The sequence below is a fragment of the Kriegella aquimaris genome, assembly GCF_900103215.1.
Lineage (GTDB): Bacteria > Bacteroidota > Bacteroidia > Flavobacteriales > Flavobacteriaceae > Kriegella > Kriegella aquimaris.
On sequence record NZ_FNGV01000001.1, the window covers coordinates 173,015 to 1,095,760 of the forward strand.

A 922,746-nucleotide genomic window follows, 5' to 3' on the forward strand; every position below is an offset into this window, starting at 1 on the left:
CAAATTAGGGAAAAAGCGATTCGAATTCTACGAAACAAATCACGTAGTGAAGTATTAAAAGCGTATCTATAAAAGATTATAAACCATATGTCTTTATAAATAAAGCCGACTTTTCAAAGTCGGCTTTATTTTTGATATAGTTGCAATAAATAAATTTTTGTTGCGATTTCATAGGTTATAGATTTTCGAAAGCTATCAAAATTGGCAACAATAAACGACGGGCTGGCTCAGCGCTGTGTAAAACATATTTCAGCCATACCATTTGACCGTAGCGGAAAGTTCTTGACGGTATTTTAAACATGAATAAACTATTTTCAGACGTAGCAAAACATACCCTTCCTCCTACCACTGGTCTGATAAGAGGTGTATTAAATGCCTGCCTTTTAAAGGTATTTTTGAATCTCCCGCCTTGTTCTTATTTACCGTTTGAGAGGAATTGAAGATGAAATGTATGGAAGCTGTTTAATTAAAGTCGGTTAACTTTATGCTATTTAGATTTTTTCAATCTCTTTTCTTCCTTCTTTTCTTTTGCTGTTTTTGCAGGTGCTTTTTTAACATTCTTCTTTGAATCTTGACTCTTTGCCATAATTGTAGTTTATAAATTTTTCTTATTTCTATTTAATATCAACCCCTTAATTGCGCGTATATTTTAGCTGACTTCTTCGTCACTAACTGTACTATTCCTATTCAGTAACCTATCCGAAACCTTATACCTTCCGGAATAGATAAGGTTAGGCTGTTGTTTTTTGAAATCTGAAAATGCCCTTTTATACCATTTTGGGTCAGTCGCTTTTTTCCTGTAGTCTTCATTTACTTTTACATCTAAAAAATCGCCTTCAAGCCGTGGTTTAATTTCATAAATTCCAATTCCAAACTTTTCTATGCGCTCCAATACTATTTCAAAATCCGACTCGGAAAAATAGGGTATCGAATCTGAGTCAAAACCATCATTAAGGTTTTTTAAGTTTAGAAAGATATTTTTTTCAAAAAATTCTGTTTTTTCCATGGTATACATTAGTGTCAATTGGATATCATCATCGATGATAAACCACTTATCAAGCGAAGTTAATACTCTATTTTTTAATCTTAGGAATTCTCTAATGTTAATATGCTCTATTAATCGGAGGGAGGTTGATTAACAGCACATAATTTCACAGACGGTGTGAATTCTGTCACTTTTTATGCTTTTATAGGGTTCACCTCTGAAATTCATTCCATTCTGATTTTTCGATAATTTATTGGCCATTTTACACCTTTATACCAACCATAACTAAAGTGAATTCTCACATGCAAGAACTAGTAACTACCATAGAACAATCAGAACTTATTTCAGCCATTGATACCGTATGGGTTTCTCTTTGTGCCGCAATTATTTTTTTCATGGAAGCTGGTTTTGCCTTGCTTGAAGCTGGTTTTGTTCGCGCCAAAAATGCGATGAGCATTATCGCAAAGGTAATAATGGACATTGCTTTCGGAGGTCTTGCTTTTTATATTGTTGGCTTTGGAATTGCCTACGGAGTCTCAAATGGTTGGTTTGCTTTCGACACGGGGATCACTGATGCTGATCTGGGATTAGGTTTAAGAGTTTCAAATAAATTGTTCTGGTTTATTCAGCTGGGTTTTGCCATCGCGGCGATTTCCATAGTTTCAGGTGCAGTAGCCGAACGAATGAAAGTTTGGGCATATGCTATTTTTGTGGTTATATTTTGCGGGATTATGTATCCTTTGGCCGCCAATTGGATTTGGAACCCGAATGGATGGTTGGCGCTTAGAGGCTTTAATGATTTCGAAGGCTCTGCAGCAGTTCATGCAATTGGCGGATTCGCGGCATTGGCCGCTGCCATTGTTCTTGGGCCTCGTTTGGGTAAATATGGTCAAGATGGGGAACCTGTGGCGATACCATGCCACAATTTACCGTTAGCTGCCGTTGGTAGCTTTATCTTGTGGTTTGGTTGGTTCGGATTCAATCCAGGGTCAACACTAGGTGCAGTTGGTAATTGGGAATTAATAGGAACTGTTGCTACAAATACATTTTTAGCTTCTGCGGCAGGAGGTATTTCCACCATGTTTTATACCTATTTTAAATACGGACAAATTGATATCACCATGACTATAAATGGGGTACTTGCAGGCTTGGTTGCCATTACGGCCGGTTGTAATGTGGTTGGCCCTGATGCCGCCTTGTTAATTGGTATTATCGCCGGTGTCATGGTCGATGTTGCCGTAATTCTTATCGACAAGATAAAAATTGACGATCCCGTGGGCGCTATAGCCGTTCATGGGGTCAATGGATTATTCGGCACCATTGCGGTCGGTTTATTCGCTTCTGACGGTGGATTGTTCTTTGGTGGAGGAACTGCCCTCTTGCTCACACAATGCTTAGGTGTTTTGGTTATTGGGGCGTTTTCCTTTACGATAACCTATGTTATAATGACCGTTATGAAGAAAACTATAGGGATACGTGTAAGTCGATCGGAAGAAACTGCAGGAATTGATGCCGTTTCATTCGGAGTAGAGGCCTATGCCACTTTTGAATAATTTAGCTCGAAGAAAATTTAAAGTATAGAAACATGAAAAAAGTAGAAGCCATTATAAGACCCTCTAAATTAAAAGCTGTTCAGCGTGGATTAAAAGAGGCTGAGATTCCGTGTATTACCGTTATTCCAGTAAAAGGAACCGGATTACAGAAAAGTTACTCTGAGCGTTATCGCGGTACAGAACAATCCATGATATTGCAAAGTCGTGTTATGATTATGTGTGTTATTAGTGATAGCAACTTAGAAAAATGCATTAATGTAATTAAAGAGAATGCTACTGAAAACCAAGTTGGCGATGGTAAAATTTTTATTTACCATGTCGAAGATGCGATTCGCCTAAGTAATGGCACAACAGGGGTCGATGCAATCATCTAGATAAAAGACACGGTTTGCCCGCTTTTGCCTTTTATCCTTTAGAAGCATGTTGGTTTATCCATCCATCGACTGAAACAATAATCAATAAAAGGAAATACCCTTTAATAATTAGGGTAGCATAAGTCGTTTGCATAATCCATTAAATAACATAGCCTCTGAAGCATAAAAAACCAATATCTTCGCGCGCTCTATGTGGATGTACCTTGGTCTTTTAGCCGCCCTATTTTTAGGTTTACACAACCTACTTAAAAAACACGCCGTTCAGGGGAACGAGGTTTTCCCCGTACTTTTGGGTACGATTTCGTCGGGTTTTTTATTGCTGCTTCCGTTTTATTTGGGTTCTGTATGGTTTCCAGAGTTTATGGTCAACATACAATTTTATATCACTGATATCCCGTGGCAAACCCATGGTTACCTCGCTATAAAGTCAGCTATAATGGCCGCCTCTTGGTTGTTGGCTTATCAAGCTTTAAAACATTTACCCATTACCATAGTCACTCCTATACGTTCGGCCGGACCTTTTTTTACGTTTATCGGGGCGATTACCATTTATCAAGAAAAGCCCAATGGGCTGCAATGGGTTGGGTTTTTTCTTATCATTTTTTCGGTGTTGCTCTATTCCAAAATCGGTAAAAAAGAGGGCATCCATTTTAAAAGTAATAAATGGATATTCGCTATTATCGGAGCTACCTTTTTAGGCGCTTCCAGCGGACTCTACGATAAGTTCTTGGTTCAAAGCTTGGCTCTAAACCCGCAAACCTTACAATTCTGGTTTTGTTTCTATACGGTAATTATTATACTGATTATTTTAAGTGTCACCTGGTTTCCCAATGCGGAAAAGAGAAAAGCATTTACCTGGCGGTGGTCCATACCTCTAGTAGGTGTGTTATTGCAGATTGCCGATTACTTCTATTTTAAGGCCCTGCAAGACCCTGAAGCATTGATTATGCTGCTTTCGGCCATTAAACGCAGCCAGATACTTATTGCGGTAGTTGTGGGCGGATTGTTATTTAAAGAGCAGAATAAACGCAAAAAACTGGTTCCTTTAGCCGGCATTATGTGCGGTGTTTTTTTGATTTTATATTCCTAATATAAACTACGGATAATAAGTTATGCTTGATTTTTAACTTTCGTCGTTCGTTGGCAGTATATTTGCATTTTTAGAATATCCAGATTTCGATTTAAAATTATATTAGATAAAAGGTATGCCATTTAAGAAATTACATTCCCACTTACTTGATTGTTTAGCGCACCAGTCTATAGAAACCCCCACTCCATTTCAAAAAAGTAGTATCCCTATTATAAAAAGTGGTTCCAATGTGTTTTGCTTTGCTGCGGAAGGCAGTGGGAAAACAACGACCTTGATACTAACTACCTTACAAAAACTAAAGTGTGAGGCGGTGGGAAATGCGCCAAGGGCCATTATTCTAGTAGAAAACAAAACGAAGGTTTTAGAATTGTATGATGCTTTTATACCATACACTCAGTACAGCACATTAAGGATCTATGCCAGTTACGAACAACTACACATAGATGTTCAAAAGTCAGAGATTTATATGGGAATCGATATTCTTATTACCACCCCTAAAACCCTTCAAAAACTATTTTTGACCAATGGAGTAAGTATTTCAGAATTGAAAATATGCAGTATAGATGATGCAGAGTTTTTATCGAAAAAAAGTGATGCTACCAGCTTGATCGTTATGGCCGAGAGCATTAAAAAATGCCAGTTCGTTATCTACGCCGAAAAATCGCATCCACAGTTGAATCGTTTGGAAAACCATTTTATGGAGCATTCTAAATTAGTTCAAAAATAGAACGATAAAAACCATCGTTTTACCAAGAAATCGGAAAGTAGTCTTTTAAGAATTTCCCGCACCAATGTTTGCCGGTATTGATGCCGTCAAATAAGGGGTCCACTACCCTGGCAGCGCCATCAACAATGTCCAAGGGTGGCTGAAAATCATGGACTTCTTGTTTCTTTTTAGCTAATTCGGCAGGATCTTCATCGGTGACCCAACCTGTATCTACAGCGTTCATATAGATGCCATATTTGGCAAGGTCACCAGAAGCGGTATGCGTTAACATATTTAAGGCTGCTTTTGCCATATTGGTATGCGGATGACGCGATTCCTTAAAAAACCTATGGAACTTACCTTCCATGGCAGAAACATTGATGATATGTTTTTGCTTTGTGTTTTCCTTTTTCATTACTTCGGCTAGTCGGTTGCACAAAACAAAAGGAGCAACGGAATTCACCAATTGTACTTCTACCATCTCCGTAGTTTCTATGGCTCCCAATTTTAAACGCCAGCTGTTTGTTTTACGCAGATCTACCTGCTGTAGATCGGCATCAAGTCCGCCTTCGGGAAAAACCTCTTTGGTTACTAAGCTTGCATCAAAACTATACGGAATCTGAGATAATTTAGCGGAAGAGCGTAAGCCGATACCAGGTTCTGGACCGTGCCAAGAAACCGGCATATTTTTATTGGAGGAAGCGGTGGTAGTCAATTCGGTCAATTCTTCCAAACAGCTCATATGGTCGGCCAATACATCTTGTGCAAATTTGGGCAAGGTTTCAAAAGACCGTTCTTCATTACCCATTAAATGGGAATAAAAACCTGCGGGACGACGTACCGTTTGCGCAGCATTATTAATGAGGATGTCTAGTTTTTCGTAATTCTGTTCGATATAGTTACAGAAAATCTCCACACTGGGAATGTGCCTTAAATCTAAACCATGGATTTTTAAACGATGTCCCCATTCCATAAAATCGGCCTCTTTCGAAAAACGTAAGGCTGAATCGACCGGAAATCTGGTGGTAGCGATAACGGTCGCCCCACCCCGCAGCAACATTAGGCTAATATGATATCCTATTTTCAAACGAGAACCGGTGATAACTGCTACTTGGCCCTTCACATTGGCCGTTTGAAAACGTTTTGTATAATTTAGGTCACCGCAATCAGTGCACATGGTATCATAAAAATGATGCAGTTTGGTGAATTTGGTTTTGCATACGTAGCAATCTCTGGGAGATTCTAATTCAGGGGTATCTTTTACGGCCAAATCAGCGGCAGCGAGCAATTTAGGAGCAACAAATACCGCAGCTTCCCGGGCATATCTAATACCGGTTTGATTACGGGCGCTTTTGTCTTTCGCTGCTTGTTTGCGTTTTTCTGCTTTTTTGGCGTCCTTTTTTCTCCGGGAGAACTCCTCCCTACTAGGTCTTGATAATTGACCGGATGCCTTTATCAATGCGGTTCTCTGCGCTTTAGGAATTTCAAATATTTGATTTGTATGAGCAACCAATCGCTCTAGAACGGCAATACACTTTTGTACTTCCTCTAAAGTTACTTCTTGAGAATCATTCAATTCGTCACGCTTCATTCCTCCTATTTTTATCCTTCGTATTCAGCTACTTAAACCTATTTTACGCCGCGCGAAACTACATCATTATTCGCAACGCTTGATGTATTTGTGGTCTTTTATTTTAATTGAAATAATAATTGGGTTTCCTAATTAAACAACACGCTATACATCCAGACAAAACTTTTTAACATAAATAAGCGCCTACCGTTTTGTGGTAGGCGCTTGACTTTTATATTTGATTTTTCTTTTACTTGTACCTATTCCATATCGATAATACCAACTACTTCGTAGGCCCTAGTACCATCTACCTGTACTTTTTCATATAAAATATTGGCGTATTCGTAATAGGTTTGTCCGTCTATAATCACTTTTTCATAATCATCGGGTAATTCGTAAACTATTGTACCTATTTCTGGTTCAACCACTTCATATTCATTAGCAATCTGGGTATAAAATGTGCCTCCGACATTGAAATAAATATGATTGTTATACCGGATTTGGCGATAGCCTGGAGGTAATGTATGTATTCTAAACCCTATTTTAGGAGCTATTACGATATAGCGACCTCTAGAAGGTGTATAATATCTATTATTTGCATAATAGTAATTTTGACCCTTGTATTTAACGACCTTTCGGTTGGGAATCGTTCGTACCGAAACAACTTTCTTTTTTGGTGTTTTATAAACTACGCGTTTACTTGAGACCCTATTAGGTGTTTTTTTGACAACAGTTCTGGTCGTTTTTGTCGTAGTTGTACGTTTGCGTGTTTGCGCAGTACCGGTAAAAATAAACCCAACGAGCAATAAGGATAATACTAGGTATGTTTTGCTATTTGTTTTCATAAATCATAAGTTTTAAAAGGTTAAACTTTCATCTATTCGATTACAACTTTGACTTTCATATTCAATCTTGGTTTAATATTTACAGCTCTTATTTGAGGTAAACTAGACAAATGGTTGGTTTCTATCTATGAAACTCCAAATTCTATAGATGCAAGAAGGCGTATTTTGTCGAAAACGCCCATTTATTCTAAACCTCCATTTTTAGCTAGATTTCCCATCAATTTAGGAAGGTTATGATTTTAGATAGTATTTGTACCCAATTAACTGAATAAACTTGATGTATGCATACGCATGTGCCTTTGCTTGAGAAATACTTCTAAAAAAAAAAAAATTTATGCCACAAAAAAAGCCCATCAATTAAGATGGGCTTTTGTAAAACTTAAAGTATATGTATTAGATAACTTTTACGTTCACTGCGTTTAATCCTTTGTTACCTTCTTGAAGATCGAATTCAACTTCATCGCCTTCGCGAATTTCGTCTACCAATCCAGAGATGTGTACAAAATGATCTTTTTCAACGCCTTCTTCAGTGATAAAACCAAATCCTTTGGTATCATTGAAAAATTTTACTGTTCCTTTACTCATTGTAATGTAATTAAAATTTATAATACTATTTGAAATGCAAAGATGGTGCCATTTTTCCGACATTCAACATTTTAATTTACTTATTTTCAAAGTTTTATAATTTTTCTTTTTAAGTATTCGTTTAATTTCTTGCACATTGGCCTGTTAATCTTATGTTTGGGGCCAGGTAGCTGTACCATTCGTTGGTAAAGGTATTTTTTTGAGAGCTATGTGTAATAACACTTGTGTCATTCAACTACCTCTCAACTACGTTCAGATATAGTGCAGATTGCAATCTATTCATACCTTATAAGATGGTGATACGAACTTTTTTGTTCTTCAAACGGGAATTGTTCAGCTTTTGCACCAATTGATTGGAAATCGACAAGGGAACGGCTACAAATGCACAATCTTGTTTCAACTCAATGACACCCAATTGGTCTTTATTTAGCCCGCCTTGCTTAAAGAATAGGCCGGCAATATCGCCTTTTGAAACTTTATCTTTCCTTCCTCCTGAAATAAACAGCGTTTCCCAATACTGAGGCTGCTGCAGGGATTTTGGGGCAGCTTTTTCTGAAATAGTTATGGTTTCGGAATTTTTGATAAATTCTGGCACATACTCTTTTTTCCATTGTAAAACATATGCGGTTCCTTTAGCAGCTACACGTGCCGTTCTCCCATTACGGTGCGTGAACTCTTCAACTGCTCTCGGAAGTTCATAGTGAATGATGTACTTCATTTCAGGAATATCTATTCCTCTTGCCGCTAAATCGGTCGCAATGAGCACTTGACACGTGCCATTTCTAAATTTAATTAAAGAACGTTCCCGGTCCCGTTGTTCCATTCCTCCTGAAAAACAGGTATGATTGATTTGATTTTTATTTAAGAATGTGCTTACCCGTTCAATACTGTCTTTAAAGTTGCAAAAGATAATACCAGGTTCATTTCCGATGTAGAGCAACAAATCCACCAAAGTCTGCAACTTATCCTTATCGGGTGCTATTACTGTTTTGATGGCCAGTTTAGATTCCGTTTTAACACCTAAGTAATTGATGATACTCGGCTTATTCAACCCAACAAAACTAGGGATTTCAACACCCTGTGTTGCCGAAGTTAGAATACGTTTTTCAAGATTTGGCAATTGATTTATAATGGTACTCATTTCACCTTCAAAACCAGTTTCCAACGATTTATCGAACTCGTCAAGAACCAAGGTTCTAATATCCGCTTTCGAAAAACGGTCACTACCAAAATGATCCGCGATTCTACCGGGTGTTCCGATTAAAATAGCTGGTGTATGTTTTAATTCGATCTTATCTTTGGAAATGGGCCTACCACCATACACCGCATTGACCTTAAAACCTGAACCCATATTACGAACGACTTGTTCGATCTGTATGGCCAATTCTCGTGATGGAACCAGAATCAAAGCTTGTACTTCGGTGCATTCCGGATTAAGAGTTTCGATAAGGGGTAGTAAAAATGCCAATGTTTTGCCCGTACCCGTTGGGGAAAGAAGAACGGTATTCGCATTTCTTTCAATTACGGAAAGTGCTTCTTCTTGCATTGGGTTCAATGCGGAAATTTTTAGTTTATTTAAAATACCCTGTTGTTCTCGAATGTTGTTGGCCATGGATTATTTCTTTTGAGAATCCTCTGTTTTTGGACTTGCCGGAGTGTTGTGCATCACATGGTCGGCCAATACCTTTTCTATCAATTCATCCTTCGTCAAATGATGGAAAATGGTTTTTATTTTTTCCTTGGTTTCTCCAGAAACATTGCGATTAGGTTTAGTCTTAAATATTCTCTTGGCCCAGAGCACCAGATTGGTTTCTTCCCTATCTTCGGCATCCTGTTTTTTCAGTTCTGTGAATACTAGACCCAGCTCCTTTTCAAATTCAGGTATATCTTGAATTTCTTCTTCTTGTATGATGCTTACCGAAAGTCCCTTCGCCCCTGCTCTAGCCGTACGACCACTTCGATGCACGTAGGCTTCATAAGTATCTGGAAGATGATAATTAACTACGTATGAGATTTCCTTAACATCGATTCCACGTGCTGCCAAATCAGTTGCCACAAGAATATCGATAAACCCTTCCCTGAACTGCCCCATAATTCGATCACGTATCCCTTGCGACAAACTACCATGAATAGACCCGGAAGATAATTTATTGATAGCCAGTTTCTTTGCCAATTTGTTGACGGCCGCTTTGGTCTTACAGAAAATAATACCACGTTCTCCTTCTTTGGAATTTAGAAAATGCAGTAAAACTTCCAACTTTTCAATAGGTTCAACAACAATATATTTATGATCGATACCTTGATGCCCCATTTGAGCCATATCCGCCTCTAGGTGCACCACATGCTTTGACATATAGTTCTGTACCAATTGTTTCACGGTTCCGGGCATAGTAGCCGTAAACAATAGTGTTCTTCTTGATTTTGGCATCTCGGCATCCAGTGTATCCAAGTCGGTTTTTAAGGCGGTCACCATCTCATCGGCTTCATCCAAAACCAAATACTTTAACTTTTTTATACTGACGGCCTTACGCTGAATTAAATCAATCAATCGCCCAGGCGTGGCCACAATAATGTGGGTAGTTTCTTTTAGACGTTCTATCTGAGGTTTTATAGGGATGCCACCGCAAACGGAAGCAATAGATATCGTTGGACTGTGGGAAGCAAAAGAAACCAAGTTCTCATAAATCTGTTGCCCTAATTCCCGTGTTGGGGATAATATGAGTGCTTGTACATCATCATTTTCCGAATCAATCAATTGTATCAATGGCAAACCGAAAGCCGCAGTTTTACCGGTTCCCGTTTTTGCCAAAGCAACTACATCCTCTTTTTGATTCAATAGTATCGGAATGGTTTTTTTTTGAATATCCGTGGGAACAGAAATCTGTAAATCTACTAAACTTTGGAGTACTTGTTCGTTGATTCCTAAAGCGGAAAATTGTTTTGACATAAAATAAATTTAAGCAAAGATAGGCACAGGAAGTGCGCGATTCATGTTAAGCGAGGTACTTATTCTTATAAAAAGGGCCTCGAAGAGAAGATGCCCTTGTAATGCGATCGAATGATAATCCCAGCTTAAGCCTCTTGAAGCGTACGTTTTGATTTTCTAAAAATATAATTCGGATAGATGCTACGTTTAGCAAAACGATTCAATTTGTTAGAATTGACCATCTTAATATATATAGGTTTTGTGACGCCAAAGTACTCGTATGTAGTACCGTCTAAAAAGGTGATTTCCAAAACTAAACCTTTGTGTACGTAATCTGCTATTCCTGAATTAGTTATAGTTTCTGTGTAGGCATCTTGGTTCGCGGCTATGGTTTCAGGAGCGATACTTACCAAAAAATGGTAACCATCTATAATCGTTCGGCTATTTACCTCGGCCTCTTCGCGTTTGGCATCGCCTTCCTGAAACTTGTCAGGGTGCCATTCTTTTACCAAAGTACGGTAGGTTGTCTTAAGTGTTTTAAGATCAATCTCCCTTTCAACACCAAATAACTTCTTATATTGACTTATGCGCTTCATAGACCCATTTTTTTGAATCGGCGAAGCTACGTCTTTATTTTGAACCACTTAGCGTAAATTCTGCGTTTTTTCTTCTTGTTGAAATTGATGCCCCTTATTTCTTACAATTAGAAAATTATGCCCACATTCTTGTTAGACACTACTTACTTTCTGCCTAGCATCCGGAGCATCTTCGTATGGTCCCAAATAGCCTGGCCAACGGATTTTTTAACATGATAAGGCATGCCATATTCATGCGCAGTTTCCGATACGATTTTTGTTAGCTTTTTATAGTGAACATGACAGACATCGGGCAACACATGGTGTTCCACTTGATAATTTAAACCGCCTATGAGCCAGAATAAAAGATTGCTATTTGGAGAGAAATTGCTGGTAGTAGCAAATTGATGGCCATACCAATTATCGTTTATTACACCTTGCTCATCAGGTAGTGGAAACTCATTAACGGGCATAATATGCGCTATCTGAAAAACGATACTGACTAAAAGACCGGTAACAAAATGCATACTTAAGAAAGCCAAAAGAACTATCCACCATGAAAATGGAACCATGATCATAGGAAGTAACAACGCATAGGAATAATAAAGTAGTTTCCACAATGTCATGCTCACCAGATTCTTTTTATATTCATGTTTTTTGTCTAAAAAACCCATGTCTTTGTAGCGTTTTAGGCGTACAAAATCTTTTGTTGTAATCCACGATATGGTCGATAAAGCATAGAAGAACCATATATAGATGTGCTGAAACTGATGAACCCAATAATGTTTGGCATGTGGTGAAAACCTAAGAAAAAAAGGTGCATTTAAATCATCGTCCGCATTTTCTATATTGGTAAAGGTATGGTGTAGCACATTGTGCTGTATTTTCCACACCGTTGCATTAGCGCCAATAAGGTTGAACGTATAGCCCAAAAGCGTATTGACTTTCTTGTTTCTAGAATACGAGCCATGAATGGCATCATGCATTACACTCATACCGATGCCCGCCATTCCAAATCCGCTTACTATATACAAACCAAAAACCATCCAAACTGTAGTGGCCAAACCTGAAGCAAGCACTATTAGCGGTACAAAAAATAAGGCCAACATGACCACAGTTTTTATAACCATGGTCATATTGGCATTTCTACTTTTATTGTGGGTCTTAAAATAGTTGTTTACTCTATTTCTTAATGTTTTTGAAAAATTGGAATTTATCTCCCTTGAAAATTTTGGATTATCGATACTATTATTTTTTTAATTAATTTTTTGCTACTTCAGAACCGTATGTGAGCGCAAATAAGAGAAGTGGTGCATACTTATCAATTTACAGGCTATTGCATAAAAGCTCCGTAAGGAATCAGATCATCAGGTCTGAAATACAATCAGTTATAAAAATGAAGAAAGCGAAGGATTGATTAAAATCGTCAAAAATTAAAAAAAGAAAAGCTGTCTAAATGATTAACTTTGTAAAGATAGGCTAAATTACCGTCAGTTCTATAAAAACCGATTAAATTATTGATTTTCAGTTTTATATATTATATAATCCATGTGCTCGAACGCTTCTTTCGTTTAGTATTCTGGTGTTGCACCTAAGTAAAACGACGAAAATTAAGAAATAATATTATACTCTATATTATTGGTTTGGCAAATGCCATGAAAATGAAAAGTAAAAATCCACAAGCATTTTAAAGGACTTTACTATCTTTCTGTCCATAAATTATCTAAGAACCATAAATACCAAGATCCTATGAAATTATATTTTTTTCTAATAGTTGGTGTCCTAGTTTTTACGTCGTGTAATGACAAGTCGAAATCAAAGGAAAAAAGCACCGATACTCACGAAATTGGTGTCTCCGCTATGGCGGATGCTCCGTTTCCCGAGGAATTAATACAATTCGAGACGTTGCCACAAAATCCCGTATTTGAAGGTACAGGCGAGAATACGTGGGACCAAAAGATACGCGAAAGAGGCTATATTTTGAAGGAAGGCGATACTTATCATATGTGGTATACGGGTTTTCAGCCGGGCGGTTCTCCACTCGCCCTTGGTTATGCAACTTCCCAAGATGGAATTGCGTGGACACGCTATGCTGACAATCCCGTTTTTGATGAAAGCTGGACGGAAGATATGATGGTTCTAAAAGTTGGTGATACCTACCATATGTTCGCAGAAGGAAAAGGAGATGTTTCCCATCGGCTTACGTCTACAGATGGCATTCATTGGGAAGATCACGGGTCTTTGGATATTCGTACCTCCAATGGAAACCCTTTGAGCGAAGGGCCCTATGGAACCCCGACGGTATGGAGGGAAAATAACACTTGGTATTTATTTTACGAGCGCAACGACCTGGGGATTTGGCTGGCCACCTCCGAAGATCTTGGGGTATGGACGAACGTGCAAGATGACCCCGTTATTGCCATGGGACCTGAAACATACGACCAATATGGGCTGGCCGTAAACCAAATTGTGAAATATAAGGGATGGTATTATGCGTACTATCATGGCACTGCCTTTGAAGATTGGAGCGAATGGTCGACAAATGTGGCCGCTTCCAAAGATTTGATACATTGGGAAAAATACCCTCAAAACCCAATTATGGGTGAGAATAGGTCAAGTGGAATATTGGTTCCGGAGGGGGAACTGTTCCGATTATATACCATGCACGATAAGGTTGAAGTGCACATGCCAAAAAACAACTCGGCAAAGTAATTGGAGCAAATATTTAAATTGGCAGCAATTGGCTCTAAATTAAAAAAAATAAATTCCGTTTTACAGGAACATATTTTAACTAATACTTTGGTAAATAGCCCTCAAACCGGATCATTTTATTATCGTCTTGCTGGTAGGTTATCGGTTTGGGTTGCAACCAATCGACCAGTATCTCTTTAATAGAATAGGCGAAAAAATGGTTCCCTGAGGGTGTATAATGTCCATTAAAATAACGCTTCATATACGCTTCTAAAGTAAGGTTGAAACTTTTGAAGTCTTTTAAATGCACCTCGTTCATGTCAAAAAAACGATAACCGTTGGATTGAATAAAATCAACAATCTCTTGATCATAACGAGGCTTTCCCGCAACTAAGGATTTAAAAACGCCATAGGGGTCAAAATGTACTAAAAGCAGTTCTTTTCCATGCTCCTTACAAAAGGTGTCGGTTTTTTTTAAAATATACTTTGTGGCTTCAAAGGCATACTTGTTTTTCAAGGCACTTGCCGTTTTCATCATTTTTTTGGGGCTTGAAAAATCAATTTCAGGTAATTGCAATATTTCAGCAAGTTTTTTCAAACCATTGATATCTACCTCTGAATTAACTATGTCGTCACTTAACAAGTGAAGCTGTACCATCAAATCATCCTTCAGGTTTTCAAACATAAATTCAGGATCAGACATTTTGTAAAGATCTTCCTTGACAGCTACTCTATTTTCCTTTTCAACCAATTGTCCAGTTTCCAGGTCCATTTCAATATTGCACCAGAAATTGCCGTGAAACATATACCCCCCATAATCGTTCCACTGCTTATAATAAGTAGCATAGCGACACCTGAAGACACTTCTCATATAATCATCGCCCCACATGTACAGAATGACATATTTTGAGTTGTTATCGACTTTTTCACGTCTTATTAATCTTCTATAGGCCTGGTATACCCCAAATCCACCCATTCCAAAATTTTGGATGGGTTCGCCAAAATGACCAGCCAAATATTCTTGCCATGTCTCACCATCGCTTACCTGATGACAATGCGTAAAACTATTTCCATAGGTGTTGATTCGACAAGGCTTGTCGGTATATATGGTGTTTGTTCTTCTGCCATCGGGCATAACGGTAGACAAGGTTGAGCTATTATCTATGCCGTCATGTGGCATATAGTTACCTAGAATATAACCGACTTCGGGGTCGAACTGTGCCCAAGAATTCTTGGAGAGAAAGATATCGAGTTCAGCTCTAGGAACGGCACTATTTCTTAGGTATTCCGCATACGACTTTTTACCGTTTTTTAGGTGGCTACCGCGAAGAAAATCAGGAAGAAGGGAAGCACTACTCATTGCTATGGCTCCCAATGTATTCGATTTTAAGAAATTTCGCCGATGCATTAGTCGCTTTAAAATAAAACGTTAGTAAATCATTATGCGAGGCCTAGATAGCAGCGCTGATTTTTAAAGATAGTAATTTTATACGAAAAAAAACCTTATGCTTATGCAAGTGGGTAGTACTCTCTTGCGAGTTTTATCCAATATTTATGGGTTTCTTTTAAATGCCATACTTTATTTAAATTACCCGCCGTGCCCATGACCCACTTATACAATAATCATATTACTGCTTTTACAGGTGATTTTGATATAACTTTCAAAACGATTTACCTGAAATCACATGCTTCCATTCCTTACACAATTAAGAATAAATTGCATCTTTTTGGTTAAGCCTAAAGCGGAGTTGTACTGATTATATAACATGCACGATAAGGTTGAAGTGCACATGCCCAAAAAAAACTCGGTAAAGTAGTTGGAGCAAATATTTAAATTGGTAGCTATTTGCTCCAAATTAAAAATAAATTCCGTTTTACGGATGGTAATCTAAGTGAAATAGTTTTTAATGAAAGATTTGCTTGTATTCTAATACAAACTATCAATATTGGATTTTAAATTGTTTTTATGGCTACTCCAAATAAATTTTTGAAATTTCAAGGGAAAAATGCTCTTTCCGTTTATTGCCAATTAATAAGGCTACCTCTTTCATAACCTCGCCAGAATAATTGGGTTTGTCTAAGGTATTGCCCCTGAAACTGGGATAAAAGCTATCCAAAGGCAACCTAATGGTTTCCCAACTTCCTGATGTCTTAAAACTTTTGATATAAGAATAGCGTTGGGAAGCATCGCTTTTGATTCGAAATTGATAGGTTTTACCATCCCCCCTTACCCTTAAAATAACCTCTTTAAAATCTGAAACATCTTTTGTATTGAATTCATGGCGAATCGATGAAAACCCGCCATTGTTGGCAGTGGTTACATAACCATGGTAAAGTATATTTCCCGAATCGTTAAGAACTAGTGAACCCTCAGACAATCCACCCATTACCCCATCATTTACAACATACCAGTTAGCGGTGCTTTTTGCATTCTTGCAATCGAAAATAGAATTTGAATTATCTTGCCCCATAGCACTTAATATCATTAGTAATATTACCAGTTTCATTATTTTGTTTAATATTTTATACCATATTATAAACAAAAATCACAACTATTTGACCTATCCCCAAAAATTTAACTGTAATTTATGTAATATTGATAATCTATAAATTTGATTTTATAACCCTTATTTGGCATTGTTATCATTGTTTTCTAGGCTTTACAATATGTCTCTTAACCATGCTGATTATCAAGACGCGCCCTGAGTAGTATACTCTTTCTGTCAAATTCATTATATGAAGAAATCTATCTGGACCGAGCAATTATACGACTTCTTAAACAATGAAGAAGATGCCCGTTCGTGTAAGGATATAGATGAGAATGCTTGCCAGTATACGCCCAAGAATTACTTTTTAATCATGTTCAGCAATACGTTGACGAAGTTGGGTGATACATTGAGCAATCCGAAGACAGTGCTGACCTGGGTAATGAGCTATGTAAATGCCCCGGTATATTTGATCAGTTTTATTGTGCCCATACGTGAATCGGGTTCCATGCTGCCACAAATAGTGATTGCAAGTTATATTCGAACTAAGGAAAGACGCAAATGGGTCTATGTTATCGGTAGCATACTGCAATCGTTCAGCGTCATGGCCATAGGCATGGCAACTCTTTATACTTCAGGCGTAAAAGCGGGTTGGTTGATTATCACGTTTTTAATTGTTTTCAGTCTTTCACGTGGATTGTGCTCTGTTGCCTCGAAGGACGTATTGGGAAAGACAATTCCGAAGAAGAAAAGAGGAAAGTTGAAGGGCTATACGGTTACTGTTTCTGGAGTTTTGGTACTAGCAGCGGGACTCTTTCTTATGTATCAAGCTAGAAATGGGGCCGATGTTACCTTTTATAGTTATACTATTTTCTTTGCCAGTAGTATGTGGTTGCTTTCTGCCATTATATATGCCTTTATCGAAGAGTTTCCAGGGGAGACTTCCGGTGGTGAAAACGCATGGAAAGAAGCCAAGGCGCGAATTTCAATCGTTAAAACAGATACTAGTTTTAGGAATTTTATCATTGCAAGATCGCTATTGCTATGTTCGGCACTTACGGCGCCATTTTATGTTTTGCTGGCACAAACGTATTTGGGCAAAGAGGGATATCTATTGGGCTTGTTTATTTTGGTAAACGGATTGGCCTCTATCGTTAGTGCGCCCATTTGGGGTAGAATGGCGGATGTGTCAAGTAAAAAAGTAATGTTCATTGCTTCCTTAATTGCATCTACTTTGGGAATAGTCATGGTCGTATTGATTGCATCGATTCCCTCATTGAGAAACGCCTTTTGGTTGTACCCAACAGCTTTCTTTATACTAGGCATAGCACACAGTGGTGTACGTTTGGGCCGAAAGACATATATCGTAGATATGGCGGGAGGAAATAAACGTACGGATTATGTTTCTGTAAGTAATACTATAATTGGTTTTATTCTTTTGATTACCGGAGGCATAAGTGCCGCGGCATCCGTGATTTCAACGGAAGGCGTCATATTGATTTTGTCCCTATTAGGAGTTCTAGGTGCCTATAGGAGTTACCGGCTACCGAATGTAGAATAACAATGCGTTCTTTTTACCTGAATAAAAAACACAAAAAATCCGGCTATTTCTAGAAATAGCCGGATTTCAACTAGGGGAACTTAACTACGAACCAAGCCAATGGTTCAACTCAAAAAACTAATCGTTAAGATAATTACTTACTGCCGTGGCACGTTCTGAAACATGACTGTTCAGTTGACTTATGGCCGCTTGAAAATCGGAACTTGAATTTAAAAAAGTATAGCCAGTAACTTCAGTGGTTGCATAGGGTTCCAATAATGTGGCATAAGTAGCGTATTTAGCTTGTATGGTACTCACATTAAAAGCGTTATCCACCACCTCTTGCAAATAGGTGTCGTACTGTGCCTTATAGGTTGCATCTTCATACAGATAACCGATTAATGGCCATTCAGTATCATTCAAGTCAGAGAAATCTAAGGCCAAAGACCCCTGCATATTGCCTTGTTGCAAGGCCTCGTTATTATCCCAAGGAATCCATGATAATTTTTCGGCATCTGGGTTGTTGTAGAGGTAATAATTGTGCGTCATTCTTCCGTAGGTATCCCAATTTTGAATGACCGTATTTACCGCTAAATACTTTAAAAAGGTATCGGTATCAAAAACGGACTCTAGATTGGTGCGCCATGTTTCAGGTTCCGTAGTTCTATTATCGGCATGCAAAGCAGTAAATACACTTTGTATATCGCTAAAATCAGCTTCATCTTCATTCGTTTTCTTTACAAATACATCTTCTGAAAACGTACCCTCGGCAAAACTGGCCCCGGTACCATCGGGTTTGTATAAATTTCCATCATTATCACTAAATTGAGTGTCGATAACCGTATCATCTACTTCTTCTACCATAGTATATACACCAAAGTACAATGGTCCATCACCATGATCAACATATACAGTATAAAAAGCGGTGTGCGAACTAGCAACTCCTGCATCCCTGAAAATATCGGCGGCAACTTTTTCACGTAACATGGATTTATCGTTGTAGTTATTTTTTAAACTCAATTTTTTAAAACCATTAAAACGTTGATTGTCTATTTGTGGGTATTCATCTTCAAATTCATCAAAATCTAATTTAAAGGATAGCTTTAGAATTCCGCTGGACCAACTAGATTGCAAGCTTGAATTACCCTTAAAACGGACACCTACGCGATACCACTCCTTGCCTTCGTACAACACCTCTGCAGGAACAAAAATAGGGTCTTCATCTACCTCGGTCAATCCGCCGCCGCCAGGCCCGCCATTTGGCGGACCACTGGCTCCAGGCCCTCCTCCACTACCTCCAAATTCACCATAGAGGTCCGTCATGTCATCCAGCATACTTTGCCAACGGTCTTCGGTAACAATTATATCGATACGCTTTACAGCTTCATCTTCAAATACTTCGTCATAATTTGGATCTGCCGATTTGCTATGCGTCTCATCGGTCCAGTCGGTTGTTTCAAAATCGGTATCTGCATACGCCTCGACATAGACTTCGTCGTCAATACCGTCTATCTCTTCGGTGGTTTCCGAGTTTCCATCAGTGATTTCTGCTACATCATCATCTGAACAGGAAATTATAAATGTGAAGTGTATTGCCAATACCAGCAATAGGGCTATTTTTTTCATGATACAGTTTATTTATGGGTTATGAACACCGCAAAGATGTGGATAAGAATGACATTGTTTTTAAGGAATCAGTGAACGGACGATTCTTTTCTGTGAATGATTGCCTATGGACCACCAAGTAAAACATAAGATTGTTCTAGATTGGTGGAAAACGTAAGAATGGAAATGAAATATGTAAAATTATTCTAAAAAGAAGGCCTAAGTTTATCTATTTAACTTCCAATTTGAAATAGTCTAACCTATTACTTTATACAAGTACACTATTCTGAAAGGTCTTTAGAGTTTTGTGCAGGTTGAAGTAATAATTAAGGTGCTACTGTAGCCTACCCTTTAAAAACAATGTTTTTCTCGAATTTGGGCTATACCTAAAAGTTCTGGCTCTATTTTAAGTAGCCTTAGGTAAAAAAACAATCTAATTTCTGTATTATAAGACTCGATTAATCTTCTGGCGGATGGCCATGAATTTGTTCAAAAACGGCATCAAAATTTTCGCGAAGATAGGCGTTAAGCTTTTTTTGATAATCCAGTTTTAGCCAACTTAAGAAATTATAGGTGCTCTTGCTTATACACTTGCCATAAACATGTATCCTATTATCAATGTCTTCTTTAAGTAATTTTGCCAACGCAAGGGCGTCATACACATCTTCACTGTTTTCTATACAGATATAGGCATGCTGTTCAATGGATTTTTCCAAAACCACTTTAGAAGATTCCCCAGAAAAGGTAGCATCTTTATATATGGCCTTAATATCTAGATAAGTATCCTTGGATTTCGAAAATTCTGATCGAATGTCATCGGCCAACTCATGTTTAAAGGCACTTTCAATATCTTCATCGTCCTTAATACGGTCTATGTAGAAATTAGGAGATTTAAAAATGGCCTCCCAGTTTAGGTCTGCACCCCAAGGACCAAAACGATAGATATTGTTGCCGAGGTCTATAACGGTAAATTTCGATTTGTTGTTCAACACTCGAGAACCCCTACCAATCATTTGGTAGTAAAGGGTCAAGGACTTCGTTGCCCTGTTCAAGATAATGGTATCTATAGTGGGTTCATCAAAACCAGTCGTCAGAATACTTACGGATGTTAGTATCGCGTCCGGAGTTTCATTAAACCACTTTAAAATTTGTTTTCGTTGTTTTTTGGTAGCGGTATTGTCCAAATGCATAATGGGCAACCCCGCATTGCTAAAGGTATGGTATACCTGGATCGAGGTTTCTATACCATTGTTGAATATTAATGTTTTTTTACCCTTGGAATGTATTGTATAAGCTTCCAGTAATTTATTTAACATGGACGGACTCGTATACAGGTCCGAAGAAGATTTAACCGTATAATCGCCATTGGAACCTACCTCCAAAGAAGTCAGCCCCATGTCATACTGGTAAGTTTCGGCTTTGGCCAGAAAGTCGTTCTCAATTAAATTTTCTATCGATTCACCGGGGATCAACTCATCATAGTTGCTGTTCATGGGCAACTCCTTATTGGAACTTAAGGGCGTGGCGGTAACTCCAAGAATAAAAGAGTTTTCAAAAAATTTGAACAGTTTTGTAAAGGAATTATAATGGGCCTCATCTACAATGACCAAACCAACGTCCGAGATATCCAATATACCATCGTTAAGCCTATTATTCAGTGTTTCTACCATAGCCACATAACAGCTGTAGCGTTCATGGTCATCTAAATTGGCTTTGCTATTGACTACTTTATTGACCACTCCAAAACTGGTGAGCATTTTAGAAGTCTGGTTACAGAGTTCTACACGGTGTGTCATTACCAAGACCTTTTTTGAGTGGTTTTTAAGGTATTGCCGAACCATTTCAGAGAAAATTACGGTCTTTCCGCCACCAGTAGGTAATTGATATAACAGGTGGTAATCATCCCTTTCATTGTCGAACTTCTCAAATATTTGATGAATGGCACCTTGCTGGTAGCTATAAAGTTCTTTGTCCGTCTTTTTTTCCTGTAGTTCAATTAAAGTCTCTTGCATGATATCTTTTTCTGGAGTTTGCAAAGGTAACACCTTCAGGAAGGAATTACTAATCTATTCAAAGGCTTCCCGTAACAATTCACCGCAATTTTCATAAGTGACGTCATTGCCGGATATTCGTCGTAGGGACCTACCTACAACATGCGTCATCTCGAAAGTTGGTCAATTGTAGCGGCTCATAATGAAGATTTTAAGGTGCCGTTACCCAATACATTGGCCACGTGGTATAAAATCTCGCGCTGTATGTCCATATCTTTCGTATTGAACATGGATTGGATGCACAATTCTTAACCAATAAGATATAATTCGAATGGGATAATTCTTAAATTCTATATATATTCACTTTAATAACCATTTAGAGAACCAATGCTGCTTTCCACTGCCCTTATTGTTGCCAAGATTGTAATTTCTATAACTATATTTAATGTTTGGCTCGTTCGTGTTAATAAGCCCACCCCTTGGCGGGGAGGCGATGCCAAATCAATGAAAGAGGAATTTGAAACCTATGGGCTGTCAAAGGCCATAATGTACATTGTAGGGACAATTAAGGTAATCTTGGCCATAATGCTGTTCATCTCCATCTGGGTACCAGAATTAAGCACTCCAGCGGCAGGCGCCATGGGAATTTTTATGTTGGGTGCCATTGCCATGCATTTTAAGGTTGCAGACCCCAAAATCAGGTCTTTTCCGGCCTTGGTTTTACTTTTATTGTCCATTGGAATCGTGGTGGGAGAAGTATTATTGGAAGGTTTATAAATAACTAATGTCGAAGTTTACATAAATAAAATACCGGAATCACATCCTGATGATGCCCATTTTATTAACTAAAACATTTGGTCAGTACTGTAATAGCGTTTCAGTTTCTGTTATCAGTTCCTTAATTTTTTCATGATTGTACGCATCAGGGTGCGCATCTGAATAAAAGCCTTTATCGTTGTCAAAATACCTGCCTGTTTCTGCCAAATCCGTCATCGCCAAATCGTACAAAACATCGACTCCCTTTTCTGCTGGAGACCAATGCTGACCATAAGCTTCTTTTGCCATTTTAGTATTTAATAATGAACCCGGATTTACCGCCACTACCGTGATTGATGGTTCTTGTTCCGCCAAATGAAAACTCCACATGGTCAATGCCAGTTTGCTTTGTGCATAAGCTTCGTTGGCGCCCAAAGCTATTTTGCCTTCTAACGCCTGTATGTTTATAGTAGATTGCGCAGCAGAACTTAGATTTACAATACGTGCAGTTTTTGATGCTTTTATGTTAGGCAACAATCCGTTAGTTAATACATAAGGTGCAAAGTAATTTACCACAAACCGAATATCTGTAGTACCACTATTGCTATTTGTCATTAAAACGCCTGCATTGTTGACCAAAACATCAATTACCGGCATTTTTTCCGATACCTCTTCAGCCATTTTTTTAACTGTATTTAAGTCTGAAAAATCCGCTAAAAAGCCTATAACATTTTCATTGTTAGATTGCTGTTTAATTTCTTTTAAAGAAGCGGCTAATTTAGCATCACTCCTACCGTGAATGGCTACAAAGTGCCCTTCTTTAGCCAAACGCAAGGCTAGTAATTTACCTATACCGTCTGTACTTCCGGTTATTAAAATATGTTTCATTGTATTTTTTTATGTTGATGAAAACTGGCAATATTGGTATTGCCAGTTTTTTAATTTTATCTTTTGTCTAAAATAATAAGCTACGCTTGCTGTATTAAAATGGTGCAACGGTATCTTTAGGACCATCGGGTAAACTCCAACGTTGGCGAGGGGTAACGCTTTCTAGTGTGACATCTTTAATGGTGTCACTGCTAATATTTCCGTAACTACTGTTACTACCACGTGGTATTTGCATACGGTCACCATACAGCCAAACTACTAAATTACTACGTTGTCCGCTTGTAATTGGGTGTGTTGCGTGTGGCACATTACCTCTGTGGATGATGGCTTTTCCTGGCTCAAAAATAGCCTGTACCGTTTTTCCTGAAGCCTTATCATAAAAATCAACCTCAGATCCTGTAAACTTTTCATCCGGTAAGTTAATGTTGATATTCAAGGTAGCTGCAGAAGCATCGGTATGTGCGTGTAAATCCTTGTCTTTATCTGGATTGTACTGGATTGAGAATCCAAAAGTCTGATTGTCATAACCGTAAGTTCCCAATAACAAACGTGCTATCGGACGCATAAAACGGTCCATCATATCGTTATAAAATGCCTGAAAATTAGGTGCTGCCAAATGCCCTTCAGAACGAGGATCTAGCATCATTCCATATCGGTTTAATTGTATGCCATAAGGCGCACGTTTTGGCACTCTTGAGTTTGCAACAGCTTCTAAATAGTTGCGGAAATCTGCTAAGCGATCTACATCAAAAAACTGTGCAACATAAACACCAGGTATAACTTCTTCCCATAAATCGGCAACAGCAGATTCTTTTTCTAGATTTTCCCAAGCGTCTTTAATGGCTTTACGTAAACGTGGGTCTAGCAAAGTTTCATCAGGAACTAGTAAATTGTCCTTATTTTCTATTTCCCATTCTGCCCAAGCAGCTTCTAACAATTTACGGTTTTCATTCCAAAATTGAGAAACAGATGGATCGCGTCTTAAGGATAATTCTCTTGATGGTACTTCTAGAGCACGAGCTTCTGCAAGTGCATTTGTATGTTCTATTGTTTTCATAATTATATGTTTTAAGTATAGCTACTGCTATTGTATTTTTTATCTATAACAAAATTACGGACAAACGGCTGTTGGACTTTGGTAGTAAAAATGGAGGTTTTAGTAAAAAACAAGGTTTTGCTATGTTTTAAATGAAAAATGCCTCTAAAAAGAGGCATTTAACACTATTAATCAACCATAAGGATACATTGCAAATCCTTATTTGTTTTTAGTTCTCAACTACTATTTTACCAATAGCTTTTCCGCTTTGTAAATGTGCATAAGCATCACCAACTTCTTCTAACGAAAACTTGTTTTCATCTACTATTGGCGTTAAATGTCCTTCATTAGAAATTTCAGCTAATCGCTCTAAAATATTTCCGTGTTCCTCTCTTTTAAAATTGTGCAACATTGGTATTAGCATAAATACCACGTGTAATGATGCTCCTTTAAAATGCAATGGCGTTAAGTCTAACTCACATAACGAAACCGTAGTAGAAATATGTCCGTTTAAGGCTACAGCTTCAATTGAATTGGTAAGGTTTGCACCACCCACAGTATCAAAAACCACATCAAAACCACCATCGGTATATTTTGCTGTGTAATCTACTACCTTTTCAGTTTTAAAATCGATAAAAGTTGCTCCAAATTTTTCAACAATAGCTTTTTGATTATCACCAGTACCTGTAGCAAAAACTTCTGCTCCAAAATACTTTGCCAATTGTACCGCTAAGTGACCAACACCACCTGAACCACCATGTACCAGTACTTTCTGACCTTCTTTTACGCCCGCTCGTGTTAAACCTTCATAAGCTGTAATAGCTACTAATGGTAAAGCTGCAGTTTCGCGCATAGTTAAGCCTTTTGGTTTGTGCGCTACAAGGTTGCTATCCGCTACAATATATTCAGTTAGGGTTCCTGGTAAATCGGCTAATCCTCCAGCGCAACCGTATACTTCATCACCTACTTTAAAACCTTCTACTCCATCTTCAACTGCTTCTACGGTTCCAGAGAAATCCATTCCCAATAAGGCTGGTGCAGCTGGTGATAATGGTAAATCGGTTCCCATATTCTTAATCATAGTGTCAATCGTATTTACACTAGATGCCGCTATTTTTACCAATACGTGATTTGCTTTTACTGCTGGTTTTTCAATTTCAGTTGCCGTAAATGTTACATTTTCTCCGTAACTGTTCAATAACATTGCTTTCATATCTAATCTTCTTTTTTTATTCGTTAATCGTTAATCGTTAATCGTTAATCGTTATTCGTTAATCGTTATTTGTTTTTCGCTGTGCGCCACACGCTTCGCGTTATACGCAAAAACTGAAAAGCGATTGGCGTAAAGTGTATTGCGAAAGGTGCTCAGCGTTTTTAATTTACATCTTGAATATCCATCACCATTTGTTCCCAATTCTTTTGGTTGTTATGGTCAAACTGAGCGCCATTTTCATCGGCATAGGTAAATCTTTTTATGGCTGGCGTTCTACTTGTTGCCTGAAACAATTGGTATGCTTCTTCTTTTAAAGCCTCTTTAATTGGTAAGTCTATGGAAGCATAAACTGCACGTTTGCTAGCTGCAATAGAGTCTGCAGGAAATTTAGAAATGCGCTCTGCCAAAGCATCTACATAAGGTCCTATTTCATCTGCATTTAATGCCTTGTTAATAGTTCCAAATTTTTCAGCTTCGTCTGCGTCCCAATCTCTGGCTCCTAAAATAATTTCCAGTGCCTTTCCTAATCCTGTTTGTCTTGCCATACGTGAAGCGCCACCACCACAAGGTAAAATGCCCATACCTACTTCCATTTGCATAAATTTGGCTTTACCTCTAGCGGCAAAACGCATATCCAATGCCAATGCCATTTCGTGTCCGCCACCACGTGCAAAACCTTCAATTTTTGCAATAGTTGCTTGTGGTACGTTACTTAGTCTTTCTAAAATTGCTTGTAAGTCTAATAACTGTACTTCGTTTCTAGGTACAGCTTCCATAGACATATCTCTAAGTAAGTTGGTATCATAATGACATACCCAATATTCTGGATTTGAAGATTCAAAAACAACTACTTTTACGCTTCTATCACGCTCTAAACGTAAACAAAGACTGCTTAAATCTGCTAGCATTTCTTGTCCTTGTACGTTTACTGGTCCAAAGTTGATATCAATTGTTAAAATTCCTCCTTTTTGTTCTGCCGTAAATGTTTGAAAATTCTTGTATTCCATAGTATTGAGTTTTTGGTTAATTATTGTTTTGTTATTATTACAGGACAAAGTTACCTAGGCACTCAAGCTTTGGATAAGTAAAAAACAAAGGGCTTTTAGTAAAAAAAGAGGTAAATAGTAATTTATTAGGAAATACTTGCCTTATAAGCACCAATAGTCATCCCCTTATAACTTTGGAAAGTCTTGTTAAGGTGACTAGAATCTGTAAAGCCTAATTCCATTGCAATTTCAGAAAACTGCAAATCGGTATATTTTAATCGGGTTTCTACGAGTTTTAATTTGTAGTTAAGAATGTACTTTTTTAGCGATACATCAGTATGTTTTTTAAAATATTCACTGATGTAATTGTCCGCCATACGAAACTCCTCTGCCAAGTTTTTGGTGGTCAGCAATTCTGGATGGTAAATATTGGCGTGAATAAAGTTGATGATTTGCTGAATTTTAGAAGACTCCACAATTTTAGTACTCATATCAGCATTTAAAAACTGAATGTTTCGGGCAATAAGGTGAAGAATTACAGAAAGTGATTTTTGAATGATAAACAGGTCGTATGATTTCTTCTTATCATTTTCTGCCGCCACCATTTCTATCAATGATAGTAAGTGAATTTTATCCGATTCGGTTTCAAAACGCATTTCTCGCAATTGATGACTTTCACTGTTTAGAATCCCTTCAATTTTTCTGAACCAATCGTTTATCGGAAGATTCGCATTTTGCGATGCATCTCCTCTAAAAAAACTTTTCAAGAATTTAATGGCAATGGTAGTAGTTGACGATTCCGGATTTACAATGTAAATATCATCTGGCACAAAAACAAAAATGCTGTTAGCCGAATAGTTTACCGTTTTCCCATTAATCCTTATGGTGCCGCTACCCTTTTCAAAATACACAATCTCAAAAAACCTGATGGTAGTGTATTTACAAAACTCAAAAAAGGTTTGGTCTTTGTATTCTTGAATTACAATATTTTCGATTATGGTACGTGGCATAGTTCTTAAAAGTACTATATAATTTTTGCTTCGGTTTCAAGCGCTAAAAATTTGTGGATGTCACTAACTACAATAGACCCCTCACCTACCGCCGAGGCTACACGTTTAACCGACCCTGAGCGCACATCGCCAACAGCAAAAAGTCCGGGTAAACTGGTTTCAAAAGTGTAAGGTTTTCTGTGGTTAAATACCGATTCGCCATTTAAAGCATTGTCGCAAATAGTGAGCCCTGTGTGTACAAAGCCCTTAGCATCCGTATCTATAATATTATCTAACCACTCCGTACAAGGTTTTGCGCCAACAAATGTAAATAGGTAATTAATATTGTTTTGGACTAAAGTTTCGTTTTGTTTGATTTCTACCTTTTCCAAATATGTATCGCCTTCAACCTTAACGACATTACTACCCGGCAAAACTTCAATATTATCACATGCGAAAATTCGCTGCACTAGATAGTCGCTCATTTTTGCGCCAATATCCTCGTTTCTGATGATTACATATACTTTATGCGCATGGCTTGCTAAAAACAATGCCGCCTGACCTGCGGAGTTGCCACCACCCACAATACCTATTTCGCTGTTCTTACACATGTTGGCATGCATTGAAGTGGCGCTGTAGTACACTCCGGAACCTTCAAATTTTTCAATACCTTCTAAAGGCAGTCTTCTATACGCCGCACCTGTTGCGGCAATTACCGTTTTAGCCTTTAATATAGATGTGTTGTTAGAATTAACTTCGTAATAACCATCTTTGCGCACTATGCCCTCTACCCTATGCGGTACGGAAATGGTACAACCAAACTTTTGAGCCTGTATGTAGCCATTATTAGCAAGGTCACGTCCTGAAATTCCGGTAGGAAATCCTAGATAGTTCTCAATTTTAGAACTTTTACCGGCTTGTCCGCCAGGGGAATTACTGTCTATGGTCAACACTTTTAAGCCTTCTGAAGCGGCATAAACACTAGCAGCCAAACCAGCGGGACCAGCACCTACCACCAGAACATCATAAATATCATCATCCAATTGTAATCTAACACCGGTACACATACCAATTTTATCTATGGATGGGCGAACGGAAATCTCATTCTGACTATTAATCAAAACAGGCAGATCAGACTCTTTCAAATTGAAAGTTTCCAATAGCTGTACCAATCCGTCTTCCTTATCCGAATCAATAAAATTGTACCAAATATCATTCTTATCCATGAAATCACGGATAGCGTAGGTTTCATTGGAGTGTTCAGAACCAATTAGCTTAATACCCTGAACATTGTTCTTCAGAGCATCTTCACGCAATAAAAATGCATTCAGAAGTACATCGCTAATATCACTGAATTTGGCAATGGCACTTTTTAGATTTTCAGGGCTTATTCTTATAAGCTGGGTATTTGCCAAGGTTTCACCACAAACCCCAACGGTTCTGTGCGAAAGAATACTACTTGAACCTGAGAACTGATGCCTGGTATGAATGGCAATATTTTCATCTTTTTTATCAGGGTCTATAATTCTGATTCCACCAGTGAGCACCACAAAAAAATCATAGTGTTGGTCCCCAAAATCTAAAACGACCGTTGGCTCTTTATAGAATTCTATTTCACCGTAATTCTTGAGTTTTTCGACCTGAACATTAGTTAATTCAGGAAATTTTGGATCGATCATAATTGGTTTGATTGTTTAGATAGTGATAACCTTGAACATAAGATAATGTTTGTAATCTATTTTACCTCATAATCTCCATTACTTCTTATGTAAAGAACTGTTTCTTTAGCGGTAGAAATGATTGAAGTTGCATTTTGCTCTGCACCAAAATAAGAACCAGGTTCTAGTATGTTTTTAGCATCTTTTTTAGTAAACTGATGTGTTAGGCTACCAGAAATAACTACTGCCCTAAAGTTAGGACTCAAATTTTTGATGCTTCCGTTAAAACCAGCTGGAAATTTTAAAAGAGTTGCACGTAGTTGCTTTTCTTTATGACTCCCCCATAAAAAAGTAGTCTGTACATTACTTTTTTCGGCTACCCATTCTATATCATTTGCATTTAACCAAACCAAATTTGTTTTGTCAACATTAACTGGTCTTTCACCATTATCAAAAGCTTCAGAAGTGGGTTTCACTAAATACGGTCCCTCTTGAATATCTAAAAAAGCCATATTATCTTCACCATACGCAGCAGTAATATGCGCTCCGCCAGCTGGCTGTTGCCAATAAGAACCTGTCGGCAGCCATTGTTTTTCTGCCTTTTTATCATCATTGTGTAATAAACCTTTAATTACTACACCTCTATAAGTTATGTTGTGAATGTGTGGCGGCGATGAAAATCCTTTTTTAAATTTTACTAAAAATCCTGATGGTTCGTTTTTGGTACGGTCTCCCCAAAGTTTTCCTGCAGCCGGACTCTTATCGCCACGTAGCGGGTTTAACCAACCCCATTCAATGTTGTCCGCCGTTACTACCTCGTTGATGGATTTTGCAGCATCTGTTTTTAGAGTTTGTGCATTTGCGCATACTCCTGCCAATATGGCAAGAATAAGTATAAAGTAATTTTTCATTTTATAATCTTAATAATTGCCTTTATGGTTACTATTATTCATACTTCAGAATAGTTCGAAAACTTTTGGATAATTTGACCTTGGCCAACTGTAGCAGTATTTGCAAGTTTTAAAAAAGAATTACTGTCTTCCCAATGCTTTTACTTGATTCTTGCAGTCTATGCGCTTCTTTTAAGGTTTCAACCGTAAATCCGTTTAAGGTGGTCGATAATGTTGATTTTAAAGTTCCGTTATCCAATAGATCGGCAACATGATTTAAAATCTCGTGCTGTCTGTCGATATCTTCCGTATTGAACATAGAGCGGGTATACATCAATTCCCAGGAAAAGGTGACACTCTTAGCTTTTAAGAGGTCTAAATTCAGTGGTTTACTACTTCCCGTAATGGAAACAATGTGCCCTTGGGGCTTAATAATTTCTGCAGCAGTTTCCCAATAACCCTCTAGGTCTACAAAATCAAGAATATAGTTCACTTGGCTGTGCCCTATTTTTTCCAGTTCTTCCTTTAGGTTGTGGTGATTGACCACATAATCAGCGCCTAAATCTTTACACCATTGAATGGAATCTTCACGGGAAGCCGTTGCGATGACGGTTAAATTTCCCAATTTTTTGGCCAATTGTATGGCTATGGAACCAACGCCGCCGGCGCCGGCCAGTACCAGAACTGATTTACCTTGGTCTTTTTCAGGATTGATTTTGATACGGTCAAACAAAGCTTCGTAAGCGGTTAAACTCGTTAATGGCATCGCAGCAGTTTCGGCAATACTCAAGTTTTTAGGCTTCTTGCCGACGATACGTTCATCTACCAATTGAAATTCGGCATTGCTACCACTACGCGTTAGGTCTCCAGCATAAAAAACTTCATCACCAACCTTGAACTTGGAGGTCTTCTCCCCTACGGCTTCCACAATACCAACGGCATCCCAACCAATCACTTTTGGGGTTTCCAATTCCTCATCTTTGGCCGCATTTTGCCTAATCTTAAAATCGACCGGATTTACAGAGTTGGCCTGTACTTTTACCAAAAGGTCGAAGCCTGAGGGAGTTGGTTTTTCTGTTTCAAAGGCTATAAAACTATTCGCTTCTGAAATGGGTAAAGACTTTTTGAATCCTATTGCTTTCATTTTCTTTATTTTTTTAAATTTTATTCTATCTCCAAGTTACGATATCTTCAATGTTTCTCCTTGATTTCGCAAAAGGTGGCTCCACTTTTCGATACCCAAAAGCTACCATAAACGATAAACCATATTTTTCGGTGTCAATACCGAACTTATCTCGTAAGACTGTTTCTATTTTTTGTTCGTGGAATCCTTCCATCGGGCAACTGTCAATTCCCCGTAAAGCCGCGGAAGTCATCATATTACCCAATGCAATATAAGTTTGTTTGGAAGCCCAGTCGAACATTTTTTTATCGGAATCTAAATTAAAATCACGCTCTTGGAATTCTCTATAAAATTTAGAGTACCCTTCAATCATATCTTCAGGTAATTGTTTTACATCTTTCATCATCGACTTAATGTAATCTGAATTCCATTTTGTCATCGGTGCCTTCATGCTCAAACCCAGAACAAAATGACTAGCGGTATCAAGTTTTAAGGGTGCCCCCCACGCCACTGGCTTTAATAATTCACGTAACTCCTTATCTTGGACTACGATAAAATGCCAAGGCTCAAAACCAAAAGAGCTGGGGGATAAATGTGCGGTTTCAAGAATAAAAGCCATATCGTCATCAGAAACTTTTTTGGTGGTATCAAATTCCTTGGTGGCATGTCTATATTGAAATGCATTGATAATTTCTTCTTTAGAAACGTGCGGTGTATTCATCTTTTATAATTTATATATTTACTTGTTATTTTAATTAGCTGTTGCAAAAATAAAACCACCTTGAAGTAATTCTAGAGTATAAAAAGAGGAGATGTATGTACAAATAAAGGTTTTTTGGGATATTAGACTTATAATATTCCTTAATCAAGCCTTAAATACCCGAATATCGCCACCGATTATACTATAATTTAAGATATTGCCCTTTTATAGTACAAGTTTTTATTTTATTCAACCCACCTGAAAGTTAGGTTGATCCTGGGTTGGATATTCTTTGTAGTTTTTGGAATCCTATGTTTCCAATTTTGTTGGGTAGCTCCTTGCATTAGCAACAAACTGCCGTGGGATAGTGGAATGTCAAGTCGCTTTAAATCTTTACGCGTAGCGTGTTTTAGTTGAAAAGGTCTGGTTTCCCCAAAGGTAACCGAACCTATAACCGTATTTTCACGAAGTTCGCCTTGATAATCTTGGTGCCAATCCACGCTGTCTTTTCCGTCTCGATACAAATTCAGCAAACATCGCGTAAATTTTATATCGGCCTCCTGCTCTACCCGCTCTTTAATAAAAAGCAACTCACTATTCCACGGATGTACTTTCTTTGCACTCCCGGCGTAGGTTAAGGTTTTGGCCGTATCACCATACCAAGCTGTCAATCGTGGTAAATCTAACTCTTTGCCATAAATGGTCATATAATCTTGTTGCCATTCCGTATGTGCCAACAAAATTTTGTACAGTCGGTCGCTTTCTGAAGCACTGAAGAAATTTTCGTAAAAAGTAATATCCGCTCCCGGTAAATCAAAACTTGTTTTCTTTACTTCATCAGTCGAAAATAGGTCTATATGACTAAATAAGTCCATAATATTTTATACTTAGCATCCGTAATAAGTAGTTATTCCTGAACCCAAATTTATGATTGCATATTTACTACAGTTCGGCCCTTTAATTTTCCATCGAGCATCAAATTGATTTTTTCATTCAATTCATGAAGTGTTATTTCGGTGCAATTATCAGCGAGATGGTCGGGTTTCCAATCCTTTGCTAATTTATCCCAAACAAGCTCCCTATAGTCCAATGGGTAATTTTGAGAGTCGATACCAATTAGAGCTACACCCTTTAAAATAAAAGGGTACACCGTTAAATCGAGCTTCGGGGAGGCTACATTACCACAACAGGTCACTACACCCATAGCGTTTATTGATTTTATGATGTTCTCAAGAATGACACCACCTACCGTATCAATACCTCCGGCATACAAAGGTCTTAAAAGGGGTTTTTTATCCATTGCTTCAAAATCTTTGCGTAGCACTATCGTTTCGGCTCCAAGATTTTCTAGGTAAGCTTTGGCCGTCTCTTTGCCGGTAATCGCGGCAATGCTATACCCTAGTTTTCTTAAGATAGAAACACTAAGTGAACCCACCCCTCCTGTCGCGCCCGAAACAGCAATTTGTCCATCTTCAGGTTTGACGGTTTCGAAAAGCCTTACTACTGAAATGCCCGCGGTTAATCCGGCGGTACCGAACATCATCGCTTCTTTCATGGTCAAATTTTTAGGAAGTTTCACCACCCAAGCCTCGGGCACACTAATATATTGCCCGAATCCCCCGCTTGTGTTCATTCCCAAATCATAACTGGTAACAATAACCTTGTCATCGATTTTAAATTTGTCAGTTTTTGAAGTGACTACAATACCCACCGCATCAATGCCAGGAGTATGCGGATACTTTTTTGTAACTCCTTTATTTCCGGTTGCAGATAAGGCATCCTTGTAGTTTAAGGAGGAATAGTAAACCTTGACCAATACATCTCCCTCTGGTAAATCACTTGTTGACTTTGATTTTATTTCACGTATAAAAGTTCCATCCCGTTCCTCAACAACAAAGGCTTTGAATTCGCGGTGTGTCATGATTTTTTGTTTTAACTTTCTTATTATTTTCTCGTATTCCTTATAAAATTGACCGTATCAATCCGCCATCTACCCGTATGGATGCTCCGTTTGTTGCGGAAGCCAATTCACTCGAATAATATACAATAGTGTTCGCAATTTCGTCAACTGATGCAAAACGTTCTATTAGTGAAGTCGGACGCATGTTTTTAAAGAAATCGGCTTCTACTTCATCTACGGAGATATTATCGGCCTTTGCCAAATCTTCAATAAATCCGCTGACACCCTTGGATTTTGTCGGGCCCGGTAAAATGGAGTTTACGGTAACGTTTGTTCCTTTTGTCAGTTCAGCCAATCCCCTACTTACCGCCAATTGCGCTGTTTTGGTCATTCCGTAATGAATCATTTCCTCGGGAATGAAAACTGCGGATTCACTAGAGATAAAGATAATCCTTCCCCAGTTTTTCTTCAACATTTTGGGAAAGTACTGTCGCGCCAAACGGATACCGCTCATTACATTCACCTCAAAAAATTTAAACCAATCCTCATCCGGAATATCTGCAAAGGCCTTGGGTTCAAAAATTCCGGTATTATTGATTAAAATATCGACCTCTGGCAGTTTTTTTAGCAAACTATTGATGTCTTCTACTTTGGAAAAGTCAGCTGCAATACCGGAAACATTGGCATTTTTAATTTCAGCTTTTAGTTTTTCGACTGCTGCATCGACAGTATCTTGCTTTCTACCGTTTATTATCACTTGGGCACCTTCATTTAAAAATCGCGCTGCGGTGGCATAACCTATACCGGCAGTGGAGCCGCTTATAAATACAAGTTTATCTTTTATTTTTAAGTCCATTTTCTGTTTTTTTAGGGTCTATAAATTAGCACTGGCAGTTTCTAAAAGTTCTAAATCGGCCGCATCTAGATTTAATTTAGGGGCGTCGAATAAAGTTTGTAGTTGGCTTTGACTAGTTGCACTGACTATTGGAGCGGCAATATGCGGTTTTGCCAACAACCAGGCTAGGGCAACCGTTGCCGGTTTGCTTTTGTGTTTGTCGGACACGGTATCTAAGGCCTTTATAACGCCCAACCCTTTTTCGTTTAAATACTGTTTAGCACCTTCGCCGCGTACACTCTTGCTCAAATCGTTCTCCGACCGGTATTTACCGGTTAAAAATCCTCCTGCCAACGAAAAATAGGGCATGACACTGAGTCCGTACTGTTCAACCAAGTTAGCATATTTAGTTTCATAGTTTTGGCGCTCTACTAAATTGTAATGAGGTTGTAGGGCTACATAATTGGGCAAGTTATTTTCTTCCGAAGCTTTAAAAGAAGCCGTTAATCTCTCCGGCGATAAGTTTGATGCCCCAATGTGACGTACTTTTCCGGCTTTTATGATTTCATCGTAGGCTGACAGGGTTTCTTCGACGGGCGTAACTTCATCGTCAAAATGTGTGTAATACAAATCGATATAATCTGTTTGAAGACGTTTCAACGACTCGTCTATAGATTTTAGAATATGCTTCTTGCTGATGTCATTTGGATGCTCCTTCGTCTCCGACCCCACTTTAGTTGCAATGACTATTTTATCTCGATTTCCGCGGGCTTTCATCCAGTTCCCAATTACAGTTTCAGATTGACCACCAACGCCATTTACCCACCAAGAGTAGGTATCTGCCGTGTCAATAAAATCGAAACCGGCATCTATGAAGGCATCCAATATTTCAAAGGACTGTTTTTCATTCAGTGTCCAACCAAAAACATTTCCGCCAAAATTGATGCGCGCTACTTTTAAGTCTGAATTCCCTATAGTTACTTTTTTCATGTTTTCTTTTTTAATTACTTTTTTAAATGTACACTTAAAACCCAAGACATTTTTTGAGGTTTTTCTTTACCAAAATATGGGCTTCACTAATAAGGCGCCTTTCTTTATTATTGCTTGCACCCTAATGATATAACAAATATAGGAGGCGACACCCATGTTACTTATGTATAAAAAAAGGGTATTTATGTACTTTTAAAGGTTTTGATCGGTCAACGTATATTTTATTGGTGATTTTTGTATAGTTTTGTTGCAAAATTAGCTGGAAATGCAAATATTGGAGACCTATAAACCTTTTGAAATACAAGAATTGGAATTGACCGAGTGGAAACCACGAGCGGTTAAGAATAATTTTTTTGAACTGGTGTTAGTAAAGGAAGGGGCAGGAACCCAATGCATTAATTACAATGAATACACTTTTAATAAAGGCAGCGTGTTTTTGCTTCCACCCTTAAAATGTCATTCATTCGACATACAAGTACCTTCACGTTTTGTTTTTCTAAAATTTACCGACTCATTCTTTAAAAATACCGACCGGCTTTCAGTAGATAGCAATGAATGGTTCAAGGAAGCCTCTTATGTACTTTCCAACTACAACCAATTACCTGGAGATATTATTAAGAGTGATATCGACAGACAGCATCTCGACAGGCTTCTCGCCATAATACTGCAAGAGTCACGCAATTATGGAGAAGACTCCGTTACCCTTGTTAAAAGCCTAATGAAAAGTATTTTGGAAATACTTATCAGAAACATTAGAAAGGGAAGTTTTTTTGAAGTACATCAAAATAATACGGATGAAAGGATTACCAAAATGCTGATTTATATCAACGAACACATTGATAAGCCTGAAAATTTAAAGGTCGACCATTTGGCCAATGTATTTTTAATGTCGACAACCTATGTCAGCGAATTTTTTAAAAAGCAAGTAGGCATGTCGTTGCGTGAATATATTATCAAGGCCAAACTAAGATTGGTTGAAATTCGGCTACTAAATTCCGACTTTACGTTAACAGAAATTGCAGATGACTTAGGTTTTACGGACGTAAGTCATCTCTCCAAAACTTTTAAGCGCTATACGGGAACTTCCGTTCGTGAGTTTAAAAATAATGGAGAGTATATGCTCTTAAAGCGTAGTTCATGCACAGTTTAACGAAATCTTTCAAGACACACTTTACGGTCTTTTCCCTGACTAAGTTACTATGTCACTGTATACGATTGGAAAGGCTGCACCTCTACGTCTAATTTTGGAATCTAGTTGAGGTAGCTTTTGTTTTCCTTGATGTATCGGATGATCAATCGAAAGAACTCCTGTGAAAACGGTTACGCTTATTTAAGTAACGTAACCTTGACGGCATTCATGCCTCTCATTCCTTTTTCGAGTTCAAAAGAAACCTTGTCGTTTTCGTTAATCTCATCTACCAAGCCACTAACGTGTGTAAAGTATTTCTCTTGGTTTTCTGAATCGATGATAAACCCAAAGCCTTTAGAGTGATCAAAGTATGAAACACTGCCATTTCTGACCGGATCAAATTCTTCTTTATCGCTTTCCAGAGTTTTTGGAACTCCTATTACAATACTTTCGGCCTCTACTTTGATTTTTTTGGATGGATCTGGAGGAGTATCGGTTAGGTTACCATTGTGATCCACGTATGCGAATTCAATACCTTTTTTGCCACTCTCTTTGGCCTGCGCCTTTCGCGCTTCCATTTTCTTACGCTTCTCTTCTCTTTTCTTTAAACGCTTTTTTTCTTTTTCACTTTTATTATACGTCTGCTGCGATTTTGCCATTCTTTTTCTTAAGCTGTTTTTAATTAATAATCTAACAAAGATATTGCTTTCCGTTGAACTTATGAAAAAGCTTGACCCTTACCTCCTAATATTAAAGGTTTTATCTTAATATAAAATCTAATTTCTTAAGTCTGAAACCTTAAATTAACACATTCAAAAGATTAACATAAAATACTATATATCAATTTATTAAATTAAAATTTATTACTCAGAATAGACCTCAATTGAATTAATTTCGGGAGACCCGCCTCTATTTGCACAACCAGCCGCTATATAGATCAATCCTTTATTTATAACGGCATTTGTACCATGGCGTCCTTGGTTTAAGAATGCCTTTTTTTCCCACACATCAGTTTTTGGGTCAAAAGCATACATCTGATTATTTGCCAATTTCTCACCTGTTTCGCCGCCCACATAATAGACTTTATTATTCAATTGAACAGCCCCTCCTCCAGCAGATGGAGCTGGTAAAGCGGAAGAATAGGTTGCCCATTTTTCAGTCTTAAAATCGTAATAGTCTACTTCATTTTTTACCGTTGAGAAAAAGGCCGTGAAGTTGCCGGGTTCATGATAACTAGTATTCCGACCGCCTAAAGCAATCAGCTTGTTTCCAACAATAACGGCACTGCTATGGTCCCGAATGTTCGGAGCGTCATCTAAGACTGTCCAAGTTTTTTTTACGGGATCGAACACGTCGAACATCGCATTAGTTCCGCTGGTGTGGCCGAAAGTAATGCCATTAACGATATAGATTTTATTTTTGTAAACGGCGGCACCGGCTCCTCCTCTTCTTCTATTTTCGGGTATTTCAAAAACTTTGTCCCAACTATTGGTTTTAGCGTCAAAAGCATACACGTGGGTTAAGGGTTGCTCTTCAGGATATTTTCCTGAAAGTCCACCCACAACGTAGATTTTCCCATTAACTGAAACGGGAGTCAAATGATGTATTTCCAGGGGAGTGGGCGCCATGGCTTTCCATGTGTTTTGTTTAACATCATATTTCTCTACCGGTTTAATTCCTCGCCCACCCACGAGATATAACCCATTATCATGGGCTACGAAACCACATTCATGACGTTTTGTGCAATCTTCTTGGGGTTCAAGCGTCTTCCATTGCGCATGAAGCGAGGTGGAAACGATAAGTAAAAACGAAAAAAAAGAAATAACTCTTAACATATGCTAGTTTTAATTGAATTTAAAATTTTCGGATACCTTTTCAAAAGCAGTCGGTAATTTACCATTACTGATAGTCGCAGCAGGACCTTGACCTTCGGGAACAAAAGTAGTTCCTTTTGCCAATATGAATTTATCAAATTCGAAACCATCCTCTCGTAAACTGAACATAATTTCATGTTCGCCAGGGGTTTCAATATCGAGATAAATTTTCCAAGGCTCCCCACAATGTACCGCCTCGGTACGTTGTTTGCTTTCCCAATGCCATTTGTGTTTTCCTTCGCACCATTGCATCCGTTGTCCTGAATCCGGCCAGGTACCATCGAGCCCCACGTGAATACCATTATCTTCACCTCCGGCACTGAAGGCACGCACCCAAACATAATACCTTCCGGGATGTTTAAAGGCTACCTTATAATACAAAATTGCCATTTTACCCGGCTCGTTGCTGAAATTTTCACCAGGAATCAGTTTGTCATCATGGGTTATACGTGTATCGGGTAAAACTTCCAAATATGCATTGTTGCTACTCTCAAAAATATGCGGGGTGTCTTCGTCCCGGCCGACGTTAGGCAGGTTCTCTTTATGTGTTACGTACCATTTACGCTGCTCGTCGTGCGTCTGTTTGTAAAAGTATTCGGCTTCTACGGATAGAATTCCATCGATTTCTTCGAAAACAATCCGATCCGATAGTGGTGGTTCCTGAGCATTCGTTTCAAATAGGCACAGGGTGAGACCTAATACTGAAAATAAAAGGGATAAAGCGTACATTCTCTTCATATAGAAAGGTTTAAGTTTTGTGTTTATGACACTAACCCCACGCTGTGTCATATAGTTTAAATATACTTATTTGTTTGATTTATTTGAAGTCAACTTCCAGTTTTAAATCAAATACACTTCTGTTTCGTTTCTACGAAATTGACAAAATTGTCTTTAAGGGCAATGGTTCCTGTTATATTGGCAAAGGATATCGTGTTGACTGCTTAGATATAATGCTGCTCCTGCCCGCTTCCCTTTGATAAAGAATTGTTAAACAGATAATAAAAAAATGAATGTTCATTCTTTTTTAATAGCTTTGTCCCAGAATAAGATAAATAACAAAGTTTGACATTGTTCATTTTTAGAAATTGATAGTATGGCAAAGCTTCAAAAAAGTATTGAAAAAAGGGATGCGCTTATAAGAGCCACTATTAGTTTGGTCAACAATGACGGCTTTCATGCGGCCCCTATGTCGAAGATTGCAAAAATGGCAAATGTATCACCCGCGACCATTTACCTCTACTTCGAGAATAAGCAAGATTTGGTTAACAAGACCTATATCGAAGTGAAATCTACCTTTACGGCTTATGCTTTCAAAACTTATACCCCCACTCTTTCGGTGACCGAAGGTTTTGAACTTGTGTGGAAACGGATTGCCGATTTTAAACTAAAACGATGCGAGGAGGCGATGTTTTTGGCACAATGCGATAACACCCCGATGATTGATGAACCGAGCAGACAAGAAGGTATAAAACATTTACAACCACTGCTTGAATTATGGGAACGCGGAAAGAGTGAAGGTGTCATCAAGCCCATATCCGATTATTTGCTTTACGCCTATGCCATAAATCCTTTATCATTTTTAATGGTCGCCCAACAGCGAGGAGAGTTCAAAATGGATAAGAAGCATATCGAGGAAGCCTACCAAGCCGCTTGGGATGCAATTAAAGTTTAGTACAAAAAAAAGTTAAATACAATAGTACCAAATAGATAAATAGATATGGAATTATTAGATAAATTAAATTGGCGTTATGCCGCCAAAGCCATGAACGGCGAAAAAGTAGCTCAAGACAAAGTTAATCGCATTATCGAAGCGGCAAGGTTGGCACCTACTTCCAGTGGACTACAACCATTTGAAATTATGGTAATTACCAATCAAGAGGTGAAGGAAAAAATTAAGCCGGTGGCTTGGAACCAATCAGTCATTACTGATTGTTCGCACCTCCTAGTTTTTGCCGCTTGGGATACCTATACAGCCGAACGTATCAATAAAATGTTCGACCTAACGAACGACATTCGCGGCTTTAAAAATGAAGGATGGGAGAACTACAGACAACTATTGTTGGACTCCTATCCACAGCGCGATGCCGAAACGAATTTTAACCATGCAGCAAAGCAAGCCTACATTGCATTTTCCCAAGCCATTGCCGCCGCCGCTTTTGAAGGTGTTGATGCTACTCCCTTGGAAGGATTCGATCCCGAAGCAGTCGACGAGATTTTAGGATTGCGTGAAAAAGGATTACGGAGTGCGGTACTGCTTCCCTTAGGATATCGAAAAGAGGAAGAAGACTGGCTGGTAAACTTGGTTAAAGTCAGAAAAAGTACGGAAGACCTGGTCACATTAATCGATTAAATAAAAGATATGAATCAGACGATACTATTAAAAAAGAGGCCGATTGGCAAACCTGCACAAACCGATTTCGAATTTGTAAAAGACGATGCCGACCTTTCGGTTAAGCAAGGAGAATTATTATTGGAGACGCTTTATGTGTCCGTAGACCCCTATTTACGGGGTAGAATGAACGATGCCAAGTCTTACGCACCACCCTTTGAATTAAACCAGCCTATTAAATCAGGAATTGTAGCAAAAGTTATTGCATCTGAGCACCCTAATTTTAAGGAAGGTGACTATGTTTCGGGAATGTTGGACTGGAAGACCAGACAAATTTCCAATGGAGAAGGTTTGTTTAAAGTAGATAAAAACAAAGCCCCCCTAAGTGCTTATTTAGGTATTCTAGGAATGACTGGCTTGACCGCATATCTAGGTCTTACGCAAATTGGAAAGCCAAAGTCTGGAGAGATTTTAATAGTTTCGGGTGCGGCCGGAGCCGTGGGTAGTGTTGTAGGGCAAATAGGTAAAATTCTAGGTTTAAATGTTATTGGCATTGCGGGTAGCGACGAAAAGGTGGCTATGTTAACCGATAAATTCGGATTTGATCATGCCATAAATTACAACACCACTACCGATATGAAATCGGCCATTGCCAAAGCTGCACCCAACGGCGTAGATATTTATTTTGATAATGTCGGCGGGCCTATTTCTGATGCCGTACTGTTCAATATCAACAAATTCGCCCGAATGATTATTTGCGGGGCTATTTCAGTGTATAATAATACCGAAATCCCTAAAAGTATTAGCGTACAACCCTTTTTGGTGAAAAATAGCGCCATGATGCAGGGGTTTATTGTAGGTAATTATGTGGATAAATTTCCTGAAGCCATGAACCATTTGACAACTTGGTTGACTGAAGGGAAACTGACCTATACCGAGACCGTTGTGGAAGGGTTTGAAAACATACCCCAAGCATTTATCGATTTGTTCGATGGAAAAAATAAGGGGAAAATGATTGTTAAAATTTAGATACAATCGCATTAAGTACTAACATTTAAAATAAACGATAATGAACAATTTTGAATATAAAAATCCTACCAAAATCATATTTGGGAAAAATACGATAGAGAAATTAGCTTCTGAAATTCCAAGTGATGCTAAAGTATTACTGCTTTATGGTGGCGGAAGTATCAAGAAAAATGGTATTTACGATCAAGTAAAAACTGCTTTGGGCAAAGTAGCCTTAATAGAGTTTGGAGGAATTCCTGCAAACCCCGAATATGAGGTACTTCTCGAAGCTTTAAAAGTAATAAAAGAACAAAATATCACTTATTTATTGGCCGTTGGGGGTGGTTCGGTTATCGACGGAACCAAATTTTTGTCCGCTGCCGCCCTTTACGAAGGTGATACTCCATGGAATATTCTTAAAAATGGTATACGTCCCGAAAAGGGAATGCCTTTCGGTACGGTACTTACGTTGCCGGCAACAGGCTCCGAAATGAATTCGGGCTCAGTAATCACTAGGAAAGAAACCAAGGAAAAACTAGCTATGGGCGGACCCGGTTTATTTCCCGTATTTTCAATTTTAGATCCACAGGTAATTACATCGATTCCTGAACGTCAATTGGCGAATGGTATTACCGATGCTTTTACACATGTATTGGAGCAATATATGACCTACCCCGCAGGTGGACTATTGCAAGACCGTTTTGCCGAAAGTATTTTACAGACGCTAATCGAAGTAGCGCCCAGAGTTTTGAAAGATCCGACGGATTATGAAGCTGCCGCTAACTTTATGTGGAGTTGCACCATGGCCCTTAATGGATTGATACAACAAGGTGTTCCCGGCGATTGGGCCGTGCATATGATGGGCCACGAACTAACAGCCTTATTTGGAATCGACCATGCGAGAACTTTGGCTGTAATCGCACCAAGCCACTACAAGTATAATTTTGAGGCCAAAAAAGAGAAGTTGGCTCAATATGCCGAGCGTGTCTGGAACGTAACCGAAGGAAGCATTGATGATAAAGCGTATGCCGCAATTGAAAAAACAGAGGCTTTTTTCAAAGGTTTGGGCATCGATACCAAACTATCGGATTATACTTCGGAATATGAAGGAACTGCCGAAAAGATCGGACAACGATTTACCGAGCGTGGCTGGAAAGGTCTTGGTGAACACAAAAATTTGACTCCTGACGATGCAGAGAAGATTGTAAAAATGGCTTACTAGAATTAGAAATTTTTAAAATAAAAAAGATGAAAATATTATTTGTTTTAACCTCTCATGATAAACTGGGAGACACTGGAAAGAAAACAGGATTTTGGATTGAAGAATTCGCCAATCCCTATTATACCTTATTGGATAAAGGAGCTGATATTACATTAGCCACCCCTCAAGGAGGTGTTGCACCTATTGACCCGAGCAGCGATACTCCCGATGCCAGTACAAAAGATACCGAGCGTTTCAAAGAAGATGCGATTGCCCAAGAGAAAATCAAGAACACCAAGGTTTTGGCCGAAATAAATCCAAATGATTATGATGCGGTATTCTATCCTGGTGGTCACGGACCTTTATGGGATTTGGCAACTGATAAAAATTCAATTATCCTAATTGAGACCTTTAACAAACAACATAAACCTATTGCTTTTGTTTGTCACGCTCCTGCAGCCTTAAAAGGCGTTAAAGATGAAAATGGCTCACCTTTGGTAAAAGGCAAAAAAGTAACCGGTTTCACGAATAGTGAGGAAGCTGCGGTACAGTTAACCAATGTAGTTCCATTTTTAGTTGAAGACATGTTAAAAGAAAATGGAGGAATTTATTCCAAAGGAGATGATTGGGCGGCTTATGCCGTTCAAGAAGGAAATTTGATTACGGGCCAGAACCCCGCATCTTCAGAATTGGTTGCCGAAAAACTGTTGGCATTACTTAAATAGTTACAAGAACCCTGAATAATAAATAAAGCAAGTGTCAAAACACTTGCTTTATTTTTTTAAGCATTTTATGGCATTAAGTGCCACTACATATTCAAAGAGTTCTTGTTTATGAATTCCAAAAACTGTGGTTTATATTGTTCGGAAACCGTAATGCGCTGGTTATTGATGATAATTTGACTTCGTTCAACAACTTCTACGTTTTTTAAAGAAACAATAAAAGACCGATGTACCCTCATAAAATCAGATGGCGGGAGTTCTTCCTGTAACAATTTAAGACTCATTATGGTCAAAATTGGCTTGGGGTTATCCTTTAACCAAATTTTTATATAATCTTTCAATCCTTCAAAGTAAAGAACATCCGACAACTTGATGCGCAGTTGTTTGTATTCAGATTTTACAAAAAGAAATTCTTTTTCATCAGAAACAGAGGTCCGACTATTTCCTTTCACCAATGTAAACCATTCTAAGGCTTTATTTGACGCAGACAAAAACTCGGCATAATCAAAAGGTTTCAATAAATAATCCAAGGCTTCCACTTTAAAACCTTCTAAGGCATATTCGTCAAAAGCGGTGGTGAAAATAACCCGTGTATGTTTCGGCAACATTTTAGAAAACTCAAGACCGGTAAGATCTGGCATCTGTATATCTAGAAACAGCACATCTACGGTTTCGGTTTTTATAAACTGAAGTGCATCAATAGCACTACTACATTTCTTTTTTAGCTTTAGAAAAGGCGTTTTCTCCACATAGCTTTCTACCAAATTAAGCGCCATAGGTTCATCGTCTACAATCATACAGGTAAGTTGTATAGCTTCCATTTAAGTTTCAAGTTTTAGTGGTTAATAAGGGATTTTTCTGTATTTACTCTACGGTGTATCTAACAAGTACCTCATTGTCTAAAATTACATTGGTAGACCATATGAATCGAGCATCTGCTGCACTATTGTCAAAAACATCTATAAAGTTGGTGTATGCCGGTTTATTATCAACGCCTATTGCAGCATTTGTAAATTCGGTTGCTTTAGGCCATTTACTATCATCAAAGTCTGCTGATTGCCAATTTAAAGGTGTTTTCCAATGCAAAGCATAATACGATGTACCATCATTAGAATCTTCAGTATTGCAAGTACCAGTTAATCTTAAAGTACCTTCTTCAGAAGCACAAGACAAATCTCTTAAAGGTGCTGTATAAAATGTTTGGGCCTTCCAATTAGAGTTTGTAGTGGCAATTATATCATCTTTCGAATCTTTAAAAACAGCTACCATGCCACCATCTCCTGGGTGAAATGCTTGTCCTCTATTAGCTTCAGAGCCTAAGCCACTATTTTCTTCCCAATCTACTAATTTCATGGCTATTGTAAAAGGAGTAGTTACTTTAAACCGAACTATATTAGAATTGAATTGCGTAAAAGGCACATTGTCTTTTCCTACTGGAATTCCATTGATGTACATTTCAAAATAGTTGTCGGCAAAAACATAGGCCGTAATTATTTCACCATCGGCATCAACTTCTATAATATCTGTTCCATCTAAAGCTGCTAATGCTTCATCTGCAGATGTATATTCTATTTTTGTGCAAGGATTAAACAAATCCGATGCAAAAGGAAAGCTATCATCGGTAAAATTAACTTCAGCAGGAACAGTCCACTGACTACCATCTTTTGCTGTAGATATTCCCATTGGAGCTTCTCTACCTCTATCGCATTCAAAAATATTTTGAGTTACCATTGTTGCGGGTCCTTGAGATACAGAAGCCGTACCATTGTATACTTCTGAATTTTCAGCCGTGGTTTTTTTACCGTTTTTACAAGCTATCATAGTAAAAGAGGCGAATAGAAAAAATAATATAGCGTTTTTTAAATGTGTCATTTATGATTGTTTTTTATTTAATTAGAATCTACAAATGTTAAAGTAGTTCTGTCAATAATTTCAACAGTTGTCAATGCATCCATAAACACATTATAATTTACATCTAAACTATGTTTATTAGGCAAAGTAGTAGATGTTTCTGATAAGGCATAAAGTGCTATGGTGTATTCATGTTTACCTTTTCCGCGAGAACAAGGTGATGTGTATGATATGGCTGCACCATCTTTATTAGCCCCCATAAACCAATTACCTTTAGATGCCACTTTATATGGTATTCCCGTGGTTTCGGAATCAATACCCCAAAATAACAAGTATGAATTGATTTCAGTCATGTCATCTTTCTTCGGATAATGATACATAACAATAGCTAAAGATTTAGTGCCATCAGGTACATTTTGCCATTAAAGCGGTATGGAGTTTTCAATATCATTTACCTTCTCTTCACTTGTAAGCATTCAGTAAAACCCCATTCTCTATCGCGATGCTTGTTAGTTTAAAATTTGAATGGATTGTTTTAAAATCATCATGATTCACATTTGTACTCGCTTTGTTACTGTTTTTACAAGACACTCAACAAATTAAAACACTGGCTACTAAAAATTTTAAATAGCTCATTTTTGTCTTCGCTTATAAGTTTTAACTGTTGATGTACCATCTGGATTTATAAATTGATACGTATAAGTTTCTGCACTGTCCCAATTATAGTTTATGACATATTCCTTTGAATCTAAACTGTATATCAATGAATATGAATTTTTTCCTAAAGATTTAAAATCAATAATTTCAGCACCTCGCAATGGTCTTAATGCAGGCCGTAATTCATGTGTTCTAGGTTGAGGATAAACTTGATTTTCTGGTGCTTTTGTTTTTGGGTCTAATTTCACTTCTCCTCTCATACCTGCGATTAAATAAGGATATTCTTTAATAGCATGGTATTGATACGAGCCATCTGAGTTTGTTTTTCCTAAATATTGATCCAATGTATCTGTTGTTTCGCCATACACAGGAAAACCATCAACAGCGTAAGCTACAGGGTTGCCAACTCCAACTTGATCTTGCAAGTGCAAAGGTGGTAAATGGTAATGATAATCGTCCGCACGTCCACAATGTCCGCCCCAATTGTCTAATTCTCCAATAGCATTAGCATCTTCGCCTCTATTATTTAAAGGGTTAAAAATGGGAATTCCATTTACAGCAACAGCAATTGCTCCTTTTAGCAAATTTGTTTTTGTAGATAGCGGGTTCTCTGCCATTTTTGGATGGAAAGGTATGGCCCAACTATTATCACCTTTGTAATTTTGATTAATAGGTACTTGTTGTTGCCAATTTGTTATACCGACCATCATGTCATGATCTGGTAACCCATTAGATGAAATATAGAGGTAATTTTCATCTACATGTGTTTCAACATCATCAAATTTCGTGAAAAATGATTGCATGATAGAAATATCGTTTTGGGGAACATTTACCCCATTAGATTTGTCTGATTTGATGTTTTTACAAGAAACAACTAAAATCATTGCTACACCCAGAATTCCATAAGTCAAGTGCACTACTTTTTTGCGTTTTATCAGGTTATAAATAGAGAAACACAGTAAACATCCACCTAAAAGTATAAGAGACAAATTTAATTTTGAGGGTGGCTGAGAATTTAAAGATTGAATGAATTCACTTTTGGTTTTAATATACTTTTGATCTGCATTGGAAAAGTCTGAAATTTTATATGTTTTAATATCGTGGTTTCCATCCACAAGCCAGACTTCATTATTTTCATACTTAATAAAATCAGCTTTAACTATTTCATTTGTAGTTGTCAATTCCCACTGTTTCAGTGATACTCCATGTCCACCTTCATGAGCAAATAGATTGCTGTTTATTATTAAAAAAAAGAGTAGTAGTATTTTGTTCTTCATATACTTCAGTATAATTACTAAAAACTAATTATTTACAGCAGCTATTAAATATGCCAACATAGGTTCTCGTTTTAAAATTATGCACTTAGATTAATTATGTGCCTGTTAGGTTTCTATTTTCAAGTGTATCGAATAAATTCCCTCTTTTAGTTGCTTTTGAAAAGTATGTTTATTTGGATATAGCAATTGTAATCTTTTTTCCAAATTCTCCAACCCAATGCCCGAACCACTTTTGTCATCGTTTTCTTTGGGAAAATTATAATTCTCAATATTGAAAATTACCGTTTTTTCCTGACAAGTCATTTCTAGCGATATTAAACTTTCGGAATTCGCTGAAACGCCATGTTTAAAGGCGTTCTCTATAAGTGATATAAATAATAACGGAGCTATTTTAATATTGGTTTCCCCTAAAGGAAAAATGGCTTCTATTTTCGTTTTTTCGCTGAGACGTAATTTCATTAAATCGATATACTTTTCCATAAAATCGATTTCTTTTGAAAGCGGCACCAACTCCGTTTTTGTTTCATACAATAAATAGCGCATAAGTTTGCTCAAGCTATGGATTGTCGTTTTCGCTTTTTCCGGGGAAATATCCACTAACGAATAGATATTGTTCAGCGAATTGAAAAAGAAATGGGGCTGCAATTGGTACCGAAGATGTTGTAATTCAGATTGCAATTTAACATTGGTCGCTTCTTTGCGCTCTGCCTCTGTCTTTGCCCATCGTTTTGTGGTCTTTATGGCTATAGCAAAAAGTAGCGGTGCCATATACGATAACATCTGTACATAAATAATCATTTTTAATGGAGGTCCACTTCTTTCGCTATCCTGTGGTTTTCTAGTCAGGTCTTGAAAAAAATTATTCTCTATTTGCTCTTTTGCCAATAGGAAAAAAGCAATAATAACAACGTTAATGATGATAAATTCAAGTGTTTTTTTGGTAAAAAAATACCTATCTATTAAAACGAAATAATTTAAATAGAAAATGATGGCATAAAAGAACAACGGAATCCAAAAATGAGCTATGATCCGGTTAATTTCCTGTTCCTGTCCGTACGACAAGATATAGGGCAGACTGAATAAGACAAACCAAATCAGGGCGTGCGAAAAGAAAATTATTTTTTTGTTTTTATGCATAACTATTTATTCATAACGCAGTGCAGTAATCGGATCTAGTGAAGATGCTTTTCGTGCCGGGTACCATCCGAAAAAGATGCCTGTTATAGCACAAACAGCAAAAGAAATTACTATTGAATATAAGGCAACACTTGTAGGCCAATTCAAGAATTTTTCGATGAATACCGTAGCACCAAGCCCTAAGATGACTCCTAAGATGCCACCTGTAATGCTTATTAGTATGGCTTCAATTAAAAATTGCATTAAAATATCGGAGCCCTTACCTCCTACTGCCATTCGTAAACCAATTTCTTTAGTACGCTCCTTTACCGAAACATACATAATATTCATAATACCAATACCACCAATTAACAAGGAAATACTTGCTACTGCTACTAAAAGGATGGTTAACATCTCACTAGTTGAACTAAAAGTTGAGATTAATTCTTCCATAGAGCGTACATGAAAATCGTCATCGTCACTATCCATTAATTTATGTTGCGAACGTAAAATTTCCGTTACTTGTGTTACTGCATCAGGAGCATCATCTTCACTAATGGCAGAAGCCATTATTTGATTTAAATAATCAATAGCCAAAATACGTTTTTGTACGGTTGTGTAGGGCGCAATAACAACATCATCCTGATCTTGACCAAAGGTGTTTTCGCCTTTTTCTTCCAACACACCAATTACTTTAAATGGAATATTATCAAAACGAATCATTTGCCCTACGGGATCTTGACCGTCAGGAAATACATTATCAACCACTGTTTGTCCAATTAAAGCAACTTTAGAGGCTGACTTTACTTCGGCATCGGTAAACATACTTCCACTTTGTAAATCCACTACTTTTATGTTTAAGTACTCGGGATTTACACCATAAATAGTACTTGGCCAGTTATTAGAACCGTTTATAACTTGTCCGCCACCATTTACTACTGGAGTTATGTAGCTTAATAATGTTGCTTCTTGTTTGATCTTTTCATAATCTTTAAGCGTCAATGTTTGTACATCTCCACCACTTCCTCTTGCTGGACCTCTATTATCGGCACCTGGTCTAATAGTAATCATGTTAGAACCCATACTTGAAATGGTTTCTCTAATACTTTCTTTAGAGCCTTCTCCAATGGCTAGCATAGCAATTACTGAAGCTACACCAATGATGATACCCAGCATGGTAAGCAATGTTCTTGTTTTATTAAGAACGATGGCTTTAAATGCGATTTTTAATAAATTTATTAGTCTCATAATTAATGTTCCTCTTTAGGTAATTTTGCTAATTCTGCGGAGGCAGATTGTACTTTTTGGTTCAGTTTATCCTGAATAATATTTCCATCTTTTAATACAATAGTTCTATTGCTAAATGTTGCAATATCTGGTTCGTGAGTAACAAATATTATGGTTATGCCTTGTTTGTTTAACTCTTGAAAAATTGACATGATTTCGTAGGCAGTTCTTGTGTCTAGATTTCCTGTAGCCTCATCTGCAAGTATCATAACTGGGTTGTTTACCAATGATCTTGCAATAGCCACACGTTGTTGTTGACCACCTGAAAGTTGGGAAGGGGTATGATCCATTCTGTCTTTTAAACCAACCATTTCTATTGCTTTTATAGCTCTCTCCCTTCGCTCCTCTGAAGACACTTTACTATTATAGAACAAGGGTAATTCTACATTTTCTAAAGCTGATGTTCTTGCCAATAGATTATAAGATTGAAAAATAAATCCTATTTTTTCATTTCGTATAGTAGCCAGTTGGTTTTTACTTAAATCCTTCATTTTTACCCCATCAATTTCGTAAATTCCAGAAGTTGGTTGATCTAGACACCCCAAAATGTTTAGCAAAGTACTTTTCCCCGAACCACTAGAGCCCATTATGGTAACAAATTCTCCTTCATTTATTGTAAAAGAGATACCTCGAAGAGCGCGTACTGTTTCCGCTCCCATGATAAACTCACGTGTTAAATCTTCTATTTTTATGATTTCTTTGCTCATTATCGCTTACTTTTTCTTACCTCCCGGTCGTTGTGGCATAAACGGACTCTCGTTCGTTGCTTCTTTTGAAATTTCAGATTTACTAACACTTTTTAAACTATATACCAATTTTTCACCATCCGTAACACCACTTACTATCTGCACGTTCACACCATCACTTGCTCCCAAGGTGACTTTTTTGGGTGAAATGGACCCATCGGTTCCATATATCCAAACCGTACTTTCACTATCCTCTTCGGGCATCGGTTTGTCCTGCGGCGGTTTTACCGATATATTTTGTTGTTTCTTATAGTCCATCAAAATTAGTGGGTTTGGCTTAAAATTAATGGCTTTGGCCTCGGTAACCAATACATCTTTTAACTCTAAGGTATAGATAGAGATGGTGGCCGTGAGACCGGGTTTTAACTTTAATTCGGGATTATCCGCTTTGATAACAACCGTGTAAGTAACAACATTAGAGGTTACCGTGGGGTCTAACCGTACTTGTGTGACGGTTCCCTCAAATTCATGGCCTTGATAGGCATCAACTGTAAAGCTTACACGCTGCCCTTCTTTTACTTCGCCTATATCAGCTTCATCAACATCAGCCTCTACTTGCATCTCCCTTAAATCTTGAGCAATCGTAAAAAGTGTCGGTGTGCTATAACTTGCCGCAACCGTCTGTCCTTCATCAATATCCCTAGACAACACCACACCGTCTATAGGTGAGTAAATATTGGCATATCCTAAATTGGTCCTTGCTTTTTGTAGGTCTGATAAACGTTGTGTAACGGTGCCTTTTGCGGTTTGAATATTATATTGGGCATCGTCAAAATCGGATTTACTGATGACCTGATTATCATACAAGGTTTTTTGCCTATCGAAAATGGTTTGCATGTAATCTCTTTGACTCACCGCATTATCATAGGCTGCTTGTGCTTGTGTAAGTGCGGCCTTAAGATTTGTTTTATCCAATTCGGCAATTAATTGTCCTTCGGTCACGATGCTATTATAATCTACATATATTTTTTCGACGACTCCCGAAACTTGCGTACCCACTTCCACTTGGGTAATTGGCTCAATTGTTCCTGTTGCAGTGACCATTGTGGTTACATTTCCGGTTTGGGCGGTAACCGTTTTGGCTTCAATGACAACACTATCACTCCCTTTCAGAAAGCTATAGCCTACAACAGCTAGTATTACCAAGACGATACCGCCGATAATGATGTTTTTTTTATTTTTCATTTTGACTAAAGTTTAATTTCGTTTCCTTGATAGAATTGTAAAAGTTGATGGTATAAAATATTTAAGTATTTAGCTTGTAAATAGTTTTGTTGGGCATTGGTAAACGTGTTTTGGCTTATCACCAGGTCTGTGGTACTCAAAGCACCCAATTCATATTTTTTCTGAGCTAGGTTGTAGGATTGTTCCGCTGCCATTTGGGATGCTTCTGCAGCTACAAGTTGTTCTTGAGATGAAAGCGTATTCTGATAGGCTGTTTCAACTTTTAGTATAACTTCTTTTTCAACCATCTGTTTTTGTAATTCAGCCTTTTCAATATTAAAAGAAGCAATTTGTACGGCAGATTTTGTTTGATTTCTATTGAAAATCGGTACACTTAAACTTAATCCTAATCTTTGATTGAAATTGACATCTAACTGATCATAAAATATATTGTCACTTAAACTTGTATAACCAGAACCAAGGCTACCGGTTAATGATAATGTAGGTAAGAAACCTCCTTTTGCGATATCCAGTTCCTTTTCGTTAATAGCAATGTTTGCCTTGCTCGCCTCTACTTCCGGCAAATACTCCAAAGCATTGGTGTAAATAGCTTCCTTATTGAGTTCTAGATTTATTAAATCCATATTCTCATCGATAGTTTCGATTTCCAGATTTTCTAAAGGCGATAATTCCAATAGTTGTTTTAAGGTGATGATGTTTAGCGCGTAATCATTTTTAGCAGTAATTACATTGAATTTATTAGTTGCCGCCTGACTTTGCGCCTCGGTATAATCGCTTAGGGCAATAGAACCAGCTTCTAAACGTGATTTGGCTCGTAAAACTTCTTTTTCGGAAGCGTTAAGGTTATTCTCAGCTATTGAAATTGCTTCCTTACTATATAGTGTTTGTAAATAAGATTCAAGAATGCTAATAACAATACTGTTCTTGGCTTCTTCAGCTAATAAACTATTTTCTTCTAGTAATAACTTATTTTGTTGGACCTGGTTATTCAGCTGATTTCCTTGAAACAGGGTCATAGAACTATTGATACCTAAATTGGTATTGTGAATTTGATCAGACACATAGTCGCTTGTAATAGGGTCAATTGTAGTGCCGTTAGAAAAGCTTTGTGAGGCGCTCCCAAATAAATTAGGAAGCTTGGCCGATTTCGACCTACTGTAATCAACTTCAGATATACTTTCATTTAGGTTGGCATCCTTTACGGTAATGTTGTTGTCTATGGCATACGTGATACAATCTTGTAATGACCAGATTTTGGTTGGCTGATTATCGGCCACCTCTTGTGCCGATACCAGTAATGTGCCACAGAGAAATAATATAAGTGAAAATATTTTCATTATTGAGCGTATTATAATTTACACTCCAAAAGTCAACATATACTACAGTATTTTAAAAGGAAATAGAAGTTCTGATAGATTTGCTATACAAAAAGTCTAATTCTATCGATGGAAAATTATAAGTTTTGGCAGAAGCTCAATCAATATTTCACGTCATGTGGGTAACTCTAATTTATAAGATCGGATGCTGAGTCTAGCATTCCCTCCATTTTTAAACTACTTTATAATTAGACAAATTTTTAGTAAGATGCACAACTTTTCAAAGACATTGTTCGAAACCCACATAGCAATCACTAAGCGGTCGGTTCTGGTAAGTTATATGGAATTTGGATACCTTTGCAACTTTTAAAATAGCTCATAATGCCCTTAAAAAACATCTGCCTTCTAATCGTGATTGCCTGTTTTTACCAATATGCAAATAGCCAATTGGTCAATATTGAATCAAAACGTATGCAGCGCGATTCGGTACGTTTTGCCTTGAAAAGTGATGTGTTATTTGATTACACGGACAATAATGGAAATTATATTTTGCAAATTGGCTCCAATGTAACAACCCAGCTCAAATCTAAAGACCTTAAAAAGATTTACTTTTTCATCGGTAATTACAACTTGATCCGAAGTAAGGCAGAGGATTTTCAAAATTCCTGGTTTCTCCATTTTCGGTATAATCAAAAGCTATCGAATCTCTTTCGCTTAGAAGCATTTTTACAAAACCAGAACAATACGTTGTTGACAATAACGAGCAGAAACTTAATTGGGGCAGGTATTCGTTTAAAATTGATATCCAAGGAAAACACCAAGGCCTATTTAGGCAATGCCTATATGTATGAAATAGAAAAAATCGATGAGCTCGATCAACAGTTTTATAACCATAGAAATAGTAGTTATTTTTCGGTGACCCATGCATTAACGCAGGCAAAGCTAGATTTTACGGGCACTGTATATTTTCAGCCTTTGTACCGTTATATTGGCAACCATAGAATTTTGTGCCAATTGAAAGCCGAAATGCCCTTGACCAATATTTTAAGTGTTTCGGCACTTTACAATTATTTTTACAGCAGTTTTTCGCCCAATGCCGAGAATGACCGTTCATCGAATATAAGTCTCGGACTTACTTTTACGCTGTAAACTATTGCTATAAAGGGAAGTATACGTTTATCAGTTCTTAAACGCTACGATTATGAAATTTTATAATGAAGTCAGCATTGTCCAAGAACCACTTCAAATGCCAGTTTATAGCTTGATTTTTGAGTAGCAGCGGTTCTTTTTCTACGCAACACTGTTATTCTATCGACATCAAATTTATGTTCATAGGTAATGTCTTTAAAATAATTCCAGCTATTGGTATATTGTTTATCATTATTACTACGGGCAATGGTTATATGAGGCTCCCGTAAAACTTGCGCTATTTGCTTTGATATATGGAAACGTTGGCGTAGAACGGTTGTCAATAATCTTTGGACGCGTATTATCTCTTCCTTTTCGGTTTTCAAGTAGACTAGACCATTCTTTTGAAACCCGTGAAACCCCGAGACACCTATTTCGAAACCTTTGAGTTGGTTCAAATACATATCGAATTCCTGTTTTAAAGCAGATTCACGTGAACTTAGTAAATCAAAATGGCACAAACTTATATGTGCTTTTGAATTGATGTAATGGGCGCGACCGAACCTTTCGTGATATAATTTTTTAAAAAAGGAGACATTGTTAGTTATGGTTTCGGAAGGGCTCACAACTACTAAGTATTCGTTAATGTCGCTGTCAAATTCAAAAAGCACGATGAAATGGTTTTAAAGACCTTGGCCAAAAATTGTTGACCAAGGTCGTTAAGTATAGTAAAAGATACTACTTTTTACCATTCAATACAATAGATTTGGTCTTCTATCTATGCTATATAAATAACATTAGTCGCCCGAAAGACGTACGCGAAGTGTGGTCTTACGATCTTTCATGATATATGCAGGAAGTCGTAATTCGATGCGTTTTAGGTTCTCTATTTGCCGATCCAATTCTAGTGGCGCTGGATCCAAGGAAACCACGGATACCGATATTTCGGGGTGGGATAAATTTTCCAATTTTAATTGTTTCCCATCTTGACGGAGTATCGCCCCTCCCTTTACTATCTCCACATCGGCAATGGTAAGTAGCTGCCAAGTCACCAATTTCGTTGAATCGGAAGCTTCCAAGGTATCTTCTATTAGCAACGATGTCGGACTATCTTTTACAAACCGACGGTGCGCACTCTTAAGTTGTCCTTCAAAGGCTGCACTTAGGTCAATAGTGGTTTCTGGTTGACTACCATCTTTAAAATCTGTAATAACTGCTTTACCGTCAACTACATGATGTTGATCGTTTACGGTCAATGTACTATGACCGAAGTTGTTTTTGGTCAGAAGCGTCCAACGTTCACACTCCTGACACCTGTCCCAAAGATTAAAGCCGGTCTTTTCAAGATCGTGATAGCGCTGATTACCTGCGTCGATGGACCAACGTACCCCGTTAAGTTCAAATACGAAGGAACCGCCATCCATATTGCCATGATTGACCGTTCCCCTACCCCCTTTTCCACCAAAATAATATTGATGGGGATCATTGGCTTCTGCTCTAAATATTACGATGGGATTATCACCTTCTCCTTTCCAGGCCAATGGGGTTTCTTGATCTTCTTTTTCTTTATACTGGGAAATCCATACCAATCCGGCACCGGCATTTCTAGCTAATTTTCCCATACCTTCGGCAGGTGCCAAAAAACGGTCTTCTTCAAAATAAGCTTTATTACCCGTTTTAGAGGCAAACCAAGCCAAGGTAATATCGCCTTGCTCACTACGTTTATCCCCGCAATCGGCAAAATTATAATACCAACCTGAAGGAGCATTACTGAGTAACCTGAAGTTGGCACTCTCCATTAAGGCAGGAAATTCGGCCAATCCGAAATCGGTATCGAATGCACTTTCAAACATAGCGGCAGTAAAAACGGTAAAAGAAGTACCATAAGACCAATAGGTGGACCCTTCAGGGTAAACACCATCAGGACCATATGATACAAGTGCCTGAGGCATACTGTCTAATGCCCTGCCAATAGTCTTTGCTGCCAATTCAGGGTTTTTATCGGCCGTTACTATGGAGGCAGCTATCATACCGCCATGGCACACCTGGTTCCAGTTATTGTTACCGCCTACCCAGCCGGTATTTCCTTTTTCATTATAACTAGGTTTAATTCCTTTTTCGATTAGTGCGGTTTGAGCTAGTTCAACCGTGCTAGAAGGCAACGCCTCACCGGCCCAATCAATACCGAACGCCACGGCCATAGCCATTTCCGCTACGTCAAGGTAATGTGAGGGGTTCCAATCCGAGAAATTACAGACCGCTTTTAGTTCTTCATCGATTCGTGCTAGAATAACAGGATCTTTTTCGATACGATAGACCATCCCCAACATATTCATACGATACAACATTTCTCTTGAGACATGAAGCAATCGTCGGCCCTCTAGTTCTCTAACCAATAATGGTTCTTTTTGAATTTCAACGGCGTTTGCCTGTATCGCCTTGTACAAGTTTTGAACGACGGGATCCGATTTCAGTTTCTTTTTAAGATTTTTTTCAATTTTGGGATTCAATACTAATTTTGGACCCTCTTTTTTTAGTTTTTTCTGCAGGTACTGTACACTTATCGGATTCTGTAGTTTTGGCAGATTTGCGGTAACCTCCTCTTGTGCTAGCGATATTTTTACAGTTACGAAACATAATAATGATAATAGGTAGACTTTTTTGAATGGCATTTGGTATTCGCTTTAAATTAAATGGATAACGCTAAAGTCGTAAAAAAAACAAAGCCATCGAATGAAGATGGCTTTGTCTTTATAAATAATACATTCTGTTACCAACCAGGGTTTTGACCTAGGTCTGGGTTTTGGGAAATTTCAGATAGTGGAATAGGCCACAAATAATGTTTGTTCTCATCAAATTGAGGTGTAGCCCAGTCAGAGTCACCAAAAGGATCGATATAGGTTTTACCAGAATCTGGATCTACGGCTGTTTTAACCGTTGCACCTTCATAACGTGCTTCGGCCGCTGCATCCCAGAGAAGCCCCAAATCTTTCTTCGCTAATTTCGAACCTTGTTTCCAGCGTCGAAGGTCGTCATAACGGAAACCTTCCATAAACAATTCAACACGACGCTCTCTTCTGATTTCGACAAGCAATGGTGATATGCCGTCACTCGTATAGCGGGGATCGACCGGTACATTGGCCATGTCAAGATGTGGCATGCCCACACGGTCCCGTAAAGCATTGATAGTAAGATCAATATCTGTCTGCGTAATCGAACCCAATTCAGCAACCGCTTCTACATAATTTAGTAAGGCTTCGCCCAAACGTAACGTAATGGCAGGTGTCCAAGATGTATTGTACGATCGATAAGCGGCTGCAACATCGTAAACTTTTATAATCTGATAACCCGTTGCGCTCTTTTCACCACCTACCATACCGGTGACACGAGGGTAGACAAAGTCGCCGCTGTTGCCAAAATTGTAAAACTCCCGATCCTCAGGGTGTAAAATGGTTTGTCGTAGTCGGGGGTCCCTATTTACAAAAACATCTTCAATAGTAGCGTCTCCGGCATAATCGGTTGATAATGTTATAGGTAACCCATCTGTGCACAGATAATCTTCAACCATACTTTTGGTAGCTCCACCATTATACCCTCTCCAATACGACATTACGTGGTTCGTATATTGTCCCGGATCATATTTTCTCCAAAGAATAACTTCTGGGTTGCCATCAAGGTCTAATTGACGGTGATAGGCATTATAGTCATGTTCGGGATCACCAGTGCTATATAATGAATAACCGCCATTGTCGATAAGTTCCTTAGCTGCATTTGCAGCTTCGGTAAGCCACATATCACTATTGCTACCGCCATGGTATTTTTGCCAAGTGCCCTCAAAAAGGCAGATTCGTGACTTGACCAATAATGCCGCCCATCGGTTCAAACGACCATGATTGCCTCCATCACCCCAGGATTCAGGAATGTTTGCTACAGCAAAATTTAAATCTTCCAATACGTTTGTCATAACCTCATCACGTGGTGTTCTGGTACTATTTAATTCTTCGGAGTCAGTTGCTAATTCTTCATCAACCCAAGTGATGTCACCGAATTTTGATACCTTGTCGGCGTAGAACCACCCTCTAAAAAGACGCGCTTCTGCTCGATATTTATCCTTGATTTCTTCGGAAACATTGGCAAGATCGTACTTCTCCAAACCAATATTTAAGGAACGTAAAAAGTTCCATCCGGAGTAACCATACCATTGGGCACCATCGGGCACTACATGAATGCCTGCTCGCAAAGAACGATACCTATCATGTCGGCTATGGTTTGCTACGATGTTATCGGAAGCCTCATCCAGATACCAAATGCCATATTTATGACTATTAAAACCATCTGCATGACCCATCATTGGGGGTACTTCATGGTCTTGCCTTGCCATGTTATAGAAGTTATTATTATACACCTGTAGGTCACTTTCGGTGGCCCAAAATGTACCATCACTTACGCTGTCTAGTGGTGTTCTTTCCAAAAAGTCATCATTGCAGCCGAGCAAAAGAAGTATAGCTGCAAACCACATTATATTTTTAATTCTATTAGTTTTCATAGTATATATTTTCTTTTGATTAAAAGGATACATTGACTCCAAAAGTGATTATTCGCTGTAAATAGTATTCTTGCGTCACGGTAAATATCGATTCGGGATCTAGCGGTTTATGCATTTTCGTAGATTCCCATAAGTTTTGACCTGATAGGTATAACTGGCCCTTGCTCATACCTAAATCTTCAAGTAATGTACTCGGCAGATTATAACTTAGCGTAACATTTTTAAGTCGTATATAAGCGGCGTTTTGAACATAACGCGATTGTGGTAAAATATTACGTTTGTCAGAAGTACCGATCAATGGTTTTGCAAAATATGCATTCGGATTATCGGGGCTCCATGATTCCGTTAGATAGTACTTCTCAACAAGGTTGGCGTTGTTCGGGTAAAAGGCATTCCAGTTACCGTTGCTCGGTAGGTAATCTCTAAACAGCCCCTGAAAAAATAAATCTAATGACCAATTTTTATATTTGATATCGGGGTTGATTCCAAAGGAATAACGTGCCGTCTCATTCCCAATTACTTTACGGTCACCTGAATTTCCAAGCGTTGAACTTCCGCTATCTATTTTACCATCACCGTTTAAATCAGCATACTGCATATCACCTGCCGACCAGTTGTTTCCAATAGGAGATTGATCCGGTGCAGCGGCCACCTCGGCATCTGTTTGAAAAATACCAACGGTTTCATAACCCCAAATTTCACCAAGTTTTTGACCTACATAAAACTCTGAAAGTGCTCCCTCTGGATTAATATATTTAGTGATTTCCGATTGGCTGTCAGACAAGGCAAGATTTAAGCCCCAACGGCCATGATCTCCAAAGGTATCTCGCCATGTAAGGGAAAGTTCCCAACCTTTGGTTCGCAAATCTGCTGCGTTGAAAGCTGGTCCATTTGTGCCCAAAATACCTGGGTATTCAATTGACATCAACATGTCTTTCGTATCACGGGTATAAAAATCCGCATTAATGGCAAGCTTGTTTTTAAACAGTGACAAATCCACTCCGAGGTTCTTTGATTCTACAGTTTCCCACGTTAAGGTCGGACTCACTAGACCTCCTGGACTGACATAGGGCGTTCTTCCTGAACCTAAAATATATGGCGATGTATTTGAATTTAAGCTAGAAATGTAAGGGTAATTTCCGTACTCTTCTTCTACTGCTTGGTTACCCAAAGACCCCCAAGAACCACGTATCTTAAATTGATCCAACCATCCGCTTGCGTTCTCCATAAAGGATTCTTCTGAAACAATCCATCCCGCAGAGAACGAAGGGAAGAAACCAAAGCGATCATCGGTAGGGAAACGGGAAGTGCCATCATAGCGACCATTGGCTTCAAACAGGTATCGGTCCTTATAAATATAATTAAAACGATAGAAAGCACCTCTTAGAGAAAAGTCAGATTCATTCCCACCCGTAGTTTGAGCCCCAGTGGTGGCACTTATATTGGTAATTAAAGGGGTTATCAGAGTTTGGGCACGAGCAGAAAAGTAACGCTTATGTCCCCATTCTTGGTTAAAACCGATCATGGCTTTAACAAAGTGGTCTTTCTCGGTACGATCTGCATTAAATTCGTATTCCGCAAAGGCATTAAAAACATAATACTCGTTACGGTCATTGTTTTCCTCAATAAAATCATTACCGCTAAGACCATTGGTAAGTATAGGATCTGCATTAAGATCGGTACTTACGATTTCAATTTTACTGGCAACTTGCTTTTCATTTCTGTTAAAGCTATTGTATGAGAAATTACTTCTGATTTTTAGCCCTGGAGCGGGATCTAAAGTAACTCCTTGGGTCAACCAAAGATCACCAGCGACAAAGGTATCTCGGCCACCATCTTCCAAATAAGGAAAAAAGGTACCAAAATATTTACCGATTAGAGGCTCGTAGGTTGCACGGTCACCCGGTGTTTGGTAGTACGGTAAATCGGGAAATTCTAGCGGCGTTATTGCTGTAACCCTAGCTACCGTATTAATGTTAACATCCCAATTGTAAAAGTGCGGTTTATCGCTATTTTGATTGTTATACACAATTTTAGAATCTAGATTCAGCCAGTCATTGACCTGATAATCGGTCTTCATCAAGATGTTATAACGACTAAACTTCTCATTTTTTTCGGTATTATTAATATAGCCCGTTTTACTCAGATAACCAAAAGAAACATAATAAGACGCCTTTTCGGTAGCGCCACTTATACTAAAGTCATACGTCTGTTGGGGACTAAAATCGGCTATTGCTTTATTGTTATAATCGTTATCACCATAAAAGCGTAAATTACCGTTAACCACATCCCAAGCATTTTCGAATGTTGGATTCTGAGAATAGCGAAGTGTACCTGCTACGAATTCATCGTCATACCTTGGCTGTCCACTAGTGTTAACCGTAGCTTTGTTAATATATGTAACCAGATCATAGGGGTCGGTTACTGGATCGATATGAAATATCGGTTTCGCATACGATTGTTGGGTACTGAAATTAATGGTTGTTTTACCTGCTCTTCCTTTTTTTGTTTCTACCAAGATTACCCCAAAAGCCCCCCTTGCACCGTAAACGGCCGCTGCAGAGGCATCTTTAAGTACGGAAACACTTTTAATATCGTTCGGATTGATACGTTCCAAATCCATAGGCACCCCATCCACCAATATTAAGGGACTTCCACCATTAATTGAGGTGAAGCCTCTAATGTTAAATTCGGCAGATTCGGTAGGATCCCCATTTCTTATCGAGATATTAAGGTTGGGAACGACCCCCTGTAACCCTTGCCCTGCAGAGGTAATGGGCCTGTTCTCGAGGCGCTCTGCGTCGGCAATACCCACCGAACCTGTCAAGTTCTTCTTTTTCTGGGTACCATAACCTACAACAACAACTTCTTCGAGTTGACCGGCATCGATAGGTAGACTTGCGTTCACAGTGGATTGTCCTCCAACGGCTATTTCGGTTGTTGTATACCCTATATAGCTAAATATCAAAACGGCATCGGAAGCCACCTCAATCGAATAATTACCATCAAAATCGGTGACGGCACCGGTTGATGTTCCTTTTACAACGACACTTGCACCTGGTAAGGGAATGCCGTCCTCATCTGTGACCGTACCATTTACAATCGATTGTATTTTTTCCGATAAAGAACTTGGTTCATTTAAATCCGCATGAGCGAATGTAGTTGGAATGCCCATCGAAAAAAGCAAAACAGGCAGAAGAAAGCCCGTCGCTTTTGGCATCAGTTTTTGTAAGCGATTTTTCATCATAATAAATTAAGTTAGTTTAAAAAATAGTTGAGATACTCTGGTTGCACTTGTAGTTCATTTGTTCCCGAAATTTATACAATATCCTAATTGTCACTAATATTGAATTGCCAAACAACAGCTATATATTTTTAACAGCTCTTAATTTTTGCTATCATTTGGTATTATATTAGAATGAAAAGGACCTAAAAATTATCAGTTAACAAATTTTTAACTTTTCGAAGATAGGTATAGATTTTAAATAAAAAAACAAAAAAATCTTTTTTGTATTTATTATAAAGCATCAGGCCCTTAAAAAAAACCTGTATTGAGCAACGATTAAAGGGCTTGACAAAAAAAGGGATCATACCTATAGAAATGTCCCTCTCACGTCCACTTGTGAGGATATTCTTATTGGATTATTACAAAAAGAAGAAAATTACTCAGGATCAGACCTATCCCCTTAAAGTGAAATTGACTGGGGTTCACTTTGATTCTCTTTCATTATTTCTGAAAAAATTTGGAAAGATTTTATTCGTTCTTCCTGATTGTAAATATGGGAAACTACCATCAGCTCGTTAACTCCGGTTTCCTCTATAAAAGACTGAGTTCTTTTACCCACCGTTTCCTTACTCCCCACGAAGGCATATTTCAACATACGTTGAAAAGCTGGGTCTTGGGAAATTTGTCGCAATTCAGGGGTCATTTCAATGGGAGCCTTAAGATAATCCATTAGACCGGTCATCACGCCTACCATCAGACGTAACATTGAAGTTGATATTCGCTCGGCCTCAGCATCGGTATCGGCAGCAATAACATTGATGCAAGCCATGGTATAGGGGGCCTCCAAATATGCCGAAGGTTCAAAATTATTGTAATAAATATGCAACGCTTCGAATAAATGTGTGGGGGCAAAATGACTTGCGAACACATATGGCAATCCTTTTCTAGCTGCTAAGTGCGCACTATCGGTACTTGAACCCAATATATATAACGGAACGTCTACGCCCTCGGCCACCGTTGCTCTCACTTTGGAACTCCTGTTTTCTTTTGAAAAATACTTTTGAATTCGCCCAACTTCTTCGGGAAAATTATACACCGCCTGCGTTCGGTCTGAACGGATAGCCTGAGCCGTGAGTTGGTCGGTTCCTGGAGCTCTTCCCAAGCCGAGGTCAATACGTTTGGGATATAACGAACCGAGGGTGCCGAATTGTTCGGCGATGAGTAAGGGAGAATGATTTGGCAACATAATACCGCCAGATCCTACGCGTATGCTTTTAGTACCCCCGGCGATATGGCCAATCAATACTGAAGTGGCAGAACTGGCAATGCTGATCATATTATGATGTTCGGCCAACCAAAATCTAGAATACCCAAGTTTTTCTGCTTCTTGAGCCAGTTTAAGGCTATTGTTAAAGACATCGATCAGTTCAAAGCCCTCACCTACTGTAGCCAACTCTAATATAGAATATGGAATTTTTTCACTTTGTTTCGTCATAAGTATACTCAATTTATTACGGTATTGATTTGGTCGTAATAGGTGTCAAAATCTTAATCATGGAAATACTAAAATAATTCTTAAAGTTTTACAATTCGAATGACCTGATATTCCTCGAATATTAAAATCATCGCATTAGGTTGGTCAGCTAAAAAAGTCTTTACTCCTCCTTTGAAATTTTAGAAACCTTACCCTGATACCGAATTGGAAATCGCTGTGAACTGTTGACGTTGAAAGTACTTGATAAATTAGGCATTAAAATGGCCCGAACCGTGAAATTTTCAGCCTTTCGTCTTATCTTAAAACTTATTTCGTACCGCTTTGTTTGTTCATCTTGAGAGATTTCATAATCTTCAGGTACTCCTTCAAATTGAATATTACCGTTATCACTATCATAGCCACCACCCATCTGTCGTTCACCAAAATAAGGCAAATAAGCTGATACACTATCACCTTCTATGCGCAAATAATTGGAATTCCCAATTAAGTTGATATGACCTGCATTGCTGCCAGGGCCCATTAGACCGGCGTTAGCAACACTGTTCAAGCTAGATGTTGCCAGTGGAGAAGCCCAATCGGATACGATTTCAAAGGATTTGTTGGCCATTAAGTCATCCAATTGTTGGCTTTGAGCTTGAGAAACCGTTTTCTTTGAATGTGAGCCACAACTCATGACGGCGATTGCCGTGAATAATAGTAGTACTTTAGTTTTCATCATTGTTATCTTTTTAAGCTACCTTAATTTAATCATATTCCAGGTATTTGTTTTTAAAATTTTCCTAAAGTTCACGAACAGTCTTTTGGTGGCATAGAAAGAAAGAGAATCGGTTTCGATTTGCAACAAAATGATAAAAGAGCTTTTGTGAAAATCGATTGGCTATACTTCAAACCTTTGAGCTTTTACATTTCCCGATATTTGACTCAATAATTTGCAAACATTGGTTACTTTTGGAACTGAACCCAATGACTTATGAAAACCATGTTTACTACCACCGCCAAGTTCGTAATTGCTATATTTTTTTTAGTTGGAACATTAACGGGAGAGGCTCAAAAGAAATTTGGAGGACTGGCACTTTATACGGTTCGCGATGATATGGGAACCAATGTCAGAGCTACGTTACAGGCCGTGTCGGATGCAAATTATAAAAATATTGAAGCGGCAGGGTATGCTGATGGCAAATTTTACGATATGACTCCAAAGGATTTCAAACAACTTCTCAAGGAATTGGATTTGCGACCTATCAGTTCCCACCAAGCTACGGTTACCTTGGAAAATGCAGACGCCATGATCGCCGATGTAAAAGCTGCGGGGTTCAAGTATTTCGTAATTCCGATACCACCGATGGGGCTTTTCAAGTATGACCAAACCAGTCAATCTATGGGTATGACCGGTGGTGCCGCCAATTTGGCCAACATAATCAACACGATAGGAAAAAAATGTAAAGCCGCTGGTTTGAAATTATTATATCATAACCATGATTTTGAATTTAAAAAGGATAAGGATGGTATTGTGCCCATTGATTATTTGTTAGAACACACCGATCCTAAATATGTCAATTTTCAAATGGACCTTTATTGGGTAACCAAAGCAGGTGCAGATCCTGTACAGTATTTCGAAAAATACCCGGGACGCTTTAAAATATGGCATGTTAAAGATATGGACGACCAAGGTCGGTTTGCTCCTGTTGGAAATGGAAATATTGATTTTTCAAGAATTCTTGCACATAAAAAACTATCGGGAATGAAGTATTATATGGTTGAACAAGACAAAACCTTTACAATGAAGCCCCTAGAGGCGATAAAGGTGAGTCATAAAGCCCTCCCTAAAATTGGCTTCCATTAAATTTACCTAGAAAATTAAAATAGCGTGATTAATTTAGAGTTACTAATCTAAACTATTTGTTTTTTCTGAAATGTTTCTAATCACTGAATCGATTTCCTGTGCCGAAGAAAGCATATGTGTCAATAAGTTCTTTTTCTCCTTTTCGGTGAGTTCTTCGGTTTTTATCAAGTCGATAATCCACATTAAACGAGCGACAGGAGCCCGAACAGAGTGAGATTGTTCCCATGCAATTTCCTTAAGCCGTTTATTCTGTTCTTCTACGGTTTCTATATATTTTAGTTTTTCCGTTATATCATTTAAAACACCTATCATTCTCACAATTTTTCCTTTTTTATCTCGAATGGCATAGGCCATTTCCTGAACATAGGCGTAGGTTCCGTTCTTTCTTTTAAAACGATAGGCAATCGACCATCGTTCCGCCTTCGAATTTTCTGAAAAGAGTAAGAATTTGTTCCGATTTTGTATAAGATCATCGGGGTGTACCAAAGAACTCCATTCAGAAATGGAATAGGGTTCTTTATTTAACTCATGACCAAATAATCGCGTAAAACTTTCCCCCCATTTAAAGTTATCTTTCTTTAAATCCCAATCGTAGATCGCATCATTGGTGGCTAGATGTACATAATTGAACAATTCATTTCTTGATCGTAGTTTTTTATCTTTTTTATGATTTTCGAGTATGATTCCTACAAGGGAGGCCAATCGTTCAAAAAGCTTCAGTTCATTTTTAGTGGGTTTGCGATTAGTAGCATAATAATTGGCAAAAGTGGCAATAACTTCCTTTCTAGAATTAAATATAGGCTGCGACCAACAAGATTTAAGCCCAAAAGAAAGTGTTACGTCCCTAGAATCTTCCCATAGCGGATCAGTAGCAATGTCTTCCACTATAATTCGCCTTTTAAAGAAAGCTGCCGTGCCACAAGACCCTGCTTTCGGGCCAACGCGGAGTCCATTTACGGCGGCAATATATGCTTTGGGTAATCCAGGGGATGCCAAATTCTTCAATCTCCCATTTTCAACCGTCAAAATAGACGCCTTCATATCGGGGAAGATTTCTTCAATACCTTGAATATATTCGTGAAAAACTTCTATGGTGTTCGGTGTGATTTCCATAGCATGTTCCATAATCTTCCGCTCCAAATGCTCTAATCGGGCAACTTTGTCGTCTTCAAAGTAGGGTACTTTTTCACTCTTTTTTGACAAACAACTTATTATGGACAAATCGGGTAACCAAGAAAATGTCCAATCTAGTGACACTATTGAATCATCTTTCAGAAAATGCCTGCAGGTACAGCCTGCTTCACCTATATTGCTTTCTTTTGTTTTTTGTAATGTGGATATCACATTATCTTTATCAGCGCTATGGATCGTATCAAGAAATACCCGACTTGATAATTGTCCACTTAATTCGTTGCCGGCCAGATTTGACCATAACAGCACACCCTCATCTAAAAAGAAAACAATATCAGATGATTTATTCACAATGCGCTTGCAAACTTCAATAACCTCCGTCGTATGCGTAGTATTTATCATTTAAGCATATGAAATTGTTAATAGGGGAAAAAGAAAGCATCACTTAAAGGTAAGAAAATAAACACAAATAGCATATGACATGAATCATATAAAGTTAATATTTAACGTAAAATAGTCAAAATGTCATCACAATTGATAAGTACCCTACTTGTTATCCCTTATAAGACCCATAGGGAGGCCATTTTAAGCGTCAATAATACGAAATAATAATATTATTTTTCCCATTTCATAATTTAGTAAATTCTATGGAGTCTGAAAACCATTTTCATTATAAGATACATAAGCCATATGGTATGCTCAGCCAACTCAGTTCGAACGACACCAAAGAAATTCGAAATAAAAGGTTTTTGACCGAACTATATGATTTTCCGAAAGGTGGTATGCCAATCGGTCGACTCGATGAAAAATCTGAAGGACTTCTTTTATTTACAAGCGACGGAAAATTAAGCGATACCATTAATCGGTCTGGTCTAGAAAAAGAATATTATGCCCAACTTGATGGTGTGATAGACGGTAAAGCCATCTTAAAACTACAATCAGGAGTCGAAATTGGGTTTTCCGGTAAAAAATACCAGACAAAAGCCTGTGTTGTCAAACAACTTTTAAATAATCCGGAATTTACCAAAGCCAACGAGCAATTGCGCATTGGAAGACATCGGCCCAGTTCATGGATTAGTATTACACTCACCGAAGGTAAATTTCGCCAGGTTCGTAAAATGACTGCTGCTGTAGGTTTCCCTACATTGCGCTTGGTCAGGGTACGAATAGCGAATATTCATTTAAACGATTTACCTCCTGGGAAGGTGCTACCCCTAACTCCTAAATTTTATGAGCAATTCAGTGAAAAAAAATAGCCCAACTATCCGTCAGGCTATTCTATATACTATTGATCAAAAAATACTGATCTTATTATTTGATGGCTACAAGCTCTAAATCAAATGTCAAATCATGCCCAGCCAAAGGATGGTTAGCATCAATAACAATATGATCTTCATTTACCTCGGCGACTCGTAGTTCGCGCTCTGAACCATCGGTATTTTTGGCTACAAGCCCCATACCTACTTCAGGTTGAATAGTATCGGGCAATTCTTCTCTATTTACCTTTTGAAACAATTCTTTTTGAACATCGCCGTATGCCTCCGCCTTAGGTATAACTACGGTCTTCTTTTCGTTCACTTCCATATCTACCAAACCTTTTTCAAACCCTGGAATTAAACTGCCTTCACCCAAAGTCACTTCAAGCGGCTCCCTGTCTACAGAACTATCGAAGATTTGACCATTGTTTAGTTTTCCGGTGTAGTGTACTTTTACTGTATCCTTCTCCTTCACTTTACTCATAAATCTATTTTTACTGATTATAAACTTAATAAACGAGGGCAAAGGTACGGGCTATCAATCGGTTGAACGAAAATTATAGAAATAATTATGATATTTATTTGGTTCTATGAAATAGATCAGGAAAAGTGACCTTAACCATATTGTAAAAATTAGTTGGCGAGACAGGACAATGTGGAAAGTAAATACAAGCGCCAATAATGAAAGAGGATGTAGTATAAATGAAGAACGATTTTATTCTGATTTCGGTGTCGCGACCAGAACCCACATTTGTTTGTCATTTTCTTTCTTCCAGTATCCAAAATCATCGACTTCCTTTAATATACTAAATCCCACTTTTATTAAATCTTCTTTAACATAATTAGTTGATAAGGTATGCCCCGCTGTTTGCTCATCTCTACTTTTACCTATTTTGTGCGCTTTTAGTTTCTCCAGAATCAATAGACGTCCATTAGGTTTTAATGCTTCTTTAATGTGCGATAATATCTTTAAATTATCTTCCATTTCATGATACGTGTCCATAACTACAACCACATCAAGCAGCCCCTTGGGTAAATTAGGGTCGTCATACTCCCCAAGAACCACTTCTACATTAGTCACATTTCGGTCCTTTATGTGCTTTTTTAATTCGGTAAGCCGATATTCGGCAATATCTACCGCATAAACTTTTCCTAATGGCCCAACTTGGTTGGAAAGGTGAAAAGTAAAATAACCTTCATGACATCCAATATCTGCAACTTGATCTCCTTTTTCTATTGTTGCCAATTTCATTAACTCAGGGACTTTCATCCAAAGGTCACGTTCTTCCCAGTCTTGTTCATTATATTGTGAAAATGCCATAAGACAACTCAGGGCAAATAGCAGTATGGATAGGCCGTTTGTTTTAGATTTCATACCTCTAAGATAATACCATAGAAATTATGATTTTGTTAATTTTAGAGAATATTTCCATGATAGTCGCCATTAAAACGACGATATTATCAATCATTTGGTACTTTTCTAATGGAATATTGACCATTGCTATTTCGGGAAATAGCTATATTTAGCCCAAGTAAAAGAACACCTATAATTAGAGCAAAAACTAAAAAACATATTCATTGCCTATGAAACCTATAGTACAAATTTCTTTAGATCTTACGAACATTGACGAGGCCCTTGAAACGGCTGCACTCGCGTTACGCGCAGGAGTAGATTGGCTAGAAGCCGGAACGCCATTGATTTTGGCAGAAGGTCTGCACGGTGTTCGCAAACTTCGTGAAGCTTTTCCTGGAATACCTATTGTTGCAGACCTTAAAACTATGGACGGCGGCTACCTGGAGGCGGAAATGATGGCCAAAGCTGGTGCCACACACGTTGTGGTCATGGCTAGGGCACACGAAGAAACCATAAAAGTTGTCGTGCAGGCGGGTGCCGATTATGGTGTAAAAGTAATGGGAGACAATTTAGGTTGTCCTGATATGGTCGAAGGTGCAAGACGACTCGAGAAATTAGGTTGCGATTATGTCATACACCATATTGGTTATGATGAACGTAGGGGCATTGCCGCTCAGGGATTAAAGATGCCGAGTCCGATGGATCAATTAAAAGAAGTGGTCAATGCGGTAAACGTTCCCGTACAAGCTGTTGGCGGACTTACATTAGAGCAAGCAATTCAGTGTCCAGAATTTGGAGCGCCACTTGTGGTTCTTGGGGCTCCGTTGACCATAGACGCCGATTCTTTCAAAACGGCCGATGGTGATCTTGAAGGATCCTTGCGACTTATATGTGAAAAAATACATGCATACGGAGAAGTTTAATAATATTTAAATCATAATTAATGAAATCAATTGCTGTTGTTAATTTCGCGCCCGAAAAAGGAAGTGTCGAAATTCGTGAAATAGAAAAGCCATCGATAGGCCAAGATGATGTTTTATTAGAAGTCGTCAATGTCGGTGTTTGCGGTAGCGATTTACATCAATGGACTGCCGACCACAGTTGGCCCGTCAACTACCCTGTTGTACTTGGGCATGAGTTTGGTGGCCATATTGTAGAACTTGGGTCTAATGTCGTAGGTTGGAAAGAAGGTGACCGGGTGGTCAGTGAAACCGCTGCCGTTATCGACCAGAACAGCCCGCTTTCCAAACAAGGCCTTTACAACCTCGATCCGACCAGAAAAGGTTTTGGATATGGGGTAAACGGGGCCATGACTAAATTTGTAAGGGTGCCTGCTAGGTGTCTTCATAAAGTACCCGAGAGTTTACCTTTTGAGCAAGCCTGTCTAACAGAGCCCTGTTCGGTCGCCTATAATGCAGTAGTGGTCAACTCACAAATACGACCGGGAGACCGGGTATTGGTAATAGGCCCTGGAACTATTGGAATTCTCTGTGCCGCAATGGCCAAACTCTGTGGCGCCAGTGTTGCTGTTGTTGGTCTGGAAGCGGATCGCGGTAGATTGGCAATAGCGCAACAATATGGTTGTGAGGCTATTGTTGGCGATGCCAGCGAATGGGCAAAGAAACAAGACGGTCTTGGTGTTGATTGTGTAATCGATGCAGCAGGTGTCAGTGCTACGTTAAAGATGGCCTTGCAAGTGGTTCGACCAAACGGACAGATTACCAAAGTAGGTTGGGGTCCGCAGCCTCTTAATTTCTCTTTAGACCAATTGGTACAAAAAAATGTTCGGTTACAAGGAAGTTTTAGTCATAACTGGCCCATTTGGGAAAAGGTACTTTCCCTTTTGGCTTCTGGCGATCTTGATGTTAGACCTATTATAGGAGGAGTGTGGAACCTTTCCGATTGGCATCAAGCTTTTGAAGAGATGCACTCGGGCAATGTGGTCAAAAGTGTATTAACACCCAATTGATGATCTACTATGCGTTTAAATAACAAAGTAATTCTTATAACGGGATCTTATACGGGAATCGGCCTTGCCATTGCCAAAGCCTGTATAAATGAAGGTGCCAAGGTAGTCTTAAACGGACTCGAAGATGATCAGGGCAAGTCTGTTTTATCAGAATTGGATACCGAAAATGCCGTGGCCATTACTGGAGACATTGCGCAAGCTGGCATACCGGAACTTTTAGTTAAAAAAGCTATAGATACTTTCGGACAATTGAATGCCGTAGTAAATAACGCAGCAATGGTTCCGCCGTCAAACGTAGAATCAACAAGTACTGAATTGATGCACAAGGTAATGGCTGTTAACGCCATTGCCCCACTGGCCATCATTCAGAGTGCCCTACCCTATTTGATACCCGTTCAGGGCTGTGTGCTTAATATTGGTTCGATTAATGCTTGGGGCGGAGAACCTGGTTTACTGGCTTACAGCATGTCAAAGGGAGCGCTGATGACAATGACCCGTAATATCGGTGACAGCCTCTTTCGTGACAAGGGGGTACGCGTAAACCAAATTAATCCGGGGTGGGTCTTGACCGAAAGGGAAATGGCCGATAAAAAAAAGCAAGGAATGGTAGATGATTGGTATAAAGATTTGCCTAATATCTTTGCCCCTGCCCAGCGTATTTTTTCTCCTAAGGAAATAGCCGCTGCGGCCCTATATCTGCTTTCCGATGAATGCGGACCAGTTAGTGGTCAAGTGATGGATTTGGAACAGTTTCCTATGATTGGACGTAACCTTCCCAAAGAATGGGACGGGTCACACGATTTTTCTTGGAGTACACGCACCAAAAAATAATCTCAATCAAAAATTAAGAATTTTAGAAGTTTATAAACATTGGGAGGATATCGATTTTACCGACATCCTCTTTTAATCATTAATTTGAAGTATGCCAAAATTAGCAGTATTCCCCAAAGCCTTTATGCAAGAACTTTGTAAGGATGGAACAATGAAAGTTTCCGAATGGATAGATTTAGCCGTTGAATTGGAAGTCGACGGTTTAGAGTGGTATGCCGGTTTTCTAGAAATGGCCGATACCGCGAACTGGCCTATTTTCCGAAAAGAAGTAGAAAGTCATGGAAAAGTAATACCTATGCTTTGTTGCTCTCCCGATTTCACACATCCTGATGCAGCTTTTCGTGAAAAGGAAATTGCAAAACAAAAAGGTTGGATCGAGATGACATACGTTCTTGGCGGGTCATATTGTCGGGTATTATCAGGTCAAAGACGACCTGAATTGACGATTGAAGAAGGTATCGACCTTGCCGCCGAATGTATTAAAGCCTGCCTACCCTTGGCAGAGAAGCTAGGAATTACCTTGATTTTAGAAAATCATTATAAAGATGATTTCTGGGAGTATCCCGAATTTGCACAGCAAATGGATATTTTTTGTAAACTGGTCGAACGAATCGAACACCCTAATTTTGGAGTCAACTATGACCCAAGTAATACTTTTTTAGCCGGGGAAGACCCTTTGGAACTGCTTTACAGGGTATCCGATCGCGTAGTCACCATGCATGCCAGTGACCGTTATTTGAAAGAAGGTACTATCGAAGACCTTCGAAAAGAAGAAGGTGGAGCCATGGGGTACGCCAAAAGATTAAGCCATGGTGAAATAGGAAAAGGCCTCAACGATTATGATGCTATTTTTAAAGAACTAAAACGCGTCGGGTTTGATGGATGGATCAGCATCGAAGATGGCGTCGATGGTATGGACCAACTGGAGCGAAGCGTAGCTTTTCTACGAAAAAAAATTGTTGAATATTGGCCAGATTTTGTTTGATTTATTTGACCATCCGACTTTCGATGGTTACCCTTGCGGAAGCACGATTAGGGCAAAATTATTGAAATGAATTTCTGCCCTTTCCGATTCCAAAAAGAGGTGACCTTTCTTGATCGTAGATTCATTAATTCAATCGATTTTTTCCGTGTTCCCCAAAATTTATAAGAAATTGTTTTAACACCACCAACGCCGAACTGTTCACCATGAACACAAGCGATTGGTGGTTTTACCCTATCACGAATATTTTTATTGGACCCAATCCTATTCAAAGATCTGAACTTCAACACCTACAGTCAGACGCGATTATTCATGGGTTTGTTGTCACTCCAAACGAAACAACAAGTCATTCACGACTTTATAGGTATCGGGATTGGTATTTACATATATCCAATCAATCGGTTTCCCACTGTTGTCCTTCCATATTAGGTAGGACTCATATTTTGAGTCTAAATTAATTTTGTCTTGCCGGGTATGGCGATTGCGGGCATGGGCCAATATAAATGATTAAACTTGTTATCCCAATTTAAAAATAGAAATGTCACTCTTGAGCCGTATCACTTAGCTCTGTAATTGGGGTAAGCATTACTTTTCTGAATTCGACTTCAGCACCCTCTGCTTGTAAAGCAATTTGACCACTGCTGGCGGTGGCATCATAGCCATAGTTTACTAAATCACCATTTAGCCAAACCTTTATTTTGTTACCAAGACACTCAATAGTCATATAATTCCACTCTCCTAAAGGGTTTTCTGAATCATCGGTCAGATTTTTGATTCTACGCTTTTTGCCCTCGGTAATGCCCCACTCTCGTTTTGGGCCTCTTCGCTCCAACATATTTTCCGTAGTAATATCTTGTACAATACACCAAAAATCCCCAGCATTTTCGTGCATCATCTGTACTTCGATTGATTTTGGGAACATTTTATATAAAGACCTCGGGGTCGAGGCAAACACCAAAACACCACAATTGCCTGGTTCCATAGCAAAGCGGTACTCTACATTTAATCTAAAATCATGGTAATTCGCATCTGTAATAAGATGTCCTTGAGGCGTACCAAGACTGACCAACATTCCGTCTCGTATAATAAAAGGATTGATGGCTTCAGGAACCGTATCCATTTTCGGTACATCAACGTGCCAACCGTGCAAATCTTTTCCATTAAAAAGACTAACGCTAGATTTTGAATTGCAACCGAGCATTATACTGGTAAAAAATATAAGTAAAAAACCGTATTTCATAGCTATCGAAATTGAATATTCATAGACTTTATCGAACGATAATGCTGCAATCGTTTACAGCATAACCTTTTTACCGGTTTTTATTGCTTCATAAATGGCATCGATAATTTTTAAATCCTTGACCGCTTCATTTCCATCAACCGGCACTTCAGGTTTTTTGTTCTCTAATATAATTTTTGCCATCTCATCCATTTGAACGGTTTGATGGGTTACAATAGGTTCTGTCAAGGGACCTTTATGCGTGCGTCCCTTAATAGGACCATATCCTGTCGATGGTTGCATTTCAGCAAATCCGTCAATACCATTAAGGTAAAATCGGTCAAGATGGCTTACGGCATAGGTAGAAAGACAAGAAGCGACTGCACCACTGGGGAAACCCATTTGAAATTGTATAGTTTCATCAACGCCTTCCTTAAATTTAACAGGATCGGTCTTTGTCTCTTGGGCAGTAACCCAAATGGGTTCTTCACCCACCATGTATCGCGCACCATTGATTGAATAGATGCCTATGTCCATCATCGAACCGCCTCCGGCCAGCTCTTTATTTAAACGCCATTGCGTGGGGTCACCAATTTTAAATCCAGATTGACCTTGGAAAAATTTAATATCGCCAAATTCTCCAGCTTTTCTCATACGTATGACTTCAAGTGTATTCGGCTCAAAATGCATACGATATCCCACAAGTAATTTTACATTGGCATCATTACAGGCTTTAATCATTTCTTCCCCATCCTTAGCATTTATAGCCATGGGCTTTTCACAGATTGCATGTTTACCCGCCTTGGCAACCCGTATTACTTGATCGTGGTGCAATGCATTAGGCGTAATAACATACACCGCATCGATATCGGGATTATTTTTAATTTCATCAAAATTATCATAGTTATAACAATTCTTTTTGGGAATATTATAAGTGGCCTGCCAATCAACTATTTTTGAAGGGGTACCGCTTATAACACCAACTAATTTTGCCCGTTTACAAGTTTTCATTGCCTTGGCAACCCTGGTGCCATAGCTACCAAGGCCCATGATGGCAACACGTAGCATAGGACCTTCATACACTTCATCGGAAGTTGCAAAAAGACTTGTGGAGTTAAATAAGATTGGCGCACTTAAGGCCGTAACCGTAATTTTTTCAATAAAATCTCTTCGTGATCCCATATTCCAAGCAAAGTATTAAGGTTAATTAATCCGAAAAATTATGATAATTTGTTCTAAAATACAGTTTATAAAAAATTTAAACAATTTTACTTTCTAAAATGCTTGAGCAGCATGCTGATTTATTAAGGATTTTTTTAAGTACATCATGGAAAATATGAAGCATGTCTCCTCTTATCTTCTAAACCTCGAAAATATCATCAACTTTTTCTTGGTATTGATAAAATAGACACCTGTCAACAAAATTGCGGCCGCAACAATGGATTGTGTCGTAATTTGTTCGTTTAAAAAGTACCAGCCCAACGCTAATGCCACAATAGGATTTACATAGGTAGAGGTTGCTACTTTTTCAGGAGAAACAACCTTTAATAAGTAGTTAAACGATGTAAAGGCTACTATACTGCCGAAAAAAATCAATAACAACAAGGAATATTGTACGGGCGAACTCCAAGTGGTAGGTGCTGACCAAGTTTCACCGAACAGCAGACTCGCCAATAATAAGATAACACCGGCCATGACCATCTGATATCCGGTATTGACAAAGTAGTTGGATGGCAAATTCGCCCTTGCAACAAAAAGACTTCCATAAGCCCAACTCAGCATAGCCAGAAAAATCATGAACATACCGAGAACTGAATTTTCTTGGTTGATGATCTCCTTTTGGCTTACCAATAAATAGATGCCTATAATTCCCAAAACAACACCTATAAGTGACATCGTTTGAATTTTTTTACCTTCCAGTACACGCATTAAAAAAAGTACTACCAGCGGCTGTGCCGAAACTTCCAGGGCCGCAAATCCACTATCGACATATTTTAAGGCCCACACCACGGTTCCATTTCCGAATGCAAGAAACAAGAATCCGGCTATGGTTGTATTTATCCATTGTTCCTTGGATATGGATATATTTATTCTCATAAACTTCGCCAAAAGAAAAATCAGCAGACCCGCACTGCCAAAACGAACGGAGGCCAACATAAATGGTGGTAACTCGGTAACAGCTATTTTGTTTAAAAGATAAGTGGATCCCCAAATCACATAGATAGAAAAAAAGGCAAGTATGATAAGTGTCGTATTCCTAGGTTTACCCATGAAGAATTAGGATTGTCAATTTTCGCTTCAATATTAAGGATAACCTTTATTCTTTCGGGTAAATCTGAAAGAATATTTAAAGGTACTTTCCTTGAAGACCAAAAAACCACAATGCCCTCGCCATGATTAAATAAGCAAACGAATGTCTATTAAACAACTGTTATAAGGATACAATTAAATCTTCGGGGATGTCGATGTCATCGGACTCACTTTCTGATAGTCCGGTTTGTTCGAGGAAGTCATTCGAAAAAAGCTTTTGCATATCTTTAGAGAGTAGGGCGCTTCTATATGATTTCCATGTTTTAGCCTTGTCACCGTACATATAATCTACCAAACCAGGAAAATTCCAAGATGAATTTTTTCCCCAATGTATGGTAAATGGAATATTATTTTGCTGAAGAACCTCTATCATTCTTTTGGAAAATCTCTCTAGGCTAATCAGTTTTTTTGATTCTTTCCAAAGTACACCATCAATCTCTATCATACAGGTGGTAGGGAATTGGGCGAAAGACAAGGTAGCATCTGATTTTTTGATAAAACGCATCGCGTATATTCCTGGTATTGGGCCTTCTTTTTTGGTGAGATCTACTAAAACTTTTAGGGCTTTAGCACAATCTTTGACGTCTACTCCGAAAGAGCAGGCGAAAGCAGGACCTTTATAAGGTGCATCCCAAAACGTTTCGTATAAGGTGCCCAATGATTCCTCATTTACATCGGGAAGTATCTGTTTTTGGAGTTTTTTAATAAACCAAGGAATACTTTTTGGAAACTTTCTGCTAATCTGTATCAGCAGATGAATTACATCACGATATAAAGATTTGTCTATGGTAGTAAAGGGGTCGGGATAAGAGCTTCGATGAGGCTTCTTGTACATTAGCTCTACCACATATTTACCATCATCTATGTAGGGATTAATAAAAACCTTATAATGATAAGGTGTTTTGCCTTTACCGTTTGCATCCGTTTCACCTTCAATCTTAAAATCAGTGTTTTTGAAATCCATGGTTTCAGAGAGTTTCAAGGCCACCTTTTTATCAATTTTACGAACATATCGCTTTAATAGATACAAATCTTCCCCCTCCACTACTACACCGTGTATAAAACCAAAGGAACCAAGACTTACAAGGGCAGCATTAAAAAGACCATCATTACGAATGACCCGAGCATTAAATTTTTGTGCAAAAGCATCATTCAAGGCAGGTTTGGTATGACGTTCAAGATATACAATATCTTCAGGGTTGGGGCCGATAATCAAGTTTATGCCCACAACATGATCTTGAACAGATCCTTCATTCAGTGCTGAGCCATGCACCCCTGTGGAAATACAACCTGCTATAGTCTGACCGTTACTGGCGCCACTTACTTTTAATGACTTCCCATTTTTTTCAAAAACCTGTGAAATTTCTTTTACCGTGTTTCCACATTGAAAAAAATAAAGGTTGGTACTATCGTAGTTGGCATTAGAATGCATATCCTGTGGCAAAATAGGAAAGGACAAATTCATGTAGGCATTGTAGTGCATTCTATCTTTATTATGCGCCACTGAAGACATTGACCAGCGGGAACCATAGGCCCTAAACCCGTGGTTATTGTCCAAAGCCTCCTTGATTAACCTTTGCATTTCCAACGCGGCATCATTATAACAATCAACCGCTGAAGGTATGGTGGCTTGTCCTTCCAATCTGGTAATTTGTAAAAGTTTTAATTTGTGGGGTCCGTTTCTATGTAGGGTATACCACTCGGTTTTTGGATAGGAGGTTGTGTTGGCCATAACTTATTGTCTTTCAGTTTTCATGCATACGTATGTAATCTTCACTTTGCGCTTACCACCGAATGTGGCTAAATACAAGAGAGACCCACCCAATGTGTTTTTATATTCCACGGAAAACAACTTCCCCGATTCACAATTTGTCTGGTCAATCGGAAATTGGATGCTTTCTGTAAATACACTTGCGGGAATCGCTTTCTTGACAACCGTGAACATTTTGTCTTTGTAGAAATCGCCCAACTTTGCCTCAGCCAATTCCTCATCTTCATGTTGATCGGGCATGGGCGTACCTTTTGTGCTGACCAACCGTACCGAATAGCACGATTGAAAGAGCAACATCATAATACAGAAACCAAGTAAACGTAGGGGTAGTTGAGAAAACTTCATGGTGTTAATTTTTGGTTTGGTCAGGTGGCCGGTTCATGGTGTAGAACAAACCAAATGCCTACAGCAATTTAAACTTTTCACCATGTTTTTAGAAAAGAGCTTGTATGAATGGTAAGGTATTCTGTATGAACTGTTATAATATGACAATTCCATTCGTCTGCCTTATTGCGCAGACCACTCCCCCAACTTCATTTTTGTTGGAAAATACTATAAAACCAGTCGGACTGCACAATTTTTAAATATGCAATCACGGTTTTATTTCCAAGTCATGCGCTGTAATCTAACCGCATTCAGAATAGCTAAAAGGGCAACACCTACATCGGCAAAGACCGCTTCCCACATGGTAGCCAATCCGCCGGCACCCATAATCAGAACAATGGCCTTGACACCAAAAGCCAATGCAATATTTTGCCAAACAATACGTCTGGTTGAACGACCAATTTTAATCGCACGTACAATTTTTGATGGTTGATCGGTCTGTATGACCACATCTGCTGTTTCAATAGCCACATCACTGCCCAAACCACCCATCGCGATACCCACATCACTTGCCGCCAAAACCGGGGCATCATTAATACCATCACCAATAAAGGCTATTTTTTCTTTGTTGTCTTTGGAAATGTTTTGTTGTTTTAAGGCTTCAACTTCGTTTAACTTATCTTCAGGCAACAGCCCTCCTTTGGCATTCGTAATGCCCAAATCTATAGCCACTTTTTGCGTAATAGAGTCTTTGTCTCCCGATAGCATTACAATATCTCTTACGCCAATTTCCCTCAATTGAACAATCATTGCTTTGGCTTCTTCCTTCAATTCGTCGGCAATAACGACATAACCGCTAAATTTATTCTCAATGGCAACTAGGACAATTGACTCGACAATTGTTTCAATTTCTTTTGGAAACTCAATATCGTTCGCTTCCATTAAAGCGCTGTTACCCACAAACACTTTTTTCCCATTAATAGTTCCTTCCAAGCCCTTTCCAGGGATTTCAGTCACGTTTTCGGCTTCATATATATTAACTAAAGGATATGCTAACAAAGCTTTGGCAATCGGATGGGTAGATTGAGCCTCTAGCGCCAGCAAATAATTCATCATTTCTTTCTCCTTATCCGTGCCCAAACTACTATCGCCGGCATTATCGAATACTTTAATTTCTTTGATTTTAAAGACCCCCTTGGTCACGGTTCCGGTTTTGTCCATGACCAGTGTTTTCACTTTGGTTATGGCATCTAAAAAGGAAGCTCCTTTAAACAAAATGCCATTTTTTGATGCAGCCCCGAGACCTCCAAAGTATCCTAAAGGAATGGAAATTACCAAAGCACATGGACACGATATTACCAAGAATATCAAAGCCCGGTACAACCAGTCTTGAAAGACGTAATCAGCCACAACTAAATAAGGAATAAGGGTCAGGCCAATTGCTAGAAACACAACGATTGGCGTATAAATGCGGGCGAACTTTCGAATAAACAATTCTGTTTTGGATTTTCTTGCCGTAGCATTCTGTACCAATTCCAAAATTCGTGCTATTGAGCTGTCTTTGAATTTTTTAGAAACTGTTACCTCGATTACATTTTCAAGGTTGATACTTCCAGCGAATACTTCTTCGTTTCTTACTAAAGTTTGCGGTTTGCTTTCCCCGGTCAAGGCGGCCGTATTGACCGTTGCTTTATCGGATTTCAGCTTTCCGTCCAGTGGAATCTTTTCCCCGGCCCGTACCTGAATTGTTTCACCAACGACAACCGTTTCAGGGTCGACACTTTCAAAGGTTCCATCTCGAAGAACGTTGGCTTCTTTTGGTCGAACATCTAAAAGTGCCTTTATATTTCCCTTTGCCTTTTTCACTGCGGCCCCTTGAAATAGTTCGCCTACCGCATAAAACAGCATAACTGCAACGCCCTCAGGGTACTCGCCAATCGCAAATGCACCGATTGTTGCAATGGACATCAATAAGAATTCCGTAAAAAAAGACCCCCTTCTAATACTTTCCCATCCCTCCTTTAAAACAGGCAGACCTACAGGCAAGTAGGCGATTACATACCAAGCTATTCTCGCCCAACCTTTAAAAAAGGGAAATACCTCAAAATAATCAAATCCTATACCGACTACCAACATTAAAAAACTGACAATGGCCGGTATATATAATTTTACATTACTCTTCTGGCTCCCCACATGATTGTGGTTATGACTATGATCATGTCCCTTTTTACTGTCTTTTTTCTGCCCTAAATCCTTTAAGTTTAGTTTTCTCTTTTTCATACAAATTTTAAAACAATAAAGGTCGCGGGAATTTTGATGCAATGGAAGTGCAATAATTGTCAATGAGGTTCTCGAGAACTAGAAAGAAAAACTATAGCGCGAGAATAAGCAATTTAAATATTGGTTGTAAAACAGGGCAGATTTCTACACTTGTTTGATGATGCGCTATAGTCCGCTACATTTATCACATATACCCTTTACGACCAAGTTCACATTTTCGGGTACAAAACCATCCGGAACCTTAAATTGAGGGATTTTATGTTTCGGTAGACAAATGGTTTGATCGCAGTTACTACAATGAAAATGTAAATGGAGGTCTTGATCGATTAAACAATTACAACCTTCTTCGCATAAGGCATATTTAGCGATACCCGTACCATCATCTATCTGATGTACAATACCATTCTCTTCAAACGTTTTTATGGTACGATAAAGGGTCGTTCTATCGGCCTTGGCAAAAGCATTCTCTATGTCGGTCAAAGCCACAGCAATTTTCTCATTTGCCATGAACTTATAAATAAGAATTCGCATTGCAGTTGGGCGAACGCTCTTTACCTCTAATGTTTCTTCTATTTTACCCATTTGTTTGTAATTCTCCGTGGTCTTGACAAGTTCAGTACTCATAATACTATTTTACAGCTCTAAATTACATAAGACTAAAAGAACGTATACCATAAGCACCATAGAAATTACATCTTATATTCTACTGCTTCTAAATAAATTAATTTACCATTGAATATTTTAAGTGAAATATTCACAAGATAATTAATTATGCTTTTTATCGATAAAACCCGCCGTATATGAGAATAAAGATGAACCCATCTTGAATTATTTTTACTTTTATATCAAAGTACGTTCCCAAAACTTGCTAACTATTTAACTATTGTATTGTGAAAAAGAAAATATTTACACCATTTGTCATAGCCCTACTCGTTTTCTGTGGTTCATGTTCGGATGACAATTTAGAGGAATATGTGAATATTCCCGAAAGCAAAGAACCAAATACAGCGCAACCGGACCAAGAAGTCATCGAGGTTGATAAGTTACCTGAATATGAGCAACGGACCGGAAACCCCAGCGTTGGATATGAATATTTGATCTCTGGCGATTATATGAGTTCGGGCATTCCTTATGACGCCTTTCTGCGGGGTTTTGGTGCCGACAATTCAAACGTACTTGGGCGAACGGGAGATAACACTGCTATTTCTTATGATTATACTGCGGTAAATGCCAGTAACGGAGTTCGGGTCGTTGCACCGAATTGTCTCCAATGCCATGCCGGAAAAATTAATGATAATCTTATCGTCGGTTTAGGAAACCATGCTGCCGATTTCACTATGAACAGGGCAGATGAGATCGGACTTTTAAATACCGCCATTTCATTTCTATACGGTGGACAAACCAGCGAAGAATGGTTGGTTTACGATCAATTTAGGAAAAGTATTGTAGCCATTGGCCCAAAAACGATTATGGAGACTATAGGGGTTAACCCTGCAGATAAAATCACCCAAGTACTTGTTGCCCATCGCGACAAGAATACCTTGGAATGGAATGATGAGCCTTATGTCACCGTTGATGACGAAGTAATACCCACCGATGTGCCTGCTTGGTGGTTGTTAAAAAAGAAAAATGCCATGTTCTATCATGCCATTGGGAGAGCCGATTTTTGCAAGTCGTTCATAGGCTCCAGTTTATTAACGCTTTCAAACAGTGTCAAGGCAGAGGAACTTGATGCAAAAATGGTAGACGTGCTCGCTTACATCAATAGTTTGGAACCTCCCCAATACCCCTATGAAATCGATACCAATTTAAGTGCGCAGGGTAAAATGATTTTCGAAACCAACTGTACTAGTTGTCATGGCACCTATGGTACTGATTCGACCTATCCGAATTTTATGGTTTCCTTGAAAACCATAGGAACGGATCCAGAACTTTCCAATCATTATACAACACCTTCCCCAGTAAACAATTATTTTTTCGATTGGTTCAATACGGGGTGGTTCGGTACAGACGAAAACCCTTTGGAAATTGTTGCGGATGGTGGATATATCGCCCCTCCCTTAGATGGCGTGTGGGCTACCGCCCCCTATTTTCATAATGGATCGGTTCCGACACTTGAAGATGTTTTAAACAGTAAACAAAGGCCTACGATTTGGAGTAGATCCTATGATAGCGCCGATTATGACCAGAATAAATTGGGCTGGAACTACACTATCGAAACTAGCAAAACGGGAAAAAACACTTACGATACTTCTTTAAAGGGATATGGCAACGGAGGACATACTTTTGGAGATGATTTCAACGACACTGAACGTAAAGCCATCCTTGAATACTTAAAGACCTTGTAGCACCGTTGGCCGTCTTCATAGGTAGCTTTCACTACTAACAGGAAACTTATCCAACCTTAGCGAAGCATTATATGGGAAGTCCGATGCTTCTCCATTGGTTTAATTTAGTGCTCGTTTTTGCGCGTAAAGGGTACAAATCGCACTGGCATTATTTCGGTTATATTAATCTTTCCATTTTTTTTGACCACCCTTACCAATTGCCTCACCCCGTTATGTGGTCCAATCGGTATGATCAGGCGGCCACCTTCCTTGAGTTGTTCTATCAATGCATTAGGTATGGATTCGGCGCCTGCTGTTACAATAATGGCATCGAACGGAGCATTTTCAGGCCATCCATGATACCCGTCTCCCAATTTTACCGAAACTGCATCGTAACCAAGTCTTTTTAACCGTTCCTTTGCCTGCTTCCAAAGAGGTTCTACAATTTCAATCGTATATACCGAGTCGATAATTTCGGCCAGTACGGCTGCTTGATATCCTGAACCTGTACCAATCTCCAACACCTTGGAATCAGGTTTTAGGTTTAACTCTTGTGTCATTGCAGCAACCATATAAGGTTGTGAAATGGTCTGGTCAAAACCTATAGAAAGTGCCCTATCGGCATAAGCCATATTGCGAATTTTTTCAGGGACAAATTCGTGTCTTAAAACCTTGCGCATTGCATTTAGGGTGGCAATATCAGATATATCCCTATCTATGAGTTGCGTTTGTACCATAACTTCTCTTTGGGCCTTATAATTGACCTGACAAAAGCCACTTACCATTAAAAAACAAAACCAAATTAAAAAGACTATACGGACCAAATCAAGCGCTTTTTCAATTAAAAGGTACTACAATAAATTCGAAAACAAAAACGCCCCTATCCGAAGATAGGGGCGTTAGTTTTTTATAAAATATTTTATAATTAATCTTTTAAAGAAATATCTTCTGTGGCTCCATTCGGATACGTAATAGTGGCCATATCATCACAACTTCCATCACCGAAACCGACCATGACCATGAGGCCATTTTTATCGACACTCATTTGACCACTAGTTAAATAGCCACAGCTTAAATTGCCTTCTAAAATTGTGCCAACGGCAACTTTATAGGTGTCTCCGTCAACCTGTAAGGTCCAATTACCATCTATACTAAAGATGCTTGTTTCTAAACTATCGCCAAAAGTAAAGCCAACAGTTTTAGTTCCGTTTTCCACAACAATGGATTCATCACCCATAACAACGGTCATATCACTGGTGACGGTAAAAACAAAAGAATTTTCCTCTGAGCTGGAATCCAAAACAAAACTCCTAGAACCACTTATTTTAATGCTTCCCACATAAAAATCAGTATAGGTGGCAGTATAAGAACCCGACTCCTCCCCTATGCCATAGACAACCGTTAACGTACCATTGACATTTTCTGTTCCATTTAAAACACAATTATCAAAAGTAGCCGTAAATCCGGTATCACTATAGGTAGCTTCATAGCATTCTGATAATTTCGCTGATTTAGCAGATTTAGCGCTAATATCATTATTCATATATAATTCAGAAATAACGCTATCTGCAATACCTGAAATGTCATCTGTTTCCAAAATAACCTTTAAATCACTTTGGGTAAGTTCTTCATCAACACCAATACTTTTTCCGTCTTCACTACAGCTCGCCAAAAAGAGGCCGATTATACCAAAGAGGATAAAACTTCTGTTCATTCTAGTAATTCGGTTCATGTTCGATTTATATTTAGGGTTATACTCGCCTAAACGCAAAGCTTCCGTTTTTAGTATTTTACCTTTCCACATTACGTCAAAACCCCAATTAAAATCGTTAAAAAACAACAGAAATTTTAGCTCGGGCATAGAAAGGACTACCTGGTGTAAAATGAATTTCTTCCACGGGAGCCGTCTCATTGAACAGTCTACTTTCGGTTGCAAACTGAGTTTCATTCCAATCGGTATCGAATAAATTTTCTACGATAATGCCCAAGGTCCAATTCTTTATCGAATAATTCAGGTTAAAATCAGTTACGAAATATCCTTCGGCCACAATGGAGTTGTCTTCGTTGGCCGGCCTATTGTCAATATAACGATAGTTCAAGCCCCCTGAAAAGTTTCCTATATCCTTAAACGAAAATCCACCAGAGGAGGTCAAGTCAGGTGATAAGGGAATGTAATCTTCCCCTTCAAGCTCTTCGGTACTTCTAGCGAATGTATAATTGACATCCCCATTAAAGTACAACCAATCGTTCAGCTGATATCTAAATCCTAAATCTGCACCATACCGTTTTGTTTTACCACTGGGCTCCACAATTCCGGCATCGCCCACATATACAAATTCTTGGTCTAGAAAAAGGCTCCAAAGGGCTGCATTGACCACTATGCGATCAGCTGGTTTTATAATGGCCCCTAAATCTGCACCGTAGGCGGCCGGAAGAATCTCTTTGCCATTGTTTGCGGTTACCACTCTGGTATCGTTTGAATGAAAACCTATACCGCTCTTGGCAAATAACTGGACATTCTTTGATGCAGCATACAGTACATTTAATTTCGGACCTAAAAAAAACTTGTCCTCACTTTTATGATCATATGTCTCTGATAGAAAATTTTCGTAATTAAATTTGAAGTAGTCCAATCGGAGGCCTGGGTTTATTGTCCATTTATTCTTTTTGTACGTAGCGTTGATAAACCCATACATGTTCAATTCGTCAATATCGCCGAAGGCCAATTGCTCTAAAGTCGTTTTTCTATTCAGTGTTCTTGATAGCTCTACATCATTAACATCGTCATATCGGAACCCTATGCCGGATTCATATTTAAATTGGGTATCATGGTCACCCGTATGAAATGAACGTTCGTAAGCGGTTTCTGCACCAATAATGGTTCGATCTTCAAATTGTTTTATTTGATCTCCATTTACCGGGTCTTCCAAAAAGAAAGTGAAGTTTGAAAAAAGTTCAAAATTATATTTTGAAACGAAGGCCTTTGATTTTAATCGGGAATGTTCATCGAGTTGCTTGCTGTGGTTGACCCATAGGTTAGACCGACTTGTATTGCCTCCTTCGGTATCATCAATAGCTCCAAACCTTCCGATTAAACCTTGATTAACAGCGCGTTCAGGAATCTGACCTGAAGCATCCCATTTACTTTGAAAATGGGAAATACTGATACTTAAATCTTGGTCTTCCCTGTTGTTATAATTGTATCGCCCCATAATGTTAAAACGATTAAAATTTTGAGGTGAATCAAAAAAACCATCGGTCAAAACCATTTCCGAAGCAATATAGGCATTGTTATAATCGTCTTCTATGACCTTGAACATACTCAATGCTCGAATTGTATTGAACTGACCTGTCTCTAGGGCAATGGAATTGTTCTTTATATTCTTTTTGGTCTTCAGATCAATATAGCCCGCCGTATTGAAGTTTCCTTTGTCGGCGTAATACGGACCTTTGCCAAAATCAATATTATCGATGGTTTCCGGAATAATAAAATGCATATCTGAATAGCCTTGGCCATGGGCATGGGAGACCATATTCACGGGGAGCCCATCAACATTTATCGCAATATCGGTTCCATGGTCAATATCAAAACCTCTCAAAAAAATCTGTTCCGCTTTGCCCCCTCCAGCATGTTGGCCGATAATGAGACCAGGTACTTTCCGCAGTATTTCTTGCGATGATTTTATAGGATTTGCTTTAACATCAACATTTACAAAGGTGCTCAACGCATTTACCTTTGAAACCAACACAACTTGCTCTAATGAAACGACCGATTCTTTAAGGGCTATTTTAATTGTACCGTCAAGGTGCTCTTCTGCAATGATTATTTGGTGGTTCGAATACCCCAAGCTATAAAAAAACACAATATCGCCAATAGATATGTCGTCAAGTTCAAAATAACCCGAAACGTTTGAATAGGTATACCCTCCTGTCGTCTTGTTATATACGCCGACCCCTTCTAAGGGTATATTATCTTCGGATACAATAGTGCCATTGAGCTCATGTGCGCTCAATAAATGGCATGCGATAAAAAATGTAAAAAATATTATATATGGTTTCATGCTTTAAAATTTAGAAGAATGGTTATCAATCACATTGTACAATGTCATCCCTTATTGGATAACCTGTTAAATGGGAAAAATAATTAGGAAAATAGAAACAGAAAGCCAGAACTTTATATTGGCGAAATGCCAGAATATTAAATTGTAAGTCTAGGCTAAAGAGTAGATTCTAGGGGGATTATACAACTGTCTATAGTAGCCCTCACTATATTCACAGGCCACTTTACTAAAACTGGTTCTTAATTTTAAGACGCAGCGTTCTGCAATGGTATACTTTGAGATTATAAAATGCTTGTCAATTTTTATTTGGGTAGTGAGCGCATCTTGAGGTTCGCCCTCATGGTTTGACGCTTTGAAAATAGAATCAAGGAAGTCGATAACCTGGTGCTTATGAACATTAACCAATTTTTCATGCGCTTCATGTTGGTGTTTGGTAAAAGAATCATGATTTGATACAGCCGCATGAGACATAACGTGACCGGGCATTTCTAAAAAATGTGAAACAGAATGCAGCACTATACCCATTTGTCTATGCATGGGAGCCAGCAAGTAACATATGCCCATAAGAACAGCTACCCCTTTTATTAAAAAGGGCCTTACGTCTTGTAATAAAGCTGCTGCTACTTGCATTTTGTTTCTGTTCGTTATTCTTTTAAAAGTTCGACCAATGTATCTTCGATATATTTCGCATACTCCGCTATCGTGGGTAGGTCGAATATTTTATTCAATGGGAAATTCATTTCGATTTCTTCATTTATTCGCGCAGTAACCCGAATGGCGGCAAGGGAATGCCCGCCCAAAGCAATAAAGTCATCATGAACACCTACCTGTTTTAAGCGAAGTACTTCTTTCCAAATAGCGGCCAAAAGCTCTTCGATTTCACCGTTTGGAGCAACAAAAGGAGTGTCCATATCCAATTGCGAACTGTTCAGCGCCCTCAAGGCCGACTTATCTATTTTTCCATTCTTTGTGAGAGGCATTTCGTCGATAAACTTAAAAAATGTTGGAACCATATATTCAGGCAATTCCTTTTTTAGGTATTCAGACAATTCTTTAGAAGCTAATCTCTTTTTACCTGTGTAATAAGCAACTAGGCGTTTCTGATTTGATTCATCTTCACCGATTTCCTGATATCCAATTTCATTGATGATTCGCTTTACTTCCTTCTCATCGATTACTTCATTTATTTCTTCGAGGGTTTCCTTGCGCGTTTTATGGCCCATACGAACATCCCAACTATAAGGAAAAGAGTAATTGCTATATCCTTTCTGTTTTTTATGCACGTAAATACCAACTTGATTGATAAGGCAATTGGTCGAACGACCTGTGTCGGTCGGTCGAACCCAATCTACCTTTTCCTTTAAATAGGTCAGCATTTCTTCCAATTTCACATCGCTATACCTATAAAAATCGATAAACTGTACTTTTTCAAAAGTCTCGTCGGTATTGAACATGGAAACATCGAGTAGGTTTTTTACGGCATCTTCTTCCTGATGGTATAATTTTCGAGCTTCGAGAATGGTTTTATCGATGGTACTGACATCTACATTTTTATCCCAGAACAATTCTTCGGTCAACCGAGTCTCAAAAAATTGTCCTCTTGAGAGCCCAGTAACCACAAACGGAATCTGTTTATCCAATGCAATCTGGGTACTTAAGGTATAAATTGTTTTAAAACAGCCATTGCAAACATTTTGGTGACGGTTAAGACTATCTACAAAAATTTTATTCATGTACTCTGTCGTGCCATAAATATGGTCAACACCCAATTTCTGAACGATTTTATCGATGTTGCCTTTTGCTTGATCTGAAATGTACCCATTGTCTAATGTGAAAGCCAATACCTTTAGCCCCATACCTATAAGTTGTGCTAAAATATAGGTACTATCTTTACCGCCGCTTAAAAGCGAAAGACAATCGTAATTGGGATTTTTACCTCGCTTTGAGATCAAAATATCCCTAAGTTCATCAGTAGTCTTAAAATACCGTTGTGCCTCGTCTTTGTATCCTTTAAAGGCATTGCATAAATGGCATACCCCGTTTTCATCGAAATCAGTATTCGGATAATTGGAAGGCAGCCCGCACTCTGTACAGTTAATCACTTCGTTTTCTGAAACTGACTTTTCATTCTCTATCAGCACAACGGCAGCATTTGTGATTTCCTCATGACCCAACATATTTGCCTCGATATCCGACGGTTCTATACGGAACCCTCGAAGTTTTACCTGGTCGTCTGCTCTTCCCAAATATTCCAGCTCTCCATACGAGTTCTCTCGAGCCAAGTCACCTGTACGATATACTTTTGTGCCCTTTAAAAAAGGATTTTTAATAAACTTATCTTCGGTCAAAGATGGTAGATTGGCATAACCTTCAGCTAGCCCAGTTCCTCCCAAATAAAGTTCGCCAATTACTCCTTTAGGAACCAAATTTTTATAAGAATCTAAAATATAGGCATGCATATTGTCAATGGGCGTACCTATGGGCACCGATACGTCTTTGTGTTTATTACTATCAAATTGGGCTACTATACAGCCTACCGTTGCTTCCGTTGGTCCGTATTCGTTATATATCTTTAGCCCTTTACCAAATGTTTTTTGTGTATTGGCTGCCAGATTTGCTTTAAAGTCTTCACCCCCAACAATCATGGTGTTTATCTTTGAATGGGATAAGTCAGTGCCCTGCAGTAAAGCAAGATGGGAAGGAGTCAACTTTATACTGTTCACTTTGTTGTCGGCCAATACTTCCATCAAAGAAATATCAGGACCCTGACCTGATTCTTTATAGATGATAACCTCCCCTCCAGTCAATAATGGAAGAAAGGTCGATGTAATTGTAAGGTCGAATCCGATGGATGTAAATAATGGAAATATGAATTTATCACCAGTGGTATAAGCTTTTTTGGCCCAATTCAAATAATTGAAAATAGCGCATTGAGAAATCAGAACACCTTTCGGGTTACCAGTAGAGCCAGAGGTATAAATTACATACGCAATATCTGACGGACCTATTACTATTTTGGTATCTATACCACTTTGATTTTTAATGGATTCCGATAATAAATTTAAATCAATAGTTTCAATATCTACACTCTTGATATTATTCTTTAATTGGGTGTCGGTCAATAGCAATGCACAACCTGAATCCTCTAAAATAAAAGCCACGCGTTGTGATGGTTGATCGGAAGGAATGGGAATAAAAGTACCTCCAGATTTGAGTATCGCTAGAACACCGATGATGTACTCAGGACTCCTTTCAAGATAAAGTGCCACAGAAGTACCCTTTCCAATACCTTTCGTAACTAAAAATGAAGCGAGTTGATTTGCTCTTTCATTAATATCGGCATAGGTATAAATTTCCTTTTTATGACGCAGGGCGATATCATTCGGATTGGAATTTTGTATTTTGTTAAATTGATCAATAAGAGATATGAACGCATCCAAATCTGTTTTACCTTCGGAATTAGTATTTAGCTTTTCGCTATCTGATAATAGTTCAGGCCGGTCGATGGGTTGGTAGATATTTCCCAAAAAGGCATCGACCAAATTTAGAAAGTGATGGGGTGCCCTTGAAATTAAATCTTCATCAAAAATAGCACGGTTGTAATCAAAAAGAACTTCAATTTCCCCCGTTGCATCAAAATCTACAATATGACAACGCATTTGATGCGTGACATCAATATGTTCGCTAGGAATCCATTCTGTTTTGGTAGGAAATCCACAGAAATCAGGGAAGCCCGTATGAATGTAATTCAGAATGGTGCTAAAACTTCGGTTTATTTCGGAAGTGGCCATTCCAGGCTTGGCATATTTCAAATAATTATTGGTTTCCAACTTAACCCGTTGCAATACGGAATTGAACGTATCGCTTTCCAAAATCTCGGAAACTAATGGGAAAATCTGAATAAAACAGCCCACTGTTTTTTGAAATTGTTTAGTGGCCCTGTTGTGATTGGGAGCACCTATGGACAACGTTCGCTGGCCGCTCACGCGATACAAATAAACGAAAAGCAGGCTTGAAAAGATATTAAATAAGGTGAGGTGTGGTGTCCAACTACGAATCGCGGGATTTTGTGCTATTTCTCGAAGCCTTTGCGAACGTTCGAACCCCAATTCTAGGAAAACCCTGGTAGATTTTGTTTTATCAAATTTGTTGTAAACACCATATAATTCCGGTTGTTTTTTAATAGTTTTTATCCGTTCTGCCCAATAATTCTTGATATTCTCGTTTTTTGGATTCTTTTGAAACACTTTTTCAAAATGGACATATTCTGTAAATAGAGGTGTTGGCTCAATTTCTTCTAAATTATTTTCAATGATTCCCGTATAACATTTACTGGTTGATTCGAAAATCGTCTTTAACGAAACAACGTCTATAACCAAATGATGAATATTGAGCAACCAAATATACTTTCTAACCGGGGATTTCACCAGTATCGAATCGAAAATACATTTTGAAATATCGATTTCTTTTAGGCTCCTTTCCTGCAAATAAGCTTTAACGCCTGCATCGCTTTCCATAGCGAGGTCGATAAATTCCAAACCGTTCGATATTTTACTTAGTACGGTCTGATAAGGAATTCCTTCTTTTTCAAAAAAGACAGTTCTAAGGGCATCTATTTTAGAAACAACTTGTCTAAAAGCCTCTTTAAAAACTTCAGGATCAATTTCACCATCAATTTCAAATGAATATGCAGTGTTGTGCAAGGGGACATCTGGATTTAATTTTTGTCCAGTCCACAATGACATTTGTCCTTGGCTGAGTTCAATATGGTTGCTATCCGTGTTGTCCATAGTTGTTATACTATTGTTCGCCTTTTTTTTTAGAAAGAAATTCTAAAATATGTGCCAAAGTCATAAAATTCTCAACAACCATATCCTCTGCAGGAATAGTTACCTGAAATTCTTGCTCTAGATATGAAATAAGTCGTATCATTCCCATTGAATCAATAATTCCGCTTCCTAAAAGGTCTTCCTGTTCGCCAAGATTGTCCAATGGTTCGTTTGCAATTTCCTGCTTTATATAGTTGGCTATTTTTGCTATCATATTTCTTTGGCTAAAAGCATTTTTGTAATCTCGGTGCGGCTTATTTTTCCCGATCCCGTTCTTGGAAAATCTTCCCTGAATTTTATAGTTTCCGGGATGGCATAGGCAGGTAAATAAGGCTTGCAAAAGGTCATCATGGAAGCAGCATCGATTTTAGAACCGTCCATGGGTCGCACCACGGCAATTAGTTCCTTAACTCCAGTATCCCTCTCAACGACAACAACAGCTACCTCCTTCACTTCTTCATGTTTAAGAAAGGTAAGTTCGATTTCATCAAGTTCAAGTCGATACCCCCTTACTTTTACTTGTCTGTCGTTTCTACCGTGGAACAAGTAATCTCCGGCTTCATTTTCCTGAGCTAAATCTCCAGTTTTATAAAATACATGTTCATAGCCTTCCGCTATTTTTTCTTTATAAAGCGATTTTTCGGTCAATTCCCTATTTTTCCAATACCCCTTCATCATTGTGGCCGTGCGTACGACCAGTTCGCCTATCTCGCCTCGCTGCACTTCTATACCACAGCTATTTATGATTTTACATTCGGTATTGCCCCAAACCTTGCCTATAGGAATCGGGTCGTCGGTTTTAGGTGGCATATTCAAGTGGTAGTATGTACACGCAATCACTTCGACAGGGCCATACAGGTTGCTGAACGTTGCCTGCGGCCATTTTTCCATTAAGGCTCTGAGATGTTTTGTTATAAAAACTTCACCTATAAACAATACCCATCGCAATGAGCTAAAATCATGGTTCTCGATATTTCCCTTTAATAATGTCTGTATCAGCATCAATGGAACCGAATACCAAATCGTTATTTTTTCTTTTTCGACCAATGCCGATAGACTTGCGGGAAATTTTAAATGTGCATCGGGAATAATTATGGTAGTGGACAAAGACAATGGTGCCGAGAAGTATCCAAACGTTGAAGGGTCAAAGTGAAGGGGAGCAAAATTTCCAACCCTATCATCAGGACCGAAATTGTACAAATCTGCAGCGAGCCTGGCCAAAGCCAGCCCACTTTGATGTGTATGCATAACCCCTTTTGGCGTTCCTGTAGAACCAGAGGTATAAAGTATAAAGGCCAAATCTTGTTCTAAAATCCAAACTGGCTTATAATTTTCCAAAGAAAGGGCAAAAATAGAATCCCAAGAAATACTAGTAGCTCCAACATCTTCGGAAGTACCTACAACTGATTTTATAGAAGGTGCTTCAGTAGCAATATTTTTAATTTTTCTGTTTTGTGCCGGTGTTGTGACCAGATGTTCCATTTCACAATCCTCAACCATAAACAATATTCTTGAAATAGGAATAAAGGGATCCAAGGGAATATATGCGGCTCCTGCCTTTAATATACCATATACTGCAACAGTAGTTTCAAGACAACGGTTCATGTAAATACCGATACGGTCGCCTTTTTTTACACCCGCCCGAATAAAATACTGAGCCAGTTGATTTGATTTTTTTTCAAGATCCCCATACGCTATAAATTCATCGATACACCGAAAAGCTTGTTTTTTCGGCGCCCTTTCGGCAGCATATTGAATTATCTGTGCTAAGTTGTAAATCATATTGTAAGAAGAAATAAGCTATGGAAGCAATACCAAAAATTTTATTTTGTTTAATAAAAATACATATAAATTAAACAATATAAAAAACTTGAGTATATTTGGTTAGTATAAATTGGTCATTATTGATAGCTAAATCGGTATCATGTCACATCATAATTTTTATTTTATTTACGCACGTGTGCATTTTTATGCAAGCCATCTATATCGCAATAGTTTTCATTATTACGATTTAAATAAATTGGTGCTTGAAACTCCGAATTTTTAGAAATCCATTTCAAATAAACCGCTATGCTAAAGGTAAACCAAGTTTATTTCGTATTCAAAAAAAAAAGATGTTCATGAACAGACAATTTATGAAAATCATCGAAAAATTTAGTGATTACCAAGAAATATCATCTAAATATTGAGATATTTATAGAAATTAGCATAGGAACATTGAAATATTCAAGTAATCTTTAAACGAACCACACCGCCATGAAGAAAATCTTTTTATTCTTTATAACCCTTCTGCTCTTTCTTGTTCCAATAACAAGTCAAGCCCATAAGATAGATCAAAGCCTTATATATTTAAGAATATATGAGGAATTGGGCATTGAAGGCAGGTTCGAGATTCATGTTAACGAATTAAAAGAGCAATTTGGGATAGATTTTGGATTACATCCTAAAACGGAAAAAATAGCGCCCTACGCAAAAGAAATACAGGAATATCTATTAAAACACTCGGCATTCTCATCTGAACTGGGAGAACATAAAATTATATTCACAGGTGAAATTTCGGAGCTTTGGTTAGGTTCCGGCAATTTTGTCAATTTTCATTTCAAGTTAGAAAATACAGACATTATCCCAGAAAACCTGACCATTACCTACTCTGCATTTATAGACGAAAATCCCAATCATACAAACTTGTTGGGAATGGAATACAATTGGAAAGCGGGACTTATAAATAATGAGGCCATTATTTCACTGTTTTTCACGAAGGGTGACACAACACAAACCTTAGAGCTTACAGATAGATCGGTTTGGAAAGGCTTTATTGGCATGATTAAGCAAGGTATTTGGCATATTTGGATCGGACTTGACCATATTCTCTTTCTTTTGGCCTTAATTCTTCCTTCTGTAGTTCGACGAAGGAAAGTAGCAATTGCTAATTCCGTATCAGAAAAACCGAAATTTGATATTTGGGGTTGGGAACCTGTACTGGCGTTCAAGCCTGCATTTATTTATATTCTTAAAATAGTAACCTTTTTCACCATTGCACATACGATTACCTTGAGTTTAGCATCTTTTAATATTATCAGTTTACCTTCTCGAGTTGTAGAATCTATTATAGCCCTATCCATTGGTTTAGCGGCCTATCATAACATAAGGCCCATTTTTAAGGGCAGAGATTGGTTAATCGCTTTCGGTTTCGGACTCTTCCATGGCTTCGGATTTGCAAGTGTAATGGCAGACCTTGGATTTAATGGTGAATTTCTCTCCCTGACGATATTAGGATTCAACTTGGGGGTAGAACTGGGCCAAGTGGTAATCATTATGGCCATTTTCCCCATACTTTTCTTTATGAGAAAGTTAAAATTTTATCCAAAATTCTTGGTTTGGCTTTCAGTTGTTTTAATCGTAATTTCCCTATACTGGTTTATCGAACGAGCATTCGACATTAACATTCGACTTGACGATTATATAATTAGAAAACTATACAATATTGCGGTATACCTGGGACTCAAGTAGTTGAATTATTAGATTAATAAAAATGGAGAGAGAGAACACCAAAACATCGCTTTTAAGCAGATGGAAGAATAAGCAGAAAGGCAAGGCAAACTCAAATAGTATTAAAAAGGCCCCTGAAAACATATTGATTCCTCTGTCGGGTGGGCAACAACGGTTATGGTTTTTGCAACAGATGTATCCAAAAAACCCGGTGTACAACTATTCCGAATGCTTTAATTTTAAAGGAAATCTTAAAATAGATTTACTAGAAAAGAGTTTGAATTTGATTATTGCGGCGAACCATGCTTTACGATCATTTTACAAATTTGAAAAAGAACAACTTATTCAAGAAATTAGCTCTAAAGATAAAATCGATTTAATCAAATTAGATTTGAGCAAACTTGACCAAGAGGAGCAAGACATTCAAAAGCAGGCTATTTTGCTATCGGAAGCAAGAAAATGCTTTGATTTAGACAAGCCTCTGTTGATAAGAACAATATTATTAAAGTTAAGTGCTTCTGAGTATATCTTGTTTATTACCCTGCACCATATAATTTTTGACAAATGGTCAATGGATATTTTCATAAACCAGCTTTCCTCTAATTACTCTAAACTACTTTCAGGTATTTCTGTTGAAGTCGATCAGCTTAAACTTCAGTTTACAGATTATGCCTACTGGCAACAAAACAAAGAAATCGAAGCCACTCAACTAAATTATTGGGAAGACAAACTAGGCGGGAATATTCCCTTTTTAGAATTACCCACAGACTATACAATTCCCAAGCAGCCCTCTTTCAAAGGAGCTGAACACACCCGGCATCTATCTGAATTTCTGTCCTGCAAAGTATTGGATTTAGCCAAAGAATTGGAAACCACTCCCTACGTACTATTACTTTCTGTCTATTATCTCCTTCTTTTCAAATATAGCGGACAGACTGATTTACTTATAGGATCTCCCATTTCTCTAAGAGACCAAAAAGCGTTGGAAGACATCATCGGTTTTTTTGATGACACCGTCGTTTTAAGAATGAGTTTGTCGCCAGCTATGTCGTTTTCGAATTTGGTAAAAGAAGTAAAGAGAACCACACTTGAAGCTTTCTCGAACAAAGATATTCCGTTTGATATTTTGGTAAAAAAGCTTAATCCCTCAAGGTTGTTGAGGAATAATCCATTTTTTCGGGCCATGTTTATTTACCATACTGCCCTGCCCTGCCCGTCATTTGGGTCAGACCTTGAATTTGCGCATTCATTTTATAATGCGGGTGTGTCTAAATTCGATCTTACCCTTTATGTTGTCAATGCCGATGATCGCCTTAGCACTTCTTTTGAGTATGCCACTGATATTTTCTCGGAAACTACCATCATAAGACTTCAAGACCACTTAGAATTGCTACTTGAAGGAATTGTTGCCCGGCCAAATAGACCTATAGCCAAGATTGAGATGCTAACCTTGAAAGACAAACATTTTTTCTTTCCAGAGCCAATGCCTCAAAACAAGCCTTTTGATAGCTTCGAAGGTATTCACCAAATTATTGAAGCAGCTGCAAAAAAATCCCCGGAGGCCATTGCAGTAACTTTTCAAAATACATCGATCACGTATGCGTCGTTAATGCAAAAATCAGATTTGTTGGCAGAAACTATTTTGAACAACACCAATGGTGCCAATGAAATTATTGGGCTCTGTGTCGAGCGGTCCGTTTCAATGATTGTTGGTTTAATGGCAATTCTAAAGGCTGGGTGTGCGTATTTGCCTATTGACCCAGAGTATCCGTCAAAACGTATCGATTATATGCTTAACGATTCGAATGCTTCTATTATAGTATCTCAAAGTTCCGAAACTGTAAAATTCAAGAATTTCAGGGGTACAATTTTAACTGTTGATAATGCACAAGACCACAGTTCAAACCTCCATTTTCAGAAACTGCCTATCGTCAATCAAGATCATTTAGCATATGTCATTTATACTTCCGGTAGCACAGGGAAACCCAAAGGGGTTCCCATAACACATGGTAATATCATCAATTCTACTGAGGGTAGGTTAAACTTTTATCGCGGATACCCCAAATCCTTTCTACTAATGTCATCAATCTCATTTGATAGTTCTAAGGCTGGAATATTCTGGACTTTATGCACGGGTGGCAACTTAGTTATCGCCAAAAAAAGACTAGAGCAAGACCTCTCGCTGTTAGGTGAAGTAATCGCGACAAATTCGGTATCCCATACGCTAATGTTGCCTTCTATTTTCCAATTGGTTTTAGAGCATTCTGAAATTCAAAATTTGAAAAGCCTGACAACCGTAATTGTCGCAGGTGAAGCATGTGCATCGTCATTATGCAAAACATATTTCGAAAAACTTTCAGGTGCTGCGTTATACAATGAATACGGCCCTACCGAAGCAACCGTTTGGTCTTTAGCGCATCAAATAAAAAAAGAAGATGTTGATGGTAGCATACCCATTGGCGGACCGGTTGCGAATTGTGAAATATATCTTCTAAATGAGTTTATCGAGTTGGTTCCATTCGGGGCAATAGGTGAAATTTATATTGGCGGACCATCACTTGCAAGTGGTTATTTGAACAGGCCCGAACTTACCAAAGAGGTATTCATAAATCATCCATTTAAAAATGATACTTCCGAAAAACTCTATAAAACCGGTGATTTGGGTCGCTATCGAAATGACGGAAGTATTGAATTTTTAGGAAGGATAGATAAGCAGATAAAAATACGTGGTCATCGGATAGAGTTAGACGAAATCGAAAAAGTTCTTGATGAGAGTCCGATAATCGACAAGGCAGTTGTCCTATTTAATGATTCTGACGAGAAACAGCATTTTCATGATGAAGTTACTGAAATTATGGCCTATTTCAACGACTATCTAAATGAAAGTGAGGCTCTAGAATTATTGGATTCCATTGAATCCTTAAAAACTGAAGAAAGGGAATATATATTACATCGAATGCACCAATCGTAGAAAACTGAAATGAAAAAAATTAAGAGATCTCATGAGTTTGAGGTAGTTGTCGAAATTAAGGATTCGAATTTCATCAAACCACCTCGGGAAGCCCAAAGAAATGCTGTAGTTAATCGGGCGGTCAAAGAGTTTACGGCAGATTTAAATGCCTTAAACGAACAGACCAAAAGATTTGTTCCCGGCAGGAGTGTTGATTTCCTTTCAGAAGATCGTGAACAAAAGATATTGCAAGATGACCAGATTATGGAAGATTGGTTGATTCCTGTAATGCAAGTAATGGCTAAAGTTATTGCTGAAAAAGGAGGTGATATCTTGGAAATTGGTTTTGGCAGGGGCATTTCTGCAGAAATGTTGCAAGAATTTCCCATTGACTCCCACACTATTATTGAATGCAATGATGCGGTAATAGCCAAATATTTCGATAATTGGAAAGAAAAATATGTTGAACGTAAAATTAACCTTGTGAAGGGATTGTGGCAAGTTACGATAGACGACTTGGGACTTTTTGACGGGATATTCTTTCACACCTACCCTTTGAATGAAGATGAATATATGCGCTACGTAAACGGAAGTATCACATTTGCAGAGCACTTTTTTGCACATGCCCAGGCGCATTTAAAAACAGGTGGGGCATTCACTTATTTTTCTAACGAAATAGGTTCATTAAGCAGAGAGCACCAACGCATTTTGCTGCAACATTTTTCCTCTTTTAGTGTACAAATTGTCCCTTTGAAAATGCCCGATGATGTTACTGATACTTGGTGGGCAGACTCCATTGCAGTTGTAAAAGCAATTAAATAATGACAAACGAACTGAAAAATAGAATTATCGCACTTTCCCCAGATGAACGAGCACTTATATTATATAAGCTGAGGGGAACTCTCGAACGCACAGACGATAAAACAGTCTCCGAAAATTCAAAGCGGTTAGTTGCCTATATACGGCCCACCGAACAATTTGATATGAGCAGGTATAAATCTTACCTAAAAGAACGTCTTCCGGAATACATGATACCTTCTGCCGTTCACTTGATCGATGAAATCCCGACACTGCCCAATGGGAAAGTCGATAGAAATAGGTTGATTGGTCTCAATGTTGGGGCACAAGTTAAAAATGACCTTAAAAAGCCCCAAAGTGAAATAGAAGAACAATTAGTAAAAATATGGGAAGAAGTGTTGAATTTTGCCCCAATAAGTACCGAGGACAACTTTTTTGAGATTGGTGGAGACTCTATTTTGAGTATCCAGATTATTTCTAAGGCGCGAAAAATGGGAATAGTACTTCAACCGAATCAACTTTTTGAAAATCAAACTATTGCAGAACTTTCACTTTTTGCGGTAACGGAAAACCCCGAACCTATTCTACATGATAAAAAGGTGATGGGCCCGGTGCCACTTACACCCATACAGCACTGGTTCTTTGAAAACCATACAATAGCCCCACATTTCTGGAACCAAATAGTTAGGATTTCCAATATCCCCGGTATTACGTATGATACCATACATACGACGGTCAACACAATAATTTCGCGTCATGCTGCACTTAGTCTTAGTTTTGTGCAAACCTATGAAAAATGGACCGCGAAGATTTTAAGAGCACCAAAAAACAATTATTGCCATTATGTAGATCTTAGCAGTGAAAGAGCCGCCGAAGAACAACAACGACGAATCGATGAGGTCTTGGCAACCGATCAACAAAATTGTAGATTGGAAAAGGGTGAACTTTTTCGGGCTTACTATTTCGAATGTGGTGATACCCAGCCAAATTGTGTTTACCTTATCGCTCATCACTTAATAGTCGATATGATTTCTTGGAATATCATTTTCAGTGATTTTTCAAATGCTCTGCAACTCTTGGAACAAGGGCAACAAATTATTTTTAGGCAGCAAACGGCATCCATAAAAACATGGGGCGAACATTTGACGACCCTTTCCAACTCCGATGTATTTGAAAAAGAAATAGCATATTGGAAACTACAGCACTATGAATCGAACTCGCTGCCAAGAGATTTTGAAATTTCCAAAGAGGTTTTTGAAGAAAGTTCATGTGCCATGTATCATAGCTTTCTCAACAAGGAAGAAACCGGTTTACTTTTAAATCAGGCCAACGAGGCATACAATACTAAAGTTGACGATCTTTTAATATCAGCCTTGCTCAAAACCATATGTGAATGGGCGAATTTACCGCGTTTCTGTCTGGGACTTGAAAGGCTTGGCCGTACAGCTGATTTTATTTCTTTAGACGTTTCCGATACCGTCGGATGGCTCACCTCTTTTTTTCCGATTACGCTCAACTATGAAGCGGGAGATAACGAGGACCTATTAATTAAGTCGGTCAAAGAACAATTACACACAGTACCCAATGGCGGTATTGGTTACGGCTTGTTGAGATACCTTTCCAATAATAAGCAACATAAAAGTTTACTTAAACAAGAACCTGAAGTGATTTTCAATTATTTAGGAAATAAAATAGAGAATCATAACAAAAGTTCCGAGCAATATGAGCAGCTATGGGAAGGTACCCGTTATCCATCAAGTGAACGCAACCATAAATTGGAAATTAATGTTTTTAGTGTTAACAATATTCTTAATATCCATTGGAGTTATTGTACCGAACTTTACAAAGAAGAAACAGTAAGTCGATTGGCACAACAATTTATCGGTAATTTAAAAAATATTCTTCTGCATTGCTCGACCAAGGAAATAAGGGCCTACACGCCTTCAGATTTTCCTGAATCAGGTTTAAATCAAGAGGATCTGGATAATTTATTGGAGAATTTTTAAAAAATCTATGGAAACTTCAACTACAAAACATAAGGTTCAGGCAATCTATCCGCTCTCTTTTATGCAGCAAGGCCTTCTCTTCCATCACCTGTCGAGCGCTTACGACCAAGGTTTTTTGAACGTACAATGTACCCTTGAAGGTTCGATTGATATCCTTCTTTTTAAAAAGGCTTGGAATACAATCGTTGAGAGACACGAGGTGCTTCGTAGTACCATACACTGGAAGAATTTAAAAAAACCTGTTCAAATAGTACATCCACATAAGTCCATCAAAATCAATTTTATCGATTGGACCCCTGATTCTCCGAATCAACAAGAAAAAAAATGGAAATATCTAAAGGCTCACTATCGCGAACGGGGAACAAATTTTGAAGAAGGTGCATTATTATATCTCACACTGGTAGCTTTTGCCGAAAACAATTATCGTTTGCTATGGCCCAATCACCACCTTTTATTAGATGGCTGGTCTTCGAATACTATTATTAAAGAAGTCTTAGAATATTACAATGCCATTTCAAAAGGCGTTGAAATCGATTTCGAAACCATACCCTCGCACAAATCGTACTTAAACTGGTTAAACAAACGCAACGGGAAAAATACCAAAGAATTTTGGGCCAATTATTTTAATGGTTTTGAAAATACCCATCTATTTTCAGCGCATAATGTTAACAATAATTTCGAAAATGTAATCGTGGAAAGATTACGACTGTCGGAATTGGAGACCCAATCACTAAAACAATTGGCTCAAGAATCAAAAGTGGCTTTAAATACTGTGGTACAAGGTATTTGGTCAATTTTATTATCTAACTATTTTGGAGTTAAAGATGTAGTTCATGGTACTACAGTTTCTGGCCGTTCATCAAGTTTTCCTAATATAAGCCTGCTCACGGGCATGTACATGAATGTACAACCTGTCAGAAATATTATAAACGAAAAACAATCTTTTAACGAGTGGTTTCAAAACATTCAAGAGCGACAACAAAAGGCGCTACAATATGAGCATGTAGGAATGAATGAAATTATGGCCGTTCTTGATCCTACATCATCTCCCCTTTTTGATAGCCTTTTGATATTTGAAAACTACCCCGGGGTATCGTCGAAAGAAGAGGCGCTAAAAGCCTCAAATTTTCAAAGCGGTCTTACCTCCACATATCCAGTGACTATGGTCGCAATCCCCGGTATCAAAATGGAGTTTGTACTATCGATATTACAGGGGGCCATGGATAAGAAGTCAGCTACTGACATTCTTGAAAATTTTCATAAGATAATGAATTACTTGACTCTAGAAAAGGTACAAACATTTTCTGCCCTTCGACTATTGTTAACGCAATTCAAAAAGGTTTCTGAAAAAAATGGAACAACATTGAGCGGAAGCAAGGGCGCCACATATTCTCCGGCAACCAATGAAATGGAGCGGCAATTGGTAGAAATTTGGGAAGAATTATTCGGCAGGAGTATTATAGGAATCGAGGATAATTTTTTTGAAATCGGAGGCAAGTCATTGATGGCCGTGCAAATGTCTCATATGATAGCGAGTAGGATGTCGCTCAAATTTCCAGTAACCACGCTTATTTCAAATCCCACAATTAGAAGTATTGCTCAAAAATTCAGCCCAAGTGAGCTTAAAACAAAAAAAGAATGGAAATATCTTGTCCCTTTTCGTACCAAAGGAAACAAGACCCCAGTTTTTTGTTTTCATGCGGGTGAGGGTCATATATTATTCTATAAACATCTTCCTCTTTATATTGATAATGATAGGCCCTTATATGCCATACAACCTAAGGGCATCAATGGTGATGATCACATGCATGCAAGCATTGAAGAAATGTGTTCCGACTACATTTCGGAAATTGAAAATATTGAAGAGAACAGTACCTATAATTTTGTTTTCTACTGCTATAGCGCCTTGGCCATTGAGATTGTCAATCAATTAAGAAAGAAGGGTAAGAAAGTTAATCTTATAGTAGTTGATAGCTTAATCGGACCTGAGGCACGATTTGACCGACAACAGATAAGTGAACGTTTAGATGTCTATCTAAAAAAAATCACTACCACACCTTTTTCAACAATAGGTAACTCCATTAAATCGAGAATTAGGCGATATTTTCCAAGCTATTACAATAGGTTCGCCAAAGATATTGTAAGTAACGAACTAATTCGAATCAAAAAACAACTTGATAAAAATCACAAAGAATATCATTGGAAAAAATTCAATACTAAATGTACTTTAGTGTTGACAAAGAGTGAACATCCAAAGTTGAGGCAAAAGAAAATTCAAGCATGGAACGAATGGTGTGATTCAGAAGTAAAGGTAGTACTCAACAGCGGAAATCATTTTAACCAGTTTGAAGAACCCCATGTAAAAACCGTAGGACAATATATCGAAGATGCCATTACCTCTGAGTGAACTAGAAATTACAAAACCTACTCAAAAATCTATTTTTAAACTGATTTCAGGGCTTCAAACCCAAGGCAATATTCATGTATGGATTGTTGACAAAAGACAATTGAACGAAACAAATTCCTATTTAAAATGGATATCCGAAGAGGAGCTGACAAGGGCTCAAAAGTTTCGTTTTGAAAAAGACTTTTCAACATATGTAGTTGCAAGGGGCGTTCTAAGAACACTACTTTCAAAATATTCTCAAATACATTCTGACACGATAAATTTTGTATACGGTGCCTATGGGAAACCTAAACTCAAGAATAACGATACCATTCAGTTTAATGTATCCCATTCCAAGGAGTTGATTGTTTTGGCATTTACTCTAGGTACTGAGATTGGTGTTGATGTAGAATACGTAAATGATACCATCAATTTTATGAAAATAGCCCATACGGTATTCAATAAAACCGAAATTGAATTTCTGAATTCCTTGGAGAAAAAGAATCAGGCCTATGGGTTTTACCATCTTTGGACGCGTAAGGAGGCATTTATCAAACTTTCGGGTTATGGGCTTTCAATGCCCATTGCTTTAACGAAGATTTCCGTATTACAAAATAAAGTTCATCTCGTTGATGAAAAAAGCAAGAATGAAAATATTCTAAATTGGGATACTAAGTTAAAATCTTTCACTCCCATATCAGGTTATTCGGCAGCAGTGACCATACAAAAGAATGCAAATAAAACAGAGTTCATGAGCTGGAACGACTACGAAAGTACTTTTCAAAAAGAATAAGCCATAACAATTATCGAAAATGAGCGTTCATAATCGTATACGATAATTTATCTTTACGGTATGACATCAAAAACAATAGTACGTGATAAAGTAAGGGCCTATTTACTCGAACAAATGACGAGCGGTAAACTTAACGCAGGCCAACCTCTAAATTTAGCTGCTTTGGCCCGTACACTTAATGTTAGTGTTACCCCTATACGTGAAGCACTTACGCAACTACAGCAATCCAACCTTATTAAGGCGATTCCCAACCGGGGTTTTGTAATTTCTGAATTGAATTATAACGAAGCCAAGGACCTGTATGAATTAGTTGCTGATTTAGAGGTATTGGCTTTGGAACATTCCATAATTGAAGAGGGGTCGATTATGAGGCTGAAGGCGCAACAAACTATCTTTAAAAATGCCGTAGATACTATTTCACGTATTAATGCAAAATTAGAGTTTCACCGATTGTTGACCGAAAATTATAAAAATGCTCTGGCCCAACAATTGTTGGCAGACCTTAAGACCCGTATCTTTTTCTATGAACGCGCGTTTATGTCTGATGACGAGGTATATAGTAAATCAGACAATCAGCATGATGGCATCATCTCGGCAATAGAAGATGATAATGTGCCTACCGCGGCCTTACTCTTAAAAATGAATTGGATGTTGATTTTAAACTACATACAAAAACAATTGCGTATCGATTAGCCAGCGTAAGCCCAATTATGCTCTAGAATCTATGCCAATAAACTGTTAAGAATTCATAAGCTTTTTGTAAAGGATTAGGAAGTTTCCCTAGGTGGGAATAATTTTACATAAAAATGGGAGTTAAATAAAAAATAGGCAACAAATTAATCCCTACGTCGTTTTACTTATTCCCAAAAAAAAGAAAATTATGAAATATTTATCTTCACATATCGAGGCTTTAACCAAAAAAAAGAAAACCGAGGAAAAGTCATTGATTAAAAAACAATATTCTTGCGGTATCTTTCAAGATTATGACGTCAATGAGTCGAGTACTATTGAATCGCGTACCTAGCCGTAGTGATTACCGGTTCTATTGCTTTACTTGGGCGATCAGTTCTCTGATTTCATCGGGTACGTTCTTTTCATTAAAAACGGCTTGGTATTTTTTATGATTATCATCTAGAGATATATCATAGGTTTGACCATCGGCTATATTTGACCTCGTTTTATCATCGGTATGCAGAGCACTGAACAGACTTTTTGCTTTCAGCTCACTGACCGTCATATCTCCTTCATATTTCCTTGAAATACCAGTGAAGCCTCCTTCAATGATAATTTTATATTTCATACGCTTACGCCTTTTAATCCCACCGCAGCGAAACTTTTGGTAACAGCTTCCGTGGCTCTTTCTGATACCCGACCAATTTCGCTGAGTTTCGATGTAACTTCTAACATAATTTCCAACACATCATTGAATTGGGCCGTTCGCCATAGTGCCGATAAAGTTTCAAACCAAATCAAAGCGCAATCGTCGATACCAATCTCAAGACAACACAAATAAAATGCTTTGTTCGGAATTCCTGAATTGATATGTACCCCTTGATTATCTTGAGAACCTGAATAGTAATTATCCATATGGTCAGGCTGTGAGTCAAAATCATTCGCCGTGCCCGGGGACATCATTGAACGGATGCCCACACCGGGAAAATTATCGGTAACTACAGTATCACCAATCAACCAATCGGCTTCCGATATGCTTTGCTTCAAATATTTCTGTTTTATTATTGTAGCGAAAACATCAGAAAAATGTTCATTCAAAGCCCCTGACTGACTGACATATTCAAGGTTGGCCAAAAACTGTGTTACCCCATGCATTAATTCATGGGCAACCACATCAATGGCACTGGCAAAGTTGGTGAATTCCAAACCATCACCATCACCATATGTCATTTCATCGCCATCCCAATAGGCGTTGTTGTAATCAATGCCATAATGCACATTGGAAATGATATCCATCCCATTTCCGTCCATTGAATTCAAGCCAAAAGTTTCCCTAAAGTACTTCCGCACAAATCCGGAAGTATCATAAGCTTCATTGACCACTGTATCAACAACTATATCATCTCCCTCCTTCCGAATTAAACTTTGCCGTTGCTCATATTGATTTTCGCTATCGAAAACAAGTCGATCACCATTGCCATCGGCAACACTTCTTTGTAAAAGATTGTTTAGGGTTGTCTTTCTTTTTTGATTTATACGTTGCGTGTCATTGAGGGCTTTTTTACAGGCTATATTGCCGCGCTTTGCAAGTTCTTCCAGAATAAAAGGAGGTACAATATAGCATTGATGTTTTGAGCACATGAAAAAATATTTTACGATTAAAAACTAAAAATCACTTATCCTTTTCAAGCTTATATTGTTAAAAAGTAAAGGTTACTCTAATAAATACAGGATTACATTACTTAGTAGAAAAAATACGGGCATCGATACCTGGCAATAACTTTAAGGCATTCTGATAATACACCTTTTTTAAAACTTGATCGGATAAATCTAGCCCATACATCGCCCAAAATGCGTGGTATTTTTTATAGTATGGAAAATATTCATCATCGGTTTCCAAAACTCTAAAATAGGTCGGAAATTCTTCCGGTTTCCAACTATCTTTACCAAAAAGAATGCGGTCTTGGTATTTCTCAAAAAAGGCACTGGCATTTTTTGGTTGTCGTCCTAATTCGGCAATTATTGCTCCGATACCCACGTACATATTCGGCATTTCGTCCAAAAGTTCACCCAAATATCCTAGATTATTGGCATACCACCCCATATGCGCATTTATAAACTTAGTATCGGGATGCTTTTTAAACATGCGATGTTGTTCATCGATCAGTTGTTGCCATGGGGCAGGGTCTGTATCGGTGCGCTTTCTTCGAGCGTGTGTTTTTAACTCCAACCACCGCTCATTATCGCCATCCATAGGATCCCAAAATGATTTGGGGTCTGCAGTATGTATTAAGACAGGAACCCCTAATTCGGCACACTTCGCCCAAATAAGATCTAGTCGGGGGTCGTCTACAGCCACACGATTACCGTTGACATCCTTATTTCTCAATCCTAAGCTTTTATAGACCTTTAGGCCTTTTGCGCCATTTTTAATATCCCGTTCCAGTTGAGCTGCCGCCTTTTCCGACCAATTTGGTGAACCCACACCATCAAAATCGACATTGGCAAATACAACAAACCGGTTGGGATAATGATCATTTATATTTTTTACTATTTTTTCAATATTCTCGCCAGAACCACCACTAAGGTTCACCATGAGGCCCATATTCATCTTGTCCATATCGGCAATTAATTCAGAAAGATCCTGGGTAGCCATTCGAGATTGATGGCTGTGAATATCGACAAAAGGGAATTTTGCCCTTTCAACAATATGTTCTGGAACTTTGAGTGTGGAGGTGGGATTGTATTCTTCAAAATCCATTTTCTGACCTTGTAGACCCCATGAAACCAATACAGGTATCAAGACTGTAAAACATATTTTTTTTCTGTTCATTTAATTTGTTTGTATTTAGCTATTTAAAACTTTCTTATAATCTTCGAGGGTATCAACATCCATTGCCTTTCCGTTAGGAGACAGAATTAAAGTATCATTTTTATTAGAGTTAATAATCGTTTTTGCTCCATTATCACTATCTAGTTTTCTTAATCTGTCAAAATAATTACTGGCGAACAATGCGGGTACCCCTGCCCTACCGCCATAAGCGGTTGCGATGATTCCTTTTTTTGTATCATTATGAGACGTTACTATTGTTTTTAAATATAACCCATCAATTAGGGGCTGATCACCCAAGGTTACAAGAATAGCTCGGTAATCTTTCTGACTTTTCTGAATATAGTCTATACCAAAAGCCAATGAAGACCCTAAACCGTTTTCCCAATTTTTGTTCTCAATGAACAGTGCTTCTTTTAAACCAAATTCATTTTTAATCTCGTTCGAAAAAGCACCCAGAACAACAAAGACGTTTTCTGAGATGGTTTTGGCATTTATTATGGCATTGCCTAAAAGTGTAGTATTTTTCCAAGGTAGCAATTGCTTGATTTTACCCATACGGGAAGATTGGCCGGCCGCAAGAATAAGTACGGCCATATTTTCTTCATTGACCATTAGCTATGTATTTTACCTTCCTTATCCCTCAACATAATGGGTTCCTTGTCGTGCAATACAGCTAGAATTTCGGAAATAATGGCAATGGAAATTTCTTGAGCTGTTTCTGCTCCAATATCAAGTCCGGCAGGACCATGTATGTGATCAAAAAAAGCATCTGATATCATCGGACACCGTTCGATAAAATCGTTCAAAAGCCGCTCTCTTCTTTTTGAAGGTCCTAATAAACCGAGGTAAGCAGGTTTGCTCTCTTTTAAGGCGACCAAATGCTTTAAATCCTTCACAAAGCTATGGGTCATGAGCATGACCGCCGTTTGTCCATCAATTTTTGGCAAAGGTGTAACTTCCGGGTCAATATTTAATAACTCTTCGGCTCCCGGGAAGTCTTTAAGCGCTTTTTCTTCGGAAGGTGTGGCGATTACCGTGACTTCCCAACCGGTAAGCGCGGCATACGAGCACAGTTGCACTGCATCGTGTTCGGCGCCTATGATAACCAATTTAAAACAAGGTTTCATTTCTTGTTTAAAAGTCTCCAAATCATTATTCAAAGCGGCATCGGGCCTAAACGGAAGCTTTCTCTCTTTGTGCACCAAAAATGATCCATAATTGTTATCTGCGCCCTCTTTTTGAGAGAAAAAAGAAACTATTTTAAAATGTTTCCGGTCTTTTAAAAGCTCGAAAAAATTGCGGATGAAAGTTTCATCAGGATCAAAGGGTTCTATCAATATATATAAAATACCTTCACACCCAAGTCGATATCGTCCGTCATAGGTCATTATTTTTGGCCGATTATCTCGAAAAACGCTTTCCGATTGCCGAAATACTTCCTTTTCGACACAACCACCACTTACTGCTCCGGTCATTTTTCCGTCTTCGCGAATAAGCATACGCACCCCTGGTCTACGATAGGAAGACCCTTCCAAGGCAACAACAGTGGCTAAAACCGTTTTGACGCTTTTCTCTTTTGCACTGAGATGTGACCGTACTATCTTTTTTAATTCGTGTGTCATATTAAGTATGCTTCGTCTATTCTAACGAATCAATTGATACTCCAAGAAATGGAAAATAGAGAAATACAATAACTTTATTAAAATCACTTATTAGTAGTTTTTAAATAAGCTATTAACCTATAATAGGTTTAGCTGTCGTCTTCCAAAAACTCGGATCAGCCATAAAAGGTTGTTTATATACGCGTTTACCAGTGGCGGCCTTCATTGCGTTGGCAATGGCTCCACCCGCCGGAGGCAACGTTGGCTCTCCCAAACCTGTAGGTGCCAACTCATTTTCTATAAAATGCATTTCCACTTCGGGAACTTCCTTCATTCGAATCAGCCTATATCTATCAAAATTTTTAGATTGGGGTACTCCATCTTTAAATGCAAAATCTCCGTACATCGCATGGCCAATACCATCAATGATTCCACCTTCTACTTGATTTCTAGCTCCTAGCGGATTAACGACGATACCACAATCGGCTACACAAGTTACTTTTTTAATTACGGGCATTTCGTTTTCCATTTGAACATCCGCAACCTCCGCAACGTGCGTATTATGGCAATAATAGGCTACAAAGCCTTGATAGACTCCTTCCGGTTGCTTGCCCCAACCTGATTTATCAACCACTTCTTTAATAACAGCCTGCAATCGCTCTGGGGAATATTGAATACGTTCATCTGTTGTTCCTTTAACCTTTTCCAGTAAATCCAATCGGAGTTGAACACGATCAACTTCCATCACCTCTGCCAACTCATCAAAAAAGCTTTGCTCCGCATAGGCCAGAAAATTGGTATAAGGGGCTCTCCATGCTCCGGTAGTAATTTTACTTGGATAACTGGCAACATCTACTTTGTAGTTTTCAACGGCACCCGCGGGAAAGAAATTAGGTATTAAGCCGTACATGTTACCATTGACAGCTGCCTCTTTAAGATAATACCCAGTTAGTTCCCCGTCTTTTACGGCTGCTTTTATGCGGTACTTGATTGCAGGGCGATATACGCCCATGGTCATGTCGTCTTCACGAGAAGATACCATTTTAACAGGTTTTCCAATGGCATCGGAAATTTCTGCGGCCTCATATACAAAGTCACCATAAAGGCGTCTTCCGAAACCACCGCCCATACGGGTCATTTCCAAAGAAATATCCTCGATATCACGGTCTAGCAACTGCGCTACCGTGTTTGCCGCCTCTTCAGGGGTTTGAACCGGACCGACCAAATGAATTTTCTCTGCCGTCACATTCGCAAAGAAATTCATCGGTTCCATGGTATTATGTGGTAGAAATGGTGACTCATAGGTACGTTCCAAAACCTTATCGGCTTCTGCAAACGCCTGATTCACATCGCCATCATTTCTTAAGGTGTTAAATTCCACACCATCGAGCAAGCTTACGAGCTTATCGTCTTGATATTTGGAATCTTCCAACGCACTAACATCCTTCCAGGTAGCTTTTATCGCTTTTTTTCCTTTAAAGGCATCCCATGTGGTTTTTGCAATGACTACTACTTTTTCGCTAGGGCTCAATTGGGCCGTCCAGCTTATTTTTTCCTTACTTAATAGTTCCTTGGCTTTTGCCCCTATTTTAATGACATCAATGACGCCTGGCATGGCTTTGGCTTCCTCGGCATCGAACGACTCCAATTCTTGACCAAAAGCAGGCGGTCGAAGTACTGCGGCATAAACCATACCCTCCGCTTTGTAATCGAGACCATATAAAGGTTTTCCAGTAACTATTTTGTCGATGTCGACATTTTTAATGTCTGCTCCTATTATCTTATAATCTTTGGGCTCCTTTAAGGTGACATTTTCGGGAATTTCCAGTACGGCTGCGTCTTCTACTACATCGCCATAACCCAAGGTTTCTCCTTTGCCGTTTGTAATTACTCCTTCACTTACCGTGCATTCTGAAGCTTCTATACCCCACCGTGCAGCTGCAGCATTGACCAACATTTGTTTGGCTGTGGCACCGGTCTGCCGCAAAGCATCCCAACCGTGTCTAATAGATTGGCTGCCACCGGCAACCTGACGGGTATAGTTTTTGGTGTCAAGCACCCCTTGTTCTACATAAACTTTATCCCAGGCCACATCTAATTCTTCAGCAATGAGCATTGGCATAGCTGTTTTTACACCTTGGCCTATTTCAGGGTTAGGTGAAAAAATGGTAACCGCACCATTTTTTGCAATTTTTATAAAAGCATTAAAATCAGAATAATCTAAACTGGCCAAATCGACCGGTACTTTTGCATCGGGTTTACAAGCTGTAAAAAGATTAAACCCAATCATTAGGCCACCACTGGCCAATGAGGAAGTTCGAATAAAATTACGTCGGCTGAATGTTATATTTGGTATTGAGGTTGACATGATGCGTGAATTAAATTAGTTAGACCCTAGACTTTGGGGAATAGTTATTGAAACTAGCTATTATCCCATTTTTTCCGCTGCCATTTCAACAGCTTTGAAAATCCGATTATAACTTGCGCACCGACATATGTTGCCGTGCATCGCATTTTTAATATCTTCCTTTGAAGGAGCCGGGTTGTTTTCGAGGAAAGCTGCCGCGGTCATGATTTGACCCGCTTGGCAATAACCACATTGCGGTACGTCAACTTCTTTCCAGGCTTCCTGTAGCGGATGGTAACCGTCTTCCGATAAGCCTTCGATCGTTGTTATAGATTTTCCTTCCACTTGTGCCAGGGTTGTGGAGCAACTGCGTATTGCACTGCCATCCAAATGAACTGTGCACGCCCCACATTGGGCAATACCACATCCGAATTTAGTACCTACTAAATCTAGATGGTCTCGCAACACCCATAATAAAGGAGTGTCTTCACTGACGTCGACCGAATGCGACTTTCCGTTGATGTTAAGTTGATAGGTTGCCATGACTTTTTAGTTAGTTTAATGAATTTTGCCTCTATAATCTTTACAAGTTATCAAAAAAAATAGATAACTAATGGCACTTTAACAGTTTCTTAAAAACGTCTTAAAATGAGGAAAGAAAGACTTCGAATGTATTTGGATGAAACTAAAACTACTTATTAAACCAATAGGTGAATTTTAAGGTCAACGCCCAGTCTCTCTTGGTAAAAGGGTCAATAAACTGATTGTTCGTATATACCAAGAACAAATCGGAAGCTGGGCTGTAACGCCATTGCAACCGTGAATTTAAATTGAAATTCTTTGCCTGTTCATTGTATTGGAACAAAGTGGCAAAAAACAATTTGTTGGTAAAAGTTATATCGACCTCTGAACCAATAAGCCAAAATTCGGTCTTATTCCAAGGTTCGGGCAAACTAATGTGATTATAGTTTAAATTGGCACTCAGGCTAACGAACGGTTGAAATCGATAGCCAAGTTCACTAGTTATACTGGTTCTACTACCGTCTGAGTAATACCCTCCCAAACGACCACCAAAGGCATAGGTAAAAAGACTTTGTGGTTTTGAGGCATAATCCCAGCCAATACCTGTCCAATAATGATCCGAACCTACATCAAGTAACTCTTTGCCCGATCGCGTAGGATCAAAAGGGGAAAGAAGCCCTACATATTCTTTGAATGTCACTAATTCAAAACTGCTACGATTACGGAAATTAAGACCATAGCTGATAATATTGACATTATCGGTCTTTTTGAAATTCTCATTGAAGTAGTATATACTTTCCCATTGAGGGCCATGACTCACAATTTTACTTTTTTCTGGAAAAAACAAATAGCCTATTTCCCCATTTAAGTTCACATATCCATTGCGGGGTACATACCCAACTTCTGCCCTATAATCTTTACCCACCCATTCTTCTTGTACGCGCCAATTCCATTTTCGATTCGTGTATTGCAAATGAGCCGCTTGACTTACGCCATCCCCGTCTTTATCAGGACTAAATGATTTTAAAAAGAAAGCTTTACCGCTCCATAAGGCATTGGAAGATGCTAAATTATACTCCATTCCCAGGTTACGATTGAATTTTGGATATAGCGTTTGTAGCGAATCGTTTTCAAGAGGATAATTGGTTGCTTGCTTATTAACCAACATAAGGCCAATACTCGAACGGCTGAATACTTTTCTTTGTAAGGAAAGCACCGCAAAATTTTGACTGGGTAGTCCGGTCTCATCGACATTTGCCGTTTGCATGTCCATAAGGCCTACACGCCATTTATTGTTCAGGTTGCCACTGATTCTAGCCCCGGCCTGAATAGGCACTCCAAGTCCTATTCGTCTAGAAAAGAACGGTCTTATGGTAGGGTAACCGAAACTGGCAAACAAATCACCGTTTTCAAGAAAAAATTGTCGTTTTTCCGGAAAAAAAAGTTCAAATCGGTCCAAATTAGTTACTTGTCGGTCTACTTCCACCTGTGAGAAATCTGGATTCACGGTCAGATCAAGATTCAATGAGGATGTCAAACTGAACTTCACATCTCCCCCGATTTTAAAATCATTTTCAGTTTTGTCGCCAACCTCATAGTTTTGGTTTAGCCCCCCCAATACATAAGGAATAATTGAAAAATTCACCCCTGGTGATGGTGGTGCTTCATCCCAAACCAAAGTCCCGGTATACGCAAGAGATGCCGTCGGAAGCTGACGAGGAATAGGGGTCCAACTTGACTTTTCGCTCGATTTTAAATCTAATCGACTAAAGTTAATGCCCCATTCCCGAACGCCATCTTCATATCTAATCGATTTAAACGGCAGCGCCATTTCAAAAACCCATTTTTCTTCACTGCGCGTTACTTCGGAGATCCATTTACTGTCCCAATTCAAATCGACACTGCCCCCATTGTACATAGTGCCGTCCCACTGTGCACCATAGGCATTGGCACCAAATGAAAAACCACTTGTCTGGTTGTTAAAGGGGTCCATAAACAATAAGAAGTTATCGTTTTTACCAAATGAAAAATCGCGCCGCAGCGACTCAACAAAATACCCTCCTTCCGCCTTATTGTAAAAAGTAGCCAATAGATAAATATTCTTATCATCATAAGCCATGCGAATCTCTGAGGTTTCATTTGCCTTATCCGTATCCATCGGCAATACCATAAAAAAGTCTTTGGCGACATCTGCGGTTGACCAGACTTGGTCATCCCCCACTCCATCAATAATAATCGGAGAACTAACTTTACGAATATGAATTTGAAAGGCTTCATTCTTTTTCTGGGCGAACACCTGTAGCGTCAGAGTCATGACAAAAGCCAAAAAGAATTGTTTCATTGTTTTGATAATAAATACATTAACGAGCTATAAATAAACCACTTACCAAAACTTACGCAGTAAAAAAACTTTAATTGATGGGATTATCTCAGTCTGCGTGGATGAAACTACGAATTTTTAGTCTTTCGATTTAACAATGTTTAACATTATTTTTTGCAGTGGCTTATACTTTAAAAGCCTTTTGGCCGTTGTGATGGTTGAACGTAAAAAAATTGAAAATGAAATCATGCTTTAATCTTCTTGGGCTTTTTTTTGCTGTAACCTTATTTGTATCCTGTGGAAATGCAGATGACGATGTAAATTTCGGACTGAATACAGGTGACGGACTGGGTAAGGGAAAACCGGTAGACGAATGTCTCGCGCTCGGTGAGAGCGATTTGATCTTGTCTATTCAAGAACAATATACTACGGCACCTGGAAAAGTGTCCATCTTTTTCAAAGTTTCCGATACAAATGGCAATCCCGTACCGGGTCTTACGGCCGAACAATTTACTATATATGAACAAGGTCGAAATGATACTTGTTTTAACACGATATCCACTTCTGAATCTCAAGCGCGTATTTCTCCAAACTCTCAAATTTTTAAAAACAACACGCTACTAGTTTTAGACCTTAGTAACAGTGTCTTGAGCAGTAGCTTAGAGGAATTAAAAGCGGCCGGCATCAGTTTTGTTGACAATGTAATGCCAGCTACGACGCAAGAATCTTTTAAAATGGCCATATATTGGTTTGACGGTGAAAACGAACTCCATCTTTTAAATGAATTGACAGATTCAAAGGAAGAATTAACAGCCTCTATAGAAGGAATAACCGATGACATCAGCAATGATCCTTCTACCGATCTTTACGGTGCCGTTATAAAATCTACCGATATTGCGTCCAGTTTATTGAACGAAAGCACCAAAGGCGGAAAAATCGGGGCAGCCTCGGTTGTTATTTTTACAGACGGTACCGATCAAGCTTCCCGTTATACACAACAGGCAGCTCAGAAAAAAGTAGATGATGCCGACCCCAACATTTCTTATTTCACAATCGGACTTGGAGCTGAGATTGACACTCAGGTGCTAACTGATTTGGGCAAAACGGCCAGTGTTTTTGCCACTAACAAAGATGAATTGGAAAGTACTTTCAACGATATCTCTTTCCGCGTATCACAACGGGCCAATAGCTTCTATCTTTTTGAGTATTGCAGCCCCAAACGTGATGGTAGTGGTGAGAATAACCTAGCGATTCAAGTCAAAGACGGAAGCCGCCAAGGTGCTGTACAGACTAAGTTTAACGCTACAGGTTTCACCGGTGGTTGTGAATAAAAAAATTAATAATTTTCTAAAAAGGCGCTTATTAAAAGCGCCTTTTTTTATATCCACAAATCACTAACAATCAGATTTTTAATTTTCCATTATCTCTCAGGGTATCTAAATTTTTAACCTTTCGATTATTCAGCTGACATCCTTATTCCGTTTCCTTGCGTATATGTCAGTGTAAGAATAAAATATAATACAAATAGAAAATGAAAAAATCGATTATTACAGGTACACTCGTTATTGCTTTTTTAGCCTCTTGTGTTTCAAAAAAGAAATATGTAGCGTTAGAGAATAATTTGCAAACGACACAAAGTGCCTTGACAAAAACGCAAGTTGAAAAAGAAGAGTTAGAATCGAAGATGTCTAAGATTGAAGCTCGGGTTACAGAATACAATGAAAAAATCAATTCATTAAAGGAAATCAACGATTCACAAATGACCTCAGTCGATGATGTTGCCGTGATGAGCAACAACACTAAGCAAAAAATGCGACAGACATTGGCCAAAGTGGATCCAAGTAAATTGTCACAAGCCAAAACATTACAAGATTCTATGAATTTGGCTGTTTCCTATAATCTGAAAAAGTCAATTTCAGATGATGAAAACGATATTGATGTTAGCATCGACAAAACGGTAGTTATGATCAATATCTCTGATAAATTACTCTTCAATAGTGGCAGTTATAGGGTCAGCAACAAAGCAGATAACATTTTAGGCAAATTGGCCGAGGTTATTAACTCAGAGCCTAGTATGGAGGTCATGGTGGAAGGTCATACCGATTCTAGAACCATAAATACCGAAATGTTTAGAAATAACTGGGACTTAAGCGTAAAGCGTGCAACCTCTGTAGTTGATATTCTACAAAATAAATATGGTGTTGATCCTGCAAAAATGATTGCCGCCGGACGTAGCAGCTATTTACCTTTAGTAGAAAATGACTCTAAAGAAAATATGTCAAAAAACAGACGTACCAAGATTGTCATTATTCCGAATTTAGACAAGTTCTTCGCGCTACTTGATGCGGAAAGCCTATAAATTTATTTAGTTATATTATAAAAGATAAGGGAGCCATTTTGGCTCCCTTTTTTTATTTTAATATTTTAGGTAGGGTTTTTGGTTCAACAATTGTTATATTGCAAACTACCCCATAGTTTTATGAACGCCTACATCCTTAAAAAAATGATGCTATTTAACTTTAAGAAAGAGAATCATGGATGTAATCAACGAAATAATGCAGTACAGTGCCCTTGGCGAATTGAATAAATGGTTCAGATATCTTGTCGTACTATTATTTTCGACAATTGTGACTATCTTATTTGTAATGATGGTACTTTTAATCGAGAATGGTGCTTATAGGAATATCCAATTCGGATATTAGCCCTATCGAAAGATCATAGCATTTTTAAAGGCCGAATTGAAAATCATTTTTTTGTCGTCATCGTTTAAATCAAACAAGAAACCGTTGATAACGGCGTAGTACGGCTTTCCGTTTTTTTCCAAGAAGAAAGTTGGGTTCTCCCCTACCTTAATCTGTAGATCGGGCACCTCATATTTCATGCCTATCATATGTATAGGAACGGGGGAATACAATTCTTTGTTGGAAATACCTTTGACCCGAATATAGGCATAGCCTAATTTTAATAGTGATCGAAAATCTAAACCTTTTAGGTTGGTTATAACTTCAGGATACACTTTTCCAGGTATTATCTTAAAGCCTGAAGCATCAAGCGTCTCATATCCGTAGTACGTAGAAAGATCGCCTTGGTCAAGAATACGGCTGCTGTACCAAAAGTCAGTATGGTCTTCAAGGTCGACTTCCAATCTATTGATGCCGACATCTAAAATGTAATCTTTTCCTAAAAGAGGATATGTCACGTTCGCTATCTTTAAATCGAACAATTTACGATCATTCTCAGGAATTTTCTCATAATCTTCGAGAGCCAGACCTTTATAATTCCCTTTGGCTATGGTATAAATGGCCGACAAAATCGATACGTAGTTCAATTTTCGTATCTCCTGTTTTTCTATGTCATTTTGATACCCTCCAGATTCAATCAAAATTGCACTAGTACCCCATTTTTGAATATTGTCACCAAAAGCCCGAGGTTCAAAATCGTCGTTATATCGTCCCACTTGACTTGGAGCGTATTTTTGAATGATATTATTCATAAAAATAATAACTTTCATAGCATTGCTCCGCACCTCATTGATATCTTTTTCGTAGTTATAGGCAGGGGCCAAATATGAGATAGTAGCCGGTTTTTCGGTGCGCTCGGCGTTATAATATGTACTTTGATCATGAAGGTTAAAACCGAAATCGGCATCTAAACTATCACGAACCCTTTTCAGCGTTCGTCCCTCTGGAGATTGTAAACGCAGTGCATCACGGTTAATATCTATTCCCAAGGTATTTCTCCGTTGAAAGACCTCTGCCCCATCAGGATTGAGCATAGGCAAAAAATGAAGTTTCAGGTTAGCCAATATAGCCGCCTTTTCCTTTTTTAAATGGTCACGCTCCAAAAAATTAAGAATATCAAAAATAGCTTGAGTAGCAGTAGGTTCATCACCGTGCATTTGCGACCAAAGAAAAACATCGATTTCCCCAGAGCCGATACTTATCAAACTTAAATCCCTGCCCTCAATCGATTCCCCGACCTTTTTTATCGTGAAATCAGGATTGGAACGATATTTCGAAATTAAAGGCTGAAGCTCATTATGCTTTATTCTGCGCCTGTCAAGAGTAGTCTCTTTAAACTGTTCATAGGTTTCATAAAGTGAAGTGGTAATATCGCTTTGTTGGCAAAAGGCGATACTACTCAAAAAAGTAAAAAAGAGAACGGCAATTTTTTTTATCATGAAATTATTGTTTTAAAGGAACCTGTTTAAAATTAAGATTTTTGGTGGCCTTTCTTACATCGCCCATAAATTTTTCACCAGGATCGGTTTTTTTTGTACGATATCCATCATCTTTCTCTAACCAGAGCTCATGCCCTTCGAAATTCGTGTATTCGTAGTGACCGATCACATACTCGATGTCATACTTTTTTGCCAAATATTTAACCAACCAGATATTCGATTTCAACTGTTCTTCGGTCAACGGGGTGTCTTCTGTACCCCCTACATTTTCTACGCCGATTGCGCAATGATTTAATCCGATAACATGCCGTCCCATCATAGTTTCCGGCATGAGGCGATATATCGTACCATCTTGGTCGATTAAAAAATGGGAAGAAACATTAAGGGGACTCATATTCTTAATGTCAGGGCGCCAGACAGGTAACTTAGGGCGTTCAAACGCATCAAATGACCCTTCAAAAGTCGGAATTGCCGTCCAATGTAACACAATCATACGGGGGATAATGGTGGGTTCAGCTTGCTCAAGCCCGTAGCGATCGGACAAATACTCCAAGGTTAGTTTTTCTCGCTCATCATTAAACATAATGGCTTTATCTACAATTTTTTTCGAACTCGAACAGGAGTATACTATCGTAAGAAAAGAGATTAGGATATAAAATGGTAGGCTCTTGTTTCTTGCTTTTTGGTGCATAGTTAGAACTTTATTCAGTTTCTTTTTTCGACGGCGTAATAAATTGTTTTTCCCTGTATACCCCATAATTTTGCTTTATCAATATCGTTCCCCATATATATATCGATGCTATTCTTCCATTTTCTATGCATCTTATCTTTTACCACATAAATTCCGGGCAATCCTTCAATCTTTACTTTGGTCATGTACCCAAGTCCTTGATTTATAAGGTCTTGAGAAACCGCAATACTTGGCTCTCCAGGTACTAAAGTATCGCCCCAAGCCGCTAACATTGGGTGGTTTTCTGTTTGGGATTCCACTGAATTGTAAGCCGAGACAGTAACTTCCAGCGGTTTCCAAGTATAGTTGTTATCGTCGCATCCCAGCATAAATACAAATACCAATAACCCCCAAATTTGGTTTCTAGTTTGTCTCATAATCATGGTTCAAATTTAATTGCGTACGGATTTAAAGACCGGTTTCTTTTATTACCGAAGGCTATATCACTAAGATAAATTCAATGCATATGGTATTTTTTCTCCTCTATAACATGCAATAATATTCTGAGCTGCATATTCTGCCATTCGATTTCGTGCATCAATTGTTGCAGAGCCTATGTGAGGGGTTACTGCTACATTTTCCATAAAAAGGAGCGGGTTATCTTTTTTCATGGGTTCAGGATTGGTAACATCTAAACCGGCACCCCATATTTCCCCTTCTTTCAATGCGTTTATCAGATCAGTTTCATTATGAACGCCACCTCGGGAAGTATTAATAAAAATAGCGGTTTTCTTCATTTTTACAAAAGCGTCTTTGTCAAATTTATTTCGAGTCTCATCAGTCAAAGCACAATGCAGGGAAAGGATGTCACTTTTTTGAAGTAGTTCTTCAAAATCGACTTTCTTGGCGTTCAATTCACGTTCTGCCTCCGAATTTACCGTTCGGTTGCAATAAATCACATCCATATTATAAGCTCCTTTACACCGTTTCGCCAATTCCATGCCTATAGTGCCCAAACCAAAGACACCTAAGGTCTTGTTTTTGAGCTCTTGGCCCAAATTAGCTTGGGGTCTAAAAAACTTCCATTCCCCTTCAATAATACGTTTGTGCATATAACACATCTTTCGGGCAGTAGCCAATATGAGACCAAAGGCAATATCAGCTGTCGCATCGGTCATGGCGTTGGGGGCATTCGCAATGGGAATATTAAAGCTTGTAGCCGCATCAACATCAATATTATCATAACCTACGGCATACTGTGAAATAATTTTTAAGTGGCTATGCTTTTTGAGAAAAGCAACATCGATACGATAACTTCCGGTAGATAGCAAGGCATCATGTTTTTGAGTAAGATCGTCTAATTCTTTAGGGGTCATCGGGCGCTCTTTGTCCCATTTGGTGACTTCTAGCCCTTCTTTTTTCATAAGCGCTATTCCTATTTCAGGAATATCCAAACAAACTAATACTTTCATTTATAATAATTAGGGGCGATCAACACGAATTATTCCAAGTAAATATCAGCCGTGTTTTTTGCCGTTTTCAATAATACAAGTTACAATTTAATAAAGTATTTTTATATTTAATTCAGCAGCAGAGAGCCTAATTATTTTTTAATAATTACCAAGAATTTTTAAATGAAGTTATTGAAACGCCTTGTTCCCTGGCTATTGCTTGTTCTTTTGATTCTGGTCGCATATTTCAATTATCCCAAGCTTACTATCATTTCAGGGTATGCATCAAAAAATATGGCTTCCGCCGTTTTTATTACCCATCGCACTCCCAAATCGGTTACAGACAGTGATAATAGTATTCCGTTGATTAACCTTACGGAAGTTGAATCAGAACCAACAATGGCCATGGCGACCATTTTTGGTCTTATGGAACGAAAAACAATCTGTCGCGAAGGTTTAGGTTGTGTTCTGATAAATGATTCGTACAATCCGAAAAGCCATATACCCACACCCCATAGGGAACTCATAAGCAACGAACTACCCTTCCCTTACGGAAATAATGGAACGAAGGATACCGTTTTTGACAATGTCGATTATGCTTTATTACAAAAAACTGTGGATAGTTTATTTTCTACAGAAAGTCAAAAAACGCGTACCGTTTTGGTTGCTTATAAAAATCAAATTGTTGCCGAACGTTATGCCGAGGGGTTTACAAAAGAAACCCCAATGTTGGGTTGGTCGATGACCAAGAGTGTCTTGGGTACCTTATATGGCATTTTAGCTCATCAGGAAAAATTAGATTTAGACAGCCCCGCCCCCATCGCATCATGGCAGAACGACGAGCGAAAGCATATTACTCTGAACCATCTATTGCGAATGCAAAGCGGATTGGAATGGGATGAAGACTATACTAAAATTTCAGATGTAACCCGTATGTTATTTTTGAATTCCGATATGACAACGGTTCAACAGGAAAAGAAGGCCATAGGCTCACCGACCGAAATTTGGAATTACTCTTCGGGAACGACCAATCTCTTGTCCGGTATTTTGCGGAAGCACTTCAACACCCATCAAGAATATTTAGATTTTCCATATACAGCCTTAATTGATAAAATAGGAATGAACTCTATGATTATCGAAGCTGATACAAAAGGGAACTTTGTCGGTTCTTCATATGGATGGGCGAACACAAGAGATTGGGCAAAATTCGGAATTCTTTATCTAAATAAAGGCTATTGGAACGGAGAACAATTATTTTCACCGGATTGGGTGGATTATATAAAACAACCCACAGTTAATTCAAATGGAACCTATGGTGCCCACTTTTGGCTGAATGCCGGTGGAAAATATCCAGACGTACCTCGAGACCTTTATTCAGCCAATGGTTTCCAGGGACAAAGGGTATTTATAATTCCGTCAAAAGATTTGGTAGTCGTTCGAACCGGTATTTCCGATGGGTCTGTTTTTGATGTGAACACCTTTTTAAAAGGTATCATTGCCTCTATTCGATAATAGGTCAAAACCTAAGGAATCCATTTATCCTTCCCGAAGTCGGGTTTCCGTTTTTCTAAAAAAGCATTTCTACCTTCTTTGGCTTCCTCCGTTCCATAGGCCAATCGCGTTGCCTCCCCGGCAAAAACCTGTTGCCCTACCATACCATCGTCTGTAAGGTTCATTGCAAACTTGAGCATTTTTATAGAAGTGGGCGACTTTTCAAGAATTTCCTGTGCCCATTGGTAGGCGGTATCTTCAAGTTCTTCATGGGGTATAACCGCATTGACCATTCCCATTTCATAAGCCTCTTGAGCAGAATAGTTTCTTCCTAAGAAAAAGATTTCACGCGCTTTTTTCTGCCCCACCATTTTAGCCAAATACGCAGACCCATAACCACCATCAAAACTGGTTACATCGGCATCGGTCTGTTTAAAGATAGCATGTTCTTTACTTGCCAGTGTAAGATCACAGACCACGTGCAAACTATGTCCGCCACCGACGGCCCAACCGGGTACCACGGCGATGACTGCTTTGGGCATAAACCGAATCTGGCGCTGTACTTCTAAAATATTGAGGCGGTGCATACCATCTTCACCGATATAGCCTTGTTCTCCCCTAGCCTTTTGATCGCCTCCACTACAGAACGAAAAGATACCATCTTTGGTCGAAGGTCCTTCGGCCGAAAGCAAAACCACTCCTATGCTAGTATCTTCCTGCGCATCATAAAAGGCTTGGTAAAGTTCACTAGTGGTTTTAGGGCGAAAAGCATTTCGAACGTTGGGACGATTAAAGGCAATACGGGCTACGCCATTAGATTTCCTATAAGTAATATCTTCAAACTCTTTGGCTGTTTTCCAGTTGGGCTTTTGCATTGGCATCTATTTTACTGCTTTGCAAAATACTATTATTTGGGGAAAGACAAAGACAATTCGGCAAAGTGTTTTTGCTTATTTTTATTATGTAAACTTTGCTAAAAGGTGATATTTACAAAGGGAATAATGGGGCTGCTGTAAACACTCTCATCCGAATCATATAAGATATTGTACTTCGCACCAAGTGAAATTTTATCGGTAATATTAAAGCCTGCACCAACAAATAAGGCAGAGTCCCAATAATCTTTTTTGGTGTCCCCCGTAACTGCTTCCGTTGTGGTATTTACCTTTAGTTGGGCAAATTCCAATAGCATGGTAAGTTTTTTAATCGGACTGTACTGGCTCAGAACATTCGCTCCAAAAGTGGTGGTGCTCTGTAAGTCTTTGATCGAGGTATAATTCCCCTGAAGCCCTACGCCGAAACTTACTGTATTGCTGACATCGTATATAAGATTGGGCGATAGGCCAATATTGGTGCCGCCGACAAAACTCAATCCAAACCCACAACCAAATTTTAACCTTCTATCTACTTTTGCCGTGCTGTCTACAACTGTGACTTCTGTGGCTTGTGAAAATAAATCTTCGCTAGAGACAAAAACTATCATTACAATTACTATTCTCAAAAGTATTCTTTTCATTATTTAAGAGGTTCGTTAAAAAAAACTATCTACCCAAGATATATCTTTTTTATGAAATTTTATGATATTTCTTCATAGTGCCCAGATAACGGAATTTACAATTACACCTTAAAAAAATATTTTGAGGATTAGCCAAAACCTTTAATGCTCATGGTCAAGAATACCACATATAATTTTCACATTATGACATAATAATTATCCTACATATACAGTAGGTTATCCCAATTTAATCTATTTTAGTAAAAATTTAGGTGTGTAAAACAAGACATATTGTCACTTATATTTGAGTTTTACATGGCGTAGCAGTGTTTAATTTCCTGCTAAATATTATATTAGCAATACTACCAATGGGTACTAAGAATCAAAAAAATCAAACTATCGATATTGAGCCAATTGATATTAATGCCATTGCGCGAATAGGTTCTTGGGAATTGCTTTTGGAAACAAAGACGTTTGTATTTAACAAAATATCTTGCGATATTTTAGAAATACCACAAGGCATATTAAAACTAGATGAATGTTCGTCTTACTTCAAAAACGATTCTTTTGCGGCGCAAATTTGCAAAGGAATTGATGACGTGCTAGCTGCCCAGATGCCATTTGATCAAGAAATAGAATTAAAAACAGCCCAAAATAAAGTTATTTGGGTTCATTTGGTAGCGCAGGGAATATACAACGATAATAAATGTGTAAAAATTGCTGGTATTTTACAGGATATTAGCAAACAGAAAGCATTGGAGAATAAACTGATTCAAAAGGATGAGCTTCTAAACTTCACCATAAACAAGGCTTCTTTAGGTTACTGGGAGTGGAATTTAGATTCCAATCTGGTAACATGTTCCGAAAATGTTTATAGCCTACCTGGCATTGAAGAAGATACACCAATTACCATTGATACAATGATAAACGCTGTACACCCCGAAGATGTCGAAATGGTGCGTGAACATATAACGAAATCGGTAAAGACAAAATCTTTTGAAACACTTTTTCATCGGTACATTATAGATGATGGCGCCGAAAGAACAATGCAAGTTTTAGGAGATTTCATAAGTGATGAGACTGGTAAAATAACCAGTATGCTTTGCATTTCTCAAGATATTTCGACTAAAAAGCACTTCGAGACTGAACTATTGAAAAAAAACCAAATTTTCAATGTTGTTCAGCGAAGAGCACTGCTAGGGCATTGGCAATGGGATCTCAAGACTAAATTAGTAACCTGTTCCGAGAATATGTCTGACCTGCTTGAGATTGAGCATAATAAAAATTTCGCTGTAAGTACGCTCTTAAAAGATGTGCATCCAGAAGACTTGGAAAGCGTTCATGCAAATCTGGAAAACACAATTAAAACCAAAAAATTCAAGAGTTTCTCTCATCGTATTGTTATAGATGGTGACGTAAGAGAGATTCAAGTAAATGGAAAGGTCAATATTGATAAAAATGGGGATGTGCTAAATGTCTTGGGTATTTCCCAAGATATAACCAAACTAAAGAGCATTGAGAACAAATTGCTGGAAAATAACCGACTTCTAAATTTTGCCGAACAAAAGGCCACGTTGGGCAATTGGTCTTGGAACCTTGTCACCAACGATGTTACTTGGTCGAAAAATCTTTATCACATATTCGATATCCAAGAAGGCGCACAAATTTCCGTTGATACCTTATTCAATTATGTTCATCCCGAGGATTTAGAAAAAATGCGGGAAAGTATTGCCGAAGCCATTAGAAAAAAATCTTTTGATGATTTTCTATTGCATAGGATTGTTTTAGACAATGGTACGATTAAAACGCTTCGTGTCTCGGGAGAAGTGTTCACCAATGAAAAAGACGAAGTAATAGAAATTGTAGGGATAAGTCAGGACGTAACAGAAGCATATAAAAATGAAAGGGACTTACTGAAAAAAAATCAAATCTTGAATTTTGGCGAGCAAATTTCCAAAATAGGCAATTGGCAGTGGAACTTAATCACCAACGATGTAAAATGGTCAAAAAACCTATATCGTATTTTTGATCATGAAACTAGCTCAGGAATAACTTTTGATATTTACTTTGAGTATGTACATATTGATGATAGGCCAAAAGTAACTGCTTTTATAGATAAACTTTTTAACAACAAATCTTTTGAAAAAATAATACACCGTATCGTTTTAAAAGATGGAACGATTAGGACTGTAGAACTATCGGCAACTGTCAATGCCGATCTATCAGGAGAATTGGTTGAAATGTTGGGGACATGCCAAGACATAACCGCGCAGCGTTCAGAGGAAATTAAATTTAGAGGCTTGTTAGAGTCCGCACCAAATGCCACACTAATTATAAACGAAGATTCTATCATCCAAGACATAAATAAACAGGCCGAAAAATTGTTTGGTTACAGGCCTCAAGAATTAGTAGGTCAATCGGTAGATATGTTGGTTCCATCAAGATTTGCGGCGAAGCGGGCACAATACAAAAAGTCGTTTTTAGTCAGTCAACGCGTACAGATTATGGACATTGGGGAAGACCTGTATATGATTAAAAAGAAGGGAGAGGAAATACCCGTACAAATAACACTCGGGCCACTACAAACGGAAGAAGGCCTTTTGATTTCGGTCGCGATACGGGATATAAGCGTTGAAAGATTGGCCGAACGCAATATACTGGAAGCTAAAGACCATTTAGAATTGCTTACCGAGGAGCTAATGGCTCAAAACCATAAACTTGCCGATTTTACCCAAATAACTTCCCACAATCTGCGGGCACCAGTAAGTAACCTAAACAGTATTTTGGAACTCTATAAATTTTCCGAAGATGAGGAAGAACGGACCGAGCTATTTGAAAAGTTTGAAATTGTAATTGATCATCTTACATTGACCTTGAATACGCTCATAGAGGTTTTAAAAACTAAAAGTGAGAAATCAATAGAACGCAGCGAAGTCTCATTTACCAAGACTTTGAAAAAAACAGAAGATATACTTCTTGCCCAAATTTCGAAAAGCGGTACATCTATTAGATGTGATTTCTCACAAATCGATAAGTTATCGTATAACCAAATTTATTTAGAGAGTATTTTTCAAAATATCATTGGTAACGCCATTAAGTATCGACACCCAGAACGAAGCCCTGAAATTATCGTGACTTCCGAAATCGAAAATGAAACTATAAGATTAAGTTTTAAGGATAATGGACTCGGAATCGATCTAAAAAGACATGGACATAAGCTATTCGGCCTAAACAAAGTTTTTCACAATCACCCGGAAGCTAAGGGTGTAGGGTTATTTATGACCAAAGCCCAAATAGAAGCTATGGGAGGAAAAATTTCGGCGCAAAGCCAGGTTAGCGAAGGTTCCATTTTTACTATTGAATTTTAAATTGCATTATATGAAAAATCCCCTGCATGTCTGTATAGTCGACGACGACGAAATATACAAGTACGCCCTTATGAAGTCGGTGAAGCCCTTGTTGGAGGGAAGTGAAGTCACCCTCTTTTCCAATGGAGAAGATACCCTAAGCTATATTTTAGAAAATCAAAATGATATCATTGCATTACCCGATATTATTTTATTGGACATCGATATGCCCGTAATGGACGGATTTCAATTTCTAGAGGAGTACGAGAGTATTGAACATGTGCTCGCAAAGAAAATTACCATATATATGGTTTCCTCTTCCGTCGATCCCGAAGACTTAAAACGGGCTAAAAGTTTTGACACCGTCACCGATTACATTTCAAAACCATTAAGGGAAGATAAATTTAAAAATCTTATAAATGCCTTATAACTAAAATTTGGACTTGCCATTTTATGTGATGGCATCGTTGGCAAGCAAAACTTATTGTTTGCTATTTTTCTCCTCGATCCACTTTGAAAGATATTTAGTGCCCTGCAGGGTTTGATGCTGTAAAAGACTACCTATGAAGTTTTTGTTGCGATGCCCATGTAAATCGGATTCTAAATGCTTTAATGCAGTCTCTAATCGCTTATTCAGGACGAATTTATCGTATACCGTGTTTATTATAATAATGCCATTTTGTTGTGCTTTTGACCACTTCCTTTGATTTTGATACAATTCGACCGCGGTTTTTGCAAATAGAGTTGGGTCATCTTCAATACATCCGTTCCAATCAAGGTTTTCATGCATGCTCTCGGCCCCGATCATCGTCGTTACCGAAGGTAAACCATATTGGATTGCATCGACCAGTTTCCCTTTGATACCTGCCCCAAAACGAAGGGGAGCCAAAAGTATACGAGCTTTGGTCATTACTTGCGAGACTTCTTCGGCCCAACCTTCAACTAAAAACCCCTCCTTCACTTGGTGCATTTGATGTATCTGCTGGGGTAAATTAGCGCCATAGATGTGAAGTTTGGCTTGCGGTAATCGATTCCGTATCAATGGCCAAATCTTGGTTTTTAGTTGAATAATCGCATCCACATTGGGCGCATGCCCCCCAAAACCTATAAACATAAAATTATCGCGTTCTTCGAAAGATGGCCAAGAATCGATTGTATTTTGAACAATGGGTTCCAACATAAAAGGCAGCTGTAGGAGTAGCTCTTCATGATTTTGAATGATAGGTCGCAATAAACGCATTTCGTGACCTGAAATAATCAATGACAGGTCAGAACGGTAAATACTGGCTACTTCCCTTTTTGTTTTATCGCTTTGCAGCCAGTGATTTATGGTAAAGGTGGTATTCGTTTTAACGGCTTCGGCCCTACTCGCCCTAAGCGAATGCAAATCTTCGGTATCTAAAATTCGAATAGCTTGGGGTGCATGTTCGGCAACACGCCAACCAAACTGTTCCTCTGCCGTAAATCGGTCAAACAAAACGATATGTGGTCTTAAGCCTCGAATAAAGGCGTCAAAACTATTATGGTTTAATCGAATTTTAACGCTATTGATGGAATCATCTAGTACTATACCGTTAGCATGTTTCTCGGCAGTACTCGCCAAGGTAATTCGATAGTCTTGCTGTCTAAAGAAGTCCATCAGTTGAAATAGCCGCACCCCGGCAGCTGAAAAATTAGGTGCTGGCCAATTCAAGGTAATTATAAGAACCTGTTTTTTCACAACAACTGAGGATAAGTCATTAAAAGGTAAATTAAAGGAAATTTCTACTATCTAAAACGTAAACCATACGTTCCTTCTTTTTATACCTAGAAAATAAAAGCCAATACTAAAATAATCGACTATTACGCAGCAAACAACTTACATACGTTGTGCGAACTTTTTTGAAATGGAAGAACGTAGTTTTCGGCCATAGTCTTCTTCTAACCACTCCTTATAATTTTTTGTGTTATTCATAATACAGTATGAATATTGCCGAATGCGATAGGCTATTTCTTCTTTAAGTTCTTTGGCCAAAATTCGTGCGTCAAAAACATCTTCGGCATTTTCGATACATATTTGGGCATGTTGCTCTATACTTCGCTCCAACACTACTTTTGATTTAAGGCCTTCGGCAAATACTTTTTTATATTCAGCCTTTACATTAAATTCAATGTTGTTAGATTTTGAAAATTTTGCCCTAAGGTCCGGTGGCATTTCATATACAAACTCCCGTTCAATTTCCTCATCGTTCTTTATATTTTCTAAATAGAAATCGGGAAAATGAAAAATCTCTTGCCAATCTATTGGAGAATCCCAAGGACCGAAACGTGCCAGATTGTTTCCTAAGTCGATAACATTGAATTCCTTTTTATCCTTTAAAACCCGAGAACCCCGACCGATCATCTGAAAATACAAAGTCAGCGAACGAGTTGCCCTATTTAGTATGATGGTTTCCACTGAAGGTTCATCAAAGCCCGTGGTAAGAATACTTACGGAGCTCAGAATCGCATCGGGCGTATTCGAAAACCAGTCCAATATTTCACGCCTTTCGGCCGCATTGTTTTTATTGTCAAGGTGTCTTACATTGTAACCTGCCCTTCTAAAAGTTTCGTAAACATATCGTGACGTATTGATACCATTATTGAAAATAAGTGTCTTCGTGCCTTCTGCAATTTCTTTATAAGCTGCCAATAACTTGCCCAACATGCTATGGTTGCCATAAAGTTCATCGGAAGATTTTACGGTATAATCACCACTGATGCCCAATTTTAGACTCTGCAGACTTACATCGTAATTATATAGATTCGCCTTGGCCAAAAAATTACGCTTGATCAACGAGGCTATAGACTCCCCTACGATCAACTTTTTATAGTTGTCTTTCATAGGGAGCTTAATATTCGAGCTTAAGGGCGTCGCGGTAACTCCAAGTATGGTGGCTGTCTTAAAATGCTTAAAAAGCTTTCTAAAAGAATTGTAGTGTGCTTCATCAATAATGACAAGACCAATATTGTTGATTTCGATTTTCTCTTCTTGCAACCTGTTGTTCAGCGTCTCGACCATCGCGACAAAGCACATGTACTCGTCTTGATCTTTGAGTTCTTTTACTTCACTGTTGATAATCTTGTTCTTCACCCCAAAACCCGTTAACATTTTCGATGTCTGTGAACTCAGTTCAATACGGTGGGTAAGAACGACTACCTTTTTTTGTGATTCTTCGATGTATCTACGGGCAATTTCTGAAAAAACTACAGTTTTGCCCCCGCCTGTAGGCAATTGATATAATAAATTGGCATTGACATGAGATTCTTCCAAATGCTTGAAGATGGCATTCAAATCATCTATCTGATAATCGTAAAGTGTCTTTTCTGTGGTATCTTTTCCTAGTTCCAAACAGTAAGGTATATCTTAAATTTAGTCTCCGTTATATTGGGCTGATGCAGCAAGTTCAATTTTGCAAAACTAATCGAATTTTACACCCAACCGAAATTTATTAATCGAAAAGTCCCGCTAATTTTTCCAAAACATTGCATTACAGCAATATAGGAAGCAAAGGATTTTACCAAGTTGCGTTCTAATAATGAGCCTCAATAGACACGACCTACAATACTATCAATCGATTAAATCCAAAGCGCGAGAGAAACCTTCGCCATGTAACCAATTCTCGTCTTGTGTAATCTGATATACTTTTAAAATGCGAGACTTAAAGTCGTGTAATAGACCATTTACCGCTACATAGTGTACCGCTTCGTTGAATGAATTCAACATACTTTTGTAAAAGGCATCGGGAACATTTCTTTCAAGGGCAAAAGATTGTGCCACCTCTAAATTGTATAACATTACATCTGCAATTAAATATGGGTCTACACCCAGTTTAACAAAATGTTTTATCCTATTCTGTGCTACAGAGCGTCGGGCTTTTGGCCGCTTTCTTTTAACGGGAAAATATTCGTTAGCTATTTTTGTTTTGGCCTCCTGCACCAGTTTGTCTTCTTTCGGATTGAAGACGAAATCATAATATTGCTTGACCATTGGAAAACGGTCATAAAGGTCTAGTAACTGTGCTTCCAATTCCTTTTTCGGTAAATTCGATACATACTTTTTAAGTGCCCTTTTACTCATATTTCAGCTATATACGGACAAAAATAACACAAGTATCAAGAATTCTCATTTGTAGGGCAATAAATCATAAACTTCTCATAAATTGTGTATAACAATACTTTAACTCTTTGGAAAAGACACAATAAAGATGTATACTGTAAGCTTGTAGAACTTCAAAATCCAAAATAAATATATGAGGCAACTAAAGATCATCAAGCAGGTCACGAACCGTGAATCTAAATCATTGGACAAGTACTTGCAAGATATCAGTAAAATAGACTTGATCAACGCTCATGAGGAAGTGGAACTAGCTCAACGTATAAGAGCCGGAGATCAAGTAGCCTTGGAAAAATTGACCATTGCCAACCTTCGTTTTGTGGTATCGGTGGCCAAACAATATCAAAACCAGGGGTTAAAGCTACCCGATCTTATCAACGAGGGCAACTTGGGGCTTGTTAAGGCTGCCAAACGCTTCGATGAAACCAGAGGGTTTAAATTTATCTCGTATGCCGTATGGTGGATAAGACAATCAATTTTACAGGCGTTGGCAGAGCAATCGCGAGTTGTGCGACTACCATTGAACAAAATTGGGTCTATCAACAAGATAAAGAAGACCTTTTCTTATTTGGAACAAGCACATGAGCGACCACCTTCCGCAGAAGAGATTGCCAAGGAGCTTGAAATGACCGTTACCGAAGTAAAACAGTCTATAAAGAATTCGGGAAGGCATGTTTCAATGGATGCCCCGCTTCGGGAAGGAGAAGACTCTAACCTTTACGATGTCTTACGATCGGGTGAATCTCCCCGGCCAGATAAGTTGTTGATGCAGCAGTCTTTAAACACCGAAATAAACCGGGCTCTTGAAACTTTATCACCTAGAGAGGCCGATGTGGTAAAATTATATTATGGAATAGGCGATCAACAGTCGATGACCTTGGCAGAAATCGGACAAACCTTTGACCTCACTCGTGAACGAGTACGTCAGATACGTGAGAAGGCCATTCGAAAACTGCGTCATAACTCTCGGAGTAAATTACTCAAAACCTATTTGGGATAGAATCTTTACTCTTAAAATTAATAAAGGGAGACAGCTTTGCTGTCTCCCTTTATTATTAGTCAAAACTTGACTAATTAGGAATACTTTAATTTGCTGATATCGAAGTTGATAAGAATATCATTTAAACTTTCAATAAAATTCAAATAAGCTGCGTTGTCTGGATTTTGATTTGCCATAATCTGGGGGTTTTTAAAAATTACTATATTTTACTACATGTAGTCTAATTCGGCTAATTCGTTTAAACTTAAAATTTCATTTAAATCTTGGAGGAACGCCAAGTACTCTTCTCCGTAGGTATCGTAAAGCATATTATATAGGTTTAAATTAATCTCGATAAATCGAGATGATTTGGGTTTCATTGCTTATCATGCAGTAAACATAAAAATAACGGGAAGTCGAAACAATTAATTGTGGTGTACCTTGTAGTTTTCGTTGTATAACACTAAAAATTTGAGGAATGTCAATTGGTTTGTTTAAGAAAATGGAAGCTCTTACAGCCAAACGCGCGCCTGCCGTATTGTACTTAAAATTTGATTTCATAGGATATTCCGGCAGCAATCGACCAAGTAAAATTACCGGAGTCAAAAACCAACTCTTGTCGATTGACCCCGAGACTCGCCTTATATATATTGGGACTCCTTTTAGCCGTAAACTGATACTCCATACCCAACCGTTGTGATTCAATAAAGAGCACTGTTTCTGCAAGTAGCTCATCTTCATCACGCAGTTGTTTGAGTTCAGGTGAATATCCCATTCCGAAATTGATACCCAGATAATTTTCACCATCCCTCAAATATTTCCGCACCAACAGGTTCCCCGAAAAAGTCATATTGCCATTCGATTGTGGGGTAAGATAAGGTCTCAAGGAAAAATAATAATTGCCAGAATAGAGTCCGATAGATCCCGTATAAATCTGAGCTTTGGTGGTGTTGAAATCTAAAAACCGCATGCCTAGTGATGCTTCCAGCGATTTTGGCAGATTTGCATAAAGCTCGGCCCCTACCCTATGATCTGGGAAAATGGGTGCATTCGAATAGCCATAGTTCAAATAGCCGTAGAAGGTTTTTGAAAACTTGGGATAAAAATCCATTTCATATTGCACACCATGGGTTTGAAAGCGATTGCTATAATTTATTCTTGGTATAACGAGACCTGCCCCCGTTTCTCGACCATAACTCATACTCGAGTAGATCATTGGGTCGTAAACCACATCGAAAATTTCAAAAGAATTGGAAATTTTCACACCATTCTTGAGGCCCTTGACCTCTGTCAGCGTATCTATGGGTGTTTCAACGACTACATGTTTCTCTGTCGCTTCTTCCTTCCCTTTGACCAAGGCCAATGCCTTTGTCTGCAACGCGATTATATCAAGGTCACTTTCTAAATAAGATACAGCTTTGTTGGCCAAACCAAGGGCTAGGTAATAGTTCTCGGCATAGATTTCATTTTTAATAGTCGCGACCCATACCTCCTTATTCTTACGCTCTACAGATGTAATTCGGTTAAAATGTGATCTCGCTTTATCGTAGTCTCCATCCCAACTATAAGTACTGGCAAGCAAACTACGAACATCGGTATAATCTGGATATTTGCTCAAAATACGGTATAAAGTATCTCGCGCAATATTTCGATTGCCCTCGAAAGCTAAATTTCTTGCCGTAAAAAATGAGACATCGGGATCACCTTCATAAGCCAACTCTTGCGCTTCTCCCAAAAGTGGGATTACCAGCAGTGCCATTACCCATATTTTTCTAGTCAATCTCATTTATTATTACTTAAAGCGATTTCAGTTCCTTCTTCTTTTTGTTTGAAAGACTTTTGGTTGAACGTATTTATTTGTTTCTTTTTAGCTTCTTGCCTAGCCCTCTTAATCTTTGATGAAATCGCCGAAGTATCTATTTCGCTTTTATTCATATGCGCTATCAATCTCATAGCCGCCTCAGTCTTATTTGACCAGAAATAAACATCAAGTAAAGCTTCGTACGAGTCTAAATAAGAAGGGTTTAACCTAACACATGCCCGAAGTATTCTAACTGACTCCGAATAATTTCCTTCCCATGCGTTGATTCTCCCCATCAGAATACGTGCATCTAAATGGCTAGGAACCTCTGAAAGTATGTACCGACAAAGTAGCAAGGCCTTATCCGATTTCTTATCAAACGCGAAATTCCTTGCTGTCGAATATGCTTTATCAAAGTTGCTACCATTGAATACACTATTCAGCCAAACCATTTCATTGTTCTCGAACGCCTCTTTCCTAAATGGGAAAATAGCCAAATCTTCGGGTATAATCTTATCTTTCTCGGTTACGTATACATTCATTGCCATAAAATCATTTAGCCGTCTTCCCAAATCACCCTTATGACCTAGCGCTCCACTTATATTTAGATGGTTATCAATTTCAAAAGCGTCTCCATCGAAAAACAACTTGTCTCGATGTAAGAACTCCATCGTTCCACTTTTATTTGCTATTAGGGGAATATCTTTAATCGACCGAAAATCGCTTTGCATATCCAACCCACCACCCAACCAAGCTACTTTTTTTGGCATCTTTATTTCATATTTACTGTTTAGAAGCGCCAGTATGGAAGGAGCCACATCTAAATGAGAAGAGATGGAACTTATAGTCTTAGCTGTTTTTAGCATAGGGCTATATATAATCAAGGGTACATGCAAAGAACTCAATGCGTTTTTTTGCGGAACCGGGGATTCAAGCGCATAATTTCCGGTAATGACAAATAAGGTGTTATTAAAATCATGATTGTTGCGATAGATATTAAAGAATGATTTTAAGGCTTCATCGCTGTACAATAGACTACCAAAAACATTACGATTCTCCTCTATTACTTCACGAGCCTCTTCATCTATATTTCTATCAATGAGCAATTGGGCAACCCTAGTTTCATAAGACTCTTGATTCGCCAATAAAAAGGGACTACGAACATTGGCGGTCATGTATACCTCCATTCTTGGTTGGGTACTTGGTTTTGGTAACCCCATACTCTTTCTAAAGAGTTCTTTATCGGGATAGCCCCAAGAAGAACCACCTGCATCTTCGATTTGTAATTGGTAGCCGTTTCCAAAGCCAGACCGATCTAAAATAAAATCAAGGTTTTCACTCTGTAAAAAATTATCTAAATTATATAGTGAACTATTGGTGCCTTGATAGTAAGAGGTGTGATAACCGTTGTTCTTTAATATGCCGAATAAAGTCAGTTTGTTCGGAAGATAATTTAGGTTCAAAAACCCGTCTTCACCAAAGGGCAACGACCCCATTAAAGAGGGTATAACCCCATAAGTATGTGTTGTGTTGCTCAGAAAGTTATCCCAATAAAGCGATTTAGTGGATAATGAGTCCAAAAACGGTGTAAACCCTCCATAGGTAGCACCTTCACCCATAAAATCTCTTCCTAAGCCTTCAATAATAACAAATACAATGTTAGGTTTCTCTTCCCGTAATTCAAAGTACCTTCCCAAAACATCTTCAGTGTTTGGTGTTCGCACTAAGGGAAACTCTTCTTTGGGATTATAATATGTTCTTCCCGTAGTTTCAGTGAAAAGATGTACACCTAAATACTGGGTCTTGTTTTGATTGATGGGTTTTCCTTCTGTAAATAACGTGGCTACAAAAAGACTGAACAACACGATGGTAAAAGGATACATCTTGTTAATGTGATGGTAGAATTTCGATGTGATTTTATACCATCCTAAAAAAGAGGCTATCATTATAAGTGCCGCTAAAATAATGGAAGGTAACATACCCCGAGAATTGGAAGCACCTATTATAAGATCTGTAAAACCATAATCTAATAAATCAGCCCCCAATGGAATATAAAAAGCACAGTAATAGGTAACCAATAATGCCTCAACACCCAACAGAAGCAGTAATACGATAAACACAATGATAAAGCCGTGCCTGGGCCTAAAATTCTCAAGAAGGTTAAAAGAAGGTACTAAAATGAGTCCTACCAAAGAAGCATACCCCATGTGATTTACTACCGAAAGAACAAAGCTCATTCCCAAAACAGCATCAACAACACCCTTAAAATACAAGATCGTGTACTGGAAAATGGACAACACGACTAGCGACAAGAAAAATGAAATCATCAGTCTTGTGTAGTGTTTTAATGTCGATTTTGAAATACTACTTGTATCCATTTTTTGACTATGTTGCTTTGGCAAACCCTTTACGAACCTGAGAGCCCCAACCTGATTTAATCTTGAACAACTTTTTATAATTACCCCTCACCGCAGACCAAACCACGATAGGATGAAAAACCACAGGCTCAATTAAGGCACAGAACATTAATGTCAGAATATCTTTAGTGCGTTTGTATTCATTGTAAGAATAGACATCCCATAATATGGCGTAAAAAGAAAACATTACTGAAAACGTATAAATCATTACCGTTATAGCGATGAAAAAATCCCAATTCAGTATTCCCAAATAATAAAAAAGTATAATTGTGAAAAACCCAAAAAACTCTAATAAAGGGGCGAGCCATTCATAAAAAAACCAATAAGGATAACTGAGCATGCCCAACCTCCCAAATTTGGGATTAAAGAACATATCTTTATGTTTAAAAAGCGTCTCTAGATTTCCCCTGGCCCATCTATCGCGTTGGTTTACAAATATTTTGAGATCTTCGGGAACTTCTGTCCAACAGAGTGAATCCGGTATATATTCAACGGTATGGGGCAATTTTCGTTCGTGCATGTACCGGCGCATTTTAAATACGATTTCCATATCCTCCCCCACGGTATTCGTATCATACCCCCCTACAGTGAGCGCGATTTCACGATCAAAAAAACCAAAGGCCCCAGAAATTATAAGCAAACTATCAATACGACCCCAGGCCATTCTTCCTAAAATAAAAGAGCGTGTGTATTCCAACAATTGAAATTTTGCCAACCAGTTTTTGGGAAGGCGTATTTCTTCCAGTTGACCTCCTGAAATAACGCAGGAATTTGCGACCCGAATCACTCCACCAACTGCAATTACCCGCTTTTTAGAGCGTTGATAGAACGATTTTACCACATGTAGCAATGCGTCTGGTAGTAATAAACAATCAACATCGATACAACCCACATAGCGATTGTTAGAAAGGGCCATTCCGGTATTCAAGGCATCAGACTTTCCCCCGTTTTCTTTATCGATAACTGTAAGTTTAGAGAAAGAGCGTTGCGATGATTTATATATACCGCGTATGGGTTTCGAACGCCAATCTGGATCGAATTGATGCGCTACCTGAACCAAATCGTAAGCATCGATCATCTTTTGTAAAGTATCATCTTTACTACCATCGTTGACCACCATCACCTCGTAATTAACATATCGTAATGACAACAATGAACGAATATTTTCAACAATGGTCATCCCTTCGTTATAGGCGGGTGCGATAATGGTAATGCTAGGAGCCAATGGTGATGCCATGACTTTCGACATATCACCAAAACTATTTTTATTTCGATAATGAATTGAATTTCGGGTAGACAGATAGCCCATTAAGCTGAACATTAAAAATAGCACAGCTGTAAACAGCAGAAAAACAATGTTTATATAATCTAAAATAATATTGAATACCCCGCTATCCATTTAGTTTCTCTATTATTTTGGTCGGAAATGACCACAATTGATTTAAGAAGGAGTCTTGTGGGGTTTCTATTGCTAGATGCACTTCTTCAACGAGCTCTAACTTTTCAGAAAGTTCAAAGCCAACGTCAAAAATATCGCCATTCAGCGGCGGTTCCACTTCCATCTCATCGAGAAAGAGACTGTATTCTAAAAGTACCGCTCCATCAATTTCTTCAGATTGCTCAATTGTGCAAACTGATTGATTGTTTATTTCATCGTTTTCTAGGGATTCACGTTTTTCAACCAGTTTTGCCATAAGTCCTTTTAAACCTAATTGCGCCTTTTCTCTAATTTTGAAATTTGGATCCTCTAAAAGACTATCGAGAAAGGGAATTTCCTTTTCATCACCTACAGCAACAATTTCATCTAGCAAAATCAATTTTTTTGCGGTATCGCAGGTACGGAAAAGGTCTTCGAATACATTAAATGGCTTGAAATCGATGTCTTCAGACGTTTTCGACTTAATGAGGTTGGGTCGTTCTTCAAAAGGCATACTAGCAAACTTGGCAATCAAATGCCGTATGCGCACTTTAACAGATTTATACTTTTCATTTTGCAATAATTCACTCAAAAGTGGAATCTCTCGCTGATCTCCCAAGGCTTCGATGTCATCCAATAATTTCATCGTAGCTTCTTCTGCATTTTTTAAGCTTTGGTCATCGTTATGGCTATTGTCATCGTTATAGCTATTGTCAACTAAAACAGATTCACTAGTATCTACATCAAACGTTTCCGATTGCAAAATACTCTCTATTAAAGTGCCTTTATCTTGAGTTAAATCATCGTCAACACCCTCAACAGAAACTTCATTTACCTCGTTGAATGATTCTTCTTGTTGCAATGGAACGAACTCCATGTCAAGTGACTTTTCAATCCATTTCATGTCAGGCCATACATCATCAAATTCCTCTATAATCTCCTTAATTTCATCGGAACTCTCAAAAGCGACTAAATCTTCGATAATCGCTTTTAATTTTATTTGATCGGTACTCTTCATTTTAGATGTTGTCTGCTGTAAATTTTTATGCTCTGGATTATTATTCAAGTCAGCTATCTCAATTTCAGAGAGGAATTCGGCCTCAATCACTTCAATATCCGACACCTCTAAAATTGGAAACTCATTAATAAATATTAGTTTAGGCTCTTCTTTGGTCAATTGCCCACAAGGAAGTATTTCTTCCTCTATAACTTCAATAGCCATCACCTCGTTAGCAACCGACATTTCCCTTTCGGCTTCATTGTATAAAGTGACATCCTGATTATTAACTATAATCGGCAAAAAATCAACTATCAAAAAATCACTACTCCCGACGACGTTGGCCTCAAGGCCATTTTTAAGTTCATTCGAAACTTCAGTGTATTCAACGGCTTCAAAAACAACTTCAAAGTCATTAATATCATTTTTAATAATCTTTTTGCTAGGTCTATAATGTGTTGAGGTTTCGACTATTTCCGATAACCTATCGCCGAACACTTCCGTTTCGCTCACAAGTGGCAAAAAGTTCACATCAAAGGATTCCGTGGTTTTCTCTTCTGATAGCTCAGAAACAGCTATCACATTGGTTTTCTTCTCCTCTTTTACTAAGGATGCGTCAACATATTCTGCCTCATGTATATCCATATCCATTACAGATTGAGACACTTCTTCTTCTTCTTCTTCTTCTTCTTCTGTTGCTACTTCTTCTGTTGCTACTTCTTCTGTTGCTGGTTCTTCTGTTGCTGGTTCTTCTATTGCAACTTCTTCTGCTGCTTCGGTCAATTGGACTATAGCTTGTGCGACATCGGCATGTACGGAGTCCTCTAACGCTATACTATCTTCGGTTTTATCAGCTTCCTTTTCCTGTGAATCTTCTGGAGGTATCTTGCTCATGTCCAAATTTTGAAGACCTTCGGTGGGCATAATACTTTCAGGAGAAATTGCGTTGATTGCACTTAAAGCTTTACTTTTAACTGAAAAGTTAAACTCCTTGTTTTCAACCTTTTTCAAAAATTCAATATCAGATTCATTTCCTAAATAAGCGATAGCATCCAATACGGCTATTTTCACTACGGTATTGCTTTTCCAGAAAATCAATTTTAAAATGTCGCGTGCAGCTACAACATTAAATTCTTTAATACATTTTATAGCTTCTTCCCGGATTTGGTTATTCTTATGTTTTAACAATTCAATTAAAGAAGCATTACAGTCGTTTTGATTGAAGTATTTCACCAACTTAAGCGCAAAAAGCACTACGTGCTTATTTCGTGATGTCAGCCAAAGTTTAAATCTAGGAGGACTAAAACCTTCCAAATTTCGCATAGCATCCAATAGCTTTAACTGCTGCCATTCGGATATTCGATATTTTGTGGTATCTAAAAAAAAGGCTATGCCTTCAGGCCTTAATGTAACAGTTGCAATTTCGGCTTGTTGACGAAGGGTACTCCTCCGGTCATTTATAAATTTAATGATAAACATATAAGAATCGACAACTTGCATATTCGTAAGCTCTAATATGCCTTTCGAAATGACTTGCCACTTCGAACTTTTTAGTTTTTCAAATGCATCCTTGTCAAGTCCTAAATCTTGATAAAGTGAAAAAACCCGTTTTTGAGTGTCTCCAGAAACATCTTTTTGAAGATCAAGTAATATTTCGGTCAACACTTTGCGATTAAAATCATTTTTGAGCAGCTCCCTTATTTCGATTTTCAAAGTCACATAATTGCTTTTGTCTTCTTTTAGGCCATTATCCTCATAAAAAAGAAACTCGCTAATCATCGGTGATAACTCTGTCTTCCGCTTTTTAACCTTTCGCCCGGTAGCCGAAATCTTATTTCTGAAAAAGAATATTGCGGTGAAATATATTATCACCAAACCAATAAACAGAAAAGTCAACTGCCATAAAAGTTCCGTATGGATTTTAGGCACATTGATTAAGAAATAATATCGATATGTAAGCGCTTTTATAATCAAATTAAATTTTGTTCAGTTCTCTTGCGACCCTGACAAGTAGTTCAGAAGGGCTAACCGGTTTGGAAATAAAATCATTCGCCCCCAGTTCAAATGCGCTAAGCACATTTTCTTCATTACCTGCCGAAGAAATAATAATGATAGGAACTTTAGATTTTAGCTCATTACGCACAAAGTCAATGAGTTCTATTCCGGAGAAGTATGGCATCATAATATCACTGACTATTATATCGGGCATTTCTTTAGTTAAATGTTCCTTTACGGCCTTTCCGTCTTTACTCCGACTAACTTTATACCCTCCTTTCTCCAATCGAAATGTTAACAGTGAAGCCAATAACTCATCATCTTCGGCCAGTAAAAGCTTCTTTTGTACCATTATTCTTTATTTAAGAGGTTTAAAAATTGTTTGTCTATGGCTCTTTCAATACTAGGGTAACTATCTAAAAAACATTTGAATAGGTTTTGTAATTGTCCAGTATCTTCTTCCGCAACGCAGATAACATGCATTTTCTCCACGATATTGAACAAGTCTTGGGTCTTCAAAAGCAATAGACTACATTTTAGTTTATGTATAGAAAATTTTAGCCCTTTACAATCTTGATTTTCTAAATTTATTTTTGTTTGTCCGACGAATTCCAAAATATTCTTCTTGTACAAACCAATCAATTCTTCTAGCATATCACAATCACCCATACAGTCGTCGTATAGAGGCTTCAAGTCAATATTGGCAGCATCTGAATTAGCATTATTCTTCGTTAGGGACTGGAGGGTCTTGAAATTTTTCATACCAACGTTTTTTTAAATGAGGTGCTACTTTTATACCCAATAAAACTTCTGATTACGCTAGTTTTCCCATTGAAATTGAGGGAGTTGCCTCCCATTATATCAATCGCCACATTATCTTTCGATGATACAAGGAGATGGGTAACCGAAACCAATTTTCCGGAAAGATTTTTGTAGGAAATTTTTGGTTTGAATACCGGACTGGCATTTAACTTTTGTGATGAAAAATTATATTTAAACGATTCATCAAGCTGAAGGCATGGAAAAAGTAGGTCTTTAGTTTTCAAAAGGTTGATTTGGGCAAAATCGATTGAAAACAGTAGATTTTACTCCTACAAATTTTCAATTTTTTTATTAGTAATTTGTTAATTACCTTAAAATTAGCCCAATTGAGGTGTAGTTTGCAATTAAATGTTACCTAGCCCTTTGTTTATGTGGTAAAGGACGCCTATTTGTAGGTGTGGATTTTTTATGAATTGAATTGGTTAACCAAAATATTTCGGAATTGGATAATTTGTTTGGGCGTATGACTGCAAACAAAAACAACTTAAAGTGTCAAAGTAAGGTAAATACTTTAAAGTATTAATTTTCAAAATATTGAATAAAAAAATGTTTTATTCTTCAAACATAATTTAAGGCCGCTCAAAGAAGCGGCCTATGTGGAGACTCGTCGTTTGAATATTATGATAAAAAACTATATACCGATTACTTATCTTTTGCAGCGGCTATTCTATCTTTCACGAATTCTATTTTGGTTTTTCCGTGTGACTTTGGTTTACCATCATCGCCTAGGTTTACCATGATAATATTATCAACGGTAACTATGGTTTCGAGCGTCATTTTATTTCGTACTTCACAATTGAGTGTCAACGAACTTTTACCAAACTTAACCACTTCAATACCAATTTCAACGATATCTCCTTGTCTAGCGGTACTCATAAAATTAATTTCAGACATGTATTTGGTAACCACTTTTTTGTTCTCGAGTTGAACAATACTATACAAAGCAGCTTCTTCGTCGACCCAAGCCAATACCCGCCCACCGAATAAGGTCTCATTAGCATTTAAATCTTCAGGTTTAACCCATTTTCTCGTATGGAATCTCATAATAATAATTTTAGGGGAACTTATTTACTCGTGCAAAATTACAGAAGAAATCACCCTTAAAACAACTTGGGGTCAGATTCTTGCAACGTTTTCGGAATCTGTAAATTACTACCAAGCTTTTCATTCAATTTAGCAATAAAGTGTGCCGATAATAACGGGGATGCCAACTCCATATTTTGATGAACAAAAAAATGAATGTTATTCAGTCCCTTTTTTTTCCAGTCGAACAATTTCTCGACCCAATCATCTAAACGGGCATAATCACTGTCGTGGTTAGCCCCTACATATCGAATAAAAGCCTCGTTATTTGTCAACCGCATATGCATCAAATCACGCCTACCTGCCGTATCGACCAAAACATTCGCAATATTGTTTTCTTGCAATAAATGATAAAGTTCTTGTGCCACTTTCTCATCGTTGAACCAATCAGTATGTCGGAACTCCATAGCCAAGGGAAATTCGTTTGGCCAGTTTTCTACGAACTGCGTTACCCTATCCCAATTTTTAGGACCGAAATTGTTATGCATTTGTAAGAAAATCGTACCTAACTTCTCTTTAAGATTGGAAGTGACACTGAGGTATTCATCTAAAATAGGGTAAACTTGTTCGTTTAGACGTCTTAAATGACTAATGTTCTGTGTAATTTTGGGGAAGAACTTAAAATCATCAGGAGTCTTATCATACCATTTATTATAGGTTTCCGCAGGGAAAATGCGATAAAATGTAGCATTGAGTTCAATACAATTAAACTGTCTAGAATAATACTCAAGCTCATCTTTGGTTCCTCTCGGATAGAAATTCTTTAAATCTTGTCGGTTCCATTTGGCACAACCCACGTAAATGTTTAACGGGTCATTGGTCAAACACCTTGACAAGACAACTTCCGTATCGGGATGATCTTGTGGGATAGTGAAATCTACCAGTTCTGGTTGCGCTACTTTTCCAAATTTCATTAAATCAATTATTTTTAATATAAAACATTAATTTACAATATTTTAACGGTTATATGTAAAGTATAAATTTCATAAATAATACGCAAATCAAAGTGCTATTCATACGTGATATATACCGTCTTCTTATTTACTAATTCGCGAATACCGTGTGATGAAAGTTCTCGCCCATACCCTGACGTTTTAACACCGCCAAATGGAAGCCTAGGGTCGCTCTTGACCAATTCGTTTACAAATACGGCTCCTTCATAAAATTGAGGAATCAGCCGATTGACCCTTTTCCTGTCCACAGTAAAAATAGATACTCCCAGTCCGAATTCTGAGTTATTGACAAGATTTACTGCATCTACTTCATTTTCAAAGGTGGTAATTCCGATAACGGGTCCAAAAGTTTCTTCTTTAAAAACTGGCATAGCCTCATCAACCTTTGTCAGTATGGTGGGCTCAAAGAAGCAACCTTCCCTTTTTCCTCCTAAAAGAACCCGAGCACCCATTTTCACGGAATCACTAACTTGCTTTTCCAGTTCTTCGGCCAAATCTTCCCTAGCCATAACGCCGATATAAGTATCTTTATCTAGAGGATTTCCGCACGTTAATGCTTCTACTTTATCTTTATACTTTTGAACAAACTCTTTTGCTATAGATTGCTGTAAAAGAAGTCTTTTGCCTGCAATACAGCTTTGTCCGGTATTTTGAAATCGAGCTTTAACACAGACTTCAAGAGTCTTTTCGATATCAGCGTCTTCAAACACTACTAGCGCATTGTTTCCACCGAGTTCCAATACCGATTTTTTAATATGCTGCCCGGCAGTGGATGCTACGGACGAACCTGCAGGTTTGCTACCCGTTAAGGTAACGGCCCTGATAAGTTCATTTTCTAACAAAACTTCAATCTTTTCGCTACCAATGATTAAATTCTGAAAGCAGCCTTTAGGAAATCCGGCGTTTTCAAAAACCTCTTGAATCATTTGTGCCGACATCATTACATTAGAGGCATGTTTCAGAACACCAACATTCCCTGCCATTAGATTTGGAGCGGCAAACCGAAAAACCTGCCAAAAAGGATAGTTCCATGGCATAACAGCAAGAACAACCCCAATAGGCTCATAGCGCACATAGCTCAGATCGGCATCGGTTTCAATAGGCTCTTCCTTCAACTGTTCTGCTGCATTTGCGGCATAATATTCACATACCCAGGCACACTTTTCTATTTCTACGATAGCTTGGGAAAGAGGTTTCCCCATCTCGTTCGTTATAATTGCACCATACCTTTCTTTGTTGTTTTTTAGTTCTTTCGCTGCATTGTTCATTAGTCTTGAACGTTCTTCGAATGTTGTTTTTCTCCAAGAATTGAAAGTTTCATCTGCAAGTTTAACTCGTGACTGTAAATTATTACTGTTCAACTCTTTAAATTCATATATTTTCTTACCGTTAAAAGGGTTTACCGATATTTTCATAACTGATATTCATTTTTCTTAAAGCTAACGATATTGTTTCAAAAAGTGTAAGTGTTAATAGTTTTTTAACGCCTTTTGCCGTTGTTCATAACCTCGTTAAGAACTAACAGCTTCACACCAAAGTGATACCATCAATATGCATTAATTTTATAAAAACCTCATGTGATGAACGACAGATCTCGAAGTCTTCTTGAAATTCGCCCTCAAATTCCATCTGCCAAATTAACCGAAGATATGAGTTTGGACGAGCGTTTTCAAAATGAAACTTTGCGCCCCGTTATTAAACTCCAAAACTTTTTGTTGTTAGCGGTATTCAAGAATTATATTTCAAAACATAAAAATAGTTTTTATGATTTGATACCAGAAAAACGAATGGACTACATCGAAAATGCCATTCAAAAAGATATCAAATTCAGAAACGCCTTAAAGGGAATGCTCATCGGTCAGTTCACTGAAGAGGAATATGGTATATATATCCAGAATTCTTCCGCACTCAACAAACGTATGATGAATATGGTTGTCGAAAGACTGAAAGATCAAATACAGTATTTCACGGTGGGAGCACTAGTTTAATATCGACTCGCCATTCAAGTTTGTTGTAAGAATTTCGCTCATCAAATCAAAATAGGGCCGAATTGACTTGTAAGCGTCATCAACAACGTTGAGAAAATCTGGAGACAACACCTCGTCATCGGTAAAATTCTTTACGAAAATGTATTGTTTTTTCTTTATAAGGTCAATATTGGGATCTTCTTTGTCAAAACCTTTTGGTGCCGTTTTAACTTCGTCGCCCACAAGATCTCCCCAGATTTCTTTAAACGTTTTTTTGGTAATCACTTTTCTTATTTCGGTCGTATCCAACTCGAATTCTTTGCGTATGCGTAGCAAATCATCTTTGTTAGGTTGCCAGAATCCCGTTGCGATAAAACTTCCCCCGGGCTGTATGTGGAAGTAATAACCTCCCCTATTCCGAACACCTGCCCTAGAAAATGAACCTGCTAGATGAGTTTTGTAAGGTTGTTTGTTGGCCGAAAAACGAACGTCCCTATATATTCTGAACATTTTTAGTTTATCGATTTCATCATGTGTCTGCAACCTTTCTTGCAGGCGCTGCAAAAAAGCTTTCACTTCAAATTCATGATCTTTAAATTCTTTTTTATGTTCCGCAAACCAGTCCCTATTATTGTTTTTTTCTAGTTTTTTAAGAAAAAGAAGCGTTTGCTTCGTAATTACCGAATCTAACATACGACCTACAAGTTGTTATTTTAAGCTAAAGTTAACCAATTGGCATAAACTGCTTTTAATATAATGGTTAATTTTGAAAACTGTCAAGTTGTACTATATGAATCAGAAATCGATTATTGAAAAAATAATTCAACACAAAAACCAACCTAATTTAAGGTTTGCGTTGAAACAAAAGACGGAACAGTTTACCGACCGACTCTTTTATACCCTTTTTGACATTGATACTCCAGTAGCGGAAAATTTGTCGCTTTTAGAATCACAATTCGATGGTTTGGTCGATTTGGCTTGTTGGGATGTAAATAAATCATGTAAAAAGGTTTGGGAAAGCTATGTGGGCAAACTTCCGAGAATTCTAGAGCGATTGAATATGGATGCGGAAGCAACGGTAAATTGTGATCCTGCGTCATTGTCGATTGAAGAAGTTTATATGGCCTACCCCGGGTTTTACGCCATCGCCATATTCAGATTGGCACATGAACTTTATAAAGAAGGTTTTCCGTTGGTACCAAGATTAATGACCGAATATGCCCACAGACAAACTGGCGTCGACATTAACCCAGGTGCCCATATTGGCGATTCTTTTCATATAGACCACGGAACAGGTGTGGTTATCGGAGAAACTGCAATTATAAAAAATGATGTAAAAATTTATCAAGGGGTTACTTTAGGTGGCTTATATGTCGCCAAACATTTGCATAAGACCAAACGGCACCCAACTATTGAGGATAATGTGACCATTTATGCAAATGCCACTATTTTAGGTGGTGAAACCATAATTGGTGCCAATAGCGTTATTGGCGGAAATGCGTGGATAACGGCTTCCGTACCCCCGAACTCCACAGTATTCCATACCCCTGAGATTAAAATAAAAACACTGCCGAATGTCTAAAAGTATTCTCGACCTTATCGGAAACACACCTTTGGTGCTATCAAGGGTGTTGAATAAAAATCCGAACGTAAAATTATTTTTTAAGATGGAAGGGCATAATCCAGGAGGTAGTGTTAAAGACCGGGCTGCTCTGAACATGTTGAAAAGCGGACTCGAAAGAGGAGATATTCTCAAAACGGATAAATTAATTGAAGCTACGAGTGGAAATACGGGCATCGCATTGGCAATGATTGCCGGTGTTTACGGATTGGATATCGAATTGGTTATGCCAGAAAATGCGACCAAAGAACGAGTGCAGACAATGCGTGCTTTTGGCGCTAAAGTGACCTTGACCTCGTCGGATGTGGGTATTGAGGGTGCACGAGACTATGCGGAAAGCAAGGTTCAAAATGAAGGTTACATCATGATCAATCAATTTGCCAACGACGATAACTGGAAAGCACATTATAAAACAACCGGACCCGAAATATGGGAAGATACCCATGGCGAAATCACCCATTTTGTTTCTGCAATGGGAACCACAGGAACCATAATGGGCACTTCTACTTATCTAAAGGAACAGAATTCAGAAGTAGAGATTGTAGGGGTTCAACCTACAGATGATTCTAGCATACCCGGCATACGAAAATGGCCTAAAGAATACCTGCCTAAAATTTTTGATGCTTCAAAAGTTGACCGTACGATGGAAGTTAGCCAACAGGAAGCAGTTGACATGGCCAAAAGATTGGCCAAGGAAGAGGGAATATTTTCGGGAATGAGTAGCGGTGGAGCAGCTGTAGCCGCATTACGATTGGCAGACACCCTGGAGCATGGTGTGATTGTTTCTATTGTCTGTGACCGCGGTGATCGATATCTTTCTTCAGATTTGTTTGCCTAAATCTGCGATGTTTTTAAAATCAGGCCGGACCCCTACGTGCAATGAGAATGTATATTTCTTAAAGTGCATTCCGTTAGACAATACAGAAAGAAGCACTTTTCGGGTGCTTCTTTTTAGAGTTCTTATTAAGATACGCCTGTTATTTCATCGATTTATGGTCTTCCAAGATTAGTTGGAGTACTTTCCCTTCCTTATTCGTAATGACGAACATCGTGTTCAGGTTTTCCTCAGACATTACGGCATCATTGTGTATATTCAAATATTTACTATTTTCTATGGCAGCAAAAATCTCATTGTCGTTCGTTCCGAAAACAAAATCTTTATTGGCATCTGAAGTATAGCTAAAACTTATAACTTCATCGTAATCATCATCGATATCATTGTCTATATTGATTGTTTTGACAATCGTTTTTGGAGATATAATTCTTCTTGCATCGATTTTACCTTCATCCTCCTTTGCAAATTTTATTTCTTGACTTATAGACGTGTGAATCTTAACTGATTTTTTTACCAGTTTGGCATCTTCGTACATTTCATATTTTTTCTGGGTCGTTTCTTCGGATATTTCCCTATTACTATTCTGCGCGTATGTAAATCCTATCGTCAAAAAAGCAAAAATTAAAAGTAGTTGTGTCCTATATATCATTCTCTGTATATTATTTGTTCAGGAAACAATATAACCTATGGACTACACTACTATTTGCTCAATTAGAAAAATAATGGACTATAAAAATCGACCTCATGATCAATTTGAAAAATGAATCGGGTTAAATTAGAGCCAATTCTTTCGTTTAAAATAAATCGCCATGATGATAAAAATCATAATCATTATTCCCCAAACTATAAAATAGCCATATTCCCAATGTAGTTCGGGTATATTGTCAAAATTCATTCCATAGACCCCTGCAATAAAGGTTAACGGAATAAAGATAGAGGCCATAATAGTCAACACCTTCATTACCTCGTTCATCTTATTGCTCATATTACTCATATACATTTCCATAAGACTCATCGACATTTCCCGATATATTTGAAGACTTTCGTTGATTTCTATGGAATGGTCCAATGCATCCCTTAAAAACATTTTGGTGTCTTTATTGATAAGTTCGCTTTCTGAATCTATCAAACGGCTAAGTAATTCTTTGACGGGAAAAATCCATCTTCTGACTTTTAGTACATCCTTTTTCAACTCTTGAATTTTGTGGGCAACCTCTTGTCGCGGGTTTTCGTATACCTCTTCTTCCAAAGCTTCTATTCTAGTATTGAGATGTTCCAGTACGACGAAATAATTATCCACTATCGCATCAAGTAAAGCGAAAAACAGATAATCGGAATTTCTGTTTCTAATACGGCCAGCTTTGTTTTTTATCCTTTCCCTTACCCCTTCAAATACATCGTCTTCTAACTCTTGAAATACCAAAACGCCATTCTTTACCAAAGCAAGGGCTACATGCTCAGCCACCAATTCGTTATCATCACTGATATATAGCATTTGGAACACTCCGAAAATATAGTTCTCATATTCATCGATTTTTGGTCGCTGTTGTGTATTAACGGCATCTTCAAGCACCAAAGCGCCAAGACCATAATGCGTTCCCAAATTTTCTACAAACTTTTCATCACTAATACCGACAACATCTACCCATTGCAACATGGCAGGTTTCTGATGCTTTATGGCTGCCTCGACACTATCGGCCTTATGCACCTCATAATCGGACGAATTATAATTAATTATGGTAACCCTAGAAGCCGCACCCTCACGCTTTCCCATATAGGTTACGGTACCGGGAGCCTTACCTGTTTTACGGTGTAGTTTTGACTTCTTATTTTTGTGCGTTTTAGAAGACAATTTTTTCTTTGTCATAGCTCTACTATTATATAAATGGTACTGATGTGTATTTTATTCAAATTCCAATTGGTTTAAAAGCAATCCTGAACCAGGCGCCACGAATGTAAGTTGTAAATTATTACTATCGCACAGGGATTCTTTAACATCCTGAAGTTGCAATTCGTTTCTACCCAACTGCACCAATGCTCCCATAATCATACGTATTTGATATCGCATGAAGCCTTTTCCTGTCACGTAAAGAGCATAGCTTGTTTCTGGAAAAAAGTTAGCGGTCAGAAGTGTGTTCGGCTTTATTTTACAGCTTTCAATAGTTCTCATTACGTCGGTATTTTCCCTTAATCTTGCCGTATATGCTGAAAAGTTATGGGTGCCTACAAAGAGTTGAGCCCCTTCCTTCATTATCTCGACATCTAGATTCTCATGAAAATTGGCCATGAAAGGTGCACAAAATGGGTGATGCTTTGAACCAAAGGAAAAAAGATAAACATATTCCTTCGTCTTGGCATTTTGTATAATATTAAACAAAGTATCAACTTCTTTTATCTCCAGCGCTTTAATGTCAGGGGGAAGATTCATATTAAAAACTTCCAGAAATTTTTGGTGGTCTTCTATGGGGGTTTCTTCTAAAAATAGTTCAAACGCCGTATTTATTGCCGAAACTTTCGCATCGGTCCGGCCTGCTCCGAGAATTTTGAATTTTTGTCCCTCTAGAACAAACTTTAAGGTTTTTGTAATCATGCCCTCGACAGTTCTTTGTTGCGGCTGCTTTTGCCATCCACTATAGCGAAAACCTAAATATTGCAGCTGTATCAAATAGTAGTACTTATTTCTTTTCATCCATAAAAGTAATTCGTTTCAAGCTACAGTTTTTTTTTGTAATTTGTATGAAGCTTTTTACTAAACCAAGTAGACATGACAAAAGATCAAGAAATAAAACCTCCGAAGTGGTTTTGGATTGTGAGTGTTCTTGCGCTTCTTTGGAATATCATGGGCGTGATGGCATATTTAAAGGATGCTTTTATGAGCGTCGAAGACCTTGAAAAATTGACCCAAGCCGAGCGGCTTCTGTACGAATCACAACCTGCGTGGGCCACGGCCGCATTTGCCATTGCCGTTTGGGGCGGAACACTTGGTTGCATCGCCTTATTGTTAAGAAAAAAATGGGCACGACCTGTATTTTTGATTTCATTAATAGGTATTGTTGTTCAACTAGTTTATGCGTTTTTTCTAAGTAATAGCTTCGAAGTATATGGTCCTGGCGCTGTAGCCATGCCCATTATTGTAGCATTGATTGGAATCTTACTTGTATTTTTTTCCGGGAAGGCCCAAAATAAAGGTTGGATTTATTAGAGACATATTATACTTTATTTCAGTGTTTTATATTATTTTCGCCCTAATTTTTAAGTATAACCAACATTAATTACACTTTATCGAATATTTGAAATAAACCAAATTTGAGTGCGTTTTAAGTTTTAAACCAGGATTCTGTAAATCCCCCGAAACCTAATTTTAGAATGAAATCTGTTTTACAACTATTCCCATGGAAATGGGTATTAAGGCTGTCTATTATGGCGCTGCTCGTGTTAAGTGTTTTTAGCTTTTATGGGCTGTACACTGATAAATTTTATTTTTTTAAGCCTGATAATTATATTTTTCCATTATTAAGTATTGTCCATTTTACCTTTTTATATGTACTCTGGTTCAAGATTAAGGAAAATGAGTTAAGTGATCCGCCAATGCGCACCTTAGAGTATTCATTGTATATTATCTTTTTGGTCTACCTCTATAAATTTTTTGAAACCACTCAGATCTTAATTAGCTATGACGAGTTCGAAAACCATGTAATACCAAATTCATTTTTTCCTATAGCAATACTTATTGTTACGCTACAACTTCTACTCATGGCATTGACCTTAATGGCTTTCAAATATAGGAAAGACCTTGTGGGACAATACGTATTCGATGATATGAACCAACATGTAGATTCATGGAAATAGGACCTCACCCCGCCTATTCAACTATCAAAAATCATTCACTTTTAAATTTTCAGTTTTACAAAGCATACTTTTTTTGGAAAGCTCTATTATAAAAAATAAAAACCCGGTAACAACGACCGGGTTTTTAATGCTCATATTATTGGCGTAGGTAATTTTACTATTTCAAGCTTGACTCGATACTTACTTTAATTACCTCAATATTATCAGGTATATTCCCCAATTCGGATGGGTCTATCAATCGGACATTTATATTTGAATCCTCAGCGCCAGAATCTGCGCCAGACTGTCTTATCACCTGAAACAAACCAGCACCTGCATATTCATCGACTTCAGTTCCCGCATCATATAGGGTAATATATTCACTTACATCTCCGCTAATGGGTGCTCCGTTCTCAAAAAGACTAAGACCTTCGGATGAAAAGGCATAGAACCAATCATTACTTTGTACAAACATAGTCGCCAAGGAAAGATAATCACCCTCTTCTGCAGAAAAAGAGAATTGATAACGACCTCCCGGACCAATGGCCCCTGGACCTGATGCCCCTAACGGGGTATCGAAAGCCTCAGAAATATCTATCCCTTCTTTATCCGCCAGTACATCAACTAACATCATTGGGACCCCGTCTTCGGCAATTGCCTGTAAACCCTCTCCAAAATCTGGGGTATCGATTTGAAAAAAAGAGTTAACGTTCATGTCATGAGTTGCCCAAGCACCAGGTGATAGGGGAACAATTAACCCAGTTGCTTCTTGCGTATCCATTAACAATGCTTCTGGGAAACCATCTTCGGCGATATTTTCAACTCCTTCCGAACTAGCAGCAAGACCCGCGCCTGAAGCCGCTTCCCCTTCAACAAAAAATGGTGCGGGTGCCGTGTGTACCGCATAAACACCTGGGGAAAGTGGAACTGCCGCCCTCACATTCTCACCCTGCGCGGGTACTGAAATGGTGGTACCAGTAGAAACATTCATAATACGAACCTTGAACTTGGCCGGACCTATATTCTCGATGGTCACCTTTATAACCTCTTCATTCTCTGGCAACACATTTCCAAAAGTGCAACTGTTATTGGTTATTTTGGTTACCACTCCGTATTCATTCTCACCTTGATCTACGTCGCCTGCTGCTTGCTGTGGTTTTTGGTTGGGTCCACCTGTCGATTCGTTGACCTCGGTGCCCGCATCCCATAGCTCAATTTGATCCGTTACATCAACAGGTCCATTGGCACAGATTGAACTCCCATCTTCATTATAGAGTCGAATTCCTTCTTCTCCAGGAGCATAAAACAAGTCATTCGATTGTACGAACATCGTTACAAAGGAAAGCCTTGTGCCACCATCTCCAGGAAGTACCACAGGGCCTGCGTCGATTTCAAACTCATAGGCATCACCGGGAAATAAGGGAGTTGGACCCGACCCACCAACAGGTACTGAGAATACGCCACTTTGGAAAATAGGTTTTGGTGTGACCACATTCTCGATAGTCACTGTAAAATCAGCTTGGGCCACCATTTTCTTTTCTGAATCATCACTAAGGCCATCGACATCTGTGACTATTTTCTCCGCTGTAGTATCTCCAATGACTAGTGTATCATTCTCAGGATCCGAACAAGCTGTCAACAACAGAACGGTACCGCTTACAAAAGTTGCAAATAGTGTTTTCATTTTCATAATTTTTGTTTTTAGAATTAATTAGGGGTTAAATCCACAACAATGAAGTGTTAGCATTAGAAATAGTATTATTATTCCCTTTTGCCAGACATTCGCACTGCATGGTAATTGTCTCATATCAAACTAAAAACATTGAAATCACAAGGCAATCACAGAAATTTAAACCTTTGGTTGCCTCCTGTTATACTATTGTGAACTATTAGTAGCTATTAGGGTTTACAATTTTCACTATCTTAATGTTTTAAGGAAACTATAGCTAACTAATTCACTTGAGTACTATCAATAAACTGGATTTTATTACACTAATGCGATTGTTGGCCACTGTGATACCCGTGTGATACTTTTTCTATTTATTTACGACCAAAGAGCTTATGAAACAGATACTTATTATAGAGGACGATCCTGAAATCATCAAATTACTTGAGATTCACCTTACCGACCTGATCTATAGTACGACCAAGGCCATGGACGGGGAGGAAGGTTTGAAATTGGCCCTGGAAAACGATTACGACCTAATTTTGTTGGATTTGACATTACCCGCCATGGACGGTGTGGAAGTATGCAAGGCTTTACGGGCAAAAAAAAATACGCCCATTATTATGTTAACCGCGAAGTCGGAAGAAATTGATCGTGTTTTAGGTTTAGAAATTGGTGCCGATGATTATATCACAAAACCTTTTAGCATTCGAGAATTGTTGGCAAGAATAAAAGCCGTGATGCGGAGAACCGACATACGGCATAGGGAACAAAAGAATACTGCTTCGCTATCGGCAGAGGGGTTAACAATAGATATCGATAAGCGGAAAGTGTTGTTGGAAAACAACAAGATAGAGTTATCACCCAAAGAATTTGAATTATTGGTATTGATGGCCTCGAATCCAGGTAGAAATTATACAAGAACCGAACTACTGAATATCATTTGGGGCTACAATTTTGAAGGGTATGAGCATACCGTGAATTCACATATCAATCGTCTACGGGCCAAAATAGAATCAGATATGGCCAATCCCGTTTATATTCTAACGACTTGGGGAGTCGGGTATAAATTCAACGAAGATATTATCGTATGAGCAAAGCAATACATACACTAACACCCAAACTGGTCAAAAAACTCTGGTTTGCATTTATTCTGTTGATTTTATTGATGGGAGCTTCCTATATTTTCATAACTATCTATTACGTTGACAAATATAGCCATGCCACTGCCCAACGCGTAGATGCACATATTGCCGACCATCTTATCAAAGAAATGTTTCAAAACGATTCCCCATTTCTGGAAGACGGTAGTGTGAACAAACCACTGTTTGGCGATTTGATGCACGATATGATGGCCATAAACCAAAGTATCGAGGTATATCTGCTCGATAAAACCGGTGAAGTTCTCTATTCCGTTGTGTTGGACCATAGTGCCAATGCACCTGCCAACAAAGTATCATTAAATCCCATTAAAACTTTCATAGCAAGCGAGGGAAAAGAATATATCTTGGGAGACGATCCTAGGAACCCTGGCGAACAGGAAATATTTTCGGCCGCCCCTTTCTCCATCGATGGTCGTGAAGGATATATCTATATTATTCTCGAAGGAAAAGAGCTTGAACTTGTTAGTAGTAACCTTTTGGGCACCTATTTTTCAAAATTGGGAATCGGCGCCATACTGTTGTCCATGCTTTTTACGGTCATCATCGGGCTGCTGAGTATTTGGTTTTTGACAAAAAACTTACGGTTAATGACCGGAACCGTCCGTCGATTTCAGGAAGGTGATCTTGACGTACGCATCGAAAATCCTGAAAAATCGGATATCGCTATTTTCGCCCATTCCTTTAATGAAATGGCCGATACCATCGTTGATAATATGGATAAGATGAAGTCCGTAGATCTGTTGCGAAGGGAACTTATTGCCAATGTCTCGCACGACCTTCGAACACCTTTGGCCGTATTAAAGGGCTACATCGAAACCATGCAGATAAAGAAGAATTCCCTTTCAGAAGATGAAAAACAAGAATACCTTCAAATCACTCATGATAATGTAGACCGATTATCGAATCTTATCAATCAATTGTTTGAATACTCCAAATTGGAGGCCGAGCAAGTGAGTCCGGTGAAAGAACCTTTTTCAATTACCGAATTGTCACATGATTTAATAGCTAAGTTCAGAGTGCTAGCAGAACAAAAACAAATAACCCTACAACTTGACAATCCTCAAGAAAATAGTATGGTCTATGCCGATGTAAGCCTTGTAGAACGGGCGCTTCAGAACCTCATAGAAAATGCTTTAAAATATACAGAACCTAATGGCAAAGTCACACTATCGATACAACGAAAAAACAAGAATGTGGAAATAAATATCACTGATACGGGAACCGGAATTCCCCTAAGTGAGCAACCCTTTATATTTGATCGCTACAAACAGGTAGATAAAAGTACCAAGAAACAAGGTTACGGACTTGGCCTGGCCATTGTCAAAAAAATAATGGACTTGCACGACACGACAATAACCGTTTTAAGCAAGCCCAAAGAAGGCAGTTCGTTCATCTTCAGCCTACCTGCATATCAACAAGTATAAGAGGGAGAAAAATTGCTGTGAACAAAAAGCCCCGACCAATTCATATGGACAGGGCTTTTGATTTCTTTAATTATATAATTTCGATAAGGAATTTTAGAGACCATTTATAAAACTTCCGTAAAGGTCTTTAAACTGATAACCTTCCGTGAAGCGATGCTTGCTCAGTTTTTTATAGGCTACCAAGCCCCAAAGCAATAATTCCTTTAGGAAATAAGTATCTTCTTTTGGGAAATCGGGCTGATATTCCTTTATAATATTGTTCAGTGCAGGAATCGTATCCAAAGCCCTTTTGTATTCGGCATCGGTATAATCGTCCAACAATTCAAAGCCCTCCCCTTCAAAGAACCAATGGGTAAGTTCATCATAAGGAGTCTTCTCATCTTTACGTTCCAATTTATTGATTTTCGGAAAATAAGTGGCAAACAATGATTTTACCGCATCATCGATCAATATGGAAGCCACACCGTCGGCTCCTTCTTGCTCGCCTTCATAGACCAACTCAATTTTTCCAGTAATTGAAGGTATTACACCTACGAAATCGCTCAATCGCACAGCTGTTTCGGTCGCTCCGTTTAATAACGTACGCCGTTCGGCCGTACTCAATAGATTCTCAAAAGCGGTAATACTGGTTCGAGCACTCACACCGCTTTTTGCATCAACATACTCACTGTTTCGAGCTTCAAAGCTAATTTGCTCCAAAAGGTCTTTGGCCAAATCGGGTACGTAAACCGCATCTGTTTGACGTTTGTCCAAACGCGATTCTTGTTCCGTAATCTTACGGGCCGTGGCGATATCGTCGGGATAATGCGTCAAAATCTGCGAACCTATTCTGTCTTTTAAAGGAGTTACGATACTTCCCCTGTTGGTATAATCCTCCGGATTGGCAGTAAAAACAAACTGAAGGTCTAAAGGTAGTCGAAGCTTAAAGCCTCGAATCTGAATATCACCCTCCTCTAAAATGTTAAATAACGATACTTGAATACGCGCTTGTAGATCAGGAAGTTCGTTTATCACAAAAATACAACGGTTCGCCCTGGGTATCATTCCGAAGTGAATGACCCTGTCATCGGCATATGACAGTTTTAAATTTGCTGCCTTAATCGGATCGACATCACCGATCAAATCGGCTACAGTAACATCGGGCGTAGCCAACTTTTCATAAAATCGTTCATCTCTGTGTAACCAAGAAATAGGGGTTTTATCACCTTTTTCACTGATCAGTTCTTTCGCATATCTTGAAATCGGTTGCAAAGGGTCGTCATTAATTTCAGAACCCGCTACAATGGGAATGTATTCATCCAACAAATTGACCATCAGGCGTGCCAATCGCGTTTTGGCCTGACCTCTCAAGCCCAATAAATTTATATTGTGCCGTGACAAGATAGCCCGTTCCAACTCAGGAATGACCGAACTTTCATAACCCCAAACACCTGCAAAAGTTTCCTTTCCATTTCGGATTCGTTCAATGAGGTTGTTACGCAGTTCGTCTTTTATTTTCTTCGTTTTATACCCAGCTTTTTTAAGTTCGCCAAGCGTAGTAATCTCTTTATATTTCAATTCCATAGGTTTAATATACGTAAGTAAAAAACAAAATACCTGTATTCTTAGGCAATCTTGTTTATCTCAATCTTTTTCGTCTATTCTGTTCGTAATCTTCAAAAATCATTTCTCCCAATCCCTTTAATCCAGTAAAAAAGGCCTTGCCCTTGTTCGCTTCGGTAAAATGTCGAATAAATTGCATCAAATAGGGGTCTTCCGCAATCATAAAGGTAGTAATCGGAATATGCAATTTACGTGCTTGTCTTGCCATATTGTAGCACTTCTCGACAATATAGTCATCGAGACCGACACTATTTTTATAATAGGTACCATCGGGAAGCCGTAAACAACTAGGTTTACCATCGGTAATCATAAATATTTGCTTGTTAGTATTGCGCTTTCTTCGCAACATATCCATAGCCAGTTGTAGACCGGCCACGGTATTTGTATGGTAAGGCCCCACTTTCAAATACGGTAAATCTTTTATAGGAATCGGCCAGGCATCGTTACCGAACACCAATATATCAAGGGTATCTTTCGGGTAACGCGTGGTTATCAATTCGGCCAAGGCCATGGCCACTTTTTTAGCGGGCGTAATGCGATCTTCTCCATACAAAATCATACTATGGCTAATATCGATCATCAAGACCGTACTCATTTGGGCCTTATATTGGGTATCTTCTACGACCAAATCTTCTTCACTCAAGGAGAAGTTGCCGATACCATGATTGATTTGGGCGTTTTTAAGGCTTTCGGTCATCGAAATATGCTCTAGGCCATCCCCATAACGGTATTCTCTAAAGTCACCGGTATGCTCATCGCCCTGGCCTGATTTACCGGTTTTATGATTACCAGCGCCACTACGTTTTAATTTTCCGAAAATTTGATCTAGGGCCCGTTGCCGAATGATGCGTTCCATTTTAGCGGTAATAGACATGCTACCCCCGTCACCTTCTTCTCCGGTACCTTCTCCCCCACCATCTTTGAACTCCTCTTTAATATACCCTTTGGCTTTTAAATCTTCGATAAAATCATCAATGGTATATTCATCGTCTGTAAGTTGATATTCTTGATCTAATTCACGCAACCAATCGATCGCTTCATCAAAATCACCTGAGGTGTGGGTAATCAGTTCTTGAAAAATATCAAAAAGTTTATCGAACGGAGTTTGTTCCGGTGCATCATAAGTAGAAAAACGAAAACCCTTTCTTATCATAGTCATTCTATAAAATTAAGACATTTGACAAAATGACTGCCCCCTTTTATAGAAAACTTAACGAAAGCAATTTAGCAGTAAGGGGCACAAAATAATAGGTTCGAGGTATATTCCAAAATAACACCTCGAACCTATACCTATATTCTTGCCACTTTTTTACTCAACCGTATAACTCGCCTTATTTACCTCAGTCAATCGAAAATACCCATGGGCATAATTATCTGGATTCGTTTGGTTGACGCAATTGCCTTTTACCGCAACAGGTGTAGCTTGAAATAGTCCGACACCCCCAATTTGGTCTATCAGTATATCCATATAATTATAGTAGGCGCTTGAAATACCATACATCTCTATTGAAATAACATCTCCGGGCTGTAGCACATCAATCTTGTCGGTGTCTTCATCTTCTTGAACTTCATACCACCAATCGACTTCATTGCCGTCAATGAACTCATCATCGCCGACTTCCAATTCAGGCAGCAGGTCTCCCTCCCTTTTAAACCTAATAAAATAGTAATTGTCTTCATTCGCAGGGTCGATAAACTCAACGTGAACTTCCAATTCCTCGTCATCAAAACCATCTTCACGGCCTTGGTAAATATTGGTAATATCAGTTACGGGAATTAAGGTTTCCTGTGCCATATAGGTTTCCCCATCATGAATGATCTGTAAGGTATACGATTGACCAATTACAGGAACAAAATCATCCGTCGTATATTCCCCATTGCTCTGATCAACAAAAAGAAATTCGTCGCCGCTCGTATCGTTTGATATAATCACCGATGCACCTGTTACAGCCGTATTACCAGTTGTTTCAAAAAATGCGGTAGATGTACTTAACCGAATCGTCTGTTCATTGCCCATAGTTCCTTTTTCCCAATCTATGGAAGCTTCTACCACAAGTCTGGTAGGCGCTGTCTGCACGGGTACATCAATAACATCGGAGCAAGAAGCCAAAGCAATGGCTAAGAATAGTATGGTGGTTCGTATGTAAATTTTCATATTCTTAAAATTTAAAATTATAAGTTAAGGAAGGAACGATGCCGAAGATGGCCGTTCTTGTAGCTTCGTTGGCGCCAGTCTCGAAATTCTGACCAAAAGAAATAGAAGCCGCATTTTTGCGATTATAAGCATTGTAAATTCCCAATACCCATTCGCCCTTAAACCTTTTCTCCGGTTTTCGGTTGGGTTTATAATTGACCGAAAGATCTAACCGGTGATAGGCCGGCAAACGGTCTGAATTTCTTGGAGCATAACTTGCAACCGAAATTCCTTCGTATTCATACTGTTCGTTGGGGTAAGTGACCGGTCGGCCCGTCTGAAAAACGAGATTGGTACCAAAACTCCACTTGTCGTTCAACTTGTACGCACCGGATATTGAAATATCATGGGTTCTATCGTAAGGTGTATTATACCATTCCCCATCATTGATGCCCAATCCGCCAGCATTACCGCCCGGCGTTCGCTGTTCTGATTTTGATAAGGTATAGGCAATCCATCCAGTAAACTTTCCTTCATTTTTACGGAGCAACACTTCGAGGCCGTAGGCGCGTGATTCCCCGTTTAAAATTTCCGTTTCTATCGTATTCTGTCCTATTAAATCGGACCCATCGATATAGTCGATGCGGTTGTCGGTGTTTTTATAATAGGCTTCTACTTCCATAGAATAGACCATATCCTTGAAATTTCGGAAGTACCCGATCGCATACTGATTCGATAATTGCGGTGCTACATATTTTCCACTGGGCGTCCACACATCTAAAGGGGTTGCCGAGGCTGTGTTAGACAACAAATGAATGTATTGTGCGACCCTTGAAAAACCCGCTTTAAATGAAGAAACTTCGTTGAATTGATAGGCTAATGACACCCGAGGTTCCAAATTGCCAAAGCGCTTGATGGCATCTCCCTTTTCATAGTTGGTCTCCCCTACAGGGATGCCGCGTTCATAGATACCCAAAACGGGATTGTACACCACGGGTTGATTATTCGCATAGTCAACCATCGCTTGACCACCCAATCGTGAAAATGCACTATATCGTAGGCCGTATTGTGTCGTTAATTTATCGGTAAGCTTGTGTTCGGCATTCACGTAAAGACCGCTTTCAAGCGCCTTTTTACGATCCAAGGTCATCGGGTTGACGGCAGAGGTCTCCGATGTTGGTTTTATCTGCCCCGGGTCGAAATCATAATAAATACTACTAGCGCCAAAGTCTAATTTGAAGTTGTTGCTGAAATAGTATTTCAGGTCATACTTTAGATTGTAATTGCTGATCGATGAAACCCAGTCGAATTCAGCGGCCGTAATGCCCAAGTCATAATCATATTTGCTGACTACGGCCGACAGGTTCGAAAACAACCGTTCATTGAAAATATGGTTCCACCGCAAGTTGCCTGTTGAATTACCATAACTGCTGCTGAAACTTTCACCCAATTCAAAGGCATCTCTACCGAAATAACCGGAAAGGAAAAGTTTGTTGTTTTGATCGAGGTTATAGTTGGCCTTTAAGTTAAGGTCATAAAAACTTACGCTATTGTCTTCGCCCGCCGCTTTTAATAAAATGTCGGCATACGAACGACGCCCCGCCAATAAGAACGAACCCTTCTCTTTAAATAGAGGGCCTTCGACCGCAATACGACTGGAAATAATACCTATACCCCCCGTAGCGGCAAACCGCTTGCTATTACCATCTTTTTGGCGCACGTCTAGAACAGAAGAAACCCTGCCACCAAAGCGGGCAGGAATACCCCCTTTGTACAATTTGACATCTTTTATCGCATCGGCATTAAAAACGGAAAAGAAACCGAACATATGCGAGGTATTGTAAATAATCGCTTCATCGAGCAAGACCAGGTTTTGATCCCCGGCACCACCGCGTACGTGAAACCCACCGGTACCCTCGCCATTGTTGGTCACTCCTGGTAGCATTTGTAGGGACTTTAAAATATCGACCTCTCCCAAAACCACTGGCATCTGTTTTACCGTAGCGATATTCATTTTTGCCACGCTCATTTCGGGTTTTCGCAAAATGGCCCGCTCAGGTTCATCGGCAGTTACCACGACTTCTTCAAGTTCGGTCGAGAATTCACTGATTTCGAAATCTAGTTTTTGATTGCTGTCAAGTGTTATTTCTTGATTGACTTCAGAAAACCCGACATAAGAAATATTTAAGGTATAGTCTCCTTCAGGGGCCGTAATAGAGTAAAAGCCATATTCGTTGGTGACCACGCCAATGGTGGTACCCTTTAAAAATACGGAAGCCCCGAACAGAGTCTCTCCATTGCTTTTATCGCTAATAGTGCCGTTTAGCGTATAGCTCGTTTGGGCGATGGCCATAGAAGTAAAAAGAAAAGTAACCAGCCAAAGGCCGAAGACCAAAGGCTTTCGAAAATCTGTTTGTATGCGCATTGAATGTTAGTTTATGATGTTGTCTTTTAATTTCCCCTCCAAAGACAACGGCAAAAATAAAAGGTTGCATCGAACGACCCTTTTAATTGGGAAAAGTTTACCATTCAATAGCACATTGATAAGAAATACGGCTTGAAATATGGATTAGGTTGCATATATACGTGACCATATTGCTGTTGACAACGTTTGTTTCGCCATGGTTTTTAAACCTGCCGTAAAATCTTAAATTTGAAGAGGTTGTAGGATAAAATATGGTTACTAGTATCTATATATAATTGTTGCCAAACGTTTGAGGGAACTTGATGACCAAAATCTTTGTTGGGGGAACTGGATATTATATAAGTGAAAATGACAAATCTGGACGAATTACCCGGATTTTTTTGACCCAAGTTATGCTGGTAAAGGATTAGGAAAACAGTCAGTAGAACATTGTTTGAAAATATTTCATAAAGATAAAAGAATAGAAAAATTGATTGTTACAACCTCTTAACTTGCCTATAAGTTTTTTGAAAAATTTAATTATAGCATTAATCGAATCGAAAAAAATTATTGGGGCGAAAATCTTGATTTATACGAAATAGAAAAATCTAACGAATAGAAATCAGCCGCCATTACAACGCATATCCCTTTATCTTGATAAATTATCTACCTTGGCGAACATTGTTTCCTGACGGAAAAATAGTAACAGAACGTTAATGCAATAAATCATTCTGTAAAAAAAAGAAAGTGGAATGATTAGTGTCCGTTTAGCGGAGTATCCATTAATTTAGGGGAGTCATACTTGGATAATCTAATAGCAACTAAACTTCTCTAGTGTATTATCACTATTTTAAAAATAAAACTCCTAATGCCACACCTTGAATTAGTTTATGAAAACAACGATTATATAGTCGTAAACAAAATGGCTGGACTTATAAGTGAAAAAAGTCCTTATGAGGATTGCACAGTTGAGAATCAAGTTCTTGATCACCTTTTAAAAAATAAACGGAAACCCTATATTGGAATAATACATAGATTAGATCGTGTGACAAGTGGCGTATTAATTTTTGCCAAGAAAAAAAGTATTCTTGTGGAATTCAACAATCTATTTAGTAGTCGAAAAGTTCAGAAAACTTATTTGGCAATAGTCAAAAACAAACCACCAAAGAACAAAGGAAACCTAATTAATTTTCTCGTAAAAAATAACCTAGAAAAAAGAGCAGATATAGTCCAATCACAATTAAAAGGTGCCTCACAATGCATTCTTTCCTATCAAGTTATAGACAAAAACGATTTTGGCTATCTTCTAGAAATAAAACCAAAAACTGGTAGATTCCATCAAATAAGAGCCCAACTTGCAAATATAACGCTACCCATTATCGGAGATAAAAAATATGGATCAGATGAAGAATACCTCCCGCTATCTATTTGCCTTCACGCATGGAAATTAACTTATCAAGTCACTGGTGGCAAAGAATTCAAAACCTTCGAAGCACCTTTGCCAAAAAACGATTTTTGGGCATTCAAATCTATTTAAACTTTGCAGCCAAAATAGGGGAAAATAAAATATAGTTATATGGTGTAAAGAACCTCTATCAAATTCAATAATGTACACGCAATCAAAGTTTTCACAAATATTTTCAGGCAAAAAAACCTTCTATTCAGCTTGTAATATACCTACACATAGAACCTATAAAGTAATTCGAAATTTGGGGTTTAATTCTAACTTTTATCTATATTTATATTTTCCGCAAAATCTTTAGAATTTACTTAAGTGATTTCTATTTTTAAGAAGGAATGCTTTATAACCCTATGCCAAGTTGACAATTAAAAAAGAAAAATAATTTCAAATCAAAAAGCCTTTGCCATGTGCGCAGATAGAAACGAAAAATTTTCTTGCCTTCGCACTACTTCTAGCTTTGGCGTCTTTTACTATTCAAATCGTACCAATGAAAAATCTATTAAATTATATAAATGCCCGATTTTCTTTAACTAACAATGATAATAGTCTACTGGAAAAGTGTTTTATCGCTATGGATACTCCTTCACAAACCAAACTTTTGGAAGCAGGACAAATAGAGCGTTATATTTATTTTTTAAGTGAAGGAATTGTAAAAGGTTATCAAAACATAGATGGCAAATTAGTAATTCAGCATCTAGTTTCTGAACAAGATTTCTTCACCTCTTTAGATAGCTTTATGGAAGAAACACCTGCCTCGGACTATTACGAAACCATTACCGATTGTAAACTGATTAAAATATCTAAACCAGACTTTGAACTTTTACAAGAAAACACCAGTTTTTGGAATGATTTTGTAAAAGCAGTTACCAACGAGCACTTAAATTGCAAGTTAGATCGTGTTAAAGATTTTCAAATTTTAACGGCTAAAGAACGTTACATTAAGTTTATTAATCAAAACCCAAAGTTGGTTTTAAACGTTTCTGTAGATAACATCGCTTCCTATTTAGGCATAGAACCCCAGTCGTTAAGTCGTATACGGAAACAAGTTGCTTTCTAACAAATGTTATATTTAAATTCTTAATTACTACTGACATTTGCTCAAATAAAAAACAATTATATGAGCAACGAAATTTCGTTAGTGACAGGTGCAAATGGACATTTAGGCAACAACCTAGTTAGGCTGTTGCTTTCTAAACACCAAAAAGTAAGAGCAACAGTAAGATACATTAATAATCTAGAATCTTTTGAAGGATTAAATTGTGAAGTGGTACATGCTGATATTACGGATAGAGAATCACTTAAAAACGCATTTAAAGGAATAACCAACATATATGCTGTTGGTGCAAATTTTAGTATGTGGGCTAAAAACCCTAGAACTGAAATTTATGATAATAACGTACAAGGAACTCAGAATGTCTTTGATATAGCAAAAGTCTGTGGAGTTAAGAACATTGTTTATGTAAGTTCAGTAGCGTCTTTAGATTTTACAAAGTTACCTGCAAATGTAGATAATGGCTACAATAAAGATAGGAGAAACTGGTACTATAACTCCAAAAATGATTCTGATAAACTTGCAATTGAGCTAGGGAAAAAATATAGAATCAGAACTGTTTTAGTTTTACCTTCTGCAATGATCGGTGGTATAGCGTATAAATTGAGCTATACCAACAACCTTGTTTATCAAATTTTAAATGGCGAAATTCCCGTTGACACAAATGTTACATTAAATTGGATAGATGTTAAGGATGTCGCTTTTGGAGCATACCGAGCTATGCAAAAAGGTAAAAACGGAGAACGCTACATTCTATCGAACGAACAACATACAACCTTACAAGAAAGTGTGAAAATAGCAGCTGAACTATATCCTGAATTAAAATTAAAAACGCCAAAAAAAGTACCCAAATTTTTGTTATACGCTGTAGCAGGATTAATGGAGTTTGGAAGCAAAATAACTGGAAAAGAACCGTTATTACAACGACATTATTTAGATATGTTTTATGGATTAAAACAGGATTATGATATTACAAAATCAAGACAAGAATTAGCGTTCAATCCTAAGCCATCAAAAAAGGCATTGATAGACGCTTTAGAATATCTGAAAAATGATTGGAAAAACGGTATTGACCAATATTAAGAACATAGAGCGTTTAGGCTTATTTGATGAACAACACATAAGGGATAAAGGAGTATCAATTAGGTTCATTCAATATACGGTGTAAACTATGTCCCTTTAACTTTTTAAAGATTTGACTTGTCAACTTATATCATCACTTTTGGGAGTTTACCCAATCATTGACCCTACGTTCCAATAATTTCAAGGGTAAAGCGCCACCCCCGAGAACGGTATCGTGGAATCCTTTAATATCAAATTGGTCCCCTAATGCCGCTTCGGCCTTTTTACGCAATTCCTGAATTTTTAGCATTCCGATTTTATAACCGGTAGCTTGGCCCGGCATCACCATGTACCGCTGAACTTCTGCCTTTATTGCCCCGTCTGAAATGGAGGAGTTTTCTTTGAAATACTTGATACCGTCTGCTTCGGTCCATCCCTTGGCATGTAATCCTGTGTCGACCACTAAGCGAATGGCTCTCCATATTTCATTGACCAAACGACCAAAATCATAATATGGATTCTGGTACCCGCCCATTTCTTTGGCCAAAGCTTCTGTATATAATGCCCATCCTTCACTGTAGGCATTGAACCCTGCTTGCGTTCTAAACTTCGGAACAGATTCTAACTCTTGGGCAATGGATACCTGCATATGATGACCGGGGCTTCCTTCATGATAAGCCACACCTTCCATGGTTGAACGGGGCATTGCATTCATATCCGATAAATGCACATAATAAGTACCTGGCCTAGATCCATCAGGTGTACCTTGCATATAGTGTTGCGGTGCACCATCTTGTTCCCTAAAGGCCTCAACGCGCCTCACTTCCAATTTAGCTTTAGGTAGCATTCCGAAATAATCCGGTAATTTTTTATTGATGGTATCTAAATATTTAGTGGACTCATCTAAATAGGCCTGCCTCCCTTCGTCAGTATTCGGAAAGAAAAACTGTTTATCAGTATTTACAAACGTAAAGAACGCATCTAAATCACCATCAAAACCAACTTTATCTTTTATAGCCATCATCTCTCCCTTAATTCGGGCTACCTCTTTAAGCCCAATTTCATGAATTTCATCGGCAGTAAGATCTGTTGTAGTTGAAACCTTTAATCTGTAATTATAGAAATCTTTACCATTGGGGTGGCGGCTAACTCCCGTTGGCTTTGGTTCTGCATTATCTTCTTCGCTTTCTAGCCAAGATAAAAGATTTTCATAAGCCGGTTTAAAATAATTATTGATCGCTGATTCTGATTGCGCTCTAAGAGACGTTGCTTCTTCGGAAGCTATTTTTTCAGATGCTAAGAGGGCATCAATTTTTCGATTCATATCTTCCAAAATGGGCGTACCATTGCGCAACCCCTGTGCTTGCCTAATTACGGTTTCAAACGTAAATTTCGGAGGGATTATTCCTAAAGCGGCTTGGTCTTTTGCCCTCGCGATTAGCTGATTAATTGCCCTACCCGTTTCCTGAATCCTAGAAACATAGGCCTTCATATCTGAAAGACTATCCACTTTATGAAAATTAATCAAATAATTGGGCAAGCTGGTATGGTTTCCACGCATCTGGTCAAAAACATAACTCATATCCCTAAAAATCTTACCCTCCTTTAGTGTTTCATATTGATAGACCCATAAATCATAAGAAGTTTGATCTGTATCATTTAGATTATCATAATTAAATTTTTCTTTTAATTCTTTGACGCTTTGGGTATACCAAGCCAACTCTTTATCCTCGGCCTCTTTACTCATGTCATCAATTTTGTCATACTGATCTTTTCGACCTTGAACGGTAAGGCTCAAAGGACTCATCTGTAGCAACTCCTCGTATTTAGTATCAAACCATTTGTTGAGTTCTTCCGATTGGTCGACTACTTGCTTGGGGGCTTCTTTACAAGCGGAAAATGATAAAAAAAGAAACATTGGTATACCTAGAAAGATAATTTTTTTCATAATATGTGTTTGTTTATTCGCTGGTTGGGTTACTAAAAATTGTTTCAAGACAGTGCAAATGCAAATAGCATTGGGGCGTTTTTTAAATTAATAGCAATTTACACAATTTGATGTCTTCAAAGATCCTTTATTGAAACGGACCTAGCCCCAAAAATAGTAGTAGCCCGTTTTCTGCCACCTTATGAACTAGCAAAAGAAGTTTATCATTAAGGATAAAAAACCCGAAACTAAAGTGAAGTGAACTGTGTTATTTTACTCTACTCCTTAAATTTTTTTTCTGAAAATATTATTATAGGGAATTTTACCGGTCATACATTGTATTTCGTACTTTTTCCTTCTTAAATGCAACCTTAGTAATTCCCTATTGTCTTTAATAGAGAATTAGCGACAAAACTTAACAGAGTAGTTGGAAACTGATATCCGTTTTACGCACCAAGCGCTTGTAGAGCAATCTAAGACAGGCCATCGCAGCTCGCAATACCAGTTGTATTCGCTCTATGTCGATGCTATGTACAACACCAGTTTACGTATGTTGGGCAATAAAGAAGATGCTGAAGATATCGTTCAAGACAGTTTTGTCGACGCCTTTAAAAATTTAGCAAGTTTTAAATACGACAGCTCGTTCGGGGCTTGGCTCAAACGCATCGTCATCAATAAGAGCATCAATTATCTTAAAGCAAAACGGATTGCCGTTGTATCGATGGATGATCATGAATATCATCTTACTGACGAAACCGTTGAAGAAACCGAAGCTGTCGACATTAAAAAAGTAAAAAAGGGAATAGAAGCGCTGCCCGCTGGTTATAAACAAATTATCAACCTCTATTTGATCGAAGGTTATGACCATTATGAAATTGGTGAGGTTTTGGGTGTTTCGGTATCGACCTCTAAATCGCAATACCATAGGGCAAAGAAAAAATTAGTGGAAATTATAAATGGATTATGATGGATGATTTTGAAAAACATATTAGGGATAACAAAGTAGCGTTCGATGAACATAAAGTGGATAGGGCTCGACTTTGGGCTAACATCACATCGAAACTAGACGATAACACTGTAAAAGTCGTGCCTTTATGGAAATCACCGCTGCTTAGAATAGTCGCAACGGTAGTAATTCTTCTAGGCATCGGAGCTTTTATTGGCTTGAGCATTTTCGGCGGTAACTATAACACAGAAGATCGTTTTGCCTCCCAAGAGTTAATGGATATTGATATGCACTATAGGAATCTGGTGTCGCATCAAGTGCAATTGCTGCAGAACAACCCCAAGCTTTCCGATAGCGAAAAAGAAGAGTTCCTCTCCTTTATGGATGAACTTGATGAAGAATATGATGTCTTACGACTAGATATGCAAGAAAACCTGGATAATGAACTGGTACTTGAAGCCATCATTACCAATTACAAAAAGAGAATTGAACTGATAGAGAATTTGCTCAAGCAAATAAACAACTCTAAACTAAAAGATGACAATTATGGCTACACCCTCTAAAAATCTGCTGATTACCATGGTCGCCGTTTTCTTTAGCCTGGCGTTGTCGGCTCAGGAGAAAGTGTCTAAAAAGATATCTAAGACCTACGATATGACTAGTGCCGGTGAACTATACCTCGACAACAAATATGGCGATGTAACTATTCAGGGTTGGAAAAAGAATTCGATAGTCATTTCGGTTGAAATTAAGGTCAGCCATAAGAAAAAGGAAAGCGCTGAAGATCTCTTAAATCGTATTTCCCCGACTATCAAGGTATTGGACAACTTTATATCGGTAAGTTCAGATATTGCCGAAAAAAGTACAGGCTTTTTTGCCAAGTATTTTAACAAAGCGAATCCGTTCGATTTTGACCGTAGCAATGTGCAAATAAATTATACGGTCAACCTTCCGGCGAATGCCGAATTGGAAATCCTCAATAAATTCGGCGACGTTATTATAGAAGATTATACAGGAAAGTTAAAATTAGACGCGCAACATGGCGATGTATGGATCAATGAAAACCTTAATAATGCCGATATAAATCTTAAATATGGCAAACTTAGGGCCGAATCGATAAATTATGGAAGCATACGCTTAAAAAACGGAAGCCTGAATTTAGAGAAATCAAAAGATTTAAGACTAAACAGTAGTGGGTCAAATATCGATATTGAAGAGATTACATCGCTTGAAATCTATTCGAGTAAAGATGAGATTACCATTGATGAGGTCGAATCGATAAATGGATCTCTTGAATTCACCAATATGCAAGTGAACAATCTAGACGACGAAATCAATCTAAGCATGAAAATAGCCGATTTTAAAGTAGGTACGATCCACAGTTCAGATGCCTCCATTATCATTTATCAAGAATCATCCGAAATCAGTTTGAATATCGAGGGTTTTTCGTTCAATTTCGACGCGACTTTGGAAGAAGGGCTGGTTCGCCTACCAAAATCTTTTAAAAACGTGAATACCAAAATGCTCGATAAAGGAAAAAGAGTCCGCGAAATAACCGCAAAATATGGTAAAGATACCCCTGGTAAAATCTCAATAACAGGTGAGAAAGGGGTTATACTTCTTAAAGATTAGAAATAAAATTTTGACCAAATGCAACCTTTTTTAAAGCAACTTGTCTTTAAAAGTAATCAATCAAAAAAATATCGGATGAAACAATTAAAATCAATAATTTTAGGATTCTTACTAAGTTTACCAGTATGTGGCATAGCCCAAGATGAAACAGATTATGTCGAATTTAACGATCGTAAAAATGTAGTTCACGGGGTGTACCTTGGCCTTAATATGGCATATGGTGAAATAAAGAACAAGGACACTTTCTTTACCGGACTTAAAGTCGCTTATGTAGCAAACCAACAATTCGAAGTAGGTCTATCTACCGTAGGCTTTTATTCCCAACAAAATTTAACTGGCGCATTATCTGCCAACAATGAAGATTTAATTGGCGGTTATGTGGGGTTACATCTAGAACCTATCTTTTTTAGCAAATCACTTGTCAACCTTTCTTTTCCTGTATTAATCGGTGCTGGGGCCGTGGGTTACGTGGATGGGGATTTTTTCGAAAATGATGATTACGATTATGACCATGACGATTTTGAAACCGCCGATGCAATTTTTGTATTGGAACCTGGGGTAAACCTTCTTTTCAATGTATCTCGTTATTTACAGTTGGAAGCGGGCGTGAAATACCGGTTTTCAAGCCACATAGACCTTGCTCCAAATTCCATATCTCGAATAAGCGGTTTTTCCGGCGGTATCGGAGTAAAAGTAGGCATTTTCAATATGGGCAGAAATCGCTATAAAAAGAATCTCTAAAATGAAAAACGAATCCGTCACCCGTTGCAGTATTTGTCATGATGTTATTCAGACACAACATGTTTTTGCCGAAAACAATCAAGTGTTTCTTAAAATAATTTCAGACGAAATCGCAACAAAAGAAACCTTTGAAGACCAATGGTCGCCCATTAACTTTCAATGGATATCCGATTTCGAAATTAGAAAAAACTTAATCCATCAATCAAATCGATAAAATGAAAACTACAACGTACTTTCTAAGCCTTATATTAATTAGTTCTCTGTTTTACTCCTGTGATCTTGATCATGTCTTAGTATCTAAAAGAATTACAACACGAGAAGTCAGCTATTCTGATTATAGTGGTCTAAAGGTTTCTAATGCCTTTAACGTTTATGTGACCTTTTCCGAAACGGAAGAAAAGATAGAAATTGAAGCCAATGAGAACCTACAAGACAAAATCAGTGTTCAAAAGGAAGGAAATGATCTCGTCATAAAAATGAAAAGACACACAGTTGTTCGTGGAAAATCGACCTTGGATGTCTACATTAAAACAAAAAAAATTTCAAATTTTGATATTTCGGGAGCATCGGAAATCACTTTGGAAAATGAACTAGTAGCTCAAGATGTACACCTTGAACTCAGCGGGGCATCGGAGTTTTATGGTGCCCTGAATGTGGAACAATTACAGTTACGTGCAAGTGGTGCGTCGAACTTAGACCTATTTGGAAATGCCGATCAACTAGATGCTTCTCTTGCGGGAAGTAGTGAATTAAAAGATTATGACCTTATCGTTAAAGCGCTCGATCTTCGTCTCTCCGGGGCCAGTGAAGCTTTTGTTTCCGTTACGGAGACTATCGATATAAGCGCCTCTGGTGCTAGTACCTTATATTATAAAGGTGATGCTATAATACGAGATGAAAGTTTATCGGGGAGCTCTAATGTCAAAAAAAGAGATTAGCACCTAATCGTTTAGATGATGGGGGTGAATAAAAAGCTAAAATAGTAGTCGTTGTAAACGAAGTGAAGCTATCTGTACCTTCATAGTAAATAAATTACAGAGCGCTTCGTACCTCGCAATGATGTATCACATGCCTTTTTAGACACCCTCCTTGTTTTCAAAATTTTCCCTTAGTGTTTAAAATCAGGAACGGAGCTTGTCATTTTTCCGGTTCTACCGTAATATTTAAATTTTGAGCGGTCGTGCTGCCTAATACCTTAAAACGTATGCGATATAATTGTTCTCCCCATATGGAAAACAATCTTGAGTCTTCTTCAATAGTAATAGTTTCTATGGTGGGTGCTAAGATTTCAGGGTCATATTGCATCGATAAGCCACCCTTTCGTTGACCAAGTCGTAGTATGCCTGGTTTTATGATTTTAGGTTCTAGGGAAGCCATAAAATTAAGTTGTGTGTCTCCCACATTCTCTGAAAGCGTATACGAATCGGAAATTTCAAATTTTTCACCTCTTAGCAACGTATAGCTGCGCTGCCAGTTTTCTACCTTAGCCTCTTTTGGATACGCACTAGAAATATCAAGCGAATACGAAACCTTATCTTTTTCCGCAGTGTAAGAACTATTTTTAGCTTTGAATTCCAACCCATCTTTTTGGTCCACGCCATTAATGGTTGGCAGGTTATGGTAGCCCGATTGCATGGTCCATATCGAATACCTTTCTTTACTAAAGGTTTTGGCCGTATAGGTATCCACTCCAACATCGATCAGAGCAGGGGTACCATTGTAATACAATATAAAAGTACCCACATCATTATGGTTATGGCTTTCGGCATTATGGCCACCCTTCGCTGCAAATTAAAGACCATCACGACTTGCTTCTTGGTCTCGAGCAGCCATTATCTGTGTGTTTGGCAAATAGAAATCGCTTAAAAGTGGTTCCGTGGCTTTGGCATTTTTAATTTCGTCCATATTGAACAAGTCATCTAGTGCCAATTCTATTTTACCTTTAAAAGCACTTTCCCCAAAATGTTGACTTTTAGCCAGAAATGCTCCAAAACCACTCATTATTGAATCATTTATGCGTTTACCATATCGGTAAATGGTACCAGGTCTTGATTTTAGTTTGGCCGAAGCATCGGCAAAATTCACAAAATATTCGCCATTGATATAGGCCCTATAGATGTACTTTCCTATATTTTGCACAAGCTCTTGATCGTAGATATCTATTTTACCATTACTTCCCTTATAAAGCAGTTCTAAATAATCGAACAACTTGCCACCCGCATGACTCCAATACGACGGACCCTCTTCGCAGCCTCCGTCGTCTTTGTAATAATTCATGAATTCATCAACGGAGAGCATGCTCTTTTGCACATTCACGCTTCGGGTTATAGAGTCTTTCTCCATAAGTAAAATACAGTTCAGGGCATTATAATTGCACCATGGATTCCAATTATTAACGCTCTCATTGGTATAGCCCATCCACCAAAAATCATTTCGGGTATAATAAGGCGTGAGGACTTTTTTATCGATTTCAAATCTTAGTCTTTTCAATATTAAGGGGTTCACCCTATCTATTTCCTCCTCTAGAAAATGATGTGTCCATGCCAAGTTGACCGCCACTTTTCCTACGCCGAGATCGATTGTTGGTTCGAGTACATCGGGCAGTCCCGCACCGGCCCGTTGAAGGGATAAATGTGCCGAATTGCCCCAGTAGGTCTGTTCGCTATAGTAAAATATACCGTTAATGATATCTTTTAAAAATCGTCCTTTCCCTTCGACCAATTCAGCCAAAACCAAGGCTTCAAATGCCTGAATATTCTCTCGATACGGCTTTTCCATGATGGTACGACTGCCACTCTTGGTGAACTCCAAGTAGTGTGAAACCGGAATATACTTCCAGTTATATTCCAAATAATTTTCTCCTTCCTTGATATAATCCGACCTTAGCTTTTCAGGAATTTTCTCCCATTCACCTCGCTCTTTATACGCTGGGTAAGGTACCCAAGATTGGTCTTTAACAATATGTTTTTTGATGGTGTCGTATGGATAATTACCACTCAATAAGTTTCGATAGGCCTGGGCATTGGTAAGTTGTACGCAAATAAAAAAAATGAAAAAGAAAAGTCCTGTTCTCATGTTCTGCTTTGTGGCTTGAGGTTTTAAGGGATAAAACGACCGATTCAAATAAATTTGTTCTAAAAGAAGACAGAAAAAAAGCCCCACAAGGGAGCTTTTTTCATATGCACAAAAACTGCTATGCGATGATGTCAAGTGCTTTTGTGGTTTTCCACGCACCACGTGTAAAATCAGGAAATTCTTGTGGCGCACCATTTTGAGCTACAGAAGCTTCGCTAAGCGGGCCTACGGCACTCCAATAGCAACTTTCATATACATTTTGGTCCAGTGGCTCGCCTTTTCTAAGACATTCAATGATGCGATAGCGCATAATGAAGTCCATTCCTCCATGACCTCCCATTTTCTTGGCCAATTCCCCTAATCTTTTATACAAGGGGTGTTCGTATTTCTCAAATATGGCATCTAGCTGATCACCTTCTGCCCATTCGTGGTGACTATCGGGTCCACCAGGAACACCACCTTCCAGAGCCACGCGATTTGGGAAACCTGCCAAGGTTCCCTTGGTGCCTTGAATTAAATTATGGCGTGTATATGGCCTCGGGCTCGTTTCGTCCCATTGAACCATAATAGTTCGTCCCATATTTGTTTTTATGATGGATGTGCTTATATCCCCTCCTTTATAATCCAATTGGTTCCATTGGTGGTCAGCGGGAAAATTCTTTTTAGCGTAAAGTGCACGTCCTTTGGCCGGTGAAGAAAAGGAATTCATAAATTTAAAGTTATCCTCGCCTCGTGCCAAGTTCATGTACTGGGCAACCGGACCCAAACCGTGTGTCGGATAAAGGTTTCCGTTGCGATTGGCATAGTGATAGGTACGCCACGATCCCGTTCCCCGTTCAACCTCGTTCATTTGCCCTCTAAGCTCATGAATATAGGATGCTTCACCATGTAAAAGTTCGCCAAGGACACCTTGACGGCACATATTCAAATAAATAAGCTCTTCACGACCGTAGTTGACGTTTTCCATCATCATACAGTGCTTATTTGTTTTTTCGGAAGTATCGACAATCTCCCACATTTCCTCTATAGTCAATGCAAGTGGTACTTCAACAAATGCATGCGCACCACTTTTCATGGCTTCAATGGCCATGGGAGCATGCAATTTCCAAGGAGTACAAATAAAAACAGCATCAGGTTTTTCCTTTTTCAACATCTCCTTCCAATCATTCTCTCCTCCTGTATATAATTTGATTTTTTTATGACGCTCTCCCTTTCCGTTCTCTTTACACTTATCCGCTGACTTTTGCGCCAAGTCTTCATACAAATCGCAAATAGCTACGACTTCTGTTCCCTCAATTGCAGCAATCTGATGGGCATGGCCTGCACCACGAGCACCAACACCAATAAAAGCACAACGTACCGTATCCAGTTTTGGAGCGGAATAATCGCCCATATAAGTGGCCCCGGGAGATGGCGATGGGGCATCATTTTTAAGTATTTGACCTTGTGCATTCGACAATGCCGGAGTTACTGCCAACCCAAGACCGGCAATCGATGTTTTTCTAAGAAAATCCCTTCTGTTTGTGCTCATTGTATCTAAATATTGTTATGATCTTTTGCTAAAGTACAAAAAATGGTAAAAAGAAAAGACGAAATAGATTTACGGATTTAATGGCGCGATTTTAGTACTTTTTCAATGTCTTGAAGCGTAAAGCCTTTTGCTTGTAATAAAATCAAATAATGAAACAATAAGTCGGAACTTTCATCCAAAAATAACCGATCATCGTCATCTTTTGCCTCGATTACGACCTCCACAGCTTCTTCCCCTACTTTTTGGGCAATTTTATTGATGCCTTTTCTAAATAGCGAAGCGACGTAGCTCTCCTCATTTTCTTGATTGTCTTTCCTATCTTTTATAACTTTTTCCAACTCGGATAAAAACCCGAAAGAAGATTTGTTTTCTTCACCCCAACAGGTATCAGTACCCTTATGACAAGTTGGCCCAACAGGATTTACTGTAATCAATAGGGTATCGTTATCACAATCATTTTGAACGGTAACTAGATTTAAAAAATTACCGCTCTCCTCCCCTTTCGTCCATAACCGTTGTTTGGTCCGACTAAAAAAAGTAATCTTTTTAGTTTCTTCGGTCTTTTTCAAAGCTTCTTCGTTCATGTACCCTAACATCAATACATTTTTGGTAGTAGCATCTTGAATAATAGCGGGTACGAGTCCGTCTTTGTTTTTATTGAAATCTATCTTCATAATTTTGTTTTTCGTGGTTCGTTGTTTGTTGCTGGCTTCTCTCGAACAACCATCAACTAGCAACGATCAACGCTATTGTAATCTCACAGGAATTCCGTTTTCCTGTATTTTTTTTTTCAAATCTTTTATTTCTATTTCTTTAAAGTGGAAAACACTGGCCGCAAGGGCTGCATCGGCTTTCCCTTTTGTAAAGGTATCCACGAAATGTTGCATATTGCCAGCACCACCGGATGCGATAATAGGAATGTTCAACTCGGTAGACAATCTAGCCAAAGCTTCATTTGCAAAACCATCTTTGGTTCCGTCGTGATCCATAGACGTAAATAAAATTTCCCCGGCACCTCGCTCTTCCACCTCTTTAGCCCAATCGAATAAATTGAGTTCGGTGGGAACTTTTCCTCCGATCAAATGTACTTTCCATTCTCCATCGATTTGTTTGGCATCGATTGCAACTACGATGCATTGCGATCCAAATTTAGCTACCAAATCATTGATGAGCTGTGGATTTTTAACGGCCGAAGAGTTAATAGAAACTTTATCAGCTCCATTATGCAACAAGATATCAACATCTTCAACGGAAGATATACCGCCGCCTACCGTAAAAGGTATATTCACCTTTTCGGCCACGTGATATACCAATTCGGCCAAGGTCTTACGCTTCTGTTCAGTTGCCGATATATCTAGGAAAACAAGTTCGTCGGCCCCGGCCTTACTATAAATTTCTGCTAATTCAACGGGGTCGCCCGCATCTCTGAGGTCTACAAAGTTTACTCCCTTTACCGTACGACCATCTTTAATATCCAGACAGGGAATTATTCGTTTTGCTAGCATTTTTTTCTTATTGGTTTAATATAAACTTTTCCAATTGTTTTAATTCTATCCGATTTTCGTAAATCGCCTTGCCGATAATGGTACCTTCACAACCCATTTCCTGCAGTTTAGGTAGTTCATCGAAATCAGATATACCGCCGCTAGCGATAAGTTTTAACGAAGAGTCACATTCCGTTAAAATTTTCTCGTACAATTCGAACGAAGGTCCTTCCAGCATTCCGTCTTTACTTATGTCTGTGCAAATGACATAAGCGATTCCCTCGGTTTGATATGACTTTATAAAGGGAATCAATTCTTCTTTCGACTCTTCTTGCCAACCAGAGACCGCTATTTTCTCGTCCATGGCATCGGCGCCCAATATAATTTTATCAGATCCGAATTTACCAATCCATTGGGTGAAAATATCCCTATTCTTTACCGCAATACTGCCGCCTGTAATCTGTTGCGCACCACTTTCAAATGCAATACGCAAGTCGTCATCTGTTTTCAATCCGCCACCGAAATCGATTTTTAGACCGGTGTTAGCGGCAATGCGTTCCAATACTTTATGATTTACGATATGTTTGGACTTGGCACCATCTAAATCGACCAAATGCAAATGTTTGATGCCATGGGCCTCGAATTGCTTGGCAACTTCTAAGGGATTTTCATTATAGATTTTCTTGGTGTCATAGTCGCCTTTTGAAAGCCGTACACATTTACCTTCTATAATATCTATTGCTGGTATTATTCTCATTGCTATTTTGCTGTTTCCAGTTTCAAAAAGTTCCTTAGGATATTCTCCCCAACTTCACTGCTCTTTTCCGGATGAAACTGGGTTCCATAAAAATTGTCTTTTCCTAGAGCCGCGCTATAATTTAAATCGTACTCAGATTCGGCAATGGTTTCATTACAGATCGGGGCATAAAAACTATGAACCAGATAGATATGTTCCTTTTCCGCGATATTCTTAAATAAATCAGATTTCAAATTGGAGATTTGGTTCCATCCAATTTGGGGAACCTTAACCTTCTCAGAAAATCGAACCACATCGACATCAAAAATTCCTAAACCTTTTGTATTGCCCTCTTCTGATGAATTACACATCAATTGCATTCCCAAACATATGCCCAGAACAGGTTGCTTCAATAGAGGTATCACCTTATCCAAACCACTGTCTTCCAGTTTTTTCATGGCACTACTCGCCTCTCCGACACCGGGGAATATGACTTTATCGGCTTGTTGTATTTCTTTAACATCATGGCTCAAAACTGCCTCATACCCCAAACGATTAATAGCAAATTTTATACTCTGAATATTTCCTGCACCGTAATTTATAATGACAATTTTCATTTACAATACTCCTTTAGTAGACGGTAAGACCATCTTTTCAACATCGCGTTTGACTGCCATTTTAATCGATTTAGCAAAGGCTTTGAATATGGCCTCGATTTTATGGTGCTCATTAGTACCTTCTGATTTGATATTCAAATTTGCCTTTGCCCCATCAGTAAAAGATTTAAAGAAGTGATAGAACATTTCAGTTGGCATGTCGCCTACTCTTTCACGCTTAAAATCGGCATCCCAAACCAACCAATTTCGTCCCCCAAAATCGATGGCTGCTTGGGCCAGACAGTCATCCATAGGCAAACAGAAACCATAACGTTCAATCCCTAATTTGTTTCCTAAAGCTTTGTGAAAGACTTCACCCAAGGCGATAGCGGTATCTTCAATTGTGTGGTGTTCATCGACTTCGAGATCACCGTCAACTTTTATATCGATATCCATTTGACCGTGACGTGCCAATTGATCCAACATATGGTCGAAAAATGACAAACCAGTTTCAATTTTGCTTTTTCCCGTACCGTCAAGGTTCACCTTGATATATATATCGGTTTCATTGGTTTTTCTGTGAATCTCCGAAGTTCGGTCGCTCAACTTTAAAAATTCATAAATCTTCTCCCAATCATTACTTTCCAATGCAATAATATCGTTTAGCGCTTCACGTTTTACCGTTATTTCGCCTGTTCCCAAATCGGTATTGTCATTGATGAAAATACCCTTCGCTCCCAAATTCTTGGCGAGCTCGACATCGGTTAATCGGTCACCGATGACAAAGGAATTTTTCAAATCGTAATCTTCGGAGAAATATTCGGTCAGTAAGCCTGTACCGGGCTTACGCGTGTTAGCATTTTCATGTGGAAAAGTTCGGTCCAAAAAAACCTTATCGAAAACAACCCCTTCATTTTCAAATGATTTTAAAATGAAATTATGAACCGGCCAGAAAGTCTCTTCAGGAAAAATATCGGTACCTAGGCCATCTTGGTTTGTAATCATAACCAATTCATAATCCAGTTCTTTAGCTATTTTTCCCAAATAGGTAAATGCTTTGGGATAGAAAATCATTTTTTCGAATGCATCGATTTGTTCATCTTCTGTTTCTTTAATGATGGTTCCATCCCTATCAATAAAAAGTACTTTTTTTGCCATATTCGATTCTCTAGAATTTGATGGCGCTTTTGGTTTTAAGCCAATATTAGCGCCCCAATACGATTTATAATATTTATTCTTTAATTTAAAGATTTAAGCACTGAAATTAACTGCTCGTTCTCCTGTACGGTACCTATTGTAAAACGTAACGTATTTTCACACAATGGTTGTGTTGTTCTATTTCGCACAACAATACCTTTGGAAAGCAGTTCTCGATAACGTTTATTGGCGTCATCAACCTTGGCTAAAACAAAATTGGCATCTGAGGGGTATACCTTCTCAATGAAGTTTACTTTGTTCAAAACTTTCAGTAATTCCCTCTTTCCTTCCAATATATCTGCTATTTCCCTTTCAACCAAATCAATGGCCTTAACCCGTTCGGACGCCTTTTGTTGTGTGAGTTCGTTGACATTATAAGGCGGCTTGATTTTATTTATAACATTAATAATTTCCGCGGAAGCGATACATATTCCTAACCGAATACCCGCCATGCCATAAGCCTTTGAGAGCGTTTGGGTAACAACTAAATTAGGATATTCCTTCAATTTTTTCGTCCAACTCTCATCGCTGGAAAAATCAATGTACGCTTCATCTATTATTACCAACCCTTTGAAGCTTTCAAGTAAAACTTTAACAATATGTGAAGAAAAGCTATTCCCAGTGGGGTTGTTCGGAGAACATAGAAATATCATTTTAGTATGTGCATCCACTTTTTGGAGGATAGCATTCACGTCTGGCTGAAAATCCTCGGTCAGTAAAACCTCCCGATTTTCGATGTTGTTGATACCTGATAGTACTTTATACATACCATAGGTAGGAGGTAGCGAAATAATATTATCTTCCTTAGGCTCACAAAATGCCCGGAACAACAAGTCCAACACTTCATCACTACCGTTGCCCAACAATATATTTTGTACTTCGACACCCTTCTGTTCTGCCAAAACCACCTTAAGACCCCGCTGTTGGGGATCGGGATACCGGTTGACCCCGTTATCGTATGGATTCTCGTTGGCGTCTAAAAATACCATCTTAGAACCGTCGGAAACATATTCGTCCCTCGCGGAGGAATAGGGTTTTAAACCTCTTACATTTTCTCTAACGAGATTATCTATGTTAAATTTATCTTTCACGCTGTACCGTAAACTCTTTTGACCGACAAGGCGATCGTTATTATTTTAAACTTTTTAAACGCAAGGTGACTGCATTTTTATGTGCCTGCAACCCTTCGGCCTCCGCCATTACTTCAATAGTCTTCCCTATGCCTTTCATACCCTCCAAAGAAATTTTTTGAAAGGTCATACTCTTCATAAAACTATCTAAATTCACGCCACTGTATTGTTTGGCATATCCATTTGTCGGCAAGGTATGGTTCGTCCCCGAGGCATAGTCACCTGCACTTTCAGGGGTATAGTTTCCCACAAATACCGATCCGGCATTTGCAATATTATCCACATAAAAGTCCTCATTTTCTACACAAATGATAAAGTGTTCCGGACCATATTCGTTGATTAGATTCAGTGCCGTTTCATCATCTTCAACAAAGATAAGCTTGCTGTTTGCAATTGCCATCTCCGCGATTTCTTTTCTCGGTAAAAGAGCTATCTGTGCCGCTACCTCTTTCTCAACTTCGTTCAATATGGCCTTCGATGTTGTCACTAAAATAACCTGACTATCAATACCATGCTCCGCTTGACTCAAAAGATCCGATGCTACAAAAGAAGCATTCGCTGAATCATCGGCTACGACCAACAATTCACTAGGACCTGCAGGCATATCGATGGCAACCCCATGTTTGGTCGCAATTTGCTTGGCTACCGTGACATATTGGTTACCGGGGCCAAAGATTTTATAAACTTTCGGAATGCTTTCGGTACCGAAGGTCATGGCTGCAATCGCCTGAATGCCTCCTACTTTAAAAATTTGGGTTACCCCACACAAATTGGCTGCATAAAGTATCGCAGGATTGATTTTACCTTCCTTATTCGGTGGTGAACATAGCACAATTTTTTTACACCCGGCAATTTCGGCAGGCACGGCCAACATCAAAATAGTAGAGAACAAAGGAGCCGTACCCCCAGGAATATATAATCCTACTCTTTGTATCGGGCGTTTCTCTTGCCAACATTTTACGCCTTTAGCTGTTTCAATTTCTATTCGCCCCGTTTTCTGTGCACTGTGGAATTTCTCTATGTTCTGTTTCGCCTGCTGAATCGCTATCATCAATTCCGGTGACACCAAATTCTTGGCTTCGTCAATCTCGGCACTTGAAACCAATTGGTTTTTTAATACAGCGCCATCAAATTGCCGCGTATACTTTTCCACTACGGTATCACCTCCATTTTTAACTTCCTTAAAGATCACATCGACCGTGGCCTCTATATCAGCCACAGTTTGGGTAGGTCTTTTAAGTAAAGCTTCCCAATCAGCCTTTTCAGGATTGTATATTTTATTCATTTTCTTTAAAATTTCTTCTGAAAGTGATAACCGATCGCCGTATAGCCCTGTTGTTCCCAAAATCGTTTTCCAGCTTCGTTGTCAACATAACAATTCAGTTCGGAAGCCTCACAACCAATATTTTTGGCATACTCAAAAATCCATTCCATCATTAATTTCCCAATGCCCTTTCCCTGATACTCTGGAATAATATAAACATTGTCGGGCTCAATATGCTTGCCCACATAATACTTGGTTAAAACCCACAATCCAGAAATACCGATCAACTTAAGTGAATCATATACCCCAACACACTGATAGCCTTGTAAAACCATTTGCGCCAAACGCTTTTCCAAAACCGTTTTTGACATCTTCGGATTTAAGCCTTGCAACAATGGAATTATATCATTCAAAACTTCTTTTTCGATGAGTCTTATATCATACATTACAAAACCATTTTCTCAATGGGACAAACCAATATACCCTCGGCCCCTGCCTGCTTCAACTCGCTGATGACCTCCCAAAATTTATCTTTATTGATTACCGTATGCACCGAACTCCACCCTTTTTGGGCCAATGGTAAAACTGTTGGACTTCGCATACCCGGTAATAAGGAAATTATAGTATCAAGTTTATCGTTCGGAGCATTCAATAAGACATATTTAGAACCTCTAGCCCTTAATACAGACTGAATACGAAATTGCAATTTCGCCAATAACTCTTTTCTTTCTTCAGAAATTTTTGGAGAAACTGCCAACACAGCTTCACTAGTAAGCATTACTTCGACTTCTTTTAAGTTGTTTTTAAATAACGTGCTGCCACTTGAAACAATATCACAAATAGCATCGGCTAAACCAATATTTGGGGCAATCTCAACAGAACCACTGATAATATGTAAATCAGCGGTTACGCCTTTATCTTTCAGGTAATTAATTACAGTATTTGGGTATGAAGTAGCTATTCGCTTACCTTCAAAATCTTTTACAGAAGAATATTTAAAAGATTTTGGCACCGCTAGGGAAACTTTGCATTTTGAAAAGCCAAGTTTTTCTGCAATTGAAATATCCTCTCCTTTTTCAATTAAAACATTCTCTCCAATAATGGCAATATCTACCACACCATCTCTTAGGTATTGAGGTATGTCTCCATTTCTAAGGTAGAAAACCTCCATTGGAAAGTTTCTTGAAGATGCCTTTAATTGGTCTTTTCCATTATCAATTGATATACCACAGTCTTTTAGTATCTGTAGCGAGTCTTCATTTAGTCTACCTGATTTCTGGATAGCAATTCTAATTTTTGTCATTTTCTTCTTGTGTTATGTTCAAGCCATCAAAAGAGCTCTAAAAGTAAAACCCGTTTGATTGCTCAAACGGGTTTTTAAATATGTTGTACTACTACAATACATTCCTACCTCGCCTAAGCGTGAGTATGAATATGATGATGTGTAGTTCTGTTTTTCATTATGCTGTAAAAGTAAAAGGTATTTTCCATTTCACAAAACAAAAGTTTAAAATGAAACAAAAATAATTAACTACGTGTTTTAGTTATTTCCTAAAATTAACGGAAGACCATCGCTACCACCTACAATTACCACCTTCGAATTTGGCGACTCTGCCAGCTTTAATGTAGCATCTATACCCTTATCCTTTAAGATTTGATCATTTAACGATGCACTTAAAATACGGTTGGCATCAGCTTTACCCTGAGCTTCAATAGTAACTTTCTCCGCTTCCTTTTTAGCCGTAACCAATCTAAATTCATATTCTAAAGATTCTTGCTCTTGCTTCAATTTTCTCTCGATTGCATCTTTAATCGTTGGCGGTAAGGTTACATCTCTAACAAGAATTTCATTCAATTGAATATATTGTCCTGACACTATTTTTTCAGTCTCATCAAAAATCTCTTGTTGAATAGCATCTCTCTTACTAGAATACAATTGTTCTGGCGTATAACGTCCAACTACTGAGCGGGCAGCTGATCTTATTGTTGGCAACAAAACCCTTTGTATATAATCTTGACCTTTTTCTTGATGCAATTTCCCTAAATCACTACGTATTGGTTCAAACCAAGCCGATGCTTCCAATTTGATATCCAAACCATTACTAGATAACACATTCATTTGCTCAAGCACTTCTTGTTGTCTAACTTCATAAACAGTTACTCTATTCCATGGCGCTACGAGATGAAACCCTTCACCCATTGGCGGCTCATCTGTTACTACACCTCCACCAAACGTTTTATATAAAACACCTGCCTGACCTGAATCTATGGTCACGGTAGATTTAGATAATAAAATAAAAAGTATAATTATGCCTACCACTGTAGGTATAGCAATTTTTGGTAATTTGTCCATATATGTCTATTGTTTCTTGTTTTTAGATTAGTCCGTTATATTTTCGAATAATCCATTCCAAAGTCAAAGCAACCATTATTAGCGCCAATAAAATTCTGAAATCAATCAAAGATACAATATTTTCCTTGCCTTTTTGGGTGGGAACGAATCGGTTATCATGAAAGATATTTTGGATTAAGGAATCTATCTCAGCCGGATAGTACAACGCTCCCTGCGAATCTTTCGAGAGTTGGTTCAATTTCATAAAGTTACTTGAAGAAAACTGCTTTTCCACATCAAAATTCAAAATGGTAAAACGCCCAGATTTTGATTGATTTTCACCTTCAACAGTTACTTTGAAACTATAGGTACCTGCAGGGAGGCTACCAAGGTCAACCTCATAAAAGCCGCCCTTAAGCAATAATGGAAATTCACGTTCAATCTTATTCTCTTCATTCTTTACGACTATCGAAATATCGACATTCGCATCAAAAATAAAGGCTTCATCAAAATAGGTGGCCGAAATTTTAACGTCGTTGCTGCCTTGATAAATTGAGTTGTAGTCGACATTCAATCGGCTTTTCGATTTTGAGGAAGACAAATACAGTATGAGCTTTCCGATAAAATCATCAAAATTTCTAAAATCCCGATTGTTTCGATAACTCTGTACACGCCATTTCCAAAGGTTTTCTCCAAAAAGTAAAGCTTCTCGTCTATTTTCCCCATCTATAATCGATAATAGCGGACTAGCCATATCGATTCCTTTTATTTGCATATTTAAAAGGGTCGAATGCGAAACTTCTATGGTACTCGGACCTGCATTACTTTGAAGTGGAGGAAAATCTTCTAATGAAAAGTCGGATATATCAAATTTAGAAAAACCCTCGTTCTTGACCGGATATATTTCTTGTACCGGATAATTATCTTCAATATGATATCGTTTTTGTATCGCGTTCAAGAAATTAAAATCAGTTTTGGTACCTGTAATAGTGATTACACCCGCATTCTTTTTTTCGATATAGTCATAAACCGATTTAAATGACGGAGTGGGTTGATAAAGGATAAAGAGATCAATATTGTCTATCACCTTGGTTGTCTCGTTTGACTTCATAATGGAGACGGAACGTTGTTCATTTGACTCGATTGCCTTTTTCAGCGCCCCTATATCAGGATGTAACACATCTGAAACAATCGCAATATTGGTTTTTTCGTCGATAACCTCCACAATAACATTTTTTGTATTGTTGGCTGTATTCCGTTCATTTTCTAAAGGATTTATGGTCACCTGCACGTTCTTTATTCCAACAGAAACTGCATCTAAGAGCACATTGACCACCTTGCTGTCATTACCTTCGAAAAAGTTGATTGTTTCGCGATGTACATTTCTACCATTGACCGAAATATTCAACGAAGAACGATTACCCGGCCCATTGTAAGAAACGTGAACTTCAAGTGGAAACTTGTTTTTTAAAAAGGCGTATCGGTTCACATTTATTTGAGCGATGCCCAAATCTTCATATTTTGTGGTGTCGCCTACCACAATAGAATAGATAGGCACTTTGAGGTTCGTACCTAAAAACTCATAGTCTTTACCCAATGTCTGGTTGCCATCGGTTACGAGTACTGCCACTGTCTTCGAAGTAGCATAAATATCATCTATAGCGGAAAGAGCTTTACCAATATCGGTATTCGCTTCTCGAAATGACAAACTATCCATTTCGTTCAAATTGGAACCAAATTGATAATGCTGGAGATTGAATCTTTCCTTGATTTGAGAAGATGCATCAATTTCTTCTAAAATAGCTTCTATATCCTTTTTAAAAGGGCCTACGGAAGTTGAATTATCTGTAAGCAACACCAAATTGACCTTTTCCAAAGTATAATCGAACTTTGAGAATTTAGGGTTAATAAGGAGCAAAAGCAGACCGAAAATCGCTATAAAACGTAAAAATGAGAGCAAAAGAGGTAATCTCCCTTTTCTTTTTTTTCGATAGTAGTATTGTAAAAATACTATGGCCAAGGCCGCTATGGCAGCTAAAAGAATCCACAATAAAGTTACAACCTGCATCCGCTAATTATCTCTCTTCTATAAATCTTCCTTCTTATTCTGCTTTCTAGACTTTTTTCCATTACATGCGATAAAACAAAATAAATTCACCAAAATCTGCATATAATTCTAAAAATATAAGCTAATTATACCGCTTTGTATATGGCGTATTAAGCTTCTATTTTCTTCCCAAAGAATAACCTTTTGTAACACTTAAGCTTTAGGTCAGCATACCGCCGTCAACATTTAAAACCTGACCTGTAACATAAGCGGACAGGTCGGATGCAAAGAAAAGACACGCATTAGCGATATCTTCAGGTGTGCCCCCTCTTTTCAAGGGAATAGCCTCTCGCCAACCTTGAACCGTTTTTTCATCTAATTTACCAGTCATTTCCGTTTCTATAAACCCAGGAGCAATAGCATTACAACGGATGTTTCTAGAACCTAATTCAAGCGCTACCGATTTAGTAAAACCTATCATTCCGGCTTTTGACGCCGCATAGTTTGTCTGTCCGGCGTTTCCTTTGACACCGACGACACTACTCATATTGATAATAGAGCCTTTACGTTGCTTTAAAAAAGTTCGCTGAACGGCTTTCGTCATATTAAAAATTGATTTAAGATTGATCTCGATTACGGTATCAAAATCTTCCTCAGACATACGCATCAGCAAATTGTCTTTTGTAATCCCGGCATTATTGATGAGCACATCGATTCCTCCAAAATCAGTCAAGATTTGGGCAACCAATTTTTCCGATTCAGAGAAGCTCGCGGCATTACTTTTATAAGCCTTTGCCTTAACCCCTTTTTTCGTCAAGTCCTTTTCCAATTCAAGGGCGGGTTTTTCACTTGAGCTATAGGTAAAAGCTACATTGGCGCCGTGGTCGGCAAATATTTCTGCTATACCTCTACCGATTCCCCTACTTGCTCCTGTGATGATTACATTCTTACCTTCTAAAAGTTTCATTCTATTTGTGATTTGCTTAGTCGTTTATCAAATATAAGTTTTGTTTCACATAAAGGCGAAAAAAAATCCCGCTATAGACGGGATTTATTCCTATAATATCTTTTCAGACATCGTATTTCTTAAAGGCGAATCAACCCATTACTTCTTTAACTTTCAAGCCTATTTCGGCCGGGGAATCCACAACATTGATTCCACATTCCCTCATTATACGTTTTTTCGCTTGAGCAGTATCATCACTACCACCAACAATGGCACCTGCATGACCCATAGTTCTACCCGCTGGAGCGGTTTCTCCGGCAATGAATCCTACAATCGGTTTTTTACTACCGCTTTCTTTATACCATTTTGCAGCATCGGCTTCCAATTGACCTCCAATTTCACCAATCATTACCACACATTCTGTCTCAGGATCATTTATCAATAATTCTACCGCTTCTTTGGTCGTAGTTCCAATAATTGGATCACCACCAATACCGATTGCCGTAGTTATGCCTAGCCCTTGGCGCACCACTTGATCAGCAGCTTCGTAGGTAAGTGTGCCTGATTTTGAAACGATTCCCACATTTCCTTTTTTGAATACAAAGCCCGGCATAATACCAACCTTTGCCTCCCCAGGGGTTATAACACCAGGGCAATTGGGGCCTACCAATCTGCAATCCCTATCTTTTATATAGGCAGCAGCCTTTACCATATCTGCTACAGGAATACCCTCTGTTATGGTAATAATCACTTTTATACCAGCATTCGCAGCTTCCATAATCGCATCTGCTGCAAAAGCGGGAGGTACAAATATAATTGAAGTATCGGCGCCAACTTTTTCTACAGCTTCCGCTACCGTATTAAATACAGGTCTGCCCAAATGTTCTTGTCCTCCTTTTCCAGGGGTTACACCACCAACAACATTGGTACCATATTCAATCATTTGTTCGGCATGAAAGGTACCTTCACTACCTGTAAAACCTTGGACAATTATTTTGGAGTTTTTGTTGACTAGAACGCTCATTTTATTTATTGTTTATTTATAACTGCACAAAAATATAGGTTTGCCTTGAATTCCGAAGCAATCTTTGCCTAATTTATTCATCCAATCTTTTTAAAATGAAAGGAATCTTCTTGATATATGCCAATTGCTTCAATTTTTCACGGGATTCTTCTATCGGTGTCCCAAAATAACTCTTCCCTCCGGGTACTGATTTTGTGACGCCCGTTTGCCCCATGATAACGGCCTTTTTTCCTATGGTGATACCACTATTAGTTCCCACTTGACCCCAGATGGTCACTTCATCTTCTATGATTACACAACCAGCAATACCAGTTTGCGATGCTATCAGACACTTTTCGCCAATAACCGTATCATGGCCCACATGTACCTGATTGTCTAACTTGGTCCCTTTTTTTATCGTAGTGTCTCCTGTTACTCCTTTATCTATGGAACACAACGCTCCAATTTCAACATTATCCTCCAACACGACCCTACCCCCCGATTTCAATTTATCAAAACCCTCTGGCCTATTCTTATAATAGAAAGCATCGGAGCCCAATACCGAACCCGAATGTATAATCACATTATCACCAATTACACAATTATCGTATATGGAAACATTGGAATGAATAAGGCAACCCCTACCAATTTTCACATTATTACCAATAAATGTATTTGGCTGAATGACTGTATCTTCACCTATTGTAGCTGAAGCAGAAATTAAACTATTTGACCTCTCAAAAGGTTTGAAAAATTGGGTCAATACATTAAAATCACGAAAGGGGTCGTCAGAAATTAGAAGTGCCTTTTTATCGGGGCAATCGACTTGTTTATTAATTAGAACTACGGTGGCCTTACTACGTAATGCCTTATCATAATACTTCGGATGATCGACAAAAACAATATCACCGGATTCTACCACATGAATTTCATTCATACCCAACACCGGAAAATCATCTTCACCTACATACTCGGAGCCAATAATCGTGGCTATTTGTTGTAACGTATGGGGATTTGGAAATTTCATAGCAAAGTCTGGGTTAGTAGTTCAGCATGGACAAATGACTAAAACAAAACTATTCTTTGACCCGCTCCATATAATTTCCTTTATCGGTATCAATCTTTATTTTATCACCTTCATTGATAAAAAGCGGGACATTAACTTCCGCACCTGTTTCAACCTTGGCCGGTTTTGTTGCATTTGTGGCCGTATTGCCCTTAACACCAGGTTCGGTATATGTGACTTCTAAAACTACACTCGCAGGCATGTCAACTGACAAAGGCATACTATCTTCGGTGTTGAATAATATGGTAACCACTTCCCCTTCTTTTAAAAGTTGCGGCGCATCCAATGAGCTTTCTTGCAAGGTAATTTGGTTATAATCATCGGTATTCATGAAATGGTAAGTGTCTCCTTCGGCATATAAAAATTGATATGAACGCGTTTCAACGCGGACATCTTCGATTTTATGCCCCGCTGAAAACGTATTGTCCAAAACCTTACCAGATGAAACACTTCTCAATTTTGTGCGCACAAAAGCAGGACCCTTTCCTGGTTTTACGTGTAGAAATTCGATAATTTTATAAATGTCGTTATTGTACCGAATGCACAATCCTTTTCTAATATCTGATGTTGATGCCATACTTAATTATTATTGCGTAAATATTTTGATATTCAGTAATTTAAAGTAAAAAGAATTAAAAATTACACTCTAGATTCTTTATTATAAAACTACCACTGAAATTATTTATTTGTTCTGAATTCGAATACTATATCTAGCTGTTACTGAAATATCCTTTCATGATGCCGCGTTGTGAGTCGCGAATAAACTGTAAAATCTCATCCCGCTCAGGTGTCGCCTCCATCTCGGCCTCAATAATCTGAACGGCTTGCGTATTGTTATAGTTCTTTTGGTAAAGAATACGATAAATGTTCTGAATTTCACGAATCTTTTCCGATTTATACCCTCTACGGCGCAATCCCACTGAGTTAATACCCACATATGATAAGGGCTCACGGGCCGCTTTTACAAAAGGTGGAACATCTTTACGAACCAAAGACCCCCCGGTAACAAAGGCATGTTGCCCAATTGCAACGAATTGATGCACTGCAACAAGGCCTGCAAGAATAACATTGTCACCAATGGTAACATGACCCGCTAAGGTCGAATTGTTCGAAAAAATACAATTATTACCCACAATACAATCATGAGCTATATGACAATAGGCCATAATAAGACAATTCTTGCCTATGACCGTTTTATTTCTATCAGAAGTTCCTTTGTGTATTGTAGCACACTCCCTTATGGTCGTATTATTACCAATATTTACCGTAGTTTCTTCCCCATTGTATTTTAAATCTTGGGGTGGCGCGGAAATTACGGCCCCGGGAAAAATATTACAATTTTTCCCTATTCTGGCACCTTCCATAATAGTAACGTTCGAACCGATCCAGGTACCATCACCGATAATAACATTATTATGAATGGTAGTAAAAGGCTCCACCACCACATTCTTCGCTATTTTTGCTCCTGGGTGTATGTAAGCAAGGGGTTGGTTCATATTATTTCTTTTTTGCGATTTGTGCCATAAGTTCCGCTTCGCAGACCAATTTATTATTTGCATAGGCATATGCCTGCATATGACAGATTCCCCTTCGTATCGGAGTAATAAGCGAACAATTAAAAATTAAGGTATCACCCGGCAAAACCTTTTGTTTAAATTTCACATTATCAATTTTCATGAAAAATGTCAAATAATTTTCGGGATCTGGTACCGTACTTAACACCAAAATACCTCCTGTCTGGGCCATGGCCTCTACCTGAAGAACCCCTGGCATCACTGGCGCCCCAGGGAAATGACCCACAAAAAATGGCTCGTTCATGGTTACGTTTTTCATACCCACCACATGCGTATCAGAAAGCTCTAAAATTCTATCAATCAAGAGAAAGGGAGGTCTATGGGGTAGCATCGCCATAATTTGGTGAATGTCCATCAATGGCTCCTTACTTAAATCATACTGTGGAATTTTATTTCTTTTTTCCAGTTTTATGATTTTTGATAATTTCTTTGCAAACTGCGTATTCACATAGTGTCCGGGCTTATTGGCAATGACTTTTCCGCGTATACGTGTACCGGTCAGTGCCAAATCACCAATAACATCCAATAACTTATGTCTTGCAGCCTCATTGGGGTGATGCAGTGTAAGATTATCAAGTATACCATTTGGTTTTACCGAAAGTTTTTTCTTGTTGAAAGCTTCCTCAAGCTTTTTCATAGTCTCTTCAGAAATCTCTTTATCTACATAGACAATGGCATTGTTCAAATCACCACCTTTAATGAGACCTTCTTCCAACAACATCTCCAACTCATGCAAAAAACTAAAAGTCCGGGCGTCTGCAATATCTTTTTTGAAATCGGACAGTCTCTCGAGAGTCGCGTTTTGTGTTCCTAAAATCTTAGTACCAAAATCGACCATGGCCGTAACCTGATAGCTATCTGATGGAATAACAGTGATTTCACTTCCAGTGGCCTCATCTTTGAAAGACATCACATCTTTTACCACGTATTCTTCGCGTTCTGCATCTTGTTCCACAATGCCGGCCTCTTCCAGAGCCTGTACAAAAAACTTCGATGAACCATCTAGAATTGGAGGTTCTGGAGAATCTAATTCAATAAGAACATTATCAATCTGGAGGCCAACCAACGCGGCCAAAACATGTTCAGATGTTTGAATCTTTACACCTCTCTTTTCTAAATTGGTCCCCCTTTGCGTGTTTACAACATAATTGGCATCTGCTTCGATAACAGGCTCACCCTCAAGGTCTACACGCTTAAATGCGTATCCAAAATTTTCTGCAGCGGGCACAAATTTGAGCGTAACATTTGCCCCCGTATGAAGGCCTACCCCTTTTAAAGTGACCTCTTTCTTGATTGTCCGTTGTTTATTACTTGTGTTGCTCTCCATGAGTTCCTTTATCCAATTGGTCAATTCTATTTATAATCTTTGGTAAATTTTTAAAGTGCACATATGATTTATTGTACTCCCCGTAATTCAGTGCCGGAGACCCTTGCAATACTTCATTATCCTTTACATTTCTTCCAATTCCCGATTGTGCTTGAATGCGTACGTTATCACCAATAACAATATGCCCCACAATACCTACTTGCCCCCCTATCATACACCGTTTTCCTATCTTGGTCGAACCTGCAATACCCGTTTGGGCGGCAATAACCGTGTTTTCCCCGATTTCAACGTTATGGGCTATTTGTATCTGATTGTCAAGTTTTACGCCCTTACGTAAAATTGTTGAGCCTAAGGTAGCCCTATCAATTGTAGTACCTGCACCTACATCGACATTATCTTCAAGAATTACATTACCCGTTTGGGGTACTTTACTAAACTCTCCATTTTTGTTGGGTGTAAAACCGAATCCGTCAGCGCCGATTACAACACCGCTATGCACAACACAGTTATTTCCAATAACGGTTTCAGAATATATTTTGGCCCCAGCAAAGATGACAACGTTGTCGCCTATGGAAACATTATCTCCAATATATGCATTGGGATATATCTTCACATTATCACCAATTCGTACTTTATTACCTAAATAGGAAAATGCTCCCAAATAAAAATTCGCCCCATACGTAACCGTCTCGGTTTTGAAAACAGGTTCTTCAATCCCCACTTTGTTGTTTTTCACTTCATTATAATACTCTAACAACTTAGAAAAGGATTTGTAGGCGTCATCGACCTTAATCAATGTGGTCTGTAGTTTTTGTTCAGGAATAAAATCTTTATTTACAATAGTAATGGACGCTTTGGTCGTGTAGATGTAAGAAGTGTACTTCGGGTTGGCCAAAAAAGTCAATGACCCCTTTTCGCCCTCTTCAATTTTAGCGAGTTTATGAACGGCTATCTCAGGATCTCCCTCTATCTCACCTTCCAAAATATCTGCAATCTGAACTGCTGTGAATACCATGGAGACAAATGTAAGAAAAATTGTTAATCAGAATCCTATTGAAAATACTTCTATAACATTCCGTTCTAAGTTTGTTGGCGGTATAAAATAGTTTTCTACCACTTATTTCCATGAACCACGCCCAGTTCAACGACTCGTTTTAATCAAAGATAATTTGTGACTTTGGATAACAAAAATAATACTTCGTCACAGTTTTCGATAAAGCTTTCAAATTCAAATGATCGGATGCCTTGGCCACATCGACTATCTTCCTATCTTTTTTTAGAATATTTATATTCTGCCTGTTTAGGTCGTAAGCCCTATTTTCTATAGACCCGGAAAAAACAAAATATTCGGTTTCGGTATCGGAAAGTCCGTACTTTTTCTTAAGATTTTTGAAATGCTTTTCTATTTTGACATTTTCAATAGGTTTGTTTTTTAGTTTAATATGAAGTAATCTGCGATTTATAAGCATCTTACACAATCGAGACAAAACAAAATCGTCGTGCGTTTGCCATTTCTTGATTGCGGCAAGTATATCGATATCGTCAAGTTGCGCAAATACATTCAAAACCTCTAGATTGAAATCATCTTTTCCAATAGAGTTTTTCAGAAAAAACAACAGTGATTCACCACAGTTGACATTCACGCCATCATTGGTAAGTTGCTTGGCGCGTTGCAATATTCTATTTAAAAGTTGTTCCCCTACGATTCCCGTTTTATGCAGATAAACTTGCCAATACATAAATCGTCTGGCCATTAAAAACTTCTCAACGGAATAAATCCCCTTCTCCTCAACAACAAGGTTGCCATCAATAACGTTCAACATCGTAATCAACCTATCGGCATTGATGTTTCCTTCTGCAACCCCAGTGTAGAAACTGTCACGTTTCAGATAATCTAAGCGATCCATATCCAATTGGCTAGACACCAATTGGTTCATAAATTTCTTTTGGTATTTACCTTGAAAAATTTCTATGGCCATCGTTAAACTTCCGTTAAACTTATCGTTCAAAGCTCTCATAAAAAGCAATGAAATGTGTTCATGACTTGTTCCTTCTACAATACTATGTTCCATTGCATGGGAAAACGGGCCATGCCCTATATCATGCAATAAAATTGCACACAACAAGGCCTGCGATTCTTCATCATTAATCTCAACTCCCTTAAAACGAAGTATTTGAATAGCTTTTTCCATCAAGTGCATACTCCCCAATGCATGATGAAACCTAGTGTGATGAGCGCCCGGATATACCAAATAAGAAAGTCCCATCTGGGAAATTCTACGTAGACGCTGAAAATAAGGATGCTCTATCAAGCTAAATATTAGAGGATCCGGAATACCAATAAATCCGTAAATTGGATCATTGAATATTTTTAGTTTTTTTGAATTTGTCAAAACCTGTTCTTAATTGGAGGGTAAATATAGGTACTAAATGAACAAGATAACAATACTTTGGGTCGATGATGAAATTGATCTTTTAAAACCACATATACTTTTTCTACAAGCTAAGAATTACGAAGTCGTTACCTGTCGAAGTGGTCAGGAAGCATTACAGGAGCTTGCCAGTACTCGGGCCGACATTGTCTTTTTAGATGAAAATATGCCTGGTATTTCTGGTCTTGAGACACTTAGCGAAATCAAAGCAATGGATTCTTCATTGCCCGTAGTCATGATTACGAAAAGTGAGGAGGAGTTTATTATGGAGGAGGCCATTGGGTCAAAAATTGCAGACTATTTGATAAAACCGGTCAATCCGAACCAAATTCTCCTATCGTTAAAGAAAAATTTAGATCACTCCCGCTTGGTTTCCGAAAAGACTACCGCCAACTACCAGCAAGAGTTTCGTAAGATTTCGATGGACCTTTCAATGGTAAATACTTTTAAAGAATGGGCAGACCTTTATAAAAAATTGATTTACTGGGAATTACGCCTTGAAGAAATTGAAGATTCAAGTATGTTTGAAATATTAGAATCTCAAAAATCAGAAGCCAATAATCAATTCGGAAAATTCATCGATAAAAATTATGAAGATTGGTTCGACAATACAGATTCCCCTGTAATGTCACACACCCTTTTTAAAGAATGGGTATACCCTGAACTTAAAGACTCGCCTACCCTCTTGGTAGTCATCGACAATCTACGCTATGATCAATGGTATGCCTTTGAAGACACTATAACCTCTTTTTATAAAAAAATAAAGGAAGACTCCTATTTCAGTATACTGCCTACTGCAACCCAATATGCCCGTAATTCCATTTTCTCAGGACTCACTCCCCTAGATATGGAGAAGAAATATCCACAATGGTGGAGAAACGATACCGATGAAGGGGGGAAAAATCTATATGAAGACAAATTTCTTGGAGAACAAATCAAACGTTTGGGTCTGGATCTGAAATGGGAATATCATAAAATAAGTAGCCTAAGACAAGGAAAGCAGTTATTGCAAAATTTTAAATCGCAAAAAGACAATGACCTCACAGTAATCGTCTATAACTTTGTTGACATGCTTTCGCACTCCAAGACAGAAATGGAGGTCATAAAAGAATTGGCCTCTAACGATAAAGCCTATCGATCTTTGACGCAAAGCTGGTTTAAAAACTCACCCCTTCTTGAAATTATTCAACAAGCACAAAACATGGGCTTTAAATTGATAATAACTACGGATCATGGTACAATCAATGTAAAGCAGCCCTCAAAAGTTATTGGAGACAAAGAAACAAGCTTGAACCTACGTTATAAAACGGGGCGCAGTCTTACCTATGAAAAGAAAGATGTATTTGAGGCAAAACACCCGGCGAAGATTCATTTGCCAAGTATTAATATGAGCAGTTCTTTTATTTTCGCAAAAAATGATTTGTTTTTTGCATACCCCAATAACTACAATCACTATGTGAGTTATTATAGAAATACCTATCAGCATGGAGGTGTTTCACTAGAAGAGATGATTATACCCTTTGTTGTACTTGAACCAAGGTAAATATGTTATAATGCATGGAAGTAACCTTTAAAGAACATGAAATTCAGGAAGTTGCTCGACAACTTATTGCACATACAAAATCTAAAGTACTTTGCTTTTATGGAGATATGGGGGCAGGGAAGACTACTTTGATAAAAGGTTTGGTCAAACAATTAGGAGGAGAAAATAATGCCAATAGCCCAACTTTTGGCATTGTAAATGAATACCAATCCAAGGCCGGAGCACTTTTGGCCTATCACTTTGATTTCTATAGATTGAACGACGAAACCGAAGCACTAGATTTAGGTCTGGAAGATTATTTAAACCAAAACGTTTGGGTTTTTATTGAATGGCCAGAAAAAATAAAATCTTTTCTTCCTGAAGATGCCACTAACATTTTTTTAGGAGTACTCGACCCCGAAACACGAAATCTGAAAGTCTTTGATTAAAAAGATCATCGCTCCGCAGCATCATTTCGTTATGTTTTTCTTAATCATTTAATTACTTCACGAAGCAAGAAATCGCCAAAATTTATCTTGTAACCTCATATTTACCACACACCTACTATCTCAGTACTCTTATGTTTATTGATGGATGTTTTTAATTAAAAATTTACACGAAATGCAATATTTCCGACAAAAACACCGTTTTATAGGTTGAAATGCATTATTTTTAACATCATGAGTGCTTATTTGAATTCTCATTGATTACATTTGCGTTATTCTAAACCATTTTTTTAACTAAAAACCCTCGTAAAATGAAAACCAAAAAAGTTCTATTCGCCGTTTTAGCTAGTGTATCATTATTGGCCGCTTCTTGTACTTCTGCATCCACTGCAGAAGAAGATAGCATATACCAAACACAAAGCATCGACAGAGACATTGCCAAAAGAAACATAAGAGCATAATATATATTTCACATAGAATTACTGTGATTAGGGCAGTACAAAATTTTTGTACTGCCCTTTCTATATAATAATATTTGTATTTTTGTGTTAGGTATATATGTCTAACAGAAATCGCATTAAGAAAAAATTGATAATTGAAGGGATATTCGCCCTTATAATTGCCATTTCTCCTATTTTATTCTACTCTTATAAATACCTCCCTGTAAATTCAGATAATACATGGTCTTTTCTTGGAATTACTTTCTCCAACAATGGCTATGATGATGTAACGGTAGCTTTTTACTTCTATTTAAGCAAATTAATTCCCTTGGCTCTATTGATTATCTGGTTTACAACTGCAAAAAATTGGTGGTACCACATCATTCTGATACCAATTTCAATGTATGCTTTTCAGCTTTACAGTGTTTTCAGTGAAGACGCAAGTAAAATTGATGAAAACGAAATATTATATTTAGTCGCGGTATGTATGGTCATCATACCAATCGTATATTTTATCAGGGTAAAGTTGGTTGATAGATATGTTCATGGTATTGACCTGGAGGCTATGGAGGCCGAATTAAAAATTTTAAAAGAAAAGCAGGGCCTAAATAGCACCCTTGATACAGCGGAAAAAAAAGAATTCGACGAGAACGAAAATCATAACGATACAGATCAAGATTCAAATCAGCCATTGCCGACCAAAAGCTTAAACAATTTTTTTCATCAGGTTCGGCATGCATTGCAAAGTTGGTTTTAATCTGGCTTAGTGCTGAAGCCCCCTCTCTTCAATTCCCAATTTAGCACCTACTTTTATCTTAAAATGTTGTAAATTTGGCACCAATCTTTTCCTTGGATTCCAGACTTACGCATATGAACCAACCCACTTCTCCTTTTAGCAAACAGCAATTACTGCCTCAAGAAGAAACTTTGGAAGTACTCAAGCAAAAAGGAGAACTTTTTATAGGCATCCCTAAAGAAAACCAGTATCAAGAAAAACGGGTATGTCTTACCCCAGATGCCATAAATGCCATTACAAGTAACGGACATCGAGTATTAATCGAATCAGGAGCCGGTGAAGGTGCCAATTACACCGACATTGAATATACCAACGCAGGTGCCGAAATCACTAGGGATACAAAGAAAGTTTTCGCATGCCCCCTACTCTTAAAAGTCGAGCCACCTACCCTTGCAGAAATCGCCATGCTAAACCCGCAATCAATTGTGATTTCGGCGCTTCAAATAAAAACTCAGTACAAGGAATATTTCGAGGAAATGGCTAAAAAGCGTATCACCGGTATCGCTTTTGAATATATTCGTGATGAAGATGGTAAATACCCAGCGGTTCGTTCATTAAGCGAAATTGCCGGGATTTCGTCAGTTCTCATCGCTTCAGAGATTATGGCTGCGACGAATAAAGGGAACGGCCTTATGTTCGGGAACATAAGCGGAGTACCACCCGTAGAAGTAGTAATCATTGGTGCTGGAACGGTCGGGGAATTTGCTTCAAGGTCCGCAATTGGCCTAGGTGCCAACATAAAAGTTTTTGATAATTCGATTACCAAGCTAAGAAACATTCAAACAAATCTTAAGCAGACCATTTACACTTCTACCATACAGCCAAAAAATTTACTTAAGGCCCTAAAACGTTGCGATGTAGCCATAGGAGCCGTACGAGGAGCCGATAGGTCACCCGTAGTTGTTTCGAGTACCATGGTCGAACATATGAAAAAAGGTGCGGTTATCATTGATGTCAGTATTGATATGGGGGGGTGCTTCGAAACCAGCGAAATTACCAGCCACAATAAACCAACAATCGAAAAATACGGAGTCATTCATTACGGGGTTCCCAACATTCCTTCTCGCTACCCAAAAACAGCCTCAATTTCCATAAGCAATATCTTTACTCCCTATCTTCTAAAGCTGGGAGAAGACGGAGGTCTTGAAAATTCGCTCCGCTTCGACAAGGGTCTTCGTAATGGCCTATATATGTACCACGGTATATTAACAAGTAAATCAGTGGGCGAATGGTTCGACTTACAATACAGTGACATCAATTTCCTTATTTTTTAATTTTATTATTTATGGAGTTTTTAAAGCGTTTGGGATTCTATATGATTGGCTTGTCCATAGGTATCGTTTTTTTGGCATTTTTTCTAAAAAAGAAATCTTCTGAAACCGGAACGGAGTTTTGCTACTTTCCAAATTGCAGAACTTTAAAGGATATCCGCTCGAAACCACTATCTTATTCTGAAGAAATCAACAGCATGCTTGAAACCAAAAAGTTAGATTCTCTCGACATCAATTTTCTTCTTACTCATGGGGATGTTGATTTTAGAAGAAGTGACACCAAATCAGGAGGATGTAAAACGTATTTTATCGAAGGGGAGATTAAAGGGAAAGATATGGTCTTAAAAGTCAAAAACTGTCCAAATAAAGCGCTCGCGGAACAAGTTCTAGCCGAATAAATGAAATACATCGGTGATACTGAAAACTAGCAACCGATTGTTTGCCAGCTAGTGTTCAATCACCATTATAGCAAGAGAAAATCCGCCAAATAACTAAATATTCCTTCTTTTTCGTTCCTTTTTCAACAACGACAATTCGCGACTGGTTTGCCCAGCTACCGAAGTATTTTCCTCAGCGCGCCGAATAAGATAAGGCATTACATCACGCACAGGGCCGAAAGGAAGATACTTTGCGACATTGTATTTTTTCGCGGCCAAATTGAAAGAGATGTGGTCGCTCATGCCATACAATTGACCAAACCAGATATGGGCATCATTGGGCGGCACACCCGCATCTCGCATCAGTTGCATTAGTTTATAACAGCTGTTTTCATTATGGGTTCCTGCAAAAATTGAAATGGTATCTAAATCGGTCAACATATATTCCACTGCTGCATCGAAATTATCATCTGTTGCTTTTTTAGAGGCGCATATCGGAGAGGGATACCCTTTCTCTTCGGCGCGTTCATTTTCTTTTTCCATATACGCACCACGAACGATTTTTATACCAATCTTAAAATTATCTTTTCGGGCAGTACTATGTAGTTTTTTTAAATAGTCCATACGATCCCAACGATACATTTGAAGTGTATTGAATACAATGGCCTTTTCCGTATTGTATTTACGCATCATTTTCTCTACCAATTGGTCAGCTGCGCTCTGCATCCAACTTTCTTCGGCATCTATTAATAGCGATACATCTAAATCGTAGGCTTTTTTACAAGTAACTTCGAACCGCCGTTCCACCCGCCCCCATTCCGCTGTTTCTTTTTCGGTCAAGGCGACACCTTTTCCTATTTTTTCAAACAGTTCAAAACGGCCATATCCCGTTGGTTTAAAGACCGCGAAAGGAATGGCATCTCTTTCCTTGGCAAAATCCAATACCCGTAAAACCGTGGCAAGGGCATTATCCAATGGATCCTCTTCATTACTTCCCTCAACAGAATAGTCAAGCACGGAGCACACTTGTTTTTCCCACATTTTATCTACGACGGTCATACAATCATTTTCATTGACTCCTCCACAAAAATGATCGAATACAGTGGCCCGAATAAGACCCTCTACGGGAAGCCTGGCCTTAATAGCGAAATTAGTGACCGCAGTACCCATTTTCACCAAAGGTTCATTAGATATCATTTTAAACAAAAAGTAAGCCCTTTCCAATTCAGAATCGGACTTCAGTTCAAATGCAATTTGAGTATCTTCGAATATGGGATTCATTTACTACGAAATTATAACCAATCAAAGATAATGACAGAAAATATATTCTTTTGACAAAAAATTACCTTTATTTTGCGGTTTTGAATTAAGATATTCCAGCACATGGAATGTACACATGAAATGATATTTTAATGGAATCGATCACCTCTGCCTCATACGCCGTTCATTTTAACCACAACGCATATGCTATTCTCGAACAGCATTTGACCGAAAAGAATTATTCTAAATTATTTATACTTGTAGACACGAACACTCGGCGCGACTGCCTTCCTGTTCTAATGTCGAGATTACAGGATAAATATGATTTTGAGGTCATCGAAATTGAACCAGGGGAAGAAAATAAGAACATCAGCACCTGTACTCACGTATGGGAAGCATTGTCAAACTTAGATGCTGATCGTAAGAGTCTACTCATCAATCTCGGCGGTGGTGTAGTCACCGACCTTGGGGGGTTTGTAGCCTCTACCTTTAAAAGAGGAATTGCCTTCATCAATATACCCACAACCCTACTCGCAATGGTCGATGCCTCGGTAGGTGGAAAAACGGGAGTAGACCTTGGCCCTTTAAAAAATCAAATCGGGGTAATAAATCAACCAGAGATGGTATTGGTAATATCCGAGTATTTAGAAACCTTGGAAAAACGACAATTGAACAGCGGCTTTGCCGAAATGCTAAAACACGGATTAATTCAAGACGCCGCTTATTGGAAATCCCTAAAACTGATTACAGATTTTGTTGACTTAGATCAACCAATTTATGATTCGGTCATTATAAAAAACAAAGTCGTACTACAAGACCCGACCGAGCAGGGACTCCGCAAAATATTGAACTACGGGCACACGCTGGGTCACGCCATAGAGTCTTACTTCTTGGAGAGTACCGAACACGAGACCTTACTTCACGGTGAGGCAATAGCTATTGGCATGATACTAGAAGCCTATTTGTCACTTCACCTGACCAATCTTTCCGAAGAAGCGCTGGAAGACATTACATCGACCTTTTTCAATCGCTATAAAAGGGTAAAGTTTTCACCTTCGGATATTCAAAATATCTTATCACTTCTAAAGTTTGATAAGAAAAATTCGCATGGCAATATTAATTTTGTGCTACTCCATACGATAGGAAAACCTGTGATTGACATAAAAATTCCAGAAAATTTATATCAACAGGCATTTACATACTACAATGAACTCTAAGTTCATGTACTAATATTCGGGTTTGACAACTCTTTGATTTCTTCAAAGAAAAATTTACATAGTTTAGTTTCATAATAACAAACCAACCTATTATGATTCGCAAACTTGTTGACTACAAAAAGCTTGACCACACATTGGCCGCCCTACTGATTGAAACTTATCCTTACGGTTATGGTGACGACGACATCATTACCTTTAGAAATGGCAGTGGTGAAATTGTCGAAGCCGTTGAACTTAAGACCGAAGACACTATTTACATGGTAAAAATCAGCAAGAGTCTGGCAAGTTTTATTTCGAATTTCGAGGAAAACATTGAAAAGGAACTAGAAGACAAGTCAGAAGACTCCGTTCTAGAAAAAGTGGATTCTCAGGAAGCAAGAAATGATTTCGGTTCAGATTTTGAGTCTGAGGAAGAAGGCGATTTTGAATAATTAACCCAGATATCGCTGCCGTATTATGTTTCTATGGTGTTTTTGATGTCCACAGATAACAAAGCCCAAAGCAGCCACGCTCCATTCTAAGTCACTTGCAGTACCTTTTAAATCTAAAACAGGTCGATCAAAGCTTGAGAATAAAGTAATCGTAGCATTTCTTACCGCTTTATACTCCTCGATAAGACTTTTTTTAGAACGGGAGTTGCAATCACTATTGACAACAAACAAATCTTGATCAAAACCTGGCAACGGGGTTTTATCACCCCTGGAAAAGCGCAAAGCCCTGTATTGAAAGACGCGTTCGGCATCTAAAATATGCAATAGCACCTCTGCTATACTCCATTTGCCTTCAGCATAAGCAAAATGGAAAGTAGCATCAGGTATACTCTCGATAAACTCCGGAAAATTCTTCAATTGGTTTTTTAGCATATCATCTAGGTCTACCTCACCCAAAACATCAATATAAGTCTTATAAAAAGGGATGGGGCTAGGAAGCTGAATTTCGGAAGTCTTCATGAAACTAAGATAAAAAAAATCCCAAAACAACTTATGCTTTGGGATTCATTTCGAACACTTAACTTGTGCTAATCTACAATTCGTTAAAAATAGTATGCATCAAGCGTTTTTTATCATTTATGCTTTCTTCCAATGAAATCATTGTCTCGGTTCTACTTATACCATCAATATCATCGATTTTAAAAATAATATTCTTTGCGTGAGTGGTATCCTTTGCCCTTATTTTACAAAAAATATTGAATTTTCCAGTAGTTATATGAGCTACGGTAACATTTGGAATTTGCTCCAGACGCTCCAAAACAAATTTCGTTTGATGTGTTTTCTCTAAATATATGCCCACGTAAGCAATGAATGCATAGCCCAACTTCACATAATCCAATGTAAGCGAAGACCCTTTTATGATACCGGCCTCTTCCATCTTTTTTACCCGAACATGAACGGTTCCCGCCGAAATTAAAAGTTTTTTTGCTATATCTGTAAAAGGAGTCCGGGTGTTGTCGATCAACATATCAAGAATTTGATGATCGATTTCGTCTAACTTAACTTTATTCATAATTAATGGTATATTTTGGACAAAAGTAAAAAATTAAGAAAATATATTCAACAAAACTTGCATTTTTTTAACAAAAATGTAAATTTCAAACGTTTTCGCTACAAAAAATACGCTGAATCAGGTATTTATATTATCCCAGTACGGTTGTTTTTTTAATTCAATCAAGTCTTCTTCGATTGTACAATCGTATGTTTTATGACCATGAAACCCTTTTAGGTTACCTATTTCGGCAACCTTAGGGACAAATTCAATTTCGCCGTTTCTTAGTGTCTCGACAAACAAAATACCCACATCCCTAACCTTTTCGGTTGATTTATCTACCTCTTGTACATTTTTAATCAAAACATCAAAAAACAGTTTATTATTTTCAGGGATGGTAAAATAATCTTTGCTATCAAAATTGGAAACTTGATCTAATGCCAACGTTTTTAACGCTGTTAACAAGGCATAAAAAATAAATTCCCTAGTTCTTTCCCGTTTATAATCCCCAGGATAATGACCCGCTTCAAAAAGCACTGTAGGCGTATTCAGCATTTGAAAGGCATCTCCAACGCAATTTTCGTTAAAAGCATCATCATAGCGCCCGACTTGACCGGGAATCAGTTTTTGCAGCACCTCGTTCATTGCCACAATGAGTTGCATACTAAGCTCACGGGAAGGTGATATGTTCCGTTCGATATTACTGGCAGGAGCTAAAAACGAGACCGTCGCCGGTTTAGAAGTAAACCCAACATTAAAAATGGTACGCTGACCATGTAGGTTAAGGCAAAAATCAGGCTTAAACTCATCGTATGTCTTTCGCAATACCTTGCTTTCAGGTTGACTTCGTTTTTGGGCGTCCCTATTTAAATCAATTGCGTTTGCATTGACTCGAGTATAAACCTCCGCACCATCGGGATTTAAAATAAAAATTATCTTTAGGGTACACTGCCCTAAGATATTTGAAATATCAGATTGGGCTTGTAATAAATTAATGATATCGAATAGCGCTTTGGTAGTTGTTGATTCATTACCGTGCATCTGAGACCACAGCAAAACTTTTGTAGTTCCCTTTCCCCAAGTAACACTTTTTATGGGGCGGCCCTCAACAGAATACCCTATGGTTTCCCTAATGAAATCGACAGGCAATTTTTCAAGAAATGATAATACCTCGGCATTGGTAACGTATCTACCCTGAACAGAATTTTCTTTGAATGTTGGGTAATCCACATGTGTATTCGGCATAGTTGACTGTTATTTCGCAACGGCAAAAATAAGACCTTATCCCATTACAATTGTAAACAATATAAATTACATATGTAAACAAAAAAACACATATAATTTGATGGATTGTATACATTTGTAAATAAATATTACGTGATTTTTAACATTTTATAAAATATTAATTTAACTTATTTATAATCAGTAGTTTAACCGTATTTGATTTAACCTAAAATTCAGCGAATAATAGTTGTAACCATTATCTCGACATAGTTTATGCAGTCGATTTTACCTATCTTTGGGTATTATTATATTACAATGGTAAACACTGAAGATTTTATCGGACGCTTAGACAAATTGTTGCGGTATTATAACCTCTCCGCCTCCTCTTTTGCCGACAAGGTCGGGGTTCAGCGGTCAAGCATCTCACACCTTCTCAGCGGTCGCAACAAGCCGAGTTTAGAGTTCGTTTTAAAAGTGATTAAAACATTTCCGGAAGTAAATCTTTATTGGCTATTAAACGGAAAAGGTGTTTTTCCTTCCGACAATAAAAAGGAACAACCTTCCCCCAAAAAACCCGATTTAAAAAATGAATTTCAAAAGACGGTTATCAAAAATGACGAAAAGTCGATTGAAAAAATAATTATTTTCTATTCTGACGGAAGTTTTAAAGCATACGAAGGACATTAGCTTTATATTTATTTATTTTGCACCATGACAAAAAAAATAATCTTGTATTCAATAACGCTGATTTTAATATGCTCATGCTACCAACCTCAAAGAGATTGTGAAAGCTTCAAAAAAGGTGAGTTTTCCTTTACCTCGGAAATCGACGGCAAGGAAATAACCACGACCTTTATGAGAAATGATACGATAGAAGTAGGTTACTTTAATGGAGTCTCAGACACCTCTAGCGTAAGATGGATAAACGACTGCGAGTATATTGTTAAGAAATTACACCCTAAGACCAAGTCGGAAGAACAATCAATTCACATGAAAATATTAACTACTACTGAAAATTCGTATACCTTCGAATACAACCTAGTCGGGAAAAGCCAAACCTCAAGAGGCACTGCCATAAAACTGGAATAAATATTTCATGAATTATAGAGAGAATGACGCTTTTTACATTTAATCTATTTGTACCGATAACATATCTTAAAAGTCTATAAATCAGTTATCAAAATAGAATATTTATTTTTTTGGCTTAGGATTTCTTTCTACCATTTCCAATAACTCTGAAATTAATATTTCCCCTGTACTTTCTCCGAGACTTGTTCTACTAATATATTGATAGGTATCAAAGCTATTGAAGTCTTCTTTGGTTAAAATGTAACCAAAGGCATCATTGGTCAATCCGAAAAGAAAAGCGTGTTCCGTAGGCATTTTACGTTTCAAATAGTAGCCAATATTCGGCAATGCCTCTCCAGGAATGGTCAAGACCTGTGCTGATCCTATATTTAAAAGATTGAGGGTTGTGCTAATCGAATCGGAATCACCTTGTCCTATTCCCAAAGGAGAATTTTGAAGAATATATTTCAACATGGCAGATTCTATTGGAAAGCTGACCGTGTTGGCAGAACAGTAAATATCTGGATTCTTCTGAATGGGTGCGTCCGAAATTATTCGAAGGGCTTCGTCTCCCAGTAGGTTCCCTATTCTTTGACATTCTTCCCAATTCCGAGCCTCTTCCCCACCATCCAACCGGTTATCCGCTGTAACCATTCCGCCCTGGGCCCCATTCATAAATACAGCCATACCCCCTGTCTTTTGCTCAATTCTATCGTACAAAGGAGTCACTAGGTCACCACTTAAAATTCCCTTATCATTACCGAGCACCTCTGGGTGTATTGCATAGTTCACCAAGGTTACAATAGGTTTTCCAGTATCATTAACCGCTTGAATCACCCCACATCTTGAATCGTACAATTTTGGAGCATAATAATTGTACGCTATTTTACCTTCCGCCTTTGCTACTGCTATTTTTAAATTTGCCGGCACTACTTTTCCAAAAGCTTCATTGACCGCCTCTGCTACCAAAACAACACATTTATCCAAATAACCCAAATCGGCCCCATGCCCTCCTTGCTCATTAGGAAAGGCATAGGCATCTGGAGCACTATGGGTATGCGTAGCACCGATAAGTATATTTTCTGGGGCAACACCCTTAATCAATGCTCTCGACCGATTACCTAAAGCGGCAGGCCAACCCAGATTATCGATGTTTACAATTGCTATTTTTTCATTCCCTTTTACCAAAACCATGGCGCGCACAAAAAGATCTCCTTTTTTCTCTTGAACCGGTTGCGGAGTTCCTACGCCACCAGAAACAGCTAATAAGGGTTCTGGAGTGATAATACGCTTGGCGGCACCAACCATTAACTGTTGTGCATGACCATTTATAAAAAATATAAAAAAGAACAGTCCAGAAAAAATAACGGACTTCTTAACGGCGCCGGAAAATGGATTGAATGCAATTCTCATAAATACAAAGTAAAAAAATCAAAAAATGTAAGAATATTAACATATTTAACAAAAATATTATTAAATAGTTAAATCAAGAGTTAAAATTTAATGCATATTTAACAAAATAACTGAAATACAACCATTTTATTAATGCTATTTTTGATAATATTCTGTTAACATTTAACATTATGCTTTGATAATGTTACGGACTCAACAACAAAAATTAAGTGTTTTCTCATTGTAAACTACATGATATGATTAAATCTAACCCATTAAAAGTACTGAGCAGTTTTCTCTGTTGTATGCTCATACTGACTTCCTGTGACTCGGACGATTCGTCCGGCGCTGATGAATTTCCATTATCCGCAGACATTTCTCATAGTGTAAAAGGGAAAAAGGTGGCTTTTCAAGGACTAACGCATAGTGCAAGTAGTTGGACCTGGGATTTTGGCGACGGTACGACCAGTAGTGAAAAAAATCCTGTTCACATCTATAGTGAAGCAGGATATTACACGGCGGTACTCACTGCTACCGATGCCAACGGAGCTTCTGTTACCGACGAAGTCAAACTTGCCTTGGATATCACGCCATACGTGCTGTTAACGGGTGGTGCAACGGCCACAAATGGTAAAACCTGGAAGATTTCAAGTGGCCATTCCGATAACGATTATTTTGCCAATTCAGACGCGGAACTTTCACCATTTGAAGGTGCACCGAATCCACTTCCTGCCGGTATTTTTGGCGCTGGCTTGGGAATGAGCGAGGTATATGAAGACGAATTCACTTTTCATTTTGATGGTAGCTATAGTCATGATCTAAAGGCCGACAATGCCGCATTTAGTGGATTGGTATTTCAGTTCGTCACAACTGGGGGTGCCGGAATAGTAAATGATGGCGGTGCCGATTTTGGCCTCTGTACAGGTCTTTACGAACCTGAGGCCGATGCGACGTTCACGTACGTTGAGAACGAAAATTTCACAACTTCATCGGTGTGGGGTGCTGGTGGTATGATTACATATGAAAACGTAAGTACATTAGATTTTTCAGGCACCGAATTCGTAGGCTTCTACGATTTTGAAAACAAGGTAATCATTCAAGATATTTCAGATAGCTCGATGCGTTTGGTAATGTTTGTAGCAGCATCTCCTGACGCAATAGGAATCAACACCAATGCAGTTGTATTGACATTTGAAGCTGTAGAATAGTTAGGCATCCTAAAAAAAATGATCAAAATAGATAACCAATTCAAAACAATTCTATGAACACATATATAAAGAAGACTTCATCCTTCGTCGCTTTGAATTTTGTACTATTTATGTGCAGCGCGATGGTTTTGGCCCAGACCAATGTATCTGGTACGGTTAGTTCGGCCGAAGATAATATGCCGTTACCTGGTGTCAGTATCATAATTAAAGGTACTACTACAGGGGTCACAACCGACTTTGACGGCAATTACACGATTAGCACCCCAAATGCCAATAGCGTCTTGATGTTTTCCTATATTGGATTTGAAACACAGGAAATTTCAGTAAATGGGAGAAACACGGTAAATGTAACCATGTCAGTAAGTGCTCAAGCATTGGATGAAGTTGTAGTTACAGCTTTGGGAATTAAGCGTAAAGACAAGTCCTTAGGGTATTCCGTGGAAAATGTAGCGGGGGAAGAACTGACCAGGGTCGCACAAGAAAACGTTTTGAATTCTTTGTCAGGAAAGGTTGCTGGTGTAACCCTGAACTCCACAGGTGGCACGGGTTCATCGGTAAGTATGGTCATAAGGGGAGCTATCTCTTTAAGTTCTGATAATCAGCCGCTCTTTGTTATCGATGGGGTTCCTGTTGTAAATTCACTTAATAACATTGGCGGCTTCGGTAGCGATAACCGCGTTGATTACGGAAATGCTATTTCAGATTTAGACCCCAACAGCATCGAAGATGTGAGCATATTAAAAGGACCAAGTGCGGCAGCGTTATATGGATCAAGAGCAGGTAATGGCGTAGTATTGATTACTACTAAAAAAGCTAGGGATAAAGAGAAAATGAAAGTTTCCTTTACCTCCAATACCGTCTTTGATGTTCCTTACAAATTTCTCGGACAACAAACACAGTTCGCCTCTGGATTGTTTTCATTTTCTCCAGCGTCTCAAGGAGGAAGTAATCTATTGCCACCGGTAGCATTATCGGGCGGCAACGGAGGACCTGAGCTAGACCAGGGATATTTCGCCGTGCAATGGAACGCTCCACTTGACGCCAATGGCGAACCTATTCCTACGGAACTAAAATCATATCCTAACAATGTAAAAGATTTTGTCCAAACAGGAATCACTTCCAGTAACAGCGTCACTGTTACCAATAGCACTGAGGCATTAAATTATCGCGTTGGAATCACCAATATGTCAAATACTGGTTTGGTTCCGAATTCCGATATTAATCGCAATAGTTTTTCACTCTCGGCATCATCCAATTTGGATAACAAATTCATCTTGAGCACCAATGTTAATGTCGTGCATAGCTATGCCGATAACCGACCTGCTTCTAACAGGGGAGCGAACCCCTTGCAATGGGCCTATTCCACCCCAGCCAATATAGATCTGACCCTTTTAAGGGATTATGATCTACCCGGCACTGAAGTTTTGACTTTGGCACCCGGATATAACAACCCCTATTTTTTGGCCTATGACGTCAACAATAGTTATTCTCGATTTAGGGTATTTGGGAATATGGCGCTGGACTGGAATATTTCAGAGTCATTTAAAATCAGGACCAGTTACAACTTGAATACCTTTAACCAGACCCAAGAAACTAAAATTGCGCCTGGGGGGTATGATAAGGAATTCAATAACGGGACTTATGGTATTTCCAAAACCGATGGAATGGAGACCAACATAGACATCTTGGCTACCTACACGAAAGACTTTGGAGATTTTGACTTATCGCTTTCCGGAGGCGGAAATTTGATGTACCAAAAAAATACAGGCCTCAGCAACTCGGCATTTTCAAGTGTCGGTCTTATTGTTCCCAATCTGTTTACTGTAAAAAACATCGCCCCCACTGCTTTAAACTATTCCAGCTTCAATAGTGAGAGAGGTATAAACAGTGTATACGCCCTAGGTAATTTCGGTTTCAAAGATATGTTGTATTTAGATGTTACGGCAAGAAACGACTGGTCAAGCACATTACCGATAGACAACCGTTCTTACTTTTATCCTTCGGCATCCTTAAGTTTTCTGGTAAGTGAAGTAGTCAATATTCCCAAAGTAGACCTTTTTAAACTACGAGGAGGTTGGGCAAGAGTTGGTAATGATACAAACCCATACCAATTAGGAGCCTATTACAATAACGCCGGAGTTTGGGGGAATGCCACTTTGTATACCGCCGGTGGGTTGAACACTCCTACTTTAGAGCCAGAGGAAGCAACTTCTCAAGAATTCGGTGTCGATTTGATGATGTTTAATAATAGGGTACGTTTTGAGGGCACCTACTATACGGTAGAAAATAAGAATCAAATTATTCGAGTACCGCTAGCCGGGTCTTCAGGCTATAATAGTGTTGGGATCAACGCAGGAATTTTGGAAAGTAAAGGTTGGGAATTTTCATTGGGCTTTACACCCATACGAAATGAAAATTGGAATTGGGATTTAAATTTTAATTTCACCACCAATGAATCAAAGATTTTAGAATTATATGAAGGTGTTGACTATATAGAATTCTGGAGTGATAATAAAAGTGTGTCCCGAGGTTATGTGGCAAATCCTGCCACGGGCGAAGATGGCCTAGTCGGCAATATTTACTCTCCAAAAATATTACGCGTTACAGACGCTAATTCTCCCTATTTTGGATATCCCTTGATTGGTGCTGGTGAAGATTCTGAATGGCTGGCTCAAGAAGAACGGGTAAAAGTAGGGAACTATAATCCTGATTTTGTAATGGGTTTACAATCGAGTTTCTCCTATAAGAATTTTTCTTTGAACATGACCTTCGACTGGCGTTCTGGCGGACAGTATATGTCGCAGACTTCAAGGTATATGGTAGAAGACGGTTATGGCCAACAACTTTTGGACAACTTGGTCGATCCGGGTATTACAGAAGCGGGGCCAGAACTTAAACAATGGGTTTTGGATCATGCAGATGAATTTCTTTTTGCGGAAAACTTTAAATCTGTTGGAGGAACTCCCGGAAATGGTGGGTTTCCCGAAGCTTTTAGCGGCACAGTCGTTTACGATGGTATCTTTAGCCCTGGTGTTGTAGGTAGCCACGATGAAAACGGAAACTTTATTCTAGACCACGAAAACCTAGGTAATGAGGGCACTACGTTTCTTCCGTTTTCAGTTGGTAATCCATGGGATTTCGGAACACCCCATATGTTCGATGCAGATTATATAAAGTTAAGGGAGATTTCTTTGGGTTATGATCTGCCTAGTAAGATTCTAGAAAGAACCGGGCTTGATAATGTTAGCTTGTCACTATATAGTAGAAATATTATGCTTTGGACCAAAGACTCGAACTTTGGTGTCGATCCAGAAAGGGCCTTTCAGGCTGAATCGGGAACAGACAATCGCGGAACGCAATTTAAGCAGGGTATCGAGCGCTACAATGTAGATCCATGGGTGATTCCTATAGGATTTAAAATTGGCATAACTTTTTAAAAATAAAATGAAGATCGTCATGTATCAACTAAAAAATAAAATAGGCATATTGGTTTTGGGGCTCACAGTCTTAATCTCTTGCCATGGTTTAGAGGAATTAAATGAAAACCCCAACCAAATAGGTTCCGACAATGTCGACCCCAACCTTTTAATGTCTACGGTGATTTCCGGTACGGCCAAGAATGTGGTCGGCCTTGGTTTCGGTGATATGGCAGGGGTTATGCAGCATACCCAAAAAGACGGCTGGTCAGGAGGCCATAACTCCTATGACTGGAGCAATGATTCCCACAGTTGGAACGGTTACTATAGTCTCTTGAACAATAATAAAACGCTTATTGAAAAAGCGGAAGCTGACAACTTGGATTTCCATCTGGGTGTCGGGTTAGTAATGAAAGCCTATTTGTTCGGCATGATTACCGATCTGTGGGGCGATGCCCCCTACGAGGGAGCTTTAAGAGCCGACGAGGGTGTCGATTTCTTCGACGCGGTATTCGATGAACAGAAAAGTATTTACACCGGTATTTTTGCTGATCTTACAAGAGCCAACACTTTATTGTCACAAAGCCAAGATGCCTATTTTAGCATTCAATCGCAACAAGATATTTTATATGCCGGTGATGTAAGCCAATGGCGCAAATTTGCCAATTCACTGGCGTTGCGTTATTATATGAGGATATCTGTAAAAGAACCAGGTTTGGCAGCCGAAGGAATTAGAAGGATATCATCCAATCCACAGCAATACCCAATCATTACAGATGCCGATGATGACGCAAACGTTGATTACGTAGGTGCCAGTCCTAATGATTCTTGGCCTACCAATACCGAATTCGACACCAGTCCGCAAGGGGCTTATTTTAGAATAAAAATGAGCGCTACTTTGGTAGATGCCTTGCAGTTGTTAGATGATCCCAGATTAGGGGTATGGGCTAATGAAATAGAAATTCCTTTAGTGCTTGAAGCAGGAGCTCCTGATGACTACGATGAAGAAATTGAAGGAGAACGGCACGTATCGCAGAAACTTGTCGACGACCATCTAGCCATTGTTGGCGAACCAGTAGATTTTGATAAAGAATACGTCGGGCTTCCAACTGCCATAACTCTAGGCCCGGCATTCAATTTAAAGAAAGAATTTAACCAAGGGTCGTATAATCCTCATGTTTCACAACTCAACGATATCTACAAAGCGGCAAGTGGCCCGTTGTTAAAATCGCGCCTAATTTCTGCCGCCGAAGTACATTTTATTTTAGCCGAGGCCGCACTTAATGGGTGGGCGCCTGGTTCTGTCGAACAATATTACAATGAAGGTATTCAACAATCTTTAAACGCCTGGGGTATTGGAGACTCCTATTCCGCATACATCTCCGGCCCAGCAGCCTATGGCGATTATGAAGATATTATGGAACAAAAATGGATCGCCAGCTGGTCATCGGCAACCCAGTCATGGTTCGATTACCGAAGAACAGGTCTTCCGGATCTACAGACAGGGCCTTCAGCAAAACGCGCAGCTTTGCCTCTAAGGTTCTATTACCATATTGACGAAATTGATAATAATACGGCCAATGCCGATGCTGCTATAAATAAATTGGAAACTACTCCTTTTAAGGGAGAGGATACAAGTAACAATAGTGCTTGGTCAAAAATGTGGCTACTGCAAGGTACCAACAAGCCTTACTAATCATTTTCGACACGAGTGATGGACGGAAAATAAGAAGAGACGCTTTTGTTTATAAAGGCGTCTCTTTTTACTTAGTCCCAATATATATTGGCTGCTTTTTCACTGAATGATTCTTCTTACTGCAGCTCAACTCGTCGTAAAAGATGTTTTTGACACCTGCTAATTTAAGGATTTCAGTATTAAACCGAAAATCACAATGTACTCAACAATAAGCGGTAGAAGGGTAAAATATTACACATTAAATACAAAATTGTAGTGGCATAAAGCTCGATTTTGACCTTAATTTGTTACTATAATCAATGACACCAAAACTTATGAAATTGCCTCTAAAAGGTATTATCCCACCAATGATTACCCCTTTGCTGGAAAATAAAGAGTTAGACAGTAAAGGGCTAAAGCTGCTCATTGAACACTTAATTGAAGGCGGGGTTCATGGCATTTTTCTACTTGGAACAAATGGTGAAGGCCCCAGCCTTGATTACAGGCTAAGAAGGCAATTAATAAAGGAAGCCTGTAAAATTGTAAATCACAGAATACTTGTATTGGTCGGAATTACAGATACGTCCTTTAACGCAACAGTAGAAATGGCGAACTATGCCAAAGAAATGGGGGCAGATGCACTTGTTGTTGCTCCACCCTATTATTTCCCCGTTACACAGCATGAAACAATCGATTATCTAAAAGCATTAATACCAACATTACCACTACCTTTTCTCTTGTACAACATACCAAGCTGTACCAAAGTAAATTTGTCTGTTGAAACCGTAAAAAAGGGCAAAGAAATGGGAGCAATTGGTATTAAGGATAGTTCTGGTGACATGTCTTTACTGTACGCACTCATTGATGAGTTTAAAGATACACCTGACTTTTCCATCATCGCAGGGGCCGAACTTTTTCTATCGGACACCATTCTTAACGGGGGCCATGGAGCGGTTGCGGGTGGAGCTAACTGCTTCCCGAAACTTTTCGTTGATTTATATGAGGCTTCGCTGTCTCGTGACCTAAATAAAATAGCATTTTTACGGGATCAGTTACTCAAGATTCACAAAACTATTTACAATGTAGGTGACTCTCCTACGAAAAGTATTCAAGCCATAAAATGCGTTTTATCACTTAAGGGTATCTGTCAAGATTATATGGCCCTACCTTTGAGCCCATTAAACACTACACACCGTAATGAGATTAAAGGCTATTTAGAAGAATTTGAATACAGCAAAAAACAACGCACCGGTTTAAAACTTTGACTTATGTGTTAATATATCGTGAATGAAAAAATTCCGAACTCAAGAATTTGTCATTGGAGGAGTCATCCTCTTCATTATTCTATTGGCTTCAGTTTTTCATTATCCAATTTATTTTGAGGATGTACTTACACTTCGCCAAAATTCTGATTTTGGTGTTCAAATAGATTTTTTTCGCATCCTCTTTGAGCCTATTTTAGGACCACTACTCTATCTTAATAGAACCTTATATCCTTTGACGGAAGTTCCCCTCACCTTCTTATGGATTCTTATTTTTTATGTTACGACCGCCATAGTGAAAGCCCTCAGGCAATCCTCTGATAAAAAAAGAAAAATTCTAAATGTTTTAATCGATTTGCCCATGCTTAGCGGGCTCTCCTTTACAGTATTTGTCGTTATTTTATTTATACCGCTCCCCAACAATACCATTGTAAATAATTCAAAGGATTCAATTTTAGTAACGACCCATGCCCATACGGAATTCAGTCACGACGGATTGATTTCTCAAGAGAAAATGTGGGAATACCACAAGAGAAATGGTTTCGATGCTTTTTTTATAACTGATCATGCTCATCATAAAAAAAGTCTTGCCTTTGTACAAAAACAGAGAAATGGAGACATTCCCCAAAAACCGCTAGTCATGGTGGGCCAAGAATATTCGGGTAGCAATCACATGAGTCTCTTGGGTTTAGATGGCAGCTTTGAAACCAAAGATATGGATGATAATTCTGTAATTGACTCCGTACATAACAATGGTGGTGCAGTACTAATAAACCACTGGTTCGATGGTAAGGGTAAAGCCAAAGAATTTTATGCCTCAATGGGTGTCGATGGTTTTGAAATCGAGAATGTCGGTAAAGAACTCTATTATAATAGAGCGTTATTTAAAGAATTAAAAGAATTCTGTATAGCGAATAACCTTATGATGGTTGGCGGCCTGGATTTTCATGGGTACGGTAGGGTCTGCTCACTTTACAATGCTTTTGAAATACCGAATTGGCAAAATCTCGATGCATGCTCTAAAGAAAAAGCTATTTTAAATATTCTAAAAAACGGACCACAAAACAAATTGCAGATTCTCATGTATAAGGATCGTCCCTTTTATACAGAATCCAACTTATTCCTCAGGCCTTTTTTTACCCTCGTAAATTATTTCAGAACATTGAACGGTTTACAAGTTTTATCTTGGATTCTCTGGTTGCTTGCTCTATGGGTTGCTGTAAACCGCAAAAACAAAATTTTCATAAATCAGAGTAACACATTTTCAATTCTGTCCGTTATAAGTTCTGCATTTCTAATGATCCTATCCATAATTTACTATTACAGAGGAAATGCCGTGGAAGGCTACAGCAAGGTATATTCCGAATACAGTTGGTTGCTGGGTCCTATCGGCGTTGTACTTTTTATCTACGCAGGTGCGGTATGGCTTTTTCGAACTCTTCGCGCCACGAAAACAGAACTTCCGTAATGATTAAAAAGGTGTTAAAAATAACGGTTTGGTTTTTAGTGCCGCTTTCGATTATTGTATATTTCTATTGGGTACTTCCTTTTTGGGGCATGCCCTTTAACGCTCAGCGGCATGGCAATCCTCCGCTGACACCGGCTTGGGCATTGGAATGTTGGTTATGGGAAGACGATGTGAATACCTCCGATTATGTTGATGAATTGCTTTTAGGATATCGAGAACACGACATACCCGTACGCACTATTTTGTTGGACAGCCCATGGTCATTGCGGTACAACGATTTCAAAATCGACACCAGTCGTTATAAAAATCCTGATGTTTGGTTTAAAAATTTAGAAGACAACGATTATCGCGTTGTACTTTGGATGACTTCTATGGTCAATAGTTTTAGTAAAGACACAAAGATTCAAGATGACAAAGCTTGGTATGACCAAGCCATGAATAAGGGTTATTTAGCCAAATCTAAGGAACCTGATTCTTGGTGGAAAGGAAAAGGAGGTTTTATTGATTATGAAAATCATGAAGCCATGAAATGGTGGCACGAGCTCCAACAAAAAGTTTTCGATCTCGGAATTGATGGATGGAAATTAGACGGCACCGCTACCCTTTTTATGCATAAAATTGGAGGGGTGCCCTTCTTCTACAAGAAAACCAAGAACGGTTTGATGACGACAAGAACCTATATGGACCATTATTACCGTCAAGAATATCGCCATGGACTAACACAAAATCCGGAATTTGTGACTGTTTCGAGGTCGATGGATCGTTGGTTTCACCCAGAGGGTTTTGCTCCAATTGATGCGTCCCCAGTAAATTGGGTAGGTGACCAAAAGCATGAATGGGTCACCAGCGAGATGATGCAAGAACAGGATGATTCTCAAAAAGATATCGCTTTGGACGGGGTACAGGGCTTCGAATCCGCAATACAAAGTATTTTAAAGAGTGCCGAATTGGGCTACAATATTGTCGGTTCTGATATTGCCGGGTTTTCAGGAAAAGAAATTCCCCCAAGACTATATATTCGATGGGCTCAATTTTCAACGTTCTGTGGTTTATTTCTTAATGGCGGTCATGGGGAAAGAAGGCTTTGGAAAAGAACTTCGCAAGAATTGGAAATTATAAGAAAATACGCTTGGTTGCACACCGAATTCGTTCCGTACATGTACCATTACGTGATAACCGCACACGATGGTGGACGAAGGTTGCAAGTGCCATTGAAAAATGGCAAGTACCATTATATGTTCGGTGATGATTTTCTAATCGCTCCTATTTATGTTGACTCAAAAAATAGGGAAGTCCATTTACCTGAAGGGAAGTGGCGCTATTTTTTTAATGATGACGCGTTACTCAAAGGGCCGCAAGTATTTAAAAAAGAATTTCCTTTAGAAGAGTTTCCTGTATATATAAAAGAGGGAGCCATAGTGCCTTTACACGTCAAAAGAGATTACTCTGGTTTCGGAAATGAGGGTTCTGAAGGTTTTACCACTATATTGATATATCCGGAAGCGCAAAATAGTTTTGATTACTTTGACCCTAAAACGAAAAAGAAAACCAAGATTCGTTATGAAAAGAAAAACCGGAACTTAAATGTGTTTTTTGAAGTAAATAAAATTCCACATATTTTGAGAATTCATTCCGAAGCACCTCCAAAAAAAGTGCATTTTAACAACCACGAACTGGATTCACAATTCTGGAGTTACGACATCAAAAAGCATAAAATAAAGATTGTTTCTTCACTGCCGTACAATAAAGGCAGTTATAGCATAGACTTTTGACGAATTAGAAAAACTACATAAAAGAACACATGCCGTCGGAAGAATTAATTAGGCCGGCTGTAGGCCATTTCAGGATTTTTTAATTGTTGTTCCCTAAATAACCGCTGTTGTTGTTTTACCGTTAATGTAGAACCATCATGGCTCCATCCTGGAGGTCCGAAAATATACATCAGCTTGTGCGAGAATTTTTTAGCCCTCTTGACATCCTTCCAAATATCTTTATATTCATGGGTGAGAATAACAATAGGATTATAGGAGTCGGGAGAATGAATAACTCCGTATTTCACATCTACATCATCATCCAATTCTTTCCAAGTTCCGAAAATTTTATCAAAAATATTTAGGAAGCCACCGTGGTTCTTATCCAAATACTCAACATTTTGGGCATGGTGCACTTGGTGCATGGTATGGGTATTAAAAACTTTCTCGATCCATCCCATTTTGGGTACATACACTGAGTGTAGTTGAAATTGCCATAAGGCCTCTATACCCAAACATACAACAACCATTTCAGGCGGAAAACCTAAGGCCGGCATCCACATATAGAACAAAGGCTTATATAGAATTGTAAACCATCCATTACGTACCGCAGTACCTAAATTAAAATTATCGGACGAATGGTGAACAATGTGTGCCGCCCATAAAACACGGACTTCGTGGTTCGCGCGATGAAACCAATAATACGTAAAGTCATCGGCCAGCTGACAGAGCAACCATACATACCAGGCATAACTAAATGATTGATATCCCATTACGTTAGTGCGAACACCATCAACTAAAGGATTAAACAACTCATAGGTATAGTCAAACAATACAATAGCAAAGATAACTTTGAACAAGGGGCCTATAATGGCAGACCCGACTCCCATGAAGCCGCTGGCGAATAAGTCTTTCCAGACATACAAATGATCATCACCATGGGTCTTGCTATAGGTGATTTCCAATAAAATAAAGGCTATAAAACAGGGTACGCCGTACACCAAGGGGTTGGTAAGATCCATTTCTTTTAAAAAAATTTGGTTAAAGATAAGAATATTAACTGCTAAATAAGAACTTGCTAACTGATTGGGCTAATTTTAACCTTAAAAATCATGTTTTTGATCGATGAAAGGTAATTATTGCCATTTCTTTTTCATAAGTTCATTTTGTTCTTTCATCAATTTCTCCATTTTTGAAAGCAGCTCGATATTCTTGGGAGTTTCAACTTCAAGGTCATCAGGGTTTTCAGCTTTATTCCTGAATCGATTCATAAATTTTAATACTACAAAAATCGTCAATGCGATTATACCAAAATCAATCAGCACTTCAATCAATTCGCCATAGCCAATCGCAATTTCAATAACATCTCCGTGTGCCTCTCGCAAAACAAACTTCCAATTGGAAAAATGTACATCATCAGTCATTAGCGACAATGGGGGCATAACCACCTTCTTAACGAGCACATTCACCACATTATTAAAAGCCGTACCTATGATTATACCAATGGCCATATCGACCATATTACCTTTAACCGCAAAATTCTTAAATTCTTGAAAGAAGCTTTTCATCTAATTAAAATAAGGTTGTCTGCCCCTCACCTTCTTCATCGTCACTTTCTTCATCGTCACTTGAAGATTTTTTGGTTGGGTTCGCAGTTTCATTTGAAGTATCTTTTTTTGCATCGGAAACTACGTTTTCTTCCTCAATCACCTCAATTTCCTCTGTTTTAGGAGCTTCGGGCAACTCGTACGGCAGCGGTTCCAATGCATTAATTTCCAATACTTTTTCTTTGGTCAATTGGTTGCCCATAGCACTTATGCCCTTGATAGAAATAAATTCCTCTAGATTCAATTCTAAATTCTCCTTTCTATCCTGTCCTCTCTTTTTAGCGTAGACTACTTCGGCCCTCGGGCGATAATCGGTAAAAACAGTTTCTAAATGTGACTTTGGATGATCAGTAATAATATTTTCTTCCTTATCAGGATGATCGATTAAAAAGCGCTTCACATAAAATAACTCTTTTTCACCTTCCCAATATATGGCCGTCAATGGTTTTTTTGGCACCCACTTTTCCAACACTATCATTTCATCATCAAAACGGAGTGTCAGTTCGGGAATAAGGGTTTTAACGGTGCCGTTCGGGTTTACGATCAACAAACGGTCCTCACTGGTAAATTCTCCTAAAAATTCACCCCTTCCATCGATATTCAATCGCTGCACGGTATCATCAAACCACAATTTACGAGGCTTTAAAGTCGATAAGCCCTTCTCTTTCAGTTCAATTCTTTTTACCGAATACTTGGTAACGATATTGCCTTTCGATGCTCTTCCCTTGATCAGTACATCGGCAAAATCAATATCCCATTTTAATTTTTTAATACTGCCTACCTGACGAAGATTCACGGTCACCACCTCGGCTTCCCCATTAGGGTTTGCTGAAAAATATAGTACATCTGTACCCGCTTTTCCTGTACCCAACTCATAAGCCCGGTCTCTGGTTATACTGGTAACCGCAAAACGTTTGATATGGGTAGGACCTCCTTTTCCATCTTTGTAAATCATATTATAGATGGTACGCTTATCTTTCTTCTTGAAAACCGCCACATAAAGAATGTTCTTGCCGACAAAGGTCTTGGAATCAACCTTGGTAACCATCATTTGCCCATCTTTGGTGAAAACGATGATGTCATCAATATCACTGCAATCGGTAACATATTCATCGCGGCGAAGTGACGTACCCACAAAACCTTCTTCTCGATTTACATAAAGTTTGGTGTTGCGTATAACTACTTTGGTAGCCTCAATATCATCAAAAACCCTAATTTCTGATTTGCGTTCCCTACCCTTTCCATATGTTTCCTTTAGGTTCTTAAAATAGTCAATGGCAAAATCAACCAAGTTTGCCAAATGGTGTTTTACTTCCGCTATCCTTCGTTCGAGGTTATCTAAATTTTCTTGGGCCTTACCCAAATCGAATTTTGAGATTCTTTTGATACGAATTTCCGTCAACCGTACGATATCCTCTTCGGTTACTGCACGTCTCAAATGTTTAGTAAAAGGTTTTAGCCCCTTATCTATGGCATTTATTACGCCCTCCCAAGTTTCTTCTTCCTCTATGTCGCGGTAGATCCGATTTTCAATAAATATACGTTCTAAAGAAGCAAAATGCCATTGCTCTTCAAGTTCTGACAGCTGAATTTCAAGCTCCTTTTTCAGTAATTCGACTGTTGCATCGGTCGAGCGTTCCAGCATTTCAGTGACTCCAATAAAAAGAGGTTTATTATCTTCGATAATACACCCTAAAGGCGAAATTGACGATTCACAGGAGGTAAAGGCATATAGGGCATCAATAGTTTTATCAGGAGATATTCCATTGGGGAGGTGTACTAGTATTTCGACCTCCGCCGCCGTATTATCCTCTATTTTTTTAATTTTTATCTTCCCTTTATCATTGGCCTTTAGTATAGAATCTATTAAAGTAGAGGTATTAGTACCGTATGGTATCTCATTAATTACCAGTGTATTTTTATCGTATTGTGAAATTTTAGCACGAACACGAACTTTACCGCCACGTAGCCCATCATTGTAATTGGCAATATCGATGATGCCCGCTGTCGGAAAGTCAGGAAATAATTTAAACCGTTGGCCTTTGAGGTGTTTAATCGAGGCATCGATCAATTCAATGAAATTATGCGGAAGTATTTTTGTGGAAAGCCCCACAGCGATTCCTTCGGCACCCTGAGCCAATAGTAATGGGAATTTTACCGGCAGGTTTACGGGTTCTTTCTTTCGTCCGTCATAAGACGACTGCCACTCGGTTATTTTAGGACTAAAAACAACTTCAAGGGCGAATTTTGAAAGGCGGGCCTCAATATATCGGGAAGCCGCAGCTCGATCACCTGTTAATATATTACCCCAGTTCCCTTGGGTATCGATCAATAGTTCTTTTTGACCAATTTGTACCATGGCATCTGCAATACTGGCATCCCCATGGGGGTGATATTGCATTGTATGCCCAACCACATTGGCCACCTTGTTATATCTGCCGTCGTCAAGATCTTTTAGGGAATGCATAATTCTACGTTGCACCGGCTTAAAACCATCTTCGATGGCGGGTACCGCACGCTCTAAAATAACGTAGGAAGCATAATCTAAAAACCAATCTTTATACATTCCTGAAATACGGGTAAGCGCTTCGTTGGAATCGTCGGGGTTTTCGTTTTGTAAATTGTTTAGCTCTTCATTATCTTCCATAAAGAAGAATTCGTATTAGTTTGGTTTATAATCAATTATTTTCTATTAAATCAATCTCGACTTTAAGGTTGTTGATAATAAATTCTTGCCGGTCTGGCGTATTTTTACCCATATAGAAATTCAATAATTCTTCTATAGACATGGCCTTATCGAGCATCACCGGTTCCAATCGGATGTCACCGCCGATAAAATGTTTGAATTCATCTGGAGATATTTCTCCCAACCCCTTAAAACGCGTTATTTCTGGTTTTCCTGAAAGTTTGCCGATGGCATTTCTTCGCTCTTCCTCACTATAACAATATATCGTTTCCTTCTTATTTCGTACTCGAAACAAAGGTGTTTGCAAAATATACAAATGGTTTTCCTTTATTAGTTCAGGGAAAAACTGAAGGAAAAAAGTAATCAATAACAAACGAATATGCATTCCATCGACATCGGCATCCGTTGCTATAACAATATTGTTATAACGCAGGTCTTCCATCGATTCTTCGATATTGAGAGCCGCCTGCAACAAATTGAATTCCTCGTTTTCGTATACGATTTTTTTGGACATTCCATACGAATTCAAAGGCTTTCCGCGAAGACTAAAAACCGCTTGCGTATTTACATCACGTGATTTCGTTATCGAACCTGAAGCCGAATCACCCTCGGTAATAAATAAGGTACTATCCAACCTTCGATCATGTTTCATGTCACCCAAATGCACCCTGCAATCGCGTAGCTTCTTATTGTGCAAGTTTGCTTTTTTAGCACGATCACGTGCCAGTTTGCGAATACCCGAAAGCTCTTTACGCTCTTTTTCGGCCATCATAATCTTGCGCTGTAATCTATCTGCCGTTTCAGTATTCTTGTGTAAATAATTGTCAAGGTACTTACCGACAAAATCATTGATGTACGTACGCACGGTAGGGAAATTGCCTCCCATATCGGTAGAACCTAATTTTGTCTTTGTCTGACTCTCGAAAACGGGCTCCATTACCTTAATCGAAATGGCCGAAATAACCGACTTTCGAATATCGGAAGCCTCATAGTTTTTCCCGTAAAAATCCCGCACCGTCTTTACCAGAGCTTCTCTAAATGCCGCCTGGTGCGTACCACCATGGGTAGTATGCTGGCCATTTACGAACGAATGATACTCTTCACTATATTGCGTTTTACTGTGGGTAATGGCTACTTCTATGTCTTCCCCTTTCAAATGAATCACGGGGTAGAGAAAATCATCCATATTGTTGTTATCCTCCAGCAAATCTTTCAGTCCGTTCTCGGAATGAAATTTTTCGCCATTAAAAAGAATACTCAGTCCTGGATTTAGGTATACATAATTTTTAAGCATGCGCTCGACATACTCATTTCTGTACTTGTACTTTTTAAATATCGTTTCGTCGGGAATGAAAGTAACCTTTGTACCACGCCTTCTCGTTGTTTCTTCTAAAAGTTCTTCATCTTTCAGTTCACCAATTTCGAACTCTGCTGATTTAGATTTACCATCGCGCGTACTTTCGACCCTGAAATAACTAGAAAGTGCATTGACCGCTTTGGTACCCACTCCATTTAAACCTACCGACTTTTTAAAGGCACGAGAATCGTACTTGCCCCCGGTGTTCATTTTTGAAACAACGTCGACCACTTTACCCAATGGAATGCCACGACCATAGTCACGCACAATCACTCGCTCCCCTTGAATCGAAATTTCTATAGTTTTTCCGGCTCCCATGACAAACTCATCAATACAGTTGTCTATGGTTTCTTTTAAAAGAATATAAATACCGTCATCGGCCGAAGAACCATCGCCCAATTTTCCAATGTACATTCCTGGGCGCAGACGAATGTGTTCCTTCCAATCAAGCGACCGAATATTATCTTCGGTATATTGCGATTCTGCCATACAATTAGGGTTTACTTCTGCTAATATAAAATTCTAATGCAATAATCAAAATGTGCGACAAGGAAAGTAATTAACAAAGTAAGATAAAGGCTCTATTGATAGCCAACTGAACCTAATAATATCTTCTAAGTAAAGAAAACCTTTTTTTCTGACACCCTAGTCTACAAAACAAAGTTTATTTTTTTGAAACAAAAGCCACTCCCCCAATAACGACGAGCATACCAAATAATTGAATCAGCGTGATTTGTTCATCAAGAAATAGATAAGCGAGAATAATCGTCGATACGGGACCAAGGCTTCCAAATATCGAAAAAGTCGAAGCCCCCAAACGCTGAATCGCCGCTGAAACCAAAAACGATGGTACAAGAGTTGCAAAAAAGGCCATCGCCCCGCCTAGTAGATATACTTCCCAGGAAAATTGAAAAGGATTAAGGTCACCAACCAAGAGATAGTGAACAATAATGCATACAGTCGATACAATCATTGCATAGGAGGTGAATTGCACAACACCGAATTTAGGAATCAACCATCCGCTGCCCACTAAATATGCTGCATATGTTATGGCGCTAAGAAAAATAAGAAAACCTCCCCAAAGTACATTTTGCCCATTATTCAGCCCCATCTCATTCGAGAATATCACTATAACCCCGATATAGGTAATGGCGATGGCAACAAATTGGGTAACTGTAATCTTTTTCTTAAAAACCAACCACGACAACAACACAACAATAGTTGGATAAATAAATAAAATGATACGTTCAAGCCCGGCCTTAATATAGTGCAACCCCATGAAATCAAACAAACTTGCCAAGTAATAGCCAACTACGCCAAAGAAGATGAGCCATAAAAAGTCTTTTTTTTGAATCTCCTTGGGGTTTAACGGCTTCTTCCAAAAAGCGATAATCACGTACACCGGAACGGCGAAAACCATTCGAAACAGTAGCAGGCTCAGGTGATCTACCCCATAGCCATAGGCAATTTTTACCATTACCGCCTTTGTTGAAAATAAAACTACCCCCAAAATGGCATACAGAACCCCAACTCCTTTTTCTGACAGATTAATTGACATATTGGCAAGTTCTAATTTTGAGGAAAAGAGAACACAACAAATCAAAACAGATTACGATGCCCACACCGATTGTTTTGCAACCATACTCCTAGATTAAGTGAGTCAATATGGTTTACGCTATAAATTTGCTGGTTTTTTAAGATATTCGGATTATTATGTTATTTTTTATTGGTAGTAATTAACTTACATTATATAACTTTGAGTTTCTTGAAAAAATTTAAACCATAACTCAAATTCTGGACGGGAATATTCAAAATAGAAAAAGAATTATCCTAAACGATTAGATGGGCAAAAGAAGAATAATTACAGCTAGTGCCATATTTTTAATTTCTATAATCTTAATCTGGTACAATGCTTTTGAACGTATTAAGACCTATGATAAAAATATTAGGATTGTTGAGAATATAAAGGCCAACAATCGTTTGACCGATGGTGAAGATCGGCTTCATAAGCTCTACAATATCAGTAAGAAAAACATCTTGTTCATCAAAGATTTGATTGAACTTGATTTCAAGGCAAAGCAGCCGACCAACCTTTCAGCACTAAAGTTTTTACGATTTCTAGAAATAGATGAAAATTATTTTCAGGCCAGATATATTGACCTAAATGGAATGGAAATTATCAGGGTTGATAATACAAACGACGGTATCTCCATTTTACCAGATACTCAATTACAAAACAAAGGAGAACGATATTATTTTAAAGAGACTATAAAACTTAAATCTGGGGAGGTATTTATTTCTGGTCTCGATTTCAATGTAGAAAACGGAAAGGTTGAGGTGCCCTATAGACCGACGATTCGCTTTTTTACTCCCGTTTTCGATGAGAACAATCTTAAAGGAATTGTTGGTTTAAACTTTAATGTCAATAATTGGCTTAAAAACTTTAGCGATTTGGATATTGGCCTACTAAATGCCGACAACGAAGTATTTTATCATGAGGATGAAGTCCGATTTTCAACTTCTAAAGTTGATTTGACCGAAATAGATGAAAAAGACAATCCAGTTTATTTTTCAAAATCCATCAGTTTCGATGGAGCGCATAACTGGACGATTTATACGAAACCCGATTTTACATTAATTAACGAAAATTCTAAAAGCTATAAATTTTCAACGTTCCAGACCGCTGCAATTTTAACACTAGGCATACTGATTTTCCTTATCATTATATATTCCCTATATCAGAAGAACAAGTATATCACCGCTCTGAACGAAAACTCGGAGCATCGCTTGTTGGAAAGAAACACCCTATTGAAAGAAATACATCATAGGGTAAAGAACAACTTACAGATCATCACCAGCTTATTAAGCCTTCAATCGAGTTTTATTGACGATGAACAGGTTAAGGGCCTTTTTAGATACGGTCAATACCGAATTAATTCAATGGCCATAGTTCATGAAATGCTATATAAAAATAGTGACCTTAGTCGAATTAATTATGGCGAATATCTTCATCAACTGGTCGGTACATTGATAACTTCAATGAAGGGCTCAAAAAATCAAATTAAGCTTCATATTAATGTAGATGATTTATTTTTAAATATTGATACTTCTATACCTCTAGGGCTTCTAATCAACGAAATAGTGACCAATTCATTGAAATATGGCTTCAAAAATGGGGAAGGAACTATTTCTATAGAGGTCAGAAAATTAAAATATCCTAATTTTATATTGCACATAGGAGACAATGGCACTGGTTTTCCCGATGATATTAATTTTAGGAATACGGTAACCCTAGGGTTGAAATTGATCCACAAGCTGGCACTACAACTTAGAGGTAATGTTGAAAAAGATAACTCCAAAAAAGGAACGCACTATATCATAACCTTTCAAGAAATTGAACAAACATCGTAAGACAATGCAATTAAAAGTTTTAATTATTGAAGACAATTTTATCATTCAAATGTTTCTGGAAAGTATTATAATCGATATGGGTCATGAAGTTGCCAATACGGTTGATAATAGTGAAGATGCCCTTGCATTTATAGAAGTCAGCAAACCAAATTTAATACTCTTAGACATAGGTATTTCCGGCGAAAGAGATGGTATTGAAACCTCCCAGATTATTTACGAAAGACATAAAATACCTGTCGTATTCATTACCGGTAATTCAGACGAATCTACATTGGAAAGGGCTAGGAGAACCAATCCTATTCATATCATTCATAAACCTATTGACGATTATAAGTTGAAATCTGAGTTCGAGATTATTTTCGAGAAGCTAATTATTGCTTCATAGCGTTTGTGAAAACCCATTTTCAGTAATTTGTTGCCAAGCGAAAATAAATTCTACCGACAATTGCCTAGGATAAATACCAGGCATAACTACTACTGGCGACTACACATTAAACCTAAAATGCATGACATCGCCGTCTTTAACGACGTAATCTTTACCTTCGACACGCATTTTTCCGGCCTCTTTTACCTTTGCCTCACTACCATATTCGGTATAATCGGCATACGAAATGACTTCAGCACGTATAAAGCCTTTTTCGAAATCGGTATGTATAACACCGGCCGCTTGAGGCGCAGTAGCACCTACCGGTATGGTCCAGGCTCGTACTTCTTTTACCCCTGCCGTGAAATAGGTTTCAAGATTCAATAACTTATAGGCACCGCGAATTAGTTTTGCTGAACCAGGTTCGGTCAGCCCCAAGTCTTCAAGAAACATTTGACGTTCTTCATAAGTTTCGAGCTCGGTAATATCGGCCTCAGTACCCACGGCCAAAACCACGACCTCCGCATTTTCGTCTGCCACGGCTGCTTTTACCTTTTCAACATAATCATTTCCCGATACAGCAGATTCTTCGTCCACATTACAAACATACATTACCGGTTTATCAGTGATAAACTGTAAGGGTTTAACAAATTCATTTCGAGCATCTTTCTCGACTTCGATTGCACGTACCGATATTCCTGCTTCTAATCCACCTTTTAATTTCAGGAGAACAGCTTCCTCTTTTTGCGCCTCTTTATTTCCTGTTTTGGCCGCCCTTTTTACTTTTTCAAGTTTCTTATCTACGGTTTCCAAATCTTTCAACTGCAACTCCATATCGATAGTTTCCTTATCACGAATAGGATCTACCGAGCCATCAACATGTACAATATTATCATTATCAAAGCAGCGGAGTACATGAAGAATTGCATCGGTTTCGCGAATATTGCCTAAAAACTGATTGCCTAGCCCCTCCCCTTTACTGGCTCCTTTTACCAATCCGGCGATATCAACTATCTCCACGGTTGCGGGCAAAACTCTTTCAGGAATCACTAACTCTTCAAGTTTCTCTAGCCTATGATCAGGCACATTAACTACACCTATGTTCGGCTCTATAGTGCAAAATGGGAAGTTGGCACTCTGTGCCTTAGCATTGGACAAACAATTAAAGAGTGTTGATTTGCCAACATTGGGCAACCCTACGATACCTGCTTTCATAATCAAAAGATGTATGAACCAAAAAGCGACAATAACTAAAGTGCTCTTGATTCGATTTTTTTAAACAGCTGCAAAGATAATAGGAAGAATGCAAAACTGCTTGGTAATTACAACATAATAAATAGGCCAGCAACAAATAAATAAAAGAAGAAAAACTGAAGGCTGCACAACCAGTTCTATTTCCAAACATTAGTGCTTCAATGATTAGAAATCATTGCAACTCATTGAAAAATGTAAAATTAGGACTATCAATTTAAAATTTTGATAAAACCTGCATTGATATTAAGAATTAAACTACACTTTTTATTTTTTCTGATAGTTACAGTTTAACTATTTTACTACTTATGCCCTAAGGCTTTTCAAACTTTTCAGACTGTTACCATTAATTAAACCACAAATAATGTTAATTTAGATTAACTAACATAAAACATTTTATGATTATGAGACAAACCCATGTATTAACTTTTATTCTGTTTTTCTGCATTTCCATCGGTTTTTCACAAAATACGATAACTGGTATTGTTAAAGATCAATCAGCTCAACCACTTATCGGGGTAAATATTGTGGAAAAAGGAACAACGAACGGTACTACTACAGATTTTGATGGTAATTATGAAATAACGGTTGCTGATGGAGCAACTTTAGTATTCAGCTATATCGGTTTTAATACCACAGAAGTAAATAGTTCTGGAAAAACAACTATTGATATTACACTATCGGCAGGCGTTCAACTCGATGAAGTTATGTTAGTGGGTTCTCGAAGCCCGAAACGGACCTCTACCGACACCGCGGTACCTGTTGATGTAATTGATGTCGCAGAGGTAGTTACACAAAGTGGTAAAATTGAGGTCAACGAACTTTTGCAATATGCCGCTCCCTCATTCAATGCGAACAAGCAATCTGGTTCAGATGGAGCCGATCATATAGATCCGGCCACACTCAGGGGACTCGGACCCGATCAGACATTGGTGTTGATCAATGGAAAAAGACGACATCAATCTTCACTTATCAATGTTTTCGGAACACGTGGTCGCGGCAATACAGGAACAGATTTAAATGCGATTCCAGCATCTTCCATAAAAAGAATAGAGATTTTACGTGATGGTGCCGCGGCACAATATGGCTCCGATGCTATCGCAGGGGTAATAAATATTGTTCTAAAGGATAATGTCGATAAGGTAAGCGGTTTTGTAAGTTACGGGGCTTACAGTACAAACGCACAAGGAGATTTCCCTGCAGGTACCGCCAACACTGACGGAAATCGCCTAGACACCGAAAAAGATGGTAATGCCATAGGCGATGACCAAAGTTTTGACGGGGGTTCAATAAAAGCTGGCGTAAACTTCGGAACGGCCATTGGTAAAGAAGGTGGATTCGTAAATGTTACTACCGAATATGTTAGTAAGAATAAGACGTTACGGCCTGGTTTTGATTTTAGAAGAGGATTTGGGGAAGCCGCAATTGATGGTTTCAATGTGATGGTCAACGCAGCAATACCGCTCACCGAAAATTCAGAATTTTATGCTTTCGGAGGTAGAAATTATAGAGATACCGATGCCTATGCCTTTACAAGAAACGGTGGCAATAGAGTGATTCCTTCAATTTATCCGAATGGATTTACACCTAGAATTACCTCGAATATTATTGACAATTCAGTTTCGGCCGGCTTTAGAACAACATTGGCAAACGACTGGAAATTGGATGTTAGCAATACGTACGGAAGAAACAATTTCCATTATTATATAAAAGGAACCTTGAATGCCTCTTTGGAAGATGCATCACCAACGGATTTTGATGCTGGTGGGCACACCTTAACGCAAAATACGGTCAACCTCGATTTTTCAAAATACTACGATGACGTTTTAGAAGGCATGAACTTGGCTTTCGGCGCAGAATATAGAACTGAAAACTTTGTGATCTTTGCGGGAGAAGAGGGTTCATGGGGCACTTACGACGTCAATGGTCTTCTAATTACCGACCCTGCCAATCAGACCCAACCTACCGAACCAGGTACGGGAGACGCAAGACCTGGCGGTTCACAAGGTTTCCCGGGTTACAGCCCATCTAACGTTGTAGACAGAAGTCGCAGTAACTTCTCATTGTATGCCGATGGTGAATTTGATCTTAGTGAAACCTTTCTATTGAGTACAGCGGCACGTTTTGAAAATTTTAGTGATTTTGGCAGTACGTTGAATGGAAAACTAGCCGCGAGATTCAAAGCTTCCGAAAATATAAATATAAGAGGTTCGGTGAGTACTGGTTTTAGAGCTCCTTCTTTAGCCCAAAAATATTATAATTTACGCTTCACCAACTTCGTAGGCGGTGCTGCCTTAGAGTCGCTGCTTTCTCCTAATAATAGTCCGGTTACCGCATCCTTTGGAATCGATCAGCTCAAGGAAGAAAAGGCGTTGAATGCCGGCCTTGGTTTCACAGCCACCTTCGGTGCTTTTAATGCCACTATAGACGGTTATTATATTCACGTACAAGACCGTATTGTTTTAACGGGTAATTTTGACACACCTCAAATTGATGGCGTAGAGGCCGCCCAATTTTTTGTAAATGGTGTTGATACGGAAACTACGGGTCTAGACATCGTTTTATCTTGGAAAAAGAACTTTGATGATGATAGCAGGCTTTCCGCCACCATAACGGGCAATCTAAACCATATGGAAATAACAGATGTCAATAATGGAAGCCTTGATGCCGAAACTTTTTTCGGAGAACGCGATAAGGCTTTCCTTCTAGCTTCTGCTCCCGAAAGCAAGTTGACTTTCAATGTTAATTATAGTAAAAACAAATTTGACGCCGGATTGGGTTTAACGCGCTTTAGCAGTGTTGATCTTTTAGACTATCAAATGTTGGAGCCCACATCGGACTATGCAAGTTTTGCAGATAAAATCAATCAAGCTACCGACCATTACAGTCCTAAATTAATTACCGATTTAGTATTAGGCTATCAATTATGTGAGGGGCTTAAATTAAATGTCGGTGTCAATAACTTATTTAACGAATATCCAAGTCAACAAGACGATTGGGTAGAAGGTGGTGGTTACTGGGATTCGTTACAAATGGGCTTTGGAGGAGCTTATTACTACGCAAGAATCGGGTTTACTTTTTAAATTAATGATATAAATTCATAAAAAAACCGGACGATTGTCCGGTTTTTTTATGTGATATATTTTTCTCAAGTTTATTCCTCGCCGTGCATAAAACGTTGCTTGGCCAAAAGTGTTTCTTCCGATTCCACATGATCATCATCAGGTATACAACAATCTACGGGGCAGACCGCGGCACATTGCGGCTCTTCATGAAAGCCCATACATTCGGTACACTTATCGGGTGATATATAATAAATTTCATCACTGATCGGCTCTTGAACCTCTTCGGCATTCACCGCTTTACCATCTGGCAGTACGACATCTCCCTCTAAAGAGGTTCCATCACTGTAACGCCATTCGTCGGCACCTTCATAAATCGCCGTGTTCGGGCATTCAGGTTCACAAGCTCCACAATTGATACATTCATCCGTAATTATAATTGCCATAATCTTATTTTATGCTGCCTCGATTCCATCGAGATCATTTCTATAATCTAATTTACCAAAGTATCCTTACTTTTGCACAAAGGTAAAACCTATATAAGTCCTTTACAAATATAATGGTACACATTCAACATAAGGTAAAAGCTTTTATTAAACTTGGAAGTTTTTTAAAGGAATATTGCGAATATTCTAAAAAACCTATAGATTTAGTAGGAATTAATGGTTCGAACTTAGCCCAATTCCATGAAAAAGTAACGTTAGCAACGCATAAGAACGGATGGTTCTCCCAAGAAAACATCAATTTTTCGTTACTACAATGGAGTGAATTGCTCACCGAAAACAATCTTGATGAATGGCTGGGGAATTACAATCTTGCGGCAAATAATTATAAAACGGTAGCCATAATAATGGCCGGAAATATACCCTTAGTGGGATTTCATGATTTTCTGTCGGTTATTTTAACAGGAAACAGTGCACTCATCAAACAATCATCAAATGACGATGTATTGCTTCCCTTTCTCGCTGACTATTTAATCCAAAGTGACCCCAGTTTTAAAGATAATATATTATTTACGGAAGGTAAATTGGAAAATTACGATGCTGTGATCGCTACGGGAAGCAACAACACCGCCCGATATTTTGAACATTATCTTGGGAAAAAGCCCAATATTATTAGAAAAAATAGAAATTCGATTGCGGTCTTGACAGGAAACGAGTCAACGGATGAACTTCATGCTTTAGGAGAAGATATCTTTCAATATTATGGGCTTGGATGCCGAAGTGTTTCTAAAATTTTTGTTCCTGTAGGATATAACTTCGACACTTTTTTTAAAGCGATATATTCGTATCACCCGATTATTCACCGAAATAAATATGCCAATAATTACGATTATAACAAGGCTGTCTATTTGATGAGCGAATTCAAGATTTTTGACAATGAGTTTCTTATTCTCAAGGAAGATGAAGGTTATGCCTCCCCTATTGCCACCTTGTTCTATGAGTTTTATTCCGATAAAACGGCACTTCTTGAAAAATTAAAACAAGACGAAGAAAAACTACAATGCGTGGTAAGTGATTGGCCAGAAATGAAAACCGTTGCCTTCGGATCAACACAAAAACCTAGTCTGGCCGACTATGCCGACGGTCTTGACACTGTTGATTTCCTGTTAAAAACATAATAGAATTAGTTATTTTTACGTGTTATGATTCCCTATAAAATCATGACCTTTACATCCTAAATTTCAAAATTATCATGAAGAAACATAATTTTAGTGCCGGTCCCTGTGTCTTACCTCAAGAAGTCTTGTTAAAAGCATCGGAGGCCGTTATGGATTTGAACGAGTCTGGGTTGTCCCTTATCGAAATCTCGCACAGGAGCAAAGATTTTATCGATGTTATGGAAAAGGCTAAAGCTTTGGCTTTAGAACTTTTGGGGCTTGAAGGCAAAGGCTATCAAGCATTATTTCTTCAAGGCGGTGCCAGCTTAGAGTTTTTAATGGTCGCCTATAATCTTCTGGAAAATAAAGCAGGGTACCTGAATACAGGTACTTGGAGCGAAAAATCTATTAAAGAAGCGAAGTTATTCGGCGAAGTAATTGAAGTAGGATCTTCGAAGGATGAGAATTTCAATTATATACCCAAGGGCTTTACAGTTCCTGAAGATATTGATTACTTGCATCTTACATCTAACAATACAATTTTTGGTACGCAGATTAAGAAATTCCCTAGCATCAAGGCTCCCTTGGTATGTGATATGAGCTCTGATATTTTTTCACGGCAGCTCGACTTTTCTCAATTCGATTTGATTTACGCGGGCGCTCAGAAGAATATGGGTCCTGCCGGAACAACTTTGGTCGTAGTCAAGGAAGATGTTTTGGGCAAGGTTTCACGCAAGATTCCCTCTATGCTCGATTATAAGGTACACATCAGTAAAGACAGTATGTTCAATACTCCACCTGTATTTGCTGTTTACGTTTCAATGCTGACCCTGGAATGGTTGAAAGATCTAGGAGGTATTTCGGCCATTGAAGAAATCAATAATAAAAAAGCCCAGTTGCTATATTCTGAAATTGATTTGAATCCCGCATTCAAAGGTTTTGCCAAAGTTGAAGATCGTTCGAACATGAACGCGACTTTTAATTTGACCGATGATAAACTGAAAGACACATTCGATGCCTTGTGGAAAGATGCTGGAATCAATGGGCTTAACGGCCATCGTTCTGTCGGAGGTTATCGCGCATCAATGTACAATGCACTTTCGCTTGAAAGTGTTGGTGTATTGGTAGATGTTATGAGTGAAATGGAACGAAAAGGATAATAGCGGCACTTGATCTATGGTGACTTATCTTTCAGATTTTCACCCTAGATTCCCGGCTGCAAAAAAGCAACGAGAAATATGAAAATTCTAGCAAATGACGGGGTATCACAAACCGGAATAACTGCATTGGAAAAAGCAGGCTTTGAAGTATTGACGACCACGGTGGCTCAAGAACAGCTTATCGATTTTATCAATACAAATGAAATTGTCGGATTATTGGTTCGAAGTGCGACCAAGGTCAGAAAAGACCTTATTGACAACTGCCCCAACCTGAAATTGATCGGGCGCGGTGGCGTGGGTATGGATAATATAGATGTTGAATACGCCAAAGAAAAAGGGCTTCATGTAATCAACACCCCTGCAGCCTCTTCAGAGTCGGTTGCAGAATTGGTTTTTGCACATCTCTTCGGGGGAGTTCGCTTTCTTTACGACGCCAACCGAAATATGCCTTTGGATGGAGATAGCAAATTCAAGCAGCTCAAAAAGTCATATGGCGCTGGTATGGAGCTAAGAGGTAAGACTTTAGGCGTTATCGGTTTTGGAAGAATAGGAAGAGCTACTGCCAAAGTAGCTTTAGGTGTAGGTATGAAGGTGGTATTTTTCGATCCTTTTATCGAGGAAGCATCGATTGACCTTAGCTTTTTTGATGGCCAGTCCGTTTCCTTTAATTTTAAGAGCATGAGTAAAGAAGATGTTCTGAAAACTTCTGATTTTATCACTTTGCATGTGCCCGCCCAGAAAGAATATGTCATCGGAAAGAAAGAATTTGAGTTGATGAAAAACGGTGTAGGTATTGTAAATGCAGCACGTGGTGGTGTTTTAGACGAGGTAGCTTTGATTGATGCGTTGGAAAGTGGAAAAATAGCTTTCGCAGGGCTCGATGTTTATGAATCGGAACCAAAGCCCGAAATCAAAATTTTGATGCACAGCAATATTTCTTTGACCCCACATATTGGTGCAGCTACCCTTGAAGCTCAAGATCGTATCGGTGCCGAATTGGCTTCCCAAATCATTAATTTACTCAAATAGAGGCCATTATTTTCTCAATTTGACCAGTATAGCGGTCTTTTTTGTACATTGGGAAGTAATTTATAAAACAAACACTACATCATGGCAGGATTATTAGATTTATTAAACAGCCCAATGGGCCAGCAACTCGTTAGCGGAGTGGCAAGTCAAACAGGGCAACCTGAAAACAAAACAGCAGACGTTTTGGGTATGGCAATGCCCCTCATTTTAGGAGCAATGAAAAAAAATGCTTCTTCACCAGAAGGGGCCCAAGGACTCATGAGTGCACTTTCAAGCAAACACAATGGCAGTATCTTAGATAACCTTGGAGGGTTGTTTGGTGGCGGTGTCGACCAATCTGTAATGGAAGATGGGGCCGGTATTCTGGGTCATGTTTTCGGCGACAAACAAGCTAATGTTACGAATGCATTGAGTCAAAAATCAGGAATGGATGCCGGTGCTATCGGTGATATATTAAAAATAGCAGCCCCCATTGTAATGGGTCTTTTAGGAAAACAAACGGCGCAAAGCAATGTGAACGATTCTAGTGGCATAACCAGCCTTTTGGGCAGTATGTTGGGGGGTCAACCGCAACAAAATCAGAGTTTAATAACTTCTTTGTTAGATGCTGATGGTGATGGCAGTATTTTAGACGACGTGGCCGGTATGGTTATGGGAAGTTCTAAAAAGAAAGGTGGTCTTGGCGGACTTCTTGGAGGTCTTTTCGGAAAATAGATAACCACTTTCAAAATTTTACCAAGTCGCTTGTAACACAAGCGGCTTTTTTTATTCCCATTGTTCAACAACAGTTGAACGTTGCAGCAATAGATAAGTTTGAGAGTTCTTTTTCGACTAATAATTAAAAAATGGCTAAATTTAGTATGCTATGAAAAAAATAATCTTAAAAACGGCAGGCTTAGTTCTTTTTATTGGTCTATTAACAATAAGTAGTTGCGGAAGCACCAAGGAAGCTTTGGCAATCTCCGATGTAGAGAAAAAAGCATTCGAACAAAAGAAAGGCGATACAATCGCAATTGCCAATGAAGAAGCTGAATATGAAATCATCATCATTGAACCAGGGTTCGATTTCTGGTTGAAAAGTGTTGCTAAACCCAAAAATTATTACTCACAATCCTATCTAGAGAACCGTAATCGAATTTATGTGACCAATTGGAATCAAAGGGTGCTTCAACCCCAACGTTACGGGGCTAATCTTTATGAACTCCAAATAGACTACGACCCGAATATCGACTATGGTTATGAGGTAAATTATAAACTGTACAACTACTTCATTTATTTTCAGAGAAAATACAACCAACGTCTGGGTCCTTTTTTCCCTCGAATTTAAGGCCTATATTTACGAACTCTTGTTAAGGTTTTTATGGATAAATTAAAAAAGCGCTGGGGTATTGACTCCAATTTTCAGATAGTCATAATTTTTGTGGTTTTTGCAATTACAGGCTCTATTGCCACCAAACTTGCTGCCCCCGTAACCGAATTTATAGGGTTGAACAGAGAAACTACTTCATCTTGGTTGTATTGGTCGGCACGAATACTATTGATATTTCCCATATACCAAGTTTCATTGGTTTTTTTCGGTTGGCTTTTTGGTCAATTCCAGTTTTTCTGGAATTTTGAGAAAAAAATGTTGAATCGTATCGGATTAGGATTTCTATTTAAATAAATTATATTTTCTTTAACATTCAGGTTCGTTTGTAGACCAATAATATCTTATTAGATTTGCTCCGAAATGCATTCCTTAAATAAAAGCATACTATACTCCTTTGTTTCTATTGCTTTGATGGTGTCGATTCTGGCCCCATCGGTCATAAAACTTGAGCATGCGTTATTCGAACATTTTGAGGAAAAATGTACTAACCCAGGCACCGTTCACTTACACAAGGTCGAACTTGACTGCGATTTTCATAAATATCAGCTTTCCTCCCAATTTTACGCACCACTTTTTGCACATACTTTCTATACAGCAATTTCTGTAAAGAAAAAAGAAGGTAATTATTATTCATATATAAGTCAATATACCAAGCTCCACTTCGCCCTTAGGGCACCTCCTACTGCATAACTAATTATTTTTAGAAATCATTCGTCCAATCGTTGATATGGGTGCTCCAATGATTTCAATTATTGTCAATAATCGAATCAATTCTGCAAAAGCGAAATTCACCCTTTTTCTATGGGATTTAAAGATTAGGGAACGAATCAATTTTATGCAGTACTCAAAATTTATACATTGTTATGCAAAAATCATTTTTTGTCTTGCTTGCGGTCATCTCCTTTTTAGGGGCCCAAGCTCAAAGTTCATTATCCGGAACAATTAGTAATGCCGAAGACAACACGGTGATGCCCTATGTTGAAATATATTTTCCAAAACTTGAAAAAGGGGGTGTTACAGACTTAGCTGGAAAGTTTCAAATAAACAATTTACCATCAGGCGAGTATAAAATCATTATTTCGTATATCGGCTTTGAGACCTATTCAAAAACACTTCAAATTCTTGATGGACCGAACCAATTGAGTGTAATACTTACCCCAAGTGCCATCGAAATGGAAGAAGTTATCGTTTCAACACCCTTTCATCAATTACAGCGTGAAAATGTCATGAAAGTAGAAAGGGCCGATATTGCGAACCTAAAGACCAAGGGGGCAATTACCCTTGCCGATGGACTCAGCACTATAGCCGGCGTGTCTACTGTTTCCACAGGTGTCGGCATAGGAAAACCGGTAATTAGGGGCCTGAGCAGTAATCGCGTTTTGATTTATACCCAAGGGGTTCGCCTTGAAAACCAACAGTTTGGTGATGAACATGGGCTAGGTGTAAATGATGCGGGCATTGAGAGTGTCGAAGTGATAAAAGGTCCTGCCTCGCTGCTCTATGGCTCCGATGCACTTGGTGGCGTGCTCTATCTCAATCCTGAGAAATTCGCTGTGGCCAATGAAACTTCAGGTGACGTTGGTCTCGATTATTTTAGTAATACGGAAGGATTTCGTGCGAATGCGGGATTCAAATCATCTGGCAATAAATTGAAATTTCTGGTAAGAGGAAGTACCACATCACACGTCGACTACAAAGCTGGTAATGGATTACGAACGACAAATTCAAGATTTCGTGAAAATGACTTAAAAACAGGTATCGGATATCAAGCTACTTCATTTAAAACCGAAGTTCGTTATAACTATACCGAATCGACATTGGGAATTCCGGAAACTATTGGTGAACAAACAAAACGCAGGTCTCCTGAAATGCCCTATCAAAAACTAAACAATCATATTCTAAGTTCAAAAACCAAACTGTTCTTTGAAAAGTCAAGTTTAGAGGCGACGTTCGGCTATATTTTCAACGACCGAAAAGAATTTGAAGAACACGAGCATGAAGATGAACATGAAGGCGAAGACCATTTAGATGAGGAAGGTGCAGCCCTTGCGATGGATTTGAAGACCTTTAATTACAACGTACAATATCACCTGCCTAATTGGAAAAATTTAGAGACCATCGTCGGTGTGCAGGGAATGCACCAAACCAACGAGAATTTTGGGGAGGAAATACTAATACCTAACGCAACTACGAACGATTTTGGAGTGCTTGCCACCTCCCATTTGCATTTTAAAAATGATAGTGACTTACAATTTGGTTTGCGTTATGATCTACGGTCTATTGTCGGGGAAGCCCACGGAATTGATGGAGAAGATGGATATATTGCCGACGTGAGCAGAGATTTTAATAGTTTTAATGTTGCTGCGGGTTATAAATTGCTTTTAAATAAAAGCATTATTGGAAGACTAAATCTGGCCTCGGGATTTAGGGCCCCAAACTTGGCAGAACTTACCTCTAACGGATCGCACGAAGGAACCAATCGATACGAAATCGGAAATTCTGAATTGAACAACGAACAGAACGTTCAGACGGATCTTAGTTTTGAATACAAAGGGAAGCATATAGAACTATTCGCCAACGGGTTCTACAACACCATCAACGATTATATCTTCATTGAACCGAATGGGGAATTCATCGACGGAAATGCTGTTTTTTTATACCAACAACAAGATGCGAATCTCTATGGTTATGAACTTGGTTTCCATTTGCATCCGCATCCACTAGATTGGTTACATATAGAAAGTAGTTTGGAGAGCGTAACCGGTAAATTGAGTAACAATGAATATTTACCCCTAATACCTGCTAACAATCTCACAAACACCCTTAGGGTTGAATTTAGCGACCAAAGTTCTTCGCTACAGAGCTATTACGCTTTCGTAACTCTGAACTCTGTTTTTGCTCAGCATAAAGCCAATACTTTTGAAACCGAATCAGATGGGTACAATTTGTTGAACTTCGGATTAGGCGGAAGTCTTTTCGTAGGGAAACAGCAGATAGATCTGCGCATAAGTGGTAATAATATATTGGACAAAACTTATATTTCCCATTTATCAAGACTAAAAACCGATGGAATCGCCAATATTGGGCGCAATGTAAATTTAGGCATAAGCATTCCGTTATAGGTAAAACGACGGGAAGCAAAATCAAGTTTGATTTTGCTTCCCGTCATTATCTTTTTCCTGATTTTGAATGCACAAAACTATAGAAAGCCATCAATCTTTCAATTCATACCATTCGACATTGGCAAGTGTTTCCCTTCTCCCCTTTTTACTTGGTGGATAGTTGGTTACCAAGTAATTGACAATAATGTCTTCGTTCGGACCAAGATCCCATAAATTCTGCGTTTCCTGCATCCATCGAATCGCTGCCAACCATCGTTCTTTGTTCATTCGATTTTGAATGACCAATTTGGCCGAATGGCAGTTTGTACAGTTATTAACCACTGTCATTAACCCTTCAGCCTCTACGAAACCTGTACGAACATGTATCCCATTTTCAATTTTATCAAAATCATCTTCCTCTTTAGGAACATCGACTATTTCTGTATCCGGCTTTTCTGAATTGAAAAAAGATAAATTGGGATCTGCCATAAAATAAATCCCTATAACTCCAATTATCAAAAAAACAGCGGAAACTATGATTAAAATCCTTTGGGAACCAAACTTTAAATGTTCCTTCTTATTCTTACTATCTCCCATATCAACTTACTTTTACGGCTATTCTGTGACACGCATTGTTTAAATAGCCTTTTGGGTTCCAGCCTGGTAAAAGCATAGGCTGTGACTTACCATTGGAATCCGTAGCACGACCCCAAACTTCATAATATCCTTCCTGCGGAAAATCAACAGTCGCAGAAAAATGTTGCCATGCTAATCTATTTACAGGTTTTTCTACCCTACAACGCTGCCAAGTTGAACCAAAGTCAATTGAATATTCCATTTTAGTTACCTCTAGTTCCCCTGCCCATGCATGACCACGAATGTTCAATTTTTTCCCTTTAGCAATCATTGCTCCTGATTTCGGATAAGTTATCAGTGATTTTACGGGCATAGACTCAATGATACACATTTCTTCCTCTGGAACTTTAGCTCCGGGTGCAACAGGTTTACAGGGCACCCTATAAGCCGTACCTGTCATTTTTTCACCATCATGCACTTTATTACGAACACTGATGCGTTGTAACCATTTGCCAGAAACCGAGGCAGGCCAGCCGCCTGCAATCAAACGTAGCGGATAACCATGTGTCAATGGAATATCGGCACCGTTCATTTGAAAAGCCAAAAGTGTTTCGTCTTGTAAAGCCTTGTCCATAGGTGCACCCCTAGAAATAGGTTCTTTATTGGGGTCTCTACTTAAGTGTATGTCGGCTGCGTGATATCCAATGTAGACGGCATCACCTTTAATACCTACATCTTCTAGCACATCACGTAAGCGTATTCCCGTCCAATTGGCACATGAAACAGCCCCTATCGTCCATTGATTTCCTTTGGCCGGGGGATCAAACTCACTACGTCCATTACCACCGCATTCTAGAGTGAGTTGGTAGGTATGTTGCTTAAACTTTGACTTTAATTCAGAAAGCGTATACGTTTTGGGCTGACCGACCGATTCACCGTCTATGGTCAATGTCCATTTTGAGACATCAATCGCTTCTGGTATCAAGCCGTTGTTACGAATGAACATATATTTGTTAGGAGTAATCTTGTCGTCTAACAAATGGGCTTGCGCCTCCATATTCCATGGTTTGTCATTTAAAACGACCATCTGTTTGTCTTTTTTGAACATTTCGAACGGATCAGGGTCTTGAAGTGCCAGCGGCAGATACCCGTCTGGCATGGTCGTTCCAAAAACGATATCAATTCCTATTGCACTTGCCATGGAACTCAACACCGCTTTTTTAACAAAGTTTCGTCTATGCATATTCATTCAAATTTGAATCTATTATAAGTTCAAAGTTATAATTTTCGTTGGTAATTTTCCTATGAAAAATTGAAATCATCATTGTGAACAAGTGAATTTAGCAGTTATCAAAGCGTACTGGCCGATTACAAATTGGCTTTATCAGAAACTTTCCTCATTTCTTATCGATAAGGGCAAAAGTATTTTCTTTGAGAACAACTACAACGCAATCCTATGCGTATATACAAGTGATTTTAAAAACAACGTTATGAAAACGAAAGCAATCCTATTTGCAATTGTAATAGTCTTGGCCTCTTGTAGATATTTTGGCCATGGTGATGGCATTATTCAACCACCTCCCAATATCCTTGGTTTTACATATTCAAAAAGCGAAGTGCCCTTTGAAGATGCTTATGAAGCCTTGAGAAATACCCTCGATGCAAATCCAAATATTGGCATAGTTGCCGAAGTAGATCATATGGCCAATGCGAATTCCGTAAGTATGGAACTCAATCCTACCAAAGTCATCTTTTTCGGTAATCCGAATTTAGGAACACCCCTAATGCAACGAAATCAACTAGCGGGTCTAGACCTGCCCCAAAAAATTCTTGTTTATCAAAACAAAGGTGGCGAGAGCTATCTAGGATTTAATAATACGGCTTACTTATCAAGTCGGCATGGTCTTAACGGGGTAGCTACTTTACCCACTATCGAAGCGGCACTCACCAATTTCGTAGCTAATACAGGACAAGGCACTATTGTTTCTGCAGAGGAGAGTATGGTCGGTCTTGGTGACGGAATCATTACTAAAAAGAGTAATCAGTCATTCGAAGAAACCTATAATAGCTTAAAAATGGCATTGGAAAACAATTCGAACTTAAATATTTTTGCAGTCGTTGACCACGCGGAGAATGCTTCAAAAAACGGACTTGATTTAAACCCGACACGGCTTTTAATCTTCGGAAACCCTAAACTTGGTACACCCATTATGCAAAACAAACAGACCACTGCTTTAGACTTACCTCAGAAAATGTTGGTTTGGCAAGATGAAAACAGAATGGTCCACGTCTCCTATAATGACCCTCAATATTTGGCAAAACGTCATAAAATAAGAGGAAACATTCAGCTGATAAGAACAATTGCCAATGCTTTGGACAATTTATCGGATGCTGCAACAGGAAAGTAAAATATAAAAGAAGATATCGACTGTTAATTGGACGCTCTTAATCTACCTCGATTATTTTCTTTTTTTCCGAACGTTTGAATACATAGGTATAAAACCACATAATTGTAAAGGTAGGAATCACATCCAACCCCGGAATTATTTCTTCAACAAAAGTAATTATTCCGGCGGCCCTACCAATTTTGCCTTTATACATTCTGGTCATTAACCAACCAGCTACGGGAGCCCATATTATATCGGAAAAATCTCCTATTAAAGGAATGGCGAAAGACAGCATTCCGATGCCGTCGAAAAGTAATCCCAGAAGAAGGTTATTGTATTTTTTGTCTTTCTTTGCTGACATAATTAAAAATAAGAATTCCCTTTATGCAACGCAATAAAGATGCCAAAAAAAAAGCAAATACCAATAGCAACTGCCTCAATTTGTCTCTTGGGAGAATACCCTAAATACGCTATACAAAGAGAATCAAGATAAATGGGAACTGATTAATTTTAAGAACTCATTGCGTGTCTCAATTTTTTCAAATTGTCCACGAAATCCGGAAGTTGTAGTTACTGAATTCTGTTTCTGAACTCCCCGCATCATCATACACATGTGGGCAGCCTCGATTACTACAGCTACGCCTTTAGGTTTTAGGGTGTCGTTGATACATTCTAAAATATCATGGGTCAACCGTTCCTGTACTTGCAATCGTCTAGCAAAGACATCGACCACACGTGGAATTTTGCTCAACCCCACAATATGTCCGTTAGGTATATAAGCCACGTGGGCTTTCCCGAAAAAGGGCAACATATGATGCTCGCACAATGAATACAACTCAATGTCTTTTATAATGACCATATCGTCATAAGACTCTTTAAACATGGCACCTTTTAAAATTTCTACCGCATCTTGTTTATATCCTTGAGTTAAAAACAACATGGCCTTGGCAGCGCGCTCGGGCGTTTTTTCCAATCCCTCACGCGTAACATCTTCTCCAATTTCATTGATAATAGAGGCATATCTATCTCTTACTTCATCGGTGATTTCAAGGTTATACTCTTCTAAATTTCTATATGGCGACATCTATTTTCTTCTGTTTATTTATAGCTAGGGTTAAATTACCTGTTAGACGATAATTTAGGTGATAACTAACAATATTAAGAAAAAGGTAGCAAACTTTTATATTTTGCCGTCTCTTCGTTAAAGACTAATTTTAGAATCTCAAATTTCAGCTAATGATCAAAGCCACCAACATCCAAAAATTTTATGGTAAACTACAAGTTTTAAAAGGTGTTGACCTTCACATTAAAAAAGGAGAAATCGTCTCTATTGTCGGGGCTTCAGGAGCCGGCAAGACAACACTTTTACAGATTTTGGGCACTTTGGACCTACAGTCTAACAAATCTGAAAGTAAGCTGGTCATCAATGGTATCGAAGTTACCAAACTATCGGATAAAGAACTCGCTAAATTCAGAAACGAACACATCGGTTTTATTTTTCAGTTTCACCAATTACTTCCAGAGTTTACGGCCTTGGAAAATGTATGTATTCCTGCCTTTATAAAAAAAACAGCGAAAAAGGAGGCCGAGACAAGGGCGAAGGAATTATTGGACTTTCTCGGACTTTCACATCGATATGACCATAAGCCCAATGAACTTTCAGGAGGTGAACAACAAAGAGTCGCCGTGGCCAGGGCCTTGATAAACAGTCCTTCAATTATTTTTGCGGATGAACCTAGTGGAAATTTAGATACCGAAAGCGCCGATAACCTACATCGATTGTTCTTTGAACTTCGAGATCAATTCGGACAAACCTTCGTAATCGTAACACACAACCAAGAACTTGCCAATCTTGCAGACCGCAAATTGACCATGGTTGATGGTTTGATTACCATACCCGAAGAAGTTGTTGATGAGTCACGAATATAGTTTTGGCTTTTTATCCTTGAACGTTATCAAATTCCTTATTCTCACAGCACATATTCCATTTGCGTAACCGCCTATTAAATGACGGTGCTATTTATTACCCGATTAGATGAAGAAAGAAGAACTAAAAGACTTTTTAAATGCCAAAGTACTGCAATATAACCATCCTAATTTTTTGGAGAGTGACCCACTGCAGATTCCCCATTTGTTCGATAAAAAGGAAGACATTGAAATCAGTGCGTTTTTAACGGCAACTATCGCCTGGGGCAACCGAAAGAGCATTATCAACAATGCCAAAAGGCTTATGAACCTTATGGACCATTCCCCTTATGATTTTGTAATGAACCATGAGGAAAAAGATTTGGAACGCCTGACCGGTTTTGTGCATCGTACCTTTAATGAAATAGATCTCGCCTATTTTATTCAAAGTTTAAAAAACATCTATGGGAAAAAAAATGGACTTGAGGGCGTATTTGCCCAGCAAGCAAAGCCGGGCACTTTACAGCCAACAATATCGCATTTTAAGCAAACTTTTTTTGAACTCCCCCACCCTAGCCGCACGACCAAGCACATATCCGATCCTTTAAAGGGTTCGGCCGCAAAACGCATCAATATGTTTTTACGCTGGATGGTACGGGATAATTTAACGGGTGTTGATTTCGGACTTTGGAAAATGATTTCCCCTGCACAATTATCATGTCCTTTAGATGTACACTCAGGAAATGTGGCCCGAAAATTGAAATTACTACACCGTAAACAAAATGATGCCAAGGCATTGGCAGAACTAGACCACAGCCTTAGAAAACTTGATCCTAAAGACCCGGTGAAATATGATTTTGCACTGTTTGGCCTAGGTGTCTTTGAAAAATTCTAATAAATGCGCCGCTTATTAATATAATGGGTTTTTGTAAAAGCAACAATAGCCTGTTTGCTGCCTTATTTTATAAAATTAAAAGAAACAACAAAATGGCACTGTGTTGTAAGCAAATACATTCAAAAATGGCATCACTCAGAAACTAATCCCCTAATTAGAACGCAATTATTTATGTACATTTAGTAAATGAAAAGGCAACCCATTATGAAAAACAGTTACTTAATTATAACATCATTTCTTGTAGTGCTATTGAGTAGTATAAGCATTATTGCCCAAGACAAATCTTTTTTATATGGCGATGCACTCCCCGATGCTCCTGAACTTGCGCCTCGCGGGGCCTATACAATAGGTGTTCGCACTTTAAACTTGGTGCATAAAAATCAGGTCGATGTGCTGAATTCAAAAAAAGGAATAGATCCTTTATATGACCGCCCATTAACCGTTGAAGTCTGGTACCCGGCGGCATTGCCAGCTGATACTGATGCCTCGGTAATCTATAATGAAGTAATGGGTTCGTCAAATGACTCACTAAGACCTTTGATCCCCTTTACCTTTGAAGGGCGCGCCGTTCGTGATGCCGATCCATTGGTTTCCGAAGGAGCTTTTCCCTTGGTCGTGGTCAGCCACGGATATGTCGGCACACGATATATTATGTCGTATTTGACCGAAAACTTGGCCTCAAAAGGATATGTTGTTGTAGCCATCGACCATACCGATTCCACGTTTAAAGATGCGGGACCTTTTCAAAGCACATTACTCAATCGAGCTATAGATATTCCTTTTGTTATCGATCAAATAGAAACAATAGAAAAATCCTCGCAAACCAATTTTTTATCAGGATTGGTCGATACCCAAACAACGGCAATTATTGGCTACTCGATGGGTGGTTACGGTGTTCTTAATGTTGCCGGAGCGGGATATAGTGATGGTTTGACAGCCTTCTTCACTGGAATGACCGGAGGTAGTACGGCCATTATCAAACATGCTGCAAGCAACCCCGCTTACAAAGCTAAAAAAGACCCAAGAATAAAAGCGGTAGTGGCTTTTGCCCCTTGGGGTATGGAACGTGGTGTTTGGGATGCAGAGGGATTAAAAGGCTTGAAAACACCAACCTTTTTTGTAGCAGGAAGCCAAGATGATATTTCTGGCTATGAAAAAGGAATAAAGGCAATATATACAGGAGCGATCCATGCAGATCGTTATTTACTAACGTACAAAAATGCCCGCCACAACGTTGCTCCCAATCCGCCACCATCCGAAGCCTTGGCGCCAGGCTTGCACATCGATGAATATTACCGCTATGCGGAGCCCTCATGGGACGAGCGACGTATCAATAATATCAATCAACATTTTGTGACTGCCTTTTTAGGAATCCATCTAAAACAAGAAGACTATCAAAGCTATTTAGATTTACAAAAAGATTCCAATGAAAAAGATTGGTTGGGCTTCGTACCGAGATCATCAACCGGGATGGAACTCTTACACGCACTGCCTAAGCCATAGAAAACTATTGAATATTATAAATGCAGCCGATTAAGATCTTACAGACCTTAAAAATCATACACCTTTCATTGCTCGCGGGGCCGATAGCTTTTGCCGTTTTTGCCTATTTGCAAAAGCAAAGCTTTAATGCGGAAATGGATGTTAGTGATATTTTCACTTATATCGTTCCCATAGCCGCCGCTAGCGGTTATTTTATTGGCATCTTTCTTTTTCAAAAACGTATTCGATTACTTAAAAAGGAAGATTCACTTCAAATCAAATTGGGTACATACCAAACTGCTCTTCTTGTAAAATATGCCCTTTTAGAAGGTCCATCCTTTTTGGCGTTAATTGCATATCACCTTAGCGGTAATGCCTTGCACCTGGTTATTGCCATTTCTTTACTTGCTTATTTATATGCACAACGCCCTACTAAAGAACAATTAATCAAAGAAATACCTTTGAATTTGGAAGAGCGAAAATCATTTGATACATTTCAACCTTAAATTTAGAAGAAACCCATATGAAACGACCATTACTTATAGCGCTATTTTTAATGATACTAGGAACAACATCGGGTATACAGGCTCAAGACTGGCCAAATCTCGAACAATTCAAGGATGCTAATGACAAAGTGGGTTTACCGTTAGAAAACGAAAATCGCGTCGTTTTTATGGGCAATTCGATAACCATTGGCTGGTTGAACAAAAGACCCGAGTTTTTTGAAGGCAAGCCATACATCAATCGTGGAATCAGCGGGCAAACGACGCCGCAAATGGTGCTTCGTTTTCGTCAAGATGTAATCGCATTACAACCAAAAGTCGTAGTTATTCTGGCGGGAACCAATGATATAGCAGGTAATACAGGACCTTCGACATTGGAAATGATTCTTGATAACATAAAATCGATGTCGGAACTGGCAGCGGCAAACAATATTGCAGTAGTATTGTCTTCTGTTCTCCCGGCATTCGACTATCCATGGCGACCCGGTCTCAAACCGAATGAAAAAATTCCAGCACTCAACAAACTTATAAAAGACTACGCAGATGAAAACGGTTATATTTATCTTGATTATTTTACCGCAATGGCCGATGCACGCAACGGGCTACCTAAAGAATATGCTTCTGATGAAGTCCACCCCACAGTTGCAGGTTATAAAATAATGGAACCTATGGTCGAAGCCGCAATTGCCGAAGCCCTGAACGAAAAATAGCTTTAGGGAGACCAGACATCATTTGTTTGTCTTTTTGTAAGACGGGTTTTCTCATATTTTTTAAATTTTATCCATAACTTCGACTGGCAATATCACGCCAGTATCAAATCATCCTGTTTCTGCCGATGATTTTAAGAACGACTATGAATACGACTAACCCTACCTCCAAAGCTGTTTCAAATCAAGTACAAGTAGAAAATGACATAGTTCCCAAGGAATGGGATACTATAATTATTGGATCTGGTGCAGGTGGTTTGGCCACGGCGATTTGCTTATCTCGGGCCGGACAAAAAGTTCTGGTATTGGAACAGCACGATGTTCCCGGGGGTTGGTGCCATAGTTTTTACCTTAACGGCCATCGTTTTACGCCAGGTGTCCATTACGTAGGTCTGATGGGAAAAGGCGAATCTACTAGTGATTTGTACAGAGGACTAGGTATTGCCAATGACTTGGTATTTTTTAGAATGAACCCAGATGGGTACGAACATTGCCGCATCGGAGATGAACATTTTGACTTTCCGTCCGATTTCGACGAATTGGTGGCACGACTTTCGGAGCGTTTTCCAAAGGAAAAAAAACAAATAGAAAAGTACCTGACCTTGGTACGAAATGTAAGTACGCAACTGCAATTATTACCAAAGATGAGCGGTTTTTGGGATAATATTACGATTCCCTATCGCACAAGACACATGGGTAAATTTGGGCTTTTTAGCCTGCGTAAGGTTATCAATTGGCATATAAAAAACCCCATGCTAAAGAACATTCTTAATGTGCAGTGCGGTGATCACGGGTTACAACCCAGAAAGGCAAGTTTCCCTTTACATTGTGCCGTAATGGACCACTATTTTAAAGGAGGTTATTACCCGATGGGTGGTGGAGGGGCGCTGATCAAGTCAATGACGAACGCCATTAAAAAAAATAAGGGTGAAGTACATACAAGCCAAAAGGTGAACCGAATACTTCTTAAAGGACAAAATAAAAAGCAGGCTATTGGAGTTGAATTGGAAAATGGACAACAATTGTTCGCAAAACGAATTGTTTCCAATGCAGACCCTGGAATCACTTATCTAAACCTTATCGGAAAAGAAAACTTGAGCAAAAAACTCAATAAAAAGTTAAACCGAACGAAGTATTCGTGTACCTCGTTGATGTTGTTTCTTACCGTCGATATGGATTTAAGGGAAGCAGGAATTGATTCTGGGAATATCTGGTCAATGCCCGATATGGATGCCGACGACCTTTACGATAAAATGATGGCGACCGATATTTCTTCCGAAGATGCCTTTGAAGGGTTATTTATAAGTTGCACTACACTTAAAGATCCTACCGGTTTTGATGGAAAACATCATACGTTAGAGGCGATAACCTATATAGATTATACACCCTTTGAAAAATTCAGCCTAGAAAAAGAACCGCGCTCACCGGAATACTTGGCCTTTAAAGAGCGATTGACCCAAAAAATGATAAATGGTGTGGAAAAGGCCATTCCAGGTATTCGCAACCATATCGTTCACCAAGAATTAGGCACTCCTATTACCAATAAATATTATATAAATACGACGAGAGGTAACGTGTATGGTACCGAAAAAAGTTTGAAACATATCGGACCCTTTGCTTTTAAAGTAAAATCTGAAATTGACGACTTATATATGTGTGGTGCTAGTATTTTATCACACGGCGTTGCTGGAGCGGGTTATTCAGGTGTAAATACTGCCGCCGCCATACTCAATTGTAAACAAGACGACCTGCTTCAACTTGATGAATCGCAAGAGGTTCGTATTTTCGATGCCGATAACGATTCAGACTATCCTGAGTGGTTACAACAAAAAATAACACTCAAAAAACAACGTTCGATTTCCAATCGAAATAAAGAATCTATGGCGTAGGCAACATTTATCCTATAAAATATCATACAAACAAATAACTGCCAGGCGCCAATTTATCACTGGAAGTGAAGCTCATATTTCCTAATTTATTGCATTCACAAATACCGAAAACATGGCGATGGTCCCATTTTTTAAAATCCACCTGAAAATCGACGAATCAATTTTTGTATGTATACTATAATAATACTATTTTGGTATCCTTGACCAATTTTATCAGTTATACCTTCAAAAGAAACCTATTAAATAATACAAGTACATGACAATAGACTCGCATCAACATTTTTGGAAATACGATCCTGTGCGTTACTCATGGATCAATGATAGCATGGCAGTACTGCAAAGGGATTTTCTTCCCTCGGATTTAAAAGAAATATTTGATAACAATGGGGTCGATGGCTGTGTAGCCGTTCAGGCCGACCAAAGCCTTGAAGAAACTGATTTTCTCTTAGAATTGGCCAAGGAAAATGATTTTATAAAAGGAGTCGTTGGCTGGATAGACTTGAGAGATCCAAATGTGAATGACACGCTTCAGCGCTACGCCAACCAAGAAAAACTAAAAGGGTTTCGCCATGTTGTACAAGATGAACCCGACCATAACTTTCTTTTACGCCATGATTTTTTAAGGGGTGTTGCCCATTTGGAAGTGTATAATTTAACTTATGATATCTTAACCTTTCCCCACCAATTGGGAGCAGCACTTGAATTTGTGAAACGGTTTCCTAATCATAAATTTGTAATCGACCATATTTCTAAACCCTATATAAAAGATGGTTTTTATGATGGATGGGCGTTGCTGATGAAAGAAATGGCCCAGCACGAAAATGTTTACTGCAAATTATCGGGTATGGTTACCGAAGCAAATATGAATTCTTGGAAACCGGAAGATATTATCCGCTATATGGAATGGGTTCTGGAGGTTTTTGGAACCGGAAGAGTTATGTACGGATCTGATTGGCCTGTTTGCCTTCTGGCCGGTAAATACAAGGAAATTAAAAATTTAGTCACTGATTTCATTGCTCCTCTCAGTGAAAACGAGCAAAAAGCAATAATGGGCCAAAATGCTATAAATTTCTATAGTTTATAACCACATTCAGTAGCACGAATACTTAAATAATACACAATAATATTTTACTTATGCAAAACACAAAAAGATTCTGTTTCTCTTGTGATTTAAAAGACGATCAAAAATTAATCGCCGAATATAAACACTATCATTCTAAAGGAGTCACATGGCCCGAGGTTACGCAAAGCCTTAAAGATGCAGGTGTTGTAGACATGGAAATTTACTTAACTGGAAACCGCATGTTTATGATTATGGAAGTCGATGAGACTTTTGATCTTCAAAAAAAGGCAGAGATGGATGCCAACAACCCAAAGGTACAAGACTGGGAAAAGCTGATGTGGGACTACCAACAGGCTCTACCATGGGCAAAGGATGGTGAAAAATGGATTTCTTTGGAAAAAGTCTTTCACCTAGAAGAACATTGATTTTTTAAGATTTTCGATTGCCCCTACTCTTGTGTAATTGACCGCTTGGTCAAATCATCAAGAAAGGGGCTTTTAATTATTTCAAATTTAAGATTACTAGCGACCAAACGAATTCAGTGCCTAAAATTCCCGATTCTTTCTACCTCGTAATGCATTGGCTTCGCTATCCCCATTGAATTGTTCTTTTTCAGGGTTCCACTCCAAAGGTCTACGAAGTTTATAAGCGATGTTCGCTATGTTACAGACCGTAGCCGAACGATGTCCGGTTTCTACATCACAAATGGGCAAGGTTCTATTTTTTATGGCATCGAGCCAATCTTGGTAATGATTATCGGAATGGTATAATCGCGTATCCGAATCTTTTAATTCAGCAGAAAGAATATTGACTGGATCTGTTTCCAAATAGCTCCTGCTGACATCTATAGTGCCTTCTGACCCAATAAACCGAACGCCCCAACCACGACCAAAATCTTCATGAACCATTTCAATACCATTGGCATAAAACATACGGAGCCCACGAACCGCTGAAGGATCACTTGGCGGTAAATAACGTACCGGCCCTGATCGGTCCATTCCTAATGCCCATTGTACAATGTCGAACATATGAGCCCCCCAATCGCATAAAATGCCTCCTCCGGTCTCTTCGAACAACCGCCAGTCTGGCCAAAATTTTACATCATTATTAGAAGGTGCCAAACGATGGTTATAGTCCAGTAAAGGGGCAGGTCCGCACCATCTGTTCCAATCAATTTCTTTTGGTGTTGGCTCTTTACTTAGATTATAAGGTACCGCAGGATCACCTACATTGACCAAAATCTTTTTTATTTCCCCAAGATATCCGTTTCTTATTAGTTCACAGGCTTTCCTGAAATTTTCCCATGAGCGCTGCATGCTTCCGGTTTGCAAAACTTTCTTTGTTGACCGCGTGGCCTGTACCATTTGGATACCTTCTAGAATTTTAAGTGAAAGCGGTTTTTCACAGTATACATCCTTTCCCGCATTCATGGCATCAATGGCTTGTCGGGCGTGCCAGTTATCCGGCGTTGCGATGACCACTGCATCGATATCCTTTCTGTTAAGCAACTTTTGGTACTCCCCATAGGTCTCTATTCCTTTGTGCCCAGTTGCTTTCCTTTTTTCAGCGTACAACGTATTTACGTGATTTTCAAACCAAGCCGTCTTGGTGGTCCAGACATCGCATCCGGCAACGATTTGCGCTTCAGTTTCCCCAATAAATCGAGAAGCAAGTCCCCTACTCTGTTTTCCGAGACCGATAAAACCAAGATTGATACGATCACTGGGAGCTAAAAAACCCTTTCCTAGAACGTGTCTTGGAATAATGCTGATGGCACCCGCTGACCAAATGGAAGTAGAAATAAACTTCCTACGGGTAAAATTTGTCTTTGCCTTTTTATTTGCTTCGGAAGATTTCTTTTTATTCATTGCAGCTTATTTATTTTGTCACTGTTCTTGATTCGTAAAATACGTATTCCGAAATATACCAATTTTGTTCTTTTGTAAAAAGCAATTTTCATAAAGACTGAACAATAGTTTCAAAATTATTGTTTTATCTTCCCGACCGAAAATTATAAAGCATGAATGACATATTTGAGATAAAGGATAAAGTGGCCGTAATCACGGGGGCCAGCGGGGCGCTCGCCCAAAGTGCTGCCATTAGTTTGGCTAAGTCAGGGGTCAAATTAGCCTTATTGACACGCAAAAAATCATCACTAGACCATCTAATAGAAAAGATTAAATCAGAAGGTGGCGAGGCTACTGCCTATGAAGCGGATATTCTTTCGGAAGAATCGCTTAAAGCAGCCAAAGACAAAATAATTGCCCATTATGGTAGAGTCGATATACTCTTGAATATTGCAGGAGGCAATCTCCCCGGAGCTACCATTGCCCCCGATAAAACCATTTTTGACCTTGCCATGGATGATTTCAAAAAAGTAACCGACCTGAATCTTAACGGTACGGTTTTGCCATCACTGGTATTCGGGGCAATTATGGCCGACCAAAGAGAGGGTGCCATCATCAATTATTCATCAATGGCAGTGGATCGGGCCATTACCCGGGTCGCGGGTTACTCCGCTTCAAAAGCGGCTATGGAAAACTTCACCCGTTGGATGGCCGTTGAAATGGCAACCAAATTTGGTGGAGGCGTACGCGTTAACGCCATTGCACCTGGTTTTTTTATAGGAAACCAAAACAGGGCCTTACTTACCAATGAAGATGGATCCTATACTGAAAGAGGGCAAACCATCATTCGAAACACCCCAATGGGACGTTTTGGTGAAGCCGAAGAATTGAACGGAGCAGTACATTTTTTATGTAGTGATGCCGCGCGGTTTATTACAGGAGTTGTACTCCCAATTGACGGTGGATTCAGTGCATTCAGTGGTGTTTAATAGCATATAAATTAAGATAATAAATTCATACAAAAGATGAAGATGGAACAAACATGGCGATGGTACGGTCCGAGCGACCCCGTAAGCCTTAGCGATATAAAACAGGCCGGAGCCACTGGTATAGTTACTGCACTGCATCACATACCGAACGGTGAGATTTGGTCTAAGGATGAAATCAACAAGCGAAAAAAGGAAGTAGAGAATAGTGGTCTTGTATGGTCGGTCGTAGAATCTTTGCCCATTCACGAAAATATAAAGACCAGAACCGGTGATTTTGAACGGCACATCGCCAATTACAAACAAAGTCTCATACACTTAGCGGAATGTGGCGTACATGTCGTCTGTTATAACTTTATGCCGGTTCTCGACTGGACCAGAACAAGTTTATACCGCGTTATGGCCGATGGCTCCAAAGCTTTATCTTTTGAGCATGCCGCCTTGGCCGCCTTCGACCTGCATATACTAAAGAGACCAGATGCCGAAGCAAGTTACACCCCTACCCAAATTGACAAAGCTGCGGAATACTATAATAATATGTCAGATGAGGCAGTCAAAGATTTGGTGAAAACAATTATTGCCGGACTTCCAGGATCGGCAGAAGGTTACCCTGTTTCAGAAGATGGCTATGACCTTACCAAATTTCAAGGTATTCTTGATACCTATAAAAATATTGGGGAAGACGAAATGCGCGAGCACCTTGTGCTTTTTCTAAGTGAAATCGTACCCGTGGCCGAACAGAATGGCGTGCGAATGTGTATTCATCCAGATGACCCACCATTCACTATTTTAGGATTGCCCCGAATCATGGGCACTGAAGCAGATTACGCCCATATTTTCAATAAAGTACCATCTATAAGTAACGGTATCACTTTGTGCACAGGTTCTTTGGGTGCCCGTGCGGATAACGATTTATTGAAAATAACCGAGCGATTCGCTGACCGCATTCATTTCTTACACTTGAGAAGTACCCAGCGTGATGAAGATGGCAATTTTTACGAGGCCAACCATTTAGAAGGAAATGTTGATATGTATGGCATTGTAAAACGAGTTCTAATAGAACAAAAACGTCGGGAAAAAGAGGGCAGAAAAGACGCGTCAATTCCTATGCGACCCGATCACGGACATCAAATGTTGGATGATCTAAATAAGAAAACCAACCCTGGATATTCGGGAATTGGTAGGTTACGAGGCCTCGCAGAGCTGAGAGGTTTAGAACTGGGCATTTATAAATCGCTCATCGAAACGGAATAATATAATCGTAATGATACAAAAAGGGCTGCAAGAATCAATCTTGCAGCCCTTTTTTATTAACTTCAATTTTTCTTATTTACTCCCTAAGTAGGTACCTTGACCAAAAGTGAAAATTTCTGAAGGAGTTCTAGCCTCCTTGAAAATTTGCTCCATTTCTTGAACTACTTCAGGGTGGTTGGCTGCTACATTGGTTTCTTCACCAATATCGGTTGTTAGGTCGTAAAGCTCCAAGGGGGCATCCGGGCTTTTAAATACGTTATAGCGTACCGCCTTCCAGTTTCCTTTTCGAACGGCTTGCCGCCCTCCTTTTTCATGAAACTCCCAATACAGATATTCATGTTCTTTTTGTTGCTTGTTATTCAACAATGTTGGCAGAAAAGATATTCCATCTAAATTATCCGGGGTATCAATTCCGACAATTTCCGAAACGGTTGGGAATACATCCCAAAACGCAGAAATATGGTCGCTTTGCGAATTTGCTTCAATTTTTCCTGGCCAGCTAACAATCATTGGTACGCGAATACCTCCTTCGTACAAATCTCGTTTTACGCCTTTAAACGGACCGTTGCTATCGAAATAATCTGGATCGGCACCACCTTCTTCATGCGGTCCATTATCGGAGGTGAAAATAATAATGGTGTTATCGGCAATTCCTAATGTTTCCACCTTATTCATAATCTCACCTACTTGATCGTCCAATAGATTTACCATAGCGGCAAAAGCTGCATGGGTATCCTTTTGAGAACGGTACGGACCTAAATTGAACTCCGGACCATCATCCACTCCTTTATATTCTTTTTCAGGAGGATATTTACCCCGATGTTTTTCCATATACGCCTCAGGAGCCGCCAACTCTGCGTGGGGGATAATCGAGGGCACATACAAAAAGAAAGGTTCCGCTTTATGGTCTTCCAAGAATTTCAGGGTTTGCTTGTGTATTAATTCCGGAGCATAAATACCACCGTTCTTTCCTGAGTTTTCTGCAAGCACTACAGAGTCTTTATTCGACCATAGATGGTAAGGGTAGTAATTGTGGCCCAAACGTTGACAATTATAGCCATAAAAGGTGTCAAATCCCTGATTGTTAGGGTCACCCTCAGAACCCGGAAATCCGAGTCCCCATTTACCAAAAGCGCCCGTTGCATAACCGGCTTTCTTCATGGCCTCGGCCAATGTATAGGTATCGTCCGGAATTGGGTGCTGCCCCTCTGGTCTTACCTCCTTATTTCCGCGAACAAAGGTATGCCCCGTATGCATGCCGGTCATCAATGCGGATCGCGAAGGAGCACATACCGTACTACCAGAATAATGTTGGGTAAAAAGCATGCCCTTTTTGGCCAGTTTATCGATATTCGGAGTGGAAAATTTAGTTTGGCCATAACTACTTAAATCCCCATATCCTAAATCATCGGCAAGAATGTAGATAATATTTGGTTTTTGGGAAGCAATTGAGGATTCTTTATTTTCAGTGGTTTCGTTAGACTTTTTCTTTGAGGAATCATTACAAGAACAAACAAAGGCCAAAAGAAAAGGCAATAAGAGTAACAGCGGTCTTCTCATTATCAAAAGTTAAGATTTTATAGGTTTACCTGAGCTGAAGTTTCCTGCTCGGACTTTAACAGATTCAAAAATAGAATTTATTTGATGCCTGTACCACCAGACTACAAAGTATTTCAATCATTTTGGATATTTGCGGAGTCCGGTTGTTCCAAAGGCGGCCGCTTATGCCAATAGGAAGCTAAAATTGATCCAGTAATATTCATAAGCGGACCAAATACGGCAGGAGCCAGACCCATCGTGGCAATCTTACCCAAAGAGTTCGCAATACCAGATGCCAAACCACCATTTTGCATACCCACCTCCAAGGCTATCGTACGTGAATCTTGTTCGTTCAATCGCAGTAAGCGCGCATACCAATACCCCAGAAAATAACCAAAAACATTGTGAATCAAGACAAGTAGCATCAAAGTACCGCCTATTTCAAGTAGGCTATCTCTTCCAGCAGCGGTTATAATCGTAATTATAATTCCAATGGCCAACATTGATAAAAGTGGCATCGCCTTATTTAACCATTGTCCTTTTTCACCCAATAGTTTATTAAACAATAATCCCGCTCCAATGGGGATGATGATCATTTTTACAATACTCCACATCATCGTCAATACATCAATTTCTATGAATTCCCCTGCCAACAGCTTCATTAGTAAAGGCGTTAAGAATGGGGCCAGCAAAGTTGCAATGGAAGTAATGGTAATGGAAAGAGCCAAATTCGCATTAGCCAAATAAGCCATTACATTAGATGCTACTCCACTTGGAGAACATCCTATTAAAACGATACCAGCAGCTATTTCAGGAGGGAATCCACTTAATTTAGCCAAAGCAAACCCCATAATGGGCATAATGCCCAGTTGCGCTGAAACACCAATCACGACCCCTTTCGGAGACTTAAAAATTGCCGCGAAATCATTTATACTCATCGAAGTGCCCATGCCGAACATAATAATCTGTATCAACGGGATGATGAGCGCTGTCAACTTGAAGTCACCAAAATGTGTAAAATACTGAGGGTAATATAGGGCAACGGTAACACCAATAAAAATCATTGACGTAAACACATAACCATTAAGTGATTTATAACCACTAAAGGCTAAAGCGAGGACACCAAAAAAAGCTACCATCAATGGCCCCGACTGTTCAATATTCCCCATAAAAATCATTACCAGAAGAATTGCGAGAAGCAGAAAGGCAATGCCAAAAGCTATGGAATAAAGGTTTATTTTCTTCAAAACATTGGTTTTTAGGTTTGTGGTCTAGTGTTATTAGAAATTAAGGTTTCTTAGGTAGTAAAAGTTAAGATTGCTACAGCTTATAGGCTTGTCTTGCCAAAAGTTTCCAATTTCCCTTTTGTTTTTGAAAAACCATCAAAACGCCTATCCTAACATCCGCGGGCTTACCGTCATTTATTCCTTTTGCTTCAAAAATGTGTCGTACTAAAGCCGTTTTTTTATCAGAAAAGGTGATACGCTGTTCTGCGGGATGTATGGATATAAAATCGAAAGTACCATTTACCACTGCGTCGACATATTGCGCCTTGTTCTCTATTGTACCACTTGAATGACCATAAGTAAGAACCTTATCAGTAAGATTTTCAAGTGTACCCTTATCTTTTCCGACCATGGCAGCATATAACTGGTCAACGGCAGCAGCTACTTCTGCCTCATTGGTTTTTGTTTTATTTTCCGCCTTAATTGCCTGGGCGTTAACGCAAATTGCCGAGAAGATTGCTAAGAAAAATATATTGAAACGATATTTCATTATTGTCTGTTTGTTATAATAATTGTTCACCTTTTAAAGAAGATTGTCCGTTATTTTTTTGATCCAAAATAGTCGTTTAATTCCTTTCTGGTCATGGGTAATTTACTATCCGGATAGTTCTTGAGCCAATTCATGAAATCTGCATCTATCGCATCGGTCCATTTGGTATCGATTTGGCCAGGGGTATATTTTTTCTCCCGTAAACGTTGAAATCCGAATTGATCTCGTAAGCCGACTACCTCCGAAGATATTACTAATTTATCAACCAGATGTGACGGGATAAAAATAGTTCCGTGGCGATTTGCCAGCACTACATCCCCCGGTAAAACCGTGGCTCGACCGATACGGATCGGGGTGTTTATACTGGTCAGCATTTCGTGTTGCAGATATGATGGATCTTCTCCCCTAAACCATCCATTAAAGCCTTCTATCTCAAGTAAACCGGCAAGGTCTCTCACGCCACCGTCGAAAATCACGCCATTCTTAGAATTTGTGTAAATGGCATTTCCTAAATTAGAACCAATTAAAGTTCCGTCAATAATTCGTCCGTAGCCATCGGCCACGTAGACATCGCCGGGGCGTAACATCTCAATGGGCCATGAATTGCTTCCGCCGATGGTATCCCTGCTTTCTTTGCCTCCTTTAACTTTTACCAATTGCTGATAATCTGGGCGTAACGGCATGTATTGAGCCGTAACCACACGCCCCGTCATTACGCTCTCGGGATGAATAATCTCCCAACTGCCTTCATACTGATTGTGATAACCTTTACTGCGTAAATAGCCCCATGCTTCTTCAATTTGAATTCTTTTCAATCTGTTTAGAAGCGCATCGGAAACTTTTGGCCTACCGTCATCAAACCTATCTCCCTTCCAATTAGAAGTCAATTCTTTAATATACTCCGAAGAGGCTGCTACGCCTTGTGATTCTGCATATAAAAAGCTCAATAAGAGCATGGAAATCAATACTATTCTGTGATTCATAACTTTGACTGTGTTGAGTGTTATTTATAAGTTGTAAGATTGTTTTTTATCTAAAGTTGTTAGATTCAAGATATCCTTTGAATAAACCCTTCGCATGATTATCCGTTGGGATTAAACTAGTTCCTCTCGATTGGCATATATTACCGAGGACCTTCCTTGACTTTGAAATTTAACTTCCTGAAGTTCATTTTAACTGTAGGTTCTGTCATGTGAACGTAGTTCATCCCATTCTTTGGTAGGTGCAAAAAATGTTTTATCCCGAGGATCAAGATGTGCCTTTACCACATCCATATTGAGTTCAATACCCAATCCTGGAGCGGTCAACGGTACAGGTGCAAAACCTTTATCGATCATTTTGCCCCCACCGGTCATCGTTACCAAATCTTCCCACCAGGGGATATCTACGGAATGGTGTTCCAATGCTAAAAAGTTCTGACTTGCCGCCGCACAATGCACATTCGCCATAAACGAAACAGGGGTTCCAGCTTGGTGCATAGCCATTGCTATACCGAATTCCTCTGCATAATCGGCTATTCTTTTTGTTTCCAAAAGGCCACCGGAAGAAGCCAAATCGGGGTGTACGATATCAACAGACCTATTATGTATCAAGGGTTTGAAGTTTTCAAGAAAATGAATGTCCTCACCCGTAGTAGTTGGCGTTTCAATAGCATCACTAATTGTTCGCCATTGTTCGGTATATTGCCAAGGCACCATATCTTCAAACCAAGCCAATCTATATTTATCCAAAGCCCTGGCCAAACGGATTCCGTTATTTAAATCGAAATGGCCATAGTGGTCGGTCGAAATGGGAATTTCATACCCCACCATATTTCTCACATTCTCAACAACTTGTTGCAGATGCTCCAGCCCTTTCTCTGTTATCTGTACTTGCGTAAACGGATGGGCCGTATTACCGTACGACGTGTAATTTCTTCGGTCTCCCCATTGGTTAAGGCTACCATTTTGATCTTCCCAAAATTTACCATTCACAACGGTACCGGGTATACCCTTCAACTCCCCGATGGATACATCCATCTTCAACCAAGTGTATCCCTGTTCTTTGACCCTGAAATTTATCAAACGCTGCTGCTCTTCTGGCGAACCGGCTTCGGGGGTGTCGGCATAAAGTCTTACCTTATCTCGATAGCGCCCACCAAGTAATTGCCAAGCGGGCACATTATAAGCTTTCCCACAAATATCCCACAACGCCATTTCAACTGCACACACACCACCTGCCTGACGTGCAGGACCCCCAAACTGTTTGACACTTTTAAAGAGTTTTTCAACATTACATGGGTTTTCACCAAGAATACGGCTTTTCAACATGAGGGCATAGCGCACATCGGCCGCATCTCTCACTTCTCCAAGTCCATATATTCCTTGATTCGTATCAATGCGTATAATCGCGGTACCGCCCATAACCTTTGTCAATGCGTAACGCATATCGGTTATTTTAAGCTCGGAGGGCGCCGAGGACCTATTTACCTTTGATGTAGTTTCGGCGATGGTATCTTCGAAAGAATAGCCCATAAGGCTGGAAAGTCCAATACCCCCTAAAGCGGTTTTTTTCAAAAAATTCCGCCGTGCATCACCCGTATTGGGATTTTTTATTTCGGCTTTTCTCGAAGCACTGTACTCTGCTTCCTCTTTCTTGCTTTTCGCGATTAAATGCTTTAATGTACTTTTCATAATGAAGTGGTTAAAAAGGGTTCTATATTCTATTGATTTTTAGCAATTCATACCTTCCTTTATTACTTATTGGGGGTCAACCATCTTCCTTAAAAATAGTAAGAAAAGGTCAATTAAAAGCATTTTCAATAATCTCCTTCATTACGGGGTATTCGTCATCGGTATCTTTATATTTCTGTTTTTCTAAGCGTATGGCATTCTTCATGTCTGCAATAATAGTGGCATATTGCGGATCGCTTATGGCATTATGCAGCTCTTTTGGGTCCTTTTCCAAATCATAAAATTCCCACACCGGTTCGCTACTCTCTTTGGATGCCCCTTTCATACCAAGTCCTTGTCCGTAAAAAAAAGCCAATTTATATCGTTCATTTCTGACTCCGAAATGGCCGGGTCTGACAGGGTCGTGCAGCCAATACCGATAATACATTTGTTTCCTCCAATCAGCTGGTGTATTCCCTTTTAGGTTTTCCCTAAAACTTACTCCTTGTATGAAGTCTGTGTTTTCAGCACCGCCATAATCGGCCAACAACGCCGCAAAATCAATATTGAGTATAATATCATCAATTCGCTGCCCTCCTTTAATTTCTTTTGGATAACGGATTACAAAAGGCATTCTGAGGGACTCTTCATAAATCAGGCGTTTGTCAAAAAAACCATGTTCGCCCAAAAAGTAACCTTGGTCGGCGGTATACACTACAATGGTATTATCGGCTATTCCTTCCTTCTCTAAATAATCTAAAAGTTTTCCAATATTATCATCGATAGCGGCTCCACATCGCATAAAATCCTTTACCAGCTTTTGGTATATTTTTTTCCGCTTTTGAATACTGTCCAATCCATCTAAAGGATAGGGCAACCCCGGATAACTTGTCCAGAAATTATCAGGATCTACGGTTGCCTGATACCAGCGCTTACTCAAATTTTCAAGTTTTTGTCCCTCGAAAGTTCGACCGGTCGTTTCAGGACCAAAATCATATAGCGATTCAGGTTCCGGGATTTCGTCGTTGACATAGAGTGATTTAAACCGCTCGGGGTAATCAAAAGGTTCATGGGTCGCCTTAAAATTACAGAACATCAAAAATGGTTTCGAAGTGTCACGCTTCTCCAAATGTTCGATGGTCAAGTCGGTAATAACATCGGTTGAGAATCCATTATATTTTTTACCGGATGTGCCGTCATGCCCGTCTTTCCAATTCTCTTTGGTCTTTAAGATAGGATTCCAATACACCCCTTGCCCCGGTAACACATTAAAGTAATCAAAACCCTCAGGCGGGCGAACCAAATGCCATTTACCTATAACCGCTGTTTGATAGCCATTTTTAGACAAAGCTTTAGCTATATTAGGATGCCCTTCCGGCAAGGCTTCGTTCAAAGTATACACCTTATTTAAATGACTATACTGCCCTGATAAAATGGTCGCACGACTGGGAGAACAAATCGAGTTGGTGCAAAATGCATTATCCAACACCGCGCCTTCATCGGCCAACCTCTTGATATTCTTGTTTTGAACATAGTCTTTTAACAACCCTCCATAAATGCCCCATGCTTGTGAGGTATGGTCATCGGATAGAATAAAAAGAATATTGGGTTTTTCATTTTCAGCTTGTTTTTGCTGAGCCTGAAGTAAAAAAGTAAAACATGTTGTAAAAATTAAGAAAGCGGAAAAAATAAAATTCCGAAAGCAATTGTTCATTGACCTATAATTAAAGAAATTGAATATGGAAACAATATAGTGAAGATTTATTTTAAATCCGATAGACAACCTAAAGAGTTTGATTCAAAATCTGTGCGTTCATTGCTAAAGCTCTTTTGAATGGATTAAGTATCTTACCCACCAAATTAAAATAGTATGAAAACAATCTCAACTTTTCTCGTTTTTATATGCCTTGCTTCTGGTTTTGCCCAGACATCGGATAAAGATGATATAAAACTTATACAGACCATTCTAGACCAGCAAGAACGTGCATGGTCCGAGGGTGATTTAGAAGGTTTCATGGAAGGTTACTGGAAATCGGATTCGCTCACCTATTTTAGTCGCGGTAAAATCACGCAGGGTTGGCAAACTACGCTAGACAATTACAAGAAAGGGTATCCGAGCAAAGCACATACGGGCAGCTTAAAGTTTAAGATTGCTAAAATCACCAAAATCAATAGTGAGGCATATTACGTAATGGGCGAATATTTTTTAGAACGGGAAGTGGGAGATGCCAACGGCACTTTTATGATTGTTTTCAAATATATAAACGGGGAATGGAAAATTATTAGCGACTCGTCTTGCTAGTTTTCCATTCCCCGTTTTACTCACTTTAAATATACTAAAAACGACTTTTAATAGAATATTATAGTGAATGAAAAAGGATTCTAAGAATTCAATTTTATTCCTAAAAGCTTATTTAAGTTTTGCATTACTATGCAACCCGTTTACAATTCGTGTCAAACCTAGCGGATTTGCATCTTTCAAGGCATCGGGCAATGACTCTTGAGGCCAATTTTGGAATGATACTGGCCGTACCCACCGTTTGATCGCCGAAGTACCAACAGAGGTGAATCGACTATCGGTTGATGCCGGAAAAGGACCTCCGTGTTGCATTGATGGGCAAACTTCTACACCTGTCGGAACACCATTAAAAATAATACGTCCTACCCTACTTTGCAATGCATCCACCACACCGCCATAATTTTTTATTTCCTCGGCGTTTCCTAAAATGGTTCCTGTCAACTGGCCTTCCAGAGCATTTAAGATTGTTTCCAGTTCTTTTGCGTCATTACATTCGACTACAATAGAAAACGGCCCGAACACCTCGGTATGAAGTGTGGGGTTTTTTAGGAAATCGCCTCCAGAAACTTTCAATACTTTTTGCTGGGCAAAATTAGGTGCCGTCGCTGCTTCGTACGAAGCAACTACAGAAGTTTCGGGTTGTGACGATAAATTCTGCTTTCCCTTTTCATAACCCTGATGGATATTGGGGTGCAACATAACGCCAGGTGACAAGGCTGATATTTCTGTACCCAAAGTAGTTATGAAATTTGAAAAGGTTTCGCTTTTCAAACCCAAAATCAAACCGGGATTCGTACAGAATTGACCGGCTCCCAACATAATGGAACCCGCGTACTGCTTTGCCCATTCTTCCCCCTTTTCATTTAAAGCCGATGGCAATGCTACCACGGGATTTATGCTTCCCATTTCAGCAAAGACAGGTATCGGTTCTTTTCTTTCATTGGCAAGCTTGTAAAGCGCCGTACCTCCCTTAATACTTCCTGTAAACCCTACTCCCTTTATATCTGGATGCATCACCAATTGTTGCCCTACCTCAATACCGCTACTGTTAAGATTTGAGAATACACCATTCGGCATTCCAGTTTTTTCCGCGGCTTTTAAGATTGCAGAAGAAACCAATTCCCCAGTGCCGGCATGCATGGGATGACTTTTCACGATTGCCGGGCAACCGGAAGCCAAAACACTCGCGGTATCACCCCCTGCAGTAGAGAATGCAAACGGAAAATTACTAGAACCAAAAACCACTATGGGTCCAATAGGCACCAACATTTTTCTGATATCGACTTTTGGCATAGGCTGTCTATCGGGTTGTGCCTCATCGATAGTGGCTTCAACCCACGACCCTTCTTCCAAAAGTGCTGCAAATGCCCGCAACTGACCCATGGTTCGCCCTCTTTCTCCTTTGGCCCTACCTTCCGGCAAGCCAGATTCTTTTGTATAAGCTTGAATCAACGCATCGCCCAATGCCTCAATTTCATCCGCAATGGCCCTTAAAAATTCGGCTTTTTTTAAACCCGAAAAATTCTTGTACTCAGAAAATGCCTTCGTAGCTAAAGCGACAGCTTCATCGATTTCTTCGGTACTCGCCTCATAGAATTCCCATTCCGTGGCCAAATTTAAATTTGGATCAAAAGTTCGGTATGTCTTGGTACCCTTCGACGATTGTTTATTTCCTATATAGTTTTTCCCGCTTATCATGATCTCTTAAGATTTTATAATTAAATACTGAATAGTTCGAATATTTTGATGGTCTGCTTACAAAAATAAGTGCAATAGCTTAAAATTAGTGTACTAAAGTTGGCCAATTCTAGGATTATTTTAGCCTAAAAAAAAATATATCTTACTATTTCACATAATATTTGCAATTCTCCATCTCTTAGATGGAACACTTTCTTGAAGCAGCGTGGTCGGCCTAGTCATTTTTATCTGTAATTGATATTCTAAAAGATGCTTTATTAGTCGTGAAGTTTTCCTGAAATTATAGCTAATGGTTCGAAACGCGTTTTAAATTGATGGACGGTATTTCGTCTAAAAGTTAAATAGTGGAGCGGATATAATTTCAATATCACCTCTAATTTTTGTTTTGTTTTCATAATTTTGCAGAATTTCTAATTCCATAGTCATATCCATAAGAATGAAAAAATTTATTATAGTAATTACTGGATTTTTCATAGCCTGCAATTCTTCCCAAAAGACAGTATCAGAGCCCTTAAACTCGCAAAAAACCGAGGTTAGCTCCATAAAATATGCCGAAAGTATTACAGAGGCCGAATTAAAGGAGCATTTGTACACCTATGCTTCCGACGAGTTCGAGGGTCGGGAAACAGGACAACCGGGCCAAAAAAAGGCCATTGAGTATTTAAAGGCCTATTATCAAAAATTAGGTATTCCTGCGGCGAAAAAAAATGGGGATTACTTTCAAGATGTTCCTTTAGAATTGAGTAAACTTCCCTCCGGATCCGTTGATGTAAATGGTAAAGATTACCCTATTGGAGAACATATATTAACTTTTTCTGCAGCCGAAGGCAATTATAAAGAAATTGTATATGCAGGTTACGGTATCGAACAAGGGGAATATTCAGATTATAAAAATTTAGATGTATCTGGAAAAATTGTTTTGGTTAAATATGGGGAGCCTATAAATACCGATGGAAATTTTACACTTTCGGGAACCAGCGAAAAATCTATTTGGAGTAATATGTCTGAATCCATAGGAAAAAGAATGGAACTTGCTTCTGAAAAAGGTGCAAAGGGAATTATATTCTTTGACCTTGCCAATTTCGGACGTTTTAAAAATAGGTTCGAAGTCATGAAGCGCAACGACCGTGGGCGAATGGTACTTAAAACCAACAAAGAAGATGAATTCGTAAGCTTTTTTGCCGATGCTATTTTTGCAAAGGAGATTTTACCTACTATTGAAAAAGATCAAAAACCAAGACGTATTGATTTATCGTTGAATTTGAAGGTTACCAGTTCAAATGATGAAATAGCGTCAGAAAATGTAATAGCTTTTTTAGAAGGTTCTGAAAAACCCGATGAATATGTTATAATATCATCACATCTAGACCATATTGGTGTGAATTCAGATGGTCAAATCAATAATGGCGCTGATGATGATGGATCGGGTACTGTGGCCACGTTATCGATTGCAAAGGCCTTTAAAATGGCTTCCGATGCAGGTCATGGTCCTAAAAGGTCAGTCGTTTTCTTGCATGTGACCGGTGAAGAGAAAGGTTTATTGGGTTCTCAGTATTACGCCGACGTAGAGCCTATTTTTCCATTGGAAAAAACTGTGGCAGATCTCAATATTGATATGATAGGTCGTATTGACCCCAAACGCGACGGAGATCGTAATTACATTTATTTGATAGGTTCCGATAAATTAAGTACCGAATTACATGAATTATCGGAGGACGTAAATAAAAAATATGCAAATCTAGAACTAGACTACACCTATAACGATGTCAATGACCCCAATAGGTTCTATTACAGAAGCGATCACTATAATTTCGCCAAGAATAATATTCCCATTATTTTTTACTTTAATGGAACGCATGCTGATTATCATAAACCGGGAGATACCCCTGACAAAATCAACTATGACCTGCTTCAGAACAGAACAAGGTTGATTTTCTATACGGCATGGGAAATAGCCAATCGTGACACGCGTCTTGTAGTAGATAAAGCAACCAAGTAAAATAATAGATACTTCATTCTAAATTCTTTGATTAGCAAAAATGCTGTCAATAAATTTACAATGATAAAATACCGTTTTATTAGATTCTTTCATGCATCTAACCCGCATTTTGTGTTTGGATTGTAAGCAAATTCACAATACTAGAGGCATTTTTCAGTAAAATACAGACGAGATATCATCCTCAAAAAACCATTTAAATAAAAAGCCCCGTCAATATTGACGGGGCTTTTACTTACTATCCAGGGTGGAAGACCGGGTTCGAACCGGCGACCTCTTGAACCACAATCAAGCACTCTAACCAGCTGAGCTACAACCACCATTTCAAAGCGATGGCAAAGGTAATTTTTTTTAACTAATTTTTCAAAATAAAAGACGGGTTATTTTGATAACATAATTTGAATGTCCTTAAACTCTGTCTCCACATACTATCCATAATAAAGAAAAGGTTTCTATATATCGGTAAAATACATTCTTTTACGGTCAAAACACACAAAAATCACGGTTTCACAACATAAATTTTAAATAGCTACATCCAGAAAGTAACTTTAGAACTTGAATGAATTAACCGTGAAAATGCTATTGGTCAAAACCCCTTTTTTGACATCATCTTATAAAATTAAGAAGTATCTGCTGCTTTTTGCTATGGCACTGCTGTTCCTGCAAATCTCCAATGGGCAACAAATCAAGATCGACAGTATCGGAACTCAAATAAATCAGCTGAGATCCGAGATAAATTTCACTCCTAACGATACAACCTATATAAACCTTCTCAATGCATTGGGAAATGAAATTCGTTTTTATAAAGCCGACAGTCTCTTACATCTTTCAAAACAGGCCTTCAAGTATAGCAATTCGACATCATACAAGTTAGGTGAAGCAAATGCCCTTATGGGACTTGGCGATTATTACTCTGATAAAGGAGATCATTCAACGGCTATTTCAAATTATAAAAAAGCATTGGATCTTTCACTCAAAGGCAACTATACACAATTAGTACTTACTGCTAGAAACAAATTATCAGGTGAATATAATCTAAAGGGAGACTACGCAAAAGCCCTTAGTGGTCACCTTGAAAATATTGAACTGGCCGAACAGACAAATAGTCTCTTAATGCTTTCTATTACAAATGAGAACATTGCCAACCTCTATACTTCTCAAAAGGATTATAAGCAGGCCCTGGAATTTTATAAAAAAGTAAAGAAGATTAACGAAAAACTTCGAAGTGACATTTTTTCTGCAGAAACGATGAGTAACATGGCCTCTCTTTATGCAGACATGGGTGAGTTGGAATATGCAATGTTCAACGTAAATAGTAGTATTTCGGTATTCGAAAAAAATAAAATTCTCGATTGGCTCGCCTATGCATACGGCACCAAGGGTAAAATTTATTTAAAGAAGCAAAAACTTGATTGGGCGCTCTATTGGTACAAACAGAGCGAAATGTTACATACAAAATTACAAGATGAACGCGGAGAAATAGAACTGTTAAACGGTATGGCAGAAACATATCTCGGTCTTGAAAAATATAATAAATCCCAAGAATACGCATTAAAAGCTTTTCATATTTCAAAAAAAATCAACTTTATCGAGGGCATACAAAAGTGTGCTAAAACGCTGTATAAAATCGACAAGAACAAAGAAAATTTTGCCTCCGCATTGAAATACCATGAGATTTACCAGAAAATGACAGACACCTTGTCTAGAAACGAGAACAAAAAAAGCCTTACCATGCTAAAAACGAAATTGGCGCATGATAAACAAAAGAGAGAACTTATACAAGAAAATGAAAAAGCACTGGCTCAACAAAGAAACTACGTTTACACTGCTTTAGGAATTTTAATCGTTTTTCTTACCATTACCTTAATGGTAAAAAGAAATGAAAGGATACAGAGAAATCTCAATACCGAATTAAAGACAAAGACTCAAGATTTAGAGAACAACGAAAAAGAATTGACGGAAAACAATCTAACAAAAGACAAACTTTTCTCCATTATCGGGCATGACCTCAGAGGCCCAATCGGGGCTTTTCAAGGTTTACTTAAACTGTTCAAGGATAATGAAATCGATCAAAACGAATTTTTGAACTTTATTCCGAAACTAAGAATGGATATCGATCATATTTCATTTACGCTTAACAATCTACTTACATGGGGACAAACCCAAATGAATGGCGCCGTTACAAAACAAGAATCGATAGCACTAGAAAATCTAGTTTTAGAAAACATCAACTTACTTTCTGAAATAGCAGAAAACAAAAACATTAAGCTCGTCAATAAAATTTCTGCAAATACTTTGACATGGTCAGACAGAAACCAAATCGATATTGTTATTAGAAATCTGATTAGCAACGCCTTAAAATTCACCCCGAAGCATGGAATAGTAACCATTGAGGCCGTTGAAAAAAATGAACATTGGTTGATATCGGTAAGAGATACTGGCGTGGGCATGAATAAAGCTACCATTGCGTCTATATTCGAAAAGAATTCGAATATAACCACTTACGGTACCAATAATGAAAAAGGAACAGGCCTAGGACTTTCATTATGTAAAGAAATGGTAGAAAACAACAAAGGCACAATATGGGTTACAAGCGATCTAAGAATAGGAAGTTGCTTCTATTTTACCTTACAAAAAAGCAAAAAAATCTATAGTCAAACGGCTTAAAAAATATCATCTAGATTTTTTACGGCTATCTGTTTCTCAGTGGTAAAGCCTTCTGCATGGTCAACCCCTACTAAACGACCAAGATCCCTCGCCCTATATTCTACGCTGTCTAAAAAATTCACACTACTTATCGGTGTCTCAGGTTCTGAGCTTTTCGGATCGTGAAATTGCGATGAATATGCCAAAATTGCTTCCTTCTTTTTATTCAAAAAACCCGTAACGTCAACTACAAAATCTGGTTCCAGATTTTTCCATTGAATATAATGATATACATTTTTTGGTCGCCAAACCAGTTGTTTTTTTTGGTCATTTTCTAAAAATGTTTCTATTTTTACAAGGCCACTTAAAAAACAAGCATCATGGACCAACTTAGCTCCACGACCATGATCGATATGTCTATCATCAACAGCATTGCAGAGTACAATTTCAGGGCGAAACTTTCGAATCATCTTTATAATCTCTAGCTGATGTTCTTTGTCGTTTGTAAAGAACCCATCGGCAAATCCTAAATTCTCACGGACTGAAATACCTAAAATTTTTGCCGAAGCGTCGGCTTCCTCACTTCTGATTTCTGCGGAACCTCTAGTTCCCAGTTCTCCTCTGGTCAAATCAACGATTCCTACTTTTTTACCCTGTGCAATTTCTTTAGCGATAGTACCTCCAGCTCCTAGCTCCGCATCATCGGGATGAGCCCCGAAAACCAATATATCTAATTTCATTTACTATTATTTTGTTTGTGGTTTTAGTCCGTTTTCACCACTTTACAAGATTATTCAATCGATTTAGACCAAACTCTTCATTTGACCAAATGCGTACAAAACTATGGACATTTTTCGGGTTAGACGTGATTTTGTCCCATTCTTACCCACCTCTTCTTCTTTTTTATTCTATATTTTTATCGAAATACATTTATTCTCATCCGAACAAACAAAATGAAGTAATTGCCTAAACCAAGTTTCAAGATATATTTTATTGCAAATGCAACCTAGCAACCTTCACTTTCTCCATTGCCTGTTCAATATCTGTAATCAAATCTTCTGTTTCTTCTATTCCCACAGAAAATCGAATCAACCCGTCTGAGATTCCCTGTTTTTTCCGCTCTTCCGCTCCCAATAAAGCATGAGATGTCAGAGCTGGCGAAAGCACTGTACTTTCGACTCCTGCAAGACTCATAGATGGTTTAATCAATTGTAAGGACTTTTGGAACTGCGATGCATCTAAATCATCCTGCAATTCAAAAGATAACATACCTCCAAAACCTTTCATCTGTGATTTTGCCAGATTATGGTCTGGATGACTCGATAAACCTGGATAATAAACATTTTTTACATTCTCATTTTGATTCAAGTACTCGGCCATCCGTTGTGCATTCTCATTTTGCGCCTTTACCCGAATTCCCATTGTTTTCAGACTTCTTTCCAATAACCAAACCGTATAATCACTAAGGCTACCACCAAAGTTTTTAGCCAAATTGTAAATGCGATTGATATTTGCCTCCGACGAAGCAACGGCTCCTGCCAAAATATCGGAATGCCCTCCCATGTATTTGGTAGCACTATGAATAACCACATCGATAGCAAAATCGATAGGGTTTTGGTTCACAGGACTGGCAAAAGTATTGTCGATCATTGAAACAATTCCATGTTTTTTAGCCACCTCTGCAACTCCTTTCAAATCTGTAACAGTCAACAGCGGATTAGATGGTGTTTCTATATAAACTACTTTGGTATTTGGCCGTATTTTGGCTTCAAAGTCTTCTGGTCGCCAGCCATTGGTAAACGAATATTCAATTCCGAATTTGTTAAATTCCTCATGAATCAAATGAAAGGTTCCCCCATACAATATCTGTTGCAGCACCACATGATCACCTGCTTTTAAAAATGCCATGAGTGAGGTACTGATTGCCGCCATACCACTGCCAAATATCAATCCGGATTCTGCATGTTCCAAGAGGGCAATTTTCTTGCACAAAGCTTCTTGATTAGGGGTGTTGAAATATCTAGGGTACCGCTTAACTTCTACATCTTCAAAGGCATAAGAAGTACTCATATATAATGGGGAAATCGCGCCCTTATACTTCTCATCCTTTACTTCCCCGACATGGGTACAAATTGTATTGAGTCCTATTTTTTTTCCATCCATCGTATAGCAATTTATGAGCGCTAAAGTTACAAAAACGGCACTACACCTTCACTTTTTTCCAGTTTCCTTTTCTAAACCAGACCATTGAAATAATTGCCAACAGTACTTCGGCTGCCGTAATCGCAATAAAAACACCAATAGCTCCCATATTAAAAGTTATTGCCGCGATATAGGCCAAGGGCAATTGAAAAAACCAAAAAGCAAATAAATTTATTTTCGTGGGTGTACCCGTATCACCGGCACCATTGAATGCCTGGGTAACGACCATTCCATAGGCATAGAAAACATAACCCGCTGCAATAATCTGAAGACATAGACCTCCATTTTCGATAACAACAGGATTGGTATTGAACCATCCCACAATTTCGTATGCGAAGAATAGGTATATCAACGAAACAAGGCCCATAAACCAAGCATTATACTTTCCCGTTTTCCAAACGGAGGTTTCGGCCCGATCAGGTTGCTGGGCCCCAAGATTTTGGCCTACCAAAGTTGCCGCAGCGTTACTCATGCCCCACGACGGCATTAAGGTAAACATCATCACTCGAATGGCAATGGTATAACCGGCGAGAACTTCGCTTCCGAACTCCGACATCAGACGCATTAAAAAAACCCAACTTGATGTACCGATCAAAAACTGTGCTATACCTCCCAACGAAACCCGAATAAGATTCAACATCACGTTGAACCTAATAACCATATCTCGAAAACCTATCTGTATGCGACTCCACCCAAAGAATAGAACACAAAGTTGAAAAAGTACGGCGGTACCTCTTCCAATATTGGTCGCAATAGCAGCGCCCATTACCCCGTACTCAGGGATAGGCCCCCATCCAAAAATAAAAATAGGATCCAAAATAATATTGAGTCCGTTAGAAAGCACCAATGCCCACATCGCTATGGAAGCATCACCGGCGCCACGGAAGATTGCGTTGATTAAAAACAGCAAGAGGATGGTGATGTTGCCTCCCAATAAAAGTTGGGTATACCCATAACCTTCTGCGATAAGATCGGGCGCGCCACCCATCAGTGCCAATATGTCTTTGGCATAGATAAAACCAATTACCCCCACAATGGCAGAAACCGAAATACCCAGGGCAATAGCTTGAACGGCCGTCTCTCGGGCACCTTGGATATTTTTCTCCCCGATTCTACGGGCAACAACGGCTGTTGCCGCCATACTTAGACCAATGGCCACAGCGTACACCAAGGTGATAACCGATTCGGTAAGGCCTATCGTTGCGACCGCATTTACACTTACCTGTGAAACATAGGCTATATCTACAATGGCAAAAATTGATTCCATCATCATCTCTAAGATCATGGGAATGGAAAGCATAAAAATTGCCTTGCGGATGCTACCGGTTGTGAATTCGGTTTCTTTGCCAGTTACGGCTATGATAAAATATTGAACTAATTTTTTAATAGGAATTCTATTGGAATGCTGCATTTTGAAAGAAATTATGTTGAGAAAAAAGGAAATGTCAAAAATCGACCAGAGATGGTTCGATTACTTTTTGGGCATAAACCCCGTGACATCTATATAAAACATAATTTCTATAACTTCATGATGATTCAAATATCCAATTTTTTTTCCACAAAAAAAAGAAAATAAAAAACCGTGCCTGACATAACACCTTCATAATGAAAGCTATTCGCCCTAGCACGGTCAATACTTTTAAAAATATCAGCTTCCACTACACTTTTTCGAATAAGTGGAAACCGTTACAGTTTCTTATTTCAATTCCAATTCTTTGATTTCAGAATCACTTTTACCTCTGATGGCCTCATAGGCATTTACCATTTCCTGTAATTTCTGGGGATTCTCTTTGGCCAAGTTTTTGGTCTGTCCCAAATCTTCTTTCAAATTATACAACTGGTATTCACTATCATTACCTAACTCTATATTTACAGACTTGTTTATAGCTGCCCCTTTATATGGAGGAATCATTGCCCAATCTCCTTTCCTAAAGGCTGTTCTTGAAGTAGCTTCTAAAACCATTTCTTCTCTACCTGTATCAGTTTTTCCCATAAAAGCGTCAAGAAGATTTTCACTATCCTCTCCCTTTTTATCACTACCGACCAATGCGGCAACTGAGGTAAGTAAATCTACCTGACTTACCATGGCATCTGACTTTCCGGGTGCTATTTCACCTTTCCAATAGGTTATAAAAGGCACTCGAGTTCCCGCTTCGAACAGGCTATATTTACCACCACGTAGCGGACCTGCCGGAGTATGATTTCCTAATTTTTCTTCAGAATCGTCATAATATCCATCATTAACAACAGGACCGTTATCACTGGAGAAAACAATAAGCGTATTCTCTAACAACCCTTGATTCTCTAAGGTCTTCATGAACTCACCCACTACCCAATCCGCTTCCAAAATAACGTCGCCACGCGGGCCCATACCTGATTTTCCAACAAAACGTGGATTCGGGGTACGCGGTACATGTGGTTGCTGTAAGGCATAATATAAAAAGAAAGGCTCATCTTTATGAGCGGTCACGTATTCTTGGGCTTTAGCCAAAAAATGATCCGCCATATCAACGTCTGTCCATTTTGCAGCTTCTCCGCCTTTCATAAAACCAATACGTGGTATTCCGTTTACAATACTGTTGTTATGACCGTGATGCCATTTCATGGTCGTCAACTCAGGGTTATCCAATCCCGTAGGTTCCCCTTCGAAGTTCTTTTTATAACTCACTTCTATTGGATCGTTTGGATCTAAACCATCGACATTACCATTGTCAATATACACCGTAGGTACCCTATCTTGGGTTGCCGCCAATATATAGGAATAGTCAAACCCAACTTCATTGGGGCCTGGAGATACTCTTTCGTTCCAGTTTACGTTTCCGTTGCCCAAACCTAAGTGCCATTTGCCAACGATACCTGTGGCGTAGCCTTTTTCTTTTAGTACTTTAGGAACGGTCAGCTGGTCAGTACTTATAATCAACGGTGCTGTACCAGGAAGTATTTTAGCATCTTTATTCCGCCAAGGATACCTACCTGTAAGTATGGCATACCGGCTTGGTGTACACGTTGCCGAAGTGGCATACCCATTGGTAAACTGAATTCCTCCTTTTGCCAAGGCGTCAATATTCGGAGTAGTAAGTTCAGTGGCTCCATAGGAACTCAAATCACCGTAACCCAAATCATCCATATAAATGAAGACAATGTTAGGCTGTTTTGGACTTTCGTCTTTTGTCACCGCTTTCTCTTCCTTTGACTTACAGCTTGATAACACCAGCAATAGAAGCGCGCCCTTCAAAAAATAATTCCTTAATCTTGTCATGAACTGTTTTGTATTTAAATATTAATTGAGTTTCAAATTTATAGCTTTTTGCTAAATGGAAATTTCTTCTTTAGGATCAATACTGATTTCTATTCCCGTAAGCTCTTTTTTTGCATCACCTTCACCAATAATCAAAGTGTATTTCCCCAATTCGTAAACCGAAGGCGTATAGGTATTGCCCTTTATCCGCGTGGCATGTACCAACTCTTTGGTATCTTCTTTGACAACCTTCAACACTTGGTCGGTACTTTCCGTTTTTAATTTTGGAAGATAGCCTATAGGCCGTCGCCCATCGTTATCTGTTTGTTGTATGGTCAAAGGCCATCCTGGATAGGTATTTTCTTCGGATTCATTCTCCAAATTGGCCAAAAAGCGAATTGCTTCCATTTTTATTGTGCGTTCGGAGGTATCAAATGTTACAATACCATAGCCGGAAGACTTCTTTTGAGCTCTTTTGTAGCGGTCGGTTTCCTTATCAAAATCATCGGTAGGATTGCCAACGGCATAAATATAGTTGTTGTTTCCGAAGCCATCGCGGTAGCATCCCGTATTGGGCAAACCATGCGCTGGTCGATCGGTATAAGGCACATTTACCGAATCAGGTTGCCCCCATCTCGGGTAACCCGTAGAAATAGCGGGCGTACAGAAGGTCCATCCTCCGTCTCTTGGTTCATTTACGCTGTATTGCACCATAAATGGCAGATGCTGATCTCCATTGATGTGAAAAGCACAGGCCCTTCTAATGGACTGGATTACTTTATCTCTTTTTGATTTCGGCCATCCACCGGAATCAAGGTCTCCGAATAGAAATTGTTTTTCCGGTCCATGATGTGTACCTACATTGGAAAATAAAGTTTGGCTAAGCAAAACCTTCATATTGGCCCCTTTCCAATCCGCAACCCAATCGTTTAAAAAATCGAGTTGTCGTTGACCTACAAAAACAAGGTCATCCGATTCTAGTTCACCAGGCTTTGCCGGGGCGGTAAGATGATCGATTCTCCCCTTTCCCGCTCTAACCATTTCTGGTCCCGACTTAAAAAGTCGATCACTGACAATGGCGAAACTTACTTTTCCATATACCAAATGGGTATACCACGTGCTGATATTTGATTTCATCGGAGCCTGATCATAGGCTTCTGGCATGTGACCACATTGGGTTTTATTTACAACGTTCACAAATTTCGGAGTTTGCACTAACCCACCGTGGGCATCCCGCACCTTTTCCCATTCTTCAAATGAAATTCCTTCTCCACCTTCCCCCCAAAGGTTACCTTGATAAACATCGTGATCATCTGGTGTACAAATACTCGGGCGATTTCTTAATACCTCGCCGAATGCCCATCCAAACATATACCATTTACCCAAATAATTGAGTATGGCCTTATCTTCTGGTTGCCTTTTTATCGGGTAGCCTCCATTACCTTCATATAACTGATCTCCCGAAAAATAAAGGATATCAGGATTCGACTTACCAAGATTCTCAACCAAAGGGCGATACGGGAACCCCATGGCATGTTGACAAGTGAGTCCGCCAAAAGTCAAAGGGCGGTCGAGAGGTTCCTCTCTTATAATGCCTTCATAGGTATATCGCTCTTTATCAAGGGTATAGCGTAAACGATACTTAGTGTCTTGTGAAGCTTTCCAATTATCAATAGTAAAAATAGAAGTAAAGGTAACCGGGTCGATTTCTACCTTCGCCTCTTTTACCCATTTTCCGTTTTTAAAAAATTCCAGTTCCACCTTCTGTGAATCTTTAATCCCTACGGGAGGAAGTTGTGCAGTAAGCTTCAATCTTCCGCGTGACAAGGTATACATAGCCCACAGAATCGGACCGAAACTATTTTCAGGCTTGTACTCGACCTTTGTACCAGCCAATTGCATATCACTCCACCAAAAAGTACTTTCGCCTTTTTGATCACCTTTGTTCTCCAAAGCGACCAATCCGTCAAGTGCACCCGTTACCTCGTGTTTCAAGGTCACGGTTTTACCATTTGCATCGTTGGCCAGAAGTATCAGTTCCGTTTGACTCCCATTATTCCGACCTTCAAGTTTCAACGAAAATTTCTGAAACCCGAACCCATTGGGCAATTCAGCTTTTTTGTCATCGATATATATTTCCCCATTTAAATTGACCCCTACGGAAACCCCTTTTCCAAAGTAACAGGCCGCCTTTACACTCTCTGGATCTGTATTGTCTTTTATTCCGACGGCAAAGCCGACAGCTCCTTTATTACCATTATTTTCTAACAAACCCAGGTCGCCCGATAGCACGAAATCTCCTTTACGCTCCCCAAGCACGTGGGTCAAAATATGTAGTCTTGATTGTTTTTCAACACCTGAAAATTCAAGTCGATCGCTCTTAATCTCCCAATCTTCCATGGGTACGGCCCAGAACGAACTGCCGATCCAGACCCTATCGTTAATTTTTTTAAAATCAGCTCTAAATTGCTGTGCAGCTGTATCGACTTCAAAAGCCTTTTCAGCTTGATCTTTTGCTAAGATCGGATTAAAAGGACTTGCCAGCATGGGCATGGCAAGTCCTAAGTTTTGAATAAATTTTCTTCTTTTAATCGTCATTTCCGTTGTTCTGTTTAATTACCCAATTTAGGATTAACATTCACTTCAGATTCAGGAATCGGCCAAACATCATCAATACCCTCCCTGAAATTCTTGGTGGTTACATACCACCTGGACTGTGCGTCGATTTTCTTTGAAGTCGTCGGGTATAATGTTGAGTTGGGAAAGGGAGCTCCCCAGAAATCTCCAACTAAAACTTCATCACCAATGCCCCATCTGAAAATGTCCCAAAGGCGCTGTCCTTCGAGTGCCAACTCAATTCGCCTTTCATTTCTTAAAATTGGTCGGAGCGTCGCAGGATCAGTTTCTGTAATCGCCGGTAAACCAACCGATGCCCTACCCCGTACAGCATTGATAGTCTCGTCTAATAACTGCTGCGTAATCGTGTTACCTGCTTCCAATTCGGCTTCCAAATAACTCAATAACACTTCTGCATATCTAATAATAGGAATATTACCACCGTAATCGGTACGTAAATTTCCGCTGAACGACTCATCAAAAAACTTTCGCAAACCGTAACCTGTTCTGGTAGCCTGTTTTGAATAGGTCAATTGGTCGACAGATTCCGTATGGTCAGGATGGCAATCGTAGGTTCGACCGCTAAATGTAGCTCCGTCCCAAATAAAGTTATACCTAAACCGGGGATCCCGATTCGCGCCCATATCATCATAATCAAATCTAGGATCATCATATGACAGTGGCGTACCATCATCAAAACCGTAGGCATCGGCAAGGCTTCCCTGTGGATTGACAATGTGCCAACCTGAAGCAACTGCCGGATATGCATGTTGTGGCAACGAATTTCCTGCTTGTCCGCCGAAATACTGGCTACTAAAAATATTTTCACTGCTATTTTCGTTAGAGGGAATGAACAACGATTGATAATCTGGGTCTATTATATTATCACCCATATTAATAATCTGCTTGTATACTGCGGAAGCTTCAGCGAAATTGTTTTCGCCAAGATACAATCGACCTAAAAAAGCCAAAGCCGCTTGCTTACTGGCTCTACCCGCTTCCGAGGCACTCAATTCACCAAATGCCGGAAGGGCAGTAATAGCTGCTTTTAGTTCACTGTCAACAAAAGCGACCAATTCTGCCTTTGAGGCTTTGTCTACATTATTGGCCTCATCGGGAGTCAAGGTAGCCGTTACCAAGGGAGCACTGCCCCAAAACTGCGATAAATAAAAGTACTGGGTAGCTCTTAGAAAAGATACCTCGGCTTTCATTCGATCTATTTTTGCTTGATCCATTTCAACGTTCTCGATATTCTCCAAGAAATCATTGCAAATCGCAATTCGTTGATACGAACCTTCCCAATATCCTTTCACTACATTGTTATTGGGAAGTAGTGTGCCATTAGTCAGGCGATTTTGGGTGGAATTATCACCCCGACGATCATAAGCGTTATCTGTGGCGAATTCCATAAAAACAATGCCACAGTAGGTCCACCAATCGGATGGCACCACTTGGGTGCCATATTCCACGGCACCACGATAGGCCCCTGTAAGAGCAATATTCGCGTTAGATTCCGATGTCCAAAAATTATCTTTGGCAAAGGCATTACTTGGAAATTGTTCAAGCTCCTTGTCGCAAGAAACGGTCACTGCCAACATACCCATGGCGGCAAAGAGGAACATGAAAAATGTTGATCTACGGAAGTATTTATTATATAATGTGTTCATGATCTTAAAATTTTAGATTTACACCAAAAGTATAGGTCGTTAAAATGGGGTAATACGATCCGCTAGAATTGACTTCCGGATCCCATCCCTTTCGGTATGAATTGAAAGAATGTAGGTTTTCGGCACCTAAATACAATCTCAGATTGTCAATGCCTATTTTGTCTGTTGCCTTGTTTGGAACATTATATCCCAATTGTACGTTCTTAATACGCAAGTATCCTGAATTAATGACCCAAAAATCAGATGTTGTGGTATTTGCGGTGCCACTGTTCGTGATTACTTCCAAACGAGGATACTCGGGGTAACGTACCGGATTATTAGAATCAAATCTTCCATCCATTTGCCATCGCTGTATATTTCCTAAGTTAAAGAAAGCATAACCCGCATAATTTGTCAGTAGTCCTTTTACTTCTGCCACTCCCTGAAGGAAGACCGAAAAATCAAAATTCTTGTAATTCAAATTAATATTTGCTCCATACGTATATTTAGGAATTCTGCTTCCCAAATATGTACGATCATAAGTAGGATCGACCTGGCCGTCAGGCACGCCATCAGGACCACTGATATCTTTATATCTTAAGTCTCCTGCTTGTGCCGTAGGGTTCACCGCTGACATATCAGGCCAACTACTTACTTCCCCATCGTTTAGAAACACCCCATCGGCTTTATAGCCATAGTACATCTGCATGGGATAGCCAATAAACAAATCAGACCCGTTACCAACAAATCCATTAGGTTGTTCTACATTACCCAAACCTAAAGTAACTACTTCGTTTTCAATGATTGAAAAGTTACCGTTGATCGAGTAACTAAAATCACCTATACTGTTACGATGGCCTAAATCAAACTCCCATCCCGTATTATTAACTGCCCCTGTATTGGTCTCACTAATGCCTACCCCCAAAACAGTAGAAACACTGGAAGATGGTTTAAAAAGTACATCGGTGGTTTTTCTTTGGAAATATGTGGCATTCAAAGTAAGTTTACCATCGAAAAAGCCTGTTTCAACACCGAAATCGGTCGTTTCTGTTGATTCCCATTTGATATTGGCATCCCTGTAAGTCGCATATGCCGCACCGGTTGAAAGTCCACCTCCCAAAGAATAATCGCGTCCGGAAGCCAATACGGTCTGATAGGGATAATTTCCTATGTTCTGGTTTCCTAAAATACCCCAAGAGGCTTTTAATTTTAAGTTAGAGATCCAAGAAACATCTTGCATGAACGATTCTTGAGAAAGTCTCCATCCTACCGCAACAGCAGGAAAAACGGCATATTTGTTACTTTCCGGAAATCGGGAGGAACCATCATATCGAAGTGTCGCCTCAAAAAGATACCTTTCCATATAGCTATACTTCAAACGGGAGAAATAAGACTGTATCGCCCATTCGGCATCATAACCACCAGACTGTTGGTTCTCTGCACTGCCCAGGTCTAAAACTGTATAATCGTTACTGGGGAAATCTTGTCGGTATCCATTGAAGAATGACAACACTTCATTTTCAAAGGAATAACCAGCCAACAGACTGAAGTCATGATCACCGAGTTCTTTGGAATATTCGCCCGTGAATTGCAAGGTTTTGAAAATTTCTTTGTTACTAAATTGGTTTAATTGAGACTGTGCCAGAAGCACGTCTTCATTTAAGCGTTGCGATGCCAAATAAGAACGTTGTTCAAATAAGGAAAAATTATAACCGCCGATTGCCGAAAAAACCAAATTGTCAGTCGGTTTGTAATCCAATTTCATATTTACGCCCACCTTTGTGCGCGGATTGGTCAAATAAGATTCTGAAGCGAGCCACGATGTCGGCGTGCCCCCGCTCTCTGGTCCTATTCCATAATCACCATTTGAGGCTTGCCCTAAAAATACGGCCGGATAACGCACCGCATTTTGAATAAGTTGATCTTGAAAACTATTGTTTTCACTACCTTTATTGGCAGTCGCCTGGGGTTCTTTTCGTTCTTCTATTGTACCGAACATTCGGGTACTTAATTCAAACTTATCGCCCAACTTATTCTGGAGATTCATTCGGACATTATATCTACTAAAGCTGTTTTTAGGAACGATACCATCTTGTTCCAAGATTCCGGCGGAAACATAATATTTGTTCTTTTCATCTCCCCCGTTAACAGTTAATGTATGAGAGGTTTGTACGCCGTTCTTAGAAAAAAGGTCTTCTAAAAAGCGTGTATTCGGGTAGTTATCAAGATCTGATTGAGATCTATATTTAGCAATGTCTTCAGCTGAAAAACTATTACTTCCTGAAGCGATATTATACATTTCGGCATACTCCCAAGAGTTTACAAATTCGGGAAGTTCGGTGGCGCCGTTAAAACCTACATAGCTATTATAATTGATGGAGAATTTGCTTTCGCTCCCGCTTTTGGTGGTTATCAAGATAACACCGTTTGCAGAACGTGCACCGTAAATTGCAGCTGAGGAAGCGTCTTTCAATACCGAAATTGACTTAATATCATCAGGATTAATATCGTTCATACTACCTGCAATACCGTCGATCAATACAAGTGCATCTGGCGTCGCCCCAAATGAACCTACGCCTCGTACACTTATCGCACCCGAGCTTTGTCCCGGTCGCCCTGATCTTTGAATTACCGTTACCCCGGGCATTTGCCCAGTAATAGCTTGTGAAACTTGGGTAACTGGTCTATTTTCTATGTCTTTTGAAGAAACTTGGGAAACGGATCCAATTACATTCACCTTCTTCTGTGTACCAAAACCTACAACAACGACTTCATCGAGGCCTGCGGCACTTTCCATTAAAGTAATGTTCAATGACGTTTGCCCGTTCGTTGGCACTTCTTTTGTTGCGTACCCGATATAGGAAACAACAAGAATAGCGTCATCATTAGTCAATTCTATGCTAAAATTACCATCGAAATCGGCAGTTACCCCGTTTGTTGTTCCTTTTTCGACAATATTGGCTCCGGCCAGTGGTATACCCGTTTCATCGGTCACTGTACCCGTTACGGATTGTTGCAAAATTTCTACAGTTGTATCCTCTTTGGTATTTCGAATTTGGTGGTCTGGTAATTTCTCATGGCTTTTTAAAACTATCTGATTTTTGACCATGGTATAGGATACCGTACCGTTCGGAAATAAATCTTCCAATACAGATTTAATAGATTGTTTTTCAACATTTAGGGACACCTTTCTATTGACATTTAACTCCCCTGTTTTATAAAAAAAACGAAACTTGCTTTGTGCCTCAATTTGTTCAAATACATTTTCAATAGTTGCATCGTTCACCACAAGAGTTACCCTCTTGCTTTGTGCATATGAATTGGCATGAAGGTTAAAAAGGGCAAAGACAAACAATATAATCGATATTTTCACCGTGCGATTCTTGTTAAGAATGTTTTCCACAATAATGAAAAACAATGGTTTTTTTTCCATAGTTTTAAGAGATTTTGATTAGTTAATTTTGAGTTGAAATCAGTTTAATTCGGGGAACGTTGCCGCGTTTCCCGTTTTTTATAATCCTTATATCATATTATTCGGGCTTTTTAATTACTATTCGGTTATTTATAATATCATAGTCAAATCCGGCACTTTCTTTAAAGGTATTCAACAGGTCTTCAATCGTCTCGTTCTCAAAAGTTCCCCTAAACTGAACCGGATCAAGATCTTCATACCCGTTTTCAATAACTACATTGTATCTTCTCTCAATTTTCTGTATGATGTTTTTAAATGCTTCGTTGTTAAAAACCATGTGGCCATTTCTCCAACCTAAATAGTCATCAACCTTTACTTCGGTGATACTTATGGCATCATCACTCAAGGTCGCCTTTTGTCCCGGTTGAATAATCTTGGCATCCGTTCTTTTATCGGTATTCGTTTGCTGTCTTACCGCAACACTGCCTTCTAAGAGTACGGCGTGTGCCGCCTCATTCTGATAACAGCTCACATTAAAATGTGTGCCCAATACTTGAACATCCATACCTTGGGAAACAACAGTAAAAGGTCGCGCCGTATCTTTCGCTACTTCAAAATAGGCTTCTCCTTTTAAAAAAACTTTGCGTTCTTCCCCTTGAACAAAACTTATTGGGTATTTTAATGAAGTGTCAGAATTTAGGTGTACCGAACTCCCATCGGATAAAACCAATTGAAAGGTCTTTCCCTTTGGGACTAGAATTTCATTGTAAACCATTTGCTCTGTTGTCGGCTTACCGTAATAGACCATCTGGTTATCGGTTTGTGAGGCGAGAATATTTCCTTCCGTATCCCTTAAGACTTCTCCGCCTCCCGCAACGATTTTCTTCAATTCGTTGTTTCCCGTTTTTAAAACAATCGGATTATCTTCAATTATTAGTGTTGATTCTTCTTTCGAAAGATTGGTCCATATAACAGCTGCCCCAACCAGACCAATAAGTACCGCTGCATATTTTAAAAAAAATATTTTATCATATTTTTTTTTTGGATTTCTTTGATTTGTCTGTACTCTAATTTTTGTCCAGACTTCTTCCTTTAGTTCTTCATCAAATTTGAATTCAGACCTAAAAGAGTGCTCGTCTTGAAAAGACTCTAGAAAACTATCAAGCAATTCAAGCTCTTCGGGCGAACATTGATTGTTCACGTATTTCTTAAAAAGTTTTTTTGCCTTTTTGGTATTCATTTATCGGACGGTTAGGGAGCGATTTCATCTATAAGTACCCTAAATAGTATCAAGGTACACGTCAAAAGCCATTTATTTTTAAAATTATTTAAAAATCACTTCAACAATTTCTCATATTCTTAATGGCGACTTCATAAGATAACCCAACTTATATCGCCTTTTTATCTTGAAAAAAAGTAATTAAAAAAAAATTCGTAATTATAGTAGAATAAAAAGGACAAGGAAAACCACCTCCTCTAACTGAAGATTGCTTCGCAGAAACGCGAGGGCTTTAGAAATTTGGTTCTTTACCGCCTGCACGGATATATCTAGTTCTTTCGCGATTTCTTTGTTCGATTTGTGTTGATAGCGGCTCAGCAGAAAAATTTGTCGGCACCTTTGGGGTAGGCTATCAACGTGGTTCCGAATTCTCTGTTCCAATTCAGAATATTCCAGTTTTTGGGAAACGTTCATCGAAACATCAATAATATTTAGTCGCGTTAAATCTTCACTTGAAAATTTAGAATCACGAAAGTGATTGAAAATTTGATATTTTACTGCTTGAAAAAGATAGGGTTTCAAGGCAGAAATTTCTGTTTTTCCCCTTTTAGACCATAAGGCAATGAATACATCTTGAATAATATCTTCACAAACCGTTCTGTTCTTGATGACCTTCATTGCATAGCGAAAAAGATTTTCTGAGTACCTGTCATAAATGGCCCGAAAAGACGCCCTGTCCCCATTTTGCAATCCCTCCAACAAACTTGAATCTTCTATCTCATTTTTCATCGCACGTCATTCTCTGCGATAAATCTATAAAAAATAGATTAATATTTAACATTATATTAGGAAAACCTCAATTCGGCAGTCGTTTCATTGACATAAAACTTTAATCTTATAAATAAATTCAGGTTTCGGCAATTAAGATGTCTTGTTAAAAATAGATAAAGGGAATCTGGTTTTTACCAAATCCCCTTTTGCAACTTTAAAAAACTAAACTAACTCAAAAAATTAAGCTTTTGACTGGTCGATGTTACTATCTTTTTTCCAATCAACCTCGATATATTTTTAATTATTCCAATACTTGCCCTTTATCGAGTAATACCTTTTTTAGGTCTTCATACGCCACATCTTGTACAGAAGTTTCCTTATCAAGCGCAAGAACGGCTGCCGCTGCCGCCGATTGACCTAAAATCATGAATACAGGTTCCATTCTTATAGAGCCAAAAGCGATATGGCTCGAAGAAACACAAACCGGTACCAAAAGGTTTTTACATTCTTCTTTTTTTGGCACTAGCGAACCGTATGATATGGCATACGGACCTTTTGTACTTACGCCAATATCTCCTTCATTTTGTACAAAGCCATCTTCTTTTATATAACGTTGCACATTGTGAGAATCCATGGTATATGAACCCATACCTACGGATTGGGGCGTTGGCTTTTTCTTTAACAGCTCATTCTCGGTCATTACAAACTCACCGATCATACGCCGCGCTTCACGAACATAAATCTGATGTGGCCAATTACCATTATCGGTAAACTCATCTTTGGCCAATCCCCATTTTTGCATTTCGGATTGAATATCCTTAGGCACTCTTGGGTCGTTGGCTACAAACCACAATAATCCCTTTTGGTATTGTTCATGTTCTTTTATAATTTCCTTTCGTCTTTCGTAGGAAGCTTCCGGATAGTCGTAGTTCATGCCGATATTATCACTACTGAAAGGTCCGTGATTGTTCGTATCGGTCTTATGATTGGGAATGGCATCGAATTTACCAAACCACTCTTTCCAACCGGCATCGAAAACACGTGCCAACAATTCGTACTGCATCGGATCGTAACCTTCAGGCTTTGGAAACGGCACTCTGTTTTCATCGTGATTAGTCATACATGTTCTAAAACAGTATGCCTGTATTTTATCGTCACCACTATGTTTTTCTCCGGGATCTTCCCCTGAAACCCTTGGCAAAAGACCACTCGAAGGATCCCCAGGAATTACATATGGAGAAATGTCGGACTCAAACCAATGCTTATGGTGTAAAACTCCGGTTTGTACGCCGTTCCATTCTTCTCCGTAAACATCTTGCCCTTCGCGGCCAACATGATAACTCACTCCTGAAGTAGCCATTAAATCACCTTCATACGTAGCATCGAGAAACATTTTACCCGTGTAGGTTTTGCCAGATAATGTAGTAATCGAAATAATACTGCCATCTTTCAACACCACACCGTTTTCCCTATCCAACCATTCATCACGATCGACACGTATATCTTCCTCTTTGACCAAATCTTCAAATACGTTCTCGGCAACATGTGGTTCAAAAATCCACATGGTTCGGTTCTCTCCATCCATAGCAGGCGTTCCCTGTCCCGTATTACCGTACTCACTGTGGGGCTGCCATTTCCACGCCTCATCAGTATTATAATGATTGTATACTCGATGATAGAACTCCCTGGCAAGGCCACCAATTACACTTTTATTCCCTGTATCCGTCCAACCCAAACCACCTGATGTCAATCCACCCAAATGGATATCCGGAGAAACTACAATTACCGATTTTCCCGATCGTTTAGCTTCTACCGCAGCGGATACCGCCGCCGAAGTTCCCCCATAAATTATAATGTCAGCAGTATTTGGATCTTTTGTCTCAGCTTGTTTATCCTTACAGCTAAAAAAACTTGTTGCAGTAATCAGCAGAACAAGTAACGACAATATGGTTCGTCTATTTTTTCTCATATCTTCTTCTATTTAAAATTAAGATTGGTTGTTTTTATTTATTTGATTTTCAATAATTTTTACTTTGATCAATGGCGGTTCGGGATATCATTTCATGCAATTCATTTTTCATCGTTTTTGCCAATTCAGGATTTTTTTCAAATCTATTTGTTGATTCAGATACATCGTCTGCCAAATTGTATAATTCCCCATCGGTGTTTTCATCAGACGGCATAATATATTTCCAATTTCCTTTCCGAATTGCCATCCCATTTGACGATTGAACTACGACAGATTCCCTGATACTCTCTTCCTTTCCCATTAAAACGGAAAGTTGATCGTAACTATCTATGGCTGCATCGGTCGGAAGTTTAAAACCTACAATCGAACCTAGGGTAGCCATCACATCATTTAAGGCGAACAGTTGATCGGATTTAGCTCCCGAAGGAAACTTTCCTGGCCATTTGGCAATAAAGGGAGTTCGCACCCCTCCTTCCCAAATCGTCCATTTTGTTCCTTTCAAATCACCATTGGGATAGTGTTCATTTGCATTTGTTCCTTTTTTAATAACATCCTTAGGACTATTGCTGGCGCTAGCGAGATCGATATGAGTACCCGTCATCTCAAATTGGGATCCATTGTCACTGGCAAAAAGAACTATCGTATTTTTCGATTGCTGTAAACTATCGAGTGTGCTCAAAAGCTTACCGATATAAGTATCCAGCTCATACACATAATCACCGTATAGACCTGCTTTCGTTGCACCTTTAAATTCATCGCTCACAGACAATGGAATGTGGGGTACATAAGGCGCAAAATACAGAAAAAAAGGCTTTTTGGGGTCCGTGGCGTTATGGTCTGTCAAAAAACGTACACTTTTCTCGGTTATCATACTGAGATACTTGTCGGATGGAATAACCTCAATATGGTCTTTTTGTGTGGCAGAATCAATATTGTAAAAATCGTGCTGCAGCGCGGCAACAATGTTTTTCCCATTCATAACCCAACATTCACTCGCACAGCTAAAACCAAACCAATGCTCAAAACCATGATCAACAGGACCATCGCTTACCGGACTTTTCAAATCGATATTGGCACCGTTATTTTCGGCCTTAAATTTCCCGTAGCCCGCAGGCCTTTCCCCATCGAGTGTTGGAAAAGAGGCGCCCAAGTGCCATTTGCCGAAACCTGCCGTGGTATAGCCCGACAGCTGCAACATTTTGGGAAGGGTCAACTGACCTTCGGCCATCATTGAAGGTTCATAATTGGATAGCACTCCTGATTTCTTCCAGCTTCTAAAAGGGTACGTTCCGGTCATGAGCGCATAACGAGATGGTGAGCAGACAGATACAGGGCAATAGGCATTGGTCAAACGAATACCCTGTGAAGCCAATCTATCTAAATTAGGCGTCGGTACCAACGAATTATGGTTGTACGATGCTAAATCACCATACCCCAAATCATCAGCTAGAATCAATACGATGTTTGGCAATACGGTAGCCGCCTTTTCCTTCTTCTTACAGGACACCGCAAATGACATCCCTATAATAAGAACAACACCCAACAAAAATGTACGACATTTCAAATGAGTATTTGTACACCAATATTCTCTGGAAGGAATTTTCACAGTTCTTGTATTACTTTTTTCAATTAACAACTACGTTTCTCAATGACTATTATTTTAGACGCTGTCCATCTTTTAACAGCGCGGCTTTTAAGCTTTCGTAAGAAATATCCTGAACGGAGGTATCAGTATCTATGGCCAAAGCGGCAGCTATGGCCGCAGATTGGCCCAATACCATAAAAACAGGTTCCATACGTATAGAGCCAAATGCAATGTGAGTTGCGCTAACACACACGGGAACAATCAAATTTTCACATTCTTCTTTTTTCGGCACCAAAGATTTATAACTGATCGGGTATGGTTTGAAACCATGTGCTTCGACATTACCCTCATTTTGAACATATCCATTGGCATCGACATAGCGCTGCACATTATGGGAGTCCATTCCATAAGCTGCCAATCCGATTGCATCCTCTGCTACTGTTAAAGCTTCACAGTTATGTTGTGTCATGACATAATCGCTGATCATTCGCCGTGCCTCACGAACGTAAAGTTGTTGTTGCCAACCATCTGCACGCTCAAATTCATCTTTTGAAGTACCCCATCGTGAAGCCTCATCGCGTACTTCTTTTGGAATTCTGGGGTGATTGGCCAAAGTCCACATCAAGCCCATCTGATAATTTCTATGGTCTTCGATAATTTTTTCCCGTTCAGCATACGAAGCATCCGGGTAATCGTAATTTTTCCCTATATAATCTGTTGAGAAACCAAATTTGTTATTGGTATCGGTTTTTCGGTTCGGCATACTAGAATTAATCCATGGTAAAAGCGAATTGCCGTAGCTATACATTTCACGTATTGGACCTTTTCGGGCTTCATAATTACGAAATAACAATTCGTAATTGATCTCGTCGTAATTTGCAGGTTTTGCGAAAGGAATTCGGTTCTCCGGATGGTCGGTCAAACACATTCTAAAACAATACGCCTGTATTTTATCATCCCCTGCTCCTTCAAGACCAGGTTTTTCGTTAACATTAGGTAGTAGGCCACTATTAGGGACACCTTTTACTACATAGGGATCGACTCCTTGAATAAAATTATGGTTATAGGCATTCTTTGAAACCAATTTTGTCAAAGACAAGTTGATATTATTAGCCTGTACGCCGTTTAAAGTTTCACCATATTCTTCATTGCTCTCGCGACCCACGGCATAAGTTACCCCAGCTGTGGCCATGAGGTCGCCTTCATATGTGGCATCAAGAAATACCTTGCCGATGAACTTCTTTCCACTTTCCATGGTTATCGATTGAATTTTTCCTCCAACTTTATGTACACCTGAAGCCCTATTCAATCTTTCCTTATAAACCAGTTTTACTTTTTCATTACTTAGCATGTCAAGATAGACCGAAAGTGCAGCCGAGGGTTCAAATGTCCACATCGATGCTTCTCCTTTTTCCGTACGGGTTTGTCCACTATCAATATATTCTGAACGATTTTCCCATTTCCAATTTTTAGGATCATCGTAATATTTCTTGATGTTTTCGTAAAACTCACGCGAAATTCCACCAATGGCCTGTTTATTACCAATATCGGTTTGTCCCAGCCCGCCGGTGGTCAACCCTCCAACTCTATTGGTTGGCTCGATCAACACAACCGATTTACCCATTCTACTGGCTTGAATAGCAGCTGCCACTCCGGCCGACGTACCGCCATAAACGACAATGTCATATTTTTTTGATTGCGCGGTTCCGATTTGAACGGCTAAAAAAACTAAAATTAAACACGTAGTTATTCTCATTGATTTTATATATAATTAGATTAATTGTTTCCATTAATGAATATGAACACTGGAAGAATTTTTAAGAAAAAAATACTAATCCTTGATAGGGAATTTGTGTAGAACATTTTTTTCAAAATTGTCAATTGTACAGCGAATAATCAAACTTAAAGCTATTAAACAAAGGCACTTGATTATTACTAAAATAATATTAAAATCCAGCTACCTCCCAACCCTTGCGATATTCACGGCGAAGATATTTGTTAGCTCTACGGTCGGAAAATCGCATTTTGGCCGCATCCCATTCGAGAAGTGTATCGGGCATCCGTATTGCTACCGTACCAAGGAGTATTGCTTCTGTCATGGGGCCGGACTGGGCGAAATGTGATTCCGTTTTTTCACCGCCCAAACAAGCATCTACAAAATGATGGTAATGATTGCGTTCATCAAGTTCAGGGGATTTGTAATCTACATATTTGTTCTCCGGCAATAACACTGGCATGTCAGTATGCGGTATAAGTAGCGCCCCTTCGGTTCCGATAAGCATGGCGGATTCTGCGGGGTACGGTTTATCGGGGTACAACGCTTGTATTTCCCAAGGCGGATAAAACTCCCCGTCGTACCATTCCAGTGGAAACACATCAGCTTCGGTAAGTTCATTGCCAGGAAACATCCATGTTATATGGTCGCCTTGAGGCCATGTATCCGTATTCCGTTCCGAGGATTGTTTCCAAGACTTTTGAACCTTTGCCGATACCGACTTTGGTGCTTTTAAACCAAGACCTTTCCATACGGCATCAAAAATGTGACATCCTATATCTCCAGACCATCCGGTACCAAAATCTTGCCATGCTCTCCATATGGTCGGATGATAGATATCAGGTGCATAAGGGCGCATCGGAGCGGTGCCTATCCAGAGGTCCCAATCCAAATGAGAAGGAACTGGTTCACCTTGTGCAGGCCTAGGACCAGGAAGCCGATATCGCTCTATGGCTGCCGGGCGGTTCGAGCAGAGATATGCATGCTTGATCTTACCGATTGCACCTTCTTTGATCCACTGAACTGCGAGTCGGTCTCCTTTGCCAGAGGCATGTTGTGTACCAAGTTGTGTTACCACCCCGGCTTTTATGGATGCCTCAGTAAGCTTTCGCACTTCCGCTACATCATGACACATCGGTTTTTGACAATATACATGCTTTCCATTTTGAATGGCCCTATAGGCAATGGCAAAGTGATTATGGTCTGGCACCGTTACATTGACCGAATCGATTATATCTTGCTCCCTTTCAAGAAGCTCACGCCAATCGGTGTATTTTCGCGCATTTGGCAAAAGCGCTGCCGCCTTTTGTAGATTTTTTGCATCCACATCACAAAGAGCCACAATTTCTACACCTTGGTGCTCTTTAAAATTTTTAAGGTCGTGAAAACCCATTCCCCCGACACCAATACAGGCATGTTTCAACTTGTTCTTTGGTGATGCAAAACCCACAGATGGATTCATTATAAAAGGCGCAGCTACTGCCGCTGCTGAAATTGAACCCAAAAATTTTCGTCGTGATACCGACTTGCTTTTATCTGTCATTTTTTGAGAAATTGTATTAAACTAAAAGTTTATTGGATGAATCGGCCATCGGCAAAAAATACATTGAGTATTTACCCCCGTACGAAATTTTAGTTTCCTGCAAATAGGAGATTAATAAACTCATTACGAATTAAATATTTTCTATTATATTTCTAAATATACCCATTTGATTTCAAAGGAATACAGCAGCGTTGGTGCATTGCTTTTCAACAATACCAATACGGCAGAAACCGAGTTTTACCACAGTTTCTGCCGCATATACCTATAATATAAAAATCAGAAACTACGCCGGCATATCGGGTAATTTCCAACCATCACGATACGTATGTTTTACCAATTCGGCGGCAAATTCACTGGCAGAAAAGGGTTCTGTCCAATCTTTTTCAAATTTCGGACGACCGTCGCGCATTACGAAGTTGTCACGAATAACCGTTTTAATGGTTTCATCATCACCTATATTGGTAAACCGCATGTTCTCGCCATCCCACTTTAGAATCTTATTAAGTGATTGAAGACGTACTGCAAGCACACCCATCACAACCATTTCGTTGAAAGGGCCCGCTTCTGAAAAATCTGAAGTACAAGGTTTTCGGTTCTCCGGACTTTCCTTACACGCGCGAACCCAGTCCATCTCATGTGCTCCTTTATTCCATGCAAGACCAATTTCCTCTTCTACCCTGCGCTCTGTTTTTGCTACTTTCGGTAATTCCCTACCAATGATTTCAGGCTCAACCCCATAGCATCCAGCATGCAACACCCCTTTAGTACCATAAAAGAAGGTGCCACCACCCGATTTATTTGGATCTTTACCTGCGGGCCATCCATTTGGCAAAGCAGGTTTAATGCCACCATCGTACCAAGAAACATCCACTTCCGGTAATTTGATTTTACCAATTTTTCCACGCTTCGGAAACGTCAGTTGTACCGATTGAGCGGTCGGGGCAGAATCTTTTAATAATAACGACGAACTGCCCTGTACTTCGGTAGGATATCCTAATTTGAGTGCTTCGAATACCGGATGGAGTATATGACAGGCCATATCGCCCAAGGCTCCCGTTCCATAATTCCACCATCCACGCCAGTTCCATGGGTGGTACACTTGATTATACGGAATCATTTCGGCCGGTCCTGTAAACAAATCCCAATCTAGCGTATCTGGTACCCACTGCCCTTGTACGGGTGGGTTTTGCCCTTGTGGCCATATCGGTCTATTGGTAAAAGATTCTACCTTTGTGATTTCCCCAATAGCCCCGCTCCATATTAATTCACATGTTTCAGCAACCCCGGCTCCTGAGGCACCTTGGTTCCCCATTTGTGTAGCCACATTGTGCTTTTTTGCCAATTTGGTCAATAACCGTGATTCATAAACAGAATGTGTAAGCGGTTTTTGTACGTAGACATGTTTTCCCCTTACCATAGCTTCTGCTGCCACAATAGCGTGGGTGTGATCGGCAGTTGCCACCAATACCGCATCAAAATCATTGCCCATTTCATCATACATGACCCGAAAATCCTTGTATTTTTTCGCATTCGGAAAATGATCGAAACAGTTTTTTGCATATTTCCAATCGACATCACAGAGACCCACTATATTTTCACTTTCCAAGTTTCGGAGATTACCAAAACCCATACTGCCCACTCCGACACCGACAATATTCAATTTATCACTTGGGGCCTTGTGGCCCAACCCTGAGATTACATTGCTCGGGAGAATGGTAATTCCTACGGCGGCAGTTCCCGTTTTCTCAATGAAAGATCTTCTTGAAATTTGTCGGTTTGCCAAATGCTTTTTTTTCATGCGTTGACTTTTTGTTATTTATTATTTGTAATTCGGTTTGTTGTTTGAAGGATGATACTTGGAAACTAAATACGCGAGAGATATTTCAATTCTATTCTTTTACCGTGTAAAACTCTATAAGACTTTGCAAAGTATCAGCTATTGCTAGCTCGTAGTGCATTTAAAATTACAAAAATGAGCCAAACCGATACCCTCTTTTTGAAAAATTATCAAAAAAAGTAATATTTGACTTAGACATTGCCCAAAAAAAGCAATGGGAATAGAATTTATATCCTATTCCCATTGCGACTTTAAACCTAATTAATTCAATTTTCTATTAGGTGTTGTGCTGCTACATTCTGGACATCATGGTCATTCAAACTTTTCGTTTCCTACGACAGAAAACATCAGAAAGAACTTAAAAGTGGCAAAACTACTCCTTTAGGCCTTTTAAATAAGCCATGGTTTGGGGTACCTGCACACTTTTTAACTTGCTCTCATCTTCAATGTAATAATGTTTGACACAAGCTTCTTTGGCCGCTTTTAAAACTTCCGGAATATTAATTTGCCCCGTACCAAGAGGAACATCGTTTTCTGGTGAGGTTTTACCCGAGAAATCACCTTTGACACCTTTTTTCAAATCTTTTAGGTGCATTAGTTTAAAACGAGATCCATATTTACGAAGCAGCTCGGCGGGATCAGCGCCTGGGAAAAACGTCCATAAAATATCCATTTCAAAAGACACATACTCCGGGTTCGTACGCTGCATCAAATAATCGAACAAGGTACCATCTTTGTATGATACGAATTCATATCCATGATTGTGATAACAAAAGGCAACTCCATATTTCTTTTTCAACTTTTTACCTGCTTTGTTAAAATCCTTTGCTGCTTTTTTGGCATCTTCCACGGTAAACGCCCCTTCATGAGGAATCCATGCAATACGCACAAAAGAGGCTCCTAAAATTTTGGCATTTAGACCTACTTCATCCGTTTTATTGACAAGTGCATCATAGCTTACGCCATAAGAAGAACATTTTATTCCTCTATCATCAAGCATATCGCGCAACGCATTGGGAGAGGCACCGAACAAATTGGAAAACTCCATATCGGTAATACCCAATGATTTAATCGTATCTAACGTGGCCGCTACATCTTTTTCAAAACTTTTGCGGTGCGTATAAGACACTAGGCCCGGGGTTTCAGGAAATAGTGGTTTTCCCGATTGTCCCCATAAATCGCCGGTAGCGACTAAAAAGACCAAACAGAGGCTTAAGAGATATCCTATTCTTTTCATACCTAAATATTAAATGATTTTATCGGTTGATATTATTACCGTTTACAATTTAGGTTCCCATCCATTTTCATAATCACGACTCCACAACTTCATGGCATCGCGATCGAACATGCGTCCAGTTTTTTCATCAATATCAAAACCTTTTCCAATACGATAAGCAATGTTGGAATAATGTACCATGGCCATTGTAATACTTCCATCTGAAATTGGTCCGTTTGGTTTTGCCTTACCACGAATAGTATCAAAGAAATTCATTACGTGTGCCGTTGACATATCGCCACCGCCTCCTAAGGCAGTTCCCGCTTCATTTGAGGCAGACTGGCTGTCTTTTACCAATTTTCCGCTGCGATCAAAAAGCTTGTATTCATTTCGATTTACGAAAACAGAACCTTCACTACCATAAATAATAGTGCCTCTTCCGGAACCATAAGTATTGTAGCCGTTTCTACTTTTTCCATCCCATTGGATAACTTTATCCCCTGCAAATTTAAAAGTGGACTCCATGGTATCATACATTTCCCAACCATCATTCAAAAAATGTCGTTTTGCAGCCTCTACCTCAGCGTGGTGCGGAAAATCTACCTGAAGTGCCCATCGTGCGACATCAAGTTCATGGGTACCATTGTTACCTGCTTCCGCCGTACCATAATCCCATCCGTACCAATGCCAGTTGTAATCCCATGTCTCTTCTGTATAATCGCGACGCGGAGCAGGCCCTTGGAAAAGATCCCAGTCAAGACCTTGCGGTACCGCTGTCTTTTTCTGATGTGGCACTTCCCCCCTACCACTTGAATAAAAGGCAACCGCTTTATACGGCGTACCGATTACCCCATTATGAATCTCATTGATGATTTCAATCGTATGAACGGAAGAACGTTGTTGCGCGCCCATCTGTACCACTTTATCATACTTATCGGCAACTGCTACGAGCATTTCATTTTCATGCATATTATGACTCGCCGGTTTTTCAACATAGACATGCTTACCTCCTTTTACGGCCATAATAGTGCCTGGTGCATGCCAATGATCTGGAGTTGCATTAATCAACACATCGACCTTTGGGTCGGCAATCACATTTCGAATGTCATTCTCTAATTTCGGCTTGTAATTGATATGTTTAGAAAACTTTTCCAAAGCCCCAGTGCGTTGTTTTTCCATAACATCGCATAAATACAACAATTGAACATTGGCCTTCTTATTGGAAATAGGGTCATAGTAAGCGCCTAACCTACGCCCCAAACCAGCAATAGCTACATTGAGTCTGTCGTTCGACCCAATTATTCGCCTATAACTGCTCGCGGGCATCGCCATTGCTGAATTGCCAACTGCAACCGCCGCACTCCCTAAGACCGTTTTTGTAATAAAATTTCTTCTTGTCGTCATTATACTCCTAATTAAAATTATTTAACTTTTATGTTCTAAAAAACTAAGCGACCTGTTTCGGTACACCGGAAAAAGATATAACCTTTTTCCGGTTTATTAAAGACAGGATTGATTAATGTGTCCCTATTTCTACCCAAAGTAACCCTATTCCCAATATTCCGTACTGCAGAATCAACTCTGAAGTATCGTCTATTTTTCCTCATAGGTCGAACTAATTCACCGAGCCCTCCTTTGAGACCCAATTCGATACACCTCAAACTTGGACTTGAGGATTTTAAGATGTAAGTTAAAATCCTTGTTCAGACTGCTAAATGTCTTTTTATTCATTAAAATAGCTGAATTCTAAATCTCTATGATGGACAAATTGCTCTTAGACATGGAAATATTGCCCATTCCATTCCTAGTTAAATCATATATTTAACAAACTGGATTTTGTATACTTTCAGCCCATAGACTTTACACACAAAATGGGAACAGGCATTTATCCCTATTCCCATTTATCACTAAAAACTAATACAACTAATACTTAATTATTTATATTCATTTCCTTATGAACAGCATTCAACCACGTTTCATGTAATTTTAGAAGTTCATTTAACTTCTTCGGATTAGATTTTACCAAGTTGTTTTTCTCTGAAATATCGCTTTCCAAATTAACTAGAAATAGCTGATCCACATCGATTTTCTCCCCATTGCCTGAAGGTTCCCTTACGTTTCCAATCAATTTCCAGGGTCCTTCGCGAACTGCCCATTGTGCCAAGGAATCATCGTAGTCATTAATCTGCCAATACATCACTTTATGTTGCGATTCCTTTTTATCATCCAAAATAATGGGCATAAGACTTTTTCCGTCAATGTTACCGGTCACTTGCGTATTAGTTAATTCTGCAATCGTACTAAACCAGTCCATTTCCATAGCGGCCTGATCACGTACTTCATTAGCCGGTATCACATTGGGGTAGCGAATTATGGCCGGCACGCGAATACCGCCTTCGAACAGGCTAAATTTACTTCCCCTATAGGGCCCTGAATTGCCTCCTCCCCAAAAAGCACGTTCCTCCAACGAATGCCCGTGATCGGATTGAAAGACTACAATTGTATTGTCGGCAAGGTTCTGTTCGTCTAGATAATCGAGTACATGTCCGATTTTTTCATCGGTATTGGATACAAATGCGGCATATTCCTTTCTTGGGGTGGGCAGATCTTTATAATAATCCAACCATTTTGTTGTTCCCTGATAGGGGTAATGCGGGGCATTGAATGCCCAATAAATAAAAAATGGTTCGTTTCTTTTCTTGTCAATAACCTGCTTTACTTCTTCGGCCATTAAGTCGGTAAAATGTTGCCCCGAATAATAAACTTCATCTTCATTTCTATAGAGGTCATGTTTATTAGGTCCGTCCCAATAAAAAGTATGGGAATAATTATCGATACAACCTCTTTGATGACCAAAGAAATAATCAAAACCTTGGCCATTGGGCAAATTTTCCTTTCTATGGCCCAAGTGCCATTTACCTATCAGGGCCGTATAGTATCCGTTTTCCTTAAGCATTTCGGCCATCGTAATCTGGTTGGTCGGTAAGCCATGCTTTCCGTTCTTCTCGGCACGCTCGGGTATGGGAACATTGCCTTCCAGACCAGCCCGTAGATTTGTTTTTCCCGTCATAAGTGCCGCACGTGAGGGAGAACAAACCGGTGCTCCTGCATAGAATTGGGTAAACCGAACACCCTCTTTCGCTAGCCTGTCCATGTTTGGCGTATATAAATCCGTTGCGCCATAACAATTAAGATCGATGGAGCCTTGGTCGTCGGTCAATATAACGATGACATTGGGCTTGTTCTTGTGCGAATTTTGGGAGAAACTTGGTTGATGAAATAATACTAAAAAAAGCAACGCTGAACTCGTTACTAATGACTTCTTAAATACACTCATTTCTTTGAATTAATTATATGAATATGGTCTTTAGGTAAAGTTGGCAAAAATTAAATAACCTTCTATTAAAAAATGACGATTATACATTTTGCCCTTTACCGCAATAAAGGTTCACTAAATTTTAGATGCAGCCAAAAAAAAGGAACAATAGTTTCCCACTGTTCCTTTCACAACTAAACTAACTCAACTAATAATTATTTTTCAAGCGAACAAAATCCTGCACCTGGAGATTTATAAGGCCTTATTTAGAGGCATTTGACTCATTCAAGAGAATACCAATTACCTGTGATGTATGCCTTATCGATTTTAGCTAATAAATTAAAGTCGTTTGAACGTAGGGCCATATCCCGTAAATCCATATAGATATAAAAGTTAAGCCAATAGCCAAAATGGTATTGCTCCCTTAACGAATTGACTTGCTTAAAATTCGCGTACCAACTTGTATCAACACCATGTGATTTTGCAATTCGCACGGCATTTTTTGCTCTTTTCCATGTTAATTCTGTTACTTTTTTAAATAAAGCTTCATAATCTCCAAATTCCATATTTTTAGTTTCAACAACAACTTGTGTATCATCAATACCTAATGCGATATAATCAAGTTCATGCTCAAAGATGGAGTCTCCATTCAAGTCATATTGTATAAAATCAAAAAAACCGTTATTATTTCTATCCTCATATCGAACGGTAGGAAATTTTATTCCTTCAACTTTTTCGCTTTGGCGCCAACCCTGCCAACCTTGATATTGCTTCGCATTCTGGTCAATTCGCCAGGCACCCCAGTCGGCCCCGTATAAATGAATTTTATTGTCAAATGAACCAATATATAGATTGCCCTTCCCCGAATTATCCAAATCCCATTCCCCCCTGTCACCAGAGATATCGGCTTGTGGATTATTGTCTAGACCCCCATTTTGGGCGCCAGCCTTATACAAATCTAATGGATCGTAAAACTCTACTCTTTCCCATCTGTGACAGTCGTCATCTTCATCGAACACGAACCAGCATTCATTCCATTCTCCACGATTATAAATTAAATCATTAATTGAATCATGATTTGGAAAAATCAGCTCATCAAGTTGTCTAAAGCGCGCATCATAAAACAAACTGTCGGTACCTTTCAAACCAATCATACTCTTGAATTTATGCCGTTGGTCCATATAATCAAAACCCTTGCCCTTGAATAGTATACTCATGTCAAAATCAAATTCATTTCCTGCAGAATTATCATTGTCCAAATCATACGTCATGGCAACCAAATCAGCAACCCCATCTACTTTAACATTTCTATCGGCTTTACTAACCATGCTAGGATCATTGGGCAATGATGGCCCTTTAGGTTCTTTTTTAGTGATATTGTTATCCACAACCCTAATTGCCATTTCAGTTTGTCCGTCATTATCAGGATCAAAGAAAAGGAAAGGCACCTCCCAATTCAAGCGTAAATCTTCGAAGGCAAAAGTTGATAAATGATTTTTTAAAAAAAGACTTTTGCCGTGATAATCTTCAAGGAATCGACTACTTCCACTATGGTCCCATGCCTCTAATTCAAAAGTATTCCAGTTGATATAATTAAAAATCTGATCATTATCCAAATCAAACATAATCATATAGTGACCTGGATAAAAATCGTTGTTATCAAGACTAAGTTGGTCGGCTACTACTTGCATATCAGCTATGTTATCACCGTTTTCATCATTCCAATCAACTATAAGGTCATATGGGCCACCATACTTTCCATCCATGTTACGATCTATCATCAGGCAATCACTATCCAAATCACCAGAAAGGTCTCCCTCCTTCATGTCGTCATCGTCATCAATCCATTGTACAGGAAAATTGTTGATGGTCAAGGTCTGCAATAAATCAGGATCCCCATCCCCATCTAAATCCTTATAGATGATAGGTGCACCATGTGGAGGGGGCGGGATTCTAAACGAAGTCAGCGGTAAATTTTCGTTCCAATATCGACTTGAATTTTCTTGACCACAAATAGGGTTTAGAGCGAACGCTATTCCCAAAAACAATACTGTCTTAATTATAATTTTCATTTTACTTAATTTACTAGGTAATCCATTCTAGAATTGACCTTCTCCCGATAAACCTGACAATTTAAACCCAGAGAAGTCAGAGCAAACAATGTTTCTGTTGGATATATATTTTCATATGCAAAATTTTTATTCGACATCTGAAATTATATCAGATAAAAATTTTGCGATTTTAACTTCGAAATCGTCCATATGGCTTGCAGGAGTGTGGCCCGCACCCTCAATTGCAATAAGTTCGTTTTTAACTTCAACCTCGTTTAATCTCTTAATTATTTGTAAAGAATTTGCATAGGGAACCGAGGCATCTTCTGTTCCGTGTACAATAATCATTGGAGGATCGTTTTTGTCGATAACATATGTGCCCCAAGATTCATCTGGGCTTCCCCAAAGATTGACAAATGCTAAAATTCCCGATTTATTCCATTTTGCTTTTTTAGTGCCATCGCGGTAGCAAAAATTATTTCCTAATATTCCACCAGCCGAACCTCCTCCTATCACAATTTTCGATTTTTCAATTCCAAGTTTCTTACTATTCTCCCGTACCCAGTTTAAACCTTTCATTGCATCTTCCAATGCGTCTTTCATGGTTCCCGCCTTATCATCTTTAGGATTTTCGCGGACCCTGTAATTTATGGAAAGACAGACGTATCCTCTTTTTGCAAATCGGGTAGCCATTTCAACAATGTAACTTTGCGATTTATCGTAATTTACGCCAAAACCGCCACCGTGCATCCACAGTATTGCCGGACGGTTTTTGACAGCTGTTTCCAAAGGCGAATAAATATCGAGCAAAAGCATTTCCTTTTCGCCTGTATAGTTTATGGTTTTGCCAAAAGGAACATCCCTTTCAATCTTAATTTCATCTTGATTCTGAGTTAATCCGCTAAAAGGATTTAGCATTATTGCTAAGAAAGCAAAAAGGGGAGCTGCTTCAAATATTTTTAGTTTCATTGCTAATTGTTCTATTGATATTTCTTGAATATGTGTTCTTAGTAGTTGAGGCAGTCGAGACCAAACTTAATACCATATCAATCTATTATAATCCACCAAGATTTATCAAATTATTCCCTGTTGCCGTTAATTTTTGGGTTAATTTATAATAAGGGGAGTTGTATCTTTTCAACGCCACATCAGAATCTTTTGCATTCTTATCAGCCCAAATTTTAATGGTACCATCCGGGTAGTAACATAAAAGTTGCTCTCCAGGTAAATTGATAAATTTGGAAGCAATAGCGAGGTAAGCTTTTTCACCTAAATCAGCGATAACTTCACCCGAAATATTATATACTTTTCTATCAGCTTGTTCGCCGATAGCACATGCAAATTCATGGTAACCATCACCATCTAAATCAACGGGAACAGTATTGTAAGCATTAAATGGCAATTCAAGCTTTTCTCCTGTCGATGCATTATAGGCATGTTCTTTCACATCTGCGCGAAAAAAACCATCAGACCCCGCAACTTTTGCTCCAATACTAATGGTGAATGCAAGAATTGATACAGGTGAATTATCTAGATGAGCAGTCCAGCCCATGTCCATATGCCCTTCATCCAAATCTTTCCAAATTCTTTGCCCTGAATCATTAAACATAACTACCCGAGGTTTAATTTGACCTTTATCCCCACTTTCCCTACATGTAAATATGCTCCATTTATTTGTAGCCCTGTTCAAGGTCGGTTGAATAACATCTGAATGACCGTTATATTCATTTTCATCAGCGATAAACAAGTAACGACCGTCGTCAATACTAATACATCTTTCGCCCCAAAGGATTTCATCGATACCATCGAAATCGATATCGACTACCGGAGACATGTGGCTACCGCGAGCACCTGGATCCTCTTTTTCAATAACCAAATCCCATCGTTTGCCCATGCCCTTATCCCATGCCTGAAGCCCCATTTTGCCATAAGTCCCCTGAGCAGTCATTAAAATTGGCTCTCCATTGGAATATCCCCCAAAGATAAAATTACGGAAGGTGTGACTAAGACTACTTCCCCATTCTGTCCTTTTCCATGGCCATTGCCCAATAAGTTTACCGGTACGTGAATCAAGGGCTTCCAAACGCAATTGTTTGTATCCTAAAATGTGAACTGAGTCGGGGTTATTGACAAAATAAATTTCATCAATACCATCATTATCAAGATCGAATGGGAAAATTGGTGTAAACCATCTTCCATTAATAGTACCGGCACCGAGTTCTTTTTTCCAAATTAATTGCCCATCAAGAGTGAATAAAGCGAATTTTAGTTTATCCGACGGCGTAAAAAACATCTCTATACTGGGATCCATTTCCTTATCGGCAGAATAAGATACAAAGATGGCCGACTCATTTGGACCAATTAATACTGGCACGGCACGTAACGCCCCAACATCGGAGCCTAGAGAGAATTCAGTAATTACGTTGAGGTCAATTTTATTATTTGTCTGACTTTTTAATGAAAAGCAGATACAGAGACAACTCATCAATAAACTGATTTTGAGTTTCATATCATTATTTTTTTGAAATTTATATCATAAATTTGCCTATTTTCTATTGCACTTTCACTAAGGTTTTTGTTTTGAATTTGCTGCTTTTTCAACCACTGTAATTACCTTATTAACATCAACATTCAAGATATCAGTCGCATTCCCTTCTGGAAATTTTACGCGCACATCAACTTTACTATGCCCAGCTACACCAAAATGAAGCACAGGGTCATTTTGTGCACTATAACCCGTCGCCCCCTCAGCAAAACGAACACCTAAGAGCGCTGATGGCTCCCCAATGTGGCCTTCTGAATAAACATATACAAAGCTCCCAATAGCATCAATCTGCCCATTGGCACGATACAGCTTGACTTTTAACCAATTTCCAACATTGGCGGTAGTATTCTTAAATAGTGAGTTAAAATCACGTTTATCAGAAATTCCCAAATCTAGCCGACCGTCCCCATCGAAGTCAGAAAAGGCTACCCCTCGCCGGTCTCCTTTTGGTGGTGTTATTCCTGTTGCTCCAATTATGATAAAATTGCCATCCCCATCATTGTTATAAACTTGAAGGCTACCCTTATTTTTGTTGAATGAGGCTTCATTCCCAGGAATGATCAAATCAAGGTCGCCATCATTATCAAGGTCACCAAATACCATCATATATCCATCATAGTTTGGAAATGTACTTATTTTGGTAAATACGCCTTCACTGTTCTTATAGACCTCTCCACCACAAGCAAAATCTAGGTCACCATCATTGTCTATATCCCCCCAAGCGGCTCCATCATCTGATTCCTTATTATCAAGTGCTATACCAGCTATCGAAGCAACCTCCGTGAAAGTTCGATTTCCGTCGTTGCGGTATAAATGATTCGGAGCATCACGGATGTTTGTATAAATGTCTATATCCCCATCACCATCATAATCAATAGTTTGAACACCCTGGTTATTGCCGTCTGTACCTAATGTAGTGGCAGTTAAATACTTGCCCGTTCCATCATTCCAGAAAACATGGTCATTTGAGGTTCCGTCCGTTTTATCTCCACCTTTTATTTCCGACCAACTGACGGCTACAAGGTCAAGATAACCATCCCCATCAAAATCAGCCGCACCTACCCCTCTTGTTTGATTAGAGATAGAGCCTGGCGCTTCGAACAAAGCAGTTGAACTCGTTAATATGTCAGTGAAATGTCCTAAACCATCATTGTTTGCCAGCACATCGACAACCTTTTCTGTATTGGTATAATGCCTGTTTCCATTAGCAAACCAATCCCTGTCTCCATCATTATCCCTATCAAATGATATACCTCCGTGCCCCTCATCCTTGAGTTGCCTGTAACCTGAAGAAACACTAATATCTTGAAAAGTACCATCACCATTATTATGAAGTAGAATATTAGGCCATCGACCAACAAAAAGGTCAGGCAGTTCATCACCATCAATATCGGCCCATACAATACGGTGGCCCCAACTGTATGGCCCATCAAAGCCTTCCTCCTTGGCTGCCAGATTCGCCGTGGAATCGGCTGCCCTTAGTCCACTAGAAATAGTGACATCTTCAAAACTTATCTGACTAATTCCATAATAGGGAAATAGTCCAAGTAAAAGCACTAATTTTATTTTGTTTATAAATAACATTTTCCCTCCTCTCGTTAATTTGAAATTTTAACTTTTAGCACTAATAACTTCCTTGTTAACAGTTATTTAATCGATGTAAATGATGGTATTCATTGCAATATTTTTATAGCTAACCTCTGGGGCGACTTTTGGTTTTAATCTCACTCAATCTTGAGAAAAGAACTCCCGAACTCAAGGTAAATAAAGCTCTTACTACATCCTTTTAAGCTAATTGTCTCGGGTCAGCGCCGCCACCCAACCGCCTTTGAAAGGTGCAGCGATGGTTGCTACGACTCCTCCTTGAATTTTCTCATCCTTGTACCATTTACCTTCGGTGATGCTGATCCATTTAAGGGTAAAGGTGCCTTTAGCTTTCGTAAGGTCTAATCCCACACTGCCAGAATTGGTGAAATACAGGGCATATTTTTCCCCAGGCTCTGCTGCGAGATAGGCCTCATTGGGAGACCTGTCTACGAGAAGTTCCATATGGGGCTTCAGCTCCCAAAGTTTCATTTGACTTTCGAGCAGGCGACCGGCCCGTATGCTTGCCTTGGCCCTTTCGTTTAGAGCGTTGCCATTAGGTGAACGATGAAACCGAACCCCTGCCGAGCCCGCCAGTATGTTTCTCCAGAATCGTTCAACGCCGTCTTCCTGTCCTCCCGAACCATAGTTACTATATCCCCCGCCATATATTTTGGTATGGTTGCTTGGCCGTGGGTGGGTTTTGTTCACCTGTTCAATCAACCATTGCAGCTCATGCCAATGTATATCATCAAAATTACGACTGTTAACCTGTGAGATATCGGCAAAAGTATAGTGTTCTCCATCATTAAAGATAATCGGGGCGCTCACCGACTCTTTTCCCTTATGTACATCGTCGAACATATCTGTTGTACCCACACTTGTCCCCCGTTCCTTGGCCTTCGCTTTAATGAAATTTATCCAATACCGACCCCAAAGTGCATCAGTGGTCGTTTCGTTGTTCATACAATAAAGAACATTGCCATATTGAAGACTGTACGACAACATTTTGGTAACGAACGCCTCTTGATACTTATAGATCAAATCTAATTTTTTATCATACCCCGGCATATCTGGAAGGGAATGAAAAAAGGGTTGGACATCCTTGGAAGGATGAAGTGGGTACTTCTCATCAAAACCAATCTCCTTATAGTTATAGTTGATGTTTAGGCGGGGATTCCAAGGACTGATTTCCCAATATTTTTGGGAATAATCAAAGCGGTCCCAGACCTCGATCTGAACTATAATATCACGCTCGCTCGTCCATTTTAGCATGTTCTGGAACCTTGTCCAATAGTCTTCGTTCCACTGATTTAAATCAAATATAGAGTCATTTATCAAAGCATAGGGTTTGAGTTCCTTGCCCTCCCGTTGGCTCATCGTATTCCGCACAAAATTGCCTCCGACTTCCTGGATCTCTTCAAGATGTTCCAGCAGGCCATCGGCCAAAAAAAGATGGTCGGTCTTGCTTCCACCAAGGAGCAGCACGGGCTCTCCCTTATACTGCCAATACCTGACATTTTCTGACCAAGGCTGTATTTCCCCTTGGTTATTATTTACGGTAGTTGCATTTTCTTGTGCCCATAAGGCCCCTAATGGCAATGTCAAAAATAAAAGGAAAATGATTCGCCTCATGATGAAATAATTAGGATTAGATGAATGTGTTCGATTAATGCCAAATATTAATATTGGCAGATATTTATTTCATAAAATTAGATTACCCCCAAAGTACGCTTCGTCCTTTCAGGCTCATATGTGTTTTGCGATTTATAAATCGGTATAATTAATTTGGCAGTATACTGAGTTATTCCTTCGTATTATATTTCAGTATTACTTCACTTGTAAAATTATCCTTCGATACGAAACTAACTCCGGACTCCCATCATCCTTAACCTCCAGAATCAAATGAATATCACCTTCGGGACATTGCTCTGGTAGTTCAACCCTAACAACAGCTTCATTCGTACTACTTAGACTGACCGGTGAGACGGATACTTCACTGTATTCCCACCATTTGAAACTAATTTTATCACCATCGGGATCATATGTCCTACTTGCATCGATATTAATAGTTTGCCCGGGCTTAACATTTAGTTTAATGATTCGCCGGCTTCTATCATTGTCGACAATCACTACTGGATTATGATTGGTTTTTTCATAGGGCAAAAGATTCCATGTCATACGTGCCGCAAAATCATTTTGATAGGCTTCGCGCCAACGCGCAATTGTCCATTTTTGCCGAAGACCTTTATCCATTTCACCAGACCAATGATTATCTTCTGCATCAATATAATACGACTCTCCGGCTGCAGCATAGCGGCCTCCCCAACCACCCCATTCAGGGAACTTAGGATTATTTAGACCATTTTGATAAACAAAGAACCATGAAGGCGTGTCTCCTTCTTTAACACCAAGCAAATTTCTTGTGGTCGGCGGGTTTTGATGAACGTCGTTTGGGTAACCCTTACCCAAGGGTCCCCAGTTATTAATGTTTTCTTTAATCCATTTATCACTATTCAAATTTTCAATACCTGCAGCTACCAATGGTAAAGTCTCTTTACTGCCTCTTGAATCATTTTGGTACATTCCACGAAATGATGCATCCAACGAATTCATAGATAGCGGTCCTGGTTCAACGTACCATATTTCCGGAAAATTTTGACGTATCCATTGTCCTGTTCCCATTTTGGATAGACTATTCCAACCATCTTGATCTGAGATAGCAAAAACACGTAGTTTTTTGACAAATGTTTCAACTTTTCTAGGCGAACGCGTACTTTTTATATCAAGAAGCGCTTGCGCCAAATCATGTGCTCCACCCCAAATAGTTATATATAGCAGTTCTTTTGAAGCGTCTACTGTTTTAATGATGTGTTTTGAACCTGAAGTCTCTTTACCTATTTTCAGGTTTTCAACCCCCCTATTTACCTGCCCACCATGTACCACTTTCAAAAGTGATTCCGCTGTTGGGTAGTTAAGGTTATGTAGCAGTAGATTCTCTCTAACCTCTCCATAATCTTTAATTGCCTTTACTAATAAATCTGTACGAATACGATGTTTATAGCCTTTTCTAGGGATATTATCAGAGGTGGCAATGAGACCTTCAATACGGAATTCATTGGAATATACCAACAGATGTCTAATGGATTGTTCATCATCTGGGTCACCACCAATATCGGTAAGCACTAATAGTCTTGGTCTTTTATCTTTTTGTGCAATACCCTCAAAGGTTAAAAAAAGAAATAGTAGTACCGTAAATAGTGTGCGCATTTAAATAATGTTATTTAATGTTTTTGGATATAAAATATACCCTAGTTAATAGCTTCTTAAAATGGCTGTTAACTAGGGCTAGAATTTTCCATTAATAACCAGGATTTTCTGGAGCTAGGGCAGGATTGTTAGCAATTCTACCGGGAGTAATAGGGAAATAATAGTGTTTTTCATCAAAATCGGATGTTCTAAAATTCTCTTTATATTCAATTAAGAATTTCCCCGTAAGAAAGTCGTAAATATAATTTACTCCTGTCCAAGATTTTGATATAGTTTCCTCTGCTATTCTCCACCGTTTTAAATCCCAATGTCTTAAAGCCTCAAAAGAAAGTTCTATTCTTCTCTCATGTCTGATCTTTTCTACGTCAATTGCTGTATGCAAGGGTAAAGCAACACGTTCCCTTATTTTATTGACCGCGTCTAAGGCTTCCGCTTCTTTATTGAGATAAAAAGCTGCTTCTGCATAATTTAAGAGTATTTCGCCCAAACGAAATTGAATTTTCATGTTCTTTCCTTTTCTATTGTTAAGGTCGCCATTGGGATCAACACCTTTTTTAATGGAAAAACCTGAAAAATCACGGCCTGATGTTCTATAATTTGCTCCCATGACCGGTAACCCTTCATAAATACCATCACGAATAATTTCTCCATCAGCTGCGCGGATACCATTATAATAATTGACTGGGTCAAACCCTTCCCAATTACTTCCATGGGTCCAAATATTGGCGTGAAAACGAGCCTCCAAATTACCATATAGCTCGTCAAAAGTCCATAATTTATTTGTGACAGCTTCTCTATCCCACGGAACAATAACGCCATCTTTAGTCTCAAAACTCTCGACAAATTCAAGATACGGACAAATATTTTCAGTCATCCACCCTGGAGCCGCTCCGATTACTGAATTATCAACACTCCAATCATTATTAACTTTTAACCCATCATAATATTTCGCCCATATAACCTCACTGTTGTCTTCATCTATAAACGCCTGTTGGTAATTTTCAACGATGTCATCAGATTTTTTATAAAGTGAGAAAGGCCCATCAATAATTGCCTTTGAAGCATCATAACTAATTTGCCAATACCTGTTTTCTTGGTCACTAGGAATACCGACTAAACCGTCAATTTTTACAGTACCCCAACGGGCAATGCTTGCGGCATACAAAGCAGCCCTGCTCTTAAGTGCCTGGGCTACGTATAAAGTTGGGTCACCCAATCGAGCTTCTGATGGATACGGAAGCATTTCGTTATTTATTAATGCATCACATTCAGAAATAACAAAGTCATAAACTTCCTGTTCTTTGTTTCTTGGAACAAGTAACTCTTCAAGTGGCGCGTCAATGGCCTGTGATTCAGTAATAATAGGGATACCTCCGTACCATTTCACCATTGTAAAATAAGTAAGTGCCCTGGCAAATTTTATACGGCCTATAAGTAATTTCTTTTCATCTTCAGCTATGGTAGAGTTTTCCATTTTTTCCAGAAAATCATTCATTTTTCGCACATTACTATAGTGCCACTGCTCCAATCCTCCATTTTCATCTAAAAGACCTGCTTGCCATTTTACCACAACATCTTGGTTTGGTCTGCCATTAGTTGCTTGATCAGCAACAGCATTTATAGTATATATGTTATTTCTCTGTCTTTGATTAGTGTCATAATCATTATACATGAAATACATATGACTGTACACGTCGAGAATATAGGCATCAACCAAGACCGGATCGTCCCAGACAATGTTGTCACTTATAATATCAAGTGGTTCTCTCTCTAAAACACTATCACATGAAGAAAATACAAGTGATGCAAATACTAAGGTATATAATAACTTTTTCATGATTTTTTATAGTTTTAATGATACTCCTAGTGAAAATGTCTTTGGTTGCGGATAATATCGACCGCTATTGTTTGCCGTTTCCGGATCCATATCCCATTTATTCGTCCCACTAAAGGTCAAAAGATTTGTTCCCGATAGGAAAAGGCGTACGGATTCTATGCCAACTTTAGTTCGCATAGGAATGGTGTACCCTAAATTAAAATTCTTAATTCGCAGGTATGTGCCATCGACTAACCAAAAATCGGAGTTTTTAGTGTTGTTGACATTACCCGTTGCAGATACTCTTGGCAATAATGCATTTTTGTCATTATTTGCTGGATTCCATCTGTTCTCGTAAGTAAGGGCAAATGTATTTACCGTACCATAAGGTAAAAGACCTCTATTAATTTCAACATCGTACATACCTGCCCCCTGTAATAATAAGGATAAATCAAACCCTTTATAGTCAATGGACATATTTAGACCAAATGTCAATTGAGGAATGTTTGAATTCGAATTCTCATCTTCATTATAAAGAAGGTTTGAAGTCGAAATCACCTCTTGATCTCGAAAGTCTATTGTACCGTCATTATTTATATCAATATATTTAATGTCACCGGGTGCAAGGGTTTCATTGCCTTTCTGATCTTGATCGTATGATAGATTATCAATTTCACTTTGAGAGGTAAACAGCCCATCTGATTTATAACCAAAAACCCGATCGACCCAATTACCCGATTTTGTTCTTATTCTGATATCATCTTCATCTTCATACATAGGTTCGTCAAAATGATCCCACTTGGCCCTTGACCAAGCTATATTGGCACTTATATCGTACTTGAATTCGTTCTTACGATTTCTGTGCCCTAACAAAACCTCAAAGCCACGCTGGTTTTGGCTATTCAAATTCTCAGCCGGTAGGTTGGCACCAAAGGTATTTGGTAAAGATTGAGATCTTGTTGCCAACATATTCGTTCTTTCGCGATAAAATGCGTCTAGTTCGGCATACAACAATCCATTGTTGATACTGAAATCTAACCCAATATTATAAATTGTCATGTCTTCCCAAGTAATATTGGGGTTGGCCAATCCAGTTGAATATATGGTAGTGTAGGGTGACCCGTCTAAAACATAGCCGGCGTCCATATATGGTCGGATAAAACCTGAAGCTATTTCATATCCACTTAGATATTGGAAATTACCGGTAGCATCATAACCAAGGTTACTATAGCTTGCCCTTAACTTCAAATTATCAATCCATTCAACTTTGTCCTTAATAAAATTTTCTTCAGAAATTCTCCAACCTGCCGAAAAACTTGGAAAAAGACCCCATCTATTGTTTTCGTTAAACCTTGGTGATCCATCATATCTCACGGTAGTCTGAAACAAATACTTGCCATCATAGCCGTAATTAAGTCGGCCTACATAGCTTTCTCTTCCATCTTCAGATGCACCACCGCTAACTCGTTGGCCTTCGCCACCAGCAGCAAACAAATAATCAATAGCATCCGTTAGGTAATTTTCACCATGCGCGCTAGTGTTATGCCCGTTGGATTTTATTCTTTCATAAAGAAGGAGTGCGTCAACATTATGCTTCTCATCGAATGTTCTTACGAACTTAAGGGCTAGATTGCTAGTAAATGACGAATTGACCTGATAGCCTTGATCCAACTTGGTTTTAAAACTAGAACCTCTATCTATGTAGGTATCACTTACGGCATCATATTCATGTAAAAAATAATTCTTCTCCCAATTCTTATAGTCATTACTAAATTCAAAGTAACTTCCAAAGCCATCTATAGACAAGCCTTCCACACCTGGGATATCATAATTAAAAGAACCTTTAATATTAATATGTCTATTGTTATCCGCTTGATAGCCCCCCAAATCGAAAGTACTACCTGCAATTGGCGATACGGGTACAGATCCCCCATAAGCAATTTTAGTTTTATCAGGCAATTCTCCCAAATAGGTCGGCAACGCATTATTTATATCTGCCCAAAGATTGTAAACTGTACGCAATGGGCTTTTCAAATCTTCCGCTATCATCGATAGGTCTAAGGAGACAGTAAGATTTTTTGTGACTTCTGCATCAAGGTTGGCCCTAACATTATATCGTTTGTATTTATTGTCTCCAGATTTATACCCTCCTTGTTGGTCTAAGTAACTAAATAGAGTGTAATACTTAATTTTTTCAGACCCCCCTCTCAACGATACCTCATGCTGAGTTTGTGGAGAATAGTTATTCATTGTCAGACCCCACCAGTCTGTATTCGGATAATTTAATGGATCCTCACCACTATAATATTTTGCCACGTCTTCATCAGAGAAGAGTGGGTCTAACCCGTCGTTGGTCTTAAATTCATTCATTAATTCAGCATATTGGCCACTATTCGCATACTGCAGAAAATTCGTGAAACCTACATAAGTTGTAGTTGAATTAATGCTTATTTGCGGTTTACCAATTGTACCTCTTTTAGTTGTAATTAAAATAACTCCATTACCTGCTCTGGCACCATATATCGCTGCGGAGGCATCTTTTAATACAGTCATGGACTCTACCTCTTCGGAAGCAATGTCATTAAAATCACGCTGAATTCCATCAACAATAACCAACGGAGTCCCAAATCCTCGTATACTTATAGAAGATTCGTCATTGCCAGGTTCACCACTAGTTTGTTTGGTTATAATACCTGGCAAACGACCAGCAACTGAATTCGTTAGATCCGCAGTTTTGGTCATTGCAAGAGCCTCTCCTTGCACTGTGGCCACAGCGCCTGTAATATCTTTTTTGGCTTGTGTTCCATATCCAACAACGACAACTTCATCTAAGCCCGCAGCACTTTCTTCTAAAGCAATTTTCAAGCTAGACTGTTCGTTTACAGACACTTCCTTTGTAGCAAAACCAATATAGGAAACTACTAAAACTGCGTTTGTTTCGGCAACTTCAATCGAAAACTCACCATCAAAATCGGCAGTAACGCCATTGGTTGTTCCTTTTTCTATAATATTGGCTCCAGGCAGTGGCGTACCATCAGTATCGGTAACGGTACCTGAAACTTGTGCTTGCATATTAACATCAACCGTTTCTGGCATTTGTATGGTTGGCCGTATTGCTCCTACTTTTTTATTGGTCTTTCTTAAAACAATCTGTTTTTTTAATACCTCATATTCGATATCGGTACCTAAAAACAGCTCTTTTAAAATAGGAATGATCAGCGCTTTATCGACCTTTATAGAGACATTTCGTGTTATATCGACATCCCTCCTATTCAATAAAAATTTATAATCAGTCAAAGCTTCTATCTCATGAATTACTTGTTGTACAGTTGCGTTGGGCATATCCAACGAAATCTTTTTAGTCTGAGAGTAGGTATTTGCCTGTATTTGAAACAAGGATACTATTGTTAATAGCAGGGTTAATTTCATCTTTAAGCTAAATTTTAAAGGATGTAGTTGCACATCCCTCCAATTAAAGAGTTTTTTCATAATTTCGTAGTGTTAATTGGTTTAAATTCTTTTAAATCATTTTTTACTAAATCGGGGAATGTGTCCGCATTTTCCGATTTTATTTTTTCAATGATTTGATCTCGGTCTGTTACTGGTTTCTACTCATAAGGTTTCTTTTTAGGGTTACTTAAATTCATTCTATAATTACTTCGTTATCTACTATCTTATAGGTTATCGCATAACTTTTGCTGAAAGATTCGAGTATTTCTTCAATGGTCTCGATATCAAAAGTGGCATCGAACAATTGTTCGTCCAAATCTAAATTTTCATTCTTAATGGTAACATTATAACGTCGTTCCAAGGCTATTCGAATCTGACGGAACGGTGTGTTTCTAAAGATCAATTTTCCTTGAACCCAAGCCGTATACACCCTAGTATCAACATTTTCAATAGAAATATCATTGGTAAGCTGATGCCATTCTGCCTTGAAGCCTGGTTTTAAGACAATGGGATCGGCATTTTTTACCGCTGCTATTTTAGTATGAAGTTCTACCGAACCTTCGACCAAAACGGTATTGATATTCCGATCTTCAGGATAATGCGACACATTGAACTTAGTCCCCAAAACTTTTATACCAACATCATTGGCATTCACGATAAAAGGATGTTTTTCATCTTTCGCTACATCAAAGTAGGCTTCCCCAGTTAAAAAAACAGCGCGCTCACTACCGTCTAAAAATGAAACAGGATACCGCAGCGAAGTACCTGAGTTTAAAAAAACATGAGTGCCATCAGATAAAATGACATCGAATCGCTTTCCATAAGGTACTTTCAGTGTATTGTATACTAATTTATTGGCCGAAGGTTTTTCTTGGTAGGTTAATTTCGATTTATCTTGGCTTCCGATTACATTTCCCTGGTCGTCTTTTACTTCTTTATTACCATTAGGATCTAGAGTTTCAATAGCTCCATTATCCAATATTATGGTAATTGATTCTTCTTGGGGAATTAATAGATTGTCTCTTTCCTCTACTGAAGAATTAGTTTGATAGAAATAACCCAAAGCCAAAAAAATCACAGCTATCGCCGCATATTTCATTGTATTCAGAAGGGCCAACTTTACCTTTCGGTTTTTATTGCGCTTTATTTCCTGCAACAGTTTTTTCTTGATTTTGTCCGTATCAGGTTGGTTCATGGCCATCGTTGTTTCAAAATGTATTTTTATATAATCGTCAAAAACCCGTTGATTTTCCTCAATAAGAATCCAATCGGACAGCAAATTCAGATCTTCTGAAGTTGCTTCGTTAGTCAAGTACTTAAGAATTCTATTTTTCATATAGGGAACCGTAATAATCTAGTATGTATACATAAGAAAGACAAAGCTCATTTGCAATACCCTAACTTTTTAGTGATTTTTTTTTCATATTTGCAATTATCAATAGTATATCTTACGACATAAACATTATATTTTTATGAATACAGATAATAGCGCATTGCTTGTTGAACGTTTAAAGAAGGGAGAAGAAGAAGCTTTTATTTATTTGGTAGACCGCTATAATCGACGCCTTTTTGGTTATGCGATGACATTGACAAGTGATCATGCCCAGGCCGAAGATATTCTCCAAAATGTATTTTTAAGAACTTGGGAGCAGCGAAAAAAACTAGATATCAAATCATCTTTACAGAACTATCTTTTCAAGTCGGTGTATAATGAATTTATCAACCAATACAAGAAGAACCGTTCTACCATGATATTGGAACAAAAATATTTTGAAGGTTTGGAGCGGGCGGTAATTCTGCAGGAGGATAGTTCTGTTGAGAAGGTAATTGCACGAATTACAAATGAAATTCATAACCTTCCCCCGAAATGCAAAGAAGTATTTCTTTTAAGCAGGAAGGAAGGGTTAACCAATCTTGAAATATCAGAGCACCTGAATGTATCAATCAAGACCGTAGAAGCACAACTGACCAAAGCTTTCGGCGTACTCAGAAAAAAAATGGGAAAAACATATAAAACAATGCTCTTTCTTTTATTTGGAGGTAAGCAAAAAATTGAATTTAAATGATACCTTGAACGGTAATTATTTATTTTTCACATAATTGACCTTGTACCTCCAATAACTAATACCTCCTAATATAGCCACTCCTAATACAATATACCAGATAAATGTAGGCGTAATGACCTGTGCCCCACTAGCATAACTATGAAGACCTGCTAGATAAAAATTAACCCCGAAATAGGTCATCATGATGCTACCAAAGGCAATGACACTGAGAAAATTAAACGTCCATCTGCCCCTGAGACCTGGTATGAGTCTTGTATGGATTACAAAAGCATAAATCATTATTGATATCAAGGCCCAAGTTTCTTTGGGATCCCACCCCCAATAACGACCCCAACTTTCATTGGCCCACTGACCCCCCAAAAAGTTACCGATAGTCAACATAACCAGACCTACTGTCAATGCCAGTTCATTGATTATGGTCAGTTCTTTTATATTAATATCCATTCGGGCCTTGTTTTTCTTATTGGTCAAAATAATGAGCAGCAAAGAAACAACGCCCAATATCATACCGACCGTTAATGGACCATAACTGCCTACGATAACCGCCACATGAATCATTAACCAATAACTATCAAGTACTGGCACCAAATTTGAAATTGCCGGATCCACCCAGCTTTGATGGGCAACCCAAAGCAATAAAGCTGTTACGAATGCCGATGCCGCCAAGGTAATATCACTCTTTCTAATAAATAAAAGTCCCATGCCCATGGTAGCCCAAGAAACATACAATATACTTTCATAAGCATCACTCCAAGGCGCATGGCCAGAGATGTACCAACGTAATATCAACCCCGCGGTATGCCATAGAAAGAAAAGCACGATGGTTCCCTTAAAGAAATAGGTGATCACTCGCCAAATTTCTCTATCCCGGAAAATCTGAAATATCAAAACAAAGAACATTAAAACGCCCACTACGGCATACGACCTGTATAACCGGTTGAAGATATCCAGTTTATTGTATATCACCTCCGTTTCTATTTTGCGCTCCGAAGGTAGAATCTCACTGCCATGATTTTTCTGGTTCTGTACAAAAGCTTCCAAAAGTTTGTCAGCATCGGTATAGTCTCCACTTTGTTGTGCCTTTTGTAAGGTCATCAGGTAGTAGGGAAGTGCATTCTTTATGAAATTTCCGTATAGCGAATCAGAAACCTGATACTGCCCGCTACGATAGTCAAGTGCCGATATCCATTTATTATTTTCATCGTTCAGCAATGGGAATATTTTAATGATTTTCCCACTCAACGCCTGATCCAATAGGTTTAATCGAATATTTACTGCTTTAATATCTTTCTCAAACTGATCTGGGTTATTCGTAGCCGTAGCTTCCCTCAAAACTGGACTTAACTTATATCCCCCTTCTTCATCAAAAAAGTCGGTTGCTTTTACATATTCTGTTCCTGGTGGAACCCCAATAAGCTTTCGTATACTATCGTTTTGTCCTCTACTCTTATCTAAAGCGATGAATTCGGTGTTATACCATACGGCAGGACTCATCATCATTGATAGGAACACCTGATCGCCGTCCATATCATTGAATTTGTCTTTCAAACTTAACTTTCGAAGCAACTCAGAAGAAAAGGTGTGAATAGGTTTCATACGCCCACCCTCATCTTGAACTACAAGCTTTCCGAATTTATTGGCGTGCTCTTTTGATACGATTGTGGCCTGCAGCAACGAATCGATCTGTTCTTGAGTGGGCATTTTACTGCTATGATCATGACCATCATCTGCCGTATGCTCTTGTCCCGCGACATTAAGCATCATCCCTAAAACCAACACTGTGGTCAATTTTGCCTTTTTTGATTTCAATTTCTCCAAAGAAGCACCTAAATCTTTAAATCGGGTCTTCCCAAAAAACATAATTCCCATCAAACCTGCATATAAAAGAAAATAACCGAGATAGGTAATCCAAGTTCCCCATTGGTCATGGTTCACCGATAAAATCGTTCCTTTTTCATCGGGGTGGAAACTGGATTGAAAGAACCGATATCCCTTGTGGTCTAAAATGTGGTTCATATAAATATCATAATCGAAAGAGCGATCATCTTCCAAGGTTATCCTGCTCATAAAGGATTTATAACCCTGTTCGGTACCGGGGTATTTCTCGGCAATAAAGTCGTTCAGCTTGATAGCGAAGGGCAATGTATACACTTTAGAACCATAGCTGAGTGAAAAATCGAGTCCGCCAACATTCATTTTTTCAGAAAAAGTGGAGGAGCCAGCACCACCAAGTAGTTTTTTTTCGATTTTTTCACCATTCGATTCAATTTCGACTATCAAGGCATTGGCCGTACCTTCATTGACCTCGTTTCTCGGGACTTCCACTACCCCATAGGATCCCCTCACCAAAGGTTCTGGCAGAACAAATTGCATTCCTGCCATGGAGTATAATGACCGTAGTTGTAAGGTTTGCAAACTATCTTTTGCTACGCTGCCTTGTAGCTGATCTGCCATACGCATAAAATTGCCCTCAAAGGGCGACTTTATTTGATAGGTAGTATCCGAAGCAAAAATATTGATGGCTCCCTCGGTATTATTGTTTAGTGCGAACAATACATTGTGTATGTTGGCCACTTGGCCACTTTCCAAAAAATGTTCGTGACGCTGACCATCACCAGCCTCGACAATTTTCAGGTATTCCTTTCCATTTTCATCGGGAACCAAGCCTTCTTTAACGCCTTCAATAAAGCCAACATAAGAAATAGTGAATGATTGACCATTATAATCTGACGACCAAGGTAGATTCGATTTTAATCCTTCAGGAGTAACTATCAAATCATCTTCCAATACTTTACGCTTAGGCTCGCCGTTTATTTCACCATCAACGAAAGCTGTCAGATAGGTTTTATCTGAATAGAATACATTTTCGGTTTCCCCTTCGCGAATGGGCATCCGCCCCTCAAAACTGATATAGCGGGTTATAAAAGCCCCAATAATTATCAGTATCCAAGAAAGGTGGAGTATCAAAACTGGCCATTTTTCCCAACGAAGCAGGCGATATCTGGCTATGTTACCCATAAAATTGATAACAAAAAAGAGCATAATACCTTCAAACCACCATGTATTATAAACCCATATGCGAGCAGTTGCAGTACTATACCAACTTTCGAAAAAAGTGCCAAAGGCCATGGAAGTTGCAAAAACAATAAATAAAATGGCAGTTAATCGGGTGGAAAAGAGAATATTCTTGATTTTATCGACCATTTTTTAACAATGCTTTGTATTTGCGGCAGCAAAAATAGGTAGATTTTATGAATTTTTACGGAGACTAAAAAGTTAAACTTTCCCTATTTTTTGTGGTCAGGAATAAATTCATCAACATAAAGCCTAAAACCATTTTAGCAAGCTGCTAGTAATAATGAAAACTTAGTTTTGTATTTTCGACGACCTTAGAAAACAAGATTCATAAAATTGTACCTAAATTTATGATTTCGGAAGAAGTTTTAGAGCATTTTGGAGCCATAAAAATTCACCTCAAAAAAGATGATTTAATTTTTACGGAGGGAGCTCGTGCAGATTTTTTCTATCAGGTTCTTAACGGCGAAGTTAAAATGTTCAATCGAACAGAACAAGGAAAGGAATTCACACAAGGCATTTTCAAAAAGGGAAAAAGTTTCGGTGAGCCACCATTGTTCGGCGACTTCCCTTATCCGGCGGGAGCCAAAGCGAACAAACCATCAACACTCTTAAGATTGTCGAAAAATCAACTTTTTCAATTGCTTCAAACAAAACCCCAAATACATCTAAAACTCACCCAAATACTTTGCAGTCGACTAAATTACAAGGCAATGCGACTAAAAGAAGTTTCAGTATTTTCGACCGAAAATCGAATAATGAATCTTCTATGTCACTTAAAAAAGGAAGCTGGCATAAGCGGAAAATATGAAGTGAAATTGACACGCTTAGAAATTTCTGAACTCACGGGACTTCGCGTAGAGACCGTCATCCGTACGATTAAAAAGCTTGAAAATGACAAAAAGCTGAGCATTATCAATAGAAAGGTAATCGTATAACTTGTTTTTATGCCAGCCACTTATCGAACCAATTGAAGGCATCGGTTTGCATGGCAATATCGAACTTATGCCCTCCTTCATAAAAATTAGTTTTATACTTATCTTCTTCCCCTGCTTTAGCATAGATTTCCTTTAGCATTTTATCGGCTCTTTCCATTTCAGACAATGAAAATAGGTCGTCTTCTTTACTGCTTTGCACCAAGGTGGGTAGTGGCGTTCGCAACCCCAAAATCTCAGGAAAATCTAAATAATTGGGTAATAAAGCGGCATACGTCATAAAGGTATGTGTAAAGGATTTGTTCATCACAAAATCGCGCCAAGTGCTCATAAATCCAACACAAACAGCACATTTTATGCGTTTATCGAGTCCGCCAAGATATGCGCTGCGCAGCCCTCCGCCCGAAAGTCCGCAGCAACCTACACGATCGGTATCGACATCTTCCCTTTCACATAATACACGCAAAGCCGCTTGATCTTCGGCCAAGACTACACCGGGCCATGTGGTTCCTGCCGAAAAAAGCGATTTTGCCATAATCGTTTCGTGGTCACTGGCCCACGCGTTATAATCCCTGACGTTTTCATCGATGGCAGGGTCTTTATCTTGCCAATCTTCACGAGAACAATGGCCCCATAATATGCCATCGACATTTTCTAATCGCACCCGTCTACTTGCAAATGCAAAAACATCATGTACCATGACCACATATCCTTTTTTAGCTATTTCGTTTGCCCATGCCCGCCCTTCATAATATTGCGACTGATGCTCCATTAACATGGAACGGGTATCGTTGGAAATACGGCAAATTTTCTCCCAACCAAAAAATTTGACTCCGCCATGATCATGTAATCCTAACACCGCAGGCAGCTTTTTCGTTACACCTGCCGGTTTTAACACAACGGCTCTTGTAGGCTCACCATAAGGTAGTTGCCAAGAAATCTCTTCTACATCCAATCCGTCATAGATATATTTACGATGAATGGTTACTGTCACTTCTCCTATATTGGGAGGTGCTAAAAGCTCAAGCGTTTTTTCAACTGCTTTGGGTTTCCAATCGTTTACAGATTTCCATTTATTGTTTCGAAATGAAAGTTTTGGGGGATTAGACGCCAAATCGGCGGCCCATTGCCCGTATTCCCCTATCATACTTCCATTTAAAGGCTTGGGTATATTTTTCATGGCGGTTAAATTCATAGTTTTTGACGGTTCCGAAGTCATTCTTGTCAAGAATGGAAAGCCAGAACAAACCACAGCAGTTTTTTTGACGAATTCTCTTCGGGAATTTAAATCCTTATCGTTTTCCATAACATTTTGATAATTAACTGTCCATACGGCCAAATAATTTTTTAATCAGACGCGTCTTTTCAAATGTAGTAAAAAAACCTAGCCGCATTATTCCTCCTAAGTCCCAAACAGAAATATATGCTTATTTTTGGGGCATGATTAAAGTTGCCCTTGTAGGTACCGGAAATGTCTCCGAACATTTAAAGCGTGCTATTTCAAAAACCAGCGAAATCGAAGTGGTTCAGGTTTTGAATAGTCGCAACGAGGACTTGTCAAAATCCCTTAAAAAAATTGGACGCCAATTACCTGACATCTACATTATTGCGGTCAGTGATGACGCCATACCTTCAGTGTCACAACATTTTTCACATACCGAAAAACTGGTTGTACATACTTCTGGCAGTGTACCTATGGATGCGTTGCCAAAACAAATGCGCAAGGGTGTTATTTATCCTTTACAAACATTAAGCAAGGCTGAAAAGGTAAATTTCAAGGATGTTCCCCTGTGCATTGAAGCCTCTCAAGAAGATGATTTAGAATTACTCCGAAAATTGGGGCAAGCCATTTCAGATCAAGTTTTCGAAATTTCTTCGGAAAAGCGAAAATATTTGCATTTAGCTGCCGTATTCGTAAATAATTTCACCAATCATCTGTATAGCATAGGAGCTGAAATTTGTAAAGAGCAACAGCTCCCCTTTACGATGCTCCATCCCCTAATTAAGGAGACAGCGCGAAAGATTAAGTTTTTATCACCTGAAGATGCCCAAACGGGACCCGCCAGAAGAAACGACACAGGAACTATGCAAAGACATATGGAACTTTTAAATAACGAAAAAGACAAAACACTCTATCGCTTGTTGAGCGATTCGATTAAAGATAGCTATGGAAAAAAGTTATAAAGAACAATTAAAGAATATAACCACCTTTGTTTTCGATGTTGACGGGGTGCTGACCAATTCATCTATATTGATTACTAGCGAAGGTGAGATGCTTCGCAGTATGAGCGTAAAAGATGGCTATGCAATAAAAACGGCACTTCAAAAGGGTTATAGGGTCTGTATTATCAGTGGTGGCACCAATGAGGGCGTTCGTCATCGAATGAGGGGCCTTGGGGTAACCGATATCTATCTAGGTGCCGGTCATAAAATCGAACAGTTCGAAGAATATCTTGAGATCTATGAGATTGACCCTCAAACTGTACTTTACATGGGTGACGATATGCCCGATGTACCACCAATGGCATTGGCCGGCCTAGCTGCATGCCCACAAAATGCAGTGATTGAAGTCAAGGCCATTTCGAAATATGTATCTCATAAAAACGGCGGTGAAGGCTGTGTTCGAGATGTTATAGAACAGGTTCTAAAAGTACGTGGCGATTGGAACGATAACTTTAACGCCTCCAACGACTAAAATATGCTTCAGGAAAAATTAAAGGATTGGAACCTTATACTTGCCTCTGGTTCACCGCGAAGACAGCACTTTTTTGAGGAACTGAAACTCAATTTCGAAGTGCGGTTAAAATCGGTGGAGGAAGTGTTTCCTAATCACCTGAAGGGTCATGAAGTTTCCGATTACTTGGCTGAAATCAAATCATTCCCTTTTAAGGAAGAATTAAGACCCAATGATATTCTAATCACCTCCGATACCGTAGTATGGCACAATGATAAGATTCTGGGCAAACCCCTAAACAAAGCAGAAGCTTTTGCAATGCTGGAATCAATGTCGGGCACTTCACATGAGGTCATTACTTCCGTCTGTTTTTGCACTACAAAAATTCAAAAAACCATTAATTGCACCACGAAGGTGAAATTCAGAAAGTTGACCCATGCCGAAATCGACTTTTACATTGACAATTACAAACCCTTCGACAAAGCAGGCGGTTATGGCATTCAAGAATGGATAGGGCATATCGGCATTGAAGAAATTCAGGGGTCATACACCAATGTGATGGGGCTTCCCACCCATTTGCTCTATAAAACATTGAGCGATTTAGTTTCTTGAAAAATGATGATTAACTTTATACCAAATCGTCACGCGTTATGAAAACATATATCAAGTTTGAATACCTAACCTTATGGGTGGTTTTTTTTGCCTTTACCCTTAATTCTTGCAACGAAAAAGGAGAAGAAAAGAAAGGTACGGCCCTACATTCCGAAACCTCTTCAGCCGCTGCTCCCAAAAATCAGCTCTCCGATGAGTTTAAAAAATACTGGTATGCCGGCGATGCCGAGATTACTTCGTATAAGCTTGAACAAGCCCGATATGGTGAAATGCGGGAAGGAACTTCCGTATTAATTTTCGTGACCGAGCCGTTTTTAGCAAAAAAACAAGTCAAGGCCGACGAGCATCATGCCGACAATATTCCCGTTTTGAAACTAAACAGTACCAAGAAATACCTCACGGGCATCTACCCCTATTCCATTATGAGCAGCAGTTTTTATCCGGTACATGACAATCAGCACGCTGTGAAGGTTTCCTTTTCTGCCCAAGAATGGTGCGGACAAGTATATGCCCAATTGAATAACAGGGATAAGTTTGAGATTATGTCACATTCCTATTTCGAGAACGAAGCCGACCAACAACTTGAATTGGACAAAGAAATTCTGGAAAACGAACTTTGGAACAAAATCCGAATTAATCCAAGCAATCTACCTATCGGCAACGTACAAATAATTCCTTCGTTGGAGTATATCCGATTGTCACACAAAGAGTTGAAATCATACAACGCCACAACCACTTTAACCAAGGAAAGTGATTTAACGAGTTATGAAATCACCTATCCCGAGCTTGATCGCACCCTCAAAATCAAGTTTTCAAATACATTCCCTTATGGAATTGAAAGCTGGTCGGAAACCATTAAAAGTGGCTTTGGCGATAAAGCAAAAACAATGACTTCCAAAGCGACCAAAATCAAAACTTTAAAGACACCTTACTGGCAAAAAAATGGAAATAACAATCTATCTTTGCGCGATAGTTTAGGATTAAAATAGCATGGAAAATTTTATTGCCACTTATCAAAGTGAACTGTTAACTACTTGCATTACCATCGCGGTATTATTGATTTTAAAATTCGTCACCAATAAGACGATTCGCAAAGTGGGCAAATTGAGTGATATCGTAGAAGCCCGCACCCTATTAATCACTAAATATGTTTCGGGTTTACTGACCATTTTAGGCATTGGTGCCCTTACATTTATTTGGGGAGTAAATTATAGGGAGGTCGGCACACTTTTTGCTTCTGTTTTTGCCGTAATTGGAGTTGCCCTGTTTGCAAGTTGGTCCATTTTAAGTAATGTTACAGCGGGCGTTATTTTGTTTTTTTCCTTTCCTTTTAAGATTGGCGACAAAGTAAAAATATTGGATAAGGATATTGAATCGGAAGAACCCTATTTAATCGAAGATATAAAAGCTTTTCATGTAAATCTGCGAAAAGAAAATGGAGAGCTGTTAGTGTATCCTAATAACCTTATGATGCAAAAAGCGGTTTCGCTTATCAATACCAAAGAGTTGCATAAAGTACAAGACGAACTGATATAAGTTTGTTAAAGAAGTTTTAAAAAACACTTGATAGCACCTAATCTTGCTATATTTGAAAACCTCCTAAAACAATGAGCATGCGCCAATTTCTGGTATTTTGTACAGCTATTCTTTTATCGGTACATACTGGCGCTACCCAAGCCCCAAAGAAAAGTTCATCTTCAGAAATTTTCCATGCGCTGGAAAAATTGAATTTTTTAGGATCGGCACTTTATATTGCAGCGCATCCCGATGACGAAAATACACGGTTAATTTCCTATTTCTCCAATAAGACTAAGGCCCGAACCGCCTATTTATCGCTTACTCGAGGCGATGGCGGTCAAAATTTGATTGGCCCCGAGCTTCGTGAATTACTAGGTGTTTTGCGCACCCAAGAACTTTTGGCCGCACGACGCATTGATGGGGGTGAACAGCTCTTTTCAAGAGCCAATGACTTTGGATATTCCAAACATCCCGAAGAAACCTTAAAAATTTGGAATAAAGAAGCCGTTTTGAGTGATGTGGTATGGGCCATTCGTAATTTCAAGCCTGATGTAATCGTCAATCGATTCGATCACCGCACTCCGGGATCTACCCACGGGCACCATACCTCTTCTGCGATATTAAGTGTAGCGGCATTTGATATGGTGAACGATCCTAAAGCCTACCCCGAACAGTTACAATTTACCAAAACCTGGCAACCCCAACGGTTATTTTTCAATACGAATTGGTGGTTTTACGGAAGTGAAGAGAATTTTCAAAAAGCCGACAAATCAAAGATGCTTAACTTAGATGTGGGCACTTATTACCCCACCTTGGGCATATCGAACAATGAAATAGCCGCGTTGGCCAGCAGCCAACACCTTTGCCAAGGTTTCGGCAGATTATCGACCCGTGGGTCTGAAGATGAATATTTAGAATTGCTCAAAGGCAGCTTCCCCAATGACAAAACCAATATTTTTGATGGTATTGATACCACATGGTCAAGAGTAGAAGGCGGTGCCGCTGTAGGGGCTATTTTATATAAAATAGAAAAGAATTTCAATTTTCAAAACCCCTCCGCACATTTGCCACAACTCATTGAAGCTTATACCCTTTTACAAAACATACAAGATGAGCATTGGAAAAGAGAAAAATCTAGGGAATTAAGAGATATCATAGCCGATGTTTGCGGACTGCATTTTGAAGCCTCTGCCGAACAGGCTTACACAAACCCAGGCGAAACGGTTAAAGTTGACCTTGAAATCATCAATAGAAGTAATGCCGATATCGTTTTAAAATCGATATCTATTACCGGAGCGAACGCAACAATAGGTGAAAAGTTAGATTTGGAAGAGAATAAGAAAATTGACCTCAAAATTGATTTGACGATTCCGGAAAACGCGCAATTTACAAGTCCGTACTGGCTCAATGAAAAAGGCACCTTGGGCATGTATAAAGTCGAGGATCAAAGTTTAATCGGAAAGCCTGAAACCCCAAGAGCCTATTTAGCGAATTTTAATCTAAATTTTAATGGGGAGCCGATTACGTTCACTAGGGCTATCGAACACCGTTATGCCAAACCTGACAAAGGTGAACTCCATGAACCATTCGAGATTTTACCGACGGCTACTTCGTTCTTTCAAGATAAGGTATTGATCTTCGCAGATGGAAAACCAAAAAAAATACCGGTCACCATCAAAGCTCATAAAGACAATATTCAAGGTACTGTTCAATTGTGTTTTGGTAAAGGTTGGAAAGTAGATCAAGAAACCAAGTCGTTCGAAATTAAAAAAAAGGGCGACGAGAAAATTATAGTATTTACGCTGACCCCCCCGGAAAATGAAGATGAAAATTACATTACGCCCATAATCAAGGTTGACGGAAAAGAATATACGAAAGAACTGATAACGATTGCCTACGACCACATACCCACACAGTCTGTTTTAATATCTTCAGAAGCAAAAGTAGTGCGATTGAACATTCAAAAGGCAGGTGAGCACATCGGTTATATTATGGGAGCCGGAGACAAAGTTCCCGAAAGCCTTGAACAGATAGGTTATACGGTTCATATCATAAAACCAGAGGACATCAGCACCCAAGAACTTAAAAAATATGACGCCGTAGTTCTGGGGATAAGGGCTTACAACGTTGTTGACGAACTTAAGTTCAAACAACCCTATCTTTTAGATTATGCCAAAAATGGCGGTACTCTAATCATTCAATACAATACCGCGGGACGTTGGAGTTCGCAATTTGAAAACATTGCCCCCTACTCCATGACCTTGTCTCGAGATCGCGTGACCAATGAAAACTCGACAGTCGACATCATTGCCAAAAATCATGAGTTGATCAACTTCCCCAATACTATTGTCCCGAAAGATTTTGATGGATGGGTGCAAGAACGTGGTCTTTATTTCCCGAGTGAGTGGTCTAAAGAATTCACCCCTATCCTATCAATGAACGACGAAGGAGAGGCACCCAAAAAAGGTAGCTTACTTGTCGCTCCTTATGGCAAAGGATATTATATTTACACTGGGCTCAGCTTTTTCAGAGAGCTTCCGGCGGGTGTACTCGGCGCTTACAAACTGTTTGCCAATATGTTATCGGTTGGAAAAGCAAAAATACAGAGCGACAATGAAACAAAAGGATAAGATGTTGGATAAGATAGAATGGAAAAAAGAATACACCCTCGTGCTTATTCTTAACATTTTCTACATTCTTGTTTTTTATTATTTAATGACGGCATACACATAGATGGGAACAATAGATTGGATCGTATTGGCCGGAACGCTCTTGTTCATCGTCAGCTATGGCGTTTGGAAAACCAAGGGCAGTAAAGATGTTGACGATTATGTGCGAGGTGGAAATAAAGCCAAATGGTGGACTATTGGACTTTCCGTCATGGCTACGCAAGCAAGTGCCATAACATTTCTATCCACTCCCGGGCAAGCTTTTCACGATGGCATGGGCTTCGTTCAGTTTTATTTTGGTCTTCCTTTGGCCATGATTATCATATGCCTAGTTTTTGTTCCTATTTATCACAGATTAAAAGTCTATACCGCTTACGAGTTTTTAGAACAACGTTTCGATCTTAAAACCAGGTCACTTGCAGCTATTCTTTTTCTTATACAACGCGGGCTCGCTGCGGGCATAACTATTTATGCACCCTCCATAATACTATCCGCGGTCTTGGGTTGGGATCTGAGAACCCTGAATATCATTATCGGTATATTGGTAATTATCTATACGGTTTCAGGAGGAACTAAAGCCGTCAGCGTTACCCAGAAACAGCAGATGTTTATCATAATGACGGGCATGTTCATTACCTTTTTTTATATTTTAGGATACCTGCCCAATGACATAACATTCGGAAAAGCACTAAAGATTGCCGGTGCGAGTAACAAATTGAACATACTTGATTTTGAACTGAATACCCAAAGCAGGTACACCTTTTGGAGTGGCATAACAGGCGGACTCTTTTTGGCCTTGGCGTATTTTGGTACGGATCAAAGTCAAGTACAGCGGTACCTAACGGGAAAATCGGTTAGGGAAAGTCAGCTTGGGCTTATTTTTAACGCCGTTTTGAAAATCCCAATGCAGTTTTTCATCCTTTTGGTGGGCGTTATGGTTTTTGTTTTTTATCAATACAATCCTTCCCCTTTAAATTTCAATCCGTCGGCAACCAAGACCGTTTTGGCATCCCCCTATGCAGAAGATTATAGAGTGCTGCAAAAAAACCAAATTGAATTGGAGAAGGAGAAAAAAATGGCCCAAGACCAATTTTCGGCCGCATTGGAGCTAAAGGAATATGCAACAGTCGAGAAAGCCAAGAATCAGATCATAACCATCAACAGCAAAGACAGCACCAATAGAGCCATGGCCAAGACATTGATCAAACAGGCCGATGATGTTGCCGAGACCAATGATAAAGATTACGTTTTCATACATTTTATTCTTAACAACTTACCAAAGGGCTTGATTGGTTTGTTATTGGCCGTTATTCTTTCGGCGGCAATGTCTTCTACGGCTTCCGAACTTAATGCGCTGGGTACTATAACCGCGTTGGACCTGTACAAACGCAACAAAAAAGGGACTTTTACCGAAAAGCATTATGTGGTGGCCACCAAAGCCTTTACATTACTGTGGGGCGTCGTAGCCATAATAATTGCCAGTTATGCTTATCTTTTTGACAATCTGATACAGCTGGTAAACATTATTGGATCTATCTTTTATGGTAATGTATTGGGAATCTTCTTATTGGCCTTCTTTTTTAAATTTGTAAAAGGTAATGCCGTCTTTTTTGCAGCGCTGTTGACCCAAGTCTTTATTTGCCTCATATACTATTCTTTGATACATATTTATCCATCGGGAGAGGAAAAGCTAGGCTATCTTTGGCTTAATTTTATCGGGTCGGCTCTCGTAATTATAATTGCTGTTCTCTTTGAAGGGTTTGACAGAATGTTAAAAAAACCACCTTTAAAGGCCTAATCTTATTTCACAGAGAAGATAAGCTAGCTGTATATGGTGGTTGTGATTACTAAATCTTAGGTATCCTCTTATTTCTTTGTTATTAAGAATGGCATTAGTAACAATTTGTAATATATCTTTTATATTTACCGTCGATCGACTCTGGTTCAATTCTTAGAATTTCTTTTATTCATAGTTTTTTGGTATTCGTATGATTAAAAAAAAATATACCATCAAGGATATTGCTCGTCTAGCAGATGTGTCAAAGGGCACCGTAGACCGGGTATTGCATGGGCGCGGCAAAGTATCTAAAAAAGCTTTGGAACAGGTGAATCAGGTACTTGAAGCAATTGATTACCAACCCAACCCTATAGCACGAACCTTAAAAAACAATAAAATATACAGAATTTGTGTCTTGATTCCCGACCAAACGGTCGACCCTTATTGGAATCCGGCACATGAAGGTATTAAAGACGCCGAAAATGAGTTCAAGGCTTTCGGAGTATTGATTCAGAAATATATTTATGACCCGCTTGAGCGATCTTCTTTTCTCGAAGAGTCCCAAAAAGCTTTGGAATCGGCCCCTGATGTACTTTTGATGGCTCCTTTATATCGACAAGAATCTCTAGAAATTTTACAAAATTGCAAGGCTAAGAACGTATTGGTAGTGTTTTTTAACAACTACATAGATGCATTGAACAGCGAATTTTTTATAGGTCAAGACTTGCACCAAAGCGGTCGAGTTGCCGCCAATTTAATCGACAAACTAACGAGTACCGACGACACCGTTGCGGTCATACATATTGACAAAGAGCCCCACATGCAAATGAAGGAGAATGGGTTCAAAGAATATTTCGAAGAAAGAAAAAAAAATCCCCAAAGAATTATTACGGCCAACTTTAATTCAGACAGTACCACCAAGTTTGAAAAAGACATCGCAGAGTTTTTAAAGGTTCAGGGTAATATCGCCGCTGTTTTTATCACCAACTCAAAGTCGTACCGCCTTTTAGAGGTTGCCGAATCGAACAACTCAAGCTTTGTAACTATTGGATATGATTTATTGGAGGAAAACATCAATTGTCTAGTTCAGGGTAAGATTAACTTTTTAATACACCAAAAACCAAGACGCCAGGCTTATTTAGGGGTAAGTTACGTTGCCGAATATTTTCTTTTTGACAAAAAAATTCCCTGCAAAATGCTGCTGCCCATTGATATAATTTCTTCAGAAAATTTCAAATATTATTTAGATTGATTATTAAATGGCAGAAACTTTTCTACATATCTACAAACGTGGATGCCACCTATTTTCAAAATCAATATATAAAATCACCAAAATAAAAGGACCTAATAGCAATTGTAAGACTTTAACAAGTAACCCCAATAATTTGTTAAATAAAATTCTTACGACACTAAAGAAAAGGACCAAAGTATGCGCAAATTAACAGTGTGTTCGAACACATTTATGATAGATAGCCTTGTTTAATTGAAAATTTAGTTTAATTTCACATTTAGATAACAAAATGTTAAGACTAACTCAAAACATTTAAAACTAACATTATGACAAAAAAGTTATTAGTAATTTTAGCGCTGGTGCTGGGCTCATACCCTATTCTTGCGCAAGACAAAACAGTATCGGGAACGATTACCGATGCTTCAGATGGTTCACCTCTGCCGGGGGTGAACGTATTGGTTCAAGGGACTACCAGTGGTTCTCAGACCGATTTTGATGGAAATTATACTATCGACGCCTCCGAGGGTGATGTTTTAGTATTTTCCTTTTTGGGCATGAAGAGCCAGAGCGTTACTGTCGGATCTTCAAATACCATCAATGTGAGCATGGAAGAAGACGCCAGCCAACTTGATGAAGTTGTAGTAACGGCATTGGGTATCAAAAGAAAAGAAAAAACCTTGACCTACGCCCAGCAAACTGTTGGTGGTGATGAATTAACAAACACTAGAGATGTGAATTTTGTAAATAGCATCTCAGGTAAAGCAGCTGGGGTAGAAATTCGAAAAAGTAGTTCTGGCCCTGGTGGATCAACCAAAATACAAATACGGGGTAGCAAATCTTTAAGTGGCGACAGTTCTCCGCTATTTGTAATCGACGGTATTCCGATGGTCAACAACAGAGGGGGTCAGCCCGGTGTATGGAATGGGGTGGATCAAGGTGATGGTCTTTCACAGTTAAATCCGGATGATATAGAAAGCATGAGTATACTGAAAGGTGCGAATGCTGCCATTCTATACGGTAGCCAAGGAGCGAACGGTGTTGTGGTGATTACTACCAAAAGTGGCAAACAAGGTACCGCTACAGTTCAGGTAAATTCTGGTATTACCTTTGAAAGTGTCATCGAGACCCCTGAGCTTCAGTTTAGGTATGGAGCAGAGGGCGGAGCAAAAGAGAGTTGGTCTTACACCAAAGGCGACTACGGAGATAATTATGTAGAAGAGTATTTCGATACAGGCGAACAATACTTTAATTCTGTTTCCGTCAGCGGTGGAAACGAGAAAACCCAAGCCTATTTTTCCTTTGCAAACACAACAGCAACTGGCATTACACCAGGGAATAAATATGGAAAAAACAACTTGACCTTTAAGCAATCTACAAAGTTATTCAACGACAAGGTCAAGGTTACCTCCAATATTATTTTGGCACAGGAAAAGACCGATGGACGAAACCGTGCAGGGTATTACAATAACCCGTTGACGGGTTTGTACTGGTTTCCTAGAAATCTACCCTTTTACAAGTATAAGGACAACTATAAAATATTTGATGCGGCCAGAAATCTTGATGTGATGAACTGGGATGAAGTAATCGGTGGTCCCGACCACTTACAATCAAACCCGTATTGGCTTTTAAACGAGGAAAGCCAAGAAGATAAGACGAACAGAGTGATTACCAGCCTAAATATAGAGTACGATATAACTGAACATTTTAAATTTCAGGTCAGAGGAAACTACGACTATGCCGTTAAAGAATTCGATACCCAAAGAAGGGCGGGAGGTAATACCACAACGGTTGCCGCCAACGGTAACTGGTTGTATGAAAAATACGATGACACCAGTACTTATTTAGATGGTATTTTAACGTATAACAATACTTTTGGTGATTTTAACATAACTGCACTAGGTGGGGCCACATACCAGAAAACAGTTTTTGCCGACGGTGTTCGAGTGAATCCGCCTGCAGCACAAAATCAGTTGGCCTATGCCAACGAGTTTAATTTCAACAATCTTTTAGGGCCACCTGTACAAATAGAGTCAAGCCCACTTCTAGACAGGAGAGAAAAGCAATCTATGTTTGCCAACGTAACTTTCGGATACAAAGAGATGTTATTTTTAGATCTTGCGGGTAGAAATGATTGGGCTTCGACCTTGGCGCTTACTGGTAATGATTCCTATTTTTATCCATCCGTGGGACTTACCGTAATTTTGAGTGAAATGTTCTCCATGCCAGAAGCTATTAGTTTCGCCAAAATTAGAGGATCGTTCGCCAGCGTGGGTAACGAGGTGCCTTATAATAGAATATTTCCAAGACATAAAATAAATGCTGATAAATCGGTAGACTTTAATACTACTAGGCCATTTACGGATGCAAAGCCAGAAATAATTAGAACCTCTGAACTAGGTTTGGACATGCGCTTTTTCCAAAACAGGTTAGGAATAGACTTCACTTATTATGATATTAACAGTCAAGACCAGTTTATTGAAATAGGACAACCCTTTGAAGATTATACTTCCTTCTTCGTAAACGCCGGGGAAATCACCAACAAAGGGGTCGAGATAACTTTGACCGGAAAGCCTATTGTTGGCGAAGATTTCAATTGGTCAACAGCCATTAACTACTCTAGAAACAAAAATACTATTGTAGAGTTGCATCCTGACACCCAAGAAATCGGCCAAGGGGGTTCCGAAGGAGTTCGTGTGCGATTGGTTGAAGGTGGTGCCGCCAGTGATATCTATGGCTTTAAATTTCAAAGAGACGACCAAGGGCGCATTATACTTGATGATGTCAGTGGCAGACCCTTAAAAACTGGCGAGCGTGAACTATTGGGTAATGCTGAACCTGATTATATTTTAGGATGGAGTAACACCCTCAACTATAAAAATTTTGGGCTGAATATGCAAATCAACGGTAAGTTTGGCGGTATTGTAGTGAGCCAAACAGAAGCTTTATTAGACGGTTACGGCGTATCTGAAAGATCGGCCGTTGCCAGAGACAGAGGTTATGAAAACATCAATGCGGTACAAAACGGAAGTGCGGTAACCCAGATTGACCCCTTTACCTATTATGATGCGGTAGGAGGCAGAAATGGTATCGATGAAGCTCATACTTACGATAGAACTAGTATACGATTAGCGCAATTGGCCCTATCTTACAACTTTAAGATAAGTCAGTGGGAATGGCTTAAGAATTCGTCCGTTTCATTAATAGGAAATAATCTTTTCTATTTTTATAAAGATGCGCCCTACGACCCTGAACTGTCCCAAGCAACGGGAAGAAATGATGCCGGTATAGACAACTTTAATCTACCCTCTACGAGAACGATAGGTCTAAACTTAAACTTAACATTTTAATAAGCTAAGACATGAAAAACATAACATATATATTTATAGTTACATTTTTATTCATATCAGGTTCCTGTACGGATAATTTTGTAGAACTAAACGAAAATCCGTCTCAAATTGATGACGAATCCCTTAAACAGGATTTCAATAACGTAGGCGCCTTTTACCCGCCCATGTTAAAAAATCTCTTTGGTGATCAAATTGAGCATAATCTGTCCCACGATTCTTGGGTACGGCATTTGGCTACTCCTACCGTATTTGTCGGTGGTATTAATAATACGACCTATTACATCACCTGGAATACGTATTGGAATAGAATATATGACCAAATTATGTCTCCAGCAGCACAGGTCACCAAAGTGGCCCAGGCTGAAGATTACCCTGTTTTTGTTGAATGGGCCAAGTTAATTAAGGTTTTGGGTATGCATCGGTTAACCGCATATCATGGACCCGTTATTTACACAAAATTCGGTCAGGAGCCAGCGACTTACGATTCGGAGCCTGTGTTGTACAACGCATTCTTTACCCAACTCGATGAAGTTCAAGCTGTTTTCGCGGCTAATCAAGATTATACTGGTTTAGGAAAATTTGATGCCAGTTATGGAGGCAGTATTCCACAGTGGCAAAAGTTGATAAATAGTGTCAGGCTTCGATTGGCCATGCGCCTTTCAAAAGTAGATCCTGCTTTGGCCCAATTACAAGGTGAAAAAGCCATTAGTGATCCTGCTGGATTGATTACCACAAATACGGATAATTTCCTAATTTCATTATATGGCGGTATTTTCCCACCATACAGAATTAGTTTTGGCTGGGGAGATACTCGAATGAGTGCTTCCATGGAATCTATACTTGTCGGGTACAAAGATGCGAGAATTTCTAAGTTCTTTGATCCTGCTACAGATGATACTTTATATCCTGATCATCCTGACTTTCCCTATAAAGGGATCAGAAACGGGGCAGAATTGGTCGCCAAAGGAGATAGGTTAACTTATTCCAATATCAGTTCTGATTTCGAAAATGTTGAGAACAGACGCTTTTTTACGGCTGCTGAAACACATTTTCTACTGGCTGAAGCTGCACTTCGTGGATGGGCCGGATCCGGCAACGCTCAAGATAACTACGAAATGGGTGTCAGTCTTTCGTTTGAAGATTGGGGGGCTGGCAGTGCCGCCGCTTATCTCGCCGACAACACCAGTACACCAATAAACTATGACGATCCTAAAGCCTCTGGTGCGGTCAACGATTTTGTCAGCCGTATCACAAGTACGGTAGCTTGGGATGAGGCTGCAGATAACGAAGCTAAACTAGAAAAGATTATCACACAAAAATGGATCGATGGTTATACCAACTCCATCGAAGCCTGGGTAGATCACCGCCGGACAGATTATCCTAAATTACCATTTAATTATAAAAACGATAGTAATGCCGAATGGGGTATTATTCCAGCAGACGGCTTCCTAAGACGTCAAGTATTTGTACAAAGCCAACGTGAAAACAATGCAGCATCGGTTGCCGAGGCCACAAGTTTCCTTGGTGGACCAGATGAAATTGGAACGCGGCTTTGGTGGGATACTGGTGGACCTAATTTTTAATTTTAAGTTGTGTTAAAAAAAAGAGTTGTTTCTAATATTTAGAACAACTCTTTTTTTAGTTTTAAAAAATTGCGATATTTTAATTGGTACAGGTATTTCCTAAATAATCTGCGCCTAAGAATAAAACAATCTTATAATGATTAAAAAATTTAAATTAGCAACCCTAGGTTTAATTGCAATACTATCTTTTAACCATTGTAAAGACGACGCTGATGAAGACATAGACAGCGAAACTTTATTTACCGTTGTTTCTCCGAACTATTCAAATCTGATTTTTGAAAATACCCTAAAACAAGTACGTGAGAACAACCATATGGTAAATTCCGCGTTCATATCTGGAGGAGGCGTAGCCATTGCGGATATTAACCAAGATGGACTTCAAGATATATTTTTCACTGGAAATCAGGTAAGAGATAGACTTTTTTTAAACAAAGGAAACTTAGAGTTCGAAGACATCTCAGCTTCGGCCGGTATCACTTCCGATAATAGTTGGTCATCAGGTGTAACCTTCGCCGACATAGATAATGATGGAGACCAAGATATTTATGTCTGCCGCTTTGTATATCTAGAAAATGAAAAAAGTGCAAATCAACTCTATATAAATAATGGCGACCTGACTTTTACCGAAAAAGCCGAATCCTTTGGTCTAGATGACAATGGTTTTTCGATTCAGGCCACTTTCTTTGATTTCGATCAAGATGGATTATTGGACGTCTACGTTGTCAACCAACCACCGAGTATTCCTAATCTAGGAAATAAATTGAATTTTTCACAATTCTCCGACATTCTGTTCAGTGATCGGTTGTACCGCAATTTGGGCAATGGAAAATTTGAAGATTATACGATAAAAGGAAATGTAAGAAATTTTGGATTTGGCCTGTCGGCCACTACGGGCGATTTAAATAATGACGGCTGGCAAGATATCTATGTAACCAACGATTTCGATGTGCCCGATCATATGTACATCAATCAAAAAGACGGCACGTTTAAAGACAACATCAAAAAGGCTACTAAACATATTTCGAATTTCAGTATGGGAAGTGACATTTCCGATTATGACAATGATGGTTTTTTAGATGTTATGGTCGTTGACATGGTGGCCGAAGACCATAAGCGGATTAAAACAAATATGGGAAGTATGGCGCCCGAGGAATTTTGGAGGGTAGTCGAAAATGGTGGCCATTATCAGTACATGTTTAATACGTTACAAAGAAATAACGGTAATGGCTCTTTTAGTGATCTGGCACAATTAGCAGGAGTGACGAGCACCGATTGGAGCTGGGCTCCATTGTTCGGGGATTTTGATAATGACGGTCATAAAGATCTTTTTATTACCAATGGAGTGGTAAGCAACAATAGAAATAGTGACTTGGTAACGGTTTATGAAAAGAAATTGGATAGTATTCGATCTGTGGCCCAAAAAAGAGGTGTAAATCCAAATAACATGGTCGATGTCATGGATTTTGCTAATTTGGCGCCAACAGATAAGTTGGCGAATTATATCTATAAGAATAATGGTGATTATACCTTTAGCAACAAGACAATAGATTGGGGTATCGATATGCCGACCCTCTCGAACGGTGCTGCGTTTGCCGACCTAGATCTTGATGGTGATCTTGATTTAGTCGTCAATAATATTAATGAAAACGTCCAACTCCTAAAAAACACGACAGTTGAGAAAAATATAGGCAAATATATAAGGTTTAATATAGCAGCTACAGTAAATGAAATCGTTATAGGTACTAAAATAACCCTATACAAAAAAAACAAAATCTGGCAGACGAACTATCTCTCCAACACACGGGGCTATATGTCTAAAAGTGAGGATATTTTGCATTTTGGTGTAGGAAAAGAAGAAACCATATCCAAGGCTATAATTGAGTGGCCTAATGGTAAAAAAACCGTACTTAATGATCTCGCGACTAATCTAACCCATCAAATTGACCCCTCTAATGAAGCAGTTAATGTTGATTCTGATGATTCAAAGAAAGTAACACTATTTAAAGATGTGACGAAGTCTTTAGGATTGGGCCAAGTGAAACATCAAGAAAACGAGCATGATGACTACAAATGGGAAATACTTCTTCCGCATAAAATGTCACAATTCGGTCCATCAGTGGGTATTGGTGATGTCAATGGCGACGGGCTTGAGGATTTCTATTTAGGAGGTGCCGCTGGAATCCCTGGCCAGCTTTTTATTCAAAACCAAGCGGGAACATTTGATTCCGTGAATGAAGGAGCCTGGACCCAAGATAAGGCCAGTGAAGATATGGGTGTAGCATTTGTGGATATTGACGGTGATAATGATCTGGATCTTTTTGTGGTAAGCGGCGGAAATGAATTTGATGTTGGCGATGCGGCCCTTCAAGATCGTTTGTATGTCAATAACGGAAATGGTCGTTTTGCAAAGAAGGCAAATGCCCTTCCCACATACCTGACGAGCGGTTCATGTATAATACCCAATGATTTTGATAAAGATGGAGATATAGACTTGTTTATCGGTGGTCGGTTAACACCTCGTAAATACCCTGAGGCGGCCGATAGTCACCTCCTTGAAAACAAAGGAGGCAAATTTGTCGATATATCAGAAAAAGCCCCAAATTTAAAAGGACTAGGGTTGGTAACCGCCGCCAGTTGGGCAGATTTTAATAAGGATGGTCTTGATGATTTAATTGTTGTCGGTGAATGGATGCCCATCACAATTTTTGAACAATCGGGCGATGGCGGCTTTAAAAAACAGAGTATTCCAGATAGTGAGGGCTGGTATTATGAGGTTCAAACGGAGGACATGGATGGCGATGGTGATAAAGACATCTTAGTTGGCAATCTAGGCTTAAATTATAAATACAAAGCTTCCGTTGAAGAGCCCTTTGAAGTGCATAGTTATGATTTCGATGGTAATGGTATTTTAGATATTGTATTAAGTTATTATGAACATGGAGAGGCTTTTCCCGTGAGGGGAAAAAGTTGCTCTTCACAGCAAATACCGTCATTAAGTACGAAATTCAAAACCTTTGAAGAATTTGGCAATTCGAATCTAAACGACGTATATGGCGAATCTTTAAAAAGTGCCCTAAACCTTAAGGCCAAGACCTTTGCCTCTGCATATATCGAGAATAATGGTGATGGCACCTTTAGCACTACACCCTTACCAACCTTGGCTCAAGTATCTTCCATAAATAGTATTTTGATAAATGATTATGACAACGATGGAAACAAGGATTTATTGATTTCAGGTAATTTATACCCTTCAGAAATTGAAACACCTAGAAACGACGCAAGTATTGGTCTGTTTTTAAAAGGTAGTGGAAAAGGCGATTTTGCTCCGACTTCAGTAAATGAAAGTGGTTTTAATGCTCCGAACGATGTTAGGGATATGAAAATGATAAAAGTTGGCAAGAAAGAAGTAATATTGGTAGCTAACAATAACGGTAATATTCAGGCAATAGAACATACTAATTCCAATATCAGGCCATAGAAAGCGCAACAAAACCTCAAAATATTTTTGTCAAAGTGAAGGAAATAAATTTGAGGAGAACCAATTGGAAAAAACCCAAACCATTTTACACCGAAATATGAAGAAACCTATTTGACTGTTGGATGATGGCGGTGTCAATTTTAATGAAGTATAGCCAATCGAAAGTAGCCTGAACAGTAAAGGTGAGGTTCGAGACCTAACTGCAATGCAATTAGTAGTTAATAAGAAACTCGCTCTGTTCGCAAGAAATAATCAAAACTTGATACCGTATGTTTTTTCACTTTAAAATAATAGTGATTAGTTTTTGGGAAATTTTGGATATAGTAACGCATTTCCACGGCTTTAAAATTGTAAAGTATCTCATAGCCTTGATATATTTAACGATATTTCTTGTCGAGGATGTTTCCGCGCAAGATACTTGGGCAAAAAGGTTACCCGGCATCGGATCATTTTCTTCTCCCAGAATAGCAGATTTGAATAATGATTCAATCGGCGATATAATCTTAGGAGCTGGCAGAAAAGAGTTTCAGTCATGTGATTCAGCAGTTGTTGCCCTAAATGGGAAAACCGGTGAACTAATCTGGAAGGTGTCGGCCCGTGATCAGATTTTTGGGTCGGCAGCCCTCAAAGACATTAATCATGATGGGATTATGGATGTTTTCATAAACGGACGATCTGCCGAATTAATAGCGATTGATGGATATTCAGGCAAGGTGATTTGGAGATTTCAAAAGCCGAAAAAACAAGAAAAGGAATGGTTTAACTTCTATAACCCACAATTTATTCCAGATCAGAATAATGATGGTCAAGATGATATTTTGATTTCGAACGGAGGTGATGTACTCGCAGAACCCTATGACTCAAACAGACCACCGGGTCATTTAGTGATTCTTGATGGAACGAACGGAAATCTAATAAGTAGGGCGCCAATGCCCGACGGTGGCGAAACCTATATGTCGGTAGCTGTTTTGCCTAATCATTCGAATAGATTTAAAAATGTAATATTCGGAACCGGAGGAGAAACGCTTGAGGGCAATCTCTTTGTGACCTCCCTTGCGGAAATCAAATCAGGAAATCTATCAAAATCAGAAAAATTAGCCAGTGGTAAAAATAAGGGGTTCGTTGGCCCTGCGGCTTGGGTTGATATTAATGGCGACAGTCAACACGATATTATCGCCAATGCCGTAGATGGCAGAATACTCGCCTTTGATGGCTACACGCACGAACCCATCTGGACGGTCATGGTACCCAATGCAGAGGCATATAGTTCTTTGGCAATTGGTCTTTTTACCAATGATTCCATTCCAGACTTTTTTGTTTCTTTTGCACAAGGGACCTGGCCAAATTTAGATTGGTCAAAACAAGTTATGATAGATGGGCAAAAGGGAGCGATTGTGTATGAAGACAATTTAGGGTTTTACCAGATGAGTACACCCGTTGTGGCAGACCTCAATGGTGATGGTAGGGATGAGGCTTTGTTGCCCATAAACTATCAAATCCTTAATGAATTTGAGATGAAATTTTTTTATAACAACATAATGGCAATAGAGTTTACGGAAAAAATAAGTGCCAAGCTGGATTTAGATTATGAAGGTAACAATCTCTCATCTACCCCTTGGATAGGCGATTTGGACAATAATGGTTTTTTAGATATTGTATATGTCCACGGCACTAACTCAAAGCAAACCTACACCTTTGATGGTCTTCAGATAAATAGGATCGACACACAATTTCCAGTTACGGGTAAAATATCTTGGGGCGCATATATGGGTAGCTCGTATAATGGTGTATACAATAAATAATATGACAGTTCTTTACGAACATGTAAAATTTAGCACTGATATTCAGTGTTGTGAAAACAAACAATCCAGATTGATAATTTAAAACTTGATTGAGTATGAAAATATTACAAATATTGCCTTATCTGATTCTGATATTTTCTTTTATTGGGGTTAGAGCACAATCGATAACTATCAGCGAAGAAACAAAATCGCTAGAGACCTATCACTTTGGCAAACCCAACCCAGTTCCGATAGTTTCTGAAAATTCAAAAATAGCCCCTTATTTTAAGTTTGAGGAATATGAACACACCTCCAAAAAAAAGGATTGGAAAGTTGTAACCCTTGAAAATGATTATATCAAAGTATTTATTTTACCAGAAATCGGTGGTAAGGTATGGGGCGCTATTGAAAAGAGTACCGGTGAAGAGTTTTTATATAAAAATGAAGTCATTAAATTTAGGAATATTGCCATGCGCGGACCTTGGACTTCGGGTGGTATCGAATTCAACTTTGGAATTATAGGTCACCACCCTTCGACAGCTACCCCGGTCGATTATTTAACGCGTACGAATAATGATGGTAGTGTGAGCTGCTTTGTAGGAAACACCGATTTGCCTTCAAACACCACATGGAGCGTAGAAATACGTCTAGAAAAAGATAAGGCATATTTTGAAACCAATGCTTCTTGGTACAACGCATCACAACTTAATGAATCATATTACAACTGGATGACTGCTGCCGCAGTGGCCACTTATGATCTCGAATTTTTTATTCCAGGAAATGCCTATGTCGAACATAATGGTGACGCACATTCGTGGCCAATCGACAAGCAGGGAAGAGACCTATCCCATTATAAGAATAATAATTTCGGACCCGCAAAATCCTATCATATCGTGGGGGAATACAATGATTTTTTTGGAGGATACTATCACGACCGCAAATTCGGGTTTGGCCAATGGGCTCCGTATGAAGAAATGCCCGGACAAAAATTATGGCTTTGGGCTTTATCCCGATCCGGGGGTATTTGGGAAGATTTACTTACCGATACCGATGGTCAATATATCGAATTTCAAGCCGGACGTCTCTTCGATCAATACTCTGGTGGCGCCATCAATCCCATCAGTCAAGTCGGTTTTGACCCTTATGTCACGGACCGTTGGCACGAACTGTGGTTTCCTTATAAAGAAATTGGAGGTATGGTCGATGCTTCAGAACATGGGGTGCTTAATGTGACCAACACTGCAGATGGTTTTGAAATAGGACTGAATGCCCTTCAAAAACTGGATAAGGAAATTAAGGTGACAGTGAACGAAAAAGTTGTTTTCACCCAAAAGTTGAATTTGGCTCCAATGGATGTTTTTTCTAAAACTATCCTGGCAAAAAGCTCAGATTCCTTATTGGTTTCAATTAATGGCACTGAATTATCCTATACCACCAATTCTGAGGCAAATCGGCTAAAGAGACCCTTCTATTCCGATGAAAACTTAAAGGTTTCCGAAACTGAAAAACTTTATCATGAAGGATTGGAAGCCATGGCATATAGAGACTATACCTTGGCCAACGAAAAATTAACTAAACTGGTAGCATTAGACCCGTCCCACCGAGCCGGACTAGTTCAACTTTCGGAATTGGAGTTTAGAAAAACAAATTATTCCAAAGCTTTGGAATATGCCAATCGTGTGTTGCAAATGGATACCTACAACTCGGGTGCCAACTACAGGGCAGGTATGGCATATCGGGCAGTTAATGACACTATTAATGCCTTAGAATCTTTGGGTTGGTCGGCTAGGGACATCAAATACCGCTCCGTATCGTTTGCTCAAATGGCAGAACTGTATTTGGCATCGAAAAACTATCAGAGAGCTACGGACTACGCGCTAAAGGCATTGGACTTTAATACCTATAATTTGAATGCAAGAAAGGTATTGCTTGTCACTGCTAGAAAATTAAATGATAAAATTGGTTTCGACCAAGAAGTAAAAGAATTACTTGAAATCGCCCCATTAGATCATTTTGTTGCATTTGAAACACACTTCATGAATTCAGAAGAGCTGCCTTCTGAAGTAACCAATAATATAACAAATGAATTTCCTGCAGAAACAAGTTTAAATCTTGCCCTGCAATATCAATCTTTAGGATTGTGGGATGAAGCACTGAAAATTCTACACCTGAATACAGAGGACACCAAAAACCAACTATGGAGCGCCTATTTATCTCGTCAAAAAGATTCAGACGACAGCGAGGCAAACCTTAATCAAGTAATTAAAGCCTCTACAGCATTTGTTTTTCCGTATCGTAGGGAAACAATCCCTGTTCTTGAATGGGCTTTGAAGCAAACTGATAATTGGAAGCTTCAATACTATTTGGCTCAAAATTATTTGAGTGTAGGTTTAGACCTAAAAGGAAAAATGCTTTTGAAGGCCTTGGGTAATATCCCCGATGTAGCTACTTTTTATCAATTTAGGTCAGCCATATTGAAAACCTCAGATTTTGCAGATAAAGAAAATGATTACCTCAAAGCCCAGCAACTAAGCCCTAATGACTGGAAAATATGGGAAGAACTCATTCAATTTTACTTGAACAATAAATCGTACGAGGCCGCACTAAAAACGTCGATTAAAGCCTTTAAAAAATTCGATAAAAATTATAACATAGGCTTGGCACATGCCAAATCGCTATTGAATACGGAGCGCTACGCAGAGGCTATAGCTGTTTTAAAGAAAATTCAAGTATTGCCTTACGAACACGCCAGCGAAAGTAGAAAAATATATGAGGATGCACATATTGCTTTGGCCCAATCTTATATGGATAAGGGGAACTTTAAGAAAGCGGTACCCATTTTGGAACAATCAAAAGAGTGGCCTGAAAATATTGGTGTTGGTAAACCCTACGGACCCGATGAACGTCTTCAAGATTACCTATTGGCCATTAGTTACGGTAAAACGGACCAAATCGAACAAAGAGAAAAGCTATTAAAAGAAATTGTAGCTTTCACTAATGAGCATATTGAACGCTCCGGGATCAATCATCTTTTTGGCCTTTTGGCGTTAAAGAAATTGGGGCAGGAAAATGAGGTTAAACAAATGGTTTCAGCATTAGCATCGAACGACCAAAACAAATTGGTGCTGTCCCTCTTTTCGAACGGAGAAGAAATTGAAGCTCTAAAAACCGAAAACAAGATTCCCGAAGCGACTTGGAAGGCAATCGTATTTAGTCTCGATCAGTAAAAAATAAAGGCCCGTGAAATTTCACGGGCCTTTTATATAAATTTAATATACTATCAATTATTTGGAGCGCCACACTTTAATTCAGTGTGAAGCATGCATTGGCAGTTTATGCCTTAAGGATGATAGTTATGCCTTATGAGACGGCAGTTTTATTTAGAAACTCCAAACTTAACACCAACATATGCCTTTTCCCACATAAGTCCCAATACCGCTCCAGTATCGGTCAAATCATCTACAGTAATGGTAAATGTCTCTATAGGCATGGGAATAGCGTGAACCTGCGCAGTTGTTTTGGCAGCAACCTTACTGTCATCCCATTCAGGATTACCTCCCCCTTCGGTCTCGGCATAGAAGAATACCTCCCAATTTTGTTGACCGGGTTTCGTAAAGATAGCGTAAGAACCAGCCTTTAAAGTTTGTCCGTCTACGGTTACATCATCGCTAAACGTGATTTTTGTACGCGCATTGGCACCGGTGCGCCATAATTTATCATAAGGTACTAAATCACCAAAAATAGTTCGACCGCGCATTGAAGGTCTAGAATATTCAATAGATACATCGGTCAACCCAACTTTTTGTTCCAATTTTGAAAGTGGGCTAGGTGCGGGTTTTTCAGTCTGTGCTTCGATGGCGTAAGAGGCCATAAAGGCACAAAGTACTACTGCTAATTTTTTCATTGTTCTAAGTTTTTTTAGTTTTCACAAATCTATATATAAACCCCATTTACATTTGTTAATAAATTCCCAAATAAGAGGGCCAACCGAGAGTATCACAAATCACTATCATATATTTGTTTAATTATTTTTGTTTTCTATTAAACAAAATATGTATCTTAGAATGAATATTTAGACCATGAAATTGTATCAACTACATGCCAAGCAGACACTTCCTATTTCTCAGAAAGAGGCGTGGGAATTTCTATCCAACCCTAATAACCTAAAGGTTATTACGCCTAAACATATGGCTTTCAATGTTCTTTCTGGGGCAGACAGGCCCATGTACGCAGGTCAAATAATTTCTTATAACGTATCTCCATTTCCTTTTTATTCAACCAAATGGGTTACCGAAATAACCCATGTAAAAGAGGGTGAATACTTTGTTGATGAGCAACGATTTGGACCATATGCCCTTTGGCACCACAAGCATTTTTTAAAACCTATAGAAGGAGGCGTTGAAATGGAAGATATTATAGACTACAAACTTCCTTTTGGTATTCTAGGTCAGCTCGTACATACCTCAATAGTAAAAAAACAGTTAGAATTCATTTTTTACTACCGGGAACAACAACTTTTACAGTTGTTCGGTAAATACGGAAATGGCACCCAAGAACTTCATTTCAATTCAATTTAGTTACTTATGAAGAAAAACATACTACTTATAGGCGGCTCTCATGGCATTGGACTTTCCATAGTGGAACAGCTTCAAGAACATCATTCTATTTTTGTTGCTTCTCGAACCAAAGATGGGTTGGATGAAGCTACTGTTACCCACATTCCTTTTGATGTATTGTCAGATACCTTAGATGTTTCATTGCTTCCTGATGCCATTCACGGATTCGTATATTGTCCGGGAAGTATTGACCTAAAGCCTTTTAAGATGTTGAGTTTATCTACATTTCAAGATGACATGCAGCTCAATTTTTTTAGTTTGGTCAAGGTTTTAAAAGAAATCATGCCACATATGGCAGAAGGCGCCAGTATGGTGTTTTTCAGCACGGTAGCCGTTGGTATGGGAATGCCTTATCATACCAGTGTTGCTGCATCGAAAGGTGCCGTTGAGGGGTTCGCCAAGGCTTTGGCCGCAGAATACGCACCGAAATTTCGGGTGAATGTAGTAGCGCCTTCCTTGACCGATACCCCGTTGGCAAAACGGTTATTGAATAATGATAGGAAAAAAGAGACTATGGCTCAGCGCCATCCATTAAAACGGATTGGGAAGCCAGAAGATATTGCCAATATGGTTACTTTTCTGTTAGATGCAAAAAGTGATTGGATGACTGGCCAGATAATTAGCGTTGATGGTGGAATGAGTACTTTGAACATTACGTAACATGAGAAAAAAAGTTTCCATTTTTTGGTTCAGAAGAGATTTGAGACTAGATGACAATATTGGTTTTTTACAGGCCTTGAAAGCGGATTTTCCGGTACTCCCGATTTTTATTTTTGATACTGAAATTTTGGAAAATCTTCCGAAGGATGATGCACGGGTTACATTCATCCATACCACTTTGCAAGAGATGCGAAATACCCTGCAAAAAGATCACGATAGCTCCATTGCCCTACTTTCAGGAAACCCTGAAGCTGTTTTTAAAGATTTAATTACCGAATACGACATTCAATCCGTTTTTACGAATCACGATTATGAACCCTACGCCAAGAAACGTGATTCGTCGATTAAGGAATTTTTAGAGCGGCATAAAATCACCTTCAAAACATCCAAGGATCAAGTCATTTTTGAAAAAAGTGAAGTGGTTAAAGCTGATGGCGACCCGTATGTGGTTTACACTCCTTTCAAAAACAAGTGGAAAGAAAAATTCAGCGCTGATGAACATTTGGTTATTCATTATACCAATGGATATTTAGGAAATTTGATCGCACACAGTCGGCTACCGAACCTTTCACTATCCGACATTGGCTTCGAAACAGCTTCCATCAAGGTTCCGGCATACGACGTTACCCCTACCCTAATTGAAAATTATGAATCCACTCGAAATTTTCCTGCCAAAGAAAACGGCACCTCCCATTTAGGTCCGCATCTGCGTTTCGGAACAGTATCTATCCGCAAAATGGTAAAAAAAGCGATTGCGGAAAAAAATGAAGTATTTTGGAACGAACTCATATGGCGTGAATTCTTTATGCAAATTCTTTGGCACTACCCCGAAACGGTTTCGGAGGCTTTTAGAAAGAAGTATGACCGGATCGATTGGCGCAACAATGAAACGGAATTTGAAAAATGGAAAAGTGGCCAAACGGGCTATGTTTTGGTCGATGCAGGAATGCGCGAGCTGAACCGCACAGGCTATATGCACAACCGTGTTCGTATGTTGGTCGCGAGTTTTTTATGCAAACATCTGTTGATTGATTGGCGCTGGGGCGAAGCCTATTTTTCTGAAAAATTACTTGATTACGAATTGAGCAGTAATGTCGGTAATTGGCAATGGGCCGCCGGAAGCGGTGTAGATGCAGCGCCCTATTTTCGAATTTTCAATCCGATGACACAAGTTGACAAATTTGACAAGCAGAAAGAATACATAGAAAAGTGGGTGCCCGAATGGAACGATCCAAAAGCCTATCCTGACAAAATGGTCGACCATAAAATGGCTAGGGAACGTTGTTTAAAAGTGTATAAAGAAGCACTAAGTTAACCTTCAACTTCTTATAAATTTTTCAGTTTAAAATCAAATGGCAATTTCGTATATTTAGACGAAATAATACCTCACGGGAAGAATGGAAAATTACCACCTAAAAAACAATAGCGAGGAGAAGCAGTACGAATTACACATCGATGGTTCCTTTGGCCGTATTGAATATATTCTCGCAAAGAATAAAATTTACTTAACACATACTGAAGTACCAAAAGAACTAGAGGGAAAAGGAATTGCTTCCGCCATGGTCAAAAAGGCCTTGGAAGATATTGAGCGCAAAAACTTGGACTTAGTACCTATGTGCCCTTTTGTAGCAGCATATATCAAACGCCACCCAGAATGGAAAAAACTGGTTTTAAAAGGAATTAATATTCAATAGTCATGGGAGAACGTGAAATTACCAAGAAATACACAAATGGAGATTTGACCGTAGTCTGGAAGCCTAAACTATGTACCCATTCGGGCATTTGCGTACAAACACTTCCCGAGGTATATAATCCGAGTGAAAAGCCTTGGATAAAAGCTGAAAATGCATCTGTTGAAGCCTTAAAATCACAAATCGGAAAATGTCCGTCGGGGGCTTTAAGTTACATCCTAGAAAATCAAGATAAAGAAACAATGGGATCATTCGAAACTAAAGTCGAGGCACTCCCTAATGGTCCTTTACTGGTTCATGGCGAACTTAAAGTGACACATAGCGATGGTACTATCGAAATGAAAAAAAGAGCGACCGCCTTTTGTCGCTGCGGTGCATCTGACAATAAGCCCTATTGCGACGGAACCCATAAATCAATAGATTTTAAAGCCTGATATAGCCCTTGAAATGTATCAGAAGATCGCCCCTTTCTTACTATTCGATGGCCAAGCCGAAAGCGCCATGAATTTTTATGTGTCCATTTTCCCCAATTCAAAAGTTTCCAATATAGAATATCATCAAAAAAAAACAGATTTGGACAGTAAAGCCTGCATTCTAAGGGCCTCCTTTTTATTGAACGGACAAAAATTTATGTGTGGTGATAATTTGGAAAAACACGATTTTACGTTCACTAAATCTCTTTCTTTTTATATAAACATTGCATCTGTTTCTGAACTCCGCAGCGTTTTTACGAAGCTATCTGAAAACGGAAAAATACTGATGCCCATCGACAATTATGGATTCAGCAAATGCTACGCTTGGGTACAAGATAAGTTTGGAGTATCTTGGCAATTAAACGTTCCGAATTTGGAAAATGAGTCGGAAGAAAGTAATGTATGTTTTGCAAACAGCAAAGACGTTCGACCAGAATATCGGGAATAAGTACGTTTAATTTGATTACGCTCGAACGACTTGTTTTCACTGTAGCTCCCAACTTTAAAAAAAGGCGGTAAATGACCGAAAAAGAAAAAATGCTTGCGGGAAACAATTACAGTTCACGAGATCCTGAGTTATTAGCATTATACCATAAGGCCAGAAGACTGTTCCAAGAATATAATCGCATCGATTCAACTCAAACCACTAGACGAGACGAAATTCTCATGGAACTTTTGCATCGCAAAGCGGATGGCGTATGGATTGAAGCGCCATTCTACTGCGATTATGGTGAGAACATCACTATTGGTGCGCACACCTTTGTCAATGCTAATTGTTTTTTCTTGGACAACAATATAATTACCGTTGGTGAAAATTGCCTTTTGGGCCCCTATGTACAGATTTATACGGCCCAACATCCATTAAAAGCTTGCGAAAGAATTGTGCAAGATGTAGATGGCCCACGTTACCTCACATCAACAAGGCCTGTTACCATTGGTGATAACGTTTGGATTGGTGGAAACTCTGTCATCATGCCCGGAGTTACAATTGGTGATAATGTCACGATCGGTGCAGGTTCTGTAGTTACGAAAAATATACCCGATGATGTTCTGGCATATGGAAACCCTTGTAAAATAATTCAAGAACTCTAAAATGGATTTCCTCTTTCAAATTCCTAAATCAATTTTTGAAACCTTTGGCGTCATCTTTGGTTTTTGCGGTTGTTTGGTTATCGCCATTCAGGTATATAAAGAATATAAATCAAATATGCCGAGCAGTCTTTCCATGGGGTTTCTCGTCGGTTGGATATTTATTTATTTCTTTTGGGGATTGTACGGCCTTAGATTTGGAACCCTTGCCCTATGGCTCTCTAATGGTATTGCTGTTATAATTCAAACCACACTTCTTGTCATCGTAATGAGAAAACGAAAAAATAAGTTATAATGCACTTTCGTCCAACCCATTTCACATGGTTATTTATTTTTATTGTTCTCTTGGATAGCGTTGTCGGAGCGAGTGACCTTTCTGGTTTTCGTATGGTTACCAAACCGATGATACTTATCGCTTTACTCGCCTATTTTGGTAACAACGGAAAGCATCTATTGCAATCAACATATTACCTCACATTATCCGCTTTATTTTTTTCCTTGCTAGGCGATGTTTTTTTAATGTTCGATAATCCGTCAAACCACTATTTTGTATTTGGTCTAGTCTCATTTCTATTCGCCCACATCTTGTACTGCGTCATATTCCTACTGCGGAGGGCAAGTAGAAATTCTTTAGACTTTGGGTTGATTTTACTTCTCTTTCTAGCTTACGGAACCACATTGTTCATAATGCTGGAAGCTAATTTAGGCCCGCTTAGACTGCCGGTAGCTATATACATTTTGGCGATTTTGGCTATGGCGGTTACTTCATATGGCCGTCGGAAAAAAGTAAATGCGATCAGTTTTAACCTGATATTTTTAGGTGCTCTTTTCTTTATTGTCTCAGACACCATTCTTGCGCTGAATAAATTTATGTTCGATATACCTTGGTCATCACTTACCGTCATGGGAACCTACGCCACTGCGCAATTTTTAATCGTAAAAGGATTGTTATTTGAAAACCCGAAAGAGAATTGACCATTTTCCATCCTCAAAAACACTATATTCCAAACTTAAAAAAATCGTGTTGTATGAATAAAATGTTCCTAATGCTCTTCCTTATACCCTGCTTGATGCTTTCTGCGCAGGAATTTGATTTTAAGATCGATCACTCTTCCCTTATCGTGAATGATTTGGAAACTTCCGCAGATTTTTATGCAGATGTATTAAAATTGAAAGAAATTCCACATCCCACCAAAGCACCAGGATTCCGTTGGTTTCAAGTGCAAGGAAATTCTCAATTGCATTTAATCTACAAGGATACCGTACAAATGAAAAAGCATAAATCAATGCATTTATGCCTTTCTACACCTGATATAGATGCGTTTATATCTCATCTGAAAAAGCAAAATATTTCATACGAAGATTGGCCTGGCAAGAAAAGTGCAGTAACTCTGAGGGCCGATGGCGTACGTCAAATATACCTTCAAGATCCAGAGGGTTATTGGATAGAGGTAAACAATGCCCAACACTAGGGTTAATCCTTTATAATCTTATACGTTTTGTGATTTCCTTTCTTTATAAGGCAAAAAAGAAAAGTTAGGAACGTTTTTAGCTGTGTGAAACTATTACCAGCAAAAATCACCAACTAAATAACCTAAAAAACAATCGTAGATTAGAGTCTTTCGATTTTGGCACCAATAGCTCTTAATCGCGTGTCAATATCTTCGTAGCCCCTATCGATTTGTTCAATATTATGAATAATCGAGGTGCCTTTGGCCGATAGCGCTGCAATCAAAAGTGATACGCCCGCTCTAATATCAGGAGAGGTCATGGTCGTTGCCTTTAAGGTCGATTTAAAATCATGACCGATAACCGTAGCTCTATGGGGATCACAAAGAATGACTTTGGCTCCCATATCCAGCAATTTATCAACAAAGAACAAACGACTCTCGAACATTTTTTGATGAATCAAAACCTCACCTTTAGCTTGCGTGGCCACTACTAAGATGATACTTAATAAATCAGGAGTAAGCCCAGGCCATGGTGCATCGGCGATGGTTAAAATCGATCCATCTATGAAGTTCTGAATGATATAGCCATCACTATGCTCGGGAATAAATATGTCATCACCTTTTCGTTCGATGGTAATGCCCAGTTTTCTAAAAATAGTAGGAATTTGACCTAAATCGTCCCAACTTACATTCTTGATGGTCAGTTCACTCTTGGTCATTGCAGCAAGCCCGATCCAACTTCCGATCTCAATCATATCAGGAAGCATGGTATGTTCGGTACCACCAAGTTCCTTAACTCCTTCAATCTCCAATAAGTTAGAACCAACACCTGAAATTTTGGCGCCCATGCGGTTTAACATCTTACATAGTTGTTGCAGATAAGGCTCACAAGCCGCATTATATATCGTTGTTTTTCCGGTTGCCAATACAGCCGCCATAACAATATTTGCCGTACCGGTTACAGAAGCTTCGTCTAAAAGCATATAAGTACCCTTTAGTTCTTCTGCCTCTACACCGTAAAAATGCTCTTCCCTATTGTACCGAAATTTGGCTCCTAGGTTGATGAATCCTTCAAAATGGGTATCCAATCTACGACGGCCTATTTTATCACCACCGGGTTTTGGTATATATCCCTTACCGAAACGAGCCAACAAAGGACCTACCAACATTATCGACCCACGAAGGCCTCTTCCGTCTTCTTTAAATTTTGCAGATTGCAAATAGTCCAAATCGATTTCATCGGCTTGAAAGCTATACGACCCTTTTTTTTCCTTTTGGACCTTCACCCCCAAATCTTGCAATAGCGCAATAAGCTTATTGACATCGACGATATCGGGAATGTTGTTTATGGTTACTCGTTCAGGGGTTAAAAGAACAGCGCAGAGAATCTGCAATGCTTCATTTTTAGCACCCTGGGGAGTTATTTCACCTGATAGACGGTGACCTCCCTCAATTTTAAATGTTCCCATGAAAGATTGAGAATATTAGTAGCGTTTTTTGCCGCGGTTATTGTTTCTTTGATTTTTCTTGCCAGAGCTCGTGGTGCTACTGCGTGTAGATTTAATTCCTTTGTTTTTTAAGAATTGTCCACTATCCGTCAGGTTTTCACCTTCTGCAGCCAAATCTATCTGCCCATCGCTCAATTCAAACAAGTGTTTGAAAATGGCTTTATCATCAACGGTATCTTTGTTCCAATTGAGATAACATTTCTTCATGTGATTGGCAATCGCATATTCAAGTCCGTCGCGCATATCCCCTTTTTCCCATTTTACGGCCACATCGATCATTCGCTTGATGTTGTTTCCATAAAATCGATATTTCGGAAAGTTCTGCGGATATTCAAGGGCTTCCGGTCGCTGCTGCAACACTTCTTTGGAAGTTATCGGAAAAGGCGATTCTACATCCAATTTAAAATCGGACATGATAAATAATTGATCCCAAAGCTTATGCTGAAAGTCGGGGACATCCCTTAAATGGGGCTGCAAATTGCCCATTACACTTATAATGGCTTGGGCAACCTTATTTCGTTCCGCATCGTCTTTAATGGATACGGCATGGTCGACCATTTTTTGAAAATGTCTTCCATATTCCGGTATAATGAGCTTAGGTCGCTCGGTGTTGTACTCTAGGTTTTCTACTAAATTCAAATTGAAGTATTTATGCTTAAAATATATCTTGGAAAGTGCTCTATAGAGACCGCAAAATAAGAAATTTTTAGGTTAAAAACTATTTTATAAGGATATTACCCCTTCTACCAACCCTACTTCCTTATACTTCACAATCACTTCTTCTGCATTTTTTAGGTTAACGGTTATTGAAAGACTGGTATATTTACCCTTTTTCGATTTTTTCGATTCGATTACGGCTCCAGTATTATTAAAAATGTCGTGGATCTTGTTTATTTTCTCAACATCGGTCAATACGATAAACTTATATAAATAATCTGCGGGCCAGCTCGTGGTCTCTTCCAGTTGTTCTTTCAACCTGATATAAAACTCTTCCGATTTTTCAGATTCCATGTAATTTTTTTTCAAAGATAAAGCTAAAACCACAATTTTTAAACCTAACCGCTATTGATTACTTTTGCACTTATTATATACTTAACTATTGAATCACAAAAAAATTGTAATAACAGGTGGCCCTAGTACTGGAAAAACTTCGGTCATTCAACAACTTGAACAGCAAGGTTTTCATTGTATGGAGGAAGTCGTTCGCAAAATGACGGCCGACAAGCTTTTTGAAGAAGACTCTGAAGCATTCGCCACAAACCCTATTATCTCGGTTTCCGACCCTTTACAGTTCAATCTAAACCTTCTAGAACAACGTATCGCCCAATACAGGTCTGCAGCAGAATCTAAAGAAAAAATAGTTTTTTTTGATAGGGGTGTTCCTGATATTATGGGGTATATGCAATGTTTCGGACAACCTTATGGTGAATTATTTGAACGGGCCGGCAAAGAAATTAGGTACGATCTTGTATTTCTTATGCCTCCTTGGCAAGAAATTCATACCGTGGATACCGAACGGTTCGAAAATTTTGAAGAATCAATTCAAATCGATGCCTGTCTTGCCAAAGTTTATAGAAATTTTGGTTATGACCCTGTAAGCGTGCCTAAAATCGGTGTAGCCGACAGAGTGGACTTTATTTTAGATTGGATAAACAAAATATAATGTTAGAAAGCCCAAAGGAAATTCTAAGAAAATACTGGGGCTATTCGGAATTCAAAGGGTCACAACAAAAAATAATCGAGGCCGTATTGAACCGGCAAGATGTACTTGCGCTTTTGCCTACAGGTGGAGGGAAATCACTTTGTTTCCAAATTCCTGCTATGGCAAAAGAAGGCATATGTATAGTGATATCGCCTTTAATTGCCTTGATACAAAATCAAGTAGACAGTTTACGTCAACGAAATATAAAAGCTATTGCTCTAACGGGCGGTATACCTTTTAACGAACTCAATAATTTGCTTGATAATTGCGTGTATGGCAATTATAAGTTTCTGTATTTATCTCCTGAGCGGCTACACCAAGAAATCGTACAAGAACGAATTCAGCAAATGAATGTCAATCTCATTGCAATAGACGAAGCACATTGCATCTCGCAATGGGGACACGATTTTCGACCCGCTTACTTAGAATGTTCAAAATTACGGGAACTCGCGCCTGATGCACCCATCATAGCGTTAACCGCCACGGCCACGGAACAGGTAGCCAAAGATATCGTGTCTAACCTACAATTTAACAACCCGCTTGTTTTTAAGGATTCATTCTCAAGACCCAATATCGCCTTTGCTGTCATATGGAGCGAAGACAAACACTATCGTTTAAAAATACTCTGTTCAAAGGCTCGTAGCAGTGTTATATTATATGTAAGAACAAGACGCTTAACCCAAGAGTTGGCAAATTATTTGAACCAAAACCATTGTTCCGCCGATTATTTTCATGGGGGAATCGATAAAAAGGACAAGGAGAAAAAGTTAAACGCCTGGCTTCATAACAAGGTACAAATTATGGTGGCCACCAATGCCTTCGGAATGGGCATTGATAAAGCAGACGTGTCATTGGTCATTCATTATCAGGTTCCCGATTGTATTGAAAACTATTTTCAGGAAGCAGGTAGGGCCGGTCGAAATGGCGAGCCTGCTATGGCTGTACTTTTGACCAATAAAGCCGATGAATCTCAGGTGCGAAACCAATATTTAAGTGTTTTACCCGATGTGCCTTATCTCAAAGAGATTTATAAGCGACTAAACAACTATTTTCAAATATCTTACGGCGAAGGGTATGACGAAATGTATCAATTGAACTTTAACAATTTCTGCGAAACCTATTCCTTAAAAATATTGATGACCTACAATGCCTTGCGCATACTTGATCAAAATTCGGTCATTTCATTGTCCGAATCCTTTTCGAAAAGAACCACCGTACGTTTTGTAACAACCAAAGATCAGTTATTCAGTTATTTGGAAAAGCACAAAGCCATTGCCCCCGCCATACAGACTATACTAAGAACGTATGGGGGCATTTTTGATTATGACACCAAAATAAATACTTCCCTACTCTCGAAAAAGGCCGCGATGCCAGAAGAAAAGGTTCAAATTGTCTTGAAACAATTGCAAGACGACAATATCATTGAATATGTAGCCCAGCAAAATGATTTAAGCATTACTTTCTTAGTGCCGAGGGAAGACGACCGAACCATCAATGTATTTGCCCATAAAATAAAACAGCAACAACAGCTAAAGGCAGATAAGGTTGAAGATATGTTAGCCTATACCAAGAATGATAACATTTGCAGAAGCAAACAACTACTTACTTATTTTGGAGAGAACAAGGAAACGGATTGTGGTATTTGTGACGTATGCGTAAATCGGTTAAAACAGGAAAATGTCACTTCAAAATCGATTTCAGACGATATCTTAGCCTTATTGGAGGCTAAGAACCAAACCTCCCGTGAATTGATTGCTGTATTAAACCACCCAGAACACGCTGTTCTTGATGTAATCAAGCAGCTTCTGGCGAATGGCATAATCAAAATTAATACAAGAAACGAGTACGAACGCTATCGCGCTTGATACCAATTTTAAAAAAACCACGCCCCTCTCAAAATGGTGTTTGATCAATGAGGCCAACGAATAAAAAGACAACTAGTTAAAAAATATAAGTACATGGAAAAATTACGAATCATATTTATGGGTACTCCCGATTTTGCAGTAGCGACCTTGAAAGCCTTAGTCTCTCAAGGATACAATGTTGTGGGCGTGGTCACTGCGCCCGACCGCCCTGCCGGTAGGGGAAGGAAACTACAGGAATCTGCTGTAAAAAAATATGCCGTCGAGCAGCATCTTCAAATTTTGCAGCCCACTAACCTCAAAGATACTGGGTTCTTGGAAGAACTTAAATCACTGGAGGCCAATCTACATATTGTTGTTGCTTTTCGTATGCTACCCAAACTAGTGTGGTCCATGCCGAAACATGGTACTTTTAACCTACATGCCTCGCTTTTACCCAACTATCGGGGTGCGGCCCCGATCAATTGGGCGTTGATTAATGGAGAGACCGAGACAGGGGTTTCCACGTTCTTTATAGATGACAAGATCGATACTGGGGAGATTATTTTACAGGAAAAAACTGACATCGCCGAAAACGACACTGCGGGTACCCTTCATGACAAATTGATGCTTTTAGGAGCCGACTTAGTTTTAAAAACCGTCGCACAAATCGAGAATGGAAGTGTGCACAAAAAGAAACAAAATCAAACCACCGAATTAAAAACAGCCCATAAGATTCATAAGGAAACGTGTCAAATCGACTGGAAAAAATCTCTTGACGAAATATTCAATCACATTCGCGGGCTCAGTCCGTACCCCGCTGCATGGACAACACTGGTGAACGGAGACGAAAATGTGTTCCTTAAAATATATGGCGCCACAAAAATTATGGAAAACCATACCTTAAGTATAGGGTCGATTATTTCTGATAAGAAAGAGCTGAAAATTGCTATAAAAAATGGCTTTATTATGCCCACTGAAATTCAATTACCGGGAAAAAGAAAAATGAAGACCAGCGAGGTATTAAATGGACTTAATTTATCAGAATCTGCCCATGTTGTCTAAACCCCCACTATCATTGGGCTGCGAGAAACGTAAAAAAAACCCTACTTTATTAACAAACACCTGAAGTTATCAACAAAAACCGCAATTTCCCCCTATTTTACTTGCGTTGCAGGGAAATCCATATAAATTTGTTTAAGGTTTAATATTTTAACAACAATTAATTTATTTACATTATGAACAAAACAGAATTAATCGACGCAATGGCGGCAGATGCTGGCATTACTAAAGCAGCAGCAAAAAAATCTTTGGAATCTTTCTTGGGGAATGTTGAAAAATCCCTTAAAAAAGGAAACCGTGTATCTTTGGTAGGTTTTGGATCTTGGGCCGTATCAAAAAGAAACGCAAGAGAAGGTAGAAACCCTTCAACTGGAAAAACTATTCAAATTGCCGCTAAAAACGTAGTAAAGTTTAAAGCAGGTTCTGAGTTAGCTAGTTCAGTAAACTAGTCTTAAGTATTGAATACTGAAAAAGCGTCTCTTAACAGAGACGCTTTTTTTTACTCCCTCTTTTTGCTTTTAATAAGAATTGTCTTATTTTAGAGACAACAAGTCCATTTATTATGGTGATTTTGAAACCAGAGAAAGGTAAACTTCTAATTGCGGAACCAACCCTTACCGGTGATGTTTCTTTTAACCGGTCAGTCGTACTTTTAGCAGAACACAACGAAGAAGGTTCTGTAGGGTTTATACTTAATAAACCTTTGGAATATAACATTAGCGACCTTATCACAGAGATAGAAATCCCTTTTCAAGTGTACAATGGAGGCCCGGTCGAGCAAGACAATCTTTATTTCATTCACAAAGTTCCTGATTTGATTGCCAATAGCATCGAAATATCGGATGGAATTTATTGGGGTGGAGATTTTGACGATACCGTTAGCCTGATCAACCAAAAAGTAATTTCAGAAGATGATATTCGTTTCTTTTTAGGTTATTCTGGCTGGTCTTCACTTCAATTAGACCAAGAATTGACTTCAAAATCATGGGTCGTAGTCATAAACGATTACCAAAGCGCCATCATTCAAAAGTCTTCCAATGCCTTTTGGAAAGAAAAAATGGTGGAATTGGGCGGAAACTATCTTTTGTGGTCGAATGCCCCTGAAAACCCAAGTTTAAACTAAGAGCCCTTTTTAAAATTAATTTAGCGATAGCGCCCTTGGTTTTAAGTCAATCTCGCCAAAGCATTTAGTTTACCCAACAGTTGTGTCGCTACGGCTCTCTCGAACTCTTTTTTTCGATATTTGGTTATTGGACGAATACCGACTACCGAATTGGTGATAAAAAGTTCGTCGGCTTTTTGTAGTTCAAAAGGTGAAATGGATGTTTCTTCTAAAGTATAGTCTTCCGTTTTGGTCACGATTTCCATAACCTTTTTTCGAATTATCCCGTTCAAACAACCATCTTTTAAGGGAGGCGTTTTAATCACTCCGTTCTTGACCAAGAAAATATTACCGTTTAGAGCTTCTGCCACCTGTTTGTCTTGATTTAACAATAGGCAATTTTCATATCCGTTCTCTTTGGCAAAGATACTGCCCACTACGTTCAATATTTTATTATTGGTCTTTAGCGTAGAAAGCATATCGGAATTAAGATAAAAATCTTTGAACAATTCAACCTCGTACCGACCATCGCTTATTTGGTAAAATGCCGCGTCTAACGCTACAGTTTCTATGATATACGATATTTCATTGGTCAGTGGGGTGTACAAGCCGCCATTGTTTCTAAACACGCTTAAACGTACTCTTGCCGGTTTGTCGATCAATGCATTTTGACGTAGTGTTCTCAGTAACTCTTCCTCTAAAAATTCCATTGTAAAACTCATTGGAATCTCCATACGTAAAATACGCATCGAAGCCATAAGGCGAAGGTAATGATCTTCCCAAAAAATTATCTTGCCATGAATGACACGCAGTGTCTCAAAAAGACCATCACCATAGCGTAAACCCCGATTTTCATGATTTAGGTACAATGACTCTCTCGCGTGCAAGTCTCCGTTAAAATTAATCTCTCCGCTCATCTTCGGTGTTGTGTTTTTAAAATCAATCTTCCTGCAATTATTATTTCTTGTTTAATTTATAGGCTAGAAAATACTAGCTAAAAAAGGAGCGCAAACCTAGTAGGGTATGCCTGTGTTAATAAAAGAGGATAAAAGTCGGGAATGAAAAAGCCTTGATAAATCAAGGCCTTATATTATCATTTCAGAAAAGTTACTATTTAGAACCTAATACTTGTTTTAGGTCTGATACTTGATTCTCCCAAAGCATTTTGGCTTCATCTACTTCATCTTCATCGGCAAAGTCGGTTATGAACAAAGAGACATCTTTTGTAATTTCATCAACAATAATTTTCATTTCGAAAAAACTATTATCATCGTTCTCTGCCCACGCAAATTTCACAAATTCATCGCTTTTTCTTTTTAATAGTTTGGCCTCTTCTTCCGATCCATCCCAAATGAAAGTGAATATTTCACCTCTTGAGTTGACGTTGTCGGCAAACCACTCTGACAGACCTGACGGCGTAGACAAATACTGATACAACATCTGTGGTGAAGACTGTACTACGAACTCAAGTTCAAATTTAATTTTATCATTCATTCAAAAAGGTATTTACAATGGGCAATATATATATTTAAATATGATAAAAAAATATTTACATAAGAATATTTTTTAATCTACTTATGTTGATGTACCCGAAATTAAATTTTATATTTGCAGCCGTTTAAACAGAAGGCCAAGTCATTTAATTTGATTTTTGCCGCCAAGCCGGCCAAGTTAAATGGTGCTATTTTAGAGCTAGGCAAGTTGAAAACGATAAAGTGAATGCGTGTTGTTCACTGCATTGTAGTTATATATTGAAAATTTATTCGGCGAGGTAGCTCAGGTGGTTAGAGCGCAGGATTCATAACCCTGAGGTCGGGGGTTCAAGTCCCCCTCTCGCTACCAATAAAAATGGGCTTCCATGCAATTGGAAGCCCATTTTTTATTTCTATGTACAACATATGTACAACATTTTAAGTTCTTATCCCCACTTTAGAAAAATTCATTAGAAATCTGATTTTAGTCTTTTTCCATAGACAAACTGTGGAACGTCTTGCTTGTTTCCTTACAAAACCCATTCTATAAAGGGATGAGAATCGGTACCAAGGTCTTCTGAATTGTTTTCACCTCCTTAATTTTAAGATTCATTCATAGGAAACTATTGACTTTACAGGTATTTTATTTTCAAAAAAAGTTCCAACTGTTGGCTAGCGACTTTTGATTCTACTTTTTTTTGACCATAGTAGATTATCATGCAAAATCTATTGGAGTAATTTTAAAATTTTTAGGACTACGGTATAAGAATTGAAAAATATATCTTCAATTTAATTTTTAACTCAGATATTATGGGAACATACACAAAAGAACTGGCCGATAGGCTAAATGGAATTCTAGAAAAAAATAGCGATGCCGAGAAGGGTTTTGGCAATGCGGCCAACAATACGGAAAACAGAATTCTTTCAGCCTATTTTAATGAAAAAGCCCTGCAACGAAGGGCATTTGCAGAAGAACTCAAATCAGAAATCGTTACCCTCGGCAAAGACTTCGACGAATCCGGAAGCGCAACTGCAGCGGCACACCGAGCATGGATAGACATCAAATCGTTCTTTGGCAATTCCGATGAGGCTATGTTGCAAGAATCGATTCGAGGCGAAAGGGCAGCCGTTGAGGAATACGAGGAGGTTTTAAGGGAAATCAGTTTGCCCACCACTACGGCAATTATATTGCGGAATCAGATGCTCAAAATAGAGAGCGGCCTCGCCCTAATTAAAAACATTAAAGATTTGGAGGAACGGTCTAAGGCATTGTAATGATTATAGGCATTCACCTATGTCTCTTTTTATCTGCGGATTATACAATTTACACAGTATTATTACAAGGTTTTAAGCAACTTCCTTACTTCGAAATGGACATTTTGATTTGAAAAAGCTAGTAATGGATATGCTTTCAGTTTAAAAAAAGTAAATAATTCAGATGACTAGGGAAAATTAAGAAGAAACAAGCAGACAAACCCAACAAACCCGAATAATCATCGATAAAACGACCTTCAAGAAGCAACAGACCAGAATTAGGATTATAGAAACCTATTTCTCAAATCTTTAGATTTATTTTATTCAATCTATACAGGCTTTTCTGTAAAAGCATCTTTTTACTAATAAAATATTTGGAGTTATGTTTAAAACGAAAGAAATACGATGGTTCTTCAAAGAGGCAAATAAACCTATTAAAATGTGGTTTGAAAGCCTTGAATTGGGTTCCCCCGATAAACGTGAAGATATATATTTATCTTTGAAAAACGACAGCCTCAGTGTGAAGCTCAGAGGCCGAGAAATAGAGGTCAAACAGCGTATCGGTGTGCGCTCAAAAGGTTGTCTGAATTCCAATGCATGGGGCTCTTTTGAGAATTGGATCAAATGGAGTTTTGAAGCAGATACTAACGATAAACTTTTGTCGAAGGTAATCCAAGGTAAGTACGAAAGATGGATATCAATTTCCAAAGAAAGGATGGCTGTACAGATAACCAAAAGCAACGGCAATACAAGACTGTTTTCTTCTTCACAAATAGTTGAAGAAGGTTGTCAACTAGAATACTCTAAACTTAGCGTGCAAGGCGAGACATGGTACACCTTCGGACTGGAATGGTTCGGCGCAACCTGCATTGAACTCAATTCCTCCCTGATTTCCAAAATTTTGTGCGATTCAGAACTCAACTTAAATCAGTCAATGGGCTATCCAGCTTTTCTCTCGGAACATATTCATCTGAAGAGCAGCTTGACTGCTACCCACTTAGATTTTAGAGCCGATTCGTAGAAAATTAAGCTACAGTACTACCTCTGGATTTTACGGTGAGTATTTAAGTATATCAAAGCAATAAAAAAGTCTTCAGATTAAATTAAAAAGCAGCAATTCCCAAAAAAAATATGTGCTACAATCTATTATATATAAAACCAATACCATTTGTTCTTTGACGGATTAGAATAACTATGAGGTAACCCTCTCCACCCAAAGATTCCAAACAACGATATCGCTATAATTTCCACAGTTTAATTTGAAAATGAAAAGGATTTTAACAATAAAATTAACGTTACCTATTGGAGCTTTTACACAAAAAATCAAATGAACAAAGATTTCAGCTATATGAGATATAATTAAAAATTCACAAGCAGTAAACTCTAGTATAAACGCATTAAGTTTGTTGTGATAATTGGAACTAAACGACAATTACACTAAACAAAATCATCGATAAATAATTCGATAGTTTATGGAGTTTGAAGAAATTATTGGAACACTCGCTGGTATTTTTACCACAGTGGCGGCCTTACCCCAAATTATCAAAGCCTGGAAATCCAGAAAAGTGGATGATGTTTCCCCTAAAATGTTTTTTATTATAACTATTGGTGTATTGCTTTGGACCCTGTATGGAATTTTAAAATCAGACTTACCAATAATAATTACAAATGGTATTTCAGCACTCTTAAATATTCTCATGCTGTTTTTAATATTTAGGTATCGCAAAAACACAGCCTGATGTAGAAAAACATCGGTTAAATCTTCTGTGCAAAACGTATTATTGACTAAAACCTTCCAGAAGGTAGTTGAATATTTACCCTTATGATTTCCTGATTTCCACCATAATATAGGGTTCGTTTCTAAAAACACTGTAGCACCTCTCTACTTCACGAAAGCAAGCGAGATCTTTCAACTTATGGATGACGAAAGATGTAAATCAAGATTAGTTTAAATGACTATCCAAATACCTCCATTAGCCATCGATGAATATCACAATAAGTGAATTCACATCCCGTTGAGCCCAGATAATACAATTACATAGGTAAGATAATGATTGCTTCTAATTTGCAATAGCCAAATATCCATCTGTGCCGCTAAAATGTATAACGTTCAACTTCAATGCAATTGAGCAAATATGTATGAAGCACCCACCATAATTTTATAGATGAAAATATGTTCAACTAAAAATATAATATCATGTTATCTAAATATCGGAAATGCATAGAAGCTTGTCAACAATGCTTTACGGATTGCCAAAACTGCTTGATTCAAATGAGTGGAAAGGAAAGTATGAATGATTGCCCCTCATGTTGTGTTCAGTGTATCGATGCTTGTTTAGTCTGTATTAAGCTTATGATTGCGGATAGTCCCTTTTCCAAACGATACGCTGCCCTTTGCGCTGAAATGTGCGAATGGTGTGCGGAGCAGTGCCAGGCACATGACCATGAGCACTGTAAATCCTGTGCTGCGTCATGCTTAGCTTGTGCAGAGGAATGTAGGAAAATAGCGGCTTAAATTTCAATTAAATTAAGGGTACTTCTTTCCCATATTACACACTGATGATAGTCGTACCTAAATAAATTTGAATTCACAGATTAAGAAACTTAACACAATATGACGATGGAAAATATAAAAGTTAAAGAGAGCGAAGCGCAAACTAGGCAACCTGGAGATCAATTTAAAATGAACCCCGAACCACTAACCATTAGAAAAAATTATAGGGGTAGCAATAAGTTAACGGGCAAAGTAGCTTTTGTTACTGGGGGCGATAGTGGTATCGGTAAGAGTGCCGCAATACATTTCGCCCGAGAAGGTGCAAATGTTGCAATAGTATATTTAAACGAAGATAAAGATGCGGAAGCAACCGAAAATGAAATTAAAGCTGAAGGTGTTAAATGCCTACTGTTAAAAGGTGATATCAAGGATGAGGAATTTTGTAAACGCGCTATAAATAAGACTATTGCTCATTTTGGAAAATTGAACATCTTGGTCAACAACGCAGCGATGCAATTTCCGACCGAAGCTATCGAGAATATTACTTCAGAAAATTTGCATAAAACTTTTGTTACCAATATTTATGCTTATTTCTATATAGCAAAGGCCGCAATCTCTCATCTGCAAAAGGGTGACACCATAATTAATACCACCTCAGTAACTGCATACCGTGGTTCTGAACATTTAATTGATTATGCAAGCACCAAAGGTGCTATCGTTTCCTTTACTCGAAGTTTATCAAAATCATTAGCCCCTAAAAATATTAGGGTTAATGCCGTGGCACCCGGACCTATTTGGACACCCTTAATACCTGCTACATTCAGTGGTGATGATTTGGAAAATTTCGGAAAAGATGTGCCACTGGGCAGGCCAGGGCAACCCTCGGAAGTTGGGCCTGCTTATGTTTTCTTGGCGAGCGAAGACAGTAGTTATATGACCGGGCAAGTAATACATATCAATGGCGGTGAAATAATTGGAGGTTAAATTAATAAGGATAGAATACGATGGAAGAAAATGAAGAATTATTAATTTATATGGCAGAAGATGATGAGGACGATCAGAAAATATTTACTGATGCCATATCGGCAATTGATAAGAATAGTAACGTTACACTATTTAACAACGGTGACGAGCTCATAACAATTTTGAAGAGTACTAATAAATTACCTAATATAATTTTTTTAGATCTCTTGATGCCCAAAAAGAATGGTGAAGAATGTTTAATTGAAATACGCGATAACGCTAAGTTTAAAAACGTGCCAATCGTGGTCTATTCAAACGTTTATGATATTGAAAAGATTTCGAGTTTATTTGAAATGGGCGCAAACCGTTACTTACATAAACCATATTCATTCGATATTCTTATGAAAGCATTGGATAGGACCATTAATTCAATTAGGAGTAATAGTTTGGGGGGTACAGCTATTATCAATTATGCGGATTAACATTCACATATCGAATTATTCAGGCAGTAGCATTAGCAATTAAAGTGTGTGATTAGAGGAAATAGCAGCGGAAACATACCCCTGCTATTTCCTTAAATGTTAACTATTTACACCTCAAGAAGAAATATGTGACTAGGTATTGACTAAATAACCTTCAATAATATTCAATAATCTTAAACCATTGTAATGTATCTTCAAATTGTAAATCTTTGCTACCGATTATTACGAAAGATATAAACTTTCTCTAGCAGATGATGATTGAAAATTTATGAATAAATGAATCCTAATACTGTTGTAAGGAATACGTCCACAAAAAATCACCAGTAACTCAGCCAGTAGGCACATCATAATATCTTACATACTTGCAGTCAACCCTTTCGGGGCAAACAAATTACTTTTTGAGTTATTTATACCAATGCCATATTGGAGGCCGTATTTAAATCGACATTAAATTTGACATCAAATTAATAAGTTAATAAATATGTCTATGGAAAATACGATTGTCAAATCAGCGGGAATGGGTGCTGTGCTTAAAGAAGGGCATACCACATTTAGGGTCTGGGCTCCCCATGCGGAAAGAATCTTTGTGATTGGGGATTTTAATGATTGGAAGGAAGATGATCTCGAATTAGAGCATGAAGAAAACGGATATTGGTCGACAACTACGGAGAAGGCCAAGGAGGGGCATGAATATAAATATTTAATTCATAATGGTGAAATGAGGTTGCAACGTAATGACCCATATGCTTTTGAAGTAACTAACAGTAATGGCAACTCGGTTATCAAAACCCTTGATTTTGATTGGGAAGGCGACGATTTTCAAATTCCAGCATGGAACAGCCTAGTTATTTACGAATTACATGTTGGCACCTTTAATCGAAAAGATCCTGATACAGTCGGAACGTTTGAAGATGTAATTGAAAAGTTACCATATTTAAAAAATCTTGGTATAAACTGCATTGAGCTTCTTCCCGTGGCAGAATTCGCAGGAGCAATTTCTTGGGGTTATAACCCTGCACACCCTTTTGCGATTGAACAAGACTATGGTGGGCCGGAAGGCCTGGCAAAACTTGTTAAAGAGGCGCATAAGGCCGGTATTGCCGTAATAATGGATGTTGTATATAATCACTTCGGACCATCGGATGTAGATTTATGGCAATTTGATGGCTGGAGCGAGAACGACAAAGGGGGAATCTATTTCTATAACGATCATCGTAGGGAAACGCCCTGGGGCGATACCCGCCCAGACTATGGAAGACAAGAGGTAAGACAATACCTGCGCGACAATGCACTAATGTGGATTGAAAAATACCGTTGCGACGGATTACGATTGGATGCCACGTCGTACATACGCTTCGAAGACGGAGGACTCGGGGAAGACAACGCCATCGAGGAAGGCAATCAGATGATGCGCGAAATCAATACCGAACTGCAGGAGAAATATCCGCATGTTCTCACTATTGCCGAAGATCTTAAAGGACATGACTTTGTAACCAATACCATTGAATCGGGCGGCATTGGGTATGGCTCACAATGGGATATGAATTTCGTACATCCAGTTAGGGAGGCGCTCATAGATACGCATGATGATACACGGGATCTACAGAAAATTGTTGATGCTTTAGAACATAGCTATAGCGGAGATGCTTTTAGGCGGGTCATCTATACCGAATCACACGATGAAGTTGCCAATGGCAAAGCTAGGGTACCCGAAGAAATTCAACCAGGTGATGCTGAAAGTGTGTTTGCCAAGAAGCGTGCTTTGCTGGGCATAATCCTCACGCTAACAGCACCGGGAATACCAATGCTTTTTCAGGGGCAGGAATTTATAGAGGACGAATATTTCCAAGACACGGAGGCTTTAGATTGGAAAAAACAAAAACGTCTCAAAGGAATTACGGAGCTAGTAGGAAGCATTATCAAGCTTCGCACAGGGGAAAATGCCGGCGCCACAGGGCTACGGGAACAAGAAACGGAAATAGTTCATTTCAACCCAGAAACTAAAATATTGGCCTACCATCGCGGTAGTGACGTGATGGTTATCTTAAATTTTTGCCATGTCGATTACGAAGATTACGGAATAGGAATCGAAAGCAGTGATTGGCAGTTGTATTTAAATAGTACGGACAAAAAATACGATGATTCCCTATCCGATTTAGATGTCGATGCTATGGAAGTCGCAGCGATTCCAACGGATAATAAGGCGGTGACAAGTAAGATTAACATACCGGGATACGCAGCATTGATATTCATAAGGAATTGATTTTCCGTTGCAAACATAATTAATTTGGTAGGCTAATGGTAAATGAAGTGAAACAGGAAAAAACAAAACTTGCGATTATTGGTTCTGGTGCGACTGCTATCTACTTTTTAAAGCATCTAAGCGATGCACAGGATTTTGTCCAAACGAGTGTGGAAAGTATTACCATATTTGAGAAGTCGGATACGCTGGGCATGGGCATGCCTTATAATCCAGCAACTACAGATATTTATAATATGTCCAATATTTCGTCCGAAGAGATTACCGAACTTATGGAATCTTTTGGCGATTGGCTTCGCTTACAAGATGATGAAACCCTAAGGGCATTAAATATTTTCGAAAGGCCAATTAAAGATTCCGAAGTTTATAGTAGGATTGCTTTGGGAAAATACCTGCACTCACAGTATTGTACATTGATTGGCAAATTAAGAGAATCAAACTTGACAGTTGTAGAGTTGCCTAGAACCGAAATCATTGATATAAAACCAAAGGGAGTAAATTTAGAGATTATAGCGACCGGTTCGGGTAAAGAAACCTTACTATTTAACAAGGTAGTAATAGCGACGGGACATTATTGGAACGAAGATGACAAGCCGAACAAGGGATATTATGCCTCTCCCTGGCCAATTCATAAGCTTCTTCCTAAAGAAAATTCCCTGTTCAATTTCACTGTTGGAACATTGGGCGCTTCATTAAGTGCATTTGATGTGGTTTCATCGCTCGCACATCGCCACGGGAAATTCGTGCAGTACAAAAATGGGCTACGTTTTGATAAATACGAGAATGCTCAAGACTTTAAATTGGTCATGCATTCAGCTGAGGGCTGGCTTCCCCACCTACAATATGAGCAACGAAATGCCATGCGGGAAATTTATCGCCATACCGATAGAGAACAAATTATGTCAATTGTGGATGAGATGGGGTTTCTAAGTTTAAAAACCTATTTCGATACCATCTGCCGAGCTGCACTTATAGAAGCATTTACGAAGGATAATATTCCATCGATTGTGGAACAACTAAAAAATCCCACGATTGGTTTTGAGAAGTTTGTGGACATGATGTCCGAGCGCCATGAGTACTTTGACTCTTTTGAGGGGATGCGAAAGGAATTGGTCGGGGCAAAAATATCGGTAGAACAGAATCGACCAATTCATTGGAAGGAGACATTGGACGACTTAATGTATTGCTTGAATTTTCACGCCGAGCTACTACCCGCAGAAGATTATTTATTTTTGAAGAAGAAGGTCATGCCATTCCTAATGAACGTAATTGCAGCCCTACCTTTATCATCAGCGCATATACTTCTGGCATTGGAGGAAGCTGGGTGTATAGACATGGTAGCGGGCAGAGTAACTGTTATGGATGAAGACGGTAACGGAAATAAAACGGTAATAGAAATAGAGGAAAATGACGGGAATTTTAAAAAATACGAATATAATCTTTTTATTAATTGCGCCGGTCAGAAAGATATCGGATTAGAAAATTATCCTTTTAAATCATTGATAGAAAATAATATGGTTAGAAAAGCAAGGGCCAAATTTAATTCTGTAATTGCCATTGACCAATTGGATAGTGGCCATTCAGAGCGGGAGGTCTTTGTCCGCGGTTGTGATACTTTTCTTTATACGGGAGGTATTGACATCGATGCGGCCTATCGAATAATTGATAAAGATGGAAATGCTAACGAGAAGATTCACGATATTACCTTTACACACACTGCTGGGTGCCGACCATATTCCTATGGTTTACAAGCATGTAATGCCACAAGTAAAATTTTAGTTGATTCTTGGCAGGAGCATACTAAGGGCCATTTACGGGGAGATATAGAAATGGTTAGCCAACTATATGAAGAAAATGCCGATCTGTAACTATGAAGTAATCACTTGAGCTCGCTATCAAAACGTTGGAGCGTTAAAAACTACTTGTGAAAGAATATAATCATACCAAACCTCATGAAGTCGTTACATAAAGACTTTTTAGAAGTGAACCCGAAAATAGGTAGGAACCAGCTATTCTATATCCTGATAGAAAATGAACTGCTCGTAAAAAAAAATATGCTTCCAGAACCACCAATTCGTATCACAGGTTCCACACGTATGGTAACATCATAAAAGACTTGAAGATAGATAGGTCCGATCAGGTTTAAGCCTCTGACATAACCTATGCGGATTCTGTTATCTAGCCCCCATAACGGATATATGTTCACGCAAGATCGTTGGATATGACCCGAGCGATAACCCGGAACTCAATGGGTGCCTTAGCGCTCTTAACAAAACCATTTACAACGCCAAGAACACCGACCGGCTTATCCATCATTCGGACAGGGGTATTCAATACTGTAACACGGATATTGAAAAGAAAGAAAATAGAAATCTGTATGACCGAAGAAAACTATTGTTACGAAAACGCGATGGCAGAAAGTGTCAACGGAATACTTAAAGAAGAATTCTATCTCAACCAGACCTTTACCAGTGCGGTTCACACCAAGAAAGCGACCAAAAACGCAATCAAATTGTATAACAACAACAGATTACATTTATCTTTAGAGTATAAAACACCTAATTACGTGCACCAATATACCGCTTAAAAACAATTATTAATCTGTAGCCGTATTTTAGGATGTAACATTTGAGAAAAAAATCCATCAAATCGATAAAAAGTATATAATATTAGAAAAATGGAAAAAGAGGAATTCGCAGATTCAACTAACGAGGAGTTACTTAAAGAAAAAAAGAAAATACAACATAACAAAATAGCAAATGCAACACTTATTGGCGTCTGTATAGGCATTTTTGTATTTAGTACAATTAAGAACGGATTTGGTTTTTTTGCGTTCTTCCCATTACTTCTAACCTATCCGTTTATAAAAAACGCAAAAAAAATCAAAGTATTAGAGGAAGAATTAAAATCTCGAAACATAGAATAAAGTTGGTAAATGGATTTCGAAAAATTCCAACAAATCAGAAGTGGGAATATAGAAACGGAATCGTTACATGGAAGAAAACGGCTAACAACACAACATAAATATAATGCAGACTTTAAGGCAAAAACAAAAGGTCTGTTTATATTTATAAAGTCACTAAATTGAATATTTCGCTGACGCGTAATTTTTAATTTAACTTTAAACAAGAAAAAGAGAAAAATCAAAACAATTAGAAATAGCTATGTGCGCCGGGGAAAGGAAACGCCTACGCACTCCCGCACTACTCATAGCTCGGGCACCCGCATCAATTTAAGAAACTTGAACTAAATTGGAGATTGTAGAAAAATACAAAAACGAATATCTGATTTCAACTGACAACAACAAATTGGACATTTCATTGATTCACAATTTTTTGAACAACGAATCTGGGTGGAGTAATGGAATTTCATTGGATAAAGTAAAAAAGTCAATAAATAACTCCTTGAATTTCGGAATTTACCTTGACTCAAAATTAATTGGTTATGCAAGAGTCATCTCTGACTTTTCTACTATCGCATATCTAGGAGATATTTTTATTTTAAAAGAATATCGAGGACTTGGGTTGAGCAAATGGCTTATGGAAACAATTATGGAACATAACCATTTACAAGATTTAAGACGATGGATTCTATTGACAAGCACAGCGGAATGGCTCTATGTAAAATACGGATTTACTAAACTACACAAACCCGAAATATATATGGAAAAATTTGATCCTAATGTTTACCAGAATAAAGAAAAAACCAATTCCGACAATGTTTAAGCGTTGTCAATAATTCATAAAATCGAACACCTTAACCAAAGATGAATGAATTAAAAATATATTTGGAAGCATTAATCTCTTTTACAGAAAGTGAAATGGAAGTTTTCATTTCATTGTTTTCTGAAATGCAACTCACAAAGAACGATTATTTTGCCAAAGAAGGAGAATTTTCATCAAAATTAGCTTTTGTTTCAAATGGAGTATTACGGGCATTTTTTCGCAATAAAACGGGAAATGAATACAACAAAACATTTTTTACACCTTCAAATTTTGTAGCAGCATATTCATCAATAACCACGAAGAAAAAAAATTTAATTAATATTCAATGTCTAACCGACTGCACGCTTTTGGTTGCTGATTTCAGACAACTCACTTCACTTTATAAAGATTACCCGAAATTTGAAAGTCTTGCACGAATTATAGCAGAATACAAGTTTTCGATAAAAGAGAAACGTGAAATTGAACTTGTAACTCTCGAAGCAAAAGAGCGCTACAAAATCTTCAAAAAAGACCACCCGAATTTAGAAATCCTGATCAACCAATACCATATTGCCTCCTACCTCGGTATTACCCCAACACAATTAAGCAGAATTAGAAGCCAAAATAGTAAGCGCTAGTTTTCTTTACATATGTAAATGTATACATGTGTAGGTTACTCTTTCTTTGTTGTATCATTTAAAATATGATATGATAAGGAGAATAATTTTGCCGTCAATACCCCTATTATTGACTGATTGCTCTACTAAAAAATAATAAAAAACAATGTTATGAATCAAGACGAAAATACGTTTATCAATCCTACTGGGTTATTCAATCCTAAAGACAATGGCTTTTCACATATCGTCAAAATCCCCGAAGGACGAAAGCTTTATTATTTTTCAGGCCAATGGGCTTCCGATACTAGCGGTAAATTGATTTCCGAAGATTTTGAAGAACAAGTAAGTCAAACTGTTTCCAATGTTAAAACGGCTCTAGAAGCGGTAGGGTTATCAATAAATGATGTGGTGAAACAAACAGTTTACATAGTAGACTTCACACTAGAGAAAAAGCAGATTCTCATTGATGTCGCATCCAAAGAATGGAGGGTTAAAAATTTTCCAGCCAGCACTATTGTCCCGTTACCGTTACTTGCAACTGCACCAAACTGTTTAATAGAAATTGAAATTGTTGCAACTAAGTAAAAGAAATGAAAACAATAATTTTTTGTACTACAATAGCAATGATATCTAGCATTACCCTTTCTGCACAAAACAAGAAAATACTGTTTGTAATGAGTGCAGCGGACACCTTAGAACTTAATAACGGACGGAAACTACGACAAACCGGTGTTTTTCTCAATGAGTTCTATTTAGCCTATAAAGCTGTCACGGAAAATGGATTTGTCGTTGATTTTGCCACACCAAATGGAATTGTCGCGACCATTGATGAAGAAAGTATTAATGAAAAATATTGGAAAGACCGTTTAAAGGTCAAGAATGAAGCAGTTGCATTTGTAAAGAAAGACCGTTCGTTTAATAACCCAATGACACTAGAGAAAGCCATTGAAAATAAAGCTGACTACACAGGTTTAATTATTCCAGGAGGGCAAGGTTTAATGATAGATTTAATGGAGAATAAAAGCATCCCATTTTTGTTAAAGCATTTTGCAATAAAAAACAAACCTACAGGACTCATTTGTCACGCACCCAGTCTCATTTTGACCATACCAGAAGAAGAGAACCCATATTTTGGTTTTAAAGTCAATTCAGTTTCACCATTCGAAGAATTTGTCATTGAGCGCTTCATTATGAAAGGAAGACCGGAAAATAGAAAAATAGCCAAAAAATTAAAAAGACTGGGGCTCAAATATAAATGCGGTCTGCCAAAAGCAAACTTTGCAATTAAGGACAGAAATTTAGTAACCAGTCAAAATCCTTTTTCAGGAAGTGCATTTAATAAACTGTACTTAGAAGCACTAACTGAATATTTGGATGAGGGACTTTAACACAAACCGCCCGAAATACGCTCCCCGACAGGCCACCCGTGGATTTTATGCCCAGATTTGAAGACGAATCAAGATTCGACATAAAATACAATAGTAATAACTCCCCCTTTCCCTTAAACCGGACAATTTATAACGAGAGAAATCAGGGCGAATAAATGTTTAACTTTAAACAACTATTTGGTTATGAACCTATCAAAGGCTATTGTAAAACAAAAAATAGACTTCACAATGAATAGAATTAATTTTAGACCTGCAGAAATAAATGACTTGCCGACTTTGTATGAATTTGAACAAGGAATTATATCGGCGGAACGCCCCTATGACCCTACATTAAAAATTGAGCATATCAATTATTATGATATCAGGGCTATGATTGAATCAAATGATACGGAAGTAATCGTTGCATTATGTAATAATGAAATTATTGCTTCTGGGTATGTTAAGATAAATAATGCTAAACCGTATTTAAAATTTAATAAATATGGATATATAGGGTTCATGTATGTCAAACCCGAATATCGGGGCAAAGGAATTAGTCGAAAAGTTATTGAAAAATTGAAACTTTGGGCACAATCAAGGAATTTAAATGAATTACGTTTAGATGTTTATGAAGATAATAGCAAAGCGGTTTCAGCATACGAAAAATTTGGATTTAAAAAACATCTGGTAGAAATGAGAATAGAAATCTAAAAAAAAATAAAAACGATACTCAATAAAGAACTGAGCAAAAACTAATAACATTCAGGGCCATCTACCCACATCATTTCTGTCGTAATCAAATCGTGATATTCCATAGGCTTGTTTGAACCACTCGTTATAACTCGTAATCAGCGCAATTTTCATGCTTTTCTCATTGCAACTCCCCTTTACCCAAGTGCCCAACATTGTGGCTTGGCGACACTAACACTAAACTATATTGGAAAAGATGGTTACGAAACAAGATACCCGGGATGCACTCACAAAATCAAAGAACTCAGGCAACAAACTTTTTTGCTAACTTGTACAACAGGCAGAAATGTAAAGGCATCTCCCTATTCACCCCTATTTTGAAAATTCCTATTGAAATTCAAGTTTGGTGTGTATTTGTAAAAAATTGATGTTAATACAAGCAACTTTACATGTCCGAACCCTATAGTTAAAAAAAATGAAATTCGAAAGTAGAAAAGACATATTCTTTAGTTCTGTAATTCTTGGAATAAGTGTATTTCTAACTGCAATTATGGTTTCCCATATTGTTAACGGAAAAATCGAAACGGAAGGTTATTGGCCCCCAATCCTTTTATTTAGTGTTATTGCACTTCTACTCTGGCTCTATTTCGGAACCAATTATGAATTATCAAAAAAAGACGGATTGATTTATAGAAGCGGTCCTTTTAATGGAAAAATAAACGCGGACAGAATAACGGAGGTGATAAAAGGAAAAACGCTTTGGGTGGGATTCAGACCTGCGACAGCAAGAAAAGGTTTAATCATCAAATATGACAAATACAACGAATTGTATATAACACCGAAAACTAACGAAGCATTTATTAATAAATTATTAGAGTTAAATAAAGCTATAAAAATATCTGAATAATGGTTCTGCTTACGGGTAAAACTTGCCCCCCTATCACAGGGTTGGTAACTCTTGTAACAGCGGACTTAAATAAATGCGAAATATTCAACTTTTGCTGTATACAAGAAAAAAGAATCTTCCATCCGTGCGGTAAGGCTAGTTCGCGAGGCTTTTAATCTTAAAATTGATTACAAATTAAAACTTCGGTGCTGTGTTGCCACTCTCTTCTTTCCTTTGTGACTACTCCCGCAGACAAAGTGTTATCATGAAATAATATGAATCCGTTCTTCATACCATACATGTACAGCTCAACGAAGTAGCTTGGTTGATGATAAGTATGTAAAATCTTCTGTGAATCTATATAATTATTCTAAGTGCGAAAAAATTGTAACTTCGATTTTTTTCTACCGTAAAAGTTATCGAAAAACCCATGAACACAATCAATAGTATTAAATCAGCATGCTTTGGTATTTTTTTATTTTTAGGATTAATAGCTGGAAATACATTACTCGCTCAAAGCAATGACAATGTAATATTGCCTGAGTTTACGGTAGATTTATCCAAAACCATAGGAAGTTTTAAACCCTTGAACGGGGTTAACGGCGGTCCGAGAGTTAGATTGGGAAATGCATTTGATAATAGCGAATATTTCAAAACCTTCGGCCCTCCGCATATACGCCTTCATGATACTCGATATTCCGATGAAGAAACAGTTGATATTCACACCATCTTTCCAAACTTTGATGCCAATGAAAATGACCCGGCAAACTATCATTTTCAAAAAACAGACATTTATATAAAGTCGATCTTGGATCTTGGCGCAAAAGTAATATTTAGGCTGGGTGAAAGTATTGAGCATGGTGAGCCAAAATTTTACATCCATCCTCCAGCCGATTTTGAAAAATGGGCGCGCATTTGTTCCCGGATAGTGCAGCACTATAATATGGGCTGGGCCAAAGGTTTTAATTGGGATATTCAATATTGGGAAGTTTGGAATGAGCCGGACATCGCAGATTGCTGGTCAGGAACTCAAGAACAGTATCTTCAATTATATGAAATAACGGCCAAGACCTTAAAAAAACTCGATGCCAACCTAAAAGTTGGAGGTCCTACAATCGCCTTTAACATGGACAGTGAGCTTGGCGAGGCTTTCCTTAAACATTGCAAAAACACCAATTCTCCTTTAGACTTTGTTTCCTATCATATCTATAGTAAAAGTACGGACGACTTCATGAAAAGAATAGAAATATCGAACGCTACCATACGAAAACATGGATTTAAAGATGCGGAAATCAGTCTGTCCGAATGGAATTATGTACCATCTTGGTCTGGCAAAACCAGAGTCGAATCACGAGATGGATTGGCCCAAACAATGGCCGCCCCTGGGTCAGCCTTTACCGTCGCAGTTTTATCTTATATGCAAGATACAGAACTGGATATGGCACAATACTATTCCGCTTTTGGAACTATATTTCGTTTTGGCCTTTTTGATAGATCAGGAGTACCCAAAAAAGCAATTCATGCATTGGAAGCCTATCTTAAAATGGTACAATTGGGCACACGGGTTTCTACTTCAGGAAATAAACAGGAAACGGGTGTTTCCATTATTGCATCTACTGAATTAAGTGAAGGAAAAACAGCGGTTTTGTTAAGCAATTTCGAAGATGATGCCTCTCGATATAAACTACGGATCAAGAATGCCACTTTTAAAAATGAATTAAAGTGTAGCGAATATTTATTAGACGATAATCACAATTTAGACTTGGACCGCGAACAAATATTGAGCAGTAAAGATTTCAGCGTGGTTGTGGACTTGCCCAAATCGTCTGTTAGATTACTTCTTTTTGAATCTCTATAAACAATCGAAAAATATAAAACCCCTTACGTTACTTTTGACCCGTTGCAAAATAGGTTATCAACATCAAATTTTTTAGCATAATTCAACCGAAAGACCAAAAGCCAACCTTCCGAAAAACTTTCCACAAAAATCTTATCAAATAACATTACCATATATTTCATTGAATTTATGTCTCATTTCAATGTTGCCAAGCATGACTATTTCAGCACCTTGGGGAAGTATGGTATTTGCCGATAACAGTGTTACAACTTCAGAATTTTCCTTTATCGCGATGACCGATAATCCTGTTTTGGCGCCTATTCCCGATTCTGCCAGTGATTTACCCTCTAATTGCCGTGGTATAGGTGTACTAAATAACGTAATACCTTCACCAAGTACCGTTAGTTCTTGACCCTTAGAAATAGAGAGAACCGCTTCAGAACCCAATGTGGAATAGCTCAAAACAAAGTTAGCTCCTGCCCTATGAATAATATCAATATTTCGAGCCTCCGATATCCGGCTCACTATTCTCAATTCCTTATTTAATTGACGACAATAGGATGCAAGATAAATATTCATGGTGTCATCATTGGTAGATAATAAGATTGAAGGAGCTTCCAATATTCCTGCCTTTTTTAGCAGTTCGTAATCTGAGGCCCGCCCAGGGAATACTTTATTACAAAAATGACGTGCTCTCTCGCATATCTCTGGATCTTTATCTATTAAATTCACCATTATACCATTTTTATGCAGTGATTCCGCCGCCGCTAGCCCTACCCTACCCCCTCCTATTAAAAGCACTGGATTGGGGTTTATATTGTAATCTTGGAAGAGCTCATCGATACTTCGCAGTTGATGCTTATTTCCTATTATGACCAAAACACTTTCAAACGTTAATTTTTCGTTACTACGCACTGGTTTCAATCTACCCCTTTCGTTAATTGCCACAATACTAACTCCGAATTTTTGTCTCAATCCGGCTTCTTTGATTGTCTTTGAAACCAAAGGCGTATTGAGAACCGGCAATTCTGCGATCAATAAATCTTCGTACTGTCCTATTGGTTGAGATTTTGCATGTCGCGCATTTACCCTGTTGGCCAATTGCTCCCCAAGCCATCTTTTCACAGGCAATACATGATCAGCACCACTCAATTCTTGTACATCGACCGATTCATCATCAGTCGCAATAGCAACAATAGGTATGGTAGGAGCTATTTCCCTTATGGTGAGGATAATCTTGGTGTTTAAAAAGTCATTTGTATTGACAACAACCAGTTTAGCATCCTTAATATTGGCCAGAATAAAGGTTTCCTTATCATCCAATTCACCAAATAGTACAGGTATATGGTCTTCATGATTTTCTAGCGCTATTGCCAGATCGTTTTCGATAATATAATAAGGGGTCTTCTCTTGTTTTAAGCGTTCGGTCAGGTCTCTTGCTATGACATCATAAGCACATAATAAAATATGGTCTTTTGTCCTGAAAGGAACTTGTCGGGGAACCTTGTTCTTGTTCTGGGACTCTAAAAGAGGAACATAAAAATGCCTTATAAAAGCAAAAGGCAATACGATCAATAACATTACAATTCCAGAAAGTAAAACTACAATGCTGAAAATACGGCCGATATCAGATTCAAATGTGATATCTCCAAAACCAAGGGTGCTCATCACAGTAAGCGTCCAGTAAAGACCCGTAACCCAAGAATGATCAATGCCTTCGACCTTTACCATAATAATATGGAAAAGGATAGAATAAATTAAGATGACAATCCCTAAAAGAACCAAATACCTGATCAGTACCTTGGTGTTTCTTCTAAAGTCTCTTTCATTCAGATAATATGCTAACTGACTACCAACAAATTTCATAATTCGTTTATCTAAAGAATGTTTCTGATTTAGATGCTTACCGTATACAATTTACGCTATGTTTCTCTTAAATCAAGAAGGAAGTTTTGATTACCCCCCCTTGAAACATCTAAAATATACAGAATATAAATTATGGCAATGCGAGACGTTAGCGCAAAAGGTTTAAACTCAAAGTGCCCACAGAACTTTTCAAAGGAAACCACTCCAAAAGACAAATTGCATTAACTTACACAATACTATTCAGCACAATCTATGTTGGTACTAAGAATTATGCCCGGAAGAATATAATGAACACCCGTGAAAGCGACTTATAAACAGACGATGAACTATGAGAAAAATTTGTTTTATTTTACTTACGCTATTCCTATCATGTCAAACAAATGAAAAGAATAAGATTGCAAATCCTTCCAATTATTTAAATGATATAAAGACAGAACTTAAAAAGGAATGGCCTAACAATAGAACTATAAATTTAGTGTTTCATGGACATTCTGTTCCCGCAGGATACTTTAAAACTCCAATTGTAAACACTTTAGAATCATACCCTTATCAATTACTGAAAGAATTAAAAACAATTTATCCGTATGCTGTAATTAATATCATAAATACCTCTATCGGCGGAGAAAACTCAATAAGCGGTGAAAAAAGATTTAAATCGGATGTATTAATTCATAAGCCAGATATCGTTTTTATTGATTACGCTTTGAATGATAGGGCAATAGGACTTGATAAATCTTTTAAAGCTTGGAATCTTATGATCGATAAAGCCTTGAAGGAAAATATAAAGGTATTACTATTAACACCTTCCCCCGATCAAAGAATTAATATACTTCAACCTGATAATGAATTGCAGCAATATGCAGAACAGATTAAACGATTATCGGAAGAAAAGGGAATTGGATTAATTGATAGTTATCAACTGTTCAAAAACCAAGTTGTTTCAGGTGACAGTATTTCAAACTATATGTCACAAGTCAATCACCCAAATAAAAAGGGTCATCAATTAATTAGCAATGAAATTATCAAGTATTTTAAATAATACCTGTCCCCTATAGTTTGTCATTGTACGGTAAAGGGATATCCTTTGCAAAGTTAAAGGCACATCGTTTACACTTTTTGTCAATTATGGATTGTTTGAATAAAACATTTGTTCATGCCTTGTAAAGCACAATATAATTTTACCGAATCTTTGAAGTTATAAGGCGTATCAAATCATTAGCCGATACAAAAATTCCGGTATCGAAGGATTATAAAATAATAGATTGCCAAACAGCCAGCCTATTTTGCAGTGATCAGAACTAAAGAAATAGCGACCCCAAATGCGCAATGATTTATAATTACATTTCTATTCGTTTTATTCAAGACCTCTTTTGTCCGGATTCCAAAATGGTTTAATTTTTAACTGTTTGGTCTCCCAATGGAGCTCTTTTCTAAGATATTTGCTTACCGCTACACAAATTCTACTATCTCCACCGATGTACGCCATTTTCTTACCTTTCATTTGGGGTACTATTTCTTTTACCTTGGAAATAATATCCTGGTACGGATTTGAAGGCATTTCATAAAAATCAAATGGTGTTGTGCCATCAATTTCCGGGAATAGTTCACCTTTGTTCTGGCTATATAAGATACTTTCCACTTTCCGGTCTTTAGCAAGGTTGCGATTAATCATATACAAATGAGATAGTGCCGATAAATCACCAATCATAAGGTAACTATCCGCCGAATCATCCACTAAGAAATTACCCTTCTTCCACTTGTGGTAAACTTTGTCACCAGGTTTACAGTCCGTTGCCCATTTGGCACCAATACCGCCACTGTGCGTAGCTACCGCAAGGTCTAAATAACCTTCAGGTTTATTGATGTTCCAAACACTGTAACTTCTTATTTTCTCTTTTAAGGACAGGTCTTCATCGTTTAACCCAGCTCCCACGCGTAGAAAGTAACCTGGTATAAAGTCTACTTTAGATATACTATCGCCTTTTAAACGAATTTTCCAAACAGCCTCAGAAAGTCTTGTTTTCTCTTCAACAATTGTTTCTTGAAGTACAACTTTCTTTAATATATTATCAATAAACCCCATTTTGTCAATTTCCTCAAAATATTAATGATCATTATGCTATTAAATAAAATCGGCTTTCAAGTGTTCTCGACTTTTCTTATTGAATGGAAAAAGTCAACTATATGTTAGCATTTTTAATCTCCTGTATCATGTCTAGTGGTGTTTTGTGCGGTCTACCAGTTGCCTTTTCAAAATCAGAACTTACATCGTTCGCACCTATCTTAATCCCTTCATAGATACCAGCTATTATTGTTCCCAAAAAATCGCCCAAGGCTTGTTTTCTTTCATTCTCATAAGCTTCAACGGACATTGGATAATAGGTCAGATTTGTACCATACACCTGATTGATAAGGTGGGCCAATTCTACTTGGGTAATTGCGTTACCTACAAGATTATAAACTTTATTTTGGTTGTTTTCATCAAGGAGAAGTTGCGCATAGGCATACCCCAATTCCTCTCTGCTGGTATACGCACATTTACCGTCTCCAGCACAATTTTTAATCCCTCCCTCTTTTACATAGTTATCGATATACTCAAGATCTGGCTCTATATATATTCCATTTCTACCAATAACCCATTGAAGGCCCGATTCTTGGATATCTTTTTCGGTCTGGCGATTGCTCTTTACTACGGGGCTAAATGCCGTACGATCCTCGTTGCCGACTATACTAGTGTATACAATTTTTTGTACCCCATTTTGCTTTGCAGCATCAATAACATTTCTATGCTGTTGAATTCTTTTTTGGGGTTCATCCATCCCCGAAACCAAAAGAACAGCATCAATACCTTGCAAAGCCTTATCAAAATCTTGACGCTTGTTGTAGTCTCCTTGTCTGATTTCTACTCCGAGATGTTTTGCTTTTTCAGGTGTTCGTGCAATTCCAATTATATTCTCGTTTCCAATTTCCTGAATGAGATGTTTTGTAATTGAAGCACCTAATTTTCCACTTGCCGATGTTACCGCTATTTTCATAATATTAAAAAATTTACTAAAATGACTATATTATTGTGTATTAAGATATGTTTAAAGTACCGTAACCATTAAAACAATGCCTCCAAAAAATTCCAGTGCACTTATCAATTGGCACAGGAATTTCTACTAAACCAAATTCGATAAAGTGATGTTAAGGTTTTGTCCTAAATAATTTGCCCTCTACGAATACGAAAAACGTTGTTAATATAATCTTGAATATTGTCATTCTTATTTAGGCATGTGTCGTACTAATTTTTCTATTCTTTCTAATTGCAATGAACTTTGTCTTTATAAATGGTATCCTAATGATAAAGCCCAAGCCTACTATTACAGCGTATACAACCCATGTTTTATCTAAAATAGCCACATGCAATAGACTTAGGAAGATGGCTATATAAGCCAGACTTTGCAACTTTTTCCACTTTGCTTTTAGCAATTTCATTGCTTTTCTATTTGAAGTGAAAAATAGGGGAATCAAGATTAAAATAGCAATAAATCCCGCTATATAATTTACTTGGGTAAATGTTTCTACAAATCCCTCTGCCCATATAAATAGAATAAAGTGAAGGAAACTCCAGACAGCTGTAGCAATTCCCATAGCTTGCCGAACAAATAGATTATTGACACCAAAAAGGATAAAAAAAGGTGTACAGGTTAGTACAGCAGTCATCCATCGAATGGCAAATTCTCCTGAGATATGATATACCATTTCTAAAGGCGTTTTGCCTTCGCCACCTGTGCCTTCGATTAACGTCATGGAAAAACCATTGGAAAAATCAACCTGAACCATGTTTCCCAAAATAAATAATGGAAATATTGCCAGAATAGCCACCAACACCCAGCCATAATTTCTTTTTAAAAACGCCATTTTAGCTAAGATTTAATTGCTTCAATTCTTTTTCAAGTTTTTCGGCTCTTACTTTATACTTTTCTATAGCTTTTTTCATCTGACCAATTTTGTTAAAAGCCTCTTCATTCTGAACGGCTTCGTAAATTGTGTTACCCCCTTTTTCTTTTATTCTTGACTTGCTGCCACAGGTTGGGCAATTTGTTACTTGACTCATAGTTCTATATTTTTCTCCAATTCATAAGAATAAGAGAGATAGTAATTTCTTGCGGGGGCATTTATTTGTTGTGCGGCCAAGGCTCTTAATAACTTTATCTTAACCTCAGTGACTGTTGATTTTTTATAGTCTGTTTGAAGTAAATAGTCGGCCAATTGCAATCCCCATTGATACTCACCTTCGGTAAACGCCTTATTCAGTTGCTTAAACATCGTCTCCTCCCCTCCTGCGAGTTCGATCATATGTGTCGCCAATTGTGATGAAGAAAGGGGGTAAAGATTTGTAGGGTTTCCATCGAACCAACCTACATAATGGAGAAATATCGAACGTACCCCCCACGGCACAGAACCATAAAACTCCTGTAAGTTCGGTTGACTTAATAGTGAGTCTGACAACCTAACCTTGTCTACCGTTTGTTGAAGTGTATATCCCTCATTCATGGCGTCTATTGTTTGCTGGTAGACACTTAAAATCGCCGTTGCATAGTTTTTTAGATTACGATGAACAATTGATTTTCCCGTAAGTGGACGGGTATGACCCGGTACGAGGTACTCTACATGATAAGTACTCATTTTTTGTATGGATTCACCCCATGCTTTGACATCCCTATATTGTGAACCGCGAATGGCATAAAGGTTTGGAAAAGATTTGTAATAATTATCTCCCGTAAATAATGTTTTCAAACCAGGAATCCACACAAAGAGCTCGTCATTTGTTTCCCCATCGGCGGCATGCAGTTCGAAATCTAGACCCGCGAGCGTAACAGACATAGCTTCTTTAAATAGAGTATTCGGTTCAATATAGCCTTTTCCCGCCCTGTCGGTTGAAGTAATACCAGGGGCCACACCTCTATTAATGATATCTTTAGCTGGTAAATCCCGTCCAAATTGTCGTGCGTTTCTCCGCTTAAGAATGGGCTCTACCGGTGATCGTTCCTCAAGCTCATCTTTAAATCCCTCGCGCGCAATGATCTTAACGTTTTTGTTATCGCCAACAAATGCAGAGGTACCACCTGTATGATCTAAATGGCCATGGGTGTAAATAAGAGCCTTTACCGGTTTACTACTTATCTTGCGGAATTCTTCCGCCACCTTTTCCGCTGCCCCTAAGGCACGAAGGGCATCTATAATCACCACTCCTTGTTCCCCAATAACCATTGAAGCATTTGAACCGTCATATCCCACTGCCACATAAACCTTTTCATTTAGTTTGATAATCTCAGGAATAAATTCAGCGCTTTGGGCTTTTAATTTGGTAATATTCGGATGCTCTTGTTCTCCATTTGTGTTTTCTTCAGGGAGATTTTGACATGCCTGTAACAAGATAATAGCGAACAGTAGAATACTGCCTCTAGTTAATTGGTATCTTTTAGCTTCACTAGCTTTTTTAAGCTCTTTTTGATTTTTATATTTTCTCATTGCTATTAGATTATTGTTATCGCTTTATTGACATAACCTCTTAAAAAGGTTATGGTTGACTAATGTGACTTTGTCTCTTACAAAACTACCACCATTCCAATGCTTATGAAAGGTAAATATTTAACCTAAAATGGTTAATCTGAGACCACTTTTTTGAGATTCGCTAATGCCGTCTAGGTGCAAACGCTCATATGCCTTAGCATGTGTACAACTGTTCACTCACTTTTTAATTTCGATCAGCACAACTTTACCTCCAAATTGAGGTTGTAAATGATACTTCTGATTTTGATTAATCACATTTAAAAATGCCCTAACATCGTCCATTTCTGCATTATCAACATAAACAAATGTATTGGCATGAAAATTAGACTCCAACATTTCGAACAAAGGCAAATACAAATCTTTCCAACCATCCAACACCAACAAATCTATAGGCTCATCATGATTTTTCAATGTCTCTAAGGCATCCCCAATTTTAACTTCAATAACTTTGGTTACTCCTGCTTTTTTAAAATTTTCAATAGCTCTTTGCGCTTTCGATTCAATCAATTCAGTAGTGATAATATGCCCCCCTGTTTCCATTGCACCTTTTGCTAAGAATAAGGTAGATATGCCGAATGAGGACCCAAATTCAACAATATTCTTGACATTATTATCGATTATAAGTTGGCTCAAACCTTCACCCTGCTCTTTGGAAATAGAAAGGAATGCATCTTTAAAATCCATTGGTCTCATCGGTCTGAACATGCTTTTTGCAAGGCCTTTCATTATGTTGATTTGGTCGTGCTTAGCTTCATTATACAATTCACTTAGTATACTTACTATCTTTTCTTGCTGTTGAGATATCATATTTCATCTTATTAAAGAAAGAAATACCGATATGAACCGATATTCCTTATTGCTAATCATCAATTTGGAGTTTTAGAACCAATCTGCTCCAGAATCACCCGGAAAAAACGCATCTGGCAGTGATAAGAAAAGTCCGCCATCCTTGTATGCAGGGTATAACAACTGAAGTTCATCTATTACTTCTTGATGGGTGGTTGCGGTACCTCCTCCGGTCATGGTTTGAGTTCCTTTGATAATGCCTTGTGCATTCTGTAGGTAATCTATGTTTTCATCAATTACAGTTGCCACATCAGCACGTGAACCATTATGACCTACAAATAGGTGATTATAATCTGAAAAATTAGTTTTCAACACATTTAATCCAGCTATCCAATTAGCTATTTCGTCTTCACCTTCATTAGGTGTATATTCCCTTAAGTAAGGGTGGGAAAGGTTATAAACGAGGTCTCCGGAAAACACTATTTTATGTTCTTCATTATAGAAATAGCCATTTTCTCCAGTTTCGGCGTTAGACACTTTATCAAAAGTAAATGTCAGCCCTCCAATTTCTTGAGAACCACTAACACCAATGACATTATTGGGATACATACTAGTAAAGTCAGCTGTATTGTTTAACTGGTCTGCAACTGTGCTTTCGGCATAAAAATCCAGATCCGTGAAATTTACAGCACCTCCATAATGATCGCCGTGATTGTGGGTTATGATTACGGCTCCTGGCTTATTAATAGCATTTACATAGGTTTCCAACTCATCGGCAAATACCGGTGCCGGCCCTAAATCGACCAATACAATATTGGCTTCGGTTTCAACAATCGTTACGGTGTACGGCGCCGAATCAAAATCGATAGTGTGGTATCTTACCGTATTTTCCGTAATTACATTCACCACACCAGTAGTAATCAATGTATTGGATGGTGCCTCTTCAAATTGTACCACTAGGGGCATTGATTCATCGTCGTCATCATTGCTACATGAAACAAATAAGGCCGTCGCGAAGATTGCTAGAAGCCAAAAATTTGATTTAAAATAATTCATAGTTTTCATTTTTAAGGTTTATTTATTTAATACTGCAAAGATGAAGTGATTCGTCCTTATGAATTTTATCAAAACGATCCTAAAAATGGTAAAAATGGAACCAATAGCCGTAGTTGTCATTAAACTTGAGTGGGGAAGTGTTCGTGTATTTAATAAGAAATTGAAGACGTTTGCCGATTTCTAAATTTTGTGGTGAAATATATCTTTTTAAACAAAGAACATAATACCAGCAGATAAAAGTTCATGTGCTGCAACTTGGAATATGAATACTCATACGTATTCAAACAAAAAAAATCTGATAAAGATTGTAAGATCTTCATCAGATTAATTATGCATACCTAATAAATCACCACGCACAGCATTTATAGTATTCATCTAATACTGATGGGTGAAATTAATTTGGAAATTATTCCGCTCTTTTTAAATGATCGATAATTCCACTACTAAATACCGTTTTCAGCTTTCTTTCAGGCTTGTTTTCATAACCGATTATAATAGAACTGTGTACAAGCATTTTTTCAAAATCTAAAACCACGGTCAAATAATCCTTTTTATCCGTTTCGTGCCAATTGATTAAATATTGCTCATTACCGATTTTCTGGGAACGATATGGAATATCCTTGTTTCCATTCCCTTTGGCCGGTCCGGCAACCCATTCATATTTGGCCATGCCATTGTAAAACTCAAAATGTATGGCTGTACCATTTTGATACTGGAAATTCAATGAATAACCATCTAAAAAATGTTCAGGTTGACCGAACTGGAAATTATTTTCTTCCGCTGTTTTGCTTTGTGCCAAGCTAAGTTCAACACTGATGAGTGTAAGACAAATAAATGCAACCAATTTTGTTTTCATTTTCTTTATTTTTAAAGTTCGGTACAAATTTGGAACAATATTGAATATTCTGGTAGGTCAATCTTCGGAAAATAATGGTAAATATGGAACCAAAGCCACTATAAATCAGCTTTAAACTGTTTTGGGGTGGCGCCAGTCTGCTTTTTGAAGAATTTGGTAAAATTTGTTACTTCATCGAAACCCACTGCGTATCCGATTTCCTTTAAGCTGTAATTCGAACTTGCAATGGCTCTTTTTGTCTCAAGGATCACAAAATCATCAATAAAATGTTTGGCAGTATTTAATGTGAATTCTTTGACTATTCGATTTAAATGTTTTGTAGAAATCGATAGCATCTCCGCATAGTCTTTTACATTTCGGGTGGCGGTATACTTTTCTTGCACCAAATTTTTAAATTCTAAAAATAGTGGATAATATTTACTTTGTTTTGGCGGTTCAGTGGTCTGTGAAAGACGTTCTAACCTAAGTAAATATAATTCAAGCATTGCGGCAACAATATTCTTTTGCGCATAGGTGTCTTCCGATGCAAGTTCAATCATTAGCTGTTCAATAAACGGTTCATTAAAATTGATTTCATGAACGGCAGCTGTAGAAATATGGTAATTGTAAAGATGGGAAATAAACTCAATAGATGATTTCGAAAAATAATTCAGAACAAATTCTTCCGTAAACACGATAAGGAATCCGTCATAATTTGCATTTTCTTCAAAGGCATGTACCTGACCTTTCGCTATTTTTAATGCAGTACCTTTTCTTAACGAATACTCTTTTAGGTCAATGTAGTGACTTCCAATGCCTTCTGTTACAATCAACAATGCAAAAAAGCTTAACCTATGCGGTTTATTGGGATTATGGTCTAAGCCTGCCTTTATTTTAGCGAATAATTCCTGCAGATTAAGAAATTCGAACTCCTTTTCGTTTTTTTCGCTTTCGAATGATATGATAGGAATAGTATTCAGATCGATACTTTTTTTAGAGTCTTATATGGTTCGACTAAGATACAGCTATAATTGATGACTTTTTTTTGCTTATCTGAATCATGATCTATTTTAGATGTACAGAAATTCGACTTTTTAAAGGTCGTCTGCCACCTAAGTTGCAAACCCTTCCGTCTTGGTTCAACATTTTTCCTCCGTAAAAAACTTATTCCATCGTAATGATAAAAGAGGAATTGGCTTCGTTAATTTCACCAATCTATTCGATATCTTGTTATAAAAAAGCACCTTCCTTATCCATATAATACGGCGATTGATCTATAATAACGTATCAAGATCAAAAGCATAAACATTGCCCAAATTATCAGAGAAAAATATTAGTTTAGCTTCATCGGGTAAAAAACTGGCCTTACTCGAAGAAGCATCTCCGTTTTTTCCGTTTATCTTGGTCTTTAATTGGATGAGCTCTCTAAACTCCCAACCATTTTTCTTCCTTACTATCTCGTTGACAGAAATATAATATCGATTAATTTCTCGATTTCTTACGGTATGCACTTCAACTATTTTCCCCGATTCAACATGATTAATAATAGGACGGCTAGGACTTTTTCCGGCAACGAGAATCTCGTACGGAATGTTGGTCCATTTGCCTTTCTTGTCTCTTACGCGCAGCACAAACTGAGGTTGATTGATTTTATCTACACTATTCTTGGTAACCATGGCTATCTCCCCATTTTCAAACACCGTAGCATTTAAGTGATCGTCTGCGTTATTGTCGCCCTCTTGAACGACTACAAGCTCTGACCATTGATTAGGAGCATCACCATCATAGTGAATTCGCTCATTGATAGATTGCGTGTTTTGGTTCGACCAGATAACGGAAACTTGATTTTTTAGCCCAACTATTAAAGAGATGTCGTCTTTATTGATGTCATCTGCCAGTGTAAATGGGTCTGACCAATCGCTCCCATTGGAGGAATGCCAAACCATAATTTTTTCATTCATATCTGCACAGACCCAGTATTGATTTTTAGAATCTTGGGTAATCGTGGCAGTTTCAATGGAGTTACAGTCCTGAGGAATGGGAAGATAGCTCTTCCACTGATGTTCATATTGTTTATTATGGTGTGAATACGTTATTTGAACCACATTCAAAGCACATTCTCCTACCAATACAATATACGCATCATCGCCTTTGCTCCAAACATCTGCCTTACTCGGTAAGCTATGCCATGCCTGATTAACTGCAGATTGACTTGTCCATCCAGAGGCATCCTTTTTCAAAAGTTTAGGACCGTCTTCATCACCCACTACCAACCATTGTCCATAAACGTTTGTCCATGATTTTGATTGGGGTTTATCTGCAGTAGCATCTCCATAATTAACTTTAAAGATAGGCTCTAAATAAAGCTCCGGAGTATTGGTTGTTTGAGAAAAGGCACCATATCCGCAGAACAGGAGACAAAAGAGGGGTGAAAAGAGCAGTAAAATACTTTTTGGTTTCATGGTATTTAAAATTTGTCGGCAAAATTAATCTTTTAAACTTGTGGGGTAGATGAAAGTAAGGTTATCTACATTTAAATTATGGGTAATCAATCACTACAAATAAAAGCATCGTAAAATTTAAATGGAAACCAAAATTGCCAAATCGTGCCTTTATAAACTTTTTATTAAATTTATTAATGCAAGAATACATATGCACAAGTGTCGAATACAGGCAAAAAATAAAGGTATTCAATAATTTTTTTAGCTTTTTGAAAAGTCCGCAGAAATTAAAAATTTACGTTGTCTTTATCCCAAAAAAAACTCTTTTTCAACTATATAACTTTTCAAAGCATACCATTGGCTGCACATAAAAAAATATAAATTGTATGATTGAAAAAAAAAGTATAATTGGAATTTGTGGAAGTGCCAGTCGTGATTCAACTAATCTAGCTATTCTCAAATTCATAGCTGAACTGGGAACTTCCGATTTCAATTTAAAAATAGTTGACAATTTAAGTGAATTACCTCATTTCAAAACGGAACTGACCGATAAAAATGTACCTGAAATAATAGTTGATTTTCGGAATACAATTGCCAATGCAGACGGAATTATAGTTTGTACGCCTGAATACGTATTCAGTATTCCGAGTGGGTTGAAAAATATGATCGAGTGGTGCGTATCGACGACCGTTTTCTCCGACAAACCAGTTGGACTTATAACAGCTTCCGCAAGTGGAGTTAAAGCACATGAAGAATTGAAGCTGATAATGGAAACTATTCAAACAAATTTTACGGATGAAACAACGCTTCTAATTCAAGGAGTAAAAGGAAAAGTTGACAAAGAAGTCGGAATCACTGATGAAAATACGAGAAGTCAATTGAAAAAATTTATTCGAGCGTTTAAAGACTTGCTTCAAAAACCAGCAATTAATCATGGCTAGAGTTCTTTGATAGGCATTTCCTAAACAGAAATCAGGCGTAAAAGTTATCTTTAGAATCTGCTCCCCGAAGCTTCGAGGCATCAGACAAATTAAAGCCACAAACCATAAGCCAACAGTGGCAATACAGAAATTAAATAAGCATGTGATGAAATACGAAAAAATATGAATAGGCTTTCAATTAGTGATAATAAGTATATTGGATTCCTATTTTTCGTTTTACTGGTTTTTTCTGTCTCAGAAATTTATACCCAAAACTATCAAAAAGCAGATTTGCCCGATGCCATGACTTTTTTAAATGGAAAGAAAGTCAAATCAGTGAATGACTTTCTAAAACGAAAAGAAGAAATACGGAATCTCTGGTGTGATTATTATATTGGCCATTTTCCAAAAGAGGTACCAAAGTTATTGTCAGCAGAGGTCATTAAAACGGTAAAGCACGAAGATGGGTCGACCAGAAAAAGAATTGTCCTGACATTTGACACACCGAATAAGAAATCTTTTGAAATAGCTGTATGGGAGCCAAATACCATCAATAAGACTGCAACGCCTTTATTTTTGACGCAGCCTAGATATTACCAAATACAATGGGCGGAAGAAGCGGTCAAAAGAGGATATGTGACCTGCCTTTACCCCGGATTGGATACCCATCATAGCGAAGACGACTTTTCAAACTATCAAAATATCTGGAAAATTTTTAAAGACGAATATCCAGATGCAGGTTGGGCATCTTCCTTGGGCATACAGGCATGGCTGGCCAGTAGAACACTGGATTATTTCCTTGATAAAAAGAATGGCTACGCTATTGATACGGCTGCGGTAGGCATAGCAGGTCATTCCCGATATGGAAAACAATCTATCTATGCAGCTGCTTTTGACGAGCGGTTTAAATCGGTTATTGCAAGAAGTTCTGGTACACCGACTGCCACCTCTTATAGGTTTGCCTCGAGACAAACATTTATGGAATCAGTTTCAGATAGTGACTGCCCCAAAGATTGGGTGCTTGATGAGCTGAGTGATTATTACGGGCGTGAAAATGAATTGCCAATAGAGGGAAATTCGCTTCTGGCCGCTATCGCACCGCGACATTTAATGCTGCATACCGCCTTGAATGATGGTAGTGATCCAACCTTTGGTGTCGAGAGAAGTTATCTCAATGCCAAAAAAGCGTATCAGTTTTTAGGCGTAGAGCATAATATTCAATTGAGTTATAGAGCAGGAAACCATAATCCTATCACGGAAGCCCATACCGATCATATGTTTGATTTCTTTGATATGTCTTTTGGTAGGGGCACGGCAAAGAGGGAAGATTTCCCTGAGGTTTTGCATCATGATTTCGATTGGGGGGAATGGCAATCAAAACAAAGAAAAGAAGACATGGAATTATCTAAAAATACCAGTCTGAAAGAGAAAATAAATTGGATGTTGGGCGAACAGCCCGAGGCTATACCCGATGTAAAGGAATATCATATAATCAAAGATGAAGATTTGCCTTTACATGCCGAGTTTAGAGACCGATGGATGCCAGGAAATGAAAATTTAAAAAGGGTGCCATTTGCATTCGGTGATAAGATGCAAGGCAATATTATTTATGTGGATGGCTTGAAAAAATATAAAGGAACAGTCATTTGGCTTCATCCTTGGAATTATTCCCATGGTAGTAATGAAAGTTATGGCGTGGAAGGCACTACCGTTTATTACCGATTGGCACTTGAAGGATACAAGGTAGTCATGTACGACCAGTTCGGCTTTGGGGATCACCTTACCCATGCATTTGACTTTTATAAAAAACATCCTCATTGGTCCTTGTTGGGGAGAGCCGTATCCGATGTCAGTAAAGTTCTTGATTATTTAGTAGCTGGAAAAGGCATTTCAGCCGCTCCTGTTCCAAAAACAGATGCTTCGAAAATATATGTATTCGGATTCTCTTATGGGGCCATGGTGGGATTATATGCCGCGGCACTTGACAATCGGATAACAGGTGTAGCATCTTTCAGTGGCTTTACCCCTATGCGCACAGATACAGATGCCAAACCTACCGGAGGTATTCGTAAGTACTGGCAATGGCATCACGTGTTGCCTAAATTGGGCTTATATCACAATAGGGAGCAAGAAATTCCTTATGATTATGATGATGTCATCAAATTAATAGCTCCCCGAAACTGTCTTATCTATTCACCGACGAGAGATCGGTTTTCTGATATTGACGACTTGAAAGAATGTATTGAAAAAATAAAAAATACAGGGGGTACCGGATTCCAATTTATTTCACCTGATGATGTTTGTAGGTTTCAGAAAGACCAACACGAAGTATTAATAGAATGGTTGGGAAAGCTGTAAAAGAATTATAACCAATTCATAATATAGAATCAAACGCTAGATTTAAGCTGCCCTTGACCACCCTTTGTAATTGCAGTTAGGGAGCATTTAATAAGCATACTGTGGTTTCAAAAATTCGTGCTGTGAAATTTCTTATCACGGGAGACTAATGGTTTTGAACTTTCTCCCCTATTTACATAAAGCAATCCAAATTCAGTATAGGCTAGATTAAAGGCTCCCTTTTAAATCCTATTTGAAAAAATGGATATAAGACTCTTCAAAATTAAGGTTTGCCGGTTGCGGAAATTCAGCATGAACAATTAATGTATTCTCATGATGTTGTTCTAAATCTTTCAAAACTTTTCTATTTAACAATAAAGTAGTAGAATGTCCATGATGATCCATTTTATCTAAAATTGTTTTTCCATTAAACTCACAGATCCAGTGAGTTTCAGACATATTCTCTTCATAAGCAATTACGATTTTTGGCACTTGATAATAATTATCTTCCGCTATTTGGTCAAAATCAAAAACTAAACGAAGTAATCCGCTTTCAAAATTCAGTTCCTCATTTTTTAAACCCAATTCTGCAAAAGACAATTCTCCAGAACTTGGCTCATTAAAACTTACTTTAATCTCTCCTTGATTTATCTCAACCTTGCTCATATCTATTTATATTAATTGTAGATTCAAAACTAGGCAACTGATTTAGTTAATAATATGATATTTATCAGAAAGACAAATACGTTACAGGTAACCTAGCATACGCTTTATGTATTTCTCAAGTGGAACATTAATTGATAGCGAATTGTTACTTTTTTCCTCTTAAGATAGATAAGTTCAAAATAATCAGAAGCTTTGAGACTCGCGGATTTTCTATTCGGCCCGTATTTGTTAAATTAGGTGCTTAAACAAAGAACAAACCATAGATACGCACACAAAACAGTTCGTTGAGATTGTACCATACCATAATAGAACAAAGTTCATTAAATAGCAGCCATGCCATGTCAGAAAAACCAAAAGAACGCCTTCTTTCCCTAGACACATTAAGAGGATTCGATATGCTTTTTATCGCCGGGGGCGGAACCTTTATAACCTTGCTACATGGCAAGACCGGAATGTCATGGGTCGATGCAATTGCCGACCAATTGGAGCATGTGCCTTGGAACGGCTTTGTTTTCTACGATTTTATTTTTCCGCTTTTTTTATTCATTACCGGAGTATCGCTATCGTTTTCACTCAGCAAGGGAATTTCGGTCGGTGTACCAAAAAAGAAATTGTACAGAAAGGTGTTTATTAGAATGGTGATACTTATTCTTTTGGGGCTTTTGTACAAGAATAGCCCCTTTCCCTATTTTGAACCTTCAAAGATACGAATGGGGAGTGTTTTGGGTCGTATCGGGATCGCTAGTTTTATCACTTGTTTGCTCTACCTTAATTTTTCCCTTCTAAAACGGGTCTACTGGATCGCCGGTATCCTCTTAATCTATTATGCGGCCCTGTTCCTGGTGCCAGTACCTGGTTATGGTGCAGGCGATCTATCGTTTGAAGGAAATTTGGTAGGGTGGTTTGATCGTACTTTTTTGCCCGGTCGTCTGCATCAGGTGACTTACGATGAACTCGGCATATTGACCACTTTTCCCGCAATCTGTATTTCTATCTTTGGAAGTATTGCAGGGGAAATCCTTAGGAATGAATCTACGCAAAATAAAAAAACAATCACCCTGATCGGCATAGGTGTTTTATGCGTCGCTATCGGATTGTTATGGAACCTGCACTTCCCTATAAACAAACGTCTTTGGTCAAGCTCTTTCATCGTACTTACAAGCGGACTCGGTTTTTTGATATTGGCCATATTCTATTGGATCATCGATGTAAAGGGCTATAAAAAATGGACTTTCTTTTTTAAAGTTATCGGTCTGAACTCTCTCGTAATTTATTTTGCTTACCGATTTATTCGATTTTCTTATACCTCGGAACAATTGTTGGCCGGTATTTATGCGCCCCTGCCGGAGAAATGGCACGAAGTGGTAGTTGCCCTGGGTGTACTAGCCTTGGTCTGGCTGCTATTATATTTTTTGTACAAAAAGAGAATCTTTGTAAAAGTGTAATATGGATAAACAAATGACCATGGCTAATTTTAAGCGGAATTAATAGAAATTTTAATAAGAACCCATAATATTGGCGCTCGGCAAAAGCAGCCACAAAAAGCATAGTTAGAGAAAAAGTGCTGTTCTGATGCTATAATCCATTGCTTAATGATTTCTTAAACGGAAATCAAATACAAAAAGCTATCTTTAGGTTTAACGTCATTCGCCCTTCGTACGAATTACGGCAAGAAACCTTGGCCTTTTCGGAAAATACAAACAAAAAATAGCTAATGGATATTACCGCGGATTGGTATAAAATAAGGGAACATTTCAATAAAAGCTTTAGCTCAAATTTTCATATATCGATTGCCTCCGTTGATTCTGAGAATAATCCAACGGTAACTCCAATAGGTTCTTTGTTCTTGAATGATGACCAAACTGGTTTTTACTTTGAAAAATTTCCGTCAAAATTACCTAAACACGCTAAAACCAATCCCAATATTTGCCTTTTGGGCGTGAATAGTAGACGGCTATTTTGGATTAAAGCGCTATTTCGGGAAAAGTTTTCTGACTATCCAGCAATAAAAATTTATGGTAAACTCGGAGAAAGAAGAAAAGCAACAGAAAAGGAAATTAGCCGATTGAACCGAAGGATGAAAATTACAAATGGACTTAAAGGCAATACCTATTTATGGAAAAAAATGGAATTTGTTCGAGAAATAGAGTTCAGCAAGGCCGAAAAAATCAATCTCGGTAAGATGACAAATGATTTAAAATAAGTCAACACAACAAAACCTAAACTTCATTAAAAGGTAGTTTAACAAAATTGTTGTGTTTCATTTAAGCAAAAATTAATATGAAAGCCGCAGTTTATAAAAAGTATGGCCCGCCAGAAGTAATCAAACTAATGGAGGTCGAAAAACCACTTCCAAAAGATAACGAAATTCTTGTCAAGATACATGCAGCAACGGTTACATCTGGCGATGTGAGGCTTCGTAGTTCTGATTTCCCAGCACTTTTCTGGTTACCCGCAAGACTGATATTTGGACTTTTTAAACCGAAAAAGAACATTTTAGGTCATGAATTGGCGGGAGTCATTGAAGACAAGGGAAAAGATGTGACGAAGTTTAATATTGGTGACCATGTTTTTGGAACGACGACAATGCTCACTGCTGGCTCTTATGCTGAATATATTTGTTTGCCTCAAGAATGGAAACATGGTGTTGTAGATTTTAAACCCATCAATTTCAATTTTAAAGAAGCTGCCGCTTTACCTATCGGAGCTATGACCGCCATGTATTTATTAGAGAAAGCACGTATAAATAAAGAACAAAAAATTTTGATTTATGGTGCTTCCGGAAGTGTAGGCAGCTACGCTGTTCAGATCGCCAAGTATGAAGGTGCATATATAACAGGTGTTTGTAGTGGTTCAAATTTTGAGATGGTTAAATCACTTGGCGCGGATAGTTTAATAGATTACAAAAAAGATAACTATGCGCTACTTGAACATAAATTTGATATCATTTTTGATGCTGTTGGCAAAACAACGAAATCAGAAACAAAAAAAGTTTTGAATAAAGGGGGAAGATTCGTTTCTGTTAAAATGCTTACAAAAGAAAAAAGTGAACATCTTAAAAAAATAAAAGTTCTAGCTGAAAAAGGAAAACTCATACCTTTTATTGATACAAGTTTTAAAATCGATGAAATCGTAATTGCACATGAATATGTAGACCGGGGACATAAAAGAGGAAATGTAGTAATTGAAATATAAAGACAAAACCAATTAACAAGCTAAATAAAAAATCCATGTGGCACGATTCCATTATGCATCCGTTCGCACACAAAATCGCATAAATCTTATATAATCGTCAATGAAAATATAAATTTAAATCGTATAAACTTTGAACCGTACACTAATTTCAATATTCTGTTCAAACTCAATTGGAAAAAATTAAAAATTTAAGGTTGCCTTTGGGAGGAATCACCCAAGGGTTGGTTTATTGGCCATAGAGCGAGGAGCCAAAGTTAATGAAGCTGATGTGGCTGAAGGATTATTTCCTTTCCTAATACAGCTTCTTTCCAAAGGAATTTTTCAACTAACCGATATGGAACATATGGTTCATTACCCGTCATATTTACTATCGGAAAATCCTGGCATTTTTGCTATGTTTGACCAGCCTTAAGAAATCTAACGTACTTCCAGGCAGTAAAAAATCTTATTCGACCACGCTAGCAAGAAACTATTAAAAATGAAGAAATATGTTATTTCGATTGGAGTAATAACCCTGCTTTTTGTTGGATATTTAATTGCTGACAATATCCTATTCGACGGAATAAAACCCAGAACACTGCATGAAAATGGTTTTCACGCGAATTACTTTGTTAAAGGGGCTACAAAGAATAAAGCAACGGTAATATTAATAGGTGGCGGACCATGGGGAGATTATTGGGCACAGCAATTTGCACATAAACAATACGTCGGGTTATCACTGCCCTATACTGGAAAAGAAGGATTACCAGAATTACCCGAAGAAATTGATTTGGAATACTTTGAAAATGCCATCAATTGGTTGAGAAAACAGCCAGAAGTAGACCCCGATAAGGTAATTGTTATGGGAGCATCAAGAAATGCAGAATTAGCATTGGTAATTGCCTCTACATTTCCCAAGCTTGTTAGCGGAGCTATTGCCTATGCACCAAGTTCCGTTTCTTGGTCAAATACCGTATTACCCTACAATTCAAATGACGTGAAGGCCAGTTGGAAATATAAAGGAACTGATGTTCCATACATTCCCATGAACAAAATTTCAGGGAATAACTCCAATAAAATCGAAACTACAGCATACTGGAAAAATGGTTTAACAAACACCGATCAGGTGAAACAGGCCGCTATTAAAGTAGAAAAAATCAATGGTCCTATACTTCTTTTTTCGGGGAATGACGACAAGGTTTGGCCGTCATCTCTAATGGCGGATATGATAGCGGAAAGATTAAAAGAAAATAACTTTCAACACTCCTTTCAGAATATAAAGTATGAAAATTCCGGACACTTAATTTCAAGCAATCCCGAAGAAAATTCAGGTTTTAGAACTGGGAAAATGAACATTGGTGGAAAAGACTATGAATATGAATTTGGTGGAACTATCGATGGAGATAAAAAAGCCAAACACGATGCCAAAATAAGGGTAATGGAATTTATGGGAGAACTTTAAGCATTACAAAAAGAGAGCGGTTAAGACACAGCCATAAACTTTCAGCTACAAGTACACCAATACTGCGGAGGAACTTAAATACAATCCGATAAAAAATCATTTAAAAGCATTAGGAACGAGTATGATACGCGAAATGAATGACCAAGATAGTTCTAGGGTTCTTGAAATCTATCAAATGGGTCTTGATACCAGAAATGCAACATTTGAAACGGTGGTTCCAACATGGGGTGAGTGGGATGTGAAACATCTAAAACATTCAAGATTCGTCTATATTGAGAATGAAGCGATACTCGGGTGGATTGCTTTATCCCCCGTCTCCAAAAGGGCGGTATACGAAGGTGTCGTAGAGGTCAGTATTTATATTGACACTAAAATTCTGGGTAAGGGAATTGGTTCTGCACTTATGGATAAAATGATTGCTTCATCTGAAAAACATGAAATCTGGACCTTATTCTCAAGCGTATTTCCTGAAAACAAGGCAACACTTAAACTTCATACTAAATTTGGATTTAGAACCATTGGTATAAGAGAAAAAATTGCTAAACTTGATGGCAAATGGAGAGATACGATATTACTAGAGCGAAGAAGTCGAGTGGCCGGATTATAACAAAAATCTCAAGTATTCCCTTGCTTATTTTATTACTGTTGTCCTCTAAACAGACAAACGCACAAAACAGCCTTTTAAGTGACCTAAGGTCCCCAATAATTTTCAAAGGAAACGATTCTATAGCCTATCGAGACCCTGCAATTTTATTTCATGAAGATATATTTCACCTGTTTTACACCCTTGTGAAGGCTGAAAACGGACTTATTTATTCTTATACGGCATCTAGCAAATCGAAAGATTTAAAACACTGGAGCCCTGCTAAAATAATTACCGCTAAAAATCAAAACTTAAATTTCTGTAGTCCTGGAAATATAATCCGATTTAAGGATGAGTGGATTCTAAGCCTACAGACCTATCCCAGACCCGGACTTGGTGAAAAAGATAAAACCAGGTATGGATCGGCCGATGCCAGGGTTTTTATAATGCGAAGCAAAGACCTGGAAAACTGGAGCGCCCCTGAGTTAATAAAGGTCAAAGGGGCAGACGTAAAAGAAGCTGATATGGGAAGAATGATCGACCCTTATATCGTGGAAGATAAAGACGAAAAAGGGAAATGGTGGTGCTTCTACAAGCAAAATGGTGTCAGTATGTCCTATACTTATGATTTTGAAAATTGGACCTATTGTTGCCATTCTGAATCAGGCGAAAATGTTACGGTACTTACAGAAAATGATGAGTACCTATTGTTTCACTCCCCACACAATGGTATCGGAATTAAACGCTCCACTAACCTTGAACAGTGGGAAGATTGGGGAGATTTGATAGTTCTGGGTCAACAGCATTGGGATTGGGCTAAAGGAAGGATTACTGCGGGTACGGTAATTAATCTCACTGAAAACGCTAAGTTTGGTAAGTACCTCATGTTTTTCCACGGTTCAGGTCCAAGAACTGAGCAAGAAGGTGATTTTGATAAAAACGCTTCCCTGGGTATAGCTTGGAGCGATGATTTATTGCATTGGAATTGGCCTGGAAAACCAACGAAATAAACTACCACAGATAACAAAGAGATTGGCTAGAAAAAAGACGGCCTATAATAATCAGGATAAAAAGTGAAATGATTCAGAGCCTTGTCAATTTGTTACTAAAAGCTAACCAATTAAATGTTTTTTTTGTGTTTCTGGATGAAATTCACCAGTTTTGATCAAATTTACAAATCAACCCCACACCGAAGAATTCTTTGGATCTTTACTAAAATTGATGCCCAATAACGTGCGCCCGTGATGAAATATTCCTCCTTATTTATCGTATTCTTTTCTTGTGTTTTTATGGTACTGGGGCAGACTAAAAGTCGCCCAGAAAATGTGGTAATCACATCCTCAAAGAAAAAAACCCATGTATCAACAGCCAAAAATGGGAAATTACATGTAAACGTATCTTCTAAGGATGCCCGCAAATTCAAAGCCCTTGGTTTAGTGCGCTATAGCGATTTTGGTGCCAGCGGTGACGGCAAAACAGATGATATAAATGCAATTGCCGCAACCCATGCGTTCGCCAATCAATACGGCCTTATGGTCAAAGCTGACGAAGGATATACATACTACATTGGAGGAAAGGAGCGCACTGCCGTCATCAGCACTGATACCGATTTCGGTACAGCAGCCTTCATCATTGATGATACCGAAGTCCATAACCGTAATACTTCTGTTTTTATAGTCAGTTCAAGCCTACAACCCTTTAAACTTGAAGGGTTATCTTCACTTAAGAAAGATCAGAAGAAAATCGATGTTTCCTTACCCACATCATGTCTGATTAGCGTGACCAATTCCAAAGTAAAACATTATATCCGCTATGGACTGAACCAAGATAATGGATCTCAGCAAACGGATATCTTTGTTGTTGACAAAAATGGTAATGTAGATTTGGACGCGCCAATTATCTGGGACTTCGATCAAATTACCGATGCGACTGCCTTACCTTTAGATGAGACCACCCTTAAAATCACTGGAGGACGTTTTACCACCATCGCCAATAAAGCAGAATCGAAATACACGTATTACAGCCGCAACATAGCAATTAAGCGTTCCAATGTACTTGTAGATGGAATGGAACACCGTATTATCGGCGAAGAGGATCATGGAGCACCCTATAGCGGCTTCATCAATGTTCGTGATTGCGCCTACGTTACCGTAAAGAACACCATACTCACCGGACACAAGACCTACAGTACAATTGGTTCGGCTGGGAAGCCTGTTTCAATGGGTTCTTATGACATTTTGGTCAACCGCGCCCTGAATGTATCTTTGGTGAATTGCAGCCAGACAAATGACATCAACGATAGAACGTATTGGGGGGTCATGAGTTCCAACTACTCCAAGAATCTGGTCTATGACAATTGCACTTTCTCTCGGTTTGATGCCCACAAAGGAGTTGCCAATGCAACCATTCGCAACTCTACCCTCGGCCATATGGGAATCAATGCCATCGGCTGCGGCGTGCTAACTGTTGAGAACACCACCATACGTGGAAGGAGTCTAATTAATCTGCGATCTGACTACGGTAGTACATGGCAGGGAGAAATCATCATCCGTAACTGCGTTTTCGTGCCTGCAGGAGGCAATTCAACAAGTGCAAGCCTAATAGGAGGCTCCTATTCAGGTCAACATGATTTCGGTTACACCTGTTATATGCCGGAACGAATTACAATTGAAGACCTTCATATCGATGATTCCAATCATCCAGATGATTACCAGGGGCCAGCTATTTTCAAGGATTTCAATAAAGAAATGACCGACGATTCTTATCAAGAAAAGTTTCCCTATGTTAAAACCAAAGAAGTCGTTCTAAGGAATGTGACCACTGAAAGCGGCAAAGATTTGAATGTCAGCAGTAACCCCTTCATGTTTAAAGATGTAAAGGTAAGCACCGATTAACCGGCACTGCACGATTCAGGGAATGTAGACCTTAACCTTCCGATATACTAGTTAAAGCCAATAACCTAGCATAAAGTCTTCGATAAAAACAAAGGACCTAATTGACTCAATTCCCGTGTATTGCTACTTTTTATTGACATTTCTGCCCAAGTACAAATAGTTTAATGCAGAGGGAATAAAAGAGTTTATAAATATTATAAGGGGGAAGTTGGAAGAATATGCCATGAAACTATAGTCTAATTTCCTCTCTAATGAAGACTTGTGAAAAGTAAGGTTTCAGAGCCCCTGCCTTCCGCGACTATACCAGCGATTCTCAATCATACTGCAAGTAATCAGATGTAAATTTTTTAATTTATGGTAGTTCAGTAACCAATGTTACTGTAGAACCACATAAAGGTTTGTAGTTTTGACATCAAACCTTTTTCATGTTGAAAAAATACATTCCGATATTGCAATGGCTTCCCGGATATAAAAAATCTTTTTTGTCGGGAGATATTTCTGCGGGATTGACCGTAGGAATAATGCTCATACCTCAGGGGATGGCCTATGCCATGATTGCCGGTCTCCCCCCAGTTTTTGGTCTGTATGCTTCTCTTATTCCTCAAATTATATATGCCATTATGGGAACCTCTCGCCAATTGGCGGTGGGGCCCGTTGCCATGGACTCATTATTAGTCGCTTCGGGTTTGGGAGCACTTGCTCTTTCAGGTATTGACGAATATGTTGCAATGGCCATTTTCTTGGCATTTTTTATGGGAACCGTTCAGTTGTTGTTGGGGTTATTGCGTATGGGATTTTTGGTTAATTTTCTATCTAAACCGGTAATCAGCGGATTTACTTCGGCAGCAGCAATAATTATAGGTCTCAGCCAATTAAAGCATCTTTTAGGAACAACTATCGAAAGTAGCAATCAAGTGCACATTTTATTACAAAATGCATTCTCAACAATTTCGGAAACCAATCTTATCACTTTATCCATTGGTATAGTTTCAATCGTGTCTATCAAAATAATTCAGAAAATAAACAACAAATTACCGGGAGCACTTGTTATTGTTGTATTAGGTATTTTAGGTATATACTTTTTTGGCTTAAATGATCTAGGTGTCAAAATTGTGGGAGAGGTGCCAAAGGGTTTACCCGAATTCAGTGTCCCCAATATTGATTTTTCCAGAATCTCCGAACTTACGCCTATCGCCCTTACCCTCGCACTCATAGCTTTTATGGAAGCCATCTCCGTCTCAAAGGCCGTAGAAGAACGTCATACGGATTATAAAGTAGATTCCAATCAAGAGTTGATAGCACTGGGCACTTCAAATATTATTGGTTCCTTTTTCCAATCATACCCTACCACCGGTGGCTTTTCAAGAACGGCAGTAAACGATTTGGCCGGCGCAAAAACAGGGGTTGCCCCCATGATAAGTGCATTGATTGTTGGCCTGACACTCCTTTTCTTAACACCCTTATTCTATTATTTACCTAATGCCGTACTCGCAGCTATAATTATGGTGGCAGTCTTCGGATTGATTGATATTAAATTTCCCGTTTATCTATTTAAAAATAGAAGGGATGAATTTTTCCTGCTAATGGCAACCTTCATTATTACGCTTACGATTGGTATTAAAGAAGGAATTCTATTAGGAGTACTTATTTCCCTACTATTGTTGGTATACCGAACATCTATGCCACATATTGCCGTATTAGGAAGGATTCCCGGAACTAATTATTTTAAAAATGTATCACGTTTCGGTGAAACTGTTGAAACCTACGATGAGTTCTTGATCCTTCGTTTTGATGCACAGCTTTTTTTCGGAAACAAAGACTATTTTAAAAATGAGCTTCAAAAGCAAATCGATAAAAAAGGCAGTTCGCTCAAGTATATCATTCTTAATGCGGAAGCCATAAACTATATTGATAGTAGCGCGGTACACCTACTTAGACAAACTATTCAAGAATTGAAGAACAAAGAAATAAAACTGATAATTGCAGGGGCCATCGGTCCTACCCGTGATATTCTTTATACAAGTGGTCTTATAGCTGATATTGGAAAAGAGAATATTTTCGTAACAACCTATGAAGCCTATCAGCATTGCAAAGAGTTCAGCAAAAAATCAGAAATAGAAGAGAAGATCTCGTTACAGTCAAAAAAATCGACTTATGTAACCTAAGTGACTGTCGAAAATCAATCAATATTGTATTATTCATTTCTAAAACGATAAAAAAAGAAATTATGAAAATAGAACAAATTTATACCGGCTGTCTGGCACAAGGTGCCTATTACATTGAAAGTAAAGGTGAAGTGGCCATTATTGATCCACTACGGGAAGTAAAACCCTATATCTCCAGAGCCAAACTTGACAATGCTAAAATCAAATATATTTTCGAAACGCATTTCCATGCCGATTTTGTAAGTGGCCATGTCACTCTGGCAAAGGAAACGGGTGCCGACATTGTTTATGGGCCAAATGCGAATCCATCTTTCGATGCGATCATCGCTAAAGATGGCCAAGAATTCAAATTAGGGGAAATCACCATTAAGGCTTTACATACCCCTGGTCACACTATGGAGAGTACGACCTATTTACTAAAAGACAAAAACGGTAATGACCACGCCATATTTACGGGTGACACGCTGTTTCTAGGAGATGTGGGCAGGCCGGATCTTGCACAAAAAATGGGAGTGCTAACCAAACGTGACCTTGCAGGGTTTCTCTTCGACAGCTTGCGGGAAAAAATAATGCCGTTGGCCGATGACGTTATTGTATACCCAGCTCATGGCGCAGGTTCTGCATGTGGCAAAAATATGATGAAAGAAACCGTGGACAGCTTGGGGAACCAGAAAAAAATGAACTATGCCCTGCGTGCCGATATGACTAAAGAAGAATTTATTGATGAAGTTACCGAAGGCCTTTTGCCACCGCCAAAGTATTTCCCCCTAAATGTCAAGATGAACAAAGAAGGGTATGAAGATATCGAGGAAGTATTAGAACGAGGTACAAGACCCCTTTCCCCAAAGGCATTTGAAGCTGCGGCAAACGAAACTGGAGCGATTGTTTTAGATGTACGGCATCAAGACGACTTTGCCAAGGGCCATGTTCCACGATCGATTTTTATCGGCTTAAATGGAGATTTTGCACCATGGGTGGGTGCCTTGATTGCGGATGTAAAGCAACCCATACTTCTCGTAGCGCCTAAAGGAAGTGAGGAACAGGCCGTTACCAGACTGTCAAGAGTCGGTTTTGACAACACCTTGGGGTATCTTGAAGGTGGTTTTGATTCATGGAAAAAAGCTTCGATGGAATACGATACCGTAAGCCAAATAACCCCAAAAAGTTTGAAGGAAAAATTGGAAACAGAGAAAGTTCCCATCTTTGACGTGCGTAAGGAAAGTGAATACCTATCCGAGCATATCGTTGACGCCAACAATACACCTTTAGATTTTTTAAATGACCATTTGGCCGAGTTTCCATCGAAAACCTTATTTTATGTGCATTGTGCCGGAGGATATCGTAGTATGATTGCTGCATCAATTCTAAAAAGTAGGGGTATACATAACCTTCTTGACATTTCAGGTGGATTTGAGGCCATTAAGAAAGCGGGTATCCCGACAACGGAGTACGTCTGTCCATCAACATTATAGCGAAATGAAGTGAACTACCATAGGGTCTAGTACAAAGAAAATGACTTGATGACATTTTCTTTGTACATTGGCCCATAGACGTTTTACAAAGGTCATTTTAATTAATTTTATAGCATGTGAATATTCGCATCTGATAATTAAAAAACAAAAATCATAACTCGATGAAAAGATACATCCTATTTTTCGTGTTCATTACGGCATTATCCTGTAAATCTCAAAATGATGGGCCCACCAAGGTCATAGACATTGATACCTTTAAATCGGAAGTAATCGGCAAAGATGTTCAATTGGTAGATGTTCGTACCTTAAAAGAATATAACGCCGGGCACATTGACGATGCCATAAATATAGACGTTTTGGACAATGCTACCTTTACCAAAGAAATTCAAAATCTTGATAAAGAGAAACCTATTTACATCTATTGCCAAATGGGTGGCAGAAGTAACAGCGCAAGTCAGAAATTGAAGGATATGGGGTTTAAAACCATATTCGATTACTCCGGTGGTTATGGGGAATGGAGCAAACGAAACTAAATTTGAATCAAATGACGGAACAGGAACAATTCGAGGCCATCGCCAAAGAAATTCATAGCGACACAAGCCCTGTCGGAATAGACGCAAAAAAAACGCATATCTTAATTTTACAAAAATTAATGAATATCGAAGAACGATTAGATCGGTTGGAAAAGAAAATGACATAATTCAAAAAAATAGCTATTTGGTTTACACAAAAGCGGTCTTATTTAGATCGCTTTTTGTATTTTGTTTAACATACTCTGTAACCAAGGTTACTGTAGTTCCGTATGTAGCACCATACTTTTACTATATAAAATATTAGATATGGAAACTACAAATATGGAATCAACACCAATGCCCAGAATTGGGGACCAAGCTCCCGATTTCGAGGCGGTTACTACAAAAGGAAAAATCAAATTGTCAGATTTTGCCAAGAACAAATGGCTTGTAATGTTTTCGCACCCCGCAGACTTTACGCCAGTTTGTACAACCGAAATGAGTGGCTTCGCAATTCGTAAAAAAGAATTTGATGCATTGAATACAGAGCTATTGGGCTTAAGTATCGATAGCGTACATTCACACTTGGGCTGGGTGAACAATGTCAGGGAAAAAACAGGGGTTTATTTCGATTTTCCCATCATCGCCGACATTGATATGAAGGTATCGAAACTATATGGCATGCTTCAACCGAACGAAAGTGAAACAGCGGCAGTTCGTGCGGTATTCTTCATAGATCCGAAAAAAAAGATTCGTTTGATTATGTATTATCCCCTCAATGTGGGTAGAAATATGAACGAAATCCTACGCGCATTGGAAGCTTTACAGACCTCCGATAAATTTAAGGTTGCCATGCCTTTGGACTGGATAAAAGGCGATAAGGTAATCGTTCCTCCACCAAAAACATTGGAAGAAATGGAAGCCAGATTGAAAGATGATTCCATAGAGATGGTAGATTTCTACCTAGCAAAAAAAGAACTAAATTATAACTGAATTTAATTAGGTTGGTTGGTTTGAAGGAAACGGTCATTCTGAAACATGGTCGTTTCCTTTTCCTAAATTCAACCTGCATAAAACAAAATATATGTCATTTCTAAGTTCCCTATTTGGCACAAAAAGCCAAGCATCCGATAAAATTACCATCTTGGACAAACGTGAATATGCCAATGCAATTACGGGTAATAAAGTACTGTTGGTAGATGTACGCACCTCGGGCGAATTCAACAGTGGTCACATCAAAAAGGCTATTAACATCGACCTTTTCAATGCAGCGAATTTTCAAAAATCATTTGAGAAATTGGATAAGGAAAAACCGGTATACCTCTATTGTCGCTCGGGCGCAAGAAGTCAAAAAGCAGCCAAAAAATTGGTCGGTATGGGATTTTCTAAAATCTATGACCTCAAAGGTGGATATATGCGATGGTCTTAACAGCTATGATCAGCGTTTGGAATATTTTAGTACAGTAGGTTGTTCGGAAAGATAATTTTAATAAAATGAAAACTCTAGGTCTGATCGGAGGCACATCTTGGCACGCTACCATAGCTTATTACCGGGATATAAATAAGGTAGTGGGTGAAATAATCGGAACTGAAAAGAACCCACCCATGATTCTTCACAGCATCAACATTGCGCTCATGCGCGAACAAAATGTTGAAAAAATAAATGCCAAATATCTAGAGGTATCCCAAAAGCTAGAGCAAGCCGGTGCAGCGGCCATTGTCATTTGTGCCAATACGCCACATATGGCTTATGAATATGTACAGCCCAGAATTGGCATTCCTATTCTTCATATTGCAGAAGCTGCAGGAAATGAAGCACAACGATTGGGGCTTAAAAAACTGGGACTACTCGGAAATCGTCCGACGATGACAGGCAACTTTATTCCGAGTGTTCTAAAATCCAAGTATGCTATCGAGACAATGATACCTGAGGCCCTTTATATCGATCAAGCCCACAATTATGTTTCGAACGAATTGACCCAAGGAAAATTTACCGAAAAAGCCAAGCAGTTCTTTCTTAATCAAATAAAGCTCCTTGCTGCAAATAGTGCCGATGGCATCATTCTAGGATGTACCGAGCTCCCAATGTTAATATCGCAAGATGATACGAACATACCCCTACTTGCCACAACAGATTTGCATATCCAAATGGCAGTAGCGTTCATTCTAAGCACATAAATTCAGGCAAGTAGCCCAAGTTTTATTTTTGGCCGCGCTTAAAACCATAAGTATTTTGGTGAATGAAATCTTTGGGGAACTTTTCATCCCCAGGAAAGCCCAGTTTAATATTACCGCTATCCTCTGGAATATGGTTTGTTCCAAAAATATAGTCCCAAAGGCTTAAACTAATTCCGAAGTTAACGCCGTAAGTACCTTTAGGAAGGTCATAAGCGTGATGGTAAAGGTGCATGACGGGATTGTTAAGCAAATATTTCAACGGGCCCCATGTTATCTTAATGTTGGAATGATTGAAGTGGCCGATTGCAATTGCAAAAAAATGTACAATATAGGCTTGTTCCGGTTCAAAACCTCCCAAGATCATTACACCAAAAGTCTTTAACGGTTTATAGAACAGATTTTCCATCCAATGATAGCGTAGATGGGCAGCGAAACCCATTTCCTTGACGCTATGGTGTACTTTATGGAATTTCCATAGAAAAGCATATCTATGTAACATTATGTGTGTAAACCACTGTACAAAGTCAAGAATGATAAAAAAGACTACCAACTGCAACCACATTGGCCATCTTGTTAAGTCTACCAAAGCCAAACTTTGAGCGGTTATTCCAATATCTCCAAATAGTACGCCTAAAAGTTTATAAAACCCGCTAATGGCTATGGCGAATAGAAAGAAGTTGAAGAACATATAAAAACCATCCATCCAAAAATCTTTTCTAAAAATAGATTGCTCCTTGCGCCAGGGAAAAACAATTTCTAGCAGCCAAACCACTAGAGAAATTGCGATAAGTCCCCAAAAATAATTGGTATACCAAGGAACCTCAAATATGATTGATTTCCATGTCCAGTCTATCGTGCCGTTAAATGCGCTAACAAAAGCATCTATATACTTCATTATGAATCACTATTTGGTTAAAGATATGGCAAACTTTTTATCTGCACAGTAACCTAAGTTACACGGCAAAATAGGTATGTAACATAGGTTACAGCACCGAAAGAAATAACAACCTATATTTGATAATGAAATTGGCAAAATTTATTAAACTGGCATTGGTATGTATTATTTGCGCTGGTTTAATTACAACAATTGTTTTACTAATAGAATACGTAAACAACTAAATTCAATATATCATGAAAAAAAACATGGGCGGTACAGATCGCATAGTTCGAATTATTTTGGCTCTAGTGGTAGGCATCTTATACTATCAAAAAATCATTGACGGCACTTTAGCGTATGTGCTTCTTGCCTTGGCCGCAGTATTTGTTGTAACCAGTTTTATCAGTTTCTGTCCTTTATATACCCTCTTCGGATTGAAAACTTGCAAAACGAAAGAATAACCTTAAAAAGTTTTTACACCGTTTTTCTGAGGTAATGTCATAGCATTTCATCGTGTAAGATTTCGACTTGTGTAACCAAAGTTGCAGATAGAATAAAAATTGAACCCTAATTTTAAAGGATTCTTAAAAATTCAATCTAAATGAAATCACATTATCAAGTTCTTATTATCGGTGGTGGTACCGCAGGCATAATGGTAGCCTCCCAACTTATTAAACAAAAACGTTATAAAGACATTGCTATCATTGAACCTGCTAGCACCCATTATTATCAGCCAGCATGGACATTAGTTGGCGCAGGGACTTATGACTACGAAAAAACTGCCAAACCGATGTCGGAAGTAATACCAAAACAGGCCAAGTGGATAATGGACAAAGCTACCGGCTTCGACCCCGACAAAAATACGGTTCATACCTCGGTAAGCGGAGCTATCACCTATGACTATCTGGTAGTCGCCCCTGGCCTTGCTTATGATTTCAGCCTAGTTCCTGGTTTAGGTGAAGCTATTGATAAGGGTGTCGTCTGCAGTAATTATACCGACCCACAACATACGTGGAATGTAATCAAGAACTTTAAGGGTGGTACTGCATTATTTACTCAGCCTACAACGCCCATTAAATGCGGCGGTGCTCCTCAAAAAATCATGTACTTGGCAGAAAGCCATTTTAGAAAAAGTGGTGTTCGTAAAAACACCGATGTTATTTTTGCTACTGGTGGTACGGTCATTTTTGGGGTTAAAGAGATTGCAAAAACACTTATGCAAGTTGTCGACAGAAAAGATATCAACCTACGTTTTCATCATAAATTGGTCGCTGTCGATGCAGAAAAGCAAATCGCATGGTATGAAATGGGCAAGGAAATTACCGCTGGTGGTTGCGTGGTGATTACGGGCAATCAGGAGAGCGAGTTGAAACTTGACGAATCGTTTCAATACAATTATAAAAATGTCAAAGTAATAAAAGATGGTGATAGATATGGTATTCATTACGATATGTTACATACCGCCCCGCCATCGGTAGCACCCAAATTTGTAAAAGAATCTTCACTGGTGAACGATGCCGGTTGGGTAGATGTAAACCATCAGACCATGCAGCACAACAGATACTCCAATATTTTCAGTTTGGGCGATGTTGCCGCGTTACCGACCGCCAAAACTGGGGCCGCCATTCGCAAACAAGTTCCAATCGTAGTAGACAACATTGATTTACTGATTAAGACCAACCACACAGGAAACATGGTCTACAATGGGTATTCATCATGTCCGCTTGTAACCGATTATGGAAAAATGGTTTTAGCAGAATTCGATTACAACAACAACTTCATACCAGATCCCAAGTTAAAACAAATGCTAGTATTCGATAGTTCAAAAGAACATTGGCGTCTGTGGATGCTTAAAAAATATGGACTTCCCTATCTCTATTGGAACAAGATGATGAAAGGAAAAAACGTCTAACAAACGTTTCCACAGTAATGATAAAAACATGAAGCTTTTAAAAAATCTTCATGTTTTTTTGTCCCTTTCCTGATTTTCAAAAATTAAAATAAAGTCCATATGGAATAAATCGGCCTTATTAAAGTTGAAAGAAAGACCAGAAAAAACGTGATACTCCCATCTCCGATAGGTACTAAAAAATCCAATTCTAATTCGATTAAAATGTTCTTGTGACACATCGCCTGCAGTAACAATTGTTACAAATAATTTTACCAAGGAATGCTACATTTGAAAATTATCAGTCAAGAAATGTGATTGCGAATTATATCTATCCATTCCCTAACTATTCAACACCTAAAACATGAGGAAGTTCTTAAGCATTATAATTTTATTATTTATGGGAAGTCAAATGAAGGCCCAAGAGTGGGAAACTCCTGTCATAGATGGGTACGGAAAAATTAAATACTTCAGAGATGTGGCCGTTCAGCCAGACAAAGCATTGGATTACAACCTCATATTCGATATAAAGACTGACAAAGAGCGCGATGGTGTTAACGAGGGTTTATGGAAAATCGCAAGAACATTGAATATGTTAGGCGTTTCGGGAATTGCCAGCGAGAAAATCAAAATTGTTGCCGCAGTTCACGGTGGAGCTACTTTTTTTGCTTTGAACGAACAAAAACATAAGGAAAAATATGGCAAAGGGAATCCCAATTTAGAGCTACTGAAACTCCTTAGAAGTCAAGGAGTAGAGCTCTATGTTTGCTCCCAAGCTACAAGTGCTCATGACATTGAAGATAAAGACCTGAACAACTATGTTCAACCCGCCCTGTCAGCGCTTAGTGTTCTGGCAAATTACCAATTAAAAGGCTATGTCTTCATGCCTTAAGTTTATTCTTAAGAAATAGTATTAAATAATAATAAGGCACTTTATCTATGATTGCAATATTGGCAGAACGCATACCGGTTAATACTTTGTTAAACCTATAGACCGTGTAACCCGGGTTACCGACCCTTCTAATTTTATATGTTAATTTTATAAAATAAAAATAGCTTTATGGAAATCAAACAATTTCAAGATAAACCTTTAGCGCACTATTCTTACGCTATTTTGAGCGATAAAAAAATAGCTTTGGTAGATCCTTCACGTGACCCAAAACCATATTATAAATTCGCAGAAGATAACGATGCGCAAATTATCGCCGTTTTCGAGACACATCCACACGCTGATTTTGTGAGTAGTCATTTTCAAATTCACAAAGAGACAGGTGCGACCTTGTATGTCAGCAAATTGGTCGGTGCAGATTATCCCCACGCCACCTTTGATGATGGCGATGAACTCCAGATGGGAAAAGTAATTTTTTCCGCAATCAACACTCCCGGGCATTCCCCAGATGGTATTACCATCGTAGCGAAAGACACAGCATCTAAATATGCGATTTTTACGGGAGACACTTTATTCATCGGAGATGTAGGAAGACCCGACCTTAGAGAAAAGGCCGGCAATATGGTCGCCAAACGTGAAGAACTGGCGAAGGCCATGTACGATACGGTCCAAAATAAATTTAATGCACTTCCAGATGAAACGGTAGTATATCCGGCACATGGGGCGGGATCACTATGCGGCAAGAATATGAGTACCGATTCATCAAGCACACTTGGCGATGAGCGCAGAGGGAACTGGGCGTTTAAAAACCAGACCGAGAAGGAGTTCATTAGTCACATTCTGGCTGACCAACCTTTTATTCCCTCTTATTTTGGTTTTGATGTCGATATCAACAAGACAGGTGCCGACAACTTTGAAAGTAGCATTGCAAAAGTGCCGCTTCGAATCGGTGTTGCCTCCGTTAAAGAAAAAGATATTATTGTGGTCGATACCCGCAATACCGAAGATTTCAAGAAAAACCATCTACCAAACAGTGTGAATATAATGGCGCAGAGTGAAGATGATAAAATTGAGACCTGGCTTGGGGCCATAATTCAACCCCAGGAACCCTATTATCTCGTAATCGATAAAATTGAGAACAGAAAAAACATACTTGAACGCATTGCAAAGATAGGTTACGAAGACCAGATTAAAACGGTTATCACACTATCGGACGAAGAATCATTGGAGCAATCCGATAAATTGAACATTGAAATGTTCAGAAACAATCAGGACCAGTTCACGATTTTAGACGTCAGAAACAAAAGTGAGGTGAACGAGGAAAAGTTTTTTAAACAAGCCATCAATATACCGCTTAACGAATTACGAGATTCCATGGACAAAATTCCAACGGATAAACCGATTGTGGTTCATTGTGCAGGCGGGTATCGGAGTGCAGCCGGTAGTAGTATAGTTTCGAAGGAAATTAAAGATACTCCGGTTTACGATTTAGGGGAAAGCATCAATGAATTTAAAAACTAGGGCTGTTGAAATCAAAGTTTGACAACTACCGAAGGGAAGAAAAATTTTGAATTCCATATAATATTCGAAAACTTGACAATAACGCTTTGTTGCCCAGAGAAAAGTAAACCTTTAAATTTCCGCCGAAACAAATAATCAAGCACAGTTATATTGTTGAGCAATTATATCGTATATAGTAAACTAATTTAGATGTTAACGAGTTATAATAGTCATGATATTTCCTATTTAAAAAGTCAAACGAAATTCAGTCATAATACCTTTTTGAAACCCCTTTAGAGCAAAAGAGTATGATGAAAAAAGAATGCTAAGCTATATTTAGATTGTTATGAAAGAATATCCAATTGATTTTTGGAACGGCCGTTATAAAAGCGCTTCATACATTTATGGTACGGAGCCCAATGAATTTTTCAGAAAACAACTAGAAAAACTTAAGGTTGGCAGTATACTATTGCCCGCCGAGGGCGAAGGGCGAAATGCAGTCTATGCTGCAGGTCAAGGTTGGAGTGTTACAGCATTTGATAGGAGTACCATCGGTAGGGAAAAGGCCTTAAGACTTGCCCTGAACAAAAAGGTAAGTCTTACGTATGAAGTCGCCGATGTCATGGAATTCCAAACAACCCAACGATTTGATGTCTTAGGTTTGATGTATGCCCATTTTCCAAAACAGATACGTAAGCAAGCGTACCAAAATTTATTGGGGTTTCTAAAACCGGAAGCCAAGGTCATATTTGAAGCCTTTGCGAAAGAGCAATTGGAAAATTCTTCTGGGGGTCCCAAAAATCTGGATATGTTATTTTCAATCGAGGAAATCAGAAACGAGTTTTCAGGATTAAAATTTGAGTTTCTAGAACAACAAACGATCAAACTCGACGAAGGAGAACACCACCAAGGAAAAGCAGAAGTGATACGTTTTGTAGGAATAAAAAAGTAGTCGATCTAATTATGAACTATTTTCTTGTCACGAAAAAATAAAAACCACAAGAAATTTAAAGTTCTATACGTCTTTTGGTAGCCATTTTGAATAGCTAGCCATTTAAAATCTAACCCGAAAGTCTATCATGCTTCGGTTTGTGGACACCAAAATATAATGGGGGCATTTAGCCCCCATTTTTTTACTTTAAAATTTATACTGTACAAAAGCCGACAAATTTCTTCCCGGATCATTGATAGGAACACTACCGAAATCGGCCTGATTATTAAAGGAAAAGTTTAAATGGTTATTATAAGTTACATCGAACACATTTAAAGCAGCGACTCCAAGCGTAACGTTTTTAAATGGAACTACCCCCAAACGAATATCCAATACTTCATACCCATCAGTGGTATTTTCCCCAAAAGAAGAAGCGATATTATTTTGCGTAGAAGTCAATGTGTAATTCGCATTTGCCCAGAATTTCTCACGTTCAAAGGCAAGTTTGAAGCGAGTCACCAAAGGTGGCACCAACGGCAGGGATTCATTTAAATCTTTATTCTTAGCGTAAACATAGGCCATTTCCGTCGTAAAATTAAAATCGGTCAAAAAATCAATACCCGCCATCACTTCAAAACCGGTTTTATAAGCATTGTCCAAATTACGGAATACCTTAGGGTTTACAGGTTGTTGAGTAGGCATAAACTTTCGGGTCTGGGTCGGATCGATTACCGCCACGATATAGTTTTCGTAAATTGAATAGTAGAATGAACTGCTGTAATTGAATTGGTCGAAACCTTTGGCCTGCATCGGTATTTTTCCTTTAAAACCAACTTCGAATTGATTGTTGACCTCGGCATCGAGGTTTGGGTTACCTATATATTCATAAGAGTCTTGCCCAACGGTAAAATGATTTATGGCCCGTTCGATCATATTTGCCGAACGTACGCCCCTACCGTAAGCAACTTCCATTAAAAATTGATTGGAAAGTGCATATTTTATTGAGGTCGTTCCACTAAGATTATGCTCTGTACGTTTATCCAAATCAGGATATAACGCGGCGAAATCGGCCTCAGGATCCTGAATTTCAGAAGTAACTCCGTCGTAGCGCACACCAACCGTCATCATGGTTTTATCACTAATAGGATATTTGCCTTCTAAAAATACCCCCAAATCGTTGATGTAAGAATCTTGCCATACCTTATCGGTAAATTCCATGGGAGTTGCCAAAGGCCCCATCATATTTCGTTTAACCAGTCGCGTGCGCTCACCGTCTCGGGCAATATGTAACATATCGACACCAGTAAACAATGTAAGTTTGTCGGTAGGTTTTAGTTCTAGTTCCAATTTACCTCCTGCGGTAACAGCATCAATAGCAGAAATGGCCTCGGTCATCATAAAACTAGGTCTGAGGGTATTGGTCATAATATGATCAACATAACTATAGTAGACTTTGGCATCCAACCCTTTGACCATACCATTTAGACCATCCAATGAATAATCTACCGAAAGTATAGAACTATTATCCTCATCGGTATCCATTGGCAGTCCCGCATGCAAAACATCTCTTCCATAAGATTGCCTCCAATGTGCCTGAAGGCGCTGATTTTCGGTTAGGTTGTACCCTAGACGAAGTCCGTAATCCAAACTTCGAAAAGATGAAGGTATTTCAACTCCGTCACCATCTTCATAGTTGCCAAAATCTCTAAATCCGACATTACCCACCACATCATATGTTGAAGTGGCCTGCTGTAAACGCGCCATAGAAACCAATGAGTTGCCGTTGGTTTCATAGCCTGCATGAACGCTTCCGCTGATACCGTAATCGTCGGCTCCTGGTTTTTGTGTCACCATATTGACGATACCTCCAAAGGTGGCTCCGTAACGCACGGTATATGGTCCTTTAATGATTTCTATTTTTTCGATTTCTTCAGGAATGACATGCGTGGTAATAGGATCCATTCGGTTGGGGCAGGCATGCATGGCTTTTGTTCCACCATCAAATTGTACATTCAATTGTTCATATTGTGTGGCTCTAAAGGAAGGGTCAATAGCATAGTTGCCCCGCTTGATGAGCGAAAACCCGTTGAGATCTGTAAACAGATCGGCAACATTTCTCGGCTGGACTATTTTCTTAACATAATCGTTGGTCACTACTGCAAATACAGGATCAATTTTGGCATTCCCAGTCACTAAGACCCCATTAACTTCAATGGGTTCCTCTTCCAGTAGAAATTGTTTTACCTCAGAATTCGGCACAATAAAATACTGGTTTGTTTTATACCCCATATAGGAAATAGTCATAGATGTGCCGTCCTCAGGAATCGTCAATTGAAAGTTTCCATTACTATCCGTGTAAGTGGCACTACCCTTCTGTGGAATGACATGTGCTTCTTCAAGTGGACTCTTATTTTGGCCCTCCATGACCTTTCCAATAAAATTCTGTGCGTTGACAAGCTGCCCGAATGCAAAAAGCATGGGAACCAATAGATATTTGAAATTCATTTTTTGAATCTTTAAAATTATACGTAGAGATACTTTCGAAAACGCTGTTTGCGGGATTCGAAGCGGTAGAAAAGAAATATAACCTTAGATTCGAGGAGGATGTGTGATGCGATCGATAAGATCGAGGTGGTAATTATTGTTATAGCATAAATCAAAATGAGATGTACAATTATAGGGAATAAAAAAATCAAGCTTAAAAACTGAATCTAAAAATAATACCGTTTCAATTTTTAAAAAATCAAGGTTTATGGGGTCTTTATTATCCAGACTTTCTTGTGAAAGCATCTGCGATAAGGCACATTTGCCATCACAATGTAATTCGGGACGGTCTTTGTTTTCGCAGAAGTTTTCGATAAAATCATTGGTAAAAATGGCATAATAGCCCAAGGTACCCGAAATCTTAAGGGTACTTGCCAAAGTAATCACAAGGAATACTGTTGATATGACTACATGCGGAATTTTCACACGCCAAAACTACGTTCAAAATTTATCTTATAAAGTGACATTTGTCACACTACGCACTTTATTTTAGCATCGCGATGCTTTCCACTAATGCATATAGTCATAGAGACCCACTTACTCTTCTATGGCATAAAAGCACGGCATACCCTGTCTCTTTGCGACTTATTCCTCTAATTTGTTTTGAAATTTTGCACGTGGCGTACCTTAGAATATTCCTGTTTTTCTTTGAGACTGAGGAGATTGAATATTTTTTTGTAAATTTACTAACCATTTGGTTAAACTAAATAGTTAATGAAAGATTCAAGTACCGAAAAAATTATCCTAAAAGCTGCCATCGCTATATTTCAAAAAAAAGGAATGGCGGGAGCTAGAATGCAAGAAATTGCTGATGAAGCTAAAATCAATAAAGCGATGTTGCATTACTATTTTCGTAACAAACAACAGTTATTTGAAGCTGTCTTTATGGAAGCATTCCAAAAATTTGCGCCTCAAATGAATGGAATATTTAACTCGGAAGCCCCTGTCTTTAAAAAGATTCAAGATTTTGCCGAAAATTATATCTCTTTTGTTCTCGAAAACCCTTATTTGCCCACGTTCCTCATTCAAGAAATAAATATCAATCCCGATTTCGCAGACTCATTTTTCAATGCACATTCGTCTCCGAATCCGATATCGTTCGAAAAGCAGATTGCGCACGAGGTCGAAAAAGGCATCTTAAAACCTACGGATCCAAAACAACTTTTACTGAATCTTTTTTCGCTCTGCGCCTTCCCCTTTGTGGGGAGTGGATTAGTAAAAGGAATATTAAAACTCGATAAAGATTCATTTAACAAAATGATGGAAGAACGAAAGTCGCTGATTTCTGAATTGATTATCAACTCAATAAAGGTATGACGTATGTCATTGGAAAGCACATTAAAAAAAAGGAATTTGACAACCTATAAATTAGTCAAAATGCGAAAACAATTGATTTTACTGGCACTAATCTTGCCCTTTGTCTCCTTGGCGCAGCAGACGCTTACGCTTGACGAATGCTTTGATCTGGTAGCCAAAAATTATCCGTTAGTAAAACAATCCGAATTGATTGAAAATCAATCACGTTTGGCTATTGAGGCTATCAATAAGGACAAACTACCCAAATTAAATGTAAACGCTCAAGCCACTTATCAATCTGACGTTACAAGCTTGCCAATACAACTACCCAATTTAAGGCTTGAACCGCCCAACAAAGATCAATACCGGGCAACCTTAGACGCAAACCAGCTGATTTATAACGGAGGTATGATCGATGCAACTTCCAAGGTAAAGGAAGCTATCTCAAAAGTAAACCAACAGCAGGTAGAAGTTAATCTTTACACACTGAAAAATCAAGTCAACCAATTGTACTTGTCCGTTTTATTGCTACAAGAAAATCATAATCTGTTAACAGCGAAAGAGAAACAATTAAATGCCCGATTAGAAGAAGTAAAAGCGGGCGTGAAATATGGAGCTTTGTTGGCATCTTCGGAACAAGTTTTACATGCTGAACTCTTAAAGATCAGGCAACAATTTATTGAACTCGATTTCAATAAATCTGCGCTTATAAAACGATTGTCACTCTTGATAGGGAAAGAATTATCAGCAGATGTGAACTTGACACTCCCCGTGGTTATTATGTCAGGTGTCGAATCTGCTCGGCCAGAACTTCAGCTTTTTGACCTTCAGAAAGAACAGGTCGCTTATGCTTCAAAATTAATTTCAAAATCAAACCTTCCAAAACTTAACGCTTTTGCACAAGGTGGTTATGGCAACCCGGGACTGAACATGCTCGACAATTCTTTCAACACTTTCTATATGGCCGGATTAAAAATGAATTGGAATGTATTTGATTGGAACAAAACCAAAACCGAAAAGCAATCGCTAGAAATTAATAAACAAATCATCGATTCACAAAAGGAGACCTTTGAACTTAACAACGATTTGGAATTAATCAACCTACAATCGGAAATCGACAAGATCAAGGACTTGATTTCCACAGATAATGAGATTATTTCCATTCGGGAAAGCATTTTGAAAACGGCAGAATCCCAACTAAAGAACGGGATTATCACGGCATCGGCCTACATCACGGAATTTACGAATCTCTACGAATCTAAAAGCCAAATGAATGTACATGAAACACAACTACTGTTGAACAAAATTCAATATCAGATTACAAAAGGAACATATTACAAAAACTGATTTCAACTCAATCCATACGAATGAAACAAATAATTATATCAGCGGTACTCTCAGCCATCTTATTAGCCTGTTCAGACAATGGCGATAAAGCGGATGGATACGGAAATTTTGAGGCTACGGAAACAACGATTTCCGCAGAGGCGAATGGAAAACTTTTGACCTTTTCTGCAGAAGAAGGAGAAGTTTTGGAACAGGGTACGATTGTCGGCGTCATCGATACCATACAACTCTCGTTAAAGAGAAATCAATTGCTGGCATCAAAAAATACCATTTTCTCGAAATCAAGAAATGTATTGTCACAAAGGGAAGTACTAAAAGAACAACTACGGGTAGCTACAAATGACCAACAACGTATCGAAAACCTTGTAAAAGCAAATGCCGCCACCACAAAACAATTGGACGACATCAATGGGCAGATCGACATCCTAAAACAACAAATGAGAAGTGTCGAAACCCAAAATGCTCCCATAGTCAACGAAGTAAAAAGTATTGAGATACAGATACAACAGATAGTCGATCAAATTCAAAAGAGTATCATTGAAAATCCCGTCAAAGGAACCGTTTTGGTCAAATATGTCGAACCAAACGAGATAACCGCTTTCGGAAAGCCCCTCTATAAAATCGCCAATCTTGATCAAATGGAACTCCGTGTTTACATAAGCGAGACCGAATTGGCCAATCTAAAAGTAGGCCAAGAAGTTACCGTAAAAATCGATTCGGGGGACACAATGAAATCGTATACAGGGCAAATATCATGGATTTCCGATACCGCCGAATTTACTCCGAAGATCATTCAAACAAAAGAAGAGCGTGTAAATCTGGTCTACGCGGTTAAAGTCAAGGTTAAAAACGATGGAAGCCTAAAAATAGGAATGCCTGCGGAGATGTGGCTAGGGAAAACTAGCGAGTAAAGACGAAATAATTATGTCAATTTCGATAAAGAACATCAGCAAATCATACGGTAAGGTCAAGGCCTTGACCGATATTTCCTTTGATATAAAGCAAGGGGAACTGTTTGGGTTGATCGGTCCCGATGGGGCTGGCAAGACCACCTTGTTCCGCATATTGACCACCTTACTATTTCCTGATAAGGGAGAGGCTACTGTTGCCGATTATGATATCATAAAAGATTACAAAGACATTAGGAGCCATGCCGGCTATATGCCCGGCCGCTTTTCATTATACCAAGATTTGACAGTAGCTGAAAACCTAACGTTTTTCGCTACCATCTTTGGAACCACCATCGAGGAAAACTACGATTTAATAAAAGATATTTATATGCAAATAGAACCTTTTAAAAATCGAAGGGCGGGCAAACTTTCTGGCGGAATGAAACAAAAATTGGCGCTATCATGTGCCCTGATTCATAAACCCAAAGTGTTGTTTTTAGATGAGCCAACCACAGGTGTAGATCCTGTTTCCCGAAAGGAATTCTGGGAAATGCTAAAACGTTTGCAGAAAAAGGACATTACTATTTTAGTTTCCACACCTTATATGGACGAGGCGGAACTTTGTGACCGAATAGCGCTGATTACCGATGGCGAAATATTACAGGTCGATACGCCCCAAGCGATTATGCAAGCGTTTCCTAAAACAATATATAAAGTGCGTACGTCGGAAACGTATCGTTTGATCAAAGACCTCAAAACATATCCAAAAACACATTCTGCTTATCCCTTTGGGGAATATTTACATTTTACCAGTACCGATGAAAACCTTGACCCTGAAGAACTGATTCATTTTTTAGAGCAAAAAAAGCATACCCAAATCGAAGTTGAGAAAATCGACGCTTCAATAGAAGACACATTTATGGAACTGACCCACACTAGAGAAGTAAACGCACATGACTAACGAAAATGCCATAACGGTAAAGAACCTGACCAAAACCTTTGGTGACTTTACTGCCGTAGATGCTATTTCGTTCGAAGTGGGAAAGGGCGAAGTCTTCGGCTTTTTGGGGGCGAACGGCGCGGGCAAGACTACAGCAATGAAAATGTTGATAGGCATTTCTAAACCAACAAAAGGAGAAGCAAATGTAGCGGGTTTCGATGTACGAACCCAAGCCGAAGACATCAAAAAGAGTATCGGCTACATGAGCCAACGATTCTCGCTGTACAACGATTTGACGATTAAAGAGAATATTGTTTTTTTTGGTGGAATCTATGGTTTGAAAAAATCCGTAATCAAAGCGAAGTCGAAAAACCTGATTGATGAGCTTGGCCTGCACGACGAGGCGGATAAGTTGGTAGGATCTTTGCCTTTGGGTTGGAAACAGAAAGTATCATTTTCCGTAGCCTTATTGCATGATCCAAAAATCATTTTTTTAGATGAGCCCACGGGAGGTGTAGACCCTATAACCCGACGTCAATTTTGGGAAATGATCTATCGCGAAGCCAACAACGGCAAGACCATTTTCGTAACCACGCATTATATGGACGAGGCGGAATACTGTGACAGGGTTTCTATAATGGTAGCAGGAAAGATAGAAGCGTTGGATACACCCAAGAACCTGAAAGAAAAATACAAAGTAGACTCTATGAACAAAGTATTTCTAAAATTGGCACGGAATATTGAGTAAAGAAAAAAGATATGGAGAAAATCATAAATAAAACAGTGTTGAAAATCAAACATCTTTGCGAGAAACGAAGCAAGCTGCTAGCGGAAGACAAGGTTGAAGATATGATTTCGCTGTGCTTGATATAACCGCAAGTGCGATGAACATTACCGAATAACAAAGTAGCACATCAAAATGAAACGTTTCATAGGCTTTATCAAGAAAGAATTCTTCCACATTTTAAGGGATAGACGCTCGCTGTTCATTCTTTTCGGTATGCCCATTGTGCAGATTATGCTTTTCGGTTTTGCCATCACCAATGAAATTAACAATGTAGATATCGCGGTACTCGACCACTCCAAAGATGATGTCACCAAAGAAATAATCGATAAAATCGCGGCTTCTAAATATTTTAGTATAAAGGCATTTATAGACAACGAAACGGCTATCGAAAAGGTCTTTGAAAAGGGTCAAATAAAAGCGGTATTGAATTTTGAACCCGACTTTAGCCGGAAACTAATCGCCGAAAATGGGGCAACCGTACAGATTTTGACCGATGCCACAGATCCCAATACGGCCAACACCATCAGCAATTACACGGGGGCCATTTTGCAAAAATACCAACAAGAATTGAACCAAAACGTGGCCATATCCTATCAAATCGTTCCACAAACGCGCATGGTCTATAACCCTGAGTTGAAAAGTGTCTTTATGTTCGTGCCAGGGGTAATGACCATAATTTTGATGTTGGTATCTGCTATGATGACCTCCATTTCAATCACTCGAGAAAAAGAATTGGGTACCATGGAAATCCTTTTGGTTTCCCCGTTAAAACCCGCTCAAGTAATTATCGGTAAAGTGGTTCCCTATGTGTTTCTATCGGTAATTAATGCGGTGATCATTATTATTTTGAGCATTTTCGTATTTAAAATGCCCGTTGAAGGTAGTCTGTTTTTATTGGGAGCGGAAAGCATTTTATTTATCATCAATGCACTTTCGCTCGGAATTTTAATTTCTACCATTTCCTCCACACAACAAACCGCAATGATGGTTTCCTTGATGGGTTTGATGCTTCCGGTAATACTGCTGTCTGGGTTTATATTTCCCATATCAAGTATGCCGTTGCCACTACAGATTATCAGCAATGCAATACCCGCCAAATGGTTTATTATTATTCTAAAAGGAATTATGCTCAAGGGAGTGGGATTGGCCTATCTCTGGAAAGAATCGTTGATTTTGGTCGGTATGACGCTTTTCTTTATGGCCATGAGCGTGAAGAAATATAAAATAAGATTGGAATGAAAAAACAAATATCAAGTGCGAATTGAGAACGAAAACTAATTTAAAGAAGAAGTGTAACATCTAGTACGTAACAGCTAGCAATCAACACAATGAACACCATACGCTACATCATCCAAAAAGAATTCAAACAAATCTTTAGAAATAAGGCGATGTTACCTATCATTTTTGTGTTGCCCATGATTCAATTGATCATCTTGGCGAATGCGGCTACCTTCGAGGTCAAGAACATCAAATTTTCTTACATCGATAACGACAAAACCTCTTTCTCGCGAGCGCTTGTGGACAAATTCGAAGCATCGACTTATTTTGATGTACTCCATAGTTTCCCTTCCGCTAAAATGGCAAAATCGGCGATGTTAGATGGAAAAGTGGATGTAATTATAGAAATTCCTTCCCATTTTGAACGAAATCTTTTAAAGGATAAAAAAACAAATCTATCTGTCACCATCAATGCTATCGATGGTGCAGCTGCTGGAGTAGAAAATGTCTACATTAACCAGATTGTGCAACAGTTTAACCAAAATGCGAAAGTAGCATTAATGCAAACTGGCGATGCTATGGCAAAGCCCCAAAACATTATTACGATTCCCTCTTTTTGGTACAACGAGACCTTGAATTATAAAACTTTTATGGTACCCGGAATTTTAGTTTTATTGGTAACCATGATCACACTTTTCCTTTCGGGAATGAATATCGTAAGGGAAAAAGAAATTGGCACTTTAGAACAGATTAATGTCACCCCTATCAAAAAATATCAATTCATTATAGGTAAACTTTTTCCGTTTTTAGTACTCGGTCTGGTACTCTTGACGGTGGGCTTGATCATTGCCAAACTACTATTCCAAGTTCCCATGGTGGGAAGCATTCTCTTGATGTACGGTTATACCATCATCTATATTTTGGTTATTCTTGGTATCGGGCTGTTCATTTCGAATTTTACAGATACACAACAACAAGCAATGTTTATCGCATGGTTCTTTATGGTCATTTTCATATTGATGAGCGGTCTGTTCACCCCAGTAGAAAGTATGCCGAAATGGGCCCAGATACTAACAGAATTCAATCCTATCAAATACTTTGTGCAGGTCATGCGCATGGTCATGTTAAAAGGTGCAGACTTGCAAGATATATATCCGCAAGTCATTAAAACTTTGCTCTATGCCCTAATAATGAATGGGTTGGCCGTATGGAGTTATAAAAAAGTAAGCTAATGGAAAACAACAACAATCGTTTACAACCCGAAGAATCTAAATTTCTGTCGGGGCCTTTGTCCAGATTTAAAGAACTGTTCTTTACCTTCAGGGTAGCGTTTAGTTTCATAAAGGCCTTTCGAAAAATGCACTTTATCGGGCCCTGTGTAACCGTTTTTGGATCAGCGCGGTTTGATAAATCCAATCCCTATTACAAACAGGCCGAACTGGTCGGGGCCGCTTTGGCAAAATTAGGCTTTACCGTTATGACCGGTGGTGGGCCGGGTATTATGGAAGCAGCGAATAAAGGGGCTTACGAAGCTGGCGGTTATTCTGTGGGATGTAATATTATTCTGCCGTTTGAACAAAAACCGAATCCGTATTTGCACAAATGGATCGACATCCGCTATTTTTTCGTTCGAAAATACGTGTTGATAAAATATTCGTACGCATTCGTTGTCATGCCCGGCGGGATGGGAACACTTGACGAACTCTTCGAATCAATTACCTTGATTCAAACCAAAATGATTGAAGATTTCCCAGTTGTTATTTTTGGTTCGGAATACCACAAAGAACTATGTCACCATATTAAAATAATGGCCGAAAACGAAAGTATAAGCCCAGAAGACATGAAACTACTTTTCGTAACCGATTCTGTGGAAGAAATGGCCGAGCATATAAAAACCCACGCCATCAAAAAGTTTAAACTGACACCAAAACAACAAAAACCGAAATGGTGGTTCGGGGAAGGTAGTTGAAAAGTAACCTCAGAAAGTAGTTCAAGATGATAAAGAGAAAAAGTTTCAGTTACCCTGTTATAGCCATTTTAACGGTATTCGCCCTGTTGACCTTATTTTTGAGCAGTTCAGTGCTCTTTGATTGGTTCGGAATACGCGCTAAGGAAGGCAACTACGTACCTTTTGTTGTCTGGGCGAATTTTGTCTGCAGCTGGCTCTATCTTCTCGCTGTCTACGGATTTATAAAGCTAAGAAGGTGGACCTATAAATTACTCACGGCATCTGCCCTTATTTTGGTACTCGCTCTTATAGTACTATACTTTCACATCAATGGTGGGGGCCTCTATGAAACAAAAACCGTAGGTGCGTTGTTTTTTAGAATTACCCTATCCCTTGTTTTTGCCCTGTTGGCGTATCTAAGAATCACAAAAGAATGAACAAAAAATTATACATTCTGATTTTAATGAACTTGGTTATTTTGAGCTTGGAGGCCCAAGACACAACCTCTAGTATTCCCCAGCTTGATCTTGCCAAGATTGCCCAGGTCAACCAAAGTGATAGTTACATCACATTTCCCACGGATATTGGAAATCTTGAACCACTAATGTTCGAGGCCAACGTAAACCCCAGCTTTATCATCCGTGAAAGGAAAGAATCTAACTTGATGGCGGTACTTACGTCGCAGATTACGATCCGAATGTACAATGAGGATTCCTATCCCGTAAAAACACCCAGTTACATTCCCCAGATTACTTTTTACTATTTGACCGGAGATAAAAATCCAGCCAACGGTTACACGCTTTTTGGAAAATTAGCCCACCATTCGAATGGACAGGATGGAAATTTTTATGACAATAATGGTGATATCAATTTACAGGACGGTAATTTTGCCACGAACTTTTTTGAACTGGGCCTGATAAAAACATCGTTCAGCAAACCATTGAATGCCTCAAAATTCTTCAAAAGTTCTTTTGAGGTCCATCCCCGAAGTTGGATGCTGGATAAGATGCATGGGCGCTATAGCGGTTTCCGTTGGCACAACGACTTTTTAGCCTATAAACTTCCCACAAGAATGGGACACGGTGGTTCCGTAAGGGCCGATTTTTCGGTAAAATTAGAAACCATATGGCTGATTGACAAAATCAATGATTGGGACACTTTTAATTTAAAAAGGTTCAACGCTAGGCTTACGTTTTATTACCACCCAAAATTTTTGGAGGAAATTGGCTTTTTCGTGCAACTGTACCACGGGGTAGATTATTATAACATCTATTTTGAACATCGTTTAGACGTCGTTCGCTTTGGAATAATGACCGAGTTATTACGGTTTTGATTTATTGAAACCAAATCTTCCTCTGTAACAAAAGTTGCTGTGCAGCTTATCCACTTTCCTGAACTTAGTTAGAAATTTAAAGCTATATAAAAAATGAAAAATAGTAAAATTTCTTTCGTAGTTCTTATGGCCCTTTTTACAGGGGCGACCATGATGTTAAGTGCACAAGGGGGTTCTGTCAATATTGAGGATTACTTTCCAGGCCCGAACTTAATGAAAATCGTACTTGCCGAAAACAATGGCCTTAAACTCTCTGAAACGCAATTGAATCTTTTTACCGAATGGGGCAAGGAACACCAATCTATAATCGCAGCAAAAAACAAGCGGATAGCCGACTTGGAAAAAGAGGGTAAATCGCTTTCTCAAAATAGTGCCCCTGATGACGAAATATTAAAAAAAGTAGATGAAACAAATAATCTCCGATTAGAGGTTGCTTCCACCAAATTAAGTTGCAGAGATCTTTTACGAGACAACTTAAAGTCTAAACAATGGAAAATGTTGGTTTCCAAATATAAGAAAGACCATCCTTTTAATGAACGGAAAAAAATGATGGAAGTGATACAGCACGTCAACCCAGTACCAAATTATATGAGTGTTATCAATGCGAATATTTCCGAATTGGATATTTCTCAAGAGCAAAAAAAGATAACGGACGCTTGGAGTACCCAGAACCATCCGGAAATGATGAAAATGGCAAACCAAATCATCTCATTGGAAGCGGATATTTATAACAAATCACTAAAAAACACTTCCAAGGAAATCATTTATAAAAACTTCGAAGAAATCAACAAAATACGCACTCAGATTGTTGAAAGGAAAACGAAATGCCGGAACCTAGTCAAACAAACATTGTCTGATGACCAATGGACCGAATTAGTGGCCAAAACGATGTGATTGAAGAGGGCTTCGCCCATGATTTATATCATTCCCTAAAACTATAACATCATTTATTTTAGTACTAAAGAAACAAAGAATGTCAAAGATAGTCATATTAGGTGCGGGTATTTCAGGCCATGTAGCCGCAGCGCACCTTCGTAGAAAGTTGATGAAACAACATGAGGTTTTAGTCGTTTCACCGAATAGTAATTATCAATGGATACCTTCTAATATTTGGGTGGGAATAGGTAGGATGAAATCCGAGGAAATACTATTTCCGTTACAACCCTTGTACAAGAAAAAGGGTATAGGATACAAGCAGGCGAAAGTTTCCACTTTTCATCCCGAAGGGGATAATGATACCGAAAAACCCTTTGTAAATGTGGAATATGTTGTTGGTGAAAAAAAGGGACAAACCGAAAAAGTTACATACGATTATTTAATTAATGCTACTGGTCCAAAATTGGCCTTTGATATGACCGAAGGGTTAAACCCGGGAACGAACAAAACCTACTCTGTTTGTACCTATACCCATGCCGAACATGCTTGGAGTGCTTTGAACGACTTGATTCAACAAATGAAGCAAGGTAAAAAAGTTAAAATTCTAATTGGCACAGGCCATGCAAAATCCACCTGCCAAGGAGCGGCATTTGAATATATTCTGAATGTAGAACAAGAACTGCGACGGCATAATGTACGTGATAAAGCAGAAATCGTTTGGATTGCCAATGAGGCAAAACTAGGTGATTTTGGCATGGATGGCATGCTGCTCAGCTATGGTAACAACATTATGAAGTCAAGCGAAATGGTAGAAATGGTATTCGAAGACCGTGGTATCAAATGGATTATCGGTGCCGGAGTTAATAAAATAGAAGATGGCCAAGCTCATTATGAAACGTTAGATGGTGAATATCATTCCGAAACCTATGATTTTGCTATGTTGATTCCCGCATTTTCTGGGCATGGTTTTAAAGCGTTTGATAAAAATAATCAAGACATCACAGAAAAACTTTTTAAAGGTTTTATGATTGTAGATGCCGATTACACACCAAAACCTTATGAAGAATGGAGTGTGCAAGACTGGCCTGAAACCTATCAAAACCCATCTTATAAGAATATCTTTGCACCTGGCATTGCCTTTGCCCCACCACACGCGATTTCGAAACCAAGGATTAGCAAAAATGGAACACCGATATCACCGGCGCCGCCACGTACAGGCATGCCATCTGGTATTACGGCTAAACTGGTTGCCGACAACATCATTGATGTCATCAACGGTGAAAAAGAATTAAATCATAAAGGTTCTATGGGCAACATGGGTGCGGCCTGCATCGCTTCTGCCGGGTATGGAATGACCAAAGGTAGTGGCGTCAGCATAACCACCTACCCTATCGTTCCCGATTATAACAAATACCCTGATACCCAAGGCCGAAAACTAAGCAAGACCTTTGGCGAAATCGGACTGGCTGGGCACTGGCTGAAATTAGCCTTGCACTATGCGTTTATTTATAAGGCAAAAATGAAGCCGTTTTGGTGGTTGATACCCGAATAGCCCATAATAAATAGTAGCCGCCTTAATAGTTAAAAAAATAAAAATGACACAAAGAATATCAAAAACTAAGCGCTTTTTTATGATGAATCCTATTATTCAATTTTTTAAGTTCATTTGGTTGAGCTTGAAAATATTGGTTATCGTAGCAGGAGGTCACGGGGGAACCCGTAAAGCGAAAAGTTAATATTTAGAAATCAATAGTATTAACGGTAAGCGGAGTAACAATTGGTGCGATACCCAGATATTTATTTTTCATCGAAATCGGTTGTTTAAGCAAATCTTCCTCCATTATCTACAAACCTCTGAAAACAAAAATGTATGCAGGGTTGATGGGCGGGTTTCTATTCTTTGCATTCCTAATCTCTCATAAAAAGTTTGCTGTTTTCGTTTCAGCATTGTTTGTTTGTTGTTATAGGCACTTCTGTGATGGGAGTGCCTTCTTTATGTAACCTAGGTTGCTGTATACGTCTTTATTTTGATAGAACTTGATACTACAATATAAAGAGTTTGCCATGAAACATTTAAAGAAAACAAGAAAAGCTATGGTAGTATTATCTCTACTATCGCTTAGTGTCTTTACGAGCTGCAGTAATGACGATACACCTTCGGTCGATCAGGAAAACATTTCTCTTACGAAAAAAGACAACGATGCCCTACAGTTTATGTTGGAGGAGGAGAAACTAGCGCGAGATACCTACGATTATTTAGATGGTTTGTACAACATCAATCAGTTTTCCAATATAAAACGCAGCGAACAATCACATATGGATGCTGTTATTAATTTATTGGAACAATTTGACATACCCTATTCCGTATTACCAGATGGGAAATTTATCAATAACGATATTCAAAAGCTCTACGACCAGTTTGTTTTAAAAGGCAAGATCGATAACATTAACGCGCTTGAAGTAGGTGCCACAATTGAAGATTTGGATATTGTGGATTTGGAAAAATATATGGCCGACCTGTCGAACAGTTCAATAATTAGCGTATTTGAATTCTTGCAATGCGGTTCGCGCAACCATTTAAGAAGTTTTACTTCGGCATTGAAAGCTTCCGGAATTTCATATACCCCGCAATTTTTGACAGCTGATGAATATACCTTAATCATAAACGATACCAACGAACAATGTGGTCGATAGTATTTTTGGAAAAGAAATTCTAAAATAATTTTATCGAAAAATTTTGGTTGATGAATAGCAGGCATTTCTTCAATTGAAAACATTAAAATGCAGTATTCATTGGTCTTGACTGACCTTAGTCAGCTACCGCTAAATAATGCACGGCTCTATTTGATTTAGTAATTACTATTGGTAAAGATGAACCTCAAACTGGTTCTCAAGTCCTTTTTAAATAACTCGGTAACATTAGTTACTGTGCAGTTCATTTTACCGCTCTAATTTTGTCTCAAATAATTAAAGAAGATGAAGTACAATATATTCTCAATCATATTTTTATTAGTGTTCTCGTTCACAAGGGCGCAACAAAGTGTACTGATTACCAAAGAAGAAGTTGTGGCCAAGGTAAGGGAGAACAACAATACTATTAAAATGTCAGAACAAGATGTTTTAGCTGCCTTGGGCGATTATCGGCAGACCAATGCCGTGTTGCTACCAAATGTGGGAATTTCACATACGGGTATTGCCACAACAAACCCTTTAATGGCATTTGGTTCTAAATTGAATCAATCTATTTTGACCGCAGGTGATTTTGATCCCACGCTACTTAATAATCCTCGACAAATCGAAGATTATGCTACAAGGATCGAAGTGCAGCAACCCCTGATAAATTTTGATGGCATTTTTCAACGTAAGGCCGCAAAAGCTAAATGGAATGCCTCCGAATTACAATCTGAGCGCACGCAACAGTATATCGCACTTGAAATCGATAAGGCCTATATGCAACTTCAATTGGCCTATAAAACCGTGGAAGTTTTGGAAAAAGCAAAAGAAGCCGCAATGGACAATAAACGCATAGCAGACAACAATTTCAAACAAGGCTATTTGCAAAAATCCGATATTCTTGCCGTGGAGGTAAGGGTCGGTGAAATTGAAAACCAATTACAGTATGCAAAGAGCAACATTCAAAATGCTTCCAATTATTTGTCGGTATTGATGAATGATTCCAGTTATGCAATACTACAACCTATAGATTCCCTAAAAGTTACTTCAGACGAAACGAACGTACAGCAACTTTCAGTGAACAGGGCCGATATTCAGGCTATGGCATCGGCCAGCAAAGCCTACCAACAAATGCATCAAGCAGATAAAATGAGCTTTTTACCCCGCCTTAATGCATTTGGTACTTATGAACTGCATGATGATGAAGTTTTTCAAGGGAATGCCGACGGTTATCTATTCGGAGCCGAACTGAAGTGGAATATACTGGAAGGTAGCAAGCGCTTCGGGAAAGCACAAAAGAGCAAAGCGGAATACGAAAAATCAAAATTACAACTCGAACAATATAAAGCGGAAAGTCAGGTAGAGCTGAATAGGGCTAAACGTTCGCTCCAAGATGCCAAAAACAACTTGGAGCTTACAGCCCTTGCCCTGGAACAATCTAAGGAATCACTACGCATACGTACCAACCGTTTTCAACAAGGACTGGAAAGAACAACAGATTTATTAATGGCAGAGACCCAGTACGCGCAAAAACAGTTGGAATATTACAGCACAATTTTTCAACACAACTATGCCCTGGCGTATGTGCAATTCTTGACCAAGTAACAAACGACTATATACTTTTTACCTAGTACTTAATTCTAAAATGATGAAAAAAAGAAATCACATAATAGCAACAGTTTTAACAATGACCCTTGTTTTGGCCAGTTGTGGAGAAAAAGAAGCAAAAATGGTTGTTGACAATTCTGTGGCAGTACCTGTTCAAGTGCGTGCAGTAACCGAAAATACAGAAAATTCATTTGTGACGGTCAGTGGTAAGATCGAGGCGGCAAAAAGTGCAAATATTAGCACTCGTATGATGGGGTATGTAGATAAAATTTACGTTCAGGTTGGTGACAAGGTCAAAAGCGGTCAACTCTTGTTGAGTGTAAACAACGCTGATGTCTCCGCCAAGTTGGCTCAGGTAAACGCTGGAATAACAGAGGCTACGGCGGCATATACCAATGCAAAGAAAGACTATGAGCGTTTTACAAGCCTGTTTAAAGAGAATAGTGCTTCACAAAAAGAACTAGATGATATAACGGCCAATTATAACATGGCCCAGGCGCGTTTGGAAAGTGCAAAACAAATGAAAAACGAGGTCAACGCACAATTGTCATATGCAAATATACGAGCGCCATTCAACGGAGTCGTTACGAACAAATTTATTAATGCGGGAGATATGGCCAACCCCGGAATGCCTTTGTTGGAAGTCGAATCTCCTGGAAAGCATCAAGTTTTGGCTATGGTACCGGAATCAGAGATTTTAGATATCAAGACTGATACCGAAGTGAACGTGGTTTTAAAATCATTGGATAAATCGGTCAAAGGCAAGGTGATAGAAGTCAGTACCTCGGCCAAGAACACAGGCGGACAATATCTAGTAAAAGTGATGCTCGAAGCCTCTGATGCCAACATTTTGTCTGGTATGTACGCTACGGTACAGTTTCCTGTGGAACGAAAAGCAAATGCAACTGCAGTTATGATTCCTACGGAAGCTTTGGTTGAAAAAGGCCAATTGACCGGCATTTATACTGTGAGTGAAAGCAATACAGCTCTGTTGCGTTGGATACGTTTGGGGCGCATTTTCGGGGATAAGGTCGAAGTGCTTTCAGGACTGTCTCAAGACGAAAAATACATTGTTTCCTCTGACCGAAAATTGTTCAACGGAGCCAAGGTTAACATACAGTAAAAAGAATCAAAAGATAACGAGCGGTTGCGTTAGGGATTGCAACGGATACCCCGCAATGTTTTTGACCTGCTTAAAGGTCAGAAATATGAGGAGTAGAAGTGAAAAGCCCGCCCGAACGGCCATATAAGATAAATAGCAATGAAAGAAGGATTAGCAGGTAAAATCGCCAAAATGTTCATAGGCAGCAAATTAACAGTGTTGTTGATGGTTGTTTTTATGGTCATCGGGGTGTACAGTTCGTTTTTGATCCCGAGAGAGGAAGAGCCTCAAATAGATGTGCCCATGGCCGATATTTTTGTAGGCTATCCTGGTGCGAGTCCTACGGAAGTGGAGTCGCGTGTGATAAAGCCTTTAGAGCAATTGATTTCGAATATCAAGGGTGTAGAATATGTCTATTCGACTGCCATGAAGGAACAGGGAATGGTTATCGTTCAGTTTTATGTGGGCGAAGATATTGAACGCTCATTTGTAAAATTGTACAATGAAATCAATAAGCACATGGACGAAATGCCGCAAGGTGTCACCTTTCCGTTGGTAAAAACCAGGGCAATTGATGATGTGCCGATGTTGGGCCTCACCTTATGGAGCGAAAATTATGATGGGTACCAGTTAAGCCAAATGGCACAGGAGCTGGAAAGTGAGATCAAGAAGGTGAACGATGTGGCGGTTACCCATAAAATTGGTAATCAAGACCGTCAGCTACGTGTGGTTTTAGATAAGGATAAATTGGCGGCAAGCGGATTGGATTTTTTATCGGTTTCTGAAATGATCAAGGCCAACAACGCTCAATTGAGCTCCGGTAGTTTTGATAAGAACGATACGGAGTTTTTGGTGAACACAGGCAGTTTCTTGGCATCGGTAACCGATGTTGAGAATCTTGTAGTCGGTGTGCAACAAAATCGCCCCATATATTTAAAGCAAATTGCCACTATTATTGATGGCCCTGAAATTCCACAAAGTTATGTTTCGTTAGGTTTTGGGCAGGCGAGTGACAAGGTTACCGATTATAAATCTGAATACCCTGCGGTTACGATTTCCGTGGCAAAAAGAAAAGGTGCCGATGCCATGAAAATCGCAGATATCGTCATCAACAAGGTTGACCACCTACGTAGTACTTTGATCCCTGATGATGTGCACGTTGAAATTACCCGAAACTATGGCGAAACGGCTTCACATAAAGTTTCAGAACTACTGTTACACCTTATAGGATCAATCATTGCCGTAACCCTTGTGGTTATGCTGGCGATGGGCTGGCGCGGTGGTTTGGTGGTATTTTTATCGGTTCCTATTACGTTTGCGCTGACGCTATTGAGCTACTATATGCTCGATTATACCCTAAATAGGATTACTCTTTTTGCTTTGGTTTTCGTCACCGGTATCGTAGTAGACGACTCGATTATTATCGCCGAAAATATGCACCGGCATTTTAAGATGAAACGCTTGCCTTTTAAACAAGCAGCATTGTACGCCATTAATGAGGTAGGTAACCCGACAATTTTGGCCACATTTACGGTAATAGCCTCGGTATTGCCCATGGCATTCGTATCTGGATTAATGGGCCCGTATATGGCTCCAATGCCTATTGGCGCATCGATTGCCATGATTTTGTCATTGTTCGTCGCTTTGACCATTACCCCCTATTTGGGCTATATTTTCTTAAGGGAAAAAGACAAACCAGGGAAAGAAGAGAAGCCGCAAAAACCTTTGGAAGACACTTATATCTATAAAGTTTATAACAAATTTGAGAGACCGCTTATTGAGAATAAAGGAAAACGTTGGTTGTTTTTAGGATTGACATTTTTGTTGCTCATGGGCTCAATGGTATTGTTTTTTACCAAATCTGTAGCCGTAAAAATGCTGCCTTTTGATAACAAAAATGAATTTCAAGTGGTCATTGATATGCCCGAAGGTACTACTCTTGAACGTACGGGAGTGGTGACACAAGAAATTGCGCAGTACCTGTCTACACGACCGGAAGTGGTGAATTATCAAAACTATGTGGGTACCTCCGCACCGATAACCTTCAACGGATTGGTTCGGCATTATGATTTGCGTGGTGGAAGTAATATGGCGGATATTCAAGTGAATCTAATTGATAAAGGCGAGCGTTCTGCCCAGAGCCATGATATTGCTAAATTGCTTCGACCTGATATTCAAAAAATAGCGGCCAAATACAATGCCAATGTAAAATTGGTCGAAGTTCCACCAGGACCTCCTGTTTTATCTACCATTGTGGCAGAAGTCTACGGACCTGATTATGAGGAACAAATGAGGATTGCCAACAGTGTTCAAGACATTCTAAAAAACACCGAAGATGTTGTGGATATCGACTGGATGGTAGAAGCGGACCAAATCGAATTTCAATTTGAAATCGATAAGGAAAAAGCGATGTTGTACGGTGTTGCGCCGCAGCAAATTGCCTACACAATGAATATGGCATTATCCAACAGGGCCATTACCAATTTATATGATGAGGATGCTACCGACCAAGTTGGCCTGGTGTTGGCTTTGGATGAAAAGGAAAAATCTACTATCTCCGACATTTCTCAATTGAAAGTCACCTCTAAACAGGGGAATATGGTGCCGATATCAGACTTGGTAAATATCAAAGAAACTACAAGCGCTAAAAGTATTTACCGTAAGAATCAAAAGCGAGTGGTGTATGTAATGGCAGATATGGCCGGAGAATTAGAGAGTCCGGCTTACGCGATTTTGGGTATGGAAGAAAAGCTCAAAGAGATTGCCCTACCACAAGGGTATTCCATAAACGAGATGTATTTAGGACAGCCCGATTTTGAAGATGACTATACGGTGAAATGGGATGGGGAATGGCAAATTACGCTAGAGGTATTCAGAGATTTAGGAATAGCCTTTCTAGGAGCCATCATCTTGATATATATTTTGATCGTAGGATGGTTTCAAAACTTTAAGGCCCCGATTGTGATGATGGTTGCCATACCCCTATCATTGATAGGAATTATTTTAGGGCATTGGATCATGGGTGCGTTTTTTACCGCAACCTCTTTTATTGGAATGATTGCCCTGGCTGGCATTATGGTGCGAAATTCTGTATTGCTCATCGATTTCATAAACTTACGACTTGCCGAAGGTGTGCCCATAAAGCAAGCTGCTATCGAGGCCGGTGCCGTACGTACAACTCCCATTTTATTGACCGCTGGAACCGTAGTTATAGGCGCATTCGTCATATTATTCGACCCAATATTTCAAGGTTTGGCCATTTCGTTAATGGGCGGAACTATTGTCTCTACCGTATTGACTTTGTTGGTGGTGCCCTTGGTCTATTATATGATAGAACGAAAGAAGTATCCTGAAACCGGAGTTTCAGAAATAGCAGATAAGAATAAAGACTAAAAAAAGATAAAATGAAACTACTAATCGTAACGGTCGTAGAACAATTCGAAAAGGAAATTCTACGGCTTTTTAAGAAAGCGAATATCGAGAGCTTTAGCGGTTCAGATATTGATGGCTATAAAAATACAGCCTCAGTGCTGCGGACCGCAAGTTGGTTCCCCAGTGAAAATAACGGTGTGGAATCTAGTATGTTCTTCTCCTTTACCGAGGATGAAAATATTGATACGCTTTTTGGGCTTATCAAAGAATTCAATCAAAATTTGGAAACCAACAACCCTATAAAAGCGGTCGTTGTACCTATCGAAAGATTTATTTAATCCCCTAAAATATAATAGTATGATCAATAGATATATCCGGGCAATTGCTGGCAGCTTTATTATTATTAGCGTTCTTTTAGCGATTTACGTAAATATAAACTGGTTATGGTTCACGGTATTTGTAGGCGCCAACCTTTTACAATCTGCTTTTACCCAATGGTGTTTGATGGAGAAATTTCTACATAAACTAGGAGTTAAGAAAGATGGGGACAGCTGTTCCGTTTAGTTGTTCCCCAAATTAGTTTTGAGAAAATCTTTATTACTTGCCTGGCAATATCTTCGTCGTTTACCTTTGAAGAAATATGTCAGACCACTGCTCCACCCATGATTATGGAGATAAGGTCGGTTAACTATAAGAAAGCAAAGCCCATTCCTAACAACTACGAGGTCGATGCCATATATTGGCGTCCCTTATTTTGACTATTTTAAAGTACTGCGCTGAAAAAAAAGAGTTGATGGTTGCCTTCCTTGAAACTCAAAAGAGGAACCCTTCCATAGCTTTCCATTTTTTTAACCAAATCACCATGGAACCATTTTCTTAGAAAGCCTTGGCCTTCCCGTTCAAGCATGACCATCAAATCGGCATTGACCTTACCAAGATAAAGGCGTAGTGATTCAAAAATATCTTCTGAAAACAATAATTCGAAGTCCATTCGCTCGTATGTAACTTTAGACTGCAACATCTCTTTGAACCATTCCATCTGGGTTTCCCCGTCATACTCTTCCTTTGTTGAAATATGTACTATTTTTATTTCAGCTTCCAATTTTTCGGCCATTTCTGCCAACTTGCGTATAGCGAATATATCTTCTTCTTCAAAATCGGTCGCATAAACAATAGTCTTGATGGGCATATGTTGGGCATCTTCGGGTATGGCGAGTATGGGACAGGGCGCTTTTTCTATCAAATGTTTTGCTATGCTTCCCATTAGCAGTTCCTTAAGTGCACTCTCACCCTTCATACCAACTACGATCATTTGGGCATGCCATTCTTCCGCCACTGAAATAATACCTTTTACAATAGATCTGTTCTCAACCGCATGCAGCTGTATTTTCGTAGTATTCCAATCGCCACCTAAATGAGCTTCACAAAACTCTTCTAATTTAGAACGGTGCATCTTTGATGCACTTTCACCAAGATATAGCGATGGATCGATGAACCCCTCCGTATCAGAGGGCTGTGGGTTATCAAATACATGGGTTACTACCAAACGCATATCTAGTTGCGTGCTCATTTGAAAGGCATATTTAAATGCTGCAACTGAATTATCAGAATAGTCGGTAGCGTACAAGATTGTTTTCATGGTTATATAGCTTTGGAGTATATATTCAAAAATACAAGCCCTTATCGCCGTAACAAATGACCCTTGTCATATTTCAATTATTTTTTTAATCATGACAGAGGTCATTAATCCCATGGCAACATCTATATACTTTTGTTGTACGAAATCAATAAAGTTCAATAAATATGAGAGATTTTAGAAACAGGCCCAAGGACAACTACATTAATGAAGCCGATTGGCAAAAATTATATGTACTAACAGAAGATTGGAAATCAAATCTTTTATTTTATAACGATGACCTAAAATTTTTGCTTCATCTCATCGATAAATATTTCATGTGGATATCAAGAAAAGAGAACATTGATATGGTTCGGGAAATTGAAGTCGGTCTGCTTAAATTGGATAATGAATGTAGTTCATTGTTGAATCTGACAAATAAGCATTTGCATCATTTAGGGGAGTTGATCGATAATCCTTTTGTATATGATTCACATAAATTTAGAACCGAACATGAACAGCTTGAAGATAAAATAGCTAATTTCGTTAAGGACTGCAGGAAAAATCGAAAAGAAGTTTTTACTATTACCGAGTATCTGATCGATGGTGAGGAAATGGTGCGCAAATTAAATTTGGTCTCAAGATAAATGAATATACGATATATAGGGATATCCCTCAATTCACAATGACAAACATCGTATCATGAAGCTCTGCGATGTTCTTTAATGAATATGTATATTTTATAATCTCTTTTATCGCAATTACCGTCACTGCATTGCAATTTTGAACATTTTAAGTCATCCAAATGAAAAACCTTAGAAAAATAATAAATGAAATTACTGAGCTAACTTATACCATTGAAACCAAATACCCTGAGCTCTATCGTTCTTTGGATGAAAACCCAATGACCTTACCAGTTTCCAGTCACCCGCATATTGATAAAAAGGTCATGCAAGAGTATCTAGAAAGTTTAAAGCAATTGTTAGAACATCATATGGAAACCCATAAGAACAATACGAATTAGTTGTTTTAGAATTAAAATCATGGGAGAAATCGCAGCATCAAATAGGCAAATCACACTGTTCTATAGTTCTAAATCCTCAAGGGCAAAACAAACTTTGGTGGTAGCCCACCATATTATGAATCATCTCGGTAAGTAATACTGTTTTACCAACCCCTGCACCACCAAATAAACCTGCATTACCACCGTGCTGTAAGGGTACCATTACATCGATAGCTTTTATTCCTGTTTCAAAAATTTCAGATTTTGTCGACCGTTTTGCCAACGGGGGTGGTAGTTGGTGTATACTATTACGGGGCATTTCCGGTAAAGCTTCTCCGTGGTCAATGGTATTACCAAAGACATCGAACATACGGCCCATTATCTCTTTTCCTACAGGAACGGATAACTGTCCACCATCTGTTTCCGCCTTCATACCCCTTGCCAAGCCTTGTGTTGGAGTCAAGGCTATACCCCTAATCCTATGGTCATCTAACTGCGATAATACCTCAATAGCAATCGTATTATCCGGCCCGGTATGTATTAAAGTATTTATTGATGGCAAATCACTATCGAACCAAATATCTACCACACTTCCCTGCACGGCAACGACTTTGCCGAAAATAGATGTACTGTTATTAATATTTACGTCCCTTGCCATACTTCTATACTTGTAAATGAAGTGGTAAAAGTATTGCGCTAGGGTACCAACAGAAATGACCTAGGTCATGGAAGAAAAAAAATAGTATGACCTAGGTCATTTCCATTGATATAGATTCATCGGACATTCGTATTCAGAAATCTTGGTCAAAAACGACCCTTTAAAAATATTGTGATGAAAAATTACATACGCCACTTTAACGAAATCGACATTAACGATGTACCAACCGTAGGAGGAAAAAATGCTTCGCTCGGAGAAATGTTTCAAAAGCTGACCACTAAGGGAGTACAGGTTCCCGATGGCTTTGCAACAACTGCGGAAGCGTACTGGCACTTTTTACAAGAAGTGCACATACAGGATGAAATTTTTGGTCTTTTGGCAAAATTGAACACCAAAGATTTTTCCAATTTAAAAGAAATTGGTGCCGCTGTACGGAAAGCTGTTTTAGGAACAGAACTTCCTGACGACATTAAGGAGGCGATTGAAAAAGGATATGATGCCTTATCTAAAAAATACAAAGGCGATATTTCATTAGCGGTACGAAGTAGTGCTACCGCTGAAGATTTGCCTACCGCAAGTTTTGCGGGCCAACAAGAAAGTTATTTGAATGTAAAAGGTAAAGAAGAACTTGTTGACGCCTGTAAAAGATGTTACGCATCACTATTTACCGATCGCGCAATCAAATATAGGGAAGACAATGGTTTTGACCATACAAAAGTAGCCCTATCCATTGGTATACAAATGATGGTGCGTTCAGATTTGGCAGCTTCCGGAGTGAACTTCACCCTCGATCCCGATACGGGTTTTGACCAAGTGGTAATGGTCTCCAGCATATATGGCCTAGGCGAGAATATCGTACAGGGAAGCATTAATCCCGATGATTATTTTGTCTTTAAACCCAGTCTAAAAAATGGCGTTGAACAGCCCATTATTTCTAGACGTTTGGGCAGTAAAGAAAAGACCATGGTCTATGACCAATCAGGTAGCGGTACCATTAACCTTGACACTCCCATGGAAAAACAAGAAAAATATGTACTTACCGATGCTGAGGTGGTAAAACTAGCCCAGTGGTCATTGATTATTGAAGACCATTACAAACGCCCAATGGACATTGAATGGGCAAAAGATGGGCAAACCAATGAACTTTTTATCGTTCAAGCTCGGCCAGAGACCGTGCAAAGTGCCAATAAGAATAAACTAAAAATCAACACCTATACACTATTGAAAAAGGGTAAGGAAATTACTCGCGGAATGGGCCTAGGCAACAAAATATCATCAGGTAAAGCCCGTATATTGCATAGTCCCGAAGAATCGGATAAACTGCAAAAAGGTGAAATATTGGTAACAGAGCGCACCAATCCTGATTGGGATCCAATTCTTAAAAAAGCGGCAGGTATCATTACAGACCAAGGCGGACGAACTAGCCATGCCGCTATCGTTGCCCGTGAAGTAGGTGCGGCTGCAATAGTAGGGAGTAACAATGCTACAAAAGTGATTCAAGACGGACAGGAAATTACCATTTCTTGTGCAGAGGGAGATACAGGTATAGTTTACGATGGTCTTTTAGAATGGGATGAAAAAGAAGTGGACCTTTCGATCTTAGGAAAACCAAAAACCCAGCCTATGCTCATTTTGGCCGATCCAGACCAAGCGTTCAAATTCTCGTTCTACCCTTCTGAAGGAGTCGGTTTGATGCGGTTGGAATTCGTTATCAATAATTCCATTCAGATTCACCCTATGGCATTGAAACATTTTGACTCGTTGAAAGATATTGCCGTTAAGGAAAAAATTCAGAAGTTGACCCACCACTACCCTGACAAATCTGATTATTTTGTACATAAATTGGCTGAAGGCATTGCTACAATTGCTGCAGCCTTCTATCCTAAAGATGTTATAGTTCGAACCAGTGATTTCAAAACCAACGAATATGCCAACTTAATAGGCGGTACAGAATTTGAACCCATAGAATCAAACCCAATGCTGGGCTTCAGGGGTGCTTCACGATACTACAATCCCAAATACCAAGAAGCCTTTGCCTTAGAATGTAAGGCATTGAAAAGAGTACGGGAAACCATGGGGTTGACCAACGTAAAAATCATGATTCCCTTCTGCCGAACACTAAAAGAAGCTGCAAAAGTTGTAGCGGTTTTAGAAAATAACGGTTTGAAACGAGGTGAAAATGGACTTCAGCTTTATATGATGACCGAAATACCTAATAACATCATTTTAGCAGAACAATTCGCTGAATTCTTTGACGGATTCTCCATTGGCTCCAACGATCTAACGCAATTAACATTAGGGGTAGACCGTGATTCTGAATTATTGAGCGACATCTTTGATATCAATGATATTGGAGTTAAAAAGATGATTGCAATGGTAATCGAATCTGCACATAAAACCCATACCAAAATTGGACTTTGTGGTCAGGCTCCGAGCGATTACCCAGAGTTTGCCCAATTTCTCGTAGAAAAAGGTATCAACTCCATATCCTTTAATCCTGATGCGCTGATTTCAGGAATTGAAAACATTAATAGCGCAGAGAAAAGCAAAATCGAATTTGGTATGGCAGAAAGTAGTAACTGAACCGATTTAATTGGGCAGATTAAAAACAAGAATATGGGATTTTTAGAAAACAATTTGATACCGAGTACGCATGGTATGGTCTTCACAATCAATACCGAAAATGAGAAAGACAGGCAAAAAGTGAAACAAATTTTATCAAAAATGCCTGAAGTTGAGCATGTAAAGTTCAATACAGCGGTGTACCCAAATGAAATGTCTGTAAACACCAATGAAGTACTTACGGTAGAAGAACTACAAAAAGCGCTGATACCTCACCGTTTTCATGCACTGCGAAAAACACTTACGGGGCTTTGAACCCCACCCAGGGTAATTTGTGTATCTAATAAATTAAAAAATGAAAATAGCAATATTCAACATCCATAATTGGGAAAGGGAATATATACAAAGTGCCAACAATGGTAGGCATACCTTAAAAATGTTCGAGACCTACTTATCATCCGATACAGTAGATTTAGCAAAAGGGTGTGATGCTATATGCATTTTCACCGAAGACAATGCATCGGCACCAATCTTAGATAGGTTGCATGAACTTGGTGTTCGATATGTGGCCTTGCGTTCGGCAGGCTTTAATAATATTGATGTGCCGCATGCCCAGAAATTGGGTATTCGTATGGCCCGGGTACCCGAATATTCGCCCTATGCCATTGCCGAGTTTACGGTAGGGGTCATGCTTGCGCTCAACCGAAAATTGGTCCGTACACACTACAGAATCATGGAAATGAATTTCTCTCTGAACGGACTTGTGGGTTTTGACATGAATGGCAAAATAGTGGGTATTATCGGTACCGGTAAAATCGGTCGTGTAGTAGCAAAGATTTTACATGGATTCGGTTGCAAATTATTGGCCTATGATATTGTTGAAGACCCTGATTTAATTGAAAAGTATGGTATTACTTATACCGACTTAGATGCGCTTTGTAAGCAATCTGATATTATAACCTTACACTCGCCCCTAATTGCGGAAACGCATCATTTAATCAATGAAGATAGAATTTCGGGCATGAAGAAAGGCGTTATGTTGATCAATGCTGGCCGTGGCGGATTGGTAAATACACAAGATGTTATTAATGGACTCAAATCTGGTCAAATAGGCTATTTCGGAATGGATGTCTATGAGGAGGAGAAGGGCCTTTATTTTGAAGATCATTCCGAAGACATTCTTCAAGACGATTCTATGGCCCGGTTAATGACGCTCAGAAACGTTTTGATAAGCAGTCATCAGGCATTCTTGACCGATACGGCTCTCCAAAATATAGCTAGGATTACTTTTGAAAATTTAGATTGCTTTGAAAAAGGAGAAGTCTGTTCAAACGAAATTAAATAAATTTCGATTTAGCAAATGTCCATACGTTTTCTAAAACCTGATTTTTAATATAAAACTTATTTTAAATTCTATAATCATGATAGAACAACTTGAAAAATTCGACAACAACGTCTTGGCCATTGAAGTTATCGATGGTTTTACGGAAGCTGATGAAAAGCTTTGCCAAAAGTTATTTGACAAAAAACTCGAACAGGGGTTCGACCAGATTAACGTATTGGTAAAGCTCGATGAGATGAAAGTATCAAATAGTAGTACCAAAGCTTTTTTTGAAGACACACTTTGGTCCCTTAGAAATTATAAAAAATTAGGGCACTTGGCCATTGTAGCCCACACCAATATTCTGAAAGCATTGATTCCTATAGATAATATTTTCTTCGCAAGGGCAAGTAAGGGGCGACAAGAGCGCTATTTTGATGTTTCACAGATGGATGAAGCTAATGCCTTTGTCAATCCTGACAATAAAAACGATTAAAGTCTCAGGCCAAGAGTTTGAACTGAGAAATAATATTTTAAGAACAATTTGAATGGGAAAACTAATCTTGGTAAGACACGGAAAAAGTCTATGGAACGTAAAAAACGTATTCAAGGGTTGGACGGATATCGATTTGGCATCGGAAGGAATCGAAGAGGCTAGAAAAGCCGGACAGCTCATCAAATCAAATCTTATTGACATCGATATTTGCTTTTCTTCTTATCTAAAAAGAGCTATCAGAACGGCATGGATTCTATTGGAAACTGCGGAAATGATGCATGTTGACTGCCGTTACAGCTGGAAACTGAACGAAAGGCATTATGGTGATTGGCAAGGAAAGAATAAAGATGAAGTATTAAAAGATGTTGGTGAAGAATACTTTTTGAGTGTTCGAAGAGGCTACGACACCCCCCCTCCTAGCCTTTCTACAGATGATAAACGAAATCCGGAATATGATTCGAATTATAAAGCTTTGGATGTCTCCGATCTACCTTTGGCCGAATCGTTAAAGGACACTTCCAAAAGAGTCGTTAATTACTTTTTTGAAGCCATCGCCCCTGAACTGGCCAAAGGTCGAACCGTATTAATTTCCGCTCATGGAAATTCCTTACGTGCACTTATTGAATATTTAGAACATATATCATCTGACGAGATTGCTAAAGTAGAAGTAGCCACGGGTGTACCGCACATGTATGAGTTCGATGGCAAACTGAACGTAATAGAACATTACCAATTAAAATAAGACAAACAAACTAGTACTAAAAATTCTCAAAATGGCCCGCATCATCACACTTACCGTAAATCCGGCAATCGACAAAAGTACTGCTGTAGCAGGAATTGTCCCTAATACAAAGTTACGATGCACTGAACCGACCTACGATGCCGGGGGCGGCGGCATTAATGTATCCAGAGCCATTCATAAATTAGGCGGCACTTCACTTTGCACCTACTTTGCAGGTGGTCCGTCAGGAGATTATTTAAAACAACTTTTGAACGAGCAAAATATAGAACAAGCGGTAGTTTCTATTGCGGGATGGACACGTGAAAACTTGGCGGTTACCGATACAACCACCAATCAACAGTACCGATTTGGAATGCCCGGCCCGCCTATTAGGGAAATAGAATGGCAAAGCGCGCTTAAGCAATTGGAAATACAGCTCAACAAAGGAGATTATTTAGTAGCTAGCGGAAAGCTGCCCCCCCAAATACCAGAAGATTTTTATGAAAAAGTAAGCCACATAGCCGAAAAGAAAGAAGCACGTTTTATTCTTGACACTTCTGGCGAAGCACTTATGAAAGCTTCTAAATCAAAAATTTATATGCTCAAACCCAATTTAGCCGAATTAGGGGCGCTGTGCGGGGTTTCCTCTATAACGGACCTAGAACTAAAACCCTTAACCAAACAATTTTTAAAAAATCATGATTGTGAAATTCTTGTAGTCTCCTTGGGACCGAAAGGGGCCTTGCTGGTTACTAAAAACGAAACGGTACATGTTCCTGCTCCTGTAGTTCATCAAAAAAGTACGATTGGCGCGGGAGACAGTATGGTGGCCGGAATGGTTATGAGCCTTATATGGGGCAAACCATTAAGCGACATGGTCAGGTACGGCGTGGCATGTGGCACAGCGGCCACGATGCATCACGGCACTCAGCTCTGCATTAAAGAAGATGCAGACAAGTTATACGAATGGATAAAGGAGCAAAATCCCATTCTAGAAACAAATTAAAGCACAAGCAATGGAACTTGAAAAATATTTAAAAGAGGAAACCTCATATCTGTTAGATCACGTATGTGGCACCATAACAAAAGATAAAATTAACCTTCCGGGACCTGATTTTACAGATAGAATCATGATACCATCCGATAGATCGAACCGAGTTTTAGGCAGCCTCCAACAGCTTTTTGATCATGGTAGACTTTCGGGTACGGGCCATCTTTCGCTTTTGCCGGTCGACCAAGGCGTAGAACATTCTGCAGGGGCCAGTTTTGCCCCGAACCCGGAGTATTTTGACCCAGCGAATATTGTTAAGCTGGCGCTAGAAGGTGGTTGTAATGCAGTGGCCTCAACCCTTGGCGTACTTGGGGCAGTTTCGCGTAAATATGCCCATAAAATTCCTTTCTTGGTTAAATTGAACCATAACGAGTTACTTTCGTACCCCAACACCTTTGATCAAATCTATTTTGCCCAAGTAGAACAAGCCTGGGACATGGGTGCGGTAGCCGTAGGGGCCACGATTTATTTTGGCTCCCCAGAATCCGATAGACAAATACAAGAGACCAGCAAGGCCTTCAAGCGCGCGCATGAATTGGGCATGGCCACTGTTCTTTGGTGCTACCTCCGTAATGACGCCTTTAAAACGGATCAGGATTATGCCGTTAGTGCCGATTTAACCGGACAGGCAAACCATCTTGGCGTAACCATTGAAGCCGACATTATCAAACAAAAACAACCAACAAATAATGGTGGTTTTCTTGCCCTCAAAAATTTTGGGAAAACTAATGAATTGGTGTATAGCAAACTGACAACAGACCACCCAATTGACCTAACTCGATATCAAGTAGCGAATTGCTATATGGGCCGTGCCGGACTTATCAATTCGGGTGGCGCTTCTGGCAAAGATGATTTTGCCGCCGCAGCACGTACCGCGGTAATCAATAAAAGAGCGGGCGGCATGGGGCTTATTTCCGGCAGAAAGGCTTTTCAAAGACCCATGAAAGAAGGTGTCAAACTATTACATCTTATTCAAGATATCTATTTGGATAATGACATCACGATAGCCTAAGACATGCAATTATGAAAACAACGGAAAGCCAATCACTGCCTATTTTCAGAAAAGCCCTTATTCCCATGGGCTTCAACTCTAATAAAAAAAAGGGGCATACAAAAGGGCATGTTTTGGCGGGCGATGTAGGGGGAACCAAAACAAACCTTGCGATTTTTGAAATGAAAAAGGGTCAACTCTTCCTCAAAAGGGAGAAATCATATAAAACCAAGGACCATAATTCACTTTTCGAAATCATCAAAAACTTTCAAGATGAAGAAATGCCCATTATCGATAGTATGTGTCTTGGTGTTGCAGGCCCAGTTACCAAAGGTAAAGTGCATGGCACCAATTTTCCTTGGGATATTGATACGGAAGAATTGATTAAAGAGTTTCGACTTGAAAGCGTTTTTTTGATAAATGATATGCAGGCCAATGCGTATGGACTAGCGATGTTGCAGGAAGAAGATTTTGATCGTCTAAAATACGGGTCAAAAATAGCTGGAAATGCAGTAATCATCTCACCAGGCACAGGTCTCGGGGAAGCTGGTCTGTATTGGGATGGCGAGGTGTATCACCCGTTCGCCACCGAGGGAGGTCATTGCGATTTTAGTCCAAGAAATGATTTTGATCTTGAAATTTGGCAGTACTTTCAACAAAAATATGGGCATGTCAGTTGGGAACGGATATTATCGGGCCAAGGCATCCGCGATATGTATCAACTGATACGCAACGTTAGTGGCGAAATGGAAACTGACGCATTCAAAACTAAAATGAAAATGGAAGATCCCGCTGCGGTAATCACCAAAACCGCTTTAGAAGGTTCAGATGCGGTCTGTAGGGAAACTTTAGACCTTTTTGTTCGGTTTTTGGCCATAGAAACTGCACAACTTGCTTTGAAATTCAAAGCCACTGGAGGTATTTATATCGGAGGAGGAATCTTGCCCAAAATCATCAAAGGAATGAACCGAGAAGTGTTCAACAACAACTTTATGCAGTCGGGCCGAATGAACTCACTTTTACAAATGGTTCCTATTAGCGTTATTCTCAACGAGAATACGGCGCTGCTGGGTGCCGGTTATTATGGTGCAATGTCACAAAAATAGAAAACAATCTTAAGTACTCAATTTTGCTCGGTTTCAAAGGTTTTTGAGTGCGCTGCAAAACAATCAATAACTGATTAATCCCCCGGCGAATAATTCAACACTGAAATAAGTTGATTCCTTTTAATCTAAAGCCAATATTGGCAATTTGGAATGAAGGGCCAACAAATGAGTCAACTGTCCTTCAGAAGGTTTGCCATGCTTCATATGGTTTCTAGGAACGATGGTAACAAGGTCAATATCGTTCTTTATCGCATAAGTAAGTATACCCTCTAACACGTCTTTATTTTTAATAAAAATACGTTCCTTATAAAAATTTCCAAGATAGTATTCCACTGAATTTTCATTTTTCTCCTCCGCTGCACTATAGCCATATATAGTGGGCTGATTCTCAATCGTCAGCACATGTACTTTGGCATTGAATTTTAGGGCTACTTTTAAAAGGGTACTCAAGACTTTGCTGTCATCTATTTCCTTCCTTCCCAATACTAGGGCAATATTGTTTAAGTTAGAATACTTATAGTTGTGTGGTACTACCAAAACCGGACATTCACTGGCAAGCACCAATCTTGATGTATGGGTTTGCTCTCGACCTCTTTGTTTATCTGCCCCTAAGGTTCCCATGATAATCAGGTCTACCTTTTCAGTCTTTCGGATTTCAAGTAAAGTTTGCGTCAAGGAGCCATCTTGAATCTCCCATTTCAATTCATTCTTTAGTACCGCCCTATATTTCTCTTCTATTTTCTTGAAGTTTTCCGGCAACAGTTTAAAATTGCTATGTCCGGAAATATAGGCCAAGACAATCTTGATATCGTCGTAACGTCCAACAAACGCAACAGCATATTCCAGTGCCTTTTTAGCAGCATCAGAAAAATCAAAGGGTACCAATATGGTTGAAAGTTTGTCCATTAAATATGGGGTATTTTATAACCGCAATACCTATAAAGTTACCCTTAGATTTACACAAAAATTATGACCTTGGTCATGTTCTTATGTTCAGTCCTTTACCCACTTGCATCCGACGTATTAAAATATCCAATTCGGGGGATTATAGCGTTTATGCTATCGACTGCTTCTTAAATTCTTACCTATATTACCTATTAAATAAGAACAGATTCCGTTCTTATTTAATCCTTAAGTTCTGGCTTGACAATTTTCCATCGGTCATTCTTATCTTTAACTGCCAGCAAATACTTAGAAATCATTTTGGCTTGTAGTTCGGGTAATTTGTACATTTTTTTAGACATAACAATGTTATCTCTTTCCTGTACAGGCCATACCATCTCTCCTGATTTGTTGATTACTACCTCAGTAAAGTCATAATCATATATATTTAGTTGAAAGGCATTTTTTCCCCGCAGTGTCTTGTTTTCATAAATACCAATGGCATAACCGTTATCAAACTGGGAAACGTTCAAGAATTCGGGTTTTATAATTATTTTTCCCGTATTGTCTATAAATCCATATCGGGGAATGTCATCATCTTTCATTTCTTTCACCACGCAAAGCCCATCATTGAACTTTGGAACTTCGATACCTTCAACGCCAAAATTATCTTTATTGGGTTGTTTGTTCCAAACCAAATCATCGCGAAAACCGATGACTAACTGTCCTTCTGAGTCTATAAAGCCCCATTGGTTTCCTTTTCTAACAGCGGCAAGACCATCGTTGAAAGGTGCTATTTCGTCTATTTCTGCTACTGTAGGTTTATTAATTTGCTCCACCGTCTGTGAAATACCCAAAAAAGGTATTGCGGCAAATAACGTAATTGTGAGTATGCGTTTCATTTCATTATATTTTTTTGATTTGTATAAAAGTAGCTCACCCTTGCTTTTTTAAAAATGATATGCGTCAGTTCTAGAATTAATTTTGGGGGAACAAATGATATCGATGATTATTATCAAATGATTTGATATCTAAAAGCGGTGAAAACATAACAACTTAGAAATAGAGGAATGCCTATCTCAGCTTTGTTACAATTAAATTCCCATAATCAGCGAGTCGCCTAGAGCTTTAATATTGATTATTTTCAAATGCTCCTGATTTATATCATGATATATTTTATTGATTTAAAATAAATTTGGATTTCTTTTTAAGTCGATAAAGAGAAATCAGCTGTTAAACGGGTAGAACCTTAAAAATTTAATCATGATCAAAGATTATTCAAAACACTACAACGATCTCACAAAGCTTATAAAAGAACTGGGCGCCAACATACCCGAAACCATAGGAAGTTTTAATAGCCTTCATAAGGCCAGTACTGCTGAAGGAGTGCTCTCCTCTAAAACCAAAGAACTCATTGCCTTAGGTATTGCCATAACGGTTCGTTGTGATGGGTGTATCGCTTTTCATGTACATGATGCCCTAAAATCAGGAGCCAGTTCAGAGGAAATTTTAGAAACTATAGGAGTGGCCGTTATGATGGGTGGAGGCCCCGCTCTAATGTATGGTTGTGAGGCATTAGAGGCTTTAAACCAATTTGTCGTATTAGAATAATATGAAACAGCAATCAAATAAAAAAGACACCGGCACATCGAAAGAACAAAAACCAAACACACCTTCGGGAGGATATGGTTTCAATTGGATTTATTTGGTACTTTTTGGCTTTTTAATAGCATTTTCTTTTTTTTCCAATCCCATTTCTGGGTCAAAAGAAATCAGCTGGTCGTTTCTTCAAGATTCGCTTTTAACCAAACGTGAAGTTTCAAAAATAATAGTCGTAAATAGGGAGTTTGCAGAAATCTATATTAAGAATAGTACCGGTGTAGATTCAAAAGATACAAACAAAAGCTTGTTCAGTACTGTTGAGAGCCCAAAATACAGAATGACCATTGGGTCGGTTGAAAACTTCGAGAATAAGTTGGAAAAAGCGCAAAATAGCTTTTCCTCTGCCGATAAAATAGCTATTCAATACCAAAATCGAACCAGTTGGTTCACTACCATATCATGGATTTTACCCATAGCTGTACTTATTCTATTCTGGCTATTTATGTTTAAACGAATGGGGAATGGCGGCGGCATGGGAAATTCAATGTTCAACATAGGAAAGTCGACCGCGAAATTAGTAGAAAAAGACACCAGAAGTTCGGTGACCTTTAAAGATGTGGCAGGTTTAAAGGAGGCTAAAGTCGAAGTTATGGAGGTCGTTGATTTTCTGAAAAATCCGGAAACATACACCAAGTTAGGAGCTAAAATTCCAAAAGGAGTTATGCTCGTGGGTCCTCCAGGAACAGGAAAAACATTGATAGCCAAAGCAGTTGCTGGGGAAGCACAAGTACCTTTCTTTTCTATGTCGGGTTCTGAATTTGTTGAAATGTTCGTTGGGGTCGGGGCCTCAAGGGTTCGTGATTTATTTAAACGCGCAAAAGAGAAAACACCAAGTATTATTTTTATTGATGAAATTGATGCTGTTGGCCGCTCACGGGGCAAAGGTGGTGCATTTCAGACTAATGACGAACGTGAAAGCACACTGAACCAACTACTTACCGAATTAGACGGGTTTGGCGCCAATACCGGCGTAATCGTACTAGCTGCTACCAACCGTCCCGATGTACTCGATAAGGCATTATTGCGTCCCGGTAGGTTTGATCGACATATTTATCTTGAATTGCCAACAAAAGAAGAACGTGAAGAGATATTCAAGGTTCATCTTCGCCCACTGAAACTTGCAAAAGATGTAGACACTTTGGCATTGGCCAAATTAAGTCCCGGATTTTCAGGAGCCGACATTGCCAATATATGTAACGAAGCCGCACTCATCGCCGCCCGTAAAAAGGAGAAATTAGTCCATCAACATGATTTTATGGAAGCGAGGGACCGTATTGTTGGAGGAATGGAACGAAAAAGTAAAATCATCTCTCCAAAAGAAAAAGAAACCGTAGCACATCACGAAGCAGGACACGCTGTTGTAAGTTGGTATTTAAAAAATGTAGATTCTTTAGTAAAAGTCTCTATTATTCCACGCGGTAAATCTTTAGGTGCCGCATGGTACTTGCCGGAAGAAAGGCAAATTGTGACCAAAACACAATTCATAGATCAGATGTGTGCCTCATTGGGCGGACGTGCAGCGGAAGAAATTATTTTTGACGAAATTTCTTCCGGAGCTTTAGATGACCTTGAAAAAGCGACCAAGCAAGCCTATGCTATGGTATCATATTACGGCCTTGACAAAAAAATAGGTCCGATGAGTTTTTATGACTCATCAGGGCAAAATGACCGCATTATAGGCAAACCTTATAGTGAATCTATGGCCCAGCTCATCGACAAAGAAGCTCAAGCCCTGATACTCATGGCCTATGAGAAAACCAAAACCGTATTGGTTGAGCACAGAGACGAACTAGAAAAGCTGGCGCAACATTTATTGAAAAATGAAGTAGCTGAAAAAAAAGATTTAGAAGCGATTTTGGGGAAGCGAATAGAAAGTGTGTCTGAAGATGCCGATAAATATGATGATACTCAATTATCTATCATTTACAATAAGGAATAATAATTTTAAAAATCTATTTCACGAAGCGCACCGAAACATGGTTCTGTTTTTCAGGTAATAAGATGGTTTTATAAATTTTCAACTCAATCCTTTAACATCTTCTGCTAAATTTGAATGTTCAAATTTCTATTTACTATATTTAAAGCTAGCTGCTTTGTTAAGGTATGACTTTCGTCATATCAAATATGCTATCAAAATTACACCTTTGACTATATCTTTAATTTCAGGTGAAATTCTTAACAAATAATTATATAGACAGCTTATGAAAACAGCAATTATAAACAATTCCGACTTACATTTTGAACATAAACAATGGAAATCTGAACTCGACTTTTGGAACGATGAATTAAAATCTTTCAAGAATAGATTAAGTGAATTAGCATCTCGTTGGACAGATAAAGAAGTACTTGCACAATTGGAACATTACCAGAATGAGTTTATTCTTCATGGTGGTATTATTGAAGATTTACAAGAGGCGATTGAGAAGCACGAAATGAATATTTCTGGGCATAGTGATGAGAACCATGAATCATTGGATGTTGCTATGGTAAAAAACCACTTGAAATTTCGTGAAAAAATGGAAACTCAAAGGCAAATTTATGCTGACCTTAAAAAAGAATTCTTCCGGTTTCTATCGAAATATATGTAACAAATCGATTGAATATGGCCGCATTTAAAATTCCGAAACAAAAAGAAATCAAAAGGTACGCCTCCCTTTTCAACGTCCTCGCCAAATATGGTTTTGAGGACGTTTTGGTAAATAGTGGTATCGCAAAGATGATTCCTAAAAGTTACTTGGAAAAACATCCCGATACCGGAAAAAATCTTTCATTTTCTACCTATGAACGTATTCGTATGGTATTGGAAGAATTGGGTCCGAGCTATGTAAAGCTAGGCCAAATCTTCAGTAATCGGGAAGATATGCTTCCGCCGGAACTCATCAAGGAACTTGAGAAATTACAGGATCATGTACCCCAACTAAAGAACTTTGATGTACAAAAAACCATTGAAGAAGAATTGAACATTACTTTATCCGATTACTTTCAGTCTGTTAACTTAGAGCCAATAGCGGCCGCATCTTTGGCACAAGTACATTGGGGGCAATTGTTAAACGGCGATGAGGTCGTTCTTAAAATTCAACGCCCGTTTATTGAAGAAGTCATTGAAAGTGATCTATTGGTCATGAAACAAGTGGCTAGAGCTCTTGAAAAATATAGTACTCAAGCACAGGCTTTACAACCCGTACGCATTGTAGCATCTTTTGAACAAAGCATTCACGAAGAACTTCAGTTTTTGCGAGAGATGGACAATACCGAAAAATTTGCCAAAAATTTTGAGGGCAATGAGATGATTCATGTGCCTGTGGTTTATCGCCAGCTGTCTACCGACCGTCTTATTTGTATGGAATTTATTGATGGCATCAAAGTATCTGAGATAGCTAAACTTAAAACCGCTAACATTAACCCGGCAGCAGTTGCCAAAGTCGGGGTCGATTTGTATATAGAACAAATTCTTGACCATGGCTTCTTTCACGCTGACCCGCACCCAGGAAACATTTTCATACTTCCAAATACGGGACAAATCTGTTTTATAGATTTTGGCATGATGGGTACCATAATGCCGAACGATAAAGAAGTACTCGGAGACCTTCTGCTCTATTTTTTGAGGAAAAACATCAAGAAAATTATTAATTTACTTGAGAAGATTGCCGTAAAGACCGATATACCCGATTATAAGAAACTAGAACAAGATTTATATGAGCTAGTTTCAGGAGTCAGTAATACGGCCATACAAAATATAAAAATCGGTATTATCCTCAACCAGTTCAAAACCGTGCTCTACGAGAATAAGATTATCTTGCCACACTATCTTTATATGTTGATTAGAGGTCTTATCATTATAGAAGGCGTAGGGAGAAAACTCGATCCCGCATTCAACATTACCGATAATTTAGAGCCTTACACCTCTGCAATTGTCCGCAAACGATTTAGCTTAAAACGGCTCTTTAAAAAGAACCTAAGTCGCTTTCAAGATATCAATGACCTTGTAGATACCTTACCCGATGATATCAATGCCATCCTTAAAAAAATAAAAGATGGCAAACTCGTTATAGTACACGAGCACAAGGGATTAAAAGAATTGCAAACGGCAACGAGCAAATCTGTTAACCGTTTGGTCTTCGCCGTTATCATAGCGGCACTTTCGATTGGTTCGTCTATCTTAGTTATGGCAAAAATGCCTCCCTTGGTCAATGGTGTTCCATTATTGGGGGCCATTGGGTTTGTATTATCGGCAATATTGGGTTTTTACATTGTAATATCGATATTCAGAAACGATCAATTTTAAGTAGTGCCCACCTCTAATCTAAAAACTAGATGATAAAGTTTGAAGGTATAAATGAATTTATGGACAGCTATCTTCTAGGCGTGCTCATAAGTATGGGAATAGGTTTGATTATTGGCTTGGAAAGAGAATATGACAAGTTAAAAGATCAGGGGTTTGCGGGTATCCGTACTTTTCCTATCGTTGCCATACTAGGTTTTACTTTGGAGAACCTGACCGATAAATTTACCGTTTGGATACTAATTATCAGTTTTGGTTCTTTTATTCTGTTTTTGGCGTTCAATCATATTTATCAAAAACAAGAAGAATATAGCAAAGGCCTCACCACCAATTTGGCCTTGATAGCCACATTTGTATTAGGTATCATGGTATCGGCGGAATATTATCGGGATGCAGTTGCCACCGCTGTTATCATCGTTACCCTACTTTCATTGAAAACAAGGTTTCGTATGGTAATCAGTAATATTACCCCAGAAGAGCTTTTTGCATTTATCAAATTTTCGATCATCGCCCTCTTGATATTGCCTTTTCTGCCCAATAAAGTCTATGGCCCAAACGATTTATTGAATCCTTTTGAGATTGGATCCATAGTGGTAATCGTATCCTTTTTAAATTTTATAGGCTATTTTTTAGTAAAATATGTAGGCTCAAAAAAGGGAATTTTGCTCACGGCAATCCTAGGTGGTCTGATATCGAGTACTGCGGTAGCATGGAGCTATGCCTCACGGAGTGAAGAATCACCTGAACTCTCTAAAAAATATGCTGCAGGTATCGTAATTGCTTCGGCCATAATGTTTCCGAGACTTGCCCTTTTGGTATATATCTTTAATAGTGCCCTTTTGACTTATTTAGCTATCCCATTTTCTCTATTGACCTTAATATGTCTGGTCGTTTCGTTAGTTCTGATTCAAAGGGATACCAAAAAGCCCGATACCAATATCAAGTTGGGTAACCCACTTAACATATTGAATGCCATTGGTTTTGGGGCTATTTATGTCGTAATCTTATTTGCGGTTTTCTATAGCAACAAGTTTTTTGGCGAAAGCGGGTTATATTATTCCGCTTTAATTTCCGGATTGGCAGATACCGATGCCATCACCATAAGCATGGCAAAATTTTCGTTAGATTCGGAAAAGCTACAAGTGGCTTCTTCAGTCATCATTGCCGCCATTTTGAGTAACATGCTCGTGAAGTTGGGCATCAGTGTTTTCAAAGGCTCGAAAACTACCGGAAAATTGGTAGGATATTCTTTTGGCGCCATTATCCTGATTGGCGTAATCTACATCTTTATCAATAACGCTTAATTAAAAAAACCAAAAATTATTCCGTTTACCTGATTTAGGTCATTCCAATTCATTCTAAAGCAAAGCAACTTTGCATAGAAATTAGGATAAACTTTTATAAACGGATGAAAGATTGGATTAAAGCAAGGCGCAAAGTGCCATTTGCCAGAATGACTTTTCTGCTTATGATGGTGCTAACATCTTATGTAAAAGCACAAGAGCAAGAAATAAGTATCTCCGAAGCGCTGAAACTAAGTTACGGCAACAATGAAAAAATTAAGCAATATGACGAGCGTGTGCAGCAAAAAGTATATGAGGACAAGCCGGCCCACCGAATCAAATTTTCATGAGATACTATTTAAATATATCTGATGATATACTAATAAAAGTAATGTCTGTAAAAGGTTACACTTTTCATTTTCAATTAATTTATGGAACTGTGCTAAAAAACCAGTAACACGATTTAAGAAAAAAGAGTCTGTTTCGCTCAGAATTAAGTTAATAAGATATATTCAAGAACTTTTCCAATATGCGTCGCTGCCACTTGGCTACTACCGCTAGTTGGGATTCTGCATTCATTAAAACTAGTCCATAACCTAATCGAGATAGTTTACAATCACTAATGATTTCCTTATCAATACTACTAAAAACCGGCCTGAAATGTTCTCGCAAATTCATTTTGGAAGACTTGGCCACACTCATAGCTTTTGCTACCGCATCACTAATTTGTTCGGGCGATAGACCTTTGTACAAAAGATCGCTAGCGAAAAAGTGCATGCGGAGACCGTAATAGAAATCCATAAAATTATCAATGCTGTCAGCTGTTCGCCTTTCCTGTTTATAAATAGAGACTTGCATAATAGAAGTAGTTATAAATAGTTTGAATGTAGGTTTGAAAACAAAAAAGCCGAAATCAATTTTTCAAGAACTTATTTTCTCAATATTTGACTCGGCCGTTCTGGTTAATAGCACATATGGTTAGTGCTGCGTAATATACCGACGCTATATTCCCATAACTTCAGAATCATCTTAAAGTTGAAAATTAGAGATTTTTCATATAATCGAAGACCATCATTTTAAAGTGACGAAAATTGTTCGTAAAGTCTTCCATTCTTTGTTTCAGCTGACCGTGTTTTTCTCTGTAGTCGGCATCGGCCAAACCATTTTCTCCCATTTCTAAACGAGATAACAACCTTTCGTGTTCCTCAATATCGTTCGCCAGGTAATCGAACAGTTCAGAATGCACGGTATCGAGATTTTCAAGTATTTGACCATAGGCTGTTTGAGCAGCATCTTTTGTTTTTCTTTTTTCTATCAAATCGGCAAAAAATTTAGCCTCATCTTTATAAAAGGCAATATTGCTCAACCATTCCTTACTTTCAAAATGAAGAACATCTAACCCTGCACCTAATAGTAATTCTGTTTTTGGATTCAATGTTTTTGTTTTCATAATTGTATTGTTTTAAATGAATTTTGTTCTTGTTTATATCGCTAGGCTCAATTATTCTCGAGCTTGACCGAATTCAGCATTCGTTAGTTGATAAATCAACCTATTTCTGTACCCCATATCTATTGAAAAGGCTAGCTTCAAGACCCTTTCGAGCGTTTTCCAACAGTTCTTTTACATCTTCTATGCTTTGATTACGAATCATGGCAATTTGACTCATTGAAAATTGATACTCCGTGGCCAATTCAAATACGGTGCGCATGGGTAGTGGTAAATTATGTAAGACCATAGCGGCATGCTTTCGAATGTTTTCTTTACCCAAATCTTTATCAAGTTTGTCCATGATTTCCTTTTTATCATCTTCTACAAAAACATGATTCAATACATAATCGTTCTTGGGGTATGAGATATCATCCAACTCATCGATCATAACCAAATCACCGCCACCATCGGTACTGAATTTTTCTTCCATCGCATCCCATTCCGGACGGGAATAATCATCAATGTTCTTAAGGAAATAATCGTCAAACTCTTCATCTACGATGGTATCCTCTAAAAGTTCATCCGCTTTCTTAAATAACCAAGGATGAAGGCCCTCTTTATTCTCCACCTCATCAAAATGATCATAGGCCTCAATAAAAAGTTGATCGATAAAATCATCGGGTTTGTATTTACCTTTCGGCAAGTTTCCCTTATTCAGAGCCGTGGCCAATCTTTTTGTGATGTAATGTTTAACCTGATGTAAGTCTTTCAACAACAAACTATTGAACTGGGCTTGGTCATTCTGTTGTTTGAATTGGGTTAAATCTGAAAACGTACTTGCAACAAATACATTAAATTCCTTTTTACCTTCATAATATTTTAAAGTGTCCATGTCTTAATTTTTATCTTTTATAATGTATATCAAAAATGAGGATTTGTTGGATAGAATGATATGACCTTGGTCAGCTTCAAGAAATAAATCTGTTAACTTATTGGTCGAAATTGGATTTTTTTAAACAAAAACTCTTTAGAATACCTTTTAATGCTCCTTTAGGTCTATTCTATTCAATTACCTAAACTGTCTTCCAATTTCTCAATTTCAAAACTACCTCCCCTGGCCACCAACAAATATTTATGATCATTCAATTTTTTGACACTCGATGTCGCTGTGACCTCACTAACACCGAGTCCTCTTAAAATTCCATACGGCCCGCCGGACAATGAGCCTATTGCTCTTTTACCTACCGGGTTAAGAAATGTAGCTACTAAAAACCCGACTACGAACAATTGGCCCATTTCAGGATTATAAAATGAGTCAAAATCGGTATCTGTGTTCAATAGTTCTTTAAAAAAAATTTGTAGACGGCTTTCCTCAATCGCCAAACCTTCCGGGTTATTGGCATAGACGTCTCCCAGATTACCGATGACCGATATCGATATTTTATTAAAATCCATACCTTGAATTACTTTTAAAGCATTTTCAAGCTCAAATATTTGGCCGTAAGATTTTATAAAAACTCGTTTTTGTTCCGTTGTTGAAGCGTGCATATTTATTCCAATTTAGAGATAGCATATTGATAGGTCAGGGCATTCTCCAAGGCTAAATTACAAGCATATATTTTCAATATACCTGACCTTCGTCATGATATTAAAGAATTAACCTTGTTAATTTTGTAATACAAATTAATTTTAATCTAAAATCTAAATATCATGGGAAACGATAGTGGAAATGTACTTCTCGCATTATTAACAGGTGCTGCAATCGGTGCAGGAATTGGAATATTATATGCTCCGGACAAGGGTATCGAAACAAGACACAAAATCAAAGACAGGGCATTGGAGGCCAAGCACGAACTAACCGAGCGCGTATCACACGCTAAAGATGAGTTGACCAAGACTGCGAACGAAAAGAAAGAAGAATTCGAACAAAAATTGGATGAAACCATTAGCAATATGAGTTACAAAGCCGATGATATCATCGCTTCTTTGGAACGAAAATTGGAAGATTTGAAAAAGAAAAACGCCCAACTACAGAAATAGTGGATTATGGCATTTGAAGCATTGAAAAAAGACCTCGTTGACGTAGATACGGATATGAGGTCTTATCTCGAAGTGAGTGAAGAATATTTTAAACTAAAGGTTTTCAAAATATTCATGGGTACGGTTACCTCTATAGCTCAGACTTTATTGATAGGAGCTCTGGTTTTGTCCGCGCTAGTTTTAATATCGATCGGGGCCTCGCTTGCCCTGAATGAGGTATTGAACAGTTTTTATTTCGGATTTATAATCACGGGCATTTTTTACTTATTAATTGCCTTAGGCTGTTACTTCTTTAGGGATAAGCTTAACGGGCCATTACTACGGAAATTTTCAAAACAGTATTTTGATAGATTATGACAAAAAAATACAGCTCATTTACTGAAATAGACAATGATTTAAAAGTTTTACGCCTTCAAAGGGAAATCGCGAAGGAAAGTTTAAAACTTGACCTGAACAATGCAAAAACCCATTTGAGCCCTAACCAAATTATGGGCGTAGCCAGTTTTAAAATAAAACAATTACTAATTGATTTTACGCTTAGCAAGGGGTTGTATTGGCTTCATGCAATAAGACATAAAATTCAATCTTAGTAACCTCTACCTGTTATCCAAACTCGGCCACTTGCTGTAATTGTTTTCTATCGCATACTATAATTCGACGAGATTCGCCTGATTGAATCAAACCTTTCTCTTTGAAACTTGAGAGCACGCGTATCGCCGTCTCGGTAGCAGTACCTATAAGGCCTGCAAAATCTTCTCTAGACATATTTATACCCATATCGTCATCTTTAATAAGTCCTTTATCATATAATTCCAACAGTGCGGTAGCAGCTCTTTTTCGAACCGAATCGAATGCCAAGCCCATTAATTGATCTTGCATATGCAGCACATTATTTGAAATCATGCTGATGAACTTTTGCGATACTTCCTTATTGTTGAACAATAGTTGAGTGAAATCTTTTTTTGGAATGGTACATATCTCACATTTGGTAAGTGCAACGGCAGTCTCGGTATACATGCCCGAGCTTCCCAAAATTGAAATTTGGCCGATAAAGTCACCTGCATTGAACATACCGGTGATATACTCCTTTCCATTTTCGTTGTGTTTGTATGTTTTAACTTCTCCGCTCTGAATGAAGTATAGGTTGTGAGCCATACCTCCTTCTAAAAAGATTTCTTCTTTAGGTTTAAATTTGGTCAGATTACGGTCGGTAGAAAGGTCTTCTAAATCCTGATATTTTGAGGCCTCCTTAATAAATTCGTTAAACCCATCTACATTTCTAGCAAATTCTTTACGCAAGAATATATTTCTTTTAAGACGTACTTCTACCGCCTCGAGCAACTCATGTGCTTCAAAAGGTTTTGTCAGATAATCGTCGGCCCCCATCGTCATACCTTTACGAAAATCTGACTTTTCGGATTTTGCCGTTAAGAAAATGAAGGGGATACTCGCCGTCGTCTGATTTTGGCTCAATTGTTGAACGACCCCATAGCCGTCAACTTCCGGCATCATTATATCACATAGTATGAGGTCAGGTACAAAACGTATTGCCATTTCTATACCTACCTTACCATTTTCGGCAGTGATTACTTCATAATTTTCAAGTTGAAGAATTTCCGCGGTCAATTCACGAACATCTTGATTGTCTTCAATAAGTAGTAATTTTTTCATTTTTCATTAGATTTAAAGGTAATTCAACTATAAAAGTGGTGCCTTCGTTCAACTTACTCTGAAAATCAATTGTGCCACCCATTAATTCTGTATACTGTCTTACGATATTTAATCCCAAGCCGGTACCTTCAAAATTCGTAGCATTCTTTGCACGATAAAAGCGTTGAAACAAATAATGTTGATCCTCTTCAGGTATGCCAATACCCTGGTCTGTAATCTCAATAAAAAGTTTTGTATTCTTAGTATCAATTTTTAGGGTAGTACTTTTGTTTTCTTCTGAATATTTAATGGCGTTCACTAATAAGTTATGTACAATATGCTTTAACAATTTAGGATCTAAATTTACTTGAATGGGCGATTCGCTATTGACTATATTGATTACCTGACCATTTTTTTTGATACCCTCTACCTCTTCTACCAAAGATTTAGAGAAATCTATAAAGTCAAATAAGGTTGGCTCAGCTTTAACTTTTCCTTCTTCGAGCTTGCTCAATGAGAGGAAATCATTTAGTATGGCGACTAAATTCTTTACACTCGATTTTATTGTGTTTACATATTTAATTCTTTTATCTTCTTGTTCTGGTGCATTTTGCCGTTCAATCAAGTTAGTCGAAGAAAGAATGACACTTAAAGGAGTTCGAAACTCATGGGAAGCCATTGAAATAAAGCGTGACTTTAATTCATTAATTTCTTTTTCTTTTTGTAGCGTTTTACGAATCTCGATCTCGATCTCTTTTTGGGCCGAGATATTGTTATGAACGATTAAGGCTCGTGTAATTTTTTTATCTTCATCATACAAGGGCGTTGTGTTGACCAAATACGATCTATTTTTAACTTTTATTTCAAAAGAGCAATGTTCTCCTTGAAGTGTTTGCCCTATATTATATATGACTTTTTCCAATGTCTTATCCTGTACCCCTTTCACCTCACTAACCCTAATACCTTTATTCGCCAAGTCACTGAATCCCAATTCTCCCAATTCTTCTCCTTCTATAAATACGATTTCGAGGTTTAAATTAACAACTACTACAAATCCTTTTGGAAAATTTTTAAAAATGGTCGCCAACAATTCTTGACTTGTTACCGCACTATTTTCTGCTGCTTTGGTAATCTGTATTTGGTCTTCAAGGCTTAAATTAGATTCTACTAATTTTTGAACTATTTCTTTTAGCTCCACAGTGCGTTCAGCTACTTTGTTTTCAAGTACTTCTGCGTATGTGGCAAGTTCTTCTTTACTCTTTTGTAAAGCCTTGCCTATATTATGCTGTTCTAGGGCTACGCTCGTTGCCTGGGTAATATTGAGCATTATTTCCTTCTCGGTTTCAAGCGGTTTCCGTAAGGTATTGAAGTAGATGGCAAAGGTGCCCAATAACTCACGGTTAGATGAAAATATGGGGAATGACCAACATGCTTTAAGGTTATTGGTCAAAGCTATTTCCTTATAGTCTTCCCATAAAGGATCATTTGAAATGTCGGTAACAATAACTTCTTCTTTCAAATATGCCGCGGTACCACAAGAACCTTTTTTAGGCCCTATGACCACCCCTTCAATTGCATTAACGAAACCCTGTGGTAGATTATTAGCGGCTAACTTATGCAATGTGTTATCTTCTTTCTTCAGTAATAAAATAGAACCCATACAATTTGGAATGGCAGCTTCGATCGTTTCAATGATTTTATCTGCAATACGTTCCACTGGCTCATATTGAATGATCATGTCCATTACATGAGATTGTCCCATTTTAAAAAATTCTTCCATTTTCCGAGCCGTGACATCATTTTGTACCCCTACAAAGTGCGTCAGTACTTTTTTATCGTCGTATATTGGGGTAATTGAGACCTCATTCCAAAACAAGGAACCATCTTTTCGGTAATTGCGTAAGACCACATGGCACGGTTCTCCCTTTTTTAACGCAACTGCCATAATCTTAATATCATTCTGCCCCCTATCTTCGCCTTGTAAGAAGCGGCAATTTTTGCCAATAAAATCTACTCTGTCATACCCTGTAGTCTTTAAAAAGGCCTCATTGCCATAAATAATAGGAAAATCGGGTTGCTGAGCATCGCAAATAACAATGCCACTAGCGGTGGAGGCCAAAGCACGGTTTCGAATATATAGGATACTCTCAGTTTCTTTTTGTTCGGTAATATCTTGAATGGTTCCAAACCACTGTAGCGGTTTTCCATTGGTATCATAGGTCGCTTTACCTTTGGCCCTAATATGTCTTACCGTACCATCAATTCTAATAATCTTTTTTTCATAATTATAAGGTGTATGATTTTTAATGGCGTACTTAACTGCGCTCACAGCACTTTCCCCGTCATCTTGATGAATAAATTGATGTAGCGTTTTCGGGTTGAGCCGCTCATCACCCGGTGGAAGACCACATATTCTATAAAACTCGTCGGACCAGCTCATTTCATCAGATTGCAGATCCCAAAACCAACTACCTACATGGGCCAAACTTTGCGCTTCATCCATTCTATCCAAATTAACCGCAGCTTTTTTATCAGCGGCCAACCTAACAGTGATGTCAATTATAAAAGCGATAACGACTTTATTCCCTTCTATTGTAGTTGGGCTAAGGCTTATTTCCAACGGAAATTGCGTCCCATTTTTTTTAAGGCCCCACAAATCCCTGCCTTTGCCCATACTCCTACTTTTAGGCTTATTGGCATATTCTGCTCTATGGTTCTTATGGTTATTTCTAAATTGACCGGGGATAAGGTTTTCAATTTTTGTGTAGACCAATTCGCCAGATTCGTAGGCGAACATTTTTTCAGCGGAAGGATTAGCTTTAATTATATTCCCCAGATGACTCACCACCAAGATTCCCTCTACGGAAGATTCAAAAATGCCTCTAAATAGTTCGCTGTCTTCTACCTTATTTATCATTGTATCTAGGTTAATACCATTAGTTCCTTCTCAAAAGGTACATTTCTATCTAAAAAATTTTAAACATACATTCTTCCAAAATTTGGTAGTGCCTTTTTTAAATACATTGACTTTGCCCGAACAATTCGGTTCAAATTCCATTTATTCGATGCATCACTAGCGTTAAAGTTTACCCTGATTTTCATAGTGCGATTATGTTGAGCCTCTTCGATCTCAAGAGTGGGTATAAAAGCTGTTAATTTTAATTGTATGGCGCTTATCTTATTAGATTCAGAAATGTTCCATAAAATAGCGGCCATAACCAGCGAAACCGTAAGGTTAGAAGTAAAAAAGGACCACTGCAAGGTATGACCCAGCAAAATGTATATCAGAAAGATAGTTAAGAAACAAGGTGCTAATTCTCCACCGTAGCATTTTGAAGTAATAGTGTCCATGTATTGTTTTCACAAATGTATAATTGTCAAAAGTACCTAAATATGACATCCGTCATAATTTCTATTATATTTAGGGTCTCTGATATTATTTCTTATAAATTGCTTTGGAAGGCATCTTGCGTTCTTTAGGAACATGCTTGGCTATCGAATAATTCAACATAAAGAAAGTCGACACCCTTTGATAAAAGCTGGTAGTAGACATCTCCTATTGTGCTGATGATATACCTTAGTTTGATGATTCGATATGGCATCGTGAGTAGATTTTCCATACGGGATAACGGAACAATTTCTTGAATTACCTATAAAACCGGACTAAAAACTTTGGCCAAGCCCTCCTTCAAACGGTCAGCTTTTGATCTTTTTAAAAATTCGTGATAGTCTATTTGTTGGCTTATTTCACAATCCTTTAAAAAATCATTTTTCAGTTGCTCCGTAAGTACCTTGTCATAGGCCAAAATGTTGACCTCATAATTCTGTTCAAAGCTTCGAACATCTAAATTTGCCGTACCTATCGTTGTCAATTCATCATCGGACAACATCATTTTACTATGTAAAAACCCATCTGGATACAAATAAATCTTTACACCTGCTTCTAGAAAATCTTGAAAATATGAACGCACACCCCAATTGATTAAAAAACTATCGGAATTCGTCGAAAGCATAAGGCGCACGTCTACACCGCCCAGGGCCGCTACCTGCAAAGCCTCCATCATAGACTCTCCGGGAATGACATATGGATTCGCAATATAAACGTATTTCTTCGCCTTATTGATTATCGAAAAGTAGAGTTGGTGAACGGATGAGAAATCAGAATCAGGACCACTTGAGACGGTCTGCACAATAGATTTGCCAAGTTTAGGTACCTCCGAAAAAAAACGCAACGATAAAATATCATCCTTGCCGCTGGCGAAATTCCAGTCCATAGCAAATACGGCTTGCAAACTATTCACAATAGGCCCTCTAAGACGTATATGCATATCGTGCCACGTTCCCAGAATCGGGTCTCCAACGAGATATTTATCAGATACATTGATACCCCCTGTGAATGCCGTACTGCCATCAACAACCACTATTTTTCGATGGTTTCGATAGTTAATAGATGATAGCAATCTACCAAAACGTATGGGTAGAAACCCACAGACTTCGACACCTGCGTCTTTGAGAAGACCAATATATTTACGACTCAACTTTTTGCTTCCAACGCCATCATATAGGAACCGCACTTCTAAGCCTTCCTTTTTTTTCTGTTGTAATATGTATAAAAACTTATCTGCCAATTCGCCCTCCTCAAATATGTAGTATTGAATATGGATAAAATTTTTGGCACTTTCTAAAGCTGTAAAAATTGCGTCAAAAGTTGCTGGTCCGTTTTTAAGTGGAGTTAGTTCATTGCCCAAACTTGGTAAAAAATTGGAGTTTTTGGCAATAAGTTTTACCAATTTAACATGCCTTTTTAAAGGATCTGGAAGATTTAAATGTTCGTTGTTTCCGATATCATCACAATAGTTTTCAACGGTATCGAGATATGCTGAAATTTCCTTAGTTTTTTTAAGCCTATAAAACTTGTTCTTGCGTCTATTACGCCCCAGCACAAAATAAAATAGCATGCCCCCTACGGGGATAGTAAAAATGGCCAAAAGCCATCCTAAGGTCTTGGTAGGGCGAATACCATTAAGTAATAATTTGCCAACTAGAACCATGGCCAATGAAAAGTAAATAATAAGTGCAATGGTCATATTCCCTTCATTTTTTGAACATGGTGAATAAGGGCATATCAATAAAGACATTGCAAACTTCACCCCACGATCAACAGCATTTTAAATCTTACCCCATTATTGTTATTGAAGCGACTGTTGACTTTCCACCCAATAGGCCCACCAGTATAGTGATTTTAATTAAATAAATGCCCTCAAATCAAACCTATTTAACATGGACGCTTACAGGTTTTGATAAGAGGGCATTTCTAATGTTTATTCGTGCCTAAGAAATTTTAACTTTTTTTGGTGTATGTTTCTTAGCTTCCTCTTTCTTCGCGAGCTTGAATTTCAAAACACCATCTTTGTAAGTTGCCTTTACTTCGTCTTCGGTAACACTATCAGGTAAACGAAGCGATTTTGCAAAAGAGCTGTAACTAAATTCCTTACGGCTATAATTACCTTTATCCTCTTCCTTAGAATTGGAGCTTTCCGCTGAAATATTCAAGCATCCGTTGTCAATATTGACTTCAAAATCTTTCTTTTCGTAGCCAGGTGCCGCAAGTTCAACTTCGAAATTATCATCGGTTTCTTTCACATTCATGGCTGGTTCGCTTATTTTTTCCAACAACGAACCACCATTAAAAAAATCATCAGTTTCGAAAAAATCTGAATCAACAAGATTTCCCCAAGGTCTTCTTTTAAATTTTACTAGTGACATAACTTTTAAATTTTAGTTAAACAATATAACATCACTAAATTATGATTAACCATTGGCCTCAAAAATGACCTAGGTCAGTTGATCAAATAATTAGTAATGAAAAATGAGGAGACCCATTATTAGTCAATCTCTAAATACTCAAAAAAGTCAGAAGAGAAAATCACCTCACTTTTTTATTATATAGCCATCTTCCATTTCGATAATACGATCGGTTTTTGTGGCAAAATCGGTATCGTGGGTTACGATAAGTAAAGAAAGGTTGCGCTCTTGTACCAAGTTTTTAAAAATCTCCATTACGTTTTGTGCATTATGGCTATCGAGATTTCCAGTGGGCTCATCCCCCATAATAATATCGGGGTCGTTGATAAGCGCCCTGGCAATGGCGACCCGCTGTTTTTGACCACCTGATATGCGAGAGGCAAGTTTATGTGCCTGTTCGTCGATGTGCAGCAGTTTGAGTTTCTCCATAGCATCGTGCTCAATTTCCTGAAGTGATTTAAGACCCAACTTTTTGGCAGGGAGCATCACATTTTCCAAAACCGTAAATTCCGATAAAAGATAATGGAACTGAAAAACAAAACCGATATGCTTGCTTCTGATTTTTGCTAGTTCTTCATGGTGTTTTCCAGTCAGTTTATCACCGCCCAGATACAGTTCGCCTTCATAATCGGTATCCATCGTAGATAGAATATACAGCAAGGTCGATTTGCCACAACCGGACTTCCCCATAATCGAAACGAACTCCCCGTTCTTGATGGTAAAATTGATGTCTTTTAAAACATGAAAAAGAACGGGCTCGCGAAAATACTTGTTGATGTTCTTGGCTTCCAATATAATTTCTTTCCCCATAACTATTGTCCTCTAATGATTTCGACAGGGTCTATTTTCTCCGCTTTGCGAGCAGGCAGGTAACCCGCCAGAAAGGTCGAAACCATGGCAAATACTACCCCAATTACATAATACGAAATATCGTAATTAACAGGGTACGTCTTTATGGTGGGAAGGGCCTGTGTTTCAAATGGCAGGTTGTCTATAACGACCGATATACCATATCCGACCAGAATACCAAAAAATCCACCGACCAAGCCGATCAAGAGGGCTTGGGTCATAAAAATGTACTTTACGTCACGCCCTGAAAAACCGGTAGCCTTTAAAATGGCTATGTCATTCATTTTTTCGTAGATCAACATGTTCAATATATTATAGATACCGAACCCGGCTACAATCAACAGTGTAATCGACACGGCATAAGTAATCAGGTTACGTATAGCGGTACCGGTCTCGAACTGTGCATTTGCCGTATTGATATCGACAGCGGTTACATCAAATTGCTTTTCCAAACGTTGGGCCAAGGCAACGGCCTTCTCGATATCATATAGTTTGACATTGATATCTGTAATATAGTTTCTCGACTCTCCCAATATACGTTGCACGGTCTTAAGACTCGCATAACTTTGAATGTCATCGATTTCAGATAGTCCACTTTGGTAGATACCGACTATTTTTAGGGGAAAAACATCGCCGCTCACCGTACTGACCTGAACCGTATTGCCCACATCTAGTGACATTTTTGCTGCTGCCCCGGCACCCATTAGTATTCCGTTGTCATAATTGGCGAGCGCAGAGGGATCTCCTTTTACAACATAATCTCCAAAATTAAAAAGTCGTACTTCTTCTTTCACATCGATACCGACCAAGTTACCACCTAGTTCAATGGAGCCCGATACGTAGAATATTTGTGCCTTCAATTGTGGAATAGCTCCCTTCACCTCGGGATCATCATTCAATTGCTTCATCAACGGAAGGGCGTTATGTATTTTAGTCTGCGTAAACTTCGGTTTTACGGAGCGTACAATTTTAAAACCATCCTTTACCTTTTCATAGTAGTCTATGGGTTGCTTTACCGAAGGTTTGATTTCATTATAGATATGCACGTGTGGAGTTCTATTGAGAATAAGTCCGTCCAAAAGTCCGTTAAGGCCGGTCATAAAACTAACCAATATGATGAAGGTACCGATACCAAAAGTCACGCCTAAGGCGGCTACGCCCGTTTGCTTGATACGCGAAAGCAGGTGGGTTTTCGAGATACTTAATATAATGCTCCAGTTGGTCATTGTTCCGGTCTATAGATTTTGGTGGTCGCATCGATTCCCGAAATGATTTCTACTTCATCTATATTTCTTTTGCCCGTAATAACCTCCCTGAGGCCATCATCGGTTTCTACTTGGTTGTCTTCCGTGAGATATTCTAAAGGAATGGTAAGTGTATTCTCCTTTTCGGAAATAATAATATTGGCCTCCCCCGCAAGTCCTGGATATAAAACTTTGGGTGCACGTTCAAAAACCGCTTCGACCTTGAAAGTTTGGGTACGTTCATCTTTTTTAGGATAGATTTTAGCTACTTTTCCCTCGAAAAGTGTATCGGTATAGGCATCCAAAGTAATCAAGACTTTTTGTCCAATTTCAAGTTTTACGATATCAACCTCATCGACCAAAAGATCGACAATAAAGACGTCGGAACTGCCCACGCTAGCCAGGGGTTGTTGCGCTGTAATAATCTCGCCCTCGTTACGGTATACAGCATATACTCGGCCATTTATCTTACTGGTAAGGGTGAAATCTTTAGTATTCACGATAGCCGACCGGTAGTTGTTATCAGCTTGGCGCACACGATTCTGCAAATCGCTTTGAGTACGCAGGTACTGGTTTTTTAATTGTTCCAACGTATTGGCCGATGCTTCATAGTTCAATTTTTTGGCTTCGAACTCGGCCTGAGATCCAATTTTTTGTTCCCAGAGCCTTTGCTGTCGCATAAAGTTCACGGAATCGTTTTGAAATTTCAGTTGCGCTGTTTGCAGTTCTTTTTGAAGGCCTGCAAGAACGGCCGCGTTTCCGCTATAATCTTCCTTTGCCTGTTGCAGGCTCAGTTTGGCGTTCTCGCGGTTGAGGTCGGGCATTTTGTTAAAAATCTGAAACAATTGTTGACCCTTGGTAACGGTATCTCCTTCGTTTACGAATTGAGTGTCCAAAATTCCAGCTACCGACGAATAGACTTCGTAAAGACTATCGGGCTGCACTAGAGCCGAGGCATACACCGATTCTACCAAAGTGGTTTTTTTAGGTGTAATTCCGTCTTTCTTTGACCCACAAGAAAAAAACAATACTATCGAAAAAATGACAACTATTCTTTGAACCATAGTTTACCGTTCAGCTTTTTAATTTGAAATTGATTACAGGATTTCTTATAAATATACAAGGTAAAGAACAAATAAAGGCTATATCGAATTCTCGATACGTTTTCGTAATTTACCAAGATGGTAAGCTACGGAAAGATTGAACATCCCCAATGCCAAAAAACTAATTGCGGTTGCATAAACGATACTTAAACCACCAAGTACGGGGTATATATAGATTAAAATTGCGAATAGCAAGGTGCCTATTCCCATGGCCAGCATCCAAACCCATCCTTTAATATCATACGATTTGAGACGCAGCGAAATCAATGCAGAAATGACCCCTTTGTACATTAACCAAATGGCCAGCACGTAGGGTAACAGGGTCATAGTCATTGCAGGATTGAAAAGTAAAATGCCTCCGATAATAAAATCCACTATGCCACCGGCCAAATGCCAGCCCCAATTGGTCGTTTCTTTTCGATATAGCATTGAAGCGATAATTTCGAACACTCCGGTTATAATCAATGCCAGTGTAAAAAATAGACTAAGTGACATATAACTGGTCATCGGGGTAATAAATATCCAAATACCGAGGAGCAAAAAAAGAATTCCCAATAACAGATGTTTCCACCATTTTTTTGTTAAAGGTTCACAGTGTATGCGGCTGAAATAATTCATATTTTCTTACTTTATCCAACCAAAACTACAATGTAGCTTTGAGTTCAGGAATGATATAAATCATGCATGCGCGGAAAAAACCCGTAGCTTAGTATATGGAATCCATTGATTTCCAAAGCCTATCAAATCAGCGCCTTACATCACCTGACAAATGTCATAGTTTTAGAAAATGACACCAATTATCTTTAAAACAAATGAATTAAAATATGAGAAAAGTTTTGGTGCCCACAGATTTTTCAGAGAATGCTTTGAATGCAATAAAGTACGCTTGTCAAGTCTTCAAATATGAAAAAAGCGAGTTTTTCATTGTTCACACCTATGCCGACGAAGTCTATCGTCAAGATGTTGACAACGACCGTTCCGTTCTGAACGAACTAAAAGAAACTATCTTCCAAAAGGCTGAAGAGCAATTAAAAAAAATACAGGCCGAAATAACGGCATATTCACCGAACCCAAAACACAAGTACAACTATATTTCAGCTTTTGGCACTTTAGTCGATGAGGTAAACTACATGGTGAACAAAGAGAATATGGATATCGTGGTCATGGCTACCCGTGGTCAGACCAATGATCGTAACATTACCTTTGGCAGCAATACATTGCAGGTACTGAAATATGTCGATTGCCCAGTATTGGCGATACCTGAGAACTATGCCTATCATCCACCGAAAGAAGTTCTTTTTCCCACCAATTATTTGGTGCCTTACAAGCGTCGTGAACTAAAATTGTTATCTGATATGACGGGGTCGTTCCGGTCAACCATTCACTTGCTTTATATCGACCCTATCAGACGGCTTTCTTTGCGCCAAGAGGATAATCAACAATTTTTAAAGGAATGTCTGGAAAAACCAAAATTGCTGTTTGAGACCACACCAGAAAAAGATAAGACCATTGCGATATCAAAATATATAGTGCATAAGAAAATTGACATGCTGGTAATTGTGAACTCAAGACATTCCTATATAGAAGACATGCTGTACCAATCTACGATAGATAAACTTGGGCTTCATGTGAAAATACCCTTTTTGGTCATGCAGAACTTATCAAGATAAAAGCAGCCTAAATTTCAATTGCAACCAAAACCTAGAAATAACAGAAAAATATTATCAATTGTATTAAGACCATTGCTCATAGACTCAAAGTAACATTACAGTTTTTGAAACTGGCATAAAATAATCAGTACTAAATTTAATATTATGAAAAAGATAGGTATTTGGATGGACAAACAAAAAGCCCATATCGTTACATTAACCAGTGATGGAGAAAAATTGGACACTCTTCTTTCCGATGTAGAATTTTTTAATCTAAAAAGTGGTGCACCGTCGCGCACAAAATGGGGAGGCCCACAAGATGTAGTGCATGAACGTAAGTATTTGGAAAGGGAAAAGCATCAATTAAAGGAATACTTCGAGAAATTGGTCCATGCCGTTAAAGACGCCGATGCCATCGCTATCTTCGGTCCAGCGGATGCAGGGGAGAAATTCAAAAAAGAATTGGTAGAAAAACATAAAACATTGGCCGAGAAGATAAAGACCCTTAAAAAGGCGGACAGCATGACCGAAAATCAAGTGAAGGCTCTAGTCAGGGATTTTTATAAGAACCCTAAATAAATGCAAGAACTGTTCGATTTTCTTAATACACCCATGGTAAGCAAAATACTGGGCATGTTATTTTGGCTCATCATTATCTTATTTGCCATTGGCTTTTTGCGTAAGTTATTAAAACGGCGTATAGAAGATGGGGCAATACGGTACAAGGCGCAAAAGGGAATCGAAATCATTGGTTACGCCCTGATTATTCTTCTAATCTTAGTTTCATTTACATTTAATGATATAAGAGATTATACAATTATCATTGGCCTGTTCACAGCCGGGCTTACCTTCACATTGCAAGAGTTGATTCTGAGCATTGCAGGGTCGTTCTATATCTTTTTCGTTCGTGTCTATAAACCGGGCGATCGTATTGAAATCAATGGAATCAAAGGCGATGTTATCGATATCGATAGCATCTATACGACCATTATGGAAATGGGCGAATGGGTCAATAGTGATAATTATTCGGGAAGAATTGTCAAAATCAGCAATGCCTTCGTATTTAAAGGACCGATTAAGAATTATTCGATGGATTTTCCATTCGTTTGGGATGAAATCAATATACTGATAACCTTCGAATCCGATGTGGAACTCGCTAAAAAACTCATCTTGGAAACGGCAGAAAATCAGCTATCCGACTATGTCTTAAAATCCAAGGCTAAATGGGAAGAGATGGTAAAACGCTACTATATCGAAAATGCGACCATCGACCCCACTATCGCTATCAACTTGACCGATAATTGGGTGGAACTAAATCTAAGATACATAACCGATTACAAGCGTAGACGTGCTACCAAACATGAATTGTTCGATGCCATTCAAAAAGCGGTACGCCAAACGAACGGAAAAGTAATCTTGGCGTCGACTACATTGCAACTCCTCAAAATTCCTGAATTAGATGTCAACATCAAAAAATAAATCTGTGAACGAAGATAACAAGACCAAAGAGGAAACAAGTATTGATATCGTTAAATCATCTGGTGATAAGGTACGGTTTTCCATGGATAAACTCCGTAGTTCCCTGCGACATAGCGGAGCCACCGACGATGTCGTCAAACAGATTGTAAATACCGTTCGAGACGAACTCTACCAAGGCATCTCAACAAAAGAAATCTATAACCGGGCCTTTTCCCTATTGCAAAGTAAAAAACCAGTTTTCGCCTCCAAATACAAACTGAAAAAAGCCATTTATGAGTTAGGGCCAACAGGGTTTCCCTTCGAGAAATTCGTATCCTCCATCTTAGAATATTCGGGATACAAGACCGAGGTCGGCAAAATCTTGCCCGGTATCTGTGTGACCCACGAAATCGATGTTTTTGCGAAAAAGAATGGAACCGTGAGTGTTATCGAATGTAAATTCCATAGTGAAGAAGGACGAAATTGCAATGTAAAAGTGCCCTTGTACATCTATTCCCGTTATCAAGATGTCAAACAACAATGGGACAAAAAGAAGAATGAGACCCTGAAAATGGATTGCGGAGGTGTGGTCACAAATACCCGTTTTACCGCTGATGCCATTACCTACGGTAAGTGTGTCGGTCTAAATCTTTTGAGTTGGGACTACCCCCAAGGCAATGGTCTTAAAGATAGGATCGACCGTTTGGGCCTGTACCCGATAACCGTATCCCAACTATTGACGGAGCGCGAGAAGCAATTTTTATTAAGCAGGGATGTCGTGCTTTGTAGACAACTGTTCAAGGACAAATTCTTTTTAGATCATCTTGGCATTTCCGAGACCCGAAAAAAAAAGATATTGAAAGAGATAGAGCAATTATGTAGTAGTTAAAATAATAGTGAGCGTTTACGACTGAAAAATGGCACCCTAAACATAGTCAAAGGGTTATAATTTTATCAGCAGATAAAGTAAAGAAATTCTTTTCAAATAAAGCGAAATGAAAAAAGTCAAAATACACTTTCTAGGTGCATCCGGAACCGTAACCGGATCCAAATATTACCTAGAAACCCCGGAACAAAACATCATGGTCGATTGCGGTATGTTTCAGGGCCTAAAAGAGTTGCGCGAACAAAATTGGCAACCCTTGCCCATTGATGCTTCCAAAATCGATGTGGTATTACTGACCCACGGGCATCTAGACCATACCGGTTATCTTCCTCGATTGGTGAAAGAGGGTTTTCATGGTAAAATAATTGGAACCGCGCCGACCTTGGCCATAACCTCCATTATTTTAAGGGACAGTGCCAAAATTCATGAAGAAGATGCCGAAAGGGCGAATGCAGAAGGGTATAGCAAGCATCATCCGGCCTTACCATTTTACAATATAAAGGAAGCCGAAAAAGCCATAGACCTTTTTCAATACGGGGAAAAAGATGAATGGATAGAGCTATCAGAGAACATTCGTTTCAAATTTCGCTACAATGGCCATATCATAGGCGCAACGTTCATCGAATTGGATATCTTCGGGAAAGTATTCGTTTTTTCAGGGGATATAGGCCGAAAAGAAGATGTATTATTATCGCCGCCCGAACATCCGAAATGGGCAGATTATCTTTTTATGGAAAGTACCTATGGCAACAAATTACATCCTAAAGAGGACGTGGAAGAAATTTTGGTTACCCTTATCAAAGAAACCATCCATCAGAAGGGGAATTTGATTATCCCTTCCTTCGCCGTAGAGCGTTTGCAGTCATTGATGTATGTCTTATGGAAACTTTATAAAAAGAACCGCATTCCCAATATCCCAATTTTCATCGATAGTCCCATGGGCAACAATGTTTTGTCCGTTTTCGAGAACAATACCGATTGGCACAAGCTTCCTATTGACGAATGCCGTGCCATGTGCAACCATTTCAATATCATCACCTCCTATAGAGATACTTGGAAAACAATCGACGATACAAGATTTAAAGTCGTAATTGCCGGTAGTGGTATGGTAACAGGCGGAAGGGTACTCACCTATCTAAAGCAGCTAATCGATATTCCCACGACCACCGTCTTGCTTGTCGGATTTCAGGCGGAAGGTACTAGGGGTCGACAATTGCTTGAGGGTGCCCACGAGATTAAGTTGTTCGGAAAATACATACCTGTAAAAGCAAAAATCGAACATTTTGAAAGTCTTTCGGCCCATGCCGACCAAGAAGAGTTATTATACTGGCTGTCAAATATCGAGAACATTCCAGAAAAAGTATTTTTGATACATGGCGAACCCTTGGCATTGGATGCTTTTCGTGTCAAGATCAAAGATACGTTCGGCTGGCAGGTCCAGATTCCAAAGCTGAATGATACCGTCGAAGTTATGGTATAAAAGACCCGAAACACGCTCCCCAAACCGATTTATCGTGTGATCTACCCATGCCAAATCCATAGCAATTTTAAAGTGGCTTTGTAATTTGGTCGGCTATTTCCAGAAACGTATTTTTACGGTCTTTGACAAAAAGATTACTAAAAATAAACACCGATAAATGAACAATCCAAACAATAAAAAATTCTCCCGTCGCAATTTTATAGGCATTACCGCGGCCACAGGTACGGCTCTTGCCATTTCACCTCGATTCGCTTTTGCCGGCATTCCGACTTCAACTAGAAAAGTTCGTGTTGGTGTCGTTGGGGGAAGATTCGGCCTTGGATTTTTCTTTGACGAGCACCCGAATGTCGTCGTCGAGGCGGTTAGTGATTTGAGGGCTGATCGACGTGCTGCGCTCATGAGCACTTATAAATGTAATAAGGCATATAACTCCTTGGAGCTATTACTGAAAGATCCGAAAATTGAGGCCGTGGGGATATTCACTCCTGCCCCGGATCATGCCAATCATGTTGTTCAAACGCTAAAAGCAGGAAAACATGCATTGTGTGCAGTACCCGCAGCATTGACCATCGAAGATTGTTATCGAATTTTGCAAGCCGTTAAGTCTACCGGCAAGAAATATATGATGGCCGAGACTTCAACCTTTAGACAAGAAACCATCACCGCCAAGAAGATGTATAAAGCCGGCAAGTTTGGTAATATCTTTAGTAGCGCCGCCCAATATTACCATCCGGGTCTTGAAGAATTGTATTTCAACCCCGATGGTTCGGCTACCTGGCGTCATGGATTACCGCCCATGTTGTACCCCACTCATGTCACTGCTTTTTTGATTGCCGTCACTGGGGAGCGACTAACACATGTGACCGGTTTAGGTTGGGGCGATGATGATCCCATCCTTAAAGGAAATCCATATAACAATCCATTTTGGAACGAAACGGCCTTCTTCAAAACCAATCGCGGAAATTCGTTTATAGGCGAAGTATGTTGGCGAGGCGCCTTGTCACATTGTGAAAAAGGAGAGTGGCGTGGTGACAAAATGAGTTATTATATGGGCTATAAAAATCAACCTGTACACACGGTTCATGCAGGTGATAAATTGGTAAAAGATTACGGTGGTTTTACGGTCGCCCATCCCGAACTAAAGCCCTACGATCAAGAAAAGTGGTATGAAACCGATGCGTTGCCCGAAGCGATGCGACATACTAGCGGCCATGGGGGTTCGCATACCTTTATTACGCACGAATTTATTTCATCCATTATCGAAGATAGGGAACCGGAAGTAAACATTTATGAGGCGTTGGCCTATACCGCTCCAGGCATTATTGCCCATGAATCGGCATTAAAAGGTGGGGAATACAAAAGCATTCCCAACTTTGATGAATGATTAGGCGCGCTCAACATAGGTAGGCTGATGCGTTTTATTATTTTGAAAGTGGTATATACAATTGGCTGGCCTAAATTTATTTTCAGTCTGATGACATGGTCGAAGAATACTATCTCAAACTTGTTGGTGAACAGCACCTAATTGAATCTTAAGCGAGACGGAATATTTGTATTTCAGACCGAATATTAATCATAAAGTCGGAATACCACCAATACTGATAAATATGTAAAAGGGAAATGGCGTGCAAATAGTAAGGTGATTTCTTTTTTTTGGGGGACAAGGAAAAGGACTTTGATAAAAAATATACACTGGCCTTAAACAATTCTAGGGCCCGGTTTATTAAAAGAGCTTCTCGAGACAACACCGACGGAAACATAAAAACAAGACTTAAGTTTTTTGAATTCGAAATTTTCTGAATTGGAGGAGCGGATATTTTTAAAGTTTAAAATGTATTGCATTACAGTTCCAAAAAACTTAGAACGTACTACGTGGCTATATTCCATGCTGAACATATCAAATAACTATTTCGTTTAGTTTAGTTTTATTTCTTTTATTTTCTTTTATTTTCGTTTTACTTCTATTTATTGTATATTTATTCGTTGTCTGCTTTACTTTTGATTAAAGGCAGCTACCATTTTAAGAGTCACCAAGTTCACAAAACAGTTTAAAGACAAGCAGTTTTAACTATGTTAATGAAATTTGACGAATACCGGCATGACCTTAAACCCTATGGGCTTACTTGTGAGCTATGGCGGCCTAGCCTAATGAAAAGGCCAGATCGGCATAACGAAATAGAAATCAACTATTTGCCAGAATGCTCGATAACCTACCTAATACACAATCGTAAATTCAGGGTAAAAAAAGGATCAACAATGGTCTTCTGGGCCTTAATGCCCCATCAGATCGTTGAATTTGATAGAGATGCCCCTTATTATGTAATTACGGTTCCTTTTTCAATTTTACATGAATGGAAATTGCCAAAAGCATTTCTTGATGTGCTTTTTAAGGGAGAAATGCAGGCCATCACCCATCATTTTGAAGATGCCGAATTCGACAAAAAACGTTTTGAAAAATGGACTCAGGAACTTGAGCAAGAAGATGAAGAAATCTATGCCGCCTGCCTGCTCGAATTTTGTGCATATTTAAAAAGGTTTGCGGTAAAGTCGCTATCGGCGGGTCAATGCCTGCAAAAAGCTTCACCCCCATCCATTAACTTAGTGGAGCGAATTGCCATGTATATCGCTAGTAAATTCACAGACCCCATTAAGGTTTGCGATGTAGCCAAAGAAGTTGGTGTTCACCCAGATTATGCCAATACAATTTTCAAAAAAGCATTTAATTGTACCATATCAAACTATATTATGGAGCAACGGGTTCTCTATGCCCAAAGAAAATTAGCGTTTTCTACAGAAAGTATTACCTCCTTGGCCTATCAATCGGGATTCAATTCCATTAGTAGATTTAATGCCGCCTTTAAGAAAAAGAATATAATGACACCAAGGGAATATCGTAAAAAACATCTCTTAGCATAAGAATGAATACAAACTATATTACTGTCATATATGGCTGCCAGCTAAATAAAAGGCGGCCGTATATCGATGAATACACAGCCGCACAGTACTAAACTAACTCAACATAAATATTTTCTACTCTACATCCCAGAATACCCGGGACACTAAATCATCACCGCCAATGGCTTGTACCGCTGCAGAATAATTATCGGAATTTGCAGAACCTTCACGATCGGGATATGACATTCTATGGGCAAAACCGTCACCACCATTTGCCAAAAGGTTGTCGTTAAAATCATTTCTTTGCAAAGACGGAAATCCAGTTCTTCTAAAATTGGCAAATGCCTCTTTTCCGTTTCTAAAATTGACCACCCAGTACTGAACATTGATCAATTCGAGCGCATCGGTCGCATTGTAGGCCACTTCGGGTTCCGCTAGATAAGCGTCAATTTCTGAGGTAGAGATCGGCGCCGTACCAGGATAAAGTGCATAAGCCTCCATGTCTGCCCTAATACCGTTTTCATAATAGGTCTGGGGATCTCCACTGATCCAACCACGTTGGGCCGCTTCTGCCATTAATAGTGCGGTTTGCGCATAGGTCACGTAGAAATCCGGTGCAGCAGGAGAAGCTACGGCAAATACGTTGATCTGCGAATAGTCTAAACCTGCACCACGGGAACCGCGATATCCTAACGATGTATCTGAAAGCTCTGAATCATCGACTCCTATAGGTACACCAAACTGGTTGGCCAAATCGGTATCAGGATCGGAATCGTTGGCAACGGAACCAGGGTCATCATAAATGGCAAGCATATATTGCCCACGAGGGTCATTGGTTGCCTTCAGTTGATTAACGAAGGGCTCAGCGGCATAATTGAAAAACGAAAAATCGCGCAGTCCAATGTTGCCGTTAACAAACGTAGTTCCGTCGTATTTCACATAGGCGTTATCGGTATTCGAAGTCATAACCCCGCCAGCAAAAGCTTCAGCTACTATAGCCTGTGCTCTTGATGGGTCTACTTTAGAATAACGCATTCCCAATCTCAATAAAAGGGAGTTCCCTAATTTTTTCCATTTTTCTACCTGTGCCGAAGCCGAACCCGAGGGCAATTCACTGTTACTTCCATAAAAAAGATCCTCGGAAACATAATCGGCACTAGGGTTCAATGCTGCTACTGCGCTGGTAATCTCAGTGTACAAATCATCATAAATTACAGCATCATCATCGTATACCGGAAAATAAACCACATCGCTGACAGCCTTTCCCGCCTCAAAGTAGGGTACATCGGCGTAGGTGTCAACCAACCCAATGAACACTTGCGCTTTCCATATACGAATCATACTCAACAAGTTGACCCTATCGGTATCCGTTTCTAAAAGTGTTACGGCCTGCAACAAATTTCTGATTACAGAAGGGTAAGAATCATTCCAATTGGGGATGCAAACTCCATCGATATCGGCATTAAAGTTGAAACCTAGTGTTGCCCCTTGATTAAATGGGTTCACAAATTGTTGTACGATGGTATGTTCCGCGGCCCACGAACCTAGATAACTTCGTTGCGAACCGGCAAAAAGGAGCGCGGGATCTACATCGGTTATCGCGTAGGGGTCTGTATTGATTTCCACAAAGTCTTTGTCACATCCCCCAAGAAATAGAAGGATTAAAACTAGATATATAAAATGTTTTATCTTTTTCATTTTTTTAGAATTTAACATTTAAGCTGAAATTATAATTGCGGGTGGTCGGAAGCGAAGAGTTTTCATACCCTGCCCTAAAGTCACCGGAAGATTGAATCGCCTCAGGGTCAAGGCCTGGAAAGTCTTTATGGAGTATGGCCACGTTACGGCAAGCAGCCGAAAATGTCAAACCCTTCACAAATTTCAACTCTGGTATTTTATTGAGTACATCAGTAAAATCATATGACAACGATAGGCTTCTTAACTTGATAAAATCTGATTTAAAGGTGAGGGGGTCCCCTATTTGAAGATTTCTATAATCGGCATAAAACGACTGTAAGTTAGATACCGCCGTTGTATTGGGTTGGCCAGAACTTTCATAAACACTGTTGGGAACCACTATCCCATTTTCACCTACTCTACGACCTTCAAGTGATAATTTTGAGTGCCCTTGTCTTAACATGTTCAAATGGGTAGAAGACAATACGGTACCCCCAAATTTGTAGTCTATCAATACTCCAAAACTAAAGTTTTTGTAGGTGAAGTTGTTGTTCCATCCACCGGTATGTTTTGGAATAGAACTTCCCACAGGAAGAAAACCATTTGTATTTTCTGCGCCAGGCGTATCACTATTGGTAGCGAGCAAACGTCCTTCATCATTAACGAGAATCTGCCCGCTGTCGTTTCTTCTATAGGTTCTGGTGTATAGTTGATTCATGGACAAGCCTTCTGTATACCTTAACTCTCCAAGGAATTCGTTACCAGTACCATTGAAATACACGAGCAATATGCTTCCGCTATCATTGCCCACATCTAAAACCTTGGTTGAGAGGTAGGCGTTGTTCCAAGAAGATGTCCAACTGAAATCCGTGGTTTGTATGGGGGTAACCTCAATCAATGTTTCCAACCCACTGTTTCTTAAAGATGCCTTGTTTTGTTTTGAATTATCATATCCTGAAGCATTGGAAAGTGTAACATTCAATATCTGATCGGTAGTGACCTTTTGAAATGCGGCCACATCGAGTCGCACCCTGTTATTGAACATTCTCATCTCAATACCAGCTTCTTTTTCTGTTACCGTAAAGGGCTGCAAAAATGGGTTTGGAGCAAAATTACCGTCAACGCCAGCGGTGGTTTGACCATTGAACGGTGGATTGATGTTATAATTTAAAATGCCTTCAAACGTGCCTACACCATTCGCACTACCCACTTCAGCCCATGACGCTCGCAATTTGCCGAAGTTAAGCCAGTTTTGGTTTTTCATCAGCTCTGAGAATATAAAGCTTCCGGAAACGGAAGGGTAAAAGACGCTATTGTTGTTCGGGTTTAGTACAGAGAACCAATCTTGTCTTCCTGTAAAATTCAAATAGAACATATCGTCGTAACCAAATTCCGCCCATCCGTAGAGCGAGTTGATCCTAAACCTTCTGAATTGATACGGTTCATAATCTGCATCGTTGGTTCCAAAACTGGTTCCATTTTTAATCGAGTAAAAATCCGGAACAACAAAAAGACTGGAGAATTGGGCATTTCTCTGAAATTCTGATCGCCATGTATTACCGCCAAAACTGGCATCGACCGAAAACTTCCCAAATTCTTTGGTTCCCCCGATAAGAAAGTCGGCATTTATATCTGTAGATTCATTTTGCTGAATATCGTAACGCCCCCGATAAAAACCGGTATCGCCTTGAAAAATGGTCGTTGCCCCAGCACCGTTCAGATCATTCCATTCCATAAAATTGGTGGCATAATCATAATTGTACCTGCCCTGCAAATAGAGCCAATCGGTAAGATTGTACCTAAGGGTGGCCGTGCCAAAAAGACGTTTACGGTCATCGTTAAAAAATTGATTTTTCTGCAACTGATAATATGGGTTATTGATGGTGCCCAAGAACCCATTTGTTCTCAGTTCTGCACCTGTTACAGGGTCAATTGCACTTTGCTCATAGGCTTCAATTGGTGTTGATACGGTCGTTCTATTAAAGAAGTTGACCGCACCGGGCCCTTGGGTCCCAATTTGAGGAGGATTTATGTTCTCTTCGTTGGCATAATTAACGTTCAATAACAGATTGAGTTTTTCGGTGACATTGTAATTAATACCAACATTAAATATCCGCTTCTTGTATTCGTTGGCGGGTTGTATTCCATTGGCATCAGTATTCGCAAACGATGCCCGAAAACTTCCCTTTTCATTACCACCTGACAACCCTAGGGTATATATTTGATTGATTCCCGTGCGTAAAAAATCATATAGTTTATAAGGATATGCCGAATAAGGCCGCTGAACACCATCAAAATTAATGGTAGGCTCCCCATCCAATCTTTCACCAAAACCAAACTGACCGGTACTTTGGGCTTCTCCTTGAGTTTGTGGTCGCACTCCACCGGTACCCTGACCGTATTCGGTTTGCGTTATTTCATCCATAAAATTCAAAGGCTGTGAAAAGGTAATACTAGAACTAAAATCGACCCCGATGCCTTGATTCAGCCTTCCTGATTTTGTGGTAATAATAACCGCTCCATTGGCTGCCCTTGCGCCATATATCGCGGCTGCGGTCGCACCCTTAAGTACAGTCATGCTTTCTATATCGTCGGGATTGATGTTTTGAAGATTATCACCAAGGTCCCTTTGATTGTCCCGACCATTCGCTCCTCTTGCCCCTTGATCCATGGGAAGGCCATTAATTACAAAAAGTGGGGAGTTACTGGCCCCTGCAAATGCAGATTGCCCCCGTAATCGTAATTTCATACTTGAGCCGGCTCCCGCAGAAGGTGGCGTAATGTTCAAGCCTGCGACCTGCCCCTCCAACGATTCCATTACGTTGACCGTTCTTGATTTAGTCAACTCTTCAGGTTTTACCGATGTAACGGCGTAACCGAGTTTTTTAGAACTTTTTCTTATACCAAGACCGGTGACTACTACCTCATCTAAAGCGGTAACATCTGGCGTAAGACTTATGTCGATTACTGTGCGGTTTCCAACAGTAATCTCTTGTTTATTATAACCAACGAAAGAAAAAACAAGAACACTCTCTTCTGATGGCACCGCAATGGAATACCTACCTTCCATATCCGTGGTCGTACCAGTAGCGGTTCCTTTTAAAATGACTGTAACCCCTAAAAAGGGATCACCATTTTCATCGAAGATTTGACCAGTGATGCTGGCCTGAAGTTTAAACTCATCGCGGTTTTCGTTGAAATTCGGCCGGTTCAGAACCGCCATCGACGCAAACGACACATAATTTTTAGCCGTTGCGCCAGTGTGTATGAAAAGTAACATACACCATAAATACCAATTGTGTTTCATAGTTGCGTTGTTTAATTAAAATGAGCATTTATAAAATTCCAACTGCCCATGCAATACAAGAAATACTGCATAGAGCAGTTGGTCTCTCAGTTATTGTGAGGGAACTAAGAATAAGCTTGAAATGTTCCAGAATTTTACCTACGACGCTTTCGAACTACCATCAAAAACAGATACATAGAAAATTGAGGTAGACCCTGTTTATTATCAGAACTTTACTGCACTCAATAAAGATTCTAGAACCTGTAAACAAAGAAGGGTACATATTGCAACAAAAACCACTTGAATTTTAGATAGTATTTATCGTTTTCCTATATTATTGATAAAATTTTACCAAAAATATCACGGATTACATAATTTTATAATACAAATACTACTAATTTATAGCAGGCAAAACGTTTTGCTTACCACTTGTAGTTCGACATTAATTGCCATACTACCGATAGCGGCTTTCAAGAAACTGGTCATCCGATTACCAATTTTAATGTACTTTTAAACGGTATTAAATAAACCAATCCTTTTTCCGCGCTTCATATGGAATGTATACCGCAGTACACTACAGCGACACATAGAAATTATGGCAAATAAAAAAAAGGTGAATCGGTACCTTTAGAATGAAGAAAGAATTCGTATTAATAACAATAGTACTATTAGTTTTAATTGGTTGTAAACAGTCTGCTACCCCCTTAAAAAAGGTGGTGCCCCAAAAAGAAATGGAGCGCGTTTTCAATGAGATCCAAACTCCGTTTAAATATGGCGTTGTTGTGCGGCAACCTGACAGCACAAAGTTGGTAGACAGCCCCACAATCTATCGCGAAAATGGTATTTGGTATATGACTTACATTATTTTTGATGGCCAAGGGTATGAAACCTGGTTATCGCAAAGTGATGATTTACTCCAATGGGAATCGAAAGGAAAAATACTATCGTTTACAAAGGATACATGGGATGCCAACCAAAAAGCGGGCTACCTATCACTTGTCAATATTGATTGGGGTGGCGATTATTCCGTAGAAAAATATGAAGACAATTACTGGATGACCTATTTGGGCGGCAACACGGCCGGATACGAATCGGGCATCTTAAAAATAGGTTTGGCCAATTCCAACACCATAACGGAAGCCAAAGAATGGAACACCACCAATGCGCCGCTATTGTCTCCCGAAGATAAAGATGTACGTTGGTTCGAGAACAAAACGATTTATAAAAGTCTGGTTATTCATGATAGCCTTGAGCATACCGGGCACCCCTTTGTGATGTATTACAACGCTAAGGGAAATACGGGTGACTATGAAAGTATTGCAATGGCCGTATCCGACGACATGAAAACATGGCAACGATTCGGGGAAGACCCTGTTATTACCCGGAAAAAGGGCATTTGTGGCGATGCACAAATTACAAAAATCGATGATCTCTACGTCATGTTCTATTTTGGGGCCTTCTGGAAACCCGGTGCTTTTGAACGGTTCGCCTGCTCCTACGATTTAATTAACTGGACCGATTGGCAAGGGGAAGACCTGATCGCTTCTTCAGAGCCGTATGATACAAAGTATGCCCATAAACCTTGGGTGATTAAATGGAAAGGTATTGTGTACCACTTTTACAACGCCGTGGGGGATCAAGGTAGGGTAATCGCCTTGGCAACCTCAAAAGACTTGTCAAAATAAGACGGCATAACGAATAGTTGACACTTCACCCCCACCTAGCTAGGGTTTGACAAGAACTGCGATGTAACCGATAATTCCACTTACCAGAAATAGTTTTAAGGTTGCAAATTTTACGTATTTTTAAATGGCACAAATTGAGCTAACCTGATTTGCCCCCTTCCTTATGGCATACGATTAAACTAGGAATTCTTTAGAATAAATCAAACTCCCAAACATGAACCAAAATCAGGACAAATGCGCGGCAAGATGATCCAAACATGAATAAAAAACAGGATTATAAAAAGAATTCCTATTAGCAAGGCGTGTTTAATATAAATTTCCTCTCCATCAGGTTTAATTTTTGGCCACAATAATCCAAAACTTCCTATTACAAATAAAAAGAAAGGTAGCCCCGAGAAGAAAAGAAGAAACTGAAGAGTAAATTCATCTTTGAGAGGCCCGTAAATTGAAATCCCAATTATTAGCGACAGAACAATTAAAATCCAATAAATTTTGTTGTGTGTACTTTTTTTAATTTTATCCATAACGTCAAATTTTATAAGAATTTAAAAGTACACGCTTGAATAGTTAATACAAATGATAAATATCATTCTGATGCTATTATTGTTTTAGTCTTGATTATACACCCTAGCCAACATAAAAAAATGGACAGGTCAAATGTGGAATTAAAATGAAATTTGAGCTCTGTAAAGACCTTTCTTAAAGGGTAATTATTCGGAACATAAATGCCTTTCCGCTAGAAAGTGCCATCGTCAAACTTATCACCGGAAGAATTTACACCTAAGATCATCTATCTTGCTCATTGCTTAGCTGCTGTTCATCCTACAATCATTCTTATATAGAATAGGCTTTCAAATCACTAACTTTACAGTACTTTTAAAAGGTATAATATGAGCTAACCTGATTTTTACCCTCCCTAATGCAGGGTATACGGCTATATTTTACAGCTATATAAATAAGTAGCCATTTATTTCGGAACGTACCGTGAAACAAAATTTAAGTACTATGAAATATATACTTCTTCTAACAAGCGTTATGCTATTTAGTTCGGTGGCATCTCCGCTATTTGCACAACAGGATAGCTTTATCAAGGACTATTTGGAACGATTGGAAAGTTCCCGTAAGTACTCAATTCTTGTCGCAGAAACAATGCCAGAAGACAAATATGATTTTAGGGCATCACCAGAGTCAATGACCTTTGCCGAAAATTTAATGCATATAGGATATGCCATGGATTGGCATAGTCAGTCATTGCTAGGTGGACGAGAATCAAGGGATTGGAAAACTGACACAATTTTTAAGGTTGCCAACAAATCTAAAGAAGAAATGACTGTAACAATTAATAAGACATTTGATGAAACCATAAAATTAATTAAGCAATTCGATACAACACAATTCGATGACGAGCTAGACTATTTCGGATTGAATCGGACAAAGCGACAAATTTTCTTATTACTTGCCGACCACATAACTCATCATAGAGGACAAATGCTTGTATATATGAGACTAAACGGACTTGTTCCACCTAGATACGTTTTGTTTCAATGATTCAAACAAACTGAATCGAACATAAGACAGTAAACGTAATTTAGCGAAATGATTTGACCTCTGAAAAAACTATAAAATGGTACCAACGTTATTAAAAATCGGCTAACACAGAGATTCAAAGATGGTCATCTTTTATTTTTAAAGACCGCCAAATTTTATCCCGATTATTCGGAAGGTATTTAAAATAAAATCAATAAGTTTTGCCATCCACGTACAAATTAACTCCAATACTCATTCGAATATGAATTTAGCAGTTGCCCAATTTCAGCCAAAGGACGGAGACAAAGCCTACAATTTATCAATTATTCGAAAGCTAGCTGATAAAGCAAAATCCAACGGAGCGGACTTGATCAGTTTTCACGAAATGTCGATTACTGCCTACACCTTTACCAAAGATTTAAGCCTAGAAGCGCTAACAGTGTTGGCAGAAGAGGTGCCCAACGGACAAAGTACGCAAGAATTGATTGCGATTTCCAAAGCATTAAATCTTCCGATTTTGGCAGGTCTTGTGGAAAAATCGGATGGAAAAATATACAATACGTACATCTGTGTTACCGGAGACGGTGTGGTCGCAAAGTATCGAAAAATACATCCTTTTATTAGCACCTATATGTCCGCTGGCGACCAATATTGCGTATTTGACCTGCTCGGTTGGAAATGCGGAATTCTAATTTGCTACGATAATAACGTAATCGAAAACGTTCGGGCCACAAGCCTTTTGGGAGCCGAATTGATTTTCGCACCCCACGTTACCGGCTGTACACCATCGGCAATGCCACATCGCGGTTATGTAGCTGACAACTATTGGCAGAATCGCGAAAATGATCCTGTTTCCTTACGTATGGAATTTGACGGACCAAAGGGAAGGCGCTGGTTAATGCGCTGGCTACCGGCAAGGGCATACGATAATGGTGTGTATTATGCATTTACAAACCCTATCGGTTATGATGGTGAACATTTGAAAAATGGGAATTCGATGATCATCGATCCTTATGGCGAAGTACTATCGGAGATAAAATCATTTGAGAACGACATTACAATTTCAAAGATAACAAAAGAGAAAATTCAGCTCTCAGGAGGTTTCAGGTACAAAAATGCACGAAGACCCGAACTCTATAAAGACATTATTGGCGCAGACCATAAATCGGATACTACCCCCGTATGGATGAAGCAAGATGAGAACAAGCATTAAGAAAATGCCCATGTATGATCTGCTATCTTGAATATACCCTCAAAATTTCCCTATAATAGCCCTACCTACAAAAAACCGGATTTTAGATAAAATTTTTTAATGTAGTTTTAAACCGTTCGGTTATAAGGGAAGCTTACACCGATACGTTTCATATACAAGACCTTTAGGTGCAAATTAAAACAACTATGAGTAAGCGAAAAATGATTAAAAGATTGAAGAGTTATTACCCAATGGAAAGATTTCATGCTTTTGTGACTTTCCCCGCAATTTTAGTTTATCTCATTCTTGAAAATTCATTTACGGATATATTTTTTCTGTTATACGGAGTTTTAATCTGTATCATAATATTAATTCAAGGGCAGCATTATTGGAAATTGAAGTTATACAGATTGATGAACAAGCCCTTCAATCAAGAGAAAAATTTAAATATTTTCAAGAATTCCAAAAAGATCAACTTGATATTAATTGGTCTTATCCCAATAATATTTGGATTCCAATTTTATCTAAATGAGTGGCAATTTATTCCAGAAAACTTAATTTTGTGGGGAGTCTTAGCCAATCTTTTCGCTGTTCTTGAACATATAAATTATTATAATCGCCAGCTAATGATCGACAATTCATCTGACTTAGAATATTTGAAGCGGAATAAAAGATTGAAAGTGGCAAGTTTAGCCAAAGATTTAAAAGAAAATGAATTATAACACCTGCTCCTGACATTGAATAAATATTCTTAAAACGACCGTTTATATCAACTTTAGCCATTTATGAAAGATTTAATCAATTATAAAATGAATACTAAATTACCCCTTTTTATTTTAATTGTCCTAGCTATATTTTCCTGCAAGAATAAAATAGAAAACAAGGCCACTGATTCTACTGTAAATGAAGATGAACACGAAATAGTTCATCAAAAAGAGCATAAGCACTGGACGTACGAAGGCGAGACGGGGCCAGAACATTGGATAGAAATTGAAAAAGAATCTGACTGCGACGGAAAACGGCAATCACCTATCAACATTATCGATGTAAATGCGATAGACGAAGCTTCGTTAAAACCGATAGATATTCACTATTCGGCCAATGTTAAAATTCATGAAATAACCAATAATGGTCACTCAATTCAGTATAATTTTGAAAAAGGTGATTTTATTATCTTGAATGACAATGAATACAGATTAAAACAAATTCACTTTCATGAACCGTCGGAACATACTATAAATGGAATTCGATATCCATTGGAGATGCATTTAGTTCATGTTAGTAAGGATAATAAAATCGTAGTTTTGGCAATCATGGCGCAAGAAGGGGAAAGTAGCGAACCCTTTACTTTTTTAGAAAAATTCCTTCCTATTAACACCGGAACGACAAAATTGATCGATACTGATTTTGATCTTAATCAAAATTTACCTAAAGATATGGGGTATTACACTTATAGTGGTTCATTGACGACACCTCCTTGCACCCAGAATGTAACATGGTTTGTCTTTAAAACACCCATTACCATTTCACTGGACCAAGTAAAACAATTACAAAAATTAATGCCACTAAACAATTATAGAGATGAACAACCCATTAATGGAAGAACTATAAAACAATATACCAGTCGTTAACATTAAGAAACGTAGGCCAAAGAATTTTATCGAACTTTGCTAATACAAGCCTTATGAGAGGTTTTTGCTTATTTAGGCAGTCCCACAATTTTTTTTCCCAAAACTTAAGGAGGCTTTTAAAATTGATATGATAAAAAAGGTAATCGCGAAACGTCGTTATGGCTCTGCGTTGATTCGATCAGTTAGCGTCAATTTACAGGCTACGTTTCATGCACAAGACCTTTGGTAATAATAAAAAATAAATGAAAACAAACCTATTAGCATTACAACTATTAATAACATTTTCTTCTTGTAAAACAGAGAAAAAAGCGGAAAGTGAGACTGAAATTATTGTTATTGGAACTCAACATAAACCTGTACCTAATTTCAATTCAGACATACTTTTTGATATATTAGAAGAGGTAAAACCAGACCTGATATTACTCGAGTTGGATTCCATTAAATTCACCCCTGATTTCAAATTGAAAGAAGTAAAAGAAAATGAACTTTTAGCTTCTGAAAAATATCGCTTGAAATACCCAACGACTAAATTAAGACCCTTTGAATTTGAAGGTAGAAATCAATATAGAATTGACAAAGGAATGCGACCCACTGATGGATTAACACTAAAATTAATTGATAGTTTATATAAAGCTGATTTATTAACAGCATCAGAAGCTGAAATTTTCAAAGCCTACCAAGATGCGCTAGAACCTTTAAAAGTACTCGCTTCAAATAGTCCTAAAGGTTGGAATAATTCTAAAGGGGATAGCTTATGTGAGCATCGTCAATTTTACCAATATCAAATGATTCCAAAAATCACGAATGCACGAGAAGAATTTGCCAACAGGTTCGTAACAAAACCAAATGGTGAAAAAATAAGTTTTAGGAATGGTTACCAACTTTGGGCGAATTTCTGGGATTTAAGAAACCGAACAATGGCCAAAAACATAATGACGATTTCGGAAAAAAATAAGGGTAAGAGAATAGTTGTATTGTGTGGGTTTATGCATAGATACTATATTTTAAGCGAATTGAAAAGACGTATCAAAGACAAAAATATTGTTCTAAAAGAGTATTACGAAAATTAAAAATCGGCACAAGTCGACTTACCAACCCCCTAGCGTCGAGGCTCGCTAATTTTCAGCTTGGCACGCTCTTATAATGTTAAGTGATTAACATTACAACTACGCATAGCCCTGACCATTTTGGTGTACTTATCAAACCAAGGAAATTGTAAATAAAGATGAAAATTACCGAACATTTAAAAAGGCAAACGGAAGATGCCTACGAATGGACAAACAGGCTGATCGAAAGTATTCCAACGGAAAAATGGGACGAAATTCCCGAGAATATAGAAACCAATGTAACGTGGCAAATTGGTCATTTGATAATGTCGTTTTACTATCATTCGATTATGGTAATAAAAGGGCATCAAATAGACGTGATAAAGAAAATACCGCTCCAGGAATATAACAAGTTATTTACAAATGCAAAGCCCATAAATTCTGTTGGAAAAACCAATCCGACTGATTTAGTTTCACAATTAAAAATAGTTCAGAAAAAGTCTTTGGAGATTATCGAATCGTTATCGGTATACGATTTGGAGAACCCATTGGAACCAACAGAAATGCCTCATCCGACTGCTAAAAACAAATACGAGGCATTAGATTGGAACATCAAACATGCCATGTGGCATTGCGGACAATTAGGAATTTTAAAGAGAATTGTTGATGAAAGATATGATTTCGGACTAAAAACGAACGAATAAAAAGGGCCGTGCGACAATGGCCTGGCCTACTTTCGAACCCTGAAGCGTCGGGGCTCGCGCATATTTAGCCTAGTGTGTACCTACAACGTTAAGTGCTGGCCCAAGCAACTACACATTGCCAAGACCGTTGTGTCGCCTATTGATCCGTCATGAAATACGTACACAAGAAACAATAATGAGACTAAGGGAAATTACAACGCTACTACTTTTATTATGTACTTCAAGTTTAGTATTGGGGCAAAATAATCGTGATATGCTTTCAAGCAAAACAGTCCTCTATAAGATTACAGCCACAAATTCAACAAAAACATCCTATTTATTTGGGACGCATCACGCTTTTGGAAAATTGTTTTTTGATTCTTTAACAGCAGCCAATCAAGCTTTATCCGGTTCGGAAATTGTTATAAAAGAGAATTTAAATATTCCGGGGCATACCGCCGAAGATATAATTAACAACCGAAAAAAAGTAGTGAAATGGCGCACGTATTTGAACCGAAATGATTTGACGTTTATAAAAAACTTGTTTGCCAAAAGCCCAACAGATTATAGCAAAATGAGACCATCAGAAATGTACGCTTTTTTAAATAGGCGTTTCAAACAGCAAGTCTGTTTAAACAAAGGTTCGAATGACACTTCTCTTTCTTTAGATGATTATATCGGTTCGATGGCGAATGAAAAGCATATAGCACTGTACGGACTAGAAACGACCGAAGAACAAATAGCACTGATCAACAAAGACGTTGACGGAATGCCCAAAAGAACCCACAAAAGGAGGCTCTCCAATATTATAGCTAAAATTAGAACTGAAAACAGAAACGACTGTGGGGAAACCGACTGGTATGCCCAAATGGAAATTGACTACCAACTATATAGCCCCTGTAGCAACGCACTTGTCTTAACTGACAGAAATAATACCTGGATCAAAAAAATTAGGAAGTTGCTAGATACAAAGAATTGTTTTATTGCCGTCGGATTAAGTCATTTAATGTACGACTGTGGCCTGATCAACCAGTTACAAAGGCTCGGTTATACCCTTACACCAATAAACTTAAGATAAAGAAACTACCACCACCTACGGCAACCGTTGCACAAGCTGTTCATTCAGAAAAAAAAGCTACAACTACCTCTCTTTAACAGGCTTTTTGAGTGTCAAGTCAGCAATGGAAAACCAAGATGGGTACCTTGGAAAAATGCCCATATATACAACCCGCTGGGGTACGCCCTAAAAATCGCCCTCCGATTGCCGCGCCTACAAATCTTAGGTTTTTAGATTACCGATTTTAATGTATTTTTAAACAGTAGAATATTAGACTTCCCCTATTTTAACCCCGCATCAAAATAGCTAAAGCTATATTTCATAGCTATATAACGCGTTAGGCATAAAGAAGAAAAATGAAGTACACACATTTAATTTTAGTCTTTTTAATTTTTATTTGCGGATGTAAGACTTCCGAAAGAATCGTAGAAAAAAAGGAGGTCGAACAAAAATTAATAAATTTTCTGTTCCAAGATTATATTGGAGAAAAACCAAGTGCAAGTTTTATCGTCATAAAAGACGGCAAAATAAAGGATTGTCAAAGTTTTGGATATGCTGATTTAGAAAACAAAATACTTGCCAATTGTGAAACAAACTATCGCCTCGCGTCGGTAACCAAACAGTTTACCGCAATGGGAATTTTAATTTTAATAAATCAGGGAAAACTAAATTACAGTACGAAACTAACAGAGGTAATTCCTGAATTTCCAGAATATGGGAAAGACATTACGATAAAAAATTTAATGTCGCACAGGTCAGGTTTACAACCTTATAACAAGCTTTATCCTGCAGATGCGGAAAAACAGCTTGTCGATAAAGATGTGCTTAACCTCCTTATAAAACAGGACAGCCTTTTGTTTCCGGCAAATTCCAAATTCCAATACAGTAATTCGGGCTATGCTGTTTTGGCAATGATCATAGAACGAGTTTCGGGTAAATCTTTTAAAGAATTTATGGATAAGGAGATTTTTGAAAAAACAGGTATGGCCAATAGCACCGTTTACTTAAAAGACTTACCGATTAAAAATCGTGCATATGGTTACAAATTCAATGACACGATATATGAAAATAAAGACCAAAATACACGGTCGGCCATTCAAGGCGATGGTGGAATTTACTCGTCTGTTAGTGATTATGTGCATTGGGACAGCAGTTTATATGATGAAACACTTGTAAAAACAGATTTGAGAAACGATGCTTTTTCAAATTGGGATGAAAATGGAAAAACCGATACAACAGGCTATGGTTTTGGGTGGCAAATCGATATAAAAAATGATAAAAAGTATTTAAGACATGGTGGTAGTACAACAGGTTTCTTAAATTTTTCGCTACGGATTCCTGCAGAGAAAATTTCAGTAGTGATTTATACGAATACCACAGATTATGGAGGACTAGGACGCAAAGCATATTTTTTAGCAAGCTATTTTTCCGATGGTAAAATTCCAATCCCAGCTGATGTATTACTTGAAAAAGACATTGAGGAAAATGGAATAGAAAATATTACGAACAAATTTAACCACCTAAAGTCTAACACTACAAAATATGATATTGTAGAAAAAGATTTAGTCTCTTTAGGTTTTAGATATATGAAAAAAGAACCTGAGAAAACACTGAAAATATTTGAATTGATTAAAACAGGGTTTCCAAATTATTTTGGAGGGTATTTCGGATTAGCGCAATACTATAGAACAAATGGAGATAATGAAAAGGCTATTGAATATTTTAAAAAAGTTCCTGAATTAGCAACGAGTGACGATCAACGTCAAATAGATTATTCAATAAAAATGATTGAACAATTGAGCGAATAAGACTGTGCTAAATAACCGTAACCGTTGCACAAGCCGCTAATTCTGAGAAAACAGATACATATACCCCTCTTTAAGAGGCTTTTTTGGTATTAGGCATCGATTGGTAAGCCCATCTCAGGTGCCTTGACAAATTGCCGATATGCACAGGTGGCTTAGGGCATTGCATCTAATTAGCTCCATCCGATAACCCTTTCTAAAAAAACTGGTTTTTAGATTACCAATTTTAATGTATTTTTAAGGGTATAATACAAGGCTTCCCCAATTTTATTCCTGCATCAAAATAGCTAAAGCTATATTTTATAGCTATAACAAGTCACATAACAATTGACAAAAAATTGAAAGAAATAGTATCAACAGAATGGCTGAATCAAAATTTAGATAAGCCTAACTTAATTATCCTAGATGCTAGTATTCAAACTAGTGCTAATGGAAAAGAATTTGAAAAATTTGACAGAACTATTCCCAATGCAAGACGGTTTGACCTACAGAAGGTTTTCTTAGATAAGAATAGTACTTTTCCAAATACTATACCTGACCCAAAGGAATTTGAACTTGAATCTAAAAAACTTGGAATTAATGAAGATTCGGAAATCATTGTTTTCGACAATAATGGAATTTACTCAAGTCCAAGAGTTTGGTGGCTATTCAACGTTATGGGGCACCAGAAAATATCTGTTTTGGACGGTGGTCTTCCCAACTGGATCGAAAATGGATTCAGAACCGTAAAAAAGCACACTGAATCTTTTGAAATTGGAGATTTTAAAGTAAAGTTTGACAAAACATTAGTAGTTGATTTCGAACAGATTGTCAACAATTCACGCGAAAAAAAATTTACCATAATAGACGCTAGGTCTAAAAGTAGATTTAATGGCATTGGAAAAGAACCTAGAAAGCATTTAAAAAGCGGTAAAATTAAATATTCAATTAATATACCCTATCAAGAGGTGTTACATAATGGAAAATTTAAATCAAAAAGCGAACTGAATGCACTTTTCGATGATAAATGTAGCGCTGAAAAAGAGTTGGTTTTCAGCTGTGGTTCGGGAATGACAGCTTGTATTGTAATGTTGGCTTGTCAAATTGGATATGTAAATAGTTCAAAGGTATATGATGGTTCTTGGACCGAATGGGCCGAACGGAATAATTTAAAAAACGTGGTGTAGCACAATGTAAAAGAAATTAGCAATGGCCCAAATTTTTATTTCATACAGAAGAGAGGATAGTCCTGAAGCTGCTGGCAGAATCTATGATAGACTAAAGTCTCATTTTGGGGAAAAGCAAGTTTTCTTCGATATAGATTCAATACCCCCTGGAATAGATTTTAGGGATTATATAAGTGAATCTGTCTCAAAATGCGATGTTTTGATAGTCATAATTGGAGAAAGATGGTTTGCTAGGGATGATAATGGGGTTTCACGTCTCGAAGACCCATCCGATTTTGTCCGTATAGAGATTGAAGCAGCACTGAAGAGAGGTATTCCGGTAATTCCGGTTCCGGTAGGCAAGGCTAAAGAACCAGCGGAGGCAGAACTCCCAACGAATATTAAAGATTTACATTACCGCAATTCATCGGAGGTTCGTTCCGGTACGTCTTTTGAAGGCCATATTCAACGATTGATAGATGGAATTGAAAATGCTACCAACGAGGTTTTAACGCCCCATAAACTTGAGGATGTCGAGGAGCGGGAAGAAAAATATAGCGAAAAGAGGAAGTCCGGTAAATGGAAAGTCTTATTAGGTATTGTACTGGCGATCTCAGTTGCAGTTTTTGCAGTTTGGAGTTTCTACCAAAACGATAGCAAGCCTGATAAGTCTGCAGCAGCTAGGGCAACCGAAGCAACTAAAGTGGTTGAAGATACACGTAACAATGAAGAATTGCCACTAAAGGAGCTTTACATTCGCACGTCGAAAGATTCTCCAAGGGTCGCGGTCGGTGAAAAAGCAACCTTATATGTAACTGTGAAGGACAAAGAGGGTATGGTAATAGAAGATGCCACCGTCTTGATTTCATCGGGCGGAGGAAAGTTTTTAGAGTCCGACAACACAACTTATGACCCTGCTACCAGATTACACGGCCCCTATTCGGTTTCCGGTAAAACTAAACAAAACGGTGTTTTTACCTCTTGGTGGGTTTGTAAACCCTGTGCGAAAGCCTATGTAATGACTGTAACGGTTTCAAAAGAAGGCTATAAAAATAAGAAAAGCGAACTGACAGTGAATATAAAATAATGCTGAAATTATCTTGGGGCAAGTATTCCTTAAATTTTGACAGCTAATATGGAAAATCGGAAACTAAAGCTTAAAGATAATAAAAAGGCCTACACAGGTCTAAGTGATACGGGGTTTTGGTACTTAACCCAAAGTATAGCACTTCTAACCAAGTCTGCCAAATCTTTTGATGTGACTTTAACTTTGTAAACTATGTGTCTTAACGAACATTAAAATGAACAGAAGTAAAATTGACATAAAGTTCAATGATTTAAAAGATGAACTGGGTTCATATATTTTTCGACTTGTTACAAACCGAGAATTAACGGAAGATATTATTCACGATACTTATGTTAAAGTAGTTGGAAAAATAGATACGTTTCAAGGAAATTCAACTTTTAAAACTTGGGTTTTCAGTATAGCAACCAATATTTCAAAAAACATATTAATAAAACAAAATAGATGGGAAGTTAACGCTCAAGATTATGGGGCAATGTTGCACGTAAAATCCAAAGAGCATTGGGATGCTTTTCAGCAAGTATTCGATTCAACACCCGAACAAGAATATGAGGTAAAAGAGCATTTGGAATATTGTTTTAATTGCCTAAATAAAACTTTAGAGATTGAACAACAAGTTTGTCTTTTACTTAAAGAGGTATATAACTTTAAGGTTCGTGAAATTATACAAATCACAGAACTATCTGAAGGGAAAGTGAAACACGCAATTGCCAACGCTCGAAAAAACCTAGTAACTATTTTTGACAAGAGATGTGCTTTTGTAAATAAAAATGGAGTTTGTCACCAATGTACCGAATTAACCGGTATTCTAAATCCAAAACAAGACGCTCAAATAAAAGCCAATAAATTAAAATTGGTTAAGAAACAGAAAACTGAAAATCAAGAACGACTTCTTGATATTCGATTAGAAGTGATTCGTTCAATTGACCCATTAAATTCAAAAAATACATTAGTTACTTCATACTTTTTAGAAAATTCCGAAAAATGGGTAAAAGAAGGGAAACAAAAAAAAGTTTTAGAGAATCCGTCCGAAACAGAAGTCTGATTTGTCTAACTAATAAACAAAGACAAATATTATGACAAAATTAAAAGCACCCTTACAATTAGACCAAAAAATCATTATCAATGCAAGTGTAGAAGAAGTTTGGGAAGTCTTTAATGACCAATCATTACTTACCAAATGGACTCAAGATGTTCAAAATTCCAAATTTGATGAAAAAATGGCTTCGCCTGGTCAATTAAGAAGAAATGAATGTATCGTGAATGGCAAAAAAGGAACAATTGAAACTCGCTGTGTCGATATGAAGGGAAAAGACAGAGCGGAATTCATTGTTGAAAGAGATTCTTTTGGAATGACAAAAATGCTTGTAGATATGTCATTTGCTTCTGAGCTTCGCAAAGTCTCAGATGAAAAGACAGAATTCTCAATGTTATCACATTATACGCCTAAAAACTTACTTTTAAAACTAATGAATCCCTTCATACAAAAGAAAATGGGAAAAGAAGTTGAGATTATGTTAAATGGACTTAAAAACTATATAGAAAAGGGAGAAACGAATAAACTAAACCCAATGAACAACTAATATTTTTCTAACAATGTTCAAATAAACAGGCTAAACTGTAATAAATTCAAGCCATTGGGCTCGTGTCAATATATAGATTTTCACTAATTAGTTGAGTCTTCAACTTTGAAAAATAATGATCAATAACCAGAACTTAATTTAATGCAGAACCTGTCCTAAAGATTGGGGGATGCTCAATACAATAATGTTGAAATTATCTTGGGTCCAGTATTCCTGAAATTTTGACCGTGAATATGAAAAATTAGAAACCATAACTTAAAGATAACGAAAGACTACTTGCTTATGAAAAGATCAACCATATTATTCATGCTCACTGTTTTAATGCTTTTAACAGCGTGTAAATTTGAAGGTAAAATTGTTCAAAACCCTGATAGCGTTGAATTCACCGGGTCTGAATTATTTGGCCGTTGGATTCTAACCAGCAACATTGAAGATTCAGAAAACTCAAAAAAATTAATAATCCGCAAAATTGATTTAAAAGATGATTTCTCAGCTGAAATTGAAATACTGGATGGTATAGGTTATAAAACTGTTCCCGGTAATTGGAAAATTAAAGAGAAACAAAAGATTGGCGCTAAAAGTTTTAATATTTCACTAAAATCAGACGTAGTTTTAACCTTTGACCTTGATGCTACGCATAGAGAAATAGTTTCACTATCAGTTAAAGAAGTCAATAATAAAAAGATGTTGACTTCTCAAAAAGACAGCTTCGAGAAAGAATAAAACAGCTTCGCATCCTCCTCTTTAAGAAGCTTCTTTGGTATCAAGTCAGTCTAGAAGTTCTTTTCGATGCCTTAACGAATCGCCTTGATATACAACGAGCTGGGGGCATTGCAACTAATTAGCTCTCTTCGATAACCCCTCCTGCAAAAAACTGGATTTTAGATTAAAATTTTTAATTTATTTTTAACAAGTTCGGTTATAAGGGAAGCTTACATAATATGTTTTGGGTAATTTGAAAACAACATCGTGCAGAAAATAAAATGAAGAAAAACAAATCAAAACAAATAGTTAGAATTGCATTGTTTATTGGAACATTAATCTCCTTGTATTTTGTTCCATGGCCTATTGTAAAAGCTTGGATTTTGCCACTACCAAACACCGTTCAGGAGCAAGTTGACAAAGCAGCGGACTACGGATTTGATGGTATTATTGTTTATGTAAATAAAAAAGAAAATCAATCCGAATACTATACTTCGGGTTACAAGAACAGGGAAGACAAAATTCCAACCGACCCAAATTCATTGTTTAAAATAGCAAGTGTAAGTAAACTTTACACCGCCGTTGCCATAGCAAAATTAGTTAATAACGGACAGTTATCTTTAGACCATACGCTTTCCGACTACTTCCCTGAACTAGAAAAACGAATAGAAAACGCCCATAAAATTACGGTTAGAATGATGGTTCAGCATAGAAGCGGAATCCCGAATTATACGGACACTAAAAATTATTGGGTTCATCCAAAACAAAACGACGAAGAACGGCTTGATTTGATACTAGACTTACCAGCCAACTTTAAACCCGATACAGATTACGAATATAGCAACACCAATTACTTATTACTCACAAACCTTATAGAGAAAATATCAGGTAAAACGAAATTTCAATATATCAAAGAACATATTTTAGAACCCCTAAATCTTCAAAACACCTATGGTTCTATTAAAGATGTTGATTTAAACGATGTAATGAGTGGGTATTATGTGGGTTACCCAAATGATTTAAAGACAGTTGACAATGGGGTTATGTTGGCAACGGCGGAAGATTTAGGTAAGTTTCTTCGAGCTTTAAACGATGGCGCTGTCTTTAGCGATAAAAAAGAACAAGAAATATATTCCTCGATATATACATATGAGCATACAGGCTTGATACCTGGCTACCAAACTATTGCCAAATACCATAAAGATATAGATGCTGTCGTCATACAATTTACAAACACGGTAAACTTTGATGGCTATAATTGGAATATGTCAGAAATAATGTATAATCGAATAGTTAAAATAGTAAAAAAGCAAAACTAGCCTCAACACCGGCGACCAATGCAACAAATTCCCCCCTACCGATAGCTCCACCTACAAAAAACTGGATTTTAGATTAAAATTTTTAGTATATTTTTAAAGGGTAGAATACAAGACTTCCCCCTCGGTATATCCTTTTATGAAAGCCGAAGCTATATATTGTAGCTATATAACGAGTTGTGCAACATTTCCCAAAAACCGAAAACAAATGAAAAAAACATTTGTAATGTTCTTAATGGCTACAATTATTTTTAGCTGTAAGGTGAGACCTAAAATCGACGAAAACTATGTAATTACTAAATTTCAAGAGAATGCCGATAAAATAAATTTATTGGAATATCGAATGCAAAGAATTGACACGTTTGCACAAGGCGGAACCGTATGGAACCACACTGGAGTTGCGCTGATCGAAAAAGATAAAAACGACAAAGTATTCGGCTTTTCTTTTTACGGTAAAAGAGACGACATACCAAAAGAATATATTTATGATGCCGGAAAAGGATTTGAAATCTCGAAAACGGATAAAACTTACAAAATAGAACCCGGAAATTTTGGATTTATCGGAAGTCCTGGCGGACAAATGGTTCATCAGAATATTTTTAAACTTAATACAAACTACAAGAAGGTCTCTCTTTCTGAGACTGAAAATTCCTATTTGCTTGCTTTCGAATTTGAAAACGATACCGTTTACAATTTTACTGACCAAATGCTGGTTTATGAGTTAAATAAAACGGATTTTTTTCCTATTCAGATTAAACAAACATCAAAGCAACTCGGAAATAAGTCAGTCTCTATCGCAATACTTAGCGATGTAAAAACCAATAAAAATGTTACACATTCAATACAGGATTTTAAACAAGATATTCAGAATTATACCATCATAGAGCCTGAAAAAAGAGAGCCAAATAAATTGCTTTCGAAAAAGCTACCATTATTGGAATTGCCAGATTTATTTGATGAAGATAAAATCGTTAAGGTTAATACGAGCGATAAATTAACTTTGATCGACTTCTGGGAAGTTTGGTGCGGACCATGTATTGCGTCATTCCCTAAAGTGGAAAGTCTAAAAAATAAGTTCTCATCTGAACTAAACGTAATAGGTATAGTATCTGAAGACCAAGAAAATGCCATCAAATTAGTGAAAAAGAAAGGTACTACCTTTCAAAATTTGGTTGGAAACAATGAACTGGAAAAAGAATTTGCCGTGAATAGCTGGCCAAGGTACTTTCTAGTGGATAAAAATGGAATTGTAGAAAAAGAGTATTTTGGATTTTCTGAACAAATCGAAAAAGACATTGTCGAATTTGTCTCAAAATAAAAACTTTTCACAACGCTGGCGACCAATGCAACCCTTTGCTACAGCAAAAAAGCTATATACCGCTCTAATAATTAAACTTCAAGAAAAAACAGCATCACCCGTAAAAGTAAACCCGAACTGACTATGATAAAACAGCACATCGTTACCCTATTTTCTACTTTGCTTTTTACACAGGCGGGAATGGCCCAAGCTACGGGCACCTTTACAGACTTGCGCGATGGGCAAACCTATAAAACAATCAGCTTTACAAACGCTCAGACGGGCACCACGGTTACCTGGATGGCCCAAAACCTGAACCATAAGGTGCAAAACAGTTACGCTTATGATGACGATGAGAACAATCGAGAAGCGTTGGGCTTGCTTTACACTTGGGAAGCGGCGAAAAAAGCCTGCCCCAGCGGTTGGCATTTGGCAACCGATAGCGAATGGGCTCAGCTGGTGAATCAATTTGGTGGCACCGACAAGGCCGGTGAAGCCCTAAAAAGCGTGAAGGGCTGGAAAGAAGACGGCAACGGTACGAACAGCAGCGGGTTTAACGCGCTTCCAGGAGGTAACCGCATGGCAGGTGGTAGTTATCGCGTGCTGGGTTATTTCGGTTTCTGGTGGTCGGCCACACCCACTGGTGAAGCGGGCAAAGCCTGGTTTTGGGACATCAGTTATGGTGGGCCTGACATGTCAATTAAATCGAAGGTGTGGCGTTTCGATGCCGATATGCTTGCCGGACTCTCGGTTCGATGCGTAAAGGATTGATCAATGTGACCATTTGCGTTATTTCAGGTACTCCCAAAAGTTGATGAAAATGTGATGGAAAGCTAATTTTTGATGCCTTGTCAAATTACCATTATATACAACCACATGTGGGAATATTCCTCTAATGAAAATAGGTTTTTAGCTTACACATTTTAATGCATTTTTAAACGGTATAACACAAGACTTCCCCAATCTTTATCCCTGAAACAAAGACGAATAAATCTATATTTAGCGTCGATACAACAAGTTAGCCACAAACAAATAAGGACACTGAACAAATGAACGAAATCAGAAATTTTATTGAAAACATCACTCCAATGAACGATGCTGATTGGCAACTTTTTTCTTCAAAATTGCAAGAAGTAAACCTCAAAAAAAATACGCCTTTATTAAAAATTGGAGAAATCGAAAAACATTTATCATTTATAACCAAAGGAATCGTCAGACTTTATATTCCAAAAGATGAATTCGATTTAACCTTTGGTTTTGTCTTTAAAAACGAATTTATTACCGCTTATGATTCACTTTTAACACAAAGTCCGTCCGATTACCAAATTGAAACGTTGACGGAAACCACTTTATGGACAATTTCTTATAAAGACTTACAGGAAGTCTATGAGACAACAAACAGTGGAAATATTATTGGACGAAAAATGGCTGAAAATATGTTTCTTATAAAATCGAAAAGAGAACTTTCCTTATTGAGCAAAACAGCGGAAGAACGTTATCTGGACTTATTCTCTGACAGACCAAAATTGTTACAGCAAATTCCCTTAAAATATATTGCATCATATATTGGCGTAACTCCGCAAGCATTGAGCAGAATAAGAAAACGCATTACTTAACTTGGGTTCATTGTTTTTACTTTGGTGCTTTCTCACCTTTGCATATCACCAATTCCGTAAAATATGAAACCGCTAATTGTACTTTTATTAAGTTTTACTATCACTCTTTTTGTAATTAAAATCATCAAAAATGAATATGATTTCTTCCTATCTGCAAGAATTGCAATGTCAATAATGCTTGTATTTACAGGAATTGGACATTTTGCATTTACAAAAGGAATGTCGATGATGATCCCTAATTTTATACCTTTCAAAGAAAGCTTTGTTTATCTAACAGGGGTATTTGAAATATTCATGGCAATGGGGCTACTAATTCCTAGATTTAAATACATAGCTGCGTGGATGCTAATTATTTTTCTGTTGCTAATGCTACCTGCTAATATTTATGCTTCAATAAACCATGTAAATTATCAAAAAGGAACATTTGACGGACAGGGTCTTTCATATTTGTGGTTTAGAATTCCTTTACAAATCTTTTTTATAATTTGGGTTTATATGTGTTCCATCCGAATGTAATCAGAAGGAAAAGTCAATGGCTAATAACGTGTATCCATTTCGAATAAATTGCTTGAGAGAAACGTCGTATACCGACACGATGCACACTATATGAGTTATTAATATATGAATGAAACAGACAAGCTTCTCGCAATAAAATTAATCCATACCATAATCTGGGCTTTTTTTGTCTTTGTAATATGCTACGTTCTGTATTCAGGAATTACTAATCAAGTTAATACGTTCACTTGGGTCGGAATCGGATTGATAATTGGAGAAGGACTCATTTTATTAGTCTTTAAAATGTTTTGTCCTCTGACATTACTTGCCCGTAAATACTCAGATTCTAAAAAGGAAAATTTTGATATTTTCCTTCCTAATTGGTTGGCAAAATACAACAAGTTTATTTTTACTTCCATTTTCATAGTGGGTCTACTATTAGTTGTGATACGTTTTATCCAAAACCAGTAATTTTGATAAAATACGACATACAACAACGGTACCCGTTGCAGAAACCGTTACTTCAGAAAAATAGCTTTATTTGCCCCTCTTTAAGAGGTTTTTTTGGTGTCAGGCCTGAGATGGAAAGCTAATTTCAGATGCCTTGCTAAACAGCCCAAATATACAACTAGTGGGGGCATTGCAACTAATTAGCGCCTACTGAAAACCCCACCTACAAAATATCGGTTTTTAGATTACAAATTTTAATGTATTTTTAAACGGTATAAAAGTGACTTCCCCAATTTTATCTTTCCATCAAATACGGATAAAACTATGTTTTGCATCTATTTTAGGATTTGGCACTCAAGCCACCAAGAATGAAATATCATGCTAAAATGACAAGGAAGAATGAGGCAAAGTTTTTAGGCAACGCCAACTTACAAAGCATAATTTTTGCAGCCGGTTCCTGCATTCGGCCCTTCAATATTATGCAAATGCTTTTTTTGCAATTACATCATGTTTTACAATATTTCTTAGGATGTATCGAATTAAAAGATTGATAAAATGGATTTTAGATTCGTTTACTATAAAAACAAAAAGACAAACTCACCTGTAAGAGAAATTAATAAGAGACTAGAATATTTCCATAATTTTTGGAGCTTTTTATTTCAAAAGAATTCGGGAACATTATTGATAACATTTGAAAAATATGAATCTCACAAATCATTAGTTAATAAACTTAGAAATCAATTAGAACATAATCCAATACGAGGTACATATAACATTACTAGATTACTCAATCATAGTTATTTCGATGATTCGAACATACTTCTTAAAAAAGATGATGATTTACTTCTATTAGTTAAGCAACTTAAAGATGAGTTCTTTACAAATTATACTAAACAAAGTTATAATGTTCGTAATCCCCAAAGACTTAGAAATGATATCAACAGCTTATATAAGCTACTTAGCAAGCGAAAGTATCAAAAGGATATTATTATTCTTTTAAAAAAACAGCTATGTGTAAATAAACCAATAACGAAGGAGTTTAAATTAAATATTCGTTTTCTAATAAACTTAATAATAGTTGAACTTCTTTATAAAGGATATTCATTACCTTTTATAAAAAGATTACCCGATATTATTTTATTTCCAAAAGAAAAAAAAGGAAGTTTTCCCTTTAATAAAAATAGGTCCGATTTTGATTCTGAGAATGAATATATTAGATATAAAGATGAAACAGTGAATAGCATAACATTATTGCAACAACTATCATGTATTGACAATCTATTTAAGGCGAAAAAACTAAAGGGTTTTTATGTGTTTAGAATTGAAAATTTGAATTTTGATGAAGATGAAGTAAGGATATTTAACGTGTCCTTTTATAATCCTCAAAGAATATCAAAAGTAAAATTCTATGATAATGCTAAATTGGAAAATGAATTCAGGGATTTAGAACTATGTTTTACAAACAATAATAGCAATGAAAACAGTTTAACCAAATCAAATTGCAATGCAATTGTCGATATGGAGTATATGCCTTTGTATTGGGGCAATACTGATAGTTCACTTATTAAATTTATAAAACTTGTAGAAAAGGCCTTAGAAATACTAAAAAATTTAAAATACAAATTCGTAACTGAGCCAAGTATATTTGAAAGAATTAATTATTCAACATATCTTCTTTTGGATAATAACTTTAACTATACTCAAGCTCCCGATTTTAATAGATTCTCACAACAACCCTTTAGAATCAAAAGAGATAAACAAAAAATTTTCAACCAAATTTTAGCTTATATAAATCGTCCTGTAGTTAAGATAAAATTTCAAGAACAATTAGCATCAATAAATGCTTACCACGCGAAAGTAGATAATCATTCTCTTGACTTTAACTTTAATGATTACTGGACTGTTTTAGCAGAATCACTATTTCCAAATAATATAAGCGGTTTCATTGATTGCTCAATAAAGTGTTTTCATTATAAAATCAACAAGAGCTTGCTGGTTGATGCAAAAACATTTCTTGGTACTTCGTTAGAAAATAAATTCTCTCCTGAAGGTTTAACCTCCTATTGTCTCAAAACAAGGGAACTACAATTATTAGATTTATGGACTGGTTCAAAAAACGGATATGATGCAAAGCGGTTTGAGACCAAGTATAATCAGGTATTATCAAAAATAGATAATGAATTCATCCATGACATCATTTCTGATATTGATTTATATAAGAATCATCAATCCTTATACTTTGAACAACTTAATGACTGGATTAAAGACATAATCTACCAATCCTATGCAGAACGCAATTTAGAATCTCATAATAATGTAATAACAGACATAAGCTACTATAAATTGAGAGAGTCGTTTGTCTACATTGGCAAAGTTATATACCAAGTATTAATATATAAATGCCTAAAAGATTCTACTGATGTGTTAGATGTACTTAAAAGTATTTAATACAATGATTGTTCCTGTTTATAGCCTTTACACTCTGTATCACATTTGGCATGGCTTAAAGACTTGTAAACAAACCCAAAATGCCGAAAGAGCCTAAAAGTCCGTCCCGTGCCAAAACAAGTGTACCATTACCTGTTTTAGGACATTACTAAATTCATATTTTTTTTGTTTTTTAATCTACTTCCTCCTTAATCAAACTTTATTTGTACCGTCAGTTTTCGCATTTTGGCACTTAGCGCTAACAACCATTGCAATTGTTCCCACACCAAATGGGCCTCCTGAAGGCTTCGTTGCTCCCTTTTTGAAAATACGTCAGCAGCACCCGTATCTTCTTTTGTAATGCTAGAGAGGTGCTCTTTAAAAAGGTTTTCCGAACCTATTTCTTCCATAGCGCTTAAATTTTCCATATGCTGAAACGAATCGAGCATTTCGTCAAGGTTTTGTTCGATACGATCGATAATCGCTTGAAACCGTTCCGAGGCTTCCGTGGTCGTATGCCCTTGTATATACGTACTTAACGAGGCCAAAGAAGATAAAAAGGTATGGTTGAGCACCACCAGTTCATAGATTTCATCCAAGTATTTTTGTTTCGATTTGGGCTCTTGTACCATTCGTTGCAAAGCCGCACTCAGGTTCGAAGTTTCTAAAAAAGCTTCCTTTCGCGCAATTTTATAGGCGGTGGGTACTTTTCCCTTCTGTTTATAATACAGCGCGATCTGATCTAAGAAATTTTTATTGGCGGCTACCCCACTTTGAATACTGTCCTTAATTTCAAGAAATCCCCAGGCGGGCCACAACCATAAGGTCGCCAAAAAGGCCAAGGTCGCGCCGAGCAAGGTATCAAACACCCGGTATTGTATGACGTTGAGTACGTCGGTTCTAATAATGGCATAAATAAAAACGACACTCAGCGTGATAAACGTGGCCCCGATTTTATAGTTTTTTTGAACCATCGAAAAGGCGATAATCAACGACCCCAGACCCAATACGCCCAACAGATAAGAGTTGTGTACCACAAGCACGATCAAAGAGGCGATCGCCCCGCCGATCAGGGTACCGATGACTCGATCCTTAGAACGGGCCTTGGTAAGGCCGTAACTGGGGCGTAAGATGACGATAATCGTCAACAAGATCCAATAGGGGTTCTGAAAATCGAAAAGCGTACCTACGGCATAGCCGATCATAACCGTTACCGCTAGTCGCAGCGAATGCTTGAAAATAGTCGATTTCAGACTGAAATTCTGAAGCAGCACTTTCGGGTCGTAATCTTGGGGGGCTACAAATCTTTCGGCCGTTTCGCGATCAACAAACTCCAAGTTTTCCGTAGCGGCATCACCGAGCAGCCACTTGATTTTTTTTAATTTCTCGAACTGTTCTTCCTGATACTCGAACAAATTCTGAAGCATTAAAAAGTCCTCGATATCTTGTGTGCCGCCATTTTCCTTAAAAGTCAAAATCTCTGTCTGAACGCGTTTAAAACAAGCGCTCAATTTGCTGTTTTTAGGTAGTTTTTTAGCGTTGGTGCCGGCACGGGCAATCGTTCGCAATTGAGCTGACATCTCAAAGATCAGGTTCTGAAAGCTTTTGATATATTCGGGATGTGCTTTAAGCAGCACATCCATCTTATCATAATTCACAGGGTTGGCGACGGCCGTTTCCAACATTTCCACCAATTGGGCAAAGATCAACAGCCGTTTGCTCTGATAGATCGAACGCCCCGAACTTTTGCGCGACGAGATCAAAATATCACGTAAGGTTTCGTGATTGGTAGTCAATTTCTCCTGCAACTCATGCAAATGTGCCTGTAATTTTTCTCGATCTGCCTGCGGCCCTACTAATTTTCCCCGGGTTTCCAAGAATTCGGCGGTCAGCACATAGGTTTCCGATAAGGTCTCTTCGGTCTGCCCCCTTGGGTTGATATAGTGCCAAATGACCGTCAACAGCAAATACCAAAGTCCCCCGAGTCCGGTCAAGAGTGCATATTGATACACTTCGAGTTCTTGCGGGTCATGGGCAAAACTCAGCACCAAGGCCAAAAGTCCCGAAAAACTAATCAAGGAAGCCCGAAAACCAAAAACCGAAAGATAAGCGATGGCAAAAGAGAGCAACCCCAAAAGCGGAATCAAGATGACGGCGGTAAGGTCGAGGTAGCCCCCTATAAAAGTCATCACCATGACCAAGGCCGCTGAAAACAAGATGCCGATTTTCTTATGGCGGTAGCTTCCGCTTACATCGCTGGGCGAGCTCCAAAAAGCGCCGAAACAGAGTGCCAGACCTATTTCAAAATGCCCGAATGCGACACCCAGTGCAATGGGTACCGTTACGGCCACCCCTATCAATAGGGCCTTTGAAAAACTCGTGCTTTTTAGAAACTGTACGAGGTCTTTGAAGTTATCGGAAACGGATTGTGTAAATGCTTTCAAAACAGCGGATTTCGGTTGCAAAGATAGCGCTTCTTGCTAAGCTAGTGATCCCCCGCTACCGGGATAGTAAAATGAAACCGCCGCTCCAACGAGCGCTAAAACCTTGCCCAAAAAGGGTCGTACCTGCTTTCACAAAAATTCTTAAAAAAAAGCAACAGATCGTACAAACGAGTATCTTTGTCGCGTGAAAACTAAGGTTAGAAATGTACTCGGATTCGTATTGACCGCAATTTATTGCTTTGCCTTGGGCATGGTGGTCAGTTCGTATAGCACGACCGATTTTCACAAAGTTGCAAACAAGAAAAGTGAAACCAATATTGCTGCGGTTTCAACGGGGTTATTTTATCATACGCCCGAATCGGAAAGTGGGGTTGCCACTGCCGATAGCCATGCTCCATCGAATTTAAAAAATCCGTTTACAGGAATTTGGGCATTGGTAAATACCACCAATGCGTTATTCGTAAGTAAATATGCGCAATACATAAAAAGTTCTGCGAACTTTCTGATACACTATCGAAAGGCGGACTTGATTTTCCCCTTCCACTATTTCTGGTAATCCATTTTAAGTCATCAGTGTTTTTGACGAATTCGACTTGAATTCGCAAGTCGCCGTACTACAACGGCCCACATTTACAATTTATAAATTTAAATACTTAAAAAATGGAATTAGCAAGTGCCATCATTGGCGGTGTTCTAGCGGCTGTCTGTGCCGTACCCTTTGTTTTAATAACACAAGGCAGAAAAAAAAGAGAGAAAAAAATGTTACAATCATTGATCACCTTAGCAGATCAACATGACTGTAAAATAAGCGAACATGAATTTTGCAGTGACTTTACCATCGGAATCGATAAAACAAAGCATTTTGTATTCTTCATTAAAAAAACGAAGACCAAAGAAACACTGCAATATGTTGATCTGAATGCGATTCAGAGCTGTAAAGTCAATAATATTGGTAGAACGTTCAGAAATAAAGACGGACAGCATCGCGAAATAGAAAGGCTTGAATTAAGTTTTACGCCCAAAGCAAAAGACCTGGGCACAATTAACTTCGAGTTTTACGATGCCGAAATAAACATGCAGCTAAGCGGCGAGCTACAGGCCATACAGAAATGGTCGAAAATAGTTGACCTTCAATTTAAAGCCTAAAAAAGCAGATACAAGCCCCGTCGTTCGACCACGGGGCTTTTTTTATCGGTTTCCTTTTCAAAAGCCTTCCTAAAAACATTTCGTTTACCCTAAAAGAAAATATACACCTTTCATTGACGATAACACCATTGACGAGCTCCTCGTCAAACGATTGATGCAGGGGTTACTTCCTAAAAACTTAAATGAATTGCCCAGTGCCATTTCGTATAAAATCGGTGCTTTTGAATGCTACCCGATACGGACAACGAACTTTATCTTTAAATTTGTTTCATGAACAATACCATATCGCTTCGTGTTGCCGATTTTTTAAAGAACTTCCCTCCTTTTAATGTTTTGCGTCAAGAAGACTTAGAGGCGCTTGCGGGAGAAGTATCCATTGTTTATCGAGACAAAGAGAGCGCTATATTCCAAGAAAACGAGCCACCACACGAACGCTTCTATGTGGTTCACAAGGGTGCCATCATCCTAAAAAATAAAGGAAGTAATACGATAATCGACATGTGCGATGAGGGCGATATTTTCGGGCTACGCCCCTTGATTGCCAATGAAAGTTACAAAATGGATGCTTTTGCGTACGAAGAGACCATTCTTTATGCCATTCCCTTGAACGTTTTTCGACCGCTCACCCAAAATTACGAGGCTGTAGGTAATTTTCTAATCGAAAGTTTTGCTTCGAATACGCGAAATCCGTACGCCATAAAAACAAGTGCATCTTCGGAAACTAATGGTGTATTGAAAGAAGGTCACACCGCCGATTCGGCAGTATTCGACCTACAACAGGTCACCTATTCAAAAAAACTGGTCAGCTGTACCAAGACCACTTCCATAAAAACCATCGCTGAAAGAATGACCAAAAAGAAAGTGGGCGCTATGTTGGTCTTGGAAAATAAATTGCCCATTGGTATTATTACCGATAAGGATATTCGCAATAAAATAGCGACCGGGGCATTTCCGATTACCGCCAAGGCTTCCGCTATTATGTCATCGCCGGTCATCACCTACCCTAAGCAGATGACCATTGCCCAGGCACAAATGGCCATGATGAAAAGTAATATTAGTCATTTATGCCTTACCACCGACGGTACGGCGAACAGTGCCGCCGAAGGCATACTTTCAAAGCATGATTTGATGCTGACCTTGGGCAACAATCCTGCCGTTTTAATGAAGGCCATAAAAAGAGCTCGGAAAATCAAAAAAATTAAACAGATACGTAAAGGCATCATGCAATTGTTACAGGGTTACTTGGATCAGAATATTCCCTTGACTTTGACTTCACGCATTATCTCTGAACTGAACGACGCCTGTATCAAACAAGTAATAGTGCTCTCGCTGGAAACAATGGACACTCCCCCACCCGTCAAGTTTGCATGGCTGGCTATGGGAAGCCAAGGGCGTAGTGAACAATTGTTGCATACAGATCAAGACAATGCGCTTATTTTTGAAGATGTTACCGAAATAGCATTACCGGAAACTACCGCGTATTTTGTATCACTGGCCAAAGCCATTACAAAAGGATTAATGGAAATAGGTTACGAATATTGCCCTGCCGAAATGATGGCTTCCAATCCCGAATGGTGTCTCAGTCTCTCACAATGGAAAGCTTCCGTTTCACACTGGATTGTTAACCCCGGACCCGATGAAGTACTGCTGTCCTCCATATTCTTTGATTACAACTTGGCATACGGCGAAAAAGAACTCGTCAACCAATTGACCGAGCATATCTTCGAGGAAACCTCGAAATATCCCATCTTCTTCCTTCATTTGGCAAGTGGGGCGCTACAAAACCCATCCCCATCCGGATTTTTTAGATCATTTCTCGTTGAAGAAGATGGTGCCCATAAAGATTTTTTTGATTTGAAACGCAGGGCCTTAATGCCACTGGTCGATGCCGCCCGAGTGCTTATTCTATCGCATAAAATTAAATCCATAAATAATACGGCAGAACGATTTGAGCGATTGGCCGAATTAGAACAGAACAACCAAGAGCTTTTTCTAGCCTGTTCTTATGCCACGAAGGCGTTGCTCAAGTTTAGAACCAAACAAGGGTTGCTTCACAACGATTCGGGACGCTTTATCGCATTGGACAAATTAAGCAAGGAAGAGAAAATAAAACTAAAACGTACCTTTAAGACAATCAAAGAGTTACAAGAGTTAATTAAAGTACGGTTTAAGGTAACTAATCTCTAAGGATAATGCAGTTTTTTAAAAAGAAGAAAGTACACTATCCTGATTTTTGGTACGCCTACGAAAACAGCTTCAAACAAAAACAGGCCACCGAATTAAAGGACGTCCGTTTTGTCGTGCTCGATACCGAAACCACCGGTTTTGATTATGGGGAAGACCGTATGCTCAGTATAGGCGCCCTAGCATTGAAAGATAACACGATTGCCGTAGGCGAGGCTTTCGAAGTTTTTTTAGATCAATATTTTTACCATGCGAAGAACGTACAGATACATGGCATTTTAAGGGATGAGCGTAAAAATCGAGTTACCGAACTGGAAGCGCTTCAAAAATTTTTGGCCTTTGTGGGCAATTCCGTCCTCGTGGCACATCATGCCGGTTTTGACATCACCATGCTCAATTGTGCCTTGAGAAGACACGGTATGCCCAAACTTTTGAACAAGGTATTGGACACCTCGACGCTGTATAAAAGAACTTTGATACAATCTCCTTTATTAAAGAAAAAAGAGCACTATTCCTTAGATGAATTGGCAGATAAGTTCAACATTACCAAAAGAGATCGGCACACCGCTTTGGGCGACACCTATATCACGGCTATCGCCTTTTTAAAGATATTGGAAAAGCTAAAAAAGAAAGGAAAATTTAGTGTAAAAAAGCTACTGAAGTGACTACATTTAAATATTATACTTCCTTCAAATATTCTAAAACGTTTTCCGAGATACGCTCTTGTATGTTCGAAATATCGGCCTTTACAAAGGTTTCGCCCGTAATGTTCTCATAGAGTTCGATGTACCGGTCAGAAACCGTTTCGATATAAGCGTCGGTCATTTCGGGCAAAGTCTGGCCTTCCAATCCTTGAAAACCGTTGCTGATCAACCATTGGCGCACGAATTCTTTAGAAAGTTGCTTTTGGCCTTCTCCCCTATCTTGGCGTTCTTGATAGCCATCCGCATAAAAATATCGGGAAGAATCCGGAGTATGAATTTCATCGATTAAGACAATCTTCCCATCCTTGGTTTTTCCGAACTCGTATTTCGTATCTACCAGAACCAATCCACGTTTCGCAGCAATCTCGGTACCTCGTTGAAACAAGGCCTTTGTATATTTTTCCAATACGATATAATCCTCTTCGGATACAATATGACGACTAAGAATAGCCTCTCGAGATATATCTTCATCATGATCTCCCATTTCCGCTTTCGTAGCCGGGGTGATAATCGGTTCGGGAAATTTATCATTTTCCTTCATGCCTTCGGGCATCGGAACACCGCAAATAAGACGTCTACCCGCTTTATATTCGCGTGCAGCATGACCCGATAAATAACCACGGATAACCATTTCTACCTTAAAAGTATCACAGGCGTGCCCTACCGCAACGTTGGGGTCCGGAGTACCCATCAACCAATTGGGCACAATGTCTTCCGTAGCTACCATCATCTTAGTGGCAATCTGATTGAGAATTTGACCTTTATAGGGAATACCTTTGGGCATGACCACATCAAATGCAGACAACCGGTCGGTGGCAACCATTACCAAAACATCATTTTCCAAAGTATAAACTTCACGAACTTTTCCTTTATATACGCTCTTCTGCCCTGGGAAATTAAAATCTGTACTTGTAATGGTATTGCTCATTCTGAATTGATATTCGGTTACTGGTTTATTTCAATTTAAAAATACTTGGCACTTCATTCCGATGCCCTGCGATTCCTTTAATTCTGGTGTTCGATATTCTTATAGGCATCGATTACCTTTTTGACCAATCGATGCCGTATGACATCTTTATCATCAAGATAAATAATTTCTATTCCCGCTACGTTGGTAAGCACTAAAAGTGCTTCCTTGAGTCCGGAAATAACCCTTCGCGGCAAGTCAATTTGTCCTGGATCCCCGGTTATCAGAAATTTGGCGTCTTTTCCCATTCGGGTCAAGAACATTTTCATCTGTGCATGGGTGGTGTTTTGCGCCTCATCCAAAATCACAAAGGCATGATCCAGTGTTCTACCCCGCATAAATGCCATCGGAGCAATTTGAATGGTTCCGTTTTCAATGTAGTGTGCCAGTTTTTCAGGAGCGATCATATCACGTAAGGCATCGTACAGTGGTTGCATATAAGGGTCTAATTTTTCCTTTAGATCCCCCGGAAGAAACCCTAAATTCTCACCTGCCTCGACCGCAGGTCTAGTTAATATGATACGCCTTACCTGCTTGTCTTTCAAAGCTTTGACTGCTAAGGCGACACCTGTATAGGTTTTTCCCGTACCGGCAGGACCAATGGCAAATACCATATCGTTCTTTTTCGAGGCATCGACCAATCTGCGCTGGTTAACCGTTCTTGCTTTGATCAGCCGACCACTGACCCCATGTACCAAAGTCTCACCACTCTCTTGGGAAGATTCATAATCTTCCTTGGTATTACTGGTAAGTACCCTTTCGATTACATTCTCATCCAATTTATTGTATTTGGTAATATGCGCAGTCAGCATGTTAAAGCGCCTATCGAACTCATTCAACAATTCGTCTTCGCCATAGACCTTTATTTTATTTCCCCTTGCTACAATTTTTAGCTTAGGAAAGTACTTTTTCAATAAATCTATGTTTTCGTTCTGCTGCCCAAAAAACTCCCTTGGGCTTATTTCAGTAAGTTCTAGAATAAGTTCGTTCAAATATTGAAAGATTTAAATTAAACCCGTTGAATATTAATTTCGCTTGGCTATTTTTTTGTTTAATTTTGTTTAACAAACTTAAGTAAAATTTCAGTTTGCATTACCAAAAACATATCAACATTGCTGTATGGCAATTATAACGCTAACGACCGATTTTGGACTTAAGGATTATTTTGTAGGCACCCTAAAAGGGACGATTTACAAAGAATTGCCAGATGCCAAAATTGTAGACATTTCCCATAACATTAGTCCGTTCAACATTCAAGAATGCGCCTATATTCTAGAGAACTCGTATAAAAGTTTTCCCGATGGCACCATTCATATTGTTGGCGTCGATGCCGAACCCACACCTGAAAATCAGCATATTGCCGTCTTTGTCGATGGGCATTATTTTATCACGGCGAACAACGGAGTGATTGGTTTGATAACTTCCGAAATCAAACCCGAAAAAGTGGTGGAAATCAAGATTCCCAATCCCGATCACGGTTCGTTTCCCGTTAGGGACGTATTCGTCAAAGTGGCCTGCCATATTGCGCGGGGCGGAACCTTGGAAGTCGTCGGCAAAGACTTTGATGAATTGCGAGATCTTCGCGGATTCTCCCCTAGTGTCACCGATAATGGAAATAAAATAAGTGGAAGCGTCATTTACATCGATAATTATGGGAATGTGGTTACCAATATTCATAAAAATTTCTTTGAAGCATACCGAAAAGGAAGGTCTTATGAATTGAGCGCACGAACCACTAAAATCAAGCAAATTCATCATACCTATAGTGATATCATCAATTTTGATATAGAAAAAAGTAAACGAAAGGGTGCCGGCGATGTGCTGGCGATCTTTAACTCTGCCAATTATGTCGAGCTGGCCATATACAAAAGTGATTTAAATACGGTTGGCGGGGCCTCTACCCTTCTAGGACTTGATTATAGAGATACTGTCACCATCAATTTTATATAAATGCTGGTACGAATCGTAAAACTGACATTTAAAAAGGAAAATATTACTAGTTTTGAACAAATTTTCCAGAAAACCAAACAAGAAATTCGCACTTTTGAGGGCTGTAGGTTTCTGGAACTGTATCAAGACAAGAAAGATGACCGGGTATTTTTTACTTATAGTCATTGGGAAGATGAACAAAGTTTGGAAGCTTACCGTGCTTCGTCTTTTTTCAAGAAAGTTTGGAGCCAGACCAAACCTTTGTTTTCTGCAAAACCAGAAGCATGGAGCGTTAATCGAATAGAGACATTAAACTGATAAAAGTGCTTGCAATTTTTAAAAGGGAAATACGATCTTTCTTTACCTCTCCGATAGGCTACATGGTCATCGGACTTTTTTTGGTTCTCTGTGGATTATTCCTTTGGGTATTCAAAGGCCCCTACAACGTATTTGATTATGGCTTCGCTGATTTGGGAAACTTTTTTTTATTGGCACCGTGGATATTTTTATTCCTTATTCCGGCCATAACAATGAAAAGCTTTTCCGAGGAAAAGAAATTGGGAACGTTAGAGCTTCTTTTGATCAAGCCATTGACCGTTTGGCAATTGGTGCTCGGCAAATTTTTCGGAAACTTGGTGCTCACCTTGATCGCTTTGGTACCAACACTGCTCTATGTGTACACAATTTCGCAATTGGGGACTATTACAGGGAACCTCGACATGGGCTTGGTAATAGGCTCCTATTTCGGAATCTTTTTTCTTGCTGCCTGCTATACCGCTATCGGCCTGTTCGCCTCTACCCTATCTGAAAATCAAATTGTATCTTTTATCTTGGCCGTATTCATTTGCTTTTTGCTCTATTACGGTTTTGAAGCCTTATCCACCTTGATTTCAAGCGGTGACACCGCAATATTTATTCAGAATTTAGGAATGAAGGCCCATTTCGAAAGTGTTGCACGCGGAGTTATCGATAGTGCCGATTTGATTTATTTTTTAAGTTTGGCGCTATTCTTCCTATTCTTGGCCGTCGTTCAATTAAAAACCAACAATAGCCGATGAAAAAGAACTTACAATCGGTTGTAAAGGCAATAATTGGCCTAATTTTGGTCAACGTTGTGGCAGGTTTTGTACACCTGCGGTTCGACCTTACCGAAGACCAGCGTTATACGCTATCACAGCCCGCCGTGAATACGGTACTTGACTTTAAAAACCCGGTAGTTATCGATGTACTATTGGCAGGAGACCTACCATCGGAATTCATTAGGCTTCAGACCGAAACAAAGCAACTCTTGGAAGAGTTCGCTTCAAAAAACAACAATATCAAGTTTGCCTTTGTAGACCCTCTAGAAGATGCTGAACATACGGATGCCACAATAGCCGACCTTCAGTCCTTAGGGCTTACCCCAGCACAAATTACGGTGGAGGACAATAGCAAATTATCACAGAACATTGCCTTTCCTTGGGCCATGGTCAATTATAACAATTCGACTGTAAAGGTTCCGTTGCTAAAGAATAAACTGGGTGCATCATCTGAAGAACGGATAAACAATTCGGTTCAAAATTTAGAATATGCTTTTGCCGATGCTTTTACCAAACTACAGATAAAAGAAAAAAAACGAGTTGCGGTCATCAAAGGAAACGGGGAGCTGGATGACATTTTTTTAGCCGATTTCTTGACCGCAATAAAGGAGTATTACAATATTGGCGCCATTACCCTTGATTCTGTTGCGACCAACCCGCAAAGTACCCTAGATCAATTAAAAACATATGATTTAGCGTTGATAGCAAAACCTACCGAAGCTTTTTCTGATCGCGAAAAATACGTTATGGACCAATACATCGTCAACGGAGGGAAATCGGTCTGGCTGGTCGATCAAGTAAATATGGAGCTTGACAGTCTTTTTAACGAAACAGGCACGGCGCTGGCTTTGCCCCGCAATTTGAATTTAAACGATTTCTTTTTTAGTTATGGGGTGCGTATCAACCCTGTTTTGGTCAATGACATGTATTTTACACAAATCGTGTTGGCAAGCGGTGAAGGCAACGATTCACAATATAACCCGGTGCCTTGGTATTATAATCCCATGGTGTTTTCAAAAAATGATCATCCGACAAACAATAATTTAGAAGCGCTTCGCTTTCAGTTCACCAGTGCCATGGATACGTTAGCGAACTCAAATAAAAAAACGGTGGTACTAAGCAGTTCACCGCTTTCTAAAGTAGAGGGTACCCCAAAACAAATTAGTCTCGATATTATTGATGTTCCGCCCATAAAAGAACAGTATACCGATGGCAACAAACCGTTAGCGGTATTGATAGAAGGTAAATTCAAGTCAGCGTTCGACAAAAGGGTAAAACCATTAAAATTAAATGGTACTTTAGAAAATGGCGTCGACAACAAAATGCTGGTTATTGCTGATGGAGATATCATTAAAAACCAATTGAGAAATGGACGGCCTTTGGCATTAGGATATGATAAATGGACCAACAACCATTATGGCAATAAAGAATTTCTAATAAATAGCCTAAATTACCTATTAGACGATTCAGGACTTATAAACATACGAAACAAGACCGTCAATATCCCTATGCTGGACGTCAAAAAAATTGAAGAACAAAAAACGAAGTGGCAACTAGTAAACATTGGTATTCCCGTTGTTTTAATTCTTATTTTCGGACTTGCATTCAGCTATATCCGCAAGAAAAAATATGGAGTGTAAGTGTTAATAAGTTTGTTTCTTAAAAATGGACATTTAAAATATCTTTGTTCGAGGTGTATTCGGGGATTTTTTCGTCTCCCAATGGCTTTTTAAACACTATATTCCCGTTGAAAGGAGAGAACTATAACAAAATGCGAAACGAATGAAATTCATAGTATCGAGCACATATTTATTAAAGCAGCTACAAGTTTTGGGAGGTGTAATCAATAACAGTAATACACTGCCTATTTTAGACAATTTTCTATTTGACCTTAAACAGGATAAACTGACTGTTTCGGCCTCCGACCTTGAAACCACCATGAGTTCGGTTTTAGATGTTGATTCTGATAACGAAGGTACCATTGCCGTTCCTGCTCGGTTGTTGCTAGAGACTTTGAAGACTTTTCCCGAACAACCCTTAACATTTGTCGTTGAAGACAACAACACGGTCGAGATCAGTTCAAATCATGGAAAATACGCCTTGGCTTATGCCGACGGTGCGGAATTCCCTAAGGCTGTTGAATTGGCCAATCCAAGTGAAACGACTATTCTGGGTGATATTTTGGCTTCTGCCATTAACAAAACAATATTCGCTGCAGGTAATGATGATTTAAGACCCGTAATGAGCGGTGTATTTTTTCAATTCTCTCCAGAGAATCTAACTTTCGTTGCCACCGATGCCCATAAATTGGTAAAATATCAGCGTAACGATGTTTCAGCTTCCCAAGTTGCAGAATTCATTATGCCCAAGAAACCATTGACACTTTTAAAAGGTATTTTGGCAGGGAGCGAATCTGATGTACTTATAGAATACAACGATAGCAACGCTAAATTCACTTTTGATAATACGGAACTTATCTGCCGCTTGATTGATGGAAAATACCCGAACTACGAAGCGGTAATTCCAAAAGAAAATCCGAATAAATTAACCATTTCAAGAAATCAATTTTTAAGCTCCGTACGACGCGTTTCTATATTTTCGAATAAGACCACGCATCAAATTCGTTTAAAGATTGCAGGGGCCGAACTGAACATTTCTGCCGAGGATATGGATTACAGCAACAAAGCGGAAGAACGCTTGACCTGTTCGTATCAAGGTGACGATATGCAAATTGGCTTTAACTCCAGGTTCTTGACCGAGATGTTGAACAACCTGAATGCCGATGAAGTTTCTTTGGAAATGAGCTTACCGAACAGAGCCGGTATACTTACACCTGTAGATGGGTTGGATGAAGGCGAGAATGTAACTATGTTGGTTATGCCCGTGATGTTGAACAACTAATACTCAAAATAGCATATAAAAAAAGGCATTGTTTTCGAAACAATGCCTTTTTTATTTTTCATAGCCTATAGCGCTATACAAACTTTATGCTCATCGGGTAATGAGGTGCCTCTCCTTTGCTTGCCTTGATGGCATTTACAATTGGGAATATAAAATATAGCACCCCTAGTACTAAAAATCCTAATAATCCGAGTCCAAATACCAAAATCAATGGTACGCACAGCAGTACATAAAGAAACATGCTGATTCTAAAGTTGATGATGGCTTTGCCATTTTCATCCATATCCACGACCTTATCCCGTTGGGTAAGCCATAATACCAAGGGTACGATCAGTCCCCCTATTCCTGTTACAAAATCTAACAACTGACTTAAATGGGTCGCTGCTAAAAGTGTTCTGTTTTCCGTTTGCATGATTGTGTTTTTAATTGATGTACCTATATGACGCACAACCAACCAATTTGTTACAATACAACGCTCAAAATTTCCGGCCCTATTGCTTTCGTTCCAATTTTCTAAGCTTTTCAATATCCTTGACAAGTCCCGATCTTAGATTATCGATTTTCTTGTTCATTTTTGTAACATCGTTGGGCGAAAGTTTGCCTTTAAATTTATCAAGCTGCATTTTCTCACGCATCTTCATCAATTTTTTCTCGTCTTTGGCAATCGATTTTCTTTTTGATTTTATATCATCCATCAACTTTTCACGCTTCTTTACTTCTTTCTCCGCTTTCTTTTGCGCTTTTTCTGCTTTTTTTTGTGCCTTTTCAGCATTCTTAACTTCTTTCTCCATTCTTTTCTGCTCCTTGAGCTCTAGCGCTTGGGCCTGCTGTTCTGCTACAACTGCGGCCAGTCCGACGGAGTCTTGAGCTTGCTCCGTAACTTGGGCATTGGTAATCAAATTGAAAACTAAAATCGAAACGAATGTTAATAGTGTCTTTTTCATTTTACGAGGGAATTTGGTTAGTATTTTTTTGAGTGCACGCTGTATTATCCTACACATTAAATTTAATCAAATAGCGTACCAATTCGCATAAAAAGAACATCAAAACAATACTAGGGTTTTCCTTGCTCCATTTTGATTATTTTTACCCGATGATTCCAAATGACACTATAATTGCTTTGGCGACACCCTCAGGTGCTGGGGCTATTGCCGTAATCCGTATTTCAGGAAGTAATGCCATCGCGTTGGCTTCCGATTACTTCAAATCGATAAGGGGAAAAAACCTTATCGATCAAAAAACGCATACGATTCACCTAGGGCATATTGTTGAAGATAAACGTGTTATGGACGAGGTCTTAGTATCTATCTTTAAAGGTCCCCATTCGTATACCGGTGAAAATGTAGTGGAAATATCTTGTCATGGTTCACCGTACATTCAACAACAGATCATTCAACTTTTTTTACGAAATGGCTGTCGTACGGCGGATGCAGGGGAGTTTACCTTACGGGCCTTTTTAAACGGAAAACTCGATTTGAGCCAAGCCGAAGCCGTTGCCGACCTTATTGCTTCCGATAACGAGGCTAGCCATCAAATTGCGATACAGCAAATGCGTGGCGGCTTCAGCAATGAAATTAAGACACTACGGGAAGAACTTTTGAACTTCGCTTCACTTATAGAATTGGAACTCGATTTTTCGGAAGAAGACGTTGAATTTGCAGATCGTAGCCAGTTTAAAGAACTATTACAGCGTATTCAAACCGTATTGAAAGGGCTTATCGATTCTTTTGCGGTCGGTAATGTTATCAAAAATGGAATTCCCGTGGCCATTGTCGGTGAACCCAATGTGGGAAAATCAACTTTGCTCAATGCCCTTTTGAACGAAGAACGGGCTATTGTTAGCGATGTAGCCGGCACCACACGCGACACGATCGAAGATGAAATTTCAATAGGTGGAATCGGATTTCGTTTTATAGATACGGCAGGCATACGAGAAACCCAAGATGTGGTGGAAAGTATAGGAATCAGAAGAACCTTCGAGAAAATAGCCCAGGCGCACGTCGTTTTATACTTAGTGGACGGTTGGCAGTTAACCGCTGCTGGAGCCATGGACACCTTAAAAAACGAAATTGAAAAAATAAAAAATAAGTTCCCTTTAAAATCGATCGTTTTACTTATCAACAAACTAGACAGGTTGACCGAAGATCAACTGTCTATGTTCAAAGAAAAACTGCCCGATGACGACAAGCGGCAAACTACTCTTTTTATTTCGGCTAAAACCAAGGAAGGAGTCGCTGACCTGGAAAACAAATTGCTGCAATTCGTTAATACAGGTGCCCTAAGAAACAACGAAACCATAGTGACCAATACACGGCATTATAATGCCTTATTAAAGGCTTTGGAAGAAATCGAAAAGGTACAGTTTGGTATGGATGAAGAATTGCCTAGTGATCTAATGGCTATCGACGTTCGGGAAGCGCTATATCACTTAGGGCTTATTACAGGTCAAGTCACGAATGACGAGCTTCTGGGTAACATCTTCAGCAACTTTTGCATCGGGAAATAAATACGAATTTCATTTGGTCTTATAAGGTTTTATCTGATTTCATATATCTGTAAATCAATACGTTATTGGAATATATTTTTCTTTTCTCTTTCTCTTAATCTCTTATTATCATACATTTAGTTCACCTGGTTTAAACCTCGTTGAATTTTTTTACCTAAAAGGCGGAAAAATTTCACTTTTAAACTCTTTATTATAAAAATCAACCTAAAGCAGAAAATATCAAAAAAATGGGAAAGCTTTTTTGTTTCATGAATTCTACAATGTGTAAACTATGTCCCTTTAACTTTGTAAACTATCTGCCCTAACGAACATTTAAAAATCATAAATGCGAATAATACCCATTTATATAATTTCACTTGTATTATTAATATTTTCATGCTCATCAAATGATAATGAAATTAATAATTCACCCATTATATATCCTGAATTTGGTTCAGAAATTGAAGTACAAATTAATGGCTTAACTTTTGATGCAATGGAACCTTTTATCTCACCCAGTGGAAATTATATATTCTTTAATAATTTAAATGATGGTGTAAATACAAAGCTGTATTATGCGACAAAAGTCAATGATTCGACTTTCAATTTTGCTGGAGAATTAATAGGCGCAAATCAAACAACACCACCACATTTAGATGCAGTTGCTGATATGGATGGTAATGGCGATTTTTATTGGACATCAACCAGGAATTATCCTGCGGAATTAAATAACCTTTTTCATGGTACTTTTAGTTCTGGAAATATTAGTGGTATTGAAAGAGTTCAAGGGGACTTTAATATGAATACACCAGGTTGGTTAACTATGGATCATGGAATAAGTTTAGATGGACAATATTTGTACTTCAATAACGCAAGGTTTGACGACCTGAATTGCCAAGGTCCTTGTGAAACAACAATTGGAATTGCAAAAAAAGTCAATGTTTCAACTTTTAGTACCCTTCAAAATTCTGCATCAATTCTACAAAACATTAATGATACCAATTATATTTATTATGCGCCTTGTATAAGTAGTGATAACCTAGAATTTTATTACACACGATATTCAAAAGGAGAAATCACATCGAGTACTGTTTTCGAAATATGCGTTGCAGTGAGAGACAATTCTACACTCGAATTTTCAATTCCAAGAGTTTTATTTTCGGAGACTATTTTGAGTTTAATAGAAGCTCCTACTTTAACTGTCGATAAAAACATCATTTATTACCATCAAAAAACTGCTGATTCTCATAAAATAATGATGAGATATCGAGTTTAAAGTCAACAAAACTACAGCCAACAAAAGGACTAAGATAAAAAACAAACCATTTCTCCCTGATTTTGATATTTTATGACCTTCCTGATTTCGCAATAGCAAAACACTGTTTAATCCGTATAAAATTAGTTGCTTGAAAACCACTTAACTAACCATACACGAACACGTCACACAGTCTCAAAGCCTCCAGTTTTGAGGGCCTAATACGGGCAGGCATCTTTAAGATTTTACGAATACGGGAATTTAACAGGAGTAAAATGAGTGCTGAGACAGACCGCTCTAACGCACATTACTTCCCTCCTACTTTGACCCCCTTCATTCTTTTTTCTTTTCCTTAGTAGTTTTCTAAGTTGTCATTTTCATTTTTCCGTGCGTCTTTACCTTTTCCCTTTTATAATTTAATTTAAACATCATTTTGTGTGGCTCTTCAATAATGATGAAACATTTATTTGAAATTTGGTAAACCCTTTTTTTAACAAGATTACCAAACTGACACAAAAAATTCTCCATCTCAGTATTCGCATCTGAAATTCAATGAAGCATCGATCTAAATGAACTATGAACACACCAAAAAAAATAAGTTTATGAGGTATATATTTTAGTGCTAAACATTATTAGTCGATAATTCTTCCATTTTTTTCCATCCACCCTGTTGCAAGACTATTTTCACTAAGTAGTATTTAATTTTTTCACATAATCTGACATCTAATCTTATTATAATAAATTAATTTTTGTAGCGTTTATCCTACATTATGGATTACAGAAATAGAGAAAAATAAACTATACAATTAATGAATATAGCACCTCACGGTCTAAACGAGCTGAAACCAGTAATGATAACCAACTTACCAGTTGCCTTATTGACCAATACCTTTTTAATACTGCAATCTTCCTCAAAAACCTTCGAAACTATATGCAGTGTTGAACTTGACACTCATTAAACTTTATTATTAGAAACCTGAAGCCAAATCATTACTACATTATGAATTTACGAGCCTACCTAACTGCACTTTCTGAAAAAATATCAAAAAATGTAGTAATTCATAGTCAACCATTTGCTAGAATAAATAGTAAAAACTTAACTACGGGATTTATACATCTTTTCATTTTTCTAAATTTTGGCTTTATTAATGCACAGGATTACACAGTCACCTTAAATAGTGATCCCAAGACGGAGCAGGGCGTTACTTTCGACCTTAGCGGAAGCGCCACTGTAGCCTACGGTGCTTACAGCATGAGTACCAATGGAGCCAAAACAGCGACCATTTCCGTTAGTCAAAAAATAGATGTGAAGTCAGTCTATTTTTCGTATGGAACTAATGTTCAAGGAGCTTCTTTGGAGTTCTATAACGGCTCTACATTTGTTAAAAGTGTAACCTGGGGTTCTAATGGATCATCAAAAACAGTAAATGCTTCTTATATTGATAGGATTATCATGCGCGAAGATGGGTCAAGCGCCAGTGGGGCAGGTGACCTTCAAAATATTACTTTTTCCATTTCTCCAGCAAGTACGGCACCTGAAGTTACTACCACAACCCCTTCCAGTTTAGGGCAATCTACTGCCACCTTGGGTGGAAATGTAACTGCAGATGGCGGGGCTACGGTAACCGATCGAGGAGTTGTATATGCTACTTCCTCAAATCCTACAACTTCAGATACAAAAGTTCAAATATCATCTGGGACTGGCTCCTTTTCTCAGTCTATTACAGGTCTTACTGCTAGTACTACTTATTATGTTAGGGCCTATGCTATAAACTCAGCAGGAACAAGCTATGGTAGCCAAAAAAGTTTTACCACTAGTGCCGCTGCACCTACCGTCACTAGCGTGACAGTACCGGCCAACGCCACCTACATAGCGGGACAGAACCTAGACTTCACGGTCAATTTCAGCGACAACGTAACGGTAAATACCGGCGGCGGAACGCCCCGGCTGGCAGTTACGATTGGAGCCACCACACGCCAGGCGGTCTATCAGAACGGGTCGGGTACAGGATCTCTACTTTTCAGGTACACCGTACAGACCTCGGATTCCGATACGGACGGGATAGCGGTAGGTACTTTGGCAGCCAATGGCGGGACCATCAGGGACGGCGCGGGCAACGATGCCGACCTTACATTGAACAGTGTGGGGGCCACCGCATCGGTTTTGGTCGACGCGGTCGCACCTACCGTCACCAGCGTGACAGTACCCGCCAACGCCACTTACATATCTGGACAGAACCTGGACTTCACGCTCAATTTCAGCGAAAACGTAACGGTAAATACTGGTGGCGGAACGCCCCAGTTGGCGATTACGATTGGAGCCACCGCACGCCAGGCTATCTATCAAAGCGGGTCCGGTACAGGATTCCTTCTTTTTAGGTACACCGTACAGACCTCCGATTCCGATACGGACGGGATTGCGATAGGCGCTTTGGCTTCCAATGGCGCAACCATCAGGGACGGCGCAAGCAACGATGCCAACCTTACATTGAACAGTGTGGGGGCCACCGCATCCGTTTTGGTCGACGCAGTCGCACCTACCGTCACCAGCGTGACAGTACCCGCCAATGCCACCTACATATCAGGTCAGAATATCGACTTCACGGTCAATTTCAGCGAAAACATAACGGTAAATACTGGTAGCGGAACGCCCCAGTTGGCGATTACAATTGGAGCCACCACACGCCAGGCGGCCTACCAGAGCGGGTCCGGGTCTAATTCATTGCTTTTTAGGTACACCGTCCAGGACGGGGATTCCGATGCCGATGGTATTACGGTCGGAGTATTAGCCTCCAATGGCGGGACCATCAGGGACGGCGCGGGCAACGATGCCAACCTTACATTGAACAGTGTGGGGGCCACCGCATCCGTTTTGGTCGACGCGGTAGCACCAGCCGTCACCAGCGTGACAGTACCTGCCAACGGCACTTACATCTCGGGACAGAACATGGACTTCACTGTCAATTTCAGCGACAACGCAACGGTAAATACAACGGGCGGAACGCCCCAGTTGGCGATTACAATTGGAGGCACCGCACGCCAGGCTATCTATCAAAGCGGGTCCGGTACTGGATCCCTACTTTTTAGGTACACCGTACAGACCTCCGATTCCGATGCGGACGGGATAGCGGTAGGTACTTTGGCAACCAATGGCGGGACCATCAAGGACGGCTCAGGCAACGATGCCGACCTTACATTGAACAGTGTGGGGGCCACCGCATCCGTTTTGGTCGACGCGGTCGCACCTACCGTCACCAGCGTGACAGTACCCGCCAACGCCACTTACATATCGGGACAGAACCTGGACTTCACGGTCAATTTCAGCGAAAATGTAACGGTGAATACAACGGGTGGAACACCCCAGTTGGCCATCGTTATTGGAGCTACCACTCGCCAGGCGGTCTACCAGAGCGGGTCCGGTACTGGATCCCTTCTTTTTAGATACACGGTCCAGGACGGGGATTCCGATGCGGACGGAATCGCTGTAGGTACTTTTGCAGCCAATGGCGGGACCATCAGGGACGGCGCAGGCAACGATGCAGACCTTACATTGAACAGTGTGGGGGCCACCGCATCCGTTTTGGTCGACGCGGTTGCACCCACTGTCAGCAGTGTGGTCCTACCGGCCAACGGCACTTACGTATCGGGTCAGAACCTTGACTTCACGGTCAATTTAAGCGAAAATGTAACGGTGAATACAACGGGTGGAACACCACAGTTGGCCATCGTTATTGGAGCTACCACTCGCCAGGCTGTTTACCAGAGCGGGTCCGGTACAGGATCCCTTCTTTTTAGGTACGCGGTACAGGACGGGGATTCCGATGCCGATGGGATTACGGTCGGGGCATTGGCTTCCAATGGCGGGACCATCAGGGACGGCGCGGGCAACGGTGCCGACCTTACTTTGAACGGTGTTGGGTCTGCCCTGTCGGTATTTGTGGATGCAGTGGCACCTAGTGTCAGCAGTGTGACCCTAACGGCCAACGGCACGTACGCATCGGGTCAGAATCTAGACTTCACAATCGATTTCAGCGAAAATGTAACGGTGAATACAACGGGCGGAACACCCCAGTTGGCCATTACTATAGGGTCGACCACTCGCCAGGCTGTTTACCAGAGCGGTTCCGGTACGGGATCCCTACTTTTTAGATATATCTTACAGGCGGGCGATTCTGATGCCGATGGGATTACGGTCGGGGCATTGGCTTCCAATGGTGGGACCGTCAGTGACGGCGCGGGCAACGGTGCCGACCTTACATTGAACGGTGTTGGGTCTGCCCTGTTGATAATTGTGGATGCAGTAGCACCAGTAGCAGATGTGATATCATTAGAAAGTGTAACCGCTAAATGTGAAGTAACAACCTTAATTGCACCAACCGCAACGGACAACAGTGGTGCAACGGTAACCGTTACAAAAGATATAGCCCTTCCAATTACTACGTTGGGAACAACAATCGTAACCTGGACCTACGATGATGGTAATGGAAACACTTCAACACAAACTCAAAGTATAATTGTTATACCCTCCTCAATAGAAACAGTCACCTTTACAGACCAAAATTTCACTTATGATGGTACACCAAAGAATATTGCAGTTGAAGGATTACCTTTGGGAGCATCTGTTACTTATACAAATAATAATCAAACAGAAGCAGGAACTTATACGGTTACAGCTCATATCCAACCCGTAAGCGAAGCTTGCCCGACAATAGACTTAACTGCTGTATTGACCATAAATAAGGCAACACAAAAAATCACTTTTAATAATTTACCTACAAAAAGTCTTGAAAAAAGTAGTGATTTTCAGTTAGACGCGATTGCAGAATCTGGTTTACCGATAGCTTATACCTATTCCTTTAACTCTACAAATAATGCCGCAACTGTGAGTGCAACAGGTTTTGTAAACCTGTTAACTTCGGGTACAATAACTATAACCGCTTCTCAACTGGGTAATTCAAATTACCTACAGGCAGAGGTAGTGTCTCAAGATTTGGTGATTACTAGCATGAATGCATCCATATTGTCAATTATAATTAATGGGACTGTGATTCAAAATCCGGAAGAAACCATTGAATTTACACTGGACTGTAGCGATAATAGTGATTCTATATCGATAAGTTATACTACTGAGGAAAATTCTTCTAGCGACATAGCAACGTCATTTGATATAAGCATGGAAGGTCCTGGAATTTATAGAAAGACTTTTACTATTAACTCCCAGGATAGAACAGTTGTTAAGACCTACAATCTTGCAATAACCAAGCTTTTCGATTTTGACCAAATTATAGAACAAAAATTTAATAATCTTTTGCTGGTCAAAAATAATCCCAATACTAATGGAGGGTATAAATTTACTGACTTTGTATGGTATAGAAATAATCAAAAAGTGGGTAAGGAGCAATACTACTCAGAAGGTGATGAAGCAACGGATTTACTTGATCCGAATGCAGTCTATTACGCAGAAATGACAACTGAAAGCGGGGATGTTTTACGTACCTGCCCGTTCAATATTCAGGCAAACGTGTCTGCTAAGGTCAAATTAGCTCCTAACCCAGTTCAAGCTAATGCAACTACCACTTTGTTCACAGATTTTGATGCGGATGAATTAAAGGATATGACGGTTTCAATTTATAGTCCTAGCGGAATATTAATTGAAACATTGAAAGCTGATAAAGCACAGTTTGAGATAAAATTACCGGCAAACTTGCAGGCCGGAGTCTATATTTTGGCATGTAGGACAAAAAGACAAACACAAACTATTCAATTTATCGTAAAATAATTCTTGCATACACAAATACGTAGTTATGAATTTAAAGTTCAATAGCAGAACAGGCTCAACCCAAATAGCTGTCCGATGCCTTCTAGTTGTATTATTTGTAGTCGTAGGCCAGTTCGTACAAGCTCAGGTCAATGAGTCAACTATAAGAAGTGAAGTTTCTATATATGTTAATGGTCCTTTTTCTAAATTATCATACGGTAATGCGAATATTAAGACCTCCATTAATGATGGTATCGGTTTTGGTGTCAATTATGGCCTATACTTTACAGATTACATTACTCTAAGATCGGGAATTGAATATCAATATTTTAAAGGGAATGCGACATTTACCCAAATGCAAGGCAACTATGATGCCATTGACCCTGATGGAGAGCGTTTTGAATTTAGATACAACCTTCTGGATTATCAGGAAAAACAGAATGTTTCCTATGTACAAGTTCCATTATTAATACAATATGAGTCTAGAGGGCAAAAGACAACCCATTTTTATATTGCAGGTGGTATTAAATTAGGTTTTAATGTAAGCGCGGATTACCAAGCTGAAGCTGATAATCTACTAACCTCGGGGTATTATGCTCAATATGACGCTCTTCTTGACGCACCACGATTCATAGGGTTCGGTAATTTTGGGAATTATAAAACAAGTAAGGAAGATTTAAAATTAAGAACCAATTACATCGCAAGTTTTGAAACAGGAATAAAAATAAATAGTAAAAAGAAGAATGCCATATATATAGGCCTATTTATAGATTATGGTCTAAAAAACCTAATCGATGAACAAATGGGAGCGAACACAATTCAGTATCAACCGAGTAATCCTTCTGCATTCTCGAGCAATAGTGTAATAACTTCAACTCAATCTGGTGCTACAAATTATTTAAATGAGCTTAGAACACTTTCATTTGGCTATAAGATTAGATACGGATTTAGTTTATAAACTAAAGTTTATGGAAAAGGCAACCTGTATATCCCATATCAGGAAATAAGTATTTTGCTTGCTACCATAGGGTTCTGATAGTTTATATATAACCGTATTTTCAGAACCAAACACCTCATGGGAGAAGATAAAGGTCATATACACTGCATCTATAAAAGCTTTCCCCACAAAAACTTTTCCACTTTCCATAGTGATCGATTTAATTACTCCATTTTGCATTTCAACCCCAGTCGTTCTATTCAATCTTTCATTATAGACCACTTTGATTCCTTCTTTCATCAGCATATCGCTATAAACTTTTAGGGAAGCGGGTGGTTCTTTTGATGTTTTCATAAAACTCGCGTGAAATATCACCAATAGCCTGCATATTACCGATATCTGTTTGTCCTAAACAACTGGTCAAAGCTTCAATTCTGTTGGTAGGTTCTATTAAAAGTACAGATTTGCCCATACGATTACCTTGAATTGCGGCTGAAATAGGCCGAAGTTCCCCCGTAAATCACTATGTCAGTTTTATTTATTTTTAGAATTAAGCTTCATTATTTTTGAAGCTCATTAAAACCATTGACATTACAAACAACAGTGCAACAAGAAGTTTATGGTTTAACTTCATAGTATGTTTAAAATTTCGTACGAATTTGATTTTCATTTCTTAAGTTTTTCTTGTCTTGTAAATTACATGCTCAATTAGAATTATTTTTTAAAATTACTCCTGGAGGTGAGTAATCTTTAGTAGCATCATCTATTACTAGTACCCAATCACTTCCGCCCATACTTTCTCTTATACGTTTGTCCCATTTAGGAGCAAAGGTTCCCGTATTTTTATAATTGCCAATTAGATATGCCAAACCTGTACGGGGATCATAGTACCAAGCTCTTATTTCTTCTGACCTAATAACATTTGTTTTAATATTAATACCCCTTACAATTGGAAAATAAGCCATAATATAGGTGGCATCGTTTTCGCCGATAGTGCCATCGCGAGTAGCAACTTTAAAATCAGATTGTGCTGAATTGTCACCTATTATTAATGATTGATCCGGAATTCGTTCTAGATACGGTCTTGATTTGAAAAGTGATTTTAAATGTCGGACTTGAAAACTTCCTTTAGCATCAATGGCTTTGTCCCATGTTTGGATAGGATATAATACAGGAGGATATTCATCACGATTCATTTGCCATACCGCATTATTTCCATAGGTAGTACCAAAACCACCAGCAAACACCGACCAATACATAGCCCTTCTCGCTTGATAATCTGTATTGTAACCATTCACAGGATTAAAAGCAATAGGAATATCTTCATATACAGGCTCGCCATCAATAACCGGCTTAGCAGGCATAACCGCGTAATCTTTTTCTATCATCTGGTAATTAGGATTCAACGCATTACCATGACCCGATTGCAACATATAAAAATCTAACTGCTCTGCAATTTCAGGATATTCAGTGATTGAATGACCGCCATTAATATGATACGTAATCAGGTGTTTCCCTGCACTACCTGCTCTAAGCCCTTTTATCATGTTTGTCCAAATACCTTCATTACCTTCTGGAATTCTATCTCCACCCGTAATCCATACGATATTCCAATTACTCTTATATCGATTACCCAAAAATTTACTGTAATCAAAGGCGCTCTTTGGATTGAATATAGAGAGGTTGTCAAATAGTGGATGCTCTTTATCTTCTGCATGTGACCCCCATGTGGGCAACAACGCCAAATAGAGATTATACTTTGCAGCTAACGCAACTACTTTATCTATTTTCTCAAAATACGCTTCGTTAGTCACTAAAGGATTATTTTTCTCAAGAGGTAAATATCCCTCTGGCGTAGGTTTTGTTAAACCATCACACTCCGCCAAAATTACTGCCTGTATAATCGTATAACCTTTGGCAGACCGGTTCATTAAGTAATGTTCTATTTCAACAAGATCTAGCTTATGGAAAAGCTCCCATGCCGTATCACCCATCCAGAAAAATGGTTGTTCATTTTCGGTAACCAAATACCTTTGATTCTTACTTACTTTTAGGTACTGAGAAAAGCCGCTGGACCAACATAAGGTCATCATAACGATTAAAACTATGCTCAACCAATGACACATTGAAAACCCTCTTTTCAATTTATAATCTATATGCGATTTCATTAATCTAGTTTTAAAAATTTTTGTTTAACAGACTTAAAGCTGTAAACACCACTATCAATTTCGTAAACTGCGTAACCACCCTTCATTTCAACAAATTTTGGACTTACCGTCCCTTCCATTTCAGATAAAGTTGTAACATCATCTTGATTCGCTGCTGGCACATATACCGTGGCCCAACTCCCAATGGGTACAGTTACATTCATTACAAAATCAGAGGTAGTATTTTCCCAAGTAATACCAGCTTCACCAAAAGCTGTTTTATTGAAGTACGTAATTGTAGTCAGATCATCTACTGGTTGTGGTCTAAAAACAATGTGTTTGTATCCGGGTTCTGAAAGATCCGGTTTCATCCCTGCCAAATTATTGTACAAATAAACGAGGCCACCACCAAACATAGGGTGATTATGTGAACCATCTTCAGACCATTTTTCACGGGTAGTTGTTGAACCAAGTTCTAACCAATGACCAAAACTTGGTTCTTCCGTTTTATTCAAGGCATCATATGCCAATTGATTTAAACCGTTTTCTGCCAAAACCTCAAAGAAATATCGCGTTCCAAAAATACCAGTGTCAAAGTGCCCATTGTTCATTTTTATATTCGATACTAAAGTTTCTTTGACGTCTTTATATTGTTCTTCAGGAACACCCATTTTTAATGCTAAAACATTTCCGCCTCCGGCGCCATAAGTTTTTTCAGTTTCATTGTAAAAAACACTTTGAAATGCCTTTTTAGTTGCGTTAGCCATTGTCTTATAACGCACAGCCTCTATATCATTTTTCAGTACTTTTGCAGTTTTCGATGCAATGTCAAGGCACATCCAATAGTAAAAAGTATGAACCAGATCATCTCTAATTAATTCGCCTGGTGGCACCCAATCTCCAAGATTATACCATTTTAAAATAGCGCCATCGGCTCCTGTTCTTTTTGAAAACATAATACCCTTATCATCTACCCACGTTTGCATATATTTTATATACGCTTTCATGGGTTCATAGCTATCTTGCAACACATCAATTGAACCGTATTGCAAATAAAATTCCCAAGGCATAATACTAACGGCTGCACCCCATGCAACACCGCCACCACAACCCGGTTGCCATGGAGCGCCATTTGGCACATACCCTGTATCTAGGTCTTGCGCATCAAGAATGTCTTGAATCCATTTGTGGTAAAAATTCTTAGCGTTATATGTTTGCATAACCATAGCACATGCTACTTGCCCATCTCCCGTATAACCAGAACGCTCTCTATGTGGACAATCACTTGCTATACCGCCATGCATGTTGTCGATTTGGCTTCTTTTCCAAATGGTTACTATATCATTTAGCATCGTGTTTGAACTGTCAAACGTTGCTGATTCTTCTACATAGGTATTAACCGCTTCAGCTATAAGATGCTCATTTTTTAATTCGCCGGGCCAATTTGATATTTCAATACCACTAAAAACAAACCAATTAAAACGTGGAGCGTAGGTTTCTAAACCATCACCTTTAAAGGTGTAACTATTATCACCAGAATAGAGGTTACCATTAAATGCAATGTCAACCTTATGTCCTGACGGGCCTTTTACATTCTGAAGTTTAACCCAACCTGATATCTCAACTCCAAAGTCAACTTCGTATTTACCTTCTGCTATTTTCTTTATAGATATCGGGGAAATTTGTTCCGTAACTTTATCGGTATTTGCGGAATGGGCAACCAATTCTCCTTCGGGGGCTTTTCTTAAAGCCGCGTTGGACCAAGAGCTGGCATCAACTTCATTTGTTGACCAATTCGCTATTTCTTTTGTAGCATCATATATCTCACCATAGTATACCATATTCATAAGAATTGGACTCTTTTCTACCTTCCAAGAGTCATCTGTTACAATAACGTCTTCACTACCATCAGTATATGATATGTGAATCTGACTTAAGAAACGTGGCGTACCATACCCTTCTGCCCAAAATTTGGCGGGATTATAAAAACCATTTCCTACAATAGCTCCGACCACGTTTTCACCTTGCTTTAATACATTTTTAATATCATAGGCCAGATACATTACTTTGTACTTTGTAAAATTGTCTTCTACATTAATTAAGGAGTTGGGCAAATTTGGTCTTTTACCATAATTTGTTTGGTTGGGCACCAATACATCATCACCTACTTTAGTGCCATTTGCATAAAATTCAAAATAGCCTAATCCAGTTGTATAGGCTACTGCTTTTGAAACTTCCTTTTCAATTACAAACGCTTTGCGAAGTAAGGGAGCAGGAGGACCAAAATCAATAGGTCGTGCATCTGGGCCACCTTCTGGTTTTGGAAAATGCGCCTCACCTTGCCAAGGAGCTCCTATCCACTGAGCCTTCCAATCAGAGGCATCTAGTATTCCCATACTCCATTTCGCTGGTGTACTCCATTCAGACGATTGGCCATTTTCGTTCCATACACGTACTTGCCACCAATAGTCTTGACGTGATTGCAATGCCTTTCCAGCATAAATTATTCGAGTAGATTGCGGAGATGCAACCTTTTTACTATCCCACATATCCGGGGTTGTCAATAATGTTTCTTTACTAGCTACTCTAACCTGCCAAGCCGTTTGTTTTTTTATATCATTTTCCTTAGCAGCACTATTTATCCACGATAATCTGGGGTGTATCTCATCTATAACAGCAGGGTTTTTTGAATACTCAATAGTAAGCTCCACAGGTGCAATGTCAGGTACTGCTATTTGTATTTTATTACAATTGGTCAGTAAGATTGCAAAAGCTATGGTAATTAGATATTTCATTTTTCGTTTTTCATTTTGGCCACCGGCTATAATGGATATTTCTTATAAAGGACATATACTAACGATTGTCTATTTGTATCTGGATAGCACTTCACCTCAAATACTATTTCTCTATTTCTCTACGTCAATAGTAAAAATTTGGTGATCATTGAATTTCTTGCCATCCAGTATATTGGTAATGAAATCGACTACTGCTTCTTGTTTTTTATAAAAATGTTCACCTGCAATAGAATGATTACCCCCAATATAGGTCATTAAACGACTTGTACCCCCTAATTTCTGAATGTGTTCGGCAATGGCATGTGATCCAAAAAACATAAGCCAACCCGGAGCATTCGGAGCACAATAGTGATGCGCAGCAACATCATATGGCACCAATGGGTCATTGTCACCATGAAACACAAAAAGTGGAATGTGATTTTGCGTTGTAATAAGATTTAAATCCATTATCGCACCGGCACCTGAAATCACTCCCTTATATAAAAAATCAGGAGCTAATTTGGGCTCAAATAATTGCATCTGCTTCCTATTCCAAAAGGCCGCATGTAAAACCGTTTCTGCACCTGCACTGCTTCCCGCAATAAATATTTTGCTAGGATCTATATGAATTTGATTTTTCTGTTCAATTAAATAAGAAGTCGCATGCCAAAGTTGGCTTGCAGCTATTTGTATTGCCTTAATCTTTTCGGCTAATACACCTGTACATCCAAAATCTTTATTTTCCATATAAAGGGTGTAGCTAATACTTGCACAAGCTATATTTTCATCAGCTAAATGCTTCGCCAAAAGGTGGCCACCTTTTCTTTTTCCATTGCTAAATCCGCCACCATGCACGTAGATTACCAAAGGAGTTTTAAGCGTATCCATTTTTTTAGGCAAAAACAAATCCAGCTCTAGACTGATAGAGTCATTTTCAAAATAGATTAACGACTTAAATTCTTGAGCACTGCCAATAGTTACTATTAAAAGATGAATAAAAAGCAGTATTTTGTTTTTCATGTTCATATTAGCTGTTTTGTATTGTGCTCAATTCATGGATAAAGATTACACTTTTATATGTAAGTGAATTGATTTAATCATTGCTTCATTTTTATGAAATGTAAAGCCAATAATTTCTGCTTTTTTAAATTAAAAAAGGGAAAGCAGAGATTTCTCCACCTTCCCCCTTTATTAACTAACAATTTACTAATACCCGGGGTTATTTTCTAAAATTTCACTATTTCTTTCAATTTCTTTCTGTGGTATGGGAAATAATAAGTGCTTGTTAACATCAAAAAGTGAGCTTGAAGCAAGGTTCGTACTGAATTCTGTGTCAGCTCCTGACCAACCCGTAAGGTCAATATCACCAGCTACATGCCATCTTTTTAAGTCCCACCAACGTTGACCTTCACCGGCCAATTCAATAAAACGCTCATCCATAATCCACTGCATTATGGTGGTTGCATTTGTTTCACTGGTGGAGTAATCAGCAGGTACCGAGCCATCATTTGTACCCGATGCCAGACCCCAATCCCTTGCTCTTTTTCGAACATCGTTAACCAGTTGAATTGCTGAAGATGGACTGCCCGATTTTAAATGTGCTTCTGCAATTAAAAGTGTTAGGTCGGCATATCGTAACACCCGTTCATTATTACTTGAGGTATTAAACACATTGCCTTGTTGTTGGTCTAGTTCTGCCAACATATACTTTTGAAAAAGCCTTCCACCTTCATTATCATCAGCCCTAAGGAAGTAGCTAATTCTAGGATCTGAGCCAAAAGCATTAAACAACTTATCTGTTATTAGAAAACGTGTATTTGCAAAATTGCTAATACTAGTAGAACCTGCTACAGACATCATCCCTCTAAAAATACTTAAATCTTCAACACCTCGCCACGGACCATCGTTCTCTAAAAAAATATTACTAAACGCTCCTGGCTGTCCTGCTTGCACTTCAAATAAAGATTCTTGATTATTTTCAGTAGCAACATCAAAATTATCTAAATATCTCGGGGATAAGGTTGCCGTAATAGCATTGAAAGTTGCAATAGCTTCAGTATAATCATTGGATCCTGAGTAGTTTGCTTTAAAAACCAACGCTTTTGCCAATAAGGCACGGGCCGCGTTTTTTGTAGCTCTACCCCTATAATCTGCACTCCAGCTTTCAGGTAAAATGGCCAAGGCTGCTCTTGCATCCGTAATGACTTGTTCCAAAACTTCAAGATGTTCACTCTTTGGTGTATTTGCTTCAGCCTCATTCAATATTCTGTGAGTAACAATTGGTACACTACCATAAATATTAAAAAGGTTGTAATACGCATAGCTTCTTAAAAAAAGTGCTTCACCCTCCATATAAGATATTTCTTCAGCCTCTTTATAATTTGAAAAGTCAACGGTGTTTACTTTTTCAATAATTACGTTTGCCTTGGACACCATTTCATAGGTTTTATCAAAAATCCACTCAACACGCACATTATCTGGATTTAATGTTCCATCAAAAAGCTCTTCAGCCGTACGGGTACCATTCGTTTCTGTAAGATCATCACCAGGTAGTAACCAAAGACTATTGGCCCAATTTCCATTATCGCCGGCATTGTAATGATAATAATCATACAGCTTGGCATATATTCCGAAGGTTACGGTTCTAAATTGAGTGACATCAGCAAAGTAATTCGCTTCTGTATTCTTTAGTGGTTCGGCATCGACTCTATCTTTATCACAACTAATGAATGTAAGCAGTAGTGTGAAAACAATTAATATATTATTTATTTTCATTTTTTTTAGTTTTAGATTAAAAAGACACTTTTAAACCCATCATGAAAGTCTTAGGCAGTGGGAAATTATCGTTGGTAGGGTCAATACCTTTCCAATCATAGATGTAAATGTTATTTTGACCACTCACATAAATACGAAATGAATTTACAGGGTCATTTAACTTTCTTAAAAAAGAGCTTGGTACCGTGTAACCTAACTGCCAATTATTCAATCTAAAAAAAGCTGCGCTTTCTACATATCTATCAGAGAATCTATTGTTTCCGGCTGGATCACCAATTACGGCCCTAGGCATTGTACTTGATGTATTGGTAGGTGTCCATCTATCTAATACTGAAATACCATAATTAGGTCCGGCACCGGCCATGCCTTCATGAACAGCCCTGTTGTAATTATATTTATCTACATCGCCTTCACCATAAAAATTAAGTGATAAATCAAAACCTTTATACCCCGCATTTAAATTAAGGCCATAAGTGTAAGCTGGGATTGTATTACCAATTTCTGTTTGGTCATTAGAATTAATTTGACCATCAGGGGTAGTACTATAAAATGGTTCTTCTTCAGTAGGGTCACCATGAACATCTTGAAAATACATATCACCAGGACCTACAAAACTAACATCTTGAACTCCTGAATCAGGAGTAGCGGCATAAAAAGCGTCAATCTCTGCTTGCGACTGAAATATACCACCTACTTTATAACCCCAAATATGCCCTAGTGATCGGCCTTCTTCTACCCTATACGTACGTTGAAATTGATTTTGTGAGTACAGCGGTTGGTCATTATATAATTTTGTTACTTCATTTTCAAGAAAACTTACGTTTGTGGTAATACCATATGTGAAATTCCCTATTTGATCATTAAAGCCGATTTGTAAATCTACTCCTCTGTTTTCTAGCTCTCCAACATTTAGAATTGGATCATTTGTACCAACACTCAGGGGTAAATTCACAATTTGCTGTATTCCTGCTTGGGTTCGGTTATAAACTTCCATAGTGATGTTCAGCTTATAATCAAAAAGTGTTGCATCAAAGCCAATATACTTGGTTTCAGCTACTTCCCATTCTAAAGCTTCATTTGGAAAATCTTTTAAACTGGCTGCAGTGTAATAGGTACCTAGACCGTTGCCATCTCCTGAACCTAAACGAACAGAACCGCCGCCGGTTGCTACACCGGATAAATACGCATATTTACCAACTGCGGCTTCATCATTACCTGCTTCTCCATAACCTCCTCTGATTTTAAGATCATTTACAAAGTTTACATTCTTCATGAAAGATTCACTACTAACGCGCCATGCTCCTGAAAGTGAATAAAAACTACCCCAACGATAATCAGGTGCCAAACCAGAACTTGCATCTCTTCTAAAAGAACCATCTAAATAATATCTGTCAGAAAAACTATAACTCAGACGACCCACATAACCGAGCCAAGCTCTTTCGTTCCATCCTGTAAAAGACGAATTATTCTCCAAATCATTACCAAAACCTATGCGATTCAAATTCCGGATATCGGTAATATTATTGCCGCTTAAATTTTTGTTCTGTGATCGCTGAAATTGATCTTGTAACGCAGTGGTCAATACAAACCTATGATTTCCGAAACTTCGATCATAAACTGCACTAACATCAAACTGATAATTAAAAAAATAGTTTGCCCGAGATTCAAAACTACCCAAGCTATTCGGTGCATTAGGCGAAGCTTCTTTTGGGTCTAAGCCCGAAGGATCAAAAATATTGGTTCTATAGGTTCTCGTACTTAATCGGTCTTGAGAAACGTAATCTAAATTAAGACTAGTTCTGAGTGTTAGCCCTTTCAATGGATATATTTCTACATAACCTTGCCCTATTTGTCTAGAATTTTCAAAAATCCCCCTATTCAAGGCTGCAAATGCCAAATAATTACGCCTACTTCCCTGTCCGTATTTTCTCGTGCGTTCCCAAGCATCACTAGGAGGGTCCAATGCCGTAGCAAAACCATATTCATTGGTAGGATCATAAATTGGCTGCCAAGGTGCAACAGTTGTTATAGAACCTATACCTGCCTCCTCCGTATCTTGCTGCTGATAGGCAAATTTGTAATTCAAACCTACTTTTAGCCAGTTTTTAATTTTTGAATTAATGTTAAACGATGCCCTGTAGGTTCTTAGGTTATTGCCTCTTAAATTACTTTCTAAATTGTCATATCCGACTCCCAAATAGTAGTCTGTATTTTCATTTGCTCCTGATACTTTTAAAGAATAAGATTCAGTCACAGCACTTTTTTTAATCAATTCATCTTGCCAATCATAGGTCGTGTTATCACTGATATAATAAGGGCTTTGTGGATCAAATTGGGGTGAAAATGAAGTTCTTCTAGTAATATCGTTGGCAGCATCTCTACCGTACAATTGGTTTTCAATGGTAATGTTTGGATTGCTGTTGTTCGCATACATTTCATATACCAGGTCTTTATATTGCGCCGTATTCAACATATCGAACCTGCCGATATTTTGAAAACCGAAACTACTTGAGTATTCTATTTTAGCACCTCCCATTTTGCCTTTCTTGGTAGTAATAAGTACTACACCATTTGCACCCCTACTACCATATATAGCAGCGGAAGACGCATCTTTTAATACTGAAATCGATTCAATATCATCAGGATTTATCATCGTAAATAGATTGGGCGGTGGCTGGTTGGCATTTCTACCAATAAGGTCTAAGTTTCCTGCTGTTGGGGGGGTTATGATTTGACCATCTATCACATAAAGCGGCTGAGCATTGCCCTGCCAACTACCAATACCCCTAATATAAATTTCAGGTGGCGAATTTGGGTCACCACTAGAGTTAATTACCCTTACACCAGTGGTATTACCTTGTAATGCAAATTGCGGCGATGCAAAGGCAGTTTTTTCCAGTTCTGCACTTGACACTACACTAACTGAACCTGTTAAATCTTTCTTCATTTTAGATCCAAACCCAATAACTACTACCTCCTCCAATGTAGAAGCAGACTCCTCTAAAGTGATATTAAGGGTGCTTTGTTCTTGCACTACAATTTCTTGAGTTTGATAACCTAAATATGAGAATACTAGTATTGCATCTGAACCGGAAATGTTAATCGAATAGTTACCGTCAAAGTCAGATATGATGCCATTTGACGTCCCTTTTTCAATGATACTGGCCCCAGGTAAGGGAGTACCATCCTTATCGGACACGGTACCACTTACCCGAAATTGTATTTTTTCATCCGATAACTTCATTGGACTACTATCCGAAGTATGCATGGTTTTTTTCTTCACTACAATAGTACCATCATCTGTAAAGTTATACGTGAAACTTATTGGTAATAGGCATTTATCCAATAATTCCCCTGCCTTTATAACTCCTTTTTTGAGGGCAATATTCGGTGCACTTTTTATGAGGTCGTGCCTATAAATAAACTTATAATCGGTTTGTTTATTGATTAGCCGAAATGTTTGTCTTATTGACAAGGTCATATCCGTATCTATTCTAATCTCGGCATTTTGAGCATCACTATGAATAGGACTGAGTGCAAATGAAATCGAACAAAAGAGAAGAATAATGGATTTCATAAATAGATGTAAAAGGCCCTTGCCAAATAGGCAGGGTGGTCGGTTGATAAATTTAATTTTCATAAATTTGTAATGGTTTAGTTAAACATTGTTTTAATTAATCTACTTGGAAAAAGGCCATTGCTGTGGAAGGTGCTGGCCTTTTCTTTTTCTATTTAATAATAATTGTTTTAGCATTAATTTCAAAGTGTAGCTGGCCCTCACTTGTGGCCTCTATCAGTCGAATAATATCTTCTACCGCTTCGGCTCTTTGCAGTATTCCGGTAAAAACAAATTTCTTGTGTTTTGAATTTTCAAAAACGACTTCGGCATCATACCATCTTGATAAAGTTGCCATTATTTCCTCCAAAGGTTTTTCGTTGAAGGAAAACAATCCGTTGACCCATGAGATTTCTTGTGAGACATCAATTTCTTCAACAAAGAACTCATCATTTTCAAGATTAATACTGGCTCGTTGATTGGGTATTAAGGTTTCACTAATTGCTCCTTTTTTAATTATTATTTCCCCCACAACCAGGGTCGTAGCCATTACCTTGTCATTTTCATAAGCCTTAATATTGAATTCCGTACCCATTACCTGAATTTCCTGAGATTTCGTAAGCACATGGAAACCTGCCCCATTGTGTTTAGTACTATGGGAAACCTTAAAATAAGCTTCACCATATTCTAATTCAACACTACGAGTGACACCTTCTTTGAATTTCACAGGATATTTTAATTTCGTCTCAGAATTTAACCAAACTTCCGTACCGTCGGATAATTTAACGAAAAACTGTCCTCCTCGTGGAATGGTTAAATAATTATAAAACTGTTCCGTTTCAACAATATCACTTTCCGCTTTATCAGCATAGACCAATTCTTCGCCATTGCTTCTAACTCTCTCATTTTGATATTTTTTACCTTTCTCAAGTGCTACTTCATCTCCGTTTTCAAGAGTAAGTACGGCCTTATCGGTACCTGTTAAAATTAAATGGGGTTGTTTTCCTCCATCAGGGCTTTGTACTTGGTAGGTGTCGTACGATAGGTAGAATGCCATACCTACCATTAACATGAATGAAGCTGCCACTGCCATTTTCTTAAAAAAGTTCAATCTTCTTACCCGTTTGTCTTTTTTAAGTCTAGTTTTAATGATCTCTTTAGCCTTATTAACGTCATATTCTGTCATTGAAAGTGTACTTAGGTATTGAATTTTAACAAAATTATTGAAGACTTTTACGCCCTCGTCGTTCTTAAGTAAATCTTCCAATTTTTCCAACTCGGAATGATTTGCTTCTTGGTTTAAAAACTTAACGATTACATTTTCTATTTCGGCCATTCGATTTCGAACTATTATATGCTTATTACGTTCAAATTTTTAATACCCCTTTAAATTTTTGTGATTTTTTTTAGATATTTACTAATATTGTGGACTATTATTAAGAATTAAGTGTTTTAATGGACGATAAAAAAAACTTGTTTTTAGCTCAAAAATTAATCTCAGGTGACCCAAAAGCATATGATTTCTTAATGAGTTTTTATTATCAAAGCTTGTGCGGTTATGCCCAATCCTTATGTCATAATCATGATTTGGCCGAAGATATTGTCCAAAATGTTTTCGTTTCAATTTGGACGAATAGAAAGAATATTAATCCTCATTTGTCTATAAAGAGTTATTTATACAAATCCGTCTATAATGAGTTCATTAATCAATACCGGAAAAATAAACCGGTAATATTTTTGGAGAAAAAATATTTGGAGGCCATTGATTTGGCGGTAGATATAGCTCAAGAAGAACTGGACGACTTAATAAAATTGATGAATGGCGAGATCGAAAATTTACCAACAAAATGCAGGGAGATATTTTTGATGAACAAAAAAGAAGGCCTCACACATACTGAAATCTCTGAATACCATAATATCTCCATAAAAACGGTGGAAGGCCATATTACCCGTGCTTTTAAAATATTGACCGAAAAAATTGGCACAAAAATGGAAGCTATACTTTTTTTACTATTTAGTTTCAATAAACAATAGAGCCATCATTCTTCGAGATTAAATTATTTAATATTTCCTATAAAGGAAGAAAAATACTAAAACATTCACGGATAGCTTACTTTATATGAGCGTAGCACTTGTACCTTTTTGATATATGAATGTTACTACAAAAGCCTAAAAGCTCTTTTTAGATGACATTCAGTTTGCAAATTGGGGGCGTAAATTTTCAGAATTAGAACTCATTAAATCGGAAGAGATAATTACGAAGGAGACAAATATTCTCACGCTTGTCCCTTCGCAAGAATTATGGAAAATGGATTTGCCGTTAGATTAGTTCAATTTGGAATTAGAACCTTAAATACGCATCAAGTTGAACAATCAGATAAATTTAATGTTGAGATTCATCAAATGAAAAATTTAGATTTAAACCGAATTCCAAAATTTGATAACCCTTTATATATTTCTTTAGATATGGACGGGTTCGACCCAGCATTTGCTCCTGGAGTTTCACATCATGAACCTGGGGGATTGACTTCTAGACAAGTAATTAATTTAATTCAAATAATTAATTTAATTCAAAGCATCGATTCTGAAATCATTGGAGCTGATATTGTCGAATATAATCCAAATAGGGATTTTCAAAATATGACTGCTTTTTTAGCAGCAAAAATGATGAAAGAAATATTGAGTAAAATGATATAAAGAATCAGACCTAATATGCATATAAAATCATAGCAACCTGCTAGATGTTATGCTACATATACTCATCGTTAGCAGTAGTTAAGTCTAAAATAAAGATTCGACTATGTCCGATACCAAAATAGAAAAAGCCAAGATTTCCATTTTTGGAAATCGTTTTAATTTGTTTGGGAATAAATTCTTGTGCACAGACTGTTGGTCCTTTATCCCATCATTTTTAGAAGGATTTTTAGGTATGTAACTTCTATGATTCATCTGCTGTGTTAAGTAAATTCGATTTACCACATGATGTGTTAAATAAATCAATTTATTAAAAATTCATCTCAGTCCTCCCGGGTGCGATTTTAAACAAGACGGCCAGATAATTCAAATATCCAACAACTCAGGGACAGAGCAACAAAGTTTTGTCAATTTGGGAAAGCTATACAACTACGCCGCAATAGACTTGTTATTACTTAGAAAGGTATTGATTCTGGGAATAAGAAGGTAACATTGGGGATATTTAAGAACGAGTCACCTCAATTAAATCAAATAGTATTCGAAGAAGGTATTCCCTAAAATTTACCCGTTAAAACCTTCAAAATGAATTGTGTTAAATCTTTAGGATAAATTCAAATTTGTCGCTAAATTTAATTGGTTACAATATCGTATAAAGGTCCACAAGAACATATATACTCCCCCTTATTTTGGACCCTATAAATATCGATAGACAGTTCCCATTATTTTAGTCCCCCTTTTTATTCGGATTCTCTAGACATTATTAAAACATGTTCCCCATTGTTTTTGAATTCCTATAGCATTTTCAAGTTCCCTTTATTTATTTTTTGATAGGCACTCAATCGAATTCAGCTATAAAAATTCTAATATGGATAAGCTTCAACTTACCTCCCTTCTAGAGAGTATTACCGGTCATCTACACACGGTTAATCCAGAACAGGAAAAGGAAATGCAAAAGGCGCAGCAAAGAATCGCTAGTTCTTTAATTCAAAGCGAAGATGTTGGCAGTGAACACCTATTTGCCAATTCTAATTTCTATGCGCGGGAAAATATCGATAACGCAAGATTAAGAAACATAGAAACAGTCGCAAAAAAAACGATAGAAACGTCAGAAGATGATGGGTTTCGAACATTTATTCGAACAGTTCCGGCACGAACAGCTCAAGTTTCAGGCAGCATTCCCGATTGGGCGAATGGTGCCCAAGCGGTGGAAACCATGGGCCCCTTTGTCACTTCAGAAGGTCGATACGCGTGGGTAGATATATTTAAAACTATTAAACTAACGACTTTATATAGCGGCACCGAACCTATACTGTTGTTTCAAACCAGGGTTCAACCAACAAGAGTATCTAGAGGGGCGGTTTACTCCATAGTTGCCGGAACCGTTTGGATCCAAGCAAAGCTACTTTCCATCGATGCTCCTGATACGGCGTATGTTGGAATAAAGGTTAAATCGGGAAGTATAAACTTAAGTCAATCACCGACGCTTGTCAATAAGAAAATCACCTTAAAACCAAATACAAATATTGAGGTATCACTAAAGATGGAACAACATGTTCCGGTTACAACATCAGAAACTTCTCCCTACGGTAAAGATGCGAGGGACGCTGAATTCAAATTACCTGAATCTTTTGAATTCATTTGGAGCGGAGCCACAAAAAAACTGACATCACTATCCATCGGCGATGCCTCCTCAAAAATGTTCGGGCAATCTCTAGATTACAACTATAAAATAATACGAAATCCTACCACGGTTTACAATCCTATTTTAAATGTAATCGCCTTTCCATGGCAGCAGAACAATCCCGAGTTTCAAATTGTTAAAGCAAGTGGTAAATTCATTGGAATTTCAGGAACCGCACCGATTAAGCAGAGCTATTGGGCGTTGTCGACAGCTACTCTAGATGTGAACAATCCGTTGCAGGCAGAAGGAAACGGCATGGTAATATTACATTGCGGAAAAGGCCTGAGGGCATCATGGCCGAACCTTGCAAATGATGATGCGCGGTTTATTGAACCCTTGATATTGGGCGGCCCTGGAAACCTTTTTCTTGCAGATTATGCCGCTGATATTTCCGGTGTGAGTCAAGACATAGATCTTTGGCAAGATAACCAGAAACCCTACGGATCTTCTACAAACCTTCAATTCTTAAAAAACACACCTCTGTTCCTGAACATTTCAGGTACTCCAGCACTTGAATACATCACGACGCAATGCGATAGCGATTTTAAAATAGACAGACCGGTAAAAGTAAACGGAGAGCCTTTTGAAGTGCGTTCCAAATCTTCTGTCCTTATGCTTGCCGCTTCCGACAAGAACCGGCTAATCTATCTCTATGATGGCAATATTCTTGCCGACAATGCACCTAAAACTAAAAATCAGGGCGCACCAAAGCCCGTAGCTATCGCTCTCGAAAATGCCCTTTTTACGGTTTCCCAAGTAAATACGTGCCTGTTGTTCGGAAATTGTGACGAGAATTGGACAAAAGTGACCAAAGGTTCGCTTTTTCTCGCATTTGGTCTTTATGGATATTTACCGACGCTTCCAGATCCCTATGTTGGAAAATTAAAATCATGGGAACGATTATTTGCCAGTCAGGGCTCTTATTCAAGAGTGGGCAGGGGCAACCTTAATATGCTTATTTGTGCTGTCAACTATAATCCAATTGATAAAAATGCAGATAAAATCACGACAGGGTTCTATTTTGGCACCTATCCCCCCGAAACCCTTACCGATTCAGAAAATAGTGCTGCCGTATCCGATACTAACAACCTAAGGGTATCGCCTAATTGGGCGCACTCAAAATCTAGATTGACCGCAACCTTGCTCAGAAAACAATCTCCGGATAGTATCGCTCTCACCAAAAACAGATTGAAAGATGTTAAAAATACGTTCACAAGAACCTTGTTCTCCACCGGAAGGGTATTGAATGCAGTAAAAATTAATCGATCTTATCTTGAGGAAAGTACAAAAGCTAACACTTTTTTACTTGAAAGTTTGGGGCTGCTATCAAAAAAAGTAATTGGGCGGGCCAAAGATGAAACTATACTTGACACTGGCTATAATGCGGATTTGCTGAATACAGAAATAAGTGATTTCAACCTTCAAAATGCCTGGGAGAATGTGGTTCTAGGCAGTCGGCTTTCCGCAGAACCTTTTGCACTGTTGGACATCAGTAGCAATGCCAACCAATTGGGTGTAAGTGTCAGTGGAGAAATGATTATCGTAAAGACAGGCAGTGTAACGACGAGTACTGATGAAGGTTCTGTAGTGGTAAAAAACAATTGGCCATTTATTGTGGAAGGCATGCATGTCAAGGTAAAAGGTGATATGGCGCGCTCCTTTACACTACCGCAAATTGCGTGGGAACCCGTCGTAAATCTTTCCCCTCCGGATAGGGAAACTCCTTCCTCCCCTAAACTTTATATGGATCCAGAAGTTGGGGCCTTGTTTTATGAAGATGACGGTGGACCTACCCGGGTTTGGAACAACAATCAAGAGCACGTACCACTCGCACCTATTCCTGTAGTTGATGCCATTGTCGATGATTTCCATGACAACCCTAAAAACTATACAGTTTCAGCGTTTACTTTACCGTTCGGTTTAAAAGCTCTTAGCTTTATTTCCAGAAATTTCGTAGAACCGACAAAACCGAATATCACCAACCTTCGTCCCCAATTTCGTAAAAATACCGATGGCACAAGTAAGTACCAAGGAGGCATACAGTTGAGCCTGACCGCCGGAGATTTCGGAAAGCCGGTACCTACCCCAGAGGAAAAGGACAGTCCGATGTTCCCCGGATATACCATCCAATTAAATAATCTCTTAAACGGTCTGGGACAAAAATCTGGAGCCAGTAATTTGGGGCATAGGGTAACAGAAATTTTTAATAATGAATTTTTGACAGGTGTTCTGGTCAAATCCAACAAATTGGAAAAATCAAGAGGTGTACCTCTCTCACGGATGGATATTACCGGCTATGGTGCCAATATATTTAGCGACTGGCTGAGCCCGACAGCGGCCATGGCACAAACCAGCCAAGCCAAATTTGATGTAATGATGGGGCGCACCGCCCACGAAGTCATTCAAGTAAAAAGCATTTTATACCCTTGGGGGATTAGAGTGGTGCGGACCATAACCGTTTTCCGAACCGCAACCGGTCGTATTTACAGAACGGATAGTGGCTGGAAAGCGGAATCGGACGGTCTATTTGATTTTTCATACCGTTATCAGGATTTGAATGGAAATTTTGTGCCAGGCGAAGATCCCTTTGAATTTCATCCGGGAACAATAAAGGGACTGTTTAACATTCGAAACATAAAAGATGCGCCCTCCGTACAAGAATATACAGCTACCAATGAAATTCCAAATAATACAATATATATAGATGGTATTAAAGGAATAGAAGTCCTAAATGAAGAAGGCAAAACAATAGTTGAAGACGTAAAATGCGGTGGCGTCTATTTTGATGCCGATGTAGAAATCGAAAATGTAATTCAAGGCCATACCAATAACAGGGTGGTTTCCAAAAAAATTCTGGGCTATGTACAGGTCGCCCCTGCAGGAAAACCATTAACCGCGATCCAACTGAGAGACCTGTTAAACCTTCAACAAGGCAGTATCGGTGGTGATCTTGATTGTGTCATAAATATCAATAAAAGTGACCAGCAGATGCGCATCGACAGTTTTGATGTCAATAATTCAACGGACAAGAACGGGAAGCCAGTATTTGTGATTGCGGCACGGGGCACAATGGTCTTACCTAAAGCCGGAAGTTGGTCGGTGGTACAACACCAAGCGGGAACGGGAGAAGTAACTCCATTACCTTCTGGAACCACTGTACCCTTGATACGTACTGGAAAATGGAAAAAAAATGTGGTCATTGACCCTTCAGTGGTCAATAGTCAGCTATTAAGGATAGCCCATCCTACTGAAATACTTAGAAATCCTTCGAACCAAACCATCAATTTTGGGTTTTTACAGTCCACCGATACCCAAAAGGCGCTCTTTTTAACACCATCATACGGTAACGCCGTTAAAAAATTATTGAGTAAGACACCTCCTATTTTTGCTGATGCCTATCGGTTGATGGAAGGAAGTAGTATTTTTCCGAATATAGGAAATGCCATAGATAATTTTGGCAAGGCAATGCCCATGTTGAACGGTAAGGACAGTGCCAACAATACCGTAGAGGCCTTTGTGACCAACGCCCTTGAAGATGGTGAAACAAAGGTGCTCGAATTGATGGAAATCGAAGTGAAAAAAGCCGGGGAAGCCATCGTAGACCAGGGAATGAAATTGTTGCAAAAAGGAGCTAACGGTGTTATTGATAAAGCACTAAAATTTGATATTCCTCAATTTGAAGTACCCCTAGTGGATACCGAAGCATTAAAGATTTACATAGAATACAACACCAAGAACAAGCCTTCCGCCCCCCCAAATCACGTGGATGGGAAGCTCAACTTTGATGTCGATTCCTTTGCCGATCAGGCTGCCGAATCGTGGAAAAGTAGAGTCAACAACCTCGCCATGGTCGTGGACCTTGGGGACATGAAACGTCTAATGACCATCAAAGGAAACTTTGACGCCAAGAAAAGTAAGGAAACCGGTTATGAAGGAGGTGACGATTCGGGAACCAATGGATTACCGGTACCTGAAATCGAATTTAGTGAAGCCCTTCAGCCGGTCATCGACATTTTAGAAGTTCTTGCGCAATTGAGTCAAGGCAACTACGGGGAGGCAATGAAAAAGGGTCTTAAAGTCGCCATGAGCAATAGTGGTGAAATATGGGAATACAAGTTCGAGGCCACAAAAGAAATTCCATTGGTCCGTTTTCCCCCAACTGATGAACTGTATAATAGTGCACAGACTCCTTTAAAATTAGAGGCCTCGTTAGCGTTGGGCGTCTATTTTAACGCCGCTTTAAAAGTAACGACCGATCCTGCTCAATTACTGCCCACGGCTGGTGCCTTTTTACAGTTTAAAGGAGGATTAAGTGTAATGTGCGTATCGGTAGGCGTAGGATCTATATACGCCATAGGTTCGGTAGGTGTAAAAATTGCCGCCGATACCAAAGTGGGCCCTAACTTAGAACTTGCTTTTGCCTTTGGAATTTCGATTGTTGTGAGCCTACCTGTTGTGGGTAATGCCAGCGTAACCTATATGATGGGCGTTACGATGTATGCGGATAAGGACAAGGTAATCATAACGGCATTGATGTCATTTAAGGGAAATGCCAATTTATTAGGAGGTATCGTTACAGTAACCATCATGATTGAAGCTAAAGGAATCATCGAGAAAGTAGGAAATCAAACCAATGCTTCGGCACAGGTCACTTTTGCGCTCGACATCAGCATATTCCTGATTATTGATATCAGTTTTTCAAAAACATGGGGAGAAGACAGACAGGTGGCCTAGATCATATGGTCATTGAAAAAATTAATAATAGAAGATATGGAAGCTAAAAGAAGATACACCACAATGGTTTTTCCGCAAGGGTTCGATGGTCAAAAGATTAAATTGAATATTGTATTGATTCCACGAAACCAAAATCCTTTTGATGCCATAAACACAGGACTGCCTGCACCGAACGATATGGCAACTCCGTTTGCCGATCTTATTCCCGAATTTGAACTTAAGGTCATTAAAGGTCTGGACGAATGGCCGATTAGTAATTCGACCAATGCAGGCAGCGCCCCCGAACAAATACCGGTAACGGTAACCGAAGCCACAAATAAAAAAGCACTTTTACAAGGCATGGCGGCAGATTTCGGGGCAAAAATCAATCTTGATAATACAACGGATAAAGCTGAAGTGCAAGAAATTACTTTAAACAAATACCTTCCTGAAAGCTATAGAGGCTCCTTCAACTTTACCACGCCTCGGCATAAAAACGCAAAGACCGATGATAGTTACCATTGTGCAATTAGAGCCGATGTCAAGAAAAAACCGAATTGGAAGAATAGCGATGACATGAGTTGGGGCCAGGTATTTGCACATATTCTCCGTCAACCCTTATTGGCGCGAGCCTGTGGAATGATCTATAGTGCAGAAATAACGGTTGCCGACCATCCCGATTGGTATGACAAAGGCAGTTATGTGTATGTCGACCTTGTCAATGCAGATTATGAAGCTGTTCAGGAGCAATTATTTCTAGATCCCGATGGACCATTTGTAAAACGGTATGCCGCTAGACTTCCTAAATTGGAGGTTAATGAAGCCCGTCCGCTGTTTGCCCCTTTATTGTTTCCTGTACTCTTTCGTCAAGGACTTGTAGACCCCGAACCTCCCAAAGCACCGTGGGACCAAATTTTTGCGGAAGTGAACGAATACAACGACGGTTTTACCAAAATCGTGCACGCAGCCCAGCCCGTGAGCAGTAATCTGTTGAGCGAGCAACAAGATGGTGTGCATCCTGTAAACGATATGGGTTTTCGGTTGGCGTGGGATGATGAGCAGATCCTTATTTGGTACATCCGTCAATTGACCCATAATCCTGAAGAGCCGGGCAAAAGAATGGACGCACCCTTAGGTGTCTATGGTTATAAAATCGATGTAAAAAAAGAAAATGCTCCCGAATGGAACAGCCTTAATCTTGTAAAAAGCAAGCAAATATATACCATTGGCGGGGCAAGTTTGGGAAACTCGGTCGATCAAACGCTGGAGCTGCCCTATCAGGTATTTCCAACACAGCCAGATAATGACACGAACAGCCCGTATTGGCTACCTATGTATTTCACGAATTGGATCGGTAAAAGTCTGGTATTAAAAGACACCGATGCCATTCAAATTTACCGGAACAATGAAGAGGTAGATTCTTTAAACAACCCTAAAAATGTAAATGCGACGAATATGTTTGATGAAGTCGCCGTAGATGCAGAACTGCTGTATGGAAACACCTATGAGTTTCGGGTACGGATGATGGATATCAGTGGTGGCGGCCCGGCAATAGAGGAAGAACTACACAACAACGCGGCTAGTCCAACAGCGAAGCGGCTGTTCAAAAGATACATTGCCCCCGGACTCTGCCGTATAAACAAGCCAGAAGGCATACGACGGGCAACAATAACCCATTTTAATGAAACTATTGTAAACGATGCCTCCGTGTTCGATGCTAATCCAAGATTAGAAATCCAAAGGCCCCTTCTCACCTACCCTGCAGTAGTGTTTACCAATAAATACCAACAAAAAGGATTAGACCCTATAGCATTGCTCATTCAATCGGGAGCAGGTGTCGATCAGGCCGTTACCCCAGCAATAGCCGATCCCGATGTAAACAGGGTAGAAATAAGGGTGGAGGTTGAAACCTTACGATTGGATAATCTGCTGAGCGAAATTGGAACGGAGAATTACATTACATTGTATAAAACTCACCGGGCCTTTCCTACGGATTTTGACGCACAACTTACTGTACCTGTTACCTTTAGGGATGTCAATGCCTTGAACTTGGGCAATGAAAACGACCCTTTTAATGATCCGGCCATGAATAACTTGGCCATAGATGCTATGAACGAATTGCCGCTGCCTACCGCCCGTACTATTAGGATAACCCTCAGGGCGGTTTGTGAAGAACAAAATAATTATTATGGTTTTATCAATGAGGCCAATTCCGATCTTGATTCACGTTATGGAAAAACAATGCAATTTCTATTTTATAAGGAATCAAATGTGGAGGACGATCTATTGTTATTGAAGCCAAATGTTGCTCCTATCAAAGCAATTTACTTGCAACCGGATCCTCCTCATATAATCGAACGTGTCAATTCACAGATCCATTTTAATCGCGAGAATAAGAATACCGTTCCGGATATTGTCGAGCGTCTGGCCCAACAATTGGGAGTTGTTTCAAGAGGGTTAACGTTGGTGGGGCAAAAAGGCGAACGTGTGGTATTTGGATGCAGCAACAAAATCCAACATCACCTGGCTCCCGATCACAGTAGTATCACCTTAGGTTCCAAGGGCGATCTGTGCAATCATTGGATCGGCTGTCTGGTCTATCACATCAATCGGGATTGGAGTTGGGATGCTCTTGAAAACGTGAGCTTTTCAATCTTCAGGAATAAAAAGTTCCAAGATGATAAAGATGAAGAATTGGAAACCCTAAAAGTGGGCGATATTGAATTGAAACACTACGCATCCTTTGAATCTTTATTGGCTGACGACTTCGGCATTGTGAACAGGTCTCATACCACTATGATATTCATAGATGCCATCGAACCAAAATCGAAACTTTTGAGAACCAATGGTCAACTACGTTTCCCAGATGAATTGGAGGTTGACTATACCTTAACTCCTCATTTCAAGACTGGTCATGGTAACGAACAAGAACATAAGCCTGAAAAATTGACCTTGCCGACAACGGTAATTCCCGCACAAGTGCCTAAAATTGTGAGCGTCGGGATGGCGTTTTCCGCTTATCGAAAAAATGAAAAGTATAGTGCCACCGAACCTAGACAGCGGTATTTATGGGTCGAGTTGGAGGAGCCCGTCAAAGATCCGCATGACACCCTATTTTGTCGATTGCTACGCTATGCCCCCGATCAGATGTTGAGCCACAATCGTGAATTTCTTGATGAAACGCTTCCAGACCCTATACTTCCCATAGACCCGGAATATGTTCGAAGCATTACCCCAAACCAAACCGATGACATGGCCGGGTTAAGTGCCATGCAGGCCATGGAAAAGGCAAGCGACAATGACAATATTCACTATCTTTTGCCCCTTCCCTCCGGGCTACATTCCGAGAGTCCGGAATTGTTTGGGTTTTTCACCTATGAATTTAGGATCGGTCATGGACATTGGAGTAACCTCGAAGATGGAAAAGACAATCTTTGGAGTACCGCCAATGGGCGTTTTGGCAGACCGCTGCGCGTTACGGGTATGCAACATCCCGCCCCCTCTTTGTTATGCAATGTAGATAGGGATGATATTAAAGTAACGGTTAACGCACCTTATGCCAAAGCCGTTCTTAATGGTAAGGATGTTACCGCAGATCCCCCAAGGACACAACTACATGGTGTGCTTTATGCACAAGTCAAGCAGGCCGATGGCCTCGAATACCGGAACATTTTACTCCATGAGAAAGTCATGATACTTTTAAATCCTATCGAAATAAAAAGGGAATTGACGACAGCCTCCGTACTGGTTAAGGCGATGAAGCAAACGGACGGCTATATAGCCCAAAGAAGTGATCAAGATAAAGCAAGCCATTTACTAGCGCAATTTCAAATGTTCAATCAACTGGATGAACTTGACCTGAAGCAAGAAACTAAAGTTAAAGTTTCCAATTTGATGAAACGACGTTCGAAAGGTCGATTAATAAATCCCGACCTAACAACATCCCGTAATTTATTGAGTGCCTATGAAAAATATAAAAAGCAACCTGGATTTGTCACCCCTGTTCCTGCAAATGCCTCATTTACCACAACATCATTACTACAAGGTGCTAAGCTAGCGATCTACAAGGATAAAATTAAAAAAGGGACCTGTACCTGGACTAATAAAGAAATTATTGCCTTGTTGAATCGTTATGGCTTGCCGGAAGATTCCCCATTGAGCGTCATTGTGGTCGAGGTATTCGGAAACATCACAAATATCTTCGACTATATCAACTTCCCTATGGAAGCAATAGAAAAGATTAATAAGGATGTCGCGGTCATCATCAAGAACCGAAAAATAGAAAGTGAAAAAGCACTATCGGATAAACTTGGTGAATATCGCATATTAAGAACATCGCCCTTGACAGAAGTGCCTTTTGTATGTTGTGCCGAATGTTGATACATAGAATTTAATTCAACCAAAATTTCGCCTTCACTATAGTTTTATGATAACGCCCTTCCCATAAAAGGGTCACTTTTTGAGGGTTTTCCTGTTTCTACCCGCCCGGCATACCGCTGTTCAAATTCAGATAATCCATCAACCCGAACAGTAAAATCGTACCAACCATAACTATCCTTCGTATTGATAAAAACAGTTTCTACAGTTCCTTTTTTTACCGTTATCGTCTGCACAGCATTACCGTAAGCCTGATCCTCTACTACCATATTAAAATTTTTGCTTTTAGAAGTATTGGAAATTTTAAGCTCAACATTTCCAGATGGTTTTTTTATAAAGCCCCTCTTTTGTTGGTACCCGCATAAAACTTTTAGGTCTGAATCTATTTTACTTCCCATAAACGCCCTATAGAAACCGTTGGGACCGTAAACTTTTAGATGATAGCTATTCCCCTCAAAATGTTCCAAAGGCCATTCAAAAGTTAGGGCATCTCCTTTCTTCACTGCAACTGGCCAAGTTTTTACTGGTAAAAACTTTGATTCACCACTCGGTGTTTCCTGTAAATAGTTATCAGGTGCGTATATATTAAAGGGAGCTCCCAAGGCCGAATCTCCAAAAATATTATCGGCGGCCGTAAATGTAATTTCATAGGAATTCTTATCGGTATTCATACGACCATCCGCATACAATTCATAGGCTAAGGCACAAGAATCGCGTATACCTGGTTCTTGGTGTGACATAAAGGAAGTCTTATAAATATCTTTTTTTGCTTCAACTATATCGGAAATGGAAAGTGGACCGGAGCTTTTGGGAAGACCTTTAAAACTGGCATTATAGACCTCTTGCATAAATTCGTTTCGATTCACAGATTCGGGTACACCTATGACTTCGCCATTGTATGGCCTAAAACCAGAGGAGAGATTGCCACTGACCGTTCTGCGCCAGCTGCTGATATTTGTTTCCTTAATCGATTTTCCCGTTTTCTTATTTAAAAATTCTTCAAGGAACATAAGGGTAGACGTGATATCACAGACCTCGGAATTCACCCAACCTCCTTTGCTCCATGGCGAAGCAATGACCATAGGTACCCTATACCCAAGCCCGACAGGGCTTTCTCGGGCATCCTCAGCGTCCATACCTTCTTTTGCCAATTCCTGTTCCCGCGTTGCAAATTCTTCGGAAGTATCAATTCCTTTGGAAAAAGCATTCTTGTCTTGAGGGTTGGGCGCTACAAAGGGAGGCACATGATCAAAATACCCATCGTTTTCATCATAAGTCAGTACAAAGATGGTCTTTTTCCATACCTCAGGATTTTTGGTAAGGATATCTAGAACCTCAGAAACGTACCAAGCCCCATACCATGGTGCACTGGGGTGATCAGAAAACTTCTGTGGAGCCGCCAACCAAGAAACCGTTGGCAATTTTCCTTGGTCTACATCTGTTCTAAATTGGTGTAGTATATCACCTTTGGGAACTTTAATTGACCGCTCGGTACCATTATCGTCATATGTCAATGTTTCTGTGCTATGGTAGTCGGGATCTCCAGTATTGGTAGTGAATGCCTTTTTGTGCAAGTTTTTTTGAAACTCCGAAAGTTTTTCAAAGTTTTCCGGGCTCCATTTTTCCAGCACTTCTTTTATTTGTGTTAGTTCGCCCTTTTTCTTAACTAAATCTTTTTCCTTTTTCTGTACTTGCTCCTTGGGCTCTTTGGCCACCTCTTTTTCCAAATCCTTAATTTCAGATGGCAGCTCGGTCAGCCGTTTCTTCAAATATGCCTGAAATCCTCCGCTATAACGCACATTATATTGAGAAAACCACTCTAAGTTATTATCGGTGAAATTGGCCAACAACGATGAATCTTCCACATCGGTAGGCAAGCTTATCTCATTTTGATAAACGCGCCACGAAATATCATTTTCTTCTAATCGTTCGGGGAAAGTTTTCCAATGAGCCTCATTGCCATACGTAACTTCCGAATTACGAACACAAGGTCTCGTTTGTTCACTATCCCACGATTTTCCCGTCCAGAAAAAATTCCTATTCGTTGTGGTCCCCGTTAAAGCGGAACAAAAATGTTGATCAAAAACAGTAAAAGCATCGGCAAATGCGTAATAAAATGGAAGATCTTCGCGGGTATAGTGCCCCATTGTAAGCGGAAAATCGCCGTACTCCTTATCCATTTTTTTGGCATTCAACCACTCATCATACTTACCATCATTTCTGGCATCTACTTGATTTTCCCAAGAATGGGGCAAATCACCCATCCAAGTAGCTTGGGTGTCCTTGATATTTAAGCGAAAAGGCACATACGTATCTCCCTTCTTATTGCTTTGCAACCATACCGGGATTTTATTAGGTAATGAGATTGCCCTAGGGTCATTGTAGCCACGAACGCCCTGTAAAGTGCCAAAGCAGTGATCAAAAGAACGATTTTCTTGCATCAGAAAAACAACATGTTCCGCATCGTAAAATGTGCTACCCTTTTCTGGGTCGATATCCAGTGCTCTTTGTATAGAATACGGCATGCCCGATGTTAATCCCATTCCACCAGCCAACAGACCGGCCTTTTTTAAAAAATCCCTTCTTGTATCCATATTTTTCAAACAGTATTTTAAGCTTTCACAATAATACTGTTAAAAGTAAAGAGGATATTTAAGTAGGAGAAATTTTTATGGACTTTTTGAAACGCCTTAGGCATTATAATCCGATGCCATTCAAAGTACTTTTTACCTATTTAGGTTTTCAATTTAAAAAATGCATTTACTTTAAAATAATAAATCGGGGCAAGCAAAGATGCTTCGGTTAATCACGCAATCATTGCCACCAATCAAAGCTTCCTTAATGATTATTCAGATATCACATTCATTTTAAGGCCTATTTTCCATTGAAGAATACCATAATACCGATGACTATGGCAACCACTAAAACCGATACGGCAATATCTACCCAATTGTAGCTACTCTTATTTTTAAGCTTTTCTTCTTCAGTAATCGTACCGAACGTCAGGTTAGTTACTTTCTCCAAAGAAGGCGCTTCAGTTAGTAAACTCACCACTATCGTAAGTATGATACAGAATAAAAAGAACCATGCCCCAAAAGTGAGGAAGTTCATGTCACCCAGCTTGTAAAGCATTCCATTTGGGTCTAATGACCCTTTAATCAATTCCAATACGATTCGAAAAGCCCCAACAATAAAACCTACGACCAAGGTCACAAAAGCACCTTGAGAGTTTATACGTTTATGAAAAATACCCAAAAGGAAAACGGCAGTAATCGGTGGGGCAATATAGGACTGTACTTTTTGTAAATATTCATATAAAACACCAGAAATATTAGCCATAATCGGAATCCAGATAATACCAATAATCACGACGACGACAGTGGCGATCTGCCCCGTACGCACTAATTTATCCTCAGGAGTATCAGGTTTTAATTTTTTATAAATATCCACCGTGAACAAAGTTGAGCACGAATTGAAGACGGAAGCTAGGGAACTCATTAGGGCAGCCAACAATCCTGCAGCTACCAAGCCCCTTAGTCCTGATGGCAACAGATTACTCATCAGAATGGGAAAAGCTTGATCCGGAGAGTCGTAATGGAGTTCACCGCGCATTTTAAGTGTTAAAGCGATTACACCAGGAATCAGAAACAAGAATACGGGCATTAGTTTTAATAAGGCCCCAAAAATTGTACCTCGTCTACCTTCTTTAATATTTTTGGCGGTTAGCGCTCGCTGTACAATGTATTGGTCTGTACACCAATACCAAACTCCTACTATGGTACTCGTAATTACCAGTGCGGGCCATGGAAAATCGGGATCGGACGAAGATCGCCACATATTCAAGTATTCGGGTGTAACGGTCTCAGCCATACTTGACCATCCACCAACATGCTCCAATCCGATAAAAGTTAGGGCCGCCGCGCCTACAATAAGTATTACGGCCTGTAGGGCTTCGGTATATACAACGGCTCGCATACCGCCAAGAACAGTATAGAGTCCCGTTAGAACGACCGTGGCTATTGCACCTGTCCAGAAATCAATACCTAAAAGTGCAGATACCACTACGCCGCCTGCATAAATGGTTACAGAAATTTTTGTGAGAATATAGGCGATTATAGAAAAAATCGATAAAATCCATCGCGCTCGTGCATCAAAACGTTTCTCGAGAAACTCGGGCATTGTAAAGACCCCGCTACGGGCATAAAAAGGAAGAAATACCCAGCCTAAAATCAAAACGATCCATGCATGTATTTCGTAAATGAGCATGGGCAATTTATTACTTGCGCCAGCTCCGGCAAGCCCTACCACATGTTCAGACCCGATGTTAGAGGCAAAAATCGAGGCACCTACAACAAACCATCCTACATTTCTTCCCGCCAAAAAATAATCTTCGGTATTGTCTTGCTTTTTCCTGATGACCCAAACGGCTATACCCAATAGCACTATAAAATATACGGAAATGCTTAGCCAATCTAACGTATCGAGTGTTTTCATAAAACTATTACTTTGTCGAGAATCTATATACCGTCTGCGAATTATAAGTCTCGCCTGGATTCAATATGACGGACGGAAAATCTGGTTGGTTAGGAGAATCCGGATAGTGTTCTGTTTCGAGACAAAAGCCACTTCTTTGGCCGTAGGTGCCTCCATTTTTTGCAGGAAGGGTCCCATCTAAAAAATTACCGGAATAAAATTGAACACCAGGCTCGTCAGTCAGTACCTCAAGAACTCTCCCGCTGGCCGGATGGTAAACGGTAGCGCCAAGGCGTACCCCTGAATTTTGGTCATTTAAAACCCAACAATGGTCGAAACCCCCGCCAATGGTCAATTGGTCGTTCTTCTTTCCTATATCTTCGCGTATGGTCTTTGGTTCGCGAAAATCGAAAGGGGTACCTTCGACGCTAGCCGATTTTCCTGTAGGAATAAGTGTTTCATCAACAGGTAGATATTTATCGGCATTAAGAGTCACCTCATGATCCAAAATAGTTTGCGAAAAATCTCCTGAAAGGTTAAAATAAGAATGGTTTGTGAGATTCACAATGGTCGTTTTATCAGTTGTTGCTTCGTACAACATCTTCAGACTACTGTCATTTGTCAAAATATAGGTTACAGTAACGTTTAGGTTTCCCGGAAAACCTTCTTCCATATCCTTACTTAAATATGTTAGTTTCAACGAGACAAAATCAGTTCCTTTCGCTACAGAAGGCTTCCATAATATTTTATCAAAACCTTTTAACCCACCGTGTAAATGGTTTTCGCCATTATTTAGGGCCAAGGTATATTCTGTATCCCCTATCGAGAATTTTCCTTTGGCGATACGGTTACCGTATCTTCCGATAATCGCCCCAAAATAAGGACTCTTATCAAGATACTGGTTGAATCTATTGTACCCTAAAACAACATCTTCTGCAACTCCATTTTTATCAGGGGCCTTCAATGAGGTTATGATTCCTCCATAAGTAATAATATCTACTTCAACCCCACTGTCGTTTCTAAGCGTATAGCGTTCAACCTTCTCTCCATCTGGAGTAATACCGAAAATATTTTTCGTAATACTTACCGTTTCCTTTTCAGGTTCCACTTCAACTTTAGCAGCTTCATCGTCTTTCTTTTCGGGTTTGCACTGAAGGTTTGCCAGGGCAAAACCCAATAGCAAAAAACTATAAGTAAAGTTTTTCAATAAATTCATTTCATCAAGATTTAGTTGATCCTATATACCACTCTCACCAGATTTAAAAGTTTTCAAGTCATATCTCTTAAATTTCCATCAAGTGAAATTCCGTAGCAGCACGGAAGATAAAAAAAATTATGAAAGCTAGGACCAAAATACTAGATTGGAATAGCAAACTTATGGTTTGTACCGCCACTAATCTTCAAAGGTGAATTCGGGTAATTTAATAAGCTCCCCTCCTTTTTGCGCAGATTCGTGCGCAAGTATGCCTACGCATGTAATATTTGCAGATTGTTTTGCATTCGGGTATGGCGCTTTCCCTGTTATCAAGGCGTTTACAAATTCATGCACCAAATGTGGGTGTGAACCACCGTGACCCGCTCCCTGTGTAAAAGAGAGATGTTGGTGTTCATCGGAATCGTAAACCCCTTTGGTCGTAAAATGCTGTATTTCTTTGGGTAACAATTTTGCAAAGTCGGGACTTTCAACTTCTTCCGGAATCTCAGGTTCTGGTTTTTTAGCGGTATGAACGACTAAAGGTTTTCCTTCAATCAGTGGCCATTCAACTGATTTCTTTGATCCATACACTTCAAAACTTTCCCGATATTGGCGGGCTACATCAAAAAGCGAACGATATACTTGGGCACTTAAATCGGAGTTTCGAAATTTAATATGGGTTGTTTCCACAGCATAGGGCGAGTTGTAGTTAGCAATCAATTCTTCCCGAATGGTACCCGAACCAAAACACGAAACGTATTCGGCCTCTCCACGTGTGAGACCTAGAACGGGACCAACGCAGTGCGTTGCATAGTGCATTGGCGGCAAACCTGGCCAATAATTCGGCCATCCGTCCATATCTTGTTGATGGCTTGCTTTTAAGAACTGTACCTTACCCAACGCTCCATTTTCATACAGTTCTTTCATATAGAGAAATTCCCTAGCATAAAGCACTGTTTCCATCATCATATAGGTCAATCCTTTCTCAGCTGTCAATCTAACAATTTCCTCACATTCTTCTACCGTTGTTGCCATTGGCACTGTACATGCAACGTGCTTGCCTGCCTTCAAAGCTTTTATCGATTGTGCACCATGATTGGGTATCGGGGTGTTAATATGTACCGCGTCGATTTCGGGATCTTCCAGCAGCTCATCAAATGAGGTATATCTTTTCTCTATACCGAAAGCATCGGCCAGTTCATTTAATTTAGATGCATTGCGTTGTGCTATGGCAATTAGATGAGCATTCGGATGTTTTTGATAAATTGGAATAAACTCGGCACCAAATCCTAGTCCGACAATAGCTATATTTATTTTCTTATCACTCATTGTTCCTTTTTTTATATTAAGCTTTGTTGAATGTTTCTTTTAAAAACCTGAGGCCTTCAGTAGCAAACTCATCTTGACTTTCCGCCAGATTTTTCCATATGCAAACAGCCCCGGCAAGTTCTTTAATTTCGGGAGTAAAACTTTCTATGACCATCGCCCCTTGATAATTGACATCATCGAGCCCCTTTTTTAAATCATGCCAAGGTGTCAAACCACTACCGGGAATACCGCGGTGGTTTTCTGAAACTTGTACATGTATCAATTTGTCTCCAACAGTTTTAATGGCTTCCCTAATATTTTTTTCCTCAATAGTCATATGAAATCCATCAAGAAGCACTTTGGCCTTCTCGTGGTTGATATCGGCTACCAGTCTCATAACATCTTCTGCGGTATTTACCATATCCGATTCAAACCGATTTAAGGGTTCTAAGGCAATGGATGTGCCGAAATTTTGAGCCGTTTCACATACTTTTCTCAAGTTGCTCACCGCCCGCTCCCACTCTATTTTTCGTTGTTCGGAAGATACCATTCTTGCTTTTCCAACTGCAGAATACATGGGTCCCGCTACAAAATCAACATTCCACTCGTTACAAAATTCAAAACATTTTTCGATATACCGAAAACAGGTTTCATGTACCTTAACATCATCATGGGTCAAGTCTTTCGTCGGCCCAAAAACGCCACAGACTGTTGGTGCCAAACCATGTTCGATCAGCGCATTGTTCACCACTTTGGCATCAATAAGTTCAGGGTTTTCTACTGGTATTTCTACTACATCAAAACCCATGGACTTAATCATTGGGAAAAGTGAAATTGATTCTGTAGTGAAGGGCGATTGCCAAAGCCATGTACTTACGCCATATTTAAGCTTGTTCGTCATCTTTCAAAATTCGTTTATCTATTTATTTGGAGCTACAACTTTCATAACGCCCTGCATAATTCTCCAATGCCCTGGAAACGTACAAATAAAAGGATACATACCTGGTGCATCGGGCGCTGTAAACCTGAGAACAATCTTTTCTTCAGGATTCACCAAAGCCGTTGCGTAAAGCACTTCATCCATTTTAGGAATGTAATTTTTCATGGCACCTGTCGGGTCAGCTGCCATTTTATCAGCGGCCGCACCAACCTTTTCTTTTTGCCCGGGAGCAACAATTACTAAATTATGCTGCATAAAATCTACATTTTCTAAAACAACTTCAACAGGCTTTCCTGCTTCGACCACAAATTCAGAGATATCGTACTTCATCTCATTTTTTACTGTCTTGATATGGACTACCGTTGCCTGATCATCAATATCGGACATTAACTCAACGGAAGACGCTGTTCTGCCCTTATAGGTCTTAGCGAATATTTCGGCAATGGAAGCATTTTCAAAAATGTTGTTTGAAGCTTTGGAAAAATCTTTCTCCACTTCATATTTCCAATTGCCAGCAAGGGAAACTTTATTTTTACCCTGTCTTATAAATAGTTCTTTTTTATTACCGTAAATACCTCCTTCACCGCCAGTATCCTCAACCTGAACAGCAACAATATTCACTCCTTGACTCAACAACCCTGAAGGAATCGTATAAACTCTTTTTTTATCATAGCTCTGCTTGGTTTCACCAACTTTTTTTCCGTTTATATAAACTACATCGGAATCGTCTATCGGTCCTAAAGAAATGGAACTGGATTTTCCTGCCATGGCTTTAGAGATGGCAAAGGATTTTCTGAACCAAACAATCCCATCCATTTGCAAACCTGCATTCTCTATAGTTTGAGGTAATTGCATGGTTTTCCAATCGGCATCATTATATGATTTCGATTCCCTTTGATTACTCACTTTTGACGTACTGCTAGCAACCGGTTCGGACTTTTCAAACTGTTCAATAAAACTAGTGGCATGTTTACTGGCCGCAATATAAACAGCCTTCGATAACCAATCATCATTAACAATATTGTCTTCTAGACTTAAATTATATAGTGATTTACCGATACGTGGAGATGACGGCCTTTCACTAAAATAAAGTAAAACGGCCAATTGTACTTGGGAATCCTTGTCATATAATACTCCGGATTTTAGCAGAGCTTCGTCAGATTGATCACTTTTTGGGAGCATTTGAACAGCCGCCTTACGAACGGATGAAGCTGCATGATACAATGCGCCTGCTACTACATTTTTTGCTTCTTTGTCTAAAGTTAATGCATTCAAACCCTCAATTGTCCAAAGGGCATGAAGCGCAGCTGGGTTCATTCCCTCCCCATCAACTATGGGATTATTGACCAGCTTGTACAGTTCTTTCAGCACATCTGTATTTCCACTTTCTACCAAAAGTCTTTGACCCGTCAATCTCCAAAACATATTATCATTCGAAAGTAAACTTAAAAGCTCACTTAGGTCATTTTTATCAACGGATATCTGATCATGAGCTACACCTGTTTTAGGTACAACTCTCCAAATACGTCCTCTCGATTTATCACGTAGGGGATTGATATAAGCATTTCCCTTTCCGTTTTCTGCATCATACCCTCCACGATCAGCACGAGGAGTAGGATTGTGTTGTACTATAAAATTGTACCAATCTGCCACCCAAACCGACCCATCTGGGCCAACTTTGGCCTCGACAGGAGAAACCCACTCATCGGAACCCGCAAACAAATTGCCTCCATCTTTTTCTACATATCCCGCACCTCTTTTCTCTATTTTGGCAATATGAACGATACCTCCCGTAGGTTCGCAAACAAAAGCTACTTTATTCCAGTACTTCTTAGGATAGTCGCGGGCAGTATAAAAGTGATGTCCCGCGGCAGCGGTAAACCCTCCGAAAACATCGACCTGTCTTATATTGGGCGTTATGGGCTGCATTGCATAATGCCCGTCGATTTTTGTACTTCCGGCTATCGTAATACCTTCTACCCCCTCAAAAGCAGCATTGGGAATGCCCACGAAAACACTGTGAGTATTATTGGCTGTTGAAGCAAAAATCGAATTGTCTTCGGTAATTCCTAAACCCCAAGTATTATTGCTGGTGTTGGTCAGAAACTCAAAATCTTTCATTTGTCTATCGAATCGGTAGACACCCTGACGAAACTCGTGATCTGTTCCGAAAATAGTACCTTTAAAACCAGAGTAACCCAATACCCCATATATTTTATTATCTATTCCATTCTGAAGATTAGATGGACCTGCATGGGTATCAAAAGTTCCCCAACCATCAATTATAACTTCCCTCACATCTGCTTTGTCATCGTCATCGGTATCCTTTAGAAATAAAAAGTGGGGAGCCTGTGAAACGATAATACCTCCATTGGCAAAAGTAAAACTAGTCGGAATATTCAATTTATCGGCAAATACCGTAACCTTGTCCGCTTTGCCATCTCCATCAGTATCTTCTAAAATCTTGACTTTATCGTCACCCAAGCCTTTCTCATCGCGAACCGTATTTGGGTAATCAACAGTTTCAATTACCCACAACCGCCCTTTCTCATCCCAATTCATAGCAATAGGATTGATGATATCCGGTTCGGAGGCAAACAGCTCCAGTTCAAAACCTGCTGGTACTTGAATCAGTTTTTTTGAATCTTCCGGGGATAATGGCAATTGATATTTGGGTGCCGGATCTCTTTTTTCATAATTGGGAATATTGGCCATCTCTTTGTACGCCAATTTTGGAATACTTTTAGCGAATTCTTCCCAATTTTTCTTTACGTTATCACTCACTGCCCACAGAATGCCTTCCTTTACCAAATTTTGAAACCCCGGATTCTGCCACGTACGCTCATCATGGCCATAGGCAGTATAAAAAACTTTTCCTTTCCCATAATTCTTAACCCATGTCCACGGTTCATGATGCTCGCCTTCTACCCGCTCCATTAAAACAGTGATATCATCAGCAATCTTATCGTGCACATATGTTTCATCCCATGTCGCAAACGCTTCAAATGATTGCATTATCGGATGTGCTTTGTCAACGATATTTGCCGTAAACGTGCCTGTTCCGTGTTCTTTGAACTGCCCTCCTACCAGATTGACATATTCTGGTGCGTCTTTAAAGCAAAAGCTGGAACAGTGCAAGGGAATAAATGCATTACCCTCGGCAACATAATCCATTAATGCCTTTTCTTGCTCAGGATGGCGATCTTCATGGTTGGCATAAATTATTACTCCATCATACAATTCTAAATTTTTCCTGTTTAAATCTTTTACATTTTCGGTATACGTAATATTAATGCCACTTTGTGTCAAAGTGGAAGCCAAAATTGGCATATAAACCCTAGAGTTATGATGCTCTTGAGCGTGCCCTAAGAATAATATCTCAATTCGTCTTGGCTTATCATCCTTGTTTTGTTTCTCGGTAGAATTACATCCTATTAACAAAAGACATATCAAAATGGAACGAAAAAAGGTAGTACAAAAAGCGTTCATTGTATAGCGTTATTTAAATCGTCATCAATTTTAGGAAATAATATACCACAAAATGAACTGTATTTCACCCAATACGACCTTTATTATATCATATTTTTAATAAAAAATCGGTTTAATTGGCATATTAGTGGTTTTATGAATTCAAACCTTTTAAATTTGAGTATTGTAATTAAACTGAAAAATTTGATACATGCTTTAAGAAAATCACCAATACCTCGAACACATGTTTTCGAAGTTAAGGCTTTGAAAGAAGCCATTTTCGAACCCAATTGGCACTTTCATTCCGAATATCAACTATTTATGGTCCTCAATGGAACTGGCACCCGCTTTATCGGAGACAACGTCAAGCATTTCAGAAAAGGGGATATCACCTTTACAGGCCCAAATTTGCCGCATCTCTGGCGAAGTGACAGCGAGGGCATCCCTTCCGAAAACACTGCTTGGTCGGAAGGAATCGTTGTCTATTTCCACGAGAGTTTTATAGGAACTGATTTACTGGAAAAGGAAGAAATGATTAAGCTCAAACAACTTTTTAAAAAGAGTTTGAGGGGCATCGATATATATGGCGATACTGCGAAAGGAGTACGAGATATGCTCCAAAATTTACTGCGCCTACAGGGTTTTGATAGCGTCTTAGAACTTCTAAAGATTTTAAATTGTATTTCGAAAACGACAGAATTCGAGATGTTGGCTAGTCCGGGTTATACAAATACATTAAGAGAAGGGGACACTGAACGCATGAACAATGTGTATGCCTATATCATGAAAAATTTTAAAAATAAAATTGTCATCGCAGAATTGGCTTCGTTGACCAATATGACCCCAACATCGTTCAGTAGGTATTTTAAGGTTCATTCAAACAAAACATTTTCAGATTTCATCAGTGAGATACGTATCGGCCATGCATGCAAACTACTCATTGAAAAAAGAGTGAATATTTCACAGGCTTGTTACGAAAGTGGCTTTCAAACCATGTCTAATTTTAATCGCCAATTCAAAGCAATTACCAACAGAACTCCGGCAGCATATAAGAAGCAATATGCCATGCGCTGATAAGGCTACAAAAATCTCATTTATCCTCGAGATAAAAAGAATTAACTTTGCCCAGATTATTTTTACAAAATTATTTGGGATATTGTCAAATTAGGCATAGAAAGCAATACTCCCCATTGATTTATGAATTATATTCTGTCATAAACCTGTAATTGAATGTTCGGTATCTTTAATAAGAAGAAGTTTTTAGTTGATTTTTTGGAAGGCTTAGTTGATATACATAACCATATTCTTCCGGGTATTGATGATGGGGCCAAGACGGTAGAGGAGTCATTGGAATTGATTAAAAATTTTTCGGATTTTGGCATTCGAAATTTTATTGCCACTCCACATATAATGCATAATTATTATCCTAATGACGCAAATACGATCAATACATCTCTGACCTTGCTAAAAAACGGTCTTTTGATGAACGAAGTCAAGGATGTATGTGTCAAAGCCGCTGCTGAGCATATGATAGATGCAAATTTTGAAACTATTTTAGAAAACAGAGGGATTATGCCCTTGGAAAAAAACTATCTCTTAATTGAAATGTCATACTTACAGGCATCAATCAATTTTGATGATGCCATTCAAAAAATAGCATCACATAGATATTTTCCCATACTTGCCCATCCTGAAAGATATGTTTATTTACATAATCGGATGGGCAAATATAGAAAGTATAAAGAAAAAGGTATCCTTTTTCAATTGAACCTATTATCCTTAAGCGAATTTTACGGCAAAAATGTGCAGCAAGCCGCTTTCAAACTTTTAGAGGAAGGTCTTATAGATTATGTAGCATCGGATGTACATAATATGAATCAACTTCAAAACCTCAAAGAAATTAGAATTACGCCTAAAATGCTTGACAAATTAATGCCAGTCATTGAAAGAACTATATACAACTTCAGTTAAAACTTCCACCATTTCTTAGTGGTCTTGCCATATCCGTAGCCATATTTACCACCATAACCTAGGTTGGATTCTTTTACGTCATTTACTACAAAAGAAAGTCCTTTCAATTTGCCTTCTTCCCTTAACTTCATAGGAAAGTCAACTACTTTTGATTCTGTAACCCCAGCTCTTGTTACGTAAATAATATGATCGGCATATGCACTGATTAATAAGGTATCGGTGACCACCATAAGTGGGGCAGTATCGACCACTACATAATCATATTGACCAGAGACCTCTTCAATAAGTTCTTTAACCCTATCACTCATCAACAATTCTGATGGGTTAGGCGGAATCTTTCCTGAATAAATAACGTCAATAGTATTTGTGTTAACAAGCATAGGATTGATAATATCTTTGACCGATAAAGAATCATCGTAAAGAAACTCCGTCAAACCAATATCACCATTTCTATTAGTCTTATTAAGCCTATCAACTTCTGTACTTGAGAAAAAGTTATATAACTTAGGATTCCTAATATCTGCTCCGATCAACAATACTTTTTTGTGTGTATTGGCGAAAATTATGGCCAGATTTGAAGCTAAGAAAGTTTTTCCTTCCCCAGGGACACTAGAAGTAACATAAATAACATTATTTCTACCCGAACTCTTGGTTTTAATCAAATAATCAAGATTGGTCCTTAAAATACGGAGCGACTCACCCAGCACCGATCTATCGTCCTTACGAACCATTTGACTATCTTTTTTCGACAATCTTGGAAGTTCAGCTAGTACTGGTATCTCATTATTAATCAATTTTTCTAATCCATTCTTACTATGTATTTTATTATCTAGAAGATCATTACCATAGATTACTGAAAACGGCAATAATAGTCCTAAAATCATTGATGCTAAATAAATCAACGATTTTTTAGGGGTGACAGGTGTAATTCCTTCTTGATAAGCATTATCTACGACTTTAGACTTAGCTGGGCTTGAGGCGGCAGCTATCTGAGACTCTTCCCTTTTCTGTAATAAATACAGGTATAAAGATTCTGTAGTTTGTTGTTGTCTAGTTATGTCTGTAAGTTCTCTCTGATTTTTAGGCGCCGAATATCGAATAGAATTCATGCGCGATAGTTGCCCCGACAAGTTGTTAACTTGCTGACCAAGATTTCTTTCCATACCGGCCAAACTAGACGTCATGGTTTGCTTGAGACCATCAAGTTCATTATCTAAACTAACGATCATGGGGTTCTGCGCATCGGCACTTTGCAACAAACGCTCTCTTGTCGCAACCAATTCGTTATATTTAGCCGTCGTTTGAGCTATAGTGGGATCGTTTAGACCGATATTACTAGGCAACCGCTCATAACCACTTTCATTTGAAACAAATTCCTTCACACCTGAAGCTATGTTTAGCTGCATTCTAGCATTATCAAGCTCTTGTCGGCTAGCGGTACCAACGTTCATGGCCAAGTTCGCCTCACTTGCAATATCGGTAATACCTTTGCTACTCTTAAAATCTTCAGCGTCTTGATCTACAGATGATAAGTCTGTGGAAATTTCATTTATACGCTCATCAATAAACGTTGATGTCTTGTCCGCTACCATTTGTTTGTCTTCGATGGCATTTTGATTGTACGTATAAATTAAGTAATCAATGATATCAATAGCTTTTTCCTTAATTGGATCGTTCAATGAGATATTAATTATATTCGAAAAATCATCAGCCGGAGAAACTATTATTTTCTGTTGATAACTTTCGGCCACCATAAAAAGAGGCTTCAGTTCGACCTTCAACTTTCTATTCATATATCCATCAAAATAGGGAAGGTTGGGTGTAATTATAATATCTCCTACCTTAGTGGGAATACTTTTTCCGTAAGAAAATATTTTTAACGGACTATCTTCTTCTTCACTAAACCCGAAAGTTGTCGCCGTGGAAAGTTCTATAAAAAATTCAAATTTTGAAGCATTGATTACAGAATCATTTGCTATAAAATTAATATTAAAAGGTCGGTTATTATAAAGCTCAGAATCTTTCACATTGCCAAGCGCAATAACTTTCACATTAAGTTTCAGGTCTTTGACTACCTCGATGAAATTAGACCTTGAGTTAAGGATTTCTATTTCATCTTCAACCTTATTTTTAGGTGCCCCTAGAATATTTAAATCTGAAAATGCAGAAAGTTCAGATCCGGAATTTTTATCTTCTAAAATCTGTATTTTGGCTTTAGCCGCATATTCAGGAGTTGTATACCTAATATAAAGAAAGGCAAGAACAAGCGCAAACAGTACTGATAATACAAACCATTTCCACTGCTTCGTATATGTTGTAATGATATCTTTTAAATCGATCTCATTATTAGAGAAACTCTGTGAATTTAAAGCCATTCGAACAATTTATAATTATAAAATTATTATGTTTTTTAATTTCTTGTAATAATCAATACGGTAGATGTAATCAAAATAGAAGCTATAGTGACCCATATTGAAGCCCGATTATCCAGAGCTGAAGCTGTAACAGCAGACTGGTTAGGTTCAATATAAACTACATCATTTTGTGTAAGATAATAAACCGGAGAGTTCAAAGCCTCTTTTTTAGTAAGGTCGATTCGGGTATAGACTTTTGTACCGTTAAAATCCCTTATAACCATTACATTTTCCCGCATACCTTTAATAGTTAAATCGTTTGCAAGACCAAGAGCTTCGAGAATTGTTATCTGTTCGCCGTTTACAGGATAAGTACCGGGTCTATTTACTTCACCTAGAACAGTTACAGTAAAGTTCTTAAGCCTAATATTGATAATAGGATCTTTTAAATAAGGTGCCAGTTTATCTTTCAACAACGCTTTGGTCTCTTCTGGAGAGAGTCCGGCTATTTTGAGACTGCCAATAACGGGGAAATCGATTTCTCCATTCTTGTCAATAATATAATCCACTTGTTCGGGTCGAATCCCACCTTCCGCAGCACCTTTATAAAGGTTAAAAGGCTGGCTAGCAACTGGATCATAGGTAGATACAACGATATTTACCACATCATCTATCTTAAACTTGTTGGTGTGTGAATTATCACTTACCATAGTTTCAAAACTGCTCGCATTTTGAAAGTATACCACGTCTTTTTTAGACGCACATGATGAAAGCAAAATAGTAGAAGTTAATAAAACAAGTGCAATAAACTTTATAGGGTGTTTTTGAAAAGCCATAATAATTTATAGTTAGGTGTTTATTTTAAAATGCAAGATTAGTGAAAAATTATGATTGTACCACTTTTAAAGTGGCTTTATCCCTACTCGTAGAGGTGTCCTTTTTATCTAGTTCGCAAAGCTCAGAATTGTTGGAAACATATTCAGGCACAATTTTTTTCATCAGTTTGACGGTGTTCCCACTGAAGAACATATTGGTAATACACAGTTCGTCAATTTGAGACCTAACCGTTGTATAATCAAGCTCCCGTACTTTACTTATTTTGATTTTCTTATGATAGGTAGGTAAGGTATTCTCTCCATTGGCCAATAACTCTTCATAAAGCTTTTCGCCCGGTCTTAGCCCGGTAATTTTAATATCGATATCATCGGGGAAACTCAAGCCTGATAGCTTAATCATGTTTCTGGCCAAATCATAAATCTTGACCGATTCACCCATGTCGAATATAAATATCTCGCCACCTTCTCCCATCGCACCTGCCTCCAATACAAGTTGAGAAGCTTCGGGTATCGTCATAAAATACCTTGTAACTTCACTATGGGTAACGGTAATTGGCCCTCCCATTTCAATTTGTTTGCGGAATAAAGGAATAACGGAACCATTGGACCCCAAAACGTTGCCAAAACGAGTTGTTATGAATTTTGTTTTCTTTTCTTGCTCCATGCAACTAATGTACATCTCCGCGATTCGTTTGCTGGCACCCATAACGTTGGAAGGGTTCACTGCCTTATCAGTTGAAATGAATACAAATTTTTCAACGCCATAACTCATCGAAAGATCTACAATCGTCTTGGTTCCGGCAATATTGATCTTTATGGCTTCGTAAGAATTATATTCCATTAGAGGAACATGCTTATAGGCCGCAGCATGGAAAACCATATCAGGTTTGTGTTGCTGAAAAATATCATTTAGACGATTCTTATCGCGAATGTCTCCAACTATCGGAACAAAATTAAAATACCCATTCTGTTTTAGTTCTTGCTGTAGATCATAAAGTGCAGATTCTGCCTGATCAATAATAATTAATGATTTATAGGTGTAACCGCATATTTGTCGTACAATTTCGCTACCTATCGAGCCTGCGCCACCGGTCACCAGAATAACCTTGTTTGCTAGCTCTTTTTCAATTTTATCATTTTTAATGCTAATTGGCGCACGATCCAATAAATCTTCAATCTGAACCTGCTTTATCTGAGAGGCTTTCAATTCACCATTTATCCAATCTTCTACCGGTGGTACAATCTTCACCTGAACGGGGAAATCGACCAAGCCTTCAACCAAAAGTCTCAGTTCTTTTTGTCCGATATTCTGAATGGAAAAGATGACTTCCGAAATACTTTTCTTTATTAAAAAATCCTCGGTTAAAACATCTTTGTGATATACCGTAACCCCATTGATTTGCTTTCCCACCTTTTGGTTGTCTCCATCAATGTAGCCCACAACCCTCACTCTGCTTTTTGAGTGGTTGGTCAATGCACTATGGGTCAATATTCCCGATTCACCGGCGCCATATATCAACACATTCTTTACTACCTTCAAATCTCCAACCAAATAACTAGTGTATAATGCTTTAAATACATACCTAGAGGCGGTAAGACCTATGAAACCCAAAAGACTATGTATAATTATAATACTACTTGGAATGGTGAAATTTTCAAATAAATCCCATTGCCGATTTATCAAGACCACCGTAATGGCCAAGATACTTGACAAGCATATAGCGTTAAATATGTTGTACACATCGCGGACCCCCGTATGCCGAACAACACCTTTATAGGAACCAATAATAAGAAAAGAAATCATTGAAATAAAGGCAACAACGGGCAATTGAAAGATTAACTTGTCGACTTCAAAGTCAAAAGTCAAATTAAATCTAATACAATAGGCCAGAAAAAAAGAAAAACTTACAATAGCTACATCGATTGCCAAAACAAGCCACTTAGAGGCATACCGATGTGCATTATGGGTTAGGTAGTTCTGTATCATATTACTTTATTTATACAATGAATAGTTCTATCCAATTCTTCAGTGGTTAAATTTGACCCACTTGGCAAACAAAGCCCTGTATCGAATAAATTCTCTGAAATTCCGTTCGTGTAATTTGGGAATTGCTCGAAAACCGGTTGCATATGCATTGGCTTCCATAGCGGCCGAGATTCAATATTTTCCTCTAATAAACAATGACGTATTTCCTCTCGCATCTCAAAGGAATCGGTTAATACACAGGTCAACCAACGGTTGGAATAATTCTCTTCGGATTCTTCCAAGAATTTAAGTCCTGGTTTATCATTTAAATTTTCTCTATAATACTCATAATTCAATCGTCTTGAGGCAACACGATTATCTAAAACTTCCATCTGCCCCCTACCAATACCCGCAAGAATATTACTCATTCTATAGTTATAACCAATAACGGAATGTTGATAATGCGGGGCATCATCCCTTGCCTGGGTTGCAAGAAAAACGGCTTTTTGCTTTATAAGCTTATTTTTTGTTACCAAAGCTCCTCCACCTGAAGTAGTTATTATCTTGTTTCCATTGAAAGAAAGAATGCCAATGTCTCCAAAAGTACCACATTTGATATTCTTATACATACTACCCAAAGCTTCTGCACTATCTTCCAACACGGGAATACCGTATTCCTCAGAAATTCTTTGGATTTCATCAACCTTATATGGCATTCCATAAAGATGAACCGCAATGATCGCCTTTGGCTTTTTACCTAATCTTATCCGATCTTTAATCGCTTCTTCTAATAATTCGGGAGATAAGTTCCAAGTGTCTTGTTCGCTATCCACAAAAATGGGAATAGCCCCTAAATAAGAGATAGGGTTTGCCGATGCGGAAAAGGTGAAACTCTGGCATAAGACTTCATCCCCTTCTCCCACGCCTAACAACTTAAGACCTAAGTGTATTGCGGCAGTACCAGAACTTAGTGCCGCAACATGGCTAGAGCGTAAAAGATAGCTTTCGATATCGTTTTCAAAACCATCTACGTTCGGCCCTAATGGAGCAATCCAATTGGTATCAAATGCACTGTTAATATAAGACTGTTCTGCGCCGCCCATATGGGGAGACGAAAGCCATATCTTAGTTTTTGTGATTGTATTGGAGTTCAACAAGTTAGATTTTAGGGTTTCTCAAGTGTAAAAGTAAATATACTTTCCTGTTTTGACACCGAAAGTTACTATAATTCGTTAAAGGCGAAAAAATTTCGTTTAACGGCACCCCATTCACTTTTTCAGCCTTTTAATTGCCCTTCTTATCTAAAGATAGGAAATTCTTACATGTAAAACTATACCTATTACTAGGATAGTATGAGTAATAAGTACAAAAATAAATCAACTTAACTATCTAAATATCTTACAACTAAGTGTATTTATAAATCTTTAATTGTAATTCAACACTTACTTATAAGGAAGAAAGTAATAATATGCGGTTTCAAAAAGTAAAAATGAGAATTGGTTAAGGTGATTTGAAGCACGTGCTTGGCCCTTTCCTTTTTTCGTAAATTCGCTGGTAATTTATTCAATCGTTAATTAAAGTAGGGAATACCGAATTTTGTTTGTTTTTAATCGAGTAATTATTTGATTTTGACGTTTTATTTAATTTTTGGGCTGTGATAAAGCTAATTTTGATACTAATATTACATTAACAACCCCTTATTGCTATGAGAAAAAATTACCTTGGTCATTATTTTATACCAGTTTTCTTATTTTTTATAACAGTCACTTTTTCAACTCAAGCTCAAAATCAAGCGCAGGTCGGAGAGTGGAGCGACCCTATTCCATTTAGCATTGTTCCTGTAGCCGCAGCAAATCTCCCTGATGGCAGACTGATTACGTGGGCTTCAAAATTTCGCGACTCGTATACAGAAACCGAAGACGGAATGACCTGGACCGAGATATTCGATCCCTTTGCAGGCACTGATGGTCAAGCGCTTGGTGATTTCACCTCGAATACAGATCATGATATGTTTTGCCCGGGCATTAATAATTTGCCCGATGGTCGCATATTGGCGGCTGGCGGAACGAGTAGTGAAAGAACAAGTATTTACGATCCTGCTACGGGTCTCTGGAGTGTTGCTTCAGATATGAATATTCGACGTGGTTATCAAGGAAATGTTACCCTTGCCGATGGTTCGGTTTTCACATTGGGCGGTTCGTGGAGTGAAAGTACGGCAATTAACGGTAATAAAGATGCCGAACAATGGTCTCCCGAAACCGGATGGTTTCTTTTACCCGGAATTAAAGGCGAGGATATATATAATGCAAATGACTTATCCTTGGAAGAACGAATCTATCGCGTCGACAATCACTTATGGCTTTGGCAAGCGCCTGACGGAAGAATATTTCATGCAGGGCCCAGTGAGCGGATGCATTGGATCGATGTCTCCAGTGGTGGGTCTATAATTGATGCAGGCCCTCGTGGCGGCGACACATATTCAATGAAAGGAACGACTGTCATGTTCGATACGGGAAAAATTTTAAAAGTAGGCGGTTCAAGAACTTACGACAAAGGTACGCCTGCAAAAAACAACTCCTATGTAATTGATATCAATACGCCGACTGCACAGGTAACCCAGGCAGGAAACTTAGCCTTTGAACGTACCATGCACAACAGCACAGTATTGCCAAATGGCCAAGTACTGGTGACCGGGGGTTTGGATCATGCCGAAGTATTTTCAGATACAGGTGCACAATTAACAGCCGAGTTGTTTGACCCCAACACCAACACATGGGAAACGGTAGCCGGTATGCAAACACCAAGAACTTATCATAGTGTTGCCATACTGCTTACGGATGGCCGTGTTTTTGTGGGTGGCGGTGGTCTTTGTGACACCACCCCGGGTTGCGTAAACCATACAGATGCTGAAATCTATAGCCCCCCATATCTGTTCGATGGAACGGGTAATCTCGCAACAAGGCCCACAATTAGTGCTCCTGATGAAGAGGAAAATTACAATACCTCGATTACGGTTACGGGAACGGCCGGCCTTCAAGAATTTAGCTTGATACGCTTTTCCGCCGTAACCCATAGTACCAATAACGAACAGCGTCGAATTCCATTGACATTTACAGAAACTGCTGGTAATTATTCCGTTAATATACCGGATAGAAACATATTGCCTCCTGGATATTATATGCTTTTTGCTATGGATGCCAATGGCGTGCCAAGCGTTGCGGAAACTATTAAAATCGGCTCAGCAATTCCATTGGCCGTCAATCCAAATTTGGTAGCACATTATGAGTTTAACGAAGCATCTGGGGCTGCATTAACCGATATTTCGGGAAACAACAATGATGCAACCATTATTGAACACAACAATTCTGGTACTGCAATACCATTGACCCAAAATTATCTTGGGGCTCCCGGCATATTCGGAAACGCCATTGAGTTAGATGGTTCCGAGTTCGATAGCAATACGATATTAGACATTCCTTATTCCGCTTCTCTAGAAGACACATTAGATGAAATTACGGTCATGGGCTGGGTCTACCGAAATGAAAACGGTTTTAACACGGGCATTCTTTCCCACGATTATCCCGCTATGTTTTTTGGTTTCCACAATGCATTATACAAATGGGAGTTTGTGACCGACAATGGTCAACTCAGCTGTTATGCGGGGTATGTCCCCCCTAATACTTGGGTGCATATTGCTGCTACCTTTAATGGAACCGTTGCCAAACTTTATGCCAATGGCATAGAAGTTTGTAGCAAAACGCTCCCTCCTGGAACAGAATTTAATTTCGACGAGACCAAAAGCTTTACTTCCTCGGGCTTCTATGAACAAAGAACAACGCCCGGTCAAGATGGTCTACCAACCCGTTATAACGGAAGTGGTATTACCGATGAAATCAACGGACGAATTGATGAGCTGAAAATATTTAGAAAAGCCTTGGGTGCCGCAGCTATTGAGCATGAATTTCAAACAGGGCTCGCCTCTGGCGCACCAGACCTTATAGCTTGTGCCCCCGGAGCGATTACCTCCCAATATCAAATTGGTGCGGCAGCAGTTCAAACCGGGGAGTTTGTGACCGTTTCAGAAGGAGCTGACGTTATATTAAGCGCCGCAACTTCAAGTTCTACCTATTATATTACACCGCCAAATGCCGATGAAAATACACGGGTGACAGCACCTCCAGGTATTGGTTCGCCGAATATAACCCCAGGAGCATTGACCCTATCAAATATTCAGGCTTCCGATTCTGGACGCTATGTATTAACGACCGCTGAAGGCTGTATGAGCTTTATCACCGTTCTGGTAAGCGGTAGCTGTGATCCAGGTGACACACCAATCCAAGCAGAGTGGAGCTTGACTGGTGATGATCCATATGAATCAGCCCCGGCCGGAGTGGATGGTCAAATTAATGCTGCACAAGGTGACAAAGTGAGATTGAGCATACTACCCAATGGAATAAATTTTACAGTAACCTATAATGGCAACCAAGTTTATAGCGGTAGAGGTGATTATATTATAGGGGTTGCAACCCCGAGCAATAGCGGGTCCTATTACCTAGAATCTGAGGAAGGCTGTGCGGTAATAATCAACTTAGACGTTGAAGAGGCTGTTTGCGATGCCACTACAATCAAGGCGCAATGGTCTTTGAACAATGGTAACACATATTTTGACGCTCCAGACGAACAATCTGTTAGCATAAATTCGACGACTGGTGACAATGTTCGTTTGAGTATGGTGCCAGATGGTGTTGATTTTACGATTAGACACAATAATGCAGAGGTTTATGCAGGTAGAGGCGACTATCTACTCGGCGTCGTAGACCCTACCAATAGTGGAGATTATATTATAACTACGGCCTCCGGTTGTACCACAACCATCACGCTTAATGTAAGTGATGTAGTTTGTGATGCCACCACCATAAGGTCACAATGGTCGTTAGATGATGGCCAAAGTTATTTTGAGGCACCCAACGAACAACCTATAACTGTTGCGGCCAACACGGGAAATATTGTACGTCTGAGTATGGTTCCCGATGGAATTGATTTTACCATTACCTTCAACGGCTCACAACTATATAGTGGTCGAGGCGATTATATTTTTCCCAACGCCGTGACTCCGGCAAATAGTGGAGATTATATAATCACCAGCGCCCAAGGTTGCAGCACTACCCTTACACTAAATGTGACCGATGTCGTTTGTGATGGCAATGCAATAAAAGCACAATGGTCATTGAACGATGGTCAGACTTATCAGGTGGCTCCAGATGAAACGCCAATAACCGTTGCCGCTCTTACAGGTGACAACGTACGTTTGAGCATGGATCCTGATGGCGTAATCTTTACCATAACTTACGAAGGCGCTCAAGTATATAGTGGCCAGGGTGATTTTCTTTTAGGCGTGGTAGACCCATCTAATAGTGGAAATTACATTATATCTTCTACTGAAGGATGTAGCACAACCCTTACCTTGAACGTTACCGATGCCGCATGTACGGGTGAAGATATTCGGGTTGAATGGTCTACTGATGGAGGATCTTCATATGATGAAGCTCCAGATGAAAAACCTATTGATGCTACTGTAGACACCGGTGACACCGTACTTATAAGCATGCTACCGAATGGTGTAGATTTTACAATTTCATTGGATGGCAACCAAGTATATAGTGGTCGTACCGACTTCGCATTGGGTGCTGTAGATTTCTCGAACAGCGGATCCTACGTAATTACCACGGTTCAGGGGTGTAGCACAACTTTTAATCTTAATGTTAATTGCCCGAGTGGACCCTTTACTCCCGAATACATAATCGACGGTGTGGCAGGAAGTGGAGAAACCACTATAATTGCAGAGGCAGGTACTTCCATAATTTTGGGTACAATTGAAGATAATGTTGCATTTACTATTTCAGGTCCTAATGGAACAACGAGCAATGGAGATTTAGATTTAGGAAATATAATCACCACCCAAGCGGGCGAATATGTTCTCACTTCAGCTGAAGGCTGTACGGCATCACTGAATATAGTGGTTGGAGACCCTTGTGCTCCAGAGAATTTCACGCCCCAATACACCATTGATGGTGCGACAGATAGCGGTAGCGGAACTATTACGGTTTCGGTAGGCACTCCCTTAATTCTCGGTCTGGTACAAACGAACGTCAGTTTTACAGTTACAAACCCTGATGGATCTGTCCAAAACGGAATGCTAGATTTAGGGAATGTAGAATTGGAAAATGCCGGAAACTATACGTTTACATCCGCAGGAGGTTGCAGCGCCCAAATTACTGTAGTAGTAGAGGAATCTTGCCCAGCAGATACCTTTACTCCCCAATACACTGTCGATGGAGAGGCAGCAAGTGGTAGCACAACTATCACCGTTCCTGAAGGCACTCCTTTAATTCTCGGACTTGTACAAACAGATGTCAATTTTACAATTACGCGGCCCGATGAATCTATCAATGATGGTATACTCGATTTGGGCGATTTAGCCCTAGCTCAAAACGGAACTTACATCTTCACCTCTGAAGATGGTTGTACAGCTCAGCTGGCGGTGGTTGTCGAAGAAAGTGGAATCGATCCAGATACCGATGTAGAATTAAAAGATGTTAGGGTTTATCCTAATCCTACTACGGACGGGAAATTGAGTTTTGAACTGAAGGAGTATATGAACGAGATTATCTATCTCAGCTTCTATGATATTTACGGAAAGCTCATACTTCAGAACACAGTGCCTGCCAATCACGGCACAGACCCTGAAATTGATGTTTCAATGTTGAGCCAGGGTATTTATGTTGTTGAGATAGCACGTAGCAATAAAGATGAAAATACGATTAAAAAGATTATAAAATTAAGGTAAAACATATACCAAGACTAAGTACTGAAAAAAGCCCCAACAAAATTCTGTCGGGGCTTTTTTACACATAAGTAGGCAGGGGTTAATTTATTCCGGTTAATTTAAAAATCTACTTCGTCGTTCAAGAAATCTTCCAGATTGGTGTAGCCGTCTCCGTTTCTATCTTTGTTGGCGTCACTTGAATCGTCGGGGTTAAGACCCATTGATTCTTCCCATTCGTCAGACATACCATCACCATCACCATCATAACCAGAAGACCTAGAGGTATTCGACATTGAAGGATAAGATCCCGAACTATTCAATCTACCGTTTCCGGTATTATACTGACTGACCAATCGCTTATCAACAGCATCTCTTGTAGGATAACTTGCGCCTACTTTTGGCATTAAATTGCTTTCCAAGTCATTTGCCGACATAGCAGATGTGCCTGAACTAGCAAAAGCATTGGATTTAATATAAGAGCTCAAATTAGATGACCATTGGGCGCGTCCGGCAGGATTCACATTACCTACAATGTAAGCATGGGTATTGCCCGCACTACCCGTTCCATCATTTTCACCATTGACCAAAGTATTTGCCCGTACCGAAACTTCACGAGACGATTTATACTTATTGTTCACGACCGAAAATTTAGTGCCTATACTAGGATTTGTAAACCAAGTAGATCCATAAACGATATTATTTATCATTTCAAAATCAAGCTGATCAGAAAGTGGATTGTTCGATCTTATATTTCTTTCGCCATTATGTGCAAAAAAGTTTCCGTAATACGAAATATTTGAGGTTCTCTTATAATTAAGTGCCCCGAAACCACTTTCTGATATAACTGAATTTTGAAGCGTTACTTTTTTAATTGTTGAACCTGAAAACCCCCCTACAAGGGCAAAATTTTCATCTCTCACCCAACTTATACTACAATGGTCAACGACAATGTTTTCAATATGGGTGCCATTGTATGCTGAAATATTTATTCCGTCCTCATTACTTCCAGAAGTACCCAGACCCGGTCTTATTTTCAAATATCTTACGATTACGTTGGAAGCACTAATCCGCAATTCTGCCCCTTTGATAAGAATACCATCCCCTGGTGCTGTTTGACCGGCAATGGTAACATTTCCTGATTTGTAAGGTATGTCTAAATAGGTTGAGCAATTGATTGTACCGCCAACCGTAAAAACAATGGTTCTGGCACCGGTCATTTTTAATGCCTCTCTTAAACTGCCAGTTCCTCTATCGTTTAAATTAGTTACTTTCACTATATAACCTCCTCGCCCTCCTGTGGCGTACTTTCCAAAACCTTGGGCGGTAGGGAAGGCCTTTAGTTCTCCATAATTTTTACTTAAATTTCCTTGGGGCACAACTGTTTCTTCCTCTGTTGCACTATTGTCTTCTTCATTGGTGACCGTGACTTTTACCTCTCCGGTTTCCGTGGTAACCGTACCATCTTCATTTTCAGTTTCCGTGGTATAGGTAAACGAATCATCAATGGTCTGGGTCTCTTCTTCTGTCACATTATCTTCAACAATGGGTGTTTCTTCCCTCTCTTCTAAAACCACATTTTCTTCAACCGTTTCAGCTTCATCTTCTTCAACCGTTTCAGCTTCATCAATATCTTCGTCTGAAGCGTTATCTGTGGCCTCTTCTTCTGGGATAGTTGTCGTTTCCTCCATTTCAACAACTGGTACATAAGTCAAGGTGTTATCCTCGTTTATCACAACAACTCCATTGTTGGCAGAAGACGTCTCGACAATCTTTACATTATCGGATTCTACAAACATGTCATTGGACAAAACATCAAGAATGGCACTCTGGTCTAATCTTGTTACGAAAGAATCATCGACCACAAGGTTATTGAGTTCAGAAATTCCCTGAGAACCAGAGTTTACATATTCCGCCAATAATTCAGTGTCGTCGCTACATGAAAGGGAAAAAATTAGAAAAGGGGCAACCATGATAAACTTGGGGGCATTGCCAGTAAGATACTTCATAAAATAGGTTAAGAAATGTTAAATATTTAGATTCTAAGGCTGTGCAAAAATTTTTTGATTTTAATATTACCGATGAAATACATCCTTTGTTCGATGAACTACACAAAATTTACATCAGGGGTATTACGCCCTAAAGGTGTTGTTTGGATCTTAAGAATTCTTGTATTCGATAAACTACCCATATTTTTAACATCTATTAACAATGTCGATAGCCGTTACCTCGAGATTCATTGGGCTAAGTCAGAATGAATGATCAGCAATCATGAAGAACAGTAATCAGTTAAAGGAGCCAAAAACTTTCGTACATACTAACGGGCCGCCTTATTAACCTGTCAGGAACAGAATGAGAAGGACGCCATCAAACAAAGAGACCCTCTAAAAGTATTTAGAGGGTCTCTGTATTAACAAAAATTGCTTTGCTTAAAAATCCACTTCGTTTAAAAAGTCTTCCAGATTAGTATAACCATCAGCATTTCTATCTTTATTACCATCGCTCGGATCGTTTGGATTTAATCCCATAGCGGTTTCCCATTCATTTGAAATTCCGTCTTCATCACTGTCCTGATAAGGTGTTCCGTTAGAAATATCAGGATAACCACCTGCTTCCGAAACACTTTTTTTAATACTTCCAGTACTGTTGAGCACGTCATTTATAAGCCTTTCATCAACACGATCACTATATTTTGATGCTCCAACATCGTTCAATACCGCAGACTGAACGGAACTACTTGGTATGGAAGATATACCAGAATTGAAAATTTTATTATTGGTGATGTAAGGCTGAAGATTCGATGAAATAGAAACGTCTCTACCATTGATAACATTGTCAGATATATATGCGCGCGTTCCACCGATACCACAGTCCGATGACCCTTCAAGCCTAATGGTTTCAAAACGGGTAGAGGTATTCGGACTGGTTTTGTAAACATTTCCGATAATATCAAAGTCGTTGTTGTATGTCGGTTGAGTACCATATTTAAATCCGTAGACCAAATTATTGATCATCTCAAAACTACTAGTACATTTAGAAGACCTTATATTTCGTTCTACATCATGAATCAACAAATTCTTAAATACACTTATATTGGTTGCCCTGCTCCAAAGAAGAAATCCTAAGCCCGTGCTAATATTCTCACCGATTATACTCTTTTGAACAGTAACGTTCTGAACGCTGCTGGTACCGCCAATACCTCCGATTATCAATACTTTATCAGTGGCCCATGTGATGGAGCAATGATCTATCATGATATCTCTTATTTGGTTATTGTTATAGGATGACAAACGTATTCCGTTGACATTGCTACCAGAGACATTACTTCCTGGCCTTATTTTAACATACCTAAGTATTACATTCGATGCAGATATACGTAACTCGGCACCTCGAATAGTGATTCCTCCTCCGGGTGCTGTCTGGCCCGCAATGGTAACATTCCCGGATTTATAGGGTATTTCGAGATATGAATTACAGTCAATTATGCCCCCTACCTTAAATATAATAGTTCTGGCACCTGTTTTTTTAAGCGCATCCCTTAAACTCCCAGGACCACTATCGTTTAAGTTTGTAACGGCAACGACATAACCTCCACGGCCACCAGTCGCATTTTTACCGAACCCTTCTGCAGTAGGAAAAGCTTTTAACGCCCCATAATTTTTATTCTGATCACCTTGATTTTCTGAATTGTCCTCAACTACTTCAACTTCCTCATTTTCAGTTACGATTACAGTAACCGTACCTTCTTCTGTACTAACCGTTTCATCTTCGTTCACAACCTCTGCAGTATATGTAAAGGTATCTGTGGTTTCCTCCGAAGGTTCAGTTTCAGTAGTTTCTTCTTCTACAACCACTTCGCTGGGGGTATCTTCTTCTTGAGGTTGAGTCTCCGGCTCATCCAGTTCCACGTCTTCAACAATAGGCGTATAGGTCAACGTATTATCATCGTTTATCACTACAACACCATTATCGGCAGAAGATGTTTCGATAATTTTCACATTATCAGTTGTTGTAAACATGTCATTGGACAAGACATCAAGAATTACGCTCTGGTCTAATCTAGTGACAAAAGAATCATCGACCACGAGATTATTTAGTTCTGGAATTTCCTGAGAACCAGAAGCTACATACTCCGCTAATAAATCTGTGTCGTTACTGCACGAAAAAGAAAAAAATAGAAATGGGGCAACCAAAATATACTTGGGGGCGTTGCCAAAAAGATACTTCATAAAATAGGTTAAGAATTATTAATGTTAAGATAGTAGGGCACTACTAATTATTTTTATTCAAAATATTATCGATGAAATGCATTTTATTTCGCTGAATTACTTAAAAATTTATATTAAGGGTATTACGCGCTACGAATGTTTTTTGGATGTTTAGAGTTCTTCTATTCGATGAACTACCTATGTTTTTAACATCCATTAACGAAATTAACCATAACAAAACGTGCTTTTCAATGTACCAAGAACAGCAAATAAAAAAATATATTGTTTGGAGACATACAGTTTAACATATTGATTATGTAGTATTTAGATTATCTCTAAAAAAATACATTCTCAAGATTCAAAACCTGGCTCTCGCCAAATTTCAACCCGCTCTTAGATTATTACTGCCCCTATTATACCTTCTGTTTGATCGATGAACGGTCCATATCATCTCCAATTTTATTTATTTAGTTAGCAATGTCAATTTTCATGCTTATTTTACAGGTCTCAACCAATTGTTTACATAAAAACCGAAAAGAATTCTTTCAAATTTTTAACTATCAAAAATCATGGTGATATTTGTAACCAAATGCAAATACAATGAAAATATTGGTTACCGGTGCAGCCGGATTTATTGGATATCATGTTTCAAAAAAATTAATAGGCAACGGACACGAGGTTGTCGGGCTGGATAACATCAATGACTATTATGACATAAATCTAAAGCTCGCCCGATTAAAAGAGTTAGGTATAGAGAGAGATGCTGCCGAACATTTCAACACCTTGACCTCTAGTCATCTTGAATCGGTCCGATTTCAATTTATACGTTTGGCTTTGGAGGATCGCAGTGCCCTACCCCAGCTATTTGAAGGTCAAAAGTTTGATGCAGTCTGTAATTTGGCCGCTCAAGCAGGCGTGCGTTATAGTTTGGAAAATCCTGAGGCCTATATAGATAGTAATGTAGTCGGTTTTCTAAATATTCTTGAATGTTGTAGAAATTATAATATAAAACACTTGGTCTATGCTAGCAGTTCGAGTGTTTATGGTTTAAACGAAAAAATCCCTTTTGAAACGAGTGATAGTGTAGACCACCCAGTTAGTCTATACGCGGCCACAAAAAAAAGTAATGAGCTCATGGCTCATACCTATAGTCATTTATACGGATTTCACACAACCGGTTTACGTTTCTTCACCGTTTACGGACCATGGGGACGACCTGACATGGCCATGTTTCTTTTCACAAAAGCCATATTGAACGGAAAACCCATTAAAGTATTTAATCACGGAAAAATGGAGCGAGACTTTACCTATATCGACGATATTACCGAGGGCGTCGTTCGTATATTGGAAAAAAAGCCTTCCACAATCTCAGAGAGACCTCTCTATAAAATATATAATATAGGAAACAACAACTCGGTTAAGTTGCTTGACTTTATTGACGCAATTGAAAATAGCTTAGATATTAAAGCAGAGCGGCAATTATTACCTATGCAACCGGGCGATGTTGAAAAAACGTGGGCAAATGTTACGGATTTAATGAAAGACTACGATTACCATCCTGACACACCCGTTAGAAAAGGAATAGATGCATTCATTAAATGGTATAGAGAATATTATAATTAAAACATCTATAGATAATACCTGAATACCTTACGCAATCCTCGTTAGTCTATAAAAAAGTAATATTTTCTAATGCGTATTCAAATTTCGACTTGTTATATCCGTAAAATCACCGAAGGAAATATTTATATTTATTAATTAGATCCTGACAAGTGTTGTTTCATCGGAATTACCCTACAGCTTATATAAAAATAAAGGGCAAATTAATTTCTTTTGCCCATCTTTGCACTTCAAAAATAAAACGTAATGGATATAGCCGGACTCAAACTTGATTCCAATTGCAATATTCTCGTAACGGGAGGAGCAGGTTTTATAGGATCTAATCTGTGCGAGTCGCTACTGCTTAATGGCAACAAAGTAGTTTGCTTAGACAATTTTTCTACAGGAAAACGAGAGAATATTTCAACGTTTTTATCCAATGAAAATTTCATATTATTAGAAGGTGACATTCGAAATTTGGCTGATTGCAATAACGCATGTACAAATATTGACTATGTTTTGCACCAAGCTGCCCTCGGTTCTGTTCCAAGATCTATCGAAGACCCTATAACGAGCAATGCTGTTAACGTATCTGGTTTTTTAAATATGCTAGTGGCAGCACGTGACGCCAAAGTAAAGCGTTTTATTTACGCCGCAAGTTCATCTACGTACGGAGATTCGACGAACATGCCAAAAGTGGAAGATATAATTGGAAAACCGCTATCTCCTTATGCAATTACCAAATATGTAAACGAATTATACGCAAATATTTTCAGTAAAACTTATGGTCTAGAAACCATTGGTCTTCGTTATTTCAACGTCTTTGGGAGAAAACAAGATCCAAATGGAGCCTATGCTGCCGTAATACCCAAGTTTGTAATACAGCTCATCAAACATGAATCTCCCATTATAAATGGTGATGGTAGTTACTCAAGAGACTTCACCTATATTGACAACGTTATTCAAATGAATGTCTTGGCGTTGGTTACCAACAATAAAAAAGCGGTTAACACAGTTTACAATGTTGCCTGTGGCGAAAGAACCGATTTAAACGAATTGGTCTCACTTTTGACTAAACATCTGAGTAAATTCGATCCAGAAATAGGCAAAATAAAGGCTATTCATGGTCCAAAAAGACAAGGAGATGTTCCCCATTCATTGGCGTCAATAGAAAAAGCAAAAGAATTGCTGGCTTATGACCCAAAGTTTAACATTCAAGAGGGGCTTAAGGAAGCCCTAACGTGGTACTGGGAAAATTTAAAAAATGAATGATTTAGTCAAACATGACCTTTATCGATATAAGGGAGATACACGCCTAAAATCATTTATTAAGGCATGGCTATTCATACCAGGGTTTAGGTATGTATACCATTTTAGAAAATGTAATAAGTATAAACGAAATTCGGTTTTAGGAATAATACATAGACTGGCCCTAAGAAGGTATTATTTTAAATATGGCATACAAATACCGATTAACACCAAAATAGGCAAAGGCTTTTATATAGGCCACTTTGGCAACATTGTCATAAACAATTCAGCAGTTATTGGCGACAACTGTAATGTAGCACATGGCGTCACGATTGGCCAAATAAATCGAGGCAGAAGAAAAGGAACACCATCCATCGGTAACCAAGTCTGGATAGGGACCGGTAGTGTGGTTGTGGGGAATATCACCATAGGAAACAACGTGCTTATCGCACCGCTCACCTATGTTAACGATGACATCCCTGAAAACAGCTTGGTGATGGGCAACCCTTTTAAGGTCGTACCCCAAGCCAATGCCACAAAAAATTACGTAACTAAAATATTAAATCTAAAATGAACTTAACAGTAATCGGAACTGGCTATGTAGGCCTTGTTAGCGGAACTTGCTTTGCAGAAATGGGCAATACCGTAACGTGTATAGATATTGATGAAAAGAAAATAACTGATTTAAAAGAGGGCATCATACCAATATATGAGCCAGGTTTAGAGGCAATGGTAAAAAGAAATGTGCAAAATAAAACCTTGCACTTTAGCACCAAATTGTCTAATCACTTAGAAAAATGTGATATTGCTTTTATTGCCGTGGGCACACCAATGGGAGAAGATGGGTCTGCTGATTTGAAATATGTTATACAAGTTGCTAGTGAAATTGGCCGGTGTATGACGCATCCGGTAATCGTGGTAGACAAATCTACCGTACCTGTGGGTACTGCCGACAAGGTAAAGAAAGCTATACAAGACGAGCTGGATAAACGAAAGGTATCCATTGCATTCGAAGTAGTTTCAAATCCTGAATTTTTAAAAGAGGGAGATGCCATAAACGATTTCATGAAACCCGATAGGGTCGTAATTGGATCAAATAATGAAGAAGCTACCGAAAAGATGAGGGCTTTGTATGCTCCTTTCTTTCGAAGCAGTATGGATCGATTGATTACAATGGACGTTAGGTCAGCCGAAATGACCAAATATGTGGCAAACGCTATGCTAGCCACAAAGATTTCGTTTATGAACGAGATTGCAAACATTTGCGAATTAGTCGATGCTGACGTAAATAAAGTGCGTATTGGAATCGGTTCTGACAGTAGAATCGGCTATAGTTTCATTTATCCGGGAAGTGGATATGGGGGCTCTTGTTTCCCAAAAGACGTTAAAGCCCTTAAAAAAACAGCGGAAGAGCATGGTTATAAAGCGGAGCTCATTAAATCGGTAGAAGACGTTAATGATCGACAAAAACTTGTCATCGCAAAAAAAGTAATTGATCGCTTCGGGGAAGACCTTAAGGGTAAAACGTTTGCCATTTGGGGGCTTGCTTTTAAGCCGGAAACCGACGATATGCGTGAAGCTCCTGCAATCTACACCATTAATGAATTGGTTAAAAGAGGTGCCAGAATAAATGCCTATGACCCAAAGGCAATGGAGGAAGCCCAACACTTTTATTTGAAGGATTTGGATAATGTTTTCTATTTTCGCTCAAAATATGAAACCTTGAACAATGCAGATGCGATGATTCTGCTCACCGAATGGAAAGAATTCCGTTCTCCTGACTTCGATGAACTCAAAACTCAATTGAACCAACCAGTAGTTTTCGATGGAAGAAATCAGTATAATGACCAATTGATGACAAAAAGAGGTTTTGAGTATTTCCAAATAGGAAAAAGTACTAAATAGAAAATTCTCTAAATAAAAAGGAGTATCCTTAAATTATTAAATAATTCGGATTCGTAAAGAATCTTAACCTTAAGTCATATTAATTTAGTTTTTAATAAAACATCACTTTAAATAAAATAAAATGAATCAACCAAAAATTGCCGTAATTGGTTTAGGATATGTAGGATTGCCTTTGGCTCGTTTGTTCGCTACAAAATACCCAGTTATCGGATTTGATATCAACGAAGCACGGATAAAAGAGCTTAAATCGGGTACCGACAGCACTTTGGAAGTAGAAGATGATGTTCTACAAGGCGTTTTAAGAGATTCACCAAAAATGGAAACAGGCCTCTATTGCTCTAACCAACTTAGCGATATTGAAGATTGTAATTATTACGTGGTTACCGTACCAACTCCGGTAGACAGTACAAACAGGCCTATTTTGACCCCATTGTACAAATCAAGTGAAACAGTTGGAAAAGTATTAAAAAAAGGAGATACCGTAATTTACGAATCAACAGTCTACCCTGGAGTTACCGAACACGAATGTGTACCAGTTTTAGAGCGGGTAAGTGGTTTAAAGTTCAACGAAGATTTTTTCGTAGGATATTCTCCAGAGCGTATTAATCCGGGTGATAAAGAGCATACTGTTGAAAAAATATTGAAAGTAACATCAGGATCCACCCCCGAAGCTGGTATTAAAGTTGATAACCTGTACAAATCCGTTATTACAGCAGGTACACATTTGGCTCCCACAATCAAGGTTGCCGAAGCTGCCAAGGTAATCGAAAATTCACAGCGTGACATCAATATCGCTTTCGTAAATGAGTTGGCCAAAATATTTAACTTGATGGATATCGACACCCATGATGTTTTGGAAGCAGCTGGCACAAAATGGAACTTTTTACCCTTTAAACCAGGTCTTGTTGGAGGACATTGTATAGGAGTCGACCCTTATTACTTGGCACAAAGAGCACAAGAATTCGGATATCATCCGGAAATAATTCTAGCTGGGCGAAGAATGAATGACGGCATGGGAAAATATGTCGCTTCTGAAGTTGTAAAGCTGATGTTACAAAAAGATATCAAGATAAAAGGCTCCAATATTTTGGTACTGGGCATAACGTTCAAAGAGAATTGTCCTGATGTTCGTAATACAAAGGCTGTCGACGTAGTTAAAAATCTAAACAGCTATGGTACAAATGTAACAATATACGACCCGTGGGCTTCACCTAGTGAAGTAAGTCATGAATATGGTCTGAATTCTTTAAAGACCCTTACAGATCAGAATAATTTTGATGCGGTCGTATTGACTGTTGCACACAAACAATTCTTAGATCTTGATTTTGAATCATTAATGGCAGAGAATGGTATTCTTTATGATGTTAAGGGAATTCTAGGTCAACAAAGGGTTGATGGAAGACTTTAGGTCAAATGTCTCATTTGAATAAAAAGAAGACAATTGCTTTTGTAACACATTCATTGGCCGCTGGTGGTGCCGAACGAGTCATCACTACCTTGGCCAATGAATTGTCTACAAGCTATAGCGTGGTGATCATAACCCTTATAGCATTGCCCCCATTTTATCCTCTTAAAAAGAATATTCAATTAGTACATTGCAAAGAAGAAATACCGCCTAGCAAGAACAGTTATCAGGCCATTAGAACCAATTATGAACTGATAAAGAGAATTGTTCATCTTCTAAGGACGCATAAAGTAGACCTTTGTATCGGGTTTCTAACGACATCGAACATCTTGTCTATTATTGCTTCGAAGTATTTGCGAATACCGGTAATCGTTAGTGAAAGAAACAATCCCTATTTAGAGGATGGATTGGTTCCTAAATTTTGGAAAATAATCCGTGGGCGAGTATATCCCTTTACTGATTTTTTGGTAGTACAAACCGAAACGATTAAAAATTACTACAGGGGTAAATTGAAAGAAAATAAACTTGTAATAATACCTAACCCCATAAACCCTGATTTTAAAAGGAGTACTCAGACAAAACGGAAGAATATTATACTCAATGTCGGTAGATTGGCAGACCAAAAACGGCAAGATTTATTGATTAGGGCTTTCGCCAATATCAGACCCAGTGGATGGGAACTTCATATCATAGGCGAAGGTGAGAATAGACCGCAATTGGAAAGCTTGATCAAGCAGCTGAAATTAGACCAAAAAGTTCAATTGATTGGACAGACCAAGAACGTTCAAGAGCATTATGAAACGGGCAAAATATTTGCATTCACATCGAAATACGAAGGCTTCCCCAACGCCCTGTTAGAAGCGATGTATTTCGGAATGGCTTGTGTGTCAACAGACTGCCCATCAGGTCCATCAAGCCTTATTGAAGATGGAACCAATGGGTTTTTAATACCGGTCGATGACCAGAAAGCTTTAGAAGAACGGCTTAGTGCTTTAATCGACAACCGAAAAGAAATAGAAAACATTGGTAAAGCAGCAGAAATAAGTACTACCCGTTTTGCTGTCGGAAAAATAATATCAGAATGGGAAGCACTTTTTAACTTTAAATGAAAACTGTAAATTTTGAAAAAACGATATCTAGAAATCGTTAAAGCCATCTCTGGTCTAAAAAACAATTCTGTTGTCAAAAACATCATCATTGTTGGCGGCATCACATTATTGATAAAAGGAGTTGGTTTTTATAAAGAAACCTTGGTAGCTTCTAGTTTTGGTCTATCGGAACTATTAGATACTTTCTTTATCGCCTTTATCGTTCCAGGCTTTATAAGTACGGTTTTTTTAGGTGCGTTCAAAAGTGTATTTATTCCGAACTACGTCGCCGAACTTGAAACAAAGAACAATATTGCTTCGTTTCAAGGTACAGGATTTTTTGTTACGGCCGCCGTATCGGCACTTTTCATGGCTATCGCTTTCCTTTTTACAGATACCTATTTGCACGTTTTTTTTCCTGATCATACTCCCGAATATTACGGACTAATAAAATCGCAGTTCTACTATTTGCTTCCCTGTATCGCATTTTGGGGATTTTCTTCATTATTGAGTGGTATTTTGAACATACACGACGAATTTAGGTACTCGTCTTTTGAAAGTTTGTTTATTCCCATCGCCATTATAATATGCCTTTTCTTTTTCAAGGATTCTTTAGGGGAAAATGTCTTGGCCATCGGAACGTTGATAGGAACGGTAGCCAGTTTTATTTTCTTGGCAATCATCTGTATTCAAAAAGGACTACTGAACATTTCTTTTCCTGACTTGAAAAATGTGAATGCGAGAATAATGTTCACACAGGTGCCCGCTAAAGTTTCCTCTGGATTTCTAACGGGAATGAATACCATTGTTGATCAATATTTTGCAGCCCAATTGATCGTTGGTTCTATTGCCGCAATAAATTACGGACGCAAAATGCCTGCATTTTTGAGTGGTCTTCTTATAATTGCCCTAACCAATGTATTACTCCCGTATTTCTCAAAAGCTTTAGCAAAAAATAAAGAAAAGACATTTAAAACCATGTTCAAAATGCTCAAACTTCTATTTGTAAGCGTGAGCGTCTGTGTTATTCTAGGCATTTTTGCCTCCGACTTTTTGGTCGAATTATTTTTTGAGCGAAAAGCTTTTACTTCAGATGATACGGTTAAAGTCTCCGATATTCAAAAAATATTCTTGATCTATCTACCATTTTCAATATGTGGAATGGTCATTGTCAATTTTTTGACTAGCATCAATAAAAATGCATTTATGGCCTATGTTTCTTTAGGAGCATTAATATTGAACATCATTTTAGATTATATTCTAATGCAGTATTACGGAGTATTTGGAATAGCCCTATGTACTACAATTGTAATAATCGCGAAGAATTTAGTGTTATTCTTTTACACTTACAAACAGTCGAAATTGACATAAAAAGGTGCTGGAATTATAGCTGACTTTCCAATATTTTTAAAAGAGGTGAGAGCACTGGTCCATTGTTTAATTGGTGTGAATTTATCCCCTGGCCCATAACATTATACTCTATGAGGACCACGTTTTCATCCTTATCGATCGCCAAATCCCATGAAATAATTTTAAAGAAAGGAGCTTCTTGATGTAATTCATTTACCGTTTCTAATACTTTCGACATAAAATTTAATTTAACATCTTCAAACTTGATCCCACTATCAGTGGCTCTAAAAGACTCCCCCGACAATTGATATCCCATTGTATTAAATTGTCCATTTTTCTGTATTCCACATGAAATACCACCTGTTGTGGCATTATCGGTTGAAGAACCTTTTCTTCCAATTCTTACAATCGTCGAAAGAACATCAACTTTATTTTCATTTAAATAGGTCATAATTCGAATCGTATTTAGCGAAGTAGGGTTAAGTGCCTTCAATTGTTCATGCTGTTGAACTATTTTTTGTACTATAAAATCTTTTCCATAATCCTTGAAAACAGTACGAAGTTTTTGACCACTATCAACAACACCATCTTTACAATTAAAAAGTAGTATATTTTTACCCCCACCGGAATCGACCGTTGGTTTAATCACTAGTTCATTACCCGTATCACAAAGACTCAAGGCTTTTCTTTCATCAATTAACTCATCGTTCGAATAAAAGAAACCGTTAATGTTCTTTATGATAGTCTCAGGTTGTTTTACATTAGGGAATCTCTTATCCAAAATATTTTTATCGGTCAACGAAGGAAAGTATATTTTTTGGTTGAGCCTTGGCTCAATATCTATATAAAATAAGTTTTCAGGCATATACTTAGGTGAAAAAAATTGGTTGCAGCCGTAGTAAAATTGGTGCCATTGGGTACTTATGCCTTTTAATTTATATTTGTTATAATATGTATTTATTTCCGCTACTTGGGTATTAGTCAGTTTTTTCGCTCCTTTTGTCTTTATAAGTTTTTTTATTTTGTTTTTCCATGTAATATTGTGGGATATTTTGGTCGTTTTTTTATAAATTTTTAAAGACAAATAAATAATGAAATATATGATTTTCATAAGAATTAAGCTGTTTTAAATAATAAACCAAACCTGTTCACCGAATAGTTTGACAAAAAACAAGTGCATTTCTAGAAACTTTAATATAGCTGTTAGATTATTTAGTCAAATAAGTATTATAGTACTAATTTTGATTTTCAAAGATTTGCTCTCTTTGCTGAATAACCCTTGAGGTACATTTTACAATTTGATGATTTATTCGTCATGTAACACTAAAACCAAAATTAACCATCTTCCCCTAAATATATAATAAACACCCTGTTTTAAATATTATTATGAAGTTGAGGCAATTTAACCAATGTTCAGATTCTCAGATTAAATAATGTATATTCTTAAACTTTTAATATTAGTTTTATTTCTTTGGAACGTTCCAGGTTATCTTCTCGCCTACTTTGGACCTACCCTTGGGGCCATCACTAGCTACGCATCATCTCTATTATTATTAGCCTATTTCTTTTTAGCTAAAGACAAACATAAAGTTTTATTTCCGTTCATATTACTGGGCATTTTATATTTTTCTATTTGCGGTATTCGCTTTGCTGGGCACGAAGTATCAGAATTTCTAAAAGAATTCGTGAAATTTCTAATCGTTGTAGTTTGTGCCGGGGAGGTCTTTCATAGAACCACAAAAAAGGAGCTCTTTATCGTTTTACTAATTGGAGCGCTAAGTATAATCGTGAATGCGGTGATTTTCCCTTTGGCCAATGCTAATTTTTACCCTACTTATGGCCGGTATAGCGGTTTTTATTTAAACCCTAACTTTGCCGGAACGATATGCTTGGTGGGGTATGCCATTAGCTATGCCATAAAAGGCAAATGGTTGCCGATTATTGGACAGCTTATTTTTACGCTGGCCGGTATTCTAACATTCTCCCGAACATTCATACTCATCTGGTTAATCATCAGCATCGTTGCCATCTATCGCAATAAAAATAACTTAAAGGCTCCGATTATTGGCTTTGGTGTATTGATTCTGGTCTTTTTGTTTTCGAACAAATTAACACTGAATACCGAAAGGTTCGATGCCCTTAAAAGTATTTTTACAAGCGATAAGATACAATCTAAAGTCATTGAGAAAGATACCCGAACGGAAACATGGGCGTTATATACCGACATGATAATGGACAAACCTTTGTTAGGTAACGGATACATGAAATTACAGATCAAAAATTCAGTGTTGCCCGGGGTACATAACTCTTATCTAATGACATTGGGAGAAGCAGGGATTCTCCCTTTTTTATTGCTGGTAGGTATTTATGGCTATTTAATGTTTAAAAGCGCATTACTTTTCAAACCGAATCCCGAGTTTTTCTATATTTCTTGTGTGGTTACCGTAGCGCTAATGGTCGGACATGGGTATTTTAACAATTATTTTAATGTTTTAATATCCATGTATTTATTTGTAAGTATACGCCAAACCAAGAATTTTGAGCCAATAAAAGAAAAAAGGCCGGTAAATGAAATATTTCTCAATGACTAACTGGTTTAATATACCTTCAATATAAAAAAGAGAATGATCGGGCTATTAAAGAAAATTTACTATCACCCCCAAGCGGGAAAACCAATAAGGCAATTTTATTATTTTATAAAAGATAATTTTGTATCCGATAAAGCGTACATAATCAACAATTATAAAAAATCGTTCGGAAAAAAACCAAATCTTTTGAATCCTCAAACCTTGAACGAAAAAATAATTTGGTTAAAACTCAACGAACGTACCCCTTTGCATACCCAGTGTGCAGATAAATATGCAGTGAGAGCATACATTTCGAAAAAAATAGGCAGCGAATATTTGGTGCCATTACTATTCCATACTAAAAATCCAAAGGAAATCATTCCTGATAACCTTCCCAATCCCCCTTACATTATAAAGACAAATCACGACAGTGGTGGTGGTATAATAGTAAAGGATGTTTCTAAGGTCGATTGGAACGATGTACAGATGAGGATGAGTAGCAGGTTGGCTAAAAACTATTATAAAACTTCGAAAGAGTGGCAATATAAGAATATCACCCCTCGGATTGTGGTGGAAAAGTTACTTCAAGACCCTGATGGAAATATACCTTTTGATTATAAAATACACTGTTTTAATGGAAAGGTCAACATGATTCAGGTCGATTTGGGACGTGACACTCCAAATCATTATCGAAATTGGTATTCAAGAGAATGGGTAAGGGAACCGTATAAGTGGTCCTCGAAAAAAGAGGGTGACAAATTTACAGACCCCAGCACTAACGATGTAGAAAAACCAAAATCGCTAGAACAAATGATTTCATTGTCAGAGATACTGGCCAGTGCCTTTAATTATGTTAGAGTAGATTGGTACGATGTAAACGACAAACTCTATTTTGGCGAATTGACCTTCCATCATGATGGGGGCTATAGGCCCATACTACCCGAAAAATGGGATTACAAATTGGGCGACAAACTAAATATCCCTCAATTAGCCAATAACAATTGAGGTGTTCTTTTGAGATTGAAAACAATAGTATTTCTATTTTAAAAATCAGCAATAACCTAGTATACTGAACGTTGAATATATAAAGTCAAATAATACTTAGAAATAGACTCGACTAACAATAAACGTACCTTTGACTGACGGTACCTAAATATCTAATTGGGCTTTAAATATTTAAGCCCAAAATAAGAATTTAAGCGTGAAGATAGATTTTGTAATCGGAAGATTAAAGGCGGGAGGAGCTGAGCGCGTGGTAAGCCTTTTGGCCAACTATTTTGCTTCAAAGGGTCACACAGTACGCATAATTACCTTTATTGCTGGAGACGACTACGAATTAGACCCGAGAATAGAAAGAGTGAAACTTCACAAAAAGTTCATTGTGAATTTTGTCGTTATCAGGGGGTTCATTTTTTTACTTTCCTATTATTTCAAGAAAAAAAACCGCCCCGATATAATAAGCTCTCATATTGATTTTGTAGGCTACGCTACCATTTTACCTAGCAAGCTCTATAATATAAAGATCGTAGTTTCTGAACACTTTAATCATATGAATCAAGAGGCAAGTATTTTACGTTCTTTTCTATGGCGCGTATTATATCGCTTGCCAGATGCTGTTACCGTTTTGACCAAATTTGATATTCCATTCTTTACAAACAAAACCAAAAGGGTTCTAGTCATGGAAAACCCTTGTTCTTTCGAACCGATAAATGACCTAAATGGCAAGAGAGAGAAAACCATACTGACGGTTGGCAATCTTGACAGATATCATCACAAAGGTTTCGACAATTTGTTGAAAATTGCCGCTAAGGTCTTCGAGAACCATTCAGATTGGCAATTAAAGATTGTCGGTGGCGGAGATGACGGCCTCAAAATTCTAAAGGAAATTGCAACTGAACTTAAAATTGAAAAACAAATTGAGTTTCTGGGTTATCGAAACGATATCAAAGAACTAATGTCACAGGCGGAAATCTATGTTTTATCATCACGACACGAAGGTCTACCCATGGTACTTATAGAGGCGATGTCACAAGGCATGGCCTGTATTTCATATGATTGTGTCTCAGGTCCATCGGATATTATCAACGACGGCACAAACGGAATTTTAGTCGCGGATCAGAATAAAGAAGCTATGATCAATAGATTAAATGAGTTAATTGAGAATGAAGATTTAAGACAATCACTCAGAAACAACAGCCTGAAATCACTTGATAAATTTACTATGGAAAATGTAGGCAACAAGTGGATGCGATTATTTAATGATTTGTTAGACCCCAAAAAAGCCTCTTAGATTATGTGCGGAATTTACGGATCGACCATTGCGTATAGTGAGAACGAAGTTAAAGAAAAACTGAAAAGAACATCTTTTCGGGGTCCCGATAAAATGGGGGTTCGCCTATTTGATGAAGAAAAACAACCTATTCGATTAGGTCATAATCGACTCTCGATAATTGATTTAGACGTACGATCTGACCAACCGTTAACCTACCAAGAGAATATACATATTGTTTTTAATGGTGAGATTTTTAATTTTAAAACCATAAAAAAAGAACTTGCCAACAAAGGGTATGAATTTAAAACAACTAGTGACACCGAAGTAATTTGCGCCGCCTATTTAGAATATGGTCAAGACTGTGTGAACCACTTTAATGGCATGTTCGCATTTGTTATTTATGATAAAGTCAAAAACCTTCTATTTGGTGCAAGGGATAGATTAGGGCAAAAACCTTTTTATTACTACCATAACGAAAAACAATTTGAATTTGCCAGTCAGCTCTCGTCGATTCAATTGTTTAATGAAAAACTAACAATTTCAAAAGAGGCCATTAGTGCCTACCTCCTATGGGGTACGATTCCCGACCCCTATTCTATTTTCAATGAAATTAAGAAGTTAGAAGCTGGTCATAGTTTTTCATTTGATATCGAAACGGGCAACTTCAAATCGAAAAAATATTGGGACCTGGATTATAAAGGCCAAAATAAATTTTCAGGAAATTACAACGAGGCTCAGGAAGAACTTGAAAAATTATTAAGCGATGCGGTAAAAATTAGAATGTTCGCCGATGTTCCCGTAGGCATATTTCTTTCTGGGGGTGTTGACTCTTCCTTAGTAAGCGCTTTAGCGGCAAAAGAAACGCCTGGAAAGGTCAAAACATTCTCGGTAAAGTTCGACAATAAAGAGTTTGATGAAAGTGAATACGCTAAACGAGTGGCCTCTCATTTGCAAACAGAGCACAGCGTTATAGAATGCGACTATACAGAAGGCATACAACTAATAGAAAACCTGAGTTATTTCTATGATGAACCCTTTGACGATGCCTCGGCGATTCCATCGATGTTATTATCAAAATACACGCGAGAACATGTAACTGTTGCGTTATCAGGAGATGCAGGGGATGAGAATTTTCTAGGATACCATCGATACAACTGGATGCGTTACATCGAAAAAGCCTATAAGTTCCCTGATCCGCTACGAATGATGGTAGCCAAAGCGCTGACCTTAGCGCCACACTACAAGGCCAAAACCATTGGAAATGTAATCAATAAAGCAACTATAAACGATGCCTACTTGGCGACAAAGCGAGATTTAAACAGTAAGTGGTTCGACCTTTCAGGCTATAATTATAAAGACGAATCTAACAGCTATTTATTCCATAACAATAAGAATATCTACGAACGTATCTCCGATTTCGATATCAAAACGTATTTAAATTGGGATATTAACACCAAAGTTGACAGGGCCTCCATGGCGTTTTCCCTTGAAGTCCGTTCTCCAATGCTAGATTATAGAATTGTAGATTTTTCAAGAACCCTTCCTACTGAATTTAAATTCATTAAAGGGAACCAAAAGCGAATATTGAAAGATGTACTGTACAAACATGTTCCTAAAGAAATGTTCGACAGACCTAAATCAGGATTCACAATGCCCTTTAAAAGCTGGTTTCGAAACGAGTTGAAAGATTATGTTCTTTCTGAGTTAAATGATGACGGTCTTGCGACAATACCTTTTATCGATAAAAAGGAAGTCAAAATTATGATCGACCAACATATGGATGGTTCTTGGAATCGATATGCCATAATATGGAGGTTGTTAGTTCTTAAACAATGGCTCAAGAACAATGGAAAAGGATTTTCGATAAAATAGCGAAAGCTTGCATTCCTGAAAAAATCACAGTACTAAGCAAATTATTTATCTAATTAATCATAATTCATGCGACTAGGAATACTCATATACTCTCTTGGAGGTGGGGGCGCAGAAAGAGTCGTCTCACACCTACTCCCCCACTTCTTGGAACAAAAAATCGAAGTCCATTTGTTTTTGATGCATGCTACCGTGGGTTATGATATTCCCGAAAGCATACAAGTTCATTATATAGAAAATTCAAACCCAGCGGAAAGTGGAGTCAACAAACTGATCAAAATACCCTTTTTGGCCTTGCGGTATGCTAAACTGTTAAAACAGCTAGATATAACCCATTCATTAAGTCTGCTGACAAGACCGAATTACATAAATATACTTTCTCGAAAATTTACTTCCAAAAAAATCAAGCTGATCATCAGCGAAAGGGGGCAACCCAGCTTGCAGTACAGCTACAAAGGACTACAATCTACCATAAATAAATTCTTGATTCGAAAACTATACGCAAAAGCTGATTCGGTGATTTGTAATTCTATGGGAAATCGCAATGACCTTATAGCCAATTTCGGAATCAACAAAGACAAGATCGAAGTCATAAACAATCCAATAGATTTAGAAAAGGTTGATAAAATAGAACCAATACCCGATTATTTCGATTCCCAATACTTTAATATTATAACCGTTGGTCGGTTGAATAAAGGAAAAAACCATAAGCTACTCATCGATGCAGTCGAAAATATTGACGGTATTCGTCTCTATATTTTGGGCGAGGGTGAACTTGAAGATGAACTAAAAACGATTGTAGCGGAAAAAAGTCTTGAGAAAAAGGTGTTTTTTATGGGTTTTGATCCATCGCCATACAAATACCTCAAAGCAGCAGATTTGTTTGCTTTTGGTTCCAATCACGAAGGTTTTCCGAATGTTCTTTTAGAAGCTATGGCATGCGGACTGCCGATTCTTTCCACAAACTGCAAATCAGGGCCTGATGAAATATTAAGGCTAGATAAACCGTTAGAAGATGACATTATGATAACCGATTACGGCATTCTAACTCCTGTAGGCAACAAACTATTAATGATAAAGGCAATCGAATATTTTAGGAAAAACACAGAATATCTTCAAAAAACTAAGAAAAATTCATTGCAGAGAGTAAGAAACTTTGACAAAGGTAGTATTTTACGAAAGTACGAATCGTACATCTTAGCTACCGAATAATATATACCTTTATCGAATCTTAACAAGAAGTTAATTCTGTATGAATTCTAAACGAATATTGATTATATGTGGTGCAGCCAAATCATTGGTTACCTTTCGTGGCGATTTAATAAGGCGCCTACTCGCTGAAGGTCATGAGGTGGTATGTGCTGCCCCATTCCCTGAAGATAATACAGAATTTAGAGACGAATTGGAAAGAATGGGCGCCGACACGTTTGCGTACCCCCTAAATAGGGCTGGCATATCACCCATTTCAGATTTAAAGACCCTGTTTTTCTTAAAAAAGAAAATAGAGGAATACCAGATTGATTTAGTGTTCCCATATACGATCAAATCTGTTATATATGGTTCTTTGGCCGCTGAACAAACGAATACACCAGTAATTTCACTAATTACTGGGTTAGGGTTTACATTTAGTGGAGTTTCCAAGAAAGCGAATATTCTTCAAAAAGTCACCAGTTTTCTTTATAAAAAAGCGCTGCGAAAAAATAATGCTATCATATTTCAGAATGAGGATGACAAGAACCTTTTCCTGCGAAAAAAAATAATTTCCCCAAAGCAAAATGCCTATCTCGTCAATGGATCAGGGGTTAATTTAAATGAATACAACACCCGAATAAAGAAAAATGATGGGGAGCAGATAGTTTTTGTCATCGTTTCACGATTGATCGTGGAAAAGGGCATTAAGCTGTTTATGGACGCGGCAAAAAAACTAAAAAAGAAATACCCTAAATCTGAATATCATATTATAGGGCCAATAGATACTTCCCCTTCGGGAATTAAAAAAAGTACAATCGATAAATTTGTATCCAAGGGAATCATTAAATTTCATGGAGAACAGCGCACAGTCGTCGGCTTTCTTGAGCAATCCGATATTTTTGTGCTCCCCACCTATTATCGAGAGGGTGTTCCTCGATCCATTCTAGAGGCGCTTAGTATTGGGATGCCCATAATAACTACTGACACTCCAGGGTGTCGAGAGACGGTCATTGACGAAAAAAACGGTGTACTAATAGCTCCAAGGGATTTTGACGATTTGTATAGGGCCATGGAAAGTTTTCTAAAACATCCCGAACGTATTGAAACTATGGGTATTAATAGCAGAAAATTGGCAAGTGAAAAATTTGATGTAGAAAAAGTAAATGCAAAAACGCTTGAAATCATTGCCAGCAACAGCTAATGTTTAATAAAATGGGTTCACAAGGTCTAGCAAATATTGCACTTGGTCATATAACCATGAATATATATCGATTAAATATTTATCCCTTACAGAAATTACATATACTTGCAACCGAAAATATAACATTGAACAAGATTCATATGTGATTTTAGGTGAATATTTACTGGTTTAATTTTAAGCATGATTTTTTTGAAAGAGCCGCAAAACCTTTGCTATTCATAAAATTCTACTAAAATGAAAGTACAGTTATAACTTAAGTCTTCACCTTGCCCCCGATTTTGAAAAGGTCCAAACCATATTCATGAAAATAGCTTTTTTACTTAGTAGAATTGAACAGACGGGTGTTACAACACATACTTTAGATCTCGCCCAAGGTCTGGTCAAAGAAGGTCATACAGTTTGTCTGATTACTGGTGGAAAAATCGAAAATGCAACATCAAGGGTAGACGATTTTTATAATGAATTTAAAGCCTTGGGAGTCGACATTAAAGAATTTGAAACTCCTAAAGGAAATATTTTTAAACGAACTATACAATCATTCACTTCGGTGTTTGATATTATGGGTAAAATAAAACAGTTCGAACCTAATGTAATACACTGCCAATCACCATACATGACTTTTATTCCTTGGCTGATGAGGAAAAAGTTTACAACGACGTTGCACATTCTTTATTTAAAAAGAAATTTTAAATTCAAAAAACCAGATCACTTAATCGCCATAAGTAATGAATCTTATGAATTCAGCAAAAAAGTCTTCAGAATGGAAGACAAGAACTTAAGTCTGATTCATCACGGTGTATCAGATCGGTTTTCGCATCCTATTTCTCCAAAACAAAAATCAGATTTGAAAAATAGGCTGAAAATACCCGAAGATAAATTAATCATTGGTTTCGTAGGAAGTATTTCGCTGCGCAAAGGATCAGACATTCTTGTTCAAGCCTTAAAAAATTTGTCAACTACTACCCAAGAAAAAATTCATTTTATCTTTTTGGGAGGTGTTGGAGGTAGTGAAGATTATATTTGGTTAAAGGATATGGTCGAAAACGCAGGAATTGAAAAATTCATGACTTTGGTACCATTCGAAGACCCCAAACCCTTTTATGATATTTTTGATATTTTCGTATTACCATCACGTATGGAGTCTTTTCCATTAGTAACTTTAGAAGCGATGATGAGTGAATGTTGTCCCGTTAGAAGTAATACAGAAGGCGCCTATGAACAAATCGAAGATGGTGTGAACGGCCTCCTTTTCGAAACTGAGAATACTCAACAATTCACTGCCATATTAGAAAAATTGGTTTCCGATTCGGATTTACGCCGACAACTCGCACAAAGTGCTAGAAAAAGGGCCCTGAATGAATTCACCATCCCTGTAATGACAAAGAAAACGTTGGAGGTTTATTCCAAAATCCATATGAACTGAAAACGATACTATCATGTACAAAAATGTGATAAAAAACATACTAGACTTGCTAACAGCATTGATTGCTCTTGTTGCACTATCTCCCCTTTTTATAGGTATTGTTGTCATTCTCGGCATCAGTAATAATGGAAAGCCCTTTTTCGTACAAAAAAGACCAGGCAAGAATGGACGGATTTTTAAAATTTTAAAGTTCAAAACCATGAATGATAAAAAAGGCCCGGACGGTCAACTTTTATCTGATCATGAACGAATGACAAAGATTGGTAAATTCATTAGAAAAACATCGTTAGACGAGATTCCTCAACTTCTAAACGTAATCAGAGGCGACATGTCAATTGTAGGCCCGCGGCCTTTATTGGTGTCTTATTTGCCCCTTTATAACGAGGAACAGGCTCGAAGGCATGATGTTAAACCAGGTATTACGGGTTGGGCCCAAATAAACGGTAGAAATGCCATCAGTTGGGAAGATAAATTCAAATATGATGTTTGGTATGTTCGGAACATTAGTTTTTTGACTGATTTAAAAATTTTATGGAAAACTGTTGGCAAAGTTTTCAACTCTGAAGGTGTTTCGGCGAGCGAAGAAGTAACGATGGAGCTATTCAGGGGGTCTAAAAATTGATATTATTATAAAAAAAAACAAATGATTGAAGTAATAGATAATGAAAAAGACTGGAAGCAGGTTTTATTATCATGTGATTCATATGATTTTTATCATACGTACGACTATCATTTGATTTCGAAGAAAGAAGATGAGCTTCCTATTTTAATCACATATCAGGAAAACGATAAAACCATAGCCATACCCTTTCTAAAGCGCACCATAGATAACACTGCTTTTTTTGATCTTACTTCAGTATACGGTTATGCTGGTCCAATTTATAAGAATATTGATGCGTCTTTCAATAATGGCCTATTTAGAACGGAGCTTGAACAAGTATTTTCAGAATTGAGTATTGTAAGTGTTTTTTCAAGACTGCATCCTTATCTAAAAAAACAATCCATCGTTTTAAATAATTTGGGGCAAACTCCAACACTTGGCAAAGTGGTGAATATAAACTTGACACTACCATTGGACGAACAACGTATGCAATACGGAAAAAGCACCAAAAACAGGACAAATAAATGCAGAAGGCTTTGCAATGTAGTATTGGCAAAGACCGATGAACAAATCAATAGTTTTATAGATGTTTATTACGAAAACATGGATCGTTTGTCTGCAAACAAAGATTATTATTTCTCAAGAAAATATTTTTTCGATTTTCTAAAATGTACAGATTTTGAAACCGATATACTGCTTGTGCAACTTGAAGAAACCGGTGAAGTAATTGCAGGCTCAATGTTCGTTAAGACAAACGACATTGTTCAGTTTCATTTATCAGGTACCAGAAACAGTGCTTTGAATCTGGCTCCAGCTAATCTTTTTTTAGACGAAATGCGTGTCAAGGCAACGGAGCAGGACTATAAGATTTTCAATTTAGGCGGAGGTGTTGGAAGCAAGGAAGACTCGCTGTTCAACTTCAAGTCATCCTTTTCTAAGGAGCACCATGAGTTTAAAGTTTGGAAACATATAGTAAACAACAATAAGTACTTAGAACTTATAGGTGACAAGGAAATCGATGTGAACGAACAATTCTTTCCCTTATATCGAAAATAATTAAGGAGTCAATTCAAACTGTAAGTTGGTATTTTGCATATCATAGTGAAATTTGTTTTGTTCAGCTCATAAACACCGAATACCTATTACCTTTCCAAAGTTGTTATTCTACTGACTACGATGATATTATATAAATAAGCGTATACTTTCTGAAAGTAACTTATATATATATATATAGGAATATACTTGTTATAAAAAGGTTAATTTTCAGGCAATTACATATAAAAAAGTGTATTTCATCGAAAAAAGCGGAAATCACCAAAAAAAGAAAATGTAGTCTTGTCGGTTTTTCTATTTTTGCGCAGTTCATCGAAACAAAGACGCATTTCGTCTATTATTTTGATGTAATCAATAATTTTTTCGCCCCCGAAAATTTAAATGCTAAGCTTAACCCTGCATTGACATGACATATTCTTTTGGAAAAAAATTCCTATTACCTTCTTGTGCACTTTTTTTCACATTTATGATTTCCTGTAATAAGGATGGTGATTTATTGACGGACAGCGTTTTGAAAAATGGTCAGGTTGTAGACGATATTTTCATAATTCCATCCGACAATAGTAGCGTTCTTGATGTTTTATCAAATGATGCATTCACTTTTCCCAATAATATAAAAATTGTTGAAACCTCTTCTCCTCAAAATGGCAGTGTGATTATCAACGATGATTACACAATAACCTATACTCCAAAAAAAGTAGTTCAGGAAATTCCGGAACCGGAACCAAAGGTGCAACCAGAGCCAGAGGTACAACCAGAACCGGAAACTCAGCCCGAGCCAGAAGTACAACCGGAAATCGAATCACAAACGGAACCTGAAGCACAACCCGAACCTGAACCGGAAACTCAGCCTGAGCCAGAAGTACAACCGGGACCTGAAGCTCAACCCGAACCCGAACCAGAGACTCAGCCAGAACCGGAACCAGAGGTCGCTACCGAAACAGATTCATTTACCTACACCGCAGAAGTAGAAGATGAAGATGGAACGGTAACCACTGAAACTGGTACCGTCACGGTTGAAGTTGAAACCGAAACAGAGCCTGAGCCAGAGCCTGAACCTGAACCTGAAGTTGAGGCGCCAAACGTAGAAGATGGTTTTTATGTGACGGTAAACGGCTCATCGAACAATGACGGACTTTCCGAACAAAAATCCTGGAGTTTGAAATATGCAGTCAGCGTGGCTAAAGCTGGAGATATTGTATATATCAAAGCTGGGAATTATGGCAATACCCAGTGGGTTCAATCTATTTCTGGAAATTCAAATAATCCAATCAAATTTATAGGGTATAAAAATCACCCCGGTGATATACAATCTGAAGGAGGCTCAACTTTCGAATACCAAGACAATGTCGATTCGAACAGAATGCCTTTACTTAGTGGTACCGAAAATAACGGAACAGCCATAAAAATAAACGAGGTTAGCGGTCATATAGAATTTCATAACATACAAATATCAGGTTATAAATGGGGAATCAATAATTTTGCCAATAACATTCTCATCCGAAATGTGGTGCTGAATCAAGTTGGCCCCAAAAACAAGACATCAAGTTATGACGGCAAGGCAATTACTTTAAGGGGTAGTTATAATTCTGTGGAAAATAGCCTTGTGATGAATGCCGGAGTAGAAGGCATTTCTTTACGTAATTGCGACAATTGTCAAGTAAAGAATTCAGAAGTAGCGACCGATAACCTAAAAAACGGAACCGACTACTATATATTGCTTGTGGAAGGAACTGAAAATTCAACAATAGACAACTGTATTGTAAGGAGGAAAATTGGAGTGGAACATTCTGGTCATGGTCTCGTGGCCAAAAATGGAGCTTCCCATAATACTATCAAAAATTCTACTGTTATTAATACAGGAATAGAAATGTCATATTCCAATGTAAACAACAATCTCATAAAAAATTGTACCGTTCAAGGTAGCTACATGGATAATGGAGACACTGCAAGCAATGTTAAAGTGGCAAATGGTGCACATCATAATACTTTCGAAGATATATTCATTGACAACACTTACGGAGGTCTTGCCTTTACAGATTGGGATGAATCACAGCCTTATGACGAAAATAATGCAGGAAATAATAATAATTATGTAAATGTTCACGTAACCAACAGTATTTACGCAATTAATTTTGGGGAGTTTCAAAAGACAGAAGGCCCTGCATCAAACAATACTTTTACAAATTGTCATTTTTCAGATATTAAAACTGTTTTTAGGGTCAACAGACCAAATTCAAATACATCATTGATTAATTGCACCATTGAAGACGCAACAGACTTATGGGACACTTCATCAGGTTATAATTACAAACTAAATTCCAACACCATATTTACTAACATAACATTGCGAAATGTTGATTTTGATTTGCCTTAAAGAATTTGAGAATCTTTTAATTACTATTAAAGCAAAAGCATTTACAATAAACTTTTAGTCATGCAATACTTATCATTTAAAAGTGATAAGTTCATTGACTTGTTTAGTCCTGTTGCTTTTGCCCCAATACAACAACAACTCTTCTCCACAAAATCCACCCCCTTGAGGAGGAGCTACATTTGAGTACTTACAGAAATACTTTTGCAAATTGCTAAGAGAATTGCCCCTACACCCACCGCTAGGACTGAAGTAATCATGTTCTGCATGACACCCATATACTATAGCTCAACTTTTTCATCATCATGTGCTTGGTTCGTGCTTAAAAACTTCGTCCTTTCATTTTCAAATAATTAAATTTGTAGGCATACATGAGTTTTAATGAAAAGGTCTATACTATTTGTTACTATAATAATTATTTCCCTACTACTATTAAAAATAACGCATAGTTATTTGAATGCCCGAGAGGCCATTTATCCCTACGACCCTAATATTGACTACAGGTACAGTGAGGATAATGCACATGTTTTATCACTTTTTTTGAAAAATAATCAAATAGCAATCCCTGATACAATAGATGATAACTATTCGGCTTTCCTAAAACTTGAGGTAAGCTCCACTTTTTTGGGAAATTGGTTCCAAACCGGTGTTGAATCAACGATAAGGGACAAAAGCTCAATAGATTATTTTGAAGATGGTGTCGATGGATTTAGATTTATAAATATAAGTTCAATCTTAGACAAGGGTCCCAAAAAATTGGATTTAAAAGGAATTAGAACAGCACTCGAAGACCAAGAAGCAAAACTTTATCTCTTTAAAAACGAAGATTTAAGCAAGACCAAAATTTTAGTTATTGCTACTCATCCTGATGATGCAGAAATAGCCGCCTATGGGTTGTATAGCAAATACCCCAACACCTTTGTTTTGAACATTAAATCAGGAGAGTCTGGCCCATTTAAATATGATGAGGTATATAGCGATACCATTGCACATTACAGAAAAAAAGGGCAATTAAGAACTTGGAATAGCATTACAGTACCCTTACTTGGAGGTATCGACCACAATAACACATTGAATCTTGGCTATTTTTCTAATTTGAAGAAAATGTTTATTGAAAATCCCAAAGAGTTTCAAGCGGCCTTTACAAAGTCTAGGGATATCGACACCTATAGAAAACAAAACTTCTCAGTTCTAAAAGATAGTCTCACAGGATCTTCAAATTGGCCATCTTTAATTGAGAACTTAGCTTATCTATTGAATTACTTAAAACCTGATATAATAGTAACCCCATACCCCGCATTGGAAGCACATGAGGAACATCAATACACTACAATAGCTGTAATGGAGGCCTTAAAGAAAAACAATATGAAATCAGGAGAGCTATTTCTATACTCCAATCATTTCATTTTAAATGAATACTACCCTTATGGTAAAGCCGGAGGTTCAATATCACTACCTCCAAATTTTAATAATGATCTTTACTACAAAAGAATATTCTCAAATCCACTCAATACTGATTTGCAAAAGGATAAACTTTTCGCTCTAGAGGCTATGAACGATTTAAGACCTGACACCGAATGGCGTTTTGGTTTGAAATCTATGAGAAAAGCCTTTCAAACAGCAAAGGGTGAAATTTCGCAGTCAGACAACAGTTATTTCAGAAGGGCGGTAAGAAGCAATGAACTTTTTTTTATTGTACCTATTAAAGACATCTACAAACCAAATGTTTGGAATAAAATCACCACCACTGAACATTAGTTTCTGAGGCAATCGCTATAGACTTAATTCTTTGGGCATCAATACCAAATGTCAAATCGATTCTAAAATCTAAAATTTTGATTCTCAGGATTAAAAGCTCCGTGTTTTAATCAAATTGATGTATTTCATCGAAAAACCCATTTGTTATATCCGATTTTATATTTTATCCCGTTAGAAATCAAAATGAAAAAATTTCAAAATATGAAACTCATCGAAGCAAAAGTGCTATTCATCGAAAAGGAACTACCATTTAACGAAAGAAAAATTAATAAAATCGAGTAAATATAACTGCTTGATATTTACACAAATCAAACCATGATTGTCCCAAATCGGTCATGGTTTTATTAAACGAAATAAATGATGATCCCAAATCGGCATTTATTTCTTTCAAACATCATACCTACTTATGCACATGTCTACCTACCCAACAAAAACACTAAAAGTGATTTTTACATTTTTTATATTAACAGCTATATTTTCTTGTAGTAAAGATTCCGACCTGCTTGCAGAGTATGTTGGTCTTGATAAAGAAGAAGTAATAGGAATTGGCAGTTTTATAATGAATGATAACTATATAATCTCAAGAGATAAGAGTATAGTACTCGATGTTTTATCAAATGATGCTTTCGCCAACCTAGACAAAGTGAAAATTGTCGAAACTTCCCAAGCAAAAAGTGGTATGATTGTCATAAATGACGATAACACCTTGACATACACACCATCTTACAGCGTTACTCCAACTTCGGCTCCAGAGTCTCCTGTTGAGACACCGACCACGGAGACACCCACCACGGAGACACCGACCACGGAGACACCGACCACGGAGACACCCACCACGGAGACACCGACCACGGAGACACCCACCACGGAGACACCCACCACGGAGACACCCACCACGGAGACCCCGACAAATGAAGAGACAACTGATGAGGCATCAAACGATGAAGAAGTTTCAGATACATTTACCTATACCACAGAGACAGAAAATGAAGACGGATCAGTAACTACGGAAGAAGGTTCTGTAACTATTACCATAACCGAAGAACCAGAACCAGAAGTAGAACAAGAGGAAGAGGAAGACCCTAGCGAAATTTTCAACGTTCAAAGTGCCTTTTATGTCACTTCCAATGGGAATACAAGCAACGATGGAAAATCCGAAGCCAACCCTTGGACTTTAACGCATGCGGTCAGTATGGCCAAGGCGGGAGATACCGTTTTTGTGAAAGCGGGATCCTACAATGTTCCAAGGCTTAGATTTTCAAATAGTGGTACAGAAAACAATCCCATAGTTTTTATAGGCTATACATCAAAAGAAGGAGATATAAAAACGACCAAAGGAGGTACAATGGATTATGGAGACAATATAAGTTCCATCGGTTTTCCAGTAATAAACCCTCAAGATGATCAGGTAATGTACATTCAAGGAAATTATATAGAAATTCACAACATAGGTTTCCATGATCCCTCAAGTAATGTTACATATGGTATTCTTGTTACTGGCGATTATAATGTTTTCGACAATATTGCCTTTTCCAAAATAAATGATTCTTCCACTACATATATGGGCAGTGGGTTTACAATTCGTGGCAGCCACAATACCGTAAAAAACTGTTATGGTGAAAATGCAGCTTACACGGCATTCCTAATAAGTGGTTCTGGAGGTGCAGCGAGTTTCAACACCATTAAAGACAATGACTACTACAATGATGATAGCAACCGACAAACAGATTACTTTTTTTCGACCTCATATAAAGGTTCAAGTTCAACAGTAGCCTCAAATAATCTATTTCAGGGTAATCGAGGTTATAGATTGCATAGCGGTTCTCATCAAGGACATGGGTTGGCAAATGGTGGAGGCAGTAATAATTTATGGCGAAACAATTTAATACACCGATCTAACCTTGAAATTCGTTACCCAAGTTCCTCGGGTACTGTTTATGAAAACAATAGAATGACAGGTGACGCATCTGCACAACAAATATCTATTGAAAATGGGGCGACCAATATTACATTAAAAAATAATTATTTTGAATGCGGATATGTTGCCTTATTTTTTATTGTTAAAACATATAATCCTTTGGTCTCGACAAATAGTCCTAGTAATATTAAAATCTATAATAACATTTTTAAAGGTGGGGAAAGAATTATGTCCTTCGGTGAAGGTAGTCAAGAAACTTCTCCAAGTAAATCGATAGAAATACATCATAATGTTTTTGATGGGCAAACGGGAGGAATACGATATTACAACAACGGAAATGAAGTAGATTTCGACAACAATTTTATTGTTAACTCAACTTCATCTAAATGGGCCACTGTCAGCTCAGGAAGTATTGCTATTAATGGAAATAACAATCTATTCTACAACAACTCGTTCGGAACACCAACTAATGGATTTTCGGGAACAATCACCAGTAATCCTCTCTTTAGCAATAGTGGATCAGAAGCGGAAAGATACAAATTACAGGCGACAAGTCCTGCAATAGGTGCCGGGGTTAACTATGCACAACGGACATCGGATTTTGATGGTAAATCAATATCCGGAAGCCCTGACATAGGTCCTTTTGAATATTAAAAAACAACTTTGAAAATCGAATTGTTTTATTCATCAATTCGATTTTCTTTTTTTTAGTTCCTTAAGAACAATCTCATCAAAACCTAAGAGACAAAGGCTTAAAAAGATTTGCTCCTTTCGTTTAAACCATGAAACAAACTTGAAAAAGTTTTTAGCATTAAAATTGAGTTCATCTTTAAGCAAGCGACCTACTTTCTTTTTATAATCTTTTGTCGGATTTTCTTCAAGCCATGTTATCATGGTAAGGGAATAATAAACCCTAAAAATGTACATGTAAAGGGTATTTCTCAAGTTTTCCGAGGCTATCGGTAAAGCTTTTAGGTGCTTTAATTTTTTATGGATTCCATCCCAACTAAACTCTGCCGATTCGCTAATCCGTTTTGCGCTTTTATCATAATTAGACATAGATGCTCCATGCTTCCGATGATAATAAAAAACTTCCGGATTAACACCCACCTTAACTCCATCACAAAACTGAATAGTGTAAGACACCAACTCACCTTGTAGGTAATTATAATTAAAATTTTTCATCACCTCCCTTTTAAACAAACGGAACCATGAGGCATAGGGAGTTCCTAATAGGACTTTATAATCTTGATCCGATTGTAAAACTTTTCGTTTACTGATTTTATGTAAAGCGGTCTTGCCAAAGGCCTTATCGTTTTCATCAACAGATTGAACATTTCCCACAACGATGTCAAGTTCATTCTCTTTTCCAAAAACATAAAGTGATTCCAAAAAATTATCGTCAATATAGTCGTCAGGGTCTAAGTTTACAATATACTCTCCAGTAGCAATATCATAGGCAGATTGCCTAGCCATCCATAATCCCTCATTTTTCGCTTTATTGATGTACTTGATTCTATCATCGACCAAGAATTCAGTTATAATATCATGACAGCTGTCAGGTGATGCATCATTCACTAAAATTATTTCTATATTCTTAAGTGTTTGATTCACCAGACTATCCAGAAATTTTCGAATATATTGATCTACATTATATGCGGGAACTAGAACACTCACCTTAGGTTTAATCGCCATGAATAGCTACGTTAGAATTAGTACTCTTTAAAAATTTGTTAAATATAAGGTTAAAATTACCCCCTTTTCAAGCGTTTGACCTATTGTTTCGTCCATACACAGATTTTTTAGGTTAATAGATAATCTTCACTTATTTTTACCCACTAAAAATTAAGGTAATATACTAACCTGAAATATCCGATTTTCCCGTAAACATCACTCACTTCTACTCCACTATTGATAGACAAAAATTTTACATTTTGGGGTTGTTATATGAAAAATTTCAAGAATGAAAAACGTCGCAGTACTGTATACATGTCATAATAGAAAAGATAAAACCTTGAGTTCAATTAGAAGCCTATTCGAAGTAGAGCAGATAGAGCCCAAGAATTTTTCACTAGATGTATACTTAACCGATGACGGTTCTACAGATGGTACGTCCGAGGCCATTCAGAAAGAATTTCCCCAAGTGCACATTATTTCGGGAGACGGTCAATTATATTGGGCAGAAGGTATGCGTTCTTCGTGGAAAGAAGCTCTAAAGGGAAATTATGACGCTTATTTATTGCTCAATGATGACGTTGAATTGTATAACAACGTCTTTGATCAACTTGCAAAAACTCATAAATACTCCCTTGATAAATTAGGGATGGAAGGAATTTATTTGGGAGCAACAGAAGATAAAACCAAAAACCAATTGACCTATAGCGGGTCGCTTTTGAAAAATAGGTTTTTATACAAACTCAAAAGACTGCCTCCTAACGGTCAATTTCAGATATGTGATGTTGGAAATGCCAATATTATGATGGTCGCTGGCACTGTTGTTGACAAAATAGGTATTCTTACCGAAGGATATAGTCATGGTATGGCAGACTATGATTATACCCTGACTGCTGGAAAGGCAAATATTCCTGTCTTGATTGCGCCGCAATATTGCGGACATTGTGTCAACGACCATCGAGATCACTACGAGAATTTCGCAAATAAAAATTTTGAAGAAAGACGCAAGGTATTATACAATCCTACCGGTCTAGCCTTAAGTTCTTACAAAAAGTATACGAAGAAATTTTTCCCTTTTCGATATCCATTTGTTGTTTTTTTTGCGTGGCTCAAATTATACTTCCCGAAAATATATTTAAATTATTTTAGAAAATAAATAATCAGAAATAGCATTGGTAAAAAATAGGAAGAAATTATTATGACCTTAAGTACTAATTACCATATTCTTAAATCTTATTTCAAATTAAAATCAAACCTATGAAATGTCTTCAAATTTGTAATGACTTCATGGGAAGTAAGGTCCATGAAAATCTCTATCGCGAGTTAGACGAAAGAGGAATTCAACAAGTTATATTTTATCCCGTACGAAAAGCTAAAATCAAAAAGGTAGAAAAATATAAGAAAAATCCAGATTTCGAAGTTATATATTCTAGGCCCCTTCGCCCCTACCATGCCTTTTTATTCCGTAACAAAATACGCTTTCTGTACAAAGACCTTGAATCTAACACAGATTTAAAACAATTTGATATCGTTCACGCCACTACGCTATTTAGTGATGGTGCCTTAGCCTTAAAACTCAATGAGAAATTCAACATACCATATATAGTAGCCGTAAGGGGCTCAGACGTCAACGTTTTTTTTAATTATCGCAAAGACTTATACTTTCTTGCACGAAAGATATTGAGAAAAGCTTCTAGAATTATATTCGTAAGTACATCACTTAAGCGTAATTTTTTTAAAGATAGTTTTATAAACAAATTGCGACCTGAAATTAATGACAAATGTGTTGTCATTAATAACGGTCTTGATTCGCACTGGCTCAACGATTTAAGACCAAAAAAAATGATTACACCTTCCAAACTGGTCTATATTGGAAATTTTGACATTAATAAAAATATCCTAAGATTAATAGACGCAGTCGTAATAGCTCAGAAAAAATATAAAGACCTATCCTTGGATTTGGTAGGGGGAGGTGGGAAATATCATGAAAAAGTTGTTGCAGCCATAGAGGCAAATAAATCGATAGTTACGTATCATGGTGCGATATATGATAAAAAAAAGCTAAAAGAGATTTATTCCAAAACCCATATTCTAGCTATGACCTCAATAAGTGAAACATTTGGTCTGGTATATGTGGAGGCCCTTACTCAAGGACTCCCTATAATTTGTTCGAAAAATCAAGGAATAGACGGCACCTTTACTGAAAAAGTGGGAGAATTTGTGAATCCTAATTCTGTTACCTCAATAGCTGAGGCAATACAACACATGGTACTGGAATATCAGAATTATGACATAGACCAATTAGACTTCTCCCAGTTTGACTGGAAGTCAATAGCCGACGCATATATTAATATCTACAACAGTATCATTCCTCAAAAAAAGATTACCAAACATGCTGAATAAATCGAGTAATCATCCTATTGCTATTGATAACGAAAGACCGGGAACTGCTTCTTGGAAGTTAAACCATCCAGCAACAAATAGGGAAATTGAAGGGTACGCTTCGCACACTAGTATCAACAAAGGCGAGTTCATAAACCTTTTTGTGAACACAGCTGCTGAAAAATTTTCTTTAGAAGTTTTCCGAATGGGATGGTACAACGGATTGGGCGGACGATCCATAACCGAACCCGTCACCCTACCGGGTATGGTTCAAAAAAACACCTTGCCAGATACTCACACGGGATTGATTGAATGTGATTGGAAGAATCCTTACAAATTATGCACTGACGAAACATGGCTCACTGGAATTTACGTTGCCAAACTTCAAGAGAATTCATTTAACAAACAAAGTTATATAATTTTTGTTGTGAGAGATGATGAAAACAGTCCCGACATACTCTTTCAATTACCTGTTACTACGTATCAGGCATATAATTATTGGGGTGGGAAATCACTTTATGATTGGGGAAGTGGTTCGCACGATGAATGGGGATCCGTTTCAGGTAAACGTGCAAGTCATGTTTCGTTTAATCGACCCTATGCCTGCAGTAATAATAGGAAAGCGGCTTACGGAATGGGGGCCGGAGAATTTTTCACTAACATCCAACCCATAACTACCCACGACCTCCCTATTAGCAGTGCTGCTTGGGATTACAATATGGTTCGATGGTTAGAAAAAAACAAGTATAATGTTGGGTATATTACCAATATAGATACGCATAGCGAGTCGAAATTTCTTAGTCGAGCCAAAATATTCATGTCTCATGGACACGACGAATACTGGTCGTCTGAAATGCGTAGTAATGTAGAAAAAATACTTGATGATGGAACCAGTCTAACCTTTTTTTCATCTAATGCCGTTTTCTGGCAGGTTAGACTAGAACCAAGTAGTAGTTCGAATGCTGCCAATAGAACTATGGTATGTTATAAAGATGTTTCCCTAGATCCGATAACCAATAGCGCTACAACTGTAAATTTTCGAGACAAGCCGATAGACAATCCTGAGTCGAAACTGATTGGTGTTCAGCATTTCATGGACCCCGTGGATAGTGATATAATTATCTCCAATGCCTCCCATTGGATTTACGAAGGATTAGATGCCAAAAATGGTGATAGGTTACACGGACTTCTTGGTTACGAAATTGATGGTATCACAGAATTTTCCCCAAAAAACATAACAATATTAGCCACTTCTCCAGGAAAAAATCTGTTAGAGAATAATTATGCATACACGGGAAAAGTAATGTTTAAGCGAATTAACAGAAAAATGAATAGTTTATTAGTTGATAAATTAAAATTTCCCAAGATTGCAATCAAAGCAATCTACATAATTGCAATTCTGGCCATTTTTATACTTTCTGGTGTGATTGTTAAAATTGGAGCCAAAGGTGGCATTTTTGCTCTTGTTTTGTGCTCAACAACCATAGGGGCGTTATTGGTGTTTTGGTTCTTACAAAACCTGAAAGCACTTAATAATAGAATTGTAAAGAAAGGTGATTCCCATATGACCCTTTATGAAACAGAAAAAGGAGCTAAAGTGTTTGCAACAGGTTCAATGCAATGGTCTTGGGGGCTTGATGACTATAACGCTCCAAAACTAAGGTCATCAAGGGCAAGTACCAAAGCTGAAACAATTACGCATAATGTTCTAAGCGCATTTGGAGCTACAACTTCGTAGAAGTAAAAACATCAAAAATCAAAGGTCTTTATTTTTAAAAACCGATATTTGCAGCGAAATTTTACGATTATAATAGTTTTACCCAGAAATCAGGCGTTATAGCCACATTTAAGGGTAGAAACATAGATGATGTTGTATGTTTGCAAATGAATAATTGACAGACTTTTACAAATAATAAAATAGTACCTAATGAAAAAAGTGGCATTAATTACAGGGGTTACCGGACAAGACGGAGCCTATCTAAGTGAATTTTTATTAAAAAAGGGCTATACCGTTCACGGATTAAAAAGACGTTCTTCACTTTTTAATACCGATCGTATCGATCACCTGTACCAAGACCCGCATATTGAAAATAGAAATTTTATTCTTCACTATGGTGATATGACCGATAGTACTAACTTGATTCGATTGATTCAGGAAATACAACCCGACGAGATTTACAATCTCGCGGCCATGAGCCATGTACATGTTTCTTTTGAGGTGCCTGAATATACAGCCAATGCCGATGGAATAGGAACGCTTAGAATATTAGATGCAGTACGCATGTTAGGTCTTGGAGATAAAACACGTATCTACCAAGCTTCAACTTCAGAACTTTATGGTAAAGTACAAGAAGTTCCACAAACTGAGAATACTCCTTTTTACCCTAGGAGTCCATACGCTGTGGCAAAAATGTACGCTTATTGGATAACCGTAAACTACAGGGAAGCTTATGGAATGTATGCCTGTAACGGAATATTGTTCAATCACGAATCTCCTATTAGGGGAGAGACTTTTGTAACCCGAAAAATAACAAGGGCAACTTCCCGTATTGCCTTGGGGCTTCAAGACAAGTTTTATCTTGGTAACCTAGATGCGCAACGTGACTGGGATCATGCAAAGGACTATGTGCGAATGATGTGGATGATTCTTCAAGCAGATAAAGCAGAAGACTGGGTAATTGCAACAGGTAAGACGACACCTGTGCGGGAATTTGTTCGTATGAGCTTTGATCAAGTAGGAATCGAATTAGAATTCAAAGGCGAAGGTGTAGAAGAAAAGGCATACGTCAAGGCTTGCCATAACAAAGATTATCAACTGGAAATAGGGAAAGAAATACTTGCTGTGGATCCAAAATATTTCAGACCTACAGAAGTTGAATTGCTTATTGGAGATGCTTCTAAAGCTAAAAATAAATTGGGCTGGGTACCAGAACTTGATTTACAAGATTTGGTAAAAGACATGATGGAAAGTGATTTAAAATTAATGCAGAAAGACCAATATTTACAGAATGGCGGTTATCGAATTCTAAATTACTTCGAGTAAAAATGAACAAAGAATCAAAAATCTACGTAGCTGGTCATAGAGGTCTGGTTGGCAGTGCCATTGTTGCTAATTTAAAGAACAAAGGTTATCATAACATTATAACAAGAACCCATTCGGAACTTGATTTAAAAAGTTCGGAATCTGTAAGGGATTTCTTTGAATCCGAAAAGCCGCATTATGTGATTTTGGCGGCGGCGAAAGTTGGAGGAATTGTTGCTAACAATACCTATAGAGCTGATTTTATATATGAAAATTTGATGATTCAAAACAATGTTATTCATCAGAGTTACTTACATAATGTAAAAAAGCTTCTTTTTTTGGGTAGCACCTGTATCTATCCCAAGAACTGCCCACAACCTATGAAAGAAGATTATTTGCTCACCGATGTACTTGAATACACAAACGAACCCTATGCAATAGCGAAGATTGCAGGTATTAAAATGTGTGAAAGCTACAATTTGCAATACGGTACTAATTTCATTTCTGTTATGCCGACCAATCTTTATGGTCCCAACGACAACTTTGATTTGGAAAAATCTCATGTGCTCCCGGCATTAGTCAGAAAAATTCTTCTTGGCAAGGCTTTGGAAAATAATGACTGGAAGACAATTAATGAAGACTTGAACAAGTTGCCTATTGAAACAGTAAATGGTGAAAGTGGTCAAGAAATGATTATTGCGAAGTTAGCGGAATACGGTATAATTAAAACAGCTAGCGGTGAAGTGCATGTTGAAATCTGGGGAAGTGGTAAACCTATGCGTGAATTTTTGTGGTCAGAAGACATGGCCGACGCCTGTGTTTTTTTAATGGAGAATAGAAATTTTGAGGACACCTATGTCCAAAATTCTAAAGAAATAAGAAATACTCATATCAATATTGGAACTGGAAAAGACATTTCCATTTCTGATTTGGCGGCAATGGTAAAAAAAGTAGTTGGATTTAATGGTGATTTTAAATTCAACACCGAAAAGCCCGATGGCACCATGAAAAAATTGACAGATGTTTCCAAGCTTAATACACTAGGTTGGAAACATACCATTGACCTTGAGGAGGGTATAAAGAGGCAATACCAATGGTATGTTTCAACTAAATAATGTCATTATCCTTAAAAAACCTAGACATTACAATGAACTTCTGTTCGTCTTTCTGTTCAGAAAAATAATTCGGGATGGGACTTGGTGATAAAATGTTCAAAGGAATGGCGTGGAGTGCGGTTGAACGTCTTTCTGTACAAGCCATGCAATTCATTATTGGCATCGTACTCGCTCGTATTCTTACCCCCGAAGAGTATGGTATTATCGGGATTTTGATTGTATTTATTGCAATTTCACAAGTATTTATCGACAGTGGTTTCACAAAGGCTTTGATACAAAAGCAAAACCGTACCGAAGATGATATCTCTACGGTGTTCCTATTCAATATTGCCATTGGATCACTTTGTTATGCGTTGTTATGGATATCAGCGCCTTTCATCGCCGATTTTTATGAGCTTGATAAGCTTAACATATTGCTAAGAGTCTTGGCATTGTCACTGATAGTAAATGCCCTCTTCACGGTTCCGATTACGCTATATACAATTAACCTTGATTTTAAGGTTTTAACGAAAGTCAATTTTTCCGCGGTTATCATCTCAGGTGCCGTTGCCATTTATATGGCTTTTTCTGGTTACGGGGTGTGGGCTTTAGTGGCACAAACTTTGATAAAATCCGTTGTAGTAGCCTTGTTGATGTGGTTTGGTTTAAAATGGAAACCCAACTGGGTTTTTTCGAAAACCTCGTTAAGGGGATTATTTCGATATGGGTCCAATTTACTTGCATCCTCCCTACTAAATGTAGCGGTAAACAAATCTTATGAACTCGTTATTGCAAAAATTAGCAGTGCTCAAGATTTAGGTTACTACACGAGAGGCACACAGTTTTCAGATTACGTTTATGGTATAATGAGCTCTGTATTAGAAAGGGTCTTATTGCCTGGGCTTTCAGGATTACAAGATCAAATTATTATTCTGGTCAAGCATACGAGAAGTATTATTAGGGCAACAGCATTATTGGTTGTGCCCATCTTCTTGTTTTTAACCGTGATCGCAGAACCTTTAATTCGATTTCTATTAACGGAGAAGTGGATGCCAGCGGTTCCGATTATGCAACTTTTTTGTATCGCCCGGGCCATAACTATTATTTCGGGCATCAATGTAAATCTGCTATATGTAATCGGGAGAACAGATTTAGCGCTAAAACAGCAATATGCCAAACTCTCCATACGCGTTGTTCTATTGGTGATTGCACTGAAGTATGGTATTGTATATATTGCGATGGCAGAACTAGCATCAACTACCATTCATTTTTTTATAAATACGCATTATCCCGGAAAAATTATGAAATATGGGGCTTTTCAGCAGATCAAAGATATGATCCCAATTATTATCTCAGGTATCATTATGGCAGCTGCGGTATATTTTGCAAATTACTATATAGATAATGATATACTAAAGCTTGGCATAGCTCCCGTTATAGCCATACCCGTTTATTTTCTTTTCATACATTTATTCAAGGTTAAGGAACTCAAAATGATTTTAGATAAAACAAGAGGTCTATTTAAGAGATAATCCTACAGTTCAAACAATAGTTAAAATGAAAAACAAAATCTGTTGCATTTTTAATATTGGCTCGCATTATCGCGAATCTATATATACCTTGATGGATCAAGAGCTCCAATGCGACTTTTATATGGGTGATACTGTTTTCAAGCCTTTAAAGACAATGGATTATAATTCTTTAAAGGGATACCGAAAAACAATTAAAAATAAAAAAAGTATTATAAAAGGCTATATTTGGCAACAAGGTGTTTGGAGGTTGGTTTTTAAACCTTACAAAAGCTACATTATTAACAGTTCACCGTATTATTTGTCTAACTGGATTGTTCTCATTCTGGCTAAAATATTAGGAAAAAAAACCTATGCTTGGACACATGGCATTAAGGGAAGTTCATCTAAAAAACAAATGATACTTCAAAAAAACTTCTATCGGTTGTTTGATAAAATATTTCTTTATGGCGACCAAGGACAACGGTTAATGATTGAGCAAGGTTTTGATAAAGACAAACTGGTATTACTTTATAATTCCCTAGATTACAAAAAACAACTGGTCGTTCGTAATAAACTAAAACCGTCGGATGTCTACAAGAAATACTTTAATAATGACTTTCCCGTTCTTATATATATTGGAAGAATCCAAACTTCTAAAAAGGTGAATTTATTGGTAGAAGCATTAAAAAATTTGAGAGAAAAAGATATACCCTGTAATTTAGTTGTTGTCGGGGAAGATATAGATGATAACGACATTCCCAAATTAGTTAAAAAATACAACATAGATAAAAATGTATGGTTTTACGGTCCATGTTATAAAGAAGAACTAATTGGGCCTTTACTTTACAATGCAGATGTTTGTGTTTCTCCAGGATTGATAGGTCTTACAGCTATACACTCGCTAACCTATGGAACACCCGTTATTACCAGTGATAACTTTTATGGCCACGGACCTGAATTCGAAGCAATAAAACCCGGACTTACAGGAGACTTTTTTGAAGAAGGTAATTTGGATGACCTTGTGCTTAAAATCAATAATTGGATTAACCTTGATAAGTCGTCCCGTAATAAAACCAGACTTGAGGCCTATCGGTTGGTGGATGACAAGTATAATCCCTTTTATCAAATTAATGTTCTAAAAAAAGTCCTGCAGTCATGAAGGTACTTTGGGTTACAAACACCATATTCCCTCAACTATCCGAAGCCCTTGGAAAAAGTGCTCCTGTAGTTGGTGGCTGGATGTATGGTTTAGCCAGAGATTTGACAGAAGAAGGGTTGTCGTTGAGTATTGTCACTGTTAGACCAAAAATGCAATTCTCGCAACATACAATCGATGGAACCAATTATCTTTTACTCCCAGGAGCAAAGCCAATAACCGAATATGACGAAACATTGGAAAAACAATGGAAAAAAATCATTGAAGATATTTCACCTGATATAGTTCATATCCATGGTACCGAATATGCCCACGGTCTCTCATTAATGAAAGTATACCCTAACTTGAGATATGTTATTTCGATACAGGGAATGACCAGTATAATAAGTAGATACTATTATGCTGGGATTAGTATGAAAGAAATTATCAAAAATATTACTCTTAGGGATATTCTAAAAGGTGATGGAATAATTGGCAATAAAATAAAATTTAAAAAAAGAGGGCATAAAATAGAACAAAACTACCTGAAATTAGTAAAAAATATAATAGGTAGAACTCAATGGGATCATGACCATGTAAAGACTATTAATTCTAATGTAAATTATCATTTCTGCAATGAATCATTGAGAAATAGCTTCTACAGGTCTAAAAAATGGGATATAGACGACAAAGAAGACCATACTATTTTTTTAAGTCAAGCAAGCTATACCATAAAGGGTGTACACAAAGTGCTTGAAGCCGTGTATTTTATAAAATCATATTTTCCTAATTTAAAAATACGCGTTGCCGGGACAAATATTCTTAAGAATTCAATTGGAATAAAAGGAAAGTTAACCAAAAAGGGATATCATAAATATATAAGCAGGCTGGTTAAAAAACTAGATTTACAACAACATATAGTCTTCTTGGGTTTTCTCGATGAAGAACAAATGATAAATGAATATTTAAATTGTCATGTATTTATCTGTCCGTCAAGTATAGAAAACAGTCCAAATTCATTAGGTGAGGCTCAGATATTAGGCGTTCCCTGTATCGCATCATATGTCGGAGGAGTCCCCGATTCAGTAAAACATGGTGAAACAGGCCTTCTTTATCGTTTTGAGGAAGTTGAAATGTTAGCACAATCTATAAAAAGTATTTTTGACGATGAAAAATTAGCAAAAAAGCTTTCAGAAAACGGCATCTTAGCGGCTTCAGAACGACATAATCGCAAGAATAATATGAACACCATGCTCTCTATTTATAATAGTATTTCAAAAAGTGAATTTAACTAATAAAATTACATGGTAGGCCTACTTAAGAAACTTGTTATATTTTTATCTAATACTAAAAATTTTTGGTATAATAGGTTGATTTTTAAATATAAAAAAGTTAACTGTAGTGACTTTCCAAGAATATACGGTGAAATTTTTATCAGAAATCAAGGTAGTATTTCAATTGGTAAAAATGTTTCATTCAATTCCGGACCTTATGCCAACCCTATCGGAGGAGACACCAGAATGACTTTAATAGTGGGGAAATCTGCCATTTTAAATATTGGAAATGGAACGGGCATTTCGAACTCAACAGTAATTTGCCTAGAAAATATAAGCATTGGTAACAATGTCAAAATAGGGGGTAGTGTTAAAATTTATGATACAGATTTTCATTCACTAGACCCTGAAAACAGAAAAATAAAAGAAAAAGACATACCAAAAACGAAACCTGTTGTAATCAATGACAACTCATTTATTGGAGCGCACAGTATTATTCTAAAAGGTGTTACTATAGGTGAAAACAGCATAATTGGCGCTGGATCCGTAGTCACGAAATCAGTCCCTTCTGGGGAAATTTGGGCAGGGAATCCAGCTAAATTCATAAGAAGTATTCCAAATTCAAAAGATAAACTTACCTAATGATTTCAATACTCACATATATTCAGCATATAGGCTGGCCCATAGTCGCTCTATTTGCTTTCTTTCTATTAAATCCTTTTGACTTAGGGTATTTAGCTGGGTATCTGTTGGTACCTATCATATATACTCGTGGTGATTTTATTAAAACAAACCTTGATTCTTCTTTTTTCATTCTTTTTATTTTTTCTGTAGTTTACGCCCTATTCTATAGTTTTGACCCAAATATGCACATTCAAACGTTTGTGTTTTATATGTTCTTTCCTCCCACATTTTATCTTTTAGGAAAGTATTTTGTCATAAAAACCAAAACTGTTAGACAACTCTATATTCTTTTCTTTATCGTTGCTTGTCTATATTCCTTTACCGCTTTGGCCTCTGTAGCATTAAATCTTGTAAAAGGTGGGTTTGCTCAATATGATCGAACGATAGGAATTTTTTGGAATGGAAGGCTGGTTACGGCGACCTTAATGGCGGCCTTCTTTACCTATAACATGTGCATTCCTACGTTACTTTTAATTCCCCAGAAAAAAATTAAATTGGTTTATAAACTTGGTGCGGTAGGTATATTTATCATTTCCCTACTTTGTACGTTCAGACTAGGAAGCAGAACCCAACTTGCTATTTGTATGCTCTCTATTGTTATGGGACTATTGTTTATAATACCCAAGCAATCGATAAAGCAGAACTTGAAACTTTTTGCTTTCATGATTATTATGGCCTTTGCTCTGCTGAAATTCGTGTCATTTGATTTGGATGCGGATTATCTATCAGTTTTGGGAAACAGATTACAAGAAAGTGAAGATACCGGCACTGCTGGGAACAGGTCTCAGCGTTGGGCAAAATCCTTAGCCAATTTATTTACCAAACCTTTTGGTTGGGAGCGAACGGAATTTGGGTATAGTCATAACCTTTGGTTAGATGTCGCACAATCTACAGGATTACTACCTTTTATACTTTTGCTGCTTTTCACAATTAAGAGTTCACTGAAAATTGTTAAAGTGATACTTGTCAAAAATCAAAACCTACCATTTCAAACAATGGTGATTACTTATTTTATGGCCACGCATCTTCTGTTTTTTGTAGAACCCGTAATGCTAGGAGCCTTCTATATGTTCGTCTTATTTTGCTTCTTTCAAGGCGCCACGAACGTTTATGCCAAGAATTGGTTGAATAATGAAACTATTAGTTCTCCTGAACAAGATTCAAAATTAGTCCAATAAAAAGCGAACCTTCCGTTTTAAAAAAAATAAACGGAACAAAATGAGGCTTCATGAATAGAAAAAAATTCTTATATCATATGCATTATTTCCGTGCATTTGCAATACTGAATATAATGATGGATCATGTTTGGCTCTATCCCGTGCATCATGACAAGACTAACCCAGATGCCATTTTAATTGAATCTGCTCGAGAAGCTTTCTTCGGTGGCAGTACAATATATTTCATTATAATATCAGGGTTTCTTTTTCATCACCTCAAGTCTAAATTTACCTTTTCAAAATATTATATATCAAAGATTAAAAATGTTGTTTCACCTTACGTATTTTTTTCTATTCTCATTCTCGCCCTTACAACATTCTTAGGTTCTGTGGTGAATTCTTCAATACCCGATTTTTTAGCGGATATTCCTAAAGTACTCATCCACGGAACAGCTCTAGGTCCATTCTGGTACATTCCTTTCATAATTCCCATTTTCATTGTTAGTCCACTACTTTTGAAAATTCCAGAAAAAATATTCATCAAATTTGTCCCGTTTATCTTTCTATTGCCCCTCTTAGGCACTAGAACCGGTACAACATTGAGTTTTGGTCTCTATTTATACCTATTCCCTATTTATTTGATGGGTTTCTATTTATCAATGAACTATTCGCAAATAATGAGCAAGATTAGCCGCTATCGGACGCAGCTCGGTATTTTAGCGGTACTCGCCATAATTACTACTTTTTATCTTCGAATGGAGTCAATAGATGACATCAACAGGAATCTATATCAGTCAGTACTATATATTAAAAATATATCCATTTCATTGGTAGTGTTATCCCTTATGAAGAAAAGGGAGGAAAAAAGGTCAAGGTTATTGAACAGCTTGGCAAATTATAGTTTTGCTTTATTTTTCCTTCACGATTTTATAAACTACAAAGTTATCGCTGTATCAAGAAAAATAAGCTCCATTCTAGACTATAACTATACATTTATTTGGTCGTTAATATGGGCTTTATTCGTTATTTCCTTGACCTTGTTATTGTGTATATTAGGAAAAAAAATAACAGGAAAATATTCAAGACCTTTGATGGGTGCATAAGTTTATGCTTATTTACAAAGGATGGAAGATTGTTCTTTCAACAGTCTGTTGATTTAATAGAATATAAAAATATTAGATTTTTATTTTTATTCTCTCGGCCAATAGATTTAACTGAACATTAAAATCAAACTCCTTTAATGCTCTTTTTTGAATTTGAAGACGTCTTTCAAACGAAAAATCTTCATGATTTATTGATGCAATGACCCTATTCAAATCTTGATAATTTGATGATTCCGCAATCCAGCCTAACTCACAACTCATGATAATATCCTCACCTTCGCCCCCACCAAAATAAAGCATGGGAAGCCCCAATCTAGCGTATTCAAATATTTTCGAGGGTACCGATCCATAAATTCTATTTAACAGTGGTATTATTGTTATATCGTAACGCATTAAAGCACTGTGTAATTGGTTTCTCGAAACCGAACCATGGTATATTATAGGTAGTGTAGGATTCTCTTCAATAAACTTTTCTATTTTCGACTGCTCCGCTCCCGCTCCATAAATATGAAACTCAATGTTGTCATAAATTAAATTTTCACATAGCTTATGAATCCCTTGAGCAATTCCAAGTAGTCCCGCGTACACAATTGTTATTCTTTGAGGTTGAATTCCTGTTTCGTTCAAGAATGGTGGTTCAAAATCTGGAAAATTTCGATATAAGACCGTTTCTTTGTTTGGAAATATAGAAGTAACATGAGTTAGTATTTCTTCACTTTGCCCTAATATAAGGTCGGCCCTCTTATAGTTGATTCGTTCAATCTTCTCTAAGAGTCCGTAGCTGAAATTCTTTTTGAACGCACCCAATTCCAATCCGGCTATTGGCCATAAATCACTTACGTTTAAAATAAGGTTACGACCTTTTCTCCTTAAGAAGAGCATACTGGTAAAGGCCACTAATAAAGGCGGTGACTGTACTATCACCAAGTTTGGCACCCTATTGGTAATGAAAAACCAAATAAGGCTTAAACTATACGATATCATTGCGAACAACCGTAATATTTTATTTTTTGAATTACTGGCATATAACCAAAGACGGTGAACTTCTATATTATTCTCAACCGAAGTTTTTTTAAAAGCTCCCCTATAGTTATCAAATATGCGCCCGGTAGGATAATTGGGTAGGGGCGTGATAACTGATACTTTGAAATCTTTTTTTGACAATCCTTCAGCAAGATGGTGAATCCGATTGGAAGCCGCACCCGATTCAGGTGGGTAATAACTCGTAATAATCAAGATTTCTCGCATTTTACAAACTATAAATTATATATGTCTGCTATTGCGTCTACAATTCTCTCGGCAGCATGACCATCCCATAGTTTTGGGATACTTCCTTTCTTCCAATTTCCTGAAAGCAGAACAGAAAAGGCTTCTTTAATTTTATCCGAATCACTTCCCACAAGAACATTCGTACCAATTTCACAGGTTTCGGGGCGTTCGGTAGAATCTCTTAAGGTAATACAGGGGACATTCATTACCGTTGTCTCTTCTGTAATACCACCAGAATCCGTTAAGACTGCAAAAGCATTCTTTACTAAATAATTGAAATGTAGATACCCTAAAGGCTCAATAAAATGAAGGTTATCAAAATTCAAATTCAATCCTTCTAACAACTTTTTAGTCCTAGGGTGTACCGGAAAAACAATAGGGAAATCCTTGCCCAAATCGACAAGCTGAGTTATTAAACCCTTCAGTTGATGCTCTTCATCAACATTGCTAGGTCGGTGAAGAGTCATTACCATATATTTTTTGGCCTCTAGTTTCAATGCGTTCCAAACTGGAGGTTTTACCAATCGCGATTCGTTTTTGAGCAATGTATCGATCATTACATTTCCTGTGAAAAAAATCTTATCATCAGAAACTCCAACTTTCTTCAAATTTTCATTAGCATAGGTCGAAGTTGTAAAAAAATAATCAGTAAGACTATCTGTTACAATTCTATTGATTTCTTCAGGCATATTCATGTCACCTGATCTTATTCCAGCTTCTATGTGCGCAACATCAACTCCTGCTTTTTTTGCTACAATAGCACAGGCCATAGTGGACGTTACATCACCGACTACAACAACCAAATCACAAGGACTCTCTTCCAAGTATTTCTCAAAACCTATCATTATGGCCGCCGTCTGTTCCGATTGAGTCCCACTTTTCACTTCGAGATTTGCATCAGGAAAAGGAATGTTTAATTCTTCGAAAAAAGTGCCACTTAAATTTTTATCATAGTGCTGACCTGTATGAACCAATTGATAAGTTATATCGTGACCTTGTTGTTTTTTATTGATAATTGCATCAATAATTGGGGCGATTTTCATAAAATTTGGTCGAGCTCCAGCAATAATAGTAATTCGCATATTTATTTTTTTTACTTCAGCTATCTTAAGTATTTTCTATATTACAATAGTAAAATGAATTTTCAATCAATTCATCTATAAATTCCGAAGATGATCTAATTCTTTTGAAAGCAGGAAAATTCAGCTCGCTATAAATAATTTCGGGGCAAAGATAGATTTATTTTTGGTTATGGCTAAGCGGTAGCGCATTAGAGTGAGGTTGCGTATTCTATTGTATATCTAATAGCAAGTCTGAATACTTGAAAAATGGACACTCTCCGCAAGGAGGCATCATTAGTTCTTACTAAAAATAACGTAGAAATAACCTATAAAGGGTATAATGAAATTTTCAAGACTTATTTTCGCGAAAATATTCAAACGAGTTAAAGATCAATAACCGCTGAATGACATTGCGGTAAATGTTAAAAATATCAACCTATTTTTTCATGATTACCTTTAGTAGACTAATAAGATCGATAAATAACCTACGACCAACATCTTATCTTTTTTTTGAAGCATTCATCTAATTTTACCATGGAAAGGAAACGATTAAATATTTTCAGCTTATTTTTACCCCTGCCACCACAATCAAAAAGCATGTTGAAGCGCTCTAAACTGAATATACCCGAAAGAAAACTTATTCTTTTTTTTGGTGACCTTATTATTATATCCTTTGGGTTATTTTTCTTTATCAATTCTGTCATAGATTCTCGCCCTAGACCAGAGATTGCCAATATCGTCTTAACTTTTACAGGCTTCTTTACTTATTTCTTTCTGGCCTATGTACTTAACTTCTACTATCTAGGAAAAGAATCTCGCTACTCCGTCGGACTTATAATGAAAGGGCTTGTGGTTACCGTTCTTTTCATTTTTGTGGAAATTTTGAGTGCTGTAATTCTTTTCGACCTTAGTTTTTGGAGAGTTAACCTTTTAATTTTTCTTTTTGGTCTCCCTTTCGCCATACTCCTTTGGAGACGCATATTTACTTACATTTTTAAGTTTATATCAACAACAAAGCATGTTCTGTATTTTTATAACGACCAATCAAAAGAGAATAAAGAAAAAGAAATAGAAGTAGTAAACGGTCTTGGTATACACACGTTTTATGAAGTTCAAGAGGCCATGAATATTGATGACCCTAAATCATTTCTTTCAGAAAAAGAGCTTCGGAAATTATCTAAAAAAGTTGATTCTTGGATTATTAATATCGATACTCAACAGCCGATGCCGAAATTTATTGAGAAAGCGATGTTGAACTCTTTGGTTAAAGGCAAAGAGGTTATTACATTTTCATCGTTTTACGAGAATATTTATGAAGCCATTCCTATTGTTTCCTACAACCCTAATGATAGTTGTGCGGAAATATTGCAATTGCAGCACACCCGAGTCAGGTATTTATATAAAATTTTCAATTTTACAGTAAATTTCCTTTTATGCCTTTTCGTTGGGCTTGTATTCGCATTGGTCACTCCTTTTGTGTTCCTTCTGAACTTTTTCTTTAATAGAGGACCCTTATTTTATACTCAAAAAAGAGTGGGACGATTCGGCAAGGAATTTAAAGTTTATAAATTTCGGTCAATGGTCGTTGATGCTGAAAAATCAGGGGCTAAAATGGCCAAGAAAAATGATGCGAGAATTACGCCCTTCGGAAAAATCCTTAGAATGTTCAGAGTTGATGAGCTTCCTCAAATAATGTCTGTAATAAATGGGGATATGTTGTTTATTGGACCTAGACCTGAGAGAAAAGTGTTTGTTCGAAAATTGAATGAAATAACACCCTACTACAATATTAGACATTTGGTTAAACCAGGTGTGACTGGCTGGGCTCAAGTGAAATATCGATATGGAGAAAATCTGGAAGATTCGATACAAAAATTAGAGTACGACCTGTATTATATTAAAAACCGGACTATCACCCTAGATTTGAGAATTATTTTCAAAACTTTTACAACTATCTTGTTTTCAAGAGGAATCTGATAGGCTAATATTACCGATTTAGATATTGTAAAGTCCGACTAAAAGTCGGACTTTTTTTATATACTATTAAGGGTTGACCAGAGATTTGGGTTTGTAACAGCCTTAAATTGACCCTATCAGTACGAAGTCTTTATCTCGCAGAATAAATCCACTTATAGTCTTATCAGCCTTCTTTTAAACGAATCGAGATCTAGCTACATTCCAGCTCTTATTATACAGTCCGACTTTTAATCGGACTCTTTTTATATCCTATCCAGAGGTAATGGATTATATCAGCCTTAAATTGCCTCTATCAGTACGAAGTCTTTATCCCGTAAAACAAATCCACTTATAGTCTTATCAGCCTTCTTTTCAGCCAATGGAAATCTAACGATATTCCCAACTCTAATAGTAAATCAACAAAACTAGGTCAAATCACTGTCACCCTATCAAGTGCTTATTTGGGTACAGATCACTTAGCAAGATATTTAATGACACCTCTCAATATATAATAGGATATGGGAGTCCACATCAATTGAAGTCGATAATGCCATCTAATTCAGAAACTAAGTGAACATGACATAAAAAATACCGAAAGATATCTCTTTCGGTATTTCTCTATCCATATGATTAGTTGTCTTGTATAGTTCCCTATGAATATATTAATATCAGAAAGGCAGTCTCTATAATTTATAGAGACTGCCTTTTTGATGTTTATTGGAGTTAAACCAATTTCTTCAATTCAATAAATGAATTTCTATGAACCTTGAATGTTAGAATTTTGTTGCAATAAACTCAGACCTCCGGTTAACTTTGTGTTTTTCCTCGCTACAGTAGGTACTGTCATCACATTCATTCAATAACCTATCTTCTCCATAGGCCGCTGCCTGCAACCTTTTCGAATCTATTCCCTGTTTCACAAGATAACTTTTGGTCTGATCTGCCCGCTTCTGGGACAGCCACTGGTTATATGGAGAAGCACCTCTTGAATCGGTATGAGAAGTTACTTTGAGCTCCAACTCGGGTATTTCCCGCATTAAATTGGCCAGTTTGTCTAGAACACTAAGAGATTCGTTTCTAATGTAGGAAGAATTTAATGCGAAATACACAAACCCTAACCGTTTTATTCTATCTTCAATATCGCTTTTTCGCTTATTTTCGGCATCTATTCTAGCTTGTTCTGCATCGGCCAATCGCTTTCTTTCCTTTTCCAAGGCCAATCTTTCTGCCAAAGCCGCCGCTTCTTCAGCCCTATTTGCCGAAGCTATGGAATCTTGTATGCGTTCTCGTTCATTTGCTATCTCATCTATTAACGCTAATTTCTCTAAGCCCTTCTTCGATAACCCTTTCTCAATACCGAAACGATAAACCACCCCTAAGCCATGTTGAATATGATTCGTAGCACCATTGTCTCCAATCGCCCATTTTCCACTCGAATTGAGGTCCAATCCCCATTTGTCGGAAAACCAAGTCCTGAAACCAACAACAGCATTGTAGGTGCCGCGCGGATTATTATTTGCATCGGTATACCCCAGACCTACACCAACGTAAGGATCAAACCAAGCCGTTTCTCCTATAATTTTATTAAGGTCATAGCTTAACCTAGAATCTATGCCGAAATAACTTATGTCATCAGGGTTTATCAATCCATCAATGACAAAGCCTTTTTTGTATTTGTTGTAAGTTCCAATTACTTCAAGGCCCAACCCGCTTTTGAAATATCTTCCGACGCTTATTCTCGAAGGAAAAGCTACGGCGTTCCATTGATCCTTTATAGTGGTAAAATCATTGAAAGCGTCTCCAGAATCGTCAACAATATTATAACCAAGTCCTACCATCCAGGAACTGTTTACAATACTGTCTTTTGAGGTAAGTTTTAAATCTTCTTCCTGTGAATAAATCTGACCTAAAGTGAATAATAGGCATAGGGCCAAAGCCTTTCTATATATTTGCATAAGTTTATAATTTGGGACAATTAATGTGTAAAATTAGGCAGACCAGTCTTTTTCAGAGAAAAAAAACTTTGAAAAGTAAGAATATTCGTTAGATAGTTGAAATACCAAAATCATCGATTTAGGTCACTCTCCTTTAACAACGATTTCCTTTTGGGTAATGGGCAGGGTGTATAGGCTAAAAGGACTAATAATCGCCGTTCCAGAAGTTTGCTTCGGTTTGTTCGAACGTAAAACCAAAGTAGTCGGGCTTTCTTCCAATATCGAAAGTTCGGGTGTTGCATTACCCCGCTGCAAACCACCGCAAAAAATGATGGCTATTTCTTGATCAAAATCTATTTTTGGTACCGGAAGTCCTGGTTTTCTAGTCCTGTTTATTTCTGCGAAGAAACTTTGTAATCTTTTGGTGTCTTTGATAATCAAAACTTCGGTGGAATCACTTCCACCGTAATTATCTTGTAGAATTAAGGTCAATCTGTCATCATCGCTAGCCGCATTTTTTTGGGTGTTCTTTTGTGCATTACATGACAAAAGAATACCCAAAACACCACAAAGTACAATTACTCTTGACTTAACTGTACGACTCTTTAAAACGACTTTTATATGCTTTTTCATAAATAGCTTCGTAAAGCGGAAGCACTTTCAAAATATCAAATTGTAAGGATGCTTGATAGGCATTCTCTTTGAACTGGTCCAAGGTTTTATCATCACCCAGTATACGCATTGCATTATCGGCCATCTCATCAATATTACCTACATCGCTCAAAAAACCTGTGACTCCCTGTTGATTGACTTCGGGAACACCCCCAGTATTGCTCGATATAACTGGAACCCTATTGGCCATTGCCTCTAAAGCCGCCAATCCGAAACTCTCGGATTCGGAAGGGAGCAAAAAGAGATCGGAGAAGCACAAAATTCGGTCAATTTCATTGCTATTTCCTAAAAAGATTACTTTTTCGGAAATTCCTAATTTATCACATAACTCCTCTGCCCCTACTTTTTCAGGACCTTCACCTACCATTATCAATTTAGCGGATATTTTTCGCTGTATTCTTTCGAATATTCTTATAACGTCCGGTATACGTTTCACCTTTCTAAAATTGCTAATGTGCGTAATAATTCGCTCATCATCATGGGCCATTATCGATCGTTGACAATCGGTAAAGGAAGCCTTATACTTATTCTTGTCAATAAAATTAGGAACTACTTCAATCTCCTTTTTGATAGCAAATAACCCTAAGGTTTGTTGCTTTAGACTCTCGGAAACCGAGGTCACTACATCAGATTGATTTATACTGAAGGTTACTGCAGGTTTATAAAATGGGTGTTTTCCCACCAACGTTATATCCGTTCCGTGTAATGTTGTAATCATGGGAACATGAATATTTTCCTCCTCTAACATCTTTTTTGCCATATACCCGGCATACGCATGAGGAATCGCATAGTGAACATGTAAAAGTTCGATACCGTATAACTTGATGGTATCAACTAGCTTGCTTGACAATGCCAATTCATAAGGCTGATAATGAAACAAAGGGTATTCGGGAACATTCACTTCATGAAAATGAATTCTATTGTTCAAGAGTTCTAGGCGCACGGGTTGCTGATAGGTCACAAAATGTATTTCGTGCCCTCTATTGGCCAAAGCTATACCAAGTTCTGTGGCTACAACGCCACTTCCACCAAAGGTCGGGTAACAAACAATTGCTATTTTCATCTCGACAAAATTACAGTTTAATTTAGAATAGCGTCGTAAATGGCCTTTTGAATGCGTGTTCTTAACCCCGATTTAACTAATAACGTATTTGAAGCTGTAGGATAGGTTCTATTCGATAAGAAAACATAAACTATTTCTTCTTCTGGATCGGCCCAAGTATAAGTACCTGTAAAGCCACTATGACCAAAACTCTTTCGTGAAACACAACCACAAGTTGGCCCGCTGTTTTCCAATTGTGGTTTATCAAAACCAACCCCTCTTCTCACGTGCCTATCACAGAAATAGCAATTATTGAATTTTTTAATAGTTCTATCTTCCAAAAATCGCGTACCTCCGTAAAATCCTCCCTGTAAATACATTTGCATGATTTTGGCTACGTCGTTGGCATTACTGAATAAACCAGCATGGCCTCCTACCCCACCCTGCATTGCCGCACCCATATCGTGAACATACCCCTGTACTGTCTGATGCCTATAATACTTATCTACTTCAGATGGCACAATGATGTTCTTCGGAAACTTTTGTAAAGGGTTGTAACTTGTATGTGAAGCACCCAAGGGTTTATACAAAAAGTCGTCGGCCAATTGGTCCATACCTTTTTTATAGAAATCTTCAATATATTTCTTCATCACATAGTAACCCACATCACTATATCGATATCTATTAGACTTTAAACTTTGCCGGCCTATACGATTATATATAGAATCTTTATAGGCATCTGTAAGATACAAGTTGTCACTGACCTTAAATGAAAACCCCTTGGTAGGGGCATTTCTATAAAATTCAGAAGATGGCTTTTTATTTTTATCCAACGTATCGATATAAAAGGCGATCCAAGCTGGTAAGCGTCCATAATGTGATAAAGCTTTCAGTACGGTGACGTCTTTTAATTCGGAATCGGCATATTCGGGAACTAAGTCCTGAAAGGTATCATTCAGTGCTACTTTTCCTTCTTCCTCCATTTTCATGATTAATGGTAGTGTTGCCAATATCTTGGTCATTGACGCCAAATCATAAATATTTTCGGTGGAAATATTCTCTTTAGATTCGTAAGTAGGCTTTCCGAAACCTTTGTGATATATAACTTTTCCTTTGCGTGCAATCAAAACCTGAGCCCCAGGATACATTAAAGAGTCAAGTCCATCTTGAACCAAATGATCCACCTCTGCAAGTTTCGAAGAACTAAAGCCGACCCGTTCTGGATAGCTATAGCCCAATCGCATCAAGGACTTTAACTGCACGTTCGTCTTCACCGGAAAGTCTTTGTGTGCCATTACAGGTAATACACCTTTAGCCGGAATAGCGCCAAAAATTAGCTGGGCCGCTTTTTCTTGTGCTAATTTGCTGTTCTGATAGGCCATTACCACCCCATCAATATTGGCAAATGAGTCAATATCCAACAATGCATAAGGCTTCGCAAATACAGAAAGTATCAGGTTTGAGCTTCTTGAATCAGCTATTGCTTTTAACCATGACAACTCATTTTTTGAAAACTTGTAAGATTTCCATGGACTTTCATTGCTCTTGTGAAAGCCGATAATAACCAAATTGTAGTCAGCCAATTTTTTCTTTAACGTCACAATATCTTTGCCATTGACCTGAGTGACGTCGGCGTAATTGTTCAATTCATTTATAAAAGGGTCGCTATTTGCGTCACCGAATTTCACGTACGCTATTTTTTTATTCTCCAATTTTTTAATCCCCATGAGATAAAAATTGTTCTTTACTACCGTAATCGCATTTTCAATGGCTTCTTCATAAACCAAATCATCTTCTAATGAATTCAAATCTTCGTATAGATTGTTCAGGTCTATTGGACGGTATTGGTTTAGGCCCACTTTGTATTTGGCCATCAATATTTTTTTCACCGAGCTTGACAATCTTTCCTCGGTAATATTGCCTTTGTTGTATGCTTTAATAAGTTTTTCCTTAGCTTTTTCTACCTCCGTCGGCATTAAAAGAATATCGTTGCCGGCCATAAAAGCAGCCAACTCAACATCTCCATCTTTTCCACTATTGGCCACACCCTTCATATTCAGGGCATCAGTAAAGACCAATCCTTTGAAACCCATTTTATCTTTAAGCAAACCTGAAATAATCTGTTCCGATAACGAAGAGGGTAGATTTTCCTTTATTTCTAAACTCGGTACATTTAAATGGGCGACCATCACACTGCTCAACCCTTCCCTAATTAATTTTTTATAGGGATAGAGCTCAATACTGTCTAACCTAGACCTCGAAAAATTGATTATTGGCAGTGCATGATGCGAATCTGTCGCTGTATCACCATGTCCAGGAAAATGCTTGCCACTTGAGAGTATTCCTGCTTTATGCATACCTTTCATGAAAGCAACCCCTTTGTTGGTAACATTATCCCTATCCTCACCAAAGGAACGATTTCCTATTATGGGATTTTTAGGATTTATATTGATATCGACATCAGGGGCAAAATTGATATGAACACCTAGTCGTTTGGCATGCTTTCCTATCTGTTGCCCTACTTTTTCCACCACATTATTATCGGTTATGGCTCCCAAGGTCATATTCCAGGGAAAAGCATAGGTCGAATCTAAACGCATGGCGAGGCCCCATTCCGCATCCATCCCAATTAGCAGAGGTATTTTAGATGCTGCTTGATACGTATTTGTCAGTTTGGCCTGTCGCACCGGTCCTCCTGTTGAAAAAATAACCCCTCCAATACGCTGTTTGCGAATAAGGTCCGTTATTCTATCCGTACTTTCCTTACTTTGATCGGATGCCACACTCACCATGAACAACTGCCCCACCCTTTCGTCTAATGACATTTCATTATACCGGGCATCTACCCAGATTTGCTGTAAAAGACTATCACTGGCAACTAGTGGATTCGATTGGCCAAAAACAGGTGAAATGAAATAGGAAAAGAAAATGAGTGCTATATAAAAGCGCATATTAAAATCATCTAGGGGAATAACTCAAACCATGTAAAAATATTGCATTTCATCGGATCTGTATTGAACTTAAAGGTTGTAGCCAGCATATGAACTGAATAAACCGATGCAAAAATCACATAAACCTTGCGTGCCAACTTTCAGAAGCGGGTACTTCCCAATTTTCAAGATATTCAGCTTTGGTGGCTACTAAATTGTTGAATACAACTGTATTTGCCGAAACTGCTTTTTGTTTGGCCATTTTCCTAAAATCGGCCAGTGGCTTGTAGGCGACAAATTCTCCTTGTTTATAGGAAACGTTCATTTTGTCCAATAACTCCACATTATATCTCTTCTCCAATTGCTGGATGAAATGAACGGAGGCATCTATGGAGCAACCGGAAGCGGCAGCCATTGATTGATCCAAAGCCAAAATGATAAATCTATTATATCTTATGGTATATCCCGCCTTTAAATCCGCTCCATGAGCGGTCCATTGCTCAATAAAGCCATTAAGCTCTTGTTCTACTTCTATAAGTTCTTCAGGAGAAAAACTTCTGCTGGCTTGGAATATCCAAACCCGTGAGGTATCGGGTAGTTCTTCAAAATCTACTAACATCTTCAATTAATCTTTTTGAGGCGTTTCTATTCAATGGTCGAAAAGGAATCTTAATAATTTACATATTAATAAGATACAGTTGTTCATTACCAAAGTCGTACCAAAGTGATAATCCTTAATTCCAATTTTCTTAAAATCTACAAATCTTCCGCGTTGGCGATAAGCTCTGCAATATCCATGACCACTACAGAAGCTTCCTTCTCCTTACTTTTTACCCCATCGGTCATCATGGTGTTACAAAAAGGACAAGCGGCTGCAATTATTTCAGGTTGGGTTTCTAGTGCCTGCTCGGTACGTTCGACGTTTACGTCTTTATCTCCCTTTTCGGGCTCTTTGAACATCTGTCCTCCTCCGGCACCACAGCATAACCCCTGTTTTTTACAATTTTTCATTTCTACCAACTCGGCATCGAGTTTTCGAATCAATTCACGAGGAGCTTCGTAGACACCGTTAGCCCTGCCAAGGTAACAGGGATCGTGAAAGGTTATTCGTTTTCCCTTAAATTTCCCACCTTCTATAGAAATTTTACCCTCCTCCAATAATTGCTTTAAAAATTGGGTGTGGTGCAAAACTTCGTAAGTTCCGCCTAAACCAGGGTATTCATTTTTTAAAGTATTAAAACAATGGGGACAGGTCGTAACGATTTTTTTCACCTCGTACCCATTCATAACCTCGATATTGGTCATCGCTTGCATTTGGAACAAAAATTCATTGCCCGAACGTTTGGCTGGATCTCCAGTGCAACTTTCTTCCGTTCCTAAAACGGCAAATGAAACATTCGCCTGATTTAGTATTTTGACGAATGCCTTCGTTATTTTCTTCGCCCTATCATCAAAACTACCAGCGCAGCCTACCCAAAATAAGACATCTGGTTGTTGACCGGCAGCGAAAAGTTCAGCCATTGTCGGTACCTTCAATTTACTTTCCATATCACAGTTCTTCTTTCCAGTTTAGCCGATCCATTTGGTTGAATGGCCATGGGGCTCCATTATTCTCGATATTGGTCATCATATTGTTCAAATCGGAGGGCGCCGCCGATTGCTCCATCACCAAGTATTGTCGCATATCCATAATAATGGATAGTGGATCTATACTTACCGGACAGGCTTCTACACAAGCATTACAAGATGTACAGGCCCAAAGTTCTTCACGAGTGATATAATCATCAAGCAATTGCTTACCATCATCTTCAAACTTACCCTTATTGGCATCCAAGTTTTTACCGACCTCCTCGATACGGTCTCGAGTGTCCATCATAATTTTTCTTGGAGAAAGCTTCTTACCGGTTTGATTCGCCGGGCACTCACTGGTACATCGTCCACATTCTGTACAGGTGTAGGCATTCAATAACTGCACCCAACTCAAATCCATAATATCGGAGGCACCAAATTTCTCAGGATCGGCAGCATCTTCGGCCGGAGCGGCAAAAGGATCCGCAGACGGATCAAGCATTAGTTTTACTTCTTGGGTTACGGCATCTAGGTTCTTGAATTTTCCCTTCGGCCCTAATTTTCCAAAATAGGTATTGGGAAAAGCCAGCAGTATGTGTAAGTGTTTCGAAAAATACAGATAATTCAAGAAAATCAAAATACCCGTAATATGAAGCCACCAAGCAGTGCGTTCAACCACAATTAGTGTCGAAAGAGACAAACCTTCAAAAATCGGAGCTATAAACCGGCTTACCGGAAAAGATCCCGCTTCAGTATAGTGTGCAGCACCCAACTGCTGAAGTTGGTAATCGGCAGCATTCATTGTTAAAAACAAAAGCATCAAGACCAACTCTATATACAAAATAAGATTACCATCTTTCTTAGGCCAACCTTTCATTTCAGGCTTAATAAAACGTTGTAATCTAATAATGTTTCTACGTATCCAAAATAAAATCACAGCCACAATTACCAATAGGGCCAAAATTTCAAACGAGGCGATTAAGAAATCATAGAGCGTACCCAAGGGAGCAAAAATGCGATGGGTACCAAAGATACCATCGATGATGATTTCCAGTACTTCTATATTAATGATGATGAAGCCTACGTAAACGATGATGTGGAGAAAACCTGCTACAGGCCTTACGACCATTTTTGTTTGCCCAAGGGCAATTCTGGTCATGTTTTTCCAGCGTTGGGGTTTATTGTCGGAAACATCAATGTCTTTGCCCAGTTTAATATTTCTTCTGAGCTTCTTTATGTTGTTCACGAAATACCCAATACCTACCGCTAGAATTATTAAAAAAATGATATTAGGAAGGTAGTTCATTATTGGTCTTCTGTTTTTTCGGCCGGATCATCTTCAGGAACGGTATAATCTTTTTGTTTTTTGCCAAAAACGGAAACATTTACGTAGCGTTTCGGATTCAAACGAAAATCTTGAAGCAGTAAATCCAATTCTTTGGAAGCATTATTTAGATTGGCATAGAGTTGCTCGTCTTGCATCAACTTACCCAAGGTACCATCTCCTCTTTCTATTCCCGCCAAAACCTTATCAAGATTGGCCACTGTCGATTCTAAACTTGCCAGAGTTCTACCGAGGCCTGCATTATTGAGTGAATCGGATAAACTGGCGAAATTATAGGTCAACTTTTGAAAATTCGTCATGGAGCTGTCCAACTTACTCTGATTATCGCTCAATATATTACTGAGTATATCTGCACTTCGCTTAAAACTACTAATAGTACTGTTAAGTCCGCTCAGACTCTCTTGCAAATCTCGCTTCGCCTTAGTGTCTAAAATTTGATTTACATTCATTAATAGCGAATCTGCATTTGTAAAGGCATCTTCTACTTTTAACTGTAAAGGCGTAAGCTTTTGCTGTAGTAAATCGGTCAGTCCGGGTCTTGTATTTGTGATCAAGGTGTCTCCTGATTTTGCGGAAGGAGCATCATCAAAAACCGGTTTAATCTGTATGCCTTTACCCCCGATAATACCCGTATCATAGAGCTCGGCCTTACTATTTCTGGAAAACGAAAAATTATTATTTACCGAAAATGTAACGATAAGCTTCCCAGAGGCGTCTTTAAACTTTATGTCGTTCACACTACCCACATTAAACCCATTTATTGATACCTGAGTACCGGGCTGTAGTCCCCCAACATGATCATAGACCGCATACAAGGTTTTACTATTGTCAAAAAGTGGTGTAGATTTCAGATAACTGAATCCTAAAATAAACAAGAGAATACCGCCTATAACGATAATTCCCGTCTTAATTTCTCTCGATAGTTTCAAAAGCAAGTTTTTCTAGTGCCTAACAAAATTAGAAATAAAAATTAGATGACAGCATTATTTATTCCGAAACGTATTTAGCTACCTCTTTCGCAGGAATTCTTACACCATTTCTATATCCCACAATATATGACGACTTATATCCGTTCAAATCGGCATTTGACTTTAACAGTTTGGCCTCACTTATCGAATTTGTACTCCCATAAAGGTAACGATACAGGTTATTAACAGGCTCTTTCGTTATTTTATTCAATCCGTTGAAGAAATCAGGGCTTAACGGAAGGTCTTTAGAACTAGCAAATATCTGTACCTTAAATATTAAATCTTTCTTATCGTTGGCCTTTTTCAAGTCGTGTGGCTTAACCGTTTCTTGTGATTTGCTTTCTTCTTTAGTCGGTTTCTCTCTAACCACTATCGGTTTTTCTACCACCGGTGGAGGCGGAGGCGTGACTTCCTTGGTTTTCTTAGTCACGGGAGCAGTGGATTTAAGCGGTGTAATACTAGGGGCGGCTTTCTTTGCTTCCTTTTTATCTTTTACATCACCAGAAGGTAATTCAGGGGTTGAGGGTATGCTACCGGCCATACCGGTGAAACTAGTATTCGATTGAACACTTTTCTTATAGTCAAGTATGGCATCTGAAATGGCTTCTCCGATTTCTGCCTGACCTTTCTTTGAATTAAGATAAGATCCTTCCTTTTTATTTGTCAAAAAACCAGTTTCGACCAAAACACTGGGCATAAATGTTTGATGTAATACAATAAACCCCGCTTGCTTTACCTTTCTGTCGGTACGTTTAAGTTTCCCCGAGAAATTATCTTGAATCATTTTTGCCAAGGCGATGCTCTGGTCCAAGAATTCTTCCTGCATGATCGTCAAACCAATAACGGACTCCGGAGAGTTAATATCATAATTCGCATAACGGCTCTCGTAGTTATCCTCTAAATAAATAACTGAGTTCTCCTTTTTGGCAATTTCGAAATTCTGTTTATTGGCGTGAAGCCCTAAAACAAATGTACCCGCACCTTGCGCATCTGAGGTGTGCGAATCACAATGAACAGAAACAAAAAGATCGGCATTGGCTTTATTGGCAATTTCCCCCCTAACGTATAAATCAATGAAAGTATCGTCTTTTCGAGTATATATCACCTTTATATCAGGGTTTTGCTCAAGAACACGCCCAACCTTAAGAACAATATTCAACGCAATATTCTTTTCAAAATAGCCGTTACCCAAATTTCCAGGGTCGTGACCACCATGGCCGGCATCAAGAACAACTATAAATTTGTCATCGTCGGCCTGTTGGGCATAACCAAAGTTGAAGGACAATAGGAAAAAAAATAATACAGAAAAAAGGACTAAAAAAGGTTTTTTCATATAAAGGTCTTCATCGCGTTTTGTTATTCTTCCGATGGTTAAATTTATTGTAATACCCTACAAGAGGAACAAAAAATATATGTAAGTTTGCCCGAATACTACCAGTCAACATAGTGCGGGACGCCACCAAACGGTTACAAAAATAGGATATATAGCCTTGCAATCAAACAAACATTATCTACTTTTCCTATTACTGCTATTCATTGGCACTCTTTTTGGCGTCGCACAAGAAGACCAAATTGTACCACTTCCAATTAAAGCGCAAGAGGACAGTATAGTCGCCCCCATACTGATGGTCAACCCGTTGAGCAACAATGTGGTAAAAGACTCCGCCAATATTGATTCATCAGCGGTCAAACAATCAGTTCTATTAGACAAAATCAAATATAAGGCCAAAGATTATGTGAAACTCAGCCAGAAAGACCAGAAAATATATTTATACAACGAGGCCGAGATATATTACCAAGACACAGAATTAAAAGCCGGTATTATTATTATGGACTATGTCAAGAATGAGGTATATGCAGGTCGCATCAAAGATTCCGTCGGCAATTACACCCAATTACCCTATTTCAAACAGGGTGACAATGAAGTAAGGCCCGATTCTATTCGCTTTAATTTTGATACCGAAAAAGCATTGATTTGGAATTCCCGTACGGAGCAACAGGCCGGCCTGGACCAATTGGGAAGTGATGCCATGAAAGTATATGCCGAAATAACAAAAAAGGAGAACGATTCGGTATATTTTCTACATGAAGGAAAACTCACAACTTCGCAAGACACCATAAATCCTGATTACTACATCAGAATACGAAAGGCGAAATTTGTACCCAAAAAGAAGGTGATCGCCGGTTTCAGCAACCTTTATATTGCCGATGTACCAACACCAATAGCACTACCGTTCGCTTATTTTCCACTTACGGTCGGAAGAACGGCAGGTCTGATGATGCCAACTTTTGGTAACGATCCCGATCGCGGCTACTTTCTTCAAGATGGTGGTTACTACTTTCCCATCAGCGATTATGTAGATTTAACCCTTACCGGAGATCTATATACCAACGGAAGTTATGGTTTTAGAACACAATCGGTCTATTCAAAACGATATAGGTATCGTGGTAATGTCAATTTCAGATATGAAAATTTGGTTAACAGCCAGAAAGGATTCAGTGATTATAGCAGAAGCACTATTTACAATGTACAGATTTCACATTCGCAAGACACAAAGGCCAGCCCCAATTCAAGATTCTCGGCATCAGTGAATTTAGGAAGCAGTTCGTACTATCAAAATTCATTGTTGCAGCGTAACCTGCCCAACACCCAGAACAACACCCTCAGTTCATCGATTTCGTATTCTAAGACCTTTCCCGCCTACCCTTCGGTCAATATGAGTTTGACGGCCACCCACAGCCAAAATACCAATACGGAGAACATAGAAATGACGCTACCTACGTTTCAAGCGAGTATGGAGCGCATTTTTCCCTTTGCAAAAAGGGATGGTATCAAAAAGGGGGCTTTACAAAACATTAATTTTCAGTATGATGTGAATGCCCGAAACAGCTTATCCATTACCGAAGACCAGTTCTTCCAAAGTGGTATGTTCGAAAATGCAAGGGTCGGTGCCCGACACCGTTTGCCTATCAGTACAAATTTTAAAGTGGCTAAATTTTTCAGTGTTTCTATGGGAGGAAGCTATGAAGATGTGTGGACATTGGAAACGTTTGCACAACGTTATGACGCCGAAGCCGGCGCGGTCGTAAGAGACACCGTCTCGGGTTTTGACCGCTATAACAAGTACAATCTAAGCGCCAGCATTGGAACGACATTGTACGGAACTTTCGAATTTGGGGAAGATAAAAAAATACAGGCCATTCGACATGTAATGCGACCATCGCTAAGCTATGGCTACGCACCTTCCTTTGAACAATTCTATGATGAGTATTTGGATGCCAACGGAGAAGTTGTACAATATAGTAGGTTTACGGGAACCTTAAATGGAGCGCCAAGCCTGAGCCGATCGAACAGCCTTAGTTTTTCACTGGCCAATACACTGGAGGCAAAGGTACGTGATAAAGACTCGACGGCCCTTAAACCAAAGAAAGTACCCTTACTGAGCAACTTCAATGTATCGACAGGATACAATTTAGAAGCCGATTCGTTAAAATTAAGTCCTTTAAGTGTTAACGGGGGAACGAATATCTTGAACAACAAAATGTCGGTCAACTTTTCGGCAGGTTTAGATCCCTATGCTATTGACAACAATGGCAGGCGAATTAATACCTGGAACATCGACAATGGCGGAAGTCTTTTAAGACTTACTAGGGCGAACATCAACGTGGGCTATTCAATCGATAGTAAAACATTCGGAAAAAAGGAGGATGACAAAGACGAAGATGAGGAAAACCCATACGATTATGTAGCGCAAAGTGGGGGCCGTACGGATGACCTTTTTGGTCAGGCGGACAACTTTAATGACCCAAGAAGGCAGGAAGAAGAACAAAACAAGAAGGGCGAAGATGTTGAAAACCCCATCTATGGGACTAAGATACCATGGGACTTTAGATTGGCATATTCCGCCACTTATTCCAACTCAAGCAGACAAGATGAGTTCAGTAGCCATTCTTTGATGTTCTCCGGAAACATTGAACTATCTCCCCGATGGAAAATCGGAGGATCCTCAGGTTATGATTTCAAAAATAATGGGTTCACACTCACACAGTTGCGTTTCGAACGTGACTTAAAGAGTTTTACTATGCGTTTTAACTGGTCTCCCTTCGGTAAATATGAGCGGTGGTATTTTTTCATCGGCATAAAGAGCTCGATACTTAGTGATTTGAAATGGGAAAACAGAAGCCAGTAATTCAAATATATTGCCTCAGTTTCCTCATTTTAAAAATTTCAATTTTAATTGCGTAAGAAAAATATCATGAAAAAAATAATCAACACTTCTAAAGCCCCAGCTCCCATAGGGCCCTATAACCAAGCTGTTTTAAGTGGAAACACGCTATATGTCTCAGGTCAAATACCTCTAGATCCAAAAACAGGAGAACTTGTAGAAGGGGATATTAAAAAAGAAACCGCACGTTCGATGGACAATTTAAAAGCCATACTCAACGCAGCAGAAATGACTTTTGAAAACGTGATCAAGACCACCATATTCATTAAAGACATGAACCAGTTTAGCAAAATAAACGAGGTTTATGGCTCGTATTTTAATGAAGCAAGTGCACCTGCCAGAGAAACCGTGGAAGTGGCAAATCTACCTAAATTTGTAAACGTAGAGATTTCCGCAATAGCGGTTAAATAGTATCTTTATGGAATTCGACAAGCCCGTCAATCGGTCTTTGCCGTATTACCCCAGGTATTAAATCGTTACGTTCCAGTACCGCTGTTAGCTCTTCTCGTAAAAAATATGCAATACTACCCACAAAATGTATTGGCACTTTGGTGGCTAGTTCAAATTGCATCACTTGATTGTTAATGAACTGCTGAAAACCTTTATCGATTACTCCTTTGCAATATGGGTGTTCTTTGTTCTCCACTAAAAACCGCGCAAAAGTAGCCAAATAGGTATTCGGGTTAGGCTGTTTGTACAAGTTTTCCTTAATAACATCAGCCTCAAGATTGTAACCTTGAGAAAACTTAACGGCCAAGTCTTGTGGTATTTTGTGATAGTAGTAATCACGTATCAATTTTCTACCAAAGAAATTTCCGCTGCCATCATCCATAGGTATATACCCTAATGAAACGACTTTCTGAATAAGTTGGTGGCCGTCGTAATAGCTGCAATTTGAGCCTGTACCAAGGATACATACAATACCTTGTTGGCCAATTTTAGTAGTAGAATAAATTGCGGCATACGTATCTTCCTTAACATCGATTTGTGCATTCGGAAAAAAGCCTTTGAAAATTTTCTTTAAAAACTTTTTCATACGGTCTGTACCGCATCCGGCTCCGTAGAAAAACAACTGACTTACCTTTTCTTTATTCTGGGCAAGTTCAAAATTATTTGCCAATCTATCTTCGATAACCTCTCGTGTCAGAACCTCTGGACTAAGACCCAAAGTCTGGGTTAAAAAAAGTCGGTCTCCCTTACCATCTAGGGCAATCCAATCCGCTTTTGTGGCACCACTATCAACAATCACAATCATGGATCAATAGTTAGAATGAATATTCCTGAAAGCGAAAGATGTATTTTTCGCTTTCAGGAAATTCTATTAATAAATAAGATTAGAAGAACTGGAATTACTTACAAACTTGCCACGTGCTGCGTCAAGTCTACTAATTTGTTAGAGAATCCGGCTTCGTTATCGTACCAGCAGATCAACTTGAAGAACTTAGAATTCAATTCGATACCAGCACCGGCATCGAAAATACTTGTTCTTGCATCACTAACGAAATCTTGGGAAACAACGGCTTCTTCAGTATACCCTAGAATGCCTTTTAACTCGCCTTCGGAAGCATCTTTGAACGCTTTCTTTACTTCTTCGTAAGAAGTCGCCTTTTCCAATTTAACAGTTAAATCGACAACAGAAACGTCAGCAGTTGGTACCCTAAAGGCCATACCTGTTAGTTTTCCTTTCAACTCAGGAATAACTTTGGTTACCGCAACGGCAGCACCTGTCGAGGCAGGAATAATGTTCAACATGGCACTTCTACCACCTCTCCAATCTTTTTTGGAAGGTCCGTCAACAGTCATTTGTGTTGCTGTTGTAGCGTGTACGGTAGTCATTAATGCTTCTTCGATTCCGAAATTGTCATTCAATACTTTGGCCATTGGCGCCAAACAATTCGTAGTACATGATGCATTGGATACAATAGTATCGGATGCCTTAACATCTTTATGGTTCACACCCATCACAAACATTGGGGCATCTTTTGAAGGGGCAGAAATTACCACTTTTTTAGCGCCACCGTCGATATGATATTGTGCAGTCTCCAAAGTGGTGAAGATCCCTGTACATTCAGCTACGATTTCAGCACCTACTGCATCCCATTTAATATTCTTTGGATCACGTTCAGCAGTAATTCTAACCGTTTTTCCGTTTACAATAAGGTGACCATCCTTAACATCAACAGTACCATCGAATTTTCCATGAACTGAATCATACTTCAACAAATAGGCCAGATGTTCAACATCCAACAAATCATTTATAGCCACAACATCAATGTCGCCTCGTTTTACAGTAGTTCTGAAAACCAATCTTCCAATTCTACCAAAACCGTTTATTCCTATTTTTAAATTTGACATTTTTCCTCTTTTTTAAGTGATTAATTATGTTGTCATTATTTCTGAAACCCGCATGAGTTCCTTATCAATTTTTGTATGCCCCTTAATTGCCTTGTTAATAGGAGTCAGTATCAATCTGTTATCCTGTATACCTACCATCAGATTTGTTTTGCCTTCCAACAGTGCCTCTACAGCCTTAACCCCCATACGACTTGCTAGAACACGATCGTAACAGGAAGGAGATCCCCCTCTTTGCATATGCCCCAATACAGAGACCCGAACATCATAAATTGGCAAATGTTCTTCTACGTATTCTTTGAGTTCGAAAACGTTCTTTCCTGTTTTATCACCTTCGGCAACAATAACAATACTCGATGATTTGCCTGATTTCTTACTCCGCTTTAAAGATTCTAAAAGTCGATCTAGACCTAAATTCTCTTCTGGAATCAAAATTTCTTCCGCACCAGCCCCTACTCCCGCATTCAAGGCAATATGACCCACATCTCGGCCCATGACCTCAACAAAAAATAATCTATTGTGCGAACTGGCGGTATCTCTAATTTTATCAATAGCCTCGACAACGGTGTTCAGCGCCGTGTCAAAACCAAGCGTGTAGGTAGTTCCAAAAATATCATTATCGATTGTTCCCGGTATACCAATTACAGGAAAGTCATATTCTTGATTAAAAATCATAGCACCGGTGAAACTACCGTCTCCCCCGATTACCACAAAAGCATCAATTCCCGCTTCCAGTAATTTATCGTGCGCTATTTTGCGTCCTTCCGGGGTTCTAAATTCTGTGCAACGGGCCGACTTAAGAATAGTTCCCCCTTTATTAATGATGTTATTAACGCTTCGCGCGTCCATAGGCTTGAAATCGCCTTCCATCATTCCCTCATATCCTCTGTAAATTCCGACACATTCTACATTCATATAGGCACATGTGCGAACTACAGACCTTATTGCGGCGTTCATCCCAGGAGAATCACCACCTGAAGTAAAAACACCAATCTTTTTTATGCTTGACGTCATCGAAAATTTTAAGCTAGCAAAATTAGCAAACTTCTACCAAATAAGAAATTGTTGAAGTCCTTATTTTACTTGTTTATGCACGATAAAATCGTATCAAACGTTTTCGTTGATGAATTATAGAGGATGAATGTTAGTTTTAAAACATTATGGGGGGGTCAATGTGCTAAATTTATTTTACCCCGTTAGACTTGGCATAAAACCGAAGTAGGCTATCTTTTCCCATTACTGAACTTGGCAAAGCCTCGGCTTTGGGTAAATCTTTCTTAGGTAATTTGTTATTGTTTTTACTTAGTATTTTACGGAAAAGTTCGCTAAAAGTGTTAAAATCTACTTCGTAAGATAGCCCGGCACCTTGAGTGTATCCCAACCGCTCTGCCAAGAATGCCTGAATTTCACTTTCCCTATTGAAGAATTTTGCACTCAAAGTTCCTTCCTCATTCAATAAAAGCTCCAATTCAAAATCACCGGCGACCACTGTTTCACTAGCCCCACCTACCGGCACCCCTACCCTGCCGTTAAACAGAATTCGATCACTAATTTGAGTCGAAACAGTAACTCCAATTCTATTTTCAGTCTGAACATCGGCATTTCGATCTAGAATACCCTGTTCATAGGAAAGGCCTAAATTAAATTTATCGTTGCTACCGCCCAATACCTGATTCAATAGTCCCGATGCCGATTGCAATAGGTTCCCAGTGACCGCCTGCTGGTTGATGCCACTTTGACCACCTACAAAAGACCCTTGCGCCAATAAAAAAAGTGCATTTCTTTCTTCAACTGTCGGATCTTGAAGGCGGTATTCCAATTCTGATTGTACAATAGAATTGGTGCCTGGAAAATCTATACCAAATTGAATGTCGGGACTTTCTAAGTCATCTGTCAATTTTATAACTACCTCGGTAGGTATACGTCGCGTACTTGAGTTCTCCAGTAAGGGAGCCGGGTTTGCGTTCAGGGCATATACAGCTTCCATATTGAGCTGTGCTTTTAAAGGGTCATTCTCCCAGTTAATAGTCCCCCCAGGTTTTACACTGAATGTTTTATTGATTACCCCGCCAAACTTATAATTGAACTCACCGGTGACCACAACAAAATCGCCATACATTTCAAATTTTCCGCGTGTATTGATACGAATTAGGAGCAGCCCTTCACCTGTACCTTTTAAAGAACTGCCTGTTTTTGGGTCTGTAACAATCTCCACTTCGGCATCAGGGGTAACGGCTAAGTCGAATTCAAGCTCCAACCCTTGAAATTCGTTCAATACGCGCTGATCTTCTATAGTGACGGCCTCATTCTTCTGAATGAAATTAATAAAGGAATAATCACCGACCGAAGTAACATCGCTAAGCGGAATCTTTAGTGAACTCCCCTTTGCGGTTTCACCATCAAAGGTTATCGTAAGCGCCTTGGTCGAACCAAAAATCCGCCCTTTTCCATTTATAAAACCGGTACCATAATACAAGACTTCTTCCTCGAAATCGGTATTCAAAATCAGCATCCTATCCCCCTTGGTATCCACATCAAGATCTAAGACCCAATCTTTAAAAAACTTATGCTTTATAGTACCATCGAGTGTCGCCTTGGTTTTTTCATCTACATCGGTTAATTCAATATCTTGAAAATCAAAAGTTTGCTCATACAATCTCACCTTAGAATTGGAAGCGAAATCATAGTCGACGTTCAAATAAGGTATACCGATACCGGCATGGCTCAGAGTCAGCAATCCGTTCATTTCGGGATTATTAATGGGCCCGGTTATTCGCGCACTTCCATTCAAGTTTCCTCTAATATTGCCAATAACACCATCACCTAGTGGAGCGAAAGGCTGTAAAATAAAATTTTGGAAATTAACCAAAAGATTCGCTTCAGGCACATCTCCCTCATTAATAATATTGCCTACCACCCCAAAATTTTCAATTCCCCCATCTGTTATTTGTGAATTCACAGTAAAATCGGTCAAATCCCTATTACCGACTATCCCTATATTCAAATCACCCAACCGCATTCCATTAATAGAGAAATCTGCAATGGCCAGATTTGATGACGGTAAGTAGATATCATCTTTTTGCAAAACGTTCAAGGTTCCGTTCACCTCACCCTGTAACTTTAAACTATCTATGGCAGGAGTTATCTTATCTAAGGATACTATTTTAAACTGTAGCTCAAGATCCTTGAACGTAGAATCGGCCAACTGACCTTTTAAACGAATTTGCTCTTCCTCGCTATTGTTCATCACAATTTCTTGAATATTGATACTATCCAAAGTTCTATTGATAATTACCTTATTCAAACTATCACCGTTTTTGTTCAGGATCCACTTGTTTCCTTTAAAACTGACATCAGAAGTTTTTAGACCTATAACCGATTTGTTTTCTTTATTAAAGGTGTGATAAAAGTTAAGATTGTAAGAATCATTGAAGTCACTGCCTCCTTTAAATTCAGTTCTGAAAAACAAAGTATCTTTCAAGGTGGTGTTGATGAGGTTAAAGTCTTTTACATCATAATATTTATTGGAAAGATCACCAACCGCCACATACGTATTAAACAACGGGTTCTTATTATCTATTTTAACTTCAATACTATCTGCTTCATTGCCATACGCAGCAATTCTTGGCGACCTAAAATTCAATTTAAAATCGCCTTCGTCCGCAATAATATTTCCTTTTATAAAAGTATTTGGATCAAACGCTACTTCAGGAAAAAAAACATCGACTATCTTGTTATATATTTTAAAGTTGAACGATAAGGTTTGACCACTAGAAATAACAAAGGGTCTATAGTTCGTATAAATGCTTCCCACAGAATTTTGCAGCAATTTACCCATCTCTTTGACCCTGAAATTACCTTTCAAATAACCCGTAATAATATCAGGTGAATTGATATCGATAATACGAACAGAATCATTTTCAAAAGATGAAGAAATTTTAAAATCTTCAAAATAATAGGTATCGTTCTTGTTCTGAAAATTGGTCTTGGTAAACTTGATATCACCTACTAGATTATCCAAGGTATTTCCCGTGACATCCATAGATAAATCTCCCTTAAATATAGAGATGCTATCATTTATGAAATTCAGCTTCCGTAAATCTGCATAATCGACCGATGCGATAAAGTTGAAATTATTGCGTCTATCGGAAAAATCGGCAAGCCCTTTAAAACTAAATTTCAGGTTTTCATCAGTACTGACCAACAAACCATCAAAAAGTTGATCTTTTAGAATTCCCGATACCTTGATATTCTTATATTCATAGTTATTGAAATTAACCGAATAGACTTGCCCGATAACCTCGGTATTCAAATTTTCTTGAACAAACCCCTTCCCCTCTACATTAAAGTCTAAATTGGTTTTCCCTAACTTTTTATTGTCGGCAAACTCTCCAAGATCAAAATCTATTAAAGAAACAAAACCCTGATAGGTTGCATTATCTATATGATCAATATCTGTGAGTTCCATGTCTGCATAACTACTGCCTATAGCCGTATTCAGATTCACTTTCGCATTTATCGATGTTTCGCTAATAGTTGCATCGCCCCGTATGGTGAACTGTCCGAATTTTTGAAATGATGAAGGAAGGGACTCTCCTAAAATATTGGGCATCAGCGAACGCAGCTGATAGTAACTCGAGGTCACATTTTTCATTTGCGCCTCCATCACAAAGGGCTTTTTCTTGGTGAAGAGGTTTTTAAAATTAAAATCACCGCGTATACCAGTATTATCAGATTGCAAAAAAAGATTTTCAGTGACTAAGTCGTTCAGAACCCCATTTACATTTGAAGAAAAATTCACGATTTTTCCTCTTCCGAATTGGTTGTACAAAAGATTTATCTCGTCTAAAGCAATGGTCGACTCACTGAACTCGGCACTAAGTTTAACCTTGTTCACGAAATCAGCAAAATCTTTGCGCTCGTAGTTGAAGACCAGCCCTCCTTTAAGATTAGATTCAGAAGTTTTAATATTCAAAGAATCGAATCGCATCATCTGCTTGGTATACTTAAAATCTGTCGCCAACTTATTGACCACAATACCACGACTGCTATTGAAAGACATAGCTTGAATATTCGTAGTTACCTCGGGGCCCAAGATTTGAAAATCTTTGGCTGAAATATTCAAGTTTTTAAAGTCTAAAATTCTACTTTGTTCAAAATTTTCATCAATAAGTACAAAAGTACTATTGGCAATTTCTACGTCGGAGGAGGAGAAAAAGAAGGGGTCAGCACCCGGTTTCCTTGGTTTTCCATTATCTAATTTATCAATAAAAACCTCTAGATTCGTATTCTTGTCGTCTTGGTACGTTTTAAGCTTAAAGTCAAGCTCATTAATGCTAATGTCTCCAAATTGCAATTTACCTTGAAGCAAATTACGCATGCTCATAATCGAAGTAACAAGCTCATCGACGTAAAAAAGTGTATCCTTCTTATAATCTTCAATATAAATCCCTTCCAAAGAGGTATCCCACGAAATAAGTGAAACCCTGAGTTTTTCGATATTGATATTTGTTCGGAATTCTTTATTGATTGAATTCGTTGCATATGTCGCAAAACCGGTCTGTACTACCGGTAAGGATAGTATTATAGTGCCCAAAACACATATCAACAGAAACACCAACAGGGTTCTGATCAGTATTTTTCTAAGTTTTTTGATAGGGCTTTATGTTTTACCTTTGTGTACCAATTTTTATTCCAAACCTTGTGGAAAATAAAACTATTTATATTCTTGCAATTGAATCGTCTTGCGATGACACTTCCGCCGCCGTTTTAAGCAATGATAAAACGCTGAGCAATGTGGTAGCCACCCAAAAAATTCATGAGGAGTATGGGGGTGTCGTACCCGAACTTGCCTCAAGGGCACATCAGCAAAATATTGTTCCTGTTGTGCACCAAGCATTAATAAAGGCAAATATCGACAAAAAACAATTATCAGCCATAGCATTTACACGCGGACCAGGACTTATGGGTTCTTTGCTCGTCGGCACCTCTTTTTCAAAATCACTTGCCCTCGGTTTACAAATTCCACTAATCGAGGTAAATCACATGCAGGCCCATATTTTGGCGCACTTCATCAATGACGGAACTCAAGACAATCAACCTGAATTTCCATTTTTAGCGATGACCATAAGCGGTGGCCACACCCAAATTGTTTTGGTCAAAGATTATTTTGATATGCAGGTACTTGGGCAGACTTTAGACGATGCCGTGGGCGAAGCCTTTGACAAAAGCGCCAAAATATTAGGACTCCCATATCCCGGCGGACCATTGTTAGACAAATATGCGCAATTGGGCAACCCTAAGGCATTCGTTTTCCCTAAACCGAAAGTGGCGGACCTTAATTTCAGTTTTAGTGGCTTAAAAACAAGTATTCTTTACTTCGTTCAACGGGAAACACAAAACAATCCTGATTTTATTCAAGAAAACCTGAACGACATTTGTGCCTCGATTCAGTACACCATTGTCAAAATTTTGATGGATAAGGTGAAAAAAGCCGTCAAACTTACTGGTATTACCCAAGTTGCAATCGGTGGTGGGGTTTCTGCCAACTCCGGCATTCGAAGCGCTTTAAAAGCTGCTGAGAAAAAGGAGGGATGGACAACCTTTATACCTAAATTTGAATATTGTACCGATAATGCGGCCATGATAGGTATCGTCGGATATTTAAAATACAAGGAAGGCAACTTTGCGCAGCAAGATATCTCAGCAAAAGCCAGATACACCATACAAGAATCTTAAGCGCCCTACACCCGGAGCACGGTCAAAAAAAAGTATACAAAAAGACGAAATTCATTGATTGAACGTTACCATGTTCTATGGGTTTTAGTCATACCTCTCTTTTTTCAAGGTTCTTTAAATCCATTTTATTTGTTAAATTCGGAATGCGATAATTGTATTATTTATGGATAAAACTTCTACAAACCGGAACAAAGAGCTCTACTCAGAACATATGATAGACAGCACCATATACAGGAAAAATGTTTCTCCTGCGGAAAAAGCGGTGCTAAAAAAATACTTGACCGATACCGATAAGAAAGTTGTCGAGGCAGGTGCTGGCGGAGGAAGACTTACTTTCTACATAGAAGAATTCGGGTTTAAAGATGTCACAGGTTTCGACATTGTCGAAGAAATGATGGAGTACGCCCAAAAAGAAGCCGCCAGAAGAGCATCTAACATTCAATTTATCGCGGCAGATGCATCGGATCTTAAGATGTTCGAAGACGAAACATTCGATTACCTAGTTTATGCCCAGCAAGTGCTGTGCTTTGTTCCTAAAGAACTTTTTCAAAAATCTTTAGAAGAAGCCTATCGAATTGCTAGCCCCGGAAGCCTTACCATCTTTACTTTTTTAGATTTTGATTCAAAAAGCTACAACCCACTTCTCAGCATTTGCGCCAACTTTTTAAGAAAACTACGCGGCGAAGAGGTATCTAAATATCATTTGCCTTGGTTAAAACTGAACAATACCCAGTTCAACTGGAAACTTTTAAAAAAAGACCAACCCAGTATTTATTGGGTTAAAAAAGCCGATATCATTCATCAATTAACAGCTATCGGATATACAATTATCGAAGCCAATAAAGGCTCAGAAATTGTAGAAAATGGCAGCAAAGGAGTACTCTACGTAATCTGTAAAAAATAAAGTTAGGGCCATGTCGTTCGATCTAGAATTAGCAAAGAGAATACGTGCGGCATTACAGTCTTTCCCGCTAGAAGTGCAAGAAAATTTCAATGAGAAGAAAATGTTCGGCGGTATCGCCTATTTATACAAAGGCAAAATGACCGTTGGCATTATAAAGAAAGACCTTATGGTTCGGGTATTAGGTAGTAAAATGAAAGATGTCTTGCAAATGAACCATGTGCGGCCCATGGACTTCACAAAACGCCCCATGAAAGAATTTATCTATGTCTCCCAAGCAGGTATCGAAACCGAAGAGCAGCTTCAGCATTGGGTCGAATTGGGCCTGGAACACGCTAAAAGTAAATTGAAGTAATTTAAAACTAGACAGACTTACGGAACAATAATCTCCACATCCGCGCCGGTTTCATCAAAATACATATATTGGTTCATTTGTTCAAAATCAGGCAATTCCTCTATATCAATAGCCGTAGTTTCAAATACCTTGCTACTTTTTTGATCAACGGGCCGTAAAAGTAAAAATCCGATAAAAAAGCAAATTATTCCTAAAATGCCATATTTAAAAAGTGGGGGCAAATCCTTTAGTTCTAAGATTTTAAAATTGGCCAAAAATGACATTAGAAAAAGCCTTTGGTACTTTTTACGATACAATTTTTTCAAATATTCACCTATTTCAGGCCGAAGACCTAGGTTTCTTGAATCTGTATCAAACAATATCTTATTGAGTCCCAGCAAGTTCCTGAATTCTGAATAATCTGTTTCGGAAATCTGATATAAAACATATTCTCTTTCGTCACGTGATAGAGCCTCGAACTCTTTTTGTAAAAGCAATTTTTCTAATTTTTCTTCCATTTCCCTTCTCAATTATTTTTAATCTGCCCTTTAAAGATCTGTAATTTCTGGGCAAGCCTTTTAATTGCATAAAACAATCTCGATTTCACCGTGCCTTCAGAGCATTGCATTATTTTGCTGATTTCTTTAATCGCAAGACCATCCTGATGCCTCAAAATAAAAGTGAGACCATGTTTATCATCCATCTTCTGTAATTCGAGTTCAAGACTTTCTGAAAAAGTCTTAAGGTCATAGTCATTTTCAAAACTTGGATTTTCGCAAATATCCAGTGAACTGTCTAGCGTGTAGCGCTCTTTTTTAGTTAGTCCCGAAGCATTCTTGCGATATTCATTTTTACATTGATTATAGGCCACCGCATAAATCCAAGTTGAAAACTTTTTATTAGTATTGAAGGACTGGGGATTCTCGATTATTTTTAAAAATAAATCGTGTAAAAAATCTTCGGCCTTTTCCTTATCTTGATATAACCTTTGATAGAAGAAAATCAGCATTTTATTGCCATATCTTCTATATAGTTCGGTAAATGCTTTTTCTTTTCCCCTTGCAACATACCGCATGAGATCTTCATCTGAAAGACCGGTATATAAAATATGTTTATAAAATGCCAAGAATGATTTTCTTCTGAATTATTGTCTATTGTTCAAAATCTGTATTGGTAGGGCTACTCAGTTTCATACCCCTTGATTTGTTAGTCGTTTCCGAATCTTTCGCTAGTACCTCAAAGACAAAATCATCTAACCAAACTGCGCCGGGACCACTAACTAGAACGCCATAGGCCACCAATCTACTCTCTGCAGGAACATCAAGAATTATCTCATACTTTTTCCAACCTGTTGTACCCTTGATGGGTCTATCTTGCATATTGTCAAAGCTAAGTGCTTTTTTTGTGTTACCATCTACCCGCATCCACATACCAGCCCAGTCTTCTACCCCTGAAGATTTAATAGAACCTGATAACTTCACTCTTTTACCCAAATAATCCTTTGGGGTAAATTGCTGCATTATCGTACCAAATCCCTTCTTAGAAATTTTCTTGCTAGTCGACTTTAAAAATCCTACGGTTCCGTTACGTTGGGCATCCATTTCAGTTCCAATTTCGTATAACTCCGGATTACTTCCTGCCAAGAACCATCCTTTGATATCATCCGATAAGGTTTTGAAAGACACTAACGTCATTCCAAGAATTAAGACTAACATCATTATCCTTTTACCTAATACTTTTCTCATTTTTTTGGTTTTTTTACAAGTTTCACTTTATAGATTTGTATTATAGTACACAGAAACTGCGATTCGGTTCATTTTTTTTAGACCTTGCCCAGACTGTATGCTATTTTTGAAAATTAGAACATAAATCAAAGTTACCTATCCTGCTAATATGCAACTATTTTACAATGCCTCATTAGATAACAGTATTTCGCAAGTGACCTTTCCTTCGGAGGAAAGTAGACATATCATCAAAGTGCTTCGCAAAAAGGAAGGTGATCTCCTTCATATCACTAATGGCAAAGGTGACCTTTTTGAAGCCGAAATAGTCGATTCAAACCCAAAGAAGTGCAAGGTTCAAGTAGTTTCCCACAGCAAAAAACACCCAACCAAACATTGGTTGCATATGGTCGTCGCGCCAACCAAAATGAATGACCGATTTGAATGGTTCCTAGAAAAAGCAACGGAAATAGGTGTGAATGAAATTACCCCTATCATTTGTGAACAATCGGAAAGGAAGGTAGTTAAACCCGAACGTCTGCAAAAGGTAGTACTTTCCGCAATGAAACAATCACTACAGACTTATTTGCCCAAACTAAACCCTGCAATTAATTTCAAAGACTTCATAGAAAACGACCAACACGGACTTTTATTCATCGCTCATTGTGAGGATGATGAAAAAACGGAACTAAAGCGTCGGGTGGCTCCTGATAACGATGTTACCATTTTAATAGGTCCTGAAGGAGATTTTTCACGGCGCGAGATAACATTGGCCCGTGAAAAAGGATTTTTACCTGTCTCCCTTGGCAAAAATAGATTGCGTACCGAAACGGCTGCCATTGTGGCCTGCACCACAGTCGCACTAATTAACAATGGCTGAATTAAGAATTTTTTCAGCCTGAGAATGCTTAAATTTGGTACGGTTTAATATCGTCAAGACAACTATGAGGCTTCTTACATCTTGTATTCTATTAATTTTCACTTTACTAACCGGTGGCCTTTATGGGCAAGAATTGGCAATTCTTAAATATAAAGGTGGGGGTGATTGGTATTCTAACCCTACGGCCTTGCCCAATCTTATAAAATTTTGCAATGAAAACATAGGCACCAAGCTCAATGAGAAACCAGAAGTAGTCGAAGTAGGTGAAATTACTATATTTCAATACCCATTTTTGCATATGACGGGGCATGGTAATGTGGTCTTTTCTCAAGAGGAAGCAAAAAACTTAAGAGACTATTTACTATCAGGAGGATTTCTGCATATTGATGACAACTACGGCATGAAACCTTACTTGCAGAAAGAATTAATAAAGGTGTTCCCCGGTAAGCAACTCGAAGAACTAGGCGCTGATCACCCCATTTTTTCACAAGTCTATAAATTTCCAGAGGGTCTTCCCAAAATTCATGAACACGATGGAAAACGACCGCAAGCACTCGGTATATTTCATGAGAACCGTCTGGTATTGTTATTTACATTCGAAAGCGACCTAGGTGATGGCTGGGAAGATCCGGCAGTTCACAATGACCCCCCGGATATACGTGAAAAAGCACTTAAGATGGGAGCTAATATTATAGCATACGCCTTTAAAAACTAACTAATGACCGCAAAAGCCATTTCTCAAGGAATTTTACGCGCCGTAGGCATTTTGGTAGGAATTGCCTTGGTGCTATATTTTTTATATCAAATTCAATCAGTCTTGGCCTATCTGGCATTTGCAGCCGTTATAGCGCTTATCGGGCGGCCTATTGTCTTTTTTTTAAGAAGACGAATGAAATTCCCGAATACTATTGCCGTAATTATTACCATGATATTTATGGTTGGTATACTCGGAGGCATTATAGCCCTGTTTGTACCTTTGATTACCGAACAAGGTAAAAACCTCTCTCTTTTAAATATCGATGAATTACAACGTAATTTGAATGCCCTATACACCCAGACCACGGGGTATCTTGGCGCATCGCCCCAAGTGGTCAATGAGCTTATCGAAGAATCGGATATTGAAAAGAATATTCTTCAAGGCTTAAATGTGGGGTTCATCCCTAATTTTTTAAATTCGTTTCTTGACACGTTGAGCACTTTGAGTATAGGGCTGTTTTCAGTGCTTTTTATTTCCTTCTTTTTTTTAAAGGATAGTAAGCTTTTCCAGCGGGGTATTTTGGCATTTGTACCTAACGATAAAGAAACGGGTACTGTGAAATCCATTGACAAAATCAACAACCTCTTATCACGTTATTTTGTTGGTCTACTATTACAAATTTTTGTGCTTTTTGTAATCTATACCATAACGCTGGTTCTGGTCGGTATAGAGAATGCCATTGTAATCGCTTTCTTATGCGCCCTCTTTAATATCATTCCATATGTGGGTCCCATAATAGGCGGAGTAATTATGATTGTACTCACCATGACGACTAATTTGGGTCTAGATTTCAGCACTATAATCTTACCCAAAACCGGATACGTTTTGATTGGTTTGACAATCGGCCAACTAGTGGATAATTTCTTTTCTCAACCCTTGATATTTTCCAATAGCGTTAAATCGCACCCGCTAGAAATTTTTCTCATCATCATTATCGCCGGTCTCCTTTTTGGCGTGGTGGGAATGATTGTTGCAGTGCCAGGATACACAGCAATAAAGGTGATTTTAAAGGAGTTTTTAGCGGAAAATAAGATTGTAAAATCGTTGACTCAAAATTTATAGTTTAACTTTGAATAAAGAAATATTAAATACTGGTGTACAAGAATTTATAAAAAACAATTACAATACTGACATCATGTCAGTACTACTTAAAAAGCCTTTTTTTTCCAGGGTTTCTCAAAAAGAACTGGCCGAACAATTGGAAGCCAAAAAAAAGTGCCGAAATAAGCTGCCACTTTGGTTCAACACCCCTCAAATCTACTACCCAAACAAACTAAATATTGAGCAAACCTCCTCGGAAGAAACAGCGCGCTACAAAGCGAGTATAGTCGATGGAAAATCACTCGTGGATCTTACCGCGGGGCTCGGGGTAGATAGTTTCTTTTTCAGTCAAAAAATCAATACCGTTTTTCACTGTGAATTGAATGCAGGCCTTTCCGAAATTGCCGCGTACAACTTCAAAATCCTTGAGGTAAAAAATATAAAATCAATTGCCAATGACGGACTAATTTTCCTACAAAAAATAAATCAGCCTCTTGATTGGATCTATGCAGATCCCTCCCGCAGAAATGACCTTAAAGGAAAAGTTTTTCGGCTATCGGATTGTCTACCCAATGTAATTGAACACTTAGACCTGCTCTTTAGTAAATCAAATAATATTTTACTAAAATCTTCACCGCTTCTCGATATATCTGTGGGGGTTGGCGAACTTCGCTTTGTCAAGGAAATTCATGTAGTAGCTACTAACAATGAAGTCAAAGAACTGCTTTGGGTAATTGAAAAAGATTTTATTGGAGCAATAACCATTAAAACACTCAATATAAAAAGCTCCCATAATGAAATTTTTAATTTTAAATGGGAGGAAGAGAAGGATACGATTTCGAGTTTATCTCAACCCCTAGCCTACTTATACGAACCAAATGCCCCAATTCTAAAGTCAGGTGGCTTTAAGTTTGTAGGAAAGGAATTTAATCTGTACAAGCTGCATGAACACACACATCTGTACACATCAAACGAATTGATTGACTTCCCCGGAAGACGATTTAAAATACTTAGAAGCATTGCCTACAACAAAAAAGGGCTACAGGCCATGAGAAATCAAAAGGCCAATATCACACTTAGAAATTTTCCGCAAAGTGTAAAATCGATACGAAGCAAATTTAAAATTAAAGATGGCGGAGACACCTATCTTTTTTTCACCACAGATTACGAAGGCACGCACATTGTCTTAGAATGCATCAAAGCTTAGAGCGCACAGAGTAATGTGAGTATTCTTAATTTTAATCTTTGCGTTTCTGTCGAACGAACCACTCGTAAAGTTCTTCCGTATCATAGGCCTTGACCCATGAATTATGACCCACTCCAGGGTATCTAGTGAATTTTACATCATACCCCATACCGTTCAATTTGTTGACCATATTTTCCGATTCTGAAAAAGGTATCGACTTATCATCCTCGCCATGAAAGACCCAAATAGGCATATTTTTGTCAATCCAGGCAGCATAGGGCAACGGGGCCATACCACAAACTACGGCCATAGCCGCAAATTTATCCGGGTATTGTACTGCCAGCTCCCAAGCGGCACCACCACCTCTACTTAGACCTGTTAGATAAATTCTAGTCTTATCCACCCTATTGTTTTCTATAATGGTATCAAGTAATTGTACTACCGACGTGGTATTCCACCATTTTTTTTTATGAGGATTTTGTGGTGCCAAGATTAAAAAAGGAAATTGCTTTCCTTGAGCAATAAGTTTTGGTGGGCCATTTTCCTTCAAGATACCCAGACTATCCACTCCGGCCTCACCACCACCATGTAAAAATAAGAGCAGTGGAAACTTCTCATCAACTTTTGATTTATAGTTCTCAGGAAAGTATAGGTAATATCTTAAATCTTCGGTAACCACCGTTTCCAGGCGATCTTCAATTAATTGTGATTGCCCGGCGCACCCTTGAACCAAAACCACAAAAACCAAAGTCAGCAAAGAAAATTTCATAGATTAGGCATCAATTTTGGCAATAAGATACACAAAAATAAAAGCTGGCAAAGAAATACGAAGAAGGGACGAAAATTGTCTTTGTAGCAATTTCCATTTAACTCACTACCATCATCAAGATTACTAAAAAAAGAAATGATCCGTTTTGGGGGGAACTCATTATCCACGGACCACTTCTTTACATTAATCTTTTAAAGCACTTTCTAAACCATTATTACAACTATCTGTACAAGGTGAAATGACCTACATAGCGCAATTTACTTTTATCGTTGGCATTGACCACGTACCAGTAATCACCTGTTGGAACATTATTGCCGTCGTACGTACCGTCCCAATTGGTTACCTGATCTAATTCGGCAACTACCCTACCGTACCTATCATAAATTTTCACCTCAATATCTGGAAAGAGGTCTCGGTTACCAGGAAACCAAACATCATTATTGTTATCACCATCTGGTGTAAAGAAATTTGGAATTTCCAACATTCCCGTAAATTCAAATGGAATTGTAACGCTGGCCACGCAACCATTCTGATCGCGGACCTCAACTGTAACAGTGGTACTTTCATTGGTGGTGAATACATTCTCTGTTCCAGTAGATTCTCCTTGGAAGAAAAATTCATATCCCCCAAATCCGCCATCGGCAGTGGCCGTCAGCTCATTGGCAGCTGTTTTTATTGCTGTCAATGTCAATGGGTCATAAGAATCAATAGTAAAGCTCACATTGTTGACACAACCATTTTCGTGGTAAATATAGACGGTGTGGTCTCCTGGCAACAAATCACCCCAAACTCGTTGTGTATCTGCCACATTAATATCATCAATATCTAAAGAGAATAGCAGTTGTGGTAACACGCTATTGTCTTGCATTTCGACCGTTGTTGTACTATTTGGAAAAATACCTTCACAACCATATTGAACGATGGGTTCTGCCATGAGGTCTACGCCCATTCCTATTGTAAATACTTCCGTTGTCGCACAAAGATTCACATCTTGAATATACAGAGCGTAAGATGCTCCACCTTGTAGATTTCCGATAGGTTGTCCATCGTAAGGAGCAAACACACCAGTACCTGTTTCATTTACTGGAGCAATCATCTCTATTTTGTATTCGTAATAAGGTGTAGGACTAACAGAAACATCGTTAAAACGAGTGCCCCCCGTTACATTAAAGGATACGGTTCCATCACTTGCATCGATACACAGCTCAGGAGTTGTTTCTAAATTGGCGACTAGCACACTTTCCGGTTCATGTACTGGAACTTGGAAAATTTGGGGACATCCCTCTGCATCTTGCGCCAGAACGGTATAGAATTCACCTACCGGTTTGGCGGGCAACTCTCTAAACGTAAATACGTTCGGATTAGCTGGGTCACTAAAAAACTCATTGAGATTAGGCCCTATGGCGAACTGAACGAGTCCGGTCGTCGGACTTGTAACCGTCATGGTTATCTCGCCATCATCCGCTCCATTACAAGTTACGTCAGAGCTACTCGGCACAATTATTACGGGTTCAGCCGGAGCAATACTAAACGGACCTTCTACAATACCACAATTCTGGCGGCTGATAACCGAAATCCAGTAATCACCCGGATCTAAGTTTTCAAAAGTACCATAATCTTGCACCCCTCTGCCATTATAAGTTGGTAAAAGTTCTGCGGCAAATGCGTCTGACCCCGGATCGGTATCATAAATACGGAATTCATAAATACCTGTTCCACCATTCGCTATAGCTTCGATTCTTCCATCGACCTCATAGGCGCAAGATATATCAAAAGTTGGGGATGTAGGATCTAACGTAAGCGGGTCGGCATCGGTAATTGTAATACCATTGGTACTACGGGCCATACAAGAACTTAAAGAGCCCACTTTTTGTATTTCAAAACGATATGAAGAACCTATAATACCCGGAATACCCATTTTTACAGGATTACCATCAACTAAATCAATTTCGTCAATTGGCTTCCATGGATCGGCTGGGTTGTTATACTCCCTATATTCATAGATGCCACCTTGTGGATTATTCACTTTGATCTTCATAGTGGCAATATTACCACATGCGGGGACCGAAGTTTGAATCAATGCTGGACTGATCGGTGGAGGTGGTATCACCCTTAACGGCGTTGTGACCGCACTACAATTTGAGGAAGATACCACTTCAATAGCATACCATCCTCCTGAAATCACACCAGTTCCTGAGGCGCCTACAAAATCAGGATTGGCTTGATACCCTGTTGAAGATGCTATATCGGTATTATCATTACTATTTAAACGTAATAATCGGTATTGATATCCCGCACCTGGCACACCACCAAATGCTCCTGGAGTCGAAGTTCCCGGTTCCACAGCAACAATTACGGCATCGCTACCTTGAGGGCACTCAAGTTCTCTTGTTATAATTGCCTCAGCCTCAATCGGCGGAACCACCATAAGTTCCAATTCCATATCAGTTGTACAGCCTTCGATATCACGCACGGTGACGCGGTAGTTTCCACTAGAAAGCCCTGTGAATCTATCGTTAGCTCCATTGGCTGCAAATGTTCCATATGTGGCATGGGGAGAGAAACCACTACCTACCGGATTTTCGTACTCAAGCATAAATTCGTAGCCCGAAGCATCCCATCCGCCTTCCGCTGCGACGGTAATTTCTCCGAGATCATCTGAACACCCAACACGACCGACCTCGGCCATACTGGCAATCAAAAGCTGCTCGCTCGGCGTTCTAATATTAATCAAATTACTAAAAGCCTCACATTTTGGATTTCCAATTTCCTTAACCACTACGCGCAAATTTCCGCCAGGAAGTCCTGAAATGGTTTCCGGATTAGTACTTGTGTTCAAATCTCCCGAACCTAATACAGTTCCAAAAGCACCACCACTAAAACCCGGATCATTTGCATAATAGACATCATAATGATAAGCTCCTGTATAATTCGTAACATTGATACTCAAAGCACTGTCGCTCACTCCGAAACAACTAACAGGTTTTGACTCACTTATTGTAATGGTAGGCAGTACTGGATCAACCACAAAATATGCCTCAATAGGATATGTACATCCACCATTATCATTTATCTGTAATCGATACTCGCCGGCCACCATTGGTAAATCAAATTCAACAAAACTAGCACCGCTGACCACTTGATCTGCGACAAAAGCAGTAGATGAGCCTTGATCTTCAATTGTGAAATCAGTCGACCCGACCACATCGATGCGAATCCGTTCTGGATCCTCGCAGTTCATTGCTGATAGTTGTGTAATCGTAGCCGTTACGGCAGTTGGCGCCAAAACGGTCACAGAATCACTAAACTCGCAACCTTTTGAATCGATGGCATAAATTGTAATAACCTGATCAAATCCCGTATCTACAATCAAGAAGTCTGGACTAGACTGGTAACTGTCACTTAAGTTAATTTTATAACCATTAGGGGTGCCGTTTCCTAAACTTGTCACTACTGCGGATACCGTCGTAGTGCTGAATCGATTTGCACCAGGTTCGCAAACCAAGGTTCCGGAGATGGCATCAATTTCAAAAACTGGTGGTTCATCAATATCAACCTCGGCCACATCGGTACAGTTTCTATCGGTAACCACCTCTACAACATAGGTGCCAAAACCTAAATTCTGAAAAGAGCCCGAAGCATTAGTAGCTATCGGTGTTGGGCTAGGCGGTAAAGGCAATGTTCCACTATATAAATTATATTCCTTTATATTCGGATTAAGGTTGGGATCTGCATCTACAACCAACGATACATTGATACTACCGTCACCGGATCCATTACAAGTGATATCAGTAGCCCCAACATCATCGATTACAGGTTGGATAGGACGCTCTCTAATAATATCATCAACAAGGGCGGTACAATTATTTACACCATCATCTACTAAATTATCAGTTATCTCTACTTGATAATCACCCGGAGGTATGTTCTCGAAAATACCATCATTGTTTGGATCGGTAATATTTATAGGACTACCTAAAAAGTCGTTTCCAGTCAATACATAGGTAAAGTCGCCACTACCACCATCCGCATTGATCGTAATAATTCCATCAGAAGCTTCACATGTAGGTTCTGTAGTATAATCACCGGAAGCCGACAAAACTTGATAGACCTCAGCAACGGCATCTACATCACAACCATTGGCATCTATCACATTGACCGGATAAGAACCTATACTATTCACGGTAAACGTGGCTTGTGTTGGCGTACCTGGTATATAAGCAGGTGTTTGACTAATACCATTCAAAGTAAACGTCGGTGTATCGATATCACCTCCCATTTCGAGCGTAATGGTGAACCCACCGACCGGGGTAGTGACATCACATTGATTATTTACGCTTATTGTTGGAGCAGGCAAATCGGGATTGAGTTGTACTACCGCGGCTGAAATTCTATAGGCGCAATCGTTGAAGTCTTTCACCCAAATATCATAATCGATTCCTGGAGCCAACGCCCCTGGTAACGCTACCGTAGAAGCATCGCTAAAGTCATCGGATGGATCTAATGGTGTCAAGGTTCCATCATTGTCAACCGGGTTTCCTGCTGGAACATAGGCATATAAATATGGACTACCTGTAGCAAATGGGGTTCCTCCACTACCGCGTACCGTTAACTGACCCAGTTCATTACAATTCGCATTTTGATTATCAATAATATCGACTCTTGGAGCATTCAAGATAGCTTCATCTTCATCTCCTGCCGTACAACCAGTTGATTCGGTTACAGCTATTCCATAATGTCCGGATGGTGCTGTAATATCAGAAGCTAGGGTGGTATCGAATGAACCTGTAACATTAAAAACTTCAGCGCCGGTATCTAAATTTGTAATAACAACATCATAAGGTCCCGTACCGGATGAAATGGTATAGTTTAGACCAATATCACCATTTCGACATGTTGCTCCATCTACATCTAAAGTAACTCCAGGCCCTGGTCCATCGGGCAATGTTATGACCTCGGAATAAATACAACCTGTATTGTTATCACGAACATCTACCGTATAGGAAACACCGAATAGCAGACCATTAAAACAATGGTTTGAAGGTGTATTATTGGGAGCTTCCCAGCCAATAACCGGATTTGGATCGGTAAGCCGAATATCATAATCCAAGGGCAAGGTTCCGCCAATAATATCTACGCATATAGTCGTTCCCGAAGGAGTACAAACGACTGGTGGCGGTGGAAAAGTGGGGACAATATCCAAAGTTGTCGAGTTGATGGTAATAGGCTCTATATCGCGACATCCTCTTGAATCCATGATTATAATCTGATAATCACCAGGCACTAAGCTTGGATCAATAATAGAGTCACCAGGAGCAACACCACTTTGACTTAAATATTGGTTCCCAAAGTTATCTTCTATTATTACGGTATAATCAGGGCTCCCGGCCGTAATCGTATTTATAGTAACACCACCTGAAAGTGATCCTGAACCACAAGTAGCATTAATTGGAGTTACTGTCGCATCGGGAGGCCCCAAGGGATCAGCGGCCACTGTAATCGGAATCACCGCAGTAACACAGTTACGATCATCTTTTACGACATACTCATAATCTCCTGCCGCTAAACCAGAATAAATAGTTTGCGAAGAATAGGAATAAATAGCGCCCGGAGTCGGGTCAGGGCTAATATTCGGATCTAACGGATTAGACCTAAGTTCTCCTACAGGTGCAAAAACTACTTGAAATGGAGGAACCCCCGAAGATACAGTTGGTATTATCTCTACAAAACCACTATTTGGATCTCCACAACTCGGACCCTCAATACGATGTGTAGCCATAATATTTGTAGGCTCGGAAAATGTGATAGGCTCAGAAGTCGAAGTACATCCATTGATATCGGTAACACTCACACGATAATCTCCATGCTCTCCATAAGGAACTGTATAGGAAAAAGAACCTGAAGGCAAAGTAACTCCGCTATAACCAGGTACTGCAGCAAAAGCATTGGGAGCAACATCTCTATACTCAATCGTATATGAAGTAGCTGCCAAATTTGATATATCTCCCCCGGTTACGGTAATATCCATTTCCCCATCGCCACCACAAGGAATTTCATTGGCTATGTCAAGGGTAACTTGAATCTGAGGAGGTATGGTAATGGGTAGTAGTTCAGCAGAGCAATTGTTCACATCTACCACTTCCACTGTATAGGTACCTGGTACCAACCCATTAAATGTGGGGCTAGCCTGTAATGAACCTGAATTTATGCGATACTGGTGGCCAGCACCACCACCGGAAGAAGATACCGTAATAGCACCATATTCGGGTGTTGGGGTGGCTATCGGATCGTAACAATACGAAGCACTAACTAAAGAAATGGAGGGAGCTTGTAATGCGGTTAATGTAAACCTGGTTTCAGCCTCACAACCTTCAGAATCTATTACCGTAAGAATATATTCTCCTTCGGCCGTCAAGTTACCAAATGTTCTACCGCTTTTAGGCCCTTGAACCGTAGTTGACGGCGCAGGCCATTCCAAACGATAATTATAACCGCCAAAACCACCATTGGCAGTGGCTTGTACCCTACCCACGTTTCCGTTCTGGCAACTCATTAGCGTCACATCTGGTGTAACGCTCAATGCCGTTGCCGCTTCTACAACATCAAAAGAGGCCGTTGAGGTACAATTGGTATCAGTATCGGTTACGGTAATTTCATAAGTACCTGCCCCAAGTCCGGAAATCGGAATTTCTAAATCACTACTTGTTCCACTAGTAAATACAGTGGTCGTGCTAGCAGGAGGTGGCGTTGTACGGTTAACAGTATAATTATAATCCGATCCTGGAGTATCTATATCAAACCCATCAATTAGAAAAGCTCCGTTGCCATCAGCTACCGAAGGACACACCTTTCTATCTCCTCCTGATTTAACCTGTGCCCTAATGGAACTCAAGCCACCTGTCGTGAAGCTCGCCGGATACACGCAGCCATTAGCATCAGTAATTTCAAATTGATAAGGCGTATCTAAAATAAGCCCATTAAAAACATTCCCTGCCTGCGTAATTGTAGGGCCAGGTGAGACGACTTCATATTGCGCAATAGCTACCGTACTCGTTACATTTATGGTTACCCTGCTCGTACCTGCCGCGCAATCTAGATTGTCTTGCACAAAATCAATGGCAGAGGGCGGATCTGGTTCGTTTACCGTAATAGGCGCCAATGCTTGATAACAGTTGGCATCATCGCGAACATAAGGGATATAGGTACCCGGTGGCAAACTCGGAAAATTAGTTCCCGACTGATAATTTACATTGTCAACACTATACTCGTACCCAGAACCCGAACCACCAGTGGTTGGTGCAAAATCGATTATAGCACCCCCGTTGGCACAGGTATAATCTTGCGTCAAGCTTGCACTGGCAATAAGTCCTCCTTCGGAGGTCACCGTTACGGGAGGCAATGCTAAAACACAAGTAAACCCTCCTTGGGAATATTGTACCTCAATTATATTATAGGTGTCGTCGGCAACTGGTATGATCTGTGAGGAGGTCCAAGGATCGGCCGCATTATTTGTCGCCCTATACTCTAAGTTGAACCCTTTGGGGTCAATGACCGTAAACTCAACTTTTCCTCCTCCGTTGGTACACGTACCTAAAATAGAACTGGCAGTAATATCAGGCGGATCCAATAATGCTACATATTCAGACTTCTCGGCTGTACACCCCTGATCGTCGGTAATATAGAAGGTATAGGTTCCTGAAGCAGTTACATTATACGTGCTTGTACCGGTGAATGTTCCTCCAGAATTCCCACCATCGCTAACAGTATAACTATAAGTACCAGATCCACCAGTCGCCGAAATGTCAATACCGACAGTTTCAACACCCGATGATGGAGGACAACCAAAACTCATTCCATTGGTATCAGATGTTACGGTTATGGGAGACAGACCCGTACCAATCGCAATTGGGTTGCCACTTGTATCGCTATACTGGATCGGGGCGGCAATTCCATTGGGAATATCTTCTTTACATTCGTTGGTTTCAACCTTTACTGCGTAAGTACCTTCGCTTACAGTACTGAAGGTATGTGTATTGCTAGAAATGGTCGAAGTAAATTCTATCTCGGCTCCAAACTCATCCAATAACGTATATACATAAGGGCCGGGTACTTCAGGGTTGACCGCAACATCGATACTTCCCGTTTCTCCACTACAAACGGGATTTGTAAACGTTACATCAATTTCGATATCAACCTGCCTTACCTCAATTACGTCATATAAATATTCACAAACTTGTCCGTCAATATTTAATCTAGCTTGCACCGTATAGAACCCAGGGTCCAAATTGGGGAAAATCGAAGAAGATTGATAAGGACTAAAACCATTTAAACCTTCTCTAATTCTAAATTGATAATTATTAGGTAGCCCCGTAAGCTCTATACGCCCGGGATTATTACAAATAAAATCTTTTTTAGTATACGTTTGATTGATGGTACTCTTTACCACTTCAAAATAATAATAGGCGCCCGAGTCGTTGACACGAACCCTAAATTCAGCTCCCAAAGTGGGTGAAATGGTAGAAGCATCCAAATCAAAGCTCTGGTCTATCGAAACTTGCGTGTAATGGGCATTATTGGTGTTGGGGCACTCCAAATTGGTATCAGCAGGAGCACCTGTGAGCTGTTCCCAAGAAACACTACCATATGGGCTGCCCGATAATGTAATATTTCTATCATCTGAGTCACCACACAGAATAAAGCGGGCAACCATGAAGCCATTGTTGGTACAATTTACGATGTCGTCGGCATCTTCAATAATCGTAGCGAACATGGAAGCGCTCATTGCCGCTTCTGATTTTTGGCTATTCGACACTGCCGACTTCGACAGGAAGCTATCCGACGATTTTTCCGTTACACCCTCCTCCTCGGCATATGGTGTTTCCATATCCAAAACTGAGGTAATCTCCTCAAGAATATCAAAGACTCTGGGGTTAGCTATGGCCGACGTACATATTGCCGAGAACATCAGCAATAGTACAGCATATAGAATATGCCGTGTTTTTTTTGGGAGCATAGGTTAAGTTATATTTAGAAAGAATTTGTTTGATTTGGGAATCAGAACATTCTTTGGCGTAATTATTTATACTTATATTTTTCTCTTTATCTTTAGCTCTTTGAGCCACATTATAATATTACTTTTAACGCTAGATTATGAAAAATAGTATTGTATACCTATGTTTAATAGCTGTATCTCTCAATATATCCTGTGCCCAGGAAACTACAAATCAAGTAGATACACCAAAAAAAACACCTTTTACCGCAGAGCTTTTAGTTGATGGTCTACAAATTCCATGGGGTATGGCTTTTTTACCCGATGGCAGTATGCTCATTACCGAGAAATCAGGGGAATTGATTCATTTCCAAGACGGTACAAAAACAAAGGTTTCCAATGTTCCGGAAACCTATCAAAGAGGTCAAGGTGGACTTCTTGATGTGGCCTTACATCCCGACTATGCTAACAATGGATGGCTCTATATGACCTATGCCTCTTCACAAGGAGAAGAGAAAGGTGGTCACACCGCACTTTCTCGGGCAAAATTGGTCAATGATGCTTTAACGGATATTGAAGTGTTGTATAAGGCTACGCCTAATACAACGAAAGGACAACACTTTGGATCTAGAATCGAGTTCGACAACGACGGTTACCTTTATTTCTCTATTGGGGAGCGTGGTGCGAGAGATGAAAACCCACAAGATATTAAAAGAGATGGCGGTAAAATTTATCGGTTGTTCGATGATGGGCGTATTCCCGAAGACAACCCCTTTGTAGGTACCGATGGTGCCAAAACGGCCATCTATAGCTATGGCCACCGAAACCCCCAAGGATTGGCAAAAAACCCAGGGACCGGAGCAATTTGGGACAATGAGCATGGTCCTCAAGGAGGCGACGAAATCAACATCATTAAAAAAGGAGCAAATTACGGCTGGCCTGTGATTACCTATGGTATCAACTATAGCGGTACGCCCATAACCGACAAAACCGAGATGCCGGGTATGGAACAGCCTTTACATTATTGGGTTCCATCCATAGCACCAAGTGGTATGGCTTTTGTAACTACGGACAACTATGGAGACTGGAAGGGTAGTATACTGGTTGGATCACTGAAATTCCAATATTTAGAGCGATTGATTTTAGAAGGTAATAAGGTGGTTCGCCGCGAAAAACTACTTGCCGATGAAGGCCGGGTACGGGACGTGAAAGAAGGTCCGGACGGACTTATTTATGTAGCCGTCGAAGGCAAGGGCATTTTCAAATTAGTCCCGAACAACAAATAATATTTTTTCGAAATTTTCCGAAACATGGTCGTAAAGCCATTTACCGTAATTATTTAAACTTCGATTTGAGAAGCCTCTTTTCTGAAAAATAGACCCATATCCCAAATGAAAATATTCATTTCCATTTACATCATCTCCATTGCCGGACTCTCTGTGTTTTTTATTCAAGATAATGAACTTGAAGAAAGTATGGCGCGCGGTGCAGAAATATATACGGATTTTTGTGTTACTTGTCATTTGGAAAAGGGCGAAGGAGTAGCATACACCTTTCCCCCACTGGCGGCATCAGATTATATTGCCAAAAATAGGGAGGCAAGTATTCGAGGTGTTAAATATGGCCAACAAGGGGAAATGGTCGTTAACGGAGTTACCTATAACAACGTAATGACACCTTTAGGTTTAGAAGATGACGAAATTGCCGATGTCATGAACTATGTCATGAACTCTTGGGGAAATACCTCTGATACCCTAGTTACTGTCGAGGAGGTATCGGCAATTCAAAAATAATAATTATTGACCTGCATCAAGGGCTGCTTTTACCGAACCATGCTTCTTGAGTAAAATTTCGGCTTCAGTATACGCAATGCCCAATCCTTCGGAAACGTAGCGTACCCCTCTATCTACAAGTTTAATATTGCTTAATTGCATATTGACCATCTTATTGCCTTTTACTCGACCAATCTTAATCATTAAGGCCGTAGAAATCATATTTAGTGCCAATTTTTGTGAGGTGCCGCTTTTCATACGCGTACTTCCTGTTACGAATTCGGGGCCCACGTTCATTGCAATGGCAATATCGGCCAGTTCTGCCAAGGGAGAACCTGGATTATTGGTAATTCCTGCAGTTAAAACTCCATGTTTTTGAGCTTCTGATAATCCTCCCAATACATAGGGCGTTGTGCCCGATGCGGCAATCCCCACTACCACATCATTTTCGGTAACTTCATGAACCATTAAATCTTTCCAAGCTTGCTCGAAGTCATCTTCTGCATGTTCCACTGATTTTCGAATAGCGGTATCACCCCCGGCAATAAGGCCTACTACTCTTTCATGGGGCAGACCGAAAGTCGGAGGAATTTCTGAGGCATCAAGAATCCCTAATCTACCACTTGTTCCCGCACCTATATAAAATAAACGTCCACCCTCTAGAAAACGTTCGGCAAGGGCATCGACCAATTTTGTAATTTGAGGAATGACCATTGCCACGGCATCAGCAACCTTTTTGTCTTCCTCATTCATTTTTTGGAGAATGGACTGGGTATCCAATTGTTCCAAATTGTCATGGTTTGAAGGTGTTTCGGTTATTTTAATATAATTCATAGTAATATAATTGGTGTGTGCAAAGTTAAATAGAAAAGCATAATAATATAGATGTGAATGACCATTAACGAAATTTTCTCGATTCCTAAATAAGAACTTATTCATGTTCCTCCTGAAAACGGGTCGAATTCACACCCTCGGAATTGCGTTGTTCATTTCATTAAATCAAGCGTATATCGTGATTTCGGAAAGGTTTCAACAAATCATTCTCTGGTTCCAATTCGGTAATCATAGTGTTGATGGCATTGATGTCACAAGTCTTATAGCGATGTTGCGAATTCAACTTTTCCGAGATGGATAGCAGCACCGACTTCTTTGATGATTTGATTATCGCTTTTTTTACCTGAACAATATCCCAATCGAATTCTGTGAGTCCATAATAAGAATCAACATATCCAGTTCCTATAAAACTATAGTCTACCCTAATTTCCGAAAGGTTATGAATGGCGTTCGCACCAATAGCGCTTTGCGATTCTCTAGATACTTGGCCACCTACCAAAATTACGGTGATTTTACTTTTGGTAAGCAACTCCATCGCAACAGGCAAACTATGGGTAAAACAAGTCAAATCAAGATTTGTCGGAATCAACCGGGCCAACTCTAAGCAAGTGGTACCTCCATCTACAAAAATCACTCCTCCATCCTTCAGCAATCCCAACGCTTTTTCCGCGATTTTAATCTTGTGATCTAATTTATAAATGTTATCGTTTCGTGTGTTATTCGACCGAAAACCCAATGAAATAGCCCCTCCATGAACTTTCCGCAACTTGTTATCGGCATCGAGCTCTTTCACATCTCTTCTAACGGTATCAATAGATACGTCTAAGGCCTCGGCAATATCGGTCAACAAGATTCTATTATGCAACTCGACCTCACTCAATATGGTTTGATGCCGCTCCTCTTTTAACATACTTTTAAGAATTAAATACACTATATAAAAACAAAGATAGCCAATTAAACGAATATGCTGTTTTTAACAGCTTTTAATTACAAATCACTTAAAAAAAGCATAAAACAGCATACATAGACTGCAAAAAACGGCAAGTAATAAATTTATTGCCTACATTTGCATGACTTTAATAGCCAAATGGCCGAACAATAGAACAGTTTATGAAAACGATTTTAGAAAGATATGATACCGACATTAGCTACAAACCTGTTGGAAAGTTTGAGGAAACCCGATATGAAAAAATACACAATGTCATTTTTTCCAATTCGAACGAAGCCTCTATCAAAGTTGCTCAAGAGATTTCCGATCTTATCAGAAAAAAACAAGCGTCGAACAAAACCTGTGTTCTAGGTTTGGCGACTGGTTCTTCACCCATAAAAGTTTATGAAGAGCTTGTCAGGATGCACAATGAAGAAGGTTTAAGCTTCGCCAATGTGATTACATTTAATCTCGATGAGTATTTACCCATGGAACGGGAAAACCGACAAAGCTATTATTTCTTTATGCATGAACATTTGTTCAATCACATCGATATTCCCGAAGAGAACATTAATATTCCCGACGGAACAGTTTCAGGGGAATCGGTCATTCAATATTGCTTGGCCTACGAAAAGAAAATAAAAAATAGCGGCGGGCTCGATTTTCAGCTTTTAGGTATAGGACGAACTGGGCACGTTGGCTTTAATGAACCTGGATCACATTATAATTCGGGAACCCGCGTAATTACGTTAGACCATATCACTAGGGTAGATGCCGCTCCCGCTTTTTTAGGTATAGAAAATGTACCCAGAAAAGCCATTACCATGGGTCTTGCAACAGTGCTAAGTGCCAAACGTATCGTTTTGCTGGGCTGGGGACAAAATAAGGCCGAAATTATTAAGAAAACGGTTGAGGGAGACATTTCTTCGCATGTGCCCGCCACTTACCTGCAACAACATGGTAATTGCACATTTGTATTAGATGTAGGTGCAGGTACGGAACTCACCCGAAACAAAACACCTTGGTTGGTCGATGAGTCGCTCCAATGGACAGAAGACCTTACCGCAAAAGCCATCGTATGGCTTTGTAATGAAACGGGAAAGTCAATCTTAAGCTTAACCGATAAAGACTATAATGACAATGGCATGTCAGGTTTATTGGCACTTGAAGATTCTTATGATCTGAACATAAAAATGTTCAATAGATTACAGCATACCATAACCGGATGGCCTGGAGGAAAACCTAATGCAGACGATACCCATAGGCCAGAAAGAGCCTTACCAGCAACAAAGAGGGTTATCATATTTAGCCCCCACCCTGATGATGATGTTATTTCAATGGGAGGTACTTTTGATCGATTAATCGAACAAGGGCACGACGTTCACGTCGTCTACCAAACTTCCGGCAATATTGCGGTTTCCGATACCGAAGCTTTAAAATTTGCTGAAATAGCCAAAAGAATAGCTCCATCTAAAGAGGCACAAACCATAATAGACTCTATCAAAACCAAAAAGGAAAGTAGTTTTGATTCTCTTGAGATACGGAGTTTAAAAGGCAATATAAGAAGGGGGGAATCATACGCCGCCGTACGTTATTTGGGTCTTGATGATGCCAATGTCCATTTTTTAGATCTTCCCTTTTATGAAACTGGAACGATTAAAAAGAAGAATCTATCCGATGACGATATTAACCTTGTCATGGACATTATTACAGAAATCAAACCGCACCAAATCTATGCGGCCGGTGACCTTGCCGACCCACATGGCACACATAAAGTTTGTTTAGATGCCGTTTTTGAAGCCATGGAACGCCTAAAAGAGGAACCGTTTATAAAAGATTGCTGGTTGTGGCTTTACCGAGGCGCATGGCACGAATGGGACATCAACGAAATTGAGATGGCCGTACCAATGAGTCCCGATCAAGTTCTCAAAAAACGATATGCCATATTCTGCCATCAATCACAAAAAGACGGTGTAATGTTCCAAGGTGATGATTCAAGGGAGTTTTGGATGCGCGCTGAGGAACGCAATAAAGATACCGCCTCACGATATCGAGCACTCGGCTTGTCCGATTATGCCGCCATGGAAGCATTTGTACGGCATAAGTTCGACTAACCTGTCAACCCACTGGTTCGAACATGGTAAATAAAAATGAGAAGCCATCGCTATAGGGTTTTCAAATCCAAAATAAAAGATGCAATTAAAAAAAGCCCGTTTCAAATTGAAATGGGCTTTTTCTATGGGAGAACAAATCGATTTTGGTACATTTAAACCAAATTGAATTCCATGGTGCAAAAAGACAAGTGGGCATGGGCTTGGGTGCCCGTACTCTATTTTACCCAAGGCCTCCCCTATGTGCTGGTCGTTACGGTATCGGTAATCATGTACAAAAAGCTAGGGGTCAGCAATGAAGATATCGGACTCTACACCAGTCTTTTATACCTGCCTTGGGTTTTAAAACCATTATGGAGTCCGTTCGTGGATCTCAAAAGCACAAAGCGTAAATGGTTTTTGAGCATGCAGCTACTCATTGCCATAGCCTTGCTTGGTGTTGGCCTTACCCTGCCCACAGACATGTTCTTTACGACTACTTTGGCCTGTTTCTGGATGGCCGCCTTCGCCTCTGCCACCAATGACATTGCTTCTGATGGTTATTATATGTTAGGACTAACAGAAAAAAAGCAATCATTCTTCGTGGGTATGCGCAGTACGTTCTATCGTTTGGCCATGGTCACCGGGGAAGGGTTAATCGTCGTGTTGGCCGGTTTTCTTGAAAACCGATATGGCGACAACACCAAGGCGTGGAGTATGACCATGACGGCAGCCGCTTTTCTAATGTTGATTTTGACCGTTTCTAACTTTTTCGTGACGCCGAAGTATGAAACGTCTTCAGATATTGTCACTCAAAAGCCGAAAGGTTTTCTCGAGGTTTTCTCATCGTTCTTCACCAAACCGAATATCGGAATCGCATTAGCTTTTATTCTTACCTATCGCCTAGGAGAATCACAACTGGTAAAGATGGCCGCTCCCTTTCTGTTAGATACTCCCGATAAAGGTGGATTGGGTTATTCTACCGAGCAATTGGGAACTATTTTTGGAACCGCTGGGGTTATCATGCTTTCATTGGGTGGAATTTTAGGAGGAATTCTGATATCTAGGGACGGACTTAAAAAATGGATGCTTCCCATGGTACTCTCCCTGAACATACCCAATGTACTTTATGCGGTTTTGGCGATGACCAAAACGACCAACATTTTTGCGGTAACGGCAACTGTGGTATTTGAGAAATTCGGCTATGGCTTTGGGTTCGCCGCGTTCTTAATGTACCTCATCTATATCGCGGAGGGCCCTTCTAAAACCTCTCATTACGCCATCGCTACGGGGTTTATGGCGCTAGGAATGATGTTACCAGGTATGATCAGTGGTTATATGCAACAATGGTTGGGCTACGGTGGCTTTTTTGTCTGGGTGGTCATTGCTGCCCTACCCGCACTGCTATTGTTGAAATTCATCAAATATCCGGCCGATTTTGGAAAGAAAACAGCAGAGTCAAATGAATAATATTCCTCCCTTAAAAAAAGCAAGCGAGCAACTCTCCCTAACCGAAAAAGTTGGACAGTTTTTTATGCCTGCAGCTTTTATCAATGATACGGAAAAAGAAATACAACATATAGAAAACTTGGTTAGGGAACAGGGAGTTGGCGGACTCTGTTTTTTTCATAGTCGTGCCAGCGCAGCGACCAATTTCGAAGGCAAAAAAAAGGTCGTTCATAATGCGAAGAGTTTTGATACGTTACAGGGCTTAATCAAACGCTATCAAAAAGCGTCCAAATATCCCCTTTTAATAGCCATCGATGCCGAATGGGGCCTTGCAATGCGCATTGAAAATACCCCTCAATATCCATACGCAATTACTCTAGGAGCTATTCAAGATAACAACGAGCTTATTTTTGAAGTTGGTAAAAATATTGCTTTGGATTGCAAAGCAGCGGGCATCCATTGGAATTTGGCCCCTGTAGTCGACTTGAATAACAATCCCGATAATCCGGTCATCGGTTATCGTTCCTTTGGGGAGGATAAAAACCAAATTGTCGAAAAAGCCAGGGCTTTTATTCAGGGAACACAAAGCGAAGGTGTTCTGACCAGTATCAAGCACTTTCCGGGGCATGGTGATACGGCTACCGATTCACATCTAGGACTTCCCTTGATCAGTAAATCAAAGGAAGCGTTGGTGGAAAACGAACTCTATCCGTTTCAAAAACTAATGGATGAAGGAGTCGATTCTATCATGGTCGGACATTTATCGGTCCCTGCACTGGCCGAAGGAAAAATGACTCCTTCAAGTATCTCCAAGGCTATCATCAAAGGGGTATTGAGAAAGGAGATGGGGTATACAGGAGTTGTTATTTCAGATGCCCTGAATATGCATGCCGTATCGAAAAATTATCCGGTAAAAGGCGAATTGGAATGGCTGGCTTTTGACGCGGGGAATGATGTACTTTGTTTTTCGGAACACTGCCCCGAAGGCATTCAGACTATCCTCAAAAAAGCTTCCGAAAAGCAAATTGAAGAAAGCTTTCAACGTATCTGGAAACTCAAGGAAACGGCAATTCACATTACAACTTCATATTCTAGTTCAGCACTTAAAACCGATGATGAACTGAATATAAAACTAGCCCATCAAAGCTTAACACTTTTCAAAGGCACAAAAGAAGCATTATCCGAGTTCTACACTACTTCTTTTACGGGTATTCAAAATTCACATAACACGGATAATCAGTTTTTTAAAACACTATCAGAAAATAAAAAATTCAAACACTGTACCTTAAACGGTACGGAGACTATAAGTGGAGAAAACGTTCTTTTGGCTTTATTTCCAAAGCAAATCAAACCTGCCCATAATTTTGGATTTACCGATAAAGAAATTACAGCGATAAACACACTTTTCAGAACCAAAAATGTCGCACTGTATCTGTTCGGAAACCCGTATGCACTTAATCTTTTTGACACAAAAAACGCCAAAGCCATAATCATCGCATATCAAAACTTCACGACCTTTCAAAAAGTTGCTTCCGCCCATTTTTTAGGGCAATTTGAAGCTCTGGGAAAACTGCCAGTGCACCTATAACATCGAGGTTATACTACCCTTGACTACGTCAAAATTTCACTTTTCTTTCCTAAATGTAATTTTAAGCTAGTTTGGGAGCGCTCCTAAAGGCCATTTTTTACGCGGAATCTTACTATTCTACAATCAATTTGGCTCTCATCACGGAAGAATGTCCAGGAAACGTACACACGATCCAATACTCACCGGGAGTTTCGGGAATCTGCACATAAATCGTCTCTGAAGATTCAGGCTGTAAAATTCCGGTATGGTTGAGAACCAAATCGGTATCAGGCACATAATTATTGTCAGGGCCATCTAAACCAAGAAGCAAGGCCAATCTACCCACTTCATCCACGGATTCTTTTCCTTTTTTGGTAATGACAAGATTGTGGAGCATATCGTCATTATTATTGAAGGTCAGCTCAAGTTTTGTACCTCGTTTGATACGTACTTCGGTCACATCATATTTTAAGCCGGGCAGGGTTCCGATGACCATCTGCTCTTCGGCACCATTGGTCCAACTAGCAGGCATTTCAACTGTTCTTTTCGGTTGTGCCGCTCCCTTACCCGAGAAGGGCATAGTGGACATAGAAGGAGATTTTAGTGTTCCTCCCGGCACTTCGTTCAACGTATAATAACCCGTATCGTGTAGCAACAACTCCCCCGAAGTCGCCTTTAACTCAGGAATTTCCAGCTGATGTATGAATCCTAAACGCATACCGTGGGCGGTCAATTTTACCGAACGTCCATCTGGGGCTACTTCGGCATTCGCTATCATGCCCATCTCGCGATCAATAATATCGCTTCCGTAGATATAGTGATAGTTGTAGGTAAATGTAGTAAGCTTATAGTTGGCCGGATTACTGGCCATGGTTTTATTAACGGGTTTGGTAAATTCAAGTTGGAAGCCATCATCCAACGCCTTCATCGATTTTATTTCAAAAGGCATTTTACCTGTCCACTTTAAACGTTGAAGTCCGTAAGGAGCTTTTCCCGTAGCAGACCAACCTCTGCTAGTCATACCAACGAACATGCTGGCATCACTACCCCATAGCATACGTAAAATACCAGAGGAGAAACCTTCGCGAAATGCAAATGACGCCCCTTGATATACTCCGTTAACTTTTTCCATAAAGACGCGCATAATTTTGCTGTGCCCTTGGTCACCTACGAACATTTGTCCTTCAAAAGGACCAAACTTGCCTTTTGTAGTATCATACACGATATCGGAAGTAGAAATACCTAAAATCGTATGTGGAAACCATACTGCCGGAGCCTTTAGTTCAGGAACTTTTTTGGCATACTCGTAAAGGGTCAACCCCGATTCCTTTTCAATTTCATCCTGCTTCAATTTCAGGGGTGAATTAGGTTCACCAGTCCAACGCAGTCCTTCCGGATTACCGGCAAAAGTGCCTTTTTCCAAATGTGTCATTCTTCCGGAGGCTACCCAATCGCCTTGATTCTCGGTATAAAAAACATCGCCCTCTGGATTGATCTGAAAACCTGAGGGCGATCGTAACCCTGTAGCGATAGGTTCCATCTCACCTTTTGGGGTAATTTTTAACAACCAACCACGCCATTTTACCAAACTAGATCCATGACCTATCCAAGAAAGGTTAAGCGTCACCAACATATCCCCATTATCCATAAACTTGGGACCGTAAGAGTAATCGTGGTAGTTACCCGATAACGGCCAAGAGTAAATAGTTTTGTACAAATCGGCTTTACCGTCCCCATTTTTGTCTTCCAAACGGGTGAGTTCCCCTCTTTGGGAAAGATAAAAGCTATTGTCTTTGAAATTGAGTCCGAGTGGCTCATGCAACCCGTGTGCAAACCGATTATAGATAGGGTTTTTCCCATAAGGCTTGTCGATCACCCACACTTCACCCCTTCGTGTCGAAACGCCCAATTGATCCTTGTTGTTCAGTGCCAATCCACCAACTTCCAATAAAACATCATCAGGTATCGGGACATCGATAATATCGTAATAGGCCGCTTCTTTCTTGGCCATTTCAGAAAGGTCTTGCGCGGAAACAAAAGAACCTAAATTTATTATAAAGACGAGTGCTACTATTTTTTTGCTGATCTGCATGTTTTTCTTTTTATTTACCAGATAATGCTGTAATTCATACTATGCTCCCCCGCCCCTACTTTTACGAGCAGCTCATCTTTGCCGTTGACATGACGTATCATAGGTTTTAAACTGTCGTTTCCTGAAAAGTCAACGAAATAACTTTCGTCATTTATGATATAAGTACCGTCTGGCAAGGCCTCTATTTTAGAACCATCGGCTATTTTATGCCATATTTCCTTATCTCCAGAAATCGTAATCGTACGTTTTAAGCCCCTTTTGGCCTTAACAGGAACAAATCGGTCTTTAATGACCGTGCCGTTGATTTCATGTGAAAAGGTAGGCACTCCCTTAGCATCGAATTCGTACCCCAATTGTTTTTGTACCACGTTCTCAGGAATACTGTCGCGCCAGACCGTTAGATCATCTTTTAAAAATTCAAAATCTGGGTCTCCATGTACCGAAACACTAAAAGCACCCGGAACGGCGAGTTGTTCAATTCCCCGAGAATGCCACATTTGGGTCGTATTGAGAAAACTACCGTCCCAAGCCTTTATAAGCGAACCAAAGGCCAAATCATAGGCGTAATGGATGCCTTCGGGCATACCCACTGAAATGACATGTGTTCTTTTGTGTCCCTCGTGCATTACAAAGCCGCGTTGGGTTACCGGCTCATCGGCGACGGCTACCATAATTTCATTAGCCGGTTTGCCCCTTCGAAGATCGAGCGAACCAGCAGCTGTCAAATTTTGTTTCTGTAGACCGGGTCCTTCTACGGAAAGCGTAAGGCCTCGATTCCAACGGTTGTGTTTATTGTATAACAACTTGAAAGGCACCTTACCTTTCTTTAGTGTCACTGTTGCGAATCCCGGCGAATCCAAATCATAACTTCCGTTAAAGCTGACCAACGTATCATTCTCGATTAGAAACGCTCCTCCTGCCTGGTTTACTTTGAAATCAAAAAGATAGTCACCATTTTCAGGTATAGACAACTCCCCTGTATAAACCAACAATTTCTGTGGTCTTTCTCCCGTAGCCATATGAGAAGAAATTGAATCGGTAGTAATTTCTCGAATTGGTGTTAAACTATCGATATTAGGAAATGTCTGTGATTCATTTTCATATTCGGCCATTTTTACCCCTTCCAAAGAAACTTCCTTTTCTTGATACAGTTTGTACCTTATATTTTTTACTGCAACCGGTCCGTGGTCACCTTGGATCATCAATGGACCCATAGGTTTTTCATCAGTAAATGCGGCGGAGCGTGTCGGTCCGGTCACTTCTATATTTTCATGAAGCAACTCCCCGTTCAAACGCACCTCTTCAAACCAGGCATTTTTTATTTTTTTTCCGCTAGAGTCGAACTTGGGTGCATGAAAGATAATTTTAAAGTGCTGCCAAAGTCCGGGTGTCTTTGCTACGTTGACCCTAGGAGCATGACCCTCGTAGCCTTTATCTTCATTTTCATCGTGACGCTGATAAATACCACCAATATCAGAATACTTCGGTTCCTTTACTCCCCAGCTGTCAAAAAGTTGTACCTCATAGCGGCCCTGAAAATACAATCCTGAATTGGAGTTAACAGGCATCATTACATCTAACTCCAATTCAATATCTCCGTGCTCAAATCCAGTAAAAAGATGGCCTCTTTTAGTATCATCAGGTAAATTAATCAATACACCGGTACCCGGGGAACCTGTAATCGTCTTCTCTTTTGCACGGTCAACATAGGCGCTACCGACTATTTGCCAATTGTCCGTAGTTTCTTTAAAGCCCGATATATCGTTTAATTCAAGCGTTGTAAATGGCAACAACTGAATGGGCTGCTCTTCGGCGGTTTCTTTTACTTCTGAAACTTTTTCAGTACACGAAGCAAGCATCGAAAACAATAACAGGTAAATGAGATATTTTGAATAGTTCATCAGGTGGTTTTAATAAAAAAAGAGCAACGGTTTTTGATTTTAATCACAAAAAAAATAGAAAACTAACAGATATGTTCAAGAATTAGCAGCGCTAATGTATGTCTTTTTGAGTTTAATGCAAAAAAGGAATTCCAATCGGCCAAACGTTTATTTGAGCATAAGACATTTCGAAAAATAGCTACTCCAGTTTTATGTATTTTTGAAAAAACGGGATGTAAAACAAAAATATGATAATGGTTACAATTGAACCGTTCAGTTGAAATCAAAAAAATGCAGGTTTCACACCTGTGGAAAGATTTTGAATTTCACTTATCCATACGGACAAAAAAAATTAAAAAATCAAGAGAACAACTTTTTAGCCACTTGAAAAGGTTTAAATCAGTTTTATGAAATTGAAAAAGATTGTAGGGTTAATGTCAGGCACCTCGCTGGATGGTCTTGACCTTGTATACTGCCATATTTGGAAAGCTACGGAAGGTTGGACATTTGAAATCAAGCAGACCAAAAGTATACCGTATTCCCCAAAAATGCATGAAGAGCTTAAAAGAGCTATCCTGCGTTCTGCAGAGGATCTGTTAGAACTGAATGCTACCTATGGTACTTGGTTGGGCGAACAGACCAAAGCTTTTATTGTTGAACATGACTTAGAGGTTGATTGTGTTGCTAGCCATGGGCACACCACCCATCACCGACCTGAGAAAGGATTTACTTTTCAAATCGGCTCGGGTCAACATCTGGCCAATGCCTGCGGAAAAAAAGTGGTCTGTGATTTTCGTACAAATGATGTTGCCCTCGGAGGTCAAGGCGCTCCTTTGGTGCCTATCGGAGATCGCCTTTTTTTCGAACAATATGATTTTTGCCTGAACTTGGGCGGTATCAGCAATATCTCTTTTGAAAAGGAAGGACTACGACTCGCCTATGATATCGGCCTCGCCAATATGATATTAAACCACATCACACAAAAACAAGGATTATCATATGATGGAGGCGGCCAACTCGCCCGTAAAGGAAGGTCCAACCCCGAGATGCTAAGTGCCTTGAATGCTTTGGAATACTATCGCCTACCTTTCCCTAAATCTATAGGTTATGAATGGTTTGTTGAAAAAGTAATTCCTATTGTTGATAGTACGTCTGACAGTATGGAGAACTTGCTCAATACAAGTATCCATCATATCTGCGAACAAATTACACTTCAGATAAAAGCGAATACCAAGAAACCAAAAAATACACTTCTTGTTACGGGCGGTGGGGCCCTGAACGATTTTCTGATAGACACATTACAAAAAAAATTAGGAGATAGCGTCGAGGTTGTCATTCCTTCCAAAATCATAATTGAGTTTAAAGAAGCCCTTGTTTTTGCACTTATGGGAGCTTTGCGATTGGATCATGACATCAATGTGCTCTGCTCTGTGACGGGTGCAAAAAGAGATTCCTCTAGCGGTGTCGTTTTTTTACCCAGTTGAGCTAAGTTTATAATTTTTTTGAAACACAGGCTAGCGAAAACGTTTGAGTTTGTGCTCAAATCACTATATTCGGAAACCAAATTAAAAAAATCAATACCATGTCGGAGAAACAAGATAAGGCAACCGCGTACTGGAAAGAAAACGTGAGATACTTATTCATACTTCTATTTATTTGGTTTGCTGTTTCTTACGGCGCCGGAATACTTTTTAAAGATGCCCTTGATACCATTAAAATTGGTGGTTTCAAACTCGGTTTCTGGTTTGCACAACAGGGTTCGATATACGTTTTCGTCATCTTGATATTCGTATATGTACGCCTAATGAACAAATTGGATAAAAAATACGGTTACGATGAATAGCCTCTCAGGTTTATACACTGTACTAGAAAAAAAACCAACAACCAAATGCTTCCGTAATCTCGGAAGTAACAAAAATCAACAATTATGAGTGTTCAAACCTGGACGTATTTACTAGTGGGCATCACGTTTGCAATTTATATCGGCATCGCCATTTGGTCAAGGGCAGGATCGACTAAAGAATTCTATGTTGCCGGTGGCGGGGTCTCTCCCTTAGCCAACGGTATGGCTACTGCTGCCGATTGGATGTCTGCCGCATCTTTTATATCCATGGCAGGAATTATTTCCTTTGCGGGCTACGATGGGTCTGTATATCTGATGGGCTGGACCGGCGGCTACGTTCTTTTAGCGCTTCTTTTAGCACCCTACCTTCGTAAATTCGGCAAATTTACAGTGCCTGATTTTATTGGTGATCGCTACTATTCAAAAACTGCACGAATCGTTGCCGTCATATGTGCCCTTATTGTTTCCTTTACCTATGTAGCAGGTCAGATGCGGGGCGTGGGCGTTGTTTTCTCCCGGTTTTTAGAAGTTGATATTAATACCGGTGTAATCATTGGAATGATTATCGTATTGTTCTATGCCGTTTTAGGAGGAATGAAAGGTATCACCTATACCCAAGTGGCCCAATATTGTGTTCTGATATTCGCCTTTATGGTCCCCGCAATTTTCATCTCGATTCAAATGACCGGAAACCCAGTACCACAGTTGGGCATGGGTGCCACGGTAAATGATGGTTCGGGGATGTTTCTGTTGGATAAATTAGACGGACTATCTACCGAGCTCGGTTTCGCCGAATATACCAGCGGCTCTAAAAGTGTTATCGATGTATTTGCCATCACCTTCGCCTTGATGGTCGGCACGGCCGGGCTTCCACACGTAATCGTTCGATTTTTTACTGTAAAACGCGTAAAAGATGCACGGAAATCAGCAGGTATCGCCCTTTTGCTAATTGCTATATTGTACACAACTGCCCCTGCGGTGTCGGTTTTCGCAAAGACCAACTTGATCAATACCGTAAGCGACAAGGCCTATGATTCAATGCCTATATGGTTTAAAAACTGGGAAACTACAGGGCTTTTGGCTTTCGATGATAAGAATAACGATGGAAAAATTCAGTACGTTGCCGACAAAGAAGCCAATGAACTGACCATCGATAATGATATAATGGTGTTGGCCAATCCTGAAATTGCCGACCTTCCGGCATGGGTAATTGCTTTGGTAGCCGCGGGTGGACTTGCAGCAGCGTTGTCTACCGCTGCTGGACTTTTATTGGTTATTTCCTCATCTATTTCGCATGATTTGATCAAGAAAGTATTCAAGCCTAATATTTCTGATAAAGGCGAACTTTGGGCCGCACGTATTGCCGCAACCGTTGCTGTTGTCATCGCTGGCTATTTTGGTATCAATCCACCGGGCTTTGTTGCCGCAGTTGTCGCCTTGGCCTTTGGTCTTGCCGCAGCATCGTTCTTCCCCGCTATTGTTCTAGGAATTTTCTATAAGAAAATGAACAAGGAAGGTGCCATTGCCGGTATGATTGTCGGTATAGTCTCTATGCTCGTATATATGATGAAATTCAAGTTCGATATGTTCGGAGGAGGTACCGCAGAAGATTGGTGGATGGGAATTTCGCCCGAAGGTTTTGGAACTGTCGCCATGTTACTTAACTTTATTGTTGCGGTAATCGTTATGCAATTTACTCCCGAACCGCCAGAAGACGTTCAAGAAATCGTCGAAGATATTCGAATCCCCAGCGGTGCGGGCGAAGCTACCGGCCATTAACTTTTTATCTATTTTCTAGTTTATATAAGCATATTAGTATGAGTAATTATCACATCAAACATTTAGAAGAATATTTTCAGGTATATCGAAAGTCGGTTCGTAACCCTGAAGGATTTTGGGAAGAAATCGCCGAAGAACATTTTGTATGGCGTAAGAAATGGAACAATGTCTTGAGCTGGGATTTTTCAAAACCCGAAATAAAATGGTTCGAGGGAGCTAAGCTCAATATTACCGAAAACTGCATCGATAGACATCTGCCTACGCGTGGCGAAAAAACGGCCATCCTTTTTGAACCCAATGATCCTAACGAAGAAGCCGAACATATTACCTACCGTCAACTTCATGAGCGTGTATGCCGAATGGCTAACGTTCTTAAGGACAACGGTATCAAAAAAGGGGATCGTGTCTGTATCTACCTCCCTATGATTCCTGAATTGGCCATTTCATTATTGGCCTGTGCCCGTATTGGTGCCATTCATTCCGTAGTCTTTGCCGGTTTTTCCGCTCATGCACTCTCAACACGAATCAACGATAGTGATTGTAAATTAGTCTTGACCTCTGATGGTTCATTTCGCGGTAATAAGACAATTGACCTAAAAGGTATTGTCGACAAGGCGCTAGATGATTGCCCTGGCGTACATACAGTGCTTGTGGCCAAGCGTATCGATTCGGAAATTAAAATGAAGGAAGGTCGTGACAAATGGCTACAACCTTTACTTGATGACGCCTACGCCGATTGCGTGGCCGAAATTATGGATGCCGAAGACCCCTTATTCATTCTTTATACCTCCGGATCGACAGGTAAGCCAAAAGGTATGGTACATACAACTGGTGGTTATATGGTCTACACGGCGTACACCTTTAAAAATATATTCCAATACCGTGAAGACGATGTCTATTGGTGTACTGCGGATATCGGTTGGATCACCGGACATTCGTATATCGTATACGGACCGTTGGCAAACGGAGCCACTACCGTGATGTTCGAAGGGGTTCCCTCCTATCCAGATTACGGTCGTTTTTGGGAAGTTGTAGAAAAACATAAGGTAAACCAATTCTATACCGCACCCACGGCCATTCGTGCCTTGGCCAAGGAGAATCTCGATTTTGTGGAAAAACATGATCTATCCTCTTTAAAAGTACTGGGCTCCGTAGGCGAACCCATTAATGAGGAAGCTTGGCATTGGTATAATAACAATGTTGGTAAAAAACATAGCCCGATCGTCGACACTTGGTGGCAGACCGAAACGGGCGGTATTATGATTTCACCCATTCCGTATGTAACCCCAACTTCACCCACCTACGCGACTTTGCCTTTTATCGGTATCCAACCCGCTTTGATGGATGAAAACGGTGCGGAAATCAAAGGCAATCAGGTTGATGGCCGTTTGTGTATAAAATTCCCATGGCCAGCGATTGCAAGAACCATATGGGGCAATCACGATCGCTATCGCGAAACTTATTTTACCGCGTATAAGGACAAGTATTTTACGGGTGACGGTGCACTACGCGATGGCGTTGGCTACTACCGAATCACCGGGCGTGTAGATGATGTAATCATTGTTTCGGGACACAACTTGGGTACAGCACCGATCGAAGATTCAATCAACGAGCATCCAGCAGTAGCCGAATCGGCCATTGTAGGTTTCCCACACGACGTAAAAGGAAATGCACTTTACGGATATGTGATTTTAAAGGAATTTGGTGAGACCCGTGATCGTGACAACCTCCGTAAGGAAATCAACCAGCAGATCACCGAGCATATCGGACCCATCGCCAAGTTGGATAAAATACAGTTCGTTTCCGGGCTCCCCAAAACGAGAAGTGGTAAGATTATGAGACGTATTCTTCGTAAGATTGCCAGTAAAGACACTTCTAATCTGGGGGACACCAGTACGCTATTAAACCCAGAAATCGTCAAAGAAATAATGGACAACGCCTTATAGACAAAAAAGTCTAAAAATAATTTCGCAAAGTATAAATCGCTTTGCACTTTGCAGATTACCCATAAATTCAATATAAACCTTTAGCCCATCTTAAATTGACAGGCTAAAGGTTTATGCTTTTCTTCCATTCAAAACATCTACTAAAAATACTTATATTAGTAGTATTGTTATTAAATAGTTCCCTCAAACTGTCTTTCAAGTCCTTTGGACAAAAAAAGACACCTTCTTCACGGAGGGAAGATACCGAACACCATATTATTCATTTGCCAAGGCATTTGCAAGCTATAAATGAATAGAAGTAAGCTATTTGAATTCTCCGTTGGACAGGAAATCTAAAGTGGTTGCTTTTATTTAATAATTACAAATTATACGAAATCGCGGAATACCGTTAACCAACACTAAAACCAGTTTTGATGAAGGAAATTAAAATGTTTATGGCCTACGCCTCCGAGGATGAGGAATACAAAGTACAACTTAGCAAACACCTCTCCGCCCTAAAAGAAGAAGGCTATATAAGCGAGTGGACAGCAGGGGAAATTCTGCCCGGTGCCAATGTAATGAGCGATCTTAGAAAAAGAATGAGCCGTTGCGATATTATTGCGCTGTTACTGAGTGCTGATTTTGTAGGTTCAGACGACGGCATTGAATTGGAGGAAATGGCTTTTGCCTTAAAAGCCAAAAAGGGAACGCGATTGGTACCCATCAAAATCAGGGCTTGTATGTTAAGTGACGCCTATGCCCAATTCAGTATGCTTCCCGACCAATCAAAACCTGTAGACGACCCCGCTTGGGGCAGTCGCGACAATGCTTATATGAATATCGCCGAAGGGCTTAAAAAATTGGCGCTTTCCATGCGCGATGAAGATGCACGTGGGGTTAGGGAGAAAATCAAACAAACCATGCAATCTACAGCCGCCGCTCCTTCTCGGCCGGTGTCCAGTTCCGGGAGTTCTGAAAAATCTTCCTCCAACAATAAAACTTTACTGATTAGTATAGGCGTTCTTGCCGCCCTATTGATCGGTTTAGCGGGGTTTATATTTATGAACAATGACCGCCTGAAAGATGATGAGACAACTATAAAACCGGAGAAGATAACCAAAGTCGAACCCCCCGTCGATCCAGTCAGTAATCCAGGTATTGGTGAAAATGCAACCGATGCTGAAGCGTACGACAACGCTAAAGCACAGAATAAGGTTGAAGCCTTTGTTGCTTATTTACGAAAATATCCCGAAGGAAAATATACCGCCGAAGCCAACAATTTTATCAAAAAAATAAAAAACGATAGCATAGCCAATGCAGCCAATAATTTAATTAAAAAACATGATGCGGATTGGAACAGTACGGTTAAGAGCAATGACCTGTTAAGCTATCAAGTGTATGTACGGAGTTATCCTGAAGGGAGCCACGTCACGGAGGCCAAAGAAAAAATTGAGCAGCTTAAGATAGCTGAAAGCGATAATCAAACATGGCAGAAAGCATCAGAAATGAATACGGTATCCGCTTATCTCCGGTATATGAAAGGATTTAGCCAAGGACTTCATCATGATGAGGCTATTGCTGGAATCAAGGGCCTTTTAAAAAAGCAAGGCTGGGCGTACTACGGCAAATTAAATGCAGATAAAAAAATGAACAATAGCCGTTATTTCAATCTATTTGATGGTGAAAAAGATGGAAATCCGAAAGTCGGAGATCTTATTCAAGTTCAGAAAGGAATCAATATACGGAAGGGTCCCGATGCCGATAATGCGACCATCGAATCACTACGAAAAGATCATATTGGCATGATTACCGACATAAAACCTGGGGTTTGGGTAAAAATTAATTATTGATTTATACCCCTATTAAAGGTGCCTCTGTATCCAGTACATAGAAAATACCGGTTATTTTGTAAGCATGTAGTCAACCAGTCTTTCAATACCATTGGCCACTTCGGTAAATGCACTATCCCTATTCGCAAATTCAGTAATGGGCTGGGCGTTTCGGGGGAGCGCTTGTAGTTTGGCATAGGGCAGACTGGTCCACTGACATTCTCGCAAGATAATGGGAATTACATAAGCGGTACCCTCTTCATGGCGCCGCATAGCCTCGGCCAGCTCTTTCTCCCAAATAAAATCGGAAGCATTAAAATCTACACTAACCAGCAATAAGATGATATTGGCCTTGTTCAGCTCATCCATGATGGTTTTGTCCCATTCTTGCCCGGGGATAAGCGCCCTATCGTTCCAAGTATCAATTTTACCCGAACGTTTTAGCACTTTTAGGTATTTGTCCATTTCTGTTTTTAGGGCCTCGTCTTCATGGGCATACGAAGTAAAAATATAGGCTTTGCTCATATTTTAGTTGGTTTTAAAAGTTTTTGCGGGGGAAGGAATATTATGTTAACGCGTCCTCAATGCATACGCTACCCCTAAATATACTTATAAAAGCAAACCCTACGGATAAAACGATTAACAAATTGAGTAAGAAGCAATATGTATACGTGGCATAATAATTTGAAGAAATAATCCTGTTCGAAACCTCAAATTTCTTAAAATCCAAGCTAGAAACTAGCGAACGGCGCGTCGTAGAAAAGCGGAGGGCTGGCGAAATACGGCGAATATAATCAGCGAAACGAGTCCGCAAATTGCCAGGCCAACAAAAAGCGGTAACACCGTAGTATCGACAAAACTACCGATATAAGTTGCAATGGGAACGGAAAGCATAGTGGATATAAACCCAGTAATAGCTGCACCGATACCCGCAATATGACCAATTGGCTCCATGGCAATTGATCGTAGGTTGCCCCAGATAAAGCCCAAACTAAAAAATTGAATCGACAAGAAAATTATTAGAATCAAAACTGGGGGATTTTGTCCCAAATTCCAAAACAGCAGCACGTAGAGCATAGAGATACTAAAAAAAGCGGTCAAGGCCATAAAGGCCAAACGACGCATACCGAATCTAAGCACCAATGTTCCGTTTAAAAAAGTAGACAGTCCGATAGAAATCGCTAAGCCAGCAAAAATAAAAGGAAACTCGTCGACCAAGTGGTACTGATCTTCAAAGACATGCTGAGAAGCACTTAAATAAACCAAAAATGCCCCGGTAATCAGACCAGAGATTATGGTAAACGCCATCGTTTCCCGATGTTTGATCAGTTCTTTTAATCCGTCTAAAAAAATACGACCCGAAAAGGGAATCTTATATTCCGGTTTAAGGGTTTCAGGCTGTCGTTTCCAAAACCATAATGCAATCAACACCCCAAAAAAGAGTTGCATATAGAAAATGGCTTCCCAGCCCATACTATCCATAATCAACTTCCCAAAAGCAGGGGCAACTACGGGTACCAAGATAAAGAAGGCGGTAACAAACGACATGATCCGCGCCATATAATCACCTTTGTACATATCACGAATAATAGATACGGTAATGGTACGGGGCGCCGAAAGGCCAATGCCCTGTAGAATACGCCCAGCGATCATCCATTCTAACGAAGGGGCAAAAACACACATGATACTGGCAATTCCGAATACGACAAAACCCATATATACAATGGGCTTTCTACCAAAACTATCCGATAGCGGACCGAAGAACAATTGTCCGACACCCAATCCCAAAAAAATCATAGTTATCAATAGCTGATGTTCAGTCGAATCAAAACTGTTGATAGCGATTCCTATGTTTGATAATGCGGGCAATAAAGCATCGATGGATAAGGCTGCGATAGACATCAACGAAGCCATCAAGGCCACAAATTCGAAGTTCGGTTTCGTCTGTTGAGTTTGCATCCGGCAAAAATACGGATATGCCCCTGAAAAGCTGTTAACAAAACTTCAATTTTGAAATAGGGCCAATTCGATTTTCGGCATTACGAGTTTAGACTCCTTTTTCGAGTATGAACGATAAAATTAGATAGTCCAAATCGTGGTATCCTTTAAAATTTTAACATAAAAGAGATTATAAATGAAAATAATTAGGAAGTTACGATAGCGACAGATCATATAAAATTTCGTTGGAAAGATGCAGAATATGTATTTTTGATCCAAATAAGCGAATATGTTGATTATAGGAATTGCCGGAGGTACCGGTAGTGGTAAGACAACGGTAGTCAATCAGATTATCAACGAGTTACCCAATGAAGAAGTAGGCGTCATCTCACAAGATTCCTATTACAACGATCTTTCGCACCTCACGCTTCCCGAACGTAAAAAAGTGAATTTCGACCATCCTAAGGCTATTGATTTTCCGCTTCTGGAAGAACACTTGACCCTACTCAAGGATGGAAAATCGATACATCAACCGGTTTATTCTTTTTTAGAATGTAACCGTACCGATGAAATGATTGTCATACACCCTAGAAAAGTACTGCTGGTAGAAGGCATATTGATTATGACCAATCCGCAAATACGTGCCATGTTCGATATCAAAATATTTGTTCATGCAGATTCTGACGAACGCTTGATCAGAAGACTGAAAAGAGATATCAACGAACGCGGTTGGAACCTGAACGACACCTTGGATTGTTACCAAAATACTCTCAAGCCGATGCACGACCAGTTTATCGAGCCTTCAAAAGAATATGCCGATATTATTATTCCCAACAATAAATACAACACTGTTGCAGTTGATATTGTACGCGGCATAATCAATGAAAAATTAACGTAGCAATTCATGGCCTTTAAAGATATCAAAAAGAAAAAATGGTTCAAAATAGCCACCAATGCCTATATTCTGGTGTTGACGGCATTTTTGGTCTGGATGATCTTTTTTGATACCAACTCATTTCTTATCCACTTGGAACTACAAAAAGAAATCGAAAAACTCGAAAAACAGCAAGAATTCTTGCATGATGAGATAGCAAAGGACAAAAAAATCATTGAAAAACTGTCAGATCCCGATGAATTGGAAAAATTTGCCAGGGAACAATACTACCTCAAAAAGAAAGATGAAGAAATCTATCTTATCGAATACGAGGATAGTCTAGATCAGTAATTCGTTTATCGATCGTTGGTTAAAGGCCCTACAATGGAGGGCGGAAACCAAAAGTTTAAAAAACCCACAGAAAGTGTGGTCGAAAACCCGCTACACCTCCCAACTTTAATAAACTTTAACGTTGACGACCCAAGTTATTCACCTGGTGTTAACAAAATACATTTTATGGCACCGTAAATAATCGTATTTTTACCCCTTAATCAAGTGGAATAATGGGCAAGATCATTGCGATTGCGAATCAAAAAGGTGGGGTAGGAAAAACAACTACAACAGTTAATCTAGCTGCTTCATTGGGTGTGTTGGAAAAAAAGGTGTTGTTGATCGATGCAGACCCCCAAGCCAATGCCACATCTGGGTTGGGAATTGATGTTGAGGGTATTGAATTGGGCACATATCAGTTACTGGAACATACCAAGAGTGCCGAAGAAGCTATTATTCAGACTTCTTCACCGAATGTAGACCTAATTCCTTCACATATCGACTTAGTCGCCATAGAAATTGAATTGGTAGACAAAGATGAACGGGAATATATGATGAAGAAGGCCATTTCCCACCTCAGAGACACCTATGATTACATACTGATTGACTGCGCCCCTTCTTTAGGTCTTTTGACATTAAATGCCCTAACCGCCGCAGACTCCGTGATTATACCCATACAATGTGAGTATTTTGCCTTAGAAGGTTTGGGCAAACTACTGAATACCATAAAAAGTGTTCAAAAAATCCATAACCCGGATCTTGATATCGAAGGTATGCTACTCACCATGTTCGATTCGCGCTTACGATTATCCAATCAAGTGGTGGAAGAGGTAAGAAAGCATTTCTCGGATATGGTTTTTGACACTATTATTCAACGCAATGTAAGATTGAGCGAGGCACCCAGCTATGGCGAAAGCATTATAAAATATGATGCCAGTAGTAAAGGTGCGGCCAACTATCTGAACTTGGCCAACGAAATGATAAAGAAGAATAAGGAGACGGTGTAAAATAATACAATGGCGAAAGCAACAAAAAAACAAGCTTTAGGAAGAGGCCTATCGGCACTCTTAAAAGATCCTGAAAATGATATCAAATCTGCCTCCGATAAAAATGCCGACAAGGTTGTAGGCAATATTGTCGAGTTGGAAATCGAGGCTATTGAAGTCAACCCTTTTCAACCTCGCTCCAATTTTAATGACCAAGCTTTACGCGAGCTGGCCACCTCAATTAAAGAATTAGGGGTTATTCAACCCATTACCGTTCGAAAACTAGGTTTTGATTCGTATCAACTGGTTTCCGGGGAAAGAAGGTTCAGAGCCTCAAAATTGGTCGGTCTAGAAACTATACCCGCGTATATTCGAATAGCCAATGACCAAGAATCATTGGAAATGGCCTTGGTAGAAAACATTCAACGCCAAGATTTAGACCCTATTGAAATTGCACTATCGTACCAACGCTTGATCGATGAGATCCAACTGACCCAAGAGCGCTTGAGCGACAGGGTAGGTAAAAAGCGTTCGACCATCGCCAATTATCTGCGATTATTAAAATTAGATCCGATAATTCAAACGGGCATGCGCGACGGTTTTGTAAGCATGGGCCATGGAAGGGCATTGGTCAATATCGATAAAAAAGAAGAACAACTTGCGCTCTATGAAAAAATAGTCGGCCAAAATCTTTCTGTTCGAGATACTGAGCGTGCCGTAAAAGAATATCAGGGTAAAGCTACTGGAGCTACTAAAAGCACCTCAAAGCCTCCTGCTGTGCCGAGCTTTGCAAAAGAAGACATTCAAAAACTCACCGATTACCTATCAGCCAAAGTGGATATCAAAAGCTCTGAAAAAGGCAAGGGAAAGGTGACCATCCCTTTTAATTCCCAAGAGGAATTCCTTCGAATAAAAAAATTGATCGTAGGTGAATAAAAACCTAATTATAAACCTCTTTTGTTGCCTTTTCGCAATATTCTGTTGTGCACAAGAGCAAGAACCCAATGCCGATGGCAAAAACCGTGAAACGGACTCTATTCAAAAGAATCTGAAAAAAGAGGGCATTGTGATAAAGGAAGGGAAAATCAAAAAAAGAAAACCGATCAACCCCCTAGCCCCAAGCAAAGCTGCATTTTATTCTGCCATGTTGCCCGGTCTGGGCCAAGTTTACAACAGACGCTATTGGAAAGTGCCATTGGTCTATGGCGTTATTGGAACAGGAGTTTACTCATACTTGTACAACGACGATTATTACGACCGTTTTCGGGCGGCCTTTAAAAGACGACAAGCCGGTTTTAGCGATGATGAATTCTGGGATCTTAGAACGCCCGATGACGGAATAATTCCCGCGGAACCCGATTTAGATATGGATGACCTCGAAAGTCAGCAAGAGCGTTTTCAACGAGATAGAGATTTGGCATTGCTGATTACCGTAGCAATGTATGTGTTGAATATCGTGGATGCCAATGTCGACGCACATCTTAAACAATTTAATATAGACGAGGACCTCAGTCTAGATATGAGGCCATACTTAGAGTTGAATCCAATAACCAGCAATCCACATTACGGGATGGCTTTTATTATAAAATTTTAAACATGAAAATCGCATTATTCGGATACGGAAAAATGGGTAAGATGATCGAGCAGATCGCCGAAAATAGAGGCCATGAGATTGTGGCCAAAATTGACGTCGATACGGTAGAAGTCGATTTTTCAAATATGGATGTCGCTATTGACTTTAGCATGCCAAGTGCCGCTTTCGGAAACATAACCCAATGTTTTGAACACGGTGTTCCTGTCATATCCGGCACCACGGGTTGGTTGCAAGATTTTAATAAGGCCCTTGCCCGTTGTGAAGAAACAGGAAGTGCATTTATTTATGCCTCAAACTTCAGTCTCGGTGTGAACATATTTTTTGAGCTTAACGAATATTTGGCCAAAATGATGCGACAGTTGAAGCAATATAATGTTGACATCGAGGAAATTCACCACACCCAAAAACTTGATTCCCCTAGCGGTACTGCAATAACCCTTGCAGAAGGTATTATTGCCAATACCGATTATACGGGTTGGAAACTTGACGAAGCGCCCAAAGGCGAAATACCGATTATAGCAAGACGTATTGCTGATACACCAGGAACCCATACCGTGAATTATGAAAGTGAAGTTGACACTATAGCTATAGTTCATACGGCCCATAATCGCCAAGGCTTTGCCCTAGGTGCGGTCATTGCAGCCGAATGGATTGTTGGAAAGAAAGGTGTTTTCACAATGAAAGATGTGTTAAACCTTGGTTAACAAATCTTTTATTTATGCCATAAATGTACTTATTTGCAAAGAATTCAAAGGAATTTCAAAAAATGGGAATATCTTAAAATGATACCCGCGAGACCCAGATAACTTTGTAAAGACGTTTGATATAACTGAAAACAATACCCTTGGTCAAAAAAGTAACAAATAGTAACCCAACTTCATAATACCAAATCTAAAGAACAAACATGGATACGACACAGTGGATCATATTTATACTCATAATACAGGTCATCCATTTTTTGGGTACTTGGAAGTTATACGTAAAGGCGGGTAGAAAGGCCTGGGAAGCTGCAATTCCCATCTACAACGCTGTGGTTCTTATGCAGATCATCAACCGTCCGAAGTGGTGGGTTATTCTTCTTTTTATCCCCATCATTAATTTATTGATGTTCCCTGTTATTTGGGTTGAGACCATTAGAAGTTTTGGAAGAAATAACCTTCTTGAGACCTGGTTGGTCATTTTAACACTAGGTTTTTATATCTATTATGTCAACTATATGCTTGACGTCAAGTACATAGAAGACCGTGACCTTCACCCAAGAACCGGTTTGGGCGAATGGGTAAGTTCCATTGTCTTTGCTATTGTAGCCGCCACATTGGTGCACACCTATTTCATTCAACCTTATGTAATACCTACCCCTTCATTGGAACGCACCTTGCGTGTGGGCGATTTTCTTTTTGTTAGCAAGTTTCACTATGGCGCCCGGGCACCAATGACTACTATTGCGGCCCCCATGGTTCATGATACCATTCCGAAATTGGGTATTCGCTCCTACCTGAACAAACCGCAACTCCCCTATTTTAGGTTACCAGGTTTTACAAAAGTAGACCGTAATGACATCGTTGTATTCAGTTGGCCTGCAGATACGGTACGTGTATTTTTCAAGAAAGAAGCTGGCGTAAAAAAGCCGATCGATAAAAAATCAAATTACGTAAAACGATGTGTCGGTATTCCCGGTGATTCACTGTCGGTAGTTGATGGCTATGTCTTCATCAATGGCAATCAATTAAAACTTTCGGATCGTGCCAAACCCCAATATGATTATAGGGTGTACGCACAAAATGGGGTTTCTTCACGGATACTTTCTGAAGTCGGACTTTCTGATTTCAACAGACAGTATGTTGCCCAATCATTGAGCCAGCCCCAGAGAATTGCCCTGCAGAGAAATGGCTATGGCGTTTATGATCAGGGGCAATCAGGTGTAGTTATTCTAACAGACCACAAAGGCATCTCTCCCGACCTTATTCGACAAAATCGTTTGGCCCTGCAAGAAATAGCCGATAGAACTCGCATTATTACGGCTACCGATGAAATGGTCACTAAACTTAAAAGCAATAGTACCATCGACTCCGTAGTGCGTATCGTGACGCCTAAGGGACAAAGAGGTGTTGGATTGTTTCCCCAAAGCCCCGATTACGATTGGAATTATGACAACATGGGGCCTATTTATATTCCTGAAAAAGGAAAAACCGTGGATTTGAATCTTAAAGTACTACCCTTATACAAGAAAATCATTCGCGATTACGAGAATAATACAATTAGCGTTTCGGGAAATCAAATCAGTATCAACGGTAAGCCGACCGACACCTACACCTTTAAACAAGATTACTATTGGATGATGGGTGATAACAGGGCACACTCTGAAGATAGTCGCGCCTGGGGATACGTTCCTGAGAATCATATCGTGGGAACCCCGATTTTTATTTGGATGAGCATTGAAAATTTCAATGACGGACTTTCCAATTGGGAAGTGCGTTGGGACCGGGTATTTACCACTGTCAATGGCAATGGTGAACCTGTTTCATATTTCAAATACTTTTTGATTGCCTTAGCAGCTTGGTTTGTATTCGATTATTTCAGGAAAAAGAAACTAAAAGGAAAAAGTTGATTTTGGAATTTTGTTTTTTACCATAGATAACTTAATGGTGCCTAAAACAATACTAGAGAAGATTTAAAAGCCCGGAAAGGTTGAAATCGCCTGTGGCGCTTCCTTTTTATAGAGATAGAAGCTATCGAAAACGAAGCAGTAAATTCAAACAAACCTTTCGTTTTGAATATATTTTATCATAGAATTAAAATTCAGTCTCATAGTGAAAGCCCTTCTCCATCCGACATATTTCCCTGATATAGCAACGTTCGCCACGATAGTACAACATGATGTGGAATGGGAAGTTAAAGACAATTACCAAAAACAGACCTACCGTAACCGGTGCTATATCGCTACCGACTTCGGCAGGCATTTGCTCAGTATTCCAATTAGCCATGTGGGCAGAAAAGAAGGGCGGCAAAAATATGAAGACGTGCAGTTGGACAACTCATACTCATGGCAGCGTCAACATTGGCGAACCTTGCAGACTGCTTATCGAACTTCACCGTTTTTTGAATTCTATGAAGATGATATTGCACCCCTGTTTGAAAATGAGTTTGATCTCTTACTCGACTATAACCTAAAGACCATTGAGACCGTCGTTGATTGTCTTCAGATTGAGATGCCCCAGGCAAAATCTCAAAAATTCGAACGTAGTCCTCAAGATATCCAAGACGCCCGTTTCTTGGTCAACGCAAAAAAAAATCCGCTATTGGAACAAGCAACATACGTACAGGTTTTTGGCGATCGTCATGGGTTCATAAAAAACTGTAGTATTTTAGACCTGCTTTTTAATGAGGGAACGAACGCCCTGGGATATCTTCAAAACTTGAATTTACCCTTTCTAAATGCTTAGATTCTTTGTTCATTACGGCATACATTTTCTGGTACCTATTGCGATAGGGTTCCTTTTCTTTAAAGAACATCGACTCCGAGTAACGCTTATTCTTTTGGCCGCAATTCTCATCGATGTAGATCACCTATTGGCAAACCCGGTTTTTGATTCGGAGCGTTGTAGCATTAACTTCCACCCGCTGCACTCCTATTGGGCTATTGCCATCTATTTCGGGCTTTTCATCGTAAAGAAGACCCGTATCATTGGGCTGGCATTACTCATTCATATACTGGCCGATTGGGCCGACTGTTTACTAATCACCTTTGATCCGAAATGATGCCATTACCGGAAAGTGGTCGGAATATTTAACATTGAAGTTCTTATGTTCAAGAACTTCGAATGAGTTATCGGCAAAAATAAAATCGATACGCAACGGAATGCCCAGAAAATCATAGGTGCGCCCCAGACCATTTCCCTCTTCTATAAAAGTATCTTGCCGGTCTCCTTTGATAATATGATATACATTTGAAAACTGGGTATTGTTAAAGTCGCCACAGATGATCGTTTTATAGTCTACCGTTTGCATATGCTCCCGCACTAACTTAGCCTGTTCCTCCTGCTTTTTAAACCTACCGGTAACCCTGCGATACAACTTATCGGAAGCCTCTGATCTTAGCACGCCTGTGCCCGGTGTAATGCCCAACGACTCTAAATGAAGGTCGTAAATTCGTATGGTATCGTTTTTAAAAAGAATATCGGCATAGGCCCCATTGTTATAGCTCTTCGGAAAATTCAATAGCTGTGCATCGATGATGGGGTATTTTGAAAATATACCTAAAAGCAAGTGGCCTCCATTTTTTATAAATTCTAAATGTTTATAGGGATAATTCACATATTCTTTTCTTCTTAAATACCCCACTTCTTGGAAGCAAACAATATCAGGATCCTGACTATCGACTAAGTCCTTAATATCTTCAAAAACTCTCGGACTATCTATATGACCATCCTTATTAAAAGTTCGAACATTATAACTTAAGACACGTAAATCTGGAGAGACTTTATTCTTTTTATCGGAAAAATCAAATTTTACAAAGGCTCCCATCGTCAAATACCCCAACACAAGTATCGATAACGATAATAGCATTTGTCGTCTTCCTTTTAAAATCCAAAAAAACAAAAAAAGGAAATTGACGCCCACTAGAACAGGAACCGTTAAACTCAATATCGACAAAAAGGCAATATGCTCTGTAGATATATGCGGTACCAAACAGGCCAATAGCAATAGAAATGCAAAAATTAAATTAAAAAAGAATACGATTTTATTTAAAATTGATAATCCTTTCACGTATTCAGTCTTCTTTACCTGCCTTGAACAAAAAATCCTTTTCTGCCTTTGAAAGGCTCTCGTATCCCGACTTACTTATTTTATCGAGTATGGCATCTATTTTCCGTTGATGGCTTTCTTTGTCGGAGTTTACTTTGGAGCGCGTCGTGGATTTTTGTTTTCGATACACCGTTTTGAGCGGTGCCTTCTTCTCCCCTTTTTTAAAAAGGTTGGCAACCGCGTCCAATACCCTGGCAAAACCGCTGCCAATATCATGCCCTTTCACCAATTGTCTTGCATACATATACCCTAAAAGCGCCCCACCCAAATGAGCCAAGTTTCCGCCTGCATTACCACCGTATGGCATTTGTATAAAATCTAATAAAACTACAAAAGCACCGATATACCATAGTTTGACATTGAAAAAAACTACCCTTACTTCTTGATTGGGAATATAGGCACATATAAATATCAATACGGCCCTTACTCCCGCCGATGCACCTACCAGAACGGCATTAACTTCAAAAAAAGCAGGAAATACGTTATACCCTAACATAAAGAAGAGACCTCCTAGAATAACGCCCAATAAATAGACATTTAAAAATCGTTTGCCGTCGAACAGATTGAGAAAAATGCGTCCTACAAAATAAAGCACGAGCATATTCCAGAAAATATGACTCAATCCACCATGAAAGAAAGAATAGGTGACCAACGCCCATGGCTGCATCAGAAAGTCAAAAAAATCGTTGGGAAGTTGAAACCATTGCACGATGCTATTCTTGTTCATTCCCATTAAAAACGGAATCAAACCGTTCAAGATAAAGACAAGGACGTTTATGGCAATAAGCTTTTCAGCTACGTTCAGCCTGGCAATTTGATATCTAAGGTTACCTGAATTCATATTTAGTTCCAACGCTTATTATTGAACTGATTCTTTTTCCAATACCACATCATAACAAAACCGGCGACAGCTCCACCGATATGGGCAAAATGGGCAATGCCCGTTGAGTAGTTGCTAAAACCGAAAAATAGGTCGCCAGCAATCATCAAAGGAACAAAATACTTCGCTTTGATAGGGATCGGCAAAAAAATCAGCATTAATTCCGCCTCTGAATACATAAAGGCAAAGGCGACAAGAATACCATAAATCGCCCCCGAAGCCCCCACAGCAGGCGTATTATAGGCACTTAAAAAGCTATCAACCTTGGCTTGCCCTATAATATCGTTCCAACTGGGACTATATTTTCCGTTCGCTATAATTTCAATAATTTGACTTTTAGGTATGCCGCTCTCGACTAAAGCATTCAACCCGCCATTGAAGCTATAATAGTTCATGGCCGTATGAAGCACTGCCGCACCGATACCTGCTGAAAAATAAAAGAAAAGAAACTTATTGCGTCCCCAAATACGCTCCAAAGGTGTGCCGAATGCCCATAAGGCATACATATTAAATGCGATATGCATAAAACCGCCATGCATAAACATATGGGTTATTATTTGCCATGCTTGAAAATTAGCATTTTCAGGAAACCATAGCGCCAACCAAAGGTACATTTGATCCCCATAAATCTGTGTAGCGATAAAAAATAGAACATTTATTATCAGAAGATGCTTTACCGCATCGGTCATATTTCCCATTTACATAAATTTTTTATCGATTTCATCTTCCGTTATAGTCACAAATATGGGCTTATTGAATGGGCTAACCCGTGATTCTTTACAGGCAAATAGATTATTTACCAACGCCAACTGAGACTCATTGTCTAAGACTTCTCCAGTTTTAACAGACAGTGTCTTCGCGAGTGTCTTTGATAATATATCGGCTTGGGAAAAGCTATTTTCTTCCACCTCGAGTTGATAATCGGAAATAAGTTGATCTAATACCATGCCTGCCTCACTCTCAGTTACCATTAAGGGCACTCCCGTAATTTGAAACGATTCCCCTTCAATTTCTTCAAATGCAAAACCGATTGCCGTCAGGTTATTTTGAATATCTTTTAGGATTGCCATATCGGCCTTCGAAAAAGAAAGTGACAAAGGAAATAATAATTGCTGGCTTACCGCTTCTTTTATAGTACTATTCCTTAAAAACTTTTCATAAAGCACACGTTGGTGCGCCCTACTTTGATCAATAACGACCATGCCCGACTTTATGGTAGTTACGATATATTTTCGACGTAATTGAAATGTTGTGGCAACAGATTCGATTTCCTCTTTTTGATTTTGGAAAATAGATCCTGTAATCGTATCTGATTCAAAATATACATCTTTAGCGTTTTGGCTCCCCGATTGTGATTCGAGACCAACATACAAATTCTCCCATCCTTGTGTATTGGGCTTCGTATAAGTTCTGTTTATTGTTGTTCTCTGATTGGCTTCTGCAAAGGGATTGAACCCTGAATCGACCGTGACCTTGGGTTGAATAATCGCCTTGTTCTTGTAATCATAGGGCGTCTGCATGTTCTCGTCATGCTCAAAATCAAGGGCCGGCGCAATATTGAACTGCCCCAGACTGTGCTTGACGCATGACCGTAAAATGGCGTACAACGTTTGCTCATCATCAAACTTCACCTCTGTTTTAGTGGGATGGATATTGATATCAATCGAAGAAGGATCCACTTCCAAATAAATAAAATACCCAGGGTGGGTACCCGATTTTATCAGTCCTTCAAATGCTGCAACCACCGAATGGTGCAAATAAGGACTTCTAATAAACCTATGATTTACGAAAAAAAACTGCTCACCCCTACTTCGCTTGGCAAACTCCGGTTTATTGATAAAACCACTGATTTTTACCACTTTTGTATCCTCTTGAATCGGTACTAATTTCTGATTCGTCTTGCTACCAAAAACATGAACGATTCGCTGCCTATGATTGGCTTTCGGCAAACTAAAAAGTTCGCTACCATTATTATAATAATGAAATTCTATGTTCGGATGTGCCAATGCGACCCTATGAAATTCATCGGTAATATGTCGAAGCTCGACTTGATGTGATTTCAAGAAATTTCTTCTTGCGGGAATATTGAAAAACAGATTTTTGACCGTTAATGAAGTTCCTTTGGGCGTTACGGCCACTTCTTGATGAACAATTTTACTGCCTTCTATTTTCAAATGCGTACCCACTTCATCGTGCTCAGGTTTGGTAAGCATCTCAACGTGGGCGATTGCGGCAATCGATGCCAGTGCCTCACCTCGGAATCCTTTGGTATCTAAGCAAAATAGATCCTCGGCCTTTTGGATTTTGGAAGTAGCATGACGTTCAAAGCTCAAGCGTGCATCGGTAACACTCATACCAATACCATTGTCGACCACTTGGATCAAACTTTTACCACCATCCTTTATGATTAATTTTATTTCAGTAGCCTGAGCATCTATAGCGTTCTCCAACAATTCTTTTACAACCGAGGCGGGACGCTGCACTACTTCTCCTGCTGCTATCTGATTTGCAACATGGTCGGGTAGAAGTTTTATGATATCTGCCATTATTTAGGGAAGAATATAGAAAGCTCAAAATCGATAATGTAAAGAAAAATCAATACCAACACCGCGATTATTACGAGCATTCTAATTTTAAGATTACGGTCACCTACCACTTTCATGTCATCCACAGCATTATTGATTTTATTCTTTAGGCCTCTCGTGGTATGCGCGGTAGAGCGAAACTTATCAAACCTATGTTCAAGTTTATAAGGGCTACCCTCCCCTTTGTCATCGTAGTAACGGGGTGAATAGTTGAACGATTTGTTCTTTCGTAACTTTGTAAATTTTGAAAACATTCCCATGGATTTCAAAGTTACTCAAAATCAAAAAACATGCCGTTAACCTAGTGTCAAAATTTGTTAACACTACCAGAAAATTCGGGGTTATATCTATTTTTTGGAAATAATTCGGAAAGATCTCCCAAAGACAGCACGATTTTATGACTTAGACCAAAAGGTTACGCACCCAGTTTTGCCATCTTTATCGCCGCAATCGCGGCTTCGGTGCCCTTATTTCCATGTTTGCCACCACTACGCTCTTGTGCTTGTTGCAAAGTATTGTCGGTCAACACACAGAATATGACAGGAACATCGAATTTTACATTTAAGTCTTTGATTCCCTGTGCTGCTGCGCTACAAACAAAATCAAAATGTTGGGTTTCTCCACGGATAACGCTTCCGATAGCGATAACGGCATCAACCTTCTCTGAAGTTATGAGTTTCTTACAACCATATGTGAGCTCAAAGCTCCCAGGCACATTCCATCGAATAATATTGTCAGATTGTGCACCACAATCGACCAAGGCCTCTATGGCGCCATTAAAAAGTCCCTCAGTTATCGATTCATTCCACTCCGCAACCACAATTCCGAATCGCAAATCTTTTGCGTCGGGCACCGTAGCCTTATCGTAGACCGATAAATTTTTATTCGCCGTGGCCATTAATTAGTTGTTGCTATTGGCCATGCCGATAAACGTATCGATATTATTGGCCTCATCAGAAGAAGAAAACTCATCCCTTATTCTTTGAAAGAATTTCAAAGCTTTTGAATTTTCATTAAGTTCAAGGGCGGCAACACCCGCTTTGTATAAAAATCTTGGTGTGGTATAATTATTATCGCTGTGCGCAATCGCTGCCTCATAATAACTTAAGGCATCACTGGGTTGACCCAATTGCATGAAAGCATCACCAATTCCACCTTTCCCCAAGGCCCCTAAAATATCATCATCTGATTTGAAATCTTCCAAATGATCAATAGCTTCCTGATATTTCTGCATACCCAAATAGGCCATACCCGCTGAATAGTTAGAAAGATTGGCTGCTTTTGTTCCTGGATACTCGTCGATGATATCAAGAAATCCGTATTTGCCCTCTGCACCGTTCAAAGCCAATGTATATAGCGAATCTTTGGCAGTTGTACTGTTCAATGCCTGATCGAAGTACTGCTGTGGGTAATACATTTCATTAGCGGCACTTGCCTCTTTAGGATTCTGTACAAATTGATGGTAAGCCAAATAACCCAAAACTCCAACCGCAATAACGCCGATGAGTCCAAGGATATAGTTTTGATTGGTAGAAACCCAAGCCTCTGTCTTCGAGGCACTTTCATCAAGTGTACTAAAAACTTCAGCGGTAGTACTATCTTGTACATCTAACTGGTTCTCCTCTTCTTTGGTTTTGGGCTTAAAACCCCGCTTCTTGTATGTAGCCATCTAAAATTTTATTAATCGCGCAAAAATAAAGGTTTTATTGAAATCCTAAAGGGTATTTATTCGTTATTTTTGGATATTTTGCATGTTCCCTATTTGTCACTTAAATAAAATCCTACGATTTTCGAAATGTTTCTAAAAAAATTAGCGCTTGTCAACTATAAAAACATCAGTTCCGAAAATTTTGAATTCGACTCCAAACTAAACTGTTTTGTGGGGCCGAACGGTATTGGAAAAACTAATATTCTCGATGCAATCTATCATCTTTCTTTCGGTAAAAGCTACTTTAATCCCATTGCGACACAAAACATTCGCCATGATGAGGACTTTTTTGTAATCGATGGTGAATTCGAAAAAAACGACAGGGAAGAAAAAATCGTTTGCAGCCTTAAAAAGGGAGCAAAAAAGATAATAAAAAGAAACGGTAAAATCTACGACCGTCTATCAGATCATATCGGGTTATTGCCCCTGGTCATTATTTCTCCAGCTGATAGAGATCTTATCATAGAAGGCAGTGACACCCGTCGGAAGTTTGTTGACGGCGTTATTTCACAATCGGACAAAAAATATCTGCAAGATCTGCTCAAGTATAACAAGACCCTAGCACAGCGCAATTCGCTACTTAAGTATTTTGCAGCCAACCAAACATTCGACAAAGCGACTTTGGAAGTTTATGACGAACAACTAAACAGTTATGGGTCTACTATTCACGACAAACGCAAGGCATTTATAAATATTTTTACCCCTATTTTCGAAGAGCAATATGCCGTTATTTCGGGCGGAAATGAAAAAGTATCCTTAACCTACGACAGCAAACTGACCGACAACAGTTTACTGACACTTTTAAAAAACAATATTGAAAAAGATCGCTTCTCACAATACACAGGGGTGGGCATACACAAAGATGATCTCAGTTTTTTGATCAACGGGCACCCTATTAAAAAGTTCGGGAGCCAAGGGCAACAAAAATCATATTTGATAGCCTTAAAATTCGCACAGTTCCATCTTATAAAAGAACTGGCCAAGACCACCCCAATTTTATTATTGGACGACATTTTTGATAAATTGGATGAAAACAGGGTATCCCATATTATTAATTTGGTAGACCATGAAAATTTCGGTCAGCTCTTTATCAGCGACACCCATGCCGAACGCACCGAAAATATAATTAAAAACATACACCAATCGTATAAAATCTTTAAATTGTAATATGGAACGATTTTTTTATATTATATTGATTTTCATAATATTAGGTTGCTCAGGGAAGATTTCGGATACTGATTTGCAGCAATTGAACGGGTATTGGGAAATAGAAAATGTGACCTTTGCAGACGGAAGCACCAAAGCCTATAACGTAAACACGACGGTCGACTATATTGAAATTGATGGTTTAAAGGGATTTCGAAAAAAGGTAAAACCAAAATTCGATGGCACTTACGACACTTCAAACGATGCGGAATTTTTTACCCTAGAACATCAAAATGACAGTTTTATCATACATTATAAAAACGATTTAAGTGAATGGACGGAGGCACTCACCCAACTATCGCGAACCAATTTTGCAGTCGTCGGGGAAAACAACACCACCTATCACTACAGACGCTATGAACCCATTAACATACAAGAATAATGGCTAAACGAAATAATACCAATTTACCTCTGGGTGACGCCCTAAACGAATTTTTAAAGGAAAATCGACTACAAAAGGGTATCGACAAGGTAAACGCTAGGGAAGCATGGGCAAGACTAATGGGGAATGGGGTAAACAATTATACCACGGCGGTAGAACTTCGTAACGACACGTTGTTCGTAGCACTTTCTTCTTCCGTACTTCGTGAAGAACTCAGCCACGGAAAATCAAGAATTATTGTAATGTTCAATGAAGAAATGGGCAAAGAGGTGGTGAAGAAGCTAGTACTTAGATAAATATAAAAGGCCTGACAGATTTAAAAAACCTATCAGGCCTGAATATTTTAGTATATTTCCCTTCCTGAAAAATGAAAAGCGCCTTCAATAGCCGCATTTTCATCACTGTCGGAACCATGCACGGCATTCTCCGCAATATTTGTAGCGAATAATTTACGAATGGTACCTTCGGCAGCCTCCGCAGGGTTGGTAGCACCGATTAAAGCGCGAAAATCTTCAACTGCATTTTCTTTTTCCAAAATGGCGGAAACAATAGGACCACGGGTCATAAACTCGACCAATTCACCGAAAAAGGGTCTTTCTTTATGAATCGCATAAAATTCCTGCGCATCCCTTAGGCTTAATTGGGTATATTTCATAGCCACGATTTTAAAACCTGCGGAAGCTATTTTTTCCAGTATTGCACCAATATGGCCGTTCTCAACAGCATCGGGCTTTATCATCGTAAAAGTTCTGTTCGTACTCATTTTTTAAAATTTTGGGCAAAAATACGTTTTATTCCACAACTCACAAGTACACGCATTTGAAGTCCTTTATAAATAAGCTGTTCCTAACTGGATTTTGTTATGATGAACTATCCATAACATAGTAAAGCGATATCAAAATAAAAGCAACCCGTTAGTTTTATTATTATTGTATCTTTGCACGCATGAATTTTGAGGAAATTAACTCGGTAAAAGCACTGCTTTCCAAACCGCAAAAAATTGTAATCGTACCCCATAAAAACCCTGATGGCGATGCTATCGGATCTACTTTGGGACTATGGCACTTTTTAAAGAACATGGGGCAAGATGCTTCGGTTATTGTACCTAATGATTACCCTAGGTTTCTAAAATGGATGCCGGGAAACGAAGACATTATCAACTTTGAACGTAAAAATTCAGAAGCCAAAGAAAGAATTAGTCAGGCAACTTTAATTTTTACACTCGATTTCAACCATTTGGGCCGTATAGGGCAAATGCAATCTGAACTAGAAAGTGCGGACGCCACCTTTATAATGATAGACCATCATCAAGAACCGGCCGATTATGCACAAATCACCTATTCCGATGTTTCCATGAGTTCGACATGCGAAATGGTTTACACCTTTATCGAGAAATTGGGAGGAGTACAAGCCATAACTTCGGAAATCGCCAATTGTCTGTATGCCGGTATTATGACTGATACGGGGTCGTTCAAATTCGCATCTACTACAAGTAGAACCCATAGAGTGATTGCCGACCTAATAGATAAAGGGGCCGAAAACACAAAAATACACCACCAGATTTACGACACGAACACCCCAGCCCGATTACATCTACTGGGTTGCGCATTAAAGAATATGGTGATCTTAGAAAAGTTTCGTACCGCTTATATCACCCTTAGCCAAGAAGAATTGGATGCCCATGAATATAAAAAGGGCGACACCGAGGGTTTTGTAAATTATGGCCTGACCCTTGACGGAATTATATTTGCGGTAATTTTCATTGAAAACAAGGAAGAGGGAATCATAAAAATTTCGTTCCGGTCGGTGGGCGACTTTTCAGTAAACGAATTTGCAAGAAAGCATTTCCAAGGGGGCGGACATGATAATGCGGCAGGTGGAAAAAGTGACGTCTCCATAGCGGAGACTACCAAATTCTTTGAATCTTTATTGCCTAATTACACTGATAAATTATGGATTTAAAGCGTTGCTGTTATTTACTATGCCTGATTATAGGCTTATCAAGTTGTGAGGGGCCACAGCCCCGTAGACCGGTAAAAGTCAAAACAGGAAGTTTTTTCAAAGCTTCTGCAGATCGAAGCAAAAAACTCTTGGCACAAGAAGAAGCGGCAATCCAAGAAATCATCGCAAAAGATTCCGAACATACCTACCAACATAGTTCCTATGGTTCATGGTATTATTATAATCAAAAAAATGAATCGGCCAATTATACACCACAGCCTGATGATTTAGTCACCCTTACCTACAATATCGTGACCTTTGAAAACGATACACTTTACTCCAATGAAGATATTGGTATCATCAAATATAAAGTTGACAAACAAGAATTGTTTCAAGGGCTTAGAAATAGCGTTAAGCTTCTAAAAGAAAATGAAACAGCCACTTTTTTGTTCCCTTCTTCATTGGCCTACGGCTACCATGGTGATGATAATAAGATAGGGGTCAGCGTGCCCATTAAAGTAACAATATCGCTTTTGGAAATTGAAAAACAAAACGAACAAATTCAAAATTAAAACAGTTAATATGAAAAAAACGAATGTATTTTTATTGATTATAACCGTGCTATTGGCCAGTTGTAAAAGTCAATATGCCGAATTAGGAGATGGTCTCTTTGCCGATATCCATACCACTAAGGGCGATATTATCGTTAAATTAGAATATGAACTAACCCCTATCACGGTGGCCAACTTTATCTCATTAGCAGAAGGAAAAAGCCCTTTCGTCAGTGAGGAATACAAGAACAAAAAATACTACGATAACGTCATTTTTCACAGGGTCATGAAAGATTTCATGATTCAAGGGGGAGACCCCACGGGAACCGGCAGTGGAAACCCTGGATATAAGTTCAAAGACGAGCTCACAGATTCCCTGCACCATGATAAAAAAGGAATACTATCAATGGCCAATGCAGGTTTTGAAACCAACGGCAGCCAATTTTTTATCACCCATAAAGCTACACCTTTTCTTGACGGTTATGAAAACGGAATGCTTAAGCCCTGTCAGAATCCGAGAGTTAGCTGTCACACGGTTTTTGGTGAAGTCATTGAAGGCATGGATGTTGTCGATTCGATAGCCAACGTAAAAACCGGTGAAGGTGATAGACCCATCGACACGATAAGTATGAAGACAGTTCAGATTATTCGAAATGGGAGAGCGGCGAAAAACTTTGATGCCATTCAGGTGTTGAGTGATTATTTTGAGGCGGAAAAAGCCAAAATTGCGGCCATTGAAAAACTAAAAAGCGATATGGCTACCGAATTCGAAGCTCAAAAAGAAAAAGCGGAAGAGTTGCCTTCAGGACTCAGAATAATGACACTTCAAGAGGGTAACGGTGAAAAACCAAAACATGGACAACAAGTAGGTGTACATTATGCAGGATATTTGAGTGATGGATCTTTGTTCGATAGCAACTACGAGGAAATAGCTACAAAATATGGGAAATATGATGAGTCTCGTAAACAACAAATGTTATACGAGCCCAGCCCGATGGATTACAGCCCAGATGCCTCATTGATCGCTGGTTTTAAAGAGGGTATGATGACCATGAAAGTCGGCGATAAAATTCGTTTGTTCATTCCTCCACATTTGGGTTACGGACCACAAGGATCTAGAGGAGTTATTCCTCCTAATGCCGATTTAATCTTCGATTTGGAGATTACCGAAATTATGGATTGATAATTAATATAAAAGCATTCGGTAGGTGATATCATGTATGTCACATGTTTTCACCTACCGAATATATTTAATTCCCCGGGGTTATGGTTTATTTACCCCACTGCTGTCCTTTCAATTTTACGGTCGCCTTTAGTATATCTTTCTGAGATATTTGTCCGACCAATTTACCGTTTTCAACGATTGGAAAACGACGTCGTTTATCACTTAAAAACTTATTTGCCGCATCAAAGATATTCATATTGCCATCTATGGTCTCGACATTTCTCACCATACGATTTTCTATGGTATTATTTTCCATAGGCATATTATAATACCTGCTTTCGCTGATGTGCTTAATACAATCCCCTTCGGAAATTATTCCGATCAATTCATTCTTCTCGTTGACCACTGGGCCACCCGATATTTTATATCTTATAAGGGATTCTATAACTTCTTCAACAGATTGTTCCGGGTTAAAGGTGATCAACTTTGTAGTCATATAATCACTGACCTTCAACGGAATATCTTCTGTAGATTGTGATTGCCTTCTTGCGCCTTGAAAACTTTTGATTGCCATAACAGTTAATTTTAAGGTGAGGAGGGAGTTACTTAAAAATACAAAATTTTACTTAATTCCTCCAACAATAACTGTTAAGGTTACTAATTATCAACAACATACATTTAATTATCTTCCCATAGAACCGAGTAGAAATAAGGGTCGAAACGGATAATATACTTCCATCTACAAAAAATCAACTCCATCATCTGATTAAAAATGTATCAAATCATGGTACTCCTTTTACCAATGACTAAAGGAAGTCGGTAATACCTATTTTAATCGATATTGGTATGTTTTCTAAAACGTTGTTAGGGAATATTAATTTAGCAGGCTTACGCTCTTGGCGTTTCCTTTAAGACCTCTAACAAAAACTTCCAGAACTTCTGAACAGAAGAAATACTGACCCGCTCATCGGGAGAGTGTGCTCCTTTTATGGTGGGACCAAAGCTTATCATATCCATCTCGGGATAATTTTGACCTAAAATACCACATTCGAGTCCGGCATGGCAAGCCACAACTTCGGGCTCTTCGTCAAATAGCTCTTTGTATTTATTCTTTAAGACCTCAAGAATGCGAGAATTGGGGTTGGGTTGCCAACCTGGGTAATCGCCCGATAGCACAACCTCAAAACCAGCCATTTCAAAAGTGGCCCGAAGGGCATTTGATAAATCTGCTTTGGCCGAATCTACCGAAGATCGGGTAAGACAACCAATCCTTATTTTCCCATCTTTTAGTATGACGCGCGCCACATTATTGGAAGTTTCCACCAAATCAGGTATTGCGGCATTCATACCATAAACTCCATTATGAGCCACATATACTGCGTTAAGTAGCTTTTCTTGAGCCCCGAGCCCCATCACTTTCTTCGGTTTGGTAATGGTCTTATAACTCAATTGCAGGTCTGGCTCCATTATTTTAAGCTCGTCTTTGATAGCTGCAGTCCACTGCTCTAAATCTTTTTCAAAATTGTCTTTATGTGCCTTATCCACGACTATTTTCACGGTACTTTCCCGAGGTATGGCATTACGCAGCCCTCCCCCATCAATTTCTGCTATACGAATATTATATTCTTTGGTGCTGAGATATAATAAACGATTCATTATTTTATTGGCGTTGCCCAGCCCTTTATGAATCTCTATACCACTATGTCCGCCCTTTAATCCTCGGAGCTTTAGTTCATAGGCCAGCACCCCTCGAGGTACCGGTTTTTCGGAATAAGATCGTGTTGCCGTAACATCAACGCCTCCCGCACAACCGATATCGACTTCATCATCTTCCTCTGTATCTAAGTTCAATAATATTTCTCCTTTCAACAAACCTCCTTTAAGGCCCATTGCTCCCGTCATTCCTGTTTCCTCATCTATTGTAAAAAGAGCTTCCAGCGGTGGATGCGAAATATCGGAACTCTTTAGTAGTGCCATTATTGAGGCTACACCTAGACCATTATCAGCGCCCAACGTAGTTCCCTTGGCTTTTACCCAGTCCCCTTCTATTCTCATTTGTATGCCCTCGGTCTCAAAATCAAAACTAGTATCCGCATTTTTTTGGTGTACCATATCTAAATGAGATTGCAACACCACCGTTTTCCTATCTTTCATTCCGGCACTGGCGGGTTTCTTGATAATAACATTACCCACTTCATCTTTGATAGCCTCTAGCCCCAAAGATTTCCCAAAATCAAGCATGAACTGTATTACCCTTTCCTCTTTTTTGGAAGGCCGCGGAACGGCGTTTAAGTCGGCAAAGCTGTTCCAAACTGATCGGGGTTCCAATTCTCGTATATCGTTGTGCATCTTCTTTTGCTATTTGTTCGCAAAGATAAGGCTTGCAACCCTAAAAAGCTCCATTTTAGGAGTGCGACATCCTACTAAAAATGTAAATGCCTGAGTGTTTAACAGATGGATGATTTTATTGGAATGAAAATTCGGAAAGTTATTATTATGGTTAATTTTGACCTGATGGAGAATAAACTAAAAACAGCTATTGCCTTAGGCCTTGTTCCACAGATTATTATTGTGAAATGGTTGGGATATTATCCGGAAATAATAGAAAAATATTATAGTAATGGACTCTATGTATACATTTCAAAATTTTTCAGAACGTTGTTCGGATGGATTCCTTTTTCTGTAGGTGACCTTCTCTATTTTGCCCTGATATTTATTGCCATCCGCTACATTATCTTAAATCGAAAGGGCATTGCCGAACGACCCCTATTATTTGTTCGGAACATATTTATGGTACTCTCCGTGGCCTATTTCACATTCAATTTGCTTTGGGGTCTTAATTATTACCGACAACCCATTGCTGAAAATTTGCATCTTGAAGAAACCCATAGTCCAGAAGAACTGATCGCGCTCACTGAGAGGCTTATCGATAAAACCAATAAGCTTCAGCTTCAAATTACGGCCGATACGGCACAAATGGTCGTGATACCCTATTCAAAAAAAGAAATATTCGAGAAGACTTTACAAGGTTATCAACATTTAGAAGCTGAACTTCCTTTTTTGGGCTATAAACATCCGAGCATTAAAAAATCGCTTTTTAGCACGCTTTTGACTTATATGGGATATGGCGGTTATTTAAACCCGTTTACTTTGGAGGGACAAGTAAATGGTAGACTGCCCAATTTTCGGTTTCCTGTGGTCAGCGGTCATGAAATTGGTCATCAAGTAGGTTACTCGGCAGAAAACGAAACGAATTTTATTGGGTATTTGGTTACTGCATCGAACAAAGACCCCTACTTTCAGTATTCGGCGTCGGCATATGCGTTGGGCTATTGTCTGAATAATATCAAGATACGGGATGAGATGCAGTTTGAACTACTTTTTTCCAAATTACATCCGGGTGTACGAAAGAATTACCAAGAAATGTCCGATTTCTGGGAAAGCTTTGAAAACCCCTTGGAGCCGGTTTTTAAGTCAATTTTCAATTCGTTTTTAAAAGCAAATAATCAAGAAGATGGCATTAAGAGTTACAGCAAAGTTGTTTCACTTTTAGTCAGCTATTATAAAAAACACCCGCTTTAAGATGGTAGTGATAGGGCCACATCGACTTTACGAGGTGAGCAACAATCCGAATACATAAAATATATTACTTCACTTTCGCCAATCTATTTTTGACAGGCGAAAGATCTGTAGTACTAGTTGCATGTAGAAAATCAAGGCTTCAAGAGTTAATAGACCGCTACCCCTTTTCTCATAATCTTGGCCGTCTCCACCAGATTGACCAGTGCTGTTTTTGTTTCGGGCCAATCACGGGTCTTTAGTCCGCAATCGGGATTGACCCAAATATGTTCGATAGGCAACAGTTCACTGGCCTTGACCAGCAATGCTTTCATCTCTTTTGTCGATGGCACACGTGGTGAATGAATATCATAAACCCCTGGACCTATTTCATTTGGGTATTTAAAATCAACAAAAACGTCGAGTAGTTCCATTTCAGAACGTGAAGTTTCAATAGTGATTACATCAGCATCAAGATCGGCTATGTTGCCGATAATATCATTGAATTCGGCATAACACATGTGGGTGTGAATCTGAGTCGCGTCTTTTACGCTACTTGATGCTATTTTAAATGCTGTTACGGCCCAATTCAAGTAGGTGTCCCAATTTTCTTTACGCAACGGCAAACCTTCACGGATGGCCGGTTCATCTATTTGTATGATTTTTAATCCTGCGTTTTCCAGATCGGAAACTTCATCGCGAATAGCCAAGGCTATTTGTTGACAAGTAACCGACCTTGGTTGATCGTTTCTTACAAAAGACCATTGTAAAATAGTCACCGGGCCCGTCAACATTCCTTTTACCGGACTTGGTGTAAGCGATTGGGCGTATGCCGACCATTTCACGGTCATGGGAGCCGTTCGTGAAACATCGCCAAAAATAATAGGGGGTTTTACACACCTACTGCCATAACTCTGCACCCAACCAAAACTGGTAAAAGCAAAACCTTCAAGTTTTTCTCCAAAGTATTCCACCATGTCGTTACGCTCAAATTCACCGTGCACCAGAACATCGACCCCTATTTCTTCCTGAAAACGAATGGTATCTTCGGTCTCTTTACGCAAGAGAAGGTCATACGCTTCCTGGGTCAATTCATTTCTTTTAAACTTGGCCCTCCATTGCCTTACTTCCTTGGTTTGAGGAAAAGATCCTATGGTCGTCGTCGGAAACAAGGGCAGCCCAAGTGCATTCTTCTGTTGCTTTTGACGCAACGAAAATCCGGATATTCTCTGCGAATCTTTTACTGTCAAACCGGATACCCGCAACTTCACTTTTTGATCATGTACCAATTTTGAGTTTCTTCGATTGTTATTTGCCAATTTGTTTGCCACACGTTTTTTAGATAGTTCTTCGGTTATAGTTTCGCTAGCCAATTTTTTAAGGGTGACCAATTCGGCTACTTTCTGTTTGGTAAAGGCCAGCCACGTTTTCACTTCACTGGGCAGACTTTTAGTATTCGTTTCGATATCGAGGTCATACGGACAGTGCAAAAAGGAACAGGACGAAGCCACCCACACCTTATCCTCCCCCAACATATCAACGGCTTTACTGATGGTTCGCAAGGAATCTTCAAAGTCATTTTTCCATATATTTCTTCCGTCGACGACGCCCAAAGAAAGTGTCAACTCTTTATTAAGATATTCAGCATCTAAAATATCATCTAGTTGCAATTGGCATCGCACCAAGTCTAAATGCAAAGCGTGAACAGGTAGCGCCAAGGCGGTCTTTAGATTCTCTCCATAACATTCAAAGTAATTCGTTACGATTACCTTCAATTCAGGGAATGCCTCAGCAATTTCACGATACACACTGTCAATGGCCTTTTGTTCATTTTTCTTTAGGTTCAAAGCCAAACAAGGTTCATCGAACTGAACGTATGTCATGCCCTGTTCTTGCAATTGAGTCAGAAGTTCCAAATAGACCGGAAGGAGTTTATCGAGCAATTCAAGTCTATGAAAACCCGCCTCTTTTTCTTTTCCTAACAAAAGGTAAGTAACCGGACCAATAATAACTGGCTTGGTCTTGATTCCTAGTACCAATGCCTCTTTGTATTCATCTACGATTTTTGAGGAAAACAATTCGAACGTCTGGTTCTTATCAAATTCAGGTACGATATAATGGTAATTGGTGTCGAACCATTTTGTCATCTCCATGGCTTTGATGTCAAAACCATCCTCTTGTATTCCGCGTGCCATGGCGAAGTACAAATCAAGTTGGCTTTTGCTATTCTTAACTTCGGAAAAGCGCTTCGGAATGCACCCCAAGGTCAATGACATATCGAGCACCTGATCATAAAAAGAAAAGTCATTGGAAGGGATTAAATCAACCCCCGATTCTTTCTGAAACGACCAATTCTTTTGTTTTATAAGCGCTCCTACCGTAACAAGGTCGTCAACGGAACCGAATCCCTTCCAGTAGTTTTCAGATGCTTTTTTTAATTCTCTCTTTTCCCCAATTCTAGGGAAACCCAATACGTTGGTTTTCATGTTTTAAAAAGTGTTAAATTCCGTTCAAAATTACGTAGAACGAACTTTAATCCAAGTAAAACAATAAAGTAGGATAAAAAACCTATTTTTAAACATTTTTAAGACTAAATATTCTTTTGAACCGTCGATTTCAGAACCATTTTAGAAAAAAAAACTATGAAAAACCTTGATGCCACCGATATTGAAATATTAAAAATCTTACAAAATGATTCTAATATCACTACAAAGGAGTTAGCAAAAGAAGTTCACTTGTCTTCTACCCCTGTTTTTGAACGTACCAAACGGTTGGAAAAAACGGGCTACATCAAAAAATACATCGCCGTTCTAAGTGAAGAAAAACTGAACCGGGCGTTGACCGTTTTTTGTCATGTCAAATTGAAAGAACATACCAAGACCATAGGCCACAAGTTTGTTCAAGATATTCAATCGTTGAACGCGGTGACCGAATGTTATAACATTTCCGGAGATTATGATTTCTTATTGAAAGTATTGGTCAGGGATATGAAACATTATCAAGATTTCGTTCTAAACCAGTTGGGTTCCGTACAAAATATTGGCAGTGTGCAAAGTACGTTTGCCATGGGCAAAATAAAACACACCCATGCCGTTCCCTTTTAGGGTCGGGATACATTAAATACCCCATTACTCAAGAACGTAGTATTTTAGATAATTGCTTGAGTGGGAATAAAAGTCACCAATTCTCCCTTTTGATAGGGCTCTTCCTTTGGTCGAAGCAATACAAATCCCGCTGATTTCGATAAACTGGTCAAATCGCCAGACCCTCCATCCTTTAAAAGCCGAGCATGTAAACTTGCTTTCTCCCAGTGCACAGTGACTTGTACAAAGCGGACAAAAGGAGGATCGATTTGTATCGGTTCATCCAAAATTACCTGATGTTCGGCATGAGGCAGTCCCAAAGTATTGGTCAACCATGGTAAAAAATAAACATGGTAATTCGCAAAGGTCGAAACGGGATTGCCCGGAAAGGAAAACACCACCGTATTTAACTCTTCTTGTACACCAAACCAAAAAGGTTTGCCAGGTCGTTGCCACACTTTATGAAAAACTTTCCGTACCCCAAGTGCCTCCATAGCATCGGGTATAAAATCGAATTTTCCTTTTGAAACACCACCACTTAACAATAAAACATCATAATGTTGCAATGCTTCTTCCAGGGCGTTTTCAATAATTTCCTGATCATCTAAAAGATGTAGGCTTGTGGCACTAATATTTTCATCAGCCAGAGCGGCGGCCAAGGAAAGCGTATTCGATTTCCTAATTTGATGTGGCAAGGGCGTTTCTGAAACTTCAACAAGTTCATTTCCTGTAGAAATCACACAAATTTTCGGATTTCTTCTAACCTTTACTTCTGCTTTCCCTACGGATGCCAACACTCCGATATCGGCCGCGGTAACACGTTTGCCTTTCTTTAAAAGTATCGCCCCTAATTTTTCATCGTTTCCTTTGACATGAATATTCTGTCCCTTTTTTGGCTTTTTTGAAATTGTAGCGGTACCATTTATTATGGTCAACTCTTCGTACATGATGACCGTATCAGCAGCGTTGGGAACTACCGCGCCAGTCATTATTTCGTAGCAATTTGGCCCGTTACTTAGTGTTTGTTGTGCCATGCCGGCACTTAACACCCCTTCCACCTTAAAAGTCACGGTTCCTTTCTCAACAGCGGCATAATTCAGTGCGATACCGTCTTTAGTCGACCGATTAAAAGGTGGGAAATCTCTATCAGCCTTTATATCTTCGGCCAATACCCTTCCATTGCTTTCCGTCAATGGCACTGTTTCCATTCCCAAATCAAAAGTATGCTGCAGTACTTTTTTATATGCTTCGTCAAAATCTATCATAACAATCCTAATCCATTTACTAACAATACTCGAATACCGACAACAAATACCAACAGAGCAGTTATTCGTTTAATGCCCTTCGACGTCAACCTTTTCAAGCTTACACGGATACCTACTTGTCCGCCAAGAAGTACCGCTCCTACCAGTGCCAAGGTCTCGGTCATTGGGAGTTCCAAAGTGTGTGCGGTGACCAATCCACCAAGTCCAGAAATGGAATTTACCAAAATAAAAAAACTAGCCAAGGCCGCAATTTTAATCGATTTTGCCCATTTCATATGATTTAACACCGGGGCTAAAAATATACCTCCTCCAATACCTACCACTCCGGACAAGAGTCCAATTGCTCCGCCAATAACATAACTAAAATATTTCGGGTAGGTTTTAATATTTTCCGAAGTAAAGGCCTTGCTGTAGGTTTGCCAGGTGAGCAACACAGAGGAAACTATCAATGAACATCCTAAAATGATAAAAAACACTTCCTCTTTCAATCGAAATGAAGCTCCTAAAAAAGCCATTGGAATACTAGCCAGTACAAAGGGAAGAAAATCACGTAATTTGGCATGCCCATGCTTAAAATATAAATAAGTGCTACCTGAAACCACAACCAAGTTGCAAACGAGGGCAATACTCCGAATAGCAAAAAAACTAACTACAAATAGGGACAAAAGGGCCAAATAACTAGATCCCCCACCGAAACCTACCGACGAGTATAATGTGGCCACAATAAAAAAGCCGATACACAATACGAGAAGTGTTTCACTTGCCAACGGATTGGAAATTTAAATTGTTCATACCTCCGTTTACATTGATAAAGGTGGCGTTCGGTCTTATTTTTCGAAGTTTCGAAATTGCCTTTTTACTTCGAATACCCGATTGGCAAATCATATAAATCGGTTCATCGAATACTATCTTTTCAATGGATTCATCTATAATCCCGAGGGGGATATTGTGCGCTCCTTCTAGATGAACCCTCTTGAATTCTTTTGGAGTTCTAACATCGATTACCTGAATAGTGTTGGTTTGCAACAAATTCAGAAATGCTTCCGATGATATCGACGATTCTTCGATCGAACAATCAAAATCATAGCTAGGGTTGAGTTCCTTAATATTTAAGTTCTCTGGAATAAGGGGGAATTTAATTTTTCTTGAATTTTGTGACAAACCATCGAACAACAATAGTTTTCCTGACAGCACCTCGCCCACTCCCGTAATCATCTTCACTACTTCCAATGCTTGGAAATTTCCGATAATCCCAGGAATAATGCCCAATACCCCATTTGCATTACAGTCGGGAACTTCATCGGCCTGAGGCATCGTCGGAAAAATACAACGATAGGTAGGTCCGCCTTTATAATTAAAAACACTTACTTGTCCCTCAAAACTATGCAGCGCCCCATATACAAAAGGTTTCTTAAGTATCACACAGGCATCGTTAATTAAATACCGGGTCGGAAAATTATCAGAGGCATCAACTACCATATCATAATCCGCCAAAATATCAAACACATTTTCCCGACTCAAATAAGTGGTATGACCAATCAGAGTGGTCTCCGAATTCTGTTGCTCTAATTTTTCAATCGCTACGACAACTTTGGGAAGCCCAATGTCATTTTCACTATAAAGCACTTGACGCTGTAAATTGGTAAGGGCCACCACATCATTGTCAACAATGCCTAACGTGCCTACGCCCATCGCATTGAGATAGGTAAGTACCGGTACACCCAAACCACCTGCTCCAACGACCAAGACTTTGGCCAACGAAAGCTTGCGTTGCGCCTCGCTGCCAAAACCGTCTAAAATAGTCTGTCTGATGTAACGTTCATGGTTCATGATGTTGCCAACTTAAGCAGTGCTGCTTTGTATTCTTCTTCTGAATTGGCATTCAGCAGTACATTTTCATTTTCTGGAAAAACCAATTTTACATTATCGTTGTTAATCAAAAATTTGCGCGGGCAGGTTCCGTTGCCGTTATTTAGGTACTGCACAGATTCTTCTAGTGCTTTAGCTTCCCAAATGGCACATAAGGGTTCCGGTAACGGGTCTTCTTTCTGTGCGAAGGCAGTTGCGGCCGCATTTGGATCTCGAGCGGCAATCAATTGCTGCAACGCGAGCAAATCGATCAAAGGTAAATCACAAGCCAATACCAACCAGGCCACATCAGGGTGCTTGCTGTGCGCTGACAATAAGCCATTGTACGGACCCTTAAATTTATCTTCGTCCGCAATCGTGGCAAAGCCAAAAGGCACTTCCGATTCTTGTTCTTTCCGTAAACTGATAAATGTTCGATCACAGACCCTATCCAACAATTGATACAGGTATTCCCGTTGCGGCATACCGTGATAAGTTATGAGTCCCTTATCAGTTCCCATACGGGTACTTTTTCCTCCTGACAATACCAATCCGTATAACTTACCTCCCAAAATCATTTTTTCCTCCTGTTTTTTGTTCCAACTGAATTTCAGATATTTTAATATCATGTGAAAGCGCCTTGCACATATCGTAAATGGTCAGTGCACTTACTGACACCCCAGTTAAGGCTTCCATTTCAACCCCGGTGCGCTCATTGCATTTTACCATACAGGTAATCGACAAAGCATTCCCCTTGGGTTCTATATCGATATCTACTTTTGAAAGGTTTAGCTGATGGCACAAGGGTATAAGTTCCGAAGTTTTTTTTACCGCTTGAATACCTGCAATAATCGCGGTCTGAAGAATGCTTCCCTTTTTGCCCAAAAAATCTTGTGCCGCCAACGTATCGAATACGTCTTGCGGGAAAATGACTTTTCCTGAAGCTATGGCCGTACGCACGGTAATTTCTTTATTGGAAACATCGACCATCGCAGCATTGCCCGATGCATCTATATGTGACAGTGTTTTATCCATCTATCCGCCAATTGAAGTCATTGAATTACTAAAAACACCCTTATATTTTTGTTGCGCTTCGAATCCGGTTTTTGCCCGGCTTCCTACCGCCTTTAAAATTTGTTGCTTTACGTTTTCCTCGGAATGTTCGGCGCGTAGAATTTCACGAAGGTTCATACTGGGCTTGGCATACAAACAAGTGATGACGTCACCGGTAGCCGATATTCGCAGCCGATTGCAGCTACCACAAAAGGTTCTGCTAAACGAAGGTATCACTCCGAAAGAACCTTTAAAACCAGGAATTTTATAATTTATAGAGGTCGAAGTTTCTGGTGAGTCCAATTTATAATAGTCAGGATAGGCTTCCCGTACAAATTCTAGAATACGTTTATAATCCCAAGCAATTTTATCAAAAGTCTTAGAACCCCCGTTGAAGGGCATTTCTTCAAGAAACCTGACCGAGACATCAAAATGCCGGGTCAACTCTAACATGGGAATTATATCTTCGGTATTCTGCCCTTCCAAAGCAATAAAATTAATGCGGACATTAAACCCTTCGGTAATCAAACGTAAAATATTATTGTGAACCGTATCGTATTGATCTCGACGGGTAATTTTTTCAAAGGTCTCCCGATTTATGGCATCCATACTGACGTTGATATTCAATATGCCCAACTCTTTCAACTCGTCGATAAAAGGACCGATGACCGTAGCATTGGTCGTTACCGAAATATCGTTTAGCCCTTCCAACTTCGCAAGTTGGCGTAGCAGAACCATCAAGTCTTTACGTACAAATGGCTCGCCACCAGTAATCCTGATTTTATCGATACCTTGGGAAACCAGTATTTCACTTAGCCGCGACAATTCATCAATCGTAAACAACTTATCGTTCTTGGCAAAATCCGCCCCCTCTGCTGGCATACAATAATTGCAGCGCAGATTACAACGGTCGGTTACGGCCAATCGCAAGTAATTTATTTTCCTATTGTGATTGTCTATCAACATATTTTTCACGTTCAACTTCTTTGGATTCCAGACCGACTATCGGTTCAGCATTCTGGCAAATAGCTCTGTTCGGTAGATGACTTAAGGATGCGCCGAAACCCAAACGGATTTATTCTTAAAAATCTCCTTTTTCCAAATCGGCACTTTCTCTTTTAGGGTATCGATTAAAAATCGACTGGCCTCAAAACATGCGGTTCGATGCGCCGAAGAAGCCCCTACTACAACTACAGGTTCTTCTACTTTTTTGGCACCGACGGCGTGCCGAATCAGTACTTTGTTGAGTTCCCATTTCTCCATGGCTTCCAAGGCAATTTTTTCCATTTCCTTAAGTGCCATATTCTTATAGGTCTCGAACTCTAAGGCTACTACCTCTTCATTATTGGTAAACTCGCGTACCGCGCCCACAAAAACACAGATACCCCCACTTTGCGGGTGGGAAAGTTCACTGTACACATTCGCCGAATCGATATGGTCTACTATTTCTATTGTCAGTTTTTCCATTAACCTCCGCTTACAGGTGGAATTATTGCAATTTCATCATCCTTTGTCAAAAACACGGCATCGGTAGCATACTCACTGTTAACAGCTACTGCCAGCGAAGAAAGCTTCCCAAATTCGGGGTAGGATGCGGTCAAAAGACGCTTTAAATCCCCCACCGAACCGGGCAGTTCGTCCGTTTCCGAAAATCGGATTTCAGATTTCCCGACAATGTCTTTGGCTATGCCAAACAATAATACTTCCATATTGCAAAGATGATCTTAAAATTAAACAAAAAAAAACGGCTTGCGTCGCAGATTAGGTCATTTTTAACCTTTATCCTTTACTATTTCCGCTTTTTCGGGTTTCTTAAAAAAACCATCGGGTTTGGCTACTTCACTAACGGTCACATTTTCAAATGGAACGGTGTTTTTAGGCGTCTTAATTTCCTTTCCTTCGTAAGTATACCAAGTAATGGATTTAGGAAGTACCACATCTGAAACGGGCATCCAATCATTATATCGAATCCAGCGAACATCATCAGATGGTTCATCGGAGCCATAGGTAAACGTATACCCCAACCAAGCCATTTGGTAGGTTTCCGGATCGTAATGCAGGTAGTATTCATCTTTTGAAGAAGCCCCTACCCCATCATTATAGCTCATATGCACCCCAGGGTATGACTTTCCCTCGAAAACCAAATCTTCCGCTTTTTTATAATTGATGTTATCATCGGCAAAGACATAGGGCATCGTATAAAAGTAGAACATCAGATTATGGTACAAAGCAGCATTGCCCTTATAGCTTTTGGATTCATCCAACAGCCATACATTTTCCCCGTCATAACCCAATGTTGCGTCGGGTAAGACAATTTTATCTTTTCTGGAATATAAATCGACGGTATGTTGTTCCCTTGCATCGGGTTTTGGTATATCAAACTCCAATGTTCTTTTACTTCTCCAGTTTTGAAGTCCGCCATGGGCAGCGAAAACTTTGTTCAAAGCTTCGGGATATTTATTTGCTTTGGAAGCGACCTGTGTCTCTGGTATCTCTGTGACATCGGCCTGTACTTCCTTGGGTTTTTCCTTACAGGATAAAAATAGAAGCAATGCGATAATAGTTAATTGATATTTCATGTTTTGTTTTTAGATTTTGCAATAGGTCGCATACCTTTCCAATAATTTACATATTAAACCCCATTTAGCTAATAAGATGACAGTGAAAATTAACCACTTTATGTCGAGGCGAGGTCATTTCTAAGTTTTCGAGCACCGTAGCGGCATGAAAAAATGGCAAAAACAGGATGCCCTAAGACAATTTTTTAGCCAATTGAAAAAGTTTAAACGGGTTCATTGCCCTATTTTTGCATCGATGAACGAAATTAAACATATTAGTAGCCCCCAAAACCCTTTGATCAAAAAAATAGTTTTGCTCAAAGAAAAATCGCGGGAACGCAAGAAATCGAGTCTGTTTATTTTGGAGGGTGCCCGGGAGCTTCAAATGGCCCTAAGGTCCGATTACGATATTCAAACGCTACTTTTCTGTCCTGAAATAATCGAAGAACCTGAAGTTATTGAACTATTGGAAGGCAAGGCCATTCCGGAAGTCATAGCCATTACAAAAGGAGTGTATCAGAAAATTGCACATCGAGCGACCACAGAGGGTATTTTGGCCATTGTTCAATCAAAACCCCATGTCTTAAGTGCGCTTACCTTTAAAAATAGGAATCCGCTTATTTTAGTCGCGGAAGCACCCGAAAAGCCCGGAAATATTGGAGCTTTGCTACGCACCGCCGATGCCGCGAATCTTGACGCGGTCATCATAGCCAATGCCAAGGGCGACCTTTACAACCCTAACATTATTCGATCCAGTGTGGGATGCATCTTTACTACCACGCTTGCCCTGGGTAGCACCTCTGAAATCATTTCTTTTTTAAAGGAAAATAACATTGCGATATACTGTGCGGCCCTAACAGCTTCCGAGCGATATACCGAAATTGATTTTAAACCAAGTGCGGCCATCGTTGTAGGTACTGAGGCTACGGGACTTTCTGAAGAATGGCTGCAGAACGCGACAAAGAACATCATAATACCGATGTTGGGCGAGATAGACTCCATGAACGTGTCGGTATCGGCAGCAATACTTATCTTTGAGGCGAAACGACAGCGTGATTTCGAATAGAAGGCACTGGCTTTACAGCGTTTTCAGGTGGTAGTTGAAGGGAACGATGAATTAAAAGTTCCCATAAACATCACAACAAACTTTAAAACCTCTTAATGAACCACAACACCCTATTTTATATTATCGTTGGCATTTTGGTTGCCCAATTTTTACTGGAGACCATTCTAGACTATTTCAATGCGCGCCATTATAGTGATCCGGTTCCTGAGGAACTCAATGATGTTTTTGACGCGGAAGAATATCAAAAGTCACAAAATTATAAAAAGACCAATTATCGATTCGGACTTATAACTTCTACCTTTTCTCTGCTTTTAACACTTGGGTTTCTTATTTTAGGAGGCTTTGGATGGATCGATTCGATAGCTAGGGGCATTACTGATAATGATATTCTAATTGCCTTGATTTTCTTTGGCATCATCATGATTGGAAGTGATATTATCACTACTCCGTTTTCTTACTATGCTACTTTTGTTATCGAGGAAAAATTCGGTTTTAACAAGACCACAAAAAAGACTTTCTTTTTCGACAAATTAAAAGGTTGGCTCATGATGAGCATTATAGGAGGGGGTATGTTGGCCGTTGTTATTTGGTTTTTTCAGTGGGCGGGCACCAATTTTTGGATGTACGCTTGGGCCCTTATAGCGGTCTTTACGATTTTTATGAATTTGTTTTACAGCAAGTTAATCGTTCCGCTTTTCAATAAACAGCATCCGTTGGAAGAGGGTGCGCTAAAGCAAAAAATAGAGGATTATGCCCATAAAGTAGGTTTTGACCTGAAAAATATTTTCGTAATCGACGGTTCTAAACGCTCAACCAAGGCCAATGCTTATTTTTCTGGGTTTGGAAAAGAGAAAAGAGTGACGTTGTACGACACCTTGATAAACGATTTAGATGAAGACGAAATCGTAGCCGTTTTGGCGCATGAAGTCGGCCATTATAAGCGTAAACATATTATTTTCAATCTATCCGCATCGATTTTATTGACAGGGTTCACGCTTTTCCTATTGTCCATTTTTATAAACACACCCGAAGTTTCTTTGGCCATCGGGGTTTCACAACCAAGTTTTCATGCCGCTTTGATCGGATTTGGCATTCTATATAGTCCCATTTCCGAAGTAACGGGACTTATTATGAACTATTTGTCACGAAAGTTTGAATTTCAGGCTGACGACTATGCCAAAACGACGTTCGCCCGTATGCCCTTGATTACTTCCCTTAAAAAACTTTCCAAAAATAGCTTGAGCAACCTGACCCCGCATCCGGCGTATGTATTCATGCACTATTCGCACCCTCCATTGATTGCCAGAATCAGAAATTTGATAAGTTAAAGGTCATGCAGGGCATTATAAGCCCCCTGAAATTATACTTTTCCTATCTATCGTTTTGATATTCAACAACTACCCGACTATATAGTGCCTTCGGGCATAATTTTTGTTGTATACTAGAAAGTATTATGGTAATTTAGATTCAATGACTCAAGCAGCGCTAGAAAAGGAAAATAAAGAAATTGCCAGGCAATATAAAGAATTGCTGCGCATCAGTTATCAAAATTTATCTGACGACGATAAAAAGCTGATACGGGCAGCTTTTGAGGTAGCGCTTGACGCGCACAAGGAGCAACGTCGAAAATCTGGGGAAGCCTATATCTTTCATCCTATTGCGGTCGCTAAAATCGTAGCCTCTGAAATTGGTCTCGATGCCACTTCGATCGCCTCGGCACTTTTACACGATGTGGTCGAAGACACCGAGTACACTTTAGATGATATTGACCGTATGTTCGGGGAAACGGTTGCCCGAATCGTTGACGGACTCACCAAGATCGCCCACCTGAAAAAAGATATGAGTACTTCGCAACAGGCGGAGAACTTTAGAAAAATGTTATTGACCTTGAACGATGATGTTCGGGTCATCATTATCAAAATAGCCGATCGGTACCATAACATGCTGACTATGGATGCCATGCCCGAGCACAAACAGGTGCAAATGGCGTCGGAAACACTCTATATCTACGCACCGCTTGCACACCGTATCGGACTCTACAATATCAAGACCGAACTCGAAGACTTAAGCCTTAAGTATACCGAGCCCAACGTTTACCGCGATATTTATGATAAAATAGCGGACTCTAAGGAAGAACAGCAGGCTTATATCGATGCATTTTCGGGAGTTATCGACGAATCGTTAAAAAAGGAAGGGCTCAATTATTATATCAAAGGTCGGATGAAATCCATTTTTTCCATCCGGAGAAAAATGAAGGCCCAAAATGTAACCTTTGACGAAATTTATGACAAGTTCGCCATCCGTATTATTTATAAATCGGACCGTGCGAATGAAAAGTTTCTGGCATGGAAGATCTATTCCATCGTCACCGACCACTTTACCCCCAACCCCGTTCGACTACGGGATTGGATTTCTTCGCCCAAATCTACGGGTTACGAGGCATTACACATCACCGTCATGGGACCCAAAGGCCGATGGGTCGAAGTGCAGATCCGTAGTGAACGAATGCATGAAATTGCGGAAAAAGGATACGCCGCGCATTTTAAATACAAACATGGTGACCAAAAGGAACAAGGTATCGAAGTATGGCTCAATCGACTACAAGAGGCATTGGAAAATTCGAATGCCAATGCGGTAGACTTTGTTGAAGAGTTTAAACTGAACCTGTACTCGAAAGAGATTTTTGTATTCACCCCCAAAGGCGATTTAAAATCATTGCCCAAAGGGGCGACTCCCCTTGATTTTGCCTTTAACATTCATACCGAAGTGGGTATGCGCACCCGTGGTGCCAAGGTGAATGGCAAACTGGTACCGCTGAACACAACTTTGAACAGTGGCGACCAAGTTGAAATAATAACTTCCGAACAGGCCAAACCCAACCAAAACTGGTTAGATTATGCGGCCACGGCAAGGGCACGTGCAAAAATAAAATCGTCGTTACGCGAAGAAAAGAAATCGACGGCCCAAGAAGGCAAGGAAACCTTGCGCAGAAAATTAAAGTCACAAAAGATTACACTTAACGAAGATGTCATCAACAAAATGGTGGTCTTCTTTAAACTTAAAACCAGTCTAGACTTATTCTATCGTGTGGGCATCGGGGTGATCGATAATCAAATGATCAAAGACTTTGCCTCTTCGTATAGCAATGCTTTTATCAGTTTCTTTAAGAACAAAATGCGGCGCAACCCCGTTCCTGAGGGGATAAACAAAGACGAGATTACTTCCAAATACGATATGCTCGTTTTTGGCAAGGAAGAGGAAAAACTCGAGTATAAACTATCGCCGTGCTGTAACCCGATTCCCGGGGACGATGTTTTCGGCTTTATCAGTGTGAACGATGGAATCAAAGTGCATAAAAAAAACTGTCCAAATGCAATAGCCTTGCAGGCGCACTATGCCTATCGCATCATCGGCGCTAAATGGATAGACTCGACACAACAAGAATTCCGATCTGAAATTCAATTGACCGGTATCGATAACCTTGGCCTAATCAGTGAAATCACCGAAGTTATTTCAGATGATATGCATGTAAACATGCGCAATTTGAACTTTAGTACCGATGGAGGCACTTTTAAAGGAAGAATTACGGTCGTTGTCAAAAACAATTCAATATTGAAACAACTGATCGAGAATTTAAAGCAAATCAACGGCATCGATAAAGTGAGTAGAATTTAAATTTTAACTGTACCTTTGTAAATTGATTGACGTAGGAAAAATAGTTATGGCTTCGAATAAGAACCAAGAAATCGTTAAGAATGTATTCACCACCTTTTTGGGGGAAAACGGGCATAGAAAAACGCCTGAACGGTACGCCATACTTCAAGAAATTTACGATAGTGAAGAACATTTCGATATAGAATCGCTCTATATCAATATGAAAAACAAAAACTATAGGGTAAGTCGGGCCACCTTATATAATACCATTGAACTTTTGTTGGAATGCAAACTGGTCAGAAAACATCAGTTCGGTAAAAATCAGGCACAATACGAGAAATCGTATTTCGACCGACAACACGATCATGTTATCTTAACGGATACGGGCGAGGTTATGGAGTTCTGTGACCCCCGAATTCAATCGATAAAGAAAACCATTGAAGAGGTTTTCGATATTAAGATCAATACCCATTCACTTTACTTCTACGGTACTAAAAACCAAAAAGAAAACACAAACAGCTAACCAGAGAAACGTATTCATGGCAGTAGATTTATTGTTAGGGCTCCAATGGGGAGACGAAGGAAAAGGAAAAATTGTTGATGTACTTACCAAAGATTATGATATTATCGCCCGCTTTCAAGGAGGTCCCAATGCAGGACACACCTTAGAATTCGATGGTATCAAACACGTGCTACATACGATACCCTCGGGTATATTTCACAAAAACGCCATGAACATTGTAGGTAATGGGGTGGTAATCGACCCTGTTATTTTCAAGAAAGAACTCGATGCCCTGGTAAAGTTCAATATCGACATCAAGTCGAAACTTTTTATATCACGCAAGGCGCATTTGATATTGCCAACACACCGTTTGTTGGATGCAGCCTCGGAAGCCTCTAAAGGTAAAGCCAAGATCGGATCTACCCTAAAAGGTATCGGCCCCACTTACATGGACAAAACTGGTAGAAACGGGATGCGTGTAGGAGATCTCGAACTTGCCGATTGGAAAGAGAAATACAGGGCCTTGGCCGATAAGCACGAGACCATGATCGACTTTTATAACGTCGATATCGAATACGACCTAAAAGAACTGGAAAATGATTTCTGGACGGGTATCGAAGCATTGAAAAAATTGACATTTATAGATAGTGAAGAATACCTTTTCAGGGCACAAAAAGAAGGTAAAAAAATACTGGCCGAAGGCGCGCAAGGGTCTTTGCTAGATATTGATTTTGGCACCTACCCCTTTGTGACTTCTTCGAATACCACCGCTGCAGGTGCCTGTACCGGCTTGGGTGTTGCCCCAAATCAAATTGGGGCGGTAAAAGGAATTTTCAAGGCCTATGTAACCCGTGTAGGAAGTGGTCCCTTCCCTACCGAACTTTTTGATGAAGATGGTGAAACCATGGGCCGCGTCGGCAATGAATTCGGAGCGACTACCGGTCGACCAAGACGTTGTGGGTGGCTTGATCTAGTGGCATTAAAATATGCCGTACAGATCAATGGGGTCACCGAACTTATGATGATGAAAGGCGATGTATTAAGCGGATTCAAAAAAATTAAGATCTGCACCGCCTACAATTACAAGGGCAAAGAAATCAAACACTGGCCTTATAATATCGAAGCCGAAAATGTAAGCCCTATCTATACCGAAATGGACGGGTGGTCACAAGACCTTACCCAGATGACCAGTGCCGAACAATTGCCGGCCGCTTTAAATGCGTATATCGATTTTCTAGAGAAAGAATTGGAAGTACCGATCAAAATCGTTTCGGTAGGCCCAGACCGCACCCAGACGATTCACCGATAATATTCGATGGTGTTATAAACACCTTTAAAACGGCACTTTCAGTGCTAATAAAAATGCCCGTCAGACTTGTTGTGACGGGCATTTTTGTTGTAAGCTGCCGAGAATAACTCCATTAAAGACAACCCTAAAAACAGTTTAGTAGAACCTCAAATCGTTAGTTTTGTTTGATATAGCTGAGAACACTTTCCTGTAGTGTTGTGATAATTAAAAGTTTTAGGATCTTGCGGATATTAAAAGAAAAAAGCTATATTTGTAATATCAACTATTGATATATCAATAATGATTGAAGAAATTCTGCTTTTCCAAATAGACAAGACCAGTAAGGTTGCCAAACAGTATTCCCAAAGGGAGTTTGATAGATTGGGTTTAAACATCACCGTTGAGCAATGGATCCTACTAAAAATCGTTCATGAAAGCAATCATATTTCACAGAAAGAATTAGCAGAAAAGTCGTTACGAGACCCCGCCTCTATTACCCGAACGCTTGACCTATTGCAAAAAAAAGAATTAATAAATCGCTTGCCTATCCCTGAAAACAGAAGGCAATACAATATCAACCTATCTAAAAAAGGAGCAGCATTCGTACAGAAGAATATGCCCATAGTCGATGCCCACAGAAAAAAGAGTATCGAAGGTCTTTCTGAAAAGGACCAACAAACTCTGAACAACCTGTTAAAACGGATTCAAGAGAATATGAATTAAAAAAATTTACAGTATAAATTGATATATCAATAATTGATACAATAAAGGAACCTTTATGAAAACGATACTTATCACTTTGCTTATAGCAACCATATCAGCACTACTGATGGGACAGCAAAAATTACACACTATTAAAAAAAATGGAATGGAGGTACAATGGCATCACGAAAAAGACAAAATACTGTTCAAAATAACCGCTCCCACCACTGGCTGGGTCACCATCGGGTTTAACGAATCGAATACGATAACCGGAGCCTATCTATTGATGGGCAGGGTTTGTCAAAATGATGCCGAAGTAGTTGAACATTTTACGATTGGCCCTGGAAACTATGTGCCCATACAAACATTGGACGACAAAATACTGATTTCAGAAGTTTCGGGTTTTGAGGCCAATGCCGTTACCACCATTTCATTTTCAGTCGCCGTTTCTTCAACCTGTACCTATCAAAAAAATCTTGCTGCCGGCACACCGTATTGGATGACCCTAGCCTATAGCAGCGAAGATGACTTTCAACATCATTCCATGATGCGTACTTCTGTTCGTATAAAACTTTAGAAAGGAAAGTAACGATTTACAAAACACCACTTAAGCGAAATTCAAGAACCTCTAAAATCAATTCTAACAATCATTAAAATTCAAAATAATGAAAAAATTATTCGTAGTAATCGCAATTACACTTTGTTCAGGGCTAAGAAGTCACGCACAATCACCCGATAAATTGGGAATAACCGAGACTATTCAGTCTTTTTCCAAAGCGGGCGACACCAATGATTTTACCGAACTCGCAAAACACCTTGATGACAACTATCGCATCATATCAAACCGCCTCTTCGGAAGCACTGAAGTCTCCGTTATGCCAAAGCATATCTATTTAGAAAAAATAAAGACCAAAGAATATGGCGGAGATAGTAGAACTGTTACCATTAAAGAAATCGCCTTAAACGGAAATACCGCAAGCGCCAAAGTTGTTTTTAAAGGAACCAAACTTACGTTTACTTCATTGATCATCTTAATCAAGAACGAAGAAGGCATTTGGAAACTAGTTAGTGAAACCCCTATAGGGGGCTAAGGGTAAGTGTAAAAATATACCGCAACACGGCAGTGATCGATGCCTGTCTCTAATTCTCAAAATACGGATACCAAAACGGCTTTTAAGGCCGTTTTGTTTTTTTTAAAAGGAAGGGGCGGTTACCAAGGAGGCCAAAGCCCTCGTAGAATTTACCCATCAAAGCCCAACCACCTTTACCCTACCCTAATAATAATTTGCGGTTAAGCCGTCTTACAAAAAACTAACTTTCAGATTATAATTTTTAATGTATTTTTATTCAGCCTACGAGTAGACTTCCCCACTTTTAGACCTTGCATTTGAGGTATGGCTGTAAAATAAAGCCAGGTAAAAAGGTCATGTGCAACAAGGTAAGTACATGACAGAGCCTTCCCCAAGTTTGATTGTTATGAACTTAGAAATAGATAAAGGAGAAGTATAGGGTTTAATGGCTCGTGGAAAAGGAATACTAAATAGACAACTAGCAATAGAAGTAAACAACTAAAAGCCAGTACATCACAGCTATATTATGCATTTACAAAAACATACGTACTAGTTAATAAATTTTATAGATGATAAAAACAAAAGCACTGATACTTTTCCTATTCACCCTTTTCAATTTTGGATGTAAAAATGAAAACAAAGAGAATAACAAGCCGCTGTCGATTGAAAAACAAAATGAAATAAATGCTTATTTAGAAACGGAGGTTAAAAATACGCTTGGCTTGGCAATCGCTGTAATAAAAGATGGAAATGTTGTCTATGAAAATTATTTAGGAAAAGAAAATCTAAACAATAAATCAGTAAGCAAAGAAAGTATCTTCCCGTTATATTCGCTCTCTAAGCTTATCACTTCTACCGCTGTTTTTCAATTAATCGAAGAAAACAAAATTCACCTAGATGATAAAATACCGCTATACATTGACAACCTACCTACAGAATGGAAAAGTATTGAAGTAAAGCATTTATTGACGCATTCGTCGGGACTTCCAGATTACGACCTAATGAAAGGAAAAGTTTCAGAAAGTATTACGATGATAAACTTAACCCAAAATAAGTTGCGCTTTAAAAAAGGAGAACGTTGGGAGTATAATCAAACGAATTTTTGGTTTATTTCAAAAATCATTGAAAAGGTGACTAAAAAAAGTTTTGAGAGTTTTGTAATTGAAACTCAGTTTGCAAACGATACTGTTCTTTTTTCCTCAAATTTCATTGATTCCATACCGAATAGAAGTTTTAAGTATAATTTTAATACCAGTTCTGAAAATTGGGAGAAAGTAAATTTAGATTTTGGAAAAAGAGCCAATTCTGCCGGCGGACTAAACCTCACATTGAATCAGTTTGTTGCGTGGAACAAACAGTTTGATGCTAATGAATTTATTCAACCCATTACAAAAAATAAAATGTGGACCCCCTTTGAGTACGACACCCCTTTCTATTTCGAGGATGAAAAAGACCAGTTCTTATACGGTTGGCAACAATATTCAACAAATAATGAGATTTCCTATGGATTTACCGGAGGCTTGGTAACTGGATATAGAAAATTCATAAATCAAAATATGACAATTATTGTCTTGACAAACGGATTGAAAAATTCACCAATTCGGAATAAGATTATCAATAAAATTGCAGGTATTGTTGACGAAAAGTTAGCCGAGTAAAACGAAGTGGTATGCAAGCAAAAAATAGCGCCGAAATACAACTAAGACCCGCGACCCTTAACGACCTTGAATTACTAAAATATTGGGATACAAAACAGCACGTTATTGATTGTGACCCTGATACGGAATGGAATTGGGAAATAGAGCTGGGCCGAAACCCAGAATGGCGCGAACAGTTAGTAGCTGAATTAAACGGACAGCCCATCGGATTTGTTCAAATAATTGACCCTTTTTTGGAAGAAACCCAGTATTGGGGAGCCGTGGCGCAAAACAAGCGGGCCATCGACATTTGGATAGGTGAAGAACATAATATCAATAAGGGATACGGAACAACCATCATGGAACTTGCCATTCAAAGATGCTTTCAAAATCAAGCTATCGATGGCATTCTTATCGACCCGTTAAAATCAAATAGTAAGGCCCATCGGTTTTATAAGCGATTGGGGTTTGAATTTGTGGAAGAAAGAGTGTTTGACAATACCGCTTGTTACATCTATGAATTAAAAAGAAAAAGGTAACGTACAACACAGGTGAGCAGCCAAAAAAAATGGGACCGTAATAACCACTTTTTAGATTGCTAATTTTAATGTATTTTTAAATCGTTTAAAATTAGACTTCCCCACTTTTTATTCCCCATCTGAAATATCTATAGATATAATTACATCTATATAAACATGTTGTGTGTAACGCAAAAAACATCAAAACCGCAATGACAGATAGAACCGCAACGGATACAATTAAAGGATACTTTTATCAATTTGATTTTTCTATTCTAAAAGTATTAGAGTTAGAAAATGAAAATCATCAAATTACTGTTGAAGGAATTGAGGATATTGACATTGACAATGCTACAGAGGAAACAGCTATTCAGTGCAAATACCATTCTAAAACAGAATATAATCACTCTGTAATTGCAAAGCCTATAAGGCTTATGTTGAATCATTTTAGAGAAGTATTAAATGGTAAAGAAAAGAAGGTTAAGTACAATTATTATGGTCATTTTAAATCTGGTCAATCAAAGTTAACATTACCCATAACGTTAGATTTTTTAAAAACAAACTTATTAACTTATACTAAAGCAAAAAATAAATATAAGCATTTTGATGAGTTGAAATTAAGTGATAACGACTTATTATCATTTTTAAAACAATTGGAAATTAATATAAATGCAAAATCTTATGAAGACCAACTTTCACAAATTTATAAGCTTCTAAAAAACCAAAATGAATTTAATTCTGACGACTTTGATGCTGAAAATTACTTTTACAATAACGCATTAAAAGTAATAAGCTATCTCGCTATAAAGGAGAAAAAAAGCGACAGAACAATAAGTAAAAAGAAATTTTTACAAGAAATAAATTCAAAAAACATCCTATTCCATAAATGGTTTCTTGAATATAAAGGAAAGAAAAAGCTATTAGCAAACTTAAGGAAAGAATTTTTTACATCATATAACATATCACCATTTGAGAGATTTTTCCTTTTTGAAGTTAAAGCTAATTATTCAATGAGTGATTTAAAGAGCGTAATACATTTAATTTCAACAAAGTGGTCCGATATTAAATCTGTAAAAAATCCAGATACATTTTGCCCATATATTTATATTAACGGTTTGAAGAAATCCGATTTAATAAGTCTTAAAACTGAACTTCACAAAGAAGGTTACAAACTTAATGATGGATTTAATTTTAGTGGCTCACCTTTTAATTTAAATTCTATTCAAGAGAAAGCTACATTTCACAATAAAATAACTATCAAAATAATAAACGAATTAAGTTTTATAGAATTATTATTAAACGAAATTTCAAAAACTAAAGAAGTTTATCAATTTTTCTATAAGAAACCATTTTTTATAACAGCCACAAAAAGTATAAGGGTTGTAAATATTCAGATTCAAGAATTAAATGATATTAAAAATATAATATAATGGCAGTTGAAACAATAAATGCAGAAGTAATTGCTGTCTTTCCTAATAAAGTAAAGATAAAAGTTGATAAACTTGAAGACTTCAGAATTGCAGATGAATCTTTACGAGTTGGGTCTTACCTGAAAATTTATGGTAATGACAATGCAATTTTAATGGCTATAATTGAAAATTTTTCAATAGACGTGTCAGAAAAAGATGGAGTAGCTTCTCGTACTCATTTAATCGAAGCAAGTCCATTAGGAATTATTAAAAATGGAACATTTACTCGTGGTGGAGATGATTTAACAATCCCACCAAAAAAAGTTGAACCAGCTACAGAAGAAGAAATAAGAAAGATTTATATTGATTCAGTTAAAGCAAATGAGCAATTTACATTTTCTTCATTATCATCAAATCATAAAATCAGAATTCCTGTAAATGGAAATAAATTTTTCAATAAGCATATTGCAGTAGTTGGATCAACTGGCTCTGGGAAATCCCATACTCTTTCAACTATAATTCAGACCGCTGTTAATTCAAAAAGTGGCAATTTTACCCTAAATAATTCACACGTAATTATTTTTGATATTCACTCTGAATACAAGTCTGCTTTTCCAGATGCCAACTTTATTGATATTTCCAATCTTAATTTACCATATTGGTTATTAAATAGTGAGGAATTGGAAGAAATTCTACTTGATACAGGAGAAAGGGATAATTACAATCAATCCTCTGTTTTTAGAAAGTTAGTAACTGAAAATAAGAAGAAACATAATAAAGGAAAAGAAAAAATATTTTATGATTCACCTTTGTTTTTTGATATAGATGAGATTCGAAATGCTTTGTACAATTTAAAGAACGAAACGAAAAATTCAAAAAACACAAATAGAATTATGATTATTGATGATTCATATACTTGTGCAAATAGCGCAACTACTGTCGATACAGGTCTATTATTTTCAGAAGATGAAAAAATATTAAAGTATTTTGAGAAGGAATTTGAATTTCACACACCAAAAAATCAAAATATTACGAAGGGAGATTATGCTGACGGAACTTTAGATAAGTTTTACGTAAGATTTCAAGAAAAAATAAATCAGGATAGATTAACATTCTTGTTTGGAGACAACGCAAAAAACATTTCATTCGAAAACACACTAAAGCATCTTTTAGGATATAATATTAACAAAAATGTTACAGTAATAGATTTGAGTGGTGTTCCATTTGAAGTTTTGAGCATTACTGTTTCTTTAATATCAAGAATCATTTTTGAATACGGATATATTTATAAACGTTTGAGAAATAAAGTTAATCCTCATGAGAAAATAAATAATGACATACCAATATTGTTAGTGTTTGAGGAAGCACATAAATATGTACCAAATAGCGAATTAGTTAAATATCGTTCATCAAAAAAATCAATTGAACGAATAGCTAAAGAGGGAAGAAAATATGGTGTTACTTTACTTTTAGCAAGTCAAAGACCTTCTGAAATTTCAGAAACCATTTTTTCTCAATGTAACAACTTTATTGCTATGAGATTAACGAATCCAATAGACCAAGGTTATGTTAAAAAGCTATTGCCAGATACTTTAGGGTCTTTAATTGAAAAAATGCCTTCCTTAAAACAAGGAGAAGCATTATTGATTGGAGAATCTGTTATACTTCCCTCAATTGTTCAGATTGACAGATGTGATAAAGAACCATCATCAAACGATATACCGTATTGGGAACTTTGGAAAGATGAATGGAAAGAAATGGATATTGACAAAATTAAAGAAGAATGGTACAAGTAATCACAATTCATAACAAATACTAAAATAAAACATAGTGCGAGTAGTTGCTATCACGAAGATTATTGCATTTAAGAAAAAAGAATTATGAATGAAATAATTTGCCCAAATTGTAAAAAAGCTTTTAAAGTTGATGAGGCCGGATTTGCTGAAATTCTTAAACAAGTTCGTGACCATCAATTTGAGGAAGAACTAAATCACCGACTAGCTCTTGCAGATAAGGAAAAAGAAAGTGCAGTTGAACTTGCTAAAGCCAACCTTAAAAACTTCTTACAAGAAGAACTAACAAAAAAGGACAAAGAACTGGCCGAATTAAAAGCCAAAAGCAATACTGAACTTGCTGAAAAACTAGCCAAAAAAGAAACAGAAATCGCTGAAATGAAGTCCCAAATTCAAAGTGCAGAAATTCAAAAAAAATTAGAAGTTTCTGAAGCCATTAAGATGATTGAAAAAGAACGTGACAATCTGGCTAATGATTTAAAAATTAAAGAAACTGAGACACAACTACTTGAAAAATCCATTAAGGAACAATTTACAAATAAGCTCGTTGTAAAAGATGAAACCATCAGAATGAAAGATGATGAAATTGCGCGCTTAAAAGACTTTAAGCAGAAGCTTTCAACAAAAATGGTTGGCGAAACGTTAGAACAACATTGTGAAACTGAATTCAACAAACTTCGCGCAACAGCTTTTCAAAATGCTTATTTTGAAAAAGACAATGATTCGAAAGGAGGAAGTAAAGGCGATTTTATTTATAAAGAAACTGATGAGGCAGGTAATGAAATCATTTCAATTATGTTCGAAATGAAGAATGAAAACGATGAAACTGCGACAAAAAAACGAAACGAAGATTTCTTTACGAAACTTGATAAAGACCGACAAGAAAAGAACTGTGAATATGCAGTTTTAGTTTCCCTTTTGGAATCAGAAAACGAGTTTTATAATACTGGAATAGTAGATGTTTCTCATAAATTTGAGAAAATGTACGTTGTACGACCTCAATTTTTCATACCAATTATTACGCTTCTTCGTAATGCAGCAATGAATTCCCTGAAATACAAGGCCGAACTGAACCTAATCAGAAATCAAAACGTTGATATCACCAACTTTGAGGAAAAGATTGATGCATTCAAAAAAGGATTTGCCTATAATTATGATTTAGCTAGTCGAAAATTTAAAACAGCGATTGATGAGATTGATAAATCAATAAAAAATCTTCAAAAAACGAAAGATGCGTTGTTGTCCTCGGAAAACAACTTGAGATTAGCCAACAACAAAGCTGATGATTTAACAATTAAAAAATTAACCCACGGAAACCCCACAATGAAAGCAAAATTCGATAACCTTTCGGATAACGCTGCTAAATTGTAACCAAATAAAGACACCTCAACAACATACTCAATAAAAACCTCTAGTCCAGTACCCTAAAGTTAATTACTATTTTCATTTTCACCTTATCCATCTTAAACCCATATGTCCAAAAAAACATCCCCAAAATCATTTTTTTCCGCTGCCTTTCTTATGCTTTCTATGGTACTATTACCCAGCTGTGCAGCGCAGATTCAAACTCAGAATACGACAGAAATCAACCCAAATCAATTTAAAGGCTCCGATGTTCAACGTATTCAAGCGGCCATCGGTGCAGCCACGGGTACCACCCATACGATTACCATTCCCTCAAGAAATGCTAACGGCACCAATGTCTGGGTAGTAGACCATGCCATTTTAGTACCCAGTAACATGAACATCTTACTTGATAACTGCACGCTGCAATTATCAGATAGCTGCCGCGATAATATGTTTAGAAGTAGTAATATTGGTCTTGGCATAACCAACCCTACGTGGAACCACAACATAAACATAATCGGCATTGGCGACGCCTATTTAAAAGGGGCGACCAACCCCAGGGCAACAGGTGATGGTCATCGCCAATTGACCTTAGATCCCGAAACCGAAAAAAAAGCGGGCAATTGGCGGGTCAGTTATGGCAGTGATGCCGGCAAAGAAGATATCAAGCAAAAAGGGGACTGGCGCAATATCATGATCTTGATGGGTTATGTCGATGGCTTTAAATTAAAGAATGTTACTATTGAAAGTGCCCATGCCTGGGCCCTAAGTTTTGAACGAACCAGTAATGCCGAACTATCGCATATTCGATTTGATTGTCCCGAAACCCAAATTATAAACGGCAAAGAAGTATTTGTTGCCAATAGAGATGGTATCGATTTACGCCACGGCTGTAAAAACTTTCGTATCGACAATATTTCAGGCGTTACGGGCGACGATTTTATCGCCATGTCGACCTTGGGTATCTATTCCGAAAATCCCGAAGGCGGCAGTATCAATTCCACCATGGTCACTTCCCGCACTTGGCACGGTCCGGAAGATGATACCGAGCAAATTTTTATTACCAACATCGTCTGTAAAAGCACGACAAGGGCGGTTGCCATTCGCGCAAACGATGTGGCCAGTATCAATAATGTGTTTATCGACGGCGTGATGTTCAGCGGAGGGTACAATACCATGCTTATAGGTGGAAAAGGCTACGGTCATGATTCAAAACCGGGGAAAATAAATAATATTCATGCCATGAATATTATCGGCGATGGCCAATCTCTGGTACAAATTGAGGAAGCTATTGCCGACTGTAGCATTAGTAATGGCGTTTATAAAGGGGACGGTGAGCAATTAATCAAATACAATAAAATTGATGCCTCCGAAACTTCCAATGTTATTTTAAATAATGTGATACAGCTTCAGAAATAGGCGGCAGAAAAAAATTACCGCTACCTCCCCTACCGACCTAAGAATGACCAAAGCAACAAAAGCCGCCGCAGCTGCTTTTTTCTTGTACAACGGCATGCCGTCTTAATCCACTGCGGCTGATTTCCTAAACGGAAATCCTTAACTTTAGCCCATGGTTTGGTGCTGGGTAAAAATTCAAAATAAATTTTTCCGGCTGTGCTATGAACCGAGCCATTCTAACACACGAAGAGATACCTAAAAGTATGATTGAAAATCGAGAGAATCCGATAGCAATTAAAAAAGAAGAATTTAAAAAGCTAGGCTATCAATTAATTGACAGCATTGCCGATTTCATTGATTCCATTGAAGAAAGACCGGTCACTACCACTAAAACCCCGAGTGAATTACAAAAAACACTGGGCGATGCCCCGCTACCAACAAATGGCACTCCCGCTGGCGAACTGCTTACCAAAACGACCGACCTGCTTTTCAATAATTCTTTATTCAATGGCCATCCAAAATTTTTGGGGTACATCACCTCTTCGGCAGCTCCCTTGGGAGCCTTGGCCGATCTATTGGCTTCTTCGGTGAATGCCAACGTCGGGGCGCATATATTAAGTCCGATCGCGACTGAAATTGAAAAGCAAACCGTCAAGTGGTTGGCTGAATTTATTGGTGTATCGCCCAATTATGGCGGTATTTTGGTCAGTGGCGGCAATATGGCAAATTTCACGGCTTTTTTAGCGGCGAGAACGGCCAAAGCTCCAAAATCCATTAAAGAAGACGGTATTTCGAACGCCTCGGAAAAGCTGACTGTTTACTGCTCAAAATCAACCCATACCTGGATTGAAAAAGCAGCTATTTTATTCGGCTTGGGAACGAAATCAATTCGTTGGATACCCACCACTTCATCGAACCAACTGGACGAAAAGATTCTAGAAGAAACGATCAAAGAAGATATAAAAAACGGCTGTAAACCATTAATGGTCGTCGGAACGGCGGGTGACGTAAGTACAGGCGTGGTAGATAACCTAGCGGCAATTTCGAACCTTTGCAAAAAATACGATCTGTGGTTTCATATCGATGGTGCTTATGGAATTCCCGCGGCAGTTATTCCTGAATTACAGCGTATGTTCGAAGGCGTTTCAGAAGCGGACTCTATTGCGCTCGATCCTCACAAATGGCTATACAGTCCGCTAGAGGCCGGGTGTACGTTGGTCAAAGATCCACAGCATTTGATCGATACGTTTAGTTCGCATCCCGAATATTATAATTTTAGTAGTGTTGAAGGTGAAGTAGCGCAGAATTTCTATGAATTCGGATTGCAAAACTCCCGTGGTTTTAGAGCTTTAAAAGTCTGGCTAACGCTACAGCAAGTAGGCAGAAATGGCTATATAAAATTGATTAATGAGGATATTGAATTATCTAAACTATTACTGCTACAGGCCGAGAACCACGAAGAATTGGAAGCGATTGCCCAAAACCTGAGCATTACGACGTTTCGGTATATTCCAAAGCATTATAAAAGTAGCGCAGGGCAGAAAGAGGACTATTTAAATGCGCTGAATGAAGCGCTATTAAACGATTTACAAATGGGTGGAGAAGTTTTTCTATCCAATGCCATTGTGAACGAAAAGTATTGCCTACGAGCTTGTTTTGTCAATTTCAGGACGTCACAAAAAGATATTGGAGAAATTATTGCCATCGTCGTAAAAGAAGGTAGAAAAACACACGAAAGGCTATCTCAAACCAAAGATTGAAGCGTTATTAAATTATCGACATATCACCAAAGTGATATTCGATATAAAAGCGCTATAAGCAAGTGTTTTAATTTTTAGGTGCTGCAATACCAAAGGAAACAAAAATTTCTTATTTTTAAAACAGCAACAAGAGCAACCCATAAACACTCCTCGACAATGAAAAATTCATCAATTGCCCATAAAACCGGTTTAAGAAAGCGATTACGCAATGCGATATTGATTCCCCTGTTGTTAATCTTCGGGTACGCCCTACATGCTCAAATCGAATTTCCTGTAAACGTTGGCGTAAAACCCGAAAGCATTACAAAAGGGTTTAATGGCAATTACTATGTCACCCTTATGAATGGAAATGAAAGTGGTGATGGTGAACTGGTTGAAATATCTGAAAACGGGGTAAAAGTATTTGCAACGGGTTTTGATGAACCGAAAGGAATCGCTTTTGTTAATAATCATTTGTATTTCTCTGATGTAACCCGCGTCTGGAAAGTCGATAAAAAAGGCAAGGCAACCGTCTTTTTGAAAAAGGAAGATTTCCCGCAAGAGGTATTGTACCTGAATGATGTGGCGGTCGATGCCAAAGGCAAGGGTATTTATATTGCCGATATGGGCGCTACAAAATATATGCGTGACGAAAATAACGCGCTTTGGCCCCTAGATAGCGAACAGGCCAAATTGGTACCCCAATCGGGCAGAATCTATCATGCGGACCTCAAAGGAAAAGTTACCATAAAACAAGATACCTCACCCTTAATGTTAAATCCCAACGGTGTGGGAGTCGATAATGATGGAAATATTATGGTAGGCTCTTTTTTTCTGGGCAATTTTTTGGTGACTCGAAATGGTGCGTTAACCCCGCTTAAAGGTCAATTTCGCGGTGCCGATGCAGTCGAACAAGATAGTAAGGGGGATTATTACATCAGTAGCTGGGCCGCTGGAGCCGTCTGGAAAATCGACGGAAAAACGGAAGAATCGACGGTACTGATCGATGGACTCAAGTCTGCCGCGGACTTCTATTTGGAGGAAGAAAAGGGACGCCTACTGCTTCCCGATATGATGGCAGGTATGATCTATGCCGTTGAAATCAACAAGTAAAACCTATTTAGAGCATTTAACGCTAGTGATGGCTCTACTTAAAGAATCAAACCAATAGCGAATACGCATAGAGACCAATTGCAATACCAACGAACCCCGTTCCAATCATCAAATTGGTAAATAGTTGTTGCAATTTAAGGTTATCACTTATGATTAGGCCGACCACCCCAAAAACGATGCTTATTTGTAAAAACAGGAGACTAATATTGATTTTTGCAACCAAGTTAGCGTAGCTGGTCGAAATTTCTTCCCATTTTTTTAGTCCGACAATTTTTCCCATTTCACCATCCAAATCTTGAGACCATGATGATTTTGGAATATTTGCCGACCCCTCTAAAATCTCTACTTTCTCTTCTTCGTACTTTAAAATTGCCATGTTGGTCTTTTCAAGCCTCTGTATCAAATCTTCCGAATTTCCATCTGCGACGACACCTGAGGCGAGAAGAGATTCTAAGTAGTCGCGCTGGTTTTCCTTCATAATCAGCTTGATGCTCTTGGCATTGTACCAATTTGAATAACTTACATGCTTGTAACTCGCTTTTGCTATTTCCTCTTCCCAATTATTCTTGATGACCTCCATTGCGGCCAACATTCCGACAATAACGATAATTATTACACCTCCTCTGTTTTCAATTTTATTGCTTTTGCTCATGACTCTTTTTAGAAAAATAATTTGACCCTTCTGCTTTAGTTACTTAATCTGTACTATTTCAAAAAGCAACAAGAGATCCTTCTTGTAAAAGTAGTGATTTATAAGAATTAAGAAATACAAAAAGAACGAAAGATGCTGTCTAGAAGTCAATTGAAAGAACTTTCCTAATAAAAACAAGTCCACTTGAAAAGGTGATTCTCTTAGATGTCCCGTAATTCAACATAAAATAATTCGGGAAATAACCGCCTTTCCGTATAAAATATAAAATCACTATTTTCAAGAACTGAACTGTAGCGAATCGACCAACTTTTTATAAACCGACCAAATTTATGATTGTCACACTTTTAACCAAGGTATTCTTACCATTATCGCTTGCCATAATTATGTTGGGCATGGGTATGACTTTAATCCCCGCAGATTTCACAAGAATTGTAACCTATCCGAAAGCCGTTCTCGTCGGTTTGACCAATCAACTTGTATTTCTGCCCATTATTGGGTTTTCATTGGCCATTGCTTTTGATTTAGATCCGACCATGGCCGTTGGCATCATGATTTTGGCCTGTTGCCCTGGCGGGCCCACTAGTAACCTTATCACTCAAATCTGTAACGGGAACATTGCACTTTCGGTAACCTTGACGGCCATTGCCAGTTTTGCAAGCATTGTTACGATACCGATTGTACTGTCTATGGCACTTGACTATTTTGGTTCCGGTTCCGGAGTAGTGATCAAATTACCCATAATGGATACCGTACTTCAGATTCTGGTTATCACGGTAATCCCCATTTCAATAGGGATGCTAATTCGAAAATATAGGCCGAATTTCGCAAAACGAATGGAGCGACCTATGCGAATTGCTTCCACTGTTATCTTTATTTTGGTCTTTATCGCGGTCATGGCGGCTAATTTTGAGCTAATGGGCAAAGCCATGAAAAGAGTCGGTTTGGTTACATTACTCTTAAATATTGGCACAATGGGTATCGGATATTTAACGGCAAGGCTCTTCAGTTTAAAATTAAAAAATGCGATATCAATTAGTGTCGAAAGCGGCATACAAAATGGTACTCTCGCCTTCGTTATTGCGACCACCATACTGAACAATGTAGAGATGGGAATCCCCACCGTCGCCTATGCCATATGGATGTTTTTAACAGGCGGCATCTTAATGTGGAAACTAGGTAATAGAAAAGACATTCAGTTAGCGGACTAAGGATTTTGAAGCGAAACCTTGCCAAAATAATTAGCGCACAAGACGTATAATAATCCTGAGATAATTACAGCTACCCCTTTTATAAACATGGAATACAATTATCATTACTATTGTATATTTGATAGTTTTTACATAGTTAATAGGATTTTCTTTGGGTAGTTGAAAACGGTTTAATTAAAGGCTATTCTTTTATCCATTTTCAAAAAACAGCTGAACAATCATTTTTCAAAAAATATAAAAGAGCAATACATGAAGGACAATAGACGTAATTTCTTAAGAAAATCTTTTTCTACAGCCGCAGGGATGGCAGCGGCCACAATGCTGCCCACGAGTTTGTTCGGTAACGACCTCCACAATACCTCCCGCCCCGATGAAATTATCCTTAAGCCCGAAAAGCGTTCGAAGCCCAAAGAATCCATTCGATTTTCGGTGATAGGTCTTAATCATGGTCATATCTACGGTATGGCGCAGACATTGATTGCCGGTGGTGGTGAAATGGTCGCCGTTTACGCCAAGGAACCCGATTTATTATCGAATTTTACGAAGCGTTTTCCTGACGTTAAGGTAGCCAAGAGCGAAGCTGAAATTATTGAAGATAATTCCATTCAATTGGTGGCCAGTGCATCGATTCCTATCGAACGCGCTCCCTTGGGCATTCGCGTCATGCAATCGGGTAAAGATTTTATGAGCGATAAGCCCGGTATTCTCACTTTTGAACAATTTGAGAAAGTAAAAAAAGTCCAGAAAAAAACAGACCGTATTTATTCGATTATGTATAGCGAGCGATTAGGAAATCCTGCATCCATAAAGGCAGGTGAACTGGTACACAGCGGAGCAATTGGAAAGGTTGTTCAGACCATTGGTCTAGGACCACACCGCATGCGACCCGAAACACGTGCCGATTGGTTTTTTGACCCTAAAAAAGCTGGGGGCATACTTTGCGATATCGGTTCGCACCAAAGCGATCAATTTCTTTATTATACCAATTCTAAAGAGGCCCAGGTCAATTTCTCCCAAACAGGAAATTTTAGCACTTCGGAATACCCCGATTATCGCGATTTTGGAGATATGAGCTTACGGAGCGGACATGCTACCGGCTATGTACGAATTGATTGGTTTACACCTGACGGTTTAGACACTTGGGGCGACGGCAGAACATTCATTTTAGGAACGGAAGGCTATATCGAAATGCGAAAATATATAGATATCGCCGGTCGTGAGGGAGGCAATCATTTATTTCTTGTTACCCAAAAGGAAACAAAATATTACGATTGCACGAACATACATATGCCATATGGTGAACAATTGGTCAGTGATGTGGTCAATCGAACGGAAACGGCAATGACGCAAGACCATTGTTTTCTTGCTACCGAATTGGCTTTGGCCGCTCAAAAAAACGCATTTCAGTTGAATGTTTGATTTTGTAGTACCAGTAGTTAGTCTATCAACAAACGAGAAAAATAGTACAGGCACTTTAGCTTCTATCTAGGCCATGTCCCTGTTTATAGGTATTCGACACCTAACTTTTTCTTATATTTGAGTAGCCCCCAAATACTAAAACTGGAGTGCAGTTTTATCGACAAATCAAAGTATAGCTCCATGAAACCTAATTTCAGTATTCTGCTATTTCTTTTTCTCGGTGTCGTTTCGGTACTAGCACAACCGCGACCGATCAATGAGGAAAATTTTGTTGAAATCGGAGGAATAGAACAATGGGTTACCATTAAAGGAGACGATGTCAGTAAACCTGTGGTTTTGCTTATTCACGGCGGCCCCGGAAATGCAATCAGTCCGTACGCCGAAGCTATTTATGGCACTTGGGAAAAGGATTTTGTTTTGGTAAATTGGGACCAAAGAGGTGCCGGAAGAACCTATGGCCGAAATAGCCCGGCCAAACTGACCGAAGACTTTTATATCGAAAATCCCATAACTGTAGCAGAAATGACGGCAGATGGAATCGAACTTACCAAATATCTCATCAAGCATCTTCAGAAACAAAAAATTACCATTATTGGAACTTCATGGGGTTCGATTCTTGGTATTTCCATGGTTTCAAAACAGCCTGAATTGTATGATGCCTACATTGCAAACTCTCAATATGTGGGCTATCCGGATAACCTTATAAACGCCTACCAAATCGTCTCTAAAATGGCCAAAAACGCTGAAGACACCGAGGCCATATCGGCACTACAAACACTAGGAAAACCTCCCTACAGTAGCGCTAAAAATTCGGGGCAATTACTGCGCATTATAAAAAAATACGAACGTAAAAACTCGGTTCCCGCGCCTGATGAATGGTCAAAACCGGCACCTCAATATGACAATGACATCGATTCAAAAAATAGGTATGATGGTGACGATTACTCGTTTATAAACGCAATGGGCCATGAAATACTCGGAATAAAACCAATGCTAGCGGAGATTGACCTGAATCACAACAATCTCGAATTTAAGATTCCTGTTTACTTTGTTCAGGGCAAAGAAGATATAGTAACGTCAAAGGAGATCAACAAGCCGTATTTTGATAAAATCAAAGCGCCGGAAAAAGAATACTTTTTGTTGCCGGGTGCGGGTCATGGCCAAAATCAAGCTGTTGTTGACAAACAATACGAACTTTTGAAACGTATTTATCATGTAGAGTAAAAAACACGGGCGTACGGCATTAGAGTCGTCGTGCAGCGATCAATATGGCGAATTATGGAAAGAAACAAGAACAGGTTCTTGGGTTTGGCAGGAGTAGCAGGTCCGGTTCTATTTATTTGTACCACTATTATAGCAGCAAGCTTAAGTTCCGATTATAATCACATATCACATTTTATTAGTGAACTCGGGGCGACCGGAACGCATACGGAACAATTGATGAACTTTGCCGGTTTTGTTCCTTCCGGTATTTTGATAGCCCTCTTTGGAATTGCACTTCTTTTGCATTTGACAAAAAAACCAATCCATATCATCGGTTCTACACTCCTTATAGTTTTTGGCACTGGCATGGCCATTGCCGGCTTATTTTCATGTGACCAAGGTTGCCCACCCGATGGATCTCTTGAGTCGATCATTCACGATCGCGTATCTGCCATTACCTTTATGTCTGCCATTACAGGAATTTTACTATTGGGATTTTCGTTCAATCGCACCTCCGCTTTTGAAAAATTTCGACGCTACTCTGTAATAACCGGTATCCTGTCATTGGCACTATTACTAATTATGATCAGTTCTTTTGAATCTAGAAACTTGACCGGCCTATGGCAACGTTTGTTGCTGTTATCACTTTTCTTGTGGACCTCACGAATCGGTCTCCATATATTTAAGAACACGAAATAGTAAGGTTGTCGCTTTCTGAAGATAGCAATGCCGACAGCCCATACTGAACGAGAAGAATAAACAGAGGCTCAACAGAATGCAAGCCTTTGAGGCTTATTTAATTAGGAAATTACATAGAAATCGACCATAAAAATGAAAGGTGGGTTGTTTTTGTATAAATTTATAAACTTCAAAACATGACCACCATCAAAATAAAAAACCATGCTTAAAACCCATTTCGTTGCCCTAATATTTACACTTGTGTTAAGTTCTTCAATTTGCTTTGCCCAAGAACAGGTTTTATATAAAAAAATCGATACTACCGCCCTCTTTTTAGAAGTCTATAAACCGCCTCATTTTGATGCGGCTAAAAAGTATCCCGCTTTGATCTTTTTCTTTGGCGGCGGCTGGAACGGCGGAAGCAGATCTCAATTTCTAGAACATGCCAAATATTTTTCAAAAAGGGGCCTAGTTTGCTTTCTCGCGGATTATCGAACCGCCAGCAAAAACAAAACTACGCCGTTTGTCGCCGTTGAAGACGCAAACTCCGCTATACGCTTTGTTCGAAAAAACGCTTCAAAGTTTGGCGTAGACGCTGATAAAATTATAGCTTCCGGGGGTTCCGCCGGTGGCCATCTTGCAGCCGCCACGGCGCTAACAACAGCGTATAATGCCACTACGGATGACTTGTCCATCGATTGCATTCCGAATGCATTGGTACTATTTAATCCGGTTATTGACAATGGCCCTGGTGGTTATGGTTACGAAAGAATTGGAAGTGCCTATAAAAGCTTTTCACCACTCCATAATATCCAAAAAGGGGCGCCTCCAACCATTATTTTTTTAGGAACAAAAGATAATCTTATACCTGTAGCCACCGCCGTATATTACAAAACCGTAATGGAAAAAGTGGGCAGTATCTGTAAACTGGAATTATACGAGGGTCAGGGTCATGGGTTCTTCAATTATAAGAATAAGACGTATTATGATAAAACGGTTCTCGCTGCAGATGCTTTTCTACAAGAACTTGGGTATTTGACCGATACCCCCAAAGTAAATATCAATTAACCGGTTTTGCTGAACTTTTGCTTGTAAGCATTAAGAATATTTGTTACTAAAAATTAGTTTGTCACCATGATAGCCATTACAAAGTTTTTTTCAAACTTCCCGATGACCACTGAAACACTTGAACAAAAAAAACCTTGGGAAATCACTTCGGAAGTCAGAAACCTTGTTGAAAAAGCGATTGCCGAACTAGATGATAATTATGCTATCGACAATGGTATCGCAGTACACAAAACGGCGATTATAGAGCCCGGGGTTACGTTAAAATCACCTGTCATCGTTAGCGAAAATTGTTTTATAGGTGCGAACGCATATTTTAGGGAGGGAGTGTTTTTAGATAAGAACGTAAGAATAGGCCCTGGATGCGAAATAAAAAGTACTATCATCTGCTCGAACACTGCAATAGCCCACTTTAATTATATTGGAAATAGCATTATCGGACAAGACGTGAATTTTGAAGCGGGGGCAATCGCCGCAAATCATTATAATGAACGTAAATCAAAAGACATTCGCGTGAAATTCAAGGGAAAAATCATTAATACCGGTGTATCAAAATTTGGTGCTTTAGTAGGAGATGGTTCTAAAATAGGTGCGAATGCCGTTTTATCTCCCGGCACCTTACTCGAAAAAAATACCACAGTGAAAAGACTTGAATTAGTCGAACAGGCTAAAGAGTAATTATATTTCGCAAGAAAACTTCACTCTCTTTTGATTACATTTTTCATATTCATTTTACCAAAGCCTATAAAAATAGTACATTAGACACTTGAATTCTGCCAAGAACCCGTCAGCTATGGGACTTGGCCTGATTTGTAAATCAGTGAACATACTAATACTTAGAACGTTCACTTTTTCTAAGATAATTATTAAACGTAAAATTGAAAACCTATGGAGAACCATAATGCCGATCGAAGGAGTTTTGTTAAAAAGAGTAGTTTAGGATTATTAGGAGTTGCCTTGGCACCTTCCTTTATTGGTAAAATGGGCGCTAACGGTCGCTTACGAACCGCACATATTGGTGTAGCTGGTATGGGCATGGCAGACCTTAAGTCAATTTCTTCTCATGAACTGGTCGATGTTGTAGCGCTTTGCGATGTCGATTCGAACAATTTGGCCGCCGCAAAAAAATTGCACCCAAATGCAAAAGGTTTTGCCGATTATAGAAAACTTTTCGAAGAGATGGGCGATGATATCGATGCCGTTATCGTATCGACTCCCGACCATACCCATGCGCCTGCTTCGATGATGGCCATGAATATGAACAAACCGGTATACTGCCAAAAGCCGCTTACGCACCACGTTTCAGAAGCTAGAGCAATGCGGAAGTTGGCCGAACAAAAAAACTTGGTTACCCAAATGGGAATTCAAGTTCATTCCTTTTATGATTACAAGCTGGCCACCTTATTGATCCAATCTGGCATTATAGGAAAAGTCAACTGCGTACGGGCTTGGTCACCAAAAAACTGGGGATATGATGGGCCGATTCCTGAAGGTAGCGATCCTGTACCGGAAACTCTTGACTGGAATCTTTGGCAGGGAACTGCAGCGGAAAGACCTTATAAAGATGGATATTACCACCCTGCAAATTGGAGAAAGCTTGTTGATTACGGTTGTGGTACTCTTGGCGACATGGGCGTGCATATTTTCGACACACCTTATAACGCCTTACAATTGGATGTTCCGAGAACTATCAAAAACAAATGTAGAAAACCCAATGGGTTCGGTTTTCCGGAGCATAATACGGTAACATACGAATTTCCTCAAACCCCATACACCACCGAAACCCTAAAATGGGTATGGTATGATGGGAAAGGAGCCCCAAAAAAGCACAAAGACCTAAAATTGCCAAATAAAGAGAAACTACCCTTGCAAGGAGCTATGTTTATGGGAGAAAAAGGCAGATTGCTATTACCGCATTTCCAAGAACTCCCTAAGCTAATCGTAGACGGGGAATACAAGGAAATGGATATCGAATCATTTAATCTGGGAGCCCCGGTTAGGGATTATGATTCCGAAGGTAAAAAACACTACCATCAATTTGTAGATGCATGTTTGGGTAAAGATGAATGTAGTGCACCATTTTCATATGCGGCCAAATTGACGGAAACCATCCTATTGGGTGTTATAGCTGGTCGTTTTCCGAACAAAACCTTGCATTGGGACAATAACACGGCTCAGTTCGCCGAGACCGAGGCGAATACATTTTTAGATTCGACATACCGTAAATTTTAAATAGGGAGCACAGGGTTCTTTTCCTATATGACAAGGTTTTCACAAACTATTTAAACATTCGGATTATTTCCTGATTTTAAATAAATTAGGCTAAAAAAAAGAATAGCAGGGTCTATGTTTCAGACACTGTTTTTTTTATAAATTCAATTTAGTTTACCCGATATCGAAATCTATAGTTTTTAAACCCTATAACCCCAACTGCAATCCATAAAACAAATTCATTACATTTATCCCACCAAAACCAAATAGATGTCAACTGCTAAAAAAGAATACAAGAGAGTCACAGTCAAATCGTTAGTGGATATGAAAAAGAACGGGGAGAAAATCTCAATGCTCACCGCTTACGATTATTCCATGGCCAAAATTGTTGATGCTGCCAATGTCGATGTAATTCTTGTTGGCGATTCTGCGAGCAACGTAATGGCGGGGCATGAGACTACACTACCAATCACCTTAGATCAAATGATTTATCATGCATCCTCGGTCATACGCGCCGTCGAACGTGCTTTGGTCGTTGTCGATATTCCTTTTGGTAGTTACCAGAGTGACCCCAAAGAGGCCCTACGCTCAGCAATTCGTATCATGAAAGAAAGTGGTGCCCATGCGGTAAAATTGGAAGGCGGCATAGAAATCAAAGAATCGGTGAAGCGTATATTAAATGCCGGCATACCCGTTATGGGCCATTTAGGTCTTACCCCACAGTCGATTTATAAATTTGGCACGTACACCGTTCGCGCCAAGGAAGACCAAGAAGCGGACAAATTATTGGAAGACGCCAAATTATTGGAAAAATTGGGCTGTTTTGCAATTGTACTCGAAAAAATTCCTGCAACTTTGACCAAAAAGGTATCTGAGAGCATTTCGATACCGACAATTGGTATCGGGGCCGGTAAACATGCCGACGGGCAAGTACTGGTCATTCACGATCTCTTGGGCATGACGCACGAGTTCAATCCCCGATTTTTACGGCGATATATGAACCTTTACGAAGAAATGGGGCAGGCCATATCACATTACGTTACCGATGTAAAAAGTCGGGACTTCCCTAGTGACGAAGAACAATATTAAAGCAAGGGATTTGTCCGTGAAAAACAGTCCACATAAGAATACAATCACAAAACTCGGCATCGTGGTATTAGTGCTGTTGAACATCGGTTGTGACCAATTGACCAAAGATGTTGTTCGAAATACCATAGCACCTATGGAGTACGTCGCTTTTCTGAACGATCGCTTTATTCTTACAAATGTGGAAAATACAGGGGCTATGCTCGGGTTCGGAGCGAACCTCCCTCCTATTTTTAAAAGAATACTATTACAAGGGCTTCCAATTTTTGTGCTGCTTGTCCTTTTGTTTCGGGTATTAAAAAAACCGAATTTGGACAGATGGCTAACCTTAGCATTTGCTTTTGTAATCGGTGGGGGTATCGGCAACCTAATAGATCGAGTAGCCTATGGTTCGGTCACCGATTTTTTCCAAATCAAATGGGGTGTTTTGAGAACCGGTATTTTCAATATGGCCGATGTTTCGGTAAGCATAGGAATACTTCTTATTATTGTTGTGAGCTTGCGACAGAAAAAATTGGCATTATAATGGCCTCCAAAATCATCTCAACCCCGCAGAACCTCCAAATTATTTATGAGGACAACCATCTCATTGCGATCAACAAGCGGCCCGGTGACATTGTTCAAGGCGATAAAACCGGGGATACGCCTTTAAGCGAAGTGGTTAAGGCCTATATCAAGAAGAAATACAACAAACCGGGAAATGTATATCTGGGCGTAGCCCATCGATTAGATAGGCCTACCTCAGGTCTGGTCGTATTTGCCAAAACCTCGAAAGCGCTTCCCCGTCTTAACAAACTATTTGCCGATAAGGAAGCTAAAAAAACATATTGGGCCGTCGTCAAGAAAAAACCGGAAAAAGAAAGTGCAACATTGGTGCATTGGTTAAAGCGAAATACAAAGCAAAATAAGTCATACGCGCACCACGAACAGGTTTCAGAAAGTAAGCAAGCCATTTTAGACTACACGATTATAAAAAAGCTCGATAATTATTTTTTGTTGGAAATCAATTTACAAACAGGTCGCCACCATCAAATCAGAGCACAATTAAACGCTATAGGCTGCCCCATTAAGGGAGACCTTAAATATGGCTTTGATCGGAGCAACAAAGATGGAAGCATTCATTTACATGCCAGAAGCCTATCATTTGTGCATCCCGTAAAAAAAGAACTACTGCAATTATTGGCCCCTCCACCCGACGATCAGATCTGGAACGCTTGTTGCTAGTTTTTAGTTACATTTAGTAACTTAAACGAAACACTACCATGATTAAAAGAACATTATTCCTGCTTGGCTGCCTAATTCTTGCCTCTTGCGGAAGTTACAATTCGATAGACAACTTTTACGACGCCCACAAAAACGATAATCAAGTAACGGCTGTTCGGGTGCCCCGATTCATGTTAACGCTGCTTAGTGGCATTTCCCCAGAAATGCAATCACTTATCGGAAACACCAAAGATTTGCGCTACATGCAATTCCCAAGCACCACTCCTGCCCGCACAGATTTTTTGAACAAACAAATGAATGGCATCACTGGTAGTTCATTCATTGAAGTATATCGTAAAAATGATGATTTAAAGCGAAACGTGGTGTCTATTCGTGAAAAGCGAAATGCGGTCAAAGAAATATTGATTTATAACAACAATAATATGAATGGTTCTTTTCTCTATTTCAATGGAAATTTCGACCCTGTAAAAGTGCGGGAAATGGCCCGAAGCGAAGAATTTCAGAAGTTAGGTGACGGACTCATTAACCAGTACAATATGGCCCCCTCATCCGAAAAAAAAGAGTTATAAAAGATTTATTTGTATGACCTGAAACTTTCAATGACCACGGAAGTCAAAATTAAGATACCTCCAAAAATTGTGGTCCAAGACGGAATTTCAGATAAGAATAAAGCGCCTATCAAAATACCATAGACGGGCTGCACACTACTAAGTATACTTACCGTAGTGACCGAAAAATGTTTAAAGCAATTCAAGAACAGGGTGTGGCCAATAGCAGTGGTTATCAAACCCAGAGCTACCAAACCGTGCCACTGTGAAATTATAAGTTCTAAATCCGTAAAGAAAAGAGCCGGAAACAATAAAAGTCCGGCAATGGCCGACTGATAACACATCAACATTGACCCATTATACGTACTCACCTTGGTCTTCAATATAATATTGCGCAGCGCGTAGGCAAGGGCCGACAAAAGGCCAACCAAGACCGCTAGGGTATATGAGCTCTCCATATTGAAATCCGGAGCCAAAAAATAAATTCCGCAGAGCACCAAAAAGCCTAAAAACCAATGAATCATTTGCAATTTGGTCTTTAGCATCAACGGCTCCAAAAAGGATGTAATAACAGGATAGGTAAACAAAGCAAGCATACCAATAGCCACGTTTGACCATTTAAGGGCATAGAAATAGAGTAACCAGTGCAATGCAATTAAAACTCCGCTCAATATAATAGGGAGTCTATCTTTACTTGCTACTTTTAAAGATATACCCTTCCATTTGCAATAGAGAAATAAGAAAAAAAAGGCTAAAATCGCACGAATTGCGATGATAACGGGTACGGGTAAATCAACATAGCGCCCCAAAGCACCCGAGGTGCTTATGAATACCATGGCAATGTTCAGTTCCAGTAAATAGGAGAGATGACCTTTAGAATTTTTCAAGAAGTTCGTTTATCGTGTAACGGCCATGGCCTTTTCGCGTATAATCTGTGCAACGGGTTTATCTTGTAAGTGACTTTCAAGCCATGAAATTATATCCAAGTACAGAAATGCCCTTTTTTCATACGGATGATGCTCATATTTTTTGAGTTCGGTATAAAGCTTCTGAAATTCGCCTCGCAATTCGTGAGGGTAGATATTTGCCAAGTTTCTTAAGAATTTGATCATCTCTTTCTGAACGGCATGCAAATCGTTCATTTTCAGTAAAAACTTGTAAGTGCTCTTCAGTTGCACTTCCAAATGGTAATCCATACCAGCTTCGTAATGTGCGACCAAGCTTAGAACGCGCGCAAAACACATCAGGTCTTCGCGCATTTTTAGGTTCCTGTTGTTAATGATTCGCTTTAGGTATTGTATGCATGTTTTGTTGTCACCAATACCAAAATAAAGACAGGCGATCTTATAATATAACAGCATTACATGATGGGCATCGATCCTATCTTTATGTTTATTGATGCCATATTCGATTATCTTGACCAGGTACAAGCCCTTTTCGAAAGTTCCTTCAAGAAAATGAAGGTTCAGTTTATTGGCATTCATATATAGAAAAGAAAGCGAGGCAATATTGTCGTTCTTAGGAAAATCTTTGCTCTCTACCATCTGCTCGAAGTCATCTAATGTTTGCTTGAACTGAGAACTATATCTAACATAAAGCAAGGACTCTAACAAATAATGATTCCCCTTCAAAAAGAATACAGGATTCAGGTAAATCATCTCTTTATGGCTATAGAACAAATCGACCCATTTGCTAGCGTACTTATAGCTCGATAGAAAATCCTGTACTAAAAAACTATACCATAAATGAGCCTTATAGAGCCATAATTTTTCACGGAACCCTAAATCGTCAATATTATATTTGGGAAGATGCCTCTCAAAATAAAGTTTTACCTTCTTATAATCCTCATCACTGCGCACATAACCCACTTTTAGCATCATCCCATATAGTTGCAACGAAATATTCGACAACTTGCTGGTCATAACATTCTGCGCCGAAAGTTCTTTTGCTTGAATTGCCAATTCATCGGCCCTATCAGGAATACTTCTGGTTATGTATTGGGTTTCAATAATTTTTTCGAGCTCTACAATCTCATAAGCAATGTTTTTCTCTTCATTCTCGATAGCGGTAGACTTCACCTTGTCTAAAATCTTTAGGCTCTGTCTGTAGAGGCCTTTTTGATATAAGATGGTGGCAAAATCGAGCTGTTCCCTAATTTGAACTCGTATATTCTGATTTACGGGATTCAATCTTAGACTTACCAAAATCTGTTTGTACAAGTGTGCCTTTAAATTTGACAATTGTGCTTTCTTCACAATGCCACTTGCCAAAATAAGCTTTTCGTCATAAGTCCTTATTTTATCCAATAGATTAAACAAGCCTAAAAATTTAGCATCTGCATTCACTCCCAACCTTCCTACATAAAGCTTGAACTGTCGCTTCTCAGATTTAGAAAGCGATTTTACCAGTACAAACAATGCGTCTCTATGACCATTTGTCATCGTAAAAAATATAGTTTAAATGTTTGTATATCAATAGTTTACACTATCAAAAAAGTATGTCAACGTTGTAAATACAACTGTATGTCTTAGTTCGTTCGCGGTATTGGCCATATATTCGTATAGGCTAGCTAAAACTACGTAAATATAATGAGTAAAGATAAGGTACAAATTTTTGACACTACATTGAGAGATGGCGAACAGGTTCCAGGCTGTAAGTTGGATACCAAACAGAAATTGGTCATTGCAGAACGTCTCGACAATTTAGGAGTTGATGTAATAGAAGCGGGCTTCCCGGTATCTAGTCCAGGTGATTTTAAATCGGTGGAGGAGATTTCGAAGATTGTCAAGAACGCTACGGTCTGTGGATTGACACGTGCAGTAAGAAAAGACATAGAGGTGGCCGCTGCGGCCCTGAAATATGCAAAAATACCTAGAATACATACAGGAATCGGTACTTCCGATTCCCACATCCTTCATAAATTCAAGTCTGATAGAAATGCGATAATCGAAAGGGCCATTGATGCCGTGAGTTACGCAAAGACCTTTGTGGAAGATGTAGAATTCTATGCCGAGGATGCCGGACGAACAGATAATGAATTTTTGGCCCGGGTCTGTGAAGCCGTGATAAAAGCAGGCGCGACAGTTTTGAATATTCCCGACACCACGGGTTATTGTCTTCCTGATGAATACGGTGCGAAAATAAAGTACCTGAAAGAGAATGTTAAAGGTATTCACAAAGCTATACTCTCATGTCATTGCCATAATGACCTTGGCCTGGCCACGGCAAATTCAATTGCGGGTGTAATTAACGGTGCGAGACAGATAGAATGTACCATAAATGGTATTGGAGAGCGTGCAGGAAACACGTCATTGGAAGAGGTTGTGATGATTTTACGCCAACACCCCAATTTAAACCTTGATACAAATATCAACAGCAAATTGCTGTATAGTACAAGCCAAATGGTCTCGCAAAAAATGGGTATGATGGTACAACCCAATAAGGCTATTGTTGGTGCTAACGCTTTTGCCCATAGCTCTGGTATACATCAAGATGGGGTTATCAAAAACAGGGAAACCTATGAAATAATAGACCCTGAAGATGTGGGTGTTAACGAATCCTCAATTGTGCTTACGGCACGGAGCGGAAGAGCTGCGTTGGCCTACCGTGCTAAAAAAGTAGGTTACGAACTTACCAAGGTACAATTGGATGATGTTTATAAGGAATTTCTAAAATTTGCCGATCGTAAAAAAGAAGTTTTAGATGACGATATTCACGAAATTATCGTAGCAAGCAATTTAAACATAGAAAGTCTTACTTAGATGCATTTAAAAATTGCCGTCTTAGGCGGGGACGGAATAGGCCCCGAAGTTTTAAAACAGTCGGTTAAATGCCTGCAAGCGGTAGCAGAAACTTTTGGCCATAATTTTACATTTACCGATGGCTTGGTCGGTGCGGCCGCCATTAAAAAAACAGGGAGTCCCCTACCCGATGCCACTCTTGAACTTTGTAAAAAATCAGATGCCATATTATTCGGTGCCATAGGTGCCTTGGAATATGACAACGACCCAAACGCCAGGGTTCGACCAGAACAGGGTTTATTAAAACTTAGAAAAGAATTGGACCTGTTCGCCAACATTAGGCCTGTTAAGGTATTTCCTATTTTGGCGCCAAAATCTCCATTAAAAGAACATATCATCAAGGGGACCGATTTTGTTATCTATCGTGAACTTCTTGGTGGCATTTATTTTAACGAAAAAAAATTGAGTGAAGATGGCACCAAAGCCTCGGACCTCTGCGAATACACAGAAGGTGAAATAAGCCGTATCGCCCATATGGCATTCAAAGCGGCTAAAAGGCGCAGAAAGAAACTCACTTTGGTAGACAAGGCAAACGTTTTGGAAACTTCTCGCTTGTGGCGAAGGGTTGTAACCAACATTGGGGAAAGCTACCCCGAAGTTGAGCTGAACTGTTTATTTATAGACAATGCGGCCATTCAGATTATTTTAGACCCTCGTCAATTCGACGTAATATTGACCGAAAATATGTTCGGCGATATTCTGAACGACCAAGGCAGCGTAGTTTTAGGCTCGATCGGATTGCTTCCTTCGGCATCGGTGGGAACAAAAAATGCCATGTTCGAACCTGTTCATGGATCCTATCCCCAGGCCAAGGGTAAAAATATCGCCAATCCGGTGGCATCAATTTTAAGTGTAGCAATGCTATTGCAGCATTTTGGTTTATTCGAAGAAGCAAATGCAGTAGTAGCGGCAATCTTGAAGTCTTTCCAAAAAAATATAGTGACTTCCGACGTGATGGGAAGCAGTAAATACGGCACCAATTACGTAGGCGATTTTATTGCCGAGAACATTGTCGATTCTGATGATAACCTTACCATGAACGATGAAAATATTTGGTTAGGGAAATCTACCATCATCTAAAATTTTAATTCGAAGATCTTTAGGGTAAACATTTAGCGTACAAGTATTCTATTAATGTCATCCCATAGATTAGGAAAAAAAGTATACTTGGTGCGAAACACCTGAGCTTTCCATTAATTTACCGCCGAAAATTTAAAAACTAATTGAATCAAAAGCCGGAACGCAACCTAAAGATGGTTGTGACAAATAATAAAACAAGGGATCTATATTGAATGTCTTATGGCATTGTTTTATCTTTACGGGCTATAAAATCGACCAATGAACATTTCATACAACTGGCTAAAACAGTTCCTAAAGATAGATTGGGAATCGCAAAAAACAGCCGAGCTATTGACGGATCTCGGACTTGAAGTAGAGGGTGTAAGCACCTACGAATCTATAAAAGGAGGTCTAGAAGGTGTAATCGTAGGGCATGTTGTTGAGTGTGAAAAGCATCCGAATGCCGATCGCCTCAAACTTACCAAAGTCGATATCGGAACTTCAACACCACTGCAAATCGTATGTGGTGCACCAAATATTGCCAAAGGACAAAAAGTACCCGTAGCTGGTATTGGAACCACACTTTATACTAAGGAAGGTGAGCCTTGGACCCTAAAAAAAGGAAAGATACGAGGAGAAGAAAGTCAAGGTATGATATGTGCCGAAGATGAATTGGGTCTAGGTGACAGCCATGACGGCATCATGGTTCTTGATGATTCTATAAAACCGGGAACTCCATTATCCGAAGTTTTTGAAACCGAAATCGATGAAGTTTTCGAAATAGGCTTGACACCCAACCGCGCCGACGCAATGAGTCATTTCGGAGTTGCAAGGGACTTAAAAGCAGGGTTAAAGCAAAGAGAAATCGAGAAAGAACTTATTACACCCTCTACAAGTCACTTTAATGTTGATAACCGGTCGCTAAAAATAAATGTGGTCGTTGAGGATAGTGAATTAGCCCCCCGATATTGTGGTATCACCTTGACCGACCTTGTCGTACAACCCTCACCCTCATGGTTACAAAATCGCCTGAAGGCCATAGGGCTCACCCCTATCAACAATATCGTGGATGCTACCAATTATGTATTGCATGAAATGGGGCAACCCCTACATGCCTTCGATGCCGACAGAATATATGGTAAAAAGGTTGTCATAAAGACGGTAGCCAAAGGCACTAAGTTCATGACCCTTGATGGCGAGGAACGCGAACTTCACGAAGAAGACCTTATGATATGTGACGGTGAAAAGCCTATGTGTATTGCAGGAGTTTTCGGAGGTATCAATACCGGCGTAACACAAAATACGACTTCCATATTTTTGGAAAGTGCGTATTTTAATCCGGTATCGATTCGAAAAACCGCCAAGCGACATGGATTGAACACCGATGCTTCTTTTAGGTTTGAAAGGGGCATTGACATCGAAAATGTTGAGTATAGCCTAAAAAGGGCGGCACTGCTGATCAAAGAAATCGCAGGAGGCAATATCACCTCTGATATCATTGATTTATATCCTAAGAGAAAAGAAGACCTTGGTGTCTTCTTAACTTTTGATAAAATTGACAAACTGATCGGACAGAAAATTCCCCAAGACACTATAAAATCCATTTTAGCCTCTTTGGATATCAAAGTAAAGAATGTCACCGAGACAGGACTAGGTCTTAGCATACCCTCATATCGTGTCGACGTAGAACGGGAAGTTGATGTTATAGAAGAGATTTTAAGGGTATACGGTTATAACAATATTGCTTTCAAGACAAAATTGAATGCCTCAATAGCTAAAACATCTAAGTTCGAGGATCATAAATTGCAAGATCAAATTGGCAACATGTTAGCGGCCCAAGGCTTTCTTGAGATAATGACAAACAGCCTAACTTCATCTGAATACCCCAGCTACGTTGATGATATAGACAAAGATCAGACCATAACGATGTTGAATCCGTTAAGCGCAGAGCTTTCCGTTCTACGTCAATCAATGTTATTTTCTGGGTTGGAGACCATTTCACACAATGTAAATAGGAGAAAACCGAATTTACAGTTTTTTGAATTTGGAAAAACGTATCAGCAACACGATAAGGCCCGGTTAGAACTTAAACACTTGGCTCTCTACGCTACCGGTAGCAGAAATGGGGGAGGAAATTGGGCGACAGCTACCCAAAAAACAGATTTCTATTTTCTTAAATCAATCGTTGAAAATGTACTGGCCCGATTGGGTTTAAAAGATGTTGATCAACAAGCTATCGAAAATTCCGTTTTTTCCGAAGGCCTTACACTAGTGCTTAACAAAAAAGAGTTGGTCACATTCGGTGTGGTAAATACCGGTATTTTAAAAAGGTTCGACATAAAACAAGAAGTATTATATGCCGATTTCAATTGGGACAATGTTGTATCGCTAATAAACAAAACCGAAGTTGTTTTTAAAGATATTCCCAAATACCAAGAAGTTAAAAGAGATTTCGCCTTACTATTAGATAATGAAGCGACCTTCAAGCAAGTGCAAGACCTTGGTTTTAATACGGAAAAAAAGTTGCTAAAAGCTATTCAACTTTTTGACGTTTACACTGGAAACAAGCTTCCTAAAGGCAAAAAATCATATGCGGTAAGCTTCACTATTCTTGACGATAAGAAAACGTTGACCGATACTCAAATAGACAAGATTATGAATAAATTGCGTAAGAAATATGAAATGGAACTTGGAGCCGAGTTGCGCTAAAATCAAATTTTTCTTGGCAAGATAACGCCATCAATTTCATGAATAACACCATTGGATTGATTTGCATCGGCACTAATAATTTTTGCAGTATTTCCACTACCATCGGTCAATACAATATCTAAACCATTCATTGTAGCCATAATTTCGTCGCCCTGAACGGTCGTAAAACTTGCCTTTCCCTTACCGCTGCATAGTGCTTGAAGTATTTTAGAGGCTGTGAGATTCCCGGCCACGATATGGTAGGCCATCAAGTCATGAAGATCTTTTTTATTCTCAGATTTTAAAAGTTCGGTCATTTTCGAACTTGTTATCTTTTTTTCAAAAGCCACATCAGAGGGCGCAAAAACAGTGAAGGGACCGTTTTGACCGAGAACTACGTCTAAATCGGAAGCTTTCATGACTGCAGATAATGTCTTATAGTTTTCTGAACTTTCAGTATTCTCAAAAATCGAATGATTGGGATCCATCGAATCTTGTGCAACGGAAATAGTCGTAACAAAAAGGAATATCAAAATTATAGCGCGCATTTGATTCTTTATGGTGAATGTCATTATTGCCAGTCCACGATCGATGAACGACAGGAAACTATCGACAAGATACAACAATAATCAATTTCGTTTCATTTCACCCGTAACTGCCATCATCAATTAACTTTTAATTAACATTTTGTTAGGATTTTTCAGAAATCATTTGGTCTTGAAATTGTCTAAATTTGAGATACTAAGGAAAGGAGAATAGTGCTATGCGGTTAAAAAAAACGAATATTGAAGAAAAACTTTCGCGAGCCAAAGCTAAGTCTGGAGATCCCGATAAAATTCTAGAACAGGTCTATCTTATTTTAAAGAAAGATGAGGAAAAGGAATCTCGAATCAGGGAAAATCTTAAAATTCCAGGACAGGATATATCGAACCCGTTTAATCTTGATTTGCTCGAAACAAGTAAAATCTATCATATCAGTCAGATTAAGGAAATCTGTATCAACTATCGCTTGCGGTTTCTAGATGCAAGATACTTTAAAGGTGATATGCCTTTGGAAGCAATATCTAAAATAAAGCATTTAGAAAAAATACACCATATCGAACTTCAAGGGCTTAAAATAATTGCACCGTCCAAGCTTTTTAAGCTTAAGGATAAAGATGACCCTTTGTTATTTGCCCCTATAGGCAATGGTTATTATTACTTGGTGCATAAATGGGGAAACGATTTACACCCCCTTCGTAAATTGCTTATGTGGCCATTCAAGAGTATGGTTAATTTGACACTAATAGTGGTCTTAGCGAGCTATTTATTGAGTCTATTAATTCCTCAAGGCCTATTTTCGAGAACGAGCAACAGTGCGCAGTTCTTCATTATTTATTTCTTTGTTTTTAAATCGATTGCCGCAGTTATCATTTTCTACGGGGTTGCGCATGGAAAAAATTTCAACCCGGCCATATGGAGTAATAAGTATTTAAAATCCTAATAGGCCTTTCGTAACAAATTTTACTTAATATAAATGGCATAGGGCACGCCATCAAGATTTATATTATCAATAAGTTCGGGCTCAGGAGCAACTTTTATTCGTAAGAGTCCACCCTTGCCGGCGCCCGTGGCCTTACTGTAACCTACCAACAATAAACCGTTGCTATTATCATAGCTCACCATGGTGGTATTTGCAATTTCATATTCAAACTGCATTTGTGCCTCGGTCAAGAAATTTTCATAATAGTATAAATAAACCGTCCGCTGTCCAAAATCATAAATGGCAGGTATACTCGGAAATACACTGTCCGTGGTAGGTCGCCCATAATATAAATTCCCATTGGAATTAAAAAAAGTTGCCTTAGATGTTGCAAAGTTAGGCTCTTTCCCGTCCTCGTAGTTTACATAGGTCAAGACAAACGTTTTACTGTTCAATATTGTGTGAAGACTATCGTAGCCGATAATTACGTCTTTATTGACATCAACAAACAGTTGCCGGGCATCATAACCCAAATTCATTTCATTGATAATGGTGTTCGCGTTGATATCAATAGTTACAAGCCCATTCTCATTCGTCTCCTTTTCATCGAACGTAAGTACAAAGACTCGATTATTTGTGAATACCATCTGAAGAGGATTCTTGCTCAATTCAATATCCACAAAGTTTTCCTCTCCTGCTGTTATATCAATCGCCCTAACAAAATAAGTTTTATTCTTAGAGTTTACTTCAATTACATATGACAAATACACCGTACTCGAGGTATGTGTAAAACCGGTTACTGTCAACGTATTACAATCTGATATATCGCCAAAAACAGTAATCTCATTTGATGTATCCTCCTTAAAGTCATGAAGCGTAACTTTTCCACTGCAATCAATTTGCTCGTGATAAAATCCTAAGACATCTTCATTACGATACGTTAGTTCGGGCAATGCTACATCGATGAATGCATCTGCTTCGTCTGGATTGAAATCCATACTATCGGCATCAGCATTTAAGTGCTGGGTAGACAATATGCCGTTAGTGTTCAATATCAAATTATAATCTGATTGAACAGTTTTTTCTTCTTCGAATCCGGGGATTTCGTCAGATGTATTACAACCAACGACCACCAACGCCAGTACGGCGCAAATCATGCTGTAGGTTTTCATAATGTAAGAATTTGGGTTATTCTTTAATCTAAAAAATTTACGCAGTTACTGCGTACATCTTTTCACGTTGTTCTTTAATTGCCTTGTCAGACATATATTCATCAAACGTCAAATATCTATCAATGTTGCCTTTTGGAGTCAACTCGATAATTCGATCGGCAACTGTTTGTGCAAACTCATGGTCATGGGTTGTAAACAGTACTGTTCCCTTAAAGTTTTTAAGTGAATTGTTAAAAGCGGTGATACTCTCCAAATCTAAGTGATTCGTAGGCTCATCCAACATAAGCACATTGGCCCTTAGCATCATCATTCTACTCAACATGCAGCGTACTTTTTCACCTCCGGACAACACTCTACATTTTTTCAATGCTTCCTCTCCACTAAACAACATTTTTCCAAGAAATCCACGTACATAAACCTCTTCCCGCTCTTCTTCGGTTTTTGCCCATTGGCGCAACCAATCGACCAAGTTGATGTCATCAGTGAAAAAATCTGAATTATCGGCTGGCAAATAAGACTGATTCGTTGTGATTCCCCATTGATACGAACCTTTATCGGCCTTTTTGTTTCCATTGATGACTTCATAAAAAGCTGTAGTAGCTCTTGAGTCTTTTGAAATTATGGCCACCTTATCCCCTTTTGCGAGGTTGATGTTGATATCTTGGAAAAGCAAATCACCATCTTCCGATGAAGCCGCCAAACCTTCAACATTTAAAATTTGATCGCCAGCTTCCCTTTCCCGTTCAAAGATTATTGCAGGATAGCGTCGGCTTGAAGGTTTGATATCTTCTACCTTCAACTTTGATAGCATCTTTTTTCGAGAAGTAGCTTGTTTGCTCTTCGCGACATTGGCGCTAAAACGCATGATAAACTCTTGCAATTCTTTTGCCTTTTCCTCCGACTTTTTATTTTGTTGTGCTCTTTGGCGTGCAGCTAATTGGCTACTCTCATACCAGAATGTGTAATTACCGGAGTATTGGTTCATTTTTCCAAAATCGATATCCGATATGTGCGTACATACGGCATCTAGAAAGTGACGGTCATGCGATACTACGATTACCGTATTCTCGTAATCGGCCAAAAAGTTCTCTAACCAATTTATAGTCTCGTAATCCAAGTCGTTGGTAGGTTCATCCATAATCAACACATCAGGACTTCCGAATAAAGCTTGCGCCAACAAGACACGTACTTTTAGCTTAGAGTCCATATCGGCCATGAGCGTATAATGGAAATCTTCTGAAATTCCCAAATTAGATAAAAGTGCGGCCGCATCACTCTCGGCGTTCCACCCGTTCATCTCTTCGAACCGAACTTGTAGCTCTCCTATCTTATCTGCGTTCTCATCTGTGTAATCGGCGTAGAGTTGATCTATCTCTTTTTTGATTGAAAATAACGGTTTGTTGCCCATTACCACTGTTTCTAGAACGGTAAACTCATCATAAGCATTGTGGTTCTGTTCTAAAATCGACATACGTTTGCCCGGCTCTAAATGCACGTGACCCGATGTTGGATCTATTTGACCCGATAGTATTTTCAAAAATGTCGACTTACCGGCACCGTTTGCACCAATGACTCCGTAGCAATTGCCTTGTGTAAAGACAGTATTAACTTCATCAAACAAGACTCTTTTTCCAAATTGCACTGATAAATTTGAAACGGACAACATAAATTTTTCTTTTAAATTTCGTGCAAAAATAAAGAAATATAATGGCGGAAACCAATTATATACGAACCGTTTTGTTTTTAAAGTATTAACGTAACTCCCTAACATTTAACTCCCTATTAACAGCGTTGGGAAGAGGGGTTTATTAATTTTGTTGGTCACATAGAGAGACGTTCGCGTATGCTAAGAATTTTACTTTATCTGTTCATTGTTGGGTTGACCGGTTGTAATGATGGAAAAAAAGATTCTTCCAAAGTTTTTTTTGCCGGAGAGATTATAAATCCCAGTAGCGAATATGTTGTTCTTTTCAAGAATGACGCCGTTATTGATTCCGCAAAAATCGACGATCGCAACCGATTTTCTTTTTCCTTTGACTCCATCCCGGAAGGGCTTTACCATTTCAGTCATGCACCGGAATATCAATATGTATATCTCGAAGGGGGTGACAGTTTGATGGTACGTTTGAATACGGTCGATTTTGATGAGTCTTTGGTGTTTTCCGGAAAAGGTGAAGAAATCAATAATTTTCTTCTGGATCTATACTTGTCTTACGAGACGGAGGAAAAGACCATTTATTCGTCCTATTTTGCTCTGAATCAAAATGAGTTCAGTAAACGAATAGATTCCCTAAGAAATGAGAAACTTAGTAATTTGGAAGCCTTAATCTCTGAATCTAAGTTGTCGGACAGGGCCAATGAAGTAGCTAGGGCAACGGTGGACTATACTTATTACGCGTACAAAGAAAAATATCCTTTTAGACATAGAAAATATACACAACAAAAAGAGATAGAAGAACTTCCCGATACATTTTACGCCTACAGAAAAGATTTAGATTTCAACAATGAAAACCTAACCTATCTGAAACCGTACTACAACTTTATGATAAACCATTTTGGGAACCTGACCTACATGAATTGCTCCCATAAATGTGTTATAAAAGACAATGTCATTAAAAACAAGTTGCATTATAACCAGCATAAATTAGGTCTGATTGATAGCATTGTCGAAAGCAACAAGGAACTAAAAGATAATTTGTTCAGAACCGTAGCCTTTGAGTACCTCTTAAAAGCACACGACAGTGAAGAAAATAACAAGGTGTTCATTGAAAAGATTCACGACTTATCGGAAAACAATAAACACATTGGCGAAATAGATGCGCTTTACCAAAGTATATTGAGCATTCAACCCAACAAAAAAATTCCCGCTGTGATGGTTTCCGATACGCAGGGCAAAACAGTTTCCCTTCAAGACATTTCAAAAAATAAGAAAGCAGTTTTTTACTTTTGGACAGGCAATGATAGGAGACATTTTGAAAATATGGTCAAACGTGTAGACGAGCTTTCCGAACATAAACCGGAATACACTTTTGTGGGTATTAATATCAAGACCGATGAAACCAAATGGAAAGGTTTGGTAGAAACGTCTGGTCTCGACAAGGCCAATCAATATCGTACCGGAAATTTTGAAGAGGTAACCAAGTCGCTTATCATTTATCCTCTGAACAAATGCATCATCACCAATGATGCAGTTATAGTAGATGCATTTTCAAATATGTACGCATCATTCTAAACGTAAACATTCAATTGTAATCATGAAAAAACCCCAAGATGTAAACATCCTAGGGTTTTTATATAACTTTCCTTTTTAGAAAATCAGATTTCTTAATTTCCTTTCTTGTAATCGGCCAAGAATTTCTCTAAACCTGAATCGGTTAACGGATGCTTAAGGAGACCTTCAATTGAAGATAATGCCCCGGTCATTACATCTGCACCTAATTTTGCACAATCTATAATATGCATGGTGTGGCGTACTGATGCGGCTAAAATTTGAGTTTCAAAACCGTAGTTATCATAAATCAATCGAATTTCGGCAATAAGGTTCAAGCCATCGGTAGAGATGTCATCTAGTCTTCCTATAAAGGGAGAAACATAAGTTGCGCCTGCCTTGGCAGCCAATAAAGCCTGCCCTGGAGAAAATACTAGGGTACAATTGGTTCGAATACCTTTATCAGAGAAATATTTTAAGGCTTTAACACCATCTTTTATCATAGGTATTTTAACCACAATTTGATCATGAAGTTCGGCTAGCTCTTCGCCTTCTTTTATCATCTCATTAAAAGTGGTAGCAATAACCTCGGCAGAAACATCGCCTTCAACAATATTACAAATATCGACGTAGTGCTTTAAAATATTATTTCTTCCTGTAATGCCTTCCTTTGCCATTAAAGACGGGTTGGTCGTTACACCGTCAAGCACACCTAATTCTTGTGCTTCTTTTATTTGATCTAAATTGGCAGTATCTATAAAAAATTTCATTTCGTATTGGGTTAAATATGATTAAAAAAATTTAAAACATTATGCTGTCAGAAGTTTGACAAACGTCAAAATTACAACTTATAATGGTTCAACAATAGTTTCTCGTATACTTTATCGGGCAATATTTTTTTCAATATTAAAGAGAAACGCTGCATAAAAGATCCTACTTTATAGTGAACCTTGGGCTTATCGGTATTGATAATCGAAAACACTTTATGGGCTACCTTTATAGGGTCTTGACCTTGCTCCACCCCTTCATCTATTTGTCGCAAAGTCTGCTCATATGCCGTCTTGTATGGAGAACCTTCTAAAACAGGAGCATGATATCGGCCCGATGCAATGTCGGTAGCAAAATCCCCGGGAGCCAAATTGGTGATGTGCACCCCAAAATCTTTGGTTTCCATGCGCAATGCTTCCGTTACCAACTCCACAGCTCCTTTTGTAGCCGAGTATATGCCTCTGTAAGGCAAGCCCATATACCCCGCAATGGAAGTAATATTTATAATTAGTCCCGCATTCTGCTCTCGCATAACCGGCAAAACGGCTTTTGCCGTGTTGAGATATCCATGAAAATTCGTATTAAAGACACCAACAATCTCTTCATGGGGCGTCTCTTCTATTGGCCCTGTGATACCGATACCTGCATTATTCACCAGTACATCTAATCTACCCTCGGCCTTCACGATATATTCTACGGCCATGCGAATACTCTCTAAATCGCGGACGTCCATTTTTACAAGTTTGAAATGCTCAAAATCGGCATACTTTTCTGGGCTTCTGGTGGTACCGTAAACCACAAAACCTTTAGATTTTAGAAATTGTCCTATTGATTTTCCTATTCCAGATGATCCACCGGATATAAGAACCACTTTTGCTTTCATAATAGCTACAAATTAAAAAATAAAATCAAGTAACCAGCAGATTAATACAAGGGACTTCAGTGTAATTAGAAGAATTCACGAATAGGTCGTTTACTTAAACCTATTGCTCACTTGATTGCAGAATTTAGGGCACAAAAAAAGGCAAGCTACCTACATCGCACCGCTACGACTATATACCCTTGCTGTGTTCCCACCCTGGGGGATTCTACAGGAGCTGGTCGTGTAGGACTTGCCGACCACAAATATACAATCTTTTAAATCTCTGGCAATTGTTTTACATTCATAATTTTATGAATTAACTTGCCCCGTTTTAAGCATCTCTTAAAAGACATCAAACTTTTTTTCACATAAACAAAGTCCTGATTGCGGTTCAGAACATAAAACGCATAGACATGAATACATTTAAACATCTTATTTTCGGTAGCCTATTAGTACTATTTATGGCTTGCGGCGGCAATAAAGATGCCTCATCTCTTTTCACGATTCAACTTGAAGGAAATAAAACACAGTTTCAACAAAACGAGACCATAACTATTGGTCTTAGCAATAAAAAGAATAAGCTCATCAATAAGGTTGAATACTCCATTGACGGCCAACAGCTTCCCGTAACCAATGACAAGGTCAAGTTGACTATGCCTACATTGGGCAGTAAAATTTTGACGGCCAAGGTAGATTATGAAGAAACTTCCGTTGAAGTATCCGAGAAAATTCAAATTCTCGCCGCAACGGCTCCCGAAATCTACACCTATGAGATTATTAAGGAATATCCGCACGACATAAACGCATACACTCAGGGTCTTGAATTCCATAACGACACGCTTTATGAAAGTACCGGTAAAAAAGGAAAATCATCACTTCGAAAGGTTGACTACAATACCGGTAAAGTTTTACAACAAATAGATTTGGACAATACTTATTTTGGGGAAGGGATAACCATTCTGAACAATAAAATCTATATGTTGACCTGGCGCAGCAAAATTGGTTTTATATACGACTTGAAAAACCTTAAAAAGTTAGATAACTTTCAATATGGAGAAAGTAAAGAAGGATGGGGACTTACCAATGATGGTACAAAATTGTTCAAAAGCGATGGAACCGAAAAAATCTGGTTCTTAAACCCTGAAACATTAAAAGAGGAAGGCCACATTGAAACGGTAACCAATAAGTCGATTTTCAACAGGGCCAATGAATTAGAATTTGTTGATGGCAAATTATACGCCAACGTTTACCAAAAAGAAAGCATGATGATTATTGATGCTGAAAGTGGAGCTATCGAGGGTGTGGTGAACTTTGGGGGATTAAAAAAACAGGTTACCCAACACGAAGCTCTTGATGTACTGAACGGTGTAGCTTATCACAAAGTACGAAATACATTTTTTGTCACAGGAAAAAATTGGGACAAACTTTTTGAGATTAAGATCTTAAAAAAATAAAATGGAAACCTACAACAAAACTATAACGGTCATGGCCGATGATCTAGATGAGTTAGATCATGTGAACAACGTTCGTTATGTACAATGGATACAAGATATATCAAAAGAACATTGGCTATCGGCCGCCCCTCCCGAAATGCAGAAAGGGGTTATTTGGGTAGTAATGAACCACAATATAACCTATAAAAATTCAGCAAAACTTAATGATGTAATTACCATTAAGACCCACATCGCCAAAAGTAAGGGAGCAACAAGTACTAGGGTAGTAGAAATGTACCTTGAAAAAACGAACCAGCTTCTCTTGCATTCCGTTACAACCTGGTGCCTGTTGAACAATAAAACGTTGAAGCCTACAAGGATTTCGGAAACCATAAAAAAAGTTTTTATGAAGAAGGAAAATCCCGAGGTCCAATAGCTATAGATTTTTCGTTCTGCACATGAATTAATTTATTCGAAATTGTTAAAACATATGCGATTCTGTAGTTCTGTTATTGTCGGCATAATTCTTATTGGCTTTTGGAGTTCGTGCAGAAAAGACTTCGAATACACAGTAAGCACCGGAAATTTGGAGTTTTCGAAAGATACCGTTTTCTTAGATACTATTTTTACCAATATCGGAAGCAGCACCTATTCCTTAAAAGTATATAACCGATCAAAGAACGATATTTTAATCCCATCAATTAGCTTGGGTCAGGGTCAAGCCAGTATGTACCGCTTAAATGTTGATGGTGTGGCCGGCAAAGATTTCGAGAACATACCCATACTGGCCAAAGACAGCATATTCATATTCATCGAAACTACCTTTGACATTACGAATACCGCCAAAAAAGAATTTCTACATACTGATGCCATACAATTTAACGCTAAAGGTAAGACCCAAGAAGTACCATTGATTACATTGGTTAAAGATGCCATTTTTCTATATCCGACCACTTCGAGTGATAGAATTGTAGAGAACATAACCTTTGGTTCCGACTCTGATTTTAACGAGATAAATTTTGAAGGCTTTTTACTATCAGATGAACAACTACATTTCACCAATGATAAACCCTATGTGGTTTATGGGTATGCCACCGTTCCGTCCCAGAAAGAACTGCTTATCGATTCGGGCACTCGCATATATTTTCATCAAGGCTCCGGTATTTTGGTACAGGATAATGCTTCCATCCATATTAATGGGGAATTGAGTCTCGACAGAAAAACGCTGGAAAACGATATTATTTTCGAAGGTGATCGCCTAGAACCGGAACTGGGCAATACCCCTGGACAATGGGGCGGAATATACCTATTAAAAGGAAGCAGCGACAACACAATAGATTACCTATCGATTAAAAATGCTACCATTGGTCTCTTTGCAGAGGGTGACGGGCTATTACCGACCCCTACCCTTACATTAAAAAATACCCAAATTTATAACAGCTCAAATACCAATCTTTGGGCGAAAACTGCTGCAATAGTGGCAGAAAATGTAGTTTTAGGTGGGTCAGGGGGCACTTCTTTATACTGTAATCTAGGAGGCAGCTATACCTTCACCCATTGTACTATTGCAAACTACTGGAAATATGGTTTTAGAAATGGTTCAGCAATTGAAGTTGACAATTTTGTTGGGAATGCTAGCGCCAATCTTGTGAATGCCGACTTTATTAATTGTATTATCGACGGCAATAACAGCAATGAACTTCTATTAAATAAAGATAGCAATAAGGCTTTCAATTTTTCCTTCACCAATTGTATGATTACCTACAACAATGATATTTCCGCCTCGGATCCCGTTTATGACTTTAGCAATACCACTATATATAAGGATATCTTTTTAAACCTAGATGCTGATTTTTCAGACCCCGCGAATAACAACTTCATTATCGGGGAAAATTCTGCAGCAAATGGGGCAGCAAATGCAAATAGCGCCCTAAATGTGCCATTGGATATTCGCGGAATTGACAGAACGACCACGCCTGACATTGGCGCCTATGAGTTGTTCATCGAGAATTAACTTGTAGTAAAATTCTTATTTGCGAAAGTATTTTCTTTCAAAAACTACTGATTTTCAGTCATTTGACAACGAAAACCTCACTTTTTATAAGGTTTTCCTAATATCCATTATCATAAACTATCACTAATTTGCGTTTAATATCAATGCACAAAATGGAATATACCTATACCATTATTGATTCTGACGCAACTTCCAATCTGCAATTGCAGCATTATTTGGAAGAATATGGCGATTTTACATGCGCTTCTGTTGCAAGAAATAGTGATGAAGGTTTGAATTCCATTCTTAAATTTTCTCCTGATATTGTTTTTGTAAATCTAAATGAGAAAGCCAGTGAATATTTCCAAATGGCCATGGAACTTAATGCATACATAACCAATCTTCCGCTAATAATTGGTATCTCTAAAACGAAGACACATGCCTATGAAGCGATCAAGAATAGTTTCTTCGACTATTGGTTATTGCCTTTCAGTGAGTTTGATATCAGAAAATCACTCTTGCGCCTTAAAAAAAATATGCCCAAAGAGTCCAAACCTCAGACACTTTGTTTGAAATCTTACAGTGACTTTCAATATTTAAGTACAGAAGATATTCTTTATTTACAGGCAGATAATAATGCGACTGAATTCTTTATGAAAGATGGTTCGGTAATTAATGCTTTTAAAACGTTAAAAACTTTCGAACAACAACTTCCGAAAAATTTCGTCCGTATCCACCAAAGTTATATACTTAATACGGATTATGTATCAAGGATCAATTATGGTAGATCTGTATGCACTCTAAAATTTAGAAAAGTCAAATTGCCCTTCTCTAAATCATATCGCGAAAATATTGACACACTTAAGGGAACACTATCAAAAAACTCCATTTCTGCACTAAATTGAACCAATACTCACAGAAACCTACTGTTTACTACCAGAATTACAGCACTCACTACTGTTTATCTAAATACTTCCGTCATACTGCGATGTTGTATTAATTTAGCAGTGTAATTAAATATTAACCATTAACAAAACAAAAATTATGAAAAAAGTAGCAAGTATTTTCGCAGTAGTGGTAATGAGTTTCGGATTATTTTCATGTGAAGAAGATTCCAGTGCCGAAGACACACAAGCATTATACGAGACATTGGATGTCAAGGCAGGAGGCGATGAAGAGCACACCCCAATCGACGGAAGGGACTAAAACATTACTTTTATAAAATCAGTAAAGCCTTAAAGTCAATTTTTAAGGCTTTTTTTATACCTTGTAAGTACTGATTTATGAGAATAAAAATAGCCATAGTGCATAAATATCAGCTTGTTAAGATTTTTCCACTTATTATTTTTATAGGTTGCATTGGAGGTACTCCACAATCAAACACAGAAGATGGGGCTATATATAGGGATAGTATTTTTTCTCAAATCAAAAAAGGCCGTGATTTATCGTTGACCCCTGCGATTAGACATGAATATCTTGAAAAGGCGTATACTAAGGCAAAACAATCGAAAAATGATTCGCTTAAGGTCAAATACTTCTCCAGACTTTCAATAGCTTACTTACGATTAGGCGACTCCCTTCTCTTTAGAAAGACCAATAAAGAAACTATCGACCTTGCACTAAAAGCAAAAGATTCCGTAGTTTCGGCAGAAGCGCATTGGGATCTTGCCGAGTTTTATCAAAAGAATGCCGTACTTGACAGTGCTTATTTTCATTTCGAAGAATCATATCAGGTTTATCGGGCACTGAACGATAAGTACCATGAAGGAAGAATGCTTTACAATATGGCCGTTGTACAGAAAGATATTAAAGATTACACCGGTAGTGAAAGCACGACTATAAATGCGATTGAAATTTTAAAACCCCTTAAGAAATATAAGGAACTTTATAGTTGTTACAACAATCTTGCCGTCGTATCGAACAATCTATCTGAATATGATCGGGCCATTGAGTATCATCAAAAGGCACTTGAATACCTCAATAAAGTCGATAATAAAAGTATACTCCAATATGTTACACTTAATAATATTGGTGTAGTTTATAAAGACAAAGGAGAGTATCAAAAGGCGATTCCTTATTTTCAAGAAGTTTTGGCAACCGATAATCTTAGCCAAGCGAACCCCCAGCTATATGCCAGATCCCTTAATAATTTAGCCTATAACCGATTAAAGTCGGGCGATACTGTAGGCGTTGAGCAAGAATTGGTAAAGGCATTTCGTATTCGTGACAGTATTGGAGATATTACCGGTATCACTGGAAGCCATTATAGTTTGGCTGAACTTTATTTAAGTAGACAAGATACTGCACAGGCTTTAGCTCACGCGACAAAAGCCAAGTATTTTGCAGAGCACAGCAGCAATAATGAGCGTCTTTTGGAAACCTTGGAATTGTTGTCACGATTAGATTCAAAAAGTTCATTGATGTATACGAAACAATACATTGATCTAAACGATCGTATCTTGCGAGAAGAGCGTCAGGCCCGTAATAAATTTGCCCGTATACGTTTCGAAACGGACGAATTTATTGCGGAAAACGAAACACTTACCAAGGAGAAACAAATATGGACAGGTATTGCAGTGGGACTATTGCTTTTAGGAGGGGCAATTTATATTATAGTCGATCAACGGGCTAAAAATCAGAAATTACGATTTCAGCAGCAGCAGCAGGCAAGCAACCAGGAAATTTTCAGTCTCATGCTTTCTCAAAATCAAAAAGTGGAAGAAGGCAAACAAACGGAACAAAAACGTATCTCGGAGGAATTGCATGACGGTGTTTTAGGTAAGATGTTAGGTGCACGCATGGTATTGACGGGTTTGAATAAAAAAGTAGATACCGAAGCCATGAGCGAACGGGCCCTTGCCATAGCGGCACTAAAAGAGGTCGAGGGAGAAGTGAGGGCCATATCACATGAATTGAGCCATTCAGCTTATCAAAAAATTCCTAATTTTATTAGCTCTATAAAGGAACTGTTAAAAAATGTGGGAGATGCATCCGGAATTAAAATGGACTTCAAATACAACGATAACACCGATTGGGACGCACTTAGCGGCGAAATAAAAATAAATTCTTACAGAATGGTGCAAGAAATTCTTCAAAACTCCGTTAAACACGCTGATTGCCAAAACGTTTTTCTTAATTTTGTGGTCGACGAAAGTAATCTCGATATCACAATCATTGATGATGGCAAAGGTTTTCAAGAGAGTAAAGGAAAAAAAGGTATCGGAATGCGAAATATTGCTTCGCGAATCGACAAAGTGAACGGTTCTTGGAATATTTCAAGCGAATTGAACAAAGGAACAACCATTACTTTGAAAATACCAACTGCATTTCATTCAATGACAAAATAAATTCCCTACGAGAGGATTTACTTAGGTTCATAATAAACCGCAAAAGTAACTGATGGAGATAATTAGAATTTTGACAGTGGACGATCATGCCATGACCGCTTTAGGTTACAAGTACATATTGACCGATTTTGATTTTGATGGAAAGGAAATAAAAGTCGATATGGCCAACAGCTTTGAAGCGGGCTGGAACAAAATAGACCTGTCGGCACGCTCTTTAAAATACGATATCATTCTACTCGACATGCAATTGTTCCCCGACCACTCCAAAGAGACACGCAGTGGGGAAGATTTAGGGGTTTTCGCAAGAAAAGTAGTTCCTGAATCTAAAATAGTTTTTATGTCTTCATACAGCGACAGCTATCGAATCAATAGCGTTTTCAAGTCGGTCAACCCTGATGGGTATATGGTAAAGTCGGAAATAGATGAAATGTCTTTAAAGGCTATGGTCAGAACTGTTACGACAAGACCTCCCTACTACACCGCTAGTGCCCTTGAAGCAGTAAGGAGAAGGTTGGCAAATGACGCAATAGTAGATGAACAAGACAAAAAAATACTATACCATTTATCGATAGGAACAAGAACCAAAGATATTGCTCCCATACTTTCTGTGGCAAACACAACGGTAGAAGCACGCAAACGTCAATTGAAATCACTTTTTGGTATAGAGCACGGTAACGATATTGCCTTAATCGAAGAAGCGAGAAAAAGAGGATTCATCTAAATCTTACAATTCAATAAATACTTCTCTTACTATTATCTGTTTATACAAAATTTTTGCAAATTATTGAAGACAAACCTTGGTTTTTATAAGGTTTTCCTATGCCTAAAATTTATGCTTAAAAGTTAATTTTACAACTAAGCGTAATCATTTTCGGCATGCCAATATACCTAAATAACCTAAAAAACAATCTTCTATTTGAATTCAACCAGAATTTTCAAATTAATGGATTGGAAGATTTCAGAAAAAGTCTAGAGAAAAACTATTTCTCCGAAATTACCTTTCGTCAATATTCATCCCATAATGAATCGGTGAATTTGGTTGTCGAAATGGATTGTAATCTAAGTTTAGTCGAAGTGCTCTATCATTTCAACAAAGGAAACTGGGGTAATTTCAAATCCGGTCAATCAACTTTGATCAACGAAGTCAGGACCCTTGGTAAATTAAATGATTTCGCTGTCGATATTGAAGAGTTTTCCATTAATCTGAAAGACACTTCCATAATAATTAAAAAGAACTACAATCAAAGCATTCCTGAACAATTTGAGAACATTTTTGCCAGTATTGGAAGTCATTACGTGCACTTCACTAGAGGGTTGACCGAAATACCTTATGAAATTTATATTTCGGTTTTCGAAGAAACCGCTGGAAAGTATAGTTCATTGGCCCATGAATTTGACGAGGCAAAGAATGATACCGAAAATGGGTTCTTGAAGTTTTGGGGCATGTATTATGACTCTGAAGAAGACGGAGTAATTTATGATTTGGAAAATCTCTGCATTGTCAGTGGAGAACTTTACCTATTGAACCTCTAGACGTAAATACGCTAAAAATTCAATAGGCAAATTTCCATACAAAATTTGATAATTTTAAGCGTTGAATAACGCTCTTCCATGCATCAACGCATTTACCTTTTTTCGAATAGCCGCTATTCCATCAACATTTTCAGGATCTTGAAGCACTTCATCAATAAACGTTACGATTGTAGCCATATCACTTTCTTCCAGACCCCTTGTTGTTATGGCAGCAGTACCAAACCGAATACCAGAAGTAACGAAGGGTGATTTATCATCAAAGGGAACCATATTCTTGTTAGCCGTAATATCAGCTTCCACCAATGCCTTTTCAGCATCCTTTCCAGAGATATTCTTGTTCCGAAGATCAATCAACATCATATGGTTATCGGTACCTCCAGATATAATATTGTATCCCTTGGCCACAAAAGCAGCAGCCATTGCCGAGGCATTTTTTTTCACCCGCAACATGTAGGCAAGATATTCATCTGATAAGGCTTCTTTAAAAGCAATTGCCTTTGCAGCTATAATATGCTCTAACGGTCCGCCCTGATTACCAGGAAATACCGCCAAATCCAACAATGCCGACATTTTTCTTAATTTCCCGTTTTTTAGACGAATACCGAAAGGATTATCAAAATCTTCTCCCATCAATATTAACCCCCCTCTAGGGCCACGCAATGTTTTATGGGTTGTTGTAGTAACCACATGACAATGCGGAATAGGATCGTTCAAGATACCTTTGGCTATAAGCCCTGCCGGGTGTGAAATATCGGCCAAAAGAAGCGCGTCTACACTATCTGCAATTTCTCTGAAGCGCTTGAAATCTATATCTCTAGAATATGCAGATGCGCCAGCAATAATCATCTTTGGCTTTTCCTTCTCTGCTATCTCCTGTATTTTATCATAATCAAGTACACCTGTTTCTTTATCAACTCCATAAAAAACGGGGTTATACAATCGTCCTGAAAAATTAACGGGAGATCCATGGGTCAAATGTCCACCGTGTGATAGATCAAAACCCAAAATAGTATCCCCTGGCTGAAGACAAGCATGGTATACCGATGCATTTGCCTGTGATCCAGAATGCGGTTGTACATTTGCATAAGCCGCACCAAAAAGCTCTTTGGCCCTATCTATGGCCAATTGCTCAACCTTGTCGACCACTTCACATCCTCCGTAATACCGTTTCCCGGGGTACCCCTCTGCATATTTGTTGGTCAGAACCGAACCTGCAGCCTCCATTACTTGGGGGCTAGTAAAATTCTCAGAGGCAATAAGCTCTATTCCATTGATTTGGCGTTCTTTCTCAGCCTCTATAAGTTCAAAAATTTCGTTGTCACGCTGCATATCTTAGTATTCTGTTAAATGAAGCTGTAAAAGTACAAATTGCCCATCGTTAATTGGAAGAAAAGAATATATTTGATTAAGAATTTATCAAACAAAAGTTAACAATTTTGATATGGCTCCAAACCCAAACGATCCTTCTAAAAAAACTTGGCTTCCTGTGCCTGAAAAATCTGATTTTCCAATTCAGAACATTCCATTCGGTGTTTTCCTGACGAGAGACGATATCATTACTATCGGCACGCGAATTGGGGATTTCGCCATTGATCTCGGGGCATTACATCAGCTTGGGTATTTTAAAGATATTCCGTTGACCGATGATATCTTTTTACAAGACACCTTGAACGATTTTATTTCGGATGGAAAAAAAACATGGCATTTGGTACGAAACCGTATTAGCACCATTTTTGATATTAACAATTTCGAACTCCAGAACAACGAAGATCATATAAAAATCGTATTGTTTGCGATGGAAGAAATAGAGATGCAGGTACCCGTTCAAATCGGAGACTACACCGATTTCTATTCAAGCCGTGAACATGCTACGAACGTAGGCTCTATGTTTAGAGATCCCGAAAATGCGCTATTACCCAATTGGTCACATCTCCCGGTGGGTTATCACGGAAGAAGTTCATCAATCGTCACTAGTGGTACACCCATTCGCAGGCCCATGGGGCAAACCCTACCGAAAGGTGCGGAAAAGCCAATCTTCGGTCCTTCCAATTTGGTAGATTTTGAACTGGAAATGGCGTTTATCACGACTGATGCCAATGCTTTGGGAGAGCCCATTCCTATCGATGAGGCTGAAGATTACATTTTTGGTATGGTGCTCTTCAATGATTGGAGTGCGCGAGATATTCAAAAATGGGAATATATACCGCTAGGACCATTTTTATCAAAGAATTTCGCATCTTCAATGTCTCCTTGGATAATTACAATGGCGGCTTTAGAACCTTTTCGAGTAGAAAGCCCGAAACAAGACCCTCAACCTCTTCCCTATCTGCAACAACAGCACGGCAACCATAGCTTTGATATTAAATTGGAAGTTGAAATAACTCCTGAGCACAGTGAAGCGACCACGGTCAGCAGATCGAATTTCAAGTATATGTATTGGACTATGGCCCAGCAGTTGGCACACCATACGATAAATGGCTGCAAAGTGAACAGCGGAGATTTAATGGGTAGCGGTACAATTTCAGGGCCGACTCCTGATTCTTATGGTTCTATGTTGGAGCTTTCTTGGCAGGGCACCAAACCAGTCAAACTGAAGAACGGCCAGCAGCGTAAATTTATTGAAGACAATGATACCGTAACCCTTAAAGGTTATTGTGAAAAGAATGGCATGAGAATTGGTTTCGGAGAGGTTTCGTCTAAATTACTACCCGTTTTTCAACCAAAACCGAAAAAATAGCATTTCTCAAACTATTCAAACTATAATTTCCATTCCCGACTAGGGTCAATGTAGATAAGATATCTTTATCTATTCTCGATTTCCTGTGATATTGTATACTTCTTAAAACCTATAAATAAAGGTATTTCACCGATTCTATACGATAGTTGGTCCTTTTTCGTTATCAATATGCCCATTTTGGCACAACGCTTGAAATTGGCTCCCAAACTTACTCAGGAAAAAACCTATCGTTATGAAAAATTTAGCATTCACATGTATAACCATGTTCCTAATAATTGCTTGTAGTGGCGTAAAAAAAACACAAGAAGCCATTAATACTGGAGATTACAACAATGCAATCGGTAATTCGCTACAAAATTTAAGAGACAACAAGACAAAAAAAGCGAACCAACCCTATATCGTCTTACTGGAAGAGGCATTTAAAAAAAATCAAGAGCGGGAATTACAGCATATCGCATTTTTAAAGCAAGATGGTAACCCCGCAAACTATGAAGCTATTTTTAGCTCATATAATGCCTTGAAACAAATTCAACAACAAATTCGTCCGCTATTACCGCTCCATATCTATGAAGAAAATAGACGTGCACAATTCAATTTCAAGAATTACGATGACAACATTATTTCGGCAAAACAAGAGCTTTCAAATTATTTATATACCAATGCTACAAGTTTGCTCACCAACGCCACCCATAAGCAGGATTATAGAAAAGCTTATGAGGACTTCAAATATCTAGAAAAAATAAATCCTGGATACTCCAATACCAAACAAAGAATGGAGGAAGCCTACACCAAAGGATTAGACTACGTAAAAGTCGTTATGGCCAATCACACGGATCAGATCATACCAGCCAAACTAGAACAAGAGCTACTAAACTTCAACACCTATGGTCTGAATGACTTATGGACGGAGTACCACAACAATCCGTTGCCGAACATAAATTACGATTATGCCATGGAAGTTTCTTTAAAAGCTATTGACATATCACCTGAACAGATTAGTGAGAAACAGATCATTAAAGAGAAGCAGGTCAAAGACGGCTATGAATATGCCCTTGATAATGACGGAAAAGTAGTCAAAGACAGCCTAGGGAACAAAATAAAAATAGACAAGTTCAAGACTGTGAAATGTAACTTTTATCAGTTTACCCAATATAAAACCGCTCAAGTCTCAGGTGTTGTGAATTTTACCGAACTGAACAAACAGCAGCTTGTAAATTCGTATCCGTTGGCCAGTGAATTTAAATTTGAGCACATATATGCCCGGCACGATGGTGATAAAAGGGCTTTAGAAAATAATTTAATTTCACAATTGGGCCTAGCAGCCATTCCTTTCCCTACTAATGAACAAATGGTTTATGATGCTGGTGAAGATTTGAAATCACGAATAAAGTCGATAATGACCCAACAGCGTTTTAACTAAGCGATTACAAATATTTCCCCAAATCGATATCCGTAATGGCGCCATGTGAGTCATGGGCCACCACTACCCCATCTTTGATAACCAATAATTGTGGGGATTGGTGCATAACCTGAAATTTATATCCGACCTCATTGGATACCTCTCGGTAGCGGTGTAGGTCTAAAAAATATAGATTCATTTCATTTGCCGAAAAATGGTAGTTCTGCTTGAACATGTTCAAAACCATTCGGCTGATACCGCAAGTAGTAGAATGCTTGAAGATTACCTGCAGTCTTGTATGTGAATTTTTCTCGATTTCAGGCAACTGTTCCACTGAAACCAGCGGTATCCAAGATACCGATTCCACTTCCTTTTTAGAATCCAAATTCTTCTTGCCAAACAAACTATCAAATACTCCCATTTTTGTAACTTTAAACTAATAAGTCGAAGGTTTCCTACGGTACTTACAAGCTGTCAAATTGTCTTGTTTTTAAATAAAATAAATGACACTTTGTCTACTCATGGTTCTTGGTAAGATTGTTGACCTTGTTCTTTCAAAAGTAAACAATAACCCTTTAAAACAAGATATATGAACTTTAATAATTTTACCACAAAGGCGCAAGAAGCACTGCAACAGGCCCAGCAGCTTGCACAGGAAATGGGCCACCAACAAGTCGAGAATGAGCATATCTTTAAGGCCATTTGGGAAGTCGATGAAAACGCAACTCCCTTTCTTCTTAAAAAATTAAATGTCAATATTGACTTGCTTAAGCAAATCTTAACGAAAGAACTTGAAAGTTTCCCTAAAGTCTCAGGTGGTGAAATTATGCTTTCACGTGAAGCTGGAAAAACATTGAATGAAGCAAGCATAATTGCTAAAAAGATGGAAGATGAATATGTGTCCATCGAACATTTACTGTTGGCTATATTCAAATCTAAAAGCAAGATATCCCAGATTTTAAAAGATCAAGGGGTTACCGAAAAACATTTGAAATCGGCTATTGACGAATTAAGAAAGGGAGGAAAAGTAACTTCCCAAAGCGCAGAAGACACTTATAATTCATTGGACAAATATGCCCGAAACCTAAATAAACTGGCCGATAGCGGAAAACTGGATCCCGTAATCGGAAGAGATGAGGAAATTCGGCGTATTCTTCAAATACTCTCGCGAAGAACCAAGAATAACCCGATACTGGTCGGTGAACCGGGTACAGGTAAAACTGCCATTGCCGAAGGCTTGGCACATCGCATCATTCAAGGCGACATTCCTGAAAACCTAAAGGATAAGGTCATTTATTCTTTGGATATGGGTGCTTTGATTGCAGGAGCCAAGTACAAAGGGGAGTTTGAAGAAAGATTGAAGGCGGTAATTAAAGAAGTAACCTCCTCTAATGGCGATATTGTACTCTTCATTGACGAAATTCATACTTTAGTGGGTGCCGGTGGTGGTCAAGGTGCCATGGATGCCGCCAATATTTTAAAACCCGCTCTAGCACGAGGTGAGTTGCGCGCTATTGGAGCCACCACTTTGGATGAATATCAAAAATATTTTGAAAAGGATAAAGCTTTGGAGCGTCGCTTTCAAATGGTTGTCGTCGATGAGCCCGACACCGAAAGTGCTATCTCGATTCTTAGAGGTATCAAAGAAAAATATGAGGCCCACCACAAAGTACGAATCAAAGACGAGGCGGTTATTGCGGCAGTGGAACTTTCACAACGCTATATTACCAATCGATTCTTACCTGATAAGGCCATCGATTTAATGGATGAAGCGGCTGCCAAACTCCGTATGGAAATTAACTCCAAGCCGGAAGAATTGGATGTTCTAGATCGTAAAATAATGCAATTGGAGATTGAAATTGAAGCGATCAAAAGAGAAGACGATCAGGCGAAATTAAAATCCCTGAATGCCGATTTGGCTAATTTCAAAGAAGAACGAAACGAACTCTTTGCCAAATGGGAAAGTGAAAAAACCGTAGTCGACAATATTCAAAAAACAAAACAGGATATTGAAAACTTTAAATTGGATGCAGAGAGAGCAGAGCGCAATGGCGATTATGGGCAAGTAGCAGAACTTCGCTATGGAAAAATAAAAGAGGCTCAAGAGAAATTGGAAGTGCTTCAAATTGAACTAGAGCAGCAACAAAATGCGGGAACACTCATTAAGGAAGAAGTCACCAGTGAGGATATCGCTGAAGTCGTAGCCAAATGGACAGGTATACCGGTCACCAAAATGCTTCAAAGTGAAAAGGAGAAATTATTGCAACTTGAAAAAGTTTTACACAAAAGGGTAGTAGGTCAAGATGAGGCCATTCAGGCCGTCTCGGATGCGATTCGGAGAAGCAGGGCAGGACTTCAAGATACCAAACGCCCAATAGGCTCCTTTTTATTTTTAGGTACTACAGGGGTCGGTAAAACCGAACTGGCCAAAACACTGGCCGCCTATCTTTTCGATGATGAAAATGCCATGACAAGAATCGATATGAGCGAATACCAAGAAAGGCATTCCGTAAGTCGATTGGTAGGTGCACCTCCAGGATATGTAGGTTATGATGAAGGCGGACAATTGACCGAAGCGGTGAGAAGAAGACCTTACTCCGTCGTACTTTTAGATGAAATTGAAAAAGCACATCCTGATGCTTTCAACATTCTGCTACAAGTATTGGATGAAGGGCGGCTTACCGACAATAAAGGTCGGGTAGCTGATTTCAAGAATACCATCATTATAATGACCAGTAACATGGGTAGCCACATCATTCAAGAAAAATTTGAGGATACCGATGATATTCATGGTGCTGCCGAAGTAGCCCGGGTAGAAGTACTCGGTTTACTGAGAAAGACTATAAAGCCCGAATTTTTGAACCGTATCGACGATATTATAATGTTTACGCCATTAAACATGGAGAATATTACACAAATTGTAAGACTGCAACTAGACCAATTGAAAAAAGTGGTCGCAAAGCAGCATATTACAATTGATGCAACCGAAGAAGCGGTATCATATTTAGCTAAAAAGGGGTATGACCCCATGTATGGCGCTCGCCCAATAAAAAGGGTTATTCAAAAAGAGGTATTGAATAATCTGTCAAAAGAACTCTTGGGCGGTAAATTAAAGACCGACAGTATAGTGTTAATAGATTCGTTCGATGACGCGTTAGTCTTCAGAAACGAAAATGAATTGGTCGAATAGACACCTTACTTTGATTTCAATTAAGTTAGATTTTTAGTTTTTTAGGGCATCCACAATCTGGATGCCCTTTTTTTATCAAGAATATATACCATGCAGTATATAGATTTTTTATATTCGTATAAAATTGATCCTCATGACTACCAAAGCCGAAAGAACTACCGCCTATATTATTGAGACTGTTGCCCCGATTTTTAATAAACTTGGCTATGTAGGCACAAGTATGAGCGATCTCACGAAGGCCACGGGACTGACTAAAGGTGCCCTTTACGGCAATTTCGAGAACAAAGAGGCACTAGCGCTTTCAGCCTTTGAATATAACAGCAAACGTCTGCTAAAGGCCATTGATGATCAGCTCGATACAAAAGGGACTTCTATGGACAAGCTATTTGCCCTCACCAAATTTTATCGAAACTACGATGTTTTCACACTAGAAATGGGTGGCTGTCCTATTTTGAACGTTGGCGTCGACGCTCAAAACAATAATCGATTATTGGCGGCAGCAGTAAAGGAAACCTTAAAAACTATAGAGGGAAAAATTGCATTGGTTCTTGAAAATGGGGCCAAAAACAACGAACTTAATCTTCCTGTTACCCCGTTACAGTTCGCCAAACAGTTTTATACCATGATTCAAGGTGCGATTGCGGGGGCCACTATAACCAAAGACCGCAAATACTTGGTAAACACAGTGGCTTATCTTGAGGTACTGATGAAACGCGAATTAAAAAAATAGGTCCTTCTATTTTTCAAAACTACGGGTTGAATTGAAAAAGTAGGTGATATTTCAAATGTCAATAAGGGTTATTCACTACTCTCCTTTTACTCTAAATATCCAAGTTTTTTCTTTATAGCGCCCACCATAGTTACTGTCTCGTGCCTCCCTGGCTTCACCCATAGTTTGATAACGTTCGAGAAATACATAGTGGAATTTATTTTTACTGCGAAGGAAGGACTTTGGTTCCAACCCTCTCTTTTCTAAGTCGGCCATAAAGGCCTCAAAGTATTTCTTCGTTCCAAAAACATTCGTAATTAGATAATAACCAGGTTTGAGGCCATCTTCTGTTTTGACCTCCTCATACTTCTCCCCTGCCTTGGGTTTTTCGGCTTCATCTTGCTTTTCAGCAACTTGCACCTGCTCTTTTTTTGCCAATTCCTCGGCGGCTAAACGTGCCAGATTGGCCACAGAATCTTGTTTTATTTGAGCGATTCTCTGTGCCTCGGCCAAGGCTTCATTTTCTTTTGCTTTAGCAATGGAGTCCAATCGCTGTTTTTCAAGTTCGGCCACCTTGATTGCTTCTGCTTTTTTCGCCTCCAGCGCTCGTTCTTGGGCAACTTTTTGTTCTTCAGCCTGTTCTTTGGCCAAGGCCAACGCCTCTTTCTTAGCCCTTTCTTGCGCTTCCTTTTCAGCTTGGACCGCAACTATATCTTTTTGTTTTTTGTCTTCTTTCTGCTCAACAGCCAAGGCTTCTTCCCGTTTCTTGGCTACAGCTAATGAATCTTTACGCATTTTCTTTTCTTGGGCCGCAAGTTCTTTAGCTTCCTTCTTCCTTTGTTTTTCCTCAGCTCGCTCAACATCTTCTTTTTCATTGGCCAAAGCCTCAGCTTTTTCAAGCTCTTCCTTTATCTTTTCATTCCCGACGACTTCCTCTAAAGGATTTTCCTCTATTTCCTCCAACCTAAGCTGTGTCCTTCTTGCTTCTGGTTTTCCCAAGAAGTAACCCAAAACAATTTCAAATGATGGGTCTTTGTCCCTCATTGTTGAACTTGTTCCAAATTCCATCAAAACCCCTAGCGATGCCCTTTTGAAAAATGTACCTCCCCCACCGAACGAGGCCCCATAAAAATTGTTATAGCCCAATTGCGTCCAATATTTGCTCGTGCTAAAAAGGGCACCCATTCCTATTTGATTAGACATCCCAGGTACGGTTCTCAAATAAATTCGGGGTCTGAAAAAAGCTGTCGAATCCATCTTCATACCAACAGGAAAGTCGTAAGAAGCCATTCCTAAAAATATTTTGTCTGAAGATGCGGTATTTTGCCCCTTGTCCTTAAAATTATAATCGAACAAGTTCTCCGAAGATAGACTGAACGAAAAATTATCAACTGAAAGGCGAACACCGGGAGCCAATTGAAGTATAAAATCATTGGATGGCGCAAGGTCGGGAAACGGTAATTGTGGGTCGGCCTGAAAACGTTCATCGGCTAATTCTTGTTTAAAACCAAAAACGTTCGCACCTACCGCCAGCTTTATCTTTGGGCTTAAATCGAAAGTGCGGGCGTAATTTACAGCCCCCCCAGTATTAAAGAAAAGTCCCGTATTTTGCTGAAAAAAAGCTGCTCCAATAGAGGAAACATCATTCAATTTTCTAGAATAATTCAGAAACAACGTTGTAGGATCCACATCTACACTTTGCCATTGCCAACGTGTCCATAAAGCAATAGACTGCGGATAATTGTAGTCTAATGAGAAGGTGGGGTTGAACAAGCTTGAGTTGTACTCGACAAGATTATGCTGCCGAAAATCAACAGGTAAAGAGACCTCTTGGGAACGGACGACGAGCGCCGTCGAAAAAATGAAAAAAAAAATCCAGAATTTAGACATATACAAAAGAACAAAAAACCGACAATCCTACATACTATTTTTCTGTAATTTTAGTTTATAATTTAACAAGTTTTTTTTAACCAACAAAACCATTCTTACATTAGCCACAATTTAAGTGAGAATAAATGTTTTTCAGCCCTTATGGAAAAAAAGCGGCCCATTGGACAATTTAAAAATGGTTTATTTATACACCACTGCCCAGTTGACCACTTGACCCAAGGAAACTTTCTAACCCATACCAATGAAATTAATAAAACATACCCTATTTCTATTTCTTACAATAGCCATTATCGGATGTAAGGATGATAAGCCTTTGGAAGAAATCTATGTAGAACCATCAATTTCTACTTTTTACTTTATCCGTCATGCCGAAAAGGATAAGACGGATCCCGAGAATTCAAATCCTGAATTGAACCAAAAAGGTTTAGGAAGGGCGATGCATTGGGCTGAAATTTTAAAAGACATCAATATTGACGCCATTTATACCACCGATTACAAAAGAACCACAATGACAGCTGCACCCTTGTCGGTAAAAAAAGAGCTCTCGTTACAATATTATAATCTAGAGGATGTAAACATTCAACAATTCAAAATTGATAATTTGAATAAAAAAGTTCTGGTAGTAGGTCATAGTAATACAACGCCAGAGTTTGTGAACAAAATGATCGGGGATAACAAATACTCCCAAATGGATGATACCGACAATGGAAGCTTATATATTGTTCAAATAATCAACGGTACCGTAACCGATATGCGATTGGAATTCAATTGTAATTGTCCGGAATAACTTCGATATTTTTTAATTCGATGTTGGATAACAATTCTAATCGTTTGGCAACAAATAGACTGTCAATTTCACCTATTGGGATGGTTTTATCTACGGTTTTGTAATTTTTGTAGTCTACAAAACGAATTCCGTTAACGAAACGTTCGTTGTACGCTTCCCTAAAACGCATACCCCCTCCATCTGTAAAAAACTCATAGGCCAAGTAATCGGGTTTAAAGGTCTGCTTATTAAACCAATAAAGATAAACATCTTCAAAATCCACTCCTCCGTCTTCTTGATCAAATGTTACCCTGACTTTATAATAATCGTTTTCCTTTATTCGAACCTCCTCCAATAGCTCTTTATTTACCGCCGGATCATTTAAGCCATAGGGCAAATACGCAAAATAATGTACTGAATTTATTGAGTTGGAATATTTTGTTGCCATGGAATCTGCAACACTGACCAAACTATCGTTTATAAAACGTTTGAAAGTTTGATTTTCGACAACATCGGTAACTATGGCCGAATCACTAACTGTCAATCTCTTTTGAATTCTTTGATCTTGTCTACCCTCCAAAATATAGGTTTTGTCCCTAAAATCAAATGCAATTTCAGTTGTCTTATACAAATCGCCTCCGCAAACCTCAATACTTCTATCTACAATTTGCTGCGCTGACAAGATACTGGATTTCTCCTTTTTGTCTTCTTTACAAGATACAATACTTAAAAAAATAAGAATGGCTATCACTCTGTACATATGGTATTTTTTAAATAAGACGCAAAAATACTGTTATCTTAACAGAATTATTCTTTTTCCGGAAAATTGCATATAGAATTATTGTTCCTATTTTTGTTCTCTTATGCAGCAGCAAAAAATCAACATTAAAAATAAGAGGGCCCGTTTCGAGTACGAAATACTGGATAAATATACGGCCGGTATCGTTTTGTCGGGAACTGAAATAAAATCCATACGCGAGAGCAAAGCTTCTATTTCAGAAAGCTTCTGTGAATTCAATGATCATGGGGAGCTCTTTATCATCAATATGCAAATTGATGAATATTCACACGCATCACATTACAATCACAAACCCAAGGCCGAAAGAAAGCTTCTATTAAATAAACGTGAGTTAAAAAAGTTGGAAAAAGAGGTAAACACCTCGGGGTTGACCATTATACCTCTGAATCTTTTTCTAAACGACCGTGGTCTGGCCAAACTGAATGTCGCTTTGGCCAAAGGAAAAAAGTTATACGACAAACGTGAAACGATGAAAGATCGCGACAACAAACGAGACCTGGATCGAATCAAGAAAAACTTCAATAACTAATATACCTATTACAACTTTTACTTTTACTTGTCCTTATATTTTCGACAAGTGTTGCGCCCTTAGCTCACTGATTAGTAAGCACTCAAAAGAAAGGAAGATTTTAATCTATTGATAGCGCCAAATAAAACACCCCTAATTCTTATCAGCTAACAATGGAACAAATCGAAAAGAGCCGAACTCTTTTTTTTCAAATTCCTTTTCTGAATTTCGTATAAACAAAGTCATAATCTGCTCATCGACACCTACAGGTATCACTAATCGCCCCCCTATACTTAACTGTGACAACAATGCCTTCGGTACCTCAGGAGCTCCCGCTGTAACGATAATGCCATCAAACGGAGCCTGTTCGGGTAACCCTTTGTAGCCATCTCCAAATATGGTCTTTTTAGGTCGATAGCCCATTTTGTCAAAGAAAATTTTGGTCTTTTTAAAGAGTAGTAGCTGACGCTCGATGGTATACACTTTTGCGTTCATCTTCAGCAATACCGCCGTTTGGTAACCGCTGCCGGTACCAATTTCCAAAATTTTATGACCAGACTTAACTTCGAGCAATTCAGTTTGAAAGGCAACAGTATAGGGCTGCGAAATGGTCTGCTCGGCACCGATGGGAAATGCCTTGTCTTGATAGGCATGGCCTTCAAAACTACTATCGATAAACAAATGCCGGGGTATGCTACGAATTGCATCAAGCACTTTTTTATCGGTGATGCCTTTTTTAATAAGCACATCAGCCAATTTATTTCGCATTCCCCGATGCTTTAAGGTATCTTTCAATGGTTTGGTTTTAATATACAAAGGTATAAAAGTAAACAGGTAATGGTCAATTCAATTTTCAGAAAATAGTCCGAACTATTAACTCAACGACAATTGATAAATTCCGATTTAATCTCCTTATTTTTGATAAAAATCTAAATTATGCTTAAAGTCGGTGTTCTCGGAGCAGGACATTTAGGAAAAATCCATCTGCGATTGCTAAACCAATCTGAAAAGTACGATTTAATTGGTTTCTATGATTCTGATGCAATCAATGGCAAAAAAGTTTCCGAGGAATTTGGCTATCGCTATTTTGAAAACATCAATAGCCTGATAGACGCAGTAGATGTTGTCGATATTGTCACCCCTACCCTTTCTCATTTCGATTGCGCCAAAAGATCAATGGAAAAAGGGAAACATGTCTTTATCGAAAAACCTATTACAAACACCTTGGAAGAAGCCGAAGCATTATTGGCTCTCGAGGAAAAGTATCATGTAAAAGGGCAGGTAGGACACGTTGAACGATTCAACCCTGCCTTTGCAGCAGTCAAAAACAAAATTAAAAATCCGATGTTTATTGAGTCACATCGCCTAGCGGAATTCAATCCACGCGGCACCGATGTACCCGTTGTCCTCGATTTAATGATTCATGATATTGATGCAATTCTTAGTGTCGTAGATTCAGATGTGGCCCAAATCAACGCGAGTGGCGTTTCAGTGATCAGCAATTCTCCTGACATTGCCAATGCGCGCATAGAATTTGAAAATGGGTGTGTGGCCAATCTAACGGCTAGTAGAATTTCGTTGAAAAACATGCGAAAATCCCGTTTCTTTCAAAAAGACGCCTATATCTCAGTAGATTTTTTGGAAAAAAAGGTAGAAGTCGTAAAAATGAAAGATGCACCGGAAAAGACCGGTGATTTCGATATGATTTTGCAGAATGCGGAAGGTATAAAGAAACAAATCTATTTTGAAAATCCGGATATTGCCACAAACAATGCCATATTGGATGAACTAGAGACCTTTGCCGAGGCCATTACCACGAATACCCAGCCTGTTGTCACTCTTAAGCAGGGCACCAAAGCACTAAAGGTGGCATTGCAAATCATTGCTTCTTTTTAGAATAACTGGTCTTTAAGTAGTAGCTTTTCAAGAGACAACCAAATGGTCAACGGTCGAATTTCAGTTTTCTGGAACCGTTTAAACAATTTGTGATTTCAAAATGGAAGCAAGAATACTATCTCTTTAAACGCAATTGAAATAACACTGGATTATGAAAAAAATAGCAATTATAGGTGCTGGCACTATGGGTAACGGAATTGCCCATGTCTTTGCCCAAAAAGGCTACAAGGTTAATTTAGTAGATATCTCGCAAGAAGCACTCGACAAAGGTGTTGCTACAATTTCCAATAACCTTGACCGTATGTTGGCGAAAGATAAAATTTCTGAAAGCGATAAGATCAATACTTTAAACGGAATTTTGACCTATACCGAATTAGTCAAAGGAATCGAAAATGTAGATCTGATAATTGAAGCGGCCACAGAAAACGTTGATTTAAAGCTAAGAATTTTCAAAGAACTAGATGTACATTGTGGTGACCAAACAATCTTGGCCACTAATACATCCTCAATATCCATTACCCTAATTGCTTCGGCCACCCAGCGACCCGAAAAAGTTATCGGCATGCACTTTATGAATCCGGTGCCCATAATGCCATTGGTAGAAATTATTCGAGGGTACAATACTTCGAACGCGACAACTGACCAAATTAAAAAACTGGCAAAAGATTTAGACAAAGTGCCAACAGTGGTCAACGACTACCCCGGTTTCGTGGCCAACCGTATTTTAATGCCTATGATCAACGAGGCGATTGAAACCTTGTATCACGGTGTTGCTGGTGTAACGGAAATCGACACGGTAATGAAATTGGGTATGGCACATCCCATGGGGCCTTTACAGCTTGCTGATTTTATTGGTCTTGATGTATGCCTTTCCATACTAAATGTATTGTATGAAGGATTTAAAAACCCCAAATATGCCCCCTGCCCCCTACTAATAAACATGGTCACCGCTGGAAAACTGGGCGTCAAATCAGGAGAAGGGTTTTATGACTATGCCACTTCTAAAAAGGCCGAAAAGGTAGCTAATCAGTTTGCTGTGTAACAATGCTTGTATGAGAAATTCGAAGCAAATAATAAATCGAAAATTATAATACCAAATGTCAATTAAAGATAACCTGATCCATATTAAAAAAAATCTCGAAAATCATGTGACCCTGGTTGCAGTTTCTAAAACGAAACCCAACGAAATGATTCAAGAAGCTTATGGCACGGGCCAACGAATTTTCGGGGAAAACAAGGTTCAAGAGATGGTTGCCAAATGGGAAAAATTACCCAAAGACATCCAATGGCATATGATTGGCCATCTTCAGCGAAACAAGGTAAAATACATGGCGGAGTTCGTTTCTTTGATTCATGGCGTCGATAGTTTTCGATTGTTAAAAGAGATTGACAAACAAGCAAAAAAACATGACCGTACCATATCCTGTCTATTACAAATACATATCGCAGAGGAAGACACCAAATTCGGATTTGATGAAAAAGAGTTGAACGACCTATTACAAAACCCGGAATTACATGAATTGAAAAACATAGAAATTAAGGGTCTCATGGGTATGGCCACCTTTACAACTGATAAAGAACAAGTAAGGCGAGAGTTTAAAAAGCTAAAGACTTTGTTCGAAAAAACAAAGACTTTTCTACCAAGCATATCCATATTATCTATGGGCATGAGTGGCGACTACGAGATTGCTATTGCAGAAGGTGGTAACATGGTACGCATCGGAAGTAGTATCTTTGGGGAACGAAACACATATTAGACCTGATAGGGGCATAATTCAAATTTGAATTTAGAACTGCATGTACGCAATCTTAGATATAGAAACAACGGGGGGCAAATACAATGAAGAAGGCATCACCGAAATTGCAATTCATAAATTCGATGGTCATCAGGTAGTCGATAAGTTCATAAGTTTGGTGAATCCTGAAAAGGAAATACAGCCTTTTGTTGTCAACCTTACCGGCATCAACAATAAAATGTTGCGTACGGCACCTAAGTTTCATGAAATAGCCAAACGTATTGTCGAAGTTACCCAAGACACAATATTGGTGGCTCATAATGCTCAATTCGATTACCGCATCTTGCGTACCGAATTTCGAAGATTGGGATACAATTTTGAGCGCAAAACACTATGTACCGTTGACCTTTCCAAGAAATTAATTCCGGAAGCCGAATCTCATAGTTTGGGCAAACTGGTTCGATCTTTGGGCATACCGGTTACCGACAGGCATCGGGCAAATGGCGATGCCCTTGCTACATTGAAACTCTTTAAGCTATTGCTCGCCAAGGATACTGATAAGACTATCATTAAAGATATCGTTCGCAAAGAGACCCATGGCGAACTTTCGCCTCGCCAACTGGACATTGTAAAAGAGATGCCTTCAGAGACAGGTGTTTTTTACGTGCATAATAAAGATGGTGATATCATTTTTTTAGCCAAGAGCAGTGATATTAAAAAGCGGGTAAACCAGCATTTCACAAAAAATGGGGAAAGGGCTAGAAAGCTCCAGAAAGAAACCAAGAAAATAACTTTTGAAAAAACGGGTAGTGAACTGGTGGCTCTGTTAAAAGAAAATGAAGAAATTTCTCGTAATAGACCAAAATATGGACGGTCAAAGTCTCAAAAATTATTCTCACATATTGTTTATACGAATACGAACGAGTTGGGCTATCGAGAATTGCGAATTGAAGCATCCAACTTCAGGTCCCAAAATAAGATTACTACTTTTAGTAGCCTAGATAGCGCAAAGAATTTTATAAAAAAAGTGACCGAAGAATTTGAGCTCTGTTCAGAATTAAATGAGATTTCAGACGATAAAACAGACTGTTCCCAAGATAGTATCAAGGAAACAGCGAGTGAATACAATGAGCGGATAGAACGGGTATTTGATAAATACTCATTGGGTCAAAAAAATATCATTATTGTAGACAAAGGCCGTGACGTAGGCGAATACAGCGCTATTCTTATTAAAAACGGGAGTTTTCAGGGACTGGGATATTACAATTTAAATCATCAAATCAATAATATTCATATCTTAGAATCAATTATTACCCCAATGACACCTAGTGCGAATGCCAAGCATATTATCGAATCGTATCTGAGAAAGCGTAGGGTTATAAAAATATTGGAACTAGATATTTAGAATTTGAAAAGGCTCAAACCAAATAAGGGGTGGCGAAGCACCCTACATGAAATAATATACGGTACTCATACGCCTGCAGGTAAATTATTTGATGTTGCGCTGTTAGTACTTATTGTTTTCAGTGTAATAATAGTCATGTTGGAAAGCATACCCCGACTAGATGCAAAATACCATGCCTTCTTTAATACAACCGAATGGGTCGTCACTATTCTTTTCTCGATAGAGTACATACTTCGTATTATTTGTATCAACAAACCTAAAAAATATATTTTCAGTTTTTTTGGAATAATCGACCTATTATCCACCATACCCAAATACTTGTCCTTTTTTGTTATCAGCGCGCAATTTATTACCGCATTTCGGGCCCTTCGGTTGTTACGTGTTTTCAGAATTCTAAAATTGGTGCGTTTTGTTGGTGAATCCAATAATTTGGCCAGGGCACTAAGGGCCAGTCGAACCAAAATTTTCGTATTCGTTTTTTTTGTTCTTATCATTTCGGTTTTGCTAGGTACCATTATGTATTTGGTCGAAGGGCCTGAGCATGGCTTCGCCAGCATTCCCCATAGCGTATACTGGACCATTGTTACGCTCACCACGGTTGGTTATGGAGATATTTCACCCGAGACCGCATTAGGCCAATTTTTAGCCACGCTTATCATGATTATCGGGTATGGGGTAATAGCTGTACCAACAGGTATTGTATCTGCTGAATATACCTCAAAGGCACTGAAAGACAATAGTCTTGGAGAAGGTCAATCTTGTTCAGATTGTGGTGCTGACATTATACGTTCAGACGCACAGTATTGCAGAAAATGCGGGCATAAATTAAGTGACGATTAATGGCTGATAAGCTCTTGATTTGTATCGTAGGTCCCACGGCCATCGGAAAAACGAGCATGGCGATAGCCTTGGCCAACTACTATGGCACCGAAATCATATCAGCCGATTCGCGCCAATTTTATAAAGAAATAAGTATTGGTACGGCTGTTCCTACTACAAAAGAATTACAAACCGTCAATCATCACTTTATTCAGCATAAAAGTATTTTTGAAACGTATTCGGTGGGTGATTTTGAGCGGGATGCCATGGCGGCGTTAAAAGAGCTTTTTAAGCAAAAGGAAGTCGTTATTATGGTTGGCGGCAGTGGTCTTTATGTCGATGCCGTTACAAAGGGTTTAGATAACTTCCCCACGGTTTCTCCTAAAATACGTCAAGAGTTAATTGAAAAGTTAGAACACGAAGGCATCGAGAGTCTTCAAAAAATGCTTAAAGACTTAGATCCCGACTATAGTACCCGAGTAGATTTAGAGAACCCACATCGGGTGATACGTGCTTTAGAAATCTGTTTGGGCACTGGCAAGCCTTATTCCACTTTTTTAAATCGAGAAAAGCCAAGCAGGCCTTTTAAAAGTATAACCTTAGGACTTTTTGCCGATAGAGCAGTAATTTACGACCGTATTGAAAAAAGAGTGGATATTATGATGGAGCAAGGGCTTTTGCGCGAAGCAGAGAAGGTATATGCACATAAAGACCAGAATGCATTGCAAACCATAGGTTACAGGGAACTTTTCAATTATTTGGATGGACAATGGGACCTAAATTTTGCCGTATCGGAAATCAAGAAAAATACCAGAAGATTTGCAAAAAGGCAGCTGACCTGGTTTAGAAAAGATGAACAAATGTTGCGACTTGACCACCAAACTTCTGTTGAAGCCACCGTTGAGGCAATAAATATTAAATTAAAAGAACTAGCTCATGGCTAAGGCAAAAATTTATTATGTTATGGGAGTTTCCGGTTCGGGAAAAACCACCATTGGTGAATTACTCGCTAAGAAACTAGCGATTCCGTTCTATGATGGTGATGATTTCCACCCGGAAGAAAATGTAAAAAAAATGGCCGCCGGGCATCCTTTAAACGACGAAGACCGCAAAAGTTGGCTCTTACGGTTGAATGCCCTGTCGCAGGAAAATAGTGAAAACGGAGCGGTAATCGTTTGCTCGGCACTAAAGCAATCCTACCGTAATATTCTACAAAAAGGGGTGGAAGACAAAGCAGTATTTCTGTTTTTATCAGGATCTTTTGAAAAAATTTTAGATAGGATGCAGAAAAGAAAAGGGCATTTTATGCCTCCTGACCTGCTTAAATCACAATTTGAAACCTTGGAAATACCAAATGACTCCCTATCGGTATCCATCGACCAGACACCTGAGAATATTTTGGCGGAAATATTACAGAAATTAAAAAATCAACCATAAGAACATCCGTAAAAAGAAAAAGCACCCATTTGCATGGATGCTTTGTGTATTTTTTTTATGCTAGCAGTGTTTACTCCTCTTTCACCACTAACCTAAAACCTTCTCCGTGAATGTTTAAGATTTCTACGACATCATCACGTTTTAAGTATTTTCTTAATTTGGCAATATAGACATCCATACTACGTGATGTGAAGTAATTATCGTCTCTCCAAATTTTGGTGAGCGCCAATTCCCTAGGCATCAAATCATTCTCGTGAAGGGCTAAAAGTCGTAACAACTCATTTTCTTTAGGAGATAATTTTATAGCTTCTTCATCTTTATACTTCAAAAATCTCAATTTAGAGTTCAAATGGAAATTTCCGATTTTGAATTCGAATTTTTTACTATCCGCCAAAGTGTTCGACGCCTTTCTTTGAAGAATCGCTCTAAGCTTTACCAATAAAACTTCAGAATCAAACGGTTTGTTCAAGTAGTCATCGGCCCCGGCCTTGTAACCCTTTAGAACATCTTCTTTCATCGTTTTGGCGGTAAGAAAGACTATGGGCACATTCTCATTTTTTTCACGAATCTCCTTGGCCAGGGTGAATCCATCTTTATAAGGCATCATCACGTCAAGTATACACACGTCGTAATTATCCTTTTTAAATTTTTCAAATCCTTCCATTCCATTCTTCGCCAAAGTGACGTCAAAATCGTTCATTGACAAATAATCTTTTAAGACAATTCCAAAGTTCGGATCATCTTCGACTAAAAGTATTTTCTTATTTATTGTTTCCATACATTATTAAATTAAAGGTAGTTTTATATAGAAAGTACTTCCTTTACCTCTTTCACTTTCTGCATACACCTCTCCTTGGTGATCTTCTATTATTTGTTTTACATAAGCCAGACCCAAACCATGTCCTTTTACATTGTGCACATCCCCGGTATGTTCGCGATAGAACTTTTCAAATACTTTTTTCAAGACCGCCTTACTCATTCCTGCACCTTGATCCACTATTTTAATTATTATGAAATTCTTCGCAACCTCGGTGTAAACATCAATCTTCGGAGCGTCAGGTGAATACTTAACCGCGTTGTCCAAGACATTGACAATTACATTGGTAAAATGCATTTCATTGGCCAAAACGTCAGTTCTTTCTGCCTTAAAATGGGTTTTTATATAGCCCCCCTTATCTCCAACTATTAATTCGACATGTGCTATAGCATCTTGTATTATGTCGTGTACATCTACCCTATCCTTACTTATATCTAGTTGATTTCTTTCCAATTTCGATATGCGCAGTACATTTTCTACTTGGGCATGCATTCGTTTATTTTCATCCCTTATCATCTGTAAATACCGCAATATCTTTTCTTGATCCCCTATAATTTTGGGATTCTTTATAGCCTCGACCGCCAAATTTATAGTCGCAATAGGGGTCTTAAACTCATGCGTCATATTATTTATAAAATCAGATTTTATCTCTGAAATTTGTTTTTGCTTGATTAGTTGGTGAATAGCCCCGGCATAAGCAACAACAATGATCAACGTAAACATTAATGACAAAATAGCCATGTTCAAGATTGAACTTATCAAGAAACCTTTCTTCTTAGGAAAGGAGATTAACAGGGAAAAATTAGAATTGCCCTCACTATCCTTGAACATTGGTGCCCGATAAATCGTGCTTTCTCCAAGCTTAAATTTTCGCGATTTCACCCGGGTCGGAAGACCATTACTGTAAACTCCGTACTCAAAATCTATATCCAATGACCTGTTTTTGAGCTCACGGTCCAATTGCAACTCGATTTCCTGCTTTGAAACCCTTCTATGAATTGGTTCCTTTTTGGCGTACTCGCTGAATACATCTTCAAATACGGCCTTTTCAACGGAGGTCAACCCACCAATTTTCTCCAGTTTTTGTACCGCGTCCAACCGATATCCTTTACCATCAAGACCAAAATCTTCTTTAAAAATAGTGGTGGTTCGCTTACTTTTGAAATTTTTAATTGTCGTGGTATCGTCTCCGCTACCATTGTCAAAGAACGTAGATGCTATATTATAGTCTTCCTCTAAAATACCGTGCTCGTATAGCCGGATTTCATTGGAATTCATATCTCTTTCAATAAAAGAAAAGTTCTTAAGGTGAGCGCCACTGGGGGTTCCTACACTATCTCTAAGTTCAAAGTATCGCTCGGAATAATCCTTTATTTCCCTACTCGTAATTTTTTCGGTAACCTCGTTCAAAACTTCGGTAACCGTATTGGAAAACTGATCTTCCTTATCATCTACCGATTGCTTGATCCAGAAAACTTGAACAAAGATGATTCCTATAAGTGAGAGGCTCATCAAGATTACCAAAAGAACAAACAACCTCTTATTCATCTTATTGTAAAATTAAAGATTTAACATTTAGCACTTTGTACGTTTAACCAAACCTTAACAAAAATGTTAAAATTTAGGATTGTACAGATTGGTTAAGTAACAGATTATGAATGCTTTCAACTTCCCTTTTGGTAGTTTTGAGATCGACGTTCTCAATAACGAAGTCGGAAAGGTCGATTTTTTTTTGGTCGGACCATTGATTGTCCATGCGCGCCAAAATCTCCTTTTCCGAAGCCCCATCACGCGAAACCACCCGTTCGACCCTAAGCTTTTGGGGTGCCGTAACCAGAATAATTCTATCGTAGAACTCGTGCCCCTTATTTTCAAAAATAATCGCGGCTTCTTGAATCACATATGGGTAATCTTGCTTACGCGCCCAAGAAGAAAAATGTTCGCGTACGGCAGGGTGCACAATTTTATTCAACTCTTGCAACAAGCTCTTATTATTAAAAACCGCTCGGGCGATAAACTTTTTATCCAGTTCCTTGTCTTTATACGACTGTTCCCCCAACAATCGTATAATTGCTTTCTTTACCTTCTTGGAGGAAGTCATTAATTGCTTGGCCCATTGATCTGAATTGTACACAGGCACACCGAGCTCTGTAAACATTTTTCCAACAGTGGTCTTACCACTGCCAATACCACCGGTCAATGCTACAATCATTGTTTCTTCGTCAATATAAATTCGACATTTTTCTCGTTTAGGCGGGCGCTGTGGATATTTTTAGGTTTTTTCGCCAATACGAGTTCAAGCATTTTCAAATTGCCATTTTCAACTGTCCCGTAGTCAGCCGTTACTTGAAAATCTGAACTTTGCAATTGTTTTAATTCATCAATTTTGGCTTTGCATACGACCGATACCTTATCAGGAAATATCTTGACTTGCATTCCTTTGGGTTCATTGATAACCTTGATCGGTATTTCCAGTATTTTCTCTGAAAATCGCGCTACTGCGCCAGAGACAAGAACTGTACCTGTTGAAAAAACGGTATTTTTCAATTCTGGGGATTTATAAACTTCTACTGTTCTGGAAAAATCCGATGTCAAGTCCGTAAGGTTTTGTTTTAGAGTGCTAACATCATTTATAGAATCTATTTCATTTTTCGGCCCCGTAATGGTAATCGAATCTGGCTCAATTTTCAAATCACCATCCAACAGATAATTCTGGGCAAGATTGATTCTAAGCCTAGGCTTGACTTTTACCTTCTTAGTTTCTGTGCTATAAAAATTAAATGACAGGGTATCTTTATCCATTTCAAGTAAAGACATAGAGCCTGGCAGTTGACTTTCTATCTGCTTTCTAAAAACCGTATGGGGTATATAAAAATTTGAACCTTCCTTCTCCACAGTAGACAAATCGATAAGTATCTTTTTATTCTTTAGATTAAAACCCAAAAACTGAAACCCGACCGCCTTTAATTTCACATTAACGTTTGCCTTCGAGATATCTGCCAAGAGCAGACTATCCGGTGCATTAATATATTCAAGGTCGAAGGTTGCATAATTGACGTACGACTCTGAAAGGTTATTAATGAACCATATCATGCTCGAGCAAAGCAGAAAAACAAGAAAGACCTTGACCTTTCGCTTTTTCAGGATATTTTTGATTTTTTTAATCACGTTGCTGCTTTTTGCTCAAAGAATAATTTCGGAAACAACTCTTGCGGTTCCTTATCGGTAAAATTAATGTAAAGCGTCGATTTTAAAAAACCGTAACCATATCCTACAAATTGAATTATTGCCGCAATTACTGATAAATATGCCACCGAAATATTTTTGTTCTTAAGTAGGGAATCTACAAAAAGTAAAACAAAATAAACAGCGTATAACCAAAGTGGTAATGTCAGACCAAAAATAAAAAGTAGCACTGCGACCAAAAACCCTAAACAGAAAAAAGTAGGAAACCAGTACGTTATTTTTACTGTAGAAGGGTGCCACTTATTTAGAATAGGCCTTACCATACCAAATTTATTGACTTGTATATAAAACTTCCTCCAATCGATCCTGCGTTTGTGAAACACAAAAGCTTTTGATATCAATTTAGTCTCGTAGCCTTTTTCCCAAATACGGAAGGTCAGATCGGGATCTTCTCCGGGATGAATATTTCCGTAACCACCGACGTTTTCAAAAGCTTCTTTTGAAATTCCCATATTGAAACTACGCGGCTGAAACTTGCCCACGGCTGTTTTGTTACCCCGAATGCCTCCGGTTGTCAAAAGTGATGTCATGGCGTAGTTAATGGCCTTTTGTACCGTACTGAACAATTCATGGGCGGCATCGGGTCCACCGTAGCAATGCACAAAATTCTCTTCGAGTGATTTTTCAGCTTCCACCAGATATTGGGGCGGTAACACACAATCGGAATCTAAAACAATAAAATAGTTGCCCTTCGCTTTCTTCATGCCATAGTTTCTTGAATCACCAGGGCCAGAATTCGGCTTTTTGTAATATGAAATCATCAATTTGCCGGAATACGCTTCGACAACGGATTCAGAACTTTGAGTAGAGCCATCTTCTACAATAACAATTTCAAAGGACTTCTGATAGCTTTGTTTAGAAAGGCTCTCCAACAATTCCCTAATTTCATCAGGTCTATTGAAAACTGGTATTATAAAAGAAAACGATAACTCCATTGCTTAAAGTACAATATAAAAGCCACCCCTTCGGGATGGCTTATGATAAAAATCGAAATCTTCTTACTTTGAAAACTCTTCGATAACCTCTTGACTAACGCCTGTATTTGAAAAACCACCATCGTGAAAAAGATTCTGCATGGTTACTTTTTTCGTAAGGTCAGAAAATAAGGTTACGGTATAATCGGCACAATCATCGGCAGTAGCATTTCCTAATGGGGACATCTTATCTGCATAATTGATGAAGCCATTGAAACCTTTGATACCCTGACCAGCAGTAGTGGCCGTTGGTGATTGTGAAATCGTATTAACACGTACCATTTTGTTCTTCCCAAAGAAATATCCAAAACTACGGGCGACAGACTCTAAATAAGCCTTGTTATCGGCCATATCATTATAATCGGGAAAACTACGCTGCGCGGCGATATAGGTCAACGCAACAATACTTCCCCATTCAGCCATGGCATCTGCTTTATACAAGCTCTGCATCACCTTATGAAAAGATAACGCCGAAACATCCCAGCCCTTGGCTGTAAAATCATAATTCTCATCCATATAAGACCGTCCTTTGCGCACATTTACCGACATTCCGATGGAATGGAGTACAAAATCTAATTTCCCTCCAAGTATTTCAGTGCTTTTCGCTACCAAATTGGCCAAATCTTCCTCACTGGTTGCATCAGCAGGAATTATTTCAGAACCTGTCTTTTCCGCCAAGGCTTTTATTTGTCCCATACGCATAGCAATCGGTGCATTCGTCAAGACGAAGGTTCCCCCTTCTTCATGGACACGTTCAGCGGTTTTCCATGCAATGGAATTGGCATCAAGTGCCCCAAAAATAATTCCTCTTTTTCCTTTCAGTAAGTTATATGCCATATTATTCGGTTTCTTTATTACGAATTAAATAAAATCAAAGATATTAAAATGAAAGCAAAACCATCATCTAAAAAACAATGTTCAATTTTTAATTCATATTCCGGCTTCCATATCCGCTAAAATGAAGTTGGGAGCATCAAAGATGCTCCCAACGACCAATACCATATTATAAAGAATTTTCAATCTAAGATTCAAACCAGAAACCTCATATTCTTTCTTTATTATTTAATTACAACCGATTTAAAACATGCTCGAATTAATACCCCGGATTCTGTTTTACATTCGGGTTTTGATCAATAGCGTTTTGTGGAAGTGGGCTCATATATTGTCGGGGTTCAAACTTCGCGGTAAACTTCACTTCTTCTTCAACACTGTATACCCAGACTCCAGAATTATCGGAGGGTACCGAGTTACGAATCACCATATTATGTCGAGGCACACCCATAGTCTCTTCTTGTTTCTGCCAGCGTTTATTGTCAAAATATCGCTTATTCTCAAAACAAAGTTCCACCCTTCGTTCATTATGAATTATGTCGCGCATTTCATCTTTCGTCAAACCTGCGTCAAGATTCGGCAAATCTGATCGATCACGAATACTATTGATTGCATCATACACCGATTGGTCCGGACCCACAGCCTCATTTTGAGCTTCGGCATAGTTCAACAAAACTTCTGCATATCTGTAAAAAACATCGTTCTGTCCACTCGCATCATTTCCGGGTGCGGCATCAGGATTTAAACGTTTCTTTTGATAATAGCCCGAATCACCAACATCAGTTGAACCTGCAAGGTCGATTTGATTGGTTTTATCAGGATTCGCATAAGTCTCATCAATACGAGTGTAGATTACGTCTTCCTCAGGCATCCAATCTAATTTGTAAGGCGCCCCATCATAGACAATAAAATCATAAAACCGCTTCTCCCTATTTTCATAAGGGTTCTGCGGATCATAACCTGAAGTAGGGTCTGTAATAGGTTTCCCATTGCTCATGGCAAATGCATCGACCAATTCTTGTGTAGGGTTGTAATTGCCCCAAGTCATATACTGACCCAAAACATAGGTAGGGCCTCCACGTCTTTCGTAATTCGTACCCATTCCACCTACATTGGCGACTATTTGACGATCCCAGATAATTTCGGAATTATATTCGTTCGAGGCTCTCCAAAGATTCGGAAGATCACCGAACAAGCCGTATGTTCCTCCAAATTCATCCATGAACTTTTTATTGGTGGCAGCTGCACGTGCCCAACGTCCTGGATCTGCAGTAGCAAAATGTACAAAGTTGTCTGGATCGGCGAGATAAGTTGTGCCGCTATTGAACAGTGGACTTGCCGCAAAAAGCTCGATCCATCCTTTCAAGACCAAAGCAGCGCCCAATGTGGCACGCCCTGCATCACCATTCCCATTTTCGTACTTAATGTCTAAAGCACCGTTGCTTACAATACTTTCCAGTTCACCAGTAATAAAATTAAATGTTTCCTCAAACGTTGCCCTTGGTGTAAGCAGCTCTTCTTCGGTCATAGTGTTACGATCCAAAGGCACGGTCAAAATTGGCAGACCGCCAACATGAACAAAATATTCACTGTAAAAGAATGCCCTTAAAAACTTAAGTTCATCTATTCGTTTGCTATAATATTCAGATGAGAAATTCTCTTTATTCTCTTCTAGTTTTTGAATACCTGTATTACACTTTCTAAGCTTAACAAAAAAGGTCTCCCAGGTATACCCATTGGTCGGCCCGTAAGTACCTCCCCACGGACTAGAATTACTTGACCCCGGGGCCTGGCAGATTCCTTGTCTCCAGTTCGATGCAGTATAATAGTGACTGATGTTATAATCGTCGGTATAGTAATCCAATTGCTCTGATAAGGTCGAAATTCTAGGAATTTCACTGTACACATCATTTATAAAAATATCGGCATTGGCTTCAGAAGACCATTGTGTTTGATCTGTGAGTATCGACTTATTTTCATTTTCAAGAAATTCCTCACTATCACATGATAGGGCACCTAGTGCAATAAATGCACATATGCCTATGGTTTTGATTCTATATATTACTTGTTTCATAATATTCTTTAATTTAATGATTAAAAGGATACATCTATTCCAAAAGATAATGATTTAGATACCGGATAGGCATTTTCACGATCGTCGTACCCCAATTCAGGATCAATAAAATCAAGCTTACTAAAAGTTAGCAGGTTTTGCCCTGTCAGGTGAAATCTCAAAGAGGATAATTTGAGTTTTTCTGATATAGTCTTAGGTATTTCATACGTAAGAACCGCTGTCTTAAGTCTTAAATAACCAGTATCCACCATCCAGAAATCAGATCCCTGTGTATTGTTGGAATACGGGGATGGGGTAGCCCTAGGGTATTTCGCATTCTGATTGTCAGGTGTCCATCTGTTATTAAAATACTCATATGAGGTATTACTACCATTATTCGCAAACGGAGAAGTCAAAAACGTTTGAATATTGATGTCGGAATTAGCGGTTCCTTGAAAGAACAATGACAAATCAAACCCTTTATAGGCAAGACTTGTATTCAAACCATAGGTAGTCGAAGGATATACCGGGTTTCCGATAACGGTCTGGTCATTTGAGTCGATCCTTCCATCGGGAACTCCGTCTGGGCCACTTAAATCGGCATATTTGACATCCCCTGGGTGTAAATCTCCGAATTGGACCACATTGTAACCATCCGTAGCGTTGATTATACCATCATTATTGGTATCGTCGGCCGTTGTAAACAATCCTAGGGATTTATATCCATAAGGAGTTCCAAATGGTCGTCCTACACGGGTTCTGTTCGAGTTATCACGTTCGGCATCCGATTGAAATACTTCGATCATATTGTTCTCGGCATAACTCATATTCGCGGAAGCCGTTAAGCTCAATCCGTTTTCCCATTCCTTTTGAGTACCGATACTGAACTCGAAACCGTTGTTGTCCATGATCCCCTTGTTTTCTTGCGAAAGCGAAAGACCATACTCAACTGGTAGGGTTACCTGGGGCTGCAAGAGCATACCGGTTCTATCTTCATGAAAATAATCGAACTCAATGTTCACAAGACTATTCCATAGGCTTAAGTCAAAACCAATATCCAATTTTGTAGATATTTCCCATGTAATATTCGGGTTCGCCTCATTCTGTACGCGAGATCCTTGAACCAATGAGCCATTGCCATAAGCATAGGCATTACCTCGGAGATCATATCCCGCCAAGTACTGAAAAGCTGCTAAATTTCCGTCGATATACGGAAGGTTTCCAGACCTACCCCAAGATCCTCTTAATTTTAAATTATTGATCGCCGAATTATCCATGAATTTCTCTTCCGAGATTCTCCATGCCGCAGAAAATGCCGGAAAATAGCCCCATCTTTTTCCTGGAGCAAAAGAATAGTGCCCGTCATACCGACCTGAAGCTTCTAAAATATACTTGCTTTTATAGGTATAGCCCACTCGATAGACATACCCTAGTTCACTAGCAGTACTTGACGATCCTGCATTGTCGTAATCCAATTTATCGGAACTACCCAAACTCAATTCATCGATTTCAATAGCAAAATTATTTCTACGCGTGTTGAACCAATCATTTTTGGTTTCCCTTGCCTCTGCCACGAACAGTGCGGTAACGCTGTGATCACCAAATATCCTATCATAATTCACATATCCTTGGTAGGTGAATTTCTTTGATCTTGAATTCACAAGTTGTAACCAAGTATATGGCGCCCCACTACCCTCTTGAAGTGAAACCGCCTCAGTGTAGGTATATGGAGATTGTGACAGGTCTATATTATGATAGATATAAGGTACGTGCCATAGCTTATCATTCGTTTGCGATGGGTCGTAGCTAAATACCCCTTTAACACTTAACCCTTCAATAGGTAACTCTTGTTCGAGGTAAACCGAACTCAGCAGGGTGTTGTCTTCATCTCTTCTATAGCCATTAGAATTTAAAACTCCCATTGGTGTATTGGCCGAAGATTCTCCCCATTTATCTCCCTCAGGATATAATAAAGTCTGTGTAGGTACAAATTTGTAGAAACTACGCATAAGGTGGGTTATCGACTCATCTGCATCGATTCCATCAGTATCTTCGATAGACCCATATACCGACATTCCTACCTTTGTACTCGGCGTAACCTGTACATCTAGGCTAAGATCATAATTATACCTTTGGTACCCGATAGGCTCAAAAATACCCTTCTGGCTATAATGTCCCAAACCGGCGTGATACTTAACAATATCGGTTCCTCCACTAATTTGAACATTATTTATGCTTACGGCCGCATTTTTCCGAAATACATCGGTAAAATCAGAATCGGGATACCTATATGGATCTTGTCGGTGCAAGTTGTTGTAATCGGCCACCAAACTAGGATCATTGGGCGGTGTAGTACCGTTCTGGTTTAAATTAAAATAACCTTCATTCTGAAGTGCCATATAATCCTGCGCATTCAACATTTCAGGCAAATAGGTCGGACTTTGAAAACCGTAGGAAGAACTTAAACTTACCACAGGTTTGCCCGTCGCCCCTCTTTTTGTCGTTATTAATATTACCCCATTGGCACCACCAATACCGAAGGGCGCAACGGCGGCGGCATCTTTAAGCACCGTTATAGTTTCAATGCTGTTGGGATCGATTTGACTAATATTATCCCTTCGTATTCCGTCAACCACCACTAACGGACTATTGTTACCTGTACTGACAATACCCCTAATATGAATATCAGGATTGTCGCCACCCGGTGCACCACCATTCGGTCGCATACTCACCCCAGACACACGGCCCGCTAGTGATTGAGATACGTTCGCTACAGGAATTTCAGCAATTTCCTCTCCTTTCATTGTACTGATCGCCCCCGTAACCGTAGTTTTTTTCTGGCTGCTATAGCCTACTACCACGATTTCTTCCAATGCCGCGGCGTCAGTAACCATATTGACCTCAATCGTGGTTTTTCCCGCCACATTGATTTCCTGTGTTTTGAATCCAACATAAGATACAACTAGTACACTGCTTCCACTAGACAGGTCTATTCGAAACTTCCCGTCAAAATCGGTCTGCGTACCATTGGTCGTTCCTTTGACCAATACATTTGCGCCCGGCAAAGGTTGACCTATGTCGTCTTTGACCACCCCTGAAACTGTACTATTATTTTGTGAATACCCAAGGGCGGCAATCATAATAAAAAGAATCACTAATACACATTTTTGCAAATGATACCAGTGTTGGTTTGATTTTTCAAATTCCATACTTGAAAGTTTTTTAGGTTAGAGTTAAAAAGTTAGAAATTGTTCGATTCATTGAGTGATAATTTTAATAATTATTAAAAGGTTAATTAAGTCATAGTAGTTTTTAAAATGAGCCGATTTTAGAATTCATATTATAAATTGATGGAATAAAAAAGAAGTTGCCAAATTACATTAGCAGTAAGGAAAGTGGCCAGAAGACCATTATTTTCAAGAATCATAACTGTGATTATTATTTAACAACTTGTCTCACAATTTATCATTTCATCGTTCGATAATTTTCTTATAACAAGAATTATGCAACTAGGTAGGAGGACGTTTCTGAGCTTGGGATAAATTCAAATTTTATAGGAACGCATAAACGCTAGAAACGTTTAAAAATACGATTCCCACTGTAATGTGTCAATTATTTACTACGCTGAATTGTAAGTCTTCAATCTCTTAATTTTAGATTGCAAATTTTGCATCATATTATGCATAAACCAAATAACCTCCATTTATTTGACCAATATATATATAATATTGATATTTATTACAATATATCGCAACAATATAGGACAAAAATTTGCGCAATAATATTGAACATGATTTCATAAGATGTGGGATACCCTTTAATGCAAGCGTTTAATCATTAAAACGAATCAAAATAATGCATAAATAACTATAGCCGCAGTATTCGATAAAATACATGAGCAACAAGCCACTCTTTTATTTATTTCATAATTTTTTGTGTGGTAGTATTCTGCATCAACCAAGAAGATATTCGGTTGAAAATATGACTAACCAAAAACGGTAGCCTCAAAACCGGTCAATGGTCGTAACGACCCATCAATTTAGCAATTGACGTGCATGGGCCATCGCCGAATCGGACAAATCTTTACCTCCCAACATTTCGGCCAACTCCTCTACTCTTTCGTTTCGGTCTAACTTTTTCATTTTCGTGCCAGTAACGCCGTCTTCCTCTTGCTTATAGACTTTGAAATGATGATCACCCTTGGAAGCAACTTGCGGAAGGTGTGTAATTGAAAATACCTGCATTGTTGTGCCCATATCCTTCATAATATCTCCCATCCGATTTGAAATCTCACCAGAGACCCCGGTATCGATTTCATCGAACATAATTGTCGGAAGATTTTCATATTTAGCTAAAATAGCCTTTATGACCAACATGATACGGGAGAGCTCTCCGCCCGAAGCAACCTTTTTCAACGCCCCATAATCACTCCCCTTATTAGCAGAAAACAAAAAGGTTAAATCATCTTTGCCATTACTTTTAAATTCCGTAGCCGGTACTATTTCAATTTTGAAAGTCGCATTAGGCAGACCCAGCGGCGCCAAACTCTCTTTCAATTGTTTTTTGAGATCGGGCAGTACTTTATTTCGCCGCTCACTAAGGTATAACGCTTTTTCTTCCAAAGCAGTTCGAAGCGTGCCAAGTTCTTTTTCCTTTTCCGAAATCGAAGTCCCAATATTTTCCGTCACGGCAACTTTCTCCGCCAGAGTATCCCTTATCGTCACTAACTCAGAAACATCTACAGCATTGTGCTTCTTCTGAAGATTATAAAGCAACTGAAGTTTCGTATTTATCTCTTCTAGCAATTGCGGATTGGCCTCGGCACCTTCTTGCAGGCGATTTACATCGTCTGAAATATCATCCATCTCGATCAAAACCGATTGTATGCGCTCGTTGAGTTCCGAAAATTGGCTTCCAAAACCAGATAGTTTTGAAGAAACCTGTTTCAATTCCAACATTAATTGAAGTACTCCGACCTGTTCGTCATTCAACAATTGATTTCCCTTGGATAACAATCCAAGTAACATTTCAACGTTGTTCAACTGCTCGTACTGCTCCTCCAGCTCCTCTATAATTCCGTTTTGCAAAGGGGCATCCTGTAGCTCTTGTAACAAAAAACTGTTGTACTCGTGTTCTTTGGTGGCATTTCGCTGAAACTCAATCAGCTCATCCAACTCATTTGACACACGCTTATATATTGATAACGTTTTAGAATACGCGACCAAGGCCTTTCCATTTCCTGCCAATGCATCGATAACCCTTAGTTGAAAATCATTATCGGTCAATTGCATGGTCTGATGTTGCGAATGCACATCAATTAGCTTATTACCTAATAATGTAATTATATCCAACGTTACCGGGGTATCGTTTATAAAGGCTCTAGACTTCCCATTGGGTCGTATTTCACGCCTAATTATCGTTTTCTGCTCATAATCCAGATCATGTTCTTCAAAAAACGGGCTTAAACCATATTTATCAAGTGTAAATTCAGCTTCTATGACACATTTTAATTCTTTATTCCGCAAAGAGGATAAATCGGCCCGCTTTCCTAAAACTAAGGAAAGGCCGCCGAGCAGAATTGATTTCCCCGCACCTGTTTCACCAGTGATACAAGTGAATCCCTGTGAAAAGGAAACATTTAAATCATCAATTAAAGCGTAATTTTTTATGGAAAGTTTTGTCAGCATCCGGTTGAAAAATAATGCCGTAAAGATAATCGATAATACAGTAAAAAAATGGAGATCAGAACTTAATATCGTTCCAGGTACTAGAATACAAAGGTGCAATTCTGTTGAGCGTCTCTTTCAAACTTACAATATCTACCTTAGGACCGTCAGAGAATATATTCTGTATTTCTTCTGACTTGGCATCAAAAAATGTCTGAATCAAAAAAGCATTTGGTCTACGCTTGATCATCGTTTCAAAAAGTTTCATTGAGCCCGCTACCACTTGCTTTCCAGTGCTATTGTTATCTCCTAAAATATCAAGCCCTTTTCTGTGGTAGTTGTACATGGCTACGCGATATTCCCTGTAGGTATTGGACAATAGGTTATCGACCAAATCAAATCGTCCGCGGTCATTATCGGCCGTATGCGTCCACCCAGAAACACTATTACCCTGTGCTTGGGTCACAATTTTTTGTGCGGTTCTATAATAGTCCGTACCGCCTTCCAGCGCAAAAGTATCGGCATCAAGCCCCAAAAGAATATAGGCGTAATAAGAAACCACACTGACCAGATTTGATTCGTAAACATTCGAATTAAACACTAGCGGTTGAAATTCTATATAATCGAAATTGAAAGCATTATCCTTAAAATTGAAGATTGGACTTTCATACGATGTATTGAAAACAGGTCTCGAAGATTGTATTTGAATATTGGCCTCGAACCTATTCGATTCATAATTTGTAACCGTAATAAACATTTGGGCATTGATTCTTTCGTTCTCTTTAAAAACCCTATTGGTCCATTTGGTTTTATTCACAAAATCATTTAGGGAACGTTCTAGAGTTTTGAATATTTGCTGATTGGTCTGCGACACCTGGTCCGAATTTACGGTGACCGTACAATTAAACTCCTGCGCACCAGCAAACTGGAAAACGGCTAGGCACAAAAAGGATAAGAGTAAATTACGCATGTGTTCGAGCTATGATTTCGTTCCAAATATCTAAAGCCACTTCGGCCTTGCTTTTTAATTCAAACGCTTTTATCGTCGAATTCTTATCTATGAACGTTATTTTATTGGTGGGCTTCCCGAAACCTGCACCCGCATCGTTCAATGAATTTAAGACAATAGCATCAAGGTGCTTTTTTTTGAGTTTTGCTTGCGCATTTTCCAACTCATTCTCAGTCTCCAAGGCAAAACCAACGAGATACTGATTTTTCTTTCGTTCACCAAGGGTCATCAAGATGTCTTTATTCTTAATCAATTCAATTGTAAAGTCTTCCGCCTTCTTTTTGATTTTTTGGTCTGCAACGGTTTTAGGTTTATAGTCAGCCACTGCGGCCGCACAGATAGCAACATCAATTTTATCGTAATGACCAAGGGCGGCATCGAACATTTGATCCGCTGTGACTACGCGCACCAGCTGTATTGCGCTATCATCAACCGACAAATGCGTGGGCCCTGAAATCAAAATAACCTTTCCTCCCAATTTGGCAGCGGCTTTGGCCAATTCGAACCCCATTAACCCGGAAGCATGGTTTCCTATAAAACGTACTGGATCAATCGGCTCATGTGTAGGGCCCGCAGTTATCAAAATGTTTTTTCCTTGTAATGGAAGACCTTCTGACAAATAAGACTTTATAAACTCGAGCATATCTTCAGGCTCGGCCATTCTACCTTCCCCATAAAGTCCGCTGGCCAACTCACCAGAAGTCGCCGGAATCATGATATTACCAAAAGATTGTAATTTTTCAAGGGATGCCTTAGTCGAGGGATGCTTGTACATATCCAAATCCATAGCAGGTGCAAAGAAAACCGGACACTTTGCCGAAAGATACACGGAAAGCAAAAAATTATCACAAATACCATTTGCCATTTTCGACAAGGTATTTGCCGTTGCGGGAGCAATAAGCATATAATCGGCCCAAAGCCCAAGCTGTACATGATTGTTCCAATCCAAACTATCATCTTCCTGTTTAACAAAAGAGGATAAAACCGGATTTTTGGACAAAGTGGCCAACGTCAAGGGGGAAACAAAAGAGCTGGCGCTATCTGTCAAAATTACTTTGACATTAGCGCCAGCTTTAATCAATAAACGAACAAGAAAAGTCGTCTTGTAAGCAGCAATCCCCCCGGTTATACCTAAAAGGATGTTTTTACCGCTCAACATAAATCTAGGCGTCTTTCTCAGTGTTCCTGTAGTAAATTTTATCTTCTAACCACTCTTGAACGGCCAAAGCGTGCGGCTTAGGCAACTTTTCGTAGAATTTTGAAACTTCAATTTGTTCCTTGTTCTCAAAAACTTCCTCCAAACTATCACTGTAAGTGGCAAATTCTTCCAATTTCTCTAAAAGCTCCTTTTTAATTTCAGAATTAATCTGAATAGCTCTTTTGGCTGTTATTGAAATGGCCTCGTAAATGTTATCTGTCTGCTTGTCGAATTCATTTCGGTTTATAGTTACCGTCGATGCAGGGGCTACTGAATTCTTTAAATCATTCATATTCATGATACCGTTAATTTATTTTGCTTCTGTATTTGGAGAGAATCGTAAAAGTTCCTTCTCAATTTTTTCCAACAGGTCTTTCGCCTGTTTCTCATATTCGGTTTCGGGATATTGCTTTTTTAGCGCCGCGTAGGCCTCTTTGGCATCCTTTAGTCGCGCTGGCTTTAAAGCATCAAAACTGTTCAATGCCAATCTAGTCGCCGAATCGAATTTATAAAACAAAGCATCTTCACGATAAATCGATCCTGGATTATCAGAAATAAAATTATCGAAAGCAGCTATGGATGGAGTCAAAAATGTATAATCAAACTCCCCTATTTTGTTGAATTGTTTGGCAATTTCATAGGATTTACGTTCCTTTTTCGTAGTCAGCTCTTTAGCCATCATGTTGGCTTCTGCAAAGTATTCCGAATTAGGATATGCGTTAATAAAACTCTGGAGTTTGGTCAATGCCTTATCGGTATCCGTTTGATCCAACGAATAGGTCGGGGATAGTTTAAAATAACTTTTCGCTACCAAAAAACTTGCTTGGGGCGCCTTTTCGCTTTTCGGATATGATTTGATGAATCGTTCAAATTGATAACCGGCCATGTTATAGTCCTTTCTCTGAAAATAAGAATTGGCCAAAAAGAACATTACCCGTTCACCTTGGGGCTTACCTACGTATTTCGGTGCAATCTGCTCAAAAAGACGATTGGAACGTTTAAAGTCTTGCTCTTCATAGAACTTCTGGGCCATGTCGTACTTGGCCTTAACGTCCTCATTTTTTAGTACTTTTTGATATTCGCTGCAGCTATAAAAGGCCATGGCCACAAAAACAACAGGAATGAAGCGTCTCATTTTAAAAAACATTCTGCAAAATTACGGATTATCAACGGATTTAAAAAACATTTTTAAACCGCTAAAATAGGCGTCTATATGGTAACAGACCTAACCTTTAGCGAAGATTTAACGCTGAAGTATATCTTTTTGGTATTTCGATTAGGCGTAAACCTTCAAAAAAGGCTTTACAAATGCGGTTATTTTTTGTTTTAGCGTAGCTGTCGCCTCAACCAGCGGTAGCCTTACTTTTGCCGTAGAAAGTGCCAATATCTCGAATATTGCTTTTATTCCTGCAGGATTTCCTTCCTCAAAAATAAGCTCCATACCATCTTGAATACTATAATGTATTTCGTATGCCTCGTCGACCCGACGTTCCAACCCCAATCGGATCATTTTTGCGAATTCAGAAGGAAGCCCCTGCCCCAATACCGAAATCACGCCAGAACCACCCGCAAGAACCGTTGGCAATGCGGTTAAATCATCACCCGAAAGCACCATAAAGTCATTTGGTTTGTGCTTAATAATTTTCATTATTTGCGCCATACTTCCCGAAGCCTCTTTGACAGCCACTATATTGTCAAATTCTTTGGCCAAACGAAGCACTGTTTCCGGAAGCACATTACTACCTGTTCTCCCTGGAACATTATAAAGTATAATAGGTTTGGAAGAAGCCAAAGCGATGGCCTTGAAATGCTGATAAATGCCCTCTTGAGTAGGTCTATTGTAGTAAGGCGAAACTGACAGAATCGCATCAAAAGCACTTAAATCACGGGACTGGAGCTCATTAACTACTACAGTGGTATTGTTGCCACCAACGCCCAAAACGAGGGGTAATCGGCCGGCATTCGTTGTCTGAATGATGTCGATGACCAGCGTTTTCTCATCTGCGGTCAAGGTGACCGACTCAGCGGTCGTACCTAAAATCACTAAATAATCTACACCGCCATCTATGCAATGCTCGGTTACACGCCGCAAAGCATCGACATCGACCGAAAGGTCTTCTTTAAATGGTGTAATCAAGGCAACACCGGTTCCGCGCAACTGTTCCATGTTTAAATTTCGTTTAGGACTCTCAAATATTTCTTCAATTCCAATTTAAATGTTTTGAAATCTTCTATAGGTAAATCCAATATCAAATCGTTATAACTTTTATCTACCTCCTTAAAGCCGACCCTCATTCTTGCCTTTGTTTTAATACTCATCAACTGGACCAGCAAATTCTCTTCTTTATAATAATTAATCAACAAATCATATTCCCTACTCAAAAATTCGTGTGCGTAACTGTTCTCGATTTTTCCGTTCCAACCCAAATCCTTGTCAGAGAATACCGGGGTGGCATATGGTGAATTTTTATCGTAATACCCCTTATAACCGATAATTTTAACGGCATTGGGTCTTATCGAAAACTCTTCAACAAACTCATAGAACAAATTAGCATTGTCAAAAGCATCTAAATCAACAATACACCCTACCGAGGTAATTCCCTTTTCCCTGTCAATATCAGGTAGAGGCTTTTTCAATTCTTCCTTTAGAAATTTAACTGCGGATTTATGCTTAAACTTGTCTTGTATTCCTTTAAACATGTACTTTTACATTTCAGCAAATGTAAAGAATATCCGCGCATATTTCTTTTGACGAAGATAAAAACTATAATGGATTTAAAAATTAAACATTTTGTTATATTTATAACAATCGGTTTAACTTTTTCCTGCAAGCAACAAATTCAGAATGTGGCAAGCATGGAAGGAAATGAAATTCGTCTCGACACCTCAATACCGCAAAAAGACAGTATCAATGCCTATATAAAACCTTATCGTGACCGCGTCAACCATATACTTGACAGTACCTTGGCCTATGCCCCTAAAAAAATCACCAAGGTAGACGGACCATACAACACAACTGCTGGAAATTTACTTGCCGATATCGTCTTTTCAGAAGGCGCACCCATTTTTAAATCCCGCACCGGCAAGAATCTAGATTTTGTTTTTTTGAACCACGGGGGTATTCGTTCCATTATTTCACAAGGAAAGATTTCGGCGCGCACTGCTTTTGAAGTCATGCCTTTTGAAAATACCATTGTTGTGGTGGAGCTTTCGGGGAAATCTGTAAAAAAATTGCTCGCGTATCTATTGGAAAGCGGAATGGCCCACCCCATTTCCGGCATGCAAATCGTTTTAAATACCGACAACACGCTGGCCTCGGTCAAGATTCAGGACAAACCTTTTGATGAAAACCGTCATTATTTTGTGGCGACTTCAGATTACCTCGCTGCCGGTGGCGACAGTATGATTTTTTTTAAGGAGGCCCTTAGTGTAACCACTATTGATTACCTTATTAGAAACGCAATGATCGACTATTTCAAGAGAGTCGATACCGTTGCTCCCAAAGTTGACTATCGATTTTATAAACTAACCCCATGAACCGAAGAAAATTTATATCGAGTACCTCTGCCTCTTCAGTATTTGTTGGGTTAGGCGGTTTATCGCTAGGTTCCTGTGCCTCTAAATCAGCTAAGAAAATCACGATTTTGCACACCAATGATATGCACAGTCATATCGACCCATTTTCTGCTGATCATTCTGAATATGCCAACCTTGGGGGTATGGCTCGGCGTGCTTCATTGATAGAAAATATTAGAAAAGAAAATAATAATTCACTATTGTTCGATGCGGGTGATATCTTTCAGGGCACACCTTATTTCAATTTTTATGGTGGGGAACTTGAATTCAAGCTGATGAGTATGCTCAAATACGATGCGGCAACTATCGGAAATCACGATTTTGACAATGGGATTGATGGGTTGTTTGCCCAACTTCCCCATGCCGAGTTCGAACTTTTATCGGCCAATTACGATTTCAGTAATACAATTATGGCAGGCCATGTCAAACCCTATCAAATATTTATGGTCGACGGAATCAAAATAGGTGTTTACGGGCTTGGTATCAAACTTTCAGGACTCGTTGGGAAAAATCTGTATAAAGAGACTGAATATTTAGACCCTTATGAAATTGCACAAGACACAGAACGGCTGTTAAAGGAAGAGGAAAAGTGTAATCTCGTTATCTGTTTGTCCCATATCGGTTATGATTACCCTTCAAAAGAAAGACCTAACGACTTGATACTGGCAGCCAAAACTCAATATACGGATCTTATTATAGGCGGTCACACCCATACCTTCTTGGACAAGCCCACTCTTGTTGAAAATAGTAAAGGCAGAGAAATTATTGTGAATCAAGTGGGTTGTTTTGGTCTTTATTTAGGGCGAATCGATTTTTATTTGGACAGTATTCAGCATATAGCGGCCACGGGCGTTTCCATTAAAGTATAAATCTAATGACCAATATTGTCATGTCACTAGCAACAATCAGCACAGGCCTTATGGCGGGTTTGTTCTTTGCCTGGTCATTTTCAGTCAACAATGGACTTGCTAATTTGAATGACGTGCTCTTTATAAAAACGTTTCAGTCGGTAAACAAGTCCATTCTGAATCCTTTTTTTTCGCTTATATTTTTGGGGTCCGCTTTTCTAATTCCGTGGGCGCTCTACCTCAATAGCGACAATACTTCTTCTTTTACTTTCTTATGTTTACTGGTCGCAACAATCGTTTATCTGGCAGGATGCGTAGGGGTGACCTTCTTGGCAAACCTTCCACTAAACGAATCGTTGGATGTTTTCGATGTGGATACCGCCTCTTCTGAAGACATTACCCTTCAAAGAAGAACTTTTGAAAGAAAATGGAACATTCTTAATACCATTAGAACCATCTCATCTTTGCTGGCTTTTGTTTTATTGGTTATTTGTTGCGCATATCCATCCATCTAAAAAAATCGTTACTGCCATGATTTCAATAGAAAGAACAACTTCCGAAAACCCAAATTTTCAGCAACTTGTTGTTTTGCTAGATGAATACTTGCGTATAACCGACGGCGACGAACACGCTTTTTATAACCAATATAACAATATTGAAAATCTTCAAGAGGTCGTTGTAGCTTACTCGGAAAACTTAGCTGTAGGTTGTGGGGCTATAAAACCTTACGATTCAGACACCGTAGAGATCAAACGAATGTTTGTATTGCCCGAGGCTCGAGGTCAAGGGGTTGCGACTAAAACATTAAGTGCTTTGGAACAGTGGGCAAGGGAATTAAATTATAAAAAATGTATTCTGGAAACCGGAAAAAGGCAGCCCGAAGCCATCGCCTTATATTCGAAAACAGGGTATGAGGTAATACCAAATTACGGACAATATCAAGGAATGGAGAATAGTGTTTGTTTCCTGAAGCAGGTTGAGATGTAGTTAGCTTAGCTACCTGATAATCAAACCCTCTGGCCGCCTTTTGGCAAACACCTCTCTTTTGTAAAGGCAAGAACCAATTAGTCTTCCCCCAAAACAAACTCTACCAGTTCCTTCAATTCTTCGGATAGACTTTTATTACTAAAAGGTCGGTTCGCCTTTCTGTACCAATAACCCGCATTAAACTTATCTCCTTCTTTTCGGTGGAGATAGGCATGGATCCAGCTACCCATAGCATCATGCATGTCTTGGGCGATATTATGGGAAGCCTCCCAATCACCCTTCGCATCGTACCAAAGGGCCTTCAAAGCGGAAGGCCACGATTTTTTGGGGGTATCTTCTGCTAATGTTTCGGTAAATTCAGTATAATTTTCAGGAATCGTCATATCCACTATTTAAGTGCTCGTTTTTATTTTCAATTGCAAAAATACCTAATTTCACAAGTGTAGTAATCATTAAAGTTTAATTGGTGTTTAGTGAATAAAAAACCTTCGCAGAAGAAAAGATATTCGAAGTTCTTGCCCTATGGGTTGAGTTTGGTATGCACTCTACTTATTTTCGGCTTGCATATGTCTGAAAACATGGACAGTATGCTCAACGAGAACAACAATCGTATCTCAAACGGATTTCTCACTTCCCAAATAAAATATCACAAAGAATTTGGGCCATTCGCCCGAAGACCCTTTACCACATGGCTCATAGAGACCACTTCGGAAACCTTTGGGATGAAATTAGGCGTTGCCTTTGTGCCGGTCAATTTCTTTCTACTTTTTTTGAGCGGAATTTTGATTTATTTTCTTTCAATTTGTCTAAAACAGAACAAACAGCAGGGCCTGTTCAATATGCTCTGTTATTTTCTGACTTTCTCGATACTTTTTGCCTTCTTCCCTCCTGTATTCAGCTACGATGAGCCCTTACAGTATTGCTTTATTCTCTTAAGCTTGCTGTCTTTTGTACAAAAAAAATGGGTGTTTTACCTCGTGTTTTTCTCCCTGGCCCTAGTTACTAGGGAAACAACGGTATTACTTCTTCCTGCGCTATTGATTTTTCTTCCAGGTTTAAAGATGGCTTCTAAAAAATGGTTCACTTTGAACCGCTTGCGGCTATCTGCTTTGATAGTACTTCCAGTGGTATTCTATGGAGCTTTTATTGCTATTTATCTTTGGAAGCATCAATTGATCGGTGCAACAAAGACAGAAATGATCAGTAGGTATTCCTGCTTTTTAGAAAATTTTGAGAATACAAAAAATACGGTAGAATCACTGGTGTCTTTTTTTGTTAGTCTGGGTGTGCCTTTATATTTTGCTTTTCTATTTCTTAAGGGGAAAGACAAAAACAACTTTCATCAGAAATTTGTTTATGCTTTCTTGTTGACGGTTCTCATCAACTCGCCCATAGTTTTTGTGAGCTCTTTTGCCCGTGAGTCCCGCCTTTTTGCATTACCCCTCTTTTTTCTCTGGCCTATGGTATCGCAACTTTTCGGCAAGGATCTTAAAATTCTATCTTCTTTAAAAACCTATACACAACTACTAATGAAGTGGAAGTACCTACTCCCCTTTCTGATTCTGAATTTCCTTACTTATTGGTTCTGTTTTCGGTACTACCAAAAATTAGGCCTCGGGGAGAATACCTATTTCGCCGAGTACCTCTTTCTTTCCATATTTATTATCACTACCCATTTTCTGTGGAGCCTGTCTAATAGAAGACAACACTCTTGAAAATATTTAAGCCAAATCGAAATCTTTATTTGTTTCTCCCGGATTGTATTGACCTTTGTCGTTATAAAATTGAAACCGACCAAAAAGTATTCAAAAGTTAATCTATAAATTTGACCGTAATACTATTTTGGCAAGCATGAGCAAAAACGAAGAAAGTAAGGCATTGACGTGGGACGATTTTATGAAAGTTGAGATGCGTGTAGGCACCATTATTTCTGCGGAGGTTTTTGAAGAAGTACGAAACCCGGCCTATAAAATGGTCATCGATTTTGGTGTGTACGGCACACGAAAAACATCGGCACAAATCACAAAATTATACCAGACGGAAGAAATCATTGGTCGACAAGTAATTGCCGTGGTGAACTTTCCTCCCAAACAAATTGCCACGATTATGAGTGAATGCCTTGTATTAGGCGGTGTAGGCGATAATAAGGAAGTGACCCTGATCCATCCTGAGAGACAAGTAAAAAACGGAACGCGAATAGGATAAGAGTTAAATAGATTTTTATACCAGTGATTTATTATACATGGGAAGAACTCTTTTTAATCTTTCATAAAATGACTTGTTAATCAATATTGTTTCAAACAAATCCGTTAGTGCAAATGTTTCAACTATGATAGCGCTGATTATTATAAAAGGAGTTTTATAAACTAAACACATAGTTTTAACTAAATATTTAGTTATATTCGGGTTTATTTGAATAAGATGTTATGAGATTTAAGATTGGTTATATTCTGCTCCTACTTTTCATCAGCTGCTCCGAAAAAAATAACTCTTCCGATAGGCAACAGAAAATCGAAAATTTACAAGCTTTTGCTAGTGTATACGGATACGTGAAATATTTTCACCCGAGTGACGGCGTATCTGAAATCGATTGGACTTCTTTTGCGATTTATGGAGCGAATCTTGTCGAAAAGTGTGAATCAAAGGAGGAATTGATAAATACTTTAAACACGCTTTTTAAGCCCATTGCTCCGTCAATAAACTTTTCGACAACGAAGTCGGACAAATATAATTTAACAACCATAACCCCAAAAAATACAGAAGGTTTCAAACCTACATTTTGGCAGCATAGTGGTGTTGGTATCGGGATGGATCCCCAACTAAGAACACCATATCAAAGTTCTAGAGTAAACGGCATTATTAATAAAGACTACTCGTTCGTTGTCAGTAAACTTACACTGAAAATCGATCCTGTCAGATACATAGGCAGAAAAGTTAAGTATACTGCTTGGGCGAAAAACGGGGACCTTCATTCAGAAAAAGGGTATTTGAGATTTGTATTGGAAAAATTGGATGGCACATCAGATTTAAATAAAGAAGCTGTAGTTGGGGAACAATGGAAGCAATACGAAATTATTACCGACATCGATTCATACACAACATCAATTCAAGTAGGTGCTGCCCTTAGTGGAAAAGGTTCAATACTTTATGATTTGCCACAACTATTTTATGAAAATAACGGTAATTGGATTGAAGTTCCGCTTTCTAATCAGGATTTTGAAACAGAAACGTCTTTTAGCGATTATAAACCAGAAAAATGGCATTTTGAAGGCGTTGGTTATACCTGTTCATTAACAAATAGTGATTCCCACCAAGGGAATAAATCAGTAGTTTTAAAATATACGGGAGTTATTGAAAAGGAAAGAGGCCAACAAATTTTCGAAAACCACCCCAAATTTGGCGAGTTAATTGAAAAGGAAATTACGAAGGGTATTTACTTTCAGGTTCCGTTGGTATTGTATTCCAACGAGGGTGGCACCTATCCGAAATCTGATTCTGGTAGTTTACTTAAATTAAAAAACGACCTAAAAGAAGTTCAACAAGAAGCTACCGATTTGCCCGTTAGATGGGGCAATGTCATTAACACCTACAATGTCTTTCAACACTTCTATCCCTATTTTGATGTTGTGGATGTTGATTGGCCTGAAGAACTTCAAAAGGCCTTATCGCGAAGTTTTACAGATGCTTCTGCAAAAGATCATTTGGTCACTTTGGAAAAATTTACTTCCCCCTTAAAAGATGGACATATCAATGTTACTTACAAAAGGAATTCCGGGTGGTCTACACCGCCAATTACTTGGAAATGGATTGAAAATAAACTTGTGATAACAAACGTTCTCGACAGTGAAATACCATTGGTCGTTGGAGATATTGTTACCGAAATCAACGGTAAGAATACTAAAGAATATTTTGAAGAAATAAATTCAAGAATTTCAGCAGGAACAGAAGGGTGGTTGAACCACAAGGCAGAACAACTCAGTTTACTAGGAGAAAAAGACGCTGAATTAATTATCACAGTAAACGGTCAAGACATAAAATTGATACGAAATAGTTACCCCTACAGTTCGCCGACAAGAATGGCCGACCATGAAAAAATAAATGATAGCGTCTACTATCTTAACTTAAATAGTATAGCAATGGAAGATATTGAAAAGCTAATTCCAGAGCTAGCAAAGTCAAAGTCTATCATATGTGATTTAAGGGTTTATCCGAATGGTAATCATGGGTTTATTTCTTATTTGCTCAAAGAAAATGATACCGTCTCGTCGTGGATGAAAATACCCCAAAGTATATATCCTGACAGAAAAAAAGTATCGTATCAAAATGCAAACTGGATGCTACCGAGCAAAAAACCCTATTTGGGCGATAAACAAATCATCTTTATAACCAAAGGAACCGCAATGAGCTATGCCGAAAGCTATATGGGATATATTCGAGGTTACAACCTGGGAACAATTATAGGGCAACCTACGGCCGGCACGAACGGCAATATAAACCTACTTCAATTATCCGAAGGTTTTAGTATAAGATGGACTGGCATGAAGGTAGAAAAACATGATGGTTCGCAACTGCACGGCATTGGTTTTCTACCAGACATTTATGTAAACAAGTCGATTGAAGGGGTCAAATCAGGAAAGGACGAGTTTTTGGAAAAAGCTATTGAATTGACCGAAAAAAGAATAACAACCAAGCCTGAACAAAATTTTTTAGATTAATTAAAATACAACCCTAACAATCATTGATAAAGAAATTTCATTGCCATCTAGACCATCATCAGAAAATCATCCTCGGAAATAATAGGTACCCCGAGCGTTTCTGCTTTAGTTCGTTTACTGGGACCCATTTTATCACCGGCGACCAGATAGGTGGTTTTTGACGAAATACTTGAGCCTACCTTGCCCCCGTTATCTTCTATCAATTTTTTTAGCTCATTACGGCTTACTTTTTCAAATACGCCGGAGACAACAAAGGTTTGTCCTTTTAATTTTTCTGTCTGGTTTTCCAATTGGTCCGCTGTGAGTTCGAACTGAATGCCATAGCTTTTAAGACGTTCGATATTTTCACGATTATTCTCGTTTTGAAAAAATTCAACTACACTTTGGGCAATGCGTTCCCCTATTTCGTCCACAGCGATTAACTCTTCTACCGTTGCGACCATCAGGGCATCTATATTTTTATAGGCTTTTGCCAGTTTCTTTGCCACAGTCTCGCCCACAAAGCGGATTCCCAAAGCAAAAAGCACACGTTCAAAAGGTATCTTCACAGATTCAGCAACACCTTTAATCAAATTATCGGCCGATTTCTCTGCCATTCGCTCCAAAGGGAGCACTTGTTCTTTGGTCAATGTATAAAGGTCGGCGTAGTTCTTTATCAGCCCTTCCTTAAATAACAACTCTACGGTTTCGCTCCCCATGCCTTCGATATCCATGGCCTTTCGGGAAATATAATGTTGTATGCGCCCCGTAATCTGAGGTGGACAACCGTAATAGTTTGTGCAATAATGTTTGGCATCACCCTCGGTACGCACCAATTTGGAATGACATTCGGGACAATGGTCGATGTATACCGTAGGTACAGAGTCATGTGGACGTTTGGTAAAATCGACCCCCATAATTTTGGGAATTATTTCTCCTCCTTTCTCCACAAAAACGGTATCGCCTTCGCGGATATCGAATTTGGCGATTTGATCCGCATTGTGCAAAGAAGCCCTTTTGACCGTTGTGCCCGCCAATAAAACCGGAACAAGATTGGCGACGGGGGTAATTGCCCCTGTTCGCCCCACCTGATAAGTAATCTCATTCAGCACCGTAGAGACCTGCTCGGCTTTAAACTTATAGGCCATGGCCCATCGTGGCGACTTGGCGGTATACCCCAATTCTTCTTGATAGCGCGTACTGTTGACCTTAATGACCACACCATCGGTCTCATAGGGCAATTCATGACGATGAACATCCCAGTATTCTATAAATTGTAAAACATCGTCGGTCGACTTGCACAATTGTGCCGCAGTAGGAACTTTAAAACCCCAACTTCTTGCTTTATCGAGCATCTCCCATTGCGAAGAAATGCCTGTCTTCTCGCCTACGATACCATACAATAAACAATCTAAAGGACGTTGCGCCACTGCTGCACTATCTTGTAATTTCAAACTGCCCGATGCCGTATTTCTAGGGTTCATATATGGATCTTCCCCATTCTCGACACGTTCCGCATTCATTTTGGCAAATCCTTCAAAAGGCAATACAATCTCTCCTCGAATATCAAATTTCGGGGGATAGTCCCCTTTTAACTTCAAGGGCACCGATCTTATGGTTTTTATATTAGTGGTCACATCATCACCCTGAAATCCGTCTCCCCGGGTAACCCCACGTACCAATCTACCGTTTTCATACGTCAGACTGATAGATGCGCCATCATATTTAAGTTCGCAGGTAAACTCAACTTCTACATCACCTAAAATTCGTTGGATGCGCTTTTCCCAATCTTCTAAGTCTTCTTTAGAGTATGAATTATCTAGTGAGTACATGCGATAATCGTGCACCACGGTATTAAAGTTCTTGGTGACCATACCACCTACCCGTAAACTTGGGGAAGTCGAATCATAAAATTCAGGATGTTGAGCCTCAAGTGCCTGCAAGTCCTTTAACTTCATATCGAAATCATAATCTGAAATCGTGGGATTATCAAGTACGTAATAGTTGTAGTTGTGCTCACGAAGTTCGTCACGCAATGCTATTATTTGTTGTTCGGCGCTCATAGATTTACTCTCTCTTTTTCAATTTGAAATTCTTCGGATACCCGAAATCAATAATTTTACCACACCAGATGTAGCACATCATTAGTTTTGGGCTTTCTAGATGGTCTGCACTACGGTTACGTTCGACCAGAAAATACACCTCTTAACATGCGGTTATTTCCAAACATATCTTTTCGCAGTTCAATTTCTGAAAAATTATGGTCTTTCAGAAGCTGTTCGGTTTCTTTTGCCAAATATTGATTGATTTCCAAATATAAACTTCCCGATTTTTTTAGGTTTTTCTTTGCAAAACGACATATCGCCTTATAAAACACCAAGGGATTTTCATCAGATACAAACAGCGCCAAATCAGGTTCGTGTTCGGTCACATTTCGCTGCATTTCCTTTTTCTCCAACATTCTTACGTACGGGGGGTTGGAAACAATACAATCGAATTTATCTCCCAAATCTTCCAGTTGAAGCATGTCAGCCTGAACAAACGTCACATTCACATCGTTGTCAATGGCGTTCTGTTTAGCAACCATCAAGGCTTCCGAAGAAACATCCAAAGCTGTTACTTTGATATGGGGAAGGTTTTTGGCCAAAGCTATCGCAATACACCCGCTGCCTGTTCCGATATCCAGAATTCGCACCTCCTCATCTTGCTTTTTTTTCACATCCCCATGATTTCGGCCATCCGTATGGTATTCTTCAATAACCCATTGCACCAATTCCTCAGTTTCCGGTCGGGGAATCAAGACATTTTCAGTAACGCCGAAATCCATTTCCATAAAATGTGCTGTTCCGATAATGTATTGAATCGGGCGTTCCAATCGCAATTGGCTTAAAGCCTCGAACAAGGGCTGTTCTTCTTCCTTTGAAATGATCAAATCGGGTTGAATGGCCAAAACGAAACGCTGCAGCCCCAAGTAATGTTCAATCAACAAATAGAAAAAACTAGCTACTTCTTCTTTTGAATAAATGGCATCGAGCTCTTTATGAAAGATATTCTTAATTTCCTTTAATAACACACTTATATATTTTTCCGATTAGGCAGGGGACATGAAAAATGAATACCTGACTCTGTAATCGCCTTCAAAATTTTTTAAACATCCAAACGGGGCAGGAATAATGTCCCGTATCGCCCATGGGGGCATCGATATATTCAAATCCCATTTTTTTATAAAGTTCTTGTGCGGCTTTCATATAGGGCATCGTTTCAAGATAACATCCTTCAAAATTAAATTCCCTAGCACTTTGTAAACAGCGTTCTATCATTTCCTTTCCCAATCCCCTGCCCCTAGCCTCTTCCAAAAAATACATTTTTTGTAATTCACAAACATTACCGACATGATTGTCCAAAGGGGCAATTCCGCCACATCCCATAATTTTATCTCCTTGTGCCACGACAAAATAAATAGAGCGCTCCACATCATAATTCTCGTACATATGCTCTAAAGTTGTATCGGCATAGGCGGTACCTACCTTGGGCGCTCTTAAATCGACCAAAACCTTCCGAACAATCGCGGCTACTTCAACATTATCTTCGGGTCGAATTTCCCGAATAACCGGGGCACTGGTTTCCATGAAATATTATTCTATTTTTGTGGGGTGAATATACATGAAAAATATATTTCGAGGTGCATTTCTTTAGGCAAAAACGGGCAACCCTCGACCTACCCCAACCCTTCGGTCGGTTGCGTACTGGTGCACAACAATAGGATTATTGGAGAGGGATATACAAGTGCTTATGGTGGTGCTCACGCCGAGGTCAATGCCATCGCTTCGGTAAAAAATAAAGCGTTGCTAAAAGAGGCTACTTTGTACTCCACACTAGAGCCTTGTTCCCATTTTGGAAAAACTCCACCCTGTGCCGACTTGATCATAACCAATAACATCCCCAAAGTGGTTATTGGAATTCTGGATCCGCATGAAAAAGTAGCTGGGCGGGGTATTCGAAAGTTAAAGGATGCCGGTCGTGAGGTGACGACAGGGATTTTAGAAAAGGAATGCCGGGCACACCATAATCGTTTTTTGACCTTCCATGAAAAAAAACGACCCTATATTCTATTGAAGTGGGCCGAGACTATTGACGGATTTATAGCCCCCGCCAAAGAAAAACGGAATGCCCAGCCCGAACCATTTTGGATTACTTCACCACCATCGCGACAACGGGTGCATCAATGGCGTAGTGAAGAACAAGCCATTCTCGTGGGAACGACTACTGTTTTAGAAGACAACCCCAAGTTAGATATACGACATTGGTCGGGTAAAAACCCGGTACGCCTCGTTCTTGACAGAAGTTTAAAGATAAATGGGAATTACCATGTTTTAGATCGTACCATTCCCACCATAATATTTACAGAGGAAATCGACAGTTCAAAATATATAGAAGGAATCGACTATGAACTCATCGATTTCTCAACCAATATAGCACAGCAGCTATGTAACCACTTTCACAAACGAAACATTCTAAGCGTTTTCGTTGAAGGCGGAAAACGTACCATAGAAACTTTTATAGAAGCGAATCTGTGGGACGAAGCACGAGTCTTCACTGGAACTTCGCATTTTAAGAGAGGAACAACGGCCCCAAAACTATCTGGAAAATTAGTAAAACAAGAATATATTTACACTGACACCATAAACACTTTTGTAAATGATTAAAAACCTGATTTTTGATTTTGGAGATATCTTTATAAACCTCGACAAGGGCGTTGTCTTACGTGGTATAGAAAAGTTCGGAGGCACAAATGTATCCCATGAATTACAAGAAACAAATGACCTTTACGAAGTCGGTGACTTAAGCTCTGAAGAGTTCATATCACGACTGCAAACCACTTTTCCAAAAGCATCTCCTGAAGAGATTATTGCAATTTGGAACTCGATGCTGCTTGATTTCCCCGATTACCGATTGAACTTTATTGAGAACCTAAGTCGTGAAGGCAATTACCGACTATTTTTGCTCAGCAATACAAATGCATTGCATATACCTCACTTTATTGAAAAAGTGGGACAGAAAAAATATGAGAGATTTAAAAATTGTTTTGAGCAATTTTACCTTTCCCATGAAATCAGACTCAGAAAGCCTACCCCTGAGGTATTCAATTTCGTTCTAGATGAGAATGGCCTGGTAGCAACGGAAACGCTTTTTATCGACGACTCAAAAGACAATACCGAAGCCGCAAAGGCATTGGGCATTCACACCTGGAACCTTCTTGTTGGCAAAGAAGATATAACTGACCTAAAGTCGAAGCTATAGTATGTTGAACTTAGCGCTTAGTATTCTATTTTCGACCCTCATATTTGTAGTTTTCAAGCTATATTCCATTTACAAAGTAGAAACGCTTTATGCTATAATCACTAATTATGTCGTAGCCAGCTCGGTCGGGTTCTTTTTTTACAAAGGCACGATTCAAATCGAAACACTACCAGAAAAACCTTGGTTTTGGGGCACCTTGGTTCTCGGTGTTTTATTTATTGTCGTCTTTAATTTAATGGCCGCAACTTCCCAGAAAGTAGGCGTTTCGGCAGCATCTGTCGCTACCAAAATGTCATTGGTCATACCGGTACTCGCCGGTGTTCTGCTATATAACGAGTTATTAAGTGGATTTCAAATATTAGGTATCGTTTTGGCCTTGGCCGCTGTTTATTTTGCATCGGTAAAAGAAACTTCGATAGCGCTATTGAAATCATCATTGATATTACCGCTGCTGGTTTTCTTGGGCTCGGGCATTATCGATGCCAGTATCAAATTCATTCAAGCTATACATATTAGTGAAAGTGAGTTTCCTCTTTTTTCGGCGACCGTATTTGCCTCAGCTGCATTCACAGGTATACTTTTTATTGGTTTTAAGTCAATACGAACTCCTTTACGCGTAAATTTTAAAAATATTCTAGGGGGCATTGTTTTGGGCATACTCAACTATTTCTCGATCTATTTTATATTGAAAGCGTTGCAACACCCAAGTCTAAATAGTGCAGCTGTCTTTACCATAAACAACGTAGCAATAGTGCTATTTTCAACCCTGCTTGGCATTATTCTTTTCAAAGAACGACTCTCAACAAAAAATTGGGGCGGTATCGTTCTTGCCGTCATTAGCATTGCCCTTGTAGCCTTATTCTAATGGAACAAAAAACAGACAGCTATAAGACAGTGCTAAAGCCTTCGAAGGAAATCATCTTCAAGGAAAGAAAAAGTAAATTTTACGGGTACGTGTTCCCTATAAAAAATGAAGATGAGGTCAAACCAATTTTGGAAGCATTAAAAAAACAACACTATACCGCCAATCATGTTTGCTATGCTTGGCAATTAGGAGTTGAAAAAATCAGGTATCGTGCCAATGACGATGGTGAACCCAACAATTCGGCCGGAATGCCCATTTACGGGCAAATTCAATCTTTCGGAGTTACCAATGTGCTCGTTGCCGTTGCCCGAATCTTCGGCGGAACTAAATTGGGAGTCGGCGGGTTAATTAGCGCATATCGCATGGCCGCGCAACTAGCCCTTCAAGAGGCACGTATTGTTTCTAAAACCTTGCGGAAAGAGGTTGAACTCTCTTTTGACTATAAAGAAATGGACAAGGTAATGCGTATTATCAAACATCAACAATTGGAAATAAGCTTTCAGAAAATGGAAATGGACTGTACCCTGATTATTTCCGTTCGGAAAACGGAATCAGCGCACATAAAAAAAATGTTTGATAAAATTCAAGGTGTAAAAACCAAAGTCATCAAACCTTAGAAATGCTTGATCAAAATTCATAATTACGAAATTGTCTTGATTTTCTCCAAAATATAGTCCGGACATTTTATCGGACGATTCGTTTTCATATCGATAAACGCCAAAACAGTATTTGCGGTTGCCAAAATTTCTCCTGCCTCATTACTAATTTCATAGTCAAATTCTATCTTCACCAAAGGAATCTTCTTTAGTTGGGTTTTTACTGTAATTAAGTCGTCGTAAAGTGCAGATTTTTTGTAGTTTACGCATAAAGAAATTACAGGCAACATAACCCCGCTTTTTTCCATTTCTCTGTAAGAAATTCCTAATGAGCGTAACCACTCTACCCTTCCCATCTCCAAATATTGCGGGTAGTTTCCGTGGTAGACCACACCCATTTGATCAGTTTCACCATAGCGCACTCTAAAAGAAATTTCGTAAAAATCCATTTTATTTGAAGTAAAAACTTTATATTTAAGTCGTTTCGTTTTCGGGTTGTGAACATGCAAAAAAAAAAGGGGAAATTCAATGGGTTCTCGTTTTTTTTTTAGCTTTTTTGTTCACATATTTGCCCCACTGAGAAAGTATGGTTTTCTCCGACCATTTTTCTAGCGATTATCGAAAATATTAACCAACGAAATAAGAGGATCTTAAGAATGAATGTTACTGCTAATTCCGTATGGAACAACTGTTTGGCCTTTATCAACGATAATATCCAACCGCAGGCATTCAAGACATGGTTTGAGCCTATTAAGCCTATCAAACTAGCAGACAATGCTCTCAGTATTCAGGTGCCCAGCAAATTTTTCTACGAATGGCTAGAAGAACATTACGTAAAATTATTGAAAGTTGCCCTCACAAAAGAGCTAGGTGAAACTGCAAAACTGGTGTATATCATCAGGATGGAAAACACTTACGGCAATAGAGAACCTTTTACCGAAAAAATTCCGAGTTCGAACAGAGGCAATATGGGTCCTCAAGAAATGGATGTACCGGTAAAGTCAAAAAATCCACAATTAAGAAATCCGTTTGTAATTCCAGGTATTCGAAATATTAAGATTGAATCACAACTGAACCCCAATTACAATTTTGATAATTTTTTAGAAGGCGACTCGAATCGCTTGGCCCGTTCCGCAGGAATGGCCGTAGCCAATAAACCTGGAGGAACCTCGTTCAATCCGTTATTGATTTTCGGCGGCGTAGGTCTAGGAAAAACACACTTGGCACATGCTATAGGCGTCGAGATCAAAGACAAGTATCCAGAACGCACGGTTCTTTATATTTCAGCAGAAAAGTTTACACAACAATATATTGAATCGGTAAAAAAGAACACAAGGAACGATTTTATCCATTTTTACCAGCTGATCGATGTTCTGATTATTGACGACGTACAGTTTCTATCAGGCAAATCGGGAACGCAAGATGTATTCTTCCATATATTCAACCACTTGCACCAAAACGGGAAACAGGTTATACTGACCTCCGACAAAGCCCCTGTTGACATGCAAGATATCGAACAACGATTGTTATCTCGATTCAAATGGGGACTTTCAGCCGAATTACAAACCCCCGATTACGAGACAAGAATTTCTATATTAAAGAACAAGCTCTATCGCGATGGTGTCGAAATGCCCGATGAAATTATTGAGCATGTTGCCAAACACATAAAGAGCAATATCAGGGAACTTGAAGGCGCTATCATATCACTTATTGCCCAGTCTTCTTTTAACAAGAAAGAAGTAACCCTAGACCTCGCGCAACAGATTGTTGAAAAGTTCGTAAAAAACACAAAACGCGAAGTTTCTATAGACTATATTCAAAAAGTAGTATCAGATTATTTTGAAATGGATGTAGCCACCTTACAATCGAAGACCCGAAAAAGACATATTGTACAGGCACGTCAATTGGCCATGTTCTTTGCCAAAAAATTCACCAAAGCATCTCTGGCAAGCATCGGTTCACAAATAGGAAAAAGAGACCACGCCACCGTACTACATGCCTGTAAAACAGTAGACAATCTTGCCGAAACCGATAAACAGTTTCGAAAGTATATAGAAGACCTTACAAAGAAGCTCTCCTAACCCCAAAACCATGGCTACTAGAATTCTAATGGTATGCCTTGGAAATATTTGCCGCTCTCCTTTGGCGGAAGGTATTCTCCAAAGTATGGTAGACCCTACGAAGATATTTGTCGATTCTGCAGGAACAGGAGGTTATCATATTGGTGAAAAACCCGACCACCGCAGTATTGCCATAGCCAAAGAACATGGGATCGACATCTCAAAGCAGCGGTGTAGAAAATTTAGCGAAGATGACTTTCATGAGTTCGATATAATCTATGCTATGGACAAAAGCAATTACGGCAATATCATTGCCAAGGCCAAGAATGCAAACGATGTTAAAAAGGTGCGGCTATTATTGACCGAAATAGATGGGGAAGAAAATCAGGTTCCGGATCCTTATTACGGCGGTCCTGACGGATTTGAAAATGTCTTTAAAATGATAAAAGAAGCGTGCACTGAAATCATCAAAAAACTTTAATCCGAACCACGAAAAGATAGCAAAGCATATACTATGAAGGGAAAAATTGTTTTGATTCCAACGACTTTGGGTGACGGTCCCCCGTTAGAAGTACTGCCTATTTCAATTAAACGCGCGATCGAAGACATTGATTATTACATCGTAGAAAATGAAAAATCGGCACGAAGGTTCATAAAAAAGATAAGCCCACGAAAACCGCAACCTTCATTACATATTGAGGTCTTGAACAAATACACCGAACTGGAAACCATTCCAGCGTTTTTACAACCTTGTCTAGAAGGTCATGACGTCGGGGTTATTTCAGAGGCAGGGTGCCCAGGCATTGCAGATCCCGGTGCCGATATCGTGAAGATTGCACACGAAAAGAATGTACAAGTAGTTCCTTTGGTAGGCCCATCATCAATCGTATTGGCATTAATGGCTAGCGGAATGAACGGTCAAAATTTTGCTTTCAATGGATATTTGCCCATCGACGCCTCCGAAAGAAAAAAGGCCATAAAGCGACTTGAAAAAACTTCGGCCACTTTGAACCAATCTCAATTGTTCATTGAAACGCCTTATCGAAACGATAAGCTTTTGGAAGAATTACTAAGAACATTGAACGATCAAACCCGTTTGTGTATCGCTTGTGACATCACACTGACCACCGAATACATTGCCACAAAAACTGTAAGTGCGTGGAAAAAAACAAGCTTAAATCTTCACAAAAGACCTAGCATTTTTATAATACATGCATAAAAAACCCCAACGTTTCCGTCGGGGCCATTTTCATATGTACACAATAATAATCTTAAATTTTTGGATTCCTTTTCGGATGAACATGTGATACATCGTAGCCCGAGAACTTTTTTATGTACTTCGCAATGCTCGTACCATATGCGTCAGAAACATCAATCTCGCCAAGCGAACGCAAATAATTTTTAACGTTACCCGCACCTGCTAAATGTGCTGCGGCCAACATACCTGATTCGGTAACCTTGACACCACCGATCTGCATACCTTCAAATCGTTTTATGTCCCTTCTAAGAATCCATTTATTTCGGGCAATATTGGTATGAAAGGCCCTTTCTTGCAATACAGGATCTTTAAGAAAACTTACAGCATTGTAAACACCTATTAACTGTAATGTACCAATACCAAATTGGTATTTTCCTAAATAACCTAAAGTGTTGGTCGTAAAATAATTGCCTTGCGACTCTTTAAAGGCCAAAGCCTCTTTAAAACCAACATACGAGCTTCCCAAAAAGGGAGGCATAATCATAATAGCATTTAATTCAGTTTTGTTTTTGGGGAACAAAACTTCAGTAGGTCCATTTACCTTGAGCGTTTCAGGAACCTCCGCGTACGAAGGCTTAAAGCTAAAACTCATCAAGACAACAAGCATGATAAGAGAACAAAAAAAGATAGTACATCTTCTCATATCTCTGTTTTCTTAAGACTGACGATCAAAAAACGATCTGCTTAAATTTCAAGCTACAAAGATAAACTGCATTTTAAGTAACTCTTAAAAGGCTTTGTTAAAAATACCTAATATTAGTTAAGAAGTATGGAATTTGCGATTAATGCACTATCTATTTATATTTTTCTCATTTATCCATCGGATATACTGCGCTTTATTTCGGTTATGCTGCGATAAAGTCTTAGCAAACTTATGATAACCGAAATTTTCGACATTCGCGACAAAATAATAATAGTCGTGTTTTTCAGGGTTCAAAACAGCGTCAATAGCAGATATGTCGGGCATTGTGATAGGGCCAGGTGGCACACCGGCATATTTATAGGTGTTATACGGAGAGTCAATTTCTAAGTCTTTGTAAAGCACCCTTTTAATTATAGTATCAAAGTCATTATTATGCAGTTTTAACGCATAGATGACTGTTGGGTCAGCCTGCAATAACATTTTTTTGCGCAAACGGTTCAAATAAACGCCTGCCACACGCGGACGCTCATCGACTTTAGCTGTTTCTTTGTGTACAATCGAAGCTAGGCTAATGACTTCAGAAGGTTTTAAACCTAATGCCTTTGCCTTTTGCAACCTGTCAGTATTCCAAAAACGCTTGTATTCCTTCAACATTCGTTCCCTAAATTGAGACGCAGAAGTATTCCAGAAAAACTCATAACTATTCGGAATATACATGGAAAGCCCAGTATTCTTATCGAATCCGTTCGCTTTCAAAAACTCGGGATCATCAAAGGAACTCAGCAAGGTTAGGCTATCAGGTTCAAGCTGCACCGAAATTCTTCCGGCAAGATCGGCCAATGTCTCTTGATTGTTAAAAGCAACTTTTACAGGAATATTGTTGCTACGCAGTGAGTTGATGATATCATTATTGTTCATCCCCTTTTTGATTGCGTACTTTCCACCTTTAATATTCGCCAGATACCCCTTTCTTTCGGCAACTTGTTTAAAGGAGTTCATATCTTCCAAAAGCGGTTCCAAAGTAGCTTCCACATCTTCATAGGTAGCATCGGTCGGAACATATACATATGCCTCATCGTTGTTAAATGTGGTGTTTGGGGAAAATATCGCCGCATAGATTTTATAGGCAAAAAAACCTCCCACGATAAGCCCCATGAATACAATACCCAGTAAAATTCTCCTTATATACATTAACGATTTAGTTTTTGAAACAAAATTTCATTTTTATATGATCCCTTCGAAAAAATCCAATCCTTTTTAACTCCTACCTTCTCAAAGCCTAATTTTTCAAACAAATGTACACTTGCTTTATTATCTTCCAACACATTGGCAAACAACTGTCGCAGTCCCAATACAGAAAACACATAATCGCATATCAATGACACCGTTTCAGAGCCTACGCCTTTATTTCTTTCTTCCTTATTTAAAATAACCAAGCCCACCCCTGCCCTATGATTCTTTGGATCAAAATCAAATAAGTCGATAAAACCGATCGTCTTGTCATCGTCTTTGGTACAAATACATAAACGTAACTGCTTTACGTCATAAATATCACGGTGTGCATTCTCTAAATATTGCTCCAATATAAATTTGGAATACGGTGTGGTGGTTCCGCTTATTTCCCATAGATCCGTGCTGTTTTCTAAAAAATAAAGGAACTCTATGTCATCGGGCTCAAGTGCCCTGAGATATACTGTCTTACCGGTTAGATTCAACATTCGATTTCACCTTTAAAAACCTGTTTGGCAGAACCGATTAAAAAAATATCGGTGTAAATTCCGTCTTTTTCATCAAATTCAACCTTTAAATCTCCACCTTTCGTATGTATTTGAACTTGATTGCCTTTTGACTTACCCAGATGATGCATGGCCAAGGCAACGGCAGTAACACCAGTACCACATGATAGTGTTTCATCTTCTACGCCCCGCTCATAGGTACGTACATCATAAGACCCGTCAACCCTTGGTGAGACAAAGTTTATATTGCTTCCTTTCTCACCATAGAGACCGTAGCGCAGTTTCGCTCCTTCTTTAAAAACATCCAAAGCTTCTAAATTTTCTACTATTTGTACATGATGTGGCGACCCCGTATCCATAAATATGGCATTCGGCTTCACTTTAATTTCGTTGACATTCTGCATCTTTAAGCTGACGATACCATTGTTTATGGTTGCCTCATGCAATCCATCCGCGGCATCGAAAGAAGTCTTTCCTTGTATTATTTGCAAGAAATCGGCAAAAGCTACAAAACACCTTCCTCCATTACCGCACATACTACCTTCTTTTCCATCGGAGTTAAAATAGACCATGCGATAACCTGACATTTCGTCATTTTCAAGCAAAATAAGACCGTCGGCACCTATGCCAAATCTTCTATCACACAGATTCTCAATGACATTGGCATTGTTTTTGGGAAATAGTTTCTGGCGATTGTCGATCATTATAAAATCGTTTCCCGTACCTTGATATTTATAAAATATAATGTCCATGTCATAAATTGAGATACAAAGATATGACTTTATTTAAGGTAATTTTAGCAGTTAAAATGTAGTTAAACCGGTAATTGCCAAGTATTGATTTAAGTAATTTTGTTTTAACAATGTTAAAAAGATAAATATATATGAAAAAATTAGGAAGCCTGTTATTGGTATCCGTTTTTGCAGGGGCCATAACCTTAGGAGCATACAAACTGTTTTTTGAAAATATAAACTACGCGGTTGTAACCGAAAATGACAATAATTCGGTATTTAATACCAGCTACACACCCACTTCGGCAAAGGGCTCAGGCATAAATGAGATTGACTTTACAGTTGCTGCCGAAAATACTGTGAATGCAGTAGTTCACGTGAAAAATGTCACTATAAGCAGAGGAGGAAATAGTTTTATAGATTTCTTTTATGGCCAAGGTGGTAGCCAGATACCTCAAGTAGGTACGGGTTCTGGTGTTATCATTTCGGCTGATGGATATATCGTCACCAATAATCATGTAGTGGCGAAGGCAAGCCAGTTACAAGTAACCTTGAATAATAATAAAACTTATGAGGCCACTTTGATCGGTACGGATCCGAACACCGATATTGCTCTCTTAAAAATTGATGTTACCGATAAACTTCCCTATTTGGCATTTGGGGATTCTGACAATACCAAAATTGGCGAATGGGTTTTAGCAGTGGGCAATCCTTTTAACCTTACTTCCACGGTTACCGCTGGAATTGTTAGTGCTAAAGCAAGGGATTTAGGGAAAAATCAGTCCTTCATACAAACTGATGCGGCAGTTAACCCTGGAAACAGCGGTGGCGCATTGGTAAATACCAATGGGGACCTTGTTGGCATCAATACGGCAATCACTTCACAAACCGGTTCTTATGTAGGGTATTCATTTGCAGTACCCAGCAATATCGCTAAAAAAGTTGTAGATGACATTTTGGAGTATGGTAATGTGCAGAAAGGTATGTTAGGCATCAATTCAATAAATGGAAATACCCCTTATGCCATTCAAAATGGATTAAATGAGATTGACGGCGTGTTCGTTGAAAGCGTAGTCGAAGATTCAGGAGCGATGGATGCAGACCTTAAGCATGGCGATGTTATCAAACAAATAGATAATATTAAGGTTCATAAGTTTGCAGACCTTACCGGTTACATCTCCACCAAGCGCCCTACCGATACCGTTCAAGTGACGATTGACAGGGAAGGTGAAACATTCGAAATACCCGTAGTCTTAAAAGAAAGACAAACCTTGCATTTGCCCGAAATGGGGCTCGAAGTAAAGAATCTTACCGAAAAAGATAAGAAAAAATATAAGGTAAAAAGTGGTGTACGTATTATAGGTGTACCCGAAAAGTACCGTGGTTATGGTCTTGATGGAAAAATTTTGATTTCCGTCGATGGCGAAGAAATTAACGATATTCAAGAAGCCCGTGCACTTTTTGCGAACATTTCGAGATTCGGTAAAACTGTTATTACCTTAATGAACGAAAATGGCGAAAAAGAACGATTGATCTTTCAATAAAAGGCTTTGTTCAACTGTTAAACGCTCCCCTGTGGAGCGTTTTTGTTTTAAATATTTGGGTAATAGCCATTTATAATATATATTTTTGTAACGGTGAGAATCAATGCAAAACGACTATGGGCAATAATATATCTTATGAAAGGGAATTGGCCTTTCAGGCTGATAGAAGAAAAGCCACTACCGAATTCATCAAAATAACCAGTGATCTTTGGTACGACAAATCGATAGAAATTGTTTTGTTCAAAAATCAGATTATTGATAGAAGTGTTAGTGATATTATTCAATTACATGAATATGCAGGGGAATTTGTGCAGAAACCAATTTCCATTTTTGATTCGGTAGAAATACTCAGGGCAATAAACGATTTAGAACTTCCTCCCTCAAAACTGGATATCGGAAAACTGACATATGAGTATCATTCCGATAACGGTCAAGACGTCGATGATATCAGGACATTTGTGACTGGCAAGCTTAAAAACGCCAACGATACTGAAGATATTTGTCCTAAAGATGTTGTTCTATATGGGTTTGGCAGAATAGGTCGCCTTCTGGCCCGCGAACTAATGGCGAAAACGGGTAAAGGCAATCAACTGCGCCTTAGAGCCGTGGTAACGAAAGACAAGTTAGATAAGGAAATTCTTGAAAAAAAAGCAGGCCTATTGCGAATCGATTCCGTTCATGGTAAATTCATGGGAACCGTAGATGTTGACGTTGACCAGAAAGCACTTATTATAAATGGTACTACCGTTCATTTTATAAGCGCCGAGAACCCGGCCGAACTTGATTATACTCAATATGGCATTTCAGAAGCGCTTATTATTGATAGTTCTGGTGACTTTCGAAATAAAGTTGATTTAGAAATGCACCTTGAATCTAAGGGAGTTTCAAAAGTTTTGTTAACAGCTTCTGGGAAGGAAATACCCAATATAGTGCATGGTGTAAACCATTTAGAACATGACCCTGAAACCAATAAAATTTTCGCTGCGGCCTCGTGTACCACGAACGCTATTGCCCCCATTCTTAAGGTAGTTGAAGATTCCTTAGGGATAATCAAAGGGCATTTAGAAACCATACATGCTTACACAAATGATCAAAACCTAATAGACAATGTACACGCTAAGTTCAGAAGAGGAAGGACGACCGCCCTAAATATGGTCATCACGGAGACCGGTGCCGGCGAAGCCGTGTCAAAAGCAATACCCTCACTAGAAGGCAAACTTACATCAAACGCCATTCGGGTACCAATTCCCAACGGGTCTTTGGCCATTTTAAATCTCGAAATACGCAATAAAACATCACTTGACGGCATTAATACCATTTTAAAAAAATACGCACTTGAAGGAGATTTGGTCGAACAAATAAAATATTCATTGAATAAAGAGATGGTTTCCTCAGATATTATTGGCACCTCTGCCCCCGCCATTTATGATAGCAAAGCAACAATCGTTTCCAGCAACGAAAAAAACGTGGTATTATATATTTGGTATGACAATGAATATGGGTATTCGCATCAAGTTATACGACTGGCGAAATACATTTCCAAAGTAAGAAGATTCACCTATTATTAAGGGATTATACAGCGTTAAAATCGGCTAAAACAACAATACGTTCTTAATCTTAAATTTACGATGTTATCGTTTTTTTTTCGTAATTGATATTATTGAATTACTTTAGCCCCACTCTAAATCATTATTAATTTTTAAGAATTATTTTTAAAATGAAGATTATAAAAATACTATTTATTGTAATCTCCCTATTGGCATTTAACCTACAATTTGCCCAAGAAGCAGCCGCTGAGGAAGAACAGGGACTATCACTGGATAGAGGTCATATTGATAGCCAGTTTGAGTTTTTATTGAAAAAATCAGGCAATTGGGGTGCTGACGGAAAGAGATATGAGGTGGTCAGAAGGATTTATCTTGACAAATTACGTCAAAATGTGTTGGATTCTTTAAGTACTTTTAATAAAAAAGTAGGTGAATTGAACGCTACAATTTCTGGACATGAAACCACTATTGCTTCGTTGAACAAGAAATTGGAAGACACCACCAACAACCTTGCAGGGGTTACCGAAGAAAAAGACAGCATGTCATTCTTGGGTATTCTCGTGGAAAAAGTCACCTACAACACTATTTTATGGTCGATAATAGCAGGCTTAATGGCGCTTATGCTATTCTTTATGTACAAGTTCAGAAGAAGTAACGTGCTTACGCAAGAAGCAAAATCGAATTTATCTGAACTTGAAACCGAATATGAAGATCATAGACGAAGAGCCCTTGAAAGAGAACAAAAAATAAGTAGGCAGCTTCAAGACGAAATAAATAGATATAAAAAATCAAAATAAGATAAAAGCCCCAGAACGGGGCTTTTATTTTGCCATATGATTGTAATTGTAAGCGCCACAACCAAACATTTAGTGCAATTAGTGCCGTTGTTTGATCAATATCGAATTTTCTACGGACAATCTTCTGATTTGAAGGCTGCTGAAAAATTTCTTGAGTCGCGCATTTTGAATAAAGACTCCGTTATTTTGATGGCAATTATCAAGGGGGAAGCGGTAGGTTTTACGCAACTCTACCCCACCTTCTCGTCCGTTTCCCTTCAACCGTATTATATTCTCAACGATTTATTTGTAAGTCAAGCCCATCGAAACCAAGGAATAGGCGAAATGCTATTGTCTCAAGCAAAAACTTACTGCACGACACGTGAATGTAAGGGCCTCGCCCTAGAAACCGCCGTTGACAATCCGGCGCAACGATTATATGAAAAGTTGGGATGGAAAAAAGATTCACACTGTTTTCATTACTTTTGGAGCGCAAAATAATCACCTAAAGCCTATTTCGATATGCGCATTGACATTATAACGGTCTTACCTGAACTTTTGAAAAGTCCGTTTGAGGCATCAATTCTAAAAAGAGCCATTGAAAAAGGCTTGGTAGAGGTTCATTTCCATAATCTCAGAGATTATACGGATAAAAGTTACAATCAGGTAGACGACTATCAATTTGGAGGAGGTGCAGGCATGGTTTTGATGATTGAACCTATCGACAAGTGCATAACCGCCCTAAAGGCATCACGCACATACGATGAGATTATTTATATGACTCCCGATGGTGAGACCCTTAATCAGAAAATGGCCAACGGCATGTCTTTGCTAAAAAACGTCATCATTCTATGTGGTCATTACAAGGGTGTCGACCAACGCGTGCGAGACACATTGATTACCCGGGAAATATCTATCGGTGATTATGTATTATCAGGGGGTGAACTTGGTGCCGCCATTCTTTGTGATACAGTAATACGATTAATACCTGGTGTCTTAAACAATGAGACATCGGCTTTAACCGATACATTTCAAGACAACCTTTTGGCTCCCCCAGTTTACACTAGACCTTCTGAATATAAAGGAATGAAAGTACCTGAAGTACTTTTAAGCGGAAATTTTCCTAAAATTGAGAAATGGCGTGAAGATCAGGCTATGGAACGAACTGAAAAACTAAGGCCAGATCTGCTAGGATAGTACTTTAAAGCTCAATAATGTGCCAAACATTAAAATTTGTACGAAACATTCTTGCTGTTTCTAATATATAAACTATTTTTGCATCCTGTTAAATCAACCTCTGACGAAAATCGTGAATGTTGGTGCGATTATAATATAAATCAATACAATGGAGTCATTACTTAAGTTTGTCGAAAACGAATTTGTTACCAAAAAAGAATTTCCAAAATTTTCTGCAGGCGATACTATAACTGTCTATTACGAAATTCGGGAAGGTGAAAAAACACGTACCCAGTTTTTTAGAGGCGTGGTTATTCAAAGAAGAGGTACTGGTGCAACTGAAACTTTTACTATTCGTAAGATGTCGGGTACAGTTGGGGTAGAGCGTATTTTCCCTGTTAATATGCCAGCATTGCAAAAGATAGAAATCAACAAAAAAGGTAAAGTCCGAAGATCACGTATCTTCTACTTTAGAGGTCTTACCGGTAAAAAAGCAAGAATCAAGGAAGTCCGTTCATAAACGACTTCAGAGACAATTCAAGGAAAGCCCGCCACTGTGCGGGCTTTCTTATGAACAATTGTTAACAAGTATAGTTCATAAGGTGTTGATTTCAAATATGTTAAACTTTTGCCTTTTGCAATAATTTGTTTTATATTTATGTGTGGTTTGATGGAAATACCGGATCGGTACTAATAATAAACCGCTACGAAGTTTACGTTCTTTGTATTGTTGTTTAGTCTATCAAATGAATAGTAGGTGCGATTATATCAAGCCGAGATTTGTTGAGTTGACGAGCATAAGGCTTAAAGGCTGTCGCTTTTAGGTTATATTATGTGGATTTTCTTTACGTTAAGTGCAAAACTTAGGTTATACATTTAAGATTAAGTTTATTAAAACAATGAAAAAGAAACATGAAGTAGCTACTTGGTTTCATAATTAAGAGCGAAATATGTTTCAAACGTTGAAATAGTGGAACGGATGCAATCAATGGTTGCGGTTTTGTTGTAAATACAGAACACAAAGTTTGTAAAGCTATTTCTAAAAAGCCATATCACATGTATTCGTACAATGATATGGCTTTTGTTATTTAATACTATTAGGAAACAACCTTGTTTTCCACTAGAATCAGATACTTCCTAAAGGCATGTAAATGCTATTTTTGCACCAAAGCAACAGCTTGCCAAAAATCAAACAAGAAAATCCCCGTCCAGCCCTCCTTCTACCCTATTTAAAATTGTATATTTGCTCCGCTTAAATCAAAACACAGATAATGCCAAAAATTTTATACACCAAAACCGATGAGGCCCCAGCTTTGGCCACACAGTCTTTTCTTCCCATTGTAAAAGCGTTCACTAAAACAACAGGAATTCAGGTTGAAACGAAGGATATTTCCCTGGCCGCTCGTATTCTGGCAGTTTTCCCCGATTTCCTTACTGAAGACCAAAAAGTCTCCAACGATTTGGAAGAATTGGGACGTGCAGCGAAGAACCCACAAGCCAATATCATAAAACTACCCAATATTAGTGCTTCTATTCCTCAATTGAACGAAGTCATTTCAGAGCTTCAGAACAAAGGATATGCTTTGCCCAATTATCCTGATGAACCAAAAAACGATGCTGAGAAAGAAATTAAATCGAGATATGACAAAATAAAAGGTAGTGCCGTAAACCCTATACTAAGGGAAGGGAACTCTGATAGAAGAGCTCCGAAAGCGGTAAAGAACTACGCCAAAAAGAACCCGCATACCATGGGTGCTTGGAGTGCTGACTCAAAAACCCACGTTGCGACCATGGAGCATGGCGATTTTAAAGCCAATGAAAAATCGATAACCTTGCCCCACGCTACGAGCATAAGAATAGAGTTACAAAAAACGGATGGCACGACCGTTGTGCTAAAAGAAAAATTAGCGCTTTTGGAGGGCGAGATAATAGATGCCACCATAATGAGTAAAAAAGCGTTGTTAAGCTTTTTGAAAGAACAATTGAAAGATGCCAAGGAGAAAGGGGTACTTTTCTCATTGCACATGAAAGCGACGATGATGAAAGTTTCCGACCCCATTATTTTTGGGCACGCGGTCAAGACATTTTTTGCCGATGTTTTTGCAAAATACGACACATTGTTGGCTTCGATAGGCGCAAATGCCAATGATGGATTGGAAAATTTGCTAAACAAACTAAAAGAGCTTCCAGAAGATAAGCGAAAAGAAATCGAAGCCGACATAGAAAATGCAATTGCCAATGGTCCGGCCTTGGCTATGGTAAATTCAGAGAAAGGCATTACCAACCTACATGTTCCCAGTGATGTTATCATAGATGCCTCCATGCCGGCAATGATCCGAAATTCAGGAAAAATGTGGAACGCAAAAGGAGAACTTCAAGACACCAAGGCAGTAATACCAGATAGTAGTTACGCCGGTATTTACAGTGCTACCATCGACTTTTGTAAAAAGCACGGCGCTTTCGACCCCACAACAATGGGTACGGTTCCTAACGTTGGTCTTATGGCCCAAAAAGCCGAAGAATACGGATCACATGACAAAACCTTTGAAATCGTCGGCGATGGCGTAGTAAAGGTCATCGACATCAATTCTGGCAAGACACTCATAGAACATACCGTTGAAAAAGGGGATATCTGGAGAATGTGCCAAGTAAAGGATGCACCCATTCAAGACTGGGTGAAATTGGCCGTTTCAAGAGCTAGGGCCACCAATATTCCCGCCATCTTCTGGTTAGATCAAGATAGGGCCCATGATATTGAATTGACAAAGAAGGTGAATACCTATTTGGGTGACCACGATATTTCTGGATTGGAAATTAAAATTCTATCTCCTATCGAAGCTACCAATTACACGCTAAAAAGATTAATAAAAGGCGAAGATACCATTTCGGTGTCGGGTAATGTTTTGCGTGACTACCTTACCGATTTGTTTCCCATTCTTGAAGTAGGGACCAGTGCCAAAATGCTTTCAATCGTACCACTTATGAATGGCGGAGGTCTTTTTGAAACTGGAGCCGGTGGTTCTGCACCTAAGCATGTTGAACAATTTCTAGAAGAAGGCCACCTTCGCTGGGATTCTTTGGGAGAATTCATGGCTTTAGGGGTATCCTTGGAATTCTATGGAGAAAAAAATAATAGCCCTAAAGCCCAAGTTTTGGCAGATGCATTAGATATTGCGACTGAAAAATTGTTAGACAATGGTAAATCACCTTCACGTAAGGTCAATGAAATTGACACAAGGGGAAGTCATTTCTATTTAGCTTTATACTGGGCCCAAGCTTTAGCGGAACAAAATGAAGACGCCGAACTAAAATCACTTTTCACCAAGGTTTCCGAAGCATTGAATACCAATGAATCGAAAATCGCCACAGAATTAATAAATGATCAGGGTACTCCGAAAGACATAGGAGGATATTACCTTCCTGATAGCGACTTGATTTCAAAAGCGATGAGACCTAGTGATACCTTTAACGGCATACTTGCAAGTATATAAGGTACTTCCTTAGTCGATATTAAAAACCTTTGTCCTATTGGGGCAAAGGTTTTTTACTTTAATTAATTGTTAACATTATACCTAAGCCTTATTTTCTGTTTACATTTATTAAAAAATGTGCTTAATGGATAACCGCACCAAATTCTTTTATATTCTTTTTCTAAATTTTTGCCTTTTCTCCTCTGCCCAACAAAAGTATACCCTTAGCGGGACAATTTCCGAAGCTGCCAGCAACGAGACCCTTATTGGTGTAACGGTGGCCCTACCAGACCTACGAACAGGGGTTACCACCAACGAATACGGTTTTTATTCCATTACCCTACCCGAGGGAGAGTATATGGTACAAGTGAGTTATTTGGGGTTTCAAGATATAGTTCAAAAGATTGTGTTATCACAAGACCAGAAAGTCAATTTTCAGATGCTTGAAGGGGCCGAAGAACTTGACGAGGTCATTGTGACCGATAACGGAGAGAAGCTCGACATCAGAAAACCTCAAATGAGCGTAAACACCATGGCTGTAGAGACTATTAAGAAAATACCGGTAATCCTTGGTGAGGCCGATGTAATCAAATCGATATTACTACTTCCCGGAGTCACCAATGCCGGCGAAGGTGCTTCGGGCTTCAATGTACGTGGTGGCTCAGTTGACCAAAACCTGATACTTTTAGACGAAGCCACGATTTTTAATTCATCACACCTTTTTGGGTTCTTCTCTGTCTTTAATCCCGATGCCATAAAAGATATCAAATTATATAAGGGGGGCATTCCCGCGCGTTATGGGGGCCGTGTATCTTCAGTACTCGATATATTTCAAAAAGAGGGAAACAGTAAAAATTTTAAGGTGAACGGGGGCATCGGTGCCGTAGCTAGTCGTCTATTGGCCGAAGGTCCGATAATAAAAGACAAAGCAGCATTTCTGGTTGGCGGAAGGGCTTCGTACGTACACCTTTTTCTCCCCCTTTTTGACGTTGATAATACAGCATATTTCTATGACTTGAACACCAAATTAAACTATAAAATCAATGATAGGAATAATATTTTTCTATCCGGATATTTTGGAAGGGACGTTTTCGGAATCAGCGAAAGTTTTGTAAACACCTATGGCAACGCTGTCGGTAATTTTCGCTGGAACCACTTGTTTTCAGATAAATTGTTTTCCAATCTTTCATTGATATACTCCGACTACTATTACGGACTAAAACTTGACTTTGTAGGATTCAATTGGAACTCAGGAATTCAAAATTTCAATATCAAGTATGATCTGAAGAACTACATAAGCGATAAACTTCAAATCAATTATGGGCTGAACAACATCTATTATCAATTCAACCCAGGTAAAATCGAACCTAGCAATTCAGAGTCTGGTATTCTCAAAGAACAACTCATTCAAAAATATGCCAATGAATTTGCGGCCTACATCGATATTGAGCATAGCCTCACAGCGAATTTGAGTTTGGGCTACGGCCTTCGTTTTAGTAATTTCACGCGTTTGGGACAGGAAGAACTCAATGTCTACGAAGATAACAATCCCGTATTGTTCAATTCAGAACTTCAGATTTATCAAGAAGCAGAACCTATAGCTGTGACAAACCCCGGACGCTCAGAAAGTCTCGCCTCGTTTAATAATTTAGAACCACGTATTTCGCTGGCCTACACCATCGATTCAAATAGCTCTATTAAAGCCAGCTACACCCGTTTGGCCCAATACCTACACTTGTTATCAAATACAAACTCCCCTACTCCCTTAGACGTTTGGACGCCTAGCGGCACATTCATTAAACCCCAGTTTTTAGACCAGTTCGCATTCGGTTACTTTAGAACAATGAGTGACGGCGAATACTCTTTAGAAACCGAAGTTTTCCATAAGACCATTAAAAACCGTATCGACTATATAAACGGAGCCAATCTAATCGCCAATGATGCTATTGAACAAGTGATACTTAACGGAGAAGCTCGGGCTTACGGCTTAGAAGTACTCTTAAGAAAGAATGAAGGAAGATTTCAAGGTTGGCTTGCCTATACCCTCTCGAAATCGGAGCAACGAACCCCGGGAAGAACCGCTACGGAAACTGGAATAAACTCGGGTCAGTGGTACAATACACCCTATGACAAACCCCATGACATATCGGTTTTTTCAAGTTACGACCTTAACGATAAATGGAGTGTAAACGCTAATTTTGTATATCAAACGGGACAACCTACAAATTACCCCATTGGGCAATTTGAATTTCAAAATTTGACAGTTCCCTATTATGGTCTCCGAAATCAAGAACGCCTACCCGATTATCATCGTATCGATGTATCGGCAACATTAACACCTAAAAAGAACTTGAATAGAAAATGGCAGGCAGAATGGGTAATTAGCGTTTACAACCTATACAATAGAAAAAATGCCGCAGCCATCAACTTTAACCGCAATCGAGATACCGGTGTTAATGAAGCAGTTCGTACATCTATTTTTGGCATTGTACCCGCGGTCACCTATAATTTTAAATTCTAATCTGATGAAACGAGTTATTCTGATACTAATTATATCAATAACCTTGACGTCCTGTCAAGACGTTGTCGATGTAGATGTTCCGACCGATAGTCCGCGTCTGGTTATTGATGCATTAATGCGTGTCGACGAAAGTGAAGCCGATACAGAAATACAGGTTAAGGCCTCAATTAGCAGCTCCTTCTTCGGTACGTTGGTGCCTGCAAATCTTGAGCGAATTACGTTGTCAAATGAATCAGGTGGAGCACCCCTTGTATTAACAGAAACAGCGTCGGGAACAGGAATATATCAAGCCTATGCTAGTTTGGCATTTCTTAAGTCAGGTACGTTGCATTTGTCTATTCTACATGATGGGCAAAGCTATTCGGCATTTACCGAATACGTGCCTTCGTCGCCCATTGATCGCTTAGAACAGGGTGATGGAACGCTTTTCGATGGTACGGAAACCGAAATTGTTATTACTTTTACAGACGCACCCGACCGTACCGATTTTTACCTTTTTGACTTTGACTTTGGTGAGTATCTAGTCTCTGAGGATACTTTCTATCCGGGACAGCCTTTCAAATTCTCCTATTTTTATGATGAAGAATTAAAAGCATCTATGGAAGTAAGTGTAAGTATTTTAGGAGTTGAGAAAAATTTTTACAATTACATGAACCAGCTCATCGCCCAAAGTAGCGGTGGTGACCAAGGTCCTTTTCAAACCCCTGCAGCCACGGTGAAAGGTAATATTATCAATGTTACGGAAACAAATACGGCGGCGGAAAATAATTATGCCCTAGGCTATTTCGCCGTTTGCCAATCCTATCAGCGATCGATAATTATAGAGTAAAAGAAACCTTAATTCAATACAACAAAGTCGTAAACTATTTTTTGTTGTCTTAACAAAAGTAATTCATGAGAACAGACAAAAACTTACTGGTCAAGGGACTGAAGTACCTATCGATAACAATCGGACTTATGTTCTTGGCCCCGACCGTAATATATCAGGCATTTAAAAATCAAGAACACCCATTTTATTGGCCCGTGTTGATTATCGGTTTAATATTGGCCATAGGCGCAATAGCGGGTGGGTTTTACAGTATGAAGATTATTATGGATGCTCTTTTTCAAAAAAAAGATACTTCGATCGGTGAATAAGTAAAACTTTTTTGACAAAAGACGAGAACGAAAATTTAAAGTCAAGAGCTACTTATTTTCTTTCTTCTCCCCTGTCGCACCCCATTTATTACTGAGGGAGGCATAATCAAAATCCAATGCCGACTCCTGTCTTTCCAATCGTGACGCTGCAAAAGCACGTTGCAGAATATCTTCGATTAGGTAATCTTCGTGAATACTCTCTGGGTGAAATTCCTCTTTAATACTTATTTTAAAAAATTTAGCTGTAGTGTTATACCAAAATGCCCGCCATCCACTACGAAGCTCCTTCACCAAATCAAAAGCGGTAGTCCCTGTTTGCCTATAAATAAGTTTTACCAGAATTTGACCTTCGGTGCGTGTAAGCTTTTTAAGCTCATCCGAAAATTCACCTTCGATATACTTCTGCACCTCTTTCGTGTATTTCTTGCGCTTTCTGTTCTTTTTAATTTTCGTCAAACTATCGTTCAACCCAACCAAACGTTCGGCAGCCAATTTAGCATAAGGGTATACCTTTAACGTTTTTCGGCGTAGAATATAATATTTCAACTTGTCTTTATAGGATGGAAACTTCAGCGGACTAAAGACAAACACCTCGTTTAAAGCAATTGAACTATGAAAAATGGAATCACCTTCAATGATTATCATTTTTTCCGTAACGGAATCCAACGGTTCTTCTTTCACCTGGGCTATCATCAAAAAACCCATCATGAAAAATACCGGAAGAAGTATCTTTTTTATCATCTGTAACATAAAAGCAAAAGCGCTGTAAAATTAACGATAAATAGTTCTCGTTATTATTAATTAAAAGTGAATATTACTAAGTTTGTATCTAAATACACACATACATGGGTACCAAAAATATTCTTACCAAAAAATCACTTGATTTTTTTGAAAAATACCTGAACAATGCAGCTCCCACAGGTTACGAATGGGAAGGGCAAAAACTATGGATGAACTACTTAAAACCTTACGTAGACACCTTTATTACCGATACTTATGGATCTGCGGTAGGCGTTATCAATCCTGATGCCAAATACAAGGTGGTCATCGAAGGTCATTCCGATGAGATTTCATGGTATGTTAACTATATAACGGACAATGGATTACTTTACGTTATCCGGAATGGCGGAAGCGATCATCAAATCGCCCCTTCAAAATGGGTAAACATCCATACAAAAAACGGAATGGTGAAAGGTGTTTTTGGCTGGCCGGCCATACATACCCGAAATAAAACAAAAGAAGAACCACCAAAAATTGATAACATCTTTATCGATATAGGCGCCAAAGACAAGGAAGAAGTTGAGAAAATGGGTGTGCATGTTGGTTGCGTAATCACCTATCCCGATGAATTTCATGTGTTGAACAACGATAAATTCGTCTGTCGTGCCATTGATAACCGTGCCGGTGGATTCATGGTCGCCGAAGTAGCACGATTATTATTCGAAAATAAGCAGAAATTGCCTTTTGGCCTTTACATCACCAATGCCGTTCAAGAAGAAATAGGCTTACGCGGGGCAGAAATGATTACCCAGACCATAAAACCCAATGTGGCCATTATAACTGATGTGTGCCACGATACGACAACTCCGATGATCGACAAAAAGTCGCAAGGTCATACAGAAATCGGAGCAGGACCCGTTATATCATACGCACCGGCAGTTCAGAATAGACTACGGGAACGTATTATCGAAACCGCCGAGAAAAATAAAATTCCTTTCCAACGAATGGCTGCATCAAGATCCACAGGAACCGATACCGACGCCTTCGCCTATAGTAATGGAGGGGTGGCCTCAGCCTTGATCTCTTTACCGCTACGTTACATGCATACCACGGTAGAAATGGTACATAAAGAAGATGTCGAAAATGTAATTCGATTGATTTATCAAACCCTCTTAAATATTAAGGAAGGTGAAACTTTCAGTTATTTCGATTAACTTTTATAACGTCCTCCCCTAAAAAGGAGGACTTTTTTTTATACTATGGATGAACTTATTGACATACTCGATAAAGATGGAAACTTTACGGGTGTAACCGCCATGAAGTCTGAAGCACACCGCAAAGGACTCTTTCATAACTCCATTCATATTTGGTTCTACACCAAAGATGGCCGTCTATTGATACAGCAGCGGGCTAAAAATAAAGATACCCACCCCCTATTTTGGGATGTTTCGGTGGCCGGCCATGTAGGTGCAGGCGAAGAAATCGAAGAATCGGCGATTCGCGAAGCAGAAGAGGAAATCGGCGTACATATCTCTAAAAACGACTTAGAGAAAATCGGAGTTTTCAAATCGGTACACAAGCACCACGACACGTTAATCGACTGCGAATATCACCATACCTACCTTTGTGAGTTAAAAGTGCCGTTAGGAAGCCTTAAAAAGCAAGAAAGCGAAGTAGCGGACCTCTCCCTAATATCACTTATTCAATTTGCACAGGAAACTTGGGGTTTGGCAAACCCTCAAAAGTATGTTCCTTATGATGTTGACTACTACAAGACCGTCATCAAAAGCATAAAAAAAAGATTGTAATAGAAAAACTAATTAGTTGATTCAAACTCCTTCAAAAAGGCTTCTGGATTCTTTAAGTTGTATGTTTCCTGGGTTCCACTTATCATATCTTTCACCACAAACGAATCTTCGCTTAATTCTTGCTCCCCAATCAAAATGACATAGGGAACATTACGGTTATTGGCATACTTAAACTGTTTGTTAATTTTCACGCTGGAAGGATACAAATCAGCCTTTACCCCGGCACCCCTAAGTGTGCTTACCAGTTTTAAGGCCGCCAATGCTTCTCTATCCCCAAAGTTTAGACAAAGCACCTCTAAGGAGCGATCTATGGCTTCTGGAAACAAATTCAATTCTTCCAGTACAAGATAAATACGGTCCAAACCGAAAGAAATACCAACGCCACTGACATCCTTGAGTCCGAATATACCAGTGAGGTCATCATAACGACCACCTCCACCGATGGAACCCATTTTCACGCCTTGTGGGGCGCCAACCTCAAAAATAGCACCTGTATAATAGTTAAGTCCACGAGCCAAGGTAACATCAATCGAAAGTTGTGCCGATTGTAAGCCCAACATCTCAATAGTATCGACAATAAATCGAAGTTCTTCTACTCCTTTGGAGCCATCTTCAGAAGTGGCCAATAGTTCTTTGAGAACAGTCAGTTGTTCGGAGTTCGTACCAGAAAGGGAAAACAATGGGGACGCCTTGGCAATAGCTTCTTCGGAAATACCCTTTTGCAGCATTTCTTTCTTTATACCGGCTTCACCGATTTTATCCAATTTATCCAAAGCCACCGTAAAGTCGATCAGCTTATCTTTTGCCCCGATGATTTCAGCAATACCTGCTAAAATTTTCCGATTGTTTAGTTTGATATTGACTCCCTTCAATCCCAACTCGGTAAAGACGGCATCGTACAATTGCACAAATTCTACCTCTTGCAACAACGAATCGGCACCAACAACATCGGCATCGCATTGATAAAACTCACGAAAACGCCCTTTTTGCGGTCGGTCGGCACGCCATACCGGTTGTATCTGGTAGCGTTTAAAAGGGAAATCTATCTCGTTCTGATGCATGACCACATAACGTGCAAACGGTACGGTCAGGTCATAACGCAGTGCTTTTTCCGAAATCTGAGAGCTAATTGCATTTGAATCCTTCGACTCATAGGTCGCACTATCCACTTTACTAATATAATCCCCGGAATTTAAAATCTTAAAAATTAAACGATCGCCTTCATCACCGTATTTGCCCATTAGTGTTTCGGAGTTTTCAAAGGAGGGTGTCTCTATCAGTTGAAAACCGAAGGTTTCGAAGTGCTTCTTTATTATTGTAAAAATATAATTGCGCTTCGCAACTTCTGAAGGTGAAAAATCACGTGTTCCCTTAGGTATGCCCGGTTTTTGTGCCATTTAATTTCGTTCTATTGCAATAATCCCGTTTAGCCGTGAATTGTATGACAGCAGGGAAAGTTTTTAGTTTTTCTCTATTTTCTCGAATATCGACTTATCCGATTACTTTATCAAACCATTGGTAGAGCTCACCTTGAGTGATAACCGCACCTTGTTGTATCAATTTGAATTTATCGAGGTTTTTGTCTTCGGTATATGCCTTTGAAGCGGTAAGATAGTCGACAAAATCAGATTGCCAGTTCTTTTTGAACCAATTGAAACCTACCGTCGTCGTCAAATCAATTTCAGGGTTCATCACCTTTACCGAAATCAATTTCATTTCTTTTTCCGATAATTGAAAAAGGTGCATTTGCTGGGCCGAGATATTCTCCAAATAGTTCACTTTGGTCAATACACCTTCCCAAACAAGGTCACTAAAGACATCTATTTCTTCTTCGGCCACCTCTGGCTTCTCTTCCTTTAAATTCTTCCATTCCTCCCCAGTAATCGACTGGGTCGCCAAGAAATTAATAAACTCTTGATGCAGTTCTTCCAGCTGCTGCTTTGTAAGTCGTGTATATTTCATAAAAAACCGCCCTTTTTGGGGCGGTGCAAAATTAAGGATTTTGTTATTAATTGAACGTATATCGCACGCCTAATTGGGCCTGCCATCTCGATTGTAGACTTGAGTCGAAACTGAAGGTTTCTTTTAAATTAGGGTCAAAGGTATAAACCGGGTTTCGGTCGGCATCGACCGATACACCCAATACTTCTTGATTCGTTGGTATTTGAACCACACCCCAATCCGAAGATATCAAATTACCCAAATTCAATACATCTAAACTTAATTGTAATGTATTCTTGTTCCCAAATTTAATATCCTGTAACACTTTCATATCCCAACGGCTTCTCCAAGGTGATAAGGCTCCGTATCTTTCCGCATACTTTCCGCGATTATCACTTAAATAGTCGTCTTGTTGTATAAAAGCCTCATAGGCCTCGGCCTGTCCGGCACCACTAAAGGTCATTTGGTTTATTTCGGAAGCTGTCGGAATGTAAATTAAATCATTGTTTCGCGAGGTGACTTGGTCATTATTGATGTTCCCCGCATTCAGATAATTATAACGTCCGCCTTGGGCATATTCAAAAAACGATGATATTGTCGTACCTGTTTTAAAAGCTTTTGAAATTACACCTATAAATCGGTGAGTATCGCCATATTTTGAAAAGGAAAGCACATCGCTATTGGCATTTCCTGCAATCGCGTTTCCGTCAAAAGCATCACCGGTAATTTCAGCTTCGATAGAGTTTACATCTTTTGAATTCAAATAGCTATAAGCAAGACTAGTGAATAAGTCATTATCAAAGTTCTTTTGTGCCTTGAGTACTGCATTTATAACCCTCCCTTTGTCAGAATTAGAAAAAACATAACCACTATTGACCCAATCACTATCAGCATAGTAAGGTCTGTTATCTACACCGTTCAACGTTTGCGACGGTGCGCTCAAACCCCAGTTCTGCACATGTGCAGCATTTATATCTTTGGTATATGACAAATCTGTAGTTAAAACGACACCATTCTCCATTTTATAATCGGCGCCAAGACTTGTGCGCCAAACTTGTGGCCATTGATAATCAGGGTCTATGATCTGGTAGAAAAATACGTCAACCCCCTGAACTTGATTACCTAACCAAACAAATGGGAATCGCCCGGTGAATAATCCGGTTCCTCCCCGTATCTGCAAAGTCCGATCGTTTTTAACATCCCAATTAAAACCCACTCGAGGTGACACCAAAAGGTCATTCGATGGCATTTTCTCAGAATCTAAAAAAACTTGGTCTCCTGTTTCCGGATTCGTGTAGGGTATCGACGGCACGTATGTTCCGGTCGCCCCACCTTTTCTAGCAATATTTTCGCGAACTTTTTCGGCCGTATCAAAATATAGTGGCTTATCAAATCGTACGCCGTACGTTAACTTAAAATTTTCGGTGGTGTTCCATTCATCTTGAAAGTAAAATGCCAATTGGCCTACATTCGTCTCCGCCAAAGACCATCCGCCCATATTTCCGGTACCATTGGCTTCTGAAGAGTTTCGTATTGAAATAGCTGAATTGATAGCGCTTTGATAAAACGACACTAAGGCTGCTTCATTTGCAGGATCCCTGAACTCGGCAATCGAACCTGTCGGAAAGAAGGTGCCTTGGGCACCATATCCGCCAAGGTTGAACGAGTTGGCGAATTGGAATTTTTCAAAAGAAATGCCAACGGTAAAAGTATGGTCGCCCTTAAAGAAGTTTAGATTGTTAGTTAATTGAAAAACTTTTTGATCTAACTTGTTATTAATTGAAAAGGGCTCGTGACCCGCTATAATGTAGTTGGAACCTCCAGATTCGTCTAATAATGTTATTGCCGGAGCCGGCGTTGATTTAGGGTTCCTAAAATCATCAAAAACAGTATAACCTACTTGTAATTTGTTGATGGCTTCGTCTGATAAAGTCGAATTCAATTCCACCTGTACCGAATTAATCTTATTATTTATTTGATAACCGGCATTTTCGAATTGCAAAGTCGCAGGGTTTGGCCCCCTAAAGCCCAAGGCCGTTGGGTGTGCCGGTTTTTCTTTAGAGGCATCCAAAAAATTATAGATAACAGCAAGCCTGTTTTTATCATTGATGTTCCAATCCAATTTAAAGATTCCTTTGGTGGATTGTTGATCAAAGTTAAACCCTTCAAACTTTCCTGGATCATAAAATTCGCCGTTACCTATAGATACCTGTCGCAGCACATTGCTGACAAGTTCAAAGTCAGAAGCCAATACCCGTGATTCATTAATAGCTCCAGTTCCCCGATTTGGAAGAAAGGCAGAACCCAAATCACTTCTTTCGTCGCGTTCGAAATTGGCAAAGAAGAATAGTTTGTTTTTTATTATGGGACCACCGATACTAATTCCATATTGACTTTGACTTAGGTCTGCCTTAAAGACATCTTGACCTTTGATTTTACCCCCGGTCATGTCTTCATTTCTAAAAAAACCGTAAACCGTACCGTAAAATTCATTGGTACCACTTTTCGTTACTGCATTGACAGATGCACCGGTGAAGCCCGATAAAGTAACATCGTAAGGAGCGGTGGTTACTTGAATCTGTTCTATGGCATCAATTGAAATCGGGTTCGCCTCTGTCTGTCCACCTGGTTGGGCAGCATCAAGACCAAAGGGGTTGTTGAAAATAGCACCATCCAATGAAAAGTTATTGTATTGGTCATTTCTACCACCAAAAGAGCCTCCGCTTGCGGTAGGCTCCAATCTTGTAAAATCATTTGTTGATCTTGAAATGGTAGGCAATCGAGTCAGTTCTCTTCTACCTACCGAAGTTTCCGCGCCAGTTCTATCGCTTCCAAAGGTACCGGCCTGATCGGAGACCACGATAACCTCGTCAAGCGATTGGCTTTCCGATGCCAAGGTGACATCAAGGTTAAATGTTTTCCCAAGTGTCAAAAGCACATCACTTTGCGCGTAACTCTGAAAACCAATGTAAGAAATCGTTATTTCGTAAGGCCCACCAACTCTTAAGTTCAATAGGTTGAATCTACCATCTTCATTGGTAATGGCCCCGTACTTCGTCCCTGTGGGTTTATGTAAGGCCACCACGTTGGCTCCCAAGAGTGGTTCGCTTTGATTATCTACCACTGTTCCTCTAATATTGGAAGTGGTCACCTGCGATGTGACGGAAAAAGTTAAAAATAGAGAACAGACAAATAGCAGTATTTTGTATTTCATAATCGAGAAGTGTTAGTTTACTCTAAAATAAAACAAAAAAAAAGAGTTATGCATGCATAACTCCTTTAACTTATCAACCGTCTAATAGACTATTTTTGGGCGGCGACCACTTCGAAGGCGAAGTCGACAACAACATCCCTGTGCAGTCTAATCTGCGCATTGTAAGGTCCGGTTCTTTTAACTGAACCACCCAGAATGTTAATATATTTTTTGTCGATTGTATGTCCTTCCTTGCTTAATGCCTCAGCCAAATCAATAGTAGTGACAGATCCGAACAATTTGTCTCCAGCTCCAGTCTTCGCTGAAATTTTCATTTCAAGCGCTTTTAAAGCTTCGGCTGTTTTGCTGGCAGCATCTACTACTTTCTTTTCTTTATGGGCCCTTTGCTTTAAATTCTCGGCCAACACTTTTTTGGCTGAAGAGGTAGCGATAGCAGCTAATCCCTGAGGAATAAGGTAATTTCTACCATAGCCATTCTTTACACTTACCAAATCATCTTTAAAGCCCAAGTGCTCTACATCTTGTTTTAATATAACTTCCATAGTATACTTTTCTTTTATTTTAATAAATCACCAACATAAGGCATCAAAGCTATATGACGCGCTCTTTTAACCGCTTGGGCTACTTTTCGTTGATATTTTAAGGAAGTTCCTGTTAGTCTTCTGGGAAGTAATTTCCCTTGCTCGTTCACCAACTTCATCAAGAAATCAGCGTCTTTATAATCGATATACTTGATACCCGATTTTTTGAACCGACAATATTTCTTTTTGGTGTTTGTCTCAATATTCAATGGGGTCAAATACCTGATTTCCCCATCTTTCTTTCCTTTCGCCTGTTGTTGTAAAGTTGCCATGTTCTTACGCTTTAGTTTTTAACCTACTTCTTCTTTTCTCAGCCCACTCGATAGCGTGCTTATCTAATTTAACGGTCAAAAAGCGCATAACACGCTCATCTCTTCGGAACTCTTGCTCATACGAGCCAATGACTTCACCAGTACCGGTAAATTCGAACAAATGGTAAAAACCACTTTTCTTGTGTTGTATGGGATAGGCCAATTTCTTTAGCCCCCAATTTTCTTTGGAGACCATTTTGGCTCCATTGTTAATTAAGAAATCCTCGAATTTCTTAACTGTTTCCTCTATCTGAGTATCAGACAGAACGGGATTCAAAATGAAAACAGTTTCGTAATGGTTCATATTAATTCATATTTTAGGAGCGCAAAAGTAAGAATATTTACGACTATTTACAAGAAAACGGAAAAATCTTCGTTATGGTTTAGATATCATAATAATCGAACTTAACCTAAATTTAAAGTATGGTCGTTGTCAATTACACAGCATTTTATGCAATGTTTACAAATTTTATTGCCGTTTAACGTGTTTTTTCAGTAATTTGTCGATGATTTAACCCCTCAAATCAATCCATTTATGAAATTAAGAAGTATAATCGTAGATGATTCATCTATGCAGCGCATGGCAGTGGCGAAGCTGGTCAACAGCCATCCCAATCTGGCTATGGTGGCTGAGTACACCAATGCCATTGAAGCCAAGAACGGCATCAAGAACAACGAAATCGACCTAATTTTCCTAGATGTCGAAATGCCTATTATCAACGGATTCGACCTACTCGAGTCGTTGGAGAATAGCCCTCAAGTAATTTTAATTACCGGTAAACCTGATTACGCCCTTAAGGCGTTTGATTACGATGTTACCGATTATTTGCACAAACCTATTACTATGGCACGTTTTGATGCTTCGGTAAAGAGAGCTGTGGCCAAATATGAGCAAATGCACAGGGTCAACGAAGATGAGGAACATATTTTCGTAAAAAGTAACCTCAAAAAGAGAAAGGTCATACTTAATGATATCAAATGGGTGGAAGCCCTTGGAGACTATATCAAATTGGTGACCGATGAGGCCAATATTGTAATTCTTTCGACAATGAAGTCTTTTGAAAAGCAATTGCCAGAAGATAAATTCCTACGTATTCATAAATCGTATATCGTGAATTTAGAAAAAGTAGAAAAATTCAACAGCAAGAATGTTGAAGTTAGCGGACGTTCCATTCCATTGAGCAGAAACAAAAAAACGGAATTGGCCGAAGCTTTGAACAACGTATAAACCAGCTTCTCAAATGTGGTCTACATTGTAGATAATACGCACACTTTGGAACTGGGCAATAGCATTAAAAGAATTAGAAATTCTTTTAATGCTATTTTTTGTTTTAGACATCGATTGTTTTTTCGGTATCTTAATAATGATATTTTTCAGGTACTGGTTTCTAATTCGAGCCACTGGTGGGTATTCTGGTCCCAATACTCCCTGACCAAATACATTGCGAAGTGCTTGAGCAAACCATTCCGAGGCTTCGTTCAATTTGTTGTAATCTTTATGTTTAAAGGTTAGCTTAATTATCCGATTATTTGGCGGATATTTAAATTGTTCCCGTTCATACAATTGTTCTTTGAACATTTCTTCATAACTACTCGTCGTGACCTGTTTTAGAATCTGATGGTAAGGATTATAGCTCTGTATGATTACCTTTCCCCTTTTCTTTGTTCGCCCTGCCCTACCAGCTACTTGGGTCAACAATTGAAAACTGCGTTCATGGGCACGGTAATCTGGAAAATATAACAATGTATCCGCATTCATAATACCTACAAGGCCCACATTTCTAAAATCGAGGCCTTTGGTCAACATTTGTGTACCTACTAGTATATCGATTTCTTGTTGTTCAAAAGCATTGATTATCTTCTCATAGCCAAATTTGCCCCGGGTCGTATCCAAGTCCATTCGCCATGCTTTTGCCTTCGGGAACAAGGTCTCTAATTCCTTTTCTACCTGTTCGGTACCAAAACCTTTGGTATCTAACGTCTGGCTACCACATGCCGGACAGCTCTCCGGCAATGCGATATGGTGACCACAATAATGACATCGCAGTTGTTTTTTATACTCATGATAGGTCAGGCTCACATCGCAATTTGGGCATTGCGGAGAATGGCCACAAGTGGTGCACTCGACGACTGGCGCAAAACCCCTTCTATTCTGAAATAAAATAACCTGTTCACCTGCTTCGAGTGTTTCACCGATTTCATTGAACAAACGCTCTGAAAAGTGACCTTTCATTTTACGTTTTCGAGTCTCTTCCTTTAAATCTACCAGCTCCATATCAGGCAACAGTACGTCACCATATCGGCGACTTATCTCGGCATACCCATATTTACCAGTTTGAACGTTAAAGTATGTTTCAATACTGGGCGTCGCAGAACCCAACAAAATATTGCATTTATGTAAGGTAGCGAGTACAATCGCAGCGTCTCTGGCATGATATCGGGGAGCAGGATCAAATTGCTTGTATGAACTCTCATGCTCTTCATCGACCACAATCAACCCTAAATCTGAAAACGGCAGAAACAGCGCCGATCTCGCACCAATAACAATTTGGGCCTTGTCTTTTTTAAGCGCGACATTCTTCCAGACCTCTACTCTTTCCTGAACATTGTATTTCGAATGGTAAACAGATACTTTCTCACCAAAATACTCCTGTAACCGAACTATTAATTGTGTGGTCAAAGCAATCTCTGGAAGCAAATACAAGGCTTGCTTACCAGAACGCAGACATTGTTCTATCAATTTTACATATACCTCCGTTTTTCCTGAGGATGTCACACCATGAAGTAAGGTAACCTTTCCTTTTTCGAAGTTTTCGGAAATATCTTCAAAAGCCTTTTTCTGGTATTCGTTTAGTGCTTTTATACTTATGTTTTCTACACCCTCATCATAATTTACCCGATCGGTTTGGATAAAATACTCCTCCAAGATTTCCTTTTTAATCAATGATTTGATAACCGCTTTTGAGCCACCACTCATTTTTTCCAAGTCATCTACTTTTATTGGCTTTAAGTTTCCTGCCTGAAGTTGAAAAAGTGAAAGCACTACCTGACTTTGTTTGGGAGCACGAGTCAAATCTTGTAACAGGAGTGCCAATCGGTCTTCGGAGAGATATTCTTTTCCCAATTTTACATAGCGCACCAATTTCGGCCGGTATTGCTCAAAAATTTCTTCCTTGATAAGAATAGCATTCTTCTCAAGCAATCGGTTCAATACGGGAAGGGCATTTTTCTTATCGATTATTGCTGCAACTTCATGTACTTTCAACGATGTTTGATGTTGTAAGGCTTCAAACACCAAGAATTCATCATCTTGCAGCGTATTCTCATCTACATCGTAAGCGTGGTTCTTAAGAATAAGGGTTTCGCTTTCCAGCAAAAATGCACTGGGCACTGCACTTTTGAAAACTTCCCCCAAAGTTGCCATGTAATAATCAGCGATCCAACGCCAGTGTTGTAATTGAATTTCATTGACGATAGGCCTGTCATCTAAAATCTGATGAATTTCTTTTGCCTTATAAGCAGCCGGGGCATTGTTATGTATGTCATTTACCAATGCGGTATAAATCTTAGACTTGCCAAATGGCACGGCCACCCGCATGCCAGGCTTTAGAAATGTTGCCTCAGCTTCAGAAATACTGTACGTAAATAATTTTGCTAATGGAATCGGTAAGATAACGTTGACAAAGTGCTGCATACTTCAAAATACCACTTAACCTTCGGCCCTAACCCAAGTCTGCGTTCTATAAATAAAGGCCAAATAACCTCTGACCTTAAGTTCATCAGGGTTATCAGGGTTGAGCCAAATTTTACATCTAAAGGTCATTGCCTGTTGGGGATCAAAAAGAGTATCGCCCTTGTACACCCCCTTGCCATGATGTTCTGCGGCATCAATTATTCTCATTCCCAAAACTGGCTGGTCTTTGCGCTCATCATCGCATTTTGTACAAATAAAATTTTCCTTTCCTTCTTCTAAAATCTCTACGACATGACCATACATCAATCCATCTTTTTCATAAATATCTATCACCGCTTTGGGTTTGCCGGTTCGGTCATCGATTGTTTTCCATTTTCCAAATATGGATTGTGATTGTAAAAACTGACCAAACAGCAAGAACATGGCACATATAATAAGGACTTTATTGTTTTTCTCCATTTTTATTATAATTCTTTCTTAGGGAGTTCAAAGATGCATTCAGTTCAAACCCCAGCAGTAATATATTGGAATTTAACCAAATAAACACCAATAAAATCAACAAACCTCCCAATGCGCCATACAATTCGTTATATCGGGCGAATTTTTCCACGTATATCCCGAAAAGATAAGAGGTCAACAAAAACAATAAGGTAGTCATAAGTGCCCCAAGGGAAAAAAATTTTGCGTGCCTACCTTCCCGTGTACCAAAATAGTAGAGTATGGCCGTTATCAAGTAAGAGAGCATTGTTAAAAAAAGCACCTTACCGATTTGAACCGCAAGTATATCACCTTCTTCAAGGTTAGATCCCTCGGAATATGCCGCAAACTCGCTAAGATATCCCAATACATAAAACTCAAAATACACGAAAACAATAGCCCCGACAATCAAAAGAATAGAGAGAATGAGCCCAACCATCAGTGCCACGGCATATTGCCTAAAAAAACTTCGATTGAGCTTAACATGATATGAAGTCTCAAAACCTGCAAAAATGGCATTCACCCCATTGGCCATTAAAAATATAGATACCACAAAGGCCGAAGATAATAGTCCGCTCTGTTTTTGGTCTTTTATCTGATGGTAGATGTCACCAAAATAATCTCCCGTAGCCGTTGGCAAAAATGTTTCCAAGAAAATCAAAAGTTGGGCATCAAAGGAGTCATCCCCAACGCTGACATACGGAATAATAAAGGGGACGAGATTAAACAAAAAAATCAATAACGGAAAAAGTGCCAGAAATAGGCTAAATGCAATAGAACTTGCCCTAGTAGATAGCGCCCCTTCGACTATGCCTACTATGTAAATTTCTAAAAGGCCATAGAGCGACAGCCCCTCAAAAGCTGGCAATTGTATTTTTTTCAAAAACCGGACTATCCAATTCAAAATGGGAATTTTATCCAGTTTTTCTTCAATTTCTTTGGACATCTATACCGCTTTGAGGCTTAGATCCATATTATACACCGAATGTGTTAATGCTCCAGAGGAGATATAATCAACTCCGCATTCTGCATATTTCCGAACCGTTTTTTCATTAATATTTCCTGAAGATTCCGTGAGACACGTATCTCCGATCAGCGCAACTGCCGACCTTGTGTCTGCATAGTCAAAGTTATCTAGTAAAATGCGGTAAACACCATCAGACTGAATAATCTCTTCTACTTCCTTTAAGTTTCGGGCCTCCACTATAATTTTTAAATCCCTTCCGGTCTCTTTTAAATAATTTTGTGTTTTTTGAATGGCTTTTGTTATGCCTCCCGCGAAGTCGATATGATTATCTTTCAGCATGATCATATCATATAGCGCAAAACGATGGTTTTCACCTCCTCCTATCTTCACCGCCCATTTTTCCAGAGCCCGTATACCGGGAGTAGTCTTGCGCGTATCCAAGATTTTGGTTTCCGTACCTTCCAACAATTCAACAAATGAATGAGTCTTTGTTGCTATGGCACTCATACGCTGCATAGCATTCAACACCAGCCGTTCTGCTTTTAAGATGCTCTGTGACCTTCCTGATACATAAAAAGCAATATCACCATAGTTGACCTTGGCACCATCTTGTAAATTGATTTCAATTTCCATAGCGTCATCAACATAGGCAAATACTTTTTTGGCAAAATCGACACCTGCCAAAATCCCTTCATCCTTAACCAATAATTTGGCCTTTCCCATTGCATCTTTAGGAATACAGGACAGTGAACTGTGGTCACCATCACCAACATCTTCACGAATGGCATTTTTAATGATAATATCGATTTCCTTATGAAATTGTTCTTGTGTAATCATCAACGGTGTTTTCTTCTCCTGCTAAATTAGCAAATAGTTTGGTTTTGGAGTTGTGGGTTTGCACTTGATTATTGAATACATAGCTATTCTTAACCTACAATTTTCCAATTTGGGAATTGCAAGTTACTTTTGCCTCATGACAATTAAACTTTTGGCCATAGGGAAAACCGATAGCAATCAACTACAACAGCTTATTTTAGAGTACCAAAACAGGTTGAAGCATTATATCAAATTTGAACTGGAAATCATTCCTGATATCAGAAACGTCAAAAACTTATCGGAGATACAACAAAAAACAAAGGAAGGAGAACTTATACTTAAAAAATTAAGCCCTACCGATGTTTTAATACTATTAGATGAGAATGGAAAACAACTCACTTCGGTCGATTTTTCAGAATACCTTCAAAAGAAAATGAATTCAGGAATGAAACAATTGGTGTTCGTTATCGGCGGTCCGTACGGATTCAGTGATGCTATCTACCAAAAAGCCCAAGGAAAAATCAGTTTGTCAAAAATGACTTTTTCGCACCAAATGGTTCGATTATTTGTTGTCGAACAACTATACAGGGCTTTTACGATTCTTAAAAATGAACCGTACCACCATAATTAAACCCAAACCCATTTAACTACTGACTAGTACAGCACCCTAAATTTGATGGTGTTCTCAACTTTCTTCAGAGCTTTTACAACTTCTTTGTTATACTCTTTGTCAAGGTCGGTAATTACATAACCTACCTCACTATCGGTAGAAAGATATTGCCCAGTAATATTCAGTCCGTATTTGGCACACACTTCATTGATTTTTGCCATAATACCCGGTACATTCTTATGAATATGCAAGAAACGGTGAGCATTTGTTTGTTTTGGTAGACGAATATTCGGGAAGTTAACGGCATCAACCGTGTTACCCGAGTTGATATAGTCCATTATTTTATTGGGCACAAAATCGGCAATATCACGCTGGGCCTCTTCAGTACTTCCACCTACATGCGGAGTCAATATCACATTTGTAAGGCCTTGAAGCTCAGTCTTGAAAGCTCCATTACTTCGGGGTTCTTCAGGATAAACATCAACTGCGGCACCGCCAAGCTTACCACTTTTAAGGGCATTGACCAAAGCAGGAATATCGACTACAAAACCTCGAGAAAGGTTTATCAACATCGCCCCGTCACGCATTTGATTGATTTCACGCTCCCCTATAAAATTCTTATTTACTTTATTATCATCAATATGGAGTGTCACCACATCGGAAACATTCAACAAGTTCTCCAATGTATTGCATCTTACGGCATTTCCTAAGGCCAATTGATCGTTAACGTCATAGTAATAAACACGCATACCCATAGCTTCTGCTAAAACGGATAGTTGCTTTCCTATATTCCCGTAACCAACAATACCCAGATTTTTACCGCGTATTTCTCTAGAATTAATGGCTGTCTTGTTCCATTGCCCACCATGAATTTCAGTACTTCTAGGAAACACGCTTCGCATCAACATTACAATCTCGGCAATCGCCAATTCAACAACAGAACGCGTGTTACTGTAGGGGGCATTAAAGACTACAATTCCTTTTCTCTTGCAATAATCAAGGTCAATTTGTGTGGTTCCAATACAAAAAGCTCCGACCACCAATAATTTGTTGGCGGCTTCGATAACTTTTTGGGTCACCTGCGTTTTTGAGCGTATGCCCAAAACATGAACCCCTTTTATTTTCTCTATCAATTCATCCTCTGACAAGCTATGCTTCACCAATTCGACCGAAAACCCATCTTGTGAAAGGTTGTCAAAAGCCGCGGGATGCACATTTTCAAGTAGCAGTATTTTTATTCTGTTTTTCGGATAGGAGATATTACGTGGTAAATCGTTCACGAATAAAAACTCATCTAAATTCGGAGTTACATAATCGGCGTTGCTGGCCGCTTTTTCTCTATGAACATTTTCAGTATAAGCAAAAAACTTATCGGCGATACCCGCTTCGCGCATTACATAATCACTGTAACCATCACCGATAACCTGTACCTCACCATCAAGATCCAAATTTCTTAGACATTCAATCTTCCCATTATGTGTGGCCAACACGTTATTTTCATCAAAACCAATAATATCTCCATTGGAATCAAACTCAAAAGTATTCGCATACACCCTTTCAGATGGAATATTGTATTCTTTGACAATAGGATCAATAAATTCTTTAAAACCACATGAAATCACATAGATATCATCAGCGAACTTCTCAAAAAACTCTTTATTCGATTCAATCGATTTTGATATTTTTTGTCGCAATTCAGCTACAAGTCCATCTAAATCGGATTTGTTGGCGTTCAGTAACTTTATTCTTCGTTCCAACGATTCCGTAAAGGAAATATCGCCATCGATTCCTAAATTGGTTATTTTTTGAATTTCACTAATCACCTCATCTTTATTCGACTTTCCCTGCAAGGTCATCTCTGCCAAGACATCCAAGGCCTCGACCCTTGTTAAAGTGCTATCAAAATCAAAAACGTACTTTCTGCCCACTGCTACCATGTTTTAAAAAAGATTAGATCGCAAAAGTAAAAATTAATTCAGTCTAAATTTTACAATCAATAAAATAAAACAAAATGGTGATGGTTTATTGAATTTGAATTTAAAAACGATAGTTGGTTTCCAACTCGTATCAGTTGGCAAATTCGGAATGTTTTTATTTGATTTGTGTGTAGATAATGCCCGTAACGATGGCCATTCCAAAACTCAGTAAAGTTCCGATCAAAATGTACTCGGTAAGTTTCCGGCTGTTCCTTTCTTTCAAATCGTTGAATCGAAAGACAGATTTTGCCGTGATAAGTAATCCAATAGCCTCCCACCTGCCCAAAACTATAAATGCAAGAACGAACAGTCGTTCTATCATACCAATATATTTACCAGCGTTGGGCAATGATTTATGATCTAGTTCTATTTGATCCGACATGCCCTCGAGCAATTTCCCCATAATAATGGCTGCAGGAAAAGTGACAAATACGATAGCGGTAACCAAGGCCCAATCCAATTGTGAAAATAAAGAAATCGTATGTGCTGTCAAGTTCTCGTTATAAGCACAAACGTAAAGTACCAAAACATGTAAAATCTGGTCGATAAAAAAAGGAATGCTCTTCAATCTGAACAGGTGATCGGCATAAAGTTTAGAAAGGTCAATTAGATAATGGGAAACAGCAATTAGCAGCGCCAACTTCCAGTAATCTAGATTCCAAAGCAGAATCATCGTAATTACAAAATGAAGCACCACATGAAAATACAGGAACTTTGAGGTTATTTTGTTCGCCTCTTTATGTACCACCCATTTTTTAGGTTGCAACAAAAAATCACCTATCAAATGTGCTAGAAAAAGTTTTATAAATAAAATCATGTCACCATATTTTTGATATTCTCGACGTAGTAGCTCAGTAAATCATATACCAGATCCAACCGTGCCCGCTTTTGACGTTGACTCACGGCTGATTGCTGTATCTTGAGCTTTTCGGCTATTTCTTGTTGTGACGCTTCAGGGTGTTCTAGTGCCAATACCACTATTTCAGCGGAAACGGTACTCCAATCATCCATGAAGTTCAAGGCCAATTTCAACATAAGATTGAGAGTTCTGTCGTGATGTGCACTACCCGTTGACACCGTTAGATTAAGCTTATCTTCCCTTAACGAATCAAAAGTTTTACCCGAACGTTGATAGGCTGGGCCATTCGATTCACTGACCCCTGTGCCAACAAAGGTTTCTTCCCCCAGGCCAATGCCCATTCTCACATCAAGATTTTTAACCGATTTGATTAATGCCTTTACATGTATTGCGACACGTAACGCGTTCTCATAGGGCACTTTTAGCTGAAATTCATCTCCCCGATATATCTCCCAATCCATTGGAGATTCTCCCAATTGAGAGAAGTAATCTTTCAAGACTCCAAGCCATTCCGAGCTTTTATGTTTTTGAGAATTTATAATATCACCAGTAATAATAGCTACCATCAATATATTAGTTAAAACGCTAATATATAAAAATATAAGCTGAAACGCTAATAATTTAACTTATAAGCATAAAAGCTAATAAAACAATATTATAAGCAAATTCGCTAATATTCTAAAACCAACGTCTTACATTCGTCAGGTACTTTTGGTATTGTTTCCCAAAAGCCTTAAGCAAAGCTTCTTCCTCAGGCAACACTTGAAATCGATTCATATACCCCACAAACGAAGCCGCTAAAAGCGTATTAAACGCATTTCCCAACCAAAGCCCCCAAGCCAATAACACAAGAAGGATGGCCAAGTACATCGGATTTCTAGAGTATTTATAAACTCCGTCGGTCACCAAGCTTACAACCTTTGACGGTCTAGTAGGATCTACCGAAGTTTTGGCCCTAAAGAATTGAATCAAAGAAATCACACCGATAATCGCAGCAACAACCAACAAAACTCCTATTATATACACCCTGCCAAAAAAGTCAAAATAACCAACAGGCAGCCATTTAGCAAGTAGATACATCAACAATGCAAAAATCAAAAAGACAAAAACAGGTGGCACTTTTAACTTCATGGGAACAAAACGATAAGTGCATAAAATTACTACTTTTGAAGCAGTTAATAAATGTTCTGCACTTTGCTATGAAAATTGTTTTTGCCACCAATAACCAAAATAAGCTCAACGAGGTCAAATTGTTGATTCCGGAACATATTGATCTATTATCGCTACAAGATATTGGGTGCACTGAAGATATCGTAGAATCGGCAACAACGCTCGAAGGAAACGCTCAAATAAAAGCCGACTATGTAACGACTAATTATGGTTATCCCTGTTTTGCCGATGACACCGGTTTGCTAGTGGCTAGTTTGAATGGGGAACCAGGAGTGCTTTCGGCCCGATATGCCGGGGAGCAAAAAAGCTCGAACGACAATATGGATAAACTGCTGAACGCCCTCAAAAACAAAAAAAATAGAGCTGCCCGGTTCAAAACTGTAATCGCATTAAATCTTGAAGACGACCGCCAATTCTTTACTGGCGTTGTAGAGGGGGAAATAATCCATTCTAAAAAAGGAACAAAAGGTTTTGGGTACGATCCCATTTTCAAGCCCAATGGCTACGACGAAACATTTGCCGAACTACCACTTAAAATAAAAAATAAAATAAGCCATCGCGGCCTGGCCATAAAACAACTGGTGCATTATCTTGAAAGCATCTCATAAAGCCAGCAAAGCACTTTCCAAAAAATCGAACTATAAACTAATCACAGATACTTAGGGCCATGGACAAAATTATTTCTTCCCATTCCTTAAAGGTATCAAAGTCGCCACCCGATTTAATCCCTATGTTTAGTACTCTCCTCCCCCTATTAAAGACTCAAATTCAACACAATGTCACCAATTCAATAATAAAGAGTACCTTTGCCGCTTAATTAACGCCGCCAGTATGGCAGGTGTTGCGCTGAGTCCAATGGGTTATATACGATAATCGCTCTATGCAACACACATATTTGCGATTAAGTAATAACTTATTATGACAAAATTTGAAGCACTAGGGCTAGATAAGTCCCTATTGAACGCAGTTGCCGATTTAGGATTTGAAAATCCTTCGGAAGTACAAGAAAAAGCAATCCCAATTTTATTGGAAGGCGAAACGGATCTCGTCGCACTTGCCCAAACAGGAACCGGTAAAACAGCCGCTTTCGGTTTTCCATTAATCCAAAAAATAAATAGCGAAAGCAGAACTACACAAGGTCTGATTCTTTCACCTACCCGCGAACTCTGTTTGCAGATCACCAATGAAATACAGTTGTATTCGAAGTATGTAAAAGGCTTGAATACCGTAGCGATTTATGGCGGTGCTAGCATTACGGATCAAGCGAGACAGATAAAAAGGGGAGCGCAAATCGTTGTTGCCACTCCTGGCCGAATGAAAGATATGATAGGCCGAGGCTTGGTCGACATCTCAAAAATAGACTATTGTATTCTTGATGAGGCCGACGAAATGTTGAACATGGGGTTTTATGAGGATATTAAAGAAATTCTATCCAATACTCCCAAAGAAAAGTCAACATGGCTCTTCTCGGCTACCATGCCTAAAGAAGTTTCGGTAATTGCCAAAAAATTTATGCATAACCCGCAAGAAATTACTGTGGGAACCAAGAATGCAGGTACTTCAACCGTTCAACATGAGTACTATGTTGTAGGGGGGCGAGATAGATATCCTGCCTTAAAAAGATTGGCCGATGCCAACCCCGATATTTTCTCTGTTGTATTTTGTAGAACCAAAAGAGATACACAAAGGGTTGCGGAAAAATTAATTGAAGATGGTTACAACGCAGGTGCACTTCACGGTGACCTTAGCCAGAATCAACGCGATTTGGTCATGGGAGCCTTTCGAAAGAAACAGATCCAAATGTTGGTAGCGACCGATGTTGCCGCACGTGGAATCGATGTTGATGACATTACACACGTAATCAACTACCAATTGCCGGATGAAATCGAGACCTACACTCACCGTAGCGGTCGTACTGGTAGAGCAGGTAAATCAGGTATATCGATGGTCATTGTCACGCGCAGTGAAATGCGAAAAATAAAGGGGATAGAACAAAAAATAAAGCAGGACTTTATTTCTAAAAAAATTCCGACAGGCATCGAGATATGCGAAATTCAGCTATATCATTTAGCTAATAAAATTAAGGATACCAAAGTCAACGAAGAAGTTGATAACTATCTTCCCGCAATCAATGACGTACTCGAAGGTATCGATCGCGAAGAGCTGATTAAAAAAATAATATCGGTCGAGTTCACTCGTTTCTACAATTATTACAGCAAATCTAAAGACTTGAATACTTCGGGTCCTGATTCACGTAATGAACGAAGCAGAGATGACGAAAGCCGTTCTAATTTCTCAGATAACGGATCCGTACGTTATTTCATAAATGTCGGTGAAAAAGACGGCTATGATTGGATGACTTTAAAAGATTTTCTAAAAGATACGCTTAGTTTAGGAAGAGACGACATTTACAAAGTCGATGTAAAAGACAGTTTTTCATTCTTCAACACGGAAGCTTCGGTGACCGATTTGATTCTATCCACCTTTACCGAGTTTAAACTTAATGGAAGGTTCATCAACGTTGAAGTTTCCAAAAACCCCGGCGGTGGCGGTGGTGGTCAAGGTAGACGCGGCGGAAAAGACAGTAGCCGAGGAAGAAGCAAAGATAGAAACTCAGGCCGACGAAGAGATCGAAGCTCTGATAATAAGGCTGCAAATTCTGGCAAGAGACGTAGCAAAAAAAGAAAAAGTGATTTCTTTTAGTTAATTGTATATTAAAAAATACGCTTCGGCGTATTTTTTTGTTTTGTTTAGTACTTTTAAAACCAGGAAATTGAATTAATGGGAAAACGCTTATTTTTATTTTTTGTACTTATCAATACCATTGGGTTTTCTCAAGATACAGAGGAAAGCGAGAGATTAGAGGCTATTGTTGTCAACGCACAGACCGGGGCCACCATGGAAAGTGTGCATGTCGTAAACCTGAATCAAGTTAAAGGTACCATTACCAATAAAGACGGTGCATTCTCTATTCCCGCAGTCGTAAATGACACGCTCTATTTTTCTTTTCTGGGCTTCAAATCGCAAAAGATAAGGGTCACCAACGATATGTTCAAGTTTGGACAGACAAAAATATCGTTGACAGAATTGGCATATGCGCTTGAAGAGGTTATCGTTAGACCCTATCAACTTACGGGCTATTTAGAAATTGATGTTAAAAACCTACCTATCAATAATGCTTATCAATACAGTATTTCCGGGCTATCGGTAGGCTATGAAGCCGGTAAAAAAAATCCGAGTGCCGTAACCAAAGTATTGGGGGCCATACTCAATCCGGCAGATTTGCTGCGTAACCTGTTTGGAAAAAAACCCAATCAGATGCGTAAACTCCGTCAAGTAAAGGAAGATGATCAGATACGCGATCTATTGGCTTCAAAATTCGATAGGGAAACACTTATAGAGCTCCTTCAAATCGAAAAAGTAGACATTGAAGACATACTTAATAATTGCAGTTATTCAAAATCTTTCATAACCACGGCAAATGACCTGCAAATTCTAGATGCCATTAGTAGCTGCTACGAAGAATTCAAAGTTCTGAACAGGGAAAAATAAATTTTATATTTCCCCTAGCATTTTATAGCTTTAGATAAAAATAGATGTCTATGAAAAAACTGCTGGTTGCTGTTTCTATTTTTATCACTCTCTTTTCCTGCAAAGAAAAAAAAGAACCAACCAAAGAAACGGCCGTAGTGATTAATACCATTCCCGAATCAACCAAAAGCATTCCATTCTACTGGGAAGGAGCTAACATCTATTTTTTATTGACGGATCGTTTCTATAATGGCAACGGACAAAACGATACCAATTTCGATAGAACCGGCCCGACGGGACCTTTACGAGGTTTTATGGGTGGAGACTTACAAGGTATTACCAAAAAAATAACCGAAGGCTATTTTACAGAACTTGGCATTAATGCGATTTGGTTTACGCCTATCGTGGAGCAAATTCATGGAGATACCGATGAAACTACCGGAAATACCTATGGCTATCACGGCTATTGGGCCAAAGATTGGACAGCCATAGACCCCAATTTCGGCACCAGAAAAGACTTGGAAAATCTTGTAAAAACAGCTCATACCAAAGGAATTCGTATTTTAATGGACGTTGTCTTGAACCATACAGGTCCTGTGACAAACTCAGATCCTGTATGGCCTTCTGATTGGGTTCGAACGGGACCACCCTGTGATTTTAAAAGTTATAAGACTACTACCAGTTGCACATTGGTAGAGAATTTACCCGATATCTTGACCGAATCTGATGAACCGGTCAAATTACCTGACCCACTTTTGGCCAAATGGAAAGAAGAAGGCAGACTCAGCACCGAACTTGATGAATTGCAATTATTTTTTGAACGAACGGGATACCCTAGGGCCCCAAGGTTTTATATCATAAAATGGCTGACTGATTATATCAATGACTTCGGAATTGATGGTTTTAGGGTTGATACGGTAAAGCACGTTAATGAAAATGCTTGGACGGAATTGTACAAGGAAGCGTCATATGCTTTTGAGACATGGAAGAAAAAAAATCCTAATGAGATATTGGATGACAAACCATTTTTTATGGTCGGGGAAGTCTACAACTATAGTATATCAAGTGGGAGGATATTTGATTTTGGTGACAAGAAAGTCGATTATTTTGACCACGGCTTTAAAAGCCTGATCAATTTTGAGTTGAAAAAAGACGCTACAAAAAGCTATGAAGCCATATTTACAAAATACAGCAAGCTGCTTCATACGGAATTGAAAGATAAGAGTGTACTAAACTATTTGACCTCTCACGACGACCAAAAGCCCTATGACAAACAGCGTAAAAAACCCTATGAAACAGCCAACATATTATTACTAACTCCTGGTTCCTCCCAGATTTATTACGGAGACGAAACAGCTCGAAGTCTCACTATTGACGGTGCCGAAGGAGATGCCACGCTGCGTTCTTTTATGAATTGGGAAGAACTTGACAGCCTGCAGTATACGAAGGAAATTCATGCCCATTGGCAGAAATTGGGAAAATTTCGACATGATCACCCGGCTATTGGTGCAGGAAAACATAAAAGATTGGGCAAAAAACCTTATGTTTTCAGTAGAACTTATATTGACGGGGATTTTAAAGACAAGGTAGTGGTCGGCTTAGATTTACCGAAGGGCAAAAAATCACTATGGGTCAAAGGTTTTTTCGGTGATGGAACCAAATTGTACGATACTTATTCACAAACAGAAGTAGTCGTCAAAAACGGAAAAGCTATTTTAGAGAACAATAATGATATTGCACTTTTAGAGTTAGCCAAATAAGATAACCGTGAAGCCGAAATACCTATTTTTCGAGAACCTCCTTCAAGTTCTTTAAGCCTTCCTCAAAATCTTTTCCTACCATTTTATCCATACTCATGAACAACATCATAATACTCATTGGAAACTTATTTTTTCCCGTAAACCCCCAAATAACATTGGTCTGTTCGCTCTGCTGATCTTCGATTTGAAGATAACAGTCAGACGTCGATTTCCAGGGTTTCAAAAACCTAAGCTCTGACTCTATGCGCTCTCCGTCAACAATCTTGGTGATTTCTTGCTCGCCTTCACCGACATCCTTATTACCTTTCCAATAGCTGACCGCCCCAACTTTCCCATCAATTCCCGTAAACTTTTTTTCCATATTAGGGTCCCTTGTCGCCCAAGGAGACCAATCATCCATTTTCTTAAGAGATTTTAGATACTCAAAGACATCTGACTTTTGTTTGGAAATAAGAATGGATCTAGACACGTGGTACGTCTTAGGCGCAATCAACACCAATATAATAATGAGTATAGCAATGCCCGCTATAATATATATTAGAATAGTCATTGTACTGAATATTAGTTGGTTACCTATAAATATACTAAGAAAATTAATTTTTCTCATAATACCGGGCTAAAATATCATCAATACTCCGTATTGACTTCTTTGCCCAATCTAGATATTTTTCCAGTTTTTCCTCTTCCGTCAACTGCCAATCAATTTTTTCTTTTCTAAGTTTTGTAGTAAGGTATTGCAGAATTATGGCTGCAGACACCGAAATATTAAGGCTTTCTGTAAAGCCTACCATAGGAATTTTCAAATATCCGTCAGCAGCCTTTAATACTTCTTTACTTAACCCTTCTTTTTCCGTTCCAAAAAAAAGGGCTGTCTTCCCCTCAAACTTAAATTCGTCAAGTAAACAACTATCGTTGTGCGGTGACGTTGCGATAATACGATATCCTTTTCTTTTGAGTCCGTTTATACAATCGACACTGCTGGCATACGTGTGCACATCTACCCATTTCTGGGCTCCCATAGCTATCTTTTCATCGAGCCGCTTACCGAAACGACTTTCAATTACATGTGCCTCCTGCACACCGAACACCTCACAACTCCGTACGACAGCACTGGTATTGTGCAACTGAAAAACATCTTCAATTGCTACAGTAATATACTTTGTACGTTGTGTCAAAACATTTTCAAAACGGCTCTTTCTATCCTCTGTAATAAAACCCTCTAAATATGACAAAAGCTTAAGGTCAATCATGTGTCTAAAATTAATAAAAGGTATTTACAACGTAAATTTTGAGCCTATAAAAGTAAAACGTTCCGTTCTAAAGTCCGCCCGTCGTGTTAAATTCACACATAAAAACGAAAAATGTACACATTTTCTCTTCGTTTAGAATATTTAAAATTAATTTAAACAAATTATACTTTTTTATAAAAAGTCTATTTTAGCCCAATGAAGCAAAGAATTGTAGTTCTTACAGGCGCCGGAATAAGTGCCGAAAGTGGAATTAACACCTTTCGCGACGCAGATGGTCTTTGGGAAGGCCATGACGTCGCAAAAGTGGCCTCACCATTCGGATTTGCCAAAAACCCGGCATTGGTATTAGACTTCTACAACCAACGAAGAAAACAATTGTTAGAAGTTATGCCGAACAAAGCACATAAAGCTTTGGCCCAGCTGGAAGAAAAATTCGATGTAACTATCATAACCCAAAATGTTGATGATTTACACGAACGGGCCGGCAGTTCACTGGTCTTACACCTACACGGTGAACTTTTAAAAGTTAGAAGTACGGGTGACCCAAATTTGATTTTAGATTGGAAAAAAGATCTCAACCTCGGTGATAATTGCAAAAACGGTTATCAATTACGACCCCATATTGTTTGGTTCGGAGAAGAGGTACCTTTGCTTGAAGAGGCAGTATATCTAACGCAGAATGCTGATATATTACTAATAATCGGAACCTCATTAAGAGTATACCCGGCAGCTGGTCTAGTAAATTATGTCAAGAACGGGGCACCGATATACTTTATAGACCCAAAACCCAATGTTAAGGAAGTCGACTATAAGAACTTGACCATATTACCCCAAACTGCAACTGAAGCGGTGCCCATTGTGGTTTCCGATTTGGTCGGCCAAGCTAGGTAGCTTGTTTCGAATATTTTTCAATGGCAATTCTAACGAACCGGTTTAAAATACCATGAAAACCAGCAACATCACAGAAGCCTTTTTTTATATAAATCCATTGTTTTAAATTCGGGATCACATTCCAAGCAATACTTCAGTGAACAAACAAGAACTATACGAATCACTAAATTATGTAAACCATTCTCGCGAAAAAAGATTGGAAATGGCTGAGATTATCTTGCAAAACCCCAAATTAATTGCTCCACTTATCAAGATTGCCTTCGACGTGAACGACCCGATTTCAAGTAAAGCCTGTTGGGTTATGGAGTTTACCGCTAAACACGACCTTTCCTATATTTACCCACACCTCGACTATTTCACCTCAAATCTACAGTCGGTGCACTTAGATTCATCGGTAAGACCAGTTGCAAAAATATGTGAATACCTTAGCATAGCATATTTTTCAAAGACCGAACATAAAATTCAAAAAGTTTTAAGCGAGACCCATTTAAATTGCATAGCTACCGCTTGTTTTGATTGGCTCATTGGAAATCACAAGGTAGCCGCCCAAGCATATTCAATGACTTGTTTGCTGCTGTTGGGAAGGAAAATCGATTGGATTCATAACGAACTAAGAATGGTTCTTGAACAAAATTATGCCAATGGTAGTGCAGCCTATAGGGCAAGGGCTCGAATGACATTGGCTAAATTAAACTGACCTCAACACCAATTTAGAGCCATTATACCGCAACAATAGGTAATAGAAACTTTTAAACTCCCATGCTTATAAGTATCTTTGCCGTTTTCTATACAAAACCAAATTCAAAACAGATGTCTTTAGACGCATTGACCGCTATTTCCCCTATTGATGGGCGTTACCGAAGTAAAACAGAGCGCTTGGCAAACTTCTTTTCTGAAGAAGCACTTATCAAATATAGAGTAAGGGTAGAAATTGAATACTTCATCGCACTTTGTGAAATTCCATTACCACAACTATCTACTTTCGACACTTCAAAATTTGAGGTGTTACGAAAAATCTATCAAAATTTCGATACTTCTGACGCACAGGAAATCAAAGAAATAGAGAAAACGACCAACCATGATGTAAAGGCCGTTGAGTATTTTATCAAATCGGCATTTGACAAGTTGGGTCTAGCAAAATTCAAAGAATTCATTCATTTTGGTCTAACCTCCCAAGACATAAACAATACCGCCATTCCATTGTCAATAAAGGAAGCATTAAACGAGGTTTATGTACCCGAATTCTTTAATGTGCTTAATAAATTAAAAGAATTATCGACGGAATGGGCCGAAATACCCATGTTGGCACGTACTCACGGCCAGCCAGCTTCCCCTACCCGCCTTGGCAAAGAAATTGAAGTCTATGTAACGCGTTTGAACGAACAGTTCAATTTATTGAACGACATACCAAGTGCCGCAAAATTTGGTGGAGCAACAGGAAATTATAATGCCCATAAAGTGGCTTACCCCCAAATCGACTGGAAAGCATTCGGTCAAAACTTCGTTCAATCTACTTTGGGCCTTCATCATTCTTTTCCCACTACGCAAATAGAACATTATGATCATATGGCAGCGCTATTCGATACACTCAAGCGCATTAACACCATTGTTTTGGACCTTGATAGGGATTTCTGGACTTATGTCTCAATGGATTATTTCAAACAGCGAATTAAAGCAGGAGAGGTTGGTTCTTCGGCCATGCCACATAAAGTGAACCCAATCGATTTTGAGAATTCTGAAGGGAATTTAGGCCTTGCCAATGCAATTTTCGAGCATTTATCCGCAAAATTACCTGTTTCTAGACTACAACGAGACCTTACTGACAGCACCGTACTAAGAAATGTAGGTGTCCCGTTCGCTCATACCCTTATCGCATTTCAATCTACCTTAAAGGGGTTGGGAAAATTGTTATTGAACGCCGAGAAATTTAATCGAGATCTGGAAGATAACTGGGCGGTGGTTGCAGAAGCTATCCAAACAATTTTGAGGCGTGAGGGCTACCCTAATCCGTATGAGGCCTTGAAAGGGTTGACCAGAACCAATGAAAAAATAAATCAAACGTCGATTGGAGGTTTCATTGATACTTTAGAAGTTTCCGATGCCATTAAAAAAGAACTGAAAGCGATAACACCTCAGAATTATACCGGTATTTAATAGGATACCACTATGCTTATAAAAAAGACCCGACAAGTTGAAATACCTGTCGGGTCTTTTTATATAAATTATTTTTTGGATTAATCCTTCTTTTGGATCTGAACCCTATGTGGGTAAGGAATTTCAATTCCTGCCCCATCCAATGCTAATTTGCTTCCTTCAATAGTAGCAAAATAAACATCCCAATAATCTTCAGGCTTACAGAAAGGGCGTACTGCTAAATTCACAGAACTATCGGCAAGTTCTTCAACATTTACCGAAGGCGCCGGATTGTCCAATACTTTAGGGTTGGAAGTCAAAACAGCCAACAATACTTCTTTGGCTTTTTTGATATCTTCTCCATAACCGATTCCAACGGTTGTATCAACACGCATTTTCCCTTCAGCGGTATAGTTGATGATATTCCCGTTCGCCATAGCTCCGTTTGGCACAATGGCCAATTTGTTTTGAGGTGTGACCAGTTTTGTTGTAAAAATCTCAATTTCCTTTACATTGCCCAAAACCCCTTGGGCCTCTATCAAATCACCTATTTTATAAGGCTTGAATATGATGAGTAATACCCCACCGGCAAAATTGCCCAATGAGCCCTGTAAGGCTAAGCCAATAGCAAGACCAGCCGCGGCAATTAAAGCTGCCAAGCTTGTTGTTTCTACTCCTAAGGTAGAAATTACAGTAATAATCAAGAAAATCTTTAAAGTCCAAGAAATAAGGCTTACTAGAAATTTCTGAAGTGACTCGTCGTAATGTTTTTTGTTCATTACGTTTTTCAAAACTCTAGTGATTTTCTTTATAATCCACGACCCAATAAGGTAAATTAAAATTGCTCCCAATACCTTTGGGCCATAATCACTGACAAAATCAATTGCCTTATTCATCCAAATTTCTGCGTCTTTCATAATTAATGGTTTTTGTTTAATGTTTATAGTTAGACGAATATAAACAATACCCACTTAAAAATAAGCAGTTTACCAAAATCATGAGAACGAAATAAGCTAAAAAACAAAAAATCCGTTTCAGATTTGAAACGGATTTTAGAATATTAATGAATTAACAAGTCTGTCTAACTTCTAATCAACTCCCCTATCTCTTTCAGTCCTTCACCATTATAATCGCTCTTTTCAAGCGCCTTTATAACCTGAAAGAAATTAGCGGGATTCATATCATTACCCAGTACCCTGACCAATAGAAATCCTTTATCATCGTTGTCACCATAGATAACTACTTCATCAATGGCATCATCTTTCCCCAAATATTTAATCGTGGCCTTACCAAAACTGGTATTTATTTTCATGAGTTCGGTAAAGCGGTCGTTGTCGAGAATAGCCTTTACGTTAGCCTTTTCTATTTGGTATTCAGACACATTTTCCATGGTCTTCTTAAAAGCCAAAATATTCAACTTTTTTAAAGATTCAAAGGCTTCTTTCTGGGTCTCTGTCATGGCTTCATTCTTCATCTTCAACAAACTTACCGGTAAATCAACCGACAGGAAATTGGGATTTTCGGAATTATCTACATAATACTCTTGTAAACTCTGTGTCGAAGAACACGACATCACTGTGACCACCATGGTCAATAAAAAAATTGTTTTCATTATTTTCATGCTGCTTTTTTTTGATTGTGATTAGCTTGTTTGTACTACAGGGTTATTATATTTCTTGATGAACAGAACCTATAGTATATACATTTCTTAATTTCCTTTTCGGGCCTTACTTAATTGATCTCCACCCGGTAAGTCCATTTTTTCAGTCAACTTGGCAATTTTCCGAAGATCGATATCACCCGTCAATGAGAGCAGTACCGTTTCCAATTTTTTGCCATTGATTTCTATGTTTTGGTCGCTGATACCGGTAACCAACATCAGAAGATCTCTAACATGATTATCATCTTTACCTTCCTTTACATAGAATTTTACATTTGAATCACCATCTTTTACACGCATCAATTCTTCATAGGCGTCACCTTTCAAACGATTGTTCACCCACTTTCCGATATCATTTGATATGGCAGCGTCTTCAGTAGTCATCACCTTAAAGCTTGTAATACTGTTTACAAGTGAGAAAAAATCTTGAGCTTCGGGATCGTCTGAACTCACGCTCATTTTACCCAACATTTGAAACATTTTCGGTTGCATAGACACGTAAGTCACTCCATCATTGTCTTCATACTTTTCAAAAATATCTTGACTGAAAATAAATGTGGGTATGACCAATAAAATAAATATTGCAATTTGCTTTTTCATCTTTTTAAATTTTTCTGTTATTATTAATTGTACTCCAATGCCCGTTTTATTTTGCGAACACTATATTTTGAATGGCAGGGGGTATCAACGCCACCCAATTCGTAATTACTACTCCTTGATTAAAAATTTATTCGTATTTCTTTCAAATTCCTCCAAATATGTTAATTGCTTCGTGCCCTTGCTGAAATTTTGGGTGAACAAAGCCAATGCCTCTTGCGCAGAAGCTATTTCTTCTTGCGTATATTCACTCTCTAAGGTAGCACTTGGGCTTTGTCGTATGTAAAGCCCAAAACATAAAGCCACCACAGCCGCAACAGAAAACCATTTGTAAAAGTTTATGCTAGACTTCTCTCTTGTCGGAAGTACAACTTCTTCTGCATAACTTTCCTTTTTAGCCATGGAGAGATATTGAAACATAGGGGCATATTTTTCTAAATGGGCAGCAACGTTCCCTTCTTGATAATACCTCCGTAATTTTTCTTCTTCAGCGACCGTTGTAGTTGCCTCGAAGTATTTCTCCAATAGTTCTTCAATATTATCCGATCCCATAACTATGTTTTTCCATTAATTTTTCCCTTACGGTTTTTCTTGCTCTTGACAACGCTGCCCTGATAGCCGTGGGTTGCATCTTCATTATTTCCGATATTTCATCAAAATCATATTCCTCGACATCGCGCAGCTGTAATATTAATTTTTGCTTTTCGGGTAAACCGTCCATAATTTTCTCCACCCAAGCTACACTATCATTGGCCTCAACCTGCTTTTGCAAAGAGGTCCCATTATCGCTATAGTTGGTGTGGACCAATTTTAAATTTCCGGCCTGTTTTGATTTCAGACGATCTAAACAAAAATTTTTAGTCATCGTCATCGCAAAAGCCTCTACATTCCTATACCCTCCAATAGCCCTCTTTTTAGACCATAGCTTCAACAAGATTTCTTGAGTAGCATCTTCCGCCTCTTCTGTTGACACTAGCAAACGCTTTGCCAATCTGAATAATTTATCCTTAAAGGGCATTACCATGCTTAAAAACTCCGCTTGTTGCATTTTTTGGTTGTATTGTTTGCAAGGCCTTGTTAACCGTTCTCATTAGCAAGACGAGGTAGGAGAGGTTTTGTTACAAAAATTTTTTTATTATTAGTTATGTAAGTACATTGAACGACTATGTCTTGGTATATGCCCAAATGCCAATTATCATAACAAAAGTAACTGTAAGCAGTAATTTTATTGCATTCGATGATTTTTACGTCATATCCTTGAAAAGGCTATAGAACGTTAATCAGCACACTAAGCACTGCTTAATAGAAACAAAACACATAATGAAAGTAGCTTTAGCTGCTGACATTAACCAAAAATACCAATAAATGAAAAAGTACATGCTACTTTTCCTTTCGCTAGGACTCCTATTTTTTAATTGTAAAAAAAACGATGATCCAGTAATTGAGGAAGAAGAAATTTTAGAAGAACCAGAAGAAGAGATAATTGAAGTTGATGTCACGGTGCAAAGCTTTATATGGCAAACCATGAATGCCTATTATTTTTGGCAAAATGAAGTCAATGATTTAGCCGATGATCGTTTTAGCACTTTTTCTGATTATGCAAAATACTTAACTGACTTTCCTGACCCTGTAGCTTTCTTTTACGATGAACTTCTTTTTTCAGAAGACAAATTCAGTGTATTAAATGAAAATTATCGTGATTTATTAAATGCTTTCGCCGGAATCTCAAAAAGTAATGGCGTCGAATTCGGTTTATCTCGTTTTGCCGAGAGTGATGCAATTTTTGGTTACGTACATTACATCGTACCCAATTCCGATGCTGCAACAAAAGAAATAAAAAGAGGCGATGTCTTTACGGGCGTTAACGGGCAAACGCTTACAATCGCTAATTACGAAGACCTACTCTTCGGTGATTCGGACACCTATACGTTGAATATGGCCGATATCGTCGATAGTGCAATTACACCCAATGATAAGGAGGTAACTTTGACAAAAGAGGATAATTTAGTCGAGGACCCACTACTGGTCAGTAAAGTTTTAGAAGTGAATGGCCAAAAAATTGGATATCTGATGTACAACCAATTTGCAGGCGGATCGGAAGAACAGCTAAACCAAGCCTTTGGTGAATTTAAATCTGAAGGAATCGTAGACCTTGTCTTAGACCTTAGGTATAATCTTGGCGGATTAGGGGTTACGGCCAACGTATTGGCTAGCTTGATTTACAGTGCCAATGAGGAAGAACTTTTTTATAAGGTAAGATACAATGATAAGATACAGGGCACAGTGGAACCAGGATTCGGAGAAACCTTTTTTACAGCTACTACAGGTAGCACCAATGGCAATACGAATACACCATTGAATAATTTAAACCTTGGCAGAGTGTTCGTCATAGCTACTGGTGGTTCGGCATCTTCAAGCGAACTGGTCATGAATGGCCTAGCACCATATATTGAAGTAATACATGTAGGCACCACTACAGTCGGAAAAAATCAGGGTTCGGCCACTTTTGTCGATGACCCCGAAAATGGTAATGTATATAACGAAGAACGAGAAAACTACATTAATCCCGATAACCAATGGGCCGTTCAACCGATAATTATGCTCGCCGAAAACGCAGATGGCTTTTCAGATTATTACAATGGTTTGGTACCCGATATAGCACTTGAAGAAGATGTTGAAAATATGGGTGTTCTTGGAAACATAGATGAACCGCTGCTCGCGAGGACAATTCAAGAAATTACAGGTGCAAGTGCCAAAAGAACTTTTGATGTCCAATTTCCTGTAAATTTGGTAACCAGCTCAAAGATGTTCACTCCTATGAAAAACAACTTGATTATCCAAAAAGTGCCTTCATCTACAAAAGCTGAACTTTTAGCTCCTTCTAAAAAGGAATGAATTTTTGTATTTTGAAATGACAATTACACAGAAATTTCGTCTCTTACAATACCATCATTATGCGTTGTTTACAACTTTTTTTCGAAATATGTAAATAAATTCGACAACCGTAGACTAAATATTTACGTAAGTACGTTATCCCTAAGGTAATGAACCTCAAATCGTTTGCAAAATAATGGAATGGTTATTGAAATGGTTTTTACCAGTTAAAATAAACCTATGAAAAAGTATGTAGTACTGTTCCTTTCTTTGGGACTTTTATCCCTCTCTTGCAGTAAAGATGATGACAGTTTAATAAAACTGACAGGTCCGAATCCGGACCCAGATGCCAATGTTGATGTGCAAGATTTTATGTGGAAAGCCATGAATTCTTGGTATTTCTGGCAAGCCGAAGTCCCAAATTTGGCAGATGATAAATTCCCCAACACTTCCGACGGCTCAAAAGCATATACCGAATTTTTGGAATCGGAAAGCGACCCTGCTGCTTTTTTTGATGATGCATTGCTTTATTCTGAAGATCGATTCAGTTTTTATTCTGACGATTATGAGACATTAACAAAATCATTGTCAGGAATTTCAAAAAGCAACGGTCTTGAATTTGGTTTGGTGCGCTTTTCAGATAGTGACGATGTTTTCGGATATGTTCGTTACATTATCCCGAATTCCGATGCAGCATCTAAAGACATTAATCGTGGTGACCTTTTTACGGGCGTCAATGGAAGAACGCTTACCATTGATAATTATTCAAGCCTACTCTTTGGTGATGAAGACACCTACATCTTAAACATGGCCACCATAGAGGGCGAAATAATTACGCCTTCCAATAGAGAAGTTTCCCTTACCAAAATGCCTGATTTGGCAGAAAACCCTATTTTTTTAGACGAGACTTTTGAAATAGGAGCCCAAAAGATAGGCTATTTAGTGTATAATGCATTCACCAACGAATATGATGAAGAATTAAATGAAGTGTTCGGCCGATTTGCCGATGCGAATATCACCGACCTGGTATTAGATCTTCGCTATAACCCAGGAGGATCTGTTAATACCGCCCGTTTGCTGTCAAGTATGGTCTATGGTGCCAACACCAATGAATTGTTCCTTAGACAACGTTGGAACGACAAAATACAGGAACAGCTGAGCAAAGAGCAGTTAGAAGATTATTTTGCCGATAAGACGAGTGGAAAAACGACATTAAGAACCTTGAACTTGAGTAAAGTCTATATTCTCGCTACAGGCAGTTCGGCATCCGCCAGTGAGCTAGTTATTAACGGACTAGCGCCATACGTAGATGTGGTGCATATCGGGGAAACCACACGAGGTAAGAATGAATTTTCTATTACGATGGTCGATGACCCAGAAGGTAGTTACATTTATAATCCTGAAAGAGAAAACAAAATTAATTCCGATAATCGATGGGCCATTCAACCCTTAGTGGGTAGAAATGAAAATGCAGACGGTTTCTCTGACTACACTAGTGGACTTGTTCCTGATATTGAATTACAAGAGGATATTTCAAATCTTGGCGTATTGGGTGATTTACAAGAACCGCTCTTGGCCAAGGCTATACAGGAAATAACAGGGTCAACTACTGGTAAAAGAGATTTTACAGTGCATATGCCCGCTAATGTAATGACCAGTTCAAAAATGTTCGCGCCACTAAAAGATAATATGTTCATTGACAAACCGCTTAACATCAATTTGAATTGATGAAAAGAGGAAATACATGAATAAAAAAACGGCTTGGTGTAAAACCAAGCCGTTTTTTTATGTTCAGTTTTCTTTGGTCGCTATTCATTGAAATAAACGCCCCCAGGGATAATCCCCATTGTCAACGTAGTCATACTATCTTTGGTAGTAATGTCATAAATGCTCAACGTGCCATTACTAGCATAATCTTTGGCATCGGTACCATATAATTTTCCTTCGTTCAAGGTCATATTGTAAAAACTCAGACCTGATATATATTCTTCTGTCGGAAGCGTGTCATCTGAAGGATCCATTTTATAGACCGCACCGCCCATTTGGTAATAAAAGATACCTTCATCGATTCCCAGACTTCCCGGATGTTGGGTTGTTTCAAAATCGAAATTAACGACTTCATTGGTTGCCGTATTTATTTTAGAGAGTGCCCCACCTGTTTCCCCAAGGTAACCAGGGTTTCCACTAGCGAGCACCCAAAGGTTACCGGCATTATCAAATTGCATCGAATTCGGCATATCACCCACGGTTATAGTCGTAGTTACTGAATTGGTTGAAGCATCGATTACCGAAATTTGATTGTTGGTACTGAAGGCGCCACTGTTGGTCACGTAAAGCGTATTGCCATTGACTAACAAACGTTCTGGACCAAGTGGTACTGAAATGCTGCTTATTACCGTATTTGATGTTAAATCTACCACGGCAATAAAATCATCGCTTTCATCTGCAGTATCGCCCCAATTGCTCACATAGCCTGTTCCATCAATGGCTACGAAATATCTAGGATTGTTCAACCCTTCCGTTATCTCAGCTTGTTTTTCAAAAGTATCTCGGTCTACAATATTGATTTTGTTCGATACATTGGCAACAATATAGGCTAAATCATTATCGAAGCTCATAGATTGCACAATATTGCCTAAATCCTCATTGTTTACTTTGCTAAAGATAGCATGCTCGACATTGGTGAAATCTTCCGAAATAAAAGAAACTGTTCCGCTACCATTATTAAAAGGGCCCTCGTTCGTTACATAAATTCCTTTCTCATAATCTCCTTCGGGAAGGTCTATGACCTCATCATCATCGTTGTCACAGGAGGTCAAAATCCCAATGGCCAAAGCCCAAATACATACATTTCTCGTGTTCATAAACTTAAAATTTAGCTATAATTTGAATTAAAAAATTTCTATTAGGCATGGGTCTGTACGCCACACTCTGGTACTCTTCATTAAAAATATTGTTGATACGTAATCCCATTTTCAGGCTTAGTTTTTCCAATTTCAGCACATTATGGTGTCCCCCAAGATTGACCACGGTATATCCTGGAAGTTCGTTGCTTTCATCAGTCGTAATGTAAACTGAATGGTTCAAGAGTGCTTGCGTATATAATTCATAGCGGCGGAAACTATAGTTCAGCGAACCATTTATTTTATGCAACGGCACGTATAGCAACTGCTTTTCGGTTGCTTTATCGACCGACCGAGTATAGGCCCAGCCTCCATCAAGCTCTAAATGATGGGCTCCCCATGCTTTTTTATAGTTCAATACCGCTTCTAGACCGTACTGCCTCGCTTCTTGAATATTTTGTGGCACCCAAAGTCCGGAAGCATTGGGTCGCCATTGAATCATATTTTCTAAATCGATATAAAAGGCAGTGAGTTCTAAACTGGCATTGCCAACTTTGAATAATTGCCCCAATTCAACTTGGTAAGAAGTTTCAGGTACCAAATTTAAATTTCCGGCACCCAACCAATATAAATCGTTAAATGTGGGAAGTCGAAAGTTTTTTGAGGCACTTGTTTTGAGCAAATAGAAATCACTCAATTTATAACTACCATTTAGCGCCAACAAAAGCGGACTCTCGAAATCGTTCACCCAATCTTTTCGAATACTGAATCCGTAACGAAACTGCTCTGTTGCGTGATGGGTCGCCAATAAAGTACCCGACCATTGATTCCTTTTCGCATCTTCTAATGAAGACCCTTTGCCTTCTATCCGCTTATAATCTAATAGTCCGTTTAACGTAAAATCGCCCCAAGCTTGTTTGTGGTCATACCCTGCAATTATCGTATTTACACTTCCTAAAGAATAATCGGGTCTATTCTTATTGGCATAATATTCATAGCGCTCGAACAAATGCGCCAGCTTGAATTTCATTAGTTTTTCGTTCCCGAAGCGAACCATTTCCAATAAAGATCTGGTATTGATATCTTTATACTTATCATCTGAGGGCGCCGTCAGCGTACCCGATAAATTTCGATCACCAAAAAATGTATTATGATGCAGTTTGAGCAACAGCTGCTTGCTAAAAAAATATCCGGCATCAATATTGAAATTCAAATGATGGTATTCGCCGTTTTCATTCTTTTGTTCCCTACCTAAATACTCATAGTCGTTGTCGGAAGTCACATAATTCATTCCGAAACCCAATGCTAAAGATTTGGACCCGTAAGACGATTTGAAGTTGAGATTTTGGGTATTGTAACTACCATACCCCATTTGTAAGACATTATCGTAATGCTTTTCAAAAGCCAACAGATTATTCAAATGGATGCTTCCCCCTATCGCTCCACTACCATATTGCACGCTACCACCACCACTTCGAATGGCAATTCGGTCGTAATTTTGGGGAATCAATGTGCCAAAGTCTGTTTGGCCGGTCAAGGGCGAGTTGATATTGATTCCATTCCAGACCACTGCCGTATGTTGGGCGTTGGTACCCCGAAAGGAAGGAGAAGAAACCATACCATAACCATTTTCTTTTAGGTAAATACTCGAATTAAAGCGGAGCATGTCGGTAAACGTCGGATTCGTTCGCTCGACCAATGAATCAGAAAGTGTTTTAATTTTAATGCCTGCGGCAAAACGATATAGCCTTGCATCACTTAGAACGACTTCTTCCAATTGTATAATAGAATCGTTTTGGGCAATGGTCAAACCACTTCCGAAAAGCATAAGAAAGAGTAAAAAAAATGTTTTTTGTGCCATATTTACAAAGACCCTTATCCCGAAGGCCAACATATTAATTATGAATATGGCAGGTCTCCTGACTTGCGTACTACCATCGACCTTCCCACCAGTACGAAATCAAATTCGGCCTGAGCAGTGGTACTTTGAAGAAAATGGTAGCCGTCCTCTTTATGCGGACAAAGCTTACAGTTGCGGGAACAGTTCCAGATTTTAACTGGATTCCCTTTTAATCGACCCGATTAAAAATAGCGGGCCAAACCAAAATTCGGGGCGAAAGTAAGTATTTTAAGGTTGATCACCTTTAAAATACATTGAAAAAGTACAATTACACATTTCAAAACAGTCCCTAAGATGCAAATTTCAATAAATTGCCTACTTATATACATCTTCTGCTTACTGAGTTTTTAATCAATCTATAACCCTAAAGCTGTGCAACGCACTCACGGGTCTGCCATCAGAAGTGATGCCTTCTATTCGAATCATATACTTCCCGGCAGTATCGCCAGTATAGAAATTCAATTTCGTTTTCTCCTTTTCCGTAATGTTGATGTCTGGCACCCAGTCAAGAGTTGTGCGGTAGTCAGGTTTATCATGTTTAGGTGCGGGAGTAGCGTAGTTCGGCGCGTAGAACTCCCTAGTTTTATAGAACCCTGGAATGGTAGCATTGGCGATACCGGGATACCTTTCTGGTGTTTCCTCAAAATTCTTGCCCGTTCTGGTATAGATAGCAATTACTCCACCCATCGAACGTGAACCATACAGGGCGGCTTCCGAACTTTGAAGAACATCGATGAACAATACATCGGGAACGGGGAGGCTTTGAATGAAGTCTGAGCTCATAGGTATTCCGTCGAGTAAATAAAGTGGGCCAATAGGACCTCCAAAGTTCATTGCTCCCCTGATTAAAACACTTTGGTTTGGGAAAGACCCAAAAACCTGTACTCCGGGTATACGCCTTAAAAGGTCTAAAACGCTGCCCGTTTGTGCACTAGGTATAGAGTCTAGTAAGATTCTGTTCCTTGCTTCCCCATACAAAGTGCGCGAGCTCAGTTCGTCGTTAATAAGCTCTTTTCGCGTTTTTATTTTCGCTTTTACAACAACCTCTTTCAATTTTGTCACCTTGGGGTCGTATTTGAAATCGTTCAATTTTTTACGGTACGTTTCTTTAAGATATGGCTTCGCATATGTACTCGTTGCCTTATCAATTTGCCGCTTTAAGGGATTCTTTACCTGGACTACAGGGTAGGGCGAATCTAAATATATTGACACTTGGTCAGCGGCTCTTTTGCTTTTGACCGCACGCTCCGCATTTACAATAGCTTCGACACTATCTTTAAAAAAGAAAGGACCAAAACTAAACCTACCCTGTGCATTGGTCGGTTTTTTTTCCTGATAGACATCCCCGGCCAATATGTTCAAATTGGTAATTGCTTTTGTGGGTCGGTAACGATTGTTGAAGGCCGTAGTGCTTCCGCTTATCATAATACCCCTTTCTGGTTGAAAGGCCAATTCTTTACTTACACCTTCAGCTATAAACGATTTCCAAATGAACCTTCGCCATCCGTGTGTGAGCATAAGCATATCCAGTACATAATCACGTGCTCTTGAATCATCCACGAAAAAATAATTCGGATTTTCAACCATTCCGCCTATATCGGAATTTAACAATAGCCAACTTTTGATAGTAGATGTTTCTTTTTCTAAACTGTTTTGTGTGACAACGCTCATTGAAAAATGTCCGCCAAGCGACGCTCCCTTGGTGTCTTGAACGGCAAGGGCTAAAGCTACCTGCTCACGAAATCCATACTTCGGTCTATCCGATTTCACGGAAAAGTTCACATTGTTTTTAGGGTTTTCAATGAAGGAAAGTCGCTCACTAACAGGTTCTCCGTTCGGATCGAACAAAGTGAAATGGGCCACGCCATCATCCAATTTAGAAGTCAAAATCTTTATAACATAAGTGTCTTCATTACTGTTTTTCTCGAAGCGTTTGAAAATTAGCTGACCACGAAGATGGCCCAATAATAATGTGCCCTTCAGTCCATTATTAATATTTGTAGAAACCCGAACAACCACATATTCACCGTAATTACTGACCTGCAAAACATAACCTTTTGATAGGGGCCTAGGTACCGGATATTTTTCCGTAACACCGTTGATTTCAATTTGTGCGTAATAATCGGTATCGGGCTTTACTTCAAAATAAGTTGAGGCCAAACCGAATTCAAAGCTTCTAAACGGCACTATTTGAGTACCATCTTCATTAACAATTTTACCCTGTAATGCGATGCCCGTTCCTGCCGCATCTGTTATTTTTAAACCCATAACGTTTGTAAGACCCGCCACCAAATTACCTCCTTCCGGAAAAAATTGAACGATAGGCTTCGTAGTGTTTAATAGGGCTATCTGATTTTTAGAAGTTTCTTCTCCCCTTTCATCTTTTTCGAACTTCTTTTCTGGTATATCGTTCGAATTCAATTGTTGCGACCATATCGTTATTTTCTTTTGAAAAAGAACAAGTTCACTATCGTTCAGCATGTATTTGGTGTAGGCCCGTAACACGTGCGGGCCCTCTTTGACATCTTGCGGCACGGTTATATCGCCGGCGGCCCAGCCGGAATTGGCATATAATTTCCGTTGCGCGATTATGCTGTCTTTCGAATTTAGTAATTCTACGTAAACGACCCGGCTTTTATCACTTTCCCAATGGGTAATACCGTTCAATACGTAAGCTTTGAACCAAATTGTTTCACCGCTAGTATAGCAATCTTTATCTGTCTGCACATATACTTTTTCGGGTGGTGTAAGGTTGGCATAGGTAGCAAGTTGACCTTGAATCGTATTAAATACCGGATTTTCTTGGGCATCTAAATCGTAAATCGAAAACAGTAAGACCAACACCAAACTATAAATGCAAAATGTATCTGCCGTTTTCATAGAGTCAACCAACAATTTATATAAAAAGTGACAACAAGTTAGTATTTTTTTAGATTAAGAAACTGTTTTGGAGGATTCCGATACGGGCAAGAAAGACAATCATTCACCAAACTTCGTGATGAATGTAATCAGATCAAACAGATTATCGGAAATCTACCAAATGGTCCAGGCAAACTTCGACCAGAGCAAAAATAACATGACCATCAAGTGGAGCTGCGCACAATGGAAAATTTGGAAAAGTACAACCACGGTCACGACCATACAATACTAGGTCTAACCAAAATTCGGGGAAGGCAGTGAATCTAAAGGGATGTATTCTTTATTAACAGCCTTGTTTATGAAAGGTAGTCTTGTAGTCTTGTAACCTTTCCTCATTTCCAAAAATCCTTTCCAAAATTTTTACACAGGTCTATTACTTCAATAGAATCGACACCCTAGTCATTTGATTTGTCTTTATTGATAGGCCCTTTAACAGGAACGCTAATTAAAAATAAAACTACTATTCAACACCTTGAAAAACCATCTTCATCAAGCTATCTCTTTCCATTTTTGAATTTTTTATATCCTCCCTAATTTTACTAATCTCGTTCTGAATCTTTTTTTCTATTGCTTTTGTTTCCTCATCTACTTTTCCAACTATTTCAATTGTTACCCTTCTGTTTTTTGAACGAGATATTTCATTTCTATTTTCCACTAATTGATGGTCAGCCCCAAAACTAACTACCTTATTTATCCTGTTGTTTTGTTGATCTATAGACTTGATAAAATCGGCTACATTTTGGGCTCTTTCATCCGAAATATCCTTATTGGATGGCGTATTTCCTATAGCATCCGTATATCCTTTAATATTTAATTTACAATTTTCCAAAGAGGAAATGAAGGCTTTAATCCTCAGCTTATTAAAGTCGGAGAGTTTAGCGCTACCGGAGGTAAAGAAAATAATTTCGTGGTTTTTAAAGGCAGGGCTTTTATGAGCTTGCTCCTCCAGACTCTCGATTTCTAATTGTGCAAAATCGTTTTCTAATTTTAATAGTATAGAATCAAAATGATCAATTTCCTTTTCTTTATCTATTAACAAAGTATAAGATTCGGAATTTAATGTGGGTTTCACCCCTAACCGCATCCCAAGAATGAAGAACGGGATTGTAAAAAACAGTAGGAAAAAATAGGCCATATTTTTTTCAATATCTATCTCACCCAAAATAAAAATTGAAATCAGTACAAAAATAAAGAGTAAAACGACCCACCAATTATTTATATAACCGAAATAGTTTATTTCAACAAATGTCCCTATCGTGTATAATAAATATGGAATACCAATAAGGATTAGAATTGATATTAGAACTAGAAATAAATTATTGATTTTTTTATTCCCCATTTTGCAATCGTCTTTTTATTGTTTGTCAACCTCTCGGCAAAGGTTTGCTGCTGTGATTGGTCGCCTAGCCTAATTAGTCAGACTTTGGATTAAACAATAGTGATTTACTATTAGGAAACCCGAAAGCAATGAACTTTAGGCATTCTGCTTGTTGCACAAGTTAGCGAAAAAATCGGGTGTAGGGCATTACCTATTCGGTGCCCCCTGAACTGCACCATAAACTGGCCTTGTATGGCCGAACCCAAAAGACAAAAACCCTTTATACCGGTTCTGTTTTTCAGGAACTATGTGCTTGTGCAACGGTTACTTTTGTTACCAAATGTTTTTTATTTCAAATCTTCATTAATTGCAATTAACATTAATCCTTCAAGAGTATACCTTCTATAAAATTTCATAAAAGCCATAAAGAAAATATATGCTATTACAGACAGTAACGATAGAATAGTTATTATAGTCAAATTACCTAGTTCAGAAAAATGAGTGAATATTATATACCAAAATGAAATAGTTGTAATCAAAGTTAATGTTCTTAGAAATCCATAAAGAACCACATAATTGACCATTTTGAATTGATGGTTTTTTGAATGTTCAAATGTATAATGTGTAATTATTCGATGAAAGTCATAATCTCTAACTTTTATATCGTCATATCCATTTAATTGTCCATCTGCTAATCGATTAAATAATTTTTGTCCCTTTAAAGTAATTAAGTCAATTAGAAATTTATCTAATTTTCTAGTGTAGAAATTTTTAAAGCCTAAAACCTCTCCAAGTACTAAATCAAGAACAGTAACTGGAAACATAATTAGGATTAAGCAAATACGCCAGGCGATACCTCGTTTGCTTTTGGTAGCCCAAAAACCAGAGTAGTCAAATCCAAGTAAATATTTTGAAGGATAATTGTATTTCCAATTTGCATAACGTTCAATAGTAATAGAAGATATAAAGTTTAGTAAATGACCGAGGGAATAACTGATTATTATAAAAAATAGAACCTTATCTAATTGAAAGTCACTATTCTTAGCTATAAAGTTTTTTAATTCAAAATTCTCCGATAGATTTTCAACGTAATCTATAAATAGAACTAAATAAAATAATAATGCACCTGGAATAAAATATCCAAGAAAATCATAAAGAGAAAATGGATTTTGTCTTATCATATTTTTATTTCAAATGGTTGGTAACGGGTCTAGGCTATGGCAAGTAGGGCAGGCAAGGAAACTTTTCGTTTCCGTCTGCGCTCATAGCCAGAGCTTTTTGTTTTGTAATTATTTTCATTTTTTTAATTGCCAAATCCAAAAGATTTGGTGGACTTAGCAAACACGCCCAAGGCATTAAATATAGGACTTTATGCTCTATTTGCTATAGTTATTATTGACCTTAGTACTTTTTGAGAAGGCTTTGTTAATTCAAAAAATACGTTCTTCGACGATAACATAATTTGATTGTAATTCAGAACCGTAATTATAACCTACCGCGATTTTGAAATCATTCAAATACCATTCTCTTAATTCTCCATTTAGTGCTTCGTTCATCTGCATTAAATCATATTTTGAGAATCCAGCACCGCATAAATGAGTTTCTCCAAATTCCGCAAAGTACTTGTCCACCAAAACTTTGATTGCTCGTTCTTCTCGATTATTTTGAGCTAAATAAAGAGATTTTGAACCATCATTAATATCACTCAAACTTATGTAATCAAATTCTCCGTCCGAATTTTCTGCGTTCCAATCCGACACTCTTATTGCTCCAGCCACTTCTTCATTTAGAGATATTTCAGAAGCTATCATATCATCGTGATTGAAATCATATGGGTTTATTCCCAATTTCGATAAAAGTTCTTTCTGTTGGTCTTTATTTAAAGATTTTATTTTTCGCTCCGTTATTCCGTCTGTATAAACGGTGTCAACTGGTTTGTTCTTCGGTTTAAGGAAATCAAATAATCCCATATTATTTTAATTTTAGGTTTGGTAGAAAAATAGAAAATCGCGTTCGATTTTTGTTACGGATTTCCTTAATAGTTAAATTTTTCAGTACTTATGGCAACAATTCTATATAGTAACAAGTTACTATATTTCTCTTTGAGAAATACGAATCTTACGAGTTTTTGATGTCTTTAAAAGTGTCCGTGGCTATAAGAGGTACTAGACCTTACAAAACACATTGCCAAAAAATACGAGGGTAACTCTGAACCGCAACTTTGCTTTCTGGTAGCTGCTTTTTCGCAATTTTAATACGCTAGCAACACTGCTATTTTGAGAATTGCTTTCGGATGATTTTCAGGTATTGGCTTCAGTTCGATTTACAGTTCCGCTTTATTCCCATATTTAAGCACCACACTAAAATAGAAACATGAATCGATACCCCTTTAGAGAAAAAGGGCTTTTGTAAATCTAAGAAACAGGGAGTTTTAATTGACTTCGACCAAATCAACCTCAAAAATAAGTACTGAACCCCCGGGGATACCGGCACGACTAGAACTACCATAACCCAAAGCCGATGGCACCAAAAGAATACCACTACCGCCCTCTTTGAAATAAGTGATTCCTTCCGTCCAACCTGCAATCACCTGCTGTAAGTTAAAAGAAATACCTTCTGCACCGCTTTGGTCGAACACTGAATTATCGGTAAAATAGCCTTTATAGGCCACAGTCACATTTGAAGCTGTTGTAGGTTGTTCACCTGTGCCTTCTTCGTTGACCACATAGTACAATCCTGTGGCACTCTTTTGGGCATTCAAATTATTGGCAGTTATATATTCTTGAATTTCCATTTCATTTTTTACGGCAAAATCCGTTTCTTCAGAATCGTTACAAGAAATGAAAAGAGTAAAAACAAAAATAACTAGGGTATACTTCATAATGGTCTTTTTTAAAGGCGCAAATATAATAAAAACTGGTACTCGCTTCTTACGAACATGCGATTAATCGTATCCGTTCCAAACAATAATTGAGAAGGCATCTTTCCGTTGGAAAATAAAGACTGTACCTTTATCCCGTAATATACATGTCAATCTGATCGATTAAAATTAATGGATAAGTCCAAATTCAATTTTCTTAATACCTCCGCCTTTATTTTGTTGCTATTCACTATGGGGTGCAAACAACAAAAGGAACAAGCATTGCCCTCACAAAATAACGCTAGCGAAAACACACTTAGCTACGCAAAGGGCTTTTCCATAGAAAGGGGAGCATCGGGAATTACAACAATCACGATAACCTCCCCATGGCCAAACGCAGAAGCGGAATTCACTTATGCTTTGATTCCGAGGGAAAAATTGGCGACCATCACCCTGAACAAAGAGGCTTATGATGCTATAGTTGCCGTTCCGGTCGAGCGCATCGTTGCCACCTCTACAACGCATATTCCGGCATTGGAAGCTTTGGGTGTGGAGAATCGATTGGTCGGGTTCCCCAATACGGCCTATATTTCCTCTAAAGGCACACGAAAGCGTATCGAGACGGGAGCAATAAAGGAATTGGGCAATAACGAGGATATTAATACCGAAATGACTTTGGAACTACAGCCAGATTTGGTAGTCGGCTTTTCCATTAACAATCAAAACAAAGCCTACGAAACCCTGCAACGCTCCAATATTCCCGTTGTTTATAATGGTGATTGGACAGAGGAAACCCCTTTGGGCAAAGCGGAATGGATAAAATTCTTTGCTCCATTTTTCCAAATGGAAAGCAAAGCCGATAGTATTTTTAAAAGTATAGAGACTTCGTATCTAGAAGCTAAAGAATTGGCCAAAAAAGCCACATCGAATCCATCTGTTTTAAGTGGTGCTCTTTACAAAGATGTTTGGTACCTCCCTGGAGGTAAAAGCTGGGCCGCCCAATTTTTAAAGGATGCCAATAGTGATTATTTATGGTCAACCACCCAGGAAACCGGAAGCCTCTCCTTAAGTATCGAAAGTGTTCTGGAAAAGGCCCAAAATGCCAAATTCTGGGTTTCACCATCGCAGTTCACCTCGTACGAGACTATGAAAGAGGCCAATCGCCATTACCTTCAGTTCGAGGCTTTTAAAAACAAGCGTATCTATACATTCGCTAAAACTACGGGAGATACGGGTGGATTATTGTATTATGAACTCGCACCACAACGTCCTGATTTGGTATTGAAAGACCTAATCCATATTTTACATCCCGAATTGTTGCCCGAACACCAACTTTTCTTTTTTAAGCCTTTGGACTAATTGGGAAAGCCTAAATCATATCGCCTCAGTTTTATCTTTTTATTTTTGGTGCTGTTGCTCTGCTTGGCTGTCAATATTAGTTTTGGATCGGTCAACATCCCTTTAGCAGATACATTTACTTCCCTTTTTGGCGGGGCCATTGAAAATACATCTTGGGATTATATTCTGTGGAATTATAGAATTCCCAAAGCCTTTACGGCGGTACTTGTGGGAAGCGGATTGGCCTTAAGCGGACTACTGATGCAGACGCTGTTCCGAAACCCCCTCGCAGGGCCGTTTGTATTAGGCATCAGCTCCGGTGCCAGTTTAGGCGCCGCATTGCTCATCATGGGGTCATCATTATTCTCAGGCCTCTCGGTTTTCGGACTTATAAACGACATATCATTGGCTATTGCTGCTAGTATTGGAAGTTTTTTGGTGCTATTGGCGGTGATGATTGTCGCCTCACGTGTAAAAGATACCATGGCCCTGTTAATTATTGGCCTTATGTTCGGGAGTATTACCGCTGCTATTGTAAGCGTGCTTTCGTATTTTACCGATGCTGAAAAACTACAGCAATATGTGTACTGGTCTTTCGGTAGTGTGGGCAATCTTTCTTGGTCACAACTCACTCTTTTGCTAACCATTATTGTCATCGGAACCTTACTGAGCGTTGTTTCGATAAAGTCGTTGAACGCGTTGTTATTAGGCGAAAACTATGCTCAGAGTTTGGGTGTAAACCTTAAAAAATCACGTTATACGGTCATCATATCAACAGGCCTACTTGCTGGCGGAATAACTGCATTTGCAGGGCCTATCGCCTTTATCGGTTTGGCGGTGCCCCATTTGACACGACAGATATTCAATACTACGGAACATCGAATTCTATTGCCGGCAGTTTTAATATATGGAGCTATTCTAATGCTGCTTTGCGACACCGTAGCCCAACTGCCAGGATCGGCCAATGTTTTGCCCATTAATGCAATTACCAGTATTTTAGGAGCTCCGGTAGTCATATGGTTACTGGTGCGAAAACGTAAAATGGTATTTTAATAAATTACGCTTTTATCGACGATATTTAACCTTATAAATTTTTAATCAATTAACGACAAATCTCAAAATAACGTTTTAGAAGCCCGTCAACTGACGGTCGGGTACCAAACCAAAAAAGAGCGGACCAATGTTGCCTCCAACATTAACTTCTCTTTGGGTCAGGGTGAGCTTATGGGCATAGTGGGCATTAATGGTGCAGGAAAATCGACCTTGTTGCGGACTTTAGGAAAGGTTCAGCCTAAATTATCGGGTGAAGTATTTCTTAATGGAAAAAATATTGAAAACTATAACGCTATGGCCTTGGCTGCAGAAATCAGTCTGGTATTGACCGAGCCCATCGCTTCAAAGAACATGACCGTAGAAGAGTTAGTGGCTTTGGGAAGACAACCCTATACTAATTGGATAGGTACCTTGACCGAAGACGATAAATCAAAAATAAAAACTGCTATTTGGATGTTGGAGTTGGAAACCCTTCAGCATAAAAAATGTTACGAACTAAGCGATGGCCAGTTGCAACGTGCCATGATCGCGAGGGCACTTGCCCAAGATACCGACATTATATTGCTAGACGAGCCCACAACCCACCTCGACCTTTACCACAAAGTAAAGATTTTAAAAGTACTGAAATCCATAGCCTTCGAGACTAAAAAAACAGTTGTTTTTACCAGTCATGAAATTGAAATGGCCATACAGTTGTGTGATACCATGCTTTTACTTGACACTACGGCACATGCCTTTGGACAACCCTGTGAACTTATCGAGCAGCAGGCTTTTGAACGTTTATTTCCTGCTGACACGGTTTCGTTCGATGCCAAGACTGGTTCTTTTCGGATAGAAAAGTAGCCAAAGGCGATATCCCATTTTTAAAGTCAAACGCTTATCTTTACTCCAAACACTATAGAAGCTAAATGAACGAATATTTGATATATCTTTTAATTGGATTAGTCTGCCTCGTATTGGGCTATTTTCTTGGAAATTATATCCAAAATTTAAAAACCAAGTCAAGCCAAAGCGCACTTGAAGAACGGGAGCAACAATTACATAACAATCTTAATGTATTGGATGGAAGGTTGCGCGATGCGGAAGAGCATAAATTGCACCTACAGACCGAAAAGGAACAATTGGGCAATCAAATTGTTCGGTATCAGGCCGATTTGGAAAATTTACAGTTAAAAAACAGGGAACAAAAAGAAGAAGTAGAAAAACTACAGGAAAAATTCACAAAAGAGTTTGAAAATTTGGCCAGTAAAATATTGGAAGAGAAGAGTTTAAAGTTTACCGAGCGCAATGAAAAGAATATCAAAGACATTCTTACTCCCCTAAACGAAAAAATTCAACTTTTCGAAAAGAAGGTCGAAGAAAGTCAAAAGGAAAATATAAGTATTCATTCCGCACTCAAAGAGCAGCTGTTAAATTTGCAGACCCAGAACTTAAAAATTACCCAAGAGGCAGAAAATTTGACCAAAGCCTTAAAAGGAGATAGCAAAATGCAAGGCAACTGGGGCGAATTGGTATTGGAACGGGTTCTTGAAAAATCAGGACTTGAAAAAGATCGAGAATATTCCGTGCAACAGAGTTTCACACGTGAAGACGGCTCACGGGTACTTCCCGATGTAATCATCAACTTGCCCGATGGCAAAAAAATGATTGTCGATTCTAAAGTTTCGCTTACGGATTACGAACGTTTTGTAAACGCCGAAGATGACTTAAGGGATAAATTCCTGAAAGATCATATCAATTCCTTGAGAAAACATGTGGACCAGCTATCCGCCAAAAAATATGAGGATTTGTACGAAATGGAAAGTCCTGATTTTGTATTGATGTTCGTGCCCATAGAACCTGCCTTTGCAATTGCCATAAACAATGACAATACACTATATAACAAAGCTTTTGAGCAGAACATTATAATTGTCACCCCATCGACGCTTTTGGCCACGCTACGTACTATCGATAGTATGTGGAACAACGAAAAGCAACAGCGAAATGCGATTGAAATTGCACGTCAGGCCGGTGCTTTATATGATAAATTCGAGGGATTTGTATCTGACCTGACCAAGGTGGGCAAAAGGATGGATGAAGCAAAATCAGAATATAAGGGGGCGATGAATAAGTTGGTCGAAGGTCGCGGGAATATTGTTATAAGTATCGAAAAGCTGAAGAAAATGGGCGCTAAAGCTAAAAAATCCATTCCCGAATCTGTTTTAAAGCGTGCAAAGGAAGACGATTTTGAAGAAATCGAGGAAAACTCATAATTGGTTTTGAGGTTGGTTAGAAATAAAGTACTTATACTTTTTATATGAAAAAAATACTATTTATCGTAATTGGAAGTTTGATGGCACTGCTTGCACTATACTACGCCTTTATCTATTTCGTACCGTATAGCGAAGGGGTACGTTCGGGAGAATTGATCAAGGTAAGCAACAAGGGAGTAATTATTAAAACTTGGGAAGGAGAGATAAGCCAAGGCATCTCGGGAGCGCAAATATTCTCCTTTTCCGTATTGGATAAAGACCGAGATGTTATTGAAAAGCTAAAGGAGTATCAAGGGGAATACGTAAAGGTTGACTATACTGAACGTTTCGCTACATTCTTCTGGTTAGGAGATAGCAAATACTTTGTAACCGACGTACAAAAGGAAAGTTCACCACATTTTAGAAATTAAAGCATGGAAGAATTTAAAACAGCACATGAATCAAAGGTTTCGATTACACAACTGATGCTTCCCTCCCATTCCAATTTTGGGGGAAAGGTACATGGAGGTCATATTTTAAACCTTATGGATCAGATTGCCTTCGCCTGTGCTTCAAAACATTCGCAACGCTATTGCGTAACGGCTTCGGTAAATCGGGTCGATTTTCTACATCCTATCGAAGTGGGCGAACTGGTTACGCTGAAAGCTTCGATAAATTATACGGGAAGGACCTCAATGGTCGTAGGGGTACGCGTAGAATCTGAAAACATTACCACAGGTACCAAGCGCCATTGTAATTCTTCCTATTTTACAATGGTCGCCAAAGACGAGCAAGGAAAAGGTATGACCATACCTGGTTTGTTGGTAGAGAATACAGAAGGCGCCAGACGCTTTGCACGAAGCAAACGACGAAAAGAGGAAGCCTTTTCAAGAGATACCCAATTTGATTCTTCCAAATTTAAGATTGAAGAACACATGGAATTTTTAGAAGGAGAAAACATCAAACTTTCCCTGAGGTAATCCCTTTTGCAGCGGCGGCATCCAAAAACCAATGTAGATTTTCCGATTCAGGAGCAACCAAACTGGCGGGATATTGTTCAAAATCTCCCGTTTTGTTGATAATTTCTTGTACTTTTTCGGTCTTGCTTTCACCGGTCACTAAAAAGGCCACAGCTTCTGAATTGTTGATTATTTTTCCCGTTATCGATACTCTTTTTTGTCCAGAATCGGGGTGAATGGCTACCGTACAATTGGCATCTGAGTGCCACAAGTCGATTTCATGGGGGAAAATTGAAGCCGTATGTCCATCATCACCCATACCTAAGATGACCAAATCAAATTGAGGAATTTTGTTGGCTCCATTTGGCAATTTACTTTGCAATACCTTCCCATAACGTTGCGCTTCTTCTTGAGGGTCGCTTTCACCTTTAATCCGATGGATGTTCTCTTCGGGAATGTCAATTTTGGAAATCAAATGCTCAACCGTCATTTTATAATTGCTATCATCATCCGTCGGCGCAACGCAACGTTCATCGCCCCAATACAAGTGCACCTTTTTCCAATCGATGGATGTTGCATAATCAGTGGCCAATTTGTCAAAAACAATTTTGGGGGTACTTCCTCCTGAAAGTGCCATATGCACTGCTGGTCGTGAAGCAATAAATTCTGTTAAATATTTTGAAAATGCTTCAGCTACCTGCTGCTTTGTATCGTAAATATGTAATTGCATTCTTTTTTTGGTGTTATCACGGGTTAACATTCCCGTTGTTTTTGGAGGCAACTAAATACTAAAGCCACCGAAGCGTACATCTATCATTGCAAGGACCGGCATTCAATCACAAAACCAGACCACCCAAATAATATTGATTATCAACAAATTACGCAAAATCCAGGATCATCAGCCAATTGCTCTTCCGGATTTCTCCACATATGGTTTCCATCAATTAGGTCATCGGAGTTTTTCGGTCCCCAAACCCCGGCGGAATATCCGTATGTTTTTACATCTTTCCCGTTTTTCCAGTATTCTAAAATAGGATCGACAAACTCCCAAGCCGCCTCGACCTCATCGGCCCTGGCATACAGCGTAGCATCACCCTGCATAGCATCTAAGAGTAAACGTTCATAGGCTTCCATCACATGCTGTTCCACCAAACTGGAATAGTAAAAATCAAGATTGGCGCGCTCTACCTTAAAGCCCTGCCCGGGAACTTTCACTCCAAACTTGATCAAAATTCCTTCATCTGGCTGAATACGTATGATCAATTTATTATCCTTACTATCCATTCCCGAATCTTTAAAAATTTGGTGATGGGGCGATTTAAAATGGATGACAACCTCGGTCACCTTCGTAGGCATACGCTTTGCCGTACGCACATAAAATGGTACATCTGCCCAGCGCCAATTATCAACGAAGAACTTAATGGCCGCATAAGTCTCGGTGGTCGAATTGGGGTCTACCCCCTCTTCTTCCCGATAACCCGGTACCTTTTCGCCGTCGATTACCGAGCTTACGTATTGGGCGCGAATAGTATTATCAAATAATGTTTTTTCATCGGTCATCTTGCGCAACGATTTCAAGGCTTTTACCTTTTCGTTACGAATTTCCTCTGCTCCAGGACCTATTGGTGGTTCCATGACCACTAATGATACGATTTGCAACAAATGATTTTGGAACATATCGCGCAGCGCTCCCGACTTGTCGTAATAACCACCTCTTTTTTCAACCCCAACCCTTTCTGCATTGGTAATCTCTACGTGATGAATATAATTACGGTTCCATAATGGTTCGAAAATACTGTTGGCAAAACGAGTCACCAATAAATTCTGTACTGTTTCTTTTCCCAAATAATGGTCAATGCGATAAATCTGCGTTTCTTGAAAATAATTATGTAACCCCTCATTCAACTTGCGGGCACTATCGAGGTTATATCCAAACGGTTTTTCTACAATCAAGCGTTTCCAACCTTTTTCTTCATTATTGAGCCCTTCCTCAGAAAGGTTTTTGGCTATAACCTCATAAAGACTGGGAGGCGTCGACAAGTAGAAAATATAATTATCATCGGTGCCATATTTTGTATTTAAGTCTGAAATTCTCGTTTCTAGCCGATGGTAATTGGTATCGTAATCGTCTCCTAAATCTTCGTAAAAAAGCTTGTTGGCAAAAGTTTCAATAAAACTGTTCGCTTCCTTACCTACACTTTCCTTTAAATATTCACTTTCATGCACCACCTTTTTTCTGAACTCACCGTCGCTCAAATCGCTACGGCTTACGCCGAGTACCACAAATTTTTCCGGTAGGTGTCCGCCTTTATATAAATTAAAGAGTGCGGGAATCAATTTTCTGGCGGTCAAGTCACCCGATGCGCCGAAAATGATAAGCATTTGATTATTTGTTTTATTCATGTGTTCTTATAGGTCGTAAAATCCTGGCGTTTGTTTAGCAATGAATTGTTAAAATTTTTGCATCTTCCTTAGATAAAAATTGCGCAAAAATTTCAACGAAGTTAGTCGCTAAAACGGACAAAAAAAAATAATTGGACTATTTCAAAGCAGTTTCCAAATATCGTCAAGCTCGTGGAGTTTCATCAAAGAATGGGTGCAAAATTGATTATTTACCATATTTTTGAACTTGAAACACTTTGGCTCGTTGATGATGGCACTTTTCTGAGCGAAGAATATCTCTTGTAGGTACTAATCATATCGAAATGATAGTGCTGATTGTACTACTGTTGTAACTCTATAATTTCAAAAATTTAAACAACGGTACCGCTTATAACAATATTGAAAAGTCGTCGAGATGTTTCATGGCATAGCGACAAATGAATAATAGTTTTATTCAAGTAATAAATTAAGGATTAAAACGTATGAAAAATAACAATTACGATTTTGGATTGGTCGGCCTCGGAGTAATGGGGCGTAACTTTATACTGAATGTCGCCGACAATGGTTTCAAGGCTTTTGGCTATGACCTTGACACTGAAAAAGTCGATGCCTTAAAAAAAGAAGGAGGTGATTTAGAGAAAGTCGATGCAACAACAGACCTGAATACTTTTGTGCAATCATTGGCTCGACCCAGAAAAATAATGCTTTTGGTACCTGCAGGTAAAATTGTAGACTCCGTAATAGAAAGCTTATTACCGCATTTAGATACCGATGATCTGATTATCGATGGCGGCAACTCTTTCTTTACCGATACCGACCGACGGGAAACTTATTTACAAGAAAAAGGCATTCACTTTTTCGGTGCAGGAGTTTCGGGCGGTGCTAAAGGTGCTCGATTAGGCCCCAGTATTATGCCCGGCGGAAACCGAGAAGCCTATAAAGAGGTGCAGCCCATTTTTGAAGCTGTTTCTGCTAAGTATAAAGGTGAACCATGTGTCGCATATTTAGGCCCAAAATCAGCCGGAAACTATGTAAAAATGGTGCATAATGGCATCGAGTACGGACTGATGCAGTTGACATCTGAAATTTATGATATACTCAAAAAGGCCGGAAACTTGGACAATGATGAATTACATCAAACTTTTGCGTCATGGAACAAAGGCCGCCTTCAGTCATTCTTAGTAGAGATAACCTCTGAAATATTCGAAGAAGAAGATGACAAAGGTGATGGTCGTCTGGTCGATAAAATTCTAGACAAGGCCAAACAAAAAGGCACAGGAAAATGGACGTCTCAAAATGCGATGGATTTGGGTATTCCGATACCTTCCATTGATATTGCGGTAAGCATGCGTGAAATCTCGGCATTGAAAGACGAACGGGTGCAAGCCGACGAGCTTTATGACCGTCCTACTCCTGAGGCCATTGACAAATCTGAATTGGTTAAAATAGCAGAAGAGGCCCTGTACTTCTCGTTTATCGTCACCTATGCCCAAGGATTGCATCAATTGGGAGATGCTTCTAAAGAATATGGTTATGAATTGGACATTGCTGTTATTGCCAAAATATGGCGTGCAGGCTGTATTATTCGTGCCGGTCTTTTGGCCGATATCACAGAAGCATTTCAAAAAGACAAAAATGTACCAAACCTTCTACTTTCACCTTCTTTTGTAGAAAAAGTCAAAAGTACGGTTGGCTCTGCTCGGCTGTTGGTGGCTTATGCGGCAAAAAATGGAATACCATTACCTGGCCTCTCCAACTCTCTTACCTATTTTGATGCATACACCTCAAGTCGGTTACCTCTAAATTTGATTCAGGCCCAACGTGATTATTTTGGCTCGCACACCTATGAGCGTTTAGATCAAGAAGGTGTTTTTCATACGGAATGGGAAAAATAATTGGATATACTCACATAACAAAAACGGCGCATATATGCGCCGTTTTTGATTCTCTGAAATGTCATGTTCAGCCTTTAGAAAGGTTACTACATTCTAAGCTCTCATCAAATAGTAAAGCAATTACTATCTTAGCTGTTTCGAATTGTCGAATCATCGCTGTTTCATGAATGCCCAATCGCCCCCTAATGAAAATCAAAGGATTCATAATTTTACTTTTTTTTGTTTTCAACATACCGCTATTATCTGGGCAAAATATTCTTAATTACCAAAAAGACACGCTACGTGCACTTATAGATAAATCAAACCGTGCATACGAGGCGTACAATTACAAAGATGCCATTAAATACGCATCGACTCTCATTGATAAAAGTAAGGAGTACCACGATGATTACCATAGGTTTTTAGCATACGATATTTTAGGAGGAATCTATTCTGAAACCGATGATAGCATACAAGGCAGAATATTCTCTGAAAAAGCGCTGGAAATAGCAAAGGCCACAAAATCGGATAGTCTTATTGCTTGGGGCTCTTTAAATCTGGCAATTCTATATTCTGACAACGTAAGAACCTATGATCAAGCAATACGGTTTTTCAAAGAAAGTATTGCCATCAATGAAAAACTAGAAGACTTAGACCAGCTTTATCTTATTTATATCAGTTTGGCTTGGACCTATATTGATAATAACCAGCTAGATGAAGCATATGACATATTAAATAAAGCGAAATCAATTTCTGAAAAGGAAAAAATTGACCCCCTAAATAAACTTTATATAGAACTACTATACGGGAAATATTACTACGCTAAAAAAAACTATGTTCGGGCAAAAAGGCAACTTGAATCCATTACAGAGGAAATAGACAAAGACTCCATTACTGACATAGCCATCGAAGTTTATAAAAACTTGGCAGATGTATATTACAAAACAAATGAACCTAAAAATGCCTTTTTAAGTTTAAAGAAATACAACCGTTATAAACAAAAGGCATATACGTTAGAGAAAATAGAAGAAACGGAGAAAGCTAGGGCGAAATTTGATGTGAAACAGGCTCAAAATGATTTGAAGACAGCGATAAAGGAAAAAGAATATTCTGACGAACTTATTTCAAAATCTAAATCCCTTACCACTATTCTGATTATAGCTACGGTAATTCTTCTAATCGCCTTGTTTGGTTTTTTCTTATTTTTCAGAACAAGAAGAAAATATATCGATCATCTGAAAAACTATAACGAAGAGCTCATCGTTGCCAAGGAGAAAGCCGAAAAACTTTCAAAAGTGCAGACCAAGTTTCTTTCAACGGTTAGTCATGAACTGCGTACCCCATTATATGGAGTAATAGGCATTTCGACACTTCTAAAAGAAGACCCCGAGCTCAAAGCTTATGAAGAAGATCTCGAGTCACTTAAATTCTCGGCAGATTATTTATTGGCTCTGATAAACGAAGTTTTGCTTATCAGTAAAATGGATGCCGAAGCAATAAAATTATCAAAAACTCCCTATAAATTAGACACATTAATCCACAGCATTACACGTTCATTTGAATATGGATTGAAGCAAAGCAAAAACAAATTGCACATTCAAATAGATAGAAACATACCTAATTCATTAATTGGCGACCCCGTAAGGCTTTCTCAAATATTAATGAATTTGGTCGGAAATGCCCTGAAATTTACGAAAGAAGGAAATGTATGGATAGCCTTGAACCTGATATCGGTTTCAAAGAAAGGTTTCTATAAAACCAGTTTCACAATCAAGGATGATGGTCCGGGCATTCCTATTGATAAGCAAGAAGTAATATTTCATGAATTTACACAGGTCGAAAATGCAAATCATAGCTATAAAGGAACCGGACTCGGTTTGGCCATAGTAAAAAAGTTATTGAAACTTTACAACAGTAAAATTCATCTCAAAAGTGCCCCAGAACACGGTTCTGAGTTCAACTTTTCAATAAATCTGAAGAAAAACAACCAGAAGACCAAAGAAAGTGACGATCAAAATAATAAGTCAGATGATGTCGACCAAACTAAATTAAGCGGCAATAAACATATTTTGATAGTAGACGACAACAAAATAAATCAAAAAATAACTCAAAAGATATTAGAAAAGTACAACGTAAAATCAAGTCTCGCCAATGATGGAAAGCAGGCGGTAGAAATGAGCAGAAAATATAAATATGACTTAATTTTGATGGACATCAATATGCCCGAAATAAACGGGATGGAGGCTGCAATTATGATACGGAAATTTGATAAAAACATTCCTATAATAGCGCTAACGGCTGTTGAACTAGATGAAATGAGAGCGGAAATAAAGAATTCGGGTATAAATGATATCATACACAAACCCTATGATAGATCTGAATTTATAAAAATTATTGCTAAAAATCTTCCGACCGAAAAGAGTAAAACCCTTTGAAGTCAAATTAATCCCTTTCAATTGAAAAATCGCTTACTCATATCCTTCAAACTTATTTGATAACGTAATGTCTAAGACTCAATATCATATTTATGTCATAGAACTATCTAAAAAGGTATTTACAGAGCACAGGCGATTTCGTGAAGCAAATCCACAATTTAACGGAGTACTTGAATGTTTATATGTAGGCATGACCAGTAAAACACCCAAAGAACGATTCGAACAGCATAAATCAGGTTACATCAATAAAAAAGGTTACAATCTATCTTCGGCTATTGTCAAAAAATATGGGTCATATCTACGTCCTAGTCTTTATAATCATATCAAGCCTCTAAACACATGGGCCGAGGCCCTTGAAATGGAAAAAACCTTGGCACTCGAATTACGTCGAAAACGGTATGCCGTCTGGTTTAATTGAATCTATTTAGCGCCATAATGTCTTCGAAAGAATAGCTTCTTTATTTTTGTAAATTATTACTTTAAGTGTCAATCAAGATAATCAAGGAAAAAATTTAATAAAACATAAAATTAATCAGATGACATCAGATGACGAAAAATTTATGAGACGGGCTATACAGTTAGCAAAGGAGGGAATGAACAATGATTTAGGAGGTCCGTTCGGAGCGGTCATCGTGAAAAACAATTCGATTATTGCCGAGGGCAACAATAATGTTACCTCTAAGAACGACCCCACCGCACACGCCGAAGTGGTAGCCATTCGAAAGGCATGCGAAAAACTGAACTCCTTCCAGCTTGACGGCTGTACCATCTATACCTCTTGTGAGCCCTGCCCCATGTGTTTGGGAGCCATCTATTGGGCACGACCCGCCCGTGTCGTTTATGGCTGTAATCGGCAAGATGCCGCCAATATTAACTTTGATGATCAATTTATTTACGACGAACTTAAGGTCGGTATGGCTGATCGAAAAATTCCTTTCCAACAAATCTCACAAAAGGAAGCTCTTACTGTTTTCAAAGCTTGGGACGCTAAAAATGACCGAACCCTGTATTAAAAAAATGTCATCCAAATAATCTAAAAGCGATATCCTAATTTCAAAATAGCTCCTCTCGGTAATACCGGAACCACTACAAAACTGGCATCCGGGTTATCTTGGATAAACTCATGTGTTGCCCCATTGGCACTTGCACCAAAGCTGTTGGCGCCAAAAAAGTTTGCCAAACCTTCGGAATTAAAAAGGTTAGTTACCAATACATCTGCTGAAAGATGTTTATTAATGGCATAACCCATTCCTAAATTAAAAATACTGTAGGCCGGTAATTGAAATGCATTGGCGACATTGCCTTCCCGTTCTCCCATAAACTGCCATTTTAGAAAGGTGTTAAATCTATCTTTACGGTATTCCGCACTAAGATTGAACATCAATTTTGGATTAAAAGGAAGTAGATTATCAGAGAAGTCAGTGGTACTATCATCGGCTGTAGCTACCGTACCTCCAGCATCATAGACGGTCCATTTCGTAGCGATGGGATTTTGTAGGGTTCCGTTAAAACGAAAAGTCAGTGCTGAAATGGGCGAATAGGCACTCTCCCACTCCAAGCCCAAAGTTCTTGAATTATTGAATTGCACCGGAGTGTAAAAAACACTGCCATCATCTGAATCAAATTCAAAACTGGCGATTCCGATATCTTTTAATTGACTCCAAAAGGCCGTAGTGGTAAAGGAAAAATCTTTTTGGTTCCATTTCAAACCAATTTCGGCTTGTTTAATTTTTTGAACCTCTCCTTTTTGATTGATCGGAACATTTGAAAAGTTATTAAAATAATAATTCAGTTCAGGAGCCTTGTTTCCCGAAGAAAAACGGGCAAAAATAGCCGCTTCTTCCCGCAAGCGATAATTAAGTCCGGCTGAATAAGAAAGGTATCCGTAGGTATAATCAAACGTATCTTGCTCCCCTGTAGAAGTGAGTATGCTATTATCATAGGCTGTGGTTGGATCTCCATCATATCCCCCGTCCTTTTGAAAAGGCGCTGACCGATCCTTAGATCCTTTGTGTCCGATGGTTTCATAGCGTAGGCCCATATCAAGGTGCAACCCATCTTGAATTTCCCATCGGTCGTTGAGAAAGGCCGCCATTTGTCTCACATCGGCTTGGGAAACATCGTAAAACAATCCCCCATAATTACTTAAACCATGTGTGTCGGACAAGGTAAGAACCGGTTCCCCCGGGTTTTCAAGTGTCACTTGCAACATTCGGGGATTCGGTTCATACGTAACATAACCGAAACTACCCTGGGTAAACAATGATGTATCGGCAAAACCAGAGGCCAGACCCATGGTCAAATCGTGGTTTTCGGCTTTTTTTCGCACAGTCAATTGATTGACAAGCTCATCTGTGCTATTCTGTTTTAACCAAGAAGCAGTACCCATAATTGCGTCATTGGACAAAGTGCCTTGCCCCAGGTATTCTATCGATTCACCTGCCAAAATTCCACTATTATCCAAACGGGCGAGTTCGACTCCTGATCGTGCATCGTTGAAAACTACTTGCCCAATAGGAAACTGTGCCCCACTTATAAAGTAAGCCAAGGGATCGTTCAAAGAAACAAAAGCATTGCTAATGGAAGTCTGCCAGTTTGCATTTTTATGTGCATATTTTATTGCAAACCTTAACGACCATTGATTGCCTAGGTCTTGTAATATATCAACTCCAAAGGCCCTATCTTGGGCATGTAGCCCTTGAGACGGGTCAAATCTATTTGTGGCTCCTTTATCGAGTCGTCGGCCATCGGGAACATTAGCCTCGAAACTGGGCATCAATAAAGCCGTTGTATTAAAATCTTGTCCAAATGCGGCTTTAGGGTCATTCCAATCCGTTGCTGCAACGCCTGTCCAGCGGTTGGTGAAATCATCCAACACCTTGGCATAGAATTTAAAATAGCCGCTTTTAGTTTTTTTAATAACATTTGCCCTAAACTGTCCTCCTTTGCTAAAAGTGAAATCAACGTTTCGAGCACCATCATCATGTCGATAATGACCACCCGCATTAAAGAACCAGTTGTTGCCCAATGGCCCTCCAACATTGCCATCAATTCGGTACAGTGGATTACCCTCCCCCTGTACACCTCCTTGAAGCTGTATTTCACCACCGAATTGATCCTGAGGACCACGTGAAATAAAATTATAGATTCCTCCAGGGCCGTTAAGAGCAGTAATAGCTGCGCTTCCACCCCTAATTGCCTCTACCCTTTCTGTTGTCAGGTCGACGCGTTGAAAGATTTCAGGGGAATAATAGGAATGTTGCACCAAGCTCACCGGAAGACCGTCTTCCTGCAAAGAAACATAATACCATCCCGTATCGTCTTCGGCGGAAGCGGATATGCCCCGAGCATATACCTTAGTAAAGACTTCGCCGGCGGAAGGATCGGTAAAGGTTCCGGGAATAGCTTGTAACAGGTCTGCCGTACCTCGGGGAAATGTTTCCTGCAGGGCTTCAGACTCTAAAGTGGTGATTGCCGTACTCGATTCTAGTTGCGTTCGTGGATCAAAAGTTCCCGTTACCACAATATTTTGCAGATTTAGCAAATCGTCCTCCAAAGTAAACGAAAGATTCAATTCTTCCTTTCCCACTATAACGTTATCACGGTAAGTTTTGGCGCCGAGGTAGGTTATTGTCAAAACATAGTTGCCAGCGGCAACATTGGGTATCTCAAAAATTCCTTGTAAATCAGTAATGCTAAAATGACTCGAAGGTTGTAACGATACATGGGCTCCCGATAAAGGCTCTCCCCTTAAATCTTTAACGTCCCCTTTCACAGATACTTGGGCCACAAGTGTATTTTGCAACCCATAAATTATCACAAACAAAAAAATAATCTTCCGACTCATCTTAATTCCTATTGAGAAAGCAAATATATTAAGCCTAATCCTTTTAGCCTTGCCCGAGTAGCTATTAATTCTATCTGTTCGTACTAAAGCACGATAATGTCATATAAAAATTTTACTAAGGGCATTTCCTTCATAATTTTAAAAGAACCATGATAAATATTTGGGTTACAACTTCATACACTTCCAACTACCGTTTTTAAAAATTGTAATCGATAACATTAATTGAATATTCCGCAAAAAACACACAAAACTAATTGAGTATATTTATAGCTTAAAGCCAAAAAAATACATAAATTTCAAGCTAATTTATTAGATATTTAATAGGTTACTCACCAATTTCATTAGAATAAATATAAAAAGTAAAGGGATGGGCAAAAATGAGAATTCACGACGCAAGTTTATAAAGAAAACCGCTGCCAGTTCGGCACTATTCGTCGCTGGTGGCGTATTGCCCGGGTTCACGGCCAAAAGCTATGGTCAGATTATCGGAGCCAACAAAAAAATCAATGTTTCTATGATGGGTGTAAACAGTCGTGGAAATGCGCTGGCCCAAAACTTTGCGAGTCAAGAGAACTGTAATGTTATTCATATTTGTGACGTAGATAGCAGGGCCATAACGAAATGTTTGACCGCAGTCAACGAACGCCAGGACAATAAGGTAAAAACATTTGAAGATTTCCGAAAATCATTGGAAAGTAAAGATGTTGATGCTATGGTGATTGCCGCTCCTGACCATTGGCACGCCCCTGCTTCTTTGTTAGCCTTAGAAGCCGGAAAACACGTATATGTCGAAAAACCATGTAGTCATAACCCCAACGAAGGTGAAATTTTGGTCAGCGCTGCCTCGAGGTACGGCAAAGTCATACAGATGGGAAACCAGCGTCGCTCTTGGCCCAATGTGGTCGCCGGTATCGAAGCTTTAAAAAGTGGCGCTATAGGCCGGGTATATTTTGGCAAATCTTGGTACACCAACAACCGCGCCTCGATCGGGGTCGGCAAAGAAATAGATGCTCCCGATTGGCTGAATTGGGACCTTTGGCAAGGACCCGCTCCCCGAAAAAACTATAAAGACAACATCGTACACTATAATTGGCACTGGCTTTGGCACTGGGGAACCGGGGAGGCCTTGAACAACGGCACCCATATGATCGATCTTTTACGTTGGGGCATGAACGTTGACTACCCTACGAAAGTTAGCTCGAATGGCGGACGATATCGGTATAAAGATGATTGGGAAGCGCCCGATACCCAAGTAATCAATCTCGATTTCGGCGATGATTTATCAATGACTTGGGAAGGTAGAAGCTGTAATGGCAAAAAAATTGAAGGAAGCTCCGTAGGAGTAATCTTTTATGGTGAAAATGGAAGTCTATTCATTCCCAGCGGTGACAGTCATACTATTTTTGATTTAGATGGTGCGGTCGTAAAAGATGTAAAACCAAGTGAAGAAATCGATGCCAGAAATAAAAGTAATCCTGCAAAAAATTTGGATGCCTATCACATTCAAAACATGTTCGATGCCATTAAAAATGGAACCAAATTACACGCCGATATTGATTCGGGTCACAAAAGTACCTTGTTAGTTCAGCTAGGAAACATTTCACAGCGCGTCGGGCGCTCATTGGAAATCAACCCTGAAAACGGGCATATCATTGATGATGCCGATGCACAGAAACTATGGAGCCGTTCATACGAACCTGGCTGGGAAATGAAACTTTCTTAAAGACATTCTAACAACACATCAATATATATGAAATCAAGAAGATCATTCGTTAAAAAAATCGGCAAGGCCAGTGCATTGTCTACTTTGGCATTGTCACTACCTGTACCGATATTTTCACAACTAAAGCGAAAAAATACTACAATGGCAAAACCTAAAATCATAGGCATAATTGGGGCAGAAAACTCGCATTCGATACATTTTGGAAAAATGTTCAATGTGGATAAGGCATTTCCAGGATTCGAAGTCAAATATATTTGGGGGGAAAAAGATGAATTTGCCCAAGTAACCAAAGAAAAGGGAGCTATCCCCATTATTGTAAAGGACCAAAAAGATATGATGGGCAAGATAGATGCCCTGATTGTAGATCATCGACGTGGTGATATGCATCTCGCAGCCGCGACTCCTTTTGTCAAGGCGGGCATCCCTACTTTTATCGACAAGCCATTTTGTTTTAGCAGCAAAGAAGCGAAAGAATTTCTTAAAATGGCAAGAGACGTTGGAACACCTGTCACCTCTTACAGTTCTATTGCACATAGCTATGCTACCGAAGACATGAGAAAACAAGTCGACGAAATAAAAGACATTAACCAAGTAACCTGCTACGGCAAAGCAGACCTCAACTCCATCTACGGAGGATTCTATTTTTATGGCGTGCACATGGTCGAACCTCTTATTTATCTATTCGACGAAAAAGTAGTTTCGGCCAGAATAAATAAAAATGAGAAAGATAACTTGAATAGTTCTGCCAGCTTAGTTTTTGAAAATGGAATGATGGCTACACTGATAATTACTTCTAAAAAATACGGTTGGCAGACCTTTATCGAGACCGATGAAGGCATTGTCGAATTAAAACCTCGTGTAGAGAAAGTGGACCCGGACAAAACCTATATCGATATGGTAAAAATGTTTGAAACCGGAGTCGAGCCGAGAAGTCATGAAAGTATTGTACATGGCATAGCGGTACTTGAGGCACTTTATAATTCCTCAAACTCAGGAAAATGGGAAACTGTAATGGCTTAATATGATTTCGAACATACGGAAAACGACCTTTTCTCATTTTTTAATGTTATCCATAACCCTAGTATTGTTCGGATGTCAAGAAAAACGCGAAAAAAAGTCAAAGGACATAGCACATAAAACATCCCACAGCGAAGACAATACCCTTTCGGATAAAGAGGTAAATGAAGGTTGGAAGTTGTTATTTGATGGAAAAACTTTCGACGGTTGGCGTGGTATGGGGCGCGATCATGTTCAAAATGAACTTTGGAAAATCGAGGAAGGTACCATACGAAAGTTGAATAGTGAAGAAGTACTACCATTACCAGACGGAAAGGCTGTTGAAGGTGGTGATTTGATGACTATTCAAACATTTGAGAACTACGAACTGTATTTTGAGTGGAAAATATTGAAGGCGGGAAATACAGGACTTAAGTATAATGTCTCTGAAGACCTCTCTCAAAAGTACGGTTCAGGACACTCCGCTTTAGGATTTGAATATCAACTACTCGATGATACCGACACTATTTATGCAGGTAAGTTGAAATCGTCGCAATATTCTGGTAGTCTTTACGATATGATTCCTCCTCAAAACGCCAAGACCAATCCCGTAGGAACGTTTAATTCTAGCCGTATTCTTATTGACGGAAATCATGCGGAACATTGGTTGAATGGCTTAAAAGTATTGGAATACGAATTCGGCTCGAAACAGCTAGATTCATTATTCCGGTTAAGTAAATACGTCGATTATCAGAATTTTATAGATAAACGTAGCGGACATATCATCTTACAAAATCATAAAGACGATGCTTGGTTTAAAAACATAAAAATCCGTGAGATAACACCAAGTTCAAAATAATCAGGTATAAATCAAAACCCTAAAAATGAAAATTTTTGCTACACTACTCTTTGCCGGCACGGTGCTTCTGACACCTTTTGAATCTAAAGATAATACTATGGTAAAAGGCATACTTTATTCAGATGGCGGTGCGGTCTCCGTTACGCTCTCCGGGGATAGGATTATCGGTATCGAACGGACCGTGGACAACGAATCCGATTCCAAATCGTATGTCGCCCCAGGCTTGATCGACGTACAGATTAATGGCTATATGGGCGTCGACTTTTCAGGCCCCGACCTTACCGTCGAAGGAGTCAAAAAGGCGACCAAGGCACTTTGGAAGGCCGGGGTGACTTCCTATTTCCCGACGATTATAACCAGTGACATTGCCCTAATAAAGAAAAATTTTGCCATTTTGGCCGAGGCCAGAAAAGATCCTGAGATCGGAATGTCGATTCCCGGATTCCATCTCGAGGGTCCCTATATATCCCCGATAAAGGGCTTCCGTGGAGCGCATTTGGAAAAATACATCAAGAATCCCGATTGGAAAGAATTCCAGGCCATGCAAAAAGCGGCCGATAACGGTATCATACTGATTACCTTGGCCCCGGAGCTCGAGGGCGCCATCCCATTTATCAGAAAATGTGTCGATAGCGGTGTCGTCGTATCCCTTGGCCACCATAACGGTTCGGCCTCCGATATTCAAGAAGCAGTCGATGCAGGAGCGAAAATGGCCACGCATCTGGGCAACGGTTGCGCCAACGAGATAAACCGGCATCATAATCCCTTATGGCCGCAGCTCTCCAACGATGCGATAACGACCAGTATCATTGCCGACGGTTTCCACCTGACCAAGGAAGAGGTTCGTAGTTTTTATAAGGCCAAGGGCGTCGAGAACACCGTACTGGTATCCGATGCACTCGATTTGGCAGGCCTGCCCCCCGGTGAGTACACCCGTGGTGAGCGCACCTTGTTGTTGACACCCAACGTGGTGAAACTGCCCAAGGAGAATGTATTGGCCGGCGCAGCCTCGCCCATCAGCAAATGTGTCGGCGTCATAATGGACTATACCCAATGTACTCTGGAAGAAGGCATCCGGATGGCAAGCACCAACCCCGCCGAACTTTTTGCACTAGAGGATATCGGGAGCATAGCACAGGGAAAACGCGCCGACCTTATCGTTTTTACGATGGAAAACAACCAAATGACAATAAAAAAGACCTATGTCGCAGGGCAACTGGTATACTCCCAAGATTAACTTATGAAAAATAAATCCGTACGTAAAAAAATTATCCTAGCACTAAGTGCTATCGGACCTGGCCTTTTCTTGATCGGCTATAATATCGGCACCGGAAGTGTGACCACCATGGCGAAAACGGGAGCTGAACACGGTATGGGCCTTTTTTGGGCACTTATACTCTCTTGTATATTCACCTATGTACTTATGGTTACCTACGGGAAGGTCACCTTAGTCACCGGAAGGACCGCCCTGTTTAATTTTAAGAGCGAGTTCAAATACGGTTGGATGCTTTCCCTATATATTATCATTGCCTTGATTATTGGCGAATTGCTCGCATTGATGGGGGTCATGGGCATTGTTGCCGACCTGGTGCAAGAAGGCATAAGACTGGCCTTCGACGGACTCGTTGTCAGTACTTTTTGGATCATCCTCTTTTTCTCGATCATCCTTTATTTTTTATTATGGTTCGGCCGTTACCAGCTCTTTGAAAAAATATTGACGGTATTGGTGGTACTTATGGGCATTTCTTTCATTGTGGTTTTTATCATGGTGAAGCCAGACTTGATGACGATTGCCCAAGGGGCCATCCCCAGCATACCGAATACGCCCGGAGCCATGGGACTTATAGCCGCCATAACAGGTACGACCTGTTCCGCTGCGGTCTTTATTATGCGAAGTACCGTGGTCGCCGAAAAGGGATGGGGCATCGACGACCTGAAAAAGGAGAAAAAAGATTCGTTGGTATCGGCCTCAATGATGCTGCTCTTGAGCGGGGTAATCATGGCCGTTGCCGCCGGTACACTTTATGTATCAGGGCTAAAACTCGACAATACCGTCGAGATGATCGAGCTGTTCGAACCGATCGGTGGCAAGGCCGCGGCATTTATGTTGATCATCGGTATCGCCGGGGCAGGTCTTTCGACCATCTTCCCCATAGTATTGATAGCGCCATGGTTATTGGCGGATTATAGGGGAACGCCCAGGGACATACACTCGCCACTGTCGCGATGGCTTATTTTTATCGCGCTACTTTTCACCTTCGGTACCGTTTTCCTAGAGGAAAGGCCCCCGGCCCTTATGGTATTTTCACAGGCATTTCAGGCGTGCATACTCCCGGCAGTAGCGATTCCGATTTTTATACTGATCAATAGGAAAAAGCTGATGCACCAATATACCGCCAGTACGAAGTTGAACGTTGGCATCGTCGCCGTCATTTTATTCTCATTGATTACAACCTATTTCGCACTTACCGATTCTTTTTAACGGATACTCTATGAGGATAAAGAATAAAAAACATGTTGACCGTTGATAAACTAAAAGTATCTGTTTACGGTGAACCCTCCTAAATGGGTGTGGCGGCCGCCGATTTCGTACAGTATAAATTGAACGAGGCCATGCAGAGAAAGGTTCGGTGAACCTTATCTTGACCATACCGGCGATTGTGGGCGGCATGGCCATTAGCTGTGCGGTTACCGATGAAAGAAAGGCAGCTGTAGTGCGCGTGCCACCCTCTATGATGAAATCGGCACCCAATACCCTAAAACGATTTTGCGACGGCACCAGGAAACCGTATTATTTCTTGAAAAGGGATCGGCTTCGAAGATTTATAATTGATTGGGAAAAAGGGAGTAATCGTTTTCTAAGGAAACTAGAAAGTATCAGGTAAATTAAAGGAAGAAAATACAGGGCCACTTTTCAGCCTGTCATTTACATAGCCAGATTTAAATAACTCTAATAGATTACTTTGATTCTTTCTTTTCCATTATTTTAACCAACAAACTTTCCATTCTATCCCTATTCATGGGCTTTTCAATGTAGTCCACCACACTTGAAAAACCCAAAGCCTTTGTCCTATCACGTGTAAGAACCGAGGAGGTCAGCATGACTATCGATGATTCGAGAATAAAATCATTCTCTTCAATAAAGCTCAAAAATTCAAATCCGTTCATCTCAGGCATATTAATATCCAAAAAAATAAGGTCGGGCTTATTACTGTCAAGAAACTCCAACGCCTCCAATCCGTTTTCCACAGCATTCACATCTATTACACCCAATTGTCTGAGGGCAATGGTGACTAACGAATTAGCAATGGGGTCATCTTCTATTAAAAGCACATCTATGCCCTTATAATCTTCAATTTTACTCATATTGTCAAATCATCGATTGAGGCTATTTTAGTTCTTCTTCTTAAAGGCCTCGATTTAATTAAAATACAATAATGCATATTCTTGTTATACCATACATTAGGATATACGAAGATACTTGAACTTTTGGTTGTAGTTACCTACATTCATAAAGAAAAATCCTAATTAATTTAAGATTGCGAAATAAACGATTAAATATAATATTATCTAATAACTTTCAAAGTTAGATATTCAAAATATTGATTACTAAATCTACTTTCCACAATTAGTTAAACCAGAACTCCCCGAGGTTGTACCTCAGGGAGTTCTATAGAAATGAAACAAAAAGTATGAAATCTTAGTCAAAAGAAAAACCGGTCGCTACTCGAAATACGAAAGCATAAAGTACCACGGCATACATAGCGAAACCGAACCAAGCGAATACCTTGAAATAGTTTTTAACAATCATACTACCCAAGTTTTTAAAACCATCATTATAAATCGTTCTTATGTTTTGTAGTGTTTCCATAGTATTGATATTTTAAAGGTTAAGTGTTGGTATTATCTAAATTTTTATTTTTTATAATGTCAGCTATTTAACTGACGAAAGGAATGTTATAAATATGTGATTAGCCCATTTCTTTGTGACCTAATATTGCTGTTTAAACCTTCGTTTACTGTATAACTACAATAAATTACTGCGAATAGAATAACCATTATTAGGTCATAAAAACTCGCAACATATTTCTTATAAGAATTGCCCAGTAGTCGAATACACTGTGTCAAAGGCAAAATATAGGTAACTAACACTGCAAATTAGCGCTGCTAAAAAGGAAATCGAGGGAATTATTATTTCAAAATTTTTCATGATAAATAGATTTGGGGTCTAACAATACTGTAAAATTACGGCGGATATCGAGATAGTTCGGGAGTTTTTCGACAGATTACAACTTACTGTAGTCGAATAGGATTTTTCTTACTTTAAAATGAAATCAAAGAATCACCCTACGGCTATACCATCTTACGCTACGCTCATTTTTTACTTAAAAAGAATTCCACAAAGAGATCCGTATATCGCAAAAGACTACGCTCGGTCGATTCCTTTCTCCATCATCAATTGATCTTTGATGGATCGGGGAATGGAATCCCCGTACCAAGTAATCAAACTAAACACTTTCGGCAGTTATCTTCTTTTATAGGTTAGTAACCCCTAAGGTGTAGAATCAAAAAACCCCGAGGTTGTGCCTCGGGGAGATTTATTGAAATAAAATTATAGTACCTTAAAAGGCAAAACCGGTGGATACCCTAAAGACGAACGCGTAAAGAACCACGGCGTACATTGCGAAACCGAACCAGGCGAATGCCTTGAAATAGTTTTTAACAATCATACTGCCCAAGTTTCTAAAACCATCATTGTAAATCGTTCTTATATTTTGTAAGGTATCCATAGTATTTATTTTTTAAAGATTAGGGGTCTATTAATACTGTAAATTTACGGCTGATATCAAGATAGTTCGGGAGTTTTTCGATAGACCGCAGCTTACTATGGATGAATAGGAATTTTCCTACTTTAAAATGATATAAACGAATCACCCTACGGCTATACCATCTTACGCTACGCTCATTTTTTACTTAAAAAGAATTCCACAAAGAGATCCGTATATCGCAAAAGACTAGAGTTGGTCGAGTCCTTTCTCCATCAACAATTGATCATTGATAGATCGGGGAATGGAATCCCCGTACCAAGTAATCAACCTAAACCTCTTCGGCAGTTGTTTTCCTTTATAGATAAGTAATTTGTATCGGGATTAGAATCAAAAAACCCCGAGGTTGTGCCTCGGGGAGTTTCATTGAAATGAAATAAAATGTATGATACCTTAGAAGGCAAAACCGGTAGATACCCTAAAGACGAACGCATAAAGCACCACGGCGTACATTGCGAAACCGAACCAGGCGAATGCCTTGAAATAGTTTTTAACAATCATACTGCCCAAGTTTCTAAAACCATCGTTGTAAATCTCTCTTATGTTATGTAAAGTATCCATAGTATTTATTTTTTAAAAGTTGGTATCGGTAAAATTTTATAGTGCAAAATATTTTTTCGTAGAAAGCAATGTGATGTCCTATAATTCTGTTTCAAACTCTTGTTGCCGTGCCATTGCACGAAACTACTGCCGGCCAAAACCCGAATATGGGTATTGTACTCAACATATGTTTGATTATGAGAATTGGCCGGTAGTCGAATTAATCGCGTTGAAAACTAACAGCAGGTAGCTAACGCTACAAATAACGGCTGCCAAAAAGGAAATCGAGGGAATTATTATATCAATATTTTTCATGTTTATAAGATTTGGGGTCTAACAATGCTGTAAAATTACGGCGGATACCAAGACAGTTCGGGAGTTTTTCGATGGATGGACGATTAGTGCAGTCGAATAGGATTTTTCCTACTTTAAAGCGGAATAAATGTATTGCCCTACACCCGAACGATACTCCGATTATTACCTTATGGGGCTTCCTCTAGGAAATCGGTATATCGTGAAAGGCTCGGAAAAGTCTACTCGGCCACCATCAACAAATTAATTATTGGTAGATAGATATTGACATTCCAGTGTAAAGATTCACCAACCATGAATCACGACCTTATATTACATATAAAATTTGGACCAAAAGAAATAATAAAGAGCGTGGTACGGTCCAAACCTTACTAAAGCCGGTTCAAACTGCGCATTAGTTCAGATCTATTAGATCGGCTCACCGGCACAATATCTTTACCGATTAGAACGCTGTTGTCTTGAATGTCAATAATCTTCTTTGTATTTATGACAAAAGAACGATGAACTTTTAAAAAGACCTCTTTAGGAAGTTTATCTTCTATCTTTTTTAGGGTGGAATGAACCGTATAGTTCTTAGTATCGGTTTTCAATAGAATATAATCGCCCCTAGCCTCAACAATCGTTATAGACGGTATATTAACTTTGATAAGCCTACGGTCAATATTAATATAGAGATCATTTACAGACTCATCGGGAACCGGGTTCTTATAGGTTACTACCGATTCTTTGTGCAAAGACATAGCTTTCTTCAAACCCTTGTCAAAACGTTCTTGGGTAACGGGTTTAACAAAATAATCAATAATGCATTCATATTCGAAGGCTTCGAGCGCAAAGTTCTTATCCCCAGTTGTTAATATAATATTCGGAGGATTTTTTAAAGTTCTAACAAAATCAAAACCATTGAAATCGGGCATATGAATGTCTAGAAAAATTAAGTCGACCGAATTGAAATTCAGATACTTGATAGCTTCGATCGCACTAGGGAAACTACCTTGTAAGTTCACGTTCGAGTTATTATCCGCCAACTGTTCAATAATAGCCCTGAACGTCTCATCATCATCAATGACAATACAATTCATATTTCTTGATTTTTTTGGTTGGTAAAAAGCAAAATGGTCTCTAAAATTTGTTCAAAATCTGCCTCTAAACTTAGATTCTCTTCCCTTAAATTCTGCTCATGATCCGCTGCTAAAAGATAACTTTTTTCAAGGCCGAAAATACGTATCTTGTGCTTCAGCTTATGAACACCATCAGCAGATTTTTGATATTCTTTCTCCTTAAGATGCAGTTTATAAGATGCTATTTCAGTGGGAAGTTCACGCGCTACGATTCCCAAAATCTTCTTTACAAATAATATATCTCCCTTAGAAATATTTGTAATATAATCTAGATTCGGGGTTTCGTTCATATGTACATATTATTGTTTATTATACAAATTGTAGAGAACAGCCCAGAACTAAATGTTATATTTTCTGAATCTATTCCGATCATATTCTTACGATACATAATATAAGATAAAAATAACTACATATAACCTAGAATATCCAAAAAACGGTAAAACTTACTAACTAATTATTTAATAATCTGCTTTCTATACTTACGTTAGAATACAAACAACTTTAGACCAATGACATTATAGTGTCGATGAATGGTTTTTACTCCGTAAAAAAGTATAGTAAAATGAATCATTTTCCAAGTTGTTTTTTTAATCAAAAAAACCGCAAAAAAATGGGCAATATATTCCTTACAAATAAATGCAATGACACTAAAATATGACATAATATTCTAATTATCAATATCTTACAAATAACAATTAAAAACATTCACAATATCGGATTTTGGTGATTTTTCTTTAATCATACACAATAAAATTGAAGAATTTTCTTTATTACTAAGTCACCGCTGTACTATAAGTAGTACATGATTAAAAACCTAGACAAATTAATTATCCGCCAAGTATCAAACTACCAACTTATTCATAACAGATAGAGATGAAAAAATCAAAAGACGCCTTTTGGTCAAAAAGGTTTAATAATACAATGATAATGGAAGAAATTCTTCTCCTTGTATTAACCGAATCGGACAAGGTTGTATAAAAAACTTCGTGAAACTATAAATATGAGAAGTTTTTCAAATGGTATTCTTTTTCTTTTTCTTTTTTGTCTGTCCCCCTCAACGGTAACTTCTCAATCAGATAAAAAAGCATCATCCCGTATTTCTGGCTTTGTTGATTTCAACTTTTATTATGACACTCGAGATTTCAGTGTATTGACCTATAATATCTTGGCCAACCTACCCAAACGATTCCAATATTTTTCGTTAACTAACTATCAGAGTACAAATAGCTCCTTTGATTTAAACTCGTTTTATGCCGAACACAACTTGCGTTGGGCGCTTCATAAAAATAAACCCGTCGACCTTACCTTACAATATGTTATGCGCGGAGGTGAAGATAACGATGATTTTCGCCTAGGGATTCGTTGGAGGGCCAATGCATCTAAAAAGCTATCTTCGTTTTTCAAGAAGCTGAATGCATCATATTCTATCAACCCTATGTTTATTCAGTTCAGAAGAAATACAGCTATAAAATATATGAGCATTATAGAACATGTATACAGAATAAACATTGCCCCTAAAAAATTGGACAGACGCATTTATATCGGGGGCTTTGTAGATCAAAATTTTGTATATGACGGTAATGGTGGACTTTCCTTTAAATGGGTCACCGAACATCAGCTTGGTCTAAGGATAATTGACGAATTATATGCAATTTTAGAGTATAGAATCAATGACTTCTATGCCAAAGATAATTACGGATTTGGGTATGGATTGGAATATAAAATAATTTTCTAAAAGAAGTTTTGTCCCCCGAGCTATAATTATAAAACCTATAAATAAAGTACATTGAATATCATAATCAGAAGTATCGGAATGGAGCATATCGGTCTAAAGATGTTTGTTATATTGACCTTGTTAGTTTCTCTCATAGGTTGCAAAGAATCTAAATCCGAGGAAATAAACATTGGTTATATCGGTCCGTTATCTAAGCGTGCCACCGATTTGGGTATTGGCCCATCAAATGCATTGCAACTGGCCGTTGACCAATACAATGCCTCGCGAAGCGACGATGCCCTCAAAGTAAACCTTTTTATAGAAGATGACCAATGGGAAAAAGACAATGCGCTGCCAGCATACCATAAATTGCGAAAAGAACATGACATTGACATTGTATACATCAGCAACACAGATGGCACTATTGCCTTACAAGATGCAATTCTAAAAGATCAAGTTATTTTGATAAACCCTCTCAATAGCGACGCCCTCCTTTCAAGTTTGAATCAAAATACATTCAAAATCGCTAAAGCTACGGAGGAAGCCAACGGGCTAATTGCTATACGAATAATAGAACTTGGGCTTAAAAAAGTTCTGGTACTGACCTATCCTAATGACTATATGAGCCGCGCAGCAACCTCTTGCAAAAGCTTATTAGATAATGTAGGTGTAGAAAATAAGGTAACTTTAGTCGGCAAAGACGAAACCGATTTTAAAGATGAACTACAAACGGCTAAGGACGCTGGGGTCGACGCTTATGTATTTTTCGGTTATAAAGAATTCGGCTTTGCTATGAAACAGGCTCGTGACTTAGGTATTGAAGCCCCTTTCTTTGGTTCTACAGTATTATTAGACCCCGAGTTTTTTTCCAATTCCGAGGGTACAATTATCGGAACCGAGTGTAGCTTTTTCACCCCTGCCGATGGTAATTACGTGCTTGCCGACGAATTTATGGACAGTTACAAAAATAAATTTGGCTCCTCTCCCGTTTCAGTATGGCCGGCAATGCAGGCTTACGACGCCATGAATATGGTTTTACAGGAGATAGCAAACATCACCGAAACAAAAAATAGAAATGAAGCTTTTGATGATTGGCTTCGAAACCGATTATTCGATATCAGCTATTATCAGGGTGTTTGCGGTAATATTTCAATAGCTGAAGATGGTGCTTCAAGGGGTATTTACTTCTCATTGTACCAATACGCATCCGAAGGAAAGCTTTCTAAAGTTAGAAGATAAATA

777 protein-coding genes, 2 tRNA genes, 1 other RNA gene, 2 pseudogenes and 1 riboswitch (1 of these 783 running past the window's edge) are annotated in these 922,746 nt (G+C 38.8%); of the genes and pseudogenes, 422 read left to right on the forward strand and 360 right to left on the reverse strand.

Going from position 1 to position 922,746, the window contains the following annotated elements; genetic code table 11:
- Positions 1-72 carry the final stretch of a sigma-70 family RNA polymerase sigma factor gene (locus BLS33_RS00770; protein WP_089884316.1) on the forward strand. 789 nt of this gene lie to the left of the window's left edge, so 72 of the gene's 861 nt are visible here — the last part of the coding sequence; the start codon falls outside the window, past its left edge; the stop codon is at positions 70-72.
- A gap of 577 nt (positions 73-649) precedes the next feature.
- On the opposite strand, the gene BLS33_RS00775 is transcribed toward BLS33_RS00770, so the two are convergent.
- On the reverse strand, positions 650-1,006 hold the full coding sequence (locus tag BLS33_RS00775; RefSeq protein WP_089886119.1) for a hypothetical protein: 357 nt from the start codon (positions 1,004-1,006) through the stop codon (positions 650-652).
- Between the two features lie 281 nt (positions 1,007-1,287).
- On the opposite strand from BLS33_RS00775, the gene BLS33_RS00780 reads away from it, so the two are divergent.
- The 4 genes from BLS33_RS00780 (at position 1,288) to BLS33_RS00795 (ending at position 4,729) form a co-directional block, all read left to right on the forward strand.
- Complete coding sequence (locus BLS33_RS00780) at positions 1,288-2,538, forward strand: ammonium transporter (RefSeq protein ID WP_089884318.1); 1,251 nt, start codon at positions 1,288-1,290, stop codon at positions 2,536-2,538.
- A 32-nt stretch (positions 2,539-2,570) separates the two neighbouring features.
- A complete protein-coding gene (locus BLS33_RS00785) occupies positions 2,571-2,912 on the forward strand; it encodes a P-II family nitrogen regulator (RefSeq protein ID WP_089884320.1) in 342 nt (113 codons plus the stop codon).
- 190 nt (positions 2,913-3,102) lie between these two features.
- On the forward strand, positions 3,103-4,002 hold the full coding sequence (locus BLS33_RS00790) for an EamA family transporter (protein WP_089884322.1): 900 nt from the start codon (positions 3,103-3,105) through the stop codon (positions 4,000-4,002).
- A 115-nt stretch (positions 4,003-4,117) separates the two neighbouring features.
- Positions 4,118-4,729 (forward strand): DEAD/DEAH box helicase, encoded by a 612-nt coding sequence (locus BLS33_RS00795; protein WP_089884324.1) that lies wholly within the window; start codon positions 4,118-4,120, stop codon positions 4,727-4,729.
- A gap of 19 nt (positions 4,730-4,748) precedes the next feature.
- Here BLS33_RS00795 and BLS33_RS00800 read toward each other — a convergent pair whose 3' ends face one another.
- The 7 genes from BLS33_RS00800 to BLS33_RS00830 form a co-directional block, all read right to left on the reverse strand.
- Complete coding sequence (locus BLS33_RS00800; protein WP_089884326.1) at positions 4,749-6,299, reverse strand: SDR family oxidoreductase; 1,551 nt, start codon at positions 6,297-6,299, stop codon at positions 4,749-4,751.
- Between the two features lie 239 nt (positions 6,300-6,538).
- On the reverse strand, positions 6,539-7,123 hold the full coding sequence (locus tag BLS33_RS00805; protein ID WP_089884328.1) for a DUF6515 family protein: 585 nt from the start codon (positions 7,121-7,123) through the stop codon (positions 6,539-6,541).
- A gap of 393 nt (positions 7,124-7,516) precedes the next feature.
- Entirely contained in the window at positions 7,517-7,708 is a 192-nt protein-coding gene (locus BLS33_RS00810; RefSeq protein ID WP_027075965.1) for a cold-shock protein, read from the reverse strand.
- 286 nt (positions 7,709-7,994) lie between these two features.
- The gene (locus BLS33_RS00815; protein ID WP_089884330.1) at positions 7,995-9,320 is read right to left on the reverse strand and encodes a DEAD/DEAH box helicase; all 1,326 of its coding nucleotides are present in this window, start codon (positions 9,318-9,320) and stop codon (positions 7,995-7,997) included.
- Positions 9,321-9,323: 3 nt separating this feature from the next.
- Positions 9,324-10,655, reverse strand: coding sequence for a DEAD/DEAH box helicase (locus BLS33_RS00820; RefSeq protein ID WP_089884332.1), 1,332 nt, complete (start codon positions 10,653-10,655; stop codon positions 9,324-9,326).
- Between the two features lie 125 nt (positions 10,656-10,780).
- Entirely contained in the window at positions 10,781-11,230 is a 450-nt protein-coding gene (locus tag BLS33_RS00825; protein WP_089886122.1) for a KTSC domain-containing protein, read from the reverse strand.
- A 143-nt stretch (positions 11,231-11,373) separates the two neighbouring features.
- On the reverse strand, positions 11,374-12,345 hold the full coding sequence (locus tag BLS33_RS00830) for a fatty acid desaturase family protein (RefSeq protein WP_317039818.1): 972 nt from the start codon (positions 12,343-12,345) through the stop codon (positions 11,374-11,376).
- A 613-nt stretch (positions 12,346-12,958) separates the two neighbouring features.
- Between BLS33_RS00830 and BLS33_RS00835 the strand changes: the two genes are divergently transcribed.
- The gene (locus tag BLS33_RS00835; RefSeq protein ID WP_089884334.1) at positions 12,959-13,921 is read left to right on the forward strand and encodes a glycoside hydrolase family protein; all 963 of its coding nucleotides are present in this window, start codon (positions 12,959-12,961) and stop codon (positions 13,919-13,921) included.
- Positions 13,922-14,000: 79 nt separating this feature from the next.
- Here the strand turns inward: BLS33_RS00835 and BLS33_RS00840 are convergent, their stop codons facing one another.
- Positions 14,001-15,308 (reverse strand): hypothetical protein, encoded by a 1,308-nt coding sequence (locus BLS33_RS00840; RefSeq protein ID WP_089884337.1) that lies wholly within the window; start codon positions 15,306-15,308, stop codon positions 14,001-14,003.
- Positions 15,309-15,870: 562 nt separating this feature from the next.
- Entirely contained in the window at positions 15,871-16,407 is a 537-nt protein-coding gene (locus BLS33_RS00845; protein WP_245731235.1) for a CIA30 family protein, read from the reverse strand.
- 229 nt (positions 16,408-16,636) lie between these two features.
- Between BLS33_RS00845 and BLS33_RS00850 the strand changes: the two genes are divergently transcribed.
- A complete protein-coding gene (locus BLS33_RS00850; protein ID WP_089884340.1) occupies positions 16,637-17,947 on the forward strand; it encodes an MFS transporter in 1,311 nt (436 codons plus the stop codon).
- 117 nt (positions 17,948-18,064) lie between these two features.
- Here BLS33_RS00850 and BLS33_RS00855 read toward each other — a convergent pair whose 3' ends face one another.
- Both BLS33_RS00855 and BLS33_RS00860 read right to left on the reverse strand, forming a co-directional pair.
- Positions 18,065-19,552: a CotH kinase family protein gene (locus BLS33_RS00855; RefSeq protein ID WP_089884342.1), complete on the reverse strand. Its 1,488-nt coding sequence runs from the start codon at positions 19,550-19,552 to the stop codon at positions 18,065-18,067.
- Between the two features lie 437 nt (positions 19,553-19,989).
- Positions 19,990-21,543, reverse strand: a complete 1,554-nt coding sequence (locus BLS33_RS00860) for a DEAD/DEAH box helicase (RefSeq protein WP_089884344.1) — start codon at positions 21,541-21,543, stop codon at positions 19,990-19,992.
- A 366-nt stretch (positions 21,544-21,909) separates the two neighbouring features.
- Between BLS33_RS00860 and BLS33_RS00865 the strand changes: the two genes are divergently transcribed.
- Positions 21,910-22,299 (forward strand): DoxX family protein, encoded by a 390-nt coding sequence (locus BLS33_RS00865; protein ID WP_089884346.1) that lies wholly within the window; start codon positions 21,910-21,912, stop codon positions 22,297-22,299.
- 81 nt (positions 22,300-22,380) lie between these two features.
- Here BLS33_RS00865 and BLS33_RS00870 read toward each other — a convergent pair whose 3' ends face one another.
- The 13 genes from BLS33_RS00870 to BLS33_RS00930 form a co-directional block, all read right to left on the reverse strand.
- A complete protein-coding gene (locus tag BLS33_RS00870; protein WP_089884348.1) occupies positions 22,381-23,166 on the reverse strand; it encodes an SDR family NAD(P)-dependent oxidoreductase in 786 nt (261 codons plus the stop codon).
- A 94-nt stretch (positions 23,167-23,260) separates the two neighbouring features.
- On the reverse strand, positions 23,261-24,223 hold the full coding sequence (locus BLS33_RS00875; RefSeq protein ID WP_089884350.1) for a 2OG-Fe(II) oxygenase: 963 nt from the start codon (positions 24,221-24,223) through the stop codon (positions 23,261-23,263).
- 208 nt (positions 24,224-24,431) lie between these two features.
- The gene (locus tag BLS33_RS00880) at positions 24,432-25,415 is read right to left on the reverse strand and encodes a zinc-dependent alcohol dehydrogenase family protein (RefSeq protein ID WP_089884352.1); all 984 of its coding nucleotides are present in this window, start codon (positions 25,413-25,415) and stop codon (positions 24,432-24,434) included.
- A 161-nt stretch (positions 25,416-25,576) separates the two neighbouring features.
- The gene (locus BLS33_RS00885; protein ID WP_089884354.1) at positions 25,577-26,422 is read right to left on the reverse strand and encodes an enoyl-CoA hydratase/isomerase family protein; all 846 of its coding nucleotides are present in this window, start codon (positions 26,420-26,422) and stop codon (positions 25,577-25,579) included.
- A 125-nt stretch (positions 26,423-26,547) separates the two neighbouring features.
- Positions 26,548-27,411 (reverse strand): AraC family transcriptional regulator, encoded by an 864-nt coding sequence (locus tag BLS33_RS00890; protein WP_089884356.1) that lies wholly within the window; start codon positions 27,409-27,411, stop codon positions 26,548-26,550.
- A 14-nt stretch (positions 27,412-27,425) separates the two neighbouring features.
- Positions 27,426-29,069, reverse strand: coding sequence for an FAD-dependent oxidoreductase (locus tag BLS33_RS25350; protein WP_089884358.1), 1,644 nt, complete (start codon positions 29,067-29,069; stop codon positions 27,426-27,428).
- Positions 29,070-29,125: 56 nt separating this feature from the next.
- Positions 29,126-29,959 carry a DUF4437 domain-containing protein gene (locus tag BLS33_RS00900; RefSeq protein WP_089884360.1) on the reverse strand — a complete coding sequence of 278 codons (834 nt, stop codon included), beginning with the start codon at positions 29,957-29,959 and terminating at the stop codon, positions 29,126-29,128.
- 109 nt (positions 29,960-30,068) lie between these two features.
- Positions 30,069-31,082, reverse strand: a complete 1,014-nt coding sequence (locus tag BLS33_RS00905) for a zinc-binding alcohol dehydrogenase family protein (RefSeq protein WP_089884362.1) — start codon at positions 31,080-31,082, stop codon at positions 30,069-30,071.
- 25 nt (positions 31,083-31,107) lie between these two features.
- Complete coding sequence (locus BLS33_RS00910) at positions 31,108-31,782, reverse strand: NAD(P)H-dependent oxidoreductase (protein ID WP_089884364.1); 675 nt, start codon at positions 31,780-31,782, stop codon at positions 31,108-31,110.
- A 224-nt stretch (positions 31,783-32,006) separates the two neighbouring features.
- On the reverse strand, positions 32,007-32,636 hold the full coding sequence (locus tag BLS33_RS00915) for an alpha-ketoglutarate-dependent dioxygenase AlkB family protein (RefSeq protein WP_089884366.1): 630 nt from the start codon (positions 32,634-32,636) through the stop codon (positions 32,007-32,009).
- A 50-nt stretch (positions 32,637-32,686) separates the two neighbouring features.
- Complete coding sequence (locus tag BLS33_RS00920; RefSeq protein ID WP_089884368.1) at positions 32,687-33,682, reverse strand: YhdH/YhfP family quinone oxidoreductase; 996 nt, start codon at positions 33,680-33,682, stop codon at positions 32,687-32,689.
- Positions 33,683-33,722: 40 nt separating this feature from the next.
- Positions 33,723-34,517 carry an SDR family NAD(P)-dependent oxidoreductase gene (locus BLS33_RS00925; RefSeq protein WP_089884370.1) on the reverse strand — a complete coding sequence of 265 codons (795 nt, stop codon included), beginning with the start codon at positions 34,515-34,517 and terminating at the stop codon, positions 33,723-33,725.
- An 18-nt stretch (positions 34,518-34,535) separates the two neighbouring features.
- Positions 34,536-35,486, reverse strand: coding sequence for an aldo/keto reductase (locus BLS33_RS00930; protein WP_089884372.1), 951 nt, complete (start codon positions 35,484-35,486; stop codon positions 34,536-34,538).
- Between the two features lie 265 nt (positions 35,487-35,751).
- On the opposite strand from BLS33_RS00930, the gene BLS33_RS00935 reads away from it, so the two are divergent.
- Entirely contained in the window at positions 35,752-36,636 is an 885-nt protein-coding gene (locus tag BLS33_RS00935; protein WP_089884374.1) for an AraC family transcriptional regulator, read from the forward strand.
- A gap of 176 nt (positions 36,637-36,812) precedes the next feature.
- Here the strand turns inward: BLS33_RS00935 and BLS33_RS00940 are convergent, their stop codons facing one another.
- The 3 genes from BLS33_RS00940 to BLS33_RS00950 form a co-directional block, all read right to left on the reverse strand.
- Positions 36,813-37,274: a cold-shock protein gene (locus tag BLS33_RS00940; protein ID WP_089884376.1), complete on the reverse strand. Its 462-nt coding sequence runs from the start codon at positions 37,272-37,274 to the stop codon at positions 36,813-36,815.
- Between the two features lie 204 nt (positions 37,275-37,478).
- On the reverse strand, positions 37,479-38,450 hold the full coding sequence (locus tag BLS33_RS00945; protein WP_089884378.1) for a Kelch repeat-containing protein: 972 nt from the start codon (positions 38,448-38,450) through the stop codon (positions 37,479-37,481).
- Between the two features lie 9 nt (positions 38,451-38,459).
- A complete protein-coding gene (locus BLS33_RS00950; RefSeq protein WP_218129518.1) occupies positions 38,460-39,227 on the reverse strand; it encodes a hypothetical protein in 768 nt (255 codons plus the stop codon).
- Positions 39,228-39,582: 355 nt separating this feature from the next.
- On the opposite strand from BLS33_RS00950, the gene BLS33_RS00955 reads away from it, so the two are divergent.
- Genes BLS33_RS00955 through BLS33_RS00975 form a run of 5 tightly spaced genes read left to right on the forward strand, consistent with a single transcriptional unit; the run spans position 39,583 to position 43,752 of the window.
- Complete coding sequence (locus tag BLS33_RS00955; protein ID WP_089884380.1) at positions 39,583-40,161, forward strand: TetR/AcrR family transcriptional regulator; 579 nt, start codon at positions 39,583-39,585, stop codon at positions 40,159-40,161.
- Between the two features lie 45 nt (positions 40,162-40,206).
- On the forward strand, positions 40,207-40,839 hold the full coding sequence (locus BLS33_RS00960; protein ID WP_089884382.1) for a nitroreductase family protein: 633 nt from the start codon (positions 40,207-40,209) through the stop codon (positions 40,837-40,839).
- A gap of 9 nt (positions 40,840-40,848) precedes the next feature.
- Positions 40,849-41,847 carry an NADP-dependent oxidoreductase gene (locus tag BLS33_RS00965; protein WP_089884384.1) on the forward strand — a complete coding sequence of 333 codons (999 nt, stop codon included), beginning with the start codon at positions 40,849-40,851 and terminating at the stop codon, positions 41,845-41,847.
- A gap of 40 nt (positions 41,848-41,887) precedes the next feature.
- Positions 41,888-43,048, forward strand: a complete 1,161-nt coding sequence (locus tag BLS33_RS00970; RefSeq protein WP_089884386.1) for an iron-containing alcohol dehydrogenase — start codon at positions 41,888-41,890, stop codon at positions 43,046-43,048.
- Positions 43,049-43,074: 26 nt separating this feature from the next.
- Entirely contained in the window at positions 43,075-43,752 is a 678-nt protein-coding gene (locus tag BLS33_RS00975) for a type 1 glutamine amidotransferase domain-containing protein (protein ID WP_089884388.1), read from the forward strand.
- Positions 43,753-43,835: 83 nt separating this feature from the next.
- Here BLS33_RS00975 and BLS33_RS00980 read toward each other — a convergent pair whose 3' ends face one another.
- The 9 genes and pseudogenes from BLS33_RS00980 to BLS33_RS01020 form a co-directional block, all read right to left on the reverse strand.
- Positions 43,836-44,570, reverse strand: coding sequence for a LytR/AlgR family response regulator transcription factor (locus BLS33_RS00980; protein ID WP_218129519.1), 735 nt, complete (start codon positions 44,568-44,570; stop codon positions 43,836-43,838).
- Positions 44,571-44,613: 43 nt separating this feature from the next.
- On the reverse strand, positions 44,614-45,621 hold the full coding sequence (locus BLS33_RS00985; RefSeq protein ID WP_089884390.1) for a hypothetical protein: 1,008 nt from the start codon (positions 45,619-45,621) through the stop codon (positions 44,614-44,616).
- Between the two features lie 17 nt (positions 45,622-45,638).
- Positions 45,639-46,010: pseudogene (locus BLS33_RS00990) on the reverse strand (hypothetical protein); the annotation flags it as partial.
- A 222-nt stretch (positions 46,011-46,232) separates the two neighbouring features.
- On the reverse strand, positions 46,233-47,534 hold the full coding sequence (locus BLS33_RS00995) for a YHYH protein (protein ID WP_089884394.1): 1,302 nt from the start codon (positions 47,532-47,534) through the stop codon (positions 46,233-46,235).
- Between the two features lie 105 nt (positions 47,535-47,639).
- Positions 47,640-48,671 (reverse strand): sensor histidine kinase, encoded by a 1,032-nt coding sequence (locus BLS33_RS01000; protein WP_089884396.1) that lies wholly within the window; start codon positions 48,669-48,671, stop codon positions 47,640-47,642.
- A 6-nt stretch (positions 48,672-48,677) separates the two neighbouring features.
- A complete protein-coding gene (locus BLS33_RS01005; protein ID WP_089884398.1) occupies positions 48,678-49,898 on the reverse strand; it encodes an ABC transporter permease in 1,221 nt (406 codons plus the stop codon).
- A gap of 2 nt (positions 49,899-49,900) precedes the next feature.
- Positions 49,901-50,644 carry an ABC transporter ATP-binding protein gene (locus BLS33_RS01010; RefSeq protein ID WP_089884400.1) on the reverse strand — a complete coding sequence of 248 codons (744 nt, stop codon included), beginning with the start codon at positions 50,642-50,644 and terminating at the stop codon, positions 49,901-49,903.
- 6 nt (positions 50,645-50,650) lie between these two features.
- Positions 50,651-51,868, reverse strand: a complete 1,218-nt coding sequence (locus BLS33_RS01015) for an efflux RND transporter periplasmic adaptor subunit (RefSeq protein ID WP_089884402.1) — start codon at positions 51,866-51,868, stop codon at positions 50,651-50,653.
- 5 nt (positions 51,869-51,873) lie between these two features.
- The gene (locus BLS33_RS01020; RefSeq protein ID WP_089884403.1) at positions 51,874-53,205 is read right to left on the reverse strand and encodes a TolC family protein; all 1,332 of its coding nucleotides are present in this window, start codon (positions 53,203-53,205) and stop codon (positions 51,874-51,876) included.
- 360 nt (positions 53,206-53,565) lie between these two features.
- Here BLS33_RS01020 and BLS33_RS01025 point away from each other — a divergent pair, with 360 nt between their 5' ends.
- Positions 53,566-54,333 carry a DUF481 domain-containing protein gene (locus BLS33_RS01025; protein WP_089884405.1) on the forward strand — a complete coding sequence of 256 codons (768 nt, stop codon included), beginning with the start codon at positions 53,566-53,568 and terminating at the stop codon, positions 54,331-54,333.
- Between the two features lie 71 nt (positions 54,334-54,404).
- On the opposite strand, the gene BLS33_RS01030 is transcribed toward BLS33_RS01025, so the two are convergent.
- The 6 genes from BLS33_RS01030 to BLS33_RS01055 form a co-directional block, all read right to left on the reverse strand.
- A complete protein-coding gene (locus tag BLS33_RS01030; RefSeq protein ID WP_176801295.1) occupies positions 54,405-54,983 on the reverse strand; it encodes a 2'-5' RNA ligase family protein in 579 nt (192 codons plus the stop codon).
- Positions 54,984-55,109: 126 nt separating this feature from the next.
- Positions 55,110-56,984 carry a heparinase II/III domain-containing protein gene (locus BLS33_RS01035; RefSeq protein WP_089884409.1) on the reverse strand — a complete coding sequence of 625 codons (1,875 nt, stop codon included), beginning with the start codon at positions 56,982-56,984 and terminating at the stop codon, positions 55,110-55,112.
- 98 nt (positions 56,985-57,082) lie between these two features.
- On the reverse strand, positions 57,083-58,858 hold the full coding sequence (locus tag BLS33_RS01040; RefSeq protein ID WP_089886129.1) for a RagB/SusD family nutrient uptake outer membrane protein: 1,776 nt from the start codon (positions 58,856-58,858) through the stop codon (positions 57,083-57,085).
- A 19-nt stretch (positions 58,859-58,877) separates the two neighbouring features.
- Positions 58,878-62,105, reverse strand: coding sequence for a SusC/RagA family TonB-linked outer membrane protein (locus BLS33_RS01045; RefSeq protein ID WP_089884411.1), 3,228 nt, complete (start codon positions 62,103-62,105; stop codon positions 58,878-58,880).
- Positions 62,106-62,544: 439 nt separating this feature from the next.
- The gene (locus BLS33_RS01050; RefSeq protein ID WP_089884413.1) at positions 62,545-63,579 is read right to left on the reverse strand and encodes an LLM class flavin-dependent oxidoreductase; all 1,035 of its coding nucleotides are present in this window, start codon (positions 63,577-63,579) and stop codon (positions 62,545-62,547) included.
- A gap of 160 nt (positions 63,580-63,739) precedes the next feature.
- A complete protein-coding gene (locus BLS33_RS01055; RefSeq protein WP_089884415.1) occupies positions 63,740-64,297 on the reverse strand; it encodes a DUF4251 domain-containing protein in 558 nt (185 codons plus the stop codon).
- Between the two features lie 261 nt (positions 64,298-64,558).
- Here BLS33_RS01055 and BLS33_RS01060 point away from each other — a divergent pair, with 261 nt between their 5' ends.
- Positions 64,559-65,422, forward strand: a complete 864-nt coding sequence (locus tag BLS33_RS01060) for a sugar phosphate isomerase/epimerase family protein (RefSeq protein ID WP_089886131.1) — start codon at positions 64,559-64,561, stop codon at positions 65,420-65,422.
- Positions 65,423-65,464: 42 nt separating this feature from the next.
- Here BLS33_RS01060 and BLS33_RS01065 read toward each other — a convergent pair whose 3' ends face one another.
- Positions 65,465-66,955, reverse strand: coding sequence for a PAS domain-containing protein (locus BLS33_RS01065; protein ID WP_089884417.1), 1,491 nt, complete (start codon positions 66,953-66,955; stop codon positions 65,465-65,467).
- 245 nt (positions 66,956-67,200) lie between these two features.
- Between BLS33_RS01065 and BLS33_RS01070 the strand changes: the two genes are divergently transcribed.
- Entirely contained in the window at positions 67,201-67,809 is a 609-nt protein-coding gene (locus BLS33_RS01070; RefSeq protein ID WP_089884419.1) for a pseudouridine synthase, read from the forward strand.
- A 55-nt stretch (positions 67,810-67,864) separates the two neighbouring features.
- On the opposite strand, the gene BLS33_RS01075 is transcribed toward BLS33_RS01070, so the two are convergent.
- On the reverse strand, positions 67,865-68,293 hold the full coding sequence (locus tag BLS33_RS01075) for an FKBP-type peptidyl-prolyl cis-trans isomerase (protein WP_089884421.1): 429 nt from the start codon (positions 68,291-68,293) through the stop codon (positions 67,865-67,867).
- Positions 68,294-68,524: 231 nt separating this feature from the next.
- A complete protein-coding gene (locus BLS33_RS01080) occupies positions 68,525-69,184 on the reverse strand; it encodes a class I SAM-dependent methyltransferase (protein WP_089884423.1) in 660 nt (219 codons plus the stop codon).
- A 209-nt stretch (positions 69,185-69,393) separates the two neighbouring features.
- Here BLS33_RS01080 and BLS33_RS01085 point away from each other — a divergent pair, with 209 nt between their 5' ends.
- The 4 genes from BLS33_RS01085 to BLS33_RS01100 all read left to right on the forward strand — a co-directional run bounded on the left by BLS33_RS01085 (position 69,394) and on the right by BLS33_RS01100 (position 72,948).
- Entirely contained in the window at positions 69,394-70,086 is a 693-nt protein-coding gene (locus tag BLS33_RS01085) for an orotidine 5'-phosphate decarboxylase / HUMPS family protein (RefSeq protein ID WP_089884425.1), read from the forward strand.
- 20 nt (positions 70,087-70,106) lie between these two features.
- Positions 70,107-71,132 (forward strand): zinc-binding dehydrogenase, encoded by a 1,026-nt coding sequence (locus BLS33_RS01090; protein WP_089884427.1) that lies wholly within the window; start codon positions 70,107-70,109, stop codon positions 71,130-71,132.
- Positions 71,133-71,141: 9 nt separating this feature from the next.
- Complete coding sequence (locus tag BLS33_RS01095) at positions 71,142-71,963, forward strand: SDR family NAD(P)-dependent oxidoreductase (protein WP_089884430.1); 822 nt, start codon at positions 71,142-71,144, stop codon at positions 71,961-71,963.
- 91 nt (positions 71,964-72,054) lie between these two features.
- Positions 72,055-72,948 (forward strand): sugar phosphate isomerase/epimerase family protein, encoded by an 894-nt coding sequence (locus BLS33_RS01100; protein WP_089884432.1) that lies wholly within the window; start codon positions 72,055-72,057, stop codon positions 72,946-72,948.
- Between the two features lie 538 nt (positions 72,949-73,486).
- Here BLS33_RS01100 and BLS33_RS01105 read toward each other — a convergent pair.
- The 7 genes from BLS33_RS01105 to BLS33_RS01135 form a co-directional block, all read right to left on the reverse strand.
- Positions 73,487-74,185, reverse strand: a complete 699-nt coding sequence (locus tag BLS33_RS01105) for a 3-keto-disaccharide hydrolase (protein ID WP_089884434.1) — start codon at positions 74,183-74,185, stop codon at positions 73,487-73,489.
- 54 nt (positions 74,186-74,239) lie between these two features.
- Positions 74,240-75,346 (reverse strand): Gfo/Idh/MocA family protein, encoded by a 1,107-nt coding sequence (locus BLS33_RS01110; RefSeq protein ID WP_089884437.1) that lies wholly within the window; start codon positions 75,344-75,346, stop codon positions 74,240-74,242.
- Positions 75,347-75,517: 171 nt separating this feature from the next.
- On the reverse strand, positions 75,518-76,435 hold the full coding sequence (locus tag BLS33_RS01115) for an EamA family transporter (RefSeq protein ID WP_089884439.1): 918 nt from the start codon (positions 76,433-76,435) through the stop codon (positions 75,518-75,520).
- Between the two features lie 160 nt (positions 76,436-76,595).
- A complete protein-coding gene (locus tag BLS33_RS01120) occupies positions 76,596-78,206 on the reverse strand; it encodes a D-arabinono-1,4-lactone oxidase (protein ID WP_089884441.1) in 1,611 nt (536 codons plus the stop codon).
- 3 nt (positions 78,207-78,209) lie between these two features.
- Positions 78,210-78,590 (reverse strand): hypothetical protein, encoded by a 381-nt coding sequence (locus BLS33_RS01125; protein ID WP_143017554.1) that lies wholly within the window; start codon positions 78,588-78,590, stop codon positions 78,210-78,212.
- A gap of 255 nt (positions 78,591-78,845) precedes the next feature.
- Positions 78,846-80,849, reverse strand: a complete 2,004-nt coding sequence (locus tag BLS33_RS01130) for a heavy metal translocating P-type ATPase (RefSeq protein WP_089884445.1) — start codon at positions 80,847-80,849, stop codon at positions 78,846-78,848.
- Between the two features lie 165 nt (positions 80,850-81,014).
- Positions 81,015-81,431: a Fur family transcriptional regulator gene (locus BLS33_RS01135; RefSeq protein ID WP_089886133.1), complete on the reverse strand. Its 417-nt coding sequence runs from the start codon at positions 81,429-81,431 to the stop codon at positions 81,015-81,017.
- 308 nt (positions 81,432-81,739) lie between these two features.
- On the opposite strand from BLS33_RS01135, the gene BLS33_RS01140 reads away from it, so the two are divergent.
- Complete coding sequence (locus BLS33_RS01140) at positions 81,740-83,197, forward strand: c-type cytochrome (protein ID WP_089884447.1); 1,458 nt, start codon at positions 81,740-81,742, stop codon at positions 83,195-83,197.
- A 104-nt stretch (positions 83,198-83,301) separates the two neighbouring features.
- Here BLS33_RS01140 and BLS33_RS01145 read toward each other — a convergent pair whose 3' ends face one another.
- From BLS33_RS01145 to BLS33_RS01175, 7 genes are all read right to left on the reverse strand, one after another.
- Complete coding sequence (locus BLS33_RS01145) at positions 83,302-83,913, reverse strand: protein-L-isoaspartate(D-aspartate) O-methyltransferase (protein WP_245731237.1); 612 nt, start codon at positions 83,911-83,913, stop codon at positions 83,302-83,304.
- Between the two features lie 188 nt (positions 83,914-84,101).
- Positions 84,102-85,037, reverse strand: a complete 936-nt coding sequence (locus BLS33_RS01150) for a hypothetical protein (protein ID WP_089884451.1) — start codon at positions 85,035-85,037, stop codon at positions 84,102-84,104.
- Complete coding sequence (locus tag BLS33_RS01155; protein WP_089884453.1) at positions 85,006-87,237, reverse strand: TonB-dependent receptor; 2,232 nt, start codon at positions 87,235-87,237, stop codon at positions 85,006-85,008. The genes BLS33_RS01150 and BLS33_RS01155 overlap by 32 nt, the downstream gene beginning before the upstream one ends.
- A gap of 150 nt (positions 87,238-87,387) precedes the next feature.
- Complete coding sequence (locus BLS33_RS01160; protein WP_089884455.1) at positions 87,388-87,867, reverse strand: hypothetical protein; 480 nt, start codon at positions 87,865-87,867, stop codon at positions 87,388-87,390.
- 14 nt (positions 87,868-87,881) lie between these two features.
- Positions 87,882-92,027, reverse strand: a complete 4,146-nt coding sequence (locus BLS33_RS01165) for a non-ribosomal peptide synthetase (protein ID WP_089884457.1) — start codon at positions 92,025-92,027, stop codon at positions 87,882-87,884.
- A 10-nt stretch (positions 92,028-92,037) separates the two neighbouring features.
- Positions 92,038-92,280 carry an acyl carrier protein gene (locus BLS33_RS01170; RefSeq protein ID WP_089884459.1) on the reverse strand — a complete coding sequence of 81 codons (243 nt, stop codon included), beginning with the start codon at positions 92,278-92,280 and terminating at the stop codon, positions 92,038-92,040.
- Positions 92,277-93,848, reverse strand: a complete 1,572-nt coding sequence (locus tag BLS33_RS01175) for an amino acid adenylation domain-containing protein (protein WP_089884461.1) — start codon at positions 93,846-93,848, stop codon at positions 92,277-92,279. The genes BLS33_RS01170 and BLS33_RS01175 overlap by 4 nt, the downstream gene beginning before the upstream one ends.
- Before the next feature lie 474 nt (positions 93,849-94,322).
- Between BLS33_RS01175 and BLS33_RS01180 the strand changes: the two genes are divergently transcribed.
- The 8 genes from BLS33_RS01180 (at position 94,323) to BLS33_RS24730 (ending at position 105,512) form a co-directional block, all read left to right on the forward strand.
- A complete protein-coding gene (locus BLS33_RS01180) occupies positions 94,323-95,576 on the forward strand; it encodes a HupE/UreJ family protein (protein ID WP_089884463.1) in 1,254 nt (417 codons plus the stop codon).
- Between the two features lie 22 nt (positions 95,577-95,598).
- Entirely contained in the window at positions 95,599-98,526 is a 2,928-nt protein-coding gene (locus BLS33_RS01185; RefSeq protein ID WP_089884465.1) for a non-ribosomal peptide synthetase, read from the forward strand.
- A gap of 9 nt (positions 98,527-98,535) precedes the next feature.
- Positions 98,536-99,327, forward strand: a complete 792-nt coding sequence (locus BLS33_RS01190) for a class I SAM-dependent methyltransferase (RefSeq protein WP_089884467.1) — start codon at positions 98,536-98,538, stop codon at positions 99,325-99,327.
- Positions 99,327-101,309: a condensation domain-containing protein gene (locus tag BLS33_RS01195; protein WP_089884469.1), complete on the forward strand. Its 1,983-nt coding sequence runs from the start codon at positions 99,327-99,329 to the stop codon at positions 101,307-101,309. The genes BLS33_RS01190 and BLS33_RS01195 overlap by 1 nt, the downstream gene beginning before the upstream one ends.
- A gap of 7 nt (positions 101,310-101,316) precedes the next feature.
- Positions 101,317-103,716 carry a condensation domain-containing protein gene (locus BLS33_RS01200; protein ID WP_089884471.1) on the forward strand — a complete coding sequence of 800 codons (2,400 nt, stop codon included), beginning with the start codon at positions 101,317-101,319 and terminating at the stop codon, positions 103,714-103,716.
- Positions 103,697-104,488: a 4'-phosphopantetheinyl transferase family protein gene (locus BLS33_RS01205; RefSeq protein WP_089884473.1), complete on the forward strand. Its 792-nt coding sequence runs from the start codon at positions 103,697-103,699 to the stop codon at positions 104,486-104,488. Before BLS33_RS01200 ends, BLS33_RS01205 begins: the two co-directional genes overlap by 20 nt.
- 60 nt (positions 104,489-104,548) lie before the next feature.
- Positions 104,549-105,181 carry a GntR family transcriptional regulator gene (locus BLS33_RS01210; protein ID WP_089884475.1) on the forward strand — a complete coding sequence of 211 codons (633 nt, stop codon included), beginning with the start codon at positions 104,549-104,551 and terminating at the stop codon, positions 105,179-105,181.
- Between the two features lie 187 nt (positions 105,182-105,368).
- Entirely contained in the window at positions 105,369-105,512 is a 144-nt protein-coding gene (locus tag BLS33_RS24730; RefSeq protein ID WP_176801296.1) for a hypothetical protein, read from the forward strand.
- Positions 105,513-105,530: 18 nt separating this feature from the next.
- Here the strand turns inward: BLS33_RS24730 and BLS33_RS01215 are convergent, their stop codons facing one another.
- From BLS33_RS01215 to BLS33_RS01250, 8 genes are all read right to left on the reverse strand, one after another.
- The gene (locus tag BLS33_RS01215) at positions 105,531-105,788 is read right to left on the reverse strand and encodes a protealysin inhibitor emfourin (RefSeq protein WP_089884476.1); all 258 of its coding nucleotides are present in this window, start codon (positions 105,786-105,788) and stop codon (positions 105,531-105,533) included.
- Positions 105,785-106,801, reverse strand: coding sequence for a M4 family metallopeptidase (locus tag BLS33_RS01220; protein ID WP_089884478.1), 1,017 nt, complete (start codon positions 106,799-106,801; stop codon positions 105,785-105,787). The genes BLS33_RS01215 and BLS33_RS01220 overlap by 4 nt, the downstream gene beginning before the upstream one ends.
- A gap of 97 nt (positions 106,802-106,898) precedes the next feature.
- Complete coding sequence (locus tag BLS33_RS01225; RefSeq protein ID WP_089884480.1) at positions 106,899-107,993, reverse strand: amidohydrolase family protein; 1,095 nt, start codon at positions 107,991-107,993, stop codon at positions 106,899-106,901.
- A gap of 15 nt (positions 107,994-108,008) precedes the next feature.
- A complete protein-coding gene (locus tag BLS33_RS01230) occupies positions 108,009-108,605 on the reverse strand; it encodes a nucleotidyltransferase family protein (protein ID WP_089884482.1) in 597 nt (198 codons plus the stop codon).
- The gene (locus BLS33_RS01235) at positions 108,605-109,615 is read right to left on the reverse strand and encodes an XdhC family protein (RefSeq protein ID WP_089884484.1); all 1,011 of its coding nucleotides are present in this window, start codon (positions 109,613-109,615) and stop codon (positions 108,605-108,607) included. The genes BLS33_RS01230 and BLS33_RS01235 overlap by 1 nt, the downstream gene beginning before the upstream one ends.
- A gap of 112 nt (positions 109,616-109,727) precedes the next feature.
- On the reverse strand, positions 109,728-111,962 hold the full coding sequence (locus BLS33_RS01240) for a xanthine dehydrogenase family protein molybdopterin-binding subunit (RefSeq protein ID WP_089884486.1): 2,235 nt from the start codon (positions 111,960-111,962) through the stop codon (positions 109,728-109,730).
- A gap of 60 nt (positions 111,963-112,022) precedes the next feature.
- A complete protein-coding gene (locus BLS33_RS01245; RefSeq protein ID WP_089884488.1) occupies positions 112,023-112,484 on the reverse strand; it encodes a (2Fe-2S)-binding protein in 462 nt (153 codons plus the stop codon).
- Between the two features lie 148 nt (positions 112,485-112,632).
- On the reverse strand, positions 112,633-114,804 hold the full coding sequence (locus BLS33_RS01250) for a DUF5916 domain-containing protein (RefSeq protein ID WP_089884490.1): 2,172 nt from the start codon (positions 114,802-114,804) through the stop codon (positions 112,633-112,635).
- A gap of 218 nt (positions 114,805-115,022) precedes the next feature.
- Here BLS33_RS01250 and BLS33_RS01255 point away from each other — a divergent pair, with 218 nt between their 5' ends.
- The gene (locus BLS33_RS01255; protein WP_089884492.1) at positions 115,023-116,114 is read left to right on the forward strand and encodes a vWA domain-containing protein; all 1,092 of its coding nucleotides are present in this window, start codon (positions 115,023-115,025) and stop codon (positions 116,112-116,114) included.
- Between the two features lie 200 nt (positions 116,115-116,314).
- Entirely contained in the window at positions 116,315-117,142 is an 828-nt protein-coding gene (locus tag BLS33_RS01260) for an OmpA/MotB family protein (RefSeq protein ID WP_089884493.1), read from the forward strand.
- 345 nt (positions 117,143-117,487) lie between these two features.
- Here the strand turns inward: BLS33_RS01260 and BLS33_RS01265 are convergent, their stop codons facing one another.
- The 4 genes from BLS33_RS01265 to BLS33_RS01280 all read right to left on the reverse strand — a co-directional run bounded on the left by BLS33_RS01265 (position 117,488) and on the right by BLS33_RS01280 (position 121,105).
- Positions 117,488-118,963, reverse strand: a complete 1,476-nt coding sequence (locus BLS33_RS01265; RefSeq protein ID WP_089884495.1) for a M14 family metallopeptidase — start codon at positions 118,961-118,963, stop codon at positions 117,488-117,490.
- A gap of 4 nt (positions 118,964-118,967) precedes the next feature.
- Complete coding sequence (locus BLS33_RS01270; RefSeq protein WP_089884497.1) at positions 118,968-119,654, reverse strand: peptidoglycan recognition protein family protein; 687 nt, start codon at positions 119,652-119,654, stop codon at positions 118,968-118,970.
- 14 nt (positions 119,655-119,668) lie between these two features.
- Positions 119,669-120,070, reverse strand: a complete 402-nt coding sequence (locus tag BLS33_RS01275) for a 3D domain-containing protein (protein ID WP_245731239.1) — start codon at positions 120,068-120,070, stop codon at positions 119,669-119,671.
- A gap of 69 nt (positions 120,071-120,139) precedes the next feature.
- Positions 120,140-121,105, reverse strand: a complete 966-nt coding sequence (locus BLS33_RS01280; protein WP_089884498.1) for a 2-hydroxyacid dehydrogenase — start codon at positions 121,103-121,105, stop codon at positions 120,140-120,142.
- A gap of 162 nt (positions 121,106-121,267) precedes the next feature.
- On the opposite strand from BLS33_RS01280, the gene BLS33_RS01285 reads away from it, so the two are divergent.
- On the forward strand, positions 121,268-122,596 hold the full coding sequence (locus tag BLS33_RS01285) for a serine hydrolase domain-containing protein (protein WP_089884500.1): 1,329 nt from the start codon (positions 121,268-121,270) through the stop codon (positions 122,594-122,596).
- An 11-nt stretch (positions 122,597-122,607) separates the two neighbouring features.
- Here BLS33_RS01285 and BLS33_RS01290 read toward each other — a convergent pair whose 3' ends face one another.
- Positions 122,608-123,450 carry a 1,4-dihydroxy-2-naphthoyl-CoA synthase gene (locus BLS33_RS01290; protein WP_089884502.1) on the reverse strand — a complete coding sequence of 281 codons (843 nt, stop codon included), beginning with the start codon at positions 123,448-123,450 and terminating at the stop codon, positions 122,608-122,610.
- Positions 123,451-123,548: 98 nt separating this feature from the next.
- Positions 123,549-124,088: a hypothetical protein gene (locus BLS33_RS01295; RefSeq protein ID WP_089884504.1), complete on the reverse strand. Its 540-nt coding sequence runs from the start codon at positions 124,086-124,088 to the stop codon at positions 123,549-123,551.
- Between the two features lie 347 nt (positions 124,089-124,435).
- Here BLS33_RS01295 and BLS33_RS01300 point away from each other — a divergent pair, with 347 nt between their 5' ends.
- Both BLS33_RS01300 and BLS33_RS01305 read left to right on the forward strand, forming a co-directional pair.
- On the forward strand, positions 124,436-127,435 hold the full coding sequence (locus tag BLS33_RS01300; protein WP_089884506.1) for a PAS domain-containing sensor histidine kinase: 3,000 nt from the start codon (positions 124,436-124,438) through the stop codon (positions 127,433-127,435).
- A 10-nt stretch (positions 127,436-127,445) separates the two neighbouring features.
- Entirely contained in the window at positions 127,446-127,844 is a 399-nt protein-coding gene (locus BLS33_RS01305; RefSeq protein WP_089886137.1) for a response regulator, read from the forward strand.
- A gap of 51 nt (positions 127,845-127,895) precedes the next feature.
- On the opposite strand, the gene BLS33_RS01310 is transcribed toward BLS33_RS01305, so the two are convergent.
- The 3 genes from BLS33_RS01310 to BLS33_RS01320 form a co-directional block, all read right to left on the reverse strand.
- Positions 127,896-129,134, reverse strand: coding sequence for a glycosyltransferase (locus BLS33_RS01310; RefSeq protein ID WP_245731241.1), 1,239 nt, complete (start codon positions 129,132-129,134; stop codon positions 127,896-127,898).
- Positions 129,135-129,272: 138 nt separating this feature from the next.
- The gene (locus BLS33_RS01315; protein WP_089884508.1) at positions 129,273-130,784 is read right to left on the reverse strand and encodes a DEAD/DEAH box helicase; all 1,512 of its coding nucleotides are present in this window, start codon (positions 130,782-130,784) and stop codon (positions 129,273-129,275) included.
- A gap of 219 nt (positions 130,785-131,003) precedes the next feature.
- Positions 131,004-131,513, reverse strand: a complete 510-nt coding sequence (locus tag BLS33_RS01320; protein ID WP_089884510.1) for a DUF6155 family protein — start codon at positions 131,511-131,513, stop codon at positions 131,004-131,006.
- A 172-nt stretch (positions 131,514-131,685) separates the two neighbouring features.
- On the opposite strand from BLS33_RS01320, the gene BLS33_RS01325 reads away from it, so the two are divergent.
- Positions 131,686-132,549, forward strand: coding sequence for a sigma-70 family RNA polymerase sigma factor (locus tag BLS33_RS01325; RefSeq protein WP_089884511.1), 864 nt, complete (start codon positions 131,686-131,688; stop codon positions 132,547-132,549).
- A 523-nt stretch (positions 132,550-133,072) separates the two neighbouring features.
- Here BLS33_RS01325 and BLS33_RS01335 read toward each other — a convergent pair.
- The 9 genes from BLS33_RS01335 to BLS33_RS01380 form a co-directional block, all read right to left on the reverse strand.
- Complete coding sequence (locus BLS33_RS01335; RefSeq protein ID WP_089884515.1) at positions 133,073-134,314, reverse strand: YaiO family outer membrane beta-barrel protein; 1,242 nt, start codon at positions 134,312-134,314, stop codon at positions 133,073-133,075.
- A complete protein-coding gene (locus BLS33_RS01340; RefSeq protein WP_089884517.1) occupies positions 134,311-136,707 on the reverse strand; it encodes a sulfatase-like hydrolase/transferase in 2,397 nt (798 codons plus the stop codon). Before BLS33_RS01340 ends, BLS33_RS01335 begins: the two co-directional genes overlap by 4 nt.
- 7 nt (positions 136,708-136,714) lie before the next feature.
- On the reverse strand, positions 136,715-138,145 hold the full coding sequence (locus BLS33_RS01345; protein ID WP_089884519.1) for a glycosyltransferase family 2 protein: 1,431 nt from the start codon (positions 138,143-138,145) through the stop codon (positions 136,715-136,717).
- Entirely contained in the window at positions 138,138-141,134 is a 2,997-nt protein-coding gene (locus BLS33_RS24735) for a HEAT repeat domain-containing protein (protein ID WP_176801297.1), read from the reverse strand. Before BLS33_RS24735 ends, BLS33_RS01345 begins: the two co-directional genes overlap by 8 nt.
- A gap of 1 nt (position 141,135) precedes the next feature.
- Positions 141,136-141,507 carry a response regulator transcription factor gene (locus BLS33_RS01355; RefSeq protein ID WP_089884521.1) on the reverse strand — a complete coding sequence of 124 codons (372 nt, stop codon included), beginning with the start codon at positions 141,505-141,507 and terminating at the stop codon, positions 141,136-141,138.
- Entirely contained in the window at positions 141,507-141,917 is a 411-nt protein-coding gene (locus BLS33_RS01360) for a hypothetical protein (protein ID WP_089884523.1), read from the reverse strand. The genes BLS33_RS01355 and BLS33_RS01360 overlap by 1 nt, the downstream gene beginning before the upstream one ends.
- 702 nt (positions 141,918-142,619) lie before the next feature.
- Positions 142,620-143,021, reverse strand: a complete 402-nt coding sequence (locus tag BLS33_RS01370; RefSeq protein WP_089884526.1) for an acyl-CoA thioesterase — start codon at positions 143,019-143,021, stop codon at positions 142,620-142,622.
- A 56-nt stretch (positions 143,022-143,077) separates the two neighbouring features.
- A complete protein-coding gene (locus BLS33_RS01375) occupies positions 143,078-143,974 on the reverse strand; it encodes a DUF72 domain-containing protein (RefSeq protein ID WP_089884529.1) in 897 nt (298 codons plus the stop codon).
- 95 nt (positions 143,975-144,069) lie between these two features.
- Positions 144,070-145,428, reverse strand: coding sequence for an NAD-dependent succinate-semialdehyde dehydrogenase (locus BLS33_RS01380; protein ID WP_089884531.1), 1,359 nt, complete (start codon positions 145,426-145,428; stop codon positions 144,070-144,072).
- A gap of 165 nt (positions 145,429-145,593) precedes the next feature.
- On the opposite strand from BLS33_RS01380, the gene BLS33_RS01385 reads away from it, so the two are divergent.
- Complete coding sequence (locus tag BLS33_RS01385; RefSeq protein WP_089884533.1) at positions 145,594-146,001, forward strand: glyoxalase; 408 nt, start codon at positions 145,594-145,596, stop codon at positions 145,999-146,001.
- Here BLS33_RS01385 and BLS33_RS01390 read toward each other — a convergent pair.
- Complete coding sequence (locus BLS33_RS01390) at positions 145,993-146,673, reverse strand: DUF2461 domain-containing protein (protein ID WP_089884535.1); 681 nt, start codon at positions 146,671-146,673, stop codon at positions 145,993-145,995. The two genes, BLS33_RS01385 and BLS33_RS01390, sit on opposite strands and share 9 nt — an antisense overlap.
- A gap of 97 nt (positions 146,674-146,770) precedes the next feature.
- On the opposite strand from BLS33_RS01390, the gene epsC reads away from it, so the two are divergent.
- Positions 146,771-147,562: a serine O-acetyltransferase EpsC gene (gene epsC, locus BLS33_RS01395; protein WP_089884537.1), complete on the forward strand. Its 792-nt coding sequence runs from the start codon at positions 146,771-146,773 to the stop codon at positions 147,560-147,562.
- Positions 147,555-148,439 carry a cysteine synthase CysM gene (gene cysM, locus BLS33_RS01400; RefSeq protein WP_089884540.1) on the forward strand — a complete coding sequence of 295 codons (885 nt, stop codon included), beginning with the start codon at positions 147,555-147,557 and terminating at the stop codon, positions 148,437-148,439. The genes epsC and cysM overlap by 8 nt, the downstream gene beginning before the upstream one ends.
- Before the next feature lie 139 nt (positions 148,440-148,578).
- On the opposite strand, the gene BLS33_RS01405 is transcribed toward cysM, so the two are convergent.
- The 3 genes from BLS33_RS01405 to truA all read right to left on the reverse strand — a co-directional run bounded on the left by BLS33_RS01405 (position 148,579) and on the right by truA (position 151,125).
- Entirely contained in the window at positions 148,579-149,085 is a 507-nt protein-coding gene (locus BLS33_RS01405; protein WP_089884543.1) for a hypothetical protein, read from the reverse strand.
- Positions 149,086-149,211: 126 nt separating this feature from the next.
- A complete protein-coding gene (gene corA / locus BLS33_RS01410) occupies positions 149,212-150,303 on the reverse strand; it encodes a magnesium/cobalt transporter CorA (protein WP_089884545.1) in 1,092 nt (363 codons plus the stop codon).
- Positions 150,304-150,339: 36 nt separating this feature from the next.
- On the reverse strand, positions 150,340-151,125 hold the full coding sequence (gene truA, locus BLS33_RS01415; protein WP_089884547.1) for a tRNA pseudouridine(38-40) synthase TruA: 786 nt from the start codon (positions 151,123-151,125) through the stop codon (positions 150,340-150,342).
- Positions 151,126-151,200: 75 nt separating this feature from the next.
- On the opposite strand from truA, the gene BLS33_RS01420 reads away from it, so the two are divergent.
- Together BLS33_RS01420 and BLS33_RS01425 are read left to right on the forward strand one after the other, a co-directional pair.
- Positions 151,201-151,638 carry a hypothetical protein gene (locus BLS33_RS01420; protein ID WP_089884548.1) on the forward strand — a complete coding sequence of 146 codons (438 nt, stop codon included), beginning with the start codon at positions 151,201-151,203 and terminating at the stop codon, positions 151,636-151,638.
- Positions 151,639-151,802: 164 nt separating this feature from the next.
- Entirely contained in the window at positions 151,803-152,285 is a 483-nt protein-coding gene (locus BLS33_RS01425) for a hypothetical protein (RefSeq protein ID WP_089884550.1), read from the forward strand.
- A 157-nt stretch (positions 152,286-152,442) separates the two neighbouring features.
- On the opposite strand, the gene BLS33_RS01430 is transcribed toward BLS33_RS01425, so the two are convergent.
- The gene (locus tag BLS33_RS01430) at positions 152,443-153,948 is read right to left on the reverse strand and encodes a spondin domain-containing protein (RefSeq protein ID WP_143017555.1); all 1,506 of its coding nucleotides are present in this window, start codon (positions 153,946-153,948) and stop codon (positions 152,443-152,445) included.
- A gap of 377 nt (positions 153,949-154,325) precedes the next feature.
- On the opposite strand from BLS33_RS01430, the gene BLS33_RS01435 reads away from it, so the two are divergent.
- Both BLS33_RS01435 and BLS33_RS01440 read left to right on the forward strand, forming a co-directional pair.
- The gene (locus BLS33_RS01435; protein WP_089884554.1) at positions 154,326-155,024 is read left to right on the forward strand and encodes a response regulator transcription factor; all 699 of its coding nucleotides are present in this window, start codon (positions 154,326-154,328) and stop codon (positions 155,022-155,024) included.
- The gene (locus BLS33_RS01440; RefSeq protein ID WP_089884555.1) at positions 155,021-156,517 is read left to right on the forward strand and encodes a sensor histidine kinase; all 1,497 of its coding nucleotides are present in this window, start codon (positions 155,021-155,023) and stop codon (positions 156,515-156,517) included. Before BLS33_RS01435 ends, BLS33_RS01440 begins: the two co-directional genes overlap by 4 nt.
- Positions 156,518-156,610: 93 nt before the next feature.
- Here the strand turns inward: BLS33_RS01440 and BLS33_RS01445 are convergent, their stop codons facing one another.
- From BLS33_RS01445 to BLS33_RS01460, 4 genes are all read right to left on the reverse strand, one after another.
- Positions 156,611-158,080, reverse strand: a complete 1,470-nt coding sequence (locus BLS33_RS01445; protein WP_089884558.1) for a magnesium chelatase — start codon at positions 158,078-158,080, stop codon at positions 156,611-156,613.
- A gap of 55 nt (positions 158,081-158,135) precedes the next feature.
- Positions 158,136-159,278 (reverse strand): vWA domain-containing protein, encoded by a 1,143-nt coding sequence (locus BLS33_RS01450; RefSeq protein WP_089884560.1) that lies wholly within the window; start codon positions 159,276-159,278, stop codon positions 158,136-158,138.
- A 150-nt stretch (positions 159,279-159,428) separates the two neighbouring features.
- Positions 159,429-160,274 carry a DUF4249 domain-containing protein gene (locus BLS33_RS01455; protein ID WP_089884562.1) on the reverse strand — a complete coding sequence of 282 codons (846 nt, stop codon included), beginning with the start codon at positions 160,272-160,274 and terminating at the stop codon, positions 159,429-159,431.
- A 4-nt stretch (positions 160,275-160,278) separates the two neighbouring features.
- Positions 160,279-162,678, reverse strand: a complete 2,400-nt coding sequence (locus BLS33_RS01460; protein WP_089884565.1) for a TonB-dependent receptor — start codon at positions 162,676-162,678, stop codon at positions 160,279-160,281.
- Between the two features lie 847 nt (positions 162,679-163,525).
- Between BLS33_RS01460 and BLS33_RS01465 the strand changes: the two genes are divergently transcribed.
- The 3 genes from BLS33_RS01465 (at position 163,526) to BLS33_RS01475 (ending at position 166,253) form a co-directional block, all read left to right on the forward strand.
- Positions 163,526-164,194 carry an RluA family pseudouridine synthase gene (locus tag BLS33_RS01465; protein WP_089884566.1) on the forward strand — a complete coding sequence of 223 codons (669 nt, stop codon included), beginning with the start codon at positions 163,526-163,528 and terminating at the stop codon, positions 164,192-164,194.
- A gap of 412 nt (positions 164,195-164,606) precedes the next feature.
- Entirely contained in the window at positions 164,607-165,176 is a 570-nt protein-coding gene (locus BLS33_RS01470) for a Crp/Fnr family transcriptional regulator (RefSeq protein WP_089884568.1), read from the forward strand.
- A gap of 60 nt (positions 165,177-165,236) precedes the next feature.
- Positions 165,237-166,253: an NAD-dependent epimerase/dehydratase family protein gene (locus tag BLS33_RS01475; protein WP_089884572.1), complete on the forward strand. Its 1,017-nt coding sequence runs from the start codon at positions 165,237-165,239 to the stop codon at positions 166,251-166,253.
- Between the two features lie 133 nt (positions 166,254-166,386).
- On the opposite strand, the gene BLS33_RS01480 is transcribed toward BLS33_RS01475, so the two are convergent.
- Entirely contained in the window at positions 166,387-168,180 is a 1,794-nt protein-coding gene (locus BLS33_RS01480; protein WP_089884574.1) for a DUF885 domain-containing protein, read from the reverse strand.
- A gap of 406 nt (positions 168,181-168,586) precedes the next feature.
- On the opposite strand from BLS33_RS01480, the gene BLS33_RS01485 reads away from it, so the two are divergent.
- The 6 genes from BLS33_RS01485 (at position 168,587) to BLS33_RS01510 (ending at position 172,416) form a co-directional block, all read left to right on the forward strand.
- A complete protein-coding gene (locus BLS33_RS01485) occupies positions 168,587-169,126 on the forward strand; it encodes an RNA polymerase sigma factor (RefSeq protein ID WP_245731242.1) in 540 nt (179 codons plus the stop codon).
- On the forward strand, positions 169,123-169,668 hold the full coding sequence (locus tag BLS33_RS01490; RefSeq protein WP_089884576.1) for a hypothetical protein: 546 nt from the start codon (positions 169,123-169,125) through the stop codon (positions 169,666-169,668). The genes BLS33_RS01485 and BLS33_RS01490 overlap by 4 nt, the downstream gene beginning before the upstream one ends.
- Entirely contained in the window at positions 169,652-170,737 is a 1,086-nt protein-coding gene (locus BLS33_RS01495; RefSeq protein WP_143017556.1) for a DUF4097 family beta strand repeat-containing protein, read from the forward strand. Before BLS33_RS01490 ends, BLS33_RS01495 begins: the two co-directional genes overlap by 17 nt.
- Positions 170,738-170,812: 75 nt before the next feature.
- Complete coding sequence (locus tag BLS33_RS01500) at positions 170,813-171,478, forward strand: hypothetical protein (RefSeq protein WP_143017557.1); 666 nt, start codon at positions 170,813-170,815, stop codon at positions 171,476-171,478.
- Between the two features lies 1 nt (position 171,479).
- Positions 171,480-171,692, forward strand: coding sequence for a hypothetical protein (locus BLS33_RS01505; protein WP_089884583.1), 213 nt, complete (start codon positions 171,480-171,482; stop codon positions 171,690-171,692).
- 1 nt (position 171,693) lies between these two features.
- Entirely contained in the window at positions 171,694-172,416 is a 723-nt protein-coding gene (locus tag BLS33_RS01510; protein ID WP_089884585.1) for a head GIN domain-containing protein, read from the forward strand.
- A gap of 199 nt (positions 172,417-172,615) precedes the next feature.
- Here the strand turns inward: BLS33_RS01510 and BLS33_RS01515 are convergent.
- From BLS33_RS01515 to BLS33_RS01620, 22 genes and pseudogenes are all read right to left on the reverse strand, one after another.
- Positions 172,616-173,248, reverse strand: a pseudogene (locus BLS33_RS01515) (heparinase II/III domain-containing protein); the annotation flags it as partial.
- A 21-nt stretch (positions 173,249-173,269) separates the two neighbouring features.
- The gene (locus BLS33_RS01520) at positions 173,270-174,553 is read right to left on the reverse strand and encodes a hypothetical protein (RefSeq protein ID WP_089884588.1); all 1,284 of its coding nucleotides are present in this window, start codon (positions 174,551-174,553) and stop codon (positions 173,270-173,272) included.
- A gap of 118 nt (positions 174,554-174,671) precedes the next feature.
- Complete coding sequence (locus BLS33_RS01525) at positions 174,672-176,084, reverse strand: Gfo/Idh/MocA family protein (protein WP_089884590.1); 1,413 nt, start codon at positions 176,082-176,084, stop codon at positions 174,672-174,674.
- 77 nt (positions 176,085-176,161) lie between these two features.
- A complete protein-coding gene (gene hisIE / locus BLS33_RS01530; RefSeq protein ID WP_262495048.1) occupies positions 176,162-176,821 on the reverse strand; it encodes a bifunctional phosphoribosyl-AMP cyclohydrolase/phosphoribosyl-ATP diphosphatase HisIE in 660 nt (219 codons plus the stop codon).
- A gap of 9 nt (positions 176,822-176,830) precedes the next feature.
- A complete protein-coding gene (gene hisF, locus BLS33_RS01535; RefSeq protein ID WP_089884592.1) occupies positions 176,831-177,589 on the reverse strand; it encodes an imidazole glycerol phosphate synthase subunit HisF in 759 nt (252 codons plus the stop codon).
- A gap of 7 nt (positions 177,590-177,596) precedes the next feature.
- The gene (gene hisA, locus BLS33_RS01540) at positions 177,597-178,325 is read right to left on the reverse strand and encodes a 1-(5-phosphoribosyl)-5-[(5-phosphoribosylamino)methylideneamino]imidazole-4-carboxamide isomerase (RefSeq protein WP_089884594.1); all 729 of its coding nucleotides are present in this window, start codon (positions 178,323-178,325) and stop codon (positions 177,597-177,599) included.
- 2 nt (positions 178,326-178,327) lie between these two features.
- Positions 178,328-178,921 carry an imidazole glycerol phosphate synthase subunit HisH gene (gene hisH / locus BLS33_RS01545; protein WP_089884596.1) on the reverse strand — a complete coding sequence of 198 codons (594 nt, stop codon included), beginning with the start codon at positions 178,919-178,921 and terminating at the stop codon, positions 178,328-178,330.
- Entirely contained in the window at positions 178,922-180,058 is a 1,137-nt protein-coding gene (gene hisB / locus BLS33_RS01550) for a bifunctional histidinol-phosphatase/imidazoleglycerol-phosphate dehydratase HisB (protein ID WP_089884597.1), read from the reverse strand.
- A gap of 80 nt (positions 180,059-180,138) precedes the next feature.
- On the reverse strand, positions 180,139-181,188 hold the full coding sequence (gene hisC / locus BLS33_RS01555) for a histidinol-phosphate transaminase (protein WP_089884600.1): 1,050 nt from the start codon (positions 181,186-181,188) through the stop codon (positions 180,139-180,141).
- A gap of 40 nt (positions 181,189-181,228) precedes the next feature.
- Entirely contained in the window at positions 181,229-182,512 is a 1,284-nt protein-coding gene (hisD, locus tag BLS33_RS01560; RefSeq protein ID WP_089884601.1) for a histidinol dehydrogenase, read from the reverse strand.
- Positions 182,513-182,517: 5 nt separating this feature from the next.
- On the reverse strand, positions 182,518-182,937 hold the full coding sequence (locus BLS33_RS01565; RefSeq protein ID WP_089884603.1) for a GNAT family N-acetyltransferase: 420 nt from the start codon (positions 182,935-182,937) through the stop codon (positions 182,518-182,520).
- Complete coding sequence (gene hisG, locus BLS33_RS01570; protein ID WP_089884605.1) at positions 182,937-183,794, reverse strand: ATP phosphoribosyltransferase; 858 nt, start codon at positions 183,792-183,794, stop codon at positions 182,937-182,939. Before hisG ends, BLS33_RS01565 begins: the two co-directional genes overlap by 1 nt.
- A gap of 237 nt (positions 183,795-184,031) precedes the next feature.
- Entirely contained in the window at positions 184,032-184,844 is an 813-nt protein-coding gene (locus BLS33_RS01575) for a prohibitin family protein (RefSeq protein ID WP_089884607.1), read from the reverse strand.
- Between the two features lie 22 nt (positions 184,845-184,866).
- A complete protein-coding gene (locus tag BLS33_RS01580) occupies positions 184,867-186,891 on the reverse strand; it encodes a vWA domain-containing protein (RefSeq protein ID WP_089884609.1) in 2,025 nt (674 codons plus the stop codon).
- 199 nt (positions 186,892-187,090) lie between these two features.
- Positions 187,091-187,837, reverse strand: a complete 747-nt coding sequence (gene fabG / locus BLS33_RS01585; RefSeq protein ID WP_089884611.1) for a 3-oxoacyl-[acyl-carrier-protein] reductase — start codon at positions 187,835-187,837, stop codon at positions 187,091-187,093.
- A 130-nt stretch (positions 187,838-187,967) separates the two neighbouring features.
- Positions 187,968-188,840 (reverse strand): succinate--CoA ligase subunit alpha, encoded by an 873-nt coding sequence (gene sucD, locus BLS33_RS01590; protein ID WP_089884613.1) that lies wholly within the window; start codon positions 188,838-188,840, stop codon positions 187,968-187,970.
- Between the two features lie 73 nt (positions 188,841-188,913).
- The gene (locus tag BLS33_RS01595) at positions 188,914-189,846 is read right to left on the reverse strand and encodes a UDP-3-O-(3-hydroxymyristoyl)glucosamine N-acyltransferase (RefSeq protein ID WP_089884615.1); all 933 of its coding nucleotides are present in this window, start codon (positions 189,844-189,846) and stop codon (positions 188,914-188,916) included.
- A 49-nt stretch (positions 189,847-189,895) separates the two neighbouring features.
- Positions 189,896-190,462 carry an elongation factor P gene (gene efp, locus BLS33_RS01600; protein ID WP_089884617.1) on the reverse strand — a complete coding sequence of 189 codons (567 nt, stop codon included), beginning with the start codon at positions 190,460-190,462 and terminating at the stop codon, positions 189,896-189,898.
- Positions 190,463-190,595: 133 nt separating this feature from the next.
- Positions 190,596-191,381, reverse strand: coding sequence for an acyl-ACP--UDP-N-acetylglucosamine O-acyltransferase (lpxA, locus tag BLS33_RS01605; protein ID WP_089884619.1), 786 nt, complete (start codon positions 191,379-191,381; stop codon positions 190,596-190,598).
- Between the two features lies 1 nt (position 191,382).
- Positions 191,383-192,786, reverse strand: a complete 1,404-nt coding sequence (locus BLS33_RS01610; protein WP_089884621.1) for a bifunctional UDP-3-O-[3-hydroxymyristoyl] N-acetylglucosamine deacetylase/3-hydroxyacyl-ACP dehydratase — start codon at positions 192,784-192,786, stop codon at positions 191,383-191,385.
- Complete coding sequence (gene lpxD, locus BLS33_RS01615; protein WP_089884622.1) at positions 192,767-193,801, reverse strand: UDP-3-O-(3-hydroxymyristoyl)glucosamine N-acyltransferase; 1,035 nt, start codon at positions 193,799-193,801, stop codon at positions 192,767-192,769. Before lpxD ends, BLS33_RS01610 begins: the two co-directional genes overlap by 20 nt.
- A gap of 139 nt (positions 193,802-193,940) precedes the next feature.
- Positions 193,941-195,179 carry an HD domain-containing protein gene (locus tag BLS33_RS01620; RefSeq protein ID WP_089884624.1) on the reverse strand — a complete coding sequence of 413 codons (1,239 nt, stop codon included), beginning with the start codon at positions 195,177-195,179 and terminating at the stop codon, positions 193,941-193,943.
- 37 nt (positions 195,180-195,216) lie between these two features.
- Here BLS33_RS01620 and porX point away from each other — a divergent pair, with 37 nt between their 5' ends.
- The 6 genes from porX to BLS33_RS01645 all read left to right on the forward strand — a co-directional run bounded on the left by porX (position 195,217) and on the right by BLS33_RS01645 (position 200,091).
- On the forward strand, positions 195,217-196,761 hold the full coding sequence (gene porX, locus BLS33_RS01625; RefSeq protein WP_089884626.1) for a T9SS response regulator signal transducer PorX: 1,545 nt from the start codon (positions 195,217-195,219) through the stop codon (positions 196,759-196,761).
- 14 nt (positions 196,762-196,775) lie between these two features.
- A complete protein-coding gene (gene tsaE, locus BLS33_RS01630; RefSeq protein WP_089884627.1) occupies positions 196,776-197,189 on the forward strand; it encodes a tRNA (adenosine(37)-N6)-threonylcarbamoyltransferase complex ATPase subunit type 1 TsaE in 414 nt (137 codons plus the stop codon).
- A gap of 308 nt (positions 197,190-197,497) precedes the next feature.
- On the forward strand, positions 197,498-197,647 hold the full coding sequence (locus BLS33_RS24740) for a hypothetical protein (RefSeq protein ID WP_176801298.1): 150 nt from the start codon (positions 197,498-197,500) through the stop codon (positions 197,645-197,647).
- Between the two features lie 97 nt (positions 197,648-197,744).
- Positions 197,745-198,383 (forward strand): hypothetical protein, encoded by a 639-nt coding sequence (locus BLS33_RS01635; protein ID WP_176801299.1) that lies wholly within the window; start codon positions 197,745-197,747, stop codon positions 198,381-198,383.
- A gap of 113 nt (positions 198,384-198,496) precedes the next feature.
- Entirely contained in the window at positions 198,497-199,696 is a 1,200-nt protein-coding gene (locus BLS33_RS01640; protein ID WP_089884630.1) for an alanine dehydrogenase, read from the forward strand.
- Positions 199,697-199,707: 11 nt separating this feature from the next.
- On the forward strand, positions 199,708-200,091 hold the full coding sequence (locus BLS33_RS01645) for a hypothetical protein (protein ID WP_089884632.1): 384 nt from the start codon (positions 199,708-199,710) through the stop codon (positions 200,089-200,091).
- A 93-nt stretch (positions 200,092-200,184) separates the two neighbouring features.
- Here BLS33_RS01645 and BLS33_RS01650 read toward each other — a convergent pair whose 3' ends face one another.
- Complete coding sequence (locus tag BLS33_RS01650) at positions 200,185-201,351, reverse strand: proline dehydrogenase family protein (RefSeq protein ID WP_089884634.1); 1,167 nt, start codon at positions 201,349-201,351, stop codon at positions 200,185-200,187.
- Between the two features lie 131 nt (positions 201,352-201,482).
- Here BLS33_RS01650 and aroB point away from each other — a divergent pair, with 131 nt between their 5' ends.
- Both aroB and BLS33_RS01660 read left to right on the forward strand, forming a co-directional pair.
- Entirely contained in the window at positions 201,483-202,547 is a 1,065-nt protein-coding gene (aroB, locus tag BLS33_RS01655) for a 3-dehydroquinate synthase (RefSeq protein WP_089884636.1), read from the forward strand.
- A gap of 92 nt (positions 202,548-202,639) precedes the next feature.
- Positions 202,640-202,978: a hypothetical protein gene (locus BLS33_RS01660; protein ID WP_089884637.1), complete on the forward strand. Its 339-nt coding sequence runs from the start codon at positions 202,640-202,642 to the stop codon at positions 202,976-202,978.
- On the opposite strand, the gene BLS33_RS01665 is transcribed toward BLS33_RS01660, so the two are convergent.
- From BLS33_RS01665 to BLS33_RS01675, 3 genes are all read right to left on the reverse strand, one after another.
- A complete protein-coding gene (locus BLS33_RS01665) occupies positions 202,979-203,497 on the reverse strand; it encodes a DinB family protein (RefSeq protein WP_089884639.1) in 519 nt (172 codons plus the stop codon).
- A gap of 73 nt (positions 203,498-203,570) precedes the next feature.
- On the reverse strand, positions 203,571-204,050 hold the full coding sequence (locus BLS33_RS01670; protein ID WP_089884641.1) for an Lrp/AsnC family transcriptional regulator: 480 nt from the start codon (positions 204,048-204,050) through the stop codon (positions 203,571-203,573).
- A gap of 117 nt (positions 204,051-204,167) precedes the next feature.
- Positions 204,168-205,274, reverse strand: coding sequence for a M14 family metallopeptidase (locus BLS33_RS01675; RefSeq protein WP_089884643.1), 1,107 nt, complete (start codon positions 205,272-205,274; stop codon positions 204,168-204,170).
- A gap of 294 nt (positions 205,275-205,568) precedes the next feature.
- On the opposite strand from BLS33_RS01675, the gene BLS33_RS01680 reads away from it, so the two are divergent.
- A complete protein-coding gene (locus BLS33_RS01680; protein ID WP_089884645.1) occupies positions 205,569-205,940 on the forward strand; it encodes a helix-turn-helix domain-containing protein in 372 nt (123 codons plus the stop codon).
- 24 nt (positions 205,941-205,964) lie between these two features.
- A complete protein-coding gene (locus BLS33_RS01685) occupies positions 205,965-206,342 on the forward strand; it encodes a DNA topoisomerase IV (RefSeq protein ID WP_089884647.1) in 378 nt (125 codons plus the stop codon).
- A gap of 102 nt (positions 206,343-206,444) precedes the next feature.
- Here BLS33_RS01685 and BLS33_RS25120 read toward each other — a convergent pair whose 3' ends face one another.
- A complete protein-coding gene (locus BLS33_RS25120; RefSeq protein ID WP_245731243.1) occupies positions 206,445-207,734 on the reverse strand; it encodes a hypothetical protein in 1,290 nt (429 codons plus the stop codon).
- Between the two features lie 236 nt (positions 207,735-207,970).
- On the opposite strand from BLS33_RS25120, the gene BLS33_RS25275 reads away from it, so the two are divergent.
- The 6 genes from BLS33_RS25275 (at position 207,971) to BLS33_RS01720 (ending at position 218,514) form a co-directional block, all read left to right on the forward strand.
- The gene (locus tag BLS33_RS25275; protein ID WP_089884649.1) at positions 207,971-208,921 is read left to right on the forward strand and encodes a PKD domain-containing protein; all 951 of its coding nucleotides are present in this window, start codon (positions 207,971-207,973) and stop codon (positions 208,919-208,921) included.
- 53 nt (positions 208,922-208,974) lie between these two features.
- On the forward strand, positions 208,975-212,358 hold the full coding sequence (locus tag BLS33_RS01700) for a SusC/RagA family TonB-linked outer membrane protein (RefSeq protein ID WP_089884651.1): 3,384 nt from the start codon (positions 208,975-208,977) through the stop codon (positions 212,356-212,358).
- A 19-nt stretch (positions 212,359-212,377) separates the two neighbouring features.
- On the forward strand, positions 212,378-214,033 hold the full coding sequence (locus BLS33_RS01705) for a SusD/RagB family nutrient-binding outer membrane lipoprotein (protein WP_218129520.1): 1,656 nt from the start codon (positions 212,378-212,380) through the stop codon (positions 214,031-214,033).
- Between the two features lie 299 nt (positions 214,034-214,332).
- Positions 214,333-215,277: a dihydrodipicolinate synthase family protein gene (locus BLS33_RS01710; protein WP_089884656.1), complete on the forward strand. Its 945-nt coding sequence runs from the start codon at positions 214,333-214,335 to the stop codon at positions 215,275-215,277.
- Between the two features lie 22 nt (positions 215,278-215,299).
- A complete protein-coding gene (locus tag BLS33_RS01715) occupies positions 215,300-216,742 on the forward strand; it encodes a CehA/McbA family metallohydrolase domain-containing protein (RefSeq protein ID WP_089884658.1) in 1,443 nt (480 codons plus the stop codon).
- Positions 216,742-218,514, forward strand: a complete 1,773-nt coding sequence (locus tag BLS33_RS01720; protein WP_089884660.1) for a TIM-barrel domain-containing protein — start codon at positions 216,742-216,744, stop codon at positions 218,512-218,514. Before BLS33_RS01715 ends, BLS33_RS01720 begins: the two co-directional genes overlap by 1 nt.
- Before the next feature lie 44 nt (positions 218,515-218,558).
- Here BLS33_RS01720 and BLS33_RS01725 read toward each other — a convergent pair whose 3' ends face one another.
- The 5 genes from BLS33_RS01725 to BLS33_RS01745 all read right to left on the reverse strand — a co-directional run bounded on the left by BLS33_RS01725 (position 218,559) and on the right by BLS33_RS01745 (position 225,701).
- Positions 218,559-219,515 carry a sterol desaturase family protein gene (locus BLS33_RS01725; RefSeq protein ID WP_089884661.1) on the reverse strand — a complete coding sequence of 319 codons (957 nt, stop codon included), beginning with the start codon at positions 219,513-219,515 and terminating at the stop codon, positions 218,559-218,561.
- 114 nt (positions 219,516-219,629) lie between these two features.
- The gene (gene mscL, locus BLS33_RS01730; protein WP_089884663.1) at positions 219,630-220,061 is read right to left on the reverse strand and encodes a large conductance mechanosensitive channel protein MscL; all 432 of its coding nucleotides are present in this window, start codon (positions 220,059-220,061) and stop codon (positions 219,630-219,632) included.
- 4 nt (positions 220,062-220,065) lie between these two features.
- Positions 220,066-222,747 carry a DNA gyrase/topoisomerase IV subunit A gene (locus BLS33_RS01735; protein WP_089884665.1) on the reverse strand — a complete coding sequence of 894 codons (2,682 nt, stop codon included), beginning with the start codon at positions 222,745-222,747 and terminating at the stop codon, positions 220,066-220,068.
- A gap of 31 nt (positions 222,748-222,778) precedes the next feature.
- Entirely contained in the window at positions 222,779-224,632 is a 1,854-nt protein-coding gene (locus BLS33_RS01740; RefSeq protein ID WP_089884667.1) for a DNA topoisomerase IV subunit B, read from the reverse strand.
- 175 nt (positions 224,633-224,807) lie between these two features.
- Positions 224,808-225,701 (reverse strand): DMT family transporter, encoded by an 894-nt coding sequence (locus BLS33_RS01745; protein ID WP_089884669.1) that lies wholly within the window; start codon positions 225,699-225,701, stop codon positions 224,808-224,810.
- 284 nt (positions 225,702-225,985) lie between these two features.
- Between BLS33_RS01745 and BLS33_RS01750 the strand changes: the two genes are divergently transcribed.
- On the forward strand, positions 225,986-227,554 hold the full coding sequence (locus BLS33_RS01750) for a sensor histidine kinase (RefSeq protein WP_089884671.1): 1,569 nt from the start codon (positions 225,986-225,988) through the stop codon (positions 227,552-227,554).
- 4 nt (positions 227,555-227,558) lie between these two features.
- Positions 227,559-227,939, forward strand: a complete 381-nt coding sequence (locus BLS33_RS01755; RefSeq protein ID WP_089884673.1) for a response regulator — start codon at positions 227,559-227,561, stop codon at positions 227,937-227,939.
- 99 nt (positions 227,940-228,038) lie between these two features.
- Here BLS33_RS01755 and ychF read toward each other — a convergent pair whose 3' ends face one another.
- The gene (ychF, locus tag BLS33_RS01760) at positions 228,039-229,133 is read right to left on the reverse strand and encodes a redox-regulated ATPase YchF (protein WP_089884675.1); all 1,095 of its coding nucleotides are present in this window, start codon (positions 229,131-229,133) and stop codon (positions 228,039-228,041) included.
- A 440-nt stretch (positions 229,134-229,573) separates the two neighbouring features.
- On the opposite strand from ychF, the gene BLS33_RS01765 reads away from it, so the two are divergent.
- Positions 229,574-232,252 carry a TonB-dependent receptor gene (locus BLS33_RS01765; protein WP_089886149.1) on the forward strand — a complete coding sequence of 893 codons (2,679 nt, stop codon included), beginning with the start codon at positions 229,574-229,576 and terminating at the stop codon, positions 232,250-232,252.
- Between the two features lie 71 nt (positions 232,253-232,323).
- Here BLS33_RS01765 and BLS33_RS01770 read toward each other — a convergent pair whose 3' ends face one another.
- A complete protein-coding gene (locus BLS33_RS01770) occupies positions 232,324-232,677 on the reverse strand; it encodes a 4Fe-4S dicluster domain-containing protein (RefSeq protein WP_089884677.1) in 354 nt (117 codons plus the stop codon).
- Between the two features lie 113 nt (positions 232,678-232,790).
- Between BLS33_RS01770 and BLS33_RS01775 the strand changes: the two genes are divergently transcribed.
- The 7 genes from BLS33_RS01775 to BLS33_RS01810 all read left to right on the forward strand — a co-directional run bounded on the left by BLS33_RS01775 (position 232,791) and on the right by BLS33_RS01810 (position 240,511).
- The gene (locus tag BLS33_RS01775; protein ID WP_089884679.1) at positions 232,791-233,852 is read left to right on the forward strand and encodes an acyl-CoA reductase; all 1,062 of its coding nucleotides are present in this window, start codon (positions 232,791-232,793) and stop codon (positions 233,850-233,852) included.
- Positions 233,853-233,926: 74 nt separating this feature from the next.
- On the forward strand, positions 233,927-234,991 hold the full coding sequence (serC, locus tag BLS33_RS01780) for a 3-phosphoserine/phosphohydroxythreonine transaminase (RefSeq protein ID WP_089884681.1): 1,065 nt from the start codon (positions 233,927-233,929) through the stop codon (positions 234,989-234,991).
- 78 nt (positions 234,992-235,069) lie between these two features.
- A complete protein-coding gene (locus tag BLS33_RS01785; protein WP_089884684.1) occupies positions 235,070-236,020 on the forward strand; it encodes a D-2-hydroxyacid dehydrogenase in 951 nt (316 codons plus the stop codon).
- Between the two features lie 81 nt (positions 236,021-236,101).
- Positions 236,102-236,734, forward strand: coding sequence for a DUF937 domain-containing protein (locus BLS33_RS01790; protein WP_089884685.1), 633 nt, complete (start codon positions 236,102-236,104; stop codon positions 236,732-236,734).
- A gap of 151 nt (positions 236,735-236,885) precedes the next feature.
- Complete coding sequence (locus BLS33_RS01795; protein WP_089884687.1) at positions 236,886-237,347, forward strand: DUF6146 family protein; 462 nt, start codon at positions 236,886-236,888, stop codon at positions 237,345-237,347.
- 33 nt (positions 237,348-237,380) lie between these two features.
- The gene (locus BLS33_RS01800; RefSeq protein WP_089884689.1) at positions 237,381-237,683 is read left to right on the forward strand and encodes a DUF6787 family protein; all 303 of its coding nucleotides are present in this window, start codon (positions 237,381-237,383) and stop codon (positions 237,681-237,683) included.
- A 569-nt stretch (positions 237,684-238,252) separates the two neighbouring features.
- On the forward strand, positions 238,253-240,511 hold the full coding sequence (locus tag BLS33_RS01810) for a TonB-dependent receptor (protein ID WP_089884692.1): 2,259 nt from the start codon (positions 238,253-238,255) through the stop codon (positions 240,509-240,511).
- 90 nt (positions 240,512-240,601) lie between these two features.
- Here the strand turns inward: BLS33_RS01810 and BLS33_RS01815 are convergent, their stop codons facing one another.
- Positions 240,602-241,087 carry a monoheme cytochrome C gene (locus tag BLS33_RS01815; protein ID WP_089884694.1) on the reverse strand — a complete coding sequence of 162 codons (486 nt, stop codon included), beginning with the start codon at positions 241,085-241,087 and terminating at the stop codon, positions 240,602-240,604.
- A gap of 1 nt (position 241,088) precedes the next feature.
- Positions 241,089-242,309, reverse strand: coding sequence for a sulfite oxidase (locus BLS33_RS01820; protein ID WP_089886151.1), 1,221 nt, complete (start codon positions 242,307-242,309; stop codon positions 241,089-241,091).
- Positions 242,310-242,556: 247 nt separating this feature from the next.
- On the opposite strand from BLS33_RS01820, the gene BLS33_RS01825 reads away from it, so the two are divergent.
- On the forward strand, positions 242,557-243,474 hold the full coding sequence (locus tag BLS33_RS01825) for a DUF302 domain-containing protein (RefSeq protein WP_089886154.1): 918 nt from the start codon (positions 242,557-242,559) through the stop codon (positions 243,472-243,474).
- Between the two features lie 37 nt (positions 243,475-243,511).
- On the opposite strand, the gene BLS33_RS01830 is transcribed toward BLS33_RS01825, so the two are convergent.
- Together BLS33_RS01830 and folE are read right to left on the reverse strand one after the other, a co-directional pair.
- Entirely contained in the window at positions 243,512-243,814 is a 303-nt protein-coding gene (locus BLS33_RS01830) for a hypothetical protein (protein WP_089884696.1), read from the reverse strand.
- A gap of 123 nt (positions 243,815-243,937) precedes the next feature.
- Positions 243,938-244,537, reverse strand: coding sequence for a GTP cyclohydrolase I FolE (gene folE, locus BLS33_RS01835; protein WP_089884698.1), 600 nt, complete (start codon positions 244,535-244,537; stop codon positions 243,938-243,940).
- 152 nt (positions 244,538-244,689) lie between these two features.
- Here folE and BLS33_RS01840 point away from each other — a divergent pair, with 152 nt between their 5' ends.
- From BLS33_RS01840 to BLS33_RS01875, 8 genes are all read left to right on the forward strand, one after another.
- Entirely contained in the window at positions 244,690-245,382 is a 693-nt protein-coding gene (locus BLS33_RS01840; RefSeq protein WP_089884700.1) for an ABC transporter ATP-binding protein, read from the forward strand.
- A 106-nt stretch (positions 245,383-245,488) separates the two neighbouring features.
- Positions 245,489-246,253 carry a TIGR02757 family protein gene (locus BLS33_RS01845; RefSeq protein ID WP_089884701.1) on the forward strand — a complete coding sequence of 255 codons (765 nt, stop codon included), beginning with the start codon at positions 245,489-245,491 and terminating at the stop codon, positions 246,251-246,253.
- A 204-nt stretch (positions 246,254-246,457) separates the two neighbouring features.
- Positions 246,458-247,756, forward strand: coding sequence for an alpha/beta hydrolase family protein (locus tag BLS33_RS01850; protein WP_089886156.1), 1,299 nt, complete (start codon positions 246,458-246,460; stop codon positions 247,754-247,756).
- Between the two features lie 20 nt (positions 247,757-247,776).
- The gene (locus BLS33_RS01855; RefSeq protein ID WP_089884703.1) at positions 247,777-248,241 is read left to right on the forward strand and encodes a hypothetical protein; all 465 of its coding nucleotides are present in this window, start codon (positions 247,777-247,779) and stop codon (positions 248,239-248,241) included.
- A gap of 17 nt (positions 248,242-248,258) precedes the next feature.
- A complete protein-coding gene (locus BLS33_RS01860) occupies positions 248,259-248,948 on the forward strand; it encodes an SGNH/GDSL hydrolase family protein (protein WP_089884705.1) in 690 nt (229 codons plus the stop codon).
- Between the two features lie 143 nt (positions 248,949-249,091).
- On the forward strand, positions 249,092-250,834 hold the full coding sequence (locus BLS33_RS01865; protein WP_089884707.1) for a phytoene desaturase family protein: 1,743 nt from the start codon (positions 249,092-249,094) through the stop codon (positions 250,832-250,834).
- Positions 250,835-251,090: 256 nt separating this feature from the next.
- On the forward strand, positions 251,091-251,918 hold the full coding sequence (locus tag BLS33_RS01870) for an amidohydrolase family protein (RefSeq protein WP_089884709.1): 828 nt from the start codon (positions 251,091-251,093) through the stop codon (positions 251,916-251,918).
- A gap of 50 nt (positions 251,919-251,968) precedes the next feature.
- Complete coding sequence (locus tag BLS33_RS01875; protein WP_089884711.1) at positions 251,969-252,322, forward strand: L-rhamnose mutarotase; 354 nt, start codon at positions 251,969-251,971, stop codon at positions 252,320-252,322.
- Positions 252,323-252,442: 120 nt separating this feature from the next.
- Here the strand turns inward: BLS33_RS01875 and BLS33_RS01880 are convergent, their stop codons facing one another.
- A complete protein-coding gene (locus tag BLS33_RS01880) occupies positions 252,443-253,765 on the reverse strand; it encodes a Gfo/Idh/MocA family protein (protein ID WP_089884713.1) in 1,323 nt (440 codons plus the stop codon).
- 152 nt (positions 253,766-253,917) lie between these two features.
- On the opposite strand from BLS33_RS01880, the gene BLS33_RS01885 reads away from it, so the two are divergent.
- Complete coding sequence (locus BLS33_RS01885; protein ID WP_089884715.1) at positions 253,918-254,733, forward strand: SDR family oxidoreductase; 816 nt, start codon at positions 253,918-253,920, stop codon at positions 254,731-254,733.
- A gap of 36 nt (positions 254,734-254,769) precedes the next feature.
- The gene (gene uxuA, locus BLS33_RS01890) at positions 254,770-255,984 is read left to right on the forward strand and encodes a mannonate dehydratase (RefSeq protein WP_089884718.1); all 1,215 of its coding nucleotides are present in this window, start codon (positions 254,770-254,772) and stop codon (positions 255,982-255,984) included.
- 72 nt (positions 255,985-256,056) lie between these two features.
- Here uxuA and BLS33_RS01895 read toward each other — a convergent pair whose 3' ends face one another.
- From BLS33_RS01895 to BLS33_RS01920, 6 genes are all read right to left on the reverse strand, one after another.
- Positions 256,057-257,544 carry an arylsulfatase gene (locus BLS33_RS01895; RefSeq protein ID WP_089884720.1) on the reverse strand — a complete coding sequence of 496 codons (1,488 nt, stop codon included), beginning with the start codon at positions 257,542-257,544 and terminating at the stop codon, positions 256,057-256,059.
- A gap of 113 nt (positions 257,545-257,657) precedes the next feature.
- Positions 257,658-258,770, reverse strand: coding sequence for a bile acid:sodium symporter family protein (locus BLS33_RS01900; protein WP_245731244.1), 1,113 nt, complete (start codon positions 258,768-258,770; stop codon positions 257,658-257,660).
- A gap of 73 nt (positions 258,771-258,843) precedes the next feature.
- On the reverse strand, positions 258,844-259,299 hold the full coding sequence (locus tag BLS33_RS01905; protein ID WP_089884721.1) for a nuclear transport factor 2 family protein: 456 nt from the start codon (positions 259,297-259,299) through the stop codon (positions 258,844-258,846).
- Positions 259,300-259,349: 50 nt separating this feature from the next.
- The gene (locus tag BLS33_RS01910) at positions 259,350-260,282 is read right to left on the reverse strand and encodes an RraA family protein (protein ID WP_089884723.1); all 933 of its coding nucleotides are present in this window, start codon (positions 260,280-260,282) and stop codon (positions 259,350-259,352) included.
- 189 nt (positions 260,283-260,471) lie between these two features.
- Positions 260,472-261,971 (reverse strand): mandelate racemase/muconate lactonizing enzyme family protein, encoded by a 1,500-nt coding sequence (locus tag BLS33_RS01915; protein WP_089884725.1) that lies wholly within the window; start codon positions 261,969-261,971, stop codon positions 260,472-260,474.
- 109 nt (positions 261,972-262,080) lie between these two features.
- Positions 262,081-263,664 carry a sulfatase family protein gene (locus tag BLS33_RS01920; protein WP_089884727.1) on the reverse strand — a complete coding sequence of 528 codons (1,584 nt, stop codon included), beginning with the start codon at positions 263,662-263,664 and terminating at the stop codon, positions 262,081-262,083.
- Positions 263,665-263,820: 156 nt separating this feature from the next.
- Between BLS33_RS01920 and BLS33_RS01925 the strand changes: the two genes are divergently transcribed.
- Positions 263,821-264,252, forward strand: a complete 432-nt coding sequence (locus tag BLS33_RS01925; protein ID WP_089884729.1) for a YybH family protein — start codon at positions 263,821-263,823, stop codon at positions 264,250-264,252.
- Between the two features lie 108 nt (positions 264,253-264,360).
- Here BLS33_RS01925 and BLS33_RS01930 read toward each other — a convergent pair whose 3' ends face one another.
- Positions 264,361-265,947, reverse strand: coding sequence for an aldehyde dehydrogenase (NADP(+)) (locus BLS33_RS01930; protein ID WP_089884731.1), 1,587 nt, complete (start codon positions 265,945-265,947; stop codon positions 264,361-264,363).
- A gap of 436 nt (positions 265,948-266,383) precedes the next feature.
- Here BLS33_RS01930 and BLS33_RS01935 point away from each other — a divergent pair, with 436 nt between their 5' ends.
- On the forward strand, positions 266,384-267,946 hold the full coding sequence (locus tag BLS33_RS01935) for a M28 family peptidase (RefSeq protein ID WP_089884733.1): 1,563 nt from the start codon (positions 266,384-266,386) through the stop codon (positions 267,944-267,946).
- A gap of 242 nt (positions 267,947-268,188) precedes the next feature.
- Here BLS33_RS01935 and BLS33_RS01940 read toward each other — a convergent pair.
- A tRNA-His gene (locus BLS33_RS01940) sits at positions 268,189-268,264 on the reverse strand.
- A 279-nt stretch (positions 268,265-268,543) separates the two neighbouring features.
- Between BLS33_RS01940 and BLS33_RS01945 the strand changes: the two genes are divergently transcribed.
- Positions 268,544-270,610 (forward strand): ATP-binding protein, encoded by a 2,067-nt coding sequence (locus tag BLS33_RS01945; RefSeq protein WP_245731245.1) that lies wholly within the window; start codon positions 268,544-268,546, stop codon positions 270,608-270,610.
- Here the strand turns inward: BLS33_RS01945 and bshB1 are convergent.
- The 26 genes from bshB1 to BLS33_RS02075 form a co-directional block, all read right to left on the reverse strand.
- Positions 270,607-271,329, reverse strand: coding sequence for a bacillithiol biosynthesis deacetylase BshB1 (gene bshB1, locus BLS33_RS01950; protein ID WP_089884735.1), 723 nt, complete (start codon positions 271,327-271,329; stop codon positions 270,607-270,609). The genes BLS33_RS01945 and bshB1 overlap by 4 nt on opposite strands.
- A 250-nt stretch (positions 271,330-271,579) precedes the next feature.
- Positions 271,580-272,752 (reverse strand): trans-sulfuration enzyme family protein, encoded by a 1,173-nt coding sequence (locus BLS33_RS01955; protein WP_089884737.1) that lies wholly within the window; start codon positions 272,750-272,752, stop codon positions 271,580-271,582.
- Positions 272,753-272,792: 40 nt separating this feature from the next.
- Positions 272,793-274,202: an MATE family efflux transporter gene (locus BLS33_RS01960; RefSeq protein ID WP_089884738.1), complete on the reverse strand. Its 1,410-nt coding sequence runs from the start codon at positions 274,200-274,202 to the stop codon at positions 272,793-272,795.
- Positions 274,203-274,487: 285 nt separating this feature from the next.
- On the reverse strand, positions 274,488-276,050 hold the full coding sequence (locus BLS33_RS01965; protein ID WP_089884740.1) for a sulfatase family protein: 1,563 nt from the start codon (positions 276,048-276,050) through the stop codon (positions 274,488-274,490).
- 51 nt (positions 276,051-276,101) lie between these two features.
- Positions 276,102-278,627 carry an alkaline phosphatase D family protein gene (locus tag BLS33_RS01970; RefSeq protein ID WP_089884742.1) on the reverse strand — a complete coding sequence of 842 codons (2,526 nt, stop codon included), beginning with the start codon at positions 278,625-278,627 and terminating at the stop codon, positions 276,102-276,104.
- A gap of 14 nt (positions 278,628-278,641) precedes the next feature.
- Positions 278,642-280,312, reverse strand: a complete 1,671-nt coding sequence (locus BLS33_RS01975; protein WP_218129521.1) for a RagB/SusD family nutrient uptake outer membrane protein — start codon at positions 280,310-280,312, stop codon at positions 278,642-278,644.
- A 4-nt stretch (positions 280,313-280,316) separates the two neighbouring features.
- The gene (locus BLS33_RS01980) at positions 280,317-283,724 is read right to left on the reverse strand and encodes a TonB-dependent receptor (protein WP_089884744.1); all 3,408 of its coding nucleotides are present in this window, start codon (positions 283,722-283,724) and stop codon (positions 280,317-280,319) included.
- Positions 283,725-283,821: 97 nt separating this feature from the next.
- Positions 283,822-284,943, reverse strand: a complete 1,122-nt coding sequence (locus tag BLS33_RS01985) for a FecR family protein (protein ID WP_089884746.1) — start codon at positions 284,941-284,943, stop codon at positions 283,822-283,824.
- A gap of 198 nt (positions 284,944-285,141) precedes the next feature.
- On the reverse strand, positions 285,142-285,711 hold the full coding sequence (locus tag BLS33_RS01990; RefSeq protein WP_089884748.1) for an RNA polymerase sigma factor: 570 nt from the start codon (positions 285,709-285,711) through the stop codon (positions 285,142-285,144).
- Positions 285,712-285,994: 283 nt separating this feature from the next.
- Positions 285,995-287,662 carry an FAD-dependent oxidoreductase gene (locus tag BLS33_RS01995; RefSeq protein ID WP_089884750.1) on the reverse strand — a complete coding sequence of 556 codons (1,668 nt, stop codon included), beginning with the start codon at positions 287,660-287,662 and terminating at the stop codon, positions 285,995-285,997.
- Positions 287,663-287,711: 49 nt separating this feature from the next.
- A complete protein-coding gene (locus tag BLS33_RS02000) occupies positions 287,712-289,181 on the reverse strand; it encodes a sulfatase family protein (protein ID WP_089884751.1) in 1,470 nt (489 codons plus the stop codon).
- Between the two features lie 136 nt (positions 289,182-289,317).
- The gene (locus BLS33_RS02005; protein WP_089884753.1) at positions 289,318-291,003 is read right to left on the reverse strand and encodes an FAD-dependent oxidoreductase; all 1,686 of its coding nucleotides are present in this window, start codon (positions 291,001-291,003) and stop codon (positions 289,318-289,320) included.
- Positions 291,004-291,193: 190 nt separating this feature from the next.
- The gene (locus BLS33_RS02010; protein WP_089884755.1) at positions 291,194-292,564 is read right to left on the reverse strand and encodes a Gfo/Idh/MocA family protein; all 1,371 of its coding nucleotides are present in this window, start codon (positions 292,562-292,564) and stop codon (positions 291,194-291,196) included.
- Positions 292,565-292,847: 283 nt separating this feature from the next.
- Entirely contained in the window at positions 292,848-294,362 is a 1,515-nt protein-coding gene (locus BLS33_RS02015; RefSeq protein WP_089884757.1) for a Gfo/Idh/MocA family protein, read from the reverse strand.
- A 412-nt stretch (positions 294,363-294,774) separates the two neighbouring features.
- Positions 294,775-295,638: a sugar phosphate isomerase/epimerase family protein gene (locus BLS33_RS02020; RefSeq protein ID WP_089884760.1), complete on the reverse strand. Its 864-nt coding sequence runs from the start codon at positions 295,636-295,638 to the stop codon at positions 294,775-294,777.
- Positions 295,639-295,680: 42 nt separating this feature from the next.
- Positions 295,681-297,021: a Gfo/Idh/MocA family protein gene (locus BLS33_RS02025; protein WP_089884761.1), complete on the reverse strand. Its 1,341-nt coding sequence runs from the start codon at positions 297,019-297,021 to the stop codon at positions 295,681-295,683.
- Between the two features lie 526 nt (positions 297,022-297,547).
- Entirely contained in the window at positions 297,548-298,954 is a 1,407-nt protein-coding gene (locus tag BLS33_RS02030; protein ID WP_089884763.1) for a sulfatase family protein, read from the reverse strand.
- 260 nt (positions 298,955-299,214) lie between these two features.
- Positions 299,215-301,005, reverse strand: coding sequence for a hypothetical protein (locus tag BLS33_RS02035; protein WP_218129522.1), 1,791 nt, complete (start codon positions 301,003-301,005; stop codon positions 299,215-299,217).
- Positions 301,006-301,131: 126 nt separating this feature from the next.
- Positions 301,132-301,953: an alpha/beta hydrolase gene (locus BLS33_RS02040; RefSeq protein ID WP_089884765.1), complete on the reverse strand. Its 822-nt coding sequence runs from the start codon at positions 301,951-301,953 to the stop codon at positions 301,132-301,134.
- Between the two features lie 85 nt (positions 301,954-302,038).
- On the reverse strand, positions 302,039-303,493 hold the full coding sequence (locus tag BLS33_RS02045) for a rhamnogalacturonan lyase family protein (RefSeq protein WP_089884767.1): 1,455 nt from the start codon (positions 303,491-303,493) through the stop codon (positions 302,039-302,041).
- 57 nt (positions 303,494-303,550) lie between these two features.
- Positions 303,551-305,086, reverse strand: a complete 1,536-nt coding sequence (locus BLS33_RS02050) for a CRTAC1 family protein (protein ID WP_176801302.1) — start codon at positions 305,084-305,086, stop codon at positions 303,551-303,553.
- Positions 305,087-305,320: 234 nt separating this feature from the next.
- Complete coding sequence (locus BLS33_RS02055) at positions 305,321-306,748, reverse strand: hypothetical protein (protein WP_089884771.1); 1,428 nt, start codon at positions 306,746-306,748, stop codon at positions 305,321-305,323.
- Between the two features lie 195 nt (positions 306,749-306,943).
- Positions 306,944-308,383 carry a nucleoside hydrolase-like domain-containing protein gene (locus BLS33_RS02060; RefSeq protein ID WP_089884772.1) on the reverse strand — a complete coding sequence of 480 codons (1,440 nt, stop codon included), beginning with the start codon at positions 308,381-308,383 and terminating at the stop codon, positions 306,944-306,946.
- Positions 308,384-308,474: 91 nt separating this feature from the next.
- Complete coding sequence (locus tag BLS33_RS02065; protein ID WP_089884774.1) at positions 308,475-310,220, reverse strand: RagB/SusD family nutrient uptake outer membrane protein; 1,746 nt, start codon at positions 310,218-310,220, stop codon at positions 308,475-308,477.
- Between the two features lie 6 nt (positions 310,221-310,226).
- Positions 310,227-313,688 carry a SusC/RagA family TonB-linked outer membrane protein gene (locus tag BLS33_RS02070; protein ID WP_089884776.1) on the reverse strand — a complete coding sequence of 1,154 codons (3,462 nt, stop codon included), beginning with the start codon at positions 313,686-313,688 and terminating at the stop codon, positions 310,227-310,229.
- 154 nt (positions 313,689-313,842) lie between these two features.
- On the reverse strand, positions 313,843-314,985 hold the full coding sequence (locus tag BLS33_RS02075; RefSeq protein WP_089884777.1) for a FecR family protein: 1,143 nt from the start codon (positions 314,983-314,985) through the stop codon (positions 313,843-313,845).
- Positions 314,986-315,121: 136 nt separating this feature from the next.
- On the opposite strand from BLS33_RS02075, the gene BLS33_RS02080 reads away from it, so the two are divergent.
- On the forward strand, positions 315,122-315,715 hold the full coding sequence (locus BLS33_RS02080; RefSeq protein ID WP_089884779.1) for an RNA polymerase sigma factor: 594 nt from the start codon (positions 315,122-315,124) through the stop codon (positions 315,713-315,715).
- Positions 315,716-315,730: 15 nt separating this feature from the next.
- Here BLS33_RS02080 and ccsA read toward each other — a convergent pair whose 3' ends face one another.
- Entirely contained in the window at positions 315,731-318,919 is a 3,189-nt protein-coding gene (gene ccsA / locus BLS33_RS02085; RefSeq protein ID WP_089884781.1) for a cytochrome c biogenesis protein, read from the reverse strand.
- A 221-nt stretch (positions 318,920-319,140) separates the two neighbouring features.
- Here ccsA and BLS33_RS02090 point away from each other — a divergent pair, with 221 nt between their 5' ends.
- Positions 319,141-319,728 carry a Crp/Fnr family transcriptional regulator gene (locus tag BLS33_RS02090; protein WP_089884783.1) on the forward strand — a complete coding sequence of 196 codons (588 nt, stop codon included), beginning with the start codon at positions 319,141-319,143 and terminating at the stop codon, positions 319,726-319,728.
- 7 nt (positions 319,729-319,735) lie between these two features.
- Here BLS33_RS02090 and BLS33_RS02095 read toward each other — a convergent pair whose 3' ends face one another.
- Entirely contained in the window at positions 319,736-321,031 is a 1,296-nt protein-coding gene (locus BLS33_RS02095; RefSeq protein ID WP_143017558.1) for a prolyl oligopeptidase family serine peptidase, read from the reverse strand.
- A gap of 134 nt (positions 321,032-321,165) precedes the next feature.
- On the opposite strand from BLS33_RS02095, the gene BLS33_RS02100 reads away from it, so the two are divergent.
- The 13 genes from BLS33_RS02100 to BLS33_RS02160 all read left to right on the forward strand — a co-directional run bounded on the left by BLS33_RS02100 (position 321,166) and on the right by BLS33_RS02160 (position 343,622).
- Positions 321,166-321,909, forward strand: a complete 744-nt coding sequence (locus tag BLS33_RS02100; RefSeq protein WP_089884785.1) for a Rossmann-like and DUF2520 domain-containing protein — start codon at positions 321,166-321,168, stop codon at positions 321,907-321,909.
- Positions 321,893-322,420 (forward strand): KdsC family phosphatase, encoded by a 528-nt coding sequence (locus tag BLS33_RS02105; protein WP_089884787.1) that lies wholly within the window; start codon positions 321,893-321,895, stop codon positions 322,418-322,420. Before BLS33_RS02100 ends, BLS33_RS02105 begins: the two co-directional genes overlap by 17 nt.
- A 3-nt stretch (positions 322,421-322,423) precedes the next feature.
- Positions 322,424-323,011: a Maf-like protein gene (locus BLS33_RS02110; RefSeq protein WP_089884789.1), complete on the forward strand. Its 588-nt coding sequence runs from the start codon at positions 322,424-322,426 to the stop codon at positions 323,009-323,011.
- A 38-nt stretch (positions 323,012-323,049) separates the two neighbouring features.
- On the forward strand, positions 323,050-324,000 hold the full coding sequence (locus BLS33_RS02115) for a septum formation inhibitor Maf (protein WP_089884791.1): 951 nt from the start codon (positions 323,050-323,052) through the stop codon (positions 323,998-324,000).
- Position 324,001: 1 nt separating this feature from the next.
- Complete coding sequence (locus tag BLS33_RS02120) at positions 324,002-324,547, forward strand: mechanosensitive ion channel domain-containing protein (RefSeq protein ID WP_089884793.1); 546 nt, start codon at positions 324,002-324,004, stop codon at positions 324,545-324,547.
- Between the two features lie 77 nt (positions 324,548-324,624).
- Positions 324,625-327,159, forward strand: coding sequence for a PIG-L family deacetylase (locus tag BLS33_RS02125; protein ID WP_089886168.1), 2,535 nt, complete (start codon positions 324,625-324,627; stop codon positions 327,157-327,159).
- A 103-nt stretch (positions 327,160-327,262) separates the two neighbouring features.
- A complete protein-coding gene (locus BLS33_RS02130; protein ID WP_089884795.1) occupies positions 327,263-328,996 on the forward strand; it encodes a sodium:solute symporter family protein in 1,734 nt (577 codons plus the stop codon).
- A gap of 190 nt (positions 328,997-329,186) precedes the next feature.
- Positions 329,187-330,227, forward strand: a complete 1,041-nt coding sequence (locus tag BLS33_RS02135; protein WP_245731246.1) for a substrate-binding domain-containing protein — start codon at positions 329,187-329,189, stop codon at positions 330,225-330,227.
- Positions 330,228-330,532: 305 nt separating this feature from the next.
- Positions 330,533-333,553, forward strand: coding sequence for a SusC/RagA family TonB-linked outer membrane protein (locus BLS33_RS02140; protein WP_089884797.1), 3,021 nt, complete (start codon positions 330,533-330,535; stop codon positions 333,551-333,553).
- Between the two features lie 11 nt (positions 333,554-333,564).
- Positions 333,565-335,136, forward strand: coding sequence for a SusD/RagB family nutrient-binding outer membrane lipoprotein (locus BLS33_RS02145; protein ID WP_089884799.1), 1,572 nt, complete (start codon positions 333,565-333,567; stop codon positions 335,134-335,136).
- A 136-nt stretch (positions 335,137-335,272) separates the two neighbouring features.
- Entirely contained in the window at positions 335,273-338,614 is a 3,342-nt protein-coding gene (locus BLS33_RS02150) for a VCBS repeat-containing protein (RefSeq protein WP_089884801.1), read from the forward strand.
- Between the two features lie 269 nt (positions 338,615-338,883).
- Positions 338,884-340,416, forward strand: a complete 1,533-nt coding sequence (locus BLS33_RS02155) for a PQQ-binding-like beta-propeller repeat protein (protein ID WP_089884803.1) — start codon at positions 338,884-338,886, stop codon at positions 340,414-340,416.
- Positions 340,417-340,511: 95 nt separating this feature from the next.
- The gene (locus BLS33_RS02160) at positions 340,512-343,622 is read left to right on the forward strand and encodes a DUF5107 domain-containing protein (RefSeq protein ID WP_089884805.1); all 3,111 of its coding nucleotides are present in this window, start codon (positions 340,512-340,514) and stop codon (positions 343,620-343,622) included.
- Between the two features lie 149 nt (positions 343,623-343,771).
- On the opposite strand, the gene BLS33_RS02165 is transcribed toward BLS33_RS02160, so the two are convergent.
- Positions 343,772-344,299 (reverse strand): DUF2911 domain-containing protein, encoded by a 528-nt coding sequence (locus BLS33_RS02165; RefSeq protein ID WP_089884807.1) that lies wholly within the window; start codon positions 344,297-344,299, stop codon positions 343,772-343,774.
- Between the two features lie 175 nt (positions 344,300-344,474).
- Between BLS33_RS02165 and BLS33_RS02170 the strand changes: the two genes are divergently transcribed.
- The 10 genes from BLS33_RS02170 to BLS33_RS02215 all read left to right on the forward strand — a co-directional run bounded on the left by BLS33_RS02170 (position 344,475) and on the right by BLS33_RS02215 (position 350,396).
- Positions 344,475-344,972, forward strand: coding sequence for an SRPBCC family protein (locus BLS33_RS02170; RefSeq protein WP_089884809.1), 498 nt, complete (start codon positions 344,475-344,477; stop codon positions 344,970-344,972).
- 6 nt (positions 344,973-344,978) lie between these two features.
- On the forward strand, positions 344,979-345,671 hold the full coding sequence (locus BLS33_RS02175) for an SDR family NAD(P)-dependent oxidoreductase (protein WP_089884810.1): 693 nt from the start codon (positions 344,979-344,981) through the stop codon (positions 345,669-345,671).
- Between the two features lies 1 nt (position 345,672).
- On the forward strand, positions 345,673-346,986 hold the full coding sequence (locus tag BLS33_RS02180) for a cryptochrome/photolyase family protein (RefSeq protein ID WP_089884812.1): 1,314 nt from the start codon (positions 345,673-345,675) through the stop codon (positions 346,984-346,986).
- 82 nt (positions 346,987-347,068) lie between these two features.
- Positions 347,069-347,365, forward strand: a complete 297-nt coding sequence (locus BLS33_RS02185; protein WP_089884813.1) for a GNAT family N-acetyltransferase — start codon at positions 347,069-347,071, stop codon at positions 347,363-347,365.
- A gap of 2 nt (positions 347,366-347,367) precedes the next feature.
- Positions 347,368-347,796 carry a (4Fe-4S)-binding protein gene (locus tag BLS33_RS02190; RefSeq protein WP_089884815.1) on the forward strand — a complete coding sequence of 143 codons (429 nt, stop codon included), beginning with the start codon at positions 347,368-347,370 and terminating at the stop codon, positions 347,794-347,796.
- Positions 347,797-347,809: 13 nt separating this feature from the next.
- Positions 347,810-348,283 carry a VOC family protein gene (locus BLS33_RS02195; protein ID WP_089884817.1) on the forward strand — a complete coding sequence of 158 codons (474 nt, stop codon included), beginning with the start codon at positions 347,810-347,812 and terminating at the stop codon, positions 348,281-348,283.
- A gap of 71 nt (positions 348,284-348,354) precedes the next feature.
- On the forward strand, positions 348,355-348,927 hold the full coding sequence (locus BLS33_RS02200) for a sugar O-acetyltransferase (RefSeq protein ID WP_089884819.1): 573 nt from the start codon (positions 348,355-348,357) through the stop codon (positions 348,925-348,927).
- 1 nt (position 348,928) lies between these two features.
- The gene (locus tag BLS33_RS02205) at positions 348,929-349,219 is read left to right on the forward strand and encodes a hypothetical protein (protein WP_089884821.1); all 291 of its coding nucleotides are present in this window, start codon (positions 348,929-348,931) and stop codon (positions 349,217-349,219) included.
- Positions 349,219-349,899: a lysoplasmalogenase gene (locus BLS33_RS02210; protein ID WP_089884823.1), complete on the forward strand. Its 681-nt coding sequence runs from the start codon at positions 349,219-349,221 to the stop codon at positions 349,897-349,899. The genes BLS33_RS02205 and BLS33_RS02210 overlap by 1 nt, the downstream gene beginning before the upstream one ends.
- Before the next feature lie 53 nt (positions 349,900-349,952).
- Positions 349,953-350,396 (forward strand): VOC family protein, encoded by a 444-nt coding sequence (locus tag BLS33_RS02215; protein WP_089884825.1) that lies wholly within the window; start codon positions 349,953-349,955, stop codon positions 350,394-350,396.
- Between the two features lie 140 nt (positions 350,397-350,536).
- On the opposite strand, the gene murA is transcribed toward BLS33_RS02215, so the two are convergent.
- The 3 genes from murA to BLS33_RS02230 all read right to left on the reverse strand — a co-directional run bounded on the left by murA (position 350,537) and on the right by BLS33_RS02230 (position 352,894).
- A complete protein-coding gene (murA, locus tag BLS33_RS02220; RefSeq protein ID WP_089884826.1) occupies positions 350,537-351,844 on the reverse strand; it encodes a UDP-N-acetylglucosamine 1-carboxyvinyltransferase in 1,308 nt (435 codons plus the stop codon).
- Between the two features lie 15 nt (positions 351,845-351,859).
- Positions 351,860-352,522, reverse strand: a complete 663-nt coding sequence (locus tag BLS33_RS02225; protein WP_089884828.1) for a DUF4290 domain-containing protein — start codon at positions 352,520-352,522, stop codon at positions 351,860-351,862.
- 84 nt (positions 352,523-352,606) lie between these two features.
- Positions 352,607-352,894, reverse strand: coding sequence for a DUF493 family protein (locus BLS33_RS02230; protein WP_089884830.1), 288 nt, complete (start codon positions 352,892-352,894; stop codon positions 352,607-352,609).
- Between the two features lie 88 nt (positions 352,895-352,982).
- Between BLS33_RS02230 and BLS33_RS02235 the strand changes: the two genes are divergently transcribed.
- From BLS33_RS02235 to BLS33_RS02255, 5 genes are all read left to right on the forward strand, one after another.
- Positions 352,983-353,546 carry an AAA family ATPase gene (locus tag BLS33_RS02235; protein ID WP_089884832.1) on the forward strand — a complete coding sequence of 188 codons (564 nt, stop codon included), beginning with the start codon at positions 352,983-352,985 and terminating at the stop codon, positions 353,544-353,546.
- Complete coding sequence (locus BLS33_RS02240) at positions 353,546-355,450, forward strand: RecQ family ATP-dependent DNA helicase (protein ID WP_089884834.1); 1,905 nt, start codon at positions 353,546-353,548, stop codon at positions 355,448-355,450. Before BLS33_RS02235 ends, BLS33_RS02240 begins: the two co-directional genes overlap by 1 nt.
- Before the next feature lie 93 nt (positions 355,451-355,543).
- Positions 355,544-356,491: a methionyl-tRNA formyltransferase gene (gene fmt, locus BLS33_RS02245; protein WP_089884835.1), complete on the forward strand. Its 948-nt coding sequence runs from the start codon at positions 355,544-355,546 to the stop codon at positions 356,489-356,491.
- A 173-nt stretch (positions 356,492-356,664) separates the two neighbouring features.
- Positions 356,665-356,937: an HU family DNA-binding protein gene (locus tag BLS33_RS02250; protein ID WP_089884837.1), complete on the forward strand. Its 273-nt coding sequence runs from the start codon at positions 356,665-356,667 to the stop codon at positions 356,935-356,937.
- Positions 356,938-357,050: 113 nt separating this feature from the next.
- Positions 357,051-357,611 (forward strand): YqgE/AlgH family protein, encoded by a 561-nt coding sequence (locus BLS33_RS02255; protein WP_089884839.1) that lies wholly within the window; start codon positions 357,051-357,053, stop codon positions 357,609-357,611.
- Positions 357,612-357,652: 41 nt separating this feature from the next.
- Here the strand turns inward: BLS33_RS02255 and BLS33_RS02260 are convergent, their stop codons facing one another.
- The gene (locus BLS33_RS02260; RefSeq protein ID WP_089884841.1) at positions 357,653-358,507 is read right to left on the reverse strand and encodes an aminotransferase class IV; all 855 of its coding nucleotides are present in this window, start codon (positions 358,505-358,507) and stop codon (positions 357,653-357,655) included.
- Positions 358,508-358,700: 193 nt separating this feature from the next.
- The gene (locus BLS33_RS02265; RefSeq protein ID WP_089884843.1) at positions 358,701-359,084 is read right to left on the reverse strand and encodes an START-like domain-containing protein; all 384 of its coding nucleotides are present in this window, start codon (positions 359,082-359,084) and stop codon (positions 358,701-358,703) included.
- Between the two features lie 271 nt (positions 359,085-359,355).
- Between BLS33_RS02265 and BLS33_RS02270 the strand changes: the two genes are divergently transcribed.
- The 18 genes from BLS33_RS02270 (at position 359,356) to BLS33_RS02355 (ending at position 375,637) form a co-directional block, all read left to right on the forward strand.
- Positions 359,356-359,432 (forward strand) — tRNA-Met (locus BLS33_RS02270).
- A gap of 440 nt (positions 359,433-359,872) precedes the next feature.
- Complete coding sequence (locus tag BLS33_RS02275) at positions 359,873-360,337, forward strand: ferritin-like domain-containing protein (RefSeq protein WP_089884845.1); 465 nt, start codon at positions 359,873-359,875, stop codon at positions 360,335-360,337.
- Positions 360,338-360,698: 361 nt separating this feature from the next.
- Complete coding sequence (locus BLS33_RS02280) at positions 360,699-361,337, forward strand: hypothetical protein (RefSeq protein WP_089884846.1); 639 nt, start codon at positions 360,699-360,701, stop codon at positions 361,335-361,337.
- A 451-nt stretch (positions 361,338-361,788) separates the two neighbouring features.
- Positions 361,789-362,055 (forward strand): SemiSWEET family sugar transporter, encoded by a 267-nt coding sequence (locus tag BLS33_RS02285; RefSeq protein WP_089884848.1) that lies wholly within the window; start codon positions 361,789-361,791, stop codon positions 362,053-362,055.
- Positions 362,056-362,936: 881 nt separating this feature from the next.
- On the forward strand, positions 362,937-363,794 hold the full coding sequence (locus BLS33_RS02295; RefSeq protein ID WP_089886173.1) for an SDR family oxidoreductase: 858 nt from the start codon (positions 362,937-362,939) through the stop codon (positions 363,792-363,794).
- A gap of 20 nt (positions 363,795-363,814) precedes the next feature.
- Positions 363,815-364,255: a response regulator gene (locus tag BLS33_RS02300; protein WP_089884851.1), complete on the forward strand. Its 441-nt coding sequence runs from the start codon at positions 363,815-363,817 to the stop codon at positions 364,253-364,255.
- 487 nt (positions 364,256-364,742) lie between these two features.
- Entirely contained in the window at positions 364,743-366,518 is a 1,776-nt protein-coding gene (locus BLS33_RS02305) for an alpha-amylase family glycosyl hydrolase (protein WP_089884853.1), read from the forward strand.
- 35 nt (positions 366,519-366,553) lie between these two features.
- On the forward strand, positions 366,554-368,383 hold the full coding sequence (locus tag BLS33_RS02310) for an FAD/NAD(P)-binding protein (RefSeq protein ID WP_089884855.1): 1,830 nt from the start codon (positions 366,554-366,556) through the stop codon (positions 368,381-368,383).
- 343 nt (positions 368,384-368,726) lie between these two features.
- Entirely contained in the window at positions 368,727-368,954 is a 228-nt protein-coding gene (locus tag BLS33_RS25390; RefSeq protein WP_394330892.1) for a hypothetical protein, read from the forward strand.
- Complete coding sequence (locus BLS33_RS25395) at positions 368,866-369,102, forward strand: integrase core domain-containing protein (RefSeq protein WP_394330893.1); 237 nt, start codon at positions 368,866-368,868, stop codon at positions 369,100-369,102. The genes BLS33_RS25390 and BLS33_RS25395 overlap by 89 nt, the downstream gene beginning before the upstream one ends.
- 90 nt (positions 369,103-369,192) lie before the next feature.
- The gene (locus tag BLS33_RS02320) at positions 369,193-369,441 is read left to right on the forward strand and encodes a hypothetical protein (protein ID WP_089884859.1); all 249 of its coding nucleotides are present in this window, start codon (positions 369,193-369,195) and stop codon (positions 369,439-369,441) included.
- Positions 369,442-369,766: 325 nt separating this feature from the next.
- The gene (locus BLS33_RS02325) at positions 369,767-370,240 is read left to right on the forward strand and encodes a GNAT family N-acetyltransferase (RefSeq protein ID WP_089884861.1); all 474 of its coding nucleotides are present in this window, start codon (positions 369,767-369,769) and stop codon (positions 370,238-370,240) included.
- Positions 370,241-370,281: 41 nt separating this feature from the next.
- The gene (locus tag BLS33_RS02330; RefSeq protein ID WP_089884863.1) at positions 370,282-370,857 is read left to right on the forward strand and encodes a Crp/Fnr family transcriptional regulator; all 576 of its coding nucleotides are present in this window, start codon (positions 370,282-370,284) and stop codon (positions 370,855-370,857) included.
- A 150-nt stretch (positions 370,858-371,007) separates the two neighbouring features.
- A complete protein-coding gene (locus tag BLS33_RS02335) occupies positions 371,008-371,421 on the forward strand; it encodes a RidA family protein (RefSeq protein WP_089884865.1) in 414 nt (137 codons plus the stop codon).
- Positions 371,422-371,426: 5 nt separating this feature from the next.
- Positions 371,427-372,224 carry a DJ-1/PfpI family protein gene (locus BLS33_RS02340; RefSeq protein ID WP_089884867.1) on the forward strand — a complete coding sequence of 266 codons (798 nt, stop codon included), beginning with the start codon at positions 371,427-371,429 and terminating at the stop codon, positions 372,222-372,224.
- Between the two features lie 183 nt (positions 372,225-372,407).
- Entirely contained in the window at positions 372,408-372,914 is a 507-nt protein-coding gene (locus tag BLS33_RS02345) for a GNAT family N-acetyltransferase (protein ID WP_245731248.1), read from the forward strand.
- Between the two features lie 454 nt (positions 372,915-373,368).
- Positions 373,369-373,800: a PH domain-containing protein gene (locus tag BLS33_RS02350; protein WP_089884869.1), complete on the forward strand. Its 432-nt coding sequence runs from the start codon at positions 373,369-373,371 to the stop codon at positions 373,798-373,800.
- Positions 373,801-374,209: 409 nt separating this feature from the next.
- Positions 374,210-375,637, forward strand: coding sequence for a GH39 family glycosyl hydrolase (locus BLS33_RS02355; protein ID WP_089884871.1), 1,428 nt, complete (start codon positions 374,210-374,212; stop codon positions 375,635-375,637).
- 135 nt (positions 375,638-375,772) lie between these two features.
- Here the strand turns inward: BLS33_RS02355 and BLS33_RS02360 are convergent, their stop codons facing one another.
- Positions 375,773-377,482: a potassium channel family protein gene (locus BLS33_RS02360; protein WP_089884873.1), complete on the reverse strand. Its 1,710-nt coding sequence runs from the start codon at positions 377,480-377,482 to the stop codon at positions 375,773-375,775.
- A 328-nt stretch (positions 377,483-377,810) separates the two neighbouring features.
- Between BLS33_RS02360 and BLS33_RS02365 the strand changes: the two genes are divergently transcribed.
- Entirely contained in the window at positions 377,811-378,521 is a 711-nt protein-coding gene (locus tag BLS33_RS02365; protein WP_089884875.1) for an SGNH/GDSL hydrolase family protein, read from the forward strand.
- A gap of 315 nt (positions 378,522-378,836) precedes the next feature.
- On the opposite strand, the gene BLS33_RS02370 is transcribed toward BLS33_RS02365, so the two are convergent.
- The 10 genes from BLS33_RS02370 to BLS33_RS02415 all read right to left on the reverse strand — a co-directional run bounded on the left by BLS33_RS02370 (position 378,837) and on the right by BLS33_RS02415 (position 388,180).
- Positions 378,837-379,565, reverse strand: a complete 729-nt coding sequence (locus BLS33_RS02370; protein WP_089884877.1) for a siderophore-interacting protein — start codon at positions 379,563-379,565, stop codon at positions 378,837-378,839.
- Between the two features lie 97 nt (positions 379,566-379,662).
- Positions 379,663-380,517 carry an SDR family oxidoreductase gene (locus BLS33_RS02375; protein WP_089884879.1) on the reverse strand — a complete coding sequence of 285 codons (855 nt, stop codon included), beginning with the start codon at positions 380,515-380,517 and terminating at the stop codon, positions 379,663-379,665.
- A 232-nt stretch (positions 380,518-380,749) separates the two neighbouring features.
- Positions 380,750-381,385 (reverse strand): ferric reductase-like transmembrane domain-containing protein, encoded by a 636-nt coding sequence (locus tag BLS33_RS02380; protein ID WP_089884881.1) that lies wholly within the window; start codon positions 381,383-381,385, stop codon positions 380,750-380,752.
- Between the two features lies 1 nt (position 381,386).
- Positions 381,387-381,581 (reverse strand): hypothetical protein, encoded by a 195-nt coding sequence (locus tag BLS33_RS02385; protein WP_089884883.1) that lies wholly within the window; start codon positions 381,579-381,581, stop codon positions 381,387-381,389.
- Positions 381,578-382,999 (reverse strand): alkyl/aryl-sulfatase, encoded by a 1,422-nt coding sequence (locus BLS33_RS02390; protein ID WP_089884885.1) that lies wholly within the window; start codon positions 382,997-382,999, stop codon positions 381,578-381,580. Before BLS33_RS02390 ends, BLS33_RS02385 begins: the two co-directional genes overlap by 4 nt.
- Positions 383,000-383,218: 219 nt before the next feature.
- A complete protein-coding gene (locus tag BLS33_RS02395) occupies positions 383,219-383,848 on the reverse strand; it encodes an O-methyltransferase (RefSeq protein ID WP_089884887.1) in 630 nt (209 codons plus the stop codon).
- 72 nt (positions 383,849-383,920) lie between these two features.
- Positions 383,921-384,883 (reverse strand): MBL fold metallo-hydrolase, encoded by a 963-nt coding sequence (locus tag BLS33_RS02400; protein WP_176801303.1) that lies wholly within the window; start codon positions 384,881-384,883, stop codon positions 383,921-383,923.
- 406 nt (positions 384,884-385,289) lie between these two features.
- On the reverse strand, positions 385,290-385,739 hold the full coding sequence (locus BLS33_RS02405) for a MoaF-related domain-containing protein (RefSeq protein ID WP_143017559.1): 450 nt from the start codon (positions 385,737-385,739) through the stop codon (positions 385,290-385,292).
- Between the two features lie 98 nt (positions 385,740-385,837).
- A complete protein-coding gene (locus BLS33_RS02410) occupies positions 385,838-386,704 on the reverse strand; it encodes a helix-turn-helix transcriptional regulator (RefSeq protein WP_317039832.1) in 867 nt (288 codons plus the stop codon).
- A gap of 288 nt (positions 386,705-386,992) precedes the next feature.
- Positions 386,993-388,180, reverse strand: a complete 1,188-nt coding sequence (locus BLS33_RS02415) for a hypothetical protein (RefSeq protein WP_089884895.1) — start codon at positions 388,178-388,180, stop codon at positions 386,993-386,995.
- Positions 388,181-388,545: 365 nt separating this feature from the next.
- Here BLS33_RS02415 and BLS33_RS02420 point away from each other — a divergent pair, with 365 nt between their 5' ends.
- The gene (locus BLS33_RS02420) at positions 388,546-389,100 is read left to right on the forward strand and encodes an NADPH-dependent FMN reductase (protein ID WP_089884897.1); all 555 of its coding nucleotides are present in this window, start codon (positions 388,546-388,548) and stop codon (positions 389,098-389,100) included.
- 162 nt (positions 389,101-389,262) lie between these two features.
- On the forward strand, positions 389,263-391,437 hold the full coding sequence (locus tag BLS33_RS02425; protein WP_089884898.1) for an alpha/beta hydrolase family protein: 2,175 nt from the start codon (positions 389,263-389,265) through the stop codon (positions 391,435-391,437).
- Between the two features lie 228 nt (positions 391,438-391,665).
- Here the strand turns inward: BLS33_RS02425 and BLS33_RS02430 are convergent, their stop codons facing one another.
- The gene (locus tag BLS33_RS02430) at positions 391,666-392,082 is read right to left on the reverse strand and encodes a hypothetical protein (RefSeq protein ID WP_089884900.1); all 417 of its coding nucleotides are present in this window, start codon (positions 392,080-392,082) and stop codon (positions 391,666-391,668) included.
- A gap of 338 nt (positions 392,083-392,420) precedes the next feature.
- Here BLS33_RS02430 and BLS33_RS02435 point away from each other — a divergent pair, with 338 nt between their 5' ends.
- The 14 genes from BLS33_RS02435 to BLS33_RS02505 all read left to right on the forward strand — a co-directional run bounded on the left by BLS33_RS02435 (position 392,421) and on the right by BLS33_RS02505 (position 406,522).
- Positions 392,421-393,527, forward strand: a complete 1,107-nt coding sequence (locus tag BLS33_RS02435) for an acyltransferase family protein (protein ID WP_089884902.1) — start codon at positions 392,421-392,423, stop codon at positions 393,525-393,527.
- Positions 393,528-393,796: 269 nt separating this feature from the next.
- Complete coding sequence (locus tag BLS33_RS02440; RefSeq protein ID WP_089884904.1) at positions 393,797-394,285, forward strand: pyridoxamine 5'-phosphate oxidase family protein; 489 nt, start codon at positions 393,797-393,799, stop codon at positions 394,283-394,285.
- Between the two features lie 77 nt (positions 394,286-394,362).
- Positions 394,363-395,277: an NAD(P)-dependent alcohol dehydrogenase gene (locus tag BLS33_RS02445; RefSeq protein ID WP_089884906.1), complete on the forward strand. Its 915-nt coding sequence runs from the start codon at positions 394,363-394,365 to the stop codon at positions 395,275-395,277.
- Between the two features lie 478 nt (positions 395,278-395,755).
- Complete coding sequence (locus tag BLS33_RS02455; RefSeq protein WP_089884909.1) at positions 395,756-396,718, forward strand: acyl-CoA thioester hydrolase/BAAT C-terminal domain-containing protein; 963 nt, start codon at positions 395,756-395,758, stop codon at positions 396,716-396,718.
- 121 nt (positions 396,719-396,839) lie between these two features.
- Entirely contained in the window at positions 396,840-397,325 is a 486-nt protein-coding gene (locus BLS33_RS02460) for a GNAT family N-acetyltransferase (RefSeq protein ID WP_089884911.1), read from the forward strand.
- Positions 397,274-398,311 carry a glycoside hydrolase family protein gene (locus BLS33_RS02465; protein WP_218129523.1) on the forward strand — a complete coding sequence of 346 codons (1,038 nt, stop codon included), beginning with the start codon at positions 397,274-397,276 and terminating at the stop codon, positions 398,309-398,311. Before BLS33_RS02460 ends, BLS33_RS02465 begins: the two co-directional genes overlap by 52 nt.
- 234 nt (positions 398,312-398,545) lie before the next feature.
- Positions 398,546-400,195 carry a hypothetical protein gene (locus BLS33_RS02470; RefSeq protein WP_089884913.1) on the forward strand — a complete coding sequence of 550 codons (1,650 nt, stop codon included), beginning with the start codon at positions 398,546-398,548 and terminating at the stop codon, positions 400,193-400,195.
- A 425-nt stretch (positions 400,196-400,620) separates the two neighbouring features.
- Positions 400,621-402,360, forward strand: a complete 1,740-nt coding sequence (locus tag BLS33_RS02475; protein ID WP_089884915.1) for a SulP family inorganic anion transporter — start codon at positions 400,621-400,623, stop codon at positions 402,358-402,360.
- A 62-nt stretch (positions 402,361-402,422) separates the two neighbouring features.
- Positions 402,423-403,832, forward strand: coding sequence for an MBL fold metallo-hydrolase (locus BLS33_RS02480; protein ID WP_089884917.1), 1,410 nt, complete (start codon positions 402,423-402,425; stop codon positions 403,830-403,832).
- A gap of 161 nt (positions 403,833-403,993) precedes the next feature.
- Positions 403,994-404,365, forward strand: coding sequence for a rhodanese-like domain-containing protein (locus BLS33_RS02485; RefSeq protein ID WP_089884919.1), 372 nt, complete (start codon positions 403,994-403,996; stop codon positions 404,363-404,365).
- An 11-nt stretch (positions 404,366-404,376) separates the two neighbouring features.
- Entirely contained in the window at positions 404,377-404,532 is a 156-nt protein-coding gene (locus BLS33_RS24755) for a hypothetical protein (RefSeq protein WP_176801304.1), read from the forward strand.
- A gap of 139 nt (positions 404,533-404,671) precedes the next feature.
- A complete protein-coding gene (locus BLS33_RS02495) occupies positions 404,672-405,337 on the forward strand; it encodes a peroxiredoxin (RefSeq protein WP_089884924.1) in 666 nt (221 codons plus the stop codon).
- 91 nt (positions 405,338-405,428) lie between these two features.
- Positions 405,429-405,773 (forward strand): rhodanese-like domain-containing protein, encoded by a 345-nt coding sequence (locus tag BLS33_RS02500; RefSeq protein ID WP_089884926.1) that lies wholly within the window; start codon positions 405,429-405,431, stop codon positions 405,771-405,773.
- Between the two features lie 65 nt (positions 405,774-405,838).
- Positions 405,839-406,522: an aspartate/glutamate racemase family protein gene (locus BLS33_RS02505; protein ID WP_089884928.1), complete on the forward strand. Its 684-nt coding sequence runs from the start codon at positions 405,839-405,841 to the stop codon at positions 406,520-406,522.
- A 22-nt stretch (positions 406,523-406,544) separates the two neighbouring features.
- Here the strand turns inward: BLS33_RS02505 and BLS33_RS02510 are convergent, their stop codons facing one another.
- Positions 406,545-407,420: a sterol desaturase family protein gene (locus BLS33_RS02510; protein WP_089884930.1), complete on the reverse strand. Its 876-nt coding sequence runs from the start codon at positions 407,418-407,420 to the stop codon at positions 406,545-406,547.
- 233 nt (positions 407,421-407,653) lie between these two features.
- Here BLS33_RS02510 and BLS33_RS02515 point away from each other — a divergent pair, with 233 nt between their 5' ends.
- The 5 genes from BLS33_RS02515 (at position 407,654) to BLS33_RS02540 (ending at position 412,628) form a co-directional block, all read left to right on the forward strand.
- Positions 407,654-407,860, forward strand: coding sequence for a YgaP family membrane protein (locus BLS33_RS02515; protein ID WP_089884932.1), 207 nt, complete (start codon positions 407,654-407,656; stop codon positions 407,858-407,860).
- A gap of 140 nt (positions 407,861-408,000) precedes the next feature.
- Positions 408,001-409,311 carry an NAD(P)/FAD-dependent oxidoreductase gene (locus BLS33_RS02520; RefSeq protein ID WP_089884934.1) on the forward strand — a complete coding sequence of 437 codons (1,311 nt, stop codon included), beginning with the start codon at positions 408,001-408,003 and terminating at the stop codon, positions 409,309-409,311.
- Between the two features lie 340 nt (positions 409,312-409,651).
- Complete coding sequence (locus BLS33_RS02530) at positions 409,652-410,179, forward strand: DsrE family protein (protein ID WP_089884939.1); 528 nt, start codon at positions 409,652-409,654, stop codon at positions 410,177-410,179.
- A 168-nt stretch (positions 410,180-410,347) separates the two neighbouring features.
- Positions 410,348-411,697, forward strand: coding sequence for an MBL fold metallo-hydrolase (locus BLS33_RS02535; protein ID WP_089884941.1), 1,350 nt, complete (start codon positions 410,348-410,350; stop codon positions 411,695-411,697).
- A 325-nt stretch (positions 411,698-412,022) separates the two neighbouring features.
- Complete coding sequence (locus tag BLS33_RS02540; RefSeq protein WP_089884942.1) at positions 412,023-412,628, forward strand: class I SAM-dependent methyltransferase; 606 nt, start codon at positions 412,023-412,025, stop codon at positions 412,626-412,628.
- A 186-nt stretch (positions 412,629-412,814) separates the two neighbouring features.
- On the opposite strand, the gene BLS33_RS02545 is transcribed toward BLS33_RS02540, so the two are convergent.
- Both BLS33_RS02545 and BLS33_RS02550 read right to left on the reverse strand, forming a co-directional pair.
- Positions 412,815-415,112: a TonB-dependent receptor domain-containing protein gene (locus tag BLS33_RS02545; RefSeq protein ID WP_089884944.1), complete on the reverse strand. Its 2,298-nt coding sequence runs from the start codon at positions 415,110-415,112 to the stop codon at positions 412,815-412,817.
- Positions 415,113-415,196: 84 nt separating this feature from the next.
- Positions 415,197-415,538 (reverse strand): hypothetical protein, encoded by a 342-nt coding sequence (locus BLS33_RS02550; protein WP_143017560.1) that lies wholly within the window; start codon positions 415,536-415,538, stop codon positions 415,197-415,199.
- A 327-nt stretch (positions 415,539-415,865) separates the two neighbouring features.
- Between BLS33_RS02550 and BLS33_RS02555 the strand changes: the two genes are divergently transcribed.
- From BLS33_RS02555 to BLS33_RS02640, 19 genes are all read left to right on the forward strand, one after another.
- Complete coding sequence (locus BLS33_RS02555) at positions 415,866-416,468, forward strand: TetR/AcrR family transcriptional regulator (RefSeq protein WP_089884948.1); 603 nt, start codon at positions 415,866-415,868, stop codon at positions 416,466-416,468.
- Between the two features lie 60 nt (positions 416,469-416,528).
- A complete protein-coding gene (locus tag BLS33_RS02560) occupies positions 416,529-417,794 on the forward strand; it encodes a TolC family protein (RefSeq protein ID WP_089886179.1) in 1,266 nt (421 codons plus the stop codon).
- 20 nt (positions 417,795-417,814) lie between these two features.
- Complete coding sequence (locus tag BLS33_RS02565; protein WP_089884950.1) at positions 417,815-418,705, forward strand: HlyD family secretion protein; 891 nt, start codon at positions 417,815-417,817, stop codon at positions 418,703-418,705.
- 13 nt (positions 418,706-418,718) lie between these two features.
- Positions 418,719-419,645 carry an ABC transporter ATP-binding protein gene (locus BLS33_RS02570; RefSeq protein ID WP_176801305.1) on the forward strand — a complete coding sequence of 309 codons (927 nt, stop codon included), beginning with the start codon at positions 418,719-418,721 and terminating at the stop codon, positions 419,643-419,645.
- Entirely contained in the window at positions 419,638-420,372 is a 735-nt protein-coding gene (locus BLS33_RS02575; protein ID WP_089884954.1) for an ABC transporter ATP-binding protein, read from the forward strand. The genes BLS33_RS02570 and BLS33_RS02575 overlap by 8 nt, the downstream gene beginning before the upstream one ends.
- Before the next feature lie 171 nt (positions 420,373-420,543).
- Positions 420,544-421,650 carry an ABC transporter permease gene (locus BLS33_RS02580; protein WP_089884956.1) on the forward strand — a complete coding sequence of 369 codons (1,107 nt, stop codon included), beginning with the start codon at positions 420,544-420,546 and terminating at the stop codon, positions 421,648-421,650.
- A gap of 89 nt (positions 421,651-421,739) precedes the next feature.
- On the forward strand, positions 421,740-422,861 hold the full coding sequence (locus BLS33_RS02585; RefSeq protein ID WP_089884958.1) for an ABC transporter permease: 1,122 nt from the start codon (positions 421,740-421,742) through the stop codon (positions 422,859-422,861).
- Positions 422,861-423,598 (forward strand): LOG family protein, encoded by a 738-nt coding sequence (locus BLS33_RS02590; protein WP_089884960.1) that lies wholly within the window; start codon positions 422,861-422,863, stop codon positions 423,596-423,598. Before BLS33_RS02585 ends, BLS33_RS02590 begins: the two co-directional genes overlap by 1 nt.
- Positions 423,599-423,624: 26 nt before the next feature.
- Positions 423,625-424,014, forward strand: a complete 390-nt coding sequence (locus BLS33_RS02595) for a hypothetical protein (protein WP_089884962.1) — start codon at positions 423,625-423,627, stop codon at positions 424,012-424,014.
- Positions 424,011-424,910, forward strand: coding sequence for a hypothetical protein (locus tag BLS33_RS02600; protein ID WP_245731253.1), 900 nt, complete (start codon positions 424,011-424,013; stop codon positions 424,908-424,910). Before BLS33_RS02595 ends, BLS33_RS02600 begins: the two co-directional genes overlap by 4 nt.
- A gap of 93 nt (positions 424,911-425,003) precedes the next feature.
- Complete coding sequence (locus tag BLS33_RS02605; protein ID WP_089884964.1) at positions 425,004-425,804, forward strand: hypothetical protein; 801 nt, start codon at positions 425,004-425,006, stop codon at positions 425,802-425,804.
- A gap of 79 nt (positions 425,805-425,883) precedes the next feature.
- A complete protein-coding gene (locus BLS33_RS02610) occupies positions 425,884-427,338 on the forward strand; it encodes an NAD(P)/FAD-dependent oxidoreductase (protein ID WP_089884966.1) in 1,455 nt (484 codons plus the stop codon).
- 43 nt (positions 427,339-427,381) lie between these two features.
- Positions 427,382-427,522 (forward strand): hypothetical protein, encoded by a 141-nt coding sequence (locus BLS33_RS24760; RefSeq protein WP_176801306.1) that lies wholly within the window; start codon positions 427,382-427,384, stop codon positions 427,520-427,522.
- 328 nt (positions 427,523-427,850) lie between these two features.
- A complete protein-coding gene (locus tag BLS33_RS02615) occupies positions 427,851-428,480 on the forward strand; it encodes a ferritin-like domain-containing protein (RefSeq protein ID WP_089884968.1) in 630 nt (209 codons plus the stop codon).
- Between the two features lie 282 nt (positions 428,481-428,762).
- Positions 428,763-430,064 (forward strand): TolC family protein, encoded by a 1,302-nt coding sequence (locus BLS33_RS02620; RefSeq protein WP_089884970.1) that lies wholly within the window; start codon positions 428,763-428,765, stop codon positions 430,062-430,064.
- A 43-nt stretch (positions 430,065-430,107) separates the two neighbouring features.
- Complete coding sequence (locus BLS33_RS02625; protein ID WP_089886183.1) at positions 430,108-431,190, forward strand: efflux RND transporter periplasmic adaptor subunit; 1,083 nt, start codon at positions 430,108-430,110, stop codon at positions 431,188-431,190.
- Positions 431,191-431,328: 138 nt separating this feature from the next.
- Positions 431,329-434,562: an efflux RND transporter permease subunit gene (locus tag BLS33_RS02630; protein ID WP_089884972.1), complete on the forward strand. Its 3,234-nt coding sequence runs from the start codon at positions 431,329-431,331 to the stop codon at positions 434,560-434,562.
- Between the two features lie 11 nt (positions 434,563-434,573).
- On the forward strand, positions 434,574-434,879 hold the full coding sequence (locus BLS33_RS02635; protein WP_089884974.1) for a hypothetical protein: 306 nt from the start codon (positions 434,574-434,576) through the stop codon (positions 434,877-434,879).
- 19 nt (positions 434,880-434,898) lie between these two features.
- Entirely contained in the window at positions 434,899-435,105 is a 207-nt protein-coding gene (locus tag BLS33_RS02640) for a YgaP family membrane protein (RefSeq protein ID WP_089884976.1), read from the forward strand.
- A gap of 199 nt (positions 435,106-435,304) precedes the next feature.
- Here the strand turns inward: BLS33_RS02640 and BLS33_RS02645 are convergent, their stop codons facing one another.
- Positions 435,305-436,180 carry a universal stress protein gene (locus BLS33_RS02645; protein WP_089884978.1) on the reverse strand — a complete coding sequence of 292 codons (876 nt, stop codon included), beginning with the start codon at positions 436,178-436,180 and terminating at the stop codon, positions 435,305-435,307.
- A gap of 164 nt (positions 436,181-436,344) precedes the next feature.
- Between BLS33_RS02645 and BLS33_RS02650 the strand changes: the two genes are divergently transcribed.
- Complete coding sequence (locus BLS33_RS02650; RefSeq protein WP_089884980.1) at positions 436,345-436,803, forward strand: hypothetical protein; 459 nt, start codon at positions 436,345-436,347, stop codon at positions 436,801-436,803.
- Between the two features lie 158 nt (positions 436,804-436,961).
- Positions 436,962-437,180, forward strand: a complete 219-nt coding sequence (locus BLS33_RS02655) for a hypothetical protein (protein ID WP_089884982.1) — start codon at positions 436,962-436,964, stop codon at positions 437,178-437,180.
- 76 nt (positions 437,181-437,256) lie between these two features.
- Here the strand turns inward: BLS33_RS02655 and BLS33_RS02660 are convergent, their stop codons facing one another.
- The gene (locus tag BLS33_RS02660; RefSeq protein WP_245731254.1) at positions 437,257-437,817 is read right to left on the reverse strand and encodes a F0F1 ATP synthase subunit beta; all 561 of its coding nucleotides are present in this window, start codon (positions 437,815-437,817) and stop codon (positions 437,257-437,259) included.
- Positions 437,818-437,991: 174 nt separating this feature from the next.
- Here BLS33_RS02660 and ppsA point away from each other — a divergent pair, with 174 nt between their 5' ends.
- The 8 genes from ppsA to glk all read left to right on the forward strand — a co-directional run bounded on the left by ppsA (position 437,992) and on the right by glk (position 446,065).
- Positions 437,992-440,400 carry a phosphoenolpyruvate synthase gene (gene ppsA, locus BLS33_RS02665; RefSeq protein ID WP_089884984.1) on the forward strand — a complete coding sequence of 803 codons (2,409 nt, stop codon included), beginning with the start codon at positions 437,992-437,994 and terminating at the stop codon, positions 440,398-440,400.
- A 33-nt stretch (positions 440,401-440,433) separates the two neighbouring features.
- On the forward strand, positions 440,434-440,694 hold the full coding sequence (locus BLS33_RS02670) for a hypothetical protein (protein ID WP_089884986.1): 261 nt from the start codon (positions 440,434-440,436) through the stop codon (positions 440,692-440,694).
- Between the two features lie 40 nt (positions 440,695-440,734).
- Positions 440,735-441,724, forward strand: coding sequence for a 2-hydroxyacid dehydrogenase (locus BLS33_RS02675; RefSeq protein WP_089884988.1), 990 nt, complete (start codon positions 440,735-440,737; stop codon positions 441,722-441,724).
- A 76-nt stretch (positions 441,725-441,800) separates the two neighbouring features.
- The gene (locus BLS33_RS02680) at positions 441,801-442,196 is read left to right on the forward strand and encodes a SpoIIAA family protein (protein ID WP_089884990.1); all 396 of its coding nucleotides are present in this window, start codon (positions 441,801-441,803) and stop codon (positions 442,194-442,196) included.
- Positions 442,197-442,248: 52 nt separating this feature from the next.
- Positions 442,249-442,938 (forward strand): 2,3-bisphosphoglycerate-dependent phosphoglycerate mutase, encoded by a 690-nt coding sequence (locus BLS33_RS02685; RefSeq protein WP_089884992.1) that lies wholly within the window; start codon positions 442,249-442,251, stop codon positions 442,936-442,938.
- A gap of 31 nt (positions 442,939-442,969) precedes the next feature.
- Complete coding sequence (locus BLS33_RS02690; RefSeq protein WP_089884994.1) at positions 442,970-443,923, forward strand: 1-phosphofructokinase family hexose kinase; 954 nt, start codon at positions 442,970-442,972, stop codon at positions 443,921-443,923.
- 10 nt (positions 443,924-443,933) lie between these two features.
- Positions 443,934-444,980, forward strand: coding sequence for a class I fructose-bisphosphate aldolase (locus BLS33_RS02695; RefSeq protein WP_089884996.1), 1,047 nt, complete (start codon positions 443,934-443,936; stop codon positions 444,978-444,980).
- Between the two features lie 11 nt (positions 444,981-444,991).
- Positions 444,992-446,065, forward strand: coding sequence for a glucokinase (gene glk / locus BLS33_RS02700; RefSeq protein WP_089884998.1), 1,074 nt, complete (start codon positions 444,992-444,994; stop codon positions 446,063-446,065).
- A gap of 120 nt (positions 446,066-446,185) precedes the next feature.
- Here the strand turns inward: glk and BLS33_RS02705 are convergent, their stop codons facing one another.
- Together BLS33_RS02705 and BLS33_RS02710 are read right to left on the reverse strand one after the other, a co-directional pair.
- The gene (locus BLS33_RS02705; RefSeq protein ID WP_089884999.1) at positions 446,186-446,971 is read right to left on the reverse strand and encodes a universal stress protein; all 786 of its coding nucleotides are present in this window, start codon (positions 446,969-446,971) and stop codon (positions 446,186-446,188) included.
- Positions 446,972-447,189: 218 nt separating this feature from the next.
- The gene (locus BLS33_RS02710) at positions 447,190-447,849 is read right to left on the reverse strand and encodes a WG repeat-containing protein (protein ID WP_089885001.1); all 660 of its coding nucleotides are present in this window, start codon (positions 447,847-447,849) and stop codon (positions 447,190-447,192) included.
- 361 nt (positions 447,850-448,210) lie between these two features.
- On the opposite strand from BLS33_RS02710, the gene BLS33_RS02715 reads away from it, so the two are divergent.
- From BLS33_RS02715 to BLS33_RS02740, 6 genes are all read left to right on the forward strand, one after another.
- Positions 448,211-448,558 carry a carboxymuconolactone decarboxylase family protein gene (locus tag BLS33_RS02715; protein ID WP_089885003.1) on the forward strand — a complete coding sequence of 116 codons (348 nt, stop codon included), beginning with the start codon at positions 448,211-448,213 and terminating at the stop codon, positions 448,556-448,558.
- Between the two features lies 1 nt (position 448,559).
- Positions 448,560-450,548 (forward strand): ATP-dependent zinc metalloprotease FtsH, encoded by a 1,989-nt coding sequence (gene ftsH / locus BLS33_RS02720; protein ID WP_089885005.1) that lies wholly within the window; start codon positions 448,560-448,562, stop codon positions 450,546-450,548.
- A 262-nt stretch (positions 450,549-450,810) separates the two neighbouring features.
- Positions 450,811-451,197: a hypothetical protein gene (locus BLS33_RS02725; RefSeq protein WP_089885007.1), complete on the forward strand. Its 387-nt coding sequence runs from the start codon at positions 450,811-450,813 to the stop codon at positions 451,195-451,197.
- 14 nt (positions 451,198-451,211) lie between these two features.
- Positions 451,212-452,894: an ABC1 kinase family protein gene (locus BLS33_RS02730; RefSeq protein ID WP_089885009.1), complete on the forward strand. Its 1,683-nt coding sequence runs from the start codon at positions 451,212-451,214 to the stop codon at positions 452,892-452,894.
- Between the two features lie 29 nt (positions 452,895-452,923).
- The gene (locus BLS33_RS02735) at positions 452,924-454,195 is read left to right on the forward strand and encodes an MgtC/SapB family protein (protein ID WP_089885011.1); all 1,272 of its coding nucleotides are present in this window, start codon (positions 452,924-452,926) and stop codon (positions 454,193-454,195) included.
- A 104-nt stretch (positions 454,196-454,299) separates the two neighbouring features.
- Positions 454,300-454,524: a hypothetical protein gene (locus tag BLS33_RS02740; RefSeq protein ID WP_089885013.1), complete on the forward strand. Its 225-nt coding sequence runs from the start codon at positions 454,300-454,302 to the stop codon at positions 454,522-454,524.
- 148 nt (positions 454,525-454,672) lie between these two features.
- On the opposite strand, the gene BLS33_RS02745 is transcribed toward BLS33_RS02740, so the two are convergent.
- The 4 genes from BLS33_RS02745 to BLS33_RS02760 all read right to left on the reverse strand — a co-directional run bounded on the left by BLS33_RS02745 (position 454,673) and on the right by BLS33_RS02760 (position 457,151).
- A complete protein-coding gene (locus tag BLS33_RS02745) occupies positions 454,673-455,032 on the reverse strand; it encodes a hypothetical protein (protein WP_089885015.1) in 360 nt (119 codons plus the stop codon).
- A 184-nt stretch (positions 455,033-455,216) separates the two neighbouring features.
- A complete protein-coding gene (locus tag BLS33_RS02750; protein ID WP_089885017.1) occupies positions 455,217-455,624 on the reverse strand; it encodes a hypothetical protein in 408 nt (135 codons plus the stop codon).
- 100 nt (positions 455,625-455,724) lie between these two features.
- Positions 455,725-456,495: a sigma-70 RNA polymerase sigma factor region 4 domain-containing protein gene (locus tag BLS33_RS02755; RefSeq protein WP_089885019.1), complete on the reverse strand. Its 771-nt coding sequence runs from the start codon at positions 456,493-456,495 to the stop codon at positions 455,725-455,727.
- A 173-nt stretch (positions 456,496-456,668) separates the two neighbouring features.
- A complete protein-coding gene (locus BLS33_RS02760) occupies positions 456,669-457,151 on the reverse strand; it encodes a hypothetical protein (protein ID WP_089885021.1) in 483 nt (160 codons plus the stop codon).
- Positions 457,152-457,313: 162 nt separating this feature from the next.
- Between BLS33_RS02760 and BLS33_RS02765 the strand changes: the two genes are divergently transcribed.
- Genes BLS33_RS02765 through BLS33_RS25400 form a run of 3 tightly spaced genes read left to right on the forward strand, consistent with a single transcriptional unit; the run spans position 457,314 to position 458,233 of the window.
- Complete coding sequence (locus BLS33_RS02765; RefSeq protein ID WP_089885023.1) at positions 457,314-457,643, forward strand: YtxH domain-containing protein; 330 nt, start codon at positions 457,314-457,316, stop codon at positions 457,641-457,643.
- A gap of 6 nt (positions 457,644-457,649) precedes the next feature.
- Positions 457,650-458,000 carry a hypothetical protein gene (locus BLS33_RS02770; protein WP_089885025.1) on the forward strand — a complete coding sequence of 117 codons (351 nt, stop codon included), beginning with the start codon at positions 457,650-457,652 and terminating at the stop codon, positions 457,998-458,000.
- On the forward strand, positions 457,997-458,233 hold the full coding sequence (locus tag BLS33_RS25400; protein ID WP_089885028.1) for a DUF6327 family protein: 237 nt from the start codon (positions 457,997-457,999) through the stop codon (positions 458,231-458,233). Before BLS33_RS02770 ends, BLS33_RS25400 begins: the two co-directional genes overlap by 4 nt.
- A gap of 13 nt (positions 458,234-458,246) precedes the next feature.
- Here the strand turns inward: BLS33_RS25400 and BLS33_RS02780 are convergent, their stop codons facing one another.
- The 8 genes from BLS33_RS02780 to BLS33_RS02820 all read right to left on the reverse strand — a co-directional run bounded on the left by BLS33_RS02780 (position 458,247) and on the right by BLS33_RS02820 (position 468,912).
- The gene (locus BLS33_RS02780; protein ID WP_089885030.1) at positions 458,247-459,314 is read right to left on the reverse strand and encodes a response regulator; all 1,068 of its coding nucleotides are present in this window, start codon (positions 459,312-459,314) and stop codon (positions 458,247-458,249) included.
- The gene (locus tag BLS33_RS02785) at positions 459,292-462,210 is read right to left on the reverse strand and encodes a PAS domain-containing sensor histidine kinase (protein ID WP_089885033.1); all 2,919 of its coding nucleotides are present in this window, start codon (positions 462,208-462,210) and stop codon (positions 459,292-459,294) included. The genes BLS33_RS02780 and BLS33_RS02785 overlap by 23 nt, the downstream gene beginning before the upstream one ends.
- Positions 462,211-462,943: 733 nt before the next feature.
- On the reverse strand, positions 462,944-464,380 hold the full coding sequence (gene cls / locus BLS33_RS02795) for a cardiolipin synthase (RefSeq protein WP_089886185.1): 1,437 nt from the start codon (positions 464,378-464,380) through the stop codon (positions 462,944-462,946).
- Positions 464,381-464,624: 244 nt separating this feature from the next.
- Positions 464,625-465,059 carry an Hsp20/alpha crystallin family protein gene (locus BLS33_RS02800; protein ID WP_089885038.1) on the reverse strand — a complete coding sequence of 145 codons (435 nt, stop codon included), beginning with the start codon at positions 465,057-465,059 and terminating at the stop codon, positions 464,625-464,627.
- Between the two features lie 165 nt (positions 465,060-465,224).
- The gene (locus BLS33_RS02805; RefSeq protein WP_089885040.1) at positions 465,225-465,908 is read right to left on the reverse strand and encodes an ABC transporter ATP-binding protein; all 684 of its coding nucleotides are present in this window, start codon (positions 465,906-465,908) and stop codon (positions 465,225-465,227) included.
- 2 nt (positions 465,909-465,910) lie between these two features.
- Positions 465,911-467,173: an ABC transporter permease gene (locus tag BLS33_RS02810; protein WP_089885049.1), complete on the reverse strand. Its 1,263-nt coding sequence runs from the start codon at positions 467,171-467,173 to the stop codon at positions 465,911-465,913.
- A complete protein-coding gene (locus BLS33_RS02815) occupies positions 467,170-468,255 on the reverse strand; it encodes an efflux RND transporter periplasmic adaptor subunit (protein ID WP_089885052.1) in 1,086 nt (361 codons plus the stop codon). Before BLS33_RS02815 ends, BLS33_RS02810 begins: the two co-directional genes overlap by 4 nt.
- A 78-nt stretch (positions 468,256-468,333) precedes the next feature.
- Positions 468,334-468,912: an HdeD family acid-resistance protein gene (locus BLS33_RS02820; RefSeq protein WP_089885054.1), complete on the reverse strand. Its 579-nt coding sequence runs from the start codon at positions 468,910-468,912 to the stop codon at positions 468,334-468,336.
- A 206-nt stretch (positions 468,913-469,118) separates the two neighbouring features.
- Here BLS33_RS02820 and BLS33_RS02825 point away from each other — a divergent pair, with 206 nt between their 5' ends.
- From BLS33_RS02825 to BLS33_RS02855, 7 genes are all read left to right on the forward strand, one after another.
- Positions 469,119-469,964: a universal stress protein gene (locus tag BLS33_RS02825; RefSeq protein ID WP_089885057.1), complete on the forward strand. Its 846-nt coding sequence runs from the start codon at positions 469,119-469,121 to the stop codon at positions 469,962-469,964.
- 144 nt (positions 469,965-470,108) lie between these two features.
- Positions 470,109-470,522: a hypothetical protein gene (locus tag BLS33_RS02830; protein ID WP_089885061.1), complete on the forward strand. Its 414-nt coding sequence runs from the start codon at positions 470,109-470,111 to the stop codon at positions 470,520-470,522.
- The gene (locus tag BLS33_RS02835) at positions 470,523-471,422 is read left to right on the forward strand and encodes a mechanosensitive ion channel family protein (RefSeq protein WP_089885064.1); all 900 of its coding nucleotides are present in this window, start codon (positions 470,523-470,525) and stop codon (positions 471,420-471,422) included.
- Entirely contained in the window at positions 471,403-472,290 is an 888-nt protein-coding gene (locus BLS33_RS02840) for an ATP cone domain-containing protein (RefSeq protein ID WP_089885067.1), read from the forward strand. Before BLS33_RS02835 ends, BLS33_RS02840 begins: the two co-directional genes overlap by 20 nt.
- A gap of 106 nt (positions 472,291-472,396) precedes the next feature.
- Complete coding sequence (locus BLS33_RS02845; RefSeq protein ID WP_089885070.1) at positions 472,397-473,767, forward strand: MBL fold metallo-hydrolase RNA specificity domain-containing protein; 1,371 nt, start codon at positions 472,397-472,399, stop codon at positions 473,765-473,767.
- Positions 473,768-473,924: 157 nt separating this feature from the next.
- A complete protein-coding gene (locus tag BLS33_RS02850) occupies positions 473,925-475,151 on the forward strand; it encodes a Gfo/Idh/MocA family protein (RefSeq protein ID WP_089885073.1) in 1,227 nt (408 codons plus the stop codon).
- A 692-nt stretch (positions 475,152-475,843) separates the two neighbouring features.
- Positions 475,844-476,683 carry a helix-turn-helix domain-containing protein gene (locus BLS33_RS02855; protein ID WP_176801307.1) on the forward strand — a complete coding sequence of 280 codons (840 nt, stop codon included), beginning with the start codon at positions 475,844-475,846 and terminating at the stop codon, positions 476,681-476,683.
- A gap of 114 nt (positions 476,684-476,797) precedes the next feature.
- Here the strand turns inward: BLS33_RS02855 and BLS33_RS02860 are convergent, their stop codons facing one another.
- Positions 476,798-478,360: a SusD/RagB family nutrient-binding outer membrane lipoprotein gene (locus BLS33_RS02860; protein ID WP_089886188.1), complete on the reverse strand. Its 1,563-nt coding sequence runs from the start codon at positions 478,358-478,360 to the stop codon at positions 476,798-476,800.
- A 4-nt stretch (positions 478,361-478,364) separates the two neighbouring features.
- Positions 478,365-481,646, reverse strand: a complete 3,282-nt coding sequence (locus BLS33_RS02865; protein WP_218129524.1) for a SusC/RagA family TonB-linked outer membrane protein — start codon at positions 481,644-481,646, stop codon at positions 478,365-478,367.
- A gap of 611 nt (positions 481,647-482,257) precedes the next feature.
- Here BLS33_RS02865 and BLS33_RS02870 point away from each other — a divergent pair.
- Positions 482,258-483,310, forward strand: coding sequence for a glycoside hydrolase family protein (locus BLS33_RS02870; RefSeq protein ID WP_089885078.1), 1,053 nt, complete (start codon positions 482,258-482,260; stop codon positions 483,308-483,310).
- A 200-nt stretch (positions 483,311-483,510) separates the two neighbouring features.
- Here the strand turns inward: BLS33_RS02870 and BLS33_RS02875 are convergent, their stop codons facing one another.
- A complete protein-coding gene (locus BLS33_RS02875; protein ID WP_089885080.1) occupies positions 483,511-483,834 on the reverse strand; it encodes a hypothetical protein in 324 nt (107 codons plus the stop codon).
- Between the two features lie 481 nt (positions 483,835-484,315).
- On the opposite strand from BLS33_RS02875, the gene BLS33_RS02880 reads away from it, so the two are divergent.
- The 19 genes from BLS33_RS02880 (at position 484,316) to BLS33_RS02980 (ending at position 504,387) form a co-directional block, all read left to right on the forward strand.
- Positions 484,316-484,858, forward strand: a complete 543-nt coding sequence (locus BLS33_RS02880; protein ID WP_089885082.1) for a DinB family protein — start codon at positions 484,316-484,318, stop codon at positions 484,856-484,858.
- A 241-nt stretch (positions 484,859-485,099) separates the two neighbouring features.
- A complete protein-coding gene (locus BLS33_RS02885; protein ID WP_089885084.1) occupies positions 485,100-486,050 on the forward strand; it encodes a nitrilase family protein in 951 nt (316 codons plus the stop codon).
- 185 nt (positions 486,051-486,235) lie between these two features.
- Positions 486,236-486,751 carry a hypothetical protein gene (locus BLS33_RS02890; protein WP_089885086.1) on the forward strand — a complete coding sequence of 172 codons (516 nt, stop codon included), beginning with the start codon at positions 486,236-486,238 and terminating at the stop codon, positions 486,749-486,751.
- Positions 486,752-486,838: 87 nt separating this feature from the next.
- Positions 486,839-487,660: a carbonic anhydrase gene (locus BLS33_RS02895; protein WP_089886192.1), complete on the forward strand. Its 822-nt coding sequence runs from the start codon at positions 486,839-486,841 to the stop codon at positions 487,658-487,660.
- Between the two features lie 242 nt (positions 487,661-487,902).
- Entirely contained in the window at positions 487,903-488,730 is an 828-nt protein-coding gene (locus BLS33_RS02900; protein WP_089885088.1) for a hypothetical protein, read from the forward strand.
- A gap of 155 nt (positions 488,731-488,885) precedes the next feature.
- Positions 488,886-489,410 (forward strand): DinB family protein, encoded by a 525-nt coding sequence (locus BLS33_RS02905; protein ID WP_089885089.1) that lies wholly within the window; start codon positions 488,886-488,888, stop codon positions 489,408-489,410.
- 253 nt (positions 489,411-489,663) lie between these two features.
- A complete protein-coding gene (locus BLS33_RS02910; RefSeq protein WP_245731255.1) occupies positions 489,664-490,467 on the forward strand; it encodes a TraB/GumN family protein in 804 nt (267 codons plus the stop codon).
- 335 nt (positions 490,468-490,802) lie between these two features.
- Positions 490,803-492,254 carry a serine hydrolase domain-containing protein gene (locus BLS33_RS02915; RefSeq protein WP_089885094.1) on the forward strand — a complete coding sequence of 484 codons (1,452 nt, stop codon included), beginning with the start codon at positions 490,803-490,805 and terminating at the stop codon, positions 492,252-492,254.
- A 335-nt stretch (positions 492,255-492,589) separates the two neighbouring features.
- Complete coding sequence (locus BLS33_RS02920; RefSeq protein WP_089885097.1) at positions 492,590-493,417, forward strand: sulfurtransferase; 828 nt, start codon at positions 492,590-492,592, stop codon at positions 493,415-493,417.
- A 22-nt stretch (positions 493,418-493,439) separates the two neighbouring features.
- Complete coding sequence (locus tag BLS33_RS02925; RefSeq protein ID WP_089885100.1) at positions 493,440-494,483, forward strand: TIR domain-containing protein; 1,044 nt, start codon at positions 493,440-493,442, stop codon at positions 494,481-494,483.
- A 214-nt stretch (positions 494,484-494,697) separates the two neighbouring features.
- Positions 494,698-495,525, forward strand: coding sequence for an RNA polymerase sigma factor (locus tag BLS33_RS02930; RefSeq protein ID WP_089885102.1), 828 nt, complete (start codon positions 494,698-494,700; stop codon positions 495,523-495,525).
- Between the two features lie 31 nt (positions 495,526-495,556).
- A complete protein-coding gene (locus BLS33_RS02935) occupies positions 495,557-496,063 on the forward strand; it encodes an SRPBCC family protein (RefSeq protein ID WP_089885104.1) in 507 nt (168 codons plus the stop codon).
- A gap of 282 nt (positions 496,064-496,345) precedes the next feature.
- A complete protein-coding gene (locus BLS33_RS02940; protein WP_143017561.1) occupies positions 496,346-496,786 on the forward strand; it encodes a hypothetical protein in 441 nt (146 codons plus the stop codon).
- Positions 496,787-497,046: 260 nt separating this feature from the next.
- Entirely contained in the window at positions 497,047-498,084 is a 1,038-nt protein-coding gene (locus tag BLS33_RS02945; RefSeq protein WP_089885108.1) for a serine hydrolase domain-containing protein, read from the forward strand.
- A gap of 205 nt (positions 498,085-498,289) precedes the next feature.
- Positions 498,290-499,399 (forward strand): TlpA family protein disulfide reductase, encoded by a 1,110-nt coding sequence (locus BLS33_RS02950; protein WP_176801308.1) that lies wholly within the window; start codon positions 498,290-498,292, stop codon positions 499,397-499,399.
- Between the two features lie 123 nt (positions 499,400-499,522).
- Positions 499,523-500,149: an FISUMP domain-containing protein gene (locus BLS33_RS02955; RefSeq protein ID WP_089885112.1), complete on the forward strand. Its 627-nt coding sequence runs from the start codon at positions 499,523-499,525 to the stop codon at positions 500,147-500,149.
- Positions 500,150-500,427: 278 nt separating this feature from the next.
- Positions 500,428-500,994 (forward strand): Crp/Fnr family transcriptional regulator, encoded by a 567-nt coding sequence (locus BLS33_RS02960; RefSeq protein WP_089885114.1) that lies wholly within the window; start codon positions 500,428-500,430, stop codon positions 500,992-500,994.
- Positions 500,995-501,057: 63 nt separating this feature from the next.
- Positions 501,058-501,510, forward strand: coding sequence for a DoxX family protein (locus BLS33_RS02965; protein WP_089885116.1), 453 nt, complete (start codon positions 501,058-501,060; stop codon positions 501,508-501,510).
- 984 nt (positions 501,511-502,494) lie between these two features.
- Complete coding sequence (locus BLS33_RS02980; protein WP_089885122.1) at positions 502,495-504,387, forward strand: hypothetical protein; 1,893 nt, start codon at positions 502,495-502,497, stop codon at positions 504,385-504,387.
- A gap of 188 nt (positions 504,388-504,575) precedes the next feature.
- On the opposite strand, the gene BLS33_RS02985 is transcribed toward BLS33_RS02980, so the two are convergent.
- A complete protein-coding gene (locus BLS33_RS02985) occupies positions 504,576-506,810 on the reverse strand; it encodes an FUSC family protein (RefSeq protein WP_089885124.1) in 2,235 nt (744 codons plus the stop codon).
- A 184-nt stretch (positions 506,811-506,994) separates the two neighbouring features.
- Between BLS33_RS02985 and BLS33_RS02990 the strand changes: the two genes are divergently transcribed.
- From BLS33_RS02990 to BLS33_RS03005, 4 genes are all read left to right on the forward strand, one after another.
- On the forward strand, positions 506,995-507,366 hold the full coding sequence (locus BLS33_RS02990) for a hypothetical protein (RefSeq protein WP_143017562.1): 372 nt from the start codon (positions 506,995-506,997) through the stop codon (positions 507,364-507,366).
- A gap of 104 nt (positions 507,367-507,470) precedes the next feature.
- Positions 507,471-507,956: a hypothetical protein gene (locus BLS33_RS02995; protein ID WP_089885128.1), complete on the forward strand. Its 486-nt coding sequence runs from the start codon at positions 507,471-507,473 to the stop codon at positions 507,954-507,956.
- 270 nt (positions 507,957-508,226) lie between these two features.
- Positions 508,227-510,143 carry a DUF294 nucleotidyltransferase-like domain-containing protein gene (locus BLS33_RS03000; protein ID WP_089885130.1) on the forward strand — a complete coding sequence of 639 codons (1,917 nt, stop codon included), beginning with the start codon at positions 508,227-508,229 and terminating at the stop codon, positions 510,141-510,143.
- Positions 510,144-510,148: 5 nt separating this feature from the next.
- Positions 510,149-510,805, forward strand: a complete 657-nt coding sequence (locus BLS33_RS03005; protein ID WP_089885131.1) for a 3'-5' exonuclease — start codon at positions 510,149-510,151, stop codon at positions 510,803-510,805.
- A 13-nt stretch (positions 510,806-510,818) separates the two neighbouring features.
- Here the strand turns inward: BLS33_RS03005 and BLS33_RS03010 are convergent, their stop codons facing one another.
- Together BLS33_RS03010 and BLS33_RS03015 are read right to left on the reverse strand one after the other, a co-directional pair.
- Entirely contained in the window at positions 510,819-511,772 is a 954-nt protein-coding gene (locus tag BLS33_RS03010) for a phosphoribosylaminoimidazolesuccinocarboxamide synthase (protein WP_089885133.1), read from the reverse strand.
- 77 nt (positions 511,773-511,849) lie between these two features.
- On the reverse strand, positions 511,850-512,803 hold the full coding sequence (locus tag BLS33_RS03015; RefSeq protein WP_089885135.1) for a PhoH family protein: 954 nt from the start codon (positions 512,801-512,803) through the stop codon (positions 511,850-511,852).
- A 127-nt stretch (positions 512,804-512,930) separates the two neighbouring features.
- On the opposite strand from BLS33_RS03015, the gene BLS33_RS03020 reads away from it, so the two are divergent.
- The 5 genes from BLS33_RS03020 to dnaN all read left to right on the forward strand — a co-directional run bounded on the left by BLS33_RS03020 (position 512,931) and on the right by dnaN (position 517,720).
- The gene (locus BLS33_RS03020; RefSeq protein ID WP_089885137.1) at positions 512,931-513,761 is read left to right on the forward strand and encodes an SAM hydrolase/SAM-dependent halogenase family protein; all 831 of its coding nucleotides are present in this window, start codon (positions 512,931-512,933) and stop codon (positions 513,759-513,761) included.
- Complete coding sequence (locus BLS33_RS03025; RefSeq protein WP_089885139.1) at positions 513,762-514,058, forward strand: putative quinol monooxygenase; 297 nt, start codon at positions 513,762-513,764, stop codon at positions 514,056-514,058.
- A gap of 5 nt (positions 514,059-514,063) precedes the next feature.
- Positions 514,064-514,798 (forward strand): gliding motility-associated ABC transporter permease subunit GldF, encoded by a 735-nt coding sequence (gene gldF, locus BLS33_RS03030; protein WP_089885140.1) that lies wholly within the window; start codon positions 514,064-514,066, stop codon positions 514,796-514,798.
- Positions 514,795-516,459: a gliding motility-associated ABC transporter substrate-binding protein GldG gene (gene gldG, locus BLS33_RS03035; protein ID WP_089885143.1), complete on the forward strand. Its 1,665-nt coding sequence runs from the start codon at positions 514,795-514,797 to the stop codon at positions 516,457-516,459. Before gldF ends, gldG begins: the two co-directional genes overlap by 4 nt.
- Positions 516,460-516,601: 142 nt before the next feature.
- Positions 516,602-517,720: a DNA polymerase III subunit beta gene (gene dnaN / locus BLS33_RS03040; protein ID WP_089885145.1), complete on the forward strand. Its 1,119-nt coding sequence runs from the start codon at positions 516,602-516,604 to the stop codon at positions 517,718-517,720.
- A 73-nt stretch (positions 517,721-517,793) separates the two neighbouring features.
- On the opposite strand, the gene BLS33_RS03045 is transcribed toward dnaN, so the two are convergent.
- On the reverse strand, positions 517,794-518,132 hold the full coding sequence (locus BLS33_RS03045; RefSeq protein WP_089886194.1) for a DUF4870 domain-containing protein: 339 nt from the start codon (positions 518,130-518,132) through the stop codon (positions 517,794-517,796).
- A 79-nt stretch (positions 518,133-518,211) separates the two neighbouring features.
- Positions 518,212-518,664, reverse strand: a complete 453-nt coding sequence (locus tag BLS33_RS03050; RefSeq protein WP_143017563.1) for a hypothetical protein — start codon at positions 518,662-518,664, stop codon at positions 518,212-518,214.
- A 149-nt stretch (positions 518,665-518,813) separates the two neighbouring features.
- Between BLS33_RS03050 and mnmE the strand changes: the two genes are divergently transcribed.
- The 4 genes from mnmE to BLS33_RS03070 all read left to right on the forward strand — a co-directional run bounded on the left by mnmE (position 518,814) and on the right by BLS33_RS03070 (position 528,176).
- Positions 518,814-520,226 (forward strand): tRNA uridine-5-carboxymethylaminomethyl(34) synthesis GTPase MnmE, encoded by a 1,413-nt coding sequence (gene mnmE, locus BLS33_RS03055; RefSeq protein WP_089885149.1) that lies wholly within the window; start codon positions 518,814-518,816, stop codon positions 520,224-520,226.
- Positions 520,227-520,551: 325 nt separating this feature from the next.
- Entirely contained in the window at positions 520,552-521,481 is a 930-nt protein-coding gene (locus tag BLS33_RS03060) for a hypothetical protein (protein WP_089885151.1), read from the forward strand.
- A 979-nt stretch (positions 521,482-522,460) separates the two neighbouring features.
- Entirely contained in the window at positions 522,461-527,239 is a 4,779-nt protein-coding gene (locus BLS33_RS03065) for a T9SS type A sorting domain-containing protein (RefSeq protein WP_089885154.1), read from the forward strand.
- A 25-nt stretch (positions 527,240-527,264) separates the two neighbouring features.
- Complete coding sequence (locus BLS33_RS03070; protein ID WP_089885156.1) at positions 527,265-528,176, forward strand: outer membrane beta-barrel protein; 912 nt, start codon at positions 527,265-527,267, stop codon at positions 528,174-528,176.
- Here BLS33_RS03070 and BLS33_RS24615 read toward each other — a convergent pair.
- The 8 genes from BLS33_RS24615 to BLS33_RS03105 all read right to left on the reverse strand — a co-directional run bounded on the left by BLS33_RS24615 (position 528,171) and on the right by BLS33_RS03105 (position 540,743).
- Positions 528,171-528,509, reverse strand: a complete 339-nt coding sequence (locus BLS33_RS24615) for an FAD-dependent oxidoreductase (protein ID WP_218129525.1) — start codon at positions 528,507-528,509, stop codon at positions 528,171-528,173. The genes BLS33_RS03070 and BLS33_RS24615 overlap by 6 nt on opposite strands.
- The gene (locus BLS33_RS25405; RefSeq protein WP_218129526.1) at positions 528,466-528,627 is read right to left on the reverse strand and encodes an FAD-dependent oxidoreductase; all 162 of its coding nucleotides are present in this window, start codon (positions 528,625-528,627) and stop codon (positions 528,466-528,468) included. The genes BLS33_RS24615 and BLS33_RS25405 overlap by 44 nt, the downstream gene beginning before the upstream one ends.
- A 232-nt stretch (positions 528,628-528,859) precedes the next feature.
- Positions 528,860-530,323: a glycoside hydrolase family 140 protein gene (locus BLS33_RS03080; protein ID WP_089885160.1), complete on the reverse strand. Its 1,464-nt coding sequence runs from the start codon at positions 530,321-530,323 to the stop codon at positions 528,860-528,862.
- Positions 530,323-533,097, reverse strand: coding sequence for a family 78 glycoside hydrolase catalytic domain (locus tag BLS33_RS03085; RefSeq protein ID WP_089885163.1), 2,775 nt, complete (start codon positions 533,095-533,097; stop codon positions 530,323-530,325). Before BLS33_RS03085 ends, BLS33_RS03080 begins: the two co-directional genes overlap by 1 nt.
- 111 nt (positions 533,098-533,208) lie before the next feature.
- Positions 533,209-534,096, reverse strand: a complete 888-nt coding sequence (locus BLS33_RS03090) for an alpha/beta hydrolase (protein ID WP_176801309.1) — start codon at positions 534,094-534,096, stop codon at positions 533,209-533,211.
- Positions 534,097-534,282: 186 nt separating this feature from the next.
- On the reverse strand, positions 534,283-535,851 hold the full coding sequence (locus BLS33_RS03095) for a RagB/SusD family nutrient uptake outer membrane protein (RefSeq protein ID WP_089885167.1): 1,569 nt from the start codon (positions 535,849-535,851) through the stop codon (positions 534,283-534,285).
- Positions 535,852-535,867: 16 nt separating this feature from the next.
- A complete protein-coding gene (locus tag BLS33_RS03100) occupies positions 535,868-539,491 on the reverse strand; it encodes a SusC/RagA family TonB-linked outer membrane protein (RefSeq protein WP_089885169.1) in 3,624 nt (1,207 codons plus the stop codon).
- An 88-nt stretch (positions 539,492-539,579) separates the two neighbouring features.
- Positions 539,580-540,743 (reverse strand): FecR family protein, encoded by a 1,164-nt coding sequence (locus tag BLS33_RS03105; RefSeq protein WP_089885171.1) that lies wholly within the window; start codon positions 540,741-540,743, stop codon positions 539,580-539,582.
- A gap of 119 nt (positions 540,744-540,862) precedes the next feature.
- Between BLS33_RS03105 and BLS33_RS03110 the strand changes: the two genes are divergently transcribed.
- The 4 genes from BLS33_RS03110 to BLS33_RS03125 all read left to right on the forward strand — a co-directional run bounded on the left by BLS33_RS03110 (position 540,863) and on the right by BLS33_RS03125 (position 552,875).
- A complete protein-coding gene (locus BLS33_RS03110) occupies positions 540,863-541,441 on the forward strand; it encodes an RNA polymerase sigma factor (RefSeq protein WP_089885172.1) in 579 nt (192 codons plus the stop codon).
- A gap of 207 nt (positions 541,442-541,648) precedes the next feature.
- Entirely contained in the window at positions 541,649-542,104 is a 456-nt protein-coding gene (locus tag BLS33_RS03115; protein WP_394330894.1) for an arginase family protein, read from the forward strand.
- Positions 542,105-542,966: 862 nt separating this feature from the next.
- The gene (locus BLS33_RS03120; protein ID WP_089885174.1) at positions 542,967-548,516 is read left to right on the forward strand and encodes a hypothetical protein; all 5,550 of its coding nucleotides are present in this window, start codon (positions 542,967-542,969) and stop codon (positions 548,514-548,516) included.
- Between the two features lie 12 nt (positions 548,517-548,528).
- Entirely contained in the window at positions 548,529-552,875 is a 4,347-nt protein-coding gene (locus BLS33_RS03125; protein WP_143017564.1) for a hypothetical protein, read from the forward strand.
- Between the two features lie 44 nt (positions 552,876-552,919).
- On the opposite strand, the gene BLS33_RS03130 is transcribed toward BLS33_RS03125, so the two are convergent.
- From BLS33_RS03130 to BLS33_RS03155, 6 genes are all read right to left on the reverse strand, one after another.
- Entirely contained in the window at positions 552,920-555,466 is a 2,547-nt protein-coding gene (locus BLS33_RS03130) for a phosphocholine-specific phospholipase C (RefSeq protein WP_089885178.1), read from the reverse strand.
- Between the two features lie 280 nt (positions 555,467-555,746).
- Positions 555,747-557,366 carry a sodium:solute symporter gene (locus BLS33_RS03135; protein ID WP_089885180.1) on the reverse strand — a complete coding sequence of 540 codons (1,620 nt, stop codon included), beginning with the start codon at positions 557,364-557,366 and terminating at the stop codon, positions 555,747-555,749.
- A 7-nt stretch (positions 557,367-557,373) separates the two neighbouring features.
- Positions 557,374-558,561 carry an aldose epimerase family protein gene (locus tag BLS33_RS03140; RefSeq protein ID WP_089885182.1) on the reverse strand — a complete coding sequence of 396 codons (1,188 nt, stop codon included), beginning with the start codon at positions 558,559-558,561 and terminating at the stop codon, positions 557,374-557,376.
- Between the two features lie 177 nt (positions 558,562-558,738).
- The gene (locus BLS33_RS03145; protein ID WP_089885185.1) at positions 558,739-559,869 is read right to left on the reverse strand and encodes a Gfo/Idh/MocA family oxidoreductase; all 1,131 of its coding nucleotides are present in this window, start codon (positions 559,867-559,869) and stop codon (positions 558,739-558,741) included.
- A 16-nt stretch (positions 559,870-559,885) separates the two neighbouring features.
- A complete protein-coding gene (locus BLS33_RS03150; protein WP_089885187.1) occupies positions 559,886-560,749 on the reverse strand; it encodes a sugar phosphate isomerase/epimerase family protein in 864 nt (287 codons plus the stop codon).
- A gap of 18 nt (positions 560,750-560,767) precedes the next feature.
- Positions 560,768-564,277 carry a PVC-type heme-binding CxxCH protein gene (locus BLS33_RS03155; protein WP_089885190.1) on the reverse strand — a complete coding sequence of 1,170 codons (3,510 nt, stop codon included), beginning with the start codon at positions 564,275-564,277 and terminating at the stop codon, positions 560,768-560,770.
- A gap of 135 nt (positions 564,278-564,412) precedes the next feature.
- Between BLS33_RS03155 and BLS33_RS03160 the strand changes: the two genes are divergently transcribed.
- Both BLS33_RS03160 and BLS33_RS03165 read left to right on the forward strand, forming a co-directional pair.
- Positions 564,413-565,330, forward strand: a complete 918-nt coding sequence (locus BLS33_RS03160; RefSeq protein WP_089885193.1) for an AraC family transcriptional regulator — start codon at positions 564,413-564,415, stop codon at positions 565,328-565,330.
- Positions 565,331-565,486: 156 nt separating this feature from the next.
- Positions 565,487-566,227 (forward strand): tyrosine-protein phosphatase, encoded by a 741-nt coding sequence (locus tag BLS33_RS03165; RefSeq protein WP_089885195.1) that lies wholly within the window; start codon positions 565,487-565,489, stop codon positions 566,225-566,227.
- Here BLS33_RS03165 and BLS33_RS03170 read toward each other — a convergent pair.
- The 4 genes from BLS33_RS03170 to BLS33_RS03185 are packed head-to-tail and all read right to left on the reverse strand — an operon-like array spanning position 566,224 to position 572,486.
- Complete coding sequence (locus tag BLS33_RS03170) at positions 566,224-568,602, reverse strand: GumC family protein (RefSeq protein WP_089885197.1); 2,379 nt, start codon at positions 568,600-568,602, stop codon at positions 566,224-566,226. The two genes, BLS33_RS03165 and BLS33_RS03170, sit on opposite strands and share 4 nt — an antisense overlap.
- Positions 568,603-568,637: 35 nt before the next feature.
- A complete protein-coding gene (locus BLS33_RS03175) occupies positions 568,638-569,417 on the reverse strand; it encodes a polysaccharide biosynthesis/export family protein (protein ID WP_089885199.1) in 780 nt (259 codons plus the stop codon).
- 49 nt (positions 569,418-569,466) lie between these two features.
- A complete protein-coding gene (locus tag BLS33_RS03180; RefSeq protein ID WP_089885200.1) occupies positions 569,467-571,404 on the reverse strand; it encodes a polysaccharide biosynthesis protein in 1,938 nt (645 codons plus the stop codon).
- Positions 571,401-572,486, reverse strand: a complete 1,086-nt coding sequence (locus BLS33_RS03185; RefSeq protein WP_089885202.1) for a DegT/DnrJ/EryC1/StrS family aminotransferase — start codon at positions 572,484-572,486, stop codon at positions 571,401-571,403. Before BLS33_RS03185 ends, BLS33_RS03180 begins: the two co-directional genes overlap by 4 nt.
- Positions 572,487-573,088: 602 nt before the next feature.
- Between BLS33_RS03185 and BLS33_RS03190 the strand changes: the two genes are divergently transcribed.
- Positions 573,089-578,230, forward strand: a complete 5,142-nt coding sequence (locus BLS33_RS03190; protein WP_089885204.1) for a galactose oxidase-like domain-containing protein — start codon at positions 573,089-573,091, stop codon at positions 578,228-578,230.
- A 98-nt stretch (positions 578,231-578,328) separates the two neighbouring features.
- Here the strand turns inward: BLS33_RS03190 and BLS33_RS03195 are convergent, their stop codons facing one another.
- Positions 578,329-580,215, reverse strand: a complete 1,887-nt coding sequence (locus BLS33_RS03195; RefSeq protein ID WP_089885206.1) for an Ig-like domain-containing protein — start codon at positions 580,213-580,215, stop codon at positions 578,329-578,331.
- 420 nt (positions 580,216-580,635) lie between these two features.
- The gene (locus BLS33_RS03200) at positions 580,636-582,435 is read right to left on the reverse strand and encodes an Ig-like domain-containing protein (protein WP_089885208.1); all 1,800 of its coding nucleotides are present in this window, start codon (positions 582,433-582,435) and stop codon (positions 580,636-580,638) included.
- Positions 582,436-583,014: 579 nt separating this feature from the next.
- On the opposite strand from BLS33_RS03200, the gene BLS33_RS03205 reads away from it, so the two are divergent.
- From BLS33_RS03205 to murJ, 7 genes are all read left to right on the forward strand, one after another.
- Positions 583,015-584,037, forward strand: coding sequence for an NAD-dependent epimerase (locus BLS33_RS03205; RefSeq protein ID WP_089885211.1), 1,023 nt, complete (start codon positions 583,015-583,017; stop codon positions 584,035-584,037).
- A 243-nt stretch (positions 584,038-584,280) separates the two neighbouring features.
- A complete protein-coding gene (locus tag BLS33_RS03210) occupies positions 584,281-585,285 on the forward strand; it encodes an SDR family oxidoreductase (RefSeq protein ID WP_089885213.1) in 1,005 nt (334 codons plus the stop codon).
- The gene (locus tag BLS33_RS03215) at positions 585,278-585,835 is read left to right on the forward strand and encodes a serine O-acetyltransferase (protein ID WP_089885215.1); all 558 of its coding nucleotides are present in this window, start codon (positions 585,278-585,280) and stop codon (positions 585,833-585,835) included. The genes BLS33_RS03210 and BLS33_RS03215 overlap by 8 nt, the downstream gene beginning before the upstream one ends.
- Positions 585,832-587,166: a UDP-glucose dehydrogenase family protein gene (locus BLS33_RS03220; protein WP_089885217.1), complete on the forward strand. Its 1,335-nt coding sequence runs from the start codon at positions 585,832-585,834 to the stop codon at positions 587,164-587,166. Before BLS33_RS03215 ends, BLS33_RS03220 begins: the two co-directional genes overlap by 4 nt.
- A 121-nt stretch (positions 587,167-587,287) precedes the next feature.
- The gene (locus BLS33_RS03225; RefSeq protein ID WP_089885220.1) at positions 587,288-588,574 is read left to right on the forward strand and encodes a nucleotide sugar dehydrogenase; all 1,287 of its coding nucleotides are present in this window, start codon (positions 587,288-587,290) and stop codon (positions 588,572-588,574) included.
- A 14-nt stretch (positions 588,575-588,588) separates the two neighbouring features.
- Entirely contained in the window at positions 588,589-589,680 is a 1,092-nt protein-coding gene (locus tag BLS33_RS03230; RefSeq protein WP_176801310.1) for a glycosyltransferase family 4 protein, read from the forward strand.
- A 12-nt stretch (positions 589,681-589,692) separates the two neighbouring features.
- Positions 589,693-591,030: a murein biosynthesis integral membrane protein MurJ gene (gene murJ, locus BLS33_RS03235; protein WP_245731258.1), complete on the forward strand. Its 1,338-nt coding sequence runs from the start codon at positions 589,693-589,695 to the stop codon at positions 591,028-591,030.
- 13 nt (positions 591,031-591,043) lie between these two features.
- Here murJ and BLS33_RS03240 read toward each other — a convergent pair whose 3' ends face one another.
- Positions 591,044-592,120, reverse strand: coding sequence for a sugar-transfer associated ATP-grasp domain-containing protein (locus BLS33_RS03240; RefSeq protein WP_089885226.1), 1,077 nt, complete (start codon positions 592,118-592,120; stop codon positions 591,044-591,046).
- Positions 592,121-592,442: 322 nt separating this feature from the next.
- Between BLS33_RS03240 and BLS33_RS03245 the strand changes: the two genes are divergently transcribed.
- From BLS33_RS03245 to BLS33_RS24765, 12 genes are all read left to right on the forward strand, one after another.
- Positions 592,443-593,600 (forward strand): O-antigen ligase family protein, encoded by a 1,158-nt coding sequence (locus BLS33_RS03245; RefSeq protein ID WP_089885229.1) that lies wholly within the window; start codon positions 592,443-592,445, stop codon positions 593,598-593,600.
- A gap of 33 nt (positions 593,601-593,633) precedes the next feature.
- The gene (locus BLS33_RS03250; protein ID WP_089885231.1) at positions 593,634-594,581 is read left to right on the forward strand and encodes an ATP-grasp fold amidoligase family protein; all 948 of its coding nucleotides are present in this window, start codon (positions 593,634-593,636) and stop codon (positions 594,579-594,581) included.
- 196 nt (positions 594,582-594,777) lie between these two features.
- Positions 594,778-595,866: a glycosyltransferase family 4 protein gene (locus BLS33_RS03255; RefSeq protein WP_089885233.1), complete on the forward strand. Its 1,089-nt coding sequence runs from the start codon at positions 594,778-594,780 to the stop codon at positions 595,864-595,866.
- A 3-nt stretch (positions 595,867-595,869) separates the two neighbouring features.
- Positions 595,870-597,720 carry an asparagine synthase (glutamine-hydrolyzing) gene (gene asnB / locus BLS33_RS03260; protein WP_089885235.1) on the forward strand — a complete coding sequence of 617 codons (1,851 nt, stop codon included), beginning with the start codon at positions 595,870-595,872 and terminating at the stop codon, positions 597,718-597,720.
- A 66-nt stretch (positions 597,721-597,786) separates the two neighbouring features.
- On the forward strand, positions 597,787-598,929 hold the full coding sequence (locus BLS33_RS03265; RefSeq protein ID WP_089885237.1) for a glycosyltransferase: 1,143 nt from the start codon (positions 597,787-597,789) through the stop codon (positions 598,927-598,929).
- 40 nt (positions 598,930-598,969) lie between these two features.
- A complete protein-coding gene (locus BLS33_RS03270) occupies positions 598,970-600,109 on the forward strand; it encodes a glycosyltransferase family 4 protein (protein ID WP_089885240.1) in 1,140 nt (379 codons plus the stop codon).
- A 301-nt stretch (positions 600,110-600,410) separates the two neighbouring features.
- Complete coding sequence (locus tag BLS33_RS03275; protein ID WP_089885242.1) at positions 600,411-601,532, forward strand: glycosyltransferase family 4 protein; 1,122 nt, start codon at positions 600,411-600,413, stop codon at positions 601,530-601,532.
- Between the two features lie 13 nt (positions 601,533-601,545).
- Positions 601,546-602,154, forward strand: a complete 609-nt coding sequence (locus BLS33_RS03280; RefSeq protein WP_089885243.1) for a sugar transferase — start codon at positions 601,546-601,548, stop codon at positions 602,152-602,154.
- 21 nt (positions 602,155-602,175) lie between these two features.
- Positions 602,176-603,189, forward strand: coding sequence for a GNAT family N-acetyltransferase (locus BLS33_RS03285; RefSeq protein ID WP_089885245.1), 1,014 nt, complete (start codon positions 602,176-602,178; stop codon positions 603,187-603,189).
- Between the two features lie 403 nt (positions 603,190-603,592).
- On the forward strand, positions 603,593-605,563 hold the full coding sequence (locus BLS33_RS03290; protein WP_089885247.1) for a right-handed parallel beta-helix repeat-containing protein: 1,971 nt from the start codon (positions 603,593-603,595) through the stop codon (positions 605,561-605,563).
- Positions 605,564-605,941: 378 nt separating this feature from the next.
- Positions 605,942-607,318 carry a PIG-L family deacetylase gene (locus BLS33_RS03295; RefSeq protein ID WP_089885249.1) on the forward strand — a complete coding sequence of 459 codons (1,377 nt, stop codon included), beginning with the start codon at positions 605,942-605,944 and terminating at the stop codon, positions 607,316-607,318.
- A 442-nt stretch (positions 607,319-607,760) separates the two neighbouring features.
- Entirely contained in the window at positions 607,761-609,890 is a 2,130-nt protein-coding gene (locus BLS33_RS24765; protein WP_176801311.1) for an Ig-like domain-containing protein, read from the forward strand.
- Between the two features lie 33 nt (positions 609,891-609,923).
- Here BLS33_RS24765 and BLS33_RS03305 read toward each other — a convergent pair whose 3' ends face one another.
- Positions 609,924-610,931, reverse strand: coding sequence for a glycosyltransferase family 2 protein (locus tag BLS33_RS03305; RefSeq protein WP_089885252.1), 1,008 nt, complete (start codon positions 610,929-610,931; stop codon positions 609,924-609,926).
- Between the two features lie 268 nt (positions 610,932-611,199).
- Between BLS33_RS03305 and BLS33_RS03310 the strand changes: the two genes are divergently transcribed.
- The 11 genes from BLS33_RS03310 to BLS33_RS03360 all read left to right on the forward strand — a co-directional run bounded on the left by BLS33_RS03310 (position 611,200) and on the right by BLS33_RS03360 (position 624,272).
- Positions 611,200-612,066, forward strand: a complete 867-nt coding sequence (locus tag BLS33_RS03310; protein WP_089885254.1) for a glycosyltransferase family 2 protein — start codon at positions 611,200-611,202, stop codon at positions 612,064-612,066.
- 131 nt (positions 612,067-612,197) lie between these two features.
- Positions 612,198-613,313 carry a glycosyltransferase gene (locus BLS33_RS03315; RefSeq protein WP_176801312.1) on the forward strand — a complete coding sequence of 372 codons (1,116 nt, stop codon included), beginning with the start codon at positions 612,198-612,200 and terminating at the stop codon, positions 613,311-613,313.
- Positions 613,303-615,030: a N,N-dimethylformamidase beta subunit family domain-containing protein gene (locus BLS33_RS03320; protein ID WP_089885259.1), complete on the forward strand. Its 1,728-nt coding sequence runs from the start codon at positions 613,303-613,305 to the stop codon at positions 615,028-615,030. The genes BLS33_RS03315 and BLS33_RS03320 overlap by 11 nt, the downstream gene beginning before the upstream one ends.
- Before the next feature lie 189 nt (positions 615,031-615,219).
- The gene (gene gmd / locus BLS33_RS03325; protein ID WP_089885260.1) at positions 615,220-616,335 is read left to right on the forward strand and encodes a GDP-mannose 4,6-dehydratase; all 1,116 of its coding nucleotides are present in this window, start codon (positions 615,220-615,222) and stop codon (positions 616,333-616,335) included.
- A 2-nt stretch (positions 616,336-616,337) separates the two neighbouring features.
- Complete coding sequence (locus BLS33_RS03330; RefSeq protein WP_089885262.1) at positions 616,338-617,429, forward strand: GDP-L-fucose synthase family protein; 1,092 nt, start codon at positions 616,338-616,340, stop codon at positions 617,427-617,429.
- 74 nt (positions 617,430-617,503) lie between these two features.
- Positions 617,504-618,940, forward strand: coding sequence for a lipopolysaccharide biosynthesis protein (locus BLS33_RS03335; protein ID WP_089885264.1), 1,437 nt, complete (start codon positions 617,504-617,506; stop codon positions 618,938-618,940).
- Between the two features lie 25 nt (positions 618,941-618,965).
- Entirely contained in the window at positions 618,966-620,078 is a 1,113-nt protein-coding gene (locus BLS33_RS03340; RefSeq protein ID WP_089885266.1) for a glycosyltransferase, read from the forward strand.
- Positions 620,075-621,349 carry a glycosyltransferase family 4 protein gene (locus BLS33_RS03345; RefSeq protein WP_089885269.1) on the forward strand — a complete coding sequence of 425 codons (1,275 nt, stop codon included), beginning with the start codon at positions 620,075-620,077 and terminating at the stop codon, positions 621,347-621,349. The genes BLS33_RS03340 and BLS33_RS03345 overlap by 4 nt, the downstream gene beginning before the upstream one ends.
- Positions 621,350-621,358: 9 nt before the next feature.
- On the forward strand, positions 621,359-621,970 hold the full coding sequence (locus BLS33_RS03350) for an acyltransferase (RefSeq protein ID WP_089885272.1): 612 nt from the start codon (positions 621,359-621,361) through the stop codon (positions 621,968-621,970).
- On the forward strand, positions 621,970-623,190 hold the full coding sequence (locus BLS33_RS03355) for a hypothetical protein (protein WP_089885274.1): 1,221 nt from the start codon (positions 621,970-621,972) through the stop codon (positions 623,188-623,190). The genes BLS33_RS03350 and BLS33_RS03355 overlap by 1 nt, the downstream gene beginning before the upstream one ends.
- Before the next feature lie 50 nt (positions 623,191-623,240).
- Positions 623,241-624,272: an acyltransferase family protein gene (locus tag BLS33_RS03360; protein WP_089885277.1), complete on the forward strand. Its 1,032-nt coding sequence runs from the start codon at positions 623,241-623,243 to the stop codon at positions 624,270-624,272.
- Positions 624,273-624,344: 72 nt separating this feature from the next.
- Here BLS33_RS03360 and BLS33_RS03365 read toward each other — a convergent pair whose 3' ends face one another.
- Both BLS33_RS03365 and wecB read right to left on the reverse strand, forming a co-directional pair.
- Positions 624,345-625,520: a glycosyltransferase family 4 protein gene (locus tag BLS33_RS03365; RefSeq protein WP_089885279.1), complete on the reverse strand. Its 1,176-nt coding sequence runs from the start codon at positions 625,518-625,520 to the stop codon at positions 624,345-624,347.
- 8 nt (positions 625,521-625,528) lie between these two features.
- Complete coding sequence (wecB, locus tag BLS33_RS03370) at positions 625,529-626,623, reverse strand: non-hydrolyzing UDP-N-acetylglucosamine 2-epimerase (RefSeq protein WP_089885281.1); 1,095 nt, start codon at positions 626,621-626,623, stop codon at positions 625,529-625,531.
- Positions 626,624-627,199: 576 nt separating this feature from the next.
- On the opposite strand from wecB, the gene BLS33_RS03375 reads away from it, so the two are divergent.
- A complete protein-coding gene (locus tag BLS33_RS03375; RefSeq protein ID WP_089886197.1) occupies positions 627,200-628,579 on the forward strand; it encodes a sugar transferase in 1,380 nt (459 codons plus the stop codon).
- A gap of 752 nt (positions 628,580-629,331) precedes the next feature.
- Here BLS33_RS03375 and BLS33_RS03380 read toward each other — a convergent pair.
- From BLS33_RS03380 to BLS33_RS03420, 9 genes are all read right to left on the reverse strand, one after another.
- Positions 629,332-630,513 carry an OmpA family protein gene (locus BLS33_RS03380; RefSeq protein WP_089885283.1) on the reverse strand — a complete coding sequence of 394 codons (1,182 nt, stop codon included), beginning with the start codon at positions 630,511-630,513 and terminating at the stop codon, positions 629,332-629,334.
- 123 nt (positions 630,514-630,636) lie between these two features.
- Positions 630,637-631,125, reverse strand: coding sequence for a hypothetical protein (locus BLS33_RS03385; RefSeq protein WP_089885285.1), 489 nt, complete (start codon positions 631,123-631,125; stop codon positions 630,637-630,639).
- The gene (bshA, locus tag BLS33_RS03390) at positions 631,082-632,227 is read right to left on the reverse strand and encodes an N-acetyl-alpha-D-glucosaminyl L-malate synthase BshA (RefSeq protein WP_089885287.1); all 1,146 of its coding nucleotides are present in this window, start codon (positions 632,225-632,227) and stop codon (positions 631,082-631,084) included. The genes BLS33_RS03385 and bshA overlap by 44 nt, the downstream gene beginning before the upstream one ends.
- Positions 632,228-632,244: 17 nt before the next feature.
- Positions 632,245-635,157, reverse strand: a complete 2,913-nt coding sequence (locus tag BLS33_RS03395; RefSeq protein WP_089885289.1) for a serine hydrolase domain-containing protein — start codon at positions 635,155-635,157, stop codon at positions 632,245-632,247.
- Between the two features lie 115 nt (positions 635,158-635,272).
- On the reverse strand, positions 635,273-635,755 hold the full coding sequence (locus BLS33_RS03400; RefSeq protein WP_089885290.1) for an ABC transporter ATPase: 483 nt from the start codon (positions 635,753-635,755) through the stop codon (positions 635,273-635,275).
- 137 nt (positions 635,756-635,892) lie between these two features.
- Positions 635,893-636,684 carry a (Fe-S)-binding protein gene (locus BLS33_RS03405; RefSeq protein ID WP_089885292.1) on the reverse strand — a complete coding sequence of 264 codons (792 nt, stop codon included), beginning with the start codon at positions 636,682-636,684 and terminating at the stop codon, positions 635,893-635,895.
- 1 nt (position 636,685) lies between these two features.
- Positions 636,686-638,011, reverse strand: a complete 1,326-nt coding sequence (locus BLS33_RS03410) for a 4Fe-4S dicluster domain-containing protein (RefSeq protein ID WP_089885294.1) — start codon at positions 638,009-638,011, stop codon at positions 636,686-636,688.
- Positions 638,011-638,979, reverse strand: a complete 969-nt coding sequence (locus BLS33_RS03415) for an MlaD family protein (protein ID WP_089886199.1) — start codon at positions 638,977-638,979, stop codon at positions 638,011-638,013. Before BLS33_RS03415 ends, BLS33_RS03410 begins: the two co-directional genes overlap by 1 nt.
- A gap of 58 nt (positions 638,980-639,037) precedes the next feature.
- Positions 639,038-640,351, reverse strand: coding sequence for an N-acetylmuramoyl-L-alanine amidase family protein (locus tag BLS33_RS03420; protein ID WP_089885296.1), 1,314 nt, complete (start codon positions 640,349-640,351; stop codon positions 639,038-639,040).
- A 157-nt stretch (positions 640,352-640,508) separates the two neighbouring features.
- On the opposite strand from BLS33_RS03420, the gene BLS33_RS03425 reads away from it, so the two are divergent.
- Together BLS33_RS03425 and BLS33_RS03430 are read left to right on the forward strand one after the other, a co-directional pair.
- The gene (locus tag BLS33_RS03425) at positions 640,509-643,208 is read left to right on the forward strand and encodes a putative LPS assembly protein LptD (protein WP_089885298.1); all 2,700 of its coding nucleotides are present in this window, start codon (positions 640,509-640,511) and stop codon (positions 643,206-643,208) included.
- A gap of 66 nt (positions 643,209-643,274) precedes the next feature.
- Positions 643,275-643,655 carry a RidA family protein gene (locus BLS33_RS03430; RefSeq protein ID WP_089885299.1) on the forward strand — a complete coding sequence of 127 codons (381 nt, stop codon included), beginning with the start codon at positions 643,275-643,277 and terminating at the stop codon, positions 643,653-643,655.
- On the opposite strand, the gene BLS33_RS03435 is transcribed toward BLS33_RS03430, so the two are convergent.
- The 4 genes from BLS33_RS03435 to BLS33_RS03450 form a co-directional block, all read right to left on the reverse strand.
- Positions 643,648-644,499 (reverse strand): N-acetylglucosamine kinase, encoded by an 852-nt coding sequence (locus tag BLS33_RS03435; RefSeq protein WP_089885302.1) that lies wholly within the window; start codon positions 644,497-644,499, stop codon positions 643,648-643,650. The two genes, BLS33_RS03430 and BLS33_RS03435, sit on opposite strands and share 8 nt — an antisense overlap.
- A gap of 98 nt (positions 644,500-644,597) precedes the next feature.
- Positions 644,598-645,599, reverse strand: a complete 1,002-nt coding sequence (gene gap, locus BLS33_RS03440) for a type I glyceraldehyde-3-phosphate dehydrogenase (RefSeq protein WP_089885304.1) — start codon at positions 645,597-645,599, stop codon at positions 644,598-644,600.
- Positions 645,600-645,623: 24 nt separating this feature from the next.
- Positions 645,624-646,610 carry a 6-phosphofructokinase gene (pfkA, locus tag BLS33_RS03445; protein WP_089885307.1) on the reverse strand — a complete coding sequence of 329 codons (987 nt, stop codon included), beginning with the start codon at positions 646,608-646,610 and terminating at the stop codon, positions 645,624-645,626.
- A gap of 169 nt (positions 646,611-646,779) precedes the next feature.
- Entirely contained in the window at positions 646,780-651,219 is a 4,440-nt protein-coding gene (locus BLS33_RS03450; RefSeq protein WP_089885309.1) for a translocation/assembly module TamB domain-containing protein, read from the reverse strand.
- A 41-nt stretch (positions 651,220-651,260) separates the two neighbouring features.
- Here BLS33_RS03450 and tsaD point away from each other — a divergent pair, with 41 nt between their 5' ends.
- The 3 genes from tsaD (at position 651,261) to BLS33_RS03465 (ending at position 653,590) form a co-directional block, all read left to right on the forward strand.
- Positions 651,261-652,334, forward strand: a complete 1,074-nt coding sequence (gene tsaD, locus BLS33_RS03455) for a tRNA (adenosine(37)-N6)-threonylcarbamoyltransferase complex transferase subunit TsaD (RefSeq protein WP_089885311.1) — start codon at positions 651,261-651,263, stop codon at positions 652,332-652,334.
- A gap of 163 nt (positions 652,335-652,497) precedes the next feature.
- Positions 652,498-653,238 carry a class I SAM-dependent methyltransferase gene (locus tag BLS33_RS03460; RefSeq protein WP_089885314.1) on the forward strand — a complete coding sequence of 247 codons (741 nt, stop codon included), beginning with the start codon at positions 652,498-652,500 and terminating at the stop codon, positions 653,236-653,238.
- A gap of 10 nt (positions 653,239-653,248) precedes the next feature.
- A complete protein-coding gene (locus BLS33_RS03465; RefSeq protein WP_089885316.1) occupies positions 653,249-653,590 on the forward strand; it encodes a TfoX/Sxy family protein in 342 nt (113 codons plus the stop codon).
- 17 nt (positions 653,591-653,607) lie between these two features.
- Here the strand turns inward: BLS33_RS03465 and BLS33_RS03470 are convergent, their stop codons facing one another.
- From BLS33_RS03470 to BLS33_RS03480, 3 genes are read right to left on the reverse strand one after another with little or no spacing between them, the layout of a single operon-like run.
- Positions 653,608-654,087: a hypothetical protein gene (locus tag BLS33_RS03470; protein ID WP_089885318.1), complete on the reverse strand. Its 480-nt coding sequence runs from the start codon at positions 654,085-654,087 to the stop codon at positions 653,608-653,610.
- Positions 654,088-654,095: 8 nt separating this feature from the next.
- The gene (locus tag BLS33_RS03475) at positions 654,096-654,695 is read right to left on the reverse strand and encodes an RNA polymerase sigma factor (protein ID WP_089885321.1); all 600 of its coding nucleotides are present in this window, start codon (positions 654,693-654,695) and stop codon (positions 654,096-654,098) included.
- A gap of 25 nt (positions 654,696-654,720) precedes the next feature.
- The gene (locus BLS33_RS03480) at positions 654,721-655,314 is read right to left on the reverse strand and encodes a hypothetical protein (RefSeq protein ID WP_089885323.1); all 594 of its coding nucleotides are present in this window, start codon (positions 655,312-655,314) and stop codon (positions 654,721-654,723) included.
- 148 nt (positions 655,315-655,462) lie between these two features.
- Here BLS33_RS03480 and BLS33_RS03485 point away from each other — a divergent pair, with 148 nt between their 5' ends.
- The 4 genes from BLS33_RS03485 to BLS33_RS03500 all read left to right on the forward strand — a co-directional run bounded on the left by BLS33_RS03485 (position 655,463) and on the right by BLS33_RS03500 (position 659,175).
- The gene (locus BLS33_RS03485; protein WP_089885325.1) at positions 655,463-656,170 is read left to right on the forward strand and encodes a 16S rRNA (uracil(1498)-N(3))-methyltransferase; all 708 of its coding nucleotides are present in this window, start codon (positions 655,463-655,465) and stop codon (positions 656,168-656,170) included.
- A gap of 64 nt (positions 656,171-656,234) precedes the next feature.
- Positions 656,235-656,885, forward strand: a complete 651-nt coding sequence (locus tag BLS33_RS03490; protein ID WP_089885327.1) for a DUF4159 domain-containing protein — start codon at positions 656,235-656,237, stop codon at positions 656,883-656,885.
- Between the two features lie 3 nt (positions 656,886-656,888).
- Positions 656,889-657,989 (forward strand): AI-2E family transporter, encoded by a 1,101-nt coding sequence (locus BLS33_RS03495; RefSeq protein ID WP_089885330.1) that lies wholly within the window; start codon positions 656,889-656,891, stop codon positions 657,987-657,989.
- A gap of 73 nt (positions 657,990-658,062) precedes the next feature.
- A complete protein-coding gene (locus BLS33_RS03500; protein ID WP_394330887.1) occupies positions 658,063-659,175 on the forward strand; it encodes a THUMP-like domain-containing protein in 1,113 nt (370 codons plus the stop codon).
- Between the two features lie 31 nt (positions 659,176-659,206).
- Here the strand turns inward: BLS33_RS03500 and BLS33_RS03505 are convergent, their stop codons facing one another.
- Together BLS33_RS03505 and BLS33_RS03510 are read right to left on the reverse strand one after the other, a co-directional pair.
- A complete protein-coding gene (locus BLS33_RS03505; RefSeq protein WP_089885335.1) occupies positions 659,207-659,923 on the reverse strand; it encodes a carboxylesterase family protein in 717 nt (238 codons plus the stop codon).
- Between the two features lie 220 nt (positions 659,924-660,143).
- Positions 660,144-668,936 carry a T9SS type B sorting domain-containing protein gene (locus BLS33_RS03510; RefSeq protein ID WP_143017565.1) on the reverse strand — a complete coding sequence of 2,931 codons (8,793 nt, stop codon included), beginning with the start codon at positions 668,934-668,936 and terminating at the stop codon, positions 660,144-660,146.
- Between the two features lie 137 nt (positions 668,937-669,073).
- Between BLS33_RS03510 and BLS33_RS03515 the strand changes: the two genes are divergently transcribed.
- Together BLS33_RS03515 and BLS33_RS03520 are read left to right on the forward strand one after the other, a co-directional pair.
- Complete coding sequence (locus BLS33_RS03515; RefSeq protein ID WP_089885338.1) at positions 669,074-670,198, forward strand: PQQ-dependent sugar dehydrogenase; 1,125 nt, start codon at positions 669,074-669,076, stop codon at positions 670,196-670,198.
- A gap of 105 nt (positions 670,199-670,303) precedes the next feature.
- The gene (locus BLS33_RS03520) at positions 670,304-670,705 is read left to right on the forward strand and encodes a c-type cytochrome (RefSeq protein ID WP_089885340.1); all 402 of its coding nucleotides are present in this window, start codon (positions 670,304-670,306) and stop codon (positions 670,703-670,705) included.
- 3 nt (positions 670,706-670,708) lie between these two features.
- Here BLS33_RS03520 and murQ read toward each other — a convergent pair whose 3' ends face one another.
- Together murQ and BLS33_RS03530 are read right to left on the reverse strand one after the other, a co-directional pair.
- Positions 670,709-671,518, reverse strand: coding sequence for an N-acetylmuramic acid 6-phosphate etherase (gene murQ, locus BLS33_RS03525; protein WP_089885342.1), 810 nt, complete (start codon positions 671,516-671,518; stop codon positions 670,709-670,711).
- Positions 671,519-671,678: 160 nt separating this feature from the next.
- A complete protein-coding gene (locus BLS33_RS03530; protein WP_089885344.1) occupies positions 671,679-672,428 on the reverse strand; it encodes a DeoR/GlpR family DNA-binding transcription regulator in 750 nt (249 codons plus the stop codon).
- A 200-nt stretch (positions 672,429-672,628) separates the two neighbouring features.
- On the opposite strand from BLS33_RS03530, the gene nagB reads away from it, so the two are divergent.
- The 3 genes from nagB to BLS33_RS03545 all read left to right on the forward strand — a co-directional run bounded on the left by nagB (position 672,629) and on the right by BLS33_RS03545 (position 677,573).
- Positions 672,629-674,560: a glucosamine-6-phosphate deaminase gene (gene nagB / locus BLS33_RS03535; protein WP_089885346.1), complete on the forward strand. Its 1,932-nt coding sequence runs from the start codon at positions 672,629-672,631 to the stop codon at positions 674,558-674,560.
- Positions 674,561-674,731: 171 nt separating this feature from the next.
- Positions 674,732-676,006, forward strand: a complete 1,275-nt coding sequence (locus BLS33_RS03540) for an MFS transporter (RefSeq protein ID WP_089885348.1) — start codon at positions 674,732-674,734, stop codon at positions 676,004-676,006.
- On the forward strand, positions 675,999-677,573 hold the full coding sequence (locus BLS33_RS03545; protein ID WP_089885350.1) for a glycoside hydrolase family 3 protein: 1,575 nt from the start codon (positions 675,999-676,001) through the stop codon (positions 677,571-677,573). Before BLS33_RS03540 ends, BLS33_RS03545 begins: the two co-directional genes overlap by 8 nt.
- A 112-nt stretch (positions 677,574-677,685) precedes the next feature.
- Here the strand turns inward: BLS33_RS03545 and BLS33_RS03550 are convergent, their stop codons facing one another.
- Both BLS33_RS03550 and BLS33_RS03555 read right to left on the reverse strand, forming a co-directional pair.
- Positions 677,686-679,644, reverse strand: a complete 1,959-nt coding sequence (locus tag BLS33_RS03550; RefSeq protein WP_089885351.1) for a plastocyanin/azurin family copper-binding protein — start codon at positions 679,642-679,644, stop codon at positions 677,686-677,688.
- 14 nt (positions 679,645-679,658) lie between these two features.
- Positions 679,659-681,545 (reverse strand): 3-keto-disaccharide hydrolase, encoded by a 1,887-nt coding sequence (locus BLS33_RS03555; protein ID WP_089885353.1) that lies wholly within the window; start codon positions 681,543-681,545, stop codon positions 679,659-679,661.
- Between the two features lie 386 nt (positions 681,546-681,931).
- On the opposite strand from BLS33_RS03555, the gene BLS33_RS03560 reads away from it, so the two are divergent.
- The 5 genes from BLS33_RS03560 to BLS33_RS03580 all read left to right on the forward strand — a co-directional run bounded on the left by BLS33_RS03560 (position 681,932) and on the right by BLS33_RS03580 (position 688,921).
- On the forward strand, positions 681,932-683,008 hold the full coding sequence (locus tag BLS33_RS03560; RefSeq protein WP_089885355.1) for an anhydro-N-acetylmuramic acid kinase: 1,077 nt from the start codon (positions 681,932-681,934) through the stop codon (positions 683,006-683,008).
- A 98-nt stretch (positions 683,009-683,106) separates the two neighbouring features.
- The gene (locus BLS33_RS03565; protein WP_089885357.1) at positions 683,107-683,367 is read left to right on the forward strand and encodes a DUF4212 domain-containing protein; all 261 of its coding nucleotides are present in this window, start codon (positions 683,107-683,109) and stop codon (positions 683,365-683,367) included.
- Positions 683,368-683,451: 84 nt separating this feature from the next.
- Positions 683,452-685,146: a sodium:solute symporter family protein gene (locus tag BLS33_RS03570; RefSeq protein WP_089885360.1), complete on the forward strand. Its 1,695-nt coding sequence runs from the start codon at positions 683,452-683,454 to the stop codon at positions 685,144-685,146.
- Positions 685,147-685,184: 38 nt separating this feature from the next.
- A complete protein-coding gene (gene acs / locus BLS33_RS03575; RefSeq protein WP_089885362.1) occupies positions 685,185-687,092 on the forward strand; it encodes an acetate--CoA ligase in 1,908 nt (635 codons plus the stop codon).
- Between the two features lie 413 nt (positions 687,093-687,505).
- Positions 687,506-688,921, forward strand: a complete 1,416-nt coding sequence (locus BLS33_RS03580; protein ID WP_089885364.1) for a toll/interleukin-1 receptor domain-containing protein — start codon at positions 687,506-687,508, stop codon at positions 688,919-688,921.
- Positions 688,922-688,972: 51 nt separating this feature from the next.
- On the opposite strand, the gene BLS33_RS03585 is transcribed toward BLS33_RS03580, so the two are convergent.
- Positions 688,973-689,425, reverse strand: a complete 453-nt coding sequence (locus BLS33_RS03585; RefSeq protein WP_089885366.1) for a toll/interleukin-1 receptor domain-containing protein — start codon at positions 689,423-689,425, stop codon at positions 688,973-688,975.
- A 213-nt stretch (positions 689,426-689,638) separates the two neighbouring features.
- The gene (locus BLS33_RS03590; protein WP_089885368.1) at positions 689,639-690,859 is read right to left on the reverse strand and encodes a multidrug effflux MFS transporter; all 1,221 of its coding nucleotides are present in this window, start codon (positions 690,857-690,859) and stop codon (positions 689,639-689,641) included.
- Between the two features lie 268 nt (positions 690,860-691,127).
- On the opposite strand from BLS33_RS03590, the gene udk reads away from it, so the two are divergent.
- From udk to BLS33_RS03635, 9 genes are all read left to right on the forward strand, one after another.
- Positions 691,128-691,736: a uridine kinase gene (udk, locus tag BLS33_RS03595; RefSeq protein WP_089885370.1), complete on the forward strand. Its 609-nt coding sequence runs from the start codon at positions 691,128-691,130 to the stop codon at positions 691,734-691,736.
- Between the two features lie 6 nt (positions 691,737-691,742).
- Positions 691,743-692,063, forward strand: a complete 321-nt coding sequence (locus tag BLS33_RS03600; protein ID WP_089885372.1) for an FtsB family cell division protein — start codon at positions 691,743-691,745, stop codon at positions 692,061-692,063.
- A gap of 212 nt (positions 692,064-692,275) precedes the next feature.
- On the forward strand, positions 692,276-693,049 hold the full coding sequence (locus BLS33_RS03605) for a ParA family protein (RefSeq protein WP_089885374.1): 774 nt from the start codon (positions 692,276-692,278) through the stop codon (positions 693,047-693,049).
- A gap of 9 nt (positions 693,050-693,058) precedes the next feature.
- On the forward strand, positions 693,059-693,964 hold the full coding sequence (locus BLS33_RS03610) for a ParB/RepB/Spo0J family partition protein (RefSeq protein ID WP_089885376.1): 906 nt from the start codon (positions 693,059-693,061) through the stop codon (positions 693,962-693,964).
- On the forward strand, positions 693,957-694,622 hold the full coding sequence (locus BLS33_RS03615; RefSeq protein ID WP_245731263.1) for a DUF5683 domain-containing protein: 666 nt from the start codon (positions 693,957-693,959) through the stop codon (positions 694,620-694,622). The genes BLS33_RS03610 and BLS33_RS03615 overlap by 8 nt, the downstream gene beginning before the upstream one ends.
- Positions 694,623-694,624: 2 nt before the next feature.
- A complete protein-coding gene (gene dapB, locus BLS33_RS03620) occupies positions 694,625-695,326 on the forward strand; it encodes a 4-hydroxy-tetrahydrodipicolinate reductase (protein WP_089885377.1) in 702 nt (233 codons plus the stop codon).
- A gap of 200 nt (positions 695,327-695,526) precedes the next feature.
- Entirely contained in the window at positions 695,527-697,230 is a 1,704-nt protein-coding gene (lepB, locus tag BLS33_RS03625; protein ID WP_089885379.1) for a signal peptidase I, read from the forward strand.
- Between the two features lie 202 nt (positions 697,231-697,432).
- Entirely contained in the window at positions 697,433-698,065 is a 633-nt protein-coding gene (locus BLS33_RS03630) for a WbqC family protein (RefSeq protein ID WP_089885381.1), read from the forward strand.
- Positions 698,058-698,381: a DUF6122 family protein gene (locus tag BLS33_RS03635; protein ID WP_089885382.1), complete on the forward strand. Its 324-nt coding sequence runs from the start codon at positions 698,058-698,060 to the stop codon at positions 698,379-698,381. Before BLS33_RS03630 ends, BLS33_RS03635 begins: the two co-directional genes overlap by 8 nt.
- Here the strand turns inward: BLS33_RS03635 and BLS33_RS03640 are convergent.
- The 7 genes from BLS33_RS03640 to BLS33_RS03670 form a co-directional block, all read right to left on the reverse strand.
- Complete coding sequence (locus BLS33_RS03640) at positions 698,358-699,188, reverse strand: endonuclease/exonuclease/phosphatase family protein (RefSeq protein WP_245731265.1); 831 nt, start codon at positions 699,186-699,188, stop codon at positions 698,358-698,360. The two genes, BLS33_RS03635 and BLS33_RS03640, sit on opposite strands and share 24 nt — an antisense overlap.
- Before the next feature lie 205 nt (positions 699,189-699,393).
- Entirely contained in the window at positions 699,394-700,269 is an 876-nt protein-coding gene (locus BLS33_RS03645) for a rhomboid family intramembrane serine protease (RefSeq protein WP_089885386.1), read from the reverse strand.
- Positions 700,270-700,271: 2 nt separating this feature from the next.
- Positions 700,272-701,006, reverse strand: a complete 735-nt coding sequence (locus BLS33_RS03650) for a rhomboid family intramembrane serine protease (protein ID WP_089885387.1) — start codon at positions 701,004-701,006, stop codon at positions 700,272-700,274.
- Complete coding sequence (gene mutL, locus BLS33_RS03655) at positions 701,007-702,854, reverse strand: DNA mismatch repair endonuclease MutL (protein ID WP_089885389.1); 1,848 nt, start codon at positions 702,852-702,854, stop codon at positions 701,007-701,009.
- Entirely contained in the window at positions 702,854-703,153 is a 300-nt protein-coding gene (locus BLS33_RS03660; protein WP_089885391.1) for a riboflavin synthase subunit beta, read from the reverse strand. The genes mutL and BLS33_RS03660 overlap by 1 nt, the downstream gene beginning before the upstream one ends.
- 155 nt (positions 703,154-703,308) lie before the next feature.
- Entirely contained in the window at positions 703,309-703,791 is a 483-nt protein-coding gene (gene ribH / locus BLS33_RS03665; RefSeq protein WP_089885393.1) for a 6,7-dimethyl-8-ribityllumazine synthase, read from the reverse strand.
- Between the two features lie 3 nt (positions 703,792-703,794).
- Positions 703,795-704,562, reverse strand: a complete 768-nt coding sequence (locus BLS33_RS03670) for a tetratricopeptide repeat protein (protein WP_089885395.1) — start codon at positions 704,560-704,562, stop codon at positions 703,795-703,797.
- Positions 704,563-704,688: 126 nt separating this feature from the next.
- On the opposite strand from BLS33_RS03670, the gene recF reads away from it, so the two are divergent.
- From recF to BLS33_RS03685, 3 genes are read left to right on the forward strand one after another with little or no spacing between them, the layout of a single operon-like run.
- Positions 704,689-705,768: a DNA replication/repair protein RecF gene (gene recF / locus BLS33_RS03675; RefSeq protein ID WP_089885397.1), complete on the forward strand. Its 1,080-nt coding sequence runs from the start codon at positions 704,689-704,691 to the stop codon at positions 705,766-705,768.
- 1 nt (position 705,769) lies between these two features.
- Positions 705,770-706,189: a hypothetical protein gene (locus BLS33_RS03680; protein WP_089885399.1), complete on the forward strand. Its 420-nt coding sequence runs from the start codon at positions 705,770-705,772 to the stop codon at positions 706,187-706,189.
- Positions 706,189-706,485 carry a DciA family protein gene (locus tag BLS33_RS03685; protein ID WP_089885401.1) on the forward strand — a complete coding sequence of 99 codons (297 nt, stop codon included), beginning with the start codon at positions 706,189-706,191 and terminating at the stop codon, positions 706,483-706,485. The genes BLS33_RS03680 and BLS33_RS03685 overlap by 1 nt, the downstream gene beginning before the upstream one ends.
- A gap of 47 nt (positions 706,486-706,532) precedes the next feature.
- On the opposite strand, the gene BLS33_RS03690 is transcribed toward BLS33_RS03685, so the two are convergent.
- Positions 706,533-706,952, reverse strand: a complete 420-nt coding sequence (locus BLS33_RS03690; RefSeq protein WP_089885403.1) for a nucleoside-diphosphate kinase — start codon at positions 706,950-706,952, stop codon at positions 706,533-706,535.
- Positions 706,953-707,134: 182 nt separating this feature from the next.
- Between BLS33_RS03690 and BLS33_RS03695 the strand changes: the two genes are divergently transcribed.
- From BLS33_RS03695 to BLS33_RS03705, 3 genes are read left to right on the forward strand one after another with little or no spacing between them, the layout of a single operon-like run.
- Positions 707,135-708,151 carry a DHH family phosphoesterase gene (locus BLS33_RS03695; RefSeq protein ID WP_089885405.1) on the forward strand — a complete coding sequence of 339 codons (1,017 nt, stop codon included), beginning with the start codon at positions 707,135-707,137 and terminating at the stop codon, positions 708,149-708,151.
- Positions 708,142-708,702 (forward strand): gliding motility-associated peptidyl-prolyl isomerase GldI, encoded by a 561-nt coding sequence (gene gldI / locus BLS33_RS03700; RefSeq protein ID WP_089885407.1) that lies wholly within the window; start codon positions 708,142-708,144, stop codon positions 708,700-708,702. Before BLS33_RS03695 ends, gldI begins: the two co-directional genes overlap by 10 nt.
- A 10-nt stretch (positions 708,703-708,712) precedes the next feature.
- On the forward strand, positions 708,713-709,864 hold the full coding sequence (locus BLS33_RS03705; protein WP_089886204.1) for a peptidylprolyl isomerase: 1,152 nt from the start codon (positions 708,713-708,715) through the stop codon (positions 709,862-709,864).
- 88 nt (positions 709,865-709,952) lie between these two features.
- Here the strand turns inward: BLS33_RS03705 and BLS33_RS03710 are convergent, their stop codons facing one another.
- A complete protein-coding gene (locus tag BLS33_RS03710; protein WP_089885409.1) occupies positions 709,953-710,420 on the reverse strand; it encodes a CBS domain-containing protein in 468 nt (155 codons plus the stop codon).
- A gap of 314 nt (positions 710,421-710,734) precedes the next feature.
- A complete protein-coding gene (locus BLS33_RS03715) occupies positions 710,735-712,195 on the reverse strand; it encodes an aminoacyl-histidine dipeptidase (RefSeq protein WP_089885411.1) in 1,461 nt (486 codons plus the stop codon).
- 165 nt (positions 712,196-712,360) lie between these two features.
- Here BLS33_RS03715 and BLS33_RS03720 point away from each other — a divergent pair, with 165 nt between their 5' ends.
- Positions 712,361-713,428 (forward strand): DUF3810 domain-containing protein, encoded by a 1,068-nt coding sequence (locus BLS33_RS03720; protein WP_089886206.1) that lies wholly within the window; start codon positions 712,361-712,363, stop codon positions 713,426-713,428.
- A 146-nt stretch (positions 713,429-713,574) separates the two neighbouring features.
- On the opposite strand, the gene metE is transcribed toward BLS33_RS03720, so the two are convergent.
- Complete coding sequence (gene metE, locus BLS33_RS03725; protein WP_089885413.1) at positions 713,575-715,890, reverse strand: 5-methyltetrahydropteroyltriglutamate--homocysteine S-methyltransferase; 2,316 nt, start codon at positions 715,888-715,890, stop codon at positions 713,575-713,577.
- A 156-nt stretch (positions 715,891-716,046) separates the two neighbouring features.
- Here metE and BLS33_RS03730 point away from each other — a divergent pair, with 156 nt between their 5' ends.
- Positions 716,047-716,508, forward strand: coding sequence for an Lrp/AsnC family transcriptional regulator (locus BLS33_RS03730; RefSeq protein WP_089885414.1), 462 nt, complete (start codon positions 716,047-716,049; stop codon positions 716,506-716,508).
- 44 nt (positions 716,509-716,552) lie between these two features.
- Here the strand turns inward: BLS33_RS03730 and BLS33_RS03735 are convergent, their stop codons facing one another.
- The 9 genes from BLS33_RS03735 to BLS33_RS03775 form a co-directional block, all read right to left on the reverse strand.
- Complete coding sequence (locus BLS33_RS03735; RefSeq protein ID WP_089885416.1) at positions 716,553-717,752, reverse strand: molybdopterin molybdotransferase MoeA; 1,200 nt, start codon at positions 717,750-717,752, stop codon at positions 716,553-716,555.
- Positions 717,749-718,519 (reverse strand): sulfite exporter TauE/SafE family protein, encoded by a 771-nt coding sequence (locus tag BLS33_RS03740; protein WP_089885418.1) that lies wholly within the window; start codon positions 718,517-718,519, stop codon positions 717,749-717,751. Before BLS33_RS03740 ends, BLS33_RS03735 begins: the two co-directional genes overlap by 4 nt.
- Positions 718,509-719,582, reverse strand: a complete 1,074-nt coding sequence (locus BLS33_RS03745; RefSeq protein WP_089885420.1) for a HesA/MoeB/ThiF family protein — start codon at positions 719,580-719,582, stop codon at positions 718,509-718,511. Before BLS33_RS03745 ends, BLS33_RS03740 begins: the two co-directional genes overlap by 11 nt.
- Entirely contained in the window at positions 719,579-720,178 is a 600-nt protein-coding gene (locus tag BLS33_RS03750) for an NTP transferase domain-containing protein (protein ID WP_089885422.1), read from the reverse strand. The genes BLS33_RS03745 and BLS33_RS03750 overlap by 4 nt, the downstream gene beginning before the upstream one ends.
- Positions 720,162-720,635 (reverse strand): cyclic pyranopterin monophosphate synthase MoaC, encoded by a 474-nt coding sequence (gene moaC / locus BLS33_RS03755; protein WP_089885424.1) that lies wholly within the window; start codon positions 720,633-720,635, stop codon positions 720,162-720,164. The genes BLS33_RS03750 and moaC overlap by 17 nt, the downstream gene beginning before the upstream one ends.
- Entirely contained in the window at positions 720,636-721,619 is a 984-nt protein-coding gene (moaA, locus tag BLS33_RS03760; RefSeq protein WP_089885425.1) for a GTP 3',8-cyclase MoaA, read from the reverse strand.
- An 81-nt stretch (positions 721,620-721,700) separates the two neighbouring features.
- The gene (locus BLS33_RS03765) at positions 721,701-722,120 is read right to left on the reverse strand and encodes a molybdenum cofactor biosynthesis protein MoaE (protein WP_089885427.1); all 420 of its coding nucleotides are present in this window, start codon (positions 722,118-722,120) and stop codon (positions 721,701-721,703) included.
- On the reverse strand, positions 722,120-722,362 hold the full coding sequence (locus tag BLS33_RS03770) for a MoaD/ThiS family protein (RefSeq protein WP_089885429.1): 243 nt from the start codon (positions 722,360-722,362) through the stop codon (positions 722,120-722,122). Before BLS33_RS03770 ends, BLS33_RS03765 begins: the two co-directional genes overlap by 1 nt.
- A gap of 63 nt (positions 722,363-722,425) precedes the next feature.
- A complete protein-coding gene (locus BLS33_RS03775) occupies positions 722,426-723,232 on the reverse strand; it encodes a DUF6503 family protein (protein WP_089885430.1) in 807 nt (268 codons plus the stop codon).
- Positions 723,233-723,467: 235 nt separating this feature from the next.
- Between BLS33_RS03775 and BLS33_RS03780 the strand changes: the two genes are divergently transcribed.
- The 16 genes from BLS33_RS03780 (at position 723,468) to BLS33_RS03855 (ending at position 742,447) form a co-directional block, all read left to right on the forward strand.
- Positions 723,468-724,277 carry a TrmH family RNA methyltransferase gene (locus BLS33_RS03780; RefSeq protein WP_089886209.1) on the forward strand — a complete coding sequence of 270 codons (810 nt, stop codon included), beginning with the start codon at positions 723,468-723,470 and terminating at the stop codon, positions 724,275-724,277.
- A 95-nt stretch (positions 724,278-724,372) separates the two neighbouring features.
- Complete coding sequence (locus BLS33_RS03785) at positions 724,373-725,605, forward strand: M48 family metallopeptidase (RefSeq protein WP_089885432.1); 1,233 nt, start codon at positions 724,373-724,375, stop codon at positions 725,603-725,605.
- 142 nt (positions 725,606-725,747) lie between these two features.
- Entirely contained in the window at positions 725,748-727,952 is a 2,205-nt protein-coding gene (locus tag BLS33_RS03790) for a RelA/SpoT family protein (RefSeq protein ID WP_089885434.1), read from the forward strand.
- A 46-nt stretch (positions 727,953-727,998) separates the two neighbouring features.
- Positions 727,999-728,454 (forward strand): Fur family transcriptional regulator, encoded by a 456-nt coding sequence (locus tag BLS33_RS03795; protein ID WP_089886211.1) that lies wholly within the window; start codon positions 727,999-728,001, stop codon positions 728,452-728,454.
- A 16-nt stretch (positions 728,455-728,470) separates the two neighbouring features.
- The gene (locus tag BLS33_RS03800; RefSeq protein ID WP_089885436.1) at positions 728,471-729,742 is read left to right on the forward strand and encodes an adenylosuccinate synthase; all 1,272 of its coding nucleotides are present in this window, start codon (positions 728,471-728,473) and stop codon (positions 729,740-729,742) included.
- Positions 729,743-730,021: 279 nt separating this feature from the next.
- Positions 730,022-730,444 carry a MarR family winged helix-turn-helix transcriptional regulator gene (locus BLS33_RS03805; RefSeq protein WP_089885437.1) on the forward strand — a complete coding sequence of 141 codons (423 nt, stop codon included), beginning with the start codon at positions 730,022-730,024 and terminating at the stop codon, positions 730,442-730,444.
- A 55-nt stretch (positions 730,445-730,499) separates the two neighbouring features.
- A complete protein-coding gene (locus BLS33_RS03810; RefSeq protein WP_089885439.1) occupies positions 730,500-731,000 on the forward strand; it encodes a DOMON domain-containing protein in 501 nt (166 codons plus the stop codon).
- An 88-nt stretch (positions 731,001-731,088) separates the two neighbouring features.
- A complete protein-coding gene (locus BLS33_RS03815; RefSeq protein WP_089885440.1) occupies positions 731,089-731,514 on the forward strand; it encodes a nuclear transport factor 2 family protein in 426 nt (141 codons plus the stop codon).
- A 548-nt stretch (positions 731,515-732,062) separates the two neighbouring features.
- Positions 732,063-733,151, forward strand: coding sequence for a serine hydrolase domain-containing protein (locus BLS33_RS03820; RefSeq protein WP_089885442.1), 1,089 nt, complete (start codon positions 732,063-732,065; stop codon positions 733,149-733,151).
- Positions 733,152-733,162: 11 nt separating this feature from the next.
- Positions 733,163-733,669, forward strand: a complete 507-nt coding sequence (locus BLS33_RS03825) for a GNAT family N-acetyltransferase (RefSeq protein ID WP_089885443.1) — start codon at positions 733,163-733,165, stop codon at positions 733,667-733,669.
- 191 nt (positions 733,670-733,860) lie between these two features.
- Positions 733,861-735,078: a DUF4297 family anti-phage-associated protein gene (locus BLS33_RS03830; RefSeq protein WP_089885445.1), complete on the forward strand. Its 1,218-nt coding sequence runs from the start codon at positions 733,861-733,863 to the stop codon at positions 735,076-735,078.
- A complete protein-coding gene (gene herA / locus BLS33_RS03835; RefSeq protein ID WP_176801313.1) occupies positions 735,078-736,853 on the forward strand; it encodes an anti-phage-associated helicase HerA in 1,776 nt (591 codons plus the stop codon). The genes BLS33_RS03830 and herA overlap by 1 nt, the downstream gene beginning before the upstream one ends.
- Before the next feature lie 84 nt (positions 736,854-736,937).
- Positions 736,938-738,221: a DUF2130 domain-containing protein gene (locus tag BLS33_RS03840; RefSeq protein WP_089885448.1), complete on the forward strand. Its 1,284-nt coding sequence runs from the start codon at positions 736,938-736,940 to the stop codon at positions 738,219-738,221.
- 102 nt (positions 738,222-738,323) lie between these two features.
- Positions 738,324-739,616: a glycoside hydrolase family protein gene (locus tag BLS33_RS03845; protein WP_089885450.1), complete on the forward strand. Its 1,293-nt coding sequence runs from the start codon at positions 738,324-738,326 to the stop codon at positions 739,614-739,616.
- Positions 739,617-739,816: 200 nt separating this feature from the next.
- A complete protein-coding gene (locus BLS33_RS03850) occupies positions 739,817-741,355 on the forward strand; it encodes a pyridoxal phosphate-dependent decarboxylase family protein (RefSeq protein ID WP_245731267.1) in 1,539 nt (512 codons plus the stop codon).
- A gap of 156 nt (positions 741,356-741,511) precedes the next feature.
- Positions 741,512-742,447 carry an SMP-30/gluconolactonase/LRE family protein gene (locus BLS33_RS03855; RefSeq protein WP_218129527.1) on the forward strand — a complete coding sequence of 312 codons (936 nt, stop codon included), beginning with the start codon at positions 741,512-741,514 and terminating at the stop codon, positions 742,445-742,447.
- Positions 742,448-742,493: 46 nt separating this feature from the next.
- Here BLS33_RS03855 and BLS33_RS03860 read toward each other — a convergent pair whose 3' ends face one another.
- Positions 742,494-743,099 carry a DUF4337 family protein gene (locus tag BLS33_RS03860; protein ID WP_089885451.1) on the reverse strand — a complete coding sequence of 202 codons (606 nt, stop codon included), beginning with the start codon at positions 743,097-743,099 and terminating at the stop codon, positions 742,494-742,496.
- A 329-nt stretch (positions 743,100-743,428) separates the two neighbouring features.
- Here BLS33_RS03860 and BLS33_RS03865 point away from each other — a divergent pair, with 329 nt between their 5' ends.
- From BLS33_RS03865 to BLS33_RS03915, 11 genes are all read left to right on the forward strand, one after another.
- On the forward strand, positions 743,429-744,307 hold the full coding sequence (locus BLS33_RS03865; RefSeq protein ID WP_089885453.1) for a bile acid:sodium symporter family protein: 879 nt from the start codon (positions 743,429-743,431) through the stop codon (positions 744,305-744,307).
- A 249-nt stretch (positions 744,308-744,556) separates the two neighbouring features.
- Positions 744,557-745,726 carry a Gfo/Idh/MocA family protein gene (locus tag BLS33_RS03870; protein ID WP_089885455.1) on the forward strand — a complete coding sequence of 390 codons (1,170 nt, stop codon included), beginning with the start codon at positions 744,557-744,559 and terminating at the stop codon, positions 745,724-745,726.
- Positions 745,727-745,906: 180 nt separating this feature from the next.
- Positions 745,907-746,950, forward strand: a complete 1,044-nt coding sequence (locus tag BLS33_RS03875) for an alpha/beta hydrolase (RefSeq protein WP_089885456.1) — start codon at positions 745,907-745,909, stop codon at positions 746,948-746,950.
- 54 nt (positions 746,951-747,004) lie between these two features.
- On the forward strand, positions 747,005-747,628 hold the full coding sequence (locus tag BLS33_RS03880; protein ID WP_089885458.1) for a DUF998 domain-containing protein: 624 nt from the start codon (positions 747,005-747,007) through the stop codon (positions 747,626-747,628).
- A gap of 201 nt (positions 747,629-747,829) precedes the next feature.
- Complete coding sequence (locus tag BLS33_RS03885) at positions 747,830-748,675, forward strand: alpha/beta hydrolase (protein ID WP_089885460.1); 846 nt, start codon at positions 747,830-747,832, stop codon at positions 748,673-748,675.
- A 66-nt stretch (positions 748,676-748,741) separates the two neighbouring features.
- Positions 748,742-749,350, forward strand: a complete 609-nt coding sequence (locus BLS33_RS03890) for a DapH/DapD/GlmU-related protein (RefSeq protein WP_089885462.1) — start codon at positions 748,742-748,744, stop codon at positions 749,348-749,350.
- 210 nt (positions 749,351-749,560) lie between these two features.
- A complete protein-coding gene (locus BLS33_RS03895) occupies positions 749,561-750,904 on the forward strand; it encodes a Gfo/Idh/MocA family protein (RefSeq protein ID WP_089885463.1) in 1,344 nt (447 codons plus the stop codon).
- 249 nt (positions 750,905-751,153) lie between these two features.
- Entirely contained in the window at positions 751,154-751,972 is an 819-nt protein-coding gene (gene panB / locus BLS33_RS03900; protein WP_089885465.1) for a 3-methyl-2-oxobutanoate hydroxymethyltransferase, read from the forward strand.
- Positions 751,973-751,988: 16 nt separating this feature from the next.
- Positions 751,989-752,495, forward strand: a complete 507-nt coding sequence (gene lspA / locus BLS33_RS03905) for a signal peptidase II (protein WP_245731269.1) — start codon at positions 751,989-751,991, stop codon at positions 752,493-752,495.
- Entirely contained in the window at positions 752,495-753,193 is a 699-nt protein-coding gene (locus tag BLS33_RS03910) for an RluA family pseudouridine synthase (protein ID WP_089885467.1), read from the forward strand. Before lspA ends, BLS33_RS03910 begins: the two co-directional genes overlap by 1 nt.
- A gap of 38 nt (positions 753,194-753,231) precedes the next feature.
- The gene (locus BLS33_RS03915; protein ID WP_245731271.1) at positions 753,232-753,762 is read left to right on the forward strand and encodes a DUF4252 domain-containing protein; all 531 of its coding nucleotides are present in this window, start codon (positions 753,232-753,234) and stop codon (positions 753,760-753,762) included.
- Positions 753,763-753,767: 5 nt separating this feature from the next.
- Here the strand turns inward: BLS33_RS03915 and BLS33_RS03920 are convergent, their stop codons facing one another.
- Together BLS33_RS03920 and BLS33_RS03925 are read right to left on the reverse strand one after the other, a co-directional pair.
- Positions 753,768-754,628, reverse strand: a complete 861-nt coding sequence (locus BLS33_RS03920) for a DMT family transporter (protein WP_245731273.1) — start codon at positions 754,626-754,628, stop codon at positions 753,768-753,770.
- Between the two features lie 9 nt (positions 754,629-754,637).
- Entirely contained in the window at positions 754,638-756,182 is a 1,545-nt protein-coding gene (locus tag BLS33_RS03925) for a hypothetical protein (protein WP_089885470.1), read from the reverse strand.
- A gap of 147 nt (positions 756,183-756,329) precedes the next feature.
- Between BLS33_RS03925 and BLS33_RS03930 the strand changes: the two genes are divergently transcribed.
- From BLS33_RS03930 to pheT, 3 genes are all read left to right on the forward strand, one after another.
- Positions 756,330-757,502, forward strand: a complete 1,173-nt coding sequence (locus BLS33_RS03930) for a 2-isopropylmalate synthase (RefSeq protein ID WP_089885472.1) — start codon at positions 756,330-756,332, stop codon at positions 757,500-757,502.
- Complete coding sequence (leuB, locus tag BLS33_RS03935; RefSeq protein WP_089885473.1) at positions 757,503-758,621, forward strand: 3-isopropylmalate dehydrogenase; 1,119 nt, start codon at positions 757,503-757,505, stop codon at positions 758,619-758,621.
- Between the two features lie 258 nt (positions 758,622-758,879).
- Positions 758,880-761,309, forward strand: coding sequence for a phenylalanine--tRNA ligase subunit beta (pheT, locus tag BLS33_RS03940; protein ID WP_089885475.1), 2,430 nt, complete (start codon positions 758,880-758,882; stop codon positions 761,307-761,309).
- Between the two features lie 2 nt (positions 761,310-761,311).
- Here the strand turns inward: pheT and BLS33_RS03945 are convergent, their stop codons facing one another.
- Entirely contained in the window at positions 761,312-761,836 is a 525-nt protein-coding gene (locus BLS33_RS03945; protein ID WP_089886222.1) for a fasciclin domain-containing protein, read from the reverse strand.
- A gap of 215 nt (positions 761,837-762,051) precedes the next feature.
- Between BLS33_RS03945 and BLS33_RS03950 the strand changes: the two genes are divergently transcribed.
- Positions 762,052-762,771, forward strand: coding sequence for a hypothetical protein (locus BLS33_RS03950; protein ID WP_089885477.1), 720 nt, complete (start codon positions 762,052-762,054; stop codon positions 762,769-762,771).
- 20 nt (positions 762,772-762,791) lie between these two features.
- Here BLS33_RS03950 and BLS33_RS03955 read toward each other — a convergent pair whose 3' ends face one another.
- Both BLS33_RS03955 and BLS33_RS03960 read right to left on the reverse strand, forming a co-directional pair.
- A complete protein-coding gene (locus BLS33_RS03955) occupies positions 762,792-763,922 on the reverse strand; it encodes a hypothetical protein (protein ID WP_089885479.1) in 1,131 nt (376 codons plus the stop codon).
- A gap of 37 nt (positions 763,923-763,959) precedes the next feature.
- Positions 763,960-765,588: an ABC-F family ATP-binding cassette domain-containing protein gene (locus tag BLS33_RS03960; RefSeq protein WP_089886224.1), complete on the reverse strand. Its 1,629-nt coding sequence runs from the start codon at positions 765,586-765,588 to the stop codon at positions 763,960-763,962.
- A 177-nt stretch (positions 765,589-765,765) separates the two neighbouring features.
- Here BLS33_RS03960 and BLS33_RS03965 point away from each other — a divergent pair, with 177 nt between their 5' ends.
- Positions 765,766-767,154, forward strand: coding sequence for a TlpA family protein disulfide reductase (locus BLS33_RS03965; protein WP_089885481.1), 1,389 nt, complete (start codon positions 765,766-765,768; stop codon positions 767,152-767,154).
- Between the two features lie 92 nt (positions 767,155-767,246).
- Here the strand turns inward: BLS33_RS03965 and fsa are convergent, their stop codons facing one another.
- The 3 genes from fsa to ffs all read right to left on the reverse strand — a co-directional run bounded on the left by fsa (position 767,247) and on the right by ffs (position 769,016).
- Positions 767,247-767,900, reverse strand: coding sequence for a fructose-6-phosphate aldolase (gene fsa, locus BLS33_RS03970; RefSeq protein ID WP_089885483.1), 654 nt, complete (start codon positions 767,898-767,900; stop codon positions 767,247-767,249).
- A gap of 71 nt (positions 767,901-767,971) precedes the next feature.
- Entirely contained in the window at positions 767,972-768,781 is an 810-nt protein-coding gene (locus tag BLS33_RS03975; protein WP_089885485.1) for an SDR family oxidoreductase, read from the reverse strand.
- Between the two features lie 136 nt (positions 768,782-768,917).
- An RNA gene (ffs, locus tag BLS33_RS03980) (signal recognition particle sRNA small type) lies at positions 768,918-769,016 on the reverse strand.
- 157 nt (positions 769,017-769,173) lie between these two features.
- On the opposite strand from ffs, the gene BLS33_RS03985 reads away from it, so the two are divergent.
- The 8 genes from BLS33_RS03985 (at position 769,174) to BLS33_RS04015 (ending at position 777,066) form a co-directional block, all read left to right on the forward strand.
- Positions 769,174-770,214, forward strand: coding sequence for a glutaminyl-peptide cyclotransferase (locus tag BLS33_RS03985; RefSeq protein WP_089885487.1), 1,041 nt, complete (start codon positions 769,174-769,176; stop codon positions 770,212-770,214).
- 1 nt (position 770,215) lies between these two features.
- Positions 770,216-770,629, forward strand: a complete 414-nt coding sequence (locus BLS33_RS03990; RefSeq protein WP_089885489.1) for an acyl-CoA thioesterase — start codon at positions 770,216-770,218, stop codon at positions 770,627-770,629.
- Positions 770,630-770,683: 54 nt separating this feature from the next.
- Positions 770,684-772,207, forward strand: a complete 1,524-nt coding sequence (locus BLS33_RS03995) for a hypothetical protein (RefSeq protein WP_089885491.1) — start codon at positions 770,684-770,686, stop codon at positions 772,205-772,207.
- A gap of 143 nt (positions 772,208-772,350) precedes the next feature.
- Positions 772,351-773,091 (forward strand): LytR/AlgR family response regulator transcription factor, encoded by a 741-nt coding sequence (locus tag BLS33_RS04000; RefSeq protein ID WP_317039827.1) that lies wholly within the window; start codon positions 772,351-772,353, stop codon positions 773,089-773,091.
- A 139-nt stretch (positions 773,092-773,230) separates the two neighbouring features.
- Entirely contained in the window at positions 773,231-773,392 is a 162-nt protein-coding gene (locus tag BLS33_RS24770) for a hypothetical protein (protein ID WP_176801314.1), read from the forward strand.
- Positions 773,393-773,469: 77 nt separating this feature from the next.
- The gene (locus BLS33_RS04005; RefSeq protein WP_089885495.1) at positions 773,470-775,533 is read left to right on the forward strand and encodes an ATP-binding protein; all 2,064 of its coding nucleotides are present in this window, start codon (positions 773,470-773,472) and stop codon (positions 775,531-775,533) included.
- A 52-nt stretch (positions 775,534-775,585) separates the two neighbouring features.
- Positions 775,586-776,254, forward strand: a complete 669-nt coding sequence (locus BLS33_RS04010; RefSeq protein ID WP_089885497.1) for a helix-turn-helix domain-containing protein — start codon at positions 775,586-775,588, stop codon at positions 776,252-776,254.
- Between the two features lie 155 nt (positions 776,255-776,409).
- On the forward strand, positions 776,410-777,066 hold the full coding sequence (locus BLS33_RS04015; RefSeq protein ID WP_089885498.1) for a hypothetical protein: 657 nt from the start codon (positions 776,410-776,412) through the stop codon (positions 777,064-777,066).
- 54 nt (positions 777,067-777,120) lie between these two features.
- Here BLS33_RS04015 and glyA read toward each other — a convergent pair whose 3' ends face one another.
- On the reverse strand, positions 777,121-778,395 hold the full coding sequence (gene glyA / locus BLS33_RS04020) for a serine hydroxymethyltransferase (RefSeq protein WP_089885500.1): 1,275 nt from the start codon (positions 778,393-778,395) through the stop codon (positions 777,121-777,123).
- Positions 778,396-778,507: 112 nt separating this feature from the next.
- On the opposite strand from glyA, the gene fahA reads away from it, so the two are divergent.
- Both fahA and BLS33_RS04030 read left to right on the forward strand, forming a co-directional pair.
- Positions 778,508-779,803: a fumarylacetoacetase gene (gene fahA / locus BLS33_RS04025; protein WP_089885502.1), complete on the forward strand. Its 1,296-nt coding sequence runs from the start codon at positions 778,508-778,510 to the stop codon at positions 779,801-779,803.
- 232 nt (positions 779,804-780,035) lie between these two features.
- Positions 780,036-781,223 (forward strand): hypothetical protein, encoded by a 1,188-nt coding sequence (locus BLS33_RS04030; protein WP_089885503.1) that lies wholly within the window; start codon positions 780,036-780,038, stop codon positions 781,221-781,223.
- A gap of 4 nt (positions 781,224-781,227) precedes the next feature.
- Here the strand turns inward: BLS33_RS04030 and ytxJ are convergent, their stop codons facing one another.
- On the reverse strand, positions 781,228-781,623 hold the full coding sequence (gene ytxJ, locus BLS33_RS04035) for a bacillithiol system redox-active protein YtxJ (protein ID WP_089885505.1): 396 nt from the start codon (positions 781,621-781,623) through the stop codon (positions 781,228-781,230).
- Between the two features lie 168 nt (positions 781,624-781,791).
- Here ytxJ and clpB point away from each other — a divergent pair, with 168 nt between their 5' ends.
- Both clpB and BLS33_RS04045 read left to right on the forward strand, forming a co-directional pair.
- Entirely contained in the window at positions 781,792-784,392 is a 2,601-nt protein-coding gene (gene clpB / locus BLS33_RS04040; protein ID WP_089885507.1) for an ATP-dependent chaperone ClpB, read from the forward strand.
- A 133-nt stretch (positions 784,393-784,525) separates the two neighbouring features.
- On the forward strand, positions 784,526-785,122 hold the full coding sequence (locus BLS33_RS04045) for a TetR/AcrR family transcriptional regulator (RefSeq protein ID WP_089885509.1): 597 nt from the start codon (positions 784,526-784,528) through the stop codon (positions 785,120-785,122).
- Between the two features lie 75 nt (positions 785,123-785,197).
- Here the strand turns inward: BLS33_RS04045 and BLS33_RS04050 are convergent, their stop codons facing one another.
- Positions 785,198-786,991 (reverse strand): PorP/SprF family type IX secretion system membrane protein, encoded by a 1,794-nt coding sequence (locus tag BLS33_RS04050; RefSeq protein WP_089885511.1) that lies wholly within the window; start codon positions 786,989-786,991, stop codon positions 785,198-785,200.
- Between the two features lie 241 nt (positions 786,992-787,232).
- Between BLS33_RS04050 and BLS33_RS04055 the strand changes: the two genes are divergently transcribed.
- Positions 787,233-787,778: a SixA phosphatase family protein gene (locus tag BLS33_RS04055; RefSeq protein WP_089885513.1), complete on the forward strand. Its 546-nt coding sequence runs from the start codon at positions 787,233-787,235 to the stop codon at positions 787,776-787,778.
- Here BLS33_RS04055 and BLS33_RS04060 read toward each other — a convergent pair.
- Complete coding sequence (locus BLS33_RS04060; protein ID WP_089885514.1) at positions 787,756-788,517, reverse strand: DUF6503 family protein; 762 nt, start codon at positions 788,515-788,517, stop codon at positions 787,756-787,758. The two genes, BLS33_RS04055 and BLS33_RS04060, sit on opposite strands and share 23 nt — an antisense overlap.
- A 103-nt stretch (positions 788,518-788,620) precedes the next feature.
- Between BLS33_RS04060 and smpB the strand changes: the two genes are divergently transcribed.
- A complete protein-coding gene (smpB, locus tag BLS33_RS04065; RefSeq protein WP_089885516.1) occupies positions 788,621-789,085 on the forward strand; it encodes an SsrA-binding protein SmpB in 465 nt (154 codons plus the stop codon).
- Positions 789,086-789,217: 132 nt separating this feature from the next.
- On the opposite strand, the gene BLS33_RS04070 is transcribed toward smpB, so the two are convergent.
- Complete coding sequence (locus BLS33_RS04070) at positions 789,218-789,859, reverse strand: protein-L-isoaspartate(D-aspartate) O-methyltransferase (RefSeq protein ID WP_089886226.1); 642 nt, start codon at positions 789,857-789,859, stop codon at positions 789,218-789,220.
- A 141-nt stretch (positions 789,860-790,000) separates the two neighbouring features.
- On the opposite strand from BLS33_RS04070, the gene BLS33_RS04075 reads away from it, so the two are divergent.
- From BLS33_RS04075 to BLS33_RS04105, 7 genes are all read left to right on the forward strand, one after another.
- Positions 790,001-790,960 carry a Gfo/Idh/MocA family protein gene (locus BLS33_RS04075; RefSeq protein WP_089885518.1) on the forward strand — a complete coding sequence of 320 codons (960 nt, stop codon included), beginning with the start codon at positions 790,001-790,003 and terminating at the stop codon, positions 790,958-790,960.
- Between the two features lie 151 nt (positions 790,961-791,111).
- Entirely contained in the window at positions 791,112-792,002 is an 891-nt protein-coding gene (locus tag BLS33_RS04080; protein ID WP_089885520.1) for a 3-hydroxyacyl-CoA dehydrogenase family protein, read from the forward strand.
- Positions 792,003-792,057: 55 nt separating this feature from the next.
- Entirely contained in the window at positions 792,058-792,717 is a 660-nt protein-coding gene (locus BLS33_RS04085; RefSeq protein WP_089885522.1) for a YggS family pyridoxal phosphate-dependent enzyme, read from the forward strand.
- Positions 792,718-792,757: 40 nt separating this feature from the next.
- A complete protein-coding gene (locus BLS33_RS04090; protein WP_089885524.1) occupies positions 792,758-794,101 on the forward strand; it encodes an exonuclease domain-containing protein in 1,344 nt (447 codons plus the stop codon).
- A 3-nt stretch (positions 794,102-794,104) separates the two neighbouring features.
- Entirely contained in the window at positions 794,105-794,941 is an 837-nt protein-coding gene (locus tag BLS33_RS04095) for an ion transporter (protein ID WP_089885526.1), read from the forward strand.
- Positions 794,941-795,864 (forward strand): tRNA (adenosine(37)-N6)-dimethylallyltransferase MiaA, encoded by a 924-nt coding sequence (gene miaA / locus BLS33_RS04100; RefSeq protein WP_089885528.1) that lies wholly within the window; start codon positions 794,941-794,943, stop codon positions 795,862-795,864. The genes BLS33_RS04095 and miaA overlap by 1 nt, the downstream gene beginning before the upstream one ends.
- Positions 795,857-796,357: a gluconokinase gene (locus tag BLS33_RS04105; protein ID WP_089885530.1), complete on the forward strand. Its 501-nt coding sequence runs from the start codon at positions 795,857-795,859 to the stop codon at positions 796,355-796,357. The genes miaA and BLS33_RS04105 overlap by 8 nt, the downstream gene beginning before the upstream one ends.
- A 70-nt stretch (positions 796,358-796,427) precedes the next feature.
- On the opposite strand, the gene BLS33_RS04110 is transcribed toward BLS33_RS04105, so the two are convergent.
- The 15 genes from BLS33_RS04110 to BLS33_RS04180 form a co-directional block, all read right to left on the reverse strand.
- Positions 796,428-797,135, reverse strand: coding sequence for a response regulator transcription factor (locus tag BLS33_RS04110; protein WP_089885532.1), 708 nt, complete (start codon positions 797,133-797,135; stop codon positions 796,428-796,430).
- Positions 797,136-797,141: 6 nt separating this feature from the next.
- On the reverse strand, positions 797,142-798,722 hold the full coding sequence (locus tag BLS33_RS04115) for a sensor histidine kinase (RefSeq protein WP_089885534.1): 1,581 nt from the start codon (positions 798,720-798,722) through the stop codon (positions 797,142-797,144).
- 73 nt (positions 798,723-798,795) lie between these two features.
- On the reverse strand, positions 798,796-799,386 hold the full coding sequence (gene coaE / locus BLS33_RS04120) for a dephospho-CoA kinase (RefSeq protein WP_089885536.1): 591 nt from the start codon (positions 799,384-799,386) through the stop codon (positions 798,796-798,798).
- The gene (locus BLS33_RS04125) at positions 799,383-800,342 is read right to left on the reverse strand and encodes a CdaR family protein (protein ID WP_089885538.1); all 960 of its coding nucleotides are present in this window, start codon (positions 800,340-800,342) and stop codon (positions 799,383-799,385) included. Before BLS33_RS04125 ends, coaE begins: the two co-directional genes overlap by 4 nt.
- The gene (locus tag BLS33_RS04130) at positions 800,339-801,355 is read right to left on the reverse strand and encodes a glycosyltransferase family 2 protein (RefSeq protein ID WP_089885540.1); all 1,017 of its coding nucleotides are present in this window, start codon (positions 801,353-801,355) and stop codon (positions 800,339-800,341) included. Before BLS33_RS04130 ends, BLS33_RS04125 begins: the two co-directional genes overlap by 4 nt.
- A 63-nt stretch (positions 801,356-801,418) precedes the next feature.
- A complete protein-coding gene (locus tag BLS33_RS04135) occupies positions 801,419-802,231 on the reverse strand; it encodes an enoyl-ACP reductase FabI (protein WP_089885542.1) in 813 nt (270 codons plus the stop codon).
- A 256-nt stretch (positions 802,232-802,487) separates the two neighbouring features.
- Positions 802,488-804,299 (reverse strand): RagB/SusD family nutrient uptake outer membrane protein, encoded by a 1,812-nt coding sequence (locus tag BLS33_RS04140; RefSeq protein WP_089885544.1) that lies wholly within the window; start codon positions 804,297-804,299, stop codon positions 802,488-802,490.
- A gap of 20 nt (positions 804,300-804,319) precedes the next feature.
- Positions 804,320-807,487: a SusC/RagA family TonB-linked outer membrane protein gene (locus BLS33_RS04145; RefSeq protein WP_176801315.1), complete on the reverse strand. Its 3,168-nt coding sequence runs from the start codon at positions 807,485-807,487 to the stop codon at positions 804,320-804,322.
- 825 nt (positions 807,488-808,312) lie between these two features.
- A complete protein-coding gene (recN, locus tag BLS33_RS04150; RefSeq protein ID WP_089885546.1) occupies positions 808,313-809,965 on the reverse strand; it encodes a DNA repair protein RecN in 1,653 nt (550 codons plus the stop codon).
- 55 nt (positions 809,966-810,020) lie between these two features.
- Entirely contained in the window at positions 810,021-810,914 is an 894-nt protein-coding gene (porD, locus tag BLS33_RS04155) for a type IX secretion system protein PorD (protein ID WP_089885548.1), read from the reverse strand.
- A complete protein-coding gene (coaBC, locus tag BLS33_RS04160; RefSeq protein WP_089885550.1) occupies positions 810,907-812,112 on the reverse strand; it encodes a bifunctional phosphopantothenoylcysteine decarboxylase/phosphopantothenate--cysteine ligase CoaBC in 1,206 nt (401 codons plus the stop codon). The genes porD and coaBC overlap by 8 nt, the downstream gene beginning before the upstream one ends.
- A 4-nt stretch (positions 812,113-812,116) precedes the next feature.
- Positions 812,117-812,449, reverse strand: coding sequence for a DNA-directed RNA polymerase subunit omega (locus tag BLS33_RS04165; RefSeq protein WP_245731274.1), 333 nt, complete (start codon positions 812,447-812,449; stop codon positions 812,117-812,119).
- Between the two features lie 12 nt (positions 812,450-812,461).
- Positions 812,462-813,298, reverse strand: coding sequence for an outer membrane protein assembly factor BamD (locus BLS33_RS04170; protein ID WP_089885552.1), 837 nt, complete (start codon positions 813,296-813,298; stop codon positions 812,462-812,464).
- 129 nt (positions 813,299-813,427) lie between these two features.
- Positions 813,428-814,318 (reverse strand): 4-hydroxy-tetrahydrodipicolinate synthase, encoded by an 891-nt coding sequence (gene dapA / locus BLS33_RS04175; RefSeq protein WP_089885554.1) that lies wholly within the window; start codon positions 814,316-814,318, stop codon positions 813,428-813,430.
- Between the two features lie 2 nt (positions 814,319-814,320).
- Entirely contained in the window at positions 814,321-814,851 is a 531-nt protein-coding gene (locus BLS33_RS04180; protein WP_089885556.1) for a DUF6913 domain-containing protein, read from the reverse strand.
- Positions 814,852-815,007: 156 nt separating this feature from the next.
- On the opposite strand from BLS33_RS04180, the gene BLS33_RS04185 reads away from it, so the two are divergent.
- From BLS33_RS04185 to BLS33_RS04200, 4 genes are read left to right on the forward strand one after another with little or no spacing between them, the layout of a single operon-like run.
- Positions 815,008-815,688 (forward strand): 5'-nucleotidase C-terminal domain-containing protein, encoded by a 681-nt coding sequence (locus BLS33_RS04185; RefSeq protein WP_245731276.1) that lies wholly within the window; start codon positions 815,008-815,010, stop codon positions 815,686-815,688.
- Positions 815,685-816,596, forward strand: a complete 912-nt coding sequence (locus tag BLS33_RS04190; protein ID WP_089885560.1) for a bifunctional metallophosphatase/5'-nucleotidase — start codon at positions 815,685-815,687, stop codon at positions 816,594-816,596. Before BLS33_RS04185 ends, BLS33_RS04190 begins: the two co-directional genes overlap by 4 nt.
- A 5-nt stretch (positions 816,597-816,601) precedes the next feature.
- The gene (locus BLS33_RS04195) at positions 816,602-817,090 is read left to right on the forward strand and encodes an anthrone oxygenase family protein (RefSeq protein ID WP_089885562.1); all 489 of its coding nucleotides are present in this window, start codon (positions 816,602-816,604) and stop codon (positions 817,088-817,090) included.
- 16 nt (positions 817,091-817,106) lie between these two features.
- Positions 817,107-817,562 carry a GNAT family N-acetyltransferase gene (locus tag BLS33_RS04200; protein ID WP_089885564.1) on the forward strand — a complete coding sequence of 152 codons (456 nt, stop codon included), beginning with the start codon at positions 817,107-817,109 and terminating at the stop codon, positions 817,560-817,562.
- A 77-nt stretch (positions 817,563-817,639) separates the two neighbouring features.
- On the opposite strand, the gene BLS33_RS04205 is transcribed toward BLS33_RS04200, so the two are convergent.
- Positions 817,640-817,945, reverse strand: coding sequence for a hypothetical protein (locus tag BLS33_RS04205; protein WP_089885566.1), 306 nt, complete (start codon positions 817,943-817,945; stop codon positions 817,640-817,642).
- Positions 817,946-818,128: 183 nt separating this feature from the next.
- Between BLS33_RS04205 and BLS33_RS04210 the strand changes: the two genes are divergently transcribed.
- The 3 genes from BLS33_RS04210 (at position 818,129) to BLS33_RS04220 (ending at position 822,277) form a co-directional block, all read left to right on the forward strand.
- On the forward strand, positions 818,129-819,277 hold the full coding sequence (locus BLS33_RS04210) for a hypothetical protein (RefSeq protein WP_089885567.1): 1,149 nt from the start codon (positions 818,129-818,131) through the stop codon (positions 819,275-819,277).
- Between the two features lie 136 nt (positions 819,278-819,413).
- Positions 819,414-819,767, forward strand: a complete 354-nt coding sequence (locus tag BLS33_RS04215; RefSeq protein ID WP_089885569.1) for a tRNA-binding protein — start codon at positions 819,414-819,416, stop codon at positions 819,765-819,767.
- 221 nt (positions 819,768-819,988) lie between these two features.
- The gene (locus BLS33_RS04220) at positions 819,989-822,277 is read left to right on the forward strand and encodes a S41 family peptidase (RefSeq protein ID WP_089885571.1); all 2,289 of its coding nucleotides are present in this window, start codon (positions 819,989-819,991) and stop codon (positions 822,275-822,277) included.
- Positions 822,278-822,324: 47 nt separating this feature from the next.
- Here BLS33_RS04220 and ligA read toward each other — a convergent pair whose 3' ends face one another.
- The 3 genes from ligA to BLS33_RS04235 all read right to left on the reverse strand — a co-directional run bounded on the left by ligA (position 822,325) and on the right by BLS33_RS04235 (position 825,885).
- Entirely contained in the window at positions 822,325-824,319 is a 1,995-nt protein-coding gene (gene ligA, locus BLS33_RS04225; RefSeq protein WP_089885572.1) for an NAD-dependent DNA ligase LigA, read from the reverse strand.
- 116 nt (positions 824,320-824,435) lie between these two features.
- Positions 824,436-825,329, reverse strand: a complete 894-nt coding sequence (prmC, locus tag BLS33_RS04230) for a peptide chain release factor N(5)-glutamine methyltransferase (protein ID WP_089885574.1) — start codon at positions 825,327-825,329, stop codon at positions 824,436-824,438.
- Positions 825,330-825,393: 64 nt separating this feature from the next.
- Positions 825,394-825,885: a GNAT family N-acetyltransferase gene (locus BLS33_RS04235; RefSeq protein ID WP_089885576.1), complete on the reverse strand. Its 492-nt coding sequence runs from the start codon at positions 825,883-825,885 to the stop codon at positions 825,394-825,396.
- Positions 825,886-825,909: 24 nt separating this feature from the next.
- On the opposite strand from BLS33_RS04235, the gene ribD reads away from it, so the two are divergent.
- From ribD to BLS33_RS04255, 4 genes are read left to right on the forward strand one after another with little or no spacing between them, the layout of a single operon-like run.
- The gene (gene ribD, locus BLS33_RS04240; protein ID WP_089885578.1) at positions 825,910-826,962 is read left to right on the forward strand and encodes a bifunctional diaminohydroxyphosphoribosylaminopyrimidine deaminase/5-amino-6-(5-phosphoribosylamino)uracil reductase RibD; all 1,053 of its coding nucleotides are present in this window, start codon (positions 825,910-825,912) and stop codon (positions 826,960-826,962) included.
- Complete coding sequence (locus BLS33_RS04245; protein ID WP_089885581.1) at positions 826,955-827,557, forward strand: HAD family hydrolase; 603 nt, start codon at positions 826,955-826,957, stop codon at positions 827,555-827,557. Before ribD ends, BLS33_RS04245 begins: the two co-directional genes overlap by 8 nt.
- Position 827,558: 1 nt before the next feature.
- Positions 827,559-828,422, forward strand: a complete 864-nt coding sequence (locus BLS33_RS04250; protein ID WP_089885583.1) for an EamA family transporter — start codon at positions 827,559-827,561, stop codon at positions 828,420-828,422.
- Positions 828,422-829,039: an IMPACT family protein gene (locus BLS33_RS04255; RefSeq protein ID WP_089885585.1), complete on the forward strand. Its 618-nt coding sequence runs from the start codon at positions 828,422-828,424 to the stop codon at positions 829,037-829,039. Before BLS33_RS04250 ends, BLS33_RS04255 begins: the two co-directional genes overlap by 1 nt.
- A gap of 23 nt (positions 829,040-829,062) precedes the next feature.
- Here the strand turns inward: BLS33_RS04255 and BLS33_RS04260 are convergent, their stop codons facing one another.
- A complete protein-coding gene (locus BLS33_RS04260; RefSeq protein WP_089885588.1) occupies positions 829,063-829,467 on the reverse strand; it encodes an acyl-CoA thioesterase in 405 nt (134 codons plus the stop codon).
- 207 nt (positions 829,468-829,674) lie between these two features.
- On the opposite strand from BLS33_RS04260, the gene dnaA reads away from it, so the two are divergent.
- Genes dnaA through BLS33_RS04275 form a run of 3 tightly spaced genes read left to right on the forward strand, consistent with a single transcriptional unit; the run spans position 829,675 to position 832,297 of the window.
- The gene (dnaA, locus tag BLS33_RS04265; RefSeq protein ID WP_089885589.1) at positions 829,675-831,099 is read left to right on the forward strand and encodes a chromosomal replication initiator protein DnaA; all 1,425 of its coding nucleotides are present in this window, start codon (positions 829,675-829,677) and stop codon (positions 831,097-831,099) included.
- Positions 831,100-831,109: 10 nt separating this feature from the next.
- A complete protein-coding gene (locus BLS33_RS04270; protein WP_089885592.1) occupies positions 831,110-831,559 on the forward strand; it encodes a low molecular weight protein-tyrosine-phosphatase in 450 nt (149 codons plus the stop codon).
- Between the two features lie 33 nt (positions 831,560-831,592).
- The gene (locus BLS33_RS04275; RefSeq protein WP_089885594.1) at positions 831,593-832,297 is read left to right on the forward strand and encodes an SAM-dependent methyltransferase; all 705 of its coding nucleotides are present in this window, start codon (positions 831,593-831,595) and stop codon (positions 832,295-832,297) included.
- Between the two features lie 52 nt (positions 832,298-832,349).
- Here the strand turns inward: BLS33_RS04275 and BLS33_RS04280 are convergent, their stop codons facing one another.
- The 4 genes from BLS33_RS04280 to dapF all read right to left on the reverse strand — a co-directional run bounded on the left by BLS33_RS04280 (position 832,350) and on the right by dapF (position 835,467).
- Complete coding sequence (locus tag BLS33_RS04280) at positions 832,350-832,979, reverse strand: hypothetical protein (RefSeq protein ID WP_089885597.1); 630 nt, start codon at positions 832,977-832,979, stop codon at positions 832,350-832,352.
- A gap of 147 nt (positions 832,980-833,126) precedes the next feature.
- Positions 833,127-834,170: an endolytic transglycosylase MltG gene (gene mltG, locus BLS33_RS04285; RefSeq protein WP_089885600.1), complete on the reverse strand. Its 1,044-nt coding sequence runs from the start codon at positions 834,168-834,170 to the stop codon at positions 833,127-833,129.
- A complete protein-coding gene (locus BLS33_RS04290; protein ID WP_089885602.1) occupies positions 834,170-834,697 on the reverse strand; it encodes a GNAT family N-acetyltransferase in 528 nt (175 codons plus the stop codon). The genes mltG and BLS33_RS04290 overlap by 1 nt, the downstream gene beginning before the upstream one ends.
- A complete protein-coding gene (dapF, locus tag BLS33_RS04295; RefSeq protein ID WP_089885604.1) occupies positions 834,691-835,467 on the reverse strand; it encodes a diaminopimelate epimerase in 777 nt (258 codons plus the stop codon). Before dapF ends, BLS33_RS04290 begins: the two co-directional genes overlap by 7 nt.
- 131 nt (positions 835,468-835,598) lie before the next feature.
- Between dapF and BLS33_RS04300 the strand changes: the two genes are divergently transcribed.
- The 10 genes from BLS33_RS04300 to BLS33_RS04345 all read left to right on the forward strand — a co-directional run bounded on the left by BLS33_RS04300 (position 835,599) and on the right by BLS33_RS04345 (position 847,617).
- Complete coding sequence (locus BLS33_RS04300) at positions 835,599-836,990, forward strand: S1C family serine protease (protein WP_089885606.1); 1,392 nt, start codon at positions 835,599-835,601, stop codon at positions 836,988-836,990.
- Positions 836,991-837,106: 116 nt separating this feature from the next.
- Positions 837,107-838,558, forward strand: coding sequence for a glyceraldehyde-3-phosphate dehydrogenase (locus BLS33_RS04305; protein ID WP_089885610.1), 1,452 nt, complete (start codon positions 837,107-837,109; stop codon positions 838,556-838,558).
- 149 nt (positions 838,559-838,707) lie between these two features.
- Positions 838,708-839,334, forward strand: a complete 627-nt coding sequence (locus BLS33_RS04310) for a tRNA (guanine-N1)-methyltransferase (RefSeq protein WP_089885614.1) — start codon at positions 838,708-838,710, stop codon at positions 839,332-839,334.
- Between the two features lie 36 nt (positions 839,335-839,370).
- Positions 839,371-839,814, forward strand: coding sequence for a GNAT family N-acetyltransferase (locus BLS33_RS04315; protein WP_176801316.1), 444 nt, complete (start codon positions 839,371-839,373; stop codon positions 839,812-839,814).
- Positions 839,815-839,835: 21 nt separating this feature from the next.
- Positions 839,836-840,510 carry a tRNA (guanosine(37)-N1)-methyltransferase TrmD gene (gene trmD, locus BLS33_RS04320; protein WP_089885617.1) on the forward strand — a complete coding sequence of 225 codons (675 nt, stop codon included), beginning with the start codon at positions 839,836-839,838 and terminating at the stop codon, positions 840,508-840,510.
- A gap of 148 nt (positions 840,511-840,658) precedes the next feature.
- Positions 840,659-841,009 carry a 50S ribosomal protein L19 gene (gene rplS / locus BLS33_RS04325; RefSeq protein WP_089885620.1) on the forward strand — a complete coding sequence of 117 codons (351 nt, stop codon included), beginning with the start codon at positions 840,659-840,661 and terminating at the stop codon, positions 841,007-841,009.
- 751 nt (positions 841,010-841,760) lie between these two features.
- Positions 841,761-843,980 (forward strand): NADP-dependent isocitrate dehydrogenase, encoded by a 2,220-nt coding sequence (locus tag BLS33_RS04330; protein WP_089885624.1) that lies wholly within the window; start codon positions 841,761-841,763, stop codon positions 843,978-843,980.
- 124 nt (positions 843,981-844,104) lie between these two features.
- Positions 844,105-846,480 (forward strand): TonB-dependent receptor, encoded by a 2,376-nt coding sequence (locus BLS33_RS04335; RefSeq protein WP_089885627.1) that lies wholly within the window; start codon positions 844,105-844,107, stop codon positions 846,478-846,480.
- A 4-nt stretch (positions 846,481-846,484) separates the two neighbouring features.
- A complete protein-coding gene (locus BLS33_RS04340; protein WP_089885629.1) occupies positions 846,485-847,309 on the forward strand; it encodes a DUF4249 family protein in 825 nt (274 codons plus the stop codon).
- Positions 847,310-847,374: 65 nt separating this feature from the next.
- Complete coding sequence (locus tag BLS33_RS04345) at positions 847,375-847,617, forward strand: DUF6095 family protein (protein WP_089885632.1); 243 nt, start codon at positions 847,375-847,377, stop codon at positions 847,615-847,617.
- A 48-nt stretch (positions 847,618-847,665) separates the two neighbouring features.
- Here BLS33_RS04345 and BLS33_RS04350 read toward each other — a convergent pair whose 3' ends face one another.
- A complete protein-coding gene (locus tag BLS33_RS04350) occupies positions 847,666-848,358 on the reverse strand; it encodes a DUF4294 domain-containing protein (protein WP_089885635.1) in 693 nt (230 codons plus the stop codon).
- Between the two features lie 104 nt (positions 848,359-848,462).
- Between BLS33_RS04350 and BLS33_RS04355 the strand changes: the two genes are divergently transcribed.
- The gene (locus BLS33_RS04355) at positions 848,463-849,551 is read left to right on the forward strand and encodes a M42 family metallopeptidase (protein ID WP_089885638.1); all 1,089 of its coding nucleotides are present in this window, start codon (positions 848,463-848,465) and stop codon (positions 849,549-849,551) included.
- A gap of 45 nt (positions 849,552-849,596) precedes the next feature.
- Positions 849,597-850,145 (forward strand): NUDIX hydrolase, encoded by a 549-nt coding sequence (locus BLS33_RS04360; RefSeq protein ID WP_089885641.1) that lies wholly within the window; start codon positions 849,597-849,599, stop codon positions 850,143-850,145.
- Between the two features lie 8 nt (positions 850,146-850,153).
- Here the strand turns inward: BLS33_RS04360 and hisS are convergent, their stop codons facing one another.
- The 6 genes from hisS to rpsF form a co-directional block, all read right to left on the reverse strand.
- Positions 850,154-851,542 carry a histidine--tRNA ligase gene (gene hisS / locus BLS33_RS04365; protein ID WP_089885645.1) on the reverse strand — a complete coding sequence of 463 codons (1,389 nt, stop codon included), beginning with the start codon at positions 851,540-851,542 and terminating at the stop codon, positions 850,154-850,156.
- A 94-nt stretch (positions 851,543-851,636) separates the two neighbouring features.
- A complete protein-coding gene (locus tag BLS33_RS04370) occupies positions 851,637-852,107 on the reverse strand; it encodes a DUF6495 family protein (protein ID WP_089885648.1) in 471 nt (156 codons plus the stop codon).
- 46 nt (positions 852,108-852,153) lie between these two features.
- Entirely contained in the window at positions 852,154-855,300 is a 3,147-nt protein-coding gene (locus tag BLS33_RS04375) for a TonB-dependent receptor (protein WP_089885652.1), read from the reverse strand.
- A gap of 89 nt (positions 855,301-855,389) precedes the next feature.
- Positions 855,390-855,842 (reverse strand): 50S ribosomal protein L9, encoded by a 453-nt coding sequence (rplI, locus tag BLS33_RS04380; RefSeq protein WP_089885655.1) that lies wholly within the window; start codon positions 855,840-855,842, stop codon positions 855,390-855,392.
- Between the two features lie 14 nt (positions 855,843-855,856).
- Positions 855,857-856,153, reverse strand: coding sequence for a 30S ribosomal protein S18 (rpsR, locus tag BLS33_RS04385; protein ID WP_089885658.1), 297 nt, complete (start codon positions 856,151-856,153; stop codon positions 855,857-855,859).
- Positions 856,154-856,157: 4 nt separating this feature from the next.
- Positions 856,158-856,496 (reverse strand): 30S ribosomal protein S6, encoded by a 339-nt coding sequence (gene rpsF, locus BLS33_RS04390; RefSeq protein WP_089885662.1) that lies wholly within the window; start codon positions 856,494-856,496, stop codon positions 856,158-856,160.
- A gap of 231 nt (positions 856,497-856,727) precedes the next feature.
- Here rpsF and BLS33_RS04395 point away from each other — a divergent pair, with 231 nt between their 5' ends.
- Positions 856,728-857,420, forward strand: a complete 693-nt coding sequence (locus BLS33_RS04395) for a LytR/AlgR family response regulator transcription factor (protein WP_089885665.1) — start codon at positions 856,728-856,730, stop codon at positions 857,418-857,420.
- Positions 857,421-857,429: 9 nt separating this feature from the next.
- Here BLS33_RS04395 and priA read toward each other — a convergent pair whose 3' ends face one another.
- The 4 genes from priA to nadC are packed head-to-tail and all read right to left on the reverse strand — an operon-like array spanning position 857,430 to position 862,167.
- On the reverse strand, positions 857,430-859,886 hold the full coding sequence (gene priA, locus BLS33_RS04400) for a replication restart helicase PriA (protein WP_089885668.1): 2,457 nt from the start codon (positions 859,884-859,886) through the stop codon (positions 857,430-857,432).
- A gap of 15 nt (positions 859,887-859,901) precedes the next feature.
- The gene (locus tag BLS33_RS04405) at positions 859,902-860,345 is read right to left on the reverse strand and encodes a DUF2147 domain-containing protein (protein ID WP_245731277.1); all 444 of its coding nucleotides are present in this window, start codon (positions 860,343-860,345) and stop codon (positions 859,902-859,904) included.
- Positions 860,329-861,309 (reverse strand): YihY/virulence factor BrkB family protein, encoded by a 981-nt coding sequence (locus tag BLS33_RS04410; protein WP_089885671.1) that lies wholly within the window; start codon positions 861,307-861,309, stop codon positions 860,329-860,331. Before BLS33_RS04410 ends, BLS33_RS04405 begins: the two co-directional genes overlap by 17 nt.
- Positions 861,310-862,167, reverse strand: coding sequence for a carboxylating nicotinate-nucleotide diphosphorylase (gene nadC / locus BLS33_RS04415; protein WP_089885674.1), 858 nt, complete (start codon positions 862,165-862,167; stop codon positions 861,310-861,312).
- Between the two features lie 136 nt (positions 862,168-862,303).
- Here nadC and rlmH point away from each other — a divergent pair, with 136 nt between their 5' ends.
- On the forward strand, positions 862,304-862,777 hold the full coding sequence (rlmH, locus tag BLS33_RS04420; protein WP_089885677.1) for a 23S rRNA (pseudouridine(1915)-N(3))-methyltransferase RlmH: 474 nt from the start codon (positions 862,304-862,306) through the stop codon (positions 862,775-862,777).
- Between the two features lie 23 nt (positions 862,778-862,800).
- Here the strand turns inward: rlmH and serA are convergent, their stop codons facing one another.
- The 4 genes from serA to BLS33_RS04440 all read right to left on the reverse strand — a co-directional run bounded on the left by serA (position 862,801) and on the right by BLS33_RS04440 (position 866,722).
- The gene (gene serA / locus BLS33_RS04425; RefSeq protein ID WP_089885680.1) at positions 862,801-864,693 is read right to left on the reverse strand and encodes a phosphoglycerate dehydrogenase; all 1,893 of its coding nucleotides are present in this window, start codon (positions 864,691-864,693) and stop codon (positions 862,801-862,803) included.
- 154 nt (positions 864,694-864,847) lie between these two features.
- Entirely contained in the window at positions 864,848-865,549 is a 702-nt protein-coding gene (locus tag BLS33_RS04430) for a DUF3307 domain-containing protein (protein ID WP_089885683.1), read from the reverse strand.
- Entirely contained in the window at positions 865,546-866,157 is a 612-nt protein-coding gene (locus BLS33_RS04435; protein WP_089885687.1) for a SatD family protein, read from the reverse strand. Before BLS33_RS04435 ends, BLS33_RS04430 begins: the two co-directional genes overlap by 4 nt.
- A gap of 112 nt (positions 866,158-866,269) precedes the next feature.
- Complete coding sequence (locus BLS33_RS04440; RefSeq protein ID WP_089885690.1) at positions 866,270-866,722, reverse strand: methyltransferase family protein; 453 nt, start codon at positions 866,720-866,722, stop codon at positions 866,270-866,272.
- Between the two features lie 68 nt (positions 866,723-866,790).
- Between BLS33_RS04440 and BLS33_RS04445 the strand changes: the two genes are divergently transcribed.
- The 4 genes from BLS33_RS04445 (at position 866,791) to BLS33_RS04460 (ending at position 872,052) form a co-directional block, all read left to right on the forward strand.
- Complete coding sequence (locus BLS33_RS04445; protein ID WP_089886237.1) at positions 866,791-867,369, forward strand: non-canonical purine NTP diphosphatase; 579 nt, start codon at positions 866,791-866,793, stop codon at positions 867,367-867,369.
- A 310-nt stretch (positions 867,370-867,679) separates the two neighbouring features.
- A complete protein-coding gene (locus BLS33_RS04450) occupies positions 867,680-869,464 on the forward strand; it encodes a DEAD/DEAH box helicase (RefSeq protein WP_089885693.1) in 1,785 nt (594 codons plus the stop codon).
- A gap of 78 nt (positions 869,465-869,542) precedes the next feature.
- Positions 869,543-870,313 (forward strand): carboxypeptidase-like regulatory domain-containing protein, encoded by a 771-nt coding sequence (locus tag BLS33_RS04455; protein ID WP_089885695.1) that lies wholly within the window; start codon positions 869,543-869,545, stop codon positions 870,311-870,313.
- 50 nt (positions 870,314-870,363) lie between these two features.
- On the forward strand, positions 870,364-872,052 hold the full coding sequence (locus BLS33_RS04460) for an alpha-amylase family glycosyl hydrolase (RefSeq protein ID WP_089885698.1): 1,689 nt from the start codon (positions 870,364-870,366) through the stop codon (positions 872,050-872,052).
- 22 nt (positions 872,053-872,074) lie between these two features.
- On the opposite strand, the gene BLS33_RS04465 is transcribed toward BLS33_RS04460, so the two are convergent.
- Together BLS33_RS04465 and BLS33_RS04470 are read right to left on the reverse strand one after the other, a co-directional pair.
- A complete protein-coding gene (locus BLS33_RS04465; RefSeq protein WP_089886240.1) occupies positions 872,075-872,602 on the reverse strand; it encodes an SRPBCC family protein in 528 nt (175 codons plus the stop codon).
- 43 nt (positions 872,603-872,645) lie between these two features.
- On the reverse strand, positions 872,646-873,302 hold the full coding sequence (locus tag BLS33_RS04470) for a TrmH family RNA methyltransferase (protein ID WP_089885701.1): 657 nt from the start codon (positions 873,300-873,302) through the stop codon (positions 872,646-872,648).
- A gap of 195 nt (positions 873,303-873,497) precedes the next feature.
- Between BLS33_RS04470 and BLS33_RS04475 the strand changes: the two genes are divergently transcribed.
- The 3 genes from BLS33_RS04475 to purB all read left to right on the forward strand — a co-directional run bounded on the left by BLS33_RS04475 (position 873,498) and on the right by purB (position 876,347).
- A complete protein-coding gene (locus BLS33_RS04475) occupies positions 873,498-874,193 on the forward strand; it encodes an SIR2 family NAD-dependent protein deacylase (protein WP_089885705.1) in 696 nt (231 codons plus the stop codon).
- 202 nt (positions 874,194-874,395) lie between these two features.
- Complete coding sequence (locus BLS33_RS04480; protein ID WP_317039829.1) at positions 874,396-874,890, forward strand: adenylosuccinate lyase; 495 nt, start codon at positions 874,396-874,398, stop codon at positions 874,888-874,890.
- 113 nt (positions 874,891-875,003) lie between these two features.
- Positions 875,004-876,347, forward strand: a complete 1,344-nt coding sequence (gene purB, locus BLS33_RS04485; protein WP_089886242.1) for an adenylosuccinate lyase — start codon at positions 875,004-875,006, stop codon at positions 876,345-876,347.
- 80 nt (positions 876,348-876,427) lie between these two features.
- On the opposite strand, the gene BLS33_RS04490 is transcribed toward purB, so the two are convergent.
- From BLS33_RS04490 to BLS33_RS04510, 5 genes are all read right to left on the reverse strand, one after another.
- Positions 876,428-877,243 carry a mechanosensitive ion channel family protein gene (locus BLS33_RS04490; protein ID WP_089885713.1) on the reverse strand — a complete coding sequence of 272 codons (816 nt, stop codon included), beginning with the start codon at positions 877,241-877,243 and terminating at the stop codon, positions 876,428-876,430.
- Positions 877,244-877,407: 164 nt separating this feature from the next.
- Complete coding sequence (locus BLS33_RS04495; RefSeq protein WP_089885716.1) at positions 877,408-877,947, reverse strand: DUF4252 domain-containing protein; 540 nt, start codon at positions 877,945-877,947, stop codon at positions 877,408-877,410.
- 87 nt (positions 877,948-878,034) lie between these two features.
- The gene (locus tag BLS33_RS04500; protein ID WP_089885719.1) at positions 878,035-878,586 is read right to left on the reverse strand and encodes a DUF4252 domain-containing protein; all 552 of its coding nucleotides are present in this window, start codon (positions 878,584-878,586) and stop codon (positions 878,035-878,037) included.
- Between the two features lie 108 nt (positions 878,587-878,694).
- Positions 878,695-879,135: a hypothetical protein gene (locus tag BLS33_RS04505; protein WP_089885723.1), complete on the reverse strand. Its 441-nt coding sequence runs from the start codon at positions 879,133-879,135 to the stop codon at positions 878,695-878,697.
- On the reverse strand, positions 879,122-879,631 hold the full coding sequence (locus tag BLS33_RS04510; protein WP_089885726.1) for an RNA polymerase sigma factor: 510 nt from the start codon (positions 879,629-879,631) through the stop codon (positions 879,122-879,124). The genes BLS33_RS04505 and BLS33_RS04510 overlap by 14 nt, the downstream gene beginning before the upstream one ends.
- Before the next feature lie 317 nt (positions 879,632-879,948).
- Between BLS33_RS04510 and BLS33_RS04515 the strand changes: the two genes are divergently transcribed.
- Together BLS33_RS04515 and BLS33_RS04520 are read left to right on the forward strand one after the other, a co-directional pair.
- The gene (locus BLS33_RS04515) at positions 879,949-881,478 is read left to right on the forward strand and encodes a S41 family peptidase (protein WP_089885729.1); all 1,530 of its coding nucleotides are present in this window, start codon (positions 879,949-879,951) and stop codon (positions 881,476-881,478) included.
- A 219-nt stretch (positions 881,479-881,697) separates the two neighbouring features.
- Positions 881,698-883,185, forward strand: coding sequence for a S41 family peptidase (locus BLS33_RS04520; protein WP_089885733.1), 1,488 nt, complete (start codon positions 881,698-881,700; stop codon positions 883,183-883,185).
- 80 nt (positions 883,186-883,265) lie between these two features.
- Here the strand turns inward: BLS33_RS04520 and BLS33_RS04525 are convergent, their stop codons facing one another.
- From BLS33_RS04525 to BLS33_RS04555, 7 genes are all read right to left on the reverse strand, one after another.
- Entirely contained in the window at positions 883,266-884,321 is a 1,056-nt protein-coding gene (locus BLS33_RS04525; RefSeq protein WP_089885736.1) for a YncE family protein, read from the reverse strand.
- A 4-nt stretch (positions 884,322-884,325) separates the two neighbouring features.
- A complete protein-coding gene (locus BLS33_RS04530; RefSeq protein ID WP_176801317.1) occupies positions 884,326-886,161 on the reverse strand; it encodes a TonB-dependent receptor plug domain-containing protein in 1,836 nt (611 codons plus the stop codon).
- Between the two features lie 31 nt (positions 886,162-886,192).
- Positions 886,193-886,421: riboswitch (cobalamin riboswitch) on the reverse strand.
- A gap of 130 nt (positions 886,422-886,551) precedes the next feature.
- Complete coding sequence (locus BLS33_RS04535) at positions 886,552-889,080, reverse strand: TonB-dependent receptor plug domain-containing protein (RefSeq protein ID WP_089885742.1); 2,529 nt, start codon at positions 889,078-889,080, stop codon at positions 886,552-886,554.
- Between the two features lie 499 nt (positions 889,081-889,579).
- On the reverse strand, positions 889,580-890,458 hold the full coding sequence (locus BLS33_RS04540) for an OmpA family protein (protein ID WP_089885745.1): 879 nt from the start codon (positions 890,456-890,458) through the stop codon (positions 889,580-889,582).
- A 326-nt stretch (positions 890,459-890,784) separates the two neighbouring features.
- Complete coding sequence (locus BLS33_RS04545; protein ID WP_089885748.1) at positions 890,785-891,618, reverse strand: hypothetical protein; 834 nt, start codon at positions 891,616-891,618, stop codon at positions 890,785-890,787.
- Positions 891,619-891,867: 249 nt separating this feature from the next.
- The gene (locus BLS33_RS04550; RefSeq protein ID WP_089885751.1) at positions 891,868-892,407 is read right to left on the reverse strand and encodes a hypothetical protein; all 540 of its coding nucleotides are present in this window, start codon (positions 892,405-892,407) and stop codon (positions 891,868-891,870) included.
- Between the two features lie 461 nt (positions 892,408-892,868).
- Entirely contained in the window at positions 892,869-893,318 is a 450-nt protein-coding gene (locus BLS33_RS04555) for an FKBP-type peptidyl-prolyl cis-trans isomerase (protein WP_089885755.1), read from the reverse strand.
- 171 nt (positions 893,319-893,489) lie between these two features.
- Between BLS33_RS04555 and BLS33_RS04560 the strand changes: the two genes are divergently transcribed.
- The 6 genes from BLS33_RS04560 (at position 893,490) to BLS33_RS04585 (ending at position 898,899) form a co-directional block, all read left to right on the forward strand.
- Positions 893,490-894,656 carry an ABC transporter substrate-binding protein gene (locus tag BLS33_RS04560; RefSeq protein ID WP_089885759.1) on the forward strand — a complete coding sequence of 389 codons (1,167 nt, stop codon included), beginning with the start codon at positions 893,490-893,492 and terminating at the stop codon, positions 894,654-894,656.
- Positions 894,657-895,688 carry a FecCD family ABC transporter permease gene (locus BLS33_RS04565; RefSeq protein WP_089885763.1) on the forward strand — a complete coding sequence of 344 codons (1,032 nt, stop codon included), beginning with the start codon at positions 894,657-894,659 and terminating at the stop codon, positions 895,686-895,688.
- Positions 895,689-895,829: 141 nt separating this feature from the next.
- Complete coding sequence (locus tag BLS33_RS04570) at positions 895,830-896,531, forward strand: ABC transporter ATP-binding protein (protein WP_317039833.1); 702 nt, start codon at positions 895,830-895,832, stop codon at positions 896,529-896,531.
- Between the two features lie 65 nt (positions 896,532-896,596).
- Positions 896,597-897,940: a DNA recombination protein RmuC gene (gene rmuC, locus BLS33_RS04575; RefSeq protein ID WP_089885769.1), complete on the forward strand. Its 1,344-nt coding sequence runs from the start codon at positions 896,597-896,599 to the stop codon at positions 897,938-897,940.
- A gap of 44 nt (positions 897,941-897,984) precedes the next feature.
- On the forward strand, positions 897,985-898,350 hold the full coding sequence (locus tag BLS33_RS04580; protein ID WP_089885772.1) for a 6-phosphogluconate dehydrogenase: 366 nt from the start codon (positions 897,985-897,987) through the stop codon (positions 898,348-898,350).
- A 3-nt stretch (positions 898,351-898,353) separates the two neighbouring features.
- Positions 898,354-898,899 carry an acyl-CoA thioesterase gene (locus tag BLS33_RS04585; protein ID WP_089885775.1) on the forward strand — a complete coding sequence of 182 codons (546 nt, stop codon included), beginning with the start codon at positions 898,354-898,356 and terminating at the stop codon, positions 898,897-898,899.
- Here the strand turns inward: BLS33_RS04585 and pgl are convergent.
- Complete coding sequence (gene pgl, locus BLS33_RS04590) at positions 898,880-899,608, reverse strand: 6-phosphogluconolactonase (RefSeq protein WP_089886244.1); 729 nt, start codon at positions 899,606-899,608, stop codon at positions 898,880-898,882. The two genes, BLS33_RS04585 and pgl, sit on opposite strands and share 20 nt — an antisense overlap.
- A gap of 140 nt (positions 899,609-899,748) precedes the next feature.
- Entirely contained in the window at positions 899,749-901,281 is a 1,533-nt protein-coding gene (zwf, locus tag BLS33_RS04595; RefSeq protein WP_089885778.1) for a glucose-6-phosphate dehydrogenase, read from the reverse strand.
- A gap of 461 nt (positions 901,282-901,742) precedes the next feature.
- Between zwf and gndA the strand changes: the two genes are divergently transcribed.
- From gndA to BLS33_RS04615, 4 genes are all read left to right on the forward strand, one after another.
- Positions 901,743-903,155, forward strand: coding sequence for an NADP-dependent phosphogluconate dehydrogenase (gndA, locus tag BLS33_RS04600; RefSeq protein ID WP_089885781.1), 1,413 nt, complete (start codon positions 901,743-901,745; stop codon positions 903,153-903,155).
- A gap of 185 nt (positions 903,156-903,340) precedes the next feature.
- On the forward strand, positions 903,341-905,569 hold the full coding sequence (locus tag BLS33_RS04605) for a tetratricopeptide repeat-containing hybrid sensor histidine kinase/response regulator (RefSeq protein WP_176801318.1): 2,229 nt from the start codon (positions 903,341-903,343) through the stop codon (positions 905,567-905,569).
- Between the two features lie 67 nt (positions 905,570-905,636).
- Positions 905,637-905,987, forward strand: a complete 351-nt coding sequence (locus BLS33_RS04610) for a ribose-5-phosphate isomerase (RefSeq protein ID WP_089885788.1) — start codon at positions 905,637-905,639, stop codon at positions 905,985-905,987.
- Between the two features lie 118 nt (positions 905,988-906,105).
- The gene (locus BLS33_RS04615) at positions 906,106-906,582 is read left to right on the forward strand and encodes a nucleoside deaminase (protein WP_089885794.1); all 477 of its coding nucleotides are present in this window, start codon (positions 906,106-906,108) and stop codon (positions 906,580-906,582) included.
- A 20-nt stretch (positions 906,583-906,602) separates the two neighbouring features.
- Here the strand turns inward: BLS33_RS04615 and BLS33_RS04620 are convergent, their stop codons facing one another.
- Positions 906,603-909,416, reverse strand: a complete 2,814-nt coding sequence (locus BLS33_RS04620) for a TonB-dependent receptor (RefSeq protein ID WP_089885797.1) — start codon at positions 909,414-909,416, stop codon at positions 906,603-906,605.
- Positions 909,417-909,783: 367 nt separating this feature from the next.
- Between BLS33_RS04620 and BLS33_RS04625 the strand changes: the two genes are divergently transcribed.
- The 6 genes from BLS33_RS04625 (at position 909,784) to BLS33_RS04650 (ending at position 915,879) form a co-directional block, all read left to right on the forward strand.
- On the forward strand, positions 909,784-911,139 hold the full coding sequence (locus BLS33_RS04625) for a Gfo/Idh/MocA family protein (protein WP_089885800.1): 1,356 nt from the start codon (positions 909,784-909,786) through the stop codon (positions 911,137-911,139).
- A 27-nt stretch (positions 911,140-911,166) separates the two neighbouring features.
- Positions 911,167-912,159: a Gfo/Idh/MocA family protein gene (locus BLS33_RS04630; protein WP_089885803.1), complete on the forward strand. Its 993-nt coding sequence runs from the start codon at positions 911,167-911,169 to the stop codon at positions 912,157-912,159.
- 1 nt (position 912,160) lies between these two features.
- Entirely contained in the window at positions 912,161-912,994 is an 834-nt protein-coding gene (locus tag BLS33_RS04635) for a 3-keto-disaccharide hydrolase (protein WP_089885806.1), read from the forward strand.
- 25 nt (positions 912,995-913,019) lie between these two features.
- Positions 913,020-914,231, forward strand: a complete 1,212-nt coding sequence (locus tag BLS33_RS04640) for an N-acetylglucosamine-6-phosphate deacetylase (RefSeq protein WP_089885809.1) — start codon at positions 913,020-913,022, stop codon at positions 914,229-914,231.
- Positions 914,232-914,234: 3 nt separating this feature from the next.
- A complete protein-coding gene (locus tag BLS33_RS04645) occupies positions 914,235-915,476 on the forward strand; it encodes an Nramp family divalent metal transporter (protein ID WP_089885813.1) in 1,242 nt (413 codons plus the stop codon).
- Positions 915,477-915,624: 148 nt separating this feature from the next.
- Positions 915,625-915,879: a hypothetical protein gene (locus BLS33_RS04650; protein ID WP_089885816.1), complete on the forward strand. Its 255-nt coding sequence runs from the start codon at positions 915,625-915,627 to the stop codon at positions 915,877-915,879.
- A 73-nt stretch (positions 915,880-915,952) separates the two neighbouring features.
- On the opposite strand, the gene BLS33_RS04655 is transcribed toward BLS33_RS04650, so the two are convergent.
- The 6 genes from BLS33_RS04655 to BLS33_RS04665 form a co-directional block, all read right to left on the reverse strand.
- The gene (locus tag BLS33_RS04655) at positions 915,953-916,360 is read right to left on the reverse strand and encodes a response regulator (RefSeq protein ID WP_089885820.1); all 408 of its coding nucleotides are present in this window, start codon (positions 916,358-916,360) and stop codon (positions 915,953-915,955) included.
- Positions 916,361-916,694: 334 nt separating this feature from the next.
- Positions 916,695-916,865, reverse strand: a complete 171-nt coding sequence (locus BLS33_RS24775) for a DUF6747 family protein (protein WP_176801319.1) — start codon at positions 916,863-916,865, stop codon at positions 916,695-916,697.
- Positions 916,866-917,616: 751 nt separating this feature from the next.
- Positions 917,617-917,784, reverse strand: a complete 168-nt coding sequence (locus BLS33_RS24780; RefSeq protein ID WP_176801320.1) for a DUF6747 family protein — start codon at positions 917,782-917,784, stop codon at positions 917,617-917,619.
- Between the two features lie 429 nt (positions 917,785-918,213).
- Positions 918,214-918,381, reverse strand: a complete 168-nt coding sequence (locus tag BLS33_RS24785) for a DUF6747 family protein (protein WP_176801321.1) — start codon at positions 918,379-918,381, stop codon at positions 918,214-918,216.
- Positions 918,382-919,043: 662 nt separating this feature from the next.
- Positions 919,044-919,751, reverse strand: coding sequence for a LytR/AlgR family response regulator transcription factor (locus BLS33_RS04660; protein ID WP_089885823.1), 708 nt, complete (start codon positions 919,749-919,751; stop codon positions 919,044-919,046).
- Positions 919,748-920,080, reverse strand: coding sequence for a hypothetical protein (locus BLS33_RS04665; RefSeq protein ID WP_089885826.1), 333 nt, complete (start codon positions 920,078-920,080; stop codon positions 919,748-919,750). The genes BLS33_RS04660 and BLS33_RS04665 overlap by 4 nt, the downstream gene beginning before the upstream one ends.
- Positions 920,081-920,790: 710 nt before the next feature.
- On the opposite strand from BLS33_RS04665, the gene BLS33_RS04670 reads away from it, so the two are divergent.
- Both BLS33_RS04670 and BLS33_RS04675 read left to right on the forward strand, forming a co-directional pair.
- The gene (locus BLS33_RS04670; RefSeq protein WP_143017566.1) at positions 920,791-921,525 is read left to right on the forward strand and encodes a hypothetical protein; all 735 of its coding nucleotides are present in this window, start codon (positions 920,791-920,793) and stop codon (positions 921,523-921,525) included.
- Positions 921,526-921,576: 51 nt separating this feature from the next.
- Positions 921,577-922,743: an ABC transporter substrate-binding protein gene (locus tag BLS33_RS04675; RefSeq protein WP_143017567.1), complete on the forward strand. Its 1,167-nt coding sequence runs from the start codon at positions 921,577-921,579 to the stop codon at positions 922,741-922,743.
- Positions 922,744-922,746 lie beyond the last annotated feature (3 nt).

Coding starts and splice junctions, on each gene's coding strand:
- BLS33_RS02320 (WP_089884859.1), top strand. CDS start 369,193: ATGGAAAAAGAGGAATTCGCAGATTCAACTAACGAGGAGTTACTTAAA.
- BLS33_RS03790 (WP_089885434.1), top strand. CDS start 725,748: ATGACTCAAGCAGCGCTAGAAAAGGAAAATAAAGAAATTGCCAGGCAA.
- BLS33_RS02305 (WP_089884853.1), top strand. CDS start 364,743: ATGGAAAATACGATTGTCAAATCAGCGGGAATGGGTGCTGTGCTTAAA.
- BLS33_RS03685 (WP_089885401.1), top strand. CDS start 706,189: ATGGCTAAACGAAATAATACCAATTTACCTCTGGGTGACGCCCTAAAC.
- BLS33_RS01635 (WP_176801299.1), top strand. CDS start 197,745: ATGTCTAACAGAAATCGCATTAAGAAAAAATTGATAATTGAAGGGATA.
- BLS33_RS04015 (WP_089885498.1), top strand. CDS start 776,410: ATGCCAATATACCTAAATAACCTAAAAAACAATCTTCTATTTGAATTC.
- BLS33_RS00995 (WP_089884394.1), bottom strand. CDS start 47,534: ATGAAGAACAAAATACTACTACTCTTTTTTTTAATAATAAACAGCAAT.
- mutL (WP_089885389.1), bottom strand. CDS start 702,854: ATGGCAGATATCATAAAACTTCTACCCGACCATGTTGCAAATCAGATA.
- BLS33_RS02080 (WP_089884779.1), top strand. CDS start 315,122: ATGAATACAGATAATAGCGCATTGCTTGTTGAACGTTTAAAGAAGGGA.
- BLS33_RS03715 (WP_089885411.1), bottom strand. CDS start 712,195: ATGCACAACGATATACGAGAATTGGAACCCCGATCAGTTTGGAACAGC.
- BLS33_RS04660 (WP_089885823.1), bottom strand. CDS start 919,751: ATGAATTGTATTGTCATTGATGATGATGAGACGTTCAGGGCTATTATT.
- BLS33_RS02055 (WP_089884771.1), bottom strand. CDS start 306,748: ATGAGGCGAATCATTTTCCTTTTATTTTTGACATTGCCATTAGGGGCC.
- BLS33_RS01775 (WP_089884679.1), top strand. CDS start 232,791: ATGGTACACATTCAACATAAGGTAAAAGCTTTTATTAAACTTGGAAGT.
- BLS33_RS01040 (WP_089886129.1), bottom strand. CDS start 58,858: ATGAAAACTAATAGAATTAAAAATATAATGTGGTTTGCAGCTATACTT.
- BLS33_RS04075 (WP_089885518.1), top strand. CDS start 790,001: ATGCTTAAAGTCGGTGTTCTCGGAGCAGGACATTTAGGAAAAATCCAT.
- hisA (WP_089884594.1), bottom strand. CDS start 178,325: ATGAGAATAATACCAGCAATAGATATTATAGAAGGTAAATGTGTACGG.
- BLS33_RS01305 (WP_089886137.1), top strand. CDS start 127,446: ATGAAAAATCCCCTGCATGTCTGTATAGTCGACGACGACGAAATATAC.
- BLS33_RS01460 (WP_089884565.1), bottom strand. CDS start 162,678: ATGCGCATACAAACAGATTTTCGAAAGCCTTTGGTCTTCGGCCTTTGG.
- BLS33_RS02755 (WP_089885019.1), bottom strand. CDS start 456,495: ATGGACACTTTAAAATATTATGAAGGTAAAAAGGAATTTAATGTATTT.
- BLS33_RS00970 (WP_089884386.1), top strand. CDS start 41,888: ATGAACAATTTTGAATATAAAAATCCTACCAAAATCATATTTGGGAAA.
- BLS33_RS03295 (WP_089885249.1), top strand. CDS start 605,942: ATGAAAAGGTCTATACTATTTGTTACTATAATAATTATTTCCCTACTA.
- BLS33_RS02150 (WP_089884801.1), top strand. CDS start 335,273: ATGATTAAAAAATTTAAATTAGCAACCCTAGGTTTAATTGCAATACTA.
- BLS33_RS02980 (WP_089885122.1), top strand. CDS start 502,495: ATGGATTTTAGATTCGTTTACTATAAAAACAAAAAGACAAACTCACCT.
- hisB (WP_089884597.1), bottom strand. CDS start 180,058: ATGGCAAAAAAAGTACTTTTTATTGATAGGGATGGAACCATCATTAAA.
- BLS33_RS03060 (WP_089885151.1), top strand. CDS start 520,552: ATGCGAATAATACCCATTTATATAATTTCACTTGTATTATTAATATTT.
- BLS33_RS01880 (WP_089884713.1), bottom strand. CDS start 253,765: ATGAATAAAAAGAAATCTTCCGAAGCAAATAAAAAGGCAAAGACAAAT.
- panB (WP_089885465.1), top strand. CDS start 751,154: ATGTCAACTGCTAAAAAAGAATACAAGAGAGTCACAGTCAAATCGTTA.
- BLS33_RS02130 (WP_089884795.1), top strand. CDS start 327,263: ATGGGAACAATAGATTGGATCGTATTGGCCGGAACGCTCTTGTTCATC.
- BLS33_RS03245 (WP_089885229.1), top strand. CDS start 592,443: ATGTATATTCTTAAACTTTTAATATTAGTTTTATTTCTTTGGAACGTT.
- BLS33_RS01210 (WP_089884475.1), top strand. CDS start 104,549: ATGACATCAAAAACAATAGTACGTGATAAAGTAAGGGCCTATTTACTC.
- pheT (WP_089885475.1), top strand. CDS start 758,880: ATGAACATTTCATACAACTGGCTAAAACAGTTCCTAAAGATAGATTGG.
- BLS33_RS04610 (WP_089885788.1), top strand. CDS start 905,637: ATGTCTAAGACTCAATATCATATTTATGTCATAGAACTATCTAAAAAG.
- BLS33_RS03605 (WP_089885374.1), top strand. CDS start 692,276: ATGGGCAAGATCATTGCGATTGCGAATCAAAAAGGTGGGGTAGGAAAA.
- BLS33_RS02740 (WP_089885013.1), top strand. CDS start 454,300: ATGAAAGATTGGATTAAAGCAAGGCGCAAAGTGCCATTTGCCAGAATG.
- BLS33_RS03845 (WP_089885450.1), top strand. CDS start 738,324: ATGTCCAAAAAAACATCCCCAAAATCATTTTTTTCCGCTGCCTTTCTT.
- BLS33_RS03400 (WP_089885290.1), bottom strand. CDS start 635,755: ATGTTAGTAGATTTTGAAGAACTACCCGATACCTCACGGGTTTGGATA.
- BLS33_RS02240 (WP_089884834.1), top strand. CDS start 353,546: ATGTTAGAAAGCCCAAAGGAAATTCTAAGAAAATACTGGGGCTATTCG.
- BLS33_RS03305 (WP_089885252.1), bottom strand. CDS start 610,931: ATGGCGATTAAACCTAAGGTGAGTGTTCTAGTTCCCGCATATAATGTA.
- fahA (WP_089885502.1), top strand. CDS start 778,508: ATGGCTCCAAACCCAAACGATCCTTCTAAAAAAACTTGGCTTCCTGTG.
- rplI (WP_089885655.1), bottom strand. CDS start 855,842: ATGGAAGTTATATTAAAACAAGATGTAGAGCACTTGGGCTTTAAAGAT.
- BLS33_RS04190 (WP_089885560.1), top strand. CDS start 815,685: ATGAACCGAAGAAAATTTATATCGAGTACCTCTGCCTCTTCAGTATTT.
- BLS33_RS02415 (WP_089884895.1), bottom strand. CDS start 388,180: ATGAAACCAAAAAGTATTTTACTGCTCTTTTCACCCCTCTTTTGTCTC.
- BLS33_RS01435 (WP_089884554.1), top strand. CDS start 154,326: ATGAAACAGATACTTATTATAGAGGACGATCCTGAAATCATCAAATTA.
- BLS33_RS01355 (WP_089884521.1), bottom strand. CDS start 141,507: ATGGTACAAAAGAAGCTTTTACTGGCCGAAGATGATGAGTTATTGGCT.
- BLS33_RS02280 (WP_089884846.1), top strand. CDS start 360,699: ATGTTTAAAACGAAAGAAATACGATGGTTCTTCAAAGAGGCAAATAAA.
- BLS33_RS02470 (WP_089884913.1), top strand. CDS start 398,546: ATGAAATATTCCTCCTTATTTATCGTATTCTTTTCTTGTGTTTTTATG.
- BLS33_RS02725 (WP_089885007.1), top strand. CDS start 450,811: ATGAAAACAGCAATTATAAACAATTCCGACTTACATTTTGAACATAAA.
- BLS33_RS02175 (WP_089884810.1), top strand. CDS start 344,979: ATGAAGAAAAACATACTACTTATAGGCGGCTCTCATGGCATTGGACTT.
- BLS33_RS02025 (WP_089884761.1), bottom strand. CDS start 297,021: ATGACGACAAGAAGAAATTTTATTACAAAAACGGTCTTAGGGAGTGCG.
- BLS33_RS03645 (WP_089885386.1), bottom strand. CDS start 700,269: ATGAATTCAGGTAACCTTAGATATCAAATTGCCAGGCTGAACGTAGCT.
- BLS33_RS01345 (WP_089884519.1), bottom strand. CDS start 138,145: ATGGATAGCGGGGTATTCAATATTATTTTAGATTATATAAACATTGTT.
- BLS33_RS04555 (WP_089885755.1), bottom strand. CDS start 893,318: ATGAAGTATACCCTAGTTATTTTTGTTTTTACTCTTTTCATTTCTTGT.
- BLS33_RS02105 (WP_089884787.1), top strand. CDS start 321,893: ATGGAAAAAAGTTATAAAGAACAATTAAAGAATATAACCACCTTTGTT.
- BLS33_RS03650 (WP_089885387.1), bottom strand. CDS start 701,006: ATGGGAAATATGACCGATGCGGTAAAGCATCTTCTGATAATAAATGTT.
- BLS33_RS01845 (WP_089884701.1), top strand. CDS start 245,489: ATGAAGAAAGAAGAACTAAAAGACTTTTTAAATGCCAAAGTACTGCAA.
- BLS33_RS03500 (WP_394330887.1), top strand. CDS start 658,063: ATGTCAGTACTACTTAAAAAGCCTTTTTTTTCCAGGGTTTCTCAAAAA.
- BLS33_RS04515 (WP_089885729.1), top strand. CDS start 879,949: ATGAAAAAGTACATGCTACTTTTCCTTTCGCTAGGACTCCTATTTTTT.
- BLS33_RS01120 (WP_089884441.1), bottom strand. CDS start 78,206: ATGGCCAACACAACCTCCTATCCAAAAACCGAGTGGTATACCCTACAT.
- BLS33_RS02600 (WP_245731253.1), top strand. CDS start 424,011: ATGAACAAAAAATTATACATTCTGATTTTAATGAACTTGGTTATTTTG.
- BLS33_RS00945 (WP_089884378.1), bottom strand. CDS start 38,450: ATGTTAAGAGTTATTTCTTTTTTTTCGTTTTTACTTATCGTTTCCACC.
- BLS33_RS24615 (WP_218129525.1), bottom strand. CDS start 528,509: ATGAAAACATCAAAAGAACCACCCGCTTCCCTAAAAGTTTATAGCGAT.
- priA (WP_089885668.1), bottom strand. CDS start 859,886: ATGCAGCACTTTGTCAACGTTATCTTACCGATTCCATTAGCAAAATTA.
- BLS33_RS04105 (WP_089885530.1), top strand. CDS start 795,857: ATGGCTAAGGCAAAAATTTATTATGTTATGGGAGTTTCCGGTTCGGGA.
- BLS33_RS03095 (WP_089885167.1), bottom strand. CDS start 535,851: ATGAAAATAAATAATATATTAATTGTTTTCACACTACTGCTTACATTC.
- BLS33_RS02785 (WP_089885033.1), bottom strand. CDS start 462,210: ATGATAAATAAGGTAGAAGACAGCGAACTATTTAGAGGCATTTTTGAA.
- BLS33_RS01200 (WP_089884471.1), top strand. CDS start 101,317: ATGGAAACTTCAACTACAAAACATAAGGTTCAGGCAATCTATCCGCTC.
- murQ (WP_089885342.1), bottom strand. CDS start 671,518: ATGAATTATATTAAAATAACCGAAACACCTTCAAACCATGACAATTTG.
- gap (WP_089885304.1), bottom strand. CDS start 645,599: ATGTCAAATTTAAAAATAGGAATAAACGGTTTTGGTAGAATTGGAAGA.
- BLS33_RS03350 (WP_089885272.1), top strand. CDS start 621,359: ATGGTAGGCCTACTTAAGAAACTTGTTATATTTTTATCTAATACTAAA.
- BLS33_RS03420 (WP_089885296.1), bottom strand. CDS start 640,351: ATGAAAAAACCTTTTTTAGTCCTTTTTTCTGTATTATTTTTTTTCCTA.
- porX (WP_089884626.1), top strand. CDS start 195,217: ATGAACAAGATAACAATACTTTGGGTCGATGATGAAATTGATCTTTTA.
- BLS33_RS02900 (WP_089885088.1), top strand. CDS start 487,903: ATGAAAACAAACCTATTAGCATTACAACTATTAATAACATTTTCTTCT.
- BLS33_RS02630 (WP_089884972.1), top strand. CDS start 431,329: ATGAAAGAAGGATTAGCAGGTAAAATCGCCAAAATGTTCATAGGCAGC.
- hisG (WP_089884605.1), bottom strand. CDS start 183,794: ATGACAAAAATTAGAATTGCTATCCAGAAATCAGGTAGACTAAATGAA.
- BLS33_RS04060 (WP_089885514.1), bottom strand. CDS start 788,517: ATGTACAGAGTGATAGCCATTCTTATTTTTTTAAGTATTGTATCTTGT.
- BLS33_RS03720 (WP_089886206.1), top strand. CDS start 712,361: ATGGAGAATAAACTAAAAACAGCTATTGCCTTAGGCCTTGTTCCACAG.
- BLS33_RS02760 (WP_089885021.1), bottom strand. CDS start 457,151: ATGCACGCTTCAACAACGGAACAAAAACGAGTTTTTATAAAATCTTAC.
- BLS33_RS03785 (WP_089885432.1), top strand. CDS start 724,373: ATGAACCACAACACCCTATTTTATATTATCGTTGGCATTTTGGTTGCC.
- corA (WP_089884545.1), bottom strand. CDS start 150,303: ATGACAAAGAAAAAATTGTCTTCTAAAACGCACAAAAATAAGAAGTCA.
- BLS33_RS03385 (WP_089885285.1), bottom strand. CDS start 631,125: ATGAAAAAGCATATAAAAGTCGTTTTAAAGAGTCGTACAGTTAAGTCA.
- BLS33_RS04630 (WP_089885803.1), top strand. CDS start 911,167: ATGAAATCAAGAAGATCATTCGTTAAAAAAATCGGCAAGGCCAGTGCA.
- rmuC (WP_089885769.1), top strand. CDS start 896,597: ATGAACGAATATTTGATATATCTTTTAATTGGATTAGTCTGCCTCGTA.
- glyA (WP_089885500.1), bottom strand. CDS start 778,395: ATGCAGCGTGACAACGAAATTTTTGAACTTATAGAGGCTGAGAAAGAA.
- BLS33_RS01680 (WP_089884645.1), top strand. CDS start 205,569: ATGGTAAACACTGAAGATTTTATCGGACGCTTAGACAAATTGTTGCGG.
- BLS33_RS01275 (WP_245731239.1), bottom strand. CDS start 120,070: ATGAGACAAACTAGAAACCAAATTTGGGGGTTATTGGTATTTGTATTT.
- BLS33_RS00830 (WP_317039818.1), bottom strand. CDS start 12,345: ATGACCATGGTTATAAAAACTGTGGTCATGTTGGCCTTATTTTTTGTA.
- BLS33_RS02495 (WP_089884924.1), top strand. CDS start 404,672: ATGGAAACTACAAATATGGAATCAACACCAATGCCCAGAATTGGGGAC.
- BLS33_RS03995 (WP_089885491.1), top strand. CDS start 770,684: ATGCGATTCTGTAGTTCTGTTATTGTCGGCATAATTCTTATTGGCTTT.
- BLS33_RS01100 (WP_089884432.1), top strand. CDS start 72,055: ATGCCAAAATTAGCAGTATTCCCCAAAGCCTTTATGCAAGAACTTTGT.
- BLS33_RS02205 (WP_089884821.1), top strand. CDS start 348,929: ATGGATTTCCTCTTTCAAATTCCTAAATCAATTTTTGAAACCTTTGGC.
- BLS33_RS02540 (WP_089884942.1), top strand. CDS start 412,023: ATGAAAGAATATCCAATTGATTTTTGGAACGGCCGTTATAAAAGCGCT.
- BLS33_RS01905 (WP_089884721.1), bottom strand. CDS start 259,299: ATGAAATATCGTTTCAATATATTTTTCTTAGCAATCTTCTCGGCAATT.
- BLS33_RS01930 (WP_089884731.1), bottom strand. CDS start 265,947: ATGATAAGCGGGAAAAACTATATAGGAAATAAACAATCGTCGAAGGGT.
- BLS33_RS03130 (WP_089885178.1), bottom strand. CDS start 555,466: ATGGATACAAGAAGGGATTTTTTAAAAAAGGCCGGTCTGTTGGCTGGT.
- BLS33_RS02910 (WP_245731255.1), top strand. CDS start 489,664: ATGCTTTCAAGCAAAACAGTCCTCTATAAGATTACAGCCACAAATTCA.
- BLS33_RS04475 (WP_089885705.1), top strand. CDS start 873,498: ATGAAGCAAAGAATTGTAGTTCTTACAGGCGCCGGAATAAGTGCCGAA.
- BLS33_RS00840 (WP_089884337.1), bottom strand. CDS start 15,308: ATGCATCGGCGAAATTTCTTAAAATCGAATACATTGGGAGCCATAGCA.
- BLS33_RS01875 (WP_089884711.1), top strand. CDS start 251,969: ATGCAAAACACAAAAAGATTCTGTTTCTCTTGTGATTTAAAAGACGAT.
- BLS33_RS02445 (WP_089884906.1), top strand. CDS start 394,363: ATGAAAGCCGCAGTTTATAAAAAGTATGGCCCGCCAGAAGTAATCAAA.
- BLS33_RS02670 (WP_089884986.1), top strand. CDS start 440,434: ATGGGATTTTTAGAAAACAATTTGATACCGAGTACGCATGGTATGGTC.
- BLS33_RS02435 (WP_089884902.1), top strand. CDS start 392,421: ATGTCAGAAAAACCAAAAGAACGCCTTCTTTCCCTAGACACATTAAGA.
- BLS33_RS02370 (WP_089884877.1), bottom strand. CDS start 379,565: ATGGGGTTTATTGATAATATATTAAAGAAAGTTGTACTTCAAGAAACA.
- BLS33_RS00805 (WP_089884328.1), bottom strand. CDS start 7,123: ATGAAAACAAATAGCAAAACATACCTAGTATTATCCTTATTGCTCGTT.
- BLS33_RS02260 (WP_089884841.1), bottom strand. CDS start 358,507: ATGAGCGGAGAGATTAATTTTAACGGAGACTTGCACGCGAGAGAGTCA.
- BLS33_RS02930 (WP_089885102.1), top strand. CDS start 494,698: ATGAACAGAAGTAAAATTGACATAAAGTTCAATGATTTAAAAGATGAA.
- BLS33_RS01285 (WP_089884500.1), top strand. CDS start 121,268: ATGAAGTTATTGAAACGCCTTGTTCCCTGGCTATTGCTTGTTCTTTTG.
- BLS33_RS02575 (WP_089884954.1), top strand. CDS start 419,638: ATGACTAACGAAAATGCCATAACGGTAAAGAACCTGACCAAAACCTTT.
- metE (WP_089885413.1), bottom strand. CDS start 715,890: ATGAAAACCAACGTATTGGGTTTCCCTAGAATTGGGGAAAAGAGAGAA.
- BLS33_RS02480 (WP_089884917.1), top strand. CDS start 402,423: ATGAAAATAGAACAAATTTATACCGGCTGTCTGGCACAAGGTGCCTAT.
- BLS33_RS02940 (WP_143017561.1), top strand. CDS start 496,346: ATGAAAAGATCAACCATATTATTCATGCTCACTGTTTTAATGCTTTTA.
- BLS33_RS01010 (WP_089884400.1), bottom strand. CDS start 50,644: ATGAGCAAAGAAATCATAAAAATAGAAGATTTAACACGTGAGTTTATC.
- BLS33_RS04530 (WP_176801317.1), bottom strand. CDS start 886,161: ATGGCACAAAAAACATTTTTTTTACTCTTTCTTATGCTTTTCGGAAGT.
- BLS33_RS02455 (WP_089884909.1), top strand. CDS start 395,756: ATGAAGAAATATGTTATTTCGATTGGAGTAATAACCCTGCTTTTTGTT.
- BLS33_RS25405 (WP_218129526.1), bottom strand. CDS start 528,627: ATGGGCAAATCTGTACTTTTAATAGAACCTACCAACAGAATTGAAGCT.
- BLS33_RS04645 (WP_089885813.1), top strand. CDS start 914,235: ATGAAAAATAAATCCGTACGTAAAAAAATTATCCTAGCACTAAGTGCT.
- BLS33_RS01715 (WP_089884658.1), top strand. CDS start 215,300: ATGAAAAAATTCCGAACTCAAGAATTTGTCATTGGAGGAGTCATCCTC.
- BLS33_RS03530 (WP_089885344.1), bottom strand. CDS start 672,428: ATGTTAAAAGAGGAGCGGCATCAAACCATATTGAGTGAGGTCGAGTTG.
- BLS33_RS00925 (WP_089884370.1), bottom strand. CDS start 34,517: ATGGACTTAAAAATAAAAGATAAACTTGTATTTATAAGCGGCTCCACT.
- BLS33_RS02915 (WP_089885094.1), top strand. CDS start 490,803: ATGAAGTACACACATTTAATTTTAGTCTTTTTAATTTTTATTTGCGGA.
- BLS33_RS04520 (WP_089885733.1), top strand. CDS start 881,698: ATGAAAAAGTATGTAGTACTGTTCCTTTCTTTGGGACTTTTATCCCTC.
- truA (WP_089884547.1), bottom strand. CDS start 151,125: ATGAAAAGAAATAAGTACTACTATTTGATACAGCTGCAATATTTAGGT.
- BLS33_RS03170 (WP_089885197.1), bottom strand. CDS start 568,602: ATGGCTTTAAATTCACAGAGTTTCTCTAATAATGAGATCGATTTAAAA.
- BLS33_RS02590 (WP_089884960.1), top strand. CDS start 422,861: ATGGAAAACAACAACAATCGTTTACAACCCGAAGAATCTAAATTTCTG.
- BLS33_RS03800 (WP_089885436.1), top strand. CDS start 728,471: ATGGCAGTAGATTTATTGTTAGGGCTCCAATGGGGAGACGAAGGAAAA.
- BLS33_RS04395 (WP_089885665.1), top strand. CDS start 856,728: ATGAAATTAAGAAGTATAATCGTAGATGATTCATCTATGCAGCGCATG.
- BLS33_RS03840 (WP_089885448.1), top strand. CDS start 736,938: ATGAATGAAATAATTTGCCCAAATTGTAAAAAAGCTTTTAAAGTTGAT.
- BLS33_RS01935 (WP_089884733.1), top strand. CDS start 266,384: ATGAAAAAATTTATTATAGTAATTACTGGATTTTTCATAGCCTGCAAT.
- BLS33_RS03490 (WP_089885327.1), top strand. CDS start 656,235: ATGAGGCTTCTTACATCTTGTATTCTATTAATTTTCACTTTACTAACC.
- BLS33_RS03710 (WP_089885409.1), bottom strand. CDS start 710,420: ATGGCAATCAAAAGTTTTCAAGGCGCAAGAAGGCAATCACAATCTACA.
- BLS33_RS01700 (WP_089884651.1), top strand. CDS start 208,975: ATGAACACATATATAAAGAAGACTTCATCCTTCGTCGCTTTGAATTTT.
- BLS33_RS01475 (WP_089884572.1), top strand. CDS start 165,237: ATGAGCAACGAAATTTCGTTAGTGACAGGTGCAAATGGACATTTAGGC.
- BLS33_RS03380 (WP_089885283.1), bottom strand. CDS start 630,513: ATGCAAATATATAGAAAGGCTTTGGCCCTATGCCTATTATTCACTTTA.
- BLS33_RS02520 (WP_089884934.1), top strand. CDS start 408,001: ATGAAATCACATTATCAAGTTCTTATTATCGGTGGTGGTACCGCAGGC.
- BLS33_RS03275 (WP_089885242.1), top strand. CDS start 600,411: ATGAAAATAGCTTTTTTACTTAGTAGAATTGAACAGACGGGTGTTACA.
- BLS33_RS02955 (WP_089885112.1), top strand. CDS start 499,523: ATGATAAAACAGCACATCGTTACCCTATTTTCTACTTTGCTTTTTACA.
- acs (WP_089885362.1), top strand. CDS start 685,185: ATGAGTAATTATCACATCAAACATTTAGAAGAATATTTTCAGGTATAT.
- BLS33_RS02835 (WP_089885064.1), top strand. CDS start 470,523: ATGCAAGAACTGTTCGATTTTCTTAATACACCCATGGTAAGCAAAATA.
- BLS33_RS03775 (WP_089885430.1), bottom strand. CDS start 723,232: ATGAAATATCAATTAACTATTATCGCATTGCTTCTATTTTTATCCTGT.
- BLS33_RS01870 (WP_089884709.1), top strand. CDS start 251,091: ATGACAATAGACTCGCATCAACATTTTTGGAAATACGATCCTGTGCGT.
- BLS33_RS01735 (WP_089884665.1), bottom strand. CDS start 222,747: ATGGAAGATAATGAAGAGCTAAACAATTTACAAAACGAAAACCCCGAC.
- BLS33_RS02075 (WP_089884777.1), bottom strand. CDS start 314,985: ATGAAAAATAGAATTCTTAAGTACTTGACTAACGAAGCAACTTCAGAA.
- BLS33_RS04305 (WP_089885610.1), top strand. CDS start 837,107: ATGGGCAATAATATATCTTATGAAAGGGAATTGGCCTTTCAGGCTGAT.
- BLS33_RS00950 (WP_218129518.1), bottom strand. CDS start 39,227: ATGAAGAGAATGTACGCTTTATCCCTTTTATTTTCAGTATTAGGTCTC.
- BLS33_RS24740 (WP_176801298.1), top strand. CDS start 197,498: ATGAAAACCAAAAAAGTTCTATTCGCCGTTTTAGCTAGTGTATCATTA.
- BLS33_RS02440 (WP_089884904.1), top strand. CDS start 393,797: ATGGATATTACCGCGGATTGGTATAAAATAAGGGAACATTTCAATAAA.
- BLS33_RS01240 (WP_089884486.1), bottom strand. CDS start 111,962: ATGTCAACCTCAATACCAAATATAACATTCAGCCGACGTAATTTTATT.
- BLS33_RS03825 (WP_089885443.1), top strand. CDS start 733,163: ATGCAAGCAAAAAATAGCGCCGAAATACAACTAAGACCCGCGACCCTT.
- BLS33_RS02780 (WP_089885030.1), bottom strand. CDS start 459,314: ATGAAAAAATTACTACTTATTGAAGACAATCAAGATGTTCGTGAATTG.
- BLS33_RS03520 (WP_089885340.1), top strand. CDS start 670,304: ATGAAAATATTCATTTCCATTTACATCATCTCCATTGCCGGACTCTCT.
- BLS33_RS03875 (WP_089885456.1), top strand. CDS start 745,907: ATGAAACCTAATTTCAGTATTCTGCTATTTCTTTTTCTCGGTGTCGTT.
- BLS33_RS04315 (WP_176801316.1), top strand. CDS start 839,371: ATGATTGTAATTGTAAGCGCCACAACCAAACATTTAGTGCAATTAGTG.
- BLS33_RS02160 (WP_089884805.1), top strand. CDS start 340,512: ATGAAAATATTACAAATATTGCCTTATCTGATTCTGATATTTTCTTTT.
- BLS33_RS03580 (WP_089885364.1), top strand. CDS start 687,506: ATGAAGGAAATTAAAATGTTTATGGCCTACGCCTCCGAGGATGAGGAA.
- BLS33_RS01280 (WP_089884498.1), bottom strand. CDS start 121,105: ATGAAAGTATTAGTTTGTTTGGATATTCCTGAAATAGGAATAGCGCTT.
- BLS33_RS01970 (WP_089884742.1), bottom strand. CDS start 278,627: ATGACGATTAAAAGAAGAAAATTTATTCAAAACTTAGGACTTGCCATG.
- BLS33_RS02580 (WP_089884956.1), top strand. CDS start 420,544: ATGAAACGTTTCATAGGCTTTATCAAGAAAGAATTCTTCCACATTTTA.
- BLS33_RS04195 (WP_089885562.1), top strand. CDS start 816,602: ATGACCAATATTGTCATGTCACTAGCAACAATCAGCACAGGCCTTATG.
- BLS33_RS03120 (WP_089885174.1), top strand. CDS start 542,967: ATGGATAAGCTTCAACTTACCTCCCTTCTAGAGAGTATTACCGGTCAT.
- BLS33_RS02875 (WP_089885080.1), bottom strand. CDS start 483,834: ATGGATAAAATTAAAAAAAGTACACACAACAAAATTTATTGGATTTTA.
- BLS33_RS02380 (WP_089884881.1), bottom strand. CDS start 381,385: ATGGCGTTTTTAAAAAGAAATTATGGCTGGGTGTTGGTGGCTATTCTG.
- BLS33_RS02535 (WP_089884941.1), top strand. CDS start 410,348: ATGGAAATCAAACAATTTCAAGATAAACCTTTAGCGCACTATTCTTAC.
- BLS33_RS04000 (WP_317039827.1), top strand. CDS start 772,351: ATGCACAAAATGGAATATACCTATACCATTATTGATTCTGACGCAACT.
- BLS33_RS02110 (WP_089884789.1), top strand. CDS start 322,424: ATGCTTCAGGAAAAATTAAAGGATTGGAACCTTATACTTGCCTCTGGT.
- BLS33_RS04480 (WP_317039829.1), top strand. CDS start 874,396: ATGGCTGAGATTATCTTGCAAAACCCCAAATTAATTGCTCCACTTATC.
- BLS33_RS02405 (WP_143017559.1), bottom strand. CDS start 385,739: ATGAAAACAAAATTGGTTGCATTTATTTGTCTTACACTCATCAGTGTT.
- BLS33_RS03460 (WP_089885314.1), top strand. CDS start 652,498: ATGGATAAAACTTCTACAAACCGGAACAAAGAGCTCTACTCAGAACAT.
- BLS33_RS00905 (WP_089884362.1), bottom strand. CDS start 31,082: ATGAAAGCAATAGGATTCAAAAAGTCTTTACCCATTTCAGAAGCGAAT.
- BLS33_RS03220 (WP_089885217.1), top strand. CDS start 585,832: ATGAACTTAACAGTAATCGGAACTGGCTATGTAGGCCTTGTTAGCGGA.
- BLS33_RS04550 (WP_089885751.1), bottom strand. CDS start 892,407: ATGGGATTATTTGATTTCCTTAAACCGAAGAACAAACCAGTTGACACC.
- BLS33_RS02870 (WP_089885078.1), top strand. CDS start 482,258: ATGAAGAAAGAATTCGTATTAATAACAATAGTACTATTAGTTTTAATT.
- BLS33_RS04090 (WP_089885524.1), top strand. CDS start 792,758: ATGTACGCAATCTTAGATATAGAAACAACGGGGGGCAAATACAATGAA.
- BLS33_RS02170 (WP_089884809.1), top strand. CDS start 344,475: ATGAAATTGTATCAACTACATGCCAAGCAGACACTTCCTATTTCTCAG.
- BLS33_RS00790 (WP_089884322.1), top strand. CDS start 3,103: ATGTGGATGTACCTTGGTCTTTTAGCCGCCCTATTTTTAGGTTTACAC.
- BLS33_RS04360 (WP_089885641.1), top strand. CDS start 849,597: ATGGATGAACTTATTGACATACTCGATAAAGATGGAAACTTTACGGGT.
- BLS33_RS03885 (WP_089885460.1), top strand. CDS start 747,830: ATGCTTAAAACCCATTTCGTTGCCCTAATATTTACACTTGTGTTAAGT.
- BLS33_RS02330 (WP_089884863.1), top strand. CDS start 370,282: ATGAATGAATTAAAAATATATTTGGAAGCATTAATCTCTTTTACAGAA.
- BLS33_RS03495 (WP_089885330.1), top strand. CDS start 656,889: ATGACCGCAAAAGCCATTTCTCAAGGAATTTTACGCGCCGTAGGCATT.
- BLS33_RS01505 (WP_089884583.1), top strand. CDS start 171,480: ATGAAAAACGAATCCGTCACCCGTTGCAGTATTTGTCATGATGTTATT.
- BLS33_RS04045 (WP_089885509.1), top strand. CDS start 784,526: ATGACTACCAAAGCCGAAAGAACTACCGCCTATATTATTGAGACTGTT.
- BLS33_RS01665 (WP_089884639.1), bottom strand. CDS start 203,497: ATGAAGACTTCCGAAATTCAGCTTCCTAGCCCCATCCCTTTTTATAAG.
- BLS33_RS24780 (WP_176801320.1), bottom strand. CDS start 917,784: ATGGATACCTTACAAAATATAAGAACGATTTACAATGATGGTTTTAGA.
- BLS33_RS02685 (WP_089884992.1), top strand. CDS start 442,249: ATGGGAAAACTAATCTTGGTAAGACACGGAAAAAGTCTATGGAACGTA.
- BLS33_RS02125 (WP_089886168.1), top strand. CDS start 324,625: ATGCGCCAATTTCTGGTATTTTGTACAGCTATTCTTTTATCGGTACAT.
- BLS33_RS03165 (WP_089885195.1), top strand. CDS start 565,487: ATGTTCGGTATCTTTAATAAGAAGAAGTTTTTAGTTGATTTTTTGGAA.
- BLS33_RS03210 (WP_089885213.1), top strand. CDS start 584,281: ATGGATATAGCCGGACTCAAACTTGATTCCAATTGCAATATTCTCGTA.
- BLS33_RS04130 (WP_089885540.1), bottom strand. CDS start 801,355: ATGGAGTTATCGTTTTCTTTTATAATACCAGTTTTCAATAGACCTGAT.
- lpxD (WP_089884622.1), bottom strand. CDS start 193,801: ATGGTATTCACAGCAGTTCAGATTGCAGATATTTTGGAAGGTGAGATA.
- BLS33_RS03990 (WP_089885489.1), top strand. CDS start 770,216: ATGGAAACCTACAACAAAACTATAACGGTCATGGCCGATGATCTAGAT.
- BLS33_RS03855 (WP_218129527.1), top strand. CDS start 741,512: ATGAAAAATTCATCAATTGCCCATAAAACCGGTTTAAGAAAGCGATTA.
- BLS33_RS04115 (WP_089885534.1), bottom strand. CDS start 798,722: ATGAATAAGAGGTTGTTTGTTCTTTTGGTAATCTTGATGAGCCTCTCA.
- BLS33_RS02605 (WP_089884964.1), top strand. CDS start 425,004: ATGAAAAATAGTAAAATTTCTTTCGTAGTTCTTATGGCCCTTTTTACA.
- BLS33_RS02275 (WP_089884845.1), top strand. CDS start 359,873: ATGGGAACATACACAAAAGAACTGGCCGATAGGCTAAATGGAATTCTA.
- BLS33_RS03345 (WP_089885269.1), top strand. CDS start 620,075: ATGAAGGTACTTTGGGTTACAAACACCATATTCCCTCAACTATCCGAA.
- BLS33_RS02880 (WP_089885082.1), top strand. CDS start 484,316: ATGAAATATATACTTCTTCTAACAAGCGTTATGCTATTTAGTTCGGTG.
- BLS33_RS01325 (WP_089884511.1), top strand. CDS start 131,686: ATGAGGCAACTAAAGATCATCAAGCAGGTCACGAACCGTGAATCTAAA.
- BLS33_RS01430 (WP_143017555.1), bottom strand. CDS start 153,948: ATGAAAACACTATTTGCAACTTTTGTAAGCGGTACCGTTCTGTTGTTG.
- BLS33_RS02855 (WP_176801307.1), top strand. CDS start 475,844: ATGAAATTTGACGAATACCGGCATGACCTTAAACCCTATGGGCTTACT.
- BLS33_RS03190 (WP_089885204.1), top strand. CDS start 573,089: ATGAGAAAAAATTACCTTGGTCATTATTTTATACCAGTTTTCTTATTT.
- BLS33_RS00965 (WP_089884384.1), top strand. CDS start 40,849: ATGAATCAGACGATACTATTAAAAAAGAGGCCGATTGGCAAACCTGCA.
- BLS33_RS03430 (WP_089885299.1), top strand. CDS start 643,275: ATGAAAAAAATAATCAACACTTCTAAAGCCCCAGCTCCCATAGGGCCC.
- BLS33_RS04505 (WP_089885723.1), bottom strand. CDS start 879,135: ATGGGATCGGATAATATTGAAGAACTATTGGAGAAATACTTCGAGGCA.
- BLS33_RS01180 (WP_089884463.1), top strand. CDS start 94,323: ATGAAGAAAATCTTTTTATTCTTTATAACCCTTCTGCTCTTTCTTGTT.
- BLS33_RS03105 (WP_089885171.1), bottom strand. CDS start 540,743: ATGGCCGAAATAGAAAATGTAATCGTTAAGTTTTTAAACCAAGAAGCA.
- BLS33_RS01995 (WP_089884750.1), bottom strand. CDS start 287,662: ATGAGAAAAAATAGACGAACCATATTGTCGTTACTTGTTCTGCTGATT.
- BLS33_RS02505 (WP_089884928.1), top strand. CDS start 405,839: ATGAAAACTCTAGGTCTGATCGGAGGCACATCTTGGCACGCTACCATA.
- BLS33_RS03680 (WP_089885399.1), top strand. CDS start 705,770: ATGGAACGATTTTTTTATATTATATTGATTTTCATAATATTAGGTTGC.
- ftsH (WP_089885005.1), top strand. CDS start 448,560: ATGAAACAGCAATCAAATAAAAAAGACACCGGCACATCGAAAGAACAA.
- moaA (WP_089885425.1), bottom strand. CDS start 721,619: ATGTTGATAGACAATCACAATAGGAAAATAAATTACTTGCGATTGGCC.
- BLS33_RS01815 (WP_089884694.1), bottom strand. CDS start 241,087: ATGGGAGATAGTAAGAATAAGAAGGAACATTTAAAGTTTGGTTCCCAA.
- BLS33_RS02310 (WP_089884855.1), top strand. CDS start 366,554: ATGGTAAATGAAGTGAAACAGGAAAAAACAAAACTTGCGATTATTGGT.
- BLS33_RS02180 (WP_089884812.1), top strand. CDS start 345,673: ATGAGAAAAAAAGTTTCCATTTTTTGGTTCAGAAGAGATTTGAGACTA.
- BLS33_RS04440 (WP_089885690.1), bottom strand. CDS start 866,722: ATGAAGTTAAAAGTGCCACCTGTTTTTGTCTTTTTGATTTTTGCATTG.
- BLS33_RS02215 (WP_089884825.1), top strand. CDS start 349,953: ATGAATAAAATGTTCCTAATGCTCTTCCTTATACCCTGCTTGATGCTT.
- tsaD (WP_089885311.1), top strand. CDS start 651,261: ATGTTTTACCTTTGTGTACCAATTTTTATTCCAAACCTTGTGGAAAAT.
- hisD (WP_089884601.1), bottom strand. CDS start 182,512: ATGAATAAAATATACAATCCTGAAAAGGCTGATTGGGAAGCTTTACTT.
- BLS33_RS00820 (WP_089884332.1), bottom strand. CDS start 10,655: ATGTCAAAACAATTTTCCGCTTTAGGAATCAACGAACAAGTACTCCAA.
- BLS33_RS04135 (WP_089885542.1), bottom strand. CDS start 802,231: ATGGCATATAACTTACTGAAAGGAAAAAGAGGAATTATTTTTGGGGCA.
- pgl (WP_089886244.1), bottom strand. CDS start 899,608: ATGCAATTACATATTTACGATACAAAGCAGCAGGTAGCTGAAGCATTT.
- BLS33_RS02640 (WP_089884976.1), top strand. CDS start 434,899: ATGATCAATAGATATATCCGGGCAATTGCTGGCAGCTTTATTATTATT.
- lpxA (WP_089884619.1), bottom strand. CDS start 191,381: ATGAACCAACCCCTTGCTTACATACACCCAGGAGCAAAAATAGCGAAG.
- glk (WP_089884998.1), top strand. CDS start 444,992: ATGAAAACAACGGAAAGCCAATCACTGCCTATTTTCAGAAAAGCCCTT.
- BLS33_RS02295 (WP_089886173.1), top strand. CDS start 362,937: ATGGAAAATATAAAAGTTAAAGAGAGCGAAGCGCAAACTAGGCAACCT.
- BLS33_RS03585 (WP_089885366.1), bottom strand. CDS start 689,425: ATGAGCAAAGCCTATATTTTTACTTCGTATGCCCATGAAGACGAGGCC.
- trmD (WP_089885617.1), top strand. CDS start 839,836: ATGCGCATTGACATTATAACGGTCTTACCTGAACTTTTGAAAAGTCCG.
- BLS33_RS00985 (WP_089884390.1), bottom strand. CDS start 45,621: ATGACACATTTAAAAAACGCTATATTATTTTTTCTATTCGCCTCTTTT.
- BLS33_RS02735 (WP_089885011.1), top strand. CDS start 452,924: ATGATAAAGTTTGAAGGTATAAATGAATTTATGGACAGCTATCTTCTA.
- BLS33_RS00880 (WP_089884352.1), bottom strand. CDS start 25,415: ATGAAAGCAATGTTATTGAACAGTTACGGAGAAAATGTAACATTTACG.
- BLS33_RS04445 (WP_089886237.1), top strand. CDS start 866,791: ATGAAAATTGTTTTTGCCACCAATAACCAAAATAAGCTCAACGAGGTC.
- BLS33_RS02530 (WP_089884939.1), top strand. CDS start 409,652: ATGAGGAAGTTCTTAAGCATTATAATTTTATTATTTATGGGAAGTCAA.
- BLS33_RS01860 (WP_089884705.1), top strand. CDS start 248,259: ATGAAACGACCATTACTTATAGCGCTATTTTTAATGATACTAGGAACA.
- BLS33_RS02035 (WP_218129522.1), bottom strand. CDS start 301,005: ATGAAAATTATAATTAAGACAGTATTGTTTTTGGGAATAGCGTTCGCT.
- BLS33_RS01855 (WP_089884703.1), top strand. CDS start 247,777: ATGCAGCCGATTAAGATCTTACAGACCTTAAAAATCATACACCTTTCA.
- BLS33_RS03395 (WP_089885289.1), bottom strand. CDS start 635,157: ATGCGCTTTTATATAGCACTCATTTTCTTTTCCTATTTCATTTCACCT.
- BLS33_RS01915 (WP_089884725.1), bottom strand. CDS start 261,971: ATGAAAAGTACATTAAAGCATTTAATCGCGAAAAGCAAGAAAGAGGAA.
- BLS33_RS02360 (WP_089884873.1), bottom strand. CDS start 377,482: ATGAAATTTGTTGGTAGTCAGTTAGCATATTATCTGAATGAAAGAGAC.
- BLS33_RS02995 (WP_089885128.1), top strand. CDS start 507,471: ATGGAATTAGCAAGTGCCATCATTGGCGGTGTTCTAGCGGCTGTCTGT.
- BLS33_RS04540 (WP_089885745.1), bottom strand. CDS start 890,458: ATGGGGAATAAAAAAATCAATAATTTATTTCTAGTTCTAATATCAATT.
- BLS33_RS01145 (WP_245731237.1), bottom strand. CDS start 83,913: ATGGTACAAACGCAACTCATAGATAGGGATATATCTGATATTGCCACC.
- BLS33_RS01745 (WP_089884669.1), bottom strand. CDS start 225,701: ATGTCAATTAATCTGTCAGAAAAAGGAGTTGGGGTTCTGTATGCCATT.
- BLS33_RS02465 (WP_218129523.1), top strand. CDS start 397,274: ATGGAGAGATACGATATTACTAGAGCGAAGAAGTCGAGTGGCCGGATT.
- BLS33_RS01025 (WP_089884405.1), top strand. CDS start 53,566: ATGCCCTTAAAAAACATCTGCCTTCTAATCGTGATTGCCTGTTTTTAC.
- BLS33_RS04330 (WP_089885624.1), top strand. CDS start 841,761: ATGCCAAAAATTTTATACACCAAAACCGATGAGGCCCCAGCTTTGGCC.
- BLS33_RS03565 (WP_089885357.1), top strand. CDS start 683,107: ATGTCGGAGAAACAAGATAAGGCAACCGCGTACTGGAAAGAAAACGTG.
- dapB (WP_089885377.1), top strand. CDS start 694,625: ATGAAAATCGCATTATTCGGATACGGAAAAATGGGTAAGATGATCGAG.
- bshB1 (WP_089884735.1), bottom strand. CDS start 271,329: ATGAAATTAGATATATTGGTTTTCGGGGCTCATCCCGATGATGCGGAG.
- BLS33_RS01215 (WP_089884476.1), bottom strand. CDS start 105,788: ATGAAATATAAAATTATCATTGAAGGAGGCTTCACTGGTATTTCAAGG.
- BLS33_RS01380 (WP_089884531.1), bottom strand. CDS start 145,428: ATGAAAATATCGGTAAACCCTTTTAACGGTAAGAAAATATATGAATTT.
- BLS33_RS02705 (WP_089884999.1), bottom strand. CDS start 446,971: ATGGACAAACTTTCAACCATATTGGTACCCTTTGATTTTTCTGATGCT.
- epsC (WP_089884537.1), top strand. CDS start 146,771: ATGAATCAGAAATCGATTATTGAAAAAATAATTCAACACAAAAACCAA.
- BLS33_RS04275 (WP_089885594.1), top strand. CDS start 831,593: ATGAAGGGAAAAATTGTTTTGATTCCAACGACTTTGGGTGACGGTCCC.
- BLS33_RS02935 (WP_089885104.1), top strand. CDS start 495,557: ATGACAAAATTAAAAGCACCCTTACAATTAGACCAAAAAATCATTATC.
- BLS33_RS02100 (WP_089884785.1), top strand. CDS start 321,166: ATGATTAAAGTTGCCCTTGTAGGTACCGGAAATGTCTCCGAACATTTA.
- BLS33_RS02065 (WP_089884774.1), bottom strand. CDS start 310,220: ATGAAAAAGTTATTATATACCTTAGTATTTGCATCACTTGTATTTTCT.
- BLS33_RS03850 (WP_245731267.1), top strand. CDS start 739,817: ATGAACCGAGCCATTCTAACACACGAAGAGATACCTAAAAGTATGATT.
- coaE (WP_089885536.1), bottom strand. CDS start 799,386: ATGATTGTAGCATTGACCGGTGGTATTGGCAGTGGTAAGACCACTGTT.
- BLS33_RS02135 (WP_245731246.1), top strand. CDS start 329,187: ATGATTAAAAAAAAATATACCATCAAGGATATTGCTCGTCTAGCAGAT.
- BLS33_RS01820 (WP_089886151.1), bottom strand. CDS start 242,309: ATGCATAGACGAAACTTTGTTAAAAAAGCGGTGTTGAGTTCCATGGCA.
- BLS33_RS01385 (WP_089884533.1), top strand. CDS start 145,594: ATGAACGACAGATCTCGAAGTCTTCTTGAAATTCGCCCTCAAATTCCA.
- BLS33_RS02250 (WP_089884837.1), top strand. CDS start 356,665: ATGAACAAAACAGAATTAATCGACGCAATGGCGGCAGATGCTGGCATT.
- BLS33_RS04205 (WP_089885566.1), bottom strand. CDS start 817,945: ATGACGATTCCTGAAAATTATACTGAATTTACCGAAACATTAGCAGAA.
- BLS33_RS00900 (WP_089884360.1), bottom strand. CDS start 29,959: ATGAAAAATTACTTTATACTTATTCTTGCCATATTGGCAGGAGTATGC.
- BLS33_RS03280 (WP_089885243.1), top strand. CDS start 601,546: ATGTACAAAAATGTGATAAAAAACATACTAGACTTGCTAACAGCATTG.
- BLS33_RS01015 (WP_089884402.1), bottom strand. CDS start 51,868: ATGAAAAATAAAAAAAACATCATTATCGGCGGTATCGTCTTGGTAATA.
- BLS33_RS04410 (WP_089885671.1), bottom strand. CDS start 861,309: ATGTCCAAAGAAATTGAAGAAAAACTGGATAAAATTCCCATTTTGAAT.
- BLS33_RS04080 (WP_089885520.1), top strand. CDS start 791,112: ATGAAAAAAATAGCAATTATAGGTGCTGGCACTATGGGTAACGGAATT.
- BLS33_RS03485 (WP_089885325.1), top strand. CDS start 655,463: ATGCAACTATTTTACAATGCCTCATTAGATAACAGTATTTCGCAAGTG.
- BLS33_RS01445 (WP_089884558.1), bottom strand. CDS start 158,080: ATGGAATTGAAATATAAAGAGATTACTACGCTTGGCGAACTTAAAAAA.
- ppsA (WP_089884984.1), top strand. CDS start 437,992: ATGAAAAATTACATACGCCACTTTAACGAAATCGACATTAACGATGTA.
- BLS33_RS02335 (WP_089884865.1), top strand. CDS start 371,008: ATGAATCAAGACGAAAATACGTTTATCAATCCTACTGGGTTATTCAAT.
- BLS33_RS01300 (WP_089884506.1), top strand. CDS start 124,436: ATGGGTACTAAGAATCAAAAAAATCAAACTATCGATATTGAGCCAATT.
- BLS33_RS03150 (WP_089885187.1), bottom strand. CDS start 560,749: ATGACGAACAAGCTTAAATATGGCGTAAGTACATGGCTTTGGCAATCG.
- BLS33_RS00870 (WP_089884348.1), bottom strand. CDS start 23,166: ATGAAACATATTTTAATAACCGGAAGTACAGACGGTATAGGTAAATTA.
- BLS33_RS01295 (WP_089884504.1), bottom strand. CDS start 124,088: ATGAAAAGAATACTTTTGAGAATAGTAATTGTAATGATAGTTTTTGTC.
- BLS33_RS02040 (WP_089884765.1), bottom strand. CDS start 301,953: ATGAAACTAAAAATATTTGAAGCAGCTCCCCTTTTTGCTTTCTTAGCA.
- BLS33_RS04560 (WP_089885759.1), top strand. CDS start 893,490: ATGGATAAGTCCAAATTCAATTTTCTTAATACCTCCGCCTTTATTTTG.
- BLS33_RS03355 (WP_089885274.1), top strand. CDS start 621,970: ATGATTTCAATACTCACATATATTCAGCATATAGGCTGGCCCATAGTC.
- rlmH (WP_089885677.1), top strand. CDS start 862,304: ATGACAATTAAACTTTTGGCCATAGGGAAAACCGATAGCAATCAACTA.
- BLS33_RS00935 (WP_089884374.1), top strand. CDS start 35,752: ATGCAAATATTGGAGACCTATAAACCTTTTGAAATACAAGAATTGGAA.
- BLS33_RS24770 (WP_176801314.1), top strand. CDS start 773,231: ATGAAAAAAGTAGCAAGTATTTTCGCAGTAGTGGTAATGAGTTTCGGA.
- sucD (WP_089884613.1), bottom strand. CDS start 188,840: ATGAGCGTTCTAGTCAACAAAAACTCCAAAATAATTGTCCAAGGTTTT.
- BLS33_RS03505 (WP_089885335.1), bottom strand. CDS start 659,923: ATGAAATTTTCTTTGCTGACTTTGGTTTTTGTGGTTTTGGTTCAAGGG.
- BLS33_RS01500 (WP_143017557.1), top strand. CDS start 170,813: ATGAAACAATTAAAATCAATAATTTTAGGATTCTTACTAAGTTTACCA.
- BLS33_RS01825 (WP_089886154.1), top strand. CDS start 242,557: ATGAAAACGAAAGCAATCCTATTTGCAATTGTAATAGTCTTGGCCTCT.
- BLS33_RS02265 (WP_089884843.1), bottom strand. CDS start 359,084: ATGAATGATAAAATTAAATTTGAACTTGAGTTCGTAGTACAGTCTTCA.
- BLS33_RS03195 (WP_089885206.1), bottom strand. CDS start 580,215: ATGAAGTATCTTACTGGCAATGCCCCCAAGTTTATCATGGTTGCCCCT.
- BLS33_RS04085 (WP_089885522.1), top strand. CDS start 792,058: ATGTCAATTAAAGATAACCTGATCCATATTAAAAAAAATCTCGAAAAT.
- BLS33_RS02850 (WP_089885073.1), top strand. CDS start 473,925: ATGAACAATCCAAACAATAAAAAATTCTCCCGTCGCAATTTTATAGGC.
- BLS33_RS02560 (WP_089886179.1), top strand. CDS start 416,529: ATGCGAAAACAATTGATTTTACTGGCACTAATCTTGCCCTTTGTCTCC.
- fmt (WP_089884835.1), top strand. CDS start 355,544: ATGGAAAAATTACGAATCATATTTATGGGTACTCCCGATTTTGCAGTA.
- BLS33_RS01090 (WP_089884427.1), top strand. CDS start 70,107: ATGAAATCAATTGCTGTTGTTAATTTCGCGCCCGAAAAAGGAAGTGTC.
- BLS33_RS01230 (WP_089884482.1), bottom strand. CDS start 108,605: ATGGTCAATGAAGAAAATATGGCCGTACTTATTCTTGCGGCCGGCCAA.
- BLS33_RS01850 (WP_089886156.1), top strand. CDS start 246,458: ATGAAAAACAGTTACTTAATTATAACATCATTTCTTGTAGTGCTATTG.
- BLS33_RS01575 (WP_089884607.1), bottom strand. CDS start 184,844: ATGGACAAATTACCAAAAATTGCTATACCTACAGTGGTAGGCATAATT.
- BLS33_RS01155 (WP_089884453.1), bottom strand. CDS start 87,237: ATGAAACCATATATAATATTTTTTACATTTTTTATCGCATGCCATTTA.
- BLS33_RS03860 (WP_089885451.1), bottom strand. CDS start 743,099: ATGAGCAAAAGCAATAAAATTGAAAACAGAGGAGGTGTAATAATTATC.
- BLS33_RS02885 (WP_089885084.1), top strand. CDS start 485,100: ATGAATTTAGCAGTTGCCCAATTTCAGCCAAAGGACGGAGACAAAGCC.
- zwf (WP_089885778.1), bottom strand. CDS start 901,281: ATGAATAAAACAAATAATCAAATGCTTATCATTTTCGGCGCATCGGGT.
- BLS33_RS02485 (WP_089884919.1), top strand. CDS start 403,994: ATGAAAAGATACATCCTATTTTTCGTGTTCATTACGGCATTATCCTGT.
- BLS33_RS01920 (WP_089884727.1), bottom strand. CDS start 263,664: ATGAACAATTGCTTTCGGAATTTTATTTTTTCCGCTTTCTTAATTTTT.
- ytxJ (WP_089885505.1), bottom strand. CDS start 781,623: ATGGGAGTATTTGATAGTTTGTTTGGCAAGAAGAATTTGGATTCTAAA.
- BLS33_RS03510 (WP_143017565.1), bottom strand. CDS start 668,936: ATGCTCCCAAAAAAAACACGGCATATTCTATATGCTGTACTATTGCTG.
- BLS33_RS01235 (WP_089884484.1), bottom strand. CDS start 109,615: ATGACACACGAATTAAAAAAGATAGTACGGTCACATCTCAGTGCAAAA.
- BLS33_RS03110 (WP_089885172.1), top strand. CDS start 540,863: ATGGACGATAAAAAAAACTTGTTTTTAGCTCAAAAATTAATCTCAGGT.
- BLS33_RS03250 (WP_089885231.1), top strand. CDS start 593,634: ATGATCGGGCTATTAAAGAAAATTTACTATCACCCCCAAGCGGGAAAA.
- BLS33_RS03600 (WP_089885372.1), top strand. CDS start 691,743: ATGGCCTTTAAAGATATCAAAAAGAAAAAATGGTTCAAAATAGCCACC.
- BLS33_RS03830 (WP_089885445.1), top strand. CDS start 733,861: ATGACAGATAGAACCGCAACGGATACAATTAAAGGATACTTTTATCAA.
- BLS33_RS04260 (WP_089885588.1), bottom strand. CDS start 829,467: ATGGATTTTTACGAAATTTCTTTTAGAGTGCGCTATGGTGAAACTGAT.
- BLS33_RS02805 (WP_089885040.1), bottom strand. CDS start 465,908: ATGGGGAAAGAAATTATATTGGAAGCCAAGAACATCAACAAGTATTTT.
- dnaA (WP_089885589.1), top strand. CDS start 829,675: ATGAATGTTACTGCTAATTCCGTATGGAACAACTGTTTGGCCTTTATC.
- ribH (WP_089885393.1), bottom strand. CDS start 703,791: ATGGCCACGGCGAATAAAAATTTATCGGTCTACGATAAGGCTACGGTG.
- BLS33_RS04010 (WP_089885497.1), top strand. CDS start 775,586: ATGGAGATAATTAGAATTTTGACAGTGGACGATCATGCCATGACCGCT.
- BLS33_RS01650 (WP_089884634.1), bottom strand. CDS start 201,351: ATGAATCCCATATTCGAAGATACTCAAATTGCATTTGAACTGAAGTCC.
- BLS33_RS03180 (WP_089885200.1), bottom strand. CDS start 571,404: ATGATACAGAACTACCTAACCCATAATGCACATCGGTATGCCTCTAAG.
- BLS33_RS03910 (WP_089885467.1), top strand. CDS start 752,495: ATGGCCTCCAAAATCATCTCAACCCCGCAGAACCTCCAAATTATTTAT.
- BLS33_RS01250 (WP_089884490.1), bottom strand. CDS start 114,804: ATGAAACAATTCTTTTTGGCTTTTGTCATGACTCTGACGCTACAGGTG.
- BLS33_RS01125 (WP_143017554.1), bottom strand. CDS start 78,590: ATGAAGTTTTCTCAACTACCCCTACGTTTACTTGGTTTCTGTATTATG.
- BLS33_RS04310 (WP_089885614.1), top strand. CDS start 838,708: ATGAAGATTATAAAAATACTATTTATTGTAATCTCCCTATTGGCATTT.
- BLS33_RS01840 (WP_089884700.1), top strand. CDS start 244,690: ATGATCAAAGCCACCAACATCCAAAAATTTTATGGTAAACTACAAGTT.
- BLS33_RS03640 (WP_245731265.1), bottom strand. CDS start 699,188: ATGCTATTATCGTTATCGATACTTGTGTTGGGGTATTTGACGATGGGA.
- BLS33_RS03205 (WP_089885211.1), top strand. CDS start 583,015: ATGAAAATATTGGTTACCGGTGCAGCCGGATTTATTGGATATCATGTT.
- mscL (WP_089884663.1), bottom strand. CDS start 220,061: ATGAAAAGCTTCTTTCAAGAATTTAAGAATTTTGCGGTTAAAGGTAAT.
- BLS33_RS01455 (WP_089884562.1), bottom strand. CDS start 160,274: ATGAAAATTTACATACGAACCACCATACTATTCTTAGCCATTGCTTTG.
- BLS33_RS04050 (WP_089885511.1), bottom strand. CDS start 786,991: ATGTCTAAATTCTGGATTTTTTTTTTCATTTTTTCGACGGCGCTCGTC.
- BLS33_RS03465 (WP_089885316.1), top strand. CDS start 653,249: ATGTCGTTCGATCTAGAATTAGCAAAGAGAATACGTGCGGCATTACAG.
- BLS33_RS03135 (WP_089885180.1), bottom strand. CDS start 557,366: ATGAAAACACTCGATACGTTAGATTGGCTAAGCATTTCCGTATATTTT.
- BLS33_RS03080 (WP_089885160.1), bottom strand. CDS start 530,323: ATGAAATCGCATATAGATTATAAATTGAAAAGAGGGTTTTCAATGTGT.
- BLS33_RS02715 (WP_089885003.1), top strand. CDS start 448,211: ATGATCAAAGATTATTCAAAACACTACAACGATCTCACAAAGCTTATA.
- BLS33_RS01525 (WP_089884590.1), bottom strand. CDS start 176,084: ATGAGCACAAACAGAAGGGATTTTCTTAGAAAAACATCGATTGCCGGT.
- BLS33_RS02765 (WP_089885023.1), top strand. CDS start 457,314: ATGGGAAACGATAGTGGAAATGTACTTCTCGCATTATTAACAGGTGCT.
- gmd (WP_089885260.1), top strand. CDS start 615,220: ATGAAAAAAGTGGCATTAATTACAGGGGTTACCGGACAAGACGGAGCC.
- BLS33_RS02185 (WP_089884813.1), top strand. CDS start 347,069: ATGGAAAATTACCACCTAAAAAACAATAGCGAGGAGAAGCAGTACGAA.
- BLS33_RS02655 (WP_089884982.1), top strand. CDS start 436,962: ATGAAAAACCTTAGAAAAATAATAAATGAAATTACTGAGCTAACTTAT.
- BLS33_RS02945 (WP_089885108.1), top strand. CDS start 497,047: ATGAAGAAAAACAAATCAAAACAAATAGTTAGAATTGCATTGTTTATT.
- BLS33_RS04510 (WP_089885726.1), bottom strand. CDS start 879,631: ATGCAACAAGCGGAGTTTTTAAGCATGGTAATGCCCTTTAAGGATAAA.
- BLS33_RS03770 (WP_089885429.1), bottom strand. CDS start 722,362: ATGGAAGTATTATTGTTTGGCATAGCCAAAGACATTGTCGGGAAATCT.
- BLS33_RS03360 (WP_089885277.1), top strand. CDS start 623,241: ATGAATAGAAAAAAATTCTTATATCATATGCATTATTTCCGTGCATTT.
- BLS33_RS04180 (WP_089885556.1), bottom strand. CDS start 814,851: ATGTTTAAAGGAATACAAGACAAGTTTAAGCATAAATCCGCAGTTAAA.
- BLS33_RS01910 (WP_089884723.1), bottom strand. CDS start 260,282: ATGAATCACAGAATAGTATTGATTTCCATGCTCTTATTGAGCTTTTTA.
- BLS33_RS01190 (WP_089884467.1), top strand. CDS start 98,536: ATGAAAAAAATTAAGAGATCTCATGAGTTTGAGGTAGTTGTCGAAATT.
- BLS33_RS02375 (WP_089884879.1), bottom strand. CDS start 380,517: ATGAAAATAGCGGTAACATCGGCAAGTGGAAAATTAGGTGCTTCAATT.
- BLS33_RS02830 (WP_089885061.1), top strand. CDS start 470,109: ATGAAAAAGATAGGTATTTGGATGGACAAACAAAAAGCCCATATCGTT.
- BLS33_RS01795 (WP_089884687.1), top strand. CDS start 236,886: ATGAAAAAAATAATCTTAAAAACGGCAGGCTTAGTTCTTTTTATTGGT.
- BLS33_RS01440 (WP_089884555.1), top strand. CDS start 155,021: ATGAGCAAAGCAATACATACACTAACACCCAAACTGGTCAAAAAACTC.
- BLS33_RS03045 (WP_089886194.1), bottom strand. CDS start 518,132: ATGCAAACGGAAAACAGAACACTTTTAGCAGCGACCCATTTAAGTCAG.
- BLS33_RS01105 (WP_089884434.1), bottom strand. CDS start 74,185: ATGAAATACGGTTTTTTACTTATATTTTTTACCAGTATAATGCTCGGT.
- BLS33_RS01130 (WP_089884445.1), bottom strand. CDS start 80,849: ATGAAAAAGAGAAAACTAAACTTAAAGGATTTAGGGCAGAAAAAAGAC.
- BLS33_RS01000 (WP_089884396.1), bottom strand. CDS start 48,671: ATGCATAAAAACAAAAAAATAATTTTCTTTTCGCACGCCCTGATTTGG.
- BLS33_RS03870 (WP_089885455.1), top strand. CDS start 744,557: ATGAAGGACAATAGACGTAATTTCTTAAGAAAATCTTTTTCTACAGCC.
- BLS33_RS02090 (WP_089884783.1), top strand. CDS start 319,141: ATGATTTCGGAAGAAGTTTTAGAGCATTTTGGAGCCATAAAAATTCAC.
- BLS33_RS01565 (WP_089884603.1), bottom strand. CDS start 182,937: ATGTATGATATAAGACTCATCGAAAAAGAAGTTTTGAATGATATAATT.
- dapA (WP_089885554.1), bottom strand. CDS start 814,318: ATGGAACAGTTGCGCGGAACCGGTGTTGCCTTGATTACACCATTTAAA.
- BLS33_RS02120 (WP_089884793.1), top strand. CDS start 324,002: ATGGAAAATTTTATTGCCACTTATCAAAGTGAACTGTTAACTACTTGC.
- BLS33_RS00940 (WP_089884376.1), bottom strand. CDS start 37,274: ATGGCAAAATCGCAGCAGACGTATAATAAAAGTGAAAAAGAAAAAAAG.
- BLS33_RS03315 (WP_176801312.1), top strand. CDS start 612,198: ATGGGAAGTAAGGTCCATGAAAATCTCTATCGCGAGTTAGACGAAAGA.
- BLS33_RS03945 (WP_089886222.1), bottom strand. CDS start 761,836: ATGCGCGCTATAATTTTGATATTCCTTTTTGTTACGACTATTTCCGTT.
- BLS33_RS00850 (WP_089884340.1), top strand. CDS start 16,637: ATGAAGAAATCTATCTGGACCGAGCAATTATACGACTTCTTAAACAAT.
- BLS33_RS00795 (WP_089884324.1), top strand. CDS start 4,118: ATGCCATTTAAGAAATTACATTCCCACTTACTTGATTGTTTAGCGCAC.
- BLS33_RS04055 (WP_089885513.1), top strand. CDS start 787,233: ATGAAATTAATAAAACATACCCTATTTCTATTTCTTACAATAGCCATT.
- BLS33_RS00910 (WP_089884364.1), bottom strand. CDS start 31,782: ATGAATACACCGCACGTTTCTAAAGAAGAAATTATCAATGCATTTCAA.
- BLS33_RS02570 (WP_176801305.1), top strand. CDS start 418,719: ATGTCAATTTCGATAAAGAACATCAGCAAATCATACGGTAAGGTCAAG.
- serA (WP_089885680.1), bottom strand. CDS start 864,693: ATGGTAGCAGTGGGCAGAAAGTACGTTTTTGATTTTGATAGCACTTTA.
- BLS33_RS03310 (WP_089885254.1), top strand. CDS start 611,200: ATGAAAAACGTCGCAGTACTGTATACATGTCATAATAGAAAAGATAAA.
- BLS33_RS24775 (WP_176801319.1), bottom strand. CDS start 916,865: ATGGAAACACTACAAAACATAAGAACGATTTATAATGATGGTTTTAAA.
- BLS33_RS00915 (WP_089884366.1), bottom strand. CDS start 32,636: ATGGACTTATTTAGTCATATAGACCTATTTTCGACTGATGAAGTAAAG.
- BLS33_RS02425 (WP_089884898.1), top strand. CDS start 389,263: ATGAATAGGCTTTCAATTAGTGATAATAAGTATATTGGATTCCTATTT.
- BLS33_RS04545 (WP_089885748.1), bottom strand. CDS start 891,618: ATGATAAGACAAAATCCATTTTCTCTTTATGATTTTCTTGGATATTTT.
- BLS33_RS04455 (WP_089885695.1), top strand. CDS start 869,543: ATGGGAAAACGCTTATTTTTATTTTTTGTACTTATCAATACCATTGGG.
- BLS33_RS00865 (WP_089884346.1), top strand. CDS start 21,910: ATGCTGCTTTCCACTGCCCTTATTGTTGCCAAGATTGTAATTTCTATA.
- BLS33_RS01520 (WP_089884588.1), bottom strand. CDS start 174,553: ATGAGAACAGGACTTTTCTTTTTCATTTTTTTTATTTGCGTACAACTT.
- BLS33_RS03185 (WP_089885202.1), bottom strand. CDS start 572,486: ATGGGCGGCGCAGAACAGTCTTATATTAACAGTGCATTTGATACCAAT.
- BLS33_RS01080 (WP_089884423.1), bottom strand. CDS start 69,184: ATGAAATCTAAAACAAACGGCCTATCCATACTGCTATTTGCCCTGAGT.
- BLS33_RS03545 (WP_089885350.1), top strand. CDS start 675,999: ATGAATAATATTCCTCCCTTAAAAAAAGCAAGCGAGCAACTCTCCCTA.
- recN (WP_089885546.1), bottom strand. CDS start 809,965: ATGCTGACAAAACTTTCCATAAAAAATTACGCTTTAATTGATGATTTA.
- BLS33_RS01810 (WP_089884692.1), top strand. CDS start 238,253: ATGCAAAAATCATTTTTTGTCTTGCTTGCGGTCATCTCCTTTTTAGGG.
- BLS33_RS02195 (WP_089884817.1), top strand. CDS start 347,810: ATGTATCAGAAGATCGCCCCTTTCTTACTATTCGATGGCCAAGCCGAA.
- BLS33_RS02165 (WP_089884807.1), bottom strand. CDS start 344,299: ATGAAAAAATTAGCAGTAGTACTTTGTGCCTTTATGGCCTCTTACGCC.
- BLS33_RS03335 (WP_089885264.1), top strand. CDS start 617,504: ATGGGACTTGGTGATAAAATGTTCAAAGGAATGGCGTGGAGTGCGGTT.
- BLS33_RS01375 (WP_089884529.1), bottom strand. CDS start 143,974: ATGAAATTTGGAAAAGTAGCGCAACCAGAACTGGTAGATTTCACTATC.
- BLS33_RS01070 (WP_089884419.1), top strand. CDS start 67,201: ATGGAGTCTGAAAACCATTTTCATTATAAGATACATAAGCCATATGGT.
- BLS33_RS02350 (WP_089884869.1), top strand. CDS start 373,369: ATGAAATTCGAAAGTAGAAAAGACATATTCTTTAGTTCTGTAATTCTT.
- BLS33_RS03330 (WP_089885262.1), top strand. CDS start 616,338: ATGAACAAAGAATCAAAAATCTACGTAGCTGGTCATAGAGGTCTGGTT.
- BLS33_RS24760 (WP_176801306.1), top strand. CDS start 427,382: ATGACACAAAGAATATCAAAAACTAAGCGCTTTTTTATGATGAATCCT.
- BLS33_RS03365 (WP_089885279.1), bottom strand. CDS start 625,520: ATGCGAGAAATCTTGATTATTACGAGTTATTACCCACCTGAATCGGGT.
- BLS33_RS02865 (WP_218129524.1), bottom strand. CDS start 481,646: ATGAAACACAATTGGTATTTATGGTGTATGTTACTTTTCATACACACT.
- BLS33_RS02645 (WP_089884978.1), bottom strand. CDS start 436,180: ATGAAAACAATCTTGTACGCTACCGACTATTCTGATAATTCAGTTGCA.
- BLS33_RS03145 (WP_089885185.1), bottom strand. CDS start 559,869: ATGAGTGATAAGAAAATAAATATAGCTATTGTCGGACTAGGATTTGGT.
- BLS33_RS01245 (WP_089884488.1), bottom strand. CDS start 112,484: ATGGCAACCTATCAACTTAACATCAACGGAAAGTCGCATTCGGTCGAC.
- BLS33_RS04460 (WP_089885698.1), top strand. CDS start 870,364: ATGAAAAAACTGCTGGTTGCTGTTTCTATTTTTATCACTCTCTTTTCC.
- BLS33_RS01895 (WP_089884720.1), bottom strand. CDS start 257,544: ATGAGAAGACCGCTGTTACTCTTATTGCCTTTTCTTTTGGCCTTTGTT.
- BLS33_RS04355 (WP_089885638.1), top strand. CDS start 848,463: ATGGGTACCAAAAATATTCTTACCAAAAAATCACTTGATTTTTTTGAA.
- BLS33_RS02890 (WP_089885086.1), top strand. CDS start 486,236: ATGAGTAAGCGAAAAATGATTAAAAGATTGAAGAGTTATTACCCAATG.
- hisH (WP_089884596.1), bottom strand. CDS start 178,921: ATGAAAATTGTCATTATAAATTACGGTGCAGGAAATATTCAGAGTATA.
- BLS33_RS01495 (WP_143017556.1), top strand. CDS start 169,652: ATGGCTACACCCTCTAAAAATCTGCTGATTACCATGGTCGCCGTTTTC.
- BLS33_RS03670 (WP_089885395.1), bottom strand. CDS start 704,562: ATGGCTACATACAAGAAGCGGGGTTTTAAGCCCAAAACCAAAGAAGAG.
- BLS33_RS01985 (WP_089884746.1), bottom strand. CDS start 284,943: ATGAATACCAAAAAGGCAAAAAAACTTTTTAAGAAATACGTGAACAAT.
- BLS33_RS00855 (WP_089884342.1), bottom strand. CDS start 19,552: ATGAAAAAAATAGCCCTATTGCTGGTATTGGCAATACACTTCACATTT.
- BLS33_RS04665 (WP_089885826.1), bottom strand. CDS start 920,080: ATGAACGAAACCCCGAATCTAGATTATATTACAAATATTTCTAAGGGA.
- cysM (WP_089884540.1), top strand. CDS start 147,555: ATGTCTAAAAGTATTCTCGACCTTATCGGAAACACACCTTTGGTGCTA.
- BLS33_RS01270 (WP_089884497.1), bottom strand. CDS start 119,654: ATGCACCAAAAAGCAAGAAACAAGAGCCTACCATTTTATATCCTAATC.
- BLS33_RS01480 (WP_089884574.1), bottom strand. CDS start 168,180: ATGAAAAAAATTATCTTTCTAGGTATACCAATGTTTCTTTTTTTATCA.
- BLS33_RS03225 (WP_089885220.1), top strand. CDS start 587,288: ATGAATCAACCAAAAATTGCCGTAATTGGTTTAGGATATGTAGGATTG.
- BLS33_RS02595 (WP_089884962.1), top strand. CDS start 423,625: ATGATAAAGAGAAAAAGTTTCAGTTACCCTGTTATAGCCATTTTAACG.
- BLS33_RS04605 (WP_176801318.1), top strand. CDS start 903,341: ATGAAAATCAAAGGATTCATAATTTTACTTTTTTTTGTTTTCAACATA.
- BLS33_RS02255 (WP_089884839.1), top strand. CDS start 357,051: ATGGTGATTTTGAAACCAGAGAAAGGTAAACTTCTAATTGCGGAACCA.
- BLS33_RS03745 (WP_089885420.1), bottom strand. CDS start 719,582: ATGAACCATGAACGTTACATCAGACAGACTATTTTAGACGGTTTTGGC.
- BLS33_RS03025 (WP_089885139.1), top strand. CDS start 513,762: ATGCTGGTACGAATCGTAAAACTGACATTTAAAAAGGAAAATATTACT.
- BLS33_RS02515 (WP_089884932.1), top strand. CDS start 407,654: ATGAAAAAAAACATGGGCGGTACAGATCGCATAGTTCGAATTATTTTG.
- hisS (WP_089885645.1), bottom strand. CDS start 851,542: ATGGCACAAAAACCGGGCATACCTAAGGGAACACGTGATTTTTCACCT.
- BLS33_RS01980 (WP_089884744.1), bottom strand. CDS start 283,724: ATGGAAAAAAAACCATTGTTTTTCATTATTGTGGAAAACATTCTTAAC.
- BLS33_RS02475 (WP_089884915.1), top strand. CDS start 400,621: ATGTTGAAAAAATACATTCCGATATTGCAATGGCTTCCCGGATATAAA.
- BLS33_RS03265 (WP_089885237.1), top strand. CDS start 597,787: ATGCGACTAGGAATACTCATATACTCTCTTGGAGGTGGGGGCGCAGAA.
- BLS33_RS02845 (WP_089885070.1), top strand. CDS start 472,397: ATGAAAAAAGTCAAAATACACTTTCTAGGTGCATCCGGAACCGTAACC.
- BLS33_RS03085 (WP_089885163.1), bottom strand. CDS start 533,097: ATGAAATATCTAATTACCATAGCTTTTGCAATCTTACTGACCAATTGT.
- BLS33_RS01135 (WP_089886133.1), bottom strand. CDS start 81,431: ATGGGTAAAATAGAAGAAACATTAGAGGTAAAGAGCGTTCGCCCAACT.
- BLS33_RS02015 (WP_089884757.1), bottom strand. CDS start 294,362: ATGAAAAAAAAGCATTTGGCAAACCGACAAATTTCAAGAAGATCTTTC.
- BLS33_RS03560 (WP_089885355.1), top strand. CDS start 681,932: ATGAAATTGAAAAAGATTGTAGGGTTAATGTCAGGCACCTCGCTGGAT.
- BLS33_RS01095 (WP_089884430.1), top strand. CDS start 71,142: ATGCGTTTAAATAACAAAGTAATTCTTATAACGGGATCTTATACGGGA.
- BLS33_RS01115 (WP_089884439.1), bottom strand. CDS start 76,435: ATGGGTAAACCTAGGAATACGACACTTATCATACTTGCCTTTTTTTCT.
- rplS (WP_089885620.1), top strand. CDS start 840,659: ATGGAGTCATTACTTAAGTTTGTCGAAAACGAATTTGTTACCAAAAAA.
- BLS33_RS25400 (WP_089885028.1), top strand. CDS start 457,997: ATGACAAAAAAATACAGCTCATTTACTGAAATAGACAATGATTTAAAA.
- BLS33_RS03925 (WP_089885470.1), bottom strand. CDS start 756,182: ATGACAAATGGTCATAGAGACGCATTGTTTGTACTGGTAAAATCGCTT.
- BLS33_RS03765 (WP_089885427.1), bottom strand. CDS start 722,120: ATGGAAAAACTGACAATAGAAATAGTAGACCATATCGATTCGGCGAAT.
- BLS33_RS01290 (WP_089884502.1), bottom strand. CDS start 123,450: ATGCAAAAGCCCAACTGGAAAACAGCCAAAGAGTTTGAAGATATTACT.
- BLS33_RS01770 (WP_089884677.1), bottom strand. CDS start 232,677: ATGGCAATTATAATTACGGATGAATGTATCAATTGTGGAGCTTGTGAA.
- BLS33_RS02585 (WP_089884958.1), top strand. CDS start 421,740: ATGAACACCATACGCTACATCATCCAAAAAGAATTCAAACAAATCTTT.
- BLS33_RS03895 (WP_089885463.1), top strand. CDS start 749,561: ATGGAGAACCATAATGCCGATCGAAGGAGTTTTGTTAAAAAGAGTAGT.
- BLS33_RS01205 (WP_089884473.1), top strand. CDS start 103,697: ATGCCATTACCTCTGAGTGAACTAGAAATTACAAAACCTACTCAAAAA.
- BLS33_RS04255 (WP_089885585.1), top strand. CDS start 828,422: ATGGAACAAAAAACAGACAGCTATAAGACAGTGCTAAAGCCTTCGAAG.
- BLS33_RS00825 (WP_089886122.1), bottom strand. CDS start 11,230: ATGAAGCGCATAAGTCAATATAAGAAGTTATTTGGTGTTGAAAGGGAG.
- BLS33_RS03975 (WP_089885485.1), bottom strand. CDS start 768,781: ATGAAAGCAAAAGTGGTTCTTATATCCGGTGGATCATCTGGAATAGGA.
- BLS33_RS01685 (WP_089884647.1), top strand. CDS start 205,965: ATGACAAAAAAAATAATCTTGTATTCAATAACGCTGATTTTAATATGC.
- BLS33_RS04340 (WP_089885629.1), top strand. CDS start 846,485: ATGAAACGAGTTATTCTGATACTAATTATATCAATAACCTTGACGTCC.
- BLS33_RS02420 (WP_089884897.1), top strand. CDS start 388,546: ATGATTGAAAAAAAAAGTATAATTGGAATTTGTGGAAGTGCCAGTCGT.
- pfkA (WP_089885307.1), bottom strand. CDS start 646,610: ATGACGTCAAGCATAAAAAAGATTGGTGTTTTTACTTCAGGTGGTGAT.
- BLS33_RS00780 (WP_089884318.1), top strand. CDS start 1,288: ATGCAAGAACTAGTAACTACCATAGAACAATCAGAACTTATTTCAGCC.
- BLS33_RS04145 (WP_176801315.1), bottom strand. CDS start 807,487: ATGGAATTTGAAAAATCAAACCAACACTGGTATCATTTGCAAAAATGT.
- BLS33_RS00835 (WP_089884334.1), top strand. CDS start 12,959: ATGAAATTATATTTTTTTCTAATAGTTGGTGTCCTAGTTTTTACGTCG.
- BLS33_RS01075 (WP_089884421.1), bottom strand. CDS start 68,293: ATGAGTAAAGTGAAGGAGAAGGATACAGTAAAAGTACACTACACCGGA.
- BLS33_RS01005 (WP_089884398.1), bottom strand. CDS start 49,898: ATGAGACTAATAAATTTATTAAAAATCGCATTTAAAGCCATCGTTCTT.
- BLS33_RS24730 (WP_176801296.1), top strand. CDS start 105,369: ATGAAATATTTATCTTCACATATCGAGGCTTTAACCAAAAAAAAGAAA.
- fabG (WP_089884611.1), bottom strand. CDS start 187,837: ATGAAACTTTTAGAAGGTAAGAATGTAATCATCACAGGAGCAAGTAGG.
- BLS33_RS03865 (WP_089885453.1), top strand. CDS start 743,429: ATGATTGTCACACTTTTAACCAAGGTATTCTTACCATTATCGCTTGCC.
- BLS33_RS04235 (WP_089885576.1), bottom strand. CDS start 825,885: ATGGAAACCAGTGCCCCGGTTATTCGGGAAATTCGACCCGAAGATAAT.
- BLS33_RS01785 (WP_089884684.1), top strand. CDS start 235,070: ATGAAAATTCTAGCAAATGACGGGGTATCACAAACCGGAATAACTGCA.
- BLS33_RS03750 (WP_089885422.1), bottom strand. CDS start 720,178: ATGATTTTGGGAGGTAAGTTATACGGATTGGTATTGTCAGGAGGAAAA.
- BLS33_RS04290 (WP_089885602.1), bottom strand. CDS start 834,697: ATGTTGAATCTAACCGGTAAGACAGTATATCTCAGGGCACTTGAGCCC.
- BLS33_RS01170 (WP_089884459.1), bottom strand. CDS start 92,280: ATGATAGCAAAAATAGCCAACTATATAAAGCAGGAAATTGCAAACGAA.
- BLS33_RS00960 (WP_089884382.1), top strand. CDS start 40,207: ATGGAATTATTAGATAAATTAAATTGGCGTTATGCCGCCAAAGCCATG.
- BLS33_RS02430 (WP_089884900.1), bottom strand. CDS start 392,082: ATGAGCAAGGTTGAGATAAATCAAGGAGAGATTAAAGTAAGTTTTAAT.
- BLS33_RS03955 (WP_089885479.1), bottom strand. CDS start 763,922: ATGAAAACCTACAGCATGATTTGCGCCGTACTGGCGTTGGTGGTCGTT.
- BLS33_RS04345 (WP_089885632.1), top strand. CDS start 847,375: ATGAGAACAGACAAAAACTTACTGGTCAAGGGACTGAAGTACCTATCG.
- folE (WP_089884698.1), bottom strand. CDS start 244,537: ATGTCGCCATATAGAAATTTAGAAGAGTATAACCTTGAAATCACCGAT.
- BLS33_RS03930 (WP_089885472.1), top strand. CDS start 756,330: ATGAGTAAAGATAAGGTACAAATTTTTGACACTACATTGAGAGATGGC.
- BLS33_RS03635 (WP_089885382.1), top strand. CDS start 698,058: ATGCTTAGATTCTTTGTTCATTACGGCATACATTTTCTGGTACCTATT.
- BLS33_RS00975 (WP_089884388.1), top strand. CDS start 43,075: ATGAAAATATTATTTGTTTTAACCTCTCATGATAAACTGGGAGACACT.
- BLS33_RS00800 (WP_089884326.1), bottom strand. CDS start 6,299: ATGAAGCGTGACGAATTGAATGATTCTCAAGAAGTAACTTTAGAGGAA.
- BLS33_RS01360 (WP_089884523.1), bottom strand. CDS start 141,917: ATGAAAAATTTCAAGACCCTCCAGTCCCTAACGAAGAATAATGCTAAT.
- ccsA (WP_089884781.1), bottom strand. CDS start 318,919: ATGGTCGATAAAATCAAGAATATTCTCTTTTCCACCCGATTAACTGCC.
- BLS33_RS02230 (WP_089884830.1), bottom strand. CDS start 352,894: ATGGAATCTGAAAAATCGGAAGAGTTTTATATCAGGTTGAAAGAACAA.
- BLS33_RS04375 (WP_089885652.1), bottom strand. CDS start 855,300: ATGAAATACAAAATACTGCTATTTGTCTGTTCTCTATTTTTAACTTTT.
- BLS33_RS02395 (WP_089884887.1), bottom strand. CDS start 383,848: ATGATATCTCAACAGCAAGAAAAGATAGTAAGTATACTAAGTGAATTG.
- BLS33_RS02825 (WP_089885057.1), top strand. CDS start 469,119: ATGAGAAAAGTTTTGGTGCCCACAGATTTTTCAGAGAATGCTTTGAAT.
- BLS33_RS01955 (WP_089884737.1), bottom strand. CDS start 272,752: ATGGATGGAAAAAAAATAGGACTCAATACAATTTGTACCCATGTCGGG.
- gldI (WP_089885407.1), top strand. CDS start 708,142: ATGGATTTAAAGCGTTGCTGTTATTTACTATGCCTGATTATAGGCTTA.
- BLS33_RS04030 (WP_089885503.1), top strand. CDS start 780,036: ATGAAAAATTTAGCATTCACATGTATAACCATGTTCCTAATAATTGCT.
- BLS33_RS01765 (WP_089886149.1), top strand. CDS start 229,574: ATGAGACAAACCCATGTATTAACTTTTATTCTGTTTTTCTGCATTTCC.
- BLS33_RS04300 (WP_089885606.1), top strand. CDS start 835,599: ATGAAAAAATTAGGAAGCCTGTTATTGGTATCCGTTTTTGCAGGGGCC.
- BLS33_RS02060 (WP_089884772.1), bottom strand. CDS start 308,383: ATGCGCACACTATTTACGGTACTACTATTTCTTTTTTTAACCTTTGAG.
- BLS33_RS04165 (WP_245731274.1), bottom strand. CDS start 812,449: ATGAATATGAATGATTTAAAGAATTCAGTAGCCCCTGCATCGACGGTA.
- BLS33_RS01195 (WP_089884469.1), top strand. CDS start 99,327: ATGACAAACGAACTGAAAAATAGAATTATCGCACTTTCCCCAGATGAA.
- BLS33_RS03880 (WP_089885458.1), top strand. CDS start 747,005: ATGGAAAGAAACAAGAACAGGTTCTTGGGTTTGGCAGGAGTAGCAGGT.
- BLS33_RS02565 (WP_089884950.1), top strand. CDS start 417,815: ATGAAACAAATAATTATATCAGCGGTACTCTCAGCCATCTTATTAGCC.
- BLS33_RS02365 (WP_089884875.1), top strand. CDS start 377,811: ATGAGAAAAATTTGTTTTATTTTACTTACGCTATTCCTATCATGTCAA.
- BLS33_RS02005 (WP_089884753.1), bottom strand. CDS start 291,003: ATGAGAATAACTACGTGTTTAATTTTAGTTTTTTTAGCCGTTCAAATC.
- BLS33_RS01165 (WP_089884457.1), bottom strand. CDS start 92,027: ATGGACAACACGGATAGCAACCATATTGAACTCAGCCAAGGACAAATG.
- BLS33_RS04580 (WP_089885772.1), top strand. CDS start 897,985: ATGAAAAAAATACTATTTATCGTAATTGGAAGTTTGATGGCACTGCTT.
- BLS33_RS03020 (WP_089885137.1), top strand. CDS start 512,931: ATGGCAATTATAACGCTAACGACCGATTTTGGACTTAAGGATTATTTT.
- BLS33_RS01260 (WP_089884493.1), top strand. CDS start 116,315: ATGAAAAAATCGATTATTACAGGTACACTCGTTATTGCTTTTTTAGCC.
- BLS33_RS01830 (WP_089884696.1), bottom strand. CDS start 243,814: ATGTCAGCAAAGAAAGACAAAAAATACAATAACCTTCTTCTGGGATTA.
- BLS33_RS03270 (WP_089885240.1), top strand. CDS start 598,970: ATGAATTCTAAACGAATATTGATTATATGTGGTGCAGCCAAATCATTG.
- BLS33_RS02460 (WP_089884911.1), top strand. CDS start 396,840: ATGATACGCGAAATGAATGACCAAGATAGTTCTAGGGTTCTTGAAATC.
- BLS33_RS03820 (WP_089885442.1), top strand. CDS start 732,063: ATGATAAAAACAAAAGCACTGATACTTTTCCTATTCACCCTTTTCAAT.
- BLS33_RS01595 (WP_089884615.1), bottom strand. CDS start 189,846: ATGAAATTTCCAAATCCCCATACGTTACAACAAATAGCCACGATTATT.
- BLS33_RS02695 (WP_089884996.1), top strand. CDS start 443,934: ATGGAACTTGAAAAATATTTAAAAGAGGAAACCTCATATCTGTTAGAT.
- BLS33_RS01320 (WP_089884510.1), bottom strand. CDS start 131,513: ATGAGTAAAAGGGCACTTAAAAAGTATGTATCGAATTTACCGAAAAAG.
- BLS33_RS01050 (WP_089884413.1), bottom strand. CDS start 63,579: ATGACGAAACAAAGTGAAAAAATTCCATATTCTATATTAGAGTTGGCT.
- BLS33_RS04210 (WP_089885567.1), top strand. CDS start 818,129: ATGTCTGAAAACATGGACAGTATGCTCAACGAGAACAACAATCGTATC.
- BLS33_RS03610 (WP_089885376.1), top strand. CDS start 693,059: ATGGCGAAAGCAACAAAAAAACAAGCTTTAGGAAGAGGCCTATCGGCA.
- BLS33_RS04110 (WP_089885532.1), bottom strand. CDS start 797,135: ATGGAAACAATAAATAAGAAAATACTTTTAGTCGAAGATGATCCGAAC.
- BLS33_RS03155 (WP_089885190.1), bottom strand. CDS start 564,277: ATGAACGCTTTTTGTACTACCTTTTTTCGTTCCATTTTGATATGTCTT.
- BLS33_RS03590 (WP_089885368.1), bottom strand. CDS start 690,859: ATGCAAACTCAACAGACGAAACCGAACTTCGAATTTGTGGCCTTGATG.
- BLS33_RS03540 (WP_089885348.1), top strand. CDS start 674,732: ATGGTGCAAAAAGACAAGTGGGCATGGGCTTGGGTGCCCGTACTCTAT.
- BLS33_RS02390 (WP_089884885.1), bottom strand. CDS start 382,999: ATGAGAAAATATAAAAATCAAAAAGAGCTTAAAAAAGCTAGTGAAGCT.
- BLS33_RS01800 (WP_089884689.1), top strand. CDS start 237,381: ATGGATAAATTAAAAAAGCGCTGGGGTATTGACTCCAATTTTCAGATA.
- leuB (WP_089885473.1), top strand. CDS start 757,503: ATGCATTTAAAAATTGCCGTCTTAGGCGGGGACGGAATAGGCCCCGAA.
- BLS33_RS04170 (WP_089885552.1), bottom strand. CDS start 813,298: ATGTTTTTTAAAATGAGACGCTTCATTCCTGTTGTTTTTGTGGCCATG.
- BLS33_RS04245 (WP_089885581.1), top strand. CDS start 826,955: ATGATTAAAAACCTGATTTTTGATTTTGGAGATATCTTTATAAACCTC.
- BLS33_RS03240 (WP_089885226.1), bottom strand. CDS start 592,120: ATGAAAATCATATATTTCATTATTTATTTGTCTTTAAAAATTTATAAA.
- BLS33_RS01750 (WP_089884671.1), top strand. CDS start 225,986: ATGGGCAAAAGAAGAATAATTACAGCTAGTGCCATATTTTTAATTTCT.
- recF (WP_089885397.1), top strand. CDS start 704,689: ATGTTTCTAAAAAAATTAGCGCTTGTCAACTATAAAAACATCAGTTCC.
- BLS33_RS01020 (WP_089884403.1), bottom strand. CDS start 53,205: ATGAAAATATTTTCACTTATATTATTTCTCTGTGGCACATTACTGGTA.
- BLS33_RS02620 (WP_089884970.1), top strand. CDS start 428,763: ATGAAGTACAATATATTCTCAATCATATTTTTATTAGTGTTCTCGTTC.
- BLS33_RS00890 (WP_089884356.1), bottom strand. CDS start 27,411: ATGCCACGTACCATAATCGAAAATATTGTAATTCAAGAATACAAAGAC.
- BLS33_RS04490 (WP_089885713.1), bottom strand. CDS start 877,243: ATGAAAGACGCAGAAATTTGGATGAATAAGGCAATTGATTTTGTCAGT.
- BLS33_RS01990 (WP_089884748.1), bottom strand. CDS start 285,711: ATGAAAAATGAGATAGAAGATTCAAGTTTGTTGGAGGGATTGCAAAAT.
- BLS33_RS02840 (WP_089885067.1), top strand. CDS start 471,403: ATGTCAACATCAAAAAATAAATCTGTGAACGAAGATAACAAGACCAAA.
- nadC (WP_089885674.1), bottom strand. CDS start 862,167: ATGATTACACAAGAACAATTTCATAAGGAAATCGATATTATCATTAAA.
- BLS33_RS00980 (WP_218129519.1), bottom strand. CDS start 44,570: ATGGAAGCTATACAACTTACCTGTATGATTGTAGACGATGAACCTATG.
- BLS33_RS01675 (WP_089884643.1), bottom strand. CDS start 205,274: ATGCCGAATACACATGTGGATTACCCAACATTCAAAGAAAATTCTGTT.
- BLS33_RS01340 (WP_089884517.1), bottom strand. CDS start 136,707: ATGGATACAAGTAGTATTTCAAAATCGACATTAAAACACTACACAAGA.
- BLS33_RS04370 (WP_089885648.1), bottom strand. CDS start 852,107: ATGAAATATACACGACTTACAAAGCAGCAGCTGGAAGAACTGCATCAA.
- udk (WP_089885370.1), top strand. CDS start 691,128: ATGTTGATTATAGGAATTGCCGGAGGTACCGGTAGTGGTAAGACAACG.
- BLS33_RS04270 (WP_089885592.1), top strand. CDS start 831,110: ATGGCTACTAGAATTCTAATGGTATGCCTTGGAAATATTTGCCGCTCT.
- BLS33_RS01220 (WP_089884478.1), bottom strand. CDS start 106,801: ATGTGCTCAAAACATCAATGCTATATTGTACCTCCTTTTATTCTGGAA.
- BLS33_RS04615 (WP_089885794.1), top strand. CDS start 906,106: ATGACATCAGATGACGAAAAATTTATGAGACGGGCTATACAGTTAGCA.
- dapF (WP_089885604.1), bottom strand. CDS start 835,467: ATGGACATTATATTTTATAAATATCAAGGTACGGGAAACGATTTTATA.
- BLS33_RS01185 (WP_089884465.1), top strand. CDS start 95,599: ATGGAGAGAGAGAACACCAAAACATCGCTTTTAAGCAGATGGAAGAAT.
- BLS33_RS02340 (WP_089884867.1), top strand. CDS start 371,427: ATGAAAACAATAATTTTTTGTACTACAATAGCAATGATATCTAGCATT.
- BLS33_RS03555 (WP_089885353.1), bottom strand. CDS start 681,545: ATGAACTATTCAAAATATCTCATTTACCTGTTATTGTTTTCGATGCTT.
- BLS33_RS01720 (WP_089884660.1), top strand. CDS start 216,742: ATGATTAAAAAGGTGTTAAAAATAACGGTTTGGTTTTTAGTGCCGCTT.
- BLS33_RS03100 (WP_089885169.1), bottom strand. CDS start 539,491: ATGAAAATTAAATTTATCAACCGACCACCCTGCCTATTTGGCAAGGGC.
- BLS33_RS01470 (WP_089884568.1), top strand. CDS start 164,607: ATGAAAAATCTATTAAATTATATAAATGCCCGATTTTCTTTAACTAAC.
- moaC (WP_089885424.1), bottom strand. CDS start 720,635: ATGGATAAAACACTGTCACATATAGATGCATCGGGCAATGCTGCGATG.
- mnmE (WP_089885149.1), top strand. CDS start 518,814: ATGATTCCAAATGACACTATAATTGCTTTGGCGACACCCTCAGGTGCT.
- tsaE (WP_089884627.1), top strand. CDS start 196,776: ATGGAAGTAACCTTTAAAGAACATGAAATTCAGGAAGTTGCTCGACAA.
- fsa (WP_089885483.1), bottom strand. CDS start 767,900: ATGAAATTTTTTATAGATACTGCCAATTTAGATCAAATAAAAGAAGCA.
- BLS33_RS03805 (WP_089885437.1), top strand. CDS start 730,022: ATGATTGAAGAAATTCTGCTTTTCCAAATAGACAAGACCAGTAAGGTT.
- BLS33_RS03890 (WP_089885462.1), top strand. CDS start 748,742: ATGATAGCCATTACAAAGTTTTTTTCAAACTTCCCGATGACCACTGAA.
- BLS33_RS02300 (WP_089884851.1), top strand. CDS start 363,815: ATGGAAGAAAATGAAGAATTATTAATTTATATGGCAGAAGATGATGAG.
- BLS33_RS03005 (WP_089885131.1), top strand. CDS start 510,149: ATGCAGTTTTTTAAAAAGAAGAAAGTACACTATCCTGATTTTTGGTAC.
- BLS33_RS01580 (WP_089884609.1), bottom strand. CDS start 186,891: ATGCAGGTTGTAACTTTATTGTGGATTCTTTTAGCTGCCATAGCGGCC.
- rpsR (WP_089885658.1), bottom strand. CDS start 856,153: ATGGCAACTTTACAACAACAGGCGAAAGGAAAGAAAGATGGGGAAATC.
- BLS33_RS01420 (WP_089884548.1), top strand. CDS start 151,201: ATGACAAAAGATCAAGAAATAAAACCTCCGAAGTGGTTTTGGATTGTG.
- BLS33_RS02745 (WP_089885015.1), bottom strand. CDS start 455,032: ATGCAAGTCTCTATTTATAAACAGGAAAGGCGAACAGCTGACAGCATT.
- BLS33_RS03730 (WP_089885414.1), top strand. CDS start 716,047: ATGAAAAACCTTGATGCCACCGATATTGAAATATTAAAAATCTTACAA.
- BLS33_RS01725 (WP_089884661.1), bottom strand. CDS start 219,515: ATGGATCTTACCAACCCCTTGGTGTACGGCGTACCCTGTTTTATAGCC.
- BLS33_RS02625 (WP_089886183.1), top strand. CDS start 430,108: ATGAAAAAAAGAAATCACATAATAGCAACAGTTTTAACAATGACCCTT.
- BLS33_RS04250 (WP_089885583.1), top strand. CDS start 827,559: ATGTTGAACTTAGCGCTTAGTATTCTATTTTCGACCCTCATATTTGTA.
- hisF (WP_089884592.1), bottom strand. CDS start 177,589: ATGCTAGCAAAACGAATAATTCCCTGTCTGGATATTAAAGATGGTCGT.
- BLS33_RS01370 (WP_089884526.1), bottom strand. CDS start 143,021: ATGAGATTCCATACGAGAAAATGGGTTAAACCTGAAGATTTAAATGCT.
- BLS33_RS25350 (WP_089884358.1), bottom strand. CDS start 29,069: ATGATCGATCCAAAATTTCCTGAATTAACTAATGTTCAGGTCGAAAAA.
- BLS33_RS01670 (WP_089884641.1), bottom strand. CDS start 204,050: ATGAATAAAGTTAAGTTAGACGAAATCGATCATCAAATTCTTGATATG.
- BLS33_RS01425 (WP_089884550.1), top strand. CDS start 151,803: ATGAAATCTGTTTTACAACTATTCCCATGGAAATGGGTATTAAGGCTG.
- miaA (WP_089885528.1), top strand. CDS start 794,941: ATGGCTGATAAGCTCTTGATTTGTATCGTAGGTCCCACGGCCATCGGA.
- BLS33_RS03705 (WP_089886204.1), top strand. CDS start 708,713: ATGAAAAAAACGAATGTATTTTTATTGATTATAACCGTGCTATTGGCC.
- porD (WP_089885548.1), bottom strand. CDS start 810,914: ATGCGTAATTTACTCTTATCCTTTTTGTGCCTAGCCGTTTTCCAGTTT.
- BLS33_RS04525 (WP_089885736.1), bottom strand. CDS start 884,321: ATGAACACGAGAAATGTATGTATTTGGGCTTTGGCCATTGGGATTTTG.
- BLS33_RS02965 (WP_089885116.1), top strand. CDS start 501,058: ATGAAACCGCTAATTGTACTTTTATTAAGTTTTACTATCACTCTTTTT.
- dnaN (WP_089885145.1), top strand. CDS start 516,602: ATGAAATTCATAGTATCGAGCACATATTTATTAAAGCAGCTACAAGTT.
- BLS33_RS04140 (WP_089885544.1), bottom strand. CDS start 804,299: ATGAAACAAGTAATATATAGAATCAAAACCATAGGCATATGTGCATTT.
- asnB (WP_089885235.1), top strand. CDS start 595,870: ATGTGCGGAATTTACGGATCGACCATTGCGTATAGTGAGAACGAAGTT.
- ligA (WP_089885572.1), bottom strand. CDS start 824,319: ATGAGCGCCGAACAACAAATAATAGCATTGCGTGACGAACTTCGTGAG.
- BLS33_RS04350 (WP_089885635.1), bottom strand. CDS start 848,358: ATGATAAAAAAGATACTTCTTCCGGTATTTTTCATGATGGGTTTTTTG.
- bshA (WP_089885287.1), bottom strand. CDS start 632,227: ATGAAAATAGCAATTGTTTGTTACCCGACCTTTGGTGGAAGTGGCGTT.
- BLS33_RS03815 (WP_089885440.1), top strand. CDS start 731,089: ATGAAAAAATTATTCGTAGTAATCGCAATTACACTTTGTTCAGGGCTA.
- BLS33_RS02095 (WP_143017558.1), bottom strand. CDS start 321,031: ATGGAAAACGATAAGGATTTAAATTCCCGAAGAGAATTCGTCAAAAAA.
- aroB (WP_089884636.1), top strand. CDS start 201,483: ATGGAATCGATCACCTCTGCCTCATACGCCGTTCATTTTAACCACAAC.
- BLS33_RS02115 (WP_089884791.1), top strand. CDS start 323,050: ATGAAAACATATATCAAGTTTGAATACCTAACCTTATGGGTGGTTTTT.
- BLS33_RS01640 (WP_089884630.1), top strand. CDS start 198,497: ATGAACCAACCCACTTCTCCTTTTAGCAAACAGCAATTACTGCCTCAA.
- BLS33_RS00860 (WP_089884344.1), bottom strand. CDS start 21,543: ATGCAAGAGACTTTAATTGAACTACAGGAAAAAAAGACGGACAAAGAA.
- BLS33_RS02210 (WP_089884823.1), top strand. CDS start 349,219: ATGCACTTTCGTCCAACCCATTTCACATGGTTATTTATTTTTATTGTT.
- BLS33_RS02815 (WP_089885052.1), bottom strand. CDS start 468,255: ATGGTTCAAAGAATAGTTGTCATTTTTTCGATAGTATTGTTTTTTTCT.
- BLS33_RS02355 (WP_089884871.1), top strand. CDS start 374,210: ATGAACACAATCAATAGTATTAAATCAGCATGCTTTGGTATTTTTTTA.
- BLS33_RS02810 (WP_089885049.1), bottom strand. CDS start 467,173: ATGACCAACTGGAGCATTATATTAAGTATCTCGAAAACCCACCTGCTT.
- BLS33_RS02680 (WP_089884990.1), top strand. CDS start 441,801: ATGATAGAACAACTTGAAAAATTCGACAACAACGTCTTGGCCATTGAA.
- BLS33_RS04670 (WP_143017566.1), top strand. CDS start 920,791: ATGAGAAGTTTTTCAAATGGTATTCTTTTTCTTTTTCTTTTTTGTCTG.
- BLS33_RS02710 (WP_089885001.1), bottom strand. CDS start 447,849: ATGAAACGCATACTCACAATTACGTTATTTGCCGCAATACCTTTTTTG.
- BLS33_RS03200 (WP_089885208.1), bottom strand. CDS start 582,435: ATGAAGTATCTTTTTGGCAACGCCCCCAAGTATATTTTGGTTGCCCCA.
- BLS33_RS01450 (WP_089884560.1), bottom strand. CDS start 159,278: ATGACTATGATAAGAAAGGGTTTTCGTTTTTCTACTTATGATGCACCG.
- BLS33_RS04185 (WP_245731276.1), top strand. CDS start 815,008: ATGGAAGGAAATGAAATTCGTCTCGACACCTCAATACCGCAAAAAGAC.
- BLS33_RS03515 (WP_089885338.1), top strand. CDS start 669,074: ATGAAAAATAGTATTGTATACCTATGTTTAATAGCTGTATCTCTCAAT.
- BLS33_RS03695 (WP_089885405.1), top strand. CDS start 707,135: ATGAATTTTGAGGAAATTAACTCGGTAAAAGCACTGCTTTCCAAACCG.
- BLS33_RS01645 (WP_089884632.1), top strand. CDS start 199,708: ATGGAGTTTTTAAAGCGTTTGGGATTCTATATGATTGGCTTGTCCATA.
- BLS33_RS03795 (WP_089886211.1), top strand. CDS start 727,999: ATGGCTTCGAATAAGAACCAAGAAATCGTTAAGAATGTATTCACCACC.
- BLS33_RS01035 (WP_089884409.1), bottom strand. CDS start 56,984: ATGCCATTCAAAAAAGTCTACCTATTATCATTATTATGTTTCGTAACT.
- BLS33_RS02545 (WP_089884944.1), bottom strand. CDS start 415,112: ATGAATTTCAAATATCTATTGGTTCCCATGCTTTTTGCATTCGGGCAG.
- BLS33_RS03340 (WP_089885266.1), top strand. CDS start 618,966: ATGAAAAACAAAATCTGTTGCATTTTTAATATTGGCTCGCATTATCGC.
- lepB (WP_089885379.1), top strand. CDS start 695,527: ATGGATACGACACAGTGGATCATATTTATACTCATAATACAGGTCATC.
- BLS33_RS03010 (WP_089885133.1), bottom strand. CDS start 511,772: ATGAGCAATACCATTACAAGTACAGATTTTAATTTCCCAGGGCAGAAG.
- BLS33_RS03410 (WP_089885294.1), bottom strand. CDS start 638,011: ATGAACTACCTTCCTAATATCATTTTTTTAATAATTCTAGCGGTAGGT.
- BLS33_RS03960 (WP_089886224.1), bottom strand. CDS start 765,588: ATGTTGTCCGTTTCAAATTTATCAGTGCAATTTGGAAAAAGAGTCTTG.
- BLS33_RS01335 (WP_089884515.1), bottom strand. CDS start 134,314: ATGAGATTGACTAGAAAAATATGGGTAATGGCACTGCTGGTAATCCCA.
- BLS33_RS04335 (WP_089885627.1), top strand. CDS start 844,105: ATGGATAACCGCACCAAATTCTTTTATATTCTTTTTCTAAATTTTTGC.
- BLS33_RS04220 (WP_089885571.1), top strand. CDS start 819,989: ATGAGATTTAAGATTGGTTATATTCTGCTCCTACTTTTCATCAGCTGC.
- uxuA (WP_089884718.1), top strand. CDS start 254,770: ATGAAGATGGAACAAACATGGCGATGGTACGGTCCGAGCGACCCCGTA.
- BLS33_RS02660 (WP_245731254.1), bottom strand. CDS start 437,817: ATGGCAAGGGACGTAAATATTAATAACAGTACATCTATTTTCGGCAAA.
- BLS33_RS03375 (WP_089886197.1), top strand. CDS start 627,200: ATGTTGAAGCGCTCTAAACTGAATATACCCGAAAGAAAACTTATTCTT.
- efp (WP_089884617.1), bottom strand. CDS start 190,462: ATGGCATCAACATCAGATATTAGAAAAGGATTGTGCATTCGGTACAAT.
- BLS33_RS04635 (WP_089885806.1), top strand. CDS start 912,161: ATGATTTCGAACATACGGAAAACGACCTTTTCTCATTTTTTAATGTTA.
- BLS33_RS02010 (WP_089884755.1), bottom strand. CDS start 292,564: ATGACAGATAAAAGCAAGTCGGTATCACGACGAAAATTTTTGGGTTCA.
- BLS33_RS04470 (WP_089885701.1), bottom strand. CDS start 873,302: ATGATTGACCTTAAGCTTTTGTCATATTTAGAGGGTTTTATTACAGAG.
- BLS33_RS01710 (WP_089884656.1), top strand. CDS start 214,333: ATGACACCAAAACTTATGAAATTGCCTCTAAAAGGTATTATCCCACCA.
- BLS33_RS00875 (WP_089884350.1), bottom strand. CDS start 24,223: ATGAAAACAATAGAACATACAAATGCACTTGCAGAAGCTCGTGCTCTA.
- ychF (WP_089884675.1), bottom strand. CDS start 229,133: ATGAAAGCAGGTATCGTAGGGTTGCCCAATGTTGGCAAATCAACACTC.
- BLS33_RS01960 (WP_089884738.1), bottom strand. CDS start 274,202: ATGCAGCATTCCAATAGAATTCCTATTAAAAAATTAGTTCAATATTTT.
- BLS33_RS02750 (WP_089885017.1), bottom strand. CDS start 455,624: ATGAAAACAAAAACATTGAATCCAAAAACAGAATTACTATTAGGTGCA.
- BLS33_RS04430 (WP_089885683.1), bottom strand. CDS start 865,549: ATGATTTTATTTATAAAACTTTTTCTAGCACATTTGATAGGTGATTTT.
- BLS33_RS01510 (WP_089884585.1), top strand. CDS start 171,694: ATGAAAACTACAACGTACTTTCTAAGCCTTATATTAATTAGTTCTCTG.
- BLS33_RS02950 (WP_176801308.1), top strand. CDS start 498,290: ATGAAAAAAACATTTGTAATGTTCTTAATGGCTACAATTATTTTTAGC.
- BLS33_RS02020 (WP_089884760.1), bottom strand. CDS start 295,638: ATGAAAAGAATAGGATATCTCTTAAGCCTCTGTTTGGTCTTTTTAGTC.
- BLS33_RS02895 (WP_089886192.1), top strand. CDS start 486,839: ATGAATACTAAATTACCCCTTTTTATTTTAATTGTCCTAGCTATATTT.
- BLS33_RS02045 (WP_089884767.1), bottom strand. CDS start 303,493: ATGAAACTCAAAATCAGTTTATTGATGAGTTGTCTCTGTATCTGCTTT.
- BLS33_RS00810 (WP_027075965.1), bottom strand. CDS start 7,708: ATGAGTAAAGGAACAGTAAAATTTTTCAATGATACCAAAGGATTTGGT.
- BLS33_RS03550 (WP_089885351.1), bottom strand. CDS start 679,644: ATGCAGATCAGCAAAAAAATAGTAGCACTCGTCTTTATAATAAATTTA.
- BLS33_RS02860 (WP_089886188.1), bottom strand. CDS start 478,360: ATGAAAAAGATAAAACATTTTATATATCTAGTTTTAATCCTTCTATTT.
- BLS33_RS00930 (WP_089884372.1), bottom strand. CDS start 35,486: ATGAAAAAAGTAACTATAGGGAATTCAGACTTAAAAGTAGCGCGCATC.
- BLS33_RS03320 (WP_089885259.1), top strand. CDS start 613,303: ATGCTGAATAAATCGAGTAATCATCCTATTGCTATTGATAACGAAAGA.
- BLS33_RS02385 (WP_089884883.1), bottom strand. CDS start 381,581: ATGAGTCAAGTAACAAATTGCCCAACCTGTGGCAGCAAGTCAAGAATA.
- murA (WP_089884826.1), bottom strand. CDS start 351,844: ATGGGAACATTTAAAATTGAGGGAGGTCACCGTCTATCAGGTGAAATA.
- wecB (WP_089885281.1), bottom strand. CDS start 626,623: ATGCGAATTACTATTATTGCTGGAGCTCGACCAAATTTTATGAAAATC.
- BLS33_RS04625 (WP_089885800.1), top strand. CDS start 909,784: ATGGGCAAAAATGAGAATTCACGACGCAAGTTTATAAAGAAAACCGCT.
- BLS33_RS04465 (WP_089886240.1), bottom strand. CDS start 872,602: ATGACTATTCTAATATATATTATAGCGGGCATTGCTATACTCATTATT.
- BLS33_RS03435 (WP_089885302.1), bottom strand. CDS start 644,499: ATGATTGTGATTGTTGATAGTGGTGCCACAAAAGCGGATTGGATTGCC.
- BLS33_RS02555 (WP_089884948.1), top strand. CDS start 415,866: ATGAAAGATTCAAGTACCGAAAAAATTATCCTAAAAGCTGCCATCGCT.
- BLS33_RS02190 (WP_089884815.1), top strand. CDS start 347,368: ATGGGAGAACGTGAAATTACCAAGAAATACACAAATGGAGATTTGACC.
- BLS33_RS03090 (WP_176801309.1), bottom strand. CDS start 534,096: ATGAAAAACAAAATACTGCTTTTTATTCATCTTTTAATAGTAACTATT.
- BLS33_RS03050 (WP_143017563.1), bottom strand. CDS start 518,664: ATGAAAAAGACACTATTAACATTCGTTTCGATTTTAGTTTTCAATTTG.
- BLS33_RS02615 (WP_089884968.1), top strand. CDS start 427,851: ATGAAACATTTAAAGAAAACAAGAAAAGCTATGGTAGTATTATCTCTA.
- BLS33_RS03070 (WP_089885156.1), top strand. CDS start 527,265: ATGAATTTAAAGTTCAATAGCAGAACAGGCTCAACCCAAATAGCTGTC.
- BLS33_RS01965 (WP_089884740.1), bottom strand. CDS start 276,050: ATGACAAGATTAAGGAATTATTTTTTGAAGGGCGCGCTTCTATTGCTG.
- BLS33_RS00920 (WP_089884368.1), bottom strand. CDS start 33,682: ATGACACACCGCGAATTCAAAGCCTTTGTTGTTGAGGAACGGGATGGA.
- BLS33_RS02800 (WP_089885038.1), bottom strand. CDS start 465,059: ATGTCACTAGTAAAATTTAAAAGAAGACCTTGGGGAAATCTTGTTGAT.
- serC (WP_089884681.1), top strand. CDS start 233,927: ATGAAGAAACATAATTTTAGTGCCGGTCCCTGTGTCTTACCTCAAGAA.
- BLS33_RS01885 (WP_089884715.1), top strand. CDS start 253,918: ATGAATGACATATTTGAGATAAAGGATAAAGTGGCCGTAATCACGGGG.
- BLS33_RS03735 (WP_089885416.1), bottom strand. CDS start 717,752: ATGATAGATTTTGACGAAGCATATAAAAAAGTACTGCAGCATACTTTT.
- BLS33_RS02345 (WP_245731248.1), top strand. CDS start 372,408: ATGAACCTATCAAAGGCTATTGTAAAACAAAAAATAGACTTCACAATG.
- BLS33_RS03215 (WP_089885215.1), top strand. CDS start 585,278: ATGAATGATTTAGTCAAACATGACCTTTATCGATATAAGGGAGATACA.
- BLS33_RS24755 (WP_176801304.1), top strand. CDS start 404,377: ATGACGGAACAGGAACAATTCGAGGCCATCGCCAAAGAAATTCATAGC.
- BLS33_RS01255 (WP_089884492.1), top strand. CDS start 115,023: ATGAAATCATGCTTTAATCTTCTTGGGCTTTTTTTTGCTGTAACCTTA.
- nagB (WP_089885346.1), top strand. CDS start 672,629: ATGAAAACGATTTTAGAAAGATATGATACCGACATTAGCTACAAACCT.
- BLS33_RS04280 (WP_089885597.1), bottom strand. CDS start 832,979: ATGAGAAGATGTACTATCTTTTTTTGTTCTCTTATCATGCTTGTTGTC.
- BLS33_RS01045 (WP_089884411.1), bottom strand. CDS start 62,105: ATGATGAAAAATCGCTTACAAAAACTGATGCCAAAAGCGACGGGCTTT.
- BLS33_RS01465 (WP_089884566.1), top strand. CDS start 163,526: ATGCCACACCTTGAATTAGTTTATGAAAACAACGATTATATAGTCGTA.
- BLS33_RS04495 (WP_089885716.1), bottom strand. CDS start 877,947: ATGAAAATAATGAAAACAATTTTTTTATTGACCATGGTGGTCACAGTG.
- BLS33_RS02000 (WP_089884751.1), bottom strand. CDS start 289,181: ATGTCATTTGCGGTGTCCTGTAAGAAGAAGGAAAAGGCGGCTACCGTA.
- BLS33_RS02820 (WP_089885054.1), bottom strand. CDS start 468,912: ATGAATTATTTCAGCCGCATACACTGTGAACCTTTAACAAAAAAATGG.
- BLS33_RS01055 (WP_089884415.1), bottom strand. CDS start 64,297: ATGATGAAAACTAAAGTACTACTATTATTCACGGCAATCGCCGTCATG.
- BLS33_RS03285 (WP_089885245.1), top strand. CDS start 602,176: ATGATTGAAGTAATAGATAATGAAAAAGACTGGAAGCAGGTTTTATTA.
- BLS33_RS04535 (WP_089885742.1), bottom strand. CDS start 889,080: ATGAAAACGGCAGATACATTTTGCATTTATAGTTTGGTGTTGGTCTTA.
- BLS33_RS00955 (WP_089884380.1), top strand. CDS start 39,583: ATGGCAAAGCTTCAAAAAAGTATTGAAAAAAGGGATGCGCTTATAAGA.
- BLS33_RS03000 (WP_089885130.1), top strand. CDS start 508,227: ATGAACAATACCATATCGCTTCGTGTTGCCGATTTTTTAAAGAACTTC.
- BLS33_RS03985 (WP_089885487.1), top strand. CDS start 769,174: ATGAATACATTTAAACATCTTATTTTCGGTAGCCTATTAGTACTATTT.
- BLS33_RS01110 (WP_089884437.1), bottom strand. CDS start 75,346: ATGGGATCACGAAGAGATTTTATTGAAAAAATTACGGTTACGGCCTTA.
- BLS33_RS02635 (WP_089884974.1), top strand. CDS start 434,574: ATGAAACTACTAATCGTAACGGTCGTAGAACAATTCGAAAAGGAAATT.
- BLS33_RS02285 (WP_089884848.1), top strand. CDS start 361,789: ATGGAGTTTGAAGAAATTATTGGAACACTCGCTGGTATTTTTACCACA.
- smpB (WP_089885516.1), top strand. CDS start 788,621: ATGCAGCAGCAAAAAATCAACATTAAAAATAAGAGGGCCCGTTTCGAG.
- BLS33_RS01660 (WP_089884637.1), top strand. CDS start 202,640: ATGATTCGCAAACTTGTTGACTACAAAAAGCTTGACCACACATTGGCC.
- BLS33_RS02905 (WP_089885089.1), top strand. CDS start 488,886: ATGAAAATTACCGAACATTTAAAAAGGCAAACGGAAGATGCCTACGAA.
- BLS33_RS03175 (WP_089885199.1), bottom strand. CDS start 569,417: ATGGCTTTTCAAAAACACCCTATAAAGTTTATTGCACTTGTTTTATTA.
- BLS33_RS02675 (WP_089884988.1), top strand. CDS start 440,735: ATGAAAATAGCAATATTCAACATCCATAATTGGGAAAGGGAATATATA.
- BLS33_RS03810 (WP_089885439.1), top strand. CDS start 730,500: ATGAAAACGATACTTATCACTTTGCTTATAGCAACCATATCAGCACTA.
- BLS33_RS00885 (WP_089884354.1), bottom strand. CDS start 26,422: ATGGAATACAAGAATTTTCAAACATTTACGGCAGAACAAAAAGGAGGA.
- BLS33_RS04585 (WP_089885775.1), top strand. CDS start 898,354: ATGGAAGAATTTAAAACAGCACATGAATCAAAGGTTTCGATTACACAA.
- BLS33_RS01705 (WP_218129520.1), top strand. CDS start 212,378: ATGTATCAACTAAAAAATAAAATAGGCATATTGGTTTTGGGGCTCACA.
- BLS33_RS00775 (WP_089886119.1), bottom strand. CDS start 1,006: ATGGAAAAAACAGAATTTTTTGAAAAAAATATCTTTCTAAACTTAAAA.
- BLS33_RS02400 (WP_176801303.1), bottom strand. CDS start 384,883: ATGAATTATTTTAAATCAAATTTTTGGCTTCTAGCAATCTTCGCGACG.
- BLS33_RS02500 (WP_089884926.1), top strand. CDS start 405,429: ATGTCATTTCTAAGTTCCCTATTTGGCACAAAAAGCCAAGCATCCGAT.
- gldG (WP_089885143.1), top strand. CDS start 514,795: ATGAAAAAGAACTTACAATCGGTTGTAAAGGCAATAATTGGCCTAATT.
- BLS33_RS01160 (WP_089884455.1), bottom strand. CDS start 87,867: ATGCAAGTAGCAGCAGCTTTATTACAAGACGTAAGGCCCTTTTTAATA.
- BLS33_RS03065 (WP_089885154.1), top strand. CDS start 522,461: ATGAATTTACGAGCCTACCTAACTGCACTTTCTGAAAAAATATCAAAA.
- BLS33_RS01225 (WP_089884480.1), bottom strand. CDS start 107,993: ATGAACAGAAAAAAAATATGTTTTACAGTCTTGATACCTGTATTGGTT.
- BLS33_RS03160 (WP_089885193.1), top strand. CDS start 564,413: ATGAATTCAAACCTTTTAAATTTGAGTATTGTAATTAAACTGAAAAAT.
- BLS33_RS02770 (WP_089885025.1), top strand. CDS start 457,650: ATGGCATTTGAAGCATTGAAAAAAGACCTCGTTGACGTAGATACGGAT.
- BLS33_RS00785 (WP_089884320.1), top strand. CDS start 2,571: ATGAAAAAAGTAGAAGCCATTATAAGACCCTCTAAATTAAAAGCTGTT.
- BLS33_RS02610 (WP_089884966.1), top strand. CDS start 425,884: ATGTCAAAGATAGTCATATTAGGTGCGGGTATTTCAGGCCATGTAGCC.
- BLS33_RS01755 (WP_089884673.1), top strand. CDS start 227,559: ATGCAATTAAAAGTTTTAATTATTGAAGACAATTTTATCATTCAAATG.
- BLS33_RS02140 (WP_089884797.1), top strand. CDS start 330,533: ATGACAAAAAAGTTATTAGTAATTTTAGCGCTGGTGCTGGGCTCATAC.
- BLS33_RS02070 (WP_089884776.1), bottom strand. CDS start 313,688: ATGAAAAAACTCTTTAATTGGAGGGATGTGCAACTACATCCTTTAAAA.
- BLS33_RS00815 (WP_089884330.1), bottom strand. CDS start 9,320: ATGGCCAACAACATTCGAGAACAACAGGGTATTTTAAATAAACTAAAA.
- BLS33_RS03780 (WP_089886209.1), top strand. CDS start 723,468: ATGAACGAAATTAAACATATTAGTAGCCCCCAAAACCCTTTGATCAAA.
- herA (WP_176801313.1), top strand. CDS start 735,078: ATGGCAGTTGAAACAATAAATGCAGAAGTAATTGCTGTCTTTCCTAAT.
- BLS33_RS02690 (WP_089884994.1), top strand. CDS start 442,970: ATGGCCCGCATCATCACACTTACCGTAAATCCGGCAATCGACAAAAGT.
- BLS33_RS02155 (WP_089884803.1), top strand. CDS start 338,884: ATGTTTTTTCACTTTAAAATAATAGTGATTAGTTTTTGGGAAATTTTG.
- BLS33_RS02145 (WP_089884799.1), top strand. CDS start 333,565: ATGAAAAACATAACATATATATTTATAGTTACATTTTTATTCATATCA.
- BLS33_RS01405 (WP_089884543.1), bottom strand. CDS start 149,085: ATGATATATAGGACACAACTACTTTTAATTTTTGCTTTTTTGACGATA.
- gndA (WP_089885781.1), top strand. CDS start 901,743: ATGAAAAATAACAATTACGATTTTGGATTGGTCGGCCTCGGAGTAATG.
- BLS33_RS02200 (WP_089884819.1), top strand. CDS start 348,355: ATGACCGAAAAAGAAAAAATGCTTGCGGGAAACAATTACAGTTCACGA.
- BLS33_RS03915 (WP_245731271.1), top strand. CDS start 753,232: ATGATTAAAAGAACATTATTCCTGCTTGGCTGCCTAATTCTTGCCTCT.
- BLS33_RS24785 (WP_176801321.1), bottom strand. CDS start 918,381: ATGGATACTTTACATAACATAAGAGAGATTTACAACGATGGTTTTAGA.
- BLS33_RS25120 (WP_245731243.1), bottom strand. CDS start 207,734: ATGAGAATTGCATTCAATCCATTTTCCGGCGCCGTTAAGAAGTCCGTT.
- BLS33_RS04620 (WP_089885797.1), bottom strand. CDS start 909,416: ATGAGTCGGAAGATTATTTTTTTGTTTGTGATAATTTATGGGTTGCAA.
- BLS33_RS01740 (WP_089884667.1), bottom strand. CDS start 224,632: ATGGCAGAATCGCAATATACCGAAGATAATATTCGGTCGCTTGATTGG.
- BLS33_RS01150 (WP_089884451.1), bottom strand. CDS start 85,037: ATGCCCGAGCTAAAATTTCTGTTGTTTTTTAACGATTTTAATTGGGGT.
- BLS33_RS01490 (WP_089884576.1), top strand. CDS start 169,123: ATGATGGATGATTTTGAAAAACATATTAGGGATAACAAAGTAGCGTTC.
- BLS33_RS04200 (WP_089885564.1), top strand. CDS start 817,107: ATGATTTCAATAGAAAGAACAACTTCCGAAAACCCAAATTTTCAGCAA.
- BLS33_RS01175 (WP_089884461.1), bottom strand. CDS start 93,848: ATGATTTACAACTTAGCACAGATAATTCAATATGCTGCCGAAAGGGCG.
- BLS33_RS04450 (WP_089885693.1), top strand. CDS start 867,680: ATGACAAAATTTGAAGCACTAGGGCTAGATAAGTCCCTATTGAACGCA.
- BLS33_RS01060 (WP_089886131.1), top strand. CDS start 64,559: ATGTTTACTACCACCGCCAAGTTCGTAATTGCTATATTTTTTTTAGTT.
- BLS33_RS03480 (WP_089885323.1), bottom strand. CDS start 655,314: ATGAGAAAAGTATTAGGTAAAAGGATAATGATGTTAGTCTTAATTCTT.
- BLS33_RS01925 (WP_089884729.1), top strand. CDS start 263,821: ATGAAAACAATCTCAACTTTTCTCGTTTTTATATGCCTTGCTTCTGGT.
- BLS33_RS02650 (WP_089884980.1), top strand. CDS start 436,345: ATGAGAGATTTTAGAAACAGGCCCAAGGACAACTACATTAATGAAGCC.
- BLS33_RS04655 (WP_089885820.1), bottom strand. CDS start 916,360: ATGAGTAAAATTGAAGATTATAAGGGCATAGATGTGCTTTTAATAGAA.
- BLS33_RS04640 (WP_089885809.1), top strand. CDS start 913,020: ATGAAAATTTTTGCTACACTACTCTTTGCCGGCACGGTGCTTCTGACA.
- BLS33_RS25275 (WP_089884649.1), top strand. CDS start 207,971: ATGATTAAATCTAACCCATTAAAAGTACTGAGCAGTTTTCTCTGTTGT.
- BLS33_RS01865 (WP_089884707.1), top strand. CDS start 249,092: ATGAATACGACTAACCCTACCTCCAAAGCTGTTTCAAATCAAGTACAA.
- purB (WP_089886242.1), top strand. CDS start 875,004: ATGTCTTTAGACGCATTGACCGCTATTTCCCCTATTGATGGGCGTTAC.
- BLS33_RS03290 (WP_089885247.1), top strand. CDS start 603,593: ATGACATATTCTTTTGGAAAAAAATTCCTATTACCTTCTTGTGCACTT.
- BLS33_RS03660 (WP_089885391.1), bottom strand. CDS start 703,153: ATGGGAATGTTTTCAAAATTTACAAAGTTACGAAAGAACAAATCGTTC.
- BLS33_RS04405 (WP_245731277.1), bottom strand. CDS start 860,345: ATGGAGAAAAACAATAAAGTCCTTATTATATGTGCCATGTTCTTGCTG.
- cls (WP_089886185.1), bottom strand. CDS start 464,380: ATGACCATTGCACTTATTATTTACTTTTCATTGGCCATGGTTCTAGTT.
- BLS33_RS01610 (WP_089884621.1), bottom strand. CDS start 192,786: ATGGAGAGCAACACAAGTAATAAACAACGGACAATCAAGAAAGAGGTC.
- BLS33_RS01975 (WP_218129521.1), bottom strand. CDS start 280,312: ATGAACACATTATATAATAAATACTTCCGTAGATCAACATTTTTCATG.
- BLS33_RS02960 (WP_089885114.1), top strand. CDS start 500,428: ATGAACGAAATCAGAAATTTTATTGAAAACATCACTCCAATGAACGAT.
- BLS33_RS03950 (WP_089885477.1), top strand. CDS start 762,052: ATGCGGTTAAAAAAAACGAATATTGAAGAAAAACTTTCGCGAGCCAAA.
- coaBC (WP_089885550.1), bottom strand. CDS start 812,112: ATGTTGAGCGGTAAAAACATCCTTTTAGGTATAACCGGGGGGATTGCT.
- BLS33_RS03690 (WP_089885403.1), bottom strand. CDS start 706,952: ATGAGTACGAACAGAACTTTTACGATGATAAAGCCCGATGCTGTTGAG.
- mltG (WP_089885600.1), bottom strand. CDS start 834,170: ATGTATATAAGGAGAATTTTACTGGGTATTGTATTCATGGGGCTTATC.
- BLS33_RS04500 (WP_089885719.1), bottom strand. CDS start 878,586: ATGAAAAAGCAAATTGCAATATTTATTTTATTGGTCATACCCACATTT.
- rpsF (WP_089885662.1), bottom strand. CDS start 856,496: ATGAACCATTACGAAACTGTTTTCATTTTGAATCCCGTTCTGTCTGAT.
- BLS33_RS04215 (WP_089885569.1), top strand. CDS start 819,414: ATGAGCAAAAACGAAGAAAGTAAGGCATTGACGTGGGACGATTTTATG.
- BLS33_RS02030 (WP_089884763.1), bottom strand. CDS start 298,954: ATGAGTGTATTTAAGAAGTCATTAGTAACGAGTTCAGCGTTGCTTTTT.
- clpB (WP_089885507.1), top strand. CDS start 781,792: ATGAACTTTAATAATTTTACCACAAAGGCGCAAGAAGCACTGCAACAG.
- BLS33_RS03140 (WP_089885182.1), bottom strand. CDS start 558,561: ATGAATTTATTGAAAAACTTTACTTATAGTTTTTTGCTATTGGGTTTT.
- BLS33_RS03570 (WP_089885360.1), top strand. CDS start 683,452: ATGAGTGTTCAAACCTGGACGTATTTACTAGTGGGCATCACGTTTGCA.
- BLS33_RS02925 (WP_089885100.1), top strand. CDS start 493,440: ATGGCCCAAATTTTTATTTCATACAGAAGAGAGGATAGTCCTGAAGCT.
- BLS33_RS04005 (WP_089885495.1), top strand. CDS start 773,470: ATGAGAATAAAAATAGCCATAGTGCATAAATATCAGCTTGTTAAGATT.
- BLS33_RS03405 (WP_089885292.1), bottom strand. CDS start 636,684: ATGGAAAGTAAATTGAAGGTACCGACAATGGCTGAACTTTTCGCTGCC.
- BLS33_RS03965 (WP_089885481.1), top strand. CDS start 765,766: ATGCTAAGAATTTTACTTTATCTGTTCATTGTTGGGTTGACCGGTTGT.
- BLS33_RS01085 (WP_089884425.1), top strand. CDS start 69,394: ATGAAACCTATAGTACAAATTTCTTTAGATCTTACGAACATTGACGAG.
- BLS33_RS01790 (WP_089884685.1), top strand. CDS start 236,102: ATGGCAGGATTATTAGATTTATTAAACAGCCCAATGGGCCAGCAACTC.
- BLS33_RS04435 (WP_089885687.1), bottom strand. CDS start 866,157: ATGGTAGCTATTATTACTGGTGATATTATAAATTCTCAAAAACATAAA.
- BLS33_RS01065 (WP_089884417.1), bottom strand. CDS start 66,955: ATGATAAATACTACGCATACGACGGAGGTTATTGAAGTTTGCAAGCGC.
- BLS33_RS02730 (WP_089885009.1), top strand. CDS start 451,212: ATGGCCGCATTTAAAATTCCGAAACAAAAAGAAATCAAAAGGTACGCC.
- BLS33_RS01265 (WP_089884495.1), bottom strand. CDS start 118,963: ATGATAAAAAAAATTGCCGTTCTCTTTTTTACTTTTTTGAGTAGTATC.
- BLS33_RS00845 (WP_245731235.1), bottom strand. CDS start 16,407: ATGAAACTGGTAATATTACTAATGATATTAAGTGCTATGGGGCAAGAT.
- BLS33_RS03470 (WP_089885318.1), bottom strand. CDS start 654,087: ATGGAAGAAAAATTAGAAAAATTGCTTTTACAAAAAGAGTTCGAGGCT.
- BLS33_RS01390 (WP_089884535.1), bottom strand. CDS start 146,673: ATGTTAGATTCGGTAATTACGAAGCAAACGCTTCTTTTTCTTAAAAAA.